The sequence below is a fragment of the Mycolicibacterium diernhoferi genome (assembly GCF_019456655.1).
Lineage (GTDB): Bacteria > Actinomycetota > Actinomycetes > Mycobacteriales > Mycobacteriaceae > Mycobacterium > Mycobacterium diernhoferi.
On the sequence record NZ_CP080332.1, the window covers coordinates 3533655 to 4456400 of the forward strand.

General features: G+C 67.5%; 837 protein-coding genes, 12 tRNA genes, 5 rRNA genes, 1 other RNA gene, 12 pseudogenes and 2 riboswitches (2 of these 869 running past the window's edge). Of the genes and pseudogenes, 354 read left to right on the forward strand and 513 right to left on the reverse strand.

The genetic code is table 11. The annotated features are described in order from the left end of the window. The 3 genes from K0O62_RS16810 to K0O62_RS16815 form a co-directional block, all read right to left on the reverse strand. Positions 1-799, reverse strand: the 5' portion of a protein-coding gene (locus K0O62_RS16810; protein WP_079244304.1) for an AAA family ATPase. The gene continues 734 nt to the left of window position 1, outside the view; only the first 799 of its 1533 coding nucleotides appear in the window; its start codon is at positions 797-799; its stop codon lies off the left edge, out of view. Positions 800-1092: 293 nt separating this feature from the next. Further along, positions 1093-2001 (reverse strand): DUF6602 domain-containing protein, encoded by a 909-nt coding sequence (locus K0O62_RS28995; RefSeq protein ID WP_350355558.1) that lies wholly within the window; start codon positions 1999-2001, stop codon positions 1093-1095. 117 nt (positions 2002-2118) lie between these two features. Continuing rightward, positions 2119-2418, reverse strand: a complete 300-nt coding sequence (locus tag K0O62_RS16815; protein ID WP_073858219.1) for a WXG100 family type VII secretion target — start codon at positions 2416-2418, stop codon at positions 2119-2121. A gap of 94 nt (positions 2419-2512) precedes the next feature. Here K0O62_RS16815 and K0O62_RS16820 point away from each other — a divergent pair, with 94 nt between their 5' ends. Then, a complete protein-coding gene (locus tag K0O62_RS16820; RefSeq protein WP_083603724.1) occupies positions 2513-4171 on the forward strand; it encodes an alpha/beta hydrolase in 1659 nt (552 codons plus the stop codon). Positions 4172-4218: 47 nt separating this feature from the next. Further along, complete coding sequence (locus tag K0O62_RS16825) at positions 4219-4761, forward strand: LppA family lipoprotein (RefSeq protein WP_165637021.1); 543 nt, start codon at positions 4219-4221, stop codon at positions 4759-4761. A gap of 135 nt (positions 4762-4896) precedes the next feature. Here the strand turns inward: K0O62_RS16825 and K0O62_RS16830 are convergent, their stop codons facing one another. The 7 genes from K0O62_RS16830 to K0O62_RS16860 form a co-directional block, all read right to left on the reverse strand. Next, complete coding sequence (locus tag K0O62_RS16830) at positions 4897-5862, reverse strand: SRA domain-containing endonuclease (protein WP_131817442.1); 966 nt, start codon at positions 5860-5862, stop codon at positions 4897-4899. Between the two features lie 75 nt (positions 5863-5937). Continuing rightward, positions 5938-6339 carry a hypothetical protein gene (locus K0O62_RS16835; RefSeq protein ID WP_131817443.1) on the reverse strand — a complete coding sequence of 134 codons (402 nt, stop codon included), beginning with the start codon at positions 6337-6339 and terminating at the stop codon, positions 5938-5940. Positions 6340-6409: 70 nt separating this feature from the next. Continuing rightward, positions 6410-7204, reverse strand: a complete 795-nt coding sequence (locus K0O62_RS16840; RefSeq protein WP_073858223.1) for a DUF2637 domain-containing protein — start codon at positions 7202-7204, stop codon at positions 6410-6412. A gap of 68 nt (positions 7205-7272) precedes the next feature. Then, positions 7273-7872 (reverse strand): recombinase family protein, encoded by a 600-nt coding sequence (locus K0O62_RS16845; RefSeq protein ID WP_073858224.1) that lies wholly within the window; start codon positions 7870-7872, stop codon positions 7273-7275. 205 nt (positions 7873-8077) lie between these two features. After that, positions 8078-8467 carry a DUF732 domain-containing protein gene (locus K0O62_RS16850; RefSeq protein ID WP_165637022.1) on the reverse strand — a complete coding sequence of 130 codons (390 nt, stop codon included), beginning with the start codon at positions 8465-8467 and terminating at the stop codon, positions 8078-8080. A 686-nt stretch (positions 8468-9153) separates the two neighbouring features. Beyond that, the gene (locus K0O62_RS16855) at positions 9154-10383 is read right to left on the reverse strand and encodes a MarR family winged helix-turn-helix transcriptional regulator (protein ID WP_131817444.1); all 1230 of its coding nucleotides are present in this window, start codon (positions 10381-10383) and stop codon (positions 9154-9156) included. Between the two features lie 615 nt (positions 10384-10998). After that, entirely contained in the window at positions 10999-11334 is a 336-nt protein-coding gene (locus tag K0O62_RS16860; RefSeq protein ID WP_073858226.1) for a hypothetical protein, read from the reverse strand. Between the two features lie 722 nt (positions 11335-12056). On the opposite strand from K0O62_RS16860, the gene K0O62_RS16865 reads away from it, so the two are divergent. Further along, the gene (locus K0O62_RS16865; RefSeq protein WP_073858227.1) at positions 12057-13262 is read left to right on the forward strand and encodes a tyrosine-type recombinase/integrase; all 1206 of its coding nucleotides are present in this window, start codon (positions 12057-12059) and stop codon (positions 13260-13262) included. A gap of 100 nt (positions 13263-13362) precedes the next feature. Here K0O62_RS16865 and K0O62_RS16870 read toward each other — a convergent pair. Further along, a tRNA-Pro gene (locus K0O62_RS16870) sits at positions 13363-13436 on the reverse strand. A 154-nt stretch (positions 13437-13590) separates the two neighbouring features. On the opposite strand from K0O62_RS16870, the pseudogene K0O62_RS16875 reads away from it, so the two are divergent. Beyond that, positions 13591-14248: pseudogene (locus K0O62_RS16875) on the forward strand (cryptochrome/photolyase family protein); the annotation flags it as partial. Here the strand turns inward: K0O62_RS16875 and K0O62_RS16880 are convergent. From K0O62_RS16880 to K0O62_RS16915, 8 genes are all read right to left on the reverse strand, one after another. Beyond that, positions 14228-15163 (reverse strand): sulfite exporter TauE/SafE family protein, encoded by a 936-nt coding sequence (locus K0O62_RS16880; protein WP_073858228.1) that lies wholly within the window; start codon positions 15161-15163, stop codon positions 14228-14230. The pseudogene K0O62_RS16875 and the gene K0O62_RS16880 overlap by 21 nt on opposite strands. A gap of 215 nt (positions 15164-15378) precedes the next feature. After that, positions 15379-16161 carry a sulfite exporter TauE/SafE family protein gene (locus K0O62_RS16885; RefSeq protein WP_073858229.1) on the reverse strand — a complete coding sequence of 261 codons (783 nt, stop codon included), beginning with the start codon at positions 16159-16161 and terminating at the stop codon, positions 15379-15381. A 21-nt stretch (positions 16162-16182) separates the two neighbouring features. After that, positions 16183-17589, reverse strand: a complete 1407-nt coding sequence (gene der / locus K0O62_RS16890; RefSeq protein WP_073858230.1) for a ribosome biogenesis GTPase Der — start codon at positions 17587-17589, stop codon at positions 16183-16185. Then, complete coding sequence (gene cmk / locus K0O62_RS16895; protein WP_073858231.1) at positions 17586-18272, reverse strand: (d)CMP kinase; 687 nt, start codon at positions 18270-18272, stop codon at positions 17586-17588. The genes der and cmk overlap by 4 nt, the downstream gene beginning before the upstream one ends. Then, a complete protein-coding gene (locus K0O62_RS16900) occupies positions 18269-19012 on the reverse strand; it encodes a pseudouridine synthase (RefSeq protein WP_073858232.1) in 744 nt (247 codons plus the stop codon). Before K0O62_RS16900 ends, cmk begins: the two co-directional genes overlap by 4 nt. A gap of 1 nt (position 19013) precedes the next feature. Further along, positions 19014-19781: an SMC-Scp complex subunit ScpB gene (gene scpB, locus K0O62_RS16905; RefSeq protein ID WP_073858233.1), complete on the reverse strand. Its 768-nt coding sequence runs from the start codon at positions 19779-19781 to the stop codon at positions 19014-19016. Beyond that, positions 19778-20602, reverse strand: a complete 825-nt coding sequence (locus K0O62_RS16910) for a segregation/condensation protein A (protein ID WP_073858234.1) — start codon at positions 20600-20602, stop codon at positions 19778-19780. Before K0O62_RS16910 ends, scpB begins: the two co-directional genes overlap by 4 nt. Continuing rightward, positions 20599-21465, reverse strand: coding sequence for a ParA family protein (locus K0O62_RS16915; protein WP_165637025.1), 867 nt, complete (start codon positions 21463-21465; stop codon positions 20599-20601). Before K0O62_RS16915 ends, K0O62_RS16910 begins: the two co-directional genes overlap by 4 nt. A gap of 143 nt (positions 21466-21608) precedes the next feature. Here K0O62_RS16915 and K0O62_RS16920 point away from each other — a divergent pair, with 143 nt between their 5' ends. Further along, positions 21609-22379, forward strand: a complete 771-nt coding sequence (locus K0O62_RS16920) for an O-methyltransferase (RefSeq protein WP_073858236.1) — start codon at positions 21609-21611, stop codon at positions 22377-22379. Here the strand turns inward: K0O62_RS16920 and K0O62_RS16925 are convergent. The 7 genes from K0O62_RS16925 to K0O62_RS16955 all read right to left on the reverse strand — a co-directional run bounded on the left by K0O62_RS16925 (position 22376) and on the right by K0O62_RS16955 (position 29492). Further along, positions 22376-23143 carry an amidase domain-containing protein gene (locus K0O62_RS16925; protein ID WP_079244757.1) on the reverse strand — a complete coding sequence of 256 codons (768 nt, stop codon included), beginning with the start codon at positions 23141-23143 and terminating at the stop codon, positions 22376-22378. The genes K0O62_RS16920 and K0O62_RS16925 overlap by 4 nt on opposite strands. Before the next feature lie 83 nt (positions 23144-23226). Then, positions 23227-24162, reverse strand: coding sequence for a site-specific tyrosine recombinase XerD (xerD, locus tag K0O62_RS16930; RefSeq protein WP_073858265.1), 936 nt, complete (start codon positions 24160-24162; stop codon positions 23227-23229). A 14-nt stretch (positions 24163-24176) separates the two neighbouring features. Beyond that, positions 24177-24791, reverse strand: a complete 615-nt coding sequence (locus K0O62_RS16935) for an NUDIX domain-containing protein (protein WP_073858238.1) — start codon at positions 24789-24791, stop codon at positions 24177-24179. Then, positions 24784-26556: a CTP synthase gene (pyrG, locus tag K0O62_RS16940; protein ID WP_073858264.1), complete on the reverse strand. Its 1773-nt coding sequence runs from the start codon at positions 26554-26556 to the stop codon at positions 24784-24786. Before pyrG ends, K0O62_RS16935 begins: the two co-directional genes overlap by 8 nt. Before the next feature lie 146 nt (positions 26557-26702). Then, on the reverse strand, positions 26703-27635 hold the full coding sequence (locus K0O62_RS16945) for a copper transporter (RefSeq protein ID WP_073858239.1): 933 nt from the start codon (positions 27633-27635) through the stop codon (positions 26703-26705). Between the two features lie 4 nt (positions 27636-27639). Further along, positions 27640-28824 (reverse strand): putative cytokinetic ring protein SteA, encoded by a 1185-nt coding sequence (gene steA / locus K0O62_RS16950; RefSeq protein ID WP_073858240.1) that lies wholly within the window; start codon positions 28822-28824, stop codon positions 27640-27642. Between the two features lie 146 nt (positions 28825-28970). Then, positions 28971-29492, reverse strand: a complete 522-nt coding sequence (locus tag K0O62_RS16955) for a CGNR zinc finger domain-containing protein (protein ID WP_073858241.1) — start codon at positions 29490-29492, stop codon at positions 28971-28973. Positions 29493-29602: 110 nt separating this feature from the next. On the opposite strand from K0O62_RS16955, the gene K0O62_RS16960 reads away from it, so the two are divergent. After that, positions 29603-30061, forward strand: a complete 459-nt coding sequence (locus K0O62_RS16960; RefSeq protein ID WP_073858266.1) for a VOC family protein — start codon at positions 29603-29605, stop codon at positions 30059-30061. Positions 30062-30069: 8 nt separating this feature from the next. Continuing rightward, positions 30070-30966 carry a pyridoxamine 5'-phosphate oxidase family protein gene (locus K0O62_RS16965; protein WP_073858242.1) on the forward strand — a complete coding sequence of 299 codons (897 nt, stop codon included), beginning with the start codon at positions 30070-30072 and terminating at the stop codon, positions 30964-30966. Between the two features lie 2 nt (positions 30967-30968). Here the strand turns inward: K0O62_RS16965 and recN are convergent, their stop codons facing one another. The 11 genes from recN to K0O62_RS17020 form a co-directional block, all read right to left on the reverse strand. After that, complete coding sequence (recN, locus tag K0O62_RS16970) at positions 30969-32732, reverse strand: DNA repair protein RecN (protein WP_073858243.1); 1764 nt, start codon at positions 32730-32732, stop codon at positions 30969-30971. Next, positions 32732-33670: an NAD kinase gene (locus K0O62_RS16975; protein WP_073858244.1), complete on the reverse strand. Its 939-nt coding sequence runs from the start codon at positions 33668-33670 to the stop codon at positions 32732-32734. The genes recN and K0O62_RS16975 overlap by 1 nt, the downstream gene beginning before the upstream one ends. Next, on the reverse strand, positions 33667-34473 hold the full coding sequence (locus K0O62_RS16980; protein ID WP_073858245.1) for a TlyA family RNA methyltransferase: 807 nt from the start codon (positions 34471-34473) through the stop codon (positions 33667-33669). Before K0O62_RS16980 ends, K0O62_RS16975 begins: the two co-directional genes overlap by 4 nt. Positions 34474-34477: 4 nt before the next feature. Then, positions 34478-34669: a hypothetical protein gene (locus tag K0O62_RS16985; RefSeq protein WP_073858267.1), complete on the reverse strand. Its 192-nt coding sequence runs from the start codon at positions 34667-34669 to the stop codon at positions 34478-34480. A 26-nt stretch (positions 34670-34695) separates the two neighbouring features. Beyond that, positions 34696-35691: an HAD-IIA family hydrolase gene (locus tag K0O62_RS16990; protein ID WP_073858246.1), complete on the reverse strand. Its 996-nt coding sequence runs from the start codon at positions 35689-35691 to the stop codon at positions 34696-34698. A 1-nt stretch (position 35692) separates the two neighbouring features. After that, the gene (locus K0O62_RS16995) at positions 35693-36538 is read right to left on the reverse strand and encodes a tetratricopeptide repeat protein (RefSeq protein WP_073858247.1); all 846 of its coding nucleotides are present in this window, start codon (positions 36536-36538) and stop codon (positions 35693-35695) included. A gap of 192 nt (positions 36539-36730) precedes the next feature. Further along, positions 36731-36843, reverse strand: a 5S ribosomal RNA gene (rrf, locus tag K0O62_RS17000). Positions 36844-37019: 176 nt separating this feature from the next. Next, positions 37020-40141 (reverse strand): 23S ribosomal RNA (locus K0O62_RS17005). Between the two features lie 342 nt (positions 40142-40483). Further along, positions 40484-42003: ribosomal RNA gene (locus K0O62_RS17010) — 16S ribosomal RNA — on the reverse strand. Together the 16S, 23S and 5S rRNA genes form the textbook arrangement of a ribosomal RNA operon. Before the next feature lie 398 nt (positions 42004-42401). Continuing rightward, on the reverse strand, positions 42402-43697 hold the full coding sequence (tyrS, locus tag K0O62_RS17015) for a tyrosine--tRNA ligase (protein ID WP_073859323.1): 1296 nt from the start codon (positions 43695-43697) through the stop codon (positions 42402-42404). A 17-nt stretch (positions 43698-43714) separates the two neighbouring features. Then, on the reverse strand, positions 43715-44326 hold the full coding sequence (locus K0O62_RS17020; RefSeq protein WP_234800291.1) for a DNA-3-methyladenine glycosylase: 612 nt from the start codon (positions 44324-44326) through the stop codon (positions 43715-43717). Positions 44327-44383: 57 nt separating this feature from the next. On the opposite strand from K0O62_RS17020, the gene K0O62_RS17025 reads away from it, so the two are divergent. From K0O62_RS17025 to K0O62_RS17035, 3 genes are read left to right on the forward strand one after another with little or no spacing between them, the layout of a single operon-like run. Then, complete coding sequence (locus K0O62_RS17025; RefSeq protein WP_073859325.1) at positions 44384-45139, forward strand: ABC transporter ATP-binding protein; 756 nt, start codon at positions 44384-44386, stop codon at positions 45137-45139. Then, positions 45082-45909, forward strand: a complete 828-nt coding sequence (locus K0O62_RS17030; RefSeq protein WP_073859326.1) for an ABC transporter permease — start codon at positions 45082-45084, stop codon at positions 45907-45909. Before K0O62_RS17025 ends, K0O62_RS17030 begins: the two co-directional genes overlap by 58 nt. Next, complete coding sequence (locus K0O62_RS17035; protein WP_073859327.1) at positions 45906-46511, forward strand: TetR/AcrR family transcriptional regulator; 606 nt, start codon at positions 45906-45908, stop codon at positions 46509-46511. The genes K0O62_RS17030 and K0O62_RS17035 overlap by 4 nt, the downstream gene beginning before the upstream one ends. Here K0O62_RS17035 and K0O62_RS17040 read toward each other — a convergent pair. From K0O62_RS17040 to K0O62_RS17050, 3 genes are read right to left on the reverse strand one after another with little or no spacing between them, the layout of a single operon-like run. Next, positions 46483-46701: a Trm112 family protein gene (locus K0O62_RS17040; protein ID WP_073859328.1), complete on the reverse strand. Its 219-nt coding sequence runs from the start codon at positions 46699-46701 to the stop codon at positions 46483-46485. The genes K0O62_RS17035 and K0O62_RS17040 overlap by 29 nt on opposite strands. Positions 46702-46705: 4 nt before the next feature. Further along, entirely contained in the window at positions 46706-47230 is a 525-nt protein-coding gene (locus K0O62_RS17045; RefSeq protein ID WP_073859329.1) for a hypothetical protein, read from the reverse strand. Positions 47231-47284: 54 nt separating this feature from the next. Further along, on the reverse strand, positions 47285-50266 hold the full coding sequence (locus K0O62_RS17050) for an acyl-CoA synthetase (protein ID WP_073859330.1): 2982 nt from the start codon (positions 50264-50266) through the stop codon (positions 47285-47287). 114 nt (positions 50267-50380) lie between these two features. Here K0O62_RS17050 and K0O62_RS17055 point away from each other — a divergent pair, with 114 nt between their 5' ends. Further along, a complete protein-coding gene (locus K0O62_RS17055; RefSeq protein WP_073859331.1) occupies positions 50381-52177 on the forward strand; it encodes an ABC-F family ATP-binding cassette domain-containing protein in 1797 nt (598 codons plus the stop codon). Between the two features lie 58 nt (positions 52178-52235). On the opposite strand, the gene K0O62_RS17060 is transcribed toward K0O62_RS17055, so the two are convergent. The 13 genes from K0O62_RS17060 to K0O62_RS17120 all read right to left on the reverse strand — a co-directional run bounded on the left by K0O62_RS17060 (position 52236) and on the right by K0O62_RS17120 (position 67047). After that, positions 52236-53111, reverse strand: a complete 876-nt coding sequence (locus tag K0O62_RS17060) for an alpha/beta hydrolase (protein ID WP_073859332.1) — start codon at positions 53109-53111, stop codon at positions 52236-52238. An 8-nt stretch (positions 53112-53119) separates the two neighbouring features. After that, positions 53120-54535, reverse strand: coding sequence for an argininosuccinate lyase (argH, locus tag K0O62_RS17065; RefSeq protein ID WP_073859380.1), 1416 nt, complete (start codon positions 54533-54535; stop codon positions 53120-53122). Positions 54536-54617: 82 nt separating this feature from the next. Next, a complete protein-coding gene (locus K0O62_RS17070) occupies positions 54618-55817 on the reverse strand; it encodes an argininosuccinate synthase (protein WP_073859333.1) in 1200 nt (399 codons plus the stop codon). 26 nt (positions 55818-55843) lie between these two features. Beyond that, positions 55844-56320 carry an arginine repressor gene (locus tag K0O62_RS17075; protein WP_073859334.1) on the reverse strand — a complete coding sequence of 159 codons (477 nt, stop codon included), beginning with the start codon at positions 56318-56320 and terminating at the stop codon, positions 55844-55846. A gap of 109 nt (positions 56321-56429) precedes the next feature. Continuing rightward, complete coding sequence (gene argF, locus K0O62_RS17080) at positions 56430-57353, reverse strand: ornithine carbamoyltransferase (protein WP_073859335.1); 924 nt, start codon at positions 57351-57353, stop codon at positions 56430-56432. After that, positions 57350-58528, reverse strand: coding sequence for an acetylornithine transaminase (locus K0O62_RS17085; protein WP_073859336.1), 1179 nt, complete (start codon positions 58526-58528; stop codon positions 57350-57352). Before K0O62_RS17085 ends, argF begins: the two co-directional genes overlap by 4 nt. Beyond that, on the reverse strand, positions 58525-59394 hold the full coding sequence (gene argB, locus K0O62_RS17090; protein ID WP_073859337.1) for an acetylglutamate kinase: 870 nt from the start codon (positions 59392-59394) through the stop codon (positions 58525-58527). The genes K0O62_RS17085 and argB overlap by 4 nt, the downstream gene beginning before the upstream one ends. Continuing rightward, a complete protein-coding gene (gene argJ, locus K0O62_RS17095) occupies positions 59391-60614 on the reverse strand; it encodes a bifunctional glutamate N-acetyltransferase/amino-acid acetyltransferase ArgJ (RefSeq protein WP_073859338.1) in 1224 nt (407 codons plus the stop codon). The genes argB and argJ overlap by 4 nt, the downstream gene beginning before the upstream one ends. Beyond that, entirely contained in the window at positions 60611-61642 is a 1032-nt protein-coding gene (argC, locus tag K0O62_RS17100) for an N-acetyl-gamma-glutamyl-phosphate reductase (protein ID WP_073859339.1), read from the reverse strand. Before argC ends, argJ begins: the two co-directional genes overlap by 4 nt. A gap of 123 nt (positions 61643-61765) precedes the next feature. Further along, on the reverse strand, positions 61766-64264 hold the full coding sequence (gene pheT / locus K0O62_RS17105) for a phenylalanine--tRNA ligase subunit beta (protein WP_073859340.1): 2499 nt from the start codon (positions 64262-64264) through the stop codon (positions 61766-61768). Then, entirely contained in the window at positions 64264-65295 is a 1032-nt protein-coding gene (gene pheS / locus K0O62_RS17110) for a phenylalanine--tRNA ligase subunit alpha (RefSeq protein WP_165637058.1), read from the reverse strand. Before pheS ends, pheT begins: the two co-directional genes overlap by 1 nt. A 36-nt stretch (positions 65296-65331) precedes the next feature. Next, a complete protein-coding gene (locus tag K0O62_RS17115; protein ID WP_073859342.1) occupies positions 65332-66246 on the reverse strand; it encodes an adenylate/guanylate cyclase domain-containing protein in 915 nt (304 codons plus the stop codon). A gap of 81 nt (positions 66247-66327) precedes the next feature. Further along, entirely contained in the window at positions 66328-67047 is a 720-nt protein-coding gene (locus K0O62_RS17120) for a FadR/GntR family transcriptional regulator (protein ID WP_073859343.1), read from the reverse strand. A 127-nt stretch (positions 67048-67174) separates the two neighbouring features. On the opposite strand from K0O62_RS17120, the gene K0O62_RS17125 reads away from it, so the two are divergent. Then, complete coding sequence (locus tag K0O62_RS17125; RefSeq protein WP_073859344.1) at positions 67175-67687, forward strand: gluconokinase; 513 nt, start codon at positions 67175-67177, stop codon at positions 67685-67687. 36 nt (positions 67688-67723) lie between these two features. After that, complete coding sequence (locus tag K0O62_RS17130) at positions 67724-69154, forward strand: GntP family permease (protein WP_073859345.1); 1431 nt, start codon at positions 67724-67726, stop codon at positions 69152-69154. A 31-nt stretch (positions 69155-69185) separates the two neighbouring features. Here K0O62_RS17130 and K0O62_RS17135 read toward each other — a convergent pair whose 3' ends face one another. Genes K0O62_RS17135 through K0O62_RS17155 form a run of 5 tightly spaced genes read right to left on the reverse strand, consistent with a single transcriptional unit; the run spans position 69186 to position 74921 of the window. After that, complete coding sequence (locus K0O62_RS17135; protein WP_079244654.1) at positions 69186-70613, reverse strand: amidase; 1428 nt, start codon at positions 70611-70613, stop codon at positions 69186-69188. Continuing rightward, positions 70610-71701: an aminotransferase class I/II-fold pyridoxal phosphate-dependent enzyme gene (locus tag K0O62_RS17140; protein WP_073859382.1), complete on the reverse strand. Its 1092-nt coding sequence runs from the start codon at positions 71699-71701 to the stop codon at positions 70610-70612. The genes K0O62_RS17135 and K0O62_RS17140 overlap by 4 nt, the downstream gene beginning before the upstream one ends. Next, positions 71701-72669 (reverse strand): 2,5-dihydroxypyridine 5,6-dioxygenase NicX family protein, encoded by a 969-nt coding sequence (locus tag K0O62_RS17145; protein ID WP_131817472.1) that lies wholly within the window; start codon positions 72667-72669, stop codon positions 71701-71703. The genes K0O62_RS17140 and K0O62_RS17145 overlap by 1 nt, the downstream gene beginning before the upstream one ends. Positions 72670-72675: 6 nt before the next feature. Further along, positions 72676-73677: an LLM class flavin-dependent oxidoreductase gene (locus K0O62_RS17150; protein ID WP_079244652.1), complete on the reverse strand. Its 1002-nt coding sequence runs from the start codon at positions 73675-73677 to the stop codon at positions 72676-72678. A 23-nt stretch (positions 73678-73700) separates the two neighbouring features. Next, on the reverse strand, positions 73701-74921 hold the full coding sequence (locus K0O62_RS17155; RefSeq protein ID WP_131817473.1) for a M20 family metallopeptidase: 1221 nt from the start codon (positions 74919-74921) through the stop codon (positions 73701-73703). A 217-nt stretch (positions 74922-75138) separates the two neighbouring features. Here K0O62_RS17155 and K0O62_RS17160 point away from each other — a divergent pair, with 217 nt between their 5' ends. The 6 genes from K0O62_RS17160 to K0O62_RS17185 all read left to right on the forward strand — a co-directional run bounded on the left by K0O62_RS17160 (position 75139) and on the right by K0O62_RS17185 (position 81021). Continuing rightward, the gene (locus K0O62_RS17160; RefSeq protein WP_073859349.1) at positions 75139-76233 is read left to right on the forward strand and encodes an ABC transporter substrate-binding protein; all 1095 of its coding nucleotides are present in this window, start codon (positions 75139-75141) and stop codon (positions 76231-76233) included. A gap of 67 nt (positions 76234-76300) precedes the next feature. After that, the gene (locus tag K0O62_RS17165) at positions 76301-77035 is read left to right on the forward strand and encodes an ABC transporter ATP-binding protein (protein ID WP_165637059.1); all 735 of its coding nucleotides are present in this window, start codon (positions 76301-76303) and stop codon (positions 77033-77035) included. A 16-nt stretch (positions 77036-77051) separates the two neighbouring features. After that, complete coding sequence (locus K0O62_RS17170; RefSeq protein ID WP_165637060.1) at positions 77052-77870, forward strand: ABC transporter permease; 819 nt, start codon at positions 77052-77054, stop codon at positions 77868-77870. Positions 77871-77950: 80 nt separating this feature from the next. Further along, the gene (locus K0O62_RS17175; protein WP_073859350.1) at positions 77951-78616 is read left to right on the forward strand and encodes a GntR family transcriptional regulator; all 666 of its coding nucleotides are present in this window, start codon (positions 77951-77953) and stop codon (positions 78614-78616) included. A gap of 94 nt (positions 78617-78710) precedes the next feature. Then, positions 78711-79775 carry an oxygenase MpaB family protein gene (locus K0O62_RS17180; protein ID WP_073859351.1) on the forward strand — a complete coding sequence of 355 codons (1065 nt, stop codon included), beginning with the start codon at positions 78711-78713 and terminating at the stop codon, positions 79773-79775. A 4-nt stretch (positions 79776-79779) separates the two neighbouring features. After that, on the forward strand, positions 79780-81021 hold the full coding sequence (locus K0O62_RS17185) for an acyl-CoA dehydrogenase family protein (protein WP_073859352.1): 1242 nt from the start codon (positions 79780-79782) through the stop codon (positions 81019-81021). A gap of 64 nt (positions 81022-81085) precedes the next feature. On the opposite strand, the gene K0O62_RS17190 is transcribed toward K0O62_RS17185, so the two are convergent. The 4 genes from K0O62_RS17190 to infC all read right to left on the reverse strand — a co-directional run bounded on the left by K0O62_RS17190 (position 81086) and on the right by infC (position 83230). After that, positions 81086-81853, reverse strand: coding sequence for a TrmH family RNA methyltransferase (locus K0O62_RS17190; RefSeq protein ID WP_073859385.1), 768 nt, complete (start codon positions 81851-81853; stop codon positions 81086-81088). Beyond that, positions 81850-82239 carry a 50S ribosomal protein L20 gene (gene rplT / locus K0O62_RS17195; RefSeq protein ID WP_073859353.1) on the reverse strand — a complete coding sequence of 130 codons (390 nt, stop codon included), beginning with the start codon at positions 82237-82239 and terminating at the stop codon, positions 81850-81852. Before rplT ends, K0O62_RS17190 begins: the two co-directional genes overlap by 4 nt. A gap of 64 nt (positions 82240-82303) precedes the next feature. Further along, positions 82304-82498 (reverse strand): 50S ribosomal protein L35, encoded by a 195-nt coding sequence (gene rpmI / locus K0O62_RS17200; protein ID WP_073859354.1) that lies wholly within the window; start codon positions 82496-82498, stop codon positions 82304-82306. 24 nt (positions 82499-82522) lie between these two features. Further along, positions 82523-83230 (reverse strand): translation initiation factor IF-3, encoded by a 708-nt coding sequence (gene infC, locus K0O62_RS17205; RefSeq protein WP_073859355.1) that lies wholly within the window; start codon positions 83228-83230, stop codon positions 82523-82525. Between the two features lie 210 nt (positions 83231-83440). Between infC and K0O62_RS17210 the strand changes: the two genes are divergently transcribed. The 6 genes from K0O62_RS17210 (at position 83441) to K0O62_RS17235 (ending at position 91028) form a co-directional block, all read left to right on the forward strand. Continuing rightward, positions 83441-83800, forward strand: a complete 360-nt coding sequence (locus K0O62_RS17210; protein WP_073859356.1) for a DUF1844 domain-containing protein — start codon at positions 83441-83443, stop codon at positions 83798-83800. 81 nt (positions 83801-83881) lie between these two features. Further along, positions 83882-87220 (forward strand): bifunctional lysylphosphatidylglycerol synthetase/lysine--tRNA ligase LysX, encoded by a 3339-nt coding sequence (gene lysX / locus K0O62_RS17215; protein ID WP_073859357.1) that lies wholly within the window; start codon positions 83882-83884, stop codon positions 87218-87220. A gap of 42 nt (positions 87221-87262) precedes the next feature. Further along, entirely contained in the window at positions 87263-88546 is a 1284-nt protein-coding gene (locus tag K0O62_RS17220; RefSeq protein ID WP_234800292.1) for an alpha/beta hydrolase, read from the forward strand. Between the two features lie 113 nt (positions 88547-88659). After that, positions 88660-88974: a hypothetical protein gene (locus K0O62_RS17225; RefSeq protein ID WP_073859358.1), complete on the forward strand. Its 315-nt coding sequence runs from the start codon at positions 88660-88662 to the stop codon at positions 88972-88974. Beyond that, positions 88974-90152, forward strand: a complete 1179-nt coding sequence (locus K0O62_RS17230) for a winged helix DNA-binding domain-containing protein (protein WP_073859359.1) — start codon at positions 88974-88976, stop codon at positions 90150-90152. The genes K0O62_RS17225 and K0O62_RS17230 overlap by 1 nt, the downstream gene beginning before the upstream one ends. A gap of 78 nt (positions 90153-90230) precedes the next feature. Next, positions 90231-91028 (forward strand): TIGR03620 family F420-dependent LLM class oxidoreductase, encoded by a 798-nt coding sequence (locus K0O62_RS17235; protein WP_097934028.1) that lies wholly within the window; start codon positions 90231-90233, stop codon positions 91026-91028. Here K0O62_RS17235 and uvrA read toward each other — a convergent pair. Next, positions 91018-93933 carry an excinuclease ABC subunit UvrA gene (uvrA, locus tag K0O62_RS17240; protein WP_073859361.1) on the reverse strand — a complete coding sequence of 972 codons (2916 nt, stop codon included), beginning with the start codon at positions 93931-93933 and terminating at the stop codon, positions 91018-91020. The genes K0O62_RS17235 and uvrA overlap by 11 nt on opposite strands. A 74-nt stretch (positions 93934-94007) precedes the next feature. Here uvrA and K0O62_RS17245 point away from each other — a divergent pair, with 74 nt between their 5' ends. Both K0O62_RS17245 and K0O62_RS17250 read left to right on the forward strand, forming a co-directional pair. After that, on the forward strand, positions 94008-94682 hold the full coding sequence (locus K0O62_RS17245) for an MBL fold metallo-hydrolase (RefSeq protein ID WP_073859362.1): 675 nt from the start codon (positions 94008-94010) through the stop codon (positions 94680-94682). Then, a complete protein-coding gene (locus K0O62_RS17250; RefSeq protein ID WP_073859363.1) occupies positions 94661-95173 on the forward strand; it encodes a DUF427 domain-containing protein in 513 nt (170 codons plus the stop codon). Before K0O62_RS17245 ends, K0O62_RS17250 begins: the two co-directional genes overlap by 22 nt. 4 nt (positions 95174-95177) lie before the next feature. Here the strand turns inward: K0O62_RS17250 and K0O62_RS17255 are convergent, their stop codons facing one another. The 3 genes from K0O62_RS17255 to K0O62_RS17265 all read right to left on the reverse strand — a co-directional run bounded on the left by K0O62_RS17255 (position 95178) and on the right by K0O62_RS17265 (position 97805). Continuing rightward, positions 95178-96092: an LLM class F420-dependent oxidoreductase gene (locus K0O62_RS17255; RefSeq protein ID WP_073859364.1), complete on the reverse strand. Its 915-nt coding sequence runs from the start codon at positions 96090-96092 to the stop codon at positions 95178-95180. Beyond that, positions 96089-97243 carry an acyl-CoA dehydrogenase family protein gene (locus tag K0O62_RS17260; protein WP_073859365.1) on the reverse strand — a complete coding sequence of 385 codons (1155 nt, stop codon included), beginning with the start codon at positions 97241-97243 and terminating at the stop codon, positions 96089-96091. The genes K0O62_RS17255 and K0O62_RS17260 overlap by 4 nt, the downstream gene beginning before the upstream one ends. Before the next feature lie 118 nt (positions 97244-97361). Beyond that, entirely contained in the window at positions 97362-97805 is a 444-nt protein-coding gene (locus tag K0O62_RS17265) for a universal stress protein (RefSeq protein WP_073859366.1), read from the reverse strand. A 377-nt stretch (positions 97806-98182) separates the two neighbouring features. Between K0O62_RS17265 and K0O62_RS17270 the strand changes: the two genes are divergently transcribed. Then, a complete protein-coding gene (locus K0O62_RS17270; protein ID WP_234800293.1) occupies positions 98183-99046 on the forward strand; it encodes an SDR family oxidoreductase in 864 nt (287 codons plus the stop codon). A 3-nt stretch (positions 99047-99049) separates the two neighbouring features. On the opposite strand, the gene K0O62_RS17275 is transcribed toward K0O62_RS17270, so the two are convergent. The 6 genes from K0O62_RS17275 to uvrB all read right to left on the reverse strand — a co-directional run bounded on the left by K0O62_RS17275 (position 99050) and on the right by uvrB (position 107331). Continuing rightward, a complete protein-coding gene (locus K0O62_RS17275) occupies positions 99050-100054 on the reverse strand; it encodes an alpha/beta hydrolase (RefSeq protein ID WP_234800294.1) in 1005 nt (334 codons plus the stop codon). A 120-nt stretch (positions 100055-100174) separates the two neighbouring features. Beyond that, positions 100175-100248: transfer RNA gene (locus K0O62_RS17280), tRNA-Cys, on the reverse strand. Between the two features lie 60 nt (positions 100249-100308). Further along, positions 100309-102348, reverse strand: a complete 2040-nt coding sequence (locus K0O62_RS17285; protein ID WP_073859368.1) for a cellulase family glycosylhydrolase — start codon at positions 102346-102348, stop codon at positions 100309-100311. Between the two features lie 553 nt (positions 102349-102901). Beyond that, positions 102902-103654: a DUF899 domain-containing protein gene (locus K0O62_RS17290; RefSeq protein ID WP_073859369.1), complete on the reverse strand. Its 753-nt coding sequence runs from the start codon at positions 103652-103654 to the stop codon at positions 102902-102904. A gap of 61 nt (positions 103655-103715) precedes the next feature. Further along, positions 103716-105116: an MFS transporter gene (locus K0O62_RS17295; protein WP_073859370.1), complete on the reverse strand. Its 1401-nt coding sequence runs from the start codon at positions 105114-105116 to the stop codon at positions 103716-103718. Between the two features lie 43 nt (positions 105117-105159). After that, complete coding sequence (gene uvrB, locus K0O62_RS17300; RefSeq protein WP_073859388.1) at positions 105160-107331, reverse strand: excinuclease ABC subunit UvrB; 2172 nt, start codon at positions 107329-107331, stop codon at positions 105160-105162. 83 nt (positions 107332-107414) lie between these two features. Between uvrB and K0O62_RS17305 the strand changes: the two genes are divergently transcribed. Genes K0O62_RS17305 through K0O62_RS17315 form a run of 3 tightly spaced genes read left to right on the forward strand, consistent with a single transcriptional unit; the run spans position 107415 to position 108785 of the window. After that, positions 107415-107708, forward strand: a complete 294-nt coding sequence (locus K0O62_RS17305; RefSeq protein WP_073859371.1) for a hypothetical protein — start codon at positions 107415-107417, stop codon at positions 107706-107708. 2 nt (positions 107709-107710) lie between these two features. Then, on the forward strand, positions 107711-108214 hold the full coding sequence (locus K0O62_RS17310; RefSeq protein ID WP_234800298.1) for a ribonuclease FAU-1 family protein: 504 nt from the start codon (positions 107711-107713) through the stop codon (positions 108212-108214). Between the two features lie 10 nt (positions 108215-108224). Next, entirely contained in the window at positions 108225-108785 is a 561-nt protein-coding gene (locus tag K0O62_RS17315) for a hypothetical protein (protein ID WP_073859372.1), read from the forward strand. A gap of 4 nt (positions 108786-108789) precedes the next feature. On the opposite strand, the gene coaE is transcribed toward K0O62_RS17315, so the two are convergent. The 3 genes from coaE to rpsA all read right to left on the reverse strand — a co-directional run bounded on the left by coaE (position 108790) and on the right by rpsA (position 112798). Beyond that, the gene (gene coaE / locus K0O62_RS17320; RefSeq protein WP_073859373.1) at positions 108790-109974 is read right to left on the reverse strand and encodes a dephospho-CoA kinase; all 1185 of its coding nucleotides are present in this window, start codon (positions 109972-109974) and stop codon (positions 108790-108792) included. A gap of 30 nt (positions 109975-110004) precedes the next feature. After that, positions 110005-111234 carry a zinc metallochaperone AztD gene (aztD, locus tag K0O62_RS17325; protein ID WP_073859374.1) on the reverse strand — a complete coding sequence of 410 codons (1230 nt, stop codon included), beginning with the start codon at positions 111232-111234 and terminating at the stop codon, positions 110005-110007. Positions 111235-111352: 118 nt separating this feature from the next. Continuing rightward, on the reverse strand, positions 111353-112798 hold the full coding sequence (gene rpsA / locus K0O62_RS17330) for a 30S ribosomal protein S1 (RefSeq protein ID WP_073859375.1): 1446 nt from the start codon (positions 112796-112798) through the stop codon (positions 111353-111355). A gap of 248 nt (positions 112799-113046) precedes the next feature. Here rpsA and K0O62_RS17335 point away from each other — a divergent pair, with 248 nt between their 5' ends. Further along, complete coding sequence (locus tag K0O62_RS17335) at positions 113047-114195, forward strand: PrsW family intramembrane metalloprotease (protein WP_079244626.1); 1149 nt, start codon at positions 113047-113049, stop codon at positions 114193-114195. Here K0O62_RS17335 and K0O62_RS17340 read toward each other — a convergent pair. The 3 genes from K0O62_RS17340 to polA are packed head-to-tail and all read right to left on the reverse strand — an operon-like array spanning position 114180 to position 118358. After that, the gene (locus K0O62_RS17340) at positions 114180-114359 is read right to left on the reverse strand and encodes a TetR-like C-terminal domain-containing protein (protein WP_073859377.1); all 180 of its coding nucleotides are present in this window, start codon (positions 114357-114359) and stop codon (positions 114180-114182) included. The two genes, K0O62_RS17335 and K0O62_RS17340, sit on opposite strands and share 16 nt — an antisense overlap. 13 nt (positions 114360-114372) lie before the next feature. Next, positions 114373-115599 (reverse strand): threonine/serine exporter family protein, encoded by a 1227-nt coding sequence (locus tag K0O62_RS17345; protein ID WP_073859378.1) that lies wholly within the window; start codon positions 115597-115599, stop codon positions 114373-114375. A gap of 11 nt (positions 115600-115610) precedes the next feature. Continuing rightward, positions 115611-118358: a DNA polymerase I gene (gene polA / locus K0O62_RS17350; protein ID WP_372512821.1), complete on the reverse strand. Its 2748-nt coding sequence runs from the start codon at positions 118356-118358 to the stop codon at positions 115611-115613. Positions 118359-118477: 119 nt separating this feature from the next. On the opposite strand from polA, the gene K0O62_RS17355 reads away from it, so the two are divergent. Genes K0O62_RS17355 through K0O62_RS17365 form a run of 3 tightly spaced genes read left to right on the forward strand, consistent with a single transcriptional unit; the run spans position 118478 to position 120380 of the window. Continuing rightward, complete coding sequence (locus K0O62_RS17355) at positions 118478-118918, forward strand: Zn-ribbon domain-containing OB-fold protein (RefSeq protein ID WP_220045465.1); 441 nt, start codon at positions 118478-118480, stop codon at positions 118916-118918. After that, entirely contained in the window at positions 118915-120114 is a 1200-nt protein-coding gene (locus K0O62_RS17360; protein ID WP_073854269.1) for a lipid-transfer protein, read from the forward strand. The genes K0O62_RS17355 and K0O62_RS17360 overlap by 4 nt, the downstream gene beginning before the upstream one ends. A gap of 38 nt (positions 120115-120152) precedes the next feature. Beyond that, entirely contained in the window at positions 120153-120380 is a 228-nt protein-coding gene (locus K0O62_RS17365) for a DUF167 domain-containing protein (RefSeq protein ID WP_073854441.1), read from the forward strand. A 76-nt stretch (positions 120381-120456) separates the two neighbouring features. Here K0O62_RS17365 and K0O62_RS17370 read toward each other — a convergent pair whose 3' ends face one another. The 6 genes from K0O62_RS17370 to K0O62_RS17395 all read right to left on the reverse strand — a co-directional run bounded on the left by K0O62_RS17370 (position 120457) and on the right by K0O62_RS17395 (position 126433). Beyond that, a complete protein-coding gene (locus K0O62_RS17370; RefSeq protein WP_073854267.1) occupies positions 120457-121206 on the reverse strand; it encodes an ABC transporter ATP-binding protein in 750 nt (249 codons plus the stop codon). Next, on the reverse strand, positions 121190-122053 hold the full coding sequence (locus K0O62_RS17375) for an ABC transporter ATP-binding protein (protein ID WP_073854265.1): 864 nt from the start codon (positions 122051-122053) through the stop codon (positions 121190-121192). Before K0O62_RS17375 ends, K0O62_RS17370 begins: the two co-directional genes overlap by 17 nt. After that, entirely contained in the window at positions 122050-123225 is a 1176-nt protein-coding gene (locus K0O62_RS17380) for a branched-chain amino acid ABC transporter permease (RefSeq protein ID WP_073854262.1), read from the reverse strand. Before K0O62_RS17380 ends, K0O62_RS17375 begins: the two co-directional genes overlap by 4 nt. A gap of 61 nt (positions 123226-123286) precedes the next feature. Then, the gene (locus tag K0O62_RS17385; RefSeq protein ID WP_073854260.1) at positions 123287-124297 is read right to left on the reverse strand and encodes a branched-chain amino acid ABC transporter permease; all 1011 of its coding nucleotides are present in this window, start codon (positions 124295-124297) and stop codon (positions 123287-123289) included. Positions 124298-124400: 103 nt separating this feature from the next. Next, entirely contained in the window at positions 124401-125612 is a 1212-nt protein-coding gene (locus K0O62_RS17390) for a branched-chain amino acid ABC transporter substrate-binding protein (RefSeq protein WP_073854258.1), read from the reverse strand. A 203-nt stretch (positions 125613-125815) separates the two neighbouring features. Further along, positions 125816-126433 carry a two-component system response regulator PdtaR gene (locus tag K0O62_RS17395; protein WP_073854256.1) on the reverse strand — a complete coding sequence of 206 codons (618 nt, stop codon included), beginning with the start codon at positions 126431-126433 and terminating at the stop codon, positions 125816-125818. Positions 126434-126550: 117 nt separating this feature from the next. Here K0O62_RS17395 and K0O62_RS17400 point away from each other — a divergent pair. After that, positions 126551-126624: transfer RNA gene (locus K0O62_RS17400), tRNA-Leu, on the forward strand. Between the two features lie 49 nt (positions 126625-126673). Here the strand turns inward: K0O62_RS17400 and K0O62_RS17405 are convergent. Next, positions 126674-126844: pseudogene (locus K0O62_RS17405) on the reverse strand (tyrosine-type recombinase/integrase); the annotation flags it as partial. Between the two features lie 71 nt (positions 126845-126915). Next, positions 126916-127149 carry a hypothetical protein gene (locus K0O62_RS17410; RefSeq protein WP_073854252.1) on the reverse strand — a complete coding sequence of 78 codons (234 nt, stop codon included), beginning with the start codon at positions 127147-127149 and terminating at the stop codon, positions 126916-126918. Positions 127150-127447: 298 nt separating this feature from the next. Here K0O62_RS17410 and K0O62_RS17415 point away from each other — a divergent pair, with 298 nt between their 5' ends. From K0O62_RS17415 to K0O62_RS17440, 6 genes are all read left to right on the forward strand, one after another. Continuing rightward, a complete protein-coding gene (locus K0O62_RS17415) occupies positions 127448-127696 on the forward strand; it encodes a hypothetical protein (protein WP_234799956.1) in 249 nt (82 codons plus the stop codon). Continuing rightward, on the forward strand, positions 127693-129219 hold the full coding sequence (locus K0O62_RS17420) for a hypothetical protein (RefSeq protein ID WP_131817371.1): 1527 nt from the start codon (positions 127693-127695) through the stop codon (positions 129217-129219). The genes K0O62_RS17415 and K0O62_RS17420 overlap by 4 nt, the downstream gene beginning before the upstream one ends. 162 nt (positions 129220-129381) lie before the next feature. After that, positions 129382-129873 carry a M50 family metallopeptidase gene (locus K0O62_RS17425; protein ID WP_073854249.1) on the forward strand — a complete coding sequence of 164 codons (492 nt, stop codon included), beginning with the start codon at positions 129382-129384 and terminating at the stop codon, positions 129871-129873. A gap of 797 nt (positions 129874-130670) precedes the next feature. Next, positions 130671-131027 (forward strand): DUF2510 domain-containing protein, encoded by a 357-nt coding sequence (locus tag K0O62_RS17430; RefSeq protein ID WP_073854245.1) that lies wholly within the window; start codon positions 130671-130673, stop codon positions 131025-131027. A gap of 104 nt (positions 131028-131131) precedes the next feature. After that, entirely contained in the window at positions 131132-131458 is a 327-nt protein-coding gene (locus K0O62_RS17435; RefSeq protein ID WP_073854244.1) for a hypothetical protein, read from the forward strand. A gap of 764 nt (positions 131459-132222) precedes the next feature. Then, complete coding sequence (locus tag K0O62_RS17440; RefSeq protein WP_165636940.1) at positions 132223-133494, forward strand: PE-PPE domain-containing protein; 1272 nt, start codon at positions 132223-132225, stop codon at positions 133492-133494. 85 nt (positions 133495-133579) lie between these two features. Here the strand turns inward: K0O62_RS17440 and K0O62_RS17445 are convergent, their stop codons facing one another. Continuing rightward, on the reverse strand, positions 133580-135487 hold the full coding sequence (locus K0O62_RS17445; protein WP_165636939.1) for a cellulase family glycosylhydrolase: 1908 nt from the start codon (positions 135485-135487) through the stop codon (positions 133580-133582). A gap of 617 nt (positions 135488-136104) precedes the next feature. Between K0O62_RS17445 and K0O62_RS17450 the strand changes: the two genes are divergently transcribed. Continuing rightward, on the forward strand, positions 136105-137412 hold the full coding sequence (locus K0O62_RS17450; protein ID WP_234799955.1) for an adenylate/guanylate cyclase domain-containing protein: 1308 nt from the start codon (positions 136105-136107) through the stop codon (positions 137410-137412). Here K0O62_RS17450 and K0O62_RS17455 read toward each other — a convergent pair. From K0O62_RS17455 to K0O62_RS17485, 7 genes are read right to left on the reverse strand one after another with little or no spacing between them, the layout of a single operon-like run. Further along, positions 137400-137897, reverse strand: a complete 498-nt coding sequence (locus K0O62_RS17455; protein ID WP_073854236.1) for a Dps family protein — start codon at positions 137895-137897, stop codon at positions 137400-137402. The two genes, K0O62_RS17450 and K0O62_RS17455, sit on opposite strands and share 13 nt — an antisense overlap. Positions 137898-137925: 28 nt before the next feature. Next, positions 137926-139791 (reverse strand): DUF2339 domain-containing protein, encoded by a 1866-nt coding sequence (locus tag K0O62_RS17460; protein ID WP_073854437.1) that lies wholly within the window; start codon positions 139789-139791, stop codon positions 137926-137928. A gap of 60 nt (positions 139792-139851) precedes the next feature. After that, positions 139852-140535 (reverse strand): response regulator, encoded by a 684-nt coding sequence (locus K0O62_RS17465; protein WP_073854234.1) that lies wholly within the window; start codon positions 140533-140535, stop codon positions 139852-139854. Next, the gene (gene macS / locus K0O62_RS17470; RefSeq protein WP_234799954.1) at positions 140502-141641 is read right to left on the reverse strand and encodes a MacS family sensor histidine kinase; all 1140 of its coding nucleotides are present in this window, start codon (positions 141639-141641) and stop codon (positions 140502-140504) included. Before macS ends, K0O62_RS17465 begins: the two co-directional genes overlap by 34 nt. A gap of 4 nt (positions 141642-141645) precedes the next feature. After that, positions 141646-142398 (reverse strand): amino acid ABC transporter ATP-binding protein, encoded by a 753-nt coding sequence (locus K0O62_RS17475; RefSeq protein WP_073854232.1) that lies wholly within the window; start codon positions 142396-142398, stop codon positions 141646-141648. A gap of 26 nt (positions 142399-142424) precedes the next feature. Next, positions 142425-143351, reverse strand: coding sequence for an amino acid ABC transporter permease (locus tag K0O62_RS17480; RefSeq protein WP_073854231.1), 927 nt, complete (start codon positions 143349-143351; stop codon positions 142425-142427). A 16-nt stretch (positions 143352-143367) separates the two neighbouring features. Continuing rightward, positions 143368-144336 carry an ABC transporter substrate-binding protein gene (locus K0O62_RS17485; RefSeq protein ID WP_079244309.1) on the reverse strand — a complete coding sequence of 323 codons (969 nt, stop codon included), beginning with the start codon at positions 144334-144336 and terminating at the stop codon, positions 143368-143370. 129 nt (positions 144337-144465) lie between these two features. Between K0O62_RS17485 and K0O62_RS17490 the strand changes: the two genes are divergently transcribed. From K0O62_RS17490 to K0O62_RS17515, 6 genes are all read left to right on the forward strand, one after another. Beyond that, positions 144466-145095 carry an HdeD family acid-resistance protein gene (locus K0O62_RS17490; protein WP_079244308.1) on the forward strand — a complete coding sequence of 210 codons (630 nt, stop codon included), beginning with the start codon at positions 144466-144468 and terminating at the stop codon, positions 145093-145095. Positions 145096-145196: 101 nt separating this feature from the next. After that, a complete protein-coding gene (locus tag K0O62_RS17495; RefSeq protein WP_073854228.1) occupies positions 145197-146645 on the forward strand; it encodes a cytochrome ubiquinol oxidase subunit I in 1449 nt (482 codons plus the stop codon). Between the two features lie 10 nt (positions 146646-146655). Next, positions 146656-147720 (forward strand): cytochrome d ubiquinol oxidase subunit II, encoded by a 1065-nt coding sequence (gene cydB, locus K0O62_RS17500; RefSeq protein WP_073854226.1) that lies wholly within the window; start codon positions 146656-146658, stop codon positions 147718-147720. Positions 147721-147740: 20 nt separating this feature from the next. Next, a complete protein-coding gene (gene cydD / locus K0O62_RS17505; RefSeq protein ID WP_073854224.1) occupies positions 147741-149342 on the forward strand; it encodes a thiol reductant ABC exporter subunit CydD in 1602 nt (533 codons plus the stop codon). Continuing rightward, positions 149329-150867, forward strand: coding sequence for an ATP-binding cassette domain-containing protein (locus tag K0O62_RS17510; RefSeq protein WP_073854222.1), 1539 nt, complete (start codon positions 149329-149331; stop codon positions 150865-150867). Before cydD ends, K0O62_RS17510 begins: the two co-directional genes overlap by 14 nt. Before the next feature lie 10 nt (positions 150868-150877). After that, positions 150878-151327, forward strand: coding sequence for a DUF4190 domain-containing protein (locus K0O62_RS17515; RefSeq protein WP_097934089.1), 450 nt, complete (start codon positions 150878-150880; stop codon positions 151325-151327). On the opposite strand, the gene K0O62_RS17520 is transcribed toward K0O62_RS17515, so the two are convergent. The 7 genes from K0O62_RS17520 to mqo all read right to left on the reverse strand — a co-directional run bounded on the left by K0O62_RS17520 (position 151324) and on the right by mqo (position 161956). Next, entirely contained in the window at positions 151324-152187 is an 864-nt protein-coding gene (locus K0O62_RS17520; protein ID WP_073854218.1) for an acyl-CoA thioesterase II, read from the reverse strand. The two genes, K0O62_RS17515 and K0O62_RS17520, sit on opposite strands and share 4 nt — an antisense overlap. Before the next feature lie 27 nt (positions 152188-152214). Next, positions 152215-153633 (reverse strand): pyruvate kinase, encoded by a 1419-nt coding sequence (gene pyk / locus K0O62_RS17525; RefSeq protein WP_073854216.1) that lies wholly within the window; start codon positions 153631-153633, stop codon positions 152215-152217. A gap of 27 nt (positions 153634-153660) precedes the next feature. Further along, positions 153661-155175 carry a glutamate synthase subunit beta gene (locus tag K0O62_RS17530; RefSeq protein ID WP_073854214.1) on the reverse strand — a complete coding sequence of 505 codons (1515 nt, stop codon included), beginning with the start codon at positions 155173-155175 and terminating at the stop codon, positions 153661-153663. Beyond that, complete coding sequence (gltB, locus tag K0O62_RS17535) at positions 155168-159736, reverse strand: glutamate synthase large subunit (protein WP_073854212.1); 4569 nt, start codon at positions 159734-159736, stop codon at positions 155168-155170. Before gltB ends, K0O62_RS17530 begins: the two co-directional genes overlap by 8 nt. Before the next feature lie 109 nt (positions 159737-159845). After that, positions 159846-160247: a DUF2752 domain-containing protein gene (locus K0O62_RS17540; protein ID WP_073854210.1), complete on the reverse strand. Its 402-nt coding sequence runs from the start codon at positions 160245-160247 to the stop codon at positions 159846-159848. Next, positions 160237-160569, reverse strand: a complete 333-nt coding sequence (locus K0O62_RS17545) for an NINE protein (RefSeq protein WP_073854208.1) — start codon at positions 160567-160569, stop codon at positions 160237-160239. The genes K0O62_RS17540 and K0O62_RS17545 overlap by 11 nt, the downstream gene beginning before the upstream one ends. Positions 160570-160573: 4 nt before the next feature. Next, positions 160574-161956: a malate dehydrogenase (quinone) gene (mqo, locus tag K0O62_RS17550; protein ID WP_073854206.1), complete on the reverse strand. Its 1383-nt coding sequence runs from the start codon at positions 161954-161956 to the stop codon at positions 160574-160576. 64 nt (positions 161957-162020) lie between these two features. On the opposite strand from mqo, the gene K0O62_RS17555 reads away from it, so the two are divergent. Continuing rightward, the gene (locus tag K0O62_RS17555; RefSeq protein ID WP_073854204.1) at positions 162021-162902 is read left to right on the forward strand and encodes a LysR family transcriptional regulator; all 882 of its coding nucleotides are present in this window, start codon (positions 162021-162023) and stop codon (positions 162900-162902) included. On the opposite strand, the gene K0O62_RS17560 is transcribed toward K0O62_RS17555, so the two are convergent. Beyond that, positions 162903-163661 carry an SCO6745 family protein gene (locus tag K0O62_RS17560; protein ID WP_097934095.1) on the reverse strand — a complete coding sequence of 253 codons (759 nt, stop codon included), beginning with the start codon at positions 163659-163661 and terminating at the stop codon, positions 162903-162905. A gap of 142 nt (positions 163662-163803) precedes the next feature. On the opposite strand from K0O62_RS17560, the gene K0O62_RS17565 reads away from it, so the two are divergent. Beyond that, positions 163804-165375, forward strand: coding sequence for an HNH endonuclease signature motif containing protein (locus tag K0O62_RS17565; protein ID WP_073854200.1), 1572 nt, complete (start codon positions 163804-163806; stop codon positions 165373-165375). A 3-nt stretch (positions 165376-165378) separates the two neighbouring features. On the opposite strand, the gene K0O62_RS17570 is transcribed toward K0O62_RS17565, so the two are convergent. Genes K0O62_RS17570 through K0O62_RS17585 form a run of 4 tightly spaced genes read right to left on the reverse strand, consistent with a single transcriptional unit; the run spans position 165379 to position 168805 of the window. Continuing rightward, positions 165379-165771 carry a universal stress protein gene (locus tag K0O62_RS17570; protein WP_073854198.1) on the reverse strand — a complete coding sequence of 131 codons (393 nt, stop codon included), beginning with the start codon at positions 165769-165771 and terminating at the stop codon, positions 165379-165381. After that, positions 165768-167309: a tripartite tricarboxylate transporter permease gene (locus K0O62_RS17575; RefSeq protein ID WP_073854196.1), complete on the reverse strand. Its 1542-nt coding sequence runs from the start codon at positions 167307-167309 to the stop codon at positions 165768-165770. Before K0O62_RS17575 ends, K0O62_RS17570 begins: the two co-directional genes overlap by 4 nt. Beyond that, the gene (locus K0O62_RS17580) at positions 167310-167825 is read right to left on the reverse strand and encodes a tripartite tricarboxylate transporter TctB family protein (RefSeq protein ID WP_073854194.1); all 516 of its coding nucleotides are present in this window, start codon (positions 167823-167825) and stop codon (positions 167310-167312) included. It lies immediately after the preceding gene. Further along, on the reverse strand, positions 167822-168805 hold the full coding sequence (locus tag K0O62_RS17585; RefSeq protein WP_073854192.1) for a Bug family tripartite tricarboxylate transporter substrate binding protein: 984 nt from the start codon (positions 168803-168805) through the stop codon (positions 167822-167824). Before K0O62_RS17585 ends, K0O62_RS17580 begins: the two co-directional genes overlap by 4 nt. Before the next feature lie 86 nt (positions 168806-168891). Between K0O62_RS17585 and K0O62_RS17590 the strand changes: the two genes are divergently transcribed. The 4 genes from K0O62_RS17590 to K0O62_RS17605 are packed head-to-tail and all read left to right on the forward strand — an operon-like array spanning position 168892 to position 173241. Further along, the gene (locus K0O62_RS17590; RefSeq protein ID WP_073854431.1) at positions 168892-170550 is read left to right on the forward strand and encodes a sensor histidine kinase; all 1659 of its coding nucleotides are present in this window, start codon (positions 168892-168894) and stop codon (positions 170548-170550) included. Next, on the forward strand, positions 170543-171211 hold the full coding sequence (locus tag K0O62_RS17595; protein WP_073854190.1) for a response regulator: 669 nt from the start codon (positions 170543-170545) through the stop codon (positions 171209-171211). Before K0O62_RS17590 ends, K0O62_RS17595 begins: the two co-directional genes overlap by 8 nt. Positions 171212-171267: 56 nt before the next feature. Next, a complete protein-coding gene (locus K0O62_RS17600) occupies positions 171268-172503 on the forward strand; it encodes a serine hydrolase domain-containing protein (protein ID WP_073854429.1) in 1236 nt (411 codons plus the stop codon). A gap of 9 nt (positions 172504-172512) precedes the next feature. Then, positions 172513-173241: a type 1 glutamine amidotransferase gene (locus K0O62_RS17605; RefSeq protein WP_097934093.1), complete on the forward strand. Its 729-nt coding sequence runs from the start codon at positions 172513-172515 to the stop codon at positions 173239-173241. On the opposite strand, the gene K0O62_RS17610 is transcribed toward K0O62_RS17605, so the two are convergent. After that, entirely contained in the window at positions 173208-174560 is a 1353-nt protein-coding gene (locus tag K0O62_RS17610) for a TIGR01777 family oxidoreductase (protein WP_073854188.1), read from the reverse strand. The two genes, K0O62_RS17605 and K0O62_RS17610, sit on opposite strands and share 34 nt — an antisense overlap. Positions 174561-174638: 78 nt before the next feature. Here K0O62_RS17610 and K0O62_RS17615 point away from each other — a divergent pair, with 78 nt between their 5' ends. After that, positions 174639-175325 carry a phosphoribosyltransferase gene (locus K0O62_RS17615; protein WP_073854186.1) on the forward strand — a complete coding sequence of 229 codons (687 nt, stop codon included), beginning with the start codon at positions 174639-174641 and terminating at the stop codon, positions 175323-175325. 134 nt (positions 175326-175459) lie between these two features. On the opposite strand, the pseudogene K0O62_RS28710 reads toward K0O62_RS17615, so the two are convergent. The 19 genes and pseudogenes from K0O62_RS28710 to K0O62_RS17710 form a co-directional block, all read right to left on the reverse strand. Further along, positions 175460-175807, reverse strand: a pseudogene (locus K0O62_RS28710) (hypothetical protein); the annotation flags it as partial. A gap of 28 nt (positions 175808-175835) precedes the next feature. Then, entirely contained in the window at positions 175836-176657 is an 822-nt protein-coding gene (gene wag31 / locus K0O62_RS17625) for a DivIVA-like cell division protein Wag31 (RefSeq protein ID WP_073854182.1), read from the reverse strand. Between the two features lie 210 nt (positions 176658-176867). After that, positions 176868-177170, reverse strand: a complete 303-nt coding sequence (locus K0O62_RS17630) for a YggT family protein (RefSeq protein ID WP_073854180.1) — start codon at positions 177168-177170, stop codon at positions 176868-176870. Between the two features lie 134 nt (positions 177171-177304). Further along, on the reverse strand, positions 177305-177961 hold the full coding sequence (locus tag K0O62_RS17635) for a cell division protein SepF (RefSeq protein ID WP_073854178.1): 657 nt from the start codon (positions 177959-177961) through the stop codon (positions 177305-177307). A gap of 64 nt (positions 177962-178025) precedes the next feature. Continuing rightward, complete coding sequence (locus tag K0O62_RS17640; protein WP_073854176.1) at positions 178026-178772, reverse strand: YggS family pyridoxal phosphate-dependent enzyme; 747 nt, start codon at positions 178770-178772, stop codon at positions 178026-178028. Beyond that, complete coding sequence (gene pgeF, locus K0O62_RS17645) at positions 178769-179476, reverse strand: peptidoglycan editing factor PgeF (RefSeq protein WP_073854174.1); 708 nt, start codon at positions 179474-179476, stop codon at positions 178769-178771. The genes K0O62_RS17640 and pgeF overlap by 4 nt, the downstream gene beginning before the upstream one ends. 5 nt (positions 179477-179481) lie before the next feature. Beyond that, the gene (ftsZ, locus tag K0O62_RS17650) at positions 179482-180639 is read right to left on the reverse strand and encodes a cell division protein FtsZ (RefSeq protein ID WP_073854172.1); all 1158 of its coding nucleotides are present in this window, start codon (positions 180637-180639) and stop codon (positions 179482-179484) included. Between the two features lie 189 nt (positions 180640-180828). Then, positions 180829-181809: a cell division protein FtsQ/DivIB gene (locus K0O62_RS17655; protein WP_073854170.1), complete on the reverse strand. Its 981-nt coding sequence runs from the start codon at positions 181807-181809 to the stop codon at positions 180829-180831. Then, the gene (gene murC, locus K0O62_RS17660) at positions 181810-183246 is read right to left on the reverse strand and encodes a UDP-N-acetylmuramate--L-alanine ligase (protein ID WP_073854168.1); all 1437 of its coding nucleotides are present in this window, start codon (positions 183244-183246) and stop codon (positions 181810-181812) included. Further along, on the reverse strand, positions 183243-184376 hold the full coding sequence (gene murG / locus K0O62_RS17665) for an undecaprenyldiphospho-muramoylpentapeptide beta-N-acetylglucosaminyltransferase (RefSeq protein WP_073854166.1): 1134 nt from the start codon (positions 184374-184376) through the stop codon (positions 183243-183245). Before murG ends, murC begins: the two co-directional genes overlap by 4 nt. Beyond that, positions 184373-186073: a putative lipid II flippase FtsW gene (gene ftsW, locus K0O62_RS17670; RefSeq protein WP_073854164.1), complete on the reverse strand. Its 1701-nt coding sequence runs from the start codon at positions 186071-186073 to the stop codon at positions 184373-184375. The genes murG and ftsW overlap by 4 nt, the downstream gene beginning before the upstream one ends. A 235-nt stretch (positions 186074-186308) precedes the next feature. Next, positions 186309-187388, reverse strand: coding sequence for a phospho-N-acetylmuramoyl-pentapeptide-transferase (gene mraY / locus K0O62_RS17675; protein ID WP_073854162.1), 1080 nt, complete (start codon positions 187386-187388; stop codon positions 186309-186311). A 5-nt stretch (positions 187389-187393) separates the two neighbouring features. Continuing rightward, positions 187394-188890: a UDP-N-acetylmuramoyl-tripeptide--D-alanyl-D-alanine ligase gene (locus K0O62_RS17680; RefSeq protein WP_073854160.1), complete on the reverse strand. Its 1497-nt coding sequence runs from the start codon at positions 188888-188890 to the stop codon at positions 187394-187396. After that, positions 188887-190401 (reverse strand): UDP-N-acetylmuramoyl-L-alanyl-D-glutamate--2,6-diaminopimelate ligase, encoded by a 1515-nt coding sequence (locus K0O62_RS17685; RefSeq protein WP_073854158.1) that lies wholly within the window; start codon positions 190399-190401, stop codon positions 188887-188889. The genes K0O62_RS17680 and K0O62_RS17685 overlap by 4 nt, the downstream gene beginning before the upstream one ends. Before the next feature lie 55 nt (positions 190402-190456). Next, positions 190457-192337, reverse strand: coding sequence for a peptidoglycan D,D-transpeptidase FtsI family protein (locus tag K0O62_RS17690; RefSeq protein WP_073854156.1), 1881 nt, complete (start codon positions 192335-192337; stop codon positions 190457-190459). Then, the gene (gene ftsL / locus K0O62_RS17695; protein WP_073854154.1) at positions 192334-193374 is read right to left on the reverse strand and encodes a cell division protein FtsL; all 1041 of its coding nucleotides are present in this window, start codon (positions 193372-193374) and stop codon (positions 192334-192336) included. Before ftsL ends, K0O62_RS17690 begins: the two co-directional genes overlap by 4 nt. Continuing rightward, positions 193371-194498: a 16S rRNA (cytosine(1402)-N(4))-methyltransferase RsmH gene (rsmH, locus tag K0O62_RS17700; protein WP_079244342.1), complete on the reverse strand. Its 1128-nt coding sequence runs from the start codon at positions 194496-194498 to the stop codon at positions 193371-193373. Before rsmH ends, ftsL begins: the two co-directional genes overlap by 4 nt. Continuing rightward, positions 194473-194904: a division/cell wall cluster transcriptional repressor MraZ gene (mraZ, locus tag K0O62_RS17705; protein ID WP_073854151.1), complete on the reverse strand. Its 432-nt coding sequence runs from the start codon at positions 194902-194904 to the stop codon at positions 194473-194475. Before mraZ ends, rsmH begins: the two co-directional genes overlap by 26 nt. A gap of 417 nt (positions 194905-195321) precedes the next feature. Then, positions 195322-195726 carry an SCO2097 family morphological protein gene (locus tag K0O62_RS17710; protein ID WP_073854149.1) on the reverse strand — a complete coding sequence of 135 codons (405 nt, stop codon included), beginning with the start codon at positions 195724-195726 and terminating at the stop codon, positions 195322-195324. A 252-nt stretch (positions 195727-195978) separates the two neighbouring features. Between K0O62_RS17710 and K0O62_RS17715 the strand changes: the two genes are divergently transcribed. The 4 genes from K0O62_RS17715 to K0O62_RS17730 all read left to right on the forward strand — a co-directional run bounded on the left by K0O62_RS17715 (position 195979) and on the right by K0O62_RS17730 (position 200054). After that, a complete protein-coding gene (locus K0O62_RS17715) occupies positions 195979-196620 on the forward strand; it encodes a GNAT family N-acetyltransferase (RefSeq protein WP_073854147.1) in 642 nt (213 codons plus the stop codon). Between the two features lie 22 nt (positions 196621-196642). Further along, on the forward strand, positions 196643-197308 hold the full coding sequence (locus K0O62_RS17720; protein WP_073854145.1) for an LppM family (lipo)protein: 666 nt from the start codon (positions 196643-196645) through the stop codon (positions 197306-197308). A 147-nt stretch (positions 197309-197455) separates the two neighbouring features. Further along, positions 197456-198541 carry a bifunctional (2E,6E)-farnesyl/geranyl diphosphate synthase gene (gene idsA2 / locus K0O62_RS17725; protein WP_073854143.1) on the forward strand — a complete coding sequence of 362 codons (1086 nt, stop codon included), beginning with the start codon at positions 197456-197458 and terminating at the stop codon, positions 198539-198541. Positions 198542-198545: 4 nt separating this feature from the next. Beyond that, entirely contained in the window at positions 198546-200054 is a 1509-nt protein-coding gene (locus K0O62_RS17730) for an alpha-(1->6)-mannopyranosyltransferase A (RefSeq protein ID WP_073854142.1), read from the forward strand. 45 nt (positions 200055-200099) lie between these two features. Here K0O62_RS17730 and K0O62_RS17735 read toward each other — a convergent pair whose 3' ends face one another. Then, complete coding sequence (locus tag K0O62_RS17735; protein ID WP_073854140.1) at positions 200100-200501, reverse strand: Rv2175c family DNA-binding protein; 402 nt, start codon at positions 200499-200501, stop codon at positions 200100-200102. 56 nt (positions 200502-200557) lie between these two features. Between K0O62_RS17735 and K0O62_RS17740 the strand changes: the two genes are divergently transcribed. Further along, positions 200558-201817, forward strand: coding sequence for a protein kinase domain-containing protein (locus K0O62_RS17740; RefSeq protein ID WP_073854138.1), 1260 nt, complete (start codon positions 200558-200560; stop codon positions 201815-201817). Between the two features lie 67 nt (positions 201818-201884). Here K0O62_RS17740 and K0O62_RS17745 read toward each other — a convergent pair whose 3' ends face one another. The 3 genes from K0O62_RS17745 to K0O62_RS17755 all read right to left on the reverse strand — a co-directional run bounded on the left by K0O62_RS17745 (position 201885) and on the right by K0O62_RS17755 (position 204747). Next, positions 201885-203306: a class II 3-deoxy-7-phosphoheptulonate synthase gene (locus tag K0O62_RS17745; RefSeq protein WP_073854136.1), complete on the reverse strand. Its 1422-nt coding sequence runs from the start codon at positions 203304-203306 to the stop codon at positions 201885-201887. A gap of 66 nt (positions 203307-203372) precedes the next feature. Beyond that, positions 203373-203873, reverse strand: coding sequence for a polyadenylate-specific 3'-exoribonuclease AS (locus K0O62_RS17750; RefSeq protein WP_073854134.1), 501 nt, complete (start codon positions 203871-203873; stop codon positions 203373-203375). Between the two features lies 1 nt (position 203874). Next, positions 203875-204747, reverse strand: coding sequence for a hypothetical protein (locus K0O62_RS17755; protein WP_165636938.1), 873 nt, complete (start codon positions 204745-204747; stop codon positions 203875-203877). Positions 204748-204843: 96 nt separating this feature from the next. On the opposite strand from K0O62_RS17755, the gene K0O62_RS17760 reads away from it, so the two are divergent. Further along, positions 204844-206157 carry a glycosyltransferase 87 family protein gene (locus tag K0O62_RS17760; protein WP_079244343.1) on the forward strand — a complete coding sequence of 438 codons (1314 nt, stop codon included), beginning with the start codon at positions 204844-204846 and terminating at the stop codon, positions 206155-206157. 6 nt (positions 206158-206163) lie between these two features. Here the strand turns inward: K0O62_RS17760 and K0O62_RS17765 are convergent, their stop codons facing one another. The 5 genes from K0O62_RS17765 to K0O62_RS17785 form a co-directional block, all read right to left on the reverse strand. Further along, positions 206164-206889 (reverse strand): lysophospholipid acyltransferase family protein, encoded by a 726-nt coding sequence (locus tag K0O62_RS17765; protein ID WP_073854128.1) that lies wholly within the window; start codon positions 206887-206889, stop codon positions 206164-206166. 134 nt (positions 206890-207023) lie between these two features. Further along, complete coding sequence (locus tag K0O62_RS17770) at positions 207024-207392, reverse strand: hypothetical protein (RefSeq protein WP_073854126.1); 369 nt, start codon at positions 207390-207392, stop codon at positions 207024-207026. A 13-nt stretch (positions 207393-207405) separates the two neighbouring features. Further along, complete coding sequence (locus K0O62_RS17775; RefSeq protein ID WP_073854425.1) at positions 207406-208686, reverse strand: ArsA family ATPase; 1281 nt, start codon at positions 208684-208686, stop codon at positions 207406-207408. After that, the gene (locus K0O62_RS17780; RefSeq protein WP_073854423.1) at positions 208683-209126 is read right to left on the reverse strand and encodes an SRPBCC family protein; all 444 of its coding nucleotides are present in this window, start codon (positions 209124-209126) and stop codon (positions 208683-208685) included. Before K0O62_RS17780 ends, K0O62_RS17775 begins: the two co-directional genes overlap by 4 nt. 41 nt (positions 209127-209167) lie before the next feature. Continuing rightward, positions 209168-209545: a polyketide cyclase / dehydrase and lipid transport gene (locus K0O62_RS17785; protein ID WP_073854124.1), complete on the reverse strand. Its 378-nt coding sequence runs from the start codon at positions 209543-209545 to the stop codon at positions 209168-209170. A gap of 120 nt (positions 209546-209665) precedes the next feature. Here K0O62_RS17785 and K0O62_RS17790 point away from each other — a divergent pair. Then, a pseudogene (locus K0O62_RS17790) lies at positions 209666-211460 on the forward strand (AMP-dependent synthetase/ligase). Positions 211461-211476: 16 nt separating this feature from the next. Here K0O62_RS17790 and K0O62_RS17795 read toward each other — a convergent pair. The 4 genes from K0O62_RS17795 to K0O62_RS17810 form a co-directional block, all read right to left on the reverse strand. After that, positions 211477-212625, reverse strand: a complete 1149-nt coding sequence (locus tag K0O62_RS17795) for a glycosyltransferase family 4 protein (protein WP_073854120.1) — start codon at positions 212623-212625, stop codon at positions 211477-211479. 52 nt (positions 212626-212677) lie between these two features. Further along, complete coding sequence (locus K0O62_RS17800) at positions 212678-213472, reverse strand: basic secretory protein-like protein (RefSeq protein ID WP_073854118.1); 795 nt, start codon at positions 213470-213472, stop codon at positions 212678-212680. A gap of 4 nt (positions 213473-213476) precedes the next feature. Continuing rightward, on the reverse strand, positions 213477-214619 hold the full coding sequence (gene ripC / locus K0O62_RS17805; RefSeq protein ID WP_073854116.1) for a peptidoglycan hydrolase RipC: 1143 nt from the start codon (positions 214617-214619) through the stop codon (positions 213477-213479). Positions 214620-214783: 164 nt separating this feature from the next. Beyond that, positions 214784-215047: a hypothetical protein gene (locus K0O62_RS17810; protein WP_073854114.1), complete on the reverse strand. Its 264-nt coding sequence runs from the start codon at positions 215045-215047 to the stop codon at positions 214784-214786. Between the two features lie 118 nt (positions 215048-215165). Between K0O62_RS17810 and K0O62_RS17815 the strand changes: the two genes are divergently transcribed. Then, complete coding sequence (locus K0O62_RS17815) at positions 215166-216998, forward strand: DEDD exonuclease domain-containing protein (RefSeq protein WP_083603685.1); 1833 nt, start codon at positions 215166-215168, stop codon at positions 216996-216998. A 1-nt stretch (position 216999) separates the two neighbouring features. Here K0O62_RS17815 and trpD read toward each other — a convergent pair whose 3' ends face one another. Further along, positions 217000-218052: an anthranilate phosphoribosyltransferase gene (trpD, locus tag K0O62_RS17820; protein WP_073854110.1), complete on the reverse strand. Its 1053-nt coding sequence runs from the start codon at positions 218050-218052 to the stop codon at positions 217000-217002. A gap of 152 nt (positions 218053-218204) precedes the next feature. Here trpD and ctaE point away from each other — a divergent pair, with 152 nt between their 5' ends. From ctaE to K0O62_RS17845, 5 genes are all read left to right on the forward strand, one after another. After that, a complete protein-coding gene (gene ctaE, locus K0O62_RS17825; protein WP_073854108.1) occupies positions 218205-218816 on the forward strand; it encodes an aa3-type cytochrome oxidase subunit III in 612 nt (203 codons plus the stop codon). A 74-nt stretch (positions 218817-218890) separates the two neighbouring features. After that, positions 218891-219703 (forward strand): cytochrome bc1 complex diheme cytochrome c subunit, encoded by an 813-nt coding sequence (qcrC, locus tag K0O62_RS17830; RefSeq protein ID WP_073854421.1) that lies wholly within the window; start codon positions 218891-218893, stop codon positions 219701-219703. Further along, entirely contained in the window at positions 219700-220896 is a 1197-nt protein-coding gene (gene qcrA / locus K0O62_RS17835) for a cytochrome bc1 complex Rieske iron-sulfur subunit (RefSeq protein WP_073854106.1), read from the forward strand. The genes qcrC and qcrA overlap by 4 nt, the downstream gene beginning before the upstream one ends. Next, positions 220893-222533 carry a cytochrome bc1 complex cytochrome b subunit gene (qcrB, locus tag K0O62_RS17840; RefSeq protein ID WP_073854104.1) on the forward strand — a complete coding sequence of 547 codons (1641 nt, stop codon included), beginning with the start codon at positions 220893-220895 and terminating at the stop codon, positions 222531-222533. The genes qcrA and qcrB overlap by 4 nt, the downstream gene beginning before the upstream one ends. 85 nt (positions 222534-222618) lie before the next feature. Continuing rightward, entirely contained in the window at positions 222619-223083 is a 465-nt protein-coding gene (locus tag K0O62_RS17845) for a pyrimidine dimer DNA glycosylase/endonuclease V (RefSeq protein ID WP_073854102.1), read from the forward strand. 46 nt (positions 223084-223129) lie between these two features. Here the strand turns inward: K0O62_RS17845 and K0O62_RS17850 are convergent, their stop codons facing one another. The 4 genes from K0O62_RS17850 to ctaC form a co-directional block, all read right to left on the reverse strand. Then, the gene (locus tag K0O62_RS17850; protein ID WP_073854100.1) at positions 223130-223777 is read right to left on the reverse strand and encodes a DUF2561 family protein; all 648 of its coding nucleotides are present in this window, start codon (positions 223775-223777) and stop codon (positions 223130-223132) included. After that, on the reverse strand, positions 223777-224595 hold the full coding sequence (locus tag K0O62_RS17855; RefSeq protein ID WP_073854098.1) for an MmpS family transport accessory protein: 819 nt from the start codon (positions 224593-224595) through the stop codon (positions 223777-223779). The genes K0O62_RS17850 and K0O62_RS17855 overlap by 1 nt, the downstream gene beginning before the upstream one ends. 130 nt (positions 224596-224725) lie before the next feature. After that, complete coding sequence (locus K0O62_RS17860) at positions 224726-225145, reverse strand: cytochrome c oxidase subunit 4 (RefSeq protein WP_073854096.1); 420 nt, start codon at positions 225143-225145, stop codon at positions 224726-224728. Positions 225146-225155: 10 nt separating this feature from the next. Further along, complete coding sequence (gene ctaC / locus K0O62_RS17865) at positions 225156-226190, reverse strand: aa3-type cytochrome oxidase subunit II (RefSeq protein WP_073854094.1); 1035 nt, start codon at positions 226188-226190, stop codon at positions 225156-225158. 126 nt (positions 226191-226316) lie between these two features. Here ctaC and asnB point away from each other — a divergent pair, with 126 nt between their 5' ends. Beyond that, positions 226317-228248 (forward strand): asparagine synthase (glutamine-hydrolyzing), encoded by a 1932-nt coding sequence (gene asnB / locus K0O62_RS17870; RefSeq protein WP_073854092.1) that lies wholly within the window; start codon positions 226317-226319, stop codon positions 228246-228248. Between the two features lie 98 nt (positions 228249-228346). Here the strand turns inward: asnB and K0O62_RS17875 are convergent, their stop codons facing one another. Further along, on the reverse strand, positions 228347-229348 hold the full coding sequence (locus K0O62_RS17875; RefSeq protein WP_073854090.1) for a carbohydrate kinase family protein: 1002 nt from the start codon (positions 229346-229348) through the stop codon (positions 228347-228349). Positions 229349-229517: 169 nt separating this feature from the next. Here K0O62_RS17875 and K0O62_RS17880 point away from each other — a divergent pair, with 169 nt between their 5' ends. Beyond that, positions 229518-230147, forward strand: coding sequence for an Rv0361 family membrane protein (locus K0O62_RS17880; protein WP_073854088.1), 630 nt, complete (start codon positions 229518-229520; stop codon positions 230145-230147). 22 nt (positions 230148-230169) lie between these two features. On the opposite strand, the gene K0O62_RS17885 is transcribed toward K0O62_RS17880, so the two are convergent. Both K0O62_RS17885 and K0O62_RS17890 read right to left on the reverse strand, forming a co-directional pair. Then, positions 230170-230526 carry a HesB/IscA family protein gene (locus K0O62_RS17885; protein ID WP_073854086.1) on the reverse strand — a complete coding sequence of 119 codons (357 nt, stop codon included), beginning with the start codon at positions 230524-230526 and terminating at the stop codon, positions 230170-230172. A 69-nt stretch (positions 230527-230595) separates the two neighbouring features. Further along, positions 230596-231666: a glycerate kinase family protein gene (locus K0O62_RS17890; protein ID WP_073854084.1), complete on the reverse strand. Its 1071-nt coding sequence runs from the start codon at positions 231664-231666 to the stop codon at positions 230596-230598. 72 nt (positions 231667-231738) lie between these two features. Between K0O62_RS17890 and K0O62_RS17895 the strand changes: the two genes are divergently transcribed. Genes K0O62_RS17895 through K0O62_RS17915 form a run of 5 tightly spaced genes read left to right on the forward strand, consistent with a single transcriptional unit; the run spans position 231739 to position 236158 of the window. Beyond that, positions 231739-232407, forward strand: coding sequence for a DUF3043 domain-containing protein (locus tag K0O62_RS17895; RefSeq protein ID WP_073854419.1), 669 nt, complete (start codon positions 231739-231741; stop codon positions 232405-232407). Between the two features lie 35 nt (positions 232408-232442). Further along, complete coding sequence (locus K0O62_RS17900; RefSeq protein WP_073854082.1) at positions 232443-232979, forward strand: bifunctional adenosylcobinamide kinase/adenosylcobinamide-phosphate guanylyltransferase; 537 nt, start codon at positions 232443-232445, stop codon at positions 232977-232979. Further along, a complete protein-coding gene (gene cobT, locus K0O62_RS17905; RefSeq protein WP_073854080.1) occupies positions 232976-234031 on the forward strand; it encodes a nicotinate-nucleotide--dimethylbenzimidazole phosphoribosyltransferase in 1056 nt (351 codons plus the stop codon). Before K0O62_RS17900 ends, cobT begins: the two co-directional genes overlap by 4 nt. Beyond that, positions 234028-234750, forward strand: coding sequence for an adenosylcobinamide-GDP ribazoletransferase (locus tag K0O62_RS17910; RefSeq protein ID WP_073854078.1), 723 nt, complete (start codon positions 234028-234030; stop codon positions 234748-234750). The genes cobT and K0O62_RS17910 overlap by 4 nt, the downstream gene beginning before the upstream one ends. Before the next feature lie 10 nt (positions 234751-234760). Next, positions 234761-236158 carry a protein adenylyltransferase SelO gene (locus K0O62_RS17915; protein WP_073854076.1) on the forward strand — a complete coding sequence of 466 codons (1398 nt, stop codon included), beginning with the start codon at positions 234761-234763 and terminating at the stop codon, positions 236156-236158. Positions 236159-236202: 44 nt separating this feature from the next. On the opposite strand, the gene K0O62_RS17920 is transcribed toward K0O62_RS17915, so the two are convergent. Next, a complete protein-coding gene (locus K0O62_RS17920; protein ID WP_073854074.1) occupies positions 236203-237309 on the reverse strand; it encodes a branched-chain amino acid aminotransferase in 1107 nt (368 codons plus the stop codon). A 22-nt stretch (positions 237310-237331) separates the two neighbouring features. After that, positions 237332-238435 (reverse strand): glycine cleavage system aminomethyltransferase GcvT, encoded by a 1104-nt coding sequence (gene gcvT, locus K0O62_RS17925; RefSeq protein WP_073854072.1) that lies wholly within the window; start codon positions 238433-238435, stop codon positions 237332-237334. 54 nt (positions 238436-238489) lie between these two features. Between gcvT and K0O62_RS17930 the strand changes: the two genes are divergently transcribed. From K0O62_RS17930 to K0O62_RS17950, 5 genes are all read left to right on the forward strand, one after another. Beyond that, positions 238490-239566: an adenylate/guanylate cyclase domain-containing protein gene (locus K0O62_RS17930; protein WP_073854070.1), complete on the forward strand. Its 1077-nt coding sequence runs from the start codon at positions 238490-238492 to the stop codon at positions 239564-239566. Positions 239567-239580: 14 nt separating this feature from the next. Next, the gene (locus K0O62_RS17935) at positions 239581-241092 is read left to right on the forward strand and encodes a leucyl aminopeptidase (RefSeq protein ID WP_207550979.1); all 1512 of its coding nucleotides are present in this window, start codon (positions 239581-239583) and stop codon (positions 241090-241092) included. Positions 241093-241209: 117 nt separating this feature from the next. Then, on the forward strand, positions 241210-241494 hold the full coding sequence (locus K0O62_RS17940; RefSeq protein WP_073854066.1) for a WXG100 family type VII secretion target: 285 nt from the start codon (positions 241210-241212) through the stop codon (positions 241492-241494). A 4-nt stretch (positions 241495-241498) separates the two neighbouring features. After that, entirely contained in the window at positions 241499-242845 is a 1347-nt protein-coding gene (locus K0O62_RS17945; protein WP_079244293.1) for a hypothetical protein, read from the forward strand. Further along, complete coding sequence (locus tag K0O62_RS17950; protein ID WP_073854064.1) at positions 242842-243570, forward strand: hypothetical protein; 729 nt, start codon at positions 242842-242844, stop codon at positions 243568-243570. The genes K0O62_RS17945 and K0O62_RS17950 overlap by 4 nt, the downstream gene beginning before the upstream one ends. A gap of 1 nt (position 243571) precedes the next feature. Here K0O62_RS17950 and K0O62_RS17955 read toward each other — a convergent pair whose 3' ends face one another. From K0O62_RS17955 to K0O62_RS17965, 3 genes are read right to left on the reverse strand one after another with little or no spacing between them, the layout of a single operon-like run. Then, positions 243572-244327, reverse strand: coding sequence for a hypothetical protein (locus tag K0O62_RS17955; protein ID WP_073854061.1), 756 nt, complete (start codon positions 244325-244327; stop codon positions 243572-243574). Then, entirely contained in the window at positions 244327-246090 is a 1764-nt protein-coding gene (locus K0O62_RS17960; protein WP_073854059.1) for an SDR family oxidoreductase, read from the reverse strand. The genes K0O62_RS17955 and K0O62_RS17960 overlap by 1 nt, the downstream gene beginning before the upstream one ends. Before the next feature lie 2 nt (positions 246091-246092). After that, a complete protein-coding gene (locus K0O62_RS17965) occupies positions 246093-246449 on the reverse strand; it encodes an oxidoreductase (protein ID WP_073854415.1) in 357 nt (118 codons plus the stop codon). A 146-nt stretch (positions 246450-246595) separates the two neighbouring features. On the opposite strand from K0O62_RS17965, the gene sucB reads away from it, so the two are divergent. The 6 genes from sucB to K0O62_RS17995 all read left to right on the forward strand — a co-directional run bounded on the left by sucB (position 246596) and on the right by K0O62_RS17995 (position 253561). Further along, positions 246596-248359 carry a 2-oxoglutarate dehydrogenase, E2 component, dihydrolipoamide succinyltransferase gene (sucB, locus tag K0O62_RS17970; RefSeq protein WP_073854057.1) on the forward strand — a complete coding sequence of 588 codons (1764 nt, stop codon included), beginning with the start codon at positions 246596-246598 and terminating at the stop codon, positions 248357-248359. A gap of 12 nt (positions 248360-248371) precedes the next feature. Then, entirely contained in the window at positions 248372-249274 is a 903-nt protein-coding gene (locus tag K0O62_RS17975) for a TIGR01777 family oxidoreductase (protein ID WP_073854055.1), read from the forward strand. Between the two features lie 11 nt (positions 249275-249285). Then, positions 249286-249948, forward strand: coding sequence for a lipoyl(octanoyl) transferase LipB (lipB, locus tag K0O62_RS17980; protein WP_073854053.1), 663 nt, complete (start codon positions 249286-249288; stop codon positions 249946-249948). Further along, on the forward strand, positions 249945-250889 hold the full coding sequence (lipA, locus tag K0O62_RS17985) for a lipoyl synthase (protein WP_073854051.1): 945 nt from the start codon (positions 249945-249947) through the stop codon (positions 250887-250889). The genes lipB and lipA overlap by 4 nt, the downstream gene beginning before the upstream one ends. Positions 250890-250893: 4 nt before the next feature. After that, positions 250894-251643, forward strand: coding sequence for a DUF4191 domain-containing protein (locus K0O62_RS17990; protein WP_073854049.1), 750 nt, complete (start codon positions 250894-250896; stop codon positions 251641-251643). Between the two features lie 100 nt (positions 251644-251743). Beyond that, positions 251744-253561, forward strand: coding sequence for an amidohydrolase (locus K0O62_RS17995; protein WP_079244292.1), 1818 nt, complete (start codon positions 251744-251746; stop codon positions 253559-253561). 11 nt (positions 253562-253572) lie between these two features. On the opposite strand, the gene K0O62_RS18000 is transcribed toward K0O62_RS17995, so the two are convergent. Further along, the gene (locus K0O62_RS18000) at positions 253573-254049 is read right to left on the reverse strand and encodes an RDD family protein (protein WP_073854047.1); all 477 of its coding nucleotides are present in this window, start codon (positions 254047-254049) and stop codon (positions 253573-253575) included. Positions 254050-254178: 129 nt separating this feature from the next. Here K0O62_RS18000 and glnA (K0O62_RS18005) point away from each other — a divergent pair, with 129 nt between their 5' ends. The 3 genes from glnA (K0O62_RS18005) to K0O62_RS18015 all read left to right on the forward strand — a co-directional run bounded on the left by glnA (K0O62_RS18005) (position 254179) and on the right by K0O62_RS18015 (position 256600). Further along, a complete protein-coding gene (gene glnA / locus K0O62_RS18005) occupies positions 254179-255615 on the forward strand; it encodes a type I glutamate--ammonia ligase (protein ID WP_073854045.1) in 1437 nt (478 codons plus the stop codon). Positions 255616-255711: 96 nt separating this feature from the next. After that, positions 255712-256143: a DoxX family protein gene (locus tag K0O62_RS18010; protein WP_073854043.1), complete on the forward strand. Its 432-nt coding sequence runs from the start codon at positions 255712-255714 to the stop codon at positions 256141-256143. A 31-nt stretch (positions 256144-256174) separates the two neighbouring features. Beyond that, entirely contained in the window at positions 256175-256600 is a 426-nt protein-coding gene (locus tag K0O62_RS18015; RefSeq protein ID WP_073854411.1) for a DoxX family protein, read from the forward strand. Position 256601: 1 nt separating this feature from the next. Here K0O62_RS18015 and K0O62_RS18020 read toward each other — a convergent pair whose 3' ends face one another. Then, entirely contained in the window at positions 256602-257222 is a 621-nt protein-coding gene (locus K0O62_RS18020) for a PaaI family thioesterase (RefSeq protein ID WP_073854041.1), read from the reverse strand. 134 nt (positions 257223-257356) lie between these two features. Here K0O62_RS18020 and K0O62_RS18025 point away from each other — a divergent pair, with 134 nt between their 5' ends. Continuing rightward, complete coding sequence (locus K0O62_RS18025) at positions 257357-262156, forward strand: cadherin-like domain-containing protein (protein ID WP_131817370.1); 4800 nt, start codon at positions 257357-257359, stop codon at positions 262154-262156. Between the two features lie 9 nt (positions 262157-262165). On the opposite strand, the gene K0O62_RS18030 is transcribed toward K0O62_RS18025, so the two are convergent. Both K0O62_RS18030 and glnA (K0O62_RS18035) read right to left on the reverse strand, forming a co-directional pair. Further along, positions 262166-265147, reverse strand: coding sequence for a bifunctional [glutamine synthetase] adenylyltransferase/[glutamine synthetase]-adenylyl-L-tyrosine phosphorylase (locus K0O62_RS18030; protein WP_073854037.1), 2982 nt, complete (start codon positions 265145-265147; stop codon positions 262166-262168). A gap of 30 nt (positions 265148-265177) precedes the next feature. Beyond that, a complete protein-coding gene (glnA, locus tag K0O62_RS18035) occupies positions 265178-266518 on the reverse strand; it encodes a type I glutamate--ammonia ligase (RefSeq protein WP_073854035.1) in 1341 nt (446 codons plus the stop codon). Positions 266519-266604: 86 nt separating this feature from the next. On the opposite strand from glnA (K0O62_RS18035), the gene K0O62_RS18040 reads away from it, so the two are divergent. Then, on the forward strand, positions 266605-267819 hold the full coding sequence (locus K0O62_RS18040; protein ID WP_073854033.1) for an ABC transporter permease: 1215 nt from the start codon (positions 266605-266607) through the stop codon (positions 267817-267819). On the opposite strand, the gene K0O62_RS18045 is transcribed toward K0O62_RS18040, so the two are convergent. The 3 genes from K0O62_RS18045 to K0O62_RS18055 form a co-directional block, all read right to left on the reverse strand. After that, on the reverse strand, positions 267789-269336 hold the full coding sequence (locus K0O62_RS18045) for an alpha/beta hydrolase (RefSeq protein ID WP_073854031.1): 1548 nt from the start codon (positions 269334-269336) through the stop codon (positions 267789-267791). The genes K0O62_RS18040 and K0O62_RS18045 overlap by 31 nt on opposite strands. A 91-nt stretch (positions 269337-269427) precedes the next feature. Further along, positions 269428-270936 carry an alpha/beta hydrolase gene (locus K0O62_RS18050; RefSeq protein WP_205870734.1) on the reverse strand — a complete coding sequence of 503 codons (1509 nt, stop codon included), beginning with the start codon at positions 270934-270936 and terminating at the stop codon, positions 269428-269430. Positions 270937-270977: 41 nt separating this feature from the next. Beyond that, the gene (locus K0O62_RS18055; protein WP_073854409.1) at positions 270978-272369 is read right to left on the reverse strand and encodes a WS/DGAT/MGAT family O-acyltransferase; all 1392 of its coding nucleotides are present in this window, start codon (positions 272367-272369) and stop codon (positions 270978-270980) included. A 174-nt stretch (positions 272370-272543) separates the two neighbouring features. Between K0O62_RS18055 and panB the strand changes: the two genes are divergently transcribed. Next, on the forward strand, positions 272544-273374 hold the full coding sequence (gene panB, locus K0O62_RS18060; protein WP_073854027.1) for a 3-methyl-2-oxobutanoate hydroxymethyltransferase: 831 nt from the start codon (positions 272544-272546) through the stop codon (positions 273372-273374). Positions 273375-273380: 6 nt separating this feature from the next. Here the strand turns inward: panB and K0O62_RS18065 are convergent, their stop codons facing one another. Then, complete coding sequence (locus K0O62_RS18065) at positions 273381-274160, reverse strand: enoyl-CoA hydratase/isomerase family protein (protein ID WP_073854025.1); 780 nt, start codon at positions 274158-274160, stop codon at positions 273381-273383. A gap of 159 nt (positions 274161-274319) precedes the next feature. Here K0O62_RS18065 and K0O62_RS18070 point away from each other — a divergent pair, with 159 nt between their 5' ends. Further along, complete coding sequence (locus tag K0O62_RS18070; protein ID WP_073854407.1) at positions 274320-275780, forward strand: CYTH and CHAD domain-containing protein; 1461 nt, start codon at positions 274320-274322, stop codon at positions 275778-275780. 45 nt (positions 275781-275825) lie between these two features. Here the strand turns inward: K0O62_RS18070 and K0O62_RS18075 are convergent, their stop codons facing one another. The 5 genes from K0O62_RS18075 to rnpB form a co-directional block, all read right to left on the reverse strand. Beyond that, positions 275826-276683 (reverse strand): aldo/keto reductase, encoded by an 858-nt coding sequence (locus K0O62_RS18075; protein ID WP_073854023.1) that lies wholly within the window; start codon positions 276681-276683, stop codon positions 275826-275828. Positions 276684-276760: 77 nt separating this feature from the next. Continuing rightward, positions 276761-277183 (reverse strand): cupin domain-containing protein, encoded by a 423-nt coding sequence (locus K0O62_RS18080; RefSeq protein ID WP_073854021.1) that lies wholly within the window; start codon positions 277181-277183, stop codon positions 276761-276763. Positions 277184-277205: 22 nt separating this feature from the next. Beyond that, positions 277206-278192, reverse strand: a complete 987-nt coding sequence (locus K0O62_RS18085; protein ID WP_073854019.1) for an aldo/keto reductase — start codon at positions 278190-278192, stop codon at positions 277206-277208. A 25-nt stretch (positions 278193-278217) separates the two neighbouring features. Next, positions 278218-278400, reverse strand: a complete 183-nt coding sequence (locus K0O62_RS28715; RefSeq protein ID WP_324617946.1) for a carboxymuconolactone decarboxylase family protein — start codon at positions 278398-278400, stop codon at positions 278218-278220. A 120-nt stretch (positions 278401-278520) separates the two neighbouring features. Further along, positions 278521-278911, reverse strand: an RNA gene (rnpB, locus tag K0O62_RS18095) — RNase P RNA component class A. Between the two features lie 29 nt (positions 278912-278940). Here rnpB and K0O62_RS18100 point away from each other — a divergent pair. Further along, the gene (locus K0O62_RS18100) at positions 278941-279393 is read left to right on the forward strand and encodes a helix-turn-helix domain-containing protein (protein WP_073854017.1); all 453 of its coding nucleotides are present in this window, start codon (positions 278941-278943) and stop codon (positions 279391-279393) included. A gap of 10 nt (positions 279394-279403) precedes the next feature. Continuing rightward, a complete protein-coding gene (locus K0O62_RS18105; RefSeq protein WP_073854015.1) occupies positions 279404-279838 on the forward strand; it encodes a VOC family protein in 435 nt (144 codons plus the stop codon). 3 nt (positions 279839-279841) lie between these two features. Here K0O62_RS18105 and K0O62_RS18110 read toward each other — a convergent pair whose 3' ends face one another. Continuing rightward, a complete protein-coding gene (locus K0O62_RS18110) occupies positions 279842-281590 on the reverse strand; it encodes an HNH endonuclease signature motif containing protein (RefSeq protein WP_083603684.1) in 1749 nt (582 codons plus the stop codon). A 63-nt stretch (positions 281591-281653) separates the two neighbouring features. Continuing rightward, positions 281654-283186, reverse strand: a complete 1533-nt coding sequence (locus K0O62_RS18115) for an FAD-dependent oxidoreductase (protein WP_073854010.1) — start codon at positions 283184-283186, stop codon at positions 281654-281656. A gap of 47 nt (positions 283187-283233) precedes the next feature. Between K0O62_RS18115 and K0O62_RS18120 the strand changes: the two genes are divergently transcribed. Beyond that, complete coding sequence (locus K0O62_RS18120) at positions 283234-283800, forward strand: type II toxin-antitoxin system RelB family anti-toxin (protein WP_073854008.1); 567 nt, start codon at positions 283234-283236, stop codon at positions 283798-283800. On the opposite strand, the gene K0O62_RS18125 is transcribed toward K0O62_RS18120, so the two are convergent. From K0O62_RS18125 to cobC, 4 genes are read right to left on the reverse strand one after another with little or no spacing between them, the layout of a single operon-like run. Next, positions 283797-284873 (reverse strand): bifunctional RNase H/acid phosphatase, encoded by a 1077-nt coding sequence (locus K0O62_RS18125; RefSeq protein ID WP_073854006.1) that lies wholly within the window; start codon positions 284871-284873, stop codon positions 283797-283799. The genes K0O62_RS18120 and K0O62_RS18125 overlap by 4 nt on opposite strands. 13 nt (positions 284874-284886) lie before the next feature. Next, positions 284887-285615: a zinc ribbon domain-containing protein gene (locus K0O62_RS18130; RefSeq protein WP_073854004.1), complete on the reverse strand. Its 729-nt coding sequence runs from the start codon at positions 285613-285615 to the stop codon at positions 284887-284889. Further along, complete coding sequence (locus K0O62_RS18135; RefSeq protein ID WP_073854002.1) at positions 285612-286742, reverse strand: Nif3-like dinuclear metal center hexameric protein; 1131 nt, start codon at positions 286740-286742, stop codon at positions 285612-285614. Before K0O62_RS18135 ends, K0O62_RS18130 begins: the two co-directional genes overlap by 4 nt. Next, entirely contained in the window at positions 286739-287761 is a 1023-nt protein-coding gene (gene cobC / locus K0O62_RS18140; RefSeq protein WP_073854000.1) for an Rv2231c family histidinol phosphate aminotransferase CobC, read from the reverse strand. The genes K0O62_RS18135 and cobC overlap by 4 nt, the downstream gene beginning before the upstream one ends. Positions 287762-287828: 67 nt before the next feature. On the opposite strand from cobC, the gene K0O62_RS18145 reads away from it, so the two are divergent. The 3 genes from K0O62_RS18145 to K0O62_RS18155 are packed head-to-tail and all read left to right on the forward strand — an operon-like array spanning position 287829 to position 289811. Then, positions 287829-288482 (forward strand): HAD-IA family hydrolase, encoded by a 654-nt coding sequence (locus K0O62_RS18145; protein WP_073853998.1) that lies wholly within the window; start codon positions 287829-287831, stop codon positions 288480-288482. Next, on the forward strand, positions 288475-288963 hold the full coding sequence (locus K0O62_RS18150; RefSeq protein ID WP_073853996.1) for a low molecular weight protein-tyrosine-phosphatase: 489 nt from the start codon (positions 288475-288477) through the stop codon (positions 288961-288963). The genes K0O62_RS18145 and K0O62_RS18150 overlap by 8 nt, the downstream gene beginning before the upstream one ends. Then, entirely contained in the window at positions 288960-289811 is an 852-nt protein-coding gene (locus K0O62_RS18155) for an SURF1 family cytochrome oxidase biogenesis protein (RefSeq protein WP_073853994.1), read from the forward strand. Before K0O62_RS18150 ends, K0O62_RS18155 begins: the two co-directional genes overlap by 4 nt. Here K0O62_RS18155 and K0O62_RS18160 read toward each other — a convergent pair. Beyond that, on the reverse strand, positions 289765-290727 hold the full coding sequence (locus K0O62_RS18160; protein ID WP_073853992.1) for a cobalamin biosynthesis protein: 963 nt from the start codon (positions 290725-290727) through the stop codon (positions 289765-289767). The two genes, K0O62_RS18155 and K0O62_RS18160, sit on opposite strands and share 47 nt — an antisense overlap. 122 nt (positions 290728-290849) lie before the next feature. On the opposite strand from K0O62_RS18160, the gene K0O62_RS18165 reads away from it, so the two are divergent. The 3 genes from K0O62_RS18165 (at position 290850) to K0O62_RS29000 (ending at position 292725) form a co-directional block, all read left to right on the forward strand. Next, positions 290850-291260: a VOC family protein gene (locus tag K0O62_RS18165; RefSeq protein ID WP_073853990.1), complete on the forward strand. Its 411-nt coding sequence runs from the start codon at positions 290850-290852 to the stop codon at positions 291258-291260. A gap of 29 nt (positions 291261-291289) precedes the next feature. Further along, positions 291290-291916, forward strand: a complete 627-nt coding sequence (locus K0O62_RS18170; protein WP_073853988.1) for an SOUL family heme-binding protein — start codon at positions 291290-291292, stop codon at positions 291914-291916. Between the two features lie 18 nt (positions 291917-291934). Then, positions 291935-292084: riboswitch (adenosylcobalamin (AdoCbl) riboswitch) on the forward strand. A 29-nt stretch (positions 292085-292113) separates the two neighbouring features. Further along, a complete protein-coding gene (locus K0O62_RS29000) occupies positions 292114-292725 on the forward strand; it encodes a (2Fe-2S) ferredoxin domain-containing protein (protein WP_073854405.1) in 612 nt (203 codons plus the stop codon). Positions 292726-292785: 60 nt separating this feature from the next. Here K0O62_RS29000 and K0O62_RS29005 read toward each other — a convergent pair. The 13 genes and pseudogenes from K0O62_RS29005 to K0O62_RS18235 form a co-directional block, all read right to left on the reverse strand. After that, positions 292786-293451, reverse strand: a pseudogene (locus K0O62_RS29005) (DMT family transporter); the annotation flags it as partial. A gap of 430 nt (positions 293452-293881) precedes the next feature. After that, entirely contained in the window at positions 293882-294907 is a 1026-nt protein-coding gene (locus K0O62_RS18180; protein WP_073853984.1) for a D-2-hydroxyacid dehydrogenase, read from the reverse strand. Positions 294908-294958: 51 nt separating this feature from the next. Beyond that, a complete protein-coding gene (locus K0O62_RS18185) occupies positions 294959-295231 on the reverse strand; it encodes a hypothetical protein (protein ID WP_073853982.1) in 273 nt (90 codons plus the stop codon). Positions 295232-295339: 108 nt separating this feature from the next. Continuing rightward, the gene (locus tag K0O62_RS29010; RefSeq protein ID WP_324617804.1) at positions 295340-296104 is read right to left on the reverse strand and encodes a cutinase family protein; all 765 of its coding nucleotides are present in this window, start codon (positions 296102-296104) and stop codon (positions 295340-295342) included. Then, positions 296031-296264, reverse strand: coding sequence for a hypothetical protein (locus K0O62_RS18195; protein ID WP_220045511.1), 234 nt, complete (start codon positions 296262-296264; stop codon positions 296031-296033). The genes K0O62_RS29010 and K0O62_RS18195 overlap by 74 nt, the downstream gene beginning before the upstream one ends. Beyond that, positions 296194-296556: an alpha/beta fold hydrolase gene (locus K0O62_RS29015; RefSeq protein ID WP_220045466.1), complete on the reverse strand. Its 363-nt coding sequence runs from the start codon at positions 296554-296556 to the stop codon at positions 296194-296196. Before K0O62_RS29015 ends, K0O62_RS18195 begins: the two co-directional genes overlap by 71 nt. 34 nt (positions 296557-296590) lie before the next feature. Next, positions 296591-297001 carry a GNAT family N-acetyltransferase gene (locus tag K0O62_RS18205; protein ID WP_165636937.1) on the reverse strand — a complete coding sequence of 137 codons (411 nt, stop codon included), beginning with the start codon at positions 296999-297001 and terminating at the stop codon, positions 296591-296593. A gap of 46 nt (positions 297002-297047) precedes the next feature. Then, a complete protein-coding gene (locus tag K0O62_RS18210) occupies positions 297048-297488 on the reverse strand; it encodes a pyridoxamine 5'-phosphate oxidase family protein (RefSeq protein ID WP_073853977.1) in 441 nt (146 codons plus the stop codon). Between the two features lie 88 nt (positions 297489-297576). Further along, the gene (locus tag K0O62_RS18215; RefSeq protein WP_073853975.1) at positions 297577-297909 is read right to left on the reverse strand and encodes a carboxymuconolactone decarboxylase family protein; all 333 of its coding nucleotides are present in this window, start codon (positions 297907-297909) and stop codon (positions 297577-297579) included. Positions 297910-298055: 146 nt separating this feature from the next. After that, positions 298056-298130: transfer RNA gene (locus K0O62_RS18220), tRNA-Val, on the reverse strand. 57 nt (positions 298131-298187) lie between these two features. Continuing rightward, the gene (locus K0O62_RS18225) at positions 298188-298649 is read right to left on the reverse strand and encodes a peroxiredoxin (protein WP_073853973.1); all 462 of its coding nucleotides are present in this window, start codon (positions 298647-298649) and stop codon (positions 298188-298190) included. A gap of 2 nt (positions 298650-298651) precedes the next feature. Beyond that, a complete protein-coding gene (locus K0O62_RS18230) occupies positions 298652-299086 on the reverse strand; it encodes a DUF3052 domain-containing protein (RefSeq protein WP_073853971.1) in 435 nt (144 codons plus the stop codon). Positions 299087-299200: 114 nt separating this feature from the next. Beyond that, the gene (locus K0O62_RS18235) at positions 299201-299782 is read right to left on the reverse strand and encodes an Rv2240c family protein (RefSeq protein ID WP_073854401.1); all 582 of its coding nucleotides are present in this window, start codon (positions 299780-299782) and stop codon (positions 299201-299203) included. A gap of 152 nt (positions 299783-299934) precedes the next feature. On the opposite strand from K0O62_RS18235, the gene aceE reads away from it, so the two are divergent. From aceE to K0O62_RS18270, 7 genes are all read left to right on the forward strand, one after another. Further along, positions 299935-302724 carry a pyruvate dehydrogenase (acetyl-transferring), homodimeric type gene (gene aceE / locus K0O62_RS18240; RefSeq protein ID WP_073853969.1) on the forward strand — a complete coding sequence of 930 codons (2790 nt, stop codon included), beginning with the start codon at positions 299935-299937 and terminating at the stop codon, positions 302722-302724. A gap of 65 nt (positions 302725-302789) precedes the next feature. Further along, on the forward strand, positions 302790-304076 hold the full coding sequence (locus tag K0O62_RS18245; RefSeq protein WP_073853967.1) for a PucR family transcriptional regulator: 1287 nt from the start codon (positions 302790-302792) through the stop codon (positions 304074-304076). Positions 304077-304221: 145 nt separating this feature from the next. Continuing rightward, positions 304222-305127 carry an ACP S-malonyltransferase gene (locus K0O62_RS18250; protein WP_205870596.1) on the forward strand — a complete coding sequence of 302 codons (906 nt, stop codon included), beginning with the start codon at positions 304222-304224 and terminating at the stop codon, positions 305125-305127. 104 nt (positions 305128-305231) lie between these two features. Next, a complete protein-coding gene (gene acpM, locus K0O62_RS18255; protein WP_073853963.1) occupies positions 305232-305528 on the forward strand; it encodes a meromycolate extension acyl carrier protein AcpM in 297 nt (98 codons plus the stop codon). Beyond that, entirely contained in the window at positions 305525-306775 is a 1251-nt protein-coding gene (gene kasA / locus K0O62_RS18260) for a 3-oxoacyl-ACP synthase KasA (protein WP_073853961.1), read from the forward strand. Before acpM ends, kasA begins: the two co-directional genes overlap by 4 nt. Positions 306776-306800: 25 nt before the next feature. Continuing rightward, positions 306801-308069 carry a KasA/KasB family beta-ketoacyl-ACP synthase gene (locus K0O62_RS18265; protein WP_073853959.1) on the forward strand — a complete coding sequence of 423 codons (1269 nt, stop codon included), beginning with the start codon at positions 306801-306803 and terminating at the stop codon, positions 308067-308069. A gap of 53 nt (positions 308070-308122) precedes the next feature. Next, a complete protein-coding gene (locus tag K0O62_RS18270; RefSeq protein ID WP_073853957.1) occupies positions 308123-309544 on the forward strand; it encodes an acyl-CoA carboxylase subunit beta in 1422 nt (473 codons plus the stop codon). Between the two features lie 70 nt (positions 309545-309614). On the opposite strand, the gene K0O62_RS18275 is transcribed toward K0O62_RS18270, so the two are convergent. After that, positions 309615-310367, reverse strand: a complete 753-nt coding sequence (locus K0O62_RS18275) for an SDR family oxidoreductase (protein ID WP_073853955.1) — start codon at positions 310365-310367, stop codon at positions 309615-309617. An 85-nt stretch (positions 310368-310452) separates the two neighbouring features. Between K0O62_RS18275 and K0O62_RS18280 the strand changes: the two genes are divergently transcribed. Continuing rightward, the gene (locus K0O62_RS18280; RefSeq protein ID WP_073853953.1) at positions 310453-311334 is read left to right on the forward strand and encodes a LysR family transcriptional regulator; all 882 of its coding nucleotides are present in this window, start codon (positions 310453-310455) and stop codon (positions 311332-311334) included. On the opposite strand, the gene K0O62_RS18285 is transcribed toward K0O62_RS18280, so the two are convergent. Together K0O62_RS18285 and K0O62_RS18290 are read right to left on the reverse strand one after the other, a co-directional pair. After that, entirely contained in the window at positions 311335-312855 is a 1521-nt protein-coding gene (locus K0O62_RS18285) for a glycerol-3-phosphate dehydrogenase/oxidase (protein ID WP_073853951.1), read from the reverse strand. Beyond that, positions 312852-313445, reverse strand: coding sequence for a TetR/AcrR family transcriptional regulator (locus K0O62_RS18290; RefSeq protein ID WP_073853949.1), 594 nt, complete (start codon positions 313443-313445; stop codon positions 312852-312854). Before K0O62_RS18290 ends, K0O62_RS18285 begins: the two co-directional genes overlap by 4 nt. 50 nt (positions 313446-313495) lie before the next feature. Here K0O62_RS18290 and K0O62_RS18295 point away from each other — a divergent pair, with 50 nt between their 5' ends. The 6 genes from K0O62_RS18295 to K0O62_RS18320 all read left to right on the forward strand — a co-directional run bounded on the left by K0O62_RS18295 (position 313496) and on the right by K0O62_RS18320 (position 321056). Next, positions 313496-315064 (forward strand): FAD-binding oxidoreductase, encoded by a 1569-nt coding sequence (locus tag K0O62_RS18295; protein ID WP_073854399.1) that lies wholly within the window; start codon positions 313496-313498, stop codon positions 315062-315064. Next, positions 315061-315966 carry a diacylglycerol kinase gene (locus K0O62_RS18300; RefSeq protein WP_205870595.1) on the forward strand — a complete coding sequence of 302 codons (906 nt, stop codon included), beginning with the start codon at positions 315061-315063 and terminating at the stop codon, positions 315964-315966. Before K0O62_RS18295 ends, K0O62_RS18300 begins: the two co-directional genes overlap by 4 nt. A gap of 39 nt (positions 315967-316005) precedes the next feature. Beyond that, positions 316006-318261 (forward strand): sensor histidine kinase, encoded by a 2256-nt coding sequence (locus K0O62_RS18305; protein ID WP_073853947.1) that lies wholly within the window; start codon positions 316006-316008, stop codon positions 318259-318261. After that, on the forward strand, positions 318236-318880 hold the full coding sequence (locus tag K0O62_RS18310; RefSeq protein ID WP_073853945.1) for a response regulator transcription factor: 645 nt from the start codon (positions 318236-318238) through the stop codon (positions 318878-318880). The genes K0O62_RS18305 and K0O62_RS18310 overlap by 26 nt, the downstream gene beginning before the upstream one ends. Positions 318881-319043: 163 nt before the next feature. Continuing rightward, positions 319044-319430, forward strand: a complete 387-nt coding sequence (locus K0O62_RS18315) for a PLDc N-terminal domain-containing protein (RefSeq protein ID WP_073853943.1) — start codon at positions 319044-319046, stop codon at positions 319428-319430. Between the two features lie 57 nt (positions 319431-319487). After that, positions 319488-321056 (forward strand): cytochrome P450 family protein, encoded by a 1569-nt coding sequence (locus K0O62_RS18320; protein WP_234799951.1) that lies wholly within the window; start codon positions 319488-319490, stop codon positions 321054-321056. 49 nt (positions 321057-321105) lie between these two features. On the opposite strand, the gene K0O62_RS18325 is transcribed toward K0O62_RS18320, so the two are convergent. Then, on the reverse strand, positions 321106-321684 hold the full coding sequence (locus K0O62_RS18325) for a TetR/AcrR family transcriptional regulator (RefSeq protein WP_073853941.1): 579 nt from the start codon (positions 321682-321684) through the stop codon (positions 321106-321108). A 122-nt stretch (positions 321685-321806) separates the two neighbouring features. Here K0O62_RS18325 and K0O62_RS18330 point away from each other — a divergent pair, with 122 nt between their 5' ends. Next, positions 321807-322628, forward strand: coding sequence for an SDR family NAD(P)-dependent oxidoreductase (locus K0O62_RS18330; RefSeq protein ID WP_073853939.1), 822 nt, complete (start codon positions 321807-321809; stop codon positions 322626-322628). A gap of 11 nt (positions 322629-322639) precedes the next feature. Here the strand turns inward: K0O62_RS18330 and K0O62_RS18335 are convergent, their stop codons facing one another. The 3 genes from K0O62_RS18335 to K0O62_RS18345 form a co-directional block, all read right to left on the reverse strand. Further along, positions 322640-323368, reverse strand: coding sequence for an MBL fold metallo-hydrolase (locus K0O62_RS18335; RefSeq protein ID WP_073853937.1), 729 nt, complete (start codon positions 323366-323368; stop codon positions 322640-322642). Positions 323369-323376: 8 nt separating this feature from the next. Further along, positions 323377-323889 (reverse strand): DUF3145 domain-containing protein, encoded by a 513-nt coding sequence (locus tag K0O62_RS18340; protein ID WP_073853935.1) that lies wholly within the window; start codon positions 323887-323889, stop codon positions 323377-323379. Positions 323890-323999: 110 nt separating this feature from the next. Further along, positions 324000-324824, reverse strand: a complete 825-nt coding sequence (locus K0O62_RS18345) for a serine hydrolase domain-containing protein (RefSeq protein ID WP_073853933.1) — start codon at positions 324822-324824, stop codon at positions 324000-324002. A 74-nt stretch (positions 324825-324898) separates the two neighbouring features. On the opposite strand from K0O62_RS18345, the gene K0O62_RS18350 reads away from it, so the two are divergent. The 4 genes from K0O62_RS18350 (at position 324899) to K0O62_RS18365 (ending at position 329198) form a co-directional block, all read left to right on the forward strand. Next, positions 324899-325984: an S-(hydroxymethyl)mycothiol dehydrogenase gene (locus tag K0O62_RS18350; RefSeq protein ID WP_073853931.1), complete on the forward strand. Its 1086-nt coding sequence runs from the start codon at positions 324899-324901 to the stop codon at positions 325982-325984. Further along, positions 325981-326601 (forward strand): MBL fold metallo-hydrolase, encoded by a 621-nt coding sequence (locus tag K0O62_RS18355; RefSeq protein WP_073853929.1) that lies wholly within the window; start codon positions 325981-325983, stop codon positions 326599-326601. Before K0O62_RS18350 ends, K0O62_RS18355 begins: the two co-directional genes overlap by 4 nt. A gap of 52 nt (positions 326602-326653) precedes the next feature. Beyond that, positions 326654-327769 (forward strand): glycoside hydrolase family 5 protein, encoded by a 1116-nt coding sequence (locus tag K0O62_RS18360; RefSeq protein ID WP_073853927.1) that lies wholly within the window; start codon positions 326654-326656, stop codon positions 327767-327769. 67 nt (positions 327770-327836) lie between these two features. Then, positions 327837-329198 carry a styrene monooxygenase/indole monooxygenase family protein gene (locus K0O62_RS18365; RefSeq protein WP_073853925.1) on the forward strand — a complete coding sequence of 454 codons (1362 nt, stop codon included), beginning with the start codon at positions 327837-327839 and terminating at the stop codon, positions 329196-329198. Here K0O62_RS18365 and K0O62_RS18370 read toward each other — a convergent pair. Continuing rightward, positions 329184-329918: an SHOCT domain-containing protein gene (locus tag K0O62_RS18370; RefSeq protein WP_073853923.1), complete on the reverse strand. Its 735-nt coding sequence runs from the start codon at positions 329916-329918 to the stop codon at positions 329184-329186. The two genes, K0O62_RS18365 and K0O62_RS18370, sit on opposite strands and share 15 nt — an antisense overlap. A gap of 62 nt (positions 329919-329980) precedes the next feature. Here K0O62_RS18370 and K0O62_RS18375 point away from each other — a divergent pair, with 62 nt between their 5' ends. Beyond that, positions 329981-331456, forward strand: coding sequence for an amidase (locus tag K0O62_RS18375; protein ID WP_073854393.1), 1476 nt, complete (start codon positions 329981-329983; stop codon positions 331454-331456). A 56-nt stretch (positions 331457-331512) separates the two neighbouring features. Further along, complete coding sequence (locus K0O62_RS18380) at positions 331513-332619, forward strand: class I SAM-dependent methyltransferase (RefSeq protein ID WP_073853921.1); 1107 nt, start codon at positions 331513-331515, stop codon at positions 332617-332619. On the opposite strand, the gene K0O62_RS18385 is transcribed toward K0O62_RS18380, so the two are convergent. The 3 genes from K0O62_RS18385 to K0O62_RS18395 are packed head-to-tail and all read right to left on the reverse strand — an operon-like array spanning position 332616 to position 335797. After that, a complete protein-coding gene (locus tag K0O62_RS18385; protein WP_073853919.1) occupies positions 332616-334154 on the reverse strand; it encodes an acetolactate synthase large subunit in 1539 nt (512 codons plus the stop codon). The genes K0O62_RS18380 and K0O62_RS18385 overlap by 4 nt on opposite strands. Before the next feature lie 2 nt (positions 334155-334156). Further along, a complete protein-coding gene (locus tag K0O62_RS18390; RefSeq protein WP_205870763.1) occupies positions 334157-335230 on the reverse strand; it encodes an NAD(P)H-dependent amine dehydrogenase family protein in 1074 nt (357 codons plus the stop codon). A gap of 33 nt (positions 335231-335263) precedes the next feature. Then, a complete protein-coding gene (locus K0O62_RS18395; RefSeq protein ID WP_073853917.1) occupies positions 335264-335797 on the reverse strand; it encodes a hypothetical protein in 534 nt (177 codons plus the stop codon). A gap of 63 nt (positions 335798-335860) precedes the next feature. On the opposite strand from K0O62_RS18395, the gene K0O62_RS18400 reads away from it, so the two are divergent. Together K0O62_RS18400 and K0O62_RS18405 are read left to right on the forward strand one after the other, a co-directional pair. Continuing rightward, on the forward strand, positions 335861-336601 hold the full coding sequence (locus tag K0O62_RS18400; protein ID WP_073853915.1) for an SDR family NAD(P)-dependent oxidoreductase: 741 nt from the start codon (positions 335861-335863) through the stop codon (positions 336599-336601). Next, a complete protein-coding gene (locus K0O62_RS18405) occupies positions 336601-337023 on the forward strand; it encodes a hypothetical protein (protein WP_073853914.1) in 423 nt (140 codons plus the stop codon). Before K0O62_RS18400 ends, K0O62_RS18405 begins: the two co-directional genes overlap by 1 nt. Here K0O62_RS18405 and K0O62_RS18410 read toward each other — a convergent pair. Then, positions 337020-338837, reverse strand: coding sequence for a hypothetical protein (locus K0O62_RS18410; RefSeq protein WP_073853912.1), 1818 nt, complete (start codon positions 338835-338837; stop codon positions 337020-337022). The genes K0O62_RS18405 and K0O62_RS18410 overlap by 4 nt on opposite strands. A 227-nt stretch (positions 338838-339064) precedes the next feature. Here K0O62_RS18410 and K0O62_RS18415 point away from each other — a divergent pair, with 227 nt between their 5' ends. The 8 genes from K0O62_RS18415 to K0O62_RS18450 all read left to right on the forward strand — a co-directional run bounded on the left by K0O62_RS18415 (position 339065) and on the right by K0O62_RS18450 (position 350121). After that, on the forward strand, positions 339065-339235 hold the full coding sequence (locus K0O62_RS18415; RefSeq protein ID WP_165636936.1) for a hypothetical protein: 171 nt from the start codon (positions 339065-339067) through the stop codon (positions 339233-339235). A 51-nt stretch (positions 339236-339286) separates the two neighbouring features. After that, entirely contained in the window at positions 339287-341683 is a 2397-nt protein-coding gene (locus tag K0O62_RS18420) for a DEAD/DEAH box helicase (RefSeq protein ID WP_073853910.1), read from the forward strand. Between the two features lie 9 nt (positions 341684-341692). Further along, a complete protein-coding gene (locus K0O62_RS18425) occupies positions 341693-343105 on the forward strand; it encodes an NCS2 family permease (protein ID WP_073853908.1) in 1413 nt (470 codons plus the stop codon). Then, positions 343102-343827 carry a TVP38/TMEM64 family protein gene (locus tag K0O62_RS18430; RefSeq protein ID WP_234799950.1) on the forward strand — a complete coding sequence of 242 codons (726 nt, stop codon included), beginning with the start codon at positions 343102-343104 and terminating at the stop codon, positions 343825-343827. The genes K0O62_RS18425 and K0O62_RS18430 overlap by 4 nt, the downstream gene beginning before the upstream one ends. Positions 343828-343841: 14 nt before the next feature. Beyond that, entirely contained in the window at positions 343842-344645 is an 804-nt protein-coding gene (locus tag K0O62_RS18435; protein ID WP_073854389.1) for a transglutaminase-like domain-containing protein, read from the forward strand. Positions 344646-344851: 206 nt separating this feature from the next. Next, entirely contained in the window at positions 344852-345973 is a 1122-nt protein-coding gene (locus tag K0O62_RS18440; protein WP_234799949.1) for a N(5)-(carboxyethyl)ornithine synthase, read from the forward strand. A 93-nt stretch (positions 345974-346066) separates the two neighbouring features. Beyond that, a complete protein-coding gene (locus K0O62_RS18445) occupies positions 346067-348940 on the forward strand; it encodes an MMPL/RND family transporter (RefSeq protein ID WP_073854385.1) in 2874 nt (957 codons plus the stop codon). 107 nt (positions 348941-349047) lie between these two features. Then, positions 349048-350121, forward strand: coding sequence for a sensor domain-containing diguanylate cyclase (locus tag K0O62_RS18450; RefSeq protein ID WP_073853904.1), 1074 nt, complete (start codon positions 349048-349050; stop codon positions 350119-350121). A 4-nt stretch (positions 350122-350125) separates the two neighbouring features. Here K0O62_RS18450 and K0O62_RS18455 read toward each other — a convergent pair whose 3' ends face one another. Further along, positions 350126-351022, reverse strand: a complete 897-nt coding sequence (locus K0O62_RS18455; protein ID WP_073853902.1) for an alpha/beta fold hydrolase — start codon at positions 351020-351022, stop codon at positions 350126-350128. Further along, positions 351022-351621, reverse strand: coding sequence for a TetR/AcrR family transcriptional regulator (locus K0O62_RS18460; RefSeq protein WP_073853900.1), 600 nt, complete (start codon positions 351619-351621; stop codon positions 351022-351024). Before K0O62_RS18460 ends, K0O62_RS18455 begins: the two co-directional genes overlap by 1 nt. 95 nt (positions 351622-351716) lie before the next feature. Here K0O62_RS18460 and K0O62_RS18465 point away from each other — a divergent pair, with 95 nt between their 5' ends. Genes K0O62_RS18465 through K0O62_RS18475 form a run of 3 tightly spaced genes read left to right on the forward strand, consistent with a single transcriptional unit; the run spans position 351717 to position 354863 of the window. After that, a complete protein-coding gene (locus tag K0O62_RS18465) occupies positions 351717-352127 on the forward strand; it encodes a hypothetical protein (RefSeq protein ID WP_073853898.1) in 411 nt (136 codons plus the stop codon). Then, a complete protein-coding gene (locus tag K0O62_RS18470) occupies positions 352124-353566 on the forward strand; it encodes an FAD-dependent oxidoreductase (protein ID WP_073853896.1) in 1443 nt (480 codons plus the stop codon). Before K0O62_RS18465 ends, K0O62_RS18470 begins: the two co-directional genes overlap by 4 nt. Before the next feature lie 7 nt (positions 353567-353573). Beyond that, the gene (locus K0O62_RS18475; protein WP_073853894.1) at positions 353574-354863 is read left to right on the forward strand and encodes an HNH endonuclease signature motif containing protein; all 1290 of its coding nucleotides are present in this window, start codon (positions 353574-353576) and stop codon (positions 354861-354863) included. Positions 354864-354911: 48 nt separating this feature from the next. On the opposite strand, the gene K0O62_RS18480 is transcribed toward K0O62_RS18475, so the two are convergent. Together K0O62_RS18480 and K0O62_RS18485 are read right to left on the reverse strand one after the other, a co-directional pair. Continuing rightward, positions 354912-355235: a DUF732 domain-containing protein gene (locus tag K0O62_RS18480; RefSeq protein ID WP_073853892.1), complete on the reverse strand. Its 324-nt coding sequence runs from the start codon at positions 355233-355235 to the stop codon at positions 354912-354914. A 139-nt stretch (positions 355236-355374) separates the two neighbouring features. Further along, positions 355375-356454: a dihydrodipicolinate reductase gene (locus K0O62_RS18485; protein WP_205870777.1), complete on the reverse strand. Its 1080-nt coding sequence runs from the start codon at positions 356452-356454 to the stop codon at positions 355375-355377. A gap of 239 nt (positions 356455-356693) precedes the next feature. Here K0O62_RS18485 and K0O62_RS18490 point away from each other — a divergent pair, with 239 nt between their 5' ends. Beyond that, the gene (locus K0O62_RS18490; RefSeq protein ID WP_083603683.1) at positions 356694-357539 is read left to right on the forward strand and encodes an SDR family NAD(P)-dependent oxidoreductase; all 846 of its coding nucleotides are present in this window, start codon (positions 356694-356696) and stop codon (positions 357537-357539) included. Between the two features lie 3 nt (positions 357540-357542). Here the strand turns inward: K0O62_RS18490 and K0O62_RS18495 are convergent, their stop codons facing one another. After that, a complete protein-coding gene (locus K0O62_RS18495) occupies positions 357543-358760 on the reverse strand; it encodes a cytochrome P450 (RefSeq protein WP_073853888.1) in 1218 nt (405 codons plus the stop codon). 162 nt (positions 358761-358922) lie between these two features. On the opposite strand from K0O62_RS18495, the gene K0O62_RS18500 reads away from it, so the two are divergent. After that, entirely contained in the window at positions 358923-359477 is a 555-nt protein-coding gene (locus K0O62_RS18500) for a TetR/AcrR family transcriptional regulator (RefSeq protein WP_073853886.1), read from the forward strand. Positions 359478-359718: 241 nt separating this feature from the next. On the opposite strand, the pseudogene K0O62_RS18505 reads toward K0O62_RS18500, so the two are convergent. The 3 genes and pseudogenes from K0O62_RS18505 to K0O62_RS18515 all read right to left on the reverse strand — a co-directional run. Beyond that, positions 359719-360308, reverse strand: a pseudogene (locus K0O62_RS18505) (peroxiredoxin); the annotation flags it as partial. A 244-nt stretch (positions 360309-360552) separates the two neighbouring features. Continuing rightward, positions 360553-361707, reverse strand: coding sequence for a hypothetical protein (locus K0O62_RS18510; protein WP_131817368.1), 1155 nt, complete (start codon positions 361705-361707; stop codon positions 360553-360555). Continuing rightward, a complete protein-coding gene (locus tag K0O62_RS18515; protein ID WP_073853880.1) occupies positions 361704-362192 on the reverse strand; it encodes a DUF4365 domain-containing protein in 489 nt (162 codons plus the stop codon). The genes K0O62_RS18510 and K0O62_RS18515 overlap by 4 nt, the downstream gene beginning before the upstream one ends. A 416-nt stretch (positions 362193-362608) precedes the next feature. Between K0O62_RS18515 and K0O62_RS18520 the strand changes: the two genes are divergently transcribed. Beyond that, positions 362609-363007, forward strand: a complete 399-nt coding sequence (locus K0O62_RS18520) for an Ltp family lipoprotein (protein ID WP_079244599.1) — start codon at positions 362609-362611, stop codon at positions 363005-363007. Between the two features lie 96 nt (positions 363008-363103). On the opposite strand, the gene K0O62_RS28885 is transcribed toward K0O62_RS18520, so the two are convergent. The 5 genes from K0O62_RS28885 to K0O62_RS18535 all read right to left on the reverse strand — a co-directional run bounded on the left by K0O62_RS28885 (position 363104) and on the right by K0O62_RS18535 (position 371249). Beyond that, complete coding sequence (locus K0O62_RS28885; RefSeq protein ID WP_234799948.1) at positions 363104-363244, reverse strand: helix-turn-helix domain-containing protein; 141 nt, start codon at positions 363242-363244, stop codon at positions 363104-363106. 118 nt (positions 363245-363362) lie between these two features. Further along, positions 363363-363602 (reverse strand): recombinase family protein, encoded by a 240-nt coding sequence (locus K0O62_RS28720; RefSeq protein ID WP_234799947.1) that lies wholly within the window; start codon positions 363600-363602, stop codon positions 363363-363365. 556 nt (positions 363603-364158) lie between these two features. Beyond that, positions 364159-368505: an Ig-like domain-containing protein gene (locus tag K0O62_RS18530; RefSeq protein WP_165636935.1), complete on the reverse strand. Its 4347-nt coding sequence runs from the start codon at positions 368503-368505 to the stop codon at positions 364159-364161. Between the two features lie 319 nt (positions 368506-368824). Continuing rightward, positions 368825-369436 carry an Rv1352/Rv1906c domain-containing protein gene (locus K0O62_RS29120; RefSeq protein WP_486348137.1) on the reverse strand — a complete coding sequence of 204 codons (612 nt, stop codon included), beginning with the start codon at positions 369434-369436 and terminating at the stop codon, positions 368825-368827. A 37-nt stretch (positions 369437-369473) separates the two neighbouring features. Beyond that, positions 369474-371249 (reverse strand): serine/threonine-protein kinase, encoded by a 1776-nt coding sequence (locus K0O62_RS18535; RefSeq protein WP_073853874.1) that lies wholly within the window; start codon positions 371247-371249, stop codon positions 369474-369476. Positions 371250-371394: 145 nt separating this feature from the next. On the opposite strand from K0O62_RS18535, the gene K0O62_RS18540 reads away from it, so the two are divergent. After that, positions 371395-372363, forward strand: a complete 969-nt coding sequence (locus tag K0O62_RS18540) for an SRA domain-containing endonuclease (RefSeq protein ID WP_131817367.1) — start codon at positions 371395-371397, stop codon at positions 372361-372363. 1073 nt (positions 372364-373436) lie between these two features. On the opposite strand, the gene K0O62_RS18545 is transcribed toward K0O62_RS18540, so the two are convergent. Beyond that, positions 373437-377957, reverse strand: a complete 4521-nt coding sequence (locus K0O62_RS18545; protein ID WP_264002165.1) for a cadherin-like domain-containing protein — start codon at positions 377955-377957, stop codon at positions 373437-373439. A 97-nt stretch (positions 377958-378054) separates the two neighbouring features. Here K0O62_RS18545 and K0O62_RS18550 point away from each other — a divergent pair, with 97 nt between their 5' ends. Continuing rightward, the gene (locus tag K0O62_RS18550) at positions 378055-378696 is read left to right on the forward strand and encodes a hypothetical protein (RefSeq protein ID WP_165636933.1); all 642 of its coding nucleotides are present in this window, start codon (positions 378055-378057) and stop codon (positions 378694-378696) included. A 645-nt stretch (positions 378697-379341) separates the two neighbouring features. Here the strand turns inward: K0O62_RS18550 and K0O62_RS18555 are convergent. Then, positions 379342-380055, reverse strand: a complete 714-nt coding sequence (locus K0O62_RS18555) for a recombinase family protein (RefSeq protein ID WP_073853866.1) — start codon at positions 380053-380055, stop codon at positions 379342-379344. Positions 380056-380115: 60 nt separating this feature from the next. Here K0O62_RS18555 and K0O62_RS18560 point away from each other — a divergent pair. Further along, positions 380116-380463, forward strand: a pseudogene (locus K0O62_RS18560) (transposase); the annotation flags it as partial. Between the two features lie 1482 nt (positions 380464-381945). On the opposite strand, the gene K0O62_RS18565 reads toward K0O62_RS18560, so the two are convergent. Continuing rightward, positions 381946-383910 carry a serine/threonine-protein kinase PknH/PknJ gene (locus tag K0O62_RS18565; protein ID WP_079244170.1) on the reverse strand — a complete coding sequence of 655 codons (1965 nt, stop codon included), beginning with the start codon at positions 383908-383910 and terminating at the stop codon, positions 381946-381948. A 1119-nt stretch (positions 383911-385029) separates the two neighbouring features. On the opposite strand from K0O62_RS18565, the gene K0O62_RS18570 reads away from it, so the two are divergent. Next, positions 385030-385272, forward strand: coding sequence for a hypothetical protein (locus tag K0O62_RS18570; protein ID WP_073853861.1), 243 nt, complete (start codon positions 385030-385032; stop codon positions 385270-385272). A gap of 44 nt (positions 385273-385316) precedes the next feature. Here the strand turns inward: K0O62_RS18570 and K0O62_RS18575 are convergent, their stop codons facing one another. Further along, the gene (locus K0O62_RS18575) at positions 385317-385547 is read right to left on the reverse strand and encodes a hypothetical protein (protein ID WP_131817366.1); all 231 of its coding nucleotides are present in this window, start codon (positions 385545-385547) and stop codon (positions 385317-385319) included. 796 nt (positions 385548-386343) lie between these two features. Between K0O62_RS18575 and K0O62_RS29020 the strand changes: the two genes are divergently transcribed. Together K0O62_RS29020 and K0O62_RS18585 are read left to right on the forward strand one after the other, a co-directional pair. Next, positions 386344-386703: an HNH endonuclease gene (locus tag K0O62_RS29020; RefSeq protein ID WP_165636932.1), complete on the forward strand. Its 360-nt coding sequence runs from the start codon at positions 386344-386346 to the stop codon at positions 386701-386703. Beyond that, a complete protein-coding gene (locus K0O62_RS18585; RefSeq protein WP_073853853.1) occupies positions 386700-387374 on the forward strand; it encodes a helix-turn-helix domain-containing protein in 675 nt (224 codons plus the stop codon). The genes K0O62_RS29020 and K0O62_RS18585 overlap by 4 nt, the downstream gene beginning before the upstream one ends. Positions 387375-387617: 243 nt before the next feature. On the opposite strand, the gene K0O62_RS18590 is transcribed toward K0O62_RS18585, so the two are convergent. The 3 genes from K0O62_RS18590 to K0O62_RS18600 form a co-directional block, all read right to left on the reverse strand. Continuing rightward, positions 387618-387896 carry a hypothetical protein gene (locus K0O62_RS18590; protein ID WP_073853851.1) on the reverse strand — a complete coding sequence of 93 codons (279 nt, stop codon included), beginning with the start codon at positions 387894-387896 and terminating at the stop codon, positions 387618-387620. 249 nt (positions 387897-388145) lie between these two features. Further along, on the reverse strand, positions 388146-389252 hold the full coding sequence (locus K0O62_RS18595) for a hypothetical protein (protein ID WP_073853849.1): 1107 nt from the start codon (positions 389250-389252) through the stop codon (positions 388146-388148). 565 nt (positions 389253-389817) lie between these two features. Beyond that, the gene (locus tag K0O62_RS18600) at positions 389818-390309 is read right to left on the reverse strand and encodes a hypothetical protein (RefSeq protein ID WP_073853847.1); all 492 of its coding nucleotides are present in this window, start codon (positions 390307-390309) and stop codon (positions 389818-389820) included. A gap of 430 nt (positions 390310-390739) precedes the next feature. Here K0O62_RS18600 and K0O62_RS18605 point away from each other — a divergent pair, with 430 nt between their 5' ends. Beyond that, positions 390740-391531, forward strand: coding sequence for a helix-turn-helix domain-containing protein (locus K0O62_RS18605; RefSeq protein ID WP_131817365.1), 792 nt, complete (start codon positions 390740-390742; stop codon positions 391529-391531). Beyond that, the gene (locus tag K0O62_RS18610) at positions 391521-392690 is read left to right on the forward strand and encodes a site-specific integrase (RefSeq protein WP_073853841.1); all 1170 of its coding nucleotides are present in this window, start codon (positions 391521-391523) and stop codon (positions 392688-392690) included. The genes K0O62_RS18605 and K0O62_RS18610 overlap by 11 nt, the downstream gene beginning before the upstream one ends. Positions 392691-392733: 43 nt before the next feature. On the opposite strand, the gene K0O62_RS18615 is transcribed toward K0O62_RS18610, so the two are convergent. Further along, positions 392734-392807: transfer RNA gene (locus tag K0O62_RS18615), tRNA-Ile, on the reverse strand. Between the two features lie 69 nt (positions 392808-392876). Here K0O62_RS18615 and K0O62_RS18620 point away from each other — a divergent pair. Beyond that, positions 392877-393257 (forward strand): phage holin family protein, encoded by a 381-nt coding sequence (locus tag K0O62_RS18620; protein ID WP_073853839.1) that lies wholly within the window; start codon positions 392877-392879, stop codon positions 393255-393257. A 1-nt stretch (position 393258) separates the two neighbouring features. Here the strand turns inward: K0O62_RS18620 and K0O62_RS18625 are convergent, their stop codons facing one another. From K0O62_RS18625 to K0O62_RS18650, 6 genes are all read right to left on the reverse strand, one after another. Beyond that, positions 393259-394230 (reverse strand): hypothetical protein, encoded by a 972-nt coding sequence (locus tag K0O62_RS18625; protein WP_073853837.1) that lies wholly within the window; start codon positions 394228-394230, stop codon positions 393259-393261. A gap of 70 nt (positions 394231-394300) precedes the next feature. Beyond that, the gene (locus tag K0O62_RS18630; RefSeq protein WP_073853836.1) at positions 394301-395671 is read right to left on the reverse strand and encodes a metallopeptidase TldD-related protein; all 1371 of its coding nucleotides are present in this window, start codon (positions 395669-395671) and stop codon (positions 394301-394303) included. Continuing rightward, entirely contained in the window at positions 395668-397182 is a 1515-nt protein-coding gene (locus K0O62_RS18635; protein WP_073853834.1) for a TldD/PmbA family protein, read from the reverse strand. The genes K0O62_RS18630 and K0O62_RS18635 overlap by 4 nt, the downstream gene beginning before the upstream one ends. A gap of 75 nt (positions 397183-397257) precedes the next feature. Continuing rightward, positions 397258-398508 (reverse strand): NAD(P)/FAD-dependent oxidoreductase, encoded by a 1251-nt coding sequence (locus tag K0O62_RS18640; RefSeq protein WP_073853832.1) that lies wholly within the window; start codon positions 398506-398508, stop codon positions 397258-397260. Between the two features lie 127 nt (positions 398509-398635). Then, positions 398636-399457, reverse strand: coding sequence for a CbiQ family ECF transporter T component (locus tag K0O62_RS18645; RefSeq protein ID WP_073853830.1), 822 nt, complete (start codon positions 399455-399457; stop codon positions 398636-398638). Beyond that, the gene (locus tag K0O62_RS18650) at positions 399454-401463 is read right to left on the reverse strand and encodes an ATP-binding cassette domain-containing protein (RefSeq protein ID WP_073853828.1); all 2010 of its coding nucleotides are present in this window, start codon (positions 401461-401463) and stop codon (positions 399454-399456) included. The genes K0O62_RS18645 and K0O62_RS18650 overlap by 4 nt, the downstream gene beginning before the upstream one ends. A 106-nt stretch (positions 401464-401569) precedes the next feature. Here K0O62_RS18650 and K0O62_RS18655 point away from each other — a divergent pair, with 106 nt between their 5' ends. Together K0O62_RS18655 and K0O62_RS18660 are read left to right on the forward strand one after the other, a co-directional pair. Then, positions 401570-402025 carry a MarR family winged helix-turn-helix transcriptional regulator gene (locus K0O62_RS18655; protein WP_073853826.1) on the forward strand — a complete coding sequence of 152 codons (456 nt, stop codon included), beginning with the start codon at positions 401570-401572 and terminating at the stop codon, positions 402023-402025. A 23-nt stretch (positions 402026-402048) separates the two neighbouring features. Next, the gene (locus K0O62_RS18660; RefSeq protein ID WP_073853824.1) at positions 402049-403254 is read left to right on the forward strand and encodes an MFS transporter; all 1206 of its coding nucleotides are present in this window, start codon (positions 402049-402051) and stop codon (positions 403252-403254) included. Positions 403255-403265: 11 nt separating this feature from the next. On the opposite strand, the gene K0O62_RS18665 is transcribed toward K0O62_RS18660, so the two are convergent. Beyond that, positions 403266-404426, reverse strand: a complete 1161-nt coding sequence (locus tag K0O62_RS18665) for a phosphotransferase (RefSeq protein ID WP_073854377.1) — start codon at positions 404424-404426, stop codon at positions 403266-403268. 43 nt (positions 404427-404469) lie between these two features. On the opposite strand from K0O62_RS18665, the gene K0O62_RS18670 reads away from it, so the two are divergent. Beyond that, positions 404470-405090, forward strand: coding sequence for a TetR/AcrR family transcriptional regulator (locus tag K0O62_RS18670; RefSeq protein WP_073853822.1), 621 nt, complete (start codon positions 404470-404472; stop codon positions 405088-405090). On the opposite strand, the gene K0O62_RS18675 is transcribed toward K0O62_RS18670, so the two are convergent. Further along, entirely contained in the window at positions 405087-406256 is a 1170-nt protein-coding gene (locus tag K0O62_RS18675; RefSeq protein ID WP_073853820.1) for an amidohydrolase family protein, read from the reverse strand. The two genes, K0O62_RS18670 and K0O62_RS18675, sit on opposite strands and share 4 nt — an antisense overlap. A gap of 66 nt (positions 406257-406322) precedes the next feature. Between K0O62_RS18675 and K0O62_RS18680 the strand changes: the two genes are divergently transcribed. Beyond that, a complete protein-coding gene (locus tag K0O62_RS18680; RefSeq protein ID WP_073853818.1) occupies positions 406323-406622 on the forward strand; it encodes an acyl-CoA synthetase in 300 nt (99 codons plus the stop codon). 9 nt (positions 406623-406631) lie between these two features. Continuing rightward, positions 406632-407939 (forward strand): TetR/AcrR family transcriptional regulator, encoded by a 1308-nt coding sequence (locus K0O62_RS18685; protein ID WP_073853817.1) that lies wholly within the window; start codon positions 406632-406634, stop codon positions 407937-407939. Positions 407940-407952: 13 nt separating this feature from the next. Here K0O62_RS18685 and K0O62_RS18690 read toward each other — a convergent pair whose 3' ends face one another. The 5 genes from K0O62_RS18690 to K0O62_RS18710 all read right to left on the reverse strand — a co-directional run bounded on the left by K0O62_RS18690 (position 407953) and on the right by K0O62_RS18710 (position 413504). Next, positions 407953-409110 carry a cytochrome P450 gene (locus K0O62_RS18690; RefSeq protein ID WP_073854375.1) on the reverse strand — a complete coding sequence of 386 codons (1158 nt, stop codon included), beginning with the start codon at positions 409108-409110 and terminating at the stop codon, positions 407953-407955. A gap of 37 nt (positions 409111-409147) precedes the next feature. After that, positions 409148-409852 carry a TetR/AcrR family transcriptional regulator gene (locus K0O62_RS18695; RefSeq protein WP_234799946.1) on the reverse strand — a complete coding sequence of 235 codons (705 nt, stop codon included), beginning with the start codon at positions 409850-409852 and terminating at the stop codon, positions 409148-409150. Continuing rightward, on the reverse strand, positions 409849-411030 hold the full coding sequence (locus K0O62_RS18700; RefSeq protein WP_073853815.1) for a CaiB/BaiF CoA transferase family protein: 1182 nt from the start codon (positions 411028-411030) through the stop codon (positions 409849-409851). The genes K0O62_RS18695 and K0O62_RS18700 overlap by 4 nt, the downstream gene beginning before the upstream one ends. 145 nt (positions 411031-411175) lie before the next feature. Next, complete coding sequence (locus K0O62_RS18705; RefSeq protein ID WP_073853813.1) at positions 411176-412462, reverse strand: FAS1-like dehydratase domain-containing protein; 1287 nt, start codon at positions 412460-412462, stop codon at positions 411176-411178. A gap of 310 nt (positions 412463-412772) precedes the next feature. Continuing rightward, entirely contained in the window at positions 412773-413504 is a 732-nt protein-coding gene (locus K0O62_RS18710; RefSeq protein WP_073853811.1) for a VIT1/CCC1 transporter family protein, read from the reverse strand. 81 nt (positions 413505-413585) lie between these two features. Here K0O62_RS18710 and K0O62_RS18715 point away from each other — a divergent pair, with 81 nt between their 5' ends. Beyond that, complete coding sequence (locus tag K0O62_RS18715; protein ID WP_073853809.1) at positions 413586-415574, forward strand: acyl-CoA dehydrogenase family protein; 1989 nt, start codon at positions 413586-413588, stop codon at positions 415572-415574. Positions 415575-415577: 3 nt separating this feature from the next. Here the strand turns inward: K0O62_RS18715 and K0O62_RS18720 are convergent, their stop codons facing one another. Further along, positions 415578-416063, reverse strand: coding sequence for an LppP/LprE family lipoprotein (locus K0O62_RS18720; RefSeq protein ID WP_073853807.1), 486 nt, complete (start codon positions 416061-416063; stop codon positions 415578-415580). Between the two features lie 91 nt (positions 416064-416154). On the opposite strand from K0O62_RS18720, the gene K0O62_RS18725 reads away from it, so the two are divergent. Next, a complete protein-coding gene (locus K0O62_RS18725) occupies positions 416155-416832 on the forward strand; it encodes a cutinase family protein (RefSeq protein WP_073853805.1) in 678 nt (225 codons plus the stop codon). A gap of 58 nt (positions 416833-416890) precedes the next feature. On the opposite strand, the gene K0O62_RS18730 is transcribed toward K0O62_RS18725, so the two are convergent. After that, positions 416891-416963 (reverse strand) — tRNA-Asn (locus K0O62_RS18730). A 143-nt stretch (positions 416964-417106) separates the two neighbouring features. On the opposite strand from K0O62_RS18730, the gene K0O62_RS18735 reads away from it, so the two are divergent. After that, the gene (locus tag K0O62_RS18735; protein WP_073853803.1) at positions 417107-417382 is read left to right on the forward strand and encodes a hypothetical protein; all 276 of its coding nucleotides are present in this window, start codon (positions 417107-417109) and stop codon (positions 417380-417382) included. Between the two features lie 2 nt (positions 417383-417384). Here K0O62_RS18735 and K0O62_RS18740 read toward each other — a convergent pair whose 3' ends face one another. Genes K0O62_RS18740 through K0O62_RS18750 form a run of 3 tightly spaced genes read right to left on the reverse strand, consistent with a single transcriptional unit; the run spans position 417385 to position 421025 of the window. Then, positions 417385-417675 (reverse strand): DUF7155 family protein, encoded by a 291-nt coding sequence (locus tag K0O62_RS18740; RefSeq protein WP_097934082.1) that lies wholly within the window; start codon positions 417673-417675, stop codon positions 417385-417387. Positions 417676-417729: 54 nt separating this feature from the next. Continuing rightward, a complete protein-coding gene (gene dnaG, locus K0O62_RS18745; protein WP_073853801.1) occupies positions 417730-419676 on the reverse strand; it encodes a DNA primase in 1947 nt (648 codons plus the stop codon). Positions 419677-419696: 20 nt separating this feature from the next. Beyond that, the gene (locus K0O62_RS18750) at positions 419697-421025 is read right to left on the reverse strand and encodes a deoxyguanosinetriphosphate triphosphohydrolase (protein ID WP_073853799.1); all 1329 of its coding nucleotides are present in this window, start codon (positions 421023-421025) and stop codon (positions 419697-419699) included. Positions 421026-421086: 61 nt separating this feature from the next. Here K0O62_RS18750 and K0O62_RS18755 point away from each other — a divergent pair, with 61 nt between their 5' ends. Then, positions 421087-423093, forward strand: a complete 2007-nt coding sequence (locus tag K0O62_RS18755) for a TPM domain-containing protein (protein ID WP_073853797.1) — start codon at positions 421087-421089, stop codon at positions 423091-423093. Between the two features lie 21 nt (positions 423094-423114). Here K0O62_RS18755 and K0O62_RS18760 read toward each other — a convergent pair whose 3' ends face one another. Together K0O62_RS18760 and K0O62_RS18765 are read right to left on the reverse strand one after the other, a co-directional pair. After that, positions 423115-423615, reverse strand: a complete 501-nt coding sequence (locus K0O62_RS18760) for an SRPBCC family protein (protein WP_073853795.1) — start codon at positions 423613-423615, stop codon at positions 423115-423117. Positions 423616-423619: 4 nt separating this feature from the next. After that, the gene (locus K0O62_RS18765; RefSeq protein WP_073853793.1) at positions 423620-423937 is read right to left on the reverse strand and encodes an ArsR/SmtB family transcription factor; all 318 of its coding nucleotides are present in this window, start codon (positions 423935-423937) and stop codon (positions 423620-423622) included. A 65-nt stretch (positions 423938-424002) separates the two neighbouring features. Here K0O62_RS18765 and K0O62_RS28895 point away from each other — a divergent pair, with 65 nt between their 5' ends. Then, positions 424003-424137 carry a hypothetical protein gene (locus K0O62_RS28895; protein WP_264002146.1) on the forward strand — a complete coding sequence of 45 codons (135 nt, stop codon included), beginning with the start codon at positions 424003-424005 and terminating at the stop codon, positions 424135-424137. Positions 424138-424233: 96 nt separating this feature from the next. Here K0O62_RS28895 and K0O62_RS18770 read toward each other — a convergent pair whose 3' ends face one another. Next, a complete protein-coding gene (locus K0O62_RS18770; RefSeq protein ID WP_073853790.1) occupies positions 424234-425631 on the reverse strand; it encodes a glycine--tRNA ligase in 1398 nt (465 codons plus the stop codon). A 109-nt stretch (positions 425632-425740) separates the two neighbouring features. Between K0O62_RS18770 and K0O62_RS18775 the strand changes: the two genes are divergently transcribed. Both K0O62_RS18775 and K0O62_RS18780 read left to right on the forward strand, forming a co-directional pair. Continuing rightward, positions 425741-426094: an ArsR/SmtB family transcription factor gene (locus K0O62_RS18775; RefSeq protein ID WP_073853788.1), complete on the forward strand. Its 354-nt coding sequence runs from the start codon at positions 425741-425743 to the stop codon at positions 426092-426094. Between the two features lie 31 nt (positions 426095-426125). Continuing rightward, complete coding sequence (locus K0O62_RS18780) at positions 426126-426518, forward strand: Fur family transcriptional regulator (RefSeq protein ID WP_073853786.1); 393 nt, start codon at positions 426126-426128, stop codon at positions 426516-426518. On the opposite strand, the gene K0O62_RS18785 is transcribed toward K0O62_RS18780, so the two are convergent. From K0O62_RS18785 to recO, 4 genes are read right to left on the reverse strand one after another with little or no spacing between them, the layout of a single operon-like run. Next, positions 426511-426903 carry an NUDIX hydrolase gene (locus tag K0O62_RS18785; protein WP_073853784.1) on the reverse strand — a complete coding sequence of 131 codons (393 nt, stop codon included), beginning with the start codon at positions 426901-426903 and terminating at the stop codon, positions 426511-426513. The genes K0O62_RS18780 and K0O62_RS18785 overlap by 8 nt on opposite strands. Continuing rightward, positions 426900-427286, reverse strand: coding sequence for a hypothetical protein (locus K0O62_RS18790; protein ID WP_073853782.1), 387 nt, complete (start codon positions 427284-427286; stop codon positions 426900-426902). The genes K0O62_RS18785 and K0O62_RS18790 overlap by 4 nt, the downstream gene beginning before the upstream one ends. Next, positions 427286-428170: a decaprenyl diphosphate synthase gene (locus tag K0O62_RS18795; RefSeq protein WP_073853780.1), complete on the reverse strand. Its 885-nt coding sequence runs from the start codon at positions 428168-428170 to the stop codon at positions 427286-427288. The genes K0O62_RS18790 and K0O62_RS18795 overlap by 1 nt, the downstream gene beginning before the upstream one ends. Next, complete coding sequence (gene recO, locus K0O62_RS18800) at positions 428115-428960, reverse strand: DNA repair protein RecO (protein WP_073853778.1); 846 nt, start codon at positions 428958-428960, stop codon at positions 428115-428117. Before recO ends, K0O62_RS18795 begins: the two co-directional genes overlap by 56 nt. Positions 428961-429056: 96 nt before the next feature. On the opposite strand from recO, the gene K0O62_RS18805 reads away from it, so the two are divergent. Further along, positions 429057-430484 carry an amidase gene (locus tag K0O62_RS18805; protein WP_073854369.1) on the forward strand — a complete coding sequence of 476 codons (1428 nt, stop codon included), beginning with the start codon at positions 429057-429059 and terminating at the stop codon, positions 430482-430484. 11 nt (positions 430485-430495) lie between these two features. Next, a complete protein-coding gene (locus tag K0O62_RS18810; RefSeq protein ID WP_073853776.1) occupies positions 430496-431044 on the forward strand; it encodes a CAP domain-containing protein in 549 nt (182 codons plus the stop codon). 15 nt (positions 431045-431059) lie between these two features. Here K0O62_RS18810 and era read toward each other — a convergent pair whose 3' ends face one another. From era to hrcA, 8 genes are all read right to left on the reverse strand, one after another. After that, complete coding sequence (era, locus tag K0O62_RS18815; RefSeq protein WP_073853774.1) at positions 431060-431962, reverse strand: GTPase Era; 903 nt, start codon at positions 431960-431962, stop codon at positions 431060-431062. Between the two features lie 19 nt (positions 431963-431981). Beyond that, positions 431982-432296 (reverse strand): cytidine deaminase-like protein, encoded by a 315-nt coding sequence (locus K0O62_RS18820; RefSeq protein ID WP_073853772.1) that lies wholly within the window; start codon positions 432294-432296, stop codon positions 431982-431984. Positions 432297-432327: 31 nt separating this feature from the next. Continuing rightward, entirely contained in the window at positions 432328-433614 is a 1287-nt protein-coding gene (locus tag K0O62_RS18825; RefSeq protein WP_073853770.1) for a hemolysin family protein, read from the reverse strand. Beyond that, a complete protein-coding gene (gene ybeY, locus K0O62_RS18830; protein WP_073853768.1) occupies positions 433611-434147 on the reverse strand; it encodes an rRNA maturation RNase YbeY in 537 nt (178 codons plus the stop codon). The genes K0O62_RS18825 and ybeY overlap by 4 nt, the downstream gene beginning before the upstream one ends. A 126-nt stretch (positions 434148-434273) precedes the next feature. Continuing rightward, positions 434274-435314 carry a PhoH family protein gene (locus K0O62_RS18835; RefSeq protein WP_073853766.1) on the reverse strand — a complete coding sequence of 347 codons (1041 nt, stop codon included), beginning with the start codon at positions 435312-435314 and terminating at the stop codon, positions 434274-434276. An 80-nt stretch (positions 435315-435394) separates the two neighbouring features. Beyond that, positions 435395-436156 carry a 16S rRNA (uracil(1498)-N(3))-methyltransferase gene (locus tag K0O62_RS18840; protein WP_073853764.1) on the reverse strand — a complete coding sequence of 254 codons (762 nt, stop codon included), beginning with the start codon at positions 436154-436156 and terminating at the stop codon, positions 435395-435397. Between the two features lie 38 nt (positions 436157-436194). Then, positions 436195-437346: a molecular chaperone DnaJ gene (dnaJ, locus tag K0O62_RS18845; protein WP_073853763.1), complete on the reverse strand. Its 1152-nt coding sequence runs from the start codon at positions 437344-437346 to the stop codon at positions 436195-436197. A 40-nt stretch (positions 437347-437386) separates the two neighbouring features. Beyond that, positions 437387-438418, reverse strand: a complete 1032-nt coding sequence (gene hrcA, locus K0O62_RS18850; protein ID WP_073853761.1) for a heat-inducible transcriptional repressor HrcA — start codon at positions 438416-438418, stop codon at positions 437387-437389. Between the two features lie 189 nt (positions 438419-438607). On the opposite strand from hrcA, the gene K0O62_RS18855 reads away from it, so the two are divergent. Further along, positions 438608-438916 (forward strand): type II toxin-antitoxin system VapB family antitoxin, encoded by a 309-nt coding sequence (locus K0O62_RS18855; RefSeq protein WP_073853759.1) that lies wholly within the window; start codon positions 438608-438610, stop codon positions 438914-438916. A 7-nt stretch (positions 438917-438923) separates the two neighbouring features. Here the strand turns inward: K0O62_RS18855 and K0O62_RS18860 are convergent, their stop codons facing one another. Genes K0O62_RS18860 through K0O62_RS18895 form a run of 8 tightly spaced genes read right to left on the reverse strand, consistent with a single transcriptional unit; the run spans position 438924 to position 458869 of the window. Beyond that, positions 438924-439136, reverse strand: coding sequence for an MbtH family protein (locus tag K0O62_RS18860; protein WP_073853757.1), 213 nt, complete (start codon positions 439134-439136; stop codon positions 438924-438926). After that, complete coding sequence (gene mbtG, locus K0O62_RS18865) at positions 439117-440436, reverse strand: NADPH-dependent L-lysine N(6)-monooxygenase MbtG (protein WP_073853756.1); 1320 nt, start codon at positions 440434-440436, stop codon at positions 439117-439119. Before mbtG ends, K0O62_RS18860 begins: the two co-directional genes overlap by 20 nt. After that, complete coding sequence (locus K0O62_RS18870; RefSeq protein WP_073853754.1) at positions 440433-444887, reverse strand: non-ribosomal peptide synthetase; 4455 nt, start codon at positions 444885-444887, stop codon at positions 440433-440435. Before K0O62_RS18870 ends, mbtG begins: the two co-directional genes overlap by 4 nt. Further along, entirely contained in the window at positions 444884-450358 is a 5475-nt protein-coding gene (locus tag K0O62_RS18875; protein ID WP_372512810.1) for a non-ribosomal peptide synthetase, read from the reverse strand. Before K0O62_RS18875 ends, K0O62_RS18870 begins: the two co-directional genes overlap by 4 nt. Next, positions 450351-453296: a mycobactin polyketide synthase MbtD gene (gene mbtD / locus K0O62_RS18880; RefSeq protein ID WP_073853752.1), complete on the reverse strand. Its 2946-nt coding sequence runs from the start codon at positions 453294-453296 to the stop codon at positions 450351-450353. The genes K0O62_RS18875 and mbtD overlap by 8 nt, the downstream gene beginning before the upstream one ends. Further along, positions 453296-454636 (reverse strand): beta-ketoacyl [acyl carrier protein] synthase domain-containing protein, encoded by a 1341-nt coding sequence (locus K0O62_RS18885; RefSeq protein WP_073853750.1) that lies wholly within the window; start codon positions 454634-454636, stop codon positions 453296-453298. The genes mbtD and K0O62_RS18885 overlap by 1 nt, the downstream gene beginning before the upstream one ends. Further along, positions 454626-455366: a thioesterase II family protein gene (locus tag K0O62_RS18890; protein ID WP_073853748.1), complete on the reverse strand. Its 741-nt coding sequence runs from the start codon at positions 455364-455366 to the stop codon at positions 454626-454628. Before K0O62_RS18890 ends, K0O62_RS18885 begins: the two co-directional genes overlap by 11 nt. Continuing rightward, a complete protein-coding gene (locus K0O62_RS18895; protein WP_073853746.1) occupies positions 455363-458869 on the reverse strand; it encodes a non-ribosomal peptide synthetase in 3507 nt (1168 codons plus the stop codon). The genes K0O62_RS18890 and K0O62_RS18895 overlap by 4 nt, the downstream gene beginning before the upstream one ends. A gap of 102 nt (positions 458870-458971) precedes the next feature. On the opposite strand from K0O62_RS18895, the gene K0O62_RS18900 reads away from it, so the two are divergent. After that, on the forward strand, positions 458972-460639 hold the full coding sequence (locus tag K0O62_RS18900) for a (2,3-dihydroxybenzoyl)adenylate synthase (protein WP_073853745.1): 1668 nt from the start codon (positions 458972-458974) through the stop codon (positions 460637-460639). 165 nt (positions 460640-460804) lie between these two features. After that, positions 460805-466063: a type I polyketide synthase gene (locus K0O62_RS18905; RefSeq protein ID WP_073853743.1), complete on the forward strand. Its 5259-nt coding sequence runs from the start codon at positions 460805-460807 to the stop codon at positions 466061-466063. Positions 466064-466082: 19 nt separating this feature from the next. On the opposite strand, the pseudogene hemW reads toward K0O62_RS18905, so the two are convergent. Further along, positions 466083-467215, reverse strand: a pseudogene (hemW, locus tag K0O62_RS18910) (radical SAM family heme chaperone HemW). An 85-nt stretch (positions 467216-467300) separates the two neighbouring features. On the opposite strand from hemW, the gene K0O62_RS29025 reads away from it, so the two are divergent. From K0O62_RS29025 to K0O62_RS18925, 4 genes are all read left to right on the forward strand, one after another. Further along, positions 467301-467405: an Ms4527A family Cys-rich leader peptide gene (locus K0O62_RS29025; protein ID WP_350355554.1), complete on the forward strand. Its 105-nt coding sequence runs from the start codon at positions 467301-467303 to the stop codon at positions 467403-467405. Positions 467406-467522: 117 nt separating this feature from the next. Then, on the forward strand, positions 467523-469214 hold the full coding sequence (locus K0O62_RS18915; protein WP_073853740.1) for a nitrite/sulfite reductase: 1692 nt from the start codon (positions 467523-467525) through the stop codon (positions 469212-469214). Between the two features lie 7 nt (positions 469215-469221). Beyond that, positions 469222-469944 (forward strand): phosphoadenylyl-sulfate reductase, encoded by a 723-nt coding sequence (locus K0O62_RS18920; protein ID WP_073853738.1) that lies wholly within the window; start codon positions 469222-469224, stop codon positions 469942-469944. A 10-nt stretch (positions 469945-469954) separates the two neighbouring features. Further along, positions 469955-470665 carry a sirohydrochlorin chelatase gene (locus K0O62_RS18925; protein WP_079244330.1) on the forward strand — a complete coding sequence of 237 codons (711 nt, stop codon included), beginning with the start codon at positions 469955-469957 and terminating at the stop codon, positions 470663-470665. Between the two features lie 3 nt (positions 470666-470668). Here the strand turns inward: K0O62_RS18925 and K0O62_RS18930 are convergent, their stop codons facing one another. The 7 genes from K0O62_RS18930 to K0O62_RS18955 form a co-directional block, all read right to left on the reverse strand. Then, complete coding sequence (locus tag K0O62_RS18930; RefSeq protein WP_073853736.1) at positions 470669-471745, reverse strand: class I SAM-dependent methyltransferase; 1077 nt, start codon at positions 471743-471745, stop codon at positions 470669-470671. 146 nt (positions 471746-471891) lie between these two features. Next, a complete protein-coding gene (locus K0O62_RS18935) occupies positions 471892-472941 on the reverse strand; it encodes a sulfate/molybdate ABC transporter ATP-binding protein (RefSeq protein ID WP_073853734.1) in 1050 nt (349 codons plus the stop codon). A gap of 12 nt (positions 472942-472953) precedes the next feature. Next, entirely contained in the window at positions 472954-473772 is an 819-nt protein-coding gene (gene cysW, locus K0O62_RS18940) for a sulfate ABC transporter permease subunit CysW (protein ID WP_073853732.1), read from the reverse strand. Beyond that, entirely contained in the window at positions 473769-474638 is an 870-nt protein-coding gene (cysT, locus tag K0O62_RS18945; RefSeq protein WP_073853730.1) for a sulfate ABC transporter permease subunit CysT, read from the reverse strand. Before cysT ends, cysW begins: the two co-directional genes overlap by 4 nt. 31 nt (positions 474639-474669) lie before the next feature. Beyond that, the gene (locus K0O62_RS18950; RefSeq protein WP_079244462.1) at positions 474670-475710 is read right to left on the reverse strand and encodes a sulfate ABC transporter substrate-binding protein; all 1041 of its coding nucleotides are present in this window, start codon (positions 475708-475710) and stop codon (positions 474670-474672) included. A gap of 121 nt (positions 475711-475831) precedes the next feature. Then, a complete protein-coding gene (locus tag K0O62_RS29030; protein ID WP_350355555.1) occupies positions 475832-475924 on the reverse strand; it encodes an Ms4533A family Cys-rich leader peptide in 93 nt (30 codons plus the stop codon). Positions 475925-476080: 156 nt separating this feature from the next. Then, the gene (locus K0O62_RS18955) at positions 476081-476275 is read right to left on the reverse strand and encodes a hypothetical protein (RefSeq protein ID WP_073853728.1); all 195 of its coding nucleotides are present in this window, start codon (positions 476273-476275) and stop codon (positions 476081-476083) included. Between the two features lie 44 nt (positions 476276-476319). Between K0O62_RS18955 and K0O62_RS18960 the strand changes: the two genes are divergently transcribed. Together K0O62_RS18960 and K0O62_RS18965 are read left to right on the forward strand one after the other, a co-directional pair. Beyond that, complete coding sequence (locus tag K0O62_RS18960) at positions 476320-477573, forward strand: FAD-dependent oxidoreductase (RefSeq protein ID WP_073853726.1); 1254 nt, start codon at positions 476320-476322, stop codon at positions 477571-477573. 21 nt (positions 477574-477594) lie between these two features. Then, on the forward strand, positions 477595-479595 hold the full coding sequence (locus K0O62_RS18965; RefSeq protein WP_073853724.1) for a glycoside hydrolase family 15 protein: 2001 nt from the start codon (positions 477595-477597) through the stop codon (positions 479593-479595). Positions 479596-479643: 48 nt separating this feature from the next. On the opposite strand, the gene K0O62_RS18970 is transcribed toward K0O62_RS18965, so the two are convergent. From K0O62_RS18970 to K0O62_RS18985, 4 genes are all read right to left on the reverse strand, one after another. Then, entirely contained in the window at positions 479644-480150 is a 507-nt protein-coding gene (locus K0O62_RS18970; protein WP_234799945.1) for a hypothetical protein, read from the reverse strand. A gap of 155 nt (positions 480151-480305) precedes the next feature. Continuing rightward, positions 480306-481355 (reverse strand): 3,4-dihydroxy-2-butanone-4-phosphate synthase, encoded by a 1050-nt coding sequence (gene ribB, locus K0O62_RS18975; protein ID WP_073853722.1) that lies wholly within the window; start codon positions 481353-481355, stop codon positions 480306-480308. A 177-nt stretch (positions 481356-481532) separates the two neighbouring features. Beyond that, positions 481533-482738, reverse strand: a complete 1206-nt coding sequence (locus K0O62_RS18980; RefSeq protein ID WP_073853720.1) for a CaiB/BaiF CoA transferase family protein — start codon at positions 482736-482738, stop codon at positions 481533-481535. Further along, complete coding sequence (locus K0O62_RS18985; RefSeq protein ID WP_234799965.1) at positions 482735-484213, reverse strand: aldehyde dehydrogenase family protein; 1479 nt, start codon at positions 484211-484213, stop codon at positions 482735-482737. Before K0O62_RS18985 ends, K0O62_RS18980 begins: the two co-directional genes overlap by 4 nt. 207 nt (positions 484214-484420) lie before the next feature. On the opposite strand from K0O62_RS18985, the pseudogene K0O62_RS18990 reads away from it, so the two are divergent. From K0O62_RS18990 to K0O62_RS19010, 5 genes and pseudogenes are all read left to right on the forward strand, one after another. Continuing rightward, positions 484421-484612 (forward strand): annotated as a pseudogene (locus tag K0O62_RS18990) (ferredoxin); the annotation flags it as partial. A 59-nt stretch (positions 484613-484671) separates the two neighbouring features. Continuing rightward, positions 484672-486027: a cytochrome P450 gene (locus K0O62_RS18995; protein ID WP_073853718.1), complete on the forward strand. Its 1356-nt coding sequence runs from the start codon at positions 484672-484674 to the stop codon at positions 486025-486027. Then, a complete protein-coding gene (locus K0O62_RS28900) occupies positions 486024-486467 on the forward strand; it encodes a Zn-ribbon domain-containing OB-fold protein (RefSeq protein WP_073853716.1) in 444 nt (147 codons plus the stop codon). Before K0O62_RS18995 ends, K0O62_RS28900 begins: the two co-directional genes overlap by 4 nt. Next, a complete protein-coding gene (locus tag K0O62_RS19005) occupies positions 486464-487621 on the forward strand; it encodes a thiolase C-terminal domain-containing protein (protein WP_073853714.1) in 1158 nt (385 codons plus the stop codon). The genes K0O62_RS28900 and K0O62_RS19005 overlap by 4 nt, the downstream gene beginning before the upstream one ends. Beyond that, positions 487618-489174 carry an acyl-CoA synthetase gene (locus K0O62_RS19010; RefSeq protein ID WP_073853711.1) on the forward strand — a complete coding sequence of 519 codons (1557 nt, stop codon included), beginning with the start codon at positions 487618-487620 and terminating at the stop codon, positions 489172-489174. The genes K0O62_RS19005 and K0O62_RS19010 overlap by 4 nt, the downstream gene beginning before the upstream one ends. Before the next feature lie 26 nt (positions 489175-489200). Here the strand turns inward: K0O62_RS19010 and K0O62_RS19015 are convergent, their stop codons facing one another. Genes K0O62_RS19015 through K0O62_RS19040 form a run of 6 tightly spaced genes read right to left on the reverse strand, consistent with a single transcriptional unit; the run spans position 489201 to position 496546 of the window. Continuing rightward, positions 489201-490754: an MCE family protein gene (locus K0O62_RS19015; RefSeq protein WP_073853709.1), complete on the reverse strand. Its 1554-nt coding sequence runs from the start codon at positions 490752-490754 to the stop codon at positions 489201-489203. Beyond that, complete coding sequence (locus K0O62_RS19020) at positions 490755-491948, reverse strand: MCE family protein (RefSeq protein ID WP_073853707.1); 1194 nt, start codon at positions 491946-491948, stop codon at positions 490755-490757. It abuts the gene before it with no gap. Continuing rightward, complete coding sequence (locus K0O62_RS19025) at positions 491945-493255, reverse strand: MCE family protein (RefSeq protein ID WP_073853705.1); 1311 nt, start codon at positions 493253-493255, stop codon at positions 491945-491947. Before K0O62_RS19025 ends, K0O62_RS19020 begins: the two co-directional genes overlap by 4 nt. Beyond that, a complete protein-coding gene (locus K0O62_RS19030) occupies positions 493252-494334 on the reverse strand; it encodes an MCE family protein (protein WP_073853704.1) in 1083 nt (360 codons plus the stop codon). The genes K0O62_RS19025 and K0O62_RS19030 overlap by 4 nt, the downstream gene beginning before the upstream one ends. Continuing rightward, positions 494331-495359 carry an MCE family protein gene (locus K0O62_RS19035; RefSeq protein ID WP_073853702.1) on the reverse strand — a complete coding sequence of 343 codons (1029 nt, stop codon included), beginning with the start codon at positions 495357-495359 and terminating at the stop codon, positions 494331-494333. Before K0O62_RS19035 ends, K0O62_RS19030 begins: the two co-directional genes overlap by 4 nt. Further along, complete coding sequence (locus K0O62_RS19040) at positions 495359-496546, reverse strand: MCE family protein (RefSeq protein WP_097933976.1); 1188 nt, start codon at positions 496544-496546, stop codon at positions 495359-495361. The genes K0O62_RS19035 and K0O62_RS19040 overlap by 1 nt, the downstream gene beginning before the upstream one ends. A 367-nt stretch (positions 496547-496913) precedes the next feature. Here K0O62_RS19040 and K0O62_RS19045 point away from each other — a divergent pair, with 367 nt between their 5' ends. The 13 genes from K0O62_RS19045 (at position 496914) to K0O62_RS19105 (ending at position 509265) form a co-directional block, all read left to right on the forward strand. Then, entirely contained in the window at positions 496914-497381 is a 468-nt protein-coding gene (locus K0O62_RS19045) for an Rv2253/PknI dimerization domain-containing protein (protein ID WP_234799944.1), read from the forward strand. Positions 497382-497643: 262 nt separating this feature from the next. Continuing rightward, positions 497644-499233 carry a FadR/GntR family transcriptional regulator gene (locus K0O62_RS19050; protein WP_073853697.1) on the forward strand — a complete coding sequence of 530 codons (1590 nt, stop codon included), beginning with the start codon at positions 497644-497646 and terminating at the stop codon, positions 499231-499233. A gap of 39 nt (positions 499234-499272) precedes the next feature. Then, positions 499273-500529 (forward strand): amidohydrolase family protein, encoded by a 1257-nt coding sequence (locus K0O62_RS19055; protein ID WP_073853695.1) that lies wholly within the window; start codon positions 499273-499275, stop codon positions 500527-500529. Then, positions 500530-501294 carry an SDR family oxidoreductase gene (locus K0O62_RS19060; RefSeq protein WP_073853692.1) on the forward strand — a complete coding sequence of 255 codons (765 nt, stop codon included), beginning with the start codon at positions 500530-500532 and terminating at the stop codon, positions 501292-501294. Between the two features lie 37 nt (positions 501295-501331). After that, the gene (locus tag K0O62_RS19065) at positions 501332-501682 is read left to right on the forward strand and encodes a DUF4286 family protein (RefSeq protein WP_073853690.1); all 351 of its coding nucleotides are present in this window, start codon (positions 501332-501334) and stop codon (positions 501680-501682) included. Between the two features lie 59 nt (positions 501683-501741). After that, the gene (locus tag K0O62_RS19070) at positions 501742-503043 is read left to right on the forward strand and encodes an acyl-CoA dehydrogenase family protein (protein WP_073853688.1); all 1302 of its coding nucleotides are present in this window, start codon (positions 501742-501744) and stop codon (positions 503041-503043) included. Then, the gene (locus K0O62_RS19075) at positions 503040-503456 is read left to right on the forward strand and encodes a nuclear transport factor 2 family protein (RefSeq protein WP_073853687.1); all 417 of its coding nucleotides are present in this window, start codon (positions 503040-503042) and stop codon (positions 503454-503456) included. The genes K0O62_RS19070 and K0O62_RS19075 overlap by 4 nt, the downstream gene beginning before the upstream one ends. Positions 503457-503563: 107 nt before the next feature. Continuing rightward, positions 503564-504583 (forward strand): phosphotransferase family protein, encoded by a 1020-nt coding sequence (locus tag K0O62_RS19080; protein ID WP_073854353.1) that lies wholly within the window; start codon positions 503564-503566, stop codon positions 504581-504583. After that, on the forward strand, positions 504580-505350 hold the full coding sequence (locus K0O62_RS19085; RefSeq protein WP_073853685.1) for an SDR family NAD(P)-dependent oxidoreductase: 771 nt from the start codon (positions 504580-504582) through the stop codon (positions 505348-505350). The genes K0O62_RS19080 and K0O62_RS19085 overlap by 4 nt, the downstream gene beginning before the upstream one ends. 33 nt (positions 505351-505383) lie before the next feature. Next, on the forward strand, positions 505384-506277 hold the full coding sequence (locus tag K0O62_RS19090) for a mycofactocin-coupled SDR family oxidoreductase (RefSeq protein WP_073853683.1): 894 nt from the start codon (positions 505384-505386) through the stop codon (positions 506275-506277). A 117-nt stretch (positions 506278-506394) separates the two neighbouring features. Further along, a complete protein-coding gene (locus tag K0O62_RS19095) occupies positions 506395-507594 on the forward strand; it encodes an acyl-CoA dehydrogenase family protein (protein ID WP_165636931.1) in 1200 nt (399 codons plus the stop codon). 10 nt (positions 507595-507604) lie between these two features. Next, a complete protein-coding gene (locus tag K0O62_RS19100) occupies positions 507605-508234 on the forward strand; it encodes a TetR/AcrR family transcriptional regulator (RefSeq protein ID WP_234799943.1) in 630 nt (209 codons plus the stop codon). Beyond that, positions 508231-509265 (forward strand): LLM class flavin-dependent oxidoreductase, encoded by a 1035-nt coding sequence (locus tag K0O62_RS19105; RefSeq protein WP_073853677.1) that lies wholly within the window; start codon positions 508231-508233, stop codon positions 509263-509265. The genes K0O62_RS19100 and K0O62_RS19105 overlap by 4 nt, the downstream gene beginning before the upstream one ends. On the opposite strand, the gene K0O62_RS19110 is transcribed toward K0O62_RS19105, so the two are convergent. After that, on the reverse strand, positions 509224-510036 hold the full coding sequence (locus tag K0O62_RS19110) for a TetR/AcrR family transcriptional regulator (protein ID WP_073853675.1): 813 nt from the start codon (positions 510034-510036) through the stop codon (positions 509224-509226). The genes K0O62_RS19105 and K0O62_RS19110 overlap by 42 nt on opposite strands. A gap of 214 nt (positions 510037-510250) precedes the next feature. On the opposite strand from K0O62_RS19110, the gene K0O62_RS19115 reads away from it, so the two are divergent. Next, positions 510251-511309, forward strand: a complete 1059-nt coding sequence (locus tag K0O62_RS19115) for an LLM class flavin-dependent oxidoreductase (protein ID WP_073853673.1) — start codon at positions 510251-510253, stop codon at positions 511307-511309. A 34-nt stretch (positions 511310-511343) separates the two neighbouring features. Here the strand turns inward: K0O62_RS19115 and K0O62_RS19120 are convergent, their stop codons facing one another. Beyond that, positions 511344-512225, reverse strand: a complete 882-nt coding sequence (locus tag K0O62_RS19120; protein WP_073853671.1) for an SDR family NAD(P)-dependent oxidoreductase — start codon at positions 512223-512225, stop codon at positions 511344-511346. Next, the gene (locus tag K0O62_RS19125; RefSeq protein ID WP_073853669.1) at positions 512222-513421 is read right to left on the reverse strand and encodes a cytochrome P450; all 1200 of its coding nucleotides are present in this window, start codon (positions 513419-513421) and stop codon (positions 512222-512224) included. Before K0O62_RS19125 ends, K0O62_RS19120 begins: the two co-directional genes overlap by 4 nt. A gap of 369 nt (positions 513422-513790) precedes the next feature. Between K0O62_RS19125 and K0O62_RS19130 the strand changes: the two genes are divergently transcribed. The 4 genes from K0O62_RS19130 to K0O62_RS19145 all read left to right on the forward strand — a co-directional run bounded on the left by K0O62_RS19130 (position 513791) and on the right by K0O62_RS19145 (position 517127). Further along, a complete protein-coding gene (locus K0O62_RS19130) occupies positions 513791-514792 on the forward strand; it encodes a hypothetical protein (RefSeq protein WP_073853667.1) in 1002 nt (333 codons plus the stop codon). Next, entirely contained in the window at positions 514792-516438 is a 1647-nt protein-coding gene (locus K0O62_RS19135; protein ID WP_073853665.1) for a phytoene desaturase family protein, read from the forward strand. The genes K0O62_RS19130 and K0O62_RS19135 overlap by 1 nt, the downstream gene beginning before the upstream one ends. Before the next feature lie 135 nt (positions 516439-516573). Next, positions 516574-516819 carry a hypothetical protein gene (locus K0O62_RS19140; protein WP_073853663.1) on the forward strand — a complete coding sequence of 82 codons (246 nt, stop codon included), beginning with the start codon at positions 516574-516576 and terminating at the stop codon, positions 516817-516819. A gap of 86 nt (positions 516820-516905) precedes the next feature. Next, positions 516906-517127 (forward strand): hypothetical protein, encoded by a 222-nt coding sequence (locus K0O62_RS19145; protein WP_073853661.1) that lies wholly within the window; start codon positions 516906-516908, stop codon positions 517125-517127. On the opposite strand, the gene K0O62_RS19150 is transcribed toward K0O62_RS19145, so the two are convergent. Genes K0O62_RS19150 through lepA form a run of 3 tightly spaced genes read right to left on the reverse strand, consistent with a single transcriptional unit; the run spans position 517128 to position 520341 of the window. Then, a complete protein-coding gene (locus K0O62_RS19150) occupies positions 517128-517670 on the reverse strand; it encodes a class I SAM-dependent methyltransferase (RefSeq protein WP_073853659.1) in 543 nt (180 codons plus the stop codon). It lies immediately after the preceding gene. Next, the gene (locus tag K0O62_RS19155) at positions 517667-518386 is read right to left on the reverse strand and encodes a sensor domain-containing protein (RefSeq protein ID WP_079244205.1); all 720 of its coding nucleotides are present in this window, start codon (positions 518384-518386) and stop codon (positions 517667-517669) included. Before K0O62_RS19155 ends, K0O62_RS19150 begins: the two co-directional genes overlap by 4 nt. A gap of 32 nt (positions 518387-518418) precedes the next feature. Beyond that, on the reverse strand, positions 518419-520341 hold the full coding sequence (gene lepA, locus K0O62_RS19160) for a translation elongation factor 4 (protein WP_372512811.1): 1923 nt from the start codon (positions 520339-520341) through the stop codon (positions 518419-518421). A 12-nt stretch (positions 520342-520353) separates the two neighbouring features. Between lepA and K0O62_RS19165 the strand changes: the two genes are divergently transcribed. Beyond that, a complete protein-coding gene (locus tag K0O62_RS19165; RefSeq protein ID WP_073853657.1) occupies positions 520354-520947 on the forward strand; it encodes a type II toxin-antitoxin system PemK/MazF family toxin in 594 nt (197 codons plus the stop codon). A 75-nt stretch (positions 520948-521022) separates the two neighbouring features. Here the strand turns inward: K0O62_RS19165 and K0O62_RS19170 are convergent, their stop codons facing one another. Both K0O62_RS19170 and K0O62_RS19175 read right to left on the reverse strand, forming a co-directional pair. Then, positions 521023-522117, reverse strand: a complete 1095-nt coding sequence (locus tag K0O62_RS19170) for an LLM class flavin-dependent oxidoreductase (RefSeq protein ID WP_073854347.1) — start codon at positions 522115-522117, stop codon at positions 521023-521025. Positions 522118-522158: 41 nt separating this feature from the next. Next, a complete protein-coding gene (locus tag K0O62_RS19175) occupies positions 522159-523241 on the reverse strand; it encodes an LLM class flavin-dependent oxidoreductase (protein ID WP_073853655.1) in 1083 nt (360 codons plus the stop codon). Between the two features lie 272 nt (positions 523242-523513). Here K0O62_RS19175 and K0O62_RS19180 point away from each other — a divergent pair, with 272 nt between their 5' ends. Genes K0O62_RS19180 through K0O62_RS19195 form a run of 4 tightly spaced genes read left to right on the forward strand, consistent with a single transcriptional unit; the run spans position 523514 to position 527583 of the window. Then, complete coding sequence (locus tag K0O62_RS19180; protein ID WP_073853653.1) at positions 523514-524524, forward strand: methionine ABC transporter ATP-binding protein; 1011 nt, start codon at positions 523514-523516, stop codon at positions 524522-524524. Further along, positions 524521-525204, forward strand: a complete 684-nt coding sequence (locus tag K0O62_RS19185; protein ID WP_073853651.1) for a methionine ABC transporter permease — start codon at positions 524521-524523, stop codon at positions 525202-525204. The genes K0O62_RS19180 and K0O62_RS19185 overlap by 4 nt, the downstream gene beginning before the upstream one ends. A gap of 34 nt (positions 525205-525238) precedes the next feature. Then, positions 525239-526168: a MetQ/NlpA family ABC transporter substrate-binding protein gene (locus K0O62_RS19190; RefSeq protein WP_073853649.1), complete on the forward strand. Its 930-nt coding sequence runs from the start codon at positions 525239-525241 to the stop codon at positions 526166-526168. Further along, positions 526165-527583, forward strand: coding sequence for an LLM class flavin-dependent oxidoreductase (locus K0O62_RS19195; protein WP_073853647.1), 1419 nt, complete (start codon positions 526165-526167; stop codon positions 527581-527583). The genes K0O62_RS19190 and K0O62_RS19195 overlap by 4 nt, the downstream gene beginning before the upstream one ends. Here K0O62_RS19195 and K0O62_RS19200 read toward each other — a convergent pair whose 3' ends face one another. The 6 genes from K0O62_RS19200 to K0O62_RS19225 all read right to left on the reverse strand — a co-directional run bounded on the left by K0O62_RS19200 (position 527584) and on the right by K0O62_RS19225 (position 532643). Continuing rightward, positions 527584-528345, reverse strand: a complete 762-nt coding sequence (locus tag K0O62_RS19200; protein ID WP_073853645.1) for an ABC transporter ATP-binding protein — start codon at positions 528343-528345, stop codon at positions 527584-527586. Then, entirely contained in the window at positions 528342-529367 is a 1026-nt protein-coding gene (locus K0O62_RS19205; RefSeq protein ID WP_073853643.1) for a FecCD family ABC transporter permease, read from the reverse strand. The genes K0O62_RS19200 and K0O62_RS19205 overlap by 4 nt, the downstream gene beginning before the upstream one ends. Then, positions 529364-530377 carry an ABC transporter substrate-binding protein gene (locus tag K0O62_RS19210; RefSeq protein ID WP_073853641.1) on the reverse strand — a complete coding sequence of 338 codons (1014 nt, stop codon included), beginning with the start codon at positions 530375-530377 and terminating at the stop codon, positions 529364-529366. The genes K0O62_RS19205 and K0O62_RS19210 overlap by 4 nt, the downstream gene beginning before the upstream one ends. Next, positions 530374-531405, reverse strand: a complete 1032-nt coding sequence (locus tag K0O62_RS19215) for an ABC transporter substrate-binding protein (RefSeq protein ID WP_073853639.1) — start codon at positions 531403-531405, stop codon at positions 530374-530376. Before K0O62_RS19215 ends, K0O62_RS19210 begins: the two co-directional genes overlap by 4 nt. A 38-nt stretch (positions 531406-531443) precedes the next feature. Then, a riboswitch (cobalamin riboswitch) is annotated at positions 531444-531586 on the reverse strand. Between the two features lie 6 nt (positions 531587-531592). Next, entirely contained in the window at positions 531593-532204 is a 612-nt protein-coding gene (locus K0O62_RS19220) for a GNAT family N-acetyltransferase (protein WP_073853637.1), read from the reverse strand. A 10-nt stretch (positions 532205-532214) separates the two neighbouring features. After that, positions 532215-532643, reverse strand: coding sequence for a CBS domain-containing protein (locus tag K0O62_RS19225; protein WP_073853635.1), 429 nt, complete (start codon positions 532641-532643; stop codon positions 532215-532217). A 125-nt stretch (positions 532644-532768) separates the two neighbouring features. Here K0O62_RS19225 and K0O62_RS19230 point away from each other — a divergent pair, with 125 nt between their 5' ends. Next, complete coding sequence (locus K0O62_RS19230) at positions 532769-533629, forward strand: ribonuclease Z (protein WP_073853633.1); 861 nt, start codon at positions 532769-532771, stop codon at positions 533627-533629. Here K0O62_RS19230 and K0O62_RS19235 read toward each other — a convergent pair. Genes K0O62_RS19235 through K0O62_RS19245 form a run of 3 tightly spaced genes read right to left on the reverse strand, consistent with a single transcriptional unit; the run spans position 533613 to position 537174 of the window. Then, positions 533613-534452, reverse strand: a complete 840-nt coding sequence (locus K0O62_RS19235) for a transglutaminase family protein (protein WP_073853631.1) — start codon at positions 534450-534452, stop codon at positions 533613-533615. The genes K0O62_RS19230 and K0O62_RS19235 overlap by 17 nt on opposite strands. Continuing rightward, positions 534452-535429, reverse strand: coding sequence for an alpha-E domain-containing protein (locus K0O62_RS19240; RefSeq protein WP_073853629.1), 978 nt, complete (start codon positions 535427-535429; stop codon positions 534452-534454). Before K0O62_RS19240 ends, K0O62_RS19235 begins: the two co-directional genes overlap by 1 nt. Continuing rightward, positions 535429-537174: a circularly permuted type 2 ATP-grasp protein gene (locus tag K0O62_RS19245; protein ID WP_073853627.1), complete on the reverse strand. Its 1746-nt coding sequence runs from the start codon at positions 537172-537174 to the stop codon at positions 535429-535431. The genes K0O62_RS19240 and K0O62_RS19245 overlap by 1 nt, the downstream gene beginning before the upstream one ends. A 141-nt stretch (positions 537175-537315) precedes the next feature. Here K0O62_RS19245 and rpsT point away from each other — a divergent pair, with 141 nt between their 5' ends. Then, positions 537316-537576, forward strand: a complete 261-nt coding sequence (gene rpsT / locus K0O62_RS19250; RefSeq protein ID WP_073853625.1) for a 30S ribosomal protein S20 — start codon at positions 537316-537318, stop codon at positions 537574-537576. A 162-nt stretch (positions 537577-537738) separates the two neighbouring features. Here rpsT and holA read toward each other — a convergent pair whose 3' ends face one another. The 3 genes from holA to K0O62_RS19265 are packed head-to-tail and all read right to left on the reverse strand — an operon-like array spanning position 537739 to position 541062. After that, positions 537739-538704, reverse strand: coding sequence for a DNA polymerase III subunit delta (holA, locus tag K0O62_RS19255; RefSeq protein ID WP_220045467.1), 966 nt, complete (start codon positions 538702-538704; stop codon positions 537739-537741). A gap of 12 nt (positions 538705-538716) precedes the next feature. Then, on the reverse strand, positions 538717-540231 hold the full coding sequence (locus K0O62_RS19260) for a ComEC/Rec2 family competence protein (protein WP_073853620.1): 1515 nt from the start codon (positions 540229-540231) through the stop codon (positions 538717-538719). A gap of 9 nt (positions 540232-540240) precedes the next feature. Next, positions 540241-541062, reverse strand: a complete 822-nt coding sequence (locus K0O62_RS19265; RefSeq protein WP_073853618.1) for a ComEA family DNA-binding protein — start codon at positions 541060-541062, stop codon at positions 540241-540243. A gap of 160 nt (positions 541063-541222) precedes the next feature. Between K0O62_RS19265 and K0O62_RS19270 the strand changes: the two genes are divergently transcribed. Together K0O62_RS19270 and K0O62_RS19275 are read left to right on the forward strand one after the other, a co-directional pair. Further along, positions 541223-542518, forward strand: a complete 1296-nt coding sequence (locus tag K0O62_RS19270; protein ID WP_073853617.1) for an HNH endonuclease signature motif containing protein — start codon at positions 541223-541225, stop codon at positions 542516-542518. Positions 542519-542643: 125 nt separating this feature from the next. Next, positions 542644-543858, forward strand: coding sequence for an IS110 family RNA-guided transposase (locus K0O62_RS19275; protein WP_073853616.1), 1215 nt, complete (start codon positions 542644-542646; stop codon positions 543856-543858). 342 nt (positions 543859-544200) lie between these two features. Here the strand turns inward: K0O62_RS19275 and K0O62_RS19280 are convergent, their stop codons facing one another. Further along, positions 544201-544602: a DUF6841 family protein gene (locus K0O62_RS19280; RefSeq protein ID WP_131817364.1), complete on the reverse strand. Its 402-nt coding sequence runs from the start codon at positions 544600-544602 to the stop codon at positions 544201-544203. Between the two features lie 60 nt (positions 544603-544662). Here K0O62_RS19280 and K0O62_RS19285 point away from each other — a divergent pair, with 60 nt between their 5' ends. Next, the gene (locus tag K0O62_RS19285; protein ID WP_073853612.1) at positions 544663-545712 is read left to right on the forward strand and encodes an NAD(P)H-dependent amine dehydrogenase family protein; all 1050 of its coding nucleotides are present in this window, start codon (positions 544663-544665) and stop codon (positions 545710-545712) included. Here the strand turns inward: K0O62_RS19285 and K0O62_RS19290 are convergent, their stop codons facing one another. From K0O62_RS19290 to nadD, 5 genes are read right to left on the reverse strand one after another with little or no spacing between them, the layout of a single operon-like run. Further along, the gene (locus K0O62_RS19290) at positions 545713-546549 is read right to left on the reverse strand and encodes a DegV family protein (RefSeq protein ID WP_073853610.1); all 837 of its coding nucleotides are present in this window, start codon (positions 546547-546549) and stop codon (positions 545713-545715) included. After that, entirely contained in the window at positions 546546-547313 is a 768-nt protein-coding gene (octT, locus tag K0O62_RS19295; protein WP_073853608.1) for a diglucosylglycerate octanoyltransferase, read from the reverse strand. The genes K0O62_RS19290 and octT overlap by 4 nt, the downstream gene beginning before the upstream one ends. Continuing rightward, complete coding sequence (gene gpgP, locus K0O62_RS19300; protein WP_073853606.1) at positions 547303-547959, reverse strand: glucosyl-3-phosphoglycerate phosphatase; 657 nt, start codon at positions 547957-547959, stop codon at positions 547303-547305. Before gpgP ends, octT begins: the two co-directional genes overlap by 11 nt. Beyond that, positions 547956-548369 carry a ribosome silencing factor gene (rsfS, locus tag K0O62_RS19305; RefSeq protein WP_073853604.1) on the reverse strand — a complete coding sequence of 138 codons (414 nt, stop codon included), beginning with the start codon at positions 548367-548369 and terminating at the stop codon, positions 547956-547958. Before rsfS ends, gpgP begins: the two co-directional genes overlap by 4 nt. Next, complete coding sequence (nadD, locus tag K0O62_RS19310) at positions 548366-548983, reverse strand: nicotinate-nucleotide adenylyltransferase (RefSeq protein ID WP_073854345.1); 618 nt, start codon at positions 548981-548983, stop codon at positions 548366-548368. The genes rsfS and nadD overlap by 4 nt, the downstream gene beginning before the upstream one ends. A 196-nt stretch (positions 548984-549179) precedes the next feature. Between nadD and K0O62_RS19315 the strand changes: the two genes are divergently transcribed. Beyond that, entirely contained in the window at positions 549180-550595 is a 1416-nt protein-coding gene (locus K0O62_RS19315; protein ID WP_073853602.1) for a GGDEF domain-containing protein, read from the forward strand. On the opposite strand, the gene K0O62_RS19320 is transcribed toward K0O62_RS19315, so the two are convergent. From K0O62_RS19320 to K0O62_RS19330, 3 genes are read right to left on the reverse strand one after another with little or no spacing between them, the layout of a single operon-like run. Further along, the gene (locus K0O62_RS19320) at positions 550592-552037 is read right to left on the reverse strand and encodes a vWA domain-containing protein (RefSeq protein ID WP_073853600.1); all 1446 of its coding nucleotides are present in this window, start codon (positions 552035-552037) and stop codon (positions 550592-550594) included. The two genes, K0O62_RS19315 and K0O62_RS19320, sit on opposite strands and share 4 nt — an antisense overlap. After that, positions 552037-552921 carry an AAA family ATPase gene (locus K0O62_RS19325; protein WP_073853598.1) on the reverse strand — a complete coding sequence of 295 codons (885 nt, stop codon included), beginning with the start codon at positions 552919-552921 and terminating at the stop codon, positions 552037-552039. The genes K0O62_RS19320 and K0O62_RS19325 overlap by 1 nt, the downstream gene beginning before the upstream one ends. A gap of 18 nt (positions 552922-552939) precedes the next feature. Then, positions 552940-554181 (reverse strand): glutamate-5-semialdehyde dehydrogenase, encoded by a 1242-nt coding sequence (locus K0O62_RS19330; RefSeq protein WP_073853596.1) that lies wholly within the window; start codon positions 554179-554181, stop codon positions 552940-552942. A 56-nt stretch (positions 554182-554237) separates the two neighbouring features. On the opposite strand from K0O62_RS19330, the gene K0O62_RS19335 reads away from it, so the two are divergent. Beyond that, positions 554238-555089, forward strand: coding sequence for a ribokinase (locus K0O62_RS19335; protein ID WP_073853594.1), 852 nt, complete (start codon positions 554238-554240; stop codon positions 555087-555089). Positions 555090-555105: 16 nt separating this feature from the next. On the opposite strand, the gene K0O62_RS19340 is transcribed toward K0O62_RS19335, so the two are convergent. Next, entirely contained in the window at positions 555106-557169 is a 2064-nt protein-coding gene (locus K0O62_RS19340) for an NAD(+) synthase (protein WP_073853592.1), read from the reverse strand. 54 nt (positions 557170-557223) lie between these two features. After that, the gene (locus K0O62_RS19345) at positions 557224-558159 is read right to left on the reverse strand and encodes a phosphotransferase family protein (RefSeq protein ID WP_073853590.1); all 936 of its coding nucleotides are present in this window, start codon (positions 558157-558159) and stop codon (positions 557224-557226) included. Between the two features lie 51 nt (positions 558160-558210). Between K0O62_RS19345 and K0O62_RS19350 the strand changes: the two genes are divergently transcribed. Continuing rightward, complete coding sequence (locus tag K0O62_RS19350) at positions 558211-559047, forward strand: NAD-dependent protein deacetylase (RefSeq protein WP_073853588.1); 837 nt, start codon at positions 558211-558213, stop codon at positions 559045-559047. Here the strand turns inward: K0O62_RS19350 and K0O62_RS19355 are convergent. After that, positions 559044-560309: a cytochrome P450 gene (locus tag K0O62_RS19355; protein ID WP_073853586.1), complete on the reverse strand. Its 1266-nt coding sequence runs from the start codon at positions 560307-560309 to the stop codon at positions 559044-559046. The genes K0O62_RS19350 and K0O62_RS19355 overlap by 4 nt on opposite strands. A gap of 66 nt (positions 560310-560375) precedes the next feature. Between K0O62_RS19355 and K0O62_RS19360 the strand changes: the two genes are divergently transcribed. Continuing rightward, positions 560376-561014, forward strand: a complete 639-nt coding sequence (locus tag K0O62_RS19360) for a TetR/AcrR family transcriptional regulator (RefSeq protein ID WP_073853584.1) — start codon at positions 560376-560378, stop codon at positions 561012-561014. 26 nt (positions 561015-561040) lie between these two features. Here K0O62_RS19360 and K0O62_RS19365 read toward each other — a convergent pair whose 3' ends face one another. From K0O62_RS19365 to ndk, 8 genes are all read right to left on the reverse strand, one after another. Continuing rightward, complete coding sequence (locus tag K0O62_RS19365; protein ID WP_073853582.1) at positions 561041-562333, reverse strand: protoporphyrinogen/coproporphyrinogen oxidase; 1293 nt, start codon at positions 562331-562333, stop codon at positions 561041-561043. 3 nt (positions 562334-562336) lie between these two features. Further along, positions 562337-562960 (reverse strand): PIG-L deacetylase family protein, encoded by a 624-nt coding sequence (locus K0O62_RS19370; RefSeq protein ID WP_073853580.1) that lies wholly within the window; start codon positions 562958-562960, stop codon positions 562337-562339. A gap of 234 nt (positions 562961-563194) precedes the next feature. Further along, the gene (gene proB / locus K0O62_RS19375) at positions 563195-564316 is read right to left on the reverse strand and encodes a glutamate 5-kinase (protein WP_073853578.1); all 1122 of its coding nucleotides are present in this window, start codon (positions 564314-564316) and stop codon (positions 563195-563197) included. Further along, on the reverse strand, positions 564313-565752 hold the full coding sequence (obgE, locus tag K0O62_RS19380) for a GTPase ObgE (RefSeq protein ID WP_073853576.1): 1440 nt from the start codon (positions 565750-565752) through the stop codon (positions 564313-564315). Before obgE ends, proB begins: the two co-directional genes overlap by 4 nt. Positions 565753-565852: 100 nt before the next feature. Continuing rightward, complete coding sequence (gene rpmA, locus K0O62_RS19385) at positions 565853-566119, reverse strand: 50S ribosomal protein L27 (protein ID WP_019513236.1); 267 nt, start codon at positions 566117-566119, stop codon at positions 565853-565855. Positions 566120-566137: 18 nt separating this feature from the next. Further along, positions 566138-566461: a 50S ribosomal protein L21 gene (gene rplU / locus K0O62_RS19390; protein ID WP_073853575.1), complete on the reverse strand. Its 324-nt coding sequence runs from the start codon at positions 566459-566461 to the stop codon at positions 566138-566140. A 167-nt stretch (positions 566462-566628) separates the two neighbouring features. Further along, positions 566629-569703, reverse strand: a complete 3075-nt coding sequence (gene rne, locus K0O62_RS19395) for a ribonuclease E (protein WP_073853574.1) — start codon at positions 569701-569703, stop codon at positions 566629-566631. Positions 569704-569998: 295 nt separating this feature from the next. Continuing rightward, positions 569999-570418, reverse strand: a complete 420-nt coding sequence (gene ndk, locus K0O62_RS19400) for a nucleoside-diphosphate kinase (protein ID WP_073853572.1) — start codon at positions 570416-570418, stop codon at positions 569999-570001. A 209-nt stretch (positions 570419-570627) separates the two neighbouring features. Here ndk and K0O62_RS19405 point away from each other — a divergent pair, with 209 nt between their 5' ends. After that, positions 570628-571593: a glycoside hydrolase family 6 protein gene (locus K0O62_RS19405; RefSeq protein ID WP_207550977.1), complete on the forward strand. Its 966-nt coding sequence runs from the start codon at positions 570628-570630 to the stop codon at positions 571591-571593. On the opposite strand, the gene K0O62_RS19410 is transcribed toward K0O62_RS19405, so the two are convergent. The 6 genes from K0O62_RS19410 to K0O62_RS19435 form a co-directional block, all read right to left on the reverse strand. Then, complete coding sequence (locus K0O62_RS19410) at positions 571557-572834, reverse strand: glycosyltransferase family 4 protein (RefSeq protein ID WP_165636929.1); 1278 nt, start codon at positions 572832-572834, stop codon at positions 571557-571559. The two genes, K0O62_RS19405 and K0O62_RS19410, sit on opposite strands and share 37 nt — an antisense overlap. Beyond that, on the reverse strand, positions 572831-574186 hold the full coding sequence (locus tag K0O62_RS19415; protein ID WP_131817363.1) for a lipopolysaccharide biosynthesis protein: 1356 nt from the start codon (positions 574184-574186) through the stop codon (positions 572831-572833). Before K0O62_RS19415 ends, K0O62_RS19410 begins: the two co-directional genes overlap by 4 nt. Next, positions 574183-574848, reverse strand: a complete 666-nt coding sequence (locus K0O62_RS19420) for a hypothetical protein (protein ID WP_073853566.1) — start codon at positions 574846-574848, stop codon at positions 574183-574185. Before K0O62_RS19420 ends, K0O62_RS19415 begins: the two co-directional genes overlap by 4 nt. A 215-nt stretch (positions 574849-575063) precedes the next feature. Then, a complete protein-coding gene (locus K0O62_RS19425) occupies positions 575064-577082 on the reverse strand; it encodes a putative glycosyltransferase family protein (RefSeq protein ID WP_220045468.1) in 2019 nt (672 codons plus the stop codon). Further along, positions 577028-578215, reverse strand: coding sequence for a glycosyltransferase family 4 protein (locus K0O62_RS19430; protein ID WP_165636928.1), 1188 nt, complete (start codon positions 578213-578215; stop codon positions 577028-577030). The genes K0O62_RS19425 and K0O62_RS19430 overlap by 55 nt, the downstream gene beginning before the upstream one ends. A gap of 7 nt (positions 578216-578222) precedes the next feature. Next, the gene (locus tag K0O62_RS19435) at positions 578223-579146 is read right to left on the reverse strand and encodes a glycosyltransferase family 2 protein (protein ID WP_073853560.1); all 924 of its coding nucleotides are present in this window, start codon (positions 579144-579146) and stop codon (positions 578223-578225) included. A gap of 374 nt (positions 579147-579520) precedes the next feature. On the opposite strand from K0O62_RS19435, the gene K0O62_RS19440 reads away from it, so the two are divergent. The 3 genes from K0O62_RS19440 to K0O62_RS19450 all read left to right on the forward strand — a co-directional run bounded on the left by K0O62_RS19440 (position 579521) and on the right by K0O62_RS19450 (position 582800). After that, complete coding sequence (locus tag K0O62_RS19440) at positions 579521-580390, forward strand: SGNH/GDSL hydrolase family protein (protein WP_165636927.1); 870 nt, start codon at positions 579521-579523, stop codon at positions 580388-580390. A gap of 14 nt (positions 580391-580404) precedes the next feature. Beyond that, positions 580405-581514 carry a glycosyltransferase family 4 protein gene (locus tag K0O62_RS19445; RefSeq protein ID WP_131817361.1) on the forward strand — a complete coding sequence of 370 codons (1110 nt, stop codon included), beginning with the start codon at positions 580405-580407 and terminating at the stop codon, positions 581512-581514. Between the two features lie 137 nt (positions 581515-581651). After that, positions 581652-582800, forward strand: coding sequence for a hypothetical protein (locus tag K0O62_RS19450; RefSeq protein WP_131817360.1), 1149 nt, complete (start codon positions 581652-581654; stop codon positions 582798-582800). Between the two features lie 56 nt (positions 582801-582856). Here the strand turns inward: K0O62_RS19450 and K0O62_RS19455 are convergent, their stop codons facing one another. From K0O62_RS19455 to K0O62_RS19480, 6 genes are all read right to left on the reverse strand, one after another. Beyond that, entirely contained in the window at positions 582857-583207 is a 351-nt protein-coding gene (locus tag K0O62_RS19455) for a DUF4233 domain-containing protein (protein ID WP_079244260.1), read from the reverse strand. Positions 583208-583257: 50 nt separating this feature from the next. Next, positions 583258-584673 carry a bifunctional tetrahydrofolate synthase/dihydrofolate synthase gene (gene folC, locus K0O62_RS19460; protein ID WP_073853550.1) on the reverse strand — a complete coding sequence of 472 codons (1416 nt, stop codon included), beginning with the start codon at positions 584671-584673 and terminating at the stop codon, positions 583258-583260. A gap of 30 nt (positions 584674-584703) precedes the next feature. Continuing rightward, entirely contained in the window at positions 584704-587346 is a 2643-nt protein-coding gene (locus tag K0O62_RS19465) for a valine--tRNA ligase (protein WP_073853548.1), read from the reverse strand. Between the two features lie 79 nt (positions 587347-587425). Next, complete coding sequence (locus K0O62_RS19470) at positions 587426-588034, reverse strand: DUF937 domain-containing protein (protein ID WP_073853546.1); 609 nt, start codon at positions 588032-588034, stop codon at positions 587426-587428. A 90-nt stretch (positions 588035-588124) separates the two neighbouring features. Then, on the reverse strand, positions 588125-589393 hold the full coding sequence (locus tag K0O62_RS19475; RefSeq protein WP_073853544.1) for a saccharopine dehydrogenase family protein: 1269 nt from the start codon (positions 589391-589393) through the stop codon (positions 588125-588127). An 11-nt stretch (positions 589394-589404) separates the two neighbouring features. Then, positions 589405-591375 (reverse strand): S9 family peptidase, encoded by a 1971-nt coding sequence (locus tag K0O62_RS19480; protein WP_073854341.1) that lies wholly within the window; start codon positions 591373-591375, stop codon positions 589405-589407. Between the two features lie 255 nt (positions 591376-591630). On the opposite strand from K0O62_RS19480, the gene K0O62_RS19485 reads away from it, so the two are divergent. Together K0O62_RS19485 and K0O62_RS19490 are read left to right on the forward strand one after the other, a co-directional pair. Next, positions 591631-592962, forward strand: a complete 1332-nt coding sequence (locus K0O62_RS19485) for an ammonium transporter (protein WP_073853542.1) — start codon at positions 591631-591633, stop codon at positions 592960-592962. Continuing rightward, complete coding sequence (locus K0O62_RS19490) at positions 592963-593181, forward strand: hypothetical protein (protein WP_073853540.1); 219 nt, start codon at positions 592963-592965, stop codon at positions 593179-593181. A 61-nt stretch (positions 593182-593242) separates the two neighbouring features. Here K0O62_RS19490 and K0O62_RS19495 read toward each other — a convergent pair whose 3' ends face one another. The 3 genes from K0O62_RS19495 to K0O62_RS19505 are packed head-to-tail and all read right to left on the reverse strand — an operon-like array spanning position 593243 to position 595709. After that, positions 593243-594220 carry a heme-dependent oxidative N-demethylase family protein gene (locus tag K0O62_RS19495; protein WP_073853538.1) on the reverse strand — a complete coding sequence of 326 codons (978 nt, stop codon included), beginning with the start codon at positions 594218-594220 and terminating at the stop codon, positions 593243-593245. Beyond that, complete coding sequence (locus K0O62_RS19500; protein WP_073853536.1) at positions 594217-595161, reverse strand: PDR/VanB family oxidoreductase; 945 nt, start codon at positions 595159-595161, stop codon at positions 594217-594219. Before K0O62_RS19500 ends, K0O62_RS19495 begins: the two co-directional genes overlap by 4 nt. Beyond that, positions 595158-595709, reverse strand: coding sequence for a dimethylamine monooxygenase subunit DmmA family protein (locus K0O62_RS19505; protein ID WP_073853534.1), 552 nt, complete (start codon positions 595707-595709; stop codon positions 595158-595160). The genes K0O62_RS19500 and K0O62_RS19505 overlap by 4 nt, the downstream gene beginning before the upstream one ends. Positions 595710-595829: 120 nt before the next feature. On the opposite strand from K0O62_RS19505, the gene K0O62_RS19510 reads away from it, so the two are divergent. Further along, complete coding sequence (locus K0O62_RS19510) at positions 595830-597008, forward strand: FAD-dependent oxidoreductase (RefSeq protein WP_073853532.1); 1179 nt, start codon at positions 595830-595832, stop codon at positions 597006-597008. Positions 597009-597011: 3 nt separating this feature from the next. Here K0O62_RS19510 and K0O62_RS28905 read toward each other — a convergent pair whose 3' ends face one another. From K0O62_RS28905 to K0O62_RS19545, 7 genes are all read right to left on the reverse strand, one after another. Continuing rightward, positions 597012-597560 carry a transglycosylase family protein gene (locus K0O62_RS28905; RefSeq protein ID WP_073853530.1) on the reverse strand — a complete coding sequence of 183 codons (549 nt, stop codon included), beginning with the start codon at positions 597558-597560 and terminating at the stop codon, positions 597012-597014. A 221-nt stretch (positions 597561-597781) separates the two neighbouring features. Beyond that, positions 597782-598111, reverse strand: a complete 330-nt coding sequence (locus tag K0O62_RS19520) for a transglycosylase family protein (protein WP_097933435.1) — start codon at positions 598109-598111, stop codon at positions 597782-597784. 1075 nt (positions 598112-599186) lie between these two features. Continuing rightward, entirely contained in the window at positions 599187-599753 is a 567-nt protein-coding gene (mobA, locus tag K0O62_RS19525) for a molybdenum cofactor guanylyltransferase (RefSeq protein ID WP_073853526.1), read from the reverse strand. A gap of 10 nt (positions 599754-599763) precedes the next feature. Then, the gene (locus K0O62_RS19530; protein ID WP_073853524.1) at positions 599764-600843 is read right to left on the reverse strand and encodes a 2-oxoacid:ferredoxin oxidoreductase subunit beta; all 1080 of its coding nucleotides are present in this window, start codon (positions 600841-600843) and stop codon (positions 599764-599766) included. Continuing rightward, entirely contained in the window at positions 600840-602768 is a 1929-nt protein-coding gene (locus K0O62_RS19535) for a 2-oxoacid:acceptor oxidoreductase subunit alpha (protein ID WP_073853522.1), read from the reverse strand. The genes K0O62_RS19530 and K0O62_RS19535 overlap by 4 nt, the downstream gene beginning before the upstream one ends. Positions 602769-603079: 311 nt before the next feature. Further along, positions 603080-603925, reverse strand: a complete 846-nt coding sequence (locus tag K0O62_RS19540; protein ID WP_207550976.1) for a carbohydrate kinase family protein — start codon at positions 603923-603925, stop codon at positions 603080-603082. Positions 603926-604061: 136 nt separating this feature from the next. Continuing rightward, the gene (locus tag K0O62_RS19545; protein ID WP_073853520.1) at positions 604062-605063 is read right to left on the reverse strand and encodes a LacI family DNA-binding transcriptional regulator; all 1002 of its coding nucleotides are present in this window, start codon (positions 605061-605063) and stop codon (positions 604062-604064) included. 107 nt (positions 605064-605170) lie between these two features. Between K0O62_RS19545 and K0O62_RS19550 the strand changes: the two genes are divergently transcribed. The 4 genes from K0O62_RS19550 to K0O62_RS19565 are packed head-to-tail and all read left to right on the forward strand — an operon-like array spanning position 605171 to position 609217. Next, the gene (locus K0O62_RS19550) at positions 605171-606334 is read left to right on the forward strand and encodes a phytanoyl-CoA dioxygenase family protein (RefSeq protein WP_073853518.1); all 1164 of its coding nucleotides are present in this window, start codon (positions 605171-605173) and stop codon (positions 606332-606334) included. Further along, positions 606331-607350 carry a Gfo/Idh/MocA family protein gene (locus K0O62_RS19555; protein WP_073853516.1) on the forward strand — a complete coding sequence of 340 codons (1020 nt, stop codon included), beginning with the start codon at positions 606331-606333 and terminating at the stop codon, positions 607348-607350. The genes K0O62_RS19550 and K0O62_RS19555 overlap by 4 nt, the downstream gene beginning before the upstream one ends. Then, positions 607347-608219, forward strand: coding sequence for a sugar phosphate isomerase/epimerase family protein (locus tag K0O62_RS19560; RefSeq protein WP_079244554.1), 873 nt, complete (start codon positions 607347-607349; stop codon positions 608217-608219). Before K0O62_RS19555 ends, K0O62_RS19560 begins: the two co-directional genes overlap by 4 nt. Further along, the gene (locus K0O62_RS19565; protein ID WP_073853514.1) at positions 608216-609217 is read left to right on the forward strand and encodes a Gfo/Idh/MocA family protein; all 1002 of its coding nucleotides are present in this window, start codon (positions 608216-608218) and stop codon (positions 609215-609217) included. The genes K0O62_RS19560 and K0O62_RS19565 overlap by 4 nt, the downstream gene beginning before the upstream one ends. Here the strand turns inward: K0O62_RS19565 and K0O62_RS19570 are convergent. The 4 genes from K0O62_RS19570 to K0O62_RS19585 all read right to left on the reverse strand — a co-directional run bounded on the left by K0O62_RS19570 (position 609214) and on the right by K0O62_RS19585 (position 612717). Further along, positions 609214-609687, reverse strand: coding sequence for an SRPBCC family protein (locus K0O62_RS19570; RefSeq protein WP_073853512.1), 474 nt, complete (start codon positions 609685-609687; stop codon positions 609214-609216). The genes K0O62_RS19565 and K0O62_RS19570 overlap by 4 nt on opposite strands. Positions 609688-609799: 112 nt before the next feature. Further along, positions 609800-610618: an ATP-binding cassette domain-containing protein gene (locus K0O62_RS19575; protein ID WP_073853510.1), complete on the reverse strand. Its 819-nt coding sequence runs from the start codon at positions 610616-610618 to the stop codon at positions 609800-609802. Positions 610619-610622: 4 nt separating this feature from the next. Further along, positions 610623-611681 carry an ABC transporter permease gene (locus tag K0O62_RS19580; protein ID WP_073853508.1) on the reverse strand — a complete coding sequence of 353 codons (1059 nt, stop codon included), beginning with the start codon at positions 611679-611681 and terminating at the stop codon, positions 610623-610625. Between the two features lie 16 nt (positions 611682-611697). Beyond that, entirely contained in the window at positions 611698-612717 is a 1020-nt protein-coding gene (locus tag K0O62_RS19585) for a substrate-binding domain-containing protein (protein ID WP_073853506.1), read from the reverse strand. A 320-nt stretch (positions 612718-613037) separates the two neighbouring features. On the opposite strand from K0O62_RS19585, the gene K0O62_RS19590 reads away from it, so the two are divergent. Next, positions 613038-613802, forward strand: coding sequence for a TIM barrel protein (locus K0O62_RS19590; protein ID WP_073854335.1), 765 nt, complete (start codon positions 613038-613040; stop codon positions 613800-613802). Positions 613803-613818: 16 nt separating this feature from the next. Here the strand turns inward: K0O62_RS19590 and K0O62_RS19595 are convergent, their stop codons facing one another. Next, on the reverse strand, positions 613819-614598 hold the full coding sequence (locus tag K0O62_RS19595) for a GntR family transcriptional regulator (RefSeq protein WP_272939029.1): 780 nt from the start codon (positions 614596-614598) through the stop codon (positions 613819-613821). A 107-nt stretch (positions 614599-614705) separates the two neighbouring features. Here K0O62_RS19595 and iolC point away from each other — a divergent pair, with 107 nt between their 5' ends. The 9 genes from iolC to K0O62_RS19635 all read left to right on the forward strand — a co-directional run bounded on the left by iolC (position 614706) and on the right by K0O62_RS19635 (position 624297). Next, positions 614706-615692 carry a 5-dehydro-2-deoxygluconokinase gene (gene iolC / locus K0O62_RS19600; protein WP_234799940.1) on the forward strand — a complete coding sequence of 329 codons (987 nt, stop codon included), beginning with the start codon at positions 614706-614708 and terminating at the stop codon, positions 615690-615692. Beyond that, entirely contained in the window at positions 615685-616581 is an 897-nt protein-coding gene (locus tag K0O62_RS19605; RefSeq protein ID WP_073853504.1) for a Cgl0159 family (beta/alpha)8-fold protein, read from the forward strand. Before iolC ends, K0O62_RS19605 begins: the two co-directional genes overlap by 8 nt. Further along, a complete protein-coding gene (gene iolB / locus K0O62_RS19610) occupies positions 616581-617447 on the forward strand; it encodes a 5-deoxy-glucuronate isomerase (protein WP_073853502.1) in 867 nt (288 codons plus the stop codon). Before K0O62_RS19605 ends, iolB begins: the two co-directional genes overlap by 1 nt. Positions 617448-617449: 2 nt before the next feature. After that, positions 617450-619414, forward strand: coding sequence for a 3D-(3,5/4)-trihydroxycyclohexane-1,2-dione acylhydrolase (decyclizing) (gene iolD / locus K0O62_RS19615; protein ID WP_073853500.1), 1965 nt, complete (start codon positions 617450-617452; stop codon positions 619412-619414). Between the two features lie 33 nt (positions 619415-619447). Beyond that, positions 619448-620353 (forward strand): sugar phosphate isomerase/epimerase family protein, encoded by a 906-nt coding sequence (locus tag K0O62_RS19620; protein ID WP_073853498.1) that lies wholly within the window; start codon positions 619448-619450, stop codon positions 620351-620353. 20 nt (positions 620354-620373) lie between these two features. After that, positions 620374-621417: a Gfo/Idh/MocA family protein gene (locus K0O62_RS19625; protein ID WP_073853496.1), complete on the forward strand. Its 1044-nt coding sequence runs from the start codon at positions 620374-620376 to the stop codon at positions 621415-621417. A gap of 1 nt (position 621418) precedes the next feature. Then, the gene (locus tag K0O62_RS19630) at positions 621419-622294 is read left to right on the forward strand and encodes a sugar phosphate isomerase/epimerase family protein (protein WP_073853494.1); all 876 of its coding nucleotides are present in this window, start codon (positions 621419-621421) and stop codon (positions 622292-622294) included. An 86-nt stretch (positions 622295-622380) separates the two neighbouring features. After that, positions 622381-622512, forward strand: a complete 132-nt coding sequence (locus K0O62_RS28910; protein WP_264002158.1) for a hypothetical protein — start codon at positions 622381-622383, stop codon at positions 622510-622512. A 147-nt stretch (positions 622513-622659) separates the two neighbouring features. Beyond that, the gene (locus K0O62_RS19635) at positions 622660-624297 is read left to right on the forward strand and encodes a fatty acyl-AMP ligase (protein ID WP_073853492.1); all 1638 of its coding nucleotides are present in this window, start codon (positions 622660-622662) and stop codon (positions 624295-624297) included. Between the two features lie 102 nt (positions 624298-624399). Here K0O62_RS19635 and K0O62_RS19640 read toward each other — a convergent pair whose 3' ends face one another. Beyond that, positions 624400-626574: a glutamine synthetase III family protein gene (locus K0O62_RS19640; RefSeq protein WP_073853490.1), complete on the reverse strand. Its 2175-nt coding sequence runs from the start codon at positions 626572-626574 to the stop codon at positions 624400-624402. A 166-nt stretch (positions 626575-626740) separates the two neighbouring features. On the opposite strand from K0O62_RS19640, the gene K0O62_RS19645 reads away from it, so the two are divergent. Continuing rightward, a complete protein-coding gene (locus tag K0O62_RS19645; protein WP_079244466.1) occupies positions 626741-628276 on the forward strand; it encodes an HNH endonuclease signature motif containing protein in 1536 nt (511 codons plus the stop codon). A gap of 2 nt (positions 628277-628278) precedes the next feature. On the opposite strand, the gene K0O62_RS19650 is transcribed toward K0O62_RS19645, so the two are convergent. Next, positions 628279-629217 carry a LysR family transcriptional regulator gene (locus K0O62_RS19650; protein ID WP_073853488.1) on the reverse strand — a complete coding sequence of 313 codons (939 nt, stop codon included), beginning with the start codon at positions 629215-629217 and terminating at the stop codon, positions 628279-628281. 119 nt (positions 629218-629336) lie between these two features. Between K0O62_RS19650 and K0O62_RS19655 the strand changes: the two genes are divergently transcribed. Then, positions 629337-631670 (forward strand): FdhF/YdeP family oxidoreductase, encoded by a 2334-nt coding sequence (locus K0O62_RS19655; RefSeq protein WP_073853486.1) that lies wholly within the window; start codon positions 629337-629339, stop codon positions 631668-631670. Next, positions 631663-632490, forward strand: a complete 828-nt coding sequence (fdhD, locus tag K0O62_RS19660; protein WP_073853485.1) for a formate dehydrogenase accessory sulfurtransferase FdhD — start codon at positions 631663-631665, stop codon at positions 632488-632490. Before K0O62_RS19655 ends, fdhD begins: the two co-directional genes overlap by 8 nt. 4 nt (positions 632491-632494) lie before the next feature. On the opposite strand, the gene K0O62_RS19665 is transcribed toward fdhD, so the two are convergent. Together K0O62_RS19665 and clpX are read right to left on the reverse strand one after the other, a co-directional pair. Further along, on the reverse strand, positions 632495-633781 hold the full coding sequence (locus K0O62_RS19665; protein WP_079244467.1) for an MFS transporter: 1287 nt from the start codon (positions 633779-633781) through the stop codon (positions 632495-632497). A 175-nt stretch (positions 633782-633956) separates the two neighbouring features. Continuing rightward, complete coding sequence (gene clpX, locus K0O62_RS19670) at positions 633957-635237, reverse strand: ATP-dependent Clp protease ATP-binding subunit ClpX (RefSeq protein WP_073853484.1); 1281 nt, start codon at positions 635235-635237, stop codon at positions 633957-633959. A gap of 376 nt (positions 635238-635613) precedes the next feature. Between clpX and K0O62_RS19675 the strand changes: the two genes are divergently transcribed. After that, positions 635614-636363, forward strand: a complete 750-nt coding sequence (locus tag K0O62_RS19675; RefSeq protein WP_073853482.1) for a hypothetical protein — start codon at positions 635614-635616, stop codon at positions 636361-636363. A gap of 7 nt (positions 636364-636370) precedes the next feature. Further along, complete coding sequence (locus tag K0O62_RS19680) at positions 636371-637927, forward strand: HD domain-containing phosphohydrolase (protein WP_073853480.1); 1557 nt, start codon at positions 636371-636373, stop codon at positions 637925-637927. A 52-nt stretch (positions 637928-637979) separates the two neighbouring features. Here K0O62_RS19680 and K0O62_RS19685 read toward each other — a convergent pair whose 3' ends face one another. The 5 genes from K0O62_RS19685 to K0O62_RS19705 all read right to left on the reverse strand — a co-directional run bounded on the left by K0O62_RS19685 (position 637980) and on the right by K0O62_RS19705 (position 641475). After that, positions 637980-638285, reverse strand: a complete 306-nt coding sequence (locus K0O62_RS19685; RefSeq protein WP_131817359.1) for a hypothetical protein — start codon at positions 638283-638285, stop codon at positions 637980-637982. Between the two features lie 169 nt (positions 638286-638454). Next, positions 638455-639072 carry an ATP-dependent Clp protease proteolytic subunit gene (locus tag K0O62_RS19690; RefSeq protein ID WP_097933455.1) on the reverse strand — a complete coding sequence of 206 codons (618 nt, stop codon included), beginning with the start codon at positions 639070-639072 and terminating at the stop codon, positions 638455-638457. A 38-nt stretch (positions 639073-639110) separates the two neighbouring features. Continuing rightward, on the reverse strand, positions 639111-639710 hold the full coding sequence (locus K0O62_RS19695; protein ID WP_067995168.1) for an ATP-dependent Clp protease proteolytic subunit: 600 nt from the start codon (positions 639708-639710) through the stop codon (positions 639111-639113). Between the two features lie 117 nt (positions 639711-639827). Beyond that, positions 639828-641360: a trigger factor gene (gene tig / locus K0O62_RS19700; protein WP_073853476.1), complete on the reverse strand. Its 1533-nt coding sequence runs from the start codon at positions 641358-641360 to the stop codon at positions 639828-639830. A 41-nt stretch (positions 641361-641401) separates the two neighbouring features. Further along, positions 641402-641475, reverse strand: a tRNA-Pro gene (locus K0O62_RS19705). A 128-nt stretch (positions 641476-641603) separates the two neighbouring features. Here K0O62_RS19705 and K0O62_RS19710 point away from each other — a divergent pair. Both K0O62_RS19710 and K0O62_RS19715 read left to right on the forward strand, forming a co-directional pair. Next, a tRNA-Gly gene (locus K0O62_RS19710) sits at positions 641604-641677 on the forward strand. Positions 641678-641913: 236 nt separating this feature from the next. Then, positions 641914-642753, forward strand: coding sequence for a hypothetical protein (locus K0O62_RS19715; protein WP_131817358.1), 840 nt, complete (start codon positions 641914-641916; stop codon positions 642751-642753). Here the strand turns inward: K0O62_RS19715 and K0O62_RS19720 are convergent. From K0O62_RS19720 to K0O62_RS19740, 5 genes are all read right to left on the reverse strand, one after another. After that, positions 642750-644267 carry a tyrosine-type recombinase/integrase gene (locus K0O62_RS19720; RefSeq protein WP_073853474.1) on the reverse strand — a complete coding sequence of 506 codons (1518 nt, stop codon included), beginning with the start codon at positions 644265-644267 and terminating at the stop codon, positions 642750-642752. The two genes, K0O62_RS19715 and K0O62_RS19720, sit on opposite strands and share 4 nt — an antisense overlap. Positions 644268-644295: 28 nt before the next feature. Then, complete coding sequence (locus tag K0O62_RS19725) at positions 644296-644961, reverse strand: recombinase family protein (RefSeq protein WP_234799939.1); 666 nt, start codon at positions 644959-644961, stop codon at positions 644296-644298. Between the two features lie 128 nt (positions 644962-645089). Continuing rightward, a complete protein-coding gene (locus K0O62_RS19730; protein WP_073853473.1) occupies positions 645090-645569 on the reverse strand; it encodes a hypothetical protein in 480 nt (159 codons plus the stop codon). Between the two features lie 582 nt (positions 645570-646151). Continuing rightward, on the reverse strand, positions 646152-648386 hold the full coding sequence (locus K0O62_RS19735) for a bifunctional DNA primase/polymerase (RefSeq protein WP_131817357.1): 2235 nt from the start codon (positions 648384-648386) through the stop codon (positions 646152-646154). 344 nt (positions 648387-648730) lie between these two features. Further along, positions 648731-649441 (reverse strand): hypothetical protein, encoded by a 711-nt coding sequence (locus K0O62_RS19740; protein WP_131817356.1) that lies wholly within the window; start codon positions 649439-649441, stop codon positions 648731-648733. Positions 649442-649947: 506 nt separating this feature from the next. Here K0O62_RS19740 and K0O62_RS19745 point away from each other — a divergent pair. The 4 genes from K0O62_RS19745 to K0O62_RS19760 all read left to right on the forward strand — a co-directional run bounded on the left by K0O62_RS19745 (position 649948) and on the right by K0O62_RS19760 (position 656790). Next, positions 649948-651054, forward strand: a complete 1107-nt coding sequence (locus K0O62_RS19745) for a hypothetical protein (protein WP_234799938.1) — start codon at positions 649948-649950, stop codon at positions 651052-651054. Between the two features lie 369 nt (positions 651055-651423). Continuing rightward, positions 651424-652824 carry an SGNH/GDSL hydrolase family protein gene (locus K0O62_RS19750; RefSeq protein WP_165636926.1) on the forward strand — a complete coding sequence of 467 codons (1401 nt, stop codon included), beginning with the start codon at positions 651424-651426 and terminating at the stop codon, positions 652822-652824. A gap of 1099 nt (positions 652825-653923) precedes the next feature. After that, a complete protein-coding gene (locus K0O62_RS19755) occupies positions 653924-655855 on the forward strand; it encodes a cellulase family glycosylhydrolase (protein WP_109789050.1) in 1932 nt (643 codons plus the stop codon). 128 nt (positions 655856-655983) lie between these two features. Further along, positions 655984-656790 carry a hypothetical protein gene (locus tag K0O62_RS19760; RefSeq protein WP_073853458.1) on the forward strand — a complete coding sequence of 269 codons (807 nt, stop codon included), beginning with the start codon at positions 655984-655986 and terminating at the stop codon, positions 656788-656790. Position 656791: 1 nt separating this feature from the next. Here K0O62_RS19760 and K0O62_RS19765 read toward each other — a convergent pair whose 3' ends face one another. From K0O62_RS19765 to K0O62_RS19795, 7 genes are all read right to left on the reverse strand, one after another. After that, positions 656792-658483, reverse strand: a complete 1692-nt coding sequence (locus K0O62_RS19765) for a cation:proton antiporter (protein ID WP_073854325.1) — start codon at positions 658481-658483, stop codon at positions 656792-656794. A 43-nt stretch (positions 658484-658526) separates the two neighbouring features. Continuing rightward, positions 658527-659321, reverse strand: coding sequence for an Fpg/Nei family DNA glycosylase (locus tag K0O62_RS19770; RefSeq protein WP_073853456.1), 795 nt, complete (start codon positions 659319-659321; stop codon positions 658527-658529). Between the two features lie 12 nt (positions 659322-659333). After that, complete coding sequence (locus K0O62_RS19775; RefSeq protein WP_073853454.1) at positions 659334-659813, reverse strand: ribose-5-phosphate isomerase; 480 nt, start codon at positions 659811-659813, stop codon at positions 659334-659336. 5 nt (positions 659814-659818) lie between these two features. Continuing rightward, positions 659819-660814 (reverse strand): oxygenase MpaB family protein, encoded by a 996-nt coding sequence (locus K0O62_RS19780; protein ID WP_079244475.1) that lies wholly within the window; start codon positions 660812-660814, stop codon positions 659819-659821. A 79-nt stretch (positions 660815-660893) separates the two neighbouring features. Continuing rightward, the gene (locus K0O62_RS19785) at positions 660894-661853 is read right to left on the reverse strand and encodes an isopenicillin N synthase family dioxygenase (RefSeq protein ID WP_073853452.1); all 960 of its coding nucleotides are present in this window, start codon (positions 661851-661853) and stop codon (positions 660894-660896) included. Further along, complete coding sequence (locus K0O62_RS19790) at positions 661850-662296, reverse strand: nucleoside deaminase (protein WP_073853450.1); 447 nt, start codon at positions 662294-662296, stop codon at positions 661850-661852. The genes K0O62_RS19785 and K0O62_RS19790 overlap by 4 nt, the downstream gene beginning before the upstream one ends. Continuing rightward, the gene (locus K0O62_RS19795; protein WP_073853448.1) at positions 662293-663690 is read right to left on the reverse strand and encodes a purine-cytosine permease family protein; all 1398 of its coding nucleotides are present in this window, start codon (positions 663688-663690) and stop codon (positions 662293-662295) included. Before K0O62_RS19795 ends, K0O62_RS19790 begins: the two co-directional genes overlap by 4 nt. A gap of 211 nt (positions 663691-663901) precedes the next feature. Between K0O62_RS19795 and mgtE the strand changes: the two genes are divergently transcribed. Beyond that, on the forward strand, positions 663902-665263 hold the full coding sequence (gene mgtE, locus K0O62_RS19800) for a magnesium transporter (protein WP_073853446.1): 1362 nt from the start codon (positions 663902-663904) through the stop codon (positions 665261-665263). A gap of 27 nt (positions 665264-665290) precedes the next feature. On the opposite strand, the gene K0O62_RS19805 is transcribed toward mgtE, so the two are convergent. Beyond that, complete coding sequence (locus K0O62_RS19805; protein WP_073853444.1) at positions 665291-665911, reverse strand: mycothiol-dependent nitroreductase Rv2466c family protein; 621 nt, start codon at positions 665909-665911, stop codon at positions 665291-665293. Positions 665912-666007: 96 nt separating this feature from the next. Here K0O62_RS19805 and pepN point away from each other — a divergent pair, with 96 nt between their 5' ends. Continuing rightward, a complete protein-coding gene (gene pepN, locus K0O62_RS19810; protein ID WP_073853442.1) occupies positions 666008-668593 on the forward strand; it encodes an aminopeptidase N in 2586 nt (861 codons plus the stop codon). Between the two features lie 90 nt (positions 668594-668683). Then, positions 668684-669061 (forward strand): HNH endonuclease, encoded by a 378-nt coding sequence (locus tag K0O62_RS19815; protein ID WP_097933441.1) that lies wholly within the window; start codon positions 668684-668686, stop codon positions 669059-669061. 52 nt (positions 669062-669113) lie between these two features. Here the strand turns inward: K0O62_RS19815 and K0O62_RS19820 are convergent, their stop codons facing one another. From K0O62_RS19820 to K0O62_RS19830, 3 genes are read right to left on the reverse strand one after another with little or no spacing between them, the layout of a single operon-like run. After that, a complete protein-coding gene (locus tag K0O62_RS19820; protein WP_073853438.1) occupies positions 669114-669590 on the reverse strand; it encodes a DUF5130 domain-containing protein in 477 nt (158 codons plus the stop codon). Beyond that, complete coding sequence (ctaJ, locus tag K0O62_RS19825) at positions 669577-669780, reverse strand: aa3-type cytochrome oxidase subunit CtaJ (protein ID WP_073853436.1); 204 nt, start codon at positions 669778-669780, stop codon at positions 669577-669579. The genes K0O62_RS19820 and ctaJ overlap by 14 nt, the downstream gene beginning before the upstream one ends. 52 nt (positions 669781-669832) lie before the next feature. Next, the gene (locus tag K0O62_RS19830) at positions 669833-670477 is read right to left on the reverse strand and encodes an HNH endonuclease (RefSeq protein WP_073854321.1); all 645 of its coding nucleotides are present in this window, start codon (positions 670475-670477) and stop codon (positions 669833-669835) included. Positions 670478-670617: 140 nt separating this feature from the next. Between K0O62_RS19830 and K0O62_RS19835 the strand changes: the two genes are divergently transcribed. Next, positions 670618-671013 carry a globin gene (locus K0O62_RS19835; RefSeq protein ID WP_073853434.1) on the forward strand — a complete coding sequence of 132 codons (396 nt, stop codon included), beginning with the start codon at positions 670618-670620 and terminating at the stop codon, positions 671011-671013. Then, entirely contained in the window at positions 671013-672527 is a 1515-nt protein-coding gene (locus tag K0O62_RS19840) for a glycoside hydrolase family 13 protein (protein WP_073853432.1), read from the forward strand. Before K0O62_RS19835 ends, K0O62_RS19840 begins: the two co-directional genes overlap by 1 nt. Before the next feature lie 33 nt (positions 672528-672560). Here K0O62_RS19840 and K0O62_RS19845 read toward each other — a convergent pair whose 3' ends face one another. The 5 genes from K0O62_RS19845 to ssb all read right to left on the reverse strand — a co-directional run bounded on the left by K0O62_RS19845 (position 672561) and on the right by ssb (position 680723). Next, a complete protein-coding gene (locus K0O62_RS19845; protein ID WP_073853430.1) occupies positions 672561-673223 on the reverse strand; it encodes a DUF8010 domain-containing protein in 663 nt (220 codons plus the stop codon). Then, entirely contained in the window at positions 673220-673633 is a 414-nt protein-coding gene (locus tag K0O62_RS19850) for an acyl-CoA thioesterase (RefSeq protein ID WP_073853428.1), read from the reverse strand. The genes K0O62_RS19845 and K0O62_RS19850 overlap by 4 nt, the downstream gene beginning before the upstream one ends. Beyond that, positions 673626-678473 (reverse strand): NAD-glutamate dehydrogenase, encoded by a 4848-nt coding sequence (locus K0O62_RS19855; protein WP_073853426.1) that lies wholly within the window; start codon positions 678471-678473, stop codon positions 673626-673628. Before K0O62_RS19855 ends, K0O62_RS19850 begins: the two co-directional genes overlap by 8 nt. Before the next feature lie 51 nt (positions 678474-678524). Then, entirely contained in the window at positions 678525-680198 is a 1674-nt protein-coding gene (ettA, locus tag K0O62_RS19860; RefSeq protein ID WP_073854319.1) for an energy-dependent translational throttle protein EttA, read from the reverse strand. A gap of 78 nt (positions 680199-680276) precedes the next feature. Further along, positions 680277-680723 (reverse strand): single-stranded DNA-binding protein, encoded by a 447-nt coding sequence (ssb, locus tag K0O62_RS19865; protein ID WP_073853424.1) that lies wholly within the window; start codon positions 680721-680723, stop codon positions 680277-680279. 245 nt (positions 680724-680968) lie between these two features. On the opposite strand from ssb, the gene pknB reads away from it, so the two are divergent. After that, positions 680969-682813: a Stk1 family PASTA domain-containing Ser/Thr kinase gene (gene pknB / locus K0O62_RS19870; RefSeq protein WP_073853422.1), complete on the forward strand. Its 1845-nt coding sequence runs from the start codon at positions 680969-680971 to the stop codon at positions 682811-682813. Here pknB and K0O62_RS19875 read toward each other — a convergent pair. From K0O62_RS19875 to K0O62_RS19895, 5 genes are all read right to left on the reverse strand, one after another. After that, on the reverse strand, positions 682810-684813 hold the full coding sequence (locus K0O62_RS19875; protein WP_073853420.1) for a bifunctional copper resistance protein CopD/cytochrome c oxidase assembly protein: 2004 nt from the start codon (positions 684811-684813) through the stop codon (positions 682810-682812). The two genes, pknB and K0O62_RS19875, sit on opposite strands and share 4 nt — an antisense overlap. A gap of 10 nt (positions 684814-684823) precedes the next feature. Then, positions 684824-687181 (reverse strand): glycerol-3-phosphate 1-O-acyltransferase, encoded by a 2358-nt coding sequence (locus tag K0O62_RS19880; RefSeq protein ID WP_073853418.1) that lies wholly within the window; start codon positions 687179-687181, stop codon positions 684824-684826. Further along, positions 687178-688716: an HAD-IB family hydrolase/lysophospholipid acyltransferase family protein gene (locus K0O62_RS19885; RefSeq protein WP_073853416.1), complete on the reverse strand. Its 1539-nt coding sequence runs from the start codon at positions 688714-688716 to the stop codon at positions 687178-687180. The genes K0O62_RS19880 and K0O62_RS19885 overlap by 4 nt, the downstream gene beginning before the upstream one ends. Next, complete coding sequence (locus tag K0O62_RS19890; RefSeq protein ID WP_073853414.1) at positions 688713-690194, reverse strand: wax ester/triacylglycerol synthase family O-acyltransferase; 1482 nt, start codon at positions 690192-690194, stop codon at positions 688713-688715. Before K0O62_RS19890 ends, K0O62_RS19885 begins: the two co-directional genes overlap by 4 nt. A gap of 108 nt (positions 690195-690302) precedes the next feature. Further along, on the reverse strand, positions 690303-690758 hold the full coding sequence (locus K0O62_RS19895; RefSeq protein ID WP_073853412.1) for a group I intron-associated PD-(D/E)XK endonuclease: 456 nt from the start codon (positions 690756-690758) through the stop codon (positions 690303-690305). A gap of 50 nt (positions 690759-690808) precedes the next feature. On the opposite strand from K0O62_RS19895, the gene K0O62_RS19900 reads away from it, so the two are divergent. Beyond that, a tRNA-Arg gene (locus K0O62_RS19900) sits at positions 690809-690881 on the forward strand. 130 nt (positions 690882-691011) lie between these two features. Here the strand turns inward: K0O62_RS19900 and K0O62_RS19905 are convergent. The 3 genes from K0O62_RS19905 to K0O62_RS19915 are packed head-to-tail and all read right to left on the reverse strand — an operon-like array spanning position 691012 to position 693629. Next, positions 691012-692436, reverse strand: a complete 1425-nt coding sequence (locus K0O62_RS19905; protein ID WP_073853410.1) for an SDR family NAD(P)-dependent oxidoreductase — start codon at positions 692434-692436, stop codon at positions 691012-691014. Between the two features lie 47 nt (positions 692437-692483). After that, the gene (locus tag K0O62_RS19910; protein WP_073853408.1) at positions 692484-693227 is read right to left on the reverse strand and encodes an alpha/beta fold hydrolase; all 744 of its coding nucleotides are present in this window, start codon (positions 693225-693227) and stop codon (positions 692484-692486) included. A gap of 24 nt (positions 693228-693251) precedes the next feature. Further along, entirely contained in the window at positions 693252-693629 is a 378-nt protein-coding gene (locus K0O62_RS19915; protein ID WP_073853406.1) for an STAS domain-containing protein, read from the reverse strand. A gap of 201 nt (positions 693630-693830) precedes the next feature. On the opposite strand from K0O62_RS19915, the gene K0O62_RS19920 reads away from it, so the two are divergent. From K0O62_RS19920 to K0O62_RS19945, 6 genes are all read left to right on the forward strand, one after another. Then, positions 693831-696098 carry a SpoIIE family protein phosphatase gene (locus K0O62_RS19920; protein WP_073853404.1) on the forward strand — a complete coding sequence of 756 codons (2268 nt, stop codon included), beginning with the start codon at positions 693831-693833 and terminating at the stop codon, positions 696096-696098. Between the two features lie 74 nt (positions 696099-696172). Further along, entirely contained in the window at positions 696173-697384 is a 1212-nt protein-coding gene (locus K0O62_RS19925) for a hypothetical protein (RefSeq protein WP_073853402.1), read from the forward strand. 101 nt (positions 697385-697485) lie between these two features. Beyond that, a complete protein-coding gene (locus tag K0O62_RS19930; protein WP_073853400.1) occupies positions 697486-699009 on the forward strand; it encodes an ABC transporter substrate-binding protein in 1524 nt (507 codons plus the stop codon). Further along, positions 699006-699956, forward strand: a complete 951-nt coding sequence (locus K0O62_RS19935; protein ID WP_073853398.1) for an ABC transporter permease — start codon at positions 699006-699008, stop codon at positions 699954-699956. Before K0O62_RS19930 ends, K0O62_RS19935 begins: the two co-directional genes overlap by 4 nt. Then, on the forward strand, positions 699953-700840 hold the full coding sequence (locus K0O62_RS19940; RefSeq protein ID WP_073853396.1) for an ABC transporter permease: 888 nt from the start codon (positions 699953-699955) through the stop codon (positions 700838-700840). Before K0O62_RS19935 ends, K0O62_RS19940 begins: the two co-directional genes overlap by 4 nt. Before the next feature lie 28 nt (positions 700841-700868). Further along, complete coding sequence (locus tag K0O62_RS19945; RefSeq protein ID WP_073853394.1) at positions 700869-702479, forward strand: ABC transporter ATP-binding protein; 1611 nt, start codon at positions 700869-700871, stop codon at positions 702477-702479. Between the two features lie 164 nt (positions 702480-702643). On the opposite strand, the gene K0O62_RS19950 is transcribed toward K0O62_RS19945, so the two are convergent. From K0O62_RS19950 to K0O62_RS19960, 3 genes are read right to left on the reverse strand one after another with little or no spacing between them, the layout of a single operon-like run. Continuing rightward, positions 702644-703150, reverse strand: a complete 507-nt coding sequence (locus tag K0O62_RS19950) for a hypothetical protein (RefSeq protein ID WP_165636919.1) — start codon at positions 703148-703150, stop codon at positions 702644-702646. After that, positions 703150-703755, reverse strand: coding sequence for a hypothetical protein (locus K0O62_RS19955; protein WP_073853390.1), 606 nt, complete (start codon positions 703753-703755; stop codon positions 703150-703152). Before K0O62_RS19955 ends, K0O62_RS19950 begins: the two co-directional genes overlap by 1 nt. Positions 703756-703797: 42 nt before the next feature. After that, positions 703798-704394 carry a hypothetical protein gene (locus K0O62_RS19960; protein WP_207550975.1) on the reverse strand — a complete coding sequence of 199 codons (597 nt, stop codon included), beginning with the start codon at positions 704392-704394 and terminating at the stop codon, positions 703798-703800. Between K0O62_RS19960 and K0O62_RS19965 the strand changes: the two genes are divergently transcribed. Continuing rightward, on the forward strand, positions 704388-704540 hold the full coding sequence (locus K0O62_RS19965; protein WP_207550974.1) for a hypothetical protein: 153 nt from the start codon (positions 704388-704390) through the stop codon (positions 704538-704540). The two genes, K0O62_RS19960 and K0O62_RS19965, sit on opposite strands and share 7 nt — an antisense overlap. A gap of 232 nt (positions 704541-704772) precedes the next feature. Here K0O62_RS19965 and K0O62_RS19970 read toward each other — a convergent pair whose 3' ends face one another. Continuing rightward, the gene (locus tag K0O62_RS19970; protein WP_131817353.1) at positions 704773-705024 is read right to left on the reverse strand and encodes a hypothetical protein; all 252 of its coding nucleotides are present in this window, start codon (positions 705022-705024) and stop codon (positions 704773-704775) included. A gap of 195 nt (positions 705025-705219) precedes the next feature. Beyond that, positions 705220-705756, reverse strand: a complete 537-nt coding sequence (locus K0O62_RS19975; protein WP_165636925.1) for a hypothetical protein — start codon at positions 705754-705756, stop codon at positions 705220-705222. Between the two features lie 458 nt (positions 705757-706214). Here K0O62_RS19975 and K0O62_RS19980 point away from each other — a divergent pair, with 458 nt between their 5' ends. After that, positions 706215-706967, forward strand: coding sequence for an enoyl-CoA hydratase (locus K0O62_RS19980; RefSeq protein WP_073853384.1), 753 nt, complete (start codon positions 706215-706217; stop codon positions 706965-706967). Positions 706968-706971: 4 nt separating this feature from the next. On the opposite strand, the gene K0O62_RS19985 is transcribed toward K0O62_RS19980, so the two are convergent. The 8 genes from K0O62_RS19985 to K0O62_RS20020 form a co-directional block, all read right to left on the reverse strand. Continuing rightward, positions 706972-708084, reverse strand: a complete 1113-nt coding sequence (locus K0O62_RS19985; RefSeq protein WP_073853382.1) for a dihydrolipoamide acetyltransferase family protein — start codon at positions 708082-708084, stop codon at positions 706972-706974. Continuing rightward, positions 708081-709115, reverse strand: a complete 1035-nt coding sequence (locus K0O62_RS19990; RefSeq protein ID WP_073853380.1) for an alpha-ketoacid dehydrogenase subunit beta — start codon at positions 709113-709115, stop codon at positions 708081-708083. The genes K0O62_RS19985 and K0O62_RS19990 overlap by 4 nt, the downstream gene beginning before the upstream one ends. Positions 709116-709119: 4 nt before the next feature. After that, positions 709120-710190, reverse strand: a complete 1071-nt coding sequence (pdhA, locus tag K0O62_RS19995; protein ID WP_073853378.1) for a pyruvate dehydrogenase (acetyl-transferring) E1 component subunit alpha — start codon at positions 710188-710190, stop codon at positions 709120-709122. Between the two features lie 95 nt (positions 710191-710285). Next, positions 710286-711098: an HpcH/HpaI aldolase/citrate lyase family protein gene (locus K0O62_RS20000; protein ID WP_073853376.1), complete on the reverse strand. Its 813-nt coding sequence runs from the start codon at positions 711096-711098 to the stop codon at positions 710286-710288. Beyond that, positions 711095-711583, reverse strand: coding sequence for a MaoC family dehydratase (locus K0O62_RS20005; protein ID WP_073853374.1), 489 nt, complete (start codon positions 711581-711583; stop codon positions 711095-711097). The genes K0O62_RS20000 and K0O62_RS20005 overlap by 4 nt, the downstream gene beginning before the upstream one ends. Continuing rightward, a complete protein-coding gene (locus tag K0O62_RS20010) occupies positions 711580-712779 on the reverse strand; it encodes an acyl-CoA dehydrogenase family protein (RefSeq protein WP_073853372.1) in 1200 nt (399 codons plus the stop codon). Before K0O62_RS20010 ends, K0O62_RS20005 begins: the two co-directional genes overlap by 4 nt. Further along, on the reverse strand, positions 712776-714794 hold the full coding sequence (locus K0O62_RS20015) for an acetyl/propionyl/methylcrotonyl-CoA carboxylase subunit alpha (RefSeq protein WP_073854317.1): 2019 nt from the start codon (positions 714792-714794) through the stop codon (positions 712776-712778). Before K0O62_RS20015 ends, K0O62_RS20010 begins: the two co-directional genes overlap by 4 nt. 5 nt (positions 714795-714799) lie before the next feature. Continuing rightward, positions 714800-716338, reverse strand: a complete 1539-nt coding sequence (locus K0O62_RS20020; RefSeq protein WP_073853370.1) for a carboxyl transferase domain-containing protein — start codon at positions 716336-716338, stop codon at positions 714800-714802. A 95-nt stretch (positions 716339-716433) separates the two neighbouring features. Here K0O62_RS20020 and K0O62_RS20025 point away from each other — a divergent pair, with 95 nt between their 5' ends. Both K0O62_RS20025 and K0O62_RS20030 read left to right on the forward strand, forming a co-directional pair. Further along, positions 716434-717021, forward strand: coding sequence for an SACE_7040 family transcriptional regulator (locus K0O62_RS20025; RefSeq protein WP_205870749.1), 588 nt, complete (start codon positions 716434-716436; stop codon positions 717019-717021). Between the two features lie 79 nt (positions 717022-717100). Further along, the gene (locus K0O62_RS20030) at positions 717101-717841 is read left to right on the forward strand and encodes an MmpS family transport accessory protein (protein ID WP_097933445.1); all 741 of its coding nucleotides are present in this window, start codon (positions 717101-717103) and stop codon (positions 717839-717841) included. On the opposite strand, the gene K0O62_RS20035 is transcribed toward K0O62_RS20030, so the two are convergent. Next, entirely contained in the window at positions 717838-719142 is a 1305-nt protein-coding gene (locus tag K0O62_RS20035) for an MFS transporter (RefSeq protein WP_073853364.1), read from the reverse strand. The two genes, K0O62_RS20030 and K0O62_RS20035, sit on opposite strands and share 4 nt — an antisense overlap. A gap of 34 nt (positions 719143-719176) precedes the next feature. Between K0O62_RS20035 and cmrA the strand changes: the two genes are divergently transcribed. Further along, entirely contained in the window at positions 719177-719983 is an 807-nt protein-coding gene (gene cmrA / locus K0O62_RS20040; protein WP_073853362.1) for a mycolate reductase, read from the forward strand. A 12-nt stretch (positions 719984-719995) separates the two neighbouring features. Here cmrA and K0O62_RS20045 read toward each other — a convergent pair whose 3' ends face one another. Further along, positions 719996-721594, reverse strand: coding sequence for a helicase HerA-like domain-containing protein (locus K0O62_RS20045; RefSeq protein WP_073853360.1), 1599 nt, complete (start codon positions 721592-721594; stop codon positions 719996-719998). An 80-nt stretch (positions 721595-721674) separates the two neighbouring features. Between K0O62_RS20045 and orn the strand changes: the two genes are divergently transcribed. Further along, positions 721675-722304, forward strand: a complete 630-nt coding sequence (gene orn, locus K0O62_RS20050; RefSeq protein WP_073854315.1) for an oligoribonuclease — start codon at positions 721675-721677, stop codon at positions 722302-722304. A 46-nt stretch (positions 722305-722350) separates the two neighbouring features. Then, a tRNA-His gene (locus K0O62_RS20055) sits at positions 722351-722423 on the forward strand. An 84-nt stretch (positions 722424-722507) separates the two neighbouring features. Here K0O62_RS20055 and K0O62_RS20060 read toward each other — a convergent pair. Both K0O62_RS20060 and K0O62_RS20065 read right to left on the reverse strand, forming a co-directional pair. Then, entirely contained in the window at positions 722508-722681 is a 174-nt protein-coding gene (locus tag K0O62_RS20060; protein WP_073854313.1) for a CsbD family protein, read from the reverse strand. Positions 722682-723024: 343 nt separating this feature from the next. Beyond that, positions 723025-723795 carry an SDR family oxidoreductase gene (locus tag K0O62_RS20065; protein WP_073853358.1) on the reverse strand — a complete coding sequence of 257 codons (771 nt, stop codon included), beginning with the start codon at positions 723793-723795 and terminating at the stop codon, positions 723025-723027. Between the two features lie 132 nt (positions 723796-723927). Here K0O62_RS20065 and K0O62_RS20070 point away from each other — a divergent pair, with 132 nt between their 5' ends. Next, the gene (locus K0O62_RS20070) at positions 723928-724614 is read left to right on the forward strand and encodes a DUF899 domain-containing protein (protein ID WP_073854311.1); all 687 of its coding nucleotides are present in this window, start codon (positions 723928-723930) and stop codon (positions 724612-724614) included. After that, positions 724611-725099: an SRPBCC family protein gene (locus tag K0O62_RS20075; RefSeq protein WP_073853356.1), complete on the forward strand. Its 489-nt coding sequence runs from the start codon at positions 724611-724613 to the stop codon at positions 725097-725099. Before K0O62_RS20070 ends, K0O62_RS20075 begins: the two co-directional genes overlap by 4 nt. A gap of 18 nt (positions 725100-725117) precedes the next feature. Here K0O62_RS20075 and K0O62_RS20080 read toward each other — a convergent pair whose 3' ends face one another. Continuing rightward, a complete protein-coding gene (locus K0O62_RS20080) occupies positions 725118-726338 on the reverse strand; it encodes a L,D-transpeptidase (protein WP_073853354.1) in 1221 nt (406 codons plus the stop codon). A gap of 158 nt (positions 726339-726496) precedes the next feature. Here K0O62_RS20080 and K0O62_RS20085 point away from each other — a divergent pair. The 3 genes from K0O62_RS20085 (at position 726497) to K0O62_RS20095 (ending at position 728632) form a co-directional block, all read left to right on the forward strand. Continuing rightward, a tRNA-Lys gene (locus K0O62_RS20085) sits at positions 726497-726572 on the forward strand. A gap of 177 nt (positions 726573-726749) precedes the next feature. Then, on the forward strand, positions 726750-728045 hold the full coding sequence (locus K0O62_RS20090) for a DUF8453 domain-containing protein (protein WP_131817351.1): 1296 nt from the start codon (positions 726750-726752) through the stop codon (positions 728043-728045). Next, entirely contained in the window at positions 728042-728632 is a 591-nt protein-coding gene (locus K0O62_RS20095) for a hypothetical protein (protein WP_131817350.1), read from the forward strand. The genes K0O62_RS20090 and K0O62_RS20095 overlap by 4 nt, the downstream gene beginning before the upstream one ends. On the opposite strand, the gene K0O62_RS20100 is transcribed toward K0O62_RS20095, so the two are convergent. Beyond that, complete coding sequence (locus tag K0O62_RS20100) at positions 728629-729927, reverse strand: tyrosine-type recombinase/integrase (protein WP_109789049.1); 1299 nt, start codon at positions 729925-729927, stop codon at positions 728629-728631. The two genes, K0O62_RS20095 and K0O62_RS20100, sit on opposite strands and share 4 nt — an antisense overlap. Before the next feature lie 64 nt (positions 729928-729991). Here K0O62_RS20100 and K0O62_RS20105 point away from each other — a divergent pair, with 64 nt between their 5' ends. Continuing rightward, positions 729992-730183 carry a hypothetical protein gene (locus K0O62_RS20105; RefSeq protein ID WP_073853350.1) on the forward strand — a complete coding sequence of 64 codons (192 nt, stop codon included), beginning with the start codon at positions 729992-729994 and terminating at the stop codon, positions 730181-730183. 358 nt (positions 730184-730541) lie between these two features. Next, positions 730542-730679, forward strand: coding sequence for a hypothetical protein (locus tag K0O62_RS20110; RefSeq protein WP_165636924.1), 138 nt, complete (start codon positions 730542-730544; stop codon positions 730677-730679). Positions 730680-731203: 524 nt separating this feature from the next. Here the strand turns inward: K0O62_RS20110 and K0O62_RS20115 are convergent. Next, a complete protein-coding gene (locus K0O62_RS20115) occupies positions 731204-731770 on the reverse strand; it encodes a hypothetical protein (RefSeq protein ID WP_131817349.1) in 567 nt (188 codons plus the stop codon). Between the two features lie 174 nt (positions 731771-731944). On the opposite strand from K0O62_RS20115, the gene K0O62_RS20120 reads away from it, so the two are divergent. Beyond that, positions 731945-732580 carry a hypothetical protein gene (locus K0O62_RS20120; protein ID WP_073853346.1) on the forward strand — a complete coding sequence of 212 codons (636 nt, stop codon included), beginning with the start codon at positions 731945-731947 and terminating at the stop codon, positions 732578-732580. Between the two features lie 372 nt (positions 732581-732952). Here the strand turns inward: K0O62_RS20120 and K0O62_RS20125 are convergent, their stop codons facing one another. Next, entirely contained in the window at positions 732953-733603 is a 651-nt protein-coding gene (locus K0O62_RS20125) for a TetR/AcrR family transcriptional regulator (RefSeq protein ID WP_073853344.1), read from the reverse strand. 86 nt (positions 733604-733689) lie between these two features. Between K0O62_RS20125 and K0O62_RS20130 the strand changes: the two genes are divergently transcribed. Together K0O62_RS20130 and K0O62_RS20135 are read left to right on the forward strand one after the other, a co-directional pair. Next, positions 733690-735051: an oxygenase MpaB family protein gene (locus K0O62_RS20130; RefSeq protein ID WP_073853342.1), complete on the forward strand. Its 1362-nt coding sequence runs from the start codon at positions 733690-733692 to the stop codon at positions 735049-735051. A gap of 59 nt (positions 735052-735110) precedes the next feature. Beyond that, positions 735111-735395 carry a 2Fe-2S iron-sulfur cluster-binding protein gene (locus K0O62_RS20135; RefSeq protein WP_205870608.1) on the forward strand — a complete coding sequence of 95 codons (285 nt, stop codon included), beginning with the start codon at positions 735111-735113 and terminating at the stop codon, positions 735393-735395. Position 735396: 1 nt separating this feature from the next. Here K0O62_RS20135 and K0O62_RS20140 read toward each other — a convergent pair whose 3' ends face one another. Further along, on the reverse strand, positions 735397-736143 hold the full coding sequence (locus tag K0O62_RS20140; RefSeq protein ID WP_073853340.1) for an IclR family transcriptional regulator: 747 nt from the start codon (positions 736141-736143) through the stop codon (positions 735397-735399). Positions 736144-736241: 98 nt separating this feature from the next. Here K0O62_RS20140 and K0O62_RS20145 point away from each other — a divergent pair, with 98 nt between their 5' ends. The 4 genes from K0O62_RS20145 to K0O62_RS20160 all read left to right on the forward strand — a co-directional run bounded on the left by K0O62_RS20145 (position 736242) and on the right by K0O62_RS20160 (position 740007). Continuing rightward, the gene (locus K0O62_RS20145) at positions 736242-737603 is read left to right on the forward strand and encodes an SLC13 family permease (RefSeq protein WP_073853338.1); all 1362 of its coding nucleotides are present in this window, start codon (positions 736242-736244) and stop codon (positions 737601-737603) included. Beyond that, entirely contained in the window at positions 737600-739015 is a 1416-nt protein-coding gene (locus K0O62_RS20150; RefSeq protein ID WP_073853336.1) for an acyl-CoA synthetase, read from the forward strand. Before K0O62_RS20145 ends, K0O62_RS20150 begins: the two co-directional genes overlap by 4 nt. Continuing rightward, the gene (locus K0O62_RS20155) at positions 739012-739383 is read left to right on the forward strand and encodes a PaaI family thioesterase (protein WP_073853334.1); all 372 of its coding nucleotides are present in this window, start codon (positions 739012-739014) and stop codon (positions 739381-739383) included. Before K0O62_RS20150 ends, K0O62_RS20155 begins: the two co-directional genes overlap by 4 nt. Before the next feature lie 204 nt (positions 739384-739587). After that, the gene (locus K0O62_RS20160; protein ID WP_131817348.1) at positions 739588-740007 is read left to right on the forward strand and encodes a hypothetical protein; all 420 of its coding nucleotides are present in this window, start codon (positions 739588-739590) and stop codon (positions 740005-740007) included. Between the two features lie 464 nt (positions 740008-740471). Here the strand turns inward: K0O62_RS20160 and K0O62_RS20165 are convergent, their stop codons facing one another. Then, entirely contained in the window at positions 740472-740699 is a 228-nt protein-coding gene (locus K0O62_RS20165) for a DUF3618 domain-containing protein (RefSeq protein WP_073853329.1), read from the reverse strand. Between the two features lie 115 nt (positions 740700-740814). Between K0O62_RS20165 and bcp the strand changes: the two genes are divergently transcribed. The 3 genes from bcp (at position 740815) to K0O62_RS20180 (ending at position 743144) form a co-directional block, all read left to right on the forward strand. After that, a complete protein-coding gene (gene bcp, locus K0O62_RS20170; protein ID WP_073853327.1) occupies positions 740815-741297 on the forward strand; it encodes a thioredoxin-dependent thiol peroxidase in 483 nt (160 codons plus the stop codon). Further along, a complete protein-coding gene (locus tag K0O62_RS20175; RefSeq protein ID WP_073853325.1) occupies positions 741294-741602 on the forward strand; it encodes a hypothetical protein in 309 nt (102 codons plus the stop codon). Before bcp ends, K0O62_RS20175 begins: the two co-directional genes overlap by 4 nt. Before the next feature lie 819 nt (positions 741603-742421). Further along, a complete protein-coding gene (locus K0O62_RS20180) occupies positions 742422-743144 on the forward strand; it encodes a hypothetical protein (protein ID WP_073853323.1) in 723 nt (240 codons plus the stop codon). A 55-nt stretch (positions 743145-743199) separates the two neighbouring features. On the opposite strand, the gene K0O62_RS20185 is transcribed toward K0O62_RS20180, so the two are convergent. Both K0O62_RS20185 and K0O62_RS20190 read right to left on the reverse strand, forming a co-directional pair. Further along, on the reverse strand, positions 743200-743487 hold the full coding sequence (locus K0O62_RS20185; protein WP_073853321.1) for a hypothetical protein: 288 nt from the start codon (positions 743485-743487) through the stop codon (positions 743200-743202). Then, positions 743484-743876: a hypothetical protein gene (locus K0O62_RS20190; RefSeq protein ID WP_079244142.1), complete on the reverse strand. Its 393-nt coding sequence runs from the start codon at positions 743874-743876 to the stop codon at positions 743484-743486. Before K0O62_RS20190 ends, K0O62_RS20185 begins: the two co-directional genes overlap by 4 nt. 554 nt (positions 743877-744430) lie before the next feature. Here K0O62_RS20190 and K0O62_RS20195 point away from each other — a divergent pair. The 4 genes from K0O62_RS20195 to K0O62_RS20210 all read left to right on the forward strand — a co-directional run bounded on the left by K0O62_RS20195 (position 744431) and on the right by K0O62_RS20210 (position 745999). Further along, positions 744431-745279, forward strand: coding sequence for a hypothetical protein (locus K0O62_RS20195; RefSeq protein ID WP_165636923.1), 849 nt, complete (start codon positions 744431-744433; stop codon positions 745277-745279). 59 nt (positions 745280-745338) lie between these two features. After that, positions 745339-745545: a hypothetical protein gene (locus K0O62_RS20200; protein ID WP_073853317.1), complete on the forward strand. Its 207-nt coding sequence runs from the start codon at positions 745339-745341 to the stop codon at positions 745543-745545. Positions 745546-745562: 17 nt separating this feature from the next. Further along, positions 745563-745736 carry a hypothetical protein gene (locus K0O62_RS20205; protein WP_165636922.1) on the forward strand — a complete coding sequence of 58 codons (174 nt, stop codon included), beginning with the start codon at positions 745563-745565 and terminating at the stop codon, positions 745734-745736. A 74-nt stretch (positions 745737-745810) separates the two neighbouring features. After that, positions 745811-745999 carry a helix-turn-helix transcriptional regulator gene (locus K0O62_RS20210; RefSeq protein WP_097933461.1) on the forward strand — a complete coding sequence of 63 codons (189 nt, stop codon included), beginning with the start codon at positions 745811-745813 and terminating at the stop codon, positions 745997-745999. Here K0O62_RS20210 and K0O62_RS20215 read toward each other — a convergent pair. From K0O62_RS20215 to K0O62_RS20250, 9 genes and pseudogenes are all read right to left on the reverse strand, one after another. Next, entirely contained in the window at positions 745984-746184 is a 201-nt protein-coding gene (locus tag K0O62_RS20215; RefSeq protein WP_073853313.1) for a hypothetical protein, read from the reverse strand. The genes K0O62_RS20210 and K0O62_RS20215 overlap by 16 nt on opposite strands. Positions 746185-746351: 167 nt before the next feature. Continuing rightward, entirely contained in the window at positions 746352-746534 is a 183-nt protein-coding gene (locus K0O62_RS20220) for a hypothetical protein (RefSeq protein WP_073853311.1), read from the reverse strand. Beyond that, positions 746534-746929: a hypothetical protein gene (locus tag K0O62_RS20225; RefSeq protein ID WP_131817347.1), complete on the reverse strand. Its 396-nt coding sequence runs from the start codon at positions 746927-746929 to the stop codon at positions 746534-746536. The genes K0O62_RS20220 and K0O62_RS20225 overlap by 1 nt, the downstream gene beginning before the upstream one ends. 14 nt (positions 746930-746943) lie before the next feature. Then, positions 746944-747702 (reverse strand): hypothetical protein, encoded by a 759-nt coding sequence (locus K0O62_RS20230; RefSeq protein WP_073853307.1) that lies wholly within the window; start codon positions 747700-747702, stop codon positions 746944-746946. 597 nt (positions 747703-748299) lie between these two features. Further along, a complete protein-coding gene (locus K0O62_RS20235; protein WP_073853305.1) occupies positions 748300-749190 on the reverse strand; it encodes a hypothetical protein in 891 nt (296 codons plus the stop codon). Then, positions 749187-749591 (reverse strand): hypothetical protein, encoded by a 405-nt coding sequence (locus K0O62_RS28740; protein WP_234799936.1) that lies wholly within the window; start codon positions 749589-749591, stop codon positions 749187-749189. Before K0O62_RS28740 ends, K0O62_RS20235 begins: the two co-directional genes overlap by 4 nt. A 150-nt stretch (positions 749592-749741) precedes the next feature. Continuing rightward, a pseudogene (locus K0O62_RS29035) lies at positions 749742-749975 on the reverse strand (helix-turn-helix domain-containing protein); the annotation flags it as partial. A 210-nt stretch (positions 749976-750185) separates the two neighbouring features. Beyond that, positions 750186-750440, reverse strand: coding sequence for a hypothetical protein (locus K0O62_RS20245; protein WP_073853299.1), 255 nt, complete (start codon positions 750438-750440; stop codon positions 750186-750188). Positions 750441-750524: 84 nt separating this feature from the next. Continuing rightward, positions 750525-750731: a hypothetical protein gene (locus tag K0O62_RS20250; protein ID WP_073853297.1), complete on the reverse strand. Its 207-nt coding sequence runs from the start codon at positions 750729-750731 to the stop codon at positions 750525-750527. Between the two features lie 311 nt (positions 750732-751042). Here K0O62_RS20250 and K0O62_RS20255 point away from each other — a divergent pair, with 311 nt between their 5' ends. After that, entirely contained in the window at positions 751043-751585 is a 543-nt protein-coding gene (locus K0O62_RS20255) for a hypothetical protein (RefSeq protein WP_073854304.1), read from the forward strand. Positions 751586-751604: 19 nt separating this feature from the next. Here K0O62_RS20255 and K0O62_RS20260 read toward each other — a convergent pair whose 3' ends face one another. After that, entirely contained in the window at positions 751605-752219 is a 615-nt protein-coding gene (locus K0O62_RS20260; RefSeq protein WP_131817346.1) for a hypothetical protein, read from the reverse strand. Between the two features lie 190 nt (positions 752220-752409). Further along, entirely contained in the window at positions 752410-754050 is a 1641-nt protein-coding gene (locus K0O62_RS20265) for a recombinase family protein (RefSeq protein WP_073853293.1), read from the reverse strand. Positions 754051-754056: 6 nt separating this feature from the next. Here K0O62_RS20265 and K0O62_RS20270 point away from each other — a divergent pair. Continuing rightward, positions 754057-754119, forward strand: a pseudogene (locus tag K0O62_RS20270) (peroxiredoxin); the annotation flags it as partial. On the opposite strand, the gene K0O62_RS20275 reads toward K0O62_RS20270, so the two are convergent. The 5 genes from K0O62_RS20275 to K0O62_RS20295 all read right to left on the reverse strand — a co-directional run bounded on the left by K0O62_RS20275 (position 754116) and on the right by K0O62_RS20295 (position 767313). Continuing rightward, positions 754116-755453, reverse strand: coding sequence for a dipeptidase (locus K0O62_RS20275; RefSeq protein WP_073853291.1), 1338 nt, complete (start codon positions 755451-755453; stop codon positions 754116-754118). The pseudogene K0O62_RS20270 and the gene K0O62_RS20275 sit on opposite strands and share 4 nt — an antisense overlap. A gap of 96 nt (positions 755454-755549) precedes the next feature. Beyond that, the gene (acpS, locus tag K0O62_RS20280) at positions 755550-755939 is read right to left on the reverse strand and encodes a holo-ACP synthase AcpS (RefSeq protein ID WP_073853289.1); all 390 of its coding nucleotides are present in this window, start codon (positions 755937-755939) and stop codon (positions 755550-755552) included. 29 nt (positions 755940-755968) lie between these two features. Continuing rightward, positions 755969-765196: a type I polyketide synthase gene (locus K0O62_RS20285; RefSeq protein ID WP_073853287.1), complete on the reverse strand. Its 9228-nt coding sequence runs from the start codon at positions 765194-765196 to the stop codon at positions 755969-755971. Positions 765197-765761: 565 nt separating this feature from the next. Beyond that, the gene (locus K0O62_RS20290; protein ID WP_073853285.1) at positions 765762-766475 is read right to left on the reverse strand and encodes a DUF1906 domain-containing protein; all 714 of its coding nucleotides are present in this window, start codon (positions 766473-766475) and stop codon (positions 765762-765764) included. Positions 766476-766551: 76 nt separating this feature from the next. Then, entirely contained in the window at positions 766552-767313 is a 762-nt protein-coding gene (locus K0O62_RS20295; protein WP_079244442.1) for a MerR family transcriptional regulator, read from the reverse strand. 232 nt (positions 767314-767545) lie between these two features. On the opposite strand from K0O62_RS20295, the gene K0O62_RS20300 reads away from it, so the two are divergent. Next, entirely contained in the window at positions 767546-768817 is a 1272-nt protein-coding gene (locus tag K0O62_RS20300) for an MFS transporter (protein WP_073854300.1), read from the forward strand. A 40-nt stretch (positions 768818-768857) separates the two neighbouring features. Next, entirely contained in the window at positions 768858-769589 is a 732-nt protein-coding gene (locus K0O62_RS20305; RefSeq protein ID WP_073853283.1) for an IspD/TarI family cytidylyltransferase, read from the forward strand. Here K0O62_RS20305 and K0O62_RS20310 read toward each other — a convergent pair. Genes K0O62_RS20310 through K0O62_RS20340 form a run of 7 tightly spaced genes read right to left on the reverse strand, consistent with a single transcriptional unit; the run spans position 769570 to position 776901 of the window. Beyond that, entirely contained in the window at positions 769570-770190 is a 621-nt protein-coding gene (locus K0O62_RS20310) for an IspD/TarI family cytidylyltransferase (RefSeq protein WP_073853281.1), read from the reverse strand. The two genes, K0O62_RS20305 and K0O62_RS20310, sit on opposite strands and share 20 nt — an antisense overlap. Positions 770191-770195: 5 nt before the next feature. Next, entirely contained in the window at positions 770196-771203 is a 1008-nt protein-coding gene (locus K0O62_RS20315; protein WP_073853279.1) for a patatin-like phospholipase family protein, read from the reverse strand. A 12-nt stretch (positions 771204-771215) separates the two neighbouring features. Beyond that, the gene (locus tag K0O62_RS20320; RefSeq protein WP_073853277.1) at positions 771216-771815 is read right to left on the reverse strand and encodes a twin-arginine translocation pathway signal; all 600 of its coding nucleotides are present in this window, start codon (positions 771813-771815) and stop codon (positions 771216-771218) included. Then, positions 771812-772561, reverse strand: coding sequence for an Rv1363c family protein (locus K0O62_RS20325; protein ID WP_073854298.1), 750 nt, complete (start codon positions 772559-772561; stop codon positions 771812-771814). The genes K0O62_RS20320 and K0O62_RS20325 overlap by 4 nt, the downstream gene beginning before the upstream one ends. A 46-nt stretch (positions 772562-772607) precedes the next feature. Next, positions 772608-774065 carry a FadD3 family acyl-CoA ligase gene (locus K0O62_RS20330; RefSeq protein WP_073853275.1) on the reverse strand — a complete coding sequence of 486 codons (1458 nt, stop codon included), beginning with the start codon at positions 774063-774065 and terminating at the stop codon, positions 772608-772610. Further along, entirely contained in the window at positions 774062-775252 is a 1191-nt protein-coding gene (locus tag K0O62_RS20335) for an amidohydrolase family protein (protein WP_073853273.1), read from the reverse strand. Before K0O62_RS20335 ends, K0O62_RS20330 begins: the two co-directional genes overlap by 4 nt. Positions 775253-775287: 35 nt before the next feature. Then, positions 775288-776901 carry an AMP-binding protein gene (locus K0O62_RS20340; protein WP_073854296.1) on the reverse strand — a complete coding sequence of 538 codons (1614 nt, stop codon included), beginning with the start codon at positions 776899-776901 and terminating at the stop codon, positions 775288-775290. 92 nt (positions 776902-776993) lie between these two features. Here K0O62_RS20340 and K0O62_RS20345 point away from each other — a divergent pair, with 92 nt between their 5' ends. Continuing rightward, positions 776994-777710, forward strand: a complete 717-nt coding sequence (locus tag K0O62_RS20345; protein WP_073853271.1) for an enoyl-CoA hydratase/isomerase family protein — start codon at positions 776994-776996, stop codon at positions 777708-777710. A 79-nt stretch (positions 777711-777789) separates the two neighbouring features. Here the strand turns inward: K0O62_RS20345 and K0O62_RS20350 are convergent, their stop codons facing one another. Both K0O62_RS20350 and K0O62_RS20355 read right to left on the reverse strand, forming a co-directional pair. Continuing rightward, complete coding sequence (locus K0O62_RS20350) at positions 777790-778332, reverse strand: VOC family protein (protein WP_073853269.1); 543 nt, start codon at positions 778330-778332, stop codon at positions 777790-777792. 21 nt (positions 778333-778353) lie between these two features. Further along, on the reverse strand, positions 778354-779028 hold the full coding sequence (locus tag K0O62_RS20355; RefSeq protein ID WP_079244585.1) for a TetR/AcrR family transcriptional regulator: 675 nt from the start codon (positions 779026-779028) through the stop codon (positions 778354-778356). Positions 779029-779232: 204 nt separating this feature from the next. Here K0O62_RS20355 and K0O62_RS20360 point away from each other — a divergent pair, with 204 nt between their 5' ends. The 4 genes from K0O62_RS20360 (at position 779233) to K0O62_RS20375 (ending at position 782629) form a co-directional block, all read left to right on the forward strand. Continuing rightward, the gene (locus tag K0O62_RS20360; RefSeq protein ID WP_073853267.1) at positions 779233-780510 is read left to right on the forward strand and encodes a cytochrome P450; all 1278 of its coding nucleotides are present in this window, start codon (positions 779233-779235) and stop codon (positions 780508-780510) included. 228 nt (positions 780511-780738) lie between these two features. Further along, on the forward strand, positions 780739-781116 hold the full coding sequence (locus K0O62_RS20365; RefSeq protein WP_073854294.1) for an Rv2576c family protein: 378 nt from the start codon (positions 780739-780741) through the stop codon (positions 781114-781116). Positions 781117-781217: 101 nt separating this feature from the next. Beyond that, positions 781218-782033 (forward strand): Rv1363c family protein, encoded by an 816-nt coding sequence (locus tag K0O62_RS20370; RefSeq protein WP_073853265.1) that lies wholly within the window; start codon positions 781218-781220, stop codon positions 782031-782033. Continuing rightward, positions 782030-782629: a hypothetical protein gene (locus K0O62_RS20375; protein ID WP_234799935.1), complete on the forward strand. Its 600-nt coding sequence runs from the start codon at positions 782030-782032 to the stop codon at positions 782627-782629. The genes K0O62_RS20370 and K0O62_RS20375 overlap by 4 nt, the downstream gene beginning before the upstream one ends. Before the next feature lie 36 nt (positions 782630-782665). Here K0O62_RS20375 and K0O62_RS20380 read toward each other — a convergent pair whose 3' ends face one another. After that, the gene (locus K0O62_RS20380) at positions 782666-783112 is read right to left on the reverse strand and encodes a hypothetical protein (protein ID WP_073853263.1); all 447 of its coding nucleotides are present in this window, start codon (positions 783110-783112) and stop codon (positions 782666-782668) included. A 36-nt stretch (positions 783113-783148) separates the two neighbouring features. Continuing rightward, positions 783149-783589: a hypothetical protein gene (locus K0O62_RS20385; protein ID WP_073853261.1), complete on the reverse strand. Its 441-nt coding sequence runs from the start codon at positions 783587-783589 to the stop codon at positions 783149-783151. 110 nt (positions 783590-783699) lie between these two features. Here K0O62_RS20385 and K0O62_RS20390 point away from each other — a divergent pair, with 110 nt between their 5' ends. After that, positions 783700-784209 carry an Rv2253/PknI dimerization domain-containing protein gene (locus K0O62_RS20390; protein ID WP_079244584.1) on the forward strand — a complete coding sequence of 170 codons (510 nt, stop codon included), beginning with the start codon at positions 783700-783702 and terminating at the stop codon, positions 784207-784209. A gap of 104 nt (positions 784210-784313) precedes the next feature. On the opposite strand, the gene K0O62_RS20395 is transcribed toward K0O62_RS20390, so the two are convergent. From K0O62_RS20395 to K0O62_RS20445, 11 genes and pseudogenes are all read right to left on the reverse strand, one after another. Then, complete coding sequence (locus K0O62_RS20395; protein ID WP_073853259.1) at positions 784314-785963, reverse strand: MCE family protein; 1650 nt, start codon at positions 785961-785963, stop codon at positions 784314-784316. Then, on the reverse strand, positions 785964-787235 hold the full coding sequence (locus K0O62_RS20400; RefSeq protein ID WP_073853257.1) for an MCE family protein: 1272 nt from the start codon (positions 787233-787235) through the stop codon (positions 785964-785966). Beyond that, positions 787232-788680, reverse strand: coding sequence for an MCE family protein (locus K0O62_RS20405; protein WP_073853254.1), 1449 nt, complete (start codon positions 788678-788680; stop codon positions 787232-787234). Before K0O62_RS20405 ends, K0O62_RS20400 begins: the two co-directional genes overlap by 4 nt. Next, complete coding sequence (locus K0O62_RS20410; RefSeq protein WP_073853251.1) at positions 788677-789819, reverse strand: MCE family protein; 1143 nt, start codon at positions 789817-789819, stop codon at positions 788677-788679. The genes K0O62_RS20405 and K0O62_RS20410 overlap by 4 nt, the downstream gene beginning before the upstream one ends. A 67-nt stretch (positions 789820-789886) precedes the next feature. Further along, on the reverse strand, positions 789887-790915 hold the full coding sequence (locus tag K0O62_RS20415; protein WP_073853249.1) for an MCE family protein: 1029 nt from the start codon (positions 790913-790915) through the stop codon (positions 789887-789889). Then, positions 790912-792108 (reverse strand): MCE family protein, encoded by a 1197-nt coding sequence (locus K0O62_RS20420; protein WP_073853246.1) that lies wholly within the window; start codon positions 792106-792108, stop codon positions 790912-790914. The genes K0O62_RS20415 and K0O62_RS20420 overlap by 4 nt, the downstream gene beginning before the upstream one ends. 12 nt (positions 792109-792120) lie before the next feature. Beyond that, the gene (locus tag K0O62_RS20425; RefSeq protein WP_073853244.1) at positions 792121-792978 is read right to left on the reverse strand and encodes an MlaE family ABC transporter permease; all 858 of its coding nucleotides are present in this window, start codon (positions 792976-792978) and stop codon (positions 792121-792123) included. Between the two features lie 5 nt (positions 792979-792983). Beyond that, positions 792984-793793 (reverse strand): MlaE family ABC transporter permease, encoded by an 810-nt coding sequence (locus tag K0O62_RS20430; RefSeq protein ID WP_073853241.1) that lies wholly within the window; start codon positions 793791-793793, stop codon positions 792984-792986. Next, positions 793783-794043: pseudogene (locus K0O62_RS20435) on the reverse strand (thiolase family protein); the annotation flags it as partial. The pseudogene K0O62_RS20435 and the gene K0O62_RS20430, both read right to left, overlap by 11 nt. 181 nt (positions 794044-794224) lie before the next feature. Beyond that, a complete protein-coding gene (locus tag K0O62_RS20440) occupies positions 794225-795433 on the reverse strand; it encodes a CaiB/BaiF CoA transferase family protein (protein ID WP_073853237.1) in 1209 nt (402 codons plus the stop codon). Between the two features lie 31 nt (positions 795434-795464). Then, complete coding sequence (locus tag K0O62_RS20445; RefSeq protein WP_073853234.1) at positions 795465-796973, reverse strand: aldehyde dehydrogenase family protein; 1509 nt, start codon at positions 796971-796973, stop codon at positions 795465-795467. A 260-nt stretch (positions 796974-797233) separates the two neighbouring features. Between K0O62_RS20445 and K0O62_RS20450 the strand changes: the two genes are divergently transcribed. From K0O62_RS20450 to K0O62_RS20470, 5 genes are all read left to right on the forward strand, one after another. Further along, a complete protein-coding gene (locus tag K0O62_RS20450) occupies positions 797234-797935 on the forward strand; it encodes an SDR family NAD(P)-dependent oxidoreductase (protein ID WP_073853232.1) in 702 nt (233 codons plus the stop codon). Between the two features lie 17 nt (positions 797936-797952). After that, the gene (locus K0O62_RS20455) at positions 797953-798834 is read left to right on the forward strand and encodes a mycofactocin-coupled SDR family oxidoreductase (protein ID WP_073853230.1); all 882 of its coding nucleotides are present in this window, start codon (positions 797953-797955) and stop codon (positions 798832-798834) included. 34 nt (positions 798835-798868) lie between these two features. Then, a complete protein-coding gene (locus K0O62_RS20460) occupies positions 798869-799060 on the forward strand; it encodes a ferredoxin (protein WP_073853227.1) in 192 nt (63 codons plus the stop codon). Positions 799061-799106: 46 nt separating this feature from the next. Beyond that, a complete protein-coding gene (locus K0O62_RS20465; protein WP_073853224.1) occupies positions 799107-800474 on the forward strand; it encodes a cytochrome P450 in 1368 nt (455 codons plus the stop codon). Between the two features lie 226 nt (positions 800475-800700). Continuing rightward, positions 800701-801039: a hemophore-related protein gene (locus tag K0O62_RS20470; protein ID WP_073853221.1), complete on the forward strand. Its 339-nt coding sequence runs from the start codon at positions 800701-800703 to the stop codon at positions 801037-801039. A 62-nt stretch (positions 801040-801101) separates the two neighbouring features. Here the strand turns inward: K0O62_RS20470 and K0O62_RS20475 are convergent, their stop codons facing one another. Next, on the reverse strand, positions 801102-802277 hold the full coding sequence (locus K0O62_RS20475; protein ID WP_073853218.1) for an acyl-CoA dehydrogenase family protein: 1176 nt from the start codon (positions 802275-802277) through the stop codon (positions 801102-801104). After that, a complete protein-coding gene (locus K0O62_RS20480; RefSeq protein WP_073853216.1) occupies positions 802261-803325 on the reverse strand; it encodes an acyl-CoA dehydrogenase family protein in 1065 nt (354 codons plus the stop codon). The genes K0O62_RS20475 and K0O62_RS20480 overlap by 17 nt, the downstream gene beginning before the upstream one ends. 250 nt (positions 803326-803575) lie before the next feature. Here K0O62_RS20480 and K0O62_RS20485 point away from each other — a divergent pair, with 250 nt between their 5' ends. From K0O62_RS20485 to K0O62_RS20500, 4 genes are read left to right on the forward strand one after another with little or no spacing between them, the layout of a single operon-like run. Then, positions 803576-804697: an amidohydrolase family protein gene (locus tag K0O62_RS20485; protein ID WP_079244232.1), complete on the forward strand. Its 1122-nt coding sequence runs from the start codon at positions 803576-803578 to the stop codon at positions 804695-804697. A gap of 59 nt (positions 804698-804756) precedes the next feature. Next, on the forward strand, positions 804757-805875 hold the full coding sequence (locus K0O62_RS20490) for an amidohydrolase family protein (RefSeq protein ID WP_073853215.1): 1119 nt from the start codon (positions 804757-804759) through the stop codon (positions 805873-805875). A 2-nt stretch (positions 805876-805877) separates the two neighbouring features. Next, positions 805878-806270, forward strand: a complete 393-nt coding sequence (locus tag K0O62_RS20495) for a Rieske (2Fe-2S) protein (RefSeq protein WP_073853212.1) — start codon at positions 805878-805880, stop codon at positions 806268-806270. Beyond that, a complete protein-coding gene (locus K0O62_RS20500) occupies positions 806267-807220 on the forward strand; it encodes an alpha/beta fold hydrolase (RefSeq protein WP_073853210.1) in 954 nt (317 codons plus the stop codon). The genes K0O62_RS20495 and K0O62_RS20500 overlap by 4 nt, the downstream gene beginning before the upstream one ends. Positions 807221-807225: 5 nt before the next feature. Here K0O62_RS20500 and K0O62_RS20505 read toward each other — a convergent pair whose 3' ends face one another. After that, positions 807226-807699, reverse strand: a complete 474-nt coding sequence (locus K0O62_RS20505) for a hypothetical protein (RefSeq protein ID WP_073853208.1) — start codon at positions 807697-807699, stop codon at positions 807226-807228. A gap of 36 nt (positions 807700-807735) precedes the next feature. Between K0O62_RS20505 and K0O62_RS20510 the strand changes: the two genes are divergently transcribed. The 9 genes from K0O62_RS20510 to K0O62_RS20550 all read left to right on the forward strand — a co-directional run bounded on the left by K0O62_RS20510 (position 807736) and on the right by K0O62_RS20550 (position 815785). Then, positions 807736-809019, forward strand: a complete 1284-nt coding sequence (locus tag K0O62_RS20510; protein ID WP_073853205.1) for an NADH-ubiquinone oxidoreductase-F iron-sulfur binding region domain-containing protein — start codon at positions 807736-807738, stop codon at positions 809017-809019. After that, a complete protein-coding gene (locus K0O62_RS20515) occupies positions 809016-809264 on the forward strand; it encodes a ferredoxin (RefSeq protein ID WP_073853203.1) in 249 nt (82 codons plus the stop codon). The genes K0O62_RS20510 and K0O62_RS20515 overlap by 4 nt, the downstream gene beginning before the upstream one ends. Position 809265: 1 nt before the next feature. Beyond that, a complete protein-coding gene (locus K0O62_RS20520; RefSeq protein WP_073853201.1) occupies positions 809266-810924 on the forward strand; it encodes a thiolase C-terminal domain-containing protein in 1659 nt (552 codons plus the stop codon). A 12-nt stretch (positions 810925-810936) separates the two neighbouring features. Then, positions 810937-811821, forward strand: a complete 885-nt coding sequence (locus tag K0O62_RS20525; RefSeq protein ID WP_073853199.1) for an alpha/beta hydrolase — start codon at positions 810937-810939, stop codon at positions 811819-811821. After that, positions 811821-812639, forward strand: a complete 819-nt coding sequence (locus K0O62_RS20530; RefSeq protein ID WP_073853196.1) for an NAD(P)-dependent oxidoreductase — start codon at positions 811821-811823, stop codon at positions 812637-812639. The genes K0O62_RS20525 and K0O62_RS20530 overlap by 1 nt, the downstream gene beginning before the upstream one ends. Further along, positions 812636-813442: an NAD(P)-dependent oxidoreductase gene (locus tag K0O62_RS20535; protein WP_073853194.1), complete on the forward strand. Its 807-nt coding sequence runs from the start codon at positions 812636-812638 to the stop codon at positions 813440-813442. The genes K0O62_RS20530 and K0O62_RS20535 overlap by 4 nt, the downstream gene beginning before the upstream one ends. Positions 813443-813542: 100 nt before the next feature. Further along, positions 813543-814748: a cytochrome P450 gene (locus K0O62_RS20540; RefSeq protein ID WP_073853192.1), complete on the forward strand. Its 1206-nt coding sequence runs from the start codon at positions 813543-813545 to the stop codon at positions 814746-814748. Between the two features lie 61 nt (positions 814749-814809). Next, on the forward strand, positions 814810-815016 hold the full coding sequence (locus K0O62_RS20545; RefSeq protein WP_073853189.1) for a ferredoxin: 207 nt from the start codon (positions 814810-814812) through the stop codon (positions 815014-815016). 4 nt (positions 815017-815020) lie between these two features. Further along, on the forward strand, positions 815021-815785 hold the full coding sequence (locus K0O62_RS20550) for an alpha/beta fold hydrolase (protein WP_073853186.1): 765 nt from the start codon (positions 815021-815023) through the stop codon (positions 815783-815785). Between the two features lie 78 nt (positions 815786-815863). On the opposite strand, the gene K0O62_RS20555 is transcribed toward K0O62_RS20550, so the two are convergent. The 3 genes from K0O62_RS20555 to K0O62_RS20565 are packed head-to-tail and all read right to left on the reverse strand — an operon-like array spanning position 815864 to position 817645. Continuing rightward, a complete protein-coding gene (locus K0O62_RS20555) occupies positions 815864-816148 on the reverse strand; it encodes a DUF1330 domain-containing protein (protein ID WP_073853184.1) in 285 nt (94 codons plus the stop codon). Between the two features lie 34 nt (positions 816149-816182). Further along, the gene (locus tag K0O62_RS20560) at positions 816183-816371 is read right to left on the reverse strand and encodes a ferredoxin (RefSeq protein ID WP_073853182.1); all 189 of its coding nucleotides are present in this window, start codon (positions 816369-816371) and stop codon (positions 816183-816185) included. Next, positions 816368-817645 (reverse strand): cytochrome P450, encoded by a 1278-nt coding sequence (locus K0O62_RS20565; protein ID WP_073853180.1) that lies wholly within the window; start codon positions 817643-817645, stop codon positions 816368-816370. The genes K0O62_RS20560 and K0O62_RS20565 overlap by 4 nt, the downstream gene beginning before the upstream one ends. A 235-nt stretch (positions 817646-817880) precedes the next feature. Here K0O62_RS20565 and K0O62_RS20570 point away from each other — a divergent pair, with 235 nt between their 5' ends. Then, positions 817881-818663 (forward strand): emopamil-binding protein, encoded by a 783-nt coding sequence (locus tag K0O62_RS20570; protein WP_073853178.1) that lies wholly within the window; start codon positions 817881-817883, stop codon positions 818661-818663. A 3-nt stretch (positions 818664-818666) separates the two neighbouring features. On the opposite strand, the gene K0O62_RS20575 is transcribed toward K0O62_RS20570, so the two are convergent. Further along, the gene (locus K0O62_RS20575) at positions 818667-818840 is read right to left on the reverse strand and encodes a hypothetical protein (protein ID WP_097933851.1); all 174 of its coding nucleotides are present in this window, start codon (positions 818838-818840) and stop codon (positions 818667-818669) included. A 68-nt stretch (positions 818841-818908) separates the two neighbouring features. Between K0O62_RS20575 and K0O62_RS20580 the strand changes: the two genes are divergently transcribed. Genes K0O62_RS20580 through K0O62_RS20600 form a run of 5 tightly spaced genes read left to right on the forward strand, consistent with a single transcriptional unit; the run spans position 818909 to position 823830 of the window. Further along, positions 818909-819568 carry a TetR/AcrR family transcriptional regulator gene (locus K0O62_RS20580; RefSeq protein ID WP_073853176.1) on the forward strand — a complete coding sequence of 220 codons (660 nt, stop codon included), beginning with the start codon at positions 818909-818911 and terminating at the stop codon, positions 819566-819568. Then, on the forward strand, positions 819568-820875 hold the full coding sequence (locus tag K0O62_RS20585; protein WP_073853174.1) for an acyl-CoA dehydrogenase family protein: 1308 nt from the start codon (positions 819568-819570) through the stop codon (positions 820873-820875). The genes K0O62_RS20580 and K0O62_RS20585 overlap by 1 nt, the downstream gene beginning before the upstream one ends. Before the next feature lie 44 nt (positions 820876-820919). Further along, positions 820920-821903, forward strand: coding sequence for a phosphotransferase family protein (locus tag K0O62_RS20590; RefSeq protein ID WP_073853172.1), 984 nt, complete (start codon positions 820920-820922; stop codon positions 821901-821903). After that, on the forward strand, positions 821900-822871 hold the full coding sequence (locus K0O62_RS20595; RefSeq protein WP_073853170.1) for an NADPH:quinone oxidoreductase family protein: 972 nt from the start codon (positions 821900-821902) through the stop codon (positions 822869-822871). Before K0O62_RS20590 ends, K0O62_RS20595 begins: the two co-directional genes overlap by 4 nt. Next, a complete protein-coding gene (locus K0O62_RS20600) occupies positions 822871-823830 on the forward strand; it encodes a TIGR03564 family F420-dependent LLM class oxidoreductase (protein WP_073853168.1) in 960 nt (319 codons plus the stop codon). Before K0O62_RS20595 ends, K0O62_RS20600 begins: the two co-directional genes overlap by 1 nt. A gap of 9 nt (positions 823831-823839) precedes the next feature. On the opposite strand, the gene K0O62_RS20605 is transcribed toward K0O62_RS20600, so the two are convergent. From K0O62_RS20605 to K0O62_RS20640, 8 genes are all read right to left on the reverse strand, one after another. Continuing rightward, on the reverse strand, positions 823840-824343 hold the full coding sequence (locus tag K0O62_RS20605) for a hypothetical protein (RefSeq protein ID WP_073853166.1): 504 nt from the start codon (positions 824341-824343) through the stop codon (positions 823840-823842). Between the two features lie 2 nt (positions 824344-824345). Next, a complete protein-coding gene (locus K0O62_RS20610; protein ID WP_073854285.1) occupies positions 824346-824960 on the reverse strand; it encodes a TetR/AcrR family transcriptional regulator in 615 nt (204 codons plus the stop codon). A 152-nt stretch (positions 824961-825112) separates the two neighbouring features. Beyond that, positions 825113-826273 (reverse strand): acyl-CoA dehydrogenase family protein, encoded by a 1161-nt coding sequence (locus tag K0O62_RS20615; protein ID WP_073853164.1) that lies wholly within the window; start codon positions 826271-826273, stop codon positions 825113-825115. Between the two features lie 15 nt (positions 826274-826288). After that, positions 826289-827434: a thiolase family protein gene (locus tag K0O62_RS20620; RefSeq protein ID WP_073853163.1), complete on the reverse strand. Its 1146-nt coding sequence runs from the start codon at positions 827432-827434 to the stop codon at positions 826289-826291. Between the two features lie 9 nt (positions 827435-827443). Continuing rightward, complete coding sequence (locus K0O62_RS20625) at positions 827444-828271, reverse strand: enoyl-CoA hydratase/isomerase family protein (RefSeq protein ID WP_073853161.1); 828 nt, start codon at positions 828269-828271, stop codon at positions 827444-827446. Further along, positions 828264-829490 carry a CaiB/BaiF CoA transferase family protein gene (locus K0O62_RS20630; RefSeq protein ID WP_073854284.1) on the reverse strand — a complete coding sequence of 409 codons (1227 nt, stop codon included), beginning with the start codon at positions 829488-829490 and terminating at the stop codon, positions 828264-828266. Before K0O62_RS20630 ends, K0O62_RS20625 begins: the two co-directional genes overlap by 8 nt. A 138-nt stretch (positions 829491-829628) precedes the next feature. Beyond that, the gene (locus K0O62_RS20635) at positions 829629-830807 is read right to left on the reverse strand and encodes an acyl-CoA dehydrogenase family protein (protein WP_073853159.1); all 1179 of its coding nucleotides are present in this window, start codon (positions 830805-830807) and stop codon (positions 829629-829631) included. An 87-nt stretch (positions 830808-830894) separates the two neighbouring features. Beyond that, positions 830895-832193: an amidohydrolase family protein gene (locus K0O62_RS20640; RefSeq protein ID WP_073853157.1), complete on the reverse strand. Its 1299-nt coding sequence runs from the start codon at positions 832191-832193 to the stop codon at positions 830895-830897. A gap of 306 nt (positions 832194-832499) precedes the next feature. On the opposite strand from K0O62_RS20640, the gene K0O62_RS20645 reads away from it, so the two are divergent. From K0O62_RS20645 to K0O62_RS20690, 10 genes are all read left to right on the forward strand, one after another. Continuing rightward, on the forward strand, positions 832500-833834 hold the full coding sequence (locus K0O62_RS20645; protein ID WP_073853155.1) for an aromatic ring-hydroxylating oxygenase subunit alpha: 1335 nt from the start codon (positions 832500-832502) through the stop codon (positions 833832-833834). Further along, complete coding sequence (locus K0O62_RS20650; RefSeq protein WP_073853153.1) at positions 833827-834156, forward strand: hypothetical protein; 330 nt, start codon at positions 833827-833829, stop codon at positions 834154-834156. Before K0O62_RS20645 ends, K0O62_RS20650 begins: the two co-directional genes overlap by 8 nt. Positions 834157-834158: 2 nt before the next feature. After that, positions 834159-835385, forward strand: coding sequence for a metal-dependent hydrolase family protein (locus K0O62_RS20655; protein ID WP_073853151.1), 1227 nt, complete (start codon positions 834159-834161; stop codon positions 835383-835385). After that, positions 835375-835806: a nuclear transport factor 2 family protein gene (locus K0O62_RS20660; RefSeq protein ID WP_372512788.1), complete on the forward strand. Its 432-nt coding sequence runs from the start codon at positions 835375-835377 to the stop codon at positions 835804-835806. The genes K0O62_RS20655 and K0O62_RS20660 overlap by 11 nt, the downstream gene beginning before the upstream one ends. Positions 835807-835867: 61 nt before the next feature. Then, the gene (locus tag K0O62_RS20665) at positions 835868-836977 is read left to right on the forward strand and encodes an acyl-CoA dehydrogenase family protein (protein ID WP_073854283.1); all 1110 of its coding nucleotides are present in this window, start codon (positions 835868-835870) and stop codon (positions 836975-836977) included. A 2-nt stretch (positions 836978-836979) separates the two neighbouring features. Continuing rightward, on the forward strand, positions 836980-837780 hold the full coding sequence (locus K0O62_RS20670) for an acyl-CoA dehydrogenase family protein (RefSeq protein WP_234799934.1): 801 nt from the start codon (positions 836980-836982) through the stop codon (positions 837778-837780). A 263-nt stretch (positions 837781-838043) separates the two neighbouring features. Continuing rightward, complete coding sequence (locus K0O62_RS20675; RefSeq protein ID WP_097933855.1) at positions 838044-838697, forward strand: TetR/AcrR family transcriptional regulator; 654 nt, start codon at positions 838044-838046, stop codon at positions 838695-838697. Positions 838698-838902: 205 nt separating this feature from the next. Beyond that, on the forward strand, positions 838903-839748 hold the full coding sequence (locus K0O62_RS20680) for a mycofactocin-coupled SDR family oxidoreductase (protein WP_073853143.1): 846 nt from the start codon (positions 838903-838905) through the stop codon (positions 839746-839748). 3 nt (positions 839749-839751) lie between these two features. Further along, complete coding sequence (locus K0O62_RS20685; RefSeq protein WP_073853140.1) at positions 839752-840822, forward strand: NAD-dependent epimerase/dehydratase family protein; 1071 nt, start codon at positions 839752-839754, stop codon at positions 840820-840822. Beyond that, positions 840819-841793 carry an NAD-dependent epimerase/dehydratase family protein gene (locus K0O62_RS20690; RefSeq protein WP_073853138.1) on the forward strand — a complete coding sequence of 325 codons (975 nt, stop codon included), beginning with the start codon at positions 840819-840821 and terminating at the stop codon, positions 841791-841793. Before K0O62_RS20685 ends, K0O62_RS20690 begins: the two co-directional genes overlap by 4 nt. Before the next feature lie 13 nt (positions 841794-841806). Here K0O62_RS20690 and K0O62_RS20695 read toward each other — a convergent pair whose 3' ends face one another. From K0O62_RS20695 to K0O62_RS20775, 17 genes are all read right to left on the reverse strand, one after another. Next, a complete protein-coding gene (locus tag K0O62_RS20695) occupies positions 841807-844218 on the reverse strand; it encodes a CaiB/BaiF CoA transferase family protein (RefSeq protein WP_073853136.1) in 2412 nt (803 codons plus the stop codon). Between the two features lie 3 nt (positions 844219-844221). Continuing rightward, the gene (locus tag K0O62_RS20700) at positions 844222-845205 is read right to left on the reverse strand and encodes an enoyl-CoA hydratase/isomerase family protein (RefSeq protein ID WP_073853134.1); all 984 of its coding nucleotides are present in this window, start codon (positions 845203-845205) and stop codon (positions 844222-844224) included. Beyond that, positions 845198-846331 (reverse strand): M24 family metallopeptidase, encoded by a 1134-nt coding sequence (locus tag K0O62_RS20705; RefSeq protein WP_073853132.1) that lies wholly within the window; start codon positions 846329-846331, stop codon positions 845198-845200. The genes K0O62_RS20700 and K0O62_RS20705 overlap by 8 nt, the downstream gene beginning before the upstream one ends. After that, positions 846321-847589, reverse strand: a complete 1269-nt coding sequence (locus tag K0O62_RS20710) for a M24 family metallopeptidase (RefSeq protein WP_073853129.1) — start codon at positions 847587-847589, stop codon at positions 846321-846323. The genes K0O62_RS20705 and K0O62_RS20710 overlap by 11 nt, the downstream gene beginning before the upstream one ends. After that, on the reverse strand, positions 847586-848749 hold the full coding sequence (locus tag K0O62_RS20715; protein WP_073853127.1) for an amidohydrolase family protein: 1164 nt from the start codon (positions 848747-848749) through the stop codon (positions 847586-847588). The genes K0O62_RS20710 and K0O62_RS20715 overlap by 4 nt, the downstream gene beginning before the upstream one ends. A gap of 42 nt (positions 848750-848791) precedes the next feature. Then, positions 848792-850009: a cytochrome P450 gene (locus K0O62_RS20720; RefSeq protein WP_073853125.1), complete on the reverse strand. Its 1218-nt coding sequence runs from the start codon at positions 850007-850009 to the stop codon at positions 848792-848794. 10 nt (positions 850010-850019) lie between these two features. Then, positions 850020-850214, reverse strand: coding sequence for a ferredoxin (locus tag K0O62_RS20725; RefSeq protein ID WP_073853124.1), 195 nt, complete (start codon positions 850212-850214; stop codon positions 850020-850022). Next, the gene (locus K0O62_RS20730; RefSeq protein ID WP_083603678.1) at positions 850211-850867 is read right to left on the reverse strand and encodes a TetR/AcrR family transcriptional regulator; all 657 of its coding nucleotides are present in this window, start codon (positions 850865-850867) and stop codon (positions 850211-850213) included. The genes K0O62_RS20725 and K0O62_RS20730 overlap by 4 nt, the downstream gene beginning before the upstream one ends. Positions 850868-850987: 120 nt before the next feature. Next, positions 850988-851791: an SDR family NAD(P)-dependent oxidoreductase gene (locus tag K0O62_RS20735; protein WP_073853121.1), complete on the reverse strand. Its 804-nt coding sequence runs from the start codon at positions 851789-851791 to the stop codon at positions 850988-850990. After that, positions 851788-852612: an alpha/beta fold hydrolase gene (locus K0O62_RS20740; RefSeq protein ID WP_073853119.1), complete on the reverse strand. Its 825-nt coding sequence runs from the start codon at positions 852610-852612 to the stop codon at positions 851788-851790. Before K0O62_RS20740 ends, K0O62_RS20735 begins: the two co-directional genes overlap by 4 nt. Further along, a complete protein-coding gene (locus K0O62_RS20745) occupies positions 852609-853595 on the reverse strand; it encodes a cyclase family protein (RefSeq protein ID WP_073854282.1) in 987 nt (328 codons plus the stop codon). Before K0O62_RS20745 ends, K0O62_RS20740 begins: the two co-directional genes overlap by 4 nt. 8 nt (positions 853596-853603) lie before the next feature. Continuing rightward, positions 853604-854413, reverse strand: coding sequence for a coniferyl-alcohol dehydrogenase (locus K0O62_RS20750; RefSeq protein ID WP_073853117.1), 810 nt, complete (start codon positions 854411-854413; stop codon positions 853604-853606). A gap of 35 nt (positions 854414-854448) precedes the next feature. Further along, positions 854449-855759, reverse strand: a complete 1311-nt coding sequence (locus K0O62_RS20755) for an LLM class flavin-dependent oxidoreductase (RefSeq protein WP_073853115.1) — start codon at positions 855757-855759, stop codon at positions 854449-854451. After that, positions 855756-857513 (reverse strand): FAD-binding protein, encoded by a 1758-nt coding sequence (locus tag K0O62_RS20760; protein ID WP_073853113.1) that lies wholly within the window; start codon positions 857511-857513, stop codon positions 855756-855758. The genes K0O62_RS20755 and K0O62_RS20760 overlap by 4 nt, the downstream gene beginning before the upstream one ends. Further along, on the reverse strand, positions 857510-858439 hold the full coding sequence (locus tag K0O62_RS20765; RefSeq protein ID WP_073853111.1) for a 3-carboxyethylcatechol 2,3-dioxygenase: 930 nt from the start codon (positions 858437-858439) through the stop codon (positions 857510-857512). Before K0O62_RS20765 ends, K0O62_RS20760 begins: the two co-directional genes overlap by 4 nt. Next, positions 858387-860069 (reverse strand): bifunctional 3-(3-hydroxy-phenyl)propionate/3-hydroxycinnamic acid hydroxylase, encoded by a 1683-nt coding sequence (locus tag K0O62_RS20770; protein WP_073853109.1) that lies wholly within the window; start codon positions 860067-860069, stop codon positions 858387-858389. The genes K0O62_RS20765 and K0O62_RS20770 overlap by 53 nt, the downstream gene beginning before the upstream one ends. Further along, the gene (locus K0O62_RS20775) at positions 860066-860941 is read right to left on the reverse strand and encodes an alpha/beta fold hydrolase (protein WP_073853107.1); all 876 of its coding nucleotides are present in this window, start codon (positions 860939-860941) and stop codon (positions 860066-860068) included. The genes K0O62_RS20770 and K0O62_RS20775 overlap by 4 nt, the downstream gene beginning before the upstream one ends. Before the next feature lie 110 nt (positions 860942-861051). Here K0O62_RS20775 and K0O62_RS20780 point away from each other — a divergent pair, with 110 nt between their 5' ends. Together K0O62_RS20780 and K0O62_RS20785 are read left to right on the forward strand one after the other, a co-directional pair. Then, positions 861052-861786: an IclR family transcriptional regulator gene (locus K0O62_RS20780; protein ID WP_079244218.1), complete on the forward strand. Its 735-nt coding sequence runs from the start codon at positions 861052-861054 to the stop codon at positions 861784-861786. A gap of 17 nt (positions 861787-861803) precedes the next feature. Further along, positions 861804-863450, forward strand: a complete 1647-nt coding sequence (locus tag K0O62_RS20785) for an FAD-dependent oxidoreductase (protein ID WP_073853105.1) — start codon at positions 861804-861806, stop codon at positions 863448-863450. Positions 863451-863498: 48 nt separating this feature from the next. Here the strand turns inward: K0O62_RS20785 and K0O62_RS20790 are convergent, their stop codons facing one another. The 4 genes from K0O62_RS20790 to K0O62_RS20805 form a co-directional block, all read right to left on the reverse strand. Then, on the reverse strand, positions 863499-864398 hold the full coding sequence (locus tag K0O62_RS20790; RefSeq protein ID WP_073853103.1) for an enoyl-CoA hydratase: 900 nt from the start codon (positions 864396-864398) through the stop codon (positions 863499-863501). 69 nt (positions 864399-864467) lie between these two features. Then, complete coding sequence (locus K0O62_RS20795) at positions 864468-865613, reverse strand: thiolase family protein (RefSeq protein ID WP_073853101.1); 1146 nt, start codon at positions 865611-865613, stop codon at positions 864468-864470. A 14-nt stretch (positions 865614-865627) separates the two neighbouring features. Continuing rightward, positions 865628-866041 carry a Zn-ribbon domain-containing OB-fold protein gene (locus K0O62_RS20800; RefSeq protein ID WP_073853099.1) on the reverse strand — a complete coding sequence of 138 codons (414 nt, stop codon included), beginning with the start codon at positions 866039-866041 and terminating at the stop codon, positions 865628-865630. 76 nt (positions 866042-866117) lie between these two features. Next, positions 866118-867005 (reverse strand): ArgK/MeaB family GTPase, encoded by an 888-nt coding sequence (locus K0O62_RS20805; protein ID WP_073853097.1) that lies wholly within the window; start codon positions 867003-867005, stop codon positions 866118-866120. A gap of 144 nt (positions 867006-867149) precedes the next feature. On the opposite strand from K0O62_RS20805, the gene K0O62_RS20810 reads away from it, so the two are divergent. Together K0O62_RS20810 and K0O62_RS20815 are read left to right on the forward strand one after the other, a co-directional pair. Further along, on the forward strand, positions 867150-867914 hold the full coding sequence (locus tag K0O62_RS20810; protein ID WP_073853095.1) for an SDR family NAD(P)-dependent oxidoreductase: 765 nt from the start codon (positions 867150-867152) through the stop codon (positions 867912-867914). Next, positions 867911-868651, forward strand: a complete 741-nt coding sequence (locus K0O62_RS20815) for an SDR family NAD(P)-dependent oxidoreductase (RefSeq protein WP_073853093.1) — start codon at positions 867911-867913, stop codon at positions 868649-868651. The genes K0O62_RS20810 and K0O62_RS20815 overlap by 4 nt, the downstream gene beginning before the upstream one ends. Here K0O62_RS20815 and K0O62_RS20820 read toward each other — a convergent pair. Then, on the reverse strand, positions 868641-870008 hold the full coding sequence (locus K0O62_RS20820; protein WP_073853091.1) for a class I adenylate-forming enzyme family protein: 1368 nt from the start codon (positions 870006-870008) through the stop codon (positions 868641-868643). The two genes, K0O62_RS20815 and K0O62_RS20820, sit on opposite strands and share 11 nt — an antisense overlap. 71 nt (positions 870009-870079) lie before the next feature. Between K0O62_RS20820 and K0O62_RS20825 the strand changes: the two genes are divergently transcribed. Next, on the forward strand, positions 870080-870376 hold the full coding sequence (locus K0O62_RS20825; RefSeq protein ID WP_073853089.1) for a 2Fe-2S iron-sulfur cluster-binding protein: 297 nt from the start codon (positions 870080-870082) through the stop codon (positions 870374-870376). A 16-nt stretch (positions 870377-870392) separates the two neighbouring features. Here the strand turns inward: K0O62_RS20825 and K0O62_RS20830 are convergent, their stop codons facing one another. Genes K0O62_RS20830 through K0O62_RS20845 form a run of 4 tightly spaced genes read right to left on the reverse strand, consistent with a single transcriptional unit; the run spans position 870393 to position 874432 of the window. Then, positions 870393-871430 carry a CaiB/BaiF CoA transferase family protein gene (locus K0O62_RS20830; RefSeq protein WP_205870624.1) on the reverse strand — a complete coding sequence of 346 codons (1038 nt, stop codon included), beginning with the start codon at positions 871428-871430 and terminating at the stop codon, positions 870393-870395. 31 nt (positions 871431-871461) lie between these two features. Next, complete coding sequence (locus K0O62_RS20835; RefSeq protein WP_073853085.1) at positions 871462-872418, reverse strand: LLM class F420-dependent oxidoreductase; 957 nt, start codon at positions 872416-872418, stop codon at positions 871462-871464. Then, the gene (locus K0O62_RS20840) at positions 872418-872822 is read right to left on the reverse strand and encodes a cobalamin B12-binding domain-containing protein (RefSeq protein ID WP_073853083.1); all 405 of its coding nucleotides are present in this window, start codon (positions 872820-872822) and stop codon (positions 872418-872420) included. Before K0O62_RS20840 ends, K0O62_RS20835 begins: the two co-directional genes overlap by 1 nt. 20 nt (positions 872823-872842) lie before the next feature. Continuing rightward, a complete protein-coding gene (locus tag K0O62_RS20845) occupies positions 872843-874432 on the reverse strand; it encodes a methylmalonyl-CoA mutase family protein (protein WP_073853081.1) in 1590 nt (529 codons plus the stop codon). Between the two features lie 220 nt (positions 874433-874652). Here K0O62_RS20845 and K0O62_RS20850 point away from each other — a divergent pair, with 220 nt between their 5' ends. The 3 genes from K0O62_RS20850 to K0O62_RS20860 are packed head-to-tail and all read left to right on the forward strand — an operon-like array spanning position 874653 to position 877297. Next, positions 874653-875489 (forward strand): SDR family oxidoreductase, encoded by an 837-nt coding sequence (locus tag K0O62_RS20850; protein ID WP_073853079.1) that lies wholly within the window; start codon positions 874653-874655, stop codon positions 875487-875489. 9 nt (positions 875490-875498) lie between these two features. Further along, a complete protein-coding gene (locus tag K0O62_RS20855) occupies positions 875499-876998 on the forward strand; it encodes a class I adenylate-forming enzyme family protein (protein ID WP_073853077.1) in 1500 nt (499 codons plus the stop codon). Then, positions 876995-877297 carry a hypothetical protein gene (locus K0O62_RS20860; protein ID WP_073853075.1) on the forward strand — a complete coding sequence of 101 codons (303 nt, stop codon included), beginning with the start codon at positions 876995-876997 and terminating at the stop codon, positions 877295-877297. The genes K0O62_RS20855 and K0O62_RS20860 overlap by 4 nt, the downstream gene beginning before the upstream one ends. A 58-nt stretch (positions 877298-877355) precedes the next feature. Here K0O62_RS20860 and K0O62_RS20865 read toward each other — a convergent pair whose 3' ends face one another. Together K0O62_RS20865 and K0O62_RS28915 are read right to left on the reverse strand one after the other, a co-directional pair. Continuing rightward, on the reverse strand, positions 877356-877619 hold the full coding sequence (locus K0O62_RS20865) for a hypothetical protein (RefSeq protein ID WP_372512790.1): 264 nt from the start codon (positions 877617-877619) through the stop codon (positions 877356-877358). Between the two features lie 128 nt (positions 877620-877747). Next, positions 877748-878527: a FadR/GntR family transcriptional regulator gene (locus K0O62_RS28915; protein WP_073853073.1), complete on the reverse strand. Its 780-nt coding sequence runs from the start codon at positions 878525-878527 to the stop codon at positions 877748-877750. Between the two features lie 48 nt (positions 878528-878575). Between K0O62_RS28915 and K0O62_RS20875 the strand changes: the two genes are divergently transcribed. The 8 genes from K0O62_RS20875 to K0O62_RS20910 all read left to right on the forward strand — a co-directional run bounded on the left by K0O62_RS20875 (position 878576) and on the right by K0O62_RS20910 (position 885777). After that, entirely contained in the window at positions 878576-879718 is a 1143-nt protein-coding gene (locus K0O62_RS20875; RefSeq protein ID WP_073853071.1) for an acyl-CoA dehydrogenase family protein, read from the forward strand. Beyond that, the gene (locus tag K0O62_RS20880) at positions 879715-880635 is read left to right on the forward strand and encodes an acyl-CoA dehydrogenase family protein (protein WP_073853069.1); all 921 of its coding nucleotides are present in this window, start codon (positions 879715-879717) and stop codon (positions 880633-880635) included. Before K0O62_RS20875 ends, K0O62_RS20880 begins: the two co-directional genes overlap by 4 nt. Beyond that, on the forward strand, positions 880632-881813 hold the full coding sequence (locus tag K0O62_RS20885) for an acyl-CoA dehydrogenase family protein (protein ID WP_372512791.1): 1182 nt from the start codon (positions 880632-880634) through the stop codon (positions 881811-881813). The genes K0O62_RS20880 and K0O62_RS20885 overlap by 4 nt, the downstream gene beginning before the upstream one ends. Beyond that, complete coding sequence (locus K0O62_RS20890) at positions 881813-882850, forward strand: acyl-CoA dehydrogenase family protein (protein ID WP_205870602.1); 1038 nt, start codon at positions 881813-881815, stop codon at positions 882848-882850. Before K0O62_RS20885 ends, K0O62_RS20890 begins: the two co-directional genes overlap by 1 nt. A 37-nt stretch (positions 882851-882887) precedes the next feature. Continuing rightward, a complete protein-coding gene (locus K0O62_RS20895; protein ID WP_073853065.1) occupies positions 882888-883403 on the forward strand; it encodes a DUF4333 domain-containing protein in 516 nt (171 codons plus the stop codon). 46 nt (positions 883404-883449) lie between these two features. After that, a complete protein-coding gene (locus K0O62_RS20900; RefSeq protein WP_073853064.1) occupies positions 883450-884898 on the forward strand; it encodes a neutral zinc metallopeptidase in 1449 nt (482 codons plus the stop codon). A 215-nt stretch (positions 884899-885113) separates the two neighbouring features. Further along, entirely contained in the window at positions 885114-885509 is a 396-nt protein-coding gene (locus K0O62_RS28755; RefSeq protein ID WP_234799933.1) for a DUF4333 domain-containing protein, read from the forward strand. A gap of 34 nt (positions 885510-885543) precedes the next feature. Beyond that, a complete protein-coding gene (locus K0O62_RS20910; RefSeq protein WP_073853062.1) occupies positions 885544-885777 on the forward strand; it encodes a hypothetical protein in 234 nt (77 codons plus the stop codon). Positions 885778-885804: 27 nt separating this feature from the next. On the opposite strand, the gene K0O62_RS20915 is transcribed toward K0O62_RS20910, so the two are convergent. Continuing rightward, positions 885805-885890, reverse strand: a tRNA-Leu gene (locus tag K0O62_RS20915). A gap of 85 nt (positions 885891-885975) precedes the next feature. On the opposite strand from K0O62_RS20915, the gene K0O62_RS20920 reads away from it, so the two are divergent. From K0O62_RS20920 to K0O62_RS20930, 3 genes are read left to right on the forward strand one after another with little or no spacing between them, the layout of a single operon-like run. Further along, a complete protein-coding gene (locus K0O62_RS20920; protein ID WP_073853060.1) occupies positions 885976-886737 on the forward strand; it encodes a helix-turn-helix domain-containing protein in 762 nt (253 codons plus the stop codon). 25 nt (positions 886738-886762) lie between these two features. Next, positions 886763-887158, forward strand: coding sequence for a hypothetical protein (locus K0O62_RS20925; protein WP_073853058.1), 396 nt, complete (start codon positions 886763-886765; stop codon positions 887156-887158). Further along, positions 887155-887526 (forward strand): DUF3817 domain-containing protein, encoded by a 372-nt coding sequence (locus K0O62_RS20930; protein WP_073853056.1) that lies wholly within the window; start codon positions 887155-887157, stop codon positions 887524-887526. Before K0O62_RS20925 ends, K0O62_RS20930 begins: the two co-directional genes overlap by 4 nt. On the opposite strand, the gene K0O62_RS20935 is transcribed toward K0O62_RS20930, so the two are convergent. The 11 genes from K0O62_RS20935 to clpS all read right to left on the reverse strand — a co-directional run bounded on the left by K0O62_RS20935 (position 887474) and on the right by clpS (position 895943). After that, positions 887474-888916, reverse strand: a complete 1443-nt coding sequence (locus K0O62_RS20935; protein ID WP_073853054.1) for an MFS transporter — start codon at positions 888914-888916, stop codon at positions 887474-887476. The genes K0O62_RS20930 and K0O62_RS20935 overlap by 53 nt on opposite strands. A 222-nt stretch (positions 888917-889138) precedes the next feature. Next, positions 889139-889744, reverse strand: coding sequence for an RdgB/HAM1 family non-canonical purine NTP pyrophosphatase (gene rdgB / locus K0O62_RS20940; RefSeq protein ID WP_073854273.1), 606 nt, complete (start codon positions 889742-889744; stop codon positions 889139-889141). Further along, positions 889741-890526, reverse strand: coding sequence for a ribonuclease PH (gene rph, locus K0O62_RS20945; RefSeq protein ID WP_073853052.1), 786 nt, complete (start codon positions 890524-890526; stop codon positions 889741-889743). Before rph ends, rdgB begins: the two co-directional genes overlap by 4 nt. Positions 890527-890602: 76 nt before the next feature. After that, a complete protein-coding gene (locus K0O62_RS20950) occupies positions 890603-891370 on the reverse strand; it encodes a cyclic nucleotide-degrading phosphodiesterase (RefSeq protein ID WP_234799932.1) in 768 nt (255 codons plus the stop codon). A 168-nt stretch (positions 891371-891538) separates the two neighbouring features. Further along, positions 891539-892204, reverse strand: a complete 666-nt coding sequence (locus K0O62_RS20955; protein WP_073853048.1) for a rhomboid family intramembrane serine protease — start codon at positions 892202-892204, stop codon at positions 891539-891541. A 16-nt stretch (positions 892205-892220) separates the two neighbouring features. Further along, on the reverse strand, positions 892221-893189 hold the full coding sequence (locus K0O62_RS20960; RefSeq protein WP_073853046.1) for a cysteine synthase: 969 nt from the start codon (positions 893187-893189) through the stop codon (positions 892221-892223). Position 893190: 1 nt separating this feature from the next. Continuing rightward, on the reverse strand, positions 893191-893472 hold the full coding sequence (locus K0O62_RS20965) for a MoaD/ThiS family protein (RefSeq protein WP_073853044.1): 282 nt from the start codon (positions 893470-893472) through the stop codon (positions 893191-893193). Between the two features lie 15 nt (positions 893473-893487). Then, the gene (locus K0O62_RS20970) at positions 893488-893907 is read right to left on the reverse strand and encodes a M67 family metallopeptidase (protein WP_073853042.1); all 420 of its coding nucleotides are present in this window, start codon (positions 893905-893907) and stop codon (positions 893488-893490) included. Between the two features lie 45 nt (positions 893908-893952). Then, entirely contained in the window at positions 893953-895014 is a 1062-nt protein-coding gene (locus tag K0O62_RS20975; protein ID WP_073853040.1) for a P1 family peptidase, read from the reverse strand. A 28-nt stretch (positions 895015-895042) separates the two neighbouring features. Then, on the reverse strand, positions 895043-895624 hold the full coding sequence (gene aosR, locus K0O62_RS20980; protein WP_073853038.1) for an oxidative stress transcriptional regulator AosR: 582 nt from the start codon (positions 895622-895624) through the stop codon (positions 895043-895045). Positions 895625-895628: 4 nt separating this feature from the next. Further along, positions 895629-895943, reverse strand: a complete 315-nt coding sequence (gene clpS, locus K0O62_RS20985) for an ATP-dependent Clp protease adapter ClpS (protein ID WP_073853036.1) — start codon at positions 895941-895943, stop codon at positions 895629-895631. A 102-nt stretch (positions 895944-896045) separates the two neighbouring features. On the opposite strand from clpS, the gene K0O62_RS20990 reads away from it, so the two are divergent. The 3 genes from K0O62_RS20990 to K0O62_RS21000 all read left to right on the forward strand — a co-directional run bounded on the left by K0O62_RS20990 (position 896046) and on the right by K0O62_RS21000 (position 900969). Then, entirely contained in the window at positions 896046-897374 is a 1329-nt protein-coding gene (locus K0O62_RS20990; protein WP_073853034.1) for a nicotinate phosphoribosyltransferase, read from the forward strand. Then, positions 897371-899380, forward strand: coding sequence for an ATP-dependent DNA helicase (locus tag K0O62_RS20995; protein WP_073853033.1), 2010 nt, complete (start codon positions 897371-897373; stop codon positions 899378-899380). The genes K0O62_RS20990 and K0O62_RS20995 overlap by 4 nt, the downstream gene beginning before the upstream one ends. Before the next feature lie 92 nt (positions 899381-899472). After that, positions 899473-900969: a neutral zinc metallopeptidase gene (locus tag K0O62_RS21000; protein WP_073853031.1), complete on the forward strand. Its 1497-nt coding sequence runs from the start codon at positions 899473-899475 to the stop codon at positions 900967-900969. A 7-nt stretch (positions 900970-900976) separates the two neighbouring features. On the opposite strand, the gene K0O62_RS21005 is transcribed toward K0O62_RS21000, so the two are convergent. The 3 genes from K0O62_RS21005 to glgP all read right to left on the reverse strand — a co-directional run bounded on the left by K0O62_RS21005 (position 900977) and on the right by glgP (position 905382). Further along, positions 900977-901747 (reverse strand): MspA family porin, encoded by a 771-nt coding sequence (locus tag K0O62_RS21005; protein ID WP_372512793.1) that lies wholly within the window; start codon positions 901745-901747, stop codon positions 900977-900979. 108 nt (positions 901748-901855) lie between these two features. Then, positions 901856-902707 carry a Vgb family protein gene (locus K0O62_RS21010; protein ID WP_073853029.1) on the reverse strand — a complete coding sequence of 284 codons (852 nt, stop codon included), beginning with the start codon at positions 902705-902707 and terminating at the stop codon, positions 901856-901858. Beyond that, the gene (gene glgP / locus K0O62_RS21015) at positions 902704-905382 is read right to left on the reverse strand and encodes an alpha-glucan family phosphorylase (RefSeq protein ID WP_073853027.1); all 2679 of its coding nucleotides are present in this window, start codon (positions 905380-905382) and stop codon (positions 902704-902706) included. Before glgP ends, K0O62_RS21010 begins: the two co-directional genes overlap by 4 nt. Before the next feature lie 206 nt (positions 905383-905588). Between glgP and K0O62_RS21020 the strand changes: the two genes are divergently transcribed. Beyond that, positions 905589-907658, forward strand: a complete 2070-nt coding sequence (locus K0O62_RS21020; RefSeq protein WP_073853025.1) for an alpha-1,4-glucan--maltose-1-phosphate maltosyltransferase — start codon at positions 905589-905591, stop codon at positions 907656-907658. 6 nt (positions 907659-907664) lie between these two features. Beyond that, positions 907665-909863 (forward strand): 1,4-alpha-glucan branching protein GlgB, encoded by a 2199-nt coding sequence (glgB, locus tag K0O62_RS21025; protein WP_073853023.1) that lies wholly within the window; start codon positions 907665-907667, stop codon positions 909861-909863. A 66-nt stretch (positions 909864-909929) separates the two neighbouring features. Here the strand turns inward: glgB and K0O62_RS21030 are convergent, their stop codons facing one another. The 3 genes from K0O62_RS21030 to K0O62_RS21040 form a co-directional block, all read right to left on the reverse strand. Then, complete coding sequence (locus K0O62_RS21030; RefSeq protein ID WP_073853021.1) at positions 909930-910823, reverse strand: tetratricopeptide repeat protein; 894 nt, start codon at positions 910821-910823, stop codon at positions 909930-909932. Then, a complete protein-coding gene (locus K0O62_RS21035; protein ID WP_073853019.1) occupies positions 910820-911194 on the reverse strand; it encodes a DUF3817 domain-containing protein in 375 nt (124 codons plus the stop codon). Before K0O62_RS21035 ends, K0O62_RS21030 begins: the two co-directional genes overlap by 4 nt. 65 nt (positions 911195-911259) lie before the next feature. Next, positions 911260-912441 (reverse strand): acetyl-CoA C-acetyltransferase, encoded by a 1182-nt coding sequence (locus K0O62_RS21040; protein WP_073853017.1) that lies wholly within the window; start codon positions 912439-912441, stop codon positions 911260-911262. 94 nt (positions 912442-912535) lie between these two features. Between K0O62_RS21040 and mce the strand changes: the two genes are divergently transcribed. Then, on the forward strand, positions 912536-913012 hold the full coding sequence (mce, locus tag K0O62_RS21045; protein WP_073853015.1) for a methylmalonyl-CoA epimerase: 477 nt from the start codon (positions 912536-912538) through the stop codon (positions 913010-913012). A 7-nt stretch (positions 913013-913019) separates the two neighbouring features. Here the strand turns inward: mce and K0O62_RS21050 are convergent, their stop codons facing one another. After that, on the reverse strand, positions 913020-913310 hold the full coding sequence (locus K0O62_RS21050; RefSeq protein ID WP_073853013.1) for an Rv1322 family protein: 291 nt from the start codon (positions 913308-913310) through the stop codon (positions 913020-913022). A gap of 16 nt (positions 913311-913326) precedes the next feature. After that, the gene (gene nucS / locus K0O62_RS21055; protein WP_073853011.1) at positions 913327-913998 is read right to left on the reverse strand and encodes an endonuclease NucS; all 672 of its coding nucleotides are present in this window, start codon (positions 913996-913998) and stop codon (positions 913327-913329) included. Between the two features lie 46 nt (positions 913999-914044). On the opposite strand from nucS, the gene K0O62_RS21060 reads away from it, so the two are divergent. Next, on the forward strand, positions 914045-915649 hold the full coding sequence (locus K0O62_RS21060; RefSeq protein WP_073853009.1) for an adenylate/guanylate cyclase domain-containing protein: 1605 nt from the start codon (positions 914045-914047) through the stop codon (positions 915647-915649). On the opposite strand, the gene glsA is transcribed toward K0O62_RS21060, so the two are convergent. The 3 genes from glsA to K0O62_RS21075 all read right to left on the reverse strand — a co-directional run bounded on the left by glsA (position 915638) and on the right by K0O62_RS21075 (position 919745). Beyond that, complete coding sequence (gene glsA, locus K0O62_RS21065) at positions 915638-916930, reverse strand: glutaminase A (protein WP_073853008.1); 1293 nt, start codon at positions 916928-916930, stop codon at positions 915638-915640. The genes K0O62_RS21060 and glsA overlap by 12 nt on opposite strands. Before the next feature lie 25 nt (positions 916931-916955). Then, positions 916956-918563: a hypothetical protein gene (locus tag K0O62_RS21070; protein WP_308214399.1), complete on the reverse strand. Its 1608-nt coding sequence runs from the start codon at positions 918561-918563 to the stop codon at positions 916956-916958. Positions 918564-919103: 540 nt separating this feature from the next. Continuing rightward, positions 919104-919745 (reverse strand): DedA family protein, encoded by a 642-nt coding sequence (locus tag K0O62_RS21075; RefSeq protein ID WP_073853003.1) that lies wholly within the window; start codon positions 919743-919745, stop codon positions 919104-919106. 158 nt (positions 919746-919903) lie between these two features. Between K0O62_RS21075 and K0O62_RS21080 the strand changes: the two genes are divergently transcribed. Together K0O62_RS21080 and K0O62_RS21085 are read left to right on the forward strand one after the other, a co-directional pair. Further along, on the forward strand, positions 919904-921400 hold the full coding sequence (locus K0O62_RS21080) for a DNA-3-methyladenine glycosylase 2 family protein (protein ID WP_073853001.1): 1497 nt from the start codon (positions 919904-919906) through the stop codon (positions 921398-921400). After that, entirely contained in the window at positions 921400-921897 is a 498-nt protein-coding gene (locus tag K0O62_RS21085) for a methylated-DNA--[protein]-cysteine S-methyltransferase (protein ID WP_073852999.1), read from the forward strand. The genes K0O62_RS21080 and K0O62_RS21085 overlap by 1 nt, the downstream gene beginning before the upstream one ends. Positions 921898-922000: 103 nt before the next feature. Here K0O62_RS21085 and rrf (K0O62_RS21090) read toward each other — a convergent pair. Both rrf (K0O62_RS21090) and K0O62_RS21095 read right to left on the reverse strand, forming a co-directional pair. Further along, positions 922001-922113, reverse strand: a 5S ribosomal RNA gene (gene rrf / locus K0O62_RS21090). Between the two features lie 175 nt (positions 922114-922288). Continuing rightward, positions 922289-922746 (reverse strand): 23S ribosomal RNA (locus tag K0O62_RS21095); it runs 2664 nt beyond the window's last position.

Below are 922746 nucleotides of genomic sequence, written 5' to 3' on the forward strand. Positions count from 1 at the left end.
CCACTTTTTTTAGACCAACATAGTGGTAAGTCAACCCCTTGGTGCGATCTCGCGGAACACTGATCGGTTCAAACGAGTCAAAGGCACTAAACGACACGGAAACGACGTTGGATAGTTGTTGCCATTGTTGGGCAACACTGTCATCCGCGAAAGGATCATGCGAGTTATTGACAATCGACCTTGCGATCCCGTTGAGTGTTGTGCTCTTGCCAACGCCGTTACGCCCAATAAGTACATGAATGTTACTGGGTGGGCGACTATGGGGCGTCACAGAAAACGTAAGCGTACATGGATCCTGAGACTGCTTTCCAAGTGAAAATTCAAACTGGTAAGGCGTCAAACGCGCCTCGCCGCGAGCAAGCCGATGAAACTGTTCTTGAACCGATCTCAATGGGACTTCACGGAGCAGGGAGATCGCTGTTACTGGTTCTTCCTGGGCTCGTATTCTTAATTCTTCGTCAAGGGCAATGTCCCTCATCGCGACAAGGTATTCCTGCCGGAACTGGGCTCCTATTGCGGTCAGATTTTCGTAGTAGGTTGTGTCCTGCCCAAGAGAAAAGAATTTCCCCCCGAGGCGCTGAAACGTTTGCGGAAGATTAGGTCGTCGATATCCCGTTCGTCGCTCGTCACGATCGCCAGGCTCAAGTCCCACCTCACCGATCTTGACTGATCCAATCGGAAATTCATTGCCATCGGCATCAATGAACCGGACGTAGTATGTGGTTTCAAATTTGAACCAGTCATCCCATTCCGTCGGCGACAGCACGATGACGTTGCGATCGCTCTTATCGGCGTACAAGCGCCTGACGCGAAATCGCAAAGTACGCTCCTTCTCAATGGCTAAACTGCTTTCCGACTGCCGCGAACGGCCCAAAGCTAGCTTCCGTCACTAATCTAGCTGGTCGGCGAGCTCCAGTTAGGGGCCCCCAACGACGTGGGTTCCTCGCGCAACTAACGACTGATCAGTTCAGCCAGCTCGGCCGCAAACTTCTCGGTCGATGAATATCGGATTCGACACGCAGAACGCCGCCCGTACCGGCACAGGTCCCAACCCAGGACTAGTTCGGCATGCCGACCCGTACTGAGGTCTGATCAGGCGTTGAGTTCAAATCTGGCTGAATCCTCGAAGATTTGCAACATAAGCTCGTGCGAGATAAGGCCGTCCATCGGACGTCCGAGTCCTGCACCGGAAGTAGTGCCAGCCGTCCGGGTCCTGTGAAGCCCATGAGCTATTGGGTCAAGTTCAGGGTCGCGCGCGGCCAGCTTCGCCCAGAGCGCCGTGACTAGCGAAGCCACAGGCACTGCGTGCGTTGCCTCGGGGCTACCGCTCGTTCCCATCCAGAGGTCGACGTAAGATTCCGCGGAAGCGGTTCGCGAAGCGGTCCCCTCACGAGTCCAGCAATCGACGTCTGCGATGCACACGATGTCGAGCATTTCCCGTGGGTGAACGCCAGAATCCTCGGCAGACGTCTGTAACAGGTCAAGCGTCTTCTCACCGGCCGAGCGTCTCAATTGGTGCGTATTAGCTAGGACCCCATACACCAAAGGTGAACGCAGTTCTCCAATCACCTTCCCGTGGCGTATTCCAATACCGCGACGAACCCTCCTCGCCTCTTCGATAGCCGCTCGAAGGTCAGACACTTTCAACTGGCCCTTCACACTAAAAGCAGCCACAACCCCCGATACCAGGACTTCACTACGTTCACGTAACTGTTTCGGATAGGCCGGATGGAACACCACCAAGTCGACTTCGGACGAGTAGATCGAACCGTCTACAGGTTCCTCTAGTACGAGATACTTGCGTGTTCCGATCTCGTAGTGCGGAGGCAGCCACCCTTGTAAAAACCGACGCCACAAGGATTCATAAATGTGGCCGCGAAGCTGTCTGTGCCTGGACTGCTCATTTTTGGTTGAGCCAGTGAGGGCTGACCGGACATTTCGGTACTCACGCTCGATATCGTCGCTGACGGCACTCAGCCAACTATGGTGAGGGTGCTGCATGACCAATTGTCCCAGTTTGGTCAACCGCTTGGCCCCCGAATGATGTGAACATTTTTCGGGACCCAATCTAGTTCACTCTGCAGGTCCCACCATGCCCCACTCAATACACCTTCCAGTCTAAACGGCAGAATCGAATGCGCCCGCGTTTGCTTCGTCGGTCGCCTGATACAGGGCTGCGCTCCGTCGAAAGCTGATCGCGATCTCGTCGAGTCTTCCAGCACGGGCAGCATCGGTACGCTCCCATGTCTCGCGTAGCTGTTCGAATGCGCCGAACGCGGTCCCGACCCATCCTGACTGGGCCTCCACGAGGGCTTCGGCGTTCCTGGCGAGCTGATCCCGAGCCGAACTGTTGACCATTTCCAACTCGCCCGCGCTCGCCTGGATTCGCGTCGGGTCGAGCTTCAGCGACTGGGGCATAGTTTCTCCGTCCAGAGGTGGGATCACCTCTCACTATAATTTGGTTGCTGGTGCCTGCCTGGCACCAGTTTCGGGGGGCTGGGGGGCTGGTCGAGTGGCGTTGACGTTCGAAGAAGTTGATGAATGGACACGCAAGACTGGTGCCCTCGAGACCCTGCGTGAGGAGCTCAGCCAACGAACCTCGACTATGGCGACACTGCAGGACCAACTAGCTGACATCAGGCGCCTGGAGGGGTGGGAGGGCAGCGCAGCGCACGCCGCACGCCAGTCCTTCGACCCAGTCGATGACGACCTGATCAAAGGTGCTGCCGCAGTCGGCGCAGTTCACGCGCAGGTCGGCGAGACGATCGCTGACCTGACGAAACTCCAAGCCTCTATCTCGGATGCAAAGCACCTCGCCAGCACCAACGGCTTCACCATCCAGTTCAACGGGAATGTCGTCGACCTATGTGACCTCGACGACAAAGCGAACGCGTCGGAGGCCGAACTCCTTCAGCACGAGCGCGTGGGAGACCAACTCCGACAGATGGTGTCGGACATCGTGTCCAAAGGAAACGAGATCGAGGCGGAAGCATCCCGAGTCTTATGGGCGGCGAACTCTGGGGATGTAGGCGTCGACGGACTGAAAGACGTGGAGGGCGCGGTCAATGCGGGCGCACTGTTCGCACTCGAACCTGCTGCCTCGCCTGAACAGGTCAACGAATGGTGGAACGGGCTGGGCACCGACCAGCAGAACTGGATCGCGACACACCGCCCAGACTGGGTCCGCAACCGTGACGGCATCCCCACCGACGTACGCAATGAGACGAATCGGACGTTCCTCGACACCGAACGCACCCGGTTGCAAGACCAACTGACCCGAGAGCAACAGTCGCACCCCAATCCGAATCAGCCGCCGTACGGGGTACCCGCGCAGCTTTTGCAGCGCCAAATCGCCGTCCTCGACAAGCTCGACAAGACGCTGGAGCAGAAAGATACGTACTTGATCGGACTGGACACCACCGGCGAGAGCCTCAAGACCATCGTGTCGGTCGGCAATCCCGACGAGGCAGACAACGTGGCTGTGACAATCCCGGGAATGGGATCCCAGATCGACGCAGGTGGCACGATCGAAGGCATGGTGCGCGAAGGCAGCCTCATGCAGTCTGAGGTGATGACCCAGCTAGATGCGGCAGGCCGCGGCCACGAAACGGTGGCCACCGTCGCCTGGCTTGGGTACGACACTCCCCCGGGCCTGGCTGCGGCCGGATCTGACTCCCGCGCCGTCGGAGCGGCACCCGCACTCTCGCAATACCTGGGATCCATCGATGCCACCAGCAGCGGCGCGACAGACCCCAACCTCACACTGGTGGGACACTCCTACGGCTCGCTCACCGCTGGATTGGCATTGCAGGACGGCGCGAGCTCGGTTGTTGACGACTACGTCGCCTACGGGTCACCCGGCTTTTACGCCATGGATGAAGCCGATCTTGGCATGCAGCAGGGGCACGTCTACGTCATGCAGGCACCCGATGACCCCATCCGAGTCATCGCCGAGACACCTTGGTACGGCGGAGATCCTGCAGACGGATCGTTCACGCAACTGTCCACCGCACCCGGTACGACACCGGACGGTGTCTACCGCGAAGGATCCAGCGGCCACTCCGAGTACCCACGACCGTTCACAGTCGACGACCAGGAATGGTTGCGCGTGTCCGGCTATAACACTGCCGCTGTGATCGCGGGATTACCCGAGTCTGCGGTACGCAAATGAACGCCGCGCCAGCGCCGCATCGGCGCAACTTACGAACCGTGTGGTGGGTGCTAGGCATCACCGCAACTGTGGTCGCGGTCGCGGTCGCCGCCATCGGAATCTGGTTATCCAACGCATTAAAACCTCCGCAGGAGACACCGATGCAACCCGAACAAGTCGCAGCACTCAACCACGAGCTCCGCGCGAAAGACTCTGCCGAGGACACCTTGACCAGCTTCGAGAAAGTGCTGGCCCAAACCGCAGACCGAATCACAGCAGTCGTGCCCGGCTTGAGCTGGCGGTGGAACCGAGACAGCACCACCATCTCCTGTGGAGGCAAGTTCGAGGACACCGACGGCGTCCAGGTCCTGACCCGCCACGCCTTGTTCGATGGTCCGATCCCCGACAATACCTGGCCGCAAGCTCTTGACACTTTGCGTGAAAGCGCGGCCGCGCTTGGCGCAAGCGATCTGACGGTCTTCGCCGACCGGCCCGGAGACCACAGCATCGAACTCACCGGCGACACAGGAGTGCAAGTGCGATTCGCTACTAAGGTCGCCGCAAGCCTGTCCGCTCGCAGTGACTGCCGCCTGCGCCAAGCCGACTTCTAGAACCCGCTGGAGCCCAGGCAGTTCCCTGCCGCGAGGCAGGGCTGGCACTCACCGCGGTGGACAAGGAACTCTGCGGGGGCATGCCACAGCGAGAACCGCCGCCAAGCGTGCCCAACCGCGTGGCAAGAACTTGCGTTATGGGCACCGCCCGAGCGACGTCATATCGACAAAGTTGCCCTCGCCCGCCTCTACGACGCAGCCAACATCATGCATCTCCAGAAGCTCGACGAGGTCCGCGGCTGGATACTCTGGCAGCAGTATGGCGAGTCGCGATCCATCGACGTACCGCCCGTAGTCGAGTACCTGGCCAAGAGCCAACCGGACACTCATGCGATCGGCACACCCCTTCGCCTCGTACAGGACGTTCCCCGTGACGTCAGCGAGATCGCTATAGATCGCCGGGGAGCCAACAGGAACGATCTTGTAGCGGACCACAGCATGGTCACGAGACTGCAGATATTTCTGGAAGCGTTGGGTCAGTTGAGCTTCAACCTGGACGATCGGTCCGCTGATTGTCTTTTCGACTTCAGACTGCTCTGTACGAACGGCGGCAACAGGAATGGCCTCGACTCCAATTGGCTTAACCTCGGCAGCCCGATCCGCGCCATCGATCGGGCTCGTGTGTGGATCATCGCCGACGACGAATGGACCAACCGGAATCAGGCGGAACACCAGCACCTGTCGCGGCACACCATCGATGCCTGGCGCTGTCTTCGTGAGGTAGGGCTGGTTTGTATCGACGGCGAACTCGCCAAGGTATTGATGTACGCGCGTCTGTGTCCCCGGCACATTGCCAACCGCGACAAACAGCCGCAACGCATTGCCATCAGCGACGTGGTTCGCGATGGCCTTGTTGCCGCGCAGGACGACCTGGTCACCGACCTTGCCTTCACCGGTGTAGTAGTACAGCCGCCGCGAAGAATCCCAGCCGTCGAAGTCGTAGCCGTTGGCAGCAGCCTTGCCGTGATCCGAGTAAACCAGGACGTTCGGCGTACTTCCCGAGAAGGCAATGCCTGCCTGGGAGTTGCCGCCGTATGCCCCGTGGATTTGACTCCTGACGAGGGTTTCGCCGGGCTGCACTGCCCATATCGAACTAGTCATGCGGCGAAGCCTAGGCGAACGCACTGACAGCTAGATCGCGACCTTGAGCCTCCCCCACGACTGATGACTGCTGCTTCAGCCGAACTCGGCTACGTAGTGGTCGAGCCGTTCACGGATGCGCGTGCGGTCGCGGTCGTAGTCGCTCTGGGTGTCGGCGGTAAACAGCATGAAGTACGCCTCGCACACCTTCGTTCCGAGCTCCAGCTCACGCTGGATGTGACTGGCGTATTCGGCAAGGCGCGGATCGTCGAGCCCATGCTGGTAGCCGATGTCGCGGTTCCGCGGGAGGTCGTATGCCTCGACCATCCAGAGGTTGAGCACGTTCAGCGCTGCTTGAGGACGACCACCGACGAGATCGTCGGGGTGGCGCTGCAGTTCGCGGCAGAGTGCGGCGACTAGGACCAGTCGCTGCGTGTAGTGCGAGCGCACGTTGTACCGGGTGACCTGCTCGGAGTCTGATGAGTCGATCAATCGCATGGTGGACATCCTTTCGGGCTCTGTAACGCCGCATTGCGGGCATCGTGAATGCCCAGGTTCCCGAAAACGGTTACGCCGGGACAGCTTCCAGACTTCGCTGTCCAGAAGCGTTGATCACCCGCGACACCGCACTGTGGTGCACCTTGAGATCCTTGGCAATCCGATTCAACGGGGCGCCACCCTCATGGGCGGCGAGAATACCGGCAACGACATCTACCGGTTGCCGCGTCAGCTTCGCGTCGACCAGCTCAGCCGCGATTTCCTGGTGTGCGCGATCTTTGGGCACTCTCGCGCCGTCTTGCCGCGACGGGGTGTGCTCTTCGCGGGTGTCGGTCGCGCCCAGGCCCCCAGCAGAACCCCTCGACGCGCGCTTAGCGCTGCTGCGTGGCATCGCGGTCGCGTCCACGCTTCGACCCGCGGCAGGGCTTCGACGTGCCGGTTTGTCGCCAATCGCGACCAACGCCAAGGTGGCGACGGCGACCGCCAAGTCGATTACCAGCGGCAACACCGGCGCGAGAAGGGGCCTGATTCCCGCGATGACCGCGAGATCCCGTAACGCGACGAACGACAGCAGGAACGCTCCCAGCGCGAGTGCTGATGTCGCTGTGACCGACCACCGATAGACCGCGCCAGATGCCTTCGCTTTGGCCAGCACCGCCAAGCCGTGGACCGACATCAGCAGCGCCACTGGCGGTACTGCTGCGACCCCGGCGGCCAGCCAGCGGGTGTCCAATGGCGCGGTGATAAGCGCATGCGCGACGTTGCCGCTCAGCGACACCCACGTCGCAAGAAGTAGCCAGACCCAGAAGTACCGTCGAGCGCGTCGGTGGTCGGAGCGGGCGATGTCGTTCTGCGCAGCGGGCACGGCGCCTCCTAGTCAGTTTGCACTCAGCGGTTCAGTTATTGAGTGCGTTCAGGGTCACCCTCACGTGGTCATTGCCTGTCGGCCAGTGCCCGGTAGAGCGTGGCCCTGCTTACACCGAGGGTGGCTGCGATCTCGGGGATTGGTTCGCCGCTGGCGCGAAGCTGCTCTGCCTGCCGGATCTGTGAGTCACTGAGCGCTTTGGGGCGCCCGATCGGCAGGCCGCGTGCCTTTCGCGCTGATTTAGCCGCGGTCCTGCGCTCACGCTGTAGCTCGAGCTCGAGCTGCGCGAGGCTGGCCAGCACACCGGCCACCATGCGACCGGCCGCGTTCGAAGTGTCAATGCCCTCCCGAAGCGACTTGAGCACGATTTCGCGTTGACCGAGATCACGAATCGTCGTCATGACTTCAGCGGCATTGCGGCCCAACCTGTCGATGCCGACCACCACGATGGTGTCACCAGGACGGGCGTAGTCGAGCAAGGCCGTCAGTCCGGAGCGCTGCTCCTTGGTCGACGTGCCCGACAACTTGTCGTCATAGATGCGGTCCACACTCACCCCCGCTTCTGCAAGCGCGTCATGCTGTTGGTCAAGGGACTGGTGCCCACCGCTGACTCGGGCATAGCCGAGAAGCTGGCCAGTAGGTGCGGGGGTGACGAGCTTGGCGGGCATGCCACGATTCTATCTCAAAAGAATGGTACCAACCATTTAGATACGCGACAACTTTTGCGACACGCGACATGGGATTTCCTGAGCTGCAAGATGCCTGACTGAGTTTGTCGCAGAACTAAAGAATTGAGATTCCCTAACGCCGTCGGCGTCGGCGTCGGCACATGGCCTGGCTGCGTCCACAGCTGCCGTAGCGTACGACGAGCCGCTACTGGTAATACATCCCAGTGATGCGGTCTGGGCAGAAGCTGTTAACAGCAGCCTGGACCCAGCCAACGGCCTGATCCCATGTGAGGCCGGGATTCCCGGCGATGATCGTTGAAGCTAGCCCATCCTTGACTCCTCGGGCCGCCGCCGGACCCGGGTAACGCCGGTATGCATCGATGAGATGCCCGCAGAAGATGTTTCCCGTACCGGCAAGCTTCTGTGCCGTCGATGTCGGGTGGATCTGGATGGCGGCGAGATCGGCCAGGTACTTCTGTTCAATCGAGTTCAGCTGCCCGGGATCTCCGGTAGCCGGTGGGAGACCCGCAGCCGACGGTTGCGACAGATCTGCTGGGATCGGACGCAATGCTGAACAGTCCACATTCCCGGCCATTCCGGGCTGGGAAAGCATATCCTCGCATGTCGTGCACAGGACCGTTACGACCCTGCCGCCAAGATCAGACTGGCAGTACGTAGGCGGAGACGCTAGAGCCGGGGCAACGATTAGAGAGCCCGCTCCGCCGACCAACGCTAGAACCAGAAATGCCGCCAAGGTGAATCTCTGCATGACCCTCCTGTTTCCCGGAGGTATATCAAGCATGCGTCCCGCACTACGGCCAAAGGCAGCCGATTTCATCCGAACAACCGACACCGCCCGACCGAACCGTTGAGTCGATACTGAAGTCAGTACCCCAACCTGTTATAGAGCTGATCGAGGCACCCCTTTTGGGAAGCCACGCCATGCGCGCGGCCACCGAACTTCCACTAAGTCCAAATCTTCTGCATCACTTGAACTTAGCGGCTGAATTCTAGGTCCGCCCTATACCTATTATGGCCAGCCGGGCGATCAAAACAGCAGGTCAAGCGACCAAGCGCTTCTGCGGCAGGACCAGCGCCTGACCCGTGGGCTTTGGACTTGGGTGCCCCGGAAGTCCAAAGTGCTGATGCTTTTTCCCATTTCGAGCCGATGCTCACCGGTGCCGCCCGACCCTGAGGTTGAGGGCGTCGAGGTGGTGCGCTGACCTTTTGCTCCGCACACACGCTCGACGGGACCGCAAGCGGACTCCACCGACAGTGCTTTCATGCCGGACCCCCAGACCCCAACGCGAGACGCGCCCGCAGACTGGCAAGGGGTTCATCCGCACGCCTATCAAGACTGGCATCCACTTCCGCTGACACCTCCTCGTTGGCTGCCGATGCAGTGAGACCAACCCCGCCCAGTTGACTCTCACAACCCGGCGCGCTGGGGTTGATGTTCTTCGCTTCGCCCACCAGATCGGCGTATCGGTCGCCGCCACCGCCCCGGAGCCACCCCAGAGTCTTCACCCGCCGCGACCATCGGTCGTCAGCCGCCACCCATCGAATCAGCCACAGCACTTCCTCCACCGGTCGGCCGTCTTCGGCCAAGAGCTGATACGCCGATCTCACCCATCTCTGGAGTACCTGGGGACTCGGTGCGGGTCCACGGACTTCCTCCCAACAGCTCACGATCCGCTCAGCGTCGACAGAGTCTCGGAGGTAATTTCTATACTTAGATGAGCTAATGGGCCCGGGAACTTCTCGTTCCTCCCAGGACGTCCCGCCGCTGCTCAAGCCGACCAGGTCCGCCGCACCGCCACCTCCTGGCCCCGCCGCAGGCGGACTGAATCCGAAAGCAGCGGGAGCAGCGCCGCCGCGCGCAGCGCGGCGTTCACTCAGTCTTTCTACCTTCAGTATTTCTTCATCAGTCTTGATAGATAAGTCTTCTTCGAGGCCGCCCCCAGGTACAGGGGTGGCCGCCGTCGGGTACCGGGGCGGTCGCTCTCGGGTACCGGGGTAGCCGGTCTCGGGTATTACGCAGGTACGAGTGTCGAGGTCAACCGGCGGAGTATCGGCCGCCACGGCCGGGACGGCGCCGGTTTCCAACCAGGGGAACGTATAGCGGTGCGTCAGCCTCCTGCCGTTCCAGTGAGTGCCGCGGCGCTCCACAGTAATCAGGCCCATGTGCTCCAACTCTTTGACTGCCTGGCCTACCGTGTTCTTTCCTGTCTTCGTCCGCGCTGCGATGTCGCGGATCTCAGGCATGGCTCCGTACGCTAGGTCCTTGACTCGTAACAACGCCAGGAGTACGACGATTTGGCGGGGTACCAAATCACGCTTCCACAGCAAGTTGGGCCACTGCGTGAAAGTTCCGCCCTGGTCTGGGAACCCGTAGTGGTTCGGCAGGCTTCCGTTGCCTCGCGAGGTCACCGTCAACACTCCGTTGGGCACCAGCACCTCATGAATGGCGTGCTTGACCGCCGTGCGCCTCAGGCCGGTCATGGCGATCACGGTGTCTAGTTTCGGCCGAGCACCATTACGAAAGTGCGCAAATCGGTGCAGCGCCAACCAGACCGCCGTCGGTGAGGACTCGAACCTCCCAAACATCGCGTTCGGGTACTTGGTGAATCCTCGGGGATCAGACCAGACCTCCGAAGTGCGTCCGGTCGTCACCGTTTCTTCGGCGGTTCGCTTGCTGCGCTTCCGCTTTCGGAAACTGAAAGACCCAGGTCTTCGAGGACGTCGCGAGAAAACTGATCGACATTGGGCCGCAACCATGTCGGCCGGTGAAACTGGCTAGTTGAACCGCAAGCGAACCGATCAATGTGCGGTACGGTCATAAATAGACTTCTTCCCAGAGGTTCTTGTTGTTGGAGATACGCTCCGGTGGCCGCCGGAGCGTCTCCTGTTTCGGGCATAACAAATCTGCGGAGCCACCCGCGGCATTTCTTCACAGCAGAAGCGACGCGCGTTGGCGATGTGAGTGATCTAGGAGCACCTCTTTCTGGACTTCATGCGATAGCGGAACCATCTTCTACACTGCAGATTTGGTCTGACTTGCGACTCCCGCCCGGACCGACTGGGCCGATGACACTCCGAGTGCACAGCCGTCGAATACTCGGCGCACTACATGACGTCGCCCGTCTCACCGAACATCTCAAGAACATCAGCGGCGACTGTCAGCGCCCATACAACCGACACCCGGTCGTCCCACGTCTCTCTACCGACTGCCACCGTCCTGGCACGGTGACGCATCGCCCCTACTCCATCAGTGCGGCCAGCATCCGCGGTGACGGCATCGGCGACGAGCGCGGCATCTGGCCAGCTGAGACCCTCGAAAAGTCCTGCAGCATAGAGCTGGTCATGAAGGCGCTGCCGACCGGCGGGATCTGCAGCGAGCGCCGGGGATACCGGGAGATCGACGACGCGGCGCAGCGCGCGGTTAGCCACGAGCGAACTCATCAGGGTTGCTCCTACCTGCCCGAGGGGCGGCCGAGGGCACGCGCATCGTCACCCACAAGTGTTGATTTCAACCCGTGCCCACCACGTCCCTGGTCGCCCGCTTGAACACCCTGATCCGACTCGTTCGCCGGAGTGCCTGAAAGTTGATCGATATACGCATTAATCGACTCGGCGGTAACAAACCCACGGCGACCGATGTTCACCTTTTGAAGATGACCTTTCTTGATGAGCTCGTACACCGTTGAACTACTCAGTCCACCCATCCTCAGCCCGGTATCCGATATTGAACATAGTCGGCTATTAACACTCATCCACAACCCCGTTTCAGTCCACCTGCGCACCCTACTGACCGCTAGAGTACGCACATGTAGCAAAGCCACGCAACCAATCTTTGACACCCCTTAACTGCAGTTTTAGGAGAGCAAACACGAGATCGAGTAACTTTCATATAGAACTCGTATAGTTTTCTTCTAGCAATTGTCGACTCACGCGAGGTCGCGATATTTCGCCACAATGAGAGCTCGATTCCGGGCGTTCAAAATAGAGCAAACAGCAGCCTTCAACCCAAGCCGACATGTCAGTACATCGGCGTATCCTCACGGACTGAGCCGGACCAACACAGGCGGCGCCATCACCTCGGTCATAGGCCGAGAGAATGCCGAGCCCCGGCAGTCGAGACCTCATATCGCCGAGATGGCGACCCACGGGCATAGGAGCAGAACATGGCCAACGCCAACGGTGAGGGCAGCATCTACAAGCGCATGCGCAACGGTCGGCAGGCCGGGTACATCGGTGCGGTCAGCTATACCGACGAGTTAGGCGCAGCCAAGCGGCACATGGTGTACGGGAAGACCCGTACGGATGTGCGCGACAAGATGAAGGCGGTCCGCACCCGTCTCGAAAACGGTGCGGCCGTTAAGGACTCCAAGCGCAGCGTTGCCGACTGGCTAGCGCACTGGCGAGCCACAACCCTGGCCGCTTCGAATCGCAAGGCATCGACGAAGGAGTTGTACGGCAATTTGAGCCGTCGGCATCTTGAAACCGAACCGTTCGGAGAAATTAGGCTGGACAAGCTGAAGCCTTCGGACGTTGAGGGTCTTGTACTCACCCTGCGGGCTATGACCAAGCCGGGCAAGGTGACCGAGGCTGAGCCGGATCCCAAGCCGGTCCGCGCTCTGTCCGACGCCACAATCCGGCAGATCTACACAGTTCTGCGGGCTGGCCTCGACGGTGCCGTGCGCGATGGCCTATTGGCCAAGAACCCAGCAGCTGCCGTGAAGCGGCCCGGCGTCGCGCGCAGGGAGGCGAAACACGTTGAGGCGGTCGACGTGAACAAGCTGCTTTTGTGTGCAGAGGGCCTGCGGTATCGAAATGTGCTGGTGCTGATCGCCGGTACTGGCGTCCGACGCGGAGAGGCACTGGCACTGCACTGGTCCGACGTCGACCTTGAAGCTCGCACACTGTTCGTCCGAGGCACGCTCGGCCGTGTTGGCGCCGAGCTGATCATCACCGAGCCCAAGACTGAGCGGTCCCGGCGGTCAGTGCCCCTGTCCGCACCGTTGGTGGCCATGTTGCGGCGGCACCGCGCCGATCAGGTGGCAGAACGGTTGCGCGCAGCCAACGTGTGGGAAGACCATGATCTCGTGTTCGCGACGGAGAGGGGCACACCAGTCGATCCGCGCAACGCCCTGCGGACTGTCCAGCTCGCGGCAGAGAAAGCAAACATGGACGGCATTGGCGTCCATACCTTGAGGCACAGCGCTGCCGTGGCCTGGCTTGAGGGCGGCACCCATATCAAAGCGGTCGCCGATCTACTCGGGCATTCCTCGATCGCCATCACCGGTGACGTGTACGGCCACACCAGCGATGACACCGCTCGATCAGCCGTCGATGCCCTTGCCGATCAGTTCGGCATTCTCGACCTTTGAACGGCCGTTGCTATCCGCGTTGCTATCCACACCCCCTGGGGGTACAGAAAAGGCGGCTTCGAATTTCTCCGAAACCGCCTCTGAACTGCTACTACATCTGTCGGGCTGACAGGATTTGAACCTGCGACCACTTGACCCCCAGTCAAGTGCGCTACCAAGCTGCGCCACAGCCCGAGTGCCTTCCGGGATCGCCGGTAGGCGAGCGAAACTCTACCTCAGCCCCCCACTCAAATCCCAACCGCGTCATCCACCCCGAGATCGGGGTACCTACCAGCGGTGAGCAAGGACACTCCCCTGTGGCTGTTCACCGACCAGCTCGGCCCCGCCACCCGTCGGCGACCGGCGGAACAACGACGAGGACAACCGCGAGCCGCCATCCAAGAAGCAGGCACTCTGGACGTCCCGGCCCCCTACCGCCCCCGGCGAGGACGACATCGACGAGCGGGTGCGCCACGACCTGGACCGGCTCGGCCTCGACACCATCGGAGAAGACGGGTCACTCCTGTTCGCCGCCTCCCCCGCCGAGGCCAAACGCGCCCTGACCCGGTTCATCGCGCACCGGCTGAACGCGCCTACCGGGACCACCGGGCACGGCTGCCGGCCGTCGGAGGGCTTCACCGCCGGATCCTCGGCGGGCGCGAATACATGTGGCACCTGTACCGGCACTTCGGCCCCGACTACACCGGCCGCAATGAACTCGACGCCCGCACCCGCTGCCGGGCTGGTGGGCCGGCGCCGACACGATCACCGCGCAGTGCCTGCACCACGCGCTGGAGGGCGTCCGGGACCGCGGCTGGACCCATCACATCCAACGGCTGATGGTGCTCGGCAGCCACGCCCTGCAGCGCGGCTACTGGGCCTTCACCCACCGCCACCGCGACCGGCTCGCCAAGAACATGCGCACCCGCCGGGCGGTGTCCTCGATGGACCGGCTCACCGACCTGCAGGCGGTGCTGGAACAGGAATCAGCGCGCGACCGATTCTGACTCGGGATCTTGCTGCTCGACCGCCGCGGGCACGCCCGCATCGGGAGCGAACTTCGGTGCCCGCGACACCCGCCAGGCATGCACCACCAACGACACCCACGCCACCACGATCAATGCGTAGATCGCCGTCGACCACGGCCACTGGATATCGAAGAAGTGCACCAACTTCTGGCTGTTGGTGAGCACGATGACGCCGCCGACCGCGGTGCCCAGAAGCGCGGGGCTGACCCGACTGACCAGCCAGGCGGCGAACGGCGCCGCGATGACGCCACCCACCATCAGGCCGACGACGATCGGCCAGTTCTCCAGGAATTCATGACGCAACCCGATCAGGAAGCCCAGCGACGCCGACAGCGCCACCAGGAACTCCGACGCGCTGACCGAACCGATGACGGTCCGCGGGGCCGTCTTGCCCTGCGAAAGCAGCGTGCTGGTCGTGACGGGACCCCAGCCACCGCCACCGGAAGCGTCGATGAACCCACCGAACAGTCCCAGCGGCGCCAGGAATTTCACACTGTGGCTGGTGCCCTTGGCACCGAAGGTCAACGGAGTGCCCAGCGAGAACCGAAGCAGCACATAGGTGCCGATCGCCATCAGGATCCCCGCCATCAGCGGCGCGGCATGCTCGGTGGACAGCGAGGACAACAAGGTGGCGCCCAGGAACGCCCCGACCGCCCCCGGCGCGCCGAGCTTGAGCACCAGCACCCAGTCGATGTTCTTGAACTTCCAGTGCGACAGCCCGGACGCGAAGGTGGTGCCGACCTCGGCGAGGTGCACCGCGGCGCTGGCCTGGGCGGCGCCCACCCCGGAAAGGACCAGCAGTGTGGTGGCGGTGACACCGAAGGCCATACCCAGGGCGCCGTCGACGAGTTGGGCGCCGATGCCGACGAAGGTGAAGATCAGAAGCGAACGCATGGCTGCTCTCGGAGAGGGTGGCCACCGTGAAGTGGCCGCATCGAACGGGGTGAAGGCGCGTCAGGGACGCGGACAACAACACCACTCGTCGAATGCCATCAGCCGGCGGGACGGCCAGAACGGCTCAAGCGCGAACGCGTCTGACGGTGCCGGGGCAACCCGCACACGATCAGCCATCGAACATCCTCGCTTCTGGCAACCAAACCTGGATCAGCCTACACAGACAGCAACCGGTAGAGCCCGATCAATCCGACCACGACGATGACGGCCCGCAGCGCAGCCGGCGACAACCGCCGCCCGTAGTGCGCGCCGAGGAATCCGCCGATCAGCGAACCCACCGCGATCAGACCGGCCGCCACCCAGCTGATCCGGTCGAACGCCACCGCGGTGTAGGCCAGCGCGGCCACGATGTTCACCAGCAGTGACAGCAGGTTCTTGGCGGCATTCATGCGCTGCATGTCCTCCGGCAGCAGTGCCCCCATCACCGCGATCAGCAGGATGCCCTGGGCTGCGGTGAAGTAGCCGCCGTACACCCCGACCGCGAACGTGCCGGCAACCAACGCCGCCATCCGCGCCACACTGACGTGCTCTTCCGATTGACCGAGAAACTCGGCGCGCCGCCGCGCCCAGACCTGAATACGCGGGCCGATCACCACCAACACCAGCGCCAGGACCAGCAGCACCGGGACAACCTGTTGGAACACCTTCTCCGGCAGGTGCAGCAGCAGCCAGGCCCCGATCCCCGCGCCGATCAGCGACGCCGGGATCTGCCAGCGCAGCCGGTCCCACTGGCCGCGCAGTTCGCGGCGGTACCCCCAGGTGCCCGACACCCCACCGGCCACCAGCCCCACCGCATTCGACATCGTCGCGGTGACGGGCGGGAAGCCGAGCGCAACCAGCGTCGGGAAGGTGATCAGGGTGCCCGAGCCGACAACTGCATTGATCGCCCCGGCACCCACCCCGGCCAACGCGATCAGCAGCATGTGGAGGGTGGACATTCCGGCCACCCTACCCAGTGGCTAACGCTTCTTCGGAGCCCCGCGCTTCTCCCGGACCCGCACATTGATCCGGATCGGGCTGCCCTCGAAGCCGAACGTCTCGCGCAGCTTGCGCTCCAGGAACCGGCGGTAGCCGGCCTCCAGGAAGCCGCTGGTGAACAACACGAACGTCGGCGGACGCGTGGCCGCCTGAGTGGCGAACAGGATGCGGGGCTGCTTCCCGCCGCGCACCGGCGGCGGGGTCGCAGCCACGATCTCCTTGAAGAACGTGTTCAGCCGGCCGGTCGGGATGCGGGTGTCCCAGGACGCCAACGAGGTTTCCAGCGCCGGCACCAGCTTCTGCACCGCACGCCCGGTCTTGGCCGAGATGTTGACCCGCGGCGCCCACTGCAGCTGCGCCAGCTCGCGGTCGATTTCCTTGTCCAACACGTAGCGCCGGTCCTCGTCGACCAGATCCCACTTGTTGAAGGCCAACACCAGGGCCCGTCCGGCCTCGATCACCATGGTCAGCACCCGCTGGTCCTGCTCGGTGAGCGGCTGCGAACCATCGATCAACACGACGACCACCTCGGCGGCGTCGATCGCGCTGTGGGTGCGCACCGAGGCGTAGAACTCATGCCCGCTGGCCTGGCCGACCTTGCGACGCAACCCGGCGGTGTCGACGAAACGCCAAGTCTTGCCGCCCAATTCGATCAGCGAGTCCACCGGGTCCACGGTGGTGCCCGCGACGTCGTGGACCACCGAACGTTCGTCGCCGGCCAGCCTGTTCAGCAGTGAACTCTTGCCCACGTTCGGTTTACCGACCAGCGCGACGCGGCGCGGGCCGCCGGTCCCGCCACGGACCTCGGAGGCCTCGGGCAGCTTCTCCATCACCGTGTCCAGCAGGTCGGCGACACCACGCCCGTGTATGGCGCTGATCGGGTGCGGCTGGCCCAGGCCCAGCGACCACAGCGCTGCCGCGTCCGCCTCACCGCGCTCGGTGTCGACCTTGTTGGCCGCCAGGAAAACCGGCTTACCGGAACGCTGCAGGCGTTTGGCCGCGGCCTCGTCGGCCGAGGTCGCCCCGACCACCGCGTCGACCACCATGATGATCGCGTCGGCGGTCTGCATGGCCACGGTGGCCTGTTCGGCGACCTTCTGCTGCAGTCCCTTGGCGTCGGGTTCCCAGCCACCGGTGTCCTGCACGACGAATCGGCGGCCGAGGTAGTTCGCGTCGTAGGAGACCCGGTCGCGGGTCACCCCCGGGATGTCCTGCACGACGGCCTCGCGGCGCCCCAGGATCCGGTTGACCAACGTGGACTTGCCGACGTTGGGCCGCCCCACGACGGCGAGCACCGGCGGCGGAGCGAGCTCCTCTTCCGCTACTTCATCGTCGAAAGTGCCGACCTCCCAGTCACTCTCGTCGGACCAGGTACCGTCTTCAGTCATCGGCTCACTCCGGCCCGCTGCTGCACCAACTGCTGCAGATGAGCTATCACTTCCGCCTCGTTCATATCGCTGGTGTCCACGATCACCGCATCCTCGGCCGGCCGCAGCGGCGACACCGCGCGGGTGGAGTCGAGATGATCACGGCGCTTCACATCGGCGAGCACCGCCTCGTAGGCATCGCCGATGCCGTTGGCGATGTTCTGCGCGTTGCGCCGCCGCGCCCGCACCTCGGCCGAAGCCGTCAGGAAGATCTTCACGTCGGCGTCCGGAAGCACCACGGTGCCGATGTCGCGGCCCTCGACCACCACCCCGCCGTCCTCGGCGGCGAGTTGACGCTGCAACTGCACCAGCCGGGCCCGCACGGCGGGCACCGCGGAGACCGCCGACACCGCGCCGGTGACCTCGTCACCGCGGATCTCCTGCGAGACGTCTTCTCCGGCAAGGAAAGCGAGATCCTCATCCGGGTTGTAGCCGACCGCCAGGTCGACACCGTCGGCCACCTCGGCCACCCGCTGTTCGTCGGCGAGGTCCACTCCGGCCCGCAGCACGGCCAGCGTGACGATCCGGTACATGGCCCCGGTGTTCAGGTAGCGCAGGCCCATGGCGCGCGCCAAACCACGTGACACCGTGGACTTCCCGGTACCTGCGGGCCCGTCAAGGGCAACCGTCAACACAGCACTCACATTCCCACCGCCTGGTACAGCTCACCGATCTCCTTGCGGGTCAGCACGCGGATGCTGCCCGGGCGCATGTCACCGAGTTCGACCGAACCGATGTTGGTGCGCACCAGATCCTGGACCGGGAAACCCACCGAGGCCAGCAGCCGGCGGACGATGCGCTTGCGGCCCTCGTGCAGCGTCACCTTGACCATCGACTTGCCGGGCAGGGTGTCCACCAGCGCGAAATCGTCGACGGCCACCGGGCCGTCGTCGAGTTCCACCCCGGCGCGCAGCTTCTTGCCCAGCCCGCGCGGCACCGAGCCGGCGACGGTGGCCAGGTAGGTCTTGGGCACCTGATACGACGGGTGCATCAACCGGTGCGCGAGTTCACCGTCGTTGGTCAGTATCAACAGCCCCTCGGTGTCGGCATCCAGACGCCCGACGTGGAAGAGGTTCTTGTTGCCGCGCACCCGATGCTCCACCAGGTCGCCCACACAGGGCCGGCCCCGGTCGTCGGACATCGTCGAGTGCATACCGCGCTCTTTGTTGATCGCCAGGTACACCAGGGTGTCGTCGAGCAACACCCTGGCGCCGTCCACCCGGATCTCCGAGTTGTCCGGGTCCACCCGGGTGCCCAGTTCGGTGACGATCCTGCCGTCCACCTCTACCCGGCCGTCCAGGATCATCCGCTCTGCGACGCGACGGGAGGCAATTCCCGCCTGCGACAGCACTTTCTGTAACCGAACTCCATCCGGCTCGACCATGTCAGTCCTTGTCCACATCGAAGCCCGACGGCTTGTCGGGCGCAGCGCGCGTACCGGCGAGCTTGGCGAATCGCGGTTCGTCGCTGAGGTTTTCACTCAGGTCATCGATGACATCGACATCGGGCAGCAGCGGCGCGATGTCTGGCAGGTCTGTCAGCGATGACAACCCGAGCCGTTCCAGGAACAGCTCGGTGGTGGCGAAAGTGACGGCGCCACTATCGGAATCGGTACCGGCCTCGGTGATCAGTCCGCGCGCCAGCAGGGTCCGCATGACCGCGTCGACGTTGACGCCGCGCACCGCGCTCACCCGGGCCCGGGTGACGGGCTGACGGTAGGCCACCACGGCCAGCGTCTCCAGGGCCGCGCGGGTCAGCTTGGAGCGCGCACCGTCGAGCAACAGCCGCTCCACATAGGGCGCATAACGCGCCCGGGTGTAGAGCCGCCAACCGCCGCCGGCCTCGCGCAGGTCGATACCGCTGCCCCGCTCGGTCAGTTCGGCGGCCAGTTCCCTGAGGGTGGACTCCACCCGCTGCTCCGGGTTGTCGGTGGCCGAGGCGAGCGCCTCGACGGTCACCGGGGTGTCCACCACCAGCAGCAGCGACTCCAGCACCGAGCGGAACTCGGCATCGTCGAGTTCGTCCTCGACGGCTTCCTCGAGGGTTTCGTCGAGGGTTTCGTCGAGAGCCGCACCGTCCTCGGGAGTCGACTCGGCGCCCGAGTCCGGTGCCGGGTTCGAGCCCGGTTCGGTATCGGTCACATCGTCGGTCATGAGTCTTCTTCCACTGCGGCTGCGAGGTGTTCGTTGGTTGGCCGATCTCCGGTCCACGAAACCTGGAGCACACCAAGCGGTTCTATCTGCTCGAATGCTACCGCCCTGGCACGGTACAGCTCCAATAGCGCCAGGAACCGCCCGACGATCTCCATCGGCCCTGAACAGTCGGCCACCAGCTCGGAGAACGAGGCCCACTCCCCGATGCCGCGCACCTCCAGCAAGGCCATCAGCCGCTTGGCCTGCTCGGGCACCGACACCGGCTGGATGTGCAGATGGTCCAGTCGAACGGTCGGCACCGGACGCGGAGTGAACGCAGCGGCGGCGATCTGGGCGAACCGATCCGCGTCCACACCCAGCATGACCTCGGGTAACAGCTGTTCGAACTGCGGTTCCAGCGACACCGCGCGCGGGTAGCTGCGCAGCGCGGCGGCCTCCAGTTCGGCGAACATCTCGGCGACGTGCTTGAACGCGCGGTACTGCAACAGCCGCGCGAACAGCAGGTCGCGCACCTCCAGCAGGGCCAGATCATCCTCGTCGTGCACCTCACCGGAGGGCAGCAACCGGGCCGCTTTGAGATCGAGCAGTGTGGCGGCAATCACCAGGAACGCGGTGGTCTCATCGAGCTCGAGGGTGCGCCCGATCTCCTTGGTGTAGGCGATGAACTCATCGGTGACCCGATGCAGCGCGACCTCGGTGACGTCGAGGCGGTGCGCGAAGATCAACTGCAGCAGCAGGTCGAACGGGCCCTCGAAATTGCTCAGCCGGACCTGGAAGCCCTGAGCTGCTTCGGGAGCCTCGGTAGCTGCTGCGTCGTTCACGCGCCGAACCGGTCGATGACCTCACGGGCCAACGACCGATAAGCCAGGGCGCCAGTGGATTTCGGGGCCCAGCTGGTGATCGGCTCGCCGGCCACGCTGGTCTCCGGGAATCGCACGGTGCGGGTGATGACGGTGTCGAAGACCAGGTCACCGAACCGCTCGACCACCCGCGCCATCACCTCGCGGGCGTTGACGGTGCGCGGGTCGTAACGGGTCACCAGGATGCCGCTGATGTCCAGCTTCGGGTTCAGCCGGTCGCGGACCTTGTCGACGGTGTCGGTGAGCAGCGCCAGCCCGCGCAGCGAGAAGTACTCGCATTCGGTCGGGATGATCACCCCGTCGGCGCAGGCCAAGCCGTTCACGGTCAGCAGCCCCAGGGAGGGCTGGCAGTCGATCAGCACGTAGTCGTAGCGGTCCAGCACCGGGTAGAGCGCGCGGGCCAGCGACTGCTCGCGGCCCACCTCGTTGACCAGCTGGATCTCCGCTGCCGACAGGTCGATGTTGCTGGGCACCAGGTCCAGCCCGGGCACCCGCGTCTTGATGACCACCTCGTCGATGGACACCCGCGGCTCGATCAGCACGTTGTGCACGGTGTGTTCGAGTTCGTAGTGCGGTACCCCCAGCCCGGCGGACAGCGCGCCCTGCGGGTCCAGGTCGACCAACAGCACCCGGCGGCCGTATTCGGCCAGGCTGGCACCCAGGTTGATGGTCGAGGTGGTCTTGCCGACGCCGCCCTTCTGGTTGCACATCGCGATGACCTTCGCGGGGCCGTGCACGCTGCGTGGCCGGGGTTCGGGGATGTCGCGCACCGGGCGGCCGGTGAGGCCCAGCTCGACCTCGGGGCTCGCGTCGGGGGTCACCATGCCCAACTGCAGGGCGTCGTCGCTCATGACAAGCTCACGCTCGACCGCCGCAGGTCGGGGCCCTCATCCATGGCGAACATCGCAGCGAGTCTAACCGTGCAGAGCCCTCCACGAACGCAGACCCGCTGGCTAATGTCGCAGGTATGAGCCTGACCAGACGTCTGCCGTTCCTGCGCTGGTCGTTCCTGCGGCTGGCCTGGGGCGCGCGCCACATCACCACGACCGGCCAGATCGGTGACGGCCGCGAGGCCGCCGCCGCCGACTTCGTGGAGACCCGGGCCCGGCCCGGCGATATCGACGACGTGATCGCCACCATCGATCGCTTCGCCTACGAGCACTCGTATCTGATCAACGTCGGCGACGAGAAGGGCCTGTTGCTCGACGCGGCCGTGCGCCGGGCCGCCCCCTCGACCGCCCTTGAACTGGGCACCTACTGCGGGTACGGCGCGCTGCGCATCGTGCGGGCCGCACCGCGGGCCCGGGTGTTCTCGGTGGAGTTGTCCCCGGCCAACGCCGAGGTGGCCCGCCGGATCTGGGCCCATGCCGGGGTCGCGGACCGGGTCACCTGCGTGGTCGGCACCATCGGCGACGGCGGCACCACCCTGGACAGGCTCGGGTTCTCCCCCGGGCAGCTGGACCTGCTGTTCCTCGACCACGACAAGGACGCCTACCTGACCGATCTGCGCGCCATCCTGGACCGCGGGTGGCTGCGTCGCGGTGCGGTGGTCGTCGCCGACAACGTCGGGATCCCCGGGGCACCCCGCTACCGCGCGTATATGACCGAGCATCAGGGCACGCTGTGGCGGACCGTCGAACACAAGACGCACGCCGAGTATCAGACGCTGCTGCCCGACCTGGTGCTGGAGTCCGATTATCTGGGCGACCGACCCTCGCCGAGATCCGGACCCGCCTAGTTCACATGCAACAGGTAGGCGCGCGCACCCGGGTGGGTGAACTCGATTCGCCGCCCGACCGACAGGTCCCACGACCATTCGCGGTTGAGTCGCGACGGCGCCTGCTGAGTCACCAATGGGTGATTGTCATCGGTGAAACCGGTGACGATCGCGAGATGATCCACGAAGCCGTCCGCGGGCCCGATGTAGTCATACGCGATGATGTCGGCGAGCTCGGCGCCGCCGGCCGTGGGGTCACTCCAGTCGAGTTGCTTGATCGACGCCCGCCCGGAGGACACCATGAAGTTCTTGAAATGATCCGCCGAGGCCGCGGCCCGGGTCGGGCCCGGGTTCAACAACCCGGTCGCCAATTTCGATTTGTCGGAACTGTTCGGCGCCCACTCCGTGGTGGGCGCCATCCCGCCATCCCATAAAGCCTGGGAAACGAAATAGGCGGAATTCGTACCGACGAATGCCAGCGGAGCGGTGTTGTAGAACTTCTTTGCGAACGTGACCGCCCCAAGCCGATCGAAATCGTCGAATGCCGATGCGGCGGGGGCGTTTACCACACCGGATACGACCAGACCGAGTAGCAATGTCAGGGATCTGATCACCACCGAACATCCTGTAGGGCATGCCGACTCGACCGAACCCGCACGCCATGCCGTCCACCTTCTGAGCCGTGCACCGAACCTCCCCGATATCAACGTGTGCTTCGGCCAATGTTCGGTTCGCCAGACGCGTCCGTCCACTCGAAAGTGGCTGCAACGACGGCGCACCAACATATTTCAGCCGAACGGCCTACAACACGGCGCGGACTCTGCACAGCACCGGTCGCCGCGCGGAGCGGCCGAATCCGGTGATCGGGCTAGCGTGCCCGCGGGTGTGCGCCGGCCCACACCTCGCGCAGCGCGCTGACCGTCACCAGGGTGTAGATCTGGGTGGTGGTCACCGAGGCGTGACCCAGCAGTTCCTGCACGACGCGCACGTCGGCGCCGCCCTCGAGCAGGTGCGTCGCGAACGAGTGCCGCATGGTGTGCGGGGAGACCGCCGAGGCGATGCCGGCGGCCTCTGCGGCGTCCTGCAGCACCTGCCAGGCGCTCTGCCGGGACAACCGGCCGCCGCGGGCGTTGAGGAAGATCGCCGGGGTCCCCTTGCCGCGGCTCGCGAGACCCGGGCGCCCGCGCACCAGATAGTTCTCCAGCGCACTGACCGCGGGCCGGCCGATCGGCACCAGACGCTGCTTGCCGCCCTTGCCGCGCAGGAGCACCGACCGCGATTCGGTGTCCACGTCGTCGACGTCCAGGCCGACGGCCTCGGAGATCCGCGCGCCGGTGGAGTAGAGGACCTCCAGCAGCGCCCGGTTGCGCAGGGTCAGCGGCCCGTCGGACTCCCGGTCGCCGCCGGCGGCCTCCAGCAGCGACACCACCTCGTCGAGGGTGAGGCTCTTGGGCAACCGGCGGGTCGGGGTCGGCGGTTTGACCGCCCGGGACACATCGGTCTCGACGACCCCCTCGGCGGTGAGGAACCGGTGCAGTCCGCGCACCGCGACCAGGGTGCGAGCCGCCGACACCGCCGAGAGCGCGGTCACCCCGTTGTCCGGGTCGCCCTTGCGCAGCGCCACCAGGAAGTCGCTGACGTCGTGCTCGCCGACCGCACGCAGATCGGCGATGCCCCGGCCGGTCAGGTGTTCGGCATAGCGGCGCAGATCACGCCGGTAGGAGCTCAGGGTGTTGGCCGCGACGCCGCGCTCGATGGTGAGGTGGTCCAGATAGCCCTGTATCTGTTCGTCCAGCACCCTCATCGCGGTCGTCACTGTTATCCCTGCCGCGCCGCGAACGCGTGGGGCTTATCAATCCACGGGCTGTCCGCCGACCGCAGCGCGGACCGGTCGGTTGCGGCATGGGCTGCCAGAATCCCGGCCACCGCAATCGAATTCACGATCTCACCGGAGAGCACCCGCCGCACGGCTTCGGCCAGCGGCAGCCAGTCCAGCTTCAGGTCGGCTTCCTCATGTTCGGCTGCGGGCCGGTCGATCAGCGACAGACCGGTGGCCAGGAAGACCCGCACGCTCTCGTCGGCGAAGCCCGGCGAGGTCACCAGGTCGACCAGCACCGACCAGTTCTCGGCGGCCAGCCCGGCCTCCTCGTGCAGTTCCCGGGCGGCGGTCAGCACCGGCGCCTCCCCGCCCACGTCGAGCAGCCCGGCGGGTAGCTCCCAGAGCCGTCGGCCCACCGGGTGCCGGTACTGGTAGACCATCGCGACCCGGTCGTTCTCATCGAGCGCGACGACGGCCACCGCCCCGAAATGCTCGACCACCTCGCGGCGCGCCACGGCATCGCCGGGCATGCGCACGTCGTCGACGCGCAACGCGAGGATCTTTCCGGCGTAGACGGTCTCGCTGGACTCGGTATCGAAGTCGTGGTCAGCCACGATGGGCAGGCTCAGGTGCGGGCTGCCCGGCGTCCTCGGTTTGGTCGGTGCCGGCGTGGTCGGCGCCGTTGGTGCGCGAGACCTCCTCCAGCGGGAGTCGCTCGCCGGCCTTGTAGTCCAGTGCGGCGCCGACGAACGCGGCGAACAGTGGATGCGGCCGGGTGGGCCGGCTCTTGAGTTCGGGGTGGGCCTGGGTGCCGACCAGGAACGGGTGCACGTCCGCGCCGTACTCGACGAACTCGACCAGGTGCCCGTCCGGTGAGGTGCCGGAGAACTTGAGTCCACTCTCGGCGATCCGGTCCCGGTAGGAGTTGTTGACCTCGTAGCGGTGCCGGTGCCGTTCGGACACCTCGGTGGCTCCGTACGCTTGGGCCACAATGGATCCCGGCTCCAGCACCGCGGGGTAGGCACCCAGGCGCATGGTGCCGCCGAGGTCGGCCTCACCGGCGACCGCGTCCAACTGGTCGGCCATGGTCGCGATCACCGGGTCCGGGGTGTCGGGGTCGAACTCGGCCGAGCTGGCCTCGGTCAGGCCGACCGAGCGCGCCGCCTCGATGACGATGCACTGCAGGCCCAGGCACAGCCCCAGCAGCGGCACCTTGCGCTTGCGGGCGTACCGGATGGCGCCGAGCTTGCCTTCGATGCCGCGGATACCGAAGCCACCCGGGATCAGCACCGCGTGTACCTCGTCGAGGGCGGCGGCCGCCCCGGCGTCGGTCTCGCAGTCGTCGGAGGCGATCCACCGGATCTCGACCTTGGAATGGTGCGCAAACCCACCGGCACGCAGCGCCTCGGCCACCGACAGATAGGCATCCGACAGGTCGATGTACTTGCCCACCAAGGCGATTCGGACGGTTTCCCGCGGTTCGTGCACGCGCTGAAGCAGGTCGTTCCACTGCGTCCAGTCCACGTCGCGGAACGGCAGGTTCAGCCGGCGCACCACGTAGGCGTCGAGTTCCTCGCGGTGCAGCACCTTGGGGATGTCATAGATCGACGGGGCGTCCGGGGTGGAGATGACGCCGTCGATGTCCACGTCGCACATCAGCGCGATCTTGTTCTTCAGGCCCTCGGGCACATCGCGGTCACAACGCAGGATCAGCGCGTCGGGGGTGATGCCGATGCTGCGCAGCGCGGCCACCGAGTGCTGGGTGGGCTTGGTCTTGAGCTCACCGGACGGCGCCAGGTAGGGCACCAGCGAGACGTGCAGGAAGAAGCAGTTGTCCCGGCCGACTTCGTGGCGGACCTGCCGGGCGGCCTCCAGGAACGGCAGCGATTCGATATCGCCGACCGTGCCGCCGATCTCGGTGATCACCACGTCGGGCCGGTTGCCTGCCGCGTCGGGTTCGGCCATGGCCAGGATGCGGCGCTTGATCTCGTCGGTGATGTGCGGGATGACCTGGACGGTGTCGCCCAGGTACTCGCCGCGGCGCTCCTTGGCGATCACCGTCGAGTACACCTGACCGGTGGTCACGTTCGCCGACCCGGACAGGTTGCGGTCGAGGAACCGCTCGTAGTGGCCGACGTCGAGGTCGGTCTCCGCGCCGTCCTCGGTGACGAACACCTCGCCGTGCTGGAACGGGTTCATGGTGCCGGGATCGACGTTCAGGTACGGATCCAGCTTCTGCATCGTCACCTGTAGCCCACGCGCGGTGAGCAGCTGCCCGAGGCTACTGGCCGTCAAGCCTTTACCGAGCGAAGAAGCAACACCACCGCTGACGAAGAGGTGCTTGGTCGCGGTCTGCGGGTGCTTGCGTAGTACGGGCAAGAACAACCTCCGTGGCGATGGGGCGAGTAGGTAATCAACCGATTTTCGACCTACTCAGGGCCTGCCGACCCACGGAAGTTCACCTTAACACCAGCGCCGACAAGCCGCGCCTGGCGCGCCGGGGACGAGCAGTGTTCTACGTGGCTCTACTGCGGCACCGTGACCGACGTCGCACCCTGCCCGGTGCCGAACCGGCCGGGTTGGCCGCCGCGCAGCAGCTCACCCAACGCCAACACGGTGGTGATGCGGCCGGACTCCACGTCGACGTTGTCGACGGTGCTGACCGCCCCGGACAGCGCCGCGTCGGACCGGATCACCGCGACCGCGGCGGTCCCCGACGCCGAGCCGTCCCGACCGGCGAGCACCGTGCCGCCGCCGTGCGGGGCCAGGCCGGCCGCGAAGCGCGCCACGGTGGCGCCCCGGTTGCCGGCGTCGTCTCCGAGCGCGCCGCCGGTGACGATCACCGCGGTGTCCGCGGCGCCGACCTTCTCGGTGCCGTAGGTGATGAATCCGGTGTCGCGCAGGGTGGCCAGCACGGTCTCGCGCTGGTCGTCGGCAACGGCGGGTTCCTTGCCGCGCAACACCGAGATGCCGACAAGGTCACCGGCTTGGGAACCCTGGTCCACCGAGTTGGTGCTCAACTGGCGCCCGGTCGGCACGATCGGTGAATTCACCACCGAGAGCAGCTTTTCCGAGGAGTTGGCGTCGACGAACTGCGGGGTCAGCGCGATGGTGCCGCTCACCCCGGCCCCGGCCTGTCCGACCAGCCGCGTCACCGCGTCCACGTCGTTGTCGGTGGCATCGGGGGTCCGGAACAGCACCACCGCCTTGTCCCGCAGGGTGTCGCGCAGGATGCGCGGCGCCATGATCCCGTCGAACTCCCCCGCCGCACTGAGCTTTTCGTTGAGTTCGTTCTTGTCGTCGTTGAGTGCGTCGATCTGGCTGCGCAGGTCCGCCTTGTCGCTGCGCAGGCCGGACAGCACGGTGTCGGAGAACAGTCCCGAGCCCAGCACCACACCGATGGCCAGTGCCAGGAAGACCGCCGCCAGCGAGATGGCGTGCGTGCGCAGTGAGATCACGGTTCTAGGAGACCAGACCCTGCGCCCAGAGCAGGAAGCGGTTCCAGTAGTCGACCACCCATTCGATGACGGTGGCGTCGGCGCGCGTGACCCACAGCGCGACGATCACCGCGACCAGCATGGCCAGTACCAGCATCGCGATCGCACCCGCGGAGACCCTACTGCGGTACAGCGTGGCGACGGCCTTGGCGTCGACGAGCTTCTCCCCGACCTTGAGCCGGGTCAGGAAGGTCGACGGGTTGCTCTGCTGACGCGAGCGGTCGAAGAACTCCTCGATGGTGGCGCTGTGCCCGGCGGTGACGATCAGCGACGCCCCGTGATGGTGGCACAGCAGCAGCGCGAGGTCGGCGGCCGAACCGGCGGCCGGGAACGTCATCGCGCCCACCCCCAGGTCCTGGATGCGCTCCAGGCCGGGGGCGTGCCCGTCGGCGTCGGCGGGCAGCACCACCTGGGCGCCGCAGCGCAGCGCGTCGGTGCTGATGGTGCTGGGATCGCCGACGATCAGCGCCGGGCGGTAGCCGGCCTTGCGCAGCAGATCCGCGCCGGCGCCGACACCGACCAGGACCGGCTGGTACTCCTTGATGAACGGCTTGAGCGCCTTGAGATCCTCGGCGGCGCCCGGCCCTTCGGCGACCACGACGACGTGCCGGCGGTCCATGTCGACGTCGATGTCGGGGATGCCCATACCGTCGATCAGCAGCGGGCTCTCACTGCGGATGAACTCGATGGTGTTCCCGGCGAACGCCTCCAGGTGCGCCACCAGCCCACTCTTGGCCTCGACCATGAGCTCGTGGATCTCCAGATCGGTGCGCTCGGTACCGACGGCGATGCGGCGGTCACCGGAGTAGACGCCGCCGTTGTTCAGCCGGACGCGGGCCCCGTCCTTGATCTTCTTGAAGATCTCCGGGCCCGCCTCGTCGATGAGGACGATCCCGTTCGCCACCAGCACCTCGGGTCCGAGGTTGGGGTACCGGCCGGAGATCGACGGCGAGGCGTTGACCACACCGGCGATCTCGGCTTCCACCAACGCGTCCGCGGTGATGCGGTCCAGGTCCTGGGCGTCGAGGACGACGATGTCGCCCGGACCGATGCGCCGAAGCAATCGGTCGATGTCACGGTCAACGCGGGCGGTACCGACTACGCCCGGCTTTGAGCTGGCATTACGCGATAGCAACGCTGACATCTTCATGGGGGCGATTCTGGCCGCCAACCCTCAAGGTGAGGTGGAGGCGCGCCGTAACATCAGCCTCATAAGTTTCTTTCTGTCACATCTGCAACAGACGAACGGTCTCAATCGCGCTTCGTCGCCGGTTCATTCACGCCTGGATGCCCGCCTCAATCACGCCTGGAGGCGTAGTGCCGCGCCGCCTTGGCCCGGTTGCCACAGGTCGCCATCGAATGCCAGCGCCGGGCGCCGTTCTTGGAGGTGTCGAGGAACCAGAGCACGCAGCTCTCGTGGGCGCACTGCTTGATCCGGCCGGGCGCCTCGGCGACCAATCGCAGCAGATCCTCGGCGGCCAGCCAGCCCGGCAGCCATTCCGCGCGCGACACCTCGACCTCGTCGCGGGGGCCGGTCGGCCCGAGCGTGCGCCGCACCCGGCCGTGATCGAGCACCTCGTTCAGCTCCGCGGCGTCATCGTCGGCGACCACCCGCAACACGGCTTCCCGCGCACGCAGTAGCGCCAGCCGCATCTTCTCGTCGGCGACACAACGCCGGTCCAGGCCGTTGGCCTCCAGCCAGATCTGCAGCCCGTCCACATTCTCGAGCAGATCCCGCGGACCGTCGGGCGACATCCACCGGGTGTTCAGCAGATCCAGCGCGAGGGGTTCCCCGACGTGCGGTCGTGGATCACGCATGACTCACCCCTCCTGTCGTAACCATCAAACCCAGAATAGACGGTTGACAGAACTACCGGACCCCCCTAACCTTCAATTATCAATATGACGGTTACATGGAGGTACGCACGATGACCACGACCACCCCGCAGATCGCCCCCGGCCATATCGGGCTGAACGTCACCGACCTGGCCCGGTCGGTGGACTTCTACCGTCGCGCACTGGGTTTCGACCAGCTGGCGATCAGCGACGAGGGCGAGCGCCGATTCGCCTTCCTCGGCATCGACGGCGACCTGCGCCTCACCCTCTGGCAGCAGAGCGACGGTGAGTTCTCCGCCCGGACACCCGGTCTGCATCACCTGTCATTTCAGGTCGACACCATCGACCAGGTCCGCGCCGTGGAGGCGGCTCTCAAGGATCTGGGCGCGACGTTCGCCCACGACGGCGTCGTCGCCCATGGTGAGGGCACGGCATCGGGCGGCATCTTCTTCACCGACCCGGACGGGATCCGACTGGAGGTCTTCGCACCCAGCGGCGCCGAGGCCGAAGCCGCACCGCACGGCGAGTCGCCGACCTGCGGCTTCTTCTGAGCCGCGCCATGACCGTCTATCACGCCGGCGAACTCGCGGTGCAACGCCGACTGGGCCAGAGCGATATCGCCGCCCGCCTGAGTCGCATGGTCCGCACCGAGATCCCGGATGCCGCCGCACATTTCCTGGCCGATCAACCGATGGTCGTGCTGGCCGCCGCCGACGACGCAAGCCAGATCTGGGCCGGCCTGGTCACCGGGCCGCCCGGCTTCCTACACGTCCTGGACGGCCCTGACGACAACGAGCAGATCGCCGTCGACGCGCTGCCGGTCACCGGTGACCCACTGCACGACGTGTTGGCCGGAGAACCCCGCCGGGTCGGCATGATCGCCGTTGACCCCCGGACGCGACGGCGCATGCGGGTCAACGGGGTCGCGACGCCGACCGGGTCCGGTCTGCGGATCCGGCCGGATCAGGTCTATTCGAACTGCCCGAAATACATTTCCCGCAGGCACGTCGAGGGTGCGACGGAAGCGGCCGGCGAACGCGTGCAGCGCCACGCGACGGCCCTCGACGATCGCACCCAGCAGATCATCGCCGCAGCCGACACCTTCTTCATCGGGTCGGCGGATGCCGATGGCAATGCCGACGCGTCACACCGCGGCGGCAACCCGGGCTTCCTACAGGTACTTTCGCCGAACCGGTTGCGCTGGCCCGACTACCGGGGCAACTCGATGTTCATGACGCTGGGCAATATCGCCGCCAACCCGCGCGCCGGACTGCTGATCCCTGATTGGAGCACCGGGACCACATTGCAGCTCACCGGAACCGCCGAGATCATCTGGGAGACGGGGCCGGGCGCGCAGTGCTGGGTCGAGTTCACCATCGAGCAGACAGTCGAGGTGACCGGTGTCAGCCCACTGCGCTGGAGCACCGCCGAACTCTCGCCGGCCAACCCGGCGTGAGCTCAGGCCTCGGCGCGGTCGGCCCGGGCGGACTCCCACAGCTCTCGGGCGTGCGCCCGGCCGCTGTCGGTATCGCCGAGCCCGGCGAGCATCCGGGCCAGCTCGGCCACCCGGTCCTCATCCTGTAGCCGGACCACCCGGCTGGACTTCGGACCGCTCTCCACCACCAGGTGGGTGTCGGCGTAGGCGGCCACCTGCGGCAGGTGCGTGACGACGATGACCTGGTGGGTGCGGGCCAGCCGGGCCAACCGGCGACCGATCTGCACCGCGGCGCGTCCGCCCACACCGGCATCGACCTCGTCGAACACCATGGTGGTGCCCATCGAATCGGCGCGCGAGGCCACCAACACGACCTCCAAGGCCAGCATCACCCGGGACAGCTCACCGCCGGACGCGCTCTTGGCCAGCGGCAGCAGATCGGTACCGCGGTGCGCGGCGAAGCCGAACTCCACCGCGTCGACCCCGTCGTGACCGGCGTGCGCCGTGGTGCCGTCGGCCAGCACGATCGGTGCCGAATCGTCGGCGCGGGCCGGCAACGGGGCCACCGAGATGCCGAAGTCGGCGCCGGACATCGCCAGCCCGGCCAGCTCGGCGGTGACGGCCTTGGCCAATCCCTTGGCCGCCTTGTTGCGGGCCTTGGTGAGGTCGGCCGCCGCGGCGACCACCTTGGTCTGCAGCTCGTCGACCCGCTGGGCCAGCCCGGCCAGCGCCTCCTCGGAGACGTCCAGCTGCGACAGCCGGCTGCGCGCGTCCTTCGCCCAGGCCAGCACCGCGTCGATATCGGCGCCGTACTTGCGGGTCAGCCCGCGCAGCTCGCTCTGGCGGGCCAGCTTGGTTTCCAATGTGCTTGCGTCACTGGGCAGTTCGGAGAGGAAATCGCCGAGTTCGGTAGCTACGTCCGCGATCACGGCGACCGCCTCGGCCAGCCGCTCCCCCAGCGCCTGCAAGGCACCGTCGTCGGTGCCCTCCAGGGCGGCCTTGGCGGAGGCGACGTTGGCCGCAGCCGAGAAGGCATCGGTGCCGTCGTCGTCGGGGGGACCCGCCAGCGCCGCGCGCGCCCCGGCCGCGGATTCCCGCAGCGCATCGAGTTCGGAGAGCCGGCGGATGTCGGCGACGAGGGTGTCGTCCTCGCCGGGCGCCGGGTCGACGGCATCGATCTCGTTGAGCCCGAAGGTCAGCCGGTCCGCCTCGAGAGCCAGTTCGCGGGCCCGCTCGGTGCGGTCGACCAGGTCCCGGCGCGCGGCCAGCCACTCCTCGCGCAGCATGCGGTACTTGCGCAGCGGGGCACCGACGTCGGCGAACCGGTCCAGCGCACCGCGCTGCTCGTCGGGGCGTATCAGCCGTAGCTGATCGTTCTGCCCGTGCAACGCCAACAGCTCGTTGGTGAAACCGCTCAGCGATTTCGCCGGCACACTGCGGCCCCCCAGGTAGGCGCGCGACGGCCCGTCGCGGTTCACCGAGCGCGCCGCGATGACGCTGTCGTCGTCATCACGTTCGGCACCCGAGGAATCGAGGATCTCGTCGATGCGCACGGTGACGTCGGGGCCCAGTTCGGTCGTGGTGAAACGCCCCTCCACCACGGCGCGGTCCGCGCCGGTACGCACCCGGCTGGCGTCCGCGCGGGCGCCGCCCAGCAGGTGCAGCCCGGTCACCACCATCGTCTTGCCGGCGCCGGTCTCGCCGGTCAGGACCGTCAGCCCGCGATCGAACTCGGCCGTCGCCGAACTGATCGCGCCCAGGGACTCGATTCGAATCTCGGAAAGCACTACTGACCACGCCATCCCGTGACGGGCAGCCGGAATTTGCGCACCAGCCGGTCGGTGAACGGCGCACTGTCGAGGCGCACCCATTTGAGCGAGGTGCCGCAGCGGGTGACCTCCAGGCGAGCACCGGCCGGCACCACCATCTTGCGGCGGCCGTCGCAGAACGCGACCGCGTCGTGGCCGGACGCCTCGATCTCGATGGCGATGGCGGCGTTCGGGCTGGTCACCATGGGACGGGCGAACAACGCGTGGGCGTTGTTGGGCACCACCAGGATCGCCTCGAGGTCCGGCCACAGGATCGGCCCGCCCGCGGAGAACGCGTACGCGGTGGACCCGGTGGGTGTCGAGACCAGCACCCCGTCGCAGCCGAACGAGGACACCGGGCGGCCGTCGACCTCCAACACGACACCGAGCACACCGAGCCGGGGGCCCTTCTCCAGACTCGCCTCGTTGAGTGCCCAGCCGCGGTCCCTGATCTCGCCGCCCTCGCGGACCGCGATGTCGAGCGTCATCCGTTTCTCGACGATGTAGTCGCGCGCGATGACGTGCTCGAGGACATCGTCGAGAGCCTCGGCTTCGGCCTCGGCCAGAAAGCCGATCCGCCCCAGATTGATGCCCAGGACCGGGATCTCGACGTTGCGGGCCAGCTCGGCCGCACGCAGGAACGTGCCGTCACCCCCGAGCGCGAGCACCAGTTCACAACCCTCGGCGGCCTGTTCGTCGGCGTCGACGACGTCGAGCTGCACACCCAGCGCCCGGATCTCCTCCGGGGCGAGATGCAGCGAGCCACGGTCGACGGCCTCGGCGGTCAGCACCCGCAAGGCGATGCCGTGCCCGCCGAGCACCTTCTCGACCCGGCGCGCGGTCTCGGTGGCCTCCTCACGGCCGGTGTGCACAACCAACAGGATGGAACGCTGGGCGCTGGATTGTTCGGAAGTCATTGCGGCCCTTCGTCGATGGCACGAAAAACGGCGCGTTCGAGCTCGTCACCGGTCAGTGGCGCGTCGGTTTCGGCACGGAAGCGCAGGAAGAACTCGACATTGCCGGACGGCCCCGGCAATGGACTGGCGGTGACCCCGACGGTGTGCCAGTGCAATTCGGCGGCCCGGCGCGCGACCGCCAGGACCGCCTCGGCACGCAGTGCCGGGTCCGACACCACCCCACCCGGGCCGACCCGGTCCTTCCCGACCTCGAATTGCGGCTTCACCATCGGCACGATATCGGCATCCGGTGACGCGCACGCGGTCAGCGCGGGCAGCACGGTGGCCAGCGAGATGAACGACAGGTCGGCGACCACCAGATCGACCGGCCCGCCGATGGCCTCCGCGGTCAGGGAGCGCACATTCGTGCGTTCCAGGACGTGCACCCGCTCATCGGACCGCAGCGACCAGGCCAGCTGCCCGTAGCCGACATCGGCGGCGACGACCTCGGCGGCGCCCCGGTCCAGCAGGACCTCGGTGAAGCCACCGGTCGAGGCCCCCGCGTCGAGGCAGCGCCGGCCCGCGACGGGCACCCCGAACGCGTCGAGGGCGCCGATGAGCTTGTGCGCGCCGCGCGACACCCAGGTGCGTTCGTCGGCGGCGACCGTCAGCTTGGCGTCCACCGACACCGCGGTGGCCGGTTTGGCGGCCGGCATACCGTCGATGCGCACCCGGCCGGCGTTGATCAGTTCGGCGGCCTGTTGGCGTGAGCGGGCCAGCCCGCGTCGCACCAGCTCGGCATCCACCCGTGCCCGTCGCGCCATCGGGTCAGCGCTCCCGGGTCGCGTCGCCCCGGCCCTCCACCGATTCCAGGGCGCGGACCAGCAGGTCGTGCGCCTGTTCCAGGCGCGCTGCGACGGCGTCTATTTCGGCGTCCTCCAACCCACCCGATTCAATATCCGGCAGGTCGGCCAGCAGCGCCGCGATGTCGGTGCGGATCTGCTCGGGATCGGTACTCATATCGCTGATCACGCTAGCCGATGCGGTCAGGACAGCAGCGACCAGCGTTGGAGAGCGGTGCGTGCCGTGTCGTCACCGGCCCGCACCCGCACGCCGCCCTCGCCCTGCCATACCGCGTGCGCGGCGGCCCGCACGACGCTCAGCGGGTCACCGTCCTCGGCGCCGGTGGCATGCACGGTGACCGTCGAGCCGTCGGTGTCCACACGCCAGGCCGGGTGGGCGCCGATCCGCAGCGTCGCGGCGTCGGCGTTCAGGGAACGCAGGTCTTCGGCGAGGTAGTCCGGCCGGCTCCCGACGGGGGCGTGCACCATGTCCGCGGCGTTGTTCACCCCGGTCAGCACCATCAGGCTGGGCAGCCCCGCGGCGTTGGCGCCCTCGATGTCGGTGTCCAACCGATCGCCGATCACCAGCGGAGTCCGGAATTCCCCACGCGCCAGCGCATCGTTCATCAGTGTGGGCGCCGGCTTGCCGGCGACCTGGGGCTCGCTGTCGGTGGCGGTCCGCAGCGCGGCGACCATCGAACCGTTGCCCGGCAGCAGGCCCCGTTCGGAGGGCAGGGTGCGGTCGACGTTGGCGGCGACCCACAGCGCCCCGGCCCGGATCGCCAGCGCCGCCTCGGACAGATCCGGCCAGCCGGTCTGCGGTGAGTGACCCTGCACGACGGCGACGGGCTCGGCGTCGAACGTACGCACCGGCTTCAGGCCGACCGCCTCGATCTCGGCTGCCAGCGAATCGGTACCGACGATGAGGACGGTGGCGCCGGCGGGCAGCTGGCCGGCCAGCAGCCGGGCAGCGCTCTGCGCGCTGGTGACGACGTCCTCGGGTGCGGCCGCGAAGCCGAGTTCCTGAAGGTGGGTCGCGACCTCGGCCGCCGAACGGGACGCGTTGTTGGTGACGTAGAGGGCGCGGGCCTGCACCCCCGCCAGGCTTTCCACCGCACCGGTGGTGGGTTCGTGGCCGCGGAAGACGGTGCCGTCGAGATCCAGGAGCAGGCAATCATGCTCCTGTGCCAGCGTCCCCATCTCAGGTCAGCTCGGCGACGCGCTCTTCGGCGTCGGTGACGCCCTCGACGTCGACGGCGGCGGCGTTGAGGAAGGCCTGCACGGCCTCGTCGGACCGCCCGAGCGCGAGCAGGGTCTCCGCGTAGGCGTAGAACAGCCGGGCACTGGTCGACCCGAGGCGCGTGGTGTCCAGCGGTGGGCTGGACAGCACCGCCAGGGCCTGTTCGTGCTGCCCGAGGTCGGAGCGGGCGCCGGCGACGACGATGCGCAGTTCGTCGGCATCGTCGCCGGTGAGCTGCTGGGCCTCTTCACTGCGGGCCAGTTCGATGGCTCGCTCGGGGCGTCCGACACCGCGTTCACAGTCCGCGATCAACGGAAGCAGCGCGGACTTGCTGCCCATCCGGCGGGCGGCGCGCAGTTCGGCGAGCGCCTGGGCCCAGTCCCCGCAGTAGTAGGCGGCGATGCCGACGGCCTCGCGGACCGCGGCGATGCGCCCGGACCGGGCGCGAGCGGCGCGGGCATGCTCCAGCGCGGCGGCCGGGTCGTCTTCGAGGAGTTCACCCGCGGCGACCAGATGGCGGGCCACCACGTCGGCGGTGGATTTGTCCAGGGTGATCAGTTCACTGCGGATCTCCGGAGAGAGCTGCTTGGCCTCGATCTCCGGGGGGATCGGCGGGCCGGTGGAGATGGTCTCGCGGCCGCCGCGGAAGTCTCGACGAGGCCCGTCCGGGCTCGATGACCACGGGGGTTTCGGCCGGTCCCGCCCGCCGCGTCGTGCGTACCCGCCGCCGCCACCGGAGCGCGGGCCGTCGCCCGCCGGCCGGCCTGGCCGCCGCTCGCCGCTGCCGCCTTGTCTGTCCTCGGCCACAGTTGCCTTCCTGATCGTTCAAACGCGTTCTGCAAAGGATAGCCGGGAGCCGACACATCTCGACAGTTGCGCGAATATGACCATTGTTCACCTTGGAATGGGTGCCGAAAAGAATGGTCGTGTAAATCCATTTGAATGCACAAATGCCGCGGCCCTCCAAACTGGGTTTGGAGGGCCGCGGGCTTAATGTGTGTTCGGCGGTGTCCTACTTTTCCACCCTTTTGGGTAGTATCATCGGCGCTGGCAGGCTTAGCTTCCGGGTTCGGGATGGGACCGGGCGTTTCCCTGCCGCTATGGCCGCCGTAACTTTATTCACCCGTTTCTGGGCGTCCCTCACCGATGGTGGGGGAAGTGTGTTTTGGTGGTGGAGTGTGTCAACCATTGCTGGTTGATGTGTCCGAGTGTGGTGTGGTTGCGGGCGTTGTTTGAATGCGTCTTTTTTTCTTACACGTGTTTTATCTGCTACCCACGCGTGGTGGGTGTGTGTAAGTTTTCGGCCGGTTAGTGCCAGTTCCCTAAACCTATTGCTAGGTGTACAGGTCTGGTCTATCGATCCCGTGGTCTGCGGGGGGCCTTATCCCACTTAATGGGTGAGAAGCCTGGTCTTGGAGAAGGTTTCCCGCTTAGATGCTTTCAGCGGTTATCCTGTCCGAACGTGGCTATCCAGCCGTGCCCCTGGTGGGACAACTGGTGGACCAGAGGTTCGTCCGTCCCGGTCCTCTCGTACTAGGGACAGGTTTCCTCAAGCTTCTGACGCGCGCGGCGGATAGAGACCGAACTGTCTCACGACGTTCTAAACCCAGCTCGCGTGCCGCTTTAATGGGCGAACAGCCCAACCCTTGGGACCTGCTCCAGCCCCAGGATGCGACGAGCCGACATCGAGGTGCCAAACCATCCCGTCGATATGGACTCTTGGGGAAGATCAGCCTGTTATCCCCGGGGTACCTTTTATCCGTTGAGCGACACCCCTTCCACTCAGAGGTGCCGGATCACTAGTCCCGACTTTCGTCCCTGCTCGACATGTATGTCTCGCAGTCAAGCTCCCTTGTGCACTTACACTCAACACCTGATTGCCGTCCAGGTTGAGGGAACCTTTGGGCGCCTCCGTTACATTTTAGGAGGCAACCGCCCCAGTTAAACTACCCACCAGGCACTGTCCCTGAACCGGATATACGGTTCGAAGTTAGAGGCCCAATACGATCAGAGTGGTATTTCAACAATGACTCCACACACACTGGCGTGCATGCTTCACAGTCTCCCACCTATCCTACACAAACCGTATCGAGCACCAATACCAAGTTGTAGTGAAGGTCCCGGGGTCTTTTCGTCCTGCCGCGCGTAACGAGCATCTTTACTCGTAGTGCAATTTCGCCGAGTCTATGGTTGAGACAGTTGAGAAGTCGTTACGCCATTCGTGCAGGTCGGAACTTACCCGACAAGGAATTTCGCTACCTTAGGATGGTTATAGTTACCACCGCCGTTTACTGGGGCTTAAATTCTCTGCTTCACCCCGAAGGATTAACAGGTCCTCTTAACCTTCCAGCACCGGGCAGGCGTCAGTCCGTATACATCGTCTTGCGACTTCGCACGGACCTGTGTTTTTAGTAAACAGTCGCTTCTCACTGGTTTGTGCCACCCCCCACCGCTGCCGGCCGCAAGGGCCATGACAGTAGGAGGTCCCCCTTCTCCCGAAGTTACGGGGGCATTTTGCCGAGTTCCTTAACCATAGTTATCTCGTACGCCTTAGTATTCTCTACCTGACCACCTGTGTTGGTTTGGGGTACGGGCCGTGTGTGAGCTCGCTAGAGGCTTTTCTCGGCAGCATAGGATCACCGAATTCGCCTCAATCGGCTATGCATCACCTCTCAGGATATATGTCAGACGGATTTACCTATCTGACTCCCTACAGGCTTACCCCGGTATTACCACTGACCGGTACGGCTACCTTCCTGCGTCACCCCATCGCTTGACTACTACCAGAGAAGGTCCCGCGCAGCCGGCGACTTTCCGCTCCCGAAGGATTGGATAGGCCACCTTTGGGCGGTTAGTACCTCTGATTCATCATGGGCGCGCACACACGGGTACGGGAATATCAACCCGTTGTCCATCGACTACGCCTGTCGGCCTCGCCTTAGGTCCCGACTCACCCTGGGCGGACTGGCCTGCCCCAGGAACCCTTGGTCTTTCGGCGGGCAAGGTTCTCACTTGCCTTATCGCTACTCATGCCTGCATTCTCACTCCCACACCCTCCACAACTGGATCACTCCGCTGCTTCACTGGATGCAGGACGCTCCCCTACCCATCGAAAACAAGTTTCGATGCCGCGGCTTCGGCGGTGTGCTTGAGCCCCGCTACATTATCGGCGCACAATCACTTGACCAGTGAGCTATTACGCACTCTTTCAAGGGTGGCTGCTTCTAAGCCAACCTCCTGGTTGTCTTCGCGACTGCACATCCTTTTCCACTTAGCACACGCTTAGGGGCCTTAGCCGGCGATCTGGGCTGTTTCCCTCTCGACGCACGGAGCTTATCCCCCGCCGTCTCACTGCCACGCTTTCACTTACCGGCATTCGGAGTTTGGCTGACGTCAGTAACCTTGTGAGGCCCATCGGCCATCCAGTAGCTCTACCTCCGGCAAGAAACACGCAACGCTGCACCTAAATGCATTTCGGGGAGAACCAGCTATCACGGAGTTTGATTGGCCTTTCACCCCTACCCACAACTCATCCCCTCAGTCTTCAACCTAAGTGGGTTCGGGCCTCCACAACATCTTACTGCTGCTTCACCCTGGCCATGGGTAGATCACTCCGCTTCGGGTCCAGAACACACCACTACACCAACCCCTCTGGATTGGATACGCCCTATTCAGACTCGCTTTCGCTGCGGCTACCCCACACGGGTTAACCTTGCGACATGTCCCTGACTCGCAGGCTCATTCTTCAAAAGGCACGCCATCACCCCACGACAAGTCGAGGGCTCTGACGGATTGTAGGCACACGGTTTCAGGTACTATTTCACTCCCCTCCCGGGGTACTTTTCACCATTCCCTCACGGTACTAATCCGCTATCGGTCATTGGGAAGTATTCAGGCTTACCGGGTGGTCCCGGCAGATTCACAGCAGATTTCACGGGCCCGCTGCTACTCGGGGACAGTCTCACAACAGAGTTCATGTTTTCACGTACCGGGCTCTCACCGTCTACGGCAGGCCATCCCAAGACCACTTCCGCTAACACAAACTTTTTTTACTGTTGCCCTCATCGGCGGATGAGAGAAGAAACGCCCCACAACCCCGCACACACAACCCCCGCCGGGTATCACATGCATACGGTTTAGCCATCCTCCGCTTTCGCTCGCCACTACTCACGGAATCACTTTTGTTTTCTCTTCCTACGGGTACTGAGATGTTTCACTTCCCCGCGTTCCCCCCTGCACCCTATATATTCAGATGCAGGTAACACGACATCACTCGTGCTGGGTTTCCCCATTCGGACATCCTCGGATCAACGCTCGGTTGGCAGCTCCCCGAGGCTTATCGCAGCCTCCTACGTCCTTCATCGGCTCCCAATGCCAAGGCATCCACCATGCGCCCTTAAACACTTACAACACAGATAAAACCAAATAGAAGAAAAAATTGCACATCAAACACACACAACAAAAACCCGGGCTCCCGAAGGAAACCCAGACTCCTCTTGCGTGCTAGATGCCAACAGACACCGTCCGAACCAGAATCGCTTCCGGGACTCGCGGCCGGCAACCAGGACTCCAACGAGTCCGGCACCGCAGGGCCTGTTGTCTCAAAGCCCAATAGTGTGTCTGGCAGTTTCTCAAAGTTTGTTGTGCACCAGACCCCCACCCACTACAGGTGTGAGGCCATCCAACGAATCGCCTGAGTCACCGAACTCCCACACGATGTGGGCGGGCAACAGGTCTCGTGGTGCTCCTTAGAAAGGAGGTGATCCAGCCGCACCTTCCGGTACGGCTACCTTGTTACGACTTCGTCCCAATCGCCGATCCCACCTTCGACGGCTCCCTCCCACAAGGGGTTAGGCCACCGGCTTCGGGTGTTACCGACTTTCATGACGTGACGGGCGGTGTGTACAAGGCCCGGGAACGTATTCACCGCAGCGTTGCTGATCTGCGATTACTAGCGACTCCGACTTCACGGGGTCGAGTTGCAGACCCCGATCCGAACTGAGACCGGCTTTGAAAGGATTCGCTCCACCTCACGGCATCGCAGCCCTTTGTACCGGCCATTGTAGCATGTGTGAAGCCCTGGACATAAGGGGCATGATGACTTGACGTCATCCCCACCTTCCTCCGAGTTGACCCCGGCAGTCTCCTACGAGTCCCCGGCATAACCCGCTGGCAACATAGGACAAGGGTTGCGCTCGTTGCGGGACTTAACCCAACATCTCACGACACGAGCTGACGACAGCCATGCACCACCTGCACACAGGCCACAAGGGAACTGATATCTCTACCAGCGTCCTGTGCATGTCAAACCCAGGTAAGGTTCTTCGCGTTGCATCGAATTAATCCACATGCTCCGCCGCTTGTGCGGGCCCCCGTCAATTTCTTTGAGTTTTAGCCTTGCGGCCGTACTCCCCAGGCGGGGTACTTAATGCGTTAGCTACGGCACGGATCCCAAGGAAGGAAACCCACACCTAGTACCCACCGTTTACGGCGTGGACTACCAGGGTATCTAATCCTGTTCGCTCCCCACGCTTTCGCTCCTCAGCGTCAGTTACTGCCCAGAGACCCGCCTTCGCCACCGGTGTTCCTCCTGATATCTGCGCATTCCACCGCTACACCAGGAATTCCAGTCTCCCCTGCAGTACTCAAGTCTGCCCGTATCGCCCGCACGCCCACAGTTAAGCTGTGAGTTTTCACGAACAACGCGACAAACCACCTACGAGCTCTTTACGCCCAGTAATTCCGGACAACGCTCGGACCCTACGTATTACCGCGGCTGCTGGCACGTAGTTGGCCGGTCCTTCTTCTGCACATACCGTCACTTGCGCTTCGTCTGTGCTGAAAGAGGTTTACAACCCGAAGGCCGTCATCCCTCACGCGGCGTCGCTGCATCAGGCTTGCGCCCATTGTGCAATATTCCCCACTGCTGCCTCCCGTAGGAGTCTGGGCCGTATCTCAGTCCCAGTGTGGCCGGTCACCCTCTCAGGCCGGCTACCCGTCGTCGCCTTGGTAGGCCATTACCCCACCAACAAGCTGATAGGCCGCGGGCTCATCCCACACCGCAAAAGCTTTCCACCACACCCCATGAAGAGCGCGGTCATATTCGGTATTAGACCCAGTTTCCCAGGCTTATCCCAAAGTGCGGGGCAGATCACCCACGTGTTACTCACCCGTTCGCCACTCGAGTACCCCGAAGGGCCTTTCCGTTCGACTTGCATGTGTTAAGCACGCCGCCAGCGTTCGTCCTGAGCCAGAATCAAACTCTCCAAACAAAAACAACCCATCCAAAGACAGGTGAATTCGAATCAGAAAAATTCGATCAAACAAAAGACACCAAAACTGGCATCAAAAAAACAACCATCCCATGTGACAGGAAGACGGGGAGTCCCCCACCAAGATGGCCAAAAACAACAAACAAAAACCACCAAACACACTATTGAGTTCTCAAACAACACGCCCGATTTTACTGCGCACTGGTTACCCGGCGATTAAGCCGCGTAGGTCCTGCAGGCAGTGAGATAAACCCACCTTAATGGGTTTCCCTCTCGGATTTGTCTTCGCTCTCCGGCTCTTGTCCGTGTCGCTCTGACTTGCAATAAGTTACGGCAGGGCTAACGGGGAGTCAAATCCGCAGGTCAGCGAGGCGTTCCCGCAGGTCAGCGCGCTGACATCAGGACGACTCAGCGGTCCCACGCGCCACTCCGGCAATGTGCCGCTTGCCACGTCGCAACACGAGCCATTGATCGTGGAGAAAGTCCGATTCCTGTGGTACCCACTCGTCGCTTTCGATACGCACGTTGTTCACGTACGCGCCGCCCTCGCCGACCGTGCGCCGCGCCTCCCCCTTGCTCTTGCACAGCCCGGTGGACACCAGCAGGTCGGTGATCGCGGTGGCGCCACCCGGCGTCAGCGTCGCGACCTGGCCATTACTGGCCTCCCGCAATGCCGCGGCCAGCGTCGGTTCATCGAGGCCGGCCAACTCTCCCCTGCCGAACAGCGCCTGACTGGCCAGTTCGACGGCATCGGTGGCGGCCTGCCCGTGCACCAGCGTGGTGAGTTCCCGGGCCAGCGTGCGCTGGGCCGCTCGCTCGTGCGGGCGCGACTCGGTGGCCTCGGCCAGCGCGTCGATCTCTTCGCGGGTCAGGAAGGTGAACCACTTCAGGTACCCGAGGACATCGGCGTCCGCGGTGTTGAAGAAGTACTGGTACCAGGCATACGGGCTGGTCAGTTCGGGATCGAGCCAGATGTTGCCGCCGCCGGTCGACTTACCGAACTTCTTGCCTTCGGAGTCGGTGACCAGCGGTGTCGTCATTGCGTGCACCACCGCGCCGCGCTTCTGGCGCACCAACCGCACGCCGGCCACGATGTTGCCCCACTGGTCGGATCCGCCGACCTGCAATCCGCAGCCGTAGCGCTCGTGCAACTGCACGTAGTCGTTGGCCTGAAGGAGCATGTAGCTGAACTCGGTATAGGAGATGCCGTCACCCTCGAGCCGGCGACGCACCGTGTCGCGATCCAGCATGACGTTGACGGAGAAGTATTTGCCCACGTCACGCAGGAATTCGATGGCCGACAGCTCGCCGGTCCAGGTCAGGTTGTTCTCGACGATGGCGCCGGTCGGCGAGCCGTCGAACTGGACGAACCGTTCCAGCTGACCGCGGATCCGCCCCGCCCATTCGGCCACCGTGTCGGCGGTCTGCATGGTGCGCTCACCGCTGTCGCGGGGATCGCCGATCATCCCGGTGGCGCCGCCGGCCAGCACGATCGGACGATGTCCGGCCTGTTGGAAGCGGCGCAGCGTCAGCAGCGGGACCAGGTGGCCGGCGTGCAGGCTGGGCGCTGTGGGGTCGAACCCGGAATAGACCGTGAGCGGTCCGTTGGCGAGCGCGTCGGCCAGCGCGTCCCGGTCGGTTGACTGCGCGATCAGGCCGCGCCACTCCAGCTCGTCGAGAATGTCAGTGCTCACGGCTCAATCTTCGCGCACTAGTCACTGGCGCCGGGTGCCGGTGCCCGGGGGCTGCGCCGGTACGCCGACACCTCGGACCGGCCCGGCGTCCAGAACCGCCACTCGCGGTCGGCGGCGGTGCTCACCCCCACCCGGGGCCCGGCGAGCGACGGATTCTGTGGCCGCAGCTCGAGACGGACCGGAGAGTCCGGGTCGAGAAGGTCAATACCGTTGTCGTCCATGGTGATTCCGAGTGCCGAACACAGGTTTCCCGGACCGCGGGCCAACGCCCGTCCCGCCGGTGTGACCCCGCGGCGCATCCTGGCCACCGGCTCACCGTCCTCGATGACAGCCGCCCGCAGCAACACCGCGGCCGCGACACCGTCCGGGCCGCAGGCCACGTTGGCGCAGACGTGGATGCCGTGACTGCGGTAGGTGTACATCCGCCCGGCCGGCCCGAACATCACGGTATTGCGCAGTCGTGGCCCGCGAAACGAGTGGGAGGCCGGATCCGGCCACGGCCCGTCGGGCGGACCGCCGTAGGCCTCGACCTCGACGATGGTGGCGCTGACCTCGCGTCCGTGCAGCTGCGCACCGAGGAGCCGACGGGCCGCGGCCACCGGGTCGATCGACAGCTGCTGTGCGCCCACGGATCCGATTGTGCCTGCTCCCTTGACACCACCCGCGCCGCGGCGGACATTCGACATATGAGGAGTTCATCAGATGATGAATTACGGCACGCCGGCTCCGAACCCGCGGTCCAGATCGAGAATCTGCACGTCATCCGGGGTAAACGCACCGCGCTCGACGGCGTCTCGGTACGCATCCCGCAGGGTGCGATCACCGGCCTGCTCGGCCCGTCGGGCTGCGGCAAGACCACACTGATGCGGTCCATCGTCGGTACCCAGATCATCGCGTCGGGCACCGTCACCGTGCTGGGCCTGCCGGCCGGCAGCGCGGCACTGCGCCGCCGGGTCGGGTACGTCACCCAGGAACCGACCGTCTATCCGGACCTGCGGGTCATCGACAATGCGCGCTACTTCGCGTCGTTGTACGGCACCGACCGCCAGGCCGCCGAGGACGCGGTCACCGCGGTGGGTCTCGACGACCACCGGACAGCACTGTGCGCCAACCTGTCCGGCGGCGAACGCACCCGGCTGTCGCTGGCCTGCGCACTGGTGTCCCATCCCGACCTGCTGGTGCTCGACGAGCCCACCGTCGGGCTGGACCCGGTGCTGCGGGTCGACCTGTGGGAGCAGTTCGGACGGCTCGCCCGCAGCGGAACCACGCTGCTGGTCTCCAGCCATGTCATGGACGAGGCCGACCACTGCCGCGACCTGTTGCTCATGCGGGAGGGCCGGCTGCTCAGCCACACCACTGGAGCCCGACTGCGAGAGGACACCGGATGTCCATCACTGGAGGAAGCGTTCCTGTCCGTCATCAGGCGCAGCACCGCGGCCTGAGCCGTCCCGGCCGGCCGGGACCGTCGCCCTACCTGGCGACCACGGCCCGCATCCTGCGTCAACTGGCGGCCGATCACCGCAGCGTGGCGATGATCCTGGTCGTCCCGACCCTGATCATCACGCTGATGTACTACATGTTCGCCGATCTACCCAGCCGACCCGGCGCACCGTCACCGTTCAACAACGCCTGCCTGATCATGCTCGGCGTCTTCCCGCTGATCGTGATGTTCCTGATCACCTCGATCACCATGCAGCGGGAACGGGTGTCGGGCACGCTGGAGCGGATCCTGACCACGCCGCTGCGCCGATTCGACCTGCTGGCCGCCTACGGGACGGCGTTCTCCATCGCCGCGGCCGTCCAGGCCACCCTGGCCTGCGTCGTGGCGTTCTGGTTACTGGGTCTGCGCACCGCGGGCAGCCCGGCGCTGGTGATCGTCATCGCCATCGTCAACGCGGTGCTCGGGGTCGGGCTGGGTCTGCTGTGCAGCGCATTCGCCCGCACCGAATTCCAGGCCGTGCAGTTCATGCCGGTGGTGATCGCTCCGCAACTGTTGTTGTGCGGGATCATCGTCCCACGCGACGCGTTGCCCGACTGGCTGCAGTGGATCAGCAACGCGCTGCCGGCCAGCTACGCGCTGGAGGCGTTACAGCAGGTCGGGGAGCACGCCGAGCTCACCGGCATCGCGGTGCGCGACATCGCGGTGGTGATCGGATTCGCGGTGGTCGCGCTGGGACTTGCTGCGGCGACCCTGCGCAGAAGGACGCCGTGACCCAGCGCAAGCGCCCCGGACGCCCGCCGGGCAACTCCGGGGCCCGCGATCGGATTCTGCACAGCGCCCGGGAGCTGTTCTCCCGCAACGGTTTCGACAAGACATCGATCCGTGCCATCGCCGCGGACGCGGGCATCGACGGCGCTCTGGTGCACCACTACTACGGCACCAAACAACAACTCTTCGCGGCCGCGATCGAGATCCCGATCGACCCCATGCGGGTGATTACACCACTGCGGGAGACCCCGGTCGATCAGATAGGCACGGTCCTGCCGTCAATCCTGTTGCCGCTGTGGGATTCCGAACTCGGCAAGGGTTTCATCGCGACGTTGCGGTCGCTGCTGACCGGTGCCGATGTGAGTCTGGTCCGGTCGTTCCTGCAGGAGATCATCACCGCCGAGCTCGGAGCCCGGGTGGACGATCCACCGGGCTCGGGCGCAATGCGGGTGCAGTTCGTGGCATCCCAGCTGGTGGGTGTGGTGATGGTGCGCTACATCCTGGAACTACAGCCGTTCGCCGGGCTCGCACCCGAGGTCGTCGCCGAGACGATCGCGCCGAATCTGCAGCGCTATCTCACCGGGGATCTGCCTGCGCTGAGCTGAGCAGCCGGTCGTGCTCGGCATCATCGGTGACGGCCACCGCCTCGTCGACCAACAGCACCGGGATCCCGTCGACGATCGGATAGGCACGGCGCAACCGGGGGTTGTACAGGCATTCACCCGCAACGTAGACCAGCGGCCCGCGGTCCTCCGGGCACACCAGGATGTCGAGCAGCTTGGCGTCCAGTGTCATCCGCTCAGCGACCGGGCATTCCGAAGATCGAGTCACCCTGCATCGGGTTGCCCGGCCCCCATCCGCCGGGACCCATCTGCTGGCCCGGGCTGGTGGCCGGTCCCATCGGACCCTGCTGCGGCGGCGCCTGGCTCGACATCTGGGCCAGCGTGCGGCGCTGGTAGGACAGGGTGGCCTGCAACGCCTCGATCAGCGGGCCCTGGTTGGGCCGGCGGTTGAGACCGTCGAGCAACGCCTGGGAATTGGCCGCCGACGGGCGGACACCGCGCTGGCGCAGGGTCATCACCTGCTCGATCAGTTTGGAGATCTGGCCGCCGCCGCGGCCGGTCTGGTACTGGTCGGAGATCATCACCAGCACCTGATCGGGCGACACCCGCTGGGGCTGGGGCTGGTCCTGGGCGGCGTTCGTCGTCGGCTCCGCAGTGGCCGTCGGCGCGAGGCCGAGGCCCGCGGCTGCGGCGATGCCCACCAGGGCACCGGCCGCCCAGCGGCGCAGGGAAATGCCGGTGGGGGCGTTCTCCGTCGTCATCTCAACCTCTCATTGCCGTCCCGGGGAGCCTAACAGTGCGCCCGCCGGCGGGCATCACGGCCGATTGCCCAAAATTTCAGCGCGCACAGCCGCCGTCATGCGCCTGTACTGCTTGGTATCGGCGTCCAGGTACCAGGCGTTACGGGAGGACTTCGGGATACCCGCGGCCCGCAGCGGTGCGATCTCCGGACGATACGACGCACCGAGAGTCATGGTCGGGGCGACGTAGACGATCGCCGGGCCGATCCCGACCGGCAGACCCGCCAACGCCTCGTTGAGCTCCGCGCTGGGCAGGCTGCCGCCGGGCCGCAGGGTGACCGCCGTGACGACCAGCGGCTCGCCCTGCACATCCAGGCTGTAGGTCACCGCCAGATCGACCGCACCGGCCCGGCTGACCGCGTCGTTGACGGCCGCGGTGAACACCGGTCCGTCGGGCGTCCGGATCACCGAGCTGCGGTTGTCGACGAGCCAGAAGTCGCCGTCTTCGTCGCGGCGGAACAGCTGATCGGTGGACACCCAGGTGTCCGCGGGCGCGAACACACCCCGCTTCACCGACGCGGTCGGGTCCACCGGACCGCGCGGGCGGGCCAGCAGCACGCCCACCTCCCCCGTTTCGGCGCGGCGCACGAAACCGTTCTCGTCCTCCAGGATCAGATCGTCGTCGATGTCATAGGCCGCGAGTTCGACGTGCGGACCGCCGGGGACCGGCCGGCCCTTGCTGCCGACCTTGGCACCCGCGACGTTCGACAGGACGGCCTGACCGTCGGTGGTGGCGAAGAACTCGACCACCCGGGCCGGCGCGAAGACCTCGATGACCCGGCGCCACAGCCCCGTCGGCATACCGGCGCCGATGAACAGACGCACCGAGTGGGTGCCCGACACCGTGAACGAAGGATCGTCGATGACCTCCCGGAGCATTGCCCAGGTGTAGGACACCACCGTCACCCCGTACTGGCGGATCTCGTGCAGGAAGCGGTCGGGCTCCAGACCCCGGGACAGCGCGATGCGGGCTCCGCCGACGACCGCGCCGCCGAGGCTCACCAGCAGCCCGGACGGATGGTGCAGCGGGGTCAGGCAGTACACGGTGTCGCGGTTACCGAGGTTGGCCGCCGAGGCGGTGCCCAGCGCGGACAGCGCCCACCGGTAGTTGGTGATCTGGCGGGCCACGAGTTCGCCGTTGATGGTCGCGAAGGCGACGTAGGCGAGGTCGCGGGCGAAGCCCGGGTTCGGCCGGTACCAACCGGGAAGGTCGACCCGGTCGGGATCGATCTGCTCCATGTCCACCACCGGCGCGGCGTCGCCGGCGTCGTCGGGGAGGTGCAGCTCGCGGGACTCGCCGCCGCCGAGCACCAGGACCCGGCGGCCGAGGGCCCGGGCGGCGTCGAGGTTGGCCGGGTCGGCGATGATCTCGACGACCCCGCCGAGGCGGGCGGCCTGGGCCAGGTCGGCGTCCGGCGGCATCAGCACCGCCACGGCGCCGAGGCGCGACAGGGCGGCGATCGCCACCAGCGCGCTCGGTCGGGTCTGCATCAGCACGCCGACCCGGACCCCTTGTCGCACACCGACTTCGATGAGCCCCCGCACCACGTTGTTGACGCGCCGGTCCACCGCCTCATAGGTGTGCACGCGGCCGTCGAACAGCAGGAACTCACCGTGGGGGTGGCTCTCGGCCTGCTCGGTCATCACGCGTCCGAGCGAGATCCGGGTGTGGTCGTTGATCTGCCCGAGGCGGGCCAGCCGCGGCAGCGTGCGGGCCGTCTCCACGATCAGCGTGCGGGCCGACTTGTTGGTGGCCAGCACCGCGTCGGCGGCCGAACGGGCCAGGTCGAATGCCATTTCCGAGGCGGCCACCGCGCCGTGGGCCACCCGGGAGGTGAGCGCCACGCCGCCGTCGGCGGACTCGGCAGCCTGGTCGACCATCGGCACCACGTCCTCGGGCAACGGTGCCTGGCCGTTGCGCCACTTGATCCAGGACGCCACCGTCGGCCAGGTCTGGGTCGCCGCCTTCGATCCGACGACCAGTCCGAAATGCCCGGCCCGGATCAGGTATTCGTAGGTGTCCGCCTCCGGCGCCGCGGCCCGGATGCCCCGTACCGAGGCCGGCTGGCCGATGTCGTCGACCTCACCGATGACGGCGAGCACCGGGCAGGTGATGTCGGCGAGGGTGACGAGGTCCCCGCGGATGGAGAACCCACCCGACATCATCCGGTTGTGCGCGATGAACTGCTTGAGCAATTCCGAGATCGCCGGGCCCGACCAGGCGATCCACCCTTCGGAGTCCAGGAAGCGGCGCTGCTGTTCACGCGGCAGCAGCGCATCCCGGTCGTGCAGCTGGCGCAGGAAGTCCAGTCGCGCCTGCGCCGTCTTGAGCGGGTCGAGCATCTGGAAACCGGTGCGCGCCAACCAACCCGGGATGTCGATACGGGAGAACACGTGGTCGGCCATGAAGTTGGCGGCGACCGCGCCGACGTTCGGTGGGATACCCATCGGCATGGCGGCCAGGGTGTCGACCGGAGATCCGAACGCGACGATGCTGGCCAGGTCCTTGGACCGCCGGAAGGCCGCGGTCTGGTAGCAGAACATGCCGCCCTGGGAGTAGCCGGCGAGGTGCACGTCGCAACCGGTGACCGCCTTGACGGTGTCGATCGCCTCGCTGAGTGCCACCACGTGATCGGCGAGGTTGCGCTGCATGCCGCCCTCGACCTCATCCGGTGACCCGAAATCGATCACCCAGGGGTCCAGGCCTGCGGCGTGCAGGATGCCCACGGCGCCGTCCTCGCGGGTGACGTCCCACATGTCGGCCGACATCATCATCGGGTGCACCATCAACACCGGCGGCCCGGGGGCGACCGAACCGGGCCGGGTGTCGGGCGGGAAGTACCGGCGCAGCCGGTACATCGGCACGCTCTCGATGATCTGAAACGGTGAGGGGACCGCACCCGTCTCCAGACCGCCGTACCGCAGAACCTCGATTCCGTTCTGCGCGGTGGCCAATAATCGGCTCACCGGTCCGGTGATCGACGAGAAATCCGCCAACGCGCTCCCCTGCCTACGAGACTCCAGATCCCCGATTGCCCCGACATCATGGCACAGCGTTGCTGGTCGGCCGCTGCGAACGCACGCGGCGGCCCCGCCTAGCCTGGTGGGGACATGGCGCATCTTCTCGGGGCCGAAGCCCTTCATCTCCAATACCCGACCAAAGTTGTTTTCGATTCGGTCTCGCTCGGCGTGAACGAGGGTGACCGCATCGGCATCGTCGGCCGCAACGGCGACGGAAAGTCCAGTCTGCTCGCGATGCTGGCCGGACGGCTCACTCCCGACTCGGGACGGGTGACCGTGCGCGGTGGGGTCCGCGTCGGCGTCCTCGACCAGGCCGACACCCTCGACCCCGACGACACCGTCGGCCACGCGGTGGTCGGCGACGTGCCCGAACACGTGTGGGCGGGTGATCCCCGCGGACGTGACGTCATCGCCGGGTTGCTCGGCGGCCTGGACTGGGACGCGGTGGTCGGCACCCTGTCCGGCGGGCAGCGCCGCCGTGTCGCGCTGGCCCGCCTGCTGGCCGACGACCACGACGTCCTGGCCCTCGATGAGCCGACCAACCACCTCGACGTGGAGGCCATCACCTGGCTGGCCGAGCACCTCAAGCGCCGGTGGTCGCCGTCGGCGGGCGGACTGCTGGTGATCACCCACGACCGCTGGTTCCTCGACGAGGTGTGCACCGTGACCTGGGAGGTGCACGACCGCATCGTCGAACCGTTCGACGGCGGGTACGCCGCCTACATCCTGCAGCGGGTGGAACGCGACCGGCAGGCCGCGGCCAGCGAGGCCCGCCGGCAGAACCTCGCCCGCAAGGAACTGGCCTGGTTGCGCCGCGGCGCGCCGGCACGCACCTCGAAACCGAAGTTCCGGATCGACGCCGCCAACGCGCTGATCGCCGACGTGCCCGAGATCCGGGACAAGGTGGCGCTGCAGTCGCTGGCGGTGACCCGGCTGGGCAAGCAGGTCGTCGACCTGCTCGACGTGTCGGTGCGTTACGGCGACCGCGAGGTGCTGCACGACGTGGAATGGCGGATCGCGCCGGGCGAGCGCACCGGCATTCTGGGCGTCAACGGCGCCGGTAAGTCGACGCTGCTCGGGCTGATCGACGGTTCGGTGCAGCCGAGCGAGGGCCGGGTGAAACACGGCAAGACGGTGCAGATCGCCACGCTCACCCAGGGCGTCGACGCGCTGTCGGACCATCTCGACGAACCCGTGCGGGTGGTACTGAGCAGGCTGGCCACCACCTACACCTTCGGGACGGGCTCCAAGGCCCAGGAACTCACGCCCGGCCAGCTGCTCGAACGCCTCGGCTTCGTCAGCGCGCAGCTGTCCACCCCGGTCAAGGATCTGTCCGGCGGGCAGTTGCGCCGCCTGCAACTACTGCTGATCCTGCTCGGGCAGCCCAATGTGCTCATCCTGGACGAACCGACCAACGACCTGGACACCGACATGCTGGCCGCGATGGAGGATCTGCTGGACTCCTGGCCGGGCACCCTGATCGTGGTCAGCCACGACCGGTACTTCCTGGAGCGGGTCACCGATCAGCAGTTCGGGATTCTGGGCGGCCGGTTGCGCCATCTGCCCGGCGGGGTCGACGAGTACCTGCGGCTGCGGGCCGCGCACGCCGAGCAGACCGGGGCCGCGCCCGCCGGCGCCCCGGCGGCCGACGAGTCGACCGGGTTGTCCGGGGCCGAGCTGCGGGCCGCGCAGAAGGAGGTCGCGGCCCTGGAGCGGCGGTTGGAGAAACTGCAGGCCCAGATCGACGCGTCCCGGACCGCGCTGGCCGATCACGACCAGTCCGACTTCGAGGGGCTGGCCACCAAGGTGGCCGCCATCCGGGCGATGGAGGACGAGGTCGTCGACGTCGAGGGCCGGTGGTTCGAGCTGAGCGAGCAGATCGGCTAGATCTGCGACACCGGTTCCACGATGAGACGGTGGTCCCCTCCTGCGAGAAGGTCCCGCGTCAACCGCCTGACACCCGGCGCAGGAACGCCACCTGATCGGCGCACACGGCGCGTCGGAGGTCTTCGGAGTAGAAGTCGAAGTGGCCCGCCGGGTACTCACGCAACTCACCGCGCGGCGCCCGGTGAGCCAGTTCCGCGGCGTTCTGTGGCGTCGCCTCGGCATCCTCGGTGCCGATGCACACCAGCACCGGACAGGTCACCAGATGCGCGACATCGCCTGGGCGGTAACGCATCATCTCGATGAGGCCGCGCGGGGCGGCCTGATTGCGCCAGGTGGCGCTGTCCATCCCGGCGATCGCGTTCTGGACATCGGGGCCGGTCATCACGGCGAGCTCCCCCGGCGCTCCCACGGCCGGGATGTAGCGCGGCGGCCACCGCAGCTTGGCGCGCCCTGCGTCCTCGGCCATCACCGCGAGCAGGCGCAGCGTGGACCACGCCGAGCGCCCCTGCACCCGGCGCGGGAATCCGTTGAACGGGATCTGGGAGATGACGGCCGCGACCCGGTGATCGCGGGCCGCCGCCACGACCACGTGGCCGCCGCCCAGCGAGGTTCCCCACAACACGATGCGGGCCGGGTCGACGTTAGGCAGGCTGCGTGCACGCTCGACCGCGGCCGCGATATCGGCGAGTTGCCCCTCGATGCTGACCACCTGCCGGGGTTCGCCGTCGCTCTCCCCGAAGCTGCGGTAGTCGAACGTGACGGCGTGATAGCCGGCGGCCGCGACATCGGCGGCGGTGGCGGTCAGCGCCGGGGTGTCCTGGGTGCCACCGAATCCGGTGCACAGCACCACACATGGGGCCGGCTGGGCACCCGCACTGCGCAGATAGCCGATACAGCGCACACCGTCCGAGCTGAACTCGACCCGCTGCGCCATACCCCAGGCTAACGCCGCAACCGGTTCCGCAGTTCCTCGGTGCTGTTGCGGACGACGTTGAGCTGCTTGGCCACCTGCACCGGCGCGGTGCCCCCGCGGGCGTCCCGGGAGTTCACCGAGCCGTAGACGGTCAGGACGTCGCGGACCGCCGGGGTGAGTTCGGTATGGATGCCGGCGAACTCGGCATCGGTCAGGTCCTCAAGGCCGACGCCGCGCTCCTCGGCGGCGCGCACGGCCGCACCGGCGGCCTCATGCGCCATCCGGAACGGCACCCCGCGGCGCACCAGCCATTCGGCCACGTCGGTGGCCAGCGTGTAGCCCTGTGGCGCCAACTCGGCCATCCGGTCGGTGTCGAAGGTCAGGGTGCCGACCAGCCCGGCCATCGCCGGCAGCAGCAGCTCCAGCTGTGCCACCGAATCGAAGACGGGTTCCTTGTCTTCCTGCAGATCCCGGTTGTAGGCCAGCGGCTGGGCCTTCAGGGTGGCCAGCAGCCCGGTCAGGTTGCCGATCAGCCGGCCGGACTTGCCGCGTGCGAGCTCGGCGATGTCCGGGTTCTTCTTCTGCGGCATGATCGAACTGCCGGTCGACCATGCGTCGTGCAGAGTGGCGTATCCGAATTCGGTTGTGCTCCAAAGGATGATGTCCTCGGACAATCGGGACAGGTCGACCCCGATCATGGCCAGCACGAAGGCCGCCTCGGCGGCGAAGTCACGCGCCGCGGTGGCATCCACCGAGTTGTCGGCGGCCGCGGCGAACCCCAGCTCGGCCGCGATGGCGTCCGGGTCCAGCCCCAACGAGGAACCCGCCAGCGCCCCGGAACCGTATGGGGACACCGCCGCGCGCTTGTCGAAGTCCACCAGCCGGTCCACATCGCGCAGCAGCGGGTGGGCGTGCGCGAGCAGGTGATGGGCCAGCAGGATCGGCTGCGCGGACTGCAGGTGCGTCTTACCCGGCAGGATCGCCGTCGGGTGCGCCGCGGCCTGGGTGGCCAGCGCGTCGACCACGGCCAGCGCGCCGTCGGCGACCCGGCGCACGGCGTCGCGCAGCCACATCCGGAACAGGGTGGCCACCTGATCGTTGCGGGACCGTCCGGCCCGCAACCGTCCACCCAGTTCGGGTCCGACCCGGTCGATCAGGCCGCGCTCGAGTGCGCCGTGCACGTCCTCGTCGGTGGGCAACGGGCCGAAACTGCCGTCGGCCACGTCGGAGCCCAGGCTGTCCAGGCCGGCCAGCAGACCGTCGCGCTGCTCGTCGGTGAGCAGCCCGGCGCGGTGCAGCACCCGGGCGTGCGCCTTGGATGCGGTGACGTCGTAGGGCGCGAGCACCCAGTCGAAGTGGGTCGACTTGCTCAGTGCCGCAAGGGCGTCGGAGGGGCCGTCGGCGAACCGGCCACCCCACAGCGAGCCTTCGTTGGTGGTGCTCATCAGCATTCCTTTCCGCGAGCGTGCGCGAACTTCGGTCTGGGAGCGGCGTGTTGCCTGCAGACACGCACGCTCGCGGAGAGGGTCAGAGTCCCAGGTCGCGCTTGGCCGAGATCTTCGAGGACAGTCCGTGCACGTGCACGAAACCCTTCGCCGAGGACTGGTCGAAGCTGTCACCCTCGTCGTAGGTGGCCAGGTTGAAGTCGTACAGCGACTCCGCGCTGCGGCGGCCGTTGACGGCGATGTGCCCGCCGTGCAGCACCAGCCGGATCTCTCCGGACACGTGCTCCTGGGTGTGCGCCACGAACGCCTCCAGGGCGCGCTTGAGCGGCGAGTACCACAGGCCGTCGTAGACCAGCTCGCCCCACTTGCGGTCGGTGCCGCGCTTGTAGCGGCCGAGTTCGCGCTCCAGGGTGACGTGCTCGAGCTCGGTGTGCGCGGTGATCAGCACCATGGCGCCGGGGGCCTCGTAGATCTCGCGGCTCTTGATGCCGACGAGCCGGTCCTCGACCACGTCGAGGCGGCCCACACCCTGCGCTCCGGCACGGCGGTTGAGCTCCTCGATGGCCTGCAGCACGGTGACCGACCGGCCGTCGATGGAGACCGGCACACCCTTGTCGAAACCGACGATGACCTCATCGGGAGTGCTCCAGTTGAGCGTCGGATCCTCGGTGTACTCGTAGACATCCTTGGTCGGCGCGTTCCAAAGGTGCTCCAGGAAGCCGGTTTCCACCGCGCGGCCCCACACGTTCTGGTCGATCGAGAACGGCGAGCGCTTGGTGACGTTGATCGGGATGTCGTTCTCCTCGGCGAAGGCGATGGCCTTCTCCCGGGTCCAGGCGTAGTCGCGGACGGGGGCGAGCACCTGCAGATCGGGGGCCAGCGAGGCGAAGCCGACCTCGAACCGGACCTGGTCGTTGCCCTTGCCGGTGCAGCCGTGCGCGACGGTGCCACCGCCGTGCTCGCGGGCGGCCTTCACCAGGTGCTTGACGATCAACGGACGGCTGATCGCCGACACCAGCGGGTACCGGTCCATGTAGAGCGCATTGGACTGGATGGTGGGCAGGCAGTATTCCTCGGCGAACTCGTCGCGGGCGTCCACCACGACGGCCTCGACGGCGCCGCAGTCCAGGGCACGTTGGCGCACGACCTCCATGTCCTCACCACCCTGGCCCAGATCGATGGCCACGGCGACGACCTCACGGCCGGTCTCCTTGCCGATCCAGCTGATGGCCACCGAGGTGTCCAGACCGCCGGAATACGCCAGGATGACGCGTTCGGACATGAAAGATCTCCCTTTTCTAGAACTGCTTATTTCAAGTTTTCGAACATTGCGGCGAGCTCTGCCCCGGTCATCGGCTCACGCGCTATGACAAAGATGGTGTCATCACCGGCAATGGTGCCGACAACCTGGGGTAACACCGCCCGGTCGATGCCGCTGGCCAGGTAGTGCGCCGCACCCGGCGGGGTGCGCAGCACCGCCATGTTCGCGCTGGCGTCGGTGGACACCAGCAGTTCGCCGAGCAGCCTGGTCAGCCGCTCGGTACCCCCGGACACCCCGCGCACCGGGCTGCCGTCCTCGGGGACGATGTACACCCCGACACCGCCGTCGGCGCCGCGCAACTTCACCGCACCGAGCTCCTCCAGATCCCTCGACAGAGTGGCCTGGGTGACCTCGATGCCCTCGGCGGCCAGCAGAGCCGCCAGCTCCGTCTGGCTGCTGACGGCGTGAGCGGACAACAGGGCGATGATGCGGGCCTGGCGTCCGGCGCGGGTAGCGGTCGTCATGCGTGATCCGCCTCCGGCTTCTCACTGGCGGTCATGCGTGATCCGCCTCCGGCTTCTCACTGGCGGTCATGCGTGATCCGCCTCCGGCTTCTCACTGGCGGTCATCGGCTCACGCACGCTCCAACAGCCAGACCAGCATCGCCTTCTGGGCGTGCAGCCGGTTCTCGGCCTCGTCGAACACCGCGCTCTGCGGCCCGTCGATCACCTCGTCGGTGATCTCGTGGCCGCGGTGCGCCGGAAGGCAGTGCAACACAACCGCTTCCGGGTCGGCCAGCGCGAGCAGCTCGCTGTTGACCTGGAACGGACGGAACGGGCGCACCCGGTCCAGTCCGTCGTTCTCCTGCCCCATCGAGGTCCAGGTGTCGGTGACCAGCACATCCACCCCCTCCACCGAGGCCTTGGCGTCCGAGGTGACGTTCACCGTCGCCCCGGTCTCGGCGGCGCGGCGCCTGGCCGCGTCGACGAACTGCGGGTCCGGTTCGAACCCGGCCGGTGCGGCGATGGTGACGCTGATGCCGGCGGTGACGCCGCCCAGCATCAGCGAGTGCGCCATGTTGTTGGCGCCGTCGCCCAGGTAGGTCAGCTTCAGCCCGGCCAGCTTGCCCTTACGCTCGGCCAGCGTCTGCAGGTCGGCCAGCACCTGGCAGGGATGGAACTCGTCGGAGAGCGCATTGACGATGGGCACCGTGGCGCCGGTGGCCATGGCGGTCAGCCGTTCCTGGGCGAAGGTGCGCCACACGATGGCGTCGACGTAGCGCGACAGCACCGCGCCGGTGTCCTCCAGGGTCTCCTCGCGGCCGAGTTGGGTGCTGCGTCCGTCGACCACCACGGCGTGCCCACCGAGTTGGGCGATGCCCATCTCGAAGGAGAACCGGGTCCGGGTGGAGTTCTTCTCGAAGATGACCGCGACGCCGCGCGGGCCCTCCAGCGGGCGGCGGCTGAACGGCGCCTGCTTGAGTTCGGCGGCGAGCGCCAGCACCTCGGCCTGTTCGTCGGGCGTCAGGTCGTCGTCGCGCAAGAAGTGTCGTGTCATGCGGTGGTCCCCTTGTCCAGCACTGCGGGCAGTGCGGTGAGAAATTCGTCGATCTGGGCCTCGGTGATGATCAGCGGCGGCGCCAGCCGGATCACGTCGGCGGCGGCCGCGTTGACCAGGAAGCCGGCCTCGCGGGCCGCGGCCTCCACCGCCTTGGCCTTCTCCGTGGTCAGCACCACGCCCAGCAGCAGGCCCTTGCCCCGGACCCGTTGCACGAGCGGGTGCTGCAGTTCCTCGATGCCGTGGCTGAGCGTCTTGCCCAGCACGCCGGCCCGGGCGACCAGGTCGTCGGCGGCCAGCGTCTTGAGCACCGCCACCGCGGCGGCGGTGCAGACCGGGTTGCCGCCGAAGGTGCTGCCGTGCAGCCCCGGGGTGAGCAGGTCACCGGTGGCGCCAACTGCCAGGCAGGCACCGATGGGCAGGCCGCCGCCCAGGCCCTTGGCCAGCGTGATGACGTCGGGGGTGATGCCGTCGTGCTGGTGGGCGAAGAACGCGCCGGTGCGCCCGACGCCGGTCTGCACCTCGTCGAGCACCAGCAGCGCACCGTGTTTCGAGGTGACCTCACGGGCCTTGGCCAGGTATCCCGGGGGCGGGACGACGACGCCGCCCTCCCCCATGATCGGTTCCAGGAACACCGCGGCGGTCTGATCGTCGACCGCGGCCTCGAGTGCGGCGGCGTCCCCGTACGGCACGAAGGTGACGTCACCGGGCAGCGGTTCGAACGGTGCCCGCTTGGCGGGCTGGCCGGTCAGCGCCAGCGAGCCCATCGTGCGGCCGTGGAAACCGCCTTCGGCGGCAACGATTTTGATGCGCCCGGTGAGCCGGGTGATCTTGAAGGCGACCTCATTGGCCTCGGTGCCGGAATTGCAGAAGAACGCCCGTGCGGGTGTGCCCAGCTGCGCGACGAGCGCTTCGGCCAATGCGATACCGGGTTCGGTGGCATACAGATTCGAGGTGTGCCCGAGGGTGTTGAGCTGGGTGGTGACGGCCTCGATGACGGCGGGGTGACGGTGCCCGAGCAGGTTGACCGCGATCCCGCCGAGCAGGTCGAGGTAGCTCTTGCCCTCGGCGTCGGTGACCACCGCCCCGTCCCCACTGACCAGGGCCAGCGGCGGGGTGCCGTAGTTGTTCATCATCACCGCTTCCCAGCGGTCCTGCAGCGTCGGGTTGCTCATGCGGGCACCACTTTCGTTCCGGTCCCTTCGTTGGTGAAGAGCTCCACCAACACACAGTGTTCGACGCGACCGTCGATGACATGCGCGCTGGGTACCCCGCCGTTCACCGCCCGCAGGCAGGCCTCGATCTTGGGCACCATGCCCGATTCCAGCTTGGGCAGCATCTGGGTCAGGGCGGCGGCATCGATCTCGCTGACCAACGAGGTGCGGTCCGGCCAGTCGGTGTAGAGACCCTCGACGTCGGTGAGCATCAGCAGCTTCTCCGCGCCCAGCGCCTCGGCCAGCGCGGCCGCGGCGGTGTCGGCGTTGATGTTGTGCACCACACCTTCGACGTCCGGGGCGATGGTGGAGACCACCGGGATACGGCCGGCGGCAATGAGATCCAGCAGGGATCCGGCGTTGACATGCTCGACGTCGCCGACCAGCCCGATATCGGTGGCCACCCCGTCGACGGTGACGCTGCGCCGCACCGCGGTGAACAGCTGGGCGTCCTCACCGGTGACACCGACCGCGTACGGGCCGTGCGCGTTGATCAACCCGACCAGTTCGCGGCCGACCTGCCCGAACAGCACCATCCGGGCCACATCGAGGACTTCGGGTGTGGTCACCCGGAAGCCGCCCTTGAAGTCCCCCTCGATGCCGAGTTTCTTGAGCATCGCGCTGATCTGCGGGCCACCGCCGTGCACCACGACCGGACGGATACCGCAGTTGCGCAGGAACACCATGTCCGCGGCGAAGGCCGCCTTGAGGGTGTCGTCGGTCATGGCGTTGCCGCCGTACTTGACCACCACGATCTTGCCGTGCAGCTGCTTGAGCCACGGCAGGGCCTCGGCGAGGACCGCCGCTTTCTGGGGCGTCGAGGTCATGAGCTGTAGGCCGAGTTCTCTTCGACGTACGCATGGGACAGGTCGGTGGTCCGCACGCTGGCCGTGCCGCTGCCCGAGGCCAGGTCGATCAGCACCTCGATGACATCGCCGGACAGGTCGACCTCGCGGGCGCCGGGCGCGCCGGCGCCGTCGACACATACCGGGGATCCGTTGAACGACACGCTGATCCGTTGCGGGTCCAGGGTCACCGGGGCGATGCCCACCGAGGCGAGCACCCGGCCCCAGTTCGGGTCGGAGCCGAACAACGCGGTCTTGACCAGGCTGTCGCGGGCCACCGCCCGGGCGGCGACCAGCGCCTCGTCGTCGTTGAGCGCCCCGGCCACGGTGATGGTGACCTTCTTGGTGACGCCCTCGGCGTCGGCCTGCAGCTGCGCGCACAGGTCGTCACAGACCGCGAGCACGGCGGCGTCCAGCTCGTCCTGGCTGGGAGTGACCTCGCTGGCGCCCGAGGACAGCAGCAGCACGGTGTCGTTGGTGGAGCAGCTGCCGTCGATGTCGAGCCGGTCGAAGGTCTTCGCGGCGGCCCGGCGCAACGCGGTGTCCAGCGCGGTGGCGTCGGCGACGGCGTCGGTGGTGAGGACCACCAGCATGGTGGCCAGCGACGGCGCCATCATGCCCGCACCCTTGGCCATCCCGCCGACCGTCCAGTTCTCGGCGTGCAGCGCAACCTGTTTCGGCACGGTGTCGGTGGTCATGATGGCCCGGGCGGCTTCCTCGCCGCCGGTGAGGCCGCCGGCCATCTCGTGCACGATCTCGGTGACCCCGGCCAGCACCTTGTCCATCGGCAGCCGGTCGCCGATCAGGCCGGTCGAGCACACCGCGACCTCGATGGCGCCGGTCTCGGTGCCCCAGTCGCTGAGCGCGGCGGCCAGCGCCTCCGCGGTGGCATGGGTGTCCTGGAAACCGAGCGGACCGGTGCAGGCGTTGGCGCCGCCGGAGTTCAGGATGACCGCCCGCAACCGCCCGGTGGTGAGCACCTGCTGGGACCACTGCACGGGCGCGGCCTTGATCTGGTTGCGGGTGAATACGCCCGCGGCGTGGTGATCGGGGCCCTCGTTGAACACCAGGGCGAGGTCCAGCTTGCCGGTGGCCTTGATGCCCGCGGAGATCCCGGTGGCCCGGAAGCCCGCCGGGGCGGTCACGCCTTGGGTCCTCACCAGCTTCGAGGTCGGATGGTTCGCTGCGCAAGCTCCGCTCACGGTGCCACTCCCACGGTCGAAAGTCCTTCCGTCTCCGGCCAACCCAGGGCCAGATTCATCGATTGCACGGCGGCACCGCCGGTGCCCTTGGTCAGGTTGTCGATGGCGCAGACCGCCACCAGGGTCTTGGCGTCCACATCCACGGCGACCGCGATCTGGGCGGCGTTGCTGCCGATCACCGAACCGGTCTTGGGCAGCTGCCCCTCGGGCAGAAGGTGGATGAACGGCTCTGCGCCGTAGGCCTTTTCGTACGCGGTGCGGATCTCGGCCTCGGATGCCGTGGTGGGTGCGGTGCAGGTCGCCAGGATGCCCCGCGAGGTCGGGATGAGCACCGGCGTGAACGATACGGTCACCGTCTTGTCGGTGACCTTGCGCAGACCCTGTGCGATCTCCGGGGTATGTCGGTGCTTGCCGCCGATGTTGTAGGCCCGCGCCGAACCGATCACCTCGGCCCCGAGCAGATCCACCTTGGCCGACTTGCCCGCACCGGAGGTGCCACTGACGGCGACCACGGTGACATTGGGTTCGGCGAGGCCGGCGGCGACGGCCGGCAGCAGGGCCAGCAGCGCCGAGGTCGGGTAGCAGCCGGGCACGGCGATCCGGGTGGCACCCTTCAGTGCGTCGCGGCCGCCGGGCAGTTCCGGCAGCCCATAGGGCCACGTCCCGGCGTGCGCACTCCCGTAGAACTTCTCCCAGTCCGTGGCGTCGGTCAGCCGGAAATCCGCGCCGCAGTCGATGATGACGGTGTCGCCGAGTTGTTCGGCCAGCGCGGCGGAATGCCCGTGCGGCAGGCCGAGGAAGACGACGTCATGCTGAGCCAGCAGCTCGGCCTCGGTGGGCTGCAGCACCCGGTCGGCCAACGGCAGCAGGTGCGGATGGTGCTCACCGAGCGTGCTGCCCGCACTCCCGGCGGCGGTGAGCGCGCCGATGGTCAGGCGCCCGTCCGCGTAGGCGGGGTGGCCGAGCAGCAGGCGCAGGATCTCGCCGCCCGCGTACCCGCTGGCACCGGCGACGGCTACGGAAGTCATTCAACAATTCTGCATTTTTATACACACATATGCAAACTCATTAATGACGCCGTCGGCGAACCTGACGGAATGGCGCAATCCACTCGCACTTCGCCGCCCGTTTGTCCGGTTGGGCGGGGTGGGTCAGGCGCGCTGGACCGCGCCCACCCGCTGCTCAGCGGCCTGCACCGCGGCCACCCGGGCCGCGCTGGCCTCGTCCTCGGTCAACGTCCGGTCGGCCGCCCGGAACCGCAGCGCCAGGGTCAGCGACTTGCGGCCCTCCCCGATCTGCGGGCCGGTGTACACGTCGAACAACCGGACATCCTCCAGCAGCTCACCGGCGCCCGCGCGGACCGCGTCGACCACCTCGGCGGCGGCGACGTCCTCGGCGACGATCAGGCTGACGTCCTGGAACACCGCGGGGAACGGCGACACCCGCGGCGCCGGCAGCGTCTCCACGATGGGGATGTCATCGAGGTTCAACTCCACCGCGCAGGTGCCGACCGGCAGACCGGCCCGCTCGACGACCGCGGGGTGCAGCTGACCGGCGTAGCCGACGGTCACCTCCCCGACGAGCACCTCGGCGCACCGGCCCGGATGCCACGGCAGTTCCTGGGCCGCGCGCAGGGTGAACGCGATCCCGGCGGCACGCCCGATCACCTGCACCGCTTCGAAGGCGTCGGCGGCCTGCACCGGCCGGCCCGGACCCCACGGCCCGGCGAGCTCGCGCAGACCGGCGAGCACCACCGCCACGTGCTCGGGCTGGCGGGGCAGCGAGTCGTCCAGCCCGGCGATCTCCTCCGCGGTGGGACGACGATCGGTCGGGATGCGTTCCACCGAACGGGTATCGGCGGTCCGCACCGCCACGTGCGAGATGGCGAACAGAGAGGTGTCCACCGCACCGCGGGACACGTTGCGCGACAGCGCCTCCAGCAGACCCGGCAGCAGCGTGCTGGCCAGCTGCGGCCGGTCGGACTCCAGCGGGTTGAGCACCGTCACCGTCGCGCGACGCGGGTCGTCTGCCGGAAGACCCCAGGTGTCGAACACCCCGGCGGGCAGGAACGGGGTCGGCAGCACCTCGACATAGCCGTTGAGCGCCAACGATTTCCCGAGGGCACGGCGACGCTTCTGCACCGCGGTGAGTCCACGTCCGGGAGGCGCCGGCGGCAGCACCGACGGAATGGCGTCCAGACCCTCCAGCCGCAGCACCTCCTCGACGAGGTCCGCGGGTTCACGCAGATCGGTGCGCCAGCTCGGCGGCTTGGCGATGATCCGGTGGTGAGCGCCTTCGGTCACTTCGGTGACCACGGCACCGATCTGGGTCAGCCGCCGCGCCGCCACCCCAGCCGGGTAGCTCACGCCGGCGACCCGGTCGGGCAGATCGGCCGGCATGCTGACCTCGGCCGGCGACCAGTCCGTGCGCGGCGGGTCACCACGCCAGTCGGTCAGGGTGTTCTCGACGGTGCCACCGGCGATTTCGGCGAGCAGCGTGGCGCACCGGTCCAGGGCGGCCACCGAGATGGCCGGGTCGACGGTGCGTTCGTAGCGCCGGCCGGCCTCACTGGCCAGCCGCAGCCGGCGCTGGGTCCGCGACACCGCCGCCGGATCCCACACCGCGGCCTCCAGCAACACGTCGGTGGTGGACTCGCGCACCTCGGTGGTCCCCGCGCCCATCACACCGCCGATGGCGGCGGTCGCGACATCGTCGACGATCAGCACATCCCCGTCGTTCAGGGTGCGGGTGACGTCATCGAGCGTCACCACCTGCTCACCCTGCTCGGCGAACCGCACCGTGAAACCGCCGGTGATCAGCGACCGGTCGTGTGCGTGCATCGGGTGGCCGAGTTCGAGCATCACGTAGTTGGTGACGTCGACGGCCGGTGAGATGGCGCGGATGCCGGACAGCAGCAGGCGACGCTGCAGCCACCACGGTGAGACGGCGGCCGGGTCGATCCCGCTGACCGGGCGCAGCCCGAACCGCTGGACCCCGGTGCCGGGTTGCACGGTCAGCGGCCAGGCCTCCCCCTCGGCGGGCAGGGCCGGGACGTCCGCGGGATCGACGAAGTCCAGATCCAGGGCGCAGGCGATGTCGCGGGCCATGCCGCGCATGGACAGGCAGTAGCCGCGGTCCGGGGTGATGGCCAGATGGAAGACCACATCGTCGAGGCCGAGCACCTCGATGCCCGACGCGCCGGGTTCGGCGGTGCCCGGGGGCAGCACGATGATCCCGGACTGGTCGACACCGAGGTTGAGTTCGGCGGCCGAGCAGATCATGCCGTCGGAGACGCGGCCGTAGGTCTTGCGCTGGGCGATGGCGAAGTCGCCGGGCAGGGTGGTGCCGGGCAGTGCCGCGACCACCAGATCACCCACCGCGAAGTTGCGTGCGCCGCAGATGATGTCGCGCGGTTCGGGTTCACCCACGTCCACCTTGCAGGCGCGGATCGGCTTCTTGAACTCGGTCAGTTCCTCGATCTCGGTGACCCGACCGACGGTCAGCGGACCGGTGACCGGGCCGACCGGTTTGATCTCCTCGACCTCGTGGCCGATCCGGATGAGCGTCTGCTCAAGGTCGTCGACGGACATGTCCCAGTCGGGGTTGCCCAACCGGATGGTGTCACGCAGCCAGCTGTACGGAACGCGCATCAGGCACCCACCCCGAACGGCAGGGAGAACCGCACGTCACCCTCGACCATGTCGCGCATGTCGGGAATCCCGTTGCGGAACTGCAGGGTCCGCTCCAGACCCATCCCGAAGGCAAAGCCCGAATACTCGGCCGGGTCGATACCGCACGCCCGCAACACATTCGGGTTGACCATGCCGCAACCACCCCATTCGACCCAGCCGGGTCCGCCCTTTTTGTTCTCGAACCACACGTCGACCTCGGCCGACGGTTCGGTGAACGGGAAGAAATGCGGACGGAACCGGGTTCGGCCCGCCGGCCCGAACTCCGCGCGGGCCAGGGCGTCCAGCGTGCCGCGCAGATTGGCCATGGTCAGCCCCTTGTCCACCGCGAGGCCCTCGACCTGATGGAACACCGGCGTATGAGTGGCATCGAGTTCGTCGGTGCGGAAGGTGCGGCCCAGCGAGACGATGTACACCGGCAGCTCACGTTCCAGCAGTGCCCGGATCTGCACCGGCGAGGTGTGCGTGCGCAGCACCTGCCGCGAACCGTCCGGGGCGATCTGGAAGGTGTCCTGTTCACTGCGTGCCGGGTGGTCCAGCGGGAAGTTCAGCGCGTCGAAGTTGAACTGTTCGGTCTCGACCTCGGGCCCTTCGGCCAGCTCCCAGCCCATTGCGACGAAAGTGTCCGCGATGCGCTCGGTCAGCAGCGTGATCGGGTGACGCGCGCCGATCGGCTGCCGGGTCGAGGGCAGCGTGACGTCGATGCGTTCGGCGACGAGCACCGCGGCGTCGCGCTCGGCGCGCAGCGCCTCCAGCCGCTCGTCGTAGGCCTGCTGCGCTTCGGTGCGTGCGACGTTGACCCGCTTACCGGCGTCGGCCCGCTCGGCCTTGGGCAACGAGCCCAAGGCCTGACGCGCCAGCGCGATCGGGGATCGGTCACCGAGGTGTTCGGTCCTGGCCCGGGCCAACGCGTCCAGATCGGCGGCGGCGTCGAAGGCCTGCCGGGCCGCGCTCACCGCGTTGATCAGGGCTTCTTCTGAGAGCTCCGCCACCCGGCGATCATAGGTGATGCGACGATGAGAGCGACGTCACGCACCCTCGGCGTTCTCCTGGGCGACATCTGTCTCGACGACGTCGCGACCGGGCGGCTCACGCCGCGCTCGCACCCGGTACATCAGCAGGTCGTCGGGCACCCCGCTGGGTTTGGCGGCGAACAGCTGCTTGCGGGTCCGCTTCACCGTCACCCCGAGGTCCACCAGCCCCTCATCGCCGATCCGCTCCAGCGTCGCGTGCGAGATCACCAACCCGCCCTTGGTGGCGCGTTCCATCACCCGGGCGGCGATGTTGACGTCCACCCCCAGCCAGTCCGACCCGATCCGCTGCGGGTGCCCGGTGTGGATGCCGGCCCGCATCCGCGGGGTGTATCCGTCCACGTCGACGGTGTCGACCGCGTCCAGCGCGGTGCGCACCGCGCGCACCGCGGTCGTCGGGTCACCGAACACCGCCATCGCCCCGTCGCCCATCCGTTTCACGATGCGGCCGCCCTCGGCCAGCATCGGTGGCTCGATCACCTGCGCGACCCGGCGCAACAACCGCAGCGTGGCGTCATCGCCGGCGCGCAGGGACCAGCCCGAGAAGCCGACCAGGTCGGTGAACACCAGCGTGACCTCCGGGTTGGCCGGCCGACCGGACACCCGTTCGGTGAGTGCCTGCCACACCTGCAGCGCGCCGAGGCTGACTTCCCGCGACACCGCGTCCCGCTCGAGCAGCCGGTCCGCGGCCCGGGCCGCGGCGCGCGGGCCACCCTCACCGGCGGCCGACAGCGGGTCGCCGAAGTCCGGGTCACCCGGCAGGGCGCGTCGCGCCCGCCTGATCAGGTCGATGGCATTGACGTTGTGATTGGTGGCCAGCAGCCACCCCAGGGGTCCTGGTTGACGACGCGGCGCCCCGGAATCGATCTCCCCCGTGCGTGCGGATCGTTCATCGAACGATTCGACTTCCACAGCGTCACCCTAGGCGGCGGTCCCGACACCCGGCAACGATGATCGGTCACGATGTTGCTCACATCAGCGGGCCGGGGGACCTCAGTCCGGCGACGGAGGGAATTCCTCGACCACGGCCGATGCCGCCTCGCCGATGATCGCGCGCATCGCCTGCTCGGCTTGTTTCTCCTCGCCCATCCTGATCGCACGTGCGACCTCGTCGTGCAGTGCGATCGCGGTCAGATCGGGCTTCTCCGGCATCATCCCGTGATGGGTACGGCCGGCGAGCACCTCGGCGACCACGCCGTTGAGGGCACGGAACATCTCGTTTCCGCTGGCTTCCAGGAGCGCCTGATGGAATGCCTTGTCCGCCAGCAGGTACGCGTCCAGGTCACCGGACCGTCCGTGCACCACCATGTCCGACACCGCGGTAGCCATGATCCGGCACTGGTGCGGGCTGGCGCGCCGGGCAGCCAGTGCCGCCGCGGCCGGTTCGAAGCCGAGCCGCAGCTCGGACAGCGACACCAGTTGGGCCACCCGGTCGCCGACGTCGAGCCGCCACCGGATCAGCATCGGGTCGAAGACGTTCCAGTTGTCGGCGGGCTGCACCGTGATGCCGACCCGGCGGCGGGACTGGACCATGCCCATGGACTCCAGGACCCGGATCGCTTCGCGGGCGACGCTGCGCGATACCCGATGGTCGGCACTGACCCCTTCGAGAGTGAGAACCCGTCCGGGCGAGTACTGACCGGACACGATGGCCGTCCCCAACGCAGTCAACAGACTGTCGTGAAGTGCACCAACATTGGGCCGAGCGACCATCGATAGATGATGCCAGAGAGCCGGTAGCAACGGAAGACGTCTCACTTTTACGCCAGCCCCTTGCAAAGATATGACGATTGATGGAAGCTATGTGACGTCTCGCACACAAAGTCGGTGGAGAGGGCGCATGGCAGCACCAATCGTGGTCATGGGAGTTTCAGGGTCGGGAAAGTCGACCGTCGGCGCTGCGTTGGCCCAGCGGCTACGGGTTCCGTTCGCGGACGCCGATGACTTCCACCCGCCGGCGAACCTCGCGAAGATGACGGCCGGGCATCCGCTCGACGACTCCGACCGCTATCCCTGGCTGGAGGCGATCGGGCTGTGGTTGGCCCAGCACCCCGACGGCGGCGTGATGAGCTGCTCGGCCTTGAAGCGGGTCTACCGAGACCAGCTGCGCCGGCATTGTGCCGAGATCGAGTTCCTGCACCTGGAGGGCACGGTCGAGACCATCGGCCGCCGCCAGGCCAGCCGGCCGGGACACTTCATGCCCGCAACGCTGCTGAAGTCCCAGTTCGAGACGCTCGAGCCACTGGAGGCCGACGAGCGCGGCGTCGCCATCAATGTGGACCAGAGCATCGACTCGATCATCGAAAGCTACGTGAGCACAACCGATTCCCGGACAACCAAGGAGGACCGATGATCGCGGGCACTGACATCACTCGGGTCGGGGGATCTCATGGAGGCAATTGACCCGGCATACGGAACCGCCACGCTGCTGCTGATCGCCGCGGCCGCGGTCGCGCTGCTGCTGTTCCTGATCATCAAGGTCAAGCTGCATGCCTTCGTGGCGCTGGTGCTGGTGAGCCTGCTGACCGCAGTGGCGGCCGGCATCCCGGTGGCCGATGTGCCGAGCGCGCTGTCCTTCGGCTTCTCCAACACGTTGGGCTCGGTCGCCCTGCTGGTCGGGTTCGGCGTCATGATCGGCCGGCTCCTGGAGATCACCGGCGGTGCCCAGGTCCTCGCCGACACGCTGATCAGCCGCTTCGGCGAGAAGCGCGCGCCGTTCGCCCTCGGCGTGGCCGCCCTGCTGTTCGGCTTCCCGATCTTCTTCGACGCCGGACTGGTGGTGTTCCTGCCGATCATCATGACGGTGGCACGGCGCTTCGGCGGCTCGATTCTGCTGTACGCGTTCCCGGCCGCCGGCGCCTTCGCGGCGATGCACGCCCTGGTGCCGCCCCACCCCGGTCCGGTGGCCGCGGCCGAACTGCTGGGTGCCAACATCGGCCTCACCCTGCTCGTCGGCGCGCCGGTCGCCGTCGCGTCCTGGTATGTCGGTGCATACCTGGTGTCCCAGGCCATCGGGAAGCGGATCCACGTCGATATCCCGACCTCGCTGTTCGGTGAGATCAACGGCGGCCGCGACATCGACTCCGGCACGGACAGCACATCCGGGCCGGGCCAGGCCGGCGTCGCCACCCGGACCGCCCCCGCCTTCGCGACGGTGCTCGGCGTGCTGCTGCTGCCGTTCGTGTTGATCTCGTTCAACACCGTGCTGGACACCCTGATGACCGCCGGTGTCATCGAGGAGGGCGCCACCTGGGCGAACTATCTCAAGCTGATCGGAACCACCTCGATTGCCCTGCTGATCACGGTGATCGTGGCGACATTGACGCTGGGCTTGCGTGGACGCTCGATGGCCGATGTCAGCGATATCCTCGACAACGCGCTCGGCCCGATCTGCGCGGTCATCCTGATCACCGGCGCCGGCGGAATGTTCGGTGGCGTGCTGCGACTCAGCGGTATCGGCGACGCGCTCAGCGGCTCCCTGTCGAACCTCGGTATCTCGCTGATCCTGCAGGCGTTCCTCATCGCCACCTTGCTCCGCGTCGCACAGGGCTCGGCCACCGTCGCACTGACCACCACGGCGGGACTGCTGAGCGCTTCGGTCGCCGCGGCGGACCTGAGCAGTCTGCAGCTCACGGCGCTGGTGGTGGCGATCGCGGCCGGCGCGACGGTGCTCTCCCACGTCAACGATTCGGGCTTCTGGCTCGTCAGCCGGTTCTTCGGCCTGGACGTGAAGACGACGCTCAAGACCTGGACGGTCATGGAGACCACCCTGGGCCTGAGCGCCTTCGTGATCAGCCTCGGCTTGTGGGCGCTGGCCTGAGGACCTGAACGGGTCGACAGCAACGGTGAGGTCAGACTCCGGTCGAAGGAGCAGTTCGGCGGGGGTTGAGTGGGGCCAGTGCCGACTCACACCGCCCGGCGAAGGACAGCACCTGCAGATCCGCCGACCAGGGCCCCACGATCTGCAGGCCGACCGGCAGGTCACGGTTCGAGAGGCCGATGGGCAGCGACAGCGCCGGCTGACCGGAGATGTTGAACGGGTAGGTGTAGGGGGTCCAGGTGGCCCACGGCAGCGGCGCATCGGCGTGTCCCCCGCTGGGTACCTCGGCCTCGGCGGCGAAAGCGGTCAACGGCATCGTCGGCATCACCAGCAGATCCCAACGGTCGAACAGCCCGAAGGCCCACTCGTTGAATGCGCGCCGCTGCTGTGTCACGGCGAAGAAGTCGGCCAGCGAATAGTCCTCGGCCAGGATCGCGAGCCGGGCCAGCCCGGGATCCATGACGTCGCGATGGGCTCGGATCACCTCGGCGAAGCCGAGCCCTCGTCCGGTCACCCACAGCCCGTCGAAGATCTCCAGGGGTGCGGCGCGATCCAGGGTGATCTCGGTCAGTTCGGCGACCCCGGCATCGGTCAACAGCCTGATCGCCGCATCGAAGACCTCGGCGACCTCGGCGCCCGGAGGTACCCCGAACGGTTCGCGGACCACCCCGACACGCAACCGCGCCGCCGGGTCCACGGGCACCCGGATCGAGAATGCGGATTGTGGATCACGGCTGTCCGGGCCACAGGTCAGCCCGAACACCGCCGCGGCGTCGTCCACGAATCGGGTCAACGGACCGGCGTGCGAAAGGTTCTCGTTGACCGTCCCGGGCCACACCGGGATCGCGCCCAAGGTGGGTTTGAAGCCGACCGCGCCGCAGAAGGACGCCGGAATCCGGATCGATCCGCCGGCGTCGGTGCCCGTGGCGATCGGGACCGCGCCGGTGGCGACGGTGGCGCCCGATCCGGCACTCGAACCGCCGGTGTTGCACGCGGTGTTCCAGGGATTGCGGGTCACACCGGTGCGGGGCGAATTGCCGGCTCCTTTCCAGCCGAACTCCGGTGTCGTCGCGCGGCCGATGATGACCGTGCCGGCCTCCTCGAGTCGCGCCACCATCGGTGAGGACTCCGTGACCGGATCGTCGGAGGTGGTCAGCGAGCCTTTCCAGCACGGCTGCCCCTCGATGTACATGTTGTCCTTGGCCGCGATCGGTACACCGTGGATCACGCTGCGCAGCAACCCGGCACGCGCCTCGGCCTCCCGCTGGACGGCTATGGACCGCGCACGTTCGGGCATCAGCGCCGCATAGGCGTTCACCGCGGGCTCTTCCCGGTTCGCAACGGCCAGCGCGCACTCGACGAGGTGGACCGGAGACAGTTCGCCGGCGGCGATCCGGCGCCCGAGTGCCACCGCACTGCTGGCGGCGTATTCCGCCAGGTCGAGGTCGACGAAGGTCATCGGACCGCCACCGTTCGCCAAGCCTCGCTGAAGGTGTCCGCCCAGGCCGGCGGAACAGACGTGCTCACCTTGACGAACCGTTCCCCGAAGATGGGCGACTGGTAGGTCCCGGGCCGGATGAACACTCCCGTCTCCTCGAGAATCCGGCGGCACAACTCGTCGGACGTCCAGCCACTGTCGGTGATGTCGATCGCCAGGAAATTGCCCTGCGAGCGGGGCACCACCACAGAGCCGACACCTGAACCGGCGACGGTCGTTTCGATCGCGTCGAGGTTCCGCCGGTTCACCCGCCGCAGATCGGGCAACCAGCGATCCCGGATGCGCAGCCCGGCGATCGCGGCGCGCTGCCCCTGAATGCCGGCGCCGAGCGGGTTGGCGGGTACGGCCATCACCTCGGCGAGCAACTCCGGTGCGGCCACCACCGCGCCCACCCGCAATCCGGCCAGCCCCAGCCACTTCGAGAAGCTGTAGGTGGTGAAGGTTCGTTCGGGATACATCGTCGCCGCCAGCGTGTGCCCGTCGGCGAAATGCCGATAGGTGGCGTCGTGGATCAGGTAGGACCCCGACTGCCGGGCCACCTCCACGATATCGGCCAGTTCGGCTGCGGTATAAGAGCTTCCGAGCGGGTTGAGCGGATCGATCAGGTAGATCAGCGAACCCGGCTCGACCACCTCGGCGATCTGCCCTGCGGACAGTAGCCGGTTCGGCTGTTCGAAGACCGGCAATGCACTGACGGGTACACCGCCGACGCCGACGAAGCGCGCCGGCCACGGCCATCCCGGGTCGCTGGTGATCAGACGAGAGATCCTGGGCGCCAGCGTCGTACACACGTGGTGCAGGCCCGCCACCGCGCCGTCGACCACCCACGCGTCGAAACCTGGCAGACCCAGGTCCGCGACGATCAGTTCCCGCAGCTCGGTGAATCCGGCGGACGGGGCGTAGACCTGGAATTCGTGCCGCCGGGTGCTATCGGCCAGTGCCGCGAGTACCTCGGGCGCCGGATCGAGGTGCGTGGTGTTCTGCCCCATCCAGATCACATCGTCTCGACCGAGTAGTTCCTCGAACGAGGGTAGGACCGGCCCGCCCATCACAACACCTTCCCTTCCACAACGCGCGGCACATCATCGAAATACAGAGTGGCGCTTTGCATCACACAGTCCAGATGAGCCACCGCATCCACCGTTCCGCCATAGGCGACGGAGTTACCGAAGGCGATGTGGGCACTACCGAGTGATGACTCGGTCTCCATTGCCACACCGCATACCGAGCCCTGTGGGTTGAGGCCGATGGCGACCTCGGCCAGGTTCGTCATCCTCGGATCCGCGCACCGCGCCATCATCTCGGTCAGCCGGGCGGCCTCGTCGCCGTCGGTTCCGACCAGTACGCCGTCGCGGATGTGCAACGTCGAAGCCTCCCGGCACGGTCCGGCCCCCATGAACAGGTAGTCACCGTCGATCACCACGACCCCCGATGCGGATGATTCCACCGGGGCGGTGCCCGACTCGATGTCGGGCGGCGCCATATAAGCGCCCGGGTCACGCGCGATTCCGGTGAGCGCACGGCCTTTTCGCCCTCTGATCGAACCGGACAGGTCCGTGCCCGCAGGCGTGGTGAGCCGGAAGGTATCGGAGCTCTCCCACAGTGCCGCGATGGCCCGCGTGGTGACGGACAGCGCATCGAAGTCGACGTCGTAGGGCCCGCCGAGACGAAAGGTCTGCGTCGTGACGCCGGGCATGGCCAGGTAGCGGCGGCCCGCATCGGTGGCCCGCCGCCGCGCCTGGTTGGAACCGATGAACACCGACGTCAGTTCGATCGCGGCGTCCGCGTCCAGCAGTGCCTGGGCGGCATGTGCGGTGGCTTCGGAGCCGGGCAGGTCGTAGCGGGGCACCGTGACGATGCGGACGTGTGCGGCACGTGCGTCGAGCCCGAGCTCAAGCCCGCGGACCACCGCCTGATCTGTGCCGCCATCGATGAGCAGCACCACGGTTTCGTCAGCACGTACTCCCAGACAGGTATCCAGAACACGGGAGACGGTGCGCTCGGGAAGGGTTGACATGCGCTTCTATTCGGCCTTGATCTCGGCGGCGACCTCGGCGAGCACCTGCACGGTCCGCAGCCGGGATTCGACGCTGTCGGTGGTGGGAAACGCGGCGAAACAATCGATCCCGAGTTCTGCCATCGTCTTCAGATGGTCACGCACTACCGATTTGTCGCCGCACAGTGACATCCGCCGGACAAAGTCGTCCGGCAGCAGTCGGGCGGCGTCGGCGGCCTCTTGGAATTCTCCCCCGCCGTATGCGGACTTGACCCGCTGCGCGATGTCCTCGGGCAGTCCGGCCAGTCGGCAGTACTCGGGAGCGGTCTGTGGGAACCAGGCCGCGATGGTGCGACCGGCCGCCAGGGCGATCTCCTCGTCATCGTCGATGGCGCCGTACCCGAAAACGGTGATCGACGGACGGGCATCACGCCCTGCCTTCTCGGCACCACGCTCGATGTGGCTGATCGCGTACTGCAGGCCCTCGGGGTGCAGACCGGCCAGCAGGATGACGCCGTCGGCGACGCGGCCGGCCATCTCCAGCGTCTTGGGCCCACTCGCCGATACATAGAGCGGGATCTGCGCCGGCGCGCCATACCGGACGTGAGCCTTGTCGAGACTGAATCCGTTTGCCTCCCAGGTGACTTCTTCACCCGCCCAGAGTCTCCGGGTGGCCGTGATCGCGTCCTCCAGGACGGCCAGCCTGGCGGGTTTGTATCCCAACGCCAGCAGCGGTCGGTCCCCGGCTCCGATCCCGTACCGGAACCGTCCGCGGGATATCTCGTGCTGGGTCAGGGCCGCAACCGCGCTCACCCCGGGATGCCTGGTGATCGGGTTGGTGACAGCCGTGCCGATAGTCATCGTGCGGCTGTGCAGCGCGGCCAGCGTCGCGAACGAGTAGCAGCACTTCGCGTGCATGGAGGAATCGGTCAACCACAACTGGTCGATGCCCCAGCCTTCCATGGCGGTGACGATGCCGCCGAATTCATCTGCGGCGTAGACGGGTTGCAGGGCTGCTCCCACAAGCATGGCGAAATGTCCTTGTCTCGATGTCAGAGGGTGTCGCGGGTGGGGTCCGGGGACATGCTCAGCGCCGCGAACATGGCGTATGCGCGGGCCGCCTCCACGATCTCGTCCACGGTCAGGTGCTCGTTCGCCGCGTAGGCGCGCTCAGAGCCCGGACCGAAGATGATGGTGGGAACCTGGTGCCCGACACTGGAAGTGTCGCCCAACCAATTGCCTACCGAGACCGGTGATTCGTGTCCGCGGACTGCGGCCAACGCCCGGATCATGGTGGCGGCCACCTCATCGTCGCGCTTCACCAGGTAACCGTCCTTGACGTCGGCGAGCACCACCTCGGCCTGGAACCGCGGGTCGCGTTCCCGCGCACCGTCCAAACAGCGGTCGATCTCGGCGCGTACCTGCTCGATCGTCACGCCCGGCTGCGGCCGGCAGTCCACCCGGATGACGCATTCGTCGGGAATCATCGACGGCCCGCCGGGTGGCAGCCCGCCGTACACCCGGCCTGGCACCATGTAGGTCTCCGGGCCGAACAGTTCAAGCACCCAGTCCTCAAGCTGCGGCTCCAGTTTCGACGCGTCCAGTTCGATGATGGCGTGTGCGGCAAGGAGGTTCGCATTGATCGCGGTCGGCTTATGGCAGGTGTGGGCGCTCAGTCCGCGCACGGTGATGTCGAAGTAGTACCGGCCGCGATGACCCAGATAAACCTGACTGCCCGAGCACTCGCCGAGCACCGCCAGATCGGCATCGTGATGCGCAAAGTACTCGATGGCCCCGCGCTGGTCGCCCATGTGATCGACGACGCCGGCGAAGGCCAGTCTGCCGTTGAGTTCGATTCCACTGGCGCGCAGGGCTTCCATGGCGATCAGCTGGCATACCAGGGCCGCCTTCATGTCCATGATTCCTTGGCCGTAGATCGCGCCGTCGATCAACTCCCCCGAGTACGGTTCGGTGAGCGTCCATCCGTGCGACGGCGGCTTGGTGTCGATGTGCCCGGTCAGCACCACGGTCCGGCCACCGGTACCGAAATCGATGTGTCCGGTGGCGTTCGGCCGATCCGGGAGGACGGGCTGGGATGCCGCTGCATCGAATCCGGATCTGCGCATCATGTCCACGAGGTAGGCCGAGTACGCACCTTCCTCGCCCAGCACGCTGGGGATCCGGCAGATTTCCTGCACGGTCGTCACCAGCCGGTCGATGTCGATGTGCTTGTCGACGATGGCCAACGTCTGAGCATCGGATGTCGCTATCACGCCAGTTTCCTCCTCGATTAACGACAATATATGAGCGGCTGCCGAACACAGTCAACTCGTAGACATCACATTAGTATCGCTTTGACATGGTCTTTTATCGCCGCGAGCGGCTCGTAACACAACGTTTTCTTCATTGAAACCGCAAGTAACCGATCGATTGAATACTATCGTCAAGATTCGATTGACCGTCCGTACCCACTTGGAGGATCCCGCGCCCATGAAGATGTCCACCTGGGTCGCCGCCAGCGCGGCCGCCGCAACCGCCCTCGCTCTTGCCGGGTGCTCATCCGGCAAGACTTCGGAATCCAGCACCGATGCCGACGGAGCCACGGCCGCCACACTGATGCTTCCGTTCCCCCGCGGAATCTTCTGGTCCCCGTTGGTCGTCGCGGAAGAGCAGGGCTACTTCGCCGACGAAGGGTTGGATCTGACCATCGAAGAGGCCGACGGCTCAGGCTTTGTCACGCAGCAGTTGATCTCCGGCAATCTCGACTACGGCTTCTCCGGCGCGGCCAGTGCCGTGGTGGCCGCCGAGAAGGATCCCAACCTGCGCATTCCGATGTGCTACCCGGCCAGCAATATCTTCATCATCGTGACCCCTGAGGGGTCGGACGTCGCCTCGGTGGCCGATCTGCGCGGCAAGACGCTCGGGATCACCGAGGCCGGCGGCGGCGAGGAGCCGATCGTGAACGCGGCGTTGGCCGAAGCCGGGATGAAGCCTGGAGCCGACGTCACCCTGCTGCCGATCGGCGGTGCGGGCCCGCAGTCGCTGACCGCCTTGCAGAACGGGACGGTGGACGCCTACGCCACCAGCTTCGCCGATCTGGCCACCTTCACCGCGGCCGGAAACAAATTCACCGATATCACCCCGAGCTCGCTGGACGTCATTCCCGGCGACTGCATGGTGACCACCGCCGCAGCCTTGGCCGATCCCGCCAAGCGGGAGATCGGCGTCAAGATCGCCCGCGCCTACACCAAGGGCGCAGCATTCATCGACGCCAATCCCGAAGGTGCACTGGACATCGTGTGCAAGGCGGTGCCGGAGGAATGCACCGACATGAACTACGCGAAGGTGTACTTCGACGAGGTCCGCCGCTACGCCGGCAACTACCAGCCCGGTACCCCGTACGGCGCGGTGACCGCTGACGGCTGGGAGACCACCGTGAAGGTGTTAGCCGATTCCGGGGTGATCGAAGGCACCGTCGACCCCGTCGCCATCGGCACCGGCGAGGACATCGCCGACCTCCAGTCCGAATACTCCGACATCGACCTGCCCGCCGTACAAAAGGATGCACAGCAGTATGCGCCGTGAGGCAGTCTCGGCCCGGATCACGACCGGTGACCACACGGCCACCGGCTCCGCGATCCGGGTCGAGGCGGTGACCAAGGTCTACCGGAGCGACAGTGGCCCGGTGGCTGCGCTGGACCGGATCGACCTCGACATCGCCGAGGGCGAGTTCGTCTCTCTGCTCGGCCCCAGCGGCTGCGGAAAATCCACCCTGCTGCACATCGTGGCGGGCCTCACCGAAGCCACCTCCGGCCGGGTCAGCATCGCAGGCAGCCCGGCGAGGGCGGACCGCACCGACGTGTCGATCATGTTGCAACGCCCCGTGCTCTTTCCCTGGAAGAACGTGCTGGAAAACGTGATGTTGCCGGCCAAGCTGCAGGGCAGCACTGCGTCGGAGGCCAAGGATGCAGCCATGCATTTCCTGGAGCTCACCGGTCTGGGCGATTTCGCGACCAAACAGGTGTGGGAGCTGTCAGGTGGAATGAAACAGCGAGTCAGCCTGGCCCGCGCGCTCGCCACCGACCCGCCGGTACTACTGATGGACGAGCCGTTCTCGGCCCTCGACGAATTCACAAGGGAGCGACTGAATGTCGAGCTTGCGCGTCTGCACGACGAGCATGGCCGCACGACCTTGTTCGTGACGCACAACATCACCGAAGCGGTGTTCCTGTCCGACCGGATCGTCACCATGAGACCTCGGCCCGGTGGCGTCGTCGACGTCATCGACATCGCGCTGCCCCGTCCGCGTACCGCCAGTCAGGCCACCTCAGCGGCTGCCATCGAGCTCGCGGCCGAGGTTCGTGGCTCCATCGCCGCCTATCTGTGAACGTGAGGAGATGATCATGAGCTCGCCGGACAGCACCTTCACCCAACCGGTCCTGCCACCGGAACCCAGCCGGGCATCCTCGATTTGGCGCCGGACCTGGCCCCCGACCTCGGTAGTGCTGACGATCATCGCGATCTGGGAAACGGTGGTCACCCTCGACTGGGTGAACCAGCTCATCCTGCCGGCACCGTCGGCGATCATGAGCAGTCTGGCTGCAATGATCACCGAACCGTTCTTCTGGGAGGCCGCACAAGCCACCATGACCGAGACCCTGGCAGGGTTTCTCATCGGCATCGTGACGGCCTGGGTGCTGGGCACCCTGCTCGGCATGTCGGACCTGGCGAGACGGGCCCTGTACCCCATCGTCGTCGCATTCCAGATCACCCCGCGAATTGCGTTCGCACCGATCTTCCTGACCTGGTTCGGCTTCGGCCTCGAGTCGAAGATCGTTATGGCAGCAACCATTTGCTTCTTCCCGCTGCTGCTCAATGTGCTCGTCGGGATGGAGACGGTGGATCGCGACGCCCGTACCCTCATGCGGTCGTTCGGCGCCAGCCGCTGGCAGGAGTACCGCGAACTCACCCTGCCGGCCTCCCTGCCGCTGATTCTTGCCGGCATCAAGAACGCGGTCACCCTGGCGCTGATCGGTGCCATCGTCGCCGAATTCGTCGGTGCTTCGGTCGGAATGGGCGTACTGTCCAAGACCTTCAGCTTCCAGCTCGATGTCGCGTCCTCGTTCGCCGTGATCATCGCGCTGATGTTCTTCGGTCTGGTGCTCTACGGCATCGTCGAGCTCATCGACAAGAAGCTCGTCTATTGGCGGGATCGCTCTTGACCGCCGAATCAACTATCATCACCGGTTCATCGACCGTGTCAGGGTCGACAGTTCCTCCGAACTCGAGCGCAGGGCCTTCGATGGATCTTCAACAGGTTAAAGACCGTGTCTACCAACGGCTTCGCGAGGACCTCATCTCTCAGGAGATCCCTCCCGGCGCAGCGCTCAAAGAAATCCCGCTCTCCGAACGGTTCGGGGTGAGCAAGACTCCGATCAGGGAAGCCCTGGCTCGTCTGGAAAGTGACGGCCTCGTCGAAATCGCCCCGTACCGGGGGGCCCGCGCCAAGTGGTACACCGCGCGCGACTTCGACCACCTCTACGAGGCACGGTTCGTCGTCCAGGCCGAATGCCTGCAACGGATCACCGAGAACCCGGACTCACCGGCCGCCAAGGCCCTGCTGGCCAACGTCCAACGTTCCACGGAACTGCTGGCGGCCGAGCAGTACGACGAACTCGTCACCGAGATCGACCGGTTCGACGAGATCCTGTTCAGCGCGATCGACAACGATGTCCTCCGCGAAGTCATCGACCGGATCGCGACGCACTTTCGCCGCATCGGCCGGAACACTATGACCGAGGCCCGATTCAAGTCCTCCGTCGAGGAGCACAACGAGATCGTGAAGGCCGCCCGGGACGGCAATCAGAAGCGGGCCAGGGATCGGCTGCTCAGGCACAGTGACCACACCAAAGCCGATCTGCTCGCCCTCTTACGCTCGACCGAAGAGGGCATGGTTGCGGACTCGTAACGGCCTTCCGCCACGCCACCCGAGCACGTAGACAACGTTCGTTGTCAGGCATATCGTGGCCAGACACCGTAGTTCAAGGGTCAACGAGGACGCCATGACTGCAGCACAAGATTCCGCACCGTCCAGCGAGCAGGCGGCCATCCCGCTCGGCCCCGATTCCCTGACCTGGAAGTACTTCGGTGACCTGCGCACCGGACTGCTCGGGGTATGGGTCGGTTCGATCCAGAACATGTATCCCGAACTCGGCGCCGGCGTCGAGGACCACTCGATCCTGCTGCGTGAGCCGCTGCAGCGGGTCGCCCGCTCGGTGTACCCGATCATGGGCGTGGTCTACGACGGGGACCGCGCCGCGCAGACCGGTGAGCAGATCAAGGGCTTCCACAAGGACATCAAGGGCACCGACGGGCAGGGACGCCGCTACCACGCGCTCAACCCGGACACCTTCTACTGGGCGCACGCCACCTTCTTCATGCTCATCATCAAGACCGCCGAGTACTTCTGCGGCGGGCTGACCGAGGCCGAGAAGCACCAACTGTTCGACGAGCACGTGCAGTGGTACCGGATGTACGGCATGAGCATGCGCCCGGTGCCGGACAGCTGGGAGGACTTCCAGGTCTACTGGGACCGCAAGTGCCGCGAGGAGCTGGAGATCAACCAGGCCACCCTGGACATCTTCACCATGCGGATCCCCAAGCCCTGGTTCGTCCTGATGCCCACCGCGGTCTGGGATCAGCTGTTCAAACCGATGGTCGACGCGCAGCGCTGGGTGGCCGCCGGGGTGTTCGATGCCCCGGTACGGGAGAAGGCCGGGATGCGCTGGACCCCCGGCGACGAGATCCTGTTGCGGCTCCTGGGCAAGGCGGTCTCGGTGGCGTTCACCGCGGTACCCGACGAGATCCGGCTGCATCCGCGCGCGGTCGCCGCCTATCGGCGCGCCTCGGGCAGGGCACCCGCCGACGCCCCGCTGGTGGAGGCGCCCGGGTTCATGGCGCCGCCGCCGGATCGGCGCGGTCTGTCGATGCATTACCAACCCCCACAGCGCTCCCTGTTGGACCGGGCGGGATCATTGGTGCACACCACCTTCTCGCTCGCCGGGCTGAGCCGACTCCCGTCGCTTCGCTCACCCCGGAAGCCGGAAGCCAATCGAGAGGTTGCTTGACACGATGCTGGAATGGTCTGACGTCGATATCGCCGTGCGCGATGCGGTACGGGAATTCATCGACAAGGAGATCCGCCCGAATATCGATGCGCTGGAGAGCGGCGAGATGGAGCCCTACCCCATCGTCCGCAAGCTGTTCGCCACCTTCGGTATCGACCAGATGGCCAAGGAATCGTTGGAGCGCAGGCTGTCTCGGCTGCGCGAGGGCGGCGACTCCGCCAAGACCCCGAAGGCGTCGGGGTCCATGTTCGGCGGCGGCCCCGACCAGGCCGGCATGGGTTTCGTGTTGATCAGCGAGTTGTGCCGGGTCTCCATGGGCATCGTCACCGGATTGGGTGTCAGCCTGGGCCTGACGGTACCGACCATCCAGAGCCGCGGCACCCTGGCCCAGCAGGAGCGCTGGCTGCCCGGCCTGGTGACCTACGAGAAGATCGGCGCCTGGGCCATCACCGAACCGGATTCCGGCTCGGATGCCTTCGGCGGCATGAAGTCCTACGTCACCCGCGACGGCGACGACTACATCCTCAACGGGCAGAAGACATTCATCACCAACGGCCCCGACGCGGACGTGGTGGTGGTCTACGCAAAGCTCGACGAGCCGGGTGTCGACAAGCGCGACCGCAAGGTGCTGACCTTCGTCCTGGACAAGGGCATGGAGGGCTTCGTGCAGTCGAAGCCGTTCCACAAGATGGGCATTCATTCCTCACGCACCGGCGAGCTGTTCTTCAACAATGTGCGCCTGGGCCGCGACCGGCTGCTGGGTGAGACCGAGGACAACAAGTCCGGCGACGGCCGCGACAGCGCCCGGTCCAGCTTCTCCACCGAACGCATCGGGGTGGCGGCGATGGCGCTCGGCGTCATCGAGGAATGCCTGCGGCTGTCGGTCGATTACGCCAAGACCCGGGTGCTCTGGGGCAAGGAGATCGGCCAGTTCCAGCTGATCCAGCTGAAGCTGGCGAACATGGAAGTCGCCCGGATGAACGTGCGCAACATGCTGTTCCGCGTCATCGAGTCGGCCAAGGAGGGTAAGTCGATCTCACTGGCGGAGGCCTCGGCGATCAAGTGGTACTGCTCGCAGGCCGCCACCGATGTCGCGATGGAGGCTGTGCAGCTCTTCGGCGGCAACGGCTATATGAGCGAATACCGGGTGGAGCAGCTGGCCCGCGACGCCAAGTCGCTGATGATCTACGCCGGCAGCAACGAGGTCCAGATCACCCACGTGGCACGGGGACTGCTCAGCGACTGATTCCGTCGAGAAACACATCAGGGACCGTTTCGCGTGACGCGACGTCCCTGGTGTGAATCTCGCGTCAGCCCAGGGCTTGTGCGCTCTGGTAGAGGCAGATCGCCGCGGCCGCCGCCACGTTGAGACTTTCCGCGCTGCCCCGCATCGGGATGGTCACCTGGGTGTCGGCGGCGGCGGCGACCTCCGGGGACAACCCGTGCGCCTCGGAGCCGAACAACCAGGCCGTCGGCCGGCTCAGATCCACCGACGGCAGCGGTGCCGACCCGTCCAGCGTGGTGGCCAGTACCTGCAGCCCGACCGCGCGCAGTGCGCCGACGAGGTCGACGGGGTCGGGCACCGACAGCACCCGGGTCCCGAAGATGCTGCCCGCCGAGGAGCGCAGGCATTTCGGGTTGTACGGATCGACACTGTCCCCGGCCAGGATCAACGCGTCGGCGCCCATGGCGTCGGCGAGCCGGATCAGGGTGCCGGCATTACCCGGATCCGAGGTCTCGACCGCGACGGCGACCAGTTTCGGGCCGTCCAGCACATCGGCCAGGGCCACCTCCGGGATGTCGCACACCGCGATCAACCCGACCGGGGTCACGGTGTCCGACAACGCCTTCGCGGCCTTGTCGGTGACCACGTGCACCGGTGCGCCGGCGATCAGCGAATCGAAGCGGGCGAGGGCATCCTCGGTGACGAACACCTCGGAAACGACGCCACGCCGCAACGCTGCCTCGACCAGGTTGGGACCTTCGGCCAGGAAACGTGCGGCGTGGCGACGTCCGGCGGGACGCTGCAGCTTGATCGCCGCAGCTACCCGATTGGACTTTTCCGTAAGGGGTGTCAGGCGGCTTCGCCCGACGGTGCGTTGACATCCTCCGGCAGGGCTGCCTTGGCAACCTCGACCAGCGCGGTGAACGCGGCCGGATCGCTGATGGCGATCTCGGACAGGTTCTTGCGGTCCACCTCGACACCGGCGGCCTTGAGGCCCTGGATCAGGCGGTTGTAGGTGATGTCGTTGGCGCGGGCCGCAGCGTTGATGCGGGAGATCCACAGCTTGCGGAACTCGCCCTTGCGAGCGCGACGGTCGCGGTAGGCGTAGGTCAAGGAGTGCAGCTGCTGTTCCTTGGCCTTGCGGTACAGGCGCGACCGCTGGCCGCGGTAGCCCTTGGACGCCTTGAGTACTGTGCGCCGCTTCTTTTGAGCGTTGACTGCGCGCTTCACGCGTGCCATGAAAGTGTTCCTATTCGTACGGGGGAAAGTTGGTAAGAGCCACGGCTTTCGCCGTCGAGCCGAATCAGCCGTTCAGCATCTTCTTGACGCGGGCGGTGTCGTTGGCGGCAACGACGGTGCGGCCGTCGAGACGACGGGTCTGCTTGCTCGGCTTGTGCTCAAGCAGGTGGCGCTTGCCGGCCTTCTGGCGGACGATCTTGCCGCTGCCGGTGACGCGGAAGCGCTTCGATGCGCCGCTGTGAGTTTTTGCCTTGGGCATGTGGTCCTCAGTTCGTGTGGTGGATCAGTTCTGCGTGGGCTCAGTGGGCTGCGTTGGTTCAGCCGGCGCAGCCGGTGCCGCTGCACCGCCGGAGCGCGGTGTCGGGGCGTCGGCGTCGTGGGCCGCCTTGGCGCGGGTCTTCGCGCCGCGGTGCGGCGCCAGCACCATCGTCATGTTGCGGCCGTCCTGCTTGGCGGAGGTCTCGACGAAACCGTAGTCAGCCACGTCGGCGCCGAGGCGCTGCAGCAGTCGGTAACCCAGTTCGGGACGGGACTGCTCGCGACCGCGGAACATGATGGTGACCTTGACCTTCGACCCGGCCTCCAGGAAGCGGACCACATGGCCCTTCTTCGTCTGGTAGTCGTGATCGTCGATCTTCGGCCGGAGCTTCTGCTCCTTGACGACGGTCTGCTGCTGGTTCTTGCGAGACTCGCGCTCCTTGAGTGCCGTCTCGTACTTGAACTTGCCGTAGTCCATGATCTTGCAAACCGGGGGTTTGGCGTCTGGGGCTACCTCGACAAGATCGAGATCGGCGTCAACGGCGACGCGGAGAGCATCCTCGATGCGAACAATGCCTACCTGTTCGCCATTCGGTCCGATAAGGCGGACTTCAGGTACGCGGATACGCTCGTTGATGCGGGTCTCAGTGCTGATGGGGCCTCCTACGTTGTCTGCTCGTGCCACGACCGTATGGAGCGCCGGGCCAGCAGGGAGAAGCCACACCACCAGCATGTCTGCTCCGAAGAGCAGAACGGCCCTGCATATAGCAGGGCCCGATGCCGACCGATCACGGCTCTCGCCGTCTACGCGAATGCGCAGAACAGGACATCCGCGGATGCCTGTGATCGGACCGCTGGACCTGTACGGTCAGCGGTGGGAGCGGGACTCCACTTGCTGTCCCTGGCGTTCGCCGGGACGGTCGATCGTGCAAGTCTAACAGGCATGACCGATGATCAGAAAACTCCTTCCGACGCAGAGCCCCAGGTAAGGGAGCTCGCCGAGATTCCCGCCGTCGAGGTCATCACCCGTTCGGCCGTCATGCTGATGAGCGCCGCCGCCGAGAAGATCGGGCTGGGCGCCGAGGATCCCGACGACAGTCCACACCGTGACCTCGACGAAGCCCGCCGGCTGATCACCGCGCTGGCCGGCTTGGTCACCGCCTCCGCGGAGTTCCTCGGCCTGCACGCCGGACCGCTGCGCGATGGCCTCAAGAGCCTGCAACTGGCTTTCCGGGAGGCCAGTGCGGCACCGGACGAGCCCGGCCACGGCCCCGGCGAGAAGTACACCGGCCCGGTCTGGTGACCGCACAGTGCTGACCACACACCGCGCCCGGCGCTGGTAGAAGCGCACGATCGGGGCGTCGAGCGCATATTCTCGCGCCCTATGACGGTCACCACAGTCCCACCCGGCAAGACCCGGCGCCCATCCGGTTTCGCCTGGGTTCCGACCGCCGCGGGCTGGACCGTCGGCGTCATCGCGACGCTGTCGCTGGTGGCGAGCATCTCGCCGTTCGTGCGTTCGGCGATCCGGGTGCCCCGCGAGTTCGTCAACGACTACATCTTCAACTTCCCGGACACCAGCTTCGCCTGGGCCGTGGTGCTGGCCCTGCTGGCGGCCGCGCTGGCCGCCCGCAAGAGCATCGCCTGGTGGATCCTGGTGCTGTACATGTTGGCCGCGGCCGGGCTCAACGTCGTCGACCTGCTGACCGGCGGCGAGTCGGTGATGGCGGAGATCGGCGAGGTCATCGGCCTGGTGTTCCACCTGGCCGCCATCTCCTTCCTGGTGCTGGCCCGGCACGAGTTCTGGGCCAAGGTTCGCCGCGGCGCGCTGGTCAAGGCGGTCGCCACCCTGCTGGCCGGGCTGGCGGTCGGCATCCTGGTCGGTTGGGGTCTGCTGTCCTTGTTCCCCGGCACGCTGGAGCGCGACTACCGGCTGGGCTACGCGGCCAACCGGGTGGTGGCCTTCGCCGGCGTCGACGCCGAGGTGTTCGACGGTCAGCACCCCGGCGTGTTGATCAACGCCCTGCTCGGCCTGTTCGGTGCGCTCGCCCTGGTGGCCGCCGCGATCGTGCTGTTCCGCTCCCAGCGTGCCGCCAATGCGCTGACCGGGCAGGACGAGTCGGCCATTCGCGGGCTGCTGGAACTGTTCGGCAAGAACGATTCGCTGGGCTACTTCGCCACCCGCCGCGACAAGTCGGTGGTCTTCGCACCCAACGGCCGCGCCGCCATCACCTACCGGGTCGAGGTGGGTGTCTGTCTGGCCAGTGGGGATCCGGTCGGCGACCCGCGGTCCTGGCCGGCCGCGATCGACGCCTGGCTCAAGCTGTGCCGGTCCTACGGCTGGGCGCCCGGCGTGATGGGCGCCAGTGCCGCTGCGGCGCAGGCGTTCCGCGACGGCGGCCTGAACGCCATCGAACTCGGCGACGAGGCCATCCTGTACCCCGACCGGTTCAAGTTGTCCGGCCCGGACATGAAACCGGTGCGCCAGGCGGTCACCCGGGCCCGGCGCGCGGGCCTGACGGTTCGTATCCGCCGGCACCGTGACCTGACCCCCGACGCGATGGCGGTGGTCATCGGGCACGCCGACGCCTGGCGGGACACCGAGACCGAACGCGGGTTCTCGATGGCGTTGGGCCGGTTGGGCGATCCCGCCGACGGCGACTGTCTGCTGGTCGAGGCGGTGCAGGCCGGCAGCGGAGACGACACCGACGGGGCCGAGGATCAGGTCGTGGCCATGCTCTCGCTGGTCCCGTGGGGTTCCAACGGAGTGTCGCTGGACGTGATGCGGCGCTCGCCGCAGTCCCCCAACGGCACCATCGAACTGATGGTCAGCGAGATCTGCCTGCAGGCCGAGGATCTCGGCATCACCCGGATCTCGCTGAACTTCGCGATGTTCCGGTCGGCGTTCGAGCAGGGCGCCCAGCTCGGCGCCGGCCCGGTCGCCCGGCTGTGGCGCGCCTTGCTGGTGTTCTTCTCCCGGTGGTGGCAGCTGGAGACGCTGTACCGCTCGAACATGAAGTACCAGCCGGAATGGGTTCCGCGGTTCGCCTGCTACGAGGACGCCCGCGAGGTCCCCCGTGTCGGGGTGGCCTCGGTGATCGCCGAGGGCTTCCTGGTGCTGCCGTTCTCGCGGCGCAAGGAACACACCGGCGAGCACGTCGCCGCGCCGAAGAACCTGGTGGACAGCGGCCTACTGCACTCCGACGGCAGCGCCCCGGATCTCGCTGCGCTGCAGCAGGATCTACCCGCCGACGACCACGCCCGGCTGCCCGAGCAGGTCCGGGTCCGGATGGCGAAACTGAAGGCGCTGCAGGACAACGGGGTCGACGCCTACCCGGTCGGCGAGGCACCCAGCCACACCGTCGAACAGGCGCTGGCCACCACCGCCGCCGATGTCACCGTGACGGTGGCGGGCCGGATCCTGCGGTTGCGCGACTACGGCGGTGTGCTGTTCGCCGTGCTGCGCGACTGGTCCGGCGATGTCCAACTGCTGCTGGACAATTCGCGGCTCACCCAGGGCAACAACGCCGATTTCACCGGCTCGATCGATCTCGGTGACCTGGTCGAGGTGACCGGCACCATGGGCCACAGCCGCAACGGCACCCCGTCGCTGCTGGTGACCCGGTGGCGGCTGATCGGCAAATGCCTCCGGCCACTGCCGGACAAGTACAAGGGTCTGACCGATCCGGAGGCCCGGGTCCGGACCCGGTATGTCGATCTCGCCATCAACACCGATGCACGCGATCTCATCACCGCACGCAGCCGCATCCTGCACTCCATCCGGGAATCCTTGGTCGGCAAGGGATTCCTCGAGGTGGAGACCCCGATCCTGCAGCAGATCCACGGCGGGGCGAACGCCCGACCGTTCATCACCCACATCAACGCCTACGACCTCGACCTGTATCTGCGCATCGCACCCGAGCTGTACCTCAAGCGGCTGTGCGTGGGCGGGGTGGAGCGGGTCTTCGAACTGGGTCGCGCGTTCCGCAACGAGGGCGTGGATTTCAGTCACAATCCGGAATTCACACTGCTGGAGGCCTATCAGGCGCACGCCGACTACAACGTGTGGATGCACGGCTGCCGGGAGCTGATCCAGAAGGCCGCCGAGGCCGCCAACGGCGCCCAGGTGGTGATGCGGCCGGGTCCCGACGGCACGTTGACGCCGGTGGACATCTCCGGGGAGTGGCCGGTGAAGACGGTGCACGGCGCGGTGTCCGAGGCGCTCGGGGAACAGATCGGCCCGGACACCGACCTGGACCGGCTGCGCGATCTCTGCGACAACGCCGGGGTGCCGTATCTGACGCACTGGGACACCGGCGCGGTCGTGCTCGAACTGTACGAGCGGTTGGTCGAGGGGCAGACCGAACACCCGACGTTCTACAAGGACTTCCCCACCTCGGTGTCCCCGTTGACGCGGCCGCACCGCAGCATCGCCGGCGTCGCCGAGCGGTGGGACCTGGTGGCCTGGGGCGTCGAACTCGGCACCGCCTACAGCGAACTCACCGATCCGGTGGAGCAACGCAAACGACTGCAGGAACAGTCGCTGCTGGCCGCGGGCGGCGACCCGGAGGCGATGGAACTCGACGAGGACTTCCTGCAGGCCCTCGAGTACGCCATGCCGCCGACCGGCGGTCTCGGGGTGGGGGTGGATCGGGTGGTCATGCTGATCACCGGCCGCAGCATCCGCGAGACCCTGCCGTTCCCACTGGCCAAACCGCGCTAGAAGTCACAGCCGCTTTTCAGCCAACAGCGCCACCATGGTCTGGTGAGCACGTGGGCAACGGTGTCGTTGACGCACGGCTGGGTGCCGGGGACCGTCCAGGTGGTCACCGGACTGCTGTTGCTGATGGCCGCGCTCCGTCTGCGGCGGCGGCACCCGGTGGCTTTCGGGATCGCGATGGTCTTCGGCGTGGGGGCGGCCGTGGCCGTGCACTGGTATGTCGACAACCAGGGATTGGCCGGGGATCCTGCCCCGCACGCGCTGTGGCTGTGGATCGGGCTGACCGGGTTCTCCGTTGCGGCACTGACATCCGGTTGGCGCCGGACCCACTGGTGGCGGCGCGCCGCCGCGATGACCGCCGTCCCGCTGTGCGCGCTGTGCGTGGCCCTGGCGCTGAATCAATGGACCGGATACCTGCCCACCACCCAGACGGCATGGGACCAACTCACTGCCGGACCGCTGCCGGATCAGACCGATATGGCCACCGTCGCGGCGTACGAGGTCCGGCATGTGGTGCCCCGCACCGGCTCCCTGGTGCCGTTCGACACCGGACACGCGGGTTCGGGATTCCGGCACCGCGGCGAGCTGGTGTACCTGCCGCCTGCCTGGTTCGCCTCGGATCCGCCGCCGCGGCTGCCCGCACTGCTGATGATCGGCGGCGAACTCAACACACCGGCAGACTGGGCGCGAGCCGGCAACGCGGTCACCATCACCGATACCTTCGCGGCCGCACACGGCGGCAGAGCCCCGGTGCTGGTGTTCGCCGACGTCGGTGGCGCGTTCAACAACGACACCGAGTGCGTCAACGGAACCCGCGGCAAGGTGGCCGACCACCTCCTCAACGACGTTGTACCGAAGGTCATCTCGACGTTCGGTGTGAGCGCGGACCCCGCACACTGGGGTGTTGTCGGATGGTCGATGGGCGGCACCTGCGCGGTGGACCTGACGGTGATGCACCCGGATCGGTTCTCCACGTTCGAGGACATCGCCGGCGATCTGAGGCCTAACACCGGCACCAAGGCGCAGACCATCGCGCGACTGTTCGGCGGGGACGCGGCGGCCTACGCCGCGTTCGACCCGAGCACCGTCATCACCCGGCACGGCCCCTACACCGGGGTGTCGGGTTGGTTCGCGGTGAACGGCGCCGGCACCTCCCCACCGCCCCAGACCGCCGCCGCAGCGCAGACCTTGTCCGCCCTGGGCACCGCATACGGCATCCGGTGCGTGGTGGCCACCCGGCCCGGGCAGCACGACTGGCCGTTCGCGTCACGCGCCTTCACCGAGGCGCTGCCCTGGCTGGCCGGCCGGATCGGCACGACCGATCAGTAGTCGGCCTCAGCGGCCGGCTCTTCGGCCCGGACGGTGTCCGGCACGCCATCCACTCTCCCCCGTACCAGGGCGCGCAACCGATCCCCGGACTTCTGAGCGGGTAACGTGGCGTCATGCCCGATGACCAGCAGCCTTCCGAGGTCGACCCGATCGATGCCGAGGTCGTCCCGGGCGAGCCGGCGCTCGTCGAATCGGCACCGGAATCCCACCAGAGCGGCCACACCGAGACCGGCTACACCGAGGCCGGCGTGCCGACCTTCGACGCGGTGCGGGAGAAGATCGAGAACCGCTACGGCACCGCGCTGGGCGCGACCGAGCTCGCCGAGCAGACGCCGGAGGGCCGTTCGGTGGCCGAGCAGTACGAGGCCCGCCAGCAGGCCGCCGCCGAGAAGCTGAAGCAGATCCGCGAATCGATGAACCGGGACTAGTGCGCTCGTTCACCGTCGCCGAGCGGCGTGCCCGCCTGGCCCGGCGGCATTTCCTGGGCCCGCAGAGCACCGATGTCACCACGGTGACGGCCGGCCTGGTCGGCCTGCACGCCACCGATCCCGCCACACCGTATCTGTCGCTGTGGGCCCGGATTCCCGGATTCGACCGCGCCGACCTGGACGCCGTGCTGTACCGGGACCGCACGATGCTCAAGCACCTGGCGATGCGGCGTACGCTATGGGCCATCTGCACGGACTCGTTGCCCGCGGTGCAGGCGGCCGCCAGTGACCGGGTGGCCGCCAACGAGAGCCGCAAGCTGATCGCCGATGTCGAGAAGGCGGGGGTGGCCGCCGACGGCGCCGCATGGCTGCAGACCGCGTGCACGGCGGTGCTGGCCTATCTGGAGGCCAACGGCCCGACCAGTGCGGCGCAATTGCGCACTGCCCTCCCGGAATTGGCGGGAACCTGGGATCCCGCACCCGGAAAGCCCTGGGGCGGGGCGACTCCCCTATCGCCGCGGGTGATCACGGTGCTCGCCGTGCGCGGGGCGGTCGTCCGCGGGCCGAATCAGGGCGGGTGGACATCGTCGCGTCCGCTGTGGGTGTCCGCGGGTTCCTGGTTGGACGGTGCGGCGTCGTCGGGCCCGTCGGCACCGGACGCGTCCGGTACCGAACTGGTGCGCACCTGGCTGCGGGCGTTCGGCCCGGCCACCGTGGCAGACGTGAAGTGGTGGTTCGGCCACACCCTCACCTGGACGCGGCGGGCACTGGCCGATATCGGTGCGGTCGAGGTGGATCTGCATGGCACGCCCGGCGTGGCGCTGCCCGATGACCTGGAGCCCGAACCCGACGCCGGGCCGTGGTGCGCGCTGTTGCCGGGTCTCGATCTCAGCACCATGGGCTGGGTGGACCGGGACTGGTACCTCGACGGGCTGGGCGACCGGGTGTTCGACACCCGGGGCAATGCCGGCCCGACCGCGTGGGTGAACGGCCGGGTGGTCGGTGCGTGGCGGCAATCCGACGACGGCCGGGTGCTGCCGCAGATCGTGGCCGAGGTGGACCGTGGTGCCCGACAGGAGTTGCAGCGCAAGGCCGATGCCCTCACCGAATGGTTGGACGGCACGGTCGTCAAACCGCGGTTCCCGTCCCCGTTGTCGAAGGGCCCGCCGGAGGGTTAGGGGATCCAGAGGGCAATGGATACGGCGTATAACCGCGCTCTTGACCTCAACCGCAGTTCCGGTTCTACGGTGACCGTCATGGAACTCGGTCACTTCGGCTTCACCGTTGACCCGGCCGCATCGGACGTCGGGCTCATCGAGAATCTCGGCTTCGGCACGCTCTGGGTCAACGGCGGACAACTCGACCGACTGGACGTCCTCACCGGCCTGCTGGCGGCCACCGACCACGCCGTCGTCGCGCCGGCGATCATCCCGCCCGATGTGTTCACACCCGCGGAGGTCGTCGACCTGTTTCGCGACGCCGAGACCGCGGCACCGGGCCGACTCATGGTCGGCCTCGGTTCCTCGCAACACAAACCGCTGTCCGCGTTGACCGACTATGTCGATCGCCTCGACGCGATACCCCAGGACCGGCGCCTGCTGGCGGCGTTCGGGCCACGCAAACTCGATATCGCCCGCCACCGCTTCGCCGGCGCCATCCCCGGGATGTTCACCCCCGAGTACACCGCACACGCCCGGAGCCGACTCGGGCCGAACCCGCTGCTGGCCGTCGGGCAGTACTGCGTCCTCGACACCGATGCCGACACCGCCCGGGAGAGCGCGCGGGCCCCCCTACGGTTCCTGATGGGCCTGCGCAGCTACACGGATTCCGCACGGCGACAGGGTTTCTCCGCACACGACATCGGGACGTTGAGCGACACCCTGGTGGACAGCGTGATCGCGTGGGGCACCCCCGCCGGCATCGTGGCGCACGCGCAACGACACCTGACCGCCGGCGCCGACCACGTCTATTTCAGTGTGCTGTCCGACGGCTCGCAACCGGGCGGCCTGGATGCCGCCCGCCAGCTGGCCTCGGCACTGGGCGTCAGGCGCTGACCTTGCGTCGCTTCCGGGTCTTCGGCGCGGGCTCTGCGGGTGCCTGCACCTCGTCGAGCATCTCGGCGAGGAACTGCCCGGTGTAGCTGCCCGGCGTCGCCGCGACATCCTCCGGCGTCCCGGCGGCCACCATGGTGCCGCCCCCGGCGCCGCCCTCGGGCCCCATGTCGATGATCCAGTCCGAGGTCTTGATGACATCGAGGTTGTGTTCGATGACGATCACCGTATTGCCCTTGTCGACAAGGCCGTTGATCACCTTGAGCAGCTTCCGGATGTCCTCGAAGTGCAGACCGGTGGTCGGCTCGTCGAGGATGTAGATCGTGCGACCGGTGGAGCGCTTCTGCAATTCAGCCGCCAGCTTCACCCGCTGCGCTTCACCGCCGGACAGCGTCGGCGCGGGCTGGCCGAGCCGCACGTAGCCGAGGCCGACGTCGACCAGCGTCTTGAGGTAACGGTGAATCGAGGTGATGTTCTCGAAGAACTCCGCGGCCTCCTCGATCGGCATGTCCAGCACCTCGGAGATGGTCTTGCCCTTGTAGTGCACCTCCAGGGTCTCCCGGTTGTACCGGGCACCGTGGCACACCTCGCACGGCACGTACACATCGGGCAGGAAGTTCATCTCGATCTTGAGCGTGCCGTCACCCGAACATGCCTCACAGCGGCCACCTTTGACGTTGAACGAGAACCGGCCGGGCTGGTAGCCGCGCACCTTCGCCTCGGTCGTCGCGGCGAACAGGGTGCGGATCTTGTCGAACACCCCGGTGTAGGTGGCCGGATTGGACCGCGGGGTGCGGCCGATCGGCGACTGGTCGACGCGCACCAACTTGTCGAGCTGGTCGATACCGTTGATCCGGGTGTGCCGGCCGGGCACCTGCCGCGCACCGTTGAGCTTGTTGGCCAGCACGGTGGCCAGGATGTCGTTGACCAGCGTCGACTTACCCGACCCGGACACCCCGGTGACCGAGGTCAGCACCCCGAGCGGGAAGGCGATGTCGACCTCTTTGAGGTTGTGTTCGCGTGCGCCGACGACGGTGAGCTGACGCTTGCGGTCCACCGGGCGCCGGATGGCCGGAACCTCGATGCTTTCCTTGCCGGAAAGGTAAGCGCCGGTGAGGGATTCCGGATTCTTCAGCAGATCCCGGTAGGTGCCGCTGTGCACGATGCGGCCACCGTGCTCACCGGCGTACGGGCCGATGTCGACGACCCAGTCGGCGTGCGCGATGGTGTCCAGGTCGTGCTCCACCACGATCAGGGTGTTGCCCAGGTTGCGCAGCCGCACCAGGGTGTCGATGAGCTTGCGGTTGTCGCGCTGATGCAGCCCGATGGACGGCTCGTCGAGCACGTAGAGCACCCCGACCAGGCCGGAGCCGATCTGGGTGGCGAGCCGGATGCGTTGCGCCTCACCGCCGGACAGCGTCGCCGCCGCCCGGGACAGAGACAGGTATTCCAGGCCGACGTCGAGCAGGAAGCCGAGCCGGGACTGGATCTCCTTGAGCACCTGCCCGGCGATGGCCTGTTCCCGCTGGCCCAGGGTGAGCGCGTTGAGGAACACCGCACAGTCGGCGATGGACAGTTCGGCGACCTCGGCGATCGACTTCTCGCCGTGCACACCCGCGGCCAGCGTGACCGCCAGGATCTCGGGCTTGAGCCGGGTCCCCTCGCACTCCGGGCAGGGGATATCGCGCATGAAACCCTCGTAGCGCTCCTTCATCTGCTCGGAGTCGGTCTGCTCCATCCGGCGCTGCAGGAAGGCCAGCACACCCTCGAAGTCCGCGTAGTAGGACCGGGTGCGGCCGTACCGGTTCTTGTACCGGACGTGCACCTGATGGTCGGAGCCCTCCAGGATGGCCTTGCGCGCCTTGGCGGGCAGCTTCTTCCACGGGGTGTCGACGTCGAAGCCCATCTCGTCGCCGAGACCGGACATCATCCGGGTGAAGTACTCCGCGGTGTGGCCCATCGACCACGGCGCGACGGCGCCTTCGGCCAGCGTGAGGTCCGGGTCGGGCACCACCAGGTCCGGGTCGACCTCCTTCTTGATGCCCAGACCGGTGCACTCCGGGCAGGCGCCGTAGGGCGAGTTGAAGGAGAACGACCGCGGTTCCAGATCGTCGACGGCCAGGGCGTGTCCGTTCGGGCACGCCAGCTTCTCGGAGAACCGCTGCTCACGATGCGGATCGGTCTCGTCCCGGTCGACGAAGTCGAGCACCAGGATGCCGTCGGCCAGCCCGAGCGCGGTCTCCACCGAATCGGTCAGCCGCTGCTTGCTGCTGGCCTTCACGGTGAGGCGGTCGACGACCACCTCGATGTCGTGCTTCTCCTGCTTTTTGAGCTTGGGCGGGTCGGTCAACGGGTAGACCACCCCGTCGACGCGCACCCGGCTGTAGCCCTGGGTGTTGAGCTTCTCGAACAGGTCGACGAACTCACCCTTGCGGGTCCGCACCACCGGGGCGAGCACCTGGAACTTGGTGCCCTCCTCCATGGCGAGCACCTGGTCGACGATCTGCTGCGGGGTCTGGCGCGCGATGCGCTCACCGCAGACCGGGCAATGCGGGGTGCCGGCGCGGGCATAGAGCAGGCGCAGGTAGTCGTACACCTCGGTGATGGTGCCCACGGTGGAGCGCGGGTTGCGGTTGGTCGACTTCTGGTCGATGGACACCGCCGGGGACAGGCCCTCGATGAAGTCCACGTCCGGCTTGTCCATCTGGCCGAGGAACTGCCTGGCGTACGCCGAGAGCGACTCGACGTAGCGGCGCTGCCCCTCGGCGAAGATCGTGTCGAAGGCCAGCGAGGACTTACCGGAGCCGGACAGGCCGGTGAACACGATCAGGGCGTCGCGTGGCAGATCAAGATCGACGCCACGTAGATTGTGCTCGCGCGCACCCTTGACGATCAGACGGTCAGACAACGGGGTTTCCTCCCAAGACAGAATTCATCGCCCATGCTAGGTGCCCCCACCGACAAGCCCGATAACGTGGCGGTATGAGCACCCTCGTCGAGAACTACACCGGCCACGTCGACCCCGGCACCGCGGCACGGCGCACGCTTCCGGGGGCGACCATCATCAAGGCGTCGGTCGGCGCCATGGACAACAACGCGTATCTCATCACCTGCTCGGCGACCGGGAAGACCCTGCTGATCGACGCCGCCAACGACGCCGACTCCCTGATCGGGCTGATCAGGGAGTATGCCCCCGACGTGGCGCTCATCGTGACCAGCCACCAACACTACGACCATTGGCAGGCGCTGGCCGCGGTCGCCGAGGCCACCGGCGCACCGACGGCGGCCCACGCGCTGGACGCCGAGCCGCTGCCGGTCAGCCCGGACCGGATTCTCGCCGACGGCGACACGGTCACCGTCGGCAATCTCACCTTCGACGTGATTCACCTCCAGGGTCACACCGAGGGTTCGGTCGCATTGGCGCTGCGCGGCGCGGACGGGGACGTCACCCACCTGTTCACCGGGGACTGCCTGTTCCCGGGTGGGGTCGGCAAGACCTGGAAAGAGGGCGACTTCGAGCGGCTGCTCGGCGATGTGTCGAACAAGGTGTTCGACGTATACCCCGATTCGACGGTGGTCTATCCCGGGCACGGTGACGACACCACCATCGGCGCCGAACGCCCGCACCTGACCGAATGGCGCGAGCGCGGCTGGTGAGGCCGGTACCCGAGAAGCCCGGTCCGGGCCAGGAATCGGTGTGGGACTATCCCCGCCCGCCCCGGCTCGAGGAATTCCGCGGCTCGATCACCGTCGAGCTCGGCGGGGTCGACATCGCCGCGACACAGCGGGGCTGGCGGGTGCTGGAGACCAGCCACCCACCGACCTATTACCTGCCCGCCGACTCCTTTCGGCCCGGCGTGCTGCGGGCCACTGCCGGTTCGTCCTGGTGTGAGTGGAAGGGACGGGCGAGCTACTTCGACCTGGTCTCCGGACGGACCGTGGCCCCGCGTGCGGCCTGGACCTACGCGGCACCGACCCGCGGTTTCGAACCCATCGCCGGGGCCGTCGCGGTGATGGCTGCGGCGGTGGACCGGTGCACTGTCAACGGCGAGACCGTCCTCCACCAACCTGGCGGCTTCTACGGCGGTTGGATCACCAGCGGGGTGACCGGGCCGTTCAAGGGCGTCCCGGGGTCGATGGGCTGGTGAGGCGTCAGAGCTTGGCGATCACCTGCTCGCCGAATCCGGCGATGACGTCGGTCGCGTGCGCCAGGCTGTCACCGGGCACCTGCACCTGGATCCAGGTCACCCCCAGCTCGGCCAGCTGCTGCACACCGTCCAGGTAGGCCGCCGGGTCGAAGGACTCCGCGCCGGGCACCCCGCCGACGGCATTGCTGAAGGTGATGTCGACCGTTTCCGGGTCGCGGCCGGCCTCGTCCAGGCGCCGGCGCAGATCGTCGATGCCCGCCTGCAGCGTCTCCAGCGAGTCCATCGGGTCGGTGCGCGCCGTCTGCGCCAGCACCCCGGCCGCAGGGAACGGGCACCATCCGTCGCCGTGCTGGGCAACCCGGCGGCGGGCGGCGGCGGTGTTGCCGCCGATCCAGATCGGCGGTGGTGCGGCCGGGCGGGGGTGGGCGGTGATGCCCGCGGCGGTGAAGTGCCGACCCTCGAAGCTCACATCGTCACCGTTCCAGATGGCCCGGATGACCTGCAGCGCCTCCTCGACGAGCGCCCCGCGCTCCTCGAAATCGACTCCGAGAGCGGTGAATTCACGCTTGAGATAACCGACGCCGACGGCCAGGGTGAACCTTCCGCCGGACAGCAGGGCGAGCGTCGCACCGGCTTTGGCGACCACGAACGGATTCCGGTACGGAAGTACCACCACATTGGGTATCAGCCGCAGTGTGCTGGTGTGTGCGGCGGCGAAACCCATGGCCACAAAGGGATCCAGCGCGTCGTGCCCGCCGTGGTCCAGCCATTTCTGGGTGGGCGCAGGGTGATCGGTGAAACCGAACCCGGCAAACCCGGCGGCCTCGGCGGCGGCGGCCACCGCGGCAACCCCGGCCCCGTTGACCAGTTCCGGGTTGTAGGGGTGGCTGTGCATCGGGTGGGTGAAAGCGAACTTCATCGAACTCCCTTCGGCGGCAGGTAGATCGGCCGTGGCAATCCGAGCGCCTGTGCAGCGATCATGTTGCGGAACACCTCGAGGGTTCCGCCGTAGATTCCGGTCGGCGATGCCAGCCGGTAGATGTACTCGGCGCCCCCGCCATCGGCTGCGCCGGCGGTACCCTCGGGCAGCGCGCCGGCCGTGCCGAGGATGTCCATCAGATCCGGCGCGATGTCGCGCATGGTCTGTGCGATGGCGACCCGGCCGTACATGTCCGGGGAACTCATCGCGGCCTCCAGCCGCGCCACGGCCCGGCCGAGCCGGTAGCCGGGTTCGACGATGCCGGCGATCCGGTCCACCACGGTGGCCGTCAACGTGATGTGTTCGGTCATGGTCGCCAGCTTCTGCAGGCCGCTGTCATCGCGGGCGACGGTGCCGTGCTCAACCTTCAGCGCCTCCCGCAGCACCGCCCAACCACCGTTGACCGGGCCGATGCGGTGATCGTCGTCCACCCGGACATCGGTGTAGAAGGTGATATTGGTGCGGTCCCCGTCCACGGTGCGGATGGGCTGGATCTCCACACCCGGGGAGTCCAGCGGCACCAGAAACATGGTGAGGCTCTGGTGTTTCGGGCCGTTCGGGTCGGTGTTGGTGATCAGGAATACGTACTGGGCATTGTGTGCATTCGAGGTGAACATCTTGGAGCCGTTCACGATCCAGCCGGATCCGCCGGCGTCCCGCACGGCGCGGGTCTTGCAGGTCGCCACATCCGAGCCGCCCTCGGGCTCGGTGTAGCCCAGGCAGAGCCGTAGTTCTCCGGACAGCACACCGGGCATGATCCGTTCGACCAATTCGGGGGCCCCGAAGGCCTGTACCGATCTGGCCACCATCGCCGTTGTGCCCCAATGGAACCACGGGGTGCCGGCGCGGCCGATCTCCAGTTCCCAGATGCGGCGGCGCACCGCGTCGAACCCGCCCTCGGCCTCGGACCGATAGTCCGCGGCGAGATATCCGGCCGCACCCAGCGCCAAATGCACTGTCTCGTCGAAGTTCTCGCCCGTCTCGCGATCGCGGCGGATCACCTCATCGGTGACCAGAGCGGTCAGGAACTCACGCAGCTCCTGCTGAAACGCCCGGTCCTGCGCCGACAGCTCGACCCGTGAGAAATCCACCCGCCTACCGTGACACTTTCGCGGCAATTTGTAAAGCTTCAGCCGGTGGCGTCAAATACCGAGGCCCGGCGCCACCGGATGAACGGTGACACCGGGCCTCGGCCTGGTTCTGATGAGGTCAGGACGTGTGCACGATGAGCACGTCGACCTTCGATCGGCGGGCCACATTGGCCGGCACCGAACCGAGCAGTCGGCCCGCGATGGTGCTCAGGCCGACGTTACCGACGACCAGCAGGTCGGCCTTCTCCGATTCGGCGAGATCGACGAGGGCGTCCACGGGGGCACCGACCACAGCCTTCTCCACCACATCGGTGGCTCCGGCGGCCTTGGCCCGCTCGGTCGCCTCGCGCAGGATCGCGTAGATCGGGGCGTTACCGGTGGCCTTGTAGCCCTCGTCCTTGAGTACGTCGGCGGCGTGGTGGTCCTCGCTCTGCGGGAAGTACGCGGTCGCGACGACGACCTTCGCGCCCGATCCCGCGGCGATCTCCCCGGCGCGGTCCACTGCCCGCAGCGACGAATCCGATCCGTCCGTGCCGACCACCACGGTCCGATAGGCGCTCATTCATGCCCTCCCAATGTCGATTGCTACATCGAATTTCAAGCCACCCGAGACCCTATCCCGATGCGCGACGGCCATGGGTCCGATTGACGAACACACGGCGCGTCGAACGGCCTTTGGGCGGCACTGTTCGCGCGTTGATGTTAGCCGTTGCGGGAGTCGGTGAAACGATCCCGTGAGCAAGGCGACGCTGGAGTTTCCGGTGTTTGCAGGCCGCACTCGCGGTGCCGGAGTGAGCCGGGTCAACCCGGCAGCCGGGCAGCGACGGGCGTCACAGCGGGCCCGCGGGCCGCGTTTCGGGTCGGTCTGACGATGATGTTGCCACGGCGGCAATTTCGCCCCGCGTACGGGACCGGTGACGTCGCCCTTATGGTGTGAGGATGGCTGACGCACGCGGAACATACGCGATCACCGGTTCGGCATCGGGTATGGGCTGGAATGCGGCCCGCAAGCTCCGAGAACAGGGACACCGGGTGATCGGTGTAGACCTCAAGGATGCCGACGTCATCGCCGATCTCTCGACACCGGAGGGCCGCCGGGCCGCGGCCGAGGAGGTGCTGGCCGCGGCCGACGGTGTCCTCGACGGGGCCGTGCTGGCCGCCGGTCTGGGGCCCGGATCGGGCAAGGGCCGCAATGAGCTGATCGCGCAGGTGAACTTCCTCGGTGTGGTCGAACCTCTGACGGCGTGGCGTCCGGCGCTGGCCGAGGCCGACCGCGCGAAGGTCGTGGTGATCGCCAGCAACTCGACCACCACGGTGCCGGCGGTACCCCGCCGCACGATCAACGCCCTGCTCGCGCACGACCCCGACAAGGCGGTCCGCAGCATCCGACTGCTGGGGCAACAGGGTTCGGCGATCATGTACGCGGCCTCGAAGATCGCGCTCAGCCGCTGGGTCCGTACGCAGGCGGTGTCCGCCGACTGGGCGGGTGCCGGCATCCGGCTCAACGCCCTCGCGCCCGGGGCGATCCTGACCCCGCTGTTGGAAGCTCAGCTGGCCCAGCCCATGGAGGGCAAGGCGGTTCGCAAGTTCCCGGTGCCCATCGGCGGCTTCGGCGCTCCCGAGCAGCTGGCCGACTGGATGTGCTTCATGCTGTCCGACTCCGCCGATTTCCTTTGCGGCAGCGTCATTTTCGTCGACGGCGGCACGGACGCGTTCTTCCGTCCCGGCGATTGGCCACGCCCGATCCCGCTGCGCGGACTCCCCCGCTACCTGTGGAAGTACGCGCGCGGGCCGCAACGCTGACCGCTACAGGTACCGACCCAGGAAATCGGCCACGCTGCGCCGGAATTCCACCATGGTGGGCGCCTTCGTCATCAGCCCGTCGGCGCCGTGGTACATGCCCGGGACGGTGACCACCTCGCACGGCACACCGCAGGCCTGCAGCCGCCGGGCGTAGTCGATCGTCTCGTCGAAGAGCAGGTCCAGTTCCCCCACGCCGACCCACGCCGGCGCCAGCCCGGACAGGTCGTCGCGGCGCGCGGGTGCGGCGTAGCGGGGCGCATCCGATGACCGGGGAACCCGGCCGAGATACGAGGTCCAGGCGAAGACGTTCGACTTCGGAGGCCACAGGAACCTGCCCCGGCCCGGTTGGTCGCGCAGCGCGGTGCGGTCATCGACGGCCGGGTAACATAGCGCCTGGGCGCGCAGTGCGATGCCCTCGTCGTGGGCCCGCTGGGCGACGGCCGCGGCCAATCCCCCACCCGCACTGGATCCGGTCACCGCGATGCGGTCGGGGTCGATGCCGATCTCGCCGGCGTGCTCGCGCATCCAGTGCAGCGTGGCCATGCAATCGTCGAGCGCCGCCGGGAACGGGTGTTCGGGCGCCAGCCGGTAGTCGGGTGACACCACGACGGCCCCGAGTTCGCGGGTCAGCGTCCCGCACCCGGCGGCCTCGTTCTTGGGAGATCCGAAGATGAATCCGCCGCCGTGGATGTAGAGCACCCCCGGACACGCTCCGGCATCGGCGGAGTCCGCCGGCCGGGTGATGAGCACGTCGAGTTCGGGGGTCCCGATCCGGCGCTCGACGGCCTCGACGCCGTCGCCGGGCTGGGATTCGATGTTGTTGAACCACCGGGCCAGCCGCAGCGAGCGCGGGCCATGGCTCGTGGTGAGCAGCGGCAACAGCGGGTTACGCAGTTCGGGGGCAACACGGGACAGGTCGGGGCGCAGGGACCGGTAGTGCCGCAGGGCCGACCAGCCGCCGAGTGCGAGCCCGCCGAGCGTCGCCGTCGCGAGCAGTTTCTTCCGCACGGGCGAAGGTTAGCGCCCCCGGGGCGTCAGCACCCGGTCAACGCGCTGCAGGACCCTGGACAGGGAAACCCTGCGCGCTCCACGAGGATTCACGGAACGCCGCGAACCCTACGCGGTTGCTGGAGCGAGTGACGGGATTCGAACCCGTGTAAACGGCTTTGCAGGCCGGTGCCTAGCCACTCAGCCACACCCGCAGCAGTGACCAATCTGCCACGGGGTGACCGAGCTGAACATCGTTGCGATCGCCGTGATCGCTATTCCGCGGATGCCCGGCGTGGCGCGGACTCCCGCCGTTCGGAGGACGTTTCAGCCGGGCGTCCTGCGCGATGGTCGGGACCGGGTCCTCGCTCATCACGCGCCTGGAGTCCCCGGGGCTCGCCTGCTTTCGCACCGGGATTCGGGGCGGTCACCGTCCGCACCCGCAGTCCGGGCTTCTGGACCGAACGCGTCGACTTCGACGGCGAATCCTGGCTGAGCTTCGGCGCCGACCCCTCGAAGGCCCCGGATATGTCAGCCGGCGGATCCGACGGCGCAACATCGGTCGTGGCGTCGGTGACGGTGCTGTCCTCCGTGGTGGTGTCCTCGGCGGCCACCGGCTCGGGGATGGTCAGGTCGCCGGGGGCGGGGGCATCCACCACGATCTCGTCGGGCGCGATCTCGTCGGCCACCTCATCCTCGGTCACCGGCACCTCGGTCACCACGTCCTCGATCACGACGTCCTCAGTCACCGGCACCTCGGTCACCACGTCCTCGGTGACGACCTCTTCGGTCACGGCGTCTTCGGTCACGGCGTCTTCGGTGACGGTGTCTTGGACCACCGCCTCATCGGCGACGACGTATTCGGTGCCGGGCCCCTCGGCCGCCACAACCTCCGCGCCCACGCTCACGTCCTCGGCCACCGCCTCGGGGGCAGGCGCAGCACCGGACTCGTCGGTGACCGCGTCGGTGGCCGTTGTGTCGCCAGTCGCTGCGTCCGCATCCAGATCTGACGTCGCCGCAGCCATCCGGAGCGACGCCCCGACCGCACCGGCCGAGGCCGGCTGCGTCCCGGTCAACGCGCCGGAGAGCCCACCCAGGAGCGACCCGATCAGATTCGTCACGGCCTGGACGACACCGGCCACCAGGTTCGGAACGAAGCTGAGGATCTGCGTGACCACCTGCTGGATCGCCTGCAGCAGCGCCGAAACCGGGTTGCTCGGGTTGCTCGGCGCACACCCATCCTGCAAACAGAGGATCAATTTCTTGAGCTGTGCCAGCGCTTCGGCGTCCTTGGGATTGCCGAATTGATCGAAGATCCCGAAGAAACGCTCATCACCCAGCGCATCCGGGTCGTCTTTAATCGAGTACAGGAACACCGGGCCGGCCCCGGCAATCGATTGCCACGCGGTGAGAATGTCGCGCATGAATTCCAACTGGACCGCGGCCGACACCTGACTGGTGGGCAGCCCGTATTCGGTGATCCAGATCTTCAGTTGCTCCTCACCCGGCTGGAGGTGAGCGTCCATCAATGCCCGGATCTGCTGAATCTGGAGCAGCGGCGACAGCATGTTCGCCTCCTGCTCGGAGAACTTCGTGACGAAGTCGTACGGATGGAAGGAGATCGCGTCGAAATACCCGTGCGCACCGGCGGCGTACATCGCCGCGACGAACTCGACGGGGCTCTTGGTCCACTCACCGATGGTGATACCGGGGCCGACGACCGCGCCGACCACCGTGATGTCGGGGCTGACCGCTTTCAGTGCGGTGTAGGTCGCCTTCAGCATCTCGGTGTACTCCACCGGGTCCACCGGGTTCCAGAACAACACGAAGTTCGGCTCGTTCCACACCTCATACGCGGTGATCTTGTTGAGGTACCGGGTGGCGACCGCCCCGGCGAAATCGGCGAGATACTGCGGATCAGAGGGATGGCCGCTACCCGGAGGCCCGTCGGTCGCCCAGGCCGGCGTCCACTGCAGCACGCCGAGAATGCCCAACCCCAGACGGTCCGCCTCGTTGACGATCGTGTCCAGCTTCGCCCAGTTCAGGTCGCTCTCCCAGTCCACGGGCTGGCCGAGCGGGTCCTGCGTCTGGATCTGCCACCACGGCACCAGTAGGCGGACGTTCTTCACCCCGAGCGATGCGGTCAGGGCGAGGCGAGCCATCACCTCGTCGAGGTCGTCGGTGAAATAAATGTTCGAATCCGAGATCCCGACCGCCGTCGAGGAGTCGTCGACCGCCGCAACATGCATCACGTCGTAGCTCGCGACGCGTTTCACGTCGGGCACCGAGAAATGGCCACCGGTGGTTGCGACCACCGCGGCCGCGGTAACGCCGATTACGGCCCGACCCGCAATACCGCGAATCGGTCGCCGGATACAACTCCACATGTTAACCACCGTTTCTCGCACCGTGACGTCGAACCTTCCCCAGCCCGACACTGCTAGAAAATTAGCCACGTGGACGAGAAATTGCGAAAACTACCTGTGAGTAAGAAAACCCATTTGGAAATGGCTTTCCCGAACCGCTTCCTGGCAAAGAATTTACCGATCAGAAATATACGAATCCGCAACCGGACGTGCAGTTCTAGCAAACCTGAGAAGTTTGCCAGGCGGTGCATCGCCATAGGGCTCACCCATCACTGCGGGCACATCGGTCCAGATAGGTGTCATTTCCCCCATCGGCAACAGCCATTGCCCCGAGCCACATCAGCACAACAACGCCCCACCAGTCAGCCTCAGCAAACAGTGCACCAGTAGTACGTTCAGCCGACAAGCGCCACAGTCGCCACTAGGGACAAGAGTTGGCGCGCGCGTCAATTCATGGGCTCTCACCAGCACCATCCCGAAATGTGGGACGGTCATCGCGGGCCTATTGATGGGGCATGCCGGCCGCCACCCCGCTCTGCGGCCAGCCGGGTGGCGAATCCTCCCACGGCTCCTGGCGGCCGTAGGGGGTCAGATCCAGGAACGGGTATCCGACCGCGGTGTGATCGAGCCCGCGCGCATAGGTGGAGTAGGTATGGAAGACCTCGGCCCCGCGGCGCAGGAACACACTCGCGCCGGGCCAATCCCCGCGCAGATCGGCATCACTCCAGCCGTCCCTGCGCAACTCGGCATAGGACTTGTAGTTGTACTGCAGCGCAGCGCGATCCGGGTCCAGCGTGACGTGGTAGTCGTAGCTGAAGTCGCCATCGCGGGTGGAGTACCAGGGAAAGGTCCAGCCGTGCGCCGCCCGGTACCGCTCGATGCTGGCGAAGGGCGCCCGCGACACGCACACCAACGTCAGGTCCTTGGCGTTCAGCAGAAGTCGGTCGGATTCGGTGAAGGTCAGATCCGCGGCAGCGGTGCAGCTGGGGCATCCCTGGTCGATCTCGTCCAGCCACATGAAGTGATGGATGTAGAGCTGGGTGCGGCCCTCGAACAGATCGACCAGCCGGACCAGCCCGCTCGGGCCTTCGAAGAGGTAGTCCTTGTCCACCTTCACCATCGGCAGCCGCCGCCGTTCGGCGTTGACGGCGTCACGCAGATGGGTGGCCGCGCGTTCGGCGGCCAGCAGCCGCAGCCGTGCCTGCAGCCACTGCTCACGGGACACCACGTCGGGATGGGCGCTGCGCTGCGTCATCGGGTGGCTCCTCACCGGATCGAAGGGGTCTAGGGGTGCAGACTCCCCCGCTCCGGGAAACTCAGCGCCGTCCGGCCCGGAACGAGGCGATGGCACCGAGCCCGATCAACACCGAGAAGCCACCGAACAGCCACCGGGCCGCATCCGCATCACCGGTGGTGACCGTGTTGACCACCACGCCGGCCACCCCGGCTCCGAAGGCGCCGCAGATCAGCTGCACCGTGTTGATGGCCGCCGCCGCAACAGGCCCCTCGGCCGGATCCTGCACTCGGGTCATCGCCCACGCGGACAGATGCGGCCAGGCCATCCCGACCCCGAGACCGGCCGCCACCATGGCCAGTCCCCACACCACCGTGAGCCAGACCGGCATCGCATCGCGCACCAACAGCGCGCACGCGCCCAGTCCGACGGCGATCACGATCGGCGCGACGCAGACGATGCGGGTCACCACCGTACGTCGATCCACCGAGGCGCTGACGATCTCGCTCACCGTCCAGCCGATCGCCAGGGCCACCCCCAGGATGCCGGCCGCCGCGGGCGCCAGGCCGGCCAGGTTCTGACCGAACAGCGGCACGTACATGACCACCATGGTTGCGGCCATCAGCGCACCCAGCGTCAGGTAGATCCACTTCAGCGGACCCGGCCGGAACACCGTAGGTGGCAGCACCGGCGTCCCGGTCGCTGCGGCCGTGCGGCGCTCCACGGCCAGGAACACCGCCACCAGCCCGGCGGCGGCCGCCAGGAGTATCGCGGTCAGTACGGCGTGCTGCGCAATGCCGGCCACGCTGACCACCAGCGCCGCCGCACCGAGCAGCAGCAGCGACCGCACCGGAACCCGGATCGCAACCACCTCGCGGGCGCCCGATCGTGCCGGCAACGCGATCGGCACCAGCGCCGCGATGACGACGGTCAGCACCACCAGTGCGGCGAAAGCCCAACGCCACGAACCGAACTGGGCGAACAGACCACCGACGGCCGGCCCCACGAAGATGCCGACTCCCCACATGGCGGAGACGAGCGCCGACGCTCGGGTCCACAACGACTGTGGCAGGGCGGTATTGATCACCGCATAGCCCAGGCCGGCCAGCAGTCCCCCCGCGCCGCCCTGCACCACCCGGCCGACGAGCAGCACCTCCATGCCGGGGGCGAGCGCACAGATCGCGCTGCCCACCCCGAACACCGCGAGCGCGCCGAGGTAGGCCGGCCGGGGCCCGAACCGGGCCAGCAGGGAACTGACCAGCGTGGCACCGGCCACCGAGGCGACCAGATAGACCGTCACCACCCAGGCGTAGTACCGGTGGCCGCCGATCTCGGCGACCGCGCTGGGCAGCAGGCTGATGGTGAGGAACTCGTTGGTGGCGTACAGCGCCACGCCGCCGGCCAGGACGGTCGAGGCGCCGATGTTCTTCGGCCCCAGCAGTTCGCGCCAGCTTCCGCCGGTCAACTCGTGCGTCTCGGTCACCCCGTCAACCTAGAAGCTCAACCGCAGTTGAGTTCAAGTGTCACTACTTCAGACCCGCGGCATCCATTCCGCGCAGTTCCTTCTTGAGGTCCTGGATCTCGTCGCGGATGCGCGCGGCGAGTTCGAACTGCAGATCGCGGGCGGCCGTCATCATCTGTTCGGTCAGGTCCTTGATCAGGTCCGCCAGCTCGGCACGCGGCATGTTGGCGGTGTCGCGCCCCTCGACGATGCCGGCGCTGACCGCGCGGCCCGGTTCCCCCTGGGCGCGGCGGCCGCGCGAGGCATTGCGTCCGGACCCGCCGACCTCGACGTTCTCGGTGTCGTCGGCCTCGCGGTACACCTGATCGAGGATGTCGGCGATCTTCTTGCGCAGCGGCTGCGGATCGATCCCGTGCTCTTTGTTGTAGGCGACCTGCTTGGCGCGGCGGCGATCCGTCTCGTCGATCGCCTCCCTCATGGAGTCGGTGATCTTGTCGGCGTACATGTGCACCTCGCCGGACACGTTGCGGGCGGCGCGGCCGATGGTCTGGATGAGGCTGCGCGGGGACCGCAGGAAGCCCTCCTTGTCGGCGTCGAGGATCGCCACCAGCGACACCTCGGGCAGGTCCAGGCCCTCCCGCAGCAGGTTGATGCCGACCAGCACGTCGTACTCACCGAGGCGCAACTGCCGGAGCAGTTCGACCCGGCGCAGGGTGTCCACCTCGGAATGCAGGTAGCGCACCCGGATACCCATCTCGAGCAGGTAGTCGGTGAGGTCCTCGGCCATCTTCTTGGTCAAGGTGGTCACCAGCACCCGCTCATCGCGTTCGGTACGCAGCCGGATCTCGCCGATCAGATCGTCGATCTGGCCCTTGGTGGGTTTGACGAGCACCTGCGGGTCGACCAGCCCGGTCGGGCGGATCACCTGTTCGACGAACTCGCCGCCGGCCTGCGCCATCTCGTAGTTGCCCGGCGTCGCCGACAGATACACCGTCTGGCCGATCCGGGCGGCGAACTCCTCCCAGGTCAGCGGCCGGTTGTCGACCGCCGACGGCAACCGGAAGCCGAAGTCGACCAGGTTGCGCTTGCGCGACATATCGCCTTCGTACATGCCGCCGATCTGCGGCACGGTGACGTGCGACTCGTCGATGACGAGCAGGAAGTCCTCGGGGAAGTAGTCGATCAGCGTGGCCGGCGCGGTTCCCGGGCCGCGTCCATCGATGTGGCGCGAGTAGTTCTCGATGCCGGAGCAGAAGCCGACCTGCTTCATCATCTCCAGGTCGTAATTGGTCCGCATCCGCAGCCGCTGCGCCTCCAGCAGCTTGCCCTGGCCCTCCAGTTCGGCCAACCGGGTCTCCAGTTCGGCCTCGATGCTGGAGATCGCGACCGCCATCCGGTCCGGGCCCGCCACGTAGTGGGTGGCCGGGAAGATGCGCACCGAGTCCACCTGCCGCACCACATCGCCGGTCAACGGGTGCAGGTAGTACAGCGCCTCCACCTCGTCACCGAAGAACTCGATGCGCACCGCCAGTTCCTCGTAGGCCGGGATGATCTCCACGGTGTCCCCGCGCACCCGGAAGGATCCCCGGGTGAAGGAGATGTCGTTGCGGTCGTACTGGACGTCGACCAGTAGCCGCAGCAGCCCGTCCCGGGGCACCTCGTCGCCGACCTTGAGCTCCACCGACCGGTCCAGGTAGGACTGCGGGGTTCCCAGGCCGTAGATGCAGGACACCGAGGCCACCACCACGACATCGCGCCGGGACAGCAGGCTCGACGTGGCCGAGTGCCGCAGCCGCTCGACGTCGTCGTTGATCGAGCTGTCCTTCTCGATGTAGGTGTCGGTCTGCGCGATGTACGCTTCCGGCTGGTAGTAGTCGTAGTACGACACGAAATACTCGACGGCGTTGTGCGGCAACATCTCCCGCAGTTCGTTGGCGAGCTGCGCGGCCAGTGTCTTGTTGGGGGCCATCACCAGGGTGGGCCGCTGCAACTTCTCGATCAGCCACGCGGTGGTGGCCGATTTACCGGTTCCGGTGGCGCCCAGCAGCACGATGTCACGCTCACCGGCCCGGACCCGGCGCTCCAACTCGGCGATGGCCGCCGGCTGATCACCGGCGGGTTCGTACTCGCTGACCACCTCGAACCGGCCGCCGGAACGGACGATGCCGTCAACGGCGTCGGCGGCAGGTCGGTACTCCGACTGCGCCAACACAGGATGTTCGGTAGCGAAAGCCATGGTCTCCAGGTTAAGCGCGGGGGCCGACAAGTTCATTCCCGCTTCGCTGCGCGCGAAGACGACCGGCACGCTACCGTGGCGCCGTGCCCGAACCCGCCCGCATCGCGCTCCGGCTGATCGGCCTGTTCCTGCTGGTCGCAGGGCTGGGGTGCGCGGTGCTGCTGGTGTGGCCGGGACCTTCCGGGGTCGCCGAGGCGCTGGGCGTCGGCTGCGCGCACGTCCGGTACGGCGGCCCCGAGCAGTGTTCCTGGCTGGACGCCGCCGACCTGTTGTGGACCGGATGCTGGCTGGCCATCGTCGCCGGCGCCGTGCTGCGGCTGGTCACCCGGCCGGCCGGCCGAGCGCCCCGGACCCTCGACCTGCGCCGGTGGCGGTGAGTGTGCACCCACCCAAACGTGAGACCTTCGACCTGCACGCCCGCACCAACACCGATCCGAAGGGCATCGTGCGCGATGTGGAGGAGTTCACCGTGCGGCCATGGGGCCTCTACATGGCCCGCCCGACCCCGGGCCGTGCGCAGTTCCACTACCTGGAGACCTGGCTGCTGCCCGCGCTGAACCTGCGGGTGACGGTGTTCCATTTCAACCCCGGGCACGAACGTGACCAGGACTTCTACCTCGATGTCGGGCGGTATACCGCCGACGACGGGGTCTGGCGCTCCGAGGACCACTATCTGGACCTGGTGTTGCGCACCGGCCGCGACGTCACGCTGACCGACGTCGACGAACTGTTCGCCGCCGTCACCGAAGGACTGCTGGACCCGGCAACCGCCGAACGAGCCGTCGCGACGGCCGTGGCCACGGTGGACGGTCTGGCCCGCCACGACTATGACCTCGATCGCTGGCTGACGGTGCATGACGTGACACTGACCTGGCGGGCGTAAAGTCAAGATCATGAGTGTCACCAGGCGCGCAGGGCTGGCGGCTGCCACGGCATCGGCATTGCTGCTCGCGGGTCAGCTGCTTCCCGCATCGGCTTTCGCCGAACCCGGAGCCGGGCCCGACGTCGAGCAACCGCAGACCGAGGTCACCGAGCCGGGTCCCCCGCTGCTGTACAACATCACCTACCGGGTGCGCGCCGACGGCACGTCACGCCGGGCCGTGGTGGCCTACAAGGCCGACGATCACAACATCAACAGCGAGCAACCGAACCTGCTGCCCGGGCAGACGTTCGAGGTGAACACGGTGATGACCGACCCGAACCTGGCCGGTCTGGAGCTGTCCATCGACTGGCCCTACGGGTCGAACCTGCACTGCGAGATCCTGGTCGACGAGCAGATCGTGGTGCAGGCCGACCAGTTCATCGCCCCCCGGTTGCTGCGCCCCAAGGACGACCCGCTGTACGGGGTGCTGCATTGCGGTGCGCCCCTGAATGATGCGGTGGTCGGCGAGTCCGTCCCGGACCTCCCGGGCTACCCGACTCAGCCGGCGCCGGAGACTGCGCCCCAGATGTGACCGGTCAGGGCTTCCAACCGGTGGCGTCGGCCCACTCCCAGGCGCGGTGATACGCGTCGAGGAACCACGGTTCTTTGGCCGCGACGTAGTCCGGAGCTCGTGACGCTGCCCGCTTGGCTGCCAGATAGTCCTCCTGCACACCGGGATTGGCCTTCAGCCAGTCCACCCACAGCAGTGCGAACCGCTGGTTCGGCCAGCCGTCCACCCGGATGTGCACGTGGGTCGGCCGCCCCGGGTCCGCGGACGCGTGAAAACGCTTGCGCCACTGCGCCGGATCCTCACTGTGCGCGACGTCGGCCGAATTGTGGTCCACCCGTGGATATCCCGCGGCCAGCAGGGCATCGGCCAGCTCGTCGGCGACCTCCAGTGAGGCCACCGTCACCTGCACGTCGATGACGTCCTTGGAGTCCAGGCCCGGTACCGCGGTGGAACCGATGTGGTCGATGCGCACGGCGCGGTGCCCGCACGCGGTCTGCAACCGGGCCACGATACGGCGGGCCTGGTCCGGCCAGCCCGGATCGGCGGGCACCACGACCGGCTCGAGGTGTACCGGGCGGCGCAGCCGCAGATTGTGGGCGAACGGCACAATCCGGTCATGCCACAGGCCGCGGGCCTGCTCCACCAGGGCACCGGCGGTCCCCGAATTGTCCAGCCACACATCGGCCACCGCGCGGCGCTGCTCCTCGGTGGCCTGCGCCGCGATCCGGGCCCGGGCGTCCTGCTCGGTGAATCCGCGGTACTCGATGAGCCGCCGGACCCGCAGCTCGACATCGGCATTGACCACGATGACCAGCGGGAACATCGGCGCCATCTGCGATTCGACCAGCAGCGGGATGTCCTCGATGATCACCGGGCTTTCCTGGTCCAGCTGCGCGCATTCGATCAGTTCGGAGCGGCGACGGGCGACCAACGGGTGCACGATGCCGTTCAGCGTCTGGCGCTTCTCCTCGTCGCTGAACGCGACCGCCGCCAGGGCAGGCCGGTTGAGCTCGCCTGCCTGCGGCCCCTCGGCATGCAGGATGTCGTGGCCGAAGGCGTCGACCAGCTTGGCGAGGCCCTCGGTTCCCGGCTCCACGACCTCCCGGGCGATGACGTCACCGTCGACGACGATGCCGCCGAGATCACTGAAGGTCGAGGACACCGTCGATTTGCCGGCGCCGATGCCGCCGGTCAGTCCGATACGAAGCACCGCACCAGTGTGTCAGGACGGTGCGTGGGTTCAGCCGCCGACGCCCGTTAGTTCGATACCGGGGTGTGCCACCGGGGCCTCCGCGACGACGGCACCGTCGGCCAGGTCCACGGCGACCAGGCGCGGCCCGGCCGGGTCGCTGACGTAGGCGATGCCGTCCTGGATATGCAGGTCGGGCATCGGTGACTGCCAGTCATCCGGCTCGGTCCAGGCGGCGATGGCCGGCAGGTGGGCCGTGCGCTGGGCGGAGGCCGGATCGTAGACGTGCAAGTGGCCGTCGGTGCCGAGGATGACCGCCTCACCGCGCGGTCCCCGGCCCAGCGACCGGAAGCTGTAGCTGGTGTCGATCGGTACGACGGTGATGGTGCCGGCCGCCGTGTCGGTGAGGGTGAACCGGCGGGGACGCTCGAGTTCGGCCTCGGGGTCGGTCTTGTAGTCGCCCAGCACGACGGGCGAGACCGCACTGCCGGCCTGGTTGCCGATGCGACCGTAGGGATCGGGCGCGGCTACCTTCTGGATGCTGTTGCCGCGCACGATGAGTACCCCGTCCTGGCAACCCAGGGTCAGCACGCCGTCGGCCGCGCCGGCCTCACCGTGCAGGCCCGGGCAGTCGTCGGTGGCCGCCACCGGCGCCGCGATACCGTCGAGAATTACTGCGCCGGTACGGGTTTCCTCATCGCCGACGCTGACCACGGTGGTGCCGTCGGCCCGTGCGACTGCCACCCCGTGGTGCGGCGGCCGGGTGGTCACCGTCCGCGCCTGGGCATCACCGTCGAGCAGGTCCGCCGGGTCGACCACCTCGACCGCGCCGGTGCCGTCGCTGAACAGCGTCAGCAGACCGTCGTGGGCCACGACGTGGCCGGGTTTGGCGCCACCGAACCGGACGCCGGTCAGCGCGGGCGCCGCGGTGTAGTAGTGCCGATGGTCGCCGTGCCGGTCGGTCCAGGTGCCGAGGTCGAGGACCTCGAAACCGTCCGACCGGGAGACCAGCACATGGCGACCGTTGGCCGCCGGGTTGAGCCGGAGGAATCCCTCGGCCGGGATGTCGGCGACCACTGCCAAGGTGTCGGCGTCGAGCACCAGCACCCCGCCGTCATAGCTCAACGCCAGCCGGGGCGTGGCCGAGGTCTGCTCGACCGGCGCGGCGGGGGCGGGTGCGGCCTGCTCCGTCTCATCGGGGGTGGACGTGGTGGACGTTGTGCAGGCGGCGGACACCAGCGCGACGGACAGCAGGATCGAGGCTCGCTTCATCGTGGACATGCCCGCGAGTCAAACAGTTATTGAAAATCATTGTCAATTAGCGATATGTGCACGTGACCCCGGAGAACGAAAAACTCCCCGGCTCCAATCGGAGCCGGGGAGTTTTGCGAACTACTTATCAGGCGTTGCCGGCGAGCTTCTCGCGCAGGGCAGCCAGCTGGGCGTCGCTGGCCAGCGACCCACCTGCGGACTCACCCTCGGAGCGCGAAGAGCTGCTGGAGGTCGACGGGCGAGCCGCTTCCTCCGCCTCGGCAGCGGCGAACTTCTCCATCTGCGCGGTGTGCATCTTGTGCCGACGCTCGGCCTCGGCGTACCGGGCCTCCCATTCGGTGCGCTGCTTGTCGAAGCCCTCGAGCCATTCGTTGGTGTCGGCGTCGAAGCCCTCGGGGAAGATGTAGTTCCCCGCCTCGTCGTAGCTGTCGGCCATGCCGTACTTCGAGGGGTCGAACTCCTCGGTGTAGTCCTCGTTGGCCTGCTTGAGGCTCAGCGAGATGCGGCGACGCTCCAGGTCGATGTCGATGACCTTGACCATCGCGTCGTCGCCGACCTGGACAACCTGGTCCGGGACCTCGACGTGGCGCTCGGACAGCTCCGAGATGTGCACCAGGCCCTCGATGCCCTCTTCGACGCGGACGAACGCACCGAACGGCACCAGCTTGGTGACCTTGCCCGGCACGATCTGGCCGATGGCGTGGGTGCGGGCGAAGTGGCGCCACGGATCTTCCTGAGTCGCCTTGAGCGACAGCGAAACCCGCTCGCGGTCCATATCGACGTCGAGCACCTCGACGGTGACCTCGTCGCCGACGGTGACGACCTCGGACGGGTGATCGATGTGCTTCCAGGACAGCTCGGAGACGTGCACCAGGCCGTCGACGCCGCCGAGATCGACGAAGGCGCCGAAGTTGACGATCGAGGACACGACACCCTTGCGGATGGCGCCCTTGGTGAGCTGGTTGAGGAACTCGCTGCGAACCTCGGACTGGGTCTGCTCCAGCCACGCGCGGCGCGAGAGCACCACGTTGTTGCGGTTCTTGTCGAGTTCGATGATCTTGGCCTCGATCTCCTTGCCGATGTACGGCTGCAGATCGCGGACGCGGCGCATCTCGACCAGCGATGCGGGCAGGAAGCCGCGCAGGCCGATGTCGAGGATCAGGCCGCCCTTGACGACCTCGATGACGGTGCCCTTGACGGCCTCGTCCTTCTCCTTGAGTTCTTCGATGGTGCCCCAGGCACGCTCGTACTGAGCGCGCTTCTTGGACAGGATCAGGCGGCCTTCCTTGTCCTCCTTGGTGAGAACGAGGGCCTCGACCTCATCGCCCACGGAAACGACCTCGTTGGGGTCGACATCGTGCTTGATGGAGAGCTCACGGGACGGGATGACGCCTTCGGTCTTGTAACCGATATCGAGCAGAACCTCGTCACGGTCGACCTTGACGATGGTGCCTTCGACGATGTCGCCATCGTTGAAGTACTTGATGGTCTTGTCGATCGCGGCGAGAAAGTCCTCGGCCGAGCCAATGTCGTTGATGGCTACTTGCGGCGAGGTGATGGAGGGACTTGGCATGTGGTGGGTTGCTCCGGACAGGTTCAATCGTAGGGACAGTTAGTTTTGGTGCTGTTATGTCTTTGTACTGCGGTTTTGCTTCCCGCAGCGATACCGGACATTACGGCGCCGAGATTTGTGCGGTGTGCCCGCGGGGCCCGGGATATGACTGGGCACACAGGTACTGCTCAAGGGTACTCGAACGGGTACACGCTGGACAAACCCGGTCCTCACCGGCGGTTGCTGGTTACCCTCCTGACGTGTCCGCGATGCCGCACTTGCCGCACCCCCACCTGCCGACCTGGCCACCTACCGTCCGCAAGGCCGCCGCACCCCTGACCGTGCTGATCGCGCTGAGCGTCCTCGTCGGTCTGCTGATGATCCTGCTGACGGCCACGAATCCGGTCGGCACCGCCATCGGATTCGTACTGTCCAGCATCGCGATCACCGTGGTCGTGCTGTGCTACCTGTGGCTGGATCGCTGGGAGCCCGAGCCGCCCCGGCTGTTGATCCTGGCCTTCCTGTGGGGCGCGTCCGTCGCGATCATCCTGTCCCTGGCGCTCGAGTTGTGGGCCGACGCGGTGTTCCTGCCGACCCCGGGTCTGCCCGAGGGGTTCGAGTCGACAGCGCTGCGCGCGCCGCTGATCGAAGAGGCCGCCAAGGGCCTGTTCCTGCTGATCATGATGACCGGCCGGCGCCGCCACGAACTGAACTCGCTGACCGACTGCCTGGTGTACGCCGGGCTCGTCGGCGCGGGTTTCGCCTGGTTCGAGGACATTCTGTACATCGCCGACGGCGAGACGCTGGGCTCCTCGCTGATGATCGCGGCGCTGCGCCTGGTGATGGCGCCGTTCGCGCATTCGCTGTTCCTGTCGATGCTGGCGATCGGCGTGTACTTCGCGCTCAGACAGCGCCATACCCTCGCCAAGCTGGTCTGCATCGGGGCCGGTTACGCCGGCGCGGTGATCATGCACGCGCTGTGGAACGGCTCCTCGGTGATCGGCATCGAGGCGTACTTCCTCGTCTATCTGGTGTGGATGATGCCGATCTTCGGGTTCGCGATCTGGTTGGCCGTCATCAGCAGGCGGCGCGAACAGCGGGTGGTCGCCGCCAAGCTGCCCAACATGGTGGCCGCCAACCTGGTCACCGCGAACGAAGCCAGCTGGCTGGGCTCCATCCGCACCCGCAAGCTGGCCGTCGCCGAGGCGACCCGGCTCGGCGGCAGGGCGGCGGGAAAGAGCGTCAAGGCGTTCGCCACCCAGGTGGTCGAGCTGGCCTTCGTGCGGGACCGCATCGATCGCGGCTTCGGGGACGAGCGGGTGCAGGCGCTGTTGTACGAGGAGTCCTACCGGGTGCACGCCGCCCGGGCGGCCGCCGCACCGACGCTGCAGTTGCTGGCCGGCTACCGGGTGCCCTGAGCCAACACCACGACCGCGTCGGCGATGCGATCCAGATGTGCCTCCGTGACCGGGGCATTGAGCGCGATCAGCCGCCAGAACACCAGAGCGCCGAGGGCATCGACCAGCAGTTCCCGATCGGCGTCCGGGGACAGCTCACCGCGGTGCGCGGCCCGGTCCAGCACGGTATGGGCGCGCTCAGGGCGCGGCGCGCCTCCGGAACCGGGTCAATTGCCACAACACCAGCCCGGCCTGCAGCCCCAAGGCCACGGAGATCATCGAGATCACCGTCGCGGGGAACGCGGAGTCGCCGTCGGCGCCGAACAGTTCGGTCACACCGATCAGGCCCATCGAGCCCGGCACCAGCAGCCAGAAACCCGGCAGGATCATCGCGATGGCCGGCGGCGCGGCGCGGCGGCGGGAGATCGCCAAGGCCGCGACCGTGAGCACCAGCCCCCCACAGAATCCGCTGGCGTAGCTGCCGAAGACGAGGTCGCCGAGAAACTGGCCGGCGAACGCGGTGTAGACGATCAGGCCCAGCCAGGGCAGGAAGGACAGGGGCGGCGCCAGGAAGAGCATCACGCCGACGGCGTACACCGCGACGCCCACCCACGGGGACCACGGCCCAATCTTGTTGACCGCATCCGAGCTCAGCTGGGTGCCGTCCGCGCCGAGCAGCTGGGTGGCGATCAGGATGCCGAAGGCCAGCTGGGCGATCTGCATGAAACCGCTGATCAGACGACTGGAGCCGGATATGACGTCGCGGGCGGTCAGCTCCACGACCGCCAGCGTGATGGCCGCACCGGGCAGGAACACCGCCAGCGGCGGGATCAGCGCTCGCAGGCTCACGTGGTCCAAGCCCATCCGCTGGGCGCCGGCGATGCAGATCGCCGACACGGCGAACGCGCTCACCGCCGGGACGAGGTGCTGCAACATCGGGAGCCGCCGGCCGGCCACGCAGAAGACACCCACCATGAAGCCGAGCACCGTGGCGATCAACAGGTTCAGCGGGGTCGGCTCCATGACCAGGGCCAGACCTGCGCTCTGGATCCCGTAGCCGAGGACGGCGATCGCGCTCGGGTACCGGTTCGGCATGGCCAGGATGGCGTCGAGTCTGGCCTCGCCGTCCGCCGGTGACACCCGGCCGTGCCGGGCATCCGAGATCAGTCTGGCCAGCGGGAACGTCTGGTCGAAGCGCAGGTCGTGGTCGAGGTTCGCCGCCTCGACCACCGTCCCGGTGGTGGTGGACGGGCCGACGACCTGCACGTAGTTGGGCAGCGCGATGTAGTTGTTGGGCAGCCCGTAGGCCGCCGATGCGCGGGCCAGCATCTGACGGATCAGGGTGACCGGGTAGTTCGCGGCACCCATCGCCGCCCCGAGCCGAGCGATGAAGCGGATCTGCTGTTGGACAGCGTGCTCGGTCATCGCGGCCGGATTCAGTGCGCCGCCGCGTCCCAGCTGCGCCCGTACCCGACCGAGACCTCCAACGGCACATCGAGCGGGTAGGCGTTGCCCATGTGCTCGCGGACCAGCGCCTCCAGGGTGTCGCGCTCCCCCTCGGCGACCTCGAACAGCAATTCGTCGTGGACCTGCAGCAACATCCGTGACTTGAGCCCCGCGGATTTCATCGCCGCGTCGACGTTGATCATCGCCACCTTGATGATGTCGGCGGCGCTGCCCTGGATGGGCGCGTTGAGGGCTGCCCGTTCGGCGGCCTCCCGCACGTTGCGGTTGCTGCTGTCCAGCTCCGGCAGATACCGGCGACGCCCGAGAACGGTGGACGTGTAGCCGTCCTTGCGGGCCTGATCGACGACATCACGCAGGTAGTCCCGGATCCCGCCGAATCGGTCGAAGTACTGCTCCATCTGGGTCTTGGCCTCTTCGGTGCTGATCTTCAGCTGGGCCGACAGCCCGTACGCGCTCAGCCCGTAGGCCAGCCCGTAGGACATCGCCTTGACCCGGCGGCGCAATTCCGGGGTGACCTCGTCGATGGGCACGTCGAAGGCCCGCGACGCCACGAACGAGTGCAGGTCCTCACCGGTGTTGAAGGCCTCGATCAGCCCCTCGTCGCGGGACAGGTGCGCCATGATGCGCATCTCGATCTGGCTGTAGTCCGCGGTCATCAGCTCGGCGTAACCCTCACCCACCACGAACCCGTCCCGGATCCGGCGACCGGCCTCGGTGCGGATCGGGATGTTCTGCAGATTGGGCTCGGTGGACGAGAGCCGGCCGGTGGCCGCGATGGTCTGGTTGAACGTGGTGTGGATGCGACCGTCGGAGGCCACCGAGTTCAGCAGCCCGTCGACGGTGACCTTGAGCCGGGTGGCGTCGCGGTGCGCCAGCAGATGCTGCAGGAACGGGTGCCCGGTCTTGTCGAAAAGGCTCTGCAGGGCATCGGCGTCCGTGGTGTAGCCGGTCTTGGTCTTCTTGGTCTTGGGCATCTCCAGCTCGTCGAACAGCACCACCTGCAGTTGCTTCGGCGAGCCGAGGTTGATCTGCTTGCCGATCACCGCGTAGGCGGCCTCGGCCGCGTCGCGGATCTGATCGCCGAACTCGCTCTGCAGCCCCTCCAGGAACTCCACGTCGACGGCGATGCCGGTGCTCTCCAGTTCGGCCAGCACCCGCTGCACCGGCAGCTCCATCCGGCCGAGCAGCGACGAGGAGTCGATGCGAGCCAGTTCCTCGTCCAGCGCATCGGCGAGGTCCATCACCGCCCCGGCCCGCAACAGCAGCGCCTGCACCGCCTGCTCATCGACGCCGTCGTTGTCGTCCAGCAACGAAAGTTGTTGTTGCTCAGGGTTGTCCGCACGCAGTTCACGCTTGAGGTAGCGCAGCGAGAGGTCGTCGAGCGAGAAGCTGCGCTGCCCCGGCCGCACCAGATAGGCGGCCAGGGCGGTATCGGAGGTCACCCCGGCCAACTTCCAGCCGCGTCCCTCCAGTTCGTGCATGGCGAGCTTGGCCTCGTGCAGGGCCTTCGGTGGGCCGGGATCGGCCAGCCACGACGACAGCGCGGCCTCGTCGTCGGGGTGCAGGGTGGTGGTGTCGATGTACCGGCCGTCACCGTCGTTGGCGACGATCGCCAGCGCCGTCGTGTCCGCGTCGAAGGCCAGACGGGTGCCGACCACTGCGACACCGAAACGGTTGCCCAGGCTGTGTTCGGACAGCCAGGTCGCCAGTTCGCCGGGTTGCAGCGCACCACCGCGCACCTCGAAGCCCTGATCCACCTCCGGGTCGGCCGAGGCCAGCGTGTCGAACAGCCGATCGCGCAGCACCCGGAACTCCAGGTCGTCGAACAGTCGGTGGATCTGATCGCGGTCCCACGGCAGCATGCGCAGCGTGTCCGGCGTGTGCGGCAGCGGCACGTTCTTCACCAGCTCGGTGAGTTCCCGGTTGAGCACCACCGAAGAAAGGTTGGCGCGCAACGCATCTCCGACCTTGCCCTTGACCTTGTCGACGTTGTCGACCAGGCCCTGCAGCGAACCGTGCTCGACGATCCACTTGGTCGCGGTCTTCTCCCCCACTCCCGGGATGCCCGGCAGGTTGTCGCTCGGGTCCCCGCGCAGCGCCGCGAAATCCGGGTACTGCGACGGGGTGAGCCCGTACTTGGCCTGAACGGCCTCCGGGGTGAAGCGGGTCAGCTCGCTGACGCCCTTGATCGGGTACAGCACCGTCACGTCATCGCTGACCAGCTGCAGCGAGTCCCGGTCCCCGGTCACCACCAGGACGCGGTAGCCCGCCTCCTGGGCCTGGGTGGCCAGCGTGGCGATGATGTCGTCGGCCTCGAAGCCCTGCTCGGCGAGCACCGTGATGCCCAGCGCGTTGAGCACCTCCTTGGTGATGTCGATCTGCCCGCGGAACTCGTCGGGAGTGGCCGAACGCCCCTCCTTGTACTCCGGGTACTTCTCCTTGCGGAAGGTCTGCCGTGACACGTCGAACGCGGCGGCGATGTGGCTGGGCTGCTCGTCGCGCAGCAGGTTGATCAACATCGCGGTGAAGCCGTAGACGGCGTTGGTGGTCAGCCCGCCCTGGGTCTTGAAGTTCTCCGCCGGCAACGCATAGAAGGCACGGAAGGCCAGCGAGTTGCCGTCCAGCAGCATCAACGTGGGCTTCTCGTCGACGACGGGCGTCGTATCGGCTTTTCCAGCGGCAGTCTTGGCGGGGCTCACGCACCCAACTCTAGGCATCGGCCCCGACAGCTGGACCGGCACTGCCGCCGCCCGTCGGACATGTTGTGATGGGCCCCACCCCGCGGAAAACTGCAACACGTTTCAGTTTGGCCTGTGCACTGGGTAGTCTGACCCTCGTGCCAGCAGCATCGACAGCGCCCGCGATCGAAGGGTGGTTTTCCACCGACGACGCCGGCCAGACGCACCTCATCGGCGGCAAGTGCACCCAGTGCGCCACCTACGTCTTCCCACCCCGGGAAAACAACTGCCCCAACCCCGGCTGTGACAGCGACACCCTGGCCCTCGTGCCGCTGTCCCGGCACGGGAAGGTGTGGAGCTACACCGAAAACCGCTACGCACCCCCACCGCCCTACCCGTCCCCGGACCCGTTCCAACCGTTCGCCGTCGCCGCCGTCGAACTCGCCGACGAAGGCCTCATCGTGCTCGGCAAAGTCGTCGAAGGCACCCTGGCCGCCGACCTCAAAGTCGGCATGCCCATGGAACTGACCACCATGACCCTGTACGTCGACGACGACGGAGTCGCACGCACCACCCACGCCTGGAGGATCGCCCAATGAGCCCGGACCCGGTCTACATCCTCGGTGCCGGCATGCACCCCTGGGGCAAATGGGGCCGCGACTTCACCGAATACGGCGTCGTCGCCGCCCGCGCCGCGCTGGCCGAAGCCGGCCTCGACTGGCGCCAAATCCAACTCGTCGCCGGCGCGGACACCATCCGCAACGGCTACCCCGGCTTCGTCGCCGGCGCCACCTTCGCCCAAAAACTCGGCTGGAACGGCATCCCCGTCACCAGCAGCTACGCCGCCTGCGCATCCGGCAGCCAAGCCCTGCAATCCGCCCGCGCCCAAATCCTGGCCGGGTTCTGCGACGTCGCCCTGGTCATCGGCGCCGACACCACCCCCAAAGGCTTCTTCGCCCCCGTCGGCGGCGAACGCCGCAACGACCCCGACTGGCAACGCTTCCACCTCATCGGCGCCACCAACACCGTCTACTTCGCCCTGCTGGCACGCCGGCGCATGGACCTCTACGGCGCCACCCTGCAAGACTTCGCGAACGTCAAAGTCAAAAACGCCCGCCACGGGCTGAACAACCCGTATGCCCGCTACCGCAAAGAAGCCACCGTCGACGACGTCCTGGCCTCCCCCGTCGTCTCCGATCCGCTGCGCCTGCTCGACATCTGCGCCACCAGCGACGGCGCGGCCGCCGTCATCGTGGCCTCCAAAGCGTTCACCGAAAAGCACCTCGGCTCCACCGCGGGTGTGCCCTCGGTGCGCGCGGTCAGCCTGCAATCCCCCCAATACCCCCAACACCTGCCCGAACTGCCCGACATCGCCACCGACTCCACCGCCGTCATCCCCGGCCCGCAGCGCGTGTTCAAAGACCAGATCCTCGACGCCGCCTACACCGAAGCCGGCATCGGACCCGAAGACCTGTCCCTGGCCGAGGTCTACGACCTGTCCACCGCCCTGGAACTCGACTGGTACGAACACCTCGGCCTCTGCGCCAAAGGCGAAGCCGAACACCTGCTGCGCTCCGGAGCCACCACCCTCGGCGGCCGCATCCCCGTCAACGCCTCCGGCGGCCTCGCCAGCTTCGGAGAAGCCATCCCCGCCCAAGCCATCGCCCAAATCTGCGAACTCAACTGGCAACTGCGCGGCCAAGCCACCGGCCGCCAGGTCGAGGGCGCGACCGTCGGCGTCACCGCCAACCAAGGACTCTTCGGACACGGCTCCTCGGTCATCGTCGCCAAGTAGCTTTTCGTCGGCGGGCGCACCCGCGCGAGGATGGAGTGGTGAGCGAGAGCGTCGTCGTACGGGTCAAGCCCGGCAGCCGAAAGGGTCCGCTCGTCGAGGTCGGTGAGGACGGCGAGCTGACCGTCTACGTGCCGGAGCGCGCGGTGGACGGGAAGGCCAACGAGGCCGTCACCAAGCTGCTCGCCGCCCACCTGGGGGTGCCGCGCAGCCGGCTGGAACTGGTGTCCGGGGCGACCGCGCGGGTGAAGCGATTCCGCATCTCCTGACGTGAGCGTGCGTGAACTCCGTCCGGGAGACGGCGCGTTGCCCGCAGACACGCACGCTCGCCGGGGACGAGTCGGGTCAGGCCACACCGAGGTAGGCGGCGCGAATACTGTCGTCCTTCAACAGATCCCGCGCCACCCCGGTCCGGGTGACCTCACCGGTCTCCAGGATGTAGGCCCGGTCGGACCTGCTGAGTGCCTGCTGCGCGTTCTGTTCCACCAGCAGCACCGTGGTGCCCTGACTGTTGATCTCGGAGATGATGCCGAAGATCTGCGAGATCACCATGGGCGCCAGGCCCATCGACGGTTCGTCGAGCAGCAGCACCTTGGGCCGGGCCATCAACGCACGGCCGATGGCGAGCATCTGCTGCTCACCGCCGGAGAGCGTACCGCCGACCTGGTTGCGCCGCTCAGCCAGCCGCGGGAAGGTGGTCAGCACCCAGTCGAGCTTTTCGTCGTGTTCGGCCTTCGACGGGAACTTGCGCCCGTAGCAGCCCATTTCGAGGTTCTCGATGATGGTCATGCCGGGGAAGACACCGCGTCCCTCGGGGGCCTGGATCAGGCCGTCGGACACCCGCCGGTGGGCCTTCACCTTGCCGATGTCCCGGCCGTCGAAGAACACCGAGCCCGATGTCAGCGGCAGCAGCCCGGAGATCGCTCGCATCATGGTGGTCTTGCCGGCACCGTTCGATCCGAGCAGCGTGACCAGTTCGCCTTCGTGCACCACCAGCGAAACCCCGTGCAGGGCACGGATCCTGCCGTAGTGCACGACGACGTCGCGCACCTCCAGCAGGACGGGGCGGTCGTCGGCCTCAGGCGAGTTCGTCATCGGGCACTCCCAGGTAGGCGGCGATGACCTTGGGGTCTTCGCGGATCTCGGCGGGCAGACCGTCGGCGATCTTGCGCCCGAACTCCAACACCACGATGCGGTCGGTCACGCCCATCACCAGGCGCATGTCGTGTTCGATCAGCAGCACGGTGTAGCCGTCGTCGCGGATCTTGCGGATCAGGTCGATCAGCGCGGACTTCTCGCTCGGGTTGAAGCCGGCGGCCGGTTCGTCCAGACACAGCAGTTTGGGCTCGGTGGCCAGCGCCCGTGCGATCTCCAGGCGACGCTGATCGCCGTAGGGCAGGTTCTTGGCCTTCTCTTCGCCGCGGTGGGCGATCCCGACGAAGTGCAGCAATGCAGCCGATCTTTCGACGGCCGAGCGCTCCTCGCGGCGGTGCCGCGCCGACCGGAACAGGGCGCCCGGCACCGAGGTGTGGTGCCGGGCGTCGGTGCCGACCATGACGTTCTCCAGCGCGGTCATCTCACCGAACAGCCGGATGTTCTGGAAGGTGCGGGCGATACCGAGCCGGGTGATCTGATGCCGCTTGATCCGACCGATCGTCTGACCGTCGAACGTCACCGAGCCCGACGTGGGCCGGTACACACCGGTGATGGCGTTGAAGCAGGTGGTCTTGCCGGCCCCGTTGGGTCCGATCAGGCCGAGGATCTCGCCGCGCTTGATGTTGAACGTCACCGCGTCCAGCGCGGTGAGCCCACCGAACTGGACCGTGAGATCGTTTGTCTGCAACAGGACTTCGCCTTCGTCGGCCTTGATCTCGCGGTGCACACTGGCGATCTCGGCGACGTTCTCCTCGAACTTCTCCTCGGGCTGTTCGGGGGCGGTCATTTCGCCTGCTCCGTATCGGTCGGTTGCTTGCGGAGAAGGGCGCGCGCGGCTTTGGCGTAGGTCAGCAGATGCTGGCGTGCGGGGAACAGCCCCTGGGGGCGGAAGATCATCAACACCACCAACGCGAGCCCGAAGAAAAGGTACTTCAAGTTACCCATGTCGATACCCGCGAAGTGCACCCCGAGCAGCCGGTTGGGCAGGTACACGATGATGAACGCGCCGAGGATCACGCCGAGTTTGTTGCCCTGCCCGCCGAGGACCACCGCGCACAGGAACAGCATCGAGTTGATGATGTTGAATGTCGGCGGTGCGACGTACTGCACCTGGCCGGCATACAGCGCCCCGGACAGACCGCCGATCGCGGCGCCGATGGTGAATGCCCACAGCTTGAACTTGAAGGCGTTGACGCCCATGACTTCCGCGGCGTCCTCGTCCTCGCGGACGGCGATCCAGGCGCGACCGACCCGGCTGCGCTCCAGGTTGCCGACCAGCAGCAGGATGCCGATGATGAGGATCAGGCCCAGCCAGAACCACCAGGTGCCGTAGTTGGCGTCGCCGCCGGAGTTCGACACCGAGAAGACACCTTCGGGGTGCTGCTCGCTTTCCAGGAAGTGCGGGAAGGCAACCTCATTGAGGCCGCGCGGCCCATTGGTGACATCGGACAGGTTGTCGGCGAGCAGGCGGATGATCTCGCCGAATCCGAGCGTCACGATGGCCAGGTAGTCGCCGCGCAGCCGCAGCGTCGGGGTCCCCAGGATGAGCCCGCTCAGCGCGGTGACGGCCATCGCGATCGGTAGACAGGACAGCCAGGCCCACGGGGTGCTGAAGAACGCCGAGGTACCCATCTGGTTCCACGGGCTTTCCGGACTGGTCAGCAGGGCGACCGTGTACGCACCGACGGCGTAGAACCCGACGTAACCCAGATCCAGCAGACCGGCCTGCCCGACAACGACATTGAGGCCGATCGCGATGATGGCCACCATCGCGAACTGGGCCATGGTGCCGCCGAAGCTGATTCCCGGGGTGTCCAGGAAGGCGGGGGTGAACAGCGGCGACAGCGCAATCCCGGCGAACAGCACGATGCCGAAGATCCACTTCTGGGCGCGGGTCAACCCGTCCCACCAGTCCATGACCTTGGCCCGCACCGCGGTCGTCCTACCCTCGCCGGTCATGCGGCCCCCTCGCAGGCTCGGGCTCCGCTTGCCGGCTGTTGATTCGCTCTGCAAGCGCCGCTCATACCCGTGCCTTCCCGAGGCTCTCCCCCAGTATTCCGGTCGGCCGGATCAACAGCACCAGCACCAACAGCACGAAGGCGACGACGTCGCGCCACTGGGTGCCGAACACCGCCTGGCCGTAGTTCTCCATCACGCCGAGTAGCAGACCGCCGAGCAGGGCACCGCGCAGGTTGCCGATGCCGCCGAGGACGGCGGCCGAGAACGCCTTGATACCCAACAGGAATCCGCCGGAGTAGATGATGCCCTGGGGCACCTTCAGCGTGTAGAGCAGCGCCGCGGCACCGGCGAGCAGACCACCGATCAGGAACGTGGTCATGATGACCCGCTCCCGCGAAACGCCCATCAGAGTCGCGGTATTGGCGTCCTGGGCGACGGCGCGCACGCCGCGCCCGAGTTTGGTGCGGTTGAGCGCCAGATCGGTGAGCAGGGCCAGCACCAGCGCCGCGCCGATGATGACGATCGTGGTGTTGGAGATCGCCACGCCGAACAGTTCGAACTGGGTTTTCGGCTGGACCAGCACGATCGGCTGCTGTGCGTTCGGCCCGCCGTATCCCGGTATCAGTTTGGGCAGGATGAACAGCACGAACTGCTGCAGCACGAAGGACATGCCGATCGCGGTGATCAGGAAGGTCAGCGCCTTGGCGTTGCGCTTGCGCAACGGCCGGTAGGCGATGAATTCCAGGCCCACCGCTGCGCCACCGGAGACCAGCATGGCGAACAACATGGCCACGCCGAGGTAGAGGATGGTCAGCGCGACGCCTTTGTTGTAGGCGTTACCGCTGGGGGTGAAGCCCAACAGGATGTCGAGCGCGAAGTAGGCGCCGAACATGCCGAGCATGAAGATCTCGGAGTGCGCGAAGTTGATCAGCCGCAGCACCCCGAAAACCAGGGTGTAGCCGACGGCGACCAAGGCATAGATCGCGCCCCAGGACAGACCGTCGATGGTCAACTGCCAGAAGCTGTCGAACAACGCACCGACATTGAAGTTGATGTTGGCGGCCAAGTTCATCCGGTGCTGAGCTCCTCGCTGACGCGATGATCATTGGTGCGGCGGACGCGAAGACAAAAGCGCGTCCGAGGCATGCGCACTCGGACGCGCTTCGTCTCAGCGCTTACTTGACCTCGTACATCCAGATGAGGGTCGTCTCGAGCTCACCCTCCGGGTTCCACGAGTACTCGCGTGCCACACCCTGACCCTTGTAGTTGCGGACGAACTCCAGCAGGTCCGGTCGGGTGATCGCCCCGGAGTCGATGCCCTTGAGCAGGATGGTGCCCAGGTCGTAGCCCTCGGTGCTGTAGGTGCCGGGCTCGGTGTTGAACTTGGCCCGGTACTCGTCGGCGAAGGTGCCGGTGGCCGGACCGCACGGGCAGGCCAGCAGCGCGCCCTCCGACGATGCGCCGGCCTGCTTGACGAACTCGTTGTCCTTGCTGCCGTCGGCGCTGACGAAGGCGCCCTCGAAGCCACCGTCCTTGAGCTGCTGCACCAGCGGGGCCGCCTCGGCGTAGTAGCCGGCGAAGAACACCGATTCCGGTGCGGCGCCCTTGATCTGGGTGACCGCGGCGGAGAAGTCCTTGTCGCCCTTCTTCACCGAGATGTTGCACGCCGGATCGGCCACCGGCCCGAGCGTGTCACGCACCGCCGTGGCCAGGCCCAGACCGTAGTCCGTGCTGTCGTCGACCACGCAGATCTTCTTGTGGCCCAACGTGTTCTTCAGGTAGTTGGCGACCGAGGGACCCTGCACCCCGTCATTGGCCAGCCCGCGGAAGAAGGTCTTCCAGCCGTTCTCCGACAAGGTCACGTTGGTGGCCGAGGCGGTGGTGGCGACCAGGCCGGCCTGGTTGAAAACGCCACCGGTGGCCTTGGTCTCGCCGGAGAAGGCGGGGCCGATCAGGCCGATCGTGTACTGGTCCTCGACGATCCGCGGGGCGATGTTGGACGCCTTCTGCGGGTCACCCTCGGTGTCGAACGGCTTGAGCTGCACCTGGCAGCCCGGGTTGGCCTCGTTGTGCTGGTCGATCGCCAGCTGGATGCCGTTCTTGATGTTGATGCCGAGCGCGGCGTCCGGGCCGTTGAGCGCGCCGGCCATCGCGATGGACACCGGCGGGCAGGTGGCCTTGCCGTCGCCGGCCGGGTCGGCCGGGGTGGTGCCCTCGGCGGCCTTGACCTCGGCGCCGTTCTCGTCGATCTGCACCTTCTCCACGATCGAGAGGTTCGTCTGCGACGCCTCTTCTTCGGGCGTGCTCTGGTTGCAGCCGGCAATCGTCAGAGCCATCAGGCCCGCGCTTCCGAGAGCAAATGCCTTGCGTGCCACGTGACCGCGCACGTCTCACCTCCGGTTCCTTGTCCAGGTCGGCACCTCGAACCGGTCGGGACGGCCGGGGCGGCGATGCTTCGCGGAGAAAACCATAACCAACCCACCGCCGTGTCGCGTGCTGTTGAGCGACGCGTTGCGCAGATCGATCGTGTCAGCCGGTCAAACGGCGGAGCCGGAAACGAACTCGTAACCCGCCGGACCGGCCGGAGCCGTTATTTCTCGGCGCTGGAAGCGTCGCCGGCCGGCGCGTCGAGCGTCTCCAGCACCACTTCGGCCACCCGTTTCATGGTGGTGCGCCGGTCCATCGCGGCGCGCTGAATCCACTTGAACGCCTCGGGTTCGGTCATCCCCTGGTTCGCCTGCAGCAAACCCTTTGCCCGCTCGACGAGCTTGCGCGTCTCCAGGCGGTCCGACAGGTTCGCGACCTCGCTCTCCAGGGCCGCCATCTCACCGAACCGGCTGACCGCCACCTCGATGGCCGGGATCAGGTCGGTGATGGAGAACGGCTTGACCAGGTAGGCCATGGCACCGGCATCGCGGGCCCGCTCGACCAGCTCACGCTGGGAGAACGCGGTGAGAATGACGATCGGGGCGATGTGCTTCGATGCGATCTCCGAGGCCGCGTCGATGCCGTCGCGGCGCGGCATCTTGACGTCCATGATCACCAGATCGGGCTTCAGGCTCTCGGCCAGATCGACGGCTTCCTGACCGTCACCGGCCTGCCCGACAACCTCATACCCTTCTTCGCGCAGCATCTCGGCCAAGTCCAGTCGAATGAGCGCCTCGTCTTCAGCGATGAGCACGCGGCGGGGTGCGGGGGCCTCTGTCATCTCGACATTGTTGCGCGATTGCCGACTCAGGGCGAGCCTGGGGTTTATCCGTGCCTGCCGGTGGGAGGCCTTCCGGGCATCCACTATGGTGGTAGACCGCGACCGAGTCGCAGCCACGCCCTCGTATCCCAACTGGCAGAGGAAACGGATTCAAAACCCGTGCAGTGTGAGTTCGAATCTCACCGAGGGCACTCAATCACTTGACATCATATGTGCAGTTCAGGGCCCTATTCGAGACCGTCAGACGCTACTGATCGCAGGTTTTGGCTGCATTTTGGCTGCAAGTCCCGAAGCCGATAGGCGCAGGTCGTGTGCGTCAGCAACGGCCTCTGCATCCCGGTCGAACAGGTCGGCGTAGGTGTCCAGCGTCATCGCAGCGGAGGCGTGACCGAGCATCTTCTGAACCGCCTGCTCATCGGTGCTGACCCGGGTGTAGGCCACCACCGAACCCACGGGTGCGCTGCGCCGAGTGCGAGCGGTGGTCACGCCAACGTCTCCAGCGCGTAGGCCGAACCGATGCAGACCTGGCCGCAGCTTTCGCAGTCCCAGTACCCGGGCTTGCTGACTCGGCCCGCATCGACCAGGTAGCCGGCGGACTCCACGAACGCGGTCACGCGCTCATAGTCCGCGTCCGGATCCTGGTGAAACTCGAACGCGGAATAGTCATCATTGACGATGGCCGGCGCACAGGTATCGCAAACATGGAAGACGTACACGGTGGCTCCTTCGGGTCAGGTCGACCGCGTCTGAACACGCACGGGGCGAATAGCTTTCGACTGATTGCTTTACGAACACGCCGAAAATACCGTTCGCCTCCAGGTGGTCGCAGCTAACAGGTACAGGAGGCCGACCGTGCCCAAAATTTCTGCAGAATCCGACTTTGGAAACCCAGGACTCTGCCGCGGCACGCGGCAAATACGTTGCAGGACAATACCTTGCGGCACTGTAGTAAAGACACGCCGACCACTTCTCCGCAGCTGCTCCGCTGCACCGCCATGCTGAATCATGGTGTCCATGAACGAGACAGCTACCGTTCTCACCGACCCGGCGGCGCTGACACCGAGCCAGTGGTCAGCACGACTGGCTGCGTTCCTCAGTCGTGGGCGCACCAACGAGGATCCCGACGTGATCGCCTGCCGGGAAGCCCTGAGTTACTGGCGCACGCGCCGCGTCATCGACGCTGAACGCGCCAACCTCGCGCCACGCGACATCGCCGCATTGACGGATCTGTTGCGCCACGCACACCCGGCGGTGACCTCGTGAAGGCATCGCTGATGCGGCGCCGGCAGGTGGCCAGCACGCCGACACCGTCAACGGAGTACACGCAGGAGCAGTTGCGGTGTCGCCGTCGTGCAGGATTGAGCGCCGTCTACACCGGAACCTTCAGCCTGGCCGAGGAAGTCGCCGCGATCTGCCTACCGCTGGCCGAACGCTCGACCCGCTTGGGTGATCCCGCCGACATCACCCGCGGGCCGGCCAAGATGTTCGGGCCACGTGTCGACGAACTCGTCAACGCAGTGCATGGCGAACTGATTTCGGGCCGCGTGGTCACTTGGCTCGCCGAACAGGACGCCCTCGCACACCTGCTACGGACCGCGCCGCACCTGGACTTGGCCGCCCGGAAGCAGGCGGTGCGCAACCTGGTCGACCTAGCACCGCGCCCCACCGAACCGGACATCGGACCTGCGTCCGTGGCATCGGGGCGGTGGGCCACCGAGCTGGTCGATATCGCCCGCGCCTACACCGACCCGTTGGCCGATCTACTCGCCCGATCCCGCCCGCCCCACGATCCCGCCCTCCGCGGTCGCGTGTCGCGCTCGGAACTGCTCAACGATCTACTTCGCGAAGTGGACACCGCCGCACACGAATTCACGCTTCGCATCGAACGCGCAGAAGCCAACACCGCCCAACGCCGCCTCATGGCACAGACCACCGCCCAGCTCCGCGCGTGCCGAACTCGCCAAGCTAGGAGTCCAGATCCCATGACCAATGCCTTGCTCCCCGTCGAGTTCACCCCGCCGCTGGTCACACCGGCCAATCCTCTGGGCCTGGATGCGGCGACCACCTGGACCGAGACGGCCGAGGGAAATGCCCTGCGCTGGCTGCCCTCCGGTATCCAGCTCCGGTTGCGCACCCACCGCGACCCGGGCGCGTTCGGCGTCTGGGATGCACCGTGGTGTGCCAGTCCGGACGACCTTGACCCCGACGACGATCTCAAGACCGGCCCAGCACGCGCGAATGACGACCCGGACCCGTTCCTGGCGATGACAGTGTGGGCGTTCGACCGGTTGCAGGACTGCGGAAACCTCTCCGAATACGACCGCGGCCAGGTCATCGAGCGCGCAAAGAACACCTTCGCGCTACGCGAGCCGCTCGCCGTCGAGACGCAATTCGCGACCCGCCTCCTGGTCGACGCTGGCACTCCCCCTGAGATCGATGAGCTGGTATCCGCGGTGGCACGTGTAGAGGAGAAGTTCAGCGCCGCCGGCATCGTCGGCGGCCTGGTCCACGCCAGAACCGGCCTGCTGACGCATGCACAGAATCTGCACCTGATCAGCCGGGACCCGAGCGAGCCGGGCGTCCTGCGCACACCGGCCGGACATCGCTGGGTGATGTCTGCCGGCTACGCGACCCCGTTGGGCAACCGGCTCATCGGCACCACACAAACGTACGACTGGCGCGACGAGATGACCGTTCGCGAAGCGTTCGACCACGAACGCGACCACTTCGTAGCCATCGCCGAACGCTCGGTGATCGTCGCCTACGAAGCGGTGATCACCCCGTGACCTGGGAGGGGTCGCGGCTCAATCAAGAGGCTGTCGCGGCCCGTCTCCCAGACCACGGAGGCGAGCGGCGGCGTGGCGGCGGTGGGCAGGCTGCGGACCGCACCGCCACCACGGCGCCCGAAACCCTGCATCACCACCGCCACGACACCAGGAGCAGCAACCATGGGCTATCAACTGTCCGAGACCGAACTCGACCGACTCGGCACCGCATTCCACGAGGTCGGCCACGCCGTCGCGGCGGTCGTCCTTGGCGGTCGCGTGCACCGGGTCATCGTCGGTGAACAGGCGCACACCGAGCACGACCCGCTCCCTGGCCTCGACGCCGGGATCACCTACGCCGGCCCGTGGGCCGAGGCGCGGTGGGAGCTGGGCCGCCCACCAGGCCCCGCCGACATGCGCCGTGCGCTGGCTCGCAACAGCTCCGACGACCGGACACTATGCGCGGCAGGCGGACCCCACCAAGGCGTGCACATCGTCCCGCTGCTCGAGCGGTGTTGGCCATCGGTCAAGGCCCTCGCCAAGGGCCTGTACTTCACCGGCACCGCCTCACACGCCGAGGTGTGCTCTGCCCTCGGCCTCAGCCCGGGCGACGATGGCGGCCCGAGCAGCGTGGCACTGGCACTCATCCGGTCCGGGTTGCGCGCGGCGGTGTAACACCGGCCAGCTCAGGCAATACCGCTGCAAGCACCGCTCCGGCAGCCTAACCTCTTCCTGACCAGGAGCAATCAGGGGAACCGTGCGACCGATTCGTAATCTCGTCACCGCGACTGCAGCCACCGCAGCCGCGGTGTTCGTCGCACTGTCCGGGGCTGCGCATTCGGCCGCGGACCCATTCGACCCGCACGTGCCCAACGTGGGGACCGGATGGTGCCCGGGCGGCGGCTCCGCATCATTCAACTTCGGCGGCTGGTGCGACGGCATTCCCTACGAAGACGGCACGCGATGGCACTACGACCTCGCCCCCAGATTCATGAAACTCTGGTGCGTCACCGGCGAATCCAAGATCTTTCCAGCTCCCGCACCGCGCGGTGGCTGCGGTGGTAGCTGGCCGGGATAGCCAGGCCGAACCGCCAGCAGCAGAGCAACCAGATCCGCCGCCTACGTGCGGGGCTGCGACACGCCTATCGTTCGTCGACTCTGGTCTCTTGATGGTTGGCTCCGCACTCCCAGCGACGATCGACCCGGTCGCCGCTTCCCTTCGTCAGGTCAACCAGGCGGTGGTACCCGTACGTGGCGCCGTCCTGACACTTGGGGCACTGCCCCGTGCGTCGCGCAATGACGTATTCAGCCATCCAGATCTCCCAAACTAGTTCCGGCGCAGCCGAACCACAGAGTGGCCTACGCAGCGAGTGAGGCTACCCGGCTTGTATTGATCGCACCGTCATACGAACGACTGACACCAGCTGTGAACGTTCCGCGCAGAGCCCGAGCGGCCATTACGCTGCGCGTTCATGACCGCACCGATCACACCGCCTGGCTGGTACCCCGACTCCACCACAGGACTGCAGCGATACTGGGACGGCGCCAAGTGGCTCGACATCCCAGCGCCAGCAGCAGCAGCGGCACCACACCTGGCACCTGCAGCTGCCCGGTCGGGGCGCATCACGATCCACTACGGGTTCGCTCTGCTCGCCTTCTTCTCGCTGGCCGGCACCCTACTGTTCGGGATCCCCTTGATGGCGCAGGCCGGAGACGAAGAAACCGGTGGCATCGCATCCAGCATGGGCATTCTGTGGATTGCATGGGGTGGCATGTGGACCTTGATATGGACCGCGTTCGCGATCCACCACACACTCAAAGGCCGCTGACAGTCGGACTCACAGACTTTTGCGCATACCGCCTACCAGCGACAACGCCGTGAAACATTCCGTGAAACCAAGAGGCGTCGGGGTCCGACTCTAGTTTTCACCGCATGGATATTGAGAACAGTGACGGTGACACTAACGACCACGATGAACAGGCCCGCTTCGCCATGACACCTGGAGACCGCCTGCGCGCGTGCGACTTCGCCGTGGCTTTTGGCGAGTACATCCAAGACGGCGACTACTCACGGGTCTGGACAATCGTGGTCGACACCCAGCTCGCCGGGGACACTGTCGCAGATGGGCTCGCTCGGATGCAGAACCTGCTGCTGGCGTACACCCACCTATCCATTCCGTTCGACAAAGCGTCGATCGAGCACATTCGCCAGCTGATCGTTGAGGATGAGTTCCGCGGGATGGACTTTGGCCAACACTGAGCCGTGAACGTTTGTTCGATCGATCACCCGGCAAACCTCCGAACGACCGTTCGACGTGGCTGCATTTGGCTACATCCTGGGCGAATCCAAGCTAATCAGGATTCATCACGACTACAGATTAAATCGCTATTGAACAGGTAATTCATAGCATTTGCGCACGTATCAGCAACTCAACTTTAGAGTTCGAATCTCACCGAGGGCACCACACACCACCGATCTGACCGGCGATTCCGCGTCGGATCCCCCACCGGCGACGCCGACATCCGACTCTGAGTCGGCGCCCCGAACACTCTGCACCACAACCTCTTTGACACCGGACGCACCGATGCCACCACCGGGCGGACCGGTCGCCAACGCCGACAGGCAGAGCCCCGACACGTCGCGAGCGCGCGATCACCGCGACGCCGTGGATGTTTGCTAGAAATGACTCCCCCGGCAAACCCCACACACTCGCCGAAACGCCGGGGGCATCGTCGACCACATGCGGGTCAAGGGTGAAAAACTGATTCCCCTGCTGTTATGCCGGGCATCGAGTCCGTGCCGCCCGTTCGGTCGAACCCGAGGAAACCCCACAACCATCGGTAACCGTGTGATAAAAACTTCTGACGAGAACGTCAATTACTTCGCCCAGATGGGTTCTGGCGAGATTCGACCGACACGGAGACAGCACTGCCATGGGAGCCCACCACCGTCCCGGCCATGCCCGTAAGCGATCGGGTTATCGCGGCCGGGGACGTCATCGCGCGAAGACCCAACACACCTGGATGGGGCCGCTGACGGCCACCACCCTGTCGATATCGCTGATGGCGCCGGTCACCGCGCATGCCAGCACGCTGATATCGATCGGTGCGACCGGATCCTGGGCCAATACCCCGGTGACGGGCCTGCAGCGATGGCCGGTCACCAACAACTTCGGCGACCCGGTGACCGCCACCAGGGTCGTGGAGTACCCCGCCTCGCTCGGGTTCATCGGCATGTCGATGGAGGACTCGGTCCTCCAGGGCGCCGCCGCACTCCTCAACGCCATCGAGTCGATATCCGGCCGGAAGATCGTCGCCTGTGAGAGTCAGGGCTGCCTGTCGGTCACCCGGCTGCTCATGCAGTTCGCGACCGATCACGGCACGGCTCCGGCGCGCGACGATCTGATCATCGTGATGATCGGTAACCCCGCCACCGCGGGCACCGGCGCATCGGCACAGAACGCCGGCGAGTACGAGCCGTTCTTCCGCATCACCTTTCCGGGCGCGACGCCCGAAACCCAGTACGAGACCGTCAATGTCACCCGCGAGTACGACTTCTTCGCCGATCGCCCGAGCACCGACCCGTCCGTACTGTCCATCCTGAACAACCTGGTGGCGTTCCTCGTCGTCCACCCGTTCTACGCGGACGTCGACATGGACGACCCGGAGAACCTCATCAAGGTGGTGGGAAACACCACCTACGTCCTGATTCCCACGAAGCAGCTTCCGATGCTGCAGTCGCTCTATGACGCGGCCCGCGCCTGGCAGCGACTCACCGGCCAGACGGACCTGCTCGAGGACGTGGAGGCGCTCGACGCCCGACTGCGCGCGATCATCGACCAGGACTATGACCGCAGCGGATTCGTTCCCCAGGGGTCGCTGTCACAGGAGACCGAAAGTCCGGATGTGGATTCCGCAGAGCCCGAGGCTCACACCGCAGACGACCGGGGTGAGGACACCGTGACCGCCTGGCCCGCCGAGGAACAGTCCCAGGGTGCGGGCTCCGAGTCGACGAACCCGCTTGAGCCCGAACAGGAATCGGTGCGCACCGACGAGACGCAGGTCGATCTGTCTGCGGACGAGGACGACGAGCCCTCAGAAAACGAGGACCCGATCGAAGCCGTGGACGACGACGAGGACGAAGCCGACCTTTCCACCGGCGAGGAGGACGAGAAGTCCGCGCCGGACGACTCCGAGCCCGCCGGTGCGTCGACCCCGTCGAGCTCAGGCGCGGAATCGGATTCGACGTCCGAATCACCGGGCAGCGACACCGGCGGCCGACCGGCATCGGTCTGACCTCACCGGGGCCCGGACACGAAGCTGCCGCTGTGGGAATGTCCGAGTTCCCACAGCGGCAGAGCCTCGCGCCCCCGATTAGGTGCTAGTCGTCACTGCCCGAATCCGAACCGGAACCCGAAGCGGCTCCGGAGCTCTGGCGAGCCGGTGTCCGTGACTCCTGGCTGCTTTCGCTGTCGGTCCGCACCGCCTTGCGCAGTCCCCGCGGGGTGCGCGTGTTCAGCTCCTGGCGTGCCTTCAGGCTGGGCCCCGCGGTCTCCCGCACCTCCGGCGAAGCGGTCTCGTTCGAGTCGGTGGCCGCGAAGTCGCGCTTGCCGGTGACCGACGTGGTGGCCTTCTTCTCCGCCACGGTGCCGGCTTCCTCGGACTCGTCGGTGACCTTCTCGTTCTCGGTCTCGGTGACATCCGCCTCGGGCTGGGTGGCCGGTTCGGACACGACGTCCTCGGACTCCGTCACCTCGTCGGCTGGGACCTCGTCGGTGATCTCCTCGGTGATCTCGTCGGCGACCTCGTCGACGGGAGCTTCCTCGGCGGGAACCTCTTCGACGACCGGCAGCTCCTCGGCGACCTGCTCCTCGGTGACGACCTCGACAGCGCTCTCCTGGACCTGCTGCACCGACTTCACATCTGCAACGGAATCCTTTGCATCAGTGACGGTTTCGATTTCGGCCCCGGCGTCCTTGGTGCTGTCGGCGGGTCCGTCGGTGACCGACTCCGGTGCATCGCCCACCAGGGCCCCGGCACCGGCCATCCGAGCGCTCGCGGTCGTCTTGGGCGTGGTCTTCTTGCCGAACAGCCCGCCGAACAGGCTGTTCAGGGCCGAACTGAACGCGGACACCAGATTCGGGAACACATTGAACATTCCGCTGACGGCCTTCTGGATCGCCTTCAGGAAGGCGGCGATGGGGTTGGGGGCGCCGGCGCCCGCACCCGGCCCCTGACCGGGGCCGGTGCCCGGGTCCGGGTTCGGGTTGGTCAGCAGTTCGATCAGATCCTTGATGATCTGCCCGACCGGCTTCATGGTGCCGTCCGGCCGGAAGATGCCGAAGTGGGCCTCGTTGTTGTTCGGGTTCCCGTTCAGCCAGTCCTTGATGGTGTAGAGGAACACCGGTCCGGCACCGGCGATCGTCTGCCAGGTCTCGATCATGTCCTTGATGAACTCGGCCTGCCTGGCCTCGGTCATCGCGTTGGTCGGCATACCGTACTCGGTCATCCAGATCTTGAGCTGCTGCTGCCCTTCGGTCAGGAAGGAGTCCATCAGCGCGCGGATCTGTCGCAGCTGGGTCAACGGCGCATCCTGCCAGGCGTTGCCCTGGGCCTGCGAGAACTTCCAGGTCATGTTGTACGAGTGGAAGGACAGCGCGTCGAAGTACCCGTTGGCGCCTGCTTCGTACATCTTGCGGACGAAGTCCACCGGGTTCATGGTCAAACCGGCCATGCTCATCCCGGCGCCCACGACACCGCCGATGACGGTGATGTCGGTACCGAGCTGCGCTGCGGCCTGCTTCAACGCGGTGTAGGTGACCTTCAGCATCTCGGTGTACGCGGTCGGATTGAGGGTGTTCCAGAACTGCACCGAGTTGGGCTCGTTCCACACCTCGTACGCGGAGATCTTGTCGCCGTAACGCAGTGCCACCGACTTGGCGAAGTCCGCGAAGCGGTTGAAGTTGGACGGCTGCCCGTTGAGCGGCAGCCCGTTGGTGGCCCAGTTGGGGGTCGAGTTCAGCACGCCGAGGATGCCCATGCCACGCGCCGAGATAGCGTTCACCACCATGTCTAGCTGATCCCACCGGGGGGCACCCAGGCCCAGCGGGGTATCGGGGTGCAGCGGCTGCACGCCGGCCCACGGCACCAGGATGCGGACGTTCGTGACGCCCAGTGACTGCATCAGGTCGAGCCGCTCGTTGATCTCGGCGAGACTCCCGGCCCAATACATGTCGGAATCAGAGATGCCGATGGTCGACGGCGCCTCATCGATTTGCGCGACCTGCATCACGTTGTATGACCGCTGTTTGGTCAGCGGCAAGACCTGTTGGCTTGCCGTAGCCGCGAAAAGTGATGCAGCTATCAAAGCGATCACCCCTCGCACGGCAACGTGGCGAATCGGCTTACGCATCTGATCCCACATGGCGACTCCCGTTCTTACATGCGCAAGTTCGGACCCTGACCTCGCGCTGAGCAAAAATTAACCCATGCAGCAGCAAATTGCGAAACTTTCGAATAAGTCCAGTTTGGACGCATTTTGTTACGCGGGATTACCCTTTTCTAGCAAAGTCGCGTCAGGGGGTGTCGTAATCAAATCGAGACATCGGCGCGCGAAACTGGCAAAGATTTTTCGAAACAAGATCGAGGCTCGCCCGAGATGCGACTGTGACCTGTTTCACAGCAGTTTGCTGGTCGGAGGCCGTTTGTCGCCCCGGGCCGACCGCTCACCGGGTCACCCGCCGCCGGTTGGCGAATATTGACGCCATCGTTAGCTAATCTGTGCCCCTGTCCCCCGATTGGCGGACACCGCACATCCGTCAATTTCTGGACAAACATCGCCCGCCGTCCGCGCGGATCGACGAAATCGGGCATTTTCGGTCAACCGGGCGGGAGTACGCTCCGATGGTGGCTGTCACGGGGCCTCGCGGGTGCCTGCCCGACCTTCCGGAAGGTCGCCGGGACTACGAAGACGCGGCGAGCAGACGGCGTGCGACGCTGACCATCAGCACCCGGATCGCCGCCACGATCGTGGCGGCGTACGGCGTCGTCGAGATGATCCTCATCCCCCAGGCCACCCATATCTGGCTGGTCAATCTCGCGACCGCGGCCGTTTTCATCGCCATCCCGCTGCTGTACCGCTTCGGCCCACTGGTCGCCGCCACGGTGTTCGTGACGCTGGCGTACGCCTTCACCGCGTACGCGTGCAGCCAGCTCGGCACCGACACCGGACTGCAGTTCTACTTCTTCGTCGGTGCGGCGCTGATCATTCTGGTGATCGGTGGCGACCATCTCGCCATCGCATCGGTGCTGGCCGCGTCCGGAGCCGGTCTCGCGATCGCCCTGGAGTGGCTCGTCGTCCCCAATACCGGGATCTTCTCGGAGTCCCGGATGCAGGTCAGTTTCGCCGTCACGGTGGCCGCAGCAAGCTTGATGATGCTCATCGTGGTCGGGTCGGCGATGCGCCGGATCGACCGCGCCGAGAATGCGCTGCGGCTCGAATTCGCGAAATCCGAAGCGTTGCTGGCCAACATCCTTCCGGACAGCATCGCCACCCGGCTCAAGGACCGCGATGACGCGATCATCGCGGACGGGTACGAGGATGCCTCGATCCTGTTCGCCGACATCGCCGGATACACCAAGCGCGCCAGCGATACCGACCCTGCCGAGCTGGTGTTGTTCCTCAACCGGTTGTTCACCGATTTCGATGCACTCGTCGACCGGCACGGCCTGGAGAAGATCAAGACCAGCGGCGATTCGTACATGGTGGTCAGCGGCGTCCCCCAGCCCCGTCCCGACCACCTGGAGTCCCTGGCGTGCCTGGCCCTGGACATGGCCGCCGCGGTCGACGGCCTGCGCGATCAGCAGGGCCGCGAAGTGCCGCTGCGGATCGGCATCGCCGCCGGCCCGGTGGTGGCGGGAGTGGTCGGCTCGCGCAAGTTCTTCTATGACGTCTGGGGCGATGCGGTCAATGTGGCCTCGCGGATGGAGAGCACCGATGTGGAGGGACGCATTCAGGTGCCCCAGGACGTCTACGACCGCATCAACGCCAGCTATGTGTTCGAAGAGCGCGGCGAGGTGGAGGTGAAGGGTAAGGGGGCCATGCACACCTGGTACCTCGTCGGCCGCCGCCCCGCGCCCGGAAACGGCGAGCGGGTGTCCGACCCCGCCGCGCTACGCGACGGGGTCTCACCCGGACCGGGTCACACCTTGTAGTTCTCGGCCTTGATCAACCAGGCCCGCTTCTCCAGCCCCTCGATCAGCTGGTGCAGGATGTCGGCGCTGGTGGGATCTTCGGCGTCCACCCCATCGTGGACGGCCCGCAGGGTGTCCACCGCCGCGTAGACGCGGGCACTGACCAGATCGACGACGTCGGCGGTGCTGCGCTCGTAGGGCGGGAACTCGGGCAGTGTGGTGGTGGCCGCCACGGTGTCGGTGCGACCGTCTGCGGGCGCCTGCAGCGCCCGCATCCGCTCGGCGACCGTGTCACTGCCGTCGCGCGCGAAGTCGACCAGGTCGTCCAGTTGCAGATGCAGGTCGCGGAAGTTGCTGCCCACCACGTTCCAGTGCGCCTGCTTGCCCTGCAGGTGCAGTTCGATCAGGTCGACCAGAACCTGCTGCAGACTGGCCCGCAGTTCGGGCGATGCCTGGAAGCCCTGGATGTCGGAATCGGTGCGTCGGGTGCTCGGTGAAGTGGTCATGCACAGTCCAACCCCGTCTTTTCTGGAATCATTCCAGAAACGACGGATCTTTTCGCTGCTGGTCCTGCTGGCTCAGCAGCCGGGCGTAGCCGGCGCCCATCCCCAACAGCACCAGCCCGACCACGATGAAGACCGCCACCCGGAAGATGCCGTCGAGGGTGCCCAGATCGAAGAGGAACAGTTTGGCCACCGCCGCGGCCACCAAGGCCATCCCACCGCCGATGGGCACCGAGCGCTCCGCCCGGTCCAGTCGCGCCGCGTATCCGAACAACCCGGCCGCCAACACGATCCAGCAGATGGTCGCCGCCATGTGTCCGGCCAGGAAACCGCCGCCGGTACCGCCGATGAGGACACCCGCGGTCACGGTGAACACCGTCACCGCGTAGCCGATCACCACCGCCGCGGCGGCGATCAGCAGCCGACCGGTGTCCGCGTCACCGCGACGACTCAGCGCCCACGCCTGCGCCAGCGCGTACAGCGTCAGCAGCACGCTGGACACCAGCACGGAAACGGCTTCGGTGGTTGCCATGACGGTCGCCGATGTCAGTGTCGGCGGGGATGCCAGCGCCAGATAGTAGGTGCCGCCGACGGCACCGAAACCCAGCGCCGCCCACTGCGCCGGGACGCTGTGCCGTCCGGCAACGGCCACCACCACCGCCAGGGCCAACAGCACCGGGCCGGCCACCTCGCCGTCGAAGGCGACCGCGACGGCCACCAGGGCGGCGACCGCCGACAGCGCCGACCACACCTGCCGCACAGCGGAGGTGACACCGGGCCACCGCGCCCCCAGCAGCACGACCGCCAGCACGGCGGCCGCCAGGGCCGCGATGATCAGCGCGGCGGGCACCCGCCCGACGGCCGCGGACACCCCGAGCACGGGCAGCGCACCCGCCGCCGCGAGCAGCGCGAGACCGGTCCGGTGAGCACTGCCGGGCAGCAGGATGAGCGCCGAACCGATGGCCAGCAGCGCGGCGACCGCCGCCGCGGCCGCCAGCCACGGGCGGTACTCCGAGCCGAAGGCCGCCCCGAGCAGGGCCAGCAGTACCGGCCCGCTGCCGGCGACGACCCGCGCGGCGAACATCGCGGTCCAGTCCCGGCCCAACTGCACTGGCAGGGTCACCGCCGCCAGTGCCAGCATGAAACCCACCAGCAGCAACGTGATGTCGCCGGTCACCACCGGCGCGAGGACCGTCAGCGGCACCAGCACCAACAGGCCGAGGTGTTCGGAGTCCCACCGCCGGGCCAGCGTGAGCCCACCGCCGGCGATCACCGCCGAGATCACCAACCCGGCCACCGCGGGCACCCACTCATAGACGGTGGTGACCGCGATGACATCTATATACGCCGCGGCGATACCGGTGGCGGCCAACGCGATGGCGCCGACCCGGCCGCCGGGGCGGGCGTACAGCCGCAGCGCCACCGCGACGAGTCCGCCGGCGAGCACCGCACCGGCGGCCACCCGCACGGGTGGGGCGAGCAGGCCGGCCTGGGCGGCGAGCACCACCAGCAGGACCACACCGATCAGCGTCACCGCGACACCCGCCGCGGCCAACGCCTTGCCGATCCAGTTCTGTGGGGGCTGTGCGGGGTGCTGCGCCGCAGCCGCCGGCGGCTGCGGCGTCGAAACCAGCGGAGGCGGCTGCTGCGGGGTCGGCGCGGGATACCCCGCGTACGGGTACTGGGCTTGCGGGTACTGGGAGTAGTACTGCTGATACTGCGCTGCGGTCCAGGCGGGTTGGGCCGGCGGCTGCGTCGCGGCCGGGCCGGGGACCGGTGGCGTGGCCTGCAGGGAGTCGGCCAGTTGCGTCAGTTCGGCCGACGCCCGGGCCAACGTCTGGGACAGCGTCACGAACTCCGCGGACAGCCGCGCGAGCACCTGCTGAGGTTCGGTCATCTGCTCATCGTGGCGTATCGGGATGCCCGAAGACATGAGTAGGACTACTCGACTGCCTACCTATTGATCAAGTCCGTGCTCGATCGCGTACCGGGTCGCCTCCACCCGGTTGGCGACCTGAAGCTTGCGGAAGGTGGCCTGGACGTGGTTTTCCACGGTGCGGTGACTCAACGACAGCCGTTGCGCAATCTGCTTGGCGGTCAACCCCTTCGCGACGTACCGCAGGATCTCGGTCTCCCGATCGGTCAGGCTCGGCACGGCCGGGGCGCCGGAGGCGGCGTCGGGTCCGGTCTGGGCGATCCGCCGGTACTCTCCCAACACCAGCCCGGCCAGCCCGGGAGTGAAGACCGCCCGGCCCGCGGCGGTGGACCGAACCGCTTCGCTCAGTTCGGTTTTCGAGGCACTCTTGACGAGATAGCCGCTCGCGCCGGCCTTCACCGCCTCGAGCACGTCGGCGCGCTCGTCGGAGGCCGAGAGCACCAACACCCGCGAGGACGGGGAGACCGCCAGCACTTCCAGCGTGGCCTGGGCTCCGGTCCCGTCGGACAGCTGCATGTCCATCACGACCACGCCGGGTTGCACCACCTCGGCCCGCCGGCGTGCGGTGGCCACCCCGTCCGCGGTGGCCACCACCTCGAAACCCGCCTCGGTGAGATCCCGGGCGACCGCATCGCGCCAGATCGGGTGATCGTCGACCACCATCACGGTGGTCACCTCGTCCTCCGCGGCACGGTCAACTCCCATTCGGTACCCCCGCCCACCGAGGTGGTCAGTTCGGCCCGGCCACCGAGCGCGGCCATCCGCCCCCGAATCGATTTGCTCACGCCCACCCGCCCCTCGCCGACCGCCTCTTCCAGTCTGCCCGGCGGGATTCCGGGCCCGTCATCGCGGATGCTCACCACCACCTCGTCACCCAGATCCTCCAACAGCACGTAGGCCCGCACCCCGGCACCGGCATGGCGTTCGACGTTGGTCAGCGCGTTGATCGTGGCGGCCTCCACCTCGGACGCCACCCCGGCTTCGAGGTGAACCGCGTCGGCGGGCACGCTCACCGATATCCGGTCGGTGGCGTGCCGGCGCAGCAGCATTCCGAGATCGCTGTCGGCGGCCGCCGCATCCGGCTCGATCTCCACGGCGCTGAGCAGCCTGCGCAACGCTCGCTCCTGCTCTCCGGCGGCTTCGGCCAACTCGGCTGTCTCACCGCCGATCTCGCGACCCCTTCGGGCGACCATGGCCAGCACCTGCAGTACGCCGTCGTGTACGTGACGGGACAGCCGTTCCCGCTCGGCCAGCACCGCCCCGAGGCGGGCTGCCCGTTCCACGTCGGCGTGCGCCCGGCGCGCGGTGTTGGCGGCCATGCCGATGGCCAGGCCGACGCTCAGCTCGATGAGGATGGTCGGGCTGCGCACCAGGTCCACGGCGATCGCGCCCTTGAGAGCGGCGGCGGTCGCCATCACCGCCAGCCCGCTGCCCATCCCGGCCACCGGCCCGGCCAGGATCGCGGCCGACACCACCGCATTGGTCGCCCACAGCGTGGTGGGCCACGACTGGTTGGCCAGTGTCCACTGCGGTGAGGCCACCAGCACGGTGCTGCCCATCAGACCGATCACCAGCACCGCCTCGGCCAGCACCCAGGCCCGCCGGCGGCCGAACCCCTGCAGGTAGGCGAGCCCGCACGCCGCGGTGCCCGCGGTGAGCACCCCGAACAGCACCCAGCCCAGCACCGGGTGATCGAGCTCGGCGTTCTTGGACACCTGGAAGTACAGCGCGTAGATCCAGCTGAGCAGCCGGAAGACCTGCGCGGCCCGCCACAGCGGAGCCACCGGGTCTACCGGCTGTTGCGTACGCACCGCCCTACATCACCTTGGACAGAAAGGCTTTCGTCCGCTCGTGCTGCGGGTTGCTCAGGATCTGGGTGGGATCACCGCGTTCGACCACCACGCCACCGTCCATGAACACCAACTCGTCGGCGACCTCCCGGGCGAAGCCCATCTCATGGGTGACAACGACCATCGTCATCCCCTCTGAGGCAAGCTTTTTCATCACGGCGAGCACCTCGCCGACGAGTTCGGGGTCCAGCGCGGAGGTCGGCTCGTCGAACAACATCAGCTTGGGGTTCATGGCCAGCGCCCGGGCGATCGCGACCCGCTGCTGCTGACCACCGGACAGTTGCGCCGGATAGGCAGTGGCCTTGTCCGCCAGGCCGACCTGGTCGAGCAGATCCTTGCCCCGGGCGACGGCCGCGTTCTTCTTGACACCCTTCACATGGATCGGAGCTTCGACGATGTTGTCCAGCGCGGTCCGGTGCGGGAACAGATTGAAGTGCTGGAACACCATCCCCACGTCGCGCCGCTGCCTGGCGACCTCGCGGGGCTTCATCTCGTACAGCTTGCCGCCCCGCTCGTGATAGCCGACCAGCGTGCCATCGACATAGAGCCGACCGGCGCTGACATTCTCCAGATGGTTGATGCAACGCAGAAATGTGGACTTGCCCGAGCCCGACGGCCCGACAAGCACCAGAACCTGCCCCTTCTGGACTTCCAGAGTGATGCCCTTGAGCACCTTGAGCGCCCCGAAGTCCTTGCAGACAAGTTCGGCCCTCACCATGGGGTGCGCGGACTGCTCGGGTCTCGTCACGGCAAGGTACCAATCTGCGCCTTCGCCAGCGCCTCGAGTTGCTTGGAGGTCAACTTGCGCGACACACCCCGGGAGAAATAGCGCTCCAGATAGAACTGGCCGACCATCAGGACACTGGTGATCGCCAGATACCACACCGCTGCGACCAGCAGCAACGGCACCGGCTCGAAGATGCGGGCGGCGATCTCGCGGGTGGCGATGCCGTAGACATCCAATGCGTACGGCACCGCGGTCACCAGTGAGGTCGTCTTGAGCAGGCTGATCAGCTCGTTGCCGGTCGGCGGGATGATGACCCGCATCGCCTGCGGCAACACCGTGCGGCGCATCGCCAGACCCCATGACATGCCCAGAGCCGTCGACGCTTCCAGCTGTCCCTCCGGCACCGACATGATGCCTGCGCGGACGATTTCGGCCATATAGGCCGCCTCGTTGAGCGCCAGACCGATGACCGCCAGCGCAAACGGGAACGACAGGCTCTGCAGGTCGAATTCGAAGAACGACGGGCCGAACGGCACACCCAACCGGATCTTCTGGTAGATCGTCGGCATCAGTCCCCAGAACACCAGCTGCACGTACACGGGGGTGCCGCGGAAGATCCACAAGAACACCCATGCCACCGAACTGAGCACGAAATTGTCCGACAGCCGCATCACGGTGAGGATCACACCGAGCACGACGCCGATGACCATCGAATACACGGTCAGCTGAAGGGTGTTGAGGACGCCGAGCAGAATCCGTTCGTGGAACAGGTACTGCGCGAACGTCGACCAGCCGTAGGCAGGGTTGGTGGCGGCCCCGTAGAGGAAGAGGCCGACCACGACGATGATGCCGGTCGCCGCCACCCACCTCCAGGGATGGCGCAGCGGGACCGCGTCAATGGGCTGTGGTGGGCTGGACTGTGGCGGCGAGCCGTCATCACTCATCGGTTGTGAGGTCTTGCTACGAGACCGCGCCGTTGATCACCGGCTTGTCGATCATGCCCTCTTCGAGACCCCAGTTCGCGGCGATCTCCTTGTACTTGCCCGTCTCGATCAGATGCTGCAGCGCCTGCACCAGCGACTGCGCCAGCGGTGAATTCTTCTCGACCGGCCAGCCGTAAGGCGCGGAATCGAAGGTCTCCCCGGCCTGCACGAGCTTTCCGTTGGTCTGCTTGATCGCGTACAGCGTCACCGGGGAGTCCGCGGACATGGCGTCGGCCTGGCCGAGCACCACTGCGTTGGTTGCGGCGTCCTGGCTGTCGAACGGGATGATCTCGATGGCGGGCTTGCCCTCTTCGGTGCACTTCTTGCTGCGCGCGGGAAGCTCGTCGGTGTCCTGCACGGTGGTGGCCTGCACCGCGACCCGCTTACCGCAGGCATTCTCGGGGTCGATGTCACCGCCGGCCGGCTGGGCCCACAGGGTGCCCGCGGAGAAGTAGGTGACGAAGTCGACCTGCTGCTCGCGTTCCTTGCTGTCGGTGAAGGACGACATGCCGACGTTGAACGTGCCGCCCTGGATGGACGGGATGATCTTGGCGAAGTCGGATTCGCGGTACTCCGGGGTCAGCCCGAGTGTCCCGGCGACGGCGTCCATCAGGTCGACGTCGAACCCGACGATCTTGCCCGTCTCGTCCTTGAACTCATTGGGGGCGTACGGAATGTTGACGCCCACGATGAGCTTGCCGGAGGACTTGATGGCCTCCGGGACCGTGTTCGCGATGGCCTCGACCTTCTCGGCCGATGCGGCGGTGGTGCTCGTCGTCGACTCCGCGCTGTCGGTGTTGCTCGTGCAGCCCGCCGCGAGCAGGGCCCCGCTCGCCGCGAACGCCACTGCCACGCGCCACTTCCTGCTCCGGCGGTTCTTACATCCAGCTGACACGGTTGCCTCTTTCTCGTGGGATCGGGCGTCATCCAGCACCACGCCCGTCATCTTTCAAGCCGAGATGACGATAGTGACCTTGGATCAAGCGCGCACTGTCGTAATCGAAGATTAACGACCATCTGATTACGGTGTGTCGATATCGCCCAGTGGCATTTGACGCTGTGGGACACTTCGCGCATGACGACTCTCGCTCCCCCGAGCCTATTGCCCCAGCTGTGGAAATCCACCCTGATCTCGGGCGTGTTGGCGGTGGCACTCGGAATCGCGGTGCTGGTGTGGCCGGGTAAGACCATCCTGGTGACGGCGATCCTCTTCGGCGCCTACCTCCTGGTGACCGGAATCGCCCAGATCGTGCTCGCCTTCAGCCTGAAGGTGGCCAAAGGTGGTCGGGTGCTGCTGTTCATCAGCGGTGCCGCGTCGGTCGTTCTCGGGGCCCTGGCGCTCATCCGGATAACCGATGCGGTGCTGCTGCTGGCCATCTGGATCGGCGTGGGCTTCATCTTCCGCGGCGTGAGCACGGCGGTCTCGGCGATCAGCGATCCGACACTGCCCGGACGGGCGTGGACCATCATCGTCGGCGTGATCAGCCTGATCGCCGGCATCATCGTGCTGGCCGCCCCGTTCGAGTCGCTCGGCACCCTGACCCTGGTCGCCGGGTTCTGCCTGATCTTCATCGGCGTCTCGGAGATCATCACCGCGTTCGGTATCCGGTCCGCGGCCAAGAAGGGCTCCGCTGCCCTGGCAGCAACCGAGCCGACCAACCCTGCCGACCCGCCGGCTCCCCCGGTGGCCGCCCCTACGAGCTGAGTAATTCCCACCACGTTTCTGGGATGCGGAGAGGAGCACTACTACACTCCGTCGTAGTTGAGCGATGAGCTCAACCCCCCGCATCCCAGGAACTGGTGCACATGGACGCTCTGGATGTCGCACGGTGGCAGTTCGGAATCACCACCGTCTATCACTTCATCTTCGTACCGCTCACGATCGGGCTGGCACCGCTGATCGCGGTGTTCCAGACACTGTGGGTCGTCACCGACAACACCGCCTGGTACCGGCTGACCCGCTTCTTCGGCAAGCTGTTCCTGATCAACTTCGCCCTCGGCGTCGCCACCGGCATAGTCCAGGAATTCCAGTTCGGCATGAACTGGAGCGAATACTCCCGGTTCGTCGGCGATGTCTTCGGTGCCCCGCTGGCGATGGAGGGCCTGGTCGCGTTCTTCTTCGAATCGACCTTCCTGGGATTGTGGATCTTCGGCTGGACCCGGCTGCCGAAACTGGTGCACCTGGCCTGTATCTGGATCGTCGCATTCGCCGTCAACGCCTCGGCGTACTTCATCATCGCCGCGAACTCCTTCATGCAGCACCCCGTCGGGGCGCGGTTCAACCCGGAGACCGGGCGCGCCGAACTGAACAGCGTCACCGAACTTTTCACCAACAACACTGCGCTGGCCGCGGTCCCGCATGCGGTGGCCGGCGCGTTCCTGGTGGCCGGAACGTTCGTGGCGGGCATCTGCTCCTGGTTGATGGTGCGCGATCCGGACAACCCGGATGCCCGCACCATGCACCGGCCGGCCACCATCATGGGGTGCGTCATCGCCTTCATCGCCGCGGGCGCGCTGGCCTGGACCGGCGATGTGCAGGGCAAGCTGATGTTCCAACAGCAGCCGATGAAGATGGCCTCGGCGGAATCGCTGTGCCACACCGAAATTGATCCGAACTTCTCCGTGCTGACGGTCGGCACGCACAACAACTGCGACAGCGTCATCCACCTCATCGAGGTGCCCTATGTGCTGCCGTGGCTGGCCGAGGGCAAGGTCAGCGGTGTCGAACTACAGGGTGTGCAGGATCTGCAAGCGGAGTACGAACAGAAGTTCGGCCCCGGTGACTACCGGCCCAATCTGTTCGTCACCTACTGGTCATTCCGGGCCATGATCGGGCTCCTGGCGGTGCCGATGCTGTTCGCCATGGCCGCACTGTGGCTCACGCGCGGCGGCCGAATACCCCGGCAGCGCTGGTTCGCCACGTTCGCGCTGGTGACCCTGCCGACACCGTTCTTGGCCAACATCGCCGGCTGGGTGTTCACCGAGATGGGCCGCCAACCGTGGGTGGTCGCGCCGAACCCGACCGGTGATCCGATACTGCGCCTCACCGTCTCCCAGGGGGTCTCGAACCATGCCACGGGCATGGTGCTGATGTCGCTGATCATCTTCACCGCGATCTACGCGGCGCTCGCGGTGATCTGGTTCTGGCTGATGCGCCGCTACGTCGTGGAAGGGCCGCAGGAGCACGACACCGAACCCATTCCCCCGACGCCACCCGACGAGGACGACGTCAAACCGCTCTCGTTCGCGTACTAGGAGGCGCGCCATGGACCTTCAACTCTTCTGGTTCGTCACGCTGGCCGTTCTCTTCGTCGGCTTCCTGGTGCTGGAGGGCTTCGACTTCGGCGTCGGCATGCTGATGTGGTTCTTCGGCCGCAGCGCCGCACGGGTCACCGACGGCGGGCCGCCACGAGACCCCGAGAAACACCGCCGTGCCGCGCTCAACACCATCGGCCCGGTGTGGGACGGCAACGAGGTCTGGCTGATCACCGCCGGTGGTGCCATGTTCGCGGCGTTCCCCGGGATGTACGCCACCATGTTCTCCGGCCTCTACCTCCCGCTGCTGGCCATCCTGGTGGCCATGATCGTGCGGGTCTGCGCGATCGAATGGCGCGGCAAGGTCGACGACCCGGTCTGGCGGCGGCGGGCCGACATCGCCATCGCGGTCGGGTCCTGGGTGCCCGCGGTGCTCTGGGGCGTCACGTTCGCCGCGTTGCTGCGCGGTCTGCCCGTCGACGCCGACCACCAGATCGCGCTCGGCATCGGGGATGTGCTCAACCCGTACACCATCCTGGGCGGGCTCGCCACGTGTGGGCTGTTCCTGCTGCACGGTGCGGTCTACCTGGCGCTGAAAACCGAAGGTTCCGTGCGCGCCGATGCGCGCAGGTACGCGATCCGGCTGGCGGTGCCGGTGACCGTGGTGCTCGCCGCCTTCGGTCTGTGGACCCAGTTGGCGCACGGCAACGGCTGGACCTGGCTGGTCCTGGGCTTCGCGGTGGCGGCGCAGTTGACCGCGGTCATGCTGGTGCTCGCCGACGCCGGTGACGGGTTCGCCTTCGCATCCACCACCGCCGTCGTCATAGCGGTGGTGACCCTGGTGTTCGGCTGCCTGTACCCCGATCTCATCCCGTCCACGCTCGACCCGGCCTGGAGCCTCACCATCGAGAACGCGTCGTCCTCGCCGTACACCCTCAAGGTCATGACATGGGCCGCCGTGGTGGTCACTCCCCTGGTTCTGATCTACCAAGGCTGGACGTACTGGGTCTTCCGGCAACGCATCTCGGCCGAGCGGATACCCGATCCCGCGGGTCTGTCACCGCGCCTGCCGTGAATTGGCACTCATCGCCGGGCATGCGCCGCTATCTCGGCATGGCCGTGCTGTGCGGGGCGGTGATCAGCGCGGCGACGGTGGCCGGTGCCGTCGTGCTGGCGCGCGTGGTCGCCGGGGTCATCACCGATCCGGACACCCGCACCCTCGGCCACTGGAGCACCGAACTGGTGGTGCTGGCCGCGCTGTGGATGGCCCGGGCACTCGCCCAACGGGTGCAGGCCGGTCTGAGCCAGCAGGCGGCCACCAGACTGATCGGTGATCTGTCGGCGCAGGTGCTACGCGCGGTGACCGCGCTGCCGCCGCACCGGTTGCCCGGTGTACGCGATGAGGCCGCCGTCGTCCTCACCCGCGGTCTGGACGGGTTACGCCCGTACTTCACCGGCTACCTGCCCGCGGTGATCCTGGCCGCGATCCTCACCCCGGCAACCGTGGTCGTGATCGCCGCGACCGATCTGCAGTCCGCGGCGGTGGTGGCCATCGCGCTGCCGCTCATCCCGCTGTTCATGGTGCTCATCGGCAAGCTGACCGCGGACCGCTCGGCCGCCGCCCTGGCCGCCATGACCACACTGCAGTCCCGGCTGCTCGATCTGGTGGCGGGCATACCGACGCTGCGGGCTTTGGGCCGGGCGGCCGGGCCCGCGCATCGCATCGCCGAACTGAGTGCCGCGCACCGCCGTTCTGCGATGCAGACACTGCGTATCGCCTTCCTGTCCGCCGCTGTGCTGGAGTTGATCGCCACCCTGGGCGTGGCACTGGTCGCGGTCAGTGTCGGACTGCGCCTGGTCTTCGGTGAGATGAGTCTGGTCGCGGGATTGACCGCGCTGCTGCTGGCGCCGGAGGTGTTCTGGCCGCTGCGCCGGGTGGGCGTGCAGTTTCATGCTGCCCAGGACGGCAAGGCCGCCGCCGATGCGGCGCTGCACCTGTTGGAGTCCGAACCTGCGACCACCCGCGGGACCGCCCACCCCGCCGAGCGGGGCATCGCGATCCGGCTGGAGGACCTGTCGGTCGCCGGCCGGGACGGCAACGCCCCCGATGCGCTGACCGCCGACATCGTCCCGGGTCAGGTGAGTGTGCTCACCGGTCCCAACGGTGCAGGCAAGAGCACCGCGGTGGCGGCGATCCTGGGACTGACCCCACCCAGTTCGGGCCGGATCCTCATCGACGGGCGCGATCTCGGCGAGATCGACCTGTCGCAGTGGTGGCGTCGCATCGCATGGTTACCGCAGCGCCCGGTGTTGCTGCCCGGCACGGTGCGCAGCAACCTGGAACTGTTCGGCCCGCTGGAGGATATCGACGGCGCTTGTCGCGCTTCGGGATTCGATGCGGTGCTCGGCACCCTTGCGGGCGGCCTGGACGAGGTCATCGGCCGGGGTGGCACCGGCCTGTCGCTCGGCCAGCGCCAGCGCCTCGGCCTGGCCCGGGCGCTGGGCTCCGGGGCGCCGGTGCTGTTGCTCGACGAGCCGACGGCGCATCTGGACGAGGCGGCGGAAGGCCATGCGCTGGAGGCGATCTCGGCGCGAGCCCGGGCCGGGGCCACCGTGCTGGTCATCGGCCACCGCGCGCCGGTGCTCGGGATCGGCGACACCGTGGTGACGCTGGGGGCAGCACATGCCGTTGGGTGAGGTGTGGAGGCTGCTACAGCCCCGGGTGCCCCGACTGCTGCTCGCGGTGCTGTTCGGGGTGTTGGCGCTCGGCAGCGCACTGGCCCTGGCCACCGTGGCGGCCTGGCTGATCACCCGGGCCTGGCAGATGCCGCCGGTACTCGATCTGACGGTGGCGGTCGTGGCCGTCCGCGCGCTCGGCATCTCCCGCGGGGTGTTCAGTTACTGCGAACGTCTTGCCGTGCACGACACCGCGTTACGCGCCGCCGGTCATGCCCGGGTGGGCCTGTACCGACGTCTGACCGAGGTGTCGCCGGAGACCGCGCTGCGTCTGCACAGCGGAGACCTGGTCGCCCGGGTCGGCGCCTCGGTGGACGATCTGGCCGATGTGCTGGTGCGTGCGGTCGTGCCGATCTGCGTGGCCACGGTGCTGTCCGGGGCCGCCGTCGCCATCATCGCGCTGATCTCACCGCCGGCCGCGGTGATTCTGGCGCTGTGCCTGTTGGTCGCCGGTGTGGCCGCTCCGTGGTTGTCGGGCCGGGCCGCCGCCGCCACCGAAATGCTGGCAGCCCTTCACCACAGCGCCCGTGACACCGCCACCCTGCTCGCCCTGGAGCACGCCGCCGAGCTGCGGGTGGCCGGCCGGCTCGGGCAGGTCATCGCCGAATCCGAGACCGAACACCGCGATCTGGGCCGCGCACAGGACCGCGCCGCCGCGCCGGCCGCATCCGCCGGCGCGGTCGCCACAGCCGCAGTGGGTGTTTCGGTGCTCGGGGCCGTGCTCGTCGGGATCATGATCTCCGGCCACACCAGCCCGACGTCCCTGGCCATCCTGATGCTGGTGCCGTTGTCGGCGTTCGAAGCCACCGCCGCACTGCCCGGAGCGGCCGCCCAGCTGGTCCGCTCCCGCATCGCCGCCCGCAGACTCACCGACCTCACCGAGACGCCGCCGGCGCGGTCCCGGCCGGCGAGCGCGCCGGTGCGGCTGAATCCCGGCGAGCGGCTCGCCGTCCTGGGCCCCAGCGGCTGCGGGAAGACCACCCTGCTGATGGACCTGTCCACGGAGTACCCCCACGACCCCGGAAAACCGGTCACCGCAGCGTTCTTCGCCGAGGATGCGCACCTGTTCGACACCACCGTGCGGGACAACCTGCTGGTGGGCCGTGGGGATGCGACCGATACGGAGTTGACCGCGGCGCTCGACCGTGTGGGGTTGGGTGACTGGCTGGCCGGACTGCCCGACGGGCTGTCGACCATACTGCGCGGCGGGGCGGCGGCGGTCTCGGCCGGTCAGCGCCGGCGGCTGCTGCTGGCCCGCGCACTCGTCTCCGATTTCCCGGTGGTGCTGCTGGACGAGCCGACCGAACACCTCGACGCCGCCGACAGTGACCGTCTGCTCACCGCGCTGCTGACCCCGGGCGGGTTGTTCGCCGCCGACCGGACCGTCGTCGTCGCCACCCACCATCTGCCGGCCGGCCTGGACTGCACCGCGATCCGCCTCGATGACAGCCCCGGCAGCCGGACCGGCCCCCGAGTGCGCGGGTAATCTCACCGCCATGAGTTCCCCTGGCCCGTACCCGGCACCGCAGCCGCCCTACGCCGGCTACCCGGTGCCGCCGACGGGGCCGCGTAACGGGCTGGGCAGTGCCGCACTGGTGCTGGCCATGCTGGCGCTGGTGTTCTCCTGGAGCGTCATCGGCGGCATCGCCGGCGGCGCACTCGCGGTGGTGCTCGGTGCCGCCGGGCGCGGCCGGGCCCAGCGCGGTGAGGCCGACAACGGTCCGATCGCCAATGCCGGGATCGGGCTGGGCGCACTCGCCATCGTCGTCGGAGCCGCCTTCGTCCCGATCTGGATCGGTTTCCTGTCCGAGGCCGGGATGGGCGACTACATCGATTGCATGCAGCGCGCCGGCACGGATCGGCCGGCGCAGGTGCAGTGCGAGAACACCTTTCGCGAGCGCATCCAGCAGGACTACAGCCTCCCCGACGGCCTGTCCCGGCCTTAACGGCCCGGGAAGTACTTGACGATGCCTTCCTGCATAACGGTGGCCACCGCCTGCCCGGCCTGGTTGAAGAAGTGGCCGGAACCCAATCCGCGGGAGTCGGCGGCCACCGGCGAAGACGTCGAGTAGAGCACCCACTCGTCGAACCGGACCGGCCGGTGGAACCACACCGAATGGTTCATGGTGACCGCGAAGATCCGGTCGAACCCCCACGACAACCCGTGTGTGGTGATGATCGAGTCGAGCACCGTGGTGTCCGAGGAGTACACCAGCGCCGCGGCGTGCAGCACCGGATCCTCGGGCATCGGGCCGTCGGCGGTCAGCCACACCCGGTTGTGGTCGAGCCGGCCGCCCTTGTCCCGCATCACCCAGGCCGGGTCGTTGGTGTAGCGCCACTGGATCGGGCGCAGCGCACTGACGAAGTGCGGCACCGTCTCCTCGTAGCCCACCAGCAGGTCGTCGATGGTGGGCAGCGACTCCGGGGCAGGCACCTGCGGCGCGGTGAGATTGTGCTCCAACCCGCGGCCGCCGGCCAGGTGGGAGACCAGTGCCGTGCCCAGCAGCACACCGTCCTGGGTGACGTCCACCCGGCGGTTGGCGAACCGGCGCTCGTCGCGCAGGCGGACCACCTCGAACTCCAGGTCCTTGGCCGGATCGCCGCCGGCGATGAAATGCATCGACAGGGTGCTCGGCGGCAGCTTCTCGCTCACCGTGCGGCTCGCCGCGACGAAGGCCTGCGCCATCATCTGGCCGCCGAAGGTGCGCACCGGGTTGCGGCTCGGGTGCGTTCCGGTGAACGCATCCTCGCCGACCCGGGTGAGATCCAGAACCGTCAGCAGTTCCTTGAGATGCTCCGCCGACACGGTTCTCTCCTGGTCCGCCCCGCAGGGCTAGTGGTCGTCCTCCCCGATCCGGTGCACGTGGATCAGGTTGGTCGAGCCTACTGTGCCGGGAGGCGCACCCGCGACGATGACCACCAGGTCCCCGCGCTTGTAGCGGCCCAGTTCCAGCAGCGACTTGTCCACCTGGCGGATCATGCCGTCGGTGGTCTCCATCTTGCCGACGATGAACGTCTCGGTGCCCCAGGTGAGCGACAACTGGCTGCGGACCTCGGGCAGCGCGGTGAACGCCAGCAGCGGCAGCGGGGTGTGCAGCCGGGCCAGCCGGCGCACGGTGTCGCCGGACTGGGTGAACGCCACCAGAGCCTTGGCCTCCAGCCGCTCGCCGATGTCGCGGGCGGCGTAGGAGATGACGCCGCGCTTGGTGCGTGGCACGTGGGTCAGCGGCGGCGCCTCCGTGGACACGGCCTCGACGGCGCTCACGATGCGCGCCATGGTGCGCACCGCCTCCAGCGCGAACTTGCCCACCGAGGTCTCACCGGACAGCATCACCGCATCGGCGCCGTCGAGCACCGCGTTGGCCACGTCGGAGGCCTCGGCGCGGGTGGGGCGGGAGTTCTCGATCATCGACTCGAGCATCTGGGTGGCGACGATCACCGGCTTGGCGTTCTCGCGGGCCATCTGGATGGCGCGCTTCTGCACCAGCGGCACCTCTTCGAGCGGGAGCTCGACGCCCAGATCGCCGCGGGCCACCATGATGGCGTCGAACGCCAGCACGATGGCTTCGAGGTTCTCGATGGCCTCGGGCTTCTCCAACTTGGCGATCACCGGCACCCGGCGACCCACCCGGTCCATCACCTCGTGGACGAGTTCCACGTCGGCGGGCGAGCGGACGAAGGACAGTGCCACCAGGTCCACGCCGAGTTTCAGCGCGAACTCCAGGTCATCGATGTCCTTCTCCGACAACGCGGGCGCCGAGACGTTCATCCCGGGCAGCGACATGCCCTTGTTGTTGCTGACCTTGCCGCCCTCGGTGACGGTGCAGACGACGTCGTCACCGTCGATGTGCTCGACGACGAGCCCGACGTTGCCGTCGTCGACCAGCACCCGGTCCCCGGGCTTGGCGTCCTTGGCCAGCCGCTTGTAGGTGGTGCCGACACGGTCGTGGCTGCCGGCGCAGTCCTCGACGGTGATGCGGATCGTCTCGCCATTGCGCCAGACGGTCGGCCCGTCCGCGAAACGGCCCAGCCGGATCTTGGGTCCCTGGAGGTCGGCCAGTACGCCGACGGCACGGCCGGTGGCGTTGGACGCCGCCCGGACCCGCCGGTAGGACTGCTCATGGTCCGCGTACTCGCCGTGGCTGAAGTTCAGTCGTGCAACATCCATTCCGGCCTCGACCAGGGCCCGCACCGATTCATCGGTGGAGGTTGCCGGGCCGAGCGTACAGACGATCTTTCCGCGTCTATTCACGTCTCATGAGCATAGTCGTTAATCGATTCAGATGACGGCCAGAGGTAGCGCGCCGGGCCGGACCGGGGCCGGCAACTCCGACTCCCCCATCAGGTAGGCGTCCACCGCGTGCGCGGCACTGCGGCCCTCGGCGATGGCCCACACGATCAGCGAAGCACCGCGGTGCGCGTCCCCGCAGACGAAGACGCCGGGCTCCTCGGTCTGCCAGTCCGATCCGCAGGACAGCGTGCCGCGGCCGTTCAGCTTCAGTCCGAGCCCGTCCAGCAGCGGCATGTGCTCGACACCCTCGAAGCCGATCGCGAGCAATGCGAGATCGCAGGGGATCTCGATCGGCTCGCCGACGGGCTGGATGTGGCGCCGGCCGTTCTCGTCCCGTTCGACCTTGACCTCGGCGATCTGCATGGCCCGCAGGTTTCCGGTGGTGCCGTCCGGCCCGTCACCGATGAACCGCTGGACGGCCACCTCGAACCGCCGCGCCCCGCCCTCGGCGTGCGCCGGCGAGGTACGCAGCAACAGCGGCCAGGTGGGCCACGGGGACACCGAGTCATCCCGGGTCTCCGGCGGTTCCGGGTTGTAGTCGAGTTGGGTCACCGAGAGTGCGCCTTGGCGGTGCGCGGTACCCAGGCAGTCCGCGCCGGTGTCGCCGCCACCGATGATCACCACATGCTTTCCGGCAGCGGTCAATTCGGCGGGACCATCGCCCTCGCACTCCTTGTTGGCCGGCACCAGGTGCTCCATCGCCAGATGGACACCGTCGAGGTGGCGGCCCTCGACGTCGTTGTCCCGGCCGCGCAGCGCGCCGACGGCCAGCACGATCGCGTCGTGCTGGGCACGCAGCGCCTCGATGGACAGGTCCACCCCGACCTCACATTCGATGACGAACCGCGTTCCCTCGGCCCGCATCTGCGCCAACCGCTGGTCCAGCGTCGCCTTCTCCAGCTTGTATTCCGGGATGCCGTACCGCATCAGCCCGCCGATGCGGTTGTCCCGCTCGTACACCGTGACGTGATGCCCGGCCCGGGTCAGCTGCTGGGCCGCCGCCAGCCCGGCCGGACCCGAACCCACCACCGCGACACTGCGGCCCGACGCGATGGCGGCCGGCTGAGGCCCCACCGACCCGGTCGCCCAGGCGTAGTCGACGATGGTCTGCTCGATGCGCTTGATCGTGACGCTGCCGCCGGTGGTCTCCTCGGCGATGGACAACACGCAGGCCGCCTCACACGGTGCCGGGCACAACCGTCCGGTGAACTCCGGGAAGTTGTTGGTCGCGTGCAGCCGGTCGATGGCCGCATCCCACCGCCCGCGCCGCACCAGGTCGTTCCATTCCGGGATCAGGTTGCCCAACGGGCAGCCCGCCGAACCCGAGTGGCAGAACGGGATCCCGCAGTCCATGCAGCGCCGGGCCTGCTGGGACACCTCACCGGCCCGGGCGCGGGGGTCCCGGCTCTCGTAGACCTCACGCCAGTCCCCGATGCGTTCGTCCACCGGCCGCTTGGCGGCCTCCACCTTGGGAACCCTCAAGAATCCGTTCGGATCAGCCACGGCTGGCCTCCATGATCGCGGTATCGACATCGCGCCCTTCGGCTTTCGCCATCCGGGTGGCGCGCATCACCCGCTCGTAGTCGGTGGGCATGATCTTGGTGAACTGTGCACTGCGCCGCGGCCAGTCGGCCAGCAGCGAGCTCGCCACGGTGCTGCCGGTGACCTGCGCGTGCCGCGCCACCACATCGTGCAGCCAGCTGAGGTCCTCGGCCTCCAGCCGTTGCAGCTCCACCATCTCGGTGTTCACCTGCGCCGGATCCAGTCCGAGCACGAAGGCGATACCGCCGGACATCCCGGCCGCCATATTGCGTCCGGTGCCACCGAGTACGACCACCCGGCCGCCGGTCATGTACTCGCAGGCGTGATCGCCGACACCCTCGACGACGGCCAGCGCGCCGGAGTTCCGGGCGCAGAAGCGTTCTCCGACCCGGCCGCGCAGGAAGACCTCCCCGGCGGTGGCGCCGAAGAGCAGGGTGTTGCCGGCGATGACGTTGTCCTCGGGCAGGAACAACACGTCGTCGGGCGGGCGCACGATCACCCGTCCACCCGAAAGGCCCTTGCCGACATAGTCGTTGGCATCGCCGACCAGGTCCAGGGTGACACCGCGGGGCAGGAAGGCGCCGAGCGACTGCCCGGCCGATCCGGTCAGCGTGACGTGGATCGTGTCATCCGGCAGCCCGGCGGACCCGTAGCGGCGGGTGACCTCCGAGCCCAGCAGCGTGCCCACCGTGCGGTTGACGTTGCGCACCGGCAGCTCGAGGCGCACCGGGTGGGCGTCCTCGAGTGCACCCTCGGCCAGCGCCACCAGGGTCTGGTCCAGCGCCTCGGCCAGCCCGTGGTCCTGATCGCGCACCCGGCGACGCTGGGCCGGCTCGGCGCCGTGCTCGTCGGTGGGCACCGCGAAGATGGGACTGAGATCGAGGCCCTGACTCTTCCAGTGCGCGACGCCGACCGCGGTGTCCAGCAGCTCGGCGTGCCCGATCGCCTCGTCGAGGCTGCGGAAACCCAACTCCGCGAGCATCTTGCGGATGTCCTCGGCGATGAACTGGAAGAAGTTCTGCACGAACTCCGGCTTGCCGTTGAAGCGTGCCCGCAGTTCGGGGTTCTGGGTGGCCACCCCGACCGGGCAGGTGTCCAGGTGACACACCCGCATCATGATGCAGCCCGCGACCACCAGCGGTGCGGTCGCGAAACCGTACTCCTCGGCCCCGAGCAGCGCGGCCACCATGACATCGCGCGCGGTGCGCAGACCGCCGTCGCACTGCACGGTGATCCGATCCCGGAGTCCGTTGAGGACCAGGGTCTGCTGGGTGTCGGCCAGGCCGATCTCCCACGGCGCCCCGGCGTGTTTGAGGCTGGTCAGCGGCGCCGCGCCGGTGCCGCCGTCCGACCCGGAGATCAGCACGACGTCGGCGTGCGCCTTGGAGACGCCGGCCGCGACCGTGCCGACCCCCACCGAGCTCACCAGCTTGACGTGGATGCGGGCCTTGTCGTTGGCGTTCTTCAGATCGTGGATCAGCTGGGCCAGATCCTCGATCGAGTAGATGTCGTGGTGCGGCGGGGGCGAGACCAGACCGACGCCGGGCGTGGAGTGCCGCGCCTTGGCGATGTTCGGGTACACCTTGTACCCCGGAAGCTGGCCTCCTTCACCGGGTTTGGCGCCCTGTGCCATCTTGATCTGGATGTCGGTGGCGTTCACCAGATAGTCGCTGGTGACGCCGAACCGCCCGGAGGCGACCTGCTTGACCGCGCTGCGCCGCTTCGGGTCGTACAACCGGTCGGTCTCCTCGCCGCCCTCACCGGAGTTGGACCGGGCACCGAGGCGGTTCATCGCGATGGCCATGGTCTCGTGCGCTTCGGCCGAGATGGAGCCGTAGCTCATCGCGCCGGTGTTGAACCGGGTGACGATGGCGTCCGCCGACTCCACCTCCTCCAGCGGCACCGGGGGGCGCACCCCGTTCTTGAACTCGAACAGGCCACGCAGGGCTCCGCCCTCCCTGGACAGCCGGTTCACCTCCTCGGAGTACTGCGCGAACACCTCGCTGCGCCCGGTCCGCGTCGCATGCTGCAGAAGGAACACGACTTCCGGTGTGAACAGGTGCAATTCGCCGTCGCGGCGGAACTGGTACTCGCCGCCGACCGACAGCCGCCGGTGCGCTCGCTCGGTGGGGTTCTCCGGGTAGGCGCGGCGGTGCCGGAACCTGACCTCTTCGGCCAGCACGTCGAGCCCCACCCCACCGAGCTGCATGGGGGTGCCGGTGAAGTACTGGTCGATCACGCTGCGGTCCAGCCCGATCGCCTCGAAGGCCTGCGCGCCCGTGTAGGAGGACACCGTCGAGATGCCCATCTTGCTCATCACCTTCATCACGCCCTTGCCGAGCGCCTTGAGGTAGTTACGCACAGCGGTGGACGGTTCGATGCCGGTGAGTTCGCCCTCACGGATCAGGTCCTCGATCGATTCGAAGGCCAGGTACGGATTGACCGCGGCCGCACCGAAACCGATCAGCATCGCGATGTGGTGCACCTCGCGGGCGTCGCCGGATTCCACCACCAGTCCGACACTGGTGCGTTGTTTGGTGTCGACCAGATGGTGGTGCACCGCCGAGACGGCCAGCAGCGACGGGATCGGGGCGCGGGTGTGGTCCGAATCCCGGTCCGAAAGAACCAGCGTGCGAGCGCCCTTCGCGATGGCGTCGCCGGCCCGGATACACAGTTCCTCCAGTGCCTCGGCCAGGCCGTCGCCACCGCGCTCGACGTCGTAGAGCGCGCGCAGCACCGCGGTGCGCAGTCCGGGCTGTTCACCGTCGTCGTTGATGTGCACGAGCTTGTTGAGATCATCGTTGTCGAGCACCGGCCAGCCGAGCCGGATCTGGCGACACGAGGCAGCCGTCGGTTCCAACAGGTTCTCCTCCGGCCCCATCACCCGGGCCATCGAAGTGACCACGGCTTCCCGGATGGCATCCAGTGGCGGATTGGTGACCTGGGCGAACAGCTCGACGAAGTAGTCGTAGAGCAGCCGGGATCGCTTGGACAGCACCGCGATCGGGGTGTCGGTGCCCATCGAGCCCAGCGGTTCTGCCCCCGAGGCCGCCATCGGGGTCAACAGGACCCGCAGCTCCTCCTCGGTGTACCCGAACGCCACCTGCCTGCGCACCACGGACTCGTGATTGGGTTGCACGCGACCGCGATCCGGCATCGTCTTGAGGTCGAGCAGGCCGGAATGCAGCCATTCGCCGTAGGCGTGCGCACCGGCGAGTTGGTCCTTGATCTCATCGTCCGGGATGACGCGGTGCGCAGCCGTATCGACGAGGAACATCTTGCCGGGCTCCAGGCGTCCCTTGGCCACCACCTCGGCGCTGGGCACGTCCAGCACGCCGCTCTCACTGGCCAGGATGATGCGGTTGTCGATGGTTCGCCACCAGCGACCGGGGCGTAATCCGTTGCGGTCCAGGACCGCACCCACCACGGTGCCATCGGTGAACGTGACGCACGCCGGGCCGTCCCACGGCTCCATCAGCGAGGCGTGATACTGCCAGAACGCCCGGCGGGCGGGACCCATCGTGGTGTTGTTCTCCCAGGCCTCCGGGATCATCATCAGCACCGCGTGGGGCAGGCTGCGCCCACCCAGGTGCAACAGCTCGAGCACCTGGTCGAAGGACGCCGAGTCCGAACCGTCGCGCGGGCAGATCGGCGAAAGCCGGCTCAGGTCACCGGGAATGAGTTCGCTGGAAAGTTTGGCCTCCCGCGCGTGCATCCGGTTGCGGTTGCCGCGCACGGTGTTGATCTCACCGTTGTGCGCGACGAAACGGAACGGGTGGGCCAGCGGCCAGGACGGGAAGGTATTCGTGGAGAACCGGCTGTGCACGATCGCGATGGCGCTCAGGCAGCGGTCATCACGCAGATCCGGAAAGAACTGCGGCAGCTGCATCGTGGTGAGCATGCCCTTGTAGGCGATGGTCCGGCTGGACAGCGTCGGGAAGTAGACGCCGAGGGCCTCGTCTTCGGAGTCGTCGGTCGCCTCGGCCCGTTTACGCAGCGGGTAGACCCGCCGGTCGAGGTCGATACCGCCACAGCGTTCGGGTGCAGCGACGAACAGCTGGGCGAAGTACGGCATGCAGCTCAGGGCCGTGGCGCCCACGCCGGCACCGTCCGGGTCGATCGGAAGGGCGCGCCAGCCAAGGATTTCCAGGTTCTCCTCGGCGGCGATGCTCTCGATGCGCGCGCGGGCGTCGGCCCGGCTGTCCTCGTCCTGCGGCAGGAAGCAGATCCCGGCCGCGTAGGTGTTCATCCCGTCGGCGGTGGGCGCGGGCAGGTCGAAGTCGACGACACCGGCGAACAGCTCGACCGGCAGCTGCAAGAGGATCCCGGCACCGTCACCGCTGTTGGGCTCGGCACCGGCCGCGCCGCGGTGTTCCAGGTGTTCCAGCGCGGTGAGACCGTCCACCACGATGCTGTGGGACCGGCGGCCCAGGATATCGGTGATCATGGCGACACCGCATGAATCCGACTCGTTGTCCGGGTCGTAGAGTCCTTGGGCTTTGGGAAGGGCCGAGAACAGCAAGCGAATCTACCTCCGCAGTCTCCGTACTGATGTGTGGAGGGACTGCACCGGCCCGAAAACCCAGTATATCAGCGCGTCCGCGCGGGTATACAGCAGCGCGATCGTGCCACTATCCAGGCAGGAGGGTGGGCACCAGCGGGAAACCCGGCCAGTTGCGCACCACCGTCCAGGCCACCGCAGCGGTGACCACGGTGACCGTCGCAGCCACCGGCATCAGCGGACGTCCACGCCGCCACCGCACCAGCAGCCACACCGCGAGCAGCGGGAGACCGACCACCAGGAACAGATTGTCCACCGCGGCGGCCGCCAGATCGCCGTGCAGCAGATCATGGGTCATCCGCAGGCCACCGCACGCCGGGCAGTCCAGCCCGGTCAGTGCCTTGAACGGGCAGGCCGGGAAGAGGAAGCCGGGCTTGTGCGGGTCGGCCAGTCCGATGTAGGCCACCGCACCCGCCAGGGCCACTCCGCCGCCGATCAGCGCGGCGCGGCCCTTGACGACCTCAGGTGCCATCGCGCAGCGGACGGCCGTGCGGGTCGCGCACCCGGTCGGTGAGGATGAGAACGGCGTCCACGATGCCCCAGATGATCGCGCCGATACCGCAGGTGAGCAGCCCGACCAGCAGCTGGGCGATGCCCAGGCCGGTATAGCCGAGGTAGATCCGGCCCACGCCGACCAGTCCGAACAGTCCTAGCAGCTGGAGCAGGCCCGCGATCACCTTGGACTTGTCCGAGAACGGTTCGCCGGTGACCGGGTGCCGCCCGTACGGGGCTGCGGGGTCGTAGAGCGGCCCCGGATACGGCGGCGGTGGCGGTGGGTAACCGGGATCGGTCATGAATTCAGGATGCCAGAAGGTCGGTGGGCACGCGCTGACTCCAGGCCGACTCCCATTGCTGCGGAAAACAGCGCTGCAGCAGGTCGACCATGATCGGCACCGCCGTCGACGCGCCCGGGGAGGCGCCCAGCAGGCCGGCGATGCTGCGGTCTGCCGAGACGACGAGCTCGGTCCCCGACCGCAGCACCCCGCGGTGGTCGGCATCGGGGGTGACCAGCTGGGCGCGCTGACCCCCGCTGATCAGTTCCCACTGGGCCGGGTCGGCGTTCGGGTAGTACCGGGCCAGCGCCGCGTGCTTACGCGTGCGGGTGGCCAGCAGCTGGCCGATCAGATAGCGCACCAGGGCGAGATTCCTCCATGCCGCGGTCGCCAGCACCGCGACGTTGTGCCAGCGCACGGTGGCGAAGAAGTCGGTGAGCCGGCCGTGTTTGAGCAGTTTGGTACTGAAGGTGGCGTACGGGCCGAACATCAGGTGGCCGGTGCCGTCGACGATGCGTTTGTCCAAGTGCGGCACCGACATCGGAGGCGCTCCGATCGGCGCCTGGCCGTAGACCTTGGTGTCGTGCCGTGCCACCACCTGCGGGTCCGAGCACCGCAGGAACGCCGCACCCACCGGCAGCACGCCGTAGCCGCGGACCTCGGGGATCTTGGCGCGCTGCAGCAGTCGCAGTGCGTTTCCGCCTGCCCCGACGAACACCATGCGGGCGTGCAGTTCGAAATGTCCCGCCCGGTTCCGGCCGGAGATCTGCCAGTTCCCATCGGCGTCCCGAACCAGGCCACGCACCTCGTGGCCGAGCAGCAATCCGCCGCCGCTGTCGGTGAGAATGCGCACCAGCGCGCTCGTCAGGGCACCGAAGTCGACGTCGGTGCCGGCCGGGTGCCGGGTGGCGGCGACCCGCTCACCCGGATCGCGGCCCTCCATCACCAGCGGCGCCCACCGCGCGATGGTGGCCGGGTCCTCGGAGTACTGCAGACCATCGAATCGCGGGTCTGTCCGTAGGGTCTGGAAACGCTCACGCAGATAGGCGATATCGCGCTCGCCGAAGACGACGTCCATGTGCGGGGCGGCGTGCAGGAAGGTGTCGGGATCTAGCTGGCCCCGCGCCGCCAGGTGCTCCCACCAACGCCGCGACACCTGGAACTGTTCGGCGATGCCGGCCGCGGCGGACCCGTCGGCCGGGTCGGGCATGTAGTTGAGCTCGCAGTACCCGGAATGCCCGGTGCCGGCGTTGTTCCAGGCCTGACTACTCTCGGTGGCCACCTCGTCGGCGCGTTCCACCATGACGATCCGCCATCCCGGTTCCAGCGCCGTCAACATGGCGCCCAGCGTTGCCGACATGATGCCCCCGCCGATCAGTACGACGTCGGCTGTCGATTGCTCATTCATGACTCCACGATGACCTCCCACAATCGATGCGTCCAATGAATCTTCGGGGCAATATCATCCATATATGGATCAATGGTTGAGCCTGCTGGCGCCCCAGTTGCGCGCCCTCGACGAGCTGGCCGCGCAGGACGGGCACATGACCCGCGCCGCCGAGCGCCTCGGCATCCCGCAATCGTCGATGAGCAGGCGCATCCACGCGCTGGAGAAGACGCTCGGAATCGGTCTGCTGATCCAGGACGGCCGCACCGTGCGACTGACACCCGCCGCGGTCCGGCTCGCCGAACGGGCCCGCGATCCGCTGCACGCACTGGAAGCCACCATCGAGTCGATCGCCGGAGAGGCGGATGCCGAGCACGGCACCGTCCGCCTCGGATTCCCCCTGACCATGGGCTCGGGCCGGCTGCCGACGCTCGTCGCGGAGTTCCATCGCCGGGCGCCGGGCGTCCGGTTACAGATCACGCAGGCACACGGATCCCAGCTGGCGGCCGACCTGAAGGCCGGTGAGCTCGATGTCGCGGTGATGATCCCGGCGTCGGATCAGGTGCGACACAGCGTCATCGGGACGCAGACGATCCATGCGGTACTGCCCGCATCTCACCGATTGGCCACCCGCAGACGGCTGCGACTGTCCGAGCTGCGCGATGAGCCGTTCATCGCCAACCCGGTGACCTACAACCTGCGCCAGCTCACCGAAACATGGTGCGAACAAGCGGGTTTCACCCCGCGCATAGCTGTCGAGATCACCGAGTTCGCCACCATGCACGAACTGATCGGCCGGGGCCTCGGCATCGCGCTGCTCCCCCACGACGAACGCGGCGCACCGGATACCGTCGAGGTCGCGTTGACCCCGTCCGGTTATGAACGTCAGATCGCGCTGGCCTGGGGCCCGACCGCGGTGACCCCGGCCGCGCGGCGGTTGACCAGCTTCCTGCGGGAGCGTTACTGATCAGCTGGGAACGTTGGCCTTCACCGTTTCCAGTGCCGCGGCGGTCAGCCGGGCCAGCTCCTGCGCTTCGGCGGCATCGAGCGCCTCGTCGACGAGTTCGGCCATCCGGCGGTTGGTGGCCCGCTCGGCGTCCTCGTAGCGGTCCTTCTTGTCCGCGCCGTCGGCGTATGGTTCGGGCCAGCCGAACATCGCCGCGTACTTGGGGCCCTTGTTGAGCATGTGCGCTTCGATCGGGCTGACACCGGCCAGACTGAGCGCATTGAAGTGCAGTCCGGCGCGCAGCTCGCGGAGCACGAACATCACCTGCAGGGCCCGCGCCGGCGCATCCTCGGCCAGTGGCATCGCGCGCCAGCCGGCGAACAACGGCGACGCAGCGATGGGTGCCACCGCGATGAGCTTCTCGCCGAGCGCGGCGATGCGGTCCACGCCCTGTGCGTCGGCCAGATACTTGCGGCCGAATTCTGCTGCCTGGTTCCAGTACACCTCAGCCGCACCGGCAGCACCGCGCACCGCGATGCCCTCCTCCCACATGGCCGACAGGCCGGCGGGTTCGAACACCGCGAAAGCCGCACTGACGGTGGCACCGGTTGCGTCACCGAGGACTCCACCGCGGCCCGCCACGTAGCCGGCCAGCGGGTTCTCATAGCCGGCGGCGACACTCTCCCCGTAGGTCTGCGGGTGCAGCATGAACACGGCCACGGCCTGCTCGATGGCAGCTCCCGCGGTCGCAGTGGTTTCAATGAGATCGGCGGCGCTCAATCGAATCATCTCCTGAGTAATTCAGCGGTGTCAGAGACGAACATTAGCCCGCCGGCCGGGCCTCAGAAATTTCTTTGGCCTCTTTCGTCCCTGCTGTCACATCCTGTCAGGGTTTGTCGGTGGTCGCACGTATGTTCGAACTATGAGCAGGGATGTGGTGCAGGGTCGGGAGGCGGTGCAGCATGCACTCTCCGATCACGCCGCGTCCACCAAAGCCTTGCTGGATGCCGACTTCACCGTGTTCGACACCGCGGAGTTGTTGGCCATCCAATCCGAACGCGAACTGCGGGCGCGCGCGGACGAGATGATCGGGCACCGGATCCAGGCCGCGCTGATGGACCGGGCCACCGCGCATGAGATCGGCGGGAAGTCCTGGGTCGATGTGCTGGCCACCCGGATGCGGATCAGCCGTGCCGAGGCCGCCCGCCGGGTGTCGGGCGCCGAAGTGCTTGGCCCGCGCCACGCCATCGGCGGGGAGGTATTGGAGCCGGTGCTGGCGGCCTGTGCCGCCGCGTTGGCCGACGGAGCGATCTGTGCGGGGCACATCAAGGTGGTCCGGGCGATAATGAAGACCGCGTGCGGCCGGATGACTGGTACCGAGTTGGCGGACCTGGAGGTGTCGCTGGTCGCCGCGGCCAAGACCACGACCCCGGAAACCCTGGAAAAGGCCGCCGAACGGGTGCTCTACAAACTCAACCAGGACGGCCATGGCCCCGATGTCGCGCGGCATAAGCGGGGCATCACCCTGGGCCCGCAGGATGCCGACGGGCTGGTGCGCATCACCGGCTGGGTCGATGCGGAGTTGGCGGCGTATCTGGGCACCGCGCAAGAGGTGTGGGGCCGGCCCGGGGTCAACAACCCCGATGACGCTGAGCCCCAGCTCAATCCGGACCCGAACCCGCTCGAAGACGAACCCGGGCCGGCGTGCGATCCGGAGGGCGAAGAAGAACCCGCGGGCGCCGACAGTGAAGACGACGCGGCCGATGAGGGACTCGCGGATCCGGCCGGTGAAGAGCCCTTCGCCGACGCTGACACAGCAGAAGATCCCGATCCCAACCACCCCGCCGACTTCGGTGCCCTGGCCGACCTGGCCGCCGGTGATACCCGCACCCGGGCCCAACGTTTGCACGATGCCGTCAAGGCGATCCTGCGTGATGCCCTGATGGCCAAGAGCCTCGGCCAACACAACGGCATCCCGGTCACCATCGTGGTCTCCACGACGTTGGCGGAATTGGAGGCAGGCGCCGGGATCGCGGTCACCGGGACCGGCACCCTGATGCCCATGCCGGATCTGATCCGCCTCGCCGAACAGGCGTACCACTACCTGGTGGTGTACCGAAAACACACCGCCGAACCGCTCTACCTCGGGCGCACCAAACGCCTGGCCAGCAAGGCCCAACGCCTACTGCTCTACAACCGCGACCGCGGCTGCACCCGGCCCGGCTGCACCAAAGCCGCGTGTCAGTGCCAGGCCCATCACGCCGAACCCAGCTGGAACAACGGCGGACTCACCGACGCCCCCACCCTGGCCCTGGGCTGCGGCCCCGACAACCGGCTCGCCGAAATGGGCTGGACCACCAGCATCGACCACGACACCGGGCGCACCCACTGGCACCCACCCCCACTGATGGACACCGGCGGTGACACCCTCAACCACCACTTCCACCCCGAAGAACTCCTCCCACCGGAGGAGCAGGACGACGGTGACCGATGACGGTCAGTCGTCGGAAGGCTTCACCGCCAGAACGGGTTTCGGGCATTCCAGGATCAGCTTCTGCGCGACGCTACCGAGCAACAGCTTGCCCACCGGGCTACGGTGCCGGATGCCGATGACCAGTAACTGCGCGGCCGGGCGGTCCATCGCCGCCAGTAGTTCCGCGGCCGCGTCCACACCGACCGGCTGCGCCAGCTCGAACGACACACCGCACTCCTCCAGGAGGGCCTCCAGGTCGTGGACCTCGCCGGCACCGGCAAAGCGCGAGTCCACGTACGACTCCCCCGACGTCGAGTTGATCACCAACAGGTCGGTGTCGCGCAGTTTCGCCTCCGCGATGCCGTGCTCGAGCGCGGCATAACCGAATTGGTCTGCGGTGTACCCGATCACAATCATGAGTTCGCAGCCTTTTCCTTCTGGTCCCGGTCATCCTCGACGATCAACAGCGTCTCCTCACTGCGATGCATCAGCCGCAGCACCAGCGGCGCCAGCAGCAGCAGCGCCATCAGCACGTAGGTGACGATCGCCACCGGTTCGGTGAACAGATTGCTCCAGTCCCCGCCGCCGAGTTGCAGACTCTGCCGCAGCTGCCGCTCGATCCGCGGACCCAGGATCACCCCGATGATCAACGGCAGCACCGGAAGCCCGAACCGGCGCATCATCAGCCCCATCAATCCGAAGATCAGCAGCAACAACAGATCCAGCGGCTGCAGGTTCACCGCGAACGCCCCCAGCGCGGCGAAGAACAAGATGCCCGCATACAGGTAGGGCCGCGGCGTACGCAGTAGTTTGGCCCACAGCGGCGCGAGCGGCAGGTTCAGCGCCAGCAGCATGGCGTTGCCGATGAACAGGCTCGCGATCAGCGTCCAGATCAGCAGCGGTTCCTTGTCGAACAGCGTCGGGCCGGGCTGGATCCCGTAGGACACAAACGCCGTCAGCATCACCGCCGCGGTGGCATTGGTGGGCAGACCGAGCGACAACATCGGCACCAAAGTCCCTGCGGCCGAGGCATTGTTGGCCGCCTCCGGCCCGGCTACACCCTCGATGGCGCCCTTGCCGAACTCCTCGGGATGCTTGGACAGCTTCTTCTCGGTGATGTAGCTCAGGAAGGTCGGCAACTCCGCGCCACCGGCGGGCAAGGCGCCGAACGGGAACCCGTACGCCGTCCCGCGCAGCCACGGCTTCCAGGACCGCTTCCAATCACTGCGCCCCATCCACGGCCGCCCGACCGGGATGACATCGGCGGGACGACGGCGCAGATGCGCCGCCACCCACAGCGCCTCACCGACCGCGAACACCGCCACCGCGATGACCACGATGTCGATGCCGTCGGCCAGCAGTGGCACCCCGAAGGTGGCGCGCGGTTGACCGGTCAGCGAGTCGATGCCGACGATGCCGATCGCCAGGCCCAGCAGCAGCGAGATCAGCCCGCGGACCTTCGAGGATCCCAGCACCGCAGTCACCGCGACCAGCGCGAACAGCATGATCGCCAGATAGGACGGCGCGCCCAGGGTGACCGCGAATCGGGAGACCGCCGGCGCGAAGGCGGCCAGCAGCACGGTGCCGATGGCCCCCGCGATGAACGAGCCGATGGCGGCGGTGGCCAGTGCCTGCGCGGCGCGACCGGCCTTGGCCATCTTGTTGCCCTCGATCGCGGTGATCACCGACGACGATTCACCGGGTGTGTTCAGCAGGATCGACGTGGTCGACCCGCCGTACATACCGCCGTAGAAGATTCCGGCGAACATGATGAACGCCGCACTGGGGCTGACGTTGTAGGTGATCGGCAGCAGCAGTGCCACCGTCATCGCCGGACCGATGCCGGGCAGCACCCCGACCGCGGTCCCCAGCAGCACGCCGATCGCGGCGTACAGCAGGTTCATCGGTGTGGCCGCCTCGGCGAACCCCTGTAGCAGCCAGTCGAAATTCTCCATCTACAGAATCCCATCCAGGATGCCTGCGGGCAGCGGGATTCCGAGCCCGGAATAGAACGCGTAGAAGCTGACCAGCGCCAGCACCACACCGATCGCGATGTTGCGCAGGTAATGCCGGCTGCCCAGCACGGTGGCGCAGCCGGCGAAGAACAGTGCGCTGGTGATCGCCCAGCCGAGCGGGTTCACCAAGACGATCAGCATGACGAACAGACCGATCAGCAGGCCCACCGTCCGCCAGTCGCTGGGCATGTCGGGGTCGACGTCCTCCCCCGCGTCCGCCTCGCCGGTGGAGCCACGCGGGATCGCGATGGCCAGGATGACCGCCATCACCAGCAGGCCCACCCCGATGACGATCGGGAAGAAGCGCGGCCCAACGGGATCCACCTCGGCGTAACCGCCCGGCATGGTCAGCGCGTCGTAGAGCAGAAATGCACCGACGGCCACCATCACCACACAGACGACGTACTGCGCGTAGTCGGGCCGTACCCGCGCGGCCACTTCCGGTTCGGTACTCACACCAGCCCCAGATCCGTCAGCGTGGTCTCGACGCGCCGGTCCTGCTCGGCCAGGAACTCCTCGAATGCGGGCCCGGTCAGGAAGGCATCGGTCCAGCCGTTCTTCACCAGCGCCTCCTTCCATGCGTCGGTCGCGTGCAGCTCTTCCAGGATCTTCACCATGGCCGCCCGGTCCTCATCCGAAATGCCGGGCGGGGCAAGGATTCCGCGCCAGTTGGTGAACGTCAGGTCGATGCCGGCCTCGCGCAGGGTGGGCGCGTCGACGCCTTCGACCCGTTCGTCCCCGGACACCGCGAGCACCCGCACCTGACCGGATTCGATCTGGTCGACGTACTCACCGAGCCCCGAGGTGCCGGCCGCGATCTTGTTGCCCAGCAGGGCCGTCAGCAGATCGCCGCCGCCGTCGTAGGAGACGAAGTTGACCTTGGTCGGATCCACGCCGACGGCCTTGGCGGTCTCCATCGGGAACAGGTGGTCCGGGCCACCGGGGTTGGAACCCCCGCCGACGGTGACCTTGGTGGGATCGGCCTTCCACGCCGCGACGAAGTCCCCCACCGTCCTGAACGGCGAGTCAGCGGGCACCAGGATGCCTTCCTGCTCCTCGACCATCTTGGCCAGGGCGGTGGCGTCCGAGGCGCGCGCCGTCGAACCGTTGGTGAAGACGGCCCCCACCACCCCCAGCCCCATCATCATCATCAGGTCGCCGTTACCGCGCTCGTTCATCAACCGGGCCATCGCGACCGTGCCACCCGCGCCGATCACGTTGAACACCTCGACGCGGCCGGTGATCTCGTCGTCCTCCATGATCTTGACCGCGGTGCGCGCGGTGAGGTCGTAGCCGCCACCGGGGCTGTTGGGCACCATCATGCGCAGCCGGTGCAGCCCGGTCTCCTCTCCGCGGGTCACCCCGCAGCCGGTAAGCAGGAGCGCAGCGATCAGGGCGATCAGCAGGCCCCGTGTCGCATGACGCCGTTCGAACATGTCGTCCCCAATCACTTGTGTGTGATGCTCAGCAATACTGAACACCGACCGTGACCCAGGTCACTCATGTGGACGCAAAGGAAGTTGTGGTCATTAAGAACACGAGCTGGAGCCGCAGCCTCGCCGGGCAGTTCCTGGCGTTTCAGCTGGTGGTGGTCGCCATCGTGCTGATCGCGGTGGCGGCCGTCTCGGTGGCGCAGTCGACCAGCGAGTTCCGCGAGGTCCGCGGCCTGCGGATGATCGCGGTGGCCGAGAACATGGCCTCGACGCCGATCGTGCGGGACCGGTACTCCGATCCGTTCGCGGACGAGTTCCTCGCGCCCGAGGTCGACCGGGCGGTGGCGCTGTCCGGCGCCAGCCTGGCCGAGATCCTCGGCCCGGACGGCACCGTGCGGGCCTCGTCCGACCCGGCCCGCATCGGGGCGCAGACCGACCTGGGTCCCAGCCGCGCCGACGAGGGCCGGGCCTGGTTCGGGGACGCCGAGGTGGACGGCATGCACAGTCTGATCGGGCAGGTGCCGATCCTGTCCAGCGACGGTGACGTGCTGGCGGTCGCCTCGGTCAGCGAGGGCTATCCCTCGCTGTGGCAGTCCCTTGCCGGCGCCGGGGAACGCCTGGTGGTGTACCTGGGCCTGGGTGCGCTGCTGGGGATGGCGGCGTCCTGGCTGTTGTCGCGGCGCATCAAACGGCACACCCGCGGGCTGGAGGTCGCCGAGATCGCCGGCCTGGCCGATCATCGGGAAGCGTTGCTGCACAGCATCCGTGAGGGAGTGGTGGCGGTGAACCCGGATGGGGTGATCACGGTGCTCAACGACAGCGCCCAGGATCTGCTCGGGATCGGCGCCGACGCCGTGGGCCGGCGCGCCGACGAGGTCGGGCTGGAACAGGCCGTCGTGGACTTCCTGCTGTCCCAGGCGAACAACCCGAACGGAAACGGTGCCGACGAGAACGATGTGGTGATCGCCACCCGCAGCCGGGTGCTGGCACTGAATCGGCGCGCGGCCAACAGCCAGGGGCGGCGCATCGGTACCGTGACCACGATGCGCGACAGCACCGAGTTGGCGGCCCTGCAGGCCCAGTTGTCCTCGCACCGCAGCGTCACCGACACCCTGCGGGCGCAGACCCACGAATTCGCCAATCAGTTGCACACCATCTCCGGGCTGGTCCAGCTCGGAGAGTTCGATGCGGTGCACGAGCTGGTCGGCACCCTGACCCGGCGCCGGGCAGAAATCAACGACGCTGTCACGCAACGGGTTTCCGACCCCGCGGTGGCCGCACTACTGATCGCGAAGACCTCGCTGGCCGGGGAGAGCGGGGTGACGTTGACCCTCGACGAGGACAGTCGGCTGCGCGCCCTGCCACCCGCCCTGGCCACCGATGTGATCACCGTGCTGGGCAATCTGATCGACAATGCCGTGGACGCCTCGGTGGGTTCGGCGTCCGCTCGGGTGACCGTCCGGATCGAGGACACCGACGGTCTGCTGATCGCGGTGACCGATTCGGGTCCCGGTGTGCCGCTGGCGCTTCGGGAATCGGTGTTCGCCCGCGGGGTGACCTCCAAACCCGACGGCGCCGGCGGGCCCGCGGAGAAGCGAGGGATCGGGCTGGCGCTCGTACGGCTGGTGACCGCCCAGCACGGCGGGCACGCGCAGATCGGTGACGCCCCCGGCGGCGGCGCGTCGTTCGTGGTGCGGCTACCGGCATCAGCTTTGGCCACGGGGGCACTGGGGGCGCCCCGTGCGTGAGGTGCTGATCGTCGACGACGATTTCATGGTGGCCGAGATCCACCGGCGGTTCGTCGAACGCATCGAGGGCTTTGATCCGGTCGCGGTGGCGCGCACCGGCGCCGAGGCGCTCTCCGCCGCACAGGAGCACCAGCCGGACCTGATCCTGCTGGATGTGTACCTGCCCGATATGACGGGCCTGGATGTGCTGCACCGGCTTCGGGCCGAGGGAGATCATGTCGGCGTCATCATGATCACCGCGGCCCGCGAGCTGGACACCGTCCGCGGGGCACTGGATGGCGGCGCGGCCGATTACCTGATCAAGCCCTTCGAGTTCGCCCAGTTGCAGGCCAAGCTGGCCGCCTTCGCCGCCCGGGCGGATGCGTTGGCCGCCGACGGCGGCGCCGACCAGTCGATGATCGACGCCCTGTTCGGCGGCCCGGCCGCGGCCCCCACGGCGGAGGCACTGCCCAAGGGGCTCGGCGCGGAGACCGGACGGCTGGTCCTGGAGGCGGTCGGCCGGGCCCAGGAGGTCTCCGCGGCCGAATGCGCAGACCTGGTCGGGATCTCCCGGGTCAGCGCCCGCCGCTACCTGGAGCACTATCTCGCCGCCGGCCTGCTGGAACTGCGTCTGCAGTACGGCGCGGGCCGCCCGGAGCGCCGTTACCGCCCGGCCGGGTGACCGCCCGCATCCCGGATAACGGGATGCCACTCGCGACGGTGTGCCAAGATCCGCGGATGACGACCGCTACCCGGTACGCCCTCGCCATGCTGACGACCCTCTCCCTGCTGGCGGGATGCTCGGCCGCCGACGAACCGCAGAACCCGGCGCGCCCGGATTCCGCCGCGGCCGACACGGTGTCGCGGATCGTCGAGGACGCGATGGAACGCGGCCACCTCAAGGCCGTCATCATCCGGGTCACCGAGGACGGCCGGGAGGTGCTGACCCGGGCGTTCGGCGAGTCCATGACGGGTGTGCCGGCCACCCCCGCCATGCACTTCCGCAACGGTGCGGTCGCGATCTCCTATGTCGCCACCCTGCTGCTGAAACTGGTCGAGCAGAACACAGTCCACCTCGACGACAAGCTGTCGACCTGGCTGCCCGACACCCCGCACGCCGATCAGGTGACGCTCGGCCAGCTCGCCCAGATGACCTCCGGGTACGCCGACTTCGTGATCGGAAACGAGGAGTTCCAGAAGGCCTACTACGCCAATCCTTTCCGGCAATGGGAACCCGAAGAGCTGCTGAGCTTCGCAACATCCAAGCCGTTGTACTACCCGCCGGGCACCAACTGGAACTATGCCCACACCAATTACGTGCTGCTCGGGTTGGCGCTGGAGAAGGCCACCGGACGCGATATGCCCGACCTGCTCACCGACGAGGTGCTCGGACCGCTGGGGCTGACCAACACCGCCAACTCCTATACCGCCGAGATCCCGACGCCCACGTTGCACGCATTCACCTCGGAGCGCCGGGAATCCCTCGGCATCCCCAGCGGGACAGAGTTTTACGAGGAGTCCACCTACTGGAACCCGTCCTGGACGATCACCAACGGCGCCATTCAGACGACGAACATCCACGATATGGCGGCCACTGCCGCCGCGATCGGTTCCGGCGCGCTGCTGTCCAGCGAGTCCTACCAGAAGATGATCGCGCCGGACCTGCGCGGAAAGACATCGGCCCAGCCGGGCTGCCCCACCTGCGCACCGCAGACCGTGTTCTACACCTACGGGATCGGCATCGTCCGCTCAGGTTACTGGCTGCTGCAGAATCCGTTGTTCGCCGGGCAGGCGGGCGTCGCGGCGTACCTGCCCGCCAAGAAGCTTGCCGTCGCCATCGCGGTCACCTACCTGCCGGAGGCGTTCGATGACGCCGGCAACTACCCCAACGAGGCCGACACGTTGTTCCGCAGGATCGGCGCCGAACTGGCCCCCGAGGACGCTCCCCCGACACCACCGGGCTCGCCCGGGTAGGTTTGTCCGGTGGCGCCGAGAGTCCTGTTCCTCTACAACGATCCGATCGCCCCCGAAGCCATGCTCGGCGAGGCGTTCACCGACGCGGGATATGACGTGAGCACCTTCGAGGTGGTACCGGCGTCGCGCGTCGGTGACCCGGCGTTCGACGTACACTTTCCCGACCCGACGCACTATGACGTCATCGTTCCGCTGGGCGCACGCTGGTCGGTGTACGACGACGCGCTGCGCTCCACCTGGGTCGGCGCGCAGACCCGGATGATGCTCGCCGCCGCGGACGCCGGTGTGCCGACGCTCGGTGTCTGCTTCGGCGGCCAACTACTGGCCCAGGCCTTCGGCGGCAGTGTTCAGCGCTCCGATGCACCCGAAATCGGTTGGTATGAGGTTGAATCCGATCAGCCCGAGCTGATCCCGCCGGGGCCCTGGTTCGAATGGCATTTCGACCGGTGGACCGCCCCGGCGGGCGCCATCGAGGTCGCCCGTACCCAGGGTGCGGCACAGGCTTTCGCGCTCGGCCGGGCGGTGGCCCTGCAGTTCCATCCCGAACTCGACCCCGCCCTGCTCGAACTCTGGCTCGAGGACGACCTGGAGGCCGGGGAGGCCGCCATGATCGGTCGTACCCATGACGAACTGCGTTCGGCCACCGCGCAACTGCACGACGACGCGGCGCGGCGCATCCGGCATCTGGTACACGGATTCCTGGCCTACACAGCCCGTCCGCCGTGCCCCAGTTCGTGAGCCAGCGCGGCCTCGATCTGCGGGCGGCGGAAAGTATGACCACGTCCCTGTAGCTTGGCCGGCACCACCCGCTGATCGGCTTCGGCAAGTTCTTGTGCGCCTTGGGAACCCAGCAGCAGCCGGGGACCGAAGGACGGCACCGGCAACTTCGCCGGGCGGCGCAGCACCCGGCCGAGCGCCGCGGTGTACTCGGTGTTGCGCACCGGTTCCGGCGCCACCGCGTTCACCGGGCCGGTCAGCCGGCTGTCGTAGAGCCCGCGGTGGTAGACGTCGAGCAGATCATCCAGGCCGATCCAGGCCAGCCACTGGTCGCCACTGCCCAATCGGCCGCCCAGTCCGGCGGCGAACAGCGGGCGCAACAACCGCAGGGTGCCGCCGCGCGCCGATTGCACGACGCCGGTCCGCACCTTGACCACGCGCAGCCCGCCGGCCACGGCGGGTTCGGTCGCGGCCTCCCAGTCCGCGACCACATCGGCCAGGAATCCCTCACCCCGGGTGGCGTCCTCGGTGAGCAGCGAATCGCCCCGCTCGTAGCCGTAGTACCCGATCGCCGAGGCGCTGATGAACACGCTCGGACCGCCTGCCCCGCGCGCGGCGACCTCGGCCAGCGCCCGGGTGGGCTCGATGCGGCTGTCCCGGATGGCCGCCCGGTGCGCGTCGGTGAACCGCCCCGCGATCGACGCACCGGCAAGATGCACGACGGCGTCCACCCCGGCCAGCAGATCGGGCGCCGGATTCCGGGGATCCCATTGCCGCTCATCGGCATTCACGGGCGGCCGGCGCACCAGCCGGATGATGCGGTGGCCGCCGGTGCTCAGGAACGCGGTCAACGCATCCCCGACCAGGCCACTGGCGCCGGTCACCGCGACCACCATCGGTGACAGGCCCGCCGCTCGATGCGCGGCCAGGTCCTGTGCCAGCTGGGTGTGCCGGTAGTCGAACATGGGGCGCAGCGCCGCAGCCGGGACGACGGCGTCGATGCGGTCGTACAACCGGGTGCCGGTGCCCGCTTCGGTGAACTCGTGGGTGTGGGTCCAGGTGCCGATCACCCGGGCCGGCCAGGAACTGGGCCCGTCCGTGGACAAGGTGTCGACGAACCGGTGTGGCGGATCGAATTCCCCCGGCTGGTGCGCCGCCACCCAGCGCAGCCCGCCGGGCAGTCCGAGCACCGCTCGGCCGTCGGCCAGATTGTCGGCCTCGGCGATCACCTTCATCGGCTGCCAGGGCGGCACCAGGCGGCGCATCGCACCGGGCCTGGTGTGCCAGGCGAAGACCTCGTCGAGCGGATGGCCGATGACGCCCGTGTATTCGATGCCCATGCGTGATTGCTCCCCTCCGCGCCGGGGTACCCCCGGGTCGTATCGCAGAAACTGGCCGAAAGACCGGACCGAACTCCCATGCCCAGACGCCACCGTGGTGGCCATGCCATCAGTTTCCAGAATCGCCGGGCCGCCGGCCGGGCGCTGGCCGGCGAGTTGTCGCATCTGGAAGGCGAACCCGGGTTGACGGTCCTGGGGCTGGCGCGCGGGGGCGTCCCGATCGGCTGGGAGGTGGCGGCCGCGCTGAACGCCCCGCTGGACGCGTTCCTGGTCCGCAAGCTCGGCGTGCCGGGCTGGCCCGAGCTCGCGATGGGGGCGCTCACCACCGGTGGCACCCTGGTCCGCAATGACGAGGTGGTCCGCAACCTGGACGTCACCGAGGAACAACTGCGGCAGACGATCGAGCGGGAATCTGCGGAACTACAGCGCCGCGAGGCGGCGTACCGCGGGGATCGCCCGGCTCCGGAGGTCCGCGGGCGCACCGTGATTCTGGTCGACGACGGGATCGCCACCGGCGCCAGCATGCTGGCAGCGGTACGGGCGGTGCGCCGAGCCGGTGCGGCGCGGGTGGTGGTCGCGGTGCCGGTGGGCGCCGCGGCGGCATGCCGCCGGATCGGTGCAGAGTCCGATGAGCTGGTCTGCATCAGCACACCGGCGGACTTCCAGGCGGTCGGGCAGGTGTACGAGGACTTCACCCAGACCACCGATGCGGAGGTCTGCGCGCTGCTCGCCGATCAGCCCCGGCACGCGGAGCCGGACAGCTAGTCCTTGGCCGGGGTGTCCTTGGCCGGGACGTCCTCGGACGGCACCTCGGGATCCGGTGAGATCTCCACCGCGCCACCCGCGTCCTCGTCCGTATCGGAGCCGTCGGCACCGGGATCGGTCACATCGACATCGACGGCTTGCTCCGCTTCGGTTTCCGGTTCGGCCACCGGCCCGGCACCTGATTCGGGCTCGGCCTCGGACTCCGGCACGGTTTCGTCCAACTCCGTCACCGGTTCGTCCGGGTAGTCGTGCACCTCGTGCTGATCATGCGCGCCGGCCTCGTCGCCTTCTGCGTCGTCGGTTGCGGCCGCGCCGGCGTCGCCGCCGTCACGACGGGAACGCAGCGCATCGGCGATGAGCAACAGCACACCGATGACGCTGGCGCCGATGCACACCCAGGCAATCAACTCGTTGCTGGTGACGACGGCGGCCACCAGTGCGGTCAGACCGATGACGGCGAGGACGAGCGCGATGATCAGCATGGATCGTATTCAGCCGAGGTACGGGCCGTCAGTTGCTGCCGCGGTTGAACTGATTGAAACCGCCGCCCTCGTTGCCCGCCGAGGAGTCGACCGGCGCGGCGGAACCGCGCTGGCCCAGCTCTTCGAGCTGAGACTCCAGGTAGGTCTTGAGGCGGGTGCGGTACTCGCGCTCGAAGGTGCGCAGCTGTTCCAGGCGACCTTCCAGCACGGTGCGCTGCTGGTTGATGGTGCCCATGATCTCCGAGTGCTTGCGCTCGGCGTCGGCCTGCAGTGCGTCGGCCTTCTCCTGCGCCTGACGCAGCTGCGTCTCGGAGCGGGTCTGGGCGTCGGACAGCAGCGCGTCGGCCTTGGCGCGTGCCTCGGCGACCGTGGTCTCCGCGGTCTGCCGGGCCTCGCCGACCATGGCGTCCGCCTGGGCGCGCGCGTCGGCGAGCAGCTTGTCGGACTCGGCCTTCGCGGTGCTGGTCAGGCGGTCCGCGGTGTCCTGGGCCAGGCTGAGCACCTTGGCGGCCCGCAGATGCGAATCCTCGGACACCGGTGCGGCCGCGGCGACAGGCTGCGGGGCCTCGTACACGGGCTGAGCCGGCTCGGGCTCGGGCTCGGGCTGCGGCGCCTGGTAGGGGGGAATGGTCTGCGTCGCGGCGACGCCTCCCCCGGAGCGCGCACCGGCGAGCTCCGAATCGAGCTCGGACACGCGCTGACGCAGGTCGGCGTTCTCCTCGATGAGCCTGGTCAGCTCGTTCTCGACCAGGTCGAGGAAGGCGTCTACCTCGTCCTCGTTGTAGCCGCGCTTGCCGATCGGCGGCTTACTGAAAGCGACGTTGTGAACGTCGGCTGGAGTGAGCGGCATTGTCTGCCCCCTTGAGTCTGGACCGTCAACCGGTTTCGAAGTGTAGAGCGTCAGTAGGAAGTAACTGGCGTCCATCCTGTCACAGCAGACTCTACGGTTGCAGAGGAGGTTCGTAATTAAGAATGAATTTCAATGTTCTCGTTACCTGCGCCGAACGCCTCACGGCTGCGTCTCACCCGGCTCTGAGCACCGGATTCACCGGGAAAACCGTCAGCTGAGAGCGCTCGCGGCGGCCCCGAAGGCCAGCTGCATGCCGATGAAGGCGAGCAGCAACAACACCATGATCGACAGATCGAATCGCACTGCACCGATGGTCAGCTGCGGGATGATCCGGCGCAACAGCTTCACCGGGGGGTCGGTGACGGTGAAGATCAGCTCCAGCACCACCACCGTCGCGCCCCTGGGTTGCCAGTCGCGACTGAACGAGCGGATGAACTCGACGACCACCCGGGCGATGAGCAGCAGCCAGAAGACGAACAGCACAAAACCCAGGATTTGGAAGACCATCGACAACTGAGCCGACCTCACTACTGCTGATTCAGCGGGCAGGTACCAGACAGGTACGGGGAACATTCGAGCAAACGGGTCGGACGGGCCGACCCTGGACCTCAGCCTACCTGGCAGGCCGAAGGGGCTCGGGTGGCCCGTTACTGGTAGGAGTAGAACCCGGCCTCGGCGATCCGGCGACGCTCCTCGGCGCTGACGTCGATGTCGGCGGGCGAGAGCAGGAAGACCTTGGTGGCGACCTTGTCGAAGGAGCCGCGCAGCGCGAAGGCCAGGCCGGCGGCGAAGTCGACCAGACGCTTGGCGTCGGCGTTGTCCATCGACACCAGGTCCATGATCACCGGGGTGCCGTCGCGGAAGCGCTCACCGATGGTGCGGGCCTCGCTGTAGTCCTTGGGGCGCAGCGTGGTGATCTTGGCCAACGGGCTGCCCTCCTCGAAGAGCGCCGCCATCCGGCGGGGCTCCATCGCGAGCGCACTCGCGCCACGGGTCGGCGCCGCGAAACGCGGCGCCGGACGGTCGAACTCGGGACGGGGTCCGCGCAGCCGGCCCTCGAACCGGGGCGCGTCGCCGTAGCCGCCGCGGTAGGCGCCGGGAAGATCGTCGTACTCGCGGGCGGGCATGCGGTCGTCGAAGGCGCGCGGCTCCGGGCGGCCATAGCCGTCTTCCTCGAAGCGCTCCTCGGCGGCGCGGCGCGGATAACCGCCACGCGCCGAACGTTCGTCGTCGTAGTACTCGTCGTCGTAATCGTCCATCGGCGCCATACCGAAGTAGGCCTTGACCTTGTGCAGAGTGCTCATCGCCTGCCCCTTTAACGACTTGTGACTGTGTTGTTTGTGATGAAGATGTGACTGGAGTGACTACTCAGGGTGACGTTAGAGGACGTTGCCCCATCAACGCGGTTCCGACACGCACACAGGTGGATCCGTATCTGACAGCGATCTCCATGTCCCCGGACATGCCTGCCGACAGTCCGAGCCGCTGCGAATAGGACTGCTGAACCCGGTCGCGCTCGGCCTGCAGCCGGGCGAAGGCGTCCTCGGGGTCCCAGCCCAGCGGCGGGATGCCCATCAGACCCGTGAACTCCAGCGCATCGATGGCATGCGTTGCGGCACAGAGCTCGTCGATCAGATCGGGCTTGGCGATGTCGATCCCGCCGCGGGCCGGGTCCCCGTCCAGGCTGATCTGCAGGTAGACCCGTAGCGGCTCGGTGCGCCGCCCGGCGCTCAGTTCCTGTTCGGCGCCGCCGCCGAGCGCGGCGATCAACCGGGCGCTGTCCACCGAATGCGCGGCGTAGGCCCAGCGCGCGATGGCACGCGCCTTGTTGCGCTGGATATGGCCGACCATGTGCCAGCGGATGGGGTCGGCCGGGAACACCTCCGCGACGTCAGCGACCTTCTTGGCGGCTTCCTGCTCACGTGACTCACCGAATTCCGAGCAGCCCAGCCGGTGCAGGATGACGACGTCGGACGCCGGGAAGAACTTCGTGATCGGGAGCAGCTCGATGTCACGGACCGGGCGGCCCGCGGCCTCGGCGGCAAGCGCCAGCCGGGTCCGCACCGCCGCCAGCGCGCCGGCCAGTTCGACGTCCCGATGGGTCTCGCCGGTCATTCCAGCCACACCAATGACGCCAGCCGGCCCGTCGGCGCATCACGTCGATGACTGAACAGCCGGGTGTCCTCGACGGTGCAGCGCGGATCGATGTCCACGGCCTTCACCCCCAGATCCGCGAGCTGTCGCGCCAGTCCGGCGCGGATGTCCAGACCGGGTGTCCCCTTGGCGGTACGGCACCGGCTGCCCGGCAGCGCGGCCTCCACCTCGGCGGCCATCTCGGCGGGCACCTCATAGTTGCGTCCGCTCACCGCGGGACCCAGGAGTACCGAGATGCCGGCGACCGACGCGCCCATGTCCACCATCTTCTCGACGGTGCGCGGCACGATGCCGAGTTGGGCGCCGACCCGTCCCGCGTGCGCGGCGCCGATGACGCCGGCGCGCGCATCCGCCAGCAGCACCGGAACACAGTCGGCGGACACCACCGCCAGGGCCAGCCGCCGACTGCCGCTGACCAGTGCATCCGTCTGATCGACCGCGGTGGTGCGGGGTCCGTCCACCACGGCGACGTTGGCCGAATGCACCTGGTTCATCCACACCACGGCGTCCTCGGCCAGACCGAGTGAGGCCGCCAGTCGCTTCCGGTTGGCTGCGACCGCGGCCGGATCGTCACCGACGTGGTCACCGAGATTGAACGTGTCGAACGGACGCGCGGATACACCGCCCGCACGGGTGGTCGTCACGCGCCGAACCCGGACGGACACGGGAATCAGTGGCGCATGAACGGCGGCACATCGACGTCGTCGTCGGAGATACCACCGTCGTCCGGACCGCCGATCTTCACCGTCGCACCGTTGGTCTGCGCCGGGACCGAGATGGCGTCGGCGGGCTCGAACACGCTGGAGCGCACCTTGCCTGCCGCGCCCGGGGCCACGCCCGTGCCCGAAGCGCCTTCGCCGACAACCGGTTTGCGGCTGGGTCCGGCGCTGTCGAAGCCGGCCGCGATCACGGTGACCCGGACCTCGTCGCCGAGCGAATCGTCGATCACGGTGCCGAAGATGATGTTCGCCTCGGCGTGCGCGGCCTCCTGGACCAGCGAGGCGGCCTCGTTGATCTCGAACAGGCCGAGGTCACTGCCGCCGGCCACCGACAGCAGCACGCCCTGGGCACCCTCCATGGAGGCTTCCAGCAGCGGGGAGTTGATGGCGATCTCGGCGGCCTTGAGGGCGCGGCCGTCACCACGGGCCGAACCGATACCCATCAGCGCGGTGCCCGCACCGCTCATCACGCCCTTCACGTCGGCGAAGTCGACGTTGATCAGGCCGGGGGTGGTGATCAGGTCGGTGATGCCCTGCACGCCGTTGAGCAGCACCTCGTCGGCGCTGCGGAACGCGTCCATCAGCGAGACGGCGGCGTCACCCATCTGCAGCAGCCGGTCGTTGGGGATGACGATGAGGGTGTCACAGCTCTCGCGCAGCGAGGTGATGCCGTTCTCGGCCTGGTTGGAGCGGCGCTTGCCCTCGAAGGAGAACGGCCGCGTCACCACGCCGACGGTCAGCGCACCGAGCTTGCGGGCGATGGTGGCGACGACGGGTGCGCCGCCGGTGCCGGTCCCGCCACCCTCGCCGGCGGTCACGAACACCATGTCCGCGCCGCGCAGCAGCTCCTCGATGTCATCCTTGGCGTCCTCGGCGGCCTTGCGGCCGACCTCCGGGTCGGCGCCGGCGCCCAGGCCACGGGTGGAGTCGCGGCCGACGTCGAGCTTGACGTCGGCATCGCTCATCAACAACGCCTGCGCGTCGGTGTTGATGGCGATGAACTCCACGCCCTTGAGTCCGTGCTCGATCATCCGGTTGACGGCGTTCACGCCGCCGCCGCCGATGCCGACCACCTTGATAACGGCGAGGTAGTTATGCGGGGGGGTCATCGCGGTCGCCCTTTCCTGCCCTGAATGTCGATGTCTGTGAGCGAAACCCTCAACCTCAACCATAGGCTTAGAGTTATGTCAAGTAGTTCCGTGCAAACAGAACGGTAGGGCGACCCGGCGCAGGATCACCGCAGGCGCGCCGAAACGCCGTGACAATTTCTCTTTTCCGGCACCCGTTCCGGGCACGAGCTACTTGACGGTCGGCAGATCCGGGCTGGACACGTCGTAGACCTGCCCGGGCTGGGTGAGCAGCGCAGCGAGCTTGAGCGCCTTCTCCTGGGTGCGGTCGGTGGTGCCCCACACCACTTTCCGGCCGTCGAACATGATCAGGGTGATGGCCGCGACCGACGGCGCCTCCACCCGGCTCACCTGACCCGACACCTCCGGCGGCAGCGAGATGAGGACCTCGAGCGCGGCCTTGGTCGCCGGATCGTTGGGCCCCGGGGTCTCGGTGTCTATATAAGGAAGGCCGGGCGGCGGCGGGGCGGTCACGAAGTCGACGCCGTCGCGGTCGAACAGGTGCGGCCCGTCCGGATAGTCCTTGACCACCATGGGGATCCGCTCCTGCACGGTGATACGCAGCGTGGAGGGGTACTCGCGCTGCACCCGGGCACTCGCGACCCGCCGGATGGAGGCCACCCCCTCGGCCACGGTGTCGGTGTCGACCTGCAGCAGCGGCGTCCCGGGTGTGACCCCGGCCGCCTCCCGGACCTCGTCCTCGGTGATGGCGACCAGGCCGGTGATCACCGTCGTCCGCACCGACATGATCGGTGTGAAGTAGAGCAGCAGGCCCGCACCCACCGCCAGTACCGCGATCAGCGCCGACCACATCAGCACCTTGAGCCCGCGGATCACCCCGCGGTGCGACGGTTTCGGCTGCTGCTCGGCCTGCCCCAGAGCGCGGCGCTTGGCCTCCCGACGGCTCTGTTCGATGGCCATGGCACGGGCCTGCGCGGCCCGGCGTTCCTCACGTTCCCGGCGGGCCCGGCGGCGCGGGCCCTCGAAATCCTCGGCGTCCGCGCCGTCGGGGGCGGCTGCGGGGACTTCATCGGCGGCCGCCGCCTCGGGAGCAGCAGCCTTGGCAGCCTCGCGGGCCGCAGCGTCGGGGGCCGCTTCGGCCGGGGTCGAGGACGTTTCGGGCTCCTCCCGCCCGTCGACCGGGTCGGTCATCTATCGCGCCGTCCGGTCAGCCCGTGCATCCAGGGCGCTGAGGATCTCGCGGGACAGCAGGGTGACGTCACCGGCGCCCATCGTGACGACCACGTCCGACGGTGCGGCCACCGCGGCGACGCGGGCGGCGACGGCGGAGAAGTCCGGGACGTAGTGCACCGGCACGGTGACGTGGTCGGCGATGCTGCGTCCGCTGATTCCGGCGATCGGCTGTTCGCGGGCCGCATAGACGTCCAGCACGAACACCTCGTCCGCGGCACTCAGCGCGGCACCGAACTCGCGGGCGAAAGTCTGTGTGCGCGAATACAGGTGCGGCTGGAAGACGACGATGGCGCGGCCCGCGGATTCGTCGGCCAGCGTGCGCAGCGCCGACAGTGCGGCCGACACCTTGGTCGGGTGATGGGCGTAGTCGTCGAAGACCTTGACCCCCGCCGACACCCCCACCAGCTCGAACCGGCGGCGTACACCCTCGAAATCGGCCAGCCCCTCGAGCACCACCTCGGGATCCGCGCCGGCCTCGGTCGCCGCGAGCAGCGCGGCCAGCGCATTGAGCGCCATATGCCGGCCGGGCACCAACAGCCGCATGGTCCGCGGCGTGCTCTCCCCCGCCAACTGCACTTCGGCCACCGCGCTGGTGCCGTGCTGTTCCCAGCTCAGCAGGGCGCCGGCCAGCTCACCGGATCCCGTGCCGCCGGTCCCGTAGCGCAGCACCCGGATCCCCAGGGCGGCAGTGCGTTCGGCGAGTGCGGCCGCCCCCGGGTCGTCCACACAGACCACCAGGGCGCCGCCGGGCCGCAACCGCTCCATGAACGCGTCGAACACGTCGATGTAGGCCTGCTCGCTGCCGAAGAAGTCGAGATGGTCGGCCTCGACGTTGGTCACCACGGCGATGTCGGGCCGGTACTGCACCAGCGATCCGTCGCTCTCGTCGGCCTCGGCGACGAAGTAGGGGCCGCTGCCGTGATGGGCGTTGGTGCCGGCCGCGCCGAGCTCTCCGCCGACCGCGAAGGACGGGTCGAAACCGCAGTGCTGCAACGCGACGATGAGCATCGAGGTGGTGGTCGTCTTCCCGGCGGTGCCGGTGACCATCAGCGTCTTGTCCCCGGCCATCAGCTCGGCCAGCACCACCGGCCGCAGGATCACCGGGATGCCGCGGCGGCGCGCCTCGACGAGTTCGGGGTTGGTCTTCGGGATGGCCGCGTGGGTGGTGACCACCGCCGTGGGCCCGCCCTCGAGCATGTCCAGCGCCGAGGCGTCATGGCCGATCCGGATCTCCGCGCCGCGGGCGCGCAGCGCGGCGATGCCCCGGGATTCCTTGGCATCCGAACCGGAGACCTGTCCCCCGCGGTCCAGCAGGATGCGGGCGATCCCGGACATGCCGGCACCGCCGATACCGACCATGTGCACGCGCTGCAGTGCCGGGGGCAGGCCCTTCATCGCACGGTCTTCCGGTCGCTGCGACCCTGACGCGCCACCTCGAGCGCCACTTCGGCCACTCGGCGGGCCGCGTCACGGTGCCCGGCCAGCGCGGCGGCGGTGGTCATCTTTTGCAGCCGGTCGGGGTCGGCGAGCACCGGCACCACGGTGTCGGCCACCAGTTGCGGTGACAGGTCGGCATCGTCGATCAGCAGACCGCCGCCCGCGTCGACCACCGGGAGTGCATTGAGTCGTTGTTCACCATTGCCGATCGGCAGCGGCACGTACACCGCGGGCAGGCCGATCGCGCTGACCTCGGCGACCGTCATCGCACCGGACCGGCAGATGGCCAGGTCGGCGGCGGAATAGGCAAGATCCATCCGGTCCAGGTAGGGCACCGCCACATAGCGGACCCCGGGCGCCCCGGACAGGTCGGGAAGTTCCAGGGTGTTCTTCGGCCCGTGTGCGTGCAGCACCGAAATACCCTTGGCGGCAAGCGCTTCGGCCGCACCGGAGACGGCCCGGTTGATCGACTGGGCGCCCTGGGATCCGCCGAACACCAGCAGCACCCGGGCGTCGTCGGCGAACCCGAAGGCGGCGCGGGCCTGCGCGCGCAGCGCGGCCCGGTCCAGGGCGGTGATGCTGGCCCGTACCGGCACGCCGACCACCTCGACCCGGCCGAGGCCCGGATCGGGCACCGCCGAGAGCACGCGCTTCGCGGAGCGCGCGCCGAGCTTGTTGGCCCAGCCGGCGCTGGCGTTGGCCTCGTGGATCACCACCGGTACCGCGGGTCGGCGCGGCCCACGCCGGGCGGCCAGATAAGCGGGCACCGACACGTAGCCACCGAAGCCGATGACCACGTCGACGTGGACGTCGTCGAACACCGCGCGGGTCTCCCGCACCGCGCTGCGCACCCGCAGCGGCAGCCGCAGCAGATCCTTGGACGGTTTGCGGGGCAGCGGTACCGGGGTGATGAGCTGCAGGTCGTAGCCGCGTTCAGGGACCAGCCGGGTCTCCAGACCGCGCTGGGTGCCCAGCGCGGTGATCCGCACCTGCGGTTCCAACTCGGTCAGTGCATCGGCCACGGCCATCGCGGGTTCGACGTGTCCCGCCGTGCCGCCCCCCGCCAGAACGACCGATATCGTGCTCACCCGTAACGCTGACCTTCCAATGAACGGGCTCGTCCCTGTGAACGCGCCTGCTGACCACGGCCCTGCCGTGGCGTTTCGGATTGACCCCGGCGCGCGGCTTTCACCGGCCGGCCGGAGTCTCGACCATCTCCATGATGCCCTGCGCGCCGTGTCGCCCCTTCGCCCGGATGGCCACTTCGGCGCGAACCCGCGGTCTTGGCAGTGCGCGCCGCCTTGCGGGGCTGCTTGGGGCTGCCGGCGCCGCGGGGTTTGCCCGACGCCTTGGCCGGTGATTTGGCGGGGGCCTTCTTGACGGCCTTCTTGGGCTTACCGGCGGAGTTGCCGTCCCTGGTGCGCAGCCGGTCGCGCGCGACCTCCAGGCGGGTGGGCACATAGGGCGCCGGCAGCGGGAGCCGCAACAGCCGGTTGACGCGGTCGTCGCGGCCGGCGCGCAGCGCGGCCACCGCCTCCGGTTCGTGCCGGGCGGCGTTGGTGATCACGCCGAGGATCAACAGGGTGGTCGCCGTCGAGGTGCCACCGGCGGAGATGAGCGGCAGCTGCAGACCGGTCACCGGCAGCAGGCCCACCACGTAGCCGACGTTGATGAAGGCCTGCCCGATCACCCACAGCGTGACCGTGGCGGTGAGCAGACGCAGGAACGGATCGGCCGAGCGGCGCGCGATGCGCATGCCGGTGTAGGCGAACAGCCCGAACAGGCACAGCAGTCCGGCCGCGCCGATGTAGCCGAGTTCCTCGCCGATGATGGCGAAGATGAAGTCGTTGTGCGCATTGGGCAGATAGTTGTACTTGGCGCTGCCCTGGCCGAGGCCGTTACCGAAGATGCCGCCGTTGGCCAGCGCGTAGCGCGCCTGCCGGGCCTGGTAGCCCGAGCCCTGGGCGTCGGCCATCGGGTTGAGCCAGGACTGCACGCGCGCGGAGCGGTAGCCGGCGGACAACGCCAGCACCCCGCCCGCGAGTATCACCGCGCCCACCGAGCTGACGAACACCCGCAGCGGAAGGCCCGCGTACCAGAGCAGGCCGAGCACGATGATGCTCAGCGACAACGTCTGTCCGAGGTCGGGCTGCAGCACGATGAGGGTCAGGGCCAGGCCGGCGGCGGGCACCAGCGGAACCAGCATCTCGCGCAGGCTGGCCTGTTCCATCCTTCGGGCGGCCAGCAGATGCGCACCCCAGATGGCCAACGTGATCTTGGCCAGCTCGGAGGGCTGCATGGATTGGCCGGCGAAGACGAACCAACCCCGGGAACCGTTGGCGATCGTGCCGATGCCCGGGATGAGGACCAGCACCAGCAGCACGATGCTGATCGCAAAGGCGGGGAACGCCAACCGGCGCATCAGCGAGATCGGCATCCGCAGCGCGAGGTAGAACAACACCAGGCCGACGGCGGTCCACGTCACCTGCTTGGCGAAGACCGTCCACGGTGAACCGCCGGTGTCATACGAGTACACCCCCGAGGCGGACAACACCATGATCAGGCCGAGGGTGACCAGGATCGCGGCCACCGCGATGATCAGGTGAAAGGACGTCATCGGCCGGCTCAGCCAGACACCGAAGCGGGTCCGCGGCTGGTCGGTCTTGGTGGTCGTACCCCCAGCCGTTGCGGTGGCGGGTTTCACCGCGGCGGTCCCGGAGGATGTGCCGGTGGATGTGCCGGGACGGCGCAATCGCGACCGCAGGCCGGTCAGTGGATTCTTCACGCGCTACTCACAGAAGTCACAGACGTAACGCCCGCCCCACTAGTCCCCTGCACCCCAGAATCCTCCCCCGTCCCACGGCGTGCGGCGCGGATATCGGGGGCGTGTCGCCCGACCGAAGCGGCCAGCTAACCCGAGTCACGCGCAATGGTCGCGCCGAAGTCTCGAAAACAGCAGATCTGCGCGTCTCGGCGAAGGGGTGAGGTGCCTTACGCGCCGACGACACCTGAGGCGGCGCCTAAGCGCCGACGATGCTGAGCCACTCGCCGTAGAACAACGCCACACCCAGACCACACGCGATCGCGGTCAACAGCCAGAACCGGATGATCACCGTCGTCTCCGCCCAGCCCACCAGCTCGAAGTGGTGGTGGAACGGTGCCATCCGGAACACCCGCCGCCCGGTGGTCCGGAAGGCCAGGATCTGCACCACCACCGAAGTCACCTCGGCCACGAACAGCGCGCCCAGCACCACGGCCAGGATCTCGGTGCGACTCGTCACCGACAGACCCGCGATGATGCCGCCCAGGGCCAGCGAACCGGTGTCGCCCATGAAGATCTTGGCCGGCGCGGCGTTCCACCACAGGAACCCGATGCAGGCGCCCGCGGTAGCCGCGGCCACCAGCGCCAGATCCAGCGGATCACGCACGTTGTAGCAGCCCAGCCCGGGGCTGGTCGCGCAGGAGTTGCGGTACTGCCAGAACGTGATGAGCACGTACGCGGCGCTGACCATGGCCATCGCACCGGCCGCCAGCCCGTCCAGGCCGTCGGTCAGGTTCACCGCATTGGACCAGGCGCTGACCAGGATCACCACGAACAACACGAACACCAGCGGCGGCAACGTCACGGTGGCGATCTCGCGCACATAGGACAGCTGCGCACTGCCCGGGGTCAACCCCTCGGCGTTGCTGAACTGCAACACCAGCACGCCGAACAGCACCGCGGCCGTCAACTGCCCGACCGTCTTGGCGGTCTTGTTCAGGCCCAGGTTGCGGGCCCGCCGGATCTTGATCGAGTCGTCGATGAAGCCGACGATCGCCAGCGCGGTGGCCAACCCCAGCACCAGCAGGCCCGACGCGGACGGGCCCTCCCCGTCGAACGCCAGCCCGACCAGGTGCGTGCCCAGGTAACCGGCCCAGATGCCGGCCATGATGGCGACCCCGCCCATCGACGGCGTGCCACGCTTCTTCTGATGACTGGGCGGGCCGTCCTCACGGATCTCGTGGCCGAAACCCTGCTTGGTGAACAGCCGGATCAGCACCGGTGTCAGGACGATCGAGACGGCCAGCGCGATGGCGACCGCGAAAAGGATCTGCTTCACCGGTGTCAGCCCTCCTCGGCGAGCACGTCGGCCAGCGCACCCAGCCCGGCCGCGTTCGAGGCCTTCACCAGCACGATGTCCCCCTCGGCCAGTTCCGCCCGCAGCAACGCCAGCGCGGCGTCGGCGTCGGGCACCTGGATGGCCTCACTGCCCCACGAGCCTTCCATCACCGCCCCCTGCTGCATGGCGCTCATCGCTCTCCCGGTTCCCACGACTATCAGACGAGACACATCTAAGCGCACGGCGAAGCGGCCGATGCGATCGTGTTCGGTTATCGCCTCGTCCCCGAGTTCGCCCATCTCGCCGAGAACGGCCCAGCTACGGCGCTTCTGCCCGGTCGCCCCGGCGGACCGGCGGGCCATCCACGCCAGGGCCTTCAGCCCGGCCATCATCGAGTCGGGGTTGGCGTTGTAGGCATCGTTGATCACCGTCACCCCGTCGGCGCGGGTGCTGACGTGCATCCGGCGCGCCGAGACCGGCCCGGCCCCGGCGAGCGCATCGGCGACCTGCGCCACGGTGGCGCCGCACTCCAATGCCACCGCGGCCGCGCACAGCGCATTGGACACCTGATGCTCGCCGTGCACGGCCAGCGCGATCTCCGCAGTCTGGTCGCCGGCGTGCAGGGTGAAGCGCGGACGGGCCAGCTCGTCGAGCACCTCGTCGGTGGACCAGACATCAGCGCCGCCGGATCCTCTGGACACCCGCACGACCCGGGCCGCGGTCTGCTCCGCCATCGCCGCGACGGCCGGGTCATCGGCATTGAGTATCACCACACCCGAGGACGGAACAGCTTGCGGCAGTTCAGATTTGGTCGCCGCGATGACCTCGCGCGAACCGAACTCACCGAGGTGGGCGGTACCGACGTTGAGCACCACCCCGATCGAGGGCGGGGCGATCGCGGCCAGCGCAGCGATGTTGCCCGGGTGCCGTGCCGACATCTCCAGGATCAGGAAGTCGGTGTCAGTGGTGGACCGCAGCACCGTCCACGGATGGCCGAGCTCGTTGTTGAACGATCCGGGCGGCGCGACCACCTCGCCGAGCGGCGCCAGCACCGCGGCCAACAGATCCTTGGTCGAGGTCTTACCCGATGATCCGGTGACCCCGATGATCCGCAGCCCACCGGCCACCAGCTCGGCGGCCACCGCCGACGCGAGCTTGGCCAGCGCGGCCAGCACCGCAGCACCCGAGCCGTGCGCGTCATCGTGTTCCAGTGCGCCCGAGGAGGTCGCGGCGGTATCGGCGGGCGGCACGACGATCGCCGGCACCCCCACCGGGCGGGCGGCGAGCACGGCCACCGCGCCCGCGGCCACCGCCCCCGCCGCGAAGTCGTGCCCGTCGGACCGCGCACCCGGCAACGCCAGGAACAACCCGCCCTCGGTGACCTCCCGGGAATCGAACTCGACGGTGCCGGTGATCCGGGTCGCCGCGGCCTGCTCGGCGGTGATGTCGGCCAGCTCGCCGCCGACAATGTCGGCCACCTGCGCCAGCGTCAGCGCGATCATCGGGTCTGCCTCTCCAGTGCCTCTGCCAATTCCACCCGGTCGTCGAACGGGCGGGTGGTGCCCCGACTGGTCTGCCCGGACTCGTGGCCCTTACCGGCGATCAACACCACATCCCCGGCGCGCGCCCAGTCGACGGCGAAGTCGATGGCGGCGCGGCGGTCCCCGATCTCCACGACCTCGGCATCACCACCGATGGCGCCGGCCAGCACCGCGGCCCGGATCACCGCCGGATCCTCGTCACGCGGGTTGTCGTCGGTGACCACGACCAGGTCGGCCAGCCCCGCGGCGACCCGGCCCATCGGTTCCCGCTTGCCCGCATCCCGGTTGCCGCCGGCCCCGAACACCACCGCGAGCCTGCCACCCGCGGGCAGCTGGGCGCGCAGGGTCTGCAGCACCGCCTCCAGCGCCCCCGGTTTGTGCGCATAGTCGACGAGGGCGAGAAAGTCCTGACCCCGGGCGACACTCTCCAGCCGGCCGGGCACCGCCGCCGCCCGCAGCCCGGGTGCGCCCTGCTCCGGGGACACCCCGACCACGTCGAGCAGCGCCACCGCCAGCAGCGCGTTGGCGATGTTGTAGTGCCCGGGCAGCGCGATCTGCAGCGTGTGCCGTGTCCCGGCGGGGTCGACGGCGACGAACTCCTGGCCGCCGTGGCCCACCGCGCGCACCGCGGCGATGGTCCAGTCGGCGTCGGCGTCACCGGTGCTGACTTGCACCGGAGCCTGCGCGCGGGCCGCGATGGCGCGCCCGGCCTCGTCGTCGGTGCACACCACCGCGTGCGCGGCGTGCGTCGGCGAGTCCGGCTCGAACAGCCGGGCCTTGGCATCGAGGTAGTCCTGCATCGTCGGATGGAAGTCGAGATGATCGCGGGACAGATTGGTGAACCCGCCGGCCTCGAACGAGGTCCCGTCCACCCGGCCCAGCGTCAGCGCGTGGCTGGACACCTCCATCACCACGGTGTCCACCCCGCGCTCGACCATCACCGCCAGCAACGCCTGCAGGTCGGGGGCCTCCGGGGTGGTCAGCGCGCTGGGCTCGTCGCGGCCGTCGATGCGGATCCCGACGGTGCCGATCAGCCCGGCGGTCCGGCCCGCGGCGCGCAGGCCCGCCTCGACCAGGTAGGTGGTGGTCGTCTTGCCGGATGTGCCGGTGATACCGATGACCCGCAGCGCCTGCGACGGTTGCCCGTAGACCGCGGCGGACAGACCGCCGAGGACCGCGCGGGGCTCGGGGTGCACCAGGACCGGTGCGCCGAGGTCGGCGGGCAACTGCTCGGCGCCGGCCGGATCGGTCAGCACGGCGATCGCTCCGGCGGCCACCGCGTCCACCGCGAACCTGGCCCCGTGTGCGGAGCCTCCGGGCAGCGCCGCGAACAGATCACCGGGTCGGACGTCCTGGCTGCGCAGCGTCACACCGGTGACCCGGACTTCGTCCGGGTACGCCGCGGCGACCCCGATCCGCTCGGCCAGCGATCGGAGCAGCTCACCGACGGGATGGGAGGGACGCAGCTTCATGGCCTTGCCACAGTACCGGGACAGCGGATCGACACTCGGTGCGGCGCGACCGCGCTCAGGTGACCTGCAGGGTCAGTGGCGGGCCCGGATCCGGCGACAGCGGCACGTTCTCGCGCTGCAACAGCCAGGACGCGATGTTGTGGAACAGCGGCGCCATGCTGGTGCCGGGCTGGCCGTCGGCGGTGCGGTGCGGGTTGTCGGCCATGATGCCGATGACGTAGCGCGGATTGTCCGACGGCGCCAGCCCGGCGAAGGTGATCCAGTAGTGGTCGTCGTAGTAGCAGCCGCAGTTCGGGTTGATCTGCTGCGCGGTGCCGGTCTTGCCCGCGACCTGATAACCCTCGACGGCCGCCTGCCAGCCGGTGCCCTGCTGAATACCGCGCGGATCGCGTTGCACGGTGGCGCGCAACAGGTTGCGCACCGCGACCGCGGTCTCCGGCGAGACCACCCGGATCTCTTCCGGCGGCTCCTCCGGAGTGCGGGTGCCGTCGGCGGCGATGACGGACTTGATGATCCGCGGCGGGATCCGGACGCCGTCGTTGGCGACGGCCTGGTACATGCCGGTCATCTGCAGCAGGGTCATCGAAAGGCCCTGTCCGATGGGGAGGTTGGCGAACGAGCTGCCCGACCACTGATCGAGGGGCGGCACCAGGCCCGCACTCTCACCGGGCAGCCCGATGCCGGTGCGCCGGCCCAGGCCGAACTTGCCGAGCATGTCGTAGAAGCGTTCCGGACCGATGCGCTGGGCCAGCATCAGGGTGCCGACGTTGGAGGACTTCCCGAAAACCCCGGTGGTGGTGTAGGAGTCGACGCCGTGCTGCCACGCGTCGCGCACCGTGACGCCGCCCATGTCGATGGAACCCGGGACCGACAGCACCTCGTCGGGGTTGGTCAGGCCGAGTTCGATGGCCGTGGCGGCGGTGACGATCTTGTTCACCGAACCCGGTTCGAACGGTGAGGACACCGCCGGGTTGCCCATCTGCCGGTGCCCCTGGCGGCCGATGTCCTGGGACGGATCGAAGGTGTTGTCGTTCGCCATCGCCAGCACCTCACCGGATTTGGCATCCAGCACCACGGCCGACACGTTGGCCGCGCCGGAGACGTCCTTGACCTGCTGCACCTGCTGCTGCACATAGAACTGGATGTCGTCGTCGAGGGTGAGCTGAACGGTCGACCCGTCGACGGCCTCGTGCCGGTTGCGCATGCTGCCCGGGATCATCACCCCGTCCGAGCCGCGGTCATAGGTGACCGATCCGTCGGCGCCGGCCAACTTCGCGTCCATGGAATCTTCCAGGCCCAGCAGACCGTGGCCGTCCCAGTCGATGCCGCCGACGATGTTGGCGGCCAAGGACCCACCCGGGTACTGCCTGATGTCCTGGCGCTCGGACCCGACCTCGGGGAACTTGTCCATGATCGCCTCGGCGACAGCCGGATCGACCGCACGGGCCAGATACGCGAAGGTGTCCTTGCTGGTGAGCTTGGCGAGCACGGTCCTGGCGTCCGGCTTGTTGTTCAGTCGGGTGGCGATCTCGGCGGCGATCTCGCGGAGCCGGTCGTCGGGGTCGGGCTTGTCGGGGTCCTTGGCCTTGGCCTCTTCCAACTCCTTGCGGACCCGCACCGGCTGGAAGGTCAGCGCCCGCGCCTCGATGGTGAAGGCGAGCTTGTCGTCGTTGCGGTCGATGATGCTGCCGCGCACCGCCTTCTGCACATCGGTCACCTTGAGCTGACCGGCTGCTTCGGCGCGCAGCCCGGCGGCGTTGGAGATCTGCAGGTTGAACAGCTGAGCGGCGGCGACCACCAGAACCAGGAAGATGACCACGTTGCCGGCCCGGTGCCGGAACACGAACGACGAACTGCGCAAACCGGTTTGCGGCTCGGCGTGCCGGACCCGCCGGTCTGTCGCGACGTGTTCCTGGGTCTTCTTGGAGCGGCTCATGCGGCCGGTGCCCCGGGTGACTCGACGGGAAGCTCGGGCACCACAGCCGGGGCGGGGGCCGGGCCGATGTTCTCCATGCCGCCGACCGGGCCGGGCTGGGCGGGCAGTTCGGGAGCCGCCAGGTGCGGCAGCCCGTCAGCGGGCTGCAGATCGGCGGCCGGCGGCGCGGCGGCCGGGTCGACCGGGGCGGCCAACGGTGCCGCGGGATCGACCGGAACGACCGGCGCCGTCAGCGGCGTCGCGGCGGCCGGGGCGGGCGTCTCCCGAGGCGGTACCCGCACCACCACCTCGCGGGGATCGACGACCCGCGGCGCCGGCGCGGCGTCGGCGGGGCCCGGGCGCGCGGGGCGTCCGGGAGCGGAAGATTCCGGAACCGTGTCCGGCAGTGGCGTGTTCAGCGGCGGCGGGGGTACTCCCTCGGCCGGTTTGGGCGTGCCCACCACCACCCAGGCGCCGGTGGGATCCTGCACCAGATGGGCGGTGTCCCGGGACGGGATCATGCCCAGCCCGCGGGCGGCCTCGGCCAGTGCCGGCGGGGCCTGCGCCTCCAGTACGTCACGCTCGAGGGCTTCCTTCTGCTGCGCCAGAGCCTGATTCAGCTGGCGCGCATGGCCCAGCTGGTAGGAGCGTTCGGCGGCGTCGGTGGACAGCCACAGCGTCACGCCGAGCCCGAGGCCGAGCGCGCCGATGACCAGCACCACGAAGGGCACCCGGGAGACCAGCTCCCGCGGGTTGAATTCGATGGCCGCCAGCCGGGTGATCAATCGTTCCCGCAGTGGCGGGCGGACGACCTTGGGGGCCTTGGCCTTACGGGCCTTGGCGCGCGCCTTGGCCTGACTGGCGTTCTTGGGCCGGGCCGGCCCGTCGACCGGCCGGCGGACCGGGCTCGTCTTCGGGGCCGAGCGCTGCGGGCGCTGTTCGGGCGCGCTGCGGCGCTTGCGGGCCGGCGCCTCAGCAGCCCGCCCCCGGGCACGCTGGGGCTTCGCGCGGCGCGGCTCGTCGCTGCCACGCTCCGGCGCAGGTCGCTTCCCCCTCATGAGCCATCCTTTCCGGCAACCTTTTCCAACGCCCGCAAGCGCACCGAGGCGCTGCGCGGGTTTCGTTCGATCTCGTCGGCGTCGGCCTGCTCGGCCCCCCGGGTCAGTGATACGAATTCGGCCTCATAGCCCGGTAATTCGACCGGTAGGCCGGGCGGCGTGCGCGACGCCGTTGCGGCGGCGAACAGTCCCTTGACGATCTTGTCCTCCAGGGACTGGTAGGCCATCACCACGATGCGTCCTCCCCCGGACAGTGCGGCCAGCGAGGCGGGCAACGCCTCGCGCAGTGAGTCGAGTTCGGCGTTGACCGCGATCCGCAGCGCCTGGAAGGTGCGCTTGGCCGGGTGTCCGCCGGTACGCCGGGTGGCCGCCGGGATCGCCTCGTAGAGCAACTCGACCAGCTCGCCGGTGGTGCGCAGCGGTTGACGCGCCCGGCGTTTGACGATGCGGGAGGCTATCCGGCCGGCGAAGCGCTCCTCACCGTATTCGCGCAGCACCCGGGCCAGGGCTCGTTCGTCATAGGTGTTGAGGATGTCGGCCGCGGTCAGTTCGGCGTCGGGATCCATCCGCATGTCCAGCGGTGCATCGTGGGCGTAGGAGAAACCGCGGTCCACCCGATCCAGTTGCATCGAGGACACACCCAGGTCGAAAAGCACTCCGTCGACCGTGTCCTCGTCGCGGTCGGCCCAGTAGCCGTCGTAGCGGGTGCGGACGTAGCGGAACCGGTCGCCGAACGGGGCCAACCGCTCGGTGGCGATGCGCAGGGCGTTGGGGTCGCGGTCCAGTCCGACGACGTGCAACCCGGGCAGTTCGGTGAGAAAGCGTTCGGTGTGGCCGCCGGCACCGAGGGTGGCGTCCACCAGCACCGCGCCGGTGCCGTCAGGATGGTGCCGGGTCAGCGCGGGCTTGAGCAGTTCGACGCAGCGGTCGATGAGAACGGGAACGTGCCCGTGCGGGCCGGAGTCTTGAGGCACTGCGACTCCCCTGTCGCGATGAGATGCCCCTGCAACGGGGTCCCTGCCCGAGATGACGGACCTGGCGTCGGGGAAGTACGCCAGGGCCGGATCGGGCAGAGGCCGCGTTGCACGGGCATCGGGTTCAGATGATGTCGCGAAGAGTGTCATCGCTGGCCGCGGAGAAAGTCTCTTCGTGGGTCTCCTGGTACTGCTGCCAGGCCTGGGCATCCCAGATTTCGAGGTGCCCCAGCGAACCGGTCACCACGCAATCCTTGGACAGGTTGGCGTACCGGCGGTGTTCGGCCGACAGGGTGATGCGGCCCTGTGCGTCGGGATGCTGCTCATCGGCACCGGCCGCCAGGTTGCGCACATAGGCGCGGGCCTGCGGGTCGCTGCGCGATGCCGACATCGCCTTCTCGGCCAGCTTCTCGAACTCCGCACGCGGGTAGACAGCGAGGCTGTGATCTTGGCTCTTGGTGACCATCAACCCTCCTGCCAGTGCGTCGCGGAACTTGGCGGGCAGTGTGAGCCGCCCCTTGTCGTCGAGCTTGGGCGTGTAGGTACCGAGAAACATCTCGCCACCTCCGACCACTCGGTTGGATTCCGAGTCGTATCTGCCCGCTTCGCGAAGCTCCGGTTGCTCCGCTGTCCGCCACTTTACCCCACAATCCCCCACTTAGCTCCATTTGCTGCCACCAAGTTCCCCGGCGGCCCCACTCTGCGCCGCGCGATGCCCGGTCATCCGCCCCGGCGGGGCGGGCACGAACCCTCGCGCCAAGGAAAAAGACCAGCTCACGGCGGGAAAGCGCCGGGGTGGGCGCGATGTGGGGAGCGGTGGGGCAAAAGTGGGGTGCAGGCCCTGCGGGAGTCGACACGCCGCCGTGCCCGACCGGTTCACAGGCATAAAAAACGGGGTAGCTCGCGAATCGAGCTACCCCGGTGGGGAAATGTGGAGCGGGCCGGCCCGCTCACGCGCGACGGCCCGGGCGTCCTACTCGTCGAAGCGGCGGCGGAAGCGGTCCTCCATGCGGCTGGTGAACGATCCGCCGGTGTTCTTGTTGCGTTTGGACCGCGACGCCCCCGAGGACGACGCCGCCTTGTCGACCGGCACGGGTCCACGCGGCCCGGTGATGGCGAACACCACACCACCGAACATCACGATGAATCCGATGACGGAAAGGATCGGGAAGCTGCCGATCATGGTCGCCTTGATGGCCACGCCGGAAACCAGCATCGCCAGACCGACCACGAAGAGGGCGACGCCCTGTAAGCGACGGCGGGCCGACGGCCCTCGCAGATTGCCGCCTCGAACGCTGGAGGCGAATTTGGGGTCCTCGGCATAGAGCGCGCTTTCGATCTGGTCGAGCATGCGCTGCTCGTGGTCGGAGAGTGGCATCCGTCCCTCCTAGTCCGCGCCCTGGTCCCGGCTGGTCCGGAACCTCTCATCGTGTGCTGCACCCGCAGTCGCGGGCATCCGATCACCATGATACGAGGTCAATCTGAGCCGTACCACCTACTTCGTCCACGATTGTATGACCTCCGCCACCAAAGCCGGCCATCACCTCACCCGCATGAGCACAACCCCGAACTCGGGACCGATAATGAGGGTGATCGTCCGCGCCGACCGACCCCGTAGAAGGACCACCCGTTGCCGACATATCTGGTCGACCTCTCGGCCGAGGTCATGCGTCGACGGCTGAACGAGGCGCTCACGGTCTATGTGAATGCGATGCACTACCCGCGCGGAACCGAGGACCAGCGGGCCTCGATGTGGCTGGAGCACACCCGCCGGGCCGGATGGAAGGCCGTCGCCGCGCTGAGCACCCCGGAACCCGTTCCTGCAGGGCTTGTTCCTGACGGGCCGGCGGTCGAAGCGGCCGACCCGCAGGCATCCGCCGCGCTGGACACCGCGGAACTGCTCGGCGTCGCCTACGGCTACAGCGGCGCCCCCGACCAGTGGTGGCAGCAGCAGGTGGTGCACGGTCTGCGTCGCACCGGTGCCCACCCCGACCAGGCCGACGCGCTGCTCGGGGACTACTTCGAACTCACCGAGTTGCACATCCACCCACGCGCGCAGGGGCAGGGACTCGGTGAGGCCCTGGCCCGCCGACTGCTCAGCGGGCGGCCCGAGGCGCGGGTGCTGCTGTCCACGCCGGAGATCAACGGCGAGGCAAACCGCGCCTGGCGGCTGTACCGCCGACTCGGCTTCGGGGACGTCATCCGCGACTACCACTTCGCCGGGGATCCCCGCGCGTTCGCCATCCTGGGCCGGTCGCTGCCCCTGGACTGACCGGGTCTGGCACGATGACCGGGTGTCCGTGCGCCCCCGTCGCCACCGGCTTTCAGCCCTGGTCCTGCTGCTGTTGATCGTCGTGCCGTTCGCCGTGGGATGCGTGCGGGTGCGCGCCTCCATCACGGTGTCCCCCGACGACCGGGTCTCCGGTCAGATCGTTGCCGCCGCCAAGGCCCGCGACAGCGACGACAAGGGACCGCAGCTGCTGAACTCGCTGCCGTTCAGCAACAAGGTGGCCGTCTCCAGGTACGAACGCGGTGACTACGTCGGGTCCCAGGCGGTGTTCTCCGACCTGACGTTCGCCGAACTGCCCCAGCTGGCGAACATGAACCGGGACGCCGCGGGCGTGGACATCTCGCTGCGCCGCGCCGGCGACCTGGTGATCCTGGAAGGCCGGGTCGACCTGACCTCGCTGAGCGACCCCGAGGCGGACGTCTCGCTGAGCGTGTCGTTCCCCGGCGAGGTGACCTCCACCAACGGCGACCAGGTGTCCACCGGCGTCGTGGAGTGGAAGCTCAAGCCCGGCGTGGTGACCACGATGAACGCCCAGGCCCGCTTCACCGATCCGAGCGCCCGGTCGTTCACCGCCGCCGCGATCTGGCTCGGGATCGGATCGATGATCGTGGCCGGCATCATCGGCGCGCTGGCCTGGACGAGCCGCGACCGGTCACCGCGCGTCGGGTAACCCGCTCAGCTCGGCGGGCGTATTCGGTGCGGCGACTGCATAATTGCGTGCTGGTAGGCCCTCCGACTCCCATGAGTCGCCATGGAGGCTCTACGCTGAAGACGCTCGGGGGAGCACATCTGGACCAGAAAGGGGCGACCGCTGAGCGTGGATACAGCGGCACCGTCAGCCGCCGAGTTGGTGCACGCCGTCATCGAACAGCTGCGGCTGTACCTGGCCGAGCGTCGGCGTGACGCGGCCTACATCGGCAGCGAATACGCGGAGCTGACGGCAGCCCTCGAGGAGTTCGTACTGCGCGGCGGCAAGCGGGTACGCCCCGCATTCGCCTACTGGGGCTGGCGCGCGGTCGCCGGCCCGGACCGGCCGTCCGACGCCGATGCGCTGCGACTGTTCTCGGCACTGGAGCTGCTGCACGCCTGCGCACTGGCCCACGATGACGTGATCGACGCATCGGCCACCCGCCGCGGGCTGCCCACCGTGCACCGACACTTCGCCGACCTGCACCGGGAGAACAACTGGCGCGGGTCCGCCGAACAGTTCGGCCTGTCCGCGGCGATCCTGCTCGGCGACCTGTCGCTGGTCTGGGCCGACGACATCGTCGCCACCGCGGACCTGCCCGCCGATGCGCACCTGCGGGTGCAGAAGGTGTGGGCCGATATCCGTACCGAGGTGCTGGGCGGCCAGTACCTCGACATCGTCGCGGAATCCAAGGGCGCGGACTCGGTGTCCTCGGCGATGAACGTCAACACCTACAAGACCGCCTCCTACACCGTGTCGCGGCCGCTGCAACTGGGGGCGGCCGCCGCCGCCGACCGCCCGGATGTGCAGGCCATCTTCCATCAGATCGGCACCGACCTCGGGGTGGCCTTCCAGCTGCGCGACGACGTCCTCGGGGTGTTCGGCGACCCCGTGGTCACCGGCAAGCCGTCCGGAGACGATCTGCGTTCGGGCAAGCGCACCGTGCTGCTGGCCGAGGCCGTCGAACTGGCCGAGCAGACCGATCCGGCGGCCGCCAAACTGCTGCGCGAATCCATCGGCACCGAGCTGACCGATGTGGGCGTCAAGGAGGTGTGCATGGCCATCGAGTCCGTCGGTGCGCTGGCCGCCGTGGAGAGCCGCATCGCCATGCTGCACCGTCGCGCACTGGATGCCATCGAGCAGGCCAAGATCGATCCGCAGGCCAAGCTCGGGCTCGCCGAACTGGCCGGCCTGGCGTCGAATCGGCTCGCCTGAGGCGATGTCTACCCCGGTCTCGGTCGAGTCCACGAAAACCGGCCTCAGCGCGCACATCTCCAGGCTGCTGCTGTTCGCCGCATCACCGGAGGGCCGCCCGGCCCGGCTGGGATTCCTGGGCGCGGTGCTGATCACCGCAGGGGGTCTCGGCGCGGGCAGCACCCGCCTGCACGACCCGCTGCTGGAATCCCTGCACATGTCCTGGCTGCGCTTCGGGCACGGCCTGGTGCTGTCCTCGGTGCTGCTGTGGGGCGGCGTCGCGGTGATGCTGATGGCGTGGTTGTGGCTGGGCCGCCGCGTCGTCGACCGCTCGGCGTCCCAGTACACGATGCTGGCCACCACCGGCTTCTGGTTGGCGCCGCTGCTGCTGAGCGCCCCGGTGTTCAGCCGGGACACCTATTCCTATCTGGCGCAGGGCGCGTTGCTGCGGGACGGTTTCGACCCCTACGTCGTCGGTCCGATCGAGAACCCGAACTCCCTGCTCGACGACGTCAGCCCGATCTGGACCACCACCACCGCCCCGTACGGCCCGGCGTTCATCCTGGTGGCCAAGTTCGTCACGATGGTCGTCGGCAACAACGTCGTCGAGGGCACCATGCTGCTGCGGCTGTGCATGCTGCCCGGGCTGGCGCTGCTGATCTGGGCGACGCCCCGCATCGCCCGGCACATCGGCGCGAACTCCGCTGCTGCCCTGTGGATCTGCGTGCTCAATCCGTTGGTGATCATCCACCTGATGGGTGGCGTGCACAACGAGATGCTGATGGTCGGGTTGATGATGGCCGCCATCGCGCTGACCTTCAGCGGCCGTCCGGTCCTGGGCGTCGGCTTCATCGCCACCGCGGTGGCGGTCAAGGCCACCGCCGGGATCGCGCTGCCGTTCATGGTGTGGGTCTGGATGCGGCGGCTGCGCGACACCCGCGGCTACCACCCGGTCGCGGCCTTCGCCGTCGCGACCGCGGCATCCGCGGTCATCTTCGGTGCGGTGTTCGCGGTGCTGTCCTGGCTGGCCGGAGTCGGGCTGGGCTGGCTGACCGCGCTGGCGGGTTCGGTGAAGATCATCAACTGGCTCACCCTGCCCACGGCGGCGGCCAACCTGATCGACGTCATCGGCGGGCTGGTCATGCCGGTCAACTTCTACGCCGTGCTGGAAGTCACCCGCATTCTCGGCATCGCCACCATCGCCATCTCACTTCCGTTGCTGTGGTGGCGTTTTCGGCATACCGACCGGGACGCGCTGACCGGGACCGCGCTGGCGCTGGGCGTGGTGGTGCTGTTCGTGCCCGCCGCGTTGCCCTGGTACTACACCTGGCCGCTGGCGGTGCTCTCGACCCTGTGGCAGAGCCGTGCCGCCATCGCGCTGATCGCCGGGTTCTCCACCTGGATCATGGTGATCTTCAAACCCGACGGCGCGCACGGCATGTATTCGTGGATCCATGTCGGCCTGGCGACCGCGTGCGCCATCGCGGCGTGGTATTCGCTGTCCCGGGCGCCGGAAGAACCCGCGGCCCAGTAAGCCCCCGACCGCTGGCGGTCTAGTAAGCCCCCGACCGCTGGCGGTCTAGTAAGCCGAAGCCTGGGCCCGGCGGATCACCTCACGGGCCTGATGTGAGCGCAGGGCGTCCACCGGCCGGGCGTTCTCCAGCTGTTCGGTGCTGCCGTCGCGGCTCAACGTCAGCGACGGATCCGGGGTGAACAGCCAGCGCATCGCCTCGGTGGTGTCGAAGCCGCCGTCCCTGAGCACGACCAGCAGCCCCGGAAGCGGTTTCACCACACCGCCGTTCTCGTCGAAGAACACCTTCGGCACGACGATGGAGCCGTTGCGGCGCACCGCCATCAGATGCCCATCGCGCAGGTGCTGGTGCACCTTGCTGACCGAGACGCCGAGTAGCTTCGACACCTCCGACAGGTCGAGAACCGCTTCGTCGGGATCGAGGATGTCTTTGGCCGCCGGAATGCTCACGGACAGATTCTAGGCTGCCCGGATCCCGCCCGGAGTACGACGCCGCGATCCGTACCATGTCTGCGGTGGAGACCTACCAGCGTCCGGACCCGCTCGTCGGCACCGCGCTGGAGGGGCGTTACCGCGTCGACGCCGTGATCGCCACCGGTGGGATGTCGACGGTGTACCGCGGACTGGACACCCGACTGGACCGCCCGGTAGCGCTCAAGGTGATGGATGCCCGGTATTCCGGGGACAGCCAGTTCCTGGCCCGGTTCCAGCGCGAGGCCAAGGCGGTGGCCCGACTCAAGGGCGAAGGCCTGGTCGCGGTGTACGACCAGGGCGGCGGAGCCGCCTACTCAGATGGATCCACGCCCGGGCACCCGCCCTTCCTGGTCATGGAATTGGTCGAGGGCGGCACCCTGCGCGAGTTACTGCGCGAACGCGGGCCGATGCCGCCGCACGCGGCCGCCGCGGTGCTGCTGCCGATCTGCAACGGGCTGGCGGTGGCGCATGCCGCGGGGCTGGTGCACCGCGACGTGAAGCCGGAGAACGTGCTGATCTCGGATGCCGGTGAGGTCAAGATCGCCGACTTCGGGCTGGTGCGCGCGGTCGCCGAGGCGGGCATCACCTCCACCAGCGTGATCCTGGGCACCGCGGCCTACCTGTCCCCCGAGCAGGTCGCCTCCGGGGAATCGGACCCGCGCAGCGACGTGTACGCGGTGGGGATCCTGGCCTACGAACTGCTCACCGGACGCACCCCGTTCACCGGGGACACCGCGCTGTCGGTGGCCTACCAGCGGATGGACCACGATGTGCCGCCGCCGAGTTCGGCGATCGCCGGGGTACCCCCGCAGTTCGACGAACTGGTGCGCCGGGCCACCGACCGTGATCCGGGCGCCCGATTCGCCGACGCCGACGCCCTCGGCGCCGCACTCGCCGATCTGGTCGACGAACTCGGGCTGCCGCCGTTCCGGGTACCCGCACCCCAGCAGTCGGCACAACACCGTGCCGCCACCGCATTCCACAGCCGGGTCGGGTCGGCCCCCACCACCGACGTGCGCCCGACACAATCCCACCGCGATACCCGGGTCTTCACCCCCGCCGAGTGGCAGCACCAGCCGGAACCGGTCGCCGATTTCGGCCACCACGATGACGAGCTCGAATACCACCCCGCCGCATCACAATTCGCCGGTATCGACATCGACGAGTTCCACTGGGCCCGGCAGCGCAGCAGGCGTGCCCTGCTGGCCTGGGTGGTCGTTGTGCTGATCCTGGCCGGACTGGCGGCCGCCGGCGGCTGGACGTTGGGCAACAACCTGCACACGCTGCTCTGACGTCTGAGCCCAGGGCTAGTCGCGGAGCATCTCCGCGGTGCTCAATCGCGGAGCATCTCCGCAGCGCTCAATCGCGGAGCATCTCCGCGACCAGGAACGCCAGCTCCAGGGACTGCTGGGTGTTCAGCCGTGGATCGCAGGCCGTCTCGTAGCGGCCGGACAGATCGGAGTCCGAGATGTCCTGGGCGCCACCGAGACATTCGGTGACGTTCTCCCCGGTGATCTCGACGTGGATGCCGCCGGGATGCGTGCCCAGCGCGCGGTGCACCTCGAAGAAGCCCTGCACCTCGTCGACGATGCGGTCGAAGTGCCGCGTCTTGTAGCCGGTGGACGACTCGTGGGTGTTGCCGTGCATCGGATCGCACTGCCAGATCACCTGGTGCCCGGACGCTTCGACCTTCTCGATGATGGCGGGCAGCACATCGCGTACCTTCTGGTTGCCCATCCGGCTGATCAGGGTCAACCGGCCGGCCTCGTTGCGCGGGTCGAGGCGCTCGACATACTCGACGGCCAGCTCCGGTGAGGTGGTCGGCCCGATCTTGATACCGATCGGGTTGGCGATCACCTCGGCCAGCGCCACGTGGGCACCGTCGATCTGGCGGGTGCGCTCCCCGATCCAAAGGTAGTGCGCCGACAGGTCATAGAGCTTCGGGTCGGTGGCGGCCGCCGCGGCATCGGCGGCGTCGACCGGCGAGGATCCGGTGTCCATCCGCAGCATGGCGCGTTCGTAGTCGAGCACCAGCGCCTCGTGGCTGGCGAAGATCTCGGCGGTGTCCAGGTTGCGGTCGTTGACCCCGCAGGCGGTCATGAACTTCATGCCGCGGTCGATCTCGCCGGCCAGCGCCTCATAGCGGGCTCCGGCCGGTGAGGTGCGCACGAACTCGCGGTTCCAGTCGTGCACCTGGTGCAGCGACGCGAGCCCCGACGAGGTCAGCGCGCGGACCAGGTTCATCGCCGCACTGGCGTTCGCGTACGCGCGTACCAGTCGGGACGGGTCGTGATCGCGGACGGAGGCGTCCGGCGCGAAACCGTTCACCATGTCCCCGCGGTAGGACTTCAGGCCGAGCGCATCGGTGTCCGAGGAACGGGGCTTGGCGTACTGGCCCGCGATCCGCGCGACCTTGACCACCGGCATGCTGGAGCCGTAGGTCAGCACCACGGCCATCTGCAGCAGGGTCCGGATATTGGCCCGGATGTGCGGCTCGGTGTTGTCCACGAACGTCTCGGCGCAGTCGCCGCCCTGCAGCAGGAACGCCTCGCCCCGGGCGACGGCGGCCAGCTGGGTCTTGAGCTTCTCGACCTCGGAGGCCACCGTGATCGGCGGGACGCTCTCCAGCACGGTGCGCATGGCCTTGGCCTGATCGGGGTCCCAGCTGGGCTGCTGCAGCGCCGGCTTGGCCAGGGCGGCGTCAAGACGCTTGCGCAGATCCACGGGCAGCGGCGGAAGTGCGGGCAGCTGGTCGATGGGCACGTCGACGGTCCAGTTCACCGCTCCATGGTAACCGCGCGACCTCCGCCGATTTACCGGCCATACCCGCAGCTCAGCGGGTCACCCTCAGGAGCGCACCGCCCAGTCCCCCTGGTCGGTCATCAGCTCGTAGCGGCGCAGGTTGTGCCGGGCGTCGACCAGCGCATCGTGCGCGTCCCGGGGGCGCGGTGGCATCCGCGGTGAGCCCTTGTCCTCCCAGAACTGGCGCAACTCGCGGGTGAACCGGGGTATCGCCGGCGGCAGATCGGTCATCGGCCCCCACAGCTGGCACAGCACCACGTGGTCGTAGGCGCCCACCCAGGCCCACAGTTCGATCGGCTCGTCGCCGTCGATGTCGAAGAAGTCCTCGAGCTCGCTGCGGATCTGGCGGCGCGAGCGCCACAGCTTCGACGACGGCGACGGCAGTTTGGGCAGCACATTCTTGCGCACCCAGCTCCCCGCCCGCTCCGGATCGAATTCCGTTGAGATGGCGTAATATTCGCGACCGTCCTCGGCGGCCACACCGATCGAGATGAGCTCGATGGTGCGACCGTTGTCGATGAACTCGGTGTCGTAGAAATAACGCACTTCAGCGGGCTCCCTCGGTTTCTGCAGGCACAGCGGGCGCCGGAGCAGCGTGAATCTCGCGGTCCAGTTCCTCGTCGACCTTGGCATCGTCCGGGAAATGCGGCTCGCCCGCGACGATGTGCTGAACCCACAACTTCGCCTGCACCACCGGTCTGCGCAACCGGCGTTCCCGTTCCAGCGCCTTGTGCATCTTGCGAGGTCGCATCGTATAACGCCAGCGGGCCCACGGCGCGTGCGGCCGCGACAACCGGATTGCGCCGATGAACAGCAGCGGGGTGATGAACATGCCCACCAGGCCGGTCCACACCTTGCCCTTCATCAGCACCACCACCGCCAGCGCGAGGGTGAGCACGGCCGTCACGATCACGGCCGCGCGTGCCTCCAGGGTGTCGTCGGCCCGCCAGATGTCGATATCGAAGAAGGACAGCGGGTTGAACCCGAGGATGAGCAGACCCGCGACGGCGATCGCCACGAACACGGCGTCCACCGAGGTGCGGCCGTCCTCGGCCCAGTACACGTCCTGCAGGTGCAGGATCAGCGCGAACTCGTCGAGCACCAGGGCCGCGCCCATACCGAAAAGGACTGCCGCGACGGTGAACTCCGCCACTCCCCCGTTGACCGCCAGGGTCACCATCGTCACCCCGGACACCATCACCAGGATGACGCCGAAGACCACGTGGTGCAGGTGTACGCCACCACCCACCGACAGGTTCCGGGGCTGCCACCACCTGCGCGGCGCACCGGTGCTCGGATGGCTGCGGATATAGCGGACGATGAGACGGGTAACGAAGAACGTCAGGATGAACGCGATCAGGCAACACAGCAGCGGTAGGCGGTCACTGGTGACGAAGTCCAGTCCGACGTTCAGGTGCACGGTCGCAAAAGATACGCCGCTGAGCACCCATCGGCCGGTATCAGCCGGTGTGTGCCGTCCGCCGCGTCGCCCGCCCCCGATAGGCTGGTCGGCGACATGAGGATTCGGAGTTCGCCCGTCGGGGCTGGTGGGCGATCGGTCCTTGAGCGGGCCGGCGCGGGACAGTTGGTGGCATGGCGGCTGTTCCAGCTGGCCACCCTGGCGCTGCTGGCGTGGGCGGGCTGGCGCCTGCTCGGCCAGGCGATCTACCGCATCGACATCGACGTGTACCGGATGGGCGGGCGGGCCTGGCTGGACGGGACCGAGCTGTACAACGACGCCACCGTCTTCGAGACTCAGGCGGGCCTGGACCTGCCGTTCACCTATCCGCCGCTGGCGGCCGTCGCGTTCGCCCCGTTCGCCTGGCTGTCGTTGCCCGCGGCGAGCGCGGCGATCACCGTGACGACGCTGGTGCTGCTGATCGTGTCGACCCACATCGTGTTGACCCGGCTGCGGGTGTGGGAGACCTCGTCGCTGCGCGCGCCGGCCTGGGCCCGCCGGCTGTGGCTGGCTGTCGCGCTGGTGGCGCCGGCGGTGGTGTTCCTCGAACCCATCCGGGCCAATTTCGATTTCGGCCAGATCAACGTGGTGCTGATGACGCTGGTGATCGCCGACTGCGTCCCGCGTCGCACGCCCTGGCCGCGCGGGCTGCTGCTCGGCCTGGCCATCGCGGTGAAGCTGACCCCGGCGGTGTTCCTGCTGTACTTCCTGCTGCGCCGCGACATCCGCGCACTGCTGGTGACGACGGCGTCGGCGGCCGGGGCCACGTTGCTCGGGTTCGCGCTGGCCTGGCGGGACTCCTGGGTGTACTGGACCGAGACGCTGCGGGATACCGACCGGATCGGGTCCGCGACGCTGAACACCAACCAGAACATCTCCGGCATGCTGGCCAGGCTCGGCGCCGGCGAGGACGCGCGCTTCCTGCTGTGGGTCGCGCTGTGCTTCGCGGTTCTGGGTCTGACGGTGTGGGCCGGCCACCGGCTGCTCCGGGCCGGTGGACCCGATGGCGACGAGGCAGTGCTGGCCCTGGTCTGCGTGGCGATGTTCGGCCTGGCGGTGTCCCCGGTGTCCTGGTCGCATCACTGGGTGTGGGTGCTGCCGGCCGTGGTGGTCGCCCTGGTGCTCGGGGTTCGGCACCGCAACCTGGCGCTGGTCCTCGTCGGTCTGGCGGGATTGGCGCTGACGATCTGGACGCCGATCACCCTGATGCCCGCACACCAGGAGACGGCTGCGACGCTGTGGCGCCGGTTGGCCGGCGGCTCGTATCTGTGGTGGGCGCTGCTGATGATCGTCGCGGCGGGCCTGCTGCCCGGCAGGCGGAACCGGGCCGGGCGCGAGAAACCCGCCGACGCGCTGCCCGCGGCGAACTGACCGGCGCTATCCCGCCTTGGCGGTGACGGCGGCCTTGGCGGTGACGGCGGCGGCCTTCTCGGCCTGCTGCTTGAGATCTGCGGCGTACAGGTCGACGTACTCCTGGCCGGACAGCTGCATGAGCTCGTACATCACCTCGTCGATGACGGCCCGCTCGATGAACCGGTTGCCGGCCAGCCCCTCGAACCGGCTGAAGTCCATCGGCTTGCCGAACCGCACCTCGACCCGGCCGAAGTGCCACATCCTGCTGCCGGGCGGGTTGACGACGTCGGTGCCGACCATGGCGACCGGGATGACCGGGATACCGCTCTCCAGGGCGACCCGGGCCAGCCCGGTCTTGCCCTTGTAGAGCCGGCCGTCCGGCGAGCGGGTGCCCTCCGGGTACATCCCGAGCAGCTTGCCCTCGCCGAGGATGCGCTGCGCCGTGGTCAAGGCTGCCTGCGCGGAATCCGCATCGGTGCGGTCGATCGGCACCTGGTTGGTCGAGGTGTAGAAGAACTTCGTCAGCTTGCCCTTGAGACCGGTGCCGGTGAAGTACTCGGCCTTTGCCAGGAAGGTGATCCGGCGCTTGACCACCAGCGGGAGGTAGAAACTGTCCGCGACGGCCAGATGGTTACTGGCCAGAATGACCGCGCCCGAGTCCGGAACATACTCCAGCCCTTGCACTTTCGGCCGGCCCAACAGGGTCAGCAACGGGCCCATCAAGATGTACTTGTAGAACCAGAACCACATGGACCCTCCTGCGACGCCACCCGGGGACCAGGACCGGGCCGGACGGGGTCAACTCTACCCAGCCGCGGTGGGTGCGACCACAGAGAGTCGAGCGGATCGACCCCGTCTCTTCCGCGGCGCTGTCGGGCTGCGGCCTACTCGTCGAAGGTCACCGGGATCTGCTCGTAGCGGCTGCCCCCGTTCGGCGGCGTACCGCCGTCTGAAGCCGGCGGCGGTGGTGGCGGCTGCGGGGCCGCGGTATCGGCGGGGTCGCCGACCATCGCCCGGATCACCGTCAGCAGCGCGACACTGTGTTCGGCGACCACCGTGAGCAGCGGGTGCTGTTCCCCGTTGACCAGCGCCGCGAGCGCGCAGACCGGGCACCACACCTGCTGGCACGGGCCGGGGCCCGCGCCGTCGGAGGTCGCCCGCGCGGCGGCCAGTCGCACCGCGGGGTCGAGTTTGTCCAGGATGGCCTGGGCCAATTGCCGCAGCTCCGGTGGGATCTCGGAGTGGGTGCTCATGCCTGGGCCCCCGTCATTTGGGCCACACTGCTGGATCCGGTCTGAAACGTACTGTCAATTCCCCGCCCCGAAATTGTGCGTCGAACACGATGCAGCGCCGCAAGACCGACGCCAGCCGAACCCGCCGCCGCATCCCGCCGGAGCCGATGATGAGGTCATCGTCGACCCGGCCGAGCGTCAATGCACCGGGGTCGACCTGCGGCAACTCTAACCGCATCCGGTAGACGGCATCGAGACCGGTTCCGGACTCCCGGTCCACCACCGGCCGCAGCGGCGCAGGCGGCGGGGAACCGTCACGCAACCGGGCGGCCTCGAGCAGCTCGCCGAGCGCCTTGGGCCCGATCGGTTCACCCGGCAGATGCGGCACCAACACCAGCTTGACGTCACCGATGGCCGAATCCAGCTCGTCGAGCACCACCTGCTGCTCGGCAATCCGTTCGGAGTACCAGTCGAACGCCGGATGAGCGGGCAGGTTCTGGTACTCGAACGAGTCGTCCTGCACCAGAATCTGATTGACCAGCAATTCCGCGACCGGCACGCCCATCAGCGTCAGCGCACCCAGCGTCCGGGCCGCTTCGGCGGCGACCACCCGCTCGGCGGTGAGCACCAGGTGCGCACCGACCCGTGACGCGTCCGCGAGCAGGGCCGACAGCCGTTCGGTGCCGTCGGCCACCCGCTCCAGCAGGGCCAGCATGGCCGCCGAGGCCGGATCGGCGGGCGGCTGCCCGAGACGCCGGTACCGCGGCCAGGCCCGCTCCAGGTAGAGCCCGAAGGTGGCGGGCAGGGTGAGCATCCGCAGGGCGTCCGCGGTGGATGCGCAGTCCACCACCACGTGGTCCCACTCACCGGACTCGGCGAGCTCGGCCACCTCATGCAGGCCGAGCACCTCCTGGATCCCCGGTAGGGCCGACAGCTCTTCGGGGGCAACGGTTCCCAGCTCGGACTGGGGGAACTTCTCCTCCAGGATGCCGGCGATCTCCCGCCACCGGACCTCCAGCAGGGCCAGCGTGTCCAGGGCGAGTGCGTCCAGCGATCCCCCGGATCCGGCACGGCCACCGTCACCGCCCCCGATATCCAGATCGGCGAACACCCGGGTCGGCTCACGCCGTCCGGTCGGGACGACGCTGACGCCCAGCACATCGCCGGTGGAGTGCGCCTGGTCGGTGGACACGATGAGCACCCGCAGACCGCTGCGCGCATCACGCACAGCGGTGGCTGTCGCCAACGTGGACTTGCCTACCCCGCCCTTGCCGACGAACAGGTTGATCCGGGCGGGCGCTTGCTCGGAATTCAGTGCACCCCCACCTCGACTCGCTTCTTGAGGTCCTTGAGTGCGGTGTCCGTCAGCCGCCGTTCGGCCTTCCGTTTCAGCAGACCGATCATCGGAATGATCAGATCGACGGAGAGCTCGTAGGTGACCTCGGTGCCAGAGCCCTTGGGAGACAACCGGTATGCGCCTTCCAGCGCACGCAACAGCGAGCTGGACACCAGCGTCCAGGTGACCGATCGGCGGTCGTCGGCCCAAAGGTATGCGAGCACCATGGTGTCTTTGAGCACCGCGGCATCCAGCACCAGCCGGGCCGTCTTCGGATTGCCCGCACCGTCGGTGTCGAGCACCTCGGCCTCGGTGTACTCCGCGACCCAGTCCGGATAGGCACCGATGTCGGCGATGACGTCCATCACCGCCGAGGGATCGGCCTCGATGTAGATCGTCTGCGCCGTCTTCTCCGCCACGTCACGAAATCTACCCGCACCCCCGACGGGCCTGCTCACCATCAGGTCAGGCGTGACACCCCGACCGGACGGGCCGCCTCCAGCCGCGTCTTGATCTCGAAGGACATCCTCTTCCCTGCCACCCGGCGGCTGTGGTTGAGCTTCGCCAGGTCGAGCCGCGCCGGATCACCGGGCGGCTCGGCGTGCAGGAAGTAATGCAGGATGACGCCGTCCATCACCGGCTGCAGCCAGACCTCCATGGTCCCGGTCAGCGCTCCGGCGACGGTCCAGCGCTGGCCGGCCGGGCCGCGGTCCTCGACCACCGTCAAACGCAGGTCCGGCCACCAGCGTCGCCAACTGGCGACGTCGGCGACGGCCTGCCCGACATCGACCGGGTCGGCGCATACAAAAGTCTCATCGGCGATCTGGACGCTGTTCATCACCGTCTAGCTTCACACATGGCCTCGCGGACCAATGACCGCACTGTGACCTGGCCGACGTGGCCGCCGACTAGGCTGTCGCGGGAGAAGATCCAATCGACCACCCGAGGGGCCAAGATCGTGCGTGAGTTCACCGTTCCGGCGTCGTTCGAGATCGCCGAGTACGACAGCGTCGTCAGCTCGGTGTACTCACACGAGCGGCAGGATCCCGACCATGTGATCTTCCAGCGTGTGGTCGACGGCAACTGGACCGATGTCACCTGCGCGCAGGCAGCCGCCCAGATCCGCTCGGTGGCTTTGGGATTGATCGCCCAGGGTGTACAGGTCGGCGACCGGGTCGCCATCCTGTCCGCCACCCGTTACGAATGGCCGATCATCGACTTCGCCATCCTGTCAGTCGGCGCGGTCACCGTGCCCATCTACGAGACATCGGCAGCCGAGCAGGTCCGCCACGTGTTGGACAACTCGTCGGCGGTGCTGGTCTTTGCCGAGACCGACGGCCACGCCGCCATCGTCGAGCAGATCAGGGACACGCTGCCCAACCTGCGCACCGTGCTGCGCGTGGAGGCGCTCGACGCGTTCGCCGAGACCGGCGCCGGTGTCGACCCGGCCGAACTGGACGCCCGGATCGCCGCCACCAAGTCCTCGGACCCGGCCACCCTGATCTACACCTCGGGTACCACCGGACTGCCGAAGGGCTGCCAGCTGACCCACGCCAACCTGCTCTCGGAGATGCGCGGCGCCAAGGCCTGCTTCCCGACCCATCTGGCCAAGGGCGAGAAGATGCTGGTGTTCCTGCCGCTGGCCCACGTGCTGGCCCGGGCGATCACCATCGCGGCCTTCGCCAACAAGGTCACCCTCGGCTTCACCAGCGACATCAAGAACCTGGTCCCGACCTTCGGGGTGTTCAAGCCGACCCTGGTGGTGTCGGTGCCGCGGGTGTTCGAGAAGGTCTACAACACCGCCGACCAGAACGCCATCGACGGCGGGAAGGGCCGCATCTTCGCACTCGCCGCGGACACCGCGATCGAGTACAGCAAGGCCCTGGACACGGGTGGACCCGGCCTGCTGCTCAAGGCCAAGCACGCGCTGTTCGACAAGCTGGTCTACGGCAAGCTGCGCGCCGCGCTCGGCGGCGACTGCCACGCCGCCATCTCCGGGGGCGCCCCGCTGGGCGCCCGGCTCGGGCACTTCTACCGCGGTGTCGGGCTGACCATCTACGAGGGCTACGGCCTCACCGAGACCAGCGCCGCCATCACCGTCAACCAGGTCGGGGCGATCAAGGTCGGTTCGGTCGGAAAGTTGTTGCCCGGCAACAGCATGAAGCTCGGTGACGACAACGAACTGCTGGTCCGCGGCGGCGTGGTGTTCGGCGGCTACTGGCAGAACGAGGAAGCCACCAGGGACGCCTTCACCGACGGCTGGTTCCACACCGGCGACCTCGGCGCCATCGATGCGGACGGCTTCCTGACGATCATCGGGCGCAAGAAGGAGATCATCGTCACCGCCGGCGGGAAGAACGTCGCCCCGGCCGTGCTGGAGGACAGGCTGCGGGCGCATCCGCTGATCAGCCAGGCGATGGCGGTCGGCGACGCGCAACCCTTCATCGCCGCACTGATCACCATCGATCCGGAGGCCTTCGTCAGCTGGAAGCAGCGCAACGGCAAGAACGGCGGCTCCTCGGTCGAGGAGCTGGCCCAGGATCCGGACCTGGTCGGCGAGATCGAACTGGCGGTCAGGGACGCCAACCTGGCGGTGTCCAAGGCCGGTGTCCAAGGCCGAGGCCATCCGCACCTTCCGCATCCTGCCGGTCGACTTCACCGAGGACACCGGCGAGCTCACGCCGACGCTCAAGGTCAAGCGCAAGGTGGTCGTGGAGAAGTTCGCCGACCACATCGCGGCGATCTACTCCTGACCGGTACTCCCGACCGCTACGCCTGACCGCTGCCGCCATCGGTCAGCAGCCTGTTCAGGCGCTCGCCCTGGGTGCGCCACTGCCAGTTCTCGACCACCCACGCCCGGCCCGCCGCACCCATCCGGGCGGCGGTGTCCGGGTCGGCGAGCAGATCGCCGACGGCGGTGACGATCTCGTCGACATCGGTGCCGTCGACCACCCGGCCGGTCTCCCCCTCGCGAACCGTCTCCGGTGCGCCCCCGGAGCGGCCGGCCACCACCGGCACCCCGCACGCCGAGGCCTCCAGGAACACGATGCCCAGGCCCTCGACGTCCAGACCGGCGCCGCGGGTCCGGCACGGCATGGCGAACACGTCGGCCATCGCATGATGGGCGGCCAGTTCCTCGCCCGGCACGCTGCCGGTGAACAGCACGTCGTCGGCGACGCCGCAGCGCCGCGCCAGCTTCTGCAGGCTCTCCCGGTACGGTCCGCCCCCGACGATCACCAGCGCGGCGCCGGGTACCCGCTGCCGGATCCGGTCGAGACCGCGGATCAGCATGTCCTGGCCCTTGCGCGGCACCAGCCGCGACAGGCACACCACCACCGGCCGGTCCCCCAGCCCGTACCGGCCCCGCAACGCCGCCCGGGCGGCGGGATCCGGGGTGAACCGGTCGATGTCCACGCCCGGTGACAGTCGTTCCAGGCAGGCCTGCGGACCGAAGGCCGCCGCGAACCGGCCGCGGGTGTAGCTGCTCACGTAGGTCACCACATCGGTGTGATCGCCGATGTGGCGCAGCGCATTCCGCGCCACCGGCAGCATCGACCAGCCCACTTCGTGGCCGTGTGTGCTGGCCAGCACGCGCGACGCCCCGGCGCTGCGGGCCAACGGCGCCAGCAGGGCCAGCGGCGCGGCCGCACCGAACCACACCGTCTCGATGTCGTGTTCGGCGATGAGGGCGCGCATCCGGTTGGCGACCGTCGGTTCCGGCACCATCAGCGTGGTCGGGTGCCGCACCACCCGGTAGCCCGCGTCGCGATCGTAAACCGACGCGCCCTTCCACTTCGGCGCGTACACCGTCAGATCGTGCTCACCGGCTGCGAGTTGACCGACGAAGGCCTCCAGATAGGACTGGATCCCGCCGCGGCGGGGCGGGAAGTCGTTGGTCACCAACAGCACCCGGGTCATCTGCGCTCCTCACTACGGTGCATGGCGGCCGGCGCCGCGGCTGGCGATGACGCTATCCGTTCATCCACTGCCGCCACTGCACCACCACCTCGTCGATCCCGGCGCCCAGGGTGTCCCGGACGGCCGTCGCCACATCCGGGTGTCCCGGCCCCGCCGCGCGCAGATACAGCTCGCGCAGGGTCCCCGGTCCGTAGCGGTCGGCGATGTAGCGGCTGAACCACCAGGCCCGGTCGTAACCCAGGGAGCGCGCCGCACCCGCGGTCTGCAGGTCGGTGTCCGACGGCAGCCGGGCCAGTTCGGCCGCCCGCTGCTGGCCGGGCACCGCGGTGGCCGGCCGGGCCACGTAGTCGGCGACTCCCTCGGTCAGCCACAGCGGCGCGTCGGCGACCGTGCGGGCGCGGGCCGCGTAGTGAAAAAGCTCATGGCGCACCACGATCCGCAGTGCGTCGTCGCTCATCTTCGCCGCGCCCGGGGCGAACACCATGCCCTCGGCGGTGGTGGCCGCGGCGATGTCGCTGCCGGCGTGGGCGAGGGCACCGAACTGTTCCTCGGAGCCGGTCACCACCACCGCGATCTCGCGCGGCCAGTCCGGGCCCCAGAAGTCGGAGACCGCGGCCGCGGCGGCGGGCAGTTCGGCGGTGATGCGATCGATCAGCTGCGTGGCGTGCGCGCCGCCGAGACCGCGCAGCTGCGCGGTGCGCCCGTCGGGCAGCTCGATGCTGATGCTGGCGGTTGTCGTGGTGGCGGTTGTCGTGGTGGGCGGACTCGACGACTCCGGGGTCAGGGTCGGGGTTGCGGCACAACCGGCCAGCAGGACCACCACGGAGAGTGCGCCCAGCAGGCGCACCGACTCAGTACCGACGGACGTTGTAGATGGGTGCGTTGTTGACCGGGGCGACCACGACGGGCTTCCCGAAGGTCGAGGCGTGCACCATCATGCCGTCACCGATGTAGATGCCGACGTGCGAGGCATCCGAGTAATAGGACACCACGTCACCGGGCTGCATCTGGTCGGTGGAGACCGGTTGGCCGCCGGCGGCCTGGGCGTAGCTGGAGTGCGGCAGCGAGATGCCGGCCTGCTGGAAGGCCCACTTCACCAGACCGGAGCAGTCGAACGCACCCGGGCCCTCCGCACCCCACGAATAGGGCGATCCGATCCGGGTCAGCGCGGCCTGCATGGCCACCACGGCCGGTCCGGAGCCGGGGGCCACGGGCGCGGCCTCCGGCGGAGCCATATCGCCGGGCGGGATGCCTTCCGGCGGGGCGGCCAGCACGCTGGGATCGTTGTTCGGCAACGCTTCGGGGCCCGGCAACGGGATCGTCGCGGGCACCGGCGGGATGGCCGCCAGCGTCTCCCGCTGGGCTGGTGTCAGCAGCTCGTACTGCGACTTGACGACGGCGATCTCGACCTGCAGTTTGCTTTGCTTTGCCTGCAGGTCCGCGCGCACCGCGGCGGCCTGCTCGGCCGCGGTCTTGGCGTTGGCGGCGGACTGCGCCGAGGCCGACTCGGCGTGGGCGGCCCGCACCGTGGTGTTGCGGAAGTTCTGCATCTGGGTCGACATCTCGGTGGCCATCACGCGCTGCACCGCGAGCTGGTCGATCAGCACCTGTGGCGAGCTGGCGGTCAGCATGGAGTCCAGGCCGTCGGTGCGCCCGCCCATGTACTGCGCGGCGGCGATCTTGTCCACGGAGCTCTGGAACTTAGCCAGATCGGCCCGGGCGGCATTCACCGCGGCGGTGTCGGCGGCGTGCTTCTCCTCGGCGGCGCGCTGCGCGGCCAGCTTGTTGTCCAGATCCAGCTGGGCGGCGTGCATGTTCTCGGTGGCGATCTCGGCCTGGTGGGAGAGCTCGTTGAGCTTCGCCAGCGCATCGTCGGCCGGGTCGGCCTGCACACTGGTGGCCAGCATGCCGCCGAATATCGTGAGACCTGCCATCGCACCGATCAAAGGTCGCCGGACGCCACTCATACGTCGGTGTGTGCGATCAGGCCTCAAGATATTGCGTCCTTACAGCTGCGCTTCTGCCGCGACGAGTCGCTATCAGGTCTCGAACAGGTTACGAAATGGCATCGGGCTTGTCCAACGGAAGACGTGAATTTAACAGCTGCCCGGAATAGACGCGCCGCTTCTCAGCGTTGCTGGAGGTCACCCGCGTGTCCTCATGCCACTCCAGTTCTACCATCCCGACGCTCATCCCGATGGATCGGAACGAGCCGCAGCCGCGGTGCGAGCCCGACCTCGGCAAGCACCTCCAGCGCCTGCCGCTCGTCATCCAGCAACGTTTGCGGGACACCGAGCAGAACGCTGACCACGCAGTCCTGGCACCCCGGGCCACGCACGGCGCAGTCGTCGCAATCGATCACCACGGAGCCGGTGTCCAGCCGTTCGCCGGGTTGATGCCGGGGGGCCTGTTCCTCGTTCATCGTTCGTCCTCTCGTTCTCGGTATCCCCCGCACCGTAACGACGGGTACCGACACGCCCGGATGAGAGCGACACGGCACGATCCGCGCCGTGTCGGTCCCGGCGCCTAACGTCTCGGACGTGCAGCAGCTGAGCTTTGGCGACGTGGACCCGTCCGGCGGCTTCGCCGATGGTGACCCACTCGCCGGTCTGCCGCTGGCCGACACCACCTTCGTGGTGGTCGATCTGGAGACCACCGGTGGGCGCGCCACCGCCAGCACCCCCGGCGGCAGCGACCACGACGCCATCACCGAGATCGGGGCGGTCAAGATCCGCGGCGGTGTGGTGCTCGGCGAACTGGGCACCCTGGTCGATCCGGGCCGCAGCATTCCGCCGCAGATCGTCGCGCTGACCGGGATCACCTCGGCGATGGTCTACGACGCACCCCGGATCGACAGCGTGCTGCCGGCGTTCCTGGAGTTCTCCCGGGGCGCGGTTCTCGTCGCGCACAACGCCGGATTCGACATCGGATTCCTGCGGGCCGCCGCCCAGCGACTCGGCCTGCCCTGGCCGCGGCCGCAGGTGCTGTGCACGGTGAAGCTGGCGCGCCGGGTGTTGACCCGCGACGAGGCGCCCAGCGTGAAGCTCTCGGCGCTCGCGCGACTGTTCGGCGCCTCCACCACGCCCACCCACCGGGCGCTCGACGATGCCCGCGCCACCGTCGACGTCCTGCACGGGCTCATCGAGCGGGTGGGCAACCAGGGGGTGCGCACCTACCCCGAGTTGCGGGCCTACCTCCCCGACGCGGCCGCCCCGCAGCGACGCAAGCGGCATCTGGCCGACGGCGTGCCGTCGGTACCCGGTGTGTACCTGTTCCGCGGTCCCGGCGACGAGGCGCTCTACATCGGCACCGCGGTGGATCTGCGCCGCCGGGTCGGCCAGTACTTCACCGGCGCGGACCCGCGCACCCGGATGAAGGAGATGGTGGCATTGGCCACCCGGGTCGACCATGTCGAGTGCGCGCATGAACTGGAGGCCGGGGTACGCGAACTCCGGCTACTGGCCGCGCACGCCCCGCCGTACAACCGCCGGTCCAAGTTCCCCCGCCGGTGGTGGTGGATCACGCTGACCGACGAGGCGTTCCCCCGGTTCTCGATCGTGCGCGCGCCCCGCAGCCGGCACGCGATCGGCCCGTTCACCTCCCGCGCGGACGCGGTCGGCACCGTCGACGTGCTGGCCCGCGGTACCGGGGTGCGGACCTGTACCGCGCGGCTGGCCCGCAGCGCCCGTCATGTCTGCGAGGAACGCGAACTCTCCCCCTGCCCCGCACCCCACGGGCTCGATATGGCGCAGTATGCGAGCGCACCGCGCCGGGCCGCCGCGCTCATCGACGGCACCGACAGTTCCGCCTTCGCCACGGTGCTGGGCGAGATCGAGGAACTCGCCGGCCTGCACCGCTACGAGACCGCGGCCCGGCTGCGCGACCACACCGCGGCGGCGGTGGAGACGACCTGGCGCGGGCAGCGGCTGCAGGCGCTGGCCGCGGTGGACGAACTGATCGCGGCGCGACCGGACGGGCGCGGCGGCTGGGAGCTGGCCGTCATCCGGCACGGGCAGCTGGCGGCCGCCGGGTGCGCCCGCCGTGGTGTCCCACCGATGCCCGTCGTCGAAGCCATCACGGCTGCGGCACAGACGATCCTGCCCGCCCAGGCACCGCTCGGCGGCGCACTGGTGGAGGAGACGGCACTGATCACCCGGTGGTTGACCGGTCCGGGCGTGCGAATCGTGAGCGCCGAACCCGGCTATGCCAGCCCGGTCGGCTGTGCGGCCCGGTGGGTGGAATGGGCGGCCACCGCCCGCTCGGCCCGGCTGGCCGCCCGCCGGTCTGATACCGACTTGGACAGTGCCGCAGACGATCTCGACGACCGCTACGGCGTGCGCCGGCCGCGCCGGCCGCACGCCGAGGCGGTCTGAGTCAGCTGGCCGCCTTCTGGGTGAATCGCACCCAGTTCGCCAGAAGTCGTTCTGCCGCACCGGAATCGATCGCGTCGGCGGCACGGGCCAAACCGGACTCCCAGGCCGGAACCCACTTCGCGTCGCCGGAGAGCCCGGCGTACGCGACCATCGCACCGGCGGCGTTGAGCACCACGGCGTCGCGCACCGGGCCCTTCGCGCCGCCCAGCACCGCGCGCACCGAGGCGGCGTTGGCCTCGGCGTCCCCGCCCACCAACTCGCTCAGGTCGGCGCGCCGGAAACCGAAGGCCGCCGGGTCCAGCGTCAGCCGTTCCACCGTGCCGGCCTGCACCCGCCAGATCGTGCTGGTGGTCGTGGTGGTCAGTTCGTCGAGGCCGTCGTCGCCGTGCACCACCAGCACGCTGGCGCCGCGGGCGGCGAACACCCCAGCCATCACCTCGGCGAGGTCCCCCCACGCGCAACCGATCAATCCGGCCCGCGGAGCCGCCGGGTTCGTCAACGGACCGAGCAGATTGAAGACCGTCGGCACCCCGATCTCGCGACGCACCACCGACGCGTGCCGGTAAGAGGGGTGGAACTGAGGCGCGAAGGCGAACCCGATACCCACCTCGGCGACGCTGCGGGCCACCTCGTCGGGCCCGAGGTCGATGCGGACCCCGAGTGCCTCCAGGGTGTCGGCGCCACCGGACAGCGAGGATGCCGCCCGGTTGCCGTGCTTGATCACCGGCACGCCCGCGGCGGCGGTCACGATCGAGGCCATCGTGGACAGGTTGACGGTGTTCGATCCGTCGCCGCCGGTGCCGACGATGTCGACAGCGTCGGTGCCGATCGCGGCGGCCGGGATGCGGCGGGCGTGCTTGAGCATCGTGTCGGCCAGTTCGGTGACCTCCGCGGAGGTCGGCCGCTTCATCCGCATCGCGACCGCGAAGCCGGAGATCTGCGCGGGAGTCGCCGTCCCGGTCATGATCTGGTCCATCGCCCATGCAGCCTGGCCACGCCCCAGATCCTGATGAGTGGTGAGGCGGCCCAGAATCTTCGGCCAGGTGCTGGACATTTCGGATGCGTTCTCGGCGGATGACACGCCGTGATGCTATCGCTCTGCCGCGGCCCGAACCGAGGCCGTACGCAGTCAATACCAGGACACGTTTCAACTCAATTACGAACCCGGGTGGAGTTAATCAACTACAAAGCGTCATACTTGCTCCTGTGACGAGCGCTGTTGGGACTTCCGGGACCGCGATCACCTCCCGCGTACATTCGCTGAACCGACCGAATATGGTCAGTGTTGGCACCATCGTGTGGCTTTCCAGTGAACTGATGTTCTTTGCTGGACTCTTCGCGATGTACTTCACTGCGCGGGCTCAGGCGCAGGGCGCATGGCCGCCCGAGCCGACTGAGCTCAACCTGTGGCTTGCCGTACCGGTGACCGCGGTGCTGATCGCTTCTTCTTTCACCTGCCAGATGGGCGTGTTCGCCGCCGAGCGCGGCGACGTGTTCGGGCTGCGCCGGTGGTACGTGATCACGCTGTTGATGGGGACGTTCTTCGTTCTCGGTCAGGCCTACGAATACGTCCACCTCGTGCAGCACGGCACCACCATTCCGGGCAGTGCCTACGGGTCGGTGTTCTATCTGGCCACCGGTTTCCACGGCCTGCACGTGATCGGCGGTCTGGTCGCCTTCGTCTTCCTGCTCATCCGCACCAGGATGTCCAAGTTCACGCCTGCCCAGGCGACCGCCGCGATCGTGGTGTCGTACTACTGGCACTTCGTCGACATCGTGTGGATCGCTCTGTTCGCCGTCATCTACTTCGTCCGATGATCGGCAAGCCGATGCGTCGGACGATCGGCTCCGCCGATGTGTCCGGTGAAAGTCACGCCATGAGAAGGGGTTCGATGACCAGCAAGTCTCGCCGCCGGTTACGCCGGCGACTGTCCGCGGCGGTACTGCTGCTGCTCGGACTGTCTGCCGCAGGCGTCACCGCCGCCACCCTGACGCCCACCCCGCAGGTCGCGGTGGCCGACGAGTCGCAGTCCGCCCTGTTGCGCACCGGCGAGCAGCTGTTCGAGACCTCGTGCATCAGCTGCCACGGCGCCAACCTGCAGGGTGTTCCCGACCGTGGTCCGAGCCTGATCGGCACCGGCGAGGCCGCCGTGTACTTCCAGGTCTCCACCGGCCGTATGCCCGCCATGCGTGGCGAGGCTCAGGCACCGCGCAAGGCTCCGGTGTTCGACGAGCACCAGACCGATGCGCTGGGCGCCTACGTGCAGGCCAACGGCGGCGGACCCGTCGTCCCTCGTGAGGCCAACGGCCACATCGCCGATGCGTCGCTGCTCTCCGGCGACGTCGCCCGCGGTGGCGACCTGTTCCGGCTGAACTGCGCCTCGTGCCACAACTTCACCGGTAAGGGCGGCGCGCTGTCCTCCGGTAAGTACGCACCGGACCTCGGCGAGGCCGCCAAGGTGCCCGCACAGGTCTACACGGCCATGCTCACCGGCCCGCAGAACATGCCGAAGTTCTCCGATCGTCAGCTCTCCCCCGAGGAGAAGGCCGACATCGTGACCTACGTGTCCGAAGCGGCCAACACCCCGGATCCGGGCGGCTACGGCCTCGGCGGATTCGGACCCACCACCGAAGGCATGGCCATCTGGATCATCGGGATGGTCGCTGCCGTCGCCATGACGTTGTGGATCGGAGCTCGCGCATGAGCGGGGACGTCAAGGGCAGTGACACCTCGGGCGCCGCAGTGCCCGGGCAGCCCACCGACGCCGAACTGGCGGAGATGTCACGCGAAGAACTGCTGGCCCTGGGCGGCAAGCTCGACGGTGTCGAGGTCGTCTACAAGGAACCGCGGTGGCCGGTCGAGGGCACCAAGGCCGAGAAGCGGGCTTCCCGCACCGTCGCCTACTGGCTGCTGGCCGGTGGCTTCTTCGGCCTGGCACTGCTGCTGGTCTTCCTGTTCTGGCCGTGGGAGCACGTCCCCTACGGCGAGGAAGGCGAGCGCCTCTACACGCTGGCCACCCCGCTGTACGGCTTCACCTTCGGCATGTCGATCCTGTGCATCGGTATCGGCGCGGTGCTCTTCCAGAAGAAGTTCATCCCCGAAGAGATCACCATCCAGGACCGCCACGACGGCGCCTCCGCGGAGATCCACCGCAAGACCATCGTCGCGAACCTGACCGATGCGCTTGAGGGTTCGACCATCAAGCGGCGCAAGCTGATCGGCCTGTCGATGGGCATCGGCCTCGGTGCGTTCGGCCTGGGCACCCTGGTGGCCTTCATGGGCGGTCTGATCAAGAACCCGTGGAAGCCCGTCGTGCCGACGGCCGACGGCAAGAAGGCCGTGCTGTGGACCTCCGGGTGGACCCCGCGGTTCCACGGCGAGACCATTTACCTGGCCCGCGCGACCGGTATCCCCGGCGAATCGCCCTTCGTGAAGATGCGCCCCGAGGACATCGACGCCGGCGGTATGGAGACGGTGTTCCCGTGGCGCGAATCCGACGGCGACGGGACCACCGTGGAGTCCAGCCACCACCTGTTCGAGGTGGCGATGGGCGTCCGCAACCCGGTGATGCTGATCCGCATCAAGCCGCAGGACATGAAGAAGGTCGTCAAGCGGCAGGGCCAGGAGAGCTTCAACTTCGGCGAGCTGTTCGCCTACACGAAGGTCTGCTCGCACCTGGGCTGCCCGTCCTCGCTGTACGAGCAGCAGACCTACCGCATTCTGTGCCCGTGCCACCAGTCGCAGTTCGACGCACTGCATTTCGCCCGGCCGATCTTCGGCCCGGCGGCCCGCGCACTGGCACAGCTGCCCATCACCATTGACAAGGACGGCTACCTGGTCGCCAACGGCGACTTCATCGAACCCGTCGGACCGGCATTCTGGGAGCGCAAATCATGAGTCCCAAGCTCGGAGAAATCGCAGCCAAGCAGGGCGACGCGATCGACTCCCGGTATCACCCGTCCGCCGCCGTACGCCGCGGAGTCCTGAACAAGGTCTTCCCCACCCACTGGTCCTTCCTGCTGGGTGAGATCGCGCTGTACAGCTTCATCATCCTGTTGATCACGGGTGTGTGGCTGACGCTGTTCTTCGATCCGTCGATGGCGCACGTGACCTACGAGGGCGTGTACCAACCGCTACGCGGTGTGCAGATGTCGCGGGCCTACGAATCGGCGCTGGAGATCAGCTTCGAGGTGCGCGGCGGCCTGTTCGTCCGCCAGATCCACCACTGGGCGGCGCTGCTGTTCGCGGCGTCGATCATGGTGCACCTGGCGCGCATCTTCTTCACCGGCGCGTTCCGCCGGCCGCGTGAGGCCAACTGGGTCATCGGCTCGCTGCTGCTGATCCTGGCGATGTTCGAGGGTTACTTCGGTTACTCGCTGCCCGACGATCTGCTCTCGGGCACCGGCCTGCGTGCCGCGTTCTCCTCGATCACCCTGGGCATGCCGGTCATCGGCACCTGGCTGCACTGGGCCCTGTTCGGCGGTGACTTCCCGGGCGAGATCATCATCCCGCGGTTGTACGCCCTGCACATCCTGCTGATCCCGGGAATCATGCTGGCGCTCATCGGCGCCCACATGGCGCTGGTGTGGTTCCAGAAGCACACCCAGTTCCCCGGCCCCGGCCGGACCGAGAAGAACGTCGTCGGCGTGCGCGTCATGCCGGTGTTCGCGGTGAAGTCGGGCGCGTTCTTCGCCCTCATCACCGGCCTGCTCGGCCTGATGGGCGGTCTGCTGCAGATCAACCCGATCTGGGTGCTCGGCCCGTACAAGCCCTCGCAGATCTCGGCGGGTAGCCAGCCGGACTTCTACATGATGTGGACCGACGGCCTGGCCCGTACCTGGCCGGCCTGGGAGTTCTACATCGGCAACTACACGATCCCGCAGTCGGTGTGGGTGGCGCTGGGCATGGGTCTGGTCTTCGGCCTGCTGATCGCCTACCCCTTCATCGAGAAGAAGCTCACCGGCGACGATGCGCACCACAACCTGTTGCAGCGTCCCCGTGACGCACCGACACGTACCGCTGTGGGTGCCGCCGCGATCGCGTTCTACCTGCTCATGACCTTCATGTGCATGAACGACATCATCGCGCTGAAGTTCCACATCTCGCTGAACGCGACGACCTGGATCGGCCGTATCGGCATGGTCGTGCTGCCGATGATCGTCTACTACATCACCTACCGGTGGGCGATCAGCCTGCAGCGCAGCGACCGTGCGGTGCTGGAGCACGGCATCGAGACGGGCATCATCACGCGGCTTCCGCACGGTGCCTACATCGAGCTGCACCAGCCGCTCGGCCCGGTCGACGAGCATGGGCATCCGATTCCGCTGGAGTACCAGGGCGCACCACTGCCCAAGCGGATGAACAAGCTCGGCTCCGCGGGCGAACCGGGCAGCGGCAGCTTCCTGTTCCCCGATCCGATCGAAGAGCACGAAGCACTCGCCGAGGCGGCACATGCCGCCGAGCACAAGGCGATCGCGGTGCTCAGCGAGTACCAGGGAACCGAGGGAACGAACGGATCCAACGGGCACCACTAGTCCGTGGATCGCCAGGAGGCCCGCGCAGCCATGCTGCGCGGGCCTTCTTGGTTTCCGGGCGGCAGCCCGGGAAGGGACCGGACACATGCGACTGTGGTCACTGCACCCGCGGGCCCTGGACAGCCGCGGCCTGGTGGCGTGCTGGCGGGAGGCGCTGCTTGCCCAGAAGGTGCTGCAGGGGAAGACGAAGGGGTTCCGCAATCACCCTCAGCTCGACCGCTTCAAGGCCTACCCCAGTAGCGCGGCGCCCACTCCCCTACCCGCCATCGGGGCCTACCTCTGGGTGGTGGCCGATGAGGCGCAGCGCCGCGGTTACCGGTTCAACCGGGACCTGATCGTCGAGCCGCCGGCCGCGGTGGTGGCACTGATCGACGTACCGATCGGCCAGATCGACTACGAGCGTTGGCTGTTGGCCGCGAAATGCCGGGAGCGCGGCAGCGCGCCGGAGGGCTTCGGGCCCGCGGACGTCGATCCGACGCCGCATCCGTTGTTCCAGACGGTGCCCGGCCCCGTCGAACCGTGGGAACGCGTCCTGCCCGAATTCGGCTGACCCGCACGGGTCAGGGAGCGGCAGCGACGGGTTCAGGGAGCGAAGCTCAGTGGGCGCCGGTCACCGCGCGCAACTCGCGCAGGTAGAACCACGGCAGCACCGGCATGGCGACGGTGACGATACCGGCGACGATGTAGAACGCGATCGCTGCGCTCCCACTGTCGGTGGCCATCAGGTAGGTGGCGGCACCGACGGCGAGGACAGCCGCGCCCACCGCACACCCGATGGACAATCCGCACCGCACGTACACCTGGTCGGCGAGTGCGGCGCCGCGGCCGCCCAGCCCGCCGGCGTCGCCGACGCTGCGCGCGGTCTCCTGCCGGCGTCGCTCCGCCCGGGTGGGGACCGCGGCGATGTCCTCGGCCACCGATCCCCCGGCCGGGGTGTGATCGCGGATCGGCCGGTGCCCGTTCTGCCGCCGCGCCCGCACCAGCAGCGGGATCGCGATCACGATCACCGCGGCCGATATACCGATGACCGTGTACAGCACCCAGGGTGTCTCGGAGCCGGAGGCCTCGGAGAGTTCGGCGCGCACGGTGCCGCGTCCGTTGGCCAGATCGACCAGGGCGACCGTCGCGGCGACCGCCGCGCCCAGAGCCGCCAGCCAGATCACCGCGCAGACCCCGAGCAGGATGCGTTCCAGGTTGTCCGGGCCGGACAGGGTACGTCGGGTGGTTTCAGTGTCTTTGAGCATCAGCAACTTGTCTGTGCGGCGTTACCGGTATTGGACGACAGCACGGTGCCGTCGCTGGTGGTGATCGAGCAGTTCAGCTTGCTCACCAGGAACAGGCTGGACGCCTGTACCGAGCCGACCTCGGACTGCGAGATCGGGGTCACCGTCAACGACCACGGGATGTAGACGTTGCGCTGGGTCCGGCTGCGTCCGGACGCGTCGATGTAGGTGACGGTGATGATGTCGCCGGGAGCCTTGGTGCCGGTGACCGAGTAGGTCACCTGGCGCGGGCCGGCCGGCCGGGTGGTGGTCGGCGGAGGCGGGGGCGCCTCACTGGTGACCGGCGGCGGTGCCGGTTCCTCGGCCGCCGGTGGCGGGGGCGGCGGCTCCTGCGTCACCGTCACCGTCTCGGGCGGCGGGGGCGGCGGTTCCTCGCTGGGCGGCGGCGGCGGTGGCGGCGGTTCCTCGCTTGCCGGCGGCGGTGGCGTCGTGGTGATCGCGTCCTGCACCGGCGGGGCCGAGGTGGTCGACGTCTGCGGGTTCGCCAGACCGGTGTTGTCGGTCCGGGTGACCAGCAGTGCGACCGAGGCGACCAGCGCCACCGCGGCGACGATGGCCACCACACCGACCACCCAGGGCCAGCGCGGCGGCGGGCCCTGCTCCGGGTCGGTCAGCGCGTAGTTGTCGTAGTCGTACAGCGCCGGGTCCGGCGGCACGTACGGCGCGCTGCTGAACTGCTCGGATTCCGGGGCGGAGTACGCCCGCGAATGGATGTCGGTCTCGTCGGTGCGGGGTTTGTTGTCCGCACCCGAAGACTCCGGTCCTGACGGCCCGCTCATCTGCTACTACCTCGGCCTATCCTTCTCGTCTGCTGCCTCGGCAACACTACCGAACCAGGCGACGGCGGGGACCACGCCACGACGGCGCGTCAGCGAACTGACGCACGGTTGTGACCTGGGGGGAAAGAGGTCAGTGCTTCTCGGGGCCGATGTAGTACTCGAAGACCAGCCCGGCCGACGACGCCAGCACGAAGCAGATGCCCGCGACCATCAGCCACGGCAGCCACATCGCCGTACCGACCGCGGCCACGGAGAAGGACAGCGCGATCAGGATCGGCCACCAGCTGTGCGGGCTGTAGAAGCCCAGTTCGCCGGCGCCGTCACTGATCTCGGCGTCTTCGTAGTCTTCCGGCCGGGTGTCGAGACGGCGCGCGACGAACCGGAAGAAGGTGCCGGTGATCAGGCTCAGCCCGGTGCTCAGCACCAGCGCGGTGGTACCCGCCCACTCGACGCCACCCGGGGCGAACATCGCGGTCAACACGGCGTAGACGATCGCGCACAGCGCGAAGAACGCAGTCAGGAACTCGAACAACCTGGCTTCGATATGCATGTGTCAATCCCTACTTGCTCGCCTGGGCGGGAGCACCAACCTGCTCGCCGCGACGGGAATCGAACGGAGCTGTCGTGGTGGCCAACGGAGCCTGGTTGATGGCCTCCAGCGCCTGGGCATTGGTGAGGCCGGCGGTCCGGGCGTCGAGGTAGGCCTTGAAGTCGTTGGGCTCAACGACGCGCACCTCGAAGTTCATCATCGCGTGGTAGGTGCCGCACATCTCGGTGCAGCGTCCGACGAAGGCACCGGTCTGCTCGATCTCGCTGACCTGGAACACGTTGTCGGAGTTGTTCTCCTTGGGGTTGGGCAGCACGTCCCGCTTGAACAGGAACTCCGGCACCCAGAAGCCGTGGATCACGTCCGCCGAGGCGATCTGGAACTCGATGCGCTTGCCCTTGGGCAGCACCAGGACCGGGATCTCGGTGCTGGTGCCGAGGGTCTCGATCTTGTCGAAGTTCAGGTAGCTGCGGTCCTCGCCGTTACGGCCGGCGATCGGGCCCACCTGCTTGATACCGTGCGCATCGACGCCGTCGGGCGCCGACTCCATGGCCGCCTTGCGCTCATTGTCGACACCGTCATAGGACAGCGTGCCGTCGGCGAATTCGATCTTCTGGTAACCGAACTTCCAGTTCCACTGGAAGGCGGTCACGTCGATGACGACCTCGGGGTTGGGATCCTTGTGCAGCATCCGCTCCTGCACGACCACGGTGAAGTAGAACAGCACCGAGATGATGAGGAAGGGCACCACGGTCAGCACCAGTTCCAGCGGCATGTTGTAGCCGAACTGGCGGGGCAGCTCCGTGTCGGTCTTCTTCTTGCGGTGGAACGCGCTGGTCCAGAAGATCAGCGCCCACACGATGCCACCGACGACGAACGACGCGATGACCGACCAGACCCAGAGGTCACGATTCAATCGGGCTTCGGGGGTGATGCCCTCGGGCCACCCCAGGCCGAATACGTCCTGGTAGTTGCAGCCACTGAGCAGGATGGTCATACCACCCAGAACCACTGACAACGCCACCAAACGGTACCCGCGAGCGGTCACGTCGGCGCCTCCTAAATGAAGTCGGTGAACCGCAACGCGGTCGGTCAAACTTGGCGAATACTACGCAGCGTAGACCACGCCTCCCGGAGCGAGCGAAGCGACCGACCGATTCGGCATACTGGCCCGGTGTGCGGACTGCTGGCGTATCTGACCAACCCGTCCGTCGAGACCTCCTCCGGGCTGGTCGACGCGGTTTCGGGGGCCTCGCATCTGATGCGGCACCGGGGCCCGGACGAGCCCGGGACCTGGTCGGATGCCGATATCGTGCTCGGGTTCAACCGTCTCTCCATCATCGACATCGCGCACAGCCATCAACCGCTGCGCTGGGGTCCGCCGGGATCCCCGGACCGGTACGCGCTGGTGTTCAACGGTGAGATCTACAACTACCTGGAGCTCCGCGAGGCGCTGCGCGACGAGTTCGGTGCGGTGTTTCACACCGACGGCGACGCCGAGGCGATCGTCGCGGGATTCCACTACTGGGGTACCGAGATCCTGACCCGGCTGCGGGGCATGTTCGCCTTCGCGCTGTGGGACACCGAGACCCGTGAGCTGTTGTGCGCCCGGGACCCGTTCGGGATCAAGCCGCTGTATCTGGCCACCGGTGCGGGTGGCACCGTGGCCGGCAGCGAGAAGAAGTGCCTCCTGGATCTGGCCGCGACGGCGGGGCTGGACCTCGGGATCGACGAGCGCGCGGTGCAGCACTACACGGTGCTGCAGTACGTGCCCGAGCCCGAGACCCTGCAGCGTGGGGTGCGCCGCCTGGAGTCGGGTTGTTACGCCCGGATCCGGCCGGGCCAGGCGCCCGAGATCAACCGCTACTTCCGGCCGAAGTTCGACGCGGTCCTGTTCAAGGCCGGCTCCGGGCAGGCCCGCTACGACGAGATCACCGCGGTGCTGGAGGACTCCGTCGCCAAGCACATGCGCGCCGACGTCACCGTGGGCGCATTCCTGTCCGGCGGGATCGACTCGACGGCCATCGCCGCACTGGCGATGCGGCACAACCCGCGGCTGATCACCTTCACCACCGGGTTCGAGCGGGAAGGTTTCTCCGAGATCGATGTCGCGGTGGAGTCGGCCAAGGCGATCGGCGCGCGGCACGTCACCAAGGTCGTCAGCCAGGCCGAGTTCGTCGCCGCGCTGCCCGAGATCGTCTGGTACCTGGACGAACCGGTGGCCGATCCGGCGCTGGTGCCGTTGTTCTTCATCGCCCGCGAAGCCCGTAAGCACGTCAAGGTGGTGCTTTCCGGAGAGGGCGCCGACGAACTCTTCGGTGGGTACACCATCTACCGGGAGCCGTTGTCGCTCAAGGCCTTCGACTACCTGCCCAGACCGGTGCGCCGGTCACTGGGCAAGGCATCGCAGCCGCTGCCCGACGGTCTGCGCGGCAAGAGCCTGCTGCACCGCGGGTCGCTGACGCTGCAGGAGCGCTACTACGGCAATGCGCGCAGCTTCTCCGACGCGCAGCTGCGTGCGGTGCTGCCCGGGTTCCGGCCGGAGTGGACGCACACCGATGTCACCGCGCCGCTGTACGCGGAGTCCGACGGCTGGGATCCGGTGGCCCGGATGCAGCACATCGACCTGTTCACCTGGCTGCGCGGGGACATCCTGGTCAAGGCCGACAAGATGACCATGGCCAACTCCCTGGAGCTGCGGGTGCCGTTCCTGGATCCCGAAGTGTTCGCGGTCGCGTCCCGGCTGCCGTATGACCAGAAGATCACCCGCACCACCACCAAGTACGCACTGCGCCGGGCCCTGGAGCCGATCGTGCCCGCGCATGTGCTCAACCGGCCCAAGCTGGGTTTCCCGGTGCCGATCCGGCATTGGTTGAAGGCCGGCGAGCTGCTGGACTGGGCGCACGCCACGGTGGCGGCGTCGCAGGCCGGTCACCTGATCGACCTGGCCGCGGTGCGCACCATGCTCGACGAGCACCGCAACGGGGTCAGCGATCACAGCCGCCGGTTGTGGACGGTGCTGATCTTCATGCTGTGGCACGCCATCTTCATCGAGGGCAGCGTGACCCCGCAGATCAGTGAGCCGACCTACCCGGTGCAGCTCTGACCCCGCCCCTGAACTCGCCCAGATGAACAAACGGGCGCGAAAATCCGAGTGGATCGCGCCCGTTTGTCCGTCTCGGCGTCTGTCAGTTCAGTGCCGCCTCAGCCGATGTCGGCGCCGAGCGCCTTCGAGATCTCGGCGCCGGCTTCGTCGCCGTAGGCGGCGGTCAGCCGGCTGATCGCGGAGTCGCGGTCCCAGCTCCACTCCTGCGGGCCGGGGGCCTCCAGCACCAGGGTGGCGACCATCGAGGCCAGCTGCGCGGACCGTTCCAGGCTCAGCCCGGCGGCGCGGCCGGTGAGGAAACCGGCCCGGAAGGCGTCGCCGATGCCGGTCGGGTCCTCCTGGTGGGTTTCCGGGACGACATCGACGTGGATGAACGTGCGGTCGTCACCGGCGCCCCCTCCGGACACGATGTCGACGCCCTTCTCCCCCAGCGTGGTGACGCGCAGCTTGATCTGGCTCATCACCTGCGCCTCGGACAGGCCGGACTTCTGCAGCAGCAGGTCCCACTCGTAGTCGTTGGTGAACAGATAGGTCGCCCCGTCGATCAGTCGGCGGATCTCCTCGCCGGAGAGCCGGGCCAGCTGCTGGGACGGGTCCGCGGCGAAAGCCAGTCCCAGGGAGCGGCATTCCTCGGTGTGCCGGAACATCGCCTCTGGATCGTTGGCCCCGACGATCACCAGTTCCGGTGCGCCACTGCGCTTCACGAGCTCGGCCAGGTCGATGTTGCGGGCCTCGGACATGGCACCGGGGTAGAACGAGGCGATCTGCGCCATCGCCTCGTCGGTGGTGCAGACGAACCGCGCGGTGTAGGCGGTCTCGGAGATCAGCACGTTGTCGGTGTTGACGCCGTGGTCGTTGAGCCACCGCCGGTAGTCACCGAAGTCCCGTCCGGCCGCGCCGACGAGCGCCACGTCACCACCGAGCACCCCGATGGCGAAGGCCATGTTGCCCGCGACGCCGCCGCGGTGGATGACGAGGTCGTCGACCAGGAAGCTCAACGAAACCTTCTGCAGGTGCTCCGGCAGGAGTTGTTCGGAGAACTTGCCGGGGAACTTCATCAGATGGTCGGTTGCAATGGAGCCGGTCACGGCAATGGTCACGGGAGCTGCCCTTCGATATCTTTAACGTCGCCAAGCGAACACTACAGAGGCGGACGGGCGCGCGCTTCGGTCCGCAGCGGACAGCGGCCGGTGCGCTAGCCTGCAGTGGACTTCGTCGACCGATCGACTCTGACCGTCCGACGCCCGCCCCGATCCCGGAAAGCAGCCGATGTCCGGTCCTGTGCCGTATCCCGAATCCACTCCCCCGCAAGGCTTTCCGCCGAACCAGGGGCCTCTGTTCGCGCCGCCGCCGGCCGGCCCGTTCCCCGGCCCCTATCCGGGCGCGATGCCGCCGCCGGTGCAGTACCCCAAACGTAAACCGGTCCGCCTGATCCTGGCGGCCGTCGCCGCGGTGGTCGTCGTGGCCGCCGCCATCGGCGCGGTGCTGGTGATCTCCGCTACCGAGGACGAGCCGGCCGCCGCGTTGAACCCGGATACCGCGAAGACCGCCATCCAGGGTTTTCTGGATGCGCTGACCGACGGTGATGACCAGGCGATCGCCCGGCATGCCCTGTGCGGGCTATATGACGCGGTCGATGACCGCAGTTCGGACCTGGCGCTGGCCGATCTGACCTCGGACGCGTTCCGCAAGCAGTTCACCAAGGTCGAGGTGATCTCGGTGGACAAACTGGTGCCGTGGTCGACGAGTCAGGCCCAGGCACTGTTCACGATGCAGGTCGTGGCACCCGGCTCGGGCCGGGGGGCACCCAAGATCGGCAGCGAACTGCAGGTGGTGGCCCAGCTACTGCAGTCCGATGACGAGATTCTGGTCTGCTCCTACGTCCAGCGGGCTCGCTGAGCCCGCCGGCCGAGTCAGCAGATCAGTTGAACGAGTCGCCGCAGGCGCAGGAGCCGGTGGCGTTCGGGTTGTCGATGGTGAAGCCCTGCTTCTCGATGGTGTCGACGAAGTCGATGGTGGCGCCCTGGATGTACGGCGCGCTCATCCGGTCGACGGTCAGCGCCACGCCACCGAAGTCGGTGGTCAGGTCGCCGTCGAGGGTGCGGTCGTCGAAGAACAGGTTGTAGCGCAGACCGGCGCAACCACCCGGCTGAACGGCGATGCGCAGTGCCAGATCGTCACGACCCTCTTGGTCGAGCAGTGCCTTGGCCTTGCTGGCGGCCGCCTCGGTCAGCACCGCACCATGGGTTTCGGTGGTGGTGTCGTCCTGAAGAGTCATTGCAGTCTCCTGAAGTACCGGTAGTGATTGGCGCAATCGCGATGTAGTCAACGGTACCTTGCCGGCGTGCTATTCCCGACCCGTGCGCGTGGATCGGTCGGGCCAGTTGGCGGCGGTCCGCCGGGCCAGCCCCTGTAACTGCGTCCGGGCTTCGTCCATCGCCCGCTGCACGGACCCGGCGAACTCGGTGATGGAGTGCGCGGCGGCGATACCGGCCGGGTCCAGCGCGGCCGGATCCAGGGTGACCTGCCCGGCCAGCACCAGCACCGGGGTTCCGCGTGCACGGGCCCCGGCGGCCAGCGCGCTGACCACCTTGCCGTGCAGCGATTGGTCGTCGAAACGGCCCTCACCGGTGATGATGAGGTCCGCGGCGGCCACGTCCGCGGCCAGGTCGGTGTGTTCGGCGATGACCGCGGCGCCCGGTTCCCGGCGCCCGCCGAGGGCCAGCAGGGCTGCTCCGATCCCGCCGGCCGCGCCGGCCCCCGGCTGGTCGGCGACGTCGCCACCGAGTTCGGCGGCCCAGCTCCGCAGCCGGGTCTCCAGTAGTTCGACGGTGGCCGGGTCGGCGCCCTTCTGCGGTCCGAACACCGCGGCGGCGCCCATCGGGCCCAACAGAGGGTGTTCGACATCACTGGCGGCGATCAGTTCGATGCCGGCCAGCCGGGCCCGGGCGGCGTCCACACCGCCGAGGGCCGTCACCAGGCCACGGCCCCCGTCGGTGCACGAGCTGCCGCCGAGCCCGACGACGATGCGCCGGGCGCCCGCGTCGATGGCGGCGGCGATGAGTTCCCCGACGCCCGCGCTGTGTGCGGCGACCGCGGTGCGCGGGTCGGGCGGCCCGCCGAGCTGCGTCAGCCCGCAGGCCTGCGCACACTCGATGTAGGCGGTCTGCCCGTGCAGGACCCAGTGCGCGGTCACCCGCTCCTGGAGCGGCCCGCTGACGACGGCCGTCTGCAAACCTCCGAGGCGGCTGGCCAGGACGTCGACGAATCCGGGGCCGCCGTCCGATTGCGGGGCCAGCGTCAGCCGATCGCCACCGCGGGCCGCCCGCCACCCCGCGGCGATCGCCTCCGCGGCCTGTACCGCAGTGAGGCTGTCTCCGTAACAATCCGGCGCGATCAGCACGCCCAGGCCCGTCATTCCAGCAGCGTAGAGCCTCACTTTCGGAGGTGCATGCCGGGCGGCCGGCGCCCGGGAAGTAATCTGGACGGCGTGAATCTGCTCGGCCGCAAGAAGGACAATCCGTCACCGGAGGACGACCGATCGACCCCTCAGGAGGCCACCGGGGACGACACCGTTCCGCGGGTGACCGCCCCGAAAGGCCGGCCGACCCCCAAGCGCAGTGAGAGCAGCCGCCGGCGCGGCCCGGTCGCGCCGGCGCCCATGACCACCGCCGAAGCCCGCAAGCGCCGCAAAGAGGTCGGTGGCCCCAAGCTCACCAAGGAAGAGAAGCGCGCGCAGAAGCTGACCCGGCGCGCCGATATGGCCGACCGTCGCGAACGGATGATGGCCGGCGAGGACGCCTACCTGCTGCCCCGCGACAAGGGCCCGGTCCGCCGTTACGTCCGCGACCTGGTCGACGCCCGCCGCAATCTGCTCGGCCTGTTCATGCCGATCGCGCTCGGCCTAATCCTGATCACGCTGTCGGTGCCGTCGCCGGCGGTGCAGCAGCCGCTGTCGTTCGCGATGCCGGTGCTGCTGCTCGTGATGGCCATCGACGGTGTGCTGGTGGGCCGGTACGTGAACCGCAAGGTCGACGAGAAGTTCCCGGACAACACCGAGACCGGCTTCAAGCTGGGCTTCTACGCCGCCAGCCGCGCCTCGCAGCTGCGCCGGATGCGGGCGCCGCGGCCGATGGTCAATCGCGGCGACGACGTCTGACTCGGTACATGCCCGGTCGCTCCGCTCGCCCTGGGGTGCGGGTATTGGTCCTCGGCGGGATCCGGTCGGGTAAATCGCACTGGGCCGAGACCGATATCGACGCCCCCGCCGTGCGGTACGTGGCCACCGGCCGCACCGACTCCACCGACCCCGAGTGGTCCCGGCGTGTGCACGCCCATCGCAGCCGTCGCCCGGCACACTGGTCGACGGTCGAAACCGCCGATGTGGCAACCGAATTGCGCACCGACACCCGGACCGCGACGTTGGTCGACGATATCGGCGGCTGGCTGACCGCCATCATGGACCGCCGCGACGCCTGGACCGGCGGGTCGGTGGATGCAGATATCGACGAATTGTGCTCCGCTGTCGGAGGATTCGCTGGCGAGCTGAGCCTGGTGAGCCCCGAGGTGGGGTTGACGGTGGTCCCCGCGACCGCGGGTGGCCGGCGCTTCGCCGACGAGCTGGGCACGCTCAACCAGCGGCTCGCCGCACTGTGTGATCGGGTGGTGCTCGTGGTGGCCGGGCAGCCACTGGTGGTGAAGGGCCCCCGCGCACACGAGGAGCAGATATGAGCACGTTCCCCGCGGTGGTCCCGCCGGATCCCGAGGCCGAGCGTGCCGCCCGGGCCCGCCAGCGCAGCCTGACCAAGCCGCCCGGATCGCTGGGTCGGCTGGAAGACCTTTCGGCGTGGGTGGCCGCCTGCCAGGGCGCCTGTCCCCCAAAGCAATTCAGCCGTGCCCGCGTTGTGGTGTTCGCCGGTGACCACGGGGTGACCGCGGCGGGAGTCTCGGCGTTCCCGTCCGAGGTGACCGCGCAGATGGTGGCCAACTTCGACGCCGGTGGAGCCGCGATCAACGTGCTGGCCGAACTGGCCGGCGCCGGGGTCCGAGTCGTGGACATGGCCGTGGACACCGATCGGAGCGACGACGCGATCGGTGCGCACAAGATCCGCCGCGGCAGCGGCAACATCGCCGTCGAGGACGCGCTGACCGCCGAACAGGCCGCCGACGCCGTCGCGGCCGGGCGCACCATCGCCGACGAAGAGGTGGACGCCGGCGCCGATCTGCTGATCGCCGGTGAGATGGGCATCGGGAACACCACCCCGGCAACGACGTTGATCGCGGCGCTGACCGGTTCGGAACCGGTGGCGGTGATCGGACGCGGCACCGGCATCGACGATGCGGGCTGGGCCCGCAAGGCGTCGGCGATCCGCGACGCGCTGTACCGGGCCCGCGGCGCGGTCGCCGATCCGCTTGCGCTGCTGCGGGTGTGCGGTGGCGCCGATCTGGCCGCGATGGCCGGCTTCCTGGCCCAGGCCGCGGTGCGGCGCACCCCGGTGCTGCTGGACGGCGTGGTGGTCACCGCGGCCGCCCTGGTCGCCGAACAACTCGCCCCGGGCGCATCCGCCTGGTGGCGGGCCGGGCACCGGTCCACCGAGCCGGCGCACACCCTGGCGCTGCAGCAGCTGGAACTGGAACCGATCCTGGATCTCAAGATGTGCCTCGGCGAGGGGAGCGGCGCCGCGGTGGCCCTGCCGGTGCTGCGCGCCGCGGTGGCCACCCTGGCTTCGATGGCCACCTTCACCGAAGCCGCAGTGGCGGGCGCACCCGACCCGGTCTCATGATCTCTTCGCTCGCTTCGGCCTTCGCGTTCAGTACCGTGCTGCCGATCCGGAGCGACCGGCCGTTCGGGCGCGGCGCGCTGACCGCGCTGCCGGTCGTCGGGGTGGTGCTCGGCACCGTGGCCGCCGCCGTGGTGTGGGCCGGCACGGAGCTGTTCGGGCCCGGCGCGCTACCCGGTGTGCTGGCGGTCGCGGTGCTCCTGCTGCTCACCCGCGGCCTGCACATCGACGGGTTCTCCGACACGGTCGACGGGCTGGGCTGCTACGGGCCTCCAGAGCGGGCACTGACCGTGATGCGGGGCGGGACGGCGGGGCCGTTCGGGGTGGCCGCCTGCGTGCTGGTCATCCTGGTGCAGGGCCTGACCTTCGGCGCCGTCGAACCGGTGGCGGTCGTCGTCGCCGTGGCGGCCGGCCGGGTCGCGGTGCTGCTCACCTGCCGCCGTTCGGTGCCCGCCGCACCCGGCAGCACCCTGGGCGCACTGGTCGCGGGCACCCAGCCGCTTCCGGTGGTGGCCGCCTGGGCGCTGGTGCTGGCGGCAGCGGCGGCGTTCGCCACTCCGCGGCCGTGGCAGGGCCCGCTGGTGGTGGTGGTGGCGCTGGGCCTGAGCGCGGCGCTGGTGGCGCACTGTGTGCGCCGGTTCGGTGGCATCACCGGTGACGTGCTGGGCGCATCCGTCGAGGTCACGACGACGCTGACGGCACTGGGCCTGGCGATCCATTAGCGTCGGAGGGGTGAGTGCGCCGACCTTCACGCTGGACAACCGCTTCGCCACCGACCTGCCCGAGCTGACGATCAGCTGGCAGGCGCAGTCCCCGCCTGCCCCGACCCTGCTGTTGCTGAACGAGACGCTGGCCGATGAGCTGGGCCTGGATCCAGACTGGCTGCGCACCCCCGACGGCGTCGGGCTGCTCACTGGCACGGCCCTGCCCGCGGCGGCCACGCCGGTGGCCCAGGTGTACGCGGGCCACCAGTTCGGCGGGTTGCAGCCACGCCTCGGCGACGGCCGGGCACTGCTGCTCGGCGAATTCGGCGACGGCCGGGACCTGCACCTCAAGGGGTCCGGCCGGACCCCGCTGGCCCGCGGCGGGGACGGGCTGGCCGCGGTCGGCCCGATGGTCCGCGAATATCTGATCAGTGAGGGCATGCACGCGTTGGGCATCCCTACCACCCGCTCGCTGTCGGTGGTGGCCACCGGCGCGACCGTGTACCGCGAAACTCCCCTGCCGGGCGCGGTGCTGGCCCGGGTGGCCGCCAGCCATCTGCGGGTCGGCTCCTTCCAGTACGCCGCGGGCACCGGGGACCTGGGGCTGCTGCGCCGGCTGGCCGACCATGCCATCAGCCGTCACCATCCCGGTGCCGCGGCGGCCGCCAACCCGTATCTGGCGTTGTTCGACGCGGTCATCACCGTGCAGGCTGAGCTGGTGGCCCGCTGGATGCTGGTCGGCTTCGTCCACGGCGTCATGAACACCGACAATGTGACCATCTCCGGCGAGACCATCGATTACGGGCCCTGCGCGTTCATGGACACCTTCGACCCGGCGACCGTGTTCAGCTCCATCGACGGGTGGGGCCGCTACGCCTACGGCAACCAGCCGTCGATCACCGGGTGGAATCTGGCGCGGCTCGCCGAGACGCTGCTGCCGCTGATCGACGACGACGTCGAGAAGGCCATCGAGATCGCCACCGAGACCCTCGGTGATTACGCCACCCGCTACCAGCAGGCCTGGCGCGCGGGGATGCACGTCAAGCTCGGCCTGCCCGCGGGCACCGACGACGGGCTGGTCGACGAGCTGCCCGCGCTGTTGGAAGAGCACAAGCTGGACTACACGTCGTTCTTCCGGGGGCTGGCGCGCGGCGACGTGGCGCTGGGCCTGATGAACTGGGTGCAGCGCTGGCGCGCGCACCGGCCCGACACCGAGGCGATGAACCGGGTCAACCCGGTCTACATCCCGCGCAACCACCTGGTCGAGGAGGCGCTGGCCGCCGCCACCGCCGGTGACCTTGATCCGGCGGCCCGCCTGCTGGACGTGCTCGGCGATCCGTTCACCGAGCGGCCGGGCCTGGAGCGCTACGCCGCCCCCGGGTCCGAGGACTTCGCCGCGAGCTACCGCACCTTCTGCGGCACCTAGCGGCATCCATCCCCCGGGTCGCTTCGCTCCTGCCCCTGGGTCGCTCAGTTGAGCTTGGACATCCAGCCGTGCGTATCGGCGAAGGTGCCGCGCTGGATGCCGGTCAGGGTGTCACGCAGGGCCATGGTGATCTCGCCCGGCTGGCCGTCGGCGATGGCGAACTCCCCGTCGCGGTGCTTGACGTTGGAGACCGGGGTGATGACGGCTGCGGTACCGCAGGCGAACACCTCGGTGATCTCGCCCGCGGTGGCCTTCTTCTGCCACTCGTCGACATCGATCTTGCGTTCCTCGATGGCGAAGCCGGCATCGGTTGCCAACTGCAGCAACGAATCCCGGGTGATGCCCGGGAGCAGCGAGCCGGACAGTTCGGGCGTGACCAGGCGCGCCGACCCACCGCTGCCGAACACGAAGAACAGGTTCATCCCGCCCATCTCTTCGACGTAGCGGCGCTCGATCGCATCCAGCCACACCACCTGATCGCAGCCCTGCTCGGCGGCCTGGGCCTGCGCCAGCAGCGAGGCGGCATAGTTGCCGCCGAACTTGGCGGCGCCGGTGCCGCCCGGCGAGGCCCGCACGTACTCGTGCGACAGCCAGACGCTGACCGGCTTGATCCCGCCCTTGAAGTACGCCCCGGCGGGTGAACCGATGACCAGGTAGCGGTATTCGTCGGCGGGACGCACGCCGAGGCCGGGCTCGGTGGCGATGATGAACGGACGCAGGTACAGCGATTCCTCACCGCCGGCGGCGGGCACCCAGGCCTCGTCGACCGCGATCAGCCGGCGCAACGATTCCAGGAACACGTCGGTGGGCAGCTCGGGGATGGCGAGCCGGTGCGCCGAGGACTGCAGCCGGGCGGCGTTGGCCTCCGGCCGGAACGACACGATGGAACCGTCGGCCCACCGGTAGGCCTTCAGGCCCTCGAAGATCTCCTGGCCGTAGTGCAGCACGACGGCCGAGGGGTCCAGCTCGATCGGGCCGTACGGCACCACCTGCGCGTCGTGCCAGCCGTCGGCCCTGGTGTAGGAGACCGACACCATGTGGTCGGTGTGATAGCGACCGAATCCCGGGTCGGCGAGGATGCCTGCTCGTACTTCATCACTTGCCGGGTTGGTGTTGCGGGCAAGTGTGAACTCGAGGGGGCGGTCAGTCATGGACCGATTGTATCGCCCGAGGCTAGCGAGTTTTTACCGCCACGAACGGTGGGGTGACCACCTCGCATTCCAGTGCCCGGCCCCGTACGTCGACGGTGACCGTCTGCCCGTCGGCGATGCCGGCCGCGCTGTCGATCAGCGCCAGCGCGATACCGACTTTGAGTGTCGGAGAAAAGGTTCCCGACGTGGTGACACCGATCGGGGTCCCGCCGTCGCCATCCAGGACGGTCAGGTCGGCGCGCAGCACTCCCCTGCCCAGCGCCCTGAGTCCACGCAGCACCCGCTTGGGCCCGGCCCGCTTCTCGGCGAGCAGCGCCTCCCGGCCCCAGAACTGCTCCTTCTTCCACCCGACGGCCCAGCCGGTGCGGGCCTGCAGCGGAGAGATGTCGAGGGAGAGTTCGTGCCCGTGCAGCGGGTAGCCCATCTCGGTGCGCAGGGTGTCCCGGGCGCCGAGGCCGGCCGGCTCCCCGCCGGCGGCGCGGACGGCCTCGACCAGCGCGTCGAACACCACCCCGGCCCGGTCCCATTCCGGCAGCAGCTCGAACCCGTGTTCACCGGTGTAGCCGGTGCGGCACACCCGGGTGAACACGCCCTCGAATTCGGCGTCCGCGTAGCCCATGTAGTCCATCGATGTGGGCAGGCCCAGTCCAGCGACGATCTCGGCGGCCTTCGGGCCCTGGACCGCGAGCACCGCGTAGGAGCGGTGTTCGTCGGTGATGGTCAGCCCGGCCGGGGCGTGGCGCTGCAGTTCGGCGACCACCGCCGCGGTGTTGGCCGCATTGGGCACCAGGAAGATCTCGTCATGGGCGACGTAGTAGGCGATCAGGTCGTCGATCACGCCCCCGGACTCGTTGCAGCACAACGTGTACTGCGCCTTGCCCGGCCCGATCCGGTTGAGGTCGTTGGTGAGTGTGGCGTTGATGTAGGCGGCCGCGCCCGGGCCACGCACCAGCGCCTTGCCCAGGTGGCTGACGTCGAAGAGGCCCACGGAGTTGCGCGTCGCGTTGTGCTCGGCGACGGTGCCCGCATACGACACCGGCATCAGCCACCCGCCGAACTCGGCGAAACTCGCGCCCAGCGCGCGGTGGCGGTCTTCCAGCGGTCCGTGCAGCAGGTTGTCACTCACGAACCCACCCTAATCCGCACCCGATGCGCGGGGTCCGACTGCCACACTTGGCGGGTGGCCGATCTCGACGCACTGCAGGCGGCCGGTATCGCCGACGCGCACCGGCGGGCGCCGCTGATCGAATACCTCGAGGGGCTCGGATTCACCGCCGAGGAGATGGTGGAGGCCGAGCGCCGGGGACGGTTGTTCGGGCTGGCCGGCGACGTGTTGCAGTGGTCGGGCCCGCCGGCGTACAGCCTGCGATCGGCGGCCGAGACGCTGGGCCTGCCGGTCGAGGACGTGGCCCGGGCCTGGGCGGCGCTGGGTCTGACGGTGGACGGCCTCGATGAGCCGGCGCTGAGCCAGGCCGATGTCCACGGGCTGGGCACCTGGGCCGATATCCGGGGGATCCTCGGCGACGAGGCGGCCACCGGGTTGCTGCGGGTGATGGGGGCCAGCATGGCGCGGCTGTCGGAGGCCATCTCGTCGACCATCCGGGCCGGGTCGCCGGACATTCAGATCGAGCAGTCCCACGATGAGCTGCGCACCGCCCGGGCGTACCGGGCCGCGGCCGCCTTCGTCCCGCGACTGGGCGAGATGATCGACGCGGTGCACCGCCACCACCTGATGACCACCCGCCGGTACTTCGAGCACGTGGTGCGCGACGGGTCGGCGAATGTGGTCTGCGGGGTCGGGTTCGCCGACCTGTCCGGGTTCACCGCACTCACCCAGACGCTGACCACCGTCGAGTTGTCCGAGTTGCTCAACGAGTTCGGCGCGGCGACCGCCGATGTCGTGCACGCCGCCGGTGGCCGGCTGGTCAAGTTCATCGGTGACGAGGTCATGTGGGTGGCCTCGGACCCCGGGCAGCTGCTGCGGGTGGCCGTCGGCATCGTCGGGCACCCGCGGGCGGCGGAGGCGGGGCTGCAGATCAGGGCGGGTCTGGACCACGGCACGGTGCTGGCGATCAGCGGGGACTACTTCGGCAACCCGGTCAACCGGGCGGCCCGGCTGGTCTCGGCGGCCGCACCCGGCCAGATTCTGGTTTCCGAGACGGTGCACGCCCTGCTACCGGAGCAGCCGACCGGCCCTCCGCAGGCCCTGAGCCTGAAGGGGTTCAGCGAGCCGGTCACCGCGTATCCGCTGACCTGATTAGGGTGAACGGGGTGAGCAGCGCAACTGGTTATCAGGCCCCCACCGTCACCGTCAGCTCGTCCCTGCCCGCCAGGGGCCTTTCCGAGGCCGTCCTGGTCGTCGGCGTCGTCACCGGTGACGACGGTCCGGTGGTGGCCCTGGCGCAGACCCACGTGTCCGCCGCGGCGACCGCGGCGATCGAGTCCGGGCTCAAGGCGCTGGGGGGCACCGGCGGCGAGGGCCAGCTGCACCGACTGGTGATCGCGGAGCTTCCGGTGGCCAGCGTGCTGACCGTGGGCCTGGGTGAGCCGCGGGACTGGCCCGCCGACACCATCCGCCGGGCCGCCGGCGCGGCGGCCCGCTCGCTGGACAAGGTCTCCACCGTGGTGGCCGCGCTGGCCGCGGTGGACCTGGAGGCCACGGTCGAGGGTCTGATCCTGGGCGCCTACCGGTTCACCGAGTTCCGCAGCGACAAGACCGCACCCAAGGACAAGGGCCTGGGCAAGATCATCGCGCTGGCGGCCGATGCCAAGGCGGCGACCAAGGCCACCGCGCAGCGTGCCGTGGACATCGCCTCGTCGGTGGCCACCGCCCGCGATTTCGTGAACACCCCGCCCAGCCATCTCTACCCTGCCGAATTCGCCAAGCAGGCAAAGGCTTTGGGCGAGTCGGTCGGCCTGCAGGTCGAGGTGCTCGACGACAAGGCGCTGGCAAAGGCCGGCTACGGCGGCATCGTCGGGGTGGGCAAGGGCTCGTCCCGGCTGCCCCGACTGGTGCGGCTGACCCATAAAGGCAAGGGCCGCAACCCCAAGCGGGTCGCACTGGTCGGCAAGGGCATCACCTTCGACACCGGCGGCATCTCCATCAAGCCGGCCGCCAACATGCACCACATGACCTCCGACATGGGAGGCGCGGCCGCCGTCATCGCCACCGTGGTGCTGGCCGCCAAGCAGAACCTGCCCATCGACGTCATCGCGACCGTGCCGATGGCCGAGAACATGCCCTCGGCCACCGCGCAGCGTCCCGGCGATGTGCTCACCCAGTACGGCGGCATCACCGTCGAGGTGCTCAACACCGACGCCGAGGGCCGGCTGGTCCTGGCCGACGCCATCGTGCGGGCCTGTGAGGACAACCCGGACTACCTCATCGAGACGTCCACCCTGACCGGTGCGCAGACGGTCGCACTCGGGGCCCGCACCCCAGGCGTGATGGGCAGCGACGAGTTCCGGGACCGGGTCGCCAAGCTCTCGCAGGAGGTGGGCGAGAACGGTTGGGCCATGCCGCTGCCCGAGGAACTCAAGGACGACCTCAAATCGACCGTTGCCGATCTGGCCAACGTCAGTGCCTCGCGCTACGCCGGCATGCTGGTGGCCGGGGTCTATCTGCGCGAGTTCGTCGCCGAGGACGTGCAGTGGGCGCACATCGACATCGCCGCACCGGCCTACAACACCGGTGGCCCGTGGGGCTACACGCCCAAGGGCGGCACCGGGGTTCCGACGCGGACCATGTTCGCGGTCCTGGAGGACATCGCCCGCCAGGGCTGATTCAGCCGCGCCGAGCGCGGGTGATCTCCCCGCAAAAATTGGTGTCTCACGTGACCCCCGGCCGGCATTAGGCTGTTTGCTGACGCAATGAGCCGACCGGGGGGGACGGAGACTGTCGTGGAGGTCGACCCAGAGATCCTGCGCGCGTTCGCCGGTCAGGTGGACATCACCGCAGGTCTGATACGCGAGGCCGACGTCGGCACCAAGGTCGGCACCGCGGCGGACGGCCTGGACGGGTCGACGACCCAGTGGGCCGTACGTCTGGTCGGTGCACACGTGAAAACAGTGGTCGACGACATCGCCGCCAACGTCGACGAGATGGGGGTGGCCGTCCGCGGCGCGGGCGACACCTACGAGGTCTCCGACAGCAGTCTGGCGGGCAGCTTCGGCGGAATCTTCTGACGCCGTGCTGCCCTCCCGTCCCCGGCTCGAAGGTTGGAATCCGGACTCGTTGGCGTTCGCCGCAAAGACGGTGCGGGACAACGGCGTGGCCGTCGGGGAGGCGGTGAGCCGGGCCCACACGAGCATCGGGGAGATGCCGGAGACGCGGGCCTGGAAGGGCCCGGCGCACACCGCGGCCACCGAGATGTTCGGGCGGGCCAAGACGCGGACAGATGCGTTGGCGGAGTACACCTCCGCGATCGCCACAGCCCTCGAAGACGGTGCCGGATCCATCGGCGCAGCCCGCACGGCCTTGTTGAACAAGGCCGATGCGATCGACATGACCGGCCAGTTGCGGGTGAGTGATCAGTGGGTCGTGCTGGTCACCGGCGGGCAGATGACCGCCGAGCAGGCCGCCGCCCTGGAGAAGCGGGCCCAGGCCGAACAGGTCACGGTCAACGGACTGTTGTCGGCGGTCAGTGCGGCCGACGACGAGACGGCCGACAGCGTGATGGCTGCCGGGAAGAAGCCCGGTTTCGAGGCTCCCGACCCGACCGGTCCAGAGAATCTGTTGCCCGGAGTCGCGAGGCCCGGCGATGACGTTCCCAATCCGATGACGATGACGGGCGTGATGCAGCAGGCCATGCTGCGGGATATCGAGATGTCACAGACGATCAGGGATACAAAGGTCGAGACGGACGGGGACGTCACCACCACGACGCACACCATGCAGGACGGCAGCACTCAAGTCATCACCGAGGACAACGAATACAAATGGGACCGCGGCCCGACGCTGCGGGTGACCCACTACGACAAGGACGGAAATTTCGTGTCGCAGACAAGCACGGTGACGTGGAAGCCCGACACGACGTATGCGCTCAGGGGTGCCACCACCACCTCGACTCGGCTGGCCGACGGCACCGTCCTCGAAAACACCCAGTGGCCGGACGGCCGCGCCACGGCGACCGTGCACACGCCCGACGGTCGGCAAGGCGACATACCCATCGAACTCTTCAGCAACCCGCCGGCGGTTATCGCCGGCGGTGCCGCCACCGGATTCGAGCAGTATTTGGCACAGGGCGGCTCGATCCCGAAGCTCAGCGCCGAAGCACTCGGTGACCTACGTGTCGGCGCGAAGTTCGCGGGTCCCGCCATCGGTGTCGCCGAGATGGTGTTCAACATGGCGGGTGCCGAAACCGCATTCGAACGGTGTGTCGATACGTACGCCGGAATCGGTTCGATCGCCGGAGGTTTCGCGCCGGTCCTGGTGCCCGGCGCCGGTTGGGCAGTGGCGTCAGTGCTCTCCGTCGCTGGTTCACAGGCAGGATCCGCCTTCGGCACGTTCCTCGGAAATCAGTTCTGCTCACGATGAGAGTCGTCAGCAACGTATTCGCCTTCATCGGACTTCCCGCCGCCGCTGTGTGGTTGGCCTGGTGGGGCTTTGGGGCGATCGACCGCGGCAATGCTCCCTCCGGCATGGTCGCCCTGTTGGGCGCCCTGTTCGCCGTCGTCTTCGCCGCCGGTTGGGCTGTCATGCGACGCTGCCCTCGTCCACGTATTGAATTCGGTCCAGCCGGAACCACCATCCGGCCCCGAATGCTCTACGACACGCTTTCCTATATCTGGCACGTTGCAGCCACCCTCGCTGGTTGGGTGTACATCACGCTCGCCCCGTTCGGCCTGATCGACATACCGCACGCCCGTTCGACCCAGCCCTGGTTGATGGCTGTCGCCGCGGTGGCCGGCGCCGCGACAATCTGGAGAATGATCGCCCACGGCGGTGACAGCTATCTCAGACTCACCCCGAGCGGTTGCGAAATCTGGAACGGACCGTGGCTGGCCATGCGGCGCGCCAAGTGGGAGGACATCTCCGAAGTCAGAGACCAACCGTTACACCGAAAGCTCCGTGGCAGAGAAGTCATCGTCCTCGCCCTGCCCGAAGGGCGCAGCGGAACATTCCTCTCGGACACCGTCACCGACGACAGCGATGCACTCCGGGAGTGGGTGCGCTTCTATTGGCAGAACCCCGAACACCGTGCCGAACTCACCGATGGTCGAGCCCTGAAACGCCTCGACGAGGAAAGGTTCACGGCGTAGCTCAGCCGCCGATGAGCTCCTCGACACACGTGCGCAGCAACTCCACGTCCAGCGGTTCCGCATACCCCACCCCACCGGGGGCATACAGATAATCACCATCCTCAGCGACCCGAATCCACTGCAGGACATGACTGTTCGCATCGTCGCCCCAGTGCCGGTGGCGGTCCTGCCACGTCCGCACCGTCCCGATCGCCGCCACGTCACGGGCGTCGACGACGCTCAATGCCGCATCACCGGGCTCGGCACTGGGAATCAGGAAGCCGAAGTCGTCGTACTCGTCGACCGCGGCGGGTGCCGGCGGCAGGCGGTCTCCCCCACCCGACACCGCAACCCGGACGTGCCGTCCGGGGCCGACCAACCCGACCGACTCGGCAATCACCCCGGCCAATGCATACGACGTGACCCGATGTATGTCGACGACATCCACACCCTCATCGTCACGACGTTGCACCGCAACGAAACTCGATTCACCGGCCCGCAGACCGTGTAGCCGAAAATCAGGACCGCCTTCATCGGAAAAGCTCACCCGGCAAGCCACGGTCGCCTCGGCCCGTGCCAGCGCCTCGACCCAGTTTCGGACATCACGTAAATCACCATCGCCCAAGCGCTCTCGGACCGGCTCGCGGCTCAGCAACCAGACCGACCCGACCGGTCGACTGCGCCCCAGCGGCTGCGGCAGATCATCACGGCCATACAGAGCGCAGGCCGCCTCCAGATCGACCACCGCGATCGTGCAGACAGCCCCCGCCACCCCCATCAGCGCAGATTACTCCGCGCGGTACTGCGCATCACCTGCGGAAAGGCGTGCGCCGCCCCGTAGACCAGATACGCCTCCGGTGTCACCGGGCGTACCGGCTTCTTCTTCTGCACCGCGTCCAGGATGGCCTTGGCGACCTTCTCGGGACCGTATCGGCGGAAGGCGAAGCCCTTCTTGATCCGGGTGCGCAGCGCGTCGATCTCGGATTCGTAGCCAGGCAGGTCGAATTGGGTGCCGTCGATGATGTTGGTGTCCACCACGCCCGGGCACACCGTGGTCAAACCGATGCCCGCCGGATCCAGCTCGGCGCGCAGGCAGTCGGAGAACATGAACACCGCGGCCTTGCTGGTGGCGTACGCGTTCATCACCTGGGTCGGGGCGTAGGCCGCCATCGAGGACACGTTGACGACGTGCCCGCCCTCCCCGCGTGCGACCATCCGCGGCGCGAAGGCACGGCAGCAGTTCACCACCCCGCCGAAATTGATGTCCAGCACTCGGTCGTACTGCTCGGCCGAGGTGTCCAGGAACATCCCCGCGTGCCCCACCCCGGCGTTGTTCACCAGGATGTCGGGCACGCCGTGGCTGTCACACACCTGCTCGGCGAACCGGTTCACCGCATCGGCGTCGGCCACATCGAGCCGGTAGGCGTGCCCGCTGCCGCCGGCGGCGGTGATCTGCGCGACGGTCGCCACCGCCGCATCCTCGTCGATGTCACTCACCAGCACTTCGGCGCCCTGGGCGGCGAACGCCAGCGCGGTCGCGCGGCCGATGCCGCTGCCTGCGCCGGTCACCGACACCAACTGGTCACCGAACGGTGGGCGGTCCACGCCGACCCGGGCCCGGGTGAGTTCCCGATGCGCGGGTGCCCCGGCGAGGTGGTCGACCAGTTGGGTGACGGCACGGGCCAGCTGGGCCGGATGCGACATCGGCGCCCAGTGCCCGGCGATCAGGTCACGACGCCACAGCCGCGGCACCCAGGATCCGATGTCGGCGAAGGCGTAGGACCGCACGAACGGATCGTTGACATTGACGATCAGCTGCACCGGGACGTCGACGCGATGGTCGGCGCGGGCTTGCCGCAATCCGCGAAAGAAGTTGGCGCGGTACACCTTCATGCTGTTGGCGGCGTCGCCGGCGAAGGTCTCCGAATGATGGATGGCCTCGGGCGCAATGCCGTCCTTGAGCAACCGCCGCCGCATCTCGCCGCGCGCGAACGCGAACCGGACGGCCGCCGGCGCCAGCACCGGCGTGGAGAACGCCCCCATATAGGACAACCGGGCGAGCTGACTGAGCCCGCGGACGAAGCGCCGCGGACGGTACGGCCGCTTGAGCCCGTCGATCACGAAGCGGTTGAGGTGGTCGCTGCTCGGCCCCGACACCGAGGTGAAAGATGCCACCACGGACGCGGATTCGGGACGAGCCAGGTACTCCCACACCCCCACCGAGCCCCAGTCGTGGGCCAGCACATGCACCGGCGAGTCCGGGCTGACGGCCGCGGCGACGGCCGCGAAGTCGTCGGCGAAGCGGGCCATGGTGTAGCTGGAGAAGTGTCCGGGCACCGCGGATGCGCCCACACCCCGGTTGTCGTACCGGATGACCCGGAACCGGTCGGCGAGCAGCGGAACCACGCCGTCCCACAGCACGTGGGAATCCGGCCAGCCGTGCACCAGTACCACCGTGGGTCCGTCCGGGTTGCCCTCTTCGTAGACGGCGATCCGGGTGCCATCGGCACTCTCGACGAACCGTTCGGCGGTATCAGTCATCGCTATCCTTCGAGGTCCTTGCGCATGGCCCGGTCGCGCTCGATCCGGCGTCGGGAATCGTAGTCGCGCATGCGCTGCGGATAGCCCACCTTTTGCACGTCGTAGACCGGAATGTTGAGTTTGGCGCTCAGCTTCCGGGCCCCCGCGTGTCCGCCGGTACGGCGCCGCGTCCATTCCCCGTCTGCCGCCACCAGCACCACGGTCACCTCGGTGACGGTGGTCTCGGGTTCGACGAACGCCTCGACGCCGGTGTGGGTGGCAACCCAGTTGCGGAGGTAGTTCAGATCGGCCGAAGCCTGTTCACGTGTCTGCGCGCGCGATCCGCCTCGCGGGCGCCGCCACCTGTCCAACAGTCCCAACTGCCGATACTCCTCTCGCACGCCTTGTTCAATGGTGCCAGAGCATGGAGTCGGCGGTCTGTCACGAACGAGCACGGCAGACATGACAGGATAGGAGAGCAGACAGCATTCGACACGTGACGATGACTTTCGAGGAGTCAAAGCCCATGGCAATCTCCGTCCAGATGCCCGCACTCGGTGAGAGCGTCACCGAGGGGACCGTCACAAGGTGGCTCAAACAAGAAGGCGACACCGTCGCCGTCGACGAACCCCTGCTCGAGGTCAGCACCGACAAGGTCGACACCGAGATCCCGTCGCCCGCCGCCGGTGTGCTCACCAAGATCATCGCGGCCGAGGATGACGTCGTCGAGGTCGGTGGCGACCTCGCGCTGATCGGCGAGGCCGGCGAGTCTTCCGACGAGGCCTCGGCCGAGGAGTCGACCGGCGGCGACTCCGGTGACTCCGCCCCCGCCGAGGAAGCCGAGCCCGAGCCCGAACCGGAGCCCGAACCGGCCGCCGAGAAGGCCGAACCCGAGCCGGCCAAGCCCGCCGCGTCCGGGGGCGGCAACGCGACGTCGGTGACGATGCCCGAACTGGGCGAGTCGGTCACCGAGGGCACCGTCACCCGCTGGCTGAAGAACGTCGGCGATGAGGTCGCCGTCGACGAGCCGCTCGTCGAGGTATCCACCGACAAGGTCGACACCGAGATCCCCTCGCCGGTCGCCGGCACGCTGCTCTCGATCAGCGCCGAGGAAGACGACGTGGTCGCCGTGGGCGGCGAACTGGCCAAGATCGGCGACGCCGGAGCCGCGTCGGCATCCGAGCCCGAGCCCGAACCCGAACCGGAGCCCGAGCCCGAGCCCGAACCGGAGCCGGCCCCGAAGGCCGAGGCCAAGCCGGAACCCAAGCCCGAACCCAAGCCGGAGCCGAAGCCGGAACCCAAGCCCGAGCCCAAGCCGGCGGCCGCGAGCGCGCCGTCCGGTGACGGTTCGCCCTACGTCACCCCGCTGGTGCGCAAGCTCGCCTCCGAGAACGGCGTCGACCTGGCCTCGGTGAAGGGCACCGGTGTCGGTGGCCGCATCCGCAAGCAGGACGTGCTCGCCGCCGCAGAGGCCGCAAAGGCACCCGAGGCCCCCGCCGCGGCCGCCCCTTCGGCTCCGGCCGCCAAGCCCGCCGCCTCCGCGGCGCCCGCACCGGCGCTGGCCCATCTGCGCGGCACCACCCAGAAGGCCAACCGGATCCGGCAGATCACCGCCAAGAAGACCCGGGAGTCGCTGCAGACCACGGCGCAGTTGACCCAGGTGCACGAGGTCGACCTGACCAAGATCGTGTCGCTGCGCGCCAGGGCCAAGAAGAGCTTCGCCGAGCGCGAGGGCGTCAACCTGACCTTCCTGCCGTTCTTCGCGGTTGCGGTGGTCGACGCGCTCAAGGCGCATCCGAACATCAACGCCAGCTACGACGAGGACAGCAAGCAGATCACCTACTACGACGCCGAGCATCTGGGCTTCGCGGTGGACACCGAGCAGGGTCTGCTCTCCCCCGTCGTGCACAACGCCGGCGACCTGTCCCTGGGTGGTCTGGCCCGGGCGATCTCGGATATCGCCGCGCGTGCCCGCTCCGGCAACCTGAAGCCCGATGAGCTGTCGGGTGGCACGTTCACCATCACCAACATCGGCAGCCAGGGCGCGCTGTTCGACACCCCGATCCTGGTTCCGCCGCAGGCGGCGATGCTGGGCACCGGCGCCATCGTCAAGCGCCCCCGGGTGATCGTCGACGAGTTCGGCAACGAGTCGATCGGCGTGCGTTCGGTGGCCTACCTGCCGCTGACCTACGACCACCGCCTCATCGACGGCGCCGACGCCGGTCGCTTCCTCACCACCATCAAGCGCCGGCTTGAGGAAGGCGCTTTCGAGGCCGACCTGGGGCTCTAACCGGTGGCGGGGATGGTCGTCGCGATCGCGGGTTCCTCGGGCCTGATCGGTTCGGCACTGACGACGGCGTTACGCACCGCCGATCACCGGGTGATCCGCATCGTGCGCCGCCGCCCGTCGTCCGCCGACGAGGTGTTCTGGAATCCGGACACCGGCGAGTTCGACGTCGATGAGCTGACCGGGGTCGACGCCGTGGTGAATCTGTGCGGTGTCGGTGTCGGGTCCAAGCGGTGGTCCGGCGCGTTCAAGCAGAGCCTGCGCGACAGCAGGATCGGCCCCACCGAGGTGCTCGCCGCCGCGGTCGCCGACGCCGGCGTGCCGGTCCTGCTCAACGCGAGCGCCGTCGGGTACTACGGCGACACCCGCGACCGCGTGGTCGACGAAACCGCTTCGCACGGAACAGGTTTCCTGGCACAGCTGTGCACGGACTGGGAGGCTGCCACCGCGACGGCAGCCCAGGGTGGCGCGCGGGTGGTGCTGCTGCGCACCGGACTCGTGTTGTCGCCCGGTGGCGGGATGCTCAGCCGGTTGCGCCCGATCTTCGGGCTGGGCCTGGGGGCCCGGCTCGGCGATGGCCGGCAGTATTTCCCGTGGATCAGCCTCGACGACCAGATCCGTGCGATCGAGTTCCTCATCGACCGGGACGATCTGTCCGGTCCGGTCAACCTGACCGGACCGGCACCGGTCACCAACGCCGAGTTCACCGCCGCGTTCGGCCGTACGCTCAAACGCCCCACCCCGATGAGCGTGCCGGGGTTCGCATTGCGCGCGGTCGTCGGGGAGTTCGCCGACGACGGCCTGCTGAGCGGGCAGCGCGCCATCCCGGCCGCACTCGAGCGGGCCGGCTTCGGGTTCCGGCACAAGACCGTCGGTGAGGCGCTTGCCTATGCCACCGCCGGTGCTCCCCCGGCGTAGCGTTGGCTCTCATGGATTCCATCCGGTCTTCGTCGGCGCCCCTGCAGGTCAACCTGCTCGGCACGGTCGACTACCGCGAGGCCTGGCAGCTGCAGCGTGAGATCGCCGAACGGCGGGTGGCCGGCGGCCCGGACACTTTGCTGCTGCTCGAACACCCGCCCGTCTACACCGCCGGCAAGCGCACCGAGGCGCACGAACGCCCCACCGACGGGACCCCCGTGGTGGACACCGACCGCGGCGGCAAGATCACCTGGCACGGGCCGGGTCAGCTGGTCGGCTATCCGATCATCGGGCTGACCGAGCCGCTCGATGTGGTGAATTTCGTTCGGCGCCTTGAGGAAGCACTCATCTCGGTGTGCGCGGGCCTCGGGGTGGAGGCGGGTCGCGTCGAGGGCCGATCCGGGGTGTGGGTACCGGGCTCTCCGCCCCGAAAGGTCGCTGCGATCGGCATCCGGGTGGCACGCGGGGTGACACTGCACGGCTTCTCGCTGAACTGCGACTGCGACCTGGGCGCCTTCGGCGGCATCATCCCGTGCGGCATCACCGACGCCGGGGTCACCTCGCTGACCGCTGAACTGGGCCGCCACGTTGCAGTGCAAGATGTCACCGCCGCGGTGGTCGATGCCGTCTCCGACGCGCTGGCCGGACGTATCCGAGTAGCATCGTCGGAGTGAGCGTCGTACCCGAAGGCCGTAAGCTCCTGCGCCTCGAGGTGCGCAATGCCGAGACTCCGATCGAGCGCAAGCCGCCGTGGATCAAGACCAAGCTGCGCACCGGCCCGGAGTACACCGAGCTGAAGAGCCTGGTCCGCCGCGAGGGTCTGCACACCGTCTGCGAAGAGGCCGGCTGCCCCAACATCTACGAATGCTGGGAGGACCGCGAGGCCACCTTCCTCATCGGCGGCGAGCAGTGCACCCGGCGCTGCGACTTCTGCCAGATCGACACCGGCAAGCCCGCCGAGCTCGACCGTGACGAACCGCGCCGGGTCGCCGAGAGCGTGCAGGCGATGGGTCTGCGGTATTCCACGGTCACCGGTGTCGCCCGCGACGATCTGCCCGACGGCGGCGCCTGGCTGTACGCGGAGACGGTCCGCCAGATCCACGCGCTCAACCCGAACACCGGCGTCGAGCTGCTGGCCCCGGACTTCAACGCGGTCCCCGAACAGCTCGCCGAAGTGTTCGAGTCACGGCCGGAGGTGTTCGCGCACAACGTGGAGACCGTGCCGCGCATCTTCAAGCGGATCCGGCCCGCGTTCCGGTACCAGCGCAGCCTCGATGTCATCACCGCGGCCCGCGACTTCGGGCTGGTGACGAAGAGCAATCTCATCCTGGGTATGGGTGAGACTCCCGACGAGGTGCGCACCGCGCTGACCGACCTGCACGAGGCCGGCTGTGACATCGTCACCATCACCCAGTACCTGCGTCCGTCACCGCGCCACCATCCGGTGGACCGCTGGGTGCACCCGGATGAATTCGTCGAGTTCACGACGTTCGCCGAGGGCCTCGGTTTCGCCGGTGTGCTGGCCGGACCACTGGTGCGTTCGTCCTACCGCGCGGGCCGTCTCTACGAGCAGGCGGCACGGGTTCGGACAGCCGCGACTCCACCCGTATCCTGATCTGATGGCGAAACGTACTCCCGCCCAGACCAAGGCAGCCAAAGCCGAGGCTAAGGCTGCCCGCAAGGCGGCGTCCAAGCAGCGGCGCAGCCAGCTGTGGCAGGCATTCCAGATTCAACGCAAAGAAGACAAGCGCCTGCTGCCGTACATGGTCGGGGCGTTCATACTGATCGTCGGGGCCTCGGTGGCGCTGGGCATCTTCGCCGGCGGCTTCACCAAGTACCTCATGATCCCGCTCGGCGTCATCCTCGGTGCGTTGGTCGCGTTCATCATCTTCGGCCGTCGCGCGCAGAAGTCGGTGTACAAGAAGGCCGAGGGTCAGACCGGCGCGGCAGCCTGGGCGCTGGACAACCTGCGCGGCAAGTGGCGCGTCACGCCCGGCGTCGCGGCGACCGGACACTTCGACGCGGTGCACCGGGTGATCGGCCGGCCCGGCGTGCTGCTGGTGGGCGAGGGCACACCCTCACGTGTGAAACCGCTGCTGGCCCAGGAGAAGAAGCGCACCGCACGGCTGGTCGGCGATGTCCCGATCTACGACATCGTGGTCGGCAACGGCGAGGGTGAGGTGCCGCTGGCCAAGCTGGAGCGCCACCTCAACAAGTTGCCCGCCAACATCACCGTCAAGCAGATGGACGCACTGGAGTCGCGTCTGGTGGCGCTGGGTTCGAAGCTGGGTCCAGCCGCCATGCCGAAGGGCCCGATGCCCAACGGCGCGAAGATGCGGGGCGTGCAGCGCACCGTGCGCCGTAAGTAATCGCAGCCGTAAATAGTCGCGAACGTAAATACTTTCGGCGAGTCGCCCTCGCCGGCGCTGCCCGGTTGCTTAGATGGCCCAATGACATTGAGGCGGGCGCATGTGCACCGCGTGTGACTGGGCCCCGCACTTCGCCGCACTGAAGCCGAACCGTCGGACGGTGCTGCGCGCTGTCACGATCGCGGCGACGGCGACTGCGGTGACGGCGATGACAGCATGTTCCACCGATCCGGATCGGGCGCCTGCGACCGGGCCGGCCACCGGATCGGGGTCCGACCCCGACTTCGTCTTCCGCAACGGCGCGATCTACACCGTCGCGGGTCCTGAGCCCTGGGTACAAGCGCTGGCCGTCACCGGCAACACCATCACCTACGTCGGCGACGAGGCCGGGGCGATGGAGCTCGCCGGCCCGGACACCCGCGTGGTCGACCTGAACGGTCGGCTGCTGATGCCCGGATTCGTCGAGGGCCACATCCATCCTTTCCTGGGCGGGTTCCTCAGCACCGGCGTCGACCTGCAGCTGCCTACCGGTGCCGATGCACTGGCCGCCATCGAGCGTTACGCGAAGGACAACCCGACCGGAGTGGTCCGTGGCTTCGGCTGGCGGGTGGACATGTTCGGCCCCGAAGGACCGAACCGGGCCGACCTCGACCGCATCGTGCCCGATCGGCCGGCATTCTTCTTCGCCATCGACGGACACAGCCTGTGGGCCAACAGCAAGGCGCTGGAGATGGCCGGGGTGACGCGTGACACCCCGGATCCGATTCCGGGATTCAGCTACTACATACGCGACGTGGACGGCGAGCCCACCGGCTGGATTCTGGAAGTGGAAGCGCTGCTCGGGGTCGTCAACGCCGTCGAGCCGGTCTCTGCGGACACCATGGCCACGCTGCTGGAGGCCTGGTTGCCGAAGGCCTCCGAGGCGGGTATCACGTCGATCTTCGACGCGGGTGTGCCGCCGGTGGGAAGCGATCAGGGCGCGTTGATCGCCAAGTACACCGATATCGAGAAGCGGGGCGCCCTGCCGTTCCGGGTGGTCGCCTCCTACATGGTGAAGTCGGCGCCGGTGGACAACGCGGTGCAGCAGCTCACCGACATCCGGAGCCGGGTCTCCTCCGAACTGGTCGAGGTCAACGTCGTGAAGATCATCGGCGACGGGACCCAGGAGGGCTACACGGGCTGGCTGCTGGAGCCGTACGCGGACAAACCCGATTCGATCGGCGCATCGCCGTTCACCGAGGAGCAGTGGCACCAGCTCGTCGCGCAGGTCGACGCCGCGGGTTTCGATGTGCACATCCATGCCTGCGGGGAGCGGGCCGCGCGCGTCGGGCTCGATTCCATCGAGCGCGCCATCGCCGCGAATCCCACACGTGACCGCCGGCACACCGTCGCGCACCTCGTCTACGTCGAGGACCCGGACAGCGCGCGGTTCGCCGAACTCGGCGTCATCGCCCAGTTCTCCGCCAACTGGATGTCGGCAGATCCGGACACCGTGCAGAACATGGGCGCCCGCTACGGGTCGCCGCGCAAGGACAACTTCTTCCGACCACAGAAGGTGTTGCAGTCCGGCGGTCGAATCTCGATGGGCACCGATTGGCCCGCCGCGGGCTACTTCTCCACCTACAAGCCGCTGGATTCCGTCCAGATCGGTGCCACCCGGCAGCTGATCGGCGAGCCGGACGCGCCGGTGCTGGCTCCGGCCGATCAGAAGCTGACCGTCGCCGAGGCGGTGCACGCCAACACCCTGGGTGCGGCCTATCAGCTCCGGATGGAGGACAAGGTGGGCTCACTGGAGGTAGGCAAACTCGCCGATCTGATCGTCCTGGACCGCAACATCCTGGAGATCGACCCGCACGACATCCACAGCACCACGGTCACCATGACGATGATGAACGGGCGCATCCGCCACGAGGTGTGACAGGCGTGTGACTATCGCCTCACAACGGCGGTCTTGGTCGCGAGATCGTGCAGGCCACGCTGGTCACTGTCGGTGAACAGCGCCGGGATCACCAGCGCGGTCAGCAGACCGCGGGCGGCTGCCCGGCCCACCCCCACATGCCGGCGATTATCGACCGACACCACCATCAGCCCGAGCGCCGCCTGACCGGGCGTGAACCCGAACAACCGCACCGAGACCACCCCCAGCACCAACCAGATGACCAGCACCGCGGTGGACATGGCCTGCAGGGACAGCAGGCCCAGGCTCATCCCGAGCGCGGCCAGACCGTAGGAGATCAGCCAGTCGACCAGCAGCGCGACGGTCCGTCGCCCGAATCCGGCGATCGACCCCGGCCCGTACTGAGGAAATCCCAACCGGTGGCCCGGATACTCGTTCGGCGGCTCCCCCGGCGCGCCCGAGCTTGAAGGTTCCGGTCCAGACAACCAGGATGAGAGTTCACGGGCCATGCAGCCAGCATAGAGCGGGGGCCTCCGCGTGACTTCGACGCGTAACTTCCACGCAACATCCGGTTGATGACCGTGCAACATCGTGTCCCTAGCGTCAACGCGCGGGTCACCAGAAAAGGAGAATTCGTAGTGGCAGAAAAGACCTCCGATGACATCTTCAAGCTGATCAAGGACGAGAACGTCGAATACGTCGACATTCGGTTCTGCGATCTGCCCGGTGTTGTCCAGCACTTCTCGATCCCGGCATCGGCGTTCGACGAGAGCGTGTTCGAGGACGGACTCGCCTTCGACGGCTCCTCTGTTCGCGGCTTCCAGTCGATCCACGAGTCGGACATGATGCTGCTGCCCGATCCCGACACGGCGCGCATCGATCCGTTCCGGGCGGCCAAGACGCTGAACCTGAACTTCTTCGTGCATGACCCGTTCACCCGCGAGGCGTACTCGCGCGACCCGCGCAACGTGGCACGCAAGGCGGAGAACTACCTCGTCAGCACCGGCATCGCCGACACCTGCTACTTCGGTGCCGAGGCCGAGTTCTACATCTTCGACTCGGTGAGCTTCGACTCGAAGATGAACGGCACCTTCTACGAGGTGGACTCCGAGTCCGGCTGGTGGAACAGCGGCGAGCCCTACGAGGCCGACGGCTCCCCCAACCGTGGCTACAAGGTCCGCCCCAAGGGTGGCTACTTCCCCGTCGCGCCGTACGACCACTATGTGGACCTGCGCGACGAGATGGCCACCAACCTGACCAATGCCGGGTTCACGCTGGAGCGCGGCCACCATGAGGTGGGCACCGCCGGCCAGGCCGAGATCAACTACAAGTTCAACACGCTGCTGGCCGCGGCCGACGATGTGCTGCTGTTCAAGTACATCATCAAGAACACCGCGTGGGCGAACGGCAAGACCGTCACCTTCATGCCGAAGCCGCTGTTCGGCGACAACGGTTCGGGTATGCACGCCCACCAGTCGCTGTGGAAGGACGGCAAGCCGCTGTTCCACGACGAGTCCGGCTACGCGGGCCTGTCCGACATCGCCCGCCACTACATCGGCGGCATCCTGCACCACGCCCCGTCGCTGCTGGCGTTCACCAACCCGACGGTGAACTCCTACAAGCGTCTGGTGCCGGGCTACGAGGCCCCGATCAACCTGGTGTACAGCCAGCGCAACCGGTCGGCCTGTGTCCGTATCCCGATCACCGGCAACAACCCGAAGGCCAAGCGCCTCGAGTTCCGTTGCCCGGACAGCTCGGGCAACCCGTACCTGGCGTTCGCGGCCATGCTGATGGCCGGTATCGACGGCATCAAGAAGAAGATCGAGCCGCTCGCTCCGGTCGACAAGGACCTCTACGAGCTGCCGCCGGACGAGGCCGCCAACATCCCGCAGGCCCCGACCTCGCTGGCCGCGGTGATCGACCGCCTCGAAGAGGATCACGAGTACCTCACCGAGGGTGGCGTGTTCACCGAGGATCTGATCGAGACCTGGATCTCCTACAAGCGGGAGAACGAGATCATGCCGATCCAGATCCGTCCTCACCCGTACGAGTTCTCGCTCTACTACGACGTGTAAGTCGGCACAGCCGAGCGCACACTCGTCGTTCTTTGGAGGCCCCCGGTTCGCCGGGGGCCTCCTTTGTTTCCTTTTCAATGGGTATGGTCGAAGACCATGATCAACATGTCCGCCCGCCTGGACGCGCTCGCACCGACGGTGCTGAGCCTGTTCCGCCTCGTGTTCGGATTCCTGTTCACCGCGTTCGGCACCTCGAAGATGTTCGGCTGGCCCATCGCGATGGCGCAGCCGCTCGGCGGCTGGCCCGGCTGGTACGCGGGTCTGATCGAACTGGTCGCCGGCCTGCTCATCATGGTCGGGTTGTTCACCCGCGCAGCGGCTTTCGTCGCCTCCGGATCGATGGCCGTGGCCTACTTCTGGCAGCATCAGCCGCTGGGCCTGTGGCCCATCGTCCCGCCGGAGTACGGCGGCAACGGCGGGTTGAGCCCGATCCTGTTCTGTTTCGGGTTCTTGCTGCTGGTCTTCGCCGGCCCGGGGCCCTATTCACTGGACCGACTGCGCTCCCGGACACCGGAGGCTGGTCAATAAACGGACCGTGGTCCTACCATTGGGCATGGCCATGACAGATCTCGACACCAAGCTCACCAAGTACGCCCCCGTTGTGCTCTCGGTTTTCCGGATCGTGTTCGGACTCCTGTTCACCCTGCACGGCACCCAGAAGTTGTTCGGTTTTCCCAGCGCCACGTCCAGCGGCACCGTCGCTGCCGGCACCTGGCCGTACTGGTATGCGGGCGTCCTCGAAGTGGTCCTGGGACTGCTGATCCTGACCGGGTTGTTCACCCGCATCGCGGCGTTCATCGCCTCCGGCGAGATGGCCTACGCGTTCTTCAGCGCCCACTTCCCGAAGGCGTTCTGGCCCATCGACAACGGCGGCGAACCCTCCGTGCTGTTCTGCTTCGGGTTCCTGCTCCTGGTGTTCACCGGCGGCGGCGCCATCGCCCTGGACAACGTGATCCGGCGCAAGTCGGCCGCGCCGGCGGTCTGACTCAGCCGGCTTCCCGCGCCCACGCGGGCGCGATGAAGATCCCCTCGGCTTCCACCGTCACCCCCTCATCGTCCAGGATCTGGCCGCGCGCAAAGGCTTTGATGCCTTCGATGCGTTCCACCCAGGCCTCGGCACGCAGCCGCCCCAGCGGGGTGGCGCGCAGGTATTTCAGCGTCAGCGTGCCGGTGAACCGCGGCTGGCGCAGTCCGTCGCTGGCCACCTCGCCGAGGATGTGGTCGAGCACCAGCGCGCAGATGCCGCCGTGCACCCGTCCGGGCGGCCCCTCGTAAGGAGCTCCCAGGGTGAATTCGGTCCAGCACCGGCCTGACTCGGTGTGCTGCACGGTCAACGGAGGCGCGATCGCGTTGCGTACCCCGATCACCGGATCGGCCAGGACCACCGGCCGCCCGGTGACGGCGTGACGCATGGTCCGCGGCCCGTCGTGGCGCTGCTGCTCCAGCGTCTCGGCGATCGCCTCCACGGCGAGCTGCGCCTGCCGGATGGTCTCGCTGTCCGCCCCGGTGCTGATGCCGGCCTCGACCAGCCGGCGCACCGCCGCCGTCAACGGTCCGTGCAACTCCAGTTGACGGTCGTGTTCGTCGGCGCTGATCTCGGTGAACATCTTCTGGTTCTATCAGGCGGCGGCGCCACACGTGAACGCACCCATCGCCGACGGTCGCAGGCACTTCTATGGTGTACTTCCAGCAAAGCCGCCGCTGCCCCGACTCGGCCGGCGTCGAGACGGAGGCATCGGTCGTGAAGGACTCGATCACAGCGGGCGACGCGCGCCACGTGGGCCGCGTCGGCGCGCTCGCGGTGGCTCTCGGAATCGGGTTGGGCGTCGGTTCCGGAGTCGTGGTGACCGCACCGACAGCGTGGGCCGATCCAGACACGTCCGGCACCGGGACCAGCCAGTCCGACAGCACATCCGGTCCATCCGATTCGGCCGGCACCGAAACGGCCGGCGACGAATCGACCACCGGGCCCTCAGATCCCGAGCCCGACCCGAGCACCACCGCGCCGGGCACGGCCGGGCCGGACACCAGCCTCGAAGACGCCGCCGAGGTGGCCGCGGCCGGCCCCGCCCCGGCCCGGACGATCGCCCCGAAGAAGAAGCCGCGCACCGCCATCACCGCTCGATCCGGCGCACGGACCGCGGCGGCGCCGGCGGCATCGCGGACAACGCGGCCCGATGACGCCGCGCAGCCCGCAGCGATGATCCAGCGCGCCCCCACACCTGAGCCGTCGGACACCACCGCAGCCCCGGTGGTCACCGCCTCCACATCGGCGTCCGCACTGAGCACCGCTGTCCCCCAGGCTGTTCCGAAACCGACGCTGCCCACCCCGGCGAAGGTCGTCAACACCCTGCTGTCGGCTCTGACCGCACCGTTTCACGGCAGCAGGCCCGGTGCGCCCGTCGAGTTCCCCGGCCTGTGGGTGATGCTGGCCGCCGCCCGGCGCCAACTCGACCCCACCCCGGCCGTCACCGCGGCATCCGCGCCGGCCGCCATGGCCATCGCGGCCACAGCCGCCGCCACTCCTGCCAACGCGCAGCCCATCATCGGCGAACCCGTTCTCGGCGAGCCCGACCCGACCACCGGCGCGGTCACCGGACGCGTCGTGGCCACCGATCCCGAGGGCGCCAAACTCACCTACGCCCTGCTCACCCGGCCCGCCGAAGGCACCCTGACCTTCACCTCCGCCGGCGCGTTCACCTACACCCCCACTGCCGCACAACGCATCCGGGCCTGGCTCGGGCCGGTCCCCGACGCGGTGTTCACCCTGACCGTGTCCGACGGCAAGACCGCCAAAGTCACCACCGCGGTGGCCATCCCGATCAGCCCGACGCCCATCCACCTGCTCAACCCGGTGGCCCTCGGCAACCCGACCGCGGTCGCCGCCACCAACAACCGTGCGTACGTGGTCGATTCGAGTACCGGCACGGTGACGGTGGTCAACACCCTCGACGGCACGGTGCTCACGACCATCCCGGTGGGCAGCAATCCGATCTCCGTCGTGGTCAAGGCCGACGGTAAGGCCGCGTACGTGGCCAACGCCGACGACCGCTCGATCTCGGTCATCGACACCGCCACCAACACCGTGAAACGCCAGATCACGCTCAGCTTCACACCGACGACCTTGGCGATCACCCCGTCCGGTTCGACGGTGTACATCGGCAACGCCTCGGGCAAGATGGCCAAGCTGAGCACCTCCACCAACCGCATCACCGGGTGGATCGGCAACACCACCGGCGCCACCTCGGTGACCGTCAGCCCGAACGGCAAACGGGTGTACGTGACGACACCGAACGGCATCGCCGTCCACACCACCTCGTCCTGGACGAACTCCGCGAAACTCATTGCAGGAACCGCGGGTTCGTCGGTGCTGGCGGTGAGCAGGGACGCCGCGTCGGTGTACACCGTCACCGGTGGCACCGACATCACGGTCCGCACCGCCACCGGCGCGGTGACCGGCCAGTTCACCGTCCCCACGGCGGTCACCGCGGGCACCGTGAACAAGGACGGCACCCTGCTGTTCCTGACCTCCGCCGACGGCGCTGTGCTGAGCTACGACACCGCGACCCGCTCGCTGCTGAACACGCTGAACACCGGCAGCAGCGCCGGGGCGCTCGCCGCGAGCCCGGACGGCATGGAGCTCTACGTCACCGACCGCGCCGGCGGTGCCCTGCGGGTGGTGTCGCTGGTGCCGCCCAATCTGCGCCCCGAGGTGGTCGCGCCGACGGGCACCGGTGACGCGGTCACCGGTCGGGTGACCGGTTCCATCGGCGTCACCGACGGCGACGGCGATCCCATGAAGATCACCGTGCTCACCAAACCGGCGAAGGGCACCATCACCTTCGGCGCCGACGGGACCTTCACCTACACCCCCACCGCGGCCGCCCGGCACAAGGCGGCGGCGGACACCGCGCCACTGTCCGCGCTGACCGACACCGTGACCATCACCGTCGACGACGGGCGCCGCGGCGTGGTCCAGCAGACCATCACCATCGCCGTGGTGCCGTCCAACATCGATCCGACCGTGAAACTCACTGTCGGCAAAGTCAATTCGAGCACCGGCGTGATCACGGGCACGGTGAAGGCGACCGACGCCGACAAGGACCGCGTCTTCTACGACGGCACCACCGCCACCATGACCGGCACCCTCGTGGTCGGCGGGGACGGCAAGTTCACCTTCACCCCCACCGTCACCGCCCGGCACGCAGCCGCGAGCGCCGACCCGGCCGCGGTGCGGGTCGCCCACTTCACCATCACCGTCGACGACGGGCACGGCGGCGTCGTCGAGGTGCCCCTCGCGCTGCCCATCGGCCCGCGCAACACCGCACCCACCGCCCCCACCCTCGCCGGGCTGAGAACCGACGCCGACACCGGCCGGGTCACCGGGACGCTCACCGTCACCGACGCCGACCGGGATGCGTTGACGTTCACCACGACTCCACCGTCGCGTGGTTCGGTGGTGGTCAACGCCGACGGCACCTTCGCCTACACCCCCACCGCGCAGGCCCGCGCCGCCGGCGCAGGCACCGATTCGTTTCAGGTGACCGTCGACGACGGGCACGGCGGGACACGGACGCTGACCGTGGCCGTCAGCGTCGCGGCCTCGACACCCGGCAATGACCTGCCCGTGCTCGGCGCGGTCGCCTATTCCGTGCACGCGGTCACCGGGGTCGTCACCGGCCAGGTCCACGTCACCGACGCGTCCCCGCTGAGTTATCTGCTGGCCTCGGCCACCCCCACCGCCGGTGTGCTGAGCATCGACGGGGCCACCGGTGAGTTCATCTTCACCCCCACCGCGGCGGCGCGTTACCGGGCGTACTTCACCCCGGGCGAGGACCAGTTGACGTTCACGGTGTCGGCCCTCGACAGCCAGGACGGGATCCCGGTCGACGTCAGCATTCCGATCGCCGCGGTACACCCCGACGTCGACGGCACCCTGACCCTCGCCGAGCTGAAGAACCTGGCACTGAGCGGCTACGTCGACATCGCCAAGAACCCGAACGGCAAGGTGCGGGCGATCGACGGCACCTTCACCGTCGACACCGTGACCGACGCGGCCTCGGCTGCGGCCCTGTTGAACCGGATGTCCACTCACCTGGGCATCCCCGCCGGGTTCGCCGACGCCGCGGATATCACGATGTCCACCAATGCCTTCGGCTCCGTGTACTACCGGTTGCGCCCGACGGTCAACGGCCTGCGGGTGATGGGCAGCGAGGTGGTGCTGACCACCGACAGCAGCGGCACGGTCACCAGCCTGATCAGCGGCTATGACCCGGCCGTCACCAGCGTCAGCATCGTCCCCGTCGGCACGGTCGACCGGGCATCCAAGGTGATCGACCTGGTCAAGGCGGATCTGCTGTCCGACTTCGGTGGCCGCCCCAGCCAGGCGACCAAGGACGCGTTCCTCGCGACGCTGAGCTTCGACACCGAACTAGTGATCTACAACGAGGATCTGAACAATCCGCCCCAGCTGGCCTGGCGGGTGGTCGTCACCTCGGCGGCAGACAGCATCTACCCATCGGTGGGCACCCGTTATTTCATCGCCGCCAACGGCGCCAAGCCGGGCACCATCATCAACGAGTTCTCTACCGCCCAGCACGCTCTGGCACCGGTAAGGTCCTCCGGCACGGATCAACTGGGCAAGGTGCGGACCGTCACCGCCGCCAACACCGGCACTTCGATCGTGCTGACCGACGCGGTGCGCAACATCAGCACGTTCGCGACGACGTACCAGAGCTCGTGGTCCGGGCTGCCCAGCATCCCGGGCACCGCGGTGGGTTACACGACGAGCTGGCTGAGGTCTGCGGTATCCGCCCAGGCCAACATGATTCGGGTCTACGACTACTACTCCACGGTGCTGGGCCGGGATTCCTTCGACGACAACCACGCCCATGTGGTGATGAGCATCGACTACAACCCCGGGGGAAGTTCGGCGGGCGGCTGGCGCAACGCGGCCTGGTCCGGCTCGGTGCTGGTGTTCGGCGATGCCGGGAATACCCAGGCCGCACTGGATCTGGTGGCGCACGAATACACCCATGCCGTCATCCAGTACGTCAACGGCCTTGCCTATCTCGGCGAGTCGGGAGCCCTGAACGAGTCCTACTCCGACATCATGGGCGCGCTGATCGAGAACAAGACCGGTGCGGCCCGCTGGCTGTTCGCCGAGGACGCCTCCGGAAACCCGTTCCGCAACATGGAGGATCCGTCGGATTACCGTCAGCCCGAGCATTACGACGGGCGCTACGTCGACAACTGTGGCTGCAACCCCAACGACGACTTCGACTATGTGCACAGCAACAGCGGCATCGTGAACTTCGCCGCCTACACGATGATGGAAGCCACCAAGAACGAGTTGTCCGGGGAGCAGTGGGCGCGGGTGTTCTACGACTCGCTGTACCGACTGCCCTCGACGGCGAAGTTCGTCGACGCCCGGTACGCGATCATCAGCGCGGCCCGGGCCAACGGGTTCACCGACAGCCAGATCGGCGCCATCAAGGCCGCGTTCGACTCGGTCGGTATGCGCGACAACCGGCTCACCTAGACCGGCGCGCTATCCCCCGAATACGTTGCGCACCACGGCTTTCGCCCGGCGCGTCACGCGTAGGTAGTTGTCCAGGAACTCCCCGCCATCCCCGCCGGGCCAACCCGCCGCGGCGGCAACGGCATTGAGTTGCCGTCCCGGCCCGGGCAGTTGGTCGGTGGGCTTGCCCCGGACCAGCACCAGCGCGTTGCGGGCCCGGGTGGCGGTCAGCCAGGCGTCACGCAACTGCGCCACATCCCCCTCGGCGAGCAGCTCGGCGGCGCCGATCGCGTCCAGCGTCTGCAACGTCGACGTGTTGTGCAGCGCCGGGATTTCGTGCCCGTACCGCAACTGCAACAACTGCACGGTCCACTCGACATCGGCCAGCCCGCCACGGCCCAGCTTGGTGTGCGTATTGGGGTCCGCGCCGCGCGGCAACCGTTCGGCATCCACCCGGGCCTTCACCCGCCGGATCTCCTGCACCGCTTCGGCGGACACCCCACCCGCGGGATAGCGGGTCTTGTCGATCATCAGCAGGAACCGCTCACCGAGGTCGACGTCGCCGGCCACCCGGTGCGCCCGCAGCAGCGCCTGGATCTCCCAAGGCTGCGCCCACTGCGCGTAATAGGCCTCATACGAGGACAACGTCCGCACCAACGGCCCGTTGCGGCCCTCCGGACGCAGCCCGATATCCACCTCCAGCGGCGGGTCGGCGCTGGGCGTACCGAGCAGAGCGCGCACCTGCTCGGCGACCGTGGTCGCCCACTTCACCGCGACCGTCTCTTCCACACCGGGATTCGGCTCGCACACGAACATCACATCGGCATCGGACCCGTAACCGAGTTCGCCACCACCGAGGCGGCCCATCCCGATCACCGCGATACGGGCCGGCGGACCACCCTTGAGTGCCCTGTCCCGCGTCACCACGTCCAGGGCGGCCTGCAGCACCGCCACCCAGATGGAGGTCAGCGCGCTGCACACGTCGGTCACCTCCATCATGCCCAGCAGGTCCGCCGAGGCGACCCGGGCCAGTTCGCGGCGCCGCAACGTGCGGCCGGCGGCGATCGCCCGGGCCGGATCCTGGTGGCGGCCTGCGGATGCCACCAAAGCGCGGCCCACCGTATCGGGGTCCACCTCCACCAGCTTCGGGCCCTGCGGACCGTCGGCGTACAGCTGGATCACATCGGGTGCGCGCATCAGCAGATCCGGCACGTAGGCCGAGGTGCCCAGCACCCGCATCAGCCGTTTGGCGACGGCGCCCTCGTCCCGCAACGTGGCCAGATACCAGCGCAGGTCGCCCAACTCCTCGCTGATCCGCCGGTAGGCCAGCAACCCGGCATCGGGATCGGGGGTATCGGAGAGCCAGTCCAGCAGGGTGGGCAGCAGGATCTTCTGTACCTGACCGCGACGGCCACCCTCCCCGGTCAATGCGGCCAGATGCGTCAGCGCGCTCTGTGGGCCCTCATAGCCCAACGCGGCCAACTGGCGTTCGGCCGCTTCGGTGCTCATCGCGTCGAAGCCCTGCTTGCCGACCGATTCCAGCAGCGGCTGGTAGAAGAGCTTCGCGTGCAGCCGGGACACCCGCATGCTCTGGCGCTTGAGTTCCTGACGCAGCACCCCGAGGGCGTCGTGCTGACCGTCGGGCCGCATGTGCGCTGCGCGGGCCAGCCAGCGCATCCCCTCGTCGTCGTCGGGCTCGGGCAGCATGTGGGTGCGCTTGAGTCGCTGCAACTGCAGCCGGTGCTCCAGCAGACGCAGGAACTCATACGATGCGGTCAGGTTCGCGGCGTCGTCACGGCCGACGTATCCAGCGGCACTCAGCGCGGCCAGCGCGTCCACGGTGGAGGCCACGTGCAGCGAGTCGTCGTTGCGGCCGTGCACCAACTGCAGGAGCTGCACCGCGAATTCGACGTCGCGCAACCCGCCGGTGCCCAGCTTGATCTCGCGGTCCCGCACCCCGGCCGGCACCAGTTCCTCGACCCGGCGGCGCATGGCCTGCACCTCGACGACGAAATCTTCACGCTCACAAGCGGTCCAGACCATCGGCATCAGCGCCTCGATGTAGCGGGCGCCGAGTTCGGGATCGCCGGCGGCCGGCCGCGCCTTCAGCAGCGCCTGGAATTCCCAGGTCTTGGCCCACCGCTCGTAGTACGCCACGTGCGATTCCAGCGTGCGCACCAACTGGCCGCGCTTGCCCTCCGGCCGCAGTGCCGCGTCCACCTCGAAGAATGCGTCCCCCGCGAAGCGCATCATCTCCCCCGCCACCCGGGTGCTGACCGACAGGCTGTCCGGGGAGGCGTCGTCGACCACGAAGATGACATCCACGTCGCTGACGTAATTGAGTTCGCGGGCGCCGCATTTACCCATCGCGATCACCGAGATGACCGGCGCCAGGGTGTCCTCGCCACACACTCTCTGCACAGCCACCGTCAGTGCCGCCGCCAGCGCCGCATCGGCGAGATCCGACAGGTGCGCACCGACGGTGCTGAACTGCAGCACCGGTTCGTTCTCGACGGTCGGAGCCAGGTCGAGCCCGGCCAGCACCAGCAGGTGGTCCCGATACAGGGCCTGCAATCCCAGGCACGCCGATCGGGTGTCCGTCGCATTCTCGGTGGCCTTCTCGGCCTCGGCGACGAAGGTCCGGCGTAACTCGTCGACACCGGGCAGGGTCGCCGGGCCGGTCAACAACCGCCACGACTGCGGGCGGGCCGCCAAGTGGTCACCGAGGGCCAACGAACCGCCCAGCACCGAGAAGAGCCGCCCGCGCAACGCCTTGTCGGTCAGCAACGCCTGGTTGAGTTCGGCCCAGTCCGGACCGAGTTCGTCGGCGAGGCGCACCAATGCCTTCAGCGCGGCGTCGGCGTCGGGCGCCCTGGACAGCGACCACAGCAGTTCGACGTAGTCGTCGGTGTTCCACCCGAGCCGGTCCAGGTCGTCTCGCGCGGTCAGTTCGACCAGGCCGAGCCGTCCCACGCCGGGCAGTTTGGGTCGCTGCGTCGCGGGTTTGGCCACGTTGACGACGTTACCCGGGACGGGTGCGGACTAGAGCGAGAGGTAGTGCTTCAGCTCGAACGGGGTGACGGTGCTGCGGTAGTCCTCCCACTCGGCCCGCTTGTTGCGCAGGAAGTAGTCGAACACGTGCTCCCCCAACGCTTCCGCGACGAGCTCGGAGTTCTCCATCTCACCCAGCGCCATCCCGAGCGAGGACGGCAGTTCCTGGTACCCCATCGCCCGGCGTTCCTCGGGGGTGAGGGTCCAGACGTTGTCCTCGGCCTCGGGTGCCAGCTGATAGTTCTTTTCGATGCCCCGCAAACCCGCGGCCAGCAGCACCGCGAAGGCCAGGTACGGGTTGCAGGCCGAGTCGGGGCTGCGCACCTCGACGCGCCGCGAGGACGCCTTGTGCGGGGTGTACATCGGCACCCGGACCAGCGCGGAGCGGTTGGCCGCGCCCCAGGACGCGGCCGTCGGTGCCTCGCCGCCGTGCACCAGCCGCTTGTAGGAGTTCACCCACTGGTTGGTGACGGCGCTGATCTCGCTGGCGTGCTCCAGGATGCCCGCGATGAACGACTTGGCGACGTCCGAGAGCTGCAGCGGATCGTCCGGGCTGTGGAAGGCGTTGGTGTCGCCTTCGAACAGGCTCATGTGGGTGTGCATGGCCGAGCCCGGGTACTCACTGAACGGCTTGGGCATGAACGAGGCCCGCACGCCGTCGGCCAGTGCGACCTCCTTGACGACGTACCGGAAGGTCATCACGTTGTCGGCCATCGACAGCGCGTCGGCGTAGCGCAGGTCGATCTCCTGCTGACCGGGCGCACCCTCGTGGTGGCTGAACTCCACCGAGATGCCCATCTGCTCCAGCGCGTCGATGGCATGCCGGCGGAAGTTGGGCGCCGAATCGTGCACGGCCTGGTCGAAGTAACCGCCGTTGTCGGCGGGCACCGGCACAGTCCCGTCGGTGGGGCCGGGCTTGAGCAGGAAGAACTCGATCTCGGGGTGCACGTAGCAGGAGAAGCCGAGGTCACTGGCCTTGGCCAGTTGGCGACGCAGCACATGCCGGGAGTCGGCCCAGGATGGCGAGCCGTCGGGCATGGTGATGTCGCAGAACATCCGCGCCGAATAGTGCTGGCCGCTGCCGTCGGTCCAGGGCAGCACCTGGAAAGTGGACGGATCGGGACGGGCGACCGTATCGGATTCGGACACCCGGGCGAAGCCCTCGATGGACGAACCATCGAAACCGATGCCCTCCTCGAAGGCTCCTTCGAGTTCTGCGGGCGCGATCGCCACCGACTTGAGATAGCCGAGCACGTCGGTGAACCACAACCGGACGAAGCGGATATCGCGTTCCTCCAGCGTGCGCAGCACAAATTCCTTCTGGCGGTCCATGCTGGAAGCCTAGGTACCGGCTGTTAAATCTGTGTTACACACGCGTCGCGGTTGCGCCGACCTGGACGTGGTTGGGTGATGCGGTGATGGGAACTGCCGACCCGACCGGATCCGAGGGCCACGCGCACGACGCGCAGGCGCATTCACTGTCCGCAATCCACGAGTTGCGGGCCCTGGCCGGCGCGTTGCGAGGCGCCGAGGCGGCCGCCGCGGCCGCCGAGTGGGGCGATGACACCGCCCTGGCCGAGCAGGCCCGCCGGGCCCGCATCGAACTCGGCCATGCCGTCGGTGCCGACGTCGGCGCGGCGGGCGCATCGAAGCAGTGGTTGGACCGGGCGGCCGAGCACGCCCGCGGCGTCCGCGCGACCCGCGACCTGGATCCGACACCCGAACAGGCGGCGGCCGATGTCGTGGTGGCCGTCGGGCTGGCCCGCGCCGCGGTCGCCGAAGCGGTGATACAGGTGGCGGTGGCCCGGCAGGTGACTCCCGAACCGACCCGCGCGGCGCTGGTACGCAGCGCCCGGCCGCTGCTGCCCGACCTCGGCCGCCGGGTGGCTGCGGAACTGCGCCACATCGTCGGCGACAAGCCGCGCGCGATCCTGGTCCGCACCGCCATCACGCTGGGGATCAGCCTGGCGTTGGTGGGTTTCTACCACTTCTTCGGCCTGGCCACCTACGACGCCGGCCGGCTCACGCTGTACCTGTTCGCGGCCGTCGTCGGCAGCGTGGTCTGTACCAACGCCCTGTGCTTCGAGGCCGAGCGGGTGCGCGGCGCATTGGCTGCGGGCGAACGGATCTGGCGCGTCCTGGTCGTCAAGAACATCACCATCGCGGTGCTGGTGATCGGGGCGGGGCTGCCGGTGATCGGCCTGCTCACCGCCACCGGGGACGGCAACCCGGTCGCCATGATCGATCAGCTGGTGACGATGGTGTTCATCTGGCTGGGCGTGGGCAATGTGCTGTCGGTGCTCTATCCACTTCGGCACGAACCCATTTCGGCCCGCCTGCACGACGGCACCTGGAAACCGTTCCTGTTCTCGTTCGCGCTGTCCTACGGCGTCGGGCTGACGGTCAACCTGATGATCTACTGGCGGCTGTGGTCACGGCAGTACGCGGCCGACGCGCTGCTGGGCGGGGATTGGGCGGCGTTCGCACTGGTGCTGGCCAGCGCGCTGACCAGCTGGGTGTTGCTGACGGTGTTCGCGGTGGCGTGCAGTCGCGAGCCCCGGGTGCGGGCCCTGCTGTCCCGGGAGATGGTGAGCTACACCCCTCAGGTACAGCGCAGTCCCGCGGGCGGCTGAACGAGATCGGTCAGGAAGGCCAGCACGGTGGTGTCCACGCAGGCGTCCCCGTTGAACACCACGGTGTGCTGAGTGCCCTCGAAGGTGACCAGCGGGGCCTCGAGCTGACGGGCCAGTTCCACCCCGGCCTCATACGGCGTGGCCGGGTCGCGGGTCGTCGACACCACGATCACCTTGCCGGGTCCCGGTGAGACCGCCGGCCCGGGCGCCGAGGTGGACGGCACCGGCCACATCGCGCAGATGTCGCGCGGCGCATAGCCGGTGAACGTGCCGTACTCCATGAACGGTGCGGCGGCACGGGTACGCAGGTCGGCATCGACCCACGCAGCCGGATCTCTCGGGTAGGTCGAGTCCACGCAGCGGATCGCGGTGAATGCGTCCTGCTGACCGCGGTAGTGCCCGGCCGCGTCACGGCGGTGGTACTGATCGGCCAGCATCAGCAGATCACCGGGATCGGTGCCGCGTTGCAGTCCGAGCAGCCCGCTGGTCAGGTACGGCCAGTGCCGCTTGCTGTAGAGCGCGTGCGCGGTGCCGGTGATCGCGTCGGCGTAGCCGAGCCCACGCGGATCGGAGGTGGCCGCCGGCCGCTGCACCAGCGGATCGATGAGCTGGTGATAGCGCGCCACGAACTGGCTGGGGTCGGTGCCCAGCGGGCAGCCCGCCGATTGGGCGCAGTCGGCGGCGTAATCCTCGAAGGCCCGCTGGAATCCGGCGAGTTGCCGGACGCTTTCGCTGATCGGGTCGGAATCCGGGTCCAGCGCGCCGTCGAGCACCATGGCCCGGACCCGGTGCGGGTAGCGCGCGGCGTAGGCGGTGCCGAGTTCGGTGCCGTAGGAGAAACCGAGATAGCTCAGCTGCTCGTCACCGAGCGCCGCGCGCACCACATCCATGTCCTGCGCGGTCGACGCGGTGCCCAGATTGGCCAGGAACTGCGGGCCCATCCGGTCCAGGCAGGACGTGGCGAAGGTCGCGAAGACCTCTTCGATGTGGGCGACCCCGCCCGGGCTGTAGTCGGCCAGCGGTTCGCGGCGGTAGGCGTCGAACTCGGCGTCGCTGCGGCAGCGCACCTGTGGCGTCGAGTAGCCGACACCGCGCGGGTCGAAGCCCACCAGATCGAACCGGCGCCCGATCTCGGTCTCGGCCAGCGCGGTGCCCATCGAGGCGACGGTGTCGACCGCCGAGGCTCCCGGGCCGCCCGGGTTGACCATCAGTGTCCCGATCCGCTGCCCGGAGGCGGGTACCCGGATCACCGCCAATTGTGCTTGTGCGCCTTCGGGATCGGCTGCCTCGGGACCGGTGATACCGGACCAGTCGATCGGCACCGGCACCGTGGTGCACTGCGCCGTGGTGATCACCGGTGCGTCGCCGAGGAACTGGGCACAGTCACCCCAGACCGGTGGCTGCCCGTACAGCGCTGCCGGCGGTTCGGCGTGCGCGGGTGCGCCGGCCACGCCGGCCGCGGTGAACAGGGCCAGCAGCACTACAGAGAATTTGCCGGCCAGCCCCATGGCGATCATGCTCGCATGACCGACCACCCGACCCGGTCGACGAATCAGCGCAGAGACACCCCGGATACCGGACGGAGACCCAACCGTGACCCGCCGCGGGTCAGCACCGGGTGCCCTCCGGCGGGAGGATCCCGTCGATCACGTACTTGGCCGAGATGTCGTCGACACACTGGTTGCCCTGGAACACCACGGTGTGCTGGGTGCCCACGTAGGTGAGCAGCGTGCCGCCGAGCTGCTCGGCGAGGTCCACGCCGGCCTGGTACGGGGTGGCCGGGTCGTTGGTGGTGGAGACCACCAACGTCGGCGGCAGCCCGGGCACGTGCAGCTCATGGGGTTCCGAGGTGGGCGGCACCGGCCAGAACGAGCAGGTGCCCATCGGCGCCATGCCGGTGAACTCGCCGTAGCTCAGGAAGGGCGCCACCTCACGGGCACGGCGGTCCTGCTCCACGACGGTGGCCCGGTCGGTGATGGGCGGTTCGTCGACGCAGTTGACGGCCACCCGCACGTCGGTGGAATTGTTGTAGTGGCCGTTGGCATCCCGGCCCATGTACAGGTCGGCCAACGCCAGCATGGTGTCGCCGCGGCCGCCGCGCAGTTCCCTGAGCCCGTCGGTCAGGTGACGCCACAGGTTCGGCGAGTAGAGCGGCAGGATGGTTCCGACGATCGCGTCGCTGTAGCCCAGGCCGCGCGGGTCGGCCGTCGGCGCCGGGTTGTCGACCAACGGGTAGACCAGGTCCTTGTACACGTCGGTGGCCTTGGTGGGGTCGGTGCCCAGCGGGCAGTCCGGCTCCTTGGCGCAGTCCGCGGCGTAGTCGTCGAAGGCGGTCTGGAAGGCCGCCGCCTGACGCAGATCGGCCTCGACCGGATCGGCGTTGGGGTCCACCGCGCCGTCCAGGATCATCGCGCGCACCTTGTCGCCGAACATTTCGGCGTAGGTGGCACCGATCCGGGTGCCATAGGAGTAGCCCAGGTAGGTCAACTTCTCGTCGCCGACCGCCTCCCGCATGGCGTCGAGATCCTTTGCCACGCTTACCGTTCCGACGTTGGCCAGGAACTCCTCGCCCATCTTCTCCACGCACCGGTCGATGAACGCCTGAGTCTCGGACTCGATGTGCTCGACGCCCTCCTCGGTGTACTCGACCGTCGGGTCGGCACGCAGCCGGTCGTTGTCCTCGTCGGAGTTGCACCACAGCGCGGGCTTGGACCCACCGACGCCGCGCGGGTCGAATCCGACCAGATCGAAGCGTTCGCGCACCGACTGCGGCATCGTGCCGACCAGGTTGACCGCGGCCTTGACCCCCGATTCGCCGGGGCCGCCCGGGTTGATGAACAACGATCCGATCTTCTCGCCGGTGGCCTTGATCCGGATCATCGCGATCTGCGCGACCTCACCGTCCGGGTTGGCGTAGTCGACCGGCACCGACAACAGGCCACACTCGGCGCCCATCGGCATCCGGGACTCCCCCGCGCCGGCCTCGCACGGCGCCCACTGCACCGGCGTACCGGGCCGGGGTGCGGACAGCACGGCACGGCCGTCGACGACGTTGCTGCATCCGGAGACCAGGAGCAGCGCCATGGCGGCCGCGAGGCCCCCGCGCTTGAGGTTCATGGCTGACCATGCTGCCATGCGCGACATCGGGGCAGGTGAGGCTACCTACATGCGGCGAGTAACTCGGCCAGTTCGACGCTGAAGTCGTCGGCCATCTCCCACAGGTCAGGCAGCAGTTCCGGGCATGAGATGAGGCCGACGTCGAGTTTGCCGTTCAACGACATGACGGTGATGTTGAGCCCGGAGCCGTGAAAGATCGGGCCCAGCGGGTACATCGCCTTCACCTCGCTGCCGAGCATGTAGAGCGGGACCTGCGGGCCCGGCACATTGGACACCACCAGGTTGTGCACCGGCGCCGCGGCCGACAGGTTGCTGCGGGCGTACACCCGCATCGCCACACCGAACACCGCGGGCGCGGCGAACTGCGTCCAGTCCTGCAGCAGCGTCGCACCGATCGCCGAACTGTGTTGCTTGGCCACCGAATTGGCCGAGGCGATGGCCATCAGGCGCTCCGCGGGGTCGGCCAGGTCGGTGTAGAGCGTGGAGAACATCCCGGACACCTGATTGCGGCCGGGCCGGTCGGACCTGTCGTGTACCGACACCGGGATCATCGCCACCAGCGACGAGTCCGGCAGTTCGTCACGGTCGAGCAGGAACCGCCGCAGCACGCCGGACACCAGCGCCAGCACCACGTCGTTGACCTTCACACCGAAGTGGCCCCGGACCGCCTTGATGTCGGCGAGGTCCAGTTCGGCGAACGCCACGTTGCGGTGGCCGGTCACGTTGGCGTTGAACACCGTCTTGGGCGCCGCGAACGGCGCCGCCATGGAGATTCCCTTGGCGGCCCGGCGCGCCGTGTCGAGGACCGTCGACACCGTCGAGGGCAGCATGTTGACCAGCTTCAGCGGCCGGGTGACGAACTTGACCGCACCGTTGATCGCGATCTCCAGTTCGGACGCATCCCCCGGTCCCTCGACCGGGTCCGGGGGCGGCGCATCCGGTTCGGTGCTGCACAGCGTGGACATCAGATTCGCACCGGTCACCCCGTCGACGGCGGCGTGGTGCACCTTGGTCAGCACTGCGAGCCGGCCGCCGGCGTGCGCGTCGGTGCCCGCGACGTTCTCGATCACCCACATCTCCCACAGCGGGCGGCTGCGGTCCAGCGGCAGCGAGGCGATGTGCCCGCAGATCTCGGAGAGTTCGGTGCGCCCGCCCGGGGACGGCAGCCCGATCCGGTGCAGGTGGCGCTGGACGTCGAAATCGCGGTCATCCACCCACACCGGGTGGTCCAGGTTCAGCCGACTGTCGGCCAGCTTCTCCCGGAACTCGGGCATCGCCTTGACCCGCATGGCCAGCGCGTCGCGTAGCCGGTCGAATGTGTAACCGCCGGGCATGGTGGAGGTGTCGAGCTCCAGGACCGAACAGACATGCAACGGCTGAGAGGCGGTTTCGAGGTAGAGGAAGCTGGCGTCGAGGCCACTGAGCCGTTGCAGAGAGCGCCTTTGCATGTGCCGATGGTAGGTGGACGCGACCGCGATGTGAGGAAATCCACTCAACCAGGCGTTCACCTGCGGGGTGTCGAGTGGCAGACTGGGCGGCGTCAGATGACCCGGGGACCCGTAGCGGCCTCGAGGATCAACCCGACAACCACATATCGAGGGACGAAGATGTCTGAACAGTCCGTTTATGGTGCCGCCAAAGCTCCGGTGAAGGTTCGCACCCACCACCTCCAGAAGTGGAAGTCCGAAGGCCACAAGTGGTCGATGCTCACCGCGTACGACTACTCCACTGCCCGCATCTTCGACGACGCCGGGATCCCGGTGCTGCTCGTCGGCGACTCCGCCGCCAACGTGGTGTACGGGTACGACACCACCGTGCGGGTCACCGTCGATGAGCTGATCCCGCTGGTCAGCGCCGTGGTCCGGGGTGCCCCGCACGCCCTCGTGGTCGCCGATCTGCCGTTCGGTAGCTACGAACGCAGCGCCGACCAGGCGCTGGAGACGGCGACCCGGTTCATGAAGGAGACCGGTGCGCACGCGGTCAAGCTGGAGGGCGGCGAGCGGGTGGCCGCCCAGATCGCCGCACTCACCCAGGCCGGTATCCCGGTCATCGCCCACATCGGGTTCACCCCCCAGAGCGTGAACGGGCTGGGCGGTTACCGGGTGCAGGGTCGCGGGGACTCCGGCGACCAGACCATCCATGACGCCATCGCGGTCGCCGAGGCCGGCGCGGTCGCGGTGGTGCTGGAGATGGTGCCCGCCGAGCTGGCCACCCAGATCACCGGCAAGCTGACCATCCCGACCGTCGGCATCGGCGCCGGCCCGAACTGCGACGCCCAGGTGCTGGTGTGGCAGGACATGGCCGGTCTGACCTCAGGCAAGACCGCCAAGTTCGTCAAGCGGTTCGCCGATATCGGTGCCGAGTTGGGGCGTGCGGCACGGCAGTACGCCGATGAGGTCGCCGGCGGGGTGTTCCCCGCCGACGAGCACTCCTTCTAGGACCGGTCAGCCGAATTCCGGGGCACGCTTGCCCAGGAACGCCGCCACGCCTTCTTTCCCGTCGGCGCCCGCGGCGTTCCCCGCGATGAACCGCGCCTCGAGTTCCAGCTGCGATTCGTAGTCCGCGCCGTAGCTGTTCAGCAGCAGCTGCTTGACCGCGGAGTTGGATCCCTTTGCGCCCGTTGCGATTTCACGGGCCAGTTCCTCGAGCTTGGCCGGAAGTTCGGCGTCCGGGACCACCGTGGTCACCAGGCCCCACTCCAGTGCCTGGGCGGCCTTGAGCACCCGGTTGGTGATCATCAGTTCCTGGGTGCGGCGCAACCCGATCAACCGCGGCAGCACGTAGGAGGCGCCACCGTCCGGGCTCAGGCCGGCCTTGGTGTAGGCCATGGTGAACGATGCCGATTCGGCGGCCAGCACGAGATCACCGGCGACGCCGAGGGAGAAGCCTGCGCCGGCCGCGACCCCGTTGACCGCGGTGATGAGGACGGCGTCCATCCGGGCGAAGGTCGACATGGCGCGGTGCAGATCGTTGGCGATGCCCTTGACGAAGACGCCCGGGTCCTCGGCGGCCGCCATGGCCTTGAGGTCGCCGCCCGCGCAGAAGAACCGGCCGGCACCGGTCAGGGTCACCACCTTGGTCTCGGCGGTGTCGCACAGCGCCGCCGCATCGGCGAGGTCGCGCGTCATCGCGGCGTTCATCCCGTTGGCGGCGTCGGGCCGGTCCAGCACGATGTCGACGACAGATCCTGCCCGGGTGAACTTCAACGTCTCGAATGCGGTCATGGCGCACACGGTATTACGCCCAGGTCCGATCGTGTAACACGTGGTCCCCGATCGGGTGATTCCGGGCGGACGGGTTGAACGCTCGCCACCGGGTCGGACGCCCCGATGTGGCACGCTGGTCACAAGTTTTGCCACGCGCCGGACCGAATAAGGGTGAACATGCCTGCAGACAAGCCAAAGACGTCGCGCCACAGCGAGGTTGAGCGAAAGTTCGACGTCGTCGAGAGCACCCTCTCGCCCTCGTTCGAGGGGCTGGCCGTGGTGTCCCGGGTGCAGCACGCCCCCACCCAGACGTTGGAGGCCGTGTACTTCGACACCCCCGACTACGACCTGGCGGCCCGCAAGATCACCCTGCGTCGCCGCACCGGTGGCGCTGACGCCGGGTGGCACGTGAAGCTGCCCGCCGGCCCGGACGCCCGCACCGAGGTGCGGGCGCCGCTGGCCGATTCGATGCCCGATGAGGTGCGCGATGTGGTCGCGGCGATCGTCCGGGACCGGCCGTTGGCCGCCGTGGCCCGGATAACCACCCAGCGCACGGTCTCGCTGCTGTTCGGCGTGGACGACACCCCGGTCGCGGAATTCTGCGATGACCAGGTGACCGCGGCCGCGTTACGGCCGGACAGTGAACCGCAGATGTGGCGGGAGTGGGAGCTGGAACTCGCCGAGGGTGCCGGTTCGACGGACATCCTGGATCGGCTGTCGAACCGGCTGCTGGACGCCGGCGCGGTGCCGGCCGGGCACGGTTCGAAGCTGGCCCGGGTGCTGGCCACCGCGCAACCCGACGTGCCCGCGGTCGCGCCCTCGGACCCGGTGCGCCGGGCGGTGGCCGCGAACATCGAGGACCTGATCGCCTGGGACCGTGCGGTGCGCGCCGACGTGCACGATTCGGTGCACCAGATGCGGGTGAGCACCCGCAAGATCCGCAGTCTGCTCGCCGACGAGTCCTTCGGCCTGCCCGATGACGCCTGGGTGCTCGACGAGCTCAAGCTACTGGGCGGGATCCTGGGCGGGGCCCGCGACGCCGAGGTGCTCGCCGAGAAGTACGAGAACACGCTCGACGAGTTGGCCCCGGAGTTGGTGCGCGGGCGGGTGCGCGAGCGCCTGGTCGAGGGGGCCCGCCAGCGCTACGCCAACGGTCTGCGCCGCTCGCTTGCCGCGATGCGCTCGGAGCGCTACTTCCGGCTGCTGGATGCCCTCGACGAGCTGCTGGCCGCACCGTCGGCGACCTCGGGGCGCTCCGGTGCGGAATCGGCGGCGGCCAGCCTGGCGGCGGCCTACAAGAAGGTCCACAAGGCGGCCAAGCGGGCCGAATCGGAGGGCACCGACGAGGCACTGCACCGGATCCGCAAGCGCGCCAAGCGTCTTCGCTACACGGCATCGGCCACCGGCAATTCCGGGGTGGCCGAGAAGGCCAAGGCGGTGCAGACCCTGCTCGGCGACCATCAGGACAGTGTGGTCAGCCGCACCCACCTGCTGGAGGAGGCCGACGCCGCGCACGCGGCCGGTGAGGACACCTTCACCTACGGACTGCTGTACCAGCGGGAGGTCGAGGTCGCGCTGCAGGCCGAGGACGAGATCGGCGATGCCCTGAAGGCCCTCAAGAAGGCCGTGCAGGAGTAGGACGGACGAGCCGGCCGGATCACGGGTGTCGTTGGATCGGAGTTGCTATTTGCCGCTGTAGACGGGGAACACGCTTGCGTCGCCGTAATCCCGGGCGTGCAGGTTCCGCAATGCGTCCATGTCCGCATCCGAGATGACGAAGTCGACCTCTGCGTTGGAGCGCATATGCTCGGCGTTCGCGGTCTTCGGAAGCGACACGGTACCCAGCTGCAGCGTGTAGCGGATGCAGAGTTGGGGCACGCTGACGCCGTAGTTCTCGGCCATCGCCGCGATGTCGGTGTTCTTGAGGATCTCGCCGTGCGCGATCGGCGAGTACGCCTCGACGAGGAGGTCCTTGCTCGCGCAGTAGGCCAAGAGGTCAGTCGGGGTGTTTCCCGCGTGGACGAGGAGTTGGTTCACGTGCGGTGCGACGGAGCACGAGCCGAGGATGTTCTCGACGTCGGCCTGCTCGAAGTTCGATATACCGATCGAACGCAGCTTGCCGGCCTCGAAGGCGTCCTCGAGTGCTCGCCACGCCTCACGGTTGCCCTCCGCATAGTCGCCGCCGCGAAAATCGTTCCAGGGCTGCGGGCTGTGGATGAGCATCAGGTCGACGTAGTCAAGCCCGAGCTTCTCCAACGACCCGTCGATCGCGGCGGCCGCGCCGTCGTAAGCCTTGATCTCCGCAGCCAACTTCGTCGAGACGAACAACTCCTCGCGGGGCACACCCGCCGTACGTACGCCTTCACCGACTCCGCGCTCATTACCGTAGGCCTGGGCGGTGTCGATGTTGCGGTAACCGATCTCCACGGCCGCGCGCACCGCGTCGTCTGCCTTGTCATCGTCGATGAACCAGGTACCGAGCCCCAGCTTGGGGATCTCGACGCCGTTCGACAGGGTGTAGGTCTCGTCAAGGATCGTCATGGCTCTCTTCTTTCGTGAGGGTTTCGTGGTCTTCATTTCTGCTTTTCGTAGCGAGGGTCGTCGGCCAGAGCGGTTTATCAGCTGCCCGGCAGCTGGCCGTACACCTCGTCGGTGACGGGCTCGAGCCATTCGTTGCTGACGTCCTCGCCGGGGGTGATGAAGGCGAGGTGGGAAAACCACGAGTCGGTCTTCGCGCCGTGCCAGTGCTTCGTGCCGGCCGGGACGCGGATCACGGTTCCGGGCTCCATGTTGATGGGCTGCCGGCACTCGGCTTGGTACCAGCCCGAGCCGGCGGTGCAGAGCAGGATCTGGTCGCCTGCGCCGCCGGTGCCGTGGTGGATGTGCCAGTTGTTGCGGCAGCCGGGCTCGAAGGACACGTTGCTGACCGGGACGCTCCCGGAGGTGAGTGGAGCGAGGTAGCTCTGCCCGATGAAGTACTGCGCGTAGGCGTCGTTCTTCTCTCCGAGCGGGAAGATCTGGTCGAACTCGCTGTGTGTCATGTCGTCGTTCCTTCTGCTGCGACTAGCGGTTGATGTAGGCCATGTGCTGGGCGTTGTAGCGGTCCCCGTGCACGCCGATGCGCCGGGCGAGGCTGTCGAGGTCGGCGCGCTCGTCGGCGGACAGCGCGACCTGGGTCGCGGTCGCGTTTTCGCGAATGCGTTCGGTGCGGCGGGTGCCGGGGATCGGCACGATCCACGGCTGTTGGGCGAGCAGCCAGGCCAGGGCGATCTGCCCGCTCGACGAGCCCTTCGCGTCGGCGAGGTCCTTCACGTGCTCGACGAGCGCCTGATTGGCGGCGAGATTCTCCGCCTCGAAGCGGGGGACCCGGCGGCGGATGTCGCCCTCGGTGAACTCCGTGGAAGCATCGACGGTGCCGGTGAGGAAACCCTTGCCGAGCGGGCTGAACGGCACGAAACCGATGCCGAGCTCCGCCAGTGTCGGCAGAACCTGCGCCTCGGGGTCCCGCGTCCACAGGGAGTACTCGCTCTGTACCGCGGTGACCGGGTGGACGGCATGTGCGCGACGGATCGTTGCGGCCGAGGCCTCGGACAAACCGAAGTGCCTCACTTTGCCCTCCGCGATCAGCTCGCCGACGGTGCCCGCGACGTCATCGATCGGGACGTCCGGGTCGACGCGGTGCTGGTAGAACAGGTCGATGACGTCGGTCCTGAGCCGCTTCAGCGATCCCTCCGCGACGCGGCGGATCTGGTCGGGTCGGCTGTCCAGTCCGGCCACCCGGTCGTCCTGGATGTCCCAGCCGAACTTGGTGGCGATCACGACCTGGTCGCGGAGTGGTTGTAGGGCCTCGCCGACGAGCTGCTCGTTGACGTAGGGGCCGTAGACCTCGGCGGTGTCGAAGAACGTGACGCCCTCGTCGACCGCGGAGCGCAGAACCGCAATCATGTCGTCGCGGGTGCCGGGGTTGGGGCCGTAGCTCTGGGACATGCCCATCGCGCCGAGGCCGATCGCGGAGACCTCCAGGCCCTGGCCGAGGGTTCTGGTATGCATGGTGACCCTTTCTCGATGATGTTCTTCAGCACCGTCGCGGCCCCCGTGCCGTTGGGACAGCCGGAGCAAAACGGAGGTGCAGGAGGGCTTCTTTCAGCTCGTCATCGGTTACCCCGTTCTGGCGGGCGAAACCGAGGTGGAACATCAACTGGTCGAGCTTGCCCATGGCGGTCAGCGCCGCGACCGGTGATCGGTCTTGGACATGCATCCGCGGTCGCGACGCTGGACACCTGTCACCTGTGGGCTCGGTGCTGGGATCTTCGCCGAGTGGGAGCGCTGCGGACCGTAGAGCAGCTAGCCCCCTGAACGTGCTGTTCAGGGGGTTGGCGGAACGAGTTGGCCTGTAAGCCGGATTCTGTCCCTCACCGGGTAACCGGTGAGGCGGCGACCATCCATCTGGACACACCGTCGCCGGGTGCCTCAAGCGGCCTACCCGCAAGCTCGGGCGAGCAGCCCTCGAACGCTTGCGCAGCCGCGACCAGGTCGCGGCCTTCTTGGCCTTGCTTCGGGTGGGGTTTACCTAGCCATCCCGGTCACCCGGGATGCTGGTGCGCTCTTACCGCACCTTTTCACCCTTACCACCTGCCCAAACGGCTCAGGTGGCGGTCTGTTTTCTGTGGCACTGTCCCGCGGGTTGCCCCGGATTGCCGTTAGCAATCACCCTGCTCTGTGAAGTCCGGACTTTCCTCGAATTTCTCCGCGGTCGCCCGGCCAACTCGTCCGCGCAGATCACCGTACCCTTAGGGGCATGGCACAGGTGCCGCCAGCCCGATATCTGCTGCGAGCCAAGGACCTGGTCGACGCCCGCTACGCCGAGCCGATCACGGTCGACGACCTCGCCGCCGCCGCCGGACTGTCCCGGGCACACTTCAGCCGGATGTTCACCCGCACGTTCGGCGAGTCGCCCCACGCGTATCTGCAGAGCCGGCGCCTGGAACGGGCCGCCGCGCTGCTGCGTTACACCGACCGTTCGGTCGCGGAGATCTGCGCGATGGTCGGTTTGACCAGTGTCGGCTCGTTCACCACGACGTTCGCCCGGGTGTACGGCAAGCCGCCGGCGGCATATCGGGCGGCGCTGCCCCCGGCGACCGCCTACGCGCGGGTGCCCGGGTGCATCGTCCGCCGCGATACCCGGCGTGCGCCCGGAAGCCGGACCAAGACAGCACACGGGAAGAAGACGGACGATGGCGAGCAGTCGTAGCGTTTCTCCCATGATCAAGATCGCAAGTGCACACCTTTGGGTTCACGACCAGGAGGTCGCCCTCCGCTATTGGACCGAGAAAGTCGGATTCGAGGTACGCCAGGACGTCTCACTACCCGATGTCGACGGAGTCTTCCGCTGGCTGACGGTCGGGCCGCGAGGCCAGGACGATGTGTCCATTGTTTTGATGGCGGTGCCCGGCCCACCCGTCATGGATGCCACCACCCAGGAGCAGGTGCGGGAACTGACCGCCAAGGGATTCGCCGGCACGATCTTCCTGTCCACCGACGACTGCCGGGCCAGCTTCGAGGAACTCCGTTCCCGCGGAGTGGAGTTCACCGAGGAACCCACCGAGATGCCCTACGGCATCGACTGCGGATTCCGCGATCCGTCGGGCAACAGCGTCCGGCTCACCCAGTTGGCGGATGTGAGCGCACTCGGCTGACGGTCAGAAGGGCGGCGGGTCCGGGTCGCTGTCGTTCACGGCTTCGCCCTTGCACTTCCCAGTGTTGAAGACGTCGTCTGGTGGGGTGGCGCTGTTGGCGATGCGGACCTGATTGCTGTCCTTCGCTGCTGACGCGAGGGCGAGTTCGGTTGCGTTGCGGGTGCGTTCGGCGTTGATGCGGTGTGCGCGGTCTTGGGCGCGGGTGCGTTGGCGGGTGGGCATCTTGGCGCTGCCGTGATCGTCGTGGATGAGGCTGATGTGTCGCGGTGGCGGGACGGTGGTGTGGATGTTCCAGTGCGGGAACAGGATCGCCGCGCCCGGGGTGCTGACATAGGTGTGCCCGGTCGGCGAGGTCCATTCTGTGGCGCCGTCGGGCCGTGCTTTGACGGTCCAGCCGTTCGGGCCGGATCGGAACGTTTTCACCAGATGATGTTCACGGCACAGCGGACGCAGGTTGCCCGGGTGGGTGGCCCCGGCCGGCCACGGGATCACGTGGTCCAGATCGCAGCGGTGCGCCGGTTTCGAGCAGCCGGGGAAGCTACAGGTCTGCGAGCACATCCGCACGAACGCGGTCAGCGCGGCCGAGGGCCGGTATTGGCGTTCGGTGGGCAGGTCGGCGACCTCGCGCAGGGGCCGGACCTTGGCGCCGGTGGCGATGAGGTCGGCCAGCATGGCGGCCGGGATGACGGTGCCGTCGAGCATCACCCCGACGCCCGCCCCGGGGAGGGTGCCCACGGGCCGGGAATTGAATGGCACGTGCGCCGCGGGGTCCACGGCGGGCGTCGGATAGGACTCGGCGGGCGTCGGTGTCTGCGCTGCGGGCCGCTCAGAGCCATCTGGTCCAGGAGCTGGTTCAGGCTCCGGCTCAGGCCCTTCGGGCCCGGGCTCACCCGTGGGCCCAGGCCCGGTCTGTGGGGTGGGCCTCGCATCTGCGCCGGGCACCTGATCGGCCAGCATGTAGATGTTCACCGCCGTCGAGCGTGGGTCTTTGCCACTACCCGCACAGCCCGGGTCCCCGCACCGGCAGGCCAACCGCTGCAGCGACGGGCCGACGATGCCGAGGGCACCCAGGGCGTCGGCGCGGCGCTCGCGCACGGTGCGCGGATCATTGGCGCACACGGTGTCCGCGAGATCGTTGAGGCGCTGCTGCACGGCCGCCTTATCGGTGGCCCGCAGCCGCCCCCAGAACGAGCACACCCCGTTGGGGTCATCACGATCATCGAACTCGACATAGAGATCCTTGGCGGCCGCCTTGGACCGGATCACCGCGATCGGATCGAACTTCTCCACCCACAAATCCACCGCCCGGATCAGTGCGGCTTCCGACAGCGCCCCGTACTCGGTGGCTTCTGCGGCGATCGCGGCATCGATCAACGCCAGGGCGTCCTCATCGGTCACCAGATGGGTGCGCCAGGTGATCTCCCCGATCACCCTCGCCGACACCGCCCCGCACCCGAACAACGCCGCGGTGCGCGGCAGTCGCTCCCGCAGGGCCACCCCGATGCGCATCTGAGTCGAGGCCGCGTGAGGGCTGAGATTGCAGGCCGCACTCACCTGCGCCTTCGCGAACGCCCACCCATCGATCACCTGATGGGCGACCACGTCGTCCTCGTCCTCGCACTGCCGGGCGGTCACCTCGGCGACCAGGGCCAGCCGATCCGCGGCCGCCATGGCCTCCGACCGGGTCGCGTCCGTCAACGCGGAGATGAGCTGTTCATCGCCCATCCCCGCCAACGCAACCCTATCGAACATGTGTTCGATATTACCGGACCCCTATGACACGCGCCACAAAGAATGTCCCCGGCTGTGGATAACTCAGCGGACCCGGCGCAACACCATCACGTTGTCGATCAAATGCCCGAGCTGCCCGTCCGGCCCAGTGGCCTCCCGCTCGACCGGGCCCACCCGGACGCGCTCCCAGCTCTCGTCGAGACCGAGCGACGCGACGACCTCCTCGGCGCTGGGGAACTCCACGTGTCCGTGGTTCGACCAGGGCGGTGCCTCACCGTGATCGACGATCACCAGCAGCCCACCGGGCGTCACCGCCTCCGCCGCGCGCCGCAGCACCCTAACCCGATCCAGCGGGACCTTTGAGTGCAAGAACTGCGCCGACACCAGATCGAACAACCCGTCGGGGAAACTCTCTTCCAGATTGTGATGCTGAAAGTCGATGTGGCTCAACAACTCCCCCGCATCCGCGGCAGCGCGGTCCAGCGCCACCTGGGAGATGTCGGTGGCCACCACCGACCACCCTCGCGAGGCCAGCCAGATGGCGTCCCCGCCTTCACCACAGCCCAGATCGAGCGCCCGGCCCGGTTCCAACGACTCCGCCACCTCGACCAGCCGCTGGTTCGCCCTACCGCTCCAGATCCGGTCACGCCGGCCGTAATGGGTGTTCCAGTGCTCCTGCGCATCCGGGACCGGCCAGGGCGGCACCGGCAACCCCACCTCATCGGCCAGCAGGCTCTGCACGATGGCGGTCGCCGCCAATGACCCGCCGGCCACCGCGGCCGCCACCTGCGGCACCTGCACGCCGGCATCACCGGCGGCGAACACCCCCGGCACCGTGGTCCGCTGGAACTCGTCTACGACGATGGCATCCACCGCAAGGGGATTCGCCGGCGCGAACTCCACACCCAGGTGGGCGGCCAGGTGTGAACGTTGCTGCAGAACGGTGGCCACCAGAACACCGCGTCGCGGTAGCGGCTCCCCAGACGCGAACCGTACCTCGATCAATTCACCTGCCTCTGAATGGAATTCGACAACCTCACGGGTGTCCACCGAAATGCCCGCGGCTTCCAGCAACGAGGAGTCCACCGCTGCGCCGTTGGTGAGCACCACGATGTCATCGGTCCAGCCCTTCAACATCAACGCCATGTGCACGGCCCGGTCCCCGTCCGCCAGCACCGCCAGCGGCTGATCCCGGACCTCCCAGCCGTGACAGAACGGGCAGTGGAAGGCCACACCGCCCCACAGCACATCCAGCCCGGCGATCTGCGGTGGCCGGTACTGCATTCCGGTCGCCAGCAATATCCGCCGGGCGCGTTCCCGGCCACCGTCGGCCAGTTCCACGACGAAGCCGGCCCCATCCGGGCGCACCCCACTGACCGTCGCCGACCGGACGTTCACGCTCGTGTACGTGGCGAGCTCGGCACGGCCCGCCGCGTACAGCTCCGCGGGCGGTGTGCCGTCGTGGCCGAGCAGCCCGCCGATGCCGTGCGCGGCCAGATTGCTCTGGTCGCCCTCGTCGAGCAGCAGAGTCTGCCGGCGCGCCCGGCCGAGCACCAGTGCCGCACTCAGGCCCGCTGCTCCCCCGCCGACAATGACGCAATCCCATTCGCTATCCATGCCATCGAGCTTGCCGAACCCCTCCCAGGATGCCAAGCTGATTTGCCATGGAGGCAAAGAGCGTCGACGAGACGGTACGCAAGCGGCTGCGTGATCTGCGCACTCAGCAGGGATTGACGCTGCAGGACGTCGCCGAACGCGCCAACATCGACGTGTCCACGTTGAGCCGGCTGGAGTCCGGGAAACGGCGCCTGGCGCTCGATCATCTGCCGCGCCTGGCCTCCGCGCTGGCGGTCAGCACCGACGACCTGTTGCGCGAACCCGAGTCCGAGGACCCGCGCGTCCGCGGCAGCTCACACACCCGCCATGGCGTGACGTACTGGCCGCTGACCCGGCACGGCGCCACCGGCGGCAGACACACGTTCAAGGTACGGGTGAACGCCAAACGCAGCACTCCTCCGGCCGAACTGCCCACCCACGAGGGCCAAGACTGGATGTATGTGCTGTCCGGCAACCTGCGTCTGATCCTCGGCGAGCGGGACTTCGTCATCAAACCCGGTGAGGCCGTGGAATTCTCGACGTGGACGCCACACTGGTTCGGCACCGTCGACGGACCGGCCGAGGCCATCATGATCTTCGACGCGCACGGCGAACGCCTGCACCTGCACAGCTAGTCCAGATACGAGGTCTGGTTCACCAACCGCACCGAGGCCAGCCCGTCCGGATAGAACTCCGCGATGCTCAGCGACGCGAGATCCAGGTGCAGCCGGTAGAGGATCCCGGCGTTGCCGTCCAGCGCCAACCGCAACATGGTCTTGATCGGCGTGACATGCGAGACCACCAGCACCGTCGACCCGGCGTGGTCGGCGACGATCCGGTTCCGCACGCGGCGAACGCGTTCGGCCACCTTGTCGAAGCTCTCCCCGCCCGGCGGTACCACGCTGGTATCGCGCAACCAATGCAGGTGCAGATCCGGATCTCGTTGCGAGGCTTCGGTGAACGTCAGGCCCTCCCAGGCACCGAAGTCCGTTTCGATGAGGTCATCGTCGATGACGACGTCGAGTCCGAGCTGCGTGGCGGCCGCGGCCGCCGTGTCGTGGGCGCGCTGCAACGGCGAGGACAGCACCGCGTCGATACCACCCTTGTCACCCAGATACCGGGCGGCGGCCTCGGCCTGACGACGACCGAGTTCGGTCAGTGCCGGATTGCCCCGCCCGGAATACCGACGGTCCACCGAGAGCTCGGTCTGCCCGTGGCGCAACAACAACAATCGGGTCGGCTCACCACGCGCACCGCTCCAGCCCGGCGACGCCGGGGCCGCGGCCGGGGCTGCCGAAGGCGCCTGCACTGCGCCGTCCATCGCCTCGTTGGCCAACCGATCGGCATGCGAATTCTGGGCCCGCGGGATCCAGCCGTACTCGATGCTCCCGAACCGCCGGGCAAGTTGCGCCGCTTCGCGATTGAGCTCCATCAGGTCGGGATGTTTGACCCGCCACCGGCCGGACATCTGCTCGACGACCAGCTTGGAATCCATGAACACCACGACCTCATCGGCGTCCAGTTCCGACGCCGCGGTCAGTCCGGCGATGAGGCCGCGGTACTCGGCGACATTGTTGGTCGCGAAACCGATCGATTCCTTACGTTCGGCGAGCACCGTCGAGCGGTCCGCGCTGAACACCACCGCGCCGTACCCAGCCGGGCCCGGGTTCCCCCGCGAGCCACCGTCGGCCTCGATAACCACTTTCACGACGAGATCACCTTCACACCTTGAGCCGCAACAGAACCGCCCCGCACTCCGGGCAACGCAACAGATCGTTGGGTTCGGCGGCCGTAATACGAGCCATCTCACCGCGGTCGATCTCGATACGGCACGCGCCACAACGCCGGCCCTGCAACACCGCGGCCCCCACGCCGCCCCGCTCGGTCTGCTTCTCGTAGATCGTCAACAACTCCGGCACCAGCGCGCCGGCCAGCGAGGATCGCCGCGCCCCGCACCCCTCTCGGGCGGCGTTGATCTCGGCCAACGCCTTGTCGCGGGCGGACTGTGCCGCCGACAGTTCGGTCTGCAGCTCGTCGACGCGGGCCAGCTGCTCGGATTGCTGCGCCTGCAATGCCTCCCGGCGCTCCATGACCTCCAGCAGCGAATCCTCCAGCGAGGCCTGACGCCGCTCGAGCGTCTCCAGCTCGTGCTGAAGCTCGCTGAGCTGCTTGGCATTCACCGTGCCACCGGCGAGCAGCCCGCGGTCGCGCTCCTCACGCTGCCGGACGGACTCGATCTCGCTCTCCAGCTTGGTGATCTCGCCGTCCAGATCCTCCAGCGCGATACCGACGACGGCCAGCTGATCGTTGGCGACCTGATGCTGCTCCTGAAGCCGGTCGACCTCCTGCTGCTCGGTGAGATTGGCGGCGCGGTGCGCGATCCGGCGCAACTCGGCGTCAACCTCGGCCAACGTCAACAGCGTCCGCTGCTGGTCGATTTCAGCTTTCATGAATGAGGACCTCCATCGATATTCCACGGATCGGTGCGCGTGGTGCTCACCCGCACCGGTAAAGAATCGTCGAAACTGCCGCGCAGCAGTGCCGCCGCCTGGTGACACCAGGGGAACTCACTTGCCCAGTGCGCGACGTCGACCAACGCCACATCGGAAACCCGGCCGTGCTCGTCGGCGGGGTGGTGCCGCAGGTCCGAGGTGACGTACGCCTGCACCCCGGCGCCCCGCACCGCGCCGAGCAGCGAATCGCCCGCGCCGCCACAGACGGCCACCCGGGACACCATCGCGTCGGCGACCCCGGCCGCGCGCACCCCCCAGGTGGTCACCGGAAGCGAACCGCGGACGCGGGACACGAACGCCGACAACGGCTCCGGCTCCGGTAGCGAACAGATCCGGCCGATCCCGACGTCGGCAGGCAGCGGCGCCAGCGCGAACACGTCGAAGGCCGGTTCCTCATAGGGGTGCGCGTGCCGCAGCGCCGCGAGCACCCGGGGGCGCAGCGTCGACGGGGCGATCACCTCGACACGGTCCTCGGCGACCTGCTCGACGGCGCCGACCTGCCCGATGGCCGGCGTGGCGCCCTCGTCCGGCAGGAACTGGCCGGTGCCGGTCACGCTCCAACTGCAGCAGGAGTAGTCGCCGATCTGTCCGGCACCCGCCGCGAACAGCGAATCACGCAGCGCTCCGGCGTGTTCGACCGGGACGAACACCACCCATTTGTCCAGATCGGGTCCGGACGGCCCACGTGACAGTACATCCTCGACCACCAACCCCAGGGCGTCGGCCAGCGCGTCGGAGACACCCGGCGACGCCGAATCCGCGTTGGTGTGCGCGGTGAACAGCGCCTGCCCGGCCCGGATCATCCGGTGGATCAGCGCGCCCTTGGCGGTCGACGCGGCCACCGTGTCCACACCGCGCAGCAGCAGCGGATGGTGCGCCAGTAGCAGACCGCCCTCGGGCACCTCGGCCAGCACGGACTCGGTGGCGTCCACCGCGATGGTCACCGATGTCACCGGCTCGGCGGGATCCCCGCACACCAAGCCGACCGAGTCCCAATCATGGGCCAGTGCAGGCGGATACGCGGCGTCGAGAACGCCGATCAACTCACCCAGGGTCACACTCACCGCAGCACCTCCGTCAGCGCATCGACCAGGCGCGGCCACTCGGCACGCACCGCCACCCGCAGATACTCATCGTCCAGGCCGACGAAGGTGTCGCATCGGCGCACCGCAATCCCGCTGGCGTCCAGGTGCTTTCGCACCAGCTCGGCACCGGGCACCCGCACCAGCAGGAACGGCGCATGACCGTCCACCACATCCAGTCCGGAGCCACGCAATCCGGCCACCATCTCCGCGCGCATCGCGGCGAGTCCGCGCGCACCCGCGGTGGCCGCGGCCACCGCCTCCGGCGTGCAGCAGGCAGCCACCGCTTCCAGTTGCAGCGTGCCCAGCGGCCAGTGCGCGCGCCGGGCCGTCAGCCGGGCCAGCACGTCCGGGGCGCCCAGCGCGTACCCGACCCGCAACCCGGCCACCGACCAGGTCTTGGTCAGGCTGCGCAGCACCACGACGTCGGGCAGCGACATACCGGCCAGCGATTCCGGCTCGCCGGGCACCGCATCGGCGAACGCTTCGTCGACGACCACGATGCGCCCCGGCCGGCGCAGCGCGAGGATGTCGCGGGCCGGGTGCAGTACCGAGGTCGGATTCGTGGGGTTCCCGACGACCACCAGGTCGGCCTCGGCGGGAACGGCGGCCGGGTCGAGGGTGAACGGGGCGTCGAGCACCACCTGGGCGATGGGCACCCCGGCCGCGCTCAGCACGGCCTCCGGTTCGGTGAACGACGGGGCGATCAGTGCCGCCAGCCGCGGAGCCAACTCCGGCAGCAGGGCGAACCCTTCGGCCCCGCCGGCCAGCAACGCCACCTCGTCGGTTGCCCGGCCGTGCCGCTGGGCGACCGCCCGCGTGGCCCGGGCGACGTCGGCCGCGCTCGGGTAGTGCCCCAGGTCGGTGAGCCGGGCGGCCAGGCGCTCGACCAGCCACGACGGCGGACCGGCGCTGCGCACGTTGACGGCGAAGTCCAGCATTCCGGGCGCCACGGCCTGGTCGCCGTGATAGCGCGCCGCCTGCCGGACCTCGTGAACCACAGCACGACCCTAGTGCGCCGCCCGGGCACTGTTGAACATCGGCGACAATGAGGGGGTGGCTGACACTGTGACCCGGACACCGGAACTGGTCCTCTTCGATCTCGACGGCACGCTGACCGACTCCGCCGAAGGTATCGTCGCCAGCTTCCGGCACGCGCTGCAGAGCGTCGGCGCCGAGGTTCCCGACGGTGACCTGGCCGGCAGGATCGTCGGCCCTCCGATGCACCACACGTTGAGCTCGATGGGCCTCGGTGCCCGCGCCGACGAGGCGATCACCGCCTACCGTGCCGACTACACGACCCGCGGCTGGTCGATGAACACCGTCTTCGACGGCATCCCCGATCTGCTGGCCGACCTGCAGGAGGCCGGGGTCCGGTTGGCGGTGGCCACCTCGAAGGCGCAGCCCACCGCCCAGCGCATCCTGGCCCACTTCGGCCTGGACGGGCACTTCGAGGTCATCGCCGGCGCCAGCCCGGACGGCACCCGCGCCGCCAAGGCCGATGTGGTGGCCCATGCGCTGGCGCAGCTCGGGCCGCTGCCCGAGCGGGTGCTGATGGTCGGTGACCGGTCACATGACGTCGAGGGCGCCGCCGAACACGGCATCGACACCGTGGTTGTGGACTGGGGATACGGACGCGCCGATTTCGACGGGCCGGATGCCTCCACTCCACTGCACCGGGTGGCTACGGTCGCCGAGCTGCGGGAGGTGCTGGGTGTCTGAGACCAAGCTGCACGTCACCTTCGTCTGCTCGGGCAACATCTGCCGGTCCCCGATGGCCGAGAAGATGCTGGCCCACCAGATCCAGGAGCGCGGTCTGGCCGATCTGGTCCGGGTGACCAGCGCCGGCACCGGCGGCTGGCACGCCGGCGACGGCGCGGATCACCGCACCAACGCGGTGCTGCACGCACACGGCTACCCGAGCACACACCGCGCCGCTCAGTTGAACGACGACCACCTGGCCGCGGACATGGTCGTCGCCATGGGCCGCAACCATCAGCGCTTCCTTGCCGATATGGGCGTCCCGTCGGAGCGGCTGCGGATGATGCGGTCCTTCGACCCGCGCTCGGCCGCCTTCACCCTGGACGTCGAGGACCCCTACTACGGCGGTCCGGAGGATTTCGAGGCGGTCTTCACCGTCATCGAGGCGTCGCTGCCCGGCCTGCACAACTGGATCGACGAGCGGCTGGGGCAGTTCCGATGAAGCGTTGGGCGTTCCTGCTGCGGCCACAGTGGCTGGCGCTGTATGTCGTGGTGGCGGCCTTCGCCTGGCTGTGCTTCACGGTGCTGGCGCCGTGGCAGCTGGGCAAGAACACCACCACCTCCCGGGAGAACGCCCAGATCGCCAGCTCGCTCAACACCGAGCCGGTGGCGCTGACAACGTATCTGCCGGAGCAGGATTCCTCGGCGCACGAGCACCAGTGGCAGCGGGTCACGGCCACCGGCCGCTACCTGCCGGACAAGCAGGTGCTGGCCCGGCTCCGGTCGGTGGACGGCGGACCGGCCTACGAGGTCCTGGTGCCGTTCGATGTCGACGGCGGCCCGACCGTCCTGGTCAACCGGGGTTACGTCAAACCCGAGCAGGGCACCGCGGTGCCCCCGATCGCCCCGGCCCCGACCGAGCCGGTCACCATCACCGCCCGACTGCGCGACGCCGAGGGCTTGTTCCCTGGTAAGGACCCGTTCGTCGCCGAGGGCGCCCAGCAGGTGTACACCATCAACCCGGGCCAGATATCCACACTCACCGGTGTCCCGTTGACCGGGTCCTACCTGCAGCTGGTCGAGAATCAGCCCGGCGGCCTCGGGGTGATCCCGCTGCCCGTGCTCGATGCCGGCCCGTTCCTGTCCTACGGCATCCAGTGGATCGCGTTCGGCATCATCGCCCCGATCGGGGTGGGGTATTTCGTGATGGCCGAGGTGAAGGTGCGGCGCCGGGAGAAGGCGCTCGCGAAGGCCCAGAACGCTGAGGCCGCCGATTCCGCCGAGTCCGCGAAACCGGCGCCGGTCAGCACCGAGCAGAAGCTGGCCGACCGGTACGGCAAGCGGCGCTGACGGTCACCGCGAGCACCGCCGCACCCGCCTGCACCGCCCGCGACAGCCGCACCCCGCGTCGCAGATCCGCAGCCCCCGGTGCCGGACCGTCGCCCAGCGTCGGCCGTATCTCCAAGCGGTGCGCGTACTGGGTCGGGCCGCCCAGGCGCACGCCGAGCGCGCCGGCGAACGAGGCTTCGGCCACGCCCGCATTGGGGCTGGGATGCTTGCTCGCGTCGCGGCGCCAAGCCCGCCAGGCCGCGCCCGGCGCACCGCTGCACGCGAGCACGATCAGCCCGGTCGCGCGGGCCCCCAGGTAGTTCACCACGTCGTCGAATCGTGCTGCAGCCCAGCCGAACTGCAGATACTTCGGGGATTTGTGCCCGATCATCGCGTCGAGGGTGTTCGCTCCCCGGTACACCAGCAGCCCGGGCACACCGGCCACCGCGCCCCACAGGATCGGCGCGACCTGCGCGTCGGAGGTGTTCTCGGCGACCGACTCCAGCGCGGCCCGGGCCAACCCCTCGGCGTCCAGCGCGGCCGGGTCACGCCCGCACAGCGACGGCAGCAGCGCCCGCGCCCCGTCGATGTCCTGGCTTTCCAGCGAGCCCGCCAGCTGGGCACCGGTGCGGGCCAACGATGTTCCGCCGAGCACCACGTAGGTGGCCACCGCGGTGGTCGCGGCCGTCCAGACCGGTCCGCGGCGCCGAGCGGCGCGTTCGACCGCCACCCCGAGCGCACCCAGCCCGCCCAGCAGCACCGCGGTGTGCACGGCCCCGGCGGCCCGGTTGTCGGCGTAGCTGCGGCGTTCCAGTGCGGCGGCGACGGTGCCGAACGCGGCCACCGGGTGACCGCGTTGCGGGTCTGCCAGGCACACGTCGGCCAGGTAACCGGCCGCCAGGCCGACGGCTCGGGCTGAGGTTCTGCGCGCAAACACGTCGGCAGCGTCTCACAAGGTGGTGTACTCGACTCCATGAGGCTGGGTCTGCCGCGGCGCGGCAAGCGGGTGGTGTGAAACCCGACGGTTCGGGTGAGGAGAGTTCCATGGCTGGTTCGGGGATGGTCATCTCAGCGCTCGACCATGTGGCCGTCACGGTCAGCGATATCGGAGTGAGCGGACCCTGGTACCGCGCGCTGATCGGCGCCGACCCGGTGCTCGACGAGCACACCGACGGTGGGTTCCGCCACCTGGTGTGGGCCTTCGGGAACGGCACGCTGTTCGGCATCCACGAGCACGACCGCGATATTTCCCCGGGCGACTTCACCGAATTTCGGGCCGGCTTGGACCACGTCGGGTTCGGCGTCGCGTCCCGCGCGGACCTACAGGATTGGGTCGCCCGGCTCGATGAGCTGAACATCGCGCACGGCGGCGTCGTGGAGGCGCCTTACGGGTCCGGGCTGAGTTTCCGGGACCCGGACGGCATCGCGTTGGAGTTCTTCGCCCCGCCCGGCCAGATCCCGCCTGAGTAAACCTCGCGACAGTGGGTACCTCCTGAGGCATGTTGACGAAGATCGCAGGCACCGCCGTCCAAATCGCCGAAGGGATCGGAGGCATCGTCGGTATCCGGATCGGTACCGAAGAGCCGTTCTACCTCAGCGAGGACCGCCTCGGCGACATCGAGATCCGGAGGTACGGGCCGCGCATCGCGGCGCAGACCCGGGTCTCCGGGGACGGCAACGACGCCCGCAGTGAGGGGTTCCGGCGGCTGGCCGGCTACATCTTCGGAGGCAACCACCGCAACGAGAAGATCGCGATGACGGCCCCGGTCGCCCAGCAGGGCGACAAGATCGCCATGACCGCCCCGGTGGCGCAGAGCACCCACGGGGACACCGGAGACTCCGTCATCCGCTTCTACATGCCGTCCAAATGGTCGATGGACACCCTGCCCGAACCCGACGATGCGACCGTCACGGTGGTACAGGTGCCCGCCGAAAGGTTCGCCGTGCTGCAGTTCACCGGTGACCGCAGCCCCACGGCCGTCACGCAGAAGTCCGCGGAATTACTGAAGGCACTGCACGGCAGCGAATATCACCCCGACGGTGAGCCGGTGGCCTGGTTCTACGATCCGCCGTGGACGTTGCCGTTCCGGCGGCGCAACGAGGTTGCTGTGCCGCTGGCGGGATGACTCGGGCTGTTACAGTCCAGCCGTCCATGTGAGACAGGATGAGGAAGTCCGGTGTGATTCCGGCGCGGTACCGCCACTGTGAACGCAGCCCCTCGGGTGCTCGTGAGCCAGACCTTCGCCTCGTCTTGAGTTTTCCTGCCGGGGCGGAACTCCCCGAGAAGGGTTGATGCGCCATGCACCAACTGGTCCTGGTCGGTATGGGTGCCGACAGTCCAGCACGCGGAACGGATCTGACGATCCTCGCCGAACAGGTCGGAGCCCGGCTCGCTTATCTGCAGATCGGCACCCCGACGCTGCATCAGGTGCTCGACGAGATCGCGGCCGACAGGCCACAGGATGAGGTGCGCCTGATCGCGGTGCCGAGTGCGGGCGCTCCCGCACCCGCTCGCTCGTGGTTACGCCGGGTGGCTGCCGACTGGACGCGGCGTCACCCCGACATCCTGGACCTGCGGGTCGCCGAGCGGCCGGTCACCGGCCAGGAGGCCGGCCTGTCCTCGCCCGCGTGGGAGGCGATCCCCCGGCACGGACGCCACGTGCTGGTGTGCCGGGGCCCGCGGTGCACCGCCAAGGGCGCCGCGGACGTCGCGATCGCCGTCGACGAATCGCTGCGCGCACACGCCCTCGACGAGGATCAGGTGCTGGTCACCCAGACCGGATGTCTGTTCCCGTGCAACCACGGCCCGGTCCTGGTGGTGCACCCCGAGGATCGGTGGTTGGGGCGCGTCACCACGGACCAGGTCCGGGCTCTGGTCGCCGAGTGGGTCGAGGACCCCCGTACCGGTGTCGAACGGGTCGTGACGAGCGTCTAGCGCACCGGCGGCGTCGGCCTCCTCGTCCCGGCGGGGTGCAACCCACGGCAGCATCGCGCACGCCGCGAGGATCACCGCGACACCGGCCCACTGCGTCGGTGTCAGCCGTTCGTGCAGCAGTACCGCGGCCGCCAGCACCCCGACCACGGGTTCCAGGGTGCCCAGGATGCTCACCGGCACCGAGCCCAGGGTGCGCACCGCGTAGAGCGCACCGCACAGCCCGATCGGCAACAGCACCAGACCCTGCAGCGCCGCCACCTGCCAGGCACTGGGCGAGATGGCGAAGCTCTGCCCGGTCACCAGTGCGACGATGCCGACGGTCGCGGTGGCGCCCACGGTGACCATCAGCGTCGACAGCACGGTGCCCACCCGATGAACCCACCGCTCGCTGGCCACCAGATAGACCGCATAACCCGCCGCGCTGAGCAGTGCGCACCCGATGGCGGTGGCCGGTGCGGTGGCCCCGGTGGTCAGGGTCACCAGGACCAGACCGGCCAGGATCACCCCCACCAGCGCGCACGAGGGCCCGGACACCGGGGCCCGGTTGCGCAGGGCCACCAGCAGGATCACCACGATCGGGTAGACGTGGACCAGCACGACCGATAGCTGTGCACCGCCCTGCTCGATCGCCGCGAAGTAGGCCAGGACCTGGAGCCCGAACATCGGCCCGCACAAGCAGATCAGACCCACGGCCGCGCCGATCGGTACCCGCCGGAACCGGCGCATGAAGACGCACAACAATCCGATCGCGGTGAGTGCGAACAGACCGCGCACCGTGAGCAGCACTGCCGGGCCGGTACCGCCGCTGAAGCCGAACACCGCGGCCACCGGGGTGAGCCCGTACGCCACGCCGGAGGCCGCGCCGGCCGTCCATGCCCGGCCGCGGGTCGGGGCCCGGAAGTCGGTGGGCCGAATGTGGGCGTGCTCGGCCGTCACCACAGCTCCTTGTTCGATCGGATCGGTCCGACGGCGCCGCCGTCGAGGGGGTGTGCAGGTGCGGGAACTCGGTCCCGCTGGGACACCCCACCTCGTATCCACGCCGGGTGAAGTCGTTCGTGCGCCGGTACAGCCTAGACCGAGCGGTCAGCAGGCGGTGACCGCGGCCGCCGCACCCTGCACGATCAGCAGGATCGATCGTGGATCAGGTTGCCGTGCATCAGTATCCGGCGGCGTGGTCGTAGAGGTTGCGCAGCGGGCGCCCGTCGAGGAATCGACGCAGATTGTCGATGAAGATGTCGACGATCTTCGCGTTCTCCGAGGGCGCATTGGCCGCCGCATGTGGGCTCAGGATCACAGAGTCCAGGGCCCACAGCGGAGATTCGGGCGGCAGCGGTTCGATGCGGGTGACATCCAGCACGGCACCACTCAACGTCCCCCGCTGCAGGGCATCGGCGAGTGCATTCTCGTCGATGGTCGCTCCCCTACCGACGTTCACCACGATGGCCCCGTCGGGAAGCGCGGCGAGCTGCCGGGCGCCGATCATCGCCTCGGTCTCGTCGGTGATCGGCGCGGCGATCACCAGGATGTCGGCGGACGGAAGGTGCGCGGGCAGGTTGTCCCGGCTCAACGACGCGGAGAACGGAGCACCGAGGTCGCGGGGCCGGCGCACGACACCACTACTGGTGACCCCGAAGACGGCCAGCAGTTCGGCGATCCGGGTGCCGATCCGCCCGGCTCCCACGATGACGGCATGCCGGCCGGCCAGTTCGGTCACCCCGCCCGGACGCCACAACTTGTTCCTGCGATCGGCGGCCAGACCGGGCAGATCGCGGGCGAAATAGAGGATCCCGGCGAGCGCGAACTCGGCCAGCGGGTCGGCGTGCACGCCGGAGGCCGTGGTGACGGTGAGTTCGGTGTGCCGCAGCCCCAGCGTCGCCATCCGGGTTCCCACTCCGGCCGACGTGGCCTGGACCCACCGCAGCCGCGGCGACTGCGTCAACGTCTCGGCCGGGCGGCGCCAGTCGAAGTCGAACATCACGTCGGCGGCCGCCAGCAATCGCGTCCACCGGTCGTCCTGCTCGGCGCTCAATGACCTCGCGGTGCCGACGTGGTCGGCCGGCCAGCGCGGTTCGGGCAGCAGCTCGGGGTGGTAGTGCACCCGCAGCCGCTGGTCCGTCGCGGCGATCCGCTCGACGAGGTCGGGGGGCAGGTAGGACGCGATGACGACGTCGACCGAGTTCATGACATCAGTAGATACCAGAACCGGATCGGCGCCCTGTCCCGGCCCGAACGGTCAGTACATGTATTCGGCCGGGCAGGACAGGTCCACATAGACCGTCGAGCCGGGACTGGTGCTGAACGGGCCGCGCACCGCCTCCACCGAACAGTTGGACAGCGGCCCGGCGCGGGTCCCGTTCACCTGCACGTTGTATCCCTGGGCCCGCAGGCCGTCGATGGTCTCGGCCACAGATGCCGTTGCCGACGGTGCCGCCGAGGCGGCCGGCGCCGCGGCGAAGACCGCCGCCAACGCGATCGAGCCGACCGCGGCATGCAGAATCGTGTGCATCGTCGTCCCCTTCCTGAAAGTGCGAATGTGTCTACTGCGAACGCTTTTCACGTGCACATTCAGCATCGAACGTCGGCGGGATCGAATCCATGCGGTAAGCCCGAGACATCACCGGGGGTTAACCGCAGTGGACCCGCGGGGGTTCTCTGCGGACCGGCTCTCCGGGTCCACCCGTCGTGCGACGAAATCAGCGGCCCGGTCCACCATTCCGTTGAGGGCGTAACTGCTGTGTGCTGCGCGGTCGAAACCGCCGGGTTGGCAGATCGGGTCGCCCGGAGCACAGAGATCGAGGGACTTCACGACGTACGGTGCGCCGAGTGCCAACGGTGGGGCTCCCCGGTGCATGTAGCGGGTCGCGTCGGCAACGCCGTCTGCAGCGCGACCGAAGTCCAACGACGCCGGGTATTCCACCGCGTACGACCCAACGGTCCGTCCCGGAAGTCGCGACCGCAGAGAGGATGCCAACGCCTCGCCGAAGCGGCCCAGGCCCGCAGGTTCGAACGTCCCTCGCGCGAAGACAAGCTCGACATCCGGGCAGCCGGTCGGGGCGCCGTTGGCAACGGCCGGCGACAGAAATGGCGGCGCGGCAAGTGATGTCATCGCAACGACGACGCCTACTGTGTGCAACGCGGCGTGATACCTGCGGACCATGGTTCTTCCTCCTCGTGGACGCATCCGGCGAAGCCACCGCATGGTTCGACCGGCCTGACGGTTCCGGTTCGGCCTGGTGCCGCGCAGTGCTACTCGATGAACCACCGCGGCCGTGTCGAAAAATTCCATCCTCGGCCGGCGTCGACGATCAGTCCCGGCCGGCGAGTACCAGTTTCTCGGCCAGAAGCTTGGGGTTCGTGAAGAGCACTTCGTGCGAGCCATCGAGTGTCACCAGCCTGAAGACACCCAACCGGCGGGCGTGAGCCAGATAACCGCATTCAGGATCCCCGGGCGGCAGACCCGAGTCGTCGTTACACAGCACGTACCTGCGCGGCACATCGATCAGTGCGTAAAAGGCTTTCATGTCCAGCTTTTCGGCCATTCCAGAACACCAGTCGCCTCACGAGGTGTGGCATCTGCGCTGCCAGCCGGGCAATCACGCTTCCAGCGAAGCTGTGGCCGACGAGAACGAAGTCGCCAAGTCCGTGTTCGGTGACGTAGTCAGCTACCGAGGCAACACAGTCATCGTGAGTGACATCGCGATCGGCGCCGGGGCCATGCCCTGCCATCGTCGGGTGGTGGACTTCGTGGCCCAGGGCGCGAAGTTCGTCCGCGACATCTGTCCAGGCAGCTCCGTCGTGCCAGGAGCCGTGGACAAGAACATAGGTCGACATCACAAGTGCTTTCTGTCAGAGACGATTTCGGGAGTCAGTTCAGGGCCAGCTCGAACTGCAGGGCAGTCTGGGTGAAACCGAACGCTTCGTAGAAGCGGTGCGCGGAGGTGTTCGTGATCCCTGAGTCGAGGACGACGTGGGTGCACTCCAGTTCCCGCGTACGCTCGACGACTTTGGCCAGAACGGCGTGGCCGAGTCCCAGCCCTCGCCGCCGGGTGGTCACGACGAGGTCCGCGACGTAAACGTGCCGGCCGAGCCGGGAGTCGGTGACAAGCCGCCAACCGACCAGTGCAACGGCTTTGCCTTCCAGGATGGCTGCTTCGTAGACGAGATTCATCTGAACGGCGTCGATGAGCAGTTGCGCAAAGGTCTGCAACGTCAGCTGCGGCCGCAGTTCGGTCAGCAGCGTCCACACCGCGACGAGGTTCGGATCGTGGGCGTCCACCCGAACCAGGCTGATTCCGTCAGGACGGTCGCCGCATCCAATGGTGTCAGGGTTGGACGAGGCCATACTTGGACATCCATGCGTGCCGTAGCTCTGGTTCGGTCGACTTCTGGAATGTGTATGCCGGAGAAAGCAATTCTTCGGCACGAGTCTCTTCGATCCTGACCGCATGATGGCACGGCACGGAGTCGCCGTTGGTTTCCCGGAGCCAAGTTGCGATGTGGGTGCAGGCGGGGTCTGTGGGATCCAACACTTCAGCGGTACCTCCGAAGCGATATCCCCGCCGCGACAGGAAGTCCACCACGTTGATTTCGATCGCTGGGCGGGCACGGAGGTTGTCGATGGTGTGTGGCGAGGCGATGTCGGCGAAGATGAGGTGTTTGTCGTCGAGTACCCGCACCGACCCCTTCGGGGAGAAATTCGGCGCACCGTCGTCGTTCACGGTCGCCACGAACATGAGCTTTGACTTCTCGATGATGTCGATCATGTCTTGGCTGATGGTGGTGCCGGTGCCCTTCTTTCCTCGGCGAGGTCGCCGTAGTGATCTGATGGGTGTCACTGCGCTCTGGCACATTTCACTCGGGCGCCACCGGAATGTGACTGCAGATCGCCACTCGGTTGAACGCGTTGATCGCGATGGCGAGCGAGTGCACGGCCGCGATCTGCTCGGCTGTGAGTGTTCGGCTGATCTCGGCACGGATCGTATCGGGCAGCTCGGCCGTCGAGATCGCGGTGACGTACTCACTGATGTGCAGGGCTGCCATCTCGATGTCGCTGAAGTACTGCGTCTCTCGCCACGCCGATACCACCGCCAAGCGGTCGGGTGACTCGCCGGCGGCGATCGCGTCGGTGCTGTGCATGCGCAGGCAGTAGGCGCATCCGTTGATCTGGGACGCCCGGATCTTCACCAGCTCGACAGAGTCGGCGTCCCGGCAGCGCGGGGCCGACCGGGGAGACAGAGAGGTGTTGGTCGAGCTGAAGGTGCCCTGACCCGCCTGGGCACCTGTAACGGTGGGCCGACGCCACCGACAACGGCCCTTACCTGCAGAAATGATGGTGGGCGCGGACGGTATCGAACCGCCGACCGCTGGTGTGTAAAACCAGAGCTCTACCACTGAGCTACGCGCCCCGTCGCAGGCAACTTACACGTCGTGCCCGCATGGGAGAAATCCCGTGTCGAGAAACCTCAGCCGCCGCGCAACGCCGCCAGGGCGTGGCGCCAGACCGACTGATCACGCGGCTCGCCGGGCTGCATCATCTCGGCGAACCGGATCACCCCGTCCCGGTCGAGCGCGAAGGTGCCCCGGTTCGGGTAGCCGGCGTCGGCGTTGAACACCCCGTAGGCCTGCGTGACCGCGCCGTGCGGCCAGAAATCGGCCAGCACCGGGAACAGGAACCCGTTCTGCACCGCCCAGACCTTGTGGGTGGGTGGTGGGCCGACGGAGATGGTCAGCACCGCGGTGTCCTCGTTCTCGTACTCGGCCAGGTGATCGCGGATCTCGCCGAGTTCGCCTTCGCACACCCCGGTGAAGGCCAACGGAAAGAACACCAGCAGGACGTTCTTCCCGCGCAAGGACGACAGCGTCACGGCGCGACCGTGCTGGTCCTTGAGCGTGAAGTCCGGCGCAGCCTGCCCGACAGCGAGCATGCCTACCGCTGCTTCGTGACGGCCTTGGACTTCGGCTGCACCAGCCGGCTGGCGATCCAGCCCCCCAGGTTCGCCGACGAGGTCTGCATCAGGCCCGCGGTGGGCGCAGACTCCGCGATCTCGGCGGGCGCCACGTGGCCGGGTTTACCGGTCTTGGGTGTCACCACCCAGATGACGCCGTCCTCGGCGAGCGGAGTGATGGCATCCATCAGCCGGTCGACCAGGTCGCCGTCATCGTCACGCCACCACAGCAGGACGACGTCGACCACCTCGTCGGAGTCCTCGTCGAGCATCTCGCCGCCGATGGCGTCCTCGACGTCGGCCCGGATGTCGTCATCGGTATCTTCGTCCCAACCAAGCTCCTGGACGACCTGTCCCTTGGCGATGCCCAACTTCTGGGCGTAGTTCGGGTCAGATTCCTTCCCCGCCGCGACCACCTTCTGTCCTCCCTCTTGCTGCTTCGTGTCAGCCTCCGAACTTCTTGGAGACCTATCGTCGCATGTCCTGTCGTGGTAGCCGCCCTCTGGCGGCCGTTTTGCCCCAAATACCCATCAGTAGGCGGCATCGCACAAATCGAGCGCCACCGTCCGAGAATCGTTCAGTTGGTTGATCGCGTCGTTGAACGGACCGGGTCCGATATCGGTCGCGATCGCCGACGCCACCGCCCGGGCGGCATCGACCCAGCGCCGCAACGCGCCGTTCAATTCGGGCCCCAACGGCTCGGACAAACTGCCCGAGACCTGATCGGCGCTGCCGTTGAGTGCGTCGATCGCCGGCCGGGCCGTCGCCGCCACGTCGGAGCTCTGGTTGTAGGCGTCGACGTACCCGTTGACGGCGGTGATCGCCTCCGCGCTCGTGTTGCTGAGGGCCTCGCACGAGCTGTGCACGGCTTTCCTGGTGATCGAAACCTGGCGTTCGGACTCCCGCGCGCTGGCACTTGCCGCGGATTCGGCGCTCGATGCGGACACCGAGGCCTGGTAGATCGGCGCGTCGGCCTTGTCCACCGTCGCGGTACCGCTGGTGACGCTTGCACACCCCACCACGATCATGGCCAGGGCGGCCGGCGCGCCTAGTGCCAGCGCAACGATGCGCAGACGCGTCGCTGCAGCACAGCCCCGCCAACTCTTCAGCATCATCGCCAAACTTACCGGTTCGGCAGCCCGATGGGCAGATCATTGCGGTAGCGAACCCCGCGCGGCCACATGCGGCAGGATGGGAGGACGATAGGAGGTGCCACAAGCGCCAATTATCCGACACCAAGCACCTTTCTACCGAGGAGCCGTAGTTGACTACCGAGTTCGCGCGCCAAGACCTGGCCCAAAACTCTGGCAGCACAGGCGAACCCGACCGGGTCCGCGTGATCCGGGAGGGCGTTGCCTCCTATCTGCCCGATATCGACCCCGACGAGACCGGTGAATGGCTGGAATCGTTCGACGAACTGCTGGAACGATCCGGACCGGCCCGTGCCCGCTATCTGATGTTGCGTCTGCTGGAGCGCTCCCGGGAGAAGCGGGTCGCGATCCCGGCACTCACCTCCACCGACTACGTCAACACCATCCCCACCGAACTGGAGCCCTGGTTCCCCGGTGACGAGGATGTCGAGCGACGTTACCGCGCCTGGATCCGCTGGAATGCCGCCATCATGGTGCACCGCGCCCAGCGCCCGGGAGTCGGTGTGGGCGGCCACATTTCGACGTACGCGTCCTCGGCGTCGCTGTACGAGGTGGGGTTCAACCACTTCTTCCGCGGCAAATCCCATCCCGGTGGCGGAGACCAGGTCTTCATCCAGGGTCACGCCTCCCCCGGCGTGTACGCGCGCGCCTTCCTGGAGGGCCGGCTGTCCACCGACCAACTGGATGGTTTCCGGCAGGAGCACAGCCATCCCGGCGGCGGACTGCCGTCCTACCCGCACCCCCGGTTGATGCCCGACTTCTGGGAATTCCCGACCGTGTCCATGGGCCTGGGCCCGATGAACGCGATCTACCAGGCCCGGTTCAACCATTACCTGGCCGACCGCGGCATCAAGGACACCTCCGATCAGCATGTGTGGGCGTTCCTCGGCGACGGCGAGATGGACGAACCGGAGAGCCGCGGCCTGATCCAGGTGGCGGCCAACGAGGCGCTGGACAACCTGACCTTCGTGGTGAACTGCAACCTGCAGCGCCTCGACGGCCCGGTGCGCGGGAACGGCAAGATCATCCAGGAACTGGAGTCGTTCTTCCGGGGTGCCGGCTGGAACGTCATCAAGGTGGTGTGGGGCCGCGAGTGGGACGCCCTGCTGCACGCCGACCGCGACGGCGCACTGGTCAATCTGATGAACACCACCCCCGACGGTGACTACCAGACCTACAAGGCCAATGACGGCGCCTACGTGCGCGACCACTTCTTCGGCCGTGATCCGCGCACCAAGGCGCTCGTGGAACCGATGACCGACCGGGAGATCTGGAACCTCAAGCGCGGCGGGCATGACTACCGCAAGGTGTACGCGGCTTACCGCGCGGCGATGGAGCACAAGGGCCAGCCCACGATCATCCTGGCCAAGACCATCAAGGGCTACACGCTCGGCCAGCATTTCGAGGGCCGCAATGCCACGCACCAGATGAAAAAGCTTGCACTGGAAGACCTCAAGACCTTCCGCGATGTCACCCGGGTGCCGATCTCGGACGCCGACCTGGAAAAGGACCCGTACCTGCCGCCGTACTACCACCCCGGGCCCAACGCCCCGGAGATCCGGTACCTGCTCGACCGTCGGCGCACCCTGGGCGGGTTCCTGCCGGAGCGGCGCACCAAGTCCAAGGTGCTGAAGCTACCCGGCACCGACACCTACTCGGCACTCAAGAAGGGGTCCGGCAAGCAGCCGGTGGCCACCACCATGGCGACCGTGCGCACGTTCAAAGAACTTTTGCGGGACAAGAACATCGGGCCGCGTATCGTGCCGATCATCCCGGACGAGGCGCGCACCTTCGGGATGGATTCGTGGTTCCCGAGCCTGAAGATCTACAACCGCAACGGCCAGCTCTACACCGCGGTGGACTCCGAATTGATGTTGGCCTACAAGGAAAGCGAAATCGGCCAGATCCTGCACGAGGGCATCAACGAGGCCGGGTCGACGGCGTCGTTCACCGCGGTCGGTACGTCCTACTCCACCCAGAACGAACCGATGATCCCGATCTACATCTTCTATTCGATGTTCGGGTTCCAGCGCACCGGCGACGGACTGTGGGCCGCGGCGGATCAGATGGCCAAGGGCTTCGTGCTCGGCGCCACCGCGGGCCGCACCACGCTCACCGGGGAGGGGCTGCAGCACGCCGACGGGCACTCACTGCTGCTCGCCTCCACGAACCCGGCCGCGGTCACCTATGACCCGGCGTTCGCCTACGAGATCGCGTACATCATCGAAAGCGGTCTGAAGCGGATGTACGGCGAGGATCCCGAGAACGTCTTCTTCTACATCACCATCTACAACGAGCCATACGTGCAGCCCGCGGAGCCGGAGAACTTCGACCCCGAGGGCGTGCTGCGCGGGATGTACCGATTCCGCGCGGCGACGGAGAAGCGTTCCAGCACCGCGCAGATCCTGGCGTCGGGTGTCTCGATGCCCGAGGCGCTCAAGGCGGCCGACATGCTCGCCGAGAAGTGGGATGTCGCCGCCGACGTCTGGTCGGTGACCAGCTGGGGTGAGCTCAACCGCGACGGTGTCGCGGTGGAGAAGGCCCGGCTGCGTCATCCCGACCAGCAGGCGCCGACGGCCTATGTGACCGAGGTGCTCGCGGATTCCGCCGGCCCGGTGGTGGCGGTGTCGGACTGGATGCGCGCGGTTTCAGAGCAGATCCGGCCGTGGGTGCCGGGCACCTACGTGACGCTGGGCACCGACGGGTTCGGCTTCTCCGACACCCGCCCGGCGGCCCGGCGTTACTTCAACACCGACGCCGAGTCGGTGGTGGTGGCGGTGCTGGAGGCCCTGGCCCGGGACGGCGAGATCGACCCGTCGGTCGCGATCGCGGCGGCCAAGGAGTACCGCATCGACGACGTCACGGCGGCCGGCGTTTCCTACGCGGACACCGGTAGCGCCTGACCAAGACCGGACAGTCGGGCATCCCTATATCGCCTACTCACAAAACCTAGGCGTATCTTTTGGGGATGCCCGACAACCGGTCCGCACCTCCACCGGCATCCACGCTGGAGGTGCTGCAGAGCGTGCCCGAATCGGCGCTGCGCCGGCTCAAGCAGTACTCGGGCACGTTGTCCACCCAGGCGGTCCACGCGCTGGAGACCCGGCTGCCCTTCTTCGCCGACCTGGAGGCCTCGCAGCGCGCCAGCGTGCAGCTCGTCGTGCAGACCGCGGTGATCAACTTCGTCGAATGGATGCGCGACCCCAACAGCGATGTCGGCTACACCGCGCAGGCCTTCGAGGTGGTGCCCCAGGATCTGCGCCGCCGGGTCGCCTTGCGACAGTCCGTGGAGATGGTGCGCGTCACCATGGAGTTCTTCGAGGAGGTCGTGCCGCTGCTCGCCCGCAACGAGCAGCAGCTGACCGCGCTGACCGCGGGCATCCTGCGCTACAGCCGCGACCTGGCGTTCGCCGCAGCCACGGCCTATGCCGATCAGGCCGAGGCGCGTGGCGCCTGGGACACCCGGATGGAGGCCAACCTGGTCGACGCGGTGGTGCGCGGGGACATGGGCCCCGACCTGCAGTCCCAGGCGGCCGCCCTGAACTGGGACGCGACCGCTCCAGCAACCGTCATCGTGGGGCTGCCCCGCCCCGACCGGCTCGAACAGACCGGTGACGATGTGCACGCCGCGGCGGACAGTTGCGGGCGCTCCGCCCTGTCCGATGTGCACGGCACCTGGCTGGTCACCATCGTCAGCGGCGGCCTCTCCCCGACCGAGCGTTTCCCCGCGGAACTGCTGAAGGTGTTCGGCGACGGTCCCGTGGTCGTCGGCCCGACGATGCCGACGCTGGGCGCCGCACACCACAGCGCATCCGAGGCCATCGCCGGGATGAACGCGGTGGCCGGCTGGAGCAATGCCCCGAGGCCGGTCTCATCCCGCGAACTGCTACCCGAGCGCGCCCTGCTCGGGGATCCCAGCGCGGTGAGCGCGTTGGCGACCGAGGTGATGCGCCCGCTCGCCGACGCCGATCCGGCGCTGGCCAAAACTCTGGACGCCTACCTCGATTCCGGCGGTGCCATAGAGGCGTGCGCCCGTAAATTGACGGTTCATCCAAACACAGTTCGTTACCGACTCAAGCGAATCACCGACTTCACGGGCCGCGATCCGACCGTCCCGCGCGACGCCTACGTGCTGCGGGTCGCGACCGCGGTGGGCCGCATGAAAGGTGACGGAAGCCACTTCACCTCACAAAACGGCCCCTCTGCGATGGCCGGTGGACAGCAAACGACGCAGTGGGGCCGGCACCCCTCATGAGCGCTGATCGCGGCTCGGTCTCGGCCCGGTCGCTTCACGTGCACTTTTGTAGACTCTCCACAAAAGAATAAGACAAGGTTCATAATCTCTTACACGGCACAAAGGGTGCTTCACAGTGTTTTCTTAATCCGTGCCTGAAAACACTGTGCTTGCGCTGCTTGCCCCCGGACAGGGCTCGCAGACCCCCGGCATGCTCAGCCCGTGGCTGGAGTTGCCCGGCGCCGCCGAGCGTCTCGCCACGTGGTCGGACATCAGCGGACTGGACCTGGTCCGACTCGGCACCACCGCCACCGCCGAGGAGATCACCGATACCGCGGTGACCCAGCCCCTCGTGGTGGCCGCGACGCTGCTCGCCCATGAAGAGGCCGCCCGGCGCGGTGTGCTGCAGGGTGATGCCGCCGTGGCCGGCCACTCGGTCGGTGAGATCGCCGCCTACGCCATCGCCGGCGTGATCAGCGCCGACGACGCGGTCAAGCTGGCCGCCACCCGCGGCGCGGAGATGGCCAAGGCCTGCGCGCTGGAGCCCACCGGTATGGCCGCCGTCCTGGGCGGCGAGGAGGCCGACGTCCTCGAAGCCCTGGCCCGCCTCGACCTCATCCCCGCCAACCGCAACGCGGCCGGCCAGATCGTCGCCGCCGGTGCGGTCTCGGCGCTGGAGAAGCTGGCCGAGGATCCGCCGGCCAAGGCCCGGGTCCGTGTGCTGGCCACCGCCGGGGCGTTCCACACCCACTACATGGCCTCGGCCGCCGAGGGCTACGCCGCCGCAGCGGCCGGCGTGGCCACCAACGAGCCGACCGCAACCCTGCTGTCCAACGCCGACGGCAAACCGGTGGCCGATGCCGCGGACGCCATGGCCAAGCTGGTCGCCCAGATGACCCGGCCGGTGCGCTGGGATCTGTGCAACGAGACATTGCGCGGCCTGGACGTGCGGGCCGTCGTGGAGTTCCCGCCCGCGGGCACACTGGTCGGTATCGCCAAGCGCGAACTGAAGGGCACCCCGACCAAGCCGGTCAAGACCCCCGAAGATCTGGACGGGCTCGCCGACCTGTAGAGCGCGCACGTCCTGCACCACCCCCAGTCACAACCACATACGAGCTTCACCCCCGGATCGCACTCGCTTTCGGGCAATGAGAAAGAAATGAAGGGAGCCACATCGTGGCCGCCAGCCAGGAAGAAATCATCGCCGGTCTCGCCGAGATCATCGAAGAGGTGACCGGTATCGAGCCGTCCGAGGTCACGATGGAGAAGTCCTTCGTCGACGACCTGGACATCGACTCGCTGTCGATGGTCGAGATCGCGGTGCAGACCGAGGACAAGTACGGCGTGAAGATCCCCGACGAGGACCTCGCGGGCCTGCGCACCGTCGGTGACGTCGTCTCCTACATCCAGAAGCTCGAAGCCGAGAACCCCGAGGCTGCCGCTGCCCTGCGCGAGAAGTTTGGCTCGGAATGACCAAACCTTCCACTGCTAACGGCGGGTTCCCGAATGTCGTGGTGACCGCCGTTACGGCGACCACCTCACTGGCACCGGACATCGAGAGCACGTGGAAGGGCCTGCTGGCCGGCGAGAGCGGCATCCGCAAGCTCGAGGACGACTTCGTCGAGAAGTGGGACCTGGCAGCCAAGATCGGTGGGCACCTCAAGGAGCCGCTCGATCCGCTGATGTCCCGCCTCGAGATGCGGCGTATGTCCTACGTGCAGCGGATGGCGAAGTACCTCGGCAACCAGCTCTGGGAAACCGCGGGCAAGCCCGAGGTCGATCCCGACCGGTTCGCGGTCGTGATCGGCACCGGGCTGGGTGGCGGCGAGAAGATCGTCGAGACCTATGACGCGATGAACGAGGGCGGGCCCCGCAAGGTGTCCCCGCTCGCCGTTCAGATGATCATGCCCAACGGTGCTGCCGCCGTCGTCGGCCTCGAGCTCGGGGCCCGCGCCGGTGTCATCACGCCGGTGTCGGCCTGTTCCTCGGGTTCGGAAGGCATCGCGCACGCATGGCGTCAGATCGTCATGGGTGACGCCGATATCGCCGTGTGCGGTGGTGTCGAGGGTGCCATCGAGGCGCTGCCCATCGCGGCGTTCTCGATGATGCGTGCGATGTCGACCCGCAACGACGATCCGGAAGGTGCTTCGCGTCCGTTCGACAAGAATCGCGACGGGTTCGTCTTCGGCGAGGCCGGTGCGCTCATGGTCATCGAGACCGAGGAGCACGCCCTGGCCCGCGGCGCCAAGCCGCTGGCCCGTCTGATGGGTGCCGGCATCACCTCCGACGCGTTCCACATGGTGGCTCCGGCCGCGGACGGCAAGCGTGCCGGCCAGGCCATGAAGCGCGCGATGGAGACCGCGGGTCTGTCACCGAAGGACATCTCGCATGTCAACGCGCATGCCACATCGACCTCGATCGGTGACGTCGCCGAGGCGAACGCCATCCGAGTCGCGGGGGTGGAGCATGCCGCGGTGTACGCGCCGAAGTCGGCTCTGGGTCACTCGATCGGTGCGGTGGGTGCACTGGAGTCGATCCTGACAGTGCTGGCGTTGCGTGACGGCGTCATTCCGCCGACGCTCAACTTCGAGACCCCCGATCCTGAGATCGATCTCGATGTTGTCGCGGGAGAGCCCCGGTACGGTGACTACCAGTACGCCATCAACAACTCGTTCGGATTCGGTGGCCACAATGTGGCTCTGGCGTTCGGACGTTACTGAGGTAACCAAGAAAGACCAGTAGCAGATGGTGGGGAACGGCTTGAACAAGCTGTCTACGGGGAATGGTCTGCCCAACGTGGTCGTCACTGGCATCGCCATGACGACCGCGTTGGCGACCGATGCCGAAACGACGTGGCAGAAGCTGCTTGCCGGTGAGAGCGGCATCCGCAAGCTCGAAGACGACTTCATCGACCTGTATGACCTACCGGTGCGAATCGGCGGCCATCTGCTCGAGGACTTCGACAGCGAGCTGACCAAGGTGGAGCTTCGCAGGTTGTCCTACCTGCAGAAGATGGCCGTGATCATCAGCCGCCGGGCCTGGGCCAATGCCGGCGAACCCGAGGTGGACCCGCGACGCCTGATGGTGTCGATGGGTACCGGTATGGGTTCCTCGGAGGAACTGGTCTTCGCCTACGACGGGATGCGCAGCAAGGGACTGCGTGCGGTCTCCCCGCTGGTGGTCCAGAAGTTCATGCCCAATGCCGCCGCGGCGGCCGTCGGCCTGGAACGCAGCGCGCGGGCCGGGGTGAACACGGTGATCTCGGCGTGCGCATCCGGCTCGGAAGCCGTCGCCAACGCCTGGCGGCACGTCGTGCTCGGCGAAGCCGATATCGCCATCTGCGGTGGTGTGGAAACCAAGATCGAGGCGGTGCCGATCGCCGGCTTCGCCCAGATGCGCATCGTGCTGTCCAATTCCAACGATGACCCGCAGGGCGCCTGCAAGCCGTTCGACCGGGACCGGAACGGTTTCGTCTTCGGTGAGGGTGGCGCGCTGATGGTCATCGAGACCGAGGAGCACGCCAAGGCCCGCGGCGCCAACATCCTGGCCCGCATCATGGGTGCCAGCGTCACCTCGGACGGCTATCACATCGTGGCCCCGGACCCCAACGGGGAGCAGGCCGGGTATGCCATGAGCCGGGCCATCGAACTGGCCGGGCTGCAGGCCTCCGACATCGACCACGTCAATGCGCATGCCACCGGCACCACCGTCGGCGACGTGGCCGAGGGATACGCCATCAACAATGCGATGAAGGGGCACAAGCCGGCGGTGTACGCACCGAAGTCGGCTCTGGGCCACTCGGTCGGTGCGGTAGGTGCGGTGGAGAGCATCCTCACCGTGCTCGCCCTGCGCGACGGGATCATCCCGCCGACGCTGAATCTCAAGAATCTGGACCCGGAGATCGACCTGGATGTCGTGGCTGGCGAGCCGCGACCCGGTGACTACAAGTACGCGATCAACAATTCGTTCGGATTCGGTGGGCACAATGTGGCGCTCACCTTCGGAAAATACTGACAGAAGTACCCGAAGGCGCCGGTCACCATCCGACGCGTAACCAGGAGGACTGGATGACCATCATGGCTCCCGAAGCGGCCGCCGAGTCGCTCGACCCGCGCGATCCGCTGCTGCGCCTGAAGACCTTCTTCGACGACGGCAGCGTCTCGTTGCTGCACGAGCGCGACAAGTCCGGTGTGCTGGCGGCCGCCGGTACCGTCAACGGTGTGCGGACCATCGCGTTCTGCACCGACGGCACCGTCATGGGTGGCGCGATGGGCATCGAGGGGTGCGCGCACATCGTCAACGCCTACGACGTCGCCATCGAGGAGCAGAGCCCGATCGTCGGGATCTGGCACTCCGGCGGTGCGCGACTGGCCGAGGGCGTCAAGGCGCTGCACGCGGTCGGTCTGGTCTTCGAGGCGATGATCCGGGCTTCCGGTTACGTCCCGCAGATCTCGGTGGTGGTCGGCTTCGCCGCCGGCGGCGCCGCCTACGGTCCCGCGCTGACCGACGTCATCGTGATGGCCCCGGACAGCAAGGTTTTCGTCACCGGCCCCGACGTGGTGCGCAGCGTGACCGGCGAGGACGTCGACATGGTGTCCCTCGGCGGCCCGGAGGCCCATCACAAGAAGTCCGGTGTGTGCCACATCGTCGCCGACGATGAGCTCGACGCCTACGAGCGTGGCCGCCGCCTCGTCGGATTGTTCTGCCAGCAGGGTCATTTCGACCGCAGCAAGGCCGAGGCCGGCGACACCGACCTCAAGGCCCTGATGCCCGAGTCCGCGCGGCGCGCCTACGACGTGCACCCGATCGTCGAAGCGCTGCTGGACAAGGATTCGCACTTCGAGGAGTTCCAGTCCCGCTGGGCCCCGTCCATCGTGGTCGGCCTGGGCCGCCTCGCCGGGCGCACCGTCGGCGTCATCGCCAACAACCCACTGCGCCTCGGCGGCTGCCTGAACTCCGAAAGCGCCGAGAAGTCAGCCCGTTTCGTGCGGCTGTGCGATGCCTTCGGTATCCCGCTGGTGGTCGTCGTGGACGTGCCCGGCTATCTGCCCGGCGTGGATCAGGAGTGGGGCGGTGTGGTGCGCCGCGGCGCCAAGCTGCTGCACGCGTTCGGTGAAGCCACCGTCCCGCGCGTCACGCTGGTCACCCGCAAGATCTACGGCGGCGCCTACATCGCGATGAACTCTCGCTCGCTGGGCGCCACCAAGGTCTTCGCCTGGCCGGAGGCCGAGGTCGCCGTGATGGGTGCCAAGGCCGCGGTCGGCATCCTGCACAAGCGCAAGCTGGCCGCCGCCGCCGATGACGAGCGCGACGCCCTGCACGAGGAACTGGCCGCCGAGCACGAGCGGATCGCCGGTGGCGTGGACAGCGCCATCGAGATCGGCGTGGTGGACGCGAAGATCGATCCCGCGCACACCCGCAGCGTGATCACCCAGGCGCTGGCCGAGGCGCCCGCACGGCGCGGCCGGCACAAGAACATCCCGCTGTAGCCAATCTGCGATTTCGGCGCGTTCACGTTCGTTCAGCGAATGTGAACGCGCCGAAGTCGTTTCTGGGGCGCTACCGCGTGGTGTAGCCGCCGTTGGCGAAGATGGTCTGCCCGGTGATCCAGTGTCCCTCGCCGGCCAGGAACACCACCAGCGGTGCGATGTCCTCGACCATGGTCAGACGATTTCCCATCGCCTGGGACCGGTGGAACGTCACCCGTTCCGGGGTCTCCTGCCCGTAGAAGAACGGGGTGTCCATCGGCCCCGGAGCGACGTTGTTGACGTTGATGTCGCGTGCGGCGAACTCTTTGGCCGCCGCCCTGGTGAAGTGCTCGACCGGACTCTTGGCCCCGGCGTAGGTGGCGTAGCCATCGGTGAACGCTGCCAGCAGCGAGGTCACGATGGTGATCACCGAGCCACCGTCGGCGAGCTTGCGGCCGGCCTGCTGGATGAAGAAGAACGCCGCCTTCGCGTTGACGTCGAACATCGAATCATATTCGGCCTCAGTGGTTTCCACGATCGGCTTGCGAAGCACCCGGCCCGCCGTGTTGATCGCGATGTCCACACTGCCGAAGGCGCCGATCGCCGCGTCGAACAACGCCTCGACATTGGCCGGATCGGTCAGGTCGGCCTGGAACTTGATGGCCCTGGCGCCGGCTTCCTCGATCTCGGCGATGGTCTCGTCGGCGTCGGGTTCGGTGGCCGCGCTGTGGTAGTGCACCGCGACGTTGACACCCCACGTGGCCAACGTCGCACCGACCAGACCGCCGAGGTTCTTGGCCCCACCGGCGATCACCGCGGACTTCCCGTGCAAGTTCGTACTCACTGCTCGACGGTAAACAGCGACCCGACAAACGGGAAACGCAAGAATCCGAGGTTTCCACAAACAACGGTTGTGCAACACTGGGCCGATGACGCGCCGATTTCCGGACCTGCGCCGACTACGGCACTTCATCGCCGTCGCCGAAACCGGCAGCTTCACCGCGGCCGCGAACAGCCTGCACCTGAGCCAGCAGGCCCTGAGCAGCTCGGTGGCCCAACTGGAGAAGGAACTCGGCGCGACGCTGTTCACCCGGGACGGGCGTCGGGTGTCGCTCACCCCCGCCGGTGGACTGCTGCTGGACGAGGGCCGCACCCTGCTGGCCGCGGCCTACACCGTCACCGACCGGGTACAGCGGGCCGCGGCCGGAGCCGAGGGCGAGTTCGTGGTGGGCTATGCGCCGACCCTCAGCGGCGCCGAGGCCTACGTGCACCTGGAACCGGCCATCGACGCGTTCCCGGACCGGTCGTTCACCTTCCGGCAACTCTTCCCCGACGATCTTGTACGCGAGATTATTTCCGGCACAGTGCATCTGGGGTTGCGCCGCGGTGTGGTGCCCTACGCTGACCTGGCCACCGCCGTGGTCGGCTACGACCGGGTGCGGTTGGCGCTGCCCGCCGAGCACCGACTGGCCGCGAAGTCCGTGATCGACATCAGCGAACTGGCCGGCGAGACGGTGGCGCTGTGGGCCCCGCCCGGGGCGTCCTCCTACAGCGACTTCCTGATGGGCGCCTGCCGCCGCGCCGGGTTCGAACCGGACTACCTGGTGAGCCGGGTGCAGGGTTCGGCTCCCGTCGCCGCACCGATCACCACCGGCGGGGTCGCGTTCGTCACCACACCGGCCGGAGCCGCGATGAACGGCCGGGTGCGGGTCGTCGACCTGGAACCGGAACTGCTGGTCGGCGTGCAGGCAATATGGCTGCGGCACACCAGTTCCGGCGAACGGGACGCGGTGGTGGCCGCCGGACGCTGACTAGACGAACTCGGCGGCCGTGGCCAGTACCCGGTCCCGGTCCTCGGGCACCAGGCCGATCCGGGTGCGCCGGTCCAGGATGTCGTCGGCGGTCAGCGCGCCCTCGTAGCTGACGGCATAGTCGAATTCGGCTCGGATCACGTCGATCCCGTCAGCCACCGGGTCCGTCGGCCGGGCACAGGTGGCGCGGGCGATGACATTGGGCGCCTCGGCGCCGTACCGGGCCACCAGTGCGGACGGCAGGTCCTGCGGGGTCCGCGGCGTGGACACCGGATTGGCGGGGGCCCCGACCAACGGCAGGTTGCGGGTGCGGCAGGGCGCCGCGGCCAGTCCCCGCATCGCCACCGCCCGGTCCACCACATCCTCTGCCATATACCGGTATTCGGTGAGCTTGCCACCGATCACACTGATCACCCCGTCACCCGATTCGGTCACCGCGTGCTCGCGGGACAGGTCGGCGGTGTCGCCCTCGTTCTCGATCAGCGGCCGCAACCCGGCGTAGCGACCGCGCACGTCGGCGGCGGTCAGTGCGGTATCCAGCGCGGTGTTGACGGTGTCGAGCAGGAAGGACTCCTCGGCGGGAGTCGGTTGCGGCACATCGGGAACGGGCCCCGGCGCGTCCTCGTCGGTGAGGCCGAGGTAGACCCGGCCCAGCTGTTCGGGCATGGCGAAGACGAACCGGTTGAGCGCACCGGGGATCGGGACCGTCAGCGCCGCGGTCGGATTGCCGAAGGCGGCCGCGTCGAACACCAGGTGGGTGCCGCGACTGGGGCGCAGCCTGATCGAACGGTCCACCTCCCCCGCCCACACCCCGGCCGCGTTCACCACCGCGCGGGCCCGGACCTGCACCGTCTCTCCAGTGAGCTCGTCGGTGAGTCGGACCGAATCGCCATGTGCGTCATGGGCGGACACCCTGGTCAGCACCACCGCGCCGTGTTGTGCGGCGGTGCGGGCCACCGCGGTGACCAACCGGGCGTCGTCGATCAGCTGACCGTCGTAGGCCAGAAAGGCACCGTCGAGGCCGGCCCGGCGCACGGTGGGGGCCAGTTGCACCGCCCGTTCGGCACCGATTCGGCGGGACCGCGGCAGGACGGTGGCCGGCGTGCCGGCCAGCGCGCGCAGCCCATCGCCCGCGATGAAGCCCGTACGCACCAGGGCGCGCGAGGCACGGCCCATACCGGGGAGCAGCGGTACCAGCTGCGGCATCGCCGAGACCAGGTGAGGTGCGTTGCGGGTCATCAGGATTCCACGTTCGATGGCGCTGCGCCGGGCGATGCCGACGTTGCCGGTGGCCAGGTAGCGCAGCCCGCCGTGCACGAGCTTGGAACTCCACCGGCTGGTACCGAAGGCCAGATCATGTTTCTCGACGAGCACGACGCGCAGTCCGCGGGTGGCCGCGTCCAACGCGATGCCGGTGCCGGTGATACCGCCGCCGATCACCAGGACGTCGATCGGGTCGCCGTCCCCGAGCGCGGCGAGTTCGGCGGTCCGGCGGGCGCCGTTCAGCGCGCTTCTGGTCATCGCTTCAGGTATCCGTTCAGCGCGTGGGCGAGTTCGGTGTCCAGCTCGCCACCGCTGAGGATGGGCTCGACCATCTGCGCGGACTGCACGGTGGACTGGGTGATGAGCAGGCACATGGCCGCCAACCGGCGCGGGTCGCCGGCCCGCACACTGCCGTGTTCCTGGGCCTGTTCGATCTGCCCGGCGACCGCGTCGATGAGGATCTGCTGGCTGGTGCCCAGTCGTTCGGCGATGTAGACCATCGCAAGTTCGGGGGCGTTGTGCAGCACGGCCATCACGATCTCGTCGTGCTGGAGCTTGCCGGCGACGGCGACGATGCGCCCGACCAGGGCCTCGCGTCCGGGCTCGCGGTCGGCCGGGTCGTCGAGCACCCGGACGACCCGGCTGGTGAGCAGCGCGGCGAGGATCGATCGGGTGTCCGGCCAGCGCCGATACACCGTCGGGCGGCTGACGCCGGCGCGCCGCGCGATCTCGGCAAGGGTGACCCGGTCGATGCCGTAGGCGAGCACGCAGGCCGCGGCGGCATCCAGGATCCGGTCCTGCACGGCGTCGGAACCCTCCCCGGGACTATCGTTACTGATTGACATGATATGTAAGACTGTAACGCATGACGCAAGCCGGCACCGAACTGCAACCCCCGATGAAATGGAACGCCTGGGGTGATCCGCAGGCCGCCAGGCCGCTCTCCGACGGCATCAAGGCACTGCTGAAGCAGGCGCTCGGTGTGGAGGGCCCGGCGGCGCCGGATCTGGACATCGCCGACGTCCGGGTCCGTCCGTCCGCGCTGACCGACGCCGACCGGAACGCACTGCAGGGCGCGGTCGGAGCGCCGTTCTGCCGGGTCGACGATTCGAGCCGGCTATTGCGGTCCGGCGGTAAGTCGACACTGGATCTGTTGCGCCGCAAGGATACCGGCGTTCAGGACGCACCGGACGCTGTGCTGTTCCCGGCCGATGAGAACGATGTGGCCGAGATCCTGCGGGTCTGCGGCGAACGCCGGATCGCGGTCGTCCCGTTCGGTGGCGGCACCAGCGTGGTGGGCGGCCTGGACCCGGAACGCGGTGATTTCGCCGCCGTCATCTCGCTGGATCTGCGCCGCCTCGATGCCCTGCACAGTCTCGATGAGGTGTCCGGCGAGGCCGAACTCGGCGCCGGGGTCACCGGCCCGCGCGCCGAGGAACTGCTCGGTGCCCGCGGCTTCTCGCTCGGGCATTTCCCGCAGAGTTTCCAGTTCGCCACCATCGGCGGGTTCGCCGCCACCCGGTCCTCCGGCCAGGATTCCGCCGGGTACGGCCGGTTCGACGATATGGTGCGCGGTCTGCGAGTGGTCACCCCCGCCGGGGTGCTCGACCTCGGCCGGGCCCCGGCCTCGGCGGCCGGGCCCGACCTGCGCCAGCTGATGCTGGGATCGGAGGGCGTGTTCGGCATCATCACCAGCGTGCGGGTGCGGGTGCATCCGGTATCGCGGTCGACCCGCTACGAGGCGTGGTCGTTCCCGGATTTCGGCACCGGCGCCGATGCCCTGCGGGCGGTCGTCCAGACCGGCACCGGACCGACGGTGATCCGGCTGTCCGACGAGGTCGAGACCGGGGTGAACCTGGCCACCACGGAAAGCATCGGGGAGCAGAGCATCACCGGCGGCTGCCTGGCGATCACCGTCTTCGAGGGCAGTCCGGCCCACACCGAGAGTCGGCACGCCGAGACCGCAGCGCTGCTGCGGTCCCGCGGCGCCACCTCCCTGGGCGAGGCCGCCGCGCGGAACTGGGAGCACGGCCGCTTCGGCGCACCGTATCTGCGTGATTCGCTGCTGTCCGCGGGCGCGCTGTGCGAGACGCTGGAGACCGCGACCACCTGGGCAGGCGTGCCCGCGCTCAAAGCCGCCGTCACCGCGGCGCTGACCGAATCGCTGGGACAGGCCCTGGTGATGTGCCATATTTCGCACGTGTACCCCACCGGCGCGTCGCTGTACTTCACCGTCGTCGCCGCCCAGCAGGGCGATCCGATCGAACAGTGGCGCCGCGCCAAGGCCGCGGCCTCGGACGCCATGGTGCGCACCGGCGCGACCATCACCCATCATCACGCGGTCGGCGCGGATCACCGGCCGTGGATGCAGGCCGAGATCGGCGACCTCGGCGTGGATGTCCTGCGGGCGGTCAAGGCCCGGCTGGATCCCGCCGGAATTCTCAACCCGGGCAAGCTGATTCCATGATCGGCCGGGTCACCGTCCTGACCAACCCGGCATCGGGCCACGGCAGTGCGTCGCATGCCGCCGAGCGAGCCATCACCCAGCTGCACCGCCGCGGGATGGACGTGGTGGCCATCGCGGGCCGCGATGCCACCCACGCCCGCCAACTCGTGGAGGGTGCCCTGGAACGCGGCATGGATGCGCTCGTGGTCGTCGGCGGTGACGGCATCATCTCCCTGGCGCTGCAGGTACTCGCCCAGACCGACACGCCGCTGGGCATCATCCCGGCCGGCACCGGCAATGACCATGCACGTGAATTCGGCGTTCCCACAAACGATCCCGAAGCCGCCGCGGATGTGGTCGCCGACGGGAAGGTGCGCCAGATCGACCTCGGCCTGATCACCGGCGCCGATGGCACCCGCCGGTGGTTCGGCACGGTGATGGCGGCCGGGTTCGACTCGCTGGTCACCGACCGGACCAACCGGATGCGCTGGCCGCACGGGCGGATGCGCTACAACCTCGCCATGGTGGCCGAGATCTCCAAGCTGCGCCTGCTGCCGTTCCGGCTCGTCTTCGACGGCGATGAGGTGGTCACCGACCTGACGCTGGCAACCCTGGGCAACACCCGAAGTTACGGCGGCGGCATGCTGATCTGTCCGGGCGCCGACCCGACCGACGGGATGCTGGACGTCACCATGGTGGCCTCGGCTTCCCGCACCAAACTGATTCGGCTGTTCCCCACCGTGTTCAAGGGCACCCACGTCAACCTCGACGAGGTCACCACCCGGCGGGCGCGGACCGTCACGGTGGACTGTCCCGGAATCAACGCCTACGCCGACGGTGAGTATGTCTGCCCGCTGCCGGTCGAGGTGACCGCTGTGCCGGGCGCATTGAAAATCCTGCACTCCCCCGAACAGGCCAGGTAATTGGCGCTTTCGTAGACGCCTGGACATAGAGTCTCCGGCATGACCACACCCCGGGGCCACGCTGCCGGTGTGCACCGGGCACTGACCACCGCGGGTTTCTTCTTTGCCGGCATCACCCCGGCGGTTCAGTTCGCTGCCTTCCACTCCAGTACGCCGCCGTACCCGAATCCCGCGCTCATCTGGGTCGCGTTCGCCATCCACGGGGCCGTCTGGCTGGCCGCGGTTTGCGGGCGGCTACCAGCGGCCACGATGCTCGCGAGTTGGTCGGTGGTGGGTATCTCGATCGGGGCGCAGATGGCCGCGGCCGGAGTCGCCGAACCGGTGGCGACGCGCAACATCGCGCTGACGATCGCGGCGGCGACCGCGATGCTGCTGCCGTTGCGGCAGGCCTTGGCTGCCAGTGCCGCGGTGAGCCTGACGACCGCGACCGCGGTGTTGGTCGCCGCCCAGAGCCCCACCTCCGCGTTGTGGAGTATCGCGGTCCAGACGCCCATCTATTCCGTCAGCGTCGCCGCGGCGCTGGCCCTGGCATTTCGCGAGCTGCGCCGAGTCGCCGAACAGGCCGACGATCAGGCCCGGGCCCAGCTTGAGGCCGACCGCACCGTACAACGCAAGGAACGCGCACTCGAGGCCGCACGGCGTCGCGCACGGACCATCCACGACACCATCGTCAACACGCTCGGGGCGATTGCCACCGGCCGTATCGTCAGCTCGGACCCGTTGGTGGCGAGGCGGTGCGCCGAGGACGCCCGGATGGCTGATCTGCTCCGCCGGTCCGCGGCCCCGCAATGCCCATCGGTCGATGACGTCATCACCCATGCTGCTGCGGTCGGGGTCCGGCTCCAGACAGCGGATCTGGCGACCCTCAGCCGACGACTCGGCGCCGAGCAGTCGTGGCGGCGACGTGAGGTCATCTCGATACTCCGCGAGGCCGTCACCAATATCGGTAAGCATGCCGGCGCGACCCAAGCCCGGCTGTCCTATGACGCACAGTCATCGACGGTGACGGTGCGTGATGACGGGGCCGGGATGGCCGACCCGGCACCGTTGACGGAGGCCATGGCGGACCGGGTCCGCGATGCCCGCGCACAGGTGCAGATCCGCAGCGAAGCCGGCCACGGCACCACCGTCGCGCTCCAGATCCCACCGCTCGACGACACCGCCACAGGCGTTTTCGAAGCCGCCTCGGCACGGATGGCCACTGCCGTCGCCGCGGTGATGCTCACCGAATTCCTGGTGATCGCAGTCGTCATCACGGCTTTCAGCGGTGACTGGAGCTCAGCGGCCGTCCTCCCCCAGGTCCTGATGTGGTCGGTGACCGCGGCGGTACTGGCAATCCTGGTCAGGTCCGCCGGGCGGGAACGCACACTGCCGGTTCACGCCGTCATCGCCGCGTACCTCGGTCTGCTCGGGATGGTCGTCGTCTACCACCTCGCCGACGCGACCGGAAGTGTCTGCGGCCTGAAGCCCACCCTGGCCTGGGGCGGGGACGCGGTCGCCACCGTCGGCGCCATCCTGGTATTGGTCGACGGACGGTTCCGGGTGGTCGGCCCCGCGGTCGGGATGACCGCCGCGGCGATCGTGGCCATGCTGATCGGAACGGAATCCGATTGTCTCGGCTCGACATTGGGGCTGTTCGCCACCGACCTTCTGGTGATCGGCGCGTTCTATCTGCTGCGTCGCCAGACGCTGCGGTTGTCGACGGTGGCAGCCGAGCACCACGGCGACCAGATCCGGCGCCGGGAGGAGCAGGAACGGATCGCCGCCGAGGATGCGCTGCACGATGACGGTTTCGCCGCCACACTCGAATTCTCCAAAGACATCCTGCAGGCCGTCGCCGACCGCCCGGAACGCGCTCGTCATTCGCAAACCCGGGCGGAAGCGGGCCTGGAGGAAAGTTATCTGCGCGCGCTGATCGGCCTGACCGCCGATATCGCCACCGCGACCGCCCTGCAGCATTTCGTCGGGGCGATCGATGCCGCCCGCAGCGCCGGCGTCAGGATCAGCGTGCACGCGGCCCCGGGTGTGCTCAACGACGAGTACGCCGGCATCGTCGTGTCCACGCTGCGGCAGATCATTGCGAAGTGCGAAGCCGGAGATGACGTGTCGCTCGGGGTTTTCGGGCCCGAATCCGCACCGTCACTGATAATCGTCGCACCGCCGCCCGCCGTCGAGCGGTACGCGGACGCGACGGCGGCGGCAATGCCGCCAGGGACGGCACAGTTCACCGTCACCCCCGGGCTGGGACTGATCGAGATGAGGTGGTTCGATGTCGCACATCGCAGTGGTGGATGACCACGTGCTGGTCCGCGACGCCTTGGTGCGGATGATGCGCGAGGCCGGTCATACCGTCACCGCCGCGGACAATCTCGAGGAGTTGCCGACCGAGGGCGAACAGTTCGACCTGGTGCTACTCGACCTGGACCTGGGTGGCGCGGGGCTGGTTCAGGAACAGCACATCATCCGGTTACGCGAGCACGGCGCCGCTGTGCTCATCGTGTCCGCGGCGGGAAGTCCGCGCCATGTGCAGAGAATGCTGCGCGCCGGCGCGTTGGGGGTGGTCGCAAAGAGTGACAGCATGGACGATCTCGGCGCCGCGGTGCGCGCCGCGTTGTCCGGCCGGCCGTGGATGAGTCCCATGCTGGCGCAGGCCATCACCCTTGATCAGGTCGACCGGCCGGTATTGTCCGATCAGGAGTTGCTGGCTCTCCAGCTGTATGCGTGCGGTCTCAAACTCGACAGCGTAGCTCGACGGATGGGGGTGGCCAGCAGTACTGCCAAGCAGTACATCGACCGGGTTCGCGACAAGTATGCGAAGGCGGGTCTGACGGTCCGGACGAAGACGGAGCTCTACACCATCGGGGTTGAGGACGGTTTCATCTCACGCGACGACACCGCCGCGCCGGCGGGCTGAAATACCCCGGGTTCGCCGCAGAGTCTGACCCCTATTCGGGGGACAAACGCTGGGCGACGACGCTTACGTGGGATTCGTAATCGGTTGCGCGTCTAGGGTGTTGAGAACAGTCCACGGACTGAACTTCTTTCAACGATGCTGTCCCGAGGAGCCTGCACTACTCATGTGGAATTCGTTCTGGCACTTTTTGTGGTCGACAGTGGTGGTCTTCGCATTCATCGCCTATCTGATCATCCTGTTCAACATCCTGGTCGATCTGTTCTGGCGTGATCGCGCCACATCGGGTGTCGTCAAGGCGATTTGGGTTGTCTTCCTGGTGGTGCTGCCCTATCTGACCGCGCTGGTCTATCTCATCGCCCGGGGCAAGGGAATGGCGGAGCGGGGCACCGAGCACGCGGCCGCGGCCAGGAAGAGCACCGAGGACTACATCCGCCAGGCGGCCGGACGTTCGCCGGCGCAGGAGATCTCCGATGCCAAGAATCTTCTCGATGGTGGCGTCATCACCGCCGCCGAATTCGACCAGCTGAAGTCGGCCGCCTTGCGTCAGTGAGTGTCACAGGGGCAGTTCCTTGACCGTCGTTCACCATCATTCAACGAGGAATGGATCATGTTGCGGAGACGTATTTTTCTTGCCGGCGGCGCAGGGGCCGCGGCCGTGGTGTCGGCACAGGCACTGGCGGGATGCTCCACGGCGGAGACCACGGTCCCGTCGGCCACCAACGCTCCCGGCGCGCTCGCGGGCCTGCCCGAAGAGATCATCAAGATCCGCGACGAATACATTGCGAAGTTCGACGAAGAGTACGTCGACAATGTGATCGTCCAGCACTTCCTGAACCGGATCTCCGACGGTGAGCGACCGGTGTTACCGATGATCGACACCCCGCTGACCAAAGAGAACGCCCTCCCTTACGACCTGTGGGGACTTCTCAGCGAGACATGGCAACCCGCCCCTGAGGAGGGTGTCACCGTCTTCCTCCAGGGACTGGACAAACGCGGTCCGGACAACCTGCGCAAGCGCATCTACATGTCGGCGGTCACCCCCGATCTCTACGAGGGGATGTACCAGGGCAAGGTCGTCGAGTTCTTCGATGCCCTGTTCGGCCCGGCAAACGCCAAGAAGCCGTTGATGAAGCTGTACCTGGACACCTTCTGGGACCTGTACTGGAATCTGCATCTGGGGGTCAAGGGTGATCAGATTCCCGAGCAGGTGCGTCAGATCGGGGCCAGCTTCAATGCGGTACTGGCATATCGCGATCCCACCGAACAGATCGTCTACGACAACTACATGACGGTGCGCAAGAACCTCGACTTCCTGAAGTCGTGGATCGACGACCGGCTCGAGGACATCGAAGCCGGCCGGACACCCGAACCGGAGAAGACATTCGCCTGGTACTGGCTCAAGAATGGTGAGAACAGCGAGCACTTCAACCACAAGGATGTGGTTTTCGAGTGCTTCCACAATTTCGTGGCCTTCAGCCAGTGGGGTAACAGTCTCTACAACGTGATGGCGACCCTGGGCCGCGAGGGCGGCAACAGCCAGGCCAAGGACTGGTTCACCCGGACCATGTCCGGCGATTACGACAATGCGGCCGGATCGGCCTTCCCGCCTTTGGAACGTCTTGTGATGGAACTGTTCCGGACGATCTCGCCCAACGGCGGCAGCATCTCGGCATTGCAGATCTCGCCGGAGGTGCAGTTCGAGCGGCACAGCTACATGATCAGCCCGCACACCTCGACCAGCCACGACCCCGTGCAGTGGGTCAACCCCGACGAATTCGACCCGTCGCGCTATGAGGCCGCGCCCACCAGCGCCGAGGTGGACGAGGCACGGATCAAGCAGATGGGCCTGGCCAAGTGCCCCTTCGACCCGACATCCTTCGATGTCAAGGACGGCCGCAAGGCCGCCATGCAGAACAGCGCCTTCGGCACCGTGTTCGGGGTCGTCGACGACCGCCCACTGCCGGTGTGCGATTACGCCGGGTTCGCGCCATTCGGGTTCGGTTACCGCCGCTGCCCAGGTGAGCAACTCACGATCATGGCGTTCGAGGATCTGCTGCGGATCGTCTGGAACAAGAAGCTCGAATTCGTGCCCGTCGCCGGAGCGGATGCCCAGCAACTCCCCATCGGTCCGACCACGGTGATCGGCGACAACATCGGATTCGCCCGGCGTCTCTGATTGACCGACAGCATCGGGCCCGGCCGGCACAACTGACTGGGTCCGATGGTCAGTTCGGCGTGGGGGTGCGCAGGCCCAGGAGCTGCCGCGCCGCCTGGGCCAACTCGGCAGAAAGGTCGATGCCGGGCGGGTTCTGCACGGCCGGGTCGGCGGCCGCGGACATGCCGGCCAGCACCATCGCCGCCCGGACCCGCCCGCCCGGTCCGGGATGCGCGGCGGCCAGCAGCGTCATCTGCCGGTTCACCAGACCGCTCCACTGCGGTTGGCCGCGGATGAACTCGAGCACCGCCGGGTCCCCGCGCAGGATCGACACCATGGCGCGGTTGTCGGCGGCCAGTTCGGCGTAGCCGCTGATCATCCGTTCGGCGCGGGCGGTAACCGACGGCTGGGCCTCGGCGTCGGTGACGATTTCGGCCAGCCCATCCAACACCGGCCCGATCAGCGCTGCCAGGATCTCGTCACGGGCGCGAAAGTGGTGATATATGGCGCCCTTTCGGAAGCCCAACCGGTCGGCGATCATCTGCAGCGAGGTGCCCGCGTAACCGTGCTCGCGGATCAGTTCGGCCGCGGCGGCCAGCAGCCGGTCCCGGGTCGCGGGCTCCGCGTGCCGCTCCTCCGACGTGCCCATCGTCACTCCCCTTCGGCGCTGTGAATGCACTCACGATAGCTGGACGATCGTCCAGCCGACCGCGATCATGGATGGCGAACTTACTGGACGATCGTCCAGACACCCGAAAGGACCGGTCAGCCATGACATTCGAGCTCGCCAACAAGGTCGCAATCGTCACCGGCGGCGCGGCGGGCATCGGCGCTGCCGCGGTCCGGCACTTCCTCAAGGAGGGCGCCTACGTCGTCATCGCCGACATCAACGCCGATCAGGGCGAGGCGATGGAGGCCGAACTCGGGCCCGACTGCGCGTTCAAGTACACCGACGTCTCCAAGCGCAGCGACGTGCAGGACCTGGTGGACTTCGCGGTCGCCACCTTCGGCGGCCTGGACATCATGTTCAACAACGCCGGCATCTCCGGCACCATGCAGCCCAACCTGCTCGACGACGACTTCGCGGACTTCGAGCAGGTGCTCAAGGTCGATCTGCTCGGGGTCATGCTGGGCACCCAGATCGCGGCGCGCCACATGAAGGAGAACGGCGGCGGGTCGATCATCAACACCACCTCGATCGGCGGGATGCAGGCCGGGTGCACCGTGCTGTCCTACCGGGCCGCCAAGGCCGGCGTCATCCACTTCAGCAAGTCCGCGGCAATCGACCTGGCCGAGTACGGGATCCGGGTCAACTGCATCGCCCCCGGCGGCATCCCGACCGCAATCCTGTCGTCGGCGACCGGAGATGCCGAGGAGTCGGGAACCACGTCGGCGATCCGCCGGATCATCGCCGAGGACCGCCCGCTCAAATTCGACGGCGACACCTCCGACATCGCCAACGCCGCGGTCTATCTGGGCAGCGACCGGTCCCGCTACGTCACCGGCATCGTGCTGCCGGTCGACGGTGGGATCACCGCCGGCAACCCGCGTAACCCGTTGCGCGCGATGCTCGCCGAGGCAATGGCTTCCTGAGCCTTCCGGTCTCAGTCCGGGTCGGCGAACACATCGACGGCCTCGGCGATGCGCCGATGAGCGCGGGTGAGCACGGCCTCACCGTGCCCGAAGCCCGCGATCTCGGCGCCGAGGGCGGCCAGCCGGGCCTGGGACCGCAGCGCCGCCGGCCGGTCGGTGTTGAACACCCCGAGGATCACCCGCCCGTCGAACTCGGCGATCGCGTCGCCGGTCAGGACGGCACCGGCCGCCGGCAGATGAACGGCGATGCTGCCCGGGGTGTGCCCCGGCACCTCCAAGATCTGGGCGCCACCGGCGAAATCCAGCACGTCCCCGTCGGCGACGGCCCGATCCACTCGGCACGGCGGCCCGTGCGGCGGCAGGTCCGTTTCCGGGCGAATCGCGCTTTCCCGCACCGTCAATCGCGGCAACGGACCCGGGGATTCCCCGCGGACATAGTCGGCGTCGGCCGCCCCGGCGACGACCTCGGCACCCGACCAACCGGCGATCTCCGCGGCGGAGCCGGCGTGATCTTCATGAAAGTGCGTGAGCACGATGCGGGTGAGGTCACCGCGGGTGCGGCCCACGGCCGTCAGCGCCTCGGCGATCACCGGCGCGCTGTCGGGCCAGCCGGTGTCGATCAGGGTCACCCCGTCCTCGCCCACCCACAGGTAGCAGTTCAGTAGGTGAGCCCGATCGCCGGGAATGCGCACCCCGAACAGCGACGCCGACAGTTCGGCGACGAAGTCGGGAAGCGCCATGGCCGCGGCTAGCCGACGCCCCGGTTGAGCCAGGTGACCTCGCCGGTGTCCCCACCGCCACGGTAGGGCTCCAGCGATTCGTCCCACGCGGTGCCGAGCACCGAATCCAGGTCCGCGGCCAGTGCATCGGCCCCGGACGCCATCAGGCTGCGCAGCCGCTGCTCGCCGACCATCACGTCGCCGTTGGCGCTCATCACGCCGTGCCACAGCCCGAGCTGCGGGGTGTGGCACCAGCGGTGCCCGTCGACGCCCTCACTGGGGTCTTCGGTCACCTCGAAGCGCAGCACCGACCACGACCGGAGGGCATTGGCCAACTGCGCGCCGGTACCCACCGGGCCCACCCAGTTCGTGACAGCGCGAAGCTGCCCGGGCATGGCGGGCTGGGGCGTCCACTTGAGGTTCGCCCGCGCCGACAGGGTCGACGAAAGTGCCCACTCCACATGTGGGCATACCGCCGCGGGCGAGGCGTGAACGTAAACCACGCCAGTTGTCGCCTCGGCGAACTGGTTCGACGCACGCATACTTCTGCTCCTTCGGCTCCACGAGGGACGTCTTCCCCAACGACCTGGCGTTACCGAACTGTGCAGTTGTTTCGTGCGTGTCTATTGTGCCTTGTGGGACGCGTGTTGCGCTAGTGTGCCCCGAATTCTCTCAGGACTCCATCAGAGATGGCCGGCCACAGCGGGTAGGTCCAGTCCCCGAAGTCCCGGTCGGTGAGCACGACAAAGGCCAGGTCAACAGCCGGATCCACCCACAGGAACGTGCCCGACTGACCGAAATGACCGAAGGTGCGCGTCGAGTTCTGAGACCCCGTCCAGTGCGGCGACTTGTCCGACCTGATCTCGAACCCCAGCCCCCAGTCGTTGGGCCGCTGCGATCCGAAACCGGGCAGCACCCCGTTCAGGCCGGGGAACTGCACCGAGATCGCCTCGGCGTGCAGGGCCTCCGAGACCAGTCCGGGCCGCAACAGGTCCCCGGCGAACGCGGCCAGATCCGTCACCGAGGCGTAGCCGCCGTGACCGGCGGCGGGCGCCCCGCCGCGCAAGGTCGAGGACGCCATGCCCAGCGGCTCGAACACCGCCTCGCTCAGGTACTGCCCGAACTCGATGTCGGCGGCCTCCTGCAGCGCCTCGGCCAGCAGGGTGAACCCGTAGTTGGAGTAGATCCGCCGGGCGCCCGGGGCGGCCAGCAGGTCGGCGGACTGCATCGACACACCGGAGGTGTGGGCCAGCAGGTGACGCACCGTCGCCCCCGGCGGCCCGGCCGGGGTGTCCAGATCGAACACGCCCTCCTCGACCGCGATCTGCGCCGCGCGCGCCACCAACGGCTTGGTCACCGAGGCCAACCGGAACACCTGCGCGGTGTCTCCGTGCGTGGCCAATAGGCCGGACGGCCCGACCACCGCTGCGGCCACCGCCGGCACCGGCCAATCGGACAGGACGTCGAGGGCACTCACGGGCAGGATGCTACTTGCACAGCGCCTGGACACCTGTCCCAGGAACCCGAGGGCCGGGTACTAAGTTGTAGGCCATGAGTCAGACGGTGCGTGGTGTTATCTCTCGGTCCAAGGGTGCTCCGGTGGAGCTGGTGGACATCGTGATTCCGGATCCCGGCCCGGGTGAGGTGGTGGTCGCGGTGCAGGCCTGCGGGGTCTGCCACACCGATCTGACCTACCGCGAAGGCGGCATCAACGACGAATACCCGTTCCTGCTCGGGCATGAGGCCGCCGGCATCGTCGAAACCATCGGCGAGGGAGTCACCCACGTCGAGGTCGGCGATTTCGTCATCCTGAACTGGCGCGCGGTGTGTGGAGAGTGCCGGGCCTGCAAGCGCGGTCGCCCGCAGCTGTGCTTCGACACCTTCAACGCCACCCAGAAGATGACCCTGACCGACGGCACCGAACTGACCCCCGCGCTGGGCATCGGGGCGTTCGCCGACAAGACCCTGGTCCATCAGGGCCAGTGCACCAAGGTCGACCCCGAAGCCGACCCCGCCGTCGCCGGGCTGCTCGGCTGCGGCGTGATGGCCGGCCTCGGCGCGGCGGTCAACACCGGCGCGGTCGGCCGCGATGACACCGTCGCGGTCATCGGCTGCGGCGGCGTCGGGGACGCCGCGATCGCCGGGGCCGCCCTGGTCGGGGCGCGCACCATCATCGCCGTCGACGTCGACAACCGAAAGCTCGACCAGGCCCGCGAATTCGGGGCCACCCACACCATCAACGCCCGCGATCTCGACGCGGTGAAAACCATCCAGGACCTCACCGACGGATTCGGCGCCGACGTCGTCATCGACGCGGTCGGCCGCCCGGAAACCTGGAAACAGGCCTTCTACGCCCGCGACCTGGCCGGCACCGTCGTCCTGGTCGGCGTCCCCACCCCGGACATGAAGCTGGAAATGCCGCTGGTCGACTTCTTCTCCCACGGCGGCTCCCTGAAGTCGAGCTGGTACGGCGACTGCCTGCCCGAACGCGACTTCCCCACCCTGATCAGCCTGTACCGCCAGGGCCGCCTGCCGCTGGACAAATTCGTCTCCGAACGCATCACCCTCGACGCCATCGAAGACGCCTTCCACAAGATGCACGCCGGCGAGGTCCTGCGCTCGGTGGTCGTCCTGTGAGCATTCAGCGGGTCGTCACCTCCGGCACCTTCGAACTCGACGGCGGCTCCTGGGCGGTCGACAACAACATCTGGCTCGTCGGCGACGACACCGACGTCATCGTCTTCGACGCCGCCCACACCGCGGCCCCGATCGTCGAGGCCGTCAACGGGCGCAACGTCATCGCCGTGGTCTGCACCCACGGGCACAACGACCACATCACCGTCGCCCCCGAACTCGGCGCCACCCTGGATGCCCCGGTGTTCCTGCACCCCGCCGACGAAATGCTCTGGCAGGTCGTGCACCCCGGTGCCGAGTACCGCACCGTCGACGACGGCCTGGTCCTACGCGCCGGTGGTATCGAACTGCACGCCCTGCACACCCCCGGCCACTCCCCGGGCTCGGTGTGCTGGTCGGCCCCCGACCTGAACGCCGTCATCTCCGGGGACACCCTCTTCCACGGCGGGCCCGGCGCCACCGGACGGTCCTACTCGGACTTCCCGACCATCCTGGACTCCATCAAAAACCGCCTCGGCCTGCTCCCCGACGACACCGTCGTCTACACCGGCCACGGCGACACCACCACCATCGGCGGCGAACTCATCCACTACGACGAATGGGTCACCCGCGGCCACTAGCCGGCCGGCCACTGAGTGCACGATTCGTGACGGGGAGCACTAAGCTCCCCTCATGAGACGGCGGCTACTGCGGATCATCGTCAGTCTTCTGGCGGTGTTCCTGACGGCGTCGTGTGCGGCACCGTCGTCGCAATCGGCCGATCCGGCTTCGCCGACCGCGCCGATCCCGCCGCTCGGGGTGTCGGGCACCTCGCTGACGCTGGACGGCAAGCCGTGGTGGCCCATCGGCATCAACGCCTATCAGCTGGCCACCGACTGGTCCGTCAACGCCGGGTGCGGTGCCGAGGTGGACCTCGACGCGTTCTTCAGCCGGCTCCAACCACATTCGCTGACCCGGTTCAATGCGTTCTCCAGTCTCGCGGTGAACAAGCACACCGGGCTGCTCGACTTCTCCGCCATCGACGCGGTCGTCCGCGCCGCCGAACGACACGGACAACTGTTGGTCGCGGTGCTGTCCAACAACGAGGGTGCGTGCGAGGGCGACTCGTTCAAGGACTACGAGTGGTACGCCCGCGGGTGGCGCACCGAAGTCTCCCCCGGTACCCCGATGACGTTTCAGGCGTGGCTGGACACCGCGGTGCAGCGCTGGCGGGATTCTCCGGCGCTGGCCGGCTGGACCGCCGTCGGGGAACCCGAGCCCTCGGAGTGCCGCGACCCGCAGTGTGATTGGACCCGGCGGTACTGCCATCCGGACTCACCGAACGTACTTCGTGCGTTCTACGACGCCACCGGCGCCCGGATTCGTGAGATCGATCCGGACACAACCATTTTCAGTGGCCACGCAGGCGGCGGGCAGTGCGGCTCGGCGGGTGAGGCCTTCGAGCGGGTGAGCGCCTCACCGGGCGTCGACGTGCTGGAATACCACTTCTACCACGGCATCGACTCGCTGCCCGGAAACGCGTTCGACGGACTCGTTCGGCGCACACAGCAGGCCCGCGCACTGAACAAGCCACTGCTGATCACCGAGATCGGCATGCAGGCCGGTTCCTGCGGGTCACTCGACAACCGGGAGCGGGTGCTGCGCGATGCGTTCACCGAGATGCGCAAGCACGGCACCGCGGGTGCGATGTTCTGGTCCTTCGTGCCGGACCCACGACCCAGCGAATGCACGTTGGACATCGGGCCCACCGACCCCTTGATGCGGCTGGTCGGTACCTCCCCGGGCTGACGGCTTTTCCGATCACGCTGAGCCTGTACCTACCCGCGCGGCACCCCTGGGCCGATAGTCAGATGCCATGACGACCTCGAGCGGACGCACCGCCGCGATCATCGGCGCCGGCCAGACCGGCGTGACCGCGGCACTGGGATTGTTGGACAACGGGTTCGACGTCACCGTCTACAGCGACCGGGACCAGGACGCGTTGCGTGACGCCGTCCCGGCCACCGGCACGGCGTTGATCTTCGGCGAAGCTCAGCGTGCCGAGGAAAGCCTGGGGCTCAACACCTATCTGGCCACCGCACCGCTGTCCACCGGGCAGAGTGTGCGCGTCGTCGACGACGGCGCCGAGGCGATCGCCTTCGACGCCTGGTTCGACGGCGCCCGCGGCATCGCGGTCGACACCCGGCTCAAAGCCGATGACCGGCTGACCCTGTTCCGCCGGCGCGGTGGACATTTCGTGGTGGAAACGGTCGACCCGGTGCGCCTCGACGCCATCGCCGCGAAGGCGGATCTGACGCTGGTCGCCACCGGCCGCGGCGGCCTGTCCGCGCTGTTCCCTGTCGATCCGGCCCGCACGGTGTACGACAAGCCGCAGCGCAGCCTGCTGGCCTTCTCGGTGACCGGACTGGGGCACGGGCCCGACGTGTTCGCCCACCGCAGCACGGCGGGCGGGCAGCACGAGGCATACTCCGCGGTCAGCGGTCAGGGTGAGACGTTCTGGGGTCCGTACCTGCACAAGGACGCCGGCCCGAGTTGGGCGTTCCTGGGATGGGCATTGCCCGGCAGTGACTGGGAGCGCCGGTTCGCCGGCGTCACCGACGCCGCGTCGGCGCTGCAGGTGACCACCGGGTTGCACCGTGACTACATCGACTGGGATCTCCCGGAGGTCAACCAGTTGCGGGTGATCGACGAGGATCCGCATTCCTGGCTCACCGGGGCAGTCACCCAGCTGGTCCGTCGCGGGGTCGGGCACACCGCCAATGGGCATCCCGTTGCGGCGCTGGGCGATACCGCGATCTCGTATGACCCGATCGCCGGTCAGGGCGCACAGGGCGGGCTGGTGCAGGCGGCCGCGCTGGTCCACCGGGCCGCCGCACACGACGGCCCGTTCGACATCGCCTGGCTGACAGCGGCATTCGAGGACTTCTACGACCACCGCGGGCGGGCCGCGCAGTTGGTGACTCAACTGTTCCTGTCCGATCCGGATTTCGCCGAGATCGGCGGCCTGTTCTTCGCCGCGGCCAGCGGTAGCCCGCGGTTCGCCGGTAAGTTGTTCGGCCTGCTCGACGATCCGCGCCGCTTCGACTCGGTGACCTCCGAGGAGGCGGCCAAGGCACTCATCACCGAGTTCGCCGGCGAGCCCGCCGATGAGGTGCTCGCCCGGTTCGAGCCGGCGGGCGGCTTCGAGCGGTCCCGGCTGCTGTCACCCGCCGCCTAGCAGTCGGGGTCTCTCGGTTTCGAACTCGGCCTCGGTCAGCGCGCCGCAATCCCGCAGTGCGGTCAGGTTGTTCAGCTGCTGCAACCGGATGCCGTCCTCGGTGGGGACGTACGGCGGCTGGAAGCCCGATGGCGTGTCACCGATGTCGAAGGTCGCCGGTATGGCACCCACCGGCCGTGGCGCGGCACGCACCCGAGCTCCCCACACCAGGGCGAGCACCAGCACCAGGGCCGACGCCACGAACAGTCCGGCGCACCACCACGGTGCCGCGCCGTACGGGCTGCCGTGCCCGAAGGCCAGCCGAGGGCTTACGAAGGCGCTGACGTTTCCGTCGGCCCGGATCCGGTAGTCACCGTCCTCGGCGATCTGGGCAACCCAGACCCGAATACGGGCGTCGTTGTTGACCGTCGTTGTACCGCCGATGTTTTCGGTCACCGTCGGCTCCCGGACCCCGGCCGGCGGGTCGATGCCCATCCGCAGATCGGGTACCGGCAGGCTGCCGTTGCCGCTGCCGATGATCTGGGTGTGGAAGCTGATGTCGACCTCCCCGGCAGGCAGGTGCAGCGTCGCGGTGCCGGGGACGGGCACCTCGCCGTACGCGTTGTACCGGTCGAGGACGAAGGCGTTGAGGAACAACGAGGCGATGAACCCGATCCCGGCCACCACCATGGCCAGCACGGCAAAGACGGTCAGGACGCGTGACGCCGCCGCTCGGCTCATGGATGGCAGTCTGGCATGAGCGTGTCCCGCACGCCGAGATTCACCCGGGCTACGGTCGAGGCGTGCATTTCGACGAGTACCGCAGTTATGACGCGACCGGACTGGCCCGCCTGGTGGCCGACAAGGGGGTCACCCCGGCCGAGTTGCTGGACGTGGCGCGCACCCGGGCGGCCGCCGTCAATCCCCGCATCAACGCCATCGTGCGCGATGTCCCCGCCCCGCCCGCCGATCCGGTAGACGGGCCGTTCACCGGCGTGCCGTTCCTGATCAAGGATCTCGCCCAGGATTACGCCGGGCTGCCGACCTCGGCCGGATCCAGGGCGCTGGCCTCGATTCCCGCCGCAGCGCACGCGACCATCGTGGCCCGCTGGATCGACGCCGGGCTGGTCATCTTCGGCAAGACCAACACCCCGGAGTTCGGCGCCAAGGGCATCACCGAGCCCACCTTGTGGGGTCCGGCGCGCAACCCGTGGGATCTGAGTCGCACACCCGGCGGTTCCTCGGGCGGGTCGGCGGCCGCGGTCGCCGCGGGCATCGTGCCCTGCGCCGGCGCCAATGACGGTGGCGGGTCCATCCGCATCCCGGCGGCCTGCTGCGGGCTGGTCGGGTTGAAGCCCAGTCGGGGGCTGACCCCGATGGGTCCGATGACGGCGGAGTCGCTGCACGGTTCGGCGGTCCAGGGTGTGGTGTCCCGCAGCGTGCGCGACACCGCGGCGATGCTCGACGTCATCAGCGGCGGCGAACCGTGGGGGCCGTACGTGCCCGGGTTGCCCGACGCCTCGTTCGCCTCGGCGGTCGGGGCGGAGCCGGGCACCCTGCGCATCGGGGTGCGGGTGCCCACCGCGATCACCCCGTCCCCGCACCGCGAGGCGTACGCCGCGGTCGCGGCGACCGTGCAGACCCTGACCGACCTCGGCCACCACGTCGAGGAACTGCCCGAGGCGCCGTTCGACGACGCCGCGCTGGCCCGGGAGTTCCTGCTGTCCTGGTTCGTCTACACCGCGTGGGAACTTGCCGAGGCCAAACGGGTCTCGGGTGCCGGCGACGAGGCGTTCGAGCGCGACACGCTGATCTTGGCCGCGCTCGGCCGGGCCACCAGCAGTGTCGACTACCTCGACGCCGTGCAGCGCCGCCACGAGCACACCTGCCGGTTGACCACCTACTTCGAATCCTACGATCTGCTGCTCACCCCGACGCTGGCCACGCCGCCGCCGAAGATCGGCGCCTTCGATCTGCCGGCCGTCCTGGAACGCGCCTCGGATCTGCTGATCAAGACCCGCACCGCGCACCTGCTGCGGTTCACCAAGATCGTCGACGACACCGTCGAGCAGAATCTCGGCTGGGTGCCCTACACGCAGCTGGCCAATATCACCGGCCGTCCGGCGATCTCGCTGCCGCTGCACTGGACCGCGGACGGCCTGCCGCTCGGCGTCCAGTTCGTCGCGCCGTTGAACGGCGAATCGCTGCTGATCCGGCTGGCAGCCCAGCTCGAGGAGGCCATGCCATGGGCGGACCGGCTGGCGCCGGTGGGCGGCTGACCGGTCGTCACCGGCGCATCTCCCCTGCCCGCCCGGGTGTTGTTATCGTCGGAAACATGCCCGAGTCAAGCGTGGTGGTGCGCCCGGTGCCGGTGGGCAGCGGCGACTACAGCGCGAGTTCGCGGCTGCAGGCCGCCGGGCTGAAGAAGGCCATCGCACTGTTCGAGGAGGCCGCCGCGGCGGTGCCGATCCCGAAGGCGCCGCTGCCCATCCTGGTCGCCGATTACGGCGCCGCCAACGGGCACAACTCCCTGCTGCCGGTCAACGCCGCGATCAAGATTCTGCGTCAACGCTCCCGCCCCGAGCACGCGATCGCGGTGACCTACACCGATGTGCCGGAGAACGACTTCAGCGCGCTGTTCCGGACCCTGCGGGAGGACCCGGACAGCTACCTGGACCACGACCCCTGCACGTACTTCTCGGCGGTGGGCCGGTCCTACTACAGCCAGATCCTGCCGTCCAACACCGTCACCCTGGGCTGGTCGTCCTGGTCGGTGTTGTGGCTGAGCACGACCCCGGCCCCGGTCACCGATCACATCCTCGCCGCGTTCAGCGCCGATGAGTCGGCCCGGTCCGCATACGAGCGCGCCGCCGCCCGTGACTGGCACGAGTTCGTGGCCTATCGGGGCCGCGAACTGTGCCCCGGGGGACGGGCGGTGGTGATGACGATGGCGATCGCCGAGGACGGCGAATTCGGCTACCGGCAGTTGTTCGCCGCGCTGATGACCGAACTGGGTGAGCTGGTCTCGCGGGGAGTCATCACCGATGACGAGATGCGCGGCATGAACATCCCGATCGTCGGCCGCCGCGCCGCTGACTTCCACACCCCGTTCGCCCCGTCCGGGCGCCTCGAGCAGCTCACCATCGAGCACCTGGAGGTGTTCGACGCCGAGGACAGGTTCTGGCGGAAGTACCAGAAGGACCGGGACGCAGAGACTTTCGGCGCACAGTGGGCGGCCTTCCTGCGAGCGGCGGTGTTCCAGACGCTGGCCGGCGCCGTCGGCGCTGATACCGAGGGCAGTGCCGAGACCGCGGCCCGCCGCGCCGTGTTCTGCGACGCACTGGAATCCGGGGTCGCGGCGCGGATGGCGGCCGCACCGCAGGAGACCCAGATCCCGATGGCCCAGATCGTGCTGCACAAGAAGCCGCGACCGGCGCGCTAGCCCCAGGGGGCGACGGCGGCGTCGATCAGGTGCGGGCCGGGTTCGGCCACGGCCGCGGCGAACTGCTCGGCCAACTCCTCGGCGGTCGCCGCTCGGGTTGCCGGTACACCGAAACCCGCTGCGATGGAGGCGAAGTCGATGTCCGGGCGACTCAGATCCAGCAGTGAACGGGCACGCTCACCAGCTGTTGCACCGACTCGGCCCAGCTCCATCTGCAGGATCGCGTAGGCGTGGTTGTTCAGGATGACGACGGTGATGTCGAGTTGCTCGCGAGCCATCGTCCACAGCGCCGAAATCGTATACAGCGCGCTGCCGTCGGCCTGTAGGGCGACGACCGGACGGTCCGGTGCCGCGATCGCGGCGCCGACGGCCACCGGCAGGCCCTGCCCGATGGCTCCGCCGGTCAGGGTCAGCACGTCATGCGGCGGTGACGCGGCCGTCGCCGCGGGAATCAGCACCCCGCTGGTGTTCGCCTCATCGGAGATGATCGCGTTCTCCGGTAACAGCGCACCGATGACCTCGGCCCAGTTCGCCACGGTGAGTGGGCCTTCCGGCAGGTCCCGCGGTGCCGCATCCGGCGCCGGGGCGGCCGGCGCGCCCAGGTGTTCGGCGAGCGGCGCGAGGTCCGCGGGGTCCAGGGTGTGCACCTGCGCGCCGGTGGGTACCAGCCCGCTGGCCCGGCCCGGGTAGGCGAAGAACGCCACCGGGGCACGGGTGCCGACCAGGATGATCTGGGTGGCCCCGGCCAGTTGCTGCTCGGCCTGTTCGGCGAGATAGGCGAGCCGTTCGATGGCCGGAATGCCGCGGCCCCGTGCGAGTCTGGCCGGGAAGGTCTCCACCAGGGCCCGGGCCCCGGTGGCCGCCGCGACCCGCGCGGCCGCGGTCAGTCCCGCGGCGGTGGTGGCGGCGCCGCCCAAAAGCAGCACCGTGTGCTCGCCGTAGTCACCCAGCAGTTCGGCGGCCGCCGGTGCGCCGATGCCGCCCGCACCGGTCTCCGGCGGGGCGTCCACGACCGGTGATCCGTCGCTGTCGGCCGGCCCCCACGAGTAGTCGGCGGGCAGGATCACCGTCGCCACCCGCCCGGGCGGCCCGATCGCACCGGCGAGGGCCCCATCCACCGCGGCCGTCAATGCGGCGGGCGAATGTGGCCGGTACACAAGCCCTTCCGGCCAGGTGGCCAGCGCCTCGATGTCCGATTCCAGCGGTGCGTCGAACTCGGCGTGGTAGGTGGCATGGTCGCCGACCACGTTCACCACCGGGGTGTGCGCGCGGCGGGCGTTGTGCAGGTTCGCCAGCCCGTTCGCCAGTCCGGGCCCCAGGTGCAGCAGGGTGGCGGCGGGCCGGCCGGCGATGCGGGCGAAGCCGTCGGCAGCACCGGTGGCGACCCCCTCGAACAGGCACAGCACCGCCCGCATCCGCGGGTTGGCGTCCAGTGCGGCGACGAAATGCATCTCGGAGGTGCCGGGATTGGCGAAACACACGTCGACGTCACCGGCCAGCAGCCGCTGCAGGACGAGGTCGGCTCCGGTACCCATCGTCACCGGATGGTGCCGGCGCCGGGGATCAGCGGCAGGTCCAGGGCGGTCACCCACCCCGGCGGCAGATCGTTGACCGCGGGCACCGCGTTCAACGCCCGCAACCCGGTGGCCAGACAACCCGCGGCGGCCGCGTCGCGCCCGGAGCCGTCGGTGAACCGGAACGCGGTCTCCTGCGAGATGCTGGGCGTGCCTTCGATGTCGACCCGGTACACGTCGTTGTCGTTGCCGGTCGGCCAGTCCGGCGCGGCGTCCGCACCGATGCGGTTGACGTGCTCGAGCTGGATGCGGGTCTGCCCGCCCCACCGTCCGTTGACGGTGAACCGCACCGCGGCGACGTTACCCGCGGCGATGACGCCCTTGGCGGACTTCCGGTCGGTCGGGGTCACCCACTTCTCCCAGCTGGTGGTGATCTCGTCGAGGGTGATGCCTGCCGCGTGCGCGATCATCGGAACCGTTGCGCCCCAAGCCATGATGAGGATCTCCGGGCTTTCCAGCAGCGGCCGGTACCCGGGTGGCCGGCCGATGCCCATCTCGAACTCGTAGTCTCCGGTGTAGTTGGTGTAATCGAGCAGCTCGGAGGCCCGCACCGTCTTGACCTCCGAGCACAGTCCCATCAACGTCAGCGGGAACAGGTCGTTGGCGAATCCGGGGTCGATCCCGGTGGTGAAGCAGGACGCTCCCCCGGCCTCGCACGCCTCGGTGACCGGCTGGATCCAGTTCGGCGGGTTGAGGTGCATCGCCGGCCAGACCCACGGGGTCATCGCCGTCGAGCAGACGTCGATGCCGGCCCGCAGGAACCGGGTGATGACGTCGATATTGGCGTCGGCGTGGGCGGCCGTCGGCCCGTAGTGCACCACCGCATCGGGTTTCAGCGCGATCAGCGCGTCGACGTCGTCGGTGGCCGCCAGCCCGAGTGCCGTGCCCAGCCCGCAGATCTCGCCGACGTCGCGGCCCGCCTTGGCGGGGTTGCTGACCCCCACCCCGACGAGATCGAAGAGCGGGTGTTCGACGATCTCGGCGATCACCATTTTCCCGACGAATCCGGTACCCCAGACCACCACGCGCTTGGTCATCGCCACCCTTTCGGTGTCAGTAGCAGCGGGCGGCTAGAAGCACCGGCGCAGGCCGCCGGGTTCGCAGATCAACGGGTACTCGTTGACCGGCATCGGCAGCGGCTCACGGAAGCTGAGGGTGAAAGGATGCGTGTCGATGGTCGCCGGCAGACCGCACACCTGCCCGTGCGAGATGCTGCGGGTGCCGCTCATCGTGTCGGTGTTGAACTTGACCATCTCCAGGATGGCCTGTTCGCTGCCGTCCGGGCAGATCAACCCGTCCTTCACATTCCGCGAGAAGGCCCACTGGCCGTTGGTCAATTTCGCGTCACCGCCGACGACCCAGGAGGCGGGGGTGCCAGCCACGTGCAGGGTGCAGGCAACCGGGTCGCGGATCTCGGCGCGCAGGTCGCCCACCACCGGCACGCACACCGGGTAGATCGTCCAGGTCCCGACGGACGGCCCGCCCTCCTGGTGGTAGTCGTAGACCCCCTCCAGGACCTGCTGTTGCGCCTGCGCCGGGCCGGCGAAGCCGACCATGGCGGCGACGAGCAGGACCGCACTGAACAAGCCGCGAAAGATGTTCACCCCCGCAGTATCGCAGGACCCTTCTGGCACGTCCGCACTTTGCCCCGTGAGAGAGTCGCCGTCATGACCTCATTGGACGGAAAAGTGGCGTTGGTGACCGGTGTCTCGGCCGGGCTGGGCGCCGCGACGGCGAAGTTGTTCGCCGAGCGCGGCGCGACGGTGTACGGCGTGGCCCGGGACGCCGACCGGATGGCCGAGGTGTTCGCCGACGTGCCGGGCGGCCGGTTCGGGTCCTACGACATCAGCACCGCCGATGCCTGCGAGCAGGCCGTGGCGGACTGCGTGGCGACCTTCGGCCGGATCGACGTGCTGGCCAATGTGGCCGGGTTCCATCAGATGCGGCGGACCGCGTCGGTCACCGATGCGGACTGGGATTTCGATCTGGCGGTGAACCTGAACGGCCCGTTCTACCTGTGCCGGGCCGCGTTGCCGCACCTGCTGGCCGCCGGCGGCAACATCGTCAACGTCTCCTCGGTGGCCGGAGTCGAGGGTGAGGTCTACTCGGCCGGATATTGCGCCGCCAAACACGGACTGATCGGGTTGACCCGAGCGCTGGCGGTGGAATTCACCAAGGAGAAGCTCCGGGTGAACGCCGTCTGCCCCGGCGGGATGCTGACCGCGCAGGTCACCGAGTTCGCCGCTCCCGAGAACGCCGACTGGGACCTGATCATGCGGATCGCCGCGCCGCGCGGAATGATGGACCCCGTCGATGTCGCCAAGACCATCGCCTTCCTGGCCAGTGACGACGCGGCCGCAATCCACGGCGCGGTGTACCGCGTCGACAACGGAAAGGGCGCCGACTGATGAACCGTCTGGCCATCGCCGAAACCGATTCCAGCCCAACTTCACTCGCGACCGTGGGCAGTACCGCGGTCGAGGGATCCATCGCGACCGTCGGGAGCGCGGCGGTCGCCGGAGCGATCGGCACCGTCGGCAGCGCCGCGGTGGCCGGCTCCGTCGCCACCGTGAACAGCGCCGGGGTCGCCGGGTCGATCGGGGTCGGCGGCAGCGCCGGGGTGGCCGGCGGATTCGCGGTCGTCGGCAGCGCGTTCACCGTGCTGTGCGCGGCGCTGATCGGCTGCGTGGCCTGTCTGGCATGTGTGGCCTGCAGCAAGTGCCGGGGTTGCGTGGCGTGCGCGGGCTGCACCGACTGCGTGGGCTGCATCGGGTGCGTGAACTGCTCGGGCCTGCGCGGCGCGGTCGGCCGGCGCGGGGTGCACGCCTAGATCTGTCGGCGCCGCCCCAGCAGCCCGGCCGCACCCACCGCTCCCAGGCTGAGCACCGCGCACGCGATCGCCGCGGTGATCAGGTAGGTCTGGCTGCGGTCCGCCCCGGCAGGAGCCTCCTCGGAGGCCAGCCGCAGCCGGTAGTCGCCGGGCAGCGGGGCCTCCCGCGGGGTGTCCAGGCCCGGGTACTGCTGGGTCCGGTGCACCTCGAATTGCCGTTCACCGCCGGCGTTCTGCTTCCACACGCCCCACACCGGGGTGACCCCGTCGAGCAGCACCCGGCGCTCGCCGTAGCGGGCGTCGTCGCCGACGTCGACGATGCGCTGCACCCGGAACGGCTCGTACACCGCGTCCGAGTACCGCACCTGCACGGGCACGTTGTCGTAGCGCCACAGCGGCGGCGGGGGCGGCGGGGCGAGCGCGCCGATGGTGGGGATGAACCCACCCCCGAAGAAGCTGCCGACCGCGACGCTGACGGCGGTGTTGACGGCGTTGAGCACGACCGCGGTGAAGCTGTAGGCGGCCAGGTCCGCGACGTACATGACCATCCGTTGCAGCGGCGGGATCACCACTGTCCGGGGCCGGTTCTCGTACTCGTAGACGATGCGCACCGGATCCCGGTAGGGGTTGACGATCATCGGCCGGTAGAACTCGTCGTACTGCACCCAGTCCGAGCTCCATTGCCGCACCCGGCGGTCCAGATCACGCTGTTCCGCGCGCAGTTCGCGCTGATCCTCGCGTAACCGGCGTTGATCCTCGCGCAGTTGGCGCTGATCTTCCCGCAAGTCGCGGCGCTCCTCGCGGAGGCGGTCCTCGTCCTTCGAGATTCCGATCAACGACGACAGCTGCGCGAGTTCCTCGACCTTCGCCGGCTCCGGTTTCGCTTCGATCGGCTTGGTGTTGCCGGCGAGCACCACGTCCTCGACCGGTGCCTCGAGAACCTGCGGCTTGAGCGTTTCGATCACGCGGGCGACCGGCTCGACCTCGGTGGCCTCGGCGCTCTCGGATGCGTCGTCGGTCGCCGCAGGCTCTGCAGTGTCGGTCTCCGGGCGGTCCGCCTCCGGGGTGTCGGCCTCCGGGGTGCCGGCCGGGTCGGCCTTCTCCGAAACCCGTTCCTCCGTTGAGGTCTCCTCGGACGCCGAGGGCTTCGGCACCTCCTCGCGGGGAGCATCGGCGGCCGGCGCGCCGGTCGTCGTGGTCAGTGCCGTCGTGGTCGGTGCCGTCGTGGTGTCAGGCGTCGTGGTGTCGGGCGTCGTGGTGTCAGGCGTCGAGGTCTCGCGTTCGACCGCCTTGGACTCGTCCTCGACCGGGGCGGCCGGCTCCGCGGCGGGCGCCGACGGCGAGGTGGTCACCCGGGTGCTGGGCCGCTCGGTGGTGCTCGCCGGCGCCTCGGCCTGTGGTTCAGGTTCGGGTGCGGGCTTCGGTCGGGGCGCCACCGGCTCGGGCGCCGGGGCTTGGGTCTGGGCCGGCACCGGGGCCGGTTCGGGGTCCGGAACCACGGTGACCACGGGTGCCTGTGTCTGCGGCGGCGCCGCGGGCGCCTCCTGAGTCGCCTCCGGTGCCGCCGAGGTCACCTTGGGCGCTTTGGGTGCCTCGTCCCGGCCGCCACGGTCTTGCCCGCTCCGGCCCTGCCCACCGCCGGACTCCGAGCCACGCGACGGGGCCGGCGCCTGCACCGTCGTCGTCTCGACGACATCCGGTTCGGCCACCGCCGGCGCCACACCCACCGTCAGGGCGGTCAGCGACATCACCACTCCGGAGGCCACCCCGGCCACCATGGATCGCCTCAGGAATTCCTCACGCGCTGCACCCATCGTGCATCGACTCCTCAACTATCAAAGAGTGCGGCTCTGCGCCACCACTGCCGTCGCAGTCATCTCCCCCAACACCGGCCCTCAAAGGCCCAGCAGCTGTCTTGCATGGTTCATCGCCGCAGCCGCCGCGGCGTTACAGCCAGATCAGGTCAAGATCCCGCCATCCGGGATGGGCTCGGCCACCATCGGTCGTTGTGCTGATCAGCGCCACGAAAGGAGGTGCAACAGTGAGCAAGCCCACACTTGGCAATACCGTCGTCGCGGCCGTGGTGGCACTGACGGTCGTGCTGAATGCCGGACCGCGGACCGACGACAACCTCGTCGAGCAGACCGAGGACAACGGCAACTCACAGAGCGTCATCACGCTGCCTGCAACCGGTCCGGTCACCGTCTTCTGACATCGCGGAGTCTGACACCATCTAGTCCCGGATCGTCGACGGGAGAACGGGATGGCTGCGCGCGAATTCGTGCTGACCGATGAATTCCGCGACGCCATGGCGCTGCTCGCCGAGGGGCGCCACGTGTTCCTGACCGGTAAGGCGGGCACCGGCAAGTCGACGCTGATCCGCCGGTTCATGTCCCAGACCGACCGCAACGTGGTGGTGGTCGCACCGACCGGGATCGCCGCGCTCAATGTCGAGGGCTACACGATTCACCGGCTGTTCGGTTTCACCGCCACCACCAGCCTCGCCGACATCCGGACCGGCCGCTACTACCCCGGCCGGTTCGCGCGGACGGTGAAGGCCCTGGACACGCTGATCATCGATGAGACGTCGATGGTGCGGGCCGACCTGTTCGACAAGGTGGCCGCCGCGCTGGAACGGTTCGGCCCCGACCCGGGCACCCCGTTCGGCGGGGTGCAGATCGTGCTGGTGGGCGATCTGCACCAGTTGCCCCCGGTGGTCACCGAGGCCGAGGCCGCGTTCTTCTCCGACCGGTACGCCACCCCGTACTTCTTCTCGGCCGACTCGTTCCGCCGCGACGACTTCCCGATGGTCTCGTTGACCACGGTGTTCCGCCAGCTCGGTGATGACCGGATGACGGCCATTCTCAACGAGATTCGCGAGGGTCTGCTGCTCGGGCACGCGCAGGAGCAGCTCAACGCGCGCACCGACCCGGACTTCGTCCCGCCCGAGGACGAGTTCTGGCTGACCCTGGCGCCGACGAATCGGCTGGTGACCGCGCGCAACCGGCAGCAACTGGAGCGGCTGGCCGGCGAGGAGATCGTGCACCACGCCCGCCAGTCCGGAGATCTGAGCCTGTTCGACCCACCCGCGGACGAGACGCTGCGCTTCAAGGTGGGCGCACAGATCATGATGCTCACCAACGACCAGGCCGATCGCTGGGTCAACGGCACGCTCGGCAAGGTGATCGCACGGGTTCGGGGCGACGACTCGGCGGTCGTCATCGAGTTCACCGACGGCAGCCGCGCCGAGGTCGCGCCGTTCACCTGGGAGGCGACCCAGCCCGTCGTCGACGGCGGTGGGCTGCGCCACGAGGTGTGCGGCACGTTCACCCAGCTGCCGTTCAAGCTGGCCTGGGCGATCACCATCCACAAGAGCCAGGGCCAGACCCTGGACCGGTTGATCGTCGACCTGACCGGCGGCATGTTCTCCTACGGGCAGCTCTACGTGGCGTTGAGCCGGTGCACGTCGATGAACGGGCTGGTGCTCAAACGCCCTGTGCTGCCCAAGGATCTGAAGACCGACCGGCGGATCGCCCGGTTCCTGCACGACGCCGCCGATGACGGCGGGCCCCGCCGTTTCTGCGCGATCGCGATGTTGACCGTCGGCGAGGAGGGCCGGATGTCGCGGCCCCGGCCGGTGGAGATCGCCGTCGCCTTCGAGGACGGCACCGCGGTCAGCACCCTGGTCAACCCGCAGCGTGACCTCGCCGACGCCCGCCAGGCGTACGGGATCGGGGTGTCCGACATCCTGCTCGCACCGACGCTGGCCGAGGCGTGGGGCGTCATCGCACCGATGCTGACGGGCTGCACACCGGTCGGCGCGGGCATCGACGAGACACTGGGCCTGCTGGACTTCGAGCTCAAACGCCTCGGCCAGGTGACGGTGATGCCGCTCGGCGTCGAGGTGTCGCGCCGCAGCGTCGGGGCCACCGGAGGCACCGCCCTGGAGCGCGCGACCGCCACGCTGGCGGCGTTCACCGAATCGGGTGTCACCGCCGCCGGCTCGACACCGTTCGGCGATCCGCCCGAGTCCCTGTCCGGACACCTCATCACCCGCGACCACCACAACCCGACACCGACCGCGGCGACGCTGCCGGCGTTGTCGGCGCTGCTCGCGGTCAGCCGCCGGCTCGGGCCCGCTCTGCTCGGACGCCCCGACCCCGCCGACGAGCTGCCGGTCACCCCGTGGATCGCGGCGGCCCGGCACTCGGTGGCCGACCAGCTGCGCGCGGCCGCCGGCCGGGTCCGGCTGCCCGCGGACGTGCTGACCCGGCTGCGGGCCGCCGAACAGCTGCTGGGCGCACCCATCCTGGACGAGGACCTGGACTCCTCCGATTCCGCCGCCGACATCACCTCGGTGCTGGTGCCCGGCGCCCGGATCTGTTTCACCGGCACCGCGCTCGACGACGCCGGACGCGAGGTGCCGCGCGAGGAAATGCTGCGGATCGCCGAGGCGGCCGGGCTGGCTCCGGTGAAGACGGTCACCAAGACCCGGTGTGAGGTGTTGGTCACCGCCGAGGTCGGCACCCAGTCCGGGAAGGCCCGCAAGGCGCACGAACTGGGCAAGCCGGTGTTCTCGGCGGAGGAATTCCTGGCCTGGGCCGGTTCCGGCAGCCGGGCCAAACCGGCCAGCGAGCGCGCACCCGGCGGCGCACCTTAAGGTCGTACCGTGAACCGGCTGGATCGCTTCTTCGAAATCAGCGCACGCGGGTCGACAGTCGGCTCCGAGATGCGCGGTGGCGTCGTCACATTCATCGCGATGGCGTACATCATCGTGCTGAACCCGATCATCCTGTCCGGGGCGCCGGACGTCGCGGGCAACCAGCTGGGTTTCACCCAGGTCTCGGCGGTGACCTCGCTGGCCGCCGGCGTGATGACCATCGCCTTCGGCGTCATCGCCCGGTTGCCGTTCGCGTTCGCGGCCGGGCTCGGGATCAACTCCTTCCTGGCATCCTCGGTGGTCGGCTCGCTGACCTGGCCCGAAGCGATGGGCCTGGTGGTGATCAACGGTCTGATCATCGTCGCGCTGGCCGTCACCGGGCTGCGCAGAATGATCTTCGACGCGGTGCCGATGCCGCTGAAGCTGGCCATCACGGCCGGTATCGGGCTGTTCATCCTGTTCATCGGTCTGGTGAATGCCGGGTTCGTGGCGTCCACCGGTGGGCCGTCGCCGCCGGTCGGGCTGGGCGTCCAGGGCGCCGGTTCGATCACCAGCGTGCCGACCGTCATCTTCGTGTTCACCCTGTTGGTGACCGGCATCCTGGTGGCCCGCAAGGTCCGCGGCGGCATCCTGATCGGCCTGATCGCCGGCACCATCGTGGCCGTCGTCGTCGAGGCCATCTGGCATCTCGGATCGGCCCAGGACAACCCGGGCGGATGGGGACTGTCGGTGCCCACGCTGAGCGGCTCCCCGTTCGCGCTGCCCGACCTGTCCCTGGTCGGCGAGTTCAGCCTGGACAGCTTCGGCCGGATCGGCATCCTGGCCGCCGTCATGCTGGTCTTCACCCTGGTGTTCACCAACTTCTTCGACGCGATGGGCACCTTCACCGGGCTGTCCCGCCAGGCCGGCGTCGCCGACGCGAACGGCAACTTCCCCCGGCTGCAGTCCGCGCTGGTGGTCGAGGGTGCCGGCGCGGTGGTCGGCGGCGCGGCCTCGGCCTCGTCGAACACGGTGTTCATCGAGTCCGGCGCCGGAATCGGCGCGGGCGCGCGCACCGGGCTGGCCAGCCTGGTGACCGGCGGATTGTTCCTGGCCGCAATGTTTCTCACGCCGCTGGCGGCGATCGTGCCGACCGAGGTCGCCGCCGCCGCGTTGGTCATCGTCGGCGCGATGATGGCCTCGCACCTGCGCGAGATCGACCTCGCGGACTTCTCCATCGCACTCCCGGTGGTCCTGACGGTGGCGGTGATGCCGCTGAGCTACTCGATCGCCAACGGCATCGGCGTCGGCTTCATCGCCTGGGCCGTCGTGCGTACCGCGGCCGGCAAGGGCCGCGAGATCAGCCCGCTGCTGTGGGTGGTCGCGGCGGGCTTCCTGCTGTACTTCGCGCGCGGATGGCTCGACTCCATGCTCGGGGTGTGACCCCCGTCGACACCTCCGATGACGAAGTGAAGCCCGGCCGGCGCCCGCACATCATCCGACTGGCCGTGCTCGCCGTCTTTCTGCTCGGCCTGTACTACCTGATCGGGGTGGCACGGATCCTCGACCTGGAGGACATCCGCGGTGCGGTGGCCGCCACCGGACCGGCCGCGCCCCTGGTCTACGTGCTGGTCTCCGCGGTGCTGGGCAGTCTGTTCGTGCCCGGCCCGCTGCTGGCCGCGGGCAGCGGGGTGCTGTTCGGCCCGGTGCTGGGCACCTTCGTCACCCTGGGCGCGACGGTGGGCACCGCAACGATCGCCAGCCTGGGCGGCCGCCGGGCCGGCCGGGACAGCACCCGCGCGCTGCTCGGCGCGCAGCGCGCGGACCGTATCGACGCCCTGATCGAGCGCGGCGGGCTGTGGGCCGTGGTGGGCCAGCGCTTCGTCCCCGGCATCTCGGATGCCATGGCGTCCTACGCGTTCGGCGCTTTCGGGGTCCCGTTGTGGCAGATGATGATCGGCGCCTTCATCGGCTCCGCGCCGCGGGCGTTCGTCTACACCGCGCTGGGCGCCTCGGTCGGTGACCTGTCCTCCCCGCTGGTGTACGTGGCGATCGCGGTGTGGTGCGCGACGGCCATCGTCGGCGCGTTCGCCGCGCACCGCGGGTACCGCGGCTGGCGGTCCGGCCGCACCGGCGACGGCGATTCGCCCGAACGCGACACGTGAAGGATGATCGGGTCATGCGACGCGACGTGGGGGCCGAACTCGAAGTCAACATCACCGCCCCCACCACCCTGGAGTTCCAGATCGCCGTCGCCCCGCACCCGGGCGCCGAGGTGTCCGAGTCACTGAGTTTCGTGCTGAACGGCGAACCCGTGGACGCCTTGGAGATCAGCGGTACCCACGGCAACCGCATCCACAAATTCGACGCCGGGATCGGGCATCTGCGGGTGGACTATTCGGCCACCGTCGTCGGCTACGCCGATCCCCCGCCGGTGACCGACTCCGACCTGTCGATGTACCTGCGGCCCAGCCGGTACGCCGAGGCCGACAAACTGTTCGGCTTCGCGGGCACCGAATTCGGGGACCGCTCCGATCACGCGGCGCTACTGGCCGAGGTGACCGCCTGGGTGGGTCGCCGGCTGCAGTACGTGCCGGGATCCAGCGACCCGATCGACGGGGCGGTGGACACCATGCTCGCCGGGGCCGGGGTGTGCCGCGACTACGCGCACCTGGTGGTGGCGCTGCTGCGCGCGGTGAAGGTGCCGGCCCGGCTGGTCTCGGTGTACGCGCCGGGCCTGTTCCCGATGGACTTCCATGCGGTCGCCGAGGCGTTCGTCGACGGGCAGTGGCGGGTGGTCGACGCCACCGGGCTGGCGCCGCGGGACAGCCTGGTCCGCATCGCCACCGGGCGCGACGCCGCAGACACCGCGTTCCTGGACAACCACAACGGCGGGATCCTCCTGAACCTGCTCAACGTGCGGGCCATCACCGAGGGCAACCTGCCGATCGACGCGCTCGACCGGTTGGTGACGCTGCACTGACCTGCGCTACGGCGGTCTCCTGTCCGCGTCGGCCGGGTAGGCTGACCGACATCGGCGGTCCTTCGTACCCGACTGATGACGTCGCGTCGTCGCCGATTCGAAAATTTTGGCCGTCTCGTGGCCAGAGACAGGAGCGTCGCCATGACGCTGCACACCGCCGTTCCGGGGAACGCCCGCTGACCGGGCACGCGGGGCTTTCGCTGGGTGTGCTGGCCCGCTCACGGAAACCCGACGAGCGCAGGCTGCCCATCCACCCGGCCCACTTCGCCAGGATCGACCCCGAGTTGCGGAAGCGCATCTTCGTCGAGAAGGGCTATGGGGCGGAGTTCGGCACCACCGACGACGCCCTGACCGAGTTCGTCGGCGGCGTCAAGACGCGCGACGAGATCGTCGCCGCCTGCGATGTCATCCTGTTGCCCAAGGTGCAGGCCGAGGACCTTGCGCAGTTACGGGCCGGACAGATCATCTGGGGCTGGCCGCACTGTGTCCAGGACATCGAGTTGACCCAGATCGCCATCGATCGCAAGCAGACGCTGATCGCTTTCGAAGCGATGAACCACTGGCAGGCCGACGGCGGATTCGGATTGCACGTGTTCCACAAGAACAACGAGCTGGCCGGCTACTGCTCGGTGCTGCACGCCATGCAGCTCGCCGGGGTGACCGGCAGCTACGGCCGGCGGATGCGTGCTGCCGTCATCGGATTCGGCGCGACGGCCCGCGGCGCGGTCACCGCGCTGAACGCCCACGGTGTCGATGACGTCCGGGTGCTGACCAACCGTGAGGTGGCGGCCGTCGGATCGCCGATCCCGTCCACCCAGATGGTCCAGATGGCACAGGATGAGGACGGCCAGACGTGGGCTGACATCCCCGAGTACGGCAGCGTGCCGGTGGCGCGGTTACTGGCCGACAACGACATCGTCGTCAACTGTGTGCTGCAGGATCCCAATTCACCCCTGGTCTTCCTCACCACCGAGGATCTGGAGACCTTCACCCCGGGCACCATGCTCATCGACGTGTCCTGTGATGTGGGTATGGGATTCAGCTGGGCGCGACCGACGACGTTCAAAAACCCGGTCGTCGATCTGGCCCACGGCGTCTCCTACTACGCCGTCGACCACAGCCCTTCCTACCTGTGGAACTCGGCCACCTGGGAGATCAGCGAGGCGTTACTGCCACATCTGGCCACCGTGCTCGGCGGCCGGACAGCCTGGGATGAGAGCACGACGATCTCACGGGCCATCGAGATCCGGGACGGCACCGTGCAGAACCCCGCCATCCTGGCATTCCAGCACCGTGCGGCGACCTACCCGCATCCGGTGTCCGGGTAGGGATTTACCGGGTGAGGCAAGGCTGTCCTGCCACTGGCGGCGGCCATCTGGTAAAAAGCAAGTACCCCTAATCGATCAGGAGTGGCTGCCGACGTGCCCGACTCTCCCGCGGCCCCGGTCGTCGCCCCCCACCAGCAGCATCGCGGCGGCATCGCCGGTTTCATCCGCCGGTTCGCCGTCCTGATCATCATCGCGTGGGTCGCCCTCGTCGCCTTGTTGAGCATCACGGTCCCCCCGCTGGAAACCGTCGGCCAGATGCGGTCGGTGTCGATGAGCCCGGACTACGCGCCCGCGGTGGTGGCCAGCAAGCGAGTCGGCGAAGTGTTCGACGAGTACAAGTCGGACAGCTCGGTGATGATCGTGCTGGAGGGTGAGCAGGCACTCGGCGCCGACGCGCACTACTTCTACAACGACATGGTCGACCGGCTGGAGGCCGACACCGAACACGTCGAGCACGTCCAGGACTTCTGGGGCGACCCGCTGACCCAGGACGGCGCGCAGAGCTCCGACGGTAAGGCCGCCTACGTCCAGGTGTATCTCGCCGGCAACATGGGTGAGTCGCTGGCCAACGAATCGGTGCAGGCCGCCACCGAGATCGTCCGGGCCGTACCGCCCCCGCCGGGTGTCGAGGTCTTCGTCACCGGCATGTCCGCCCTGGCCGCCGATCAGCAGATCTCCGGGGACCGCAGCGTCCAGGTGATCGAAGGCGTCATCTTCCTCGTCATCATCTCGATGCTGCTGCTGGTGTACCGCTCGATCGTCACCACGATCCTGGTGCTGGTCATGGTGGTGCTCGGACTGACCGCGGCCCGCGGCGTGGTCGCCTTCCTCGGCTATCACGAACTGATCGGGCTCTCGACCTTCGCCACCCAGCTGCTGGTGACGCTGGCGGTGGCCTCTGCCACCGACTACGCGATCTTCCTGATAGGCAGGTATCAGGAGGCCAGAACCGTCGGCGAGGACCGGGAATCCGCGTACTACAGCATGTTCGGTGGCACCGCCCACGTGGTGCTGGGTTCCGGTCTGACCATCGCCGGCGCCATGCTGTGCCTGCACTTCACCCGGCTGCCGTACTTCCAGACCCTCGGTGTGCCGATGGCCTTCGGCATGGTGGTGGTGGTGCTGGCCGCACTCACGCTGGGTCCGGCGATCATCACGGTGGCCAGCCGTTACCGCAACATCCTGGAACCCCGGCGCTCCATGCGCATCCGCAGCTGGCGCCGGGTCGCCGCGGTCGTGGTGCGCTGGCCCGGTGCCGTGCTGATGGCCACGATCGCGTTGTCGCTGATCGGTCTGCTCGCGCTGCCCGGCTACCGGACCAACTACAACGACCGCAACTATCTGCCCGAAGACCTGCCGGCCCAGCAGGGCTACGCGGCCGCCGAGCGGCACTTCGGAGTGGCCCGGATGAATCCGGAGCTGCTGCTCATCGAGACCGACCGCGATCTGCGCAACTCGGCGGACTTCCTGGTGATCGACAAGATCGCCAAGGCGGTGTTCAAGGTGCCCGGCATCGGCAACGTGCAGGCCATCACCCGCCCGCAGGGCGAACCGCTGGAGTTCAGCACCATCCCCGCCCAGATGAGCATGGGCGGCACCAATCAGCAGATGAACCAGAAGTACATGGAAGACATGTTCGCGAACATGCTGCTGCAGGCCGACGACATGCAATCCACCATCGACACCATGAAGCGGATGGTCTCGCTCATGGGAGAGATGAGCGCCACCACGCACAGCATGGTCGGCAAGACCGATGCGATGGCCGCCGACATCGCGGAGTTGCGGGACAACATCTCCAATTTCGACGACTTCATCCGCCCGCTGCGCAACTACCTGTACTGGGAACCGCACTGCTACAACATCCCGGTGTGCTGGTCCATGCGCTCGGTGATGGACGCGCTCGACGGCACCGACACGATGACCTCGAAGTTCGAGGAGATCCTGCCGGACATGCACCGCCTCGACGAACTCATGCCGCAGATGCTGGAGACGATGCCGTCGCAGATCGCGTCGATGGAATCCTCCCGCGAGATGATCCTGCGGATGTACCAGACCCAGAAGGGTATGCAGGACCAGGGCATGGCGATGCAGGACAACCAGAGCGCCATGGGTGACGCGTTCAACGACGCCAAGAACGACGACACCTTCTACCTGCCACCGGAGATCTTCAACAACGAAGACTTCAAACGCGGGATGGAGAGCTTCATCTCCCCCGACGGAAAATCGGTGCGGTTCATCATCTCTCACGAGAACGATCCGCTGACCCCCGACGGCATCAAACTGGTCGAGAAGATCACGACCGCCGCCAAGGAGGCCATCAAGGGCACCCCGCTGGAGGGGTCGAAGATCTATCTGACCGGCACCGCGGCCGCGTTCAAGGACATGCAGGAAGGCAACGACTGGGATCTGATCATCGCCGGGATCGCGGCGCTGAGCCTGATCTTCATCATCATGCTGCTGATCACCCGCAGCCTGGTGGCCGCCGCCGTCATCGTCGGCACCGTGGTGGTGTCCCTCGGCGCGTCGTTCGGCCTGTCCATCCTTGTCTGGCAACACATCCTGGGTATCGAACTGCACTTCATGGTGATGGCGATGGCGGTGATCGTGCTGCTCGCCGTCGGCGCCGACTACAACCTGCTGCTGGTCGCCAGAATCAAGGAGGAAATCCACGCGGGTCTCAACACCGGCATCATCCGCGCCATGGGCGGCACGGGTTCGGTGGTGACGGCCGCCGGCCTGGTGTTCGCGTTCACCATGATGTCGATGTTCGTCAGCGAGATGACGGTGGTAGCACAGGTCGGCACCACCATCGGTTTGGGTCTGCTGTTCGACACCCTGGTGATCCGGTCGTTCATGACGCCGTCCATTGCCGCGCTGATGGGCAAGTGGTTCTGGTGGCCGCAGGTCGTCCGGCAGCGTCCGGCCCGCGCGGCGACGCCGCCGAAACCGCTGGAGCCCGTCGGCTAGTTCGGCCGGCCGGCGCGGTTCCAGCAGTCCGCGGCCCGGTGTGCTCGGCGGTACGATCTTGATCGGACTCCCCCGGGTGTCTTGAGGACGATCCACACGGAGGCAGGATGAGCGTCGAGGACCCGGCGCGCACCACGGCGGAGCAGCCCGACGACGTCGACTACGTGCAGTCCACGCAGCACCTGGTCCAGGCCGTGCAGGAGCTCTCGCTGGCACGCTGCCTGCCCGATATCCAGCGGATCGTGCGCGCCGCCGCGCGCAAACTCACCGGCTGCGACGGCGCCACGTTCGTGCTGCGCGACAACGACATGTGCTACTACGCCGACGAGGATGCGATCGCGCCGCTGTGGAAGGGCGGCCGGTTCCCCATGCAGACCTGCATCAGTGGCTGGGTGATGCTCAACCGTACGGCAGCGGTCATCGAGGACATCTACGTCGACGACCGCATCCCGCACGAGGCGTACCGCCCGACCTTCGTCAAGAGCCTGGTGATGGTGCCGATCCGCACCCTGGACCCGGTGGGGGCGATCGGCAACTACTGGGCCGATCAGCGGATGCCGACCGAGCGAGAGGTCTCACTCCTGCAGGCCCTGGCCGACGCGACCTCGGTGGCCATGGAGAACGTGCAGGTCTACGCCGAGCTCGAGCAGCGGGTGCTGGACCGGACGGCCGAACTGGAGCAGGTCAACAACGAGATGCTGCAGCTGACGGTCACCGACGAGATGACCGGCGTCACCAACCGTCGCGGTTTCTACCTGCTGGCCGAGTCGGTGCTGATGGCGGCCCGCCGCGACCGACGCGACTGCCTGCTGGGGTTCATCGACGTGGACGGGCTCAAGAAGGTCAACGACCGCCAGGGGCACGTCGTCGGGGACGCCCTGATCGTCGACCTGGCCCGGGTTCTCCGATCGGCGCTGCGGAAATCCGACATCCTCGCCCGGCTGGGTGGCGATGAGTTCTGCGTCCTCATCGTCGACAACGACACCGATCCGGCCGCCCTGAAAGCGCGGCTGGAAAACGCGGTGCAGCAGTTCAACGAGACCGAGGTCCGGTCCTACCGGCTGTCCACCAGCATCGGGCTGATGAGTGTGCCCGCCTCCGACACCAGTACGGTCGATGAACTACTCGTTCGGGTGGACGAGCTCATGTACGCGGACAAGAACTCACGCCCGGCGTCGTGACGCCTCAATCCGAGATGAACTCGAGTGCGGCATTCAGCGCTGGGCGGTGCCGCAGCAGTCGGTAGTGCGCCAGCCGGCCCAGGCCCTTGGTGGTGACCAGCTTGGCGTTCGGCCAGATTCCGACGATCTCTTCGCTGGTCTCGTAGGGAGTGTCGGGATCGTCGGGGTCATGGATGATCAGCAGCGGCGGATTGTCGGCGCGCGGCGCAATCACCGAAATGTCGGTGTCGGCCAACGGCATCTCGATCCGCTGTTCGAGGCGGCGGCTCAACCCGTCACGGATTCGCGGGCCGAATCCATGCCGCGCCGTGAACATGTCGATGTAGACCGGGAAGTTGCCCATCGGCGCCAAGAACACCAGGCGTTGGGCGGACGTCCCCCACGCCACCGCGAAGGCCGCCGCCTTCGCGCCGAGAGAGTGCCCGATGATCGCGCGGGCCGGCCCGAACTCGTCAACCACGGCCTGCACGGCCTTGGCGCACTCGATGAGCGTGGTGCGGCCCGGCGCGAGATCGCCGGGTTCAGAGTCGTTGTGGCTGGGCAGATCGATGGCAATGACGCGGTATCCGGCCTCGACGAGGGGTTTGATGAAGGTGCCCAGGTGGGCCTGACACCCGCCCCAGCCGTGGACCAGGTACACCGGCTCGCCCGCACCCCAGGAGGCGCCCGCGATCCGGTGCCCCTCCCAGAACGCCTCGACCGGCGTGCTCGGCGGCACTCCGGGCGGCATGCGCAGGCTCATCTCGACCACCGGCGGGGTGCACCATAGTTCGGTGGCCCATCGCGCGCCCTCCCCCGGCGCGTACTGTTCCAGCAAGCTGAACCTGTGCCGCACCTCCGGGCTGACCGGCGGTTCGACGCCGGACCCGGTGACGTTCGGGTCACTGTCCGTCTCAACCATCACATTCCCCCATGAGGGGCCACCTTAGCGACCCCGACTGCCGCGGGCACAGGATCGGTGAGGTAGTGCGCCAGGACCGGGCTCAGCCAACCGATGAGTTCCGCATCGGACATCTGGGCCAGCGGCGGGGTGCCGAGAATGTAGCGCGATACCGCGACCCCGAGCAGTTGGGCACCGACCAACGCCGCCCGTTCGGCCGGACGATCCGGCACCACCGCCGCCAGTGCCGGGGCCACCTGTGTGCCAAACACTTTCAGCAGCGCCTCGGCGGCGACCCTGTTGGTGGCGGCGGCCCGCAGCAGCGGCAGAAACGACCCGTCCGGCCCCCACACCTCGACGAACATCGGGATCACCGCGGCGGCGATATCCGCCGGGGCCACCCCGGACAGGTCCGGGAACCTGATGTCGAGCCGGGTGGCCGCCGCGAACAGTCCGGCCTTGCTGCCGAAGTAGTGCATGACCAATGCCGGGTCGACCGCCGCCGCCGCGGCGACGGACCGGATGGTGGTGCGCTCGAACCCCTGCTCGCCGAACTGCGCCTGGGCGGCATTGAGGATCGATGCCTTGGTGGCCTCGCCGTCCCGCAGTTTCGTCGCCATGGCCGACAGACTATTCAACAACCGTTGACATGGCCAACCCACAGGCCTAGCGTTGAGTTCAACGGTTGTTGAACTCGCAGGTCGGAGGACCGGACATGACCATCACCGCCATCCAGATCGGGCTCGATCCCGATGTCATCGACGTGAGCTCCCCCGATTTCGCCCAGTTCCGCGGGCTGACCCGGGAGAAACTGCGGGCCGCCAACGACGACAACGTCGCCGGGCTGCGCGCCGCCGGCTACCAGGTGGACAGCTGCCTCATCCCGTTCGGCGAGGCCGGCGCGGCCAAGGCCCGGCAGTGGCTGGCGGCGGGTCGATACGACGCGGTGCTCATCGGTGCCGGGATCCGGCTGGTCGCCGCCAACACGCTGCTGTTCGAGGCGATCGTCAACGCCGCGCACACCAGCCAGCCGGGATGCCGGTTCGTCTTCAACCGCGCCGCCGTGGCCACCCCGGACGACATCCGCCGCTGGTATCCGGACCCGGAGGCGGTGGTGCCCTCATGAATACCGACGTGCTGGTGGTCGGGGCCGGACCCACCGGATTGACGGCCGCCGGCGACCTGGCCCGGGCGGGCCGGTCGGTGATCGTGCTGGAGCGCCGCCCGACGGTCCACCCGTCCAGCCGCGCGTTCGCCACCATGGCCCGCACCCTGGAACTTCTCGACAGCCGCGGGTTGGCCGAGGATCTCCTGGCTCATGCCCACCGCACGCCGGGCGTGACCATTTTCGGCGGTGCCCGCATCGATATGACTCACCTCGACTCGGCGTATCCCTTCGCGATGATCACGCCGCAGACCAATATCGATGCGGCCCTTGCCCGTTATGCGACGGCGCACGGTGCCGATGTGCGGCGCGGATGCGAGGTGGTCGAGCTGGTGCAGGACGGCGACGGCGTCTCGGTGACCGCGCGGTCGGTTGCCGATGGCAGTGTCACGTCGTTTCGGGCCCGGTATGTGATCGGCGCCGACGGCGCGCACAGCACGGTGCGGCACCTGCTCGGCGCCGAGTTTCCGGGCAAGACCATCCTGGCCTCGATCGTGCTGGCCGATGTGAAACTCGCAGACGGGCCGTCCGGTGATGGCCTGGCACTGCACAGCACACGGGAGGTGTTCGCCTTCCTCGCCCCGTACGGTGACGGCCGGTGGTACCGGACGATGCTGTGGGACCGCGCGTTTCAGGTATCCGACGATGTGCCGGTGGACACCGCCGAGATCGTCGATGTGCTGCGGCGGGCCATGGGCACCGATCCGGGGGTTGTCGAGGTGGGGTGGCATTCCCGATTCCATTGCGACGAACGGCAAGTCGAGCAGTACCGGCACGGGCGGGTGTTCCTGGCCGGGGATGCCGCGCATGTGCACTCCCCCATGGGTGGGCAGGGCATGAACACCGGGATCCAGGACGCGGCGAATCTGGCGTGGAAGCTCGATGCTGCGCTGGGTGGTGCGCCCGACGCGGTGCTCGACAGTTATCAGACCGAACGCCATCCCATCGGCACGCGGGTGCTGCGCCAGTCCGGCCTGATGGCGCGTGGTGTGACGTTGCATCCGCGACTGGCACGCGGATTGCGTAATCTGCTTGCGCCACGGCTGCTTCGGATCCCGGCTGTCCGGGACGCGGTGGCGGGCAGCTTCTCCGGTATCGGCTTGCGGTACGGACGATCCGGCACCCGCGCCGTGCAGATTCCCCTGGTGACGGGCCGGCTCACCGAGCTGCAACGCAGGCCGGGATTCGTCCTGGTGCGCGAACATGGGGCGGGGTTGTTGGATGCCTCCGTTGTGTTACAGGCCGAACGTGCCGACGACGGGCCCGCGGTGCTGGTCCGCCCCGATGGTTATCAGGCGTGGATCGGATCGTCGGCGGACCGGGACGCGTGGGGAGCCGTACTGCAGCAGTGGACGGGAGTAGCCGACAACGTCGGAACTTGTCGGACCCCGGTGCGATAATGATGTCATGCCGCCTCCGACAACACCTTTCGCGGAGAATTACGTTGAGCCTCGGCTGGATGTGCTGTTCGAGGAGATCGCCGAGCTGACCGGCCAGCGCAATGCGATCGACGGCCGGTTGGTGGAGATCATCGCCGAGATCGACGGCAGAGGTACGGCCGACGGCAACGCGCTGTGGGGTGCCACCGGATGCCGGTCGATCGAAGCGCTGGTGGCCTGGAAAGCCGGTGTCACCCCGCGCCGGGCCGAGACCATGGTCGCCGTCGCGCACCGCATCGACGAATTGCCGCGCTGCACCCAGGGATTGCGCGAAGGGCGGGTGTCCCTCGATCAGATCGGGGTCATCGCCGAACAGGCTGCCGCAGGTTGCGACGATCACTACGCCAATCTGGTGCAGGTCGCCACGGTCACCCAACTGCGGACCGCGGTCAAACAGGAACCCCGGCCCGAACCGGACCGCAAGCCAGAGCCCAAGCGTTCGTTCTCCTCGGTCGATGGCGACGGCTACACCACCTACAAGATTCGGCTGCCCAAGCTGGAGGCCGCGAAGTTCGACGCCGCGGTCGCCTCGCACAAGGACGCACTGGTCGCGGACTGGCGACGCGATCACGACGCCGGCGACAGCGACGACGAGCAGCCCGGTGCGCAGACCTCCGAGCAGGCACCACCGTTCCCGGACACCACCGATGCCTTCATGAGCCTGGTCGAAGCCGGCTGGGACACCGACGCCGCAGCCCGCCCACACGGAGCCCACACCACAGTGGTGATGCATCTGGACGTCGAAAAGCGCATCGCCGCGCTGCATCTGGGAGCCGCCCTCACCGACGCCGACCGCCGCTACCTCTTGTGCGACGCCACCTGCGAGGTCTGGTTCGAACGCCACGGCACCCCGATCGGGGCCGGGCGGACCACCCGCACCATCAGCCGCCGCCTGCGCCGCGCCCTGGAGTACCGGGACAAGACCTGTGTGGTGCCCGGCTGCGGGGCCACCCGCGGCCTGCACGCCCATCACCTCGTGCACTGGGAGAACGGCGGACCCACCGACCTCTCGAACCTGGTGCTGCTCTGCCCTTTCCATCACCGGCTGCACCATAAAGGCGACATCACCCTCACCGGCCCCGCCGACAAACTCGTCGTCACCGACAGCGACGGCGACCCCATGACCGGCGCCGCCCTCGCCCGACCACCCACCACAGCCCCACCCGACGTCCCGCCGTGCAGAGGACCACTCGGCGAACGAGCTCAATGGTGGTGGTACACACCCTTCGACCCGAATTCACCGCTGGCACTCAACTAGCTGTGCGGCGCAACCTCTTACGAGGTTGGATGCGCGAGGCTCAGCTGGTCACTGCCGCAGATGCCACGGGCAGAACGCCGCGGCAGCCCCGAACACCATGAACGTCGCCTTCTCCACCGGGATGGCGTCGGCCGTCATCAGCTTCATCGTGGCCTGCTGCCAGGTGTAGCGGTCGTCATCCATGGCCGTACAGACCGCCATACCGGCGGTGATCATTTCCTTGCGGCCCGGATAGAAGTCGTCGATGTCCCGACTGTGCATGAACTGCACGAAGGCGTACTCGGCTTCGGAATCCGCGAGCGCAGGCACCGGCGGCACCACGGCGCCGACAGCCAACGCAGCGAGGCCCGCGGCGGCGAGCTTGCGGAACATATTTATCCCCCGAGTCAAAATGAGCTAGCAGCACTCTAGCGGCTGCGGGGCTTTGCTGGGTAACTACCCGTGACATAAATCCGCCGAGTTGTAGCCGTCCGACGCTAAACGGGGTCCGGCAAAGCGCCCCAAGGGCGGTCTAACCGCTCCGGCGGGCCTGGCGGGTGACCACAGACCGCCCGAGGACGGGCTCCAGCAGTCCCGGGAGCTTGTTGTCCACGGCATGCGGTATTGCGTTCACGATCGCCTGGGCGGTGAACACCAGAGAGGGATTGGCACGCTCGCCGGGCCCGTCCTCGAAGGCCACCTGCAGGCGCAGGCTGGGCCGCCCCTCGATGCGGTGCACCATCCCGGCGCCACCTTCGGGCGCGGGCCACGAATCGGGCCACGGCGTGGTCGATACCGTGGCGAAGTACTGGACGGCCACCACCGGGACGCCGTCGACCACACCGGCCAGCTTCCACCGATGCCCGCATATGGTGCCTGCCGGGATCACGGCGAGCGCCGTCGACAGGTCGTGCGGCGCGAGCAGGGTCTCCCATTCCAGGTCGATGTCGTCGAGTTCGAGGCCCAGCGCATCGGCGATGTAGTGGACCACCGCTTCCCAGTCGTGGCGCACCTTTCCGGACGCGATGCGCGCCGGGACATGTCCGTCGGGCTTACCGAACCCCATCGACTCGTGCAGCACGTCCCAGATCGGATACACCAGATCCAGGCCCACCGCGTACTCGTCCATGCGGTAGCTGTCGACCTGCCCGGCACCGGCCAGGATGGCGACCGGGAGGTTCAAGCTGATCAGGCCGGGTTCGCATCCCGATGCGTAGAACGTCGATCCGCCTTCCTGACAAGCGGATTCGAGTAGCGAGCGCCACCGCTGCGGTGCGCTCTGCGGGTACACCATGGGGATCGTCGAGATGGTGACGACGTTGATGCCGTGCCGCAGCAGCTGTGCTATCTCGCTGTAGGCGTCCTCCTCGCGGCCGACCGCGGTCCGGCAATAGGCGACGCAGTCTGGCCGCTGCCGGAGCACAGCGTCGAAGTCACCGTGGGCGAGCACCCCGGTGTCGCCGCGTCCACAGATGCTGCCCGCGTCCTCGCCGACCTTGTCCGGGGAGGACACCAGCAGGCCTGCCAGTTCGATGTCCGGGTCGTCGATCAGTCCACGCAGCGCTTCGCGCCCGGTGAGGCCGGTTCCGGCATGAACCACCGTGTACGTCATGCGATCCTCCTCGATTGGTGGAAACCTACGTTCCTGACCGCGCTGACGTCCAGCCTCTGGTGCATTGCAGCTAATTCAGGCGGCAACGAAATGCGGTCGTTATTACGCAGAACACCGCCGCTCCTCTGCTTTCGCAACGATTTGCTGGGCATTTGCAGCCGCGAAGACCGCTGTGAGCAGCACGAGAGTGTCGGGGCGATCGCGGTTTGACGGACCGGCGGATCCCCTAGGTTGTGCCCATGGTTCGTGCGGCCGGACACCATCCGAGTCTGAGGCGGTTGCGCAAGTCCCGGGTGCGCGAGTACCGGGGCGGCTGGGCGCTGGTCACGGGCGCGGCCCGCGACGTCGGTCTGGGGTATGCGTTCGCCCGGCAGCTGGCGGCCGAGGGGCTGAACCTGATCCTGGTGGACATCCTCGACGATGAGCTGGCCGCCCGCTCGGCCGAGTTGCGTACCGAATTCGGGGTCGACGTGATTTCCGTGCCGTGCGATATGGGTGATCCCGACGCCATTGACCGGATCGCGGCCGCCACCGACGGCGCCCAGGTCGACCTGTTGGTGTGCAACCACATGTTCACCCCGTCGGACACTCCCCGCGTCCTGGATATGCCGCTGGATGTGCACCGCCGCATGATCGACATCAATGCCCGTGGTTACACCGATCTGATTCACCGATACGGCAATCAGATGCGCAGCCGCGGACGGGGTTCGATCGTCATCGTGTCGTCGGGAGTCGGCCTGACTTCGAGTCCGTTCACCGGCGCCTACGGCGCGAACAAGGCGTTTCAGATCGGTCTGGGCGAGGCGCTCTGGTTCGAACTGCTCGGCAGCGGCGTCGACGTGCTGGTGATGGTCGGCGGGCTGATGAACACGCAAGGCGACCTGTTCGACGCATATCCGCAGTGGCTGATTTCGGAGCCGCACGCGGTGGTGCGCCGCGTCCTCAGCGCGATCGGTCGTAAACACATGCTCGTGCCGAGCCTGCCGAACCGGCTGTTTCTCCTGCTGCAGACCCGGCTGATGTCGCGCCGGCGGGCGGTGATGTCGATCGGGCAGTTCCAGGCCAAGGGGCTCGGGAAGTCCTGAGGTTCACCCGTTGACCTTGAGTTCCAGGCGCTCGAGTCGGCGGACCAGGATGCTGGGCAGCCACTGCCCGACGTCGGCGGCTTCGATCCAGGTGGTCTGCTCCAGCAGCATCCGCAGCACGATCTGGGCTTCCAGGCGCGCCAGCGCCGCGCCGACGCAGAAATGCGCGCCCTTGCCGAACGTCATGTGCCCTTTGGTGTTCTCACGGTCCAGCCGGAACTCATTGGGCGCGTCGAACTTCTGCGGATCCCGGTTGGCGGCGCCCCACATCAACAGCAAGCGCGAATCGGCGGGAAGGTCTACCCCGGACAGCGTGGTGTCCCGGACGACGTGGCGGTAGTGACCGCGAAACGGCGCCTCGAAGCGCAGCGTCTCCTCGATGAACGCGCCGAGCAGATCGGGTTGGGCCCGGAGCTGTTCTTGAACGTCTTTCTGGGTTACCAGGATCCACGCCGCGCTGCCGAGCAGTGAGGCGGTGGATTCGCCGGCGGCACTGAACAGGGTGAGCATGATGCCCATTGCCGGAAACTGTTCCAGCTCGCCGGATGCATAGCGGACGGCGAGGTCCCCGATGAGCCCGTCCCCGTCGGTGTCCCCCACCGCGGCGAAGTGCTCCATGACGTAACCGGCCAGTTCCATGGCCGCGGTGCCGGCGGCGGTCAACTCTTCCTCGCTGACCACGCCGTCCAGCAGGGTGGTGGTGGCGTAGCCGAGTCGGATGAGGCGGTCGACGTCGGCGTCGGGGAGGCCGAGCAGCCTGGCGACCACCATCATGGGCAGCCTGTTGGCGACCGCGCTCATCCACTCGATGCGGCCGTCGGCCAATCCTTTCGACCACAGTTCGATGGCAGTGGCTTCGGCGAACTCCTCGATGACGCGAATTCGCCTGGCGGACAGGTGCGGGAGGAGCAGCTTGCGGTGGACGTCGTGTACCGGGTCGTCGGCGGTGGCCAGCGCGTGCTGCGGGCCGCCCAGTGGGCCCATGTCGAAGGGCGTGACGGTGCCGTCGTCGTGATACACCATGGTGGCGGTGAGGTTCGAGGAGAAGTCCTCGACCCGGGCCACCGCATCCAGTACGGCTTCCCAGCCGCACACCGCGTAGAAACCCGAATCTCCGATGCGTTGCACCGGGGCGTCGGCACGCATCCGGTCGTAGAGCGGGTACGGGTCCTGGAGCGCTTCGGGTCCGAAGAAATCCGTCGCGCTGGACAGCAGGGTCATGTGCACAGGGTCGATGCGGTGGAGCGGAGCGTCAATGGTCCACGGGAAACACGAAAGCCCCATTGCACGCAGGCCGAGCGCTGATTTCTCATTGACGTCCGGCGACCTGCGACTTCGATGAGAATTCTGCCCTCATTCTCCTCACGGTGATAAAACTGCGTCATGGGCTCTCGGCGGGCGGACGACTGGCTGGTGGGCCGCGACAGGCACAGCGAGGCCGCCGAACGGATCTACGCCGCGGCCGCCGACCTGATGGCGCAGCACGGTTTCGAGGCATTCAGCATCGATGCCCTGGCCGCCGCCGTGCATTGTTCGCCGGCGACCATCTACCGCCACACCGGCGGCAAGACCGCCATCCGGGATGCGGTGGTGGGCCGCCAGGCCGAACGCATTCTTGCGTCGGTGCGCGAGGCCATCGACGGACTGACTGGTTCCGAGCGCGTCGTCACCGCGACCACCGTTGCGCTACAACGGCTTCGGGCCGATCCCCTGGCCCAGATCATGCGCTCGATGACGACACTGCCCGGCAATGACTGGCTGACCGAGTCGCCCGTCGTCACGCGTTTCGCCGACGAGATGGTCGGAGGGGCGGCCGATCCGCTGGCGTCGCAGTGGTTGATCCGGACGTTCCTGGCGCTGTGGTACTGGCCGGTGAAGGATGCGGAGGCTGAAAAGGAGATGGTGCGAAGGTATCTGGCGCCGGGGTACTCGGCTTAATCTGCACTGTCTTGGGCGGCAATCCGCCGCACGGTCACGGGCGCGGCGCCGTGTGGTGGTTCGGCCCAGGCGTCACACTCGCAGCGACGCCAGAAGGTTCCGTCCCACGGATCGTCGTACCACCGCAGCATCGTCGAGCACCGCTGGCCATGGCTGCACTCACCTGCGGCGCAACGGCGACATTCGATCACTGAACTCCTCGATACTTTCTGTCGACACCAGGGTACTGAGACGGCCTCGCTCAGATCTCCGGTTGGTTCTGCTCAATCCAAGTACGCACCTGCTCGGCGTGGGTGTTGGGCGGAAAGATCGGGTAGAAGACGTGCTCGATGGTGCCTCTGTTCACGATCAACGTCAGCCGCGAGTACAGCTTTGGGTGGCCGGTCGCGCTGAATGTCGGCAGATCGATGGCCTCCGCGAGGCGGAACTCCGATCAGACAACATGCTGAACGGCAGGTGCAGGCGTTCGATGACCTCAGCCTGGTAATCCACGTCCTGACTGGACAATCCGTAGACGGCCTGCACTCCCAGCTCCTGTAGCTCCGTGTAATGGTCGCGGAAATTGCACGCCTCTGTTGAACACCTGCGGGCGCCCGGAGTGGCGTCCCACCCGTCCGGAAGGTCGACGCCGGGGCGGCCGGTCAGCGGGTAGAGGTAGACGATCGTGCGACCGGCAGGCAGCTGCGCGAGGTCGACGCTCACCCCGTCACTGTCCGTCAGCACGATGTCGGGCAGCTTCGTTCCCGGCAGATGCGCAGCGCGGCCGTCGTCCTCGGGTTCGGGAAGTCCGAGCGGAAGCAGCGTGTAATCGCTGTCCAAACGATCTGGCTGTCCACTCTGGGGTGCACGGGATAATGAAGGCCGACGGACTCGACCCGAGCTAAGACATCGTGGATAGATTGCTCGATCACAGTTTCAACTGGTGGGAGGCAGTGTTAGCGAAGGTGCCGGGCACGCTCGGTGCCGTGTAGTGGTGTGTGTTGGAGCGTGACGAACCTGCACGGGAGCGCATCAAGGGACTGCGCGCTCCTTCACCCGATTGGTGATCAGACCCACGGGTGAATCTGAGTCGATGTTAGTCGAGTCCCATCTGTTCAGGCAGGTGAACGAGTGCGGACACCTTTGCTCTCGGTATGTACAGGCCGCCCCCGCTGCGCTGTACCGACCCTTGCAATTGGACAGTGGTGCCATCGCGCATCCACTGCGTGACCTCGGCAATCGACATGGAGGTCACCGCTTCGATCCGGCAAAGCCGACCTCCTCGGAAGGTCCGGATCGCGAAACTGGTAGTGCTTTCTTCCGGCTCGTGGGTTACGCGGACGACAGGTCCGGTGAAGACTTCCGTGCGCGGAACCTTGCCTGATCGAAGCTCCACACCAGTCCGACGAATCTTCTCCTTCGCCGCCGACGGAATCGCCACAGTGTCTCTGACGTCGCGCGGCGCGGGCTGTGCCTGCGCCCACCGGAACGTCGTGTCCAGTTGCGCGACCGCGCTGTGATCCAAGACACGGGCGACCGCATCGACGAACTCTGCAGTGACCCCCTGCGATACCAATCGCAGCAGAGCATCCCCCTGTGGCAACTTTTCGTGTTGCACGATCTCTTCGTGCATCGCGGCCATCGCCTGCGCGAAAGTGCGAGTCATTCGACGCTCCAACGATTCGACGGTCGCCGCAGTTTCCAGACCTGGCAACTGTTTTTGGTCGGGATCTTCGTCAGAATCTTCAGGTGGGAGGGCTTCTCCGACGCGCACCTCAACAGGAATGATGTAGGAGCCCTTGATGGTGTGGCCCATCCGGACCGAATCTGCCACGGCGTCACCTGCTTTGGAGTACCCGCCCTTGATGACGGGGCGCAGCCGAAGCGCCGCCGACGCAGCCGAACGGAACATCAAGCGCGCAGACTCCGTCATCGCAGCGCCAGCGTTGAGCGGAATCGTATCGGCGATGACGACATCGTTCGCGGCGCGAACGTAGGTCACATCGATGCCCCAGAACTGCAGCTCCCGCTGAATGTCCTCGACTTTTCGATTGTGAGCGTCGGCGAGCCGATTGACGAGCCCTGCCTGCGCTTGTTTATCGACGCTGAGGTTGCGAACAACGCCCACTTGGCGGTCCATTGCACTGTGAAGCCACATCCACCCGCCGCGCCCCTCGGATTTCTGGTGCCACCCATTCGCTGTCAGCCATGCGTTTGTGTCGTCGAGACGGACCGCACCTACCTCGTTCACGCGGCACCTCCCGAGAAGACATCATTCAACTGCGTCTCCCAGGTCGAAAGCGTAGACGCCTGAAAACGCTGTTTCTTCGGTACGACGATGGACTTGTCGTGCGACCCCGGATCGAACCGCTCCCAATAAGCATGGGCTCGGTGCACGGTCTGCAAGTCAGCCTGTTCGATCCATTCATGCTGCAACGGGGGTACGACAACCAGCATCACGTACACCGGCACTTGCTTCACCGACCACTTCTCCACCCAGTCTTTCTTGAGCGAGATCCGGTAGTCACCTGCGCGAGTCGCCTTCGGAGACGACGTGCACTTTAGCTGGACGAGAACCGGCGCCGCCGTGAGGTCGACCGTGGTGTCGACTGCCCAGCAATCCTCATCTTGCCGTCCCTCCTGCAGAGTGTGCCCTGATTGGGAACAGACCGCCGAGAGGTACGCCTGGCTGTAGCGCGACTTCGCACCGTCGATACCCAGTCCGAGTCGGCTCATTCGGCCTCTCCTTTCTCGTGTAGCTTGCCTCCGACCAGGTGATTTTCGTCCATTCGGGCAGAGTAACTACCGAGACGTCGACACCGGGGATATCGATGAAGACTCATTGGGGCCTACCGCCGAAATTCATGATCTCGCGGATGAGCGCCTTACGAGCAATCACTGTGGGCTCAACACAGAGAATCTGATTGCCCAAGTAAGCCGCTTTGGCGGGATATTCCGTGGATCGCTGTCGCCGTTCAGAGTGCGCTCGTGGTCAAGGCAGAGCTGGTAGGCGTGTGCCGACCACCGCGACGATAGCGTCGTAATCCGGTCGACCGACACCGACCCGGAACCTTCTGGAACTACCCCCAGGTTCTGCGGGGAGAACTACATTCATTGCCATGGTTAATAGGGTGCCTTTCGCCGCTGTAACTATGGCAGTGGTATTCGCAGTCGGCGGTGTCACTGCGCACCAGTCAGCAGCCGAGACCGTCGGACCCGCGCACCCACTCAACACGATGGGCGGGCTACCCCTTAGTCCGTTGAGTCAGCAAAACGCCATAAGCGCCGCCGAGAACTATCTCGACTACACCTCTTTCTCTTACAGCGGGCTCATCAATCAGCTCGTGCAGGGCGATGGATACTCCAGGGAAGATGCAACACTCGCCGTCAACAGCATCACCGTCGACTGGAACGTGCAGGCAGCGAAGGCCGCACAGAACTACCTCGACTACACATCCTTCTCCCGCAGCGGTCTTATTAACCAGCTCATACAAGGCGATGGATACACCCCCGCGCAGGCCGCATATGGAGTAGCCGCCGTCGGCTACTAGGGATCTGCACAGTCGCCTCGACTTTGGTCTAATTTTCAGAAGTGTCGGGCTGCCACAGTTCGGATTACCTGGCGAACTGGACGGGGATTCGTTGGCCTATCTTCCGATGCTCTGATCAACGCTGTATGTACCTGGGGCCACCGTCGTCCATGGCGCAAAGGTACCCCGGTACAGCGTCGCTCGGCTGACCCCCAGGTACTTGGCTATGTCCCTTGCGGTGTGCCCGTCGGTCTCCAACCTTCGGGCCGTAGAGATGTGGTCGACGTCGCTAACCGCCTGGGGCGCCCGAACTTGGTGCCGCGCGCCCGAGATACCTCTGGCTTCAAAGCCGTCCGCTCCTTGATCAGCTCCCGTTCTACTCGGCCAACGAGCCGAGGACGCCGATCATCATCCGGCCCGCCGGGGTCGAGGAGTCGATGCCGTTCGTGACCGACACGAGCGTCACGCCTCGATCGGTCAGCTGCCTAACCGTCTGCAGGATGTGGAGCATGTTGCGACCCAACCGGTCCAGCTTCCACACCACGACGGTGTCGCCGTCGCGCACGTATTCGATCAGCTCGGCGAGCCCCGGCCGGTCGTCGCCGGCGCCGGACATGACGTCGGAGAACACCTTGACTGCGCTGGCGGCGGAGAGTGCCTCGTTTGTTGGTCGAGCGTCTGGCCGACGGTCGAGACGCGGGTGTAACCAATACGCGTGCCCGCGGAAACGGCTGTGGGGGTGTCGCGCTGACTCATAACTAGCGCCAACTCGAGTTTCAAAAATTTTATTTCTGAGACTGGTTTTCGAGACACCGCAGCCCCGAGAAACCGCAAGGAGGACGAATCCCGTTGCAGAGTCTAATATGTGGTCTATTTCGAGACATCATCAATTCTTGGTCGGCGGCTGGCGAGTCGCTCGAGGACCCGCTCGAAGATGAGCAGTACACCGCCAAGTCAGAATGCCACTGGGCACTGATTGTTTCGTCCGGACAGCGCATCGCCGACGCTGCAGGAGACCGCCGATCGACCTGTGCGACAGTCATCGTATACTGCCGAGACTCGTCTGCGTGGTAGGGGATCCGGGCATCGCGAGTTCGTTAATCCAGCGTCGATTCGGTGGTCCGAGCCCGATCGACGCAGTCACGCGTTGCATTGATTGATAGCGCAAGCGATCAAAGATTGGATGCCCCGGGGCCGCGCTCCCTCAGCGGGTCTATAACGGCGCCTCCGAGGAAGCGACTCATCGCCGACTTTTGGGCACTGAAAGCGCCTGTATGTGTCGCACCAAACTGCTCTCCGAGCCATCGATAGGTTTCTGGGTCTCCGTGCACCGAGAAGGCGTTGGTGATGTTCAAGGAGGTCGGTGAGTCCCCACGGTAGATTTTCGAGAGTGCTGCGATCCTGGGGCCTACCAGCATAAGCTTCAGCCATGGCGGGGTCGGTGCAAGCGCCAAACCAAATCTGACGAGGGCTTCGGCGTTGACCACTTCGTCCCAGTCGTCCTGTATATGCAGTGTTGTCACTGCAGGGTTGCTGACTATCGGGCTTCCGAAAGTGATAATCGTGGTGATCGGTGCCGCGAATCCACCTCGGCTGGCGAGGTTTTGAGCGTCGATACCCCCCTGGCTGTAGCCGACGATCATGATCTCATCGATCGAGTTACATCCAGATGTATTCGCCCGGCAGTATTCTAGGGCGTCGTTTATTGCCGCGACCTGGTCACCTTTTGCCACGTGAAGTTCTGCGGGGATGTTCTCGGTGATCGCTTGGTTTCCGGCCCAGAAGTCGTCGGTGGTACCACCTACATAGACGATCAATCTGACTTTATTGTTGGCGTCTCGGACTGTCTGGATGAAAGTACCGCCGTTACTGTCGTTGGTGTAGTCCTTCAGATTGGTCCAGAGGTCTTCAACCGAAGTGGGTGCGGGCCCCATGTTGACGGCAGGATCACCCCTCCTGATGCCGCCGAGGACGAACAGGCTTCCCTTCTCACTAACCGCGATATCGGTGGCCTCCTGGATGCCGAGAGAGACGCTGTCGATCACGCCGCCTGTCTCGGTGTCGAATGCCGTGAGAGTGACAGATGCCGGTGTCCAGGCAACCTGGTACAGCCGGGTGTCATCGGGACTGAGTACGAGATCTCCTCCGATTTGGCTGAACCGGGAGAGTGACTTGTCGGAGGGATTGAACACATGGCCGTCCGGCAGGTAGACCCGTAAGCCGTCTCTGGTGACGGCAAGGGATGCTCCACGATCAGTCCACTGTAGATGTTCGAATGCCAACGTCTCAGATGTGTCGACATCGACGGCTGCGAAGTAGTACTTTTGTTGTCCCGAGGTCTCTCCTGGGCCTCCTGCGATGATGTAAAGAGTTGTGCCGTCCGGGCTTACAGCCAGGTTGTTGATTTCAGAATCGATCCGCACGATAGAACTCTTCACCACTGCGCGAGAGTCGATGTCCACGACCCACACAACCGCTTCGGGCCATCCAGGAATGCCAGGCCCAGTTATTGGTGCCAATGTCAGCGGATCTACGAGTTCCCTAGTGTCGAGCCTGACGGCATGCGGGTGCGATCCGGCGATAAAGAGTCGTTTGCCATCAGCGCTGACTGCGATCTGGATTGGCTCGACATTGATACCGAGGACAATCGAGTCCACCACAGACTTGCTGTGAGTGTCGATGACCTCAACTCTCCCTGTCGACAACACTTCTTGGATGCCGCTGAACGCGTCCAGGTTGTCTGGTACGTGTCCGGCGGTCTGATGGGTGACATAGACATAGTGACCGTCAGGGCTAATTGCCATCGACCCTTCATAATAGCTGACGCGGTCACCGATAGGTATCTCGGCGATCACAGTATTAGTCCTGGTGTCGATCACCTTCACATAGGTCAGCCCGTTTGACATGCCGCCCGGGACGGCAACTGTGCTCGTCACATACATTCGGTCCCCATTGGGACTCACCACCATCTGTGGGAGAGTTTCGCCCGCCCGAGTGGAGTCGCTCTGAATCACTGTCGCGGTCAGTGGCTCTTTTGCGGATCCGGCTACTACCGAAACTGTCGCCGTCGCCCCGTCGGTGTCGGTGATGACGAGGTTTCCATCTTCCACAATCACACTCGATGTGGCGACACCGACCTTAACTGTCTGTACAACATGGGTATTGGTGTCGATCACCTGGACGGTGTTGTCCGTTCCGCTCGTCACATACAGCTTACTTCCGCCATCGTGATACACGCTTGTGGGATTTGGGCCCGTTCTGATGACGCTTGCGGCCAACGACAGTGGTTCTAGGACAGTAATTGTCGCACCGTCAGCATTGGTGATGTAGACCTTGCCGCCTGCGCCGATGCTGACGGCGGTCGGTGAGCCGAGCACGGTGGTACGCCGGAGCGTGTACGCCCTACCACTTTGTGATACCGCCACTGCCGTCTGTCCGACGAATTTTCCGACCTGAGCTCGTGCGTCACCGATTCGTTCGGGCGTTAGGACCGATACGGTTTCACTAAGTGGGTGAGTGACAAACAGAATGCCATTGCCGTCTACTGCGATGCCGTACGGATGGGTGACGCCAGTGCCGATCGTCTGGGTCACTTCGTGCGTCTGCGGATCGATGACGGCAATCGTTGATGAGCCGAAATTGCTCACGTACGCGGTACCGTCCGCGCCAATAGCGATCCCGATCGGGTTGGCTCCGGCGGAGCTGATGGTCCGGATGCTGTAGTCGTCGGGGTCCACAATCGAGACAGTGTCGTCGGCGAAGTTCGCCACGAAGACGGTTGTGTCGCTGATGCCGATACCGACGGGCGTCGTACCGACAGACAGAGTGCGGATAGGAGCCCCGGCGGCGGTGAAGACAGAAACAGTGCCGTCGCCGGTGTTCGTAACCCAGACGTGCCCTCGGCCGTCGATTGCGATCGCTCCAGGTGAATGTCCGACGCGGACAGTTGTCGGTTCTCCGCTAGTCGGGTCAAAGAACGACAGGGTGTGGGCACCTTCGTTGATGACATAAATCCGCCCGTCAGGTGCAACTGCTACCCCAGATGGACGACTGCCCGTGTACTCAATACTGTTGATCAGTGCGTCACGGGAGGGCACCACTGTCGCGACGATTGTTACGATGACTGACTTCTCGCCGTCACTCGCGGTGATGCCGAAGGGAACGACCTTCGGCGCGTTCTTGTCCCATGCACTCATAAGGGCAGTGGTTGATGGCGTGAAGGTCCAATCACCGGTGTTTATGTCGATGATGACACGGCCTTCCTTTACGGAAGGCGGGCTGTTCAGAGTATATGTGAGCCGGTCTCCGTCGGGGTCTGTGACGTGTAGCGATCCGGTGACCTGACCGGTTGAAGGATCCAACCGATCAATCGAGTACGCGGGATCACCAACCACCGGAGCACCGTTATCTGTCGGTACAACAGGGGAAATGGTGACGGTGACGTCTTTCGTAATGGTGCTTCCGTCGTTCTTACCGAGCAGGCGGTTGATGAAGCCATTGAACCCGTGGATGTGCTCGGCGGCATTGGTTTCGGCGATCGTGACCGTGAAGGTATCGGTGCCGCCGGTTCCTGCGAGCGCTTGAGATGGCGTGTAGGTGTAGGTGCCATCGGAGTTGACGATTACGCTGCCCTTGGTCGGGCCCGTTTTCAGAGCGACGACCAACGGGTCGCCATCGGGATCATTCTCGCCAACATCACCGGTCACGACTCCTACCGCAGACTGACCTGGGTCCTGCGAAGGCGACGCGATCGGGCTGGAGTTAAAGAACGTAGTCTGGATGCGGCGAAACAATGCGTAAAGGGCTTCCGCCAACGGGTTTGACGGCAAGGCGGGAGCCGACGGACCCTGATTCGTCCGCCCTAACGCAACGGCGGTCGTCATGAACTCAGCTCCAGATACGGCTGACGCCGACACATCGGCACGTGCGTCGACATGCTGGTCGTTGACTGCGCTGAACGGCACCGGTTGTTGAGGCTCATCGATCACCGTGGCCACCGCCTGGATCGCACGTTCTGCGGGAGCAACGGCAGGTTGAGGATCTGGCGCGATTGTCTGCAACTTCGTGTGTTGGCTCGGGTTGGTCGCCCGCGCGCTTGATCGGGTTCTAAACAACGATTTTGATTCCAGTACTGCGGCGACCGAATCGTGTTCAGGGCCAGCCTCTGTGGCACTCCTGTCGGCGATGTCATCTCCGGTGAGATCCGTCGCGGAACCGGTGCCGCCAGTTGCGCTCCCGTCTCCGGGGCTCGTCGTCAGCTGCGAGTCTTCGTCCTGTCCGTGTTTGGGGCCCGAATCCTGCCTATCGGCGTCTTCGGATTCTCCCGACAGTTCCGGATCATGATTGGGTTCGCCATCAGGATCGTTGCTCGCTCCCCCCGCCGATGCTGAGGCGTAGTCACGAGACGATGAGCTCGAAGGCTCGCCGCTGCGAGATTCTGAGGGGCTTTCAGTGCCGCTACTCGATGACGCACCCGATCCGAGTTCTTCGGCGTGAGCAATACCCGTGCTGCTTGCCATGGCAACACCGAGGCCGACAGTGACAGCGCCAGCGCCAAGCCACCGATATGGCTCTCGCTGGGGCTTCGAACGGTGGTCACCTCTGGTTGTCTTACTCGAGCCTTTGGTGCGCTGACCCGACCGATGGCGACCCGCCACACTGCCTCCCAAGCTGTGTTGACGAGCCCGCTGCGAACTCGCTGTCAGAGTTATAGCAACCAACGGACGCCAGGGGCGGATCACGGAGGCAGCGCTCGAAAAGATCATCCGAACGGCGCACAAGAAGGTCGGCCTGGCAGAGGAGCGCATCGCCGTCATTGTCGGCTGATCTATTGGCAGGTCATGGCACCGGGGTCAGCGTTGCACCGCGCACCCAGAAGGCAACGTCGCCGGGTTGAATCTGAACTATGGCCGTGCCCATGACATAAGCCTGCTCGATGATGTGGGCCTGATTGCCGGTGCCATCCACGCATATCTCATCACTGCAGCGCGCCCAGGCGGGTCCGAGGCCATCAGGCAGCGCCTCAGCACGGTACTGGCCAGGTGGGATCGCGAGAGCCAGACCGCCACGTGGCTCTGATCCAACAGAGTAGGTACCTGGACCGTAGCCCGTCGGAACCGATGCCGTTGGCTCAGGCGGTGCCGTAGGCGGCATGACCTCAGAAGCCGCTGTGACGGTTGCCGTGTCGGTTACGGTCACTGTGCTCGGCGAGGACTCGAGGTTCTGAGCGGAACAGGCGTTTGTCAGGAGAACTGCAATGACCGGGACGATACGGATGGTCTTCACGGGGTAGGAACCTACCCGGCTAGAGGACAAAAGCTGCCATCCGGCTGACGAGTCGAAGGCCGGGGGTTCTTTGGCACATTGTCGGCAAGTTCGTCGGACCGCACGGAGAACGTTGACAGTATGTATGCGCGGTCTACGACGACGCTGGGCTATCAGCGGTGGCATGACCGTCGTGTTCGAAGGCAGCTTCTGATGCGCCCTCTCAGGGAATGATGTCGTTGCACAACGGATGTGGGCCGTCGGCCATGCTGCCCGTATTGATGTACCCCCCACTGCTCACGCTGTACCACGCCTCCTTGCCTAGGAAGAAGGCGCTGTTGTCGTCCAAGCCATACCGATTTATCAGCATGTGCTTCAGGTCTTCGGTGTAGTCGGCTCCACCTGCTACGGCTCGGCACGCGAACGCGGCCTGCTCGGGCGTCCATGGGCCGCACTTCTCAGGTCGCTCCGCCGAACACCCAGGGCCGTTCGGGTTGGAGGCGGCCGATGGCATGATCGAGGGCGCTGGCGGGTGGGCGGCCGTAGGGCAGACCCAGTCCATCGCAGAGCGATAGATCACGCTGGCGTCCTGATAGCTGAGATCGTCGTACTTGTCTACCAACCGGTCCTCTACCGCTGCTTGGTTGGCACCCTGCTTGTCCCAGTCGCACACCCAGGCAGCGGAGTCAGTCCAGACGATTCCCCTCATCTTCTCCACACCCGCCGCTGACATCCCCTGCCCCAACGCCCTGTCGTAGCTAGCCCAGTCGGCTCCTTCGATGTTCGGACGTTCGTCGTTGGGCGCGTAGACCGTCGGCGTCCGAATGACCGTGGGAGCCGCTACCGTACTCGTTGGTGGAGGGTCCGGTGCGGCAGACGCCGAGGTAGAGACTGGTGCAGACGTCGTCGTGGGCAAGGTGAGCGACGTCGGGACAATGCTCGATGAGACAGCGGAGGCATCCGGCTGCGGGTGCTGCCAAGGCCGCCAGAGGATTCCGGCAACCACGAGCATTATCAGAAGGACTGCCGCAACCAAAATGCCAATAGGCCGCCTGGATACGGAGCTTGCAGTGTCGTTCTGATCACCAGAGCCTTCGGCATCTGTTGCTGGATCGGGCCTTCGAGGCGCTTTGGCGTAGACGGTAGGCGCAGCGACGACTCCCGAGGTGTGCCCGGCGAGGGCCCGGGCGAAGTCCGTGCTGCTGGCGTATCGGTCATCAGGATCCTTGGCCAGCGCGGCAGCCAGAATCGGGTCGAGTGAGGCGAGTTCGGGTCGTACCTCAGCAAGGACAGGCACTGGTGCGTTGAGGTGCCTACTGATGACGACCGCCGGATTGGAGTTCGGGAAAAGCTGCGATCCGGTCAACAGGTGGTAGGTCGTGGCAGCCAGGGCATATTGATCGGCACGTCCATCCATGGGCTCGCCCATGAGTTGTTCGGGGGCGGCATACGCCACGGTGCCGACAGCCATGTTGGTGGTGGTGATCCCGCTGGTGTCGTCGAGGGGCCGGGCTATGCCGAAGTCTGCCAGGAACACTTTGGGGTCGTCCGCGTCGAGGTCAGCCACGATGATGTTGGCGGGCTTGACGTCTCGGTGCAGTAACCCCTTCTTGTGGGCGTAGTCCAGGGCTCCGGCCACTGCGGTGACTATCGGAAGGACGTGACCGACAGGCATTCCCTGCGGGTAACGCTGCCCTAGTAGTTCAGCGAGGTCGGTGCCGTCGATGTAGTCCATCGCGATCCACAACTGGCCCTCATATTCACCCCGGTCGTGGATGCCGACAATGTGGGGATGCCGTAGGCCTGATGCCAGGTCAGCTTCCCGTATAAAGCGTTCACGAAATGAGCCGTCCTGCGACAGTTCGGGTCGGAGTACCTTCAGGGCTTCCTGACGTGGAAGTCGGGGGTGTTGGACCAAGTACACCTGGCCCATGCCGCCGGAGCCAAGAAGTCGCAGTACGCGGTATCCCGCGAAACTGTCTTCGATCGCCAAAGGCATGCACGGATGCTATCTACAGACTCAGACTGTTCGCTCGACATCGCTCTCAGTACTGCGCCGCCTGGTGCAATCATCTGTCCGCTCTGCTTCAGCTATATAAGGGAATCGATGCTGGCGTGTCGGTGTGGCCTCTTACGATCTCGACATGACCACCCCGACCTGGACAGTGCGACCCGGCGACACGCTGATTCGGGACCAGATTCATGGTACCTACGGCGGCAACTCCCAGGCCGGTATCTCGCGGTCGAGCAGCTCCCCCAACGTCCTGGTCTACTCCGACCACGAGAAAGCCGGAGCCAACGGCTACGACTTTGACGGGTGGGACCAGTCCAAGCGGATCTACTACTACACCGGTGAGGGTAAGACCGGTAACCAGGTACTGCTGCGCGGCAATAAGGCCATCGCCGAGCATCGCGCCGAGGGCACTGCGCTGCGCCTCTTTGTGGCGGTCAGCTACAAGCCGGGTACTGGCACGCGAGTCCATCAGTACGTGGGGCAGTTCGCCGTCGATCCTGACCAGCCGTACCTGACCCGCGTGGCACCAGGCACGGACGGTTCGCCGCGCACCGTCCTCGTGTTCCGGCTGGTTCCTGTCGGCCTTGTTGCGGTCGGCGACAATCCTCACTTCAGCACGATCGACGGCGCGAGTCAGGCAGCCACGGTCTCGTCGGTCTCAGTTGATGCGGTTCCTGTAGCGGCAGTGGTTGCCGAACGGTCTGAGGTTGAAAAGGTGATCAGCGGTCCGGTAGTTCAGAAGGAAGCGCAGTTGACGGAGCGGTTTCGGTATTACTTGGAGACCCATCAACGTGTGGTCAAGCGGTATCGGATCGTTCCGCCTGGGTTGCCCGCGATCTACAGCGACCTGGCTGATGTCACGGCGAATGTTCTGTATGAAGCTAAAGGCTCGGCAGACCGCATGAGCCTCCGCCTCGCCCTGGGGCAGGTTCTTGACTATGGACGGTACGTCGCCGACGCGAAGCTCGCTGTCTTGCTGCCCGAACCGCCAGCAGCTGATCTCGTCGAGCTCCTAGACGCTCATGACGTCGGCTGTGTCGTGCAGACGGCGGGCGACGGTTTCGTGGATATGACGTCGCTGGGCCGCTGCCCTTCGTAACTGAACGGCGAGCCGCGTGGACGGTGATCTCCTACGATTTCTGGTCAACAGGCGAGGTGACACGTCATGAGCTCATCGAAGCGGTACAGAGGTCCGAGTCCAGCGATTCTGTTGCAGCGCGCCCTGATCGCGCTAGCCACTGCTATTCCTGTGTCAGAGCGAGCCAACCGCAAGGCTCTAAGAAAGGCCGCGAGGAGAACCTGGCAACGAATCCCTCCTAGGGATCGGAGAGACATAGCCAACCACCTAAAAGAACTTGGCTATGTGGAAACCAGTGAGTTCGCTCGTTTCCGCGCATACGCGTCGCCGAGGATAGCCCCACAAACTGTTGTTTCAAGGATGCAAGGGACGCCGATTCTCCGCGAGGAGCCGGAGCCGGAGCCGGAGCCGAGATCAGTGAACAAGCGCGTGTTTGAGGAGGACTACCAGCCTTACCTGGGCGGTGAGAGCAATGCCTGGCAGCCCGGGCGGAGCAACCCCTACTTCCGCTGGAAGTCATAAGTTGCGGCCAAGACGCTAGTTCACGGTGACCTGGTCGACGCTGACGAAGATCCTGCACCCGCTCATCCCAGCATCGAAGCCAGGGACCAGTAGCGCAGCGACCGTGCATGCATGCACCAGGGAGGAACTGCCAGAGCCAGTTTCGGACAGCCCATGAATACCGCGCATCGGGACATAAGCGCTTCGCCGCTAAGTGAACCAGGCTGCCGACGTACGCCAGAGAGATTTCAATCGAGCTTGAGCTGCAGCGCGAGCGTCGAAACGCTGCTAAGTCCGCTCGCCAACTGCGCGGGCTGCCGGTTGGTCGACCCAAATCGCTCGACGCTGATCAGGTCGCCCTCGCAGAGCGGATTCGCAAGTCTGGGGAATCGGTGCCGGTCATCGCTTCCGTTCTCGGAGTCAGCAGAGAGCGACGGTTTATCGAGCGCTGTCCGAGCGACAGTGACCAACACGTCTGGCCCAGTGCCACTTTCGCGATCGTAGGAGGTCACGAACTGGCGGCCATCGGCATCGGCCTGCTAGGTGCGCGATACCAATCCCAGATCAGCTATGGGCACCCGATTGGTGCTGGCCTATCCAACGAACACCACCGACACTGTGTTGCTGAAAACATTAGCGACGTAAAGCAGTCGGCCATCGGGACTGACTGCGAGCCCGAACGGATTATTGCCGACTCGAACAGTAGCGATCACGGTGTTCGTGGAAATGTCGATCACCGACACGGTGCTGCCGCCGATTTCGGGGTTGACGTAGTTGGTCACATACAGGCGGCTACCGTCGGGACTGATTGTCAGTCCATACAGTGCGACATAGCCTTCGGCGACTGGGATAGTGGCAGTGACGGCATTCGTGGCAGCATCGATAACTGACACCGAGCCTCCGGATTCGTTTACGACATAAAGGCTGCCGCCGTTGGGTGCTACCGCCAACGCTCCCGGACCATATGTGCCGAGCGGGATGGTCGTCGATACGGAATTCGTGGCAGTGTCGATCACTGTCACCGTGCCCGAGGTTGAACCCCAATTATTTGCATTAGTAACGTAAACCAAGCTGCCGTCAGCACTGACCGCGACCCCAGTCGGTTGGTTTCCCTCCGGGTGCCCCGTCTGTTGAATGGTCGCAATGACCTTGTTCGTAGCGGTATTGATGACCGACACCTTGCCGCCAACGAAGCCTCCGGTGTCGATTGTGACGTATATCCGGCTGCCGTCCGGACTGATTGCCAGGCCCGTCGGCCAATCCGAAGCAGAACCATTGGTGACTGGTATGACCGCAATCACAGCGTTCGTAGCGGTATCGACCACTGATACTGAAGCAGCCCCCTGGACGGTGTTCATCACGTAGACGCGGCTGCCATCTGGCGCGATGACGATCCCGGCCGCACCAGCGTCGACCGGGATGCTAGCGGTCACGGTCTGCGTAGCGGTGTCAATCACGGACACCGTGCCGCTATCGGTTCCGCCGACGACGTAGACGTAGCTGCCGTCGGGACTGGTAGCGGCATCGGTTGGGTAGGGGCCGACAGGAATGGTGGCGACGACAGTGTTCGATTCCGGGCTCGCGACCGGAACAGTGATGGTCTCGGAGATGAGCCCCCCGTGACCGTCGTCGGCAGTCACAACGAATGTGTCGGTGCTGTCGGCATTGGCGGTAATCCGTTGAACTGCCCTCGGGGTGTATAAAAACGCCCCGGTGGCAGCATCCACATCGACTGTGCCGCCATAGTTGGTTGTGGCGGGAACGCTGAAAATCAACGCATCACCATCGGGGTCAGTGATGTTGAGGTGGCCGGTCACTGCTCCTGTCGCTATGTCGATGGCATTGACGACGTAGGCAGGGCTCCCCACCGCCGTAGTAGGTGCGTTGTTGGCCGGAGCGACAGCAACGGTGACCGTGGTGCTGTGTGTGCCGCCGTGTCCGTCGGTCACGGTGACAATGAATAAATCGGTCGTCGCCGTGATGGGGGCATTGTCGGCTGCGGCGGCGTGGCGCTGGCTCGCGGCCGGGATATAGGTGAAGAACCCGTCGGGTCGAATTGAGACTGTCCCACCGCCAGCACTGTGGACCGGGCCCTCGAAGGTCACCAGATCCCCGTCAGGGTCCGTAACCGTGACCTTTCCTGCAACCCTGCCCGTGACGGGATCTTCGTCGTCGATGGCCACTGTGACCATGGTCGGGGCGCTGTTGACGTGCCCTGCAGGAGCGATGGCTACTGTCACCGATTTGGTTGTGGTTCCACCGAATCCGTCTGTCACCGTGACCGTGAATGTTTCCTGCTTGGCCGAGATTGAGGCGTTGGGTTTCACTGCTGCGGTGCGTGCCGCTGTGGTCGGGGTGTAGGTGAACGACCCACCAGCATCGAAGGTGATCGTGCCCTTCTTCGGGCTTGCTTTGAACGCCAGCGCATCGCCGTCGGCATCGGTGGCACCCAGTGTGCCGGTGACGATCCCGGTGTTGGGGTTCGGGCTATTCACGGTAGGCGTGCCAGCCAGTGCAGGTGCCGTGTTTGCGGGAGCGATAGCAACAGTCACCAGCTTGGTCATAGAGCCGCCGTGCCCGTCCGTCACAGTGACGGTGAAACTGTCCTGTTTGACCGCTTTCGGCGCTCCCGTCATCGAGGCGGCGTGCCGGGCCGCTGTGCTCGGGGTGTAGGTGAACGCTCCCGTGGTTGGATTGGCGATCACCGTGCCCTTTGCCGTGGCAGCCGGTGCTACATAGGTCAGCATGTCCTTGTCGGCGTCGGTGGCCTTAATGGTCCCGGTGACCACGCCGGTGGTCGTGTTGGGCTTACCGACCGTCGCCGTAACCTTTGGTGCCTTGTTGGCCGCAAGAATCGCCACCTCAACCGTTTTAGTGGCGATGCCGCCATGCCCGTCAGACACCGAGAGGGTAATCGAATCCTTCAAATCTTGCGGACTCGCGGTGGCCGCCGACGCTGCATGCCGGGCCGCAGCGGTCGGAGTGTAAGTGAATGTTCCGGTCTTGGCGTTGACCACCACCTTGCCCTTGGCCGTGGAGGTCCCACTGAACACCAGCTTGTCCTGATCTGCGTCGGTCGCGGCGATCTTGCCGGTCGCCACACCGGTTTTGGAGTTCGGTGTGGTGACAGTCGAGGAGGTGATCGCGGGGCCGGTGTTGGACGGGGTAATCGGCACAGTGAGCGTCTTCACTACAGTTCCGCCGTGACCGTCATTTACGGTGACGCTGAAGGTGTCAACTTTCACCGATGTCTTTGCCCCTACCGCTGCTGCGGCGTGCCGGGCTGCCTCGGTCGGGGTGTAGATGAAAGAGCCACCAGTGCCGAAGGTGATCGCTCCCTTCTTTGGGAGGGCGTAATACGTCACGGGATCGCCATCGTCATCGACAACAGCCAGAGTGCCCGTCAACACCCCCGTCGTGGAGTCCGGGGATCCGACCATCGGGTTCGTCGCTACGGTCGGTGCGGCATTCTTCGGCGCAATTGCGACCGTCACCACCTTGTTTACGACACCACCGAATCCATCCGAGACATTCAAAGTAAAGGTGTCGGTCTTCGCGCTACTGGGCGCACTTGCCACCGACGCTTCATGTCGCGCCTCCACACTGGGGGTGTAGGTAAATGCCCCAGTAACTGCATTAACCTCTACCACGCCGCCTTTCGCGCTAAATGGCGGCGCGGTGTAGGTCGGCGTGTCTTTGTCAGCATCGGTCGCGGCCGCCTTGCCAGTCACTACACCAGTCGCCGCATTCGCCTTACTGACGGAGACCTTGAGGGTCGGAGCTGTGTTCTTTGGGCCGATGACTACCGTCACCGGGACGCTGACGGTTCCGGTCGGGCCGCCGTTGACCATCACTGTGAACGTGTCAGTCAGCACCGCCGCACCTGCGCCTGACACCGATGCGGCATGGCGTGCAGCAGCACTCGGCGTATAAGTAAAAGCACCACTGCTGTTGACGCTTACCTTGCCCTTTGCGGGGACACTGGCGGTATAGACGAGCTTCTGATTGCCAGGGTTAGTGATAGTGACCGTCCCCAACACAACGCCCGTCTTCACGTTCGGCTTACCCACCAACGCATACGCGGTGATACCGGTGTCGATGACCGATACCGTTCCGGTGGTGTAATTCGTGACATAAGCCCGAGTACCGTTCGGGCTCAACGCCACCGCGTACAGATCAGTACCCAATGCAACGGGGGCACCGACCGCGGCGTTGGTGGCCGTATCGATCACTGACAGGGTGCCATTACCGCTGCCGTCGCCATCACCGATATTGGTGACGTAGAGGCGGGTGCCGTCCAAACTCGCCGTCACACCGAAGGGTGAAATACCTACCGGGATAGGAGTACCTACAGTCCGGTTGGTTGCTGTATCGATGACAGATACCGTGCCGTCCCATTGGTTGGTGACGTAGACGCGCGAGCCATTTGGGCTCACCGTCACGCTCGACGGATAGCGGCCTACTAGGACTGGGTCGCCGACGGCGGAGTTAGTTACGGTATCGATCACCGTGACAGTGTCGGTGTAGGAATTGGTGACGTAGATGCGGGTGCCGTTCGGGCTCATTGCTATCCCAAGCGGGTGCTCTCCGAGTGGGATCGCGGCACCGAGTGTCTTGTTGGTGGCGGTATCAATCACAGACACCGTCCCGCCGTAGTAGTTGGCGACGTAGACACGTGAACCATCCGGACTCACCGCTACGCCGACAGGTCCCCGTCCCACCGAGATCGGGGCACCGACAACCTGGTTGGTGGCGGTATCGATTACGGACAGGGTGTCGCCATCGTGGTTAGTGACGTAGACACGTGAACCATCCGGACTCACCGCTACACCGATAGGGGTCAGTCCCACTCTGATTGGCGCACCGACGATGCTGTTAGTTGCGGTGTTGATCACCGATACCGTGCCATCGTTGGAATTGGCGACGTAGACGCGGGTTCCGTTCGGAGCTACGGTTATGCCCCACGGACCATTCCCCACACGGACGGGAGCCCCGATGGCACTGGCGGGTGCGGCGGTCCTCGCCGGGCCTTCTGCCGATTCAGCGGAAGCAGTCGCAGTCAAGGCTAGGCCCCGCGCGTCTTCGACAGTGGGCGTGCTCGAATCTCCATCCATGTCGCCGATCTCACGCCGTACCGCGGCCAATACCACCCACTCCGCCGGAGACTGCACCGGCAGACCGGTTCCCGGCGCTAGCGAAGGCGCGGCAACCGTGGCCACCACCTCAGCCTTCGCCGTACCAATGGATGCGGACACCTCGGGAACAGGATCCGAGGCGACCCGCTCGGTGGATACCGTGCTGACAGGGGTCGCGACACTCAACGTCACTCTGCTGGTCGACAGCTTGGAGTCCGCCACCTCGTTCGCGGTCCCGGCATCGTCGATTTTCAACTCGGTCGGTGCCCGCGACGATTCGATAGCCTGTGCAGTAGCGGGCGTAACAGCTCTACGGTCAGGCTTGCGCTTGGGCGGACGCACCGACTTGATCGAGTGCGAACCAGTCGTTTTTGACGTGGACTCATCCGGTTCAGGTGGAGTTAATGGCTCTGACGTTGTCGTCGTCCCGGAACTGGGTTCATTGACCGCCGCACCCGGTGTCGAGCTGCTATCGGAACTGCTGGCGGACCCCGCTGCCGAACCTGACGGAGAGGCCGATGATGACGAGGCGTCGGTATCGCCGGTCTCCGCCCACGCCGGGACCGAAACAACCGCCGATCCGATCCCCAACGCGACTGCCAACGCCCCGACACGACCGATGTACCTGGCTGACCCCACTGCTGCTCCCTCGGTGCGTCCTGTGCCCACACCACTAGAGCGCTGTGGAATCGCTGTGCGAGTTATAGCAAACAATTGACGCTGACGTTGGGCCATCGGGGCGTTTCTCGGAGAGTTCACCCGAATGGCGCACACAAGGCCGAGCCGCGCCCGCCCCTATTGCTGCAGGCTGCCGCTCTGGGAGAGCTTCGAGTTAGATCTCAGGTGACGAGGTCGTGGCGGAGGTATCCCGATTCTGTCAACGGACCTCGGCGAGCATTGCGGCTACAAGTTGTTGCGCGTCCGGCAGTGCCCACCCTGGGGCAGCGGGCTCCAGTCCATCTATCGACACTGCGTTCGGTGGCACCCGACAGGTACGTGCCTCCACCACGTTGTTTCGGCTCCCGAGCGCCTGCTGGCATGCATGCGCCCCAAACGGATTGTTAGGGGCCATCGAGATTGCGATCATGTCCCCGATCCGCTCCACATTCCCCAGGACGAAGCTGCGCCCGTTCTCATTCCCAACGACCACGCTGACATCGATATCAGGAGAGTTTGGGGAGGGCGTACTGGTCGGCCCGCCCATCTATGGCCTCACCCATGAGCTGTTCGAGAGCTGCATAGGCGTGTAAGTGTGCACTAAGAGTCGCGGCCGATTTCCAGCGCCCGGTCTGGCAAGCTCACGTTTGAGTTCCGGCATCTGACAGTGATGTTGCACTCGCAGTGAACCTCTGGGGCTAGATCATCAGGCAGCTGCCCGACGCTGTCCCACATGCTGGCTCACTGTGATGGCTCGGACTGTCGCAGAAAACCATTTCGATCTACCTCGGGCCGTCGAGATCCGGTCAGCAGTCAGACCATCTGCGATTGCTTGAAACGTCCGTCCCTCTCGCCGTTCTGCGAGGATCCTGGCGACTACAGCGTCCGGTAGGCGAGGAACTGCGCCTAGTCTCTCACCACGAGCACGTTTGGCAGCCAGAGCATCTCGTGTCCTCTGGCTTATCAGACGCCGTTCGTATTGGGAGCCGGAAATAATGATGTTCGCGGCCATCTCCCCCGCTGGAGTACTGGTGTCGATGTCAAGGTCGGCGAAGTGTAAAGCCCAACCCTCCCGACGGGCCGACTCCATCAGACTTGCTCCGTCGACGACCGATCGGCTTAGACGGTCCATCTTGGCTACCAGCAGACCGGCTGCACGCTTAGACCGCACAGCATCAAGGGCAGCCAATGCTCCAGGTCTTCCTTTGAGATTCTTGGCGCTGATGCCTTCGTCGCAGAACTCTTCAATGATCCGTAGGCCTTTGCGATCCGCATAGACTCGTGCGGTTGCACGCTGCGCTTCAATGCCTAGGCCGGAGGCAGCCTGCTCGGACGTTGACACCCGGAGATAGACGACCGCAGTGTCCGGCGGAGCCACACCTTTGGACCTTCGTTTCCCTGGAATCCCCACATAACGCATAACATTGAGGGACGTCAATGTTATTTCGTGGTCGTACTTCACCGTCCTTGCCGAGGCGCCGACACACTGGCCTTCAGCTTCCCGAAGTTTGCGACCATGCTCGGCGCGGCCAAGACTGACGTGCTCGCGTTCACCGCGTTCACACGGGCGCACTGGCAGAAGATTTGGTCGATCAACCCGATCGAGCGGCTCAACAAGGAGATCAAGCGCCGCGCTGACGGCGTCGAGATCTTCCCCAACCCGGCCGCGTTCCTACAACTGGAGACCGCGGTGGTCATCGAAGCACACGACGAGTGGCAGATCACCCGCCGCTATCTCTCCGACGTCTCCATGGACGAGCTACGGGCTGTCATCGAGAAGAAACACGCGGCGGTAGCTACATGCCAAACGAAATCAAATCGACTAGCGTTCAACATGATTCGCGTGATTGTAATGCGTGGACCACGCCAGATCCGAAGTCCACCACTCCCCGGGACGCTATCGTCGCACACCGTGAAGCGGTGCAGGATGGGCCAGCAGGGTGTCCGGTATTCGCCGATCACCGTCGGCGGGAGTTCGGACGGACGGCCGGGTGTTGCGAAATGCAACGCACGCCGCAGGTCAAGCGCGAACGGATACTCGCCAGGATCAAGTATCCCGGGTGACGGGATCAGCGATTCCGTCACCCGCGCGCCGCAGCGTGGCCGTCCGCGCGATATACCGATACACCCCGCAGAGGTGTTCAAGTTTTGAACACTCACGTCCCGAGTCCGATGCATGCGCGCGATATGCGTTCCCGCCGGAGAAGTGGCACGTCGACATAAAGTCGAACATCGAATATGACTTCTCGGTCGGTTTTTTTGCAAAATGAAGTGGCTTGACATTGTGTCGAAATGGGAAATAATTGCGGCAGTCGTTTGGATAACTGACTGCCCTCTTGGTTTATGGGCATTGCTCGACAGCCGGTCACATTGATGTGTCCGGTTTTTTTTACCCCAAATTTGGGACATATCCGACCTGGACAAGGAGATCAGCAATGAAATACGATTCAACAACGAGGCTAAGTGCCGTGAGGAAAAATACCCCTCCGAGAAGTCGCAGGCCCAAGCGCAACTGGGCCAGATGCGGGAAATCCGGCAAGCGGCGATACCGCGACTGGAATGACGCGAAGTTAGCGTTGAAGGATGCGAGATTCGTGCGCGCCATCGCGGAAGCGGATGGGGGTGCCTGCAGATGGGATATCACGCGCCAATATTTGTGTGGCTTTTGCGAGGGCTGGCATGTTACCTCGCAACCTTAATGTCACTACCGCGGGAAATCGCGCCACTAACTAATCGGCCTCTCGTTTTTCGCATGAGATCTCGACGCTCTAAGCCGACAAGATGGCGACGGGCCCAACCCGGTGTTTGCATTTTCGCAACACCCGACAGAAAGGAATGAGCAATGAGGCAATGCCTGGTCTGCGGCCGGAAGTTCGCGGCTCCTACCACCCGCGGCCGACCACCGGAGACATGCTCGCCGGAGCACGCCGCCGTCCGAAAGACGGTGCAGCGCACAGAGTCTCGCGATAGAGCCATCGAGCGTGGCATTTCCGATGACCACGACTTGCACGGCACGTCCACCGGGTACACCTACTACGGCTGCCGCTGCAACCGGTGCCGACGCTGGGCGCGGGAGTACAAGCAAGCCCAGCGCAAGGCACAGAAAGCCGTGGCCACATTCCTTTCCTATTCGATTCTCCTGCGTGAGTAGGCTTGTCGACGCTTCGAGTAGATCGAGCATGGCGGACGTGGCGCTTGAACTCCTTACGCACGCCACACGCGACACGTTTAGACTTCTACGACAACCTTTCGAGACCCTCATATGAGGTCTATTTGAAGACACCTCGCTAGTTCTGCGCAGGGCTTTGACTCAACCTCCAACTCGGTTGAGCATTGCGTTGGCCAGCCTTTCCGCGTAGTCACCGGCCATTGATGGATCTGGTCGTGATGGGATCTGGCTGCCCGAGCCGAACGGGCGCGTCGTTCCGACATCCCGGCATGTCCTGGTTTGGACCACAACGTTGTCGCGGATCCCGAGCGCCACCTGGCAAGCTGGTGTCTGGGCGTTCTCCACATTGGCCGCTGTCATATGCATGGTGAGCATTGATGTCGTCCTGGCAGGATCGCTTAGGTACCAACTAAATCCTCTCTCGTAGCCGAGATCCTCATCCACCGATGAATCCGACGAATAGGCCGTCGGGTGACCGTCCGCGCATTCATTCCAGCGCACGTTCGATGAGTCGAGGATCGCCTGCGCTTGTTCCGCAGAGGCAAAGATCACGACGGATTGCTGCACCAGATCGTCGATATACGAGATGGTCTTACCAAGTGTCTGGTCACGGACTGCCTCGTAACCGGTACCGGCATAAACCTGTTGCTCAGCACCGTGGAGCACCCCCACACAGGCCGACGGGTCGGCTGCATGGGTGTTGTCTGAGGTGCCTTGGGACGAATTGAGTAGTTCGACAGCTCGTCCACCAGGCGGATCACCGTCAAACACACCGTCTGTGAGGGCCGTGATGTCAGCCGGTGTCAGAAGTATCGAGTCAATCGACGACGCCGGAAACTCCGGCGGTGGCGGCGTTGTAGTTTCAAGCACTGACGAAACCTCTGGGGAGCTGGACGCAGAAGGCGGCAGAACTGGAGTACTGCCCAGATCCGATGACGACGCATCAGAGGCCGCCCAAGGTCTCCACACCAGAATCAGTGCAGCCAGAGCAAGTGCCGCGCATAAGGACAGGACAACCGACCTGACGGTCCGCTTTGAGCGTGCCGAATTCCGACTGTGCAGTCCTAGATTCGGATCTCTCGACGGCGTAGCGGCCCGTGCGAACGCTGTCTGCGCTGACCCCGAAACCGAACCATCAGCATTTGACCGCAGAATAAGCGAGTCCGATAGCTCCACGCACCGTGCATAACGTCGGTCAGGGTCCTTATCCAGCGCTACAGAAATGCTCTGATCCAGGCTCGCCAGACCACTGTGGATCGAGGCCAATGACGGTGGTGGAGTGTTCAAGTGCCTGCTAATGACAACCGCCGGATTGGAGTTCGGGAACAAATGCGAGCCGGTCAACAGGTGGTAGGTCGTCGCAGCGAGGGCGTACTGATCGGCACGTCCATCCATGGGCTCGCCCATGAGCTGTTCGGGTGCCGCGTAGGCCACGGTTCCAACCGTCATGTTGGTGGTGGTAATCCCGCAGGTGTCATCGAGGGGACGGGCGATCCCGAAGTCGGCCAGAAACACTTTGGGGTCGTCGGTGTCGAGGTCAGCAACGATGATGTTGGCGGGCTTGACGTCTCGGTGCAGGAGCCCCTTCTTGTGGGCATAGTCCAGCGCCCCGGCCACGGCGGTGACTATCGGCAAGACATGACCAACAGGCATTCCCTGCGGATATCGCTGCCCTAGTAGTTCAGCGAGGTCGGTGCCGTCGATGTAGTCCATCGCGATCCACAACTGGCCCTCATATTCACCCCGGTCGTGGATGCCGACAATGTGGGGATGCCGTAGGCCTGATGCCAGGTCAGCTTCCCGTGTGAACCGTTCGCGGAACGACTCATCCTGCGACAGATCAGGACGAAGTACCTTCAGTGCCTCCTGACGTGGGAGACGGGGGTGTTGGACCAGGTACACCTGACCCATTCCGCCCGAGCCAAGCAGGCGCAGAACGCGGTACCCGGCGAAAGTGTCACCGATTCTCAGCGGCATGGGGCGAATGCTACCCACTGTCACGGCAACGACCATGGGTATGAGTCCGCCAACGTCCAATTCTGAATGCTTATCGCGCAACAGCGTGCAGAGTTGCCGATACTCGTCCGAGTAGATCGACTTTTCCACTGCGATAGCGCACCGTGCGCCTAGAATTATCCCGATTCAGGATATTTGTGGCGGGGAAAGCGAGGGCCGGATGGTAGCCCGGTATGCCTTGATGCTGCTGATCTCGTTGGCGGTCGTGGGGTGCTCCAGCTCGGGCCCTAGACCAACCCAGAACTTCGAATCGGTATCCGCTACGTCGACAACGACTAATGCGTTCACCGACTGGATACCGAGCGTGTGTGCCGATCAGTCGCTTACGCCCATGGCCAACGGAAGCATGGCGAATGCGGATGAAACCTGGTTCTGCCGTGCGTTCAACCCATCTATCAATATGGCCATTGGGGTGTACCAAGACGTCGGAGCTATGCACTCAGATCTCAACAGTGGGCTACCGGGCTACTACTTTGCGACCATTGAAGATGATTCTGGCGCGACCTGGGTGTTCGTATCCACGGCAGGGTACGGGCCAGACGATCTGGAACCCCTAAAGGACTTCGGCTTCGTTATTGACAGAGCGGGATTAGCCTCGGTTCCTCGAAGCACAGAAAGCTCGACACCGACTACCCGGGCATCGCAGTCAACGGCGGCACGCGAGACTGTTCCTGGCATGCACTCTAATGTCACTGTCGGACAGCCCTGTTCTGACGCAATCAGGTACGTCTATGGCCAGGACGGCGCTGGCCGAGTCTTTGTCTGTCACGTCATCTCAGGCGGACAGCAGATGATCTGGGATGGGCCTCTCGGCGGTGACCTTGTTGGGGTGAGGAAGCCTGGATCACCTTGCCCTTACACCTATGGGGCGGCTGGACCGTTCGCGCAGACGCAGAGCGGTAGGCCCATGATTTGCACTGAGGTGGGTTGGACCATCGGACCATGACAAACCTCCCATCCCATACGATGCGCGCGCAACCAACCCTCCTTGGGCTGGCGACAGCTCTGTGCGTCTTAGCTTCGATCCCTATTGGCATTCCCAGCAGTCACGGCGAACCACGAAGGTCCGAGGTCTACGATTGGGCAGAGGCCACCTGCGGTATTCCTAGCCTGGTGCGTGACAGAACCGCGCCACTTCGATATGTCTCAAACGATCCGGCGGGGTGCCTGAACTTCGCTGAGGATGGCTCTGTTTACGGAGTTCATACCGTGAGCCTCACCTTCGCCAACTACTACAGCCGAGACGCTCTGCGGGCGGACGTGTCGGGCATGTCACAAGCCCTCTACCCGGTGCTCGCATACGCGGTTCTCCATCATGACAACGGGATCTGGTACCTGGCGGTCGCTCAAGCAATGCTAGAAAGACAGGACCTTGACGGTGTAGCCGCAGCGCGCGCACCAGAGGTGCTTAAACCCCTGCAGCGTTATGGATTCGAGGTCTTCGACATCTAGCGGATTGCTCGCAGTCCAGTGCCAATCTTCTGTGGGCCTGCCGACTACATCAACGCGCTTGCGCCCGGAGGGACCCAGCGAACCAGCTCATCGTGGTGGTCGCAGAGGGCGCTCCAGGGCTTCCTCGTCTCGCCGAGGCCCAACCCGTTCCACCATTCGCCCCCGCTGAGCCACCAAGTGGCCCGCTGGAACTCGGAGATGTAGGTGCGGCCATCATAGGTCCGGCACTCAATCCGCCAGCCGGTCATGTCGGTATCGCGTTCGTCGACGATCACGAACCGATCCCCATCGTGGTCTGAGGCGTACTGGAACGGGAACGGGAACGGGAACTGTGGTGACACGGCCTTCACTGGCGGGACCCTCCGGGAGCGGGCAACACAACTACAACGACGACCTAGCGTCGGTTATTCCCCAAGGACTCCAATCCGTATCTCTACATCTGTTGTCCCACAGACCTTTTTATACTTTGTGAGACTTGCGCTGTCACAGCGCTGTAGGCCCTGAGCCCGCGACCTCAGCGCAGCGTTTCACACTTCCGAGAAGTCTCAGGCCGCTGGGTTGCGGCTGCGCGCACCAGCCGTCGTCTTCTGCGCCTCCGAGACCCAAACCCTGTGAACAGGCGTCATTGCTGCCAGAAGTACTGGAGCGGTACACCCGCCAGCTCCGGTGAACGGGCCCGCCATCGTCGGTCCGCAAAGGCGGCATCATGCCTCTATCCAAACTCATCAGTCGGGTGGAACTGGCCGAACAGCTTGGCATCTCGGAAAGCGGCGAGCTTCGAGGGCGTCTCCTAGACCCAGGATGGCCAGCCCATATCCGTATAGGCCAACGAGTCTTCTACCGCGAGGCCGTGGTTGAGCAGTGGCTTCAGGACCGGGAGGCGCGCACCACGTCTCCGGGCTTCGACAGCGCGGGCACCGCCGTGCCCCATCAGCAGCTGGACCTAGCAGTCCCCAGCGACGGCCCTACCACCGATGGCGGTGCGCTATGAGGCTGCCATTCACCTGGGGACCAGAGTTTTTCGAGCGCAGGGACTGCAGAACCTGTGGCCAGACCAAGCTTCTATGCCAGATGGCGAAGGACTCGCGTCGCCCGACGGGCTACCGGACGCAGTGCGGGGTATGCCGACAAGGTTATGACTGGAGCCATAGCTACAAAATCCGATCACGGAAATACAGGCTCCCGGCCGTCGTGGAATGTTTTACACCAGCCGATCTAGTAGACCGTCACGGCGACAGGTGCGTCTACTGCCCAGACGGCGCGTTCGAGTGCATCGACCACGTGGTCTGTGTGCGGGCCGGGGGTACCCACACGCTCGACAACGTCGTGCCCTGCTGCGTGTCCTGTAACACGGCCAAGTATTGGGTGGTAGACCAGCCCCTAATCCGCCGCTTCGACGAGCTGCGCGCCCAGACGGTGGTGGCACCGTGAGCACCGATCCCTCCCTACCCAGGGCGCTGCCAGAGTGGGCCGTCGACCGGCTGATCTACGGGGTCGCCGAAGAACCGCTAACCCCGCAGGCTGTGTGGGGCACCATGCTTCGAATCGCGATGTGCGCCCAGGCCAGAGGCTGGAGCCAAGCCGATTTCATCGGAGAGGTCACCAGCTGCCAGAGGCGCAAGATCGCCAACGGTAAGCGACGGTGGGCCAGACACAAGCTGTGGGAACAGATGCTGGTCCACAACTCCTCAGAGGCTGCCGCACACCGAGCGCTGGATAAGGCCTGGCGGTGCGCTGAGGAGAACATGTTCAGTGGAGCCCTGCGGACCACCGACGACCTCCGCTCTGACGCCGTTGAGCGGGCATACCTATGGCAGGACAGGCTGGATACCGGGCAGGATAGCTTCACCCCCACAGAGAGCGGGGTGATGCGCTACGTCGCTACCCAGACCGAACGCCGCCGCCTGACCAGAGTGACCTGCCCGGCCAGGGACGTCGCCGAGTATGCAGGAATCTCCCCGATGACGGCCTCACGGACGTTGAAGTCACTGTCCGACAGGGGTTTTCTGGTCCGCTTCTCCAAGGGAAGAGCTGGACTGGCGGGGAATCGACGAGCGGCCATCTACAGCTTGGCTGAACCGGACGGAGAAGATCCGGCATGATGGGCGTATCGATGTGTAGGTGTTACATATGCATGGAAGATATTCCTAAGTACCACAATAGCTTCGGTGTCTATCGGTCTTCCCCTCCGCTGGTTCCCCCAGGTGATATCGATCTAGGAACCCGCCATGCTCACTGCCCTAGATACCGCCATTAAAGGGCTCCAGAAGGCCCGTAGACCGACTTTCTAAGCCGTTTGGGGTCACACCCCTCAGCGGCAGCCGTATGGACGAACTGGGTGCCCTCTACTCAGGAAGCGCTGTGCACACGAGGGGAAGTGTCAGTGTGATCTCGGGGTGGGTCTTCTTCGCGGCCAGTGCCTGTGCACATTGTTGAATGGTGTTCAGCCGGTCGGCATCCTGGGTTTCCTGGGCTTGGCGGACCTCGTCGAGCTTGTCGGTGGCCACAAACACCCCGACCCCGGCGAGGATGAAGATCAGGATGCTGGCGGTGGTGAGGAACCCGGTCAGGACGTGTTGGTGCGCTTGCGCAGCACCAGGATCGCGGCCCGTTGGTGGGCGCATTGCACCTCTGCTCGGATCTGGGAGACCGGCTGAACGGCTGGGCAAGCATCGGACCACGGGCAGCTCAAAGAAGGCCCCGTTCAGGGGTGCTCGGCAAACCCCCTGGAACGACACAGCCTCCCTGGCGACCCTCCTGAGGCACACGTACATCGGCCCTCAGTCCCGGCGAGAAAAACCGCAGGTCACTGCCTGTGTATCCCTAATAGATAGAGATCGCTGATGACAATCGTGGTGTCGGCGGGTCAATCTCTAGCTCTTCCTGTCCACTTGGAGGTCGAGACCTCTGTTCCCAGCTACTTTCAGCATCGTGGCTTGGAGGTCTTCTTGATCCTCTGTCACCACGATGAAGGAGTCATGCACCGGGAGTGGGCAGCGTCCTGTCTTCTCGATCATCTGGAGCATGACTTGGATCGCCATGTCGGAGTCTGTCCGCATGAACCGGGCTCCACAGTCTGAACCGAACAGCTCTTTGATGGGTTCATGCTTCTCTGCTATTGCCTCGACAATGTACTCGGCAACGATCCTCGGCAGCTTCCCTGAACTGGATTCTATTCCGCACAGGGTTCTATGTTCCGCATACGTACGAAGGTGATGCGTCAGAGCCTTCATGGCACTTGGAAGATCTCTGGCGTTGAGCATGATGAGGAATGCCCGCTTCACGACGTCTCGGTCGTAGCCCTCTATCTCGTAGAGGTCCCCTACCGGAATCGGCAGCCCCATTTGGGTGTATGCCATCACGGGATGCAGGCTCTTGTAATCCAACTCAACCGTGTCGCGGAGCTCCCCATCCAATTGCAGCCTCACCCACGCCCGGTGACGCCTTGGCATGTTCTGGACCGAGTCTCCCTGCAGGTAAAAGCGCCCGCCACGGTCGAAGGTACCGTTGAAGATCCTTCGTCCCCTTACGGTTCCGAACGTCTGGCCGCTCCCCACCCACACGTCGAGCGTCCCAAGACTGGTATTGATGACCTCGACTTGCACCCGCATCTTGGCGACCTCGTCGGTGTCTGAATAGTCCTTCAAGTCGGAGATATCTTCGCCGTCGAGGTCATCCTTGCTCTTGCGCAGGACGATGGCTTCGAACCTTTCAGGTTCACCCCGTCCTTCGCGCCGTTCAACGACATCGCCGGTCAGGTTCACCAGGGCGCTGGTGGCGGTTGCAGTTGACTGCCAGCCCCGATTCGCCGAGTTGTACCAATAGCCTGTGAACGCCTTGGCGAGCCCGAGGTCGGCGAGCTGATCTACGGCCTTCGTGACGTAGTGGTAGCTGTAGTACTGGTCTGCATACCGCTTCGGAGGGTAGAAATTCTTCCTCCGGCTGTAGCGGACCCCATTCCCTGTGAGCTTGTAAACCACCAGAAGCGAACGGGCGACACTTGCGATAGACCATGGCATTTCGCCTGTCAAACCAGGCGGGAGCACGGGTCGCAGCTTCTCTAACACCGGGAACAATTGGTCAGGACGCCAGCGCAGTTCCAACGGTACCTGCGCTCTGGCGAGCGGATTCTCTAGGCCGAAAGATGTCACCTGACATCACCAGAATCCACAAACATGCCCCCGTGTCTACCCGAAATCCCTGTTGCACAACTAGTTAAGCTACGCACTCCATTCAACTCCGAACACTGCTCGAATGCTTGAGCCGCTCCTCGACGACGGCGCGTATGTATAATCGGCATCTGCACAGTTGAAACTGGGCAGTCGAAACCAAGCACCGGCGGTTTCTAGTTCGGACGCCCTAAGGCCACGCAGATTCAACGACGCTACGTACCTTGAAAAATTACGGGCGAACCAAAGATGCGCTTTGCATGAGCCCAGCACTAGGCCGATATCTAAATGCAGAAGGACTATTGGCCTTCAGCCGTACGCTCTCCCCCGGGCGTGTCGAAGGGTGGGCTCAGTCCCGTCCGGCGCTTACTCGGTTTCATCCGTTGTCGTCCTCGCCCTCGTCCATATCGAACCAATCGTGCGCTGGTTCGTTTATTACGACCGTGCAGTTGGGCGGCTTCGGCCCCATCGCACCAACTGGGTATGCGTACGACGGGAGCCAGGGCACGACGTACGCGTTTTCGTCCGCAGGCTCGAAGTCCTCAGCGTCGAAGTCTGCAGGCCAACCGAGATCACCGGCCAGCTCCACAACGGGCGTACCGTCGCTATAGAAGCTGAAGGCCTTTTTAGCCTCGGCCTCAGAGCCTCCCGACGTTTCGACACTCCAGATCGTAACGAGCTTCAACCGTTGCACGCAGATTTCAAGGTCATCTAGCACAGAGTCCAGCTCTTGCTGGTCAATCCGCCCGCCCCGTTGGAGATCGCGGACGAATTGATCGATACGCCAAGCACTTAGAGTGCCCTCGGCAAGAGCGTGTTTACGGTCGTCTTCTACCTGCGCCGGAGTCCGGCCATATAGATCTTTCATTTCATTCCTTAAACTGTGAGTACGTAGTTCTGTCCAACCCCGCCCAGAGGCGGTCCGATCCTTGCAACTCAACGTGGCGCGGCGCTAGGTCAAGCCACGGATGTCGCTAACGGTAACTATCGATTCCCCTCCCTTCGCTCACCTTCCTTACAACGGTGCTCTACAAGGAAGCTTTCGACGTCGTCCCACCGGTAAAGCACACGGCGACCTATCCGAATGAACGCCGGACCCGTTCCACGCCAGCGCATCTGAGCGAGTGCGGCGGCGGTAGTTCGCAGGTAGCAGGCCACCTCGGCTGGTTGTGCGAGTGATTCCTTCACCGCCGCCTCCCATCAAAACTGGACTCACGCAAGTCAATATTTGGTTGCTAGAGGCCAGCCTACCGCGCGCCGGGTTGTCTGGCAACCCGGATCTCGGTAGCGTTATGGTCATGGTCGACGAGACACCTGCAGAGCTGCGCGTTGTGGTCGGCAAGAACCTCAGAAGACTGCGCACAGACGCTGGCATCACCCTGAATCGGCTAGCCGTGGCCGCCCGCCACCGCGGTCTGAACTGGGCAGAATCGAGGGCGGCAGATTTCGAGCGGGGGCTGGGCTCGCCGTCTCTTCCCACCCTGATCGCCCTGTGCTGCGCGCTTCGCGACGTCGGTTGTCAATCGGCCACAATCGCCGAGCTCATCCACACCGATGGGGGCGAGATCCGGGTCAATGGCGGCTTGTGCCTGTCGGAGAGCGCAGCTGTCTCGATCTTGTGCGAGCAGATCCTGCCGCCGAAATCGGCCAGCGCAGCAGCACAACCTGGTCCTCGGCGAACCTCGGCGAGCCCTCCGACGGCACAGGGAGATTTCTCCATCCCATTCCTTCGCAGGAGCGAGGATGTGCCATCGTTCATTCTCGCCGACGTCCTGAAGCAGTTGGCGGGTCGCCGGAACCTATCCGCTCAGCAGTCGGTAGGCCGACTCTTCGAGGCGGTGACCCCAGACACTGTAAGGACGGTTCTCGCGCAGTCAGGCGCGCCAGAGCGGAAGATCGAAAAGTCACTCAATCTGTCATATGCAGAACTGGCCGTCGCATCTGCCGCGCTGTGGGGGGAGGCCTTCTCCATCCACCGCGACAAGCTTGCCGGGGAAGGAGCCAACCGGCAGAAGCGCGGTCAAATCACACGCCGAATGAAGGAAGAGCTACTTCAAGCTCTCGGCGAGCCAGGCGCTCATGGCCGGTAGGCCCCCACTGCGAATCGGCCAGCATGGAAGGATCTCGCGGACGAAGAAGGCCAACGGCGTCTGGGTGGCGAGGTGCCGGTACCGAGATCACGACGGAGTCACTCGCACGGTCGAACGACGTGGCCCCCTCGATGAGTTCGACCAGTACGGAAAGCTCGCTGAGGACGCGCTGATCGCCGCGCTGGCAGAGCGTCAGGCACCGGGTGTCTCCGACGCCGTGGGACCCGACACGCTGGTGATGACGCTGGTAGATGAGCACCTGCGTCGACTGGCCGAGGACGGGAGGTCAGTCGCCACGCTGGCCACCTATGCGTTCACCGCAGAGAAGCTGCGCAAGTTCGTTGGTGGTGTGCGGGTGCGCGAGGCTACCACGGCCCGGTTGGATGCCGCGCTGCGGTCGATGCGCACCGCGCACGGCGCGACGATGGCCAAACAGTCCAAGACGATTCTGCGCGGTGGTCTCCAGCTCGCCGTCATGGCCAGCGCACTGACCGCCAACCCGGTGCGCGACGTGAACACGATCAGGCCGAGAGCTGCACCCAAGGGCGCTGCCGCGCTGACGGCCGAGCAAGTGCGCGCTCTGCTGATTGATGTGCGGTCGTCGGACTACTGCGCTACGCGTGACCTGGCCGATCCGATCATCCTGCTGATCGCGACCGGCCTGCGCCGCTCCGAGCTCCTGGCCCTGCAATGGTCGGACTTTGATGCCGACGCGGCAACGCTGAGCGTCACCGGCAAGCTGGTCCGCGCGACTGGTTACGGTCTGCAGCGGGTCGAGGACACCAAGACGGCCGCCGGACTGCGCACTGTCGCGCTCCCCAAGTTCGCGGTCGACATGCTCACCGCCCGGCACGGCCGCGAGTACGCGGGCGAACAGGACATGATTTTCCCGGCCACCTCGGGCACCTGGCGCGACCCGAACAACTTCGGTAAAGCATGGCGCAGTGTGCGTGAGGCGCTCGGCGTCCCCGGAGTCACCAGCCACTCATTCCGCAAGACGGTGGCGACACTGATTGACGACGGCGGCCTGTCTGCACGCATTGGTGCTGACCAGCTCGGGCACTCGAAAGTGTCAATGACGCAGGACCGGTACATGGCGCGGGGCCGGGTCCACACCGAGGTGGCCGACCTGCTGGACCGCGCTATAAGCGATGAATAAACGATGGATTGTTGCCAGCAATCTTTAGAAATACGCTCTGCAGTGGGGCGGGCGGGGCTCGAACCCGCGACCAAGGGATTATGAGTCCCCGGCTCTAACCAACTGAGCTACCGCCCCGACGCGTAATGCGGCACCTATGTTCGCACAGCACCCCCCAGCGGCATACAACCCGGTTAGTCTCACCGGGTGATCAGATTCCTGCTGCGCATCGCAGTGTTCCTGGGCTCCTCGGCGATCGGCCTGCTGGTCGCCTCGTGGCTGGTGTCGGGCATGACGTTGCGCCCGCTCGGATTCCTCACCGCGGTGGTCATTTTCACCGTCGCCCAGGGCATCCTCTCCCCCTTCTTCCTCAAGATGGCCAACCGGTACGCCTCGGCGTTCCTCGGTGGCATCGGCCTGCTCTCCACCCTGGCCGCCCTGATCCTGGCCTCGCTGTTCTCCAGCGGCATCAGCATCAGCGGCATCGGCTCGTGGATCGCGGCGACCGTCATCGTCTGGCTGGTCACCGCGATAGCCACCCTGGTGCTGCCGATGCTGGTCCTGAAGAAGAAGGCCGCTACGACCTGAGCTACCAGGTCCCGTCGGCCACCACATCACCACCGCCGGCGCCCAGCTTCACCACCGTGCTCGGGTCCACCGGCACGAACGGATCCTCCTTCTGGCCAAGCACATTGCCGACACTCTTGATTCTGGACAGGATCTCCGAGGCGAGCACATCCGCTTCGTCGGCGTCGTAATAGTCGAACCACGGCAACCCGGCATCCATGTAGGCCTCCCGGTCTACCGGCGTCGGCGGCGGCAGCTCCCCGGTGATCGCGTTCCACTGCTCGGCCGAGCACAGGTGCACGAACACCCGCAGCGCCGCGCTCTGGTCGTAGTCGGCCAGCGGGCGCTCATCGGAGTACACCTCCTGGCGCATCCGCCCACCGGCACCGAGCCCCATTGCCGGCCCTTCACACGCGACCAACTCGTCGCACTCCATTATCGAGGCAGGCGAGCACTGCACCACGCGCTGCGCTTCCCGCCACCGCTCCAACGCCTCGGCCGTCAGCCCCACTGCACGCAGCTGCACCCCACCGTGGGTCTCCTCCCCGGTCACCTGCCCCTCGACGGTCGCCCCCGACCCCAGCGGCACCGCCACGAATTGGCGGATGAAGCCCGCGCCGGCGTTGATGCCGTCCAGCCACGGCTGCGTGGGCAGCGGCACGTAGTTCTGCGGGTCCCCGGTCAGATGGTCGATCCACGGCAGCCCGCTGACCGCACACACCTTGCCCACCCCGACCTGCAGCGCGGCCGGCTCGAAAGCGTCGAACGACAACCACATCGCCTCGCGCTGAAAGATCGGCAGCATGATGCCGCCGCGGGCCAGCCAGTCGGCCGGCGCGGTGTCCGGGTAGTCGGCGACCCGCCGCAGCGGGAACCTGCCCAGCCCCGGCGGCAGCGGATGCAGCCCGGTCTCCGGGATCCGCAGCGTCCGCTGGAACGTCACCGTCACCGAACCCAGCGTCAACCGGTCCTGGTCGATCTCCACCTGCGTCATGCCAGACCTCCATCTCGACTCACTGCCGATAGGGATAGCACCCGGCACCGACAGCCAGAGGTCCGCTGAGCTACTGCGCCTGGCTCACCGAGGACATGTGGAAGTCGGGGATCCGCAGCGACGGCATGGTCGCCCGGGTCGCCCAGTCCCCCCACTCCCGCGGCAGCGTGGGCTCGCTGACCCCGGCCTCGGTGGCGCGGCGCAGCAGATCCAGCGGGCTCTCGTTGAACCGGAAGTTGTTCACCGCCGCGGTCACCTCGCCGTCCTCGATCAGGTACACCCCGTCGCGGGTCAGCCCGGTCAGCAGCAGCACCGCCGGGTCCACGGTGCGGATGTACCACAGCGTGGTCAGCAGCAGCCCGCGCTCGGTGGACGCGATCATGTCCGCCAGCGACGCGGTGCCACCGGTCATCAATAGGTTGTCGGCCGGAACCGCCACCGGCGCACCGAATTCCGCGGCCGCCGCACGCGGGTAGGCCAACGCGTTGATCGTCCCGTCGCGCAGCCAGTCCACCCGGCCGACGTCGAGCCCGTTGTCGAAGATCGACACCTGCTCCGAGGACCGCGACACCGCCACGAACGGCTGGCATTCCTGGCCCGGCGCCGTGGGGTCCGAGTACATGGTCAGCCCCAGATCGGTGAGCTTCTCCCCCACCCGGGTCCCGCCCGGCGCGGACAGCGCGGTGCGGCCCTCCTGCGCACCGCGGCCGTCCATGCTCCAGCCCAGATAGATGAGCATGTCGGCGACCGTCGACGGCGGCATCAGCGTCTCGTACCGTCCCGCCGGCAGATCCACCGTGCGCTGCGCCCAGCCCAGTCGCAGCGACAACTCGTCGAGCAGGGCATCGGTGGACACGCGTGAGAAATCCGGTGTGCCCACCCCGGCCCAGGCGCTCGCGCCGTTGCGCTTGGCGTTGATCTCCACCGAACCGGTCGGTTGGGTGTAGCGGCGACGCAGCCCGGTCGAGGAGCCCAGGAACGTCGTGGACAACACGTGCCGGGCGTAGCCGTACAGCTTGTCGGCACCGCGGAAGCCGCGCACCAAACCGGTTGCCACATCGGCGAATACATCGGAACCGGTGGTGGGCACCGGGGCATCCCAGTTCGGCGGCGCATCTCCGCCCGGCAACGCGGGCGCACTGTCGGTGGCCGCCGGCGCCGACGCGGCCGCCCGCTGGGAGGCGGCGACCAGCGCGCTGAGCGCAGCCGGGTCGACCTCGGTGGAACTGACCGAGCCGACGTGCGCGTCCGCGCCGCGGCGCAGCACCGAGATCACCGTGGTGCTGCGGGCCTGCGATTCACCGTTGGTGGTCATTGAGTTACCGGCCCAGCGCAACGAGGCGTCGGCCCGGTCGGTGACGATGACGGTGGTCTCATCGGCTCCGCCGAGCCGGGCGGCCTCGGCCAGCACCTGGTCGACGACGTGCTGTGCGGCGATCATCGGCCGGCCTCCGCCTGCGTGTTCAACACATTGACCCCTCGGAACAACGCCGACGGGCAGCCGTGGCTGACCGGGGCGACCTGACCGGGCTGCGCCTTGCCGCAGTTGAACGCACCCCCGAGGCGCCAGGTGGACGGCCCGCCGACGGCTTCCATCGACCCCCAGAACTCGGTGGTGGTGGCCTGATACGCGACATCGCGCAGCTGCCCGTCCAGCTTGCCGTCCCGGATCCGGAAGAACCGCTGCCCGGTGAACTGGAAGTTGTACCGCTGCATATCGATCGACCAACTCTTGTCGCCGACGATGTAGATGCCGTCGGACACCCGCGCGATGAGATCCGCGGTGGACAGGTCCTCGGCGCCCGGCTGCAGCGACACATTCGCCATCCGCTGGATCGGGACATGGTGCGGGGAGTCGGCATAGGAGCAGCCGTTGGAGCGCGCTTCCCCCAGCCGCGGCGCGAACACCCGGTCGAGCTGGTAGCCGACGAACAGTCCGTCACGCACCAGGTCCCAGCTCTGTGAACGCACCCCTTCGTCATCGAAACCAACTGTGGCCAAGCCATGTTCGACGGTGCGGTCGGCGGTCACGTTCATCACCGGCGAGCCGTACCGCATGCTGTTCAGCTTGTCCGGGGTGGCGAACGAGGTGCCGGCGTAGGCCGCCTCGTAGCCGATGGCCCGGTCGTATTCGGTGGCGTGCCCGACGGATTCGTGGATGGTCAGCCACAGGTTCGTCGGATCGATCACCAGGTCGGTGGGCCCCGCGGTGACGCTGGGCGCCTTGACCTTTTCGGCCAGCAGCGCGGGCAGCTCGGCGAGCTCCGCACTCCAGTTCCACACGCTGTCGTCGACCACGGCCTCCCAGCCGCGGGCGGTCGGCGGGGCCAGGGTGCGCATGGTCTCGAAGGTGCCGGCCGCCGGGTCGACGGTGGTGGCCTCCAGCGACGGCTGCAGCCGCACCCGCTGCTGGGTGGTGGAGGTGCCGAAGGTGTCGGCGTAGTAGGTCTGTTCCTTGACCGCCTGCAAACTGGCGGACACATGGTCCACCCCGTCGGCCGCCAGCAGCCGCTCGGAATAGTCGGCCAGCACCGCGATCTTGTCCGCGCCGGGCACGGTGAACGGGTCGATGCGGTAGTCCGACACCCAGCTCAGATCGTCGTAGACCGGTTCGGCGGCCAGTTCGATGCGTTCGGCGTTCAACGGCGCCAGCGTGGTCGCGACCCGGACCGCGCGGCGCGCCGTCTCGGCCGCCACCGCCGGGTCCAGTTCGGCGTGCGAGGCGAAGCCCCAGGTGCCGTCGACGATCACCCGCACCGCCAGCCCGATCTCACGGTCCAGGGTGGAGGTCTCCAGCTCGCCGTCGCGCAGCTGCACGACCTCGGTGGTGAGCCGGTGGATGCGTAGATCGGCGTAGCCGGCACCGGCCGCGCGGGCCGCCGACAGCGCGGCATCGGCCAGCGCCCGGCGGGGCAGCGCAAGGAAGTCGGGATCGACGGAACGACGTGTCACGGACCCCACCGTAACGGCAGAGGTATGTCGTCAGGGGCGGGTGGGTTCTCCGCCCCTGACGACGGGAGGAAAGCTTCAGCGCAGCGGGTCGAAGGCGCGCAGTGCGTCGGGCTGTTTGCCGGTGGTGATCTGCTCGGTCAGCATCCGGCCGGTGACCGGTCCGTGCGCCAGCCCCCACATGCCGTGCCCGCCGGCCACATACAGCCCGTCGGCGACCTGCCCGACCACCGGCAGACCGTCCGCGGTCACCGGACGAGGCCCGACCCAGACATCGCTGCGTTCACTCCAGCGCGCCCCGTGCAGGAACCGGGACGCCGAATCGACGATGGAACGCACCCGGGCGGGCACCACCGGATCGTCGGGCCCGCGGAATTCCATGGTGCCCGCGACGCGCATGCCGCCGTGGTAGGGCGTGCAGGCGACCCGCACCGTGGGCAGGTAGATCGGCCCGGGCATCGGACGCTCCAGCGGCACGGTGAACGAGTAGCCGCGCCCGGCGCGCAGCGGAACCCGGACCCAGCGCCGGGCCAGATCGGGCAGCCAGGCACCGGTGGCCAGCACGACGGCGTCGGCGGTCAGCGCCTCACCGGCGCTGGTACGCAACACCACCCGGCCGGCGGTGCTGATGTCGACGATGCGCTCGGTGCGCAGGGTGGCGCCCCGTTCGACCACCGCCCGGCCCAGGGCGGTCACGAACCGGCCCGGGTCGATGAAGCGCTGCTGCTCGACGGCCAGGGCCACCGTGGCGGTCGGGCCGGCCAGCGGCACCGCGTCGCGCAGGGCGTCCCCGGTGAGCAGCTCGGTCTGCACCGGCAGGCCGGCCCGTTCCAGGACGTCGATCTCGGCGCGCAGTTCCCGGGCTTGCGCCTCGTTCTCGAACAGGGCGGTGATCGCGGCGTCGGTGACCGGTGCGTCGACCCCGTTGGCGACGAGCACGTCGAAGGCCTCCAGGCTCTCGATGTTCAGGTCGTGGTTGCCGCGCACCACCCGCTCGACGCCGGCATGGTTGCAGTGCCGGGCGAAGGTGGCCAGGAAGCGGGCCAGCCGCAGATCCGCGCGCAGCGGAATGTGCAGCGGGGCCGCCGGATTGAACAGCGACCGCAGCCCGTACGTGAGCGTCCCGGGCTGGTTGAGCGGAATCGTCAGCGCGGGCGACACCCAGCCGGCGTTGCCCCAGGACGAGCCGGCCGCCACCCCGGCGCGGTCCACCACGGTGACCTCGACGCCGCGTTCCTGCAGGAACCACGCCGTCGACAGACCGACGATCCCGGCTCCGACCACGATGACACTGCGCGGTCCTTCGCCGATGCGATCGACGCCGACCATTACCTGACCTCCACCCTCGTTGCGCTGGTACTGCCACCATCATCGACAGTGCACAACGCGACGGCGCTGCGGAACAGGCCAATCGGCCGGGTGCGGTTTGTCGGCTGCCGACAAAGCGCCGGGGCGGTTATGTGGTCTTGAGGAAGGTGGCCGCTTCGAGGTAGCCGGCCACCCCGCACAGCACGGCCACCAGCACCAGCACCACGTAGTCGGCGACACCCGGGCGGGCCGGGGCGGCCGCGATCTGGCCGGCGCCCCCGCGCGCGGTGATGGCGTCGCCCATCTCGTCGGCGCGCCGCAGCGACACCGTGACCGCGGCGGCCAGCAGATCGATCACCTCGGCGAACCATTGCTTGCGGCGGGCCCTGCGAGATTCTGGGCGCACCCGCGGACGCAGCCGCCGCGCCGCGTACAACACCCGGAACTCGTCGATGAGCATCGGGAAGGCGCGCAGCGCGAGCGCCACGGTCACCGCCCAGTCATCGATCGGCAGCCGCAGGAACCGCAGCGGGCGGCCCAAACTGGAGATGGCGGGCGCGATTTCGGCGACGTTGGTGGTCCAGGACACCAGGGCGCCCAGCCCGAGCAGCACCACCGACACCGCGGTGATGCGCAGGAACTTCAGCAGACCGCCCAGTTCCAGCTCGAGCCCGCCCAGCGCGACGATCGGGGTGCCGCCGGCGAAGGCCGCCGTCACCCCGCCGAGCAGCACGATCAGCCACAGCCAGCCGGGGATGGACGGCAGCGCACCCCGCGGGATCCGCGCGAGCATGACCGCGGCCGCCACCAGCAGGGCGACGAAGGCGATGGGCACCCAGCCGGGATAGAACATCATCAGCAACGAGAGCGCCGCCACGGTGAGGAGTTTCGTACCGGCCCAGAGCCGGTGGATGACGGTGTCGCCGGGCACCGGCCGCAGCAGCACGACGGGTCTGCGTTGTGCACTCATGAGTTGGCTCCCGTCGCGACCGGGACCAGTGCCCCGTCGCGCAGATGCAGTGTGCGCGGGCAGAGGTCCTCCAGCCCGGCGAAATCGTGGGAGATGACCACGACGGTCAGGCCGCCGCGGCGCAACTCCTCCAGTAGGCGCAACAGTCCGCGGGCGCTGGCGGCGTCCAGGCCGGCCAGCGGCTCGTCGAGCACGATCGCGCGCGGCGAGCGGGCCAGCAGCCCGGCGAGCACCACGCGGCGCATCTGCCCGCCGGAGAGTTGATCGATGCGGCGGTCGGCCAGCGCGGCCTCCAGGCCGACGGTCGCCAGGGCCGCCTCCACCCGGGCCCGGTCCCTTGCGGGGAACCCTGCCGCCGACGCGATCTCGCGGCCGACGTGACTGCGCATCAGTTGCAGCCGGGCCGCCTGGAAGGACAGCGCCACCCCGCCGACCTGCTGGGAGACCGGCTTCCCGTCGAGCAGGCAGGTTCCGGTGGTGGGCTCGGTCAGCCCGGCCAGGATCCAGGCCAGCGTCGACTTCCCCGACCCGTTCAGGCCGTGGATGAGCACACCGTCGCCTTCGTGCACCACCAGGTTGATGTCCCGCAGTGCGTCGTTGGCCCAGGGGGTTCCGTCGGCGTAGCGGTGGCTGACGTCGCGCAGTTCCAGCACCGGCACCTCCGAGTGCACCTCGGCGCTGGGCTCGGGCACCTCGGCGGACTGCACCATCTCCGAGCCGCCGGTCAGGTTGACCACCCGGTCGGCCGCCTCGGCTTCCTCGTTGTAGTGCGTGATGTGCACCAGCGAGGTCTGGTGCTTGCGGGTCAGCCCGCCGAGCACCGACATCAGACCCTCGCGGCTCTGCTGGTCGACCATGCTGGTGACCTCGTCGGCGATCAGCAGGGAGGGCTTGCGGGCCAGCGCGGCGGCCACCGCCAGGCGCTGCAGCTCGCCACCGGACAGGCTGCCGGTGTCGCGTTCGGCCAGCCCGTCCAGACCGACCTCGGTCAGCAGGCCGGGCACGTCGACCCGGGTGCCGGGGGGCAGTCCCCACACCACGTCGTCGGCGACCCGAGTGCCGAGCACCTGGCTCTCGGGGTGCTGCAGGATCACCGCGGTGCCGCCCGGGGCGCCCAGCCCGACCGCGCCGGGGCGGACCACGGTGCCCTCGGTGGGTTCGCGCCCGGCGAGCAGCAGCATCAGGGTGGTCTTGCCGGATCCGTTGGCGCCGGTGATGGCCAGGTGTTCCCCCGACTGCACATCCATGCTCAGTGGACCCAGCGCGTCACGGTTGGTGCCCGGGTAGCGGAACACCACGTCGCGCAGGGCCAGCGGGACCGGAGCGACCGGCCCGTCGGTGACGACGACGTCGAGCTTGTGCACATCGGGCACCCCGAACAACCGGGACAACACCCGCGACAGCGCCCACCAGCCGACCAGGCTGACGGCCATGATGGCGAACAGCCCGTAGCCGAAGATCAGGATCGGCCAATGCTGCAGAGCCAACCCGAAGAGCTCACGGAACTGCTCGGCGGCGGGCCGCAATTCGGGGATGTAGCTCCAGATCGCGACGGTGCCGTCGACGTTGGCGGTCATCGCGGTGAAGACCAGCTCGCGCAGCCGGGAGGCGATCAGCAGCGCGACCACCGCCACCACGCCGAAGAGCGCGCCGGCCACCATCGATACCAGCACCACCACCGGCAGCCCGCGGCCGCGGCGTTTCACGATGCCGGTCAGCCCGCCGATGTAGGCGCAGTTGAGAACGGTCATCAGGCCGCCGAAACCGGCGATCAGGAAGGCGATCAGCGCGCCGGCGATGGTGGCCGCCAACAGCACCCGCAGCCGGTAGCGGTAGGCCAGCAAGCCCATCGGGACGGTCCCCAGCAGCGACAGCCCGGCGGCGAACGGGACGACGACGGCGATGATCGCGATGGCCGCGCACAGGGCCGCCATCACGGCGGCCTGGGCGAGCTCGTTCGGCTGCAATGACCCGGCCCGGCGTAGCGTTCTCGAACCGGGAGGCATCACCCGATTCTGCCAGGTGGCAGGAGTACTTCGGCCGCCCGCACTGTGACGGTTCCCACGCTCCGACATTTGCGACTACATAGAGACTCTATGTACCTTGGGTCGAGTGAATGGCCCGGACGACACGGCGGCCCTCGGCGCCGACCTGCTGGCCGTGGTCGCGCGGATCAACCGGTTGGCCTCCCAACGCATCGAGTTGCCGCTGCCGGTCGCGCAGGCCCGACTGCTGGCGCTCATCGAAGATCGGGGCCGCACCCGCATCTCCGAGCTGGCCGCGATCGACCACTGCTCGCAGCCGACCATGACCACCCAGGTTCGCCGCCTCGAGGACGCCGGCCTGGTCTCGCGCACCGGGGACCCCGGGGATGCCCGGGCCGTGCTCATCACCATCACCGATGCGGGCCGCCAGACGCTGGCCCGGGTGCGCGCCGATCGCAGTGCCGCGATCAATCCCTATCTGGAACACCTCGACGACGCCGAGCGCAGCGCGCTCGTCGACGCGATCCGGGTGCTGCGTGGGCTGCTCGACGACGCCCAGTCGGTCCAGCCCGATCAGCACTGACCGTAGTTAGGAGTTGGTACGCCATGTGGCGTCAACCGAAAGCTGTTTGGGCCGTGGCGTTTGCCTCCGTCGTCGCCTTCATGGGCATCGGCCTGGTGGACCCCATCTTGAAACCCATCGCCGAGAACCTGGACGCCTCGCCCTCGCAGGTGTCGCTGTTGTTCACCAGCTATATGGCCGTGATGGGCGTGACCATGCTCATCACCGGGGTGGTGTCCAGCCGGATCGGGCCGAAGAACACCCTGCTGCTCGGGCTGGTGATCATCATCGCCGGGGCGGGGCTGGCCGGCATGTCCGCGACCGTGATGGAGATCGTCGGCTGGCGCGCGCTGTGGGGCCTGGGCAACGCGCTGTTCATCGCGACCGCACTGGCCACCATCGTGAACTCCGCGAAAGGCTCGGTGGCACAGGCGATCATCCTCTATGAGGCCGCGCTGGGCCTGGGCATCGCCGTCGGCCCACTGGTCGGCGGGGCGCTGGGCTCCATCTCCTGGCGGGGTCCGTTCTTCGGGGTGTCGGCGCTGATGGCTCTGGCGCTGGTCGTCACGGTGTTCCTGCTGCCGAGCACGCCGCGTCCGGCGCGGGCCACCACCCTCCTCGACCCGTTCCGGGCGTTGCGCCACCGCGGGCTGCTGGCCGTCTCGGTCACCGCGCTGCTGTACAACTTCGGCTTCTTCACCCTGCTCGCGTTCACCCCGTTCCCGTTGGACATGTCCGCCCACCAGATCGGGCTGATCTTCTTCGGCTGGGGTGTCGCGCTGGCCTTCACCTCGGTGGTGGTCGCCCCGCGCCTGCAGCACCGGTTCGGCACCATGCCGACGCTGCTGGTGAACCTGGTGGTGATGTCGGCGACGCTGGCCGTGATGGCGATCGGCGCCGACAGCAAGGCCGTGCTGGCCACCTCGGTGGTGGTCGCCGGACTCTGGTGCGGCATCAACAACACGCTGATCACCGAAACGGTCATGAAGGTCTCCGAGGTCGAGCGAGCGGTGGCCTCGGCCGCCTACAGCTTCCTGCGCTTCGGTGGCGCTGCGGCGGCCCCGTGGCTGGCCGGGGTGCTGGGCGAGCAGTTCAGCGTGCACCTGCCGTACTGGGTGGGCGCGGCCGCGGTACTGGCCGGTGCCGCACTGCTGTTCACCGCCCGCAAGCACATGAGCGCTGTGGACGCCCCCGAACCCCGGGTGGACGAGTTGACCGACGAGGCCACCGCCGTCACCGTCGGGAACTGAGCCGACGGGCCCTAGGACATGGCCGCCTTGACGGCCTGGTCCACCTCGAGGTCGGCCACCGTCGCATTGGCCCGGGCGAAGGCCACCTCGACCAGATCGGGCTCCTGCAGACCGGGCCACACCACGCACATGCCGATCGAGTCCCAGGCATCGAAGGCGAAGAACCGGTAGGCCTGCCAGGTGGCGTCGAAACTCGGCGGGTTGCGCACCCCGTTCTCGGCCAGGGTCTCCAGGTAGAGCCGCAGGAACTCCTCCTGATGGTCGCGCCGCACATCGGTGGGCACCGAGTGGGTGAAGAAGTAGCTGATCTCCCGGATCCCGGGGCCGGAGTGGATCACCTGCCAGTCCAGCAGGCCACCGCGGCCGTCCGGCAGCGCATAGGTGTTGCCGCCGTGCGCATCTCCGTGCAGCACGGTCTGCGGGCCCTTCTCCCATTCGGCGTGCAACGCCACGTCGTTGTCGTTGACGAAGGCCGCCATGGCACGCACCGACGGGTTGAGCTCATGCTCGGGGTTGGCCAGGATCTTGCGTCGCATGCTGCGGAACTGCCACAGCAGCAGTTTGAAGCCCGGGCGCCGGCTCTCCGGCGCGACCCAGGACAGGTCACCGCGCAGCCGGGGGCTCTCCCAGAACGTGGCATGCAGTTGCCCCAGCGCCCGCACGATGCCCTTGGTGTAGTCGTAGTCGAGATCGTCCGGGTCTTCCGGGAATCGGGCACCCGAGGCCGCGAGATCCTCCAGCACCAGCAGATGCCGGGCGCCGTGCCCAGCGTGGCAGGCGTAGCTCTGCGGGGCGACGTCGGGCCCCAGCTCCGGACGCACCTGCTTGTAGAAGCGCACCTCGTTGACCGCCATGTCCAGCGCGGCGACCATGGTGCGGTTCTTCGCCGACAGCGGAGTGGATTTCACGAAGACACTGGCGGGCAGCCCGGCCTCCTGGCCGGCGGCATCCCATTCCAGGCCCAGCCGGCGGCGGTCGGTGGTGCCGGTGGTGCCGTCCAGCGATTGCACCCCGAGCAGCGTCGCCCCCGGCGCGCGGTCGGCGAACACCCCGGACAGCCAGGCCGCGTCGACCCCCATCGCGGAATGAGGCTTGGGCGCGGGGACCCACGGCGCCAGGGCGAGTGCGGTCTCGCCGACCGCCCGCAGCGTGCTTCCCGGCTTCAACACCATCTTCGACTCCGTCCGATTGAGACCGGTGATACTGTACACGGCTATGAGTCCCATTCCGGAAGCCCGAAATATCGTGGCCGGTGCCTTGTCGACACCGCCGATCGACGGGGACTCCTCCGACTTCGCGATTCTGGAAGCGACCATTCGCTGCCTGACCCGCTACGGCATGGACCGGATGACGGTCGAGGACGTCGCCCGGGCCGCCGGCGTCGGGCGCGCCACGGTGTTCCGGCGCTTCGAATCCAAGGACGATCTGATCCGGCAGGCATTCGCACTGGAACTGCAGCGCCTGGTCGCCGAGTTCGGCAGCAAGGGTGCGGCATTCGACGACCCCTTCGAACGGCTCGTCGAACTCACGGTCGACATGGTGCGGGTCATCCGCACCCACCCGGTGGCCCAGCGCCTCGTCGAGGACGACAACGCCCTACCGCTGCAACGGGATCCGCGGATCTCCGCGTTCCAGCTCGCGGCGGTGCAACGACTGCTGTCCCAGACCGCCGAGGAACTCGGCGTCGAGGTCGACACCACGGTGATGGCCGAACTGCTGCTGCGGTTCTTCGCCAGCATGTGGATGACCCCGGATATCGGCGCCGGCGCCGATGACGAGGCGACCACCCGCCAGATGGTGCAGATCCTGCTGGCCCCGTTGGCCGCCCGGCGCTAAGCCGTCCGGGGGAAGTTCAGCATCCGACGGGCGTTGTCCTCCACGATCAGTGCGCACTCGTCATCGGGCACCTCGGCGAGCACCTCGGTGGCCCGCTTGCGCGAGTTGGGCCAGTTGGAATCCGAATGCGGGAAATCGATTTCGAGGGTGATCCGGTCGACGCCGACGGTGTGCCGGTTGGCCAGGCCGTGCTCGTCGTCGATGAAGCACCCGTAGAAGTGCTGCCGGAACAGGTCCGAGGGCCGCGCGTCGAAGTCGATGGGCTGGTAGTAGCGATGCCGCTCCCACACGTAGTCCGACCGCTCCAGGATGTAGGGCACCCAGCCGATGCCGCCCTCGGCCAACGAGACCTGGAGGTCGGGGAACTTCTGCAGCTTGCCGGAGAACAGCAGGTCCACCGTCGTCCACATCAGGTTCGTCGAGAACAGCGTGATGGCCACCGCGAACGGGGCGTCCGGGATGGTCGGCGCCACGGACGCGGCCATCGAGGAGAAGGAGAACCCGGGCACATAGGAGCCCGAACCGAAGTGCAGCGACAGCGGCATCTTGGTCTCGCTGCACACCCGCCACAGCCCGTCCCAGTGGTCGGAGTGAAACGACGGCAGCCCCATCGGCACCGGACTGTCCGGGAACGACACCGTGCGCGCGCCCTTGGCCGCGACCCGCTCGGCCTCGGCGACGGTGGCCTCGATGTCCCACACCGGCAGGATGGCCATCGGGATGTAGCGGTCCGGCGCGGTGGCGCACCACTCGTCGATGTAGAAGTCGTTCCAGGCCTTCACACATTGCAGGGCGAGTTCCCTGTCCTTACCGCGGAAGAAGGTGCTGCCACCGAAGCCCGGAAAGGACGGGAAGCACAGCGCGGCCTGCACCCCGTCGAGATCCATATCGGCGATCCGGGCGACCGGGTCGTAACAGCCCGGGATCATGTCCTCGTAGCGCACCGGGTCCATGCCCCACTCCTGCGGTGGCTTACCGGCCACCGCGTTCAGGCCGATGGTCGGGAAGATCTCACCGTCGTACTTCCATAGGTGTTTGCCGTCGAGTTCGACGATCTGGGGCCCGTTCTCACGGAACTTGGCCGGCAGCCGGTCCTGCCAGACCCGGGGGTGCTCGATCAGGTGGTCGTCGACCGAGACGATCTGGTGGTGGTCCTGCAACGGCATGGCGCGCCTCCCCGATTCTGACAGTGAGTCTTGATTTCTGACGCCTTGTCTCACACCATATGGGATGTGGATCACACCTGTCCAGACCCGGAGCCCGGGCGCGAAAAGCTCGACGAAGACGACCATGACCTGCTGACTTTCGGTGAGGTCTCCGAACGCCTGCGGGTGGAGATCGCCGCCGCCCGCACCGCGGTCACCGAGCTGGAGGCCGCCGGGGACACCGCGGGCCTGGAGAAAGCCCGCGCACGGTTGGGCGCGCTGGAAGCCGCGGTGCGCCGCAACACCGCCCAGCCCATCAACGACGCGAACTTCGAGAAGTTCTTCGGCTATCCCGGGACCGCCAAACGGAACCTGCCGCTGCAATGATGTGAACCGATGCCCCGCGCCCAATCCCCCGCCGAACACCTACGCCGTCCCGGCTACACCCCGGCCAACACCGCCGTGGGCCGCCGTGGGCAGCACACCCGCGACCGCATCATCGACAGCGCCGCCCGGCTGTTCGCCGCTCACGGCTTCCAGGGGACCTCGATCGACGCCATCGCCAGGGACGTCGGCGGCTCCCGCGCCACGGTGTATCAGTACTTCGCCGGCAAGGACGAGATCTTCATCGAGCTGACCCGCCGCGGCGAGCAGGCGGTGCTCGAGCACGTCGACCGGCTCCACGGCCTGGGCCCCGACGCCGACGGAGTACGCAGCCTGCGCCGGTGGGTGCGCGACGGCGCCAAGCTCTACGACCGCTACGCGATGGTGTTCCTGGAGTTCCCCGGTGTGGGGCACGCCGCCGATCTGCCGCCCACCGACGCTGCGGCCGTCGCCGGCCGCTACACCGACCTGTTCGCCCAGCGCCTCCGGGACGCCGGTGTGGTGGGCATCGCACCGGCCGACGCCGCCGCGGCGCTGCTGCGGATCACCCACATGGTCAACCTGTACCGGCACCGCAGGATGTTCGAACTCCCCTCGGCCACAAAGACATCGGATTCGCTGGCGGTGGCCATGCAGCTGCTGCTCTTCCCCCAGACCCCGGACGAGGCCCTGACCACCGTGGTCCCGGCACGCGCCGGTGCACGACTGCACGAGGTGCCCGCGGCGGTGGCCGCGGAACCGGACCCGGATCCGTCCGCGGTGTCCCCGGTACGCCAGGACATCCTGGCCGCCGGCTCGGCGCTGTTCGCCGAACACGGCTTCGGTGATGTCGGGATGGCCGACATCGCCGGCGCCGCCGGGGTCAGCCGCGCCACCCTGTACCGGCACTTCGCCGGCAAGGCGGAGATCTTCTCCGAGCTCACCGGCTGGACCGCACTGGAGGGTGGGCATCTGTGCACCGAACTACACGCGCTGGCCTCCCGCGGGGGCAGCGAGAAACAGCTGCGCACCTGGCTGGCCCGGTATGTGCATTTCCACCGCAACTACCGCGGGGTCATCCGGTCCTGGTACGACGGGTCGCTGGAACCAGGGCTGGCCGCGACCGTCGGGCGCGGGCTGGTCCCCTATCGGGCCGCCGCGCTGGCGCTGGTGTCGCAGGCCAGGCTGCCCGCGAACCTCGATCCGGCGGTCGCGGCGGCCATCGTGCTGGCCGTGCTGGGCCGGATGTCCGAGCGCCCGGCCAGCTCAGACCATGAAACCGATTACGACACAGCCACTCTGATGGCGACGGTGCTGAATCGGGCGCTTCGGCTGAACTGACGCCGGCCCGGGTTCAGTCCTGCCAGGTCAGCTGCAGCGAGTCCAGCCCGAACACCTGCCCGGCATGTTCCTGCGGCTCGCCGACGACCCGGTAGTCCGGGATGCGGCGGTGCCATTCCTCCAGCATGATGATCATCTCCTGGCGGGCCAGGTGCGATCCGAGGCAGCGGTGCGGTCCGGCACCGAACGAGATGTGGCGGCTGACACCGCGATCGAAGTCCACGGTGCGCGCGTCGGGAAAGATCGTCTCGTCGCGGCCGGCCGCCGCGAGCGGGAACGAGGCCATGTCACCGGCTTTCACCGGGCATCCGTGGAAGTCCATGTCCTGGGTGGCTTTCCGGGCGGTCTGCACGATCGGGTAGACGCGCAGCAGTTCCTCCACCGCCCGCGGGATGATCTCCGGGTCGGCGACGATGCGGGCCCGGTCCTCCTCGTGGGTCGCCAGATGCAGCATGGCGTAGGACAGTTGGCTGGCCACGGTGTCCAGGCCGGCCATGAACAGCAGCAGCAGACAGTTCAGCAGGTCGCCTTCGCCGACCGGCTCGCCGTCGAAGTTCCAGCCCAGTGCCGCGGAGATGATGTCCTGGGCGTCGGGGTCATGGTCGGCGCGGCGCGCCGCGATCAGCGTCTGGAAGTAGGCCACCACCTGCTGCATGCCCTCGAGGCGAATCATCATGGACTCCTCGTCGGAGCCGCCCTGATGCAGCATCTTGTCTTCCCATTCCAGGAATTCGTCGAGCCGCTCGATCGGCATACCCATGATGTCGAGGAAGATGTGCGACGGGAACACCCGGCCGACCTGCTTGACGTACTCGCAGGAGCCCTGGCCGATGACCTGGTCGACCACCTCGGCGGCCATCCGGCGGTGCTCGTCGCGCAATGACTTCACCCGGCCGGGTGAGAAGTACTCGGCCAGGACGTGGCGCCACTTGGCGTGGTCGGGAGGGTCCACCATGACCGGGATCCACTGATACGGCGGATTCGCGTCGGTCGGCACGATCACGCTGCTGGACCACCACTCCGGATGTTGCAGGCCTTCCAGGATGGCCGCGTAGTCGGTGAACATCCAGTAACCCTCGGCCTCGGAATTGCGGAACACCGGCCGCATCCGGTCCTGCAGCGAGTCGATGTCGGCGTAGCCGCCCAGCGCGACACCGGTCTTGCCGGTCATGATGAATTCCTCGACCGGGCACTTGCCCACCTGCTGGTCACTTGTCACGCGTCTGCCCCTCCTGTAGTTGCCCGGTAAGACCTTGCACCGCGGCGAGCGCGGCCGACACTGCGTTCTCGATTTCTGTTACCCGGGAGATGATTTCGCCGCCCGGACCGCGGCGGGCCTCGACCGCCGGGATGATCCACTGCCGGAACCGTTTACGCACCGCGTCCTCGGAGCGGTCCGGGCCCTCGGCGGCCAGATAGGTCTGCTCGACCAGGAATTCGATGAGATCGTCGAACTCGATGTCGGTGCGGATCTCGCCGGCCCGCATGCCTTCCCGGACCACCTCTCCCATGGCGCCGACAGCGGCCTCGTGCACCCGCGGATCATGCGCGGTCGCCGAGTATTCGGTGATCATCGCGGCGATCGACACATCGGTCGGCAGTTCGCGTGCGGAGTAGATCAGGGCCACTTCGAGTTTGGAGAACACTCCGGTTTCGGCGGCCATCAGCTGCTGCACCGCGTCGATGTAGCGCTGGGCGCGGCGGATCGCCACCAGCACCACGACATCGGAGAGGCTGCCCAGCCGGCGGAACGCGGTGGCCCGGGACACCCCGGCGCGTTTGGCGATGGCCGCCATCTGCAGGCCACCGGTGCCGTTGGCGATCAGCTCTTCCTCGGCGGCGGCGATCAACCGGACCTTGACGTGGTCGTCGTTGGCGTCCTCGCCGAACGCGGCGGGCATGACGATGCTCACGAGATGGCCCCGGCGAACTTGAGCTCGGTCAGCGCGTCCTCGTCGAAACCGATCTCCCGCAACACATCCTCGGTGTGCTCGGCGACCGACGGGGCCCGGCCCAGCCGCAACCGGCCGTCGTCGAACTTCACCGGGTTGGCCACCAGTCGCTGGGTGCCGCCGCGCGCGTCGACCACCTCGGCGATCCGCCCGTTGGCGATCAGCGCTTCGTCGTTGCCGACCTCCCAGCCGTCCTGCACCGGTGCCCACGCCCCGGTGCCCGGTTCCAGCAGTCGGCAGCATTCGGCGAAGCTGCGGGCGGCGATGGCGGTGGCGACGATGCCGACCGCCTCGTCGATGTGCTCGGCCAACGTGTCCGGTGCGGTGAAGCGCGGGTCGAAGGCGCAATCGTCGCGGCCCATCAGCCGGCAGAACTCGGGCCAGTGCCGGGCCGGCTGCGACATCGCCAGCGTGATGAACCGTCCGTCGGCGGTGCGGTAGCCACCGACGAGCGGATTGCCCAGCGACTGCGGGCGGGTGTCGAGTTTGGGGAGCGGCCCGCCGGCCGCCAGCGCGGAGTTGACGGTGAACTGATTGGCCCAGGCGCCGACGGCCAGCAGCGAGACGTCGAGCACCGAGGGTTCGCCGGTGGCCCGGCGCCCGTACAGCGCCGCCGCCACCCCGCCGGCGACGGCCAGGGCGGCGACGTTGTCGCCGTAGCCGCTCGACGGTGTGGGGGCGGCGTGGCCGGCGTCGGGTGCGGTGAGGCCGTCGGCGCTGCCGCCGCGGGCCCAGAATGCGGTGGCCTCGTCGGCGCCGCGGTCCCGGTCGGGTCCGGCGGTGCCGCACCCGCTGCCGGTGACGTAGATGATGCCCGGGTTGACCCGGCGGACCTCGTCGAGGTCGATGCGCAGTTTCGCGCAGGCCGCCGCCGGGTGGTCGGTCAGGAAGACGTCGCTACGGCGGATGAGTTCCTCCAGCACCGGACGCGCCTCGGCCATCCCCAAACCCAGTCCGATGCTGCGCTTTCCACGGTTGGGAGCCGCCACGACCGGGCCCGGCGCGGGCCGGCCGTCACCGTCCGGGGTGTCCACCTTGATGACGTCGGCACCCCAGTCGGCGAGGACCGCGCCCGCGGACGCGACGTTGGCGGACCGGGCGACCTCGAGTACCCGCACGCCGTGCAATGGCCGGTCCATCGGTCGGGACACCTCCTCGGGCGGTTGTGATGCGCAGCACATCCTGCAACTGTCTGGGCGCGACAGTATCAGGATGAGACGCCGACCGGAGACGTGAATCACAACTTTGGTGCGGCGAGATCGGCGGACCCGTCACCCGCCGTCGTTATTCGCCGTGCAACCGACGCAACTCCGCGCCGACCTTCCCGCCGATCCGGGACGCCACCGCCGCGCCCCGGCGGCGCAGTTCGGCATCGGGCACCGGCAGCACCACCGCACCGGTCTGCCGGGACGGCAGCAACACCCTGGCGGTGCCGCTGGTGCTCACCTCACCGCGCTGGTTGGTGGCCGCGACCTCCAACTCCAGGACGTCCTCGGCGCCGGCACCCCTGCCGACGACCTTGCCGGTGCAGTTGTGGATGTCGCCGTGGAAGTTGAAACTGCGGGTCTGGACGTCCATCTCGACCAGCCATCCGTCGTCGCCGATCCAGTTGGTCAGCAGGTGGGTCACCCAGGACGCCCGCATCTGGCCGTAGTCGTACGGCGCCGGGATGCCCAAGGCCTTGGCCCGCTCGGGGTCCCAGTGCAGCCGCTGCACCACGTCGGGGACCCCGTACTCGTCGGGCACATAGAAGCCCGGCATCCGGGTCCGGGACTGGTGCGCGTACTTCAGCGGGCCGAGACCGTAACCGCCCCAACCCCATCCCATGTGCATGCTGATGATGTCGACAACGGTGAGCGGACCCTTCATCACCGGCGGCAACTCCGTGCCGACGGCGACGTCCTCCCACCACTGCGGCTCGGCGCCCCGGCGCACCTCGGCCTCATACGCCGCCTCGACCTCGGCGAGTTCCTCGGGGGTCCAGTGCTGGCGTTCGATGTGTGCGTTCTTGCCGGCCTTCTTGGAACCGTGCCGCTCGGCGTTGATGTAGGACTCGTCGCGGGTGGCGATCGGGTTGCCGTCGATGTCGACGTAGAGGTGCCGGTAGGTCTCCTTGACCGAGCGGCCGCCGGAGAACGAGCTCTCCTTGACCTGGACATCCTGGGTGTAACTCTCCATCAGCACCGGGCGTCCCGCGTAGATGGGTTGGTACCAGGTCCATTTCACGCCGGAGTAGTACTTTCCGGTGCCGCGGAACAGCCCCTTGAACAGCTTCTTGCGTTCCGGATCGGTGAATCGGGGGGTCTGGTCGATGCCGGTGCTGATCGGGAACGTCGGCGGGGCGATCTGGCCGTGCCAGCGAGTGGTGGCCCCGTATGCCGGATCGTGGAACAGCGGGTTGTCATCGCCGCAACCGAAGGCGAAGTGGCTGATGCCGTCCTGGGAGGGGACGTGGTTCCACAGTTCGCCGCTCTTGTTGACCGGGATGCCGATCTGCGCGCGAGCCCGCTCGATGTCCTCGTCGGTGATCCGGCCCTCGATGGCGGCACTGGTGTCGTTGGTGGCAGTCATGTTTCGCTCCTAGAACTTCAACATCGCCCCGGCGTCGACCGTGAACGCGCTGCCCGGGTGCGCAGCAACGGGCGACTCAGTGATACTCGGAACATATCAGAAGTCTCACCGGTCTTGCCGGTGGTGTCGCGCCTGACTCCCGTGACGGCGACAACGCGCAGCGGTGCGGGGTTTCGCACGTATGAAATGGGGACTCCCATGGCCCGGGTCCGAGCGCGCGGCCGCACCCAGTTTCCTCATCGGGCGCCGCCGGCGAGCCGAGTATGATTCCGCGGCAGTGTCATTCGCGCAGAATCGGCGGTGCCAAAGCTCAGGTGACGGCCACGCCGATCAGCGATCCCACCCCGTAGGTCGCCGCGATCGCGACGAAGCCGAACGCCAACTGGCGCAACCCGCCGAGCAGACGCGAGCGCCGGGTGAAGCCGGCGGCCAACGCACCGGCGATCAGCAGTCCGACTCCGCCACAGGCCAGCCCTGCCCACAGCGATTCGAAGCCGAGCAGGTACGGGATCAGCGGGATGATCGCCCCGATCGCGAACATCAGGAACGACGACCCGGCCGCCACCCAGGGCGACGGCTTCTCCCGCGGATCCACCCCGAGTTCCTGCACCAGGTGGAAGTTCAGCGCGCGACTTTCGTCCCGGTGGATCTCCGTGCTCGCCGTGGATGCGGTCTGCGGCGTCATTCCCATCTCGACGAGCATCGCCTCCAATTCGGCGCGTTCGGCCGTCGGGTCCGTGCGGAACGAGCGACGCTCGACCTTGACCTCCGAGTCGATCTGCTCATTGGCGGTGGTCACCGAGGTGTATTCACCCAAGGCCATGGAGAACGCCCCGGCCAGCAGCCCGGCGACACCGGCCAGCACCACGGCCTGTGCGCTGGCACCGGCGGCCACACCGGCGATCAGGGCGGTATTGCTGACCAACCCGTCCATCGCCCCGAAGGTGGCCGCGCGCAGCCACCCTCCCGTGACGTCGGCGTGACGATGGTCGACAACATGGGGCAGACCGGTGGGTGACACCGGTTCGGGCCGCTCGCTCATGATCGTGATTCAACGCCCTGCGCTGCGCACGGTTCTAGTCAGGTTTACCTACCTGGGCGGTGGGGCACGTTACCGTCCACTATGACCACAACTGCTGAGACCACCACAGCTGAACATCTCCGCAATTCGCTCGACGGTCGCTGGCGCGACGTGAAGAACAAGGTCCGGGCCGAACTCTCCGGTGAGGTCTTCCGTCCGCACTACACCCCCAACACCGTCATCGCCCGCACCAAGGTCGGCGAACAACTCAAGATCATGGCGGCCCGTGGCGCGGCCGAGGACGGCTTCAAGAAGGAGCACGGCGGTAACGGTGACGTCGGCGCCGCCGTCACCCAGATCGAGATGCTCGCCATGAGCGATCTGTCGTTGATGGTGAAAGCCGGTGTGCAGTGGGGCCTGTTCGGTGGGGCCATCGAGAACCTGGGCACCGAACGCCACCACCAGGCCTACGTGCGCAAGATCATCAACCTGGAACTGCTGGGCTGCTTCGCCATGACCGAGACCGGTCACGGCAGTGACGTGCAGTCGCTGGAGACCACCGCCACCTACGACCCGGCGACGTGTGAGTTCATCATCGACTCCCCCACCCCGTCGTCGCGCAAGGACTACATCGGCGGCGCCGCCGAAACCGCCCGCGTCGCAGCGGTGTTCGCGCAACTGATCACCCCGGACGGAGAACGCCACGGGGTGCACTGCTTCGTCGTCCCGATCCGCGACGAGGAGGGCAACGATCTGCCCGGCGTCACCACCTCGGACTGTCACTACAAGGGCGGGCTGCCCGGGGTGGACAACGGGCGCATCCAATTCGACCAGGTCCGTATCCCGCGGGAGAACCTGCTCAACAAGTACGCCGACGTCGCCGAGGACGGCACCTACTCCTCGCCCATCGAGAACGTCGGCCGGCGGTTCTTCACCATGCTCGGCACGCTGATCCGGGGCCGGGTCACCGTCGGCGGCAGCGCCGCGGCGGCGGCCCGCGTCGCCCTCGACATCGCGGTTCGGTACGCGTTGGAGCGCAGGCAGTTCGAGGCGCCGGGTGATGACAAGGAAGTGCTGATCATGGACTACCTGGTGCATCAGCGCCGGCTGCTCCCGCTGGTCGCGAAGTCCTACGCGCTGCAGTTCGCGCAGAACGAGCTGGTGGCCAAATGCCATGAGCTGCAGACCTCGGAGAACCCCGACCCCGAGGAGCAGCGCGAGCTGGAAGCCCGGGCCGCCGGACTGAAGGCCGCCAACACCTGGCACGCCACCCGCGCCATCCAGGAGGCCCGCGAAGCCTGTGGGGGTGCGGGCTATCTGGCCGAGAACCGGCTGATCGCCCTGAAGGCCGACACCGACGTGTTCACCACCTTCGAGGGTGACAACCACGTGCTGACCCAGCTGGTGGCCAAGGAAATGCTGACCGCCTACGCCGACGACATCAAGGGCATGAGCCCGGTGGAGTGGGTGCGGTTCGCGGCGAACTTCGCCGGCGAGCGGGTGCTCAAGCGCACCGCCGCGCAGACGATCATGCAGACCATCCTGGACACCCGCGAGGACAACGAGGAGGAGGGCTCACTGTTCAACCGCGGCACCCAGGTGCAGATGTTCGAGGACCGCGAGGAGTACATGCTGGCGTCGGTGGCGCGGCGGCTGCAGAGCAAGGCCAAGGAGATGTCCGCGTTCGACGCGTTCAACGCGGTGCAAGACCACGTGCTGCACACCGCCCGGGCGCACATCGACCGGGTCATCCTGGAGGCGTTCGTGGCCGGCATCGACGCGTGTGAAGACGAGAAGGCCCGCGAGATCCTCGCCATGGTGTGCGACCTGTACGCGCTGTCGGTGATCGAAGAGGACAAGGCCTGGTTCATCGAGCACCGGTTCATCTCGACCGAGCGCGCCAAGGCCGTCACCCGCGGCCTCAACGACCGCTGCCGCCGGCTGCGCCCGCACGCCGAGTTGCTGGTCGACGGGTTCGGCATCCCCGAGCAGCTGCGCTACGCGGAGATGCTGCATCCCGAGCACATCCCCGACGCCGACGAGCACCAGGAGCAGGACGCCATGGCGTCGGGCACCATCGAGCCGAAGTAGGGGTCAGGGGGTGGGCGTCGGGATCGGGTCCAGCGACTCCAGCGCGCCGTCCTCGCCGATCTGGAAGCGCACCTGTCCGATCCCGGTCGGGCAGCACGGCTTGTCCTCGCCCTTGCGCCACTGGTAGGTCACCGTCGCGATGTTCTCGCCCAGCGGCACCACGGTGGTGTACGGGCGCGGCCGCGGCGTCGGCGGGCCCAGCGGGTTGTCGCGGTCGAAGAACAGCACCTGCACGGCCGAGTCGGGGGCGTCATCGCCGGTGCCGATCGTCACCCAGTGCAGGCGGCAGTCACCGGTGTGCCCACGCGAGACCTCGGTCCACCCCTCACCGACGGCCTGGATGGCGGTCTTGACGGTCTCGGCGGTCGGGGTGTCCTCGACCGGGCAGTCCGAACTGGACTGCGGACCCGAGTTCGGCGGGCTCCAGCCGCAGGAGGCGAGCAGGATCGTGAGAGCAGCGAGGGCCGGAGCAATCCGCATGAACCGCATGGTTGCGAGCTTACGGAGGAAAAACCGTGCCGCCCCGGGCGGACTCGCCGCTCCGCCATGCGCAGCGAATACCGCAGGTAGCATCGACCGCATGCGATTTCGCCGTTTACGCCGGTTGACCGTCGGGTTGGGCGCCGCCGGGGCACTTGCCGCCTCGACGCTGGCAACCGGTGTTTCCCCGGTCGCCTCCGCCCAGCCCTGCCCCGACGCCGAGGTGATCTTCGCCCGCGGCACCGACGAGCCGCCGGGCGTCGGCATGACCGGCCAGGCGTTCGTCGACGCCCTGCGCGGGCACCTGCCGGGTAAGAACATCGGCGTGTACCCGGTGAACTATCCGGCCACCGGTGATTTCGGGAACCCCGCGGTCTTCCCGTCCACGATGTTCGCCGGTGCCGCCGATGCCGGCGCCCGGGTTCGGTCGATGGCGGCGAACTGCCCGAACACCAAGCTGCTGCTCGGCGGGTTCTCCCAGGGGGCCGCGGTGGCCGCCTATGTCACCACGTCCGACATCCCCGCCGACGTGCACGACCACGTCGCCGGGGTGGTGCTGTTCGGCAAACCGACCGCCGCCCTGCTGAACGGATTCGGCGCCCCGGCCGCGAACATCTCCCCGCTCTACAACGGGAAATCACTGGATCTGTGCGCACCCGGGGACAGCATCTGCGACGGCTCGCCCGGGTCGCTGCTCGCGTCGCTGGCGCACGCCCTGTATCCGCTCAACGGCCTGGTCGGTTCGGCGGCGGCGTCGGCCGCGGGCCGGCTGGCGTAGCCGGAAGGCCTGCCCAGAAAGCACTCAAGGCCAACGCTTTCGCGCTGACCTTGTGTTGCTCCCCCGGATGGACTCGAACCATCAACCGTCCGATTAACAGTCGGAAGCTCTGCCAATTGAGCTACAGGGGAATGAACCGGAACAGACTCTAGCGCATGGACCGCGCCACCCTCGAATCGCCTGGTAGATGCCGTCGCCAGCCACCGATCGGCGCGCACCGGGGTGTATGAGGCAGGATGGTGAGCGTCCTGTCTGTCGTCGTGAGGGGAGCCCAGTGTTCCGGTTGGTCTTCGTACTTGGGGTCGGCTACGTGCTGGGCGCGAAAGCGGGCCGGCACCGCTACGAGCAGATCTCCGCGACCTATCGCACGCTGACCGAGAACCCGGCCACCAAGGCCGTGATCGACGCCGGGCGCCGCAAGGTGGCCGACCGGGTGTCACCCGATCCGGCGATGGTGCGATTGACGGCGATCGACGCCGAGACGTCCGTGCTGCAGCCCGAACAGCCCGACGTGCAGACGCCGGGGCAGCAGAACCCGAAGATGCGCTAGCGCTAGCCCAGCGGGATGCTGGTGTTCCAGCTGTTGCCGGGGAAGATCGGCGAGGTGCAGAACCCGCCGTTGCAGATCCCGGCACCCGGGGTGCCGACGGCCATGCCATTACCGTTCGAGTAGGACAGGCAGTTGCCGTCTTCCTTGTTGCCGAACCAGGCCAGGCAGGCCGGACCGGCCTGCACCACCGACTCGGCGGGCGTGGCCGAGAACGCCAGCACCGGGGCCGCGACGGCCGCTGCGAAGGCGCCGACCACAATGAACCTGCGCTTCTGATCGCTCAGAGATGCCACGGGCGTGCCTTTCTAGACAATTAGCTGCATCCCACCATAACGGTTGGGTCGCGGTCATGCAGACAAGTCGTCGCCGCTGGCCTGTTCCAGCAGGCTGCGGCGGTAGGTCTCCATCGCCACCAGGTCGCCGAACAGTGCGTGATATTCGTCGCTGTTGTCCACCGGGGACATCCGCTGCAGCTTCGACTTGACCTCGGCGATCTGCCGGCCGATCGCCACCTCCTGCAACCGGGCGATCACCCCGGAGATGTAGCGGGCCAGCTTCTCGTCGTCCTCGATGCGGATGGCGTCCACCCCGAGTTCGTTGATCAGGTTGGCCGCGTCCGGTGAGCCGGCCCGCTCGCGGACCGTTTCGATCCACTGCCCGCCGGACAATCCCGCGGACACGCCGCCAGCGGCGGCGATGGCGGTGCGCACCGCCGCATAGCCGGGATGAGTGAAGTTCTCCACCTCCAGGCTGTCGAACACCGGCCCGGCCAGCCCCGGGTACTGCAGGGCCGCCTTCAGCGCCTCGCGCTGTGGACGCAGGATCGGATCGCGCGGGTCGGGCCGCGCCACCGTGGACTGCGGTCGCGGCGCCGTCGCGGCGTTCTGGCGCCGGTTCGCGATGGACGAGCCCCGGCCGGTCTTGCCGCCCTTGCGTCCGGCCTCCTCGCGGACCCGGCCGAGGACCTGGCCGACGTCCTGCCAGCCGACCCAGCCGGCGAGCTGGCGGGCATACTCGTCGCGCAGCGTCGGGTCCTTGATCCGGGCCACCATCGGCACGCACCGGCGCAGGGCGGCCACCCGGCCCTCGGCGCTGTCCAGGTTGTGGTCGGTCAGGGCGGTGCGGATGGCGAACTCGAACAGCGGCGCGCGCCGGGCCACCAGGTCGCGCAGCGCGCCGTCACCGGAGCGCAGCCGCAGATCACAGGGGTCCATACCGTCGGCGGCCACCGCCACGAACGACTGCCCGGCCAGGTTCTGCTCACCCTCCAAGGCCTTGACGGCGGCGGCCCGGCCCGCGGCGTCGCCGTCGAAGACGTAGATCAGCTCACCGCGAAAGAAGTTGTCGTCCATCATGAGTCGGCGCAGCATCGACAGGTGCTCGTCACCGAACGCGGTGCCGCACGCGGCCACCGCAGTGGTCACCCCGGCCTGGTGCATGGCCATCACGTCGGTGTAGCCCTCCACCACGACGGCCTGATGCGCCTTGGCGATGTCACGTTTGGCCAGGTCCAGCCCGAACAGCACGTTGGACTTCTTGTACAGCACCGTTTCCGGGGTGTTGACGTACTTGGCTTCCATGTGGTCGTCGTCGAAGAGCCGGCGCGCCCCGAACCCGATGGTCTCCCCCGACGACACCCGGATCGGCCACAGCAGCCGGCGGTGGAAACGGTCCATCGGGCCGCGTTTGCCCTCCCGGCTCAGCCCCGCAGCCTCCAACTCCTTGAACTCGAAACCCTTGCGCAGCAAGTGTTTCGTGAGGGTGTCCCAGCCCGACGGCGCGTAACCGCAACCGAATTTGGCGGCCACCTCCCCGTCGAAGTTGCGTTCGATCAGGTACTGACGGGCCGGTGCCGCCTCCTCGGAGCGCAGCGCCTCGGCGTAGAACTCCTGGGCTGCGGCGTTGGCGGCGATCAGCCGGCTGCGGCTGCCCCGGTCGCGCTGCACGTTGGTGGCCGCACCGCCGGTGTAGGTGACGGTATAGCCGACCTTGTCGGCCAGCAGCTCGACCGCCTCCACGAAGGTGACGTGCTCGATCTTCTGCAGGAAGGCGTAGACGTCGCCGCCCTCACCGCAGCCGAAGCAGTGGAAGTGCCCGTGGTTGGGCCGCACGTGGAAGGACGGTGACTTCTCGTCGTGGAACGGGCACAACCCCTTGAGTGAGTCCACTCCGGCGCGACGCAGCTGCACGTAATCGCCCACGACGTCTTCGATGCGGACGCGTTCCCGGATGGCGGCGATGTCACGATCCGGGATGCGGCCGCGCCCACCCCGTGTCGCTTCGATTCCGGCCATCCGGGCAGTCTATCGGCCCGTCACAGAGGCCGAGGGGAGCGCACTTCGTGCACGCGTTCCAACCTCGACTCGGTGTAGGACGCGATCTGGTCGATCACCACCCGCAGCCGGGTGCCGTCGTCGGTGGCCTCGGCGAACTCGAGCGCGAACTGCGGATCCAGACCGCTGGGGGCCTGTGCCCACAGCGCGAGCGCGACCTCCCGGATCAGGGTGCGCTGGTCGGCCTGAACCTGCAGGTGACGGTGGTCGGACATGATGAACTGCAGGGCCAGCATCTTGAGCACCGCCACCTCGGCGCGCACCAGCGGCGGCACCTCCAGGCTCGCGTTGAAGCGCCGCAGCGGGCCGGGGCCGGCGACGGCGCGGGTCTGCGAGATGGCCGCATTGGCGAAGCGCCCGACGAACTCGCTGGTCAGATTCTTCAGGGCGACCGAGGCCGTCAAGGTGCCGTCGTATTTGCCGACCGCCTGCACGACCGGCATCCGGGACAGCCGCAGTGAGGCCTCCAACAGCTCGTCGTGGCTGATCGCCGGGAACGCCCTGGCGCCGAGTTCGGCCAGCGCGTCGGCGGCGTCGGTGTCGCCCAGCACCCGCAGGTCGATGCGCCCGGAGATGACACCGTCCTCGACGTCGTGCACCGAGTAGGCGACATCGTCGGCCCAGTCCATCACCTGGGCCTCCAGGCAGGGGCGCCCGGCCGGCGCCCCTTCGCGCAGCCAGCCGGCCGCGACGGCGTCCTCGGTGTAGAAGCCGAACTTCTTCGGGTTCTCCGCCCGGGTCCACGGATACTTGGTGACCGCGTCCAGCGCCGCCCGGGTCAGGTTCAGCCCTGCCGAACGGCCGTCGCCGTCAAGCACTTTGGGCTCCAGGCGGGTGAGGATCCGCAGGTTCTGGGCGTTGCCCTCGAATCCGCCGAAGGCTTCGGCGATCTCGTTGAGGGCCCGTTCCCCGTTGTGCCCGTAGGGCGGATGGCCGATGTCGTGGGCCAGACCGGCGAGGTCGACCAGGTCCGGATCACAGCCCAGCCCGACGGCCATGCCCCGGCCGATCTGAGCGACCTCCAGCGAATGGGTGAGCCGGGTGCGCGGGGTGTCGCCGTGCCGCGGTCCGACCACCTGGGTCTTGTCGGCGAGCCGGCGCAGCGCCGCGGAATGCAGCACCCGCGCCCGGTCCCGGGCGAACGCGGTGCGGTGCTCGCTGTCGGCGCCCGTCGGCTGTATCCCACCCAGCCCGGCACCCTTCGGCGACTCCGGCACCAGCCGCTGCCGGTCGAAGTCGTCGTAGGAGTCGTATACGTCGCGTTGTGTTGCCACCGCCGCACAGTCTGCCAGCAGCGGCGCAGGCGTCATGACATGACACCGTTTGAATATGACCGCGTCACGTGGTCTCCGCGTTCACTAGATTGGCGGCATGCGTATCGCCCGTCTGCTCAGTGTGGTGCTCGCGGTTCTGACCGCCGGCCTGCTGGTCGCGCCGACCTCGGCGGCCCAGCCGCCGTTCCGGCTGCCCGGTTACGTGGTGGACCAGGCGGGTGCGCTCACCGGTCCGCAGGCCGACCGGGTCAACCAGGCCGTCAACACCCTCTACAACGACCGCCGGGTCCGGTTGTGGGTGGTCTACGTGGATTCCTTCTCCGGGCAGGCCGCCACGGACTGGGCCCGGGCCACCATGCGGACCAGCGATTTCGACAGTCAGGACGCGCTGCTGGCGGTGGCCACCGCCGACCGCGCGTACGCGCTGCTGGTGCCGACGGCCGCGGCCGGCAAGGTGGACGTGGACGCACTGCGCCGCAACAAGGTCGAACCGGCCCTGCGCGAGGGCCGGTGGGCCGATGCGGCGATCGCCGCGGCCGACGGCCTCAACGGCGCCGGTTCGTCGTCGGGATCGGCTGACGGCGAACTGAACTGGGCCGGGGTCCTGGCGATGCTCGGCGTCATCCTGCTGGGGGTGGCCGCGCTGCTGCTGTGGTCGCGCCGGCGCAAGCGCAAGCGCCGGGAGGCCGACTTCGCCGCCGCGCAGCGCGTCGACCCGTCCGATCCGAGCGCGCTGGCCGCGGTCCCGCTGGATGCCCTCGACGAACTGTCGCGCTCCATCGTCGTCGAGGTCGACAACGCGGTGCGCACCAGCGAGAACGAATTGGCGCTGGCCGTCGAGGAATTCGGCGAGCAGGACACCGCGCCGTTCCGCGCCGCGGTCACCGCCGCCAAGAAGACGCTGACCCAGGCGTTCAACGTGCGCCAGATCCTCGACGACGCGGTGCCCGAGACCCCGCAGCAGCGCCGGGATCTGCTGACCCGGGTGATCGTGGCCGCGGCCAAGGCCGACCGCGAACTCGACGCCCAGCGCGAGGCCTTCGCCAAGCTGCGCGATCTGGTCATCAATGCACCCAGCCGGCTCGACTCGCTGACCCAGCAGATGGTCGACCTGACCGCACGGGTGGCTCCGGCCGAGCAGATGCTGGCCGGCCTGCATCAGCAGTTCGCCGCCACCGCACTGCATTCGGTGACCGACAATGTGGAGACCGCCAAGCACCGCTTGGCGTTCGCCGATCAGAACATCACCAACGCCCGCACCCTGGTGGCCCGTCCGGCCGGCAGTCAGGCCGGGTTGGTCGATTCGATCCGGGCGGCCGAGTCCGCGCTGGGTCAGGCCCGGACCATGCTGGACGGGGTGGACAGTGCCGCCACTGACATCAACCGGGCGATCGCGACGTTGCCGGACGAGATCACCGACATCCAGAACGGGATCAAGGCCGCCGATGCGCAACTGGCCCGGGGCGGGATCGCCGAGGCCGACGCGTTGCGGTCTGCCCGGGACGCCGCGGCCCGCGCGGTGGCCGAGGCCCAGAGCAACGGCAGCACCGATCCGCTGGGCGCCTTCACCGCGCTCACCCAGGCCGACGCCGACCTGGACCGCTTGCTGGCCAATGTCGAGGAGGAACGCGAGGCCGCCGAGCGGTTGCGCCGCGCGTACGAGCAGGCGTTGTTCACCGCGCAGTCCCGGGTGCGCGGCGTCTCCGATTTCATCGACACCCGCCGCGGCAGCATCGGCCCGGAGGCGCGTACCCGGCTCGCCGAGGCGGTCCGTCAGCTGCAGGCGGCCCAGGACAAGCAGGCCACCAACATCAGCGAGGCGATCGCGCACGCCAACGGGGCGGCGATGCTCGCCGGGCAGGCGCAGCAGATCGCCAACAGTGATGTCGCCCGGGCACAGCGGCAGTACAACAACTACGGCGGCTTCGGCGGCGGCGGCTCGAATACCGGTGCGATGCTGGGCGGCATCCTCATCGGCAACATCCTGTCCGGGGCGCTGCGCGGCGGCATCGGAGGCAGCATCGGTGGCGGCGGCTGGAGTTCGCCGACGTTCGGCGGTTCCGGTGGCGGCGGCGGTTTCAGCGGCGGCGGCGGCCGCTTCTGAATCCTGTTGCCGCCGACGGGTTCAGCCGGCGTCGACCGAGAGGTACTCGGTGAGTTTGTCCAGCTGGGCCTTGTAGCCCATCTTCATGCCGAACGCGGCCATCTTGGCCTTGTCCCCGATCTGGGTGATGGTGACGTCCAGGGTGAGCGTGGTCCGGCCGTCCTGCTCGGTGAGCGTGATGTCGTTGGTGTGCTGGATCGTCGAGGTGGATTCCTCACCGGCGGTCCAGGAACGCGCGTCGTAGGTCATCCGGGTGACCGGGTCGACCCGGGTGAAGACGCCCGCCATCGGCCATCTGGTGCCCGCGTACTTGCCCATGCCGGCGCCCGCCTCCATGACCACGTAGATCTCCCCGTCCACGCGCGCGTCGACGCGGCATTCCGGAACGGTGGTGTTCTTCGGTCCCCACCAGGCCTTGATCGCCTCGGCCTGGGTCCAGGCGTCCCATACCGCCGCGATCGGCGCGTTGTAGGTGCGCTCCAGGGAGAACTCTTTCTTCTTCTTGAACAGCTGCAGAATCATCGGGTTACTCCTCGTGTGCCGTCGAATTCAGGTACTCGCCGAGATTGTCGAGCCGGTCCTCCCACAACCGTTCGAAGGATTCGGCCCACCGGCCGATGTCCTCGAACGGTGCGGCCTCGAGTTGATAAATGCGCTGACGCGCCTGGGCATGGCTGCTGACGATCCCCGAATCACCAAGCACCCGAAGGTGTTTGGACACCTGCGGTTGCCGGATTCCGAGCGCCTCGGCGATCGCGCCGACCGACAGCGGCCCTGCCCTGAGCAGATCCACGATCCGCAGGCGGCTCGGCTCCCCCAGTGCCACGAACACCGCCGCCTGCATGGCAGCCACCCTAGGCCGACAGACGTATTCCCGTCAAGGAATATATTTCCACTGCTCGCGAGCGTATGTCATCGTCGGGCTCGGCGGCCGAATACACCCCGGGCCAGACCTTGAGCAGCTCGCCGGTCCGGATCTCGGCGTCAAGGCGGCTGCGACTCAACACGTTCGGCAACTGGGCGGTGGTGGCCACCCCGCGCTGACCCGACTGGGGACAGCGTTTCCGCCGGCGAGCGTGCGTGAACTCGCCTACCGCAGCGGCGTGTCGGCCAACAGACACGCACGCTCGCGGGGATGGACTAGCAGCCCTTGAGCCGGACCGCGAGGTAGTTGGACACCTCCGAGATCGCCACCCGCTCCTGGGTCATGGCGTCGCGCTCGCGGATGGTGACCGCATGGTCCTCCAGCGAGTCGAAGTCCAGCGTGACGCAGAACGGCGTACCGATCTCGTCCTGGCGCCGGTAGCGCCGCCCGATCGCACCGGCGTCGTCGAACTCGACGTTCCAGCTCTGGCGCAACTCGGCAGCCAGATCCTTCGCCTTGGGCGACAGGTCGGCATGCCGGGACAGCGGCAGCACCGCCGCCTTGACCGGGGCCAGCCGCGGGTCCAGCTTGAGCACGGTGCGCTTGTCCACCCCGCCCTTGGCGTTCGGCGCCTCGTCCTCGGTGTAGGCGTCCACCAGGAAGGCCATCAGCGAACGGGTCAGACCGGCAGCCGGCTCGATCACATACGGCACGTAACGGGTGTCGCCGGCCTGATCGTAGAACGACAGGTCGACACCGGAATGCTTTGCGTGCGTGGACAGGTCGAAGTTGGTCCGGTTGGCGATGCCCTCCAGCTCACCCCACGGGTTGCCGGCGAAACCGAACTTGTACTCGATGTCGACGGTGCCGTCGGAGTAGTGCGACAGCTTCTCCTTGGGATGGTCGTACAGGCGCAGGTTGTCCCGGTCGATGCCGAGGTCGACGTACCACTGCAGCCGGGTCTCGATCCAGTACTTGTGCCACTCCGGCGCGGTCGACGGCTCGACGAAGAACTCCATCTCCATCTGCTCGAACTCGCGGGTGCGGAAGATGAAGTTGCCCGGGGTGATCTCGTTGCGGAAGCTCTTGCCGATCTGGCCGATCCCGAACGGCGGCTTCTTGCGCGCCGTGGTGACCACGTTGGCGAAGTTGACGAAGATGCCCTGCGCGGTCTCCGGGCGCAGGTAGTGCAGGCCGTCCTCGGACTCGATGGGCCCGAGGTAGGTCTTGAGCATCATGTTGAAGTCGCGGGGCTCGGTCCACTGGCCCTTGGTGCCGCAGTCCGGGCAGACGATCTCGTCCATGGACACCGAGTCCGGATCGATGACCGTGTCGCGCGTGCTCTTCTTCTCCGCGTACGCCTCCTGCATGTGGTCCTGGCGGTGGCGCTTGTGGCAGTTCAGGCATTCGACGAGCGGGTCGTTGAAGACCTCGACGTGACCGGAGGCGACCCACACCTGGCGCGGCAGGATGATCGCCGAATCCAGACCCACCACATCGTCGCGACTGGTGACCACCGAGCGCCACCACTGCTTCTTGATGTTCTCCTTGAGCTCCACCCCGAGTGGGCCGTAGTCCCAGGCAGACTTGGTACCGCCGTAGATCTCGCCCGATTGGAAGACCAGGCCACGGCGTTTCGCCAGGTTTGCAACGGTGTCGATGATGGATGCCACGGGTCAACAGCGTAGCGATGAGACCGCCGCCACCCCACCTCGGGACCTGCCCGGCAAGCCGCCGGCAAGAGATTGACATGCGCGGACGTGCATGTAATCTGACTCAATAATGAAAACCATTTCCAGTACCGGTCACGAGCACGGGCATGCCGGCGAGCCGTTCCCCGAGCTGCCGCCGCGGGAACTCCTGGACACCACCGGGGACCTGCTGCGCGCGCTGGCCGCGCCGCTGCGCATCGCCATCGTGCTGGCGCTACGCGAGTCGCAACGCTGTGTGCACGAGCTCGTCGATGCCCTCGATGTTCCCCAGCCGCTGGTCAGCCAGCATCTGCGGATCCTCAAATCGGCCGGCGTGGTCGCCGGGGAGCGCAGCGGCCGCGAGGTGATGTACCGCCTCGTCGACCATCACCTCGCCGAGATCGTGATGGCCGCGGTGACGCACGCGTCGGAGGACCACGCGTGACGCCCCGGCGAGAAGCGAAGCGAGATCGCACATGACCCCCGTCGTACGGGCGACGCGGCAACGCGCCGCCATCTCGGCGCTGCTGGAGGACATCGCCGACTTCCGGTCGGCGCAGGAACTGCACGACGAGCTACGCAAACGTGGCGAGGGCATCGGCCTGACCACCGTCTACCGCACGCTGCAGTCGATGGCCGCCGCCGGTCAGGTCGACACCCTGCGCACCGACACCGGTGAATCGGTGTACCGGCGGTGCTCGGCGCACCATCACCATCACCTGGTGTGCCGGATCTGCGGCAGCACCGTGGAGATCGACGGCGGCGCCGCGGAGGCATGGGCCGACGAGACCGCCGCCGAGCACGGGTTCACCGACATCTCCCACACCTTCGAGATCTTCGGCGTGTGCGGCGGGTGCGGCGTCAACTGACGCGCGCGTACTCCAGCACCACGCCGACGGTCAGCGGGGCGAGTTCGATGTCGCCGGGGTCATGCGGGTCCACCCAGGCCATCTCGACGATCTCCGCACCGAGGCGGGGCGGGCCGTCCAGTTCCACCGCGAACAGGTCCGCGGCGACCCGATGCCCGGGTTCGTTGGCCGCCGCCGCATCGTGATGCCCGAGCGGGTGGGCGGACGTGATCGCCGCGCCGAGTTCCTCACGGACTTCCCGGTGCAGCGCCTCCAGCGGGCTCTCCCCCGCCTCGAACTTCCCGCCCGGCTGCATGAAGGCCGTGGTGTCGCGCTTGCGGACCACGAGCACATGGTTGCGGTCATCGAGGACGACGGCCGCGACGATGCGGATGACCGGGGTCACGACGTCAGCGTGCGCCGCACATCGGCGCCGGTGGCCAGCACCATCATGATCAGCGTGCCCAGCGCCTCATCGGACAGGCCCGAACCGGGAAAGTTGTAGCGCAGCAGCACATCTGCGGTGCTGTTGTCCTTCTCCGCGAGGGACACCGTGCCCAGCAGGGTGCCCCGGGTGTGCTCGGCGACCGTCACACGCAGCGCCTCGTCCAGCGGCAGATCCCAGGCCAGGATCTGGTTCAGCGAGACCAGCTCCAGGCCCTCGGCGACACCGACCACCCGCAGCGAGGCGAAGGTGCCGTCGTGATGCACGGTCAGCGCCCCGTCGTCCTCACGGGTGACCGGCAACAACGCCTCGGCGACCGCGACCAACCTGTCCTGGAGGGACATCAGGCCCTGCCGAACCGGCGGTTGCGGTTGACGTACTCCTCGCAGGCCGCCCACAGGTCGCGGCGGTCGTAGTCGGGCCACAGTTTGTCCTGGAAGACGTACTCGGCGTAGGCCGCCTGCCAGATCAGGAAGTTGCTGGCCCGCTGCTCCCCCGAGGTCCGGATGAACAGGTCCACATCCGGAATGTCGCTGCGGTGCAGGTGTTTGGCGAAGGACGCCTCGGTGATCCGGGACGGGTTGATCTTGCCGTCGGCGGCCTCCTGGGCGAGAGCCTTGGCGGCCTCCACGATCTCGGTGCGCCCGCCGTAGTTCACGCAGTAGTTGACGGTGATGACGTCGTTGCCGACGGTCATCTGCTCGGCGATGTCGAACTCCTTGATGACGCTGCTCCACATCCGCGGGCGCGAACCCACCCAGCGCATGTTGACGCCCATGGCATCCAGATTCTCCCGGCGCCGACGCACCACCTCGCGGTTGAAGCCCATCAGGAAGCGCACCTCTTCGGTGCTGCGCTTCCAGTTCTCGGTGGAGAACGCGTACACGCTCAGGTGCTTGATGCCCAGTTCGATGGCGCCGCACGTGATGTCGATCAGGACGGCCTCGCCCATCTTGTGGCCCTCGGTGCGGCCGAGCCCGCGCTGGGTGGCCCACCGGCCGTTGCCGTCCATCACCACCGCGACGTGGTTGGGCACCTGGTCGGCGGGGATCTGCGGGGGCACCGCCTTCGACGGGTGCTGCGGAGGCCGGGAGAACCTGCCGTTCGTGTGCGGCGGCAATTCGGGGAACACCACCGGCCACGTCGAGACGTCCGGAAAGACCGGGTAGTCCTCAGGCGCCGGCGGCAGCTGTGGGTACGTATCCTTCTTGCCCCGCTTGGTTGCCATGGGCAATATCCTGCACGACCCCTTCCACCCCCCGCTCAACGGCCGCGCTATCAACCCGGTACGCCCGCTCGACCAGCGGCAATGTCCGCAGCTTGCGTTCCAGGTGCCACTGCAGGTGCGCGGCCACCAGCCCACTGGCCTGACTGCGGTGCGAGGAGGTGGACGCCTCGGCGAACTCCCAGTCCCCATCGTTCAGGGCGCTCATCAGCGCCAGCACCCCCTGCGGCGGTGTCATCGACCCGGACGGCCGGCAGTGCACGCACACGCTGCCCCCGGCGGCGACGTGGAAGGCCCGGTGCGGGCCGGGAGCCGCGCAGCGGGCACATGCGGTCAGTGCCGGCGCCCAGCCCGCGATCCCCATCGCGCGCAGCAGATAGGAGTCCAGGACCAGTTCGCGTGGACGACGTCCCGCGGCCACCGCGCGCAGCGCCGCCACCGTGAGGCTGTGCAGTTCGGGCACCGGGGCGTGCTCCTCGCCGGCGACCCGCTCGGCGGTCTCCAGCACCGCGCACGCGCTGGTGTAGCGGCCGTAGTCGCAGACGATGTCCACGGCGAACGCGTCGATGGACTGCACCTGGGTGACGATGTCCAGATTGCGCCCGGGATGCAGCTGAACGTCGATGTGAGCGAAAGGCTCCAGCCGGGCGCCGAACTTGCTGCGGGTGCGGCGCACGCCCTTGGCCACGGCGCGCACGACACCGTTCTCCCGGGTGAGCAGAGTCACGATCCGGTCGGCCTCGCCGAGCTTGTGCTGGCGCAGCACGACGGCTCGATCCCGGTACAACCGCATCGGTCCAGTGTCGCACCGGTGACCGACATCAAGCGATTCGCAACGCCGGATATCCTCGACCCCAGAATGGTTCCCACCCCAGAATTCCCCACCCGCATGGCTGCCTCTGCAAGATTCCCCACCCTGACCCAGTTGCAGTACCGGCTCAGAAGTGGCGCCACGACGTCCGATGAACTGGTACGCCGGTCCCTGAAAGCCATCGAGGCCAGCCAGCCCACCCTGAACGCCTTCCGGGTGGTGCTCACCGAACGGGCGCTCGCCGACGCCGCCGAGGCCGACCGCAAACGAGCTGCCGGACAACACCTTCCGCTGTTGGGCATCCCGATCGCGGTCAAGGACGATGTCGATGTGGCCGGGGTGCCCACCCGCTTCGGCACCGATGGTGAGCTCCCCGCCGCGACCGCCGACGCCGAGGTGGTGCGGCGACTGCGGGCCGCCGGTGCGGTGATCGTCGGCAAGACCAACACCTGCGAACTCGGTCAGTGGCCGTTCACCAGCGGCCCCGGCTTCGGCCACACCCGAAACCCGTGGTCACGTGAGCACAGCCCCGGCGGGTCGTCGGGCGGCAGCGCCGCCGCGGTGGCGGCCGGCCTGGTGACCGCCGCGATCGGATCCGACGGCGCGGGCAGCGTCCGGATCCCGGCGGCCTGGACCCATCTGGTCGGCATCAAACCGCAGCGCGGCCGCATCTCGACCTGGCCGCTGCCCGAGGCCTTCAACGGCATCACCGTCAACGGCGTGCTGGCCCGCACCGTCACCGACGCGGCGATCGTGCTCGACGCCGCCTCCGGCAATGCCGACGGTGATCTGCACAAGCCGGAGCCGGTGCGGGTGTCCGAGCACGTCGGCCGCGCCCCCGGCCCGCTGCGCGTCGCGATGTCCACCGCCTTTCCCTTCAACCTCTTCCGTTCCACGCTGCACCCGGAGATCGCCGCGGCGCTGCGGCGGGTGGGCGGTCAACTCGAACAACTCGGGCACACCGTGACCGAGGCCGACCCGGACTACGGCCTGCGGATGTCCTGGAACTTCCTGGCCCGTTCCACCTCGGGGCTGGTGGAGTGGCAACACCGACTCGGGCCCGGGGTGGCGCTGGACAGACGCACCGTGAGCAACATCCGGACCGGCTGGCTGCTGTCCCAGCACACCCTGCGCAAGGCCCGCGCCGCCGAGGCGCGGGCCCGGCGTCGGGTCGGCTGGATCTTCAACATCGCCGACGTGGTGCTGGCACCGACCACGGCGCTGCCCCCGCCCCGGGTCGACGAGTACGACGAGCGCGGGCCGATGGCCACCGACCGGGCCATGATCAGGGCCTGCCCGGTGACCTGGCCGTGGAACCTGCTGGGCTGGCCCTCGATCAACATCCCGGCCGGCTTCACCGCCGACGGCCTGCCGATCGGGGTGCAGCTGATGGGCCCGGCCGACAGCGAACCGATGCTCATCTCGCTGGCCGCCGCGCTGGAGGCGGTGAACGGCTGGGGGGTCAAGCAGCCGGATCCCTGGTGGGACGCCGACGCCCTGACGTAAGGTCACCGGCTATGAACAACGTCCGCCGTTGCGTCACCGCCTTTGCTGTCCTCGCCCTGCCCGCCGGGGCGGTAGTGACCGCGCCCGGGGCCAACGCGGACAACCGGCGGCTCAACAACAGCGTGGTCGCCAACGTGTACACGATGCAGCACAAGGCCGGCTGCGACACCGACATCAAGGTCAACCCGAAGCTGCGCCTGGCCGCGCAGTGGCACACCAACGATGTGCTGCACAACCGCGCGCTCAACGGGGATATCGGCTCGGACGGCACCACGGTCGCCGACCGGGCCCGCAACGCCGGATACGCCGGCGCGGTCGCCGAGACCGTCGCGATCAACCCGGCGCTGGCGATCAGCGGCATCGAGCTGATCAATCAGTGGTTCCACCGGCCCGACTACCACGCGATCATGTCCGACTGCTCGAACGTGGACATCGGCGTGTGGTCGGAGAGCATGCTGGACCGCACCGTGGTGGTCGCGGTGTACGGCAAGGGCGACGGCGAACCGCCGGTGCCCTCGAACATCCGCGATTTCGGCCAGGTCCCCGGCTGGACGCCGTAGACCTTCCCGATCGGCTCAGAACCCCAAGCGGCCCAACTGTTTCGGGTCGCGCTGCCAGTTCTTGGCGATCTTGACCCGTAGATCCAGATAGACCTTGGTGCCCAGCAGCTTCTCGATCTGGGTGCGCGCCGCGGTGCCCACCTCACGCAACCGGGCGCCGCCCTTGCCGATCACGATGCCCTTCTGGCTGTCGCGTTCGACGTAGAGGATCGCGCGCACATCGATGAGGTCGTCGCGACCTTCCCGATCTTCGACATCCTCGATGACGACGGCCAGCGAGTGCGGCAGCTCGTCGCGCACCCCTTCCAGGGCGGCCTCGCGGATCAGCTCGGCCATCAGTACTTCCTCGGGCTCGTCGGTGAGCTCGCCGTCGGGGTAATACGCCGGGCCGGGCGGCAGATTGGCCACCAGCACCTTGGTCAGCACATCGAGTTGCTCACCGGCAGTGGCCGAGACCGGCACGATCTCGGCGTCCGGGCCGACCAGCTCACTGACGGCCATCAGCTGGCGGGCGACCCGCTCCTTGCCCACCTTGTCGATCTTGGTGACGATGGCGATCAGCTTGGTCCGGGGCGCCACAGCCCGGATCTGCTCGTAGATCCACCGGTCACCGGGCCCGATGTTCTCGTCGGCCGGGATGCAGAAACCGATCACGTCCACCTCGGAGTAGGTGTCCTTGACCAGGTCGTTGAGCCGCTGCCCGAGCAGCGTCCGCGGGCGGTGCAGGCCGGGGGTGTCGACCAGGATGATCTGGAAGTCCTCGCGGTGCACGATGCCGCGGATGGTGTGCCGGGTGGTCTGCGGGCGATTCGAGGTGATGGCGACCTTCTGCCCCACCAGCGCATTCGTCAGCGTCGACTTGCCGGTGTTGGGCCGGCCGACGAAACACACGAAACCGGACCGGAATTCGTCACTCATCGGGTCACCCCGCGGCCGGTCACAGCGCGTTCCCGGCGCGGTCGGTGACGATGACCGTGGCGTCCGGGGACAGCTCGGTCACCGCGGCGACCCCGTCGTCCACCGCCGACCCGCCGACCAGCACCGCCGACTCCAGCCCCTCGGCGCCGCTGGACACCGCCGCGGCGACGGCGGCCTGCAGCGCGGTCAGGCTCAGCGCGGCGAGCCCCACCGGGGCCCCGGCGTAGGTGCGTCCGTCCAGATCACGCACCGCCGCACCCTCGGTGGCCTCCGCGCGGCCCATCGCGCCGCGGGCCAGCGTCACCAGCTTGGCGTCCTCATCGGACAGGCTCATACGCGATCCCGCTTCGCTTCTCGCTCGGTTCTCATGCGTCCTCCTCGGGTGGTGGTTCCGGGCCGATCAACACGGTGCCGACGCGCACCCGGCCCCGATGGTCGGGGCCGCCCTCGGCCTTCAACCGTAATCCGTTCCAGCTGACCTGGGCGCCGGGCAGCGGCACCCGGCCCAGTTCGTGGGCCAGCAGTCCGCCGACGGTGTCGACCTCAAGGTCCTCGTCGATCTCCAGGTCCTCGTACAGCTCGGTCAGGTCCGCGATGGGCACCCGCGCGGACACCCGGAAGCGGTTGTTCCCCAGCACTTCCCAGGGGGCCACCTCGTCGGCGTCGTACTCGTCGTTGATCTCGCCGACGATCTCTTCGAGCACATCCTCGATGGTGACCAGGCCCGCGATGGCGCCGTACTCGTCGACCAGCAGGGCCATGTGGTTGCGGTCGCGCTGCATCTCGCGCAGCAGCATGTCCAGCGGCTTGGAGTCCGGGACGAACACCGCCGGCCGCATGACCTCACCGACCCGGGTCTCGGTGCGCCCGCTCTCGGTGCGGGTCTGCAGCACCAGGTCTTTGAGGTAGACCACGCCGACGACGTCGTCGACGTTCTCGCCGATCACCGGCAGCCGGGAGTGCCCGCTGCGCACCGCCAGCGACAGCGCCTGACCGGCCGTCTTGTTGCTCTCGATCCACACCATCTCGGTACGCGGCACCATCACCTCGCGGGCCGGGGTGTCACCGAGTTCGAAGACCGACTGGATCATCCGGCGCTCGTCGTCGGCCACCACCCCGCGCTGCTGGGCCAGGTCGACCACCTCGCGCAGCTCGATCTCGGAGGCGAACGGCCCGTTGCGGAACCCGCGGCCCGGGGTCAGGGCGTTACCGATCAACACCAGCAGCCGGCTGACCGGGGTGAGCAGCACCGAGATCGCGTGCAGCGGAACCGCGGCGGCCAACGCGATGGTGTAGGCGTTCTGCCGTCCCACCGTGCGCGGGCCCACCCCGATGACGACGAAGCTGATCACCACCATGATGGCCGCGGCGGCGAACAGCCCCCAGGACACGCCCAGGTAGCCGTCCAGATAGGACACCAGCAGGACGGTCGCGCTCACCTCGCACGTGATGCGCAGCAGCACAACGAGGTTGATGTAGCGGGGACGGTCGGCCAGTACGCGGGCCAGCCGGATGGCGCCGGGCCGCTCATCGCGGACCATCTCTTCCACCCGGGCCAGCGAGGCGGTGCTGATCGCGGCATCGACCGCCGCGAAGAGCCCACCGAGGCCGATGAGGACGATTGCGCCGAGCAGCGGAGCGAGGCCGGTCACTGTTGGTCGAAATATCGCGACTTGTCGAGCAGTCGGCGATCCTTCTCGTTCTGCAGGTCCTGGCGGTAGGCCTGGACCTGGTCGGCCACCCACTCCTCGAGGAGACGGCGCTGCAAGGCGAACATCTCCTTCTCCTCGTCCGGTTCGGCGTGGTCGTAGCCCAGCAGGTGCAGCACACCGTGCACGGTGAGCAGGGCGAGTTCCTGCCCCAGCGAATGTCCGGCCTTCTCAGCCTGTTTCGCGGCGAACGCGGGGCACAGCACGATGTCGCCGAGCATCGAGGGGCCGGGCTCGGCCGCGTCCGGGCGGCCACCGGGCTCCAACTCGTCCATCGGGAAGCTCATCACGTCGGTGGGGCCGGGCAGGTCCATCCACCGCATGTGCAGATCGGCCATCGCGGGCTCGTCGAGCAGCACCATGGACAGTTCGGCGGCCGGGTTGACGTTCATCTGGGCGATGGCGAACTTGGCCACGCTGATCAGTTCCTGTTCGGAGACGTCCATCCCCGACTCGTTGGAAACCTCAATGCTCATGCGACTCCCTCGCAGGCTCGGGTCCCGCATGTCATCTCTTTATTCGCTCCGCAAGCGTCGCTCATCCGACTCCCTCGCAGGCTCGGGTCCCGCATGTCATCTCTTTATTCGCTCCGCAAGCGTCGCTCATCGCCGGGACCGTCCCCCCGAGGAGCGGCGCTGTGCGCGGTTGTACAGGTCTGGTTGATCCTCATGGCGCGAGTAGGCGTCCACGATCTGCGAGACCAGCCGGTGGCGCACCACGTCGGCGCTGGTGAGCTCCGAGAAGTGGATGTCCTCGATACCGTCGAGGATGTCCGAGGCCGCCCGCAGACCGGAATGAGCGCCGCCGGGCAGGTCGACCTGGGTGACGTCGCCGGTGACGACCATCTTGGAACCGAATCCCAGCCGGGTCAGGAACATCTTCATCTGTTCGGGCGTGGTGTTCTGCGCCTCGTCCAGGATGATGAAGGCGTCGTTGAGGCTGCGGCCCCGCATGAACGCCAGCGGCGCCACCTCGATCACGCCGGCGGCCAGCAGGTTCGGGATGGCGGTGGGATCCATCATGTCGTGCAGCGCGTCATACAGCGGCCGCAGGTAGGGATCGATCTTCTCGGTCAGGGTGCCGGGCAGAAAGCCAAGGCGCTCACCGGCTTCCACCGCGGGGCGGGTCAGGATGATCCGGTTGACCTCTTTGGCCTGCAGCGCGGCGACGGCCTTGGCCATGGCCAGATAGGTCTTGCCGGTACCGGCCGGGCCGATGCCGAAAACGATGGTGTGCGCGTCGATGGCGTCGACGTAGCGCTTCTGGTTGAGCGTCTTGGGCCGGATCGTCTTACCGCGCCGGGACAGGATGTCCAGGGTGAGCACCTCGGCGGGCGATGCGTCGGCCGCACCGGTCAGCATGGCGACGCTGCGGCGCACGGCATCGGGATTGAGCGGCTGACCGCGGGAGATCACCGCGACCAGTTCGGTGACCACACGCTCGGCCTGCGCCACATCGGCGGACTCGCCACTGAAGGTGACGGCGTTGCCGCGTACATGGATGTCGGCAGTGAGCAGTTCTTCCAGCACACGCAGGTTCTCATCGGCCGAGCCGAGCAGGCCCACGATGCTGTCGGGCGGAACAGTGATGCTGCTTCGTACCGGTCCGGATAACGGGCCAGCGGTCGTCTCGCGGGGCGTCACGTGGGGTTTCGTGCCTGCTTTCTTGTGCTCTGCTTATGGTGCGCCCCAGTTTACCGCTGGTCACCGGGCTGTCCCAACGGTCAGTTGCCGGCGTCCTGCCCACCGGTGTCGACATCCCAACGGCTCGACAGCACGCCGATCGCCCCGAGCGCGACCGCCGCGGCCGTCGAGGTGCGCAGCACGGACGGGCCGAGCCGGACCGCACGGGCCCCCGCGCCGGTCAGCGCGGCCAGCTCCTGCTCCGAGATCCCGCCCTCCGGACCGACGACCAGCAGCACCGATTCCGCATCCGCAACACCCGCCTCGGCGAGCGGGACCGTGGCCGACTCGTGCAGCACCAGGGTCAGCGCGGCCGGCACCCGGGCCAGCAGGTCGGTGGTGGACACCAGCCCCCCGACCTCGGGGATGTGCGGGCGCCGGGACTGCCGGGCCGCCGACCGGGCCACCGCCTCCCAGCGCCGCAGGCCCTTGTCGACCTTGGCCGCCGACTCCCAGCGCGCCACACACCGGTGGGCCTGCCAGGCGAGGAAGGCGTCGGCACCGGCCTCGGTGGCCAGCTCGATCGCCAGTTCGGAGCGTTCGGATTTGGGCAGGGCCTGCACGATGGTGACGGCCGGCGACGGGCGGGGCACCGTCCGCACCGACAACACCCGGGCCGTCAGCCGGCCCTTGACCGCCTCCTCGACGACGACGTGCGCGACGGTCCCGGCGCCGTCGCTGAGGTCGAGTTCCTCGCCGACCCGGGTCCGCCGCACGGTCGCGGCGTGGTGCCCCTCGTCACCGTCGACGACGGCCGTGCCGCCCACACCGGGCAGGGACTCCACGTAGAACAGACTTCTCACGCGCGGTCCCGCTGCGCGTCTCGCTGGGCCATCGGGAACTAGCGGCCGGAGAACGTCTCACGCAGCCGGCTGAACAGTCCCCCGTTGGCCGCCCCCGCGTTGTTGCGGCTGGACTTCACCTCGGCGACATCGCGCGGGCGGTGTTCCTTGAGCTTGCGCAGCAGTTCGGTATCGGTGCTGTCCAGGCGGGTCGGGATGAGCACCTCGATATGCGCGTGCAGGTTGCCCCGGACCCCGGAGCGCAGGTGCGGCATGCCGTGCCCGCGCAACGTCGTCACCGCGCCGGGCTGGGTGCCGGGCGGAATCTCCAGTTCGATCGGGCCGTCCAGGATGGCGTCCACGGTGACCGTGGTGCCCAGCGCGGCGTCGAACATCGGCACCGAGACGGTGCAGTGCAGGTCGTCGCCGTCGCGCACGAAGACCTCGTGGGCCTGCTCGTGCACCTCGACGTACAGGTCACCGGCCGGGCCGCCACCGGGACCGACCTCACCCTGGGCGGCCAGCCGGACCCGCATACCGTCGCCGACCCCGGCCGGGATCTTGACGCTGATCTCACGGCGGGCCTGCACCCGGCCGTCCCCGCCGCACTTGTGGCACGGATCCGGGATGACCTCGCCGATTCCGCCGCAGACCGGGCACGGCCGCGATGTCATCACCTGACCGAGCAGCGAGCGTTGCACCGTCTGCACCTCACCCTGGCCATGGCAGGTGTCACAGGTCTTGGGAACCGAATTGCCGTTGGTGCCCTTGCCCTGGCACAGATCGCACAGCACCGCGGTGTCCACCGCGACCTGCTTGGTCACGCCGGTCGCGCATTCGGTCAGATCCAGCCGCATCCGCAGCAGCGAGTCCGAACCCGGGCGTACCCGGCCGATGGGGCCGCGCGAACCCGCGCCGCCGCCGAAGAACGCCTCGAAGACATCGCCGAGCCCGCCGAAGCCACCGGCGAACCCGCCGCCGCCCGAGGCGGCATTCTCCATCGGGTCGCCGCCGAGGTCGACGATGCGGCGCTTCTCCGGATCCGAGAGCACCTCGTAGGCCAGCTGGATCTCGGTGAAGCGCGCCTGGGCCGCCTCATCGGGATTGACGTCGGGATGCAGTTCCCGAGCCAGCTTGCGGTAGGCGCGTTTGAGCTCCGAATCACTGGCGTTCTTGCTCACGCCGAGCAGACCGTAATAGTCGCGTGCCACGCTAAAAACCTCTCTCGTGCCGCCGTCGGGCGGCGTCCCGTCACCGGGTACCCAGGACCTCACCTATATAGAGCGCGACGGCGGCCACGTTTGCGATGGTGCCCGGATAATCCATCCGGGTCGGACCGACCACGCCCATTCCGCCGTAGACCTTGCCCGAGCTGCCGTAGGCGGTGCTGACCACCGATGTTCCCAGCATCTGCTCTGCTTCGGTCTCGTGCCCGATACGCACCGTGACCTTACCGGCCTGTTGCTGCATCTCGAGCAGCCGCAACACCACGACCTGTTCCTCCAACGCCTCGAGCACCGAGCGCAGCGAGCCGCCGAAGTCCGCGGTGTTGCGGGTGAGGTTGGCGGTGCCGCCGAGCACCAGCCGCTCCTCGGTGTGTTCGACGAGCGTCTCGACCAGAACGGTCGCGGCCCGGCCCACCGCATCGCCCAACCGGCCGTGCCCGTGCAGCCCGCTGGCCAGGTCGGCCACCGCCACCGACGCCGCCGACAGCGGCTTGCCTTCCAGGGCCGAACCCAGGCGTTCCCGTAGCTGAGACAGCTCGTGGTCGTCGATGGCATCGCCGAGTTCGACCACCCGCTGATCGACGCGGCCGGAATCGGTGATGACCACCAGCAGCAGCTTGGCCGGTGTCAGCGCGACCACTTCCAGGTGACGGACCGTCGACGCGGACAGCGTGGGGTACTGGATGATCGCGACCTGGCGGGTCAGCTGGGCCAGCAGCCGGACCGCGCGGCGCAGCACATCGTCGAGGTCGACGCCGGATTCCAGGAAGCCGATGATGGCGCGGCGTTCGGCGGCCGACATCGGCTTGACCTCTTCCAGGCGGTCGACGAACTCGCGGTAACCCTTCTCCGTCGGTACCCGCCCGGAGCTGGTGTGCGGCTGGGTGATGTAACCCTCGGCCTCCAGCACCGCCATGTCGTTGCGCACCGTCGCGCTCGAAACTCCGAGGTTGTGGCGTTCGACGAGCGACTTGGATCCGATGGGTTCCTTCGTCGCCACGAAGTCGGCGACGATGGCCCTCAGCACCTCGAAGCGACGGTCGTCGGCACTACCCATGATGCACCAACACTGTCCACCTACCCTTGCTGTTCGCCCTGACGCCATTTTACGGGCACCAACAGCACATATTCATCGCGACACCGATCACGTCCACGGGCGCCCCACCCGCAGGTTATTTCGAGTGCAAAGACTTCGCCGACATCGCCGGTCGATAGCGGTTAATCTCACCTGCATGGGAGCCCGCCGGTGATCTTCAAAGGTGTCCGCGATGGCAAGCCGTATCCCGAACACAACCTGACCTACCGGCAGTGGGCGCAGATCCCGCCGCGCCAGATCCGGCTCGACGAACTGGTCACCACCACCACGGTCCTCGCCCTGGATCGGTTGCTGTCCGAGGACTCCACCTTCTACGGCGATCTGTTCCCGCACGCCGTGCGCTGGCAGGGCGACATCTACCTCGAAGAGGGCGTGCACCACGCCGTGCGCGCGGCGCTGCGCAACCGCACGGTGCTGCACGCCCGGGTCTACGAGATGGACGACCCGCTGCCCGCCTAGCCGAGAATCACTCGGCCATCGCGTCGCGCAGGCTCTTGGGCCGCAGGTCGCGCCAGTGCTCCTCGACGTAGGCCAGGCAATCGGCGCGGGTGCTCTCCCCGTACACCACCCGCCAGCCGGCGGGCACCTCGGCGAACTCGGGCCACAGGCTGTGCTGCTCCTCGTCGTTCACCAGGACGAAGAAGACACCGTCCTCGTCGTCAAACGGATTGCTGCTCATCGCTTCTCCTCGCGGTGGTATCGGAACTGGTGAAAAAATCCGATCCCAGCACCCGGTCGGACAACCGTCCCAGGCAGCTGAGGTTCGGGAAGCCGGGCCCCTGGGTCAGCCCGGCGAGTCCGGGCAGGAACAGCTTGGGTTCCACATCGCCGACGGACAGGTCGTAGCCGATCGACTCCTGGATGCTGTCGGCGGTCAGCTCCTTGCCCAGCCCCAGCTCCAGCATGTCGAGCGCTTCCTGACGCAGCAGCGGCACGAACCACATGGCGTTGGCGCCGGAGCCGTCGATGACCAGATCGAAACCGTGCACCGTCTCCAGCCGCTCCCCGCCGCGCTCGGTCTGCAGGGTCAGCCGGATGCGCTCGTCACGGGCCACCGCGTGTGCGACCCGGCCGCGCAGATGCCGGATCCGGTCGTCGGCGAGCAGCGCCTCCTGCACCCGCACCGAGAACACTCCGCGATCGGTGCGGTTCATGGCATCCCGTTTCTCGGCCAGGGTCAGACCCGCCCAGTGGATGGGATCGGAGTACAGCGAGTTCTCGAAGAAGCCCTCACCGCGGGTGAACAACGTCACCTGGGGCGAGATCACGGTGATGGTCGAAACCCGGTGCCGGAACAGCTCGTCGAGCATGGTGCCCGCCGTCTCGCCGCCGCCGATGACGGCCACCCGCTCGGCGGTGATCAGCTCGTGCTGGGCGGCCCGGTGCCAGAACTGGGCGATGGACAGCACCCGCGGGTTCCCGGGCAGGATGCAACGCTCGGCCTGCCCGGGGCCGCTGACCATCAGCGCCTCGGCGTGCACGGCGCCCTCCCGGGTGACCAGTTCCCACCGCGTCCCGTCGGGGCCGTCGTGCAAGCCGATCTCGGTGACCTCGCCGTTGCGGACCGTCATCCCGATGTTGTCGGCCACCCAGGTCAAGTACTGGCTCCAGCGCTTGTGGGTCGGGGCGGGCCGGCCACGGTCGACCCACTCCGCGAACTGCCCGGTCGCGATCAGATAGGACTGCCAGCTGTGCCGCATCATCCGCTGGTCCAGCTCGGCGTTGCGCCGCGCCACCAACGACGACCGGTACGGGAAGCCGACGTCCTTCTCGGGGCCGGTGCCCAGCCGGTGCTGACCGTCGGTCCAACCGCCCGCCGCCTGCCAGTTCGCGGCCACTGCGGTGCGTTCGATCGCCACCACCTCGGGGGTCGGCACCCCCATCGCGCGCAGCTCGGCGGCCTTGGCGGCCACCGCGATCGCCTTCACACCGGCGCCGATGACGGCCAGGGTCGGGGTCGGCGTCGGATTCGGGGTCACTGGATCACCTCTCGTAGAGCGTCCTGCCACAGGGCCTGCAGCGTGGCGACGTCGTCGGCGGACAAGATCTCGGGCAGTGTGCGCCACTGCGTGCCCAGCACCGGTGCGCCGTCCTTGTCGACCATCGCCACATTGAGCGTGATCTCATGGCGCACCGCGAGATTGGGTTCCGGTGTCCGGGAAACCTGCATCAGCAGATCACGGTCCAGGGTCAGCGCGGCACTGACCGGTTGATGCAGACGGCCCAGATAGTTCAGCAGGAGCTGCGGTTCCCGGTGGGCGGCGAGGCGCTGCGCGGTGTCGGGGCGAAGGTAACGCAGCAGGGCGTAGTCGATGCCGTCGCCCGGCAACCCGGCCAGCTCGGCGGCGACCCCGCGCAGGTCGTCGGCGTGCAGGCGCACCGGGTAGATCGCGCTGAGCAACCCGACCGTGTCACCGGTGTCGATCTGACGGGAGTCGCCCGCCCGCCCCGCCGACACCACGGCGTCGGCGCGGCCGTAGGTCTCCAGCGCCAGCAGCGTTGCGGGCGTGTCCTGTCCGCGTCGCCTGCGCCAGGCCGCGATCATCCTGGCGGTGGCCGCGGCCAGCACGTCGGGCACCGGGACCGGGGCGGCCAGCACCTGTGCGGTGACGGCGCGGCCGACGAAGGACATCGACACCTCGACGTCGGCGGCCCGGTCGGAATCCGGGCGCACCCGGCGGGTGCCCAGCTCCGGGTCGGCGCCGGCGAGCTGCCGTTCCCAGAACTCGCAGGTTTCCAGCTTGAGTGCGCGCTCGGCCAGCAGTCGCGACCACTGCCGCAGCGAGGTGTGCTCGCGCACCACGGCCGGTCGCCGGCCGGCGACCAGTGCGTGCCAACCGGTTTCGATCTCCCCCAGCACGATCTGCCAGGACGCCGGGTCCATGGCGAGCACATGCGCGGTGAGCAGCAGCACCTCGTCGCCGCCGGCGTGGCGCAGCCACACCGCGTCGAACATGACACCCCGCTCGGGATCGATCCGCTGCACCGCGGAGTCGGTGTGCGCCGCGACCAGGGACGCCAGATCTCCGGTCACCGCGACCTCGGTGAGAAAATCGGTACGCAGGTGTTCGACCAACATCATGGTCTCCCGGTCCAGCCGGCTGCGCAGTGCCGCGTGCCCGTCGACGACGCTGCGCAGCACCGTCTCCAGACGCTCCCGGGTGACACCGGCGGGCAACCGGATCGCCTCGGTCTGCGCCAGCCGGCGCGGGTCACCGTGGGCCAGCAGCCAATGCCCTGCCGGCAGCAACGGGATCGGGCCGGTGTCGCCGGTGTCGAACTCATCGGTCCCCACGGCGTCGCCTTCGGTGTCGATGGCGGCGGCGAGTTCGCGGATGCTGGCGCACTCCAGCATCAGCCGGGCCCGCACCGACACCCCGCGCCGGCGTACCGCCTGCACCACCGACAGCGCGACGATGCTGTCCAGACCAAGGTCGAGGAAGTCGGCGTTGACGTCCACGACCTTGGTGTCCAGGAGCTCGCCGAGTACCTCGGCGAGCACGATCTCGGTGTCGGTGGCCGGCGCCGTGATCTCGTCGGCCGCCCCGACGCCCCGGTCGGCGTCCAGGGCCGCCAGCGCGGCGTCGTCGACCTTGCCGTGCGAGGTCAGCGGGATCGCGTCGACATCGATGATGTGGTGCGGGACAAGGTATCTGGGCAGGGTGCTGGTCAGCAGCCGGCGCAGCTCGGCCGGGGTGGTGTCAGCGACCACATATGCGGTCAGCCGCGGCCCGCTGCGGTGCCGCCGGACGGCCACGTGTGCGTGCCGCACATCGGGGTGCCGGTACAGCGCGGCGGCCACCTCGGCGGGTTCCACCCGGAAACCACGGATCTTGACCTGATCGTCGCTGCGCCCGAGGAACTGCAGGACCCCACTCCCGGGAAGTCGCCGCACCACGTCGCCGGTGCGGTACATCCGGGCCCCCGGAGTGAGCGGATCGGCGACGAAGCGGCTCGCGGTCTCACCGGGGCGCCCAAGATAGCCACGGGTCAGCTGACCGCCGGTCAGGTAGAGCTCCCCGGTCACGCCGGCGGGCACCGGCCGCAGCCAGCCGTCGAGCACATGCGCGGTCATCGACCCGGTCGGCCGGCCGATGCAGGGCTGCTCGTTCTCGGCGATCGCGGCCACGACGGCCTCGACGGTGGTTTCGGTTGGCCCGTAACAGTTGTGCGCGCGCATCCCAGTGCGCTCGCATTCGGCGCGGATGCCCTGCCACGCAGCTGTATCGATGTTCTCCCCACCCAGGGCCAGCACCGCCAGCGGCACCGTGGACAGCAGACCCGCGGCGCGCAGCTGGGTGAACATCGACGGCGTGGTGTCGATCATGTCCACCCCCACGCGGGCGATGGTGGCCACCAGTGCCTCGGCGTCGCGCTGCACATCGTCGCCGATGATGTGCAGTCGATGTCCGCCGAGCAGCGCCACCAGGGGTTGCCACGCCGCGTCGAAGGTGAACGACCAGGCGTGCGCGATGCGCAGCGGGCGGTTGCGCCCGGCCTGCGCGGGGGCCAGCACATTGCGCACGTGATCGCGACCGTAGGCCAGCACGGCAGCATGGGTGCCGATGACGCCCTTGGGTTTTCCGGTCGTGCCCGAGGTGAAGATGATGTAGGCGCCCTGGCCCGGGCGGACCCGGGTCGGCGCGTAATCCGCATCCGCATCCGCTTCGCCGGCGATCTGGTCGAGCACCGCATCGTCGATGATCAGGTCCGCCCCGGTCTGGGCGATGATCTCGCGGACGCGTTCGCCGGGCATGCCCGGATCCAGCGGCACGATCAGACCGCCGGCCTTCAGCACGGCCAGCATCGTGACCACGTAATCGGGGCCACGGCGCAACAGGATCGGCACCGGGGTCTCCCCGCGCACTCCCCTGCGCTGCAGCGCCGCGGCCACCCGGTCGGCGGCGGCATCGAGCGCCTGGTAGCTGAGTTGGCCATCGGCACCGAAGCTCGATCGCGTACCCGGATCCCAGCTCAGCGCGACCTCGTCCGGCCGGTCCGCGGCGACCTCGGTGACGGCGGTGTGGAAGCCGCCCTCGATAGCGCCGGGCGTGAGCTGGGAGGTGGTGATCTCGCCGTCCAGGGTGACCGACACCTCGCGGATGGGACGGCCCCAGCACTGCAGCAGGCGCTGCACGACGGCCAACACCCGTCGCCCGAGGGTCTCGGCGTCCAGCAGACCCAGTGCCCCGTCCAGGGTTTCGACCAGCACGGTCAACCGTCCGTCGGTCGGGTGCGCGGCGATCGTGACCGGGAAATGCGACAGGCTCTCCAGCGCGGCGGGGCGGATCACCGCCGGTCCCAGGTCGAATTCGGCGCTGCCGACGAGGCCGCCGGGCGGAAAATTCTCGTACACCAGCAGCGTGTCGTACAGGTCGCCGATCCCACCGCAGGCACGCAGTTCGGTGTGGCTGAGGTAGCCGTGGTCGCGCAGTTCGGCCGCTTCCCGCTGCAGCGCAAGGCAGAGTTGTCCGACCCGTTCGCCCGGGTCCAGCCGGATCCGCAGCGGGACGGTGTTGATGAACAGCCCGACCATGGACTCCACCCCGGACAGTTCGTCGGGCCGGCCCGAGACGGTCACCCCGAACACCACATCGGACCGATCGGTGAAGGCCGACAGTGTTGTCGCCCAAGCCATCTGGAACAGAGTGCTGACCGTGACCCCGCGGCCGCGGGCCGCATCCAGCAGCTCGGTGGTGGCCTGTTCGTCCAGCTCGATCTCGGCGCGCCGGGGCAGGCCGGGGATGGCCTCACCGCCCAGCGCCGGGGTCAGCATGGTCGGGCCGTCCAGACCGGCGAGGTGGGCACGCCAGCGCTGCTTGCTGGCCTCGGGGTCCCGCCCGGCCAGCCAGCCGATGTAGTCGCGGTACGGGCGCGGGGCCGCCGGCAGCGCGGTGCGGTCGCCGCCGGCCTGGTACAGCCCGATCAACTCGCCGACGAACACCGGCAGCGACCAGCCGTCGATGACGATGTGATGGGCCACCACCACCAGCCGCCACTTCTGTTGCGGCATCTGCACCAGCAGGAACCGGATGGCCGGGCCCTTGGCCAGATCGAACGGCCGGCGGCGCGCCTCGGCCTCCAGTGCCGCCGCCTCGTCCGGGGTGGCCACGATGTGTTGCCACGGCAGGTCGAACGCGGCCGGGACGACGGCGACCGGCCGGCTGAGGTTGCCCTGGAAGAAGCTGACCCGCACGTTCGGGTGGCGTTCCAGCATCGCCTCCGCGCAGGACCGCAGCAGGTCGGCGTCGAGGTCACCGTCCACGTCCGCGGCCATCGCGATGAAGTACGGGTCGGTCCCGGCCTCGCTGTCGGTCAGACCGGCCAACGAGTACAGCCCCTGTTGCAGCGGGCTGAGTGCCATCACATCGAGGATCGCATCGGCGGCGGGCTGGAGCGGAGCGACCCGGGGATTGGGCAGCGCGCTCATCTCTGGTCTGCACCCCAGCCCGCGGTCAGTGCGGCCAGTTCGTCGGGAGACAGACCGGAGGCGGCCATCGGCTCGTGCCGGGTGTCGGCCGCCTGTACCTGGCCGGACTTGGCGTCCAGTGCCGCGGCGAGTTCGGCGAGGGCCGGGTGTTCGAACACCATCCGCGCGGTCAGCGGCAGCCCGGCGTCGCGGGCCCGGGCGGCCAACTGGACGGCCAGGATGCTGTCACCGCCGAGGGTGAAGAAGTCGTCGTGCCGGCCGAACTCGGGCACCGACAGCAGGTCGGTGAGCATGGCCGCCAGTGCGCGTTCGGTGTCGGTGCCGGCCGGTTCGCTCGGCCCGGTCGACACGATCACCGGGCGTGGCAGCACCGCCCCGTCGAGTGTGGACAGCACCGAGATCGGGAGCGCGGCATGGGTTTCCGGCAGCGCTTCCCGCACCGCGTCGATGAAGGCCGCCTCGTCGGCGACCGGCTCGACCGGTACCAGATAGCCACCGAGCACCGCCCCGCTGCGGGTCTCCCAGTAGCGGGTGATGGCCGCGGCGACACCCGGCACGGCCTCCAGTGCGGCCGCCACCTCGGGCTCTCCGCGTTCGGTGTAATCCAGGGTGCCGTCCGGGTTCCACCGGGCCCGGTCACCGGTGCGGTACAGCCGGGCACTGCGCCCGAACGGATTCTGCGGGTACCGGTATGCGGCCGCCGGGGAGGCGGTTTCGAATGACTCGTCGATCGCGCCGCCGGCGTAGTACACGTCGCCGGTGACGCCGACCGCCACCGGCGCCAACCATTCGTCGAGGAGATAGACCCGGTCGGCCCCCGCGGTCTGCGGCAGACCGGGCAGCGGCGCCGCCGCCGTGCTCCACTGGGACACGATGCGGGCGCCCTCGTCACCGTCGGCGATGGTGATGTCGCGCAGGGTGGCATCGGGATCACCGGCGAAGGCCCGCACGACGCGGTCCAGCCAGGTGATCAGCCGACGCGCGGTCTCCTGCTTGTACAGCTCGGTGCGGTAGATGACGGTGCCCTGGTACCCGGCCGGGGCGCCGTCGGGCGCGGTCTCGGCGAAGAAGTTCAGCGACAGGTCGGCGTGCGCCACATCGAAGGTGGGTTCCAGTGCGGTGAACCGGGTTTCGCCGTGCCCATCCCCCGAGTCGCTGCGCTCCTGCCCCCCGGGAACGGCCCCGGTGTCGATCACCTGATCGGCGGGCAGTTCCTCACGCACGTGCACGACGACGCCGAACAGCGGGTTGCGCGACAGCGATCGCACCGGGCTGACCGCGTCGACCACCCGGTCGAACGGCAGGTCCTGGTGGGCGTAGGCGCCCAGAGCCATCTCCCGGGCGCGGCGCAGCACCTCACGTACGGTGGGGTTGCCGTCCAGCTTGTTGCGCAGCACCACGATGTTGATGAAGAAGCCGATCAGCCCGTCGAGTTCGGGTTCGGTGCGCCCGGCGACCGGGGTGCCCAGCGGGATGTCGGTGCCCTCACCGGCCTTGTGCAGGGCGACGGCGACGGCGGCCTGCAGCAGCATGAACTCCGTGATGCCGAGTTCGCGGGTCAGCTCGGCCAGTCTGGCCCGGGTGTCGGCGTCGATGGTGAACGTCAGCGCGTCACCCTCACCGTCAGGCACCGGCGGGCGCGGGAAGTCCGGGCGCAGCCCGTTCTCCTCGGGCAGTCCGGACAGCTGCTTCACCCAGTAATCCCGCTGGGCGGCAATACTTTCGGTGTCCCCGCCGAGCAGCTCGGCCTGCCAGGCGGCGTAGTCGGCGTACTGCACGGGCAGCGGCTCGAACTCCGGTGCCTGCCCGCGGCAGCGGGCCCGGTAGGCGGCCAGGATGTCGGTGAACAGCACCCCGGCCGACCAGTGGTCGGCGGCGATGTGGTGCACCACCAGGGACAGCACGTGGGTGTCCCCGGTACTGAGCACGGCGGCCCGGATCGGCCGGTCGTTCTCCAGGTCGAAGCAGTAGCGGCGTTCGGCGGTCAGCTCGGCCTGCAGCCACTCCTCGCCCACCCCACGGGCCCGGCGCACCGGGACGGCGGTCGCCGGGTGCACGATCTGATAGGGCGCGCCGTCGATCTCCCGGTAGGTGGTGCGCAGGATCTCGTGCCGGGCCACCACATCGGAGATGGCGGCGACGAACGCCTCCGGGTTGTTCGGGCCGCTCAGTCGGGCCGCGAACGGGATGTTGTTCACCGGGTTGGGTCCGTCGATGCGGAATTGGAACCACTGCCGCAGTTGGGCGGCCGACATCTGCAGCGGCCCGCCGCGTTCGACGGGCACCATGGCCGGGCGGTCCGAACGCCCGCCGGCTGCGGTGATCTCGTCGATGTGCGCGGCGATCCCGCTGACCGTACCCAGCTCGAAGATCTCCTGCACGCCGATGTCGACGCGGCAGCGTGAGCGCACCGCGGCCACCAGTTTGGTGGCCAGCAGCGAGTGCCCTCCGAGTTCGAAGAAGGAGTCGTCGGCACCGACCGTGTCGCGGCCGAGCAGGTCGCCGAACAGTTCGGCGATCACCCGTTCGGTGTCGGTGCCGGGTTCGCGGTATTCGGTGTCGACCGCGATCTCGGGTTCCGGTAGGGCGTTGCGGTCGATCTTGCCGTGCGCGGTGATCGGGATCTCGTCGATGGCCACGTAGGCGGCCGGGATCATGTAGTCGGGCAGGGCCGCGGCGACGCGGGCCCGGATCCGGTCGATCTCGACGATGCCGTTCTCACCGGCCGGGGTGATGTAGCCGACCAGGCTCTTGCCCAGCCCCGGCACATCGCTGACCACCACGACGGCCTGACCGACCGACGGGTCGACCGAGATCGCGGCGGCCACCTCGCCGAGTTCGATCCGGAAGCCCCGGATCTTCACCTGCTCGTCGGCGCGGCCGACGAATTCGATGTCCCCGTCCGCATTTCGGCGGGCCAGGTCGCCGGAGCGGTACATCCGACGCCCCGGGTTGAACGGATCGGCGACGAACCGCTCGGCGGTCAGGGCCGGCCGGTCGTGGTATCCGTGCGCGACGTGTGTTCCGCCGATGTAGATCTCGCCGATCACACCGACCGGCACCGGCTGCAGGTAGTCGTCGAGCAGGTGGATGCTGGTGTTGATCTTCGGGGTGCCGATCGGCACGATGCGCGAACCCTGCTTGCCCTCGACCTTGTAGCGGCTGCAGTTGAGCACCGTCTCGGTCGGCCCGTAGAAGTTGTGCAGCAGGGAGTCGAACATGGCGTGGAACTTGTCGGCGACCTCACCGGGCAGCGCCTCGCCGCCGATCGGGACGCGCTGCAGGGTGCGCCATTCGTCGACCCCGGGCAGCGACAGGAACAGGCCGAGCAGCGACGGGACGAAGTGCATCGAGGTGACGCCCTCGTTGCGCAGCAGGTCGGTCAGATAGCCGATGTCGGTGAGCCCGTCCGGTTTCGGGATGACCAACCGGGCCCCGGCGGCCAGCATGCCGAAGATCTCGCCGATCGAGACGTCGAAGCCCTGCGAGGCCACCTGCAGCAGTCGGTCGGAGTCGGAGACCTCGTACTCCGGCCCGAACCAGGCGAAGTACTCGGCGATCGGCCGGTGCGGCACCGGAACGCCCTTGGGCAGCCCGGTGGAACCGGAGGTGTAGATCAGATAGGCGGTGTTCTCCGGCAGCAGGGGGCGCAGCCGGTCGGCATCGGTGGGGTCGGTGCCGGGGTGCTCGTCCAGGTCGGTGGGCAGCGCGCGCAGCACGACCTCGGGGTCGGAGTCGGACAGGATGTAGGACAGCCGGTCCTCGGGGTAGGTCGGGTCGATGGGTAGGTACACCGCACCGGCCTTCACGATGCCCAGGGCGGTGATGACCAGTTCCGGAGATTTGTCCATCAGCACCGCGACCCGGTCCTCGGTGCCGATACCCTGTGCGATCAGCTTGTGCGCCAACCGGTTCGCGGTCTCATTGATCTCGCGGTAGCTGTAGTGGCGGCCCTCGTACACGACGGCGGTGACGTCGGGGGTCTCGGCGGCTTGGGCCTCGACCAGCGCGGTCAGCGTGGTGGCCGGGGTCTCGAACCGCTCGCCGTGCGAGACCGCGCGCAGCCACTCGGCGTCCTCGGCGGAGAGGATGTCCAGCCGGGCCAGCGGGCGCTCCGGATCGGCCAGCGCGTGCTCCAGCAGCACCTCAAACGATGTGAGCATCCGGGCGGCCAGATCGGCGTCGATGATCTCGGTGAGGTGTTCGGCTTCCACCACCGCGTCGACGCCGTCCCACTCCACCATGAAGCCCAGCGGCAGCTGGGTGACGTTGCCGCGCAGCTCGCCACGGGCACACGTCACACCCTCGGGCCGGAAGCCGCCGCCGTCGGGTTCGCGGAAGCCGAAACTCACCCGGGTCATCCGCTCGGCGCCGTGCCGACGGTCCGGGTTCAGTTCGCGCACCACCCGATCCAGGTTGATGCGTTGATGGGCGAAGGCGCCCAGCGCGGTGTCGCGGGTGGCCAGTACCGTCTCCCGGAAGCCGGCCGCGGCCTGCGGGCGCAGCCGCATCGCCACGGTGTTGCCGTAGTACCCGAGGGCGTCATCGGATCCGCGGTTGAGCACCGGACTGGCGACCAGGAAGTCGTCGGTGTGGGTGTAGCGGTTGATCAGCACACCGAATGCGGCCAGCAGCACCATGTACGGGGTGGCGCCGGTCTCCTGCGCCAGCGCCGACACCTTGGCCACCGTCTCCGGTCGCAGTGCCAGCGATGTCCGCTGGGATTTGAACGCGGTCGGGATGGCCGAGCCGGTCGGTCCCGGGAGTTCCAGCGGCTCGGGCGGATCGGTCATCACCGTGCGCCAGTGCGCCAGGTCTTCGTCGGTGGTGTCGGCGGGCAGCGCCGGGGGCCGCGGGGTGGGGCCGAGGTCGGTGCCGCCGTAGGCCCGGGTGAGGTCGTCGAAGAAGATCCGCCAGCAGCCGTCGTCCCAGGCGATGTGGTGCGCGACCAGCAACATCATGTGCTCGTCGGCGGCCAGCCGCACCAGGGTGATGCGCAGCGGCGAATCGGTGCTCAGGTCGAAGCTCCGCCCGAACTCGCGCTGCGCCAACACCTCCAGGCGGAGCCCACGGGCCCGCTCGGACATCTCCGAGAGGTCGTGGAAGGCCCAGGACGGGCGCAGGTCGTCGTGCACGACGGCCTGCGGCTCACCGTTCTCGTCGGCGGTGTAGGTGGTGCGCAGCAACGGGTGCCGGCGGCCCACCGCATCGAGCGCGGTCTGCAGGCGGTCGGCGTCCAGCGCACCGGTGAGCCGGTAGGACAGGCTGATGTTGAGCAGCACCCCGGTCGGGTCGAAGGCCTGCACGAACCACATCCGGCGCTGCCCGTCGGACAGTGCGTTCTCGTCGGCCTGTTCGGCGGCTGCCGCGGCCAGGCCGCGTTCGGCGAGCTTGCGGCGCATCAGTTCCAGGCGTGCCTCGGCCCCCGACCTGGCGCCGGCGGTCGTCGATGCGTCTACGGTGTCAGTCACGGAGGCGTGCCTTCTTCTCTGGTTGTTCCAGGAGCTCGATCACCTCGGCGACGGTCGCGCCGCCGAGGATGGTCGCCAGTGGCACATTGGCCCCGGCCGCCTTCTTGAGCTTCTTGCGTAGGTCGAGCGCCAACAGCGAGTCGACGCCCAGATCGAGCAGTGACGCGGACGGCTCCAGTGCCGTGTCCGCGGGGAGGTTGAGGACCGCGCCGAGGGCCACCCGCAGCACTCCCGCGGCGTCCAGCCCGTCCAGGGACGGCTCGGGTGCTGCCGCAGCCTCGTGCGCGGGGCCGCTGGGGGTGTTGCCCAGGAAGAGCTGCAGCCGCTCCGGGTCGGCGGTGAACACCAGCGGGTCGGCGGTGAAGTCGCGCAGGCAGGCGTCCACGGCGCGCTCCGGCGCCATGGCCCGCAGCCCGGACCGTTCGACCCGGGCCACCTCGTCGGCGTCGATGATGCCGGTCTGCCCGGGCAGGCCCGGCCACAGCCCCCACCGCACCGAGGTGCACCGTCGGCCGTCGGAGCGCAGCTGGACCGCCATGGTGTCCAGCAGCCGGTTGGCGGCCGCGTAGGCGGTGTGCCCGCTGCCGCCCCAGAGCCCGGATACCGAGGAGCACAGCACGATGCGTGCGTCCTCGCGCAGCGGCCAGTGCCGGGTGACGGTGGCCAGCCCCGCCACCTTGGCCGCGACGGTGTCGGTGAAGGTCCGCCCGGTCAGTTCTCGGTGCCCGACGATGGCGGCGGTACCCGCGGCGTGGATGACCAATGAGGCTCCGCGTCCGCCGAACTCGGCGGCGGCCGCCGTCACCGCCGCCGGATCGGTGATATCGCAGGGCGGGGCCAGCACCTCCACACCGGACACCTCACGCTGCGGATCGGCACCGGACCGGCCGAGCAGCACGATCCGGCGGGCCCCGCGCGCGGCGAGCTGGTGCACGAAGTGGGTGCCCACCGCTCCGCTCCCGCCGGTGATCACCACCTCGTCGAGAACCGTTGATGACCAAGCGGGTTGGGGCAGCCGGTCGTCGACAGTGGTGCGGCCATAGAGCGCCGGTCCGGATTCGGTGTGCCGCAGCGCGAGTTCACCGGCCGGGCCGCGCAGCGCGTCGGCGGTCTGCGCCGCGGCCGCCGCCCCGAGGTCCCAGGACGGCAGATCCAGGTGCCCGAAGGCCTGGTCGGGGTGCTCCAACCCGATGCTGCGGTGCATGGCCGCCAGCGCCGCCTGGGCGGGCAGCGGTCCGGGTTCGCCGGGGCGCACCTGTTCGCCGCCGACGGTGATGAGCCAGACGTCGCGGCACAGCGGGCCGATGGCGTCGGGGTAGTCCAGCAGGCCGGTCTCGATGCGCGCGGCGAGCTCGTGGGCCGCGGTGACCGCATCGAGATGGTCGAGGACCGGCGCCAGCACCACGAGCAGGTCCGCGTCATCCGGGCCGGTGAGGTTCAGGTGCGCGCCCAGGGGCCCGGCGATCCGGTCGCCCTCGCCGAGATCGATCACCGCGGCGCGACGGGGCCCGCCCCGCCCGGGGGTCACCGGCTCCCAGCGTTCGGTCATCACCTTCAGCCCCGGCACCGGTGGCAGGGGTTCGGCCGCGGCCCAGTGGTGCTGGGCACGCATCGGCGCGAACGGGAAGTCGGACAACAGGTTCGAGTCGGCGCCGAGCGTGTCGGTCCGTCCGAAGCCGGGGTCGGCGACGGCCACGGCGGCCAGGTTGGCGCTCAGCCGCTCCACGATCGGCTCGTCGCGGCGGCCCGAGCCCACCATCAGTGGCGGATCGGGCATGTCGTCGAGCACATCGGCCATGGCGTAGAGCAGCGCCGGATGCGCGGAGAGTTCGACGAAGGCGTCCGCTCCGGCGGCGGTGGCGGCGCGCACGGCGTCGCCGAAGCGGACGGTGCTGCGCAGGTTGGTGTACCAGTAGTCGGCGAAGTCGGTGCCCGCCGGCACCGGCTGCGCGGTGGCCGACCCGATGAACACGATGTCCGCCGCACCGAAGACACCTGGGGGAAGCAACGATTCGAGTTCGGCGCGCTTGGAGTCCAGCTTGGTGGTGTGGGCCGGGAACCACATCTCGATTTCTTTGGCGAACCGGCCGGCCTCGTTGGTCCGGCGCACCAGTGTCGCGATGGCATCGGTGTCGCCGGAGACGGCGACCGAGGACGTCGAGTTCACCACCGAGAGTTCCGCCCAGCCGGGTGTTTCGGCGATCGCCCGCTCGGCCTGGGCGGGATCGATTCCGAGTACCGCCACCCGGTACGGACCGGTCAGCCCGTCCAGCAGGGTGGCCCGCGCGGCCACCACCCCGACGGCCTCCTGCAGCGTGATGGCGCCGGCGATGTGGGCGGCACCGATCTCACCGAGACTGTGTCCCACGGTGATATCCGGGGTCACACCGCAGGACTGCCACACCCGGGCCAGGGCCACCCCGTGCACGAACTGCGCACCCTGGATCTGGAGCTGGGAGAAGTCATTGGTCTGCGCGCCGGGTTCGGCCAGCAGATAGGACAGCGGGCACGGGTGTCCGGCGGCGGCGAACACCGCGGCGCACCGGTCTGCCTCCGCGCGGTACACCGGTAGCCGGTCGTAGGCCTGGACCCCCATGGCCGGCCACTGGCTGCCCTGTCCGGGGAAGACGAACGCGACACGCAGCGCACCCGTGCGATCCGAGCGGGTGACCAGCGGGTGGTCCTCCCCCGCGTTCAGGGCCTGCAGCGCGGCACAGAGTTCGGTGATGTCGGCGGCGCGGATCACCGCCCGGTACTTACGGACCCGCCGGGTGCGCGTCAGCGTCGCGGCCACCCGGGCCACGTCGGGGGCACCGCACAGCTGCGGCCGGCGCCGCAGGTAGCTGCGGATCGCACCGGCGTCCTGGCCGATGAGGTCCTCGGCGTGGGCGCTGAGCAGCACCGGGATCCGTCCGTCGGGCATCGGGGCGGTGGCCATCAGGCGGCATCCTGGGCGCTGTCGGGGACCGACACCACGGCGTGGGTGTTGGTGCCGCTCATCCCGAAGGCGGAGACCGCGGCGATGCGCTGCCCGTCGATCGCCGGCCAGGCGGTGAGCGTGGTGGCCAGACGCAACCCCTGCGCATCCCAGTCGATCTCACGGCTCGCCGCGTCGATGTGCAGGCTGGCGGGCACCGCGCCGCGGTGGGCGGCGATGATCACCTTGGCCAGACCGAGCGCGCCGGCGGCGGCCTGGGCGTGTCCCACATTGGATTTCACCGAACCCAGCAGCGCGCCGGTGCCGGGCGCGGTGGCGCCGTAGGTCTGGGCCAGCGCCCGTAGTTCGGTGCGGTCCCCGAGCCGGGTCGCGGTGCCGTGCCCCTCGATCATGCCGACCTGCTCGGGCCGGACACCGGCACGCTCGATGGCCCGGGCGAACAACCGCTGCTGGGCGGCGCCGCTGGGTGCGGTCAGCCCGATGGTGCGGCCGTCGGAGTTGACGGCGGTGGCCCGCAACTCGGCCAGTACCCGTCGGCCGTTGCGGATCGCCGCCGAGCGGCGTTGCAGCAGGAACATGGCGGCGCCCTCGGCCCACACGGTGCCGCTGGCGGCGGCGCTGTAGGGCCGGCAGTGCCCGTCGTCGGACAGCGCATGCTGTTTGGAGAACTCGACGAAGTAACCCGGGGTGCCCATCACGCAGACCCCGCCGGTCAGCGCCATGTCGCAGTCACCGTTGCGGATCGCCCCGGCCGCGGTGTGCAGCGCGGCCAGCGCCGACGAGCAGGAGGTGTCCACAGTGAGTGCCGGGCCGGCCAGGTCCAGCATGTACGCGATGCGCCCGGAGATCACGCCGAGTGATGTTCCGGTGATGAGATGCCCACTGTGCGTGGAATATTCGGACAGTTCCGGCCCGTACTCCAGCGCCGAGGCGCCGATGTAGCAGCCCACGTCATGGCCGGCGACCTCGTCGGGGTTGATCCCGCTGTTCTCCAGCGTGCGCCAGGCCAGTCGCAGCGCCACCCGCTGTTGCGGGTCCATCGCGTCGGCCTCCCGTGGCGAGATACCGAAGAACGACGGATCGAAACATGCTGCGTCGGAGAGAAACCCGCCCAGATCGTGGATCTGCTTGAAACCGTCGCGCCGCGACCCCTCCAGCAGGTCGGTGACCGCCCAGCCGCGGTCGGCGGGGAACGGACCGAGGGCCTCGCGCTGCCCGGACAGCAGATCCCAGAAGGAATCGGCGGAGTCGACGCCGCCCGGCGCCTCCAGCGCCATGCCGACGATCACCACCGGATCGTCGGTGCGCCCGTCCTCGACGTGCCCGTTCTCAGAGCGCATGGACCAACTCCGCCACGTCCGCGGTGTGGTCGTTGATGTAGAAGTGTCCGCCCTCGAACATCGACACGGTGAAGGCGCCGCTGGTGTGGGTTTCCCAGCGCCGCAACATGTTCTCGCTGACCCGGTGGTCGGTGTCCCCGCCCAGGGTGTGGATGTCGGCGGCGATGCGGACATCGTCGTCGCACCCGTAGCGGTTGAAGGCGGCGTAGTCGGCCCGCACCGCCATCAGCAGCAGTTCCACGAAGTCCTCGTCGGCCAGCAGTTGCGGGTCGGTGCCACCGAGATCCACCATCTCGGCGATGATCTCGCTCTCCGCCATCGGCAGGGCGGGTGCCGCCGCCACCGTCGACGGTGCCTCACTGGCCGACACCCACAACGAGCTGACCTCGATGCCCTTGCTCTCGGCGACCCGGGCGAACTCGAAGGCCACCACCGCACCCATGCAGTGCCCGAACAGCCGCAGCGGCCCCAGCGCGGCCCAGTCACCGGCGTCGAACAGGTCCGCCGCGAGCTCGCCGACGGTGTCGGGCGCCGGGTGGGTCAGCCGGTCCCCGCGCTGCGGGTACTGCATGACGTAGGCGTCCGAGCCTGCCGCGGCCAGCGCGGTGCCCAGCCCCCGGTAGGCCAGTGCCGCCCCGCCGGCGTGCGGGAACACCAGCGTCGCCGGGGCGTCCGGTGCCCCACCCGGGTACCGCTTGACCCACGGTTTGAACGTCGCGTCGGCGCTCACGTGCGGCCCGCGGTGTCGAGTTCGGAGGTCCCGTGCAGTTCGGAAACGACATCTTCGTCGTCCATCGCGGCGACCTCCAGGTACAGCTCGGCCACCAATTCCAGGCGCTGACCGTCGGATTCGCGCTCGATGAGGCGCCGGGCGATCGCGGCGACGGTGCGGGTGGCGAATACGTCGGGCACCATGATGGTGGGGGTGTCCAGCCAGTCCCGCACGTGGGCGACGAGCTGGGTCGCCATCACCGAGTCACCGCCGAGGCCGAAGAAGTCGTCGTCGACGCCGATGGGGTCCCCGCGGCCGAGCAGGTCCGACATGATCCGCGCGAGCGCGGTCTCCAGCGCGGTGGACGGCGCCCGGTAGCCGCGTTCGGCGGGCAGTCCGGCTTGTGACAGGCGCAGCGCCACGGCCACCCGGTCGATCTTGCCGCCGCCCGCGTTGTACGGGATCTTGTCGGTGGCCTCGATGATCTGCGGGATCATGTGCGCGGGCACCAGGTCCGCGAGGCCGGCCGCCACCGCGTCGGTGTCCACGTTCGGATCGTCGATGCGCACCAGCGCGCCGAGCACATCCTTGCCGCCCTCGACGGGGATCACCGCGGCGACCGCCGCGCCCACCCCGGGTAGCCGGTTCAGGGCGGCCTCGACCTCGCCGAGCTCGATGCGGTAGCCGCTGAGCTTGACCCGCTGATCGGTGCGCCCGATGAACTCCAGGGTGCCGTCGGGCCGGTACCGGGCCAGATCCCCGGTGCGGTACCAGGTGCGTCCGGCGTGTTCGACGAACTTCTCGGCGGTCAGGTCGGGGCGGCCGCGGTAGCCGCGGGCGATGCCGCGGCCGCTGAACCACAGTTCGCCGGGCACCCAGTCCGGGCAGTCCTCACCGGACGGGCTGACCACCCGGCAGGCGTTGTTCGGGAACGGCACACCGTAGGGCACCGAGGCTGCGGCGGGAACCTCGTCGTCGGGGCCGATCTCGAAGATGGTGCCGTGGATGGCCGTCTCGGTCGCCCCGCCCAGGCCGGCGAACCGCATCTGCGGCGCGCGGGCGCGCAGGGCCCGGACCATGTCGGGGCGCACCCAGTCGCCACCGGCCAGCACCACCCGCAGCGAGCTGATGTCGCCGGGCACCTCGGTGAGCATCTGCAGCCAGCCGGGCAGGAAGTTGACCACCGAGACCCGGTGCTCGGCGATGAGCCGGGCCCAGGCGTCCGGGTCGCGGCGCGCGTCCTCGTCCACCATGACGATGGCGCCACCGGCGCGCAGGGTGCCGAACACATCCGGCACCGACATGTCCGATTCCAGGTGCGACAGCGCCAGCGCCCGGTCGCTCGCACCGATCTCGAAGTGCCGGTACAGGAACTCCAGCGTGTTGAGCACGGCGTCGTGGGTCAGCTCCACACCCTTGGGTTCGCCGGTGGACCCGGAGGTGAACAGCACGTAGGCCAGATCGTCGGGTGCGACCGTGACGGGCGTGAAAGTGGTTGCGCTGGTGTCGATGTCGCGGATGCGCAGGGAGGGCACAGCGGCCTCGGCGAGCACTTCCGGGGTGTCGGCACCGCAGATCAGGGCGAACGTCACGCCACCGGTGGCCAGCATGCGGCGAGCGCGGTCGGCCGGCTGGTCCACGCCGATCGGCAGATACGCCGCGCCGGCGGTGAGGATGCCCAACAGCGCGGGGATCTGCTCGGCGCCCTTGGGTCCCAGCACCGCCACCACGTCCCCGGAGCCGACGCCGGCGTTCTGCAGGGCGGCGGCGACGGCCAGCACCCGGCCCTCGAGCTCGCCGTAACGCAGCGTGCCGGTGGAGGCGATCAGCGCGGTGGCCTCGGGGTGGGCCGCGGCATTGCGGAAGAACCCGTCGACCAGGTTGTCACCGCTCGGCGGTGCGCTGGTGCCGTTGACGGTGTCCCGGACGGCGCGCGAGGACTCGGCCGGCGCGGGCGGATCCGGCTGGTCCCAGGCCGCGTCGTCGGCGGCCAGGCGGGCCAGTTCGGCGACCTCGTAGGCGAACATCGCCTCGGGGACCCCGGGCGGGAAGGCTTCGACCCGGACATCCCAGTTGATCATCAGACCGTCGACCAGCGGGGTGGCCTGGGCGTCGATGAGCACCTGCGGGCCCTGGGAGATGGTCCACACCGGCTCGCCGAACTGGTCGGTGACGTCACCGGCGAACAGGTCGCCCAGGCCCAGTGCACTGGTGTAGACGATGGTCGCCAGCGTCTGGGTGCCGCGGTGACGGCTCATATCGCGCAGCACGTCGAGCCCGGACACCGACGAGTGCGCGGCGGTGGCGTGCAGGGTCTCCTGCACCGCGCGGGCCCGGGCCGCCGGGGTGCCGGTCCCGGCCAGGTCGATGTCGAGCATCAGCGAGGAGGTGAAGCAACCCACCAGCTTGTCGACATCCGGGTGATAGGGCTCGCGGCCGAACATCGGCAGGTTGAGCAGGAAGCGCGAACTCGTGGACCAACGGGCCAGCGCATTGGCGTAGGCGGCGGCGACCGCCATCGCCGGGGTGATGCCGCGCTTGTGCGCGTTGGCGTACAGCGCATCGCGGGTCGGTACGTCGAAGATGTGCCACAACCTGATGTTGCGCAACGGATTTGCCTGATCGTCGCGCGGAACCAGCGGCAGCGCAGGGGGTTCCGGAAGATCGGGTACCCGCTCGGCCCACCACTGCACGTCCTCCTGCGACGGCGCCGCGGTGGACGCGGTCAGCCGGGCCCGGTACTCGCGGTAGGTGTACCCGAGTTCGGGAAGTTCCGCACCGCGGTAGAGGGCGGCCAGATCGGCCATGAAGTTCCGGAAGCTGACCGCGTCGGCGGCCTGCATGTCCATGTCGACGTGCAGACGCGTGCGCCCACCGGCCAGCAGGGACAGCGAGATCTGCAGAACCTCGTTGTCCAGTAACTGATGTGATTTGTCGTCACGGATTCGCTCGAGGCGCTCTGCGGCCGCCTCGGCATCGAGGTCGGTCAGGTCGTAGACGGTGACCGGCAGACCGCGGTCGCCGATCCGCTGGGTGCCGTCGGGCAGGATCTCCTGCCGCAACATCGGATGGCGCGCAATGAGTTTCGTTGCCGCCTGCTGGAGTCGCCCCGCATCCACGCCGACGCCGTCGAATTCGACGTACAGATGCGCGGCCACACCACCGAGTTCCTGTTCGCCGTGGCGGCCCACCCACATCGCGTGCGCGATCGGCGCCAGCGGGAAGGGGGCGTCGGGGTCGGCGTCCCCACCATCGGGGGGCCCCGAATCCGGGGCGGGTGCCGCGGGGGCATGCTCGGCCACCAGTTCCTGCCAGGCGGCCACCGTGGGGTTGGCGGCCAGCGCGGCGAAACCGACCGCGATGCCCTGCTTCCGCCAGCGCCCCGACAGCGACATCATCCGGATGGAGTCGAGTCCGGAGGCGATGAGGTCAGCGTCGGGGTCCAGCTCATCCGGCGCGATCCCGAGCAGTTCAGCCACCTCGGCGCGCACCGTGTCTGATGTCGTCGCAGCGACGCCCACTCTGGTTCCTCCGAAGATTTAGTACAGGCTCCCCTAACTCAGGTGAGGCTACCTTATATTCGTATTTGCATTACACCTACCCAGAGGGACGGTTTCTCCAGCATGAGCACGGCTTTTCCGCAGGAACGCGGCGATCTGAACAGCGGTTTCGTCCCGTTCCCCGCCGATCGCGCTGCCATCTACCGGCAGGCGGGCTACTGGACCGACAAACCGCTGGACTCCATTCTCAGCAACGGCGCGGAAAAATGGCCCGACACCGCCGCAATCATCGACGCCGAGCGCCGATATACCTTCGCCGAACTGGACTCGCTGGCCGACCTGGTCGCCGCCCGTCTGCATGCCCTGGGCCTGCGCGCCGGCGACCGGGTACTGCTGCAGTTACCCAACAGCACCCAGTTCGCCGTCGCCTTCTTCGGCCTGCTGCGGGCGGGCGTGGTACCGGTGATGTGCCTGTTCGGGCACCGCTCGGCAGAACTGCGCCACTTCGCCGCCGTCAGCGGTGCTGTCGGACTCATAATCACCGATACGGCAGCCGGTTTCGACTTCCGTGAAATGGCCGCGGCGCTGCAGCAGGAGCATCCCGCGCTGCGTCACGTCATCGTCGACGGCGATCCCGGCCCGTACCTGCCCTGGTCCACGCTGACCGCACCGCCGAGCGAGGGCGAGGTCGCCGCGCCGCCGGCCCGGGAGAACTTCGATGCCGCCGCCCCGGCGCTGCTGCTGGTCTCCGGCGGCACCACCGGGCTGCCGAAGCTGATCGCGCGGACCCACAACGACTACCTGTACACCGCGGTCGCCTCGGCCCAGACCTACCTGATGACCGGCGCGGACACCTACCTCGTGGCGCTGCCGGCCGGGCACAACTTCCCGCTGGCCTGCCCGGGCCTGCTCGGCTCGATGACCGTCGGCGCCCCCACCGTCTTCACCGCCGACCCCAGTCCGGAGAACGCGTTCGGCCTCATCGACAAGCACAAGGTGACGGTGACCGGGCTGGTCAACGCGCTGGCCAAGGTGTGGTCGCAGGCCTGCGACTGGGAGCCGGTGCTACCCACGTCGCTGCGCGTGGTCCAGGTCGGCGGCTCCCGGATGACCGCCGAGGAAGCCAGGTTCATCCTCGACAACCTGACCCCCGGGCTGAGCCAGATCTTCGGCATGGCCGAGGGCATGCTGAACTTCACCCGCCCCGGCGACCCGGTCGAGGTGCTTCTGCACACCCAGGGCCGGCCGATGTCCGACCTGGACGAGATGCGGGTGGTCGACGAACACGGCGCCGATGTGGCGCCCGGCGAAGAGGGCGAACTGCTGGTGCGGGGGCCCTACACCATCAACGGGTACTACCGCGCCGAAGAGGCCAACGCGCGCTCGTTCAGCCCGGACGGCTACTACCGCTCCGGTGACCGGGTGCGTATCTTCGCCGACGGTCCGCTGGCCGGCTATGTCGAGGTGACCGGCCGGATCAAGGATGTGATCCACCGGGGTGGCGAAACCGTGTCGGCGTCGGATCTGGAAGAGCACCTGTTCGCCCACCCGGACATCTACGCCGCGGCCGCGGTCGCCATGCCCGACGAGTATCTGGGCGAGAAGATCTGTGCCGCAGTCGTTTTCTCGGGCAAGCCGCTGACCCTGGCCGAACTCAACGGTTTCCTGGACGCCCGCGGGGTGTCCGCGCACACCAAGCCCGACATGCTCGCCGCGCTGCCGGCATTGCCGAAGACCGCCGTCGGCAAGGTCGACAAGTCGCAGATCATCGAGTTGCTGAGGTCGTCATGACGGCTGATCCGTTCATGCAGTTGAAATCTCGGTCCCCGGTGTGTGCAGAGGCACAGAACGTAGACCTCCGTCGGCAGTCGCCACATGCCACGATCCGTGTAAACGCAACTCATGCGGCGCCGCCGGCCGCGCGCAGAACCGATGATGTGAAGAGGATCCGCAGCCGTGACGCTTAACGGGAGTACCGCCGGGCAGCAGGAACCCACCCTGGAACCGATCGCCATCATCGGCATCGGCTGCCGGCTGGCCGGCGATATCGACACCCCGGCCGATTTCTGGCGGTTCCTGCTCGACGGCGGCAGCGCGGTCGGCGAAGTCCCCGCCGAGCGGTGGGAGCCGTACCTGCGCAGGGATCCCCGCAACGCGGCCATCCTCGACGCCACCACCCGAAGGGGCAGCTTCCTGTCCGATCTGCCCGGCTTCGACGCGGAGTTCTTCGGGGTGTCCCCGCGCGAGGCCGAACTGATGGACCCGCAGCAGCGCCTCGCGCTGGAGGTGAGCTGGCAGGCGCTGGAGGACGCCGGCGTGCCGCCCCGCGGCCTGGCCGGCAGCGACACCGCGGTGTTGATGGGGGTCAACTCCGACGATTACGGCAAGCTCGTGATGGAGGACCTGCCCGGCATCGAGGCCTGGACCGGTATCGGTACCGCGCTGTGCGGGATCGCCAACCGGGTGTCGCACCTGCTCGATCTGCGCGGCCCCAGCGTGGCGCTGGACGCCGCGTGCGCGGCCTCCCTGGTCGCCGTCCATCAGGCCTGTCAGCTGTTACGCGCCGGTGAAACCTCGCTGGCGCTGGCCGGCGGGGTCAGCGCGCTCATCGGCCCCGGCCTGACCCGGGTGCTCGATGTCGCCGGGGCCACCGCCGCGGACGGCCGGTGTAAATCCTTCGACGACTCCGCCGACGGATACGGGCGCGGTGAGGGTGCGGCCGTGGTGGTCCTCAAGCGGCTCGCCGACGCCCAGCGCGACAACGACCGGGTGCTGGCCATCGTCCGGGGCGGCGCGGTCGCCCAGGACGGCAAGACCGTCGGCATCATGTCCCCCAACGGCGCCGCGCAGGAACAGATGTTCCGGCGCACCTGCGACACCGCCGGCATCGACCCGGCCGGCGTCGACTTCGTCGAGGCGCACGGCACCGGCACCCCGACCGGCGACCCGGTCGAACTGAACGCGCTGTCGGCGGTCTACGGCGTGGGCCGACCCGCCGACCGACCCTGCCTGGTGGGTTCGGTCAAACCGAACACCGGTCACCTCGAGGGCGGCGCCGGGGTGGTCGGACTGGTGAAGGCCACCCTGGCGCTGCATCACGAGGCGATTCCGCCGACCGCCGGTGTGCGGACGCCGACCACCGCGGTGGACTGGAGCACCAACGGCCTGCGGGTGAACACCGAGACCGAGAGCTGGCCCCGCGGCCCGCGGCCGCGCCGCGCCGCGGTGTGCAGCTACGGCTACGGCGGCACCATCGCGCACGTCCTGCTCGAGGAGGCTCCGGCACCGGTCCCCGCACCGGCCGAGAAGCCGATCGAGCATCCCGACGAGCAGCCGAAAACTTCGGTCTACCAAGTGGTTCCGGTGTCCGGCCGGTCCCAGTCCCGGCTGGCGGCCAACGCCGAGGCGCTCGCCGATCACCTGCGCTCCGCACACGATGAGCTCTCCGATGTGGCGGCCACGTTGTGGTCGCGGCGTTCGCACGAACCGGTGCGCGCGGCGATCGTCGCCGAGGACCACAAGGAACTCGTCGTCGGCCTGGACGCGCTGGCAGCCGGTGAGCGCAACTCCTCGGTGGCCACCGGTTCGGTGGTCCCCGGCGCCGCCGACGGTGCGGTCTGGGTGTGTTCCGGACACGGTTCGCACTGGGTGGGCATGGGCGCCGAACTCCTGCGCGAGGAACCGGCGTTCGCCGCCGTCATCGACGCCATCGACCCGGTATTCGGCGCCGAACTCGGCTTCTCCGCCCGCGCGGCACTGGCCGACGGCGAGCACGGCGGCACCGACCAGGTGCAGGCACTGACCTTCGCGATGCAGGTCGGTCTGGCCGCGGTGCTGCGATCCCGGGGCGCGGCGCCGGCCGCGGTGATCGGCCATTCCGTCGGCGAGGTCGCCGCGTGCGTCATCGCCGGGGTCTTCGATCTGACCGAGGGCGCCAAGGTGGCCTGCTACCGCGCCCGCGGATTCCGGGCGGTGCAGGGCAAGGGCGCCATGGCCCTGGTCGCGCTGTCCTTCGCCGAGACCGAGCAGCGCCTGGCCGGCCGCACCGATGTGGTCGCCGCGATCAGCGCCGCACCGTCCTCGACCGTCATCTCCGGCACCGCCGACGAGGTGCGGGCGCTGACCGCCGACTGGGCGGCGGCCGGGACCGTCGTCCGCGCGGTGAACACCGATGTCGCCTTCCACAGCCCCGCGATGGACGGGCTGACGGCCGAGCTGGCCCGCCTGACCGGGACGCTGCACCCGCAGCCGCCCACCATCCCGCTCTACAGCACCGCGCTGGCCGATCCCCGGTCGGCCGCGCTGCGCGGACCGGACTACTGGGTGGCCAACCTGCGTGGCCGGGTCCGGTTCGCCGAGGCCGTCACCGCCGCGGCCGAGGACGGTCACCGGCTGTACCTGGAGATCGCCGCGCACCCGGTGGTCTCCCACTCCATTGTCGAGACCTTGTCGCACAACGGAATCGACGATTACGCCGTGCTGCCGCTGCACCGCCGCAACATGCCGGAGGTGCGCTCGGTCACCACCGCGATCGCCGCACTGCACTGCCACGGCGCACCGGTCGCACTCGGCCCGGCCCAGTCGGGCTGGGCCCACGATCTGCCCGGCACGCAGTGGCAGCATCGCCGGTTCTGGCGTACCCCCGCCGCGCCTCCCGGTGGTGGCGCCGTGCACGATCCGCAGACCAACACGTTGCTGGGCGGCCGGCTCGAGGTGACCGGGGCGGTGCCGGCCGAGGTGTGGCAGACCCAGCTCGACATGGCCACCCGGCCCTACCCGGGCGATCACCCCGTGCAGGGCACCGAGATCATCCCGGCCGCGGTGCTGCTCAACACCTTCCTGACCGCGACCGGCGGCGACCTTTCTGACGTGCGGCTGCGCACCCCGGTCGCACCCGGGCGGGCGCGCGCGGTGCAGGTCGTGCTGCAGGACCGCGCGCTGGCCCTGTCGACCCGCATCCAGGACGACGGTGCCACCGGCGAACCCGACCGCGGTGGCTGGCTCACGCACTGCACCGCGGGTGCGGCCGCCCCGGCGCCGCTGCCGGCCGCGTGGGACACCGATGCCGTGCGGGCCCGCTGCACCGAGGTGCTGCCGAACGGACATGTGGTGGACACACTTGCCGAGCTGGGCGTCGCGGCCATGGGATTCCCTTGGGAAATCACAGAACTGCGGCGTGGAGACGGCGAAATGCTGGCCGTGGTGCGCGCCGAACCGGACGGCTCGGCACCGGCCACCTGGGCCGGTCTGCTGGATGCCGCGACGTCGGCCGCCTCCATCGTGTTCGACAGCCCGCTGCGGCTGCGGATGCCGGCCCGGATCGACCGGGTGTCGCTGCGCGGTACGCCGGTGCCGTTCGCGGTCATGCACATTCGGCGCGGCACCGGCAGCACCATCGCGGATGTGACGATCACCGACGCGCACGGCTCGGTGGTCGGCTTCATCGGCGGCATGTTCTTCGATCAGTTGGAGAACCCCGGCGGCAACGATGTCGCCCGGATGATCCAGCAGCTGGCCTGGCATCCGACCCCGTGGCAGGACGGCCGGCGGGCTGGGGGCACCTCCCGCTCGCGGGGGCGAGCGCAGCGACCCGGGGAATCGGCACAGCCGGCGCAGGTGATCCTGGTCGGCGGGGACGCCGAGACATTGGCCTGGTGCATGCGCGATCTCGCGGCCGCCGATGTGGATCACCGGTTGTGCAAGACCCCCGAGGAGATCCCGGCCGCCCTGGCTCGGGACGCGGTGGTGTTGGTGTTGCCCCGCGCCGGGGACGCCCCGGCCGACGCCGTCGGCCTGGTGCACCAGACGCTGACCACGTTGCTCGAACGGGCCGCCTCGGCGCACCTGTGGGCGCTGACCCGCGGCGTCTACGAGGGCAGCGAGATCGGCGGCTCCCCACTGTGGGGGTACTCCCGGATCGCCGCCGCCGAACACCCCGGCCTGTGGGGCGGCGTCATCGACGTCGCCGACGACAGCCTGCCCGTCGGGGTGCTGGCCGCACTCGGCGGACACGGCGTGGTGGTGGTCCGTGACGACATCGCGCTGACCGCACGACTGGCCCCCGCCGAGACCACCCGCAGCGCGGCGCTGACCTGCTCGCCGGCCGGCACCTACCTGATCACCGGCGGCACCGGAGCGCTCGGCGTGCGGGTCGCCGCGCGGCTGGCCGATCTGGGCGCGCGCCGCATCGTGCTGCTGTCCCGCAGCGGTATCCCGAACCGGGCGGACTGGCAACCCGACGAGGAGCCGGTCCGCACCATCGTGGTGCTGGAGGAACGCGGCGTGTCGGTGCGGGTGGCCGCGGTCGACATCGCCGCCCCCGGCGCGGCCGACGACCTGCGGGCCGCGCTGGCCGACCTGCCCCCGGTGCGCGGTGTCGTGCACGCCGCCGGAGTGGAGGCCGGGGCGCTGCTGGCCGGCACCACCGCCGAGGATTTCGCGGCTGCCATGCGCCCGAAGGTGGACGGCACGCTGACCCTGCACGAGATGTTCCCGCCGGGAGAACTGGACTGGCTGGTGCTGTTCTCCTCCTGCGGATACCTGGCGGGATTCCCCGGCCAGGGCGCCTACGCGTGCGCGAACGCGTTCCTGGACGCGTTCGCCCAGCATCGGCGCGGCCTCGGCGACCGCACCACCGCGGTGGCCTGGACCGCCTGGCGTGGTCTCGGAATGGGTTCTGCCTCAAGCTTTGTCGCCGCGCAACTCAGCGCGCTGGGGATGGGCACCGTCGGCGCCGACGACGCGATGCGGGCGCTGGATCTCGCGGTGCGCGCCGATCAGCCGCACATCGTGGTGCTGCCGGTGACCCCGGACGCCGCGTCGGTGCCGATGCTGGCCGATATCGCGCCACGCGAGGACGACGATGCCGACGGTTCGGGCCTGACCGGTTTGCCGGTGCCGCCCGGGCGCGAGGACGTGGACATCGCGGACTGGGTCGGCGATCTGGTGGTGGCCACCGTGGCGGCCGAACTCGGCCTCGCCGAGGACGGGGTGGACCCGCGGCTGCCGCTGGCCGAGATCGGCGTGGACTCGATCATGACCGTCGCGCTGCGCAAGCAGCTGGAGCGCAAGACCGGGCTGGCGCTGCCCCCGACGCTGCTGTGGGAGCATCCGACCGCATCCGCGGTCGCCTCCCGGATCGTGGAATTGCTGTCCCCGCACGATCATTCGGCGCAGGACGAGGTGAGCGCGGAGGTCGGGGCGGGGTGTTCCTGAGCGGCTACCGGTAAAGCGCTCAGTCCTCGAGCAGGTCGCGCACCACCGCGTCGGCCAGCAACCGGCCCCGGTCGGTGAGCACCAGCCGGCCGGCGCTGGCGTGCACCAGGCCGTCGGACAGCGCCACCTGGGCGCGGCGCTGCTCGTGCTCGGTCAGCACGGCCCGGGGCAGACCGCTGCGCAGGCGCATCCGCAGCATCACGTCCTCGATGTGGCGGGCGGTGTCGTCGAGATCCTCGGAATCGGCCACCGGTAGCCGGCGTTCGGCGAGAGCCTGCGCATAGGCGTTGGGGTGCTTGACATTCCACCACCGCGTCGCACCGAGAAAGCTGTGCGCACCCGGGCCGGCGCCCCACCAGTGCCCGCCGTCCCAGTAGCCCAGATTGTGCCGGCACTCGCCACCCGGCCGGCTCCAGTTGGACACCTCGTACCACCCCATCCCGGCCGCCGAGAGCCGCGCATCGAGCAGCTCGTAGCGGTCGGCCAGCACATCGTTGTCCGGTGCGGGCAGTTCCCCGCGGCGGACGCGGCGCGCCAGGGCGGTGCCGTCCTCGACGATCAGCGCATAGGCCGAGATGTGGTCGACGTCCGCGCCCAGCGCGGTGTCGATGGAGCGCCGCAGATCGTCGTCGGTCTCCCCCGGGGTGCCGTAGATCAGGTCCAGGTTGACGTGCTCGAAGCCCTCGGCGCGGGCCTCCAGCGCGGCGGCCGGGGCCCGGCCCGCCGAGTGCACCCGGTCCAGCACCTTCAACACGTGCGGTGCGGCGGACTGCATGCCCAGCGAGATGCGGGTGTAGCCGGCCGCGCGCAGCCGGGCGAACATCGCCGGGGAACTGGACTCCGGGTTGGCCTCGGTGGTGACCTCCGCCCCAGGCGCCAGCGTGAAATGCTCCCGCACCGCGGCCAGCACCGCGGCCAGCCCATCCCCGCCCAGCATGGTCGGGGTGCCGCCGCCGACGAAGACGGTGTCCACCGGCCGGGGCCCGACCCGCTGGGCGGCCAGTTCCAGTTCGACCCGCACGGCGGCCAGCCAGCCGTCCGGGTTGGCGCCCCCAGCTCGGACGGGGTGTAGGTGTTGAAGTCGCAGTAGCCGCAGCGGGTGGCGCAGAACGGCACGTGGATGTAGATGCCGAACGGCCCGCCGATACTCATACCGGGAATTGTCCCAGAACCGGTTCTGCTCACCGTGAGCCCAACTCTTGGCCCGATTGGGGCAGGTGGAGGCCTCCGTGGCACAATGGCCGACGTGACCGCCGCCGTTGACAGCACCACCCGCATCACGCTGGTGGCCCGGCGCCATGTCGATTTCAAGCGCACCTGTACCTGTTGCTGTCTTCCTTGATCCCGTAGACCTGCCCACCTACCCATAGCTGGTCGCCGGATCTGCGCCTCCGGAACAGCCACCGGTGCACTGCGCGATCCTGAGCCGGCTCCAGAACAACACGGAGCTCCGAGATATATGACTGAGACAGTCGCTACGCCTGCCGATAAGCCGAAGCCGGTGAAGCGGCCCCGCGGGGAGGGCCAGTGGGCGCTCGGCTACCGGGAGCCGCTCAATGCCAACGAGCAGGCCAAGAAGGACGACAACCCGCTCAACGTGCGAGAGCGCATCGAGAGCATCTACGCCCCCGGTGGCTTCGACAGCATCGACAAGGGTGACCTTCGTGGCCGTTTCCGCTGGTGGGGTCTGTACACCCAGCGCAAGCCCGGCTACGACGGCACCTGGACCGGTGACGAGAACACCGACATGCTGGAGGACTCGTACTTCATGCTGCGGGTCCGCAGCGACGGCGGCGCCCTGACCACCAAGGCGCTGCGCACCCTGGGCGGTATCTCCACCGACTTCGGCCGCGACACCGCTGACCTCTCCGACCGGCAGAACGTCCAGTACCACTGGATCGAGGTCGAGAACATGCCGGAGATCTGGCGCCGCCTCGACGAGGTCGGCCTGCAGACCACCGAGGCCTGCGGCGACTGCCCGCGCATCGTGCTGGGCTCCCCGCTGGCCGGTGAGCACCCGGACGAGGTGATCGACGGCACCCCGGCGGTCAACGAGATCGTCAAGCGCTACATCGGCAAGCCGGAGTACTCCAACCTGCCGCGCAAGTTCAAGACCGCGATCTCGGGCCTGCAGGATGTGGTGCACGAGGTCAACGACGTCGCGTTCATCGGCGTCGAGCACCCCGAGCACGGCCCCGGTTTCGACCTGTGGGTCGGCGGCGGGCTGTCCACCAACCCGATGCTGGCCCAGCGGGTCGGCGTGTGGGTGCCCCTGGACGAGGTGCCCGACGTGTGGGAGGGCGTGGTCAGCGTGTTCCGCGACTACGGCTACCGCCGGCTGCGGGCCAAGGCCCGGCTGAAGTTCCTGATCAAGGACTGGGGCGTGCAGAAGTTCCGCGAGGTCCTGGAGAACGAGTACCTCAAGCGGCCGCTGCTCGACGGGCCCGCGCCCACCCCGGTGACCCGGCCGATCGACCACGTCGGTGTGACCAGGCTCAAGAACGGTCTGAACGCCGTCGGCGTCGCGCCCATCGCGGGCCGGGTGTCGGGCACCATCCTCACCAAGGTCGCCGACCTGGCCGAGGCCGCGGGCTCGAACCGGGTGCGGTTCACCCCGTACCAGAAGCTGATCATCCTCGATGTCGCCGATGAGAAGCTCGACGAACTGCGGGCCGGACTCGATGCGCTCGGCCTGCCGTCCACCCCGTCGCACTGGCGGCGCAACCTGATGGCCTGCACCGGGATCGAGTTCTGCAAGCTGTCCTTCGCCGAGACCCGCAGCCGCTCCCAGGTGCTGGTGCCCGAGCTGGAGAAGCGTCTGGAGGACCTGAACGCACAGCTCGATGTGCCGGTCACCATCAACATCAACGGCTGCCCCAACTCGTGCGCCCGGATCCAGGTCGCCGATATCGGGTTCAAGGGCCAGATGGTCGACGACGGCAACGGTCCCGAGGAGGGCTTCCAGGTGCATCTGGGCGGCAGCCTGGGCCTGGACAGCGCCTTCGGCCGCAAGCTGCGCCAGCACAAGGTGCTGGCCACCGAGCTCGGTGACTACATCGAGCGGGTCGTTCGCAACTTCGTGAAACAACGCGAGGACGGCGAGCGTTTCGCTCAGTGGGCGGTCCGCGCCGACGAAGCCGACTTGAGGTGATCGAGAAGTGACAGCAGTGACCAGAACAGCCGAAGAACTGCAGAATCTCGCCGAGCGGGGGGCCGCCGAACTGGCCGACGCCTCCGCCGAGGAGCTGCTGCGCTGGGCCGATGAGCATTTCGGTGGCGCGGCCCCGGGGTCGGGCTATGTGGTCGCGTCCAACATGCAGGATGCGGTGCTGGTCGAGATGGCCGCCAAGGTGCGCCCCGGGGTGGACGTGCTGTTCCTGGACACCGGCTACCACTTCGCCGAAACCATCGGCACCCGCGATGCGGTCGAGGCGGTCTACGGCGTGCGGGTGGTCAACGTCTCCCCCGAGAACAGCGTGGCCCGCCAGGACGAACTGCACGGCAAGGACCTGTTCGCCCGCGACGCCGCGGCCTGCTGCCGGATGCGTAAGGTCGAGCCGCTGAGCAAGGCCCTGAGCGGTTACTCGGCATGGGTGACCGGCATCCGCCGGGTCGAGGCCCCGACCCGCGCCAACGCCCCACTGATCAGCTGGGACGCCGCGTTCGGCCTGGTGAAGATCAACCCCATCGCCGCCTGGAGCGATGAGGACATGCAGGCCTACATCGACGCCAACGGCATCCTGGTCAATCCGCTGGTCTACGAGGGCTACCCGTCGATCGGCTGCGCCCCGTGCACCAGCAAGCCGACCGAGGGCGCCGATCCGCGCAGCGGACGGTGGGCCGGGCAGGCGAAGACCGAATGCGGACTGCACGCCTCATGAGCCACCGGTGATGTCACCGGTGATGGTGCTGACCGCGCACGGCAGCGCCGATCCGCGCTCGGCGGTGACCACGCATGCGGTGGCCGACACCATCCGCAGGCTGCGGCCGGGCCTGGACGTGGTGGTCGCCTTCTGCGAGCAGACCGCACCCAACCTGGTCGACGTGCTGCGCGAGGTCGGTGACCGGGCGGTCGTCACTCCGCTGTTGTTGGCCGACGCGTTCCATGCGCGCACCGACATCCCGGCGATGATCACCGCCGGCGGGGTGCGCGCCCGCCAGGCCGAGGTGCTCGGCGAGGACGATCAGCTGGTCGCGGTGCTGCGCCGCCGGATCGCCGAAGTCGGTGTGTCCGCTGATGATTCGAGTGTGGGTGTGATCGTGACCGCGGTCGGTTCATCGCGCCCGGCGGCCAATGCCCGCACCTCGACGGTCGCCCCCGCGGTGGCCGTCGGCACCCGGTGGGCCGGGGTGACCACCGCGTTCGCGACCGGACCGAAACCGTCTCTGCCGGAAGCGGTTCGACGACTTCAGCGCTGCGGGGCGGACCGCGTGGTCATCGCGCCGTGGTTCCTGGCGCACGGCAGGATCACCGATCGGGTCGCTGATTTCGCTGCCGCGCAAGGTATTCCGATGGCGTCCCCACTGGGTTCGCACCGGTTGGTGGCCGAGACGGTGCTGGACCGCTTCGACGCCGCCGTCGCGCACCGCGTGGCGGCCTGACCCTCAGGGCCGAACCTCGTAGACGGCGTTGAACGGTGTCCGCGCGGCCTCGCGGAACCGGGTGAAACCGGCGCTGGTGACCACGTCGCGGATGCGCGCCGGGCCGGCCTGGGTGCCCAGCGCCAACCCGACCGGCTGGGCCAGCGACGACGGTGTGCACAGCAACGTCGAGAACCCATAGTAAGCCCGCCCGACCGGGGTGAAGTTGTCCTCGACGCGGTCACCGGCCGCCGGCTCCACGATCATCCAGGTGCCGTCGTCGTCGATCACGCTGCGCACGTGCCGGGCGGCCCCGACCGGGTCACCCATATCGTGCAGGCAGTCGAACATGGTGACCAGATCGTAAGGGCCGCCGGCGAACCCGTCCGCGGGTGCGCATTCGAAGGACACCGTCGAATCGACGCCGGCCAGCCGGGCCCGGTCACGCGCGGTGTCGATCGAGCCCGCATGCACGTCGGTGCCGGTGAACTCCGATCCCGGAAATGCTTGAGCCATCAGGATGGTGGAGGCACCGTGCCCACAGCCGACGTCGGCCACCCGGGCGCCGCCGGCCAGCTTGGTGGTGACTCCATCGAGCGCCGGCAGCCACTCCGAGACCAGGTACGCCGCATAGGTGGGCCGGAAGAATCGTTCGCATCCGATGTGGACGTCGGAATTGTGGTCCCCCCAGGACATTCCGGCGCCGGTCGCGGCGGCGTCGAAGATCTTCGTCGCATCCCGCGCGGTGCCGTGCGCGGTCTGGAACAGCCCGATCACGAAGGCCGGACTGCTCTCGTCGGCCAGCGCGGTCGCCTGCTCCGGACTCAGGAAGTACCGACCCGACGCCGCGTCATACTCGACGAACTGGCCCGCGGCCTGGGCGTTGAGCCATTCCCGCGCGTAGTGCTCATCGGTGCCGGTGCGCTGCGCCAATTCGGCCGGGGTGCTGGGGCCGTGTTCGACCAGGCTGCGGTAGTAGCCCAGCCGGTCCCCCATCACGACCAGCGCGCAGTTCAGCGCGGCGCCCGCCTCGTCCACCGCGCGCATGACGAAGGCCATGAGTTGGTCTTGATCGACGGCGGGTTTGCTTGCGATGTCCATGTGACCGGTCCTTCCACTCGACGGCCGGAGGCTGCTCGGTCATGGACGAGGTCGGAACATCGATTTCGGCATGCAGCGGCCCATCGCACGGCCGCCACCACCGGTGGCGTCAACGCTACGCCTGAAGTGGCAGTCTGCGACAGTGCCTAGGTGAGCGCGTCGGCGCGCACCTCGGCGCTCTGCAGTTCACCGGCGATCGGCGGCACCCGGGTGGCCCGCACGTACACCGTGTCGCCGGCGCGCAAACCGAGCGCCTCGGCGTCGCCGCGGGTGATCTGCGCGGTGAACGGCGTGCCGTTGACCGCGCTGGTCAGCTCCACGCGCACCTCGAACCCCAGGGTGACGATCCGGTCGATGCTCGCCTTGGTGACACCGGTGGACTCACCGGTCCCATCCCCTGCCGCGATGGCCAGGTCCGGGTTGCGCCCGACCCGGATATCGTGCGGGCGCACCAGGATTCCGTTCAGCAGCGACACCGTGCCCAGGAAGGACATGACGAACGGATTCGCCGGGGCGTCATAGACCTCGGTCGGCGACCCGACCTGTTCGATGCGGCCCTTGTTGAGCACCGCGATGCGGTCGGCGACGTCGAGCGCCTCGGCCTGATCGTGGGTGACCAGCACCGTGGTGACGTGGACGTCGTCGTGCAGGCGACGCAGCCAGGCCCGCAGGTCCTCCCGGACCTTGGCGTCCAGCGCACCGAACGGCTCATCGAGCAGCAGTACCTCGGGATCGACCGCCAGCGCCCGGGCCAGCGCCATGCGCTGGCGCTGCCCACCGGACAGCTGCGCCGGGTAGCGGTTCTGGAAACCGGCCAGGCCCACCACCTCGAGCAGGTTGTCGACCTTCTCCTTGATCTCGGCCTTGGGCTTCTTGCGGATCGACAGCCCGAACGCGACGTTGTCGCGCACCGTGAGGTGCTTGAACGCGGCGTAGTGCTGGAAGACGAAGCCGATACCGCGGCGCTGCGGCGGCACGCCGGTCACGTCGCGGCCGTTGATGGTGATGGACCCGGTGTCGGGCTGGTCCAGGCCGGCGATGGCGCGCAGCAGCGTCGACTTGCCCGACCCGCTGGGCCCGAGCAGCGCCGTCAGCGAGCCCTTGGGCACCACGAAGTCGATGTTGTCCAGGGCCGCGAAGTCGCCGTAGTGCTTGTTCGCGCCCTTCACCGAAATGGCGTATTCGCTCACAGGCATCGGGCCTCCTTATCAGTCTTGAGTCTTGACACGCGAACGCTGGGCGTCAAACAGAATCTGCGCCACCAGCACGATCAGCGCCACCGCCATCAGCACCACCGAGATGGTGTACGCGCCGTAGGGGTTGCCCAGGGTGTAGCGGTCGTGCACCAGCAGGGTCAGTGTCTGCGACTGGCCCGGCAGGTTGGACGAGACCATCAGCACCGCACCGAACTCCCCGAGCGTGCGGGCCACCGTCAGCACGACCCCGTAGGTGAGACCCCACCGGATCGAGGGCAACGTGATCCGCCAGAACGTCTGCCAGGCGTTGGCGCCCAGGGTGGCCGCGGCCTCCTCCTGGTCGGTGCCCACCTCGTGCAGCACCGGTTCGACCTCGCGGATGACGAACGGGATGGTGACGAACAGGCTGGCCAGCACGATGCCGGGGAAGCCGAAGATGATCTTGAAGCCCCAGCTGTTCTCCACGAACCCGAACAGTCCGGCGCTGCCCCACAGCACGATCAGCGCCACACCGATGACCACCGGGGACACCGCGAACGGCAGGTCGATCACCGCCTGCAGGGCGTTCTTGCCGCGGAACCGGCGCCGGGCCAGCACGATCGCGGTGGGCACACCGAAGATCACGTTCAGCGGGACCACGATGGCCACCACCAGCAGAGACAGCTGCAGCGCGGATTGCGCGGCCGGGGTGCTGATCGAGGCGAAGAACGCCCCGACCCCGGGCTCGAGCGCCCGCCACAGGATGGCGCCCAGCGGGACCACCAGCAACGCGAAGATGTACAGCGAGGCGACCAGGCGCAGGATCAGCCGCGTCGAACGGGACAGTGTCATCGCGCCGACTCCTCCCGCTTGGCCGCCCGCGCACCGAAGTAGCGCAGCACGAACAGCACCGCGAACGAGATCAGCAGCAGCACGATCGAGATCGCCGCCGCGCCGACACGGTCATCGTTCTCGATCAAGGTGCGGATCCACTGCGAGGACACCTCGGTCTTGCCGGGGATGGCGCCGCCGATCAGCACGATGGACCCGAACTCGCCGATGGCCCGGGAGAAGGCCAGCCCCGCGCCCGACAGCAGCGCCGGAGCCAGTGCGGGCAGGATGACCCTGACGAAGATGGTGAGGTTGTTGGCGCCCAGCGACGCGGCCGCCTCCTCCACCTCACGGTCGAGTTCCAGCAGCACCGGTTGTACGGCGCGGACCACGAACGGCAGCGTCACGAAGGCCAGCGCCAGCGCCACACCCCACGCGGTGTGCTGGATGTGGATGCCCACCGGGCTGCCCGGCCCGTACAGCGAGAGCAACACCAGGCTGGCCACGATCGTCGGCAGCGCGAAGGGCAGGTCGATGATCGCGTCGACCACCCGTTTGAGCGGGAAGTCGTCGCGCACCAGCACCCAGGCGATGAGCAGGCCGAAGACCACGTTGACCAGCGTCACGCCCACCGAGATGGTCAGCGTCACCCGGAAGGACGCCAGCGCCGACGGCGAGGACACCGCCGACCAGAACGCGCCCCAGCCGCCCCCGGCCGAGGTCCACAGGATCGCGGCCAGGGGCAGCAGCACGATCAGCGACAGCCACAGCACCGCCACCCCGATCTGCAGGGTGGCGCCGCCGGGGCGGCGCGGCAGCCGTCCCGCGGCCGGGTCGCCCCCAGAAAGCTCCGGGCGACCCGCCGCAGGATCGGTGCTCACGCTCACGGTTGGTCCCGCTTCGCTTCTGGCAGGGTTGTCACCCGGTGGCCTGCTTGTAGATCTTGGTGATCTCGCCGTTGTCCTTGTCGAACAGCTGCGGGTCGATCTTGGCCCAGCCGCCCAGATCGGCGACGCTCCACAACTTCTCCGGATTCGGGAACTTGTCGGCGAACTCGGCGGCCACGGCCGGGTCGGACGGCCGGAAGCCGGCCTCGGCCCACACCTTCTGTGCCTCCGGGGTGTACTGGAAGTTCACGAACTCGGTGGCCTTGTCCAGGTGCTTGCTGGTGTTGACGACCGCGACCGGGTTCTCGATCTTGAAGGTCTGCGGCGGGTTGACGTGCTCCAGGTTGAAGTGCAGCGCCTCGTTCTCGTAGGCCAGCAGCACATCGCCGGTGCCCTGCCGGAACACGTCGGTGGCCTCACGGCCGGAGCCGGGGCGCAGCTTGACGTGCTGGCTGACCAGTTCCTGGACGTAGGCGATGCCGGCCTCGTGATCCTGGCCGCCGTTGCTCTTGGCCGCGTACGGGGCCAGCAGGTTCCACTTGGCCGCACCCGAGCTCAGCGGGCTGGGCGTGATGACCTCGATACCGGGCTGCAGCAGATCGTCCCAGTCGCGGATGTTCTTCGGGTTGCCCTCGCGGACGGCGAAGGTGACCACCGAACCGAACGGCAGACCCTTGTGCGCACCGGCGTTCCAGTCCTCGTCGACCAGACCGGCCTTGACCAGGCGGGTGACGTCGGGCTCGACGGAGAAGTTGACGACGTCGGCCGGCTTGCCGGACTCCACACCGCGGGACTGGTCACCGGATGCGCCGTAGGAGGCCGTGACACCGACACCCTTGCCCTCCTCGGTGGCCGCGAACACCGGCGCCACCTTGGACCAGCCCGGCTCCGGCACCGCGAACGCCACCAGCGTGAGGGTGGTGTCCGCCGCGGCGGTGTTGCCCTCGCCGGCGACATCGCTGGCACCGCCGCTGCAGGCGGCGACGAGCGTGCTGGACAACGCCAGAGCGGTCAGCGCGCTCCAGCGTTTGGTGGACGTACGTGCTTTGGCTTTTCCGAGGACATTGCGCATTGATGGCCTTTCCGGGCGGATGACGGGGACAGGACGCCCGTACGTACGGAAAGGAGACGGATCAGTGCGCGACGCTGGGACATTTTGCCGCTACCGACGCCAAACCGCAGACGGGTATGGGTCAGCGACAACAACAGACATCAGCAACAGCGGAAAAACCCACGGCAATGAGAGCCACCACATGGCTGCTCTCGGTGCCGGTCACTGCGTGCATGGGCCGAAGAGTACCAGAAGTGACTCACACCACCCGTCGGGGCTACAACCCTCGGGCCCGGCCGCTCAGCGGGTCAGCGGGTCAGCAACCACATCACGATGACCAGCACCATCAGCGCGACCAACGCCAGCGTCACCCGCGACCGCGGCATCTGGTTCACGACGGCTCCTCATCCTGGTGTGACGCCCGGCGTAGCAGCCGGATGCCGTTGCCGAGCGCGCCGTCGAGGACCACGGCGATCCCGTAGGCCAACGACAGCACGACCGGCATCACTATTGCGGTTTGGGCGACGAACCCGAGCCCGGACAGCCACAGCTCGACGCCGTCCCACCAGCTCAGAAATCCGCCCACCGAACCAAGAGTAGTGCTCGACGAATCGGTGCCACCATGGAGCCATGCCGACCACCGCCGAGCGGGAGCATGCAAGCGGATGCGTCGTCGCCGGTGGCGGGCCCGCCGGGATGATGCTGGGCCTGCTGCTGGCGCGGGCCGGGGTGCACGTCACCGTGCTGGAGAAGCATCCCGACTTCCTGCGTGACTTCCGCGGCGACACCGTGCACGCCAGCACCCTGACCCTGCTCGACGAACTCGGGCTCGGCGAGAGCTTCGCCGCCATACCGCACCGGCTGATCCAGTCCTTGCGGCTGTCCGTGCAGGGAGTCCCGGTCCAGATGGATCTGAGTCGGCTGCCCGGCGCGCACAAACACATCGCGCTGGTCCCCCAATGGGATTTTCTGGAGCTGCTCGCCCGGGCCGCCGAACAGGAGCCGGCCTTCACCCTGCTGCGCAGCAGCGAGGTGCTCGGGCCGCTGCGCGACGGCTCCGCGGTCACCGGGGTGCGCTACCGGGACGCAGACGGCGCCGTGCACCGGTTGTACGCACCGCTGACCGTCGCCTGCGATGGCCGGGAGTCCACGTTGCGTGAGTCGATGACATTGGCGCCCAAGAGTTTCGGTGCACCGATGGATGTCTGGTGGTTCCGGCTGCCGCGCACCGAGGACGATCCGGCGGGACTCGCGGGCGCGATGGGCGCCGGGCACGTGGTGGCGATGATCGACCGCGGCGACTACTTCCAGTGCGCGTTCGTCATCCCCAAGGGTGCCGACCGGAAACTGCGCGCCGAGGGCATCGAGTCGCTGCACCGACGCGTCACCGCGGTGGTGCCCTGGGTCGCCGACCGGATCGGCACGGTCACCTCGTTCGACGAGGTGAAACTGCTGGACGTGCAGTTGAATCGGTTACCGCGCTGGTATGCCGACGGATTGCTGTGCATCGGGGATGCCGCGCATGCGATGTCCCCGGTCGGCGGGGTGGGTATCAACCTGGCGGTGGCCGACGCGGTGGCCGCGGCGCGCCTGCTCGCCGAACCGTTGCTCACCGGCGCGGTGACAACCCGGCACCTGCGGCGGGTGCAGACCCGGCGGTGGCTGCCCACCGCCCTGGTGCAGGGCGTGCAGAAGCAGGTGCACAACCGAGTGATCGCCGTCGCAGTCTCCGACGACGCCCCCGCCGACGCGCCGGCCGCGGTCAAGCTGGTCAGCCGGGTTTCCCTGCTGCGCAGGATCCTCGGATACGGCATCGCCATCGGTCCGTTACCCGAGCATGCGCCCGCTTTCGCACGGCGCACCCGCCAGAGCTCGCGCGACTAGACGCCGGCTCATTCTGCACCCATGATGGGCGACATGGTTCTGGAGCACAGCGAGCACAATCTGACGCCGACGCCGTTCACGGCGACGGCCCCCATCGCCTACGCACCCTCCGGAGCCGTGCGAAACCCGTTCCCGCCCATCGCCGATTACGCGTTCCTCTCCGACTGTGAGAACACCTGCCTGGTGTCCTCGGCGGGCTCTGTCGAATGGCTGTGCGTGCCACGTCCGGATTCGCCGAGCGTGTTCGGCGCCATCCTGGACCGCGGGGCCGGCCACTTCCGGCTCAGCCCGTACGGGGTCTCGGTGCCCTCGGCCCGGCGCTACCTGCCCGGCAGCCTCATCATGGAGACCACCTGGCAGACCCACACCGGCTGGATGATCGTGCGCGATGCGCTGGTGATGGGCCCCTGGCACGACACCGAGACCCGCTCACGCACCCACCGCCGCACCCCCACCGACTGGGATGCCGAACACATCCTGCTGCGCACCGTGCGCTGCGTCAGCGGTGTGGTGGAACTGGTGATGAGCTGCGAACCGTCCTTCGACTACGGGCGCAGCCCCGCGACCTGGGAGTACTCCTCGTCCGCCTACGGCGAGGCGATCGCGCGGGCGCGGAAGGACCCCGAGGCCAACCCCACCCTGCGGCTGACCAGCAACCTGCGGATCGGCCTGGAAGGCCATGAAGCCCGCGCCCGCACCCGCCTCACCGAGGGCGACAAGGTGTTCGTGGCACTCAGTTGGTCCAAACATCCCGCACCGCAGAACTTCGAAGAAGCCGCGGACAAGATGTGGAAGACCAGCGAGTCGTGGCGCCAGTGGATCAACATCGGCGACTTCCCCGATCACCCGTGGCGGGCCTATCTGCAGCGCAGCGCACTGACCCTGAAGGGCCTGGTGTACTCGCCGACCGGCGCACTGTTGGCCGCCAGTACCACCTCACTGCCGGAAACGCCTCAGGGCGAACGTAACTGGGACTACCGCTATTCGTGGATCCGCGACTCCACGTTCGCGTTGTGGGGCCTGTACACGTTGGGACTGGACCGCGAGGCCGACGACTTCTTCTCCTTCATCGCCGACGTGTCCGGAGCCACCAATGGTGACCGCCATCCGCTGCAGGTGATGTACGGGGTGGGCGGTGAGCGCAGCCTGGTCGAGGAGGAGTTGCACCATCTGTCCGGCTACGACAACTCCCGGCCGGTCCGCATCGGCAACGGCGCCTACAACCAGATGCAGCACGACATCTGGGGCACCATGCTGGATTCGGTGTACCTGCATGCGAAGTCGCGCGAGCAGATGCCCCCGGCCTTGTGGCCGATCCTGAAGAATCAGGTCGAGGAAGCCATCAAGCACTGGAAGGAACCCGACCGGGGCATCTGGGAGGTGCGCGGCGAGCCGCAGCACTTCACCTCCAGCAAGATCATGTGCTGGGTCGCCCTGGACCGCGGGTCGAAACTGGCCGAGCTGCAAGGTGAGAAGTCCTACGCACGGCAGTGGCGTGAGATCGCCGAGGAGATCCAGGCCGACATCCTGACCCACGGTGTCGACTCCCGCGGAGTGCTGACCCAGCGCTACGGCGACGACGCGCTGGACGCGTCACTGCTGCTGGCGGTGCTCACCCGGTTCCTTCCCTCCGATGACCCGCGCATCCGCGCCACCGTGATGGCCATCGCCGAGGAGCTCACCGAGGACGGGCTGGTGCTGCGCTACCGGGTGGAGGAGACCGATGACGGCCTGTCCGGCGAGGAGGGCACCTTCACCATCTGTTCGTTCTGGCTGGTGTCCGCGCTGGTCGAGATCGGCGAGGTGGGCAAGGCCAAGCGGTTGTGTGAGCGGCTGCTGTCCTTCGCCAGCCCGTTGCACCTCTACGCCGAGGAGATCGAGCCGCGTACCGGGCGCCACCTGGGCAACTTCCCGCAGGCGTTCACCCACCTGGCGCTGATCAACGCGGTGGTGCACGTCATCCGGGCCGAGGAGGAGGCCGACAGCACCGGCACCTTCCAGCCGGCCAACGCCCCCACCTGAGGCGCTCGCGCCCACCCGGCACCGGGTATTCAGCGTGCCTGCACCACCTCAGCGTGCCGAGGTGAGGTGCAGCGCCGCCTGCCCGATCGGAGTTGCACTCCGGAAGTTCTCGACGAACCCGGTCGGTGTCCGGTCGCTACCGCACGCGGCGACGGCGTGGGCCTTGAATGCGCGTGCCGCGGAGCTCATCTCACGGCTCTCGAGGACGAGCCGTCGGGTCAGTTCGAGCGGGCATTGCTCGCCCCACATCATGACCGTGTGCATTCCGCTGTCCACCGCACTACCCACCAGGGCACGCACCCGCCTGTCTTTCACCCAGAGCGATGCCGCCACGAGGTACGCCGCGGGGCAACGCGGCGGACCCGTGAGCGCCGCCTCCAGATCGACACCCCGTACGCCGAGGATCTGCAGAGGCCGAACGTCACCATCATGGAGCTTCGGAATCAGCACCGTGACGTCCCATCCCGCCCGCGCCCGGTCGAACAGCCGGCCGCCGGCATTCTTCACCACATCCTCGACACTGCCTCCGAGCACATCCAACTCGAACCGCATCATGCGATGCCCCTGTTCGCGAAGAAGGCCTGAACACCGGGCGCCCCGTCAGGGTTCTGGTACCTCACGCGCATTCCGACTCCCATGGTCTGCCTCCGGTTCTGGTTGACGAACGTTTCGAACAGTGCAGGCTTGTCGCGGCGGGCATCGTGCGAGCCTTACGCGAGTCGCGCACACCGGACCTCGCTGGTGTGCGGAACCGTTGCCGGCACATCGATCTCACCGATACCGAGCTTGACCAGAATCGCATCGGCCACCCGCTGGTCGTGCCGGGACAGTGGATGTCGGGCGACGCCCGCACCGATGCAGTCGGCCTGCGGATCGCGCAGATAGATCAGCACGCCGTGGCCGTGTATCGCGATCCGGCGCAGTGCCCGATCCAGTTCATCCCGACCACCGCCGAACACGTCACCCAGGAGCCACTCGGCGTGCATGCTCACCATCGGGACCGTCCCGGTGTCGAGCCGTCCCATGACGAGCGCGATGTGTTCCCGGTTGGACCGATCGACAAACCCGATGGCACGGAAAACGCCCGCAGCCAACGGAAGCCGCGCCTCACCCACCCGCTCGACCTCGCACAGTTGATCGCGACGGTGGGCGATCAGATCGGCAATCGTCAGTACCGGAAGACCATGGGTGCGACCGATCTCCATCAACTCCGGCAGACGCGCCATTTCACCGTCGGCGCTACAGATCTCGCAGATGACGCCGGCCGGGATGAGACCGGACAGCTCGGCCAGATCGACTGCGGCCTCGGTGTGACCGGGCCTCGCGAGGACACCGCCCCGGGCGTACCCGAGCGGGAACACGTGCCCCGGTCGAGTGAAATCCAACGGCTTGCTCGCCGGATCGATCAGCGCCCGTATCGTGTTGGCTCGATCGGTTGCCGAGATGCCAGTGGTCGCCGTCCCGGCATGGTCTACCGATACCCGGAATGCCGTGCCTTTCGGATCGGTGTTGTGCGCAACGGCCGGTGGAATCTCCAATGCTTCCAGCGCTTCAGTACGCATGGGAACACAGATCAGACCCCTGCCGACGGTAGCCATGAAGTTGATCGCCTCAGCCGAGACATGCTCGGCCGCCAGGACGAAGTCGCCTTCATTCTCGCGATCGGCATCGTCGACGATGATGACCATGCGCCCCTCGCGCGTTGCGGCGACCGCCTCGGCAACAGTCGCCGTGACGAACTCGGAACAGAGCTCACTCACGCCGGCCCCTCAGGGACCTCTTCGGCGTACGGAGTCCTCACCGCCACGTTCGATCTCCTGAACTCACTCGGATACGATCCGGAGTCAATATTAGTCAGTCGACTAATGTTGACCACTCTACCGATAGCGACATTCCGATGACAAGGTCGACCAGAAGGACGCCGAACTCCACATCTTCTAGGTGACGGCCCCGACGGTCTTGAGTTCGATGATCCGGTCCCAGTCCAGGCCGAGCTCGTCGAGGATCTCGTCGGTCTGCTCGGCGAACAGCGGAGCCGGATTCGTTTGTGGGCCGGCGATATCGAACTGCACCGGGTTGGCGATCAGCTCCAGATCGCCCGCTCGGATCACATAGTCATTGGCGCGCATTTGAGCATCCGCGGTGACCTGCAGGGTGTCCTGGACCGGAGCCCATGGCCCAGACAGCGTCGCGAACCGCTGTGCCCATTCGGCCAGCGGGCGCTTGGCCATCGCCTCGGCCAGGATCTTCACCGCCTCTGCGGTGTTCGCCGCGATGTCCTCCGCCGTGGCGAACCGAGGATCGTCGGCGAGGTCATCGAGGTCCATGTGGCGGCAGACATCCGCCCAGAATTTGGTGGGCTGCATCATCACCAACGAGATGTAGCGTTCATCGGCCGTCGCATACATCCCCACGAGTGGGTTGTTGGGCGAGCCATGCGTCCCCGGTGGCGGCATGACCAACAGCTCGTCCAAGCGATTGGTGAGGGCGATCGTGTGGCCCATCGCCCACGCTCCGCTACCCAGCAGCGAGACATCGACCACCGACGGTGTGCCGGTGCGCTCACGCTGAAACAAGGCGGCCGCAACGCCCCCGGCAAGATTGGTGCCCGAGATCGTATCCCCGTACGCCGGCCCGGGCAGCGATATCGTGCCCGGGGTGCCGCGCGGGGTGATGGTGGCCGCCGCACCCGATCGGCACCAGAAGGCGGTCAGGTCGTAGCCGCCCTTCGCGCTCTCCGCACCGCGGGGACCCAGCGCACTACCGCGCGCATAGATGATGTCCGGATTGACGGCCCGAATGTCCTCGACGTCGATGCCGAGCTTCTCCCTGGCCACCGGCAGAAAGCTGGTCAGGAAGACATCCGCACGACGCACGAGTTCGTAGAGGACCTCTCTTCCCTCGGGCACCGAGATGTCCAGGCCGATACTGCGCTTGCCCCGGTTGGCGTTGTCGAAGTTCGGGTTCGGATCATCCTTGACGACGAGCGTGCCGGTCTGCCGCAGCCCACGCTGCGGGTCCCCGGTCACCGCATGCTCCACCTTGATCACCTCGGCCCCCCATTCGCCCAGCACCGCGCCGCAGGACGGAACGAACCCGTACATCGCGACTTCGAGCACTCGGACCCCGTCCAGCGGGCTCATCCGATCACCGCGGCGAAGGTTTTGCGCTCCAGGAACTCCTCCAGGCCCGCGACACCCATCTCCCGGCCGACGCCCGACTGCTTGTACCCCCCGAACGGGCTGTCGGGGCCGGCGTAGTTACCGCCGTTGATGCTGAACGTTCCCGTGCGGACCCGGCGCGCGACCGCGACAGCCCGATCGTGGCTGCCCAACACCGCACCGGACAGCCCGTAGATCGAATTGTTGGCGATCGCCACCGCGTCGTCCTCGTCGTCGTAGGCCAGGACCGCCAGAACCGGGCCGAAGATCTCCTCCTGAGCGATCTCACTGTCGGGATCCACGTCGATCAGCAAGGTCGGCTCGTAGAAGTAGCCCTGCCCCTCGATCGTCTTGCCTCCGGTGACCAGCGTCGCGCCGTCTTGGATCGCGCGTTCGACCATGCCGTGGACTTTCGCGCGCTGCCGTTCGCTGATCAACGGACCCATGTAGGTGCCCGGGTCGGCCGGATCGCCGTAGGTCACCATGTCGAGGTTCTGCTTGAGCAGGTCGACGATCTCGTCGCGACGGCGGCGCGGCACCAATATTCGTGAGGTGAGCGCGCACCCCTGGCCGGCGTGCGAGGTGATCATGAAGGCCGCCATCATCGCCGCAGTCGGGAAGTCGGCATCGTCGAGCACGATCATCGCCGACTTGCCACCCAACTCGAGGAAGACCTTTTTGATGGTGCTACTGGCGGCGGCCATGATCTTGCGACCGGTCGCCGTGGACCCGGTGAACGTCACCACGTCGACGTCAGGGCTTGTCGTCAGCACGGCCCCAACCTCGGGATCGGTCGAGCTGATCACGTTGACCACGCCGGCCGGAATGTCGGTGCACTCGGCGATCGCTTGACCGAGCGCCAGTGTGATCAACGGGGTGTCCGGAGCCGCCTTGAGAATCACCGTGCAGCCTGCCGCCAACGCAGGAATAAGTTTGGCCAAGGCGAGCTGAGTCGGATAGTTGTAGGCAATGATCGCGCCCACCACCCCGGCGGCTTCTCGCTCCACCCAACGCTGGTTACGCATCCCCATGTACTCGATCTCACCGAGATCCTCGGTCAGCGAGTAGGTCTGGAGCAGATCAGCGTAATAGCGAGCGATGCCGATCGGCCCGTCCAGGTGCGGCCCCTCCGTCGACGCGCGGGTGGCGCCCACCTCGGCGATCGTCAGTTCCCGAAGATCGTCGCTGCGCGCGACCAGAGCCGCGTGCAGCTGATCCAAGCACCGGATGCGCAATTCGACATCGGTCGACCAAGCAGTGTTATCGAAGGCCCGTCGGGCCGACGCAATCGCCTGCTCTGCGTCGGCGACGGTCCCGTTTGGCGCCTCTCCCACGGCCTCGCCCGTTGCGGGATTGCGCGATACAAAGGTGTCGCCGCCCACCGCTCCGACCAGGCTGCCGCCGATCAACATCGCACCGCGCCGTCGGGGCAATGGAGCCGCGCCGTGCCTCTCCATATCAGCGGAAGTGGTCGCCATCTTGTTGTCCATCGACATCGCGTCTCCCGGGAGGTAATCGTTGGCCGAGCACGTATCTCAATCCACCGGCCCGGCAGAACCGAACATAACACGGAAAATAGTTGACTCGGTCGTTTGTCTACGGTTAGGTACCTCAGTACGGACCGGAAGTGCGCAGCGATCCGCCGCACGACCAGAAGGAGAATCGTGAAGGTTCACGTTGATGCGGGGCGCTGCCAGGGCCACACCCTCTGCGCGATGATCGCCCCCGACAGTTTCGTACTCAGCGATGTCGATGGGTGTGCGTCGGCGGTCTCCGAACTGGTCGCGCCGGACCAGCAAGAACTGGTGATCGAAGCCGCGCGTTCGTGCCCCGAACAGGCCATCACGGTCGACGAATCCATCCCCCCTTCAACCAGTCCGCGCAATGGTCAGAGAGAGAAGATGGGGACGACCTCGTGAGCGACAGCATTGCCCCGGAGGATGACCGCAAGAAGAACCGGTACCAGTTCGATCGACATTCCCCGGACTACCGATTTCGGTTCGAGAAGGTCACCGAGGAACTTCAGCAGCAGTGCCCGGTGGCATGGTCGGACACCTACGGTGGGCACTGGGTCGCGAGTAGCAGCGACGCGGTGTTCGAACTCGCCCGTTGCCCGCACATCTCCAACGACCACGACGTCAACGGTGAACGCCGCGGCTATCAGGGCATCAGCATTCCGCACAAGACGATCCCGGTTCGGGGGGGCATGCTGGAGATGGATGCTCCCGAGCACCGCTGGTACCGCAACGTGCTCAACCCGTACCTGTCGCCCGCCGCGGTGAAGCGCTGGGAGCCGTTCATCGATGAGGTGGTGCGCGCCAGCATCGACGAGAAGATCGCCGAGGGCCGGATGGACTTCGTCGACGATCTGGCCAACGTCGTCCCGGCGGTACTGACACTGGCGATGCTGGGCATCCCGATCAAGCAGTGGTTGCTCTACAGCGAGCCGATCCACGCGTTCATCTACACCCCGGAGGACTCCCCGGAGATGCCGGCGGTGATCGAGGGGCAGATGGCGATGGCGATGGATCTCATGGGCAACATGAACGAGATCCGGGAGAAGCCCCGGCCCGGCCTGATCCATGCGTTGAACCAGATGCGGATCGATGGTGAGCCGGCTCCGGAGATCGAGGTTCTGGGCATGCTGACGCTCCTGATCGGCGGCGGATTCGACACCACCACGGCCCTGACCGCCCACTCGTTGGAGTGGCTGGGACAGAACCCGGACCAACGCGACCGACTCATCCGCGAGCGCGACACCCTGATCGACTCCGCCACCGAGGAGTTCCTGCGCTTCTACACCCCCGCCCCCGGGGACGGACGGACGTTCTCCGAGGACGTCGAGATCAACGGCACGCAGTTCAAGGAGGGCGAACGCCTGTATATCTCGTGGGCCATGGCCAACCGCGACCCGGCGGTCTTCCCCAACCCGAACCAGATCGTCCTGGACCGTAAGGCCAATCGCCACTTCAGCTTCGGCCTCGGGGCGCACCGCTGCATCGGATCGAACGTCGGGCGGGTCGTCTTCAAATCCATGCTCAACGGTGTGCTGGACCGGATACCCGACTACCACTGCGACCCCGACGCCACGGTGCACTACGAGACCATCGGCGTGATCCAGGGCATGCGGCACCTGCCCGCCACGTTCACCCCGCGAGAACCATCGGGCCCCGGACTCTACGAAACCCTGGATAAGCTGCAAAGGATCTGCGACGAACAACAACTGGCGCTGCCCATCACCGAACGCAGGGAAACGGCCCGCATCGAATGAGTCTCGACGCCCCGAGGACGACCGACCAGCGGCCGCTCCCCGCACCGGATGATCTCACCCGGTTCCACTGGGACGCAGCGTCTGAGCATCGGTTGGTCCTGCAGCGGTGCACGTCCTGCTCGGTACTGCAGTACCCCCCGGAGGTCTGCTGTCTACGCTGCCAGGGTGACGACCTCGAACACAGCGAATCCACCGGTCGTGGCGTCATCTACTCCTATTCGGTCGTGGATCGCCCGCTGCATGCCGGTTTCGTCGACCGCGTGCCCTACGTCGTGGTGCTCGTCGAACTCGATGATCAACCCGGGCTCCGGATCCTGGCCAACCTCCTCGACACCGTCCCGGGGACGCCGCTGTCCTGCGGTATGCGCGTCGAGGTCACGTTCGAGGATATCGGCGCGATCACGCTGCCCCAGTTCCGGCTGGCCGAGGCGGAGTCATGAGCGGCTTGGCGCGGCCCGTCGCGATTGCCGGTGTGGGCTACTCGGAGCTGAGCCGCAAGGGTGAACCGCACCCGGATGCGCTCGCCCTGACCGCGGCGAGGGCCGCGCTGGCGGATGCCGGGGTACGCACCAGCGACATCGACGGGATCTTCGAGTACAAGTTCGGCCCGGAATCACCTGGCGCCCAGGACATGGCGAGGCTGCTCGGCGTGCCCGACCTGGCCGCCTTCGCCGACATCATGGCGTCGAATCCGTCGGGTTTGGGCGGCGTCCTGGCCGGGGTGATGGCCGTGGCCTCGGGGGCCTGTGAGACGGTCCTCGTCTTTCGCTGCCTCACGCGCTCCGCCGGCCACCAGGGTGGCGTGGCCAGCGGTCCGGAGACAGTGAGCGGACGCGACCAGTTCCTCACCCCCTATGGATATCTCGGCGGAGTTCTGGTCAACCTGGCGCTCAAGAAGCAACGCTGGATGGCCGAGTACGGCCGCGGCGAGGAGGACTTCGGCCGCATCGCCGTCAACGCGCGACGGTGGTCCTCGCTGAACCCGCGGGCGGTATTACGTGATGAGGTGACGATGGCGGACTATCTGTCGTCGCGGATGGTGGTCGACCCCTTGCGGGTCCTCGATTGCGACTACCCGGTCAACGGGGCCGTCGCCACCGTGATCACCACGGCCGAGCGGGCCGCCGATCTGCCGCAGCCATCCGTGCTCGTCGATGCGATGGCGTATGGCACCGGGCGCGGTGCGGACTGGGTGTTCGACGTCGACTTCCTCTATGGGGGCATGGTCGAGTGCGCGGATCGGCTGTGGAAGCGATCGTCGGTGACCCTGGCCGACGTCGATGTCTTCCAACTCTACGACGGCTTCACCCCGGTGACCGTGGCGTGGATAGAAGCGATCGGCGCCTGCGGGCGAGGCGAATTCGGTGACTGGGTCGGTGATGGTAGCCGACTGGCCCCTGGTGGTGACTTCCCGTTGAATACCGCGGGCGGGCAACTGGCCGAAGGACGCTTACACGGAATCGGCTTCCTCAACGAGGCCGTGTTGCAACTGCGCGGCCAGAGCGCCGACAGGCAGGTGCCCGACGCTGAGGTCGCGGTGGTGATGAGCGGTGTGTATCCGCAATGCGGGGGGATGGTGCTGCAGGCAACATGATCGAGCGAGCCCTCTCCCCCGGTTGGCATGCACTGCATACCCCAGACCGCCCTGCGGTGGTGATGGCATCGGACGGCCTCACGGTCACCTACGCCGAACTCGACGAACGCTCGCGTACGTTTGCACGCTTTCTGCGCGACCAAGGCCTCGAGACGGGCGACCACATCGCGATCCTGTTGGGCAATGACCGAGCCTTCCTTGAAGTCGCCTGGGCGGCCCAGCGCGCTGGCCTCTATTACACGGCTATCAACCGCCACCTGCGCGCCGCCGAGGTGCAGTACGTTCTCGACGATTGCCGCGCAAAGGCCCTGATAACCAGCGGGCGAGCAACCGAGACGGTACTCAACCTGAATGTCAGCCGGGTGTCGGTGCAGGTGTGCACCGAAGGTCGACTCGCCGGCTTCTTCGATTACCAGCAACTGCTGTCGACCCACTCGGCCGAGCAATGGACCGGTGAATGTGAGGGGCGGGAGATGCTGTACTCCTCGGGGACCACCGGATTCCCCAAGGGAGTCCGTAAACAACTGTCCGCCAGTGCGTTCGGCGACCCGACATCGGCACCGGCGCAGATTGCCCTGGCGGTCACCGCCGGTGGTGCGGGCCCGGACACCGTTTTCCTCTGTCCGGCACCGCTCTACCATTCGGCGCCATTGGTGTGCTCGATGTCCTGGCAGCGGGTCGGTGCGACAGTCGTGCTGATGGAGCGGTTCGATCCGCGTGGCTGCCTCGAACTGATCGAGCGCTACCGAGTCACCGACGCACAGCTCGTACCCACCATGTTCACCCGGATGCTCCGATTGCCCCGTAGCGAGCGCGAGGCGTACGACCTGTCCAGTCTGCAGCGCGTCACCCATACCGGCGCGCCGTGCCCCGTCGCGGTCAAGCGTCAGATGATCGACTGGTGGGGACCGATCATCGATGAGTACTACTCGGGGACCGAAGATATCGGCGTGACGCTCATTTCATCCGCGGAGTGGCTGGAACACCCCGGTTCGGTCGGCCGACCGCTGGAGCGCTGCCATATCGTCGGTGAGGACGGTCAGGAACTGCCGCCGGGCGCTGTCGGTGTGGTCTATTTCGAAGGTGGCCGGCCTTTCGAATATCACAATGATACGACCAAGACGGACTCGGTGAGCAATGCGGCCGGCTGGCGAACCCTCGGCGACATGGGCTACCTCGACGCCGACGGCTACCTCTACCTCACCGACCGCAAGGCCCACATGATCATTTCCGGCGGAGTGAACATCTATCCGCAGGAGGCCGAGAATCTACTGGCAGGGCATCCGGCCGTCGCCGATGTCGCGGTGATCGGGGTGCCTGACGACGATATGGGCGAGGCGGTCAAAGCGGTCATCGAGGTCACCGACGCTGTCGTGCCCGGCGAGGCCTTGGCGACCGAACTGATCGCGTTCTGCCGGGACGGGCTGGCCACCTACAAGTGCCCGCGCACCGTCGACTTCGTCGATGCTCTCCCGCGCGATGCGAACGGCAAGATGTACAAACGGCTGCTGCGCGACCAGTACTGGGAGAACCACGCTTCGCGCATCGTCTGACGCGGCAACCGCGCTTGCCGTCAGCACTACGTGGGAAACAGATCCCGCCATGACTCGTCTGTCGTCGCCACCGCCAGGTTCCGCTGCTGATGCACGGCTCCGTCCGGTCCGACGTACTGCCCGGTGCGCGGGTCATAGTTGGTCACGAACACGGATGGACCGCTTCCCGGTCCACCGACGCCGAATGCGCTCGGAGCGACCGGGATCGCTCCGGCAGCAGGCGCCGGCGCGGGCGTGGCGTCCGGTGGCGCCGGAGGGCCGGCGCCGGGCGGCGGCGAGGTTCCCTGCAGGGGCCCGAAGATGCCCTCATCCATACCGGCCCGGTCATCGATCGGAATACCTTGCGCGATGAGGTTGGGGTCTATCGGATAGGGGCCGAGGGCGTTCTGGCGCTGCACCAATGGCTGAAAAGGTTTGTCGCTATTGCAGTCCTGCACCGTCGCCGCCCGCTTTCCGGGCACTCCCATACAGGGGTAGTTGCGGGCACCGCGCACAGCCAACGGTGAATCCTGTGGCAGTTTGCAGTACAAGCCGTCGGGGGTGTCCACGTCGGTCAGGTCGGCTGGGGAACGCCAGGCCGATGGCGGTAGGAAGCCGGCGGTACACGCCGGCGGATCGCTGATGGTCAGAGCGAAATCACCAATGCTCTGACCGGTCGGGCTGTTGCTCGGCATTCCGAACGTATGAAGTTGGCCGACGTAGTTCGGCAGCAACACCAGTAGCTGCTCGACAGACGGACGGTACGTGACGCCGATCTGGCCGATGCTGGTGAGATTGGCAAGGAGCACCGGCAGTGTCGGTTTCACATCGCTGAGCAGCCGTGACGTCTCGTCGAACGCACCCGGCCCCTGCCGCACAAGGGTACGAATCTGGGTGTCGTTGGCCACCAACTGTCCGGTGACATCTGCCAGACTGTGCGCCCACTGCCGGATCGAGTCGACAGTTTGCACTTGGGAATCCAGCAGCGGCACTGCGTCATCGAGCAGTATCCGGGTCTGTTCGCCGATCCGGGCGAAGTCGGTGCCGATCGTCGATGCCGAGTCGAACAGGGATCCGAAGTCATCGCCCGCTCCCTCGAAGCCCTGATAGGACTCCGCGAGCAGATCACTGAGCCGCTCCTTGGGAACGCTATCGACCAGTTCACTGAGCTGATCCAGCATCGGGCCGACTTGTTGCGGAATCTCGGTGTCTCGCACCGAGATGACCGAACCGTCCTCCAGGTACGGCGCCGTGTCGGTGCGCGGTAGTAAGTCGACGTATTGCTCGCCCACCGCCGAGACACTGCGTACGTGCGCCTGCAGGTCCGCCGGAATTCTGGGTGACGTGTCCAGCACGAGAGTGGCCTGCGCACCGGCCTCGGTCGGCACCACGCTGGTGACCTTGCCGATCTGCACGCCCCGCAGCGTCACGTTGCCGAACCTGTACAACCCTGCCGACGACGTCAATTCCAGCTTCACGGTGTAGCGACCGAGGCCCAGGAGGGTCGGTATCTGCAGATAGCCGAACACCATCACGCTCATACCGACGATCGACACGATCGTGAAGACGATCAACTGTGTCCGGATGAAGCGCGTCAACATCTAGCCGGTCCCGTCTGTGGCAGGAACATCGGATGTGGGCGCGGCGGGCTCCAGCCCGGCGTGGGGGGCCGGCGGCGGTGGCGGCGGTATCACGCCGACGCCGAGCGGATCCTTGGTGTAACCGAGGTACGCGGGCTCTCCCGGCGCCGGTACCAACGGTGCGCCGTCCTCCCCCCAGCGGGTACCCATGAGCAGTGCCCGCTTCATCCGTGGAGCGGTGATATCGAACTCGGCAAACAGGTTGACATAGTCGCCGCGGACCGCCCGGTCGATGAAATTCTGGGTGAACGGCGCGGTTGTCGCATAGGCCAGCACGGCATTCAGACCCGGTCCGACGTCGGCCAGCGATCGCAGCGTGGGTCCCAGATTCTGCAGGTTCCGCACCAGATCGGCTTGGGCGTCGTTGACCAGGCCGACAGCCGTATCGCTGAAGATTCCGAGTTGCTTGAGCGCGGCAGCGATACGGGGCCGCTCCCGGACGAGCACATCCAATGCGGGCGGGATCGTGTGCATCGCCTCGGTCAGCACCGCGCGTCGGCCCGCGACCGTGTCGGCCAATCGATTCAAACCGTGCAGCGCGGAGACGATCTTGTCGCGCTGGGCATCGATGGTCCCCACAAAGGTGTCCAGCCGGGTGAGCAGCGACCGAATCTGTTCTTCGCGCCCCGACAACGCATCGTTGACGTTGTGGATGATGTCGCCGATCTGCCCGAGCCCGCCGCCGTTCACGATCACCGACAGCGAGGACAAAGTCTGCTCGGTGGACGGATAGGTTGACGATCTACTCAGCGGGATGGTCGCTCCGGGTTCGAGGCCACCGCTCGGTATCTGGCCCAGCGGCACGTTGAGCTGCAGATGCATGGACCCCAGCAGACTGGTCTGCCCGACGCTGGCCACGGCATTGGCGGGCACCCGGACACCCGGCTGTACCGATACTTCGACGTTGGCGTGCCAGTCCTTGACCGTCATTCTGCCCACGCTGCCGACGATGACGTCGTTGATCATGACGGGTGCATTCGACTCAAGTGTGGACACGTTCGCTATTTCGACGTGATAAACCGTCGCGCCGGGACCGCGGCCCACACTGCCCGGCAGCGGCAGCGAGTTGAGCCCGTCGAATGCGCATCCCGTCGCGGTCAGCACCACACCTGAGCTGATCGCCAGTACCCGACGAACAAGGAGCGATCCGCTCATGGTGCCGCCATTTCTGCGGGGAGCAGCATGTCCTGCAAGGTCGGCGGGGATCCGGCAGGAGGCGGGTGCGCGGCGCCGGGCGGCGCCGGCGCGACCGGGTAGGCCGACAACCCCAACGGCGCCTCGGGGGGCCCCGGGGTGGGCCCCGCGCCACCGGGCGCCAATGCCGGGTCCGAGTATTCGACGTTCTTCGGCGACGGCATCAGCGCCGGGTTGATCGGGAACGGCAGGTAATTGAAACTCATAGTGCGCGCCGCAGGGCCGAGGTACTGCCCGCACAGTTTCGCGGTTTCGGTTGAGGTGGCATTGTCGAGTGCGCCGATCGCGCCACACAGGAATCCTGCAGGATCCGAGAAATTGTTGAGCGCAAAACTACCGAGGATCGACCCCGTGTCGGGGTTGTAACTGTTGACCGTGTTACCAAAAGCGTTCGGCGCCACGTGCAGGACGTTCTCCAGATCGATCTGGTGATCGACGAGGTTCTGGGTGACGTTGCCCAGCCGACGGATCTGTTCTGACGTCTTGTCCCGGGTGCCGAGAATGAAGCGCTGCACATCGCCGACCGCTGCGGACAGGTTCGTCAAGGTCGCATCCAGATCGGAAGTGCTGTCTCCCAGCACACTCGACAAGGTGGCGAGCCGGTCCTGGAATGACACGATCTGAGTGTTGCTGTCACGGAGCGCCGTGACGAAAACCTGAAGGTTCTTGACGATATCGACGATGTTGCCGCCCCCGTCGGCGAGGATGCGCGCCATCCCCGACAGCTGAGTGATCGTCTGCCGGAGTTTCGCGCCATTGCCGTCCATGGCGTCTGCTGCGCTGTCGATGAACCGCCCCACCGACGTGGTGGAGTCAGTAGCGCTTGGTCCCAGATCCGTGGCCAGCCTGTTCAGTTGAGCCTTCACCTCGTCCCACTCGACGGGTACGGCTGTCCGATCGAGGGGAATCACCGCGCCATCAGCCAGGGTCGGCCCACGTGATTCATAGGGCGGCGTGAGTTGGACATACCGGGCATCGACCAGGTTCTGCGCGACGATCACGGCTTTCACATCGGCCGGAATCGGAACGCCACGATCGACGCTGAGCGTGACCGCCACCTGGGTGCCCTGCGACTCCACCTGCGCGATCGTGCCGATCTTCACACCGGCGACGCGCACTTCATCGCCCGGATAGACCGATGTGGCGGAGACGAACTGGGCAGTGATCTTGTTGGGAGCGAGGAACTCCCGATGGATCAGGAACCCGGTACCCGCCAGCACGACCAGGATGCCGGCGATGACCGCGACCGACCGCTTGGGGCCTTTCATCGTGATCCTCCCGGGATGCCGTTGTACGGAAACGGGAGTTCAGCTCGCGGACCGGCGTTGTCCGGGGGCCGGCCGGCGTCGGTGCCTCTTCTGAACCCGAGCGCATAGTCGAGGAAAGGCTGTAACAGCTGCGCCTGGGTCAGGTTCGGCACAAACGCGTTGTAGTAGAACCCGCTGGACACCGTCTCGCCTTGGGTGAGTTGGTATTTCGCAAGGCCCGGCAACGCCTTGGCGATATTGTCGCTGTTCTTCTCGAGCATCGCCGTCACCGAATTCAGCTTCTCCAGCGCGGGAGCCAGTTGTTCCTCATTGTCGGCGACCAGTCCGGACAGCTGCTGCGCCAACCCGGACGTGTACACAAGTAGCTGCGCGATCGCCTGCCGCCGCTCGACCAGCACACCGAGGAGAGCATCAGCATCCAGGATGAGCGTGTTGACCTGCTGACTCTGGTCCGACAGGATCGAAGTGAATTCGCCCGCGCTCTGGAAGAGTTCGCCGAGGGTGTCGTTGCGACCGTTGATGGACTGCGACAACCGGGTGAGCCCGTCGAAGGTCGGTCCCAGTTGCGGCGCGATCTGACCGATGGTGTCCGACAGCGTATCCAAGGACCGGTTCAGGGAGGCGGTGTCCATCCCCGCGGTGTTCGTCGTGAGGTCGCTCGTCGCTTCGGTCAGCGAGTACGGCGATGACGTTCGCGAGAGCGGGATGACAGTTCGGGGTGCCAAGCGACCACTGCCGGCCGAACTCAGAGTCAACACCCGCTGCCCCAGTAGCGAACCGGTACGGATGTGGGCGGACGTTTCCGATCCGAGCCCCACCGTCGCCTTGAGGGTGAAGTTCACGACCGCGCGCCCCTTGTCCAGGTCCACACTGGACACCGATCCGGTCCTGACCCCGGACACCGTTACCGGATCACCGCTGCCCAGACCCCCTGCTTCGGCGAAGATCGCGCTGTAGGTCACCGATGTCGCCCACGACGAGATGCGTTCCGGCTGCAGCCCCGCCGCGATGATGAGAACCGCGAGGGTGACACCGATGATGCCGTGGCGAATGAGATGGCTTCCGCGGTATTTGATCACTCGGGCTCACCGCACCTTCCGCTGGTCTGTTTGATCCAGGGGAAGACCGTCGTGCGTCCCTGCAGATCCGTCGCACGGAAGGTCACACCGCAGAGGAAGTAGTTGATGAAGCTGCCGTATGAGCCCAGCCGGACCAGCTTTCGGTAATTCGCCGGCGCCCGCTGCAGCGCGATGTCGATGGTCTCTTGGTCGCCGTCGAGTATCGGCGCCAACCGACCCAACTGCGTCACGGTCTCGGCCAGTGGCGGCCGCACGTTGGTCAGCAGGTCCGTCAAGGACGCGGTCCCACTGCTCAACGACGAGATCGCGGTACCGATGGGGTCGCGATCGGCGGAGAGACCGGTGATGAGCTTTTGTAGTCGATCGACCGCTGTGGAGAACTCATCCCCGTCCTGGGCGAGGGTGCCGACCACCGCGTTCAGGTTGTCGATGAGTTGTTCGATGACGTGGTTGTTGTCGGCCAACGACGTCGAGAACGACGAGGTGCGCGACAGCAGCGACTCCAATGGGCCGCCCTGGCCTTGAAAGACGTGGATCAGCGAGTTGGTCAGGGCGTTGACGTCTTGCGGATCCAAACCCTGAATCACGGGTTTGAGGCCACCCAGTAGGAGATCCAGGTCCAGCGCGGCCTCGGTACGGTCGGTGGGAATGTGCGATCCGGCCGGCAGGAGTCGGGTTGATCCCGGTCCGTCGACCAATTCCAGGTAGCGGTCCCCGACCAGGTTGAGATAGCGCACCTCGGCCTTGGTACCGGTGGTGAGCTTGATGTCACGATCGGCGTCGAACGCGACCAGAACTCTCAGATCAGGTTGCAGCTCGACGTTGTTCACGGTGCCGATGCGGATACCGGCGATGCGCACCGAATCCCCCGATTTCAGACTGGAGGCGTCGGAGAAATCCGCCGAATAGCTCGCTGTGGGCCCGGTCCGCGATTGACTGAAAATGCCGAAGAGGAACCAGATCAACACGATCATCACCGCCGCGAACACGCCGAACTTCACGGCCGCACCGCGCGCCTGGCCCATCATCCGCGTGGTCCGATCTGCGCGGTGTTACGTGGCGGACCCGCGATGGGCCCGAACAGCATCTGCTTCAGACCGTCGGAGTTCAGAACCAGCCCCTGATTTCCGTACTGGGTGGACTGGACCCCGATATCGGTGATCAGTTGCGGTACGCGGTGTCCGGCCGGTAGGTCCGGCAGCCCGAAGCAGCGCGGACCGCCCGTGGCCGCCACCTTCGGCAGGTTGTCCGGGAACCGATATCGTTCGGCACCCAAGGTAAGGCCGAAATTGGTGAGGACACCGGGAACCACCGACGGTGGCACGTTCGCCATCCGTTCCAGTCCCTGGAGCGCGCAGGTCAGTGCGGTGTTGTACTGGTTGGTCAGGTCGGTGGTGGGCGCCAGCAGGTGCACCACATCGGTCATCGCCTTCTGGTTGGAGCCGATGACGTCGCTACCGATGTCCGCCAGCCCGATCGAGCTGATCAGGAACGTATCCAGATCGTGCTGGGTGTCGACAATGGTTCGGCTCAGCTTCGACGCGTTGTCCACCGTGCGCATCAGGTCGTCCGCCGCATCGGCGTAGGCGTTGACCACCAGTGGTGTCAACTCGATGTCGTGACTGAGCGCAGGCAGACTCGGCTCGATCTCGGCCAGAAACGCCTCGAAGTCGACGAGGGCTTGACCGAACTTTTCGCCACGGCCGTCGAATGCTGTGGACATGGCGCCGAGGGTCTGGCTGAGTTTCGTGGGGTCGACTTTGTCCAACAGTGAGGTGAGCCGCTGGAACACCGTGTTGACTTCGACCGTGACGTGCTGAGCGCTGAGCACTTGCCCGGCCGTCAGGGCCTCTGCCGCAGGCTGGGGCGGTGAAACCAATGACACGGACTTGGCACCGAAAATCGTTGTCGATTCGATGTTCACCAGAGAATTGGCCGGTATCAGGTGCAGCCACGCAGCATCGATCGCGAGGTGAATCGCCACCTGGCCATCCGGCGCGCCCTCGAGGGCGGAAACCCTGCCGACCTGCACGCCATGGAACTTCACTTTCGCATCGGGGTTCAACACCAGCCCGGCCCGCGGGGAGAACACCGTCGCTGACACGCTGTCGGTGGCGCCACCGCGAAACAGGAAGACTGCCCCGAAGACGAGCGCGGAGATGACCGCGATGGTCACCAGACCCATCACCGGTCGGGCGAGTGACCTAGACAACGATGTCTCGTCGGTAACTCATCGCGAAGCGGTGCCGGATGTGTCTCGCTGTGCACACCGCCGCTCCGATCTCGATGTTCAGCCGAACGCAACATCAATGATATAAGCCGATCAAACGGACCTAGTCAACTATTTTCTGACTTCGCCCTATTCTACAACCGCGACAGCAGAGGATGCGGCACCATTGGCCGATAGTCCGTTGCAGCGGCCGGCCCGAGGCGGTTGCCCTCCGCGATTGACCCAGACGAGACCTACTGCACCGCAACATGAACGAGAGGTCGCGAGCGAGATCCAGAGCGTCCCGCCGCCATCTTTCGGGGTTGGAGAACCAATGCGCACATCCTGTCTTGTTGCGGTCACACTCGGAGTGCTGCCCCTGGTCGGCCCACCTCCGCTTGCTCATGCGGATTCGGCGGGGCCACTCAACGGGACCTATCGCGCGACGTCCCTGGGAGACCAGGCCAAGACCAATTCGCGGGTTCACGAACAGGCCACCGTCCGAAGCACCTGGACGATCACCACCACCTGCAGTTTCGCCGACCTGTGCGCCGGCACGGTGACCAGCGATCAAGGGTGGTCCGCCGAGGTGCGCAACATGTCCGGCCAGTGGTTCGTCCGGCGCGACCTACCGGGTTGGGCACCCTGCCCCGACGGCGTCACGACCTCCCCGGGCCGGCAGATATTCAAGTTCTATCCCGCAGACGCACGGGGGCAAGCGGTCAGGAACTCGCGCACATGGGCGGGCTGGGATGAGACGACGGGCGTCAGCGGCGCCTGCGGCCATAATCTGCAGCAGCAGATCACGATGCCGTTCAGGCTCGACCAGATCACCTGACCGCCTTTCCGAACCCGTCGCACATGCATCGCATTAAATAGTTGACTAGGTAGTCTGTCTACTTTACGGTAGGTAGCAGAACCCACTCTCGGATAAGGAATGTCGTGACTCAAGGGCCAGCGCGGGAGAAGAGCGATTCCCTGATGCTGTGCGCCGACAGAGACACCCGACGCCGCGTCCGGACGCGGCCCCTATCAGGTCGGGAACAGGCGGCACCTGTCCAGGTACCGAACCTGCCGAAGCAATGGTATTGACTGCACCTATGACCGAGTCACCCGAAAGCGCCGAACGAACCAGCGCCATGATGCCGATCCAACCCGGTGACGGCGATGTGTGGCGATCCATGCCGCGACGGAACACCCAGAAGGTCTCCCATCTGCTCGCCGCCGACCTCAGGCACCAGATCCTCACCGGACAGCTGGCAGCTGATCAACAATTGCCACCGGAAGCCGATCTCACGAAGCGCTTGCAGATCTCCCGCGAGACACTGCGCGAAGCCCTGCGGATTCTGGAGTCACAGCAGCTCCTGGAGATCCGGCGCGGACGCGGCGGCGGCGCGGTTGTTCGCCGGCCCGGACTCGAAGCAGTGAGCCGATACGTGGCACTGTTGCTGCAGCTGCGTAGCACCACGCTGGAACATCTCGAAGAGGTCCGGTCGGTCATCGAGCCCGCTGCTGCCGGGCAGGCAGTCGGCCTGGCCGGGACCGGCCATCTCAAGACCCTCGTGGCACTGCACGACTCCGAACGCTCGGCGGAAGGCGATCCACTCGGTTTCGTCACCGCCATCACAGCTTTCGATCAGGCGGTCACCGAGCTGGCGGGCAACCAGACCTTGGCTGTCATCGCCGGAGTCTTCCGCGACATCTATGCCGGCCAGGTCTATTCGTCCATCGACAGCAAGGACGCGGTCGCGGCGGATCAGATCGCGCGCCGGGTCATCGTGAGCCACAGCGCCTTTCTCGACGCCGCGCGGCGCCGAGACGCCGCCCTGGCGCAGAAGACGTGGAGCGACTACCTGTTCACCACGAATCGTCTGCTCGTCGGGCGGAAGGTCAGTCGGCGACCGATCGATATCGCACCGTTGTGGCGAGCGCAGGCCGGGCAGGCCGGCTCCGGCCCCACGCCGCGCCGCGCGTTGATTCTGGCCGCCGAGTTCCGGGCGCGCATCGCCGAGGGCCGACTCAAGGACGGCGACCGACTTCCGTCGCTGGCCGACCTGGCAGACGAATTCAGCATCTCCCGACCTACGTTGCGCGAAGCGCTGCGGATCCTGGAGATGGAATACCTGCTCGATCTGCGGACCGGTGACCGCGGCGGGGCGTCCATCCGGACTCCCTCATCGCGGGTTGCCGCGCAGCAGGCGGGCATCGTGCTCGAAGCACGTGGAACCACGTTCGCGGACTTCTTCAGAGCGACACAGCAGATCATGCCGCCGATCATCGGTCTGGTCGCCTCACGAATCACACCGACCCGTCTCAAGATGCTCAACGATGTCAGTTCCCGGTTGGCGGCATGTACCGAGAACACCTCGGAGTTCGTCACGACCTGGCGCGAAGCGGAGATGATCGCCTTCTCGGCGGTCAAGAACCCCGCGCTGACCGTGATCGCCGAGATCATGCACTGGGTGCGCGTCGGAGTGGAGCCGGCGGTGACCGCGGACGCGACGCGCTTGCCCTGGGTGGCCAAGACCAATCGCAACGCCCAGCGTCTCTTCGCACAGTTCGTCGCCGCGGCAGCGGAGCAGGACTCCGTCGGCGCCGCCGAGGTGTGGGCCGAGAACCTGAAAGCCAACGCGTCGTGGTTCCAAGAATCTGGCTTCGGCGAACGGTTGGTGCTCGATCTGATGGGCTGACTCAGGCGCCTGGCGCCTGACCGCAAATAGGGAGAACTGATGAACATCGATGACTTGATCCTGGTCAGCGTCGACGACCACGTGATCGAACCAGCGAACATGTTCGACGGTCGGGTGCCCAAGAAGTACGAAGCCGCGGCGCCGCGCTTCGTCCGCCGCGATGACGGCACGATGGCGTGGCTGTACGACGGCAAGGAGATCCTCAATCCCGCCCTCAACGCGGTGGCCGGACGCCCGCCCGAGGAGTTCGGGGCCGAGCCCACCTGTATCGAGGAGATCCGCAGCGGCTGTTACGACATCGACGACCGGGTCAAGGACATGAACGCCAACGGAGTGCTCGGCTCGATGTGCTTTCCCTCCTTTCCACGCTTCTGCGGCCAGTTGTTCATGGAGTCCGAGGACAAGGACCAGGCCGCCGCTCTGGTGCGTGCGTACAACGATTGGCACATCGAGGAGTGGGCCGGTACGCACCCAGGTCGCATCATTCCCCTTGCGCTGCCGATGATGTGGGATCCCATCGCAACAGCCGCCGAGATTCGGCGGCTCGCCGAAAAGGGCTGCCACGCAGTGACCTTCTCGTCCAGCCCCTACGATCTCGGGCTGCCGAGCCTGTACTCGGATCACTGGGATCCGTTCTGGGAGGCCTGTGCCGAGACGGGCACCGTCGTCTGCATGCATCTTGGATCGAATTCCATCCCCCCGATGACATCTCCCGATGCCCCCATCGAACTCGTGTACACCCTGTCACCAATCGGCCTGTTCTCCGCCGCCGCCGACCTGCTGTGGAGCAAGGTCTTCCTGAAGTTCCCCACCTTGCGTGTTGCGCTGTCCGAGGGTGGCATCGGCTGGCTGCCGTACTTCCAGGAACGCGTCGATTACATCTACAAGCACACCCAGCACTGGAGCGGCATGGATCTCGGTGGCCGGTTGCCGTCGGAGATCTTCGCCGAGCACGTGATCCTGTGCTTCATCGACGATCTCGTCGGCGTCGAGAATCGTGCCCACCTCAACATCGACAACATCACCTGGGAATGCGACTATCCGCACTCGGACACCACCTGGCCGAACGCTCCAGAGATTCTCCAGCGGTCACTCGGTGGCGTCTCAGATGACGAGATCAACAAGATCACCCACCTCAACGCCATGCGGCACTTCGACTACGACCCGTTCGCCCACATCCCGCGGGAACAGGCGACCGTATCGGCACTGCGTGCCGAGGCGCAAGACTGGGACATCAGCCTCAAATCCATCAAGCACCTGCGGCCCGCCGGCGCTTCCGCCGCCCAGGCGTTCTAGATGAAGCTGCGCGACAAAGTCGTCGTCATCACCGGAAGCGGTAGCGGGATCGGGGCAGAGTGCGCCAGACGCTTTACCGCTGAGGGCGCGAAAGTCGTTGTCACCGACGTCAACTCCGATGGCCTCACCCGGGTGGCGGATGACCTCGGTACCGTCGGACTGGCTGTGGACATCACGCTCGAGGAGAACGTCCGTGCAGTGGCCGAGCTGGCCCGCCGCACCTACGGCCCGATCGATCTCTGGTTCAGTAACGCCGGCTACACCGGACCGCCCCAGGGCGGCGGCATCGGCGATGAGGCGCTGTGGGACCTCAGCTGGCGACTGCACGTGATGTCGCACGTGTACGCAGCCCGCGAAGTACTACCGGCCATGCTCGAACGCGGGGACGGATACCTGCTCCAGACCGCGTCGGTCGTCGCGCTGGCCGTCCATCCCGACAAGCCCGCCTACTCGGTGACCAAGCATGCCACGCTCAGCCTGTCGGAATGGCTCGCGACATCATATCGGCCCAAGGGAATCAAGGTCTCGTGCTTCTGCCCCGGCCCGATGTTGACACCGATGTTGTTGGCCGACGTCGCACCCGAGAACCAGGCGATCATGAACAGCGCCGCCCGCCCCGACGAGGTCGCGGAGCGGCTCGTGCGCGCCATCGATGCCGAGGACTTCCTGATCCTCGACTCGGACATCGGCACTGCCGCACTGGCAGCCAAGGCGGCGAATTACGAGCAGTGGATCACCAATATGAGCGGGCTGCAAACCGGTTGACCCGTGCTCCATTTCAAGCCTGAAGTGAGGACTACGCATGTCGGACAGGTATCTACAAGTCACCTTCTCCAATCCCGTCGAAGGTATGGAAGACGAATACAACGAGTGGTACGACAACGTCCACATACCGGAACTTCTGGCAATTCCGGGCATGCTGTCAGCCACCCGCTACGACCTCCGCGACGCGGAGGTGTACCGCGTGGAGGGTGGTATGCCGCAGGAACACCGGTATCTGACCATCTATGAGATGGAGGGCGATGCCGACGCCATCCTGGCCAAGATCATGGAAGGCGTGGCCAGCGGCGAGATCGTGATGAGCGACAGCCTGGACCTACCGAGTTCGCGAATGTCGTTCTGGAACGCGCGCGGACCGAAAGTGAACGAATAGCAGCAACGCTGGCCCTGTGCCATCCCTTCCACTCACCTTCTCACAAAGGAATTGCGGCAATGTCATGGGATTTTGAGACTGATGCCGATTATCAGGCATTGCTGGACTGGGCGGATCAGTTCGTGCGAGAGGAGGTCGAACCGCTGGACCTGGTGTGGCCCAACCAGGAGTTCGTTCCGCTCACCGACGCCCGACGCAAGGCCGTCGATCCGCTGAAGGACCAAGTGCGGCGCAAGGGGCTGTGGGCCACCCATCTGGGCCCCGAACTCGGAGGCCAGGGCTACGGGCAGCTGAAATTGGCGTTGCTGAACGAAATCCTCGGCCGTTCGCAGTGGGCGCCCATCGTGTTCGGTTGCCAGGCGCCGGACACCGGCAACGCCGAGATCATCGCGCACTACGGCACACCGGAGCAGAAGCGGCGCTACCTGCAACCGCTCTTGAACGGCGAGATGTTCTCCAGTTACTCGATGACAGAACCGCAGGCCGGCGCGGACCCGACTCAGTTCACCACCCACGCCGAGCGGGACGGCGACGATTGGGTGATCAACGGCTGGAAGTTCTTCTCCTCCAATGCCAGAACGGCGTCGTTCCTGATCGTCATGGTGGTCACCAACACCGAGGTGAGCCCCTACAAGGGGATGTCGATGTTCCTGGTGCCGACCGACACCCCCGGCGTCGAGATGGTGCGCAATGTGGGACTGTACGGCGAACCGGACGATGAGGGAATGCACGCGCTGATCCACTACAACAACGTGCGCGTCCCCCACGAGGCGTTGTTGGGCGGAGAGGGGCAAGCCTTTGCCATCGCCCAAACCCGCCTGGGCGGCGGACGCATCCATCACGCCATGCGCACAATCGGTTTCGCCCGGCAAGCCTTGGACATGATGTGCGAGCGCGCACTGAGTCGTCAGACGGCGGGCAGTCTGCTCGCGGACAAACAGTTCATCCAAGGCTTCATCGCCGACTCCTACGCCCAGCTGACGCAGTTCCGGTTGTTCGTGCTGTACACCGCGTGGGAGATCGACAAGTACAACGACTACAAGAGGGTCCGGAAAGACATCGCGGCGGTCAAGGCGACGATGCCCACGGTGCTCCACGATATCGCCTGGCGCGCAATGCAGGTCCACGGTGCGCTGGGGGTCAGCAACGAGATGCCGCTGTTCAAGATGATTCACGGTGCTGCGGCGATGGGACTGGTCGACGGGCCCACCGAGGTGCACAAGACCACGGTCGCCCGCCAGGTACTTCGGGACCACTCCCCCACCGACGACATGTGGCCCACCGAGTGGCTGCCGAGGAAGCGGGAGGCCGCCCGCGCGAAACTCTCCGACTACCTCGACGCCGAAGTGGGCAACCTGTGACAGCGCCATTCACTCGCCGGGTCGAGATCGCCACAGACTTCCTCAACAGCATAGGAAGCCTGGACTTCGAGGAAGTCGGGCGACACCTTGCCGACGACGCGATCATGGCGCTCCCCTTCCTCGATGATCTGCCCGCTCTGCACGGGAAGTCCGCCATCGTCGATCAGCTGCGAAACACGATTCCGCACCTGTTCCGGCGGATGGACTTCACGTTCGACCAGTGGTACAACATCCGAGAATCCGATGCCGTCATCGCCGAATACCACAGCGAAGCAATCATGTTGGCGTCTGACAACGCCTACCGAAACAGCTACATCACCGTCTTTCGGTTCGACGGCGACAGGATCAGTCTCTACCGGGAATACCTGAATCCCGCGAAGATGACCGACCTCATCTCATCACCGGACATCTGAATCACTCCGCGGGGCATCGTCGACATCGGCCCCGGTGCAACTGATTTCACCAACCAGGTAATTCGAAATGGAGAACTGTGACCACAGCAGAGGAGATCGCTCCGACGATCGCCGACGTCGACAAGCTCACTTCTTGGCTGGACATCCAGGAGCTCGGGACCGGTGCACCACTGGAGTACCGCTACATCTCCGGTGGCAGCCAGAACGAGATCTATGAGATACGACGGGGCGACCTGCACTGCGCCATGCGAATCCCGCCGCCCACCGCCCCGGCCGACCGCGACAACGGCATCCTCCGTGAATGGCGCATCATCGATGCGTTGACCGGCACCGATGTACCGCACACCGAGGCGATCGCGGTCTGCACGGATCCGTCCGTTCTCGGACGCACCTTCTATCTGATGGGATTCGTCGACGGATGGTCCCCGATGCAGAGCATCGGGAAGTGGCCCGCGCCCTTCGATGCCGACGTCGAGAGTCGGCAAGGCCTGGCTTACCAACTGGTCGAGGGCGCGGCGCTGCTGTCCAAAGTCGACTGGAGAGCCAAGGGTCTCCACGATCTGGGTCGGCCGGACGGCTTCCATGATCGCCAGGTGGACCGCTGGACTGCCTTCCTCGATCGCATCAAAGGCCGTGAACTACCGGGCTTCGATGAAGCCGCCGCGTGGCTGCGGGCACACAAGCCGATCGACTACATCCCGGGAATCATGCACGGCGACTACCAATTCGCCAATGTGATGTTCCGCAACGGTGCGCCGGCCCAGCTGGCCGCCATCGTCGACTGGGAGATGGGCACCATCGGCGACCCGAAGCTGGACCTGGGCTGGGTCATGCAGTCCTGGCCCGAGGACACCAACAGCGGTGACGGCAGTGTCGGTGACTATGTGGACATGCGGGGAATGCCCTCACGCTCAGAGGTTCTAGAGCACTACTCCAACGTCTCGGGACGTCAGGTCGATGACATCGACTACTACTGTGTCTTGGCCCAGTGGAAGCTGGCCGTCATCTTGGAGCAGGGTTATCAACGGGCCAAAGGCGACCCGAAGCTGGAGGCCTTCGGGCCGGTCATCCTGGATCTCATGCGCGGTGCAGCCGAGCTCGCCGCGAGTAGCGATTACCAGCGATGAAGACTCCCGCCGAGATGTTCGACCTGACGGGGAAGGTCGCTGTGGTCACCGGGGGGAGCCGGGGCATCGGCCGCGCCGTGGCGGAGGGATTCGCCATGGCGGGCGCCGACATTGTCATCGCCAGCCGCAAGTTCGACAACTGCGAGACCGCGGCCGAGGAGATCGCGGCCGCCTCCGGACGGCGCACGCTGCCGGTCGGCTGCCATGTCGGCAAGTGGGAGGACGCCGAGGCACTGTTGGAGACGGTGTACGCCACTTTCGGCCGGTGCGACGTCCTGGTCAACAACGCCGGAATGGCGCCGGTCTACGACGATCTTCCCTCGGTGACGCAGGAGCTTTACGACAAGGTCCACGCGGTGAATGCCCGCGGGCCATTTCGCCTCAGCGTGCTCTTCGGTACGAGGATGGCCGAGGGTGACGGCGGCTCGATCATCAACGTCACCACCGCCGGCTCACTGCGCCCGGACACCGCCGATCTGCCCTACGCCATGGCGAAGGCCGGACTGAACGCCCTGACGTTGGGGTTGGCCGGTGCGTGGGCACCGAAGGTTCGGGCCAACCTCGTTCTGCCGGGCGCCTACGACACCGACATCTCCAAGGGATGGGGTGCCGAGGCGCATGAGCTGGTCGCGGCAATGAACCCGATGAAGCGCATGGGCGTGCCCGAGGACATGGTGGGACTCTGCGTGTTCCTTGCCAGCGACGCCGCCGGTTATATCAACGGCGCTCAGATACTCGCTGACGGCGGGATGTTCCGCTCCCTCTGAGCACCAACTCAATTCATCACGATAGGGGAAGTCATGCCCGGCAGAATGACAGGCAAGGTCTCGTTCATCACGGGCGCCGGCCGCGGTCAGGGACGAGCTCATGCCGTGCTGCAGGCACGAGAAGGCGCCGACATCATCGCGATCGATATCTGCGAGGACATCGAGTCGAATCCGTACCCGATGGCCAGCTGGGATGACCTGATGGCGACCAAGACCCTCGTCGAGCAGGAGGGTCGCCGCTGCGTGGCCATCAAGGCCGACGTGCGTGTCCGGGAGCAGCTCGGTGATGCCCTCAACCAGGGCATCACCGAGTTGGGACAGCTGACGACGGTCATGGCCAACGCCGGCATCATGCCACTGGCCATGGGTGATCCACAGCCGATGGACTTCCAGGACGCTGTCGACGTCGACCTCATCGGCGTGATGAACACCGTGGCGGTGGCGATCCCGCGCCTGGTCCCGGCCGGCAATGGCGCCTCCATCATCATCACCGGGTCCATCGCGGCGCTGATCCCCGGCACCATGTCCCAGGCAGCCGATCCCAGGACCATCATGGGGCCGGGCGGGGAGGGATACAGCTGGTCCAAACAGGTGCTGGTCGACTACACACAGAGAATGGCTTTACAGCTGGCGCCCAACGGAATTCGGGTCAACATTGTGCACCCCACCAATTGCAACACGCATCTGATGAACTGTGCGGGCATCTACCAGGTCTTCCGGCCCGATCTCGAAGGCGACGTCAGCAAGGACGACTTCCGGCCGGCCTCGGAGTTCTACCATGCCCTTCCCACCGCCTGGCTGGAGCCGGAGGACGTCGCCGAACTCGTCCTCTTCCTGGCGTCAGACGCGTCAAAGCACATGACCGGCACCAGCATCCCGATCGACGCCGGCTGCATGATCAAGTGGCCCAACGGCCCCGGGCAGTAACCCGACTCTTTCGCGAAACCCCCTCTGCGGCAGTGGGGACAGCTCACCCTTGCCTCCCGGGGTGAGCATCGGTATGTTTTTTGTTTAGGCACTCGACTAACCCTGAGGGAGATCATGATGACGGTCGTCGACCAAGCAGTGCGAACTGACGGGTCATCGCCGGGCGCCTCGCTCGCGGATGCCGCGCGGGCCTTCGTGCCGAGGATCCGGGACCTCGCGCGGCAGATGGAGCTGGCCGGGCGCCTCGATGACGATCTCGTCGAGGACATGGAAGCTGCGGGTCTGTTCTCCGTGGTCGTACCGAAGCGCTGGGGTGGCGCCGGGCTGGGTCCACACGAACTCAACAAAGTCACCGAGATCATCGCCGGCGGCGATGTCTCCACGGCGTGGGTCACCGGCTTCTACAACCTGCACAACTGGTTTCTGTGCCGGTACCCACTCGAGGTACAGCAGGAGCTCTTCGCCGAGCGGTCCTCGGTGCGCGCCGCCGCGATCCTGTCCTTCCCGGGCTCGGCCGAACGGGTCGACGGGGGTTTGCGCGTCAATGGGCGCTGGGGTTACGCCACCGGCATGCTGCACGCCTCCCATGCACTCGTGCCGGTGATCATCGATGCGGATATGCACTGGGTGATCGTGCCGCGGGAGCAGATGGAGATCTTCGACGATTGGGACGTCGCGTCGATGGCCGCGACGGGAAGCGTCAGCATCGAGGTGAAGGATGCGCTGGTCCCGGAAAGTTGGGCCTTGCCGTTCGGCCAGATGATGTCGGCCGCTGATCACGGCGGGACCTTCCACGAGGAAGACGTCATGCGGATGCCGTTCTCGGTGCTCAGCCTATCGATGTCGGCGATGTTCGTGGGGGCACTCGACGCCGGAGTGGAGATAGCGCGGGAACGCTTGAACGCGTTCGCGGGCGTCAACAGCCCGCCACGAATCGAACGACCGCTGGCTCGACTGAAGTGGGTCAACGCCTTCCAGACAGCGCGGATCATGCATTTGGTACTCGACGGCGCCACCGAGAACGCCATTCAGATCGCCCGTACCGGTGTCCCGCCGACACTCGAGGAGGAGGCGTGCGCCGGGTTGCACGGCGCGACCATCCTGCAAACGGTGCGCGACACACTGCGCGGCCTTGTCGACGGCAACGGTTCCAGCGGCTACAAGTCCGATAATCATCTGCGCAGGATGGCGGCCGATATCGGGATGCTGTCCACCCACGCGGTCCATGGCGAATACGACGTGTCGATGGACCGTTACGCACGGTGGATCCTGGGTATGGGTGTTGCGCCCGGGGATCCCGGCGCGCGGATGACGTGACCGGTAGGGGGTGGACTACCTTGCACACATGGCATCGACTCCACCTGCAGACGCCGAGGATTCCGACGCCCGGACAGCATTGCTCGACGCCACCGAGCGGCTCATGCTCAACGAGGGCTACGCGGCGGTGACATCGCGTCGGGTAGCGGCCGAAGCCGGCGTCAACCCCGGGCTCGTGTACTACTACTTCGGCCCGATGGACAACCTGTTCGTCGAGGTGTTCCGACGGAGCGCAGCACGGATGCTCGGCCGCCAGGCCGAAGCATTGGCTTCGGCGCAACCGCTGCGGGCGCTCTGGGATCTGATTCGCGATCAGACCAATTCGAGTCTCAACCTCGAGTTCCTCGCACTCGGCAACCATCGCAAGGCGCTCAGGGATGAAATGAAGGCTTTCTCGCTGCGGTTCCGGGAGATCCAGTTCGACGGGCTGTCGAAGGCCCTGTCCAAGTACAACGTCGACGCCACCTTGTGGCCCCCGCAAGCAGTGATGATCTTCATGGACGGTGCGGCGCGGTTCATGGGCGAAGAACGCGCCTACGGACTGACCCTCGGTCACCAGCAAGCTGTCGATGTGGTCGAACGACTGATCAGTGACGTAGAAGGGAAGCGCCGACCGGCGCGACGCAGAAGGGGCTTATGAACCTGCAATTCGGCATGTTGTGGCCGTTCAGAAACCCGGAATGGGCGCGGGTCGCCTGGGATGACTTCTACCGCTGTCAACTCGACCTGATCGTCGAGTCCGAGCAACTGGGCTTCGATCACGTCTGGCTCACCGAGCACCACTTCGTCGATGACGGCTACTCCCCCTCGCTGTTTCCGATCGGTGCCGCCGTCGCAGCCCGCACCAGCCGAATCCGCATCGGAACATTTTTGCTCCTCCTTCCGCTGCACAATCCCGTCCGGGTCGCCGAGGACACCGCCACCCTCGACCTCATCTCCGGAGGCCGTTTCGATCTCGGCGTCGGCTTGGGCTACCGCCGCGCCGAATTCGACGATCAAGGTATCCCCGCCCGCGAGCGCGCCACTCGCATGCAGGAGAACCTCACGATTGTTCGGCGGCTGCTCTCCGGCGAAACCGTGACATTCGAGGGAAAACACAACTCCTTACGCAACGTTCGGATCTCCCCGCCCGCACTGCAGCGGCCGCACCCACCGATGTGGGTCGGCGGAACGGCCCCCAGAGCCATTCAGCGGGCCGCCGATATGGGGTTGCACTTCCTCAGCGGGGGGCCGGGATCAGCGAGCCGGTATGACGACGGACTGCGGGCCAACGGACACGACCCACAGGATTTTCACGTTGCCGCCACCTTTCCCACCTACGTCGCACCCACCCGCGAACAGGCCTGGCAGATCGCGGCCGCACCCTTGCGCTACATGGCCGCCGGATACCTGCAGTGGACCGCGGAAGCCAACGGCACACCACCCGGCGACGTTCCCGCGTTGCCCTCGGTCGAGGACATCATCGGCAACCAGAAAATGGACTTCTTCGGCGAGGACATGCTCGTCGGTAGCCCTCAGGACGTCATCGAGAAGATCGAGGCGCACCGGGCCGGATCCCGGCTGACGCATCTGGTCGCCGGCATGGCGCTCCCGGGCATGCCACCAGATCAGATCCGTTCCGGTATGCAGCTATTCGCACGAGACGTCATCCCGCACTTCCGCCGGTCGTAAGCCCGCTTCCAGCTGAGTGCGGGCCTGATCGAGTTGGGTCAGCGCCTCGGCGATCGAGCGCTCGAGCCGCACCTTCTCCTCCTCGGCCACGACGGCGTCCCGGTCCGGGGGCAGGACGCCGCGCAGGAACAGTCCGACGCTGTACCGGGTGTGTCGATCCACCTCGTCGCTGGTGAAGACGACTCCCCGGGAACTAGCGTTCGCCGGACCGCCGACGACGAGATCGAGGAAGGCTTCCGCGGCTTCATCGGCATGGGGCAATTCGACTCCGTCCCGTGCGATCCGGCGCCGGAACAGGTCGGCAAGGTAGGCCAGGGTGGGCTCGGTCCCCTTCTGCACGTTGAAGGCACTTATCTCGGGCATCTGTCCTGAGACGGCATTGGTCAGATGCAACAGGCGCTGACCTCCCCGGCTGAGCACGTTGGCCACCAGAATCTGACCGATCCTCAGCAGCGTCTCTTCGAGGTCATCACTCTCCGCCTCCTGCAACAGTTCGATCGGAATGATCCACTCCTCGATCGCCCGAGTGAGTGCGGCCTTGAAAAGGGTGGTCTTATCGCCGTACCGGGTATATACGGTGCGCTTGGCCATGCCGGCCGCCGCGGCGATCCCTTCGATGGTGGTGCGCTCGAATCCGTTCTGCAAAAAGAGGTCCAGCGCCGTGTCCAGTAAGTGTTCATTGCTGAGTGTTGGCCTGCCAGGTCGTCGCTTCCCCGAGGTCGGTCCCGTGGCGGAGGGCGCACCGTCGGCCTCAGCAGGTTGTTCGGTCACACAGTCAATCTTGCATGCTTGCGCCACCCGCGCACCCACCCGCCCACAAGTTCTAACCGAACTCGGTGCCTTATTGTCAAATATCTACCGTTTTCAACCCTAAATAAAACGCAATGGGTAACATTCTTTGTGGCCGACAGTGCCGATCCTCGCGCCGCCGGGCGATGCGGAAGCCGCCGTGCACGGGTGACTGAATAGATTGGGAGACACCAACATGCGAGTCGGATTACACCTGGGATATCAGAACATGCACGGGGACCCCGATGTCCAGACCTTCATGCAGGAAACCAACCTTGCGGTGGAAGCCGAAGCGATGGGTTTCGACTACGTGGGGACCGTCGAGCATCACTTCACCGACTACGCGGCGTGTCCGGCCCCGTTCGAGGTGCTGAGCTACCTCGCGGCCAAGACGAACACGATCGAGCTCATGACCGCAGCTGTCATCCTGCCCTGGAACAATCCCCTGCGCGTCGTCGAGCAGGCCCTGCAACTCGACATTCTCTCCGGTGGCCGGCTGATCCTCGGCATGGGACGGGGTGCCGCGCGCCGCGAGTTCCGCTCCTTCGGTGTCGAACTCGCCGACTCGCGGGAGATGTTCGACGAGGCGGCCCTGATCATCATGGAGGGTATCGAGACCGGGATCGTCGAAGCCGACACCAAGTGGTACCAGATTCCCCGTACCGAGGTGCGGCCGCGGCCGTTCAAGTCCTTCAAGGACCGAACTGTGATGGTCAGCATGTCGCCGTCCTCGGTCGAGGTGGCGGCGAACTACGGATTGAAGACGCTTCGCTTCTCCCAGGGCGACTGGCGCAACGCCATACCCGAGATCAACCACTACAAGGAGACCTTCCAGGCGGTCAACGGCAGACCGTCACCACCGTTCATCATCTCCGACTTCGTGCTGTGTTTCGAAGACCAGGAACGGGTGTCTCAGTACTGCGACAAATACTTCAGCAAGATGTTCGCGACCGTCGCCAATCACTACGAATTCATGAGCGACCACTTCAAAGAACTGCCCTCCTACTCCACCTACGCATACATGGGGGAGGCTGCCGCCGCAGCGGGTGGTCCCGACAAGGCTTACCGGGATTACATCTCGGGCAACATGATCGGCACACCCGAAGCGCTGGTGGAACACCACCGCATCCGTCAGGAAATGGTCGGTGACTACGAGATGCTGGCCAACTTCAGCTGGGGCGGTATGCCCTACGAGTACGTCTACGAGCAGATGAAACTGTTCGCCGACAAGGTCTTGCCCGATCTGAAGGGGTAACCGCCGAAGGGATGGCCTGCCACCGACCGGCAGGTCATCCGCCGCCGCCCGACTGGGCGATGGCGTCCCAGATCGGCGAGCCACGCTGAGCGCGCAGGGACGGAATGGTCGAGCCGTCGATGTCGACGACGCCGTAGTCCGCAGCGACTTCAGCGGTGATGAACGTGCCACCAGACCGCCTCATCACGGCAGGATCGGCAGCCAACGCGGCGATCACCCGGCCGGGGAATTCCGGCGAACAGGCACCAGCGGGATTGGTGACCGCCTCGTTTGTCATCTCGGGTGCCCGGGCCAGATTTCGTTGAGCCCGTTCAGTCATGGTCAGGCCTTGCCACAACGACATCGAGGCAACGTTGTACGGCTCGAGTTCGATCGCCATGTCACGAGCCATGCGGTCAGCGGCCGTCTTACACATCCCGAAGATGACGCCATAGGTGTAGGTCACGCCGGTATATCCCGAGATCGCCACGATCAATCCCGACCTATGGGTTGTCATGATCTTGGCGGCATGCCACGCCGCGACAAAATTCGAGCGAACCCCGACGTCGACCATCTCCCAATTGCTCAATGGCTTGTCCCAGAACGGGTTCGGCTCGGTCAGATCTTCTGGGAGCGAGAACGCGTTGTTGACCAGAATGTCGATCCTGCCCTGCTCGCGGGCGATCCGCTCAAAGAGGGCAGCGACCTGCTCGTCCTCGGAATGGTCCACGTGCACGGCCACTCCGTTTCCGCCGCGCCGGTCTATCTCGGCTGCCGTCTCGGCCACCGTGCCCGGCAGTGCGTGTTCGCCCGGGCTCACGGTGCGTCCCGTGACATAGACGGTGGCGCCTTCGGCGCCGAGCGCCTCCGCGATACCCTTGCCGATCCCCCTGCTCGCCCCTGTCACTACGGCGACTTTGCCTGCCAATGAGGTCATGTGCCGATGAATGCCGGCAGCGAATCCCAGCCGCGCAGCGCGGGCGAAGGTGCCATCCGGGCGTTGGCGATATCGATCTCCCAGTCCGGGATGCGCTTGAGTATCTCCTCCAACGCGATGCGTCCCTCGAGACGTGCCAGCGCCGATCCCAGGCAGTAATGGGCACCGAATCCGAACGAGAGATGCTTGACGTTCTGACGGTGGATATCGAAGCGGTCCCCGTCCGGGAATCGCCGGTCATCGTGATTGGCCGCGCCGATGAGGTACAGGATGACACTGCCTTCGGGCACCTTCTGCCCGTGGAACTCGACATCCCGGTTGACCCAACGCGCAAACTGCTGCGCCGGGGGTTCCAGGCGCAGCACCTCTTCGATGGCCCTCGGTATCAACGAGGAATCCTCGACCAACTCGCGCCGCTGGTCGGGATGACGCCCCAGAGCCACGGCGCTCCAGGCGATCAAATGGCCCGTCGTCTCGGCGCCGGCGCTGGCGAGAAGCGTTGTGTAGGTGAGCACTTCCGCCCGGGTCAGTCGGCGGCGGGTACCGTCTGCCTCCTCCAATTCGGCGTTCAGCAGATCGGTCATCAGATCATCGGACGGGTGCTCCGCGCGCCAATCGATGTACTCGGCATAGCTCGAGCCGTCAGCGAAACCCTCCTGAGGCGCCAGCTGTTCACCTGGCGCGGCGCGAAGGCTGCGGTCCGTATCGTGGCGGTGAGTCTCCTGCTCGGACTCCGGAATACCGAGCAGCATGCCGATCGTCCGCATCGGCACCAGGGAGCCGAGGTCTGCCATGAAGTCGAACCGATCCGAGCCGACGACGGCGTCCAGACTGCTGGCACAGAACGCCCGAACCTTGTGTTCCAACTCCGCGACCCGCCGCGGTGTGAACACCCCGTGCAACACCTTGCGGTGCATCGTGTGCACCGGAGGATCCTCGAAGATGAACATGCCCGACGGCATCTCGATATCAGCGCGGATGAAGTCCAGAATCGCGCCACGGCCCGATATGAACGTCTGGTGATCGGTGAGGACCCGCTCGACGTCGTCAGCCCGGCTGACGGCGTAGAAGTCGTATTTCTCGTTGTAGTAGAGCGGCGCCTCTTCCCGCAACCGCCGGTACACCGGGTACGGGTCGACATCGATATCGGCGTCGTACGGGTCGTAATACAACTCGATCTGGCTCGTCACCGACACGTTCGATCTCCATCTCAGACTCCAGCCGACGCGGCACCTGATGTTCTCCTGATGCGACCGCGGACAGCTGACTTTAGTCAACCGCCTAATGCAGCATAGTCAGCCCGTCATCGTTCGGACAAGAAATCGCGGCATCTTTGCGTGGACGAGTCGCTGCACCAAGGGAAATCGTCAGCGCGGAGCCATCTTCCTCAGACGGTTCCCCGTTCATTCTTGAAAATGGTTGACTGAGTATTATCTCTGCGGTTAGCTCACTGCTGCACCGGCCAACGAGGGTGAGCACGAAGCGAAGCAGTAGACAGATCAGCCCGCTCACGCCGAGAGACGGATTGCAGCAGACACGTTCACCGATGGAGACGGAGACCGGCGATGGCTATCGTCTTTGATCCCGAGTTGTACCGGGCGACAGAGAAGCACTTTGCCCACCACCCGCTCCCCGGTTATGAGAGTGGGTGGGAAACGTGGCATGCCGACGCCTGCTACGACAACGGGTACTTCTCCACGGTCATGCTCGCCGTGGATGGGCCCATCTTCATGGTGGATCTGCGCATCGTGAACGCGGCCGGCGAGCCGGTCGTGGAGTCCATGCAGTTCTTCCCGAGTGAGGAGTTCGTCGCCTCGACGGACACATTTGATATACGCATGGGCCACAATTATCTTCGCGGGGAGTTTCCTCGATTCGAGATTCACGTTCGCGACGGTGACCATGGCGTTGACCTCACCTATGAACCCCTGGTCCAACCGACCATCTCCGAACTCCCCGATGGGGTCGGTATCGGCCGGGTAGCGGTTCCGGACACTCCCGTCTTCGTCGGTTGGTTCTTCCAGCCCAAGAGCAGAATCACCGGGAAGCTGACCATCGGAGGCCAGGAAATACCGGTCACCGGCCAGGGCTTCTCTGACCACCAGTTCGGCAGCGCCGACTTCTTCGAGGATGCCGTTCAGTTCTTCATCTGGGGCTGCCTACCGCTGGGCGAGCACACCGTGAACTTTTTCGACGCACAGACGACGCGGACCGGCGGATATCGACCATTCAAGTGGTTGTGGGATTGGAAGGGCGAGAAGCTGGTCGAATACTGCCGCGATGCCGATTTCTACATCCGCGCAAGCAATATCGCAGAGGGTGACACCCTCCCCCGCACGTTGGTCGTGGTATTCGAACACGCGCGTATCCGAGGCACGGTCACGTGTGAGTTCACAGCTCTCATCCAGAAACAGCCGCTCGAACTGAAGGACAGGACGGTCGTCCTCAACCGTTCCGCCTACGACTGTCATGCGCAGTTGGAAATCGACAACGACATCGTCGACACCAGGTTCACCCGAATCGTGGAAGTCGCCTACCCCGTTCGCGCGATGTCGGATCCATCGTGATGCAGGAATACGACATCGTCGTCATCGGCGCCGGTCACAACGGGCTCGTCGCCGCAAATTACCTGTGCGACGCGGGCTTCAGCACGATCGTGGTCGAGGCCAACGAGCGTATCGGGGGCATGACGTCGACCAGTACGCCGATCTCCGCAGCGCCGCGCCACCTGATCAACAACTTCTCGATCGACTCGTTCTTCTGGGATTCCTTCCCGCCGTCCCGGGAACTGCAGTTGCACCGGCACGGGCTGAACCTGGTCGAACTCGATCCGGGCCATCTCTACCTCCACCCCGAGGGTGGTTCGATCGCCTTCTTCAAGGACCCGACCCGCACAGCCGATGACATCCGCCGGTTCTCGGCCGACGATGCCCGCGCCTATCTCGAGTTCGTGCCGGCACTTCAGGCGTTTGCCGAGGTGGCGATGCAGATGGGCAAGACCAATCCGACCCGGCCGGATATGCCCACGCTGGTTGACACGATGCGCCGCGCGTTCGGGGTCCGCCACGAACTCGGCCAGTTCCTGCCACTGACGCTGAAGTCCATCTCGGAGACCATCGCCGAACGGTTCAGCCACCAGGTGGTTCGCGACGCGCTGCACGCGTCCTCGGGTTCCACCATTCCCAACGACATCAGCGGAACCGGAGTGGCATTCACCTGGATCGGCAACATGCACCGCCACGTGTGCCGCCGGTCGATCGGCGGAGTTCAGGCCATCCCCGACGCCCTGGCGACCCGTTTGACGAGCAAGGGTGGTGCGGTGCGGACCGGCTCCCCGGTCGCAGAGATCACCATCGGCGATGACGATCGGACCTCTGGAGTGCGACTGACCGACGGAACGTATGTCCGGGGGCGCAAAGCCGTGTTGGCCACCTGCGATCCCCGCACCGCACTGGACACGCTCCTGCCCGATGGCGCGCTGCCCGAGTCCACCCAGGCGGCGGTGCGTTCCATTCCGGTCGACAACCTCGGCTATGGACAATTGAAGGTGGACCTCGCTCTGTCGGGGCGCACCACCATGAAGCGTCATCAGACCTGGCGGCGCGACGACGTCGACGTACGTAGGCCGACACACATGATCGGTACCGAGGCGGGGATGCGGCGACTCTTCGCGCGGTCGGGCGCAGGATTGTTGCCCGAACCCGGCGACCATGTGGTGTGGTCCGTGATCCCGACATCACTGGATCCCAGCCAGGCTCCCGACGGCCAAGACACCATCTATCTGTACAGCTCCGTTGTGCCATCGAAACCTGAAGGCGGCTGGGCCGCAACGAAAGACAAGATATCCCAGGGCATTGTCGAGACCGCGTCGGTCTACTACGACGACATCAGCTCGCTCGAGATCGGCCGCCAGGTCCTCAACAACGACGACATCGCCGAACGCACCCACGCCACGGGGGGCAACATCACCCACGTCGACACGGTGCTGAGCCGCTTCGGACCGCTACGGCCGGCGCGTGGGTTCGGCGGTTACCGGACTCCGATACCCGGGCTCTACCTGGGCGGCGCGGGATCCCATCCCGGTGGCGGCATCAGCGGTGGTCCGGGATATGTCAGCGCCCGGACGGTCATCAGGGATCTCCGTCGGGCCGAGAGCGCCGGTCGCCGGGCGCAGCGCCGCGCGGCCCTACAAAACAGACTCGCCGGCGGTTGACCAAGCAGCGCTCGCGCCAGACGGGACTGCCGGTGCAATATCGGGAATCTGCAGTTCAAGATACCGAACAGGGTTTAAATATCGGCGCGCGCAAAACTCTGGGCCGGACGGTCCGGGCCGGTCGCTGTGGGGGGCATGACGCACGCACGCCAACCGCGACCGGAAGCCGATCTCACGGCAGGGTTGCGTGGGTGCTGCCAGCGCGCCGAGTTCGACCTGCTGCTCACGGTGGTTATCGAGCCGCGCACCGGGCGTCACCTGGGCAACTTCCCGCAGGCGTTCACCCACCTGGCGCTGATCAACGCGGTGGTGCACGTCATCCGGGCCGAGGAGGAGGCCGACAGCACCGGCACCTTCCAGCCGGCCAACGCCCCGACCTGACACCGGCGCGCCCGGCCCGCGGGGTTTTGATTTCCGGGTGCGCAAAACTCTGGGCAGGGCGGTCCGGGCCGGTCAATATGGGGGGCATGACGCACGCACCCCATCCGCGACCGGAAGCCGAACTCACGGCGGGGTTGCGCGGGTGCTCCCAGCGTGCCGAGTTCGATCTGCTGCTCACGGTGGTCAACCAGACCGGGGCCCGTGCCGCCGGCCGCACCAGCACCTACCCGGCCGGCCGGGGCGGCATGTCGACCGACTGGGGCGCCCTGTTCACCCGCGACCGCACGGTCTCCGCGGTCGCGGTGTAGTCACTGTTTCCGGGCCACCAGCCAGGCCAGGCCCGCACCCTCGCCGGCATCGATGAGCTCCAGCTCGGCGAACGCAGTCCGCAACGCGCCGGGCCGGGCCCGGAACCGCCCGGGGGCCGCACCCACCTCGCTGAGCACACAGATCGCCAGCAGCCCACCGGGCGCCAACCGCTCGATGATCTGCCCGTCCAGGCGTTCGTCACGAAACCTGTTACACAACACCACATCTGATGGCTCACCGGCGGGAAGGCCGGTGTCCAGGTCGTGCACCTCGAACCGGCACACCGGTGTCACCGCCGCGGCTTCGGCCAGCGCCCTGGCCTGCTCGACGGCCACCTCGGAGACATCCACACCGTGCACCCGCAGTCCGCGCCGGGCCAGCCACACCGCCGCCGCGCCCGTGCCGCAGGCCAGCTCCAGAGCGGTGCCGCCGCGCGGGAACGCGTGCTCGTGACGGGCGAAGACATCGGGCAGACCCGGTCCGGGCCGGGCCCGGCCCTGGCGATAGGTGTCGTCCCAGCGCCGCCGGTCGTGGTCGCTCACGAGACGGCGTTGTCGACCATCCGCGCGGCGATAGCGGCCGCCTCGTCACCGGCGCCGTAGCTGCACGCCCAGGCCTCCACGACGACGTTGGTGACCGTGGAGAGCGCATGCTGGCACTCCCAACCGTCGGCGTCATCCTGGGCGGTGACCTGGGTCAGCATCAGGTCCGTGACGGCCAGGTCCTCGATCTGCCAGGTGTAGCTGTCGGTGCCGTCGCTGATGTCGATCGACGTCCCGCCGCACGCCCCCCAGTCCGACTCGGCATTGTCGAAGAACCGCTGAGCCCGGGCCGCCGACGGGTAGAGCACAGCCGTCTGTTCCACCCAGTGCGCATTGTCCTCGTCGGGTTCACGCGACACCTGATCACGCACCGCGGTGTAGCCGCTGTCCCCGTAGACCGGCTCTTCGGCACCGAACATCGAACCGAGGCAATCGGGTTCGGACACATCACCGGAGTGGTCGACCATCTGGTCGAGTTCGCCGACGACCTCCATGGTGTCCGAGCCCATGATCTCGTTGATGTCCTCGATGGACAGCAGCACACCGTCGAGTTGATTCTCCCGCAGCGGCGGCGCGTCCACCGGGACCGCGTTGCCGGCGCGGACGGCCTGACCGGTCACCGTGCTCGAACACCCGGTCAGCAGTGCACACCCGATCGCCGTGGCGAGCAGGGCGCGGCGGGCACGACGCACGCGCGGCGTATCGGCACTGTTCACTTCGTCAGTGTGACCGATGACGCGGCCCCGGGTCACTTCTTTGTTTTGTCCGCCGCCGCGTCCGTCGAGAGCGCCGCCACGAAGGCCTCCTGCGGGACCTCGACCCGGCCGATCGTCTTCATCCGCTTCTTGCCCTCTTTCTGCTTCTCCAGCAGCTTGCGCTTACGGGTGATGTCACCGCCGTAGCACTTGGACAGCACATCCTTGCGGATGGCCCGGATGTTCTCGCGGGCAATGATTCTCGACCCGATCGCGGCCTGAATGGGGACCTCGAACTGCTGGCGCGGGATGAGTTCCTTGAGCTTGGTTGTCATCTTGTTGCCGTACGCCGCGGCCCCGTCCTTGTGCACGATGGCGCTGAACGCGTCGACGGCCTCACCCTGCAGCAGAATGTCCACCTTGACCAGGTCGGCTTCCTGCTCGCCGGCCTCCTCGTAATCCAGGCTGGCGTAGCCGCGGGTGCGGGACTTCAACGAGTCGAAGAAGTCGAAGATGATCTCGCCGAGCGGCATGGTGTAGCGCAGCTCCACCCGCTCCGGGGACAGATAGTCCATCCCGCCGAGCTCACCGCGGCGGGCCTGGCACAGCTCCATGATGGTGCCGATGAACTCGCTCGGCGCGATGACCGTCGTCTTCACGACGGGTTCGTAGACGGCGCGGACCTTGCCTTCGGGCCAGTCCGACGGGTTGGTGACGATCATTTCCGTGTTGTCTTCTTTGACCACGCGGTACACCACGTTGGGCGCGGTGGAGATCAGGTCCAGGTTGAACTCGCGCTCGAGGCGTTCGCGGGTGATCTCCATGTGCAGCAACCCGAGGAACCCGCAGCGGAAGCCGAAGCCCAGCGCCACCGAGGTCTCCGGCTCATAGGTCAGCGCGGCGTCGTTGAGCTGCAGTTTGTCCAGGGCCTCGCGCAGCACGGGGTAGTCCGAGCCGTCCACCGGGTACAGGCCCGAGTACACCATCGGCCGCGGCTCGCGGTAGCCGGTCAGCGCCTCGGTGGCGCCGTGGCGCGCGGTGGTGACGGTGTCGCCGACCTTGGACTGGCGGACGTCCTTCACCCCGGTGATCAGGTAGCCGACCTCACCGACGCCGAGCCCGTCGGAGGCCTTCGGCTCGGGCGAGACGATGCCGACCTCCAGCAGCTCGTGCGTCGCGCCGGTGGACATCATCTTGATCTTCTCACGCGGATTGAGCTTGCCGTCGACCACGCGCACGTAGGTCACCACGCCGCGGTAGATGTCGTAGACGGAGTCGAAGATCATCGCCCGGGCGGGAGCGTCGGCGTCACCGACCGGAGCCGGGACCAGCCGGACCACCTCGTCCAGCAGCTCGCGCACCCCGACGCCGGTCTTACCGGAGACCCGCAGCACATCCTCGGGCTCGCAGCCGATGATGTGGGCGATCTCACCGGCGTAGCGGTCCGGGTCCGCCGCGGGCAGGTCGATCTTGTTGAGCACCGGGATGATGGTCAGCTCCCGGTCCAGCGCCAGGTACAGATTGGCCAGCGTCTGCGCCTCGATGCCCTGGGCGGCATCCACCAGCAGCACCGCACCCTCACACGCCTCCAGCGCGCGGGACACCTCGTAGGTGAAGTCGACGTGGCCGGGCGTGTCGATCAGGTGCAGCACATAGTTCTCTTCGGTGCCGTCTTCGCCGGTGACCGTCCACGGCAGCCGCACGTTCTGGGCCTTGATGGTGATGCCGCGTTCCCGCTCGATATCCATCCGGTCCAGGTACTGGGCCCGCATATCGCGGTCGGCGACAACGCCGGTGATACCCAGCATCCGGTCGGCCAACGTCGATTTGCCGTGGTCGATGTGGGCGATGATGCAGAAGTTCCGTATCTGCGCCGGCGCAGTGAACGTCTTGTCGGCGAAGGTGCTGATTGGGTTTCTCCTGGTCCTGGCGTGATCGGGTACTGCCAGGGTATCGACTGCGGGCCTGCTCGACACAATCGACCACCTATGCTCGATTTCATGGCGTCGCAGTGGAAGGCGTTTCAGAAATTCGCCGAGAACCTCGTCTTCAACGAGGCCCCCAAACTCATCCGCCAGCTTCCGACCCCGGAGCGGGTCATCCAGCATGGACTGAAGATCGGTATGGACGCACTCGCCGGCAGCGCCGCGCAGCCTCCGACCGCCCTGCCCGGCGGGCGCCCGGTGACCAGCGCGAGCGTGCCCACCGCGCAGCGCGCCCGGCGCATCGCTTACGCCCCTGACTTGGACGGCCGCGCCGATCCCGGCGAGATCGTCTGGACCTGGGTGGTCTACGAGGACGATCCGACCCGCGGCAAGGACCGGCCGGTCCTGGTGGTCGGCCGCGACCATCGCACTCTGCTCGGACTCATGCTCTCCAGCCGGGACCACCACGCCGACGACGCCGACTGGATCGGCATCGGCACCGGCAGCTGGGACTACGACGGCCGGCCCAGCTGGGTGCGCCTGGACCGGGTGCTCGATGTGCCCGAGGACGGCATCCGCCGCGAAGGCGCGATCCTGGACCGCGTCCGGTTCGACGTCGTCGCGGCCCGGCTGCGCGCCGGGTACTCCTGGTCCTGATCTCTTTCCGCCCAAACGAACAAACGGGCGGCAAAGTGCGAGTGGATCCCACCATTACGTCAATCTCGGCGCCGCTCAGACCGGGACGGCGGCCCGCAGCACCGGCAGCACGCCCTCGCCGACATGCCGGATCTCGTCGATCTGCGGGTAGCCGGACAGGATGAACTCGCTGATGCCGAGGCGGGCGTACTCCTCGATCACCCCGGCCACCGTCTCGTAGCTACCGATCGCGGCGGTCCCGGCGCCGTCCCGCAACAGGCTGGGGCCGGCCCACAGGCCCGGGTGTACCTCCAGGCTGCGGGCGTCGACGAGTTCACCGCTGGTCAGCGCCGCCATCCGCCGCTGCCCCTCCGAGGCACTGCTCAGGTACCGCTCGTGCGCGCGGCGCACCTCGTCGCCGCTCAGCCCCGCGATGAGCTCCTCGGCGCGCTGCCAGGCCTGCTCCTCGGTCTGCCGAGCCACGGTATGCATCCGCAGACCGAACCGGATGGTCCGCCCCCGGCCCGCCGCGGCGGCGCGCACCCGTTCGATCTTCTCGGCCACCTGCTCCGGCGGCTCACCCCAGGTCAGGTAGACGTCGGCGTGCTCGGCGGCGACCTCGATGGCCTCCGGGGAGGATCCGCCGAAGTAGATCGTCGGCGGGATCTCGACCGGGTAGGCCGTCCTGGCGTTCTCGATGTCGTAGAACTCGCCGTGGAAAGAGAACTCCGGGTTGCTCCACGTCCCGCGCACGACGGTGAGGAACTCGCCGGTACGCCGGTAACGGGCCGCCTTGTCGATGTCGTCCCCGAACCGGCGGGCCTCGTCGTCGGCGCCGCCGGTGACAACGTTGAGCGCCAACCGGTTTCCGGTGAACCGCTGGTAGGTGCTGACCTGCTGGGCGGCCAGCGTCGGCGACGCGGCGCCCGGGCGGAACGCGACCAGGAACTTGAGCCGCTCGGTGTGCTGGGCCAGCGCGGTGGTGGCCAGCCAGGAGTCCTCACAGTGCGACCCGGTCGGGGTGAGCGCGGCCTCGAAGCCGAAGCCCTCGGCCGTGCGGACCAGTGCGGTCAGATTCGCCAGGGTCGGCTGCAGATGCGGTTCCAGCCGGGTCGCCTCGCGGCTCCGGTTGTCGGCGATCGTGGTGGTGTCACCGTGAGTGGGCAGATACCAATGAAACCGCAAGCCCACCTGATTCCCCGGGTCGCTGTGCTCCAGCCCGCCGCCGCCGGTCATGACGCCACCTTCACCTTCTGCAGCAGCCGGTCGACCCGCGGTGCGATCTCGGCCGCGAAACGCTCCATCTCCGCCTCAAAAGGCTGGAACGCCAACATGAATGTCTCGATCCCCTCGCCGTACCAGTCGACGATGCGCTGCGCGACGGTGTCGTAGTCGCCGACGAGACCGGCCGCTGTACCGCCGTTGGGGCCGACATGCGGAAGCGCACCGAGCCGCTGCCACATCGGCGACGCCGGGTCGGTGTCGCGGCCGAACGTGGCGGTGACATCGTCGGTCCTGCCCTGATCGAGACGCTGCAGTTCCCAGTGGTACTGCATCGATTCGGCGGCCTCACGCGCGGTCGGCGCGGTCACCACGAACGCCGCCATCCCGAATCGCAGCGGGTCCAGCCCGGCACGTGGACGCCGACGCACATCCTCGATCAGCGCCCGGGCCTCCTCGGCCGACTGACCGTTGAGGAACAGCACATCGGCCTCGGCCGCGGCCAGATCCCGCGCCTGCGAGGATTCCCCGCCCAGATAGATACGCGGGCGAGGGCGGTGCGTCCCGACCGGGTGCAATTCGAACTCGTCGATGTGAAAGTACTTGCCGTCGAACGTGGTCCGTTCCCCGGCCAGCAGCCGGCGCAACACGTGCAGCCATTCTGTGCCGTAGACGTAACGCTCACCGTGCTCCAACATGCCGATCCCGGAGCGTTCCAGATCCGGGATCCACCACGCGTTGACGACGTTGACGGCGAACCGGCCTGCGCTGATCTCCTCGATGCCCTGGGCCTGCTTGGCCAGGATCGTCGGGTGGATGATCGACGGCTTGATCGCGGCGATGATCTCGATGCGCTCGGTCAGCGCGGCCAGCGCGGCGGCGGCACTCCACGCGTCGAGCTGGTCGAGGTGCTCCCCCAGCGGGTTCATGGTGTGCTGGGCGATCAGGGTGGTGTCGAATCCGAGCCGCTCGGCCAGCAGCACCTGATCGCGCACCCGCTTCCAGGAAGCATCGACGGGGTCATCGGGGTGGCCGAGCGCGGCCATGGTGCCGTGCACATTGGCCCACACCCCGAACCTGGGACGAGCAGTCATGTATTCCGTCCAATTCCAATCGAATTCAACACCTTGCTGCAACCGATCTTCGCACCGGCGCCGGAGCCCGGCCGACCGGTCGAGGCCCGCCCACAGGGAACACGCAGGCCGGTAGTTCAGATCAGCTCGATTCCTAGTCTGTCTGCCCGCTGAGCAGGTCCGTAGGTTCTCTCGCCCGCTCAGCGCCGAACGGAAACACCGCCGGTGTTGTCAGATTGCGTGCCCGCTTCACCTGTCACCCGGCGGGCATCCGTTCGACTGAGAGAGCCTCCGTGATCGAGATCGAGAACCTGACCAAGCGATTCGGTGACCGCACCGTGCTCGACGACATATCGCTGTCCGTGGGGAGCGGCGAGATCCTCGCCGTGGTCGGCCCCAGCGGCGCCGGTAAGAGCACCTTGTCGCGATGTGTCAGTTTCCTGGAGCGTCCCACCAGCGGCACCGTGCGTGTCGACGGCAAGGACTTCACCCGCCTCGACGGTGACGAGTTGCTCGCCGCCCGCCGCGGTGTCGGCGTCATCTTCCAGACCGCCCCGCTGCTGCGCCGACGCACGGTCGCCCAGAACATCGCCCTGCCGCTGCAGTACCTGAACGCCACCGAGGACTCCGTCGACAAGCGTGTCACCGAACTGCTTGAGCGGGTGGGCCTCTCGGATCGCCGGGAGTTCTATCCCGCCCAGCTTTCCGGCGGTCAGAAGCAGCGCGTCGGGATCGCCCGCGCCCTCGCGCTCGGCCCGTCCAACCTGCTCTCCGACGAGGCGACCTCCGGACTGGATCCGGCCACCACGAGATCGATCCTCGGCCTGCTCGGCCATCTGCGCGACGAGTTCGGCCTGTCGATCATCCTCATCACCCACGAGATGGAGGTGGTCCGGGAGATCGCCGACTCGGTGGCCCGGATCGAGGACGGCCGCATCATCGAGAGCGGTTCGGTGCAGGACATCATCCTGGACCCCCGCTCCGCGCTGGCGCACGAACTGCTGCCCGACCGGCCCGGTGTCCCCCATGACGGACAGGGTGAGGTCTGGGAGATCTCGCACGCCTCCCGCAACGTCCCGCTGGACTGGTTGACCACTATCGGGTCCACCCCCGGCCTGGACGGCGCACAGGTCAGCGTGCTCAGCGCGAGCGTCGAGGCCATCCGCGGTGTCGCCGTGGGCCGCGCCGTCCTGGCCATCTCCCCCTCTGCGCCTGCCGGTTTCGCCGAGCATCTCACCGCGCGCGGCCTGCACGTGCGGCCGGTCGAGAAGGCCACCGCGGGATCCACGGAGGCAGCAGCGTGACGCATCTGGCTGCGGACGACTTCAGCACACCGTGGCTGAAGGTCCACGAACTCCTGCTGCCCGCCTACGGCGAGACGTGGATCATGGTCGGCGTCACCATGGTGCTCGTCGTGCTCATCGGCACCCCGGTCGGGATCATCCTGCACAACACCTCGACCCTGGGCCTCTTCCCGAACCAGCGGCTGTTCACGGTGCTCAACACCATCGTCAACATCGGCCGGTCGCTACCGTTCCTGATCCTGATGGCCGCCATCATCCCGGTGACCCGCTTCATCGTCGGCACCACGATCGGCATCGCGGCGGCCATCGTGCCCATGACGGTGGCCGGTGTGCCGTTCTTCGCCCGACTCGTCCAGAACGCGTTGCGCGAGGTGCGATCCGACGTCACCGATATGGGCCTGGTGTCCGGCGGCTCACACGTGCAGGTGATCCGTTCGGTGCAGCTGTCCGAGGCGTTGCCCGCCCTGGCCGGCGCGTTGACGGTCAACACCATCGCGATGATCGAGTACTCGGCGATCGCCGGCTCGATCGGCGCCGGCGGTGTCGGACATCTCGCGATCACCTACGGCTACAACCGATTCGACGACAACATCATGATCGCCACGGTGATCGCGTTGATCATCACCATCCAGCTCGTCCAGTTCGCCGGTGACCGCGCCGTCCGCGCGCTGACCCGCTGACCCCTCCCCACCTCCCCGAACAGAAGGAAGACCAGTGACAGACCAGAACAACCCGGCCGGCGTCGACATCCAGATCAAGAAGAAGACGCGTTGGCCGTGGGTGGCCGGCGCGGCGGTGGCGGTGGCGGCCGTCGCCGGCGGCATCACCTACGCGCAGGTGTCCAACCAGGACAAGGAATTCGGCACCACCCTGGAGGTCGCCACCTGGAGCACCGACATCGCCGCCGAGAACCTGCTGTCCTACATCGCTGAGAACGTGGCCCCCGATCACGGCATCACCATCAAGCCGGTCCAGATCGACAACCTGATCGAGATCAACCGCGCCGTGGACGCCGGCAACGTGGCCGGCAACTTCTTCGAACACCAGCCGTTCCTGAACGACGCCATCGCCGCCAACGGGTTCGAACTGACCCTGGCCGCACCGACGTTCACCTGGGATCAGGCCACCTACTCGGATAAGTACGACAGCTGGGACGAGGTGCCCGACGGCGCGAAGATCGCCCTGCGTGACGATCCGGCCGGGCAGGCGATCGCACTGCTGGACCTCGCCGAGGCGGGGCAGATCACCTTGAAGCCGGGCAAGACCGACCTCAAGGGCCTGCCGCAGCTTGCCGATGTGGAGTCGAACCCCAAGAACTACGAGTTCATCCAGGTCCCGATCGGTCAGCTGGCGCGCAGCCTCGCCGACGTCGACGCCGTCGTGGTGCACATCTCCGACGTGTACGCCTCCGGCCTGACCGAGGAGCAGATCCTGGACCGCCACCCCGCACCGGTGGGCAGTGAGGGCGGCCTGGTCGTCAGCAACAAGCACCTCGACGACCCGAACGTGCAGAAGCTGATCGCGACGTTCTCCGATCCCAAGATCGCCGAGTTCCTGGAGACCACCGACAACGCCCTGATCCGTGACACGCTCGGCCCGATCGGCGCGACCGAGGACTCCGACACCCCGTCCGCCACGTCATGAGCTCCCCCGTGAAGAAACCCCTCTATTACTCGGCGTTCGTGATGAACACCGCATCCCATGTGCTGCACGGGTTGTGGCGGGCCCCGGAGGCCCAGAACCACAAGTTCAACTCGCTACGGCACTGGACGTCACTGGCCGCCGAGGTCGACCAGGCCGGCTACGACCTGTTGTTCTTCGCCGACGTGTTCGGGCTGCGGGCGCCGTGGAACGGGAACTGGCGCAAGGCCGTCGAGGGCGGAATCCAGATCCCGGTCAACGATCCCTCGGTGCTGGCCTCGGCGCTGGCCGCGGTCACCCAGAACCTCGGCATCGTGTTCACCAGTTCGATCGTGCAGGACCACCCGTTCAACTTCGCACGGCGGATGTCCTCGCTGGACCACTACACCGACGGCCGGCTGGGCTGGAACATCGTCACCAGCTTCAACGCCAACATGTTCCGCAGCTTCGGCCATGACGGCACGCTGGCCCACGACCAGCGCTACGAATGGGCCAACGAGTACGTCGACGTCGCCTACAAGCTGTGGGAAGGTTCCTGGGACGACGACGCACTGGTGCAGGACAAGGAGCGCAGCCTGCACTCCGACCCGTCGAAAATCCACAAGATCAACCACGTCGGTAAGCGTTACAGCGTCGAAGGACCGCATTTCACCTCACCGTCCCCGCAGCGCACCCCGGTGCTGTTCCAGGCCGGTTCCTCCCCTGCGGGCCAGCTGTTCTCGGCCCGCAACGCCGAGGGCGTCTACATCAGCAGCCCGACCCCGGCCGACGCCTACAAGCTGACCAGTGAGACCCGTGCGCTGGCAGCGGCCAACGGCCGCGACCGCCACGACATCACCTTCGCCCAGGGACTGTCCTTCGTGATCGGTGACACCCACGCCGAGGCGGTCCGCCGCAACGACGAGCTCAAGCGGTTCCTGGATCTGGAAGGTATCGCGCTGCACGCGCTCGGCGATGCCGGGGTGGACGCCGGCAACCTGCCGTTGGACACCCCGATCAGCGAGCTCGGCGAGTTCACCGGTATCCAGAGCTTCAAGCGCTGGGCGGCAGAGGTTTCCGGCAACGAGGAGCCGACCATCCGGGACATGGCGTGGGTGCTCGAAGGGGCGAACCGGGTGGTGGGCACGCCGGAGGAGATCGCGGATCGCCTGGAGGAGTGGCGCGAGGCCGGGGTGGACGGCATCAACGTCTACCACGCCACCGTGCCGCAGTCGTTCCGCGAGGTCGCCGACCGTCTCTTCCCGACGCTGCGCGAACGCGGACTGATCGCAGGCGACAAGTCGGGCACGTTGCGGCACAAGCTGCTCGGGCGCGGTGACCGGTTGCCGGACAGCCATCCGGCGGCGCGTTACCGTGGCGCGTTCACCGACAACTCGCTGGCCGACGACGTCGCCGTCCCGGTGGGCACGCCGGTCTGATCACCGTGCGCGGTGCTCGAACCGCACATGCGGCACACCATCGGCCACGCTGACCTGGCACCGCACCCCGTACACCTGCGCGATCAGGTCCTCCGTCAGCACCTGGCCCGGGGTGCCGGCGGCGACCACGGCGCCGCCCGACAGCACCACGAGGTGATCGCAGAACATGGCGGCCAGGTTCAGGTCGTGCAGGGCCACCACCGTGGTGACGTGCAACGTCCGGACCAGGGCCAGGATCTCCAACTGGTGGGCGATATCGAGATGGTTGGTCGGTTCGTCGAGCAACAGATGCTCGGGGTCCTGCGCCAGGGCTCTGGCGATCTGGACCCGCTGCCGTTCGCCCCCGGACAGCGTGTGCCAGAGCCGGTCCGGCATGCCGTCGAGTCCGGTGGCGGTCAGCGCCGCCTCCACGATCCGGGTGCCCTCGCGGTCCCCGCCCATCATGGGCGTGTACGGGATCCGGCCGAGCCGCACCACATCGCGGACCGTGATGTGGAGTTCGGTCTCGTTGTGCTGGGCGACCATGGCCAGCCGCCGAGCGACGCTCCGGCGCGGCATCGTCGCCACCGGCGCCCCGTCGAGGTGCACGGTGCCCGCATCGGGGCGGTCCACCCCGGCAAGCAGTTTCAACAGCGATGACTTGCCGGATCCGTTCGGTCCGAGCAGGCCCACGGTGGCTCCCGGTTCCGGAGCCACCGTGACGCCGTCGAGTACCAGCCTGCCGGAGCGGGTCCACCTGACGTCTCGGGCGTGCAGGCTCACGACGGGATCCCCCGGCGCCGCAAAAGGATCAACGCGAACGCCGGGACACCGATCAGCGCGGTCACCACCCCGGTGGGCAGCTCCTGGGGAGCGAATACGGTGCGGGCCAAAGTGTCCACCCACACCATGAACACCGCACCGAAGATGATCACCGTCGGGAGCAGCCGTCGATGTGCCGGCCCCACCACGAGACGCGCGGCATGCGGCAACACCAGACCGACGAACCCGATCGCCCCGGCCGCGCTGACCAGGGCCGCGGTGATCAGCGCCGTCACAACCAGCAGCACGATCCGCGCCCGCCGCACCGCTACCCCCAGTGCCGCGGCGGCCTCGTCGCCGAACGCGAACGCGTCGAGGGCGCGTGCGTATCCCAGGCAGCAGGCCAGTCCGACCGCGACGACTGCGCTGCAGACCGCGACGTCGGACCAGGACACCCCGGCCAGCGAGCCGAGCAACCAGAACAGCACCCCGCGGGTCTGCTCGGCGTCGGCCGAGGACAGCACGATGAACGAGGTCAACGCCGAGAACAGTTGTGTCGCGGCCACGCCGGCCAGCACCACCCGGTCGGTGCCCCCGCCCGCGGCGTAGGCCAGCAGCAGCACCACCCCGAAGGACATCACCGCGCCGACGAACGCGCCGCCGGACAGCGTCAGTGTGCCCGCCCCCACCCCGAGCACCGCGATCAGCACGGCCCCGGTGGACGCACCCGAAGACACCCCGAGGACGAACGGGTCGGCCAACGGATTGCGGAGCAACGACTGCAGGATCGCGCCGCACAGCGCCAACCCGGCCCCGCACACCGCCGCGAGCAGCACCCGTGGCAGGCGCAACTGCCAGACGATGCCGTCCTGAATCCGGCTGGCGCCCGACGGCCCGGCACCCAGATGCTCGCCGACGATCCCGTAGACATCACGCACCGACAGCGCCGCCGGTCCGATGGTGATCGCCGCGGCGGCCGAGACGACCAGCAGCCCCAGGCCGACCACCCACAGCACGAGCAATGACCGCGAACGGATGATCAATGTTCGGAGGCGAATCCGAATCGGCGCAGACCCTCGGCCAGCTTCTCGGCTCCGTCGACAGTGCGGATCGACGGATTGAGGTCGGCACCGTTGACCACGACGTAGCGCTTCGCCTGGACAGCGGTCAGGCGCGAGGTCACCGGGTTCGACTCCAGGAACTCGATCTTGGCCGCCAGCGCGTCGCCGTCGATGGTGCGCCGGCTCAGGTCGGCCAGGACCAGCACGTCGGGATCACGGTCCGCGATCACCTCCCAGCTGACCTGGGGCCACTCCTCGGTGGTGTCGACGAAGATGTTTCGGGCTCCCACGGTGTCGGTGATCACCCCGGGCGCCCCGCAGCAACCCCCGAAGTACGGTGCCCGGATGTCGGAGAACCAGAACGCCACGTCGACGTCCGCGCTCATCCGACTGGCCTCCATCCGCTGTTGCAACTCGCCGATCAGCGCATCCCCACGCTCGCTGACATCGAATATGCGTGCCAGATCCCGGATTTCACCGTAAATCGCGTCCATCGTCAGCGGTTCGGTGCGCATGCCGTCCGAGTTGGCCGACACCTTGCCGACGCAATCGCTCGGCGCGAGGTAGCTGGGCACGCCCAGATCCTCGAACTGGTCCCGGTCGGCGACACCGCCGGGACCGAGAGTCCCGCTGAACGATGCCGACACGAAGTCGGGGTCGGCATCCAGCACGGTTTCCAATGCCGGTTTGTTGACTGCGAGTTTCGGCACCGTCGCATCGGCCTCGGCGAGGTTCTCGCGGACCGGGTCCGTCCACGTCGCGGTGCCCACCATCCGGTCCGCCAGCCCCAGCGACAGCAGGATCTCGGTGGAGCCCTGGTTCAGGGACACCGCCCGTTGCGGTGGCGCGTCGATCACCACGTCGCGCCCGCAGTTGTGCACGGTGAGCGGGAAGCCCGATGCCACCCCGGGTGGGTCGGCCTCGACGGCGGACTGTCCACAGCCCACCAGCGTCAGCACCGCTGCCGCAGCGAGAATCCGGCGCCCGATCATTTGGTCTGCCCCGTCTGGTTCAGGGCGGCGAATCCTTCGGCAAGTTTCTCGACGGCGTCGATCTGCCGGATACCCGGGTCCAGTTCCGAACCGGTCAGCACCACATAGCGCCGGTCACGCACCGCCGACATGTTGCGGGTCACCGGATTGGTCTCCAAGAACTGGATTTTGGTGTCCAGCGCATCGCCGTCGATGCGTTTGCGACTCAGGTCGGCCAGCACCAGCACGTCGGGATCGCGGTCGGCCAGAGCCTCCCAGCTGATCTCGGGCCAATCCTCGCGAGCATCGGCGAAGACGTTGGTCACGCCGACCTCGCGGGCGTACAGGCCCGGGGCCGAGCAGCACCCGGCCAGGTACGGGGTCCGCACCCCGGAGAACCAGAACGCCACGGTCCCATCCTGATGCGCGACCTCCGGCGCGTCGGCCAATCGTCTCTTCAGGTCGTCGACCAGCTGAGCACCACGGTCCGCCACATCGAAAATCTGTGCCAGCTCGGTGATTTCACGGAACAGCGTGTCCATTTCCAGGGGTCCGGTCCGGGTGACCGTCTCCCCCTCGACCACCGCATCGGTGCACACCGACGGCGACTGGTAGGTGGGGATGCCGAGTTCAGCGAGCCGGGCCCGGTCGCCGACCACCGCGGGGGTGAAGGTGTGGGCGCTCGCCGAGGTGATCAGGTCGGGCTCGGTGTCCAGTACCGCTTCCAGGCTGGGATCGTTGTCCGCCAGCCGCGGTACGCGGGCGTTGTCGGCGGCCAGTGCCGGAAGCACCGGGTCGAACCAGGTCGAGCTGCCCACCATCCGGTCGGCCAGTCCCAGCGAGAGCAGGATCTCGGTCGAGGCTTGATACAGCGAGACCGCGCGCGTCGGCGCATGCTCGAATGTGACCTCCACCCCGCAGTTCTGCAGGGTCAGCGGATAGCTGGTGCCTCCGGAGCCGTCGGTCTGCGGCGGCGGTGCCGCCGTGTCGGTTCGGCCACATGCGGTGACCAGGAGTGCGAGGGATACAAGCGTGATGAATGCACGCACGGCGGAACTTCCTTCGGTATGGGCTCAGGCGCGGAGCCATCAACGGTTCACCGGCCGCAGGCATTCGGACTCGGAGGCCATGTCGGGAATGGCAGGCCCCATACCGTTGCGCGTCAGTTCCGGGTTCTCACCGGATTCCCCTGCAGGTCAGCTCCCGCACTCTACCGCGAGTCCCACCGCGACAGATTCACCGTGGCCGCCGCCACATGGGATACATGACCGGGCCGCCGTCCGGCAGGGCGATCTCGCCGGTGACCTCGAAGCCGAATCGGCGGTAGTAACCGATGTTGTCCGGGTTGCTCGACTCCAGGTATGCCGGTGCGTGTTCCGCGTCGCACCGGTCGAGGCGAGACCGCATCAGCGCCTGGCCGAGACCGGTGCCGCGCACCTGCGGGTCGCTGCCGATCACCGCGAGGTACCAGTGGGGTCCCTCCGGGTGGTGACGCTTCATCAGGTCGGTGATCCGCAGCCCGCGGCGCACCGCGGTACCGAAGGTGCGCAGCATGCTCGGCGCGGCCCGCAGCTGTTCGCCGGTGGTGTGCCGCCACTGGCCCGGCGGATCCCACAGCGCCGCAGCGCCGATCACCGCAGTCCCGGTCGCGGCGACCTCCACGCCGCCGCGGGACAGGTGGTGATGACGGGTCATCGCGGCGAACAACTTGTGCAGCTTGCGCTCGCGCGCTCGCGCGTCGGGCAGCAGCCAGCTCATCACCGGATCGTCGTGGAAGGCTCGTCCCAGCACGCGGGACAGTGCAGCGGTGTCGCCCGGCGTCGCGGGCCGTACGTCAGGGGCGCTCATCGGCGTCCATTCAGCCTTGTGTGATGTACGCCTGCAAGTGCTCCGTGCTGGACTCCAACTCCTGCATGCGGGTCTTGACCACGTCACCGATGCTGACGATGCCGGCCAGCCGGCCGTCCGCGATGACCGGAATGTGCCGCACCCGGTTGTGCGTCATCGCGGCGCTGAGGCTGTCCACGGTGTCCTCCGGCGAGCAGAACACCAGGTGCTTGGTCATGATCTCGCTGACCGGCCGGGTCAGCAGATCGGCGCCCAATTCGTGCAGCTTGTGCACCACATCACGCTCGGACACGATGCCGACCGGCCCCTCGGGCCCGACCACCACCATGGCCCCGATGTTGCGGTCCACCAGGCCGGCGAGGAACACGGCCACCGAGGTGTCCGGGGTGGTCGTCGTGACGGCCGCGCCCTTTGCCTTCAGAACGTCGGCGATACGCATGACAGCCTCCGGAAACAGAATGTGATGTCGAACACACCCAGGCTACGTCGTATCGGCTTCGGATCCCTACCGGTTTGCCCGAATATCCACCGACGCGGGCCGGTGGGCGCGTATATGTGTGAGCCATGATCGAGGTGACCCTGCTGGGCACGGGCAGTCCCATCCCCGACCCCGACCGGGCCGGCCCGTCGACGCTGATCCGCGCGGGCGGACAGACATTTCTCGTCGACTGCGGACGCGGAGTGCTGCAGCGGCTCGCGGCCGCCGGGTCCGGCGCCAATCAGCTGACCGCGCTGCTGTTGACGCACCTGCACAGTGATCACATCGCCGATCTCGGCGACGTGATCATCACCCGCTGGGTCACCACCTTCACGCCGGACCCGGTGCCGCTGCAGATCATCGGCCCGCCGGGCACCGCACAGGTGGTGGACGCCATGCTCGCCGCCTTCGGCCACGACATCGGCTACCGCATCGCCCATCACGCCGATCTCACCGCGCCACCGGCCGTGCAGGTCCACGAGTACACCGACGGCGAGGTGTGGGCGCTGGACGGGGTCCGGGTGCTGGCCGCACCGACCGATCACCGACCGGTGGCGCCCACCATCGGCTTCCGCGTCGAGCACGCCGGCGCGTCGGTGGTGCTGGCCGGCGACACCGTGCCGTGCCAGACCCTGGACGCGCTCACGGCCGGCGCAGGAGCATTGGTGCACACCGCGATCCGCCACGACCTCGTCGAGGCCGTTGGGCTGCAGCGCATCCGCGACATCTGCGACTACCACTCCACGGTGCAGCAGGCCGCCGACACCGCCGCCCGCGCCGGGGTCGGCATCCTGATCCTCACCCACTATGTGCCCAGCCCCGCACCCGGACAGTACGACGAGTGGCGGGCCCTGGCGGCCGGCATCTTCGACCGTCAGATCGAACTGGGCGACGACCTGCACCGGGTGCAGGTGCATCCCGGGGTCGGGGTCAGGCCAGCCGGGTGATCTCCACGACGACATCGAGATCGGTGGACCCCTCGCCGGAGTAGATCCCCTTCAGCGGTGTGACATCGGCGTAGTCGCGGCCCACCCCGACGCTGATGTACTGCTCGTTGATGTCCTTGTCATTGGTCGGGTCGTAATGCCACCACTCCCCGGTCCAGGCCTGGATCCAGGCGTGACTCTGCCCTTCGATGGTGTCCCCCACCTCGGCGGAGCGCTCCGGATGCAGGTACCCCGACACATATCGCGCCGGAATTCCCATGCCACGCAGCACGATCAGGGTGAGGTGCGCGAAGTCCTGGCAGACACCCTTGCCCTCGCGCAGCGCATCCAGACCCGATGAGTGCACACCGGTGGTCCCGGGCACGTATTGCAGTTCACTGTGTACCCACCGCGCCGCCTCGATGACGGCCTCGTGCGGTTCGTGCTCCTTGGCAATCTGCCGGGCGACCCGTTCCAGTCGTTTACTGGCCGGCGTGTACAGCGTCGGGGTGAGGAACTCGTCGAAGCGGTCGATCACCGCCTCGGACTTGAGGTCTGCCCAGGAGACCGAGGACTCCGGGGGCGCGGCCTCCTCGGTCTCCACCACCGAGGACGCGGTCACCTCCAGTTCCGTGTGCGGGGCGTGCAGGTCGAAGGTGGTCACCGCGGTGCCCCAGTAGTCGACATAGCGGTACTGCCGGGTCGCCGGCACGGTTTCCACCCGGTTGAGGATCACGTTCTGCCGCGAATCCGAGCGCGGCGTCAGGCGCGCCTCGTTGAATGACGCTGTCACCGGCGATTTGTACGCATAGCCCGTCGCGTGGACCACCCGCATCCGCCACATCAGATCTCTCCCTCTTCGATCACCGAATCGCCGGTACGGCCGGCGTCCGTCCAGGCCACCCACGGAGCCGAGTGGAAGTACTGCAGTGCCAACGCATCACTGACCTGAATGCAGGTCTGCTGCAGCGCGGCCAGCTGATCCTCCAACGACTCCAGCAGCGCGCCGGGCGGGAGGAACTCCAGCTCGCTGCGCGCCCTGCCGAGCAGTCGCTGGGCTTCGGCCGTCGAACCGACCCGGTTGTGCCTGCGGTGCAGCAGTTCGTCGAGACTGTGCTCGGCCAGCCGCAGTGAGTAGAAGACCGAGCGCGGGAAAAGCCGGTCCAGCAAGAGGAATTCGACGACCCGGCTGGCGTCCAGCACGCCGCGATAGGTCCGCAGGTAGGTGTCATGGGCACCCGCGGATCTCAGCACCGTCACCCAGGCCGGTGACGATCCGCTGTCTCCGACGCGAGACAGCAGCATGCGCACCGTCATGTCCACGCGCTCGATGGCCCGGCCGAGCACCATGAAGCGGTAGCCGTCGTCACGGGACAACGTCGAATCGGCCAGACCGGCGAACATCGCCGCCCGGCCCTCGATGTAGGCCAGGAACTCGTGCGGGCCCAGCTTGCGGGCCGCCCGTTCCCGCTCGGCGAGCGCGTTGTAGGTGGTGTTCAGGCACTCCCACATCTCGGTCGAGGTCACTTCGCGGGCACCGCGGGCGTTCTCCCGGGCCGCGGTGATCGACTCGACGATCGAGCAGCCTCCGGTGGTGTCCCGGCCGAACGCGACCAGATCGGTCAGCGACCACACGTCCAGCTGATGATCGGGCGGCTCGATGTCGAGCACCCGCAGCAGCACCCGGGAGGTCTGGTCCGGGTCCACGCTGGAGTCTTCGAGAAGTTGATGGACCACCACGTCGAGGATGCGGGCGGTGTCGTCGGCGCGCTCCACGTAGCGGCCGATCCAGTACAGCGATTCCGCGTTGCGTGCCAACATCAGTCGACCACCACCTGTTGTTGCTGCTGCTGTTGTTGCTCGGTGGAGGAGCGCACCTCGCGGCTCTGCTGGTGCTGCGAGGACGTCACGCCGTCCCCGCGGGCTTCCCGGGCGGCCTTGCCGCGGGAAACCTTTTCGGCGACCGAGGGTTTCCCGGTCTTCGGGGCGTCCGGCAGGGACCGCACCACCTCGGCGGCGGCCAGCTCACGGTCGGCGGCCGACGTCCGCGAGGCCAGCACCCAGGTGTCCTTGGATCCGCCGCCCTGACTGGAGTTCACCACCAGCGACCCTTCCGGCAGCGCCACCCGGGTCAGTCCGCCGGGCAGCACCCACACGTCGTCGCCGTCGTTGACGGCGAACGGGCGCAGGTCCACATGGCGGGGCACCAACTGGTCGCCCACCTTGGTGGGCACCGTGGACAGTTGCACGACGGGCTGGGCGATCCAGCCGCGCGGATCGGCGCGGATCTTCTTGGTGATCGCCGCGAGTTCCTTCGGGGAGGCCTCGGGTCCGAACACGATGCCGTAGCCGCCGGATCCCTCGACCGGCTTGATCACCAGTTCGTCGACCCGGTCCAGGACGGCCTCGCGCTCGTCGTCCAGCCAGCAGCGGTAGGTGTCGACGTTGGCCAGCAGCGGCTTCTCCCCGAGGTAGTACTGGATGATGGTCGGCACGTAGGTGTAGACCAGTTTGTCGTCGCCGACCCCATTGCCGATGGCGCTGGAGATCACCACGTTGCCGGCGCGTGCCGCGTTGAGCACCCCGGCCACCCCGAGCACCGAATCCGGTTTGAACTGCATCGGGTCCAGGTAGTCGTCGTCGATGCGGCGGTAGATGACGTCGACCTGACGCTCGCCCTCGGTGGTGCGCATGTAGACGGTGTTGTCACGGCAGAACAGGTCCCGGCCCTCGACGAGTTCTACGCCCATCTGCCGGGCCAGCAGCGAATGCTCGAAGTACGCCGAGTTGTAGACACCCGGGGTGAGCACGACGACGGTCGGGTCGGCCTCGTTGGTGGCCGCGGCCTTGCGCAGCGCGCGCAGCAGATGCGAGGAGTAATCCCCCACCGCGCGCACCCGGTGCGAGGCGAACAGGTTCGGGAACACCCGCGCCATGGTGCGCCGGTTCTCCATCACGTAGGACACCCCGGACGGCGAACGCAGATTATCCTCCAGGACCCGGAAGGTGCCGTGCTCATCGCGGACCAGGTCGATGCCGGCGACGTGGATGCGCACCCCGTTGGGCGGGACGATGCCGACGGCCTCACGGTGAAAGTGCTCACACGAGGTGACCAGGCGCCGCGGGATGACACCGTCGCGCAGGATCTCCTGCTCGCCGTAGATGTCGTCGAGGTACATCTCGAGCGCCTTGACCCGCTGTGCGATGCCCTTCTCCAGCCGGGACCACTCGGCCGCCGAGATCACCCGGGGCACCAGGTCCAGCGGGAACGGGCGTTCCTGCCCGGACAACGAGAAGGTGATGCCCTGGTCGATGAATGCGCGCCCCAGCGCATCGGTGCGGGCTTCCAGCTCCTCGGCGTCCGACGGGGACAGTTCGGCGAAGATGCCCTTGTAGGGGGCGCGAACGTTGCCTTCGGCGTCGAACATCTCGTCGAAGGCGCCCGAATAGCTGCCCAGATCGTTGTATCCGTCGAAGATCCCCACACGGCGTTTGGCGGCACGCGATTTGGGCCGCGTCGGGCGGGCGGACTCGGTGGGCAGGGTTCGTAGACTCACCGGTGCCATGCTGCCGTACGTCCGGCATTTCGGCAGGCCAGTCCCTCCGCTTTGGGCTATCGGCGCCTGCGCTGGTAACCTGAACAACCGCTGCCCGTTGTCGGGCCCAGACTTACGTACCCAACCGACGTTTACGAAGGAACTACACGCGTGGCCAACATCAAGTCGCAGGAAAAGCGCATCAAGACCAACGAGCGCCGTCGACTGCGCAACCAGTCCGTCAAGTCGTCGCTGCGCACGGCTGTCCGCGGGCTCCGCGAGGCCATCGAAGCCGGCGAGAAGGACAAGGCGGGCGAACTGCTGGTCGCCACCAACCGCAAGCTGGACAAGGCTGCCAGCGCGGGCGTCATCCACAAGAACCAGGCCGCGAACAAGAAGTCCGCGCTGAGCCTGGCTGTCAACAAGCTCTGATTCTTCTCGCACACCCGCGCGGCGACGATATCCGGTCACGCGCGGGTTTTTGCGTGTCCGGGTACGGGCGTACCCGATTCGATGCTCTCCCCCGGAGAGGCCCATCTGACGCCTACGCGTCGGGGGTCATGTGACGCCTACGCGCCGGGACCCATCTGACGCCTACGCGTCGGAAGCCAGCTGGGCAACCTTGCGCACCGCCGACTCCAGTGCATAGTCCGCATCGGCGGCCGCGCCCTTGACGTCGGCGTTGAGCGCCGCCACCACCCGCAGCGCCTCGGCAATCCGGTCCCTCGACCAGCGCCGCGACTGCTTCTGTGCCTTCTGGATCCGCCACGGCGGCATGCCGAGCTCCCCGGCCAACCGGTACGGGTCGCCCTGCACCGGACCGACTCGGGCAATGGTGTGCACGGCCTCGGCCAGCGCGTCGGCGAGCACCACGTGCGGCTCTCCGCTGAGCATCGCCCAGCGCAGCGCCTCGGCCGCCCCCGCAACATCGCCGAGCACCGCCTTGTCGGCGATGTCGAAGCCCTTCACCTCGGCCCTGCCCTGGTGATACTGGCCCACCGCGGCCGCGGTGACCGCACCGTCGGTGTCGGCGACCAGCTGTGAGCAGACCGCCGCGAGCTCACGGATGTCGGAGCCGACCGAGTCGAGGATCACGGCCACCGTATCGTCGTCCACCTTGACCTTCAGGGCGCGGAACTCGCGGCGCACGAAGTCGGCCTTCTCCGCTGCCTTGGCGATCTTGGCGCACTGATGGACCTTGGCGCCGAGCTTCTTGAGCTGATCGGCCATCGCCTTGGCCCGGCCCCCGCCGGAGTGCACCACCACCAGGTGGGTGCCCGGCGGCAGGTCGGCGGCCGAACTGACGATCAGGGCCGCAGCGTCCTTGCCGGCCTCCCCCGCAGCCTCCAGCACAACCACCCGCTCGTCGGCGAACAGCGACGGGCTCAGCAGTTCGGCGAGTTCACTGGTGCTGACCTCGCCGGCCCGCAGCCGGTCCACCGGCACGTCGGCGGTGCCCGCTTGTTTACGGGCCGCACGAAGCACGCCGGCCACCGCGCGCTCGACGAGCAGTTCCTCGTCGCCGAGGACGAGATGCAGGGCCCCGGTGTCTTCGGTCACCGGACAATCGTTTCACGCCGACCCGACAATCCCCGACAGGGTCCACGCCACCAGGACGCAGACCCCGGCGCCGCACAGCAGTCGCGCCCACCGCCATCGCCAGGCCACCACCACCGCCACGGTCACCGCGGCGACCAAGGTCACACCCATGACACCGGAGGGCACGGTGATCGACGCACCCGGCACCGCCGCGATCCGCTGGGACACCGCCAAAAGCCACCACAGCTCGGGCCCGGTGAACCGGATCAACATCCCCGCCCCCACCGGCCAGCACGCGGACAACGCCGCCGAAGCCGTACCGATCACCGTGATCGGCGGGATGACCACGGCGACGAGCAGATTGGCCAGGACGGCGAGCACACTGAACCGGCCCGAGATCCCGGCGATCAGCGGGGCGGTGACCACTTGGGCGGCCAGCGCGATACTCACCGCGTCCCCGAGCGGTTTCGGCCAGCCACGTTGCACCAGCCACCCCGACCACACCGGGGCGATGACCACCAACGCCGCGGTCGCCACCACGGACAGCGCGAAACCGGCATCGACGGCCAACTGCGGCGCCACCACCATCAGCGTGAGCACACTCGCCGAGAGCACCGGGATCGCCTGCCGACGGCGGTGCGTCAGCACGGCGAGCAGGGCGATCCCACCCATCAGCGCGGCGCGCAGCACGCTGGCCGATGGCTCCACCACGATGACGAACCCGATCAGCACCGCCAGCGCCAGCACTGCCGCCAGCCGCGGACCCACCAGCGCCGCCGACATGAGTGCGGTCCCGCACACGATGGTGACGTTGGCGCCGGATACCGCGGTCAGATGCGTCAAGCCCGCGACCTTGAAATCGTCTGCGGCCCTGGCCGTCACCGCCGAGGTGTCACCGAGCACCAGTGCGGGCAGCATCGCAGCCCGGTCGGCGGGCAGCACCTCGCGGGCCGTCTCGGCGAACTCGGCGCGGATATGCCCGGTCAGCCGACGCGCCGCCGGGACGTCCCCCAGCGCCGGCTCGCCGATGGCGGTGAGCACCGCGACGCTGAGATCTGCGCGCAGTGGACGGCCGATGCGGGCCCGAAACCCCGCGGGGCGGCCCACGGACAGCCCGGCGAAGCCCGTCACCGGCGCGAACACCAGCACCATGCCGGTCAGCTCCGCACCGTCGAGTTCGCGCAGCCCGGCGCGAAACATGATGCGCCCACGCCCAATCGAGCGCGGTGATTCGGTGGGCACCACGCTGACGGTGGCGGTATCGCCGTGCCGGGCAGCGATCGGATGGTGGCGGGCGTCGTGGGACCGCAGCGCTATCGACAACCCGAACGCCGTGCCCACCACCGCGACGGCGGCCACACCCGCGACGCCCAGCCCGATCCCGTGGCGCGCACACCACCGTCCAGCCAGCACCGTCGCCGCGAGGGCGCCGAGCGCCACCACGACCAGGAACCCCGGGGGCCAGACGATGCCCGCCGCGGTCACCACCCAGCTGGTCAGTGCGGCGGGCACCAGCCGGATATCGACGTGGCGTTCTTCGGGATTCACACTCACGATTCACGCGACGACCAGGTCTCGGAGCTTGTCCAGTCGGGCCGGGCCGATACCGTCGACCTCGCTGAGCTGGTCGACACTGGTGAAGTGACCGTGCGCCTCCCGCCACGCGATGATCGCCGCCGCGGTGACCGGCCCCACCCCGGGCAGCGCGTCGAGGTCCTGGGCGGTTGCGGTGTTCAGGTCGACCGGCCCGTTCGGTGCCGCATTCGGCGCCTGCCCCGACTTCGGTGCGGCCGTCGAATTCGGTTCGGCGGGTCCGGCCGAGCTGACCGAACTACCCATCGGCGACGGCGATCCCGGTGGGGCGGCGAGCCCGACGATGATCTGTTCGCCGTCGACGACACGCCGCGCCAGATTCAGACCCACGAGATCGGCCCCGTCCACGGCGCCGCCGGCGGCCTCCAGCGCGTCGGCGATCCGCGCACCGGCAGTGACGGTCACCAGTCCGGGTGTGTGCACCAGCCCGACCACGCTGACCACCACCGGCCCGTCCGGTGGCTGCGGCGGGGACGGCGTCGCGCTCGCGGAGGAAACCATCTGGACGGCAGGCAGATTCGCCGCCGACACCGGCGGCCGGGAATCCCGCATCACGGTGAACACCGTTACCAGCACGGCGATCACCCCGACCGCGAGCAGCGCCATGACTCCGGCCCGGCCGGGGTCGGCCCGCAGCCCGGCGAGCCAGTCTTTGGCGGTGCGCTCCCCGGTATCGGGCAGCCAGCGGGCCAGCACGGTGTCCGCGTCCTCGTCGGCGTCGTTCCCGGGGTCCCGGTCGGTGCCGATGCGCCGCGACAGGCGTTGCGCGGGCGATTCGGTGTCCATGAGCCGACGGTAGGCAGCCGACCCGACTGCTCGGTCTCGTCACGGCACCCGGCGTTGGGAATTGTGGATGAATCGGCGACTGTGGATAACTCTGTCCTGAGGGGGCCGAGACCGACCCAGCGCGTCATGGCTTGTCGGACCTCCGGGCGAGAGTGTTGTCATGCCACCTCCGACAACACCGTTCGCCGAGAACTTCGTCGAACCACGGCTGGATGTGCTGTTCGCGGAGATCGCGGAGCTGACCGGGCAGCGCAATGCCATCGATGGTCGGTTGGTGGAGATCATCGCCGAGATCGACGGCAGAGGTGCGGCCGACGGCAACGCGCTGTGGGGTGCCACCGGATGCCGTTCGATCGAGGCCCTGGTCGCATGGAAGGCCGGGGTGACACCGCGCAACGCCGCGACCATGGTCGCGGTCGCCCACCGCCTCGATGAGTTGCCGCGTCTGGCAGAAGGATTGCGCGCGGGCCGGTTGTCCCTGGACCGGGTCGCGGTGATCGCCGAACGCGCCGCCGAAGGCTGCGATGACCACTATGCGAATCTGGTGCAGTACGCCACGGTGACCCAGCTGCGCACCGCGGTCAAGATGGAGCCCCGCCCCGAACCCGAGACCAAGCCCGAACCCAAGCGCGGGATCAGCTCCTATGACGGTGACGGGTACACCACCTACAAGATCCGGCTCCCCAAGCTCGACGCCGCGAAATTCGACGCCGCGCTGGCCTCACACAAGGACGCGTTGGTCGCGGACTGGAAACGGCACCACGACGACCCCGGTGCCGAGGCGTCCGATCAGGCGCCGCCGTTCCCGGACACCGTCGATGCGTTCATGAGCCTGATCGAGGCCGGCTGGGACACCGATGTCGCCGCGCGCCCGCACGGCGCGCACACCACGGTGGTGGCGCACGTCGACCTGGACCGCCACGCCGACAAGCCGGTCGCCGCCCTGCATCTGGGAGCCGCCCTCACCGATGAGGAACGCCGCTACCTGCTCTGCGACGCGACCTGCGAGGTGTGGTTCGAACGGCGCGGCACCCCGATCGGGGCCGGGCGGACCACCCGCACCATCAGCCGCCGGTTACGCCGCGCCCTGGAGTACCGGGACAAGACCTGTGTGGTGCCCGGCTGCGGGGCCACCCGCGGTCTGCACGCCCATCACCTCGTGCACTGGGAGAACGGCGGGGCTACCGAGCTCTCAAATCTGGTGCTGCTGTGCCCGTTTCACCACCGCGCACACCACCGCGGTGATATCACCCTCACCGGGCCCGCCGACCGGCTGGTGGTCACCGACAAAGACGGACAACCCCTGACCGGTGCGGCACTGGCCCGCCCACCGACCACCCCGCCCCCGGATGTGGCGCCCTGCAAAGGACCACTGGGCGAACGCGCCCAATGGTGGTGGTACACCCCCTACGAGCCGCAGCCACTGCCCGGCGGCCAGAGCGCACGCCCCCGCTGATATAGATCGAGTTGGTCCTTCTCAAATGCCTCCGGAGGTGTCAGGAAGGGATCTGTAACTGATTCCTTTTCGGGGTCCGCGTGTTGACGCACGTGGACCTCCTGACACACCCCGGAGGTGTTGTTGTGTCTGTGCATGTAGCTCCAGTCACGTCTTCCACGATCGTCGTTGCCGTCGATGTCGGCAAGACCTCAGCAGTGCTTTCGGTGACCGACGCGGCTCGCCATCGGCTGCTCGCGCCGTCGGAATTCGCGATGACCGGGTCGGGTTTGACCTCCGCGGCGGCTCGCGCGATGGCTGCCGCACCTGCAGCGGTGCAGGTCAAGGTGGGCGTGGAGGCGGCCGGCCACTATCACCGACCGGTGCTCGACTTTCGATGGCCCGATGGGTGGGAAGTATTGGAACTCAATCCCGCTCAGGTCGCCGAGCAGCGTCGCGTGCAGGGACGGCGCAGGATCAAGACCGACGTGATCGACCTGGAGGCGATCACCGAGCTGGTGCTGGCCGGGTACGGACGCCCGGTCACCGATCGTGATGTCGTGATCGGTCAGATCAGCGCCTGGGCGGTGCATCGGAGCCGGCGGGTAGCCACGCGTAGCGCGACGAAGAATCAGCTGCTCGGGCAGTTGGACCGGGCGTTTCCCGGACTGACCTTGGCTCTGCCCGACGTACTGGCCACCAAGATTGGCCGGCTGGTGGCCGCCGAGTTCGCTGACCCGGCACGCCTGGCCGGGCTCGGGGTCAACCGGTTGATCCGCTTCGCCGCGACCCGCGACCTGCAACTGCGTCGCCCCGTCGCTGAGCGGCTGGTCGCCGCGGCCCGCGATGCGCTACCGACCCGCGACGCCGTGATCTCGCGCCGGATACTGGCTGCTGACCTGGTGTTGCTGGGCGATCTGGACGATCAGATCACCGTCGCGGAGACCGCGCTGGCATCACTGCTGCCGCGCAGCCCGTACGCGACGTTGACTTCGGTGCCGGGCTGGGCAGTGGTACGAGTATCCAATTATGCTGCTGCCCTTGGTGATCCGAAACGCTGGCCGGGACCCAGGCAGATCTACCGCGCGTCGGGGCTATCGCCGATGCAGTACGAATCGGCTCACAAGCGTCGCGACGGCGCCATCAGCCGTGAAGGCAGCGTCGCACTGCGCCGCGCCTTGATCGACCTCGGTATCGGACTGTGGCTCAACGAGCCGGCCGCCAAGAACTACGCCCACGGACTCAAAGATCGCGGCAAGCCTGGCGGCATCGTCGCCTGCGCGTTGGCCCATCGTGCTAACCGCATCGCCCACGCACTCGTGCGCGACCATGCCACCTACGAGCCGACCCGCTGGGCCTAGATGCCCACCGTACCCACCCCCGGCGAAAGGACCGACCAGACCCTTCCACAACCCCCGTCGGTAGTGCCACGCTATGAGGACGGGACGAAGGGCCGGATCAGATGCCGTCCCCGCTATGGCGGACCCAGCCGGGTCACGCCGAGGCTAGCTTGGCACCCGGCCCTCCGCCTCCACGGCAGCCCGAACGACGCCAGATAACCCACCGAGGTTGTATACGTCAGCGTGGGCGCCAGGCACCCGCCCCCGACCCCGCAGCTACCACCGACAGCACGAAATCACGCCCCGGCTTGGGGCGTCGGCCCACCACGGGCCTCCAACACCCTTGACTCGCCCTACAGCCAGCTAGTCGCCGTGCGAGGCGAGGACCGCGATCTGGGCGCCGTCGGATCCGTCGACCAGCAGGTAGGTCACCGCGACCCGGCCCAGCTCCGCGCCGTCGACATCGTGGCGGACGAACACCCCGCGATACACGGCCGAGGACGCGTTCAGCCCGGTTACCTCGGCACTGATCAGTCCCGTGGACCGATAGCGCTGTGCACGCAGAACATCAATCTGCCCCTGCATCACCGCGGCCAGCTCATCGCGGGTGGCCAGACTGAGCACGCCTTCATCGGTGGTGAGCAGAAGCGGCACGGCGTAGCAGTCCAACAACTCGGCCACCGGCCGGTCGCCGCGGGCGGCCGCGGCGAAGATGTCCAGGTAATCGTCGAACCAGCGCCGCACCGCGCCGGTATCCATAGCCATGGTGGCATCATTTCACCTTTTCCACCCCCGGTGAACACTGCGCGAATAGTGTTCACGCCCATGAGTGCCTCCCGCCCCCTCCGGGTCATCCAGTGGACCACCGGCAATATCGGCAAACGCTCCCTGCACGCGATCATCGGCCGCGACGACATGGAGCTTGTCGGGGTGTACGCGCACGGCGCGGACAAGGTGGGCGTCGATGCCGCCGAGCTGGCCGGTTGGCCCGCCCCGACCGGGATCAAGGCCACCGGCGACATCGATGCGTTGCTCGCCCTGCAACCCGATGCCTGCTGCTACAACCCGCTGTGGCCCAGCATCGACGAACTCGTCGCCCTGCTGGAGGCCGGGGTCAACGTCTGCTCCAGCGCAGCCTGGATCACCGGGGGCAAGCAGACCCCGCAGGATCTGGAGCGGATCAGGAATGCCTGCATCACAGGCAATTCCACCATCTTCGGCAGCGGCGCCCACCCCGGCGTCACGAACATGGTCGGCATGGTGTTGTCCGGGTCGTGCGAGCGGGTCGACGAGATCCGGATCACCGAGTCGGTGGACTGTTCCACCTATGAATCCGCGGGAACCCAGACCGCCATGGGCTTTTCGCAAGATCCGGACACCCCGGGGCTGGCCGAGAGCGTGCGCCGCGAGAGCGAGGTGTTCGCCGAATCTGCGGCGATGATGGCCGATGCGATCGGAGCAACGTTGGACCGGATGACCTTCGATGTCACCTTCACCGCCGCCACCGGTGACACCGATCTGGGGTTCATGACGATCCCGAAGGGCACCGTCGGCGGTGTGATGGGCTATCACCGCGGCTGGGTCGGCGACCGTAACGTGGTCAGCGTGGGCTTCAATTGGACGATGGGCGACCATGTGGCGCCACCCAAACCGCTTGAGCACGGCCATGTCATCCAGGTATTCGGCATGCCCAACATGCGCACCGTTCTGCATTGCCTGCCGCCCGCGGATTGGACCGAGCCCGGGTTCATGGGATTGGGCATGATCTACACCGCGATGCCGGTCACCAACGCCGTGCCCGCGGTGGTCGCCGCGGCCCCGGGCATCGCCACCCTCAAGGATCTGCCGCCGGTCACCGGCCACTTCGCCGGCTGATCACTCCGCGAGGCTGACGCACGCCCCCACGGCCCCGGCGCCGACGTGCACGGCAAGCACCGCCCCCATGTCGCGGACCGTCAACGACTCCAACTGAGGCAGTCGGTCGGTCAGAGCCGCACCCAATTCCGCTGCGGCATCGTGATTGTCGACGTGGTGCACGGTGACCGTGGCAGACCGCTCCCCCACCAGGTCGACGATCGCATCCACCATGGCGGCATGCGCCTTGGACGTGGTGCGCACCCGCTGGGCCAACACCAGCCGGCCGTCGACGTCCAAGCGCAGCAACGGCTTCAGCGACAACGCGGTACCCAGCCAGGACGCCGCGGTCCCGATCCGCCCGCCCCGGCGCAGGTTGTCCAGTCGGTGCACGACGATGAACACATGCCCGCGAGGCACCGCGGCGCGGGCCGCGGCCTCGACGGCATCGAGATCGGCGCCGGCCTCCGCGGCGCGCGCAGCGGCCATTGCGACACACCCGACGCCCATCGCCGCCGACCGCGAGTTCACGACGCGCACCGCCGAGCCGAATTCCCGGGCGGCCGCCGCGGCAGAGGAGAACGTGCTGGACAGTGCCGCGGAAAGATGGACGGCGACAACACCGTCCCCGTCGCTGGCGGCCAGCGCCTCCCGGTAGGCCTGGGCCAGATCAGCCGGCGAGGCGCCCGATGTGGTCACCTGGCTGCGGTCGAAGATGTCGTTCGGGATCTCGTCGATTCCGTCGCGCAGGTCGGTGTCGTCGACCAGGACGTGCAGCGGCACCTGCCGGATCGACCACCGCCCGAGCTCCTCGGCCTCCAGGCGTGCCGACGAGTCCGTCACCACCTGGACGGTCATGACCGTTCAGATGTGTCCGGCTGGTACGCACCCGCCTCGGCGAGCCCCTTGAGCATCAGGTCGGCGACGGCCGCGTGCGCCTCGAAATTCCAGTGGATTCCGTCCGGGTTGCCCTGCCCGCTCATCACGTACTCGCCGACCGCGGCCTTGAGGTCCACCACCGGGACCTGGTGCTCGTCGGCCCATCCGGTGATCGCCTTGACGATGGGGGCACGCCAGCGATGCGACTTGCCGTAGGTCTCAGCGATGTGCACGGAAGGGACGGTCGCCACCACCGGGATGCCGGGCCGGTTGAAGTCCAGTGCCGCCCTGGTCATTTCCAGGTATTCGACGGTCAGGTGCGGCGGCAGCGCCGGCCGAGCCACCCGGGACAACCGGGGCTGCAGCCAGCCGTAGCCGTCACGCACCCAGCGCCGCAGGAACGGCGGGCGGACGTAGCGGATCAGTTCCCGCAGCGCGGTCGGCAACGGCGAGGGCAGCGAGTCCATGCCGGAGGTCGCGAAGATCACCGCGCCGGCGCGCGGCAGCGCCGCCCAGGACCGCGGATCCTGGGTCGCGGCCCACCACACGTCGCGGCAGGTCCAGCCGATCCGCCCGATCAGTTCGACATCCCAACCGAGTTGTTCGGCAACGATATTGGGCCAGATCCGGGGATCATCGGCGGGCAGTCCGCCGGTCGGCCCGTAGTAGGACAGCGAGTCGCAGAAGACCAGGAGAGTCTTCCGGCGGGCAGGAGCGGAATCCGATTGCGGCTCAGAGGACATCGTTGGCCACCTGCGCAGAGGCGTTCCACACGTCCAGGCGCCACTTGATCCTGTCGCCGACGTCGTGCCCGGACAGTTGCGCCCAGCTGGCGTTGCCCATGCCGCCGAGGACCGGCCAGTTGTCCACCGGCAGACCCAGCAGGGCGGCTGTCAACGCCGCGATCAACCCGCCGTGCGCCACCAGCACCACCGGCCGGTCCGGCGCGTCGACACCCCACCCGACCTGTGAGACAAGCAGTTCGGCGACCAGCGGAACGCTGCGCTCGGCCACGTCGACCCGGCTCTCCCCGCCGTGCGGCGCCCACCGGGCGTCGTCGCGCCAGGCCAGCCGGGCCCCCGGGGCGATATCGTCGACGTCGGTGTGGGTCAGACCCTGCCAATCCCCCAGATGGGTCTCACGCAGCCGTCGGTCGATGGACACCGGCACGCCCGATCGCTCGCCGAGCGCGGTGGCGGTGTCCAGGGCCCGGCGCAGGTCCGAGGACACGATCGCCAGGGGCTGACGCTTGGCCAGCACCTCCGCGGCGGCCTTGGCCTGCTCGCGGCCGAGATCGGTCAGGTCGGTGTCGAGCTGTCCCTGCATGCGGCTGCCGGCGTTCCACTCGGTCTGCCCGTGCCGCAACAGCACCAGTCGGCGCACACTCACCGGGCATCCTGGGGGCCGTCGTCGGTGTCTCCCGCGTCCCCGGTGTCGAGGCCGTCCAGGTCGACGGGAATGACCGGGCAGTCCCGCCACAGCCGCTCCAGTGCGTAGAACTCGCGTTCCTCGGTGTGCTGGACGTGCACCACGATGTCGACGTAGTCGAGCAGGGTCCAGCGTCCCTCCCGAGTGCCCTCACGCCGGGCGGGCTTGTGCCCGGCCGCGCGCATCTTGTCCTCGATCTCGTCCACGATGGCGTTGACCTGACGTTCGTTGGACGCCGAGGCGATCACGAAGCAGTCGGTGATGACGAGTTGCTCGGAGACGTCGATGACCAGGACGTCGTTGCCGAGCTTGGACGCGGCGGCGCGGGCCGCGACGGTCGCCATCTCGACCGCTTCCGGTGCGGCAGTCATGAACAAGCCTCCGATGTGTACAGGTTGCGTTTGGACACGTACTGGACGACGCCATCGGGCACCAGGTACCAGATGGGTCGGGATTGCCGGGCACGCAGCCGGCAGTCACTCGACGAGATCGCCAATGCGGGTACCTCCACCAGGGTAAGGGCGTCTTCGGGCAGTTCTTTCATGGCCGCGGCGATGTGTTCACCATCGAGCTCGTAGCCGGGCCTGCTGACCCCGATGAAGCGGGCGAGGGAGAACAGCTCCTCCCAGTTCTGCCAGGACAGGATCGAGCCCAGCGCGTCGGCACCGGTGATGAAGTACAGGTCGGTGTCCGCGTTCTGCGCGGCCAGGTCCCGCAGGGTGTCCTTGGTGTAGGTGGGCCCGCCGCGATCGATGTCGACCCGGCTCACCGAGAACCGGGGGTTGGCCGCGGTCGCGATGACCGTCATCAGGTAGCGGTCCTCGGCGGCGGCGACCCGGCGGTCCCGCTTCTGCCAGGGCTGCCCGGTCGGCACGAAGACGACCTCGTCGAGCTGGAACTGATCGGCGACCTCGCTGGCGGCCACCAGGTGTCCATGGTGGATGGGGTCGAACGTCCCACCCATCACCCCGAGCCTGCGCCGCATCGCCACGAACAGGCAGCTTACTGGAGTTCCGCGGGCGTCCCCGCCCGCGTGAAGCTGGTCCCGGTCCGGAACCAGCTTCACACCCCCGCCGGCCCGCCGGACTGGCGTGGCAACCGTCGATGGTGGCAAGCACGGAAAGTTGGCACCGGCGGTCATCATGGCGGGATCCGGCGCACCCGCACTACGCTGCACGCAAATGGGGGCTCAACTGCGCACCAGCGCGGGTTTCACAGCGTTGGTCTTTCTGGTCTGCCTGCTTTCGATCGCCACCAGGATGCCCGACACGCTGGCGGTGTTCTGGCCCACCAATGCGCTGCTGCTCGGTCTCCTGCTGCGCAATCCGACCGCGGCGACGCCATCGACGTGGGTGGGCGCCGCGGCGGGGTATCTGTTCGCCGACCTGGTCACCGGCTCCGACCTGCCCAGAGCTCTGCTGCTCAACTCGGCCAACATGATCGGTGTGCTGGTCGGTTTCTATGGGTTCCGTCGTCTCCGGAATCTCGATCTGAGCCTGACGCGCGGCTCGTCGGTCACATGGGTGGCTGCCGTCTCGGTGACCGCCGCCGGATCGGCGGCGACTGTCGGCGGGTTCATCGACGTCATACTGTTCGGTGACAGCTGGCCGCGAGGCGCGTTGTACTGGTTTGCCTATGAGTTACTGAACTACACCGTCGTCCTCCCGCTGGTGCTGAGCTCTCCGGCCATCCGGTTCCCGACGCCGGCGCACCGCCCCTCGGCAGAAGCGTTGGCACAGTTGCGCCTTCAAGGCAAGCGGGTCGCCGTCCCGCTCATACTCCTGCTCGCAACGGCTCCGGTGGCCTGGATGATGGGCGGCCTGGGGGCGCTCACCTTCTCGATGCCCGCCCTCATCGCGGCCGCTCTGCTCGGCCACGTCTTCATCACCACCCTGTTCATCGCTGTGGCGACGGCATGGGGCATCACCCTGGCGGTGTACCCGCCGAATGCGATGCCCACGATGCCGGAGGGTCCGATCAGCATCTCCACCCTGATCGGGCTGGCCTTGCTGGCCGGCGGACCGCTGGTCATCGCCTGCGCCACCACGGAACGCCAACGCATCTACGCGGCGCTGCACCTGGCCATGACCCGGGACGACCTGACCCGCGCCTATCGCCGCGACGAGTTCATGCGCCGCGCCGATATCGCGCTGGCCGAGGCCGCCCGGAGATCGCAACCGGTCGCCCTGCTGATGATGGATCTCGATCATTTCAAGCGGCTCAACGACACCTTCGGGCACGGTGCCGGTGATCGGGCACTCGCCGACTTCGCCGACACGGTGCGTGACTGCACCGACGAGACCGCGCTGTTCGCCCGGATGGGTGGCGAGGAATTCGCGGTGCTGTTACCGGAGGCGTCCCGGGAGACCGCCCTCGACATCGCCGAACTGATCCGCTCCCGCCAAAGGGCCGCGACCACAGGCGAGTTCGGCGACCTGGGAGCCACCGTCAGCGTCGGTCTGGTGTACGCGGCGGCGCCGCTGACCGATCTGCTGGCGGCTGCGGACGCGGCGCTCTACCGCGCCAAATCGAGCCGACGAGATACCGTCGTGGTCGCCGACGATCCGAATCCCACCGTGCCGGTGGGATGGCGCTAGACGGGCAGCAGACCGTCGATCACCGCGGCCAGCTGCTTGGCCGACCGGCACTCGTGCATGGGGATCAGGTCCTTGTAGCGCGGGACCGCCGAGTCGCCGCTGCCCCACAGGTGCTTGGGCTCGGGGTTGAGCCAGTGCGCGTGCCGGCTGGCGTTCACCATCCGGGTCAGTAGCTCGGTCTCCGGGTTGCGGTAGTTGTTGCGGCCGTCGCCGAGGATCAGCAGCGAGGACCTCGGCGATAACACGTTGGGGAAGTTCTGCGCGAAGGACACGAAGGCGTGTCCGTAGTCGGAGTGCCCGTCGCGGGTGTAGACGCCGGCTTCGCGGGTGATGCGCTGCACCGCCACCGCCAGATCGGCCTCCGGGCCGAACATGTCGGTCACCTCGTCGGTGGTGTCGATGAATGCGAAGATGCGGACCCGGGAGAACTGCTGGCGCAGCGCGGACACCAGCATCAGGGTGAAGTGGCTGAAACCGGCCACCGAGCCGGAGACGTCGCACAGCACCACCAGTTCGGGCCGGGCCGGGCGCGGCTTCTTGAGCACCACGTCGATCGGCACGCCGCCGGTGGACATCGATTTGCGCAGCGTCTTGCGCATATCGATCTGACCGTTCTGCGCGCGGCGCCGCTTGGCCGCCAGCCGGGTGGCCAGTGTGCGGGCCAGCGGCTGGACGGTCTTGCGCATCTGCCGCAACTGCTCGCCGGAGGCGCGCAGGAACTCGACGTTCTCGGACAGCTGCGGCACCCCGTACATCTGCACGTGGTCACGGCCGAGCTGTTCGGCGGTACGGCGTTTGGTCTCGGCCTCCACCATCTGACGCAGCTGCGAAACACGCTGCGCAGCCATCGCTTTGGCGATCTCTTCCTGGGTGGGGGTGGGCTCCTCGCCGTACGGTGCGAGCAGCCCGGCCAGCAGGCGGCCCTCCAGTTCGTCCAGCGCCATCGCCTTGAGCGCCTGATACGACGAGTACGACGGGCCACGGCTGGAGTTGTACCTGCCGTAGGCCTCCACGATCCGGGCGATCATGGCCGTCAGACGGTCGTCGAAGTTCTCCAGATCGGCGCCCGGGCCCAGCATGTCGAGCAGGGCCGCGCGCATCGCCTCGATGTCCTCGGGCGGCATCGCCTCCGGATCGGCCTCGGGATCCGGCTCATCCTCGACGACCGTCCGCGCCCCGTGCGCGGCAGGCCACCACAGGTCGAACATCGCGTCGTAGGTGTCGCGGTGATCGGGCCGGCGCAGCACCGCGCAGGCCAGCCCCTCGCGCAGCGCCGAGCGGTCGCCCAGGCCCAGCACCGTCATCACCCGGCCGGCGTCCACCGTCTCCGATGGACCCACCGCGATGCCGACACCGCGCAGCGCTTCGACGAACTCCACCAGGTGTCCGGGAATTCCGTGGGGGGCCAGCGGCTGCGGCGGCCGGGTGCGACGGGAAGCCATCAGTTCAACCTCAGCTCCCCGGCGGCCTTGATCTGGTCGGACTGATGTTTGAGCACCACTCCGAGCGTCGCGGCGATCGCCTCGTCGTCGATGGTGTCCATGCCCAGCGCCAGGATGGTGCGGCCCCAGTCGATGGTCTCGGCCACCGACGGCACCTTCTTGAGCTGCATGCCGCGCAGCACCCCGATGATCCGCACCAGCTCGGCGGCGATCCGGTCGGGCAGCTCGGGAACCCGCGACAGCAGGATGCGCCGCTCCAGACCCGGATCGGGGAAACCGATGTGCAGGAACAGGCAGCGCCGTTTGAGCGCCTCGGACAGCTCCCGGGTGGCGTTCGAGGTGAGCAGCACGAACGGCGGGCGTTCGGCCTTGATGGTGCCGAGTTCGGGCACCGTCACCGCGAAGTCGGACAGCACCTCCAGCAGCAGGCCCTCGATCTCGATGTCGGCCTTGTCGGTCTCGTCGATGAGCAGCACGGTCGGGTCGGTGCGCCGGATCGCGGTCAGCAGCGGCCGGCTCAGCAGGAACTCCTCGGTGAACACGTCGGTCTTGGTCCGGTCCCAGTCTCCGGTCCCCGCGGTTCCCGCTTGTATCCGCAGGATCTGCTTGGCGTGGTTCCACTCGTAGAGGGCGCGGGCCTCGTCGACACCCTCGTAACACTGCAGCCGCACCAGCTCGGATCCGGTGGTCTGCGCGACGGCGCGGGCCAACTCGGTCTTGCCGACACCGGCCGGCCCCTCGACCAGCAGTGGCTTACCGAGCCGGTCGGCGAGGAAAACCGCTGTGGCGGTGGCCTTGTCGGGCAGGTAGCCGGTCTCGGCGAGCCGCTTGGCGACATCGTCGATGTCGGTGAACAGCGGCGCAGGGCGGGCAGGAAGGCTCATGAGTCGGGTGTACTCCTGTCAGGCGGGACGGGTCTGGCCGTCGCCCCACACAATCCATTTGGTCGAGGTCAGTTCGGGCAGGCCCATCGGGCCCCGGGCGTGCAACTTCTGGGTGGAGATGCCGATCTCGGCACCGAAACCGAACTGCTCCCCGTCGGTGAAGGCGGTCGACGCGTTCACCATCACCGCGGCCGCGTCCACCTGCTCGGTGAACCGTTGGGCCGCAGCCAGTTCGGTGGTGACGATGGCCTCGGTGTGGCCGGAGCCGTACTCGTTGATGTGCGCGATGGCGCCATCGACACCGTCGACCACCTGCACGGCGATGTCCATCGACAGGAACTCGGCGCGCAGTTCCTCGTCGGTGGGGTCGGCGTGCACGGTGACGCCCGCGTCCTGCAGCGCGTTGAGCAGTCGCGGCAGGGCGATCTCGGCCGCGGCCCGGTCGACCAGCAGCGTCTCGGCGGCATTGCAGACGCTGGGCCGGCGCGTCTTGGCATTCAGCAGGATGCGTTCTGCCACATCGAGATCGGCCGCAGCGTGCACGAAGACGTGACAATTGCCGACGCCGGTCTCGATGGTCGGGACGGTGGCGTCGCGCACCACCGCGGCGATCAGGCCGGCACCGCCGCGCGGGATCACCACGTCGACGAGCCCGCGGGCCTGGATCAGGTGGGTGACACTGGAGCGGTCATCGCTGGGCAGCAGTTGCACCGCATCGGCGGGCAGGCCCTCGGCGACCAGCGCCTCCCGCAACGCCCGTACCAACGCGGCGTTGGAGCGGGCCGCCGACGAACTGCCGCGCAGCAACACCGCATTGCCCGACTTCAGGGTCAGACCGAAGGCGTCGACGGTGACATTGGGCCTGCCCTCGTAGACGATGCCGACCACGCCCAGCGGCACCCGCTGCTGGCGCAGCTGCAGCCCGTTGGGCAGGGTGCTGCCGCGCAGCACCTCCCCGACCGGGTCGGGCAGGCCGGCGACCTGCCGCAATCCGGCCGCGATGCCGTCGATGCGCTGCGGGTTGAGTGCCAGCCGGTCGAGCATCGCCTCGGCGGTACCCGAGGCGCGCGCGGCCTCGACGTCTTCGGTGTTGGCGGCCAGGATGCCGTGCGCGTGGGCCAGCACGGCGTCGGCGGCGGCATGCAGCGCGCGATTCTTCGCGATGGTGCTCAGGCTGACCAGCGCGCGGGAGGCCACCCGGGCCGCGGCCGCGGCGTCGTGGACCTGACTGCGCAGATCAAATTCGACAGAAGCGCTCATCAAGCCAGGGTATCCGGCATCCCCAGGTCAGGCCCGGTGGGGGTTACCGTAAGGCGATGGCGCGGGTATGTGTGGTCGGCAGTGTGAACATGGACCTCGTTTTCGCCGTGGACACCCTCCCGGCGCCGGGTGCGACGGTGCTGGCCTCGCAGCTGACCCGCGCCCCCGGCGGCAAGGGCGGCAACCAGGCGATCGCGGCCGCCCGGGCGGGCGCCGATGTGGTGCTGGTGGCCGCCGTCGGCGTCGACGACACCGGCGAGGCGCTGCGGGTCCACCTGGAGCGCAACGGTGTCGATACCGCCGGGGTGCTGGCGCTGCCGGTGCCGAGCGGGACCGCGAGCATCGTGGTGGACGCACAGGCCGAGAACGTCATCGTGGTGGCGCCGGGGGCCAACGCCCATCTGGCGCTGACCTCGCCGCGGCTGCGTGAGCTGATCGCCGACTGCGACGTGCTGCTGATGCAACTGGAGATCCCCACCGAGACCGCGCTGACCGCGGCCCGCCTCGGGCGCGCGGTCGGCGCGACGGTGCTGCTGAACGCCTCCCCGGCGGGCGCCGATCCCGACGCGCTCGCGCAACTGGCCGAGGTCACCGATGTGGTGATCGTCAACGAGGACGAGGCCCGGCGCTGGGTCTGGCCGGTGCCGCACCTGGTCACCACGCTCGGGGCGCGCGGCGCCGCCCACCGCACCGCCGATGCGCAGACCGAGGTGCCGGCCCCGGCGGTCGAACCCGTGGACACCAGCGGCGCCGGGGATGTGTTCGCCGGGGTGCTGGCCGCCGGGTGGTCCGACGATCCGGCCCACGCGCTGCGGCGGGCGTGCGCCGCCGGGGCGCTGGCCACCCTGGTCCCGGGCGCCGGTGACTGCGCGCCGCACGACGAGGCCATCGAGGACGCGTTGAGCTGAACCTCGGACGTCGGCGCTAGTCCCGCGGGATGTCCCGATCGATGGCGTCCAGCCAGATCCGCGCCGACATGTCCGACGGCGCCCGCCAGTCACCGCGCGGGGACAGCGCCCCACCGGCGGAGACCTTGGGGCCGTTGGGCAGGGCGGATCGCTTGAACTGGGAAAACGAGTAGAAGCGCTGCGCGAAGACCGTCAACCAGTGCCGAATCTCGGTGAGGGAGTATGACGGTCGCTTGTCCAGCGGGTAGCCCAGCGGCCAGTGCCCGTGCTCGGCATCACGCCAGGCATGCCAGGCCAGGAAGGCCACCTTCGCCGGGCCGAAGCCGTAGCGCAACACCTGGAACAGCGAGAAGTCCTGCAGCACATACGGACCCACCTTGGCCTCGCTGCTCTGGATCTCCTCGTCCTCCCCCGTGGGCACCAACTCCGGGGTGATCTCGGTATCGAGCACCGACTGCAGCACCTCATCGACGGCGTCCTCGAACTGGCCCGAGGAGATGACCCACCGGATGAGGTGCTGGATCAGCGTCTTGGGCACCCCGCCGTTGACGTTGTAGTGCGACATCTGGTCGCCCACACCGTAGGTCGACCAGCCCAGCGCCAACTCGGACAGATCCCCGGTGCCCAGCACGATGCCGCCGCGCTGGTTGGCCAGCCGGAACAGATAGTCGGTGCGCAACCCGGCCTGCACGTTCTCGAAGGTGACGTCGTACACCTTCTCCCCGCGCCCGAACGGATGGTCCATCTCGGTGAGCATCAACTGCGCGGTGTCACGGATGTCGATCTCGGCGAACGTCACGCCCAGCGCCCGGCTCAGCGCGATGGCATTGGTCTTGGTGCGGTCGCCGGTGGCGAAACCGGGCATGGTGAACGCCAGAATGTCGCTGCGGGGCCGGTTCTCCCGGTCCATCGCGCGGGCGGCGACGATGAGCGCGTGGGTGGAGTCCAACCCGCCGGACACGCCGATGACGACCTTCGGGAAATGCAGGGCACGCAATCGCTGTTCCAGCCCGGCCACCTGGATGTTGTAGGCCTCGTAGCAGTCCTGCTGCAGCCGGGTCGGGTCGGACGGCACGAACGGGAAACGTTCCACCCGGCGCAGCAGCCCGATGTCACCGGCCGGCGGGTCGAGGGTGAACTCGACCCGACGGAACGCGTCGACGGTGCTGCGGTGGTGGCGGGCGTTGTCGTCGAAGGTGCCCATCCGCAGCCGCTCGGCGCGCAGCAGCGATACGTCGACGTCGGCGACGCTGCGCCGCACCCCCTTCGGGAACCGCTCGGATTCGGCGAGCAGCACCCCGTTTTCATAGATCATCGTCTGGCCGTCCCAGGCCAGGTCGGTGGTGGACTCGCCCTCACCGGCGGCGGCGTAGACGTAGGCGGCCAGGCAGCGCGAGGACGCCGACTTGGCCAGCAGTTTGCGATCGTCGGCCCGTCCGATGGTGATGGGACTGCCGGACAGGTTGGCCAGCACCGTCGCGCCGGCCAGGGCGGCCTGCGCGCTCGGCGGCACCGGCACCCACATGTCCTCACAGATCTCGACGTGCAGCACGAAATCCGGCAGGTCGGCGGCGGCGAACAGCAGATCGGCCCCGAACGGCACCTCTTGCCCGTTCCCGGTCGCTCCGCCGGCACCCAGCCGGATGGTGCCGGTGACGCCGTCGCCGGGGGCGAGCTGGCGGCGTTCATAGAACTCGCGGTAGGTGGGCAGGAACGATTTGGGCACCACCCCGAGCACCTCTCCGCGGTGGATCACCACGGCGGTGTTGTAGACCCGGTTGCGGTGCCGCAGCGGCGCCCCGATCACCAGGACCGGCAGCAGATCCACCGACGCCGCCACGACCGTCGCCACGGCGTCCTCGACGGCATCGAGCAGGGTGTCCTGCAGCAGGATGTCCTCGATCGAGTAACCACACAGTGTCAGTTCGGGGAAGACCGCCAGCCCGACGCCCTCGTCGTGGCACTCCCTGGCCAGCTGCAACACCGATTCGGCGTTGGCCGCCGGGTCGGCGAGCGTGGTGTGGTGGGTACAGGCGGCCACCCGCACGAATCCGTGGCGGTAGGCGGAGTAGAAGTCCACCCGGCCATTCTGGCATTGACGGCAACCCACGGGCCGCAGTCGCCGCGCCCGAGGCTAGTTCGGCGCCGCGTGGGAGTCCGTTGCCCGCCAACTTTCGATCACCGACGCGAGCCCCTCGGCCAGCACCGGGAGCCGCGGCACCAGCGTCACGCAGCTGATGAACTGCAGCCTGCGGGCGGCGTCCATGAGTTGTTGCACCCCCGCGTCGGTGCGTCGCAGGCCGAGCCGGTCCGCGGCGTCGTCGTACTCGGCGACCGCCTCGGGCCCGAGCATCGCCAGGTCCCATTCGACCGGACCGAGCGACACGTCCTCGAAGTCGGAGAATCTGATCCCGTCGGTGGTGCGGATGACGTTGTGCGACGGGCCATCTCCCTGGACGGCTTGCAGCCCCACGCCGGGGTATCGCGCGGCGAACACCGTGGGGTCGGCGAGCACGCCGCGCAGGGCCGCGTATTCGGCGCGGGCCCGCTCGATATCGGCGGCGCCGAGCAGGTCGCAGGGCTCCAGGTGCGCGAACATCCCGGGGGCCGCCTCGTTGAACGGGGCCAGGAACGGTAGCGGCCCCGGGTAGCCGGCCAGCCCGGCGTGCAGCCGGGCGCTCTCGGCGATGGCCACCCCGGAATAGGGTTCGTGGTCGGCCGCGACGTCGGCCAGTTCCCAGAACGTCATGCCGAACCCGCCGTGGCGCACCGGGGTGCGCGGCACCAGCGGGCTGGTGGGCACGACGGGCACCCGGTGGGCGTCCAGCCAGGCGACGACGTCGAGTTCCCGCTGCTGGCGGGCGTGCTGGAGCTGCGGGGTGTAGCCCGGCGGCAGTACCACCGGGATGCGGGCCACGACCGGAGTGGGTTCCAGGTGCACGACCACCGAGAACACATCGTGCAAGACGGTGGCCCGGTCGGCGTCCAGTCCGGCGGCCCGGCCGGCCTCCAGCGCGGCCGTCGCTGCCCGCTCCCGGCGATCGGCCAGCTGATCGGGTGAGAGCCACATGAGGCCACCATGCCATGCCTCGACGGGATGGACCCGCCTATCCTCGATGAGATGGATGCTCCCGAACTGGTCGCGGCGCTGGCCGGGCGCCGGGTGGCGGTACTCACCGGCGCCGGGATGTCGACCGATTCGGGTATCCCGGACTACCGCGGGCCGGACTCCCCGCCCAGCAACCCGATGACGATCACCCAGTTCCGGTCCGATCCGATGTTCCGGCAGCGGTATTGGGCCCGTAACCATCTCGGCTGGCGGCACATGGACCGGACCGCGCCCAACGCCGGGCACCGGGCGCTGGCACGCCTGGAGGACGCCGGTGTGGTGAGCGGGCTGATCACCCAGAACGTCGACCTGCTGCACACCAAGGCCGGCAGCAAGCAGGTGGTGAACCTGCACGGCACCTACGCCCAGGTGATCTGCCTGTCCTGCGGGTACACCATGACCCGCGAGGCGCTGGCCGACGAACTGGAGGCCCTCAATCCCGGGTTCGCCGAACGCGCCGGGCACGTCGGCGGGATCGCGGTGGCCCCCGACGCGGACGCCGTGGTCGAGGACACCACCAGCTTCCGCTACCTGGACTGTCCGCGGTGTGCGGGCATGCTCAAGCCCGACATCGTGTACTTCGGCGAGAGTGTGCCCAAGGAGCGTGTACAGCAAGCCTTTTCGCTCGTCGACGCCGCGGAGGCGTTACTGGTGGCGGGCTCCTCGTTGACGGTGTTCTCCGGCTACCGGTTCGTCCGGCACGCGGCGGGCGCCGGCAAGCCGGTCGCCATCATCAACCGGGGCCCGACCCGCGGCGACGCGTTGGCAGGGGTCAAGGTCGAGGCCGGTTGCTCGGAGATGCTGACGCTGTTGGCCGGCGAACTCCCCACCACGGTTTCGGTGCGCTAGAAGGTGCACGGCATCGCGCGGATGCCGTGGATGAAGTTGCCCGGCACGAGGGACGGTTCACCGGCCTGGATCTGCGGGATCTGGCCCAGCAGTTCACCGATGATCGCCCGCAACTGCGCCCGCGCGACGTGCGCACCGAGGCAGAAATGCCGTCCGCCACCGCCGAATCCGACGTGCGGGTTGGGGTCGCGACCCAGGTCGAGGCGCTGCGGGCCGTCGAACACGGTCTCGTCCTGGTTGGCCGATGAGTAGAACATCACCACCTTCTCCCCCGCATTGATCTGCCGGCCGCCCAGCTCGTAGTCGGTGGCCGCGGTGCGCCGGAAGGTCATCACCGGGGTGGCCCAGCGGATGAACTCCTCCACCGCGGTGCCGATCCGGTTGTCGAAATCGTCCTGCAGCCAAGCACGTTGGTCGGGACTGTCGGTCAGTGCCTTCAGTGCGTGGCTCGTGGTCTGGCGGGTGGTGTCGTTGCCCGCGACCGCGAGCAGGACGAAGAACGCGGCCACCTCGGGGTCGGTCAGCCGGGCGCCCTCGACCTCGGCGTGCACCAGGGCGCTGAACAGGTCGTCGCCCGGGTTCTCCCGGCGGTCGGCGGCCAGCGCCAGGGCGACCTGGTGCAGGTACATCTGGCTGGCGACCAGGACCTCCAACGGGTTGCGTCCGTTCAGGTACACCGCGTCCCCCCAGGACACCAACGCATCCGCGGCCTCGGCCACCTGGCGACGTTCGGACTCCGGAATACCGACCATGTCCGAGAGCGTGCGGATGGGCAGTTCCTTGGCGCACAGGTCGACGAAGTCGGCGCCGCTGCCGGCGGCGTGCAGTTCGGAGACGATGTCGGCGGCGTTGGCCTTGATGGAATCCTCGATCCGGCGGACCTGGCGCGGGGTGAACGCCGAGTGCACCACCTTGCGGATGACGGTGTGCCGCGGCGGATCCATGGCCAGGAAGGACTGGGACGCCTCCAGCAGTTCGGCCGGGATGTTCTCGAACAGCACGCCGTGGCCGGACAGGAACACCTCGCTGTTGCGGCTCACCTCGACGACATCGGCGTGCCGGGTCACCGCCCAGTAGCCGCGGTCGGCCGGGTCGGGCATCAACGAGTCCTCGACCGGCGGATGCCAGCTGACCGGGCGGTGGGCCCGCAATTGCGCGAACGCGGTCTCGCGATCTGCGGCAGTGGTCGACCAGAAGGCCCGCGACGACAGGTCGATCGGGTCGTAGGCACGCTCGGTTGATGTGATCGGTGACACAGTCATGGCGCTGACGATAGGTCTAGACAGAGTGTCTAGTCAAGATGCGCGGGCAGCCGATACGCTGGCCTCATGGCATCGGTGACACGGGTGACCCGCAGGTCACCGGCCAACCGCCAGGAACGCCGCGAGCAGATCGAACGCAAGCTGCTCGACGCGACCGACCGGCTGATGGCCGACGGCACCAGCTTCACCGAGCTCAGCGTCGACCGGCTGGCCACCGAGGCCGGGATCTCCCGCGCCAGCTTCTACATCTATTTCGAGGACAAGGGCGATCTGCTGCGCCGGCTGGCCGGCCAGGTCTTCGCAGACCTCACCGAGGACGCCGCGAAATGGTGGGTGGTGGCCGGGCGCCGCGATCCCGCCGACGTGCTGGCCGCGATGACGGCGATCGTGGCCAGTTACCGCCGCCATCAGCCGGTTCTGCTGGCCCTCAACGAGATGGCCGGATACGACGCCGCAGTCGGCGAGACCTACCGGGACCTGCTGAACGGGATCTCGGCGCAGTTCACCGAGGTCATCGAAGCCGGCCAGGCCGACGGCTCGATCCGGCCCGGACTGCCCGCCGCCACCACGGCCAGCAGCCTGGTGTGGATGGTGGAGCGGTCCTGTCAACAGAATCTGCCCACCCGGCCGACCTCCTACGATGCCGAGCTGGCCGCCAGCTTGACCCAGATCATCAGGGGCGCACTCTATCTGGCAGCCGACTGACTCCCGGATAGCCGCACTCCCGGCCGCTAGAACCGCTCCGGGTGCCAGTACACATCCTCGGGCGCGCCGGACAACGCGTTGTCCACGGCCTGACGACCCTGCACATAGCCGTAGTCCTGGTTCGAGGATTCATAGCGCCAGCCCCCGAACCGGCCCCGGCTGTAGATGCCGTGCGCACGCAGCCGCTCGTCGGCCTCCCGCAGCAGCCGGTCCCGGCCCAGGGTGGGCACCGGGTAGCCGAAGTCGAGGGTGTCGGAGAACCGGCTGACCACCCGCGCCGGGTCGGCGCCGAGCAACTGCAGTGAGCGCTGCACACCGTCGACCGCCTCACTCACCGAGATCGGGGCCTGAGCGAAGACCGGCACCTCGCAGAGGATGTTCCAGCGGCCGGGCCCGGCGTTGGCGGCGTCGTAGTTGCTGAGCATGGTCGCGCGGTACCACGGGACCGATTCGGCCGGGCAGTACAGCCAGGTCTTGTCCGCCAGAGCGGGCGGCGGTTCACCGCGATATCCGAGGCCGACCGCGTGCAGCCGACTGGCCCGCAGCGTCTGCGCCGGTTCGGACCAGCCGATCCAGCCGAGTGCCGTGGTGACCGGGGCGGTGCTGATGCAGAACTGGTAGGACACCGTGCCGCCGTCGTCGAGCCGGGCCACCCGGGCGACCGGGTCGACGTCGAGCACCCGGGTCCGCAGCCGCACCGAATCCGGCGTCATCAGCTTGTCGTGCACCGCCTGCCACAGCGCACCCGTTCCGCCGATGGGGTACGGGAAGGTCGACGCCGGTGCCGGCGGTCCCCCGGCCAGGCCCAGCACCGGCACATTGCGCGCGGCACTCCCGCTGCGCAGCGACGTCCATTCGTGGTCGATGTCGTGCAGCGGCAGCGTCCACATCTTGCGGTTGTAGGGCTCGAAGAACCCGTCGTAGAGATCGCGGCCGAAGTTGTTGCGGTAGTAGTCCCCCAGATGCGCCACCGGGGCGTCCGGGTACAGGTCGGTGGGCAGCTCGGTGAGCTGTTGCTGGATCGGGGTGGGCAGCAGACTCTGCGGCCCGTCGCCGCGCAGCCACACCCAGCCGTTGCGGGTGACGTGATTGAGGCCGACACCGCTGGCCTCGACGGCACGATCGAACTCCTCGAAGTGGCTGTGCAGCACGTGGCCGCCCAGATCCCAGGTGAAGCCGGCCTCGTCAGTGACCGAGGCGGACATACCGCCCAACCGGTCCCCCGCGTCCACGACGAGGTGATCGATACCCAATTCGGTGAGACGGACGGCCGCGCCGATGCCGGTGGTGCCGGCGCCCACCACGAGAAATGTTGGCACAGTTCAGAAGTCGACGACCTGGCGGATGGGCTCGAATCCCTCGGCGAACGGCCGCCGGCACAGGAAGCCGTAGTGCTCGGCGGCGCTGCGCACCCACGAGGCGCTGACCTTCTCACTGGCCTCGGCCTGCGAGACATGGCACATCAGCGCCTCGATCTTCTTGTCCAGGCAGTCCGAGATGTCGATGAACGACGTCGGGTTGAAGCCCACCGCGGACGGGCCGCCGTAGGCCATGATCGTCGACACCCAACGCGCCGCGCCCATGGTGCACCGGGAGACCACCCGGTGGTCCTGGTGGCTGTCATTGGCCACATGGGTGTACACCACGTTCGCCGACACCTTCTCGATGGCGTCCTCGATGAGGTGCACGAGTTCGAACTCCTGCAGGGACACCCGGCAGTCCAGGAAACCCTCGCCCCACAGCAGGGTGTCCACCCCGAGCACCTCGACGGCGCGCAGCTGCTCGGATACCCGCTGCGCGGAGCGGCCAGGACCTTCCTCGCCACGCGTCACGACCAGCATCGCGACCTTGTCGCCGGCGGCCACGTGCTTAGCCAGGGCGCCCCCGCAGCCAAGCTCGATATCGTCAGGATGTGCACCGACCGCGAGCACCGAACGTCGTGGCATGCCCCTGCTTCCCCTTTGCTGATACCAGATCAGATCGGAGCATACCTGGAGAATCGCCGGTCCGGGAGCATTAGCTGGCGGCCACGGCACGCTGGCATGTTGTGACCATCCCGCGTTTCAGGGCCGGGCGGGCCGAAATCGGCAGGCAACGCCGCATATCCGTAGCGGAATTTGCCAATCGACCTCGTTGAGATTCTCTCAGCTACCTACGGAATCCGTTGTCGAAGGCGTCGTTCAGGTGGCGACGAGGTCGTCGGCGTGCACTGCGGGGCGGCGCAACTCGGGCGGCAGATCCCGGGTCGAGCGCCCCAGCATCGCCGTCAGTTCGGCCGCGTCATAGGCGACCACACCGCGGGCCACCGTGGCGCCGTCGGGCCCGCGCAGTTCGACGACGTCGTCGCCGTGGAAGCGCCCCGACACCGCGGTGATCCCGGCCGCAAGCAGCGAGCGCCTGCCCTTCACCACCGCGTGCACCGCACCCTCGTCCAGGGTCAGCACCCCGTGGGCTTCGGCCGCGTAGCGCACCCAGAATCGGCGCGCCGTCATCCGCTCGGGGCGGGCCGCGAACACCGTGCCCACCGAGGCATCGTCGAGTGCGGCCGCGGCGTCGGCCGCCGCGGCCAGGAGCACCGGCACCCCGGCGTCGGCGGCGAGCAGGGCCGAGGACAGTTTCGAGGCCATCCCGCCGGTGCCCAGGCTGCTGCCGCGCCCGGCGATCACACCGTCGAGGTCACCGTCGGCGGCCACTTCCGGGATGAACCGGGCGGGCTTGTCCGCAGTGGCCTTGCGCGGGTCCCCGTCGTAGAGACCGTCGATGTCGGAGAGCAGTACCAGCGCATCCGCGCCGACCAGATGAGCGACCAGCGCCGAGAGTCGGTCGTTGTCACCGAACCGGATCTCGTTGGTGGCCACCGTGTCGTTCTCGTTGACGATCGCCACCGCATGCAGGGCGCGCAGCCGGTCCAGCGTGCGCTGCGCATTGTTGTGCTGCGCGCGCATCGCGATGTCGTGGGCGGTGAGCAGTACCTGGCCCACGGTGCGCTGGTAGTGGCCGAAGGCCGCGCTCCAGGCGTTGACCAGCGCCACCTGCCCGACGCTGGCGGCGGCCTGCTTGGTGGCCAGATCGGTGGGGCGCCTGCTCAGGCCGAGCGGTTCGATGCCGGCGGCGATGGCGCCCGAGGAGACGATGACGACATCCGAGCCGGCCTTCATCCGGCCCTCGATGGCCTCGACCAGGCTGGCCAGCCGGCCCGCGTCGAAGACGCCGGTGGGAGTGGTCAGCGCGGTGGTGCCGATCTTGACGACGATGCTGCGGGCGGTCCGGATGGCTTCTCGATGCGCTGAGGGCGCACTCATTCGCTGCGCTCCCGGCGTGCCTTCCGCGCGGCTTTACGTTCGTCGGCCGACACCCGGTCGGTCTGCTCCAACCGCATATCGGTTCCGCGACCGGACATCTGGGCGTCCACCCCGGCCAGAGTCTGCGGCTCCCAGTCGAAGGTGACATCACCGATGGTGACCGCGCAGCCGGGTGTGGCGCCGAGCTTGAGCAACTTGTCCTCGACGCCGAGGCGGGCCAACCGGTCGCCGAGGTATCCGACGGCCTCGTCGTTGTCGAAGGCGGTCTGGGCGATCCAGCGTTCCGGCCGGGTGCCACGGACCACGAATCCGCCCTGGCCGTCGGGGGTGACGGTGAATCCGGTCTCGTCGACCGGGATCGGGCGGATGACGGGCCGGCGCGGGGCCACTTCGGGTTGCGCGGCACGGTAGGCCGCAACCATCTCCCAGAGCGCGAAGATCAACGGCCGCAAACCATCTCGGCTCACCGTCGAGATCTCCAGGACCGGCCACCCGTACTTCTCGGCGATCTCGTCACGGACGAAATCGGCGAGTTCGCGGGCATCGGGAACGTCGATCTTGTTGAGCACCACCGCACGGGGGCGGTCCGCGAGATCACCCAGGGTCGAATCACCCTGCAGCGTGGGCTGATAGGCGGCCAGCTCGGCTTCGAGCGCGTCGATGTCCGAGATCGGGTCGCGACCGGGTTCCATGGTGGCGCAGTCCACGACGTGCACCAGGACCGCACAGCGTTCGATGTGGCGCAGGAATTCCAATCCCAGCCCGCGTCCCTCGGACGCGCCGGGAATCAGGCCGGGCACATCGGCGACGGTGTAGGTGTGCTCCCCCGCCGAGACCACGCCGAGGTTGGGCGCCAGCGTGGTGAACGGGTAGTCGGCGATCTTGGGCTTGGCGGCCGAGATGGTGGAGACCAGCGACGACTTACCCGCCGACGGGAAACCGACCAGTCCGACGTCGGCGACGGTCTTGAGTTCCAGGGTCAGATCACGGACCTGGCCCTTCTCACCGAGCAGCGCGAAGCCCGGGGCCTTGCGAGCCCGGGAGGCCAGTGCGGCGTTCCCCAGCCCGCCGCGACCGCCGGCGGCCGCCTCGAAGCGGGTGCCCGCGCCGACCAGATCGGCGATCAGGTTGCCGTGCTCATCGAGGACCACGGTGCCGTCGGGCACCCTGACCTCGAGATCGGCGCCGATCGCGCCGTCACGGTTGCTGCCGGCGCCCGGCTTGCCGGACGGTGCGACAACGTGTGGGTGGAAGTGGAAGTCCAGCAGCGTGTGCACCTGCGGGTCCACCACCAGCACGATGGAACCGCCGCGGCCACCATTGCCGCCGTCGGGGCCACCGAGCGGCTTGAACTTCTCGCGGTGCACCGACGCGCATCCGTTGCCGCCATTGCCGGCCTGCGCATGGATGACGACGCGGTCGACGAAACGGGGCATATCAGGTCCTTCCCACAGGCCTTCCGAAAAACGGAAGCCGCTGCGAGTCTTGTCTAGAGAACTCGCAGCAGCTTCGCGTTCGCAGAAAGTCCTCGGGTTATCAGGCTTCCGAGCGCACGAGGCGGACGATGTTGACCGTCCGACGGCCGCGCTTGGCACCGAACTCCACGACGCCGGGCGCCGTGGCAAACAGGGTGTCGTCGCCACCGCGGCCGACATTCACGCCGGGGTGGAAGTGGGTTCCGCGCTGACGGACCAGGATCTCGCCGGCCTTGACGACCTGACCGCCGAAACGCTTGACGCCGAGTCGCTGGGCAGCTGAATCGCGCCCGTTGCGCGAGCTGGAAGCGCCCTTCTTATGTGCCATGTCTGTCGCTCCCGTTCTTTACTTGATGCCGGTGACCTTGAGCACCGTCAGCTGCTGACGGTGACCCTGGCGCTTGTGATAGCCGGTCTTGTTCTTGAACTTGTGGATACGGATCTTGGGGCCCTTGGTGTGCTCCAGGATCTCGCCGGTGACGGCGACCTTGGCCAGGTCATCGGCCGAGGTGGTCACCTTGGCGCCGTTGACGACCAGAGCGACGGGCAGCGAGACGGAAGCCCCGGGCTCGGACTCCAGCTTCTCAACCTTGACAATGTCCCCGACGGCGACCTTGTACTGCTTGCCGCCAGTCTTGACGATTGCGTACGTGGCGTTCTCGGCTGCCATCGTGGATCTACCTCTGCTTCGTTCGTCTGGGCGCGCGCAATAGGGAACATGCACGTGCGGGTCTTGGGTGCGGGCCGAGCCAGCAGTTGCGGCTGCAAGCCCCGCGACAACTGGTCAAGGGTACGTGACCAGCGCATCGAGGGTCAAACCGGCTGTTCGGGTCCTGGCTAGGCGGTCGGCGGGCCCGCCGGACGGGCCGCAGCCCGCCTGCGAACCCGGCCTCTGGGGGCCACCACCGGCGGTGGCGGGGTAACGGCGATCACCTCGTGGGAGTCGTCCTCGGAGTCGTCCTCAGAGTCGTCGTCATCGTCCTCGTCCTCGTCGTCCAGGTCCGAGTCGTCCTCGTCGGCGTCATCGTCCTCGTCGTCCAAGTCCGAGTCGTCCTCGTCCGAGTCCTCATCGTCCTCGTCGTCGAGGACCTCGATGTCATCGTCATCGGCTTCATCGTCGTCATCATCGATGTCGACGAGTTCGTCCTCGTCCGAATCGTCGTCGTCGGAATCGTCGTCGGTGTCCTCGTCGGAATCCTCCAGGGTGTCGGGCTCCTCGAAGTCCTCATCCACGGCCGACTCGGTCACCTCGGTCTCTGCCAGAGAGGTCTCGGCGACGTCGTCCCCGATGTCCTCGCCGTCCTCACCGTCGCCGTTGCCGTGCAGCCCGGCCGCCATCGCCTTGAACATCGGATGCTCACCGGCGGCGTGCGCAGGCACCTTCGCCAGCTGCACGGTGTCCGGCACGTCCTCGGTCTTGGCGGCCTTCTTGCCGCGCTTGCTGCGACGGCTTCCGCCACCGCCCGCGTCGGCCTTCCGGTTGTTGTTGCCCCCGGACGGCGTGGCGGTGTCCACCGGGTCCGCGTGCAGGTGGATCCCCCGGCCCGCGCAATGCGTGCAAGTGGTGGAGAACGCCTCGATCAGTCCGGTGCCGAGTTTCTTGCGGGTCAGCTGCACCAACCCGAGCGAAGTCACCTCCGAGACCTGATGGCGGGTCCGGTCCCGGGCCAGCGCCTCGGTCAGCCGGCGCAACACCAGGTCGCGGTTGGACTCCAGCACCATGTCGATGAAGTCGATGACGATGATGCCGCCGATATCGCGCAGCCGGAGCTGGCGCACGGTCTCCTCGGCGGCTTCCAGGTTGTTCTTGGTCACCGTCTGTTCGAGGTTGCCGCCCGAACCGGTGAACTTGCCGGTGTTGACGTCGACGACGGTCATCGCCTCGGTTCGGTCGATGACCAGGGTGCCACCCGAGGGCAGCCACACCTTGCGGTCCATCGCCTTGGCCAGCTGCTCGTCGATGCGGTGCACCGCGAACACATCCGGCCCGTCCGGGTTGGCGGGCTCGTACTTGGTCAGCCGCGGAACCAGCTCCGGCGCAACGGACGTCACGTACTCGTTGATGGTCTTCCAGGCATCGTCACCGGAGACGATGAGGTTGGAGAAGTCCTCGTTGAACAGATCACGGATGACCTTGACGAGCACGTCGGGCTCTTCGTACAGCGCCATGGCCGCGCCGGACTTCTTCGCGGTGACCTCGGCGGCGTGTGCCTCGATCTGCGTCCAGCGTTCCTGCAGCCGGTTCACATCGGCGCGGATGTCGTCTTCCTTGACGCCCTCCGACGCGGTCCGGATGATCACGCCGGCGCCGGCCGGGACGACCTCGCGCAGGATCTCCTTGAGCCGCTGCCGCTCGGTGTCGGGAAGCTTGCGGCTGATGCCGGTCGACGAGGCACCCGGCACGTAGACCAGGTAGCGGCCGGCCAGCGACACCTGCGTGGTGAGCCGGGCGCCCTTGTGGCCGACCGGGTCCTTGCTGACCTGGACGACGACGTAGTCGCCGGGCTTGAGGGCCTGCTCGATCTTGCGCTGGGCGCCACCGAGACCGGCGGCCTCCCAGTTCACCTCGCCCGCGTACAGCACGCCGTTGCGGCCGCGGCCGATGTCGACGAACGCGGCTTCCATCGAGGGCAGCACGTTCTGCACGATGCCCAGGTAGATGTTGCCGACCAGAGATGCCGAGGCGGCTGACGTCACAAAGTGTTCGACCACGACGCCGTCTTCGAGGACGGCGATCTGGGTGTAGCGCGCACCCTCGTGCGGCGGTTCGGTGCGGATCTTGTCGCGCACGATCATGGTGCGTTCGACGGCCTCGCGACGGGCCAGGAACTCGGCCTCGCTCAGGATGGGCGGGCGCCGGCGACCGGCGTCCCGGCCGTCACGGCGACGCTGACGCTTGGCCTCCAACCGGGTGGATCCGGAGATGCCCTGGATCTCGTCTGAGTCTTTTCCGTCCCGCGCGGAGCTCGACTTGGCCCGCGGCGCGCGCTCGTGCACGACGGTGTTGGGCGGATCGTCGGGTGAGCTGGCCTCGTCGGAATCGGCCGATCCCGACTTGCGGCGGCGACGGCGGCGGCGACGGCGGCTGCCCGCCTCGGCACCTGCGCCGTCTTCACCGGCATCCTCATCGGCGTCGGTGTCCTCGTCGGAGTCGCTGTCGGCGTCCTCGGATTCCTCGGCGCCGGCCTCGTCGGTGACATCGGCGTCGGTGTCCTCGGCATCCTCGCTGCCGTCCTCGGCGCTCGGCTCCCCGCGCCCACGTCCCCGACCCCGGCGACCGCGGCGACGGCGCCGTGCGGCGGGCCGCTCGGACTGGTCGTCGTCGCCGTCTGCGGTGTCATCGGCGTCGGTGTCTTCGGCGTCATCGTCGTGGTCGTCGACCGGCGTCGGCCGTGGCGCGAACTCGACGGGCTGCGGGGCCACGAACAGCGGGAGGTACGGCGCCGGCTCGTGGGTTGCGGGAGACTCGGCCGGTGCCTCGGGGGCCGGGGGCGCCTCCAGCAGCAGCCGGGATTCCGGCTCCTCGATGACGATCGCGACCGCCTCGGGGGCATCCTCGGCGGGGGCTTCGGGTGCTTCGGGAGCGACAGCCTCCGGCGCGTCGCCGGGCGCCGGGACCTCCGGGGCGGCTTCCTGCGGGGCCGCTTCGGTGACGCTGTCCACGGCCGGAACCTCGACCGCGGACGCGGCGGCCTCGGCATTGAGCACCTCGCGGACCTGCTCGGCCTGCTCGCGCGCCACCGTCGAATGCGGGCTGCGGGACCGTCCGTCCAGCTCGGCGAGAGCGTCCACGATGCGCTTACTCGTGGTGCCCAGCACGCGGGCCAGCGAGTGGACTCTCAGCTTCGCCGGCAGTTCCTCGCTGCGCTGGGTGTTTTCGACTTGGTCTTGGGTAGGGGCATCTTCGGCCACAAATTCTCCTTAAGCCCCCGGGCGCGTCATGACGACGCGGCCACGCGAGGGCTTCCGTTATGGGTCCGGGGAGCTTCTCCCGAACTTGTTATGGTCTCGCCCCGAGCGGCTCGCGATGAACCCACTCGGCGCCTGGCTGAATGATGGCTAGACGCTTTGGCGCCGCACCGCTGACGCGATGGTCGCACTCGTCGAAGTCTTCATCCGGGTGACCGGCCCCACTATGGCGCCGGTCTCCCAGGGGTAAGTATCCCATACCGCACGCCAGAATCTGACGAAGCGGTTGAAGGTGCAGCTAAGCGCTGGTCAGTTCGGGGAACCAGAGCGCGATTTCCCGGGCTGCCGACTCGGGCGAGTCGGAGCCGTGCACCAGGTTCTCCTGGGTCACGAGCGCGAAGTCACCACGGATGGTGCCGGGAGTCGCCTTCTCCACCGGATCGGTGCCGCCGGCGATCTGACGGAACGCGGCGATGGCACGTTCGCCCTCGACCACCGCGGCCACGACCGGGCCGGAGGTGATGAATTCCAGCAGCGAACCGAAGAAGGGCTTGCCGTCGTGCTCGGCATAGTGCTGCCGGGCCAGCTCCTCGGTCACGGTCTTGAGCTCCAGCGCAGCGAAGGTCAACCCCTTGCGCTCGATCCGGCCGAGAACCTCGCCGATCAGGTTCCGCTGCACGCCGTCGGGCTTGATCAACACGAGAGTCCGCTCAGTCACGGCGCTCAGCGTACCGGTCAGTAATGAACGGCCCCCGCACCAGCCCCCTGTATTCCTTTGACCACCGTTCCTGGGCGGCCGGTGCCACTTTCCGCGCTGTGCAGTCGTCGTCCTCGGGCTACGATCCGGGCATTATGTGTGACAGCGCGGGGGCCCGGAACGGTCGTTCCCCGCGCCGTCACCTCGCTGCCGCGCTCACGTTGGCCGGGTTGGGCGTCCTTGCCGGGTGCGGATCCATCGACGAGGATCTCTCCCAGCCCATTGATTCGCCGATAGTCCTGGTAGACCGAACGAGCGACCCACTGGCGTCGTTACCGTTCTATGTCGACCCGACCACCTCCGGCGCGGTCGCGGCGGGCATGGCCGTTCCACGCAAGCCGGAACTCGACTTGATCGCCGGCACCGCACAGGCTTGGTGGGTTGACCAACAAACGCCGGTGGGCGAGGCGGCCGAAGCCATCCGATCCCACGCGGCCGGTGCCGCCGCTGACGGCGCGATGCCGGTTGTCGCCGTCTACGGCATCCCCAACCGCGATTGCGGTGGATTCGCCTCGGGCGGGCTGCCCACGGGTGACGAATACCGTGCGTGGATCACTGAGTTGGTGAAGGGCATCGGGTCACTACCGGTGACCATCGTTCTGGAGCCGGATGCACTCACCGCCGCGGACTGTCTGTCCGAAGCCCAACGTCAGGAACGAATGGACTTGTTGGACTTCGCTGTTGACGCCTTCGGCAGCAACTCCGGAGCGGTGGTGTACATCGACGGCGGGCATTCACGGTGGCTCACCGCAGAGGACCTTGCGACGCGGCTGCGACAGGTCGGCGTCGCGAAAGCGCGCGGGTTCAGTCTGAACGTGTCGAACTTCTACACCACCGAGGAGCAAGTCGGGTACGGCGAACGGGTGTCTGCGCTGCTGGGCGGTGCACACTATGTGATCGATACCTCCCGCAATGGACGCGGTCCGGCTCCCGACGGACCCCTGAACTGGTGCAATCCACCCGGACGATCGCTGGGCGTGTCTCCGACTGCGCAAACGGGTCACCCGCACGCAGACGCATATCTGTGGATCAAGCGGCCCGGTGAATCCGATGGAGAATGCGGCCGTGGCGATCCGAAGTCCGGACTGTTCATGGAGGACTACGCGGTGGGACTCGTCCGCGATCGGCCCCGCTGATCGACCTGGGGGCCATCGAGCGCGCGCCGATACGCCGCGATGAACTTCGGCACGACAACTGACGCACAGTAGTCGTGGGCCTTCACACTGCCGCAAGCTCCGTAGCTCTCCGCGCGCCGCGGGTCGCCGACCATCTCGTCGAGGGCTGCAGCCAGTGCGGACGGATCATTCGGCGGAACAATCAATCCGGTCTTCCCATGCTCGACAACCTCCGGGAGGGCACCGACCCTGGTAGCCACCACTGGGGTCCCGGCCGCCATGGCCTCCACCGCCACCAGACCCAACGGTTCCTGCCAGCGTGACGGCACGACTGCGACGGCTGCTGCCGCGAAGGTGGCCATGATCTCGGGATGGGGAATCCGGGTCAGCGTGCGCACCGGCCGGGTCGGCGTACCGACATACTTCTGAGTGTCGGCGCGTTCACTACCGATCACCACCAGAGGAACGGCGGCACGCATGCGTTGGTGCGCAGCAACGGCCAACCCCAAGCCCTTATGGTCCCCAAGGGCACCGACGAATGCGACAAACGGGCCGTTGGGGAGGAACGAGGGCCGCGGCGTCAACCGCGCCTCGTCGAACACTGCATCGTCGACGAAGGATGGAATCCGACAGACGCGTTCGGCGCGCACCCCTGCCAGGCCGGCCACCTCGACCGCCTCGCTGATCGGAAAGAACAGCGACACCTTGTCCAGCTGTCGCCAACTGTCCCGCAGCCCCAACGCGAGCGCGGTGCCCTTCAGCGTTCCGTAGTGGTCGCGCGTGCATGCCAGGCAGCGCCCCAGGCTGGGTCCTGCGCAGGGATCCTCCAGCCGATCGAACGAGATCAGCGTCTTGTTCGCGCAGCGCAGGCCGTAGTCGTGCAGTGTAGTGACCATCGCAGCCCCCGAGAGTCGCAGGCCAAGACAGGAATTGAGGATCCAGCCGTGCGCGTGCACGATGTCGGGGCAGAAGTCGTCCACAAGCTTCTGCAGGTGGCGAACCAATAGTGGGTCGGGAAAAGTCGGGTGGAAAAGATGGCCTGGGTCGCTGGCGAACCGCCGTAACCAGCGGGTGACCCCATCGATACGGTGAATCTCGACACCCGTCTCGGTCACCTCGGTGTCGGGAGCATCCGGGCGCCCCAGTGTGGCGACGGCGACCCGGTGCCCCCTGGCGGCCAGTCCGTGCGACAAGGCTTCGACGACCCGCTCGGTACCGCCGGTGGCCGGCGGATACCCGTCGCTGACCTGCAGCACTCTCATCGGACAGATCCTTCGGCGGTCACCGGGGCAACGTCTTCGCAGACCGCCAGTGCGGCAGGCAGATCCGGTGTCACACCGCCACCGAGGATCGCCTTCCATCTGACCAGCACCCATATGGCCCCGAGAGCCTGGCTCAACGTCCAGGCCAACCCGGCGCCCACGATGCCCAGGACCGGCAGGGCGTACCAGGCCCCGACCACACTGCCTATCAGTACGCCGACGTTCAGCACCAGCGCCGACCGGACCCGACGAGTCACCCGCAGCACCGACACCGCGACGTTGGAGATGGCGTCCGGGACCGCCGACACCGCCAGGATCAGCAGCAGAAGATAGCCGTGCTGCGCGTAATCCTCGCCGAAAACACCGAGAATCCACCGGCCCGCCACCACGTAGACCAGCACAGGAGCGGTCAGTAGCGCCAGGACGATCACCAGGCAGCGCCGCGCCTGGTGCGGCAGCTTTGACGGGTCGGCCGCCCCTTCCACGAACAGGGCGGCAGAAACCGCGGGACTGATGATGAAGAACACCGACCCGAGCATCCACGTGATGTAGAAGTAGGCATTGTCAGTCGCAGAGAGCCTGCTGACAACGATGATCGGTAGCACGTACCCAGCCAGCATCGCGGTCACTGTGATCAGGTGCTGGCCGGCCAGCGACGAGGCCATCTCGCGCACATGCGTGCGCATCCCGGTGAAGCTGGGCCACAGGGTGTTCCCCCCGCGATTACCGAAGAATAAGCACGTCCAGAGCAGCGACAGACCGGCGGCCGCGGTCCAGCTGAAGAGGATCGAGTCGGCGCCGGTCAGGACCGTAACTGGTAGCAGGATCAACGGTATTCGGGTACCGGACAACACCATGTTGCGCATCATCAGCAGGCCGCCTCGATGCTCGCAGATGGCCACGTAGTCGATCACCTGACCGATCGAGAAGAAGACACACCCGAGCACGAACAGCATGGCGCCCGGCGGCGTCGCCAGCTGTGGCAGGGTTGCGAACCCAAACCCGAAAACTGCGACAACGGCCGACCCACCGGCCAGCGCAGTCACCGCGCCCACCACCCATGCGGTCGTCACCCGCCGCCGCCATTGCAGGGCATCCGCAGAGCGTGGCAGCCACTCGACCAGTGCGGCCGCTGCACCGACGCTGGCCGTCAGCACAGTGGCCTGAATCGCGCTCGTCGTCGCCGCGGCGGTTCCGCCGGCTTCGGTGTCGAAGATTCGCGCGACGACGATCCAGAACACATAGCCCAACGCCGAGGTCACGATCGTGTTGCCCATCAGGGCGACGCTGTTGCGCGTCATCGGGTCGGAGAGACCGGTGAGCCCCTGCCGCATTGCGCGTCGTTTACTCACGGTGCAACCTCGATCCACCCTGTCAACGTCACCGGCAGCCGCTCATGCAATGCGCCCTTCGAATGCGGATAAACCGAGATCGACACCCGGTGCAACCCAGCGCTGTCCGGCGCGGCGAAAGTCACCGATCCGCTGATTTCGATGGGGTCGCCCGGCTGAGCAGCCGCGCTGAAGTCACCGAGAACGACGGCGACAGCAGTCAACGGGCCACCGTCCAGCGCGACCTCCACCGCGGTGAGAGCCGGATCAGGCAGATAGCCGAAGGATCGCAAGATCCAGCCCACCGTCACCGGTTCGGCCGCAACCGCGCGCTGAGAAGCCTCTGACAGCCACGATTGATCGGCGAACGTGAGGGTCGTATAGCTCTCCGCTGCTTTCGGCTGCAGTGCGATCGCCGCTACGACGGCTACGGCCAGAACCGCCGCGGCCGCGGAGGATGCCAGTGCCGGTCTGATGAGCTCGGCGGGGCGCGGACCGAAGCGCGGCAGGCGCCGCATGCCCTGGCCGATCACCAACGCTGCACCCATCGCAGCGGTGCCCGCAGTCACCCCCGTCGTGCCGATCCGAACGCCGCCGAAGTGCAGCGCGAGTACCACCGCCAGCAGAGAAACCGTGCCGAAGACGACGGTCAGGGGTAACCGAACCAGAGGATCAGCGAGCATCGGCCGTCTCCTCGATTCCCCCAGGAGCAGTTGCGTCAGAGCCGAACCGGTTATCAGAACCAAGATCGCCAAGCAGGCGAGCCCCACTACCGGAGGACACGCAGACACCGTTACCGTCAACGACACCACGCCCAGGAGCACGAGCTTGGCGCATAACACCGGCAGTACGGCGATATGCGTTTGCCGGCGCCCTGTGGACGCCTGTGCCCTGGTGGTCATCTGGCCTCCGAGTCGCGTTCCAGGTGCAGCCTGTACACCCGGATGCTTTCGGTGGACAGAACCCGAGTAGCCCAGGGTGCGGCGTCGAGGCGGTCCAAATTGGGCATTGGAGTTTTGTCGCCGAGCAGCGGATCGTGCTCACCGAAGTTGTGGCCGTTGAACGGGATCTGCTCGCCCATGTGCACGTTCACCACCAAGTACCGGTAATCCGACGTCCACAGCATCTCGGCCAACTCTGAAGACGGGTCTGCGTCGGTCTGGGTCAATTCCCAGGCCGGAAACCCTGGAGATGGTGCGGCCATGATCATGCCGCCGTTGGCGGCCAACTGAAGCGCCGTGTACCTGTCGCTGACCACTTTGACGCGGCCGAACTGAGCGTGCATCTGTTCGGCCAACACCCGATTCTCCCGGGTGGCCGAATTGGTGTCGGTCCCCCAGCGGAACGGTCCGGGGAATCGGTACGGGTCGTTGAGCCCGCCGGCCACGTTGCCCACGAGAAGGACCACGATCAGCACAGCTGACCACACCGCCATCGCCCGCTGCCTGATGAGGACGAAAAAATGCAAACCCTCTGCGGGCCAACGGGTGACCACCATGGCTGCGACGATTGCGATACCGACGTACACAAAACCCCACGACCGGCGCGCCCCTTCGGCCCCGGACGGGGCCAGGATGAAGGGCAGCGAGACGAAGTAGAGCAGACCGAACAGCGCAAACCCGAAGGTCGTCAGGTTCGGCCGCACCACGCGCCGCCGCACCAGCAAGGCCGCCAGAATCGTGGTCCCTAAGAGGGCGGCCGGAGCACCGGCGGTGAATACCCGTTCCCAGAGCGGCTGGACACTGGCCGACAACAGTTTTCGGCCACCCGATCCGCTTTTCTGCGCCATGCTCTGCAGTTGATCGACCGAGTTGCCGAAATAGGGCGAGAGGTAGTCCAGAGTCGGGCGGGCGAAGAACCAGATCCACACCGCGGCGATGGACAGCACCACTCCGAGAATCACCCACCATGTGGTCGCAACTCTCAGCGATTGCCGTCCGATCCCGACACCGCGGCGGCGGAGAAGAGCCGTGCCCGCGGTGACGGCGCCGGCGACGGTCGCCAATGCAACGATCAGGAACACCGTCGTCAAGTGGTGGGTGACGACGATTGCCGCGGTCAACAACGCGACGGCAGCCACGGTACGCAAGCGGCGCCCGCGGTACGGAGTCGTGGCCGCGATCGAACCCAGTGCCAGCACCCAGAGGAACAGGTTGACGGCCAGACTTTCGTAGGCGTACTGGGTGTCGAAGTACACCGCCGACGGGTTGAGTCCGTAGACGCAGGCGGCGATAGCCCCCGCCCGGGGCGACCCCAATAACCGGTCACCCAGAACAAACACGGCGAAGAGCCCACAGATGTGCAACGTCGCAACAGCCGCCAACCCCGCGGTCCACAACGACAGACCGCTGACCGACTGGACCGCGACGGTCAGACCGGAAGTGCCCGGGAAGAACTCGACGATCGGAATAAGGGTGTTCGGCTGGAACAGCTGTCCGGTCGCAGCGACGTCGAGCGCTTCACGCCAGTGTGCGTACTCGTCGTGGTATCGCGGACCGTCCGGGTTTCGCAGCAGCTTCGGCACCATTGTGACCGCGCCGAGCATCAATATCGACCAGCCCCTGTCAGCTCGGGATGTATTGTGCATGAACAGTTTTGCAGCCACCGGAAGGGCACCGGCGAACATGCCCAGCCAGAACACGGCGTAGTAGGTGGAAGCCGCTGCCCCGAGCCCGGACAAACGGTAGGAATAGCCGATCATCAGGATGCCCGCCGCAGCCGCTGAGACGACTACGGGCCATCCGGCCGCCCGGGCCACGACAACTCGGTGAATTCCGGGCGTGATCAGCTTCCGGTGCCTAGCCCGACTCCCGTCCACCATCGGCACGCACACCGGCGCAAGCGGCGGTTTGACAGCAGAGGTCATTCTCGACTCTTCGCTACCAAAGCGTCGATGGCCCCCGCCAGAGGCGCCCACGTATGGGGATTCGGATATCGGCTATCGCGCCGGGTGGCGACCTCAAGGATTGCTTGCCGCAGTCCTGGGATGTCACCGGGCGCCACCAGCGTGGCACCCGGGTAGTCGCGGACAGCCTCCGACAGACCTCCGACATCGTAGAGGATCACCGCGATGCCATTGCTCATCGCGGCTTGTAGCGGCCCACTCGCCGAGCCCCGGCGGTAAGGAAGGACGAGCATGTCCGCGCGTGCGAAAAATCCGGTTGCCTCAGAGTCCGAGACGTAGCGATTCTCGAAATGGATTCGATCCCGATAAGGGCTGGCGGCGATGGCTTCTGCTGGCGCGGTCCAGTTTTCCCACGTTTCGCCGACGACGTCGACCACGAGTCCGTTGGCCTGTTCGGGTGTCATACCATCGATCGCAGCGATCAGATCCTCCGCGCCCTTGTACGGGCGGATCAAGCCGAAGAAGAGCACACGAGCCGGCCCGCCGCCGGAGCGGTGCCGGTTCTCGATGGTTGAACCGAGTGCCGTCATGTGGTTATACGGCCCATGCGGTGCGACTCGGGAAGGAATCTGGCGGACCACCTCGGGCCCCAACAGGTCGGCGATCGACTCCCGGTCATGTTCATTGTGGAAGATTGCTCCGGAACACTCCCGGACCAGCCTGCGCAGGAACGACCGGCCATATCTGGCGACACCAGGAACGGCCGCTTCACCCGTGTCCTGAGCCTCATGAAACTCGATGAACACGGGGATGTTCAGGCCGCGGGCAATGCGCGCGATCAGTAGATAGGTGTGCAGGCTGGCAGCCGTCCACCACTGCAGCACGATGACGTCCGGCTTGGCGTCCTGGATCCACGCGGACAACCTGGCGATGCCACTGCCCCAATACCAGTCGACGTTCCCGACCATGCGCACCCGCGGGTCGTACCTCAGCGAGGTGAGATCCTGTCCCACCCGTGCCGCGCCCGGGTATAGCCGCCTGGGCACGAGTCGATCGAGCAGGAGTACCGAAACGTCGTGAGTTTCCACCAGCGCGTTGGCGAGCGAGCACGTGTAGACCGACAAGCCGCCAAGGAAGCGGAATCCGGGCCCGACAAGCAGGATCCGGTTCCGGACCATGCCCGTGTCCGCGGACTGCCCCGCCATCGAGGCGCTATGGCGCGACACGGGCCACCTGCGCCGACTCATCACTGAGCAGCCCGTCACCACCATCGGCCGGGGCGACGAATGCCACGACGTTGGCGCCGGTGGCGAACGGACCGACGGGCAGACCGGGCGGCTTACGCAACCGTGCGGCGGCCAACAGTCGAAGACACTCGACACCGTCCCACCAGCTGATCTTCTTACCTTCACTTGCGGTCCGGCCGTTGTAAGTCACCGGAACCTCGTAGGGCCGGATTCCGGAGCGGAGCAGCGCCGCAGTCATCTCGGTGTCCAGACCAAAGCCTGACTCGCTGAGCCGCAAAGATCGGAAGTGTTGTACCGGAATCAATTTCAAGCAGGTGTGCATGTCGGTCAGGCAGGAATCGAAGAGGAGGTTGGCGCCCAAGGTGGTCAACCTGCCCCCAACTGCGAACCTGAACGACGGGAAACGGGTGTTGAAGCCGAACACCCGAGACCCGAACACATGATCGGCAATTCCGGACAGCACCGGAGCGAGGAGACTGGGGATATCCGACGGGTGGTATTCCAGGTCCGCGTCGAGAATCAGCATATGCGTACCAGTGGCTTTCCGAGCGCCACGAGTCACCGCCGAACCCTTGCCGCGGTTGAACGGCTGGAGCAGAACCGTGACTCCCCTGCTTGCGTAGTCCGCCAAGATGTTCCGCGTGCCGTCGGTGCTGCCGTCGTCGACCACGATGAGTTCCACCGGGCACGGATAGTCGACAGCGAGAACTCGGTCCAACGCGGACGCGACCGTCTCAGATTCGTTGTAAACGGGCATGACGATCGACAACAGAACCATGTCGCCCCCCTCGGCGTCGGATCGCTCGGCGGATGCCGTGCGCGTACACCACGACGACTCCGTCGCGGTCTCCATGTCGCCATCGCCCACCTCCGGCGCAGGATCTGCCATTTCTAGCACACTTTAATGAACATGGTGAAAACCATTTCGCTGAGCGGATACGGCTTTGCCAGAATGCAATATTTGCGCACGAAACAACTTGGAATCTCCAACGTAAACGGGAAGTTAAATGCGTCCTACCTGTATTTTTATTAACTCGAAGGATCTATTGACGAGGGCGCCACTCTAAGCTACGAAGTTTTCTATAGTGGCTCGCTTTCGCGTCGATGAAGACGCCCTGCTAGAGTTTCAGCGAACAATGGCAAACTCCGCCAGCTCCACCCACGGTGGCCCGCGCCGCCCGTGGAGGGTTCGAGCACATTCGAAAGGCAAGACGCCGAGTGACACCACGGATACCAACAAGGCGCCTACGCCTCTTCGCGGTCGTGATCGCATCGGTCGTTTCGGTGGCCGGACTGTGCACGGGCGGCGCACATGCGTGGCATGACCGCACTGAGGTCACCTACTACGTATCGGTCGGCGACTCCTATGCCGCGGGCTACCGCCCCGATGGCAAATCGGGCCTCGAGACAGGCGATGGCTACGCTTACCAGTTGACCGACATCCTCAACCGGTCTGGTCGCTGGGAGCTGCGGAACTTCGGCTGCGTGGGCCAAACAGCTCACGGAATGCAGCTCGACAATGGCTGCACCGCAGGGGCTTTGGCTTCAGGTGGGGTGGACTACCCCGAGACGACACAGCTACGAGCCGCCGATACGTTCATGGCGGAGCACCAGGGCGAGGTCGGCTTGGTCACCGTCGCCATGGGTGCCAACGACATGGTGCGGTGCCTCGATCTCGCCGATGACGGCGCGGTCCAGCACTGCGCCGAACAGATGTCAACCGAGGTCCGACAGAGCCTCGGCGTCTTCCTGACCGCAACACGCGCGCTGCTGGGCAACGACGTCCCGATCGTCGGGATCTCCTACTTCAACGTCTTCCACGCGGCGGGCCCGGCCGGCCCGCTCGAAGCCAGTCGCCGCAGCACGCTGTCACAGACACTGTTCGACAACTACCTCAACCCGACCTTGCGGGACATCTACTCACAGGCGGGCGCCTATTTCGTCGACAGTTCGACGATAGCGGGGAACGATCTTCCCGAAAGTCGCATGTCGCCGCTTCCAGGGCACGGAACTGTCAGCACCTCGACCGCTCGGCTCTGCGGCCTGACTTACTACTGCTCAGATCACGACCCTCATCCGAACCGGGCTGGACACGCATTGATCGCCCAAGCGATCGCAGAGGCGATCACGTGACCACCCGAGTGCTGATGGTGACCCCCGGCTTCCGCGGCCGCCCGGGCGGGGTCGAGGTGCACTGCTCGGAGCTGATCGCCGGATTGGCCGCGTATGACATGGACATCGACGTCATAACCGCCGCCCGAGGAGTCCGACGGCGGACAGAGAAGTCGTACGATGACTGCCGTTCAACGGTTTACCCGGCCTGGCGCGCGCAGTCCATGTCGATCGCGCCGCGAGTGGCGCTCGGAGCGGCGCACCGGCAATTCGGAGCCGACATCGTGCACGTTCACAGTTATCACGCCACGACGGCGATCGCCGCACTGGTAACCCGTCGTCCGGTCGTGTTCACTCCGCACTACCACGGCCAGCAGGGCCACTCGGTGGCAGCCGGACTGTTGCACAAAGCATTCCGGCATCTCGGAGGGCGGGTACTGCGACGAGCCGACGTGGTCATCTGCGTGTCACGCGCCGAACGGGACCTGCTGATCCAGGATTTCCCCTTCGTCGCGAACAAGGTCGAGGTGATCCCTAATGGCGCGCACGTCGAAGATCTCCGACGTGCCGAGCCGTTCCCCGAAACGGCTCCGACGGCACTCTGCGTCGGCAGGCTGGAGCCTTATAAGCGATTCGCCGATGTCATCCGGTGCTTCGCCGATGTCGCACCGCCGGCGCGTCTGGTGATCATCGGCGGCGGCAGCCAGTATGACGAACTTTGTTCACTCGTAGGAGAACTCGAGATCGGCGACCGCGTGCAGTTGTGCGGACGAGTGGACACCGACATCGTGCGGCGTTGGCTGCGCACCGCTACCGTGGTCGTCTCGATGTCCGAGCATGAAGCGTTCGGAATGGTCCCGCTCGAGGCGGCTGCCGCCGGTGCCCGTGTGGTGCTCAGCGACATCCCAGCCCACCGCGAAGTGTTCGCCGACCACCTTCGCGGGCGTGGCGTCGTGGTCGACGACGACACATCGCTGGCACGGCACATATCCGCGCAACTGGCCGAAGGCCGCCCACCCACACCGGCTGACGTACCCGGCTGGACATCAATCGCGGACCGGACCGCCGAGGCCTATCAGCGGCTGATGGCACGTTCTGGTTCGGCATCCGTAGACAGACGAGAGCCTCGAGAGGCAGCACGATGATTCCAAACTTGTCGGATTCCCACCGGGCCCGGCCCAGCTGGATCGACCGCACCTGGGCGGGCCACTACTCGGTACTGTCGCTGAGCCCGATCGAGCAGCCTGACATCGCGCGACTGAAGGCAGATCTGCTCGAATTGATGGCCTCCGACCCGGCGAACCCGGTCAACTGTGTCCTCAGCGCGGACGGTCGACGATGGATGGAGGTGGAGGAGGCAACGCGCGTCAGGCACCTCGACAGCGTCGTCATGGCCACCGGCCCCTTCGATACCGAGGATCCGTACGACTATCTCCGCCAACACGCGCCAGACCCTACTTCGGGCATTCCGTACAAGGTGCTCGTGGGACCGGATTCACTGACCTGCTATATCGCCCACGTACTCGGCGACGCCGTGGTGGTGTGCTCGTTCGCCGTCCTCCTGGCGTTGGGCGATGTCCACGGGCTACGTCACCTGCGACCAGACTCGGGGATGGGGCTCGCGGTACGCCTGCTGAGGTCGGAGGCACGAGACCACTACAAGTCGTGGTGGCAACACTTCCGTGCGGCGCCGAAGGTGCAGGCTCCGCCGATCCCAGCCGGTGGCAATCGACCCGTACCGGCGCTGATCAGCAGCGACGCAGTCGGTCATCGAATTTCGCCGGAAGCCGTCGCTGCATTGCAGGACTGGCGCAGGACCACGTGCCCGGAAGTGTCGACATCTGGGCTGATTGCAGCGGCGACGCACCGCGCGTTGACCCGCAACGGCATCAAGATGAATCCGGATGGCTTCTTCACCTTGGTGGACCTGCGCCGGTATCTGCCGGAGAAACAGGCACTGCGCCCGGGCAATATCGTCAAAAGCGTCTTCATTCCCGCGTGCATGAACGACCCGTCGGACGTCGGCGCCGGCATCAAGGAAGCCGTTTCGTCCGCACGTGCGATACCAGCGCTGGCCATCGGTGCCCTCAGCTCTGGACTGAGACCCGGTTCCCGACAACCTGCGATATCTGAATCCGCATATTCGACGATGACTTTCAACTACATGATGCGACTACCCGGTACCGACCACATCCCCTGGCGAGACCTCGGTGCGGCCCGGTTCTCGTCGATGTCCTACCCGTGCACCCCCGACAATCTGGCGATTTTCGCGTGCGGGGTGGCCGGAGCCGTCCACTTTTCGGCCAGCTTCGTACCCGAGATCATCGATAAGTCAGCGGTACGGAACGCGTTGCAAGAACTCGACGACATACCTGCCCTGCTCGCACCGGAGTCCGCGGACGTCGGTCTCGGCGGGGACACCCCGGGCTGACCCGATCAAGGTGCCGGCGAAGATGCGGCTCAGACTCTGCCTCATCGCACCTCGGATCACCCGCCCTGCGGCGGTGGGCCGGACTGCTGGTAAGGCAGCTGCCCACGGTCCTGACGCCGTTTGACCTCGGCGCGCAGGTAGATCATCAGCGCCCAGACGCCCGCGAAGATGACGCCGATGAAGCCGATCCCGCCGTGGATCAGCGCACCCGCGATGAACACGGCCTGGATCCCCAGGTTCACCCAGATGATGCCCGGCCTGCCCTGCATGCCGGACAGCAGAATCAGCACGACCGCCATCCCGATCAGGAAGCTGCCGGCGGCCACGGTCAGGCCGTTCTCCCCCGCCGAGACGACGGGCAGGGCCAGTAGGACGACGATGGCCTCCAGAATGTGGATGCCGGCCATGATGCCCCGGAAACTGCGCCACGGGTCGCCGGTCGGAGCTGCGCCGGCGCTCACTGCGGATCCCGCCCGAACAGCGTGCGCGCCGCGCCCGCGGTGACAACCGAACCAGTGATGACCATGCCGCTCCCCGAGTATCCCTCGCCGTCATTGCCGGACTCTTCGACGAGCGCCGTCGCCGTCTCGATCGCATCCGGGAGCGTCGCCGCGACCGCGACACGCTCCGGACCGAACCGCTCCTCGGCACGCGCCGCCAACTCTTCCGCGGCCAGGGCCCTTGGCGACCCGTTGTGGGTCACCACGATCATGTCGAAGGCCGGCTCCAACGCCTCCAGGATGCCGTCGACATCCTTGTCGGCCATCACCGACAGCACGCCGACCAGATAGCGGAAATCGAACTCGTCGCCCAGCGCCTGGGCCAGCGCCGCCGCGCCCGCCGGATTGTGCGCGGCGTCGATGAACACCGTGGGGGCGCTACGCACCCGCTCCAGCCGGCCCGGGCTGCTGGCAGCGGCGAATCCGGCCCGCACCGCATCGATGTCGAGCTGCCGTTCCGAACCGGCACCGAAGAACGCCTCCACCGCGGCCAGCGCGAGGACGGCGTTGTGCGCCTGATGCTCGCCGTGCAGCGGCAGGAAGATCTCCGGATACACCCCGCCGAGGCCCTGCAGCGTCAGCAACTGGCCACCGATGGCGACCTGACGGTCCAGGATCGTGAACTCCGAATCCTCGCGGGCCACAGCGGCATCGGCACGCACGGTCTCGGCCAGCAGCACCTCCATCGCCTCGGGCGCCTGACGCCCGATGATCGCGACGGTGTCCAGGTCGAACCCGGACGGCACGGTCTCTCTTTCCTGCCGGGTGATGATGCCGGCCTTCTCCCCCGCGATCTCGGCGAGCGTGTCACCGAGATAGTCGGTGTGGTCCATACCGATCGGGGTGATCACCGCAACCGGGGCGTTGATCACGTTGGTGGCGTCCCAGCGCCCGCCCAGCCCGGTCTCCACCACGGCGACGTCGACCGGCGCGTCGGCGAACGCCGCGAACGCCATGGCGGTGAGCACCTCGAACTTGCTCATCCGCGGGCCGCCCGCGGCCTCGGACTGCTGATCCACCAGCTCGATGAACGGTTCGAGCTCGCGGTAGGTCTCCACGTACTGCGCCGGGCTGATGGGCTTGCCGTCGATGGAGATGCGTTCGACGGCGGACTGCAGGTGCGGGCTGACGATCCGCCCGGTGCGCCGGTGCAGCGCGGTGAGCAACGCGTCGATGATCCGGGCGACCGACGTCTTGCCGTTGGTGCCGGCGATGTGGATGGACGGGTAGCTCCGCTGCGGCGACCCGAGCAGTTCCAGCAGCGCCGAGATGCGCGCGGTGCTGGGCTCGATCTTGGTCTCCGGCCACCGCTGGTCGAGCAGATGCTCGACCTGCAACATCGCCGCGATCTCGTCCGGCATGGGCTGATTCATGCGTGCGCCGACCTCATCGCGTCCACCGACTCATCCCAAACCGCCGAGGCGGGCGGTGATCCGCTCCACCTCTTCGGCCGCCAACTGCCGGCGTGCCTTGATCTTCTCGACGACGGCTTCGGGCGCCTTGGCCAGGAACGCCTCGTTGCCGAGTTTGCCTGTCGTCTGGGCGAGTTCCTTCTGCGCGGCCGCCAGATCCTTCTCCAGCCGCTTGCGTTCGGCGGCGACGTCCACGGTGCCCGAGGTGTCGAGTTCGACGACGACGGTGCCGCCGGTCAGGCGCACCTCCACGGCCGCCGACGGGGTGAATCCGTCCGCGGGTTCGGTGAGCCAGGCCAGTGAGGTGATCGCGGGCAGCTGTGCGGCCAGGCCCGCTTCGCCGATGCCGACCAGCTTGGCCGGGACGCGCTGGCGATCGTTGAGCCCCTGATCGCTGCGGAACCTGCGCACCTCGGTGATCAGCTTCTGCATATCGGTGATGCGCTGGGTGGCAGCGGAATCCACGGCGATACCGGATGCGGCCGGCCAGTCTGCGATGACCAGGGACTCCCCGCCGGTCAACGTCTTCCACAGCGTCTCGGTGACGAACGGCATCACCGGGTGCAGCAGCTTGAGCAGACTGTCCAGCACCGTGGCCAGCACCGCCGGCGTGTGGGTCGCGTGCTCCTCTTGACCGAGTTGCACCTTGGCGAGCTCGAGGTACCAGTCACAGAACTCGTCCCAGGCGAAGTGGTAGATCGACTCGCAGGCGCGGCTGAACTCGTAGCTCTCCATCGCCGAATCCGCTTCGGCGCGAACCTCTTCCAATCGCCCCAGAATCCAACGGTCGGCGTCGGTGAGCTCACCGAGGTCCGGCAAGGGTGCGAGCGCGGCGCCGTTCATCAGCGCGAACTTGGTGGCGTTGAAGATCTTGGTGGCGAAGTTACGCGAGGCGCGGGCGTGGTCCTCGCCGATGGACAGGTCACCACCCGGGCTGGCACCGCGCGCCAGGGTGAAGCGCAACGCGTCGGCGCCGAACTTCTCCACCCAGTCCAGCGGGTCGATGCCGTTGCCCTTGGACTTGCTCATCTTTCGGCCGAACTCGTCGCGGATCAGCCCGTGCAGGAACACGTTCTTGAACGGAACGGCCCCCTCACCGAGCGCGTCATCGCCGGCCACGAAGGTGCCGAACATCATCATCCGGGCCACCCAGAAGAACAGGATGTCGTAGCCGGTAACGAGAACGCTTGTCGGATAGAACTTTTCCAGCTCGGGGGTGCGGTCCGGCCAGCCCATGGTGGAGAACGGCCACAGTGCCGAGGAGAACCAGGTGTCCAGCACGTCGGGGTCCTGCTCCCAGCCCTCGGGCGGGGTCTCGTCCGGACCGAGGCACACCTGCTGGCCGTCGGGACCGTGCCAGATCGGGATGCGGTGCCCCCACCAGAGCTGGCGCGAGATGCACCAGTCGTGCATGTTGTCCACCCATGCGAACCAGCGCGGTTCCAGGCTGGCCGGGTGGATCACGGTGTCGCCGTTGCGCACCGCGTCGCCGGCGGCCTTGGCCATCGATTCGACATTGACCCACCACTGCAGGCTCAGCCGCGGTTCGATCGGCTCGCCGCTGCGCTCCGAGTGCCCGACGCTGTGCAGGTAGGGACGCTTCTCCGCGACGATGCGACCCTCGGCCGCCAGCGCTTCGCGCACCGCCACCCGGGCCTCGAAGCGGTCCATCCCGTCGAACTTGGTCCCGGTGCCGGTGATGGCACCGGTGGTGTCCAGGATCGAGGGCATGGGCAGGCTGTGCCGCAGCCCGATCTCGAAGTCGTTGGGGTCGTGCGCCGGTGTGACCTTCACTGCGCCGGTACCGAATTCGGGATCGACATGGGTGTCGGCCACGACGATGATCTGCCGATCCAGGAACGGGTGCGCCAAGGTCTGGCCGACCAGTGCGCGGTACCGGTCGTCGTCGGGGTGCACCGCGATGGCGGTGTCGCCGAGCATGGTCTCCAACCGGGTGGTGGCGACCACCAGGTGCGGTTCGTCGTCGTTCATCGAGCCGTACCGGAACGACACCAGCTCGCCCTCGACGTCCTCGTACTTGACCTCGAGGTCGCTGATCGCGGTCTGCAGCACCGGCGACCAGTTGACCAGGCGCTCGGCCTGGTAGATCAGCCCGGCGTCGTAGAGCCGCTTGAAGATGGTGCGGACCGCACGCGACAGCCCTTCGTCCATGGTGAACCGGTCGCGGCTCCAGTCGACACCGTCCCCGAGGCGGCGCATCTGTCCGCCGATGGTGCCGCCGGACTCACGCTTCCAGTCCCACACCTTCTCGACAAACGCCTCGCGGCCGAGGTCCTCTTTGGTCTTGCCGTCGGCGGCGAGCTGCTTTTCCACCACGGACTGGGTGGCGATACCGGCGTGGTCCATACCGGGCAGCCACAGCACCTCGTAGCCCTGCATCCGCCGGCGCCGGGTCAGCGCGTCCATGAGCGTGTGATCGAGCGCATGGCCCATGTGCAGGCTGCCGGTCACATTCGGCGGCGGCAGCACGATCGAATAGGCGGGCTTGTCGCTGCTCGGGTCGGCGGTGAAATACCCGGCATCCACCCAGCCCTGATAGAGGTCGCTTTCTACCGCACTCGGCTCCCAGGACTTGGGAAGGGCATCGGCACGGTCACGGGGGCTGGCGGTCACCCATCGATTCTAGGGAAACCGCTCCGCCCAACTTGCCGCCACCCGTCGGGCGGGCTACTTCTTGCCGCCCGACAGCCGTCTACTTCTTCCCGCCCAACAGCCCGCCCAAGATATCGCCGATCACATTTCCCTGGTTGTTGCCCTGACCTCCGCCGAGCACGCTGCCCAGGATGCTGCCGAGCGGATTGTTACCCCCGCCACCGGCGCCGCCGAGAATGCTGCCCAGCACATCGCCGAGACCACCGCCGCCGGACGGCGCGGCCTGCGGCTGGGCGGCAGCGCCCGCCCCGAACTGCTTGCCGATGTAGGCCAGCACGATCGGCGCCAGGATCGGCAACAGCTTCTGGATCAGGTCGCCGCTGCCGGCACCGGTGCCGGCCAGTGCGGCCGCCACCGAAGTGCTGTCGTTGCCGCCGAAGATGGTGGCAACGATCTTGTCGCCCTGTCCGGGGTCGACATCGTCGACCGTGACCCCGCCGTCGAGCAGACCGCTGGCCGCCTGCGAGCCGACCTCGGCCTCCAGATCGGTCGAGTCGATATCGTCGGCCGCGACGTTGACCTGCAGCCCACCCACCAGCGCGGGAACCAGCGTGTGGATGGCGTTGTTCACCTCGCCCTCGTCCGCCCCCAGCTTGGTCGCGATGTCCTGAACAGGAATCTGCGCGAAAAGTTCATCCAGCCCGGCCATTTCTCACCCATTTCCGTTGATGTGAGGATCCCCCGAGGTGGACCCTAGCCGAGTCCGAACATGGTCCACAGGTGTTCTGCGCGGGCCGAATCAATTGAGGCGGGCGGTCTCCAGCGTGACGCCGGCGGCCGGCAGCCGGGTCAGCAGAGCATCGCCCATGGCCGCGGCCGGCGTCAGCACTCCGCGCAGGTCAGAGAGCCGGTCGCGGTCGAGCGCGAGCGCCAGACCGCACTCCGCGAGCAGCACGGCGGTGGCCTTGTATCCGGGGTCGCCCTGCTGGGCGATGGTGGCCCGATAGCGGGCTCCGGTCGTCGTCGTGGTGTACGTCTCGACGTGGTAGTAGCCCTTTTCCCGGGTGCGTTCGCTCGGTCCGGTGCCCGGCTTGGGCAGCACGCGGTCGAGCAGCCCCTGAGGCACCTTGTTGATGTAGCGGGTGCCCAGACCGAAGGTCGCGACGCTGACCGCGGTCTCCAGCGCCGCGGCCACCGGCGCGACGACCGAGGAGCCGACGCTCATCTGCTCGGCGTACCGGAACGTCCTGCCGTACGACCAGTCCAGCAGGGCATTGCTGCGGCGCACGATGCGCGAGTTGGGTGCGGCCATGGCGAAGGCCCCGGTCCAGATGCCGTCGAGTTCGGGCGCGATCTCGCGGCCGCGGCGCCACGGGTTGTCCGATTGCGGACCCAACTCGGGCTCGGCGCCACGGTCGGTGCTCAGCGTGTACGGGTCGTGCAGGTCGTCGCGTGACTGCGGGTTCTCCGCGGCGGTACGCATGAACTCGATCATCGAGGCCACGGTGCCCCCGGAGACCCCACCGGCGAAGGAGCGCAACACCAGGTTGGTTTCGGCGAGTTCACCGGCGCCGTCCGCACGGACCCGGTCATACAGCGCGTAGACGGTGATATCCGATGGCACGGAGTCGAACCCGCAGGAGTGCACGATCCGCGATCCGGTGTCGGCGGCCTGCTTGTGGAACTGTTCGGCGCTGTCCCGGATGAACAGCGTCTCACCGGTGAGGTCGGCGTAGTCGGTGCCCGCGGCGACGCACGCTTGGACCAGCGGCATGCCGTAGCGGGTGTAGGGCCCGACGGTCGTGATGACGACCCGGGTGCGGGCCGCCATATCGGCCAGCGTGGACGGCTTGGAGGTGTCCGCTTCGATCAGTGGCCAGGACTGCGCCTGCTCGCCCAGCTCGTCGCGCACCGCGCGGACCTTCGTCAGTGACCGGCCGGCCAGCGCGATGCGGGCACCGCTGCCCGCCTCGGCGAGGTACTGCGCGGTGAGTTTCCCGGCGAACCCGGTGGCGCCATACAGGACTACGTCAAATTCTCGGCCGAGGTCCCGCTGCGAGGAGGTCATGGTTCCCGAAGCTACCCGAGGAGTTCCGGGAGGCCCACGTCCCGACCGAACAGATGACGGCCCAGGAACGCGGTGACCACCTGGTACCAGAGTTTGGCGTGTTGCGGCGCTCCCACCCAGTGCCCTTCGGAGGGGTAGTACAGGAACTGGTGGGCGCTGATGCCGTCATCGGCCGCGGGCAGTCCGGACTGGCTGAGCAGTTCGTACCACAGCCGCAGCCCCTCGCCGATGGGTACGCGATAGTCCTTGTCTCCGTGGATGACCAGCATCGGCGTGCGGATATTGCCGACGTGGTGATGGGGCGAGTTGCGTTGGGTCATCTGCTCGGTCATCTCGCGCACCCACCAGTAGGCCCCGTCGGTGGTGTGCCCGAACTGGTCCAGCGCCCACAGGCTGGCGTGGGTGACGATGGCGTCGAACCGGTCGGTGTGCCCGGCGATCCAGTTCGCCATGTACCCGCCGAAGGAACCGCCCATCACTGCGGTGCGCGATGCGTCCACGCCCGGATGGGCGCACGCCGCATCGGTGACGGCCATCAGATCCGTGTAGGGCGCCGCACCCCAGGCACCCCAGCCACGCTGGATGAAGTCCTGTCCGTAGCCGGTGGACAGCGCCGGGTCGGGCAGGAGCACCGCATACCCCTGCGCGGCCAGCAGCCACGGGTTCCACCGCCAGTGCCAGGCATTCCAGCTGGCCAGCGGCCCGCCGTGCACCCACAGCAGCAGCGGCGCCGGTTGCGCGCCGGGGTCCGGCAGGATCAGCCAGGACCGCACCGCCGTACCGTCCTCGCCCGTCGCGGTCAGCTCTTCCAGATGCCCTGGCAGTTCGGGCAACTGGACGCACGGCAAGACCGTGACCACACCGTCGGCGAGGTCGATGCGCACCGGGTGCGGCGGGGTGAGGTACGAGCTGCGCACCGCGAAGATCGGCCCGCCGGGCGCGGTGCGCACATCGGTGTAGGAGAAGTCGTCGTGGGTCAGCCGGGTCACCGCGGCGGTCTGCGGGTCCACCGCGAACACCGGGCCGCGGCCGGCGTCGTCGGCGGTGACGATCAGCGCGGCGCCGTCGGCCGACCAGGTCACCGAGGTGGGCCAGCGGTCCCAGTCATCGAGTTCCATCCGGTCTCCGCCGAAGGTCTGCCAGCACAACGTGATCCGCGGCGCCTGCTCCGGTGTGGAGATCGTCTCGCGCAGGTAGGCCACTCGGGTGCCGTCCGGGGAGATCGCGGGCTGCCCCAGATCGGCGGCGGGATCGTCGGCGACAACGGTATGCCGGCCGGTGCCGATGTCGATGCGCACGATCCGGGACCGCAACGCCACCCCGGGTGCGGCGGACTGCCACCCGGTGACCAGGAAGGTGCCGTCGGCGCTGACGTCACGGCCCGTCTCCCGCAGCGCGCCGCCCGGGGCGGGGGCCAGGTCGCGCAGCCCGTCGCTGTCGAACAGGTGCGGTTGACCGGGGCCCAGGTCGTGATCCCAGTACCGCACCGGATAGCCGGTGTGCAGGATCGCCGACACCTTGTTGTCCTTGCGTAGCTTCCGCAGGCGTTTGTCATCCTCGAGGTCGGCCGCCGCGGGCAGGACCGGCGCGGTGATCACGGTGGTCGCGGCGCGCCGAGCGGCGTGCACGGCGGCCACCCCGCCCGGCAGCGACAGCTCCTCGAACGCCTCCCCGCCGTGCCGGGGCAGCCGCCACAGGGCTGCGGGCGGCGCGTCCTCGCCGGGTGTGGCCCGCGTCGCCACGAACAACAGATCACCGTCGGAGGTGAACGTCGGTGCGGACTCCCCGGTGCTGCCGTGGGTCAGTCGCCGCGCCGGCTGCACTCCGTCGGGGTCCAACTCCCATATCGCCGTGACGTATTCGGTCCGGTCCGGGTTGAGTTCGCTGATCGTGGTCACCACCCGCGCGCCGTCCGGGGACACGGCCAGACCCGCAACCCTCGGCAGCGCGAAGTAGGTATCCAGATCGTGGAACGGCGTCATGCCCTCACCGTAATGCCCGGATACCGTCCCGCCGGTGGACCACATCGGTCACCTGATCCGTGCTGTCGGTGCGCAACTGGGTGCTGCTGTGCACCGGCGTGGCAGCTCTTCACGCGGAATTAACCGGCAGTGACCGCTGGGACACATTCCCGCAGTTAGTTTCATTCCGGTACACCGTCAGTACCTCAAGGCCACTGCGGTTAAACGCACGGCTTCCCCACCCCATCCCCCCGAACAGAGCGGCGGAGGTTTCCATTGACCCCTGAAGTCGAGGACGCCATTGCGGTAATGACCGCAGTGAACAACGAATTCTATTTCTGGATGTCCATTGCGTTGATGATGCTCATCCACGCGGGCTTCCTTGCCTACGAGATCGGGGCCTCCCGGTCCAAGAACGTGCTGGCGACCGCGATGAAGAATCTGCTCGCGCTGGCGACGATCATCGCCTCGTTCTTCTTCGTGGGCTGGTTCCTCTACAACGCGATGCCCAGCGGGTTCCTCGAGCTGACCGATGCCGCGAAGGCCGCGTTGCCCTGGAGCGACAACATGGGCCCGAATACCGCCGACTCGGTCAGCGGCATCTCCTGGGGTGCGTTCGCGCTGTTCGCCGCCACCACCGGCTCGATCATGTCCGGCGCTGTGCTGGAACGGATCCGGACCAGCGGCTTCCTGGTTCTGACCGTCTTCGTCGGTTCGGTGACCTGGATCATCGGTGCGGCCTGGGGTTGGCACGGCGCAGGTTGGATGCTGCTCAAGCTCGGCTTCCACGATGTCGGCGCGGCCGGCTGCGTGCACATGATCGCCGGCTTCGGAGCGCTCGGCATCCTGATCAACCTGGGCCCGCGCATCGGACGCTTCCTGCCCGACGGCACCGCGGTCACCATCCGTCCGCACAACCTGCCGTTGACCATGCTGGGCCTGATGCTGATCTTCACCGGCTTCTTCGGCTTCCTGATGGGCTGTGTCATCTACGGTTCCGGCGGCTTCGCGACCATCTACGGCAGCCCGACCACGCTGTCGGCGTTCGCGTTCAGCACCTTGATGGGCCTGGCCGGCGGCATCATGGGCGCCTACATGACCTCGCGTGGTGAGCCGTTCTGGACCATCTCCGGTGGTCTGGCCGGCATCATCGGCCTGGCCTCGGGCATGGATCTGTACCACCCCGCGCTCGGGTTCATCATCGCCCTCGGCGCCGGTGCGCTCATCCCCTACATCGGCAAGCTGCTGGAGAAGTTCCGGATCGACGATGTGGTGGGCGCGGTGGCCGTGCACGGCGGCATCGGCGTGTACTCGCTGCTGATGGTGGGCATCTTCCTGGGCGGCTACCCGAACACCGACGGCAACCCGTCGATCTCGCTGTGGGGTCAGGTCGTCGGCATCGTGGTCTTCGCGGCGCTGGGCTTCATCCCGACCTACCTGCTGTCCCTGGGGCTGAAGAAGGTTGGGCTGCTACGGATTCCGGAGGCTGTGGAGCTTCAGGGCCTCGACCTGAGCGAGGTCCCGGCCACGCCGTACCCGGAGGGCACCCCGGTCACGGTGATGGCAACGACCAACGGCAAGGTACTCGTCGTCGAGGAGGCGAAGTAGATGTTCAGTCCTATCGACAGCTATGACGAGCTCGGAGTGGTCTTCACATTCGGCGGCTACTCGGTCGGCGTGTGGATCGTCTTCCTGCTCTCCGTGGCCTTGTTCATCGGGTTCTTCGTCAGGATGATCCAGCACGAGAACAGCGCCTACAAGTCGATCATCGAGCACAAGCCGGTGGAGCCCGGCCCCGCCGCCGAAGGAGAACCGACGGCCTACTGATCGCAGGAACGGAAATCGCCCGAATCCGAAAGGATTCGGGCGATTTCTGTGTGTGCCGGCGCTACCTCGCGTCGCGCAGCCACTGCGCCGCACGGTCGCGGTAGCCGATGATGCCCTTGTAGTCGGCGATGTCCTCGGGGAGTTCGGCCAGCACCGCGGCGGCCCGCTCCCGCCAGGCGTCGACGGCGGCGATATCGGCCAGCGGCAGCATGTAGCTGCGGATCAGGAAACAGATCGAGCCGGATTCCGGCAGCCGGATCAGGTGCTGCACCTCGACCCGCAGGTGCACCGCGCGGCCGAACTCCTCATCGGAAACCTCGTGGATGGCCGTGCGGTCCGGGCCCCACTCGTGGTACAGCTCGGTGGAGACGTCGAGGCGCCGGCCGATGGTGAGCGTCCAGTTGGTGCGCCGGTAGGTTTCACCGGGTTGCAGCCGCATCAGGAACTCCCTGGCGCGGGTGATGACACCGGTCTCGCGCAGCCGCGGTACCGGGCCGTGGATCTCCAGGAACGTCATCCCGACGTCAAACCCGAACGACCAGTCGGCGGCGAAGGTCACCACGCCGGCGTCGCCGAAGAGATCACCCTCGCGCTGGTCGAGCAGCACGATGTCCTCCTGGACCTGAGCGGCGATGTAGGACAGTGGCTCGGCCGGCAGCGTGCACTCATCGCCGACCACGAAGCTTTGGTCGATCCCCAATCTGTCGTTGCGCCAACGCCAGCCGTCGCCGTCGCGCTGCAGCGACATGCTGTCCGGGTAGGCGGTGGCGAGTTCACGCATCAGGGTCAGCATGGCATCCCAGCACGCCGGACGCATATGCGGCAACACCGCGCTGCGGCTGGGGTCGGCGGCGAGAATGGCCGCTCGCTGGGCCAGTTCGTTCTCGTACTCGCTGTCGACGTCGACGATCCGCTCGCCCCAGCACCCCACCGGGGTGTGCACCGCCGAGCCGGCGGGTTCGACGTTGGTGCTGTAGCGGTAGGTGTCGGCGGCGAACGGGAAGGGAAAGGTATGGATCAGGTCGGGGGTGGTTATCACAGTGCTACCTCCAGGGTTTCGGGACCGCCACGGGAAACGCAGGCCATCAGTGCGTCGCCGGCCTGTCTCTCGGCGTCGCTCAGATACAGGTCTCGGTGGGTGATGGCGCCACCGGAGACCGGCACCCGGCACTCACCGCACACGCCGCGGCGGCACAGGTTCGGTACCTCGATTCCGCGACGTTCCAGTTCCTCCAGCAGCGATACTCCGGCGTCGACGGTGAACTGCTCACCGGTGGAGGCGATCCGGGCGGGGAAGGGTACGCCGGGGTCGAGCGCCTCGGCGCCGAAGTGCTCCAGATGGATCCGGCTCGGTGGCCAGCCCAGCCGGGCCGCGGCACTGGTCACATCGTCGATGAACGCGGCCGGTCCACAGATATAGAGGTGGGTGCCGAAGGGTTGATCACCGAGCGCCGCGAGCAGGTCGGCGGTGAAGGCGGCACGGTCGGTGTGCACCGAGATGTGTTCGCTCAGTTGGGACACCGTGTCGAGATAGGCGCCGCGGCCGGTCCGGTGCACGTAGATCAGCCGGGCGTCACGTCCCCACCGGCGAGCGCTGCGCAGATGCGACACCATCGGGGTGATACCGATGCCCGCGGCGACCAGCAGATGGCGGCGGGCCCGCAGCACCGGCGCGAATGCGCTGCGCGGCGGGGTGGCCGCCACGGTGTCGCCGAGCGCGAGTTCGTCGTGGATCCACCGGGATCCGCCCGTCCCGCCGTCGGACTCCGCGCGCCGCAGCACCGATATCACATAGGTACCGGGCGAATCCCCCTCGCCGGTCAGGGAATAGGCGTTGGCGCGGCCCGCGCACTCCAGCACGATGTGACTTCCCGGGGTGAACGAGGGTAATGGCGTGCCGTCCGGGTCGGACAGGGTCAGGGTACGGATGCCGTGGACCGTGTCGTCGATGCCGGCGACGACCAGTTTGAGGGTGTTCACGCCGACACTCCCGCCGGTCGCTCCGCATCGGCCATGTACCCGAGGTGGGCGCCCGAGCGACGCGAGACGTGGTAGTGGACAAAGAGATTCCGGCCACAGGACCGGCATGGCAGGGTGTCTTCGATGTTCACCCGCGCCCGGGTGACGGCACCACAGTGCACGCAGTGCACCGACCGCGAATCGACGTCGGTGGAGGCGACCGTCATCTCGTCATCGGCGACGCCCAGATCCACGGCAGCCCCTCGCAGCTTCAGGCACGCGTCGGCGGGTCCGGCCATCATCAACCGCCAGCCGACGCGGGCCGAGCCGAGATCGGCCCGCAGCGCCGCGGCGGCCCGATCTGCGGGCTCCCACTCGGCAAATCGGTGCAGCCGGACCGCGGATCCACCTCCAGCCGAGGAGATCTGGTCCAGCCAGTCCGCCGCAATGGCGGCACCGCGGGACCCGAACGCGACGACGGTCCATGACCGCCCCGATAGGTCGGCGTCCGGTTCGGCGGGGGTCAGTGCCCAACCGGGCACGCTCGTCAGTTCGAGGTCAGGTCGCATAAGCCCTTCCGTGGACACCGAGGGTTGACTAGGTTGCCCTCCAGGAAACCAAGGCTGCGTTTCGGTGATGTGACCTGACTGTCTCGTCTGGTTGACAGCCGGCCCGATAGCGTCGGCGTCATGACCGAACGCATCATGGTGATCGGCGCCGGTATCGCCGGCCTGGCCACCGCGGTGGCACTGCGCCGCGCCGGGTACGAGGTGTCCGTCATCGAGCAACGCCCCACCGCCGATGCGGCGGGTGCCGGTATCAGCATCTGGCCCAATGCGCTGGCGGCGCTGGACACCATCGGCCTCGGCGATCAGGTTCGCGGTGCCGGCGGCCGAATCAGCGCAGGCGCTCTGCGCTGGCGCGACGGGCGCTGGTTGCGCCGCCCGGACACCGACCGGATCGTGCACGCCTTGGGCGAACCGCTGGTCGTCATCCACCGCGCGCGGCTCACCGAGATCCTGGCCGGGGCGCTACCCGCCGGCACCGTGACCCATGGCCGTGCCGCGACGGCGCTCGATGTCTCGCGTGCGGGCGCCCGAATCACGTTGTCGGACGGCACCGTTGACCAGGTCGACGCCGTGGTGGGCGCCGACGGTGTGGATTCCATGGTCGCGCGCCACCTCAACGGCGACCTCCCCCGCCGCTATGCCGGTTACACCGCATGGCGCGGCATCGCCGCGTACGCAATGGATCCCGATCTGGCCGGGGAGACGATGGGACCGGGTATGGAGGTCGGGCATGTGCCACTCAGGGCGAGCGAAGGGATCGAGTCGGGGGCCGATCACACCTATTGGTTCGCCACCCAGCGGGCACCTCGGGGGCAGACGGCCCCGGGTGGTGAACACGCGCACCTGAGCCGGGTTTTCGGTACGTGGCCGGAACCGATCCCGAGCCTGCTGGCGAGCACCGATCCGGCCGCAGTGCTGCGCAACGATCTCTACGACCGGAAACCGGCCGCCCGCTGGGCGCGCGACCGCGCGGTGATCGTCGGGGATGCGGCCCACCCGATGCGGCCGCATCTGGGCCAGGGCGGCTGTCAGGGACTGGAGGACGCGGCGATCCTGGCGGCATTGACAGCGTGTGAGCCGGATCTGTCCGCCGCGTTCGCCCGGTTCGGGACGTTTCGGCGTCGGCGGGTCCGCGGCCTGGTCGCCGAGTCCCGGGCGGTCGGCCGGATCGTGAACATGCGCCCCGCCGCGCTCAGCGCCGCGGCCAGCCGGGCCTCGGCCCTGATTCCGGAGGCCGTGCTGGCCCGGCATCTGGCGTCGGTGGCCGGCCGTTCGGCGTTCGTGCTGCCGACGTCGTGACGCTCAGCGCGGCTGGAAGGCGGTGACGGCGGTCTGCATGGCCTGGCACATCTTGCGGAAGTCGAAGACCCCGAGCACCGCGCCACCGCGGATGGCCTGGCAACCGACCGCGGCGGGGGCTCCAGCGGCCGGCACACCGGGAGTGCTGAAGACCGCCGGCGTGGCGCCGCGCGGGCCGCACTTGGGCCACGCGCCCAGGCCCTGGCTGCGGAGCACGTTCTCGGCGACCCGGATCTGCTCGGCGCGCGACGCGCGGGCCGGCGAGCCGACACCGCCGTTGGCGGCCCAGGTCGCCTGCTTGAACTGCAGCCCGCCGTAGTGACCGTTACCGGTGTTGATTCCCCAGTTGCCGCCCGACTCGCACTGGGCGATGGCGTCCCAGTTGACGCTGTCGGCATGTGCGGTGGCCGCGGACCCGAAGACTCCCGCCATCGGGGCCACCGAGAGTGCGCCGGTCGCGGCGGCGACCCAGAGGCTCTTCGTCAGCAGGTTCTTGGCGGCGGTGCGGATGTTCTTCGTCGCGTTGTTCTCAGTCGCGATGTTCTTAGTCATTTGTGCGGTCCTTCCCCGACCGGTGACACGAGGTCCGCGAGGCGAAGGCGTTCTTGCGACGCGGTTATCCGGTGTTTCGGGTGACGGGGATCACCCGTTACGGGGGAGGCTGGAGTTTTATCAGTTTCTTATGTGACTGGTGCTGTTAGCGGGGTTTATGAGAAAACAATGGCGCCGGGCGTAAAGCCCGGCGCCATTGAGGAGCGTTTGGTATCGCGAGACTATCCGCGCTTACCGCAGGTCGGCCATGCACCGATGCCCTGGCTGCGCAGAACGTTCTCCGCAACGCGGATCTGCTCTTCCCGGCTGGCCGCGTGGGGCATACCGCTGCCACCGTTGCCTCGCCAGGTTCCGAGCGCAAACTGCAGGCCACCGTAGTAACCGTTACCGGTGTTGATCGCCCAGTTGCCACCCGATTCGCAGGCCGCAACGGCATCCCAGTTCACGCTGTCCGCATGTGCGGTGGCCGCCCCGAAACCCAGAGCCATCGGAGTCACTGCCATCGCCCCGGCGATGGCTGCCATACCGAACGTTTTGCGGATGTTCTTCAAAATGGATCCTCTCATCGAGCGCGCACCAAAGACGTCCGCGGAAACGCGGACACGAAGGCCTGATCCATCAGGCGGGAGGTTTGGGTCGTGCCGTCTCGGTCGGGCACAACAGTGGGAGACGAGGAATGTGTCTCGCCGGGTGCTCACACCCGGTCGCCCAGCAGACTCATCGGTCCGCCGCAGGCCCACTTACACGCGATGTTGAATGTGAAATTGTTTGCTCCATTTCGGAGTTGCTAGCAACGTACAAAATCCTCGGAACGAAGTCACCTCGATGAAGAACGCGTCGCAAGCAGATCACGGGATGATCACGGTGAACCTATGGGTGAACCATGCAGGTCAGCGCGGAGATCGTCGGTGAACCCTGAATTGCAGGTCGAGACCGAATTGGTGAGGCAGATCACGATCATTTTGTGAGCCACACCACTTGCCGGGCGTGTCCACACGGCCGGTTCACCTCTGATTCCCCCCAAACCGGGTTCTCAAACCGCCCCGCCACCGGCACAGCCGGACATCCGTTCGCTGGCGACTGCCCCATCCCCCTTGCCGCACATATCAGCCAAATGCACTGCCGTGCAAGCGTTTAACGAAATACATCGGATGAGTGTCCAACGACGGCCGCAGCCAAGGAAACTCGTCGACCCAATCCTCCGACCAGCCGGAACAGATTGATTTGCAACTGATTTCGTACCGACCGGGTGTCTCGATGCGTCCGCGCAATCGGCCCGCTGATCATGATCAACCGGAACACCTCCGGCCCCGAGCCCGCGCCGCTCAGCCGGCCCATCCAAGGGCTGGATTCACCCGGCCTGGACGAGTCCGGTTGCACGGCCACAACGCAATTCAGCCAAAAGTCGCGCGATCGCGCGACGCGAGATCCGCTACGCCGGAACGGTTTTCGCAAGCCCTCCGGCCCGCGCCACGGACGCCGCCGGGAATTCCCACTTAGAGTGCATGAATTCAGCGCACGTTATACAACCGATATATTCGGGCATAAACTCTCGGATGGGTAAATTCAGAGATTTTCGTGACCTAATTGGTTATTTGCTGGCCGGCTGGCACCCTTCGGGCGGCCTCAGCGCAGGTCGGCGGGAGTGTTGACGTTGGCCATGTCCGGCCGCTCCGGCATCACGATGCGCTGGGTATCGCAGGATTCGACCAGGGCCCGCATGCTGCGCTCCCCGGCCGCGACCAGCGTGTCCGCCCGGTCGGCGAGCGAGGTCCGGTAGATACCGGCCAGATAATGATCGCGACCGGCCCAGGGCAGCACCACCTCGGCGGGCAGTCCCGCGGTGGGAATCAGCAGGTCGTCGATGAGATCGGCGGTGAGGTTCGGCATGTCCACCGCGCAGACGAAGGCTCGGTCCACGCCCGCCTCCGCGGCCGCCCGCAATCCGCGGGCGGTCGCCAGCAGTGGACCGACGCCGCGCACTTCATCACGCAGGATCTGCGCGGCCAGATCCGGCAGCGCCTGCCCGGGAGCCGCGACGACGAAGACCGGTGCACAGCGGGCGGCGACGGTCGCCACCGTCCGCTCGACCAGGGTCTCACCGTCGATGACGAGGGTGGCTTTGTCGCGTCCCATCCGGCGGGACGCACCACCCGCAAGAATGACGGCGGCGAGCGTCGTGGGGGCGGTCACCCCCGCGACGTTAGTCGACCGACCAGGTGTCCTTGCCGCGAAGCAGCGATTGCAGCGCGGCCGTGTCGTGCGCCTTGGCCTCGCGGGCCGCGGCGATCTGAGCGCGGGCGGCGTCGTCGTAGGTCGGCTTGTTCACCTGACGGAAGATACCCATCACCATGTGGTCGAGGTTCTGCTCGCTCAGCCGCGACAACGCGAAGGCGTACGCCGGGTCGTCGATCGTGGCATCGTGCACCACGATCTGGTCGGCCGGCACGTCCGCGGTCTTGGCGATCTCCAGGCCGAACCCGGACTTCACCACGGCGTACTCGCCGTCGGCGCCGAAGGTGATCGGCTCACCGTGGGTGATGTTGATCAGCCGGTCCTCGGCACCTTCCTTGCGCAGCGCGTCGAAGGAACCGTCGTTGAAGATCGGGCAGTCCTGCATGATCTCGACCAGGGCGGCGCCGCGATGCTGTGCGGCACCGCGCAGCACCTCGGTCAGACCCTTGCGGTCGGAGTCCAGCGCGCGGCCGACGAAGGTGGCCTCGGCGCCCAGCGCCAGCGACACCGGGTTGAACGGGTAGTCCAGTGAGCCCATCGGCGTGGACTTGGTGACCTTGCCGACCTCGGACGTCGGCGAGTACTGGCCCTTGGTCAGTCCGTAGATCCGGTTGTTGAACAACAGGATGGTGATGTTGATGTTGCGGCGCAGCGCATGGATCAGGTGGTTGCCGCCGATCGACAGCGAATCGCCGTCACCGGTGACGACCCACACCGAGAGGTCCTCGCGGGCCAGCGCCAGCCCGGTGGCGATGGTCGGCGCACGGCCGTGGATCGAGTGGAAACCGTAGGTCTCCAGGTAGTACGGGAACCGGCTGGAGCAGCCGATACCGCTGACGAACGCGATGTTCTCGCGGCGCAGGCCGAGCTCGGGCAGGAAGTTGCGGATGGTGTTGAGGATGACGTAGTCACCGCAACCCGGGCACCAGCGGACCTCCTGGTCGCTGGTGAAGTCCTTACCCTTCTGCGGCTGGTCCGTGGTCGGCACCAGCGCAGTCTTGCTGAGGGCTTCGGTCAGGCCCAGGTCAGAGCCGATGAGGTCGGTCATGCGTTCGCTCCCACAGATTCCACGGTGGCGGCGGCCAGCCGTGCAAACTTCGCCTTGTCTGTTTCCTTCTCACGCAGCGTTCCATCGAGCGCCGCGTCGATGATGCCCTCCACCTCGTCGGCCAGGAAGGCCATGCCCTCGACCTTGGTGACCGACTGCACGTCGACCAGGAACTTGCCGCGCAGCAGCAGGGCGAGCTGGCCGAGGTTCATCTCCGGCACGACGACCTTCTGGTACTTGTTCAGCACCTCTTCGAGGTTGGCCGGGAACGGATTCAGGTAGCGCAGCTGAGCGTGCGCGACCTTGATGCCGTTGCGCCGGGCGCGCCGGCAGGCCTCGCCGATGGGGCCGTACGAGCTGCCCCAGCCCAGCATCAGCAGTTCGGCGTCGCCGGTCGGGTCGTCGACCTCCAGGTCGGGCACCGAGATGCCGTCGACCTTGAGCTGACGCAACCGCACCATCAGATCGTGGTTCTTGGGCTCGTAGGAGATGTTGCCCGAGCCGTTGGCCGACTCCAGACCGCCGATGCGGTGCTCCAGGCCCGGGGTCCCGGGGACGGCGAACTGTCGGGCCAGGGTCTCCGGGTCACGGGCGTAGGGCTCGAACGGTTCGCCGGACTTGGCGAAGGTGTGCTCGATGGCCGGGTAGGTGCTGATGTCCGGGATGCGCCACGGCTCCGAGCCGTTGGCGATCGCGCCGTCGGACAGGATGATCACCGGGGTGTGGTAGCCGATCGCGATCCGCACGGCCTCCACGGCGATGTCGAAGCAGTCCGAGGGTGAGCACGGCGCCAGCACCGCGACCGGCGATTCGCCGTTGCGGCCGTAGAGCGCCTGCAGCAGGTCGGCTTGTTCGGTCTTGGTGGGCAGACCGGTCGACGGGCCGCCGCGCTGCACGTCGATGACGATCAGCGGGAGCTCGGTCATCACCGCGAGGCCGATGGCCTCGGACTTCAGCGAGACGCCCGGACCCGAGGTGCTGGTGACACCGAGCGCACCGCCGTAGGAGGCGCCGATGGCGGCACCGATGCCGGCGATCTCGTCCTCGGCCTGGAAGGTCAGCACGTTGAAGTGCTTGTACTTGGACAGCTCGTGCAGGATGTCCGACGCCGGGGTGATCGGGTAGGTGCCCAGCACCACCTGGATGTCGGAGAGCTGACCGGCCGCCACGAGGCCGTAGGCCAGCGCCGTATTGCCGGAGATCTGCCGGTACTCACCGGACTTGAGCTTGGCCGGGGCCACCTCGTAGGTGGTGGCGAAGGCCTCGGTGGTCTCGCCGTAGTTCCAGCCCGCCTTCAGGGCGAGCACGTTGGCCTCGGCGATCTCGGGCTTGCGGGCGAACTTCTCCCGGATGAAGGCCTCGCTCGCCTCCAGTTCGCGGCCGTACATCCACGACAGCAGACCGAGGGCGAACATGTTCTTGGCGCGCTGGCCGTCCTTCTTGGTGGCGCCGATCGCTTCGACGGCCCCCAGGGTCAGGGTGGTCATCGCGACCGACTGCACGACGTAGTCGGACAGCTCGTCGTTCTCCAGCGGGTTGGCCTCGTAGCCGACCTTGGCCAGGTTGCGCTTGGTGAACTCGTCGGAGTTGGCGATGATCAGGCCGCCGCGTGGCAGGTCGCCCACGTTGGCCTTCAGCGCCGCGGGGTTCATCGCGACCAGAACGTCGGGACGGTCGCCCGCGGTGAGGATGTCGTAGTCCGCGATCTGGATCTGGAAGGACGACACACCGGGCAGGGTGCCCTGTGGTGCGCGGATCTCGGCGGGGTAATTGGGCTGTGTCGCAAGGTCGTTGCCGAACAGCGCGGCCTCGGACGTGAATCGGTCGCCGGTGAGCTGCATGCCGTCGCCGGAGTCGCCTGCGAAGCGGATGACCACCTTCTCCAGCTTCTGCCGCGGAGCCCCCGCGTTGTCGTTCTGACCCACGACTTCCTGCCTTTCACACCCGCGCGAATAGTGCGCTGATCGCGAGGGGGTTTGCGTCCGAAACTTTTGGTGTCACTGCCGGTAACCAGTATGGCACTTCTCTTAGGGTGACCATGCCCACGCGGCACAGCGACACGCGGGTTTCATCTAGAAGAACTCCCAGTTCAGGGGCGTGAAGCAGAACGAGTTCCCGCCCACCTGTGGTCTTCATCACTTTTGGAGAATGTCATTCTCTAAGGATCTGATTACCGCCCAGTAGCCCCACCGCGACTGAACTTGACGGGTGTCAAGTACTGCCAGGCTACCAGGGCTTACGCCGGTGAGAGGCCGAGGTGAACGCGCTTCTGCAATTCGCGAGCGACGAGTTCGCTGGCGATCTGCACCGCGCGCCGCGGGTCCGCCCCCGCCGCCCGGTGCGCGATGAAAGAAGCGGTGAACATGTCGCCGGCGCCGGTGGTCTGGACATCCATCACCCGCCACGCGGCCGGCACCCGCTCCACGGTCCCGTCCCGGTAGATGTCGCAGCCTTCGGAGCCGTAGGTCACCAGGATCTCCGGAACCCCGAGCCGTTCGGCGGCCGCCAGGTCGAACGGGCCGTCGGCGACGATGACGGCCTCGTCCTCCGCCAGCTTCAGTACATCGAGGTGGCGTACCAGCTCCGGGGCGAAGTGCCGGTCCAGCTGCAGCGGGCCGACACTGTCCGCACGCACCAGGCCCTGGCCGTCGTAGGCGATCCGGTGCCCGCGCGCCGCGAGATGGGCCAGGGTCTCGGCCGGGAAGTCGGTGCGCAGCAGCGGAGCCAGGTGAATCCAGGTGGTGCGGGGGTCGTCGGCCTCGATATCGGCCGGCGTCCACACCGGACCGACGGCCTCGACGCCCATGTGCCGGTGATCGGTGTCGTCGTAGTCCAGCCGGAACGCACTGGTGCGGTCCGAAGCCAGCAACCGCACCATCGAGCCGAACCGGTCCAGCACCGGGTCGAACAGTTCGTGGTCGCGCCGGGCCCCCATGGCCACGATGTGCGCGGTCCCGGGGGCGCTTTCCAGCGCCACACCCGCGAAGGAGGCGCAGCCACCCGGACTGGGCGGCGCACCGTTGATGATGTCGATGGCCAGGTTTCCCAGCACGGTCACGCCCGGGATGAGCTCTGGCGACATCTTTGGTTCCCCCGCTTGACGTTTGTCCTGTCGTCGGTACATCTCGACGTGGCTGTCGGGCGAAATGGTAGTCGGCGTCTGCCGCTTTCAGCCATTCCGCAGCTTCGGCCCGTACCCCGCCCGGCCAGGCCGACGGCTATCCGGGCAGGTTGTAGGGGGTGACGACCTGAATGGGGGTGGGACGCACCGGTTCGGAGGGAAGAGCGCCGTGCTGCTGGAGCAACACCCGCATGGCCAACCGGGCATCGGCGCGCAGATCGTTGTGCAGCACCACCGAAAGCTTGCCTTCCCGCAGCAGCCGGCGATTGTCGACGTCGAGGTCGTGGGCGACGAAGACTCTGCACCTCCGGCCCAACCGCGCGAATGCGGCGACGGTCGCGGCATTACCGCCGCCCGGGGAGTACACGGCCTCGATCCCGGGGTGGCGTTTCAGCGCGTCGAGAACCAGCCGTTCGTTGGTGACATCGATACCGTCGCTGTCGCTGACCTCGACGATGTCGTGCCCGGTACCCCGCAGGCCGGCGCGAAACCCCACCTCGCGCTCCCCCTCGCCCCGAAACACCGTGCGGCTCAGTGTGATCAACACTCCCGACGGGGCGGCGCCCAGCCATTGGTTGACCAGGAACGCCGCCGTCAGCCCGGCCCCGTGGTTGTCGATACCGACATAGGCGCAGCGGTCGCTGTTGGCCACATCGGTGGTGTAGGTCACCACCGGCACTCCCCCGGCGACCAGCCGGTCGACCGCCTCGGCGACCTCGGGTTCGTCCTGCGCCTTCAGGATGACGCCGTGGCTGCCCTTGATCCGGTCCAACTCGGCGGCCATATCGGCCGCCGACCCCGACTCCCACAGGTGAAATCGGGCTCGCGGCACGGCCGGCGCGAAGGCCGGCAACTCGGCCTCGATGGCCGCCCGGAACGCATCGGAGAATCGTTGCGGGGTCTGCATCACCACATCGAACAGATAACGACGGCCGTTGAGCCGCAACTGCGCTCGCTGCTTGTCCAGGTCCGCGACGGCTTGACGCACCTCGGCGCGGGTGTTCTCCCGGACCCCCGGCCGGTTGTTGAGAACCCGGTCGACCGTCGCCTCGCTCAACCCGGCCTGCTGCGCGATCTCGCGGACCTTGTACCGGTGCATCGTGCCTTCCTTGCTCTGCGCGCGGGTGGACGGTTGAGCGGTGGTGATGGTTTTTTGATGGTTTTTCGCTGTTGATTGCGGTCGTGGTCACAGCAAGACTAACCCTCATGCCCGCTTCACTCGCCGCTTCCGGACCGAGCTGGATCACCGAGTCCCAGTGCGATCTCGACGAGTTCGGTAGCCAGGTGCTGCGCGGCACCGATCTGGCCGACTACCCGCACGCCACCGACGTCCGGCGCAACGTGCTGGTGTACTCGGCCGCCGATATCGCGGGGGCTGATCGACGGGCACTGCAGGCCGAGCTGATCGTGGCGCTCACCGACGGGCCGGGCGTGGTCGTGTTCGAGGGCGCCTTCGCCGACGAGGTGGTGGACCGTGCCTCCGCTGCGTTCACCGACATCATCGCCGACCAGCGCGCCGCGGGCGGCGCCGCCGGGGATCATTTCGGTAAGGCCGGGGCCAACGACCGGGTCTGGAACGCCGCCCAGAAACTGGCCCTGCGCTCCCCCGAGGTGTACGCGCACTACTACGCCGCGGACACCCTGGCGCTGGTGTCGCAGGCCTGGCTGGGCCCGCGGTATCAGCTCACCTCACAGGTCAATGTCGTCAATCCCGGTGGCGCCGCGCAGATTCCGCACCGCGATTACCACCTGGGCTTCGTCGACCCCGACCGGCTGGCGGACTACCCGGGGCACATGCACCGGATGTCGGCGGCGTTGACGCTGCAGGGCGCGGTCGCGCACTGCGATATGCCATTGCAGAGCGGACCGACGATGCTGCTGCCGTACTCGCAACGATTCGCAGCGGGCTACATCGCGTTCTACCGGCCGGAGTTCATCGAGTTCTTCGCCGCACATCACGTCCAGGTGCCGCTGCGCAAGGGTGATGCGGTCTTCTTCAACCCGGCGCTGTATCACGGTGCGGGAGCGAATACTTCGACCGATATCAGCCGGATGGCCAATCTGCTGCAGATCTCGTCCCCGTTCGGCCGGGCGATGGAGGCGCTGGACCGCACCGCGATGGTCAAGGCGGTCTACCCGGTGCTGCTGGACATGCGGCGCGCCGGCCGCCCGGACGGCGAGCTGGCCAACATCGTCAACGCCACCGCCGAGGGCTACGCCTTCCCGACCAACCTCGACCGCGATCAGCCGATCGGCAGCCTGGCGCCACCGAGTCAGGTGGACACCGTGCTGGCCGCACTGGCCGACGGGCTCAGCGCCACCGAACTCCACGACATCCTCGACGCACAGAACGAACGGAGAATTCCATGACCACCATCGGCGTGATCGGACTGGGCCGCATCGGCGCATTCCACACCGAAACCCTGTCCGGGCTCACGGGAGTGGACGAACTGGTGATCACCGACGAGCGCGCCGACGTGACGGCCGCGGTGGCGGCCAAGCACGGGGCCAGGGCCGTCGACTCGGTGGAGGCACTGCTGTCCGCGGGGGTCGACGGTGTGGTGGTGGCCGCGGCCACCCCGGCGCACGCCGAGCTCACCCTGGCATCAGTGCAGCGCGGTATCCCGACGTTCTGCGAGAAGCCGATCGCCTCCACCGCCGCCGAGAGCGCGCGGATCGCCGAGATCATCACCGGCTCCGGGGTTCCGGTCCAGGTCGGGTACCAGCGTCGCTTCGACGCGGCGTTCGCGGCTGCCAAGAGCGCCGTCGACAGTGGCGCGCTGGGCACCCTGCACACGGTGCGCAGCACCACGATGGATCCCGCTCCCCCACCGATGGACTACATCAGGGGTTCGGGCGGGATCTTCCGGGACTGCGCCGTCCACGATTTCGACATCCTGCGCTGGATCACCGGCCAGCAGCCGGTCGAGGTGTACGCCACCGGAACGGTGCAGGGTGATCCGCTGTTCACCGAGTACGGCGATGTGGACACCGCCGCGGTGGTGGTGCGGTTCGACGGCGGCGCCCTCGGGCTCGTCTCCAACGCCCGCTACAACGCCCGCGGCTACGACTGCCGCCTGGAGGTGCACGGGTTCGACGACAGTGTCGCCGCCGGCTGGGATCAGGGCGCGCCGCTGCGGAACATGGATCCGGGCAACGAGTTCCCGACGGGACCGGCGCACAACTTCTTCATGGACCGCTTCACCGAGGCGTTCCGCACCGAGTTGGCCGGTTTCGTCGAGGTGGCCCAGGGCGGACCGGTGCGCGGTGCGACGGTGGCCGACGCCGTCGAGGTGGCCTGGTTGGCCGAGGCCGCCACCGAGTCCCTGCGCCGGGGTGCCCCGGTAGCACTTGAGTCGGTTAGAAAGAAGGTAAGCAACCCATGAGCACCAACGCCATCAAAATCGCGGGAGCGCCCATTTCCTGGGGTGTCTGCGAGGTACCGGGTTGGGGTTTCCAACTCGACCCCGAACAGGTCCTCGGTGAGATGCGCGCGGTCGGCCTGACCGCCACCGAACTCGGCCCGGACGGTTTCCTGCCCGCCGACACCGAGGCGCTGAAGTCGGTCCTGGCCCGGCACGAGCTGTCCTGCGTCGGAGGATTCGTCCCGGTGGTGGCGCACCGGACCGATCACGATCCGGCCGAAGACCTTGCCGGACCGCTGAATTCGCTGGTCGCCGCGGGTGCGGGAGTCGTCGTGCTCGCCGCGGCCACCGGCGCCGATGGCTACGATTCCCGGCCGGTGCTCGACGACGAGCAGTGGTCGACGCTGCTGTCGAATCTGGACCGGCTGGCCGGCATCGTCGCCGAACGGGGTCTGCTCGCGGTGCTGCATCCGCATGTCGGCACCATCGTGGAGTCCCGCGCCGAGGTCGACCGGGTACTGGCCGGATCCTCGATCCCGCTGTGCCTGGACACCGGCCATCTCCTGATCGGCGGCACCGATCCGGTGGAGCTGGCGAAGACGGTGCCCCAGCGCATCGCGCACACCCATCTCAAGGATGTCGATGCCGCACTGGCGGCCAAGGTGCAGTCCGGTGAGCTGAGCTACACCGATGCGGTGAAGGCCGGCATGTACACGCCGTTGGGCACCGGCGACGTCGATATCGCCGGGATCGTCTCCGTCCTGCGGGACAACGGTTTCGACGGCTGGTTCGTGATGGAACAGGACACCATTCTGGAGGGCGCACCGGACGGTGCGGGACCACTCGCCGATGTGCGGAGCAGCGTCACGTACCTGAACAGCGTGACATGACCCGTACCGACGGTCTGCGCATCGGCGTGCTCGGCGCCTCCCGCATCGCCGAGTCCGCCATCGTCGGACCCGCAGCAGAACTCGGCCACCGCCTGGTCGCCGTGGCGGCCCGGGACCGCAGCCGTGCCGACGGGTTCGCCGAGAAGTACGGCGTGGAACGGGTTCTCGACTCGTATCAGGACGTCATCGACGACGCGTGCGTCGATGTCATCTACAACCCGCTGGCCAACTCGCTGCACGCACCGTGGAATCTGGCCGCCATCGCGGCCGGCAAACCGGTCCTCAGTGAGAAGCCGTTCGCCCGGGACCGGTCCGAAGCGCTGCGGGTCGCCGACGCGGCGCGGTCGGCGGGTGTCACCGTGCTGGAAGGCTTCCACTACTTCTTTCATCCGGTGACCCAGCGGGCGTTCGCACTGGCGGCCGACGGAGCCCTCGGCGCCGTCCACCGGGTGGAGGTCGCCATGGCGATGCCGGAGCCGGCCGCCACCGACCCACGCTGGTCGCTGGACCTGGCCGGTGGGGCCTTGATGGACCTGGGCTGTTACAGCCTGCACGTCATGCGAACCCTGGGTCGGCTCGGCGTCCCCGGTCTCGGTGGCGCCCCGTCGATCACCCGCGCACACGCCGTACTGCGTTCACCGGGTGTCGATGCGAGCTGCGACGTCGAGCTCGCCTTCCCCGACGGGGCGACCGGGGCGACCACCAATTCCATGGTGGCACCGGACTATTCGTTCACGCTCAAGATCTCCGGCAGCCTCGGCGACGTGCTCGTGCACGATTTCATCCGGCCCGGCCGGGACGACCGGCTCACCTTGGTCACCGACGACGGCCCGCGTGTGGAGCGTCTGGGCACGCGGGCGTCCTACACCTACCAGCTGGAGGCGTTCGCTGCGCATGTCCAGCATGGCGCGGCACTTCCGTTCGGCACCGATGATGCGGTCGCCAATATGGCGTTGGTCGACGCGGCCTACCGGTCGGCCGGGCTGCGGCCGCGCTAGTTCGTGTAGTACCGCTCGGCCAGCGCAGTCAGCGTCGACTCGATGCCCTCGGCATTCTTCTTCTGCATGCCCAGGAACTCGATGAGGAACGGCGACTTGGCGCCTGCGTAGTCGAACGTCTCGGTCACCTTCGTGGTGCCCGGGCTGACCTCGGCCAGTTCCCAGCGCCACCGGTGCCCGAGCGGATGCTGCCACTCGACCAGACGGTTCTCCTCGACGGCGGTGGCCGTCGAGGTGATCTTGTAAGGCAGCCCGTACTGCTTCATGCCGACGGTGAACGTGTCACCCACGCTCAGATGGTGCGGCCCTTTGACGGTGACGTCACGGACCGTGCCGGATCCGTCGATGTCGTGGTGGCGGTGGGGGTCCACGATCAGTTCGAAGATCGTGGCCACCGGCGCGGAGACCTGCACGCTACGGCTGACGGCCTTGGGTCCTGCGTCTTCTGTCTTCAGCGTTGACGGGGTCATGGCCGCCGTATACCCGGGGGCCCGCGGTGTTACACGGCGTTGTTACCGGCAACACGATTTCGGCGCGATTGCGTTCGACAAGCGAACGTCACCGCGCCGAAATCGTCAGGAACTACTTACGCCCGAGCTCATGGGACAGTGCCTCCAGCTCGTCGCCACCGGCCATCTGCTGGGTCAGATGCTCCAGCGAGATCTCGTCATAGGTGCAGTCCAGCTTCTGCCGACCGCGGTTCAGCAGCACGAAATGATCGCCGACCATGTGTGCATGGTGCGGGTTGTGCGTGATGAACACGACCCCGAAACCGGCCTCCTTGGCGGCGGTGATGTACTTCAGCACCACACCGGACTGCTTCACCCCGAGCGCGGCGGTCGGCTCATCGAGGATGAGCACCCGCGCACCGAAGAACACCGCCCGCGCGATCGCGACACACTGGCGCTGACCACCGGACAGTGATCCGATCGGCGCGTCCACATCGGGTAGTTCGATGCCCATCTTGGCCAGTTCGGCCAACGTGGTCGCCCGCATGGCGTTGGCGTCCAACGAATACGGGAACGACTTCTTACGTACCTCCTGGCCGAGGAAGAAGTTGCGCCACACCGGCATCAGCGGCACCACCGCGAGGTTCTGATAGACGGTCGCGATGCCCTTGCCCAGTGCGTCCGCCGGCGAGGAGAACTTGGTCGGCTCACCGTCGACCAGCAGTTCGCCCTCGGTCTGCTGGTGCAGTCCGGCGATGATCTTGATCAAGGTGGACTTACCGGCGCCGTTGTCGCCGAGGATTCCGGTCACCTGGCCGGCGTGCACCCGCAGGCTGATGTCCTTCAGCGCGTGGATGTGGCCGTAGGACTTGCCGACGTTGCGCAGCTCGACCAGCGGCGTCTGCCCGCCGGCCGATGCTTCGTTGCTCTGGGTTTGCACTGTAGCGGTCATCGGATCACTTCTTCGCTGCGTAGTTACGGAAGGCGTTGTTGGCGATCACCGCGAAGAGCAGCATGCCGCCCAGGAAGAACTTGAACCAGTCCGGGTTCCAACCCGCGTAGACGATGCCCTGATTGGTCATCCCGAAGATGAACGCACCGATCGCGGCGCCGATCGCGGTGCCGTAGCCGCCGGTGAGCAGACAGCCGCCGATCACCGCGGCGATGATGTAGAAGAACTCGTTGCCGATGCCCTGCCCGGACTGCACGGTGTTGAACGCGAACAGCAGGTGCATGCCGACGAACCAAGCGCAGAAGCCGACGAACATGAACAGGCCGATCTTGACCTTGGTCACCGGAATACCGATGGCACGGGCACTTTCGGCATCGCCGCCGACGGCGAAGATCCAGTTGCCGATCTTGGTCTTGAACAGCACCCAGGTCGCCACGGCGGTGAACACCAGCCACCAGATCACGGTGACGCGGATGCCGACACCGAACACGACGAAGGTCGAGGAGAACACCTTCTGCGCCGAATCCCAGCCGGCCATATCGCTCACACTCTGGGTGGCAACCTGTCCGGCAACGAGTTTCGTGACGGCCAGGTTGATGCCGGCAAGCATGAAGAACGTGCTGAGTGTGATCAGGAAGCTGGGGATCTTGGTCTTCATCACCAGGAACCCGTTGAAGAAGCCCACCGCCAGCGCGAGCACCAGAGCCAGCGCCGCGCCGACCCACAGGTTGAGGTGCAGGTTGTAGGCGAGCATCGAGGCCGCCAGTGAACTGAACGTCACCGCCACGCCCGCCGACAGGTCGAACTCTCCGCCGATCATCAGTACCGCGACACCGCAGGCCATGATGCCGATGGTGCTGCTGGCGTAGAGCACGGTCGCCAGCGAGGAGGCCTCCCGGAACGGGGGCGCCACGACCAGGAATGCGATGAAGATCCCGATCGCACCGATACCGGCGCCCATCTCGGGCCGGATCAACAGACGCTGTAGACGATTTCGTTCCTTGACGCGTTCGTCGCGAACCACCTTGTGTTCGGCGACGTCCAGCGCTTCCTGGGTGGTCATGTTCTGCTCCTGGCTTCTAGCGAGTTCCGCCCTTGGCCAGTTCGGCCACGGCGTCGATGTTGGACTTGTCGATGAACGACGGGCCGGTAAGCGTCGCCTGACCGCCACCGATCAGGTTCTTGTTGTTCAGGTACAGCCACAGCGAGTCGATGGCCAGGTAGCCCTGCAGGAAGGGCTGCTGGTCGACGGCCCACTGCACGTCACCGTTCTGGATGGCGTCCACCAGCGCGGCGTTGGTGTCGAACGTGGTGATGTTCACGTTGCTACCGGCGTTGCTCTTCGACTGCACCGCGGTCAGCGCAATCGGCGCGCCGAGCGCGACGAGGGTGTCGACCGTGGGGTCCTGCTGCAGCTTGGCGGTGATGGTCGCCTCCACCGACGGCATGTCCTTGCTGTTGACGTTGAGGATCTCGGTCTGCCCGCCGAAGCCTTCCTTGACGCCTGCACAACGGGATTCGAGTGACACCTGTCCCTGTTCCTGGATGATGCAGACCACCTTCTGGGCGCCGTCGGCGGTGAGCCGCTCACCGGCCGCGATGCCCGCGAGCCTCTCGTCCTGGCCGAAGTACTGCTGGACGCCCATGGACTTGAAGTTGTCGAAGCCGGAGTTGAAGGCGACCACCGGGATGCCCTTGTCCAGAGCCGCCTTGATCGCCGGCGCCAACGCCTCGGGCTTGGCCAGCGTGACGGCGATGCCGTCGACGCCGCTGTCGATGGCGGCCTGCACCAGGTTTGCCTGATTCGGCGCCTCGGGATCGTTGGAGTAACGCAGCTCGATGTTGTCCTTCTTGGCCGCCGTCTCGGCGCCCTTGCGGATGAGGTCCCAGAACGAGTCGCCGGGCACCTCATGGGTGATCATCGCGACCGTCATGCGCGGGGTGTCCACGGTGCCGCCGCCACCGCCTTCTCCGGCACTGTCCGGCCTGCCGCCGGTGGACGAACACGCCGCCATGCCCAACGCCAACACGCTCGCTCCGGCAAAAACTGCAAATCGCTTCAACGGCTTGTGTGCTTTGCTCTTCGCGCGAGCGCTCATCGCTGTCTCTCCTCGTGTCAGATCGCCGTGTCGCCGGACGGGCCTGGGGCCGAAGCCGGACGCTACGCCTGCATTATTGATGTAATACGGCTCACACCAGAAAGTCAATACTTTGTCCTGACATTAGGACTGCAAGTCATTTGCTAGAGTGCGTTGTCCCAGGCCGCGCACCGCCGCACCGGGGGCGCAACTCGCTCAACCTGGTCACCGTCGCCAGAACGAACCGCCGGATCGGAGCTCCCATGTCCTCACCCCTGCCCTTCGGCCGCCCGGAGATCGACCGAGAACACGGCTCCCCTCGTGCGGAACGGGGTGCCGGCATGAGGCTGGCCGTCTGCGCGGAGATGGTGTTCACCAAGCTGCCGATCGCCGACCGGGTAAAGCGCATCCACGAACTGGGTTTCGATGTCGAGATCTGGAGCTGGCACGACAAGGATCTCGACGCGCTGGCCGCGACCGGCGCGCGGTTCTCCTCGATGACCGGGTACCTGCACGGAGATCTGATCGATCCGGACACCGCCGACGAAGTGGTGCGGACCGCCGAACTGAGCATCAAAGCAGCTGACACGCTGGGAGTTCCGCGGCTCAACCTGCACACCGCCGAACTGGTCGACGGCCACGCGGCCCGGCCGCGACACCGTGCCACCGGACAGATGTGGACGACGGCGCTGCGCACGCTGGAACGTATCGGCGCGCTCGGGGCGGCGGCCGGGGTGACCTTCTGCGTCGAGAACCTCAACACCGTCGTCGACCATCCGGGCGTGCCGTTGGCGCGCGCGAAGGACACCCTCGCCCTCGTCGAGGGGGTCGGGCACCCGAACGTGAAGATGATGCTGGACCTGTACCACGCCCAGATCGGCGAGGGGAATCTCGTCGACCTCGTGCGCCGCTGTGGGCCGGCGATCGGCGAGATCCAGGTCGCCGATGTGCCCGGGCGCTGCGAGCCGGGCACCGGCGAGATCCACTACCCCGCCGTCGCACGGGCGTTGCGCGACATCGGATATTCCGGGACCGTCGGCCTGGAGGCATTCGCGGCGGGCGACAGTTCTGCGGCCCTGCAGGCCTTCCGCGCGGCGTTTTCCTGAGAGGTTCAGCGCGGCGCTAGCGATCGACGAGCGTCGTCTCGAAGTAGTACCGCGATGCGCGATAACAGTGACTACCGAACTCGACCGCCCGGCCGGAGTCGTCGAATGCCGTCCGGCTCATGGTCAGCAGGGGCGCGCCGGCCTTCTCACCGAGCAGCCGGGCCTCGGTACGGTTGGCCGGTTTGGCGCCGATGCGCTGCCGGGCCAGCCGGATGTGCACACCCCGACCGCGCAGCGCCTGGTAGAGGCCGCTGGCTTCGAGCTCATCGGCGTCCGGCGCGATCTCGACGGGCAGATAGTTCGTCATCACCGCGAGCGGTTCGCCGTTGGCGCACCGCAGCCGCGCAATGGTGACGATCTCGTGGTCCTTGCCGAGGTTGAGCTCGGCGGCGATCTCCTCGTCGGCGATGCCGCACCGGTACTCGAGCAGCTGGGTCGTCGGGTCCTGCCCGGACTTGGCGAGGTCGTCGAACAGGCTGGTGAGCTCGACCCGGCGGTGCACGGGATTCTGCACGACCTGGGTACCGACGCCGCGCTTGCGCACCAGCAGACCCTTGTCGACGAGTTCCTGGATCGCGCGCCGGGTGGTGGGCCGCGACAGGGCGAGCCTGCCCGCGAGCGCCAGTTCGTTCTCGAACCGGTCGCCGGGGGCCAGCTCGCCGTTGCGGATCGCAGCTTCGATGGCCTGGGCGAGTTGGTAGTAGAGGGGAACAGGGCTGGACCTGTCGAGCTCAACAGCTAAAGGCACGTCCACTCCGATCTGGGGGCAACTGATCAGACAGATCAGCCAAACCATAGCACCATGACTGCAAGTTAGAATGTCAGGACAAACTATTGACATGAGTGAGTGACCCAAGGCACAGTCATAGAAGTAGAGCCCGCCCACGATCTTCGGGAGCCACAGTGTCTATTGAAAGGCCGTCCAGCACGGACCCGTTCGACGTCATCGCCATCGGTCGCAGCGGCGTGGACGTCTACCCCCTGCAGACCGGTGTCGGGCTGGAAGAGGTCGAGTCCTTCGGCAAGTTCCTCGGCGGCAGTGCCGCCAACGTCGCCGTCGCGGCGGCCCGTCTGGGCAACCGGACCGCACTGATCTCCGGCGCCGGCGACGATCCCTTCGGGCGCTTCGTCCGCAACGAACTCGCCCGCCTCGGCGTCGACAACCGCTTCGTGCGCACCCACGGTGAATACCCGACGCCGGTCACCTTCTGCGAGATCTTCCCGCCCGATGACTTCCCGCTGTACTTCTACCGCAAGCCTTCGGCACCCGATCTGCAGATCAGCGCCGACGAGATCGACACCGACGCCATCGCCAACGCCCGGCTGTTCTGGGCCACGGTCACCGGACTGTCCGAAGAACCCAGCCGCAGTGCACATTTCGCCGCACTCCAGGCGCGTGCGCGCGGTCCGCTGACGGTTCTCGACCTCGACTACCGCTCGATGTTCTGGGATACCCCGGCCGCGGCCACCGAGCAGGTACAGCACGCACTGCAACACGTCACCGTCGCGGTCGGCAACCGCGAGGAATGTGAGATCGCGGTCGGGGAGACCAGCCCGCACAGGGCCGCCGACGCACTGCTCGATCTCGGGGTCGAACTGGCCATCGTGAAGCAGGGCCCGCGCGGCGTGCTCGGCAAGACCAAGCACAGCTCGGTGACGGTGCCACCCAACGAGGTGGACGTCGTCAACGGGCTCGGCGCCGGGGATGCCTTCGGCGGCAGCCTGATCCACGGCCTGCTGCACGGCTGGCCGCTGGAGAAGACCCTGCGTTACGCCAACGCCGCGGGGGCCATCGTCGCCTCCCGCCTCGAATGCTCGACCGCGATGCCGACCGCCGCCGAGGTGGCCGATCTCGCCGAACAGACCGCTGTGGAGGCCGTCAATGTCTGAACCGACCTCTTCCCACGTCGCCCCGGCAACATACGCCGACATCACCGAGGTACGGGCATCCGACCCGGCCGCCGTCGCCAAGGCCTGGCGGGACCGCGCCACCCGCCCGACCGTGCGCGGTGACGGCCGGCTGATGATCGTGGCCGCCGATCACCCGGCCCGCGGAGCGCTCGCCGTCGGGTCACGTCCGACGGCCATGAACAACCGCATCGACCTGCTGGACCGGCTGCGTGCCGCCCTCGCCGACCCGGGCGTGGACGGGGTACTGGCCACCGCCGACATCCTCGATGACCTCGTTCTGCTGGGTGCGCTCGAGGACAAGGTGGTGTTCTCCTCCTTCAACCGGGGCGGGCTGGCCGGCTCCTCGTTCGAGCTGGACGACCGGATGACCGGTGCGACCGCGGCATCGACGGCGGCTGCCAACATGAACGGCGGGAAGATGCTGTGCCGCATCGATCTTGATGATCCCGGCACGGTGTCCACCCTCGCCGCGTGCGCACAGGCGGTCGACGAGCTGGCCGCCCACGGGCTGATCGCCATGCTGGAGCCGTTCATGTCCAGCCGCGTGGACGGCAAGGTCCGCAACGACCTCTCCCCCGACGCCGTCATCAAGTCCGTGCACATCAGCCAGGGGCTGGGCTCCACGTCGGCCTACACCTGGATGAAGCTGCCGGTCGTGCCCGAAATGGACAGGGTGATGGAGGCGACCACGCTGCCCACACTGCTGTTGGGCGGTGACCCCACCGACCCCGACGAGGCGTTCGCCAGCTGGGAGAAGGCCCTGGCACTGCCCGCCGTCAAGGGTCTGATCGTCGGTCGCACCCTGCTCTACCCAACCGACGACGACGTCGCCGGCGCCGTCTCGACCGCCGTGAAGCTGGTGCGCTGATGAAGTCCAAGTGGTACATCCCGGCCGGCACCGCGACCGCGCCCTACACCGTCGATGTCACCCCGGAGTCGGCCGGCTGGGCCGAGTCCAGCCTGCACGTGCTGGATCTCGACGCGGGTTCGGTCACCCGCAGCACCGGTGACAGTGAAGTGATGATCCTGCCGCTGGCCGGTGCCGGCACCGTCGGCTGCGACGGCCAGACCTTCGAACTGTCCCCGCGCGCCTCGGTTTTCGACGGCCCCGCGGACATGGTGTACGTCGGTATCGACCAGACCTACACGCTGGCCGGACACGGCCGCGTCGCGATCTGCGGTGCGCGCGCCACCCGGGCGTTCCCGAACCGCCGGGTCGCCGCCGCCGACGTGCCCGTCGAACTGCGCGGTGCCGGCAACTGCAGTCGACAGGTACACAATTTCGGCACCGCCACCACGTTCGAGGCCGACTCGTTGATCGCCTGCGAGGTCATCACCCCGGGCGGCAACTGGTCGAGCTACCCCGCGCACAAGCACGATGAGGACACCGGGTCCGAAACCCAGCTGGAAGAGATCTACTACTTCGAGATCGACGACAGCCCATCCGGGACACCGGGTTTCGGTTACCACCGGGTGTTCGGCACCCCGGATCGCCCCATCGAGGTGCTCGAGGAGGTGCGCTCCGGCGACGTCGTGCTGGTGCCCCACGGCTACCACGGTCCGTCGATCGCCGCGCCCGGCCACCACATGTACTACCTCAACGTGATGGCCGGGTCCGGCCCGAACCGCGCGTGGCTGATCTGCGACAACCCCGACCACACCTGGCTGCGCGACAGCTGGGAGCACCAGGAAATCGATCCGCGCCTGCCGATGCGCAAGACCCGAGGAGTCTGACCGTGGTTTCCACCGCGCCGAAGTCGACCGAGAAGCTGGCCGAGACCGAGTCGACCGTGCGACTCACCGTCGCGCAGGCCATTATTCGGTTCCTGGCCAACCAGTACGTCGAACACGACGGTGAGCGCACCAGGTTCTTCGCGGGCTGCTTGGGCATCTTCGGTCACGGCAATGTGGCGGGCCTGGGCCAGGCCCTGCTGCAGGACGAGATCGAGGCTGCGGAAGCGGGCCGGGAACCCGGGCTGAAGTACGTGCTGGGCCGCAACGAGCAGGCCATGGTGCACAGTGCGGTCGCCTACGCCCGGCAGAAGGACCGGCTGCAGGCCTGGGCCGTGACCGCGAGCGTGGGCCCCGGCTCGACCAACATGCTGACCGGCGCCGCGCTCGCCACCATCAACCGGCTGCCGGTGCTGCTGTTGCCCGCCGACACCTTCGCCACCCGGGTCAGTTCCCCGGTGCTGCAGGAACTCGAGCTGCCGTCCTCCGGCGATGTCACCGTCAACGACGCCTTCAAACCGCTGTCCCGGTACTTCGACCGGGTGTGGCGCCCCGAGCAGTTGCCCGCCGCGCTGCTGGGCGCGATGCGGGTGCTCACCGACCCCGTCGAGACGGGAGCGGCGACGGTGTCGATCCCGCAGGACGTCCAGGCCGAGGCGCACGACTGGCCGGAGTCGCTGTTCGCCGAGCGCACCTGGCACATCGCCCGCCCGCTGCCCGAGCGGTCGGTGATCGCGCGCGCCGCCGAGGTCATCGCCTCGGCCACCAAGCCGCTGATCATCGCCGGCGGTGGCCTGCACTACTCGTTCGCCGAAGATGCCCTGGCGGCGCTGGCCTCCCAGACCGGGATTCCGGTCGCCGAGAGCCAGGCCGGCAAGGGGTCGCTGCGCTACGACCACCCGCAGAGCGTCGGCGCGATCGGCTCCACCGGCACCACCGCGGCCAACGCGCTGGCCGCCGAGGCCGATGTCATCATCGGAATCGGCACCCGCTACAGCGATTTCACCTCGGCCTCGCGGACCGCGTTCAACAACCCCGCGGTGCGGTTCGTCAACATCAACGTGGCCTCGTTGGATTCGGTCAAGCAGGGTGGGATCAGCGTGGTCTCCGATGCCCGCGAAGCCCTGGAGGCCCTGGCCCCGGCACTGGACGGTTACACCGTCAGTGCCGAATACCGCGCCCGGGTGACCGAACTGGCCGCCGAGTGGGAGGACACCGTCAGCGCGGTCTACGCCACCTCCGATGATGCGCAGCTGAACCAGAACCAGGTGATCGGCCTGGTGAACACGCTGTCCGACCCACGCGACGTGGTGGTGTGCGCGGCCGGTTCGATGCCCGGTGATCTGCACAAGCTGTGGCGTACCCGGGACCGCAAGGGCTACCACGTCGAGTACGGGTTCTCCTGCATGGGCTACGAGATCGCCGGCGGTATCGGGGTGCGGATGGCCGCACCGGACCGCGATGTGTTCATCATGGTCGGCGACGGCTCATACCTGATGATGGCCACCGAGATCGCGACGGCCGTGCAGGAGGGCGTCAAGGTCATCCCGGTGCTGGTGCAGAACCACGGATTCGCCTCCATCGGTGGACTTTCCGAGTCGCTCGGCTCGCAGCGGTTCGGCACCGAATACCGCTACCGCAGCGCCGCGGGACGCCTCGACGGGGACAAACTGCCGGTCGATCTGGCCGCCAACGCCGCGAGCCTGGGCGCCGACGTCATCAAGGTCGCCACCGCCGCCGAGTTCGCCGATGCGGTCAAGGTGGCCAAGGCCGCCGAGGTCACCACGGTCATCTACGTGGAGACCGACCCGCGGATCTACGCCCCGGACAGCTTCTCCTGGTGGGACGTCCCGGTGTCCGAGGTATCGACCCTGGAGTCCACCCAGCAGGCCTACCAACGCTATTCGGAGTGGAAGAAAGTGCAACGTCCTCTGGTCCGCCCTTCAGATCAAGGCCCCTCAGACCGCTGACCCCTCAGACCGCCAGCCAGAAGGAAGCACCACATGTCGTCAATCCGCGTGGGATCCGCACCCGACTCCTGGGGCGTCTGGTTCCCCGACGATCCGCAGCAGACCCCGTACACCCGGTTCCTGGACGAGGTCGCCGAATCCGGTTACGAGTGGATCGAACTGGGCCCGTTCGGCTACCTGCCCACCGACCCGAAACAGCTCGCCGACGAGCTGGCCGAGCGCAACCTGCAACTGTCGGCCGGCACGGTGTTCGAGCACCTGCACCAGGATCACTCGTGGGACGCCGTGTGGTCCCAGATCGAGGACGTCGCCAAGCTCACCGCCGCGGTCGGCGGTGAGCACGTCGTCGTCATCCCGGAGATGTGGCGCGACCCGGCCACCGGCGCGGTACTCGAGGATCGCCATCTGACCCCCGAGCAGTGGCGCAAGAAGACCCAGGGCATGAACGAACTGGGTAAGGCCATGTTCGAGAAGTACGGTGTGCGTGCGCAATACCATCCGCACGCCGACAGCCACATCGACACCGAGGAGAACGTCTACCGCTTCCTCGACGGCACCGACGGCGAGTTCGTCAACCTGTGTCTGGACACCGGGCACATCAGCTATTGCGGCGGCGACAACATCGCCATCATCCGCCGCGCCCCGGAGCGGATCGGCTACCTGCACCTCAAGCAGGTGAATCCGGAGGTGCGCGCCAAGGTGGAGGCCGAGGACCTGCCGTTCGGTGAGGCCGTCAGGCTCGGCGCCATGACCGAACCGCCGCTGGGCATTCCGGAGATGCCGCCGCTGCTCGCCGAAATCGAGAAGCTCGGCATCGACGTGTTCGCCATCGTGGAGCAGGACATGTACCCCTGCGAAGTCGACGCACCGCTGCCCATCGCCAAACGCACCCGGGCATATCTGGGCTCGTGCGGCGTCCCCTCCGTTCGTTTCGACTAGACCTGTAGGAGTACCGACTCATGTCCGAACTGCGTGTGGCCGTGCTGGGTGTCGGCCTGATGGGCGCCGACCATGTGGCCCGGATCGATCGAAAGATCAAGGGTGCCCGGGTGGCCGTGGTCAACGACTTCGTCGCCGAGAAGGCCGAGCAGATCGCCGCCGGCATCGACGGCTGCCGTGCGATCGGTGATCCGCTGGATGCGATCGCCGACCCGGAGGTGGACGCCGTGGTGCTGGCCACCCCCGGCCCGACGCACGAGAAGCAGTTGCTGGCCTGTCTGGAGCACGGTAAGCCGGTGCTCTGCGAGAAGCCGCTGACCACCGACGTCACCACCTCGCTGGAGATCGTCAAGCGGGAGGCCGAACTCGGTAGGCGCCTCATCCAGGTCGGCTTCATGCGCCGGTTCGACAATGAATACGCCGCGCTCAAGGCCGCGATCGCGGCGGGCGACCTGGGCACACCACTGGTGATGCACTGTGCACACCGCAATCCCGCCGTCCCGCACGGCTTCGACAGCTCGATGGTGGTGCGCGACAGCCTGGTTCACGAGGTCGACGTCACCCGGTTCATCTTCGACGACGAGATCACCTCGATCCAGATCGTGAAGCCGGCCGCCAATCCGGCGGCGCCCGAGGGTCTGGCCGATCCGCAGATCGCGATCCTGCGGACCGCCTCCGGCAAGCATGTGGACGTCGAACTGTTCGTCACGACCGGCGTCGCCTACGAGGTGCGCACGGAGGTGGTCGGCGAAAAAGGCAGCGCCATGATCGGTCTGGACGTGAACCTGGTCCGCAAATCCGCACCGGGCACCTGGGGCGGGCAGATCACCCCGGGGTTCCGGGAACGGTTCGGCCAGGCCTACGACACCGAGGTCCAGCGCTGGGTGGACGCGGTAACGGCCGGTGTGACGGGCGGGAACTCCGCCGCCAATTTTGTAGATGGGCCGACCGCGTGGGACGGCTATGCCGCCGCCGCGGTCTGCGAGGCCGGGGTCCAGTCGCTGCACAGCGGTCTGCCCGTCGAGGTCGAGATGGTCGACCGCGCCTCCATCAAGGGAGCATGAGGTGAAGATCGCCCTGGATCCCACCCCGTTCCACCACGACCACGTTCTGCTCGACCTTCCGAAGGTGGTGGCCGAACTCGGGTATGAGTACCTGCAGCTGACACCGCACCGGGACTTCATCCCGTTCTACAACCACCCCCGCGCCGATGACGATCTGGTGGCCAAGTTCCGCAAGGCGTGCGCGGCCGCGGGTGTCGGCATCGCCTCGGTGCTGCCGGTGCTGCGCTGGTCCAGCCCGGACCCGGACGCCCGGGAGGCGGCGGTGCGCTACTGGAAGCGCGTCATCCAGATCACCGTGGATCTCGGCGTCAACGTCATCAACACCGAGTTCTCCGGTCGGCCGGAGAAGGCCGAGGAGTCCGAGCGGGCCTTCTTCCGGTCCATGGAGGAGCTGCTGCCGATCATCGAGCGCGAGGGCATCGATGTCCGGATCGACCCGCACCCCGATGATTTCGTCGAGGACGGGCTGGAAGCGGTGCGGATCATCCGCGGGGTCAACTCCCCCAACATCGGCATGGTCTACGTGGCCTGCCACAGCTACCACATGGGCGGCAGAATGACCGAGGTCATGCGGGCCGCCGGGGACAAGCTGCGGCTCGTGCACGTCGCCGACACCATGGATCATCACCGCAGTCACGGGTTGCGCTACATCACCAACCCGCCGGGCAATCCGGTGCGGGTGCACCAGCACCTCAAGATCGGCGACGGTGACATCGACTGGGATGAGTTCTTCGGCGGCCTGGGTGAACTCGGCTTCTACGACCGGGACGACACCGTGATGGTGTCCTCGGTATTCGCGGAGGACGAGAGCGCGCACGAGGTATCCCGCTACCAACTGAAGACCATGACCGAATACGTCGCGAAGTACAGGATGTAGCGCGAGCAGCGCGATCCGTGACCCGTCTGATGCGCACACCTCGACTCGTCGCCACCGCGTGAACCAGTGCCGGCGACGTGTCGCCGATGCACAACCCGGCGACCAGCCCCGTACCCATCGCCGATCGGATCGCCGACGACCCGCTCGCCGTGCGGGATTCGATCGGTTTCGCGGCCTTGAGCGATATGGCCGCCGAGTCCGCGCGGACGGTGCTCTGAATCCACGATTTCGACGCGCGTGAAAACTCCGCACGCTTTTCCGCTCGTCGAGGACTTCGAAAGCGCGGCTGGGCAGTACCATTTTGACCAGCTGGCATACGCATATCCCCCGGACCCCGGGATTTGCGCCTTATCCGGAGGATTGTCGTGAGCCGCTTTACAGAAACGATGTACGCGAACGCTCAGTCGAGCGTCAACGGTCTGGTGACCGGCGAACCCCATCATCCGATCCGCCACACCTGGCGTGAGGTGCACGAACGAGCGCGCCGGGTGGCAGGCGGCCTGGCCGCGGCGGGTATCGGACACGGCGACGCGATCGGAGTACTGGCGGGCGCTCCGGTGGAGATTGCCCCGACCGCACAGGCCCTGTGGATGCGCGGCGCCAGCATCACGATGCTGCACCAACCGACACCCCGGACCGATCTGGTGTCGTGGGCGAGCGACACCATCAACGTCGTCGACATGATCGCGGCAAAGGCGGTCATCGTCTCAGATCCGTTCATGGCCGCCGCTCCCGTGTTGGAAGAACACGGCGTCATGGTGCTGACGGTGGCAGAACTGCTTGCCGCAGAAGGCATCCAACCCATCCGAACCACCGGTGACGACGTCGCACTCCTGCAGTTGACATCCGGTTCGACCGGCTCGCCCAAGGCGGTCCGGATCACTCACGACAATCTCGTCGCCAACGCCGATGCGATGTTCGCCGGCGCCGAGGTCAACACCGACACCGATGTGATCGTGAGTTGGCTGCCACTGTTTCACGATATGGGCATGACCGGATTCCTCACGGTGCCGATGTATTTCGGGGCGGAACTGGTCAAGATCACGCCGATGGACTTTCTGACCGACATCCTGCTGTGGCCCAAGCTCATCGACAAGTACAGGGGCACGATGACGGCGGCGCCCAACTTCGCCTATGCGCTGCTCGCAAAGCGGCTGCGCAGACAAGCGAGAGCCGGCGACTTCGACCTCTCCACGCTGCGCTGGGCGCTGTCCGGCGCCGAGCATGTGGAACCGGCAGACGTCGAGGAACTCATCGAGGCAGGCAAACCGTTCGGACTGCGGCCCGAGGCGGTGTTGCCGGCCTACGGAATGGCCGAAACCACAGTTGCCGTGTCGTTCTCGGAGTGTGGTGGCGGGCTTGTGGTCGACGAGATCGACAGCGATCTCCTGGGCGCCTTGCGGATCGCAGTTCCCGCGGGCAAAGGCAGCAAGACGACACGGCTTGCCTGCCTCGGCCCCGTACTCGACGGCCTCGAGGCCCGCATCATCGGCGACAATGGTGATCTACTCGGCGCACGCAGCGTCGGCGTGATCGAACTCCGGGGCGGTCCAGTGACCGACGGTTACCTCACTCAGGGCGGATTCGTCGAAGTCAAGGACGAGCAAGGCTGGTATGACACCGGCGATCTCGGATACATCACCGAGACCGGCAGTCTGGTGGTGTGCGGCCGCGTGAAGGACGTCATCATCATGGCGGGCCGCAACATCTATCCCACCGATATAGAGCGTGCCGCGAGTCGAGTGCAGGGTGTCCGTCCGGGATGCGCGGTTGCGGTGCGACTGGACGCCGGGGATTCGCGCGAATCATTCGTCGTCGTGGTCGAATCCAATGCCTTCGACGATGCCGCCGCAGTCCGCCGGATCAAGCACGATGTCGCACACGAGGTCGTCGCCGAGGTCGACATGCGGCCACGCAACGTCGTGGTGCTCGGGCCGGGGGTGATCCCCAAGACACCCTCCGGCAAGCTGCGCCGAGCCTCATCTGCAGCATTCGCAAGCTGATACGCCGCTCGGGTCGAGGCCGCCGGGCCCGGGGGCCGAGGTCACCAGAGGCTCGGACGAGCCTGACCCCCGCACCCGGCGACAGTTGACGTGGCGGCGCGGCTACAGGATGTAGAGCATCTCCTGGTAGGTCGGCAGCGGCCACAGATCGTCGGCCACCACGCCCTCCAGCGTGTCCGCGGCGGCCCGGACCGCATCCATCGCCGGCAGCAGCACCTCCTTGGCGTGCATCGCCTCCTCGGTGGCACCGACGGCGTGGTGGGACAGCCCGTCCTTCAGTGCCGCCAACGCCTCGGTCAGCTCCTTGATGGGTGCCGAAACCATCTGCAGCAGGGTCAGATCCGCGTCGACGCCGGCCGCTTTGAGCGCGGAGACGTTCTGCGCCAGTTCGGTCTGGTAGCGCATCGCGGCGGGCAGGATGACCGTCGACCCGATCTCCAGTGCCAGCTTGGCCTCGACGGCGATGGTGAGGGCGTACTGCTCCATCCGCACCTCGTAGCGGCTGTGCAGTTCGCGCTCACTGAACACGCCGTACTTCTCGAAGACCTCGATGGCTTCCGGTTTCACCAGCTCCGGGATCGCGTCGAGGGTGGTCTTGAGGTTCGGCAGACCCCGCGCGGCGGCCTCGACCTGCCAGTTCTCCGAGTAGCCGTCCCCGTTGAACACCACCACGCCATGCTCGGTGATGACGTCGGTCAGCAGGGTCTGGACCGCGGAATCGAAGTCCACGCCGGCCTCGAGCGCGTTCTCCAACTCGGTGGCCATGTAGTCCAGCGAGTCGGCCATGATGGTGTTCAGGATGATCATCGGGACGTTGATGGTCTGCCCCGAACCCGGTGCGCGGAACTCGAACCGATTGCCGGTGAAGGCGAACGGGCTGGTGCGGTTGCGGTCGCCCGGATCGGTCGGCAGATGCGGCAGGGTGTCGACGCCGATCATCATGGTGCCCTTGCCCTTCGAGGACGTGGCTGCCCCCTTGGCGATCTGCTCGAAGACGTCGGCGAGCTGATCACCGAGGAAGATCGAGATGATCGCGGGCGGGGCCTCATTGGCGCCGAGCCGGTGATCGTTGGTCGCCGAGGCGACCGAGAGCCGCAGTAACCCGCCGAACTTGTGCACCGCGCGGATCACCGCGGCGCAGAAGACCAGGAACTGCGCGTTCTCATGCGGGGTGTCGCCGGGCACCAGCAGGCTGCCGAACTGCGCGTTACCCATCGAGAAGTTGACGTGCTTACCGGAACCGTTGACCCCGGCGAACGGCTTCTCATGGAACAGGCATTCCATGCCGTGCTTCTTGGCCACATTGCGGAAGATCGTCATCAACAGCTGCTGATGGTCGGCGGCGATGTTCGCCCGCTCGAACATCGGCGCGATCTCGAACTGGCCGGGCGCGACCTCGTTGTGCCGGGTCTTGGCAGGGATGCCGAGCTTGAACAACTCACGCTCGGTGTCCATCATGAACCCGAGAACGCGCTCGGGCACCGACCCGAAGTAGTGGTCGTCGAACTCCTGCCCCTTGGGCGGCTTGGCGCCGAACAGGGTGCGGCCCGCGTTCACCAGGTCGGGCCGGGCCAGGAAGAAGTGCCGATCGATCAGGAAGTACTCCTGCTCGGGCCCACAGAACGAGACGATATTGTCGAAGTCCTTGTGCCCGAACAGCTTCAGGATACGCTCCGCCTGGGCGCCCATGGCCTGCTGGCTGCGCAGCAACGGGGTCTTGAAGTCCAGCGCCTCCCCCGTCATCGACACGAAGACGGTGGGGATGCACAGCGTGTTGCCGTTGGGGTTCTCCAGGATGTAGGCCGGGCTGGTCACGTCCCAGCCGGTGTATCCACGTGCCTCGAAGGTGCTGCGCAGACCGCCGGAGGGGAAACTCGACGCATCGGGCTCACCCTGGATCAGGGTCTTGCCGGCGAACTCGGCCAGCGTCTGTCCGTCGGAGACCGGTTCCAGGAAGCTGTCGTGCTTCTCGGCGGTCAGGCCCGTCATCGGATAGAACACGTGCGCATAGTGCGTGGCGCCCTTGGACAACGCCCAGTCCTTCATCGCCGAGGCGACCGAGTCCGCGACGGCCGGGTCGAGCGTGGCGCCCTTCTCGATGGTCGCGACGACCGACTTGTACACCGACTTCGGCAGCCGCAGTTGCATCTCGGCCTTGGTGAAGACGTTGCTGCCGAAGATCTCTCCGGGCGCCTCGGTCGGGTCGAAGCAGATGGCCGGTGGCACGTAGGCCTCGACATTGTTGATGGCCCGCAGGCGCACCGTATTTCCGCTCAATGAAGTTCCTTTTCCTCGGGCTTGACCGGCCCACGGTAGAAACACTTGATGCCGAACCTGTTACGCACGAGTCAATAGCGCGAGTCACCTGGTTCGGCACGGGATCGCGTTGTCACTCTGAGAAGTTCCGCCCCAGCGACAACATGCGAAACTTGTCGGTTGTCGAATGCATGTTCGAACCATGGGGACGACGGTCATGCGGGCGATGACGGCGCTACGTGCCGCCCACCAAGCGTTCGCCGCATGCGATGTCGAATCGCTCACCCGCACAGAACTCATGGCGGTGATGGACGAGTACGAGACGCTGACCTGTCAGCTTCCCGCTCAGACCCATCGGATGCTGGCGCACTTGCAGGCCGAGACGACCGCGAAGGAGTTGGGCGCCGCGTCGTGGAACGAAGTGTTGCGCGTCCGCTGGCGGCTGTCCAAGGCGGAGGCCGGACGTCGGCTGGGCGAGGCGGCCATGCTCGGCCCGCGCCGCACCCTGACCGGTGAACCCCTGCCGGCGGCCCTGGCGGCCGTAGCAGCCGCGCAGGCCGCCGGGCTCATCAATGCCGATCATGTGAAGGTGCTGCGCGAGGCGATCGACGGCCTGCCCACCTTCGTCGACATGGCAGCGCGGCAGCAGTTCGAGGTCGACCTTGTACGACTCGCCGCATCGGTGGGCCCCAAGGAACTCAGGGACACCGCGGAATTCCGGCTGTTCCTCCTGGATCAGGATGGACCGGAACCCGATGACGCCGAACGGGAGAGAAGGCGCGGCGTCACCGTCGGCAAGCAGGGCCGCGATGCGATGACGCCGTTGACCGCCAACCTGAGCCCGGAAGCCTACGCGGTCTGGGAGGTGCTGTTCGCCAAGTTCGCCGCGCCGGGCATGTGCAACCCCGACGATGACGAGCCCTGCGTCTCGGGCACCCCCACCCAGGCACAGATCGACAACGACCACCGCACCCTGGCCCAGCGCCGGCACGACGCGATGCTCGTGATCGGGCGGATCGCATTGATGTGCGGGGATCTCGGTCAGCTCAACGGGTTACCGGTCTCGGTGATCATCCGCACCACACTGCAGGACCTGGAGTCCCGAGCCGGGCTCGGCGTCACCGGCGGTGGCAGCAAGATCCCGATCAAGGACGTGATCCGGATGGCGGCGCACGCCAATCACCATCTGGCCGTGTTCGACAAGGCCACCGGGTCCGCGCTGAACCATTTCCGGGCCCGCCGCACCGCCACCCCCGCACAGCGCGTCATGCTGATCGCCCGCGACGGTGGCTGCACGAAACCGTGCTGCACCAAGGGCTTCTACTACTGCCAGGTGCACCACGCCGAGGCGGCGTTCGCCGACGGCGGCAACACCAACGTCGACGACTTGACCCTGGCCTGCGGCTGGGACAACCGCGCAGTACACAAGGACGGCGGTTACACCACCTCCGTCAACGAGCGTGGCGTGGTGGAATGGCAGCCGCCACCGGCACTCGACAACGGCCAGGCGCGCATCAACTACTACCACCGGCCCGAGTTACTCACCTATCCCGACGAAAACGTATTGCGGGACATCGGTTTCGACGACCACCGCAGCTGGGATGACTTCGACGAGGCCTCCGTGCGCGCCGCCGACGCGGACATCCTGCGTTGGACCGAGCCGTGGGACCCGTGGCGACTGCCCGACGGCGAGGTCTGCGGCGCGCCGGTGCGCGGGCCGTGAGGTCACCCTGCGGTGGCCGACTCCCACCACTTGTCGATGCGGGCGCCGAGATCCATATCCTCGGCCACCGCGACCAGAGCCGCGGCGACGATCGAGGCCGGCATCCGGTCCAGCACCACCAGACCGATCGCCGGGCGCGGACCGTGCTGGACCATCGGCCGTGCCGCGAAGCCCGGCGGCACACCCAGCTGGGGCAGCCACGCGGTGGAGGCGATGGTCGCCCGCCGCGAGTTGGCGAGGTGGGCGTAGAGCGCATCCACCGAATCCGCCTCGACGACGGGCCGGTACTGCGCGCTCTCGGCGGCCATGTTGGCATCCAGGATCCGCCGGTTGCGCATCGTGGTCGTCAACATGCACAGTTCCAGCCCCGCCGCGCCCGACCAGCTGACCTCGGGCGCGCTCATCAGATCAAGGTCCGTCGGCGCGACCAGGACATAGCGCTCCCGATACAACTCGACCGCCCGCGTCCCGGGCGGCGCTTCGTCATCCAGATACGTCAGTCCGGCGTCGATCTCGAAGTCGGCCAGTTGGCGGGCGATCTCCCGGGAGGACAACGCCTCGATCCGCACCGCCGCGTCCGGATTGCGACGCAGGAATTCGGTGGTGACGAACGGACTGGCCGGCACCGCGGTGGGGATCGCGCCGATCCGCGCGGTGGCCGTCAACCGGCCGCGCATCCGTTCCAGGTCGGCGAGCATCTCATCGCGTTCGGCGATGATCCGTTGCGCCCACGTCACGACGCGACGCCCCTCCTCGGTGAACCCCTCGAAGCGGTGCCCGCGTTGCACGATGACGATGCCCAGATCCTTCTCCAGCCGCCGGATCGCCACCGACAGCGTCGGCTGACTCACGTGACATCGTGCCGCGGCCCGCCCGAAGTGGCGTTCGGCGGCCAGCGCCAACAGGTAGTCCAGATGCTGAAACAGCACGTCGCTTGCCATGGCCCCTCAGATGCTCGGTCCGACTCGATAGATACGCTCTATCACTGCATGTGAAATGGCAAATATCAAGGTTCCTGCAGCAACCTGGCGGTGCGGCGGCCGCGGGTTAGATTGGGGATATGCGCAGCGCCAGGGATGGGAACGGCGGCGATGTCGACGCCGGTTATGACGAGCACGATGTCGCCATCACCGGCGCCAAACAGGAGGCTGCCGGCGTCAAGGCGGTGATGGTCAGCCTGCGGCGGGGACTCGCCGAGATGGGCCCGGTACGCACCGCGGCCACGCTGACCCGCCTCAACCAACGACACGGCTTCGACTGCCCCGGCTGCGCCTGGCCGGAGGAGCACGGCGGCCGCAAGCTGGCCGAGTTCTGCGAGAACGGTGCCAAGGCCGTCGCCGAGGAGGCGACCAAGCGCCGCGTCACCGCCGACTTCTTCGCCCGCCATTCGGTCGCCGAGCTGTCCGAGAAGCCCGAATACTGGCTGTCCCAGCAGGGCCGGCTCACCCAGCCGATGGTGCTGCAGCCCGGGGCGACCCATTACCAGCCCATCAAGTGGGACGCGGCCTACCGGCTGATCGCCGAGCACCTCAACGCGCTGTCCTCCCCCGACGAGGCGCTGTTCTACACCTCGGGCCGCACCAGTAACGAGGCCGCGTTCCTCTACCAGCTGCTGGTCCGCAGCTTCGGCACCAACAACCTGCCGGACTGCTCGAACATGTGCCACGAATCCTCGGGTACCGCGCTCATCGACTCCATCGGCATCGGCAAGGGGTCGGTGACCGTCGAGGACGTCGCCAACGCCGACGTGATCGTCATCGCCGGCCAGAACCCGGGCACCAACCATCCCCGGATGCTCTCGGTGCTGGAGAAGGCAAAAGCCAACGGCGCCACCGTCGTCGCCGTCAACCCGCTGCCCGAGGCGGGCTTGATCCGATTCAAGGACCCGCAGAAGGTGCACGGCGTGGTCGGTGACGGTGTGCCGATCGCCGACGAATTCGTGCAGATCCGGATCGGCGGCGACATGGCGCTGTTCGCCGGGTTGGGCCGCCTGCTGTTCGAGGCCGAGGACCGCGCCCCGGGCACCGTGGTGGACCGCGCCTTCGTCGACGCCCACTGCGCCGGGTTCGACGACTACGAACGCCAAACCCGCGCCGTCGATCTGGACACCGTGCTGGAAGCGACCGGAATCGACGAGGGCCAGTTGCGGCGGGTCGCCGACATCCTGATCCGTTCCGAGCGCACGGTGATCTGCTGGGCGATGGGTCTCACCCAGCATCGGCACGCGGTGGCGACCATCGGTGAGGCCACCAACCTGCTGCTCATGCGCGGCATGATCGGCAAGCCCGGCGCCGGCGTGTGCCCGGTGCGCGGGCATTCGAACGTGCAGGGCGACCGGACCATGGGTATCTGGGAGAAGGTGCCGGATTGGTTCCTGGACGCCCTGGACACCCGGTTCGGTATCGCCAGCCCGCGCAAGCACGGCTACGACACCGTCGACGCCATCCGCGCCATGCGCGACGGCCGCGCACACGTCTTCATCGGGATGGGCGGCAATTTCGTCTCGGCCACCCCGGACACCGAGGTCACCGAGGCCGCCCTGCGCAAGTGCGCTCTCACCGTGCAGATCTCGACGAAGCTCAACCGCAGTCACCTGGTGCACGGCCGGACCGCACTGATTCTGCCGACCCTGGGCCGCACCGACCGCGATATCCAGGCGACCGGCAAACAGCTGGTTTCCGTGGAGGATTCGATGTCCATGGTGCACCTGTCCCGTGGCAGCCTGCACCCGCCGAGCGATGAACTGCGCAGCGAGGTGGCCATCGTCTGTCAGCTGGCCCGCGCCGTGCTCGGCCCCGATCATCCCGTCGAGTGGGAGGCGTTCACCGCCGACTACAACCTCATCCGCGATGCCATCGCCGACGTGGTGCCCGGCTGTGCCGACTACAACACCCGGGTGCGTCAGCCGGACGGATTCCAGCTCCCACACCCGCCGCGCGACTCCCGCGAATTCCACACCAGCACCGGCAAGGCCAACTTCTCGATCTATCCGCTGGAATGGGTGCCGGTGCCCGAGGGCCGGCTGATCCTGCAGACCATGCGCAGCCACGACCAGTACAACACCACGATCTACGGCCTCGACGACCGTTATCGGGGGGTCAAGGGTGGGCGCCGGGTGGTCTTCGTCAATCCCGGCGACATCGCCGCCCTGGGCTTCACCGACGGGGACCGGGTGGACCTGGTGTCGGAGTTCACCGATGCGCAGGGACGCCTGCAGGAGCGTCGCGCCGCCGACTTCCGGGTGGTCGCCTACTCCACCCCGGCCGGCAACGCCGCGGCCTACTATCCGGAGACCAACCCGCTGGTACCGTTGGATCACGTTGCGGCACGGTCGAACACACCGGTTTCGAAGGCCGTCGTGGTGAGACTGGAGCGAAGCCGGTCCGATGGGTAGGGTGACCGCGCGCCGACGCGTGCAGCATGTGACCGCCGATGTCGCGGTCGCCCGGCCCGAGACGCTGGCCGTCGAGGAGCCGCTGGAGATCCGCGTCAACGGCAAGCCGCTGACCGTGACCATGCGCACCCCCGGATCCGATGTCGAACTGGCCCAAGGCTTTCTGCTCACCGAGGGACTGGTGTCCCGGCGCGAGGACATCGCCGCGGTGCAGTACTGCAACGGTGCGGGCCCGGACGGCCTGAACACCTACAACGTGCTGGACGTGACCCTGGCGAAGGGGGTCGCGCCGCCGGACGTGGACATGACCCGCAACTTCTACATGACGTCCTCGTGCGGGGTGTGTGGCAAGGCGTCACTGGATGCGGTGCAGACGATCAGCAGGCACGCGCCCGGCGACGATCCCGTCGTCGTCGACGCCGGCACGCTGTCCGCGCTGCCCGACAAACTGCGCGACCGGCAGAAGGTGTTCGCGGCCACCGGCGGGCTGCACGGTGCCGCCCTGTTCGACGCGCAGGGCACCGCCCTGGTGGTGCGCGAGGACATCGGCAGGCACAACGCGGTGGACAAGGTGATCGGCTGGGCGCTGGAATCCGGGCGGGTGCCGCTGACCGGCACCATCCTGTTGGTCAGCGGCCGGGCCTCGTTCGAGCTGACCCAGAAAGCGGTGATGGCCGGGATTCCGGTGCTGGCCGCGGTGTCGGCGCCGTCGTCGCTGGCCGTCGACCTGGCCGCCCAGTCCGGCCTGACGCTGGTGGCGTTCCTGCGCGGCGAGTCGATGAACGTCTACACCCGGCCCGATCGGGTCGGGCGGGACTGACCTCCTACAGCCGCGAGCCCGCGGTCTCCGGCAGCGCGAAGGTGCTGACGAGACTCACCGCCGCCAGCGCGCCCATCATCACCGCGAGCGACCATCCGCCGTAGGCGTTCAGCAGCATCGGGGAGATCACCGGTGGCAGTGCGCCGCCGATCACGGCACCGAGGGTGTGCGACAGCGCGGCCCCGGAGTAGCGGTACTGCGGTGCGAAGATCTCCGGCAGGAACGCCGCCATCGGCCCCATGCACACCCCGATGAGGGCGTAGGTGGCCACGATCGCGACACCGAACACCGCCTGACTTCCCGTCTGCACCAACGGGAAGAGTACGAACGACCACGGCACCGCCAAGGCGAACCCGATCGCGAGGACCCGTTTGCGGCCGTAGGTGTCGCTCAGCGTCGCCGAGACGACCACGAACAGCACCTCACACAGCCCGCCGAGCACCCCCGTCAGCAGCACGAAGTTCATCGAGAAGTGCAGATGATCGGTGGCGTAGTGGGTGAAGAAGGTGGTGGCCTGGAACACCAGCATCGGTGCGCACACCGCGACGCCGGCGGCCAGCAGCAGTTGGCGGCCCTGGCGCCGCACCAACGCCGCGATCGGGGTGCCCAGGTCGGCCGGTGGCTCATCGAACACCGGTGACTCGTCGACCCGCAGCCGGATGTAGAGCGCGGTGGCGATCAGGACTGCCGACAGCAGGAACGGGATGCGCCAGCCCCACTGCAGGAACGCCTCGCTGTCCGAGCCGAAACCGAAGTGCACGACCAGGAACACCAGGTTCGCCAACACGACCGCGGTGCCGAGCCCGAGTTGGGTGAACATACCGAAGTAGCCGCGCCGGTGCGCGGGTGCGTTCTCCGCGCTGAGCAGCACGGCGCCGGCCCACTCGCCGCCGACCGCGAAGCCCTGGATCAGGCGCAGCGTGATCAGCAGCAGCGGTGCGGCGATGCCGATCGACGCGGTGCTCGGGATCAGGCCGACGCCGACGGTGGCGGCGCCCATCAGTAGCAGGGTCACCACCAACGTCTGCTTGCGCCCGATCCGGTCGCCGAAGTGACCGAACACCGCGGCGCCCACCGGGCGGGCCAGGAAGGCGGCGGCGAACGCGCCCAGCGCGGCCGTGGTGGCCATCACGTGGCTCAGTTCGGGGAAGAACACCGTCGGGAACACCAGTGCGGCAGCGGTGCCGTAGATGAAGAAGTCGTAGAACTCGATGGCCGAGCCGATGTAGCTCGCCATCGAGATCCGGCGCAACGACGAGGGTTCGGGGGCCGCCACCACGGGTGCACTCATACCGCTGATCTTCTCCGCACCGAGCGGGCCGGGGCATCGTCCGATCGACGGGTTGCCCGGAGGAATCCCGTTGTCCCCCAATCGGCGGAGAGCGTGCGGCGCACCCCGGAAATGCACTCAGGGCCGTGATCCCGGTGGAATCACGACCCTGAGTGCGGTCTCGGCGGAGCCGAGCTTAAGCGGTCTTCTCGCGGCGCTCGTTGCGCGGTGGCTTGCGCGGCACGATCGTCGGGAGCACGTTGTCCTGCACGGTCTCCTTGGTGACGACGACCTTGGCGACGTCGTCGCGGCTGGGGATGTCGTACATCGCCGGCTGCAGGACTTCCTCCATGATCGCGCGCAGGCCGCGGGCGCCGGTGCCCCGGTGGATGGCCTGATCGGCGATCGCGTCCAGCGCCTCCGGCGTCATCTCCAGCTCGACGCCGTCCATCTCGAACAACCGGGTGTACTGCTTGACCAGGGCGTTCTTCGGCTGGGACAGGATCTGAACCAGGGACTCCTTGTCCAGGTTGGTCACCGAGGCGACGACCGGGAGGCGGCCGATGAACTCGGGGATCAGACCGAACTTGATCAGGTCCTCGGGCATGACCTCGGCGAAGTGGTCCTGGGTGTCGATGTCGGCCTTGGAGTGCACCTCGGCGCCGAAGCCCAGGCCGCGCTTGCCGACGCGGTCGGAGACGATCTTCTCCAGCCCGGCGAACGCACCGGCCACGATGAACAGCACATTCGTGGTGTCGATCTGGATGAACTCCTGGTGCGGGTGCTTGCGGCCGCCCTGCGGGGGCACGGATGCCTGCGTTCCCTCAAGGATCTTCAGCAGCGCCTGCTGCACGCCCTCACCGGAGACGTCCCGGGTGATCGACGGGTTCTCGCTCTTACGGGCGATCTTGTCGACCTCGTCGATGTAGATGATGCCGGTCTCGGCGCGCTTCACGTCATAGTCGGCGGCCTGGATCAGCTTCAGCAGGATGTTCTCCACATCCTCACCGACGTAGCCGGCCTCGGTGAGCGCGGTGGCGTCGGCGATGGCGAACGGAACGTTGAGCATCTTGGCCAACGTCTGCGCCAGGTAGGTCTTGCCGCACCCGGTCGGGCCGAGCATCAGGATGTTGGACTTCGCCAGCTCGACCGGCTCGGCGCGGGAATCCCGGCTCTTCTCCTGAGCCTGAATGCGCTTGTAGTGGTTGTAGACGGCGACCGCGAGCGTCTTCTTCGCGGTGTCCTGGCCGATCACGTAGCCCTCGAGGAAATCCCGGATCTCGGCGGGCTTGGGCAGCTCGTCCAGCTTGACGTCGTCGGCGTCAGCGAGCTCCTCTTCGATGATCTCGTTGCACAGGTCGATGCACTCGTCACAGATGTACACCCCCGGTCCCGCGATGAGCTTCTTGACCTGCTTCTGGCTCTTTCCACAGAACGAGCACTTCAGCAGGTCACCGCCGTCTCCGATGCGCGCCATGTGGGGGGGTCCTACTTCCTGTCGCAGTCACTCTTTGTGGGTTGCCCCGGGTGTAAACCCGACGCTACCCGTTCGCTCCGCCACGGTGCGACCGAAGGGCCGAATCGCGTCGGTGGTATTTGTTCGCGTGCAGGAGAACATATCTCTCCTCGGGGCCGGTCACCCGGCGGCACGCGGACCGTGTCCCTGGCGTGTCGCCGTTGTGACGGGATTGCGGTCTTCACCACTCGGCGAACAGTGCGTTCGCCGAATCCCACAGTACCGCGCCGTCCACGACGGTGTCGGCGCCGTTTTTCCAGGTGGACGTGACCCGGTCGCGAAAATGTGGGGCAGCTGCCCCATGTGCGCGCCGGCGCCGGAGAGCAGCGTGAGGCAGATGACATACACACCTCTGGAGGCCGCCACGGCGGTACTCGACCACCCTGTCCTTCCGCATGGCGAGGACGAGCGCTTCGTCGGCTTCGGCGTCATGGGTTTCCCGTTTGCCAGCGGCCACTACCTGGCCCTGCGCCATTTCCCCGCGACGACCTTCTCCCCCGGCTACCGGTCGGTGTGGCATCGCGGCCCGGACGGCGTCTGGACCTTCTATGCCACCACCCCGGGCCAGCAGAGCTGCGCCCGGTACTTCAGCGCCGCGACACCGCAGGATGCGGTCCAGTGCGGCATCGACGTCGCCTGGGTGAACCCGTGGACGCTGTTCGTCTCGATCGACGGGCTGCTGGAATGGACCGTCGACATCCGTGCCACCGCGATGACGCGGATGGTCAGCGCGCTCGGCCGGGCCCTGCCCGAATGGGCCTGGACCGACAGGACCGCCCTGCGGGTCATCAGCAGCACGGCAGGCGCCGTGCTGCACGCGGGCACGATCCAGCTGGCCGGGACGGCTCCGAACGGCCAGCGCTTCATGATCGCCCCGCGCCAGGTCTGGTTGGCCTCCGGGCGGGCCGCGCTGCGCGGCGTCGATCTCGGGGCGCCGGGACCGCTGGGCGAGCAGGCCCAGCTCGGTGACTTCCGTCCGCCGCAACGCGGCATCTTCGTGGTCGGTTCGGGGCACTTCGACAACTACGACCCGGCTCGCCACCAGGCCGCCGAACGAACCCGGCCGCTACCGGGCACCGGGGCATAATCAGCCGATGGGCCCCACGCCGGCCGACACCCCGACCCGCGCCGAAGTGCTCGCGGCGCTGTCGATGGCCGTCGATCTGGGCCTGGGCCAACCGGGTGAGCACATGCTGCGGTCCGCGCTGATCGCCACCAGGCTGGCAGACCGGCTCGGGCTGACCGGCCCGCACCGGGATGCCGTCTATTACACGACGCTGATCATGTGGATCGGCTGTCACGCCGACTCCCATGAGTACGCCCGCTGGTTCGGCGACGACATCGCCGTCCGCCACGACACCTATCTGTCCGAGGCCACCGGACTGCCGTTCCTGCGGTTCCTGGTGAACAACATCGCCAGGGGTGAACCACTGAGCCGCCGGCTCAACGTGATGAGCACGCTGTTCGTCGATGCGCGCGGCCACCTGTCCCGGATGATCCACTCGCACTGCACCTCGGCGGCGCTGCTGGCCGACCGGATGGGGCTCGGACCCGAGGTGCAGGCCGCGCTGGCATTCGCCTTCGAACGCTATGACGGCGGCGGAATGCCGGCCGGTGTGCGCGGCGAGACCATCCCGATCCAGATGCGGATCGCCCAACTGGCCGATCTGGTGGAGGTGCATCACCGCACCCGCGGGGTGACCGCCGCGGTGGCGCTGGCCGCCGCGCGGCGGGGCGGTCAGTTCGACCCGGAGGTCGTCGACGTCTTCCTACGGGACGCAGACGCGATCCTGGCCGGTCCGGCGACCGGCGACGTGTGGGCGGCCGCGCTGCACGAGGCACCCGACCGCCGCATTCCGCTCGACGATCAGGGACTGGACACCCTGCTGATCGCGCTGGGCGACTTCGCGGATCTCAAATGCCCCTTCACCCTTGGCCATTCACGCGCGGTCGCACAGCTGGCCGGCGATGCCGCCGCCGCGGCCGGGCTGGACTCCGACAGCGTGGCCCTGACCCGCCGCGCCGGCCATGTGCACGACCTCGGCCGGATCGGGGTATCCAACCAGATCTGGTCCAAGCCTGGGCCGTTGACCGCCGGTGAGTTCGAGCGGGTGCGACTGCACCCGTATCTGACGGTGCGCATTCTCAGTCAGGTGCCTGGGCTGCGGTCGGTGGCGCAGCTGGCCGGCAACCACCACGAATGCCTGGACGGGTCCGGCTACCCGCGCGGCCTGCCCGGCTCGGCTCTCGGCCTTCCGGACCGGATCCTGGCCGCTGCGGTCAGCTACCAATCCGCCTGTGAGCCAAGACCTTACCGATCCGAGCAGTCACCGGAGACGGCGATGCGCAGGCTGCGCGACCGGGTCACGGCCGGCGAACTCGATGCCGCCGCGGTGGAGGCGGTGCTGCACGCCGCCGGGCACCGCACCCGCCGCGCCACCATCCGGCCCGACGGGCTGACACCCCGCGAGGTGGACGTCCTGCGGATGGTGGCCCGCGGGATGTCGAACAAGGAGATCGCCCAGACGCTGGTGATCAGCACGAAGACCGCGCGCAACCACGTCGAGCGCACCTACGCAAAGATCGGTGCCTGCAACCGGATCGGGGCCAGCATGTACGCGCTGCGGCACGGGCTGGTCGACTCGATCTAGTCCGTCGGGCCGAGTGGGACAAGCGCTCCACGTGCCCGGGCGTCGGGGGCAGCTAGCGAGGGCCGAGCCCACCCGGACCCATCGGGCCGGGGCCGACCGGGCCGGGGCCCACGGGACCGGGACCGACCGGGCCGGGACCGACCGGGCCGACGACGCCGCCGACCCCGATGGGGCCCGCCGGCCCGATGACGGGGTTCACCCCGATCGGTAGGCATTGCGACACCGCCGGATTCCAATATGTCCCGTACGGGCACACCGGTTCGTCGGCCAGGCCGATCGCGGGTGAGATTGCTTGAGCGAACAGGCCGGCAGAACACATGAGCGCGCCGACCATCGCGCGTCGTGCGTTGATCGTCATCGATGCCTCCCTCGGGGATTCCCGACCACATCCAGGGTGCCACGAGTGCGCGCCCGGCGAGGCATTTCTGACGCAGACGCTAATTATGGTCGAGGGGCCCGAAAGAGCCGGACAGAGCACTCGACCCCGGCTCGCGATGCGAACCGGGGTCGAGTGTTTGGACTGGCGGTCAGGCGTTCTGTGCCGAGAGCTTCCGGTAGGCCAGGACCGTGTCGATGATCCCGTACTCCTTGGCTTCCTCGGCGGTGAGGATCTTGTCGCGGTCGGTGTCCTTGCGGATGACCGCCGGATCCTTGCCGGTGTGGCGGGCCAGCGTGGCGTCCATCAGGCTGCGCATGCGCTCGATCTCGGCGGCCTGGATCTCCAGATCCGAGACCTGCCCCTGAATGGCGCCACCCACGGCGGGCTGATGGATCAGCACGCGCGCGTTCGGCAGAGCCAGGCGCTTGCCCGGGGTACCGGCGGCCAGCAACACCGCGGCGGCCGAGGCGGCCTGCCCGAGGCAGACCGTCTGGATGTCGGCACGCACGTACTGCATGGTGTCGTAGATCGCCATCAGCGAGGTGAACGAACCACCCGGCGAGTTGATGTACATGGTGATGTCGCGGTCGGGATCCAGCGACTCCAGGACCAGCAGCTGGGCCATGATGTCGTTGGCCGAGGCATCGTCAACCTGCACACCGAGGAAGATGATGCGCTCCTCGAACAGCTTGTTGTACGGGTTGGACTCCTTGACACCGAAGCTGGAGTGCTCGATGAACGAAGGCAGGATGTAGCGCGATTGCATCGGGTTCACTGTTCCGCCGTGCGGTTGAAAGTCGCGGTTCATTTGATTCCTGCTCCTGGTCCTTCGCCGTTGACGCTGACACTGGTGATGATGTGGTCGACGAAGCCGTACTCCAGCGCCTCCGGGGCGGTGAACCAGCGGTCACGATCCGCGTCGGCCTCCACACGCTCCAGGGTCTGACCGGTGAACTGCGCGTTCAGCCGGTTCATCTCCTTCTTGGTCAGAGCGAACTGCTCGGCCTGGATGGCGATATCGGCGGCGCTACCACCGATGCCCGCCGACGGCTGGTGCATCATGATCCGGGCGTGCGGCAGGGCGTAACGCTTGCCCTTGGTGCCGGCCGCGAGCAGGAACTGACCCATCGACGCCGCCAGACCCATCGCGTAGGTGGCCACATCGCAGGGCGCCAACACCATGGTGTCGTAGATGGCCATGCCCGCAGTCACCGATCCACCCGGCGAGTTGATGTACAGGTGGATGTCCTTGGTGGGATCCTCTGCGGCCAACAGCAGAATCTGCGCGCACAACCTGTTGGCGATGTCGTCATCGACCTGGGTGCCCAGGAAGATGATGCGCTCGGCGAGCAACCGCTCATACACCGAGTCGATGAGGTTGAGCCCCGACGCGCCCGATCGCATCTCAGTCACGACTGAATACCTGCTTTCTCGTCTACGTACACACGAACACTAACCAACCGGCGCGATCGTGCACTCCCTGAAACGCGCGCTTTCGCTCACAGCGTCACGCGCGCCGCGTCACTCGTCGTCGGAGTCGGCCTTCTTGTCGGCCTTCTTGGCCTTCTTCTCGGTCTTTTCGGTCTTCTCAGCCTTGTCGGCCTTCTTCGCCTTCTTGGCCTTCTTCTCGTCGGCGTCGGCTTCAGCGGCGTCGGCTTCAGCTTCAGCTTCGGCGGCGGGGGCCTCGGCGGCCTCCACCTCGGCGGGGGCCTCGGCCGCCGCGTCGGGGCCACCGGCCGGGCCGAAGAACTCGGCGGTGTCGATGACGTTGCCGTCGGTGTCGGTGACGGTCGCGCCGTGCACCACCGCGGCGATGGTCAGGCCGCGACGCACATCGGCGAACATGGCCGGCAGCTGGTTGTTCTGCTGCAGCACCTGCAGCAGCTGCTGCGGTTCGATGCCGTACTGACGCGACATCAGCACCAGGCGCTCGGTCAGATCGCCCTGGCCGACCTGGATCTCCAGCTTGTCGGCGATGGCGTCCATCAGCAGCTGGGTCTTGACGGCCTTCTCGGCGTTGCTCTGGTTGTCCGCGTCGAACTCTTCACGGCTGCTGCCCTGCTCGGTCAGCGACTCGTTGAACTTGTCCTCGTCGTGGTCGAGACCGTGGATCGCGTTGTGCAGGGTGTCGTCCACCTGAGCCTTGACGATCGCCTCGGGCAGCGGCACCTCGACGTCTTCGAGCAGCACCTCGAGCGCCTTGTCGCGGATCTGCTCGGCCTGCTGGATGCGCTTCACCCGGCTGACCTGCTCGACCAGGCTTTCCTTCAGTTCGGCGATGGTGTCGAACTCGCTGGCCAGCTGTGCGAACTCATCGTCGGCCTCGGGCAGCTCGCGCTCCTTGACCGAGTTGACCTTGACGGTGACCTCGGCTTCCTTGCCCGCGTGCGGGCCGGCGGCCAGGGTGGTGGTGAAGGTCTTGCTCTCCTCGGCCTTGAGGCCCACGATCGCCTCGTCCAGGCCCTCGATGAGCTGGCCGGAGCCGATTTCGTGGGACAGTCCCTCGGTGGCGGCCTCGGGGACTTCCTCGCCGTCCACGGTGGCCGACAGGTCGATGGAGACGAAGTCGCCCTCGGCGGCCGGGCGGTCGACGCCGGTCAGGGTGCCGAAGCGGGCACGCAGGTTCTGCAGCTCGGTGTCGACCTCGTCGTCGCCGACCTCGATCGGGTCGACGGTGATCTTCAGCGCGCTCAGGTCGGGCAGGTCGATCTCCGGGCGGATGTCCACCTCGGCGGTGAAGACCAGCTCCTCGCCGTCCTCCAGCTTGGTGACGTCGATCTCGGGCTGGCCGAGGGGCTGCAGTTCAGCGGAGGTGATCGCCTCGCTGTAGCGGCTGGGCAGTGCGTCGTTGACGACCTGCTCCAGGACGGCGCCGCGACCGACGCGGGCCTCGAGCAGCTTGCGCGGGGCCTTGCCGGGACGGAACCCGGGGAGCCGGACCTGGCTGGCCAGCTGCTTGAACGCGCGATCGAAGTCCGGCTCCAACTCGGTGAAGGGCACCTCCACGTTGATCCGAACCCGAGTCGGGCTCAACTTCTCGACGGTGCTCTTCACTGCGTTACTCCTTGTATGTCTGGTTCGGTGTGCTCGTGCGGTCGGGGTGACAGGATTTGAACCTGCGGCCTTCCGCTCCCAAAGCGGATGCGCTACCAAGCTGCGCTACACCCCGTGCCTAACCGTGCCTGCCCGGTCGGCACGCACGTACGCCGACCACGCGGAATACTACGGGCACGTGTGGTGAGGACATCAATTGGATTTGATTGTGCCTTCGCCGGTACAGTCTCCGGTGCACCGCAAGCGGGCGTAGCTCAATGGTAGAGCCCTAGTCTTCCAAACTAGCTACGCGGGTTCGATTCCCGTCGCCCGCTCCACGAAGCACCTGGTAGACAGCGTTCTACCAGGTGGGGAGGCCTCCGAGCCGCTCGGCTGTACCCGGTTTGTACCCGGTGGGCCCGCGCGGGCTCGGCGTGGTGATGTCGCATTCTGACATTTGGCGGTGGGAGAATCTGCCCCTGTGACAAGCGACCCGCCCGACCGTAATCCCGCTGGCACTTCCATCGGGTCCACCGCCAAGGCCGGATTCACAGTGTCTTGGCCCGGATTGTCGATGACTCTGGCTGTCCTGGCGGTCGCGGCCCTCGGCACGCTGGCGGTTGTAGTTCCGGTCAAAAATGTCGACGCTCTATCGACAATCGCACTCGCGCTGGCGGTTCTGTCTTTCGCTGCACAGCTGATCGTTACCTTGGTTCAGGCTCAGCAAGCGTCGCAGGTCAGCGCGGAGACGCAGGCTGCCTTGACGGAGATGCGTGCGACGAACTCGTCACTGCTCGCAAATCAACGCGACCATGTTGGCGTGCTGTTAAAAGCCGCTCTTCAACAAGCAATTCCAGCCGCGGTAGACGATGTATCGCAAAGCGCCGATGGGGACACGGACGAAGATGCGAGTGACCTGGAAGCGCGCTCAGCAGAACTCGAGACTGCCATCAAGGTTCGAATGGAACAGGCACTAGCCGAAGCCGAAGCACAGTTGGCGCAGAGCTCCGCAGTTCGGGCCAGCCCTAGCATCAAGCCACTTCTGTCGACGAGTTCATCTACAGCCCAGAAAGAGTGGGATGCGCTTCTGTCAACGTTTCCCAGCGACGACGAAGGACAGCCCGTCGCAGAGTTGTTGAGGAAGCTGCCGCCGCGAGCTGTGTCTGCACTCGGCCGCCTAATGGCCGATGCGGCAAAATCGCCGTCCAGAAGAGTCATATATCGAAAACGGCCAGACTCCGCAGCTAGCGGCATGGATGACCTTGTGCAGAACGGTCTGGCGGAGATTCTGTCGATAAAGATGAACAAGGATGGATCCGAGAATCGGATATGTCGCCTCACGCCAGCTGGGATTACCGCAGCGCGAATACTCCGAGCCCGCGGCGAGCGTCCCGACTGGGCTACGGACCTCTAACCACGCAGCGGAATGACCTTCGCCACACCGGACGTCGGCGGGGTCGCCACGACCGCCATCGCGCCCAGGGCGGCCATGTCGTCGGCGGCAGATTCGCGGTAGAGATGCGCGTACACATTCATCGTCATCGTCACGGCGACGTGCCCCATCCGGCGCGACAACGCGAGCGGCTTAATCCCCGCCGCAGCCGACAACGACGCGTAGGTGTGGCGGAGGGCGTACGGCGTCACCCCCGGCGGCACCGTTATCGGAACCATGCCCGGCTCGGCGGTCTCCCTCCCGATACGGTTCGCCCGGAGCACGGCCGGATTCCAGATCGTCTTGCGGAACGCGTCCAACCGGAGCGGCCCGTCCCAGTTGAACGTGAGCCGCGCGGCAGCCTCATCCACCGACAGGTCCGCCAAGGCGGCGGCTTGCCGGTCGGCGGGTGGTAGGTCTTCGTGCCGGGCCGCGCGTAGTTCGGCTCCAGCGTCGCGTACGGCGGCTGACAGACGGCTGGGCGGTACGGTGCCTGGTTCGCGCTTGCGCATGTGCGGCAGACGAAGCGGCACCGCAGAGAACCCCGGGAACAACGGCGCGTCGGGGTCGTGCAGGTTCGGGTGCACGGCGAGGTACGCCCGCAGCCGCGCGGCGGTGTCGGCGGTGAGCGGGACGTCGCGCACAGACCCTTCCGTCTTCGGGTCCAGGTAGACCGGTTCCCCGTCGATCACGGCCACTGATTCCGCCACAGACAACCAGGACTCCCCCGCGTCCTCGCCGGCCAAGTGCACATCCCCCACCCGTAGCCCGATGATCTCCCCCGGCCGCAACCCGGTCCACGCGTCGGTATGCACGAACACCGAGTAGGGCCACGGCGTAGCCGCAGCCAGGACGGCCACCTGCGCAGCGGTAAGGAACCGGGCCGGGTCGTCCCGACGGCGGGACCGCTTCGCCGCAGACTTGTTGGCGCCCTTGGCGACTGAGGCTGTGCGGTTGCCGGGTAGTTGGACGTGTTCGGCGGGGTTGGCGGTGAGCTTCTTCGTTTTCACAGCCCACTCCAAAATCTGCCGCACCACAAAGAACAAGTTCCGCACCGACGACGGCTGCCGTCCGCTGGCCACGAGCCGGTTCACCCAAGCCTGCACATCGTCGTGGGTGATCTTGTTCAGCGGGTAGTCCCCGAACGACGGGTCAATCCGCAGCGGCTGCCCTTTGTGGGTGAGGCGGGCGTGCCGGGTCATGGACTCTGCGGTGGTCGGGGCGAGCCGTTCGGCGTGGGCGGCGTAGGTGGTCGCCTTCAACGATGCCTTGCGGTCGTCCAGCCACAACGCTGCCGCTTCCCGGAACAACATCCGCCCCGACGCCGGATCGAACTCGTTGCCATGCAACTTAGCGTTGCGCACCTTCGTAAGGTGGGCCTCGGCGTCCTTCTTGGAGGCGAAGGTCTTGGACCGGTCCTGGCCGGTGATCGTGTACCACTTGGCGATGTAGACGGTGCGTCCCCCGGTGCGCGCCCGCTTCTCGATACGGGCCATCAGACCCAGCCCTCGTCGGCGACGCGGTTCATGCTGACACCGCCACGGGTACCGCCGTCGCCGCGTTGTAGATCCGCCGGACCGTGGACGCTTGCCAGGTTGGCCGGCCAGCAGGCGACAGAATGTCCTCGGCCTCCAGGCTGCGGGCGATCTGCGCGAACGAGAGCCCGGCGTCGCGGTCCATGACGATCCGCCGTACAACACCCGGCTTGGCGAGACGGGGACGGCCGACGGGCTCCCCTCGGCGCTTCTTGGCCGCCAGCCCGGCCTTCGTTCGTTCGGAGATCAACTCGCGCTCGTACTGGGCGAAGCTCATCATGTTGTGGGCGACCATGCGCCCTGCGGCGGTGGTGAGGTCTACGCCGAGGTCAAGCACGACGAGCGACCAGCCCTGTTGCTGAGCCGATTCAATAATGTTCGCGGCGTTCACAATTGAACGCGAAAGGCGGTCAAGCTTCGCAACGACCAAGCCGTCTGCTTGGCCAGAAGCCAACAGTTGCAGCATATCTAGCAGCTCCGGGCCGATCACCTTGCCACTGACGCCCTCATCGGCGCGGTGCTCTACCGTCCATCCACGGCGGTCTGCATCAGTGTCGATCGCGTGGCGTTGGGCTTCCAACCCGTTACGGCTATTGGCCTGCTCATCGGTACTCACGCGGCTGTAGCCAAGCATCAGCACATTGGACTCCGCCATGCGCCGTCTCCCTTCACTTTTCGGGGCTTAACCGGACGGTTACGCCTTCCGCCCCGAAAACTACGCCAGTGGCACAATGCACGCTACAAACGAGCAGTCCACTCCAACAGCACTTTTCGCAATCCCATCTAGGTTCCGCGCTGCACACGGGCGAGGTACTCGTTGGCTTCCTCTAATGTCATCAGCTCGGTGCCCGCCGTTTGGCCTGTAGTGGGTTGCGCGGGCTTGTCCTGTCCCGCGTCGCCCTTTGGTCGCGGCAGATCGTCTACGGCTAAAGGGGGCGGCATTGCGCCCGCATACGGCACCGTCCTCACGTCAACCACTTCACCTTCCGCAACCTCGACGGTGTTCCGGTCCCAGCGCCTAGCGACTTCACCGGCTCCAGCCCCAAGCTCCTGGATGCCGCGTGCGGCGCGAGATTCGGCGCGGGTACCGGTCGCCATCCCAGCGATCATCTGCTCCCACGGCTTGGGTCCTGACGCCGCCAACGTGATCTCGGCTTGGCTCGGAGGCTTAAGGCCCGCCCGGTCCAACGCGTCCTTTATCGCCGCCAAGCGCACCGCCTCACTCTCGGCGCTGTCGGCGATGTTCAGCAGTTGCCGCGCCATACGGTCGGCTGCTTCATCGAGCCGCTGCCGAGCCTTGCGTTTTACAGCGGGAGCTCGCGCACCGTGGTGACCGCACACGGTTGCTCCTGGGTCGTGCGGCCGCTTGCATCGGTCGCCGTTCTTGCGATGCGCCCTACACCGCCCACGATCGCTACGAGCCTCCCACCACTCGAACGAGTACTTGGCTGGTGCCGAGGGGTCCACATGCTCAGGGGTCTCCGCGTTGCTCATCTCAATCTCCTTGGTTTGCAATCTCTCCACAGTTGGCGTGTCCAAAGACGTTCCTGCTCTCCGAAATCAGAGTCCGCCGAATCAGAGTCCGCCCTATAAGCGCGCGGCGCGGCGGCGGACTGTGAGGTCCGCCCGCCTGCAGCTACCCCACGCCCGCGAGAGTCCGCCAGAGTCCGCCGATGGTGTGGCGTACTCTGAATTAGCTGGTAGACAGCACCTTTTAGAGTCCGCCGCGTCAGAGTCCGCCGAACGTGCTGGCGTACTCTGTCGCTAATCCGATCAGAGTCCGCCGCAGAGTACGCCGGTTCAACCGCGATATTGGGTCGTTTTCCGGCCGGGAAGCCGCCGCTTTTACTCATCGTCGGCGTCCGAAATCTCCCGCAGCGAGACTGCTCGCTTGCCGTCACCGCGCCGCCATCCGATGTCTGTGCGGGGACGGGTGGCGCCGTCGCTACGGACGACATCACGCACGAACGGTTCCTCAACCAAGAGGCGTGAGCCGACTAACTTCTCAAACTCAGCACGGAAAGCATTGCGTCCGCCGTGCTCGTGGGCGAGCGCGTCAACCACCGCCGTACGGGAGGCTTCAGGGTGGGTGTCTACGTAGTCCAGAATCAACGCTGCGCGCTCGTTGTTAGACGGGCCGCGCGCGCTTCCACCGTTGGCGGTGTTACTGGCCGGGTTGACGTCCCAACTGATCTCGCCGTCGTGGCCGCCGACCTCAGGTTCAAACCGCCCCAAGTGCCAATCCACGTCCCAGGCGTTACCGCCCCACTGGCGCGAGTTGAACTCGGTTCGCAGCCGGAACTCTCCCGCTGGGACGTCGGGGGCTTCACGGTGGTTGCGGAGGATCCAGCTGTCGGCGTTCTCGGCTTGGCCGGCCATGGAGATGTTGTCCAGGTCGATGCTCTTGCCGACGCCGGTACTGCGGAAGTGGTCGGTAAGGATAGACGTCGCCCCGGCGCACTCGCCCCGAACTAGCTTGTGGAACTCGTCGATCGCCTGCCCGCGCTGGTACAGGTTGCCCGTCTCGAGCTCGCGCGGGTGGAAGTTGTAGAACGATTCAATGAGCACCAGCTCGGGCTGGTGGGTGTCCAGTAGTGCTTTGAGTTCGTTGACGAACGCGTCCCCGTCCATGGGGGCTGCCCCGAACGCCGCCACAAGCGGGAAGTCAGGATCACGCCTCACCTTGTCCAAATTCAGACCGTACGCCCTGGCCATCCGCTGCAAGGTTCGGCGAACGGGCAGCTCGCCGCCCTCACCGACGATGTAGAGAACCTTGCGCGCCTTCGGGACTGCAAACTCTGGGTTCAGGTAGAGCGGCTGCGCCGTCGCGCACGCGAACGCGATGGCTTGGTTGTCGTGGGTCTTCAGAGACTTCTTGGGACCTGCGTTAGGGCCGAACGTGTCCTCGCACAAGGTGCCCTTAATGATCCAACGCACCGGCGGGACAGGCTCGGCCCACTGCGCCGACGTGAGGATGCTGAAGACGGTGTGCCCAGGCTCCCGCTTGATCTTCGCCGCCCACCCGTCAGGGTCAGCCAACGCCGCCAGCATCTCCGGTTCTGCACACACGTCGTCTTGGGTGAGGCACAACTGGCCGGAATCCACTTGCCCTTTGAGCTTGCGCAGTGCCTGCACAGAGCTCCGGAAGATCTCGCCCTTAAGCTCACGGACCGATCGCTTGTCCCGCGCCTTCACATCACTGATCCAGTGTTCCTCAACAGCCGCCACAGCCTGACCAAGGCCCCTGTGCCCTTCCGCGGCAAGCATGATCAGAGCCCAGTGAGCGTCTGTGATCTTGTCGTGGGAGCTGGCGTCTTCAGTGATCTGCCGTACCCAATAGTCCACGCCCCGGCCCTGCATCGTGTCGCAAGGCTCGTCGTCGTAGCCGGGTCGCTCCTTAACCCAGGCCAGAATCTCCTTGACCGAGCTGTCCACGTCGACGTCGGTACCTTCGTCACGCATCTGCCCGTTGGTCAGGAAGTCAACCCACGCCTCGGGCATGAGGGGTAGTTCGGAAGGGTCAGGGATGCCGCAGACCTCGTCGTCGGCTGTGAGCCACTGATATTGCGCTTGCGCCTTGGGATTCCAGCTAGGCCACGCCACCGCATACCGGTAGCCCGGCGAGATAATGTCAATGTCCTTGTGCGCCTTACCGCGCCAGTGCAACCCCGTAGGGGCGAGGAAGAACCGAATGCCCGACGCGCCATCAGCCCCACGCGCCGTAGAGCGCCAGGTCCTCGGCAGAGGGCCGTAGTCCTTGATGAGAGCGCGGAGCTGCTTGGCGCCTTCCTTGAGCTTGCCGTCTGACATGTAGTCGTCCACGTCAATCCCGATGACGTCATAGGTCACGCCATCCACAGTCACGCTCATCATGCGCAACGCCAGGTTGTCGCTGGAGCGCTCCTTGACCCAGCGGGCTATCTCTGCCTTGGTCGCATACGGCTTGCCGCGCCCGGTACGGTCGCGCGGTAGCCCACCTTCCTTCTCCCCTGCCTGTACCGGCAGGGGCGATTGCCACCCGGCGGCGAGGTACTTTGGCGCGCCGAGGGCATACACACCACCGGCAGCCACATCAGCCACCGAGGCCGACGTGTCAGCGGTCGCTGGGCGAGGCCGTCTACGCCGGATCTTCGTTGTCTGGCGGGGCGGAGATTCACTGCCGCTATCCCGGCCCAGGATGGTGAAGAGTGGATCGCCTGCAAGGGTATCCACGAGCCAGTCATTCCCCGACCGGCGCGTCAACGTAGAGTCAGCTAAGATGGTTCTCACCTTCCTGGTGGAGCTCAGGGCCTCGGTTCTCTCGCGAAAGAATCGCCGAGGCCCTGGGTTGTTTCAAAGTTCGATCGGCGAACGCTACCCGCCCTCCGCTGCGACCACTATGCCGCGAGAGTAACCACACAATGCACGCCCTGCAACTTCGTAATCTATTGCTGTGCAGAGACATTAGCGCTAGTCGGACCGGTTCGGCCCAGTGCACGACGGCATTCGTTACACGTCGGAACCGCGATGAGGTACTGACCTCGGGCCCACGCGATGACGTGGCGCGTGTGCGAGAGGCACCGCTGAGCGAAACGCTCGTGCACCTGTGGCCACTGGCAAATCATCCGCTGCCCGGAAAGATCCCGCAGCCACTGCCTCGGTCCGTCGTAAAGCACTTGCACATGCACCGGGTCGCCGGCCACCAGGCCGAGAGGGACACTCCACGCGTGGGCGGGGTTGCTCGGGTCGTAGTCGGCTTCGGAGTAGATGACCCGTTCCATCCCGCTGGTCCCCATAGCAGTCAGCTCACGGTGCACATCCATCGTCGCGGTGAGCACGTCCCGTACGGAGGAACTGCGGCCTGCATGCAGCGAGAACTCCAACGTCGCGGTCGAGGTGTCTAGGCCGTTAGCCGCCGCAACGGCACTGAACGCCGCACCGGTCTGATCGGCCGAAGCCTGTATGCGTAGCTCTTCTCGTGCGGAGTACTCCATATGGCACAAGAAGAATCTCTTCAGATCGTCTGGCGCTTCCCCGATCCCAAGGACGTCAGCCTCGTACTGCAGGCACTTCACACCGGGGTGCGGTGGATGCGGACACCCACTGATGGCAGGCAGCGGGTAGTCGTCCGGGTCGCTGAACGGGTGGTGGCTCATACCAGGTCCTCTCGGCGCGATGGACGAGTGCACAGAAACCGGAACAGCTCCGCTGTGGCATACATGCGACGGGGACCGATGATCGGCGCAGTCAGCAGCCCCCGGTCTGTCGACTTCTTGAGGTACGAAATCGTCACAGACAGGCCCAGTTCATCTCGCACCCACGCTTGCGCCTCGGCGAGAGTCTTGTTCGGTATCGGCGACAGTGCCACCCCTTGTGGCGGAGCGGGGAGAACTTCTGGCGGCTTACTCATTCCTGTACCCCTTCCAAGGGTTGCGAATTGATTTGCGAGACAAGCATGTTTACTGTTTGACGCGAGCTAGGTTACCTCGTTGCCGGGCCGGTCCGCTTTCCGGCGATATCGCATCGGGCTACGACGTTATTGCAAAGAATCGCAACGCTTTCCGATCCGTCGCGATGACACCATTCGGAGTACGGTTCGTTCCAGGTCTCGCCGCCGCTCATGACTTATCACCGCCAACCTTGGCGAGAACGGAGAACCGAAATGGCACGTCCCCGTGGCTATTCCACCCAGGGAGATGTCCTGGTATCCAAGTCCGGAGATGGCATCGACCTCAACGCCATCTGGGATGAGATCGCCCAGGCCGCAGCGGTGTACAACAAGCACCAGACCGCGCTCGTCAGCCTGCTCTCGTTCCGGACAACTGATCCTGGTGCTGCGGTCGAACAGGGTGCCTCGCTGCCTGCGTACGAACGCGCAACCGAATTCGGCGTACCGAAGTCCATCCGCCAGGGCACTGCGCTCCCGGTGGGATACGACCTCCAGGACTACGATTTGCGCTGGGCGAGTTCTTGGAAGTTCCTGCGGGCCGCGACCGCGAAGCAGATCAAGGACCTTGCGAACACCGCCATGCTGGCGGATCAGAAGAACATCACCGCAACGGTATTGAATCGGCTGCTTGACCCGGCAGTGTCTGCAAACGAGAACAGCACCCCCATTTTCGGCTGCTGGTCCGGCACAGGGTCGATGATTCCGCCCACGTTCATGGGCAAGGCCTTCGCCGCCAACCATCAGCACTATCTGGTATCGGGCGCAACCTCTTTGGACTCGGAGGACATCGAGGTTCTCTCCAACCATGTCACCGAGCACGGGTACGGGCGCGATGCCGGCAGCCGCCTGTTGATTCTGTGCGGCCCGAACGAGGCTGACGTGATCGCGAGCTTCCGAGCGGGCCAGACCAACAACAACTCCAAGGTCGCCAAGCACGACTTCATACCGAGTTCCGCTGCGCCTCCCTATCTTACGGACCAGACGCTCGTCGGCGACCGCGCCCCGGACAACCTTGGCGGAGTTCCGATCACCGGCAGTTACGGGCGAGCATGGGTGGCTGAGACGCCGCTCATGCCGGACGGATACGTTGCGGCAGTGGTCACGAACGGCGCCAACTCTGCCCTCAATCCGATCGGGTTCCGCGAGTGGCCTGCACCGGAGTATCGCGGACTCCGGCTGATTCCTGGCGTCGGCCCCTATCCGCTCCAGGATTCCTTCTACCAGAGGAGCTTCGGCGTGGGCGTGCGGCACCGTGGCGCAGCCGCAATCCTGCAACTGAAGGCCAGCGGCTCCTACGACACCCCAACCGTCAGCGTCTAACCAACCGACTTCCGAGGCGGGCGGCACTGATTCCTCTCTAGTTTCGGCTCGCCGCCTGCCTCGGGTTCTCCCACCAGCAGCTGTCAACGACGAGGAACCACAATGGCCGTACCTGGACAACGCCCCGGTGACAGTGAGTTTGGCTTCGCCGGCCAAGAGCCCCTCGACCCGGTAACGGGCAAGCCGTTTCCGGTCAGCCAGGGCGGACGGTATCGCGGCACCTCCCCGCATGACGGCCAGCCCGACGGTCGCGCCGACCCCGGCCGCATCATTCGCCGGTAAGGGCAGAAGGTCATGGCAGACGTTTGGTATGTAGGTCCGGGTTCCTCGTACACCATCACGACAGACCAATGGGCCGAGCACTCCATCGTGGCGGACACGGTCATCTGGACGGCGGCTAACGGCTGGTCCATCCCGGAGAGCGTCTTTTCCTCTAGACAGCTCGCACTCCTGAGCGCCGACCGCAGTTTCGTGCTCGGGCAGAACGGTCCCCGCCTGCACCCCAGCCCTACGCCCGTACCGCTTGGAATCGCCAGCCTCCAGTCGGCTCACGCGTACTACGCAGCGATACGGGAACTGGTCCAGACCTTCGAATCGGCTGAGGGACTGGAAGCAACTGCGAGGAAGGTCCCGCTGGCCAGCTACATGCGGCCGATGTCCAAGACGCCCTACCCCGCCACCGACGTCGCGGCCTACACCGTCGATACGACCGACCCGGCCTACTCCGACCAGCGGCACTACTTCTTCAAAGACACGGATATCGAGGCCCGTTGGCGGTTCAATGGGTCGTGGTTCGACGCGGGGAACAACCCGGTCAACCAGATCAGCGGCGGCACCCCAAGCGAGTTCAACAACGCCACCAGCTACGAGATTGAGTTCTACGTCAGCGGCGACCGGTTCGCCTTCGCGTTGCTCAACACCACCGTCAAAGATGACTTCCGCATCTTCGTCGACGACATGCCACTCACAGCCGGATGGGATTTCACCGCCTCGGGGCTGTACAGCTCCAACTACGCCAAGGTCCAGTTCGCCACGTCTCGCGTGCGCAAGGTCCGCCTGTTGTCGTCGGGCCTCATCAGCTTCACCGGCGTCCTGGTCCCTGGTGCTGCGGCTATCTGGGCTGCCCCGCCACGGTTCCGTGTGGCCGTCGTCGGCGACTCGTACGTTCAGGGCGGATTCGACACCGGGTCCGACGGGTGGCTCATGGGAGGCGGATTGTGCAACCAGCTCGCCATCCTTACCGGGTGGGAGGTGCTCAACCTCGGCCAGAGCAACACCGGCTACGTCAACGACGGCGGGGGCACCATCGGCAAGAGCACCTACGGGTCTGCTGCCCGACTGGAAGCCATGGCGGCGTTGCCACCGATTGATCTGGTCATCATCTTCGGCAGCGCCAACGACACCGGCTACGCCACCGGCACTGTCGTGGCAGCGGCAGGCACCTACTGGTCCGCGCTCAAGACAGCCCACCCCAATATCCCAATCGTGGTGGTCGGCGTGGAATCGGGGTCGCTGGAAGGGTTCAGCCCAACCGTCATGGACACGCTCAACACCGCCCTCATCAACGCCGCCATGGCGAGCAACGACGTGGCCGGCGCAATCGACATGCGCACAACCCCGTGGGTAACCGGGACAGGTATCGACGGCTCGCCCGAAGGCGACGGCAACGCCGACTTCTTCATCTCTAACGACGGCCGACACCCCACCCGCGCCGGGGCTGCCTGTCTGGCGGAGCGCATCACCAGCGAACTCAGCGCCACCCGAGTCTGAACCCCACGTCACGATTCCGGTCTACGCGCGTTGGCGCCGAGTTAGGCTGCTGTCAGCAAACCTCAGAGGAGCGGCCCATGCTGTTTTCGACGATCGTCGCTGCACGCCGCTCTGCCGTGGTGGTGGCCAGCGGCATTGTCGCGTTCGCGTTTGGCCTCGGGCTCATCGGGAACCTTATGCCAGTTGCTGGCGCCTATGCGCCAGAGTGCACGACTGCGCAGCCGTACCCGAACTCCCCGTATGACATTTGCACCGGTTACGGCCAGACCTGCGCTCGGTCAATGTGCTCGTCGCCGCCAGGGACTCCGGGCAAATGGGGTACGGACGGTAGTTACACTCCGTGCACGTACAGGAATGGCTGTAGCTGACGCCCGATTGCACACTCGTTCGAATCTGGCGCTCTGTACCCGGTTTGTACCCGGTGCGCAGAAAGTCGCCCCGCCAGCGACGAACGGCCCCACGGCGTTGCTGCACGGTTCGAAAGAGCTGGTAGACGGCACTTTCTCAGGCGAGTTTTCGTCGCTCTAGCAGCCACCGCGCGGTTCGGGCTGACCAGCGCGAACGCTCTGCGTGATTTCTTCCAAACTAGCTACGCGGGTTCGATTCCCGTCGCCCGCTCCACGAAGCACCTGGTAGGCCGCGTCCTACCAGGTGGGGAGGCCTCCGGACCCGGTTGGCCGTACCCGCGCCCACAACCCTGCTCGACGCCGCCCGCGGGCTGTGCCGGCGCGGCGGCGGGCAGGCGGTCCTGGCGCATTCGGATCTGGATTCTCCGATGATGGCGCGGTGGGCAGCGGCGCGCGGCGCGGGTGCGGGGACAGAGCGCGCCGGCGTCAAGATCGTTCGCCCAGCAGCGCCGGCTCATCGCTAAGACGCCGCCCCGCCACCTGAGCGGCTTGACCACGAAACTTCCGAAGATCAACCTTCTTCGAGCGAATTACTTTCTACCACAACAATATTCGCTTAGTCAGACGAAGCGATATCTGTCGGTTCAACGCATCCGCGATTACCTGTCGAACGGCTCCCCGGCGCAGCAGATCGGGCTAGCGTCGCACCTGGCGGCGCTGGCGCCAGCCATCGGTTTTCGGTCGGAGTCCTCATGAGCAAACCAACCTTCAGGCTCGCCACTCGACGGACCATGGCGGCCGTCGCCACGGTCTCGGCGCTGGCCTTGGTGTGCGCCACCACCGAGCAGCGTCCGCCGATCGACCCGCCGACGAGATCCGATCCGGTCGAGCTGACCGCCGCGATCGTCGAGTCACCGACCACAGTGGGTGTCGCCGACTCGGATGTCATGCGCACGGGCAGTATCGAAGAAGTCGATCGTCATCTCGACCTGCTTCAGTCCATCGGCGTGCAGAACGTGCGCGTCGGCATCTCCTGGTACGCCACCCAGAGTTCGGCGAACAGTGACTTCGTCTGGACCAGCACCGACTACGTGATCGAGGAGGCATACCGGCGCGGAATGGGCGTGCTCGGCGTGCTCCACGAAACTCCGGCATGGGCGGGACGCCCGCCGCTGGCCGGCATGCCCGACCCAGCAGCCTTCGGCGCGTTCGCCGGCGCCGTCGCCGAGAGGTACCAGGGCAAGGTCTCGGCATTGGAAGTCTGGAACGAGCCGAATGGCCGGATCTTCCTCGACCCTTTGGACCCGGCCGGGTACACCGCGATGCTGCGAGCGGCCTATACGGCGATCAAGGCGCACGACGACCTCGACGATCCCGACGACGACATCACCGTCATCGCCGGAGGGCTGGGCTCCGGCCGAACCGTCCCCGGCGTCAGCATCAATCCGGTCGACTATCTGCAGGGCATGTACGCCGCCGGGGCCCACGGTTATTTCGACGCCCTCGCCTTCCACCCCTACCAGCGGGACATCCCGTTCTCCCAGGGCGAGTCCGAACGTAACTCGCCGATCCTGCAGCTTCGCGCGATCAGGGAGCTGATGCGACTCAACGGCGACGGCGAGCTGAAGGTGTGGGCCAGCGAGTACGGCCTGTCGACGGCGCCCTTCAATCCGCTGTTGCCCTTGCAGTACAACTCGCTGCGCAAACAGGCGCGGTTCATCGCGGATTTCTTGTCCAACTGGCAGAACGAAGAGGGCACCGGCCCGATGTTCATCTATTCGACGATCGACCTGAATTCCGCCAGCTTCAACAGCGAGAAGAACTTCGGCCTGTTCTATTCGGACGGGACGCCCAAGCCCGCAGTCAAGGTCATCGTCGACTTCCTCAACGGAGCGGACCTCGATCTCCCCCGCCGCAATCTGTTCGACGAGGTCAAGGCGATCCTGGACGGCACGCTCAGATTCGGCGGCGCGGTGATCCGGGGTGCGGTGGACGTGCTGGCCGGTGTCACGATCGGCCTGGTCAGTGGCATCGCATCGGTGGCGTCGTGGGTGCTGGGCGACACCTGGCTGGTGAACACCCCCAGAGCGGTGCTGACGGCCGTGGTGCACCTGATCGCCGACGGCGTCACCGGCACCGTGAACCGGATCGGCGATGCGATCAGCCACGCCTTGGGTATCGAGCGGCCGGGGCCGGGCACCAACCGGACGTCAACCGGTGCGGCCATCGTCGAATCGCCGACCGCCGCGGACGCCATGCCCGGTTCCGGTGAACCCGACGAGCCCGGGACCCTCCGACACGATGCAGCCGAAACCAGGGTGACCGAGGCGGTGGACCGACAAGCGGTAGCCGTCGAGCCGGCCCGCACCGAACCGGAGACCACCGACACCCACAGCCTGGCCCCGGAGAGCCCAGAATCCGAGCTCGCCGATGTGGACCCGAGCGAACAGCCCGCCGGCCCGGCGGAACTCCCGGCCGACCTCGGCGCCGAGGAACTCGAGGAATCCGAGGGGCAGCCCGCCGAAAACGAGTCCGAGACCAACACCTCCGACGACGTGGACGCCGACGATGTCGACGCCGATGTGGACGGCGGCGTGGACGCCGACGATGTGGACGCCGGCCCCACACCGTCCGCGGCGACCGCACACGGATCGGACGCGCCGGCACCGATCGGCGCGCACTGACGGGGTGGCCGCCCCCCCACCTCCAGCCGGCCGCCACGGACACCCCGTATCCAGGTGCCCGTCGCCCCGTCCGGTTCGCTGTGTTCACGCTCAGGAACACCGGGCTTCCTGTCGGTACGCTGGACGCCATGAACGGCGTGCTGCTCATCCTCATCGTCATGGTCATTGCGGTCATCGCCTTCGTCGTCTTCAACTCCTCGCAGGCCAACGGCCGCCGGTCCGCCGAGTCGCTGGCCGACGCCCAGGCCGATGCCCGCCGCGTGATCGAGCGGCTCGGCGGTCAGGTGCTGAACCTGAACGGGACCGACGATGCGTCCAAGCAGGCCATGGCCGACGCCTCCGAGCGCTACACCGCGGCGTCGTCGCAGATCGACCAGGCGACCACCGTCAAGCAGGCCGCGCTGGCCAAGGAGAGTGCCGTCGAGGGGCTCTACTACGTGCGCGCCGCACGCGTCGCGATGGGGATGGATCCCGGGCCGGAACTGGAATCCCTTGCCGGCCAACGCTCTGCAGGCGCCGTCACCGAGGACCGGCGGGTCGAGTTCGAGGGCCGCCAGATCGAGGCCTCCCCCACACCGTCCGAGCGCACCCCCAACTACTACCCCGGCGGGCGCGTCGCGGGCCGCCCGGTCCCCGCGGGCTGGTACTCCGAGCCGTGGTGGAAGCCGGCCCTGGTGGCCGGCGCCTGGGGTCTCGGCTCGGCTCTGCTGTTCAGCACCATGTTCAGCGGCATGGCGGGTGTCGGCTACGACGCCCAGGCCTTCGAGAACGGCAACGGCGACGGCTTCCAGGACGGCCTCGACCAGGGCCAGCTCGGCGACGGCGGGGGCGACTTCGGCGGTGACCAGGGTGGCTGGGGCGGCGACAGCGGCGGTGGCGGCTGGGATGGCGGCGGCGACTTCGGTGGCGGCGACTTCGGCGGGTTCGACTTCTAGATCACAGCCGGCTCTCCAGGCGCGCGGTCACACCGGCCTCCTGTAGGTCGAGGCGCTCCAGCATGGCGCGCACCGCTTCGTCCTCGATACGGCCCTCGTCGCGTTCGGCGATCAGGGCGGCGCGCTGGGCGGCCAGCACCGAGCGGTAGACCCCGGAGAACACCTCCGCGCGTGTGGTGTGCGCCTCGGGGTCGGGCATCTCATCGGCGTCCTGGGCATGCCGGGCGATCACCGCGCGGATCTCCCGGCCCAGTTCGGGATCGACCCCGGCCGGCGGGTTGGCCCGGAACTCCGCGAGCACCTCTTCGGCGGCGTCGTGCACCACCTGCTCACATTTGAGCTCCTCGGCCCGATCCGCCGCGTGATCGTCGTTGAACCGGGACAACTGCAACCGCTTGATCAGCAGCGGTAGCGTCCAGCCCTGGATCAACAGGGTGCCGATCGCGACCACGAACGCGATCGCCTGGATGGTGGCCCGCTCAGGGAACGGCTGTCCGCTGACCGTCGTCACCGGGATGGCGGCCGCGGCGGCCAGCGTGACCACCCCGCGCATCCCGGTCCACGAGACCACCACGTTCTCCTGCCAGGTCAGGGTGCGCCGGTCGATCTTGGACCGCCACCTGCGTTCCTCCCCACGCTGTTTCGCGCGGACCCGTCCGCCGCGGAGTTCGCCCTCCGGGACGGGGACGCTCCATTTCGCCTCGACGTGCCGGGCCAGCTTGCTGCGCCCGAACATCAGCAGCACCGACAGCGGCCGGATGACCAGCACGATCAGCAGCACGATGATGGAGGCGCCCAGCACCTCCCACACCGATTCGTGTGCCTGCTTCAGGTCCTCCAGCACGAACCGCAGGTGCAGGCCGATGTAGGCGAACACGAACGCCTCCAGCAGCACGTCCACCGAGTTCCACACGTAGCGTTCCTGCAACCGGGTCTGGTAGCCGGCCGACAGGGTGCCGTTGCCGACCACGAAGCCGGCCACCACCACGGCGAGCACGCCCGAGGCGTGGATCTCCTCGGCCAGGATGAACGCGGCGAACGGCACCACCAGACCCTGCACCGTCTCCAGGCCGGGGTTGGCCAGCCGCTTGCGGATCCACAGCGTGATGTAGCCGAGCAGCCCGCCGACCATCGGCCCGATCAGCGCGCTGTAGGTGAACAGCAGGAACGGGTTGGCGATGAAGGTGTGGGTACCGGCCACGTGCGCCACCGCGATGCTGAACAGGGTCAGCGCGGCGGCGTCGTTGATCAGGCTCTCCCCCGTCAGGATCGCCATCACCTTCTTGGGCAGGCCGAGCTTGCGGCCGACGGCGACGGCGGTGACCGCGTCCGGCGGCGCCACGATGGCGCCCAGCACCAGGGCGGTCGCGAACGTCAGCGGCACCACCACCAGCCATGACGACACCAGCGCCACGGCAAACGCGGTCACCACGACCAGACCGACACCCAGACCGAGAATCGGCCGGATATTGCGCAGGAACGTCGGGAACGAGAAGTTCAACGCCGCCGAGTACAGCAACGGTGGCAGTACCACGGTCAGCAGGATGTGCGAATCCAGTTCCGGCGGTTCGAAATCCGGCAGGAACGAGACCGCGATGCCGACCACCACGATGATCAGCGCGGGTTCCAGCCCCCGCCGCTGCGAGATGGCGGTGACGACGATCGCTCCGACGACGACGAGGATGAGTTCCACACCGAGATTCTCCACGGTCGTCGCGATCGACGCTGAGCGCGCGTCAGGTCTGGCAGGTCGGGCACCAGAACACGTTGCGAGCCTCCAGTTCTGCGGTGCGCACCGGCGTTGCGCACACCCGGCAGGGATCACCGGCGCGCCGGTAGACGTAGGTGCGCGGCCGGCCGGGTCCGTAGGGCGGGGCGCCGTGATCGTGCTCCGGGCGGACCACCACGATCTTGCCGCGGCGCACCCCGACCTTCATCAACTCGACCAGGTCCCGCCACATCGCCGCGAACTCGTCGGCGTCGATCTCGGTGCCGGGGCGGTACGGGTCGATCTGATGCCGGAACAGCAGCTCGCTGCGATAGACGTTGCCGACGCCCGCGATCACCGTCTGGTCCATCAGAAGTGCGCCGATGGTCCTGCGGGACTTGCTGATTCGGGACCACGCCCGGGCCGGGTCGGCGTCGGGGCGCAACGGGTCGGGTCCCAGCCGGGCCGCCACGTCGTCGACGGCGCCGGCGTCGATCACCTCGCACACCGTCGGCCCGCGCAGGTCGGTGCCGTACTCGGCGCCGATCATCCGCATCCGGACCTGCCCGACGGGCTCATCCAGCGGCAGCGGCGCCTCGGTGAAGCTGCCGTACAGGCCGAGATGAATGTGCACCACGTGCCCGCCGTCGTAATGGTGGAACAGGTGCTTGCCCCACGCGTCGGCGCGGCGCAGCACGCGTCCGTTCACCGCGGCCGCGCCGTCGTCGAACCGCCCCTGCGGGCTGGACACGAGGACCGGCTTACGGCCGAATCGCTTCTGATGCAGCCGGGCCAGCCGGTGCAGGGTGTGCCCCTCTGGCATGTATCAAGCCGGTCAGGCGGGCGCGCCGGGCACCGGGGGCGCGACGTGGTCCACCTCGTAGGCGGCCAGGATGTCGATGCGGCGCTGGTGACGCTCGGCCTCCGACCACGGGGTGGACAGGAAGGCGTCGACGATGGCCAGCGCCTCCTCCTCGCTGTGCATGCGGCCACCGAGGCCCATCAGCTGCGCGTTGTTGTGCTCGCGGGCCAGCTTCGCGGTCTCCACGCTCCAGGCCAGCGCGCACCGGGCGCCGGGCACCTTGTTGGCCGCGATCTGCTCGCCGTTGCCCGAACCGCCGAGCACGATGCCCAGGCTCTCGGGGTCGGCGACGGTCTTGACCGCGGCGTCGATGCAGAACGCGGGGTAGTCGTCGTCGGCGTCGTAGGCGTAGGCACCGCAGTCGATCGGCTCGTGGCCACTCTTCTGCAGATGCTCGATGATGGTCTTCTTGAACTCGAATCCGGCGTGATCGGCACCGATGTAGACGCGCATGGCGCCTACCCTACTTCGCGGCGCAGACCGGTTTCCGAATCACCCGACTTGTCCCGCGACCGCCTGGCGAACAGCCGGGCGCCTCCCCCGTCGCGGACCATGGTCTCCAGGATGCGGGTCTTGCCGAGCACCGGCATGCCGAGCCGACGCCGGGTCCGGAAGTCGAGGACCTGGAGGCGGTAGGCGACCTGCATGGCGTACGGGTTGATGACGGTGTCGATGACCCGCAGCACCTTGAGCACGCGCTGCAGCCGGCGTTGATCGGCCTCGGTCCAGTCCCAACCCATCATCTCGCGGAACTCCGGCGGCAGTGTGGCGCGGGTCATGAATCGGTAAGGCGGGGCGCCGATTCGGGCCAGCAGATAACCGGCCGGCCCCCACGCCTCACCGACGAAGGACAGGTCCGACAGGGTCATGAACTCGTGGTGCACCACCGGGTCGATCGACAGGTTGGGCAGCATCGCGTCCCAGCGACGGCGGTACTCCGCCCAGGTCTGCGGCCACTCCGAGGACCGCACGTTGACCCCGGTGGCCAGCGGTTCGCCCGCCCGGATCAGTTCGTCGAGGGTGGCTTCGTCGAGTTCGCCGTGCACCAATGTGTATTGGTCGAGGAAGAACCGGAACAGGCACATGGCGACCCAGACCTGCAGCTCGCGGCTGTTTCCGCTGTAGCGCACCGGGCTGTGCTCGGTCGAGTGCACGTGATTGTGCACCTCGGCGACGGCCTGGCGCATGACATCGCGGTCCTGCTCGCTGCCCATGACCGCCAACGCGAGGTATTGGCCGGTGGTGCGGGCCCGCTTGAGCGGGTACCGCCGCGGGCTGCCGGATGCCACCCGGCTCTCGCTGACGCCGTGCCCCACCGGCGGCAACGAGAGCTGCATGATGATGTTCGCCACGCCGTTGGTGAGCCCGACGGTCGTCAGCAGATCCCGCAACTCGCGCGGCGGCGGTCGACGCGATATGGCTGGCCGCGGGTTGCCTCGGGTCGGCACGCGCATGTTGCACCCCACAATCTGAAAACGTTTGTTTCCTGATTGTGCGTGGCGGTGCGTCCCGCGTCAACGGTCCGGTGCCGGGTCAGGCCACCGTGATGGCGTCCAGCCGTTCCTTGATGAAATCGGCCGAGGTCACCGGGTCCAGTCCAGCAACCCGACCGATGGGCGGCTCCAGCGGGGTGACGAGAGCGTCGTGGTTGGCCTCGTAGAAGTAGATCAGCGAGACCAGGTCCTCCTCCGGGGCGTGCGGCTGCGGCGGCAGCACCCGGTGCCGACCGGACGGCCAGCGCCGTCCGCTCCAGTACTCCAGCAGGTCACCGATGTTGACCGTCAGCGCGCCGGGCTCCCACGGCGCGTCCTCCCAGCCCGCCTCCTCCGAATAGACCTGCAGCCCACCGGCGCCCGGCTCGCGGTCCAACACGGTGACGGTTCCGAAATCGGTGTGCGGGCCGATCCGGAACTGGCCCGGTTCCGGCTCACCGACCACGCTCACCGGCGGGTAGTGGTTGATGTTCATCGTCCAGGTCGGCCGGCTCGCCAGGGCTGCGAACGGGTTGTGCGGCAGCCCAAGCGCTCTCGCGAACAGGGCGAGCAGGTCATCGGAGAGCCTGCGCATGGCCGTGGTGTACTCGTCGACCAACGCCTGTAGATGCGCGACCTCGGACGGCCACACGTTGGGCGCGAACCAGATGCGGTCCACTTCGGGGTCCCCGGTCTGCGTCTCGGCACCCAGGCTGAAACTCTCCTTGAGATCCGGTGGCGTCTCGGTGCCCTCGGCATAGGCATTGGCCTCGGCACCCGGGCCGATCCAGCCGTGACCGCCCACCGGCACCGAATAGCGTTCCTTCACCTCGGTGGGCAGCGCGAAGAACTCGCGGCTCGCGGCGCGCACCGCCGCCGCCAGGTCGGCGTCCACCCCGTGCCCGGTGACCACGATGAAACCGGCCCGCTGCAGCCCCTCGTCGACCTCCGCGGCCAGCCGATCGGCGTCCGGACCGCCGCGGTACCACCGCGAGACGTCAACGGTCGCAATTGCACTCATTCAGCCACTCCGATGTCCTCGTTCCACAGGTCGGGCCGCGCCGCGATGAAATCCTCCATCATCGTCACGCACCGCTGATCGTCGAGCACGGTGACCTGCACGCCGTTTTCGGCCAGCCAGTCATGGCCACCGGTGAAGGTGCGACTCTCCCCGATCAGCACCGCTCCGATGTTGAACTGGCGCACCAGCCCGCTGCAGTACCAGCACGGTGACAGGGTCGTCACCATGATGGTCGAACGGTAGTCGCGTTGCCGGCCGGCATTACGGAAGGCGTCGGTCTCGCCGTGCACCGACGGGTCGTCGTCCTGTACCCGCTTGTTGTGGCCGCTGCCCAGCAGTACGCCGTCGGCGGTGAACAATGCCGCGCCGATCGGAATTCCGCCTTCTGCCAGTCCTTTTCGGGCCTCCTCGACGGCGACGTCGAGCATCTGTTCCGGGGTCATGCGGTCACCTTCTCGGCGGTGATCTTGGACCGGCAGAGCAGCAGGTAGGAGCCGGCGGCGAGCAGGAAACCGACGAAGAACCCGATGTCCCCCAGATCGGGCACCGCCCGGACGACAAATCCCACGAAACGCTCCTGATTGCAGAACAGCAGGAATGACACCACCAGACCGATCAGGAACGACAGTAGCCCCGGCCAGTTGGAATACGTGTGGTCATAGAGGAATCCGTCGACGCGATGCCCGCGGCGCAGATACTGGTCGGCGAACACCACGCCGAGCCAGGGCCCGACCCAGTACGCGATCAGCAGCAGGAACGCCTCGTAGCTGGCGGCGGCGTCCGCCAGCGCCCACCAGGCGACCAGGAAACCGGCCACCCCGAAGAACACGGTCGCGCTCGCCCGCGCGATATGGGCGGGCAGTTTGACGCCGGTGGTGACGAAGGCCATCCCGGCCGAGTAGACGTTGATCGCGTTGGCCGCCACCGCGCCGATCGCGATGGCCAGCAGCGTCGCGGCGGCCAGCCAACCGGGCAGCGAACCGGTGAAGGCGTCGGTCGGGTTGTCCGAGACCGCGGCGGTGACGATGGTGACCGAGGCGGCGCCGACGATCGCCAGCACCGAACTGGCCAAAAAGAGTCCGGTCGCGGCGAACAGGCCGGTACGCGCCGGTGACACCGTGCTGGGCAGGTACCGGCTGAAGTCCGCGGCGTACGGCGTCCAGCCCGCGACGTAGCCGAAGGTGGCGCCCACCGTCAGCAGGAAGCCACCCAGCCCGCCGACGCCGCCCTCGACGGCCGGTGCGCCCAGATCGGCCTTGGACATGATCATCACCGAGGTGATCGCGAAGATCACCGCGAGCACCGGGAACGCCCACCGCTCGAAGGCCTGCACCAGGTTGTGCCCGAAGAAGGCCAGCGCAGTCTGCACCACCACCACCAGCAGCAGGGCCAGCAGCGGTGCGAGTCCGAACAGCGTCGAGAGTGCGAAGGCGGCGCTGATGCTGTTGGTGGCGAACCAGCCCACCCCGGCGGTGATCGCCATCAGCGTCGAGGGCACGGCATTTCCCTTGTAGCCGAAGGCCAGCCGACCCGCCACCATCTGCGGCACCCCGAGACGGGGCCCGCGGGCCGACAGGAACCCATGCGCCACCGCGCCGAGCCCGGTGCCGATGATGATGCCGGCCGCGGCCTGCCAGAAGTTCATGCCGAAGTAGGAGACCGAGAGCACGCCCAGGAAGATGGTGGCGAACTCCAGATTGGGCGACGCCCAGGTCCAGACCAGTTGACTGGGACGCCCGTGCCGATCGGCCTCGGCGATGAATTCGTTGCCGCCGGGTTCGACCGCGACGATGCGGTCCCGGTAGGTGCCGTCGGTGGTGGGCTCAGCCGCTGTCATTCTGAGCACTTTGACGCGCCCGGCACCTGCTTGCAACCGGAACGACGGAAATTCACAACTACGGATTCCGTTGCCGGCCTCCTCCGAGACACCCGCCCGACAGTTCCCGTTCACCGGAAAATGCCGTGTCGGACAGGCCATCCCGGACGTCGTCATCCGACGGCGGGACACGTTAGATTGTCTTCGCAATCGAGGAGATTTGGAGACCCTGATGGGCAGCACCGCCGCGCCGTCGATACGGCAGGCCATTGCCGGTGACACCGTGACCGACTGGCTCGCGTCGGTCAAGGATCCCGCCGAGCGCTCCCACCAGCTGGCCAGGCTGGCCACCGAGGACCTGCGTGCGCTCGGCCCGCTGCTCGACCACGACGGCGCCTCCGATCTGTTCGAAGCCGTCGACGACGAGCTGGCGGCGCGGGTACTGGCGGCGATGGCCGCCGGGGACGCCGCCGCCCTGGTGGAGGTCCTCGACCTCGACCACGCCGCCGACATTCTGCGCGAGATCAAGGCGGGCCCACGTGAGCGGCTGCTCTCGGCGCTGCCGCAGGACCGTGCCGAAGCGCTGCGCGGTCTGCTGAGCTGGCCCGAGGATTCGGTGGCGGCGCACATGGTGCCCGAGGCGCTGACGGTGCGCCCGGATATGACCATCGGCGACGCGGTCCAGGCGTTACGCAGCGACGCCGCCACCCTGCGCAGCGATTCCCGCAGCGGCGCTTACGTTTACGTGACCGACGCCGACCGCCGGCTGCTGGGTGTGCTCGCGTTCCGCGATCTGGTGCTGGCCGACCCGCAGGAGGCGGTGGCGGCGCTGACCGACACCGATGTGCTGTCGGTGTCGCCGCTGACCGATGCCGAGGACGCCGCGCAGGCGTTGATGGACTACAACCTGGTCGCGGTGCCGGTGGTAGACGCCGACAACCGGCTGCTGGGCATCCTGACCGAGAACACCGCCGGTGAGATCACCGAAGAGGAGGCCACCGAGGACGCCGAACGCCAGGGCGGTTCGGAGCCCCTGGAGGTGCCCTATCTGCGGGCCTCCCCGTGGTTGTTGTGGCGCAAGCGGGTCGGTTGGTTGCTGCTGCTGTTCGTCGCCGAGGCCTACACCGGCACGGTGCTGCGCCACTTCGAGGAGGAGATGGAGGCGGTCGTCGCGCTGGCGTTCTTCATCCCGCTGCTGATCGGCACCGGCGGCAACACCGGCACCCAGATCACCACCACGCTGGTGCGCGCGATGGCCACCGGTCAGGTCCGGCTGCGCGATGTGCCCGCCGTGCTGGCCAAGGAGATGTCCACCGGCATGATGATCGCGCTGACCATGGCGCTGGCGGCACTCATCCGGGCCTGGATGCTCGGGGTCGGCCCGGAGATCACCCTGACCGTCACGCTGACGGTGGCGGCCATCGTGCTGTGGTCGTCGTTCGTGGCGTCGATCCTGCCGCCGGTGCTCAAGAAGTGCCGCATCGACCCGGCCGTGGTGTCCGCACCGCTGATCGCCACCGTCGTCGACGGCACCGGACTGATCATCTACTTCATGATCGCCCACGCGACGCTGTCCCAGCTGCAGGGGCTGTGACCGCGCCGTCCCCTCAGCCCGCTCGGATCAGTCGAATTCGGGGCGCTCGGTGCGGCTGCGCTTGAGCTCCCAGAAGTGCGGGTAGGAGGCGAAGGTCACCGACGCGTCCCACAGCTTGCCGGCTTCCTCACCACGCGGGATGCGGGAGAGCACCGGGCCGAAGAACGCGACACCGTTGACGTGGATGGTGGGGGTGCCGACGTCGTCGCCGACGGCGTCCATCCCGGCGTGATGGCTCTTGCGCAGCGCGTCGTCGTACTTGTCGGTGTGCGCGGCCTCGGCCAATTCGGCGGGCAGCCCGACCTGCTCCAGGGACTTCTTGATCACATCGTCGAGGTCCTGGTTGCCCTCGTTGTGGATCAGCGTGCCCATCGCGGTGTACAGCGGGGACAGGATCTCCTTGCCATGGGCCTGCTCGGCGGCGATGGCCACCCGCACCGGGCCCCAGGCCGCCTTCATCTTCTCGGCGTACTCCTCGGGCAGGTCGCGGCCCTCGTTGAGCACCGCCAGGCTCATCACGTTGAAATCCACGTCGATGTCACGAACCTTCTCCACCTCGAGGATCCAGCGCGAGGTGATCCAGCACCACGGGCACAGCGGATCGAACCAGAACCCCGCGATGCCCTTTTCTGCGTCCTTGGCTGCCATGCGAACGGTCCTCTCGATCAGGTGGAATGAGCCTCCACGACGGCACAACTCTCGTCACTCGGCATATGTTCCCGGCATGGGACTAGGTTGGTCGACGTGGCACTTCCCAATCTGACTCGCGACCAGGCCGCCGAGCGCGCAGCGCTGGTGACCGTCGACAATTACCGCATCGACCTGGACCTGACAACCGGCGACCGAACGTTCCGATCGGTGACCACCGTGACGTTCTCCGCGCTGGCTGGGGCGGACACCTACATCGACATCGCCGCCGACACGATCCACAGCGCGACCCTCAACGGTCACGCGCTCGACGTCTCCGGCTACGACGAGTCCGCCGGAATCGCCCTGTCCGGGCTGGCCGGGCACAACGAACTGGTCGTGGACGCCGACTGCCTCTACTCCAACACCGGCGAGGGTCTGCACCGCTTCGTCGACCCGGTCGACAACGAGGTGTACCTCTACTCGCAGTTCGAGACCGCGGACGCAAAACGCATGTTCGCCTGTTTCGATCAGCCCGATCTGAAGGCGACCTTCGACGTCACCGTCACTGCGCCCCAGCACTGGCAGGTCATCTCCAACGGGGCGACCGCCTCCACCGGAGCCGCCCCGGCGGCGACATCAGACTCCGCGGCGGTCCATAAATTCGTCACCACCCCGAAGATGAGCACCTACCTGGTGGCGCTGATCGCCGGCCCGTACGCCCGCTGGGACGACGTCTACGCCGACGAGCACGGCGAGATCCCGCTGGGCATCTTCTGCCGGGCCTCGCTGGCCGAGTTCATGGACGCCGAGCGGTTGTTCACCGAGACCAAACAGGGCTTCGGCTTCTACCACCGCAACTTCGGTGAACCGTATGCGTTCGGCAAGTACGACCAGCTGTTCGTGCCGGAGTTCAACGCCGGTGCCATGGAGAACGCCGGCGCGGTGACCTTCCTGGAGGACTACGTCTTCCGGTCCAAGGTCACCCGCTACAGCTACGAGCGACGCGCCGAGACCGTGCTGCACGAGATGGCGCACATGTGGTTCGGCGATCTGGTCACCATGCAGTGGTGGGATGACCTGTGGCTCAACGAATCCTTCGCGACCTTCGCCTCGGTGCTGTGCCAGGCCGAGGCCACCGAATACAAGCAGGCCTGGACGACGTTCGCGAACGTGGAGAAGTCCTGGGCCTACCGACAGGACCAGCTGCCCTCCACCCACCCGGTGGCCGCCGACATCCCGGACCTGCATGCGGTCGAGGTGAACTTCGACGGCATCACCTACGCCAAGGGCGCCAGCGTGCTCAAGCAGCTGGTGGCCTACGTCGGCCTGGAAGCGTTCCTGGCCGGGCTGCGCGACTACTTCCGCGACCACGCGTTCGGCAACGCCACCTTCGGGGATCTGCTCGGCGCCCTGGAGAAGTCGTCCGGCCGTGACCTCTCCGGGTGGGGCCGGCAGTGGCTCAAGACCACCGGACTGAACACCCTGCGCGCCGACTTCGACGTCGACGCCGAGGGCAAGTTCACCCGGTTCGCGGTGGAGCAGTCCGGCGCCGCACCCGGTGCCGGCGAGACACGCGTGCACCGCCTGGCGGTGGGCATCTACGACGAGGACGACTCCGGCAAGCTGGTGCGGGTACACCGCGAGGAACTCGACGTGGCGGGCTCCCGCACCGATGTGCCTGCGCTGGTGGGGGTTTCGCGTGGGCAGTTCATACTGGTCAACGATGACGACCTGACCTACTGCTCGTCGCGGCTGGATGCGCAGTCCCTGCAGACCGTGCTGACCCGGATCGCCGACATCGCCGACCCGCTGCCCCGCACGCTGGCCTGGTCGGCGGCCTGGGAGATGACCCGGGAAGCCGAGATGAAGGCTCGCGACTTCGTCACGCTGGTCATCGGCGGTATCCACGGTGAGACCGAAGTCGGTGTGGCGCAACGACTGCTGCTGCAGGCCCAGACCGCGCTGAACTCCTACGCCGACCCTGCCTGGGCGGCCGAGATCGGCTGGCCGGCGTTCGGTGACGCACTGTTGGACCGGGCCCGCGAGTCGGCGCCCGGGTCGGATCATCAGCTGGCGTTCGTCAACGCGCTGTGCACCTCGGTGCTCTCGCCCAACCACATCGCGGTGCTCTCCACGCTGCTCGACAACGAACCCGCCGAGGTCAACCTGGCCGGGCTGGTGATCGACACCGATCTGCGCTGGCGGATCGTGACCGCGCTCGCCGCGGCCGGGGTGATCGACGCCGACGGTAGCGAGCATCCGTTCATCGACGCCGAGGCCGAGCGGGACCCGACGGCCGCCGGTAAGCGCAACGCGGCCGCCGCGGCCGCGGCGCGACCCCAGGTGACGGTCAAGAACGCGGCCTGGCAGCAGGTGATCGAGGACGACACGCTGGCCAACATCACCACCCGGGCCATCGTGGGCGGCTTCAACCAGCCGGGCCAGGCCGCGGTGCTGGCCCGGTTCCGGGACCTGTACTTCGCCTCCATCCCGGGGGTGTGGGAGCGCCGGTCCAGTGAGGTCGCCCAGACCGTGGTGATCGGCCTGTACCCGTCCTGGGACATCAGTCAGGGCGGGCTGGACGCCGCGGATGCCTTCCTGTCCGGCCCGGACGTGCCGCCGGCCCTGCACCGGCTGGTGCTGGAGGGGCGCGCCGGGGTGGAGCGCTCACTGCGGGCCCGCGCCTTCGACGTGAACTGATCACCCGCGAGCGACCGCGTCTGTCCGCCGACACGCCGTCGGGCGCGTGCAAACGCGGTCGCTCACCGGGCAGTGCCTACGCTTTCGGCCATGGCGGCCACCAACAGTCGACGGGCCCGAGCGGCGCGCAGGCGCACCCGGCGGGTCAAGGCCGTCGTCAACGACCTCACCGACGAGCAGTGGGCCGCACTCAAACTCGCCTGGAACGGCTGCGCCTACTGCGGTGTCGCCGACAAACCCATGCAGCGCGACTGCGTCATGGCGATCTCCCGCGGCGGCCGCTACACCATCGACAATGTGGTGCCCGCCTGTGCGGCCTGCAATGCGAGCAAGTGCAATGACGAGGTCACCGGGTGGATGCGCCGCAAACGCCTCGATGAGCGGGCGTTCCTGGAGCGCTACATCGAGATCCGCAAGGCCATGATCCCAACCCCGACGGTGACGACCCCGACCGAGCTGAGCTCATAACGCAAGCAGCCCCGGTATCGACATGCGATACCGGGGCCGATGCAACAAACGGTCAGCGCGGCGAAACCGCCGCGGAGGTCACGTTCACGGCGCTCACCAGAGCGTCGATCAGGTTGCCGTCGCGCAGCGAGCCGAGCGCGGCGGAGATGCCGAGCGGTGCTGCGGTCTCGATCCCGCGGCCCTTCACATCCTCGCCGTAGACGACCTCGATGGCCTTCTGGTTCGGCGACACCGCCAACAGCACGGCGTTGTTCGGGGTGGGCACCTTGGCCAGGATCTCGCGGGCGGTCGCCGCGGTATCGGCGCCGAGGTCGCCGATGTACACCGCGAAGCGGGTCTTCGAGTACCGCGAGCCGTACTTCAGCGCGTCGTCGAGGGCGACCAGGTCCTTGACCGAGAACGGGTAGTGCAGCGACAGCTCGCCCGGCTCGGTGACTCCCGAGATCCGGCCGCTGCTGGTCACCGCGTAACCGTAGGGCAGCTCGACGTCGGTGCTGGTGGTCGCGACTGCATGACTACCACTTGCCACTTGCTCCACCTCCCACCGTCACGTGATCGCCGTGACCGCCATGGCCGTGATCCGCCGGCTCGTCGGCCGCCCACAGGATCGGGTCATGCGTCCACTCGTCGGAAAGCTTGTATGACTCAGGGTGCGGTCCCTTGTGGCGGAAGGCCACCGCGGCCAACACCACAAAAACCAGCAGCGGGACCCCACCCATCAGGGAATGGGAAAGTGCTGTGCTCACGAGGCAAACCGTATCGCAGCGCCGATCACGCCGCGCCCTCACCCAGATATCTGACCCAGGAAGGGTCCAAGTCCTTCACCGAGGACAGCAGTCGCCAGTGCTGTCCCTTGGGCGGCATGGGCACCGATCGCAGCGACCAGCCCAGCTCGGCCAGCAGCCGGTCGGCCTTGCGATGGTTGCACGCCGAGCAGGCCGCCACGCAGTTCTCCCAGGAATGCTCCCCGCCCCGGCTGCGCGGCACCACATGGTCGACGGTGTCGGCCTTCTGCCCGCAGTACGCGCAGCGGAACCGGTCGCGGTGCATCAGCGCCGCGCGCGTCATCGGGATGCGGGCGCGGTAGGGCACCCGGACGAACGTGCGCAGCCGGATGACCGAGGGCACCACGATCGAACGGGTCGCGGAGTGGATGACCGGGCCGGACGGGTCGTCGTGCACCACGTCGGCCTTGCCGCACATCAGCATGATCACGGCGCGGCGCATCGGCAGCGCGGTCAGTGGTTCGTAGGTGGAGTTCAGCAGCAGCACCCGGCGCCGCCCCCACACGGAGGCGTCGTGGCCGGGCGCGGGCAGCACCTCGACGCTGTGCAGAGGGCGATTGGGCACATGGGCGCCCGCTGGGCCGGGTACGTGTCCGGTCCGTCGGGTATGGCTTTTTTTGCTGTGCGCCATGGAGCCTCCGAGGAGATAGTCCACCACGGATCCCGGAGATGCGCACGATATTTCTTCGTGTGTTCGCAGGTCAGTCCGATGAACACGAGGTGACCAGACCGCCGTGCCCGGCGCCGGCGCATATCGGCCACAATGGTGGCGTGACCCAGCCGCAACGCTCGTTCTACGACGAAGTCGGAGGACACGCAACGTTCACCGCGATCGTGGCGCGGTTCTACGAATTGGTGCGCGAGGACGAGATCCTGCTGCCGCTGTATCCCGAGGACGACATCGACGGCGCCGAGGAGCGGCTGCGACAGTTCCTGGAGCAGTACTGGGGCGGCCCCCGCACCTATTCCGACCAGCGCGGCCATCCCCGGCTGCGGATGCGGCACTCGCCGTTCCGGATCGGCTTCCTGGAGCGCGACGCCTGGCTGCGCTGCATGCACACCGCGGTCGCCTCGATCGACTCGCAGACCCTCGACGACGCGCACCGCAGGGCACTGCTGGACTACCTGGAGATGGCCGCCGAGTCGATGGTGAACTCTTCTTTCTGATGTCTCAGTGGTGGACGAGGGCCGTGTTCTACCAGGTCTATCCACGCTCGTTCGCCGACAGCAACGGCGACGGGGTCGGGGATCTGGACGGCATCGCCGACCGGCTGGACTATCTCGCCGACCTCGGCGTGCAGGCGCTGTGGCTCAACCCGGTGATGGTGTCCCCGATGGCCGACCACGGCTACGACGTCGCCGACCCCCGCGACGTGGATCCGCTGTTCGGTGACCTCGATGCGCTGGACCGGTTGATCGCCGCGGCGCACGCCCGGGACATCAAGGTCACCATGGACCTGGTGCCCAACCACACCAGCTCGGCGCACCCGTGGTTCACCGAGGCGCTGGCCGATCCGTCCCGGCGGGACCGCTATATCTTCCGCGACGGTGTCGGGGACCGCCCACCCAACAACTGGCTGTCGGTGTTCGGCGGCCCGGCCTGGACCCGGGTGCCCGACGGGCAGTGGTACCTGCACCTGTTCGACAGCGCCCAGCCGGACCTGAACTGGGACAACCCCGAGGTCTTCGACGACATCGAGAAGACGCTGCGGTTCTGGCTGGACCGCGGCGTGGACGGGTTCCGCATCGACGTCGCGCACGGCATGGCCAAGTCCCCCGATCTACCCGATATGGCGCTCACCGAGACCGGCCTGCTGCGCAGCCGTGCCGACGACCCACGGTTCGACAACGACGATGTGCACGAGATCCACCGGTTCATCCGCCGGGTGCTCGACGACTATCCGGAGGCGGTGACCGTCGGCGAGATCTGGGTGCACGGCAACGAGCAGTTCGCCAAATACCTGCGCTCCGACGAGCTGCATCTGGGTTTCAGCTTCCGCCTCGTCCAGGCCGACTTCGATGCCGAGGAGATCCGGGCCGCCATCGACAACGGCTTGGCGGCCGCCGCCCTGGCCGGTGCGGCGCCGACCTGGACGCTGTCCAACCACGACGTGCCGCGTGAGGTCACCCGGTACGGCGGGGGCGCCCGAGGGGTGGCGCGGGCCCGCGCGATGGCGCTGGTGATGCTCGCGCTGCCCGGTTCGGTGTTCATCTACAACGGCTCCGAACTCGGGCTGCCCGACGCCGACCTGCCCGACGAGGTCCTCCAGGACCCGGTGTGGGAGCGGTCGGGGCGCACCGAACGCGGCCGTGACGGCGCCCGGGTGCCGATGCCGTGGAGTGGCACCGAGCCGCCGTTCGGCTTCTCGAGTTCACCCGACACCTGGTTGCCGATCCCCGCGGACTGGGCGCCCTTGACCGTGGAACGTCAGCTCGCCGATCCGGATTCGGTGCTGGCACTATACCGGCGGGCCATCGGATTACGCGCCGGCCGAACCGAATTCGACGGCGACGACATCGACTGGATCGGTGCGACGACGTTCCGGCTGCCCGGCGGGCTGATCTGTGCGCTCAACGCCGGGACCACCCCGGTCGCCCTGCCCGCGGGCGAGGTGCTGTTGGTCAGCGGGCCGCTGGTGGGCGGGAAACTGGCCCCCGACACCGCGGCCTGGCTGGTGTGATTTCGGCGCGCTGAGACGCTGAACGCGCCGAAATCAACGCAGGACCAGCGCCGGGTCCCCCAGCCGCCGGTACACCGTGCCGAACCGCGCATCGACGCGCAGCCACGCCGGATGCATCCGCACCCGCACGATCTCCTCTGAGGACAACGCATCCGCGGTCTGCGGCAGAAAGCCCATGGCGGTCAGGGCGAACACGCAGCGCATCGGGATCCCCACATTGGCCTCCCCCGAGCTGACCGCGAGCACCTCCTGATCCAGCAGCGAGGCCGGCGGCCCGTGCGCACTGCCGTGCTCCTTGGCCAGTGTGGTGCCGCGCTCGACGAGTTCGAGGATGGCCCAGGCCGGCACGTCGTCGAGATGAGTGAACCCGGTCTCCGGCGGCAGCACTCCGCGCCACGCCGAGTCCATCGCGAATCCCGGCTCGACATAACCGGATTCGTCCATCGCCGGTAGAGCGCGGGCGATGGCGTCGGCTCCGGCGGACAGATCCGCCGGGCGCAGCCGGCCGGCCACCACCCGGCTGGCCAGCACGTCGAAACCGGTGGCCACCCAGGCGACCACCTGCCCGGTGCCGGGGCGCTCACGGAACCGGATCACCGCGGCGTCGTCGAGGCGCAGTGCCCGGTCGATGAAGGTGGCCAGGTCGTCACGATGGGCGGCGTTGTCGAGCCAGAGGCCGCGTTCGGGTGTACTCACCGCTGAAAGCGCTCCAGGTACGCCCGGTGGTGCGGCAGCAGCCGCACCAGCTTCTGCTCCTCGATGTTGAACGCCGCCAGCTGCGTCTCACCGATCACGGCGGGTTTGGAGTCCGGATCGGCATGCACCGAACGCACCTCGTAGCCCAGATTGAAGTCCACCGCACGCAGCCGGTTTACCCAGATGGTCACCTGCAGTGGCGAATCCATCAGCCGCAGTTGCCCTTTGTACTTCACGTTCACCTCGGCGATGAGCAATCCGATGGTGTCGATGTCGTGGACGAACGGTTCGTGCAGGAAGGGCACCCGTGCCTCTTCCAGGATCGTGACCATGGTGGCGTGGTTGACGTGCTGGTACATGTCGATATCCGACCAGCGCACCGGCACCGGTGTCGTGAAACGCTCAGCCACTTGTTCCCGTTCCTGTTGTTCGAGTCATACTGCGGATCTGACGTGCCGCGACGGACAGCGTCGCCAGGTCGCGCTGGCCTTCGGTGTGGATCTCGTGAAGCGTCCGTTGGGCCCGATCGATGCGGGAGCTGTTGGTCAGTTCCCACTCCTCGATCTTCTGCTCCCCGGTCTCCTCCGGCTCACCGACAGCCAGCACATCAAAGCACAGCGCCCGCAACGACCCGTAGATGTCATCCCGGATCGCCAACCGGGCCAACGAATGCCAGCGGTCATCGCGATCCAGCTGGGAGGTCGCGGTGAGCAGACCGTCGATGCCCAGGTGATCCATCAGCGCGAAGTACGCGTCGGCCACCTCCACGGCGTCGCGGTCGACGATGTCGGCGATGTCGATCACGTCGAGCAGGCTGTAGCGGTACAGACCGGTGGCGATGGTGTACGCCAGCTCCTTGGACACCCCGTGCGCCTCGAACTCGCCGGACTCCTTGGCCACGATCGCCTTGTCGTCTCCGCGCAGCCACTGTGACATCTGCGGTGACAGCCGGGCGACCAACGCGCCGAACCGGTTGATCTCGGCGCCGACCGCCAGCGGCTGGGGCCGGTAGTTGATCAGCCAGCGTCCGGCGCGGTCGATGAGCCGGCGCAGATCCAGTGTCAGCCGGTCGGTCACCGCCGCCGGGATCCCGGAATTGCCTGCGTCTTTGATGGCCCGCCAGATCTCGCTCACCCCGAAGATGGCGTCGGTGGCGACATAGGCGCGCACCGCGTCGACATGACCGACACCGGTGTCCTCGGTCATCCGGTAGGCGTAGGTGATGCCGCTGGTGTCGACCAGGTCGTTCACCAGCATGGTGGACACGATCTCGCGACGCAGTTGGTGTGAGCGAATGTCGGGGCCGAACCGGTCGCGCAGCTCCTCCGGGAAGTACTGCGGCAGCCGGGCGGCGAACACCTCCTGATCCGGCAGGTCCGTGCGGAGCAACTCGTCCTTGAGCGCCAGCTTGACGTGCGCCATCAACGTTGCCAATTCCGGTGAGCTCAACCCGATCCCGGCCTCATGGCGGCGCCGGATCTCCTTCTCCGCCGGCAGCGCCTCCAGCTCGCGGTTGAGCCCGCGTACCGCGACGAACTCCCTGATCTGGCGGGCGTGCACCTGTAGCAGGCTGGCCGCATTGGCCCGGCTGGTGCCCATCAGATCGTTCTGGTCGATGTTGTCGGCCAGAACCAGACGGCCGACCTCATCGGTCATCGACATCAGTAGCGGGGTGCGCTCGTCGACACCGACCTTGCCGGCGGTCACCAGCGAGTCGATCAGGATCTTGATGTTGACCTCATGGTCGGAGCAGTCCACACCCGCCGAGTTGTCCAGCGCGTCGGTGTTGATGCGGCCACCCGCGAGGTCGAACTCGATACGGCCGCGCTGCGTCACGCCCAGGTTGCCGCCCTCGCCGATCACCTTGGCCCGCATCTGGTTTCCGTTGACGCGGATGGCGTCGTTGGCGCGATCGCCGACGTCGGCGTCCGACTCGGTCTCGGCCTTGATGTAGGTGCCGATCCCGCCGTTCCAGAACAGGTCGACCGGCGCCAGCAGCACCGCCCGCATCAGCTCCGGCGGTGTCATCTCCTCGACCTCGTCGGGCAGGCCCAGCGCGTGCCGGACCTGTCCGCTGATCGGAATCGACTTCTGCTGCCGGCTGTACACCCCGCCGCCCTCGCTGATCAGGGCGCGGTCGTAGTCGGCCCAACTCGATCGCGGCAGCGCGAACAACCGCTCGCGCTCGGCCCAGGAGGTGGCCGCGTCCGGGTTGGGATCCAGGAAGATGTCGCGGTGGTCGAAGGCCGCGATCAGCCGGATGTGCTTGGACAGCAGCATTCCGTTGCCGAACACGTCACCGCTCATGTCGCCGACGCCGACGACGGTGAAGTCCTGGGACTGGGTGTCGACCCCCATCTCCCTGAAGTGCCGCTTCACCGATTCCCAGGCGCCCCGGGCGGTGATGCCCATCGCCTTGTGGTCGTAGCCGATCGACCCGCCCGATGCGAAGGCGTCGCCGAGCCAGAAACCATAGGACTTCGCAACATCATTGGCGATGTCGGAGAAGGTGGCGGTGCCCTTGTCCGCGGCGACCACCAGGTACGCGTCGTCCCCGTCGCGGCGCACCACGCCGGCCGGGGTCACCACGGCACCGCTGGACTTGTCGACGTTGTCGGTGAGGTCGAGCAGGCCGGAGATGAACAACCGGTAGCACGCCACCCCCTCGGCCCGGGTGGCGTCCCGGTCGGCCGCGGCGTCACCGGTGGGCAACGGCGGGGACTTGACGACGAATCCCCCCTTGGCCCCGACCGGCACGATGACGGCGTTCTTCACCGCCTGGGCCTTGACCAGACCCAGGATCTCGGTGCGGAAGTCCTCCCGGCGGTCCGACCAGCGCAGCCCACCGCGGGCGACGAACCCGAACCGCAGGTGCACGCCCTCGACCCGGGGCGAGTACACGAAGATCTCGAATCGCGGCCTGGGCAGCGGAAGTTCGTCGATCAGTCCCGGGTTGAGCTTGAACGCCAGCACGTTCTGGGCGCGGGCGGAATCCGGATTGTCGACGAAGTAGTTGGTGCGCAGGGTGGCCTGGATCAAACTCGCGAATGCGCGCAGCACCCGGTCGGTGTCCAGGCTGACCAGGGCATCGATATCGGCGGCGACCGCGGCCGCGGCGGCCCCGGCGTCCCGGGTGGTGGCGTTGCCGCCGGTATCCAGCGCCGGATCGAAGAGGGCTTCGAACAGTTCCACCAGCGACCGCGCGGTGCCGGCGTTGTCGTTGAGCACCGTCTCGACGTGCGCCTGGCTGTACGGGAAACCGGCTTGGCGCAGGTACTTCGCGTAGCCACGCAGAATCGTCACCTGCTGCCAGGTCAGCCCGGCCCGCAGCACCAGTTCGTTGAACCGGTCGATCTCGGCCCGGCCGTGCCAGATGGCGGTCACCGTATCGGCGAACCGGGTGGCCACGTCCTCGATGTCGGCGGCGGGCGTGTTCGGGATGGACTGGTGCGGTGAGACCTTGAACTGGTAGATCCACACCGGCAGCCCATCGGCCCGGGTGACGGTGAAGGGCCGCTCCTCGAGCACCACCACACCCATCGACTGCAGCATCGGCAGCAGCTCCGACAGCGACGCCGACCGGCCGCCGAGATACCAGGTGAGCAGGTCGACCCGGTCGGACCCGCCGTCCCGGAAGACGAGCTTCACCGAATTGTCTTGCAACTGCTCGATGATCGCGATATCACCGATGGCGTCCTGCGGGGTGAACGCCTGCTTGTAGATCTCCGGGAACGCCGAAGAGTAGTACTCGGCGTCGACCACGCTCAGCGACTCGGTCTTCGCCGAGCCGATCAGCCGGTCGGCCCAGGTGCGGGCCGCCTCGGTCAGCAGATTCTGGATCCTGACCTCGTTGTCGGGCGAGGTGTCGATATCGGAACGCTGCGTGGTGTCGGGCATCTTGACGGTGAAATGCACCACTGCCCAAGGTGATTCACTGACCCTGGCGGCATACTCGATGCTCACCCCGCCGAGCTCGCGGACCAGGATCTTCTGCATCTCCAGCCGGACCGCGGTGGTGTAGCGGTCACGCGGCAGATACACCAGCGCCGAGACGAAATGCCCGAGCCGGTCGGCCCGCAGGAACAGCAGCGTGCGGCGTAGCGATCCGAGATCGACGACCGCCCTTGCCATTTCCAGCAGGTCCGGGGTTTGCAGAGCGAACAGCTCCGAGCGCGGGATGGTCTGGATGACGTCGAGCATCAACTGGGCCGGGTGGCTCGGGTCCGAATGCGACTGGGCCAGCGCCTCGTCCACCCGCCGCGAGATCAACGGGATCTCCAGGACGTTCGCGTTCATCGCGGACGCGGTGAACAACCCCACGAACCGGTGCTCCACGGCCTGGTTGGAGGCCGGCCCGGCCGGTTTTTCGCGCACCACCACGATGTACGGGTACGCCCCGTAACGCAGGAAGCTGGGCATGGTGGCCTGCGCCAGCACCAGCAGATCGTCGGCGTCGGTGAGCTGCGGCAGCACGTCGGTGCGCAGCTTCAGCACACCCAGACGGCTGGCCATGTCCACCGTCGCCTGCCCGTTGTGCACCGCGCACCGCTGGTAACCCATCAGCACGAAATGCCCGTCGCCGAGCCAGTGCAGCAGGGCCGCGACATCGCGACGGTCCGGGCCCGGGAAGTGCCCGGCGTGATCGGAATCCAGCGCATTGGCCAGCCCGATCAAGGTGGCGTTGAGCGCCGCCGAATCCGCCGCGACCTGCCGGGCGTCGGCGAGCACCGACGGCAGCAGGCCCGCCACCTCGGCCACCGCCGCCGAATCGGCGGTCGAGGACAGCCGGACATGGATCCACATCTCGTCGACGCCGTCGGGGGCGTCCGGATCGCTGGCCGGTACCAGCGCCAGCAGCTCCCCGTCGGGTCCCCGGCGCGCCCGCAGCACCGGGTTCATCACCCAGGTGTACGCGACACCGAACCGGTGCAGCAGCACCGTCACCGAATCCATCAGCATGGCGCTGTAGTCGGTGACGACCTGAATCGCGGGGCCGAAACCGCCGGGATCACCGGCCGGGTAGACCGCCACCAGCGTCTCCCCCGGTGCACGCCGGGAGCCCATCCCGGTGTGCGCCGCCAGCAGATCCGGTGTCACCTCGGTCGCCGCGCCACGTTCGATCGGCGCGGTGACCGCGGTGTCGGCGGCGGGCGCATCACCGTGCGGGCCGTGGTGCGTCTCGACGTAGGCGCGGGTGAGCTCCGCGACCGCGTCCTGACTCAGCTGCAACTGCTCGGTGGTTCCTGACACAGGTGCAACTGTAGTGATCCGCGAGCGCCCTTTGGGGGCACTCGGGTGGGATCAGTCGCGGGTCAGCTTCCGGTGGGTCACCCGGTGCGGGCGGGCCGCTTCGGCGCCGAGGCGTGCGATCTTGTTCTCTTCGTAGGCACCGAAGTTGCCCTCGAACCAGAACCACTTGGCCTCGTTGTCGTCGTCACCCTCCCACGCCAGGATGTGCGTGCAGGTGCGGTCCAGGAACCAGCGGTCGTGGGAGATCACCACGGCGCAACCGGGGAACTGTTCCAGCGCGTGCTCCAGCGAGGACAGCGTCTCGACGTCCAGGTCGTTGGTCGGCTCGTCGAGCAGGATCAGGTTGCCGCCCTCTTTCAGGGTGAGCGCCAGATTCAGCCGGTTGCGCTCACCACCGGAGAGCACTCCGGCCGGCTTCTGCTGGTCCGGGCCCTTGAACCCGAACGCCGACACATAGGCGCGCGACGGGATCTCGTTCTGTCCGACCTCGATGTAGTCCAGACCGTCGGAGACCACCTGCCACACGTTCTTCTTCGGGTCGATGCCGGAGCGGCTCTGGTCGACATAGCTGAGCTTGACCGTCTCGCCGACCCGCACGGTGCCGCTGTCGGGCTGCTCCAGTCCGACGATGGTCTTGAACAGTGTCGTCTTACCGACGCCGTTGGGGCCGATCACACCGACGATGCCGTTGCGTGGCAGCGTGAAGGACAGGTCCTTGATCAGGGTGCGGCCCTCGAAGCCCTTGTCGAGGTGTTCGACCTCGACCACGACACTGCCCAGGCGGGGCGGCGTCGGGATCTGGATCTCCTCGAAGTCGAGCTTGCGGGTCTTCTCCGCCTCGGCCGCCATCTCCTCGTAGCGGTCCAGGCGGGCCTTGTTCTTGGCCTGGCGGGCCTTGGCGCCGGACCGGACCCAGGCCAGCTCTTCCTTCAGCCGCTTCTGCAGCTTCTGGTCCTTCTTGCCCTGCACCTCCAGGCGATCGGCCTTCTTCTCCAGGTAGGTGGAGTAGTTGCCCTCGTACGGGTAGGCGCGGCCGCGGTCGAGCTCGAGGATCCACTCGGCGACGTTGTCCAGGAAGTAGCGGTCGTGGGTGACGGCCAGGATGGCGCCCTTGTAGTCGGCCAGGTGCTGTTCGAGCCACATCACGCTCTCGGCGTCCAGGTGGTTGGTGGGCTCGTCGAGCAGCAGCAGGTCCGGCTTGGACAGCAGCAGCTTGCACAGCGCGACGCGGCGCTTCTCACCACCGGACAGGTGGGTGACGGGCTCGTCGGGCGGCGGGCAGCGCAGCGCGTCCATCGCCTGCTCCAACTGGGAGTCGATGTCCCAGGCGTCGGCGGCGTCCAGCTCTTCCTGCAGCTGGCCCATCTCCTCCATGAGCTCATCGGTGTAGTCGGTGGCCATCAGTTCGGCGACCTCGTTGAATCGGTTGAGCTTCGCCTTGATTGCGACGCCCGCCTCGACGTTCTCCCGGACGGTCTTGGTCTCGTCGAGCTCCGGCTCCTGCATGAGGATGCCGACCGTCGCGCCCGGCTGGAGGAAGGCGTCGCCGTTGTTGGGCTGGTCGATCCCCGCCATGATCTTGAGAACGCTCGACTTACCGGCCCCGTTGGGTCCGACCACGCCGATCTTGGCGCCGGGCAGGAAGTTCAGCGTGACGTCGTCCAGGATGACCTTGTCGCCGTGCGCCTTGCGCACCTTCCGCATCGTGTAGATGAATTCGGCCATGCCGTCGTCTTGCCTCTCGTTGCACTGCACATCTCGTCGAAACTCGCAGCCCATCCTAGAGACAAGCGGGAACCCCCGTTACGCCGAGATCGGCAGCTCCCGATTCTCCCCGGCCTCCTCGCCGGCCCCGGTGTCCTGACCACCGGTGGGCTCGGCCGGCTCGGGCACCCGCTGCGCCCTGTCCAGCTTGGCCCGGACCCGGTTCAGGTCGGGCCCGACCGAGGTGGCGCGGACCTCGACGGTGGACCGGCGATTGCCCTCCTTGTCGTCGTATTCGCTGGTGTAGATCTGCCCGACCACGATCACCGGGTCGCCCTTGAACAGCACCCCGGCCACCCCGTCGGCGACCTTTCCCCAGCAGTTGACGGTGACGAACAGGGAGCTGCCGGCCTCCCAGGTGCCTTCCGTGGTACGCCGGCGGGAATTGCTGGCCACCCGGAACCGGACGAATTCCTGATCGTTGACGCGGCGCAGGACCGGGTCGGTGACCACGGTGCCGACAATGGAGAACGGGGTTTCGAACATGGCAGTGCCTCTCACTTGATTCCTCGGGCGCCGGCTGCGGGGATCCCGTCACCGGCCTGTGCACCCATTGAGCCGTCGGGTGCCGTCAGGACTGCCCTGGCACAGCCCTGCCGAGGCCTGCCCTGTGGATGAACCGGGCACTGGGGATAACCGCGCTCACAGGGGTCTCGCGCTCACGCCGTCGCGCATTGCGCGATGATCGACGGTGTGGCTTGTGACGGCATCGGTGTGATCGGACGTGTGCGATGACCGTCCCGCAGCAGTTGACCGACCGCTACCAACTGGGTGAGATCCTGGGATTCGGCGGCATGTCGGAGGTGCATCGGGCACGCGATCTCCGGTTGCACCGCGATGTGGCGATCAAGATCCTGCGCGCCGACCTCGCCCGGGACCCGAACTTCTCGCAGCGGTTCCGGCGGGAGGCCAAGCACACCGCGGCACTGAATCACCCGTCGATCGTGGCGGTGTACGACACCGGGGAGGCGCAGACCCCGAACGGCAAGCTGCCGTTCCTGGTGATGGAGTACGTGGACGGGATCACCGTCGGGAAGCTGATCCAGCGCCAGGGGGCGCTACCGCCGCAGCATGCGCTCGCGGTGATCGCCGACGTGTGCACCGCCCTGGAGTTCAGTCACAGCCGTGGCATCGTGCACCGCGACATCAAACCGGCCAACATCATGATCACTCCCGCCGGCACGGTGAAGGTAATGGATTTCGGCATCGCGCGGGCCATGAACGCCACCACCGGAGACCGTCTCACCGCGACGTCCGCGGTGGTCGGCACCGCCCAGTACTTCTCCCCCGAGCAGGCCCGCGGCCAGGAGGTCGACGCCCGCACCGATGTGTACTCGCTGGGCTGCGTGCTCTACGAGATGCTCACCGGGCAGGCCCTGTTCACCGGGGACACCCCGCTGTCGGTGGCCTATCAACACGTCCGCGAACAACCCGTGCCGCCGTCGCAGCGCCGGGCCGGGCTGTCCCCCGACATCGACGCCGTCGTGCTCAAGGCGCTGGCCAAGAAACCGGAGAAGCGCTACCAGAGCGCCGCGGAGATGCGGGCCGATCTGCTGCGGGTCAGCCGCGGTAATGCGCCGGCGGCGTCGGCAACGCCGGCCCAGGACACCGACGAGGTCTCGGACACCGACGGTCCGCGCACCCTGCAGATGCCGGTCCAGTCCGCACGCACCGGGTCGCGGCGGTGGCTGATCGCGGGCGCCGTCGCCGCGGTGGCGCTGCTGGTGTTCGCCGGTGTCTTCGTGGTGGGCGTCATGAACCGGGTCCAGGTGCCCGACGTGCACGGACTGACCCAGCAGGAGGCGCTCAGCCGGCTGCAGGAACAGGGGCTGAGCCCGCAGCTGGAAACCAGACCCGACGGCTCGGTCGAGGCCGGTCGGGTGATCGACACCGACCCGGCCACGGGTGCGGCGGTCTCCTCGGGCAGCGAGATCACCGTCAACATGTCGACCGGTCCTGAACAACGCCGTGTCCCGGACGTCTCCCGGCTGGCGTACAGCGAGGCGGTGCAGACGCTGCGGGACGCCGGTTTCGAGAATGTGCGGCGCCAGCCGCAGGCGTCCCCGGCCGCGGAGCTGGACCGGGTCGTCGGCACCATCCCGGCTGCCCAGCAGGATGTGGCGACCAGCAACGAGATCGTCATCCTCGTCGGGTCGGGCCCCTCGGCGCGCGAGGTTCCCGACGTCACCGGGCAGAGCGTGCAGCAGGCCACCCAGAACCTGGACACCTCCGGGTTCACCACGATCCTGCAGGCGGACGCCGACAGCGTGCTGCCCGCGGGCCAGGTGGCCGGCACCGACCCGCCGGCCGGCGCGTCGGTGGCCTCGGATGCCCCGGTCACGCTGAAGGTCTCGCGCGGCAATCAGATCACCATGCCCGACCTGCGTGGCCTGTTCTACGCGGACGCGGTGGCGCAGTTGCAGGCCCTGGGCTTCACCGGGCCGCTGCTCAAGGGTCCCGACATTCCCGAAGCCGTTGCCGGTCGTGACCAGCGGGCCCGGGTGGTGCAGCAGGACCCGGCCCCGGGCACCGGCGTCAACCGGGACGGCACCATCACGGTGAACTACGGCAGCTAGTTCTTACGGCTTTCGATCTCGGACAGCTTCGCCAGCATGTTGTTGTAGGCGGCCAGTTCGGCGTCTTCATCGCGGTCCGCGGCCCGGTCGATCCGTTTCGCGGCGCGGTTGTCGCTGCGCCGCCACTGGATGAGCAGCGCCAGCATCACCAGCACCAACGGCACCTCACCGGTGGACCAGGCGATCCCGCCGCCGAGGCGCTGATCGGCGAGCAGGTCGGTGTGCCACGGCAGGCCGAGCGAGCGGTAGAAGTCTTCGGCGAGCACCGTCTGCATGCCCATCAGCACCACCCCGAAGAAGGCGTGCAGCGGCAGCGAACCGAAGACCATGCCCAGCTTGGCCAGGTGCGGGACCCGGCGCGGCGTCGGGTCGACGCCGATGACGACCCAGTAGAACAGGTAGCCGCTGAGCAGGAAGTGGATGTTCATCGCAAGATGCGCGCCGTGGTTGTCGGCGGCCGCGGTGAAGATGCCGCCGAAGTACAGCCCGTAGAAGCCCGCCACGAAGATCACCGTCGCGACGATCGGGTGGGTGAGGAATTTCGACACCCGGCTGTGCAGGGCGGCCAGCAGCCATTCCCGCGGGCCGGGCGGGTTGTCCTTACCGGCCGTCGGCAGCGCCCGTAGAGCCAGGGTGACCGGCGCGCCGAGCACCAGCAGCACCGGAACCAGCATCGAGAGCAGCATGTGCGCGGCCATGTGCATGCTGAACATCGCCGGCATGTACCGGCCGAGCCCAGACGACGTCGCGAACAACAGCGCCGCGCACCCGAGCAGCCAGGCGAGGATCCGGCCGGTGGGCCAGGCGTCCCCGCGGCGGCGCAGCCGCACCACCCCGGCGATGTAGACCGCGGCCAGCACGATGGCCGCGGTGCCGAAGATGAGGTCGAAGCGCCAGTCGAACAGCACCCGGGCCAGGGTGGGCGGGCCGGCCAGGTCATAGCCGATCGCGACGGCGGTGACCGAGGGCAACTCCATCGGCGGTGGCGGTGGGGTGCGACCCAGGGCGACGGCCAGCCCGAAGGTCACCCCGAAGACCACCGACTCGACCAGTGCCAGCCGGATCAGCGGCCGCCGGGCCGTCGGGTCGGCGGCCAGCGCGCGCACGCTCTGCCGGCGCTGCAGCCAGCCCAGCACACCGAGTAGCACCAGCGCGGTGGCCTTCCCGATCAGCAGCCAGCCGTAGGTGTACTGGAACAACTCGGCGGGACGCACCCGCACCAGGGCATTGACGATGCCGGACAGCGCCATCGCCGCGAAGCACCACAGCGCTATCGCCGAGAACCGGCGGGCGGCGACGTCGAGGTGGTCACCGCCTCGAACCGCGAGCGCCCACAGCGCGAGCAGGCCGCCGGCCCACAGCACGCCAGCGATCAGGTGGATCAGCAGGCTGTTCGTCGCCACATCGTGCGCACCGCCGGAGGATGAGTGCCCGGTCAGGGCCAGCGGCAGCAGCGTCACCAGCGACCCGGCCAACAACACCGGCGTCCATGACCAGCGCAGTACCGGGATGGAGATCAACGTCACGATCGCGGCCAGCAGTGCGGTCCAGCGCCAGGTGCCTGCGGTCTCCACCATGCTGGCGACCGTCCAGACGTCGATCGGGTTGAGCCGGCTGGTCAGGGGCTGGCCGGTGATGTCGGACACGGTCAGCGGTACCAACAGCGCCGCGCAGACCGCCCACACCCCGGAGGCCACGCTGCCGGTGCGCAACGCCCGGTAGCCGCCCACGTCGAGCACCCCGCTGCGCTGCGGGGGCACCAGGAACGCGGCCATCAGGAACGACCCGACGGCGATCGCGGCGGCGACCTCGCCGGCGGCCCGTACGAACGGCAAGCCGTAGGTGGTGGCCGGGCCGGGATCGGGCAGCCCCGTCGCGGCCAGCGCGTCCACGATGGACAGCGCACCGATGCCGGCAGCCACGGCTCCGGCCAGCAGTGCAATCACAGTCAAGATCGGCCCCACGGCGCTGCTGCGCTGCGGTGGCGCGACGGTCGTCATGCCCTCCAGCCTAAGTGGGGCGCTGCGCCGCCTTCGACCGGTGTGAGGCTTGCTCGCGCGCGTAGAACTGTTTCCGCGCGGCGGCCTCCACGGTGTGCACGTCGGCGAGGATGCCGCGCATCTCGGTCAGGAATGCGACCCGGCGCTCCGACAGGTCGGGGGCCCGCCGCAGCAGATCCTGGTCGGCGGCGACCTGCCGTGCGGTGGCGAACAGCAGCGCCGACACCGACTCGGCATTGCGCACCCGGGCCTGCGCCACGTGCTGGCGCCCGAGCCCGAGCGCCCGCTTGGTCAGTTCGGATTCCGAGATCTCCGGGGCGGCGTCGCGCAGCACGTCGGCCACGATCTCGTAGGCCTCGAAGAAGGGCCGCAGCATCGCCCCACCGAGCAGCGGGCGCTTGGTCTGCAACACCGCGCCGATACCGTCCGGCCCGGCGGCGATCTTCTCCTCCCAGTCGCCGACCCAGGACATCTCCGAGGCGATGTTCTCCCGGAAGGTCGCCGAGTCGGCGAAGTAGAACTCGAACTTCAGCAGATCGCGCAGCCGCATGATCTGCGCCCAGAAGGCGTCGAGCCAGTCCGAGTCCGCCCGGGCCGCATGCACCAGAGCCAGCTCGATCAGTGAGGTCTCCAGGAACGCGTGGATGATCGAGTTCCGGTAGAACGCGGCCTCGTGCTCGTCCTCCGGGGCGATCCGCCAGACGGGTTCGCGGCCACCGTCCACCCGGGTCACCGGATGCCTACCCGAGAGGGCGTCCACCGCGGCCCGCACCCCTTCCGGGGTGCGCAGCCGCAGCACACTGTTGGTCATCGGAAGTTCTTTGCGTTCCAGGTAATCCAGCGTGTCCTGCAGGGTGCGGTGCAGCTGTCCCTCGGTGAGGGCCACCCCGCGTGCGGTCAGCAACAACGCCGAGACCAGGCCGGTCGCGTTGACCGGGGTGACCCGCACGATGCGCCACGCGACCTCGATGGCCATCCGCTGCATCGCCAGCCGCTTGGCGTCGGGGTCGGTCGCAATGGGGCCGCCCGCCTCGCCGAGGTACTGACGCATCGACACCGCTTCGGGAAAACGGACGTAGATCTTGCCGTAGTTGCGCTCCCCCTGGGCCTTGACGAAGTTGTACAGCCACCTCGCGCTTTCGGGGGTCTTCTCTCCGCCGCGGGCGTACTCGGCGTACTCGGCGGTCTCGTGCAGCTGGTCGAAGCTGATCGAGACCGGTTGCAGCAGAATGTCTTCGCTGCGGCCGTCGAGGTAGGCGTCGGCGACGTAGGACAGCAGGCCGAGCTTGGGCGGCAGCATCTTCCCGGTGCGCGAGCGGGTCCCCTCGATCGACCAGTTCAGGTTGAACCGCTTCTCCACGATGTAGCCGACGTACTGGCGCAGCACATACTTGTACAGCGGGTCGTCGAGCTTGCGGCGCAGGAAGATCACCCCGGAGTGCCGGAAGATCGGGCCCATGAACCCGAAGGACAGGTTGATCCCGGCGAAGGTGTGCACCGGCGGCAACCGGTTCTCCTGCATGGCCACCGGGACGATGACGCCGTCCAGATAGGACCGGTGCGAGAACAGCAGCACCGCCGGGTGCATCTCCAAGGCGTTGCGCAGCGACTCGATCTCGGTGTTGTCGTAGTCGATGTTGGGATCGAATCCACGGCTGAAGATGGCGCGCCCGAGCGTCGGTATGAGATCGACCGAGAAGCGACTCCACCCGGTCGACAGCTCGTCGAGCATCTCGCCGGCCTTCTCCACGGTGGCATCCGGGATCTTCTCCAGGCCCTCCCGGAACCGGGCCGAGGCCAGCATCTCCGGCTTGACCAGGCGCGGCGATTTGTATTCCGGCCCGAGCAGTCGCAGCTCCACCCGCTCGATCGCCAGGATGGCCCGGCGGATGACGAAATTGGCGAATTCCCGGGGATTTTCGGCGATGGTGGTGTCGTGCCACTGCTGCCGGAGTTCGGAAACCTTCGCCGGCTCACCGGCCACCACCCGGGCCCGCGACGGATCTTTGCGCAGGATGCGCCGCTGGAGCAGTTCCGGGGGGCGGTAGGTGTCCCGGCCCGAGATCAGCGAGACGATCTTCGATCGGGTGGGCAGACCGGCGGGGACCCAGAAGATCCGCACCGGCACCACGGACCGGTCGGGGTCGACTTCGAGCAGTTCCACCAGCCGCGCCATCAGGGCGGGCGGCTGGTCGGCGGAATGTACCGGGAACACCAGCACCTCGACCCGGGCCTCGGGCCGTTCGCGCCGCTGCTGACGCAGCCAGTCGTCGAGCAGTTCCTGCTCGGCCGGGGAGACGACGGCGGCCAGCACCAGGGTGTCACCGGTCGGGATGAAACTGGTGAAATCCTCGGCGGCGGCCTTCACGCCTGCTCCTCCTCACCGTTGGACTGCGCTCGGAGCCGTTGGTACACAGCGGCATCGGGCAAGGTGTCCTGCGGCCAGGACGACAGCGTGTCCAAGTAGAGCTGGCGGACCTCGGCGATGCGTTCGACCAGGTTCTCACCGGTCCAGTCGTCGGTGGGGATCGGCGGATAGACGGCGACGTCGACCTTGCCGGCATTGAACGTGCTGGAGTCGCGGGCGGCCACCACCTCGGCGTTGCGGATCACGATCGGCACGATCGGGATGCCCGCGGCCATCGCGATCCGGAACGGCCCCTTCTTGAACGGGCCCACCTCGGTGGTGTCCAACCGGGTGCCCTCCGGGGCGATCAGGATGGAAAGCCCCTTGCGGGCAAGCTCTTCCACCTTGTGCAGCCCCTCCACCGCGGCCTGGGTGTCGTCTCTGTCGATGAACGCCGCGTCCATCACCTTCCCGAGCGGACCCATCAGCGGATTGCGCTCCAGTTCCTTCTTGCCCACCCCGGTGAAGTCGGTGCCGACCAGGCGGCCGGCGATCATCGGGTCGGCCTGGTTGCGGTGGTTGAAGATGAACACCGCAGGCCGTTGCTTGGTCAGATTCTCCTCGCCGAGCACATTGAGCTCGATGCCGGTGGTCAGCATCAGCAGCTTGCTCCAGTTGGAGGTGAAGAAGTTGACGCCGACGCGTTTGTTGCGGGTCAGCAGACCCATCCCGACCGCACCGGCGGCCACCGTCGGGATGGTGGCCAGGCCGGCCAGGGTGCGCAGCTGGGACACCGGGCTGCTGCCGCTGCGGCTGCTGAACTTCAGGATGGGCCAGCCGCGTCTGGCGGCCACCGCGGCAAGCTTGCCCGCCGGGTTGGTGGGTCGCGGGTTGCCGACCAGGTACATCAGGGCGACGTCCTCGTCGCCGTCGGCGTAGAAGTAGCTCCTGGACAGGTCCACGCCGTTGGCCGCCGAAAACCGTTGCACGGCATCAGCTTTCCCGGGGCCCCAGATGATCGGCTCCTCGACCTCGCCGGTGATCAGGTCGTTCTCGTCCACCTGGAACCTGTTGCTCAGAATGTTGTCGATGCCGAGAAACCGGGCCACCGGTTCGACCTGCACGGTCAACGCCGAGGAGCTCAGCACCACCGTGTGCCCGCGGGCCTGGTGGGCCCGCACCATGGCCCGCATCTCCGGATAGATCCGGTCACGCACGTGCTGGTTGAACAGGCGCTCCCCGAGCTCGTCGAGGTCGGTGATCGAGTTCCCGTGCAGCATCCGGGCGCCCTTGCCGATGAGGTCCTCGAACTCCGAACGGCCGAGTTGATGGTTGATGCCGGCCTGCACCATCCCGATGAACTGGCCGACGCTCATCTGACCTCGGCGCAGTTGGTCGCGGGTCATCAGCACACCGGTGAAGCCGGCCACCAGGGTGCCGTCCAGGTCGAAGAACGCGCCGATCTCGGGTCCTTCCGGGCTGGCCTCGATCTCGGCCACGGTGCCCGGGAGGCGCATGATCTTCGATCCGCCCGACTGCCCGTTCACCGAACTCATTGCGCCGCACTCCCGTTCGATGCGGTGTTCCCCGACGCCGGTTCGGGGGCACTGAAGGAGGCCGCGACGGCGCGCCCCGCACCGCCGAGTGCCAACACTTCGTCGAACCCCTGCAGCAGGCACCGCGTCCACAAGGTGTCGTCGGCGAAGGCCGCGCGGTCGTAACGGGTGGTGACGGTGATGTAGCCACCGCGGGAGACCAGCACCGTCATCATCGCCACACCGGGCAGCGGGCCGAGTCCGTAATGGCGCAGCACCTTCGCCCCGGCGATGAAGGTGTCCCCGGGAAACACCGGGACATTGCTGGCCTGCACATCGGAGTTGACCACCGAGCCCGCCATGGATTCCAGCACGGCGTCGGGCAGGAAGCTGGCGATCGGCGCGATCGAGCCGACCATGTCGATGGCGCGTTCTTCACGCTTGCTGGTCATCTGGGAGCGAATCGCCCGGATCCGGCGCTCGGGGTCGGCGATGCCCACGGGTGCGGCGAGATTGACTCCGGCGAAACGGTTTCCGCCTGCCGGGTCGTCGTCGGAGCGCAGGTTCACCGGCACAGCCATCGGCAGCGTGTCGATCGGCATGCCCTTGGCCTCGTGGTAGAGCCGCAGCGCTCCGCACAGGCCGGCCAGGTAGGCGTCGTTGATGGAGCCGCCGACTGCCTTGGCGGCCGTGTGCAGGTCGGCGAACACGATGTCGACGGCCTCGCTGCGCGAGCTCAGACTGCGCCGTCGCAGCAGCGGCGAATGATCGGCCACCGGTCGCGACACCCGGGTGGTGGACAGCGCATAGTCGACGACGCCGCTGACCGCCGCGGCCGGATCGCGCACCACGTTGGTGACCGCGTGCACGGCGCCGCCGAGCAGGCCGAGTGCGGCGTTGGTGATCTTGAGCGGCAGCCGGTTGATCCCCATTCTCATCAGGTCGTTGGACGAGAGATCCTGCGGAATCGGCAGTGGCGCAGGCTCACCGATCTCGGCATCGCGCTCCAGGTTGTAGATGTTGGCGAACATCTCGACGGTGCCGACCCCGTCGGCGACGGCGTGGCTCAGGTGCAGGATGGTGGCGGCCCGCCCGTCGGCCAGGCCTTCCACCAGAGTGACGCTCCACAACGGCCGGGTGATGTCCATCGGTGACTGCAGCGCGATCTCGGCCAGATCGAGCACCTGACGCAGGGTGCCCGGCTCGGGGACCCGGGCCCGGCGCACATGGAAATCGAGGTTGAAGTCGGGGTCGACGACCCAGCGCGGCGCGGCCGTCGGCAGCGTCGGCATCACCACCTTCTGGCGCAGCCGCAGCACTTTGCGCGAGGCCTGCTCGAACACGGCGCGGAACCGGTCCCAATCGGGGGTGGTGTCAAGCAATTCGACGCCCATGATGCCGGACCGGGTGCGGGGATTGGCCTCACCGCGGTGCAGCAGTGTGTCGACACCGTTCAGTTTCTGGGGCAGCCCCGCCGCATCCAACGGCTGATTGCTCATCGCGCGAACTCTCCTCCTGCCTGGCGCTCCCCGGCGGCCGCCACGCAGCGTCCACGCTAGTCGGCGGTGCCGTACCGCGGCGCGGCTTTCGTGGCTGTCGCCGCACCTTCACGCCGAGGCGCGGTTCCCGTCGATCGGGGCAGGGCGTTTGTCCGGCAGATCACGGAACACCGAGGCCGCCAGGATCCGCTTCTGCTGACCGTTCTTGGTCGGCGTGATCCGGAGGTTGACCGACGCGCCGTGGTCGCTCGGCCGGATGTAATAACACTCGTCGGTCTCGGGACAGTAGATACAGATTGCGTCGACGGCGTCCTTGTCGATAGGTGTGCTGTGCACGCCGTGTCGATCGGTCCAGTTCGAACTCAGTTTGAGGGTGACCATGCCTCTCCGCATGGACCGATACTTCACCTGGATGCGGTGAAATGTTCCCGCTTTGTGCGCGACAAGGTCGAACGGCGCGTGTTCAGTGGCAGGGAACAGAACGTCGAACCCCTTGGCCACGAGATCGGCGTGCGCTTTGGCGACGCCGAGGTCGCCCTTGTCTTTGGTGTGATGTTGAACCATCGATTACCACATCCATCGGAACGGGCGCGTTCGGCTAGGGTAGGTGCGCTGCCCCCGTAGCTCAGCGGATAGAGCACCCGCCTTCTAAGCGGATGGCCGCAGGTTCGAACCCTGCCGGGGGCGCTCTTCTATTCTCGGTGCCGTTTCTATGAAGTCTTTCGCCTGGCGCGCTGTCGGATTGGGTTGAGTGCCCGGAAGGTCTCAACCCGGATTGACTGCACTGTATCGCCGATGTCCGACAACCTGAGGTTCGTCACCAGTCGCTGGGTTTGTAATCCTTCAGGAAACACCCGTACACATCCTCGCCGGCCTCGCCGCGCACGATCGGGTCGTACACCCGTGCGGCCCCGTCGACCAGGTCGAGCGGCGCGTGGAACCCCTCCTCTGCCAGCCGCAGCTTGGTCGGGTGCGGGCGCTCATCGGTGATCCAGCCGGTGTCGACGGCGGTCATCAGGATGCCGTCCTGCTCCAGCATCTCCTTGGCGCTGGTGCGGGTGAGCATGTTCAGCGCGGCCTTGGCCATGTTGGTGTGCGGATGGCCCGGGCCCTTGTACTTACGCCCGAACTGCCCCTCCATCGCCGACACGTTCACCACGTACTTGCGGCGGGCCGGGGCGGCGGCCATCGCCGGGCGCAGCCGGCTCACCAGGATGAACGGCGCGGTCTGGTTGCACAGCTGCACCTCCAGCAGTTCCATCGCGTCGACCTCGTGCACCCGCTGGGTCCAGCTGTTCACCGACGCGGTGTCGGGCAGCAGCCCGCCCGCGTCGATCGCGGTGCCGGCGGCGATCCGCTCCGGGGAGGCGCTGCGCGCGGTCAGTGCCAGTTCGGTGAGCGCGTGCGGGGCCTGGTGATCGGCGAGGCTGCCCGCCAGGGCCGCGGGGTGCGCGTCGCTGACCCGGTCGAAGGTGACCACATCCACCTGCGCGAGCTCCGGCGGCGCGGTGCGCTCGGCCTCCACCAGGGCGGAGTACGAGCCCGGGGCCCGGCGCACCGTCTGGGCGGCATTGTTGATCAGGATGTCCAGCGGCCCCTGCGCGGCGACGTTGTCGGCCAGCGCGACGACCTGGGCCGGGTCACGCAGGTCGATGCCGATGATCCGCAGCCGGTGCAGCCAGTCGGCGCTGTCCGGCATGGCGGCGAAGCGCCGCACGGCGTCGTTCGGGAATCGGGTGGTGATGGTGGTGTGGGCCCCGTCGCGCAGCAGGCGCAGCGCGATGTACATGCCGATCTTGGCGCGCCCGCCGGTCAACAACGCGGTGCGGCCGGTGAGGTCGGTGCGGGCGTCGCGTTTGGCGTGGCTGAATGCCGCGCACTCCGGGCACAGCTGGTGATAGAAGGCGTCGACCACGGTGTGGTGCTTCTTGCACATGTAGCAGGCCCGGGACTTGATCAGCGTGCCCGCGGTGGCCCCGCTGGCCGACGAGACCAGCGGTAACCCCGCCGTCTCGTCGTCGATGCGTCCCGGCGCCCCGGTGGCGGTGGCGGCGATGACGGCCCGGTCAGCGGTCGCGACCGCGTCACGCTTGGCGTGCCGGCGGGCCTTGCGGACCGCCTTGAAGATGCCGGCGGTGGCACGGCGCACGGCAACGGCGTCCGGGTGCTCCGGTGGCAACGATTCGACATCGGCCAGCACCTGGAGACACGTGCTGAGCTTCTCGGGATCGATCGCGTTCACCGGGAAAGGGTACGGCGGCCGGGCCCCGGGAACCTATTCGGCAAAAATCAGAGCGCGGCCCAGAACCGGTTGAGCGCCGCGGCGCCACGGGCCGGATCTTCGATCATCCACCAGTGCCCGAGCCCGTCGAGAACCTCGGTGCGGGCGCCGGCCCGGTCGGCCGCACGGCGGCGCATCTCATCGGTTCCGACGAAGGTGTCCGCGGTCGCCAGGATGGACAGACCCGGGCGTTCCGCTGCGGCTTCCAACGCGGCGCCGGCCTGCGCGATGGCCGGCTGAGCCGCCGAGCGGTACAGCCGCAGGATCGCCGCGGCCATATCGTCGTTCTGCGCGGCGACCAGGGCCGGGGCGATATCGGGGCCGACGCCCATCCCTGCCACCATGGCGACCCGTTCCTCCGGCGTTCCCGCCATCATCGCGGCCACCGCCTCTTCACCCGCGCCCGGCGTCTGCCAGATCTGCGCGAGGTCGTGCCACACGTAGTCGGGGTCGAAGACACCGACGATATCGCTGGCCCAGCTGCGGATCAGGTCAGGCCGGTGCATGGCGACGTTGAGCACGTGACCGCCACCCCAGTCGTGCCCGACCAGGTCGACAGGGCCGTCGAATCCCTCAAGTTCCCGTTCCAGCCAATCCCGGTAGGCCAGGTAGGTCGGGTCGAAACCCGCGGGCAGCGGCGCGCCGAATCCCGGAGGTGACAGCGTGACGACATCGTCACGCCCGAGCGCGCCGATCAGTGGACCCCAGATGGCGCTGGTTTCCGGATTGCCGTGCACGAAGACGACCGTCATTCGGTCATGGTGGCACGACAACGCTCAGACCGCGGAGGCGGACAACTCCTCGAATGCGGCGTCCAGGGTCGGGCGGATCGTCAGGAACGCCGCCAACCCCACCAACTCGAGCGGACGACGCGTCACCGGTCCGTCGGCCACCACGACCAACGGAACATCCTCGGGAAGCCGCTCATGGGTCTCCACCAGCAGTGACATACCGCACGAGGCGAACATGGAGGTGTCGGTCAAATTCACGATCACCGCGGTCGGTTGCTTCTCCAGAGCCGTGGCGACGAGCCGTTCCAAGTCGGGAGTGGTGAGCATGTCGACGACACCGGAGCAGTTGATCACCACGGTCGTGTCGTGCCATTCCTGGGCGCACACCAGGGTCGATTGGCTGGATACGAACTGGTCAGACATTCGGAAACCTCGCGGAACCGTCGTTTCGGGGCGCATTGTCTCGCGGGCTGCGGCTCAACCGGACAAACAAGAACGCTGATCTATGCGCTCGAGACTACGGCAATCGGCCTGTCGCCGTGACCTGTCGCGCCGATGGCATGGCACGCTCGAGTTTGAAATCTGATCCCACGCTCACCAGACGCCGCGTCACAACCTGGGGGTATCGCCATCTCGCGTCAAGACGCCGACGGCACCGTCGATGGACTGCTTCCCGTCGGCACGCCCATCGATCTCGACAACTGCGCCCGGGAGCCGATCCACATCCCGGGCAGCATCCAGCCCCGCGGTGTGCTCGTGGTGGTCCAGGAGCCCGAGTTCGAGATCCGCCAGGTCAGCGCGAACGTGGCCGAGTTGCTCGGTCACTCGGTCGAGGAAGTGCTGGGTCGACACCTGTCCGTGCTGATCGGACCCGCGGAGGCCGACCGGATCACGCAGGCCGCGTCCGCGTTCGGCGATCTCCGCCAACGCAACCCGCTCGAGCTGGAGCTCTCCATCGGTGGCCAGATCCGGGCGTTCGACGCCCTGCTGCACCGCGAACCCGGCGGGGTGCTGCTGGTGGAACTGGAGATCGCCTACGGCGAGCGCCCGTTCTCGTTTCCCAACACGTATCAGGCCGTGCGCAACTCGGTCGAGGAACTCAACCGCGCGGCGACGACGACCGAGCTGTACGACACCACTGCCCGCGCGGTCCGCGATCTCCTGGGGTTCGACCGGGTGATGGTGTACCGCTACGACCAGGACTACAACGGCGAGGTCGTCGCCGAATGCAAGCGCGACGACCTCAATTCCTTTCTGGGACTGCACTTCCCCGCCAGCGACATCCCCGCTCAGGCTCGGGCCATGTACGAGCAGAACTGGCTGCGCCTCATCTCCGATGTCGGCTACACCCCGGCGCCGCTGGTGCCGTCCACCGATCCGGCCACCGGCTCCCCACTGGATCTGACGCACGCCAGCCTGCGCAGCGTCTCCCCCATCCACATCGAGTATCTGCAGAACATGGGTGTGCGGGCATCGATGTCGATCTCGCTGTTGCGGCACGGCCGGCTGTGGGGGCTGATCGCCTGCCATCACTACGCCGGGCCGCATCTGCCGCCCTACGGCGCCCGCGCGGCAGCCGAATTCCTCGGCTCGACACTGTCTTTGCGGCTCGTCGACCGCTTCGATGACGATCAACTCCGGGAACGGCTGGCGGCGCAGTCCATGCTCGCGCACATCACCGCCGCGACGATCAATGACAGCGAACCGGTCGCCGCGGCCCTGCTCGGCACCCCCAGCGTGCTCGATCTGTTGCCCGCCGCCGGGGTCGCCGTCGACATCGGCGGCGAGTACCGCACCCAGGGGACCGTCCCGCCGGCGGAAGTCGTTGCCGCCGTGGCCACCTGGGCCCGCGCCACCGGGGAGGAAACCGGCACCACCGAATGCCTGTCCCGCGAGCTACCCACCCTGGAGCTGGATCCGCAGGACACCGCCGGCGCACTCGCGCTGAACCTGCCCGACGACCAGTACGTGATCTGGTTCCGGCAGGAGGCGTTGCGCTCGGTCGACTGGGGCGGCGATCCGCACAACAAGGCCATCGCGGTGCAGGAGGGCGACGAGATACGGCTCAGCCCGCGGAAGTCGTTCGAGCGGTGGCGTGAAGTCGTCGACCAGTGTTGTGAACCATGGGGACCGATCCAGATCGAGTCCGCGGAGATGCTGCGCGGGCATCTCGTCGAAGAGCTCTACCGGCGTACCCGAAGTGCGCTGCGGGTGGCCGACATCGTGCAGCGCAGCCTGCTGCCCGAGTCGATCCCGACCATCTCGAACTGGGATCTGTCCACCGACTACCGACCGGCGGTGGGCGGCCGGGTCGGCGGTGACTGGTATGACGCTTTCGTGCTGCCGGACGGCCGGCTGACGGTGGTGCTCGGTGACGTCGCGGGCCACGGCCTGGCCGCCGCCGGTGCCATGGCGCAGCTGCGCAACGCGCTGCGATCCCTGTTGTTCACCGGCGCCACCCCCGCGGACGCGCTGAGTCAGCTCAACGCGTTCAGCCGGCATCTGATGGCGCGGGCGTTCGCCACCGCGGTCGCGGTGCGCATCGATCTGGACAGCGGGCGCACCGAGGCGGCCTCCGCCGGTCACCTGATGCCCTACCTGACCGGCGGGCGCACCCCGGTGACGGCGGCGCCGATCCGGCTCTCCCCGCCCATCGGGGTCAAGGGCGGCAGCTACGCGCACAGTGAGTTCGTCCTGGAGCGCGGGCAGGGTCTGGTGATGTTCTCCGACGGGCTGGTCGAGCGGCGCGACGGCACCATCGACGACGGGCTGGAGCGCCTTGCCCGGGTACTGGACCGGGCCGGTGATTCCGCCGCGCAGCAGATCTCCTCGGCAATGCGGCCCGAGGACACCGACGATGACGTCACCGTGATCACGCTGCGCAGACGCTGACCCCCGCTGGGATTGAACCGAGCGGGCCGCTGCATCGTGTCCCGGGCACCACGTCTCGCCACAGGGGGTCCGACATGCACGGTTTCCTACGCCCACGTCTCGGTCTCGCCGCCGCCGGACTGGCCGCCGTCACCGCCGCGGCGGTGTTGACGGCACCGCCGCCCGCCGTGGCCGCACCGCCGCCGGCAATCACGACCGACGTGCGGCTGACCGCCACCTCGGTGCCACCCGGTGGGCTCGTCGTCAGCTTCTTACGCAATCAGGCGGTCTACTGCTCGCTCATCTGTCCGCTGCTCGTGCAGACCGGCGTGACCGCGGCGACCACGACGCTGCAGACGCCCGGCCGGTTCCTCGCGGCGCTGTCGGCGGGCGACGTGTTGAAGGCCGTCGGCGTTGCGGCCGCGTCGGTGACCGGCCCGACCCGGGCCGCGGCGCAGCAGGCCATCGACGTCGATCAGGCCATCCCCGCGCAGCGCGCGCTGAACGCATTCGAGGTCGGTGTCGTCGGTCTGCTCAACGTGTTGCCCGCCGCCCGCGGCGGCCTACCCGCGGTTCTGTCCGCGCTGGACCGGGCCCGCCGCGATACCTACGCGGCGCTCAATCTGCCGTTCGTGCCCGACCCGACACCGACGGTGATGCCGCGCGGGGTGTTCCAGGTGGCGGTGATCGCCGCGATCGATGTGGTGGCGGCCGTGATCTTCCCGGCCTTCAACACCGTGCTGGCCGGGGTCTTCGCCGTTCCCGACGCGATGGCACAGGAGCTGGCCCGCACGGGTAACCCGGTCCGCGCGCTGCGCGCCGGAGTCGACACCGCCGCCCAGGTGGCGAACACGGCGGGCGCGGTGATCAAACACGCGGTGGTCGACGCCGTCGACGACATCCGGGCGGCCGCCGACCAACAGCGGCAGCAGCAGGCGCCGCCGCAACCACAGCCACGCACCGAGCGGCGAACGCCGGAAACCGTCGCCCCGAGCGCATCGGGGGACGACCGGCGTGTGTCCGCCGATGACGAGCAGTCTCCGACGATGACGCCGCGCAGGCACCGGCAGTCGGACCCGTTGCGCACCGCCGGGTCGGACCCGCGCCCGGCCGAGCAGGACCCGGTCCGCACCGACCACCCGCGGCCGACCGTCGGCCACGACACCGACACCGACGCCCATGCCGGCTCCGGCACCCCCGCTCCCTCGGCGCACGGCCACTCCGGTGACTCCCCCGACCGCCAAGCCGGCGAATCTCATCGCAGCCGACGTGAGGCTGCGCGCAGTACCGAGCACCACGACGGGTAACGCGCGCCCGGCCGAGGTGTGAGCCCGCTCGGATGCGGGTACTGCTGCCCTCAGTGCGCCGACACCCACCCCGGGCCGGCGCGGGTCGAAAGTGACGGGATATGCGACTGGTTGCGGCCGCCCTCGCCGCCGTGATCGCCCTTGCCTGCCCAGCGTGCTCCCCCGGTCAACGTGTCGATCTCGGCCAGGATTCCGGCAACCTGATCGCCGCGATCGCCGGTGAGCCCGATCAGCTGGATCCGCACAAGACCAGTGCGTACTTCTCCTTCGAAGTGTTGGAGAACGTCTTCGACACCCTCGTCGAACCCGACGCCGATCTGAACATGCGCCCGGCGCTGGCCGAGTCGTGGGAGACCTCGCCGGACCAACTGGTGTGGACGTTCCATCTGCGGCCCGGGGTGACCTTTCATGACGGCAGCCCGTTGACCGCAGACGACGTCGTCTACTCCTATCGACGCATCATCGACGAGCAGCTGACCAACTCCGACAAGTTCAGCGCCGTCGCCGAGGTGAGTGCCGTCGACGACCGGACGGTGCGCATCACGTTGACCCGCCCGACCCCGAATCTGCTGACCAACCTCGGCGGGTTCAAGGGCATGGCGATCGTGCAACGACGCAATGTCGAGGACGGGCAGATCGCCACCAACCCGATCGGCACCGGGCCGTTCGCGTTCGCCGGCCAGAAGAGCGGGGACTCGATCACGCTGCGCGCCAACGACCGGTACTGGGGCGGCGGCCCGCAGATCCCGGGGGTGACGTTCCGGTTCATCAGCGAGTCGGCCACCGCCCTGTCGGCGTTGCAGGCCGGAGAGATCGACTGGACGGACGCGGTTCCCGCGCAGCGGGTCACCCAACTGCGCAACGACGATTCGCTGCGGCTGGCCGAAACCCCCAGCAACGACTACTGGTATCTGGCGCTGAACCTGGCCCGGGCGCCGTGGGACGACGTGCGGGTCCGTCAGGCCGTCGCCTATGCGCTGGACCGGCCGTCGATCGTGCAGGCCACCAGTTACGGTACGGCGCAGGCCAATCAGCTCGCGATCCCGGAAGGCAACCCGTGGTTCGTGCCGTATGACCGGTACAGCCGCGACCTCGACCAGGCACGGAATCTGCTGCAGCAGGCCGTGTCGCCGCCCACCGAGATGGATCTGCTGGTCACCAGCGAGTACCCGCAGACCGTCACCGCCGCCCAGGTGATCGCCGACAACCTTGCGCCGCTGGGCATCACCACCTCGATCCGCACCGTCGACTTCGCCACCTGGCTGGACGAACAGAACAGCGGCAACTTCGACATGCTGATGATGGGCTGGCTGGGCAACATCGACCCCGACGACTTCTACTACGCCCAGCATCACACCGACGGCACCAGCAACGCGCAAAAGTTCTCCGACCCGCGGGTGGACCGTCTGCTCGACGCCGGCCGCACCGAAACCGACCGGCAGGCACGAAAAGACGACTATGCGCAGGCGGCCACGCTGATCGCCGACGAGGTCAGCTACATCTACCTGTACAACCCGGCGGTCCTGCAGGCCTGGTCACCGGAGCTGACCGGCTACGAGGCCCGCCGCGACAAGGCGATCCGCTTCCGCGACGCCACACTGGGCTCCGGCGGGGAGCGCTCATGACGGTGCTGCTGTTCCTGGCGCGGCGGCTGGCCTATTCCCTGGTGGTGCTCGTCGGCGTGCTCATCGTGGTGTTCGCGTTGGTGCATCTCGTCCCGGGCGACCCGGTCCGGATCGCGCTCGGAACCCGCTATACGCCAGAGGCTTACGAGGCGCTGCGCCAGGCCGGCGGGCTGGACCAGCCGCTGATCAGCCAGTTCTTCGGCTACCTGGGCAACGCCCTCACCGGGAACCTGGGGGTCAGTTTCCGCAACGGGAATCCGGTGACCGAGGTGCTGCTGGAACGACTGCCGGCCACGGTGTCACTGGCCGCGGTCGGCATCCTGCTCGCCCTGGCGATCGCGCTGCCGGCCGGCATCTACGCCGCGTTGCGGGAAGGCCGGGCCGCCGATGCGATCGTCCGCATCACCAGCCAGTTCGGCTTCTCGGTGCCGGATTTCTGGCTCGGCATTCTGCTGGTCTCGCTGTTCTCCACCGTGCTGGGCTGGCTGCCCACCTCGGGTTACCGGCCGCTGTTGGAGGATCCGGGTGGCTGGCTGCGGCATGTGATCCTGCCGGGGCTGACGGTCGGACTGGTGGCCGCGGCGATCATGACCCGGTACGTCCGGTCGGCGGTGCTGGAGGTGGCCGCCATGGGTTACGTGCGCACCGCCCGCTCGAAAGGCCTTGCGCCCCGGGTGGTCACGATGCGCCACACGGTGCGCAATGCGCTGGTGCCGATCCTGACCATCACCGGTATCCAGTTGGCGACCATCCTGAGCGGGGTCATCGTCGTCGAGGTGGTGTTCGCGTGGCCGGGCCTGGGCCGGCTGGTCTTCAACTCGGTGGCCGCCCGCGACTACCCGGTGATCCAGGGGGCGGTGTTGCTGATGGCGGTGTTGTTCCTGGTGGTCAATCTGTTGGTCGATGTCCTGTACGCGATCGTCGATCCGAGGATCCGGCTGTCATGACCGACCCGACAACCGATGAGGCGCAGCGGGTACGAGTCTGGCGGCTGTTGGCCGGCAACCCGGTCACCGTCGTCAGCGCGGTCATCCTGATCGCCGTCGTGATCATCGCGCTGACCGCGCCGTGGATCGCGCCCTACGGCGTCAACGATGTGGATGTGCCGCAGGCGCTGCAGCCGCCGAGTGGCGCGCACTGGCTGGGCACCGACGAGCTCGGTCGTGACGTGCTGTCCCGGGTGCTGGTCGCCGTGCAGGCCTCGATGAAGGTGGCGGTGGTCAGCGTGGCCTTCGCCGCGCTCGTCGGAATCACGTTGGGGGTGCTGGCCGGGTACCGGGGCGGCTGGCTGGACACCGTGGTGATGCGGTTCGTCGACGTGATGTTCGCATTCCCGGTGCTGCTGCTGGCACTGGCCATCGTCGCCGTCCTCGGACCCGGGCTGACCACAACGATTCTGGCGATCGGTGTCGTCTACACCCCGATCTTCGCGCGGGTGGCTCGCGCCAGCACGCTGTCGGTACGGGAGGAGCCGTACGTGGCGGTATCGAGGACGATGGGCACCGGTTCGGGCTACATCCTGACCCGGCACATCCTGCCCAACATCACCGGTCCGCTGATCGTGCAGACGTCGTTGTCACTGGCGTTCGCCATCCTGTCCGAGGCGGCGCTGTCCTTCCTGGGTCTGGGACTGCAGCCCCCGCAGCCCTCGCTGGGTCGGATGATCTTCGACTCGCAGGGTTTCGTGACGCTGGCCTGGTGGATGGCGGTGTTCCCCGGGGCTGCGATCTTCGTCATCGTTTTGGCGTTCAACCTGCTCGGTGACGGGTTGCGCGATGTGCTGGACCCCAAGCAGCGCACCATGATCGAGGCCCGGAGGCAGCAGCGATGAGCGCTTGCACGAAGAGCAGAGGACACAGATGACGCATCCGGTCCTCGCCGTCGACAACCTGACCGTCCAGATCGGGCGGCGCCGGATCGTGGGCGGGGTGTCGTTGACCGTCGAACCGGAGCAGACACTCGGCATCGTCGGCGAGTCCGGATCCGGCAAGTCGATGACGGTGCTCGCGGCGACCGGTCTGCTCGACGCGCCCGGTGCGGTGGTGGAGGGCTCCAGCGTCCTGGCCGGCGAACAGCAACTGATCGGGGCGTCGGCCCGGACGTTGCGGAGCGTGCACGGCGGCCGAATCGGGTTCGTCTTCCAGGATCCCGGGACCTCACTGAACCCGCTGCTGACCATCGAACGCCAGATCACCGAATCCCTGGAGACGCATCGGAATCAAACCCGCCGCCAGGCACGAGCCCGGGCGTTGGAACTGCTGGAGGCGGTCGGGCTGCCCGAACCGCAGAACCGGATGAACAGTTACCCGCACCAACTTTCCGGTGGTCAGCGTCAGCGGGTGATGATTGCCATCGCCCTGGCCTGCGATCCCGAACTGTTGGTCGCCGACGAACCCACCACCGCGCTGGATGTCACCACCCAGGCGCAGATCATCGACTTGGTCCGGGATCTGCAACGAGATTTCGGGACGGCGGTGGTGTGGATCAGCCACGACCTCGGCGTGATCGGCGAGGTGGCCGACACCGTCACGGTGTTGCGGGACGGCGCGGTGATCGAGCGGGCGGATGTCGATGCCATCTTCACCGCACCCCGGGAGCCGTATACCCGTGAGTTGCTCACCGCTCGGCCGGTGTTGGGCGGTGACGGGCCACCGCCTGTGCCGCCGGATGCCGAGCCACTGCTGGAGGTGCGTGGGCTCGATGTCCGTTTCCCGGTGCGCACACCGACGGGCCGGTCGGTGGTGCATGCGGTCAAAGACCTGTCGTTCTCGATCCGGCGGGGCGCGACGCTGGGGCTGGTAGGCGAATCAGGTTCGGGCAAGTCCACCGTCGCGGCCGCCCTCACCGGCCTGGCGGTGCCCGATTCGGGCAGCGTGACCCTGGACGGCACCGATGTGTTGAGGGTGCGCGGCGCCCAGCGCAAGGCCATCCGGCGCCGGATCAGCCTGGTGATGCAGGATCCATTCGCGTCATTGAATCCGCGTGTCCCGGTCGGGGTTTCCATCGCCGAGCCGCTCATCGTGCACCGGCTGGCCCGCGGCCGGCCGCAGCGGGACGCCCGGGTCGGCGAGCTACTCGACTCGGTGGGGCTGTCGGCCTCCTTCGCGAGCCGTTACCCGCATGAGCTGTCCGGCGGGCAGCGTCAGCGGGTGAGCATCGCGCGGGCGCTCGCCGTTGCGCCGGAACTGCTGATCCTCGACGAGGCCACCGCATCGGTGGATGTGTCGGTGCAGGCCAAGGTGCTGGACCTGCTGCTGGACCTGCAACGTGAACTCGGGTTGACCTACCTGTTCATCGGACACGATCTGGCGGTGATCGAACGTCTGAGCCACGATGTGCTCGTGCTGCGCGGCGGCGAGATGGTCGAATACCGGCCCGCCGCGGATCTTTTCACCGCACCTGAGCACGAATACACCCGCGCGCTGTTGGCGGCGGTCCCGCCGGATCGGTCGGCGACGCGGTCGTCGTGAGCCGCACGTCGACGCCGCGCGGTGCGCATCGCCTCGGTATGGCAGCCGGTCTCCGCTGCCGGGCGGTCGTCGCCGACCCGCGCGAAGGTCTCGATGACATTCGACGCGTGGCCGGCGACGTCCTACCCGGAGCCACCCTCCGGTGCGCTCTTGAAAACAGCCATCTACCGCGCGGGACGCTTGGGTGATTGGTCCCAGTCGTCGGGCCGGATGGCCGCGGTGGCGTCCGGCATGACGCTGCCGGTCCCCGGGGTGGACAACGACCAGCCCCCGACTCCCTCGCAGACCAGGTCGGTCGGCATGGTCACCGTCGTCGGCACCGGCACCGGCAGACCGCTCACTGCAGGCATGTTGAGCTGCGGTGTGGGCAGGAATCCGGTCACACCGGTTCCGCTGGGGACTCCCAGAGAGGGCTGCGGAAGCATCTCGGCGAGGATGCCGGTCACGCCGGCCAGCGGTGCCATCACCATCCCGGGGATGCCCGACGCCGCACCGGCCGCCGGGGCGATGACGCCCGGGATGCCCGCGAACGCGGTGCCACCTCCAACGGTCGCCGCCGGGGCCGCGACTCCGACAGCAGCTGCGGGGGCAGCAGGTACAGCGGCCTGGACCGCGGCCACCGCGGGTGCGGTCACCGCCTGAACGGCCCCGAGTCCACCCGTGCTGGCCATCAGCGGTCCGACGATCGCGGCGTCGACGCCGCCGGCACCAGCACCACCGGTGCTTGCCACACCCGTGGCACTCGCTGCGCCGGCGCCACCACCGGCACCCGCACCGCCACCAGCTGCTCCGCCGCCGCCGGCACCTGCACCACCCGCGGCTCCACCACCGGCACCAGCGCCACCACCGGCCGCACCACCGCCTCCGGCACCACCACCGGCCGCGCCGCCACCGCCGGCACCACCAGCGCCACCACCGGCACCAGCTCCGCCACCGGCACCAGCTCCGCCGCCGGCTCCTGCGCCACCGCCGGCACCACCCGCACCGCCACCGGCACCAGCGCCACCACCGGCCGCACCGCCACCGGCTCCGGCACCACCAGCGCCGGCACCTCCGGCACCACCAGCGCCGGCGCCTGCACCGGCATCAGCTGCCGGGATCGCCACCGCGGCCGCGTCTTCGATCGCACCTGCGGCGGGTCCCCCGACTCCGGCCGCATCCGCCAGCGGCAGCCCGCCACCCGTGCCCGCGGCGTCGTCGAGCGGCAGTCCGCCACCGGCACCCGGGCCCTGAGCGACAACGCCTTCAGCAGCTGCGAGACCTCCGGGAGCCGCACCGGCAGCGGCGTCGAGCACGGCTGCCTCCGGTCCGCCCGAGTTCAAGCCGGTGTTGGCCAGCATGGGCCCGATGGCCCCGGCATCGAGCAACGGGGCACCGACGGCCTCCGGTTCCACGACGGGAGCGGCCGCGCCGAGCGGCGCGCCACCGGCTGCCGGCGCACCACCGCCGACGGGGGCACCGCCACCGACCGGAGCGCCACCACCCACGGGGGCACCGCCACCAACCGGAGCACCACCGGCCGCACCGCCGCCCGCGGGGGCACCACCCGCGGCGCCACCTCCCGCAGGAGCTCCGCCACCGGCTGCGCCGCCGACCGGCCCGCCGCCTCCGATTGCACCGCCTTCACCACCGGCACCACCAGCAGCGCCACCACCGGCTCCCGCACCGCCGGCACCACCTGCGCCGGCACCACCTGCAGCGCCACCACCGGCTCCTGCACCACCGGCACCACCTGCGCCCGCGGCACCACCGCCGCCGACTGCACCGGCACCGGCTTCGCCTCCGCCGACCACCGCGGCCGGCGCCGCGGCCTGAACCACGGCCGCCCCGGGTCCGGCGGCTGCCGCACCTGCCTCGGCAACACCAGCAGCGGGCGCACCACCGACAACCGCGCCGGGCGCACCGCCGATGACACCCCCGGGTGCACCGCCCACCACGGCACCGGGCACACCGGCCGCGCCGGGCACGCTGATCCCCGGAATGCTCACGTCGGGCATGTCGATATCAATGGGCACCGAAAGCTCGGCCGGCGGCGCAGCCACCTGGACCGGCGGTGCGTGAACCTCGATCGGCGGGGCATGGACCTCGACCGGAGGACCAGCAACTTCCACCGGAGGAGCAGCCACCTCAACCGGCGGCAACGCGACCTCCACCGGAGGAGCAGCCACCTCGACCGGCGGCAACGCAACCTCCACCGGAGGAGCAGCCACCTCGACCGGCGGCAACGCAACCTCCACCGGAGGAGCAGCCACGGCAAGCTCGACGGGCGCACCTGCTGCCCCGCCGCCCTCGATCACGCCACCGACGGGAGCTGCGCCGCCACCGACCGCACCGCCTCCGGCACCACCACCTGCGCCGCCGGCTCCACCGCCGGCCGCACCACCACCGGCACCGCCCGCGCCACCCCCGGCACCACCGCCAGCTCCACCGGCACCACCGCCAGCACCACCGGCACCACCACCTGCGCCGCCGGCTCCACCGCCGGCCGCACCACCACCGGCACCGCCCGCGCCACCACCGGCACCGCCGCCAGCACCGCCGGCATCTCCGCCGATCGCGGCGGCCGGGGCTGCCGCCTCGCCGCCGCCGATCACGGGGGCGGCCGCCGCAGCGGGAGCTGCACCGGCACCGTCGACCACCGCGGCAGCGGGAACTGCCGCCTCGGCTGCCGGCGGAACGACCGCAGCGGCGTCGACGAGCGGACCAGCTGCCGGACCGACATTGGCTGCCGCAGAATCGATTACCCCACCGCCGGGTGCACCACCACCGATGCCCTCACCACCGCCGGGCACGCCACCACCGACGCCCTCGCCTCCGCCGGGAGCACCGCCCCCGCCGACATGCGCGGCGGCGTCCGCGATCGGCGCGCCGGCGCCGGCACCACCGGGAGCCGCTGCCGCCAAGTCGTCGATGACGCCGGCCGCCGGACCGCCGGTGCTCGCCACGCCCGCGGCACTCGCCGCGCCGCCACCAGCGCCGGCCCCGCCGGCTCCACCACCGGCACCCGCTCCACCGGCAGCACCAGCGCCGGCACCGCCAGCTCCACCGGCACCACCGGCACCCGCTCCACCAGCGCCAACCCCGCCAGCTCCACCGGCACCACCAGCGCCAGCCCCGCCGGCTCCGGCACCGCCGGCACCACCCGCACCACCACCGGCCGCACCGCCACCAGCAGCACCCGCACCGCCAGCACCACCCGCACCGCCGCCGCCAACCGCGCCGGCCGCCGGGACCGCGCCCGCGGCGGTGGCCGGCGGGACGACAACGGGCGCCGCACCGGCGCCGGTGAACGGCGCCGCGATGCCCTGCAAAGACTCGCCGATATCAGGCGGGGACGCCGCCAGCTGCTGCACCATGCCCACACACGGCACCCCGCCCGCGCTCGTTTGCAACGCCGGTTGCGCCTCAGCCACAGCACTCAGCAACAGCGGCGGCGTGCACAGTGCCGCCGCCGCAAAAATGCTGACAGCCAGACGATTTGACTTACTCACCATGTCATCCCCAAGCGCTTTCATATTTGACGTTGCAGTCAGGGAGAAAGGTAAATGACATGAATGCAACTAACCCGCGCGACAAATTCGACGGTTACCGTTCCGATGCAAAGGAGATCCGGGGCTGTGACAGAACCGGAGGAAACCCCCAGGACAGCCGCGGACCTTGCTTTCTGCGGCCTCTCCGAGCCCGCGTGTCGGACCTCCGGCCCCGGACACAACCCCCGCTCCGTAGCCTGAGGCCATGTCTGAGCTTGTTCTGGTCGACGTCGCCGATCGCGTCGCCACCGTCACCGTCAACGACCCCGACCGGCGCAACGCCGTCACCGCCGAGATCTCGGCCGGCCTGCGCGCCGCCATCGAAGCCGCCGAAGCCGACACCGGCATCCACGCCGTGATCGTCACCGGCGCGGGCAAGGCCTTCTGCGCCGGCGCGGATCTGACCGCACTCGGGGAAGCCGCCGAGGACGGACTGCGCGTCATCTACGACGGGTTCCTGGCCGTGGCGAACTGCACGCTGCCCACCATCGCCGCGGTCAACGGCGCGGCGGTCGGCGCCGGCCTGAACCTCGCCCTCGCCGCGGACGTCCGAATCGCCGGACCCGCGGCATTGTTCGATCCTCGATTCCAGAAGCTGGGTATCCATCCCGGCGGCGGCGCGACATGGATGCTGCAACGCGGTGTCGGACCGCAGGTCGCCCGGGCTGCGCTGCTGTTCGGCAAACGCTTCGACGCCGACGAGGCGGTGCGCCACGGACTGGCCCTCGAGGTGGCCGACGATCCCGTTGCCGCAGCTCGGCAGCTGGCCGCGGGCCCGGCATCGGCACCTCGTGACGTCGTGATCGCCACCAAGGCGTCCATGCGGGCCACCGCCAACCCCGGGTTCCTCGACAGCGACCAGCATGCGATCGCCGTCGACGTGGAGATCGCGCCCCAGGCGCAGTCCATTCAGTCACCGGAGTTCCAGCGCCGGCTCGCCGCGGCGAAGAAGCCCTAGCGCCCTACAGGTCCGCCAGCGCCAGTTCCGGTGCTTCGATCAGCTCCCGCAGATCGACCAGAAACGCCGCGACCTGCGCTCCGTCGGCGATGCGATGATCGAAGGCGCAGGTCAACGACATCGTCGGCCGGGCCACCACGGCGTCGTCGACCACGACCGCACGCGGTTTCAACGACCCCATGCCCAGGATGGCGGCCTCCGGGTAGTTGATCACCGGCACCCCGTCGTCGAGACCGAGCGCGCCGAAGTTGGACACCGTGAACGTCGAGCCCGCGAGCTCGGCCGGGCGCAGTCCGCTGCCCCGCGCACCGTCGATCAGTCGCCGCACCTCCGCATCCAGGTCACGGGTGTTGCGTCGCTGGGCATCGGTGACAACGGGAACCAACAGCCCCCGGGGAGTGGCCACCCCGAACCCCAAGTGCACGGACGGATTCGGCCGGATGCGTGGGCCGTCGTCTGATTCCACCCAGGTCGAGTTCAACTGCGGGTGGCGCTGCAACACGATCGTCAACATCCGCATCGTCAGCACGAACGCGGTGATCTGCAGTCGATCACGCAGCCGGAGCAGCGCCGTGCAGTCGACCTGCACGCCGGCATGAGCATCCGGAATCTGACTGCGGGACAAAGTCATCCGTTTTGCCATCTCGGCCTGCACCCCGGACAACGCGCGCGTGTCCGGGGTCGCCGCCGCGGCCAGCACATCGTCGCGGGTGACGATCCCGTTCAGGCCCGAGGGTGTCACCCCGGTGAGGTCGACCTGCATGTCCCGGGCCAGTTTGCGGACCGGCGGCTTGGCCCGTGCGCGCGCCCGCCGCGACGTGTCCATCCGGTCGTCGGCGCCGTAACCCACCAGCACCGACTTCTGGTCCGCCCCCGCGATACGGACCAGGATCGCCCCGACCGCCAGCGTATCGCCTTCCTGCCCACCGAGTTCGGCGATGCGACCGGCGTAGGGGCTGGGGATCTCCACCTCGGCCTTGTTGGTCTCCAGCAGGCACAACGGCTGGTTCAGTTCGACCTCGTCACCGACTGCCACCGACCATCCGGTGATGGTGGCCTCCTCCAAGCCCTCCCCGAGATCGGGGACGCGGAAGTCGAGCAGCTGCGAATCGGTCATTGCGCCAACGCTTTCTCGACGTAGTCCAGCAATCGGTCCACCCCGGGAAGCCAGAGCTTCTCCAGCCGAGCCGGTGGATACGGCGTGTCAAAACCGGTGGCACGCAACACCGGTGCCTCCAGGTCGTAGAAGAGCTCCTCGGAGATCCGGGCCGCCAACTCCGCGCCGAATCCGAGCGTCCGCGCACCCTCGTGCATCACCACACACCGGCCGGTGCGCTGGACCGAAGCCGCGACAGTGTCGAAGTCCAGGGGGTTCAACGACCGCAGGTCGATCACTTCCAGGTCCCAGCCGTGCTGCTCGGCGGCCAGCTGCGCCGCGCTCAACGCGGTGTCGACCAGCCCGCCGTAGGTGATGATACTTACATCAGATCCTTTGCGCGCCAATGACGCTCGACCGAACGGCGGCGGCGGGGCCTCGGTGTCGACGGTATCGCGCGTCCAGTACCGACGTTTGGGTTCCAGATAGACGACCGGGTCACGACAGGTGATCGATTGCCGCAGCAACCAGTAGGCATCCGATGGGGTGGACGGCGTCACGACCTTCAGGCCCGCGGCGTGCAACCAGTAGCTCTCCGTGGACTCCGAATGATGTTCGATCGCTCCGATGCCCCCGAAGGACGGGATCCGCACCGTCACCGGCATGTCGACGTCGCCGTGGGTGCGCATCCGGTACTTGGCCAGCTGACTGACCATCTGGTCGAAGGCCGGGGCGGCGAAACCGTCGAACTGGATCTCGGGCACCGGCACGAACCCCCGGATGGCCATGCCGATGGAGATGCCGATGATCGCCGATTCAGCCAAGGGTGTGTCGAAACACCGCTGTGGGCCGAAGGTTTCGGCCAGACCCTCGGTCACCCGGAAGACGCCACCCAGCGCGGCCACGTCCTCGCCGAATACCAGCACCCGGTCATCGTCTGCCATCGCGTCATGCAAGGCCCGGGTGATGGCCTGGGCCATCGTCAGCCGGGTGGGGCGCGGTTCGGGCGCGTCGTCACCGCTCTGCGCGGACCGCTCGATGAGCTGGGTCATGATGTCAGTCCTTCCCCAGCTCAAGGAGCAATTGGTCGCGCTGGCGGGCCAACTCGGGAGTGATCTCGTGGTAGACGGTGTTGAAGACGTCGGCGATGTCCATATCCGGGGCGCCGACGACGGCGTCGCGTAACTCGGCGCGCAGCCGGCCGGCGCGGCCGGCGACCCGTTCGGCCAGTCGTTCGGTGAGCACCCCCACCGAATCCAGATACGTCGCGTACCGGTCGATCGGGTCGCGCGCGGCCCATTGCTCGACATCCTGCGCCGTGCGGTATCGCGTCGGGTCATCGGAGGTGGTGTGCGGGGCCATCCGGTAGGTCATCGCCTCGATGAATGTCGGCCCGCCGCCCTGGCGGGCCCGTTGCACGGCCCGTTCCATCACGGTGAAGCAGGCCAGCACGTCGTTGCCGTCCACCCGCACCGCGGGCATGCCATACCCCGCGGCGCGATGCGCCAACGACTCGGCCGCGTACTGGTGGGTGGCCGGTACCGAGATCGCCCACTGGTTGTTCTGCACGACGAACACACACGGGGCCCGGAATACCGCGGCCACGTTCAATGCCTCGTGCGCATCACCCTCGGACGAGGCGCCGTCACCCATGTAGGCCACCGTCACCGAATCCTCTTGCAGGCGTTGGGCGGCCATCGCGGCGCCGACGGCGTGCAGGCCGTTGGCCGCGATCTGGACGCAGAACGGCGCACAGCATTTTTCGGTGAACGACAGCCCGCCGTGCCAGGTGCCGCGCCACAGCGCACTCATCTGTGCGGGCGTGATGCCGCGGGTCAGGAACGCGCCGAGCTCGCGGTACGCCGGGAACAGCCAGTCGGTCTTGCGCAGGCAGGCCGCGGTGCCGACCTGGGCGGCTTCCTGCCCACGGCAGGACGCGTAGAGCGCCAGCTCACCCTGACGTTGCAGATTGACGAATTCGACGTCGAGTTCGCGGGTGAGCACCATCTGCTCGTAGAGCCAGCTCAGTGTTTCCGGCGGCAGATCACGACGGTAGCGACCCTCATCGCTGGGTGTCCCGTCCGGCTGGACGAGCTGCACCACATCGTCTACCGCCGCACCGTCCATACCGCCTCCTTCAGATGGCGACATGTTAGGCCGCCAGTCCACAGGGTGCTGGGTACTGCGGCGATCGGCGCGATTCCCCTGGTCAGGGGTGCTGGCTAGCTACCGGGGTGTGGTGCCAGCGCGACGATCCGCTCCGCCCGTCGCAATACCGGGGCATCCACCATTATGCCTTCGAAAGCCCAGGCGCCCTGTTGATCGGCGGCGGCGGCAAGGATGTGTAGAGCCCACTCGACCTGCTCCGCGGTGGGCCGGTAGCCCTCGCGGATCACCGCCACCTGGCTCGGGTGCAGAGCGACCTTGACGTCGAAGCCGACCGCGACGGCGTCATCGGTCTCCCGCCGCAGCCCGTCAAGATTCTTGATGTCGATGTACACCGAGTCCAGCGCCAACCTGCCGTACGCCTTGGCGGCCAGCAGCGACTGGGAGCGGACGTGGATGGCGACGTCGCGGTAGGTGTCGTCGGGGAACCGGTTGGCGGTCCCGCCCATGAACCCGAACAGGTCCTCGGCACCCCACATGACGCCGACGGCGTTGGCGGCCGCGGCGGTCTCGGTCACCTTCAGCGCACCGAGGGGCGTCTCGACCAACACGATCACCTCCAACGGCGCCAGCACGGTCACCTGGCCGACGGCCTCACATTTGGGCAGCATCACGGTGGTGTACTCGGTGCGGCCCAGTGCCTCCAGGTCCAACCGCTGGTCCTCGGTGCCGTCTGCGTTGATCCGGACCACCGTGCGGGCCGGATCCAGCGGGGTGTTGACCAGCGCTTCGCGCGCGGCGGGTCTGTCACCGGCACCGTCCTCCAGGTCGAGAATGACGACGTCAGCTGCGGCGGCGGCCTTTTCGAACCGCTCGGGGCGGTCTGCCGGGCAGAAGATCCAGGCCGGTCCGGTGCTGGCGAGCGTCACTGATCCTCCTGCGGCTTCTTGCGGACCATCGTCTTGCGGGATGCGGTGGCCACGATCTCGCCGTGCTGGTTACGGCCGGTGTGGGCGAACGTGACGATGCCCTCGCCGGGACGGCTCTTGGACTCCCGCTTGTCGATCACCTCGGACTCGGCGTACAGCGTGTCGCCGTGGAAAACCGGTTTGGGGAAGGCGATGTCGGAGAAACCGAGGTTGCCGACGATGGTGCCCTGGGTCAGCTGGGCCACCGACAGTCCGACCAGGGTGGACAGCGTGAACATCGAGTTCACCAGGCGGGCATTGAACGGCGGCAGCGCCTCGGCGAAGGCCGCGTCCAGGTGTAGCGCCTGGGTGTTCATGGTCAGCGTGGTGAACAGCACGTTGTCGGCTTCGGTGATGGTGCGACCGGGCCGGTGCCGGTAGACGACGCCGGGCTCGAACTCCTCGAACCACAGCCCACGCTGCTCGACAATGCGTTTCTCCGTCACAGGCCCAGCTCCCGCCCGATCAGCATCAGCTGCACTTCGGTTGTCCCTTCACCGATTTCGAGGATCTTGGAATCCCGGTAATGCCGGGCCACCGAATACTCGTTCATGAAACCGTAGCCGCCGAAGATCTGGGTGGCGTCGCGGGAGTTGTCCATGGCGGCCTCGCTGGCCACCATCTTGGCCACCGAGGCGGCCTTCTTGAACGGCTTGCCGGCGAGCAGCAGGGCGGCGGCGTCGTAGTAGGCGGTGCGCGCGACGTGAGCGCGCGCCTCCATCCGGGCGATCTTGAAGGCGATGGCCTGGTAGGTGCCGATCTTGGCGCCGAACGCCTCCCGCTCCTTGGCGTACTTGACGCACTCGTCCACACAACCTTGCGCGGCCCCGACCGACAGGGCGGCGATCGCGATCCGGCCCTCGTCGAGGATGCGCAGGAAGTTCGCATACCCGCGGCCACGCTCGCCGAGCAGGTTCTCCTGAGGCACCCGGACATCGTCGAAGCTCAGCGGGTGGGTGTCCGAGGCGTTCCAGCCGACCTTGTTGTAGGCGGGTTCGGCGGTGAAACCGGGAGTGGGCACCGGGACCAGGATGGAGGAGATCTCCTTCTTGCCTCTGCCATCCCCCGAGTCGCTTCGCTCCTGCCCCCCGGGACCGCTCTCCCCGGTGACCGCGGTGACGGTCACGAGTTTGGTGATGTCGGTGCCGGAGTTGGTGATGAACTGCTTGGTGCCGTTGATCACCCAGTCCGACCCGTCCGCCTTGGCGGTGGTCCGGGTGGCGCCGGCGTCGCTGCCGCCGCCGGCCTCGGTCAGGCCGAAGGCGCCCAGGGCCTTGCCGCTGGCCAGCAGCGGCAGCCATTCCTGCTTCTGCGCGTCGTTGCCGAACCGGTAAATCGGCATGGCGCCCAGCGAGACACCGGCTTCCAAGGTGATGGCGACGCTCTGGTCGACCTTGCCCAGTTCTTCCAGCGCGAGGCAGAGCGCGAAGTAGTCGCCGCCCATGCCGCCGTACTCCTCGGGGAACGGCAGGCCGAACAGGCCCATGTCGGCCATCCCGGACACCACTTCGTACGGGAAGCTGTGTTCCTCATCGTGTTTGGCGGCCACCGGGGCGACTACGTGCTGCGCGAAGTCGCGGACGGTCTTGGCCAGTTGTGTGTAGTCGTCGGGCAGTGACCCGGTCGACAAGAAGTCAGTCATGACTCGGTCTCCTTGGTTGCAGCGATGATTCGGGCCAGCGGCTGGCCCACCTTGACCTGGTCGCCGACGGCGACGAGAAGTTCGACCACGCCGTCGACCGGCGCGGACAGGGCGTGTTCCATCTTCATGGCCTCGACGGTGACGACGACGGTGCCGGCGCTCACCTCGGCGCCGTCGACGACGCCCACGGCGACGACCGCCCCGGGCATCGGGCTGAGCAGCTCGGCGTCCCCGGCGTGTTCGTCATCGGGACGTACCGGCGCCTCGCGCACCTCGTGCACCGCGATGGTGCGGTCCGGACCGGCCAGCCAGACATGGCTGCCCTCGGCGGCCGCGATGTACTCGACGCGGATCCCATCGACGGTCACGGTGAGGGTGCGATCCCGGCGTGCCGCGCTGATCCGGTAGCTGTCTCCGTGCTCGACCTCGGCCACCGCGGCATCGGGGCTGCCGGTGATACGCACATGGTCCACCCGCTCCCCCGCACCGAGGCGCAGCACCGTCGGCGCATGCGCACCGGTGCGCCATCCCGAGGGCACCGACCAGAGGCTGCCGTCGGCGTGCGCCCAGGTGTCCAGCCAGCGGTAGGCCGCGGCGGCGATGAGTTCTCCGTCGGTGGCTTGTGGCGCAACGTAATCGGGTGTGCGGCGGTCCAACAGCCCGGTGTCCAGCCGGCCCGCGGCCACGTCGGGGTCCGCGAGCAGGAAACGCAGGAAGTCGATGTTCGTGGTGACACCGAGCACGGCGGTCTGCGCCAACGCCCGGTCCAGCCCCTGCAACGCCGCATCGCGGTCCGCGCCGTGGACGATCACCTTGGCCAGCATCGGGTCGTAGTCGCTGCCCACGACGGTGCCCGGGTAGATGCCCGAATCATTGCGCACTGAGCAGATTCCCCGGTCGCTGCGCTCCTGCCCGCCGTCGGGGCTCTCCACGACGTCCAGCACGGTGCCGCCGGTCGGCAGGAACCCGTTGCCGGGATCCTCGGAGTAGACGCGGGCCTCGATCGCATGCCCGGTCAAGGTGACGTCGCCCTGGGCGATTCCGAGTTCGGCGCCGGCGGCGATACGGATCTGCTGTTCGACCAGATCCACCCCGGTGACCATTTCGGTCACCGGGTGCTCGACCTGCAACCGGGTGTTCATCTCCATGAAGAAGAACTCGTCGGGCGCATCGGCGGACACGATGAACTCGACGGTCCCGGCGCCGGTGTAGTCGACGGAGCGTGCCGTGTTACAGGCCGCCTCGCCGATGCGGGCCCGGGTCGCCGCGTCGAGCAGCGGCGAGGGCGCCTCCTCGATGACCTTCTGGTGCCGGCGCTGCAGGCTGCACTCGCGTTCGCCGAGATGGATGACGTTGCCGTGCCCGTCGGCGAGTACCTGCACCTCGATGTGGCGGGGCCGCAACACGAACCGCTCCAGGAACAGCGTGTCGTCACCGAACGCCGAGGCCGCCTCCCGGCGGGCCGAGACGAGGGCGGCCGGCAGCTCGGCGGCCTCGTGCACCACCCGCATGCCCTTGCCGCCACCCCCGGCCGACGGCTTGACCAGGACCGGGAACCCCACCTCGGGGGCCCCGGCGATCAGGTCCTCGTCGGTGAGGCCGGGCCGCGAGATCCCGGGCACCACCGGCACGTCGAACTCCGACACCGCGGCCTTGGCGGCGATCTTGTCGCCCATGGTCTTGATGGCGGTCTCCGGGGGCCCGATGAAGACGATGCCCGCGGCCTCCAGGGCTGCCGCGAATTCGGCGTTCTCGGCCAGGAATCCGTAGCCCGGATGCACCGCCTGCGCCCCGGTGCGTTGCGCCGCGGACACGATCGCACCGATGTCGAGGTAGCTCTGCCGGGCCGCGGCCGGGCCGATGCGTACCGCGGTGTCGGCCTCGGCGACGTGGCGGGCGGTCGCGTCGGCGTCGCTGTACACCGCGACCGAGCGGATGCCCAGGGCGCGCAGGGTGCGGATGACACGGACCGCGATCTCGCCGCGGTTGGCAACAAGGACTGTGTGGAACATCATCTCGCTCACATCCGGAAGACGCCGTAGGACACCGGCTCCAGCGGAGCCTGTGCGACAACTGAGAGGGCAAGGCCCAGAACGGTTCTGGTGTCGGCTGGGTCGATGACGCCGTCGTCCCACAACCGGGCTGTGGAGTAGTACGGGTTGCCCTGGTGTTCGTACTGCTCGCGGATCGGGGCCTTGAACGCCTCTTCCTGCTCGGGCGTCATGTCGCCCCGCACGGTGGCCAGCACCGAGGCCGCCTGCTCGCCGCCCATCACCGAGATGCGCGCGTTGGGCCACATCCACAGGAACCGCGGCGAGTACGCCCGTCCGCACATCGAGTAGTTGCCCGCGCCGTAGGAGCCGCCGATCACCACCGTCAGCTTCGGTACCCGGGCGCAGGCCACCGCGGTGACCATCTTGGCGCCGTGTTTGGCGATGCCGCCGGCCTCGTAGTCACGGCCGACCATGAACCCGGCGATGTTCTGCAGGAACACCAGCGGGGTGTTGCGCTTGTCGCACAGTTCGATGAAGTGCGCGCCCTTGACCGCGGATTCGCCGAACAGCACACCGTTGTTGGCGATGATGCCGACCGGGTGGCCGTGGATGCGGGCGAACCCGGTCACCAGGGTGGTGCCGTATTCGGCCTTGAACTCCTGGAATTCACCACCGTCGACGACCCGGTCGATGACTTCGTGGACGTCGTAGGGCACCCGCGAATCGACGGGCACGACATCGTAGAGCTCGGTCTGGTCGGCGATCGGCGCGACGGTCGGCCGGACCTCCCACGGCGGGTCGAGGCGCGGCCCGAGAGTGCCGATGATGCGGCGCACGATGCGCAGCGCATCGCGATCGTCGTGAGCGAGATGGTCGGTGACGCCGGAGGTCTTGGAGTGCAGGTCGCCGCCCCCGAGTTCCTCGGCGGTCACCACCTCGCCGGTCGCGGCCTTCACCAGCGGCGGGCCGCCGAGGAAGATGGTGCCCTGATTGCGCACGATGACGGCCTCGTCGCTCATCGCCGGCACGTAGGCGCCACCGGCGGTGCAGGAGCCGAGCACGGCCGCGATCTGCGGAATGCCCTGCGCGCTCATGGTCGCCTGGTTGTAGAAGATCCGGCCGAAGTGCTCGCGGTCGGGGAAGACCTCGTCCTGGCGCGGCAAGAAGGCGCCGCCGGAGTCCACCAGATAGATGCAGGGCAGCCGGTTCTGTAGGGCGATCTCCTGCGCGCGCAGGTGCTTCTTCACTGTGATCGGGTAGTAGGTGCCGCCTTTGACGGTGGCGTCGTTGGCCACGATCATGCATTCGCGCCCGGAGACCCGCCCGATGCCGGCGATCATGCCCGCGCCCGGGCACTCGTCGTCGTACATGCCGTCGGCGGCCAGCGGCGCCACATCCAGGAACGGGCTGCCCGGATCGAGCAACCCGTCCACCCGATCCCGCGGGAGCAGCTTGCCGCGTCCTACGTGGCGTTCTCGTGCCTTCTCCGGACCGCCCAGCGCCACCGCATCGAGCTTGGCGCGCAGTTCGGTCACCAGGGCGACATGTGTGTCGCGATGTGTCATCGCTGGGACCCGTTTCCACTTGAGTTAATGACGACTAACTCGGTACGATGTTAATCGTCACTAACTCAAATGTCTATGCCGGGATGGGGCCGAGGATGACCGAGACTCCGCGCAGCAAGGCCAAATCCGATCGCCGGACCCAGCTCATCGGTGCGGCCGAGAGGCTGGTCGCCGAACACGGCTACCTGGCCGTGCGCCTGGAGGACATCGGCGCCGCGGCGGGCGTCAGCGGTCCCGCGATCTACCGGCACTTCCCCAACAAGGAAGCCCTGCTGGTCGAATTGCTGGTCGGCATCAGCACCCGCCTGCTGGCCGGCGCCCGCGAGGTGGTCGCGGCCGCCCCGGACGCCGCGGCCGCCCTCGACGGGCTGATCGACTTCCACCTCGACTTCGCGCTCGGCGAATCGGATCTGATCCGCATCCAGGACCGCGACCTCGGGCACCTGCCGCCGGCGGCCAAGCGTCAGGTCCGCAAGTCCCAGCGGCAGTACGTCGAGATCTGGGTCGACGTGCTCCGCCAGATCGACCCCCGGCTCGACGAGGCCGACGCCCGACTCAAGGCACAGGCCGTCTTCGGGTTGCTCAACTCCACCCCGCACAGCGTCAAAATGCCCAGCACAGACCACGCTTCACGCACCATCCTGCGGGCGATGACGGTGGCCGCCCTGGCCGCCGCACACTGAGTCGCGGCCCGGCGACCCGCCCGGTGACTGAACACCCCGCACAGTTCGCGCGGGTACCGTGTGTCCTCATGAGGTGGGCATGACCGAATCGCCACGTAGGGACGAGCCGACGCAGCGAATCGACGGCGGCCGGTACGGGTACACCGATCCCGCCTACGCGGGGCAGAACCCGTACGGTCCACGCCCCACCGAACCGCTGCCCGCATACCCGGCCTACGGATACGACCCGACCGGTCAATACGCCGCCGGGTCCTACGGTTCGCCGACGCCGCCGCCCGCCCCGCCGGAGCCGCCGGGCACGCCGCGCTGGCTGTGGATCGTCGCGGGCATCGCCGTCGTCACCGTCGTCGGTCTGGTCATCGCGCTCGTCATCGTCAACAGCTCACAGCAACAGACCGTCGTCGCCCCGGTACCCACGCTCTCGGAGAAGCCGACCGAGCCCACGATGCCCACCACCCCGCCGACCACGACGCGCCGCCCCACCACGACCCCGCGCCCGGTGGTCCCGCCGACCACCACCGGAGCGGCGCCGACCACCTCGGCCACCCCGGGCGCCACCGAGACGGTGACCTATGACGTCACCGGTGAGGGCCGGGCCATCAACGTCACCTACGTCGACGACGGCGGCATCCTGCAGACCGAGTTCAACGTGCTGCTGCCGTGGAGCAAGACGGTGGCGCTGGCGCAGCCGGCCAAGCAGTCGGCCAGCGTCAGCATCATCAACGTCGGCCGTCAGGTGAGTTGTTCGATCACCATCAGCGGGGCCACGGTGCGCCAGCGCACCGGATCGGGCCTGACCATCTGCAGCCCGATCGGTTAGACCGCGCGGACGGTGCGCGGCGTGCGGACGCCGAGCATCAGGATCAGGCCGATCCCGAGCACCAGGCACAGCCCGCCCATCCCGGCGCGGTCGGTGCCGAAGATGCCGATGAACAACGCGAACAGCCACGGCGCCAACGGCGCGGCGGCCCGCCCGGTCGTGGTGTAGAGACCGAAGGCGACGCCCTCCTTACCCTCGGTCGAGATCCGCAGCATCTGGGTGCGCGCCGCGGACAGGGTGGGTCCGATGAACAGGCACAGCAGCAGCCCGCAGATCCAGAACGCCAGCGGCCCCGACAACGTCATCAGCGTCAGGCCCACCACGATCATCAGCGTCAGCGCGGTGACGATCACCGGTTTGGCGCCGAACCGGTCGTCGAGCAGACCACCGGCCACCGCACCGACGGCCGCCACCAGGCATGCACACACCCCGAACAGCAGCACGCTGGCCGGCGAAATGCCGTACACGCTGACCCCGAGCACCGCGCCGAAGGTGAAGACGCCGGTCAGCCCGTCCCGGAAGATCGCGCTGGCCACCAGGTAGTAGACGACGTTGCGGTCGCGGTGCCATTCGCTGCGCACCTCTGCCCACAGCTTCCGGTAGGAGGCGAAGAAGCCGACCGACCGGTGCGCCGGATCGGGCGCCGGGGCGGGTGCGGTGATCAGCAGCGGCAGCGTGAACGCCACGAACCAGGCCGCGGTCAGCAGCATCGCGGCACGCACGTTCTGCCCGTCATCGGTCGGCAGGCCCAGCAGTCCGCCGTCGCCGGCCATGAAGCCGATGTAGACGATCAGCAGCAGGCCGACACTGCCGCCGTAGCCGACCGCCAGGCCCGCGCCGGAGACCCGACCGGAGGTCGCCGGCGTGGACAGCTGGCTGAGCATGGCGTTGTAGGGCACGGTGGCCAGGTCGTTGCAGGCCGCGGTGAACGCCAGCAGCGCGAGCCCGGCCCACAGATAGGTGTAGTCGGTCCGGATGAAGCTCATGCTGACCACCAGCAGGACCACCGCACCGGCCAGCAGGGCGAGAGCGCGGCGACGGCGGTGCGGGGCGTCCACCCAGATCCCGGTCACCGGGGCCAGCAGCGCGACGATGAGCCCGGCCGCGGTCAATGCCCAGCCGAGCCAGCTCGACGGCGTCGTCTCCCCCGGCAGCCCGGCGCCGACGGCATCGGTCAGATAGACGGAGAAGACGAAGGTGACCACGATCGCGTTCACCGCGGTGGCACCGCAGTCGTAGAGAACCCACGATCGGACCTGTGACCGCCGGGCCTTCGCGGGCGCCGACCCGGGGCTGCTCATGGCCGTCACCTTATAAGTCCCTACGATTTCTCCCATGCCCGTACCCGCGCCCCACCCCGACGCCCGCGCCGTCGTCACCGGTGCCTCCCAAGGAATCGGTGAGGCCCTCGCCCTTGACCTGGCCGGCCGCGGCCACAATCTGATCATCACCGCGCGCCGCGGAGAAGTGCTCACCGAGCTGGCCGAGCGGATCACCGCGAAGCACGGCGTCACCGTCGAGGTGCGCGCGGTGGACCTGGCCGATCCGGCGGCCCGCGACGTGTTCTGCGAGGAGCTGGCGAGTCGCAACATCTCCATCCTGTGCGCCAACGCCGGGACGGCCACCTTCGGCCCGCTGGCCAAGCTCGACCCGGCCGGGGAGAAGGCCCAGGTTCAGCTCAATGCCATTGCGGTGCACGACCTCTGTCTGGCGGTGCTGCCCGGCATGCTGGAGCGCCGGGCGGGCGGCATCCTGATCTCCGGGTCCGCCGCGGGCAACTCACCGATTCCGAACAACGCCACCTACGCGGCGACCAAGGCCTTCGCGAACACCTTCAGCGAATCGCTGCGCGGCGAGGTCAAGAGCGCCGGCATCCACGTCACGCTGCTGGCACCCGGCCCGGTGCGCACCGAGCTGCCCGACCCGTCCGAGCAGTCGCTGGTGGAGCGGCTGATCCCGGACTTCCTGTGGATCGACACCGAGTACACCGCCAAGCTGTCGCTGGACGGCTTGGAGCAGAACAAGATGCGCATCGTCCCGGGCCTGACCTCGAAGGCCATGTCGGTGGCCAGCGGCTACGCCCCGCGCGCGATCGTCACCCCGATCGTCGGCGCGGTCTACCGGAAGCTCGGCGGCGAATAGGTTCTGCGCGAATCAGCGGCGGCGACGCCGGCCGGTGCCGAAGATGCTGCGGGTGATCTCCCGGCCGATCACGGTGCCCGCCGAGCGCATCGCGCTCTTGAATGCCGGGCTGGCGACCATCTTGTCCAGCAGGCCCGGCTCGGCGATATCGCGGGCCTTGATCGTGCCCCCGCCCTCCGCGGATCCCACCGGGGTGGTGGGCAGCGGCGGCGGCAGGTCGGGCGTTGGCGGTGCCGGGGCCGGCTCCGGCGGGGCGAGCCGGGCGTTGAGCATCTCGTAGGCGGATTCCCGGTCGATGGTCTGCCCGTAGGTGGCCTGCAGCGGACTGGCCGCCGCGGCGGCCTTGATCGCGTCGGGGCCGATGGTGTCCATCAGCGACCGCGGCGCCCGCATCCGGGTCCAGGCCACCGGGGTCGGTGCACCCTTCTCGGACAGCACGGTGACGATGGCCTCCCCGATCCCGAGGGACGTCAGCGCCTTCTCCAGGTCGTAGACGTCGGTCTTCGGGTAGGTGCGCACCGTCTTGCGCAGCGCCTTCTGATCGTCGGGGGTGAACGCGCGCAGCGCGTGCTGGACCCGGGCGCCCAGCTGGCTGAGCACATTGTTGGGCACATCGGTGGGCAACTGGGTGCAGAAGAAGACGCCGACGCCCTTGGAGCGAATCAGCTTGACGGTCTGCTCGACCTGCTCCAGGAACGCCTTGGATGCGTCGTTGAACAGCAGGTGCGCCTCGTCGAAGAAGAACACCAGCTTCGGCTTGTCCAGGTCGCCTTCCTCGGGCAGCGTGGTGAACAGGTCGGCCAGCACCCACATCAGGAAGGTCGAGAACATCACCGGGCGCGCAGCCTGGGCGCCCAGCTCCAGCAGCGTGATGACGCCGCGGCCCTGTGGGTCCAGCCGGATCAGGTCCTTGGGTTCCAGTTCGGGCTCGCCGAAGAAGGTGTCACCACCGTCGGCCTCCAGGTTGATCAGCGCGCGCAGGATGACCCCGGCCGTCGTCGGCGACACCGCGCCCAGGGCCTTGAGTTCGGGCTTGCCCTCGTCGCTGGTGAGGTACTGGATGACCGCGCGCAGATCCTTCAGATCCAGCAGCGACAACCCCTTCTGGTCGGCGAAGTGGAAGATCAGGCCCAGGGTGGACTCCTGGGTGGCGTTGAGCCCCAATACCTTCGACAGCAGGATCGGCCCGAAGCTGGTGACGGTGGCGCGCACCGGCACGCCGATCCCCTCGGTGCCCAGCGACAGGAACTCCACCGGGTAGCCGGTGCCCGCCCACGTGTCGCCGGTGTCGGCGGCACGCTGCGCGGTCCGGTCGCTGTTCTCCCCCGGCCGGGACAACCCGGACAGATCCCCCTTGACGTCGGCCATCAGCACCGGCACCCCGGCGGCGGAGAGCTGCTCGGCCATCACCTGCAGCGACTTGGTCTTGCCGGTGCCGGTCGCGCCGGCGACGAGCCCGTGCCGGTTGACCATGGCCAACGGAATCCGGACCTGTGCACCCGGATCGACCACCCCGTCGACGACGACGGTTCCCAGCTCCAGAGCCTGCCCTTCAACGGCGTAACCTGCGGCGATCTGCTGAGCCGGGGTCGCGGCCGATTCTGCGGTCATGCGCCTGACATTACTGAACACGCAACAACAGGGCAGGTGCAGGCAGCGATTCGCCGGCGGTGGGAATACTGTGGATCTCCGTGCGTGAAGAACTCGTGTGGATCGACTGTGAGATGACCGGGCTCGATCTGAAGTCCGACAAGCTCATCGAGATTGCGGCATTGGTCACCGATGCCGACCTCAATGTGCTCGGTGAAGGTATCGACGTGGTCATCCACGCCGACCCGGCCGACCTGTCCGGCATGGTCGACGTGGTCGCCAAGATGCACTCCAAGTCCGGTCTGGACAAGGAGGTGCTGGCCTCCTCGATCGACCTCGCGACGGCGGAGACGATGGTGCTCGACTACATCCGCAGCCACGTCAAGCAGCCCAAAACCGCGCCGCTGTGCGGCAATTCGATCGCCACCGACCGTGGTTTCATCGCCCGCGACATGCCGACCCTCGACGAGTTCCTGCACTACCGGATGATCGACGTCAGCTCCATCAAGGAACTGTGCCGGCGCTGGTACCCGCGGATCTACTTCGGCCAGCCGGAGAAGGGCCTCGCGCACCGCGCCCTGGCCGATATCCACGAGTCGATCCAGGAGTTGCGGTACTACCGCCAAACCGCCTTCGTGGCCGCTCCCGGGCCTTCGACCAGCGAAATCGCCGCCGTGGCGGCCGAGCTGGGACCGGCCGGCAGCGCGCCGAAGGAGTCCGATTCGGCTTAACGGCCCTCGACCGGTTAAGATCGTCAGCGCCGCTCAGGCGGCAATGGTGGCTGTAGTTCAGTTGGTAGAGCACCAGGTTGTGATCCTGGCTGTCGCGGGTTCGAGTCCCGTCAGCCACCCGCGCAGGTGGGAGGGCCCTTAGGCCCTCCCACCGTTTGCGTTCTAGGGGCGGTTGCGACGAACGTTCGCAAGCCGGGCGCCGATCACTTCTTGAAGGCGTCCTTCACCTTCTCGCCGGCATCCTTGAGGTTGGACTTCGCCTGATCGCCCTTGCCCTCGTTTTCGGTGTCCCGGTCGCCGGTCACCTTTCCGGCCGCTTCCTTCGCCTTTCCACCGAGGTCCTGCATCTTGTTCTTCGCCTTATCGATGCCGCTCATGGTGCGCACTCCTGTTTCGCCGGGAACCAGTCCGGATTGGCCGGCTCTCCCGTTAGGGGTACCTCTCAAGCGGGTCACCAAACCCGCAGCCTGCCAACGGCTCTCAAGGTGAGAATCTCCCGGCTAAGAGGTTGCGGCGCCGCGCCGGCACACCTGATCCGCCACTACAGGCCCGGGCGCTCGGTCTTTGACGCCAAGGCCCCCGCCCGAGCAGAACCGCCGGGCAAATCCGATCGACAGGTCCGGACAATCCGCGCCCAGTGATGTAGATCACAGGCGACGGGCCACCCACCTCGATCAGCGGGACCATCGGGTCCCTGCCACCCCGCGACCGAGGTTGGCCTCAGGACGCGGGGGCCGCTGCGCGCCGGATGCGCGGGGCCAGCTGCACCACCTCGGGCACCACGGTCGGGTTCAGATACGCGGCGCCGACCAGTGAAACCAAGGTGTTGGCGACGTCGTTGAGCGCCGACATCTGCTCGGGCAGTTGCCCGTGTGACACCCACGACTTGAACAGCAGCGAGAGCAGGTCACGATCGGCGCCGCGCAGGATCTCGGTGTCCTCGGTGGGGCCGATGCCCACCCGCACGATCGACAGGTCCGGGTGCTCGCTGCGCCACGAATGCAGGATCTCGTTGAGCGCGGCCTTGCTGGCGTTGTAGGCCGCCACCCCGGCGCGCGGCCGGCCCACGTCGTGGCTGGAGGTGATCAGCACGACGCCGTCCTCGGACAGGTGCGGCTGCACGGCCCGCAGTACCCCGTGCGCGCCCAGGGTGTTGACGTTGAAGGCGTGGATCCAGGTGGCGATGTCGGTGTCCTCGATATGCGCCATGGGAGCCACCGTGCTGGTGAACACGACGGCGTCGAAACCACCGAGGGTGTCGGCCGCCTCCCCCACCACCCGGGTGATGGCCGCGGGATCCTCGACGTCGAGCTCGAAGGCCCAGCCGCCGATCTTCTCGGCCAGCTCCGTCAGCAGCTCGGTGCGCCGGGCCGCGACCGCGACCTTGGCGCCGCGCTCGGCGGCCTGGACGGCGACCGCGTGCCCGATACCCGACGATGCGCCGACAACGAGCACTCGCAACCCGGCGATATCAGAACCTTCACCACTCATCGTGTGTACGACTCCCTTTCCTTCACCCTCACGGTGTTAGGACACCCTATGTTCGGGACAGTACCGCGCGCGATGAGTTCTGGTCGCACAGTGGGTCTACACGGACACGAACTGCCGGAAAAGGAGACCCCCATGGCTACAGCCAAACCACCGGTCGTGGATGCGGACACCTGGCGGGCCGCGCTCGCGGATCTGCGCCGACGCGAGAAGGCCGCCACCCGGGAACTCGACGCGATCGCCGCCGAGCGCCGCCGGCTGCCGATGGTGCAGCTGCCCGACTACACCCTGATCGGCGCACAGGGACCGGTGCGGCTGGCCGACGTGTTCGAAGGCCGTTCACAGCTGATCACCTACAACCACATGTGGTCCGACGGCGCGGAATGGCAATGCGGCGGCTGCACCGGGTTCACCTCGCAGTTCACCCGGCTGGACTTCCTGGACAACTACGACGCGCGGTTCGTCATCGTCACCAACGGGCCGATCGAGGAGGCGCTGGCCTACCGCGACAAGGTCGGCAACAAGATGGATTGGTACTCGTCCGCGGAGAGCAGCTTCGGCGCCGACGTCGACGCCGCCCCGGGTGAGGGTTTCGCGGTGAACGTATTCTTGCGCGACGGCGAGACCGTCTACCGCACCTGGCACACCAACGGCCGCGGCACCGAACAGCTCAGCCATTCCTTCGCGCTGATCGACGTGCTGCCCTACGGCCGACAGGAGGAATGGCTGGACTCGCCGCCGGGATGGCCGTCGCGGCCCACCTACTCCGGATGGCTGGACAGCCCCGACATCGCCCGGTTCTACGGAAGCGACACGCAGTGACCTCCACTCACAGGACCGATGCCGCCGAGCGCTACGTGATCACCCGCACCATCCCCGCCGGCCCCAGCGCGGTGTTCGCCGTCCTCACCGACCCGGCACGCCATCAGGACATCGAACCGACCGACTGGGTGCGCGAGGCTGTGGACCCCCAACCCATCACCGGTGTCGGGCAGATGTTCGTGATGAACATGTTCCTGGAATTCGCCGGCGGACACTACGTGATGCACAACCTGGTCACCGAATTCGAGCGTGACCGCACAATCGCCTGGCTGCCCGGCCAGCTCGACGAATCCGGCGAGCATCAACCCGGCGGATGGTGGTGGCGCTACGACCTGGCGCCCAACGGCGACGGCACCGATGTGACGATCACCTACGACTGGACCGGCACACCGCAGAGTTTCCGCGACCAGGTCGGCGGCATGCCGCCGTTCCCGCCGGCATACATCGAGGATTCCCTTGCCGCACTGGAGAATGCGGCCACCTAGGCTCTCCCCGGCGGCCCGTCAGGCGCTGGCGTTGCCGGCCTTCCACTGCGACCACGGGATGTTCCAGTCGCCGAGACCGTCGGTGCCGGGCAGCACCGACCCGACGGTGCCCACCACCTCCACGATGTCGCCGCGCTTGGTGTTCTCGTAGAACCACTGGGCGTTGGAGGTGCTCACGTTCAGGCAGCCGTGGCTGACGTTGCTGTAGCCCTGGCTGCCGACCGACCACGGTGCGCCGTGCACGTAGATGCCGCTGTAGGACATCTGCGTGGCGTAGTCCACCTCGGTGCGATATCCGTTGGGAGAGTTCACCGGAACGCCGTAGGTCGAGGAGTCCATCACCAGTTCGGCGAACCGTTCACCGATGATGTACACGCCGTTGTTGGTCGGTGTGCTGTTCTTGCCCATCGAGATCGGCATCGTCTTGACGACCTCGCCGTTGCGCCGGACGGTCAGCGTCTTGGTGCTGTCATCGGCGACGGCGATCACCTCGTCACCGATGGTGAAGTCGGTGCTCGCGTTGTCCTGCCCGAACAGACCGTCACCGAAGTCCACACCGTAGCTGTTGACCTCGACGCTGACCTTGGTGCCGGGCTTCCAGTATTCGGCCGGACGCCAGCGCACCTCACGGTTGTTGAGCCAGTAGAAGGCGCCGTCCACCTCGGGTGTGGTGGTGACCTTGATGGCCTGCTCGGCCGCGGCGCGGTTGGTGATGCTCTCGTCGAAGCGCACCGCGATCGGCTGGCCGACGCCGACGACGGACCCCTCGGTGGGCATCAGGTAGGGCATGGTCAGGTTCTCGGGCGAGTGCGTCTCGAAGGTCGCCTTGGTGACCGCCTCGCCGCCCAGACCCGACGAGCGCGCGCTCAGCGTGTAGCTGGCGTTGTAGTCCAACGGATCGGTGGTCGACCAACTCAGCCCATCGGCACTGAGTTCACCGGCGACCGGGTCGCCGTCCTCGTCGATCAGGCTGACGACGCCGAGAACGCCACCCTCGGTGCTGACCCTGACCGGCTCGTCGACGGTGACGCCGACGTCCCCGTTGGTGACCGAGGCGGTGAGCTTGGGCACCAGCAGGTCGCTGTACGGGGTGCCCTTGTCGGCGATGGTCTTGGGTTGATCGGGGGCCTGATGGCTGCTGCAGGCGCCGAGGGTCAGCACTGTGCTCAACGCCACTGCGATCAGGATTGGCCATGTCTTGCGGCGACCCACACCCACCACCGGCGAGACCTGAACCATCTATTTTGCTCCACTTTTGCATCAAGAACCGCGGGGTCACGGTTAATTGGCAATAGTCTAAGGGAACGACCGACAACTGGCCCTCTGCACGAACCGGGGACCCCGGTTGTCATGCGGATTTCATCTTGACGCGTCGGTGCTGTTATTGTTTCCAGCGCGCGCCGTTAGCTCAGTTGGTAGAGCAGCTGACTCTTAATCAGCGGGTCCGGGGTTCGAAACCCTGACGGCGCACCAGTACAAAAGCCCTGCTTCGGCAGGGTTTTTGTCGTTTCAGAGCGTCTACCAGGCCGGTCCCACCAGCCACTTTGTCCCCAAAAGGTCTCCACAGGGTCTCCACACGGCGGGGACAGCCTCCACTACAGCAAAGGCGTGGCTCCGACATTTGTCGGTGACGTTACTTACGATCCCGCCATGGGATTCACGCGCTTCGTGGAGAAGTGGTGGGCATTGGGCGTCGCCGCCGCCCTGTGGGTCGTAACCGCCTGGGGCATGGGCGTCGCCCTGTGGGTCGTCGCCGCCTGGGACGCGGCCGGCCGCCGTTTAGTGCTGACGTACCGCTGGCTGCACGATCACGTATCGCCCGAAGGGTGGTCTGCACTCGGCACTTGGGCCACTGCCGCAATTGCGCTTGGAGCCGCCGCCTTCGCCTGGTTCCAAATTCAGGAAGTACGTAGAACCCGACAAGAGCAGGCGCAGCCGAACGTCGTGATGTACACCGAACTGAACCCGTCGAGCAAGCGGTTCCTTGAGATTGTGATAAAAAATTTTGGCAGCACCCCCGCCTACAACGTAAAGACTGTCATAGATCCGCCGCTTAAAGCTACGCCGAACAACGTGTCAAAAGGCAAGCTCGCGGATGTTCCAATTCCAGAATTCCCAATACTTGCACCCGGTCAAGAATGGCGGACCGGCTGGGATTTTTACCTCTCCCGCAAGCGCCATAATAAAAAGTGGGGACCACTAGCCGGAAAAACAGAATCCGAATTGGCCGAAGATGAAAAACTCACGATCCAAGCCCAGATGAGTTATACCGGGGGAAGTTACTCGTACGAACAAGTCATTGCAGACATGACCCTACCGTCGGTACATATGGCCGAAGTTACTTACCAAGACAGTCACAGGCGGACATTCACAACCCAGGCAGTTTTAGACGCTAATCTATTCAAAGACACCACTTGGCTCGATATCAAGACCGTTCACAACCTCGTCAAAGTGCTCGAAAAACAGCTAGAGGAACAAAATAGGGGATTAACTGCAATCCATCGTCGTTTAGCTGAGTTCGGTACTGAGCACGAAGGCATCTGGGTATACAACAGCGCAGATGACGAAGAACGTGAGTTTCGACTCGCAATCAAGACGGCAGACCTGTCCGAGAAGCGCGATATTCAGGAGCACTTCGACTATCAACTTTTTGGCGGGCAGTCTGGAAGTCCACTACCGGAATTTAGCTCGGATGACGTGGAAAAAATCGCTGTCGAAGACGCGCGAGCCAATGATCGGTTTATCCCCACGACGGGCGATAATGTGAACATTCACCAAAGTTGGCGAATCGCATATATTCGCGCACACAACCACTCGCAATTCGGCCTCGTATATGATCTATACACATCACAGGGGGAATTTATTCGGATACCCGCTGCCACTGAAATCCACGTGATTCGCACATTGCCTGGAGATAATGTGAATCAACGGGGTAAGGAATTATGAGAGACGCAATCTGGTTTCTATTAATCACCGCAGTTGGTATTCCTATTGGCGGGTGGATTTCGGCTTATATTAATGCACACATAAGCCGAACGACATCCAAAGAGACAGCGCTACTTTCCGCTGCGCAGAAGCGACGCGACACCGAGATAGCACAGTTACGCGATGCTCAACAAAAACTGTTGGAAGCTGCAACTGCAGTTCAGTCTTACGCGTGGTATGTCGATAGAGACACACGACTCCGAGCTTCAATCAGCGAAGAGCAATGGCACGCATCGCGGGAGTTTGTTGAAAGTGCCGTGATTAGAGCGCAAGAGCTGCGCGCGCTCGCCCGGACACTGCCAACCGATGAATTGCGTGACTCATACGTGGCAGTTGAACGCCTGATAATGCGGGTTGTTCGAGGTAGTGACGACGACACGTTCGACGCCTGGCATGAAGACGTGTCCGGTCCGCAACCAGACACCATCACGCGTGCGATCAATGCAACAGCCGACGCCATTAAGCGGCTCTACGACACATACCCCACCGAACTCGGCGCAAGGCCGACCACCGCCCAAATTGCGCCACGTGCACGAACTGAGAACTAACCCTGTCGGCGCATCGGAACGATGTTGGTTCCCAACGCACCAGCCGACGGCCGTCGGAGCGGTGCAGCCTTTCCGCCGTCCCCTTCAGTGATGTAGTCGGCGTAGACAGTGAGAGTCGTCACAAACGAGGCGTGCCCGAGCATCTTCGAAACGCTCATGTAGTGCTCCCCCGCTGACAAACTCATCACCGCGAATGAATGTCGCAGATCGTGCCAGCGGACGTGATCGAATCTGAGAGCGGCCAGGGCGGGGGTGAAATAGTGTTTGGCGATCCCGGCCGGATTGAGCGGAACCGACCATTTGTAGCCCGACGACGGCGCAACGCGAGTCGCTGCCGCGTGCGGATCTGGCCGGGTGTAGCGCCGATCCGGTTCGCCCGTCATGGCACTGATCGGCGCGTCCGCATCTATCACCCAAACGCGTTCCGCTTCGATGTCGACGCGCGAAATCTCTTCGGGCAGAACCTCGCTCCGGCCGAATCGGCCGGGAAATAGCGGAGCAGCCGGATCGAATGTCGCTGACGACGGGTCGCCGTGCGGATGATCGTTGGCCAGATAGGCGCGCAGATCGTCGGCCAGCCACGGATCGATCGGCACCACCCGACGCGACTTGGTTGATTTCGGCGTACCGGTCTCAAACCCGCCAGGCACCGCGCGTCGCGTGCGCGTCACCGCCACAGAACCGGCCGCACCGGGGATGGCGGCCAGCATCAGATCACCGACGTTCAGCCCGGCCAACTCCCCCGCCCGCAAACCGGTGAACGCGGCGAACAGCACCACCAACCCATAGATCGGATGGCCCTGCACGGTAGCGATGTGGCCGGCTACGGCCGCAATCTCGGCCGCAGACAGCGGCCGGGCGGTAAACGGTTCGGCGTCGGGATCGGCCGCACGGGTGCGCGGCACCGCAACGCACGGATTGGCGGCCAGCGCGCCGTCGACTACCGCGACATCGAGAATCCGGCGCAGCGTCTCGAAAGCGTGCTTGACCGTCGAACGCGACAACGTCACCAACTCCGAATCGGCGTCTGTCATCGTTTTAGGCCGTGCGTGCGACGGTCGTGGACGCGGCTGCATCAATTCGGCTCGCCAGCGCCGAACGTCGGCGGCAGTAATCGTCGCCACTGCGCGATCCCCGAACGATTCGGCGATGTAGCGGCGGTAGTTGGCCCGGTAGTCGGCCAGCACACGCGGTTTCACCTGACCCGCCAAGCCATCAAGCCACGCATCCGCATACAGACTCAGCGGCCGATTACCGGCGTCACGCTGCGCGGCCGGAGACAACCCGCGCGCCACCTTCGGATTGATCTCGTTCGCTTCTCAGTCCACAGCGCTGGATTCAGCCGACATCGAAGACGCGATGCGCAAGATCACCCGCAAGGGGTTCGGCACCAAGGCGACCGGATCGCAGTTGGTGATCTTGGCCAATCCTGATGAATCGGAGCGCATCCAAAAATGGCGAGCTGGCGAAGAGAGCCGTGCCGGTTCAAACATCCTCGCCTCGTACGATTTCATTCCGTCCGTCGAGCACCCGCCGTACCTCACCGATTAGACGATGGTTGGTTCGCCCGTCGCAGCCGACTATCAGGGATTGCCCGTTCTGGGCAGTTACGGCCAAGCGCTACTGATCGAAAGTTCCTTCATTCCCAGCGGATACGTCTGCGTGGCTTCGACCAACGGACCGAACAGCACCCAGAACGCTCTCGGTTTTCGCGACACCAAAACGCGGCGTATCGCGGTTTGCTTCTACTGCCCGGACAAGGCCCGTACCCGGTGGTTGATTCGACGCACTTGCGTAGTTTCGGCGTTGGCGTTCGGCATCGGTCTGCCGCCGTCTGTATTCAGGTCACGACCGACACGACTTACACCAAACCGGCCGACAGCCTGATTCCGGTCTAAGGCGGCTACCGATGATTCCGCCCTATATCGAAGGTGCGATTCGTGAGGCCAAGCGACGCAACGACGGCGGCAGCGAGTTCGGCGTTTCCAGCGGATTGCGACCGCGGCCGCGTCCGCACACCTTCGAGCACACCCCGGCCCGGCGATGAGCGCGGGAAAGCCCTCGTTGGTGAGCCGATCCGCCGAAGCTGATTCAGCTACCGGTGGCGCAGCGCCAGGGCGAACCCCGTCCGCCCCGCCACGGACGCCTGTCGCCAAGAGCAGGTTGTCCCCGCCCTACATCGAAGACTGATACACAGACTGGAGAGTCGCGATGGCGAAGAAGTCAAAAGGCAGACGCCGGCCACGCGCCGGATCTGGCCGATTCAAAAAGAGCTGATCGATGGCGAAACGACGCAACATCAAACGCGACAAGCGGGGTCGGTTTGCGTCCACCGCCAGCCGGTCGACGCGGGTCAAACGCACGCTGCCTACGAAACTGGTCGCTGGCTCTGCGCGCCGAAACGTCAAGGCGGGCCGTGTTGGTCCAGGCGGTGCCTACGCCGGAATAAAAGCGGGCGTAGAGCTCAAACCGCGCAATGGCAACGCACGCTATTGGGTCGGAGTATCAGCTGGTCGCCGGATCGCCCGTTAGCCGCCTTGGCGGAACAAATGCCAGTGGGTTTCGATGTCTCTAACGTTCGCCCAGCAACCCTGCGATCACCTGACCGGTCTCCCACGCGGCGGAAAAAAGAGTGAGTGGTTCACTAAGTGGATACGGCCTCGGCTCGATAGCGGGATTCTGAAAATCGACCGTGAGACTGTCCCCGACTAGGTGGTATGTCTTGGTCAGCGAGAACTTTTCCCAAGTGTGGCCAAGGTATTCGACCGATCCTACTGGGAGGAAGACGGCCGTGCCGAACGTGAATAGATCGCCGGTCGACAACGTACCTCGCAGGAGGGTAAAGCCGGGTGTAAACGTCACCTGATCGCCAGCGTCCGCGATAACGACTGCAATATCAGTGTTGTGACTCAGGTTGAAAGAGCGGCCCTTTTCGCTGGAATCGGCGAACTCAACGGTGAGGTGGAAGTTAGCCCCTTCCGGTTGGTGCACCGGCGCCTTAATTCGCCGAAATCGCCGCCATGAGAATTGGCCGTCGTGGAACTCATCAACCGGTAAGAAAGTACTTGAAAGTTGAAAAGGTTCGAGAGGCGGAACTGACTGAAATAGAATATGCGTGCCGTTTGGAAATGCTGTCATCGAACAGTCCTTCCGATATGCATGGATTGCCGGGCTAGACTACGGCGGTGCGGTGACAAAGTCTGTCAAGAATGAAGCGTGTTTCACAATCGGTCCGCTGGTTACTTACCAGAAGCACGTGGACGTTGGTTTCGAAGACAAAGAAACATTTGACTCATCGGCAAGACTGTTCGCATGAAGTTCCACGACATCGCGAGCGAGATCCGCGCAAACGTGGTGGCGTTGCATCAGGAAGTGGTTGCCATGGCCGAGTTCCTCGATGGCCGCGAACACAACTTTCGCCACGCGACATTCGGATACGCCATGGCCTGCATGGGGCAGATCGATGTCATGTCGTATTGCACCGACGGACCCGACAAGGCGCGGGGCGCCCAGACACGACGAATGCAACGCTTCATGGAGCGCTACATCGATCAGGACAAGAGCGAGACGCACCGAGTAGCGATTCAGCTGATGCGGCATACCCTCATGCACACCGGCGCATTCCGGTACCCCTACGACGAAACCAACGAGATCGCGTACACCTGGCAGTGCTACTTCAACGACTCTGACGCCTCAAAGCGTGAGCACTACTCACTGACAGTTGAGAACCCGCTGTATCAAGAACACTTGTTAGAGGCTTCGCAGGGCCGACCGGTCGCTCAGATCAAAGCACTCAACTTCCGGTTGATCCTGTTCGCCGCCGACGTCGTACACGCCGCCGACGGATGGATCGCTGACATGCGTGCCGACCCGGTAGGTCAAGACCGATGTGAATCGAACTATCCGGCGATCCGGTTTCAAATCTTCAACCGTAAGCCGAAGGCCTAGATCGTCCTCGCGGCTCCTTAACGGGACCGCATCCGATTCCGAAAACCTGAGCCCTTCGGCTTGGCCGACGAACTCGGCCCGGTCCCCCAACGGATCGCGGGCAAAGAGCCAGCAAACGCCTCCGGGGTCTCCACAAGGTCTCCACACGCGGGGGCAGTTACAGATAACTGAGACGATTTCAGACGAACTCAGACAAGCGCGCAACGACTCAGAAAGTGCTTCTGATCTGCATAAATCTAGGCTAGCCCAGATCATCGCCGTAGGTCAGAATTTAACCGGTAACGCTCTCTTAATCAGCGGGTCCGGGGTTCGAAACCCTGACGGCGCACCACACGAAAGCCCCGCTCCGGCGGGGCTTTCGGCATTCCGGGCCTATTCGGTGGCTGGCGACAGCAGGATCGGGCTCAGGTACCGGCGGGCGAACGCGCGGACCTCATCGCCGTCGGCGAGGTTCACCGGACTCGTGGGTGTCACGTAGAAACCGATGATGACGTGCATCAGCGCATCGGCCTGTTGCCGCGGATCGGCGGCCGGAATCTCGCCACGCTGTGCCTGGACCCGGATGGCCTCGGCGATGAAGTCCCGGCCCCGCTCCAACGGTGACGGCGCCCCCTCGGCGAAGGCCGCCACCAGTTCGGCACGGCGCGCGGCACTGACATGGTGAAACGGCGGCTGCCGCACCACATCGATGCACAGCGCGAACGCCTCGGCGACCTGTTCACGCGGATCGGAATGGGCTGCCATCAACGCGGCGAACTCGGTGAAGATCGCCGTGAGCTCCCGGGCCAGGGCGTGCTGGAACAGGATGTCCTTGGTCGCGAACCGGCGGTGAAGGGTGGCCCGCCCGACGTCGGCGCGCCGGGCGATCTCCGTCGTGGTCGCCGCGCGGGTGCCGCGCTCGGCCAGCACCGCCATGCCGGCATCCATGATGCGGATGTCGACGGCGTCGTAGGCGCGGCGATCGAAGTCCGGTTCGAACGCCGCGGTCAGCAGCTCTCGCATCGGCGCGCTCGGCCTGGTCATGCGACCTGACTCTAATGCCCGGCCCCCAGGGTTATAGTGAGACAATTCGCCATTCTGTTGTCTCATTTGTCCGAGGGAGTGCACACATGACTGCGGATGCCACCAGCGTCGCCGGCCATCCCTTCGACTTTCATCACCAGCCCGGGATGGACCTGCGGCCGGCACCGCCGCGCGCCCTGAATGCCTCCGACCTGTGGAGCCACCCCGCCAGGATGCTGCTCTCCCCGTGGCTGGACACCACCGCCCCGCCCGCCGACACCGAACTCAACCGGCTGTTCGCCGATCACTTCTGGCAGGGTGACGAGCCGATCGACGCCGTCGTCGAGGCCTTCCGCGAGACCGGAATGCAGCGCGGGCGCGCGATGCTGGAGCAGGCGCTGGCCCACGGCATCGACACCGTCCAGGACGCGCCGCAGGCACTGGTGGATTTCTTTGCCCGCCTGGACAATCCGCCGTCCTGGCATGACCCGGAGCAGTGGGAGCGCGGTCGCCGGCTGTGGACCCGGTCCTCGTTCTCGGGCAAGTTGTGCATGGCGGTGCTGGATTTCATGGCGACCTTCGTCGGCGAGGAGGTGTCCAGCGCGGTCGGCGCGACCGGCCGTTACGTCGAGGACTTCGCCACCCGCAACCTGGAGACCAACCTGTGGTTCGCCGCGATGGCCGAACCCGATGCGGTACAGCGCACCTCGCCGCGTTTCCACGACACCATCCGGGTCCGACTGATGCACGGCCAGGTCCGCGCCGGCCTGCGCCGCTCCTGGGGCGACGAGCATTTCGCCCAGCACGGCAACCCGATCTCGAATACCTCGATCATGGGTGCCTCGCTGTCGTTCGGTTTGTTCCCGATGTTGTTGGATCACGTTCTGGGGCGCCGCCATACGCGCCAGGAACTCACCGACGTCACCATGTACTGGGCGTACATCGGCTACGTCTTCGGCGCGTCCGAAGAACTGGTCCCCCGCAACCTCGATGATGCGCTGGCCGCCCTGCACTACCAGTTCAGCACCGCCGGTGGGCCGTCCGAGTACACCGAACCGATGGCCGTCACGGCCACCGAGAGTCTGCGCGAGAGCACGTGGGTGAACAAGGTGATCATCGCGGCGATGACACCGGCGCTCGGCCTGATCGGGTTCTACAGCGGCAAGGACGGGGTGGCGGCACTGGTGCAGGGCACCCCCTTCGAGAACGCCCGCATCCGACCGTGGGACACCATGACCCGGCTGCTGGTGACGGCCAACGTCACCGTCAACCGGCTCAGCGACCGACTTCCCGGCGCACACCGCCGGATCGAACGCCAGCTCGACAACGGCGATCTGTTCTGGCGACTGGTGGTCTGGTACACCCGCAGCAACGCCGCCAGGAAGGGCGTCACGGCCACCCGCTACACCCACCACGACCACACCGCGGCCACCGGCATCGGCTGCCCGCACGCCCAGCGCGCCGGCTGACCGTGATGCCCGGCCGGCCGCGGTTACCCAGGGCGTTGCGCCGGTCCGCGCCGGCGCCGGTGAACCCACCCACAGCCGATTTCGAGGTGGAGTTGGCGCGTTCCGGGCGGGTGCTGACGGTGCCGGCCGACAGGTCGATCCTCGACACCCTCGAGGACGCCGGCGTCGGGCCGGCCAACTCGTGCCGCAACGGAATCTGCGGCAGCTGCGAGACGGCGGTCATCAGCGGCACACCCATCCACCGCGACTTCTATCTGAGCGCCGAGCAGCAGTCGGCCGGTACCTGCATGACCGTCTGCGTGTCCCGGGCTCCGGCCGGCAGCCGGTTGGTGCTCGACATCTGAGTCAGCGTTCCCCGCGCAGCGCCAAGCTGATCCGCGCCGCGGCCTCGCGGACCTGCGGGCCCAACTCGTCGAACCGGTCGGCGGTGATGCGGCTGCTCGGCCCCGACACCGACACCGCGGCCACCGGCCCCGACGCGCTCTCGATGGGCGCGCCGAGCGAACTGATCCCGTGCGACAACCCGCCGACGTTGACCGAGTAGCCGCGCTCGCGAATCTCGTTGACCACGGCCCGAATTCGGCCCGGATCGGTCAGGGTGTCCGGCGTCTGCGCCGGCAACGGACCGGCAAGATACTTGTCCAGGTACTCATCGCCGCAGGCGGACAGATACGCCAGCCCGGTGGCCGAGGCGTGCAGGGCGATCCGCTCCCCCAGCGGCAGGAACGCGCGCAACCGGTGTGGGGTGTCCAGGCGCTCGACCAGCACCAGCGAGTCACCGTCGGCGGCGGCGAGGTGGATCGTCTCGGTGGTGCCGAGCTGCAGTTCGTTCATCACCGGCAGCGCGGCCTCGCGCAGACTCTCTCCGCCGGCCCGGCCGACGATGGCCACCACCCGGTAGGTCAGCTGCCAGCGCGTCGGCGCGGTCTCGGTGGGCCGTAGCCAACCGACCTCCTGCAGGGTCAGCAGGTTGCGCTGGACCGTGCTCTTGGGCAGCCCGACGGATCGGGCCAGCTCCGACAGCCCGACCGGCTGCGCTTCCGCAACCGCCTCCAGGACGCGAAACGCCGACACCACGCTCTCTGTGGCCAAGATTGATTCTCTCTTCGTGTGTGAGCTAGGTTACCGCGCATCGGTCTAACAGATGAACCGTCGGTCCACTACATGGACCGAATATAGAGGGAGGTGACATGACAGCGCAACTGATCGCACTCGGGATCTTCATCGCGGTGTTCGCGATTGCCGCGGTGCGCAACGTGAACATCGGCATCGTGATGTTCCCGGTGGCGTGCATCGTCGGCCTGTGGCTGGCCGAGTTGAGCCTGAACGAGGTCATCGCCGGCTTCCCGCTCAGCATCCTGGTGCTGCTGGTCGGCGTGACCTACTTCTTCGGTATCGCGCACAGCAACGGCACCATCGACTGGCTCATCCGCGCATCACTGGCGAAGGTCGGCAATCGGGACGCCCTGTTCCCGGCAGTGTTCTTCGCCCTCACCGCGATCATCTCCGCGATGGGCGCCCCGCTGGGCGGCCTGGTGATGGCGCCGATGGGCATGAGCATCGCGCACAAGCGCGGTATCGACCCGATGCTGATGGCACTGGCGATGGGCGCCGGCCTGAGCGCCGGCGCGTTCGCCCCCACCAGCCTGTTCGGCATCATCACCTGGGGCACCGCCAACGAGGCCGGCATCGCGCTCAGCCCGCTGCTGCTGTTCAGCGTCGCTCTCATCCTCAACCTCGTGCTGCTGGCCGTCGCCTACGTCTTGTTCGGCCGCCGCAAGAAGTTCGACGCCGAGGCGCCCGCCTTCGGCCGGGCGATGGTGGCGCACGGCGCCACCCTGCGCCAGTACGGCGGCTCGACCCTGGATATCGACGACACCACCGGCGGCGCAGGCGACGGCTCCGACGACGAGCTCGTCGCCCCCGGCCGGCCCACCGGCATGCAGATGCTGACCCTGCTGATGATGCTGATTCTGGTCGCCGCCGTCATCGTGCTGTCTCTGCTCGGCCTCACCCCGGACATCGGCGTGCTCGGCTACGGCCTGGGCGCGGTCGCCGCCCTGCTCGACGCATCGTCGGGCAAGAAGGCGATGAGCCGGATCGACTGGGGCTCGGTCCTGTTGGTCGGCGGCATCATCACCTACGTCGGCGTGCTCACCGATATGGGTGTGGTGGATCTGCTCGGCGAGGGCGCCGTGCACCTGGGTTCACCGCTGGTGGCCGCCATCCTGCTCTGCGCCGCAGCAGCATTGATCTCGGCCTTCGCCTCCACCACCGGCATGCTCGCTGCCCTTGTGCCCCTTGCGCTTCCGCTCATCGCCGACGGCGGCATCCCCGGTTGGGCGCTGATCTGCGCGATCGGTGTGTGCGCGTCGATCGTCGACGTGTCCCCGTTCTCCACCGTCGGCGCCACGTACGTGGCCACCACCGTCGACGAGGAGGCCCGCCCGCGCATGACCAAGCTGCTGACCCGCTGGGGTCTGTCGATGGTGGTGCTCGGGCCGATCGTCCTCACCCTCGTCCTGATCCTTCCCGGAATGGCCTTCTCATGACCCGCGCCCTGCTGCACGCCCTGCTCGATACCACGGCCGCCGACGACGACCGGGCGGTCACCATCGACGGGATGACCCTGTCGCGCAGCGAGTTGCGGGAGCGCTCCGCGGGATTCGGCGCCGAACTGCTCCGGCTGGGCCCGGACCAGGTGGTGGCCGTCAACGCCGAACCCACCCCGACCACGGTCATCGCCGTGGTGGGCGCTCTGCTGGCCGGTGTCCCGGTGGTGCCGGTACCCCCGGATGCCGGTCACGCCGAGGTCGCGCACATCGTCGCGGACTCCGGCGCCACCGTGTGGGTCGGGCCGCGCCGCGACGGTGTGGATCTGGCGGTCGCCGCCCCCGAGGACTCCGTCCGCACCGCGACCGTGGCGAAACCCGTTGCGCCCGAGCAGGTCGCGATGATCCTGTACACCTCCGGTACCACGGGCGCACCCAAGGGGGTGCTGCTCAGCCGTCGGGGCATGGCGGCCGGATTGGATGCCCTGGCCGAGGCCTGGCAGTGGACCGCCGATGACACCGTCGCCCACGGCCTGCCGCTGTTCCACACACACGGCCTGATCCTCGGCGTCCTCGGCTCGCTGCACATCGGGTCGCGCCTGGTGCACACCGGGAAACCGACGCCTGAGCGCTACGCCGAGGCCGGCGCCACCATGTACTTCGGTGTGCCGACGGTGTGGACCCGGGTCACCCGGGACGAGCGGTCGGCCGCGGCGCTGGCCTCGGCCCGGCTGTTGGTGAGCGGCAGTGCGCCGCTTCCGGTCCCGGTCTTCGACCGGCTGCGCGAGCTCACCGGCCAGGCTCCCATCGAGCGTTACGGCATGACCGAGACGATGATCACGCTGAGCACCCGCGCCGACGACGAGCGGCGCCCCGGCTGGGTCGGGAAACCGGTCGCCGGAGCGCAGACCCGCATCCAGGCCGACGACGGCACACCGGTGCCCCACGACGGGGAGTCCATCGGCCGCCTGCAGGTCCGCGGCCCCATGCTGTTCGACGGCTATCTGAACCGACCCGAGGTCACCGCTGCGAGCTGGACCGCAGACGGGTGGTTCGTCACCGGGGACCTGGCTGCCATCGATGCGGACGGGTTCCACCGCATCGTCGGCCGGGAATCGGTGGACCTGATCAAGTCCGGCGGTTACCGGATCGGCGCCGGCGAGATCGAGACCTCGCTGCTGGCCCGCCCCGAGGTCACCGAGGTGGCCGTGATCGGCGCGCCCGACGACGATCTGGGCCAGCGCATCGTCGCCTATGTGGTCACCGACTCGGACACCACCGATCTCGCCGACCGTCTCATCACCCATGTCGCAGAGGATCTGTCGTGGCACAAGCGCCCGCGCGAGATCCGTTTCGTCCCCGCCCTGCCGCGCAACGCCATGGGCAAGGTCCAGAAGAAAGCCCTGATGTGAAGATCGATCACTACGCCCGGCATCTCGGCATCGCGGTGCAGAACTTTGGCAACGGCGACGCCACCGCGACCCTGCGGGTCGGACCCGAGCATCTCAACCCGCACGGCACCGCGCACGGAGCGCTGATGCTCAGCGTGGTCGGCGCCGCATTGGCGGCGGCGGCCAACAACGAAACCCACAGCGGCGTGGTCAGTTCCATCCACATCGACTACCTCGCTCCCGCCCACGAGGGAGACGAACTGGTGGCCACCGCCTCGGTCGGGGAACGGCTGGCCCGGGAGGACATCTTCGTGGTCCGACTCACCAAGGCCGGCGAGGATGTCCCGGTGGCTCGCGCGTCCGGACGGGCCACCCGCCGGGACCGGTAGCCGGATCCGTCCACGAATACACCGAATACCTGCACCGCGACGCCCAGTGTGGAATGATCACGAAACGGTAAATGAGTTGCCCCACTTGAATTTTCAGATGCGTCAATTGAATCCCGCCCTGCCGATACTCCTCAAAGACCGCCGGACACGAGGGATTTCAGGACACGCGCCGCGCAGGTAGGTGCCGGACGGGAGGGTCGTGCGATGACACGTCGCCGCGGTCTCCGTTCCGGAATATGCTGCGCGGTTCTGGCTGCGGCCACCCTGAGTGGCTGCGGCATCCAGGTGGAATCGATCGCGCAGACCCCACTGTTCGCCACCCTCCCGGACGCACCGGTCGATACGTCCGCCTCCGAGTTGTCGGCCCTGGCACCTTGCGTTCCGGGCGTCGGCATCCCGCACGCGGCGTCGGTCGTCACCGACCTCCTGCTCGGCACAGACCGTTACGCGACCGATTGCGCCCGCCAGGCGCGCCCCATCGTCAAACCGGCGCCCCTGGGAGTCCCGGCACGAACGGCGCCGTCGATCCAGCCCGCCACCGGCATCGTCACCGACGACCTGATCGGCGCAGTCCTCACCGGCACGAGCGAATACTGGCACCGGCCCGTCGTCGGCCCGGCCTAGACCCTCGTCCGCCTCGGCGACCAACGATCCCGCGCACCCGGAGCCGGGATATCGTTGCGGCTAACGCACGCGTAAATTGCTACGCCTACCAGGCACGCTTCTTCTCACGCCGCGTCGAAATGTGCCCAGAATGAGCTCCACTCCCCCGCATGACCGCTGATTCCGTAGCTACAAACTCCTAAATAGCAGGTAGACGCATAGGAAGATGTTGACCGGTGAAGTTATCCTCGTGCTAAGGTTTAGTTAGCTGCAAACCGGGTACACCACGCTTCAATGCAGCACCCGGCACGAAATGAGGTATTAGCTGATGCCAGACCGAGGCGCTTTCGAGTCGCCGACCGCAGGCCACGATGGCGCGGCGTCGAGCACGGTCTCCGTCGTGAGCTGCAGCCGCCTGGGTCGCACCGCCAACCCGCCCACCTTCTCGCTGACCGGCTGGCTGCGTCCGCGCCGGCGCCGAGGCGTCAGCGGCGCTTGATTCGGCGGATCACCAGCACCACGACCACCGTCCCCACCCCGGCCAGCGAAATCAGGACCGGCGGCTTCGTCACAAACGCGATCACCTTGGCCTTGGCGTCGTCTGCCAGCCGCTGAGGGTTCGCCCGCACGGCCAGAATGTCGACCGTCGCGGCCAGCTGATCACGAGCCTGGTCGATGTCCCGCTTGATCGTCTCAGGATCCCGGTCCGCCACTGTGGCCCTCCATCTGCGCCGTCATGTCACAACTTCCGTCACAACCTTGCCGTTTACCCTAGAGCAGCCGGAGCCGACCCCGCTGCCCCGGTCGATGAGAAAGGCGTAACGACGCATGGCACAGACCCCGCGGCTGGCAGTCGGCGACAAGGCCCCCGCCTTCAGCCTCCCCGATGCAGACGGCAATACCGTCCAGCTGTCCGACTTCAAAGGCCGCAAGGTGATCGTGTATTTCTACCCGGCCGCATCGACCCCGGGATGCACCAAGCAGGCCTGCGACTTCCGCGACAGCCTCGCCGAACTCAACGAGGCCGGCCTCGACGTCATCGGGATCTCCCCGGACAAGCCCGAGAAGCTGGCCAAGTTCCGCGACGCCGAGGGGTTGACCTTCCCGCTGTTGTCCGACCCGGAGAAGAAGGTGCTGACCGCCTGGGGCGCGTTCGGGGAGAAGTCCATGTACGGCAAGACCGTGCAGGGCGTCATCCGCTCGACGTTCCTGGTCGACGAGTCGGGCAACATCGAGGTGGCCCAGTACAACGTGAAGGCTGCACACACGAAAACAAAGATTCAGAAGTACATCGAGCTGGTCAAGCCATGACACAGGGGAACGCGTGGACCCGCGAACACCGTGAAAACGCACTGGCGGCAATCTCGGTTGTTCGGGAGCTACTGGGCGGCGGTCACGATTACGGGTCCGAGGACGCGGCCACCGAGACCTTCGAGGTGATGGCACAGTTCGATGATGTAGAAACCGAGGGCGAGGCACTGGCCCGTCTTATGACGGGTCTCGGCAACGTGGCGGCGATGTTGGCCCGTCGACTAGAACAGGCAGACGGAGTCGAGTGGACACAGACCCTGCGGGATCTGGAGCGAATCGTCAAGGAACAGCCCCTAGCCGACTGAACCCCGTAAACGCACGAAAACCCCGGCCCATAAGGGAACCGGGGGTTTGTGCTGCAACTATGCCCAGTCCTGCGGCTGTTGACAGGATGTAGAGACCAGGAACGAACCGGTCGAGATCGAGACCGTGGAAAAGATCTACCGCCCCTAGCGGGTAACGATCGACAGTCGGCCCGGGCCACTTCGGTGGTGCCGGGCCGCTGTCCGTTGTCGGCGGATGTCAGCCGATCGACTTAACCGCGCTGAACAGCCTGACAGGATTCTCACAGCATCCGTAACCTCCGACCCATGCTGCTTATGCTTGGCCGTCTGCTGACCGCCGCGATTATGGTGCTCGGACTTATCGCTATCGGAGGCCCCGCTGCCAACGCGACCGAATGCCAAGACGGCGACATCACCCCGGCAGAAGACGGAACGTACTCGCTGTGCGTGACCGGCATGTGGGTGCACATCAACCAGCAACTCTGCATCGACTACCCGCAGCACCCGCACTGCACGGGCGCGGCTGCGACTACTTCATCCACGCCCCCGCCTGTTGCCCCGCCTCCACCGGTCGTTGCACCGCCCCCGGTCATTCCACCGCCTGCGCCGTACGTGCCACCGCCGTCTGCGTACGTCCCGAACCTCGGTATGCCATCCGGTTGCACGTGGGTCGACGGGTACACCAAGAAGAACGGCACCCGCGTTCGCGGTCACATGCGGTGCTGATAGTGCAGACCTGTGTCGGCACCTTCATGCACAATCAGAGCGCACTATGGACGATGCCCACTAGGAGAGCCGATGCACGGCCCACACCCCGACCTCATTGAGCGCGGTTGATCTATGGACATAGTCGGCCCAAGTTTCGGCGCGGCAGTCGGCGCTATTGCCGGGAGGGTGATTCAGCGGCCCAGCAAGCGCGTCACCGTCAACGAGGACCGTGACACCTTCGGGTTCGGAGGTCGTCCGCACGCGGTCTTCATCCCAGTCCTATCCGTCGACTCACTGGACCCACTAGACAACCTGGACAGTAAGAATCACTACAGCAAGCCTTATCGGTGGGTCGACAGGCAGGGCGGCTGCGACATCTCGCGGACAACGTTCCAGTTCGTTGTACACGCCCACAACGCAACAGTCGACATCATCGGTGCTGAACCGATCGTGGAGGCAGTCACGCCGCCTCCTGGGATCGCACTGGTACCACCTCCCGCTGGGGGGCCGATGGGAATCCGGCACATCTCGATCCAACTCGACGCCGCAACATACGAACACCGAGACCTCGGCGAAAGCGTTCTCGTCCGCGAGATGGACACCAGGAATGAGCCTCCAACGCTGCTGGCGTCAACTCTGAAGGCTGGCGAGACTGAGCTATTTCACGTAGAGGCATACGCGCTCCGCAACAGCTATCAATGGGTCTTGCAGCTGAAGATCTTGGTTAACGGCAAGGAACGTCGAGAAACGCTAATGCGTAAGAGCAACAGGCCATTTGTGACGATGCGGTACGAGGACCCGGCAATCGCTGCGCGCTACGTTTTCGACGGTGGCGAGTGGGTCTCCCGTACCTAGCTCCCTCATTCACATGGCTGCGACAGCCACAATTTGAGCCCAACCTTCGGGGAGGTCAGGTTCGTGTCCCGTACACCGGGCAGTTTGGATGGGGCGTGATGAGCCAGTGGTACATCACGATCATTCCCGGCACAGGAGACGCCTGACAGAACCGCGACACAGCGTCAGCCGTCGCCTTGACGCCTGCTGCGGTCAGCGCGGCGGCTACCTGTTCCTTATACTCGGGGAGCGTTATTCCGCTCCCGACCATGTTGGGGTTGGTCAGCCCAACGGCCTCTAGGATCTCGATCAACTCGTCGGTGTCGTCAACAGCGCGCCGGTTCCATCGCTTCGGCGGTCTCACTGCGACCGCCTACCCCACCGTGCATCGGCTCCACGCTTACCGATCTCGCTGCGGGTCAATCTGGTGTCGTCATCGTCGGGCAGTCGCAGCGACTTGATCATCGACAGCAGAATGCCCTGATTCTTGCGCAAGTCATCCGCTTCGGGCATCGAGACCGGCTGACCGTTATACCCGGTGACCCGGGTGTCCGCGCCGGCCTTACGGACGATCCGCCGTAACCGTTCGATCTCGTCAGCGAGGTAGCACGCTTCCTCGGCGATCAACCGCGCTTCGGGGCTGTCGCCGAAGTCGGCAGCCTCGTGCAGCTCGCGCCACAGCCGCCTGCCTCGTGCCTTGAGGCCGGTCGGATACTTCGGGATGGTCGGCTCTTCGCCGTCGTTTTCGGGCATGTTTCTGCCTGCTTTCTGGCCTGAATGGGCCGGTTTGCGGTCGTTCACGACCTGGGAGTTTGCAGCGGGTGGACCGCTGGATTGATGAACTGACCTGCGATGACCTGAGTCGGTCCGATTCGGAAAAACCAGGGCGATGCCTAAGCATCGGACCGGGCAGGCGCATTACCAGCCGATCCCGGGGACACGGGGGCAGGAGGCACCCCCCCTGGGGGTGCCCGGCCCGACGCAGCGAACACCCGCCACAACCCGGTACCCGTCCCCACCTCCTGCGACCCGAACGCCGGCCACCTACGCCAGCAACCCGGCAAGGGCACGCGGTGCCCCGCAGCGAGCGCCACCCCCGGCCACCCGACGCCGTGCCCCGGTGCGCCCACCCGGTGCCGCACCCACAACCCGCCGCCCACTGCGGCCCGGTACCCCACGACGGGACGCACCCACTGCGACAGACCATGCGATGCACTCCCTTGCCCCGCCGCAGGCGGTCAGCTATTCCGCAGCGGCACAACACAACCGAGGTTGCTAATACACGCTTGCCGTGTATTATCTGCGGCATGACTACAGCCGAGATCGCCCCCGCAGCAGTTGAAATCCCCTCTTACGCCCGGACATACGCCGATGCCATGGGGCGTACTCAGTACGCCGTTGACGGACCGCGCGGCACGTTCCTGGTCACCCGAAAGAATGACCGGGAACTGTGGTCGGTGTGGCGTAGCGATTCGCTGAATACCGCTGCCCGGATGGCGAATACGGTCCGCGCTATCGAGCGCGCCGCAGAGCTGTCCGGTGTCGAACCGACCGCCGAAGCTGCCGACGACAGCACCCACGACATAGGCATGATCTCTACCGGTATCGCGGTGTTGCACCGTCCGTCCGGTAAAGAGTTCGGTCTGTGCCACGAGCACGAGGGTGCTTTGGACGACGCGGACGGCATCGTCACGATGGGACCGTTGTTCGGCGACTTCCGTTGCATCGTCTGCAACTACGTGGACACGTCCGATGATCAGGCATCGTCCGCAGACGATGAGAACAACGAGCCCGCCGACCTCGGATACGGTGACGAGGCGTACACCGCCGCGACACTTGACGACATCGCGGAATCACGTAGGCAAGGTGTCAAAGTCCCGGACGATGCGGCAGACGCCACCGCCGCCCGGACCGGACCTGCGCACTTGGAGCTGTTCGGACTTCCGACAGCAGTCCATAGGTACGAGCTGGAATCGGTCAGCGTGCTCGCCAACGGCTACACCGCGTTCGACCTCGCCGACCATCTCGCCGACGTGATGCCCAAAGTGATCGACGATCGGCGGATCTGGGACATGGACCCGCTGGAACTGGCGCTGCTAGCGGTCGATCACTACCCCGGCGGTGCCGTGGGTCTCCAGCTCGCACTAGAGGGTTAATCCGCTCCGAGTCCACGGTTCAATCTGCACCACAACTGATTTCAACGAGAGGGCACTCGATGATTACCCTGACCGCACGTCTGATTACCGCCGCCGTCGTCGCTGCGGGAGCTTTGGCACTCCCGGTTCCCGCCGACGCACAGGCTCCGCAGCGCGGTTCCTGCCAGTACGAGGACGGCAACACCGATGGCACCGCGTGCCTGTGGACCGACCCGGATACCGGCATCGAGTTCGATGTCGATTCCCGGAACTACGTCACGCGATGACGCCCGTAGTAGGCACTGTGACCGGCGTCGAGCTGGCAGACGGCACGGTGGTGCCGTTGCGGGACCCGGTGGATGCAATCGACGGATACCAAGACATCGGGGGTGCGCTGTTCGGCTACGTCCGTTCCGCAGGACGGCACCTGCTGATCGAGGCAACCCGGATCGAGGTCGCCTGTTGCCCGGTGGGGTAACGACCGCCACGACTGCCCCGGCCCGCATGGGTACCGGGGCACTGTCGTGCGCGGAACACGCTACGGTCGTCGTCGTGGCGACCAGGTACCTATCCCGCACCGAGCTAGCCGAACGTATCGGCGTCAAACCGGACACGCTCGGTCGCTACAACCTGCCCGAACCCGATGCGTTGATCGGCAAAACACGAGGATGGCTGCCTGCCACCGTGGACAGGTGGCACGCCGAACGGCCCGGGCGTGGCCGCGCCTACTCGGACGAGTAGGTGCCGCGTTTGATCGCGGCCCACTGGTCACCCGTGACGCCGACGCCGCAGGCGGCTAGGTACATCCGCCGGTCAGACTGATAGTAGGAGGTAAGCGCGTCCGATAGCGCCACCGCCGCCACCCAATGATCGGTGTCGCCGGTCGCTTTGCAGACCTGTTCGGCCTCTGCGAGAAACGTATTCACCCGGGCGCAGATCCACGAGCACGCACCGGAATCGGCTCGCCTATGGTGCACCCGCTTATCGCAGCCTTCGCGTGAACAGATCGCACGACCACCCGGGGTACGTCGGTGCCCGCGAGACCCGCGCTTACGCCTACCCGTTCCGCCTTCCGGGCGCTCGACCGCGACGGTCACCGATACCGCCGCATGAACAGTTCCCGCCGAGCTTCCATCGGCTCGGTTGCCATGATCCCGAGTTTCACCAGCTTGGCCGGGTCGCAGAACCAAGGGACGTCACCCGCAGCCTCGACAGCTGCGAAGTAGCTCACCGTCGATGCGAGGTGCGCCTGAAACGCACGTTCAGCCTTGGTCATCAGATGCCCAAAGCACGGCGGAGAACCGCATCGCTGTTCAGCCCCACAGACGGCACACCGCCGCTTCGGGGCGGATGCGTGTCTACGGTGGTGGCCTGCCCGTGCCCTGCGATAGCGCGAAGAAGAACATCAGCGGCACCTACCGGCGCCTCGTGGTCGGGCTGTTCGTTGCGCCGCCGGATCTCGGCAACCGCCTCGTGATAGCGGTCGAGCCGATCCCACTGTGTCTCTACAGGTTCGGCAGCGGCCACCTGGGCCTGCCCTGCGATCGCTGCGACCACCGCGCCTGCCAACGTCTCGTTGGTGCCGCTCATACGTAGCCGTAGCGCCCGTGCGGCGTCCTTGGGTCGGATGAACGGCGGTGTGCCACGTAAAGACGTGTATCCGTATGCCATTTGGTGATCCCTACTTAGAACCGGACCAGCTTGCCGGATGTCTCCAGCCCCGTCCGTAGCTGGGAGGCTTGACGCGGCGTGTTGATCGCAAAGGGAATCTCATGCTTGACAGCGGAGTGATAGACCGGGCCGATCGCGTGGAAAACAGGATCGACGTTCAACAGGTGGGCCGCTTCGTCCAACCGCGCGAGTTGCGAGATGTTCGTAGGCCGCACCAAGGTCAAGACCTTCTCGGTATTCGCCGGGTGGATCATGGACACGGATGCCGCACTGATTGCCCAGTCGTGGAACCGGCCCAACGCTGCGGCCCGGTGTTTGGCCTCGTGGTACGCCGTGACCGTATCCGCACCCGAAGCAACCAGCCGGTCAGCCGTGAGGTCTTCAGGTAGCTGCGACACCGCTTCGGAGTACGCTTCGACGTGGGCATCGAACAACGGCGTCAACGTCTCGATTATCACCGGAATCGCACTTAGCGCTTTGCTATTGACGCCGCGCGCTGCGGCGTCAAGAGCGTGTTTCTTAGCGTTGTCCAACCCGGTCGGACCGAGCTGGTGCGGGTCACCGGCGACCGCGATTTCTAGAGCGAACTCCCGGATCTTCTCTTCGGCGTTTTCAGTAGTCACTTCCCGCAGGTCGAATCGGGGCCTGTGGCCGACCTCGACCCAGCGCACGGTATTGAAGATCTCGATAGCCGCCGCCAATTCGTCGGGTAGCTTGACGCCGAGATTGACCCAGCTGACGACGTTGTTGGCGATGTCGGTTTGACTGAACATGTGTTCTCCTCCTGGTGTTGCGTCCAGGGCAGGGATTGCCCCGGACATGACAAAGGCCGCCCATCTGGGACGGCCTCGTTGTTTAGTGACGCCCCGCACCGGGGCTGTAATGCACGCTGAGCGTGTTTTATCGGGTCGGCGGGTAAGTTGCCTACCCCGCTGCCTTGGTAGCCGTCTGCGAGTGCGACGGCGAGCTGTTGAAGATCGACCGGCGGCTCGGATCGGGTTACTTCGATCCCGTGGGACTCCAGCGCCAGCGCCAGTTCCAGCGCGGCCCGCTGCCGCGTCCGGTAGACGACGTTCTTCGCCTTGCGGCACCGCCTGCACCAACCATCAGCGTCTCGGTCGTCGGCCGAGTGGATCTCGTGCCCTGCGGGGCACACGGTCGTGGTGATCATCGGTTTATCACCTCCAATCTGTTTGATCAGGAACATGGGCAGACGAAAACACCCCCGCCGAAGCGGGGGTGCTCGTAGTGGTTTTCGTGACCGGGAGCCAGCACGCTCCCACCAGGGGGCGGGCGAGCGGATAGCCGGGGAGCGTGCTGTCTCGACCACGCCGAGAGGTTGGCCCGGAGAACGGTCGGGCCTTACCCCTCTACTCATTACGGAATACTTCCGCGCACAGGCTCCCCGATGCCGCCGTGTACCTGTGGCCTGTGCCCTCGACGGTGGACAGCAGACCCGACGCCCGCACGAACTTGAGGCCCCGGTCCTCCGGTTCAGGCGGCGGATCTTCTCCGCGCTGATCGGCACGCTTTACCGCACGCTGCCACCGGGTGCGTTCGTTGTTGCGCAGGCGCTTGCAGTTCTCCGAGCAGACCTTTGCGGGTCCGCCACGGTTGCGTTCGGCCCCGCCCAAGACCTGCCGCCGCAGGGTGCACCCGTTGCACTTGCACTTCGATCCCACAGGCAGCGGCACGAACTCACACCTGTACTTCATCGCGGTGACCGCAGGCTCGGGCATCGGTTCCGCGCAGTGGGCGCAGTGTGTCCGCTTCGCGGTCTTCCACTCCCGGCTGCGTTGGTTGTCGACCCGGAACCCATGTCCTGCTTCGATCATCTGCGCAGCGGGGTCGGCAGTCACAGGTGGCGGTTTGACCGACACTCGGTCACTGATGTGCCCCGGCTCGATGATCTCGATCTTGTCGGCCGTGCCGTCTTTGAGCCTGACACTGACTTTCCGGCCTTCTCCCGACAGCTTGGCCGGCAATCGGACGTACTCCGGGTTGTCGTCCCCGTCACCGGGCGTAGCCGTCGATACCTGCTCGACTACGTACTTCCGTCCCAGGTAGTCCAGATCGGTGACATCGTCCCAGCCGCCGCCGGGCGATGTCACGACCCCCACCGCCGGGTCAGTCAGGACGGCGTCGTCGTGGTCGCCATTCGAACGGCGAACCTTGCCGTTCGTCGTGCCGGGATTCTCGATGGGCTCATCAAGCACCTTGCGCCACGGTTCCGCGTGGCGTGCTCGTCCTTTGTTGGTCATACGGTCACGTCCTGTGGCTGTTCGGTGGATGCGAGCCGGGGCAGCTCGCCCGGGGTGTACTGGAAGTGCTCGCCTGTGATCTCGTCTACGTACGGCCTCCCCCACGGGTCGTCCGGGATCGGCCTATCTCTCGGCCACGGGGTCCCAGATGACACCGTGGGCTCACTTGGAGTTGCACGCAGTTCGAAGCTTGGCCACCGTCCCAGTTCGTCGTCCGTGCTGACGGACGCCTCACCGAGCGCCGAAGGCTCGACCCTCATCACTTCACCCGAAGAGAGATCCGGCCCGTAGGTAGCCGGATCGAGAAGGGTCTCCCCGTGCTTCGGGTCTACCTCCGGGACCCGAAGCTCTACAGGATCTGATCTTGGATCTGTTACCAGGATCTGATTAGTGTCGGCCACCGCCGAACCGCATAGTTCGCCGCCCGCCAAACCATGTGGCTCGCCTGACGACGAACACCGAGGCGGCATCGGAGCATCCGGGATGAGTTCGTATGTCGAGTTCAACCGATTGAATCCGCTGCCTTTTGACACCTCACGTATCCATCCCCCAGCGATGAGCCTCTGTATCGCCGTAGAGACCGTCGTGCGGGTAAGGCAAGCCTCCTCGGCAATCAGTTCCCCACCCGGGTATGCGCCCCTGCCTTCACCATCCGAGTGGTTGTAGATCGACAGCAGAACCCGCAACTCGGACAGCGGAAGTTTGTGCCCGTTGGTCCGTTTCAGCCACGACAACTTCGAGAATCGGCTAGCTGTCGCGGACAACGTGGGTGCCTCCGAGCACACGGTGAATCTGGCTGCCAAGCGCCGCGAGCTGGTCAGCGTCGAGGATGAGCCGTTTCGAGTTCGTCGGCATCGACACCCGGTAGAGCGTTCTGCCGCCGTCTGACAGGAACGCAGTTACGCCCGGTCTGCGGGAACTCGGAATCTCGGTGTTCCGCTGCCACCCATGACGACCACAGGTGACGCACTGCTCCAGCTGCCCTGACGCGACGGTCACGCAGCGACCGCCTGTGAGGCCCGGTACACCAAGACCTCTGCCCGACCGAACCCCATGCCCGGGTCGGCCACCGTCTCCCGGTGCACCTGCTCAGCACCGCCCACCAACTCGGCCACAGGCCGGTAAAGGTCGTCGGTGTCACGTACCAACACACTGCGGTAGACGTGGATCTCGTCGCCGATCCGGTGCGCGTACAGCAGGCAGTCTTTTGCGATGACCTCGATAGGTGTTGACTCTTGTGGTTCGTTCAAAATTGTTACCTCCGTTGATGATTAGTTTGTTGACCACGAGTGCCGCCCGCCGAATACGGGCGGCATCTCACGCGATGAAATGGACTAGAACACGCTGTTGATCAGTTCCTTGATCCGCGCCCAGTCCGCAGCAGAGAAGTCGTACAGAGTGGTGTGCCCGTAGCGCCGGTCCGGGATGTCCAGCGACACCACTCCCGTGTCGCGGTCGGCGTAGATGCTGAACTCGCCGAAACTGGTCTGTAGCTCCGGGTCGCCGTCAAGCTCGATGTGGATCAGATTATTGTTGCTCATTTTCATTGCCTCCTATGGCTTTTGGTTGTTTTGGATGCGCAGAACCACCGCTGGCGGTTTCGCGACTTGCTATGTCTGAGCTGGCTGCCAGTCCTGCCGGTTTTGCATCGAGGTCGAAGAGCTTGCGCCCGTGGTCCCGAATCTTGCTGCTCAGTTGTTCCCGATCACGCCGCCCTATGTGGCGGTTGCGACATCCGGTTCAAGTTCTACGGGGCCGATCGTTGCGAGTCAGCATCTCATTATCTCGTTATGTTGTCAACATCCTAATGATTCATCTTGTCTTCGTACGTAATGACCGCTACCTTGATGAGATGCCGAAGAGCCCCGACGACCTGGTAATTACGGACCTTGTGAAGCCGTACCGGGTGCAGCTGGTCCACGACGCCGACGACCGGCTCGTGGGCGTGAACATCAGCGCCGCAGAAGACGGCGAACTCGATCACGACATGATCAGAGAGGCCACGCGGGCGCTGTCAGATCACATGCGCCGCGAGCGGATGCAGTCGCTACCACGGGTCACAAGCATCACCACGCGGGTTACACGCGGCGATACCCCTGCGTCCGTGAGAGCCGCCGTAGAGGCCCACAGGGCCGGTGACGGCTTGATGACACCGGCCTACCTATCACGGCTGGCGGTGGCGTACGAGGAACTAGTCGGCGGGGGTTACAACGCGGCCCACCAGCTGGCGGCGGCGCTTGGCAAGGACGGCGAGCCGATGCCGCTGCCCACCGTCAGAACTCACATCAAGCGCGCCCGCGACGACGGCTACCTGTCACCGACCACGCGGGGACGAGAGGGTGGCGAAGCCACCGAGAAGGCGAGGACCACGATCGCCGATCTCGACAAGCACTGAAACTCGACTTCGTACGGCCTCAGCCCTTAACCGATTGCCCCAATCCAAGCCAGCGCCGCCATGGCTGACGCAAATGCTTGATCTTGCGCCCGATGTCTTCAAAACACTTATCGTGCACGTGGATGTCAAGACTGAGTTCGTGGTTGTTCGGCACCCCGGAACTATTGAGCGACAAGACAGCGAGCAGACCAACCAGCCCGGTGATAAACCTATCCACGCTTGGGATCTGCATCCCCACCCAAGACGCAAGATCATCCAAAACAGCGGAATACTCGTCCGGAGCCGAGACGCCCCTAATCTCCCGGCAGAGAATCAAAATCCCTCGGTAGAAGTCGAGCACCGTCGCGGCGGCTGTGTTCACTTCTCTGGAGGTTGGTTCGTCTTCGTATAGGTCCCTATCTCCGAACAACCGCCTTATCTGCCCATTCCACGGCTGAAGCCGAGTCACGAGTTCCCAAAACTTCGAGCCGACTTCGCTGTAATACAGCTCTAGCTCATCGACACTGCCGATCTTTCGCCCCGTGGGCGACCCGTAGCAGTCTTCGTGCAGATCAATCGTGACCTGCATCTTCTCTTTGGCCTGAACGAGCAACGAGGTGAACGCCGCAAGTTCCCAGTACATGGGTTTATCCATGAATAGAACGGTCAATTCATCGGGATTTTCAGCGAGGGTTGCAATAACTAGACCATCGTCATCTAGCAAAATGACCTGCCTCCTCCATCCCTCAGATCAAAATACGCATGACCCGGCAATCAGCACCTGTAACTTAACGGAAGCGAAGAGTTACGTCCGTGAGGAACTGACAGGTTGTCCGCTTCGTCGGTCAGGTACGAGCCGCGAGCATGTCTCGGATCTGCTGCTGTTCTTCCGAAAGCACGGGCTGGGGCCACGAGTCGGGCACCCGGATTTCGAGGCCGGACACCTTCGTCGAGCCCGTCGCCCCGCGTTGCGATCCGTACATGACGAACCTGATACCCGAGTCTCTGAGCACCTGCCTACGGTCGGTGTCGGGGTCGCCCCACAGCTCCCCGTATGTCTGCCCGGTGCCGACCTCATCCCAACGCGCGGGAACCACGGTCTCGGCAGACAGCTCCGCTTTCTTGGCAGACAGCGCGAGCAAGCGCGCTTTGTACATCTCCTCGTCGTCTACGAGTCCGTTGTCCGACTCCCATCGCAGACGAGCTAGCGACTGCTCTGTCTGGGCGAGTTCCTCGCTTCGATCCTCGCCGGGGACAAACACCCGGCGGGTCATCTCCCGATTTCCGTGGTCCTCTAAGAACCGGCCCTGGATGAACTCCTCTACGTAGTCCAGCCGCAGCGAGCCTCGGCAGCCCGTCGTTGACCTTCCGCACCGCACATAGGTGTGCTCGGTGCCGCTCGACGACTTACGGCGGTGGACCGACAGCGAGTAGCCGCACTCCGGGCAGTCACAGCGGGGACCGATCTCAGGGCCACGCGGCCCTGAGGTGCCGTGGTATTCACAATCTGGCTTGTGGAGAATCGACCCGCAAATACCAATGCCGCCCAACGGGTTCGGTGTCATCTGCCGACTCTTTCCGCTCGCCGACCGCTGCGCTATCGCATCCTGTAGCTGAATCCACTGCTCAGACGTGAACGTTGGCTCGGCCATACGGATCGGCTGGCCTTCGGGGTCAAGTACGAGCTTGCCACCCGCGACCCGCAGGCCTTGCAGACGCTGCGAGGTCAACGTTCGCTTGAGCGTGGTCACCGACCAACTGCCTTTACCCGCCGCTTTGGCGCGGTTCGTACGGTGCCCCGAGTCATTCAGCCACCGCACCAGTTCGGTGAGTGAGTAGTTCTCGTGGACTAGCTTGGCTTGGATCTGGTGCAGCAGTTTGTAACCCTCGGGGTCACGTTTCAGCGCCTTACCTTTGCCGTTGGGGTGCGGCACGGTCATGTATCCGAGCGGCGGCACGCCGTGCGATACCCGGTCGGTCATCTTGAGCACCGCAAGACGGTCTGTCGCCCTGGTCTTGAACCTGTTCAGTTCGATGGCGGCGAAGAACGAACCGACGTAGATAAAGAACTCGCTCATCATTTGATCAAGTGAGTCACCCGCCGGGTGCAGGTAGTCGAGCACGACACCGTCACCGGAGAACGCCAAGATCTTCCGGTTGTCTTTGATCCACTGGGCGAACTGAACACAGTCCTTGGTTGACCTGAACGCACGGTCGATCTTGGAGAACACGAGAACGTCCCACTCATGCAGCCGTTCGACCGCCAACCACTCCCCGAGTTCGGGACGTTCGAACGGTGTCGTCTTACCGGCGGATACCCCGAGGTCTTGGAACGTCCCGACGATCTCGAATCCCCGGCCTCCGGCCCATCGGACACCCTCCTCGGTCTGCGCGATGTGCGAGACCTTCCGGGTGTTGGCCTTGTCGTCGTCAAGGTGGGAGACCCGCGCACCGACGACGGCGCGGAGCTTCCGGGTGTTGTCCATAGTGCAGCACAGTACAACGTGAAGGCCACCGGGCACGTCGCCAAGCTGCGCCGCGATCTGAGCGTCTAGCTCGGGCCCCGGCCCAGCGCCTCCAGAAACAGCGCCTCGGACGTCGCGGCGCGCTCCAGCACCCCCAGGTGCAGGCTCTCGTTGATGCTGTGTGCCTGGGTGCCCGGGTCCTCCACCCCGGTGACGAGGATCTCGGCATCCGGGAACGCCGCGGCGAACTCGGCGATGAACGGGATCGACCCGCCCATCCCCATGTCGATCGGCTCACGGCCCCAGGCGGTCTTGAAGGCCGCGCGGGCCGCGTCGTACACCGGGCCGCGGGCGTCGATCGCGTACGGCTGACCGACGTCCCCGGGTGTCACGGTGACCTGTGCGCCCCACGGCGCGTGGTCCTGCAGATGCCGGGTCAGCGCCTCCAGATGCGCCCGCGCGTCCCCGCCCGGGGCCACCCGCATGCTCACCTTCGCCCGGGCCCTGGGCACCAGGGTGTTCGACGCCTTGTCGATCGGCGTGGTGTCGATACCGATCACCGTGATGGCCGGGCGCGCCCACATCCGTTGCACCACCGGGCCCGAACCGATCTGGCGCACCCCGTCGAGCAGACCCGAGTCCGCCCGCACCCGCTCCTCGCTGAACTCCACCTCGGCCGCCTTGGCCTCGTGCAGGCCCTGCACGGCCACGTTGCCGTCATCGTCGTGCAGGCTGGCCAGCAACCGGACCAGCACGCTCAGCGCGTCGGGCACCACCCCGCCCCACAGGCCCGAGTGCAGGCCGTGATCCAGGGTCGCCACCTCCACCACACAGTCGGCCAGTCCGCGCAGCGACACCGTCAGCGCCGGGATGTCGGTGCTCCAGTTGTCCGAGTCGGCGATGACGATCACGTCGGCGGCCAGCAGGTCCCGGTGCTCGTTCAGCAGTGCCGGCAGTGAGGGTGAGCCGGATTCCTCCTCGCCCTCGACGAAGACGGTGACGCCCACCGGCGGGTTGGGGCCCAGCGCCCGGAACGCGGCCAGATGCGTTGCGATACCGGCCTTGTCGTCGGCGGTGCCGCGGCCGTAGAGCCGCCCGTCACGTTCGGTCGGTTCGAACGGCGCGGAATGCCACTGGCCGGGGTCGCCCTCGGGCTGCACATCGTGGTGGGCGTACAGCAGCACCGTGGGCGCTCCCTCGGGTGCGGGGTGGCGCGCGATCACCGCGGGGGCACCGCCCGACTCGACGGTGCGTACATCACCGAAACCGGCGTGGCGCAACAGCTTCGCCGTCAACTCGGCGCTGCGGTACACCTCGGGCCGGCGCGCGGGGTCCGCCCACACCGACTCGATGCGCACCAACTCTTCGAGGTCGGCTCGCACCGACGGCAGCAGCTCACGGACCCGCGTGACGAGATCAGTCATGATCTCGAGGCTAGCCCCTCACCGGGACGCGGCGAGCGTGCGCAAACTCCTGCCCGCAAGCGGCGTGTCGACCAACAGACACGCACGCTCGCGGAATCAGGCTTCGAGAATGGCGACCGCAGCGGCGGTGTCGGCCTCATGCGTCAGCGACAGGTGGATCGTCACATCCTTGAGATGCTCGGCGATCGCACCCGAGAGCCGCACCTTCGGCCGTCCCCACATGTCGGTGATGACCTCGATGTCGCGGTGGATGCCCTCCGGCAGCATCGGCTTCTTGGAGAAGCGCGACCCCGACCAGGCCTTGATCACCGCTTCCTTGGCCGCCCACCGCGCCGCGAGGTGGCGCGCCGCCGACGAACTCTTGTCCGCGGCGTCGCGCCGTTCCCCCGGCGTGAAGGTCTCGGCGAAAACGGTGCCAGGCTGGTCGACCTGCTCGGCGAAATCCGGAATCGACACCAGGTCGATCCCTACTCCAACGATGCCCATCCCGGAGACGTTATCCGACTCTGTTCCCGTCACTTCGAGTAGTACTCGTCAGCACCCAGGCGGGCATCCGGATCGAGCAGCATGGCCGCTTCCTGACGCTTCTCCGGGGTTTCGTCGCCGAACCGGCGATCGGCCGGCTTCTCGTACAGCGCAGGACCACCGGCGATCGCCGAGGCCAGGCGCCGCTGACCGTCCAGCACCCGGGCGTTGGCCCGCGCCTGGTAGTCGGCCCGCTGATCGGCCGGCAGCGCGGCGATCAGCGCCTGCGGATGCACCAGCGCCACCAGACCGGACACGTGCCCGAACCCGAGGCTGGTCACCAGGCCGGCCTTGAGCGGGAACTTCTCGCCCAGATTCAGGGCCTCGCGGACCCAGACGAAGTGCTGTGCGTGCGACAGCTCGTCGTCGACGCAGTCCAGGCTGCGGTTCGGCGGGATGACGCCGTCGCGCAGGATCTGGCACAGACCCATCATCTGGAAGGCCGCAGCACCACCCTTGGCGTGGCCGGTGAGGCTCTTCTGGCTGACCACGAACAGCGGTGCACCCTTCGAGCGTCCCATCGAGGCGGCCAGCCGCTCATGCAGCTCGGTCTCGTTGGGATCGTTGGCCAGCGTCGAGGTGTCGTGTTTGGAGATCACCGCGATGTCGTCGGCGGTGACGCCGAGCTTGGCCAGCGAGCGCGCCAGCCGCGACTCACGTCCCCCGCGGCCTGCACCCAGGGCGCCCAGGCCCGGAGCCGGGATCGAGGTGTGCACACCGTCGCCGAAGGACGAGGCGTAGGCCACCACGGCCAGCACCGGCAGACCCATCTGCACCGCGAGGTCACCGCGGGTCAGCAGAATCGTTCCGCCGCCCTGCGATTCGACGAACCCGAGCCGGCGACGATCGTTGGCGCGGGAGAACTTCGCATCGCTGATGCCCTTGGCCCGCATGGCCTCGGTGTCGGCGGTGGCCGACATGTCGCCGAAACCGGTGATGGCTTCCAGCGTCAGGTCGTCGTAACCACCGGCGACCACGAAGTCCGCCTTGCCCAGCTGGATCTTGTCGACGCCCTCTTCGACCGACACCGCCGCCGTGGCGCACGCCGCGACCGGGTGGATCATCGAGCCGTAGCTACCGATGTAGGACTGCACGACGTGTCCCGCGTACACGTTCGGCAGCACCTCCTGCAGGATGTCGTTCGGCTTGTTCCGGCCCAGCAGGTTGCCGTGATACATGGTCTGCATCGACGTCATACCGCCCATGCCGGTGCCCTGCGTGCTGGCCACCAGGCTGGGGTGCACCCAGCGCATCAGCTCGGCGGGACTGAAGCCCGCCGACAGGAACGCATCAACGGTCGCCACCAGGTTCCACAGCGCCAATCGATCGATCGAGCTGGCCATGTCCGGCGTGACGCCGTAGACCTGCGGATCGAAACCGGTCGGGATCTGACCGCCGACGGTGCGTGACAGCTTCACCTTGCGCGGCACCCGGATCTCGGTGCCGGCCTTGCGGGTGACCTGCCAGTCCGCACTGTCGGGCACCGGGGCGATGACGGTGTGCTCCGGGTCGTACTTCACGAACTCGCGGGCGTCGGCCTCCGAGGACACCACGAAGGTGAAGTCCTTGTCCAGGAACACCGACACCAGCAGCGGTGCGGAGTGATCGGCGTCCAGGAACCCGTCCTCGACCCACTCGCGGATACCGACCTTGGCGACCACGGCATCGTGGTAGCGCTCGACCAGCTCGGCCTCGTCGACCAGATCGCCGGTCTCGGTGTCGTACCAACCCGGCTTGGGGTCGTCCTCCCACTTGACCAGACCGGTGGTCCAGGCGAGCTCCAGGACACCGGCGGCCGACAGCTCGCCGGACACCTCCATCTCGAAGCGGGTCCGCGAGGAACCGTACGGTCCGAGCTCGGCGCCACCGACGATGACCACCATGTCGGCGGGATCGATGTCGAGGTCGTCCCACGCCGGCGGCGGTGCCGATGCGTATCCGCGCGGCGGCGAGGGCAGCGCCCGGATGATTCCGGACTCGTCTTCGTCGGACTCATCGTCGGCGACAGCGGACATGTCCTCGCGGGCCTTGGCGGCCAGCTCGGCCATGTCGATCTCGATCTCACCCAGACCGCCGGTGAAGTCAACCTCGATCGGCGCCCGTGCCGCGGCAACCTTGGACTCGATGTTGCACAGCGACAACAGCATCGAGGCCATCTCGGCGGTGGTGTAGGTGGTCAGACCGGCCTCTTCGACGGCGCCCACGATGGCGTCGTTGTGACCCATCAGCCCGGTGCCCTTGGTCCAGCCGATCAGCGCGTGCGCCAGCGAAACCCGCTGGCTCCACGACGTTTCGGCCTTCCAGCGGGAGACCACGGCGTCCAGTGCGGCCTTGGCCTCACCGTAGGCGCCGTCACCACCGAACATGCCCCGGTTGGGCGAGCCCGGCAGCACCACGTGCAGACGGGACGCGATGTCACGCTCGGCACCCAGGTGCGACAGGCCGGCGATGAGCCGCTGCACGGCCCACAGCAGCACCTTCATCTCCATCTCGGAGCGGGCACCCGCATCGGAGAGGTCCCCGGCGACGCGCGGTGCGGCGAACGGGAACAGCAGCGTCGGGTTCTGCGCGTCCTTGAGGTGGATTGCCTTGGGGCCCAGGTTCTCGGTCTGCTCGTTGCCGACCCACTCCACGAGTGCGTCGATGTCGGCGTAGGAGGCCATGTTGGCCGGAACCACCCACAGCGTGGCGTTGAAGCGGGCGTGGTCGCGGTAGAGCGTGCGGTAGAACGCCAGCCGGTCATCGTCGAGCCGGGAGGTGGTGGCGACGACCGTCGCACCGCCCTCCAGCAGCTGAGCCACCACCGAAGCGGCGATCGAGCCCTTGGACGCGCCGGTGACGACGGCGACCTCGTTGGCGTAACCACCCTTGTCCGGGTTCTCCGCACCGGCCGCTGCGCGGCCGTACAGCGCGGCGTGCACATTGCGCCCGGCCGCCAGAGCCTTGCCCTGCCACCAGGTGGCCTGGGTGCCGACGACGTTGCCCGCACCCTCGAAGCTCTGCGACAGCCGCTCCCAATCCGTATCGATCTCGCTCTCGTCGAGCAGCCAGATCCGTGCCAGATCCTCACGGGCGCTTGCCCACCGGTCGTCGAACACGACGGCCTTGCGGGCGTCGAACACCGGCGACACCAGACGCGGCCAGTCCGAACCGAGTTCGGTGGTGACCAGGTCGATCAGCTCGGCGTCGCTGACGGCCTCGGGCGCACTGACCGGGTTGTCCAGTCCGAGCTGACCCAGGATGGTGCGGGCTGCGTTGGCCAGCACACCGTTGGGGCCGGTGACCTTCTCGGCGAATTCACCCAGCGCCGCCGAATCCACCACGCCGCCACCGGCGGCACCGGAGGACGGCAGGCTCACGGCGATGCCCTTGCGCGCGGCGACCGCGGCAACGGCGCCGTCGATGACCTTGTCGACCGAGGCCGCGTCGGCGAGGGCACCGTCGTGCAGGCCGCCCATGCTGCCGCCGCGGACACTGGAACCCTCACGGGTACCCAGCGCCACCTCCGCGGTCACGTGCTTGGCCCAGCCCGGGCCCAGTTCCCATGTCTTGGAAACACGTTCGGCAATGTAGGCCGGACGCTTGCCGGATGGGCCGAAGACGGTGCGCAGCTGATCGTTGATCGAGTCGGACAGCACCGGGCCGAACGGCTTGTAGGTGCGGGCCAGCTTGGTCACCTGTGCCTTGAGACCCGACAGATCCGCCTCGGCGGCACCGTCGATGGCGCCGAGGTTCAGCTCGGAGCCCAGGTCCACCAGCATCTGGTTGCGTCGCGAGGACGCGCCGTCGGTGATGGACTCGATGGAGTCCAGCGGCTCGATCTGGTCGATGCGCATCTTCGATGCCAGCGCGATGAGCACCAAAGTGGCGTCGGCAGCGTCGAATCCGATGTCGTCGGGGCGGGGACCACCGCTGGGGGCCGCGGCGGGTGCCGGGGCTGCGGCGGGTGCCGCGGCGGCCGGGGCCGCCTCCGTGGACGCCTCAGGTGCCGAGACCTCTTCGGGCTCGGGCTCCGGGTCGGTGTCGGTGGCGAACAGCACCGCCGCATCACGCTCGGCGTTGAGCACCTCGGTGGTGTTGTGCGAGTACTCGGGCAGCTTCAGCGTGTTGGTCGCCAGTCCCGCCACCGTCGGAGCGGTCTTCACACCGATCTCGACGAACCGCTCGACCCCGAGACCGCCGGCGGCCTCTTCGATGAACAGCAGGTCCTGGGTTTCGATCCAGCGCACCGGGCTGGCGAACTGCCAGGCCAGCAGCTCGATGACGATCTTGCGCATCAACTCACGCGGACGCTCGTTGCGCCACGTGTCGTAGTCGGCGAGCACCTCGTCCAGCGGCTCGGCCGGCACCAGATCGCGGATCTCCTGGATGAAGTCGCGGTCCAGCGTGAACGGCCGCGGCACCAGGTTCGGGATGTACTTGCCGATCAGCAACTCGGGATCTGCATCGGTGGGCATGACCCGCTCCAGGCTGCGCCGGAAGTCGGCGACACCGACGCGCAGCACCTCGGAGTGGAACGGCACATCGATACCGGGCACCAGGATGAACGACCGCTTGCCACCGCTGATTTCGCGGCGCCGTTCGATCTCCTCCTCCAGCGCCTCCAGCCCGCGCACCGTGCCGGCGATGGCGTACTGCGAGCCACGCAGGTTGAAGTTCACGATCTGCAGGAATTCCCCGGTGCGCTCGGCGATCTCGGCGACGAAGGCGGTGACGTCATCGTCGGGCAGATCGATCTGCGACGGGCGGATGGCCGCCAACCGGTAGTTCGAGCGGCCCTTCTCGTCACGCGGCACGATGTCGTGCATCTTGGAGCCGCGGTGGAAGACCACCTCGAGCAGTGCCGGCAGCTCGTACACACCGGAAACGCAAGCCAGCGCGGTGTATTCACCGACGGAGTGACCGCAGGCGATGGCCCCTTCGACGAAGGCGCCCTGCTCGCGCATCTCGGCGACCTGGGCCGCGGCCACCGTCGCCATGGCGACCTGGGTGAACTGCGTCAGGTACAGCACGCCCTCGGGGTGGTGGTAGTGCACACCGGAGGCGATCAGGCTGGTCGGGTTGTCCTTGACCACGTGCAACACCGAGAAGCCCAGGGTGTCGCGGGTGAACTTGTCGGCGATGTCCCAGACCTTGCGGGCCGCCTTGGACCGGGCGCGGACCTCCATGCCCATGCCCTTGTGCTGGATGCCCTGGCCGGGGAAGGCGTACACCGTCTTGGGGGCGGCCAGCTGCGCGGAGGCGGCCATCACCAGATCGCCGCCGACCTTTGCGGTGACCTCGACGATCTCGGCACCGCGGTCGATGCCGACCCGGTCGACCCGGAATTCGATCTCGTCGCCGGGCAGCACCATGCCCAGGAAGCGCGAGGTCCAACCCACCAGCCGGGCCGGCGGGGTGGCACGACCGTCGGTCGCGGTGACCACGTGCTGGGCGGCCGCCGACAGCCACATGCCGTGCACGATCGGGCCCTTGAGCCCGGCCAGCAGCGCGGCGGCGCGGTCGGTGTGGATCGGGTTGTGGTCACCGGAGACCACGGCGAACGCGCTCATGTCGGTGGGCGCGGTCATGGTGACGTCACGACGACGGCGACGCGGGGTGTCGGTGGCGTTGTCGGTCATGGCACCGCCGGCACGCACCGGGTCCTCCAGCTCGACAGCGCCGGTGCGCCCGCGGATGGCGAAACGCTCCTCAAGGCGGGCGAGCTCGGTGCCCTCGGCGTCGCTGATGACCACGCTGACCGGCACGACGCGGCCGACCTCGGTATCGGTGGCATCGGAAGCCGTTGCGGTGACCGTCAATTCGGCGACCGACTTGGGCATCGGGGTGAGCAGGTGCGCGGCATGGTCCAGGTGGACCAGGCTCAGCAGACCTTCGATGACGGGGAATCCGGCATCGGTGACGGCGGAGCCGATGGTGGCGAACACCGCGGGCCAGCACTTGCCGACCAGTGCGTCGGGCACCAGGGTCAGGCCCGGGGCCAGCGGGGCGCCGAAGGTGGCGGTGACGCCGGTGTGGTCGGCGACCTCCTCCGGGTCCCAGCCGACGGTGACGGTCGCGGTGTTGTCGACCACGGCCGGTAGCGAATCCACGCCGTCCACGCCGGCGGCGATGGCCAGCACGGCCCGCATCGCGGCGGCGGCGTCCTCTGTGGTGACCACCGGCATACCACCGTTGACGGTGGCGGCCGGCAGCGTCAGCTTGATCTCGATCCAGATGTCGGACAGCGGAACGCTCAGCGTCACACCGGCATCGGTGAGTTCCAGCCGCGATCCGGTGGACGGGTGCACCGCGGAACGGTTCTCGTTGACCTGCCACTCGCCGGGCGCGCCGATGCGGTGCACCGGGTTGATCGCGGTGCGGCCCGCCCACAGCACGTCGGGCGAATCCAGCACCACCCCGATGGGTCCGGTGACGGCGGGGTCGGCCTGGCGGCGCGAGACGACGGGCACCGGGGTGGCGCCAGAGGCCACGACCTCGTCGATGGCCGCCTGCTCGAAGCGGTCCAGCAGTTCACCGACGGGCTCGTCGACCCGGGTGATACCGGCGACCGCGGCGGTGCCGGGGATGACGCAGACCTGGTCGGCGGTGTAGCGCGCGTCGTGGGCCTGCCACAGCGAGTCGCTGCGCCACCAGCGGCGCACGTCCTTGTCGATGACGGGGACGAAGTTGACCGGCTTGCCCGGGGTCTTGCACAGGGTGGTGAAGAACGGCACGTCGGCCGGGTGCAGCTTGATGTCCTCCGCGTCCGGGTACCGGTTGAGCAGGATGTCGACGGCGGCGGCCGGATGCTCCAGCAGCGCCTCGCCCTCCGGGGTGGCCGGGAACAGCGTCTCGATCGGACCGGAGTCGCTCGGGTGCAGACGGGCCTCGGCGCGCTTGAGCATCTCCGCGAAGCGGTCCCGCCAGGTGACGTCCAGCCACGGGGAGCCGTCCGCCTTGGTGTCGGCGGTCGAGTCGCCGTCACCGATGGCCAGCTCGACGTAGCGGTCCAGCCACTGCAGGTAGGTCATATCGGCGACATCGCCGAAGTACGGCTTGGCGGTGTCGGCCATCGCGGCGATGATCTCGTCGCGGCGCTCGGCGACGGCGTCGGCGTCACCGGCGACCTCGTCGAGCAGGCGCCCGCAACGCGAGGCGGTGTTGTCGATCTCGTGGATGTCGGCACCGAGCTGGCTGCGCCCGGAGGCCATGCCGCCCTGCGCTTTTCCGGCACCAACCCACTGGTCGGTGCCGGTGGTGTCGACCAGCAGCTGCTTGACCGCGGGCGAGGTGGTGGCCTCGAGCGTGGCCATCGCCGCGGTGCCGACCAGGATGCCGTCGACCGGCATCAGCGGGAAGCCGTACTGCTCGGACCAACGTCCGGCCAGGTACTCGGCCGCGCGCTCGGGGGTTCCGATGCCGCCACCGACGCAGATGGTGATGTTGGACAGCTTGCGCAGATCGGCGTACGTGCTCAGGAGCAGATCGTCGAGATCCTCCCAGGAGTGGTGCCCGCCGGCGCGGCCACCCTCGATGTGGGCGATGACGTCCTTGTCCGGCACCTCGGCCGCGATCTTGATGACGGCCTTGATCTGGTCCACGGTGCCCGGCTTGAACACCACGTGGGCGATGCCGATCTCGTTGAGTTCCTCGATCAGGGCGACGGCCTCGTCGAGTTCGGGGATGCCGGCGGTGACGATGACGCCGTCGATCGGGGCACCCGACTGGCGGGCCTTCTGCACGATGCGCTTGCCGCCCAGCTGCAGCTTCCACAGATAGGGATCCAGGAACAGCGAGTTGAACTGGATGGCACGGCCCGGCTCCAGCAGCTGGGTCAGCTCGGCGACGCGGTCCTCGAAGATCTTCTCGGTGACCTGACCGCCACCGGCCAGTTCGGCCCAGTGCCCGGCGTTCGCCGCGGCCGCGACGATCTTGGCGTCCACGGTGGTCGGCGTCATGCCGGCCAGCAGGATCGGCGAGCGGCCGGTGAGCCGGGTGAACTTGGTGGACAGCTTCACCGAGCCGTCCGGCAGGGTGACCGTGGACGGGGCGTAGCTGGCCCAGGCTGCGGGCACCTCGGGCACCGCGCCGACGGTGAACAGGCTGCGCTGGCCCGCGCGGGTGGCGGCCGGCACGATGCCGATCCCCAGGCCGCGGATGACCGGCGCGGTCAGACGGGTGACGGTGTCGGACGGGCCGAGGTCGATGATCCAGCGGGCGCCCGCGTTGTACAGGGCCTCGACGTCGGCGACCCAGTCGATCGGGTTGACGAAGATGGATTCGGTCATGGTGTGCGCCAGCTCGGCGTCGATACCGCACTGGGCTGCCCAGCGGTCGACGAGCGCGACGCCGTCGGCCAGGCGCGGGGTGTGGAAGCCCACCTCGACCTGCACCGGGTTGAACACCGGCGAGAACACCGCGCCACCGCGCAGCTTGTTCTTGCGCTCGGCTTCTTCCTTCTCGGTGATCTTGGAGCAGTACAGCTCGAACCGGCCGAGCTGTTCGGGGGTGCCGGTGATGACGACAGAGCGGCGACCGTTGCGGATGGACAGCACCGGCGGCAGCACGGTGCGCACGTCGGTGGAGAACTCCTCGAGCAGTTCGGCGATCCGGGCGGGGTCGACGTTGGTGACCGACACCATCGGGGTCTTGTCCCCGCGGCCGACCATGCCGCGCCGCCGCGACACCAGCGATCCGGCCGCGCCGATCAGCTGGAGCAGGGCGAGCAGTTCGGCGTCGCGGGTGCCCTTGGCCTTCAGCGACTCGACGCCCAGGATGCCCTGGGAGTGGCCGGCCATGGCGACCGGCGGGGTGCCCATCAGATCGAGGCCCTGACGCGTCAGCGCCCGGATGGCGGCCATCTGGGTGAGCAGGATGCCGGGCCCGGAGATCGCTGCGGTGGTGAGCTGCTGGGTGTCGGGCAGCGGCTCCTCGGCAGCCAGCGCGCGCACCCACTGCAGCGGTTCGAAGCCGATCGGGCGCACGACGACGAGTTCGCGGGCCACCGGCTCCAGCAGCAGGGCCGCCTCACCGACCAGCTCACTGAGCTCGGACTCGATACCGGCCGAACTCACCAGCTCTTCCAGGCTCTCCAACCAGGCGCCACCCTGACCACCGAACGCGACCGCGTACGGCTCACCGGCGTTCAGGAGATCGACGAGCGCATTCGCGCCCGACAACGAACCCTCGTTCAGGCTGTTCTTGGCTGTCACCCTGTCGTGTTCGTTGATCGTCACGTTGTGTATCTCCCTCGGTGCAGTCTTCTTCACGCAATGTCGCTGGTCGTGCGGGTGCGCCGCGTCTTCGCGGCGAGGATGCGATCGGGTTCCCCCGGGCTTTCTCGGGACCCGTCGTCCTGTAGTCCTTCGGTGATTCGGCGTTGAATCTCCACTGGGCCGGTTTACGTCCAGGCGATCCGGGCAATGACATGCCGGATGCGGCCAGAGGACGGCCCAACCCCACTAAGAGTGTCATAAGAGCTGAGGCCTTTTCCGGACCCGAAATGGTTACTGGCGAGTTCTACGCTCGGGTAACCACAGCTTGGGTAACGGGTCCCGCTGCGGCGCCCAAACTTCTCCGGGACAAACGTCCTGTTGGCAGGTGGTTACGGCCGAGTAGCTATAACTTCCCAGATCAGCGGGATGCCGTTATCAAATCGTTATCTAAGAATTTCGTGGTGTTCGACACTGTGGCCGGCGCCGCGAACGGCGCGTGACAACAGACACCGCGGACAAAAGTGTCCACTGCGCGAAGGCCTGGCGTGAAATCAGTTTGCTGGAAAGCATTACTGATCGGTAAGTCTCAGTCCCACTGCCCGAAGCTGGGCTTGAGAATGTGGTTGACGTCCACCCCGATGCCGCCGACTTTGCGTTGGTCGATCTCGACCTGGTGCAGATGTGCCGCCGGGTGCGCGGCCCGGCCCGGCGAGCCCCAGTTGTGCTGCCAGTAGTAGGCCCCGATGCCGTCCTGCAGAGCCCATTCGATGGTTTTCGAATTCGCGTAGACGCCGGTGCGCTGCCGGCCGAGCACGGATTCCCAACCCCGCAGGAACGGTGCCACCTGCGTCTTGTATTGCGCGTAGCTGGGGTCGTCGTCGATGGAGGCGTACACCGGTGCACCGATCGGACCGCCCGCGGCGGTGTGCAGTTGCCAGCCGCGTTTGGCGTGCGCCACCCCGGCCTGCTGACCGCCGAGCCAGTCCGCGGTGTCCTGCTTGCCGTACTGGTAGCAGGACACGATCTTCAGCCCGGCCTGGTACAGGTCGCGTGCCTCGGCCAGCACAATGGGCTTACCCAGCATCCAGGCGCCACCCGGCCGACGATCGGAGACGTACCGGATCGCGCCGAGTGCGCCGGAGGCGCGGATGTCGGCGGCGCCGATCACCCCGGCGGCATAGTCGAGCAGTACGCCGAGCGGAGCGGCCCCGGCCGGCGGCGCGGCGGCCACCGCAGCCAGGGTGAATGCCGCGGGCGCGACAGCGGCGTATTTCAGCACGTCACGTCGAGAAAGCGACACGAACGTCAGAATATGACAGTGACACCGGGAACCCGGTGACCGATGCGGGTACCCGCATCGGCCTCGCGGCGCCAGGTCACGACGGCGGATCGGGCCATGCACCGTCGGCCATCAGCCCCGCATTGAACTCGGAAACCGCGGTGACCAGTCGCCTACGCAGCGCCCGCTTCAGACGGTCGGCGACCACCGCGTGCCCGAACTCCGTGCAGTCGGCGATCCAGCGGCTCATGTCGTCGATGTTCTCCGGCGTCGGGAACAGCGCGCCGTACCGGGCCACCACCTCGGCCTCCGCCGCCGAGATGACGCTGTCGGCGAGCGCTTCGACCCCATCTCGGCCGGCATCCACCAGGGCCAGCACCACACGGGCGTACACCAGCGGATCCGGCGAGCGCGCCAGCACCCGCCCGACCACAGGGTTGGTGAACAGCAGGGCGGATCCCGACCGTTGAGCCACGCCCAGGGCCACCAGCCGGGCACCCTCGGGACCGTTGGGATCGATGCCGACACGGACACCGGCCGTGGACGTCGCCGACGCCGCGTCCCGTTCCGGTTCGACGCCCGGCCGCAGGATCTCACGTTGCAGTCCGAGCAGTTCGGCGACGCTGCCGCCGGCGCGGACGGTGTCGAAGAACTCCGCGATGTGGGCCGAGGTGAACCCGCGGCCCAACAACTCGTCGATCGTCCGGAGCTGAGCCAGGTGGTAGTCGTCGTAGATGGCCGAGCGGCCCTGTCGACGGGGCGGATCGAGCAACCCGCGTTCGCGGTACGCACGGATGTTGCGGGGGCTGACGCCGGAGATCTCGGCCAGTTCGCCGAGCCGGTACTCGTTCACCGACATGGGGGGACCACCGCACCGGTAGAGCCGTCGCACGCGCCCATGCCACCCACTGTAGCGCGCCGACGCGCGGTACGAGCGAACTAAAAAATAGTCTTTTACTGCACATATATTGAATCTGGCAACACCGGTGAGGGATGTCACCGGTAAATCGCTGGCGATTCATCCCATCAATTTGGAAACATTGGGTGAGCTCGTCACCAGAATTCCGCCCTCAACCGAAGTCGAGGTCCGTGTGCGTCCCTGGATCATCTGGGCCACCGGGGTACTCGCTTATGTCGTCGCGGTCCTGAACCGCACCACGCTGGGGGTCTCCGGACTCGAGGCCGGCGACCGTTTTCACGCGGGTCCCGGCGTGCTCTCGACGTTCGTGGTGTTGCAGATCATCGTCTACGCCGGCGCCCAGGTCCCGGCGGGAGTGCTGCTCGACCGCTACGGCTCCAAGGTCCTCATCATCTGCGGCGCCGCATTGATGGCTGCCGGACAACTCGCGATCGCCATCAGCGATTCACTGCCCGCGGCACTGGCCGCCCGCGCCGTGGTCGGGCTCGGTGACGCCTTCACCTTCATCTCCGTGCTGCGACTCGTCCCGCACTGGTTCCCGTCCCGGCAGATCCCGTTGCTGACTCAGTTCACCGGCATCACGGGGCAGCTCGGCCAGGTGCTGTCGGCGGTGCCGTTCCTGGCGCTGCTCGGGGTGGCGGGCTGGACGCCGGCCTATCTGTCGGTGGCCGCGTTCAGCGTGCTGGTGGTGGTGCTGGCCGCCGTCATCGTCCAGAACACACCGGACGGACGGCTGGAGACGACCCAGACGCTGAGTGTGCGCGACACCCTCGGCAATGTCCGCACCGTCTGGATGCGGCCAGGTACCCGTCTCGGATTCTTCACCCACATGGGCACGCAGTTCTCGGTGACGGCGTTCGCGCTGATGTGGGGTGTCCCCTACGTGATGACGGCCCAGGGCCAGAGCCGGGGTGTGGCCGGCATGTTGCTGACCGTCTCGGTGGTGACGGCCATCGTGGCGGGCATCGTGCTGGGCATCCTGACCGGGCGCTACCCGCACCGCCGCTCGCGGTTCGTGCTCGCCATCATCGGCAGTAACGCCGCGGCCTGGACGGTGGTGCTGGCGTTGCCCGGACCGGCCCCCCTGTGGCTGTTGATCGCCCTCATCGTGATCATCTCCGTGGGTGGACCGGGATCGATGGTCGGCTTCGACTTCGCCCGGACGTTCAACCCCGGAGCCACGCTGGGTACCGCCCAGGGCATGGTCAACATGGGTGGCTTCCTGGTCTCGCTGATCCTGATGCAGGGCATGGGCTGGATCCTCGACGCCACCGGCGGCTACTCGTTCGACTCGTTCCGGCTGGCCTGGACACTGCAGTACCTGATCTGGGCACTGGCCGTCGTCGGCATCCTGGTCACCCGGCGCAAGGCCCGGCGTCTGATGCAGGCCGAGCAAGAACGCTCGCTGCTGGAGACCTTCGATACGCATCCCGCCGGAGGTTAGCCGCACTCGGGCTCCCGGCCGGACACGCTAGCGTGGGCGGATGCCCACCGTGCCGCGCCCACCGACCGCAGTCGGGGTGGTGCTGGCGGCCGGCATCGGGTCGCGGGTCGGCGCCGACGGCAACAAGGCCTATCTGTTACTGGCGGGCCGTTCGATGCTGTCCTGGTCGGTCCAGGCGGTGGCCGACACCGCCGAGATCGCCCGGGTCATCCTGGTCCACCGGCGCGGCGAACGCGATGTGGCGGCCGGCGCGCTGGCCGCCGACCTGCCCGGCAGGGCGGTGGAACTCGTCGAGGGTGGTGACAGCCGGCACGAGTCGGAGTTCAACATGCTGGCCCACATCGCGGCCGATATCGAGTCCGGTGCCGTCGACGTCGTGCTCATCCACGATGCCGCCCGCCCGCTGGCCGGTCCGGACATGATGCGCGCGGCGCTCGGCGCGGCCCGCGAACACGGCGGGGCGGTACCCGCGGTGCCGGCGACCGGTCTGGCCCGCCCGCTGCCGGGCGGCGGGTTCGAACCGCTGACCGAACGGGTGGTACGCGTGCAGACTCCGCAGGCGTTCCGGGCCACGCCGCTGCTCGCGGCTTACCGGAAGGCCGACGCCGCCGGATTCGACGGCACCGACACCTCAGCGTGCGTGCAGCATTTCACCGATGTCGACGTGCGGGTGTTCCCCGGTGCGGCAACCAATCTCAAGGTCACCTATCCGCCGGACATCCGGCTGGCCGAGCACCTGCTGACCGGGACGCTCAGCGCCGGCACGCAATGATCGCCTCCAACAGGGAGGCGTCGCCCGGCAGGTCGATCGGGATGGCGTCGGCGTCACCGGCCACGGTGACCAGGCCGGCGTCACCGAGCACGGTCTGAAGATCGGCCAGCCGGGGCACAGCCGCCCCGTACGGGTACTGGGTGATCTGCAGCTCGGAGCGGTCCACCGTGTCCAGGATTGTTCCTTGTGCATCAACACTTTTCACGGTGTCGGTGACAGGAAGAACCGGGACCACCAGTTCGGCGCCCTCGCTCAATGCGGCCACCACCCGCTGCACCAACCCGTCCGGCACCACCGGATGCCGGTGGTCGGCCACCAGCGCATGCGTCACGGATTCCTGCTGCAGATGCTGCGCCGCGGCCGCCAGACAGTCTGCCGTGCTGGGTGATTCGCCGGCGGCGACGACCCGCACCGGCAGCTCACCCAGGCACCCGGAAACCCGTTCGGTCAACCGGTCGTCGGCGACCACCAGGACGTCACCGATACCGGCCAGGGCACGCACGATCCGCACCAGCACCGGTTCACCGTCGACCGGGACGAACACCGATGCCGGCTGCTGGGCCACCTCGGCGGGCAACGGCAGGATCGCTGAGAGTTTCACCGCGGTCAGGGTATCTGGCGCGGCGGCCGGAAGCGTTCCAGGTAGGACTCCCAGTCCCAGTCCGCCAGGAACTCGCGGGCCGCGGAGTAGCCGGCCACGTACAGCGCTTCCACCTCGGCGTCGCTGATGTCGAAGTCGAGGTAGCCGACCTCGGTGGAATCCACCCGCACGGTGCGGGCGTTCACCCACGGTTGGTTCAGGTAGGCCTGGTCGCGCCCCACCAGCACGGTCGTGATGACGTCGTCGAGCATGCGCGGCGTGCCGAACCGGCGCAACGGGCCCCAGTTCGGCAGCAGACGGTCGGTCTCGTTGGGCAGGTTGGGCAGCACCGTGACACCGAAGCTGGGCCAGCGCGGCACGCCGCCGTCGGCGCGGTCCAGCGAATCGATCGGGAAGTTGGACAGCAGGCCGCCGTCCACCAGGGTCGAGGTCCGACCGGCCGAATCGGTCAGGCCGGCCGGCCGGAAGTAGAACGGGATGGACATCGAGGCGCGCACCGCGGCGGCGACCGACTGCTCGTCCGGGTCCAGCCCGTAGACCCGGCGGTAATCCCAGGGCAATCGCACCAGTTGGCCGGTGGTGACGTCGGCGACGGTGACGACCAGTTTGTAGCGCTGGTCGGCCGGCAGTTCGTCGTCGTCGATCGCCAGGTCGCCGAAGGTCCGCACCCCGAGATCGGCCAGTTGCCCGCGCACCCAGTCATGCGCGTAGTCGCCCTTGTAGATACCGCGCCCGCGGGCCAGCGCCAGCGGCTGCCCGATGAACGGGATGCGCCCGAATAGCGCGGCATCCCGAAACTTGCGGTAGTTCAGTTGCAGCGCAATATTCTTGAACTCTGCGCCGGTCAGCTCTGAGCCCGCGGCGGCGACGATCGCCCCGACGATGGATCCCGCGGACGTCCCGGATACCCGTTGCGCCCGATAGCCGGCGTCCATCAGCCCGACGACGGCGCCGACCAGCCCTACCCCTTTGACGCCGCCGCCGGAGAGCACCAGATCGGCCCGCCCGGGCATCGCCGTGCCCCGCTACACCGGGTCGAATGCGGAGATCAGCCAGGTGCCGTCGACCTTGGACAGCCCCACCTTGACGCTGCTCGTGGAGAACGAGCCGTCCGGGTTCTCCTTGCTGACGGTGTTCTGGTTGAGGAACACCAGCACCACGGCCCGGTCGGGATGCAGTTCGGAGACCGCGGCGTTGACGACCGCGGCCTGCGTCTGGACCGCGTTCTTCGTGGCGGCCGGCGTGACGATCTGCTCGGTGAACTGGTTGTAGTAATTCAGGAAGTCCCCGGTCAGCTGGGCCCGGGCGGCGGCGAAGTCCGCCTCCAGTGAATCCGGCGAATAGGACAGCAGCGCCACCGTACCGTCGGAGGCTGCCTTGATCGCGGCCTCCGCGGCCACCGGACCGGTCTGACTGTCGGGCCGGTACTGATTGACGTAGAGCCAGGCGGTGAGGCCGCCGGTCACCGCCAGCGCCAGCACCAGCACGATGGCCGCCCAGAACCGCCCGGCGCCGCGCAGCAGCGTGCGCACCGGGCCGCCGTGGACCGGCGGATCCGGCGTTGCGGTGGTGTCTGTGTCGATCTCGGTGTCGGTGTCCGTCTCGGTGTCGTTGTCAATGGTCATGGCGCGAACTCCACTTTCGCCATCTTGATCTGGTCACCCTCGCGGGCCATGCTCACGATCAGCCGCCAGGTGCGCGGATCATCCTTTGCGCCTTGTTCATTGGTGATCGTCGAGAACGCCGACACCAGCACGTCGGCGGTGTGCTCGGTCATCGATTTGACCGCGGTGGCGGTGACGGTCGCCTCGGTGATGACCTTCGAGGATTGGGCCACCTTGGCGAAGTCCTGCTGCTGCTCCTCGAAGTCCTTGCGGAACTCCCCCGTGGAGTTGTCCAGGATGCGCTGGACGTCCTGCTCGGCACTGTTGAAGTTCAGCGACATCAACGACACCACTCCCTGCCGGGCCGCTGCCGAGAACTCGGCGTTGAGGGCACGCTCATGCTCGGCCTGCCCGTGCTTGACGATGATCCAGGCGCTGGTGCTGGCCAGCGCGGCCACCCCGATGACGGCCAGCGCGGCCGCGACGTAGGTGAGGATCGCCCGCGCCCGACTGCGGGTGCCGAGCGGTTCCTCGTCGAACTCGTCCTCGATACCGGCTTCACCGGCCGCGGGCTCGTCGTCCTGGTCGGTGCCGCGGGACTCCTCGGCTTCCGTACGCAGCCGCAGCACCTTGGCGCGCGCCGCGGCCGCGGCGGCTGCCGCCTCGGCGGCCAGCGCCTCGGCTTCCTCGGCGGTCAGCTCGAGGTCGTCCGCCTGGTCGGTGTCGGGCGGGGAAACCGAAGTCGCCCCACGCCTATCGATGGGCATCATGTCCTCCTGCACTGCGGAAACAACGTTGGCGACGGCACACCGCTCAACTGGTCAGGTTCTGCAGGCGGTCCTTCATCACCTTGCCCGTGGCGTTGAGCGGTAGCTCGTCGAGAAACTCGACATACCGTGGCACCTTATAGCCGGCCATCCGGTCGCGGCTCCAGGCGATGAGTTCCTGCTCGCTGACGCCCTCGTCGCGGCGCACCACGAAGGCCTTGCCGACCTGGCCCATCCGCTCGTCCGGGACGCCGATGACGGCGGCCTGCCGGACCGCGGGATGCTCCAGCAGGAACCCCTCGATCTCGGCGGGATAGGCGTTGAAGCCGCCGACGATGAACATATCCTTCTTGCGGCCGACGATCTTGAGCCGGCCCCCGTCATCGAAGGTGCCCAGGTCTCCGGTGTGCAGCCAGCCCTCGGCGTCGATCGTCTCGGCGGTGGCCGCCGGATCGTCGAGGTAGCCCTGCATCACGGTGTAACCGCGCACCAGCACCTCGCCGTCCTCGGCGATGCGCACCTCGACGCCGTCGCAGGGCTTGCCCGCGGTGGTGGCGATGTCGGTGAAGGAGTCCCCGGGCCGCGACAGCGTGACGGTGCCGGCCTCGGTCAGCCCGTAGCCGGTGGCCAGGGTCTGGAAGGGCAGTTCCTCGTGTACCCGGCGGATCAGTTCGACCGGGATGTCGGCCGCGCCGGTGACCCCGGCGCGCAGGGTCGCCAGCCGGTGCTTGTCGGGGACCGCCAGCAGCGAGTGGTACAGCGTGGGCGCGCCCGGCAGCATGGTGATCCGCTCGGTCTCGATGAGGTCGACCACGGCGGGCACATCGAAGACCGGGACCGGCAGGATGGTGGCGCCCCGGATGAGCGACGAGATGCACCCGGCCTTGTAGCCGAAGGTGTGGAAGAACGGGTTGACGATCAGATAGCGATCACCCTGACGGAGATCGGCCAGATCGCACCATTCGGTGTAGAGCCGCAGCGTCTGTTCATGATTCATCATCACGCCCTTGGCCCGGCCGGTGGTGCCGGAGGTGTAGATGATGTCGGCTATATCGGTGCCCTGCAGGCCCGGCGCCTCGTAGGGCTTGCCGCTCTCCAGGAAGTCCGAGGTGATCTCGATCGCCGGGACGCCGGCGGGGACACTGAAATCCTGTCCCAGGAAACCGTTTTGGACCAGGACGGCCTTCGCGCCGCTGCGGGTGATGATGTCCGCGGCTTCCTCGGGCTTGAACCGGGTGTTCACCGGGACGACCACTCCCCCGGCGGTGACCACGCCGAAGGCGGCGATGAGCCAGGCCGCGGAATTGGGCGCCCAGATCGCGACCCGGTCACCCTTGCCGATCCCGAACTCGGCGAACGCCCCGGCGGCACAGCGGACCCGGTGCGCCAGTTCGACGTAACTGAGGCGTAGTGGACCGTCGACGACCGCTTCGGAAGTTCCGAAGCGGTCGCCGACGCTCAAGACCATCTCGGGGATGGTCTGCCACTGCTGCTGGTAGGTCACGTAGTGATGAGACGACCCAGGTTGCCGCCCATGATCTTGGCCTGGTCCTCGATGGCCAGATGCTCGAGCGCGGTGATGTAGTGGGTCGGCTCGGCCAGACCCTCGGGATGCGGCCAGTCCGAACCGTAGAGCACCTGGTCGACACCGATCAGGTTGATCAGGTCGTCGATGCCCTCCTCGTAGAACGGGCTGACGTAGATACGGTTCTTGATCTCTTCCATCGGGTTACCGAGGAACGCCTCCGGCGCCTTCTTGTACACCTCGGACATCGAATCCAGCAGCGGGAACATCCATTTGGACCCGGCCTCGACGATGCCGACCTTGAGCTTCGGGTGCCGGAAGAGCGCGCCGTGGATGACCCACGAGGCCACCGCATCCTGGATCGGGCGCCACTCGTTGAGGATCGACATGGCGTTGGTCTGGAACGGCAGCATCTCCTGCGCGGCGCCATCCCACTCGGAGGTGTAGCGCGAGTAGCCACTGTCGGACGAGTGCATGCCGACAAAGATGTCGTACTCCACGCAGCGCTCCCAGAACGGGTCGAACTCGGGCAGCGCGAACGACCGCGGGCCACGGAAGCCGGGCACCGGTGCCGGGCGGATCAGGATGGCGCGGGCGCCACGCTTGACCGCCCACTCCAGCTCCTCGATCGCCTTCTCGACGATGGGCAGGGTGATCACCGGGGTGGTGTAGATGCGGTTCTGGTAGTTGAAGCCCCACACCTCGTGCAGCCACTCGTTGAGGGCGTGGACGATGACGTGGATCGCGACCGGATCATCGGACAACCGCTCCTCGATGAGGCTGGCCAGGGTCGGGAACATCAGGCTGCGGTCGACGCCGAGTTCGTCCATCACCTTGATGCGCGGCTCGGGCTCGAAGAAGGCCGGGATGGCTTTCATCGGCTCGCCGAACAGTTCACGCTTGCTCTTGCCGTCCGGGTTACCGAACTTGAAGTACTCCTCCCAGGCGCCGGGCTTGGCGACCACCGAGAAGGTGGGGTTCGGGATGTAGTTGGAGATCTGACCCTTCAGCGCAATCTTGGTGCGGCCGTTGACCTCTACGTACTGGACGATGTCCTTGTACTCCTTGGGGAGGTACTTGGTCATGGCCTCCGGCGGCTCATAGAGATGGTTGTCCGCATCGAACAGCGGAAACGGAACGTCGACCCGATGCGACAGTTGACCCATGAGATGCTCCTTTTCGGTTCTTGAGAATCATATTCTCACTTAGGTGAAGCCGCAATGCCCCGGGGTGCCCCAGCGGAGGTTGCGGCGACCTCCTGACGGACCCGGAATTTCTGCACCTTGCCGCTGGCGGTCCGCGGGAAGTCCTGCCCCGCGGGCACCTCGAGCAACTCCTCGGGCCACTTCTGCCGGGCCACCCCGGCCCGCTCGAAGTGCGCCCGCACCTGGTCGAGGGTGGGCAGCGCCGCGCCGGGCCGGATCCGCAGCACCGCGGCGACGTGCTCGCCGAGACGGGCGTCCGGTGCCGCGACCACAACGGCCTCCAAGATGTCCGGCATGCTCAGCAGCACCTCCTCCACTTCCAGGGCGCTGATGTTCTCGCCGCCGCGGATGATCAGATCGGCGGTGCGGTCGGTGATGGTGAGATAGCCGTCCTCGTCCAGCACGCCGATGTCGCCGGTGCGGTACCAGCCCTCGTCGTCGAAGGACGTCGCGGTCAGCGCATCGTCGGTGTAACCCAGGCAGAGGTCCGGCCCGCGGCTGAAGATCTCACCGTCGGGGCCGAGCCGGATCTCCACCCCGGGCCGGACATTGCCGTCGGTGTAGAGGCGCTTCTCCTCCGGCGCGTCCGGCGCCGAACCGGTGATGGAGGGATGTTCGGTGCTGCCGTAGGCGCGGAACACGAACAGGCCCAGGTCGGCGAGGCGCCGGGTGACCACCGCCGGCACCGTGGACCCACCCAGGCCCACCGTCGAGAAGTGCGCCAGATGGGTGTCGTTGAAGTCCGGGTGGTCCATCAGACTGGTGACGAAATACGGCGGGCCGCCGCCGATCGAGAGCCCGTCGCGTTCGATGAGCTCCAGCACCCGCCCCGGATCCCAGACGTCGCACAGGTCCACGGGCGCACCTTCGAGCACCGGGATCAGGAAGGCCCCGAGCATGCCGATGAAGTGGCCGACCGGGGTGGCGGTGAGCTGGCGTCCCCGGCCCGGCGGATAGTTGGCGAGCAACTGGCGGGTCTCGCAGTTGAGCGTCTGGTGACTGTGGATGACGCCCTTGGGCTCGCGGGTGGTGCCCGAGGTGAAGGCGATCAGGGCCGGACCGCCCGGATCGGTGGCCACCGTGCCGGTCATCGGCTCGTCGGCCAGCAGTTCGTCGAAGCTGCTGAGCCCGTGCTCTTCGCACAAGCGCTCATCGGCGCCGACCAGTCCGACGATCGGCACCTCGGCACACAGGTCCGGCTGGAACGTCATCCGGCCGAATTCGGCGGTGCTGATGAACACCTTCGGGCGGGCGGTCGCGATGATGTGGCCGAGTTCCTTGCGGCCGTAGAAATGCACGATCGGCACGGTCACCGCACCGAGGAACGCCGACGCCCAGAACGCGGCGGCGGCCTCCATCCAGTTCGGTAGCTGCAGCGCGACCACATCCCCCGGGCCCACCCCGCGGTCACGCAGGCCGGCAGCCAGTCGGCGGGCTCGCAGTTCGACATCGGCGAAGGTTCCGGTGAAGGGCCGGACCGCCGAATGCACGTGGAAGCCGGTATCCGGGGCGGCCTGCAGCCCGTCGGCCAGCAACTGGCCGAGTGTCTCCGATGTCCACCACCCCTGCTCCACATACCGTTTACTGAGCTCAGCAGGGATATTTCGGATGGAAATGACAGCACCTCCGCAACGCCGGGCAGATGCTGGTGATGCTATTCTCACCTGCCGAGAATGCCAATACCGCAATTGGAGAACGTTTAATGGTCGACCTCGAACTGGACGGCGAACTGGCGGTCATCACCATTGACCGCCCGCACGCCCGCAACGCCATCTCGCTGGACACGATGAACGAACTCGGCAAGGCCCTGGACAATGTGGGTGGTGCGTCCGCCCTGGTCATCACCGGCGGCGGCGACAAGGCCTTCGTCTCGGGTGGCGATCTCAAGGAACTGGCCGCGCTGCGCACCGAACTGGAAGCCTCCGAGATGGCGTGGCGGATGCGCACCATCTGCGATCGCATCGCCGGGTTCCCCGGACCCGTCGTCGCCGCGCTCAACGGCCACGCCCTGGGCGGCGGGGCCGAGGTGGCGGTGTCCGCCGACATCCGGATCGCCGCCGACGACATCAAGATCGGGTTCAACCAGGTGTCGCTGGCGATCATGCCCGCCTGGGGTGGGGCCGAACGCCTCGGCGCACTGGTCGGACGCAGTCAGGCGCTGCTGCTGGCCGGCACCGGCCGCATTCTCGGCGCCGCCGATGCGCACCGGCTCGGCCTGATCGACGAGGTGGTACCGCGCGCGGACTTCGCCGCGCACTGGCGCACGACGGCCCAACTGCTGGCCCGCACGCCGGGGCCGGCGATCAAACGCGTCATCAACGGGACCACCACGACCGATGCCGTCGCCGCATTCGCCGGGCTCTGGGTGTCCGACGAGCACTGGGTCGCCGCCGACAAGGTGATGAACAAGGGCAGGTAGCCCGCATCGACATCGCCGAGTGGGCATCCACTGCGGGAAGATCGCCGAATCACCGCAGGCGATTCACTTTCGGCGAGGCTCAGGTACCGCCGAGTTCGCGGATCGGATCGCTGCCGTCCCAGCCCTCGGCGGCCTGGCGGACGAACGCCGCCATGCCGGCCGACGCCTCGGTGAGCTCCATGATCTCGACGACCGTCGCGGGCCCGGGTCCGGTCCCACCAGGTTCCACGTAGGCGAAGCGCACCCCCTCGCCCTCCCCGCCCGACCAGACCACCGGCCAGCCCGCGGCCGCGACGCGGTCCATGGTCGCCCCGAAATCGTCTGTCCAGTAGGCGAGTTGGTGAAACCCGCCGCCGGACGAATCAAGGAACTCGGTGAAGATGCTCGGCGCGGCATCGGTCTGCTGGATCAGTTCGACCTGCAGATCGCCACTGTTGGCCAGCGCCAGCGACAGGGTCACCTGGCAGGGCTCACCGCGGTAGGTGACCCGTTGGTCCAGGCCGCGCATGACGTACCAGGGGCCGACCCCGAGTTTCAGCCAATCCGCCAGCGCGGCGTCGAGATCACGGACCACATAACCGATTTGCCGGACCGGGCCGGGTAGGACGGGTTCATGTTGCACACCGGAGACGGTATCGGCCGGTCAGGATCCGGTGGCGGTTCCGTTGGAATCTCGGGTCGGGGCCGCCGCGAAGCCGCTGCCCACCAGATCGCCGAAGATCTCCTCCACGGGCAGCGCCTCACCCTCGAGTTCACGCAGCCAGTGCTCGACGAACTCCAGCGTCTCCGCGTGCCCGGCCGACATTCCCAGTGCCTGCTCCATCACCAGCACCCAGGACACGCTGGTACCGATCACCGACCAGACGACCGGAGGGACATCGCCGGGATCGACACCGTAGCGGTCGAGCGCCGCGGCCATGGCCGCCCGCTGATCCTCGCGGAACCGCTCGGCGTAGTAGCTGATCTGGGCGCGCAGTTCCTTGCGGTGGTTGGCCAGACCCATGAACTCCATCGTCAGCCGGGTGGCCGCCGGGTCGGTGCTGAACATCCACAGCGCGCGCAACGGCTGAGCCGATTTGAGCGCCGCCTCCTGCACCACCAGTCCCTGTTCGGCGCGGCGCTGGAACACCGCCAGGAACAACTCGTCCATGTTCCGGAAGTAGTAGTGCACCAACTGGGGCTTGAGACCGGCCCGCTCGGCGACCCGCCGCGACGTCACCGCGGCGTACCCCTCGTCGAGCATCAGCGCCTCGGCGGCGTCGAGCAGGACGCCCCGGTTCTTGGCGTCCGGCGCCCCGATTCTGCGCGCTGTGGACATCTCCCCCACCCTTTGCTGAAGTTTGCGTCCGCTGCCGCGACGGATCGTATCGACCGACCGCGTGTGACCTTGACCACGACTCTATCCACATGCTAAGCAGGTGCACAGCACTTTTCATGTCACAGCTCGGCCGGCGATGCGAATTCGCCGGCAGGACAGCGCCCGACACCATCCCACCCCCACAGCCACCGGAGATCTACCCACATGAGCGAATACGCGACGCTGGACTTCCTCACCGACCAGTCGCTGGTGCCCAATCCGTACCCGTACTTCGATTATCTGCGCGAGCAGAACCCGGTCTTGCCGGTGCCGCCGTGGGGCTGCTACGCCGTCACCGGCTACGAGGAAGCGGTCGCGGTCTACAAGAACACCGACGCCTTCTCCAATGCGGTTGCGCTCGGCGGACCGTTCCCGCCCCTGCCGTTCACCCCCGAGGGCGATGACATCTCCGAGCAGCTTGAGGCGCACCGGCACCTGCTACCCATGTTCGAGCACATGGTCACCATGGATCCGCCGGATCACACCAAGGCCCGCTCTCTGCTGAACCGGCTCCTGACGCCGCGCCGGCTCAAGGAGAACGAGGATTTCATGTGGAAGCTGGCCGACGTCCAGCTCGACGAGTTCCTGGAAAACGGCCGGTGCGAGTTCCTGGCCGAGTACGCAAAGCCGTTCTCGCTGCTGGTGATCGCCGACCTGCTGGGTGTGCCAGAAGAGGACCACAAGCAGTTCCGCACCAAGCTCGGCGCCGACCGGCCCGGCGCCCGGGTGGGTTCCCTCGAGCAGGAGGTCGTGGACGAGAACCCGCTGCAGTTCCTGGACGACAAGTTCATCGCCTACCTGGAGGATCGCCGGGCAAACCCGCGCGAGGACGTCCTGACCTCGCTCGCGACCGCGCTGTACCCGGACGAGTCGGTGCCTCCGGTCATCGAGGTGGTGCGCTCGGCGACCTTCCTGTTCGCCGCGGGACAGGAGACCACCACCAAGCTGCTCAGCGCCGCGATGCGGGTGCTGGCCGAGAATCCCGAGGTCCAGCAGAAGCTGCGTGACGATCGCAGCCTCATCCCGACCTTCATCGAGGAGTCGCTGCGCCTGGAGAGCCCGGTGAAGTGCGACTTCCGCTTGGCGCGCAAGACGACCGAGGTCGGCGGCGTGAAGATCCCGGCAGGCACCCCGGTGATGGTGCTCCCGGGTGCGGTCAACCGTGACCCCAGCCGTTTCGAGAATCCGCACGAGCTGCGGCTGGACCGCAAGAACGTGCGCGAGCACATGGCCTTCGGCCGCGGCGTGCACTCCTGCCCGGGCGGGCCGCTCGCCCGCGTCGAGGGACGCGTGTCGATCGAGCGAATCCTGGACCGGATGGGCGACATCACGGTCGACGCCGACAAGCACGGCCCGGTCGGCGACCAGAACTTCAACTACGAGCCGACGTTCGTGTTGCGCGGGTTGACCGACCTGCACGTCAAGTTCACCCCGCTCGGCTGACACCAGACGCCTCGCGAGTTCGGCGCGTCTTCCGTGCGATCAGCGCACGGAAGACGCGCCGAACCCGTTTCCGCTATCGAGAATATTATTCTCCGTTTTCGCGAGGGCGAGAATCCCGTTTCGACTCTCCGAAGCGCACCCGCGTTCTATAGTCAGCCGAAGCCGCCGAGCCGTGGAGGAAGTCCTGTGAAGTTCGTCGTGGTGCACGCCGCGGTCGCCGCGGCCGTCATGAGCCTGGCCTGCGCCGTCCCGGCCGCGGCCGAAGAGCCGGTCCTGCATCACGTCAAGTACACCGTCGGCGCCAGCCAGCCGACGCGCGCGGTCATCTACTACCGCGATGTGCAGCCGCCGAATTGGGCCGACTACAGCCACAATCCGTACGTCTTCAGTCCCAGGGCCGACGTCGATCTGGGCCCCGGCAAGCCCTGGGTTCTGGAAGCCACCCTGGCCGACCCGCAGTCCTGGGCGATGGTCGTCGCGTCGGTACCCGGACACACCCCAGGCCTGGCCGACCCCGGTTTCGTCTGCGAGCTGCGGGTGGACGACGTCGTGGTCGCCACCGATTCGGGCCTCAAGGGTGCGCTCTGCTCACTGCGCACCTGGTAGCGCCGCAGACATCGCCCACTGGCCGGGCACCCGGCCGATCCAGCCCGCCGGCTCCGGTACCGTGAAACCGATTGCTGCATGCGGAAAAGACAGGAGGTCGGATGCGGTTTCGCAAGTCTGACCCGGCGAAGGACCCCGCCAAGCCCGACGTGACCACCGATGCGGAGGGTACCGAAACGGCGACAGATGCCACGACTGCGCTGACGCTCGCGGAGGCGGAAGCGGCGGCCGCCGAGGCCACCGCGGCAGCCGCCCGGGCCCGCGCCGACGAGATCCGATCGCGCAAGCAGGACGCCGCCGGTGCGGACAGCACAGCCGAACCCACCGACACCGAAGTCGAATCCGAGAGCGACTCGGCAGCCGAGGAAACCGAGGCAGGTAACGCCGAGGACTACGAGGCCGCCGAGCCCGTCCAGCCACAGCGCCGGCTCGGCCCCGCACTGCGTTGGGCGGCAGCCGCTCTCGTCGTGCTGCTGACCGGCGCACTGATCACCGTCAGCGTGCTGATGGTGCTCCAGCATCGCAGCGTCGAGGACAAGCAGCGTCAGGCGGCCGAGTACGCGGCGGCAGCCAAGCAGAGCGTGGTGACGCTGATGTCCCTGGACTTCACCAGTGTCGACGAGGATGTCCAACGCATCCTGGACAACTCGACCGGGAACTTCCGCAAGGAATTCGAGGCCCAGGCAAAGGATTTCGCCACCGTGGCCAAGGAGTCGAAAGTGGTCACCGAGGCGACCGCCACCGCGGCGGCGGTCGAGTCGATGACCGACAACGACGCCGTCGTCCTGGTCACCGCCACCTCGACGGTCAGCAATACCGCAGGCGCCCAACAGGAGCCGCGGAGCTGGCGACTCGCGGTGAGCCTGACCCGCGACGGCGACCAGATCAAGATGTCGAAGGTGGAGTTCGCCCCGTGACCAGTGAAGAACCCGTGACCACCGAGGATACGGCCGCCACCGTGGCCGCCGAGGCTACGACCACCACCGTGGCGCAGACCCCCACTACCCCTGCCGCTTCCCCGTCGCGGCTGCAGAAGTGGATCGCCCCGGTGCTGCTCGCGGCACTGCTGTTGACTTCGGCCGGTGTGGCCGGCTGGCTCTACTTCACCGATTACCGCACCGATCAGCAGATCGACGAGACCGCGCGACAGGCCGTACTGACCGCGGCCGCCGACGGCGCCGTGGCGCTGCTCTCCTATTCACCGGCCACCCTGGACGCCGACTTCGCCAATGCCAAGTCCCGGATGACCGGCGACTTCCTGGACTACTACACCCAGTTCACCGACGAAATCGTCGCGCCCGCAGCCAAGGAGAAGCAGGTGCAGACGTCCGCGGCGGTGACGCGCAAGGGGATCGTCGACATCGAACCGGACACCGCCGAGGTGCTCGTCTTCATCAATCAGTCGACCACCAGCCGGGACAACCCGGACGGCAGCTTCACCGCGAGCGCGGTCAAGGTGGTGCTGGAAAAGCAGGACGGCGCCTGGCTCATCGCCGCTTTTGATCCTGTCTAGCTTTCGACCCGGTCTTGCTCCAGCGCTCGACCCGGCCTAGAACCGCACCAGCGAGAACGTCCACACGTTCATCCCGGGCGGGCCGTTGAAGCAGCCCACGTCGAACCGGGACTCCACCGTGCCGAACAGGCTCACGTCGTCCCACCGGTAGGTGTCCTTGGTCGGCATCACGTGCCCGAGACAACGCAGCCCGTCGGGAACGTCGGCGGTAAACGCCCATTGCCCGTCGACCATGCGGGCTTCGCCGCCGTAATACGCACCGAACTTCGGACGCGGCACGGCTCGCACCAGCCGGCAATCATCGGTCGGGGTGTCGTACTGGTCGTAATCCTCGCAGGGGTAGGTCGCCCAAACCCAGGACGCATCCGTCCACCGGTTGCTCATCACCTCGTAGTTGCCGAGGTTCATCGCGTTGGCCGGCGGCGCGAACAGGCCGGCGGCCACGATCGGCGTCAGCGCAGCGCCAAGGATCGATTTCTTCATCGTGCTCCTCGTTCAAAAAGTCGACAGGCCAACAGATCAGCGCGGGATGGGGTCGGACGCCGACGCATCCCCGCGCACCCAGCGGGTCGCGCCGTTCTTGGCGATACACGTGAGGAACAGCCCGTCCGGGGACTGGGCCATGTCGCTTTCGTAACCACTGCAGGTGGCACCTTCGGCCTTGATGCCGTGCATCTCCGTGGCGCGGAACCACCGGGGCTCATAGCGCCGCGGTGAACCGCAGAACACCAACCGGCCCCAGGACGTCACACCGAACACGTAGTGCGTGGTGTTGTTGCAGTAGGAGCCGAGCACGATGTTGGGAGCGATGCCCGGTGTGCACGACGGATCGTTGCAATCGAACAGCATCGCCGGTTCGGCCGGGACCGGCTCCGCGGGCGGTTCCGCAGCAGCGATCGGCGCCGAAAACATCGGTGCCACAGCGACAGCCGCGGCCACCACACCCCTCATCACGCGCATACCGTCCACCTTCCCACATTGCGATAACAAAGTTCTCCTATTCTGCAAGGGTTGCTCTTCGTCGGCACTACGCTGGAGGGAAGACACCCTGAAAAGCGTGAGGAGTCGTCATGCATGCATTCGGTCCATCGGTCGGCGTGGCAGCGGTCATCGCCGGCGCCCTGGCAATGGGCGTCGCCCCGACCGCGCACGCCGCCCCCGGTAACCCCCTCAACGGTCCGTACCGGGTGATCTCCAACGGCGACTGGGCCAAGACGAACGAGGTCCGTATGAACGAGGCCGTCGTGGTGTCGACGTGGACCTTCTCGACCAGTTGCACCAATGTTCAGACCTGCGACGGAACGGTCACCAGCGACAAGGGTTGGACGGTCCCGGCCAAATTCCGGATCAACCGCTGGATCGTCGAAGTGGAGCATCCGGGCTGGCTGCCCTGCCCGGATGGCACCAGCGCGCCTGGCTACCAGCGCTTCCAGTTCTTCGGGACAAGCCCTAACGGACAGGTGGACACCGCGAACGGGCAGACCCTCAAGGGATTCGATCGCACCGAGGGCCCAGGCGGCGCCTGCGGCCGCAACACCCCCACCGCCATCGAGATGCCGCTGCGACTGGACAAGATGTAATTCGCTGCACCGCAACGACGCTCGCGTCAGAACCGCCCAGAAGATCCCCGGCCGTCCGGCCGGGGATCTTCTGTTCTGATGGCCCACCCGATGGTGGCGGACCATCAGGTCGGCATCAGTTCCTGCCATGACTTCGGTGCGCCGCCGGCGATCAGATTGGTCTGCTGCTCGTAGCGGCCGTCCGGTGTCATGTACTTGCCGGTGTTCGGGTCGTACGGCACCACCGCGACCGACGGCCCACTGCCGGCCGAGTTCGCACTGGGAGCCACCGGCAGCGCACCGTCGGCGGGCGGCGGGGTCACCGGCGGCACCGGGACACCGTTGACCGAGTTCCCCGGCGGCGGCGGCGGAATGTACGCCGTCGGCGGGGAGGACACCTGTGCCGGTGGTGGCGGTGGCGCGGCGGGCGCGCCGGGAGGCGTCCCGGACGGGACCGCACCCGGCGGCAGCGGTGTGCCCGCTATCGGGGCGTGGATCTGTCCCTCGAAGGAAACCCGGTCGTCCGGCGGGATGCCCTGGGACACCAGATTCGGATCGAAGGGCATCGGGCCGGTCAGATGCTGACGCATCGCCAACGGCACGAATCCTCGTGGGTCGTTGCACAGTTCGACCGTCGGGGCACGCTTGCCCGGATGTTCCATACACGGGATATTGCGCGCACCACGCACCGAGATGGGTGAGTCGTGCGGCAGCTTGCAGTACAGGTTGTCCGGGGTGTCGACCGTGCTGGTGTCCGCCGGGGACCGCCACTGCGATGGCGGCAGGAAGCCGACCAGACACGGATTGGGGTCACCCACGGTGAGCGTGAAGTCGCCTACCGGCAGGCCGGTGGGATTGTTCTTCGGTAGACCGAAGGACTGCTGCGCCGCGATGTAGTTGGGCAGCAGCACGAACAACTGCTCCAGAGCCGGGTTGTAGGTCAGCAGGATCTGGCTCACCGTGGTCAGGTTCGCCAACAGCACCGGCAGTGTCGGTTTGATGTCGGTGAGCAGTCCCGAAACCTCTTCGGCGAAGCCGGGGCCGCGCTGCAGCAGGGTGCGCACCTGCGGATCGTTGCGGACCACCTGCTCAGTGATACCGGCCAGGCTGCGTGACCACGTCCGGATGGCGTCGGTGGTCTGAACCTGAGTATCCAGCAGCGGGACGCTGTTGTCGATGAGTGAACTCATCTCACCGGAGACACTGTCCGCGTCGCGGGTCAGCTTGCCCGCCGAATCGATCAGCGACTGGAAGTCGTATCCCGCACCGTTGAAGGCCTGATAGGTCTCGTCCAGCAGCGCGTTGAGCCGGTCCTTGGGAATCGACTGCACCAGAGCGCTCATCTGGTCGAGCATCGGGCCGACCTCCTGAGGGATGGTGGTGTTCTCCGCCGAGATCACCGCGCCGTCCTGCAGATACGGCTCCGAGTCGGTGTTCGGGCGCAGATCCACATACTGCTCGCCCACCGCAGACACACTGAGCACCTCGGCCCGCAGGTCCGCGGGGACCTTGGGCGATCGGTCCAGCGACAGCGTGGCGCGCGCTCCGGTGTCGGTCAACTCGACGGCCGTCACCCGGCCGATCTGGACACCGTTGTAGGTGACATTGGAGAACCGGTACAGTCCGCCGGTGGCGGGCAGGTCGAGACTCACTGTGAGCCTGCCGATCCCGAGCAGTGTGGGCAACTTCATGTACCCGAACACCATCACTCCGACACCGACAATGGACGCCACGGTGAAGATGATCAGCTGCATTCTGACAAAGCGAGTCAGCATCTATCCACCGCTTCCCTGGGCGGGCGCATACGGCCCGGCGAAGATGGGCGCCGCGGGCGCCGGGGGTGACGAATGCGGGGGCAGCGGTGGCGGTGCCACCGGCAGCACCGGGCCGTTGACCGGCGGAGGTGCACCCGCGGGTGCCGGCGCGCCGGCAGGCGGCGGCGCGATCGGCGCCGACATCGGGTTGTAGGAGTAGTTCAGGTACCACGGATCACCCGGCGCCGGAATGAGCGTCGCGTTCTCATCACCCCAGCGGGTGCCGAGCAACAGCGTGCGCTTGAGCCGCGGGTAGGTCAGGTCGAAGACCGCGAACAGATTCAGGAAGTCGCCCTTGACGGCGCGCTCGATCGCATTGGGTCCGTAAGGGAAGGCTGATGCGTAGGCCAGGCCGTCGTTGATATCGGGACCGATATCGGCCAAAGCCTTGAGCGCGGGCTCCAGGTTGGCCAGGTCGCGCACCAGTTCCTTGCCTGCGTCGTTGACCAGACCGGTTGCCGTGTCGCTGAAATCGCCGAGGCGCTGCAGTGCGGTGGTGAACTGCGGGCGGCTCTCGATCAACACGTCCAGGGCGGGCGGGATGTCCTTGAGCGCCCGGTCGATCTTGTCGTTCTGCGAGGCGAACGTGCCGGCGACGGTATTCAGCTGTTTGATGGACGCCACGATGTTGCTGCGCTGGGTGTCCAGGGTCCCGACGAACTTGTCGAGACGCACCAGCAGATCGCGGATCTCGGACTCCCGCCCCGACATCGCGGTGCTGAAGTTGTGGATGATGTCACCGATCTGGCCCAACCCACCGCCGTTGACCATGGTCGACAGCGAGGACAGCGTCTGTTCGGTGGACGGATACGTCGACGAATCACTCAGCGGGATGGTCGCTCCGGACTGCAGTTGACCCGACGGGTCCTCCCCCACCGGGGCATTGAGCGCCAAGTGCATGGACCCCAACAGGCTGGTCTGCCCGACCGTGGCAACGGCATTGCCGGGCACCACGACACCCGGGTTGATGTTGACCTCGACGTTGGCGTTCCAGCCGTCGACCCTCATCTTCCCCACGCTGCCGACGACCGCATCATCGATCATCACCGGCGAATTCGATTCGAGGGTACCGACGTTGGCGACCTCGACGGTGAAACGCTGGGCGTCCCTGGTGTTGCCCTGCACACCCGGCAACGGCAGCGAGTTCACCCCGTGGAAGGCACACCCGCTGAGGACGAACCCGGCGGCCGTCCCGACCACCAGGGCGCGCCGCGCCGATCCGACACTGATCATGACGGCGGATTCCCTTCGGCCGGAAGCATCGGAGCATCAGGTGCCGGAGCCGGAGCCGGGCCACCGTAGCCCGGCAACAGCAGCCCGTCGAACGTGGTCGGGCTCGGTTGTGGCGCACCAGCAAGCAACGGGGCATGCGGTGTGGCGGGCAGCCCATTCGGTGCGTAGGCACCGCGGCCCGGAGGCTGTGGCGCGTTCCATCCGGGCGGCGGCGGCACATCGCCGGCGCCGGTGTAGGCGGAGATCGCCGGTGCCGGCTCGGGTTCGCGGGGAATGCCACCACCATTGGGCGCCAGCCGCATATCGGTGTAGATCAATTTGTCCGGGCTGGCCGATTTTGTCAGGTACGGGTTCATCGGGAGCGGCATTCCGTTGAAGTTGAGCAACCGCAGCGCCGGACCGAAGTACTGGTCACATAGCTTCGCGGTCTCCGGCGCGGTGACATTCTCGACGGCGCCGACCATGCCGCACACCGCCTGCACCGGATTGCTGAAGTTGGCGAAGGCGATGGACCCCACCGGAGCACCGTTGGACACGTTGTACATGTTCAACGTGTTCGCGATGGCGGTGGGGGTGATGTGCAGGATGTTCTCGATGGCCAGCCGGCTGTCCACCAGGTTCTGCATCACATTGTTCAACCGGACGACCTGTTCCGAGGTCTCGTTGCGGGTGCCGGCGACGAAACGCTGCACCTCGTCGATGGCGAAGGACAGGTCATTGAGCATGGCATCGAGGCTCGACCGGCTGTCGTTCACCACACTGGTCAAGGTGGCCAGCCGGTTCTCGAACATCACGATCTGCTCGCTGCTGCCGCGGATGGCGTCGACGAAGATGTGCAGGTTCTTGATGATGTCGACGATGTCGCCGCTGCCGTCGGCCATCACCCGCGCCACCCCGGACAGCTGAGCCAGCGTCTCGCGCAGCTTCGCACCGTTGCCGTCCATGGCACTGGCCGCACTGTCGATGAACCGAGACACCGAAGTGCCGTCCACGCCGCTACGCGGGCCCAACTCCGTTGCCAGCCGTTCCAATTGGGTCTTGACCTGATCCCACTCCACCGGCACTGCGGTGCGATCCTCGGGGATGACCGCACCGTCGGCCATGGCGTCGTTGTCACCGTCACGGAACGGCGGGGTGAGCTGCACGAAGCGGGCGGCCACCAAGTTCGGAGCCACGATGATCGCCTTGGCGTCCGCCGGGACCGAGACATCCGGGTCGATCTGCAGGGTCAGCTTGGTCTGCCGTCCCCTGGGATCGATGGAGCGGATGGTGCCGACCTTCACCCCCGACACCCGCACCTCATCGCCCGGATAGATCGCCGTGGCGGTCGGAAAGTACGCGGTGATGGTGGTGGGTTTGAAGAACACCTGGCGCACCAGGAACCCCGCACCGACCACCACGGCCACCGTGACGCCGAGGACGAGCAGTCGTCTACGTGTGCTCATCGAGGCGCATCTCCTGGCAGCGGCGGTATGACGGGCAGCGGGAACGACCGCGGCGGCAGGTCTCCCGGCGAAGGAATACCGTTGACCGGGAACGGAAGTTCCGCGCGTGGGCCGGCGTTGTCCGGCGGTTGTCCGGCGTTGACGCCGCGCCGGAACCCGAAGGCGTAGTCGAGGAACGGCTGCAGCAGCTGTCCGAACACGATGTTGGGGATGTAGGCGCTGTAGTAGAACCCGTTCGACACCGTCTCACCCTGGGTGAGTTCGTATTTGGCCAGGCCGGGCAGGGCTTGGGCGATGTTGTCTCGGTTCTTTTCCAGCACCTCGGACAACGAGTTCATCCGATCCAGTGCGGGTTTGAGTTGAGCCTCGTTATCGGCCACCACGCCGGACAACACCTGCGACACCTGGGATGTGTTGGCCAACAGGCTGACAATGGCCTGGCGGCGGTCGTTGAGCACACCGACGAGATCATTGGCGTTCAGGATGAGGGTGTTGACCTGCTCGCTGCGCTGGGACAGTACCCCGGTGACATCACCCGCACTGCGCAGCAGATCGCCGAGACTCTCGTTGCGGTTGTTCAGCGACTTGGACAGCCTGCTCAGGCCATCGAAGGTGGGGCCGAGTTGCGGAGCGATCTGGTCGATGGTCTGCGACAGCGTGTCCAGCGACTGGTTCAACGACTCGGTGTCGGTACCGGCGGTGTTGCTGGTCAGTTCGCCGACGGCGTCGGTCAGGGAATACGGAGACGAAGTGCGCGACAAGGGGATCTCGTCGAGTCCGCGCATCCGCCCGCTGCCGGCCGGTTCCAGTGCCAACACCCGCTCCCCGAGCAGGGTGCCGGTCCGGATGTGAGCCTGGGTCTCCGAGCCCAGCCCGTACTTCCCCTCCAGGGTGAACGTCACCAGGGCATCGCCGTTGTCCAGCTTGATATCCGACACCGAACCGACCTTGATACCCGATAACGTCACATCGTTGCCGTTACTCAGGCCACCGGCTTCGGCGAACCGAGCTTGGTAACGCACCGAGTTCGCCCATTCGCTGAGACGGTCGGGTTGCAGGCCGACGGCGATGATCAAGACCATCAGGACGACGCCGATCACACCGGATCGGATCAGATGGCCTCCGCGATACTTCAGCATCGAGCGTCACACCACCTTTCTGTGTCCTCGGCCAAGTCCCCTGTGCGATCCGCGAAGTGCATGGTGCTCATCCGCTGTCCGAGCATCGACCCTCTTCCTGCCTGATCCAGGGGAATACCACGGTGCGGCCCTGCAAATCGCTGGCGCGCACGGTGACGCCGCAGATGTAGTACTGGATGAACCCGCCGTAGGCGCCGAGACGAATGGCCTTGCGGTAGTTCTCGGGGGCCTTCTGCAGCGAGACGTCGAGGCTGTCCTTGCCGGCATCGATATTGGTGGCCAGCCGATTGGTCTCGGCGATGACGCCTGCGAGCGGCTTCCGGGCATTGCCCAGGAAGTCGGCCAGCGATGCCGTGCCGTTGTCGAGGGCGGTGATGGCGGTGGCGATCGGATCCTCGTCCTCGTGCAGACCGCTCACCAACCGCTGGATCCGATCGACCGCACCGGAGAACCGGTCACCGTCCTCGGCCAGTGTGCCCAGCACCGTGCTCAACTCGTCGATCAGCGATTCGACCACCTGGTTGTTGTCGGCGAGTTCGCTGCTGAACGACGAGGTCTTGGACAGCAACGATTCGATGGTCCCGCCCTGACCCTGCATGATCTGGATCAGCGAGGCGGTCAAGGCATTGACATCCTGCGGATTCAGGCCCTGGATGACCGGTTTGAGGCCACCGAGCAGCAGGTCCAGATCGAGTGCGGGAGCGGTGCGCTCCACCGGGATCTGGGCTCCGGCCGGCTGCACGTGAGTCGATCCGGGCCCGTCCAGCAGCTCCAGATAACGGTCACCGACCAGATTCAGATACCGCACCGCCGCCTTGGTGCCGTCGGTCAGCACGACCGTCCGGTCGGCGTCGAACGTGACCAGCACATTGCCATCGGCGAGCAGCGACACATCCTCGACGGTCCCGACCCGGAGACCGGCAACCCGAACGCTGTCACCGGCTTTCAGCCGCGACGCATCCTTGAACACCGCTGAATAGCCGGTGGTCGATCCGGTGCGGGCCTCGGAGAAGACCGCGAACAGCGCACCGGTCAGCAGCACCATCACCACGGCGAAGACGCCGAACTTGAGCAGAATTCCGCGTGATCCCGTCATCCCGGCATCCCTACCTGTGCGCTGTTACGTGGCGGCCCGCCCAACGGCCCGAACAGCATCTGCTTGAGGCCATCCGAGTTGAGCAGGATGCCCTGGTTTCCGTACTGATAGGGGTTGGCGCCGGTGTCGACGACCAGCGCCGGCACCCGGTATTCCGGAGGCACATCGGGCAGTCCGAACTCCTTGCAGTAGGAGCGCGGCGCAGTGGCGGCCACCTTGGGCAGGTCCTGGGGATAGCGATAGCGCTCGACGCCCAGCGTCAGGCTGGCCGAGATGATGATGCCCGGCACGTCGAACGGCGGTGACTTGGAGAACGGCACCAGACCGCCGATACCGCAACCAATGCCCTCGTGGTACTTGGCCAGCAGTTCGGACGTCGGCAGCAGGATGTGCGCCAGATCCCGCAGCGCCTGCCGGTTACCACCGACCACCTCGTTGCCGACGTCGGCCAATCCGATTGCGCTGATGAGGAATGCGTCCAGGTTCTCCTGCTCATCGACGATGCTGTTGCCCAGCGTGCTGGCATTGTCGATGGCGTTCACCAGATCGGGCGCACCGTCGGCGTAGGCGCTGAGCACCGGCGGCATCTGTTCGGTCAGCGTCGCCATGTTGTCCAGGCTCGGCTCGATCTTGGCCAGGAAGTTGTTGAAATCGGTGAGGGTGCGCCCGAACTGCTCACCACGCCCGTTGAACGCGGCGGACATCGCGCCGAGGGTCTCGTTGACCTTCAGCGGGTCGATCGAGTCCAGCAGCTGGGTGAGCTGCTGGAAGACGGTGTTGACCTCGACCGTGACGTGGTCACCCTGCAGGACATCCCCGGCGCGGACCGGCTCACCGGAGGGAGCGGCCGGGTTCTGCAGCTGGACGAACTTGGCTCCGAACACCGTCGAGGACGCGATGTCGACCTGGACGTTGGACGGAATCCGCTTGAGCTGTGCGGGATCCATGGCCAGATGCAGCACGGCCATCCCGTCGGGACGGGACTCGATCGAGGACACCGTGCCCACCTGCACCCCGCGCATCTTCACCTTGGCGTCGGGGTTCATCACCAGACCGGCGCGCTCGGACACCACGGTCAGCGGCACGGTCTCGGTGAAGCTGCCTCGGAACAGCCCCACGGACAACCCGACGATCAGCCCGATCACCACCACGGTGACCAGACCGGCCAGCACGCGCCCATTGGTTTGCGTCATCGACTGTTGCCCCTAGCCCGACAGGTTGAAGTTGCCGTTGGAGCCGTAGATGGCCAGCGACACCAGCAGGGTCACCGAGACCACCACGACCAGAGAGGTCCGCACCGCGTTGCCGACCGCCACGCCCACACCGGAAGGTCCGCCGGTGGCGAAGAACCCGAAGTAGGTGTGGATGAACAGCACTGCCAAGGCCATCAGAATCGCCTGCAGGAACGACCAGAGCAGATCGATCGGATTCAGGAACGTGTTGAAGTAGTGCGAGTACAGACCGCCGGACTGACCGAACAGCACCGTGGTGGTGAACTCACTGGCCAGGAAGGACAACACCACCGCAATCGAGTACAGCGGGGTGATGGCAATCATGCCGGCCACGATCCGGGTGGACACCAGATATTCGACCGGACGGATCGCCATGGCCTCCAGCGCGTCGATCTCCTCGTTGATCCGCATCGCACCGAGCTGCGCGGTGACGCCGGCGCCGAAGGTGGCGGCCAGGCCGATGCCGGCGATCACGGGTGCGGCGATGCGGACATTGATGAATGCGGACAGGAAGCCGGTGAGCGCCTCGATGCCGATATTGCCCAGGCTCGAATAGCCCTGCACGGCAAGGGTGCCGCCGGTGGCCAGGGTGAGGAAGCCGACGATGACCAGCGTGCCGCCGATCATGGCCAACGCCCCGGCGCCCATCGAGATCTCCGCGATCAGCCGGATCACCTCACGGCGGTAACGCATGACGGCCAGCGGAATACCCTTGACCGCGCGGGCGTAGAACAGAGTGTGATCGCCCAGCGAGGCCAGCGTGAGCACGGGGCGCTTGAAGCTGCGCGCCAGCCTCGGATAGGTCGACTTCAGAACCGCTGCGTTGCCCATCCCGGTCAGCTGTCCGTCATCTGGATGCCGATGGCGGTGACCACCACGTTGACCACGAACAGCGCCATGAATGCGTACACCACCGTCTCGTTGACCGCGTTGCCGACGGCCTTGGCGCCGCCGCCGCTGATCGTCAGACCCCGGTAGCAGGCGATCAATCCGGCGATCAGACCGAACAGCCCGGCCTTCACACAGGAGATGATGACCTCGGGCACGCCGGTCAGCAGGGTGATCCCGGCCGCGAACGCGCCCGGGTTGACGTCCTGGACGAACACCGAGAAGGCGTAGCCGCCCAGGATGCCGATGATCACCACCAGGCTGTTGAGCAGCAGGGCCACCACACCTGATGCCAGCATGCGTGGCGTCACCAGCCGCTGCACCGGGTTGATGCCCAGCACCTCCATGGCGTCGATCTCTTCGCGGATGGTCCGCGATCCGAGGTCGGCGCACATGGCCGTCGCACCGGCCCCGGCGACGATCAGCACCGTCACCATCGGGCCGACCTGGGTGACGGCGCCGAAGGCCGCACCGGCACCGGACAGGTCCGCCGCGCCGAGTTCGCGCAACAGGATGTTCAGCGTGAAGGACACCAGCACGGTGAACGGAATCGCCACCAGCAGTGTCGGTCCCAGCGACACCCGGGCCACGAACCAGGCCTGCTCCAGGAACTCGCGCCAGAAGAACGGGCGCTGAAAAAGGAACTTGAACGCATCCGCGCTCATCGCGAACAGGCCGCCGACGGCCTGCATCGGGCCTGAGGCGTTACGCGCTATCGAGATACCGGGAGACCACCGATCCGGACCCTTACCTGCCATGCCTGCCGGGTCCTTCCAAAGTCGTGACTGCTGCTACTGCGGTCGGTCCGCCTACGTTGTGCGCCAAAGTGACTCGGGCCTCATCCAGTTGATCGGTCGCGTCCCTGCGCTGCTGCGCAGATAGCTCACCGCACTGTGCCACACCGGTGGCACTCGGCGGATGGACTTTGATGACTTCCACTCCGGCCGACCCGTGTCCGTCGAAGCGGTCCGCGAAGCCCAGATATTCATAACGGATGAGCTCTATCCCGGTGCAGAAATCGTGCACTTCGGCGTCCTCGACGTCCGACGTGCCCAACGCCCCGACGGCACGGCTCATCGCATCCTGGTCGTCGCCGGATACCCGGCGCACGGGGGCGCCCCAGCATGCCGGATTGGCAGTGGTCGACGACAGGTAGGGCATGGGCTGTATGGGGACCTCTCGGACTCGGTTAGGTGATTGCGCCTGCGGTTTTCAGTTCGATGATGCGGTCCCAGTCCAGGCCGAGTTCCAGGAGGATCTCTTCGGTCTGTTCGGCGAAGCCGGGGGCTCCTCCGGTGCTGGGCGCGGTCACGTCGAACTGCACCGGATTGGCCACCAGTTCCAGCTCCCCGGCCTGCACGATGTATTCGTTGGAGCGGACCTGGGCGTCCTTGGCGGCTTGCAGGGTGTCCTGCACCGGCGCCCACGGCCCGGCCAGTGTCGCGAACCGCTCACTCCACTCGGGCAGTGTGCGCTTGAGCATCGCCTCGGACAGGATCTCGTTGGCCGCCGCGGTGTTCTCCGCGATCGACTCGGCGGTGGCGAACCGCGGATCGTCGATCAGATCCTCGAGGTCCATGTGCCGGCAGACATCGGCCCAGAACTTCGTCGGCTGCATCATGACGAAGGAGATGTACCGGTCATCCGCGGTCGGGTAGAGCCCGACCAGCGGATTGAACGGTGAGCCTTGGGTTCCCGGCGGGAAGGCCTCCATCCGCTCCTGCAGGTGATTGGTCAGGGCCACGGTGTGGCCGAGTGCCCACAGGCCGCTGCCCAGCAGGGACACGTCGACCACCGACGGCTCCCCGGTGCGTTCCCGCTTGAGCAGCGCCGCGGCGATGCCACCGGCCAGGTTCGTGCCGGAGATGGTGTCGCCGTAGGCGGGTCCCGGCGGGCCGACCATGCCCGGGGTGTCCGGCGGGGTGATCGTGCGCGCGGTGCCGGCCCGGCACCAGAACGCGGTCATGTCGTACCCGCCCTTGACCGCCTCTTCGCCGCGCGGACCGAGTGCGCTGCCCCGGGCGTAGATGACGGTCGGGTTCACCGCGCGGATGTCCTCCACATCGATGCCGAACTTCTCCCGGTGCCCGGGCAGGAAGCTGGTCAGGAACACGTCGGCGCGTTTCGCCAACTCCAGCAGTACCTCTTTGCCCTCCGGCACCGACATGTCCAGCCCGATGCTGCGCTTGCCGCGGTTGGCGTGCTCGATGTTCGGGTTGGGATCGCCCTCCACCCGCAGCAGACCGGTCTGGCGCAGACCGCGCTGCGGGTCGCCGGTGACCGCGTGCTCGACCTTGACGACATCGGCTCCCCATTCGGCGAGCACCGCGCCGGCCGAGGGCACGAAGCCGTACATGGCGACCTCGAGGACCCGGATTCCGTCCAGTGGCTTGCTCATTCGCTGCACCCTCTCTTCTTCGCGCGAGTGCTCATCCGGCCACCGGCACCGCGAAGGTCTTGCTCTCCAGGAATTCCTCCAGGCCGGCCACACCCATCTCACGGCCGATACCGGACTGCTTGTAGCCACCGAACGGGCTGTCCGGGCTGAAGTAGTTGCCGCCGTTGATGGAGAAGGTCCCGGTCCGGATGCGCCGCGCGATGCCCAGCGCGCGCTGCTCGCTGCCGAAGACCGCACCCGACAGGCCGTAGATGGAGTTGTTCGCGATCCGCACCGCATCGTCGTCATCGTCGTAGGCGATCACCGCGAGGACCGGTCCGAACACCTCCTCCTGGGCGATCTCACTGTCGGGATCGACGTCGGTGAGCAGCGTCGGCGTGTAGAAGTAGCCGGGCCCCTTCTTCTCGCCGCCGGTCACCAGCGTCGCGCCGGCCTGCACGGCCCGCTGCACCATCCCGTCGACCTTGTCGCGCTGCTTCTCACTGATCAGCGGGCCCATGTAGGTGCCCGGATCGGTCGGGTCCCCGTACCGCACATGCCCGAAGTTGGCCTTGACCAGTTCGACGATTTCGTCGTGATGCTTGCGCGGCACCAGCAGCCGGGAGGTCAGCGCGCAGCCCTGTCCGGCGTGGGTGACCATGCTGAAGGCGGAAAACACTGCGGCGGTGCCGAAGTCGGCATCATCGAGCACGATGGCCGCGGACTTGCCACCCAGCTCCAGGAAGACCCTCTTCAAGGTCGAGCTGGCGGCGGCCATGATGGCCCGGCCGGTCGGGGTGGACCCGGTGAAGGTCACCATGTCGACATCAGGGTCGGTGGTCAGCACCGCGCCGACCTGCGGGTCGGCGCCACTGAGGACGTTGACGACGCCGGCCGGGATGTCGGTGTGCTCGGCGATCAGCTCGCCGAGAGCGAGGGTGATCAGCGGGGTGTCCGGTGCCGCCTTGAGGACGACGGTGCATCCGGCGGCCAGTGCCGGTGCCAGCTTGGCCAGCGCCAACTGGTTCGGGTAGTTGTAGGCGATGATGGCCGCGACGACGCCGCCGGCCTCCTTCTCCACCCAGCGGTGATGCTGCATCCCGCGGCTCTCGATGTTTCCGAGGTCCTCGGTGAACGGGTAGTCGCGCAGCAGATTGAGGTAGTACTCGACGATCGCGATCGGCTGGTCGAGTTGCGCGCCCAGGTTCAGCGCCGCGGTGGCGCCGACCTCGGCGGTGGTGAGCGCGGCCAGATCGTCACGGTTGGCGACCAGCGCCCGGTGGAACTGCTCCAGGCAACGGATCCGCAGCGCGACATCGGTAGCCCAGCCCGAGTGGTCGAAGGCGCGTCGCGCGGCGGCGACGGCCGCCTCCGCATCGGCGATCGAAGCGTCCGGCGCGTGGCCGAGGACCTCACCCGTTGCGGGGTTCACGGTGGCGAATGTGCGTGCCGCGTCGACGAGTTTCCCGTCGATGAGCATGCGCCGATCGGCCTTTTCGTGTGCTGGTTCGCGGACCGGATCGCTGCCGTTGGTGGCGGCGATCGTGGGGGTCTCCGACATCGGGCTCCTCACTGTGATGGAAATTTCATTCTCATCATCGGCGAATCTTACATCCGGAGGATGAGAACGCAAGAACGGCTAGATCCGCTAGTCGTATGCCCCGATCAGGCAAAGCGGCCAAACTTTTGTTCCTCCCAGAACCGTCCGATGCCTTGCGGCGGCGACATGTCCGAGAGTACGGTTCTCATAATCGGAAGGGCGATTCTTGAGATCGCGGCCACACTCAGGGTCGCCCGCTTCAGCTCATATGGAGGCTTCACATGAAGAACGCTGTCGTCACAGGCGGCGGGTCGGGGATCGGCCGCGCAATCGCGGACCGGTTGCGCGCGGACGGTTACAACGTGGCCACCATCGACCTCAACCCATCGGACACCCCCAACGCGTTCATCGCGAACGTCACCGATCGGACCGCCGTCGACGAGGCACTGAACGGGGTTCGCAGCCAGCTCGGCCCGGTCTCCATCCTGGTCAACGCGGCCGGCCTGGACAGCTTCCGCAAGTTCACCGAGACCACCTTCGAGCAGTGGCAGCGCGTGATCGACGTGAATCTCAACGGCACGTTCCACTGCATCCAGGCCGTGCTGCCGGAGATGATCGAGGCCGGATGGGGTCGCATCGTCAACATCTCCTCCTCCAGCACCCACTCGGGCCAGCCCTACATGGCGCCGTATGTGGCAGCCAAGTCCGCCGTCAACGGGCTGACCAAGTCGCTGGCGCTGGAGTACGGGCCGATGGGCATCACCGTCAACGCGGTGCCGCCCGGCTTCATCGACACCCCGATGCTGCGCAAGGCCGAGGACCGCGGGTTCCTCGGTGATACCGACAAGCAGATCCAGCAGACCCCGGTGCGCCGGATGGGCAAACCCGAGGACATCGCAGCGGCTTGCGCCTTTTTCATCTCCGAAGAGGCGAGTTACATCACCGGACAGATCCTGGGCGTCAACGGCGGCCGGAACACCTAGAGCGAGAAGGGCTGATCATGGGTACGACAGGAAGCACTGCAGGCCGGGTAGCCGGAAAAGTCGCATTCATCACCGGCGCCGCCCGCGGGCAGGGCCGCAGCCACGCGATCCGGCTCGCCGAGGAGGGCGCCGACATCATCGCTGTGGACATCTGCCGCAATATCGACACCATCGGCTACGACCTGGCCACCCCCGAGGACCTGGACGAGACCGCCCGATTCGTGGAGAAGGCCGGTGGCCGGATCGTCACCGCCGTCGCCGACGTCCGGGAGGCCGCCGAACTCAAGGCCGCGCTGGACAGCGGCATCGCCGAATTCGGCAAGGTCGACATCGTGGTCGCCCAGGCCGGTATCGCCGGCATGAAGAGCAGCAACTCGCTGCAGGCCTGGACCGACGGCATCAACACCAACTTCGTCGGCACCATCAACGCCATCCAGGTCGCCCTGCCCCATCTGAACGAGGGCGCCTCGATCATCGCCACCGCATCGGCCGCCGCCCTGATGGACGCGCACAACAAGCCCAACCCGGGCGCCGATCCGGGCGGCATGGGCTACATGGTCAGCAAGCGGCTCATCTCCGAGTACGTGCACTACCTGGCCACCGAACTGGCCGTGCGCGGCATCCGGGCCAACGTGATCCACCCGACCAACTGCAATACCGACATGCTGCAGAGCGAACCGATGTACCGTTCGTTCCGGCCCGACCTGGAGAAGCCCCAGAAGGCCGACGCCGAGCCTGCCTTCTACGTCCAGCAGGCGATGCGGGTGCCGTGGGTCGAGCCGGAGGACATCAGCAATGCGGTGCTGTGGCTGGCCTCGGACGAGTCCCGGTTCGTCACCGGCATGCAGCTGCGTGTCGATGCCGGCGGCTACCTCAAGTGGTACGACTACCACGTCTGATGCTGAAATCACCGTTTCGTAAGGAGCTGGCGCAGTGAAGGTTTCCGTCGATCCAAGCCGGTGCCAGGGTCACACCCTGTGCGCGATGATCGCACCCGACTCGTTCGTGCTCGACGATGTCGACGGTCACGCCTCCCCGGTTTCGGAGGTGGTGCCCACCGATCAGGAGGACGCGGTGCGTGAAGCCGCCCACTCCTGCCCCGAACAGGCCATCGTCATCGAATGACACCGCGGCCGCTGGAATCACCAGAAAACCCAAGGGAGACAACGCCGTGAGCATCGATGATGTCACGACCGAGGACGCGCGCAAGCGCAACAAGATCCACTTCGACCGGCACACCCCGGAGTACCGGTTGCAGTTCGACCAGATCACCGAGGAGATGCACTCCCGGTGCCCGATGGCCTGGACCGACGTCTACGACGGGCACTGGATCGCCGCGGACAGCAAGCACGTCTTCGAACTCGCGCGCTGCCCGGCGGTGTCCAATCACCACGACATCAGCGGTGAGACACCGTTCCAGGGCATCACCATCCCTAAGGCCAGTCGCGCCACCGTCGTTCGCGGCGGCATCCTGGAGATGGACGAGCCCGAACACAGCGAGTACCGCGGCGCTCTGAACCCGTATCTGTCCCCCGCGGCGATCAAGCGCTGGGTGCCGTTCGTCGACGAGATCACCCGGGCCGCTCTGGACGAGCACATCGAGAGCGGCCGGATCGACTTCGTCGACCACCTGGCCAACGTGGTGCCCGCGGTGCTCACGCTGGCGATGATGGGCCTGGATCTGAAGAAATGGAACATCTACAGCGAGCCCACCCACGCGTCGGTCTACACCCCCGAGCACGCCCCCGAACGCGAGAAGATCAACGAACAGCACCGTGAGATGGGCATCGACCTGCTCACGAACATGTTCGCGATCCGGGAGACCCCCCGCCCGGGCCTGATCAACGCGCTGCTGCAGGTGCGCATCGACGGTGAACCCGCTCCGGACATGGAGATCCTGGGCAACCTCGGGTTGATCATCGGCGGCGGATTCGACACCACCACCGCGCTGACCGCCCACGCGTTGGAATGGCTGGGCGAGAACCCCGAACAGCGTGAGCTGCTCAGCCGGGAACGCGAGACCCTGATCAACCCGGCCACCGAGGAGTTCCTCCGCTTCTTCACCCCGGCGCCCGGCGACGGCCGCACGTTCTCCGAGGACGTGGAGGTCGAGGGGCAGCAGTTCAAGAAGTACGAACGCCTCTGGCTGTCCTGGGCGATGGCCAACCGGGACCCCTCGGTGTTCGAGAAGCCCAACGAGATCGTCCTGGACCGTAAGGGCAACCGGCACTTCAGCTTCGGCATCGGCGTGCACCGCTGCGTGGGCTCCAACGTGGCCCGCACGGTGTTCAAGTCGATGCTGACAGCGGTGCTCGACCGGATGCCCGACTACGTGTGTGACCCCGAGGGCACCGTGCACTACGACAGCATCGGCGTCATCCAGGGCATGCGGAACCTGCCGGCAACGTTCACCCCGGGCAAGAAGCTCGGGCCCGGACTGGACGAGACGCTGGACAACCTGCAGCGCATCTGCAACGAACAGGAACTGGCCCGGCCGATCACCGAGCGCAAGGAAGCCGCCGTCATCGACTGGAAGTAGTACTGCACGTTCGGCGCGGTTCCGTACCCGTTACGGGACCGCGCCGAACGCGTGTCCGGCGGGAATAGGGACTGGTTTGTCCATGTTTTGGCCGGATAAAGGACTTGTGTGGATCAAGGTCGATCCTGTTAGCCTTTTGATCACAGCAATCGGTAACGAAAACGAAGTCCTCCGCGAAAAGGAGGATGTCGCCCGAATCAGTCGGGTGGGGAAAGGTAAAAACCACATGCTCAAGGTGTCGCGCACGAAGCTTGCCGTCCTGGTCGGCGGTATGGCTCTGTCGGTGCCGATGTCGGTCGGGATCGCCTCAGCCCAGCCCGACCTCGGTCCGGTCATCCACACAACCTGCAATTACGACCAGGTGTGGGCCGCCATGAACGCGGAGCGTCCCGACCTCGCCGCACAGTTCAACGCTCAGCCGATGGCGCTGGGCATGCTGCGCAGCTTCCTGAACTCCAGCCCGGCGGACCGCCAGGGCACGGTGAACCAGATCGCCGCCTACCCGGGCGCGCAGAGCTACCTGGGCGCCACCCTGCAGCTGGCCAACAGCTGCCACAACTACTGAGTTGTAAGCCGAAAAAAGTCCCGCTCTCGGAACGACGGAGAGCGGGACTTTTTCGTGTGTGATCAGCCGCGGGGCAGCCCCAGCACCTGCTGGGCGATGATGTTGCGCTGGATCTCCGAGGTGCCACCGGCGATGGTCCCGGAGAAGCTGCGCGCGTACCGCTCGAACCAGCTCGCGTAGTAGTGGTCCAGGTTCATGTGCGCGTACGGCCCACTGAACGACGGATGGATCAGCCCCTCGGAACCGGCCGCCAGCAGGGCGTTGTTCGATGCTCGAAGTTCGGCCTCGGCGCCGAGCAGTTTCGGCACCGACACGGACGCCACGTCCACCTCACCGCGGGCCGCCTTGGCCAGCCCGACCGACCCCAGCAACCGCAGCGCCTGGTAATCCATGATCGTCGAGGCCAGTTGGTCCCGCTCCAGCGGTGTGGACGGTTTGAAGTCGCCGATCGAGTTGGCAATGCGGTCGGCGAATCCCAGCCACATCATGGTGCGCTCGTGGCCGAGCGACCCGTTGGCGACCTTCCAGCCGCCGTTGAGCGGGCCGACGAGGTTCTCCGCCGGCACCCGCGCGTCGGCGAAGAAGACCTCGTTGAAGTCCTTGTTCTCCTCACCGCAGATATCGGCGAACGGCCGGCACACCACCCCTTCGGTATCGGTCGGGATGATGAGCACGCTGATGCCCTTGTGCTTGGGCGCATCGGGATCGGTGCGCACGAAGGTCAGCAGCCAGTCGGCGTCATGCGCACCGGAGGTCCACACCTTTTGGCCGTTGACCACGAAGAAGTCCCCGTCGCGGACAGCCTTGGTGCGCAGCGATGCCAGGTCCGATCCGGCGCTCGGCTCGCTCATGCCCAGCGATGCGGTCTTCTCACCGCGCAGCACCGGCACCGCCCACTGCTGCTTCTGCTCGTCGCTGCCGAAGGTCAGCAGCGACGCCGCGATGATGTTGACGCCCTGCGGGTTGAAGCTGTGATAGATCCGGCGCCGGCACAGCTCCTCGAGGTGGACATAGGTCTGCAGCACCGTGGCGTTGCGCCCACCGAACTCCGGCGGCTGCGCGGGCAGCAACCATCCGTTGTCGAACAGCAGCCGCTGCCAGTCGCGCGCCCACTGCGGCATGTGCGAGACCGAGCGCGGACGCTCCAAAGTGTCTGCCGCACTGGGCAGATGCTCGTCGAGGAAGGCCGAGAACTCGGCCCGGAACTCTTCGACGTCGGGATCAAATTCGAGTTGCATCAAACTCCTCGGCGATAAGCGCGCGATGTTCGGCGGCGCCGCCGAGCAGAAGCTCGCCGGCCTTGGCCCGCTTGAGCGCGAACTGAAGGTCGTTCTCCCAGGTGAAGCCCATGGCTCCGAAGGTCTGCAGGCCGTGCTGGAAGACCAGCGTCTGGCACTCCCCCGCGCTGGCCTTGGCCATGGCCGCGGCGATCCGGCGGCGCGGGTCGTCGGCGGCGATGGTGAGCGCGGAGAAGTAGGACAGTGCCCGCGCCCGTTCGATGGCCACATACATGTCGGTGGCCTTGTGCTGGATGGCCTGGAAGGAGCCGATCGGCACCCCGAACTGATGCCGGCTCTTGGCGTGTTCGAGCGCGAGGTCCAGGATCCGCTGGCACGCCCCGACCATGGTGATCGCCATCCCCATCAAGGCCACGTGCCGAGACCGTTCGACCAGCGCCAGCGCGGCCGACGGGTCAAGGTCGAGGCGGTCGGACTCCTCCACCCGCACCCGGTCGAAGGTCACCTCGGCGATATGCAGGACCGGGTCGAACACATCGCGGCGGCGGGCGACGACGGCTTCGCGAGGTCGATCCCCAGTCGCTCCGCTCCCGCCCTCCGAGCCGACCAGGAACACCCCGGCCGGGGTCACCACGGCGAGCTGCTCGGCGCGGTCACCGTCCAGCACGAACTTCGACGTGCCGTCCAGCTCCCAGCCCTGCCTGCTCCAATTGGCGCTGACACCCTCGTAGATCGCGGTGCCGGCCTTGGCCGGGTCGAACCGTTCCCCGGCCAGCGGCGCGTACTGCGACAACGTGGCCAGGAAAGGGGTCGGATCGGTGGCGCGACCGAGTTCCTCGAGCACGATGGCGAGCTCGACGGCGTTCTCCGGATCTGTCAGCTCGGTCCAGCCGGCCTCCAGATAGGACCGCCAGAGCCGGTCTCCGGCGTCCGCGTCGCCGGTGCCTTCTGCGATGCCGCGCACCAACGCCGCCGGGCACTGTTTACCCACCGCATCGCGCACCGTTTCCCGCCAAAGCCGCTGATCAGCGTCGAACTCCAGAAGCATCTGACACCTCCCGCCTCCACTCGTTCCGTCCGGAGGAGAATAACATTCTCCTGATTGGTGGCGAGATTCTCCGACGCGGTCCGGCCAGTTACCCGGAATGGCCGCTACGCGACTGACCAGCAGACACTCTCACCAGCCATGATGTAAGCGTTCCGCTGGAGAACAATATTCTTGATATTGAAGAACAAGGATCTACACTGGGATTCAAGATGGCGGCCTCGGCCGGCCACAACTGAAGGATGAGATCACGGTGAAAGAACTGCAGGACGGTACCGGCAACCTCGTCGCGACGCCCGTCATCGACACCAGCGTGCACATCTTCGTCGAGTCGAACAAGGATCTGCGCGAGAACTTCCTGCAGGAGCCCTTTCGCAGCCGCGGCTTCCCGGATTACGAGATGGACTGGTACGGCGCACCCGGAGGCGAATATGCCACCAGGACAACCGGTCCCGACGGGCAGTATCCGGGATCCGACCCCGCCGTCGTGGCCAAGCACCTGTTCACCGACCGGGGCGTCGACCTCGCGATCCTGCATCCGATGACCCGCGGCATCATGCCCGACCGCCACCTCGGCTCCGCGCTCGCCTCGGCGCACAACGACATGATGGTGACCCGCTGGCTGGACCATCCCGAGTTCGGCGAACGCTTCCGCGGCACGCTGCGGGTCAATCCGGACGATATCGCCGGTGCGCTGCGGGAGATCGAGCGGTACAAGGACCACCCCCGGATCGTGCAACTCGGCGTCCCGCTGCAATCCCGGGAGGTCTACGGCAAGCCACAGTTCTGGCCGTTGTGGGAGGCCGCGGTCGACGCGGGCCTGCCGGTCGCGGTGCATTTCGAGGTCGGCTCGGGCGTTGCCCTGCCCCCGACGCCGAACGGGCTCACCCGCACCTACGAGCAGTACGTCGGATTCACCGCGCTCAACTACCTGTACCACCTGATGAACATGATCGCCGAGGGCGTGTTCGAGAAATGGCCCACGCTGAAGTTCGTCTGGGCCGACGGCGCCGCCGATCTGTTGACCCCGTTCATGTGGCGGATGGATTGCTTCGGCCGCCCGCACCTGGAGCAGACCCCGTGGGCGCCCAAGATGCCCAGCGACTACCTGCCCGATCACGTGTACTTCGTGCAGGGCTTCCTGGACGGGCCGGGCGACGTCGACTTCGCCGGCGAGTGGGCCGGATTCACCGGCAAGGACGACATGGTCATGTACGGCTCCAGCTACCCGCACTGGCAGCTCAACGAGTTGACGGTGCCGAGTTCCTACAGCGCCGAGCAGCGCGACAAGTTGTGCTGGCGCAACGCCGCCGAGTTGTACGGCATCGACATCGGCGCAACTTCATCCGTCGCCTCCGCGGCTGCGGCACAGTAGAGGCATCGAGAGGAGCCGTCCCTGTGACAACACATCAGAGCACTACAGCCAATCCCCGGATGCCCGCCCCCGAACGGATCGCCGTGCGCTGCGTCGACTCCGATGTCCACCCCGCGCCCCGGGTCGGCGAACTCGGCCAGTACATCCCCGAGCCCTGGCGCAGCAAGTACTTCGGCACGCACAAGGTCGGCGATCAGATCTACTACGACGCGCCCGACTACGCCCACACCTATGCCATGCGCGCGGACTCGTTCCCGGCCGACGGCCAATTCCCCTGCAGTGACCCCGAATTGGCGTTCAAGCAGCTGATCATGGAGGCCGGCGCGGATATCGCCATCCTGGAGCCCGCCGCCTATCCGGCACGCATCCCGGAGGCCCAGCACGCCATGTCCATGGCGCTCAACGACTGGCAGGCCAACCACTGGCTGGACAGTCACAACAACTGGCACGAACGGTGGCGCGGGTCGATCTGCCTGGCCATCGAGGAGCCCGAGAAGAGTGTCGAGGAGATCGAACGCTGGGCCGGGCACCCGTACATGGCGCAGATCCTGATCAAGGCGGAGCCGCGGCCGTCCTGGGGTAATCCCAAGTACGACCCGATCTGGGCGGCGGCCACCAAGAACGACATCACCGTCAGCTGTCATCTGTCGCGCAGCCACTACGACGAGTTGCCGATGCCGCCCGTCGGGTTGCCCAGCTACAACCACGATTTCATGGTCACCTACTCGCTGCTGGCCGCGAATCAGGTGATGAGCCTGATCTTCGACGGCACCTTCGACCGGCACCCGAACCTGCGGATCGTGTTCGTCGAGCATGCCTTCACCTGGATCCTGCCGCTGATGTGGCGGATGGACGCCATCTACGAGGCCCGCAAGTCCTGGATGGACATCAAGCGCAAGCCCAGCGAGTACGTCAAGGACCACATCAAGTTCACCACCCAGCCACTGGACTACCCCGAGGACAAGACCGAGTTGTCCCGGGCCTTCGAGTGGATGGAGTGCGAGAAGATCCTGCTGTTCTCCAGTGACTACCCGCACTGGACCTTCGACGACCCGCGTTGGTTGGTCAAGCATCTGCCCGAACATGCAAGGGAGGCCGTGATGTTCCGCAATGGGATCGAGACCTATCACCTGCCCGACACCGTGCCCGCGCTCGAGGGCCAGGTCCGGGTCTTCTAGGGATGACTCAAGCAGACAAGACGCCCCGGCTGGCCCAGGGGCGCGAACACGTGGTGGCTACCGTCGACGAGATCCCTCACGGCACACACAAACTGGTGCCCATCGGACGGCACGGCGTCGGCGTCTACAACGTCAACGGCACCTTCTACGCCATCGCCAACTACTGCCCACACGAGGGTGGCCCGCTGTGCTCAGGCCGCGCGCGGGGGTTGAACATCGTGGACGAGAACGTGCCCGGCGACGCGGTCATGGTGCGCGACAAGGAGTACATCTTCTGCCCATGGCACCAATGGGGCTTCGAACTGGCCACCGGGACCACGGCGGTCAAGCCGGAGTGGAGCATCCGCACCTACCCGGTCCGGGTGGTCGGCAACGAAGTGCTGGTGCAGGCATGAGCGAACTTGTGAGCGAATCATCGGCCCCGAGCGAACTTGTGGCCACTGAAGGCCCCACCCTGACCGCCGGGGAGCAGAGCATCGAAATCAATGGTGGCAACGTCGTCTACGAGATCCTGGGTGAGACCGGCGATCTGATCGCCCTGACGCCGGGCGGTCGGTTCAGCAAGGACATTCCGGGCCTGCGCCCATTGGCCGAGGCGCTGGTCGTGGGCGGCTACCGGGTACTGCTGTGGGACCGGCCCAACTGCGGTAAATCCGATGTGCAGTTCTACGGGCAGAGCGAATCTCACATGCGCGCCGAGACGCTCTACAAGCTGGTGACCGCACTCGACGCCGGGCCGTGCATCATCCTCGGCGGATCCGGAGGCGCCCGGGACTCGATGCTCACCACCATGCTCTACCCCGAGATCGTCCGAAAGCTGGTGGTGTGGAACATCGTCGGCGGCGTCTACGGGTCGTTCGTGCTCGGCGGGCACTACGTGACCCCCAGTATCCTCGCGGTCCGCGGCCTCGGCATCAAGGGCCTGCTGAGCGTGCCCGAATGGCGCGAGCGTATCGAGCAGAATCCGGCCAACCGTGCACGCCTGCTCGACCTCGACGCCGACGAATTTCTCAAGGTGATGCTGCGCTGGCTCAACGCCTTTGTCCCGAAGCCGGGTCAGACCATCCCCGGTGTGCCCGACGAGATGTTCGACAACATCACCGTGCCCACCCTGATCATCCGCGGCGGTGAGAACGACTGGGATCACCCCAAGCGCACCTCACTCGAGGTGAGCTGCCTGATCAAGGGGTCCAAGCTGATCGATCCGCCGTGGCCCGAGGACGCCTGGGAGCGCGCCGGCGAGAAGTTCGCCCAGAGCGGCGGAAAGACGTTCTGCCTGTTCGACACCTGGGTCCAGGCCGCCCCGGCGATCCTCGACTTCCTGGGCCCCCCGGACGCCTCGTGATGGGCTCACCGGAGCAGGATGCGGACCTCGCTGTTCAACGAGGCCTCCAGCGCGGTGTGGATGCGGCTCTCCGGCACCCGGGCCAGATCAGACCGGTTCAGGGTCACCTCCACGATGTCCCAGCCCTGCCCGCTCGGGAATCGGTGCACATCGCCGGTGAGCCCGAACCCGGCCAGTACGCCGTGCGCATCGTCATCGGTGCCACGGCTGACGAAGGTCAGCACCCCGGGCAGGACGTCATCTCCGAAAGCTTTGCCACACAGCGTGACCACCGCGGCACGCAGCGTTTCGCCGTCATCGCCGGCCAGCAGCACCTCGACCTCGCGGCGGTTGCTGGGCATCACAGACAGGTCCACATCGATGACTTCGGCGCCGACCGGTATGCACAGCTCACGGAGTGCCGCCATGCCCTCGGCTAGCTGTGCGGGTGTCAATCGCCCGGACGGATCCACATCGACACGCACCACTGCGGTTCTCACGGCCGTCAGCCTAACGGTGGAAAGGAATATCCGGTCATGACAACCACCGCAACCGATCTCAAGGTCGACGTCTGGCCCGGACTGACCCCCCGGCTGCTGCGCATCGGTGCCGCCCCCGAAGAACTCCCGGAGTACGTGGACGCCGGCGGCTACCGGCCCGCCGACGATCCCGGCGCGCTGCTCGACGCGGTGTCCGGCTCGGGTCTGCTCGGACGCGGCGGGGCGGCGTTCCCGCTGGCCGTCAAACTGTCCGCGGTACGCGCCGCCGCCCAGGCCGGCCGCCAGACCGTGGTGATCGCCAACGGTGAGGAGGGTGAGCCGGCATCGGTGAAAGACCGCTGGCTGCTGCGTAACCGGCCGCACCTGGTGCTCGACGGTCTGTGGCTGGCCGCCCGGGTCGTCGGCGCCCGACGGGGATACGTCTACGTCTCCGACCCGCATGCCGCGACCGCGGTGGAAGCGGCGCTGGCCACCGCCGGCGAGCACCTGGGGCCGCTGCAGGTGAGCGTGGTGACCGTCGACCCGGCCTACATCGCCGGCGAGGAATCGGCCGCGGTGCGGGTCATCAACGGTGGCCCCGCCAAGCCGACCGACAAGCCACCGCGGGTGTTCGAGGAAGGTGTCGACGGTTTGCCGACACTGGTGAGCAACGTCGAGACGTTGGCCCATCTGCCGTTCATCCTGCGCCACGGTCCGGCCGAGTTCCGGCGCTACGGTACCGAGGCCTCCCCCGGTACCTTTCTGGCCACCGTGACCGGGGCCGGGCGTCCACCCGCACTCTACGAACTGCCGCACGGCAGCAAGACCGCGGATCTGCTTGTCCTGCACGGGGTCGATCCCGCGGCTGTGAACGGTGCGTTGATGGGCGGGTACTTCGCGGGCCTGCTGAACAGGTCCATCGTCGACGCCACCCTGGACCACGAGTCGATGCGCTCGCTGGGCAGCGGCCTGGGTTGCGGGGCGGTCGCGGTGCTCACCGAGGACTGCCCGGTCGCCGTCGCGGCCTCCGTGCTGGGGTATTTCGATCGCGAGAACGCCGGGCAGTGCGGGTCCTGCTTCAACGGGACGGCCGCCATGGCGGCCGTCGCGGAGGCGCTGCGCGACGGTGGGGCCGGCACCGACGACGTGGCCCGGTTGCGCCGCTGGTCGGTGGTGCTGCGCGGCCGGGGTGCCTGCGCGACGCTCGACGGTGCGGCCAATGTGGCGGCCAGCCTGCTCGACCAGTTCCCCGCACTGGTGGAAAGCCACCTCGACGGCGGCTGCGCCGGGTGTGGTGGCTTCACGGCCCTGCGTCCCTTCGAAGTTGAGGCGGTGTCATGAGAATCAAACTCGACAGGACCCTGTGCGACGGGTTCGGGATCTGCGCCAAACACGCGCCCGAGTACTTCTCGCTCGACGATTGGGGATACGCCTGCCTGAAGGGCAACGGTGAAGTGCCCGAACAGGATCGCGACGCGGTGATGCGTGCTCTACTGGACTGCCCGGTGCACGCCATCATCGAGATCCCGACACCGGGCAGTGCCGCCCCGGCAGCCGATCCCGCGGCCACCACAGCAAGGAGCTGATTTGTCCGCCATCCCAGGCCGACCCCTTCCCCAACTCACGCCGCAGAACGAGTTCTTCTGGACCTCGGGCGCCGACGGGAAATTACGGATCCAGGAGTGCCAGGCCTGCCAGGCCCTGATCCACCCGCCCGCACCGATCTGCCGGTACTGCCGCAGCCACGATCTGGGCGTGCGGGAGGTGTCCGGAAAGGCGACACTGTCCGGCTTCACCGTCAACCACCGGTTCGGCTTCCCGGATCTGCCTCCGCCGTACGTGATCGCCGAGGTGGCCATCCTGGAGGATCCGCGGGTCCGGCTGACCACCAACATCGTGGACTGCGACCCCGACGACCTGGAGATCGGCCGGCCCGTCGAGGTGAGTTTCCTGCACCTCGACGATGTCTGGCTGCCGGTGTTCAGCCCGGCCACCGATCCGGATGCCCCGACCGCGCTGCCCGAAGACGAGATCCCGCCAACGGATTTCGGCAAGTACGTCCGGCCGATGCTGACCACCGAGAAGTTCGAGGACGCGGCGGCCATCACCGGGATCGGCGCCTCGCGCATGGGCCGCCGGTTGATGGTGCCGCCACTGTCCCTGACCATCGAGGCCTGCGAGGCCGCCGTCGCCGACGCCGGTCTGACCTTCGACGACATCGACGGGCTGTCGACCTATCCGGGCCTGGACGTCGCCGGCATGGGCGAAGGTGGCGTCAGCGCGCTGGAAGGCGCACTTGGGCTGCGCCCCACCTGGATCAACGGTGGCATGGACACCTTCGGTCCCGGCGGGTCCGTCATCGCGGCGGTGATGGCCGTGGCCACCGGGATGGCGCGCCACGTGCTGTGCTTCCGGACGCTGTGGGAGGCGACCTTCCAGCAGTTGATGAAGGAAGGCAAGATGTCCCCGCCCGGGGGCGCCCGCACCAGTAACTGGCAGCATCCCTTCGGCGGGATTTCGGCGGCACACACGTTGGCGCAGAACGCCTCTCGGCACTTCCACCGGTACGGCACGACCCGCGAGACGCTGGGCTGGATCGCGTTGAACCAGCGCGCCAACGCCGCATTGAATCCGACGGCGATCTACCGGGATCCGCTCACCATGGAGGACTATCTGTCCGCCCGGATGATCACCACCCCGTTCGGGCTCTACGACTGTGATGTGCCGTGTGACGGCGCGGTCGCCGTCGTGGTCTCGGCCGTCGACGCCGCCGAGGACCTGCCCAACAAGCCGGTCCGGTTCGAGGCGTTCGGCACCCAGATCATCGAGCGCCTCGACTGGGACCAGACCACCCTCACGCACGAGCCGCAGGTGCTCGGCCAGTCCGCTCACATGTGGTCGCGCACCTCGCTGCGCCCCGATGATGTCGACGTGGCCGAGTTGTACGACGGCTTCAGCTTCAACTGCCTGTCCTGGCTGGAGGGCCTGGGCTTCTGCGGTATCGGCGAGGCCAAGGACTTTCTCGACGGCGGCAAGGCCATCGCCCGCGACGGGGTCATCCCGTTGAACACCCACGGCGGCCAGCTCTCCCACGGCCGAACGCACGGCATGGGGCTGATCCACGAGGCGGTCAGTCAGCTGCGCGGTGACGCCGGTGAACGCCAGGTCACCGATGCCAAGGTCGCGGTGGTCAGCAGCGGCGGCCTGACCCCCAGCGGTGTGCTGCTGCTGCGGACCGATGACTAGCAGGGGCCCACGATGAGCACGACGGTTCGCCCCCGGGTGGTGATGGTCGGCGCGGTGCCGATATCCGCGTTGGTCGCGGCGGTCCCGGAGCCGCGCGCGGTGATCGTCGCGGTGCACGGCGGGGCGACCTCATCGGTGTACTTCGACTGCCCGGGCCGCCCGGACCTGTCGTTGCTGCGTACCGGCGCGGCACAGGGTTTCACCGTGATAGCCCTGGACCGGCCCGGGTACGGCGCCTCGGCGCTCTACCAGGACACCATGGACGAGCCGGCCGCCCGGGTGGCACTCGCCCTCGGCGCGGTGGACAAGATCCTCGGCGACGGGCCGCGCGGCGCCGGGTTGTTCTTCTTCGCGCACTCGCTGGGATGCGAACTGGCGGTGCGGATGACCGTCGCGACGACACCCGCCGACGTGCTGGGCCTGGAGTTGGCCGGGACCGGTGTGCGCTACGCGCCGGGCGTGAAGGAGATGCTGAGCTCGGCCGGCCTGACCACCCGCCCGGCCGGCCTGCGCGAGTTGCTGTGGGAACCGACCGAGCTGTATCCGCCCGAGGTGCTCACCGGTGCGCTGAACGCGCCGGGTGTCGCCTATGAGGGCCGGGTGAGTGCGCACTGGCCGCGACGGAACTTCCCTGCGCTGGCCGAGCAGGTGCGAGTTCCCGTGCAGTACAGCCACGCCGAGCACGAGCGGGTATGGGAGACCTCCCCGGCCGCGCTGGCCGATATCGCGGCACTGTTCACCGCGGCACCACGGGTGCAGATCACCGAGCGGCCGGACAGCGGCCACAACCTCAGCGTCGGACTGTCGGCGGCGGCCTATCACGCGCAGGTGTTGTCGTTCATCGAGGAATGTATCGCCGCCGGATCCGGTGGTGTGAAGGAAGCGGAGGCCGGTTGATGCGGGTTGGATTCATCGGATTGGGCAGTCAGGGCGGGCCGATGGCACGCCGGATCGTCGAGGGCGGTTTCGATCTGACGCTGTGGGCCCGCCGGGCGGCGTCGTTGGAGCCCTATGCCGACACCGCGGCCAAGGTCGCCGCCAGCCCCGCCGAACTCGGTGCCGCCAGCGATCTGGTGTGCCTGTGCGTCGTCGGCGACGACGACGTGCGCGAGGTGATCTCCGGCGAGAACGGCGTGCTGGCCGGCATGTCCTCCGGTTCCACCATCGCCATCCACAGCACCATCCACCCCGACACCTGCCGCGAGATCGCCGAACTTGCTGCGTCCAAGGGTGTTTCGGTAATCGACGCACCGGTCAGCGGCGGCGGCCCGGCCGTCGAGGCGGGCACCCTGCTGGTGATGCTCGGCGGCGACGAGGCCGATGTGGAGCGGGCCCGCCCGGTCTTCGCAACCTACGCGGATCCGATCGTGCACCTGGGGCCACTCGGCAGCGGTCAGGTCGCCAAGATCCTGAACAACCTGTTGTTCACCGCCAACCTCGGTGCCGCGATGAGTGCGCTGGAACTCGGTGAATCCCTGGGGGTGCCGCGGGACCGGCTGTGTGAGGTGATCAACCGGGGTTCGGCCAACAGCAAGGCGCTGGGCAGCATCGCGGCCTTCGGCGGGACCCTGGACAACCTGGCGCCGATCGCCGGTGCGTTGCTGCAGAAGGACTGCCGGCACGCGGCGGCGCTGGCCGAGGACGCGTCGGCCGCCGAAGGCGCGGTCTTCGACGCCGCCGATGCCGCCCTGGGATTGATGGATCACCCGAGGTGACCCGGGTCGGCTTCCTGGGTGCCGGCCGGATGGGCGCACCGATGGTGTCCCGTCTGGTGCAGGCCGGCCACGACGTCCGGGTGCTGGGACGCTCCGCAGACAAGCGCGCCGAACTGGCCGGACTCGGCGCCACCCCGGTCGCCGATGCCGCGGCGGCGGTCGACGGGGCCGAGATCGTGGTGGTCTGCCTGTTCACCGACGAACAGGTACGCGAGGTCCTCGGCGCCGATCTGCTCGCCGCGGTGCCGGCCGGCGCGGCCGTGGTGGTGCACACCACCGGCAGCCCGCACACCGTCGAGCGGCTCCGCGACCTGGCCCCGCATCTCGACATCCTCGATGCACCGGTCAGCGGCGGCCCGCACGATATCGCCGCCGGTCAGATCACCCTGTTCGTCGGCGGCCCCGAGGAGGCGGTGACACGGGCCCGGCCGGTGCTGGCCGCCTACGGCGATCCGGTGCTGCATGTCGGGGTGCTCGGCGTCGGCCAGAAGGTCAAGCTGATCAACAACACCCTGTTCGCCGCGCAGATCGGCCTGCTGGCCGAGGCCGCGCAGTTGGCCGCCGACCTGGGCGTGGACGAGTCGGCCCTGCTGGAGGCGCTGCCGCACGGCAGTGGTGCCAGCCGCGCGCTGGGCAACGTCGCGCGCGCCGGCTCGACGGCCGCCTTCATCGCCGCCGTCGGCGAATTCATCGGTAAGGACGTCGCCGTCGTCCGGCAGACCGTCGCCGAATTGGGCACCGGCCTCGGGGCGCTCGACGCGGTGGTGGACGCGGGTCTCGGAACGGCGAGGACACGAAATTAGCCGTTTCACACCTGCACCGTCAGGACTACTGTTAGCGTTACAGTTTTATAGCTGTCCGTAACGCTGCGGGTGCCCAGGGCGCCCTCGAGGAGGACCGAGTATGACCACGGCGGAACTCGTTTTCGATCCGTTCTCCGACGAGTACTTCGAGAACCCGTTCGAGATCTACCGGCGGATGCGCAATGAAGCGCCGCTGTACTACTGCCCCAAGCGTGACTTCTACGCCCTGACCCGGCATGAGGACGTCGCCGCCGCACTGAAGGATCATGAGGCGTTCTCCTCGTCGCGGGGTTGCGATCTGGCGATGGTGCAGAGCGACACCCCGCCGCAGAAGTCCATCATCTTCATGGACCCGCCCGATCACCGGCACATGCGCAGCCTGCTGAACAAGGCATTCACCCCGCGCGCGGTACAGGCCCAGCGCGACACCATCGTCGAACAGATCGACCACTACCTCGGTCAGATCGACTCGGACGACTTCGACGTCGTGCAGGACTTCTCCGGCCCGTTCCCGGTCGAGGTCATCACCCGGATGGCCGGTGTGGAGCCCGAGTACCGCCAGCAGGTGCGGCACTGGATCGACACCAGTCTGTCCCGCGAACCCGGTCAGGTCGGCACCTCCGAGGCCGGGGTGAAGGCCAATATCGACACCGCCATGTACTACTACGCCCTGGTGCAGAAGCGCCGGGAGAACCCCACCGACGACATGATCAGCCGGCTCATCGCCGCCGAGATCCCCCGCGAGGACGGCCGGCTGGACAAGCTCGACGACATCGAGATCACCGGCTTCGCCACCCTGCTCGGCGGCGCCGGCGCGGAGACGGTCACCAAGCTGATCGGCACCGCCATGGTGCTGTTCGCCCGCAATCCCGAGCAGTGGCAGAAACTGCTCGAGGACCGCGAGTTGGTCCCGGCCGCCGTCGAGGAACTGCTGCGCTACGAGGGCCCGGTGCAGTACAACGTGCGGTACACCGTCAAGGAGGCGCATGTACCCAGCGGTGTCATCCCGGCCGGCAAGCCGGTGTTCCTGCTGATGGCCTCGGCCAACCGCGACGAGCGGGCGTTCACCGATACCGACAAGTTCGACATCGAACGCGACCGCACCGAGGCGCAGAACCTGGGCCTGGGCTATGGCATCCACAGCTGCCTGGGGGCGGCGCTGGCCCGGATGGAAAGTGTCATCGCGCTGGAGAAGCTGCTCGACTTCATGCCCCGCTACGAAGTGAAATGGGATGGGCTGCAACGCGTCCACATGCAGAACGTGGCCGGATACTCGCACGTCCCGGTGCGCAGGCTGGCGTCATGAGCGACGTCTGCGGAGCGAACCATCGATGGACGTTGGGCGACCGAGCCTGCGAGGTCACCGCATGAGCACGGGTCTCGGCAAGATCGTCGTCGACTTCGGCCTGTGTGAGAGCAACGGTGTCTGCATGGGCATCATCGCCGAGGTCTTCGACCTCGACGAGCAGGACTACCTGCACGTGCTCACCGACGAGGTGACACCGGATAACGAACAGCAGGTCCGCGAAGCGGTCCGGCAGTGTCCCCGGCAGGCGATCTCGATCGAGACCTAGTCAGATGCGATTCCTGTTCGTACACGGCGGATTTCATGCCGCCTGGTGCTGGGATAAGACCATCGCCGCGGTGAGCGAGCTCGGACACGTCGGTATCGCCGTCGATCTGCCCGGACATGGCGCCCTGGTGGATCAGGAGTCCACCCTGGCCAACCGCCGCGATGCGATTCTGGCGGTGCTGCAACCCGGCGACGTCCTGGTCGGCCACTCCGGTGGCGGCTTCGATGCGACGCTGGCCGCCGATGCCGCACCGGATCTGGTGCGCCACATCGTGTATTTGGCGGCCGCATTGCCGCGGGAGGGGCGCACCTACCCGGAGGCCATGGCCATGCGCGATGATGCGGATCCGGCCAACGGTTTCGACGCCGACGTCGGTGAGATGCTGGGCTACCTGAGTTTCGACGAGGACGGCGCCATGACGTTCGCCGACTTCGACGGTGCGTGGAAGTACTTCTACCACGACTGCGACGAGCAGACCGCGCGCTGGGCGTTCGACCGGCTCGGCCCGGAACGGTTCGGGGACACCACGGTGACCCCGGTGTCGGTGCCGCGGTTCTGGGAGGCCGATCTGCCGCGCAGTTTCATCGTGTGCGAACAGGACAGGTCGATGCCGCGTTGGCTCGCCGATACTGTCGCCCGCCGACTCGGGGTGGCGCAGCTGACCATCGACAGTTCGCATTCCCCGTTCCTCAGCCGCCCCCGCGAACTCGCCGAGTTGTTGGTGCACGCGACGACCACCGAGCCGATCGGCCCGCTGGTCCCCTACTGACGGGTCGAAACGCACGAAATGGTCGCTCCCGGTGTCGGATAGCGACCATTTCGTGCATTTCGCGCAAAGAGCGGGAGATCAGAAGCCGGAGAGGATGACTCCGTTGCAGTCGGCAGCGGCCTGGCGCAGCTTCACGGCCTCCTGGTAGGCGTCGGAGTAGTACCACTCCTTGGCCGCGTCGACCGACTCGAACTCCAGCAGCACGGTCTGGGTGCCGTGCCACTCCCCTTCCAGCGTCTCCACGGCCGGCCCGAAGCCCAGCACGGTGGCGCCGGTCATGGCCTTGCTGGCCAGCTTGCCGTACTCGGCCATGCCGGCCGGGTCCTTGATGTCCTCGGTGATGATCACATAACCCTTGGCCACAGTTTCGAGTCTCCTTGTCGGTGAGGCGGATTGATCAGACTTCGTGGATCGCATTCTCGGGACAACAATCGATGGCCTCCTGAACGGCGGCCTCGTGCTCGGTGGGCACGTCCCCGGGGGCAGCCACCGCCCATCCGTCGTCGGACAGGTCGAACACCTCCGGACACAACGTCAGGCACATGCCGTGACCGGCGCACCGGTCCTCGTCGACGACGACCTTCATTTCACATCGAACTCCAGGTGCAGGTGGGTGAGCCCACGCAGGATGAACGTCGGGATGTAGTTGTAGTCGCGATTGCCCGCCGGTCCGTGGTGCTCCTCGGAGATGCGGATATCGGTGGTGCGGTCGAGCAGTCGCTCCAGGCCGACGCGGGTCTCGGCACGGGCCAGCGGTGCACCCGGGCAGCTGTGGATCCCGCGGCCGAAGGCCAGGTGCTGACGCGCGTTCTTGCGGGCCGGATCGAACTCGTCGGGATTCTCGAAACGGCGCGGGTCCCGGTTGGCCGCACCGTTGACCACCATGACGGTGCGACCGGACGGCAACTCCTTGTCCCCCACCGTGACCGGCGTACGGGAGAGCCGGAAGTCACCCTTGACCGGACTCTCGAAGCGCAGCGCCTCCTCGATGAAGTTGGGCAGCAGGCTGCGGTCCTCGCGGACCCGCTGCTGGATGTCCGGGCGGTCGCCGAGCACCTTGAGCGCGGTGCCGAGCAGCCGGACGGTGGTCTCCTGGCCGGCCGAGAAGACGTTGGTGGCCACCCGTGCCACGTCACCGGGGCTCGGTGTGGTGCCGTCGGGGAACAGTGCGGTCGCCATGCCGGTGAGCACGTCCTCGCGGGGGTTGGTGCGCCGGTCCTCGATGTAGGCCTCGAACTGGCCGTACAGGAACTCCAGCGGGCTGTGCGACAGTGCTTCATCACCGGTGCTGCCCACACCGCCGCCGGAGTTGTGCGAGATGCCGTCGACGAAGGCGTTGCGGTCCTCCGGCGGGATACCGAGCAGATCGGCGATCACCAGCAGGGTGAACGGGCTGGCGAAGCCCTTGATGAACTCGCCCTTGCCGGGGGCCAGGAACTCGTCGAGCACGTCGTCGGCCAGCTGCCACATCGCGTCCTCGTTCTCCTTGAGGCGCTTGGGCGTGATCAGCCGCATCATCAGCGAGCGGTGGTTGGTGTGCACCGGCGGATCCAGGGTGGGCAGCTGATCGCTGAACGGAAGTTCGTCGCGGTGCTTCTCGATGAGTTCGGCGACGTCGTCGCGGCCCTCCAGCGGCACCGGGAAACCGGGGAACGGACCGGTGACCGAGGTGCACGAGGAGAAGGTCTCCTCGTCGTTGTAGACCGAGACGGCTTCCTCCCAGCCCGTCACCATGGTCACGTTGTAGTGGTCCTCGGGCTGCACCGGGCACTGGTCCCGCAGGGCGTTGAAGTACGGATACGGATCCGCAACCAGCCGGGGGTCCTTGAACCAGTCGATGCCGGCGGGATCGATCGCCATATGTGTCACTCCGTTCCTGGCCGGTCTCAGACCGATGAGAATACGACTCTCACTGTTGAGTATCACATTTCCATAGCGCCGCTTCGCCGTCAACGAGGGCAAATGCCTAATCGCTGTGCTCAACATGCCACAACAGGAAACGGGATTCTCGCGGTGTTGAGCAATCGCTCAACACCGCCTGGTCGAGAGCCTATTCTCCGCTCAGGTGCCGCAGCGGCACGGAACAGGACACGCCATGACATCCGACATCGCGACGCCCGAGACATCCGCCGACGAGTCCGACCTGGCCCGCCCGTGGGCGCCACACCGCCGCAAGGCCTATATCGCCCTCACCGCGATCGCCGGATTCGCGTTCACCACGGCGGTCATCGGGGTCGGCACCGGCCTGCTGCCGCCCACCTTCACCGTCGACGTCATCGCCAACCTGGCATTCGGGCTGCCGGTGATCGTGCTGCCACTGGTCTATTTCTGGACCGGCCGGGGCGAGCAACGCTCGCGTATGCAACGCGCGTCGGAGCTGACGATGATCTATCTGCCCTACACCGCGGGCAGCCAACTCGGCTACGAGACCATCTTCCTCATCGGCCATCCGATGAACTGGTGGACGCCGACCGCCGACCCGGGCTGGAAGTGGCTGTGGTGGCAGTACGGCCTGGCCGACACCCGCTACACCAGTGGCAACGCCTGGATCTTCGGCCTGGAGCTGGTCGGCGTCATCACCGGCACGCTGTTGTTCATCGTGTGGATCCGCTTGATGCGCACCGATTTACCGATCGAGTCCCGGATCAAGTGCCTCTGGGTGGCCTTCACCGGCTGCGCGATGCTGATCAGCAGCACCGGCGTGTACTTCCTGTCGGAGGTGCGCGCCGGGTTCGGCGATATCGGCCAGGGCGCATTCGGGCTCTGGTTCAAGTTCATCGCCGAGAACGTGCCCTTCATGATCCTGCCGTTCTTCGCCCTGATCGCGATGTACCGCCAGATCGACCATCTCACCCGACGCGCGGGCCCCGCCGCATAACCCTCAACCCCGGCCCTGGCGCCACGCCGCCACGATCACGCAGCACCCCACCGCACCGGCGAACACGCCCAGGATCAGATGCCGCGGACCGCCGCCGGCGGTGTAGGCCCACAACTGCAGTCCACCGGCCACCAGGGCCAGCAGCCCGAAGGCCAGTCCCGCCACCCGTAACGCCATCCGACCAGTCTGCCAGCAGCCTTAGTTAGACACTGGTCAGCTTCGCCGAACCGCGGTACGTTGCGCAGGTGCCCGCATCACCGCGCAACGCAGAAGCTGACCATGGTCAGCGCCGGGCGACCTTCCAGCGCTCCAACTCGCGCGCGACCAAGCGCATGCTGGTACAGGCCGCGATGGCGCTGTGGCGCACCAACGGCTACGCCAACACCACGGTCGCCGAGATCTGCCGCGGCGCCGGCGTCTCCAAGGCGCTGTTCTACTTCTACTTCCCCCGCAAGGAGGACGTGCTCTTCGAGGTGGGCGTGATGTCCACCCGGTCCGCGCAGCGCACCATCGCCACCATGCTGGACGGCGACTACGACATCGGGACCGTCATCGGCGCGGCACTGACCGACCTGGAACGGTCGATGGCCCGCAATCCGCGCGAGCTGGTCATCGAGACCATCCTCGAGGGATACCGGCACGAGCACCGGTTACTGGCAAGCGGTGAGCCCCGTCCCGATCTGGACGGCGGCATGTTCACCGCGCTGTTCGAGCGCGCGGTGGCCGACGGAAAGCTGCCCGCCGGCACCGACGCCGGCCACCTGGCCTATCTGGCGATGATGATGGTCAGCGAGGGCGCCAGGCATTGGGCCGCAGGCGCTTTCGGCACCCGTTCTTTCGCCGACGTCGTCGGCACCGATATCGCCACCCTGATCGCAGGGACCACCGGACAAAGGAGACCGTGATGGCATGGGATTTCGAGACCGACCCGGAGTTCCAGGAACTCCTGGACTGGGCGGACGCCTTCGTCCGTGATGAGGTCGAGCCGCTGGACCTGATCTGGCCACACCTTCAGTTCACCCCGCTCGACGATGCCCGCCGCCGCGTCGTGGACCCGCTCAAGGAGCAGGTACGGCGAAAGGGGTTGTGGGCCACCCATCTCGGACCCGATCTCGGCGGCCAGGGCTACGGGCAGCTCAAGCTGGCGCTGCTCAACGAGATCCTCGGCCGATCCCAGTGGGCGCCGATCGTCTTCGGTTGCCAGGCACCCGACACCGGCAACGCCGAGATCATCGCGCACTACGGCACGGACGAGCAGAAGGAACGCTATCTGCGACCGCTGCTCGACGGCGAGGTGTTCTCCTGCTACTCGATGACCGAACCGCAGGGCGGAGCCGACCCCACCCAGTTCAGGACCAGCGCCGTGCGGGATGCGGATGGGTCGAGCTGGATCATCAATGGCTACAAGTTCTTCTCCTCCAATGCCGGCACCGCCTCGTTCCTGATCGTGATGGTGGTGACCAACCCGGATGTCAGCCCCTACCAGGGGATGTCGATGTTCCTGGTGCCGACCGACACGCCCGGGGTGACCATTGTGCGCAACTCCGGGCTCTACGGTGAGGCAGACGGCGACGGGTCGCATGCGCTCATCCACTACGACAACGTCCGGGTGCCCGATTCGGCGCTGCTCGGCGGGGAGGGACAGGCCTTCGTCATCGCCCAGACCCGGTTGGGCGGCGGCCGCATCCACCACGCGATGCGCACCATCGGCCTGGCGCAGAAGGCGCTGGACATGATGTGCGAAAGAGTGCTGTCCCGGTACACCGCGGGCAGCCTGCTCGCCGACAAGCAGACGGTGCAGGGCTACATCGCCGACTCCTACGCCCAGCTCAAGCAGTTCCGGCTGATGGTGCTCTACACCGCGTGGGAGATCGACAAGTACAACGACTACAAGTTGGTGCGAAAGGACATCGCGGCGGTGAAGGTGGTCATGCCGACCGTGCTGCACGACATCGCCTGGCGCGCAATGCAGGTGCACGGCGCCCTCGGCGTCACCAACGAGATGCCGTTCCTCGGCATGGTGACCGGGGCCGCGGTGATGGGCCTGGCCGACGGACCCACCGAGGTACACAAGACCACCGTCGCCAAGCAGGTACTGCGCGGTTACACCGGCACCGACGGACTGTGGCCCACCGAGTGGCTGCCCGGCAAGCGGGACGCCGCGCGGGCCCGGTTCGCCGAGTACCTGGAGATGGAGGCGGGCAACCTGTGAGCGACAACCCACCGGTGATCGACGTTGCCCGCCTTGCCGATTGGATGGATGATGCCGGCCTTCCCGGCAAGGGTGCGCCGTTGCAGGCCCGCTTCCTGTCCGGTGGCACCCAGAACGTCATCTACGAACTCACCCGCGACGACCAGCGCTGCGTCATCCGGATGCCACCGCGGGGAGCACCCGCGGATCGCGACAAGGGCATCCTGCGTGAGTGGCGCATCATCGAGGCACTCGACGGCACCGACGTGCCGCACACCAAGGCCATCGGGGTGTGTGACGATGCCGGCGTGCTGGGGCGGCCCTTCTATCTGATGGGTTTCGTCGACGGCTGGTCCCCGATGGATCAGCACGGCATCTGGCCGGAGCCCTTCAACAGCGATCCCGATACCCGACCGGGCCTGAGCTATCAACTGGCCGAAGGTATCGCGCTGCTGTCCAAGGTCGACTGGAAGGCGAAGGGACTGCACGACCTGGGGCGCCCGGACGGGTTCCACGAGCGTCAGGTGGACCGCTGGATCGGGTTCTTCGAGCGCATCAAGAAGCGCGAGTTGCCCGGGCTGGAGACGGCGACGGCATGGCTCAAGGCGCACAAGCCGCTGGACTTCATCCCCGGCCTGATGCACGGCGACTACCAGTTCGCCAATGTCATGTACAAACACGGCGCGCCGGCGCAGCTGGCCGCGCTGGTCGACTGGGAGATGGGCACCGTCGGTGACCCCAAGCTGGATCTGGGCTGGATGGTCCAGAGCTGGCCGGCCGACGAAAACGACACCGCCGCGATGAATTACGTCGACATGCGCGGCGCGCCGTCGCGTGACCAGGTGGTCGCGCACTACGCCGAGGTTTCCGGCCGCCAGGTCGACGACCTGGACTACTACCTGGTGCTGGCCAAATGGAAGTTGGCGATCGTGCTGGAGCAGGGATTCCAGCGCGCCGGCGATGACGAGAAGCTGCTGGCCTTCGGGCCGGTCGTCACCGACCTGATGCACTCGGCCGCCGAACTGGCCGAGTCCACCGACTACCGGTGAGAGCCGCGGTCTGCCCGGCCCACGGGCCACCCGAGGTGGTCCGTGTCGAGGACCTCCCCGCCCCCGCCCTTGCCGACGGGCAGGTGCGCGTGCGGGTCACCGCCGCCGCGGTGAACTTCCCGGATGTGCTGCTGGTCGCCGGCCGGTACCAGGTCACGGTGCCGCCGCCGTTCGTCCCCGGCAGCGAGTTCGCCGGCGTGATCACCGAGACCTCCGGTGACACCGGGGATTTCGCCGTCGGCACCCTAGTGACCGGTACCGGGATGTTCGGTGCCTTCGCCGAGCAGGTGTGCACCCCGACCGCGACCCTGACGCCGGTCCCCGACGGCGTCGATGCGCACACCGCGGCGGCGTCCGGGGTGGCATTCCGCACCGCCTATCACGCGCTGCGGTCGGTGGCCCGGATACAACCCGGCGATGAGGTGATCGTGCTCGGCGCCGGCGGCGGGGTCGGGCTGGCCGCGGTCGCGCTGGCCACCGCGCTGGGCGCCCGGGTGACCGCCGTCGCGTCTTCGGCGGCCAAACTCGACGCGGCCGCCCGGCACGGCGCGGCGGAGGTGATCGATCACCGCCGTACCGATGTGCGCACAGCGCTCAAGCAGGCGCTGCCCGCCGGCGCGGCGGCCGTCCTCGATCCGGTCGGCGGTGATCTGTCCGAACCGGCGTTGCGCGCGCTGCACCGCGGTGGCCGGTTCGTCACCATCGGGTTCGCGTCCGGGACCATCCCCCAGATCCCGTTGAATCTGGTTCTCGTCAAGGGTGTTCAGATCGTGGGGTTCCAGTTCCAGGACATCGACGCACAGGAGTTCACCCGCAACGAAGCCGAGCTTGCGGACCTGCTGAGCTCCGGTGCGGTGGCCCCGCATATCGGGGCGAGGTTCCCGCTGACGGAAACCGCCGCGGCGTTGCGCCATGTCGCCGACGGACGTGCGATCGGCAAAGTGATCATCGACATCGGAGGACAGTGATGCGTATCGGCCTGATGGTGGGCTCGGATCGGGAGCGTGCCCGCGCCGACCGGTTGACCGGGTTGCTCTCCGACGCGGTCGCCGCGGAGTCGGCCGGATTCAGCTCGTTCTGGTTCCCTCAGGTCCCCGGATACCTCGACGCCCTGACCGCGATGGCCCTGATCGGCGCGCGCACCTCGCGCATCGAACTCGGCACGGCGGTGGTGCCGATCCAGACCCGCCATCCGATGATCCTGGCCCAGCAGGCCCTGACCACCCAGTCCGCGTGCGGGGGCCGGTTCACCCTCGGCATCGGGCCATCGCATGACTGGATCATCAAGGGCCAGTTGGGGTTGTCCTACGACCGGCCGGCCGCGCTGGTGCGCGACCACCTCGACGTGCTGCTCGCGGCGTTTGCCGGACCGGGAACGGTGGACGTCGACAACGATGCCTTCGCGGTGCACAGCCCGGTGGACGTCACCGATGCGACGGTGCCGGTGCTGCTCGCCGCGCTCGGTCCGACGATGTTGCGGATCGCGGGCGAACGCGCCGAGGGCACCATCCTGTGGATGGCCGACCAACGGGCGATCGGCGAGCACATTGCTCCCCGGATCAACAACGCCGCGGAAGCGGCCGGACGCGCCCGTCCCCGGGTCGTTGCCGGCGTACCGGTCGCCGTGTGCGCGCCCGGGGAGGTGGACGACGCTCGTTCCCACGCGAGCGAGGTGCTCGGGCATGCGCATCTGTCGCCCAACTATGTGCGACTGCTCGAGCACGGCGACGCCGAGGATGTCGGCGACACCATGGCCGCCGGTGACGAGGCCGCGGTGCTGACCTGTCTGCGGGGTTACCGCGACGCGGGCGTCACCGACCTGGCCGCCAGGATCGTCCCGATCGGTGCCGATGCTGCCGCACGGCAAGCCTCCCGCCGGCGTACTGCGGACTTCCTGGCCACCCTCGGCGACCTCGGCGACCTCTAGATCACGAAATCAGCTGGCGGGAACCAGATCTGCGGCCACCGACGGACAGGACATCACGCCACAGCGGAAGGCCTCGGTGCGGTCGACCGGTCCCGAGGTCCCGGCCGCGGCCAACGCCTGGGCCTTGAATGCCCGCGCTGCGGCACTGAGCTCGTGCTGCACCAGATCGACGGTGCTGTCCAGTTCCTCGGGCCAGCTGTCACCCCACAGCGTCACCTCGGTGAGCCCCTGGTCCAGAGCACCGAGGACACCTTCCCGGACCCGTTCGTCGCTGACGAAGAGGTCCGCGGCGACCGCCACCGTCTGCGGGTGCGGCCGTTCCTCCCACAGTCGCATCACCGTCTCCAGGTCCGCGGTGTCCACGCCGAGGATCTGCAGCGGCCGGATGTCGTCATCACCGGTGATCATCACCGTGACATCCCAGCCGGCCATCACCCGGTCGACGAGCCAGCCACCGGCATTGCGCACCACTTCGGCCACGCTGGGCGCGACCACGTCGAGTCGGTACCGCATGTCTAGCTCCTCCCGGTCGCTGCGAAGTCGCGCCTCAGCGACTCCGTGTATCCCTTGAACACTGCGGCGAGCGGAAGTGAAGGATCGAGTAGCCATGCGGTCTCCATTCCATTGACGAAGGCGAGAATCTCCACGGCCTTGGTGGCCGGGTCGAGGTCTGAGCGGTAGCGGCCGTCGGCCTGGCCCCGCCGGATGCCGTCGGCGACGATGTCCACGGCCGCCTGCTGGCGGGCCACCAGGCGGTCGTGCAGTGGCGCGTCGGGCTGGATGTTCTCCACCAGCAGCACGGTGAAGGTGCCGACCAGTTGCGGCGCGCGGTCGAAGCGCTCGGCCACCCGGCCGATGTTGGCGATCAGATCGCCCCCGCGGTCGGCGTGGGTGTCGTCGTCGAAGTCGCGGGCATCCAGGACCGCATGCAGCAGCGCTTCCTTGGATTCGAAGTGATGCAGCAACCCTGCGGCGCTGACACCGGCCTCTCTGGCGATCTGCGCCAGCGAGGTGTTCCGCCAACCGTTCCGGGCCAGCAGACTCTCCGCGGCAGCCAGTATCCGCTGCTTGCGATCCTCACCCTTGGCGAGCAGCGACTCGTAGGGGCGCGCCCCTGACGTCGCAGATATCGCTGTCACCGAACTCCCTGTCGCAGCCGATCAACCAACCAACTGAACACACAGTAGGTTGGTTGAGGGGCTTGTGACAAGGGTCTCACTTAACAAATTTATTGACAGGTGTCACGCTGCTGGTCAGGCGCTCAGCAGCGCCTCAGCGAAGGCTATAGGCCGAGCGATTTCGCGATGATCACCTTCATGACTTCACTGGTTCCGGCGTAGATCCGGGCCACCCGGGCGTCGGTGTAGAGCCGGGCGATCGGGTACTCCATCATGTAGCCGTACCCGCCGAAGAGCTGCAGGCAGCGGTCGATCACCCGGGCCTGCATCTCGGTGCAGAACAGCTTCACCCGGGCGGCGTCCGGCGCCGAGAGCTCCCCGTCCACGTGCAGGCTGACGGCACGGTCCAGCATTGCCTGGGCCGCCTCCACCTCCGTCGAACAGGCCGCGAGTTCGAACTTGGTGTTCTGGAACGACGCGACCGGCGTCCCGAATGCCTTGCGGTCCTTGGTGTAATCGATGGCCGCGGCGATCGCCGAGCGGGCCTGCGCCACCGAGCCGACCGCCACGGTGAGCCGCTCCTGAGCCAGGTTGTGGCCGAGGTAGCTGAACGCCTCCCCCACCTCACCGAGCACGTTGGTCGCCGGCACCCGCACGTCGACGAACGACAGCTCTGCGGTGTCCTGCACCTTGCAGCCCATCTTCTCCAGCTCGCGGCCGCGGGTGAATCCGGGCATCCCGTCCTCGACGACCAGCAGGGTCAGGCCCTTGCGCCGGTTGTCGGGATCGGTGGAGGTGCGGGCCACCACGACGACGAGGTCGGCCTGCATACCGCCGGTGATGAATGTCTTGGCGCCGTTGACGATCCAGTGGGGGCCCTCAGAATCAACACCGCGAACCGCGGTGGTGCGCATGCCGGCCAGATCGGATCCGGTGCCGGGCTCGGTCATCGCCACCGCGGTGAGCAGAGTGCCGTCGGCGAGCCCGGGGAACCAGCGCTTGCGCTGCTCCTCATTCGCGTAGTGCAGGAAGTACGGCAGGATCACCTCGAGCTGGGTGCGCACCGTGGACAGCGTCACCAGCGCCCGGGCCGCCTCCTCCTGCAGCACCACGTTGTAGCGGTAGTCCGGCGCCCCGCCGCCGCCGTACTCCTCGGGGATGGCCATGCCCAGCATGCCGAGGGAGCCCATCTTCTCGAAGACCGCCCGCGGCATCCGGCCGCCCTTCTCCCACTCGGGATAGGCGGGCACCACTTCCTTCTCCACGAAGTCCCGCGCGAGTTCGCGGAACGCCTCATGGTCTTCGGTGAACAGATTGCGTTGCACTTCGCAGCCTTCCGACTAGGAGACGAGCTCGACCAGCGTGGCGTTGGCGGTTCCGCCACCCTCGCACATGGTCTGCAGGCCGTAACGAATGTTGTTGTCGCGCATGTGATGGATCATCCGGGTCATCAACACCGCACCCGAGGCGCCGAGCGGGTGGCCCAGCGCGATGGCACCGCCCAGCGGATTGAGCTTCGCCTCGTCGACGCCGGTCTCGGCCAGCCAGGCCAGCGGCACCGGGGCGAAGGCCTCGTTGACCTCGAAGACGCCGACCTCGTCGATCGTGACGCCGGACTTGTGCAGCACCTTCTCGGTGGCCGGGATGGGGCCGGTCAGCATCAGCACCGGGTCGGCCCCGGTCACCGCGCCGGCCCGGTAGCGCACCAGCGGGGTGAGGCCCAGGTTCAGCGCCTGGTCCGCGGTCATCACCAGCAGCGCGGCCGCGCCGTCCGAGATCTGCGATGAGTTGCCGGCGTGGATGACGCCGTCGTCGGTGAAGGCCGGCTTGAGTCCGGCCAGTTTCTCGACGGTGGTGCCGCGGCGGATGCCCTCGTCATTGGTGATCACGTCGGAATCGGTGAACACCGGCACGATCTGGTCGATGAACGCGCCGGCGTCCTGCGCGGCGGCGGCGCGCTCATGCGACTGCGCCGAGTACTCGTCGCAGCGGGTCCGCGACAGGTCCCACTTCTGGCAGATCAGTTCCGCCGAGATGCCCTGGTTGAAGGAGAAATCGTCATAGCGGGCAAAGACCTTCGGCCCATAGGGCTGGCCGGTCGCCCGCGCGGAACCCAGCGGAACGCGGCTCATCACCTCGACGCCACCGGCGACCACCACATCCTGCTGACCGGACATGACGGCCTGCACCGCGAAGTCCAGCGCCTGCTGGCTGGATCCGCAGGCCCGGTTCACCGTGGTCCCGGGGATGCTCTCCGGCCAGCCCGCCGCCAGCACCGCGTAGCGTCCGATGTTGCTGGACTGATCGCCGACCTGGGAGACACAGCCCCACACCACATCGTCGATGAGGGACGGATCGACTCCGGATCGCTCGACGAGTTCGTTGAGCACCAGCGCCGACAGGTCGGCGGCGTGCTGATCGGACAGCCCGCCGTTGCGCTTGCCCACCGGGGTGCGCACGGCTGAGACGATGACGGTTTCGCGCATGAGTTGCTCCTACTGTGTCGTTCCCCCGGGTCGCTCCGCCCCTGCCCGCGAGGAGGCGGGCGGCACGGCCCAGGTTCCGGTGAATTCGGGGTCCCGTTTGGCGGCGAACGCCGCGTAGGCCTCCCCCGAATCGGCTGTGGCGAAATTGCCGGGCTGGGCGCGGGCCTCGTTGCCCAGCGCCTCGGCGAAGGTGGCGGTGGCGCCGTCGTTGAGCAACGCCTTGCTCTGCGACAGCGCGAACGGGGGGCCGTCGGCCAATCGCTGCGCCAGCGCGTCGACGAAACCGTCGATCGCGTCGGCCTGCTGCACCCAGGTCACCAGCCCGAGTTCATGCGCCTCCGCGGCGTCGATCATATCGGCCAGCAGCACAAGGCGTTTGGCCTGTTGCAGACCGACGATCTTGGGCAGTAGCCAGGAGCCGCCGAGGTCGACCGAGAGTCCGCGCTTGGCGAAGATCTGACAGAACTTCGAGTCGGGTGTGGCGACCACCAGATCGCAGCCGAGCGCCAGGTTCCAGCCCGCCCCGACCGCGACGCCGGTGACCTTCGCGATCGTCGGCACCGTCAGATTGTGTAATGCCAGTGCCACATCGGTGAGCCGCTGCAATTTGCGCCGGGGATGAACGGTCTCCCCGGTGCCGATATCGGCTCCGGAGCAGAACGCGCCGCCGGCCCCGGTGAGCACCACCGCGCGCACGGTGTCGTCGGTGTCCGCGGCGCGCAGCGCCGCCGCCAGCGCGTGCCACAGTTCGACGTCGATGGCGTTCTTGCGGTGCGGCCGGTTCAGGGTGAGGGTGCGGACCCCGTCGCGGTCCTCGATGAGCAACGAGTCACTCATGGGGATACACCGGTCCGATCGCCCCTTCGCCGCGCATCTCGTCGAGTTCCGCTGCGCTATAACCGAATTCGCCGAGCACCGCATCGGTGTGCTGGCCCAGTCCGGGCACCGCGCCCATGCCCAGCTCGACGCCGCTGATGACCGGGGGCGGTAACAGTGCGGCGATCTCGCCATTGGGTGTGTCGACCTGGCGCCAGCGGTCACGCGCCTTGAGGTGGGGGTGCGCAATCACCTCGCTGGGCTTGTTATAGCGCGAGTTGCCGATCCCGGCTGCGTCGGCGGTCCGCTGAATGTCGTCGAGATCGTGTTGTGCGCACCAGGATTCGATGGCCGCGTTGAGCTCGTCGCGGTGTCGGCAGCGGTCGGTGTTGGTCGCGAAGCGCGGATCGTCGGCGAGGTCGGGACGTTCGATGATCTCGCGGGCCAACCGCTGCCACTCCCGGTCGTTGGTGGTGCCGAGCACCACCGTCTGACCGTCCCGGGTACCGAACGAACCGTACGGTGCGACCGCCGGTGAGCTCATGCCCAGCGGTTCCTGGTCGATCCCGGAGTGCTGGGTGTAGGTCAGCTGATAGCCCATGATGTCGGTCATGGTGTCGAACAGGCTGACCGCGACCGCCGGTGCCGCCTCGGTGGAGCCGGTGCGGGCCCGGCCCAGGAGCAACGCCATGATCGACAGTGCCGAGTACAGACCGGTGGTGATATCGGCGACCGGTGCGCCGGGCTTGGCCGGCATCCCCGGATACCCGGTGGCGGCGCAGGATCCCGACTCCGCCTGTACCAGCAGGTCGTAGGCGCGCTTGTCCGACAGCGGACCACCGGGGCCGTAACCGTCGATCTCGACCGGGATCACCTGCGGGTGGCGCTCACGCAGATCTGCGGGCCCCAACCCGAGTCGTGCGGTCGCGCCGGGGGCGAGGTTGGACACGAACGCATCCGCACCGTCGAGCAACCGGTGCAGGACTTCCATCCCGGCCGGAGATTTCAGGTTCAGGGTGACCGATTCCTTGCCCCGGTTCGCCCAGACGAAATGCGCGGCCTGGCCCAGCACGACGTCGTCGTAATCGCGGGCGAAGTCGCCGCCCTTGGGATTCTCGATCTTGATCACCCGGGCGCCGAAGTCGGCGAGCACCCGGGTGCACATCGGCGCGGAGACCGCCTGCTCCATGGCGATGACGGTGATACCGGCCAGCGGGCCCGTAGGCGTCGACTCGCTCAACATGACCACCGTTCGCTCGTGAACTCGCTCACCCGGTCACATAACCATGCCGGGACGGCGCCTGGTGAGGCGGGTGATCGCGGGTCGCGGGAAAGCATGGGCGGGCCGTCCGATGACGGCTGATCGCGGCATCACGCGTCAGTAGCTCTTCGGCAGGCCAAGGACATTCGCGGACAGGAAGTTCAGGATCATCTCCTGGCTCACCGGCGCGATCTTCATCAGGCGGGACTCCCGGAAGAACCGGGAGATGTTGTACTCCTCGGAGTAGCCCATCCCACCGTGGGTCTGCAACGCCCGGTCGGCGGCCCCGAAGCCGGCGTCCGCGCACAGATACTTGGCCATATTGGCCTCGCGGCCGCAGGACCGGCCATTGTCGTACAGCCAGGTCGCCTTGCGCAGGATGAGTTCGGCCGCGTCCAGGCGCGCCAGCGAATCCGCCAGCGGGAACGCGATGCCCTGGTTCTGCCCGATCGGCCGGTCGAACACCACCCGCTCGTTGGCGTACTTCACCGCCCGGTCCAGCGCCACCCGCCCGATGCCGAGCGCTTCCGCGGCGATCAGCATCCGCTCCGGGTTGAGCCCGTGCAGGATGTAGGAGAAGCCCTTGCCCTCCTCACCGATGCGGTCCTCGACGGGGATGCGCAGGTCGTCGATGAACACCTCGTTGGAGCTGACCGCGTTGCGGCCCATCTTCTTGATCGGCCGAATGTCGACATGGTCGCGGTCGATGTCGGTGAGGAACAGCGAGAGCCCCTCGGTCGGCTTGCCACCGCGGCGCTCCACGTCCTCGCGGGACTCGGTGCGGGTGAGCAGCAGGATCTTCTCCGACTCCAGCGCCTTCGAGATCCACACCTTGCGGCCGTTGACGACATAGCTGTCACCATCGCGCTTGGCGAATGTGGTGATCCGCGAAGTATCGAGTCCGGCACCGGGTTCGGTGACGCCGAAGCAGACGTGCAGATCGCCGTTGACGATCCGGGGCAACGTCGCCTTCTTCATCTCCTCAGAGCCGAACACCACCACCGGCTGCATACCGAAGATCGACATGTGGATGGAGCTGGCGGCATTCATGGCTCCGCCGGAACGGGCCACCTCCTCGGCCAGGATGGTGGCCTCGGTGATACCCAGACCGTGCCCGCCGTACTCCTCGGGGATGGTCATGCCCAGCCAGCCGCCGGCGGCGATCGCATCGTAGAACTCCTGCGGGAACTCGTGCGCCTGGTCCTTTTCCATCCAGTAGTGGTCGTCGAACCTGGATGCCAGTTCGGCCACCGATTTCCGGATCAGCTGCTGATCTTCGGTGAGTTCGAAGTTCATTCCCTCGGACACGGTTCCTCCTGAATTCTGTGCACGCGACGGCACGGTGCAGGCGTCTCCTGCACCGTCCGCCGATACGCGCTCTGGCTAGTCTTTGACGCCGCTGACCGCGCGCGCGTTCGCGGTGAAATCGGCGAAGCTGGACCCGCCACGCTTATCGTGGTTGCTCAGCGCCTGGATCGAGACATCATGCCCCTCAGCCTGTTTGCGCAGTGCACCGACCTTGGCCTCTTCCCGCGGGACGTGCTTGAACGGGTCGAAGTGGTACAGCCTCATGGCGTTCTCGTGGGTGATCTTGTTGATCTCGTCGTCGGGCACGTCGTAGGTCTTGAAGACCGCGTCGAGCTCCTCGGGCGCACCGGGCCACATCGAGTCCGAGTGCGGGTAGTCCATCTCCCAGCAGATGTTGTCCACACCGATCATGTGCCGATTCTTGACCCCGACCGGATCGGAGATGAAGCAGGTCATGAAGTGCTCACGGAAGACCTCGGAGGGCAGCTTGTCGCCGAAGTCCTGATGGGTCCACGTCGAATGCATCTCATAGGTGCGGTCCACCCGGTCCAGGAAGTACGGGATCCACCCGGTGCCGCCCTCGGACAGCGCGATCTTGAGATCCGGGTAGGCCTTGATCGGCGCCGACCACAGCAGGTCGGCCGCGGCCTGCACGATGTTCATCGGCTGCAGGGTGATCATCACGTCCATCGGGGCGTCCGGCGCGGTGATGGCCAGCCGGCCCGAGGATCCGATGTGCACGTTCATCACGGTCTCGGTGTCGACCAGCGCGTCCCACATCGGCTTCCAGTAGTCCAGGTCATGGAAGCTCGGATAGCCCAGCGCCGACGGGTTCTCGGTGAAGGTCAGCGAATGCACACCCTTCTTGGACACCCGGCGGATCTCGTCGGCACACAACTGCGGGTCCCAGATCGCCGGGATGGCCATCGGGATGAAGCGGCCGGGGTGCGAACCGCACCACTCGTCGATGTGCCAGTCGTTGTAGGCCTGCACCAGCGCCAGCGAGAACTCCGCGTCCTCGGTGGCGAACAGCCGGGCGGCGAAACCCGGGAACGAGGGGAAGTTCATGGTGGCCAGTACGCCACCGGCGTTCATGTCCTTGACCCGCTCACCGGCGTCGTAGCAGCCCTTGCGGATCTCGTCGAGGCCCTGGGGCTCCAGGCCGTACTCCTCCTTCGGCCGGCCGGCGACCGCGTTGAGCGCGACGTTCGGGATGACCGTGTCCCGGAACTGCCAGGTGTCGGAGCCGTCCGGATTGTGCACCAACCGCGGCGCCTCATCGACGTACTTCGCCGGCAGATGGTTCTTGAACATGTCCGGCGGCTCGATGATGTGGTCATCGACGCTGATCAGAATCATGTCGTCGTGGTGCATGGGCGGTCCCTCCGGGGTTCCATCGTCAACGCTGGCGATTCTCGATACCTGCAAACTAACTTCTCACGTGACGAGAATCAACGTCTAAACCGGTTGTCCATGGCTCTGACCGTGGTTTTTCGGCCGCCACCGGCAGTGCCGACGGGATCGATGACCTGCGTTTCCATGGACCTCACGACCAAAGACTGGAAATCTGTTAGTCAGTTATGAGAATATGATTCTCGTACCGGAGAGGACACCGACGGGAGCCGATTCGGCCCCTCGCCGCCAGACCCGAAGCAGAATCGAACCAGGAGAGGTTGCACCGTGTCGTTTTTCCCCAAACCAGCAGCAGGAAGCTGGACCGAGAATTGGCCGGAGTTGGGCACCGCCCCGGTCGATTACACCGACTCGATCGATCCTGAGCACTGGAAGCTCGAGCAGCAGGCGATCTTCCGCAAGACCTGGCTGCAGATGGGCCGCGTGGAGCTGATCCCCAAGAAGGGTCGATACATCACCCGCGAGCTGCCCTCGGTCGGCCCCGGCACCTCGATCATCATCGTCAACGACGGTGATGAGATCCGGGCGTTCTACAACCTGTGCCGCCACCGCGGCAACAAGCTGGTGTGGAACGACTACCCGGGCGAAGAAGTCTCCGGCAGCTGCCGCCAGTTCGTCTGCAAGTACCACGCCTGGCGCTACGACCTCAAGGGCGACCTGACCTTCGTCCAGCAGGAAGGTGAGTTCTTCGACCTGGACAAGGCCGACTACCCACTCAAGCCGGTCCGCTGCGAGGTGTGGGAAGGCTTCATCTTCGTCAACTTCGACGACGACGCCGAATCCCTTGAGGATTTCCTCGGCGACTTCGGGCAGGGCCTGAAGGGCTACCCGTTCCATGAGATGACCGAGCACTACAGCTACCGCTCGGAGGTCAACGCGAACTGGAAGCTGTTCATCGACGCGTTCACCGAGTTCTACCACGCACCGATCCTGCACATGAAGCAGGCCGCGAAGGAGGAAGCCGAGAAGCTCGCCGAATTCGGTTTCGAGGCACTTGCCTACGACATCAAGGGTGACCACTCGATGGTGTCGTCCTGGGGCGGAATGTCGCCGCCGAAGGACCTCAACATGGTCAAGCCCATCGAGCGCATCCTGCACAGTGGCCTGTTCGGCCCGTGGGACCGCCCCGACATCAAGGGCATCCTGCCCGACGAGCTGCCGCCGGCCATCAACCCGGGCCGCCACAAGAGCTGGGGCACCGACTCTTTCGAGTTCTTCCCGAACTGGACGCTGCTGTTCTGGGCGCCGGGCTGGTACCTGACCTACAACTACTGGCCGACCGCCGTGGACAAGCACATCTTCGAGGCCGACCTGTACTTCGTGCCGCCGAAGAACCTGCGCGAGCGGCTCTCTCAAGAGTTGGCCGCGGTGACGTTCAAGGAGTACGCGTTCCAGGACGCCAACACCCTGGAGGCCACCCAGACCCAGATCGGAACCCGCGCGGTCACCGAGTTCCCGCTGTGTGACCAGGAGATCCTGCTCCGCCATCTGCACATGACCGCCCACCAGTACGTGGACCGGTACAAGGCCGAACTCGAAGCAAAGGCCGCCGGTTCGAGCAACGGCACCGCCGCCAGCAAGAAGGAAGCCGCCAATGTCTAAGCTGCCCGAGGAATTCGCCGATCTGGAGCGGTTCTCCGATTGGTGCCTGCCCACCGAGGAGGAGCGCTACGCCAAGCGGCTGGCCTCCACGATGGACGAGATGCAGGAGCTCTACGACGCCGGGATGGCACGCCTCGAGGACATCATGGTCTACGTGGACGCACGCTTCCCGCTCAAGGGCATGCCCGAGGACGCCAAGGCACTGGTGCACCTTGGCCAGTCGATCGTGATGGTGAGCTTCCCGGTCGAGGTGTGGAAGCAGCCGCGGGTGCTCGACAGCGGCGCCGCCTACATCCAACTCATCAAGGAGCCGGTGGTCTGATCGTGCTGACCCTCAAAGCTGCGGGTCTTCTCGACGTCGATGCCGGGGCGATTGTTCGCCCCGGCATCGTTCGTGTCGACGGGGACCGGATCGTGGGCATCGGCGGTGAACCCGAGGGCGAGATCGTCGATCTCGGCGACGCCATCCTGCTCCCCGGCCTGATGGACATGGAGGTCAATCTGCTGATGGGCGGCCGCGGGGAGAACCCCGGACTGTCCCAGGTGCAGGACGATCCGCCGACCCGGGTGCTGCGCGCGGTGGGTAACGCCCGGCGCACCCTCCGCGCCGGGTTCACCACGGTGCGCAATCTCGGATTGTTCGTCAAGACCGGCGGATACCTGCTCGACGTCGCGCTCGGCAAGGCCATCGACGCGGGCTGGGTCGACGGCCCCCGCATCGTGCCGGCCGGCCATGCCATCACCCCCACCGGTGGACATCTCGACCCGACGATGTTCGCCGCCTTCATGCCCGGCGCGCTGGAGCTGACGGTCGAGGAGGGTATCGCCAACGGTGTGGACGAGGTTCGCAAGGCGGTGCGCTACCAGATCAAGCACGGCGCACAGTTGATCAAGGTCTGCGTTTCCGGCGGGGTCATGTCGCTCACCGGAGAGGCCGGCGCCCAACATTATTCGGACGAGGAGTTGCGCGCGATCGTCGACGAGGCGCATCGCCGTGGACTGCGGGTGGCCGCGCATACGCACGGCGCCGAGGCCGTCAAACATGCGGTGGCATGCGGCATCGACTGCATCGAGCACGGTTTCCTGATGGACGACGAGGCCATCCAGGCGCTCGTCGACAACGACCGGTTCCTGGTCACGACCCGCCGGCTGGCCCAGGCCATGGACGTCTCCAAGGCTCCAAAGGTACTGCAGGACAAGGCCGCCATGATGTTCCCGAAGGCCGAGACGTCGCTCAAGGCGGCCTATGAGGCCGGGGTCAAGATCGCCGTCGGCACCGATGCGCCCGCCATCCCGCACGGCCGCAACGCCGACGAACTGGTCACCCTGGTGGAGTGGGGCATGCCGCCGGCCGCAGTGCTGCGGGCGGCAACGGTGGTCGCCGCAGACCTGATCAACGTCACCGACCGGGGCCGACTGGCCGAGGGCCTGCTCGCCGACATCATCGCGGTTCCAGGCAACCCGCTGGAGGACATCACCGTTACACAGGATGTTAAATTTGTAATGAAGGGCGGTAAGGTCTACAAGAATGGGTACGCCGATGGCTCCTAGCCGAACAGACGATCTGGTCGAAATCCAGCAGCTGCTGGCCAAATACGCGGTCACCATCACCCAGGGTGATGTCGAGGGACTGGTCAGCGTCTTCACACCGGACGGCACATACAGCGCCTTCGGTGACACCTACACGCTCAACCGGTTCCCGGTTCTGGTGGATGCCGCACCCAAGGGCCTGTTCATGACCGGCACCGCACTGGTGGATCTCGTCGAGGGCGCGGATACCGCCTCCGGCACCCAGCCGTTGTGCTTCATCGAACACTCCAAGCACGACATGCGGATCGGCTACTACCGCGACACCTACGAGCGCACCGCGGACGGTTGGCGTCTGAAAACCCGTGCCATGACCTTCATCCGGCGCAGCGGTGATCACGACCACGGCCGGCCGCACGCGATCGGCAGGCCGGAGGCCGGATGAGCGAGCGCAGCGAGCGAATGATAGATCTGCAATGGCGGAGCCGAGCCCGCGAGGCAACGGCATGAGTGGGTTGCATGATCCGGCCGAATTCCGCACGGCGCTGCAGTCCTGGCTGGACGCAACCGACCTGACTCCCCCGGAAGACCAGACACTTCAGGGACACATGGCGCAGTTCCGCCGCGTGCAGCGCGCGCTGTACGACGCGGACTTCGGCCGCTACGGCTGGCCCGAGCCCGCCGGTGGACTGGGCGGGCCGGCGATCCTGCGCGCCATCGTCGGTGAGGAGATCGTGGGTCGGCGGTTGGCCGAACCGGGGCCGTGGTCGATGCTCGAGGTTCTGGCACCGACCATGATCGACTACGCCACACCGGAACTCGCCGCCGACATGGTGCCGAAACTGCTGTCCGGTGAGGAGCAGTGGTGCCAGGGTTTCTCCGAACCCGGCTCCGGTAGCGACCTGGCCTCGCTGACCACCCGCGCGGTACAGGACGGCGACCGCTGGATCATCAATGGCCAGAAGGTGTGGACCAGCTTCGCCCAGTTCTCGCACCGATGCATCCTGCTCACCCGCACCGGTGAGGGGCACGCCGGCATCACGGCGTTCTTCGTCGACACCGACACCCCGGGTATCACGATTCGACCGCTGCACACCATGCACGACGTCGATGAGTTCTGCGAGGTCTATTTCGACGACGTGGTCGTCGACGCGAGCCGGATGCTCGGCAAACCGGGTGACGGCTGGCAGCTCGCGATGGACCTGCTCCCCTACGAACGGTCCACCTGTTTCTGGCAACGCATCGCCTACCTGTACTCGCGATTCGACGCACTGATCGACGAGGTCAAGAACCAAGGCCAGGCGGTGGATTCGGATATGGGCGAGGCCTACCTCGCGCTGCACACCCTGCGCTGCCGGTCCCGCGCCACCCAGCACCGCCTCGGCGAGGGGCACAAACTCGGCGCGGACACCTCGATCGACAAGGTACTGCTGGCCGGCGCCGAACAACGTCTGTACGACACCGTGCACGATCTGCTGCCGGGGGTGATCGAGCTGGAAGACACGGCGTGGCGCACCGAGTACCTCTACTCACGCGCCGCCACCATCTACGGCGGTACCGCCGAGGTGCAGCGCAACATCATCGCCCGCCGCCTGCTGGATCTCGGGAAGGAGTGACGGTGGACCGCGATTCACTCGAACTGCTGGAAGACGGTCTGCGCAAGACCATGCTGAGCTGCTCGGGCCCCGACCTCGACGCAGCGCTGACCGAACTCGGATGGGCCGACATGCTCACCGACATGCCCGAGATCGCCGTCCCGCTGGTGTTCCGGCTGCTCGGCGAAACCGGTTCGCATGCATCCGTTCTCGTCGATGTCGTGTTGCACGCCACGGGTAACACCATCGGCGACACCGTCGAGCTTCCGCTGCCCTACGCCGGTAACTCGTGGGTCGTGTGGGACCGGATCTCGGCAGAATCCGCGGACCCGACGCTGGGCGGCCTGCCGCTGCGCCGCGAGGAGGAGGGCTACCCCATCCGGGTGGCCGAGGCCCGGGTGGCGGTGAGTTGGTGGTTGGTCGGATCGGCGCGCGCGATGCTGGCACTGGCCCGCCAACACGCATTGGACCGGGTTCAGTTCGGTAAGCCGATTGCGGGATTTCAGGCTGTACGCCACCGGTTGGCCGAAACCCTGGTGGCCATCGAGGGCGCGGAGGCAACGCTGACCCTGCCCGATTCCGACAGCCCCGACCTGACCTCCTTGCTGGCCAAGGCCGCCGCCGGCAAGGCCGCGCTCACTGCGGCCAAACACTGCCAGCAGATTCTCGGCGGTATCGGGTTCACCGAGGAACACGATCTGCACCGGCATGTGAAGCGGGCGCTGGTCCTCGATGGGCTGCTGGGCAGCTCCCGCGAGCTCACCAAGAAGGCGGGCGCCGGACTACGGGCCCGGGGTTCGGCTCCGCGCCTCGCCCACCTCTGACCGTCTCACCCCCGCGGCACTACGGTTTGCGTCCGACTCCCGAGATCGGGCACAAACCGTAGTCTCGGCGCGCTCAGTTCGCAGGGAAAGATGGTTTCCCGATGGGCCTTCTGAAAATGCGAAAATGAGAATAGTATTCTCGCCATGGGAAAGCTAGAGTCTCCGACACACACGTCGCGAGGGGGTGGAGCAGGGCGATGCCCAAGCATTCTCCGGTACAGTCCATCCATGCCCTTCACACGCCGCTCGCAACTGAGGCGCCGGTGACCAGCGCAAGCGAGGAACCAGCCTGGAAGCAGCGCGCGGTCGAACGGTCCATCAAGACCGCCAAGCTGCGAGCCGCGCAACGCGTCCAGCGCTTTCTCGACGCCGCGCAGTCGATCATCATCGAAAAGGGCAGCACCGACTTCACCGTCCAAGAGGTCGTCGACCGCTCTCGCCAGTCGCTGCGCAGCTTCTACCTGCAGTTCGACGGTAAGCACGAACTCCTGCTCGCACTCTTCGAGGACGCCCTGAGCCGGTCCGCGGACCAGATCCGGGCCGCCGTCGCCGGACAGACCGACCCGATCGAACGGCTCAAGGTCGCCATCGAGCTGCTGTTCGAGTCCTCGCGACCCGATCCGACCGCCAAGCGCCCGCTGTTCACCGACTTCGCGCCGCGCCTGCTCGTCTCACACCCGTCCGAGGTCAAGGTGGCCCACGCGCCCCTGTTGGTGCTGCTCACCGACCTGATGGAAGAGGCCGCCGCCGCCGGGCGGTTGCGCCCCAGCATCAATCCACGCCGGATGGCCGCGATGACCATGCAGACGGTGATGTTCGTCGCACAATCCAGTGGCGGCGATGACGCCACCAACAAGCCGATCAGCGCCGCGGAAGTGTGGGACTTCGTCGCCCACGGCTTCACCACCGAAGACTGAGAATCACGTTCTCGGCCGGCTGAGGCCGGCCTTCCGCGACGGTGCCCGTGATGCCCGCCGTGGTCGCCTTCGCGCTCATTTGAGAATCACATTCTTCCGCTTCGAGAGTTGAAGTATTCCGAATTGAGTCTGTCATTGACACGGGGCGGCCGCCGGTGACAGAGTGCTGAGCAAGTGCCAAACATTCAGCAGAATCGAGGACCACATGGCAGGGCGGGTAGAAGGCAAGGTCGCTTTCGTCACCGGCGCGGCGCGCGGACAGGGTCGCAGCCACGCAGTTCGACTGGCCGAAGAGGGCGCCGACATCATCGCGATCGACATCGCCGGGCCCATCCGCCCGGGAGTCGAAACCGCCATCCCCGCCTCCACTCCGGACGATCTGGCCGAGACCGCCAACCTCGTCAAGGGGCTTGACCGCCGCATCGTCACCGCCGAGGTGGATGTCCGCGACTTCGATGCGATCAAGGCCGCGGTCGACAGCGGCGTCGAACAACTCGGCAGGCTCGACATCATCGTCGCCAACGCCGGCATCGGTAACGGCGGCGATGTGCTGCACGAAACCAGTGACCAGGACTGGGACGAGATGATCGACATCAACCTGACCGGCGTCTGGAAGTCGGTCAAAGCCGCTGTCCCGCACCTCATTGCCGGTGGCAACGGCGGCTCGATCGTGCTGACCAGTTCGGTCGGCGGGCTCAAGGCCTACCCGCACTGCGGTAACTACATCGCCGCCAAGCACGGCGTGGTCGGTCTGATGCGGACCTTCGCCGTCGAGTTGGGCCAGCACATGATCCGAGTGAACACCGTGCACCCCACGCACGTCTCGACGCCGATGCTGCACAACGACGGCACCTTCAAGATGTTCCGTCCCGATCTGGAAAACCCGGGTCCCGACGATATGGCGCCGATCTGCCAGTTGTTCCACACCCTGCCCATCCCGTGGGTCGACCCGGTCGACATCAGCAATGCGGTGTTGTTCCTGGCGTCCGACGAGGCTCGCTACGTCACCGGTGTCACGCTGCCGGTCGACGCCGGTAGCTGCCTGAAGTAGCCGATGACCGACACCGTCCTGGTCACCGGGGCGTTCGGTCTCGTCGGGTCGGCGACGGTGCGCGCCCTGGCCGCCGCCGGACACCGGGTGGTGGCCACCGATCTGGACAATGAAGCCAATCGCGCCAAGGCTCGGGCACTTCCGCTCGGAGTCGAGGCGCGCTGGGCCGATCTCACCTCGCCGACCGACGTACAGGAGCTGATCGTCGAGGTCGCGCCGGCCGCCATCGTGCACCTGGCCGCGGTGATCGCGCCGGCCATCTACCGTGTCCGAGCGCTCGCCCGCAGGGTCAACGTGGACGCCACCCGGACCCTGGTCGATACCGCTGCGGCCGCACCACGGCCTCCCCGGTTCGTCCACGCCTCCAGCAATGCGGTCTACGGGTCGCGCAACCCACACCGCCACCCCGACCCGGTGACCGCCGACACGCCGCCGCGACCCGTCGAGCTCTACGGTGGACACAAGCTGGAATCCGAGTCCTACGTTCGGAATTCGCCTCTGGACTGGGTGATCCTGCGCCTCGGCGGGGTGATGAGCACCGACCTGTCGGCGTTGCCGTTGGGTCTCGACGCCCTGTTCTTCGAGAGCGCACTGCCGGTGGACGGCCGCATCCACATGGTCGACGTCCGCGATGTGGCAACCGCTTTCGCCGCGGCCACCACCGCCGACGTGGCCGGGGAGATCCTGCTCATCGCCGGCGACGAGACCCACCGGATGCGTCAGGGTGATGTGGGGTCCTCGCTGGCCGCAGCCCGCGGGTTCCCAGGCGTGCTGCCGCCGGGCCGCCCCGGGAACCCCGACAGTGACGACGACTGGTTCATCACCGACTGGATGGACACCACCCGTGCGCAGGAAGCCCTGAGATTCCAGCACCATTCCTGGCCGGACATGCTCGAGGAGATCGGTGCGCAGGCAGGCTGGCAACGCCGGCCGGCCCGGCTGATCGCGCCGCTCGCCCGGGTTTTCGTCAAACGCCTCGGCGCCTACCGCGAGGAGCCGGGAATCTACGCCGATCCGTGGCGGGTGCTCAGTGCCCGTCTCGGTGACACCGGATTGGATACCACGCAATCATGACCGTATTGGTGATGGGAGCCAGCGGGTTCCTCGGCTCACATGTGACCCGGCAGCTGGTGGCCCGCGGCGAGGATGTCCGGGTGCTGCTGCGCACCTCGAGTGACACCCGCGGCATCGACGACCTCACCGTGCAGCGTCACTACGGCGGGTTGTTCGACGACGAGGCGTTACGCACCGCGATGACCGGATGCGATGCCGTCTATTACTGCGTGGTGGACGCCAGGATGTGGGTGCGCGACCCGGCGACGCTCTTCGCCACCAACGTCGAGGGCTTGCGCCACGTCCTCGATGCCGCGCTGGACACCGGCGTCGACCGGTTCATCTTCACCAGCACCGCGGGCACGCTGGCCGCACCCAACGGCCGCCCGATCACCGAGGACGACCCCGCAGACTGGGACGGTGGCGGTCCCTATATCGAATCACGCAGGGCAGCCGAGGATCTGGTGCTGCACTATGCCCGCGAACGTGGCCTGCACAGCGTCGCGCTGTGTATCTCCACCACGTACGGCCCGGGCGACTGGCAGCCCACCCCGCACGGCGGGGCGCTCGCCATGGTCGCCGCGGGAAAGCTCCCGTTCTACTTCGGCTATTCGCAAGAGGTGGTGGGCATCGAGGACGCCGCCCGCGCCATGCTGCTGGCCGGTGAGCACGGCCGCAGCGGCGAGCGCTACATCATCTCGGATCGCTTCATGAGTTCCCAAGAGGTGCACCGCGTCGCGGCCGAGGCGGGCGGGGTCCGGGTGCCTCGGGTCGGTATCCCGATGCCGGTCCTGCACGCCGGTGCCCGGTTGAACGACGTGGCCTCCGGACTGTTGCGCCGAGATCTGAAGTTCGCCGCCGTCGGCATGCGCATCGTGGAGAACATGGGTCCGCTCGACCATTCCAAGGCGACCCGGGAACTCGGCTGGACACCCGAACCGACGGAGGAGTCGATCCGGCGCGCGGTCCGGTTCTACGCCGCGAAACGTTGAGGCACTGGGCGACTCACCGTCGCTGAGCCCGCGCCCGGCCGCCGACCCCCGGCGCGGAACCGATGACGCCCTGCTCCTCCAGGTCGGCGATCTCCCCATCGGACAGTCCGAGCTGGGCCAGCAGCACGTGGTTGTGCTCGCCGAGCAGCGGCGCCGGGCTGTGGTGGAAGTGCGCCGGCCCATGCGACACCGAGATCGGCAGCGTGCTGTGCGGTGCGGCGTTGTTCACCGAATGCCCGACGAACTCGAAGAACCGCCGGTGTCGCAGCTGGGGCAGCTCGGTCTGCCGGTGTGGCTGCATCACCTTGGCCACCGGAACTCCGGCAGGCCACAGTGTTTCGACGATCTCGTCGCTGCTGCGCGGCAGGCACCACGCGGCCAGCTCCGCATCGATGCGGTCGTGGTGTGCCCGGCGCCCGGCAGCGGTGCCCAGCTCCTCGGCCATCGCCCAGGCCGGCTGCCCCAGCGCATCTCGGAGCGCTTCCCACTGGGTGTCGGTGGCCACCGCGATGGCCACCCAGCTGTCGGCCCGGTCGAATTCGTCGATGTCGGCGCTGCGGTAGAGGTTCTGCGGCGCGGCCGCCGGTCCCCGGTTGCCGTCGCGCTGCAGCAGCGCGCCGTAGGCGGAATGCTCGATCACCTGCTCGGCGGCGATGTTGAGCGCCGCGTCCACCATCGCCGCCTCCACCAGCACCGCCTCGCCGGTCTGGCGGCGATGTTCCAGGGCCAGCAGCAGCGCATTGAGCGCGTGCACACCGGCGTTCGGATCGCCCACTGAGTAGGGCTCGAACGGTGTCCGGTCCGGGTAGCCGGTGAGCCAGCTCAGGCCGGAGGCATCCTCGATGATGTAGGCGAAGGCCGGGTTGTCCCGCCAGGGGCCGTCCAGCCCGAAACCGGGCATCCGCAGCATGATCACGCCGTCGCGTAGTTCGCGCACGGACTCGAAGTCCAGCCCGATCTGGTCGATCACCCGGGGGGTGAAATTCTCCACCACCACATCGCAGGTGGCGATGAGCCGGCGTAGCACCTCGCGGCCCTCATCGGTCTGGAAGTCGAGCGTGAGCCCCAGCTTGTTGGTGTTCAGCGCGGAGAAGATCGGCGAACGCTCCCACCACAGCTCCTCGCCGGCCGGGATGCCCGCGATCAGCCGGGTGCCGTCGGGGCGGGCGGTGGACTCCAGATGGATCACCTCGGCGCCGAGCATCGCCAACACGTGGGTGCAGGACGGACCCGCCCAGAACGTGGTCATGTCCAGCACCCGCAGACCGCTCAGCGGCAACCGGTCGCTGTCCGGTTCCCCGGCCGGGCCCGGACGCGGTGCCAGGTCCTGCTCGGTGACCTCATCGGTGTGCTGCCCCAGTGCGGGCGCGGGCGAGGCCGGCCGCAGCGTGACACCGGATATCCGGTAGGGATGCGCGGGCTGCACGAACCCGCCGCCCGGATGTTCCACGAATGCACCGCGCTCCACGAAATGATCCATGGCGGTCACGTTCTCACCGTTGCCCACCGGCGAGTTCGGGATCCGGAACGCCGAGGCGAGGTCGCGGAGGTCGTCGACCCGCTGTTCGCGAACCCAGGCGTAGAGCTCCTCGGCGTGCAGGTTGGCCTGCTCGGTGATGGTCAGCGTGGTGTTCTCGTCGATCCATTCATCGTGCCCGGCCATCGCGCACAGGTCGTGCCACTGTTGGGCCGTCCCGCACCCCAGTGCGACGAGCCCGTCGGCGGCCTGCGCGACACCCGGCACCGTCGGTTTGCGCTCGGTACGCCAAGGACGCCCGAGCATCTCGAAGTAGGTGACCGGATAGTAGGTGAGACAGAGGATCTGGGCTTCCAGGGCGGACAGATCGATCAGCTCACCGTGCCCGTCCCGCAAGCCGCGGACCCGGAAGGCCTGGGTCATCGCCGCGGCGTAGGCACCGGTGACCCAGTCCCCCACCTGCCCACCGACGTGCGCCGGAGCCCGGTCCTGAGACCCTCGCCCGATGCCCAGCGTTCCGCCGGACCAGGCCTGCAGGGTGAACTCGGTGGCCGGCCGGTCCTGCCACGGGCCGTCCAACCCGAACGGCGTGATCGCCGTGACGATCAGGTGCGGATACCGCCGGTGCATCTCCAGCGGTGAGATCTGGTCGGCCACCGTGGATCCGGGGGTCCAGATCAGCGCGTCGGCGCCGGCCAGCAGCCGGTCCAGCGCGGCACCGCTGGTGACCACACTGCGTTTGCCCCCGGCCAGGAACTTGAACAGCGCCCCGCTGTCCCCGGCGGGGATGTCGGCCCCGGAGGCCGACCACCGCCGGAGCGGATCGCCCTGGGGCGGCTCCACCTTGATGACATCGGCGCCACCGTCGGCCAGCATCTTGGTGCAGTAGGCACCCGCGATCCCCGTGGACAGGTCGATGACGGTGTAACCGGTTAGCGGTGCGTTCATGATCTACTCGGGCTTGCTCCGGTTCTTCTTGGACAGCCGGAATTCCGGCGGGAACTTGCTGTCGTTGTCGTTGACGGCGGCCGACAGTCCGGAGTCGATCGAATCCATCATGTCCAGGTCGTCTTCGTCGTCGTTGGCCACCCCGTTGCCCATGGACTCGAAGAAGGCGGACAGCAGGCTGCCCATGTACTCGCCCTGCTGCTGCTTGAAGATCTCGAAGAACATCTTCTGCTGAAAGACCGTGTCCACCGGCCGGTTCCGGGCGCACGCCAGCGCGTACTTCTGAGTCTCGGCCTCCAACTCATCCCGGGCCACCACCTTGTTCAGGAAGTTGCAGTCATACATCTCGGCCGCCGTGAACGGCCGGCCGGTGAAGACCATCTCCTGGAACTTGCGCAGCCCCATCATCTGCACCCAGGTCCACATCCGCGGGCCCCAGCCGTGATAGCGGAAGGACGGATGCCCGAACAGCGCATCGTCGCTGGAGATGACCAGATCGGCGTCCGCGCACTGGTAGAAGTGCCAGCCGTAGCAGTAGCCCTTGGCCTCCACGATGCTGATCTTCTTGAAGTCCTGCAGCGCTCGGTTGCCGGCCTGGGAGTTGGCATACCAGGAACTGATGGTGGCGCCGTTGCGGAAGGTGCCCTTGGGTGGGTACGTGACCTCCCCGACGCCGTCGTCCTCGAGGCGCAACTCGGCCAGCCGCACGGCCGGATTGTCGTTGCCCTCCATGAATTCCGGCAGATCCGCGCCACTGCCCAGGTTGTCCCCGACACCGCGGACGATGACGACCTTCACATCGTTGTCTGTGTTGGCCGCGCGCAGCACGTCGGCGTAGCGCAGCCGCGCCATCGAGGTCGGCGCGTTGAGGAACTCCGGCCGGTTGAAGGTGATGGTGGCGATCTTGGTCTTCGGGTCCTTCTCGTAGAGGATGATCTCCTCAGGCGCGGGCCGCTCTGAGGCCGGGCGCTGGGTCCCATCAGCCATGAACGGCCTCGCCGTAGGCCGGGGCGCCCGACATCACGTCGGCGCCGTCGGCAGTGATCAGGACCGCATCGCGGGTGAACACCGCGCCGACTCCCTCTTCCCACACATAGGCGGTTACCGCCATCACCATGCCTTCCTCGAGAATGTCTGCCTCCGCGGTGGCCCGCAGAGTAGGTGTCACCACCGGTGGGTCGAAGCCCAGTCCGAGACCATGTGCCACCGGGATCACCGGCAGCGGTTCGCCGGCCTGTTGGTAGGCATCCAGCAGCGCGCTGGTCGGCGATCCGGGTCGGCAGGCGCCGAGCAGCCTGTCCCACAGGTCATCTCGCCGCCGGTACAGCGCGCGCACGGCCTCGGTCGGCTCGCCGACGTGCAGGGTGCGGGCGACCTCGGCGACATATCCCTCGGCCAGCACCCCGGCCGACAGCGCGACCAGATCACCGTCGCGGACCGCGCCGTCACCGTCGGCACGCCGCCACGGATGCTGTTTGGACGTCACCCAGGCAGCGTCCTGGGTCGCCGGGGTGCTCACCCCGCCGGCGGCCTCGGCCTCCAGCACCGCACCGGCGAGCGCGCCCTGCGTGGTGCCCGGGCCGAGCGCGGCGACCCCTGCGGCCAGGCCCGCCTCGGCAACCACCAGTGCGCGTCGCAACGCCTGAACTTCCTCGGGTGTCTTGACCCGACGGGCGGCCTGCATGGCCGGTTCGGCGTCGACCAACTCCGCATTCGGGAAGGCCATCGGCAGCAGCTTGGCGAACATCGGTGTCAGAGCGTCGGTTCCGACCCGTCGTACGGTGTCGGCCCCCTCGATGTTCTGCAGTATCCCGACCAGGGTCATCGGGTTCCACGCGAAGCCGTACAGGTTCTCGTGTGGGATCTCCTCGGGGATGCCCTCGTCCCAGGTGCTGTTGAGGTGGATCTCGCCGGTGGCCCGCACGAACTCGCAGATCGGCCCGAACGGCCGGGTGCCCACCACCCACAGCTGCGGTGCCCCGCTGATGTAGCGGACGTTGGCCTGCCGGCCGAGCACCAGCATGTCGAGGTCGTGTGCTTCCATCTGCGCGAGTGCGCGTGCTCGACGGCTCAGGCGCAGCGCGCGGCCGTCGGCCTCGATCTCAGTTCCCACCGGACACCTCATAGGGGTCGTACGGATAAGCGGTCAGCGGCATCCAGCCACCCTCGGTGACCACCACGATCTCCTCGCCGCGGTAGCCGCCGGTGCCGTCCTCCCAGACCACCGGCTCGAACACCAGCAGCATCCCGTCCGGGAAGACGAAGTTGTCATCCCATTCCTGGCCCAGGTCGGTGCCGATCATCGGCATCTCGGCGGCACTGGTGCCGATGCCGTGGCCCAGGTAGAAGTGCGGCAGCCACGGCTTGTGCCCGCCCGCGGCGGCGGTCGCGGCCCGCCCGAGATCACCACAGGTGGCGCCTGCCTTGGTCACCGCCAGCACGGCGTCCACGATGGTGCGCCACTTGTCGAACTGTTCCTGTTGGGCCGGTGTCGGATCCTGCCCGACGATCCAGGTTCGTCCGTGATCGGAACAGTAGCCGTGGTAGGCGATGGACACGTCGGTCCACAGCACGTCCCCCTGGGCCACCTCGCGTTCGGTGGTCAGCAGCGGCAGCGCCAGATCGCCGGTGGTGGTCCAGGTGCCCTCGGCCTTCGAGGTGGGCATCACCTGCCAGATGGAGTCGAACATGTTGGTGGTGGCGCCGAGTTCGAAGGTGCGGCGTACGAATTCGGCGGACAGGTCGATCTGGCGCGCGCCGGGTGCCAGCGATCGCTGGATCTCGGCGACGGCCTGCTCGGTGATCTGGCAGGCCCGCCGGATGCAGGCGATCTGGTCGATGGTCTTGACCAGTTTCGCCGCGCCGATCACCGGGGCGGCATCGACCGGCGGCTCGGGGAACAGCGCGGTGCCGGCCCGGCGCATGGATCCGGTCAGCTCGTCGACGCCGAGGGTGGCGTTCACCGGAACCATGCCGGCCAGGATCTTGCCGAATTGCGCGACACCCTCGTCGAATTCGAGGTAGACGGGTCCGTGCAGGTGATCCGCGGGCAGGCCGGACTCCGAGGCCGCACCCTCCCGGAAGGGTAGGAACAGGTGCGGATGCTCGTCGCCGGCCAGCACGATCGCCACCGGGCGCTCGACGTGCGAGAGCCCGGCGTCAGCCAGCGGCCAGCTGATGCCGGTGGCGTACATGACATTGCTGTTGCCCAGCAGTACCAGCGCGTCCACCCCCTGCTCGGCCATCGCCGCCTGCAGGCGGGCGCCGACCTCGCGGCGCAGCCGGGCGAAGTCCGGTTCGTCGGGGATGTCGAGCCAGGTGTAGCCGGTCCGGGCGATCTGCGTGACGCCGGACTGCGTGGATGCGGTCACGAGAGGCCCAGGAACTTCTGGATGTTGGTGGACACGATCTTGGTGGCCGCCTCCGGCCCGACAGCCTCCACGACGGTGGCCAACGACTTCTCCGAGTAGCCGAAGGTGGATTCGTTGTGCGGGTAGTCGGAGGACCACATCACGTTGTCCACGCCGATCTCGTCGATCAGCCGCAGTCCCAGCGGGTCCACCATGAACGATGCGCTCATGTGATTGTTCCAGTAATACCGGATGTCGTGCTGTAGTTCGTGGTTGAACATGTGCCGGTAGGAGGCCAGCATGTGTTCGCCGTCCTGCAGGGCCGTCGGCACCCAGGCGATGCCGCCCTCGAACCAGCCGATGTTGAGGCTGGGGTGCCGGTCCAGGATGCCGGAGAACAGATACTTGGCGAACTGCTCGCGGAACGAGTCGACATTGACCATCATGCCGACCACCACGCTGTTGTTCTGGCACGGCGTCTTCGGCGGGGTCTCACCGATGTGATGGCTGACCGGTAGTCCGGCGTCCTCGATCTCATCCCACACCGCGTCCATATCGGTGCTGCCGTAGTCGTAGATGTTGCCGTCGTCGTCCTTGCCGGGGTTCAGCGGCAGCAGGAACGTCTTGAGCCCCAGCGCCTTCAACTCGGCCAGGGTGCTGCGGGTGCCTTTCGGGTCCCACCAGTTGATCAGCCCGACGCCGTAGAAGTGCCCGTTGGAGCGCTCCTGCAGCTCGGCGATGTGCTCGTTGTAGATACGGAAGACCCGCTCCCGCAACGACTTGTCCGGGTAGTGGAACAGGGCCAACACCGCGTTGGGGAAGGCCAGTTCCTTGTCGATGCCGTCCTCTTTGAGCTCGCGGATGCGGGCTTCGATGTTGTTCGACGCGGCACCGGCCAGGTCGTCGTATTGCATGAGCACCCGGCCGAAGTCACCGCCGGTCCAGGCCTTGCCCTTCATCCCGACCATGTAGGCGCCGTCCTCGTACCAGATCCGCGGGGCGGCGCCCTTGAGCTCCTCGGGGAAACGGTCGTAGAAGATGTCGTCGGCCACCGAGATGTGGTTGTCGGCCGAGAAGATCTCGGTGCCCGCAGGTAAGCCGAGGTCACCGACGGCGTGCCCCTTACGGTGCTTGGGTGCACCGAAACCCTCGGGCGGATAGAGAGCAGTGGCTGTAGACATTCGATGTCTCCGATCGGGCTGTGGGCTGAAGGGGTCGGGGACCTACCAGGTCACCGGAAGTTCGTAGACGCCGTAGGCGAGGCGGTCGTGTTTGAACGGCACCTCGTCGAACGGGATGGCCAGGCGCATGGTGGGGATACGACGCAACAGGGTGTGGAACACGATCTGCAGTTCGGCGCGGGCCAGTTGCTGGCCGACGCACTGATGCCGGCCGTAACCGAAGCCGAGCTGCTGGCCGGCATCCCGGCTCAGATCCAGCTTGTCGGGCTCCGGGTAGGCCTTGGCGTCCCAGTTCGCCGGGGCCAGGTCGATGATGATGCCCTCGCCGGCGCGGATGGTCTCGCCACTGATCTCGATGTCCTCGATGGCGACCCGGCGCTGGCCGTTCTGGATGATCGAGAGATAGCGCATCAGTTCCTCGACCGCGTTCGCGATGGCCTTGGGATCCTCGGTGTTGCGCAGGAAGTCGGCCTGTTCCGGATTCTCCAGCAGCGCAAGCACACCGATACCGATGACGTTGGCGGTGGTCTCATGGCCGGCGATCAGCAGGCCGGTCCCCAGCTGGGCGGCCTCCTTGACGCTGATCTCCCCGGCGGTGACGCGCTCGGCCAGATCGGACACCGCGTCCTCGGCGGGCTCGGCCTGCTTCTTCTCGATCAGGTCGATCAGATACTGGTGCAGACTCATCGCGCCCTTCTGCATGGCGTCCGCCGCGGCGTAGCGGGCCAGGCCGGCATTGGCGTGCTCCTGGAAGAACTCGTGGTCTTCGTAGGGCACGCCGAGCATTTCGCTGATCACCACGGTCGGCACCGGCAGGGCGAGCTTGTCCACGATATCGGCGGGCTGCGGCCCGGCCAGGATCTCATCGATGCACTCGTCGGTGATCTTCTGGATGACCGGGCGCAGCCCCTCCACCCGCCGGAAGGTGAACGGCTTGGACAGCATCCGGCGGAAGCGGGTGTGCTCCTCGGCATCGGAGGTGAACACCGAGCGCGGCCGCTTGTCCACGGTGGCGAGCATGTGCTCGTTCCAGTGCGGGAAGCCGGAGCGGCGGTCGTCGACGCTGACCCGGGAGTCGGCGAACAGGGTGCGGGCCTCCTCGTAGCCGGTGATCAGCCACGGGGTGTCGCCGTTCCAGATCTTCACCCGGGACAGGCCTTTGGCGTTGCCCAGCATCTGTGGCGGCGGGGCGAACGGGCAGCGCAGATCGCGCTCCATCGGATAGTCGGGGATTTCGGTCTGGGTCAGTGCTTCGGTCATGCGAGCTGTCTCATTCCTCGAGATCGATGGCAAGGGCTGGGCAGGCCGCCGCGGCGGCACGGGCATTGTCGGCCTGATCCGGGCCGGGCTCGGGCACGAGGAGCTCGACGACACCGTCCTCGTCGCGCTGGTCGAACAGGTCCATCGCGTTCAGGACGCACTGTCCCGATGACACGCATTTGTCCTGGTTCACCGTGATTCTCATGCCGGCCCCCCGGTGACCGGAGCAATCCACAACCCGACGATCGCATCGATCAGCCCGGCACCGGCGGCGGCCCATGTCCGGCCCGCCGGCGCCGCGCCCGCGGTGAGCGCCCGCTCCCGGTCGGCGCAGCTGTGCATCAGCAGGTTTCGCGCCATGATGTTGCGCTCATAGGTGACCTCCGCCGGCAGATCGGGCAGGCACCGGTTGATGCCCTCGATGACCTGAACCAGCGATGCCGAGCTCAGCGCGTCCTTGACCACGATGCCGTGGTAGGCCGGGTCGGTCATGGCCTGGGCCGCGAACCGGGCATACCAGGTGGGGTTGCCGAGCGCGTCCAGGTGGTCGGTGAGCGGGCGCACCAGGCACCCCACCCAGCCACGCAGGTCGGTGTGCGCATCGGTCTGCGCGATCAGGCGTTCGCGGATCTCCTCGATCGGCTCCCGGTGCCGCTGCTCGATGGCCCGCACCAGGTCGGTCTTGGTGCCGAAGTGATAGCCGACGGCGGCGTTGTTCCCTTGTCCGGCAGCCTCACTGACCTGACGGTTGGAAACGGCGAAGACGCCGTGTTCGGCGTAGAGCCGTTCGGCAGCGGTGAGGATGGCCTCCCGGGTGGTGCTGGCCCGGTCGGTGCGCAGAGGTCTGGCTGCCGTCACCGTTACAGTCAACGCCCTTCCTGTAATTAAGTCAAGCACTTGATTTAATCCCCGCCGAAGCGAACAAACCGGCCGGGAAGTACGAGAAGAATCGCCCGAAACGTTCGTCTCGGCGGTCCCTCAGGACTTGCGCGGGATCACCTTGCCGGCCACCGTGCCGCCGTCGATCGGCAGGATCGTCCCGGTGACATAGCGGGACTTGTCGGTGGCGAAATACAGGGCGGCCTCGGCAACGTCATCGACGGTGCCTTCCCGCTTGAGCGGGCGGTCGTTGCGCATCTGGGCACGGATCTTGGCCTCGAACTCCTCGAGACGTTCGCGGTCCTCGGCGGCCGCACTCTTGCGCACGATCGCGGTGCGGATGTTGCCGGGCGCGATCGCGTTGACCCGGATCTCATAGTGCGCCAACTCGATTGCCACCGACTTGGTGAATTGGATGACTGCGGCCTTGGACGCCCGGTAGGTCTGCACTCCCCCACCGGCCTGGATGCCACCGATGGAGGTCAGGTTGATGATCGAACCGCCCCCATGGTCGGCCATGTGCCGGGCGGCATCGCGGGTGCCGGCCATCACCGCCCGCAGGTTGACACGCAGGACGGAGTCGAAGTCGGCGAGATCGTCGTCGAGGAACCGGCGGTGCATGGTGCCCGACACGCCGGCATTGTTGACCATGACGTGCAACCCGCCGAAGTCCCCGACGGCGGTGTCGACCAGGGCCGCCACCTGGCTCAGATCGGTGACATCACTGACGAGAAACCTTGCGGCCGAGCCCAGTTCCTCGGCCAGCGCCTTCCCGCCCTCGGCGTCGACGTCCCCGAACACCACCCGGGCACCCTCGGCGACGAACCGGCGCACCAGACCCTCACCGAGCCCGGAGGCCCCGCCGGTGATGACCGCGACCTTGCCTGCCAGTTCGTCACTCATGAAACGCCTTTCAGGAAGTCCAGCAGCAGTTCGTTGACGACCTCGGGTGCCTCGATGTGCGGGCAGTGCCCGGCGTCGGGCACCACGGCGGAGGTGGCCCCGCGGATCTGGCCGGCGATCTGCGCGGCCCAACCCGCCGGAAGCAGTTTGTCGGCACCGCCCTCGATCATCAGCACCGGCACTCTGATCCGCTCGTACGCCCGCTGACTGGACGGGGTGGGCGGGGCCTCCAGTCCCGGCCGGCGGAACCGCGCCGCCGCCAACGACTCCCAGGCCCCGGGCGCGATGCTGGATTCGTAGCGCCGCTGCACGTAGGCGTCGTCGGCCGGGTAGGCCGGATCGGCGAACAGAGCTGCGACGATCGCGCGCATCGCGTCGAAGGTGGCGTCGTAGTCGTACAGTGCGCCGACGTGTTCGTTGCGCTGGATGTCCCCGCCCCCGCAGATGGCCACCAGTGACCGCACCGGCAGTACCGGACGCTCGGAGGTGGTGTCAACGAGCAGGTTGATCGCGCCCATCGAGTTGCCCACGAAGTGCGCCGAGGTCACACCGAGCACCTCACAGAGCCGGGCGATGTGCCGGATCCGCATGCCGCGCCCGTCGGTGAAGTCGACGACCTTGGCCGACTCCCCGAAACCCAGCATGTCCGGTGCGATCACCCGGTAGTGCTGCCCCAGCGCGGCGATGGTGTTCTCCCAGGCGATCTCGGCGCTGCCGCCGAACTCACCGCCGTGCAGCAGCACGACCGGATCGCCGACGCCCGCCTCCAGATAGCTGGTGCTCAAGCCGTCCACGCTGACGGTCTTGCGGTCAACGCTCATTTGATCGCAATCGGGCTGACCGGGGCCCCGACCGCGCCGACCACCTTCAGCGGCGGTGCGATCAGCTGGAATTCGTAGACCCCGTCGGCCGCGCAGTCGGCGGCCAGCGCGCCCAGATCCCAGTACTCACCCAGCATCAGACCCATATCGCGCAGGCACAGCATGTGCATCGGCAGGAAGGTGCCCTCGACCCCGTTGGCCGGATCGGGGTCCTCCACCATCAGGTTGTCGGCGGCCACCGCGGCCACCTCGTGATCGTGCAGCCACGACGCACACGTCCAGTCCAGGCCCGAGCCGGCCTCCTGCCCGTCACCGGTGGACAGGAACCGCGTCCACCAACCGGTGTGCACCACCACGACGTCGCCGCGGCGGATCTCGATGCCCTGCTCGGCCACGATGTCGTCGAGTTCGGCCGGGGTGATCGGGTTGCCCGGCTCGCAGAACACCTCGGCCCCGCGGTGGGCCACCACGTCGAGCAACACCCCACGAGACGTGATGCCCTTGACGTCGACCTTGTCGATGCCGCAGTGATACGCCCCGAAACTGGTCACCGAGTCGGCCGGAAATCCGTTGTACAGCTTGTCCTCGTAGTAGACGTGCGACAGCGCGTCCCACTGGGTGGCGGCCTGCAGCGGCATCACGATCATGTCGTCGTTGAACCGGAACGGGTTGTCGACGAAGAACGAGCTGAGTTCCTGCGCAACCGAGTTGCGGGCCCAGCCCGGCGCGTACTCGACCAAGGTCTGCGCATCCCCGCCGTCCACGGTCATCACGTGTACCGGGTTCTGCCGGAACTTGAACGCGCCCTGCGGGCCGTTGGCACCGAAGTCACCACCGAGCGAGATGACGGTGCCTTTCTTGACCGTTGCGGCCGCCTCGGCCACCTTGTCGGCGGTGATGAAGTTCAGGGTGCCGAGTTCGTCGTCGTCGCCCCAGCGTCCCCAGTTGCGGACATCGTCGGCGACACGACGGAAATCGTTCATGTTGGCCACTATCGGGGAACCTCCAGTCCCTCGGCGATCTTGTTGGCGACACTACCGCCATCCACCCAGATCACTTGTCCGGATATGTAACTGGCAGCAGGACTGTTCAGGAATGCCAGCACCGACGCCTGTTCGTCGGGGCCGCACACGTGGCCCAACAGCGTCGGGAACGCCTCGAGATAGTCCTGGCCGTAGGCCGACTTCAACTGGTCGAGGATGGGCGTCTCGGTGACGCCCGGCCCGGTGCAGTTGATGCGGATGCCGCGCTCGCCGAGGTCCAGCGCCCGCGTCATGCCGTAGAGGATGACGGCCTCCTTGGACAGCCGGTATCCGCCGTCGGCCAGCGCGGCCGGGTTATCCTCACACCACGAGATGCCCTCGGCCATCGAGCCGGTCGCCAGCAGCCCCGCGGTCACCGCGGCATTGGCCAGGTAGTTGGACGCGGCCAACGACGACACGTTGGCGATCGCCGAACCGGGTTTCATCCGGTCCAGCAGAGCCTCGGTGAAGTGCCGCATGCCGAGGAAGTTGATCGTCACCACCAGCAGGGGGTTGCCGATCCCGGAGGACACCCCGGCCACGTTGAACAACGCGTCGACCGGGCCCTCGATGGCCCCGACGGCGCGATCGATCGACGCGGGGTCGGCGAAGTCCACCTCGACGAACTCCGCCGGAGACCGTTCGGGCCGGCGCAGATCGAGCCCGGTGACGTGGGCGCCGAGGTCGGCCAGCTGGGTGGCGAGGTGCGCGCCGATCCCGGAAGCGCACCCCGTCACCACCGCCCGGCGGCCGTCATACCGCCAGAGTCGTTCGTTCATCGCACTGTGTCTATCGTTCGCTCCGCAAGCGTCGCTCAGCCGCCGGCCTCGCGCTGTTCCTTCTCCAACTGGGCGGCCTTGACGCGGCCCTCGTTGATCTCGGCCATGGCCTCGGGGATCTCCCCCGCGGTGAACTTGCCGCCGCGGCCGGTGGGCAGACCGCCGAAGGAGTACGTCTCGTCGAACAGCGGAGCCTCCGACGGTTGCCGCCGGGCCTCGACCTTCTCGATCACCGGGGCCAGCCGGGTGGCCTTGGCCGCCACCGCCTTTGCATCCCGCTCGATGAACTCGGGCAGGATCTCCTTGCCCATGATCTCGATGGATTCCATGGTGCCCTCGTGGCTGCGCGGGTTCAGCAACAGGATGATCTCGTCGACGCCGCTGGCTTCGTAGCCGCGCAGGAACTCGCGCACGGTCTCCGGGGAGCCGATGGCGCCGCGTCCCGGACCGTAGGCCAGGGTCGGATCCTCCTTGACCGCCTCCTGGTAAAGGTCCCACACCCCGGTGCGCCCGGGAGTGTGCATACCGGTCAGGTAGTAGTGCATGATGCCGAACGAGAAGAAGCCGCCGCCGGTGCCGAGCCGCTTGAGAGCTTCCTCGTCGGTCTTGGCCACCATCATCGACAGGTCCCCGCCGATGGCCAGGATGTTCGGGTTGATGGCCGGGGTGACCGGGGCGCCGGCCTCCTCGAACTCCTTGTAGTAGCCGTCCACCCGGTCCTTGAGCGCTTCCGGCCCGGTATAGGCGAAACTCAGTGCGCCGATGGCCTTTTGAGCGGCCATCTGCACCGACGACGGGCGGGTGCAGGCCACCCACACCGGCGGGTGCGGCGACTGCAGCGGCTTGGGGATGACGTTCCGGGCCGGCATCTCGACGTGCTCACCCTTGAACCCGGTGAACGGCGCCTCGGTCATACAGCGGATGGACACCTCGAGGGCTTCCTCCCACATGGTGCGCTTGTCGGCCGGGTCGATGTCGAAGCCGCCCAGCTCGGCGACCGAGGAACCCTCACCGGTGCCGAACTCCACCCGCCCGTTGGACAGGTGGTCCAGGGTGGCCACCCGCTCGGCGATGCGCGCCGGGTGGTTGATCGGCGGCGGCAGATGCATGACGCCGAAGCCGAGGCGGATGTCCTTGGTGCGCTGGCTCGCCGCGGCGAGGAACATCTCCGGCGCGGTGGAATGGCAGTACTCCTCCAGGAAGTGGTGCTCGGTGAGCCAGACCGTCGAGAACCCCGCCTTGTCCGCCGCCTCCACCTCGTCCAGACCGTGCTGGAACAGCTGGTGCTCATCGTCCTCGGACCACGGGCGCGGCAACGGGAATTCGTAGAACAGCGAGATCTTCATGCGGTTACCTCTCTATTGGAGTTCTCAGATATGTGTTGTGCCGCAACGTAACCGAATGTCATTGCAGGTCCGATGGTGGCGCCGGCGCCCGCGTAGCTGCGTCCCATCACCGCGGCCGAGGTGTTACCGGTGGCGTAGAGACCGGTGATGACGCTGCCGTCCGCGCGCAGGACCCTGGCGTGTTCGTCGGTCAGCAACCCGCCGGAGGTGCCCAGGTCCCCGAGGATGATCTGGAACGCCAGGTACGGCGGCTTACCCAGTGGGGCCAGGTTCGGGTTGGGCAGGGTGGGGTCGCCGTAGTAGTTGTCGTACGCGCTGTCGCCACGGTTGAAGTCGTCGTCGTGACCCTGGCGGGCCAACTGGTTGAACCGCTCGGCGGTGCTGCGCAGTTCGGCCGCCGGCACGCCGATCTCGGCGGCCAGTTCCTCGAAGCTGCCTGCGGTCTTCACGATCCCGGAGTCCAGCCAGGCCTGCGGGATCTTGCGGCCGGTGGGCACCGGCGCGAACGGCACCTTCGGGATCGGCAGGTGCCCGCCGACGACATAGCGGTGGAACGAGCCGATGTCGGTGACCAGCCAGCACGGTATGTGCTCGGCGGCAGTTTTCCCGTCGCTTCGCTCGCCCAGCCAGTCCTGTTGGCCCTCGATCATGGCGTGCGCGAAGTCCATGTAGGGCGCCGCCTCGTTGATGAAGCGCTTACCCGCACCGTTGACCACGAACTGCGAGGGCATCATCCGTTCGTTCAGCATGAACTGCAGCCGGCCGTCGGGCCAGCACATCGCCGGGAACCACCAGGCCTCGTCCAGCAGATCGGTGGCGGCACCGACCTTTTCACCGGCGCGGATCCCGTCCCCGGTGGCGGCCGGATTACCGAAGCTCCAGTCCTTGTCCAGCAGCGGGAGGTACTGGCGCCGCCATTGCATATCGTGGTCGAACCCGCCGGTCGCCAGCACCACGCCGCCGCGCGCGGCAATGCGGATCGGCTTGCCGTCCCGTTCCACCACGGCGCCGACCACGGTCCCGTCGACATCGGTGATCAACTCGGTCATCGGCGCCGACAGCCACAGCGGGATGTCGTGCTCGGAGAGTGCCAGCCGCATCCGGGCCATCAGCGACTGGCCGATCGCCGCCATCCGGTCTCCGAACACCCGGGCCCGGAACATCCGCCAGATCAGCTTGACCAGCACCGCTTTGCCGCGCCAGTTCTGCCGGACCTGATAGAACAGTCGAAGATCCTTGGGAGCGAACCAGATTCCCTTCGGAGCCAGCGCCAGCGGGGCGAGCAGATTCTGCTCCTCCTCGCCGAGCTTGCGCAGGTCGATCTCGGGCACGTTGATGGTGCTGCCACGCTCGGACCCGCCGGGCAGTTCCGGGTAGTAGTCCGCATAGCCCGGTTTCCAGACGAACTCGAACCAGTCGCTGGAACGCTCCAGAAAATCCATCATCTCCGGCGCGGCCTCGACGTAGGTGCGCAGCCGGGCATCGCTGACCAGCCCACCGGTGATGGTCTTGAGGTACTCGAACACCCCGTCGGGGTCCGGGGTGTAGCCGGCCCGGCGCTGCGAAGGCGCTCCGGGAACCCAGATCCCGCCTCCGGACAGGGCCGTCGAACCACCGAACTTGGCCGACTTCTCCACGATCAGGGTGGACAGCCCGGCCGCCTTGGCCTTCAGTGCCGCGGTCATGCCGCCGCCACCGGACCCGACGACCAGAACGTCGACGGTGTGGTCGTACTGCCCGCCCGCTTCAGTCATGTGAGCACCGCCGTCCGGATCGCGAAGCCCGCGATCAAATCTGGAGCAGCGCGGTAGTACCGCTGCTCGGTCCGATAGCTGCCCTGGGCCGACAGTGCCGCGAAAGCGGCCACCCAGGTCCGTATTTCGTGCGCGGAGTTGCCGGCCTCACCGGCGATCCACTCGTTGGTCCAGCCGTCCACCTCGGTCACCCGGCCGCTGTCGAGCAGATCCAGGAATGCGTGATCCCAGTCCGGGTTCAGCGGCTGCAGCGGACTCTTTCCGTGCGCGAAGTCCTGCGCGGCGGCGATCACCGCCTGTTGACGGGCCGCCCGGGCCTGCGGGGTCATCGGCTTACCGCCGACGATGCGTTCCAGGGCGGCCGGGGGCGCGGTCGCCAGCGTCGGGACCGGCGGGTCGTGCGACAGCCCACCCGAACCGAGCAACAGGACCCGCTTGCCCAGGGCTCCCAGATGGTGCCCGATCGCGGTGCCGAGCGCCCGGGTCCGTTTCAGCGGGCCCAGCGGTGTCGCCACGGAGTTGATGAACACCGGCACGATAGGGGGTGCGTCCAGCCCGGATGCTCCGTCGCCGAACAGGATCTCCAGCGGTTGGACGGTGCCGTGGTCGACGTCCATGGCCGCCGACAGCGATACGTCCACCCCGGCGTCCCAGGCCGCGGTGGCGATGTCGGTCGCGATCTGCGCGTCCACGTCGAGCGGGCCCGACAGGGTGCCGTAGTCACCGACACCGGTGGCGGCGGTGCCGATGCAGAACGGTGGCATCAGCCGGTAGAAGAACCCGTTGTAGTGGTCCGGGGAGAACACCACCACCAGCTCGGGGTCGAACTCCCGCACGAATGTCCGGGTCTGCGCCAGTTGGGCATTGATGTCGTCAAGAAGCTCCGCCGACGGTCCGGGCAGATTCAGCAGGGGGCTGTGCGACATGCAGCAGAGGGCGACTGGGGACATGGGTTTCACCTCCCTCGGTCAGGTAGAGGGCGTCGAACAGTTTGGCGCTGGTCTCATCGGACAGTTGGGCGATACAGGACGCCGCGATGCACCGGTCCGGTCGCAGGAACAGCACCGATTCGGCGTGCGCATCGAAGAACTTCTTCAGCGCGCCGGTCCGGTCGCCCACCACGGTGACGTCCGGGTCGTCGTGTCCGGTCCAGTGCAGCTGTGTGTTGGGCCGGGCTTCGATCAGCTTGGCACCCAGCGCCTTCCACCGGGCGGCGGTCTCGTCGCCGAGCAGGGCCCGCGGATTGTTGTTCCAGGCCAGCACCGCGAAACCGGCGCCCAGCACCTCGTCGAGCAGGATGTTCTGGGTGGCCCGGGTATCCACGTTCGGTTGCATGAACAGGGTGCCCGTCGGCGATGTCGTCGTCGGCTCACCGTCGTGCACGACGGCGCCGGTGTCGTAACGCGGCATGGGTTTGAACCGCATCTCCAGCACGTAGCGCTTGAGCGTCGGAACCACCGAAGCACCCCGGATCACCTTGTCGCGCAGGGTGGCGATCCGCGGATTGGTGGGCGAGATGACCCGCCCGACCAGGGTGGACAGGTCGATCATGGCCCGCGCGTGCTTGCGGCGCTCGGCGTCGTAACTGTCCAACAGGCCGTCGCCGGCCTCGCCCTTGACCACCGCGGCGAGCTTCCAGCCCAGGTTGGCCGCGTCCCGGATACCGCTGTTGTAGCCCTGCCCCTGCCAGACCGGCATCAGGTGTGCGGCATCGCCGCCGAGCAGCATGCGACCCTTGCGGAAAGCGCCGGCGATCCGGGAATGGTGGGTGTAGACCCGGTGCCGGATGATGTCCACCTTGTCCGGATGCGGCACGAACGGGGCGAGCATGCGCGCGATGAACTCCGGCCGCTCCACCTGCTCGTCGGTCTCGTCGGCGTGGATCATGAACTCGAAGCGCCGGATTCCGTGCGCGATCGAGATGGACGCGTACGGCCGGCGCGGATCGGCGCCCACCTCGCTGTTGGGATGGCCGAGCGGATCCGAGGCGAGGTCGACGACCAGCCAGCGCGTTGCCGAGGTGGTGCCCTCGAAGGACACCCCCATCAGGTGCCGGGTGGCGCTGCGGCCGCCGTCGCAGCCGACCGCGTACTGGGCGCGCACGCTCGACAGCTCGCCGGCGGTCACCACATCCACGGTGACGCCGTCGGCGTCCTGGACGCAGTTCTCCATCCGGGTGCTCCACCGCACGTCGACATGGTCGAACCGGTCGAGTCCGCGCAGCAACTCGGCGTCCACGAGCGGCTGGACGAATCCATTGCGCTTCGGCCAGCCGAATCGGGCGTCCGGGGGCGCCATTTCGGCGAGCAGCCGTCGTTTGCCGTCGAAGAACCGCAGGATCTGGTTCGGCACGGTGTGCGGCAGGATCGCCTCGACCAGCCCGATGGACTGGAAGGTCCGCAGCGACTCGTCGTCGAGCCCCACTCCGCGCGGATAATCGATCAGGGTGTCGCGGTCCTCCACGATCAGGGTCCGCACCCCCTGCAGGCCAAGGATATTGGCCAGGGTGAGTCCGACCGGACCGGCCCCGACGATCACGACGTCCACGTCACTCATGAGCGGCCCAGCAGGAAGTCGATGTGCAGACGGTTGAACGTCTTGGGATCCTCGTACTGCGGCCAGTGTCCGCAGCCGGCCATCACCTCGAAACGCGCGCCCGGAATCATCTGCGAGATACGTCTGCCCTCGCTGACGTCGGCGGTCGGATCGTCGCTCGTCCACAACACCAGCGTGGGCGCGGTGATGGCACCGTAGTCAGCGGGCGTGATCAGGTTGCGGGCCCGGATCTGTGGGTCCTGCAACGCCATGATGTCGCTCATCGCGGCGACGAAACCCGGTTGCCGGTACACCTTCTGGCGACTGGCGACGATGTCGTCGTAACCCTTGGACTTGTCGGCCATCAGCCATTTGATCCGGGCCGCCACGGTGTCCCAGTCCGGATTCTCCGCGGCCGCCATGGACAGCGTGATGATGCGCTTCATCACCTCGGGGTCGGCCTGCGAGCCGCCGGCGGTGTTGAGCACCAACCGCTCGATGCGGTCCGGGTGATCGGCCGCCGCGCGCGAGGCGACCCACCCGCCCAGCGATTCCCCGGACAGGTACACCGTCTGTGCGCCGATGGTGTCGAACACCGCCAGCAGGTGATCGACGTAGTGCGACACCTCCAGCGGATGGCCCGGCTTGTCGGTGTATCCGTGCCCGAGCATGTCGATCGACCAGGTGGAGAAGTGCTCGGCGTGGGCTTCCAGATTGCGCACGTACGCCTCGGCGTGACCGCCGGATCCATGCAGGAGAACCAGGGCCGGCTTGCTGGTGTCGCCGGCGTGCAGGTACCGGGTCCGCACCCCGCCCGCGTCGAGGTAGCCCTGAGAGAAGGGCACGCCCTGCAGATCGCTCCACACGCTTTCATGAACCGGCGCCGCCGCCATCCCACTCCTCCCGCTTCCGCCTCGGCGGAAATGCCATTCTCGCTCTCGCGCAATGCAGTGTGCTAATATCGAACATCAATGTGCACTATCTATAGAGCATCACTCTCGCGATGACGTCTGTCAAGGGACTGGGCCCAAGCTCAGGGCCGGAATCGGAGACCGCGACCACCACCCGTCCCGCGGCCGGCTCGCAGACGCTCGCCCGGGGCCTTTCCGCACTGCAGGCGGTGGCCAGCGCCCCCTCGGGCGTCACCGCCGCCGAAGTCGCGGACTTCGTCGGCGTGCACCGGACCATCGCCTACCGGCTGCTCAGCACCCTGGCTCAAGCCCGCTTCGTCACCAAGGGCTCCGACGGCAAATACCGGCCGGCCGCGGCGCTGGCCGTCCTCGGCGCCTCCTTCGACAACAACGTGCGCCAACTGGCCGTCCCGACATTGCGGCTGTTGGCCGACGACCTGGGCACCACGGTGTCGCTACTGGTCGCCGAGGGCGATCAACAGGTCGCCATCGCCGTCATCGTGCCGACGCTGGTCTTCTACCAACTGTCCTTCCACGAGGGCAGCCGCCATCCTCTGGAACGCGGGGCGGCGGGCGCGGCACTGCTGGCCAGCATGCCGCCGCGACCCGGCGAACGCGACCTCGTGCGCCAAGCCCGTGAGCAGGGCTGGGTTATCACCCACGGTGAGATCGAACCGGACACCTACGGTCTGGCCGTGCCGGTCCGCCGCCGCCCACCGTCCCCGCCGACCTGCATCAACCTGATCTCCCACCGCGAAGACGTCGTCCTCAACGGACGCGACGCGGTGGTGCGTGCGGCCAGACAACTCTCCGACATCCTCAGCTGACCGGAAGGACTGTGGCAGTGTCCGATTCAGAAACTCCCGATTCAGAAGTCTCCTGGGACCAGGAGTACGACGTCGTCGTTCTCGGCAGCGGCGGCGCCGGACTGTCCGCCGCGCTGACCGCCGTGACCAACGGCGCCCGGGTCGCGATCTTCGAGAAGGCCCCCACCGTCGGCGGCACCACCGCGGTCTCGGGCGGCATCACCTGGATTCCCTCGCACAACCGGCTGGCCGGCACCGAACTGTCGGTCGAGGATGCGCTGGCCTACCTGGAGGCGCAGTCCCTGGGGGCCATGGACCGCGAACTCGTCGAGACGTTCGTGCGTACCGGCCCGGCGATGCTGGACTACCTGGAACAGCACAGCGATCTGCGGTTCGAGATCGCCGAGGGTTTCCCCGATTACAAGCCCGAGCTGCCCGGCGGACGACCCGGGGGTGGACGGTCGCTGGCGGCCGCCCCGTTCGACCTGGCCAAGCTCGGCGAATGGGCCGACCGCGTCACCGCCTTCCCGGTGGACTTCAGCAACGTCGGAATCGATGCCGAGACCCGCGCCCGCATCCACGCCGCCGCCGACGACCTCGACGGTGACTACTGCGTGGCCGGGGCCGCGCTCATCGCCGGACTGCTCAAGGGACTGCTGGACCGCGGCGTCACCCCGGCGACCGAGGCCCGCGCGGTGGAACTGTTCGGCTCGGCCGAGGGCATCACCGGTGTGCGGATCCAGCAGCACGGCAAGGACATCCGGGTCCGGGCCCGACGCGGGGTCGTCCTGGGCACGGGTGGCTTCGAATGGGACGCCCGGCTCGTCGACGCCTATCTGCGCGGGCCGATGCGCGGTGCGGTGTCCCCACCGAACAACACCGGCGACGGCCTGCGGATGGCGATGGCGCACGGCGCCGACCTGGCGAACATGGGCGAAGCCTGGTGGGTGCCGATCGTGCAGATCCCCGGCGACACTCTGGGCGGGCACCCCCGCAGTCGCAGCGTGCGACTGGAGCGCACCCGGCCACGCAGCATCATCGTCAACCGCGCCGGTCGACGGTTCCTCAACGAGGCCGGTGAATACAACTCGATGGCCGGGCCGTTCCACCACCTCGATCCACGGGCCGGGTACCTCAACGACCCGGCCTGGATCGTGTTCGACTCCGGCCACCTCAGGCGCTACGGCTTCCTCGGCGTGGAACCGGACGCACCGGCACCGGACTGGTTCAACGAATCGGCGAGCCTGGACGAACTGAGCGCCAAGATCGGCGTCGCCGCCGACGGGCTGCGCCGCACGGTCGACACCTGGAACGCCAATGTGGCCGACGAGGTCGATCCCGACTTCGGCCGGGGCGCAAGCGCATACGACGGCTACTGGGGCGACACGTCGGCACCGACCCCGGCGTTGCAGACCCTCGGCCCGCTGGACACCGCACCGTTCTACGCGGTCCCGGTGGCCGTCGGCGCGATGGGCACCAAGGGCGGCCCGCGCACCGATCGCGACGGCCGGGTGCTGCACGTCAACGGAAAGGTCATCCCCGGGTTGTTCGCCGCGGGCAACGCGATGGCCGGGGTGACCGGAAAGGCCTACGGCGGAGCCGGCGGCACGCTGGGGCCGGCCATGACCTTCGGTTACCGCAGCGGGTACACCGCCGCCACCGGCGAATCCGCCCCCATCCCCTAGCGATTTCGGCGGCTGCGAACGTCAGCGCGCCGAAATCGCAGAGATGGGCTAGGGCTGGTCTTTGAGGGCGGGCTTCGGCGGCTCGGCGGTGCGCCAGTCGATCAGCCCGTCCTCGGCCAGACCGACCGGGAATCCGTTCTCGTGCACCTGCGCCCAGTGACTGTGGTTCAGCTCGTGCAGAGTGAAGCAGGCGTTCAGGGAGTTGTAGAAACCCTGGTTGTCCTGGGTCTGGTTCACCGACTCCTTGATCAGCAACGCGGCCATGGTCGGGACCTGGGCGATGCGACGGGCGAACTCCAGTGTCTTGTCGGCCAACTCGTCGCTCGGGAAGATCTTCGACACCATGCCCAGCTGATGTGCCTCCTCGACCGACAGCGTGTCGCCGGTGAGCATCAGTTCCTTGGTCTTGCGGGCCCCGAATTCCCATGGGTGCGCGAAGTATTCGACACCACACATGCCCAGGCGGGTGCCGACGACGTCGGTGAACCGGGTGTTGTCGGCCGCGACGATCAGGTCGCAGGACCACATCAGCATGAGTGCGGCGGCGTAGACGTCACCGTGCACCGAGGCGACCGTGATCTTGCGCAGGTTGCGCCAGCGCCGGGTGTTCTCGAAGTAGTGATGCCATTCCTGCAGCATCAGGCTCTCCGCGCCCTTGCGGGTCCCGCCGTTGACCGTGAAGCTCGGATGCTGATCCGGCCCGGGCATGTACTCCGAGCGCTGCACCTTCGAGCCCACATCGTGGCCGGCGGAGAACATCGGGCCGTTGCCGCCGAGGATCACCACCCGCACGGTGTCGTCGGCCTCGGCCCGCAGGAACGCATCGTGCAACTCGACGAGCATGCCGCGGTTCTGCGCATTCCGGGCCTCCGGCCGGTTGAGCATGATCCGGGCGATGGTGCCCTCATCGAGGGTTTCGTACGTCACGAAGCGGTAGTCGTCAGCCATGAATCGGACTCTATTCCTATGAGAATGGCATTACCGATGGGCCCCGCGGACGACGGCCCATCGATTACGTCAGAGCGAGAGGATGGTGGCCGACGCGGTGCCGGGCGCGCCGTAGACCTGAGCCAGCCCGACGCGCGGATTACCGGGGACCTGGCGCTCGCCTGCTTCGCCGCGCAACTGCCGGACCAGCTCGTGCATCTGGCGCAGACCGGATGCGCCGATCGGCTCGCCGTTGGCGATCAGACCGCCGTCGGTGTTGACCGGGATCCGGCCGTTGATCTCGGTGGCACCGTCGATCAGCATCTTCTCCTGATCGCCGTCGGCGCACAGCCCGGTCTCGGCCATGTGGATGACCTCGGCACCGGCGTCGGTGTCCTGCAGCTGCGCGATGTCGACGTCCTCGGGGCCGATGCCGGCGGCCTCATAGGCGGCCTTGGCGGCGAACACCGTCGGCGAGGGATCCTCGTCCAGCGGCGCGGAGGTGGCGTGCACCTCGTAGGCACCGAAGGTACGGGTGCGAATCTCGCTGGCGCGCACGTAGACCGGCTTGTCGGTGTACTTGTGCGCGATATCCGCGCGGCACATGATGACCGCCGCGGCCCCCTCGTCGGGCGCGCAGAACATGTACTGACGCAACGGGTAGTTCAGCACCGGGGACGCCATGATCTCCTCGACGGAGATCTCCTTGCGTCGGAACGCATTCGGGTTGAGTTCACCGTTGCGGAAGTTCTTGTTGGCCACTCGCGCCAGCGTCTCCTCGGAGATTCCGTGCTTGTGGATGTAGTGGTTGGCCTTGATGCCGAAGAACTTGGTGGTGACGAACTGACCGTTGTTGGCGTACCACTGCGGCAGCGCGAGTTTGGCCGGATCGTCGGTGAACGCGCCACGCGGATGCTTGTCCAGGCCGACGGCGATCCCGATGTCGTACTTGCCCAGCCGGATGGTGTCCGCGGTCTGCTGGATGGCGCTGGCCGAGGTGGCGCACGCGTTGAACACGTTGGTGAAGGTGATGCCGGTCAGCCCGACCAGGCGCGTCACGGCGTCGGGGTTGGACACCTCGTAGCTGCCGCCGAAGCCGAACTGGATGTCCTTCCACTCCACGCCGGCGTCCTGGAGCGCGCCCTGGATCGCCTCGGCGCCCATCTCCATCGCGGTCTTGTCGAAGCGGCCGAACGGGTGGATACCGACGCCGATGATGGCTACGTCATTCGTCATGTGTAACAGCCTCTCTAGACCGGCTTGAACCAGAAGGTGACGAGCTCGTTGCCGTCGGCGTCCGTGGCGAACGGCTCCATGGTCAGCTCGACCTCCATGCCGAACTTCAGCTTGGCGGGATCGTTCTCGGTGAGCCGGCCCTCGACGCGGATCAGGTCACCCAGTTGCACCAACCCGACGCCGAACGGCACGAAGTCCTTGCCGGTGGGTCCGGCGTACGGCGCCCCGGGCGGGAATCCCTGCGTGGTCCAGGCGATGACGGTGCCGCGCCTGGGCAGCAGCAGGTCCGACATCTCGGACTTGCTGCACTTGGGGCAGTGCTGCTGACGCGGGAACGTCGTCGCGGAACAGGCACCGCACTGGCTGCCGATGAGCTGTGGATCCTCATCGGGCCAGGTCGAGATCTCGGGGGCTAGCGCCTTCTGCATCAGGCTCCTCGGCTACCAGGAAGAATTCATTAACGAATTCGAACAATAACATTTCTGGTAACTGGAAACCATATTCTCATTGAGGTTTGACCTGGGCCCCGTCCAGCAATCGGGCGGTCGCCGAGTACACGTCGACCTCGCCGTCGACCACCGCGGCGGCCAGGTCGGCCAGCCCCGGATGGGACTGCAGCGCACTCTGCGCCAGCGACAGGATCTGCAACCGCGCCCGGACGGCCCGGCGTTCGGCGGAGTCGGCCCGGTGATGGGCGTCGATCGCCGCGACCAGATCGTCGATGCCGGCACCCTGGGCGGCGATCAGTTTGAGGATCGGCAACCCGGTCTCGATGTGCAGATCCCGGGCGGTCTGGTCCGCACCCTCGCGGTCGGCCTTGTTGACCACGAGGATGTCGGCGATCTCCAGCAGACCGGCCTTGGCGGCCTGGATCGCGTCGCCGGCACCGGGATTCAGGATGGCCACCGTCGGATCCGCCACCGCGGCGATCTCGATCTCGGACTGGCCCACCCCTACCGTCTCGAGCACGACGACGTCATACCGCAGAGCGGCCAGCAGCCGGATCGCGGCCGGCACCGCAGCGGCCAGCCCGCCCAGATGCCCGCGGGTGGCCACCGACCGGATCAGCACGTCGGGGTCGTTGATGTGCGCAGCCATCCGGATCCGGTCCCCCAGCAGGGCTCCCCCGCTGTACGGCGAGGACGGGTCCACGGCCAGCACCGCGACCCGCAGGCCCGCCGCGCGGTATGCCGACACCAACACCGCGACGGTGGTCGACTTCCCGGCGCCCGGCGGTCCGGTGATACCGACGGTGCGCACGGTCACCGGCGGCTGTGCGGCGAGGACGGCAAGGACCTCGTCGCGGCGGTCACTCTCGACCAGGCTCAACAGCCTGCCGGCGGCCCGAACCGAGCCACCGCGCGCGGCCCGCAGGAGTTCATCGATGTCCATCGGTTCAGACCCTAGGCCCGCCTGGGCGATTCACGCACCGGGGCGACGAGTACGGCCTCAGGCATCGAATCTGCCCCTTTCAGACGGGTATGAGAATGTTATTCTCCCCTGCAGAGAGCGCTAGTTGCAAGGAGGCAGGTACACATGGACATCGCCGGTAGCTCCGCACTGGTCGTGGGCGGCGCGGGAGGACTGGGGGAAGCGACCGTCCGCCGACTGCACGCGGCCGGGGCCAAAGTCGTCATCGCCGACCTCGCCGATGAGAAGGGACCCAAGCTCGCCGACGAACTCGGCGTGCGTTACGTCCGCACCGACGCCACCTCCGAAGAGTCCGTCAACGCCGCCATCGCCGAAGCCGAAGCGCTTGCCCCGCTGCGCATCTCGGTGGACACCCACGGCGGCCCGGCCACCGGCGGTCGTCTGATCGGCAAGGACGGATCGCCGCTGGCCCTGGACGGCTTCGAGACGACGATCAAGTTCTACCTCACCGCCGTGTTCAACGTGCTGCGCCTGGCCGCCGCGGCGATCGCCCGGACCGAACCGCTGGAGGAGGGCGCCCGCGGCGTCATCGTCAACACCGCCTCCATCGCCGGCTACGAGGGCCAGATCGGCCAGTTGCCCTACGCCGCCGCCAAGGGCGGTGTGCTCGGTATGACGCTGGTCGCCGCCCGCGACCTGTCCCCGTTGGGGATTCGGGTCAACACCATCGCACCCGGCACCATCAACACCCCGGCGTACGGCAAGGCCGCCGATCAGTTGGAGCAGTACTGGTCGCCGCAGATTCCGTTCCCCAAGCGAATGGGCCGCGCCGGCGAGTACGCCCAGTTGGCCCAGAGCATCATCGAGAACGACTACCTCAACGGCGAGATCATCCGCCTCGACGGAGCACTGCGGTTCCCGCCCAAGTGACCCGCACACTCGAAGGCAAGACGGCGTTCGTCGCCGGTGCCAGCCGCGGCATCGGGGCGACCATCGCCCACGCGCTCGCCGCCGCGGGCGCCTCGGTCGCGGTGGCGGCCCGCTCCGAGCAACAGGGCAAACTGCCCGGCACCATCGGTTCGGTGGCGGAGTCGATCCGCGCGCAAGGCGGCACCGCCCTGGCGGTGCCGTGTGACGTCACCAGCGAAGCCTCCGTCGATGACGCTGTGGCCCAGACGGTCTCGGAATTCGGCGGGATCGACATCCTGGTGGCCAACGCCGGCGTGCTGTGGCTCGGTCCGGTGGAGACGACGCCGCTGAAGCGCTGGCAACTGTGCCTGGACGTCAACCTCACCGGGGTGTTCCTGGTGACCAAGGCCGTCATCCCGCATGTCCGGACCCGCGGTGGCGGCTCGCTGATCGCGATCACCACCACCGGGGTCGGGATGCCGGGCGCCAACGCCTACTGGGTGTCCAAGGCCGCCGCCGAACGGCTCTATCTGGGCCTGGCCGAGGACCTCAAGGCCGACAACATCGCGGTGAACTGTCTGAGTCCGTCGCGGGTGGTGCTCACCGAGGGCTGGCAGGCGGGCGGCATGGGCCTCGAGATTCCCCCGGAGATGGTGGAACCGCCCGACGCGATGGGCCGGGCCGCGGTACGGCTGGCCGGTCAGGACGCGGGTGGGGTCACCGGGACCGTGCAACGCTCCGAGGAACTCACCTTCTGACGAACTCGTCGCGCAACACCCGGCGCAGCACCTTGCCCGACGGCAGCCGCGGGATCGCATCGACGACGATCACCCGGCGCGGCCGTTTGTAGGATGACAGCCGCTCGCCCACCAGATCGATCAGTTCCTGTTCGGCGACCGGTTCGGCGACCGTCACCGCCGCGATGACCGCTTCCCCGTCGGCGCCGTCGGGTACCCCGAACACCGCACAGTCGGTGACCGCCGGATGTCCGTGCAGCACCGCCTCCACCTCGGCCGGGGCCACCTGGAAGCCGCGGACCTTCACCATCTCCTTGAGCCGGTCGGTGATGCGCAGCCAGCCCTCCTCGTCCAGGTTGCCGATGTCGCCGGTGCGGTACCACCCGTCATCGAATGCCGCACCGGTGTCACCCTCGGGCAGGTAGCCGACCATGGCCGAGGGCGACCGCACCTGGATCTCCCCGTCGGCGGCGATGCGCACCTGCACCCCGGGGACCGGCCTGCCCACCGTGTCCAACCGTGCGTCACCGATCGGGCAGCACGCGATCACCGGTAGTTCGCTGGCGCCGTATGCCGAGACCCATTGCACCCCAACCCTATCGGTGACCGCCTCGGCCACGCTCCGAGTGACCGGGGTGGCGCACCACATGATGTAGCGCAGCGAGGACAGGTCGTAACGCTCCAGATCCGGATGCGCGGCGATCGCCAACGCGATGGGGGCGACCGCCATTTCGATGGTGATCCGGTCGTCCTGGATGTGGGTCAGCATCCGGTCGATGTCGAACCGGGGGTGCAGGCGCATCCACGCGCCGGTATCCAGAATGGTGGCGATGTTGAGCAGCCCCAGGATGTGCGACGGCGGCGTCATGATCTGCATGCGGTCCTCGGCGGTGAGTCCCAGCGCGGTGCGCCAGTGCCGCACCGCTGCGGCGAACCCGGCGTGCTTGTGCCGGACGGCCTTGGGCATCCCGGTGGTGCCGGAGCTGAAGACGAACAGCGCGTCGGCATCCGGCGGGGCCGCCGGCCACACGCCGGCACCCGGGATGATCGGTTCGTCGAGGTGCAGCGTCGGGAGCAACTCGGCGAGCAGGGGTGCGTCGCCGACCCCCAGAACCGGGTTCGTCAACGCCAGCGCATGCGCCACCTCGGCCCGTTTCCAGCCCGAACTGACCAGCACCACCGCGGCACCGACCCGCCAGATCGCCCGCAGCGCGATGACGAACTCGGGCCGGTTCGAGGACATCAGCACGACCCGGTCACCGGCGGTCACACCACGGGCCGCCAGCGCGGCAGCCATCCCGCTGGTCAGGGCGTCCAACTCGGCCAGGGTGTACTCGCGATCCTCGAACGCGAGGACGGGGCGACTGTTTGCAACCATCAGCCCACTACCCTATCCCCAACGGAGAATGATATTCTCTTTTTGCCAGAATACGATGCCCGGGAGATGTGATGACGGCCGAACCAGTGCCCGCCGACGAAGTGACCATCGTCCTCGACGGCGCCAGCACCACGACGCTGCCGGTCGCCGGCGACACGTTACTGGAGACCGCTCGGCGGGCCGGACTGACCCCGCCATTCGCCTGCGAAGCCGGTAACTGCGGCACCTGCATCGCCAAGCTCACCGAGGGCAGCGCCACCATGCGGGTCAACGATGCCCTCGACGAGGACGAGGTCGAAGAGGGTTATGTGCTGACCTGCCAGGCGATTCCCGATCCCGGGCCGCTGACGGTCAACTACGACGACTGACCACGAGGCCGATTGACTACAGGGTCGACTGACTCTCGAAGACCGGCGCCGGGCGGTACTCCGGCACGTAGCCCTCGATCCTGATCGGGCTGGCCACCAGCCGGAAATCACCCGCGGTCACCACCATCTCCGGGGTGTCCTCCAGTGCCTCCGGCAGCGAACGCACCGCTGCCGCCGGGATCCCCAGCGGCTTCAGTCGGGCCTCCCAGTTCACCGCGGTGTCGGTGGCCAGCGCCGCGAAGACTAGGGCCAGCAGTTCCTCCCGGCGGGCGGCCCGTTCGGCCATCGTCCCGAACCCGGCGATGCCGGCCTCACCGGCGAAGGACCGCCAGAAACCGTCGTGCGTGATGAACAGCGCCAGGTACCCGTCGGCGGTCGGAAACAGCTGCGCCGGAACGTAGTACGAGTGCGCCCCGTACGGGTATCGGCGAGGTTCGGCGCCGTCGTTCAGATACGCGGCCGCCCGGTAGTTCAACTGCGAGAGCATGACGTCGCGCAGGCACACGTCCACCTGGCCGCCGTGACCGGAGACGATCTTGGCGAGCAACCCCAGTGCCGCGGTCAGGCCGGTGGAGTTGTCGGCCGCCGAGTAGCCGGGCAGGGTGGGCGGCGCGTCCGGGTCACCGGTCATCGCCGCCACGCCGGTGGCCGCCTGGATGACGTAGTCGAACGCCGGATCGTCCCCGCCGTGCAGCCCGTATCCGGTCAGCGCCACGCACACGATCTTCTCGTTGTACCGGCGCAGATTCTCATACGTCAGGCCCAGCTTCTTGATCGCCGACGGCTTCATGTTCACCAGCAGCGCGTGCGAATCGGCCACCAGCGCACCGAGTTCAGCGCGTCCTGCCTCCGACGCCAGGTCCAGGCAGACGCTGCGCTTGTTGCGGTTGAGGCTGGCGAAGTAGCTGTCGCTGACCTGCCGGGAGATCTCACCGCCGGGGGGTTCGACCTTGATGACATCGGCGCCCAGATCGGCCAGCAGCATGGTGGCGTACGGGCCGGCCAGCATCACGCCGACCTCGATGACCCGGATGCCGGATAAAGGACCCTTCACCCAACCACTCTGTTCTTCGCGCAAGCGCTCATCACGACACCTGCTTGGCGAGTTCCGCGATCACCTCACGCGTCCGGTACTTCGACGCGATCAGCTCGTCTCGGTTGTCCCCGATCGGCAGCAGCCGCACCGACAGGTCGGTGACCCCCGCGTCGGCGAACGCCTTGAACCGCTTGAGGATCGACTCCTCGTCGCCGGCGGCGCACAGATCACCGACGGTCCGGGCGTCACCGCGGTCGAGCAACCGCTGGTAGTTCGGTGACGTCTCGGCCTCGGCCAGGATCCGGTTGGCCCGGTCCTTGGCCTCCTCGATCTCGGAGTTGGCGCACAGCGTGACCGGTATGCCCGCCACGATGCGCGGCGGCGGCTTGCCGGCCTCGGCGGCGGCCTTGTTGATCTTCGGGGCGATGTGCTCACCGATGGCCTTCTCGTCGGCCATCCACAGTGAGGTGCCGTCGGCGTGCTCACCGGCGATCTGCAACATCACCGGGCCCAACGCGGCGACCAGCACCGGCATCGGGGTCTCGGCGCCGAGCGCGGTCGGGTTGTGCACGGTGAAGGTGTCGTTCTCCACATCCACCGGGCCCGGGCCGGCGATCGCCGCGTTGAGCACCTGCAGATAGTCGCGGGTGTAGGCGGCCGGCTTGTCATACGGCAGGCCCAGCATGTCGCGGATGATCCAGTGATGCGACGGGCCCACGCCCAGTGCGAGCCGCCCGCCCGCGACCGCGTGCACCGAAAGCGCTTGGCGGGCCAGCGCGATCGGATGCTGGGCCTGCAGCGGGACCACGGCGGTGCCGAGTTCGATCCGGGTGCTGTGCGAGGCCATCAGGGCCACCATCGTCAGCAGATCGAAATCGTCGGGTACCTGTGGCATCCACGCGGTGGCCAACCCGGCCGAGTCGGCCCACTCGATGTCGGAGATCAGTTTTTTGACCTTGCGGGACATATCGCCCCGCTCGGCCCCGATCATCACGCCCAGTCTCATCAGACGGACTCCCCTGCCGTTTCGGTCAGTGCGCGCACCTCGGTCACCAGGGTTTCCAGCGCGGTCCCGGTCGGGAACACCGCTGCCGCACCGGCATCGAGCAGTTTCTGCACATCGGACTCCGGGATGGTGCCACCGACCACCACCGCGATATCGCCGGCGTCGGCGGCACGCAAGGCGTCCACCGTCCGCTGGGTCATTGCGACGTGCGCACCGGACAGGATCGAAAGTCCCACCAGCGCAACGTCTTCCTGCAGGGCGATGGACACGATGTCCTCGATGCGCTGGCGGATACCGGTGTAGATGACCTCGAAGCCGGCGTCACGCAGGGTGCGCGCGACGATCTTGGCGCCCCGGTCGTGGCCGTCCAGGCCGGGTTTGGCGACGAGTACTCGAGTGGCCATGGTCTAGAACACTCCCCTTCTTAGAAGACGACCGGCTGCTGGAACTCGCCCCAGACGGCCTTGAGCGCGGACACCATCTCGCCCACCGTGCAATAGGCGTTGGCACAGTCGATCAGCTTGTGCATCAGGTTGTCGTCACCCTCGGCGGCCCGGGCCAGTGCTGCCAGCGCCTCTTTCACTGCGACGTCATCGCGTTCGGCCTTCACCTTGGCCAGTCTCGCGAGTTGTTTGTCGCGTCCCTCGGCGTCGAGTTCATAGGTGGCCAGATCGGGCGCCGGTTCGTCGACGACGAACTTGTTCACCCCGACGACGGGACGGACACCGGATTCGACCTCCTGATGGATCTTGTACGCCTCGTCGGCGATCAGGCCCTGCAGGTAGCCGTCCTCGATGCAGCGGACCATGCCGCCGTGTTCCTCGAGATCGCGCATGATCTCGATGATCTTCTCCTCGGTGGCGTCGGTGAGCGCCTCCACGAAGTACGAACCACCCAGCGGGTCGGCCACTTTGGTCACACCGGTCTCGTACGCCAGGATCTGCTGGGTGCGCAGTGCCAGGGTGGCGGATTCCTCACTGGGCAGCGCGAACGGCTCGTCCCAGGCCGCGGTGAACATCGACTGCACCCCACCGAGCACCGAGGCCAGCGCCTCGTAGGCGACCCGGACCAGGTTGTTCTGGGCCTGCGGCGCGTACAGCGACGCCCCGCCCGACACACAGCCGAACCGGAACATCGCGGCCTTGTCCGAGGTGGCGCCGTAGCGTTCCCGCACGATCGTGGCCCAGCGCCGCCGGCCGGCCCGGTACTTGGCGATCTCCTCGAAGAAGTCGCCATGGGTATAGAAGAAGAACGAGATCTGCGGCGCGAACTTGTCGATCGTCATCCGGCCGCGCTCGACCACGGTGTCGCAGTAGGTGACGCCGTCGGCCAGGGTGAACGCCATCTCCTGGACCGCATTGGCGCCGGCGTCGCGGAAATGCGCGCCGGCCACCGAGATCGCATTGAACCGCGGCACCTCGGCCGCACAGAACTCGATGGTGTCGGCGATCAGCCGCAGCGACGGCTCCGGCGGCCAGATCCAGGTGCCGCGCGAGGCGTACTCCTTGAGGATGTCGTTCTGGATGGTGCCGGTGAGGTTCTCCCGCGGCACACCCTTCTTCTCCGCCGCGGCCACGTAGAACGCCAGCAGGATGGCGGCGGTGCCGTTGATGGTGAAGCTGGTGCTGATCTTGTCCAGCGGGATGCTGTCGAACAGGATTTCGGCGTCGGCCAACGTGTCGACGGCGACGCCGACGCGACCGACCTCTTCCCCGTACTCCGGGTCATCGGAGTCGTAGCCACACTGCGTAGGCAGATCCAGCGCCACGCTGAGCCCGGTGCCGCCCTGATCCAGCAGGTACCGGTAGCGCTGATTGGACTCCTCGGCCGTGCCGAACCCGGAGTACTGCCGGAAGGTCCAGGTCTTGCCCCGATAACCGGACGCGAAGTTGCCGCGGGTGAACGGGTAGTCACCGGGCGCGGGCGGGTCGCCCGCGCGGTCGGTGGGACCGTACACGGGAGCCAGCGGGATGCCAGAGGGAGTCGTTACCCGGGGGTCGCTTTGGTCGTTCATCACTGGATAACGTACTTGCAAAAAATGAGAATGCCAATACCGCAGACAGGAAATATGCACCCAGATCAGCCACGACAGGCACTCAACCAGGTGGCGGCCATCCCCCGGCGAACCCCCACCGCCGCGTCGCCGCTGGACATGAGCGAGTATGACACTTGCTGAAAATGAGAATGCCAATACCATCAGGGGAAGCAAGACCCCTTCCGTCCGAGGAGTCCCTATGTCCAGCGCGCAACGGCCGCTCGCCGATCGAACCCTGGTGGTGTCCGGCGGCAGCCGCGGCATCGGCCTGGCCATCGCCCTAGGCGCCGCCCGCCAGGGCGCCAACGTGGTGCTGTTGGCCAAGACTGCCGAACCACACCCCAAGCTGCCCGGCACCGTGCACACCGCGGTGGCCGAGGTCGAGGCCGTCGGCGCCAGGGCTGTGGCCGTGGTCGGCGACGTCCGCAAGGAAGAGGACGTGCAGCGGGCCGTCCACGCCGCGGTGCAGACCTTCGGCGGCGTCGACATCGTCATCAACAACGCCAGCGCGATCGCCACCGAGCCCACCGAGTCCCTGTCGGCCAAGAAGTTCGATCTGATGATGGACATCAACGTGCGTGGCACCTTCCTGCTGACCAGGGCCGCGCTGCCGCACCTGAAGCAGTCCCCGGGCGCGCACGTCATCACCCTGGCGCCGCCGCTGAACCTCAATCCCTACTGGCTGGGCGCGCACCCGACCTACACGGTGTCCAAGTACGGCATGACGCTGCTGTCGCTCGGCTGGGCCGAGGAGTACAAGGATTCCGGCATCGGCTTCAGCTGCCTGTGGCCGCAGACCTACATCGCCACATCGGCGGTGGCGAACCTGGCCGACGGCGACAGCCTGGCCTCCTCATCGCGCAGCCCGGAGATCATGGCCGACGCCGCGGTGCAGATCCTGACCGGACCGGCCAAGGAAGCCAACGGCCAGACCTACATCGACGCCGACGTGCTGGCCGCCGGCGGGATCACCGACCTGTCCCGCTATGGCGGTGGCGAGGATCCCATCTGGGATATCTTCGTCGACAAGGAGTGATCAACAGACATGAGTATCTCGCTGCTGCTGGAAATGGCATCGTCGACCGATCCGGACCGGACCGCGATCGTCGCGGGTGACCTGCGTCTGACCACGGGTGAACTCAGCGAACTCGCCGACGGCGGAGCCGGTGTGGTGGCCGCCTCCGGCGCTGCGCATGTCGCCTATGTCGGTGCCGGCGGCGCGATGCTGCCCCTGCTGCTGTTCGCCTCGGCGCGTGCCGGGGTGCCGGTCACCCCACTGAACTACCGGCTCTCGGCCGACGGGCTGCGCGCCCTGATCTCCCGGCTGCCGGATCCGCTGGTGGTGGTCGACGACGAGTACCGCGACGCCGTGGGTGACGGGTTCCGGGTGCTCGGCTCGGCGGAGTTCCTCACGCAGGCGCGTACCGCCGAGCCGGCGGCCGAATTCCCCGATCCTGACTCGGTCGGCGTGGTGCTGTTCACCTCGGGCACCACATCGGCTCCGAAAGCCGTTGAGCTGACCCACAACAACCTGACCAGCTACATCACCGGCACGGTCGAGTTCGCGTCCGCCGAACCCGGGGATGCGGCGCTGATCTGTGTGCCGCCCTATCACATCGCCGGTGTGTCGGCGGCGCTGTCGAATCTGTACGCCGGCCGAAAGATGGTCTACCTCACGCAGTTCGACGCCCGCGAATGGGTGCGGCTGGTCGAAGCCGAGAACGTCACCTCGGCCACGGTGGTGCCCACCATGCTGGACCGCATCGTCACCGTGCTGGACGAGCAGGGCGCGACCCTGCCCACCCTGCGCACACTGGCCTACGGCGGCTCCAAGGTGGCGCTGCCCTTGGTACGCAAGGCCCTCGAGCTGCTGCCGGGCGTCGGGTTTGTCAACGCCTACGGTCTCACCGAGACCAGTTCGACGATCGCGGTGCTCACCCCCGATGATCACCGGGTCGCACTGGGCTCCGACGATGCCGCGGTGGCCAAGCGGCTCGGGTCGGTCGGCCAGCCGGTTCCCAGCATCGAGGTACAGATCCGCGGCGAGGACGGAACCGTGCTCGGCGCAGGCGAAACCGGTGAGCTGTTCGTCCGCGGCGAGCAGGTGTCCGGCCGTTACACCGGCATCGGTTCGGTGCTCGACGACCAGGGCTGGTTTCCCACCAAGGATGTGGCGACCCTGGATGAACACGGCTACCTGTACATCGGCGGACGCTCCGATGACACCATCATCCGCGGCGGGGAGAACATCGCTCCCGCCGAGATCGAGGACGTGCTCGTCGAGCACCCGCATGTCCACGACTGCGCCGTGGTCGGCCCCGAGGACCCCGAATGGGGACAGATCATCGTGGCCGTCGTGGTCCCCGTTCCGGGCGCCGACCCGCGGCCGGAGGACCTGCGTGACTTCGTGCGGGCGCAACTGCGCGGATCCCGCACCCCGGACCGGGTCGTCTTCCGAGACGAGCTGCCCACCAACGCGACCGGCAAGGTGCTGCGCCGCGAACTCGTCAGCGAGTTGAGTCCAGCCGCAAAGGAGCCCGCATGATCAAGAACGGCACCCGCCTGCAGAGCCAGGTCTGCGACACCCAGGTCATCGTGGTGCGCGCCTCCGAAGGTCTCGACGACCTGCGCGCCGGTGGCGCACCGCTGGTCCCGGTCGGCGAGGCGGTCACCGAGGGCCTGACGCTCGATCCCGCACTGTCCGACGGCAACCTGATGGGTAAGCGCTACGTCGACGATGCCGGCGCCGAAATCCTGGTGACCAAGGCCGGCAAGGGCACGCTGAGCATCGGTGACACCCCGCTGGCGATCAAGGAAGCCAAGCCGCTGCCGGCCAGCGACTGATTCCCCGGAGAAACGAAATGGCTGCTCCCGCAGGAGCAGCCGTTTCGTTTCAGGGGGATCAGAAGGTGGGCACGAACGTCCCGTTGATCCAGACACCCCAGTGATTCCAACCGGAGTCCCAGACCTGCGGGTTGCCCTGCGCCCAGATCGGGTCGGCCGGCTTCGGCGGCGCCCAGGCCGGCGCGGTGCTCACCGCGGGGCCGGCCGGCGGCAGAGGCACAGGGGCCTGTTCGGCGCCGGCGGTACCGGCCATCGCGAACGGGCCGACGAAAAGGCCACCGGCGACTGCGAACCCGACGAGCATCTTCTTCACATTGATCACGTGATCCTCTTCCTGAGCACCTACGAAAGCGGTTGCCTCGTTGCAACCTGACGTGGCGCTGTGTACCGCGCAGCCACGGCGGGCAAACCTGCCCCGGCTGTGATCTGCGTCATCGAGCCTGTAGACGGTCAGCAGGTGCGTCGCTCGTGCGGCTTCGCGCCGCGTGCGGCCCGCACCACATCGTCGGTGAAACGTTCCAGCAGAAGCGATTGCGTGGCGGCCAGGTGCTTGCGCGCGATCCGTTCGGCCTCGGCGGCGTTGCCGGCCGCGATCTCGTCGACCAGCCTGCGGTGGGTGCGCACCGCACCGCGGGCCTCGGCCGGTGACGGATACTCACCGCGCTTGGCGACGTAGTCGGCCCACTTCTCCTCCTGCGCCGACCACAGCGCCACCAGGCTTCCCACCACATGGCGCACCGTGGCGTTCGGGGTGTATTCGACGACGAGGTCATGGAATTCGCGTGCGATCCGGGTGAACGCCGCGCCGTCGGCGACCGCCTCCGCGGATGCGTCGACATTGCGGGTGAGCACCGGCACCACCACCTTGAGCCGGTCGGTACGGCGCGCGACCTCGGCGACACACAGCGGTTCGAGCAGCTGCAGACCCGCCGCCAGATCACCCAGCGGCACCGCCGCGCCCTGCAGTGCCAAGCCCAGGTGATACGCCGCCGAGGACTCGTCGGGCCGGTGCACCTCGGCCCCGCCGACGCTGCCTCGGCGCACCGTCACCAGGCCCTCGGTCTCCAGGATCCGCAGCGCCTCACGGACCGACGGATAGCTGACACCGAACTCGGTGACCAGCTGGTCCTGGGTGGGCAACCGATCCGCTCCGGCCAGGATCCGGTCGCGCAGTTCACCGGCGACAGTCTCGGCGATGCGGTGCTGCGGGGTACGGCGGGCCGCGCTCATTCTCGAAATACTAGCAATCCTTGTAAGGATTGACCTACCATCGGCGGCGTGGACTTCGAAATGGGGCCGGACGCCGCAGCGCTGCGCGGCGAACTGCGCGACCTGGTGAGAACGCACATCCCCGAGGACTATCTGGGCGCCTTCACCCACAACCCGGCCGACCTGGAGACCGCGCAGGCCTTTTGCCGGTTGCTCGCCGAACGCGGGCTGCTGTGCATGTCCTGGCCGGAGGAGTTCGGCGGGCGGGCCTCCTCCCCCTGGGAACAGACGGTGGTGCGCGAGGAGATGTGGGCCCACCACGAACCCCGCGGCGCGCAATACATGGGCGTCAACTGGGTCGGGCCGATCATCATGCGCCACGGCACCGAGGAACAGCAGCGCACCCACCTGCCGCCCATCGCGCGCGGCGAAGTGATCTGGTGCCAAGGCTTTTCCGAGCCGGAGGCCGGATCCGACCTCGCCTCGCTGCGCACCTCGGCGGTCCGCGACGGTGACGGCTGGCTGATCAACGGGCAGAAGATCTGGACCTCCTACGCGACGATGGCGCAGTGGTGCTTCCTGCTGGCACGAACGTCCAAGCAGGAGAAGAAGCAAAGGGGCCTGACCATCTTCCTGGTCCCCATGTCGGATCCGGCGATCACCGTGCGACCGATCCAGACCATGATGGGCCCGCACCATCTCAACGAGGTGTTCTTCGACGATCTGCGGGTCACCGACGCCGATGTGCTGGGCACCGTCGACGACGGCTGGACCGTGGTGCAGAGCGTGCTGGCGTTCGAGCGGGTCGGCATCGCCCGCTACGCCCGCTGCGAGCGCCTGCTGCAACTGGCCCCGAAAGCACTGGGCGAGTGCTGGTCCGATCTACCCGACGAACTGCGCGGCCGGTGGGCCCGGATGCTGACCCACTGCCGCCGGGCCCGGCTGATGGCCTACCGCCTGGTGGCCCTGCAGGCCGAAGGGCAGGTGCGCCCCACCGATTCTGCGGCCTACCGCATCGCGGTCACCAAACTCGACCAGGACAGCGCCGAGGTGCTCATGGAGATCACCGCCGCGCTGCCGGAAGGGAAGTCGGAGGTGTTCAAGGCAGAGGTCGAGGACCACTGGCGGTATTCGCAGCCCTCCACGGTGTCCTCCGGCAGCATCGAGATGCAGCGCATCCTGCTGGCCCGCACCCTGCTGGCGGCGTCGTGAACATCGATCTGAGCCCGGAGGCCCGGGAGTTCGGTGAACAGGCGCTTCGGGCGTTCGAGTCCGCCGGCGGGGACGCGCTGCTGCAACGTGCCGAAGCCGATCCATCGCAACGGGAGTCGCTCGTCGCACCGGTGCTCGCCGGGTTGGGCGCCTGGGATCTGGAACCACGCACCGACGCCGACGCCGCCGAAGCGGCCGCCGCCCTGTGCCGCAGCGCCGGTTACTGGGGGCTGCCCTACCCGCTGGCCGAACGCCTGTCCCGGCCTACCGACATCGACGCCGACGGGCTGATCGTGGTCGCCGGGCCGGCACCGGCCGGCACCATTGCCGGTGTCGACGGGCATTGGGCCACCGTCACATTGGACGGTCATCGGGCGCGGGTGACGGGCACCTCCGGCGCCCGGACGGCCTTCGTCACCGCACTGCAGCTGGCCGGCCTCGACGATGCGGGCGACCAGGACGTCGCACTGGCACTGGTGCTGCCCTGCTGGACGCTGCTCGGCATGCTGGACCGTGCCCTGGAACTCACCATCGCGCACGTCAAGTTGCGCCAACAGTTCGGCCAGCCGCTGTCGGGTTTCCAGGGCGTGCAATTCCAGCTCACCGACGCCGAGGTCGAACGCAGCGGCCTGGAGATGCTGGCCCGATATGCGCTGTCCACCGTCACCGGCCCGGACGCGCTCGCCGATGCGCTGGCCCTGCGACTGGCCGCACTGGAGGCAGCCGAGGTGGTCTTCCGGGTCACCCACCAACTGCACGGTGCGGTCGGGTTCTGCGATGAGACGGTGCTGTCCTGGCTGTCGCGGTACAGCCAGCCCCTGCGCCGACTGCCGCTCGGCCTGTCCGCGACACGGGCACAGCTGACCGAACTGCTGGGCACCCGTGGCCTGACCGGACTGTACAGCGACGCGGGATGACCCAGGATATGACCCGAAACCTCGAACAGTTCCGCCACCACGTCCGGCAGTGGTGCGCCGAGCATGTGCCCGCCGACTGGCGTGCCGCGCAGACCGGCGTCGGCGACGAGGAGTACGTCCGGTTCCAGAAGGCCTGGTTCGCCGAACTGCACGCGGCCGGTTTCGCGGTGCCGCATTGGCCCGCCGAGTGGGGCGGCGGTATGTCGGTGGCCGAGCAGATCGTGCTGTACTCCGAACTCGCCGCAGCCGACGCACCACGACTCGTGCTCGCCTTCGTCGGCATCCACCATGCCGCATCGACCCTGCTGGCCGCCGGTACCGAAGAACAACGGCAGCGCCATCTGCCGGCGATCCTGGACGGCGAGATCTGGGTGCAGGGTTTCTCCGAGCCCGAGGCGGGCTCGGATCTGGCCGCGCTGCGCACCAGTGCCCGCCGGGATGGTGATGAGTTCGTGGTCAACGGCCAGAAGGTTTGGGCCAGTGGCGGTTTGCACGCCGACTGGTGTCTGCTGCTGGCCCGCACCGACCCGGATGCCAAGAAACGGCACGGCATCTCCTACTTCCTGATGGACATGACCAGCCCGGGCATCGAGGTACGTCCGATCCGTCAGGCCACCGGCGAATCGCATTTCTGCGAGGTGTTCCTCAACGACGTGCGGATTCCCGCGGCCAATCTGGTCGGCCCGGAGAACAAGGGCTGGCAGGTCGCCCAGGAGACGCTGGGCGCCGAACGCGGAATGACCATGCTCGAGCTGGCCGAACGGCTCGGCAACGCGGGTTTGCGCTGGCTGGTCGACGAATGCGCGCGCGCCGGCGTACTCGACGATGCGCTGATCGCGGATCGGCTGGCGCAGTTCGACATCGAGACCACCGGGCTGCGCGGACTGTGCCGCGACCTGGTGGAAGGCAAGACCAACTCCCCCGCCGACGCCTCGGTGGTGAAGCTGTTCTACAGCGAACTGCTGCAACGGATGACCGACTTCGGCGCCGAGATCAGCGGCCTGGCCGGCCACACGGTGTTGGCCAAACCGATCTCCAGCGGCTGGGAGTCCGGCGCCTGGGTGCTCGACTTCATCGGCTCCTGGGAATGGACCATCCCGGGCGGCGCCAGCGAGATCCAACGCACCATCATCGGTGAGCGCGGTCTCGGCCTGCCCCGCGAACCGGCGGGAGCATGATGACACGCGAATTCGCGGAGTTGCACCAGGATCTGCGCTCGGTGGCGCGGGATCTGCTGGCCGCAGGCAACCCGGATTGGTCGGTGCTGACCCAGGCCGGCTGGCCCGGTCTGGAGGTCGCCGAGTCACTCGGCGGCGCGCAGGTGTCGTTCGCCGAAACAGCCGTCGTCGCCGAGGAACTGGGACGCGCCGCGGCCCGCAGTAGCCATCTCGGCGTCAGCCTCGGGATCGGTGCACTGCTGGCGCTGCCCGCCGGCGAGCATCGCGACGCCGCGCTGTCGGCGGCCGCCGAGGGCACCGACCTGCCCGTCGCGGTGGTGGACACCGAGGCCGTCGGCGCCTGCCCCGCGTTCACGCTGGCCTCCGACGGCAGTCTGCACGGTGCCGCCGATTTCGTGCCCGACGCCGCCGAGGCGACCCGGCTGCTGGTGCTCGCCACCGACACCGCCGGCGCGCCGGTGCTGGCCGATCTGGACCCGGCCGGTGCCGGGCTGACCATCGCCGGCCGGCCGACCCTCGATGACACCCGCCGGCTGGCCGCCGTCACCGCCGACGGGGCGCGCCCCCGCCAGGTGTGGCCGTTCCCCGCGGCCGGGTGGCTGACGGCGCGCGGGGCCGTGAGCATCGCCGTCGACAGTCTCGGCCTGGCCGAGGCGATGCTCGCCGCCACCGTCGACTACGTCGGGATCCGCCATCAGTTCGGCCGTCCCATCGGATCGTTTCAGGCCGTCAAACACGCGTGTGCCGACATGCTCGTCCAGATCCGGGTGGCGCGCCAACTCGTGGACGCCGCCGTCGACGCGGTGGCCGCGGACCCCGGATCGGGACAGGACCCGTCGGTGGCGGCCTCGATGGCAAAGGCGTACGCGACCGAGACCGCGGTCGCCGTGGTCGGCAAGGCCATGCAACTGCACGGCGGCATCGGCTACACCTGGGAAAGCGGGGTGCACGTCTACCTCAAGCGCGCCACCCTGAACCGGTCCATGTTCGGTTCCCCGGCGGCGCACCGGCGCGTCCTGGCGGCGCGCCTCCGATAATGCCGCTCGCCACCGGGGACATGTGCCATCGTGGCGTATGCCTCGATGGTCGGCAGTGGGGTCGGTACTGCTCGCAGCGGCGACGTTGATCTCGTGCTCGGTGCCGACCGACAAGACCGTCAGCAAGGAACGGCTGCAGGAACAGATCACCGAAGAGGTCACCGAACAATCCGGGGCCGCCCCGGATTCGGTGAACTGCCCGGACGGTCTGGCCGCCGTGGTCGGCGCGACCCTGGACTGCACCCTGGTCGATCAGCGTGAACACCGCCGGGTCAGCGTGACGGTGGGCAGCGCGCAGGGTGACCAGGTGGATCTGTTCATCGTGCAGAGCATCGGCAAGGGCACCGTCGCGCGGCAGATCACCGAGGAGATCGGCCGCCGGATCGGTCGCGCTCCGGAGTCGGTGACCTGCCCCGCCGACCTCAAGGGGGATGTGGGCGCCACCGTGCGGTGCATGCTCACCGACCGCGGTGAGACCTACGGCGTGACCGTGACGACCGTCGACCGCGGCGAGCTGGCCTTCGACTTCACCGTCGACGAGCAACCGCAATGACGTTCGTGGCTGCGGCCGCCGGCCGCCATCTTGTTAGCCTGTCGGCATGTACCGACGGGCCAGACGCCTCGCCGGATGGCTCAGCCTTGCGCTCACCGCAACGCTGATCTTGGCCGGATGCGGTACCACCGTGCTCGACGGCCGAGCGGTATCGATGCTGTTCGACCCGTCCAGGGCGGGCGGCCTGCCGGCCGGCGACGGGCCCAGCGGTCCGCGACCGGATGCGCCCCCACCCTCACGCGCCGCGGCGCACAGCGACAACGGCCCGGTGGACCGGCTGGCCCTGACGGCCATCGACGATCTGGAGCAGTTCTGGTCCGAGCACTGGAACGGCGCCCTCACCGGGACGTTCACCCCGGTGGCCGGCCTGGTGTCCTACGACGCGGCCGACCCCGCCGCACCGCGAGTGTGCGGTAACGAGCTCTACGGCCTGTCCAACGCCTTCTACTGCTATGACGGTGACGTGCTGGCCTGGGATCGCGGCCAGTTCATCCCGGGCGCCGCCCAGTACTTCGGTGAGATGGGCGTCGTCGGCGTGATGGCCCACGAATTCGGCCACGCCGTACAGGCCAAGGCACACCTGGTCGAGAAGGCCACCCCGGTGCTGGTCAAGGAGCAGCAGGCAGACTGCTTCGCCGGGGTGTACCTGCACTGGGTGGCGGCGGGTAACTCCCCGCGCTTCGTGTTGAGTACCGGTGACGGCCTCAATCACGTTCTGGCCGGCGCCATCTACATCCGCGATCCGCTGATGACGCAGGAGGAAGCGATCCTGACCGGGGATGCGCACGGATCGGCGCTGGACCGGATCAGTGCCTTCCAGATCGGTTTCAGCGGTAACGCCGATCAGTGCGCCGCCATCGACATGGACGACATCGTCGAGCGTCAGGGCGACCTTCCGCAGTTCCTGTCCTACGACGCTCACGGAGCACCGTCCCTCGGCGACAGCGCCATCGACGCCGATCTGCTCGCGGACCTGATGACCACCCTGGGCGACGTCTATTCCCCGCAGAACCCACCCGCCCTGAACCTCGAACTCGCCAACTGCCCTGACGCGGAGACGATTTCGCCCGCCTCGTATTGTCCGGCGACGAACACCATCAATGTCAACCTACCCGCCCTGCAGGAGCTGGGCACCCCGAAGTCCGAGGAGCAGGGGGTGCTGCTACAGGGTGACAACACCGCGCTGTCGGTGGTGACATCACGCTATGCCCTTGCGGTACAACGGGAACGCGGTCTTCCGCTGGAGTCCCCGGTGACGGCGCTGCGCACCGCCTGCCTGACCGGCGTCGCCCAGGGCAGGATGGCCGAGCCCGGCAGTCCGCTGGCCCTGTCGGCAGGCGACACCGATGAGGCGATCTCCGGGCTGCTGACCAATGGCCTGGCGGCGAGCGACGTCAACGGGGTGACCGCCACCGCCGGGTTCACCCGGATCCTGGCCTACCGGGCCGGGCTTTCCGGTGATCCGGAACAGTGCTACCAACGGTTCGCGTCGTGACCCGGCCGCCGGATCCACAACAACCGTGGTGGACGCGCCCCGGCGGTGCGCCGCCGCCCGGACGGCAGTCCGGGCCTCCCCCACGGCCGCCGTATCCCGCTGCCCCGCAACCGCATCGGCCGCCGCACCCCGGTTATGCCCCGCCACCGCAGCGCCCCGTCCCTCCACCGCGACGGCCTGCGCCGCCGTCCCCGCAGGCGCAGCGCCCGAAACCGGTGATCGACCCGAACCGCTACCAGCTGCCGCCGGGCACGCCCGCACCGCACCGGGCGGCCCCGCAGTCCGCCGACGGCCGGAAATGGCTGATCGTGGGAGCCGCTGCGATCGCCGTCCTCGTCGCTGGAATCGGGGTGTGGCAGTTCGCGTTCCGCGATGCCACCGTCATCCGCGTCGAGCAGGCCGAGGATGGTGTCCGGCAGATCCTGTCCGACCCGATCAACGGGTACGGCGCCAACAACATCAGCGCGCTGCGCTGCAACGGCGGCAAGGACCCGTCCGCCGCCAAGGGCGACAGTTTCACCTGCGCGGTGGAGATCGACGGAGCCATCCGCCAGGTCTACGTCGAGTTCCAGGACGACAAGGGCACCTTCGCCGTCGACGGACCCCGATAGCGGAACAGGCTTACGTCCGGCCCACGGTGGGTACGTGGATGCCATGGCTGAGGATTCCTGGACGGTCCAGATCGGTGTGGTCGACGATCCGACCACCGACGGGGTGCCGCCGGTTCCGGCCGACGTCTATTCGGGTGACGAGGACGGCGCTCGAGCCGCGTACGCCGAACGGTCCGCCCAGGCTGCGCAGGCGGACTACCGCTACGTGCTGTTGCGCCAGCTCGGTGAGGTCATCGAGTGCTGGGGGACGCCACCGGCTGCAGGTTAGCCACCGCAGCATCGGCAATACACATTCTGGTGCGGGCGGTGGGATTCGAACCCACACGCTCTCTCGAGCACCGGCACCTAAAGCCGGCATGTCTGCCGTTCCATCACGCCCGCAAGCGGGGTTCAGGGTACCGCCTCGCTGCACATATTTGGTTGTCGGTGGGAGCAACTAGCGTCGACCGCAACAGCGGGAGGCCCGATGCGCTCGGTCGAGGAGTTCGAAGCCGTACGACAGCTCATCGAAAGTGGGCTGAACGACTGTGAAATTGCGCGCCGAACGGGAATCCCACGGCGCACTGTGTGCGATTGGCGACACAGCCCCAAACCGATCACATCCCGCGACGGCTGCAAGAAGCACGACTACAGCCTGCTGCCGTCGGACGCATACAGCTACCTGCTCGGTATGTACCTCGGCGACGGATACATCAGCCGCGCTCGCTCCGTGTGGCGACTCCGGGTCACCCTCGACAAGAAGTACCCGGGGATCATCGCGAGCTGTTGCGCCGCCATCGACAAGATCATGCTCGGTCAGAGCGCGACGGTATTCCCTCGCAAGACCGGCTGCGTGGACGTGTCCCTGTTCTCCAAACATTGGGCCTGCCTGTTTCCTCAACACGGACCCGGCCCCAAGCACCTCCGCCCAATCGTCCTGGAACCCTGGCAGCAGGCGCACGTCGATGCCGCCACCGAGGACTTCGTCCGCGGCCTCATCCACAGCGACGGGTGCCGCGTGGTGGCCAACGACCGTGGGGTCGCCAGCGTCCGCTATCACTTCACCAACCACTCCACCGATATCCGCAACCTGTTTTGCGCGGCCCTGGACAAACTCGACATCCCGTGGACCCAGAACAGTCGCTACATGATCGCTGAACTGATCCCCCGGTCGCTGCGCTCCTGCCCGCCGATATACCGAAAAGCGGCGACCGCCCGCCTCGATGAGTTCATCGGCCCCAAGACCTGATCGAGGCAGACGGTAAAGTTGACCCATGTCCACTACACGACGTAGGAGACCAGCGCTCTTCGCGCTGGCCGCCGTCGCCGCCGGCGGCTGCCTGCTGCTGGCGTGGTGGCAGTGGACCCGCTACGAGTCGACCGCCGGCACCTTCCTGAACCTCGGCTACGCCCTGCAGTGGCCGATGTTCGCCGCATTCTGCGTGTACGCCTACTTCAAGTTCGTCCGCTTGGAGGAAGCCCCGCCGGAATACGAGCAGAACGAGTCCGGCAAGGTGACCGCGATCCCCGACGGCCTGCTCCCCGACCGCCCGAAGGCCGTGACCCCGGCCGGCGACGACGACCCGACTCTGCGCGAGTACAACGCCTACCTCGCCGGCTTAGCCCAGTCCGACCCCGATAAGAACCCAGACGACAGGACCACCCGATGAGCACGCCCGAAACGCCGACCGGAGCCGAGAGCCAGCAGACCGACGGGCCGCTGGTGCCACTGGCATCCATTCAGAAGGCGCTGGCCAGCTACCGGGTCCTGGCCTGGGCGACCGGTCTGTGGCTGATCGCACTCTGCTACGAGATGGTGCGCAAGTACGGCTTCGGCGACGACTCGCTGAGCTGGATCGCGGTCGTGCACGGCTGGGTCTACTTCGCCTACCTGATCGCCACCGCGAACCTCGCGGTGAAGGTCCGCTGGCCGCTGGGCCGTGCGATCGGCACCCTGATCTCCGGAACGGTCCCGGTGCTGGGGCTCATCGTCGAACACTTTCAGACGCTGGACGTGAAGAAGCGCTTCGGTCTCTGACCTCCGTCTCACCGGGTTGACGCACCGACGGGATCAGCAGCGTCAGCACGGCCGAGACAGCCGCGATGACGGCCGCGACGATGAGCGCCACCCGGAAACCGTCCAGCGTCGGCACCTCGTGCCCACCCGCCGTCATCGTCATCGCTGCCAGGATCGCGCCGAGCACCGCGCTGGAGATCGAGGTCCCCAGTGAGCGCGCCAGTGCGTTGAGACCGTTGGCGGCCGCGGTCTCCGAGAGCGGCACCGCGGCGTTGATCAGCGCGGGCATGGATGCGTAAGCGAAGCCCACCCCGATGCTGATGAGCACGTTCAGCGCGAGCACCTGCGGGCCGCTGCCGAGCAGCCACAGCCCCGACAGATACGAGCCTGCGATGATGACGCAGCCGACGAACAACGTGAAGCGCGGACCGCGGGCGCCCGACACCCGGGCCGCGATGGGTGCCATCACCATCATCGCCAGGCCGCCGGGCGCCATCCACAAACCCGCCTCCAGCATGGACATGCCCAGGCCGTAGCCGGTCTCTTCGGGCAACTCCAGAACCTGCGGCGCGATCAGCGTCAGCGCGAACATGGCGAACCCCACCCCGACCGAGGCGATGTTGGTGATCAGCACCGGCGGGCGCACCGTGGTGCGCAGGTCCACCACGGGTGAGTCGAACCGCAGCTGCCAGAACACGAAGACCGCGAACACCAGTACCGAAGCGCCGAACATCGCCACCGTCGTGGCCGAGGTCCAACCCCAGTCCCGGCCCTTGGTGATGCCCAGCAGCAGGGTGATCAACCCCGCGGCGAGTAGCAGCGCCCCCAGTGGGTCGAGCCGGTCGGTCGAGGTGGCCGGGACCGCGGGCACCAGCGCCACGAACAACACCAGCAGCACTGCGCCGAGGCCCGCGGCGAACCAGAACAGCGCGTGCCAGCTGAACTGCTGGGCGATCGCGGCCGACAACGGCAGCCCGAGCGCCCCGCCGACGCCGAGCGAGGAGCTCATCAGGCCCATCGCGCTGCCGACCCGTTCGGCGGGCACCGACGCCCGCAGCACGCTGATGCCCAGCGGGATGATGGGGATGCCCACGCCTTGCAGGCCGCGGCCGACGACGAACGGGATGAGGGTGCTGCTCAGCGCCGCGACCAGCGATCCGGCGATCAGCACCGCGGCGCAGACGATCAGGATCGGTTTGGGACCGTACAGGTCACCGAGCCGCCCGAAGACCGGTGTGGCGACGGCGGCGGTCAGCAGCGTGACCGTGATCGCCCAGGATGCATTGGACGGGCTGGCCTGCAGCAGTTTCGGCAGTTCCGGGATGAGCGGGATCATCAGCGTCTGCATCAGCGAGACGCTGATACCGGCGGCGCACAGGACGGCGATGAGCACGCCGGGATGGGCTGACATTTCCCGCAGAGGCCGCCGCGGCTCGGTTGCATCCACGGCCGCGAGCATTACACGTTAGTTGCGCTATGCAAAATTTCTCGTCCCGCCCGCCGGGACCCCGGCGAAACTCGCGTACCGGTCGCGCCCAAGGCGGAAATCACGACGGGTACGCGAGTTTCGCCGGGAGTCAGGTCGCCGGGAGTCAGGGCGCCCAGAGTCGGGTGAGTGCACCAGGTGACGGCGCTAGCAGAGCTTGCGCAGCGCCGGCACCAACAACGCCAGCGCCCGGCCGCGGTGCGAGGCCGCATCCTTCTCGGCCGCGGAGAGTTCAGCGGCCGAACGCGACGACCCGTCGGGCACGAAGATCGGGTCGTAGCCGAACCCGTTCTCGCCGCGGGGTTCGCGGGCGATCACGCCGGGCCATTCGCCGCGGACCACCACCGCGTCCTGCTCCCCCGGCCCGTACACCAGGGCACACGCCGAGACGAATGCCGCGCCGCGCCGCTCGTCGGGCACGTCCCGCAACTGGCCCAAAAGCAGTTCCAGGTTCGCCAGGTCGTCGCCGTGCGCCCCGGCCCAGCGCGCCGAGAGCACGCCGGGCATCCCGTTCAGTGCCTCGACCGTCAGCCCCGAATCATCGGCCACCGCGGGCAACCCGGTCGCGGTGTACGCATCGCGCGCCTTGGCCAGCGCGTTCTCCTCGAAGGTCGCGCCGGTTTCGGGAGCCTCGTCGAACGCGGGCACGTCGCCGAGAGACAACAGCGTCATGGTCAGCCCGGCCGCATCGAGCACCCGACGCAGTTCGGCCAGCTTCTTCGCGTTGCGCGAGGCAACCAGTAACTCGGTCAGCTTCCGAACGCCTTCTTCGCCGACCCGCTGGGCGGCTCGGGCAGCACGCCCGGGTAGGGCAACTCCAGGGCCGCCTGCTGGATGGCGAACAGTTCCTCGCAGGAGGCCAGCGCCAGATCCAGCATCTTGTCCAGGGTGGAGCGCGGGAAGGTCGCGCCCTCGCCGGTGCCCTGGATCTCGACCAGGGTGCCGGTGTCGGTGGCGACGACGTTCATGTCGACCTCGGCGCGGGAGTCCTCGGTGTAGGGCAGGTCCACCCGGACCCGGCCGTCGACCACGCCGACCGATACCGCCGCGATCGCGCAGGACAGCGGGCGCGGATCGGACAGCCGACCGGCCGCGGCCAGATAGCTGACGGCATCCGAGAGCGCCACGTAGGCACCGGTGATGGCGGCGGTGCGGGTGCCGCCGTCGGCCTGCAGCACGTCGCAGTCGATGGCGATGGTGTTCTCCCCGAGCGCACCGAGGTCGATGCAGGCGCGCAGGGACCGGCCGACCAGTCGGCTGATCTCCTGGGTGCGCCCGCCCACCTTGCCCTTGACCGATTCTCGGCCGGAACGCTCGTGGGTGGCCGCGGGCAACATGGCGTACTCGGCGGTCAGCCAGCCCTGCCCGGAGCCCTTGCGCCAGCGCGGGACGCCCTCGGTCACCGATGCGGTGCACATGACCCGGGTCTGGCCGAACTCGACCAGCACCGAACCGGCGGGATGGGAGGTGAAACCACGGGTGATGACCACTGGCCTCAGCTCGTCGTCGAGCCGGCCGTCTTCTCGTCTGGACACCGGCCAACCCTAGCGCGCGGGGCGGTCGTCGAACCGCGCGGCAGCGCCTCGAACACCGCGCGGCAGCGCCTCAGGCTCAGTGGCGCGTGATGTCGAACGTCTCGCCGCACACCACCGCGTGCACCGGACCGTCGAATTCGGCCTTGGCCTCGGTGATGACGTCCTCGCGTGAGGTCCACGGCGGGATGTGGGTCAACAGCAGCTCCCCCACCCCGGCACGGGCGGCGATCTGGCCGGCCTCGGTCCCGGACAGGTGCAGGTTGGGCGGGCGGTCCGGGGAGTGCGTCCAGGACGCCTCACAGAGGAAGACGTCGGCACCGCGCGCCAATTCGACCACCGCATCACAGATTCCGGTGTCACCGCTGTAGACGAACGTGACGCCGTCCCGATCGGTGAAGCGCATGCCGTAGGACTCGGTGGGATGGCAGACCAACCGGGGCTCCACCGTCAGCGCGCCCAGTCGCAGCGACTTCCCGTCGACCCAGGACTGCACCTCGAAGATGTCGGAGATGTCGTCGACCTCGCCGCCCTCCGGCGAGGACGCCGCCCCCAGCCGCTCCCAGGTGTGCGTCGGGCCGAGCAGCAACGCACGCCCCTTGGGCGGGGTGGGGTGATACCGGCGCCAGACGAACAGGCCGGGCATGTCCAGGCAGTGGTCGGCATGCAGGTGCGAGAGCAAGACGTTCACCGAACCGGGGTCGGCATGTCGCTGCAGCGCGCCGAGCACGCCGCCGCCGAAATCGAGCACCATCGGCGCGGTGTCGGGTTCGGTGAGCAGATATCCGGACGCGGGCGAATCGGGGCCGACAACACTGCCGGAACAACCCAGTACGGTGACTCGCACAGGTCTAGCTTGCCATGCCCCCCAGCACGGCGGCGAAGGCATCACCGCATTGCGCGACAAGTTTCATTTTGTGTCCTCGCCGTGACGCGGAGCAGCACCGGAACGGTCGGTCTCTCACCTATCAATCGACCCGGCGGCGTGGCTCGAACCACAGCAGCAAACGAACCGTCAGATCCCCGACGGGGCCACGGTCCGGCGTCGCTCCCGCGCTTTGCGCTCGGGCCCGGACAACACGTACGCGGCGATGAAACCGGCGATCGCCCCGCACAGATGCCCCTGCCAGGACACCCCCGGGGTGCCCGGCACCACGCCGAGCAGGATGCCGCCGTAGACCAGCGCGACGATGACGCCGACGATGATCTCCCAGGCCGTGCGGGTGAAGAACCCGAACACGATGAGGAAGGTCAGCCAGCCGAAGATCAGCCCGGAAGCGCCGATGTGGTTGGTGGTGCACTGCACACCGATGTACGGGCAGTGCGCGCCGATGTTGCCGATCAACCAGGTACCGAACCCGCCGAGCAGCCAGATGATGGCGGTGGCGGCGATGAACCGACCCATCCCCGCCAGCGTCATCAGGAAGCCGAGTACGAGCGCCGGGACGGTGTTGGCGATCAGATGCGGCCAGCCGCCGTGCAGCAGCGGCGCCCAGAGGATGCCCCACAGCCCGTCGGTCTGCAGCGGCCGGATGCCGTCCTGGTCGAGGCGGTGCCCCAGGACGGTGTCGACGATCTCCATGACGTACAGCAGCGCCACGAAGCTGATGATCGTGATACCGCCGACCAGCCAGGCCGGCTTGTTCTTCTGCTCCGGGGTGCCCGGGAGATTCATCGCCATACCCAGTCCCCTGGTCTCAGGCCCACAACTGGCCTTCCAACGCATCCTCTGCGTCATCGAGGCTACCGGCGTACGCGCCGGTCGACAGATACTTCCAGCCCGCATCGCACACGGTGAACGCGATATCGGCCCGCTCACCGGCCTTGATCGCCTTGGTCGCCATCCCCAGTGCCGCGTGCAGGATCGCCCCGGAGGAGATCCCGGCGAAGATGCCCTCGACCTCGACCAGTTCGCGGGTGCGTTTGACGGCGTCGAAGGCGCCGACCGAGAACCGGGTGGTCAGGATCTCCGGGTCGTACAGTTCGGGGACGAAGCCCTCGTCGATGTTGCGCAGCGCATACACCCCCTCGCCGTAGCGGGGTTCGGCCGCCACGATCTGGATGCCGGGGACGCGCTCGCGCAGGAACCGGCCGGTGCCCATCAGGGTCCCGGTGGTGCCGAGGCCGCCGACGAAGTGGGTGATCTCGGGCAGGTCGGCCAGCAGTTCGGGGCCGGTGCCCTCGTAGTGTGCCGCGGCATTCGCCGGGTTGCCGTACTGGTACAGCATGACCCACGAAGGATTCTGGGCGGCAAGCTCTTTCGCGGTGGCGACGGCGGTGTTGGAGCCGCCCTCGGCGGGGCTGTAGATGATCTTCGCGCCGTACAGTTCGAGCAGCTGACGCCGCTCGATCGAGGTGTTCTCCGGCATCACGCAGATCATCCGGTAGCCCTTGAGCAGGGCCGCCATGGCCAGCGAGATACCGGTGTTGCCACTGGTGGGCTCCAGCAGCGTGTCGCCGGGCTTGATCACCCCGTCGCGCTCGGCCTGCTCGATCATCCGCAACGCCGGACGGTCCTTGATGGAACCGGTCGGGTTGCGGTCCTCGAGCTTGGCCCAGATCCGGACGTGCGGACCGTTCTCGTCGGCGTCCCAGCGCGGGGACAGCCGCTGCAGTCCGACGAGCGGGGTGTTCCCGAGCGCCTCCAGCAGCGAGTCGTAGCGCACGCTAGCCTCCGGCGACGGCAGGCAGGATGGTGACCGAGTCGCCGTCGGCGATCACCGTCTCCAGACCGCCGGAGAACCGGACGTCCTCGTCGTTGACGTAGATGTTGACGAAGCGGTGCAGCTTGCCCGGCTTGTCGGGGTCCACCAGCCGCTCGCTGATCCCGGAATACCTGGATTCCAGGTCGGCGATGACGGCCGCCAAGGTGTCCCCGGCGGCGCTGACGCGCTTCTCCCCACCGGTGTGGGTGCGCAGGATGGTCGGGATGGAAACTTCTACAGCCACTGCTGGTCCTCTTTCTTACTGCTCGTACGCTACGACGATGCTGACAGGTTCTTCGGTGACGACGCCGTCGACGATGCGGTAGCTGCGCAGCTCGTGCACCTCGGGATCGCGGGTGGACACCAGCACGTAGTGAGCGTCGGGTTCCGCGGCGATGGCCACGTCGGTACGGCTCGGGTAAGCCTCGGTGCCGGTGTGCGAGTGGTAGATGACCACCGGCACCTCGTCGGCCGCGTCCATCGCCTTCCACACCTTGAGGTGTTCCATGGAATCGAACCGGTAGAAGGTGGGCGAACGTTCGGCGTTGACCATCGGGATGAAGCGCTCGGGGCGATCGGAACCCTCCGGTCCGGCGATCACCCCGCACGCTTCGTCGGGATGGTCGGCACGCGCGTGGGCGACCATGGCATCCACCAGGTCGGCGCGAATCACCAGCACGTCAGGGCTCCATGTTCTCGGTCGGGTTTCTCGGGTCGGTCGCCGTCATGCGAATGCACCGGGCAACAGGTCACGATAGGTGGGTATTCCGGCGACGCTCTGAGCGGCCAGCACTCCGACGAGCACCGCCCGGGCCAGACAGTCCGCCGCGGCGGCTCCGATCGCGGTCAGCGCCGCGGTCTCCGGGGACATCGCCGTCGGAGTCTTCTCCGAGGTCGGCAGGGTCACCGCGCCGGTGGCCAAGGCGAAGACCGTGTCACCGTCGACTGGGGTGTGCGCCGGCCGGATGCTGTGTGCCAGGCCGTCCTGCGCCGCGATCGCGATGCGGCGGCAGCCCGCCGGGCTGACCGCGGCGTCCGTCGCCACCACCGCGATGGTGGTGTTCAGCGGGCCGCTCTCCTTGTCGAGGCGGGCGAATTCGGCCACCTGCTCGGCCGGGGGCGCGTGGAGGCCGAACAGCTTGATCAGATCCGCCATCCAGGGCAGCCCGGTGGCCGGGTCGACGACGTTGCCGCCCGAATTGACCGCGACGACGGCGCCCACGGTCACCCCGAGATCGTCCAGCCTGATCGAGGCGGTACCGAGCCCGCCCTTGAGCACCCCGGCGCGCGCACCGGCGCCGGCGCCGGCGCTGCCGATCGCAAAAGTCGGTCCCCCGTCGCTTCGCTCGACCATCTCGGCACCGGCGGCCTGCACCGCGGCGTACCCGAACTCCGCGGTGGGCCGGCAGCCCCAGCCGCCGACGGGTAGGTCGAAGATGACCGCGCCCGGCACGATCGGCACCACCCCGCCGTCCATCTTCACCCCGCGGCCCTGTTCCTCCAGCCAGGACATCACCCCGTCGGCGGCGGCCAGCCCGTAGGCGCTGCCGCCGGTGAGGACCACCGCATCGACGTGGCGCACGCTGTTGGCGGGATCCAGCAGGTCGGTTTCCCGACTTCCCGGTGCGCCACCGCGGCAGTCCACCGCGCCGACGGTGCCCTCGGGCGCGAGCACCACCGTGCTCCCGCACGCCCACCCCGACCCCAGGGTGGCGTCGTCGTCGATGCGGTGGTGGTTGCCGACCCGGATGCCGGCGACATCGGTGATGGAGCCGAAGGCGCTCACGTGGCACCCCGGCTCTTCGCGCGAGCGCTCATCGTGATCCCATCAGGCTGAGCACCAGATACTCCTGCAGCACGGTCAGCCACTGGTAGACGTCGAGGTGCCCGGCCATCGGATGTCCGGGCGGTAGCTGATCGAGTCCCTCGGGGCCGATCTCCAGCATCGCCCCGAGCGCCAGGCGCACATCGTTGACCGCCGACGCCCACGCGTGCGCATCGTCCTCGGAGAGCTCGAACTTGCCACCGTTCTCCGGCAGGGTGTCCAGAAGCCGTTGCGCAGCTTGACGTTTCGCATCGATAATGGCCGGCTCGTGCAGGCTGCGCAGGGCGCTGTTCAAACTGTCCGCGGCAGACGAACCGGCGGGATGCCCGTTGCGGGACCGGAAGAAATCCGGCAACAACCGCTTCATCGTCTCGTCCTCGGGCGGGGACGAGTGGCCGGTGCGGATCCCGGTGATCTCGCTGAGTTCGTCAGCCGGAGCGCCAGATTGGCGGTCGTCGAGCATGCCGGTCAGCGAGGACACCAGGTTACGCAGCAGCCCGGCCTCGTGCGCCGCCAGCGAGGACCGGAACCGTGGGCCGTCGACACCGTCGATCCGCTTCCATTTGCGCACGTGATCAGCGATCCTGCTGCATGGTGGCCCACAGCCCCGCGGAGTGCAGCTTGGTGACGTCGACCTCCATCGACTCACGGCTGCCGGCCGAGACCACGGCCTTGCCCTCGGTGTGCACCTGCATCATCAGTTTGGTGGCGTGCGGTTCGGAGTACCCGAACAGTTTCTGGAAGACGTAGGTCACGTACGACATCAGATTCACCGGGTCGTCCCACACGATCGTCACCCAGGGAGTGTCGGCGGCGGCGTCTTCGTGGCGGTCCACATCGGCCGCGTGGTCCTCCCGAGTACCCGGCTTTGTCCGCGCTGGGGTAACCATGAGGCACAGGATACCGGGGCGCGACCGCGCGCCCGAATCCGAACGGTACCGATACGGTGAGACCGTGAACGACGGCGTGGGCGACGCTTGCGGGGCGATCGGATGACCGGTACCGCACTGCTGACCGACAAGTACGAGCTGACCATGCTGGCGGCTGCGCTCCGGGACGGCTCGGCGCACCGACGGTGCACTTTCGAGGTCTTCGCACGCCGGCTGCCAGAGGGTCGCCGCTACGGCGTCGTCGCGGGAACCGGCCGGCTCGTGGAAACCCTGGCGCAGTTCACCTTCGATGAGCAGGCGCTGGCCTCGGTGGCCGGGTTCCTGGACGCGGACACGTGCGCGTTCCTGTCCGGGTACCGGTTCGGCGGCGACATCGACGGCTATCCCGAGGGTGAGCTGTATTTCCCGCACTCGCCGGTGCTGACGGTGCGCGGCAGTTTCGCCGAATGTGTCCTGCTGGAGACCCTGGCGCTGTCCATCCTCAATCACGACAGCGCCATCGCCTCGGCCGCGGCCCGCATGGTCTCGGCGGCCGGCGGCCGCCGGCTCATCGAGATGGGCTCACGGCGCACCCATGAGGAGGCCGCCGTCGCCTCGGCCCGGGCGGCCTGGATCGCCGGGTTCTCCGGCAGCTCCAACCTGGCCGCCCAGCAGCGCTACGGCGTGCCCGCTCTGGGCACCAGCGCGCACGCGTTCACCCTGCTGCACACCACGGCCGACGGCACCGGCGACCCCGCCGCCCGGGACCTGAGTGAACGCGCCGCGTTCGCCGCGCAGGTGCAGGCCCTCGGCGTGGGCACCGCCCTGCTGGTGGACACCTATGACATCACCGCGGGTGTGGCCAACGCCATCGCGGTGGCCGGACCCGAATTGGGCGCCGTGCGCATCGATTCGGGGGATCTGGGGGTGCTGGCCAGACAGGTCCGCAAACAACTCGACGATCTCGGCGCGGACAAGACCCGGATCGTGGTCTCCGGCGACCTCGACGAGTTCGCCATCGCGGCGCTGCGCGCCGAACCCGTCGACAGCTACGGGGTGGGGACCTCGCTGGTCACCGGATCCGGGGCGCCCACCGCCGGCATGGTCTACAAGCTCGTCGAGGTCGACGGCATCGCCGTGCAGAAGCGCAGCGCGCACAAGGCCTCGCAGGGCGGCGCCAAGCAGGCCCTGCGACTGGCCAAACCGTCGGGCACCGTGGTCGAGGAGGTGGTGTACCCCGTCGGGCAGCCACCGCAGCCCGAGAACGGCTATCACGCGCGGCCGCTGTCGGTCGCACTGGTCCGCGGCGGGGAACCGGTCCAGGATCCCGACCTCGACGCCGCCCGGGCCCGGGTCGCGGCCGGGCTGCACAGTCTGCCCTGGGACGGGCTGAAGCTGTCCAAGGGCGAGCCGGCCATCCCGACCCGCGTCATCGCCGCCGGCCCGTCGTGACCAAGAGTTCGTCGCCGCGCCGCTCCGCGCGTCCGGACGCGGTCACCGAACTGTTGGCCTCGGCGGTCTCCGCACTCGGCGGCGCACAGCGCCCCGGGCAGGTTCAGATGGCCGAGGCCGTCAGCGAGGCCTTCGAGACCGGCCGCCATCTCGCGGTGCAGGCCGGCACCGGCACCGGCAAATCGCTGGCCTATCTGGTGCCGTCCATCGCGCGGGCGGTGTCGGCCAATGAGCCGGTGGTGGTGTCCACCGCCACCATCGCCCTGCAACGCCAACTCGTCGACCGCGACCTGCCCCGACTGGCCGATGCGCTGGCCGCCCACCTTCCGCGGCGCCCCACCTTCGCACTGTTGAAGGGGCGTGGAAATTACCTGTGCCTGAACAAGATCCACAACGGCGCGGCAGAACCCGACGAACTGCCGCAGGAGGAACTGTTCGACGCGGTGGCCGCCACCGCGCTGGGCCGCGATGTGAAACGGCTGACCGACTGGTCGTCGGACACCGAGACCGGTGACCGGGACGAGCTGGTCCCCGGGGTGCCGGACCGGTCGTGGAGTCAGGTCAGCGTGTCGGCCCGCGAATGCATCGGGGTGTCCCGGTGCCCGTTCAGCACCGACTGTTTCTCGGAGAAGGCACGCGCGAAGGCGGGCACCGCCGACGTGGTGGTCACCAACCACGCACTGCTGGCGATCGACGCCATCGCGGACGCCTCGGTGCTGCCCGAACACAGCCTGCTGGTGGTCGACGAGGCCCACGAACTGGCCGACCGGGTCACCGGCGTGGCCACCGGCGAACTGTCTGCGGCGGTGCTCGGGGCGGCGCAGCGCCGGCTGGGACGGTTGGTCGCCGACGAACTCGCCGAGCGGTTCGAGGCGGCCGGGGCCAACCTGTCCGCGGCGATCTTCGACGCCGAGCCGGGGCGGATCGACCACCTCGACGAAGAGCTGGCCACCTATCTGACCGCGTTGCGCGATGCGGCGTTCGTCATCCGCTCGGCGATCGACACCACCCCGTCGGACCCGCAGGCCGCCGCCGCCCGCACCGAGGCCGTCACCGCGGTGACCGAGGTCGGTGACATCGCGGCGCGCATGCTGGACTCGTTCGGGCCGGCGATCCCGGACCGCCACGACGTGGTGTGGCTCGACCAGATCGAGAACAACCGCGGCGGGCCGAAGCGCGCCATCCTGCGGGTGGCGCCGCTGTCGGTCGCAGGGTTGTTGCGCACCAGGCTCTTTCAGCACTGCACGACGGTGCTGACGTCGGCGACACTGACCATCGGCGGCAACTTCGAAGCGATGGCCGGGGCCTGGGGGCTCAATGGCGGGGATCCACCGCCGAAGTGGCACGGCCTGGACGTCGGTTCACCGTTCGATCACGCCAAGTCCGGAATCCTCTATGTGGCCAAGCATCTGCCCCCGCCGGGCCGTGACGGCACCGGCTCCCCCGCCCAACTCGACGAGATCGAGGCGCTCATCACCGCCGCGGGCGGCCGCACGCTGGGTCTGTTCTCCTCGATGCGCGCGGCCCGGGCGACCGCCGAGGTGATGTCCGAACGGCTGTCGACGCCGGTGCTGTGTCAGGGCGAGGACACCACCGCCGCACTGGTCCAGCGGTTCGCCGACGACGATCAGACCTCGCTGTTCGGCACGCTGTCGCTGTGGCAGGGCGTCGACGTCCCCGGCCCGACCCTGTCGCTGGTGCTGATCGACCGGATTCCGTTCCCCCGCCCGGACGACCCGCTGCTGACCGCGCGTCAGCGGGCCATCGCCGCGCGCGGCGGCAACGGGTTCATGGCGGTGGCGGCCAACCACGCCGCGCTGCTGCTCTCGCAGGGGGCCGGCCGACTGCTGCGCCGCGTGGATGATCGTGGCGTGGTCGCGGTGCTCGATTCGCGGATGGCGACGGCCCGCTACGGCGGCTACCTCCGGTCCTCGCTGCCGCCGTTCTGGGCGACCACCGATCCCGAACGGGTGATCGCCGCCCTCAAACGCCTGCGCGGCGCCTGAGCGGACGGGTCGGGCCCGGCGGGCCCGGTTTGTTCACTATTCTGAGAGCCGATGCGGCATGCCCGGCCGGGCGCACCGAAAGGCGGGGGCACATGAGGCGCTCGGGGCGAGTGATGCGACGGGAGAACAACTCGGGGCGAGCGGAGCGACGGGCAAACGGCTCGGCGCGGCGCTTGGCGAGAACGGCGCTGGCCGCCTGCATCGTGTTGCTGGTCAGTTCCTGCGGGCAGTCCCTGCAGGGCACGCCGGTCTCGGTGTTCGCCGACCCGTTCCGGGTGGCGGGCATGCCCGCCACCGACGGCCCGACCGGCCTGCGCGATGACGCGGCCGAGCCGACCCGCGAGGTGACCGACACCGACGGCGGCGAGATCGACCATCTCGCGATCAGCTCCGTGAGCGACATCGAGGAGTTCTGGGCGACCGCCTACCCGGAGACATTCGGTGAGGACTTCACCCCGGTGACGGATGTGATCTCTTGGGACGCAGACGGATTCGACGGTGTCTTCTGCGGCGTCGACACCTACAACCTGGTCAATGCCGCGTTCTGCCACGATGACCTGACGATCGGCTGGGATCGCGGCGTGCTGCTGCCCGCCCTGCGCGACGCCAACGGCGATATGGCCGTCACGATGGTGCTCGCCCACGAGTACGGCCACGCCGTGCAGAAGCAGGCGGGGCTGCTCACCCGGTCGACGCCCACCCTGGTGTCCGAGCAGCAGGCCGACTGCCTGGCCGGGGTCTACATGCGCTGGGTCGCCGAAGGCAATTCGCCACGCTTCACCCTGTCCACCGCCGACGGGCTGAACAATCTGCTGGCGGCGATGATCGCGTTCCGCGACCCGCTGCTCAGCGAGAGCGATGTGGCCGCCGGTGAAGACGAACACGGGTCGGCATTCGAGCGGGTGTCGGCCTTCCAGTTCGGCTTCACCGACGACGCCGCATCCTGCGCCTCGATGGACCCGGCCGAAATCGAACAGCGCCGCGGCGATCTCCCGGTGTTGTTGCCGGAGAACCAGTCCGGTGAACTGGAGATCACCGAGGATTCCGTGCGGTCCATCATCGACGCGATGAACATCCTGTTCGAGCCGGCCGAGCCGCCCGCGCTGACCTTCGAACCGCAGGACTGCCCGGACGCCGACTCCGACGCCGCGGCGACATTCTGTCCAGCCACCAACACCATCGCGGTGGATCTCCCGGCGCTGGAGCAGCTGGGGACGCAATCCGAGGATGACACCGGACTGACCACCGGGGACAACACCGGCTACTCGGTGCTGATGTCGCGGTACATGCAGTCACTTCAGCATCAGCGCGACGGGGTCGCGCTGGACACCGCGCAGGCCGCGCTTCGTACCGCCTGCCTGACCGGTGTCGCCACCGCCAAGCTGACCCAGGAGGTCGGCACCCCGGACGGCAACACCATCCAGCTCACCGCCGGCGATGTCGACGAGGCGGTGTCGGGCATCCTGCTCAACGGTCTGGTGGCCAGCGACGTCAACGGTGAATCGGTGCCGTCCGGCTTCTCGCGCATCGACGCGTTCCGGGTCGGCGTGCTGGGCGAGACGGACCGCTGCTTCAAGCGCTTCCCGTGACCGGCGCTCAGACCACCTTCGTCTCGCCGTAATAGGCCAGCACCGAATCGGATTCGTCGGTGGACCGGGTCAGGAAGGCAAACGAGCGGATGAAGGACTGACCCACGCAGCCGTCGATCTTGACCTGGAAATTGCTGATCAGCACCCACGGGTTGGATCCCTTGAACTGTTTCTCGGTCACCGGGACGATGTTGACGATGCCCGGCTTCAGCCCGATCGCCACACCGCCGGTGACCGGTGTGGTCAGCACCGGGATCAACCCGTCCAGCGCCGGTGAGCCTACGTCGACGCCGGCCAGCCCTACCGACGGGGACGCGCCGGCGGTGCCGGTGATGGTCACGCCGTTGGAGGTGCTCATGTCGATGCCGCAGCCGATCTGGTAGCCGACCTCGAGCACGCCCTCGGGAATGTCGGTCCCCGGGCCGCTGATGTTCCCGCGGAATGTGCCTCCCACGACGTAGCTGCGCGAGGACAGCGCGGTGGTCAACGGCGCCGAGACGAGTTGGGTCTCGTCGCTCGCCGAGAGGGTGAGCCGCCAGCCGTCCGGGGTTTCGGTGCTGACCGGCGGCGGGGAGAAGACCAGACCGTGCTTCGGCCCGGCCGGGGGCGGGATCGCGGCGGCGACCGGTTGCATGACGGGGCCCAGCGGAGGTTCGAGCGCCGGGTCGATGGCGGGGGCGAAGACCGGATCCACGTCGGGCTCGGCGGGGTCGATCCCCGGATCGGCGGCGGCGGCCGGCACGCACAACACGGCGGCCGTCATCACCACGGTCAACAGGGCAAAGGGTCGTGGTACGGCAAACCCCTCAGTAGGCACCTCGAGGAACTTACGTGGCCTATGTAACTGTCCGGCCACGACAAGGACACGGGCCGTGCGGGTTTGCGCTCAGCCCACCGGCAGCCGCCACACGTACCCCGCCTCCAGCGCCACCCACAGCGCACCGTCGGCAGCGATGGCCATCCCGTGCGGTTCGCTGCCGGGCGGCAGATCGATGACCGTCGCCCCACCGTCGGCGCCGACCCGGGCGATCTGGTCGGCGCCCCACAGGCTGACCCACACCCCGCCGGACGGATCGGCCACCACCGCGTGCGGCTTGCCGGGCAGGTCGAGTTCCTGGATCGCCTCGTCGGTCGGGATGCGGCCGAGTTTCTCGGCGAGGAACTCGGTGAACCAGACGGCGTCGTCGTGGGTGGCGGCGATGCCCACCGGACCCGACCGCGGGGTCGGGACCTCGCGCACCCGCAGCGCACCGGAGGGTTCGAGGCGGCCGATCGCGTTCTTCTGGTTCATCGTGAACCACAGCGCGCCATCCGGGCCCGCGGCGATCATCGACGGCCCGCCGCCGGGCGCCGCCACCTCGGTGACCGTACCGTCGAGGTCGATCCGGCCGATGGTGCCGGCATTCATCGCGGTGAACCAGAGCGTACCTCCCGGTCCCGCGGTGATACCGAATGGAGCTGCGCCGGAGGCCAATTCGATCTCACTGAGCACGCCCCCGGTGGTGATCCGGCCGATCCGGTCATCGCCGGCCCGGGTGAACCACAGCGCACCGTCCGCGCCCGTGGTGATGATCGAGGGCAAGCTGTCGGGCGCGACGTCGTAGACGGTCAGCTCACCGCTGTCGGTGACGCGGGCGATCTGCCCACTGCGCACCAGCGTCACCCAGGTCGCACGGTCGGGACCCGCCGCCAGCGCGTAGGGCCCGCCGGGGACCGCGACCTCCAGGATCTGGTTCATGCCAGTGTGACGAGGGCGAGTTCGGTCTCCCCCGCCAGCAGCCGGTGATGCGGCAGCACCCGCACCGTGTAACCGACCGGACCGGCCACCGGCAGCGGCGTCGTCGTCGAGAAGATCTGATTGCCCCCCGCCGTGCCGGTGTGCGTCATCGGCACCTTGACCGGATCCTGCAGGACGTCGGCCGCATCGACACGTCCCAGCACCGCCTGGACGACGACCTCGTCGGGCGTCAGCCCGGCCAGGTACACCGACGCTGTCAGGGTCAGTTCGCTGCCGAGCAGCGGGGTGTCGGGCAGACCGTAACTGTCCACATCGGTGATCTGGATCTTCGGCCATTCCTGCTGTGCCCGTTGCCGATAGGCGGCCAGCTGACGCGCCGCACCGAACGGCACCCCGGTGGAATCGTTGTCGGGTTCGATGGTGGCCCGCAGCGACCGCGCGGCCGGCGCGTAGTACTGCTCGGTGTAGTCGCGCACCATCCGCGACGCCAACACTTTGGGCCCCAACGCCTGCAGCGTGTGCCGCACCATCTCGACCCACCGGCTCGGCACCCCGTCGATGTCGCGGTCGTAGAACCTGGTGGTCACCGAGGACTCCAGCAGGTCGTACAGCGCGGCGGCCTCGATGTCATCGCGGCGGCCCTCGTCGGCGAGGCCGTCGGCGGTCGGGATCTCCCAACCGTTCTCGCCGTCGTACCACTCATCCCACCAGCCGTCCCGGATGGACAGATTCAGTCCCCCGTTGAGTGCGCTCTTCATCCCGGACGTGCCGCAGGCCTCCAGCGGGCGCAGCGGGTTGTTCAACCACACATCGCAGCCCCAGTACAGCAACCGGGCCATCGACATGTCGTAGTCGGGCAGGAACGCGATGCGGTGCCGGACCTCCGGGCGGTCGGCGAACCGCACGATCTGCTGGATCAGCGCCTTGCCGCCGTCGTCCGCCGGATGCGACTTGCCCGCCACGATCAACTGCACCGGCCGGTCGGCGTCGAGCAGCAGCTTCTGCAGGCGGTCCTGGTCCCGCAGCATCAGCGTCAGCCGCTTGTAGGTGGGCACCCGGCGGGCGAACCCGACCGTCAGCACATCCGGATCGAAAGCGGTTGCGACCCAGCCGAGTTCCGCCTCCGTCGCACCGCGGGCCAGACAGGACCGGCGCAACCGGGCGCGCACATCCTCGATCAGCAGAGCCCGCAACTCGCAGCGGATGCGCCACAGCTGATCGGCGCCGACCTGCCGCAATCCCCGCCAGGTCTCGGGCTCCCGCAGCAGGGTCAGATCCTCGCTGTCGAGCAACTGCCGGCCGAGGTCGAGCCACTGCGGCGCCGCCCAGGTCGGTGCGTGCACGCCGTTGGTGATCGAGCCGATCGGCACCTCCTCCGGGTCGAAACCCGGCCACAGCTCCTGGAACATCTGTCTACTGACCCGGCCGTGCAGCAGCGACACGCCGTTGGCCCGCTGCGCCAGCCGCAGACCCATGTGGGCCATGTTGAACTTCGAGGGATCGTCCTCGGCGCCGAAAGCGATCACCCGGTCCAACGGCACTCCGGGCAGCAGGAGCCTGCCGGAACCATCCTCTTCGCGCGGGCGCTCATCGGACTCATGCTCTTCGCGCGGGCGCTCATCGGACTCATGCTCTTCGCGCGGGCGCTCATCGGCGAAATAGCGCCGGATCATCTCCACCGGGAATCGGTCGATCCCCGCGGGCACCGGTGTGTGCGTGGTGAACACCGTGGACGAACGGACCACGGTCAGCGCGGTGTCGAAGTCCAGTCCGGCGTCGATGAGTTCGCGGATGCGCTCGACACCGAGGAAGCCGGCATGCCCCTCGTTCATGTGGAACACCTCCGGTGCCGGCAGCCCCTCCACCGCGGTGTACGCCCGGATGGCCCGGATGCCGCCGATCCCGGCCAGGATCTCCTGTTTGATCCGGTGCTCCTGATCGCCGCCGTAGAGCCGATCGGTCACCCCGCGCAACTCGTGCTCGTTCTCGCCGATGTCGGAATCCAGCAACAGCAACGGGATTCGGCCCACCTGCGCCACCCAGACATGTGCGAACAGCTGCGCATCGTCGGGCATCGCCAACTCGATGAGCACCGCATCGCCGGCGGCGTCGGTCAGCAGTCGCAACGGCAGCCCCTGGGGATCCAGGGACGGGTACGTCTCGTGCTGCCAGCCGTCGGCGGTCAGCGACTGCCGGAAATAGCCCGACCGGTAGTACAACCCGACCGCGATCAACGGCAGGCCGAGATCCGATGCGGACTTGAGGTGGTCGCCGGCCAGGATGCCCAGGCCACCGGAGTAGTTGGGCAGCACCTCGGCCACCCCGAATTCCATGGAGAAGTACGCAATGCCGTTGGGTAGTTCGACGCCGTCGGCCGCCTGCTCCTGGTACCACAGCGGCCTGCCGAGGTAATCGGCGAGCTCGGCGGCCAGGCTGTCCACGCGCTGCAGGAAACCCTCGTCGCCGGCGAGGTCGTCGAGCCGTCGCGGATTGACCGCTCCGAGCAGCGCCACCGGGTCGGCACCGACCTGGGCCCACAGCGCCGGGTCGACGGCCGCGAACAACTCCTGTGTCGGTTTGTGCCACGACCAACGCAAGTTGACCGACAGCTCCTCCAAGGCGGCGAGCCGCTCTGGAAGATGGGCCCGGACGGTGAACCTGCGGAGAGCCTTCACACGAGTCAACCTTACTGACCGATCGGCCGTCGGCACCCGGCAACGGTGATCGGGGTCGCTTCGAGCAACCAACCCGCACAACTATGTGTCCCGGCCACTAGGTTGGGTACTCAGAGTCGGTAACGAGCGCGTCGAGGCAGAACCCAGAGACCAGACGGACCGCGGTCACCGAAGGCGGCGGCCGCACCGAGTGAGGAGATTCGTGCGTGACCGGTCGTATCGAGATCGATGACGTCGAGCCCGCGCTGTCCGGAGGACGGTTCCCCGCCAAGGCGGTGGTGGGTGAGGTTGTGCCGGTACGGGCGACCGTATGGCGCGAAGGCCACGAAGCGGTATCCGCCACCCTGGTGGTGCGCTACCACGGCACCTCCTACCCTCCGCTGACGCCGGACCCGCCGGGGATGACGCCCACACCGCGGGCGACGATCCCCGCGCCGCGCATCAAACCACTGCTGTTGCCTATGAGCCCGGGCCACACCCCGGATGTCCTGCACGGCCAGTTCACCCCCGACCAGGTCGGGCTCTGGACGTTCCGGGTCGACGGCTGGGGCGATCCGTTCGCGACCTGGCGCAAGGGCGTCACGGCCAAGCTGGACGCGGGCCAGGGCGAGACCGAGCTGTCCAACGACCTGCTGATCGGCGCCCAGATGCTGGAGCGGGCCGCCGCCGGTGTGCCCCGTCAGCAGCGCCATCCGCTGTTGGAGGCCGCGGCCGCACTCCGCGAGCCCGGTGACCCGCTGACCCGTGCGGCGGCGGCGCTCTCCCCCTCTATCGCCGACCTGCTGCGGCACTACCCGTTACGTGAACTGCTGACCCGCGGTCAGCAGTTCGGTGTGTGGGTGGACCGCCCGGCGGCCCGGTTCGCCTCCTGGTACGAGATGTTTCCCCGGTCGACCGGCGGCTGGGACAGCTCCGGCCGGCCGGTACACGGGACGTTCGCGACGGCGGCCAAGGACTTGCCGCGCATCGCCCGGATGGGTTTCGACGTGGTTTACCTGCCACCCATCCACCCGATCGGCAAGGTGCATCGCAAGGGCCGGAACAACACCGTGACCGCGAGCGAGGGCGATGTCGGCTCACCGTGGGCGATCGGCAGCGCCGAGGGCGGCCACGACGCCGTCCACCCCGATCTGGGCACCATCGAGGACTTCGACGACTTCGTCTCTGCGGCAGCCGATCAGGGCTTGGAGGTCGCACTCGATCTGGCGCTGCAGTGCGCGCCGGACCACCCGTGGGCCAAGGAACACCCCGAGTGGTTCACCGTGTTGCCCGACGGCACCATCGCCTATGCCGAGAACCCGCCGAAGAAGTATCAGGACATCTACCCGCTGAACTTCGACAACGACCCGGCCGGACTCTACGCCGAGGTGCTGCGGGTGGTGCGGTTCTGGATTTCGCACGGCGTCAAGACCTTCCGAGTCGACAACCCGCACACCAAACCGCCGAACTTCTGGGCCTGGCTGATCGGCAAGGTCAAGAACGAGGACCCGGATGTGCTGTTCCTCGCCGAGGCCTTCACCCGCCCGGCCCGGCTCTACGGTCTGGCCAAACTCGGTTTCACCCAGTCGTATTCCTACTTCACCTGGCGCACCGCGAAATGGGAGTTGACCGAGTACGGCCAGCAGATCGCCGAGTACGCGGACGTCGCACGGCCGAACCTGTTCGTCAACACCCCCGACATCCTGCACGAGAGCCTGCAACACGGTGGCCCGGGCATGTTCGCCATCCGGGCCGTGCTGGCCTCGACGTTCAGTTCGGCGTGGGGGGTGTATTCCGGCTACGAACTGTTCGAACACCGGGCGGTACGCGAGGGCAGCGAGGAGTACCTGGACTCGGAGAAATACGAACTGCGCCCGCGCGATTTCGAGGCGGCGGTCGCCACCGGGCAGTCCCTGGAACCCTTCCTGTCCAGGCTGAACGAGATCCGGCGCCTGCACCCGGCGCTGGAGCAGTTGCGCACCATCAAGTTCCACCACGTCGACAACGACGCGCTGTTGGCCTACAGCAAGTTCGACCCGGTGACCGGGGACTGCGTGCTGGTGGTGGTGACCCTCAACCCGTTCGGCGCCGAGGAGGGCACGCTGTGGCTGGACATGGATGCGCTCGGCATGGAGCCCTATGACCGTTTCTGGGTGCGTGACGAGGTCACCGGCGACGAATTCCACTGGGGCCAGTCCAATTACGTACGCCTGGACCCGGCCCGAGCGGTCGCGCACATTCTCAACATGCCGCTGATCCCCTACGACTCTCGACTGAACCTCTTGCGGAGGGAGTGAACGACGTTGACCCGAACCAACACGAACACCAGCATTCATCTGCGCCCCGGCGTGGACGACCTGCACCGGCTCGCGGCGGGCGAACACCACGACCCGCACTCCATCCTGGGCGCGCACGAGTACGGCGACCACACCGTCATCCGGGCGCTGCGCCCGCACGCCGAGTCGGTGACCGCGCTGATCGGCGGGCAGCGTTACCCGCTCAATCACCTGGAGGCCGGCCTGTTCGCCGGCGCGGTGCCGTTCACCGGCCTCATGGACTACCGCCTGGAGGTGCAGTATCCGGGCGTCCCGGCGTTCACCGTCGCCGACCCGTACCGGTTCCTGCCCACCCTGGGCGAGATGGACCTGCACCTGTTCGCCGAGGGCCGTCACGAGCGGCTGTGGGAGATCCTGGGGGCGCACCGTCGTAGTTTCACCACCCCCGACGGCGAGGTGCAGGGGTACTCGTTCGCGGTGTGGGCGCCGAACGCCAAGGGCGTCAGCCTGATCGGCGAGTTCAATCACTGGGACGGTGGTCAGGCACCGCTGCGTGTGCTGGGATCGACCGGAGTCTGGGAGTTGTTCTGGCCTGACTTCCCCGAAGACGGGCTCTACAAGTTCCGCGTGCACGGGGTCGACGGTTCGGTGACCGACCGGGCCGATCCGTTCGCCTTCGCCGCCGAGATCCCGCCGGCGACGGCCTCGCGGGTCACCGACAGCAACTACACCTGGAACGACGACGCGTGGATGGCCGCACGCGCGCTGCGTAATCCGGTGTTCGAACCGATGAGCACCTACGAGGTGCATCTGATGTCGTGGCGGCCGGGGCTGAGCTACCGCGAGCTGGCCGTCGAACTCACCGAATACGTCGTGGAGCACGGCTTCACCCACGTCGAGATGCTGCCGGTGGCGGCGCACCCGTTCAGCGGATCCTGGGGCTACCAGGTCACCTCCTACTACGCCCCGACTCCACGGCTGGGCAGCCCCGATGATCTGCGCCATCTCATCGACACGCTGCACCAGGCCGGCATCGGCGTGATCGTCGACTGGGTGCCCGCGCACTTCCCGAAGGACGCCTGGGCGCTCGGCCGGTTCGACGGGACCGCCCTCTACGAGCACTCCGACCCGCGCCGCGGCGAGCAACTCGACTGGGGTACCTACGTTTTCGACTTCGGTCGCCCCGAGGTGCGCAACTTCCTGGTCGCCAACGCGCTGTACTGGCTGCAGGAGTATCACGTCGACGGCCTGCGGGTCGATGCGGTGGCCTCGATGCTCTACCTGGACTATTCGCGACCCGAGGGTGGCTGGACGCCGAACATCTACGGCGGACGGGAGAACCTGGAAGCGGTGCAGTTCCTGCAGGAGATGAACGCGACGGTGCACAAGGTGACGCCCGGCATCGTCACCATCGCCGAGGAATCCACCTCGTGGCCCGGCGTCACGCGCCCGACGAACCTTGGCGGCCTTGGCTTCTCGATGAAGTGGAACATGGGCTGGATGAACGACACCCTGGAGTTCATCAAGCGCGACCCGATCCACCGCAGTTTCCACCATCACGAGATCACCTTCTCCATGCTCTACGCGTTCAGCGAGAACTACGTACTGCCCATCAGCCACGACGAGGTGGTGCACGGCAAGGGCACGCTGTGGAGCCGGATGCCGGGCAATGACCACAACAAGGCGGCGGGTCTGCGCGGGCTGCTGGCCTACCAGTGGGCGCACCCCGGCAAGCAGTTGCTGTTCATGGGCCAGGAGTTCGGCCAGCGCGCCGAATGGTCCGAGGAGCGTGGCCTGGACTGGTACCAACTGTCCGAGCAGAGCTTCTCCACCGGGATCGCGCGACTGGTCACCGACATCAACGCGCTCTACCGCAGCCGGCGGGCCCTGTGGTCACGCGACACCGTGCCCGAGGGTTACTCCTGGATCGACGCCAACGATTCGGCGAACAACGTGCTGAGCTTCCTGCGCTTCGGTGACGACGGCACCGCGCTGGCGTGCGTGTTCAACTTCTCCGGCGCCGAGCACGCCCGATACCGGTTGGGCCTGCCCCAGGCCGGCACCTGGCGTGAGGTGCTCAACACCGACGCCACCATCTACAACGGGTCCGGGATCGGCAACCTGGGTTCGGTGGAGGCCACCGCCGAGCCCTGGCACGGGCGCCCCGCCTCGGCGGTCCTGGCGCTGCCGCCACTGGCCGCGCTCTGGTTCGAGCTGGATCCATGACCGCCCAAACGAACAAACGGGCGCCGAAAGTCGAGCGAAATTACGCCATTTCGTCGATCTCGGCGCCTAGTACAGCGCGTTGGCGAGCTTACGGCGGGCCGCCAGCACCTCCGGGTCGGCCGCGTCGAACAGTTCGAAGAGCTCGATCAGCCGGGTGCGCGCGGCGGTGCGCTCGTCACCGGCGGTGCGTTTGATCAATGCGATCAACCGGTCGAAGGCACCCTCGATGTTCTGCTGCAGGATCTCCACATCGGCGGCGGCGAACGCGGCCTCGGCATCGCCGGGGGCGGCGTCGGCCAGTGCGGGAGCGTCGGCCGGGCGGGTCGTCGCACGCTGCAGGAAGGTGATCTGCCGGATGGCGCCGGCCGCTTCGGTGTCGTTCGGCTTGGCGGCCAGGATGTCCTGGTACGCGGTCAGCGCCGCATCGAAGTCGCCGTTGTCCAGATACGCCCGAGCCTGTTCCAGCGCCGGGTCGACCTGCTCGGCCTGCTCCGGGACCCCGCTGAGCTTGCCGGCCGTCGCGCTGAGCAGCGAATCGATCCACTGCCGCAGCTGATCTGCCGGCTGCGGACCCTGGAAGCTGGAGATCGGCTGACCACCGGCCAGCGCGACCACGGTGGGTACCGCCTGCACGCCGAACATCTGCGCGACCCGCGGCGTGGTGTCGACGTTGACCAGCGCCAGCGACCACGTGCCGCCGTCCTCCTGCGCGAGGGCGCCCAGGGTGTCGGCGAGCTGCACGCTGGCGTCACTGCGCGGCGTCCACAGCAGCACCACCACCGGGATCTCACCGGAACGGATCAGGACCTCGGCCTCGAGGTTGGCCTCGGTGACGTGCACCGCGCCCGCCACCTCGGACGGCTCGGCGGCGCCGGGTGGGGGTGGTGGCGGCTGCTTGAGAGCGGACAGGTCGAATGCGCCGGCCAGGGCCGGCCCGATGGAGGGGCGTGGACGCGTCACGCCACCAAGTTTGGCATGTCTTCGCCGCGGTTGGCAGCGACGGTGCGTCCATCGATGCGACCGGACCGGTCGGCCCAGATGACGAAGATCACACTTCCCAGCGGCACGATGCTGGCCAGCAACGCCAAGGCCCACGTCAGGACGCTCCACTTGCGTGCGATCCCGACCAGCAGTGCGGCCGCCAGGAAGGCCACGAAGATGCCGCCGTGCAGGGGCCCGAAGATCTTCACGCCGATCTCGGTCGTCCCTGCCAGGTGTTTGAAGTACATGCCGACCAGCAGCCCCGCCCAGCTGAACGCCTCCGCGATCGCGATCAACCGGAACCAGCCCGCCACGCTGCGGACGTCATAGTTGTTAGCCATGGACGCCATTGTGCCGCAGCGGGCGGCCAGCTACTACATTGCGTCGTTGATCAAACTGAGTGCATTCTCAGCGGTCAGGGGCGGCGCAGGATGAGCGCGTCACCCTGTCCCCCGGCGCCGCACAGGGCGGCGACGGCGTAGCCGGACCCCTTGCGGGCCAGCTCCAGGGCCGCGTGCAGAGTGATCCGCGCGCCGGACGTGCCGATCGGGTGGCCGATGGCGATGGCGCCACCGTTGACGTTCACCTTGGCCGGATCGACGCCGAGCTCCTTGGTGGACGCCAGCGACACTGCAGCGAACGCCTCGTTGATCTCGATGACGTCGAGCTGTTCGACGGTGATGCCCTCACGCCCGATGGCCTTCTTGATGGCGTTGGCCGGCTGGCTCTGCAGCGTCGAGTCCGGACCGGCGACCACACCGTGCGCACCGATCTCGGCCAGCCAGCTCAGCCCCAGCTCCTCGGCCTTGGCCTTGCTCATCACCACGACGGCAGCGGCCCCGTCGGAGATCTGCGACGCCGAACCGGCGGTGATGGTGCCGTCCTTGCGGAAAGCCGGCTTCAGACCGCCGAGCGACTCCGCGGTGGTGTTGGCGCGGATGCCTTCGTCCTCGTTGAACTCGATCGGGTCGCCCTTGCGCTGCGGGATCTTGACCGGCACGACCTCGTCGGTGAACACGCCGTCCTTCCACGCCGCCGCGGCCTTCTGGTGCGACTGTGCGGCCAGTTCGTCCTGCTCGGCCCGGGTGAACTGGTCGACGTCGTTGCGCTGCTCGGTGAGCGCGCCCATCGGCTGGTCGGTGAACACGTCGTGCAGACCGTCATAGGCCAGGTGGTCCACCAGGGTGGCGTCGCCGTACTTGTAGCCCTCGCGGCTCTTGGGCAGCAGATGCGGGGCCTGGCTCATCGACTCCTGGCCACCGGCGACCACGACCTCGAACTCCCCGGCGCGGATCAGCTGATCGGCCAGCGCGATGGCGTCGATGCCGGACAGGCACATCTTGTTGATGCTCAGCGAGGGCACGTCCCACGGCACACCGCCGGCGACGGCGGCCTGGCGGGCGGGCATCTGCCCGGCGCCGGCGGTCAGCACCTGGCCCATGATCACGTAGTCGACGAGGGATGCGGGGACATTGGCCTTCTCCAGCGCCGCCTTGATGGCGATCCCGCCGAGGTCACTGGCCGAGAAGTCCTTCAGCGAGCCCATCAGCTTGCCGACCGGGGTACGAGCTCCGGCCACGATCACCGATGTCGTCATGTCCAACCTCCAAAATCGAGTAGCCAGTCCGAGGAGCCGCAATGTGGCAGATCCCACAGGCATAAAAAGTGCGGTATCAGGTTACCTTTACCGTATGACCACCGAGCACGTCGATGCCCGTCCGGCGCTGTCCAGCGCCCTGGTGACTGCGATTGATCATGTCGGCATCGCGGTGCCCGATCTCGACGTGGCCGCCAAGTGGTACCACGACCACCTCGGCATGATCGTGCTGCACGAGGAGATCAACGAGGAGCAGGGCGTCCGCGAGGCGATGCTCTCGGTGCGCGGCGCGGCCAAGGGCAGCGTGCAGGTCCAGCTGCTGGCTCCGTTGAACGAGAACTCCACGATCGCCAAGTTCATCGACCGCAGCGGTCCGGGCCTGCAGCAGCTGGCCTATCGCACCAGCGACATCGACGCCCTGTCCGAGAAGCTGCGGGCCGACGGCGTCCGTCTGCTCTACGACGCCCCGCGTCGGGGCACCGCGGACTCGCGGATCAACTTCATCCACCCGAAGGACGCCGGCGGCGTACTGGTCGAGCTCGTCGAGCCGAACCCGAACGCAGAGCACTGACGCTGCGCTAAGACCACCGGCGGGTCGGCCCCCGGTTGGCCCTGTTGTTCCAGCACGCCGTGTGCCAGTGCCTGCGGTCCTCGATATCGCCGTGGTCCACCGGCAGCACCACCACATGGGCCGTACCCGGGCGGATCTCGTGGTCACATCCGGGGCACCGGTAGGGCTTGGTCGCCCGCGCCGCCGGGACCACCTTCACCTCGTAGTCGTAGCCGTCCGGGCCCGCCTCCACCCGCCGCTGACCGAGCCACGGTGGCAGCGGGGTCGGGGCCCGACGGCCGGGACGTCTACGGCCCACTAGAACGGCCGGCCCATCAGAACAGCCGGAACTCGGCGTTGTCCATTCCACGCATCTTGTCGTAATCCAGGATCACACAACGGATTCCGCGATCGGTGGCCAGCGTGCGCGCCTGCGGCTTGATCTGCTGGGCGGCGAAGACACCGCTGACCGGAGCCAGCAGGGTGTCCCGGTTCAACAGGTCGAGGTACCTGGTCAGCTGCTCCACACCGTCGATCTCGCCGCGGCGCTTGATCTCCACCGCCACCGACCGGCCGGTCTCGTCCCGGCACATCAGGTCGACGGGACCGATCGCGGTCATGTACTCCCGGCGGACCAGGGTGAAACCGGCGCCCAGCAGTTCGACGTGCTCGGCGAGCAACTCCTGCAGATGTGCTTCCACACCGTCTTTCACCAGCCCGGGGTCGACGCCGAGCTCATGACTCGAGTCGTGCTCGATGTCCTCGACGGTGATGCGCAGCTGCTCGCCGGCCTTGTTCTCCACCACCCACACCGCCGCCTCATCGGACAGCTCTTCGGTCGTCCAGCACGGCGGGGTCATCCAGTTCAGCGGCTTGTAGGCACGGTCGTCGGCGTGCACGCTCACCGATCCATCGGCCTTGAACAGCAGCAGGCGGCGGGCGGACGGGAGGTGTGCCGTGAGCCGGCCGACATAGTCGACGGTGCACTGGGCGATGACGAGACGCACGCAACCACCTTAGATTGCGGCCGGCGTTCACTAGGCTGACGCCACGATGACGGACACGAAGAGCGCGGCCCAACGTCTCGGCCGGGTCCTGGAACGGATGACGAGACAGACCGGTCGCGTCGCCGGGACCCCGGAATACGGGTCGTGGATTCTCGGACGCGTCTCGGAGAGCCAGCAGCGTCGCCGCGTCCGCATCCAGCTGATCCTCACCACGGTGGTGCTGGGCGCCAACCTGGTCGGGGTCGTGGTGGCCGGCCTCGTCGTCACCGTCACCTTCCCGGTGCCGAGCGTGTTCGATCCCCAGGTCCGCTGGATCACCTTCGCGGTGGCACCGGCCTATGTCGTGCTGGCATTCGTCGCCGGGGTGATCTGGGCGACCAACCGGGTGATCAACAACGTCCGGTGGGCCCTCGCCGAACGTGAGCCGTCACAGCAGGATCAGCTCAACACCTTCTTCGCGCCCTGGCGGCTGAGCCGGGTCCTGCTCGCACTGTGGGGTGGCGGCGCCGCGGTGCTGACCTTGCTCTACGGGCTGCAGGACACCGACTACATCCCGAAAGTCCTGCTGGGCATCAGCTTTCCCGGCATCGTGGTCTCCGCAAGCTGCTACCTGTTCACCGAATTCGCGCTGCGTCCCGTCGCCGCGCAGGCCCTGGAGGTCGGCTCGCCACCACGCCGATTCGCGCCGGGCATCATGGGACGCACCCTGACGGTATGGGCGCTGGGCTCGGGTGTGCCCGTGCTCGGCATCCTGCTGGCCGCCGTCATCACGCTCTCCATGCAGATCGTGTCCCCCACCCAGTTCGCCGTCGCCGTGATGATCCTCGCGGTCTTCGCGCTCGCCTTCGGCTTCATCCTGATGTGGATCCTGGCCTGGCTGACCGCCACCCCGGTGCGGATGGTGCGCGCGGCGCTCAACCGGGTCGAGCGAGGCGACCTGGACACCAACCTGGTGGTCTTCGACGGCACCGAACTGGGTCAGCTGCAACGCGGTTTCAACTCGATGGTCGCCGGGCTGCGTGAGCGGGAACGGGTGCGCGATCTGTTCGGCCGGCACGTCGGGCGTGAGGTCGCGGCGCTGGCCGAACAGCAACGCCCGCAACTGGGCGGCGAGGAACTGCACGCGGCGGTCATCTTCATCGACATCATCGGCTCCACGAAGCTGGTCACCAGCATGCCCGCCCGCGACATCGTCGAACTGCTCAACCGGTTCTTCGCCGTCGTCGTCGACGAGGTCGACCGGCACCACGGGCTGGTCAACAAGTTCGAGGGCGACGCCGTGCTCGCGGTCTTCGGTGCACCGGTTTCGCTGGACAATGCCGAGGACGAGGCACTCGCGGCCGCCCGGGCGATGGCGACGCGACTGCGCAGCGAGGTGCCCGAGGTCGACGCCGGAATCGGGGTGGCCGCGGGCCAGGTGGTGGCCGGCAACGTCGGCGCCAAGGAACGCTTCGAGTACACCGTGATCGGGGAACCGGTCAACGAAGCCGCACGGCTGTGTGATCACGCGAAGTCCGTCCCGGGGCATCTGGTGGCCTCCTCGGACACGCTGGCGAAAGCCGGCGAATCCGAAAGCGTGCATTGGGCATTGGGCGGCGAGGTGATCCTTCGCGGCCTCGATCAGCCGACCAGGTTGGCCCTACCGATCTGAGCCCTCCACACCGAGGAACGCGGCAGCGGCATCGACCGCGTCCTGCACGGTACTGAATCGGAAGTCCTCGAACTCCGATCCTGCACCGATCACCATGCGGTCCGGGTCGACGATGAGGCCGACCTTCCCCCGCTCGCGCAGCGTCGTGCCCATCCCCGAGAGCAGATGTTTGGCCGCGTCGTCGATATCGTCGACCCTCGTGACGTCCAGGATGCCCACGGCGAACTCGTCACATCCCCGGTCGACCGTGCGCACCACCTGCTCTGCCCCGCAGAACAACAGATCGCCATGCACCTCGTAGACCCGGATGTCGTCTCGTGGCTCGTAGATCGCCCGCAGGGTGGACCGTGAATCGCGGGCCACCGTCAGGAAGTGCAGGCCGAGCTCTTCAGAAAGCTTGCGGCACAACAAGACCGACCGAACACTGTTGCCCCGGGAATCCAACAGCGGCGAGTAGGTGCCGATTCCGAGTTGGCCGGGCAACACCGCCAGGATCCCGCCACCGACACCGCTCTTGGCCGGCATGCCGACTGCACTGACCCAGTCCCCGGCGGCGTCGTACATGCCGCAGGTCACCATCACCGACAGCGTTCGGCGCACCACGGGGGCGTCGGTGGCCCGGCGGCCGGTCAGCGGGTTCATCCCGTTGCGGGCCAGGGTGGCGGCCATCCGGGCGAGGTCCGTCGCGGTCACCTTGAGCGAGCACTGCCGGAAGTACACGTCCAGGACCTCATCGGGATCGTCGTCCAGCACACCGAAACTCGCCAGCATGTAGGCGATCGCGCGGTTTCGGTCTCCGGAGGTCTTCTCCGATGCGTACACCTCGGAATCGATGTGCAGCCGGCGGCCCGCGAAGGCCGAGTAGTAGTCCTGGATCAGCGCGAATCGCTCGTCCGGCGAGGACCCTGGCACCAGCGACACCGCGGCGATGGCGCCGGCGTTGATCATCGGATTCTTGGGCCGCTTGGTCACCTTGTCCACGCTGATCTCGTTGAACGCCTCGCCGGAGGGTTCCACGCCGATCTTCGCGTCCACGGCCGCACAGCCCACACTTTCCAGGGCGAGCGCGTAGGTGAACGGTTTCGATATCGACTGGATGGTGAATTCGGTTGCCGCATCGCCGGACTCGTAGACGAACCCGTCCGATGAAGACAGTGCGACACCGAAACCGTGGGGATCGACGCGGGTCAGCTCGGGGATGTAGCTGGCCAACTCACCGTCGTCGACGCCGGCGAACTCGCCACGGACCTGATCGAGGTAGCGCTGCACCTGGTGGGACACAACAAGATTCTAGGCAACCCGGCTGCTACGCCTGCGGGTACGGCGCGAAGCGCTGGTTGAACCCCGACTTGCGGAGGGCGATCTGGGCCGCCCGCTCGGCCGCCGTCACATACCGGGTGCCCGGCGGAAGTACCGAACCCAGTTCGCTGCGGCGGACCACCTGTGCGCTCACCGTCGGAAGGTGCGCCGCCTCGGGGTCGATGTCCTGGAAGCGGATCGAGATGGTGCCCTGGTTCAGGCCGCCGGTGGACACCCAGTTGGCCACGCCGGGATCGCTGGGCGAGACGACGATCGTGTACGTGCTGCCGGCGGGGTCATCGGCCACCGCCTGGACGTTGTTCAGACTGGTCTGCTCGTTCCAGTAGTCCTTGGTGATGGTCCAGTCATCGGTGACCGGGACGATGAAGTAGCCGGCGCCGGCACGATTGATGGTGATGACCAGCGCCTCGTCGTCGGCGAGCTGAAAGTACCCCGCGCTCTGCAATTGGGTGGCAAGGAATTCCGCATTGCGCGTCGGGTCCTTGAAGACGTTGGGTTCGATGCGCTGCCCGGTGGTCGGGTCCTTGGTCGCGACGGCCATGTACTGCGCCTCGCGCTGGATGCCCAGCGCCATGATGACGGCGGTGACCGCGCCTCTGAGCACCGTCGGCACGAAGGGCAGCGGCGGCACCACCGACACCAGCGCCGTCAGCAGCTTGCTGCGCACCACCGCGGGGCCGATCCCGGGGATCGCGAAACCGCCCAACTGGCTGAACAAACTGTTCGGCGGGCCGCCGACCCGGGCGATCTCCAAGCTCATCGGATGCTGATTCGTCCAGTCCGACAGGGTGTTCCGGGTGGCGATCAACGTGGTGTCGGCCGTCAGCTGCAGGTGGTTCTGCCGCCCGTCGGCCGGCCTGGAATCCGCGGTGATGGTGAAGGTGCCGTCGGGGTTGATGACCAGTTTGTCCTTGGTCAGCACCGCGGCGGTGTTGCCGGTGAGACCGGTCAGCACGCTGAACGTGGTATCGGCGGGCAGATTGTCCAGATCGTCGAATCGGCCGGTGATCACGTACGACGATGCCCCGTTCACCCCCATGAAGCGGTAGATGGTGTCGGGGTTGTCGTAGAGGATGCGCGATGCCCCCACCGTCTGGCCGTACCAGGCGTGTGGCGGAGCGACCTGCATGACCACCGTGGGTTTGGCGGAGTTCAACAGCTGTTGCTGGAAAGCCGAGGCCATCGCGTAGGCGTTGACCGCCGCATCGAGGCGATCGATGTTCTCCTGGTCCGGGCCGTTGACGCGATCGAACTGCTGCTGCGCGGCGCGCAGGAAGCCGGCCCGCAGCACCACCTTCACCAGCTTGACCGGCAGGGAGTTGACGATGCGCTTCGCGAGTTTCTCCGCCCGCAGTTGGTCCGGGGTGCCCAACGGGCTGACCGGGGCCGCAGTGACGCTCGTCGTCTGACCGTCGGCCACCGATTCCACGATCTTCGCGGTGTCGTGGCCGACCTCCCGGCGCGCGGCCGCCAGCGCGGTCAGCGCCGCCGGGTTCTCGGCGGGCGCCGGCGGATCGTCCGACGAGCGGCGGTCCTCGGGGGTCGCGGCCGGGGCCTGTCTCAGTTCGTTGTCCGGTTCGGTGTTCGCACGCACCGCGGGTCGGCGCTGCGTCCGCAAGGAGCGTTCCGGGTCGCCCGCAGTCCGCACCGACAGTGACGTCCGGTCGGACGCCTTCCGTTGTGGTGGAGCCTTTCTCGCTTCTCGCGGCGCTTCCCGCCTGGTATCCGTGCCGGCGGACTCCCCCGAGTTCGAACTGCTCGACGCGCTCGACTCGGAACCCTGATCGCCACTGTCGGCGGATGCAGCGCCCGACGCGATGGTCGCCCCGACGCCGAGTGCCACCGCAAGCGCGCCGACCCGTCCGATGACTGCTGCACTGTGCACCATGAAGCCGCCTTCTGCCGGTACCTGATCTTCGTTATAGCAGCGCCTCTGCGGCGCAGGGGCCGATCGGCCGATTCGACCGGCGGCCAGGCCGGTGCAGATCGGGGCGATCCCGCCGAACTCGGCCGCAGTCGGCCGTCCTTCTGCAGCTGTGGCTGGGCGGGCCCACGCCGGATCCTCCGGTCGGCGGCCATCTGCGATGCACTGCTGCACGCCACCGACACATCGCGCAGCGGTGGGTGTGAGACCTCAGGTCGCCGAGATCTGGCGACGCTTCACCCGGGACCGGACGAAGAAGCCGACACTGATGACCACCACGGCGAGCACCAGGTACTGCAGCGTGGTCGCGTAGGGGTCGACGCGGTGCCAGTTCGCACCCAGCAGGTATCCGGCAAGGATGAAGGCCGAGTTCCAGATCAGGCTGCCGGCCATGGTCAGCGCGGTGAACACCGCGAAGTTCATGCGCTCGATGCCGGCCGGGATGGATATGAAGCTGCGGAACAACGGCAGCATCCGCCCGAAGAACACCGCCTTTTGACCGTGCCGCTCGAACCAGGCCTTGGTCTTGTCGAAGTCCGAGCCGTCCATCAGCGGCATCCTGGACACGATCTGCCGGATCCTGTCGGGCCCGAGCCAGGCGCCGAGCGCGTACAGCATCCAAGCCCCCAGAACCGAGCCCGCCGTCGTCCAGACGATCGCCCCCAGCAGCGACAGTTCACCCAGCCGAGCGGCGAAACCCGCCATCGGCAGGATGACTTCGCTCGGGACGGGTGGGAACAGATTCTCGACCAGGATGGCCAGGCCCGCGCCCGGACCGCCGAGGTGCTCCATGAGTTCGACGGCCCAACCGGCCGGGCCCTCGAGCTGGTATGCCTCGTCTGGGGAGGTCATGCGGCAGTCACTCCTGGTTCGTCGGGAAGCATGGGATCGGCGCGGCGCACCGCCACCTGACCCCTGTACCCACGCAGGCACCCCGGGTGAACCCCGCCTGCCACATCGATGTCGGTTTCCCGCCAGTACTGTCCGCCGGTGGGTGTAAGGGTGAAGGCATGCACGACGATTTTGACCGCTGTTACCGAGCCGTCCAGTCCAAGGACGCCCGGTTCGACGGCTGGTTCGTCACCGCCGTGCTCACCACGGGCATATATTGCCGGCCCAGTTGCCCGGTGCGCCCGCCGCTGGCCCAGAACCTGCGGTTCTACCCGACCGCGGCGGCGGCCCAGAAGGCCGGTTTCCGGGCCTGTAAACGGTGCCGCCCGGATGCGTCCCCCGGTTCGCCCGAATGGAATGTCCGCGGTGACGTGGTGGCCCGCGCGATGCGGCTGATCGCCGACGGCGCGGTCGACCGCTGCGGTGTCACCGGGCTCGCCGCCCAGCTGGGGTACACCACCCGTCAGCTCGAACGGCTCCTGCAGGCCGAGGTGGGGGCCAACCCGCTGGCGCTGGCCCGCGCCCAGCGCACCCAGACCGCGAGGGTGCTCATCGAGACGACCGATCTGCCGTTCAGCGATGTCGCATTCGCCGCCGGGTTCAGCAGCATCCGGCAGTTCAACGACACCGTGCGGTCCGTCTGCGCCCTCACCCCGACCGCCCTGCGCCGACGCGCCCGCGCCCGCAGCCGCGACGAGGCCGTCGGCCCCGACGCGCTGTCCCTGCGGCTGCCGGTGCGCGCCCCGTTCGCCTACGAAGGTGTCTTCGGTCATCTGGCGGCCGGCGCAGTGCCCGGGGTGGAGGAGGTCCGCGACGGGGCCTACCGTCGCACCTTGCGGCTGCCGTCCGGGTCCGGTGTGGTGGCGCTGACCCCTCATCCCGACCACGTGCGATGCCGCCTGGTTGTCGACGACTTCCGGGACCTCGCCGCGGCGATCGCCCGCTGCCGCCGCCTGCTGGACCTCGATGCCGATCCCGCCGCGATCATCGATGCGCTGGGTACGGACCCGCACCTGGGTCCCCTGGTGGCCAAGGCCCCGGGGCAACGCATCCCGCGCACGGTCGATGAGCAGGAATTGGCGGTGCGAGTGGTTCTCGGTCAGCAGGTCTCCATCAAGGCCGCCCGCACCCACGCCGGCCGGCTCGCCGAGACGCACGGGACGCCCTTCACCGATACCGGGGGCGGACTGACCCGCGTCTTCCCCTCTGTCGATCAGTTGGCCGGGCTGGATCCGACCACCCTGGCCATGCCGGCCACGCGGCGCCGAACGCTGAGCACCCTGATCGCCGCGATGGCCGACGGCGACGTGGACCTGAGCGCGGGAGCCGACTGGAATCGGGCGCGAACGCGATTGGCCGCGTTGCCGGGCGTCGGGCCGTGGACCACCGAACTGATCGCCATGCGGGGTCTCGGCGATCCGGATGCCTTCCCGGTGACCGACTTGGGAGTCCGGATCGCGGCGGAGGCCGTGGGGCTACCGGCAGCCGCGGATACCCTGCTCACGCGAAGCGCACGTTGGCGCCCGTGGCGGGCCTACGTGACACAGCATCTGTGGACGGCGCTCGACCATGCGGTCAACGAGTGGCCGCCCCGCACGAATCGGCAGGAGAAATGATGGCGGGCATGCAATTCCGGGTGATGGAGAGTCCCGTCGGGACACTGACGTTGGCCGGTGTCGACGGTCGCCTGCAACATCTGCGGATGGAGGACCAGACCTATGAGCCGAGCCGGGCCGGCTGGCAGCTCGACGACACGGCCTTCCCGGACGCCGTGGAACAGCTGGTCGCCTACTTCGACGGATCGCTCACCGAATTCAGCGTGGATCTACAGTTCGGCGGGACCGAGTTCCAGCGCAGGGTGTGGGAGGCGCTGTTGACCATCCCCTACGGCGAGACCCGGACATACGGCCAGATCGCGCAGCAGGTGGGTGCTCCCACGGCATTCCGCGCCGTCGGTCTTGCGAACGGACATAACCCGATCGGCATCATCGTGCCGTGCCATCGTGTGATCGGCGCCAATGGCAGTTTGACCGGATACGGCGGCGGACTAGACCGCAAGAGAAAGCTTCTGAATATGGAAAAGAGCGCGTCGGAATTGGCCCTTTTCGATTAGAGAAAAAGAATAGCCGGATATTCTTCGGCCATTTTTTTCGTCCAGAATGCACAAATGCCGCGGCCCTCCAAACTGGGTTTGGAGGGCCGCGGGCTTAATGTGTGTTCGGCGGTGTCCTACTTTTCCACCCTTTTGGGTAGTATCATCGGCGCTGGCAGGCTTAGCTTCCGGGTTCGGGATGGGACCGGGCGTTTCCCTGCCGCTATGGCCGCCGTAACTTTATTCACCCGTTTCTGGGCGTCCCTCACCGATGGTGGGGGAAGTGTGTTTTGGTGGTGGAGTGTGTCAACCATTGCTGGTTGATGTGTCCGAGTGTGGTGTGGTTGCGGGCGTTGTTTGAATGCGTCTTTTTTCTTACACGTGTTTTATCTGCTACCCACGCGTGGTGGGTGTGTGTAAGTTTTCGGCCGGTTAGTGCCAGTTCCCTAAACCTATTGCTAGGTGTACAGGTCTGGTCTATCGATCCCGTGGTCTGCGGGGGGCCTTATCCCACTTAATGGGTGAGAAGCCTGGTCTTGGAGAAGGTTTCCCGCTTAGATGCTTTCAGCGGTTATCCTGTCCGAACGTGGCTATCCAGCCGTGCCCCTGGTGGGACAACTGGTGGACCAGAGGTTCGTCCGTCCCGGTCCTCTCGTACTAGGGACAGGTTTCCTCAAGCTTCTGACGCGCGCGGCGGATAGAGACCGAACTGTCTCACGACGTTCTAAACCCAGCTCGCGTGCCGCTTTAATGGGCGAACAGCCCAACCCTTGGGACCTGCTCCAGCCCCAGGATGCGACGAGCCGACATCGAGGTGCCAAACCATCCCGTCGATATGGACTCTTGGGGAAGATCAGCCTGTTATCCCCG

What these genes read in the sequence shown, in the direction of transcription:
- K0O62_RS19985 (WP_073853382.1), bottom strand. Translation starts at nt 708,084, where the DNA reads ATGACCGATTCGCAGCTGCTCGACTTCCGCGTCCCCGATCTCGGGGAG.
- K0O62_RS17175 (WP_073859350.1), top strand. Translation starts at nt 77,951, where the DNA reads ATGGATCTTCAACAGGTTAAAGACCGTGTCTACCAACGGCTTCGCGAG.
- K0O62_RS20405 (WP_073853254.1), bottom strand. Translation starts at nt 788,680, where the DNA reads ATGAGCACACGTAGACGACTGCTCGTCCTCGGCGTCACGGTGGCCGTG.
- K0O62_RS18540 (WP_131817367.1), top strand. Translation starts at nt 371,395, where the DNA reads ATGACCACCCCGACCTGGACAGTGCGACCCGGCGACACGCTGATTCGG.
- K0O62_RS18075 (WP_073854023.1), bottom strand. Translation starts at nt 276,683, where the DNA reads ATGACGATCCTTGACGAGACCTACACCCTGTCGAACGGCGTCGAGATC.
- K0O62_RS18790 (WP_073853782.1), bottom strand. Translation starts at nt 427,286, where the DNA reads ATGTCCCTCCAGGACAGGTTGGTCGCGGTCGCCGAGGCGTTGTTGCCG.
- K0O62_RS19420 (WP_073853566.1), bottom strand. Translation starts at nt 574,848, where the DNA reads ATGCTCGCTGATCCTCTGGTTCGGTTACCCCTGACCGTCGTCTTCGGC.
- K0O62_RS20715 (WP_073853127.1), bottom strand. Translation starts at nt 848,749, where the DNA reads ATGTCTACAGCCACTGCTCTCTATCCGCCCGAGGGTTTCGGTGCACCC.
- infC (WP_073859355.1), bottom strand. Translation starts at nt 83,230, where the DNA reads ATGCTGGTGGTGTGGCTTCTCCCTGCTGGCCCGGCGCTCCATACGGTC.
- K0O62_RS18245 (WP_073853967.1), top strand. Translation starts at nt 302,790, where the DNA reads ATGCCCGACAACCGGTCCGCACCTCCACCGGCATCCACGCTGGAGGTG.
- K0O62_RS18185 (WP_073853982.1), bottom strand. Translation starts at nt 295,231, where the DNA reads ATGCACACGATTCTGCATGCCGCGGTCGGCTCGATCGCGTTGGCGGCG.
- K0O62_RS17150 (WP_079244652.1), bottom strand. Translation starts at nt 73,677, where the DNA reads ATGCTTGTGGGAGCAGCCCTGCAACCCGTCTACGCCGCAGATGAATTC.
- qcrC (WP_073854421.1), top strand. Translation starts at nt 218,891, where the DNA reads ATGACCAGCAAGTCTCGCCGCCGGTTACGCCGGCGACTGTCCGCGGCG.
- K0O62_RS20490 (WP_073853215.1), top strand. Translation starts at nt 804,757, where the DNA reads ATGCCCGCCCCCGAACGGATCGCCGTGCGCTGCGTCGACTCCGATGTC.
- K0O62_RS18370 (WP_073853923.1), bottom strand. Translation starts at nt 329,918, where the DNA reads ATGAGCCGAGCGGCGGCGTCACGCGTCCTGACCGTCTTTGCCGTGCTG.
- K0O62_RS17730 (WP_073854142.1), top strand. Translation starts at nt 198,546, where the DNA reads ATGTCTACCCCGGTCTCGGTCGAGTCCACGAAAACCGGCCTCAGCGCG.
- K0O62_RS20065 (WP_073853358.1), bottom strand. Translation starts at nt 723,795, where the DNA reads ATGAGTGGTGAAGGTTCTGATATCGCCGGGTTGCGAGTGCTCGTTGTC.
- rpsA (WP_073859375.1), bottom strand. Translation starts at nt 112,798, where the DNA reads ATGCCAAGTCCCTCCATCACCTCGCCGCAAGTAGCCATCAACGACATT.
- K0O62_RS20565 (WP_073853180.1), bottom strand. Translation starts at nt 817,645, where the DNA reads ATGGCGATCGATCCCGCCGGCATCGACTGGTTCAAGGACCCCCGGCTG.
- K0O62_RS17395 (WP_073854256.1), bottom strand. Translation starts at nt 126,433, where the DNA reads ATGACAGAGGCCCCCGCACCCCGCCGCGTGCTCATCGCTGAAGACGAG.
- K0O62_RS20475 (WP_073853218.1), bottom strand. Translation starts at nt 802,277, where the DNA reads ATGCAACTCGAATTTGATCCCGACGTCGAAGAGTTCCGGGCCGAGTTC.
- K0O62_RS19265 (WP_073853618.1), bottom strand. Translation starts at nt 541,062, where the DNA reads ATGGACACCGAATCGCCCGCGCAACGCCTGTCGCGGCGCATCGGCACC.
- K0O62_RS18420 (WP_073853910.1), top strand. Translation starts at nt 339,287, where the DNA reads ATGGCTGCGCGCGAATTCGTGCTGACCGATGAATTCCGCGACGCCATG.
- K0O62_RS20130 (WP_073853342.1), top strand. Translation starts at nt 733,690, where the DNA reads ATGACTGCGGATGCCACCAGCGTCGCCGGCCATCCCTTCGACTTTCAT.
- K0O62_RS20345 (WP_073853271.1), top strand. Translation starts at nt 776,994, where the DNA reads ATGGTCGACCTCGAACTGGACGGCGAACTGGCGGTCATCACCATTGAC.
- K0O62_RS20735 (WP_073853121.1), bottom strand. Translation starts at nt 851,791, where the DNA reads ATGAGTGACGAACTGGCAGGCAAGGTCGCGGTCATCACCGGCGGGGCC.
- K0O62_RS20110 (WP_165636924.1), top strand. Translation starts at nt 730,542, where the DNA reads ATGATTCCGCCCTATATCGAAGGTGCGATTCGTGAGGCCAAGCGACGC.
- K0O62_RS17910 (WP_073854078.1), top strand. Translation starts at nt 234,028, where the DNA reads ATGATCTCTTCGCTCGCTTCGGCCTTCGCGTTCAGTACCGTGCTGCCG.
- K0O62_RS19890 (WP_073853414.1), bottom strand. Translation starts at nt 690,194, where the DNA reads ATGAGCAATCAGCCGTTGGATGCGGCGGGGCTGCCCCAGAAACTGAAC.
- K0O62_RS19505 (WP_073853534.1), bottom strand. Translation starts at nt 595,709, where the DNA reads ATGCGACCTGACCTCGAACTGACGAGCGTGCCCGGTTGGGCACTGACC.
- K0O62_RS19655 (WP_073853486.1), top strand. Translation starts at nt 629,337, where the DNA reads ATGCGCAGCGCCAGGGATGGGAACGGCGGCGATGTCGACGCCGGTTAT.
- K0O62_RS18310 (WP_073853945.1), top strand. Translation starts at nt 318,236, where the DNA reads ATGTCGCACATCGCAGTGGTGGATGACCACGTGCTGGTCCGCGACGCC.
- K0O62_RS16925 (WP_079244757.1), bottom strand. Translation starts at nt 23,143, where the DNA reads ATGTTGGTGCGCCGTCGTTGCAGCCACTTTCGAGTGGACGGACGCGTC.
- K0O62_RS17555 (WP_073854204.1), top strand. Translation starts at nt 162,021, where the DNA reads ATGGATCAATGGTTGAGCCTGCTGGCGCCCCAGTTGCGCGCCCTCGAC.
- K0O62_RS19335 (WP_073853594.1), top strand. Translation starts at nt 554,238, where the DNA reads ATGGCGCGGGTATGTGTGGTCGGCAGTGTGAACATGGACCTCGTTTTC.
- K0O62_RS20445 (WP_073853234.1), bottom strand. Translation starts at nt 796,973, where the DNA reads ATGTCGGAGACCCCCACGATCGCCGCCACCAACGGCAGCGATCCGGTC.
- K0O62_RS19815 (WP_097933441.1), top strand. Translation starts at nt 668,684, where the DNA reads ATGGCGGCCACCAACAGTCGACGGGCCCGAGCGGCGCGCAGGCGCACC.
- K0O62_RS20455 (WP_073853230.1), top strand. Translation starts at nt 797,953, where the DNA reads ATGGGTACGACAGGAAGCACTGCAGGCCGGGTAGCCGGAAAAGTCGCA.
- ybeY (WP_073853768.1), bottom strand. Translation starts at nt 434,147, where the DNA reads ATGAGCATTGAGGTTTCCAACGAGTCGGGGATGGACGTCTCCGAACAG.
- mbtD (WP_073853752.1), bottom strand. Translation starts at nt 453,296, where the DNA reads ATGGCCACCGCCCCGATGCCCGACGGACGGATCCCGGTGCTGCTCAGC.
- K0O62_RS21000 (WP_073853031.1), top strand. Translation starts at nt 899,473, where the DNA reads ATGAGGCGCTCGGGGCGAGTGATGCGACGGGAGAACAACTCGGGGCGA.
- K0O62_RS19990 (WP_073853380.1), bottom strand. Translation starts at nt 709,115, where the DNA reads ATGACCCAGCTCATCGAGCGGTCCGCGCAGAGCGGTGACGACGCGCCC.
- K0O62_RS20805 (WP_073853097.1), bottom strand. Translation starts at nt 867,005, where the DNA reads ATGGACATCGATGAACTCCTGCGGGCCGCGCGCGGTGGCTCGGTTCGG.
- K0O62_RS17685 (WP_073854158.1), bottom strand. Translation starts at nt 190,401, where the DNA reads ATGAAGCTGCGTCCCTCCCATCCCGTCGGTGAGCTGCTCCGATCGCTG.
- K0O62_RS18710 (WP_073853811.1), bottom strand. Translation starts at nt 413,504, where the DNA reads ATGAGCGAGCGGCCCGAACCGGTGTCACCCACCGGTCTGCCCCATGTT.
- K0O62_RS17585 (WP_073854192.1), bottom strand. Translation starts at nt 168,805, where the DNA reads ATGTTCGAACGGCGTCATGCGACACGGGGCCTGCTGATCGCCCTGATC.
- K0O62_RS18180 (WP_073853984.1), bottom strand. Translation starts at nt 294,907, where the DNA reads ATGAACTCGGTCGACGTCGTCATCGCGTCCTACCTGCCCCCCGACCTC.
- K0O62_RS20370 (WP_073853265.1), top strand. Translation starts at nt 781,218, where the DNA reads ATGCGGTTTCGCAAGTCTGACCCGGCGAAGGACCCCGCCAAGCCCGAC.
- ettA (WP_073854319.1), bottom strand. Translation starts at nt 680,198, where the DNA reads ATGGCCGAATTCATCTACACGATGCGGAAGGTGCGCAAGGCGCACGGC.
- K0O62_RS28995 (WP_350355558.1), bottom strand. Translation starts at nt 2,001, where the DNA reads ATGCAGCACCCTCACCATAGTTGGCTGAGTGCCGTCAGCGACGATATC.
- K0O62_RS18670 (WP_073853822.1), top strand. Translation starts at nt 404,470, where the DNA reads ATGAGTCCCATTCCGGAAGCCCGAAATATCGTGGCCGGTGCCTTGTCG.
- K0O62_RS17455 (WP_073854236.1), bottom strand. Translation starts at nt 137,897, where the DNA reads ATGACCACTTCACCGAGCACCCGACGCACCGATTCCGACATCCAGGGC.
- rsmH (WP_079244342.1), bottom strand. Translation starts at nt 194,498, where the DNA reads ATGACACTCTTCGCGACATCATCTGAACCCGATGCCCGTGCAACGCGG.
- K0O62_RS19755 (WP_109789050.1), top strand. Translation starts at nt 653,924, where the DNA reads ATGAGCAAACCAACCTTCAGGCTCGCCACTCGACGGACCATGGCGGCC.
- K0O62_RS21035 (WP_073853019.1), bottom strand. Translation starts at nt 911,194, where the DNA reads ATGGCGTCCATGGCTAACAACTATGACGTCCGCAGCGTGGCGGGCTGG.
- K0O62_RS17265 (WP_073859366.1), bottom strand. Translation starts at nt 97,805, where the DNA reads ATGAGCGCCTATCGGACCGTGGTGGTCGGCACGGACGGATCGGATTCG.
- hrcA (WP_073853761.1), bottom strand. Translation starts at nt 438,418, where the DNA reads ATGGGTAGTGCCGACGACCGTCGCTTCGAGGTGCTGAGGGCCATCGTC.
- K0O62_RS18900 (WP_073853745.1), top strand. Translation starts at nt 458,972, where the DNA reads ATGAGCACGGCTTTTCCGCAGGAACGCGGCGATCTGAACAGCGGTTTC.
- K0O62_RS19510 (WP_073853532.1), top strand. Translation starts at nt 595,830, where the DNA reads ATGACCGAACGCATCATGGTGATCGGCGCCGGTATCGCCGGCCTGGCC.
- K0O62_RS19450 (WP_131817360.1), top strand. Translation starts at nt 581,652, where the DNA reads ATGGCCTCCGACCCGGCGAACCCGGTCAACTGTGTCCTCAGCGCGGAC.
- K0O62_RS18265 (WP_073853959.1), top strand. Translation starts at nt 306,801, where the DNA reads ATGGTGGGGAACGGCTTGAACAAGCTGTCTACGGGGAATGGTCTGCCC.
- K0O62_RS18795 (WP_073853780.1), bottom strand. Translation starts at nt 428,170, where the DNA reads ATGGCAACCAAGCGGGGCAAGAAGGATACGTACCCACAGCTGCCGCCG.
- K0O62_RS17575 (WP_073854196.1), bottom strand. Translation starts at nt 167,309, where the DNA reads ATGGAGAATTTCGACTGGCTGCTACAGGGGTTCGCCGAGGCGGCCACA.
- K0O62_RS18435 (WP_073854389.1), top strand. Translation starts at nt 343,842, where the DNA reads ATGCGACGCGACGTGGGGGCCGAACTCGAAGTCAACATCACCGCCCCC.
- K0O62_RS19565 (WP_073853514.1), top strand. Translation starts at nt 608,216, where the DNA reads ATGACCCGTACCGACGGTCTGCGCATCGGCGTGCTCGGCGCCTCCCGC.
- K0O62_RS19580 (WP_073853508.1), bottom strand. Translation starts at nt 611,681, where the DNA reads ATGACCACCCAGGAAGCGCTGGACGTCGCCGAACACAAGGTGGTTCGC.
- xerD (WP_073858265.1), bottom strand. Translation starts at nt 24,162, where the DNA reads ATGAGGGTGCTGGACGAACAGATACAGGGCTATCTGGACCACCTCACC.
- K0O62_RS19290 (WP_073853610.1), bottom strand. Translation starts at nt 546,549, where the DNA reads ATGACCGTCCAGGTGGTGACGGACTCGTCGGCACGCCTGGAGGCCGAG.
- K0O62_RS20600 (WP_073853168.1), top strand. Translation starts at nt 822,871, where the DNA reads ATGCGTATCGGCCTGATGGTGGGCTCGGATCGGGAGCGTGCCCGCGCC.
- K0O62_RS20355 (WP_079244585.1), bottom strand. Translation starts at nt 779,028, where the DNA reads ATGTCCACAGCGCGCAGAATCGGGGCGCCGGACGCCAAGAACCGGGGC.
- K0O62_RS17345 (WP_073859378.1), bottom strand. Translation starts at nt 115,599, where the DNA reads ATGACCGAGCACGCTGTCCAACAGCAGATCCGCTTCATCGCTCGGCTC.
- K0O62_RS20070 (WP_073854311.1), top strand. Translation starts at nt 723,928, where the DNA reads ATGGCTACAGCCAAACCACCGGTCGTGGATGCGGACACCTGGCGGGCC.
- K0O62_RS18715 (WP_073853809.1), top strand. Translation starts at nt 413,586, where the DNA reads ATGACCACAACTGCTGAGACCACCACAGCTGAACATCTCCGCAATTCG.
- clpX (WP_073853484.1), bottom strand. Translation starts at nt 635,237, where the DNA reads ATGGCGCGCATCGGAGACGGCGGTGACCTGCTGAAGTGCTCGTTCTGT.
- K0O62_RS19925 (WP_073853402.1), top strand. Translation starts at nt 696,173, where the DNA reads ATGCACGGTTTCCTACGCCCACGTCTCGGTCTCGCCGCCGCCGGACTG.
- K0O62_RS20095 (WP_131817350.1), top strand. Translation starts at nt 728,042, where the DNA reads ATGAGAGACGCAATCTGGTTTCTATTAATCACCGCAGTTGGTATTCCT.
- K0O62_RS16915 (WP_165637025.1), bottom strand. Translation starts at nt 21,465, where the DNA reads ATGGTGACCCCCGACGCGAGCCCCGAGGTCGAGCTGGGCCTCACCGGC.
- K0O62_RS18640 (WP_073853832.1), bottom strand. Translation starts at nt 398,508, where the DNA reads ATGGTCGGCGTCGATCGCATCGGCGAAGGACCGCGCAGTGTCATCGTG.
- K0O62_RS17445 (WP_165636939.1), bottom strand. Translation starts at nt 135,487, where the DNA reads ATGCAGGTCGCGCAAATCGATGAGGCGCCGTCGACCATCGGCATCTCT.
- K0O62_RS18530 (WP_165636935.1), bottom strand. Translation starts at nt 368,505, where the DNA reads ATGGCAAGCAGCACGGGTATTGCTCACGCCGAAGAACTCGGATCGGGT.
- K0O62_RS20395 (WP_073853259.1), bottom strand. Translation starts at nt 785,963, where the DNA reads ATGCTGACTCGCTTTGTCAGAATGCAGCTGATCATCTTCACCGTGGCG.
- K0O62_RS20510 (WP_073853205.1), top strand. Translation starts at nt 807,736, where the DNA reads ATGACAACCACCGCAACCGATCTCAAGGTCGACGTCTGGCCCGGACTG.
- pheT (WP_073859340.1), bottom strand. Translation starts at nt 64,264, where the DNA reads ATGCGCGTTCCGTACAGCTGGCTGCGTGACACCATCCGGTTGGGCAAC.
- K0O62_RS18100 (WP_073854017.1), top strand. Translation starts at nt 278,941, where the DNA reads ATGGCACAGGTGCCGCCAGCCCGATATCTGCTGCGAGCCAAGGACCTG.
- K0O62_RS18155 (WP_073853994.1), top strand. Translation starts at nt 288,960, where the DNA reads ATGAAGCGTTGGGCGTTCCTGCTGCGGCCACAGTGGCTGGCGCTGTAT.
- K0O62_RS17480 (WP_073854231.1), bottom strand. Translation starts at nt 143,351, where the DNA reads ATGAGTGATGACGGCTCGCCGCCACAGTCCAGCCCACCACAGCCCATT.
- ctaJ (WP_073853436.1), bottom strand. Translation starts at nt 669,780, where the DNA reads ATGGGTGGGGTCCCGCTGCTGGTTTTTGTGGTGTTGGCCGCGGTGGCC.
- K0O62_RS20080 (WP_073853354.1), bottom strand. Translation starts at nt 726,338, where the DNA reads ATGGTTCAGGTCTCGCCGGTGGTGGGTGTGGGTCGCCGCAAGACATGG.
- K0O62_RS18335 (WP_073853937.1), bottom strand. Translation starts at nt 323,368, where the DNA reads ATGGCGCTTCCCGACTTCGTCGCCGAACTGTCGGCGTCGCTGTTCGGG.
- K0O62_RS19360 (WP_073853584.1), top strand. Translation starts at nt 560,376, where the DNA reads ATGGCATCGGTGACACGGGTGACCCGCAGGTCACCGGCCAACCGCCAG.
- K0O62_RS19685 (WP_131817359.1), bottom strand. Translation starts at nt 638,285, where the DNA reads ATGACGATCAACGCACGACGCGCGATGGTCGGCGCGCTCATGTGTTCT.
- K0O62_RS18760 (WP_073853795.1), bottom strand. Translation starts at nt 423,615, where the DNA reads ATGATTCTGCAGCTGTTCAAGAAGAAGAAAGAGTTCTCCCTGGAGCGC.
- sucB (WP_073854057.1), top strand. Translation starts at nt 246,596, where the DNA reads ATGGCAATCTCCGTCCAGATGCCCGCACTCGGTGAGAGCGTCACCGAG.
- K0O62_RS17315 (WP_073859372.1), top strand. Translation starts at nt 108,225, where the DNA reads ATGAGTGTCACCAGGCGCGCAGGGCTGGCGGCTGCCACGGCATCGGCA.
- K0O62_RS18965 (WP_073853724.1), top strand. Translation starts at nt 477,595, where the DNA reads ATGATGGGCGACATGGTTCTGGAGCACAGCGAGCACAATCTGACGCCG.
- K0O62_RS19585 (WP_073853506.1), bottom strand. Translation starts at nt 612,717, where the DNA reads ATGAGCGCTCGCGCGAAGAGCAAAGCACACAAGCCGTTGAAGCGATTT.
- K0O62_RS18775 (WP_073853788.1), top strand. Translation starts at nt 425,741, where the DNA reads ATGAAAACCATTTCCAGTACCGGTCACGAGCACGGGCATGCCGGCGAG.
- K0O62_RS20235 (WP_073853305.1), bottom strand. Translation starts at nt 749,190, where the DNA reads ATGACCAACAAAGGACGAGCACGCCACGCGGAACCGTGGCGCAAGGTG.
- K0O62_RS17170 (WP_165637060.1), top strand. Translation starts at nt 77,052, where the DNA reads ATGAGCTCGCCGGACAGCACCTTCACCCAACCGGTCCTGCCACCGGAA.
- K0O62_RS19285 (WP_073853612.1), top strand. Translation starts at nt 544,663, where the DNA reads ATGAGTGCCTCCCGCCCCCTCCGGGTCATCCAGTGGACCACCGGCAAT.
- K0O62_RS17810 (WP_073854114.1), bottom strand. Translation starts at nt 215,047, where the DNA reads ATGAACGAGGAACAGGCCCCCCGGCATCAACCCGGCGAACGGCTGGAC.
- K0O62_RS19940 (WP_073853396.1), top strand. Translation starts at nt 699,953, where the DNA reads ATGACCGACCCGACAACCGATGAGGCGCAGCGGGTACGAGTCTGGCGG.
- K0O62_RS20750 (WP_073853117.1), bottom strand. Translation starts at nt 854,413, where the DNA reads ATGAACGAACGACTCTGGCGGTATGACGGCCGCCGGGCGGTGGTGACG.
- K0O62_RS18885 (WP_073853750.1), bottom strand. Translation starts at nt 454,636, where the DNA reads ATGCGCTCTGAGAACGGGCACGTCGAGGACGGGCGCACCGACGATCCG.
- K0O62_RS17145 (WP_131817472.1), bottom strand. Translation starts at nt 72,669, where the DNA reads ATGTCAACCCTTCCCGAGCGCACCGTCTCCCGTGTTCTGGATACCTGT.
- K0O62_RS20935 (WP_073853054.1), bottom strand. Translation starts at nt 888,916, where the DNA reads ATGTCAGCCCATCCCGGCGTGCTCATCGCCGTCCTGTGCGCCGCCGGT.
- K0O62_RS20275 (WP_073853291.1), bottom strand. Translation starts at nt 755,453, where the DNA reads ATGACTGATCTCGTCACGCGGGTCCGTGAGCTGCTGCCGTCGGTGCGA.
- K0O62_RS19785 (WP_073853452.1), bottom strand. Translation starts at nt 661,853, where the DNA reads ATGAGTGCAATTGCGACCGTTGACGTCTCGCGGTGGTACCGCGGCGGT.
- K0O62_RS20695 (WP_073853136.1), bottom strand. Translation starts at nt 844,218, where the DNA reads ATGAACGCACCGCTAACCGGTTACACCGTCATCGACCTGTCCACGGGG.
- K0O62_RS17235 (WP_097934028.1), top strand. Translation starts at nt 90,231, where the DNA reads ATGGAACTCGGTCACTTCGGCTTCACCGTTGACCCGGCCGCATCGGAC.
- K0O62_RS19895 (WP_073853412.1), bottom strand. Translation starts at nt 690,758, where the DNA reads ATGGTTCAACATCACACCAAAGACAAGGGCGACCTCGGCGTCGCCAAA.
- K0O62_RS18545 (WP_264002165.1), bottom strand. Translation starts at nt 377,957, where the DNA reads ATGGATGGAGATTCGAGCACGCCCACTGTCGAAGACGCGCGGGGCCTA.
- K0O62_RS18325 (WP_073853941.1), bottom strand. Translation starts at nt 321,684, where the DNA reads ATGGGCACGTCGGAGGAGCGGCACGCGGAGCCCGCGACCCGGGACCGG.
- K0O62_RS18015 (WP_073854411.1), top strand. Translation starts at nt 256,175, where the DNA reads ATGACAGATCTCGACACCAAGCTCACCAAGTACGCCCCCGTTGTGCTC.
- K0O62_RS21085 (WP_073852999.1), top strand. Translation starts at nt 921,400, where the DNA reads ATGGCGGGCATGCAATTCCGGGTGATGGAGAGTCCCGTCGGGACACTG.
- K0O62_RS18630 (WP_073853836.1), bottom strand. Translation starts at nt 395,671, where the DNA reads ATGATCGCCGCACAGCACGTCGTCGACCAGGTGCTGGCCGAGGCCGCC.
- K0O62_RS19695 (WP_067995168.1), bottom strand. Translation starts at nt 639,710, where the DNA reads ATGCGATCGGGCGCGTCGGGGCTCAACCTCATCGACTCGGTGTATGAG.
- K0O62_RS18050 (WP_205870734.1), bottom strand. Translation starts at nt 270,936, where the DNA reads ATGAACCTCAAGCGCGGGGGCCTCGCGGCCGCCATGGCGCTGCTCCTG.
- K0O62_RS19740 (WP_131817356.1), bottom strand. Translation starts at nt 649,441, where the DNA reads ATGAGCCACCACCCGTTCAGCGACCCGGACGACTACCCGCTGCCTGCC.
- K0O62_RS20030 (WP_097933445.1), top strand. Translation starts at nt 717,101, where the DNA reads ATGACCGAATCGCCACGTAGGGACGAGCCGACGCAGCGAATCGACGGC.
- pdhA (WP_073853378.1), bottom strand. Translation starts at nt 710,190, where the DNA reads ATGGACGGTGCGGCGGTAGACGATGTGGTGCAGCTCGTCCAGCCGGAC.
- K0O62_RS17250 (WP_073859363.1), top strand. Translation starts at nt 94,661, where the DNA reads ATGGCGCGAGCGCGGCTGGTGAGGCCGGTACCCGAGAAGCCCGGTCCG.
- K0O62_RS29010 (WP_324617804.1), bottom strand. Translation starts at nt 296,104, where the DNA reads ATGGCTCGCACGAAGTGCTCTTCACGAACCCCAAGCTTCTGGCCGAGA.
- K0O62_RS17060 (WP_073859332.1), bottom strand. Translation starts at nt 53,111, where the DNA reads ATGGCGCAGCGGGTCGAGTTCAGCTCGGACGGTGTGCGCTGTATCGGC.
- dnaG (WP_073853801.1), bottom strand. Translation starts at nt 419,676, where the DNA reads ATGGCCGGAATCGAAGCGACACGGGGTGGGCGCGGCCGCATCCCGGAT.
- K0O62_RS16845 (WP_073858224.1), bottom strand. Translation starts at nt 7,872, where the DNA reads ATGCCCGCCAAGCTCGTCACCCCCGCACCTACTGGCCAGCTTCTCGGC.
- K0O62_RS17180 (WP_073859351.1), top strand. Translation starts at nt 78,711, where the DNA reads ATGACTGCAGCACAAGATTCCGCACCGTCCAGCGAGCAGGCGGCCATC.
- K0O62_RS17130 (WP_073859345.1), top strand. Translation starts at nt 67,724, where the DNA reads ATGGAGGCAATTGACCCGGCATACGGAACCGCCACGCTGCTGCTGATC.
- K0O62_RS17255 (WP_073859364.1), bottom strand. Translation starts at nt 96,092, where the DNA reads ATGAAGTTCGCTTTCACCCACCCGATGCACAGCCACCCCTACAACCCG.
- K0O62_RS18305 (WP_073853947.1), top strand. Translation starts at nt 316,006, where the DNA reads ATGACCACACCCCGGGGCCACGCTGCCGGTGTGCACCGGGCACTGACC.
- K0O62_RS19760 (WP_073853458.1), top strand. Translation starts at nt 655,984, where the DNA reads ATGAACGGCGTGCTGCTCATCCTCATCGTCATGGTCATTGCGGTCATC.
- K0O62_RS19050 (WP_073853697.1), top strand. Translation starts at nt 497,644, where the DNA reads ATGACCGAGTCACCCGAAAGCGCCGAACGAACCAGCGCCATGATGCCG.
- K0O62_RS21010 (WP_073853029.1), bottom strand. Translation starts at nt 902,707, where the DNA reads ATGAACCAGATCCTGGAGGTCGCGGTCCCCGGCGGGCCCTACGCGCTG.
- K0O62_RS17030 (WP_073859326.1), top strand. Translation starts at nt 45,082, where the DNA reads ATGTCCATCACTGGAGGAAGCGTTCCTGTCCGTCATCAGGCGCAGCAC.
- rpmI (WP_073859354.1), bottom strand. Translation starts at nt 82,498, where the DNA reads ATGCCCAAGGCAAAAACTCACAGCGGCGCATCGAAGCGCTTCCGCGTC.
- acpS (WP_073853289.1), bottom strand. Translation starts at nt 755,939, where the DNA reads ATGGGCATCGTTGGAGTAGGGATCGACCTGGTGTCGATTCCGGATTTC.
- K0O62_RS19005 (WP_073853714.1), top strand. Translation starts at nt 486,464, where the DNA reads ATGAGCGGCTTGGCGCGGCCCGTCGCGATTGCCGGTGTGGGCTACTCG.
- K0O62_RS20120 (WP_073853346.1), top strand. Translation starts at nt 731,945, where the DNA reads ATGAAGTTCCACGACATCGCGAGCGAGATCCGCGCAAACGTGGTGGCG.
- K0O62_RS18520 (WP_079244599.1), top strand. Translation starts at nt 362,609, where the DNA reads ATGGCAGTGGTATTCGCAGTCGGCGGTGTCACTGCGCACCAGTCAGCA.
- K0O62_RS16850 (WP_165637022.1), bottom strand. Translation starts at nt 8,467, where the DNA reads ATGGCCGGGAATGTGGACTGTTCAGCATTGCGTCCGATCCCAGCAGAT.
- K0O62_RS18320 (WP_234799951.1), top strand. Translation starts at nt 319,488, where the DNA reads ATGTTGCGGAGACGTATTTTTCTTGCCGGCGGCGCAGGGGCCGCGGCC.
- K0O62_RS20415 (WP_073853249.1), bottom strand. Translation starts at nt 790,915, where the DNA reads ATGACGGGATCACGCGGAATTCTGCTCAAGTTCGGCGTCTTCGCCGTG.
- K0O62_RS17490 (WP_079244308.1), top strand. Translation starts at nt 144,466, where the DNA reads ATGACGACTCTCGCTCCCCCGAGCCTATTGCCCCAGCTGTGGAAATCC.
- K0O62_RS20305 (WP_073853283.1), top strand. Translation starts at nt 768,858, where the DNA reads ATGCCCACCGTGCCGCGCCCACCGACCGCAGTCGGGGTGGTGCTGGCG.
- K0O62_RS18645 (WP_073853830.1), bottom strand. Translation starts at nt 399,457, where the DNA reads ATGAGTGCACAACGCAGACCCGTCGTGCTGCTGCGGCCGGTGCCCGGC.
- K0O62_RS28895 (WP_264002146.1), top strand. Translation starts at nt 424,003, where the DNA reads ATGTCATCGTCGGGCTCGGCGGCCGAATACACCCCGGGCCAGACCTTG.
- K0O62_RS17160 (WP_073859349.1), top strand. Translation starts at nt 75,139, where the DNA reads ATGAAGATGTCCACCTGGGTCGCCGCCAGCGCGGCCGCCGCAACCGCC.
- K0O62_RS20745 (WP_073854282.1), bottom strand. Translation starts at nt 853,595, where the DNA reads ATGAACGATTTCCGTCGTGTCGCCGACGATGTCCGCAACTGGGGACGC.
- recO (WP_073853778.1), bottom strand. Translation starts at nt 428,960, where the DNA reads ATGCGGTTGTACCGGGATCGAGCCGTCGTGCTGCGCCAGCACAAGCTC.
- K0O62_RS17610 (WP_073854188.1), bottom strand. Translation starts at nt 174,560, where the DNA reads ATGGGCATCGAATACACGGGCGTCATCGGCCATCCGCTCGACGAGGTC.
- K0O62_RS19560 (WP_079244554.1), top strand. Translation starts at nt 607,347, where the DNA reads ATGAGCACCAACGCCATCAAAATCGCGGGAGCGCCCATTTCCTGGGGT.
- K0O62_RS19120 (WP_073853671.1), bottom strand. Translation starts at nt 512,225, where the DNA reads ATGACCTCATTGGCAGGCAAAGTCGCCGTAGTGACAGGGGCGAGCAGG.
- K0O62_RS18485 (WP_205870777.1), bottom strand. Translation starts at nt 356,454, where the DNA reads ATGACGTACACGGTGGTTCATGCCGGAACCGGCCTCACCGGGCGCGAA.
- K0O62_RS19410 (WP_165636929.1), bottom strand. Translation starts at nt 572,834, where the DNA reads ATGAGAGTGCTGCAGGTCAGCGACGGGTATCCGCCGGCCACCGGCGGT.
- K0O62_RS20145 (WP_073853338.1), top strand. Translation starts at nt 736,242, where the DNA reads ATGACAGCGCAACTGATCGCACTCGGGATCTTCATCGCGGTGTTCGCG.
- K0O62_RS19935 (WP_073853398.1), top strand. Translation starts at nt 699,006, where the DNA reads ATGACGGTGCTGCTGTTCCTGGCGCGGCGGCTGGCCTATTCCCTGGTG.
- K0O62_RS20195 (WP_165636923.1), top strand. Translation starts at nt 744,431, where the DNA reads ATGACTACAGCCGAGATCGCCCCCGCAGCAGTTGAAATCCCCTCTTAC.
- K0O62_RS20795 (WP_073853101.1), bottom strand. Translation starts at nt 865,613, where the DNA reads ATGACGAATGACGTAGCCATCATCGGCGTCGGTATCCACCCGTTCGGC.
- K0O62_RS20775 (WP_073853107.1), bottom strand. Translation starts at nt 860,941, where the DNA reads ATGGCGGCGGCGCCGGTTCATGAAAGCGTGTGGAGCGATCTGCAGGGC.
- K0O62_RS16900 (WP_073858232.1), bottom strand. Translation starts at nt 19,012, where the DNA reads ATGGTCGAGCCGGATGGAGTTCGGTTACAGAAAGTGCTGTCGCAGGCG.
- polA (WP_372512821.1), bottom strand. Translation starts at nt 118,358, where the DNA reads ATGCCTAGAGTTGGGTGCGTGAGCCCCGCCAAGACTGCCGCTGGAAAA.
- K0O62_RS19625 (WP_073853496.1), top strand. Translation starts at nt 620,374, where the DNA reads ATGTCCGAACTGCGTGTGGCCGTGCTGGGTGTCGGCCTGATGGGCGCC.
- K0O62_RS20090 (WP_131817351.1), top strand. Translation starts at nt 726,750, where the DNA reads ATGGGATTCACGCGCTTCGTGGAGAAGTGGTGGGCATTGGGCGTCGCC.
- K0O62_RS19105 (WP_073853677.1), top strand. Translation starts at nt 508,231, where the DNA reads ATGAACCTGCAATTCGGCATGTTGTGGCCGTTCAGAAACCCGGAATGG.
- K0O62_RS18690 (WP_073854375.1), bottom strand. Translation starts at nt 409,110, where the DNA reads ATGACCGGCAAGACCGGTGTCGCGCTGGGCGGCTACGCCGACATCGAC.
- nadD (WP_073854345.1), bottom strand. Translation starts at nt 548,983, where the DNA reads ATGCGGCGCAGGCTCGGGGTGATGGGTGGGACGTTCGACCCCATCCAC.
- K0O62_RS17210 (WP_073859356.1), top strand. Translation starts at nt 83,441, where the DNA reads ATGACCGATGATCAGAAAACTCCTTCCGACGCAGAGCCCCAGGTAAGG.
- K0O62_RS20420 (WP_073853246.1), bottom strand. Translation starts at nt 792,108, where the DNA reads ATGACGCAAACCAATGGGCGCGTGCTGGCCGGTCTGGTCACCGTGGTG.
- K0O62_RS17635 (WP_073854178.1), bottom strand. Translation starts at nt 177,961, where the DNA reads ATGAGCACTCTGCACAAGGTCAAGGCCTACTTCGGTATGGCGCCGATG.
- K0O62_RS18675 (WP_073853820.1), bottom strand. Translation starts at nt 406,256, where the DNA reads ATGCCGTTGCAGGACCACCACCAGATCGTCTCGGTCGACGACCACCTG.
- K0O62_RS28900 (WP_073853716.1), top strand. Translation starts at nt 486,024, where the DNA reads ATGAGTCTCGACGCCCCGAGGACGACCGACCAGCGGCCGCTCCCCGCA.
- K0O62_RS18720 (WP_073853807.1), bottom strand. Translation starts at nt 416,063, where the DNA reads ATGCGGTTCATGCGGATTGCTCCGGCCCTCGCTGCTCTCACGATCCTG.
- K0O62_RS18410 (WP_073853912.1), bottom strand. Translation starts at nt 338,837, where the DNA reads ATGGGTGCAGCGCGTGAGGAATTCCTGAGGCGATCCATGGTGGCCGGG.
- K0O62_RS18925 (WP_079244330.1), top strand. Translation starts at nt 469,955, where the DNA reads ATGTCACCGGTGATGGTGCTGACCGCGCACGGCAGCGCCGATCCGCGC.
- K0O62_RS20575 (WP_097933851.1), bottom strand. Translation starts at nt 818,840, where the DNA reads ATGGCGTTACGGGTGGCGGGACTGGCCTTCGGGCTGCTGGCCCTGGTG.
- K0O62_RS20845 (WP_073853081.1), bottom strand. Translation starts at nt 874,432, where the DNA reads ATGAACGACCAAAGCGACCCCCGGGTAACGACTCCCTCTGGCATCCCG.
- K0O62_RS20855 (WP_073853077.1), top strand. Translation starts at nt 875,499, where the DNA reads ATGAGTATCTCGCTGCTGCTGGAAATGGCATCGTCGACCGATCCGGAC.
- K0O62_RS20770 (WP_073853109.1), bottom strand. Translation starts at nt 860,069, where the DNA reads ATGAGTGACGTGGACGTCGTGATCGTCGGGGCCGGTCCGGTCGGACTC.
- rsfS (WP_073853604.1), bottom strand. Translation starts at nt 548,369, where the DNA reads ATGACTGCCGCACCGGAAGCGGTCGAGATGGCGACCGTCGCGGCCCGC.
- K0O62_RS18970 (WP_234799945.1), bottom strand. Translation starts at nt 480,150, where the DNA reads ATGATGCGGTTCGAGTTGGATGTGCTCGGAGGCAGTGTCGAGGATGTG.
- K0O62_RS19345 (WP_073853590.1), bottom strand. Translation starts at nt 558,159, where the DNA reads ATGTGGCTCTCACCCGATCAGCTGGCCGATCGCCGGGAGCGGGCAGCG.
- K0O62_RS17425 (WP_073854249.1), top strand. Translation starts at nt 129,382, where the DNA reads ATGGGCTATCAACTGTCCGAGACCGAACTCGACCGACTCGGCACCGCA.
- K0O62_RS20530 (WP_073853196.1), top strand. Translation starts at nt 811,821, where the DNA reads ATGCGGGTTGGATTCATCGGATTGGGCAGTCAGGGCGGGCCGATGGCA.
- K0O62_RS18625 (WP_073853837.1), bottom strand. Translation starts at nt 394,230, where the DNA reads ATGACGCAGGTGGAGATCGACCAGGACCGGTTGACGCTGGGTTCGGTG.
- K0O62_RS18465 (WP_073853898.1), top strand. Translation starts at nt 351,717, where the DNA reads ATGACCATCACCGCCATCCAGATCGGGCTCGATCCCGATGTCATCGAC.
- K0O62_RS20440 (WP_073853237.1), bottom strand. Translation starts at nt 795,433, where the DNA reads ATGAGCAAGCCACTGGACGGAATCCGGGTCCTCGAGGTCGCCATGTAC.
- K0O62_RS17950 (WP_073854064.1), top strand. Translation starts at nt 242,842, where the DNA reads ATGAGAGTCGTCAGCAACGTATTCGCCTTCATCGGACTTCCCGCCGCC.
- K0O62_RS20230 (WP_073853307.1), bottom strand. Translation starts at nt 747,702, where the DNA reads ATGTTCAGTCAAACCGACATCGCCAACAACGTCGTCAGCTGGGTCAAT.
- K0O62_RS20385 (WP_073853261.1), bottom strand. Translation starts at nt 783,589, where the DNA reads ATGCGCGTGATGAGGGGTGTGGTGGCCGCGGCTGTCGCTGTGGCACCG.
- K0O62_RS19240 (WP_073853629.1), bottom strand. Translation starts at nt 535,429, where the DNA reads ATGTTGGCACGCAACGCGGAATCGCTGTACTGGATCGGCCGCTACGTG.
- K0O62_RS21080 (WP_073853001.1), top strand. Translation starts at nt 919,904, where the DNA reads ATGCACGACGATTTTGACCGCTGTTACCGAGCCGTCCAGTCCAAGGAC.
- K0O62_RS20315 (WP_073853279.1), bottom strand. Translation starts at nt 771,203, where the DNA reads ATGCCCGGGCGGGCCGATCTGGTGCTCTCCGGCGGCGGCGTCAAAGGG.
- K0O62_RS18365 (WP_073853925.1), top strand. Translation starts at nt 327,837, where the DNA reads ATGACGACCTCGAGCGGACGCACCGCCGCGATCATCGGCGCCGGCCAG.
- K0O62_RS19540 (WP_207550976.1), bottom strand. Translation starts at nt 603,925, where the DNA reads ATGTCGCCAGAGCTCATCCCGGGCGTGACCGTGCTGGGAAACCTGGCC.
- K0O62_RS16920 (WP_073858236.1), top strand. Translation starts at nt 21,609, where the DNA reads ATGAGCCTGACCAGACGTCTGCCGTTCCTGCGCTGGTCGTTCCTGCGG.
- K0O62_RS17335 (WP_079244626.1), top strand. Translation starts at nt 113,047, where the DNA reads ATGCCGCACTTGCCGCACCCCCACCTGCCGACCTGGCCACCTACCGTC.
- argH (WP_073859380.1), bottom strand. Translation starts at nt 54,535, where the DNA reads ATGAGCACCACCAACGAAGGCTCGCTGTGGGGTGGCCGGTTCGCCGAC.
- K0O62_RS20850 (WP_073853079.1), top strand. Translation starts at nt 874,653, where the DNA reads ATGTCCAGCGCGCAACGGCCGCTCGCCGATCGAACCCTGGTGGTGTCC.
- K0O62_RS17225 (WP_073859358.1), top strand. Translation starts at nt 88,660, where the DNA reads ATGCCCGATGACCAGCAGCCTTCCGAGGTCGACCCGATCGATGCCGAG.
- ftsZ (WP_073854172.1), bottom strand. Translation starts at nt 180,639, where the DNA reads ATGACCCCCCCGCATAACTACCTCGCCGTTATCAAGGTGGTCGGCATC.
- K0O62_RS19745 (WP_234799938.1), top strand. Translation starts at nt 649,948, where the DNA reads ATGGCACGTCCCCGTGGCTATTCCACCCAGGGAGATGTCCTGGTATCC.
- argB (WP_073859337.1), bottom strand. Translation starts at nt 59,394, where the DNA reads ATGACCTCGACGCCCCAGAAAGCGGCGGTCCTCGCCGAGGCCCTGCCG.
- lysX (WP_073859357.1), top strand. Translation starts at nt 83,882, where the DNA reads ATGACGGTCACCACAGTCCCACCCGGCAAGACCCGGCGCCCATCCGGT.
- K0O62_RS18960 (WP_073853726.1), top strand. Translation starts at nt 476,320, where the DNA reads ATGCCGACCACCGCCGAGCGGGAGCATGCAAGCGGATGCGTCGTCGCC.
- K0O62_RS20665 (WP_073854283.1), top strand. Translation starts at nt 835,868, where the DNA reads ATGAGTGGGTTGCATGATCCGGCCGAATTCCGCACGGCGCTGCAGTCC.
- K0O62_RS17880 (WP_073854088.1), top strand. Translation starts at nt 229,518, where the DNA reads ATGTCCGGTCCTGTGCCGTATCCCGAATCCACTCCCCCGCAAGGCTTT.
- K0O62_RS19330 (WP_073853596.1), bottom strand. Translation starts at nt 554,181, where the DNA reads ATGAGCGCTTCTGTCGAATTTGATCTGCGCAGTCAGGTCCACGACGCC.
- mqo (WP_073854206.1), bottom strand. Translation starts at nt 161,956, where the DNA reads ATGAATGAGCAATCGACAGCCGACGTCGTACTGATCGGCGGGGGCATC.
- K0O62_RS17515 (WP_097934089.1), top strand. Translation starts at nt 150,878, where the DNA reads ATGAGTTCCCCTGGCCCGTACCCGGCACCGCAGCCGCCCTACGCCGGC.
- K0O62_RS20390 (WP_079244584.1), top strand. Translation starts at nt 783,700, where the DNA reads ATGCATGCATTCGGTCCATCGGTCGGCGTGGCAGCGGTCATCGCCGGC.
- K0O62_RS18285 (WP_073853951.1), bottom strand. Translation starts at nt 312,855, where the DNA reads ATGACCAGAAGCGCGCTGAACGGCGCCCGCCGGACCGCCGAACTCGCC.
- K0O62_RS19620 (WP_073853498.1), top strand. Translation starts at nt 619,448, where the DNA reads ATGTCGTCAATCCGCGTGGGATCCGCACCCGACTCCTGGGGCGTCTGG.
- K0O62_RS19055 (WP_073853695.1), top strand. Translation starts at nt 499,273, where the DNA reads ATGAACATCGATGACTTGATCCTGGTCAGCGTCGACGACCACGTGATC.
- K0O62_RS17995 (WP_079244292.1), top strand. Translation starts at nt 251,744, where the DNA reads ATGTGCACCGCGTGTGACTGGGCCCCGCACTTCGCCGCACTGAAGCCG.
- K0O62_RS17440 (WP_165636940.1), top strand. Translation starts at nt 132,223, where the DNA reads ATGGGGCCGCTGACGGCCACCACCCTGTCGATATCGCTGATGGCGCCG.
- K0O62_RS20255 (WP_073854304.1), top strand. Translation starts at nt 751,043, where the DNA reads ATGCCGAAGAGCCCCGACGACCTGGTAATTACGGACCTTGTGAAGCCG.
- K0O62_RS17795 (WP_073854120.1), bottom strand. Translation starts at nt 212,625, where the DNA reads ATGACCCGGGTGCTGTTGGTGACCAACGACTTCCCGCCCCGCCGCGGC.
- K0O62_RS18065 (WP_073854025.1), bottom strand. Translation starts at nt 274,160, where the DNA reads ATGACCGCATTCGAGACGTTGAAGTTCACCCGGGCAGGATCTGTCGTC.
- K0O62_RS20690 (WP_073853138.1), top strand. Translation starts at nt 840,819, where the DNA reads ATGACCGTATTGGTGATGGGAGCCAGCGGGTTCCTCGGCTCACATGTG.
- K0O62_RS19965 (WP_207550974.1), top strand. Translation starts at nt 704,388, where the DNA reads ATGACACCCCCGGGTGCACCGCCCACCACGGCACCGGGCACACCGGCC.
- K0O62_RS16835 (WP_131817443.1), bottom strand. Translation starts at nt 6,339, where the DNA reads ATGCGATTGATCGACTCATCAGACTCCGAGCAGGTCACCCGGTACAAC.
- K0O62_RS19350 (WP_073853588.1), top strand. Translation starts at nt 558,211, where the DNA reads ATGGATGCTCCCGAACTGGTCGCGGCGCTGGCCGGGCGCCGGGTGGCG.
- K0O62_RS19930 (WP_073853400.1), top strand. Translation starts at nt 697,486, where the DNA reads ATGCGACTGGTTGCGGCCGCCCTCGCCGCCGTGATCGCCCTTGCCTGC.
- K0O62_RS19135 (WP_073853665.1), top strand. Translation starts at nt 514,792, where the DNA reads ATGCAGGAATACGACATCGTCGTCATCGGCGCCGGTCACAACGGGCTC.
- K0O62_RS19430 (WP_165636928.1), bottom strand. Translation starts at nt 578,215, where the DNA reads ATGGCGGGGCAGTCCGCGGACACGGGCATGGTCCGGAACCGGATCCTG.
- K0O62_RS19355 (WP_073853586.1), bottom strand. Translation starts at nt 560,309, where the DNA reads ATGACTGTGTCACCGATCACATCAACCGAGCGTGCCTACGACCCGATC.
- lipB (WP_073854053.1), top strand. Translation starts at nt 249,286, where the DNA reads ATGGATTCCATCCGGTCTTCGTCGGCGCCCCTGCAGGTCAACCTGCTC.
- K0O62_RS20115 (WP_131817349.1), bottom strand. Translation starts at nt 731,770, where the DNA reads ATGACAGCATTTCCAAACGGCACGCATATTCTATTTCAGTCAGTTCCG.
- K0O62_RS19970 (WP_131817353.1), bottom strand. Translation starts at nt 705,024, where the DNA reads ATGCCGGCGGTGCTGGCGGCGGTGCCGGTGGTGGCGCGGGCGGTGCCG.
- K0O62_RS17375 (WP_073854265.1), bottom strand. Translation starts at nt 122,053, where the DNA reads ATGACCGCCCCCGAACAGCCCGAGGAGAAGTTCGAGGAGAACGTCGCC.
- K0O62_RS17070 (WP_073859333.1), bottom strand. Translation starts at nt 55,817, where the DNA reads ATGTCCGAACGCGTCATCCTGGCGTATTCCGGCGGTCTGGACACCTCG.
- K0O62_RS17075 (WP_073859334.1), bottom strand. Translation starts at nt 56,320, where the DNA reads ATGACGACCGCTACCCGCGCCGGACGCCAGGCCCGCATCATCGCCCTG.
- K0O62_RS20640 (WP_073853157.1), bottom strand. Translation starts at nt 832,193, where the DNA reads ATGCACCACGACGACATGATTCTGATCAGCGTCGATGACCACATCATC.
- K0O62_RS18650 (WP_073853828.1), bottom strand. Translation starts at nt 401,463, where the DNA reads ATGCCTCCCGGTTCGAGAACGCTACGCCGGGCCGGGTCATTGCAGCCG.
- K0O62_RS19840 (WP_073853432.1), top strand. Translation starts at nt 671,013, where the DNA reads ATGTCTCAGTGGTGGACGAGGGCCGTGTTCTACCAGGTCTATCCACGC.
- K0O62_RS18470 (WP_073853896.1), top strand. Translation starts at nt 352,124, where the DNA reads ATGAATACCGACGTGCTGGTGGTCGGGGCCGGACCCACCGGATTGACG.
- K0O62_RS19675 (WP_073853482.1), top strand. Translation starts at nt 635,614, where the DNA reads ATGACATACACACCTCTGGAGGCCGCCACGGCGGTACTCGACCACCCT.
- K0O62_RS19140 (WP_073853663.1), top strand. Translation starts at nt 516,574, where the DNA reads ATGACGCACGCACGCCAACCGCGACCGGAAGCCGATCTCACGGCAGGG.
- K0O62_RS17430 (WP_073854245.1), top strand. Translation starts at nt 130,671, where the DNA reads ATGACCGCACCGATCACACCGCCTGGCTGGTACCCCGACTCCACCACA.
- K0O62_RS18590 (WP_073853851.1), bottom strand. Translation starts at nt 387,896, where the DNA reads ATGCGCCCACCAACGGGCCGCGATCCTGGTGCTGCGCAAGCGCACCAA.
- K0O62_RS19315 (WP_073853602.1), top strand. Translation starts at nt 549,180, where the DNA reads ATGGGGGCTCAACTGCGCACCAGCGCGGGTTTCACAGCGTTGGTCTTT.
- cydD (WP_073854224.1), top strand. Translation starts at nt 147,741, where the DNA reads ATGCGCCGCTATCTCGGCATGGCCGTGCTGTGCGGGGCGGTGATCAGC.
- K0O62_RS18820 (WP_073853772.1), bottom strand. Translation starts at nt 432,296, where the DNA reads ATGAGCCTGTCCGATGAGGACGCCAAGCTGGTGACGCTGGCCCGCGGC.
- K0O62_RS17975 (WP_073854055.1), top strand. Translation starts at nt 248,372, where the DNA reads ATGGTCGTCGCGATCGCGGGTTCCTCGGGCCTGATCGGTTCGGCACTG.
- K0O62_RS18225 (WP_073853973.1), bottom strand. Translation starts at nt 298,649, where the DNA reads ATGCTCGCTGTCGGGCAGGCTGCGCCGGACTTCACGCTCAAGGACCAG.
- K0O62_RS17740 (WP_073854138.1), top strand. Translation starts at nt 200,558, where the DNA reads ATGTCTGCGGTGGAGACCTACCAGCGTCCGGACCCGCTCGTCGGCACC.
- K0O62_RS19095 (WP_165636931.1), top strand. Translation starts at nt 506,395, where the DNA reads ATGACGGTCGTCGACCAAGCAGTGCGAACTGACGGGTCATCGCCGGGC.
- K0O62_RS18665 (WP_073854377.1), bottom strand. Translation starts at nt 404,426, where the DNA reads ATGGTGTTGAAGCCGGGAAGCACGCTGCGGGCGGTCGGCGAGACCGCA.
- K0O62_RS18115 (WP_073854010.1), bottom strand. Translation starts at nt 283,186, where the DNA reads ATGGATAGCGAATGGGATTGCGTCATTGTCGGCGGGGGAGCAGCGGGC.
- der (WP_073858230.1), bottom strand. Translation starts at nt 17,589, where the DNA reads ATGACTGAAGACGGTACCTGGTCCGACGAGAGTGACTGGGAGGTCGGC.
- obgE (WP_073853576.1), bottom strand. Translation starts at nt 565,752, where the DNA reads ATGCCCCGTTTCGTCGACCGCGTCGTCATCCATGCGCAGGCCGGCAAT.
- K0O62_RS16885 (WP_073858229.1), bottom strand. Translation starts at nt 16,161, where the DNA reads ATGTCCACCCTCCACATGCTGCTGATCGCGTTGGCCGGGGTGGGTGCC.
- K0O62_RS20860 (WP_073853075.1), top strand. Translation starts at nt 876,995, where the DNA reads ATGATCAAGAACGGCACCCGCCTGCAGAGCCAGGTCTGCGACACCCAG.
- K0O62_RS19020 (WP_073853707.1), bottom strand. Translation starts at nt 491,948, where the DNA reads ATGAGCGGATCGCTCCTTGTTCGTCGGGTACTGGCGATCAGCTCAGGT.
- K0O62_RS20765 (WP_073853111.1), bottom strand. Translation starts at nt 858,439, where the DNA reads ATGTCGCACAGCCCCCTGCTGAATCTGCCCGGACCGTCGGCGGAGCTT.
- K0O62_RS16880 (WP_073858228.1), bottom strand. Translation starts at nt 15,163, where the DNA reads ATGCGTTCGCTTCTGATCTTCACCTTCGTCGGCATCGGCGCCCAACTC.
- K0O62_RS19730 (WP_073853473.1), bottom strand. Translation starts at nt 645,569, where the DNA reads ATGGCGCGGCAACTGCTGAACATCGCCGACAGCGCCGAGAGTGAGGCG.
- K0O62_RS18195 (WP_220045511.1), bottom strand. Translation starts at nt 296,264, where the DNA reads ATGGCCGAAAAGCTGGACATGAAAGCCTTTTACGCACTGATCGATGTG.
- K0O62_RS19235 (WP_073853631.1), bottom strand. Translation starts at nt 534,452, where the DNA reads ATGTGGCGGATGCGGGTGGTCCACGCGACGGGCTATGCGTACAAATCG.
- K0O62_RS29120 (WP_486348137.1), bottom strand. Translation starts at nt 369,436, where the DNA reads ATGCCACCGCTGATAGCCCAGCGTCGTCGTAGACCGCGCATACATACT.
- K0O62_RS19790 (WP_073853450.1), bottom strand. Translation starts at nt 662,296, where the DNA reads ATGACCCCGGAACAGATGCTCGACGTCGCCGTCGAGGAGGCCCGAAAA.
- K0O62_RS18480 (WP_073853892.1), bottom strand. Translation starts at nt 355,235, where the DNA reads ATGTTCCGCAAGCTCGCCGCCGCGGGCCTCGCTGCGTTGGCTGTCGGC.
- K0O62_RS20955 (WP_073853048.1), bottom strand. Translation starts at nt 892,204, where the DNA reads ATGGCGATGAATCTCCCGGGCACCCCGGAGCAGAAGAACAAGCCGGCC.
- cmrA (WP_073853362.1), top strand. Translation starts at nt 719,177, where the DNA reads ATGCCCGTACCCGCGCCCCACCCCGACGCCCGCGCCGTCGTCACCGGT.
- K0O62_RS20295 (WP_079244442.1), bottom strand. Translation starts at nt 767,313, where the DNA reads ATGTCGGTGAACGAGTACCGGCTCGGCGAACTGGCCGAGATCTCCGGC.
- K0O62_RS18330 (WP_073853939.1), top strand. Translation starts at nt 321,807, where the DNA reads ATGACATTCGAGCTCGCCAACAAGGTCGCAATCGTCACCGGCGGCGCG.
- K0O62_RS20480 (WP_073853216.1), bottom strand. Translation starts at nt 803,325, where the DNA reads ATGCTTCTGGAGTTCGACGCTGATCAGCGGCTTTGGCGGGAAACGGTG.
- K0O62_RS21040 (WP_073853017.1), bottom strand. Translation starts at nt 912,441, where the DNA reads ATGACGACATCGGTGATCGTGGCCGGAGCTCGTACCCCGGTCGGCAAG.
- K0O62_RS19690 (WP_097933455.1), bottom strand. Translation starts at nt 639,072, where the DNA reads ATGCAATCGCGCTACATCCTGCCTTCGTTCATCGAGCACTCCAGCTTC.
- K0O62_RS20885 (WP_372512791.1), top strand. Translation starts at nt 880,632, where the DNA reads ATGACCCAGGATATGACCCGAAACCTCGAACAGTTCCGCCACCACGTC.
- K0O62_RS17680 (WP_073854160.1), bottom strand. Translation starts at nt 188,890, where the DNA reads ATGATCGCGCTGACGCTGGCGCAGGTGGCCGACATTGTCGGCGGCGAG.
- K0O62_RS20540 (WP_073853192.1), top strand. Translation starts at nt 813,543, where the DNA reads ATGACCACGGCGGAACTCGTTTTCGATCCGTTCTCCGACGAGTACTTC.
- K0O62_RS16830 (WP_131817442.1), bottom strand. Translation starts at nt 5,862, where the DNA reads ATGACTAGTTCGATATGGGCAGTGCAGCCCGGCGAAACCCTCGTCAGG.
- K0O62_RS19145 (WP_073853661.1), top strand. Translation starts at nt 516,906, where the DNA reads ATGACGCACGCACCCCATCCGCGACCGGAAGCCGAACTCACGGCGGGG.
- K0O62_RS20685 (WP_073853140.1), top strand. Translation starts at nt 839,752, where the DNA reads ATGACCGACACCGTCCTGGTCACCGGGGCGTTCGGTCTCGTCGGGTCG.
- K0O62_RS17370 (WP_073854267.1), bottom strand. Translation starts at nt 121,206, where the DNA reads ATGACGAACTCGCCTGAGGCCGACGACCGCCCCGTCCTGCTGGAGGTG.
- glnA (WP_073854035.1), bottom strand. Translation starts at nt 266,518, where the DNA reads ATGGACCGCCAGAAGGAATTTGTGCTGCGCACGCTGGAGGAACGCGAT.
- K0O62_RS16960 (WP_073858266.1), top strand. Translation starts at nt 29,603, where the DNA reads ATGACCACGACCACCCCGCAGATCGCCCCCGGCCATATCGGGCTGAAC.
- K0O62_RS20200 (WP_073853317.1), top strand. Translation starts at nt 745,339, where the DNA reads ATGATTACCCTGACCGCACGTCTGATTACCGCCGCCGTCGTCGCTGCG.
- K0O62_RS18360 (WP_073853927.1), top strand. Translation starts at nt 326,654, where the DNA reads ATGAGACGGCGGCTACTGCGGATCATCGTCAGTCTTCTGGCGGTGTTC.
- K0O62_RS19770 (WP_073853456.1), bottom strand. Translation starts at nt 659,321, where the DNA reads ATGCCAGAGGGGCACACCCTGCACCGGCTGGCCCGGCTGCATCAGAAG.
- K0O62_RS20325 (WP_073854298.1), bottom strand. Translation starts at nt 772,561, where the DNA reads ATGCCCATCGATAGGCGTGGGGCGACTTCGGTTTCCCCGCCCGACACC.
- K0O62_RS20470 (WP_073853221.1), top strand. Translation starts at nt 800,701, where the DNA reads ATGCTCAAGGTGTCGCGCACGAAGCTTGCCGTCCTGGTCGGCGGTATG.
- K0O62_RS18915 (WP_073853740.1), top strand. Translation starts at nt 467,523, where the DNA reads ATGACTGAGACAGTCGCTACGCCTGCCGATAAGCCGAAGCCGGTGAAG.
- cobT (WP_073854080.1), top strand. Translation starts at nt 232,976, where the DNA reads ATGAGCACGTTCCCCGCGGTGGTCCCGCCGGATCCCGAGGCCGAGCGT.
- K0O62_RS18070 (WP_073854407.1), top strand. Translation starts at nt 274,320, where the DNA reads ATGCCTGCAGACAAGCCAAAGACGTCGCGCCACAGCGAGGTTGAGCGA.
- K0O62_RS19545 (WP_073853520.1), bottom strand. Translation starts at nt 605,063, where the DNA reads ATGCACCGGTACAAGGTCCGCGAGATCGCGCAGCAGGCCGGGTTGAGC.
- rpmA (WP_019513236.1), bottom strand. Translation starts at nt 566,119, where the DNA reads ATGGCACATAAGAAGGGCGCTTCCAGCTCGCGCAACGGGCGCGATTCA.
- K0O62_RS19715 (WP_131817358.1), top strand. Translation starts at nt 641,914, where the DNA reads ATGACTCTGGCTGTCCTGGCGGTCGCGGCCCTCGGCACGCTGGCGGTT.
- K0O62_RS19025 (WP_073853705.1), bottom strand. Translation starts at nt 493,255, where the DNA reads ATGAAAGGCCCCAAGCGGTCGGTCGCGGTCATCGCCGGCATCCTGGTC.
- K0O62_RS17850 (WP_073854100.1), bottom strand. Translation starts at nt 223,777, where the DNA reads ATGCTCAAAGACACTGAAACCACCCGACGTACCCTGTCCGGCCCGGAC.
- K0O62_RS20840 (WP_073853083.1), bottom strand. Translation starts at nt 872,822, where the DNA reads ATGGCCACTCGAGTACTCGTCGCCAAACCCGGCCTGGACGGCCACGAC.
- K0O62_RS18295 (WP_073854399.1), top strand. Translation starts at nt 313,496, where the DNA reads ATGAAATGGAACGCCTGGGGTGATCCGCAGGCCGCCAGGCCGCTCTCC.
- K0O62_RS17860 (WP_073854096.1), bottom strand. Translation starts at nt 225,145, where the DNA reads ATGCATATCGAAGCCAGGTTGTTCGAGTTCCTGACTGCGTTCTTCGCG.
- K0O62_RS18515 (WP_073853880.1), bottom strand. Translation starts at nt 362,192, where the DNA reads ATGAGCCGACTCGGACTGGGTATCGACGGTGCGAAGTCGCGCTACAGC.
- K0O62_RS20650 (WP_073853153.1), top strand. Translation starts at nt 833,827, where the DNA reads ATGTCTAAGCTGCCCGAGGAATTCGCCGATCTGGAGCGGTTCTCCGAT.
- proB (WP_073853578.1), bottom strand. Translation starts at nt 564,316, where the DNA reads ATGAGTGCGCCCTCAGCGCATCGAGAAGCCATCCGGACCGCCCGCAGC.
- K0O62_RS17270 (WP_234800293.1), top strand. Translation starts at nt 98,183, where the DNA reads ATGGCTGACGCACGCGGAACATACGCGATCACCGGTTCGGCATCGGGT.
- K0O62_RS17920 (WP_073854074.1), bottom strand. Translation starts at nt 237,309, where the DNA reads ATGACTGACCGCCCCCTCGAGTTCACACTTGCCCGCAACACCAACCCG.
- K0O62_RS20020 (WP_073853370.1), bottom strand. Translation starts at nt 716,338, where the DNA reads ATGACACATCGCGACACACATGTCGCCCTGGTGACCGAACTGCGCGCC.
- K0O62_RS20360 (WP_073853267.1), top strand. Translation starts at nt 779,233, where the DNA reads ATGAGCGAATACGCGACGCTGGACTTCCTCACCGACCAGTCGCTGGTG.
- K0O62_RS20495 (WP_073853212.1), top strand. Translation starts at nt 805,878, where the DNA reads ATGACTCAAGCAGACAAGACGCCCCGGCTGGCCCAGGGGCGCGAACAC.
- K0O62_RS18610 (WP_073853841.1), top strand. Translation starts at nt 391,521, where the DNA reads ATGGCCGGTAGGCCCCCACTGCGAATCGGCCAGCATGGAAGGATCTCG.
- K0O62_RS17600 (WP_073854429.1), top strand. Translation starts at nt 171,268, where the DNA reads ATGACGACCGCTACCCGGTACGCCCTCGCCATGCTGACGACCCTCTCC.
- K0O62_RS20605 (WP_073853166.1), bottom strand. Translation starts at nt 824,343, where the DNA reads ATGCGGTACCGACTCGACGTGGTCGCGCCCAGCGTGGCCGAAGTGGTG.
- K0O62_RS20825 (WP_073853089.1), top strand. Translation starts at nt 870,080, where the DNA reads ATGACGGCCGAACCAGTGCCCGCCGACGAAGTGACCATCGTCCTCGAC.
- K0O62_RS17415 (WP_234799956.1), top strand. Translation starts at nt 127,448, where the DNA reads ATGAACGAGACAGCTACCGTTCTCACCGACCCGGCGGCGCTGACACCG.
- murC (WP_073854168.1), bottom strand. Translation starts at nt 183,246, where the DNA reads ATGAAGGGCCTGCCCCCGGCACTGCAGCGCGTGCACATGGTCGGTATC.
- K0O62_RS21060 (WP_073853009.1), top strand. Translation starts at nt 914,045, where the DNA reads ATGACGGACACGAAGAGCGCGGCCCAACGTCTCGGCCGGGTCCTGGAA.
- K0O62_RS18085 (WP_073854019.1), bottom strand. Translation starts at nt 278,192, where the DNA reads ATGCATACCAGAACCCTCGGCCAGGGCCTGGAGGTCTCCGCGATCGGC.
- K0O62_RS18165 (WP_073853990.1), top strand. Translation starts at nt 290,850, where the DNA reads ATGGTCATCTCAGCGCTCGACCATGTGGCCGTCACGGTCAGCGATATC.
- K0O62_RS18935 (WP_073853734.1), bottom strand. Translation starts at nt 472,941, where the DNA reads ATGCCTGTGAGCGAATACGCCATTTCGGTGAAGGGCGCGAACAAGCAC.
- K0O62_RS18405 (WP_073853914.1), top strand. Translation starts at nt 336,601, where the DNA reads ATGAACCGTCTGGCCATCGCCGAAACCGATTCCAGCCCAACTTCACTC.
- K0O62_RS18765 (WP_073853793.1), bottom strand. Translation starts at nt 423,937, where the DNA reads ATGCAGGCGGCGGTGTTCGTGGCACTGGGGGAGCCGAGCCGCCTGCGG.
- K0O62_RS18235 (WP_073854401.1), bottom strand. Translation starts at nt 299,782, where the DNA reads ATGCTGAAGAGTTGGCGGGGCTGTGCTGCAGCGACGCGTCTGCGCATC.
- K0O62_RS18755 (WP_073853797.1), top strand. Translation starts at nt 421,087, where the DNA reads ATGCGTATCGCCCGTCTGCTCAGTGTGGTGCTCGCGGTTCTGACCGCC.
- K0O62_RS20560 (WP_073853182.1), bottom strand. Translation starts at nt 816,371, where the DNA reads ATGAAGGTCGTCGTCGACGAGGACCGGTGCGCCGGTCACGGCATGTGC.
- K0O62_RS18860 (WP_073853757.1), bottom strand. Translation starts at nt 439,136, where the DNA reads ATGAGCAGCAATCCGTTTGACGACGAGGACGGTGTCTTCTTCGTCCTG.
- K0O62_RS20175 (WP_073853325.1), top strand. Translation starts at nt 741,294, where the DNA reads ATGACACAGGGGAACGCGTGGACCCGCGAACACCGTGAAAACGCACTG.
- K0O62_RS19595 (WP_272939029.1), bottom strand. Translation starts at nt 614,598, where the DNA reads ATGGTTTGGCTGATCTGTCTGATCAGTTGCCCCCAGATCGGAGTGGAC.
- K0O62_RS17765 (WP_073854128.1), bottom strand. Translation starts at nt 206,889, where the DNA reads ATGTGGTTCTGGTTCTACAAGTACATCTTGATGGGCCCGTTGCTGACC.
- K0O62_RS19805 (WP_073853444.1), bottom strand. Translation starts at nt 665,911, where the DNA reads ATGGCAGCCAAGGACGCAGAAAAGGGCATCGCGGGGTTCTGGTTCGAT.
- K0O62_RS20525 (WP_073853199.1), top strand. Translation starts at nt 810,937, where the DNA reads ATGAGCACGACGGTTCGCCCCCGGGTGGTGATGGTCGGCGCGGTGCCG.
- K0O62_RS20930 (WP_073853056.1), top strand. Translation starts at nt 887,155, where the DNA reads ATGAGCACGCCCGAAACGCCGACCGGAGCCGAGAGCCAGCAGACCGAC.
- K0O62_RS17990 (WP_073854049.1), top strand. Translation starts at nt 250,894, where the DNA reads ATGGCGAAACGTACTCCCGCCCAGACCAAGGCAGCCAAAGCCGAGGCT.
- K0O62_RS19195 (WP_073853647.1), top strand. Translation starts at nt 526,165, where the DNA reads ATGAGCTCCCCCGTGAAGAAACCCCTCTATTACTCGGCGTTCGTGATG.
- K0O62_RS17120 (WP_073859343.1), bottom strand. Translation starts at nt 67,047, where the DNA reads ATGGTCGCTCGGCCCAATGTTGGTGCACTTCACGACAGTCTGTTGACT.
- K0O62_RS20620 (WP_073853163.1), bottom strand. Translation starts at nt 827,434, where the DNA reads ATGCGCGAAACCGTCATCGTCTCAGCCGTGCGCACCCCGGTGGGCAAG.
- K0O62_RS19070 (WP_073853688.1), top strand. Translation starts at nt 501,742, where the DNA reads ATGTCATGGGATTTTGAGACTGATGCCGATTATCAGGCATTGCTGGAC.
- K0O62_RS28910 (WP_264002158.1), top strand. Translation starts at nt 622,381, where the DNA reads ATGCACAACCCGGCGACCAGCCCCGTACCCATCGCCGATCGGATCGCC.
- K0O62_RS20365 (WP_073854294.1), top strand. Translation starts at nt 780,739, where the DNA reads ATGAGCCTGGCCTGCGCCGTCCCGGCCGCGGCCGAAGAGCCGGTCCTG.
- K0O62_RS20180 (WP_073853323.1), top strand. Translation starts at nt 742,422, where the DNA reads ATGGACATAGTCGGCCCAAGTTTCGGCGCGGCAGTCGGCGCTATTGCC.
- K0O62_RS16980 (WP_073858245.1), bottom strand. Translation starts at nt 34,473, where the DNA reads ATGGCGCGACGGGCACGGGTGGATGCCGAGCTGGTGCGACGCGGGCTG.
- K0O62_RS18660 (WP_073853824.1), top strand. Translation starts at nt 402,049, where the DNA reads ATGTGGCGTCAACCGAAAGCTGTTTGGGCCGTGGCGTTTGCCTCCGTC.
- K0O62_RS18000 (WP_073854047.1), bottom strand. Translation starts at nt 254,049, where the DNA reads ATGGCCCGTGAACTCTCATCCTGGTTGTCTGGACCGGAACCTTCAAGC.
- K0O62_RS18270 (WP_073853957.1), top strand. Translation starts at nt 308,123, where the DNA reads ATGACCATCATGGCTCCCGAAGCGGCCGCCGAGTCGCTCGACCCGCGC.
- K0O62_RS17955 (WP_073854061.1), bottom strand. Translation starts at nt 244,327, where the DNA reads ATGGGGGTGGCGGGGGCTGTCTGCACGATCGCGGTGGTCGATCTGGAG.
- K0O62_RS20680 (WP_073853143.1), top strand. Translation starts at nt 838,903, where the DNA reads ATGGCAGGGCGGGTAGAAGGCAAGGTCGCTTTCGTCACCGGCGCGGCG.
- K0O62_RS19950 (WP_165636919.1), bottom strand. Translation starts at nt 703,150, where the DNA reads ATGGCCAGCACGGGTGGACTCGGGGCCGTTCAGGCGGTGACCGCACCC.
- K0O62_RS18455 (WP_073853902.1), bottom strand. Translation starts at nt 351,022, where the DNA reads ATGGTTGAGACGGACAGTGACCCGAACGTCACCGGGTCCGGCGTCGAA.
- K0O62_RS17640 (WP_073854176.1), bottom strand. Translation starts at nt 178,772, where the DNA reads ATGACCGGCGAGACCCATCGGGACGTCGAACTGGCCGGCGCGCTGGCG.
- K0O62_RS18280 (WP_073853953.1), top strand. Translation starts at nt 310,453, where the DNA reads ATGACGCGCCGATTTCCGGACCTGCGCCGACTACGGCACTTCATCGCC.
- K0O62_RS17485 (WP_079244309.1), bottom strand. Translation starts at nt 144,336, where the DNA reads ATGACGGGCGTGGTGCTGGATGACGCCCGATCCCACGAGAAAGAGGCA.
- K0O62_RS17360 (WP_073854269.1), top strand. Translation starts at nt 118,915, where the DNA reads ATGAGCCCGGACCCGGTCTACATCCTCGGTGCCGGCATGCACCCCTGG.
- K0O62_RS21075 (WP_073853003.1), bottom strand. Translation starts at nt 919,745, where the DNA reads ATGACCTCCCCAGACGAGGCATACCAGCTCGAGGGCCCGGCCGGTTGG.
- K0O62_RS19165 (WP_073853657.1), top strand. Translation starts at nt 520,354, where the DNA reads ATGCTCGATTTCATGGCGTCGCAGTGGAAGGCGTTTCAGAAATTCGCC.
- K0O62_RS18400 (WP_073853915.1), top strand. Translation starts at nt 335,861, where the DNA reads ATGACCTCATTGGACGGAAAAGTGGCGTTGGTGACCGGTGTCTCGGCC.
- K0O62_RS19015 (WP_073853709.1), bottom strand. Translation starts at nt 490,754, where the DNA reads ATGTTGACGCGCTTCATCCGGACACAGTTGATCGTCTTCACGATCGTG.
- K0O62_RS19210 (WP_073853641.1), bottom strand. Translation starts at nt 530,377, where the DNA reads ATGATCGGGCGCCGGATTCTCGCTGCGGCAGCGGTGCTGACGCTGGTG.
- K0O62_RS17475 (WP_073854232.1), bottom strand. Translation starts at nt 142,398, where the DNA reads ATGGTGAGGGCCGAACTTGTCTGCAAGGACTTCGGGGCGCTCAAGGTG.
- K0O62_RS20920 (WP_073853060.1), top strand. Translation starts at nt 885,976, where the DNA reads ATGCGCTCGGTCGAGGAGTTCGAAGCCGTACGACAGCTCATCGAAAGT.
- K0O62_RS20895 (WP_073853065.1), top strand. Translation starts at nt 882,888, where the DNA reads ATGCCTCGATGGTCGGCAGTGGGGTCGGTACTGCTCGCAGCGGCGACG.
- K0O62_RS20045 (WP_073853360.1), bottom strand. Translation starts at nt 721,594, where the DNA reads ATGACCGCAGAATCGGCCGCGACCCCGGCTCAGCAGATCGCCGCAGGT.
- K0O62_RS16815 (WP_073858219.1), bottom strand. Translation starts at nt 2,418, where the DNA reads ATGCCCCAGTCGCTGAAGCTCGACCCGACGCGAATCCAGGCGAGCGCG.
- K0O62_RS20190 (WP_079244142.1), bottom strand. Translation starts at nt 743,876, where the DNA reads ATGCCCGAAAACGACGGCGAAGAGCCGACCATCCCGAAGTATCCGACC.
- K0O62_RS16990 (WP_073858246.1), bottom strand. Translation starts at nt 35,691, where the DNA reads ATGGGGACGCTGGCACAGGAGCATGATTGCCTGCTCCTGGATCTCGAC.
- K0O62_RS19945 (WP_073853394.1), top strand. Translation starts at nt 700,869, where the DNA reads ATGACGCATCCGGTCCTCGCCGTCGACAACCTGACCGTCCAGATCGGG.
- K0O62_RS28720 (WP_234799947.1), bottom strand. Translation starts at nt 363,602, where the DNA reads ATGTCCGGCGCCGGCGACGACCGGCCGGGGCTCGCCGAGCTGATCGAA.
- K0O62_RS18380 (WP_073853921.1), top strand. Translation starts at nt 331,513, where the DNA reads ATGCCCGAGTCAAGCGTGGTGGTGCGCCCGGTGCCGGTGGGCAGCGGC.
- K0O62_RS19915 (WP_073853406.1), bottom strand. Translation starts at nt 693,629, where the DNA reads ATGTCTGACCAGTTCGTATCCAGCCAATCGACCCTGGTGTGCGCCCAG.
- K0O62_RS17710 (WP_073854149.1), bottom strand. Translation starts at nt 195,726, where the DNA reads ATGCCACTCTCCGACCACGAGCAGCGCATGCTCGACCAGATCGAAAGC.
- K0O62_RS19220 (WP_073853637.1), bottom strand. Translation starts at nt 532,204, where the DNA reads ATGAGCGCCCCTGACGTACGGCCCGCGACGCCGGGCGACACCGCTGCA.
- K0O62_RS20010 (WP_073853372.1), bottom strand. Translation starts at nt 712,779, where the DNA reads ATGACTGACTTCTTGTCGACCGGGTCACTGCCCGACGACTACACACAA.
- K0O62_RS20060 (WP_073854313.1), bottom strand. Translation starts at nt 722,681, where the DNA reads ATGAGCGGCATCGATAAGGCGAAGAACAAGATGCAGGACCTCGGTGGA.
- K0O62_RS29030 (WP_350355555.1), bottom strand. Translation starts at nt 475,924, where the DNA reads ATGCACGCAGTGACCGGCACCGAGAGCAGCCATGTGGTGGCTCTCATT.
- K0O62_RS18460 (WP_073853900.1), bottom strand. Translation starts at nt 351,621, where the DNA reads ATGGCGACGAAACTGCGGGACGGCGAGGCCACCAAGGCATCGATCCTC.
- K0O62_RS18315 (WP_073853943.1), top strand. Translation starts at nt 319,044, where the DNA reads ATGTGGAATTCGTTCTGGCACTTTTTGTGGTCGACAGTGGTGGTCTTC.
- K0O62_RS19115 (WP_073853673.1), top strand. Translation starts at nt 510,251, where the DNA reads ATGCGAGTCGGATTACACCTGGGATATCAGAACATGCACGGGGACCCC.
- K0O62_RS18555 (WP_073853866.1), bottom strand. Translation starts at nt 380,055, where the DNA reads ATGCGTTATGTGGGGATTCCAGGGAAACGAAGGTCCAAAGGTGTGGCT.
- K0O62_RS17435 (WP_073854244.1), top strand. Translation starts at nt 131,132, where the DNA reads ATGGATATTGAGAACAGTGACGGTGACACTAACGACCACGATGAACAG.
- rplU (WP_073853575.1), bottom strand. Translation starts at nt 566,461, where the DNA reads ATGGCAGCCGAGAACGCCACGTACGCAATCGTCAAGACTGGCGGCAAG.
- K0O62_RS28905 (WP_073853530.1), bottom strand. Translation starts at nt 597,560, where the DNA reads ATGACTAAGAACATCGCGACTGAGAACAACGCGACGAAGAACATCCGC.
- K0O62_RS17855 (WP_073854098.1), bottom strand. Translation starts at nt 224,595, where the DNA reads ATGAGCGGGCCGTCAGGACCGGAGTCTTCGGGTGCGGACAACAAACCC.
- K0O62_RS18080 (WP_073854021.1), bottom strand. Translation starts at nt 277,183, where the DNA reads ATGACACACAGCGAGTTCGACCAGATCTTCCCGCTCGGAGAGAAGAAC.
- K0O62_RS19445 (WP_131817361.1), top strand. Translation starts at nt 580,405, where the DNA reads ATGGTGACCCCCGGCTTCCGCGGCCGCCCGGGCGGGGTCGAGGTGCAC.
- cysW (WP_073853732.1), bottom strand. Translation starts at nt 473,772, where the DNA reads ATGACACTGTCCCGTTCGACGCGGCTGATCCTGCGCCTGGTCGCCTCG.
- K0O62_RS17245 (WP_073859362.1), top strand. Translation starts at nt 94,008, where the DNA reads ATGAGCACCCTCGTCGAGAACTACACCGGCCACGTCGACCCCGGCACC.
- K0O62_RS17960 (WP_073854059.1), bottom strand. Translation starts at nt 246,090, where the DNA reads ATGACTGATACCGCCGAACGGTTCGTCGAGAGTGCCGATGGCACCCGG.
- K0O62_RS20160 (WP_131817348.1), top strand. Translation starts at nt 739,588, where the DNA reads ATGACACGTCGCCGCGGTCTCCGTTCCGGAATATGCTGCGCGGTTCTG.
- kasA (WP_073853961.1), top strand. Translation starts at nt 305,525, where the DNA reads ATGACCAAACCTTCCACTGCTAACGGCGGGTTCCCGAATGTCGTGGTG.
- mgtE (WP_073853446.1), top strand. Translation starts at nt 663,902, where the DNA reads ATGGGCAGCACCGCCGCGCCGTCGATACGGCAGGCCATTGCCGGTGAC.
- K0O62_RS20835 (WP_073853085.1), bottom strand. Translation starts at nt 872,418, where the DNA reads ATGAGACTGGGCGTGATGATCGGGGCCGAGCGGGGCGATATGTCCCGC.
- K0O62_RS20035 (WP_073853364.1), bottom strand. Translation starts at nt 719,142, where the DNA reads ATGAGCAGCCCCGGGTCGGCGCCCGCGAAGGCCCGGCGGTCACAGGTC.
- K0O62_RS29025 (WP_350355554.1), top strand. Translation starts at nt 467,301, where the DNA reads ATGGCCGACGTGACCGCCGCCGTTGACAGCACCACCCGCATCACGCTG.
- wag31 (WP_073854182.1), bottom strand. Translation starts at nt 176,657, where the DNA reads ATGCCGCTCACTCCAGCCGACGTTCACAACGTCGCTTTCAGTAAGCCG.
- argC (WP_073859339.1), bottom strand. Translation starts at nt 61,642, where the DNA reads ATGACTTCCGTAGCCGTCGCCGGTGCCAGCGGGTACGCGGGCGGCGAG.
- K0O62_RS19885 (WP_073853416.1), bottom strand. Translation starts at nt 688,716, where the DNA reads ATGAGTTCGGTGAACGGGCAGTCGGGCGGATCGAAGATCATGCGCCTC.
- K0O62_RS20105 (WP_073853350.1), top strand. Translation starts at nt 729,992, where the DNA reads ATGCGCAAGATCACCCGCAAGGGGTTCGGCACCAAGGCGACCGGATCG.
- ssb (WP_073853424.1), bottom strand. Translation starts at nt 680,723, where the DNA reads ATGTTCGAAACCCCGTTCTCCATTGTCGGCACCGTGGTCACCGACCCG.
- K0O62_RS20260 (WP_131817346.1), bottom strand. Translation starts at nt 752,219, where the DNA reads ATGGATAAACCCATGTACTGGGAACTTGCGGCGTTCACCTCGTTGCTC.
- K0O62_RS28715 (WP_324617946.1), bottom strand. Translation starts at nt 278,400, where the DNA reads ATGCATGTCCAAGACCGATCACCGGTCGCGGCGCTGACCGCCATGGGC.
- K0O62_RS20820 (WP_073853091.1), bottom strand. Translation starts at nt 870,008, where the DNA reads ATGGTTGCAAACAGTCGCCCCGTCCTCGCGTTCGAGGATCGCGAGTAC.
- K0O62_RS19530 (WP_073853524.1), bottom strand. Translation starts at nt 600,843, where the DNA reads ATGACCGACCTCATCGGCTCTGACCTGGGCCTGACCGAAGCCCTCAGC.
- K0O62_RS18780 (WP_073853786.1), top strand. Translation starts at nt 426,126, where the DNA reads ATGACCCCCGTCGTACGGGCGACGCGGCAACGCGCCGCCATCTCGGCG.
- K0O62_RS18040 (WP_073854033.1), top strand. Translation starts at nt 266,605, where the DNA reads ATGGGAACTGCCGACCCGACCGGATCCGAGGGCCACGCGCACGACGCG.
- K0O62_RS17140 (WP_073859382.1), bottom strand. Translation starts at nt 71,701, where the DNA reads ATGGGCGGGCCGGTCCTACCCTCGTTCGAGGAACTACTCGGTCGAGAC.
- K0O62_RS20430 (WP_073853241.1), bottom strand. Translation starts at nt 793,793, where the DNA reads ATGGCAGGTAAGGGTCCGGATCGGTGGTCTCCCGGTATCTCGATAGCG.
- K0O62_RS20125 (WP_073853344.1), bottom strand. Translation starts at nt 733,603, where the DNA reads ATGACCAGGCCGAGCGCGCCGATGCGAGAGCTGCTGACCGCGGCGTTC.
- K0O62_RS20220 (WP_073853311.1), bottom strand. Translation starts at nt 746,534, where the DNA reads ATGACCAAGGCTGAACGTGCGTTTCAGGCGCACCTCGCATCGACGGTG.
- K0O62_RS17085 (WP_073859336.1), bottom strand. Translation starts at nt 58,528, where the DNA reads ATGAGCAACCCGACGCTGCAGGACCGCTGGGAAGCGGTGATGATGAAC.
- K0O62_RS19370 (WP_073853580.1), bottom strand. Translation starts at nt 562,960, where the DNA reads ATGCCACGACGTTCGGTGCTCGCGGTCGGTGCACATCCTGACGATATC.
- K0O62_RS19325 (WP_073853598.1), bottom strand. Translation starts at nt 552,921, where the DNA reads ATGAGCCTTCCTGCCCGCCCTGCGCCGCTGTTCACCGACATCGACGAT.
- K0O62_RS20700 (WP_073853134.1), bottom strand. Translation starts at nt 845,205, where the DNA reads ATGGCTGATGGGACCCAGCGCCCGGCCTCAGAGCGGCCCGCGCCTGAG.
- K0O62_RS20925 (WP_073853058.1), top strand. Translation starts at nt 886,763, where the DNA reads ATGTCCACTACACGACGTAGGAGACCAGCGCTCTTCGCGCTGGCCGCC.
- K0O62_RS16860 (WP_073858226.1), bottom strand. Translation starts at nt 11,334, where the DNA reads ATGAGTTCGCTCGTGGCTAACCGCGCGCTGCGCCGCGTCGTCGATCTC.
- K0O62_RS20380 (WP_073853263.1), bottom strand. Translation starts at nt 783,112, where the DNA reads ATGAAGAAATCGATCCTTGGCGCTGCGCTGACGCCGATCGTGGCCGCC.
- K0O62_RS18600 (WP_073853847.1), bottom strand. Translation starts at nt 390,309, where the DNA reads ATGAAAGATCTATATGGCCGGACTCCGGCGCAGGTAGAAGACGACCGT.
- K0O62_RS20500 (WP_073853210.1), top strand. Translation starts at nt 806,267, where the DNA reads ATGAGCGAACTTGTGAGCGAATCATCGGCCCCGAGCGAACTTGTGGCC.
- K0O62_RS20660 (WP_372512788.1), top strand. Translation starts at nt 835,375, where the DNA reads ATGGCTCCTAGCCGAACAGACGATCTGGTCGAAATCCAGCAGCTGCTG.
- K0O62_RS20585 (WP_073853174.1), top strand. Translation starts at nt 819,568, where the DNA reads ATGGCATGGGATTTCGAGACCGACCCGGAGTTCCAGGAACTCCTGGAC.
- K0O62_RS17565 (WP_073854200.1), top strand. Translation starts at nt 163,804, where the DNA reads ATGAGCAGGGATGTGGTGCAGGGTCGGGAGGCGGTGCAGCATGCACTC.
- K0O62_RS19575 (WP_073853510.1), bottom strand. Translation starts at nt 610,618, where the DNA reads ATGACCGCTACAGTGCAAACCCAGAGCAACGAAGCATCGGCCGGCGGG.
- K0O62_RS17570 (WP_073854198.1), bottom strand. Translation starts at nt 165,771, where the DNA reads ATGATTGTGATCGGGTACACCGCAGACCAATTCGGTTATGCCGCGCTC.
- K0O62_RS20590 (WP_073853172.1), top strand. Translation starts at nt 820,920, where the DNA reads ATGGATGATGCCGGCCTTCCCGGCAAGGGTGCGCCGTTGCAGGCCCGC.
- K0O62_RS19085 (WP_073853685.1), top strand. Translation starts at nt 504,580, where the DNA reads ATGAAGACTCCCGCCGAGATGTTCGACCTGACGGGGAAGGTCGCTGTG.
- K0O62_RS18810 (WP_073853776.1), top strand. Translation starts at nt 430,496, where the DNA reads ATGAACAACGTCCGCCGTTGCGTCACCGCCTTTGCTGTCCTCGCCCTG.
- K0O62_RS19665 (WP_079244467.1), bottom strand. Translation starts at nt 633,781, where the DNA reads ATGAGTGCACCCGTGGTGGCGGCCCCCGAACCCTCGTCGTTGCGCCGG.
- K0O62_RS20790 (WP_073853103.1), bottom strand. Translation starts at nt 864,398, where the DNA reads ATGGCTGACGACTACCGCTTCGTGACGTACGAAACCCTCGATGAGGGC.
- K0O62_RS19280 (WP_131817364.1), bottom strand. Translation starts at nt 544,602, where the DNA reads ATGGCTATGGATACCGGCGCGGTGCGGCGCTGGTTCGACGATTACCTG.
- K0O62_RS29015 (WP_220045466.1), bottom strand. Translation starts at nt 296,556, where the DNA reads ATGTCGACCTATGTTCTTGTCCACGGCTCCTGGCACGACGGAGCTGCC.
- qcrA (WP_073854106.1), top strand. Translation starts at nt 219,700, where the DNA reads ATGAGCGGGGACGTCAAGGGCAGTGACACCTCGGGCGCCGCAGTGCCC.
- K0O62_RS17185 (WP_073859352.1), top strand. Translation starts at nt 79,780, where the DNA reads ATGCTGGAATGGTCTGACGTCGATATCGCCGTGCGCGATGCGGTACGG.
- K0O62_RS16975 (WP_073858244.1), bottom strand. Translation starts at nt 33,670, where the DNA reads ATGACTTCCGAACAATCCAGCGCCCAGCGTTCCATCCTGTTGGTTGTG.
- K0O62_RS17385 (WP_073854260.1), bottom strand. Translation starts at nt 124,297, where the DNA reads ATGAACTTGGCCGCCAACATCAACTTCAATGTCGGTGCGTTGTTCGAC.
- K0O62_RS18700 (WP_073853815.1), bottom strand. Translation starts at nt 411,030, where the DNA reads ATGGACCGGCCATTGCACGGCGTGCGGGTACTCGAGGTCGCCCGGTCC.
- K0O62_RS16985 (WP_073858267.1), bottom strand. Translation starts at nt 34,669, where the DNA reads ATGAGTACCGATCCCGAGCAGATCCGCACCGACATCGCGGCGCTGCTG.
- K0O62_RS20515 (WP_073853203.1), top strand. Translation starts at nt 809,016, where the DNA reads ATGAGAATCAAACTCGACAGGACCCTGTGCGACGGGTTCGGGATCTGC.
- K0O62_RS19270 (WP_073853617.1), top strand. Translation starts at nt 541,223, where the DNA reads ATGCCACCTCCGACAACACCGTTCGCCGAGAACTTCGTCGAACCACGG.
- K0O62_RS20400 (WP_073853257.1), bottom strand. Translation starts at nt 787,235, where the DNA reads ATGATCAGTGTCGGATCGGCGCGGCGCGCCCTGGTGGTCGGGACGGCC.
- panB (WP_073854027.1), top strand. Translation starts at nt 272,544, where the DNA reads ATGTCTGAACAGTCCGTTTATGGTGCCGCCAAAGCTCCGGTGAAGGTT.
- K0O62_RS18390 (WP_205870763.1), bottom strand. Translation starts at nt 335,230, where the DNA reads ATGACCAAGCGCGTGGTGGTCTGGGGTACCGGATTCGTCGGGAAAATG.
- uvrB (WP_073859388.1), bottom strand. Translation starts at nt 107,331, where the DNA reads ATGGCTTTCGCTACCGAACATCCTGTGTTGGCGCAGTCGGAGTACCGA.
- K0O62_RS18495 (WP_073853888.1), bottom strand. Translation starts at nt 358,760, where the DNA reads ATGACCCTGCTGTCCAGCGCGACGGATTTCTTCGGACCCGAAGCGCTC.
- K0O62_RS18110 (WP_083603684.1), bottom strand. Translation starts at nt 281,590, where the DNA reads ATGTTCGATAGGGTTGCGTTGGCGGGGATGGGCGATGAACAGCTCATC.
- mce (WP_073853015.1), top strand. Translation starts at nt 912,536, where the DNA reads ATGACCACCGAGCACGTCGATGCCCGTCCGGCGCTGTCCAGCGCCCTG.
- K0O62_RS20025 (WP_205870749.1), top strand. Translation starts at nt 716,434, where the DNA reads ATGACCGAGACTCCGCGCAGCAAGGCCAAATCCGATCGCCGGACCCAG.
- K0O62_RS18980 (WP_073853720.1), bottom strand. Translation starts at nt 482,738, where the DNA reads ATGAGCCCGCTGGACGGGGTCCGAGTGCTCGAAGTCGCGATGTACGGG.
- K0O62_RS20810 (WP_073853095.1), top strand. Translation starts at nt 867,150, where the DNA reads ATGGACATCGCCGGTAGCTCCGCACTGGTCGTGGGCGGCGCGGGAGGA.
- K0O62_RS18685 (WP_073853817.1), top strand. Translation starts at nt 406,632, where the DNA reads ATGCCCCGCGCCCAATCCCCCGCCGAACACCTACGCCGTCCCGGCTAC.
- K0O62_RS18385 (WP_073853919.1), bottom strand. Translation starts at nt 334,154, where the DNA reads ATGGGTACCGGAGCCGACCTCGTCCTGCAGCGGCTGCTGGCCGGTGAC.
- K0O62_RS19980 (WP_073853384.1), top strand. Translation starts at nt 706,215, where the DNA reads ATGTCTGAGCTTGTTCTGGTCGACGTCGCCGATCGCGTCGCCACCGTC.
- K0O62_RS16865 (WP_073858227.1), top strand. Translation starts at nt 12,057, where the DNA reads ATGGCCAACGCCAACGGTGAGGGCAGCATCTACAAGCGCATGCGCAAC.
- K0O62_RS19065 (WP_073853690.1), top strand. Translation starts at nt 501,332, where the DNA reads ATGTCGGACAGGTATCTACAAGTCACCTTCTCCAATCCCGTCGAAGGT.
- K0O62_RS20320 (WP_073853277.1), bottom strand. Translation starts at nt 771,815, where the DNA reads ATGACCATTGACAACGACACCGAGACGGACACCGACACCGAGATCGAC.
- K0O62_RS17510 (WP_073854222.1), top strand. Translation starts at nt 149,329, where the DNA reads ATGCCGTTGGGTGAGGTGTGGAGGCTGCTACAGCCCCGGGTGCCCCGA.
- K0O62_RS20760 (WP_073853113.1), bottom strand. Translation starts at nt 857,513, where the DNA reads ATGACTGAAGCGGGCGGGCAGTACGACCACACCGTCGACGTTCTGGTC.
- K0O62_RS18300 (WP_205870595.1), top strand. Translation starts at nt 315,061, where the DNA reads ATGATCGGCCGGGTCACCGTCCTGACCAACCCGGCATCGGGCCACGGC.
- K0O62_RS29020 (WP_165636932.1), top strand. Translation starts at nt 386,344, where the DNA reads ATGGCGAAGGACTCGCGTCGCCCGACGGGCTACCGGACGCAGTGCGGG.
- K0O62_RS17055 (WP_073859331.1), top strand. Translation starts at nt 50,381, where the DNA reads ATGGCGCATCTTCTCGGGGCCGAAGCCCTTCATCTCCAATACCCGACC.
- clpS (WP_073853036.1), bottom strand. Translation starts at nt 895,943, where the DNA reads ATGGTTACCCCAGCGCGGACAAAGCCGGGTACTCGGGAGGACCACGCG.
- K0O62_RS18605 (WP_131817365.1), top strand. Translation starts at nt 390,740, where the DNA reads ATGGTCGACGAGACACCTGCAGAGCTGCGCGTTGTGGTCGGCAAGAAC.
- K0O62_RS19230 (WP_073853633.1), top strand. Translation starts at nt 532,769, where the DNA reads ATGATCGAGGTGACCCTGCTGGGCACGGGCAGTCCCATCCCCGACCCC.
- K0O62_RS19245 (WP_073853627.1), bottom strand. Translation starts at nt 537,174, where the DNA reads ATGGCACCGGTGAGTCTACGAACCCTGCCCACCGAGTCCGCCCGCCCG.
- K0O62_RS18750 (WP_073853799.1), bottom strand. Translation starts at nt 421,025, where the DNA reads ATGACGCCTGCGCCGCTGCTGGCAGACTGTGCGGCGGTGGCAACACAA.
- K0O62_RS17690 (WP_073854156.1), bottom strand. Translation starts at nt 192,337, where the DNA reads ATGAGCCGCTCCAAGAAGACCCAGGAACACGTCGCGACAGACCGGCGG.
- K0O62_RS19550 (WP_073853518.1), top strand. Translation starts at nt 605,171, where the DNA reads ATGCCCGCTTCACTCGCCGCTTCCGGACCGAGCTGGATCACCGAGTCC.
- mraZ (WP_073854151.1), bottom strand. Translation starts at nt 194,904, where the DNA reads ATGTTTCTCGGTACCTACACGCCCAAGCTCGACGACAAGGGGCGGCTC.
- scpB (WP_073858233.1), bottom strand. Translation starts at nt 19,781, where the DNA reads ATGACCGACGATGTGACCGATACCGAACCGGGCTCGAACCCGGCACCG.
- K0O62_RS18020 (WP_073854041.1), bottom strand. Translation starts at nt 257,222, where the DNA reads ATGTTCACCGAGATCAGCGCCGACGAACACGACCGTCAACTGGAGTTG.
- K0O62_RS18870 (WP_073853754.1), bottom strand. Translation starts at nt 444,887, where the DNA reads ATGAGCGCGCTGCCCAATCCCCGGGTCGCTCCGCTCCAGCCCGCCGCC.
- K0O62_RS19090 (WP_073853683.1), top strand. Translation starts at nt 505,384, where the DNA reads ATGCCCGGCAGAATGACAGGCAAGGTCTCGTTCATCACGGGCGCCGGC.
- K0O62_RS19555 (WP_073853516.1), top strand. Translation starts at nt 606,331, where the DNA reads ATGACCACCATCGGCGTGATCGGACTGGGCCGCATCGGCGCATTCCAC.
- K0O62_RS20545 (WP_073853189.1), top strand. Translation starts at nt 814,810, where the DNA reads ATGAGCACGGGTCTCGGCAAGATCGTCGTCGACTTCGGCCTGTGTGAG.
- K0O62_RS19910 (WP_073853408.1), bottom strand. Translation starts at nt 693,227, where the DNA reads ATGACGGTCGTCTTCGTGCACGGCAATCCGGAAACCAGCGCCATCTGG.
- rplT (WP_073859353.1), bottom strand. Translation starts at nt 82,239, where the DNA reads ATGGCACGCGTGAAGCGCGCAGTCAACGCTCAAAAGAAGCGGCGCACA.
- K0O62_RS20720 (WP_073853125.1), bottom strand. Translation starts at nt 850,009, where the DNA reads ATGACCGAAGCACTGACCCAGACCGAAATCCCCGACTATCCGATGGAG.
- K0O62_RS20410 (WP_073853251.1), bottom strand. Translation starts at nt 789,819, where the DNA reads ATGCTGAAGTATCGCGGAGGCCATCTGATCCGATCCGGTGTGATCGGC.
- qcrB (WP_073854104.1), top strand. Translation starts at nt 220,893, where the DNA reads ATGAGTCCCAAGCTCGGAGAAATCGCAGCCAAGCAGGGCGACGCGATC.
- K0O62_RS18010 (WP_073854043.1), top strand. Translation starts at nt 255,712, where the DNA reads ATGATCAACATGTCCGCCCGCCTGGACGCGCTCGCACCGACGGTGCTG.
- K0O62_RS19875 (WP_073853420.1), bottom strand. Translation starts at nt 684,813, where the DNA reads ATGACGACCGTCGCGCCACCGCAGCGCAGCAGCGCCGTGGGGCCGATC.
- K0O62_RS20800 (WP_073853099.1), bottom strand. Translation starts at nt 866,041, where the DNA reads ATGCAGAAGGCGCTAGCCCCCGAGATCTCGACCTGGCCCGATGAGGAT.
- folC (WP_073853550.1), bottom strand. Translation starts at nt 584,673, where the DNA reads ATGAATCAGCCCATGCCGGACGAGATCGCGGCGATGTTGCAGGTCGAG.
- K0O62_RS18930 (WP_073853736.1), bottom strand. Translation starts at nt 471,745, where the DNA reads ATGGACATCGCAAGCAAACCCGCCGTCGATCAAGACCAACTCATGGCC.
- K0O62_RS17465 (WP_073854234.1), bottom strand. Translation starts at nt 140,535, where the DNA reads ATGGGAGTTGACCGTGCCGCGGAGGACGAGGTGACCACCGTGATGGTG.
- K0O62_RS19680 (WP_073853480.1), top strand. Translation starts at nt 636,371, where the DNA reads ATGGGCCCCACGCCGGCCGACACCCCGACCCGCGCCGAAGTGCTCGCG.
- K0O62_RS20890 (WP_205870602.1), top strand. Translation starts at nt 881,813, where the DNA reads ATGACACGCGAATTCGCGGAGTTGCACCAGGATCTGCGCTCGGTGGCG.
- K0O62_RS19475 (WP_073853544.1), bottom strand. Translation starts at nt 589,393, where the DNA reads ATGACCTCCTCGCAGCGGGACCTCGGCCGAGAATTTGACGTAGTCCTG.
- iolB (WP_073853502.1), top strand. Translation starts at nt 616,581, where the DNA reads ATGAAGTCCAAGTGGTACATCCCGGCCGGCACCGCGACCGCGCCCTAC.
- K0O62_RS18210 (WP_073853977.1), bottom strand. Translation starts at nt 297,488, where the DNA reads ATGATCGACATCATCGAGAAGTCAAAGCTCATGTTCGTGGCGACCGTG.
- K0O62_RS18805 (WP_073854369.1), top strand. Translation starts at nt 429,057, where the DNA reads ATGGCTGCCTCTGCAAGATTCCCCACCCTGACCCAGTTGCAGTACCGG.
- K0O62_RS20740 (WP_073853119.1), bottom strand. Translation starts at nt 852,612, where the DNA reads ATGAGCGTTGACCGCAAGACCGTCAGCGTGGACGGCTTGAGCACCAGC.
- K0O62_RS20755 (WP_073853115.1), bottom strand. Translation starts at nt 855,759, where the DNA reads ATGAAGATCTCGCTGTTCTACGAATTCCCGTTGCCGCGCCCGTGGTCC.
- K0O62_RS20225 (WP_131817347.1), bottom strand. Translation starts at nt 746,929, where the DNA reads ATGGCATACGGATACACGTCTTTACGTGGCACACCGCCGTTCATCCGA.
- K0O62_RS17460 (WP_073854437.1), bottom strand. Translation starts at nt 139,791, where the DNA reads ATGACCGAACCTCAGCAGGTGCTCGCGCGGCTGTCCGCGGAGTTCGTG.
- K0O62_RS18170 (WP_073853988.1), top strand. Translation starts at nt 291,290, where the DNA reads ATGTTGACGAAGATCGCAGGCACCGCCGTCCAAATCGCCGAAGGGATC.
- K0O62_RS17025 (WP_073859325.1), top strand. Translation starts at nt 44,384, where the DNA reads ATGAGGAGTTCATCAGATGATGAATTACGGCACGCCGGCTCCGAACCC.
- K0O62_RS17495 (WP_073854228.1), top strand. Translation starts at nt 145,197, where the DNA reads ATGGACGCTCTGGATGTCGCACGGTGGCAGTTCGGAATCACCACCGTC.
- K0O62_RS17135 (WP_079244654.1), bottom strand. Translation starts at nt 70,613, where the DNA reads ATGACCTTCGTCGACCTCGACCTGGCGGAATACGCCGCCAGCAGTGCG.
- K0O62_RS19570 (WP_073853512.1), bottom strand. Translation starts at nt 609,687, where the DNA reads ATGACCCCGTCAACGCTGAAGACAGAAGACGCAGGACCCAAGGCCGTC.
- K0O62_RS17615 (WP_073854186.1), top strand. Translation starts at nt 174,639, where the DNA reads ATGCCCAGACGCCACCGTGGTGGCCATGCCATCAGTTTCCAGAATCGC.
- K0O62_RS16965 (WP_073858242.1), top strand. Translation starts at nt 30,070, where the DNA reads ATGACCGTCTATCACGCCGGCGAACTCGCGGTGCAACGCCGACTGGGC.
- K0O62_RS19795 (WP_073853448.1), bottom strand. Translation starts at nt 663,690, where the DNA reads ATGACAGCGGCTGAGCCCACCACCGACGGCACCTACCGGGACCGCATC.
- K0O62_RS19775 (WP_073853454.1), bottom strand. Translation starts at nt 659,813, where the DNA reads ATGCGCGTCTACATCGGTGCCGATCACGCCGGATTCGAGTTCAAGAAG.
- K0O62_RS19605 (WP_073853504.1), top strand. Translation starts at nt 615,685, where the DNA reads ATGTCTGAACCGACCTCTTCCCACGTCGCCCCGGCAACATACGCCGAC.
- K0O62_RS18450 (WP_073853904.1), top strand. Translation starts at nt 349,048, where the DNA reads ATGAGCGTCGAGGACCCGGCGCGCACCACGGCGGAGCAGCCCGACGAC.
- K0O62_RS20250 (WP_073853297.1), bottom strand. Translation starts at nt 750,731, where the DNA reads ATGAGCAACAATAATCTGATCCACATCGAGCTTGACGGCGACCCGGAG.
- K0O62_RS18105 (WP_073854015.1), top strand. Translation starts at nt 279,404, where the DNA reads ATGATCAAGATCGCAAGTGCACACCTTTGGGTTCACGACCAGGAGGTC.
- K0O62_RS18120 (WP_073854008.1), top strand. Translation starts at nt 283,234, where the DNA reads ATGGAGGCAAAGAGCGTCGACGAGACGGTACGCAAGCGGCTGCGTGAT.
- K0O62_RS19010 (WP_073853711.1), top strand. Translation starts at nt 487,618, where the DNA reads ATGATCGAGCGAGCCCTCTCCCCCGGTTGGCATGCACTGCATACCCCA.
- K0O62_RS19725 (WP_234799939.1), bottom strand. Translation starts at nt 644,961, where the DNA reads ATGGCGGAGTCCAATGTGCTGATGCTTGGCTACAGCCGCGTGAGTACC.
- K0O62_RS19060 (WP_073853692.1), top strand. Translation starts at nt 500,530, where the DNA reads ATGAAGCTGCGCGACAAAGTCGTCGTCATCACCGGAAGCGGTAGCGGG.
- cydB (WP_073854226.1), top strand. Translation starts at nt 146,656, where the DNA reads ATGGACCTTCAACTCTTCTGGTTCGTCACGCTGGCCGTTCTCTTCGTC.
- K0O62_RS20335 (WP_073853273.1), bottom strand. Translation starts at nt 775,252, where the DNA reads ATGGGTCAACTGTCGCATCGGGTCGACGTTCCGTTTCCGCTGTTCGAT.
- K0O62_RS20635 (WP_073853159.1), bottom strand. Translation starts at nt 830,807, where the DNA reads ATGAACTTCGAACTCACCGAAGATCAGCAGCTGATCCGGAAATCGGTG.
- K0O62_RS19830 (WP_073854321.1), bottom strand. Translation starts at nt 670,477, where the DNA reads ATGGCGCACAGCAAAAAAAGCCATACCCGACGGACCGGACACGTACCC.
- K0O62_RS18130 (WP_073854004.1), bottom strand. Translation starts at nt 285,615, where the DNA reads ATGAAAGCTGAAATCGACCAGCAGCGGACGCTGTTGACGTTGGCCGAG.
- K0O62_RS18705 (WP_073853813.1), bottom strand. Translation starts at nt 412,462, where the DNA reads ATGACTGCCACCAACGACACCAGTGCCGCCATCGAGGGCCGGATCACC.
- K0O62_RS18535 (WP_073853874.1), bottom strand. Translation starts at nt 371,249, where the DNA reads ATGCCTTTGGCGATCGAAGACAGTTTCGCGGGATACCGCGTACTGCGA.
- K0O62_RS20625 (WP_073853161.1), bottom strand. Translation starts at nt 828,271, where the DNA reads ATGAGTGACTCGTTGCTCATCGAGGACCGCGACGGGGTCCGCACCCTC.
- argF (WP_073859335.1), bottom strand. Translation starts at nt 57,353, where the DNA reads ATGACACGACACTTCTTGCGCGACGACGACCTGACGCCCGACGAACAG.
- K0O62_RS17040 (WP_073859328.1), bottom strand. Translation starts at nt 46,701, where the DNA reads ATGACACTGGACGCCAAGCTGCTCGACATCCTGGTGTGCCCGGAGGAC.
- octT (WP_073853608.1), bottom strand. Translation starts at nt 547,313, where the DNA reads ATGTCCTCTGAGCCGCAATCGGATTCCGCTCCTGCCCGCCGGAAGACT.
- K0O62_RS19470 (WP_073853546.1), bottom strand. Translation starts at nt 588,034, where the DNA reads ATGGCCGGGCTGGATGAACTTTTCGCGCAGATTCCTGTTCAGGACATC.
- K0O62_RS17545 (WP_073854208.1), bottom strand. Translation starts at nt 160,569, where the DNA reads ATGACCGATCCCGGTTACCCACCGCCACCGCCGCCGTATCCGGGGCCG.
- K0O62_RS19035 (WP_073853702.1), bottom strand. Translation starts at nt 495,359, where the DNA reads ATGGGCCAGGCGCGCGGTGCGGCCGTGAAGTTCGGCGTGTTCGCGGCG.
- K0O62_RS20265 (WP_073853293.1), bottom strand. Translation starts at nt 754,050, where the DNA reads ATGGACAACACCCGGAAGCTCCGCGCCGTCGTCGGTGCGCGGGTCTCC.
- K0O62_RS19225 (WP_073853635.1), bottom strand. Translation starts at nt 532,643, where the DNA reads ATGCGTATCGCCGACGTTCTGAAGGCAAAGGGCGCGGCCGTCACGACG.
- K0O62_RS17540 (WP_073854210.1), bottom strand. Translation starts at nt 160,247, where the DNA reads ATGGCACCTGAGGTCGTCAAGGGCCGCGCCGCGCTGATCGGCGGCGGA.
- K0O62_RS17885 (WP_073854086.1), bottom strand. Translation starts at nt 230,526, where the DNA reads ATGACTCTTCAGGACGACACCACCACCGAAACCCATGGTGCGGTGCTG.
- K0O62_RS18350 (WP_073853931.1), top strand. Translation starts at nt 324,899, where the DNA reads ATGAGTCAGACGGTGCGTGGTGTTATCTCTCGGTCCAAGGGTGCTCCG.
- K0O62_RS17890 (WP_073854084.1), bottom strand. Translation starts at nt 231,666, where the DNA reads ATGACGGGCCTGGGCGTGCTGATCGCGCCGGATTGTTACGGAGACAGC.
- fdhD (WP_073853485.1), top strand. Translation starts at nt 631,663, where the DNA reads ATGGGTAGGGTGACCGCGCGCCGACGCGTGCAGCATGTGACCGCCGAT.
- K0O62_RS20725 (WP_073853124.1), bottom strand. Translation starts at nt 850,214, where the DNA reads ATGAGAATCACGGTGAACCAGGACAAATGCGTGTCATCGGGACAGTGC.
- K0O62_RS20900 (WP_073853064.1), top strand. Translation starts at nt 883,450, where the DNA reads ATGTACCGACGGGCCAGACGCCTCGCCGGATGGCTCAGCCTTGCGCTC.
- bcp (WP_073853327.1), top strand. Translation starts at nt 740,815, where the DNA reads ATGGCACAGACCCCGCGGCTGGCAGTCGGCGACAAGGCCCCCGCCTTC.
- K0O62_RS17770 (WP_073854126.1), bottom strand. Translation starts at nt 207,392, where the DNA reads ATGAGCACCCACTCCGAGATCCCACCGGAGCTGCGGCAATTGGCCCAG.
- K0O62_RS29000 (WP_073854405.1), top strand. Translation starts at nt 292,114, where the DNA reads ATGGGTGCCGACAGTCCAGCACGCGGAACGGATCTGACGATCCTCGCC.
- K0O62_RS18340 (WP_073853935.1), bottom strand. Translation starts at nt 323,889, where the DNA reads ATGCGTGCGTCGAACCAGTTCGCCGAGGCGACAACTGGCGTGGTTTAC.
- ftsL (WP_073854154.1), bottom strand. Translation starts at nt 193,374, where the DNA reads ATGAGGGGGAAGCGACCTGCGCCGGAGCGTGGCAGCGACGAGCCGCGC.
- K0O62_RS19130 (WP_073853667.1), top strand. Translation starts at nt 513,791, where the DNA reads ATGGCTATCGTCTTTGATCCCGAGTTGTACCGGGCGACAGAGAAGCAC.
- K0O62_RS17655 (WP_073854170.1), bottom strand. Translation starts at nt 181,809, where the DNA reads ATGACCGACCCGGTCGACGGGCGGGAGGAGCCCGAAACGTCCTCGACC.
- K0O62_RS20450 (WP_073853232.1), top strand. Translation starts at nt 797,234, where the DNA reads ATGAAGAACGCTGTCGTCACAGGCGGCGGGTCGGGGATCGGCCGCGCA.
- K0O62_RS19480 (WP_073854341.1), bottom strand. Translation starts at nt 591,375, where the DNA reads ATGACGCCGTTCCACGATCTGGATACCTACTTCGCGCTGCCGAGGGTT.
- K0O62_RS18985 (WP_234799965.1), bottom strand. Translation starts at nt 484,213, where the DNA reads ATGGAGAGGCACGGCGCGGCTCCATTGCCCCGACGGCGCGGTGCGATG.
- K0O62_RS17290 (WP_073859369.1), bottom strand. Translation starts at nt 103,654, where the DNA reads ATGACGCAGCGCAGCGCCCATCCCGACGTGGTGTCCCGTGAGCAGTGG.
- K0O62_RS18475 (WP_073853894.1), top strand. Translation starts at nt 353,574, where the DNA reads ATGCCGCCTCCGACAACACCTTTCGCGGAGAATTACGTTGAGCCTCGG.
- K0O62_RS19320 (WP_073853600.1), bottom strand. Translation starts at nt 552,037, where the DNA reads ATGGCTTCCCGTCGCACCCGGCCGCCGCAGCCGCTGGCCCCCCACGGA.
- K0O62_RS20150 (WP_073853336.1), top strand. Translation starts at nt 737,600, where the DNA reads ATGACCCGCGCCCTGCTGCACGCCCTGCTCGATACCACGGCCGCCGAC.
- K0O62_RS19720 (WP_073853474.1), bottom strand. Translation starts at nt 644,267, where the DNA reads ATGGCCCGTATCGAGAAGCGGGCGCGCACCGGGGGACGCACCGTCTAC.
- aztD (WP_073859374.1), bottom strand. Translation starts at nt 111,234, where the DNA reads ATGTCCACGATGAAGCGAGCCTCGATCCTGCTGTCCGTCGCGCTGGTG.
- K0O62_RS20990 (WP_073853034.1), top strand. Translation starts at nt 896,046, where the DNA reads ATGACCGGTACCGCACTGCTGACCGACAAGTACGAGCTGACCATGCTG.
- K0O62_RS19455 (WP_079244260.1), bottom strand. Translation starts at nt 583,207, where the DNA reads ATGGCCGGCATCCACATTCTGGAGGCCATCGTCGTCCTACTGGCCCTG.
- K0O62_RS19590 (WP_073854335.1), top strand. Translation starts at nt 613,038, where the DNA reads ATGAGGCTGGCCGTCTGCGCGGAGATGGTGTTCACCAAGCTGCCGATC.
- K0O62_RS18500 (WP_073853886.1), top strand. Translation starts at nt 358,923, where the DNA reads ATGGGCTCTCGGCGGGCGGACGACTGGCTGGTGGGCCGCGACAGGCAC.
- K0O62_RS17380 (WP_073854262.1), bottom strand. Translation starts at nt 123,225, where the DNA reads ATGACCGGCGAGGGTAGGACGACCGCGGTGCGGGCCAAGGTCATGGAC.
- K0O62_RS20425 (WP_073853244.1), bottom strand. Translation starts at nt 792,978, where the DNA reads ATGGGCAACGCAGCGGTTCTGAAGTCGACCTATCCGAGGCTGGCGCGC.
- K0O62_RS17760 (WP_079244343.1), top strand. Translation starts at nt 204,844, where the DNA reads ATGAGGATTCGGAGTTCGCCCGTCGGGGCTGGTGGGCGATCGGTCCTT.
- K0O62_RS17845 (WP_073854102.1), top strand. Translation starts at nt 222,619, where the DNA reads ATGCGACTGTGGTCACTGCACCCGCGGGCCCTGGACAGCCGCGGCCTG.
- pknB (WP_073853422.1), top strand. Translation starts at nt 680,969, where the DNA reads ATGACCGTCCCGCAGCAGTTGACCGACCGCTACCAACTGGGTGAGATC.
- K0O62_RS17045 (WP_073859329.1), bottom strand. Translation starts at nt 47,230, where the DNA reads ATGACGACGGAGAACGCCCCCACCGGCATTTCCCTGCGCCGCTGGGCG.
- K0O62_RS19175 (WP_073853655.1), bottom strand. Translation starts at nt 523,241, where the DNA reads ATGACTGCTCGTCCCAGGTTCGGGGTGTGGGCCAATGTGCACGGCACC.
- K0O62_RS18725 (WP_073853805.1), top strand. Translation starts at nt 416,155, where the DNA reads ATGCGATTTCGCCGTTTACGCCGGTTGACCGTCGGGTTGGGCGCCGCC.
- K0O62_RS18490 (WP_083603683.1), top strand. Translation starts at nt 356,694, where the DNA reads ATGGTTCGTGCGGCCGGACACCATCCGAGTCTGAGGCGGTTGCGCAAG.
- K0O62_RS18045 (WP_073854031.1), bottom strand. Translation starts at nt 269,336, where the DNA reads ATGATCGCCATGGGGCTGGCCGGCAAATTCTCTGTAGTGCTGCTGGCC.
- steA (WP_073858240.1), bottom strand. Translation starts at nt 28,824, where the DNA reads ATGAAGATGTCAGCGTTGCTATCGCGTAATGCCAGCTCAAAGCCGGGC.
- K0O62_RS19645 (WP_079244466.1), top strand. Translation starts at nt 626,741, where the DNA reads ATGCATGTTCGAACCATGGGGACGACGGTCATGCGGGCGATGACGGCG.
- K0O62_RS17785 (WP_073854124.1), bottom strand. Translation starts at nt 209,545, where the DNA reads ATGAACAGCGTCCAGATCGCCGATGAGACTTTTGTATGCGCCGACCCG.
- K0O62_RS19650 (WP_073853488.1), bottom strand. Translation starts at nt 629,217, where the DNA reads ATGGCAAGCGACGTGCTGTTTCAGCATCTGGACTACCTGTTGGCGCTG.
- K0O62_RS20570 (WP_073853178.1), top strand. Translation starts at nt 817,881, where the DNA reads ATGACATCCGACATCGCGACGCCCGAGACATCCGCCGACGAGTCCGAC.
- K0O62_RS19435 (WP_073853560.1), bottom strand. Translation starts at nt 579,146, where the DNA reads ATGGCAGATCCTGCGCCGGAGGTGGGCGATGGCGACATGGAGACCGCG.
- K0O62_RS19780 (WP_079244475.1), bottom strand. Translation starts at nt 660,814, where the DNA reads ATGCGCGTGCCGACCCGAGGCAACCCGCGGCCAGCCATATCGCGTCGA.
- K0O62_RS20550 (WP_073853186.1), top strand. Translation starts at nt 815,021, where the DNA reads ATGCGATTCCTGTTCGTACACGGCGGATTTCATGCCGCCTGGTGCTGG.
- era (WP_073853774.1), bottom strand. Translation starts at nt 431,962, where the DNA reads ATGAGTGACGAATTCCGGTCCGGTTTCGTGTGTTTCGTCGGCCGGCCC.
- K0O62_RS19490 (WP_073853540.1), top strand. Translation starts at nt 592,963, where the DNA reads ATGTTCAGTCCTATCGACAGCTATGACGAGCTCGGAGTGGTCTTCACA.
- trpD (WP_073854110.1), bottom strand. Translation starts at nt 218,052, where the DNA reads ATGTCCAGCACCTGGCCGAAGATTCTGGGCCGCCTCACCACTCATCAG.
- K0O62_RS17125 (WP_073859344.1), top strand. Translation starts at nt 67,175, where the DNA reads ATGGCAGCACCAATCGTGGTCATGGGAGTTTCAGGGTCGGGAAAGTCG.
- K0O62_RS28915 (WP_073853073.1), bottom strand. Translation starts at nt 878,527, where the DNA reads ATGAGCGCGGCCCGCCGTACCCCGCAGCACCGCATCGCCGAGACTGTC.
- K0O62_RS20780 (WP_079244218.1), top strand. Translation starts at nt 861,052, where the DNA reads ATGACGTCTGTCAAGGGACTGGGCCCAAGCTCAGGGCCGGAATCGGAG.
- K0O62_RS16955 (WP_073858241.1), bottom strand. Translation starts at nt 29,492, where the DNA reads ATGCGTGATCCACGACCGCACGTCGGGGAACCCCTCGCGCTGGATCTG.
- K0O62_RS20015 (WP_073854317.1), bottom strand. Translation starts at nt 714,794, where the DNA reads ATGATGTTCCACACAGTCCTTGTTGCCAACCGCGGCGAGATCGCGGTC.
- K0O62_RS18950 (WP_079244462.1), bottom strand. Translation starts at nt 475,710, where the DNA reads ATGCGCAATGTCCTCGGAAAAGCCAAAGCACGTACGTCCACCAAACGC.